Origin of the sequence: Flavobacterium sp. PS2 (assembly GCF_046250155.1) — a bacterium.
GTDB lineage: Bacteria > Bacteroidota > Bacteroidia > Flavobacteriales > Flavobacteriaceae > Flavobacterium.
In genome coordinates this window covers 2,422,201-3,344,946 of sequence record NZ_CP176426.1, presented here as the reverse complement: position 1 = coordinate 3,344,946, position 922,746 = coordinate 2,422,201, and the positions used below count along the sequence as shown (strand labels likewise).

Here is a 922,746-nt window from a genome sequence, read left to right as displayed (position 1 = left end):
ATTTACTCCAAAACAAGTAAGCTTATTTATTGTAAAACAGATAACTATTTTGACACGATTGTGGATGAAAATTTAAATGCAACCGTTTCAAAAGATAATATTTCTTATATTATCAATAATGTGATATTTTATGAAAAGGACGGCAAATACGGTTTTTTTGATAAAAACAATAAGAAAACAAAAAATACTTTTGAAAGGATCGATGTAAATGATCCTATTTACGCAACCAAGGAAAAGTTTTATAAATTTTATAATAATGGTAAAAAAGCGGGTATTGTTAGTGAGGATGGAAAAATTATCATTAAAGCCAATCTTTACGATAAAATCCATAGCGTTTCAAGTATAGACGAACTACCAATATTCAACAAAAAGTTTGCTAAGGGAGAACTAAGACAGATCTTGGTTTGCATTGACAATTCAGATAAAACCACTGATAAAATTGATTTTGTAACAATTGAAGGAAATAAAATAGCCAGTACAAAGGTTGCCAAAAAAGATTATTCGTTTTATTTTAGAAATGGAATTATAATTCTAATACTTCGTGACGAAAAAACTATATTTTTTGATTTACATGAAAACAAAATTATTTCACAAGTGAACGGTTTTTCATTCAACAATGATTATGATCGTGCCTATACTATTTTGAAAAATTATACTTCCGCTTTAGATTCAAAAGTAGTGGCACAAAAATACAGTACAAAAGGAAATTTAATCTCGGAACAAATTATTGACAGAAATCTGAACACCCAATATTTACCAAATTGGAATTATTATTTAATTCAGAAAAAAGGAAATAAATATGGAATTATTGATGTTAATGAAAAAATCCATGTTCCCTTTGTTTATGATAGTATAATGTTGTCTGTTGATTCTGTTTACATAGCAAAAAACAATAATAAATATGGAATTATTGACAGCTATAACAATGTATTGCTAAATTTTGAGTATGATAAAATTGAAACGCAATATTTACCAGAAAACAGAATTACGAGTAAAGATGTAAGGTTTATTGAAGATTACGGAAAAAGAACTCCATACAGATCATCGTATAATTTCATAGTTTCAAAAGATCAAAAAATAGGAATTCTTGGGCCAACTTTAAAAACGATTATGCCTTTGGAGTTTGATAGTTTTAGAAAAGATCGAACACTTTTCGGCCCTATAATTGGTAGAAAAGGCAATAGCTCGATGGTATATGATGATCAGAGTAATTTTTTGTTTGAAGTCCAGTGTGATTCCTTACTTCAGGACAAAAACAACAATCCGATATTTTACAAAATTTACAAAAACGGAAAACAGGGATTTTTAGACTATAAAGGAAAGCTGATTTTTTCGGGACTATTTCCAAAAGTCGAAAAAACAAACATTGAAAATTTATTCATAATCGAAAAAAATTCCAGCAAACATCTTGTCAATTCAGAAGGAGCAATAATTTCAAGCGCATACGATGAAATAAATACTTCAATTATTTATAATTATGCAGTGGTTAGAATCAATAATAAATTTGGACTACTAAACCAAAAAGGTACACTAGTTATCCCTGAAATATATGACAGTATTCAAATTTTAAGCAATAATTATTTGCTAGTTTATTTAGATGGGAGATTCGGGATTACTGATTTAAATGCTGCGGAAAATAAAATTTTACCAATTAAAATTCCGGTTTCATATGCTCAAATAAAACAAATTGAAGCTAAAAAATATATAATAGTTTCAGATCCTTTTAAAACAGGAGTAATTGATTTTAATAATAAAATTATAATACCAATGATTTATGATTCAGTATATTATCAGGAAAATGGAAGATATTTTGTTTGTACCAGTAATGGAGTAAAGAGTTATTTAACATGTGACAACATAACAATACAAATTGATAATAATTCATAATAAATTATCAGCAAAAGGTATAAGATATTTTAATCAACATCATAAATTGGACCTGATCTCAAAAATTGACAAAAAATAAAATTGTCTGTATTCGTTTCATTATAAAGCAAATTAATCCCTTTCTCATTAAATGATAGTTAAGTCTTTCAAATCATCTATAAAATGGTTCGAGAATTGTCCCGTTAGGGCTACTAAGAATGACCCATCAAAATTTTGATGGGTCATTCTTAGTAGCTGGGAACAGGACTCGAACATATCTAAAATACTTCCCTAATGACTTCTGTTCAAGGCATCAATTTATCCAATTTACAGCCTTAATAACTCAAGACAACGATTATTAAATGTTGTATCATAATGACATTTTTAATACCTTTACATATATTAAAGTACATTGACTGACTGCAATTAAATTGATCAAGGAAACAAAGGACTACAAGGTAAGTCATTATAAATGAGACCTATTCGGCTACCCTTTTTGGAAGAGTACTTGAGAACACCAATAAAATCAACGAATTAAGGAATAGGTAGGTCGTCCTGCCACCCCGACAAAAGTCTTTTCATTTATTTGAAAAGACTTTTTTGTTTTACAACAAATCCAATATTAAATCCACTATAACGTCCCGAAGGAAAAGCAGGAACTTGGCAGGTCATATTAGCTCAAATGAAACAAGGGCTCCTCAAAAAAATTTGAAGAACCCTCGTTCAGTTTAAAATCAATTATTTATTCTTTATACTTTGCATCAACATCGGCTGTCAACGTTTTCAGGAAGGCAACCATATCATCGGCTTCTTTATCCGTAATATCTTTATCCAGCTGCAATTTCCCCATCATCTTTACAGCTTCTTTCAGTGAAGCAACTGAACCATCATGAAAGTAAGGTCCTGTTTTTTCTACGTTTCTCAAACTCGGAACTTTAAACAAGAACTGATCACCTTCTTTTTTAGTTAAATCATAAAGTCCTTTATCCATTTTTTTGCTACGAGTCATTTTAGTGTAATCTCCATAAACTCCGAATTTCTGGAACATCTGTCCACCAAGAGCTACACCACCATGACACGTTATGCAACCATTGTCTATAAAAGAATTTAGTCCTTTTTTTTCCTGATCATTTAATGCGGATTCATTTCCGTCTAAATAATCATCAAATTTACTTTTAGGAATCAACTTACGCTCAAAAGCACCTATTGCATTAGCAAGATTATCAAAAGTAATTGATTCTTTATCATTTGGGAATACTTTCTTAAAAAGAGCTTGATACACTGGAATCCCTCTTAATTTTTTCTCCAAAAATTCCGCGTTCGGAATTCCGTGTTCAACAGGATTTAACAAAGGTCCTTTGGCTTGCTCTTCTACATCTTTAGCTCGCCCATCCCAAAACTGCATAGAATGAAGTGATGAATAAATTACCGTAGGAGAGTTACGCCCTCCTAATTCCTTCGTGTCTCCTACTGAAAGGGATTTATTATCTACACCAAAAGTGGCAAGATTATGACAGGAATTACAACTAATGGTTCCGTTTTTAGACAATGCTTTATCATAGAATAATTTTTTACCCAGATCGATTTTCTCTTGCGGAATATCTTCTCCTGTTATTGTTGAAACAGATTTAAAGAAATTAGATGCTTTGGTTAATAATTCAGATTTCTCGACTACTGGAGCTTTTGAGAAATCATATTCACTCGATTCTTTCTTGCAGGCTACAAAAGCAAGTCCCGCCATAATTAAGACAACTTTTTTCATTTGAGTATTGATTTAGTTTTGCAAAAGTCAATGTAGAACTCAAGGTGAAATAGTTACTAATCCTTTTTATGTTTCTCCTCTTAATTAATAAAGTAGTCTTTACTAAATTTTAAATTCTATTTTTATTAAACTGTTGCATTAAATTAATCCTCGAATTTAAAAAAACATTATCGCGATAAAGCTGATTATTATCATAAAGTAGGTTTTATTTTACAATATATACAATTGTAATAAAAATCAAAAGCAGTAATTCATTCAAAAGTGAATAAAGAATCTCTAAACCCAAAAAATGATGAAAGCCATTTATTTTAAAATTAATTCTAGATTTTTTATTTATATCATAAAACACTTTATACAGATAAAAACTACCAAAATACTTTAACACTATTAAAATGTTATTATATTTACCGCTTACAATATTTTATTTATTTGTTTATGGAGACATTTCTGTTTTTACTAATATTTGTTTTTCTGATCTATATACTCAACACTCTTAATAAGCGATTTGATCAAATCGAGAATGACATTTCATCTCTTAATAAAAAATTAGATCAGCAAAAAACGATAGAGAAACCAGCAGAAACTATTTCTGTTGCTCCAATTCCTGTTATAAAGAAAGAAGAAATCAATATAACTTCTGAGGAAATAAAACCTCCTACTCTTGAAATAGCCAAGGAAGAAATCATCGAAGAAAAGATTCCAGAAAAAGAGTTGGAAAAAATTGCTCTTTCATACAATTCCGAAAACACACCTAAACCAGTAGAGCCTAAAGAAGCTCCTAAACCTTATGTTCCGCTTCCGCCAAAGAAATCTTTCTGGGAGAACTTTAAAGAACAAAATCCTGATTTAGAAAAATTCATTGGTGAAAACTTAATCAACAAAATCGGAATTCTGATTCTTGTTTTAGGAATTAGCTATTTTGTAAAATATGCCATCGATAAAGATTGGATAAATGAACCTGCCCGAGTAGGAATTGGAATCCTTGCTGGTGCATTGGTAATGGGAGTTGCTCATAAATTGCGTAAAAACTACGCCGCCTTTAGTTCGGTTATCGTAGCTGGTGCAATTGCAATATTTTATTTTACGATTGGAATCGCTTTTCATAGCTATCATTTATTTAGCCAGAGCGTTGCATTTGGTATAATGGTCGTAATTACAGCTTTTAGTGCACTTATATCCTTATCTTATAATAGGATTGAACTTGCCGTGCTCTCCTTAATAGGTGGATTTGCCGTTCCTTTTATGGTAAGTACTGGCGAAGGAAATTATGTTGTATTATTTACTTATATCATTATCTTGAATATCGGAATTTTAGCTTTAGCTTATCATAAAAAGTGGAATCTGGTAAATATTCTTGCCTATGTATTCACCATTATATTATATGGTGGCTGGTTGGTTAATGACTTAACTAGCGAGAAACCTCATTATCTAGGTGCATTCGCATTTGGGTTTGCTTTCTATTCTATTTTTATTTTAATGAATATCATTAATAACATAAGAACAAAAGGAGAATTCTCTACCCCACAATTAGTCATTTTAGCCAGTAACACTTTCTTATTCTATGCTGCAGGAATGGCAATCCTAACAGATTATCATCCTGAATTAAGAGGATTATTTACAACCATAATTGCATTACTTAATTTAGTTTACGCTTGGTTTTTATACAAAAAATTCGGACTGGATAAAAAAGCTGTTTATTTACTCATCAGCTTAACATTAACCTTTGTTACACTAGCAATCCCAATTCAGTTTAAAGGCAACTACATTACTTTATTCTGGGCAGCCGAGGCGGTTTTATTATTATGGCTTTCGCAAAAATCAAAAATTGTCAGTTATCGATTTGGTTCAGTAATTGTTCATGCCTTAATGATAATAAGTTTGATAATGGATTGGGCTAAATTCTACGAATACACAGCCGTTTTAAACATAATTATCAATCCTATATTCATTACAGGATTGGTCGCAATAGCATCATTATTCACTGTTTCTTATCTATTAAAACCGGAAACCAACAATACCGAAATGCTTGGCTTTAGTTTTAATCCAGAAAAATATGGAAAATTCATTTTTGGATTGGGACTTGTAATCAGTTATTTTGTTGGATTACTCGAAGTGATTTATCAATCTAATTATTATTTCGAAAACACATATTCTGCTGCAGCATTTACTGTAGTATATCATTTATTATTCTTTGCAATTGTAGCTGGTTATTTAGCACGAAAGAAAACAGATTCCGGTTATCAAGGTGCAACGTTAATTGCGCTTATCAATATTATCTTGTTTACTTTTTGGTTCTCAAATTACGCCTTTGGAGAACACGAAGAAATCATAAGTTCAGGAACTGGAAGTCCTTATGCATTTTACCTGCATTACATTTCTTTATTAATAATTATCTATTTCGGTTATCTATTATATCAAATCAATTCTAAGAAACTTGTTTTCTCAATATTGAGTAATAAAATTTATATCTGGGCAGCTGCATTTATTTTAATCTACATTGCAAGCACTGAGCTAATGCTTCATGGATTAATATTTATGAATTCTCCAATAACAACAGACCAAATTCAGGCAAGCAACTTGTATGCAACTTACAAAACTGATTTAGGATATATAAGAGAGATGCTAACCGAAGACGCAATAGATTTGGCCAGAACCAAAATAATAAAAACTGGTTTTCCTATCCTTTGGGGAATTTTAGCTTTTGTTTTTCTTATCGTAGGAATAAAAAAACAAACCAAAACCATTCGTATTATTGCTTTGGCATTATTAGGATTAACAATCGTAAAATTATTTTTATACGATATTAGCAACATTTCCGAAACAGGAAAAATTATATCGTTTATACTATTAGGTATCTTAATTTTGATAATCTCATTTGTCTATCAAAAAATTAAAGTACTAGTAATAGATGAAAACAAACCCAATGAAACTGATGAAACCAAATAAATTTTTATTTCTATTATTCTTAGTAAACTTTTCGTTTGCACAATATAATACTACTGCAAAAATAAAAGCAGTACCATCAACTGGATTGAACAAGATCGTTTTGCCACCAGCAATTCGTTCAGCGTCTAAAGAAGATTTAAGTGATTTCAGGATATTTGATTCAAAAGGAATTGAAGTTCCTTACTTTGTTGTGCGAAATGAAAAAGAGACACTTTCTAATTCTTTTGAAGAATATAACATTGTGTCCAAAACTGTTGTTCCAAACAAGAGCAGTTCTATTATTATTGCCAATCCATCCACGCAAAGCACTAATCAGATTTCGCTTTTTATTGCCAACTCCGATGTGGTAAAAGCATATAGCATTTCAGGAAGTAACGACCAAAAAGAATGGTTTGGTTTATCTAATGCACAAAAACTATACGACCTAAATAGCACTGATAAAACAAATGTTATCAAGACTATATCATTTCCTCTATCTTCTTATCAATTTTTGAAAATAGATTTTGATGATAAAAAAACATTACCAATAAATATACTAAAGGCAGGAAATTATAACCATCAGGTAAAAACCAATTCGCTACAAGAAATAGTTCCAAAGAGTAGTTCGGTAACTCAACTTACATCTGAGAAGAAAACAAAAATTCATATAGTTTTTGATGCACCACAGATTATAGATCAAATTGCATTCGATATTTCGAAACCAGCATTCTACAAACGAGATGCAACTATTTATAAAAATGCTACTCGAAAAGTAAAACGCAAAATAGAAACGTATGAAGAAAACATTACCTATTTCGAATTAAATTCGGATACAAAAAACACGTTCAATGTTCCACAAATATTCGAGAAAGAAATTTATATCTCTATCGACAATCAGGATAATCCTGCATTAAATATTGCTGAAATAAAATTTTACCAAATCCCCGTTTCAATAGTTGCCAGTTTAAATGCAAATGAAAACTATACTATCAAAACAGGAAACAATAATTTGAACGAACCTCAATATGACCTTTCCAATTTCAAGAATAGCATTTCGGCTAATTTACCAGAGGCTTCTATTTCCGAAATAAAACAAATTGCTTCTACAGATACTACAATTCAAAACAAATCTTTTTGGCAACAATCATGGTTTATGTGGATGTGTATAATAATTGGCGGAATTGCAATTTTATATTTTACTGCGAGTTTAGTAAAAGACATGAAAAAAGAGTAATTAATTAATCCGAATCTTTATTTAAACAACATTATTTAGTTTGTACCCGAAATACTAATTTTCAGACTATTAGCCAACAATCAATTGATATTCAATAGTCTCGAAGAAAGTTATTATTTTAAATCGCACATAAATAGAAAAAGCTAAGCCTGATACAAACAAATTGAAATCGTCTTTAGAAATAATACCTATTTTAAAAACAGCAGGCTGTCAAACGACGATTAATCAAGCTTTAACAAATGTTAACAAAATAGATTTTCAAAAACCATAAATAATCGTATTTTTACGGTTCAAAATTCAGAAAATAAATGGGCAAAATCATTGCGATTGCTAATCAAAAAGGAGGCGTTGGAAAGACTACAACATCTGTAAATCTTGCGGCCTCATTAGGTGTTTTAGAAAAAAAAGTATTACTAATAGATGCTGACCCTCAAGCAAATGCTACTTCAGGACTTGGTATTGATGTAGAAGTTGTTGAAATTGGTACCTATCAAATACTAGAACACAGTCATACGCCAAAAGAAGCTATTATTCAATGTACAGCTCCAAACGTAGATGTGATTCCGGCTCACATTGACCTTGTTGCTATCGAAATCGAATTGGTCGATAAAGAAAACAGAGAATACATGCTAAAAAAAGCATTAGAAAGTGTTAAAGATGAGTACGATTATATCATTATCGATTGTGCGCCTTCATTAGGACTTTTAACTTTGAATGCTTTAACAGCGGCCGACTCTGTAGTTATTCCTATTCAATGCGAATATTTTGCACTTGAAGGTTTAGGAAAATTACTAAACACGATTAAAAGCATCCAAAAAATTCATAACCCAGACTTGGATATTGAAGGATTGTTACTAACCATGTACGATTCTAGATTACGTTTATCAAATCAAGTTGTTGAAGAAGTTCAAAAACACTTTAACGATATGGTTTTTGATACCGTTATCCAACGAAATGTAAAATTAAGTGAAGCTCCTAGTTTTGGCGAAAGCATTATAAACTATGACGCTACAAGTAAAGGAGCTGTTAATTACATAAACTTGGCTCAAGAAATTATAAAGAAAAACAGTAAATAGTTTTTATGACAAAAGCGATTAAAAAACAAGCCTTAGGAAGAGGATTATCTGCATTATTAAAAGATCCGGAAAATGATATAAAATCCGTTGACGATAAAAATGCTGATAAGGTTGTAGGAAGTATTATAGAGCTTGAAATTAGTGCTATCGAAATAAATCCGTTTCAACCCCGAAGCAATTTTAACGAAGAATCATTACGTGAACTAGCCACTTCTATCAAGGAGCTTGGTGTGATTCAACCTATAACTGTTCGAAAATTAGACTTCAATAAATACCAATTAATTTCTGGAGAGCGTCGTTTACGTGCTTCAACATTAATCGGCTTAACACATGTTCCTGCATACATCAGAATTGCAAATGATAACGAATCATTAGTTATGGCATTGGTTGAAAATATTCAACGTCATGATTTAGATCCGATAGAGATTGCACTTTCTTACCAACGTTTGATTGATGAAATCCAGTTAACTCAAGAACAAATGAGTGACCGTGTTGGTAAAAAACGTTCTACAATTGCAAACTACTTACGTCTTTTAAAACTAGATCCAATTATCCAAACTGGTATCCGTGATGGTTTTATAAGTATGGGACATGGTCGTGCAATTATAAACGTTGACGATTTAGATGTTCAAACCGATATTTACCAAAAAATTGTTAGCCGTAATTTATCTGTACGTGAAACAGAAGCTTTGGTAAAAAACTACCACGAAAGTTTAAAACCTAAACCTGCTGGAAAACCAAAAGCCTCTTCATTTGACATCGAAGAAGATCAAAAAAGCACATTTACAAATTATTTTGGCGCAAAAGTTGACATAAAAGTAGCTGGAAACGGAAAAGGAAAAATTACAATTCCGTTCCATTCTGAAGAAGACTTTGCCAGAATTATCAAATTAATAAACGGGTAGTGAATAAAATAGTTCCCATAGGTCTATTCTTTTTTCTATTAGGAAGTACTGCTGTTTTTGCTCAGTCAAAAAAAGGAGATGCTGCCTTGGTAGCAAAAGACACCCTAAAATCGACTGAGATAGACCCACTTACTCCTGCAAAAGCAGCTTTTTACTCTGCTATTTTACCAGGATTAGGACAGGCATACAATAAAAAATATTGGAAAATCCCTCTAGTTTACGGAGCCATAGGTACAAGTTTGTATTTCTATATTGATAATAATAAAAAATACCATCAATATAGAGATGCATACAAACGTAGACTTGAAGGCTACAACAATGACGAACTTCAATATCTGGACGATAGCAGACTTATTGCAGGTCAAAAATTTTATCAACGTAATCGAGATTTATCTGCCCTAGTAACCTTGGGCTTTTATGTTTTAAATATAATAGATGCAAATGTTGATGCTGCATTGATTCAGTTTAACGTAAATGAAAGATTATCTTTACGTCCAGAAATATACCCCGACGATGTAACATTAAGACCCAACGTTGGACTAACATTTAATTACCACTTTTAAATTGCAGTGATAAACTGCAATTTTTGAATTTAAAATAAACATACAAATGAAAATTGCGCTTTTAGGATACGGAAAAATGGGGCAAGTAATCGAAAGAATTGCTTTAGAAAGAGGTCATGAAATTGTCTTAAAAAAAGACGAATTCAATACTTATGAAGGACTTGAGACTGCTAATGTAGCCATCGATTTTAGCGTTCCATCTGCTGCAGTTGCAAACATTTCTAATGCTTTTAACGCTAATGTCCCTGTAGTTTCCGGAACAACAGGCTGGTTAGAACATTATGACGAAATGGTTGCTCTTTGCAATGAAAAAAAGGGAGGATTTATCTCTAGCTCAAATTTTAGTTTAGGTGTAAATATCTTCTTTGAGCTTAACGAACACTTAGCTAAAATAATGGCTAAATTCGATAACTACAAAGTTGACATGGAAGAGATTCACCATACTCAAAAACTAGATGCTCCAAGTGGTACAGCTATTTCATTGGCCAAAGGCGTAATCGAAAATAGCGCTTACAAAAACTGGACTCTTGACGAAGCCAAACCTACAGAAATTCATATCGAAGCCAAAAGAATTGGAGATGTTCCAGGTACACATACTGTAACGTACAATTCTGGAATTGATAGTATCGAAATAAAACATACAGCACATAATCGTGAAGGTTTTGCTCTTGGAGCTGTAATAGCTGCTGAGTGGCTTGCAGGAAAGCAAGGTATCTTTACAATGAAAGATGTTCTGGAATTTTAAATAAAAAACAATTTAAAAATATAAAAATTCGTTTACCGAAAGACTATATTTTAAACTTTAAAACAAATTAGTATGACACTATATTTATGGTTTGTATTCTTTTTAGCAGTGCAAGTTATTCACTTTATAGGAACTTGGAAATTATATGAAGCTGCAGGAAGAAAAAGTTGGGAAGCAGCAATTCCTGTATATAATGCTATTGTACTAATGAAAATTATTGGTCGACCAACTTGGTGGACAATATTGCTTTTTATTCCAATCATTAACTTGATTATGTTTCCAGTAATCTGGATTGAAACCTTAAGAACTTTCGGAAAAAAATCTACATTAGATACTATTCTTGGTCTTGCAACTTTAGGTTTTTACATCTATTACGTTAATTACACTCAAAAATTAGTTTACAATGCTAATAGAAGTCTAACTCCAGAAAGCAAAACTGCCGATACTGTTAGTTCTCTTCTTTTTGCTATAATTGTAGCTACTTTAGTTCATACTTACATCGTTCAGCCATACACAATTCCTACTTCATCATTAGAAAAATCATTACTTATTGGTGACTTTTTATTTGTAAGTAAAGTTAACTATGGCCCTAGAGTTCCTATGACAACTATTGCCTTGCCAATGGTACATGACTCTATCCCGATGACTAAACAAAAATCATATCTAAAATGGCCTCAATTGCCTTATTTTAGACTTCCTGCTTATGAACAAATAAAACGAACAGATATTGTCGTTTTTAACTGGCCAATGGATACCGTATATAAGTTTTTTGACACTTCTAAAAGAAGAGCCGACAAGCCAATTGATAAAAAATCAAATTACGTAAAAAGATGTGTTGGTGTTCCAGGTGATAGTTTAGCGATAAAAGACGGAATCGTTTACATTAACAACAAAGTTTTAGTTTTACCAGAAAGAGCTAAACCTCAATACTCTTATGCAGTAGCTTTAGACGGGAAAACTCCTATTGATTTTGAAGTATTACTAAGAGAATTAGATATTACTGACGGTGCCGGATTTAAAGATGATGTAAAAAAAGACACTTTATATTTTAGAGCTCTAACAGAAGCTAGTGCTGCAAGATTAAGAAATGTTCCTGGAATAACTAATGTAAGAAGAGAAATTGCAAAAGGATCAGATCCAGGTATTTTTCCACAGTTAGACAAATGGAATGCCGATAATTTTGGTCCAATTTATATTCCTCAAAAAGGAAAAACAGTTGCATTAACAACCGAATCTTTACCATTTTACAAAGCAATTATAAAAGAATACGAAGGGAATGATTTACAAGTAAATGGTTCAGAAATTCGTATTAACGGAAAAGTTGCTACAACATATACTTTCAAGCAAGATTATTATTGGATGATGGGAGACAACCGTCACAACTCCGAAGATAGTCGTTATTGGGGATACGTTCCAGAAAATCATATTGTTGGAAAACCAGTATTCATCTGGATGAGCTGGGATACAAATGGTAAAGGAATGAGCAAAGTTCGTTGGGACAGAGTTTTCACTACTGTAAATGGTGAAGGTCAACCACAATCGTACTTTAAATATTTCTTATTTGCTCTTGCAGCGTTTTTTATCGGTGAATATTTCTGGAAAAAAAGAAAAGAGAAAAAGAATATCTAATCACAAATTCTTAGTTTAATAATCTTAACTTAAAAAAAACTGATATGTCATTTTATTCATGGTTTGTATTCTTCTTAGTAATTCAAGTAGTTCATTTTATAGGAACATGGAAATTATATGAGGCAGCTGGAAGAAAAAAATGGGAAGCTGCAATCCCTATTTACAATGCCATTGTATTAATGAAAATTATCAGTCGACCAACTTGGTGGACATTATTACTTTTTATTCCGATTATCAACTTGATTATGTTCCCAATAGTTTGGATTGAAACCCTACGAACTTTTGGAAAAAAATCTACATTAGATACCGTTCTCGGACTTGTTACTTTTGGATTCTACATCTATTATGTAAACTATACTCAAAAATTAGAGTACAATGCAAACAGAAGTTTAAGACCCGAAAACAAAACCGCAGATACACTTAGCTCGCTTCTTTTTGCAATAATTGTTGCAACTATAGTTCATACCTATTTTATCCAGCCATTTACAATACCAAGTTCATCACTAGAAAAAACATTACTAGTTGGTGATTTTCTATTTGTAAGCAAGGTAAATTATGGCGCAAGAATACCAATGACAACAGTAGCCTTGCCTATGGTACATGACACTATTCCTGGGCTAAAAAAGAAATCCTACTTATTTAATGATGATGTAAATCAAAAAAAGACTTCACTTTTAAACAAGCTTCAATTACCTTATCTAAGATTACCTGGTTTTGAAGAAATAAAACGCAATGATATTGTTGTTTTTAATCAGCCTGCTGATACCCTTTTGGACATGAATAATTTTTCGCCAGATAGAAATTATTACAAACCAATTGACAAAAAAACCAACTTAGTTAAAAGATGTGTTGGAGTTCCTGGAGATTCCCTAGAGATAAGAAACGGACTTGTCTTTATTAACGGAAAAGAAATGAAACAAACTGAAAGAGTAAGACTTCAGTTTTCTTATAACATCAAATTTAAGGTCAAGTTCTCTTCTTATGAAGAAATTTCAAATCTTTTAAGACAATATGACATTACCGATGATCTAGGTTACGATCCTAAAACTGAGACTTATTATGTACAAGCTACTCTAGAAGCAGCTAATAAGGCTAAGAGCAATCCTTATGTAGAGAGTCTTGAACTAAGGAAAGCAAACAAAGGAGACAGAGACCCTAAAATATTCCCTCATAACAAAGATTACAACTGGAACAATGATTTTTTTGGTCCAATTTATATTCCTCAAAAAGGAAAAACAATCAACATTAACCTAAAAGTTCTTCCTATTTACAAACGTCTAATATCAGAATACGAACGTAATGATTTAGAAGTAAAAGGAAATCAAATTTTAATTAACGGTAAACTTGCTATAACTTACACATTTAAACAAGATTACTACTGGATGATGGGTGATAATAGAGACAACTCTATCGATGCCAGATATTGGGGATTTGTACCTTTTGATCACGTAATTGGGAAACCTGTATTTATATGGATGAGCTGGGATACTCATGGCAAAGGACTAAATAAAGTTCGCTGGGACAGAGTTTTCTCAACTGTAGATGGAGAAGGGCAACCGCAATCATACTTTAAACATTTCTTATTTCTATTGGCAGCCTACTTTATTGGCGAATATTTCTGGAGAAAAAGAAAAGAGAAAAAAGCATAACACGTTTATTCGTTGAACTGTTTAATCGTTTACTTGTGCTTTCAACAAGTAAACGATTAAACAATCAAACAAAAATAGCACATGAATTCATTATTACTTCCAACCTACTTTTCTTCAATTAGTCATTGTGCTGTAATGGCGCAATCTGAAAGTATTACGTTTGAGATAGAAGATAATTTCCAAAAACAAACCAACAGGAACCGTACGTATATTTATAGCCCAAATGGACTACAATTATTAAACATCCCTGTTAAGCACTCTAAAAATGCACATCAGAAAACCAAAGAGATTCAGGTAGAAAATGAATTTGACTGGCAAAAACAACATTTTAAATCGCTGGAAGCTGCTTATAGAAGTTCCCCTTTTTTCGAGTTTTTTGAAGACGATATACGTCCATTTTTCGACAAGAAACATCAATTCTTAATGGATTTGAATTTTGAAGCTTTAGATATCGTTTCTAAATGTCTACGAATGAAATTAGAGTACACTAAGACCTCAGAATACTTTCATGAGGCTGATGCTAACATTTCGGATTTTAGAGTCTTAGCTAACGGAAAAAAAGATACTAATGCATTCGAAACCTACACGCAGGTCTTTGATGACAAACATGGTTTTATAAATAACCTAAGTGTATTGGATTTGCTTTTTAATGAAGGGAAATATGCTATGGACTATTTAAAGAATCAAAAGCTGCTATAATTCATTTATTATTCCATTGAAAGAGTAGCCAAAATAGGAAAATGGTCAGAATTTTCAAAATCTGAGAAGCTTTCAAATTTCTTTACTTTCATCTTACTATCAGCAAAAATATAATCGATTCTTGCAGGATAGTAGCGGAACTTATAAGTAGCCCCAAATCCTACTCCAGCTTCTTCAAAACTATCTTTTAGTTTTCCTTTTATATTGCGATATACGTATGAAAAAGGGCTATTATTCATATCTCCACAGATTATAAGTGGATATGTGCATTCTTTTTTATTTTCTCTAAATATCTCAGCTTGTTCTTGCTGCTGCTTAAATGCTTTACTAATTCTGGAAAGAATAAGTTGTGACTTTTCCTGATTCATCACATCGATATTATCAGAAATCTCATTTACATCGGGCGAAATCTTAATTGACTGCAAGTGCATATTATAAACTCTAATAATGTCTTTACCACGCTTAATATCGGCATAGATTACATTATTATTAGAATTAGGAAAAACAATATTACCCTGATATAATATAGGAAACTTAGAAAAAATTGCCTGACCTGTTTTAATCTTATTTCCTTCCATAAATATATACCGATGCGGATAAACCTTTAAATCGATATTAGCAGAATTTGAGAACTCCTGAATACATAAAATATCCGGATTTTTTTCGTTTATAAACGTTTCTATATCAAGCGGAACATCTTCCCTATCTATCCATTTAAATACATTAAACAAACGTACGTTATAACTCATTACTGTAAAATCCTTACTACTCTCAACATATTCTTTAGTCGAAAATTTATAGAATTTATTTATAAAAGTAATCCCCATCAAGAGCACTAATCCTGACAAAATCATTCGTTTTTTAAACTGAATTGCCCAATAGAAAAAGAACAATCCATTGAACACAAAAAACAACGGCATAAACAAAGTAAACACCGACAAAAGAGGGAAAATTTTGGGTGCTAAAAATGGCAAAACATAAGCGCTAAATGTCAATACAGTGAGCACTATATTCAGAAAAAACATTATCTTATTAAACCATGAAAGGTTTTTCATTTTCTTTTAATTAATGATTTTACTTTCCCGCTTTAAACAAAAATTCTTTTTCTTCTTTTGTCAAACAATCGTAACCCGACTGACTAATTTTATCTAAGATTTCATCAATTTGTTGTTGCGTTTTGTCTTTGGTAACAATTTTAGAAGTTGCAGTTCTTTGCGTTGGTTTATTGTTGTAATTTTTATGCACTTTCTTAAAAGGCGTAGATGGTGATTTCTTAAATAAATTAGTAAAGAAATCCAAAACGCAAGTAACAATCTTACTCAAATCTACTCCACTTTGCAATAGTTTTATAAACAGAAATCCGAAAACTGCACCTGCAAGATGAGAGATATGCCCTCCCATATTACCAGATTTAAACTGCATAAGATCCAAAACCAAAATAACAAGGGTAATATGCCACAACTTAACACTACCGATAAGCAACAAACGAACTGGCATTAATGGCTGATATGTAGTCGTAGCGACCAAAATCGCCATAATTGCAGCCGAAGCTCCAACTACTGAAGCACTAAGATTTAAAAAATAAAAGCTAAGCGCAAATGCTACTCCAGCAAAAATTGCACTTAATATATATAAACCTAAATACTGCTTTTCGGTAAAAAAAGTCAAAAACAAAGAACTTGCAAAATTTAAAACCAACATATTAAATAACAAATGCAGAAATCCATCATGAAAAAAAGCATAGGTTAAAAATGTCCACGGTTTAAACAAGAAATCAGATGGTTCTGATGATAATGCTAACCAACTTGGTAAAGCAAATTGTCCTGTTGAAAATTGATAAAAAAACACCAATGAAATTAAAAAACAAGCAATATTCCAATAGATTACTCGCTGAGCAATTCCGCCCATTTTATATTGCAACTTTAAATCGTCTAATATATTCATATGTGTTTTTTGTGTTTAAAATTTAGATAATAAAGCTAAAAAATTAATTCCAACGATTATTATTAAACTGCGTCTTTTTCCAATACCACATCATTAAATATCCTACGAGTGCTCCACCAACGTGAGCAAAATGAGCAATTCCTGTACCACCACCACCAAACAATGAATTCCCTTGGAAACCTAAAAACAAATCGACAGCAATAATTCCTGGTACAAAATACTTCGCTTTTATAGGCACTGGAATAAACATAAGAGCCAACTCAGCATTAGGAAACATAAAAGCAAAAGCTACCAAAAGTCCATAAATTGCTCCCGAGGCACCTACCATTGGAGTCTGATTAATTATAGATGCATCAAATAAACTTTTAAAATTAACCTCGTTTAATAGATTAATTTTTCCAGCTTCAGCTAAAATTGGCTTAATACCATCCATAAACAAATCTCCTCGGTAACTTGTTCCATCAGTAAAATTAACATTCATTATATGGTGCAATGAAGCATCTGATAAACCTAAACTAGACGCTCCTTCTAAAGCACTCTGTATTTCATAATAATTAAAACCTAATTGTAGTAAAGCAGCACCTAATCCGCATGAAATATAAAAGAATATAAACTTTTTACCTCCCCAAAAATGTTCTAATGCCGAACCAAAAGAAACTAATGCAAACATATTAAATGCAATATGCATAAATCCTCCATGCATAAACATATGAGTGATAGGCTGCCAAAGTTTAAAATGGTAGTTCTCTGGAAAGTATAATGAAAAGTATTCATAAGAAACCGGCACTAATTGTGAGCCAAGGAAAAAGATAATATTAATTATCAATAATTGTTTTACAACAGGAGTCATGTTCATCATAATGCAAATTTTTTATCTATATCTTCCACACGCATGGTGATGAAAGTTGGTTTTTGAAATGGAGAAATATTTGGATCTTTACAAGCAAAGAGTCCATTTACCAAATTATCTTGTTCTTTTTCTGTTAAGTATGTCCCTGTTTTTACAGCCATACTCTTTGCCATCGATTTGGCAATCGTATCATTTTGCGAAAAGCTACTTTCTGGAATTCCATCCTGCAAATCACTTAACAATTGTTCTATAACCAGCGAAACTTCACTTTCGGTACTGTTTATAGGTATTCCCGAAATAACAATATGTTCTTCGGTTGTAGATTCAAAAACGAAACCAGTATTTACAAGCGATAATTGCAATTCTCTTATAATTTCCATATCCGTAGAAGAATAAAACAAATTTAAAGGAAATAACAATTGCTGGCTAGAAGCCTGATTAACTGTCATGTTATGTAAAAATTGCTCGTATAAAATACGTTGGTGTGCACGTTGCTGATCCACAATCACCATTCCCGATTTTATAGGCGAAACAATGTATTTTTTATGTATTTGATATGTTTTATGAACCGTTTGCTCAATTTCATCATCATTAAATAAAGACGAAGTTACTTCTTCATTCTCAAAAGACATCATCCCTACTTCTTCCGTATCCTGCTTTAAACCTACATACAAACTTTCCCAACTAGCTGTTGGTTCAGGTTTCTTATAACTAGAATAAGAGTTAGAACCTGATGAACTGGCACCTGAACTATAACTAGACCCAGAATTTGTATTTGCATAATGTTTATTTGGTGTATCATCTGCAAATGGATTAAAGTTACTATTAACCTGAATCGTAGGAGTTTCTCCTTCTAAATCTTTATAATGATAAGGCGTATCAAGATTAGCATCACGATCAAAATCTAAAACAGGCGCCACATTAAATTGTCCTAAACTATGTTTTATAGACGCTCTTAAAATTGCATATAAAGCCTGTTCATCATCAAACTTAATTTCTGTTTTTGTAGGATGAATATTGATATCGATTGTATTTGGCGGCACAGATAAATACAAGAAATAACTTGGTTGCGCACCATCTTTTAAAATTCCATCATAAGCAGCCATAACTGCATGATGCAAATAGCTACTTTTAATAAAACGATCATTAACAAAGAAAAACTGTTCTCCCCTGCTCTTTTTAGCAAACTCAGGTTTACTAACAAATCCTTTTATTGCAACTATTTCTGTTTCTTCATTTACTGGAACCAACTTTTCATTGGTTTTACCAGCAAAGATTCCAACGATACGTTGTCTAAAACTAGAAGGAGGTAAATTATACATCTCACTTCCGTTATGATAAAAAGTAAAATGAATATTGGCATGCGCCAAAGCTACACGCTGAAACTCATCCATAACATGGCGAAATTCAACTATATCCGACTTTAAAAAGTTTCTACGAGCAGGAATATTAAAAAATAAGTTTTTAACCGCAAATGAAGTCCCTTTAGGTAAAACAGCTACTTCTTGCGAAACAAATTTACTTCCTTCAATAATAATGTGTGTTCCTAACTCTTCCTGATCCTGTTTGGTCTTCATTTCCATATGAGCAATCGCAGCGATAGAAGCTAGTGCTTCTCCACGAAATCCTTTAGTATGCAATGAAAACAAATCTTCGGCTTGGCGAATTTTAGAAGTCGCATGACGCTCAAAACACAAACGAGAATCGGTAACACTCATTCCAGAACCATTATCGATTACTTGTACCAATGACTTTCCTGCATCTTTGATGATTAATTTAATATCCGTTGCTTTAGCATCAACTGCGTTTTCTAAAAGCTCTTTCACCACCGAAGCAGGTCTTTGAACGACTTCTCCAGCAGCAATTTGATTGGCAACGTGATCAGGAAGTAATTGTATAATACTCGACATTAAGAAAAAATAGATTAAAGGTTAAGGTTTAAAGTTTCAAAACCAAGAAGCACAAATTTAATGAATTTTAGCTGGTTTTTTTGACTTGAGGACTCATAAAAAAAACAAAAAACCTATACTATTTTTACACAGTATAGGTTTAAGTATTCTTACAAATGTGTTTTTATTTTTCTAGTTCCAATGGTTTGTCTTCTATTTGAAGCGCACCAGCTGATAACAACTGTTGGTTTTGAAACTGATTTAAAGAAGCTTGCTGACGGATGTATGCCATTTTTATTGCAGCAATAGCAGCCTCGGTACCTTTGTTACCGTGAATACCACCGCTTCTGTCAATAGATTGTTGCATATTATTATCTGTTAACACACAGAAAATAACTGGAATATCAGTTTGAACATTCAAATCTTTAATTCCTTGAGTTACACCTTCGCATACAAAATCAAAATGCTTTGTTTGTCCCTGGATTACACATCCAATAACAATTACAGCATCAACATTTTGAGTTTGTAACATTTTTTTTGCTCCATATATCAACTCAAAACTCCCAGGAACATTCCATCGGATAATTTGTTGTGCAGGAACTTGATTTTCAATAAGTGTTTCAAAAGCGCCATTATAAAGCCCTTCTGTTATAGTGTCATTCCACTCAGAAACAACAATCCCAAATCGAAAATCTTTCGCATTTGGGACTGTGTTTTTATCGTAATCGGATAAATTTTTATTTTCGGTAGCCATCTTTATATTTAAGATTTTAAAATTTGAGATTGTAAGTTACGAATCTAAAATTAAAAAAAGGAAATCTAACTATTAATTATTGTGCTAAACCAATCAAAACATCAACAGAAGCTGCTTCTGGAGTCGCCTCGAAGTTCTCTTTAACATTTGTAAAATACTTAAGAGCATCTGCTTTTTGACCTAAAGCCAAAGCAGTTTTACCAGCTTTTAGTAAGAAACGTGGCGTAGTAAAATCATTTTTATTTAATTCAGCAGCTTTTACATAATAGTCTAAAGCTTCTTTTTGTTGATTTTTTTGAGAATAAGCATCACCAATTGCTCCTTTAGCTAAAGCTCCTAAAATTAAATCTTTAGAGCTAAATTTACCTAAGTAAGAAATTGCCTCATCATATTTACCAATGTTTAAGTATGCAACACCAGCATAATAGTTTGCTAAATTTCCAGCATCAGTTCCTGAATACTCATCAGCGATTTTTACAAATCCAAATTTACCTTCAGAACCATTTAATGATAATTTATACAAAGAATCACTAGCTACACCATTAGTTGCTTTTTCAAAGTTTTGTTGAGCAACAAACATTTCATTAGCAGCTTCATCTTGTTTAGGAGCAGTAATAAATTTTTGGTAAGCCAAATAGCCTACAGTTCCTAGAGCAATTGCAGCAACTAATCCAATAATGATTTTCTGGTTTCTAGCAACCCAATCCTCTGTCTTAGAAGCAGTTTCATCTAATTTAGAAAAAACTCCAGCAGTAGTACTGTTTTTTCCATCAAGAATTACTTGTTGTTCTTCATTGACAACTTCATCTTTAACTTCCTTTTCTTTAGGTGCTTTATATCCTCTTTTATTGTAAGTAGCCATTTAAAATTAATTTAGTGAACGGCAAAAATAAAATTTTTATTGAAACTTACATGAAAAAAATCAATTTTATATTTATTTTTAAAAAAAATCCTTCAAAAATGGACTTTTATACGCCGTAAAATCAAAAAAAATCACACTCAACGTCCCAAAAAACGGTTTATATCGATATTTTTCAATAATTTGCACACGCTTAAAAATTGTCATCTAAAAACAATAAAAAGCTTTATTTCAGCAACTTACAAATGTATCTAAAAAAGATTTCTTTATTCAACTATAAAAACTTTTCCGAAGCCAATTTCGAATTTGACAAAAAAATAAATTGTTTTGTTGGAAAAAACGGTATTGGAAAAACCAATGTACTCGATGCTATTTACCATTTAGCCTACGGAAAAAGCTATTTTAATCCTTTGGCAGTGCAAAATATCAAGCATGGAGAAGAGTTTTTTGTAATAGATGCCGAGATAGAAAAAGATGAACGAAACGAACAAATAGTTTGTAGTTTAAAAAAAGGACAGAAAAAAATCCTAAAAAGAAACGGCAAAGCCTACGATAAATTCTCAGACCATATTGGTTTTATTCCTTTAGTAATAATTTCTCCTGCCGACAGGGATTTAATTGTGGAAGGAAGTGAAACCCGTCGTAAATTTATGGACACTGTGATTTCGCAACTAGACTCCCATTACCTGCAACAACTTATTCAATACCAAAAAGTAATTAGCCAGCGTAACGCGCTACTTAAATATTTTGCATTGAATCATGTTTTTGATAACGACACCTTATCTATATATAATGAACAATTGGATAGCTACGGAAAAACCATTTTCGATAAAAGAAAACAATTCATCGAAGCTTTTATTCCAATTTTCAATACACATCATCAGGCGATAACTGGCTCCGAAGAAACTGTTCAGTTAGTCTACGAAAGTCATTTGTTCGAAAAAGACCTATTAACTCTTTTACGAGAAAACATTAATAAAGACCGCGCCTTGCATTATACAAGCGTCGGAATACATAAGGATGATTTGTCTTTTGAAATCGACCATCATCCTATTAAAAAATTCGGATCACAAGGACAGCAAAAATCTTTCTTGATCGCACTAAAACTGGCTCAATTTGAATTCTTAAAAAAACAAAGCGGCGTAAAGCCCCTGCTCCTTTTTGATGATATCTTTGATAAATTAGACGAAAGTCGGGTTGCCAAAATTATCGAGATGGTAAATAAAGATACTTTCGGACAACTTTTTATTTCCGACACGCATCCTGAACGAACTGAAACTATCGTAAAATCGACACATCAGACTTATAAAATATTTAATTTATGATTTTGTGCTGTTTCCAAAATTAAAAAAACCCTTAAATTAGCCTACACATTTAAATTCAAGATTATGAAATTCCCACAAGCATTCCTTATTATAATTACATTCGTACTAGCATCTTGCAACGGACAATCTAGCAAAAACGTATCAGTTATTGAGCCAGCCGCTTTCGCAGAAAAAATAAAATCTACTGAAAACCCTCAGATTTTAGACGTAAGAACTCCTGATGAATTTGCATCTGAACATATTGATAATGCTGTAAACGTAAACTGGAACGGCGATGATTTTGCTACAAAAGCAGCAACTTACGATAAATCCAAACCTGTTTTTGTTTATTGTTTAAGTGGTGGAAGAAGCAAAAAAGCATCTCAAAAATTACAAGAATTAGGTTTTACAACTATATATGAGCTTGATGGCGGAATCATGAAATGGAACGCCGAAGGACATTCTAAACCAAGTACCAAAACTACAGGAATGACAAGCGACGAATATGCTGCTTTATTAAATACTGATAAAAAAGTCCTGATTGATTTTTATGCTGAATGGTGTGGTCCTTGCAAACAGATGACTCCGTACCTTACGAAGATGCAAAAAGAATTAGCCGATAAAGTGGTTATTATTCGTATCGACGTTGACCAAAATAAAACCTTGGTAAAAGACATGAAAATCGACCAACTTCCTACTCTATTATTGTATGAGAACAAAGAAGTAAAATGGAAAAATACAGGATTTATCAGTGAAGCCGATTTAAAAAAACAACTATAATAAAACTAAAAATATGCTTACCAAAGAAAGTTTACAATTTTTAGATGATTTAAAAGCCAACAATAATAGAGATTGGTTTTTGGAAAATAAAAAACGTTATGAAATCTTCAAAAAAGATTATCACCAACTAGTTGCCGATTTCCTGGACGCCATGAAACCTATGGATCCTTCATTAGAGTTATTGGAAGTTAAGAATTGTACATTCCGAATTAATCGTGATATCCGTTTCTCTAAAGATAAATCTCCTTATAAAGCGCATCTTGGCGTTTGGCTTTCTACTGGTGTAAAAGGACAAAACCGTGCGGGATATTATGTACACATCGAGAAAGGCGCTAGTTTTATAGCTGGAGGTTTTTATTCGCCAGAAGCCGAAGATTTAAAAAAGGTACGTAAAGAAATTGCATTCTTCCATGATGATTTAGAAGCTATCATTGCCGATAAAAATTTCAAGAAAGAATTCGGAAATCTAGACGTAACCGAAACTAATTCGCTTAAAAACCCTCCACGCGGATACGAGAAAGACCATCCTGCAATTGAGTTTTTAAAATTAAAAAGTTTTACTGCTACGCAAAAATACGATATCAAAGAAGTTACTCAGAAAGATTTTGTTGCTAAAATGAGTCAGAAACTTATTGCATTAAAACCATTAAATGAATTCATTAATCGTGCTTTAACGACTGACGAATTTTAAAAAATCAGATATTTTTTGCCACAGATTAAAAGCCCCCCCCCTTTTCTGTGGCAAAAAAACAAAAGACAAATCACTGAATGAAAAAAAGAAAAATACTTTTTCTTGGCGAATCCTACCGAGCCGATGCTATTACATGGATTAAAGGCTTGAAAGAATTTGGTGATTTTGACATTTGTACTTGGGAACTCAAAACTCCAAACAATACTAAACTTAATCGTTTCAAACGAATCGCCGAATATCTCTTTGCTCCTTTCACGATAAAAAAAATCATTCGATTAGAAAAACCAGATATGGTTATTGCCGAAAGAACGACCAGTTATGGTTTTCTTGCCGCGATATCAGGCGCAAAAACAATTGCAATTGCGCAACAAGGCCGAACCGATTTATGGCCTGAAGGCTCTGTATTATTACCCCTTAAAAAAATCATCCAGAAACACGCATTCAAAAAAGCGCATTTAATACATGCTTGGGGACCTGTTATGACAATCTCTATGAAAGATATTGGTGTGGATATGAATAAAGTTTTGGTCATACCAAAAGGAATAGATTTATCACTTTTTGAAGCATCCGAAAACAAATCAAATAGAATTGAGGCAATTGTTACCCGTTCCTTGCAACCCGAATACAGACACGATTGTATCCTGAAAGCTTTTGCAATTTTAGACAAACAAAACATTGATTTCCGTTTGACAATTGTTGGCGACGGAACTAGATTAGAATATCTTAAAAACCTAGCTATAGAATTAGGCATTCAAAACAAAGTAATCTTTACTGGAAGAATCCCAAATACCGAACTTCCTAAACTATTACAACAAGCTAATTTTTATATTAGCATGCCAAGTACCGAAGGAGTTTCTGCCTCATTATTCGAAGCTATGGCGTGTAATTGTTACCCTGTTGTATCTGATATTCCTGGAAATCAAAGCTGGATAAATCATCGTAAAAACGGGCAATTAATTCCGATTGATGATTATACAAATCTTGCCGAAGAACTAATCTGGTCATATAAAAATCCTGATTCACGAAATAAAGCGATTATACAAAACAGGAAGTTTGTAGAGGAAAATGCAAACTATAAAATCAACATGAAAGTTATTGCCGACAAATATCATGACTTACTGGATTCTCGAAAGTAATTAATTAGAAAGACTATTTCAAAACAAAAAAATAACCGCAGAGAACGCAATGTTTTACGCAAAGTTTGCAAAGCTGGATCAACACCTAGCTTTGTGAACTTTGTGTTTTCTATACATAGTGAGATAATAATCTTTGCGCACTTTGCGGTAAAAAATCTTATTTTATTCAACGCGTAACATTTCTTCAATCCTAACGTCATACTCTTTTACGGAATAGTTTAATTTAATCTAAAAAGAGATGAATAACAGAAGAAACTGGCTGAAACAAATAGGATTAGGCACAATAGGACTAGGCTTTTGCCAATTTGACGGATTTGCAAATACTCCATCAGATTACATCTTACCCAATTTAGATAACTCTCCTATATTATTAAGGTCAAATGAAAATCCTTACGGCCCTTCTCCGCGTGCTCGTGCTGCAATGACAAAAAGCGTAAACAGCAGTAATAGATATAACTGGAAGCTTTGGTCAGAATTAATTTCTCTTATTGCAAAAAAGAATAACGTTTCAGATAACAATATTTTATTAGGTGCAGGTTCGACCGAAATTTTAGATTTAGTCCTTCAATACGCAGCTTTAAACAAAGGTAATTTTATAATTGCTGGAACTACATTCGATTACTGGATAGCTCCTTCTGATAAATTAGGCTTAAAAAAAATCACCATTCCATTAACTGTTGACAAAAAACATGATTTAACAGCGATGTTAAAAGCTATTGATTCAGATACAAAAATGGTCTACATCTGCAATCCCAACAATCCGACGGGGACAATTTGTGACAGAGAAAAATTAGTATCCTTTATTAACGAAGCAACCAAAAAAACAATGGTTTTTGTAGACGAGGCTTATATCAATTTTACTACAGAACAATCATTAAGCAGCCTTGTTACTGAAAACAAAAACCTGATAATAACCAAGACTTTTTCAAAACTTTACGGATTAGCCGGTGCTCGTATCGGCTATGCAATTGCACATTCTTCCATTATTGAGCAATTAGGCAATTTAAAATCATCAACAAATATGTCAGTTAGCGTTATCTCAGCTTCTGCTGCCATAGCATCTCTAAATGATGAGAATTTTACTAAACAAGTATATTCCTCAAACGAAGAAGCAAAAAAATATACTATTGATCAGCTTACTCAATTAAACATAACTTGTATTCCATCCTATTCAAATTTTATTTATTTCTCTTTAGCCAATTATAAAAAAGATTATTTCAAGCAATTAAAAGATCACAATATAATGGGAACAAAAATCTATGAAGAAAACGGAAAATGGACAAGAATTACAATTGGCACAATGAAAGAAATGCAACTTTTTATTGCGGCTTTAAAATAAAGCTTTATTTTAAAAAAGCTATCTGAAGCTTTTACAAGATATTATAGTATCAATTTATTTTTTAATGTATTTAATTGCCTGTTATTTTATAGAAACTCAAGCCAAAATAGATTATAATCCTTACTTTTGACCTTTCGATTAATTCTACAAAAAAGTTTCTCATTTATGGAAATTCAATCTCAATTTTCTTTAAAAAACCATAACACATTTGGCATTGAAGCCAAAGCAAAACAATTTATTGCTGTACATTCAATAGATGAACTAAAAAAGGTATTAGAAGAAAATAAAAATCAGGCAAAATTTATTTTAGGTGGTGGAAGCAATATGCTTTTAACCAAAGATATTGATGCCTTGGTAATCCATATTGATTTAAAAGGAAAAAAGATAGTTGACGAAGACGATGATTTTGTTTGGGTCGAAAGTCAAGCAGGAGAAACATGGCATGATTTTGTGCTCTGGACAATCGAGCAAGATTTTGGCGGATTAGAAAACATGTCGCTTATTCCTGGTAATGTAGGTACTACACCTGTACAAAACATTGGCGCTTACGGAACAGAAATAAAAGATACGTTTGTTTCTTGTCAGGCCATGAATATCGAAACTCAGGCAATAAGAACTTTTACTCATAGTGAATGCAATTTTGGATATCGCGAAAGCATTTTTAAACATGAAGTAAAAGACCAATATATTATTACATCTGTAACTTATAAACTAACTAAGCGCAATCATAAAATTAATACTTCATACGGAGATATTACTGCCGAGTTAGCCAAAAACAATATTACAAACCCTAATTTAAAAGACGTTAGTAATGCTGTAATTGCTATAAGACAAAGCAAATTACCAGACCCGAAAGAATTAGGAAATAGCGGAAGCTTCTTTAAAAATCCAATTCTATTAAAATCAGATTTCGAAAAAATTCATCAGAAATTCCCAGAAATGAAATATTATGATGTTTCCGAAACTGAGGTTAAAGTTCCTGCAGGTTGGCTTATAGAACAAGCTGGTTTTAAAGGAAAACGTTTTGGTGATGCCGGAATTCACAAAAATCAAGCTTTGGTTCTAGTTAATTACGGAAATGCAACTGGACAAGAAATTTTGGCCATCTCTAAAGACATCCAAAAAACAGTATTTGAAAAATTCGGAATACATATAGAAGCCGAAGTAAATATAATCTAAATCTAAAAAAATATGAGTATAACTCTATCTATCAAAACAATAAATCCCGATAACAAAAACGTAGCTTCTATTATTAATGAGCTATGCGCAAATCTTCAGGAACGTTTTGACAGCGACGGGAAAAACTCATTTACAGATTGGAACAATAACAACTCCAAATATTTATTTATTGCCGCCGAACTCAATAACGAAATCGTAGGTTGTGGCGCAATACGACCTATTACAGAAACTACTGGCGAAGTAAAACGGATGTATGCCAAATATCCTCGAAAGAGAATCGGGCAATCTATTTTATCCTACTTAGAAACGAAAGCCAAAGAAATTGGTTACGATGAATTAATTCTGGAAACCCGAGTTAAAAATCTAGAAGCAACACAATTTTATCAGAAATCAGGTTATAAAATCATTCCGAACTATGGCAAATATGCAAATAATGCTGAGGCTATTTGTTTTGGAAAAAACTTAATATAATATGCACACACCTAGTATATTCAAAAATGAAGATCCGGAAGCAATAAGAGCTTTTCTTAAAGAAAACAGCTTTGGGATATTAATCAATCAAACGAATGGAAAATTGTGGGCAACACATATTCCGCTAGAAATAGAAACCAAACCAGATGGCAAAGAAGTATTATGTGGTCATATTTCTAAGCTAAATCCGCAAGGAGAAGGGTTTACACAAAACGACCAAATACTAGCTATTTTTTCTGGTCCTCATAGTTACATTTCCTCTTCATGGTATGATCATGAAAATGTACCTACCTGGAACTATATTGCGGTGCATATTTACGGACGAATAAAAATTGTAGATCACGAAGCAGCTATAGAATCGCTAAAAAAATTGGTAGACAAATATGAAGCTAGTTCAGAAAAACCTGTTCGAGTAGAAGATTTATCTGCAAAAACAATGCGACAAGCACACGGAATAATCGCTTTCGAGATTGAAATAGATGAAATTCAGGCTACTAAAAAAATGTCTCAAAATAGAGACGATGTTAATTACAAAAACATAATCGCAGCCTTAGAAAAAACAGAAAACCCTCAGTCTATTGCCGTTGCAAAAGAAATGGAAAAATGCAGAAAGTAATTACAAATTAAGGGTTGAAAATCGGGAATTCATAATTACATTTGCACTCGCAAGATTCAAAATTAAAAGACATTAAAATCAGATGCTTACAATTATTTTATACTTTTTTATTGCTATCGTTGTTGTACAACTTACATACTATCTGGGTATATTTAGTAAATTTTCTTTTGCTAAAACACAGAATATCACTCCAAAAAGAATTCCAATTTCAGTTATTGTTTGTGCAAAAAACGAAGCTGAAAATGCAGTTAAGTATATTCCGCTTTTAATAGAGCAAGATTATCCTGATTTTGAAATTGTTTTAATAGACGATGCTTCGAGTGACGAAACTTTAGAAATTTTTGAACTTTTCGAAAGTCAATACCCAAATCTAGTTCGTTTAGTTAAAGTAAAAAACAACGAAGCATTTTGGGGAAATAAAAAGTACGCGCTAACTTTAGGAATAAAAGCTGCCAAAAAAGATTACCTATTATTTACTGATGCCGATTGTTATCCTACATCTAAAAACTGGATTACAGCAATGAGTTCGCAGTTTACAATGAATAAAACAATTGTTTTAGGATATGGCGCTTACGAAAGAATAGAAAAATCATTCCTAAATAAAATCATTCGATACGAAACTTTACTTACTGCACTACAATATTTTTCTTGGGCAAAAGCAGGTCATCCATATATGGGAGTTGGTCGTAATTTAGCATATAAAAAAGAAGAGTTTTTTAATGTAAACGGATTCATAGGACATATTCAGGTACGTTCTGGTGACGATGATTTATTCATTAATGAAGCTGCTAATGAAAACAACACAACCCTATCCTACTCTCCTGAGAGTTTTACTTATTCCAGACCTAAGGAAACTTATAGAGATTGGTTTATTCAAAAAAGGAGACATATAGCTACGGCTAATTATTATAAATTTTTTGATAAGATTCAATTGGGTATTTTTTATAGCTCTCAATTATTATTCTTTATACTAGCTATTATTTTGCTTGCATTTCAATTTCAATGGATCATTGTTTTAAGCTTATTCTTGGTACGCTATATTGCTGCATGGCTTGTTGTAGGTTTCTCAGCAGGTAAATTAAAAGAAAATGACCTAAAATTTTGGTTTCCTATCGTAGAAATTGTGCTTATATTCACTCAAATTAATATCTTTATAACTAATATCTTTTCAAAACCGGTACATTGGAAATAAATTCTAAAATAGAGAAAGCAAAAAATGGAGATCAAATTGCCTTCACTTTTTTGTTGGACCATTATTGGAACGAAGTTTATAGCTTCATGCTTAAACGTACCGAAAACGAAACCATTGCCGAAGATATTACCATCGAAACTTTCTCTAAAGCTTTTGATAAAATAAAAACATACAATTCCGAATTTCAATTCAACACATGGCTTATTGCCATTGCAAAGAATGTACATATTGATTTATTACGTAAAAAGAGAACCAATCTTTTTATAGAAATCACCGATCAGGAAAACCAACAAGCTTATAATATTGCCGACACTACCCCGTCGGTAGAGGATGAATTAATCACTGAACAAAATTTATCCCGATTATTACATTGCATAAAAGAATTAAAGCCACATTATCAGGAAGTAATTCAGCTACGCTATTTTCAGGAAATGAGTTACCAAGAAATTGCACTCAAAATAAATGAGCCTTTAAGCAATGTAAAAATAAAATTACTTCGCGCTAAAAAATTATTAGCAGAAGTGATTAAAAACAAAAGATAATTTATTATCTTTAAGCAAAGGATAAAACATCTACACCTTTATTCTTAAATAAACAATAATCCCGCATACCAAAGTTCTTATTATTAACGTTATCAGGTAAAACAATTTTTTGCTTATGATTTAACCACTACTTAACCTTAAAAAACCGTGAATTATGTCAACATCAAGCATCTACGAAAACAAATGGATTGACCTTGTATTCGAAAACAGAAACAAAGAGTATGGCGCGTACCAGTTACGCCATGAAAGTTCAAAAAACTCAATTAAGGCACTTTTCATGGGATTGTTTTTTACCACAGCCATTGTGTGCGCTTCAATGTTTATTACTAAACTGAGCAAAGTCGATGTAATAACCACTATCCCCGATAGTTTACCGACAGTTGTACAAGTGAGTGAAGTTCACATTAATAAGAAATCGGCAGAAATGCCTGCTGTAAAATCTCAACCTGTTGAAACTGCTATTGAAAAAAGCCAACTTGTAAACCCTACGATAGTAGAAGCAAGCAAAGCTACACCACAGGAAATAGCAACAGTTACAGAGAACATTGTGACAGCACCAGCAACAACAGGCGAAGGTGATGGAAAATTAAAAAATGGTGCTATAAATGGAGGCGGCGGACCAGAGTTGGTAACAGCACCAACTATTAACGAACCTACACCTATTGGTTCTTTAGACAAATTGCCAGAATTTCCGGGAGGTATGAATAAGTTTTATACTTATGTAGGGAACAATTTTAATCGTCCAGAATTAGATAGCGAAAGAACGATTCGTATTTATGTATCATTTGTAATTGAGAGAGACGGAAGTATGACCGACATTCTTGTACGAAATGATCCAGGATATGGATTAGGAAAAGAAGCTATAAGAGTTTTAAAATCTTTAAGAACTAAATGGACTCCAGGAATGATTGATTCTAAACCAGTTCGTACTGCATATAACCTACCGATCACAATAAAAACAGAATAAATATAAATTAAAAAGCAGAATTTAGGTTCTGCTTTTTTTATGCCCTTTTGTTTTAAAAAAGCTATTCTTATCTAATTATCTAAAGTAGGTTTTTTATAAAAAAATGTATCTTTACTGATGAAAATTGCTTTTTTAAAATCATCAAACAAATAATAAATTATGGGAATATTTTCCGCAATGCTTGGTAATGCTGGTACAGTAAGTCAAGACGAATTAATTAAAAAATACGGTTTACTTTTAACCGATAACGAAGAAATAGAATTAGGTTTTAAACTTATTCGTGATACATTTATCTTTACTACAAAACGATTAATTCTGGTTGATAAACAAGGATTAACTGGTAGTAAAACGGAGTACAAATCGATTTCATACAAAAGCATCACAAGATTTAGTGTAGAAACTGCAGGAACTTTTGACCTTGACGCCGAATTAAAAATTTGGGTTTCGAGTGAATTACATCCGAGTATTATTAAACAATTTAATAAATCGGTAAATGTATACGAAGTTCAAAAAGTATTAGCACACCACGTATTAAAATAGAATAAAAAAGCAGAACCTAGGTTCTGCTTTTTTATTATTCTCAATTCTAAAAATACATCTAATTATTTCTTAGTCGTTTTTTTAGCTACTGTTTTTTTAGTCGTTGTTTTCTTTGCCGCTACAGGTACAGTGTTAACAATTTTTTGCTGAACATATGGTTTGTATACTCCGTCTTTTTCAGCTCTTTTTTTAGCATTATCTGCTCTTTCCTTAGAATCAGGATGTGAACTCATCATTTTATCCAAGAAAGATCCTTCGGCACCTTCGCTCATTTTAGCAAGGATTCTAAAAGCAGATTCTTCGGCATTTACATTATAGCCATTCTTTTTCATGAAGTTATAAGAAAACAAATCAGCCTCTGATTCCTGAGTTCTGCTGTGTTTACTATCTATCATTGCATTTCCAATTTTTACCAATTGCGTATCTGTAAGAGCAGAAATTTTTGCTGATTGTGAAGCCGCAGCATCAATTAAAGCTTCTTTTTTGTAAGCAGCTTTCATCGCATCTCTTGAATCGTGATTAGCAACGTGACCAATTTCGTGCCCAATAACTGCAAGCAATTCGTTATCATCCATAATATCCATTAAACCAGAATATACACGTACACTACCATCTGCAGTTGCAAAAGCATTTACTTCTTTTAGCATATACACTTTGTAGTTTAATGTATATCCATCTCCAGCAGTATGTTTTCCAAACAATCTGTTTAGTCTAATTGCATAACCATCTGTAGCTGGTGCAATTTGATTTTTAGCATCCATTTCTGCAACTGCTTCTTTTGATAAAGCTGCTGCATCGGCATCGCTAAACGTAAATCCTGCAACTCCTTTTTGAACAGCTCCTAAAGCTTTTTCTCCCAAATTTATTTGTGCATTGGCTTGTGTAAAACCAAAAGTTGCAAGCAAAACAACTAACGCTATCGATTTTCTTTTCATCTTTTTAATTATTAAATTAACTGTAGCAAATATACTACATCTTTAAAATACACGTATCTCGGAAACCAAATAATTTTAGAAGAAAAAAATATCTTATAATTTCAGGAATCCCGACCATTTATTGCGGTTTTAATCAAAAAACCTTTCATTCATCTTAATTTATTAATAATCCGTAAAAAAGAATTTAACAGTCATTTTGTTATCGTTTTATAAATTAAAGCATAAACAAATCTACAAATAAACAACAATGCTTATCTTTGTACTTTGAATAATGAATATGGAAAGCGTTATAGATAATAATTTACCAATTGGGAAACCAAAATGGTTGAAGGTAAAACTACCAATCGGACAAAAATATACTGAACTACGTGGTTTAGTAGATAAATATAGTTTAAATACAATTTGCACTTCTGGAAGCTGCCCAAATATGGGTGAATGCTGGGGAGAAGGAACAGCTACTTTTATGATCTTAGGTAACGTTTGTACACGTTCTTGTGGTTTTTGTGGTGTAAAAACCGGGAGACCTGAGACTGTAGATTGGGACGAACCAGAAAAAGTAGCACGTTCTATTAAAATCATGAATATCAAACACGCTGTTATAACAAGTGTAGATAGAGATGATTTAAAAGATGGTGGTTCGATTATTTGGAATGAAACCGTGAAAGCAATTCGACGTATGAATCCAAATACGACTTTAGAGACATTAATTCCTGATTTTCAAGGAATCGAAAGAAACATTGACAGAATTGTAGAAGCTAATCCTGAGGTTGTTTCTCATAACGTAGAAACTGTTCGTCGATTAACTCGTGAAGTACGTATACAAGCCAAATACGATCGTAGCTTAGAAGTTTTACGCTACCTAAAAGAAAAAGGAATCAACAGAACCAAGTCTGGAATCATGCTTGGACTAGGAGAAACCGAAGAGGAAGTATTTCAAACTATGACCGATTTGCGCAATGCAAATGTAGATGTAGTAACAATTGGTCAATATTTACAACCAAGTAAAAAACATTTACCTGTAAAAGAATTTATCACTCCAGATCAATTTGCCAGATATGAAAAATTCGGACTAGAACTAGGTTTTCGCCACGTCGAAAGCGGTCCGTTAGTGCGTTCTTCCTACAAAGCGCAAAAACATATTCTTTAGTTTTAAATGCTGAATATTTTATCTTAAATGAATAAAAAAATACGAATTGCTATTAATGGTTTCGGAAGAATTGGTCGAAACTTGTTTCGATTACTTTTAAATCATCCCGAAATTGAAGTTGTTGCCATAAATGATATTGCCGACACTAAAACTATGGCTCACCTTATTAAATACGACAGTATTCATGGTGTGTTACCGTTTGTGGTAAGCAGTGACGAAAGTGGAATAATCGTTGATGGAAAACATTATTTATTTTTCCATGAGAAAAACATTTCAAACTTAAATTGGAAAGACTGTGACATAGATTATGTTATAGAATCTACCGGTAAATATAAAACGCACGAAGAAATAAATGCACATATTATTGCCGGAGCAAAAAAAGTCATTCTATCCGCACCTTCTGAAGTTGACACTATCAAAACTGTAGTTTTGGGTGTAAACGAAGGAATACTGGACGGAACTGAAACAATAATTTCTAATGCGAGTTGCACTACAAACAATGCAGCTCCTATGATTAAAATAATCGATGATCTTTGTGGTATTGAGCAAGCCTACATTACTACAATACATTCATTCACAACAGATCAAAGTCTGCACGATCAACCCCATAAAGATTTGCGCAGAGCCAGAGGTGCGAGCCAATCTATTGTTCCTACAACAACGGGCGCAGCAAAGGCATTAACTAAAATTTTCCCCAAATTACAAAACAAAATTGGTGGTTGCGGTATACGCGTTCCTGTTCCTGATGGATCATTAACCGACATTACATTTAATGTAAAACGTGCCGTTACTATTGAAGAGATTAATGAAGCATTTCAAAATGCAGCAAAAACTAGTTTAAAAGGAATTTTAGATTATACCGAAGACCCTATTGTATCTGTTGATATTATTGGAAATCCGAATTCGTGTTTATTTGATGCACAACTTACATCTGTAATCGATAAAATGGTAAAAGTTGTAGGTTGGTACGATAATGAAGTTGGGTATTCATCAAGATTAATTGATTTGATATTGCTAACGAAGGAAGTATAAACTACTAATAAAAAGTATTACAATACATGAAATATCTTTTTATCCTAATCAGTTTTTTCAGTTCATTTTTGTATTCCCAATTCAATCGGAATACAGATAGTGTTGTCTATTATGACCAACAGGCAAACTCTAGTCTTAAAGAAAACAAATACAGTCAGGCACAGCTTTTTACCGAAAAATCAATTCTATTTTGCCAAACAAACCACAAAATAGAAAACCAGGCCGACCAAACTTTTAAGCTTGGTAAAATTTACTACAATCAGAAAAAATATGATGAGGCTTTAATCAACTTCAACAAAAGTGTTGATTTATTAAAAGACAAACCTTTATCTATTACCAAAGCGCTTGCTCTTCATTATATTGGTATAACCAATACCGAAAGAGGAAAGCATAATCTTGCTCAAACGTATTTTGACAAGTCAAAATCTGTCTTCAAACAGTTAAATATCGTTGACTCAAGCCAAGCATTAACCCTTCAAAAAGGAATAGCTTTAAAGACTAATCATGAATATGATTTAGCAATCTCTACATTCAAAAAAATAACCGAATTACCAGATAGCAAAAATACTTTAAAAACAAAAACTGATGCTTACTATCAACTCGGACTTATCGAGAGTCATTTAAAAAGAAATGATTCTGCTATACATTATCTGGAAAAAGCATTAGCCTTAACCACAAAAAGCAATGACCTTAACCAGAAGGCAACTATATTATTAGCCATTAGCAAATATTATAAAAACCATCAGGATTATGACAGAGCTTACACTTATCTAGATGAACATTATCAATTAAAAAACTATATTTATAAATTAAAAAACTCAAAATCTGATTTTGATGATTTTAAAAAATTTAAGACTAAAGAGGTAATAAACTCAGCTATCCAGAAAGAGAAGAAAGACCTTGAAGATAAAAAAACATACAAGTATTCTAAATTAATAAGTATTCTTGCTATTGCTTTAATCTCTATTTTATCTCTTTTGAGTTTATCCCTTTACAAAAACAACATTATTCGAAATCAGAATAATATGCTTTTGAGAGAAAAAAACAATGAGTTAATTATCGCAAAAAATAAGGCCGAAAAAGCATCTAAAGCCAGATCTGAGTTTTTATCGACGGTAAGTCATGAATTACGAACTCCTCTTAATGCAATTAACGGAATTACACATTTATTAATAGAAGATAACCCTAAAAAATCACAGAAAAAATACTTAGAATCATTAAAGTTTTCGGGGAATTATTTGACTACATTTATTAATGAAATCCTAGAAATCAATAAAATAGATTCTAATAAGCTTGAAACCGAAAATATAAGTTTTAATCTAAAAGAATTATTAATAAACATACAAAGCTCTTTGAAGGAATTGGCTACTGCCAATAAAAATTATTTTAATCTAGACATCGATAAAAGTATTCCTGACAATTTAATTGGTGATCCAACAAAATTGTCTCAGATTATAATGAACCTGATTAATAATGCCTTAAAGTTTACAGCAAACGGACGTGTTAATGTGATTGTAAAATTACATTCATTAGAAGATGAAGCAGCAACTGTTTATTTTGAAATAGTTGATACTGGAATAGGAATTCCTGAAGACAAATTACAAACCGTTTTCGAAAGTTTTTCGCAAGGCTCTATAGAAGTTAACCGAAAATATGGAGGAACTGGTTTGGGACTCACGATTGTAAAAAAATTAACCGAAATGCTAGGTGGGGAAATCAATCTTAAAAGTGAAGTTGGTAAAGGTTCTACCTTTACTTTTAAACTAAAATTCCAAATAGATAGTGAACCATTGGCTATTAAAGAAGAAACCAAATTGTACAACGACTACGAATTAAAAGACAAAAATATTCTGTTGATAGAAGACAACAGGATTAATCAAATGATTACTCGTAAAATGCTCGAGAATAAAGGCATAACCTGCGAGGTAATCGACAATGGAGAGGATGCTATTGAATTATTAAAAATCAAACGATTTGATATGATTTTAATGGATGTGCATTTACCTGGAATAAATGGTACTACTGCCACTAAATATATTAGAGAATTTGATAAAATAACACCAATTATAGCTTTAACAGCTATTTCTCTAGATGAGAACAGGGAAATGTTATTATCATTCGGGATGAACGACGTAATAACAAAACCCTTTGTTCCTGATGAATTTTACAGCATTATCGCTAAATGTTTTAACGTAAGCGCTTAATACTCTAAAATCAAGTTTTTTATTAAAGCTCTTACTTTAGGCTCGGCCATTTTTGCCGCCTCAAGAACTTCATCATGCGAGATTGTATCTATACTTTCTTCGTTACCCATATCGGTAATTACAGAGATTCCAAAAGTTTCTACATCCATATGACGTGCAACGATAACTTCTGGCACAGTTGACATTCCTACGCAATCTGCTCCAAGAATTTTAACCATTTTATATTCAGCCAAAGTTTCAAAAGTTGGTCCTTGTAAACCAAAATAAATACCATCATGAATTTCAATATTCAATCTTGATGCAATTTCTTTGGTTTTAATAATCATTTTTCTAGAATAAGGCTCGCTCATATTTACAAATCGAGGTCCAAAACGGTCATCATTTTTACCACGCAAAGGATGCTCTGGTGCAAAATTAATATGATCTTTAATAATTACGATTGAACCCACTTTGTAAGCAGCATTTACTCCTCCTGAAGCATTAGAAACCATTAACTTGGTAACTCCCAAAAACTTCATTACTCGAACCGGAAAAGTAACCTCTTCCATAGTATATCCCTCATAAAAGTGAAAACGACCTTGCATCGCAACCACTTTTTTATCTCCAATAGTTCCAAAAACCAGAGCTCCTTTATGACCTTGAACTGTAGATACCGGAAAATTAGGAATTTCATTATAAGGTAATGTAAATTCTATTTCTATATCATTTGTAAAACCTCCTAAACCTGAACCTAAAATCACTCCATATTCTGGCGTGAACTGTGTTTTTGATTTTATATAACTAACTGTTTCCTGAACTTTTTCCCACATAATTTAAAATTGTTGTATCAAAATCATTTTGATAATTAATAAAAGTACTTTTTATCGGCAAATAAAATAATTGCGGCGCAATATTAGTGTCTTTTAAGCGAACATAATCCTTTTCGGTTGTAATAATTTTATGTTTTTTTGCTTTATTCGCAATCGTTGTAATATCCGTTTCTGTAAAGTAATGATGATCAGGGAATGTAAGACATTCATCGTCGTTAAATTTTAAAAACTTAAAAAATGGTGCTGGCTTTGCAATTCCTGCCAAAAGTAATTTTGGTTCGTTTTTAATTTCTTCGATTGCTAATTTCCCAGTTTGAGAATAAATGCAATCATCATAATCAATATAAGTAAAGTATAATTCTTGTGATGGTTCTAATTTTAGCTTTCTACGAATATTTTGCTGCTCCGATTCCTGAAGACCAGAAGGACATTTGGTTACAATAACAATATTTGCTCTTTTAGCTCCACTCCTGCTCTCTCGTAAATTCCCAGTTGGCAACATCCAATCATCAGCATATAAATCGCCATACGAAGTAAGCAAAATATAAAATCCAGCTTTTACTTTTCGGTGCTGAAATGCATCATCAAGCAAAATTACCTGAGGCTTTTTAGATTGCGAAAGTAATTTCTGGATTCCGTTTGTTCGGTTTGCATCTACTGCAACTTGAATATTTTTGAATTTTTGAAAAAACTGAAAAGGCTCATCTCCTAATATAACAGCATTAGAGGTTTCATCAGCAAGTACAAAACCTTCTGATTGTCGTTTATACCCACGACTAAGCGTAGCAACCTGATATGTATTTGATAATAATCGGATTAAATATTCTATTTGAGGTGTTTTACCTGTTCCTCCAACGCTAAGATTACCAACTGCAATAATCGGAATATCAAATGATGTTGATTTTAAAACTCCTTTATCAAAAAGGAAATTCCGAATACTAGTGATGATTCCATATAAAATGGAAAATGGAAAAAGTAATTTTCGAAGTAAATTCATAATACGAAATTAGAATAAATTATCTTTGAAATAAAATTTATAAAAACAAACTAACACAAATTTCACGAATTACCACTAATTTTATTGTCACCAAAATTTGAAATTCTAAAACTTCAAAATCAAATCTTAGTTTGTGTAAATTCGTAAAACTCCTGTTCACTTAAAAAATACAATTACTCATTACCTATAAATTATGAAAATACAAGAAATACTTTCTGTACTCGAAGAGATGGCTCCTTTGGCTTACGCCGAAGATTTTGACAATGTCGGGCTTTTAGTTGGTGATTCATCTACAGAAGCTACAGGAGTTTTGGTTTGTCACGATGCGCTTGAAAATGTAATTGATGAAGCTATTGCAAAAAACTGTAACCTAGTTGTTTGTTTTCATCCAATTCTATTTTCTGGAATAAAAAAAATAACGGGAAAGAATTATGTAGAACGTGCTATTCTTAAAGCCATAAAAAATGATATTGCTATTTATGCCGTTCATACTGCATTAGACAATCACTCACAAGGTGTAAACAAAATATTTTGTGATGCTTTAGGTTTGATAAATACCTCGGTTTTAATTCCGAAACAAAATTACATTCAGAAATTAGTAACTTATACTGTTCCTGATAATTCCGAGAAAGTCCGTAACGCCTTGTTTGAAGCTGGAGCAGGAAAAATTGGCAATTATGACAATTGCAGTTTTAACACCGAAGGTTTTTTTACTTTTAAAGGAAATGAGAATAGTAATCCTGTTATTGGAGAAAAAGAGAAATTACATACTGGGAATGAAATAAAGATCGAAGTTGTTTTTGAAAAACACTTGCAATCAAAAATTCTAAAAGCATTGTTTGCCAATCATATTTATGAGGAGGTTGCTTATGAAATTTATGATTTACAAAATGCACATCAAAACATAGGTTTAGGTATGATTGGAGAATTTGAAACTCCGATGAACGAAACAGACTTTTTACCATTTGTAAAAGAAAAAATGTTAGCAGATGGTATTAGACATTCTGCCTATACAGGCAAAAAAATCCATAAAGTTGCTGTTCTTGGCGGATCTGGAAGTTTTGCCATAAAAAATGCAATTCAGGCTGGAGCCGATGCTTTTTTGACAGCCGATTTAAAATACCATCAGTTTTACGAAGCCGAAAATCGATTACTATTAGCCGATATTGGACATTTTGAAAGCGAACGCTATACAAAAAATTATATTGTTGATTATCTTCGGAAAAAAATCCTTAATTTTGCAATCATTTTATCAGAAGAAAATACAAATCCAGTTAAGTACTTATAGAATATGGCGAATACGAAAGAATTAAGTGTTGAGGACAAGTTAAGAGCAATTTACGATTTACAGCTAATTGACTCTAGAATTGACGAAATCAGAAACGTAAGAGGAGAACTTCCATTAGAAGTGGAAGATTTAGAAGATGAAGTTGCAGGTTTAGGCACACGTTCAGAAAAATTGAAAAGCGAACTAGAAATAGTTGAAGAGCAAATCAAGACTAGAAAAAATGCTATTGATGATCACAAAGAAGCCATCAAAAAGTACACAAAACAACAAGAATCAGTTCGTAACAATAGAGAATTTAACTCTTTGACTAAAGAAGTTGAATTTCAAGAATTAGAAATTCAATTAGCTGAAAAGCAAATCAAAGAAATGAAAGTTTCTATTGAGCATAAAAAAGAAGTAATCTCTGGTTTAAAAGAAAGACTAGAGTCTAAATCTTCTCATCTAAAACACAAAAAATCTGAATTGGATGCGATTATGGCCGAAACTCAAAAAGAAGAAATCTTCTTATCTGAGAAATCAGCTGAGTACGAAGTTTTAATCGAAGACCGTTTATTAGCGGCTTACAAACGAATCAGAACTAGTGTTCGTAATGGTTTGGCTGTAGTATCTATTGAAAGAGGTGCATCTGCAGGTTCTTTCTTTACTATTCCACCACAAACACAAGTAGAGATTGCCTCTAGAAAAAAAATCATCACTGATGAGCATTCTGGAAGAATCCTAGTTGATAGTGCATTAGCAGAAGAAGAAAAAGAGAAAATGGATTTATTATTTTCTAAATTCTAAAAAATATAAAGCCTCGAAGTTCGGGGCTTTTTTTATATTAAAAATTACAATTTTGGGACTTAAAGAAGGTATTCGTTTCATAACATTAAAATCCGTTGGGCAATATATTAACTTTTTAAGTTATGTACGTCCAGAAAAAGCTGCGCAGATTTCATACGCCCTTTTTAGCCAACCAAGAGAAGGAAGATTAAGCAAAGAAAACTTACCAGAAATATTACAAGGCACCAAAACTGAAACGTTTCATCATAACGAGCATCATTTCCAGACTTATACTTGGGAAGGAAATGACACCAAAATATTACTCGTTCACGGATGGGAAAGTAACGCTTCGCGCTGGCAAAAAACACTCCCACACTTACAGCAATCAGGAAGTACTATTATTGCCATAGATGCGCCTGCTCACGGACAAAGTAGCGGTAAAGAATTCAACGTACCTCTTTACGCAGAATTCATTAACAAAGCCGTACAAAAATACCAGCCTACAATTATAATTGGTCATTCTATAGGCGGAGCCGCTTGTGTATATCACCAGCATTTATATCCAGAAACCAGTATTCAAAAAATGGTTATTCTAGGTGCTCCATCAGATTTACAAACTCTTATCAATAATTATATTTCCATGTTAAGCCTAAACGAAAAAATGGTCCCACTCTTAGAGAATCGTTTTGTAAATCGTTTCAACTTAAAACTGGAAGACTTCTCTGGAAAAAAATTCGCTTCAAATTTCACTGTCAAAGGATTAATTGCACACGATATCGAAGATAACGTAGTCGCTTTTGAAGAAGGAGAAAAAATAGCCAGCACTTGGAAAAATAGCCAATTTATAGCTACAAATGGTTTAGGCCACGGCATGCATGATGATGAGCTGTACCAAAAAGTAGTTGCTTTTTTGTTTCCTTAAAGGAGGTTTTCTAAGGTTCTAAGGTTCTAAGGTTCTAAGGTTCTAAGGTTCTAAGGTTCTAAGGTTCTAAGGTTCTAAGGTTCTAAGGTTCTAAGGTTCTAAGGTTCTAAGGTTCTAAGGTTCTAAGGTTCTAAGGTTCTAAGGTTCTAAGGTTCTAAGGTTCTAAGGTTCTAAGGTTCTAAGGTTCTAAGGTTCTAAGGTTCTAAGGTTCTAAAAAAAAGCATTCTGCTTTTTTTTAATTCACTAAAAATCTAAGAAATCTAAAAGGTCTAACAATCTAAGAAGTCTAAACTACTATTTTAAATTGTTTGTATAATTCTTTCTCCCCTTTCCCAGTAATAATTATTGCTCTTGAATTTTCAGTTTTTCGCAACCAATCATTGGCTATCATTTTATTCAATAATGACGTAGCTAGAGATCCTGCCATGTGATTTTTTCTTTCGCTCCAATCAAGACATGGCTTCAAGAATAAACGTCTTTGTTTCCTAACCTCATCTACATTTATACCAAAATCTGAAAACCATTTTATCCCTTCGGAACTAATTTCAAAATCATTATTAGTATCAATAATTATATTTTGCTCTAATAAACTATTCGTTAAAGCCACACCTATTTTCCCTGCTAAATGATCATAACATGTTCTGCAATGTTTTATTGGCGGAAGCTTTTCTGTATTCTTTTTTCTCGAAACTTCTTGTGGAGGAATAAGGCTTGCCATCCCTTCGATAGCATAAGCAATTTCTTTACTTGAAAATCGATAATATTTATGGCGTCCTTGTTTTTCTACACAAAGCAAATCGGCATCTAATAACTTTCCTAAATGCATGCTTATATTTTGCGGCGATGTATTCCCCACAATTGCCAGTTCTGTAGCTGTAAACGCTTTTCCGTCGAGCAACGCCCACATAATTGATGCTCGGGTTGGATCACCGATTAATGTTGCGATTTTTATAAACTGTTCTTCCATTTTATGCAATCATAGTTAAATCTAAACTGAAGTATCTACGTGTAAAGTTAAATAACTTTGTTAAAAATCATAATCTATGTCACCTACTTTATTCTTTCAATCAGATATTAAAGACCCGTATGCTATATATAAAACAATGCTTGATGATCATCCTGTCTTTTGGGATGAGGCAAACCAAATTTGGGCAATTTATTCTCATGAATACTGCACAGAAATTCTAAATAGTCTCAACGTAAATATCCCAACTATTAATCCTAATAACGAACAGAAACTTAATGAGCACGCTTTAAAAATCATCAATCATTTATCCCGATTATCAAACGGAACCCAACATGCAATTGCAAAAGAAACTGCAATGATTTTATTTGCCAACATCAAATCAATTGACATTAATCAAATCATTGCCCAATTATTAGATAATGTTTTAATCGAAAACAAAATAGATTGGGTTGGTTCTGTTTGCAAAAAACTTCCAGTTTTGGCTATTTTAAAAAGCTTTGCCTTTGGGCAAGATGATTGCAAATTCATTTCTGAAAAAATAGAACATCTTGTAAAAATAATGCTGCCGAATAAATCTGCAGAACAAGTTCAGGCAATTAATGAAATTTCAGAAAATAGTTATTCAATAGTAAAAAAACACTTATCAAGTCTTAGTTTTTATAAGCCTTTACTAGATAAAATATCCGAATCGCATACTATTTCTTTGGAGGAAACGATAACAATATCTGTAAGCAATTTAATTGGATTGTTGATTCAAAGTTACGATGCTTGCAGAGGTCTTTTGAGTAACTCTTTATTACAAATTATTAATACTCATAATCTAATACCCAAAAACAATATTAATAAAACACAGATACAAAAATTAGTTATTGAAACCCTGCGCTTTGATCCACCAATTCATAATACAAGAAGACTTGCAATTACGGATATTGTATTAGATAAAACTATAATTAAAAAAAATGAAACTCTATTATTGATTCTTGCAGCTGCAAATCGTGACCCAAAAAAATTCGACAATCCTTTAAGTTTTGATATCGAAAGAATCAATAATAATGAGAATCTTACCTTTGGGATTGGAGGTCATATGTGTCTGGCTAAATACTTTTCGATTCATCTTACAACCGAGGCTCTATTATATTTATTTAATAATTATAATACAATTGCAATTCTGGAAAGTAACATTCTGTATGAACCTATGATAAATGCCAGATTACCTAAAAACATCTGGATTTCGATTCAATAATTTAAATTAAACAACATGATAGCAGTAATTTTTGAAGTAATTCCTAACGAAGAAAAAAAACAAGAATATCTTGACATCGCCGCAAGCTTGCGTCCTGAGTTAGATAAAATCTCTGGTTTTATATCTATAGAACGATTTCAGAGTTTTAATGACCCTGGAAAAGTTTTGTCTTTGTCATTTTGGAAAGACGAAGAAAGCATCCAACAATGGAGAAATCTCGAAATGCATCGTAATGCTCAGTCTAAAGGGCGCCAAGAAATTTTTAAAGATTATCATTTAAGAATTGCCGATGTAAAAAGAGATTACGGAATGTTTGACAGAAAAGAAACGCCAAAGGATAGTCCTTTTTAGGAGGTTCAAAGGGACAAAGTTGCAAAGGAACAAAGGTTCTGATCCCGAGGCTTCGGGACTGAGGTTCTGAGGTTCTGAGGTTCTGAGGTTCTGAGGTTCTGAGGTTCTGAGGTTCTGAGGTTCTGAGGTTCTGAGGTTCTGAGGTTAAAAAAAAAGCATTTTGCTTTTTTTTTTAAAGATTTCGAAAAATCTAAAATCTAAAATCTAAGAAGTCTAAGAAGTCTAACAATCTAAGATGTCTATTTTTTGACTACTTTTGCACTATGGAAGAAAATCTAAAACGCCTCAACAAATTCATTGGAGAAACTGGATATTGTTCTCGTCGTGAAGCTGATAAACTAATCGAAGAAGGACGTGTAACCATAAACGGAATTGTACCTGAAATGGGAACGAAAGTTTCACCTGATGACGAAGTACGCATAGACGGAAAGTTAATCGTAGAAAAACACGAAAAACCAGTTTATTTAGCTTTTAATAAACCTGCTGGAATCGAATGTACCACTAATCTGGAGGTTCGTAACAACATTGTAGATTACATTAATTATCCTAAACGTATTTTCCCAATTGGTAGATTGGATAAAGCCAGTGAAGGTTTAATATTTATGACCAATGATGGTGATATTGTAAACAAAATTCTGCGCGCAAGAAATAATCACGAAAAGGAATATACTGTAACTGTAAGTAAACCTATAACGGATCGCTTTATTGAGCGAATGGGAAATGGTGTCCCTATTCTTGATACAGTAACCAAAAAATGTAAAGTAGAGCAAATAAGCAAATATATCTTTAAGATTATCCTGACTCAAGGTTTAAACCGTCAGATTCGAAGAATGGCGGAATATTTAGGCTATGAAGTTACTGCCTTAAAGCGTATTCGTATTATTAATATTTCTCTTGATGTTCCCGTAGGTCGCTACCGTGATTTAACAGATGCTGAAATTAAAGAATTGAATGAGCTTATTGAGCCTTCGAGTAAAACTGAGGAAGCAAGTTTACCTAAGATTGAAACTCCAAAAAGAAAAACTGAATTTATAAAAAGAGACGATCCTCGATTTAAGAAAAGAGGAGAGTATTAAACTCTTGTACTTACAAATCTATATAACAAAGAAAGCCTGGAACTGAAATTCCAGGCTTTTCTTTTTCTACAATCTTATTTTTTACCAACAAGTAATGTTATTTTATGATAATTGAATATTCAACTCCAATTACCTTAATATACATTTTTAAAAATTATTTATTTACTTTTCAGATTCGTTTCTTTTTAAATAGTTTCAAAATTTCACTATTCAAAAAAAATATTAAATCGGTGTTATTCCTGTAAGAACAGGATTTCCAGACAATGGATCATAAATCTCAACGAGAGCTTCATAAGGAAGTCCGGATGAAACAACAGTTGCATTACATTTAAAACGATAATTTGTTCCTGCCACAACCTGCGTTGAAACTGCAGTTGGATTATATTTCACTCCAAGCAAACCGTTCATTGCTTTTCTGAATATTTGTAAATCTTCTGGGGTTGGAGTATGATAAAGTGTCCATCCTCCCAGTAGTGTCTCCGTATTATTTATTAAGGCATTATTTGACATAATTTCTATAGTTTAAATTACTTTAATTACTCTTTAGAATCTTCAGAAATCACTTTTTAAAAAATTGACACTGAACTTTTTTGAGTATTAAATCCTTGTTATTTTCACAACATGCGGGTCACCAACTAGTGGTTTAAAAATCTTCACTATAGCTTCATAAGCAATCTCTGAAGGCGGAATTGACGCAGTACATCTAAAACGATAGTTTATTCCTGCTACCACCTGTGTCGCAACTGCCGTAGGGATATATTTTACTCCAACATAACCTTCTAAGGCTTGTTTAAATAATAATAAATCTGCAGCTGTAGGTTTGCGAAAATCTGTCCATCCGCCTAATATAGGCTCATGGTTTTCTAAGACTTGGGTTTGACTTGACATAATGTTATAATTTAATTGTTCTTGGTCCTACTCATAAGGCTTTTCGGAAACGCCACGTTTCTAAATAGAGCACGAAAACCCTATTTAATGAATTACTTGCCAGATAAATTATCAGGCAAATAAAAAGTCATGGAGAATTAAATTATGCTAGCTTTAATCAATTCCCTATAGTAAAACTATAGCACAATTAAATCTGTAAATAAGAAAATGTCATGAGAACGGAAATCATTGTCATGAAAAGCAAAAAAAGTAGTATGGGATTTTTCCCTAAAGTAAATAAGCAAAAAAACCTCCTTCATATAATATGAATGAGGTTTTAGTTGTAAAGAATTATATAAAGTAAGATTATCTCAATACGCGAAACTTTTTAACGAAATCTCTGTATTTCTCGCTTAGGACAACTTTGTGGTTTCCTTTTAAAACAACGAGATTATCATTGACAATTATCTCTTCTATCTTGCTTAAATTTACAATATAGTTGCGGTGTGTTTGACTAAATTTAGCCGGATCCAAAAACTGAATGATTTTGGTAAGAGATATTAAGATTACAAATTTTTCGACGTCAGTTATTATATTGCAATATCTGTCTTCAACTTCTATATAGACTATATCCTCAATTCTAACTTTTTTTAAAGCTTTATTTTTTTTGATAAAAAGATAGTCGTCACTTATAACGGTATCTTGTTCTTCGCCAACAAAAACATTGGTCTGACCATAAAACTTCTCGACTGCCATTTCTAAGGCATACAAGATTTCTAGTTCGTTAAATGGTTTTAATAAAAAACTAAATGGTTTGGTAAGTTTAGCTCTTTCAAAAATCTGACGATCTTTGGAACTTGTCAGGAAAACAAATGGTTTTAAGCCATTAGGAACAATATTAATTGTTTCTGCAAAAGTAACTCCGTCTGGTTTTCCGTCTAAAAAAACATCTATAACTACAACATCTATCGCATTGTTATAAAACAACGTTAATGCTTCGTTATAAGTAGGCGCAATGCCTACAATATTATAATTATTAGCGGTAAGCACTTTTACAAGCGCATCGCTTTCTGCTGGAGTATCTTCGATAATAAGTACATTTATATTATCCATGATTTTTAAACTTTTGTAATACGATAATTATTTTAGTTCCAACATTTTCTTCACTCTCAATTTCTAATCTACCACCATTTTTATAGATCATACTTTTGCATAATTGCATTCCTAATCCAGTTCCTATTGTATCATCATTTTTCTTTTTAGAAAGTAATGCTGTTTTTTTCAATAGTTCTTCCTGTGTAGAAGCGCTCATCCCTAATCCGGTATCTTCAACAACTAGATAACAAAAATCATCATCTGAATCTCGTGTGTAAATCGAAATCTTGCCATTATCATTGGTAAACTTAATCGCATTATCTAATATATTACGGATAATTATTTTAAGCGAATCCATATCGGCAAATACGTAATCTGTAGTAGAAACTCTATTTTCAAAACTGATGTTTCTATTTATCATTAATGGCTTATAATTATACTCTACATGTTTTACAATTGTCGCCAAATGGAGCGATTCCTGAGAAAAATAGGTTTGTTTCGTTTGTAATAAAGCCCAATTAAGTAAATTGTCTAGCAAATTATAAGCTCCGTTAGCAATCGCACTATTATTATGTAACTGTGTATCTAGCTCGGTATAATTCTTGGTCTCCAGATTCTCAATTAACTTGCTATTACTTGTTTTTAAAGCATTAACCGAAGATCGCAAATCATGACTTACAATAGAGAATAACTTATCTTTTGTAGCATTTAATTTGTCTAACTCTTCTTTTTGAGCCAGGATAATTTTATTATTTTTTATTTTTTGCCTGTAAAAATATACCCCTGTTCCAAACAAGATTAGCAATAAGACTGAAGAAAACAACAAACTATTTCTCTCTGCTATTTTTATCTTATTCTCCGCTTCAAGTATATTTACTTCTTTTTGCTTTTGCTTTACTGCAAATTTCTTTTCCAAATCAGCAATTGCCCAAACTTTATTCTGATCGTTTAAAGAGTCTTTCCACTTTTCGTATTCTTTACGATAGGTTAAAGCCAAAGGGAAATTTTTCCTATTTTCTTCTACTACCGCCATGTTCATTGCAGCAGTTTTTTTTATTCCAAATGATTTTACTTTTTTAGAAAGATGATACCCCTTTTCAAAATAAGGAATTGCCTGACTGTCTTTATATTGTTCATAATACAAAGTAGCAATATCCATATAAGATCCAATTAGCAATAAGGTATCTTTTTCTTTTTCTTGTAATTGGGCACCTTTAAACAAATATTCTTCTGCTTTATCAAAAGTCTTAAGATGTAGATAACACAATCCTATATTATGCAAAACAGTACTTATTTTTAAATCATAAGTAGACACATTTGGTAATTTTTCTATCTGTGTAAAATAATGTAAGGCATTATTAAATTCATTTTGTGCTAATGTAATTTCACCTAATTTCATTTTTACTTTATAAAAAAAATAAAAATTATTAGAAATTTTATTAAACTCTTTTTCAGATTCTTTGAATAGCTTTTTTTCTTTAAAACTAATCCCTCTAAAATAATGACAATAATCTATAAGTTCCTTATTTTTTGCATTACTTATTTCTTTCATTGAGTAAACAAGGGTTGAATCCCAATTACTCTGTCTGAAAAACGTTTGAGCTTTTTTAAAGTTGATATTCTCTTTAAACTTTTCAGATTTTGCTTTTATTGTTATTCCCATTAAATCCCCAACATGTTGCTGCTCTTGAGAAAAAAGAGACAGGGAGAGAAAAAACGATATTGAGACAGCAAATAATCTATTTTTAATCATCGTATTCTTATTCATTACATTTTACAGAATTACAATAATAAAAAGCGTTATAGAATTTTATCCATCCCGCTTTTTTATTTCATATAACAAATCTCTGTTTTTTATCCAGCTTGAACAGTAGTTTCTGTTCCTCTGGATGCTATTGGATCTATATCCCAAAGAAAAGTCTGAATTGTTTTTATTTTTGAAAAATCACCTATGAATGCATATGGATTTGCCTTAAATTTAAGCTCATGGACAGAGAATGTGCACGCATCCTGTTCAGGCATATTATAGGCTATAAAAAATTGCAATTGAGGATTTCCATCAATATCTATATAAGTATTTTGGAAAATATCATATTGAAAAACCTCATTCCTTCTATCTAAATCAACATAGGCAACAATATTTATAGAGAGCGTATCATTCTCTGCATTATAATATGCTTCTACAAGTGGAGACAAAAGCCCTTTAGATTTTCTTTCAGGAAAAGTTACTTTTCCTATCTCAGGATTATTATTTTCAGAAAAAATTTTGGTTCCTGGAGGCATGGTAATTACTTCATTACCTTCAACGTTTAAATTTGTTGTACTCATAATTTTTAAAGTTAGTTAGTTTATAGGTTTGGGTCCTATCAATGGTTAATAAATAAGGTTCGTAGAAATAAAATATTTGCCTAAAAATGCGGGATGAGCAACACTTTATTTCTATTTCAAATATAACAAACATTTTCTTAATAAGTTTTAATCATTAACAAATAACTAGTTAAAAACCTGCAGTTTATCTGATTTATTTACCTTTAATCAAAAAAAATATACTACTATCAATTAATTCTTACAAATTATATAACCGAAAACAAAGCATAAAAAAAGCCTTAAACAAAAGTTTAAGGCTTACTTATATCAATGAGTGAATATATCTATTTTTCAGCTCTCATTTTTCTTGCTAATAATGTATTTTTAAGCAACATAGCAATTGTCATAGGTCCTACTCCACCAGGAACTGGAGTTATAAAAGATGATTTCTTACTTACTTCAGCAAAATCAACATCTCCAGTAATTACATATCCTTTTGGGTTTGTAGCATCTTCAACTCTAGTAATTCCTACGTCGATTACCACAACGCCATCTTTTACCATATGAGCTTTTAGGTAATTTGGAACTCCTAAAGCTGTAATAATAATATCGGCATTTTTAGTAAACTCTTCGATATTCTTTGTTCTACTATGCGTTAAGGTTACTGTCGAATCTCCTGGATTTCCTTTGCGACTCATTAAGATACTCATTGGTCGTCCTACAATATGGCTACGCCCGATAACAACAGTATGTTTCCCTGCAGTTTCTACCTTGTAACGCTCTAATAATTGCATAATCCCGAATGGTGTCGCTGGAATAAAAGTATCCATCTCTAAAGCCATTTTTCCAAAGTTTGTAGGATGGAAACCATCTACATCCTTATCAGGATCAATTGCCATTAAAATCTTTTGTTCGCTGATATGTTTTGGCAAAGGTAACTGAACAATATATCCGTCTAGATTATCATCTTCGTTTAGTTCTTTAATTTTTGCCAATAACTCTACCTCTGTAATTGTTTCAGGTAAACTTACCAAAGTAGAATCGAAACCTATTTGCTGGCAAGATCTTACTTTACTACCTACGTAAGTTAAACTAGCTCCATCGTTACCTACAATCACAGCTGCCAAATGAGGTACTTTTCCTCCAGCATCTTTAATTGCTTGCACTTCTATTGCAATTTCGTTTTTAATATCCTCAGCTGTTTTTTTACCGTCTAGTAGTTGCATTTTTTTTAAAGGGTTTTTAAAGTTTAAGATTTAAAGTTTTTTCGGTTCTAAAGCCTTAAATCAATTTAGTTGTGTTTATATTAAAAAGTTTAAGGTTTAAAATTTCAATTATCTTGAAACTTTAAACCTTACTTATTTTTTTATTATCTCGGCATTCCGCCTGGCATTCCTTTCATGCCTCCCATCATTTTCATTAAATTCTTTCCGCCTGGGCCTTGCATCATTTTCATCATTTTGCTCATTTGGTCGAACTGCTTCATCAGCTGATTTACTTGCTCGATTTTTGTTCCCGAACCTTTTGCGATTCTGGCTTTCCTTTTTACATCGATAACTGCTGGCTTGCTTCTTTCAAGTGGAGTCATCGAGTGTATGATTGCTTCAATATGCTTGAAGGCATCATCTTCGATCTCTACATCTTTCATAGCTTTAGAAGCACCTGGTATCATTCCTACCAAGTCTTTCATATTACCCATTTTCTTTACTTGCTGAATTTGTGACAAGAAATCATCAAAACCAAACTCGTTTTTAGCAATTTTCTTTTGGATTTTTCTTGCTTCTTCTTCGTCAAATTGCTCTTGCGCTCTTTCTACCAACGACACAACATCACCCATACCAAGTATACGCTCTGCCATACGAATAGGATAGAACACATCGATTGCATCCATTTTCTCTCCTGTACCTACAAACTTAATTGGTTTGTTTACTACCGATTTAATAGAAATCGCAGCTCCTCCACGTGTATCACCATCTAATTTAGTAAGGATAACTCCGTCGAAGTTTAATATATCATTAAATGCTTTTGCAGTATTTACAGCATCCTGACCTGTCATGGCATCCACAACAAATAAAGTTTCTTGTGGCTGGATTGCTTTGTGAACACGTGCAATCTCGTCCATCATTTCCTGATCTACGGCTAAACGTCCTGCTGTATCGACAATAACAACATTAAACCCATTAGCTTTAGCATGTTTAATTGCATTTTGTGCAATCTCTACAGGATTTTTATTTTCTGGTTCTGAGTAAACCTCAACACCTATTTGGTCTCCTACAACATGTAATTGGTTTATCGCCGCTGGACGGTAAATATCACACGCTACTAAAAGTGGTTTTTTATTCTTTTTTGTTTTTAAATAATTAGCAAGTTTACCAGAGAATGTAGTTTTCCCTGAACCTTGTAATCCCGACATTAAAATAACGCTTGGAGTACCAGACAAGTTTATCCCTGCTACATCACCACCCATTAATTCAGTAAGTTCGTCTTTTACTAACTTCACCAATAATTGTCCTGGCTGAAGTGTAGTTAAAACGTCTTGTCCAATTGCTTTTTCTTTTACTTTAGTTGTAAAATCTTTAGCAATTTTAAAGTTAACATCGGCATCAAGTAAGGCACGACGAACTTCTTTTAAGGTTTCGGCAACGTTTACTTCTGTAATCTTACCGTGTCCTTTTAATATATGGAAGGCTTTATCTAACTTATCACTTAAATTATCAAACATACTATTTTCTTTATTTGAAGTGCAAAGATAATCTAATTAGACATTTCAGGCAATTTTTATTTAACTACATTTAACCGCAAAGTTCGCAAGGTTTTACGCAAAGATCGCAAGGCTTTTTTTTCACACAATCCGGATAGTTATCAGGAGCGAAACAGCAAAGTTTTTTGTTTCACGCCGATTTTTATAAAACTTTTAATCTTTGGCTTTAAATATTAACCGCAATGTGCGCAAAGTTTTTCGCAAAGTCCGCGAATTTTTTTGTTTGCACGGTCGCAAAATCGTAAGGTTCATTGTTTCTCGCAGATTCCGCAGATTAGGCAGATTATTTTTTACATTAAGCAGAAGAAAAATCAGCTTTATCTGCGAAATCTGCGTGAAAGAAAAAAGCGCAAAAGAATAAACCTTTGCGCCTTTGTAACTTTGCTTCTTTGTACCTTTTCTTTTAAAACTGGAAATAAATATTAACCGCAATGTGCGTAAAGTTTTTCGCAAAGTTCGCGATTTTTTTGTTTGCAAGGTCGCAAAATCGTAAGGTTTCATTGTTTCTCGCAGATTCCGCAGATTAGGCAGATTATTTTTTACATTAAGTAGAAGAAAAATCAGCTTTATCTGCGAAATCTGCCTGAAAGAAAAAAGCGCAAAAGAATAAACCTTTGCGCCTTTGTAACTTTGCTTCTTTGAACCTTAAAAACTAAAACTGGAAGTAAATAAAAGGTTGTGAACCTGCAACTGCTGTTGCGTAAACTATCCAATACACAAATCCTAAAACGATTGCTTTACCGATTAATGGTGTTTTATCAAAAACTAATTTCATTTTGGCTGTAACCACTTCTGGTAAAAAGTGCCATACATAACCAAAAAGCATTAACAAAAACACATTCTTATATCCTAATACAATCGTTTGCCAATGGTCTGGTTCGAATGTTAACTGTCCGATATTGTTGATTACTTGTATTGCTGTATCAAAATCTTTTGCACGGAAGAATATCCAACAGAAAACCACAAAATGGAATGTTAGTACAATTGAGAAGAATTTCCAGATTGCACTAAATCCGTTACTTTCTTTTTTAGAAGGGAAAAGTTCTACAAATATTTTATGAACTGCTAATGCCAACCCGTGTAATGCACCCCAAATGATAAACTGTGCTCCCGCTCCATGCCACAATCCTCCTAAAAGCATTGTTGTAAACAGGTTAAAATTAGTTACCATGGTTTGCTTTAATTTGTTTGAAAGCAAAAATGACAAACAAAAAACAGCGACTCCTCCAACAGCAATTACTAACGGAATTATACTTTCGGCAGTATTTGTTATTCCCCAAAGTAACAATCCGAAAAAGAATAAACTCGGGAATAAAAATCCTGCGAATGTTCCTTCTCTGTTTCCTCCGATAGATATATACAAGAAGTCTTTTAACCAAGTGGATAATGAAATATGCCATCTTCTCCAGAAATCAGTAATCGATACCGATTTATAAGGTGTTCTAAAGTTGGCTGGTAATTTAAACCCAAGCAATAATGCAATACCAATTGCCATATCTGAGTATCCAGAGAAATCGCAATAAATTTGGATTGCATATCCATAAGATGCCATTAAATTCTCAAATGAGGTATAACTCATAGGTGAATCGAAAACACGATCTACAAAGTTTACCGAGATATAATTAGAGATTACCGTTTTCTTAATTAAACCTCCAATGATAAGAAACAACGCATTATTTACGTCTGCCTTTGTAAGGTTTAATTTTTGATAAATCTGTGGTAAGAAATCCTTAGCTCTTACAATCGGCCCAGCAACTAATTGTGGGAAGAATGAAACGAAGAATAAATATTCGATATAATTTTTTGTTGGTTTAATCTCTTCACGATATATCTCGATAATATAACTCATCGATTGAAACGTGTAAAAAGAAATCCCAACTGGAAGGAAAATATCATGAAGCTCAAAATTACCATGAAACATATCATTGTAGGTAACTATCATAAAGTTCATGTACTTAAAATACCCAAGTAATCCTAAGTTTAGGATAACACTTATTATCAAGTATATTTTCTTTCGGCTTTTTACACTTTCATTATATATTATCTGACTCAAGCCATAGTCTACAACCGAAGAAAGTAACAATAACAAGAAATATATTCCGCTTGACTTATAATAGAAGAAAAGCGAGAATAGAATAACATATGTTAATCTTAGATAAAATGTCTTGCGCAAAAAGGCATACACAAAATAAAAAACCAGAAATAATCCTAAGAATAATCCTGTGTTGAATAATAATTTTTCTTCTGGGTTATATATAAACCAACCCTTAACCTGTTCTAATGTAAGTGCACCAAAATTTTGAACGAACCAATCATTAATGCTATCAACTGTTATCAACTTATTTTTTTAATTTAAAATTATCGTATTCGTTTAATAATGCTTTCGAAAACAAGCTTCCCTGTTTTTCATATCCGTTTTTAGAATAATGTACCCAATCTGGACCAATTAATCCTTGGGCTTTTAATTTCCCAATACCACTCATTCCTCCAAACTCGTTATACAAATCCCAAACTGCCAAACCATCTGTTTGAGCCGTTTCATAAATATGTTTTGTATAATCGGCTACAAACGTATTTGGTTTTCTTCCTTTTAACAGCGATGGCGGTGGCGTCATAACTAGTACAGGAACATGAATGTTTTGTTCTTTTAACTTACTTATAAACTCACGTAGTTGCTTTATGTAACCTGAAGCTTCTAATCGGTCATAACTTTCGTTTGTTCCTAATGACAACACTATCATATCTGGATGTAACGATTTTACTTGCTCAAAGAAAACAGGGTATTTATTATAATCCGAAAATTTAGCTCCGTTTACCCCAATACTGCTATAAATTACTCCTGGAGAATTCTTCTCAAGAATTAACCCATTAAGCTCATATTTCTTAGCATCCTTATTTGGAATAAGATAGATTTTATCTAATGCTTTTTCGGTATTGTAATAATGAGTAAACGAATCTGATTCTATATCCAAAGGAACATACTCTGATTGTGAGATTGTTTTAGGACGTGTTTCATTTGTTACAATCTTAAGGGTTCTACCCGCTCTAATTGCATTCGATTTTAAATGATTTGCTCTTTTAATTTCTGCAATCGAAACATTATATTTATCTGCAATAACCGAGATTGCTTCTCCTTTTTTTATTTTATGTGTAATTACTTTTTTCTCCGAAGATTGAATCATATTAGTTTGAATGCGAGTTGCCAAATCAAACATATGCTGGTTTTGCGGTGTAATTATCTTTATAGTATTAAAGTTGTACGCTGGATCTTTTACATTAACCTCAATTACAAAACCATCTGTATTTCTCCAAAGTGCGATTCCGCTTAACCCCATTGGGCAGTTTTTCTCCGGAAGTATGTTTCGGTAACTTTCCCAACTTTTATTAGAACGAAAGCGTTCATTATAAGAACCGTTGGTTTTTGCTAATGAATACGGAAAAATAAAACCTCTTCCTCCATTTCCTAGTTCTTTCTGGAGATCTTTACGAATCTCGTTTGTCATCAAATCACTCTGAATGTGTGAATCTCCGATATGAACAATGTTTATTTTATGATTCCCTTGATTCTCATTGCTTTTTAATTTCTTAAAGAAATCCTCTAAAACCTTTGCATTATAAATTTGACTCCCTGATATAGGCTCAACAGTTGTTGTATCGATTTTGTCAGTCATCTTTTTAGTTATTAAAATTGGCTCGGTTTTTTGCGCTTTGTTATTAGACGCAAAAAGAAGACAACAAAAGAAAATAATAAGTTTATTCATCTACACTATCGTTTATTACAGATACGGAATCTGTATTCGTTTTCCTGACTGTTTTGCCTTTTCTTATGTCCGCTTCTCTTTTTTCGCGCAAAACTTTATATTGTTCGTAACCTTGATTCAATTGCTCATAAAGTAACCCACCAATTGCTTTGGCTCCACGCTGATTAAAATGTGTATAATCTTTATTCGCTTTTGCTGGTGCTTCATCTACCCATTTTACCATAGAACCATCTCCACCCATCAACGTATATAAATTAACAAATCCAGATTCAGTTTCTAAAGCGTAACGCTTTTGAGCTTTCATTAAAGGAACAACTGCCGAATCGGTTTTCATTTGCATATCATATTTTGTCGATTTATCTGCAGTAGAGATAATCAAAATAGAAACTCCTGGAAAAGATGCCTTTATTTTATTAACAGCTTTAGTCATTCCTTTTCCGTACCAAGAATAATTTTTTGTACCATAATTTAAAACGTTGGTTCCGTAATGAAGAATGATTAAATCATATTTTAAATTGGCATTGAAACTTTGCATTACATTGGCATCAAAAATAGAAATTGGCATTCCCGAATTTCCTCTTTGCGAAAAGTTATCTACATGAACTCCGCTACCATTATCAAAATTGAAGCCATAAATAGGAATAGAATCTGCGTGGACAAAATTAGCTTTAAATGCTTTAATGCTTTTAGAAGTTACTTTTATAGTGTTGACCAAATTATTTGGAGCAAGACTTTTGGATATAGTGTCTTTTCCGATTATAAAATTCACTTTTCCAGTTTTTGATGATCTTCCGTAATATAAGGTTGGATTATCTAGACTAGTCGCAAATTTATTTAAACCTGCCTCATAAGAAACCCATGTAGAATTTGACTTATCATTTGCAAAAAACACGTGTCCGTTTACACCAAAAGGACTTGTTGGTCTCTTTACATTAAGATACGATTGCATTTTCCAGTTTTTGGAATATAGCGCTTTTACTGAAGCTCTTGATGCAGCTGACTCTGAAGTTATAGAAACAAATCCAACTCCTGTACCTCCAAATCTTTCTTGATATTTGTTTCGAACATCTTGTACAATTAAATCTCCATCGGTCATAGAATCGCCATAATATGCAATCCTCACTTTTGCCTCAGGATGTTTTTCTAATTGATATAATTTATCGTAAAAAGAAATCAGGTATTGATATCCTTTATAATTATCGAAAGTTTCTGAAGGGAATTCGATTCCTTCATTAGCATTAAAAACGATATTTCCCCCTGCTTCATCATCAGCATCGGTGCTATCATTTTTTTTAGATACGCCTTCTTTTTCAAACGATTCTAAAAGCATACTATCTACAAGTACGTTTTTGGAGTCGACTTTACTTTCAGGAAAAATTTTATCTGGTAATATTTGTTTAAAACCAATGAAAGCTACAAATGCTAATGCTACTATTGCAAAAGACTGAAAAAAATAAGATTTTGTATTCACTTGTAATTATAAATTTTGAAGAATAAAATCAATAAGAGCTCCATTATCCAAATTTCCTATTAATTTAATTAAAACGTTTGCAAAGATAGAATAAACAATAAATCTATTATTCCTTTTTTACGATTAAATAAAAATAAAAAAGAGGCTAGATAAATCCAGCCTCTTTCCAAAAAAAAAAATAAAAAAAACCAAGTTACTATCTAAATTGAATTTAAACATAGTCTTGTTATTAAGATTGATAAGTTACAACCCTACCACATGAAATAACTTACCAATCTTTTTATTTCCATAAAATGGAATCGTTTTTATATGATTATTTTAATAATGCATATTGGAATTTCGGATATCCTCTTTCACCTTTTTCATTCATTCCAGCAGTGAATTTCAATTTATAAACATTTCCTGCAGGGTCTTTAACAACGTAAAAACGATCCGTTCTTAAAACAAATTGAGGAACTGGAAGACCATTAGGCCCCATTATACTTGTACCTCGCCAGTTTGAACCAATGTTTCTCTGATCTTCTGTAAATTTAGCACTTTCTACATTCGCCAATGTAAAGCTATCGTATGTTAGAGCTCCTGAAACAAGTACTTGATATGCTTTTGCATCACCTCTAAGATTATTAACCACATAATCTGGATAATGGTAAGGTGCTAAACCTGATGGCCCACCTGGGATTACGTTAACAAATGTTGTGATATTAATATCCCATTGATTTTTTTGTGGCTCTACATTAACCGTTTTCTTATCCAATAAACTGAAAAATGTAAAATTATAGGCTGCATTTTTAGAAATTATTACTTCTTGATGCGTTGTAGATGCAATATCTGCATACTGAACTTTATAATCATTCCCACTTCTTAATATTCTAACCTTTTTCCATCCTCTTGATGCACCTGACCCAATTCCTTCTGATCCAAGTTCTGGAACTGTTGTACCAGGATTACTTCCCATATTAATTAAATACACTTTATTTTCTCCATCTGTAGCCGAAACTTCAGCAATTGCAGTTTTCAAAATATTTCCATCAGGACCATCTACTTGATCTGGCGAACCTGACCCTTGAGCAATAATCATAGTTTCATCAGCAACCTGTACTTCATCTATGTTTACAGTCGTAAGTTTTTTAACCGACATCTTCACTGTATTATTTAATACAACTCTAAAATCTTTACCAGAATAAAAACCTAAATCCCAAGAAACTCTTGCCACTTTTGTCATTGCACCACTACTCAAATCAATATAAACTTGATTCGCTTCAGTAGGTCCTCCAAATTCTGGAGCTAAAGCCGTTCCTAACGAAGCTGTCTCGTTAAAATTTAATTGCATTGTTTTATTACCTACTACATTAGCATTAATTGAGGAACCTGTAATAGTAAAGATTACATTTTTTACTTCAGTTCCAATTGCTTTTTTAATTCTATTAAAAGTAAACTCAACAGAGGTTGCGCTTTGTACAAAAGGTACTGTTATCTTATTTTCTACAACTGCAGGAACTGTTGTGAAATCTGTAGTATAAACTGCTGCCGTTGTTGTGTAGGTAAGCGTCAATGATCCAGCTGTAGGAGTCGGAGCTGAAAATTTTATCTGAATTGGCGTCAAATCGCTTGTTAAGTTATATGAAGGCTCGGCAAATGCAACAGACAGTGTCTGCTCATCACTATTATTGTCATCATTGCTATTACACGCTGTGAAAGCAAGTAATACAAAAGAAAGCATTAAAAATAGATTTTTTTTCATGATTATATTAATTAAAATTAAGGTTATACGTGAGTTTAAGAAAATATGAACGCCCATACCCAAGCAATACATCGGTTCCTCCACTTGAGTGAGCTCCCGAAGAAGATCCTCCTTGCGTTAAAGTGACACTTTTAACATCAAGAATATTTCTTGCTCCTATAGTTACATCTAATTGTTTCTTGAAAAACGATTGTCTAATTGATGCATCCATCCAACTATATGGCATTAATTCGGTTAGAAAAAATTGTGTATTTGTTCCATCACTTGCAGCAACATAGCGTTGCTCTTTTCCATTGTATTTATAATAAGCAGAAAACATTGTTCCCCATTTAGGAAGAGTATAAGAAATACTAGAATTTAGTTGCAATGAATACAAAAAATTATCGTCTGAACTAATATCTAGAGCAGCAAGGTCTATTTTTTGTGAAATCCCAACCAATGCTACCCCTACTTTGGCATTCCAACTTTTATAAGCAAATTGTTGGGTCGAAGATATATTCCACATTTGATATTTATCGATATTCAGATATTTATAATTCTGGGTTGGAACTACTTGAGACAATACTAAACTAATTCTATCATCAACATCTAAATAAGTTACAGCAAGATTGCTTGAAAGTTGTGCTCCAGAATTAAAGCGACAAGACCTTTTTAAACTCACTTCATACGAAGTACTTGTTTCGGGAACTAAATTTTGATTACCTTGAACATTATGATTCGAATCTACAAAATAGGTATAAAGCTCATCGAAGTTCGGAGTTCTATACGAGCTTCCTATCGAAGCCCTAGCTTCCAGCCCGCGTTTAAAAAGATATCTTAACCCTAATGAACTTGCATATTGGTTATCAAATTTTGATTGAAAAGAATATCTAATTCCTGGACGTATAGAAAACTTATCTGTAAAATTAATTTCGGCAACAGTAAAAATATCGTAGTTTTCTAAACGTGCTCTAACATCTTTTGCTTGCTTTTGGTCATCCTTAAAACTTCCAGAAGCTGAATTGTAAAATCCATTTTCATTTGTAATCTCATAACCAATCTGTAAATCGACTTTTTTATCATCAAAAAAATTATTTACAGTTCCTGTAGAATATAAAACTTCGTTAGATTGATATGTTTTTCGATCATTTCCCCATTCTTTATGGGTTTCCATCTGATAATTAAATTTTTCAATATCTCGATCTTGCTTTTGATGAGAAATTGAAACGTTATAATTTAATTTTGAGAAAAGTTTACCATATGAATTTAAATGGTTGTAATATCTATTAGATATAAAACGTTTATCATTTGCAAAATATGTTTCAGGAAAAGGGTAATTAACTTGGGGAATTAATATAGGATTGTAATAATCTACATTTTCACTATAATAATCAAATTTGTAAAAAATTCTAAAATCATTTTTTTTATAACCGATCAAAGCATTCCCTACAAGTTGTTCTTTAGGAAGCCAGCTATACCCTCTTAAACCGTTTCCGACAGCATAATCTTTTCCTTTTTTATCATCAAAATATCCTGCAAAATCGTTTCGATTTCCTCCTATCGAAACAAACCAATTCTCATTAAAATTATGTGCTATTTTTGCCGATTGAATATGTCGTCCTTTATCAAAAAATGCAAATTCATCTGCCACAGTTTCTTCTTGAGCTGTAACACTAATCTCCCATTTGTGAGCTGCTTTCTTTTTTGTAATAATATTAAGGACTCCTGTTACTGCATTTGCTCCATGGGTAACTCCCATCGACCCTTCGATAATCTCTATACGTTCTACATCATCAAGATTAACCTGGGTTAAATCAACATTGTTTCCCATTCCTGTATCACTTATTAAGGGGACATTATCTACTAAAATTTTAAAATATTGAGAGTCTAATCCAAACATTGAAACCGTAGAACGACCATCACTTCCACTTGTTCTTATAGAAATATTCAAATACTGATTTAAAACATCAGCAAGATTATTTGCTGCCAATTGCTTTATATCCTGCTCTGAGATTACACGCACATTAAACACTGACTTCTTTATAGATTGTGGTTCAAATTGTCCAGTAACTACAACTTCTGATAATTCATTTGCACGAATACTGTCTTTCTGTTTTTCCTGTGCAGAAAGTGTTTCACAAAATACAAGGGCAATAAATAAGATAATTTTAATTTTCATTATTTTTAATTGGTCTTAATAATCTTGGCAAAGATATAATTATTTTAATTCAATCTAAATAAAATTTATATATTTGCTAAAAATTTTAAATCAAAAAAAACAAGTTATGATTACAAAAAGCCTCTGTTTATCAGCCGTTATGGTGTTATCTGCAAATTTTGGATTTAGCCAGGAATCTAAAAAACAACAAGATATTAAATCGATAAAATCGATGTGTGGTTGTTATGAAGTGAAATTTAATTTTACTGAAACATTTAAGTATTCTAAAGATTCAATCAATTACAAGTCTTCACCGACTAAACATGAATCTGCTTTAGAATGGGTAGAATTATTAGAAGACACCCCTAACAAAATTGTAATGCAACACTTATTGATAGTAAGTGACGATATGATTATTAAACACTGGAGACAAGATTGGTTGTATGAGAACACTGACTTGTATTTATTTGATAAAGGAACTTCTTGGAAATATAAAAAATTAGATAAAAAAGACGTAAAAGGTCAATGGAGTCAAAAAGTATATCAGGTAGATGATAGTCCAAGATATGAAGGATCTTCAACATGGGTACATGTAGATGGGCAAGATTACTGGGCAAATGTTACAGATGCTCCACTACCTCGTAGAGAACATACAATACGTAATGATTATAATGTTTTAAAAAGAAGAAACATTCATGAAATTACTGCTACAGGATGGAATCATGAGCAAGACAATGACAAATTAGTTCGCGATGATAGCGGAAAAGATGTTTTGTTAGCTCAAGAAAAAGGAATGGATGTATACACTAAAGTTGCAGATATTAAATGTATCGCTGGTCAAAAATGGTGGAAGGAAAACAACGCACTTTGGAAAAATGTTCGTGATAAATGGCAAACTCTTTTTGACAGACATCAAGATTTAAACCTAGAAGCTAAAGTAGATAGAAAAGCACTTTACTCTCTTTTGTTTGATTTAAAACCTACTGCAACAAAAGCAGAAACGGATGCAATCATCAACAAATTTGTAAAATAAATATTTTTAGTTAGTTATAAAAAGAGCCGTTAGTTTAATACTAACGGCTCTTTTTTATTTTACATTCTTTCAGGAACTTCTATTCCTAATAAGCTGAAACTAGATTTTATAATCTCTCCTACTTTTTGAGAGAATTGAACTCTGAATATTTTTTTGGTCAAATCCTCTTCTCCTAATATATGTACTGATTGATAAAATGAGTTGTATTCTTTTACCAAATCATACGTATAATTAGCAATTAATGCCGGACTATGATTATGAGCTGCATTTTGGATTACTTCTGGGAAAAGTTCGATTTGTTTTACCAATTCTTTTTCTTTCTCATGAAGCTCTTCGATTCCAGTTAATGTAACAGAAAAATCAAAATCGGCTTTACGAATAATCGATTGTATCCTTGCATAAGTATATTGAATAAACGGCCCTGTGTTTCCAGCAAAATCTACAGACTCTTCTGGATTAAATAAGATACGCTTTTTAGGATCTACTTTTAAGATATAATATTTTAAAGCACCAAGTCCTATTGTACTATATAGTTTTGCTTTTTCATCGGCAGAGAAACTATCTAATTTCCCTAAGCCTTCTGAAATTTCCTGAGCTGTATCGGTCATCTCCTGCATTAAATCATCGGCATCAACAACAGTTCCTTCACGGCTTTTCATTTTACCAGAAGGTAAATCTACCATTCCGTATGATAAATGATATAAACTTGAAGCCCAATCAAAACCTAATTTTTGAAGAATTAAGAACAACACTTTAAAATGGTAATCTTGCTCATTCCCTACAGTATAAACCATTCCTCCTACATCTGGATGATCTTTTACTCGCTGGATTGCTGTACCAATATCTTGTGTCATATAAACTGCTGTTCCATCTGAACGAAGTACAATTTTACGATCTAAACCTTCATCGGTTAAATCAATCCAAACTGAACCATCTGGATCTTTTTCAAAAATTCCTTTATCCAAACCGATCTGTACAACATCTTTTCCTAATAAATAAGTATTGCTTTCGTAGTAGTAACTATCAAAATTTACTCCTAGATTTTTATATGTAATAGCAAAACCATCATAAACCCATTGGTTCATTTTTGCCCAAAGTTCTTTAACAGCTTTATCTCCTGCTTCCCATTTTAAAAGCATTTCTTGTGCTTCTAATATTATCGGCGCTTGTTTCTTTGCTTCATCTTCGGTTTTACCAGCTTGCATTAATTCATTAATCTGCTCTTTATAAACCTTATCAAACTTCACATAATAGTTCCCAACCAGTTTGTCTCCTTTTAAACCTGTACTTTGGGGAGTTTCTCCATTTCCAAATTTTTCCCAAGCCAACATCGATTTACAAATATGGATTCCTCTGTCGTTTATAATTTGAGTTTTATATACTTTTTTACCTGCAGCTTTGATAATCTCGGCAACTGAGTATCCTAACAAATTGTTACGAACGTGACCTAAGTGCAATGGTTTATTTGTATTTGGCGAAGAATATTCTACAATAATTGCTTTATCAGAAGGATTAGGTTCTACAAAACCATATTTTTTTCCATCTTTTATACCATTAAAGAAATTTACATAATAGGTATCGGCAATTACAATATTTAAGAAACCAGAAACCACATTAAAACGGGCAACCTCTGGAAGATTTTCTACAAGATAATTCCCTATTTTATTCCCTAACTCAACAGGATTACTTTTAATCACTTTTAGTAAAGGAAAAATAACCATTGTAATATCGCCTTCAAACTCTTTTCGGGTAGTTTGATATTCGATTTTATCTACGGTTACTTCAAATAAGGCTTGTATTGCTTTTTGTATAGAAGGCGTAAGAATTTGTGATAATGACATGTAAACTTAGTTTTAAAGTGTGCAAATATACTGCTTATTCATCAATTACAGAAAATGTGAAAGGTTTAAAATCTATGATAAGAAGTTCTCATATTTTAAAAAATAATTAAGACTCATTACAAATAACAACCTTAAATACCTGAAAAACAAAGAAAAAACAATAATTCAACTATTTTTTTTCACAAATCCTGTAACATAAAATTAATATAATAGTCTTAATAGAGTCTTTAAATAAATTTCCAGCAAGAATAATCAACTTGTATTTTAAAGACAAAATCATCAATCAAATAATCAATTAATCAACCTTAACTAAATCAAATCTTATGAAACTTAAAATTATCATGTTATTACTTATTGGAGTGATAACATCGGTACAAGCTCAAAATTCCGGAAGTGTTTCTGGAAAAGTACTAGAAAAAGCCACTAATTCTCCAATTTCTTATGCAACAGTTGCCGTAAAAGAAGAAGGAAAAACAATCGCAAGTGGTGTGACAGATGATAAAGGAGACTTTATTTTAAAAAATATTCCTTTAAAAAATTATATCTTAGAAATACAATACATCGGATTTAGACCATACAAAACCAATTTATACTTTAGTGATTCAAAAAAAGAGTACACATTTAAAGTTGCTCTTGAGGAAGAAGCTACTCAACTTAAAGGTGTAAACATTGTTAGTGAACGCTCGACTATTGAACAAAAAATTGACCGAAAAGTAATTACTGTTGGTAAGGATCTTACAACTGCTGGAGCTTCTGCATCAGACATTATGAATAATATCCCTTCGGTAAATGTTGATCAGGACGGAAAACTTTCTCTTCGTGGAAACGATAATGTACGTGTATTAATTGACGGAAGACCATCAAATATTGACCCTGCACAATTACTGAAACAAATTCCATCAACTTCTATCAAAAAAATTGAGTTGATTACAAACCCAAGTGCTAAATATAATCCAGAAGGAATGTCTGGAATCATCAACATTATTCTGCACAAAAACTCCAACACTGGTTTCAACGGAAGTTATAGTGCTGGTATTACTTTTGGGGAAACAGCTAAATACAATCAATCATTAGATTTGAATTATAAAACTGGAAAAGTAAATTTATTTGGAAACGTAGGTCAGAATTTTGGAACTTATCACAACAGTGGTTTCATCAAAAGAATTGATCCGGAAATCATTCAGGATATTAATGTCCTAAACGATAATGATTCTTACTTGTATAAAATTGGAATGGATTATTTAATTGACGATCATAACACATTGTCTGTCTATACCAATCAAAATAAATCAAACGGAAAAGGATTTGTAGACACTAACATTGATTATAATAATCTAACAGATTCTGATGTTTCTAATATTTTTCAGAAATCAAAATACTCAGGTCCAAACAAAATTGGTACTTATAATTTAGCCTACAAACATATCTTTAAAAAAGAAGGCCATACTTTAGATTTTGAAGGAAACTATAGTGATAATGAAGGAACACAATATGCTGCTTTTGATACTCAATCTACAAAAACGGATAATACTATAGAAAGCGTAATTTACGATGATCAAATTAAAGCTACTCGTAAATTAAGCACTTTTAATATTGATTATGTGAATCCTTTAAACGAAAAAACTACCCTTGAGGCTGGTGCCGAAGCTAGGATTACTAAAACAAATAATGATTATATTACCGGAAATCCGCTTGCTGAATTTCCAGTTACTAATTATACTTACGACACTAATATTTATTCAGCTTATGTAACATTTGGTCAGAAATACAAAAAATTCAGTTACCAATTAGGAGCTCGTTTTGAAAGTTATAAAGTAGCAGCTAATTTAAATCATGGTCTTGAAAAATTTAATGATGACTATATCACTTTATATCCATCAGCTTATCTTACATATAAACTGGATGAGAAAAATACTTTGCAATTAAGCTATAGCCGTCGTGTAGACCGTCCGAGTTTAGAACAAACAAAACCTATTCGTGAGTTTTCTACTCCGTTAGTAACCTCTTTAGGAAATCCTGAATTAACACCACAGTTTACTAATTCGGTAGAAATAAATTATACTAAAACTCTTGAAAAAGGAAGTTTTACAACTAGTGTTTTCTACAGAAGTATTAATGACCAAATTAGCAGAATTTTATATCCTGATGAAACTGACCCAAGCGGTAACAAACAAATTATGACTTATACTAACTATGATCATAATACTTCTTACGGTTTTGAAGTTTCGTTAAATTACAAAATCACAAAGTGGTGGGATATCCAACCTTCTATTGATTTTTCTAGTATCAACCAACAAGGTGTTGTGTTTTTATACGATCCTGTAACAAAAATGAGTAATCCAATTGAAAGGAAAGTTACTGTTGCTGCATTTAATGGTCGTATGAACTCAAACTTTAAAGTAAACAAACGTATCAGTTTCTTATTATTCGGTTTTTACAGAGGCGGTGTAGACGGTCTTCAAAATAATAGTCATGAAATGTACAAAATGGACATAGGTACACGTTATACATTATTAGACAACAAGATGAATATTAGTGTACGTTTTAATGACGTATTTGACACCATGAAATATGCTTTTGATTCTAATTATCCTTACCCGCATACAGGAGAATTTACATGGGAAAGTCAAACAGTTTATTTAGGTTTAACCTATAATTTTGGTGGAGCAAAAATTAAAAACTTGCAACGTAAACAAAGAGAAGATAACACGAGTAAAGGCGGAGGAGGAATGTTTTAATCCATCACACTTATTCGAATTTTATTGTCAGGTTGAGTCGTTCGTCTCCGTTTAGGATAAACTTAAGTCGAAACCTTTTTGAATATTTTTTGTAGTAAAGAAAGCCCAGAGTATGCCACTCTGGGCTTTTTTGATATATCTAAATTCCATAGATTGTCTAAAAATGGAACGCGGATGACCCAGATTCGCCAAGGCGAAAACGCTGATAAAAACGGATTTTAAAAAATAAAGGAATCGGGCTCTGGCTCTGTCATATAAGCACTAATATTATAAAAAAATTGAACACGAATTTCACGAATTGACACGAATTAGTTTGTGAAATTAATTTCACAAACTAAGTTAGCCATATAAATTCGTGTCAATTCGTGAAATTCGTGTTTGTTTTTTACCACATCATACTAAAACTACAACTTAGCTTTTAGAGCATTAATCTCTACTGCACTCGCAGTTTCGTCAGAATCGGTAATTGCTGATGAATGGAAAAAAGTATTTCCTAGTTTTTCTTTTAGTAATCCAATATTAGTAGATCTAAGTCCTCCACCTGGCATAATTACTATTCTGTTATTTGCTTTTTGTACCACATCGATAAGTACATCAATTCCTTCTTCTACATTTTTTCCTTGTCCTGATGTCAGGATTGTTTTAAAGCCACAATTAATCACATCTTCGAGAGATTTAGACACATCCGCAACAACATCAAAAGCACGATGAAAAGTACAAGGTAGCGGATTTGCTAAATTAATTAACTCCCTATTTTGCTCTATATTTAGGCTTCCGTCAGGATTAAGATTTCCAAATACAAATCCATCAACATTACATTTTTTGTATTCGATTATATTCTCTTTCATTTCCTCAAACTCAGCTTCTGTATAAACAAAATCTCCACCACGAGGTCGGATAATAACATTTAAATCTATTGTAACTTTTTCTCTCGCTGCCCGAACTAAATTTAAATCCGGAGTTGTTCCTCCATCTTTCATATTTACACACAACTCAATTCTGTTTACTCCATTTGCCTGAGCAATCTCGACAGAATCAAGATTAAAACACGCAATCTCTAATTGGCTTTTTTCCATTTCTTATTATACTTAAACAATTGCCACGGACTTCAATTACATTGAATCTGGCAATACAATTTTATAAAATTATCCTGATCCGAAATTAAACAAAAAACCTGCTCCAAAAGGAACAGGTTTTAAAATATAATGTAAAAATTAAATTACCATTTGATAATTGCACTTCCCCATGTAAATCCACTACCAAATGCAGCTAAAACAACTGTATCTCCAGATTTGATTTTTCCTTTTTCCCAAGCTTCTGTCAATGCAATCGGAATAGATGCTGCGGTTGTATTACCGTATTTTTGAATATTGTTATATACCTGATCATCATTCAAGCCAAATTTCTTTTGGATAAATTGTGATATTCTCAAGTTTGCTTGGTGTGGTATCAACATATCGATATCAGAAACCTGTAGATTATTAGCTACCAAACCTTCATTAATAACTTCGGCAAAACGTACTACTGCATTTTTAAATACAAATTGTCCATTCATATAAGGAAAATAACTTTCGTCGTTCGGGTCATTATCTGCTAAGATATCAGTTACCCAACGAGCTCCCATTCCTGGTGCTGTTAGAGATAATTCTTCAGCATGTTGCCCTTCTGAGTGTAAGTGTGTAGATAAAATTCCTTTTGTAGTATCTTCTTCTCTACTCAAAACTGCTGCTCCGGCTCCATCTCCAAAAATTACCGAAACCCCTCTTCCTCTGGTTGTCATATCCAAACCTGTAGAGTGAACCTCAGAACCAATTACCAAAACATTTTTATACATTCCTGTTTTAATATATTGATCTGCTACAGAAATAGCGTAAATAAAACCAGAACATTGGTTTCTTACGTCTAATGCTCCAACAGTTTTTAATCCTAAATCACGTTGTACCAAAACTCCAGGACCTGGAAAATAGTAATCTGGGCTTAATGTTGCAAAAACAACAAAATCGATATCTTCTTTTGCTACACCAGAACGTTGGATAGCTATTTCGGCAGCTTTTACACCCATCGAAGTTGTAGTATCTTCTCCTCTTATAATGTGTCTGCGTTCCTCAATCCCTGTTCGTTCTTGTATCCACTCGTCGTTGGTATCCATTATTTTTGACAAATCGTCATTGGTTACCACATTTGAAGGGACATAATATCCTAATCCCGCTATTTTTGAATGATACATATTTTTTTATTATTCGTTAAAAAATTGGACTGCAAATCTAAACATCTTTTAAAAATCATGTACACAATTTAGTGATTTTTTAGTAATTAACAATTCTATATATTATTCCCATTAATTACTTTTCACAAGCACATTCTGATTTGTAAGAAAAACATATTAAATTTAAAGCTTTTTTTTATAACTATCACTTTTCATTATTAAAATGTAACAAGATTGGACTACTTTAGACAAATCATAACAATCTTTAATCATAAAAGTTTCAACTATGAAATTAAAAGTTACCTTATTTCTGTTTTTAAATCTTGGCTTAGTGGCTTTTGCTCAAGAAAACCTGACGTACCAGAAACCGTCAAAATCTATTTTGGATTTAGCCGATTACGAAAGAGCTCCTTCAGTATCAATGGATACAAAAAAAGAGTTCATGTTATTAACTTACAGAAATACCTATAAAACATTAGAAGATTTAAATCAGGAAGAACTTCGTTTAGCAGGTTTAAGAATCAATCCTGTAACAAATATTTCGAGCACGGTTACGTATGTAAAAAATCTTAAATTAAGAAAAATCAGCGATACCAAAGAAATTCAAGTATCGGGTTTACCAACAGCTCCTCAAATCAGTAATATTGTATGGTCGCCTAATGATAAGAAAATTTTATTTACTCATACTACAAAAACGGGAGTAGAACTTTGGATTGTAGATGTTGCATCTGCAAAAGCAACAAAACTTACCGAAGCAAACTTAAATGCCAATCTGGGAACTCCATTTAGTTGGTTCAACGACAACGAAACAATTCTTGTAAAGATGTTGCCTAAAAACAGACCTGCATTATTAGATTCTAAAAAAGATTTACCAACTGGCCCGATTGTTTCTACTGCCGATGGATCTAAATCGCAAAATAGAACCTACGCAGACATGTTGAAAAACAAAAATGATGAAGCTAATTTTGAAAACATCATAACATCTGAAATCTACAAAGTAAACATTAACGGTACAGCTACTTTATTTAAAAATGCTGATATGTACTCTTCTGAGAGAATTTCGCCAGATGGTAATTATGTGATGTTAACTACAATCCAAAAACCATTCTCATATATTGTTCCATTAGGAAGATTTCCATCAAAAGCGGTAGTTTATGATAAAAACGGTACCGAAGTAAAAACCGTAAACGAAGTTCCTCTTTATGAAATTATGCCTAAAGGTTTTATGGCTGTTCGTAAAGGGAAAAGAGAAATGTCATGGAGAAACGATAAACCAGCAACGCTTTCTTATGTTATAGCTTTAGATGGTGGAGATCCTGCAAATAAAGTCGATTTTAGAGATGAAGTATTTCTTTGGAATGCTCCATTTAATACCGAAGCAACTGCATTGGTAAAAACACCTCAACGTTTTAATGAAATTATTTGGGGAAATGACAATACTGCAATCCTTATGGACGAATGGTATGATACACGTAACATTAAAACCTATTTAATTAATCCATCTGACGCAACTCAGAAACCAAAAGTAATCTTCGATAGAAACTCACAAGATATCTATGCAGATCCAGGTGCTTTTGAATTTAAAAAGAACCAATACAATAAATATGTTCTTGCTATAGAAAACGACAATGCTTTTCTTCTTGGCGAAGGTTTTACCAAAGATGGTCAATTCCCTTTTATTAGCGAACTTAATCTTAAAACATTAAAAACAAAACGTCTGTATACTTCTACATTTAAAGATAAAAAAGAAGATATAGTAGAGATTGAAGATTTTAAAACTGGAAAAGTTTTGGTACAAATTCAATCTAAAAATGACTATCCTAATTATTATTTCAGAAACATAAAAAAACAAAATAGCTTAACTCAGGTTACTTTTTTTAAAAACCCTTTTGAAAGTATCAAGAATGTAAGCAAAGAGGTTATTAAGTACAAAAGAAAAGATGGTGTAGAATTATCTGGAACATTATACTTACCTGAAGGATATGACAAAGTCAAAAAAGAAAAACTACCATTATTAATCTGGGCATATCCAGCAGAATACAAGGACAAAAACAGTGCAGGACAAAGTAGCCAAAACCCAAATGAATTTACGTTTCCATACTATGGTTCATTTATATATTGGGTAACCAAAGGATATGTAGTTCTAGATGATGCTTCGTTCCCAATTATTGGTGAAGGAACTACAGAACCTAATGATAATTTTATTACACAATTAGTAGATGATGCCGAAGCTGCAATAGATGCTGTAGACGCATTAGGATATATAAACAGAAAGAAAGTTGCTGTAGGAGGACATTCATACGGAGCGTTTATGACTGCTAACTTATTAACGCATTCTAATCTTTTTGCTTGCGGTATTGCCAGAAGTGGTGCTTACAACAGAACCTTAACTCCTTTTGGTTTCCAAACAGAACAACGTAATTACTGGGAAGTTCCAGATGTTTACAACACAATGTCACCATTTATGCATGCCGACAAAATGAAAACACCACTACTATTAGTACATGGTGAAGCCGATAATAACCCTGGGACTTTTACATTACAAACAGAGCGTTATTTCCAAGCTTTAAAAGGATTGGGGGCTCCTGCAAGAATGGTAATTTTACCAAAAGAATCTCATGGATATGTAGCTAAAGAAAATATCTTGCATTTGCTTTGGGAACAAGATCAGTTCTTAGAGAAATATTTGAAAAATTAATTACTGAGAAACTTCTCAATTAATACACCAAGAATCCCCTAAACTCATCATTTAGGGGATTTTTTCGTTTCATACTATACTTATTATTAAGGAGCTAATCCTGCTGTACACTATATCTTTTATGGCAAACCCCGCCATAAAAGGATGCCGTTCCCATCAGGGCTAAAAAACTAGATTTCTTTTCACAAACAACAAACCCCGACAGATTTTAAAAAACCTGTCGGGGTTGCTATTCTATAATGTCAAAAAAGAATTATCTAATTTACAGATAATTCAAACTTAAGAATATTTCCTGCTCAACAGGTAAATCAATTTCACTTTCAAAAAAGATTAACTGTCTTTTATGAACCGTTTCTATCAAATAATGATTTCCTCTAAAATAGGTTCTTCTAATTTTTACTAATAAGTTAGATTCTGGAACCATTTTAAATTGATGTGGATATACCAGCGTCTTATGTGTTTCATCTTCGTAAGGAAGCAATAAATGAGTAGCAATTTCATTTACTTCACCAAACAGTGAAGCCACATATTTCGTTTCAGGATCTTCGTATATTTTTGTTGGATTATCTTTAGCAAGAACTTCTCCATTTCGCATTACAATTACTTCATCTGCAAATGACAAAGCATCGGTACTATCATGTGTTGCTATAATGCAAGTAATCCCTTTTTGTTTTAAATATCTAAATAAATTTCGGCGTAAAGCATTTTTACGAAAAGCATCTATTTGGCTAAAAGGTTCGTCTAGTAAAATTACTTCTGGCTCTAAAGCCAAAACTCTTACTAAAGCTACTCTTTGTTGTTGTCCTCCACTTAATAATTTTGCTTTTACATTCGAGAATTGTTCCATTTCGACCATTTCCAATAATTCCTGAACACGAAGTTTTTTCATGTTAGCAAAACCATTCGAAAGAAACTTCCCGACATTTTCGGCAACGGTTTCAAAAGGAGACAAATCAAAATCCTGAGCCAAATATTTCATATAAGGCATTCCGGGAACCAAATTGTATTTAGGCCCTAAAACAGGTTTTTCATTATAAGAAATAGTACCTCCATTTAAATCATATAAACCGTACATTAATTTAAGTAATGTACTTTTTCCGCAGCCGCTTTCGCCAATAATAGCAATATTTTCGCCTTTATTTATGGTAAAAGAAACATTTTTTATAACAGGTTTTTCGGTATACGAAAAAGAAATATCTTGAACTTGAAGCATTAGTTGGCATTGAAAAATTGAGGATACAAAGATAGTTGCTTTGATAAAAATAACTTAGAGAAAGTTATTAAATTATCTACAAAAAAAAGCTGCTTCAAAAGAAACAGCTTTTAATTTATTCGCTAAGAAGCAATGCCTTATTTACCAGCTTTTGCATCGTTTACCATTTTGTCATTTGCAGTAATAGCAAATTCAACACGACGGTTTTGCGCTCTTCCTTCTGGAGAATCATTTGTAGCAATTGGATCAGCAATTCCTAAACCTGAAGTTTTGAAACGAGTAGATTTTAATCCTTTAGAAACTAAATATGCTTGCACAGAAGCAGCTCTTTGTCCTGAAAGTGTTAAGTTATATTCTGGTTTACCAGTATTATCTGTATAACCAAAAATTTGAATATCAGTATCTCCGTACTCATTAAATACAGGAACTAATTTATCTAAATTTGCTTTTGCCTGAGTTGTTAATGTTGATTTATTAGTATCAAAACGAACAGAATTTTCATTTAAAGTTAAATGAATACCCTCTCCTACTCTTTCTACAGTAGCACCTGGTAAAGCCTGATCAATTTCACGAGCTTGTTTGTCCATTTTGTTTCCAATAAGAGCACCAGTTCCACCACCTACAGCAGCACCAATAGCAGCACCTAAAGCAGCGTTTCCACCACGTCCTAAATTGTTTCCAAGAATACCCCCGATAAGAGCACCTGCAGCAACACCTATTCCTGCACCTTTTTGAGTATTATTTGCATTCTTTACTGAATCGCAACTTGTAAAAAAACTTGTCAATACAAGTAAAGTACTCAAACCTAAAACTGTTATCTTTTTCATATATTTATCTTTTTATGTATTCTTTAATATTAATTAGCTCTTTGAAATTGGTATACTACATCTTTAACTTGTCCTCCAACATTGATATTATCAATTAATTGAAATGAATTTTCAGTTAAACCACCAATTTTCAATAAATATCCGTCTCTCACTTTTTTTGCTTTTATACCAGCATCAAGAATCTTAAGAACAAACATACCCTGACTATTAATACTCCATACAATTGGAGAAGAAAAATCAGTACAACCAGATGATGCTAAAGCCATCGACCCTTTGTTGTTGTTTGAAATAAAGTTCCAAGTACTACCAATAAAACACTTAGAATCAGCAAGATCAAATGAATTTACTTTAATATACTCTGAACCCGGATAAGAAACATTGGTTAAAACCCAATTTCCTTTAATTGCTACTTGAGTCGACTTATCAAGTTTTGTAGAAAGCGGTTCAGCTCCATTAGAAGATGTCGTTGCTGTAGAAGCTGATTTGCATGCAAAAACCGTTACGGCTAATATGCATATTAAAATAATTTTTCTCATCGTTTTAGCAAATTTAAAATTAATACTCCTACAAAGATACAATGCAAAAAAATTAAATTTGTTTAAAAATTATTTTTTTTTCTTTCACAATTAACACCTACGCCAATTTGTCACCCTATTAGCAATTGGTATCTTATTTGAAGAATCTGAAAAGCATAACGTTAAACTTAAATTTTAAAAAATATGACAACAGGTAAAATTAATGTTTCGGTAGAAAACATATTTCCCTTAATCAAGAAATTCTTATACAGCGATCACGAAATTTTCTTGCGTGAGTTGATTTCTAACGGAACCGATGCTACTCTAAAATTAAAACACCTAACAAGTATTGGTGAAGCCAAAGTAGAATATGGCAATCCAATTATTGAAATTAAAATTGACAAAGAAGGTAAAAAAATCCACATTATTGACCAAGGTCTAGGAATGACTGCCGACGAAGTTGAAAAATACATCAACCAAGTCGCTTTTTCTGGAGCTGAGGAATTTTTGGATAAATATAAAGACTCTGCAAAAGACTCAGGAATTATTGGTCATTTTGGTCTAGGTTTTTACTCAGCCTTTATGGTTGCTGAAAAAGTAGAGATCTTTACTAAATCATATAAAGACGAACCAGCTGCACATTGGACATGTGATGGTAGCCCAGAATTTACTTTGGAGCCAACTGACAAAACTACACGTGGAACTGAAATCGTATTACATATTGCCGAAGATTCTCTTGAATTTTTAGAAGATTCTAAAATTTACGAGTTATTGAATAAGTATAATAAGTTTATGCCTATTCCTATTAAATTCGGAACTAGAACAGAAACTCTTCCTAAGCCAGAAGATGCTCCTGAAGATTATGTAAACGAAACTATTGAAGTTGACAACATCATCAATAACCCAAATCCAGCTTGGACTAAACAACCAACTGAATTATCTGATGAGGATTATAAGAGTTTCTACAGAGAGTTGTATCCTATGCAATTCGAAGATCCGTTATTCAACATTCACTTAAATGTGGATTATCCGTTTAACCTAACAGGAATTTTATATTTTCCAAAATTAGGTTCGGATATGCAAATTCAGAAAGATAAAATTCAATTATACCAAAATCAGGTTTATGTAACTGATAATGTAGAAGGAATTGTTCCTGAATTTTTAACAATGTTAAAAGGAGTTATCGATTCTCCAGACATTCCGTTAAACGTTTCTCGTTCAGGTTTACAAGCTGATGGTGCTGTTAAGAAAATATCAAACTACATTACTCGTAAAGTAGCTGATAAATTAAAAGCATTATTCACTGAAAACCGTGCTGATTTTGAAGCAAAATGGAACGACATTAAAATCGTTTTAGAGTACGGAATGCTTTCTGAAGATAAATTCTACGAAAAAGCTGGTGCATTTGTATTGTATCCAACAGTAGATGGCACTTACTTTACTCTTGAAGAATTAAAAGAGAAATTAAAAGATAACCAAACCGATAAAGACGGAAAATTGGTAGTTCTTTATGCGGGAAATAAAGATGCACAACACTCTTATATTGAAACAGCAAAAGAAAAAGGATACGAAGTATTACTTTTAGATTCACCTATTATCTCACATTTAATTCAGAAAATAGAAGGTGACAATAAAGATGTAACTTTCGTACGTGTCGATTCTGATCATATTGATAACTTAATCAAGAAAGACGAAAACACGATTTCTAAATTATCTGAAGAAGAAAAAGAGGCTTTAAAAACATCTTTAGAATCTTATATTCCAAAAGCATATAGTGTACAACTAGAAGCTATGGATAGCCAAGCTGCTCCATTTATCATTACGCAACCAGAATTTATGCGTAGAATGAAAGAAATGAGTCAATCAGGTGGTTCTGGAATGTTTGGTATGGGTAATATGCCAGAGATGTACAACTTGGTAGTAAACACAAATTCTGATTTAGCTACTAACATCTTGAATACCGAAGATAAAACACATCAAGAACATTTGGTTAAACAAGCATTAGATTTAGCCAAATTATCTCAAAACTTATTAAAAGGTGAAGCATTAACTGCTTTTGTAAAAAGAAGTTTTGAAATGATAAAATAATATTTGGCTATAAAAGCCATACTATTACTAAGCCTCTCAAGTATAACTTGAGAGGCTTTTTGTTTAAAAAACATAATATTCTTAACTATCCAATCTAATAATCTTAAAAAAAAGTACTTATTCCTGTTTTTTAACATAAGCTATTTACATAACTTTAACCCACTTTTAAAAAAAAGTTATTTATAAAAAACAGAACTCTATGAGAAAAATTTACCGTTATGAAAAATTATCATTCTCGGCTCCAATCGATGAAGATATTAATTTTGAAATCAAATTTATATCCGACGGTAATATAGGGCATACCGTAATTAATATACCCGGAGATAATGATTCTGAAATTGCTAATTCTGGTAAATCTTCCTTAGGGAAAATACAAACGCTCACAGCCGAAAAAACAATTTGCGTTTCGGATATTGCAAATCCTATACCTCACGAAGACACAATTGCTATTGAATACTATATCAATAAAAAACTACTTGCAAAACATTCTAATCTAAAAAGCGATACTGATCGTCCTTATGTAATTTTAACCATCAAATTTTCAGTAAAATGAAAAACTGGATTATAATTAGTACGGTTTTTTATTTCGGAACAATTCAAGCCCAAAAAAAATTAGATATCCTTACAACGCCTACTTCTCCCGCTGCAGCTGTTTTAGGTATGCAACCAAGTGCTATATTACAACCCAAATCTTATCGTGCCCTAGAAACTGCTCTTTATTCAAACTTTAGTGATGAAAATGGAAATAGTATAATCCCAAATGATTTTGGTCTCGAGTTTATGCCGTATTGGGCAAACGATCATGGCATGAGTCTGGAGGAATATCTTTATCCAAAAGCCAACCTTAATCAGCTTTTGCGCAACTCATCATTTTCTTTGGCTTCTACTCAAAATTTCATGCTGCAAGACAGTACAAATACAAGAAGTCTTTCTTTTGGTTATCGCACCTCTATCTATTTTGGAAATAAAAGAGATAAAGAAATCATCCAAAAACACATAGAAACTTTAAGCAATAACCAACGTATTGGTTCTAAAATCTTAGCTGAACTTAGTGAGCTTGCAGAGAAATTTAAATTTAAAACAAAAAGAGAATACCTAACAGCCGTACGAGATAAACTTACCAATCGGATTTACGAAGTACTCGATAAAAAATCGATGAAAGAAGCCGAAGAAATAACCAACAATATTTACGACGCTACTGATGCACTCCCTTTTGATGAAAATGATATCGATTCGTTTTTCATTTCATTTTCTGAATTAATAGAAGACAAAACAATGGGAAGTTATGACGAATTTAAATCTTATATTCTATCGCGTCAAGGATTAAGTATAGACTTGGCTTACGCATTAGCATTAAATTTTCCGACTAATGATTTTAAATACTCCAATGTACCCAGACAATCATTTTGGATTACTCCTTCTTATAAATTCTCAGATAAAATAAGTTTTCTAAAAGCTACTGGTGTATTACGATATGAATGGTACAATAAGGAGTATTTTGAGAGTTATTTCCCTGACACCAAAGTATATAAAAACAATTTCGATTATGGATTAGCATTACAAAGCCAGTTCAAGAAATTTTCGTTAGAATTTGAAGCTACCGGCCGAAAGAGCAGTTCTCTTTTAGTTGCTGGCACAGATGCTACGGGAAACACATTATACACCAAAGAAAACGCATCCGATTTTCAATACATAGGAACCTTTAGTTATAGACTTACAGAACAAATTGCCCTATCCTATCAAATCGGAAGTGCTTTTAAACCCGTTTTTAACCACAACGGAACATTGATTTCGATGCTGTCCTTAAACTTTGGTTTTGGCGGACCCAATATAACAGATTTAACTTCAAAATAAACCTCAAAAATCATACTCAAACCTACATTCGATGATTTTAAATCATCATAAATAATATGGCAACTAAAATAGGAATTTATATTACCGGACTCGGACAATCTATACACAACGAAACTGTAGAGAAATATACTGAAAGACTTAGAAACGAATTAAATTTTACCACAACAGGTTTTAATTATTTTATTAAAACGGAAAAAATTTCTTATCAACCCGAGAAAAATAGCACTGTTGTAAGTCTCTTTAAAAAAGACAAAAACGACAACGAAGAATTAATTTATAAAATATATGATTTTCAGTACCACAAAATCTTAACCGAAAAATTTGAACACTACAATATCTTCATAAAAAATCTAATCCTATTTAGCTTAATAATAAAAAAGACACCCCAAATTACTTTAAGGTTTTTCAGAAAAAAAGAATTTAGCAGCCCTTATCAAACAACTTATGCTTTTTCCATTCTTCTGATAATATCATTATGTGTTCTTTTTTTAATTCCGGCTTGTATCGATTTAATGACTAATGAAAGTATTATAAAAAATATCTCAAAACTACTTTACCACATCGGTTATGACATTGACGTAGAAAGGATACATAATTACGGGAAATACGTTCTTTCGATAACGACATTAATTTTAATTTTTGCACCTCAATCTAAAACTATTATCACATCGCTGGCAACCGAATTCTCTTGTGTTGACAGTTATATAGCCAATGGAGAACAAAGCCAAATTGTATTAGGAAATCTTGATTCGCTTGTAGAATATATCGCCGAAAATGAACCAGATCCTGAAATTCATTTTCATTGTTACAGTTTTGGAAGCATCTTAGCAGTTGACCTTCTTTTTCCGGTAGCAGAAATTCCACCATCAGATAACGTTCAGAAATTAACCAAACTTCTTATTACAACTGGGAATCCTTATGAATTTATAAATGCTTATTATCCTTCTTTTTACAAAAGAAGAAGTCCGATAATGGAAAACACTCTAAAATGGATGAATGTTTATTCTGTTTCTGATGTTTTTGCTACAAATTACAGAAAAGATGATTCTCGTGGTGAAGCCGAGTTTGGAATAAAAAATATAGCGATTCTACCAGAAAACATTAACTATGAAATCACATCCGACAAATCTGGCATAATTGCCTTTTTCTCGTTAAATAGTATTAAAATGCATAAATGTTACTGGGATCCATCTACTATAGGTCAGAGTTGTATGAAAGTATTACTACCAAAATTAACGAGCAAAGGTTTCATATAAAAATATGTATCTCAATTAATTACCAAAATAAGTATTAATTTAGATAACAAAAACAGCCCCATGAAACCTATCATCTTTATTCCCGGAATTCAAGCCACGAGTCTTGTTAATAGTAATACCTTCGATTTTAATTATATCTGGAACGCCTACGACACATTGGGTTCATCTATCGGTTCATCAATTTTTGGAGCTTATATTAACGAAAACCTACAATTTAATCCTTTATACGACCAAGGAATTGAAACGATAATAGAACGCAATCATATTGCTAAATTTCCATACGAGAATTCTATTTCTAAATTAAAAAACAAACTAAACGAGACCAGAGCATACAAAAATACTCCTGTATTTTTATTTGGTTACGATTGGCGAATGTCGAATATGGAAAGCGCCAAACGTTTAAAAATTTATATCGAATACCTCAAGCACAAACTTCAAGACCAAAACATCGAAGGATTCCGGTTTATTACTCATAGCATGGGAGGATTAGTTTTAAACTGCTACCTAAGTTTATTAAAAGATGATTTTTCCGGAATTGACAAAATAGTCATGAATGCGCCTCCATTTTTAGGATCTCCTTATGCATTGGTTCATATGGTAAAAGGAGATGGAGGTTTAAGAAGTATCCTAAACTGGGTTATAGGAAGAAATGAGGATATGCGTAAAGTTATTCGAACTTATCCTGGAGTCTATGAGTTATTACCCATTTACAAAGATGCTTTAACCTATGCAGATAATAATGAACCACTGGATCTTTTGAAAAAGGAATATTGGCAAGACAACTTATATAGAGATATCGAACCACTTTTTGATTCTAGATTAGCACTTTTAAAAGAATTTCGTTCTCCTACGGGGTTAAAAAACTTATCCGATTTACCTCAGGCTCTAAAAGACAGAATGATAATTATTGTAGGTGAAGATGATAAAACATTTACGAAGGTAAAAGTCCTAAAAAAAGGAAATAACAACATTCAAAATTTAGTAGACTTAGGCTCTCTTAATGACGGAAGAGAATCTGGCGATGGAACTGTTCCTTTTAAAAGTTCTTCTATTTATGCAAAAGACATTAAAACATTTGCTGTAAAGAAAGAAAACTTCTTTGATGAAATAAGTAACAATCTTGATTTTCATGGTTTATTCTTAAATGATAGTCGAGTACAGAATATTATACAACGCTATTTTTTAACCGAAAGCGCCAACCCAAAACTCAGCGGGCTTAAAAATTGGTGGGACACTCCTAACGGAAGCGTTAGAAAAGTGGATTGATTAAACTATTATGAATAATCTATAAATAAAACGATTTCGAGAGGTTTTCCGTAAAATCATCTATAGAAACAATCCTCTAAATACAATATCCAAATTAAATGCATTTTTTTAATTACTTACTAAAGCCTATCTTTGCAGGCTTTATTTTTAAAAACAAAAAGCAGTAAATTATATAAAATGACAAAAAATAACGTTTTAAAAGGAGTATTTCTAGTAGCATTTGGCGCAACAAGTTATGGTATGTTGGCCACTTTTGTAAAAATGGCATACGACGAAGGATTCACAACAGCAGAAGTAACTACTTCTCAATTTATATTAGGAATCATTGGAATCCTAATCATCAATGCTTTTCAGAAAGCAAAACATAAAAATACAGTTGTTAACGCAACGCCAAAAAACATTGCTCAATTAATGACGGCTGGAACTTCATTAGGAATGACAAGTTTATTTTATTATCTGGCTGTAAAATACATCCCAGTTTCTATCGGAATCGTTTTATTGATGCAAACCGTATGGATGGGAGTTTTATTAGAAATGATTTTAGAAAAAAAACTTCCTTCTAAACAAAAAATAGTTGCTGTAATTATTGTTTTAGGAGGTACTGTATTGGCTACTAATATTACTCAAAACGAGATCCAATTAGATTGGCGTGGTCTAGCGTGGGGTTGCCTAGCTGCTGCATCATTTACTACAACTATGTTTACTGCAAACCGAGTTGCTACCGAAATTTCGTCAGCACAACGTAGTTTATATATGCTTTTAGGAGGAGCTGTTATTGTCTTTTCTTTTGCAATAGCGACACAAGTAACTCCGTTTAACTTCGAAATTTTCACAAAATGGGGTATCATACTTGCACTTTTTGGTACAATTATACCTCCTATGCTTATGAACGCAGGTTTCCCACTTACAGGAATTGGACTAGGAAGTATCGTTTCGGCACTAGAACTTCCTGTATCTGTAATGATGGCTTACGTATTGTTAAATGAGCAAGTTATATTCTTACAATGGGTTGGAATAATTTTAATCATATTAGCTATCATTATCATGAACTTAAACTTCAAAAAGGAAAAATAAGTGTTAAAAAATACTTGTTAAAAAATAATTAAGATATTGTCCTAAAATCCCAATTATTTTTATAAATTCGTAATAAAATTACTATTATGAATTTACCTTGGCATCTTTACGTAATGGCTTTGCTCTACATTCTGGCTGGGATAAATCATTTTAGAACCCCAGGAATGTACCTAAAAATCATTCCTTCTTACTTTTCAAATCCAAAATTATTAAATATTTTAAGCGGTGTCGCTGAGATTATATTAGGGTCGCTCCTATTAATCTCAGCGACATCTCATTTTGCTGCATGGGGAATTATTGCGTTATTGGTCGCAGTTTTCCCAGCTAACGTATACATGTATCAAAACAAAAAAGCAAGTTTTGGGTTACCTCGATGGGTTTTAATATTACGCATGCCTCTTCAACTCGTTTTGATTTTGTGGGCATATCAATATACTTTTTAACATTTATACATTAATTAAACACTTTTTATTATGAAAAAACTTTTTGCTGAATTTTTTGGAACGTACTGGCTTGTATTTGGAGGTTGTGGAAGTGCTATTTTCGCAGCAGGAATCCCAGAATTAGGAATTGGATTTGCTGGTGTAGCACTAGCTTTTGGTTTAACCGTTTTAACGATGGCTTATGCCGTAGGACATATATCAGGAGGTCACTTTAATCCCGCAGTTTCTTTTGGTCTTTGGGCTGGCGGAAGATTCCCTGCAAAAGACCTAGTACCATACATTATTGCACAATGTGTTGGAGCAATTGCTGCTGCCGGAACTTTATATACAATTGCATCTGGTAAAGCTGGATTTGTGATTGATAATACTAAAGCCGGAGCTTTTGCATCAAATGGATTTGGAGCTTTTTCTCCAGAAGGATATTCCTTACAATCGGCTTTTATAGCTGAATTTGTTCTGACTTTATTTTTCTTATTAATCATCCTTGGAGCAACAGATAAATTTGCTAATGGAAGATTTGCTGGAATAGCAATTGGTTTAGGGTTAACATTAATTCACTTAATAAGTATTCCTATCACAAACACATCCGTAAACCCTGCGAGATCATTATCTCAAGCAGTATTTGTTGGTGGAGAACCATTATCTCAAGTTTGGTTGTTTTGGGTTGCACCAATTCTAGGAGCAATTGTAGCAGGTTTTATATATAAATCATTGTTGCAAAATCATGATGCTGCATAAATTATCATTTTCTAAAATCGATTATTAATCCTTAAAACTTTAAAATATGGAATTTTTATATTTCTTACTTATTGGAGCCGTTTCAGGTTGGCTAGCAGGTCAAATATGGAAAGGTGCAGGTTTTGGAATCCTTGGCAACATTGTTGTTGGAATAATAGGTGGTCTTGTAGGCGGATGGATTGCTGGAAAACTAGGTATTGGCGGCGGCGGTTTGCTTTGGCAAATTATAATTGCTGTTGGTGGCGCTTGGGTACTTTTATTTATTATTAGCTTGATAAAAAAAGCCTAACAACTCCTACACACTTGCTATAAATTAGACAAGCAATAATCATTTTATACTAAGAGAAGAAAGAAGTTTAACAACTTTATTTCTTCTCTTTTTTTTATTAGATAGCTACATCAAAACAACATTCAATCTAAAAATCAGACCTTTAAAGAAATCGTATTACTAAAATTATTAAATTTGAGTAAATACTTCTGCCATGAATGAAATTATTTCTTACTTCGGTACCATTCCATCTTTACACAGAAGTCTGATTCTTGTAGGCGGAATAACCATCTTCTGGATGATAGAAAATACTTTTCCTCTTTTTAAATTCAATTATAAAAAATGGAATCACGCTGGAATTAACTTCTTTCTGACATTCACCACCATTTTAATCAATTTTGTATTAGCATTTATCCTATTACAAACTGCAGATTGGACTATTAAAAACAATTTCGGTATCCTACAGTGGCTCCCAGAAATTCCTTTATGGTTATACACAGTTATTGGATTATTGTTATTAGATTTAATTGGAGCCTATCTTGCCCATTTTACCGAACATAAAGTAAAATTTTTATGGCGTTTTCATCTTATTCACCATACCGACACTTGGATCGACACAACAAGTGGCAACCGTCATCATCCTGGAGAAAGTATAATCCGGTTTATTTTTACAACTTTCGGCGTTTTAATTGTAGGAAGTCCGATGTGGATGGTTTTCTTATACCAAACGCTCTCCGTAATATCTACTCAATTTACTCATGCAAATATTTCGTTACCAGACAAAGTTGATTCTTTTTTAAGCTACTTTATTGTTTCTCCAAATATGCACAAAGTACATCATCATTATATATTACCTTATACAGATAGTAATTATGGAAATATTTTTTCAATCTGGGATCGTCTTTTTGGAACTTTTATGACACTACCAAAAGAAAAAATCATCTACGGCGTAGATACGCACATGAACCCAAATGAACATAACAATTTGAAAAATTTACTGCAAATTCCGTTTCAAAAACATCGTTCTCCAAAAAACCGTTAAAATCCACAAAAAAAAGCGACCATAAGCGACGAAGTAATTATTTTTTTTACTAATATTGATATGTAAATTGAATATCAATATATTATTAATCATTAACCCCTATTTGAATTAATTTTCACGTGATGAAAAAGAGTAACCGTAAAGAATTGAACTGGGAACAAACAGAAAAACTTGTTACATTAGCCCTAGAAGAAAAGAATCCTTTTGAAATTATCAAAAAAGAATTTGGATTGGCTGAAAAAGAGGTTTTAGAGATAATGAAAAAGAAAATGCCCGCTGAGAAATTTGAAATGTGGAAAAAGAAAGCTATTGCTAATAAGCCTAAGCCAAAACCTGTTAAGATAGATGATTTTGATGAAGACCTAGATGGAAAATATTACATAAAGAATAAATTAGACTAATCATAAAACTCCTGAAACAGGAGTTTTTTTTTACTCCAATAAATAAAACTGGAATGTTTTTGTAACTTTTTTCAGCTTATAAAGACCAATAATAAAACTAACTCAATAGAATAATGAAAAAAATAATAGTTACACTAGCATTAGCAGCTGTTTTTTTGGGATGTAAAACAGGTAGTTCTACTACTGCATCTGCAAAACCAGAAGTTGCAGTTAACATCAATCTTAACGATGTAAAAGACGACAAAGTTCTCGTTACAGTTACTGCTCCAAAAATAAATACAGATGAAGTAACCTATAGTATTCCTAAAACTGTTCCTGGAACATACTCTGAGGATAACTACGGTAAGTATATCGATGATTTAAAAGCTTATGATTCTAAAGGAACACTCCTTACCGTAAAAAAGCTAGACGACAATACTTGGTCAATAGCAAATGCAAAAACACTAAAGACGATTACTTATTTAGTAAACGATACTTTTGATACTGAAAAAGGAACAGGTTTTGGCAATGACGATGTTTTCTCACCTGCAGGAACAAATATCGATGCCGGAGTTAACTTCATGATAAACACACATGGTTTTGTTGGTTATTTTCAAGACAAACTAGACATTCCTTATAAAGTTACAATTGCACATCCTGCAACACTTTGGGGAGCAACATCTATGACTGATGAAGATGCAAGCAATACAAGCGATGTATTTACAACATCTCACTATGCAGTTTTGGTAGAAAACCCAATTATGTACTCTAAACCAGATTACACTTCATTTGATGTAAACGGAATGGAAATACAAATAGCAGTATATTCTCCAACTGGAAAATTCACAGCCGAAAGTATCACGCCAGAAATGAAAACGATAATGACTGCTCAGAAAAACTTTTTGGGTAAAATAAATTCGACTAAAAAATATACTGTTCTATTATATTTATCGTCTATGAAGCCAACCGATGCTCATGGATTTGGAGCATTAGAACATCCTACAGCAACAACTGTTGTTTTACCTGAAATGATGCCAAAAGAAGAATTGGTAAAATCAATGAAAGATGTAGTATCTCACGAATTCTTTCATATCGTAACTCCATTGACAATTCACTCAAAAGAAATTCAATACTTTGACTACAATGCACCAAAAATGTCTGAACATTTATGGATGTACGAAGGTGTTACCGAATATTTTGCAAACCTTTTCCAAATTAATCAAGGTTTAATCGATGAATCTGAATTCTACTCTCGTATTGCTGAGAAAATAGAACACGCAAAAGCATTAAACGATACAATGTCATTTACAAAAATGAGCGCCAATGTATTAGAACAACCATACAAAGACCAATACTTAAACGTATACGAAAAAGGAGCTCTTATCGGTATGTGTATCGATATCATCATTAGAGAAAAAAGCAATGGCGAAAGAGGAATCTTGGACTTAATGCATAAATTATCAGATGAATATGGTGTTACAAAACCATTTAATGATAATGAGCTTTTCGCAAAAATCACTCAATTAACTTATCCAGAAGTTGGAGCTTTCCTAAACACTTATGTTGCAGGAACAACACCAATTCCTTATGATACTTATTTAGCAAAAGTTGGCGTAACAAACGCTGCCGAAAAAGTTCCCGGAACAATTTTCCTAAAAGGCCAAACTCCATATATTACTATAAATCCTGAGACTAAGCAAATCATGGTTATACCTGAAATGGAATTGAATACTTTTTTCAAAAGTCTAGACTTAAGAGGAGGAGATTACATCCTTTCTATAAACGAAAAGCCATATTCATTAGTAAACATATATGAATTGATCACAGAAAGTCAAACATGGAAAGAAGATGCACCAATAACTGTTAAGATAAAACGCGATGGTAAAGAATTAACTTTAAAAGGCGCTGTTAAACTTCCATACGAAGAAAAGAATACTTTTAAAGCAACAGACAATTCTAAACAAGCACTTAGAAATGCTTGGTTAAAAGGATAATAAGAAATTAAAACAAGAAAATCCCAATTTAGAAATAGATTGGGATTTTTTTATAAATTAAAAGTTGAGCATCGTTTTTTTAAAACTATTTTCTTTATTTTGCAGCAAAATCTATAAACAATGAAAAAAACTATTATTGCATTCGTTACACTTGTTCTTTTAGCTTCATGTAACAAAAACGAATCAAAAACCAACTTGCATATTACCGGAAATATAAAAGGATTAAAAAACGGAACCTTATACATACAAAGAGTAGTCGATACTTCTCTAGTAGCTATAGATAGTATTAAAATCGATGGTAATTCTGCTTTTGAAGCTAACATCGAATTAAAATCGCCAGAGATGTTATATCTATCTGTAGATCGTGGCGTAACCAACTCTTTAGATAATAATATATTATTTTTTGCCGAACCAGGCAGCATTAATATTGATACGAATCTAGATAATTACCTTTCTAGCGCTAAAATTACAGGATCGAAAAACCAAGAATTATACGAAGATTACCGTAAAATAAATTCTCGTTTTAATGATGAAAATCTTAGCCTAATCGAATTACGATTTAAAGCAATAAAAAACAATAACCAGAAAACATTAGACAGCATAGACGAAAAACAAGAGTCTAATATTAAGAGAAAATATTTATACGCTACAAACTTTGCCATTAACAACAAAGATTACGAAATAGCTCCTTACATCGCCTTATCAGAGATATACGATATCAATATTAAATACTTAGATACAATACAAAAATCGATGACTCCAAAAGTAGCACAATCCCTTTATGGAAAAAAATTAACGGAGTACATTGCTAAAATCAAAAAGCAACAATAAAAACAAATTCAAAATACTAAAAATCAATGTTTTAACACTTAAAACATTTTTTTATTACATCCATACTAATCCTGTTTTTTATAAGAACAGGATTTTTTTGTGCCTTTTTTTAAATTATTATCCTTTAAATCTTAAACACTTGATAATTAGATAATTCCACGAAAATAAATCGCGATTTGCGACTTCATATTACTGATTTATAATAACTTAGCTTCATAATTTTAAAAAATAATCTTATGAAAAATCCCCCAAGTAACATCAGTCGCGCAAAGTATGATTTTATTGATTCATCGGTTATTGAAAAACTAGAATCTTATAATCCTCACCTAAGCCAGGAATTAGAAAAAGTACCTACTCAAGATCCCTACACCTTAAATGGTCAAAAATTACGTTTAAATTTTATCCGTAAGCAACTAAATACAAATGTTGACTATCTATCTGGAGAAAAAGTATTCAATGATAATGAAAGTCTAAAAGGCAACATCGAAAATTACATAGGAATGAGCCAAATTCCCACTGGACTTATTGGTCCATTAGTAATAAATGGAAGTTCAGCTCAAGGAAGTTTCTACGTTCCTCTTGCTACTACCGAAGGAACGCTACTTGCATCCTATAACAGAGGCACAAAGGCCTGTAGAGAATCTGGAGCAATTACAGCCATTACATTACAAGAAGGCGTACAAAGAACACCGACTTTTAAATTCAAAAATTTAATTGATTTAGGAAAATTTGTAGAATGGGTATTAGAGCACAAAGAAACATTTTCTGTATTAACCCGAGAAACCAGCAATTATGCAATTTTAAATGATGTAGGAATAAATATAGAAGGAAACATCCTCATTATAAGATTCGAATATAGTTCTGGTGACGCATCGGGTCAAAACATGGTTACAATTTGTACAGATAAAATTTGCAAGTACATCCTGAGCAACTGCCCCATCAAACCAGTATTTTGGACAATCGAAGGAAATACGTCAGGAGACAAAAAAGCAACATCATTAACCACAAGAGTCCGAGGAAAGAAAATAACAGCCGAAATCACATTAAAAAGAGGCATTATTGAATCAGTACTGAAGACAACTCCAGAACTAATGCAACAACAATGGAAAATAAGTGCTTCTGGCTCCGTAAAAGGTGGCAGCATTGGCACTGGCATGCATCCCGCAAATGCTCTCGCAGCTTTATTTATAGCCTGCGGACAAGATGTAGCTTGTACAGGCGAAGCTTCTACCGCTATTACAAGAATGGAAATCGATGAGAATGGAGATTTATATTGCGCTATCACAATGCCAAACATAATCGTAGGAACTGTTGGTGGCGGAACCTCATTCCCTACTCAAAAGGAATGTCTGGAATTAATAGGCTGTTATGGTGCTGGAAAAAGTGGAAAACTAGCCGAAATAGCTGTCGCATTATGCTTAACAGGAGAAATTTCTATTCTGGCAGCTATGGGTTCTGGTCAATTTACGGCAGCTCATCAAAAATTCGGAAGATAATTATACTCCACAATTGAGTATGGCACAAAAAAAAACCATCATATTTCTATGATGGTTTTAACTCTGAGCCGGCGGAGGGACTCGAACCCACGACCTGCTGATTACAAATCAGCTGCTCTAGCCAACTGAGCTACGCTGGCGACTCATTACGGGTGCAAATATATAACTGTTTTTTGATTTCACAAAATAAATTTACACAATTATTAAAATATTTTTTAAATAAAAAAACCATCCTAAAAGGATGGTTTTATGTTGAGCCGGCGGAGGGACTCGAACCCACGACCTGCTGATTACAAATCAGCTGCTCTAGCCAACTGAGCTACGCTGGCGACTCATTACGGGTGCAAATATAAAGCGGTTTTTCGTTTTACCAAAATAAATTTGCACTTTTTTATCGTTTTTTTTTACTACAATTCGTTGATTTTAGCAATCAATTGATTAGCAGTTTCTTCCAATTCAACATTGATTTGTTTGAAGTGTGCTTTTTTATTTTCTACGTTCTTTGCGTTCACTTTTGTGATCAAAGTATCAAAAGCAGCAATAGCTTCATCGATTAAATTGTTAGTTTCTGTAGTTGGTTTTCCTGTAGTAGAAATTTCAAATAAGTAAACTGCTTCAATAATATCTCCTAAAACGTAGTTGATGTCTTTCTTTAAATTCTTAACGTTTGCCATTTTATTTTAATTTTAATTTGCGTTTGCAAAAGTACACATAATCTTTCTATTACCTGCTATGAAATGTAAATTTCTAAAATAGAAGCTTTTCCGTTAAGGATGAACTCATTCAAAGCAGCTGGAACTAATACTGTATCTCCTTTTTTGTATGTCAATTTATTTCCGTCATATTCTATTTCAAAAGAACCTTCAATACACATATAGACTGTAAAAGTTTCTCCGCTTTTACTTACCTCAACCTGACCATCTAACGGAATAAAATTTGTGGTGAAATAAGGACAATCAACCACTACATTAGATTCATTTGTTTTTTTCTGATACTCTTTATAAGTATCTACCTTATTATAATTAATAGCATCTAGCGCTAAATCTACATGCAATTCTCTTTTATTTCCTTGCGCATCTACCCTATCAAAATCATACAAACGATACGTAATATCTGATGTTTGCTGAATTTCTGCAACAACTAATCCTGCTCCTATTGCATGAACCGTCCCAGTTTCCAGAAAGAAAACATCTCCTGGTTTAGCTTTTACATCGTCAAGAATAGAAACTAGTGTATTGTTATTTAAATTCTCCAGATACTCTTCTTTACTAGAATCTTCTTTAAAGCCTACAATAATCCTGGCATTTTCATCTGCTTGCATAACATACCACATTTCAGTCTTACCAAAAGAGTTATGACGTTCCTTAGCCAATTTATCATTAGGATGTACTTGTATTGAAAGATCTTCGCGTGCATCAAGATATTTAAAAAGCAACGGAAACTGTTTCCCAAATTGCTCATGTACTTTTGTTCCCAAAATTTCGTTTGGAAATTCTTCTATAATATCTGTAAGTGATTTTCCTTTCAAATTTCCGTTTGCAACAATACTTACATCGCCTTCAACAGTAGATAACTCCCAGCTTTCGCCAGTAATCTTAGAAGTGATTGGTTTATTTAATACAGTTTTTAATTTTTCGCCTCCCCATATTCTGTCTTTCAAGATTGGTTCGAACTGTAATGGATATAATTTTGGGGTCATCTGTATTATATATTTCTACACAAGTTTCATTTCCATGAATACTGTGTACTATTGTTCTTTTAATTTATGATACTAATTCTTTAATCGCTTCCAACGCCTTAGGAATATGTTTGGCTGCTACCATACTATCAAATATCAGGATTATAACTCCATTTTTATCTACAACGTAAGTTACTCTTCCTGGTAATAATCCAAGTAATCCAGATGGAACACCAAAAAGTGTTCTTATCCTTTTATCTTCGTCTGAAAGAAGAACAAAAGGCAAATGATGTTTATGAGAAAATTTTTGATGAGAATCGACACTATCACTACTAATACCAATTACCTCTGCTCCTAAAGCTACAAAATCTTCATATTGATCCCTAAAACTACAAGCCTCTGTAGTACAACCTGGTGTATTATCTTTAGGATAAAAATAAATAACCAAAGGTTTACGACCTAGTACATCCTTACTCTCAAACACCTCTCCATTAGCATCTTTAGCTGTAAAATTCGGGATAACATCCCCTACTTTTAATGACATTTTACTCTCCTTTATAGGTTACAAAATTACGTGCAGTTTCATATAACACGATTTCTAAATCAAAATCGGGATTTATCTTTTTTCTAATTTTATTCCAAATCACTACTGCAATATGTTCTGCAGTTGGATTTAAATCTTGAAATTCTGGTACGTCAAGATTAAGATTTTTATGATCAAATGGTAATTCTACTTCTTGATATATAATATCCGCCAATATTTTTACATCTATCACAAAACCTGTTTCAGGGTCAACTTCTCCAGTAACACTTACTGTTAAGTCATAATTATGTCCATGAAAATTGGGATTATTACATTTCCCAAAAACGGCATCATTTTTCTCCAACGTCCAATCTTTTCTGTACAGCCGATGGGCAGCATTAAAATGTGCTTTTCTTGATATCGTTACTCTCATGTAGGTTTTGGTTTAAATTTTATGGTCTTCTAGAAAATGATAAAACTCGTCAAAAATTATTTTGAACCAAACGGTGTAAATCTCAGGATGTAATTGCATATCAGTTTTTACATCTTCTATTTTCATCCATTTCCAGGCTTCAGCCTCTTCTGTATTTATAATAGGTTCGTCATTATAACGTCCAATCATAACGTGATCCAGTTCATGTTCTGTTAATCCGTTATCAAAAGGAGCTTTGTATATAAAATGAAAAAGTTCTTTAAGTGGCGTTTTAAAACCCATTTCTTCAAACAATCTTCGACTTCCCGCCTCGATATTAGTTTCTCCTTCTCGTTGATGACTACAACAAGTATTGGTCCAAAGTAACGGAGAATGATATTTATGATGCGCACGTTGCTGTAACATGATTTCATTATTATCATTTAAAACAAAAACTGAAAATGCACGATGTAAAACGGCTTTTTCATGCGCTTCCATTTTAGGCATTAGCCCTATTTGTTCATCATTTAGATTAACTAATATTACGTTTTCTTCTATCATAATTGGTATTAAACACACAAAAATACGAAAAAAGAAATTGCTTTAAAGCCTAGAAAAAGTTTGTGAAAAGTTTAACGAGCCCTGCATTCACTAAAATTTTAATTTTATATCGTGATTATGAGTGTATTAAAGACATGAGAGCAATAATCTCTTATTTTAAATCTGAAACAGCATTTTTTTCGTAAATAATAATAGTTAAAACTCACTTAAATAAGCATCCATTTGTAAAGTGCACGACAGTTTACTAACAAGAACCATCTTAACTTTACAACACAAAATCAATTAATTATGAAAACAAAAGCCCATTTTTTAAGCTTATTATTTTTGCTCCCACTATTTATATTTCAAGCCTGTGGACAAAATACAAAAGAACAATACACCTCTACAAAAAACAATCCTATGGAAAATAAAATTAGCAAACCCGATAATCCATATTACTCTAATACCGATACAAAAAAACTAAATCTTACCGATGCGCAATGGAAAAAAGTATTGCCCGAAGATGTATATGAGGTAATGAGACATGCTGATACCGAAAGACCTTTTACTGGAAAATACTGGAACACCGACGAAAAAGGAACTTATTATTGTGCAGCATGCGGAAACAAACTCTTTAGATCCGGAGCAAAATTTGCAAGTAGTTGTGGCTGGCCAAGCTTTTTTGAGCAAGAAAGTAAAAACAGCGTAACGTACAAACAAGATAACTCTCTGGGCATGGAAAGAACCGAAGTTCTTTGCGGCAGATGCAGCGGACACTTAGGTCATTTATTTGATGATGGTCCAGCACCAACCGGAAAAAGATATTGCATGAACTCTATCGCTCTAGATTTTATACCCGATAATAAATAATAGTATGAAAAACACCATTTTAATCTGTCTTTTAATCCTATCAATTAATGGATTTGGACAAGCAAAAAAACAACCCAATTACGATACCATCACTCTTGGTGGAGGATGTTATTGGTGCGTAGAAGCTGTTTACGAAAATTTAAACGGAGTAAAATCTGTAGTATCTGGTTTCTCTGGAGGAAAAACCATTAATCCGAGCTACGAAGAAGTATCAACCGGAAAAACTGGTTTTGCCGAAGTAGTTCAGATTACATACGACAAAAACGTAACAAACCTAGACGAGATATTTAAAGTATTCTTTACCGTACACGACCCAACAACCTTAAACAGACAAGGTGCCGATGTAGGAACACAATATCGTTCGGTTATTTTTTATAAAAATGAAGAACAAAAAAATGCCGCAAATAACATTATAAATGCATTAAAAAAAGCAAAAGTATACAACGACCCGATAGTAACCGCCATAGAACCATTTACAAAATTTTACAAAGCCGAGGATTATCATCAAAATTATTATGACAATAACAAAAACCAGCCCTATTGTAAAATGGTAATACAACCAAAAATAGAAAAGTTTGAAAAGGTATTTAAAGACAAATTAAAAAAGAAATAGTTATTAATTCACTAAGCCGCTTATGAAAATGAGCGGTTTTTTTATTTTAATAATCAATGTCAAAATTTCGTAATTTGCATCAATCTATTAAGAACCAGAACTCTTTAACCAAACCACAAAAAAATGAAGCGTATAATCTTATCCCTTTTATTCCTACTGCTTTTTAATTACAATCATGCTCAGGAAAACTTACCTACAGATTATCTTTCTAAAGAATTCCACAAAGGACGAAGAGAAGCTTTTAGGAACTTAATGCCTGCAAATTCTGTAGCAGTAATCTTTTCTTATCCCGAAAGAAAATTCTCTAGAGATATAAACTATAATTTCCATCAAAATCCTGATTTGTATTATTTAAGCGGTTACAAAGAACCCGATGCCGTTTTATTACTATTTAAAGAACCTCAGGGAACTGGTGAAACAGCTTACAACGAAATCCTTTTTGTTAGAGAAAGAAACGCAGCTCATGAAATGTGGACAGGAAGACGCTTAGGTACCGATGGAGCAAAATCGAAATTAGGTTTTACAACTGTTTATAACGGAAAAGATTTCAAGGACTTTCCTATAGACTTTAAAAAATTCGACAAAATAATTTACGATAAAATCCCAACTGACATTGGTAAAGACACAAGCGGTTTTGATCTTTTTGGATTACTACAAACATTTAAAACAAAAGCAGCAATTACAAATGACGATGTAGCATCTTTACTATTATTCGAAAATATTACGGCAACACTTCGCGAAATAAAAACTCCAGAAGAAATTGATTTAATGCGTAAATCGGTTAAACTCTCCTGCATTGCTCATAATGAGGTTATGAAAGCAATTAACATCGATATGAGCGAAAATGAAGCCGATGGAATTCATGCTTATATTCACAGAAAATATGGAGCTGAAGGAGAAGGTTATCCTCCAATTGTTGGCGCAGGAGCTAATGGTTGTATTTTGCATTATGGCGAAAACAATAGCACCAAAATAGACAACCAATTATTATTAATGGATGTAGGATCTGAATATCATGGCTATTCTGCCGATGTTACCCGAACTATTCCTGCAAACGGAAAATTTACCGAAGAACAAAAGGCTATCTATCAACTAGTTTACGATGCTCAAGAAGAAATTTTTAAAATTTGCAAAGAAGGAACTCCTCTCGCAGATCTAAACATCAAAGCCAGAGAAGTTCTAGCCAAAGGATTACTGAAATTAGGAATCATTAAAGACTTAAAAGAAGTAAGCATTTATTACCCACACGGATGTTCACACTTTCTTGGTTTAGATGTTCACGACAAAGGAAATTACAGTGGTCCGAAAAGCTTACTAAAAGAAAACATGATTATTACTGTCGAACCAGGAATTTACATTCCCGCAAATAGTAAATGCGATAAAAAATGGTGGAATATCGGGGTTCGTATCGAAGATGATATTCTCATAAAAAAAGATTCATACGAAAACCTATCTGTTGATTCTCCTAGAAAATGGCAAGATATTGAGAAACTAGCTTCACAAAAAAGCAAGTTCAACGAATTTAACTTACCAAAAATTTAACCTATAATTATTTCCTTTATAAATATTTCACTGTTATAATTAGACAAAATGAAAGCATTAACTTTTTCTACTTTTGGAAACTCAGATGTACTTGAATACATCGACATTCCAAATCCGCAATTAAAATCCGACGAAATCTTGGTCGAAATGAAAGCCATCGGGTTAAATTTTGCCGATGTATATCGCCGAAAAGGAAACTATCATCTTAAAGGAAATCCGCCTTTTATCGCTGGCTATGAAGGCTCAGGAATCGTAGTAAACACAAATAACCACTCAGAGTTTAAAATTGGAGACAGAGTTGCGTTTGCCGATGTTCCTTTTGCAAATGCCGAACTCGTTGCCGTTAATATAAATCATGTAATTCCGTTACCAGAAGCAATCGATTTTGAAACTGGAGCCTCCATCTTATTACAAGGATTAACAGCCCATTACCTCGCCACCGATAGTCACAAAACACTAAAAGGAGAAACAGTTATTATTCACGCTGTTGCTGGAGGTGTTGGACAATTCCTTACACAAATAAGCAAACTTCTAGGCGCAACCGTAATTGGCTTAACCTCCTCTTCCGACAAAGCAAAAATTGCTATCGAGCAAGGAGCCGACCATGTATTCTTATACAATGACAATTGGAAGGCTGAAGTTTTTAAAGTAGTTCCAAACGGTGCCGATGTCGTTTATGATAGTATTGGTAACACCTTAAATGATAGCTTCGAAGTAACCAAAGATTGTGGACAGGTTGTGTTTTTCGGAATGGCTGGCGGAGATCCTGAACCAGTAGATCCAAGAATGCTTATGGATACTTCCAAAACATTAACAGGTGGAGATTTATGGAGTTATTTAACCACTAGAGAAGAAAGAATAAAAAGAGCCAATCAGTTATTCACATGGATTATCGAAGGAAAAGTTTCACTTGCAACACCTACTTCTTTTAAACTATCAGAAGGAAAACAAGCACACAATTACTTAGAAAGTCGAAAAAGCACAGGGAAAATAATTTTGATTCCTTAAAAATCGTCTATAAGTAAAAAAAACAAACACGAATTTCACAAATTACCACTAATTCATAGTTGGGTTAGTTTCGCTATAAAAATTTGTGGTAATTTGTGAAATTCGTGTTTAAATTTATTTATAATGCTTGTAACCAAATAGTAGTTATGATAAATTTTTCTCTTTTATGTCAACTTATCAATTCCTATTTCGGTTATTTCAGCTAATTCTAATATTCTATTTACATCATTTTTATTTGCTACAAAAAACAAATAACTATCTCCCATTGTATCATAACTCATTAATTCCAGATCTAGTTTCCCTAATGCAGTCTGAATATACGGAAACAAGTCATGACTATATGTTTCTTCTGGATATTCAAAATTAAGCTCCTGATCAATCATTTCGGATATAAAATACTCTGCATCCTCAGGATCAAATTTCCAGTCGCTATGCCATGTATTTATTCCGTCGAAAAAATCAAATTCATAATCATAATCTTCATCTCCCTCATTTTTTCCAAAATTATCATAAAGAATCTGTGACTGCTCTTCCAGCAATTCTTCTTCAATATCTCCTCTCGAGATTAATTGCAAAAATTCTTTAAAATGCGCTATCGAAACTTCATCTGCCAGTAAACTTTCAGCAGAAGGAAGAATGACTGTTGATGGTATTTCGATTTCCATATACTCACAAATTCCTTGTAAAACCCTTTCAAATTCTTTGAATCCTATTTTCTGAATTTCATTTTTAGGATTATTTATGTCGATGTATTCGGTATCTAAAATTCCTTTTACATAATCAAAAAAATAACTGTTATTGTACAGAATCCTAAAGTCATTTGTTTCTAAACTATTCGTACAACAAAAGAAAATGACAAAATTATGCAAGACATGTTTTAGATGTTTTTTTGATTCCGGAGTTGGCTCAGAATAAAACTGAATATGAACATAATCATATTCTAATTCTGTTTGTATAACCTCTTCAGAAAGTACTCCGATATCAATTTTTTTATACAATTCGTTTAAAACCTCATACGCATTCTTGAATCCGTTTCCCTCAATCTCTTTTCTTCCCTCCTCATGATTTAATGAACTTGGAAATGAATAAAAATTTACAGAAACAGTATCATGAACTCCTTTCATTTTAAAATCAACACTACTTACCTCATTATACAAATAAGAGTAGATTGAATATATAACATCAAAAGAAACAATTGATTTTGGATCATTATTTCGTCCAAAGAAATTAGAAAAGAAATCTTTCATAGAGTTTATTTAGTGATTTATTTTATTAGACTCTTATAATTATGATTCGCTTGAATATTCAAAACTAGAATCCATTTTATCAAATGGGATAACTTCTGCTAATGTCTTTTTTAATTCAACATCAGTTAACAACCCTCGCTTTGCTTCTTTCATTTTAGGCAATAGAATTTCATAATCTATGATTTCCCTATTAAACACAGTTTGCAAAACATCATTTTGTTTATCTGTTAGATACTTTTTATGCGTTTTAAGAACCCTCTCTAGATTATCCTTAAATTCTTCGTCACTTACATCATTGTAAACATCTTGATCAGACATATCTGTTAACAGCATTCTAAAAACAAAATCCTGCATATTCTTCGCTAGATAATTTACTTCATTCATATCGTGCCAAACAAAAACTATAGGATTCTCTCCATTATTTTCTTCATTTACAAAGAAACAATAATGATCTCCAGCTCCGCTTTGCCCGAATGGTATAAATTTGAATTCTTCTTTTATTTCACGATAACCTTCAGGATCCGAAAGTTCGTCTATTGCTTCATTTACCCCCTTAAGATTAAGCAATTCAAAATCATAAGAATGTAAAAGCAATGTAGGGTTTTCTTTTAATTTAGGATAAACTGTAGTGTACCAATCAGGTCCATATTCTCCAACATTAAGCATTCCGTCTAGAAAGAATTCCTTATAAATAATTGGATATGTAAATCCGTTTTTAGTTTCAATATCTAATAATGGCATAATATAATATTTAAAAAAGTTACTTTAAGATTTAATCACATTCCAAATTTCAGAATTACAACTAACCTCTTAAAGCAACTAAAATAATATTATTTTTACTCCAAACTAAGTAATTTAGCAGATTATTTTAAAGCTTCTGCAATCATCAAGGCGCATTTTTCTCCATCTATAGCTGCAGATATAATTCCGCCAGCATAACCCGCACCTTCTCCACAAGGATACAATCCTTTTATTTGCAAATGCTCATACGTATCTGCATTTCTAGGGATACGAACTGGCGATGACGTTCTACTTTCTGGCGCATGAAGAATAGCTTCATTGGTTAAATACCCACGCATTGATTTTCCAAATTCCGAAAAACCTTCACGTAATATTTGAGATAAGAAACCAGGAAATACCTGCCCCATTTCTACCGAAGTAGTTCCGGGAACATAAGATGTTTTAGGAATATCCGATGAAACTTTATTTTGAGTAAAATCTACCATTCGTTGTGCTGGAACTTTTTGAGTTTCTCCTGCCAAATGCCATGCTTTTTGTTCTATACTTTTCTGAAATTCCATTCCAGCCAAAGCTCCGAATTTAGCAAACGGTTTAAAATCTTCTAACTTTAATTCGATTACTATTCCAGAATTGGCTGTAGCCTGATCTCTTTTAGATGGAGACCAACCATTAGTAACTACTTCGCCAGGACTTGTTGCACATGGCGCAATTACACCACCAGGACACATACAAAAAGAATACATTCCTCTTCCTCCTACTTGTTTCACTATAGAATATGGCGCTGGAGGCAAATGCTCTCCACGATAATCACAACTATACTGAATACTATCTATTAAAGATTGCGGATGTTCGGCTCTTACGCCCAAGGCAAAAGGCTTGGCTTCGATAAAAATTTTCTTTCTATCTAATAATTCAAAGATATCACGAGCAGAATGTCCCGTTGCCAATATTAATTTATTAGCACTAATTGTATCTCCTTTTTGAGTTACAATTCCTTCAACTTCATTGTTTTTTACAAGAATATCAGTTACTCGGGTTTCAAACAAAACTTGTCCCCCGCATTCAATAATTTTTTCTCGAATATCCTGAATAATCTTTGGTAATTTATTAGTTCCGATATGTGGATGCGCTTCTATCAAAATATCATCAGAAGCTCCAAAAGCAACCAATAATTCGAGAATTCTGGTTACATCTCCACGTTTTTTAGATCGTGTATATAATTTTCCGTCAGAGTAAGTTCCTGCTCCGCCTTCTCCAAAACAATAATTAGAATCTTCGTTTACGAAATGTTCTGTATTTATCGCTTTTAAGTCTCGTCGGCGACCTCTTACATCTTTTCCTCTCTCGAGAACAATTGGTTTTAAACCTAATTCTATTAATTGCAAAGCTGCAAAAAGTCCTGCTGGACCAGCACCAACAACAATTACCTCTTGCGCTCCAGATACATTTTTATATTCTGGAAGCTCGATTTTAGTTGGCTGAAAAACTTCATTTTGTAAATAAATATTCACCTTCAAATTGATTTTTATCGCTTTTTGGCGCGCATCAATGGAGCGTTTTAAAATAGATATATGCTGAATTTCATTTAGTGAAACTTTTATTTGTTTCGACAAATGTTCTTTTAGCAATAACTCATTTGCTGCTATTTCGGGCGATACTTGAAGTAAAAGTTCTCTTGGCATTATATATATTTCTGTTGAATATGTTAATCATTTAGACGAAAAACAGAATGCAAAAATAGTATTTTGAAGTGGAATTTGTTCCTTAATATAGTATCCATTTTTTAAAACAGACTTTGTACCTTTGTTTTGTAAAAACTTTTCCTCTAAAAAAATGTCAAGAAAAATAAAATTAATATGGGATTTCCGTGGCCCAGCTTCAGCAAAAACCGCAGAACATCATGAAATTCATTTAAAAGAATTTATCGCTATCGAAAAGCTTCCTTTAAATATAACTGGATTTACAGTCCTAAACGATATGTATGCTATTGCTTATATGGTTGTAACCGATGAAAACATGATTCAGGTTCGCGACGCTTTAAAACCGCACCGCGGGGAAGTGTATCCAGAAGAGTAAAATTCCAAATTTTTTAAATTCCAAATTCCAATCAATTAAGGAGGAAATTCCAATTAATTTGGATAATCTTAAATAAAAAATTCCAAACTCCAAACTATCGCTAGTACTTAGAATTTGGAATTTAAATATTTATCACTTCCTGAAATTGGAATTTATTCTCCTTTTTTTGGAATTTGGAATTTAATTTTTGGAATTTAATCTTAACGTTAGTTTGCTACTTCGCTAATAAATTTTATTCGCATTAAGCGTAACTCATCGATATCATATTCGCCATCGAATTCTTTTAGAGCATCTTCTATTTTATCAGATTCTGACTCCATAAAGTATTCATGGATTTCTTCTTGCTGATCTTCATCAAGCATATCATCTACCCAATAGTTTATATTAAGCTTTGTTCCTGAATATACAATTTGCTCCATTTCCTTAATCAAAGCATCCATCGAAAGCCCTTTTGCAGAAGCAATATCATTAAGTGATAATTTACGATCGATGTTCTGGATAATGTATAATTTATTTACCGAGTTAACCCCTGTAGATTTTACAACTAGATCGTCTGGACGAATAATATCGTTTTCCTCAACATACCTATTTATTAAGGCAACAAAATCTCCTCCGTATTTTTTTGCTTTTCCTTCTCCTACTCCATGTATATTATACAATTCGGCAATAGAGATTGGATATTTTAAAGCCATATCCTCTAGTGAAGGATCCTGAAAAACCACAAATGGAGGAACGCCTAATTTCTTGGCAACTTTTTTTCTTAGTTCTCTCAACATTCCCATCAAAACTTCATCGGCAGTACCACCAGATTTTGATGCTGTTACTATAGCTTCATCTTCAGTTTCATTATATTCATGATCTTCGGACATCATAAACGAAATTGGCTTTTTAATAAAGTCCAATCCTGCTTTGGTAATTTTTATGACTCCGTAAGTTTCAATATCTTTTGATAAGTAACCCGCAACTAATACTTGACGAAGTAATGCCATCCAGTATTTCTCGTCATGGTCTGAACCTGACCCGAAGAACGATTGAGAATCGGTTCTATGTGCTTTAATAACTGCATTTACGCGACCTATTAATGTAAATACAATTTCTTTGGATTTGTAAATATGTTTTGTATCCCGTACAATTTCCAATAATTTCACCACTTGATCTTTGGCTTCAATTTTAGTTTTCGGATTACGAACGTTATCATCCATATCGGCACCTTCTCCAGTTTCGCTGTCAAATTCTTCTCCGAAATAATGAAGTAAGAACTTTCTACGCGACATTGATGTTTCGGCGTAAGCCACAACTTCTTGCAATAAAGCAAAACCAATTTCTTGCTCTGCAACTGGTTTACCAGACATAAATTTCTCTAATTTCTCTACATCTTTATAAGAGTAATAAGCTAAACAGTGTCCTTCGCCGCCATCACGTCCTGCACGACCCGTTTCTTGGTAATAGCTCTCGAGTGATTTTGGAATATCATGATGTATTACAAATCGAACATCGGGTTTATCGATTCCCATCCCGAAAGCAATTGTTGCAACAACAACATCTACATCTTCCATCAAGAACATATCCTGATGTTTTGCTCGTGTTTTTGCATCCAATCCTGCGTGATAAGGAACGGCGCTAATACCGTTTACTTGTAAAACCTCGGCTATTGCTTCTACCTTTTTACGGCTTAAACAATATATAATTCCAGATTTTCCTTTATGTTGTTTTATGAAACGAATAATATCCGATTCTATATTTTTTGTTTTTGTACGAACTTCGTAATATAAATTTGGTCTGTTAAACGACGCCTTGAAAGTATTAGCGTCAGACATGTCAAGATTTTTTAAGATATCTTCTTGAACCTTTGGAGTAGCAGTTGCGGTAAGACCAATAATTGGCACATCGCCCAACTGTTTAATAATATGTTTTAGATTTCTATATTCAGGTCTAAAATCATGTCCCCACTCTGAAATGCAATGCGCTTCGTCGATAGCGACAAATGAAATGGTTACATTTTGAAGAAACTGAACATATTCATCTTTGGTTAACGATTCGGGAGCAACATATAATAATTTTGTCAAACCAGAAGTAATGTCTTTTTTTACTTGAGCAATTTCTGTTTTGGTAAGTGAAGAATTCAGAACGTGAGCAATTCCGTTTTCTGAGGAGAGACTCCGAATGGCGTCTACCTGGTTTTTCATCAAAGCAATCAAAGGAGATACAACTATCGCTGTTCCTTCCTGAATTAAAGCGGGTAATTGGTAACAGAGTGATTTCCCCCCACCGGTGGGCATTATTACAAAAGTATTTTTTTTATCGAGTATACTTTTTATAACCTCCTCTTGCAATCCCTTAAATTGGCTAAAGCCGAAATACTTCTTTAATTCTTTATGTATTTCAATTTCGTTTGAATTCATTCTTTATTTTATGGTATTTTGTATAAATTTGCATCAATAAAGATACAACTTTCTTTTACACATACAAATTTTAACTATCCTGTTTTGATAACAAAAGAAAATATATTAGCTATCGCTAAAAAAACGATACTCTCTGAAAGCGAAGCAGTTGCAAAATTAATTAATTTTTTAGATGAAAATTTCACTCAAGCTGTTCAACAGATATACGAATCGAAAGGTCGATTAGTAGTCACAGGAATAGGAAAAAGTGCAATTATTGCACAAAAAATGGTTGCAACTTTCAACTCTACAGGAACACCTTCATTATTCCTTCATGCATCTGAAGCAATTCATGGAGATTTAGGAATGATTCAAAACGAAGATGTTATTATTTGCATTTCAAAAAGCGGTAACAGCCCTGAAATCAAAGTTTTAGTTCCGTTATTAAAACGTTTTGGCAATACATTAATTGCTATTACAGGAAACATGACTTCATTCTTAGCCAAAGGCAGTGATCATGTTTTAAATACAACTGTTGACATGGAAGCTTGCCCAATAAACCTGGCACCAACCAACAGTACTACGGCACAACTTGTAATGGGAGATGCTCTTGCGGTTTGTTTAATGGAAATGCGCGATTTTAAACCTGAAGATTTTGCTGTATATCATCCTGGAGGTGCATTAGGAAAAAAACTTTTACTTCGCGTGAAAGACATGATTGAACATTCGTTAAAACCAACTGTTAGCCCAGATTCTTCAATCAAAAAAGTTATATTTGAAATATCAGAAAAACGACTAGGTGTAACTGCTGTTGTAGAAAATGATAAAATTATCGGAATTATCACTGATGGAGATATCCGACGAATGCTAAATGACAGAGATACTTTTGCCGATTTAACCGCAATAGACATTATGACTAAAAATCCAAAAATGGTATCATCAGACACAATGGCTGTAGATGCTTTGAATATATTAGAAGACTTTTCGATTACCCAATTAATTGTTTCCGACAACGGAGAATACAAAGGGGTACTACATTTACATGACATTTTAAAAGAAGGAATCGTATAATGGCAAATAAAAAGAACCTAAGCGAAATGTCGTTTTTAGACCATCTTGAAGAACTAAGATGGTTATTAGTAAGAAGTACAACTGCCATAATCATTATGGCTTTTCTAACCTACTTTATAAGTGATTACCTATTTGATGTAATCATTTTCGGACCAACAAGACCAACTTTTTTTACCTATCAATTTTTCTGCGAGTTATCTCATAAATTAGGTTTTGCCGAAAACATCTGTATCACCGAGATGCCATTTATCATCCAGAACACACAAATGGAAGGACAGGTAAATGTTTTTGTTTGGATGTGTATCTTGGCTGGATTCATCTTGAGTTTTCCTTATATTTTATGGGAAATATGGAAATTTATAAGCCCAGCATTATATGAAAAAGAACGTAAAAATGCTAAAGTATTCATCTTTGTTTCCTCACTACTTTTCTTTCTAGGAGTAACATTCGGGTACTTTGTAGTAATACCAATGTCTGTAAATTTCGTGGCAACTTTTACGGTAAGTGATATTGTAAAAAATCAATTTACCCTAGAATCTTATATGGGAATGGTAAAAACTAGTATTTTGGCTGGTGGACTATTCTTTGAACTACCAATCGTTATTTATTTCCTTACCAAATTAGGATTAGTAACTCCACGTTTTTTACGAAAATACTGGAAATATGCTGTAATTATAATCCTAATCGTAGCGGCAATTGTAACTCCTCCTGATGTTGTGAGTCAAACAATTGTAGCAATACCAATGTTACTGATTTATGAATTGAGTATCTTTATTTCGGTACTTGTATATAAAAAACAAAACAAACTAGAAAATGTCTGATATCATACAAGAGTTTAACGACTATCGTTCTAAAATGAACGAGAAATTACTAGCTGATAATAACAAAATTGTAAAGCGAATTTTTAACCTGGATACCAATGCTTATGCTGCGGGCGCTCTTGATGTTAAAACAAAAGAGCTTTTAGGCTTAGTTGCCTCGGCTGTTTTACGTTGTGATGATTGCGTAAAATACCATCTTGAAACTAGTTTTAAAGAAGGGGTTACCAAAGAAGAAATGATGGAAGCAATGGGAATTGCAACCTTAGTTGGCGGTACAATCGTAGTTCCTCATTTGCGCAGAGCATATGAATTTTGGGAAGCTTTAGAAGAAGCTGAAACTAAATAATTGTTAAAGAGGTTTATTTGTTGAATCGTTTATTCGTTAATTTGTACCGAATAAACGATTCGAACGTTTAAACGATTAAACTTAAAAAATGAAATTAAGAGCCGATAATTTAATCAAAACCTACAAAGGCCGTAGTGTAGTAAAAGGTATTTCTGTTGAGGTAAACCAAGGAGAAATAGTTGGTCTTTTAGGTCCAAATGGAGCAGGTAAAACCACTTCATTTTACATGATTGTAGGATTGGTAAAACCAAATTCGGGCAATATTTATCTTGATGATTTAAATATTACCGATTTCCCTATGTACAAAAGAGCTCAACACGGAATTGGATATTTAGCTCAAGAAGCATCTGTTTTTAGAAAACTAAGCATTGAAGACAATATCTTAAGCGTATTACAACTAACCACTTTATCTAAAGCAGAGCAGGAAGCTAAAATGGAAAGTTTAATCGAAGAATTTAGCTTGGAGCATATTCGTACCAACCGAGGGGATTTACTTTCGGGAGGTGAGCGCCGTCGTACCGAAATTGCACGTGCTCTTGCTACCGATCCTAAGTTTATCTTACTAGATGAACCTTTTGCAGGAGTTGACCCTGTTGCAGTAGAAGACATTCAAAGAATTGTAGCACAATTAAAAAATAAAAATATCGGAATTTTAATCACCGACCACAACGTACAAGAAACTCTTGCTATTACTGATAAAACGTATCTTATGTTTGAAGGAGGAATCCTAAAAGCTGGTGTACCTGAAGAATTGGTAGAAGACGAAATGGTGCGTCGTGTATATCTAGGTCAGAATTTTGAACTTCGTAAAAAGAAACTGGAATTCTAAAAAGAGTATTCAGACGCAGCTTTAAGTATTCAGTCGCAGTATTCAGTTCCAAAAAACCGAGTACTGCGATTTTTTTTACTGAGACTGTAAACTGCGACTATAAACTAAAACTTAATCGACTGTTATAAATTGTAATTGCTGTAAATCGCCGTTATAGATATTCACATCGACAGTATGCTTTATTCCTGGCATTGTTGCTTTCTCTGTAAATTGCCAAAACAACCAATCATCCTCAATCTTTTCTCGATAAAAATTGTAATTGGCTATCCAAAAAAGATAATCACTAAATTCTTCTTTCAGGAAATCATCATAATATCTTTCTCCGCTGTATATAATTGGTCGTACTTTATAGTGTTCTTCTACTTTATTCAACCATCTTTTTAATCCTTTTTTCAAACTATCTAAAGACTGGTTTTTAGGTAACTTTTCAATATCTAAAACAGGAGGCAAATCACCTTTATGTAATTTAACCGTTTTAATAAAAAGATTGGCTTGCTCTATCGAGTTTTCGTTCGGACGATAATAATGGTATGCTCCACGGATAATCTTTTGCTCTTTGGCTCCTAGCCAATTATTCAAAAATTGATTATCAACACGATCATTTCCAGCAGTAGCACGTATAAAAACAAATGAGATTGGAAATTTTTGCTCCAGACTATCTACTTTACTCCAACGAATTTTTCCTTGAAATTCGGATACATCCAAACCAATTGCCATTCCTTGGTGATTAGCCAAAACCTGGTAATTCCTAACATCCGAAAGACGTTTATCTTCGGCTTCTTTTTCTGAAACTTTATCTGTTTTAAAACTAAAGTAATACGCTAAACCATTTCGGTAATGATAAACGACTCCTAGAAAAAGAGCAATTAAAACCGAAAACACAATGAAACGAAAAACCTTTCCTATGGAAGAACTGGTTGATTTAGATTTCCGATTTGAGGTCTGCTTTCTTTTGGTAACTTTTCTTTTCATTCAATAAAAAAACTACTTTTTCAGAAACTTATTGTTTATAACAGACAATATTATATAAGTAATGATTACCAATGGAATCCCTAGATATTGAAAGAAAACCAATAGCAAAACCGACAATGATAAAAAACCAACTTGTAGTCCGTTATCTTTTAAATTGAATTTTTTAAATTTTAATGAAAATAAAGGAATTTCGGCATTCAGGATATAAGCACTAAATAATGCTATCGCTAATAAAATCCATTGATTTGTTAAGATTTCAAGTATCATTAACGACTCTGAATATTTTAAAACCAAAGGCAAACTCAAAATAAACAATGCGTTTGCAGGTGTTGGCAAACCAATAAAAGAGTCTGTTTGGCGCGTATCTATATTAAAATTTGCTAAACGATAACAAGAACCCAAAGTTACTATGAATCCTAAAAATGGAGTAAACTCAGAACCTATTATGTTATGTGCACTTGAACTACTAACAAATAAACTATACATTACGTAACCTGGTACTACACCACTAGTTACCATATCTGCCAATGAATCTAACTGTAAACCTAATGGACTGGATACTTTAAATAATCGAGCAAAAAAACCATCGAAAAAATCAAAAAAGATTCCTAAACAAACAAAATAGAAAGCCATTTCATAATCTAATTTAGAAACAAAAACAACAGCTATGCATCCACAAAAAAGATTGATTAATGTAATAGCATTAGGTACATGTTTTTTAATATTCATTGCAAATAAAATTTAAGTATGATAAGCAACAAATTTACTATAATAACTGAATGGAATGTACGTTTTTATTAGAGTTTTTTACACAAAAGTCAGACTTTAGCATTATTTACAAAAAGGAATAAATAAGCTCAGTAAAAAATTATATTTTTGGTAAAAATTAAACAGACTTCGGTTTATAAAAATTAGCTCTTGAAGAAAATTTTATTGTTTTTACTATTTTGTGTTCACACAGCAAATTACTGCCAAACGGTTCGTAAATACTCTAACGAGTTTATGAACATTGGTGTCGATGCTGCAGCTCTTGCCATGTCGAGTGCAGTGGTTGCATCTACGACAGATGTAAACTCAGTTTACTGGAATCCAGCAGGTTTAACCAATCTTCAAGACCATCAAGTTGCTTTGATGCATGCTAATTATTTTGCCAATATCGCACAATATGATTATATTGGCTACGCAAGTCCGATAGATGACCGAAGTGCTTGGGGAATTTCATTAATTCGTTTTGGAGTAGATGACATTTTAGATACTACAGAATTAATAGACAATCAAGGAAATATTGATTATAATCGAATCAGTCTTTTCTCGACTGCTGATTATGGTTTTACGTTTTCATATGCTAGAAAATTACCCGTTCCTGGATTTCAATATGGTGTTAATGCCAAAGTCATCCGACGTATTATTGGTAAATTTGCTAATTCTTGGGGCTTTGGATTTGATTTAGGATTACAATTTGAGAAAAATGACTGGCGTTTTGGTTTGATGGTGCGTGATATTACAACCACTTATAATGTTTGGAATATAGATGAGAAGGAATACAAAAAAATCTCTGATGCCATTCCGGGTGAAAATCAGGAGTTACCCGAAAGCACAGAAATTACATTACCAAAAGCGCAATTAGGTATTGCCAAGAAATTTATAATCAGATATGATTATAGTGTTTTAGTAGCTACAAATATGAATATGCGTTTTGAAAGAACGAAAGATATAATCTCTAGTAATGTGGTAAGTATTGATCCTGCATTAGGATTAGAGTTTGGATATACCGATTTAGTTTTCTTGAGAGCTGGAGTTGGAAATTTTCAGAACGTAACACAATTAGATAATTCTGAGAAAGTAGGTTTTCAACCTAATATCGGTCTCGGTTTTAAATATAAAGGTATCCAGGTTGATTATGCTTTAACAGATTTAGGAAATCAAAGTGTTGCTTTATATTCTAATATTTTCTCTCTTAAAGTAGACTTAGGTCTCTTTAGAAAATAAATAATTGCATACCGAAGAAACATTGATAATTCATTTAAAAAAATATCTATGAAAACATATTCATCAAAAAAAATATTCTTACTACTATTGTTTTTTGTGTTTATCAACAACAGTTTTGGACAAAGCATTTTATTATCCAAAGATTCTAAAGTTAGCGTATTAACTTGCGGAACCGGAAATGAACCTTATTCTCTTTTTGGCCACACAGCTATTAGAATAAAGGATTCTATTAACGCTCTTGATATAGTATATAATTATGGCACTTTCGATTTCAGAACTCCTAATTTTGTTGCTAAATTCACAAAAGGTGACTTACAATATTACGCTACAGCAAATTCCTATCTCGATTTTATTAATGAATACAACTATACAAAACGTAGTGTTTACGAACAAGAATTAAATATTTCTGACAATCTTAAACAAAAATTATTTGATAATTTAAACACAACGCTACTTTCTGAAGATAGATTTTACACCTATAAGTTTATTGACAAAAATTGTACTTCTATGGTTGTTGATATCATCAATAAATCTTTAAACGGTACTGTAATTACAAAAAAAGGAGATACTGATAAAACATACAGAACTATACTATACCCTTATTTTGACGGACACTTTTATGAAAAACTAGGTATCAGTATTATTTTTGGAAAGAAAGTAGATGAACTTGGAACAAAAATATTCTTGCCTTTTGAATTAAAAAACAGTCTGGACAAAACAAGTTTTCAAAATCATCCTTTAGTAAAAGAGAATAAAACAATTCTGTCTTTTGATAAAGAACCAACTCATTCTTGGTGGAACAACTGGTATACTTACATTATTATACTGGCATTTATTATCTTTATAAGTAAAAGAAGTATTGATAAAGCCTATCTTTTAATAATGGGATTGTTAGGAGTATTTTTTGTTTTTATAGGCTTTTATTCCTTACACAAGGAACTAGAATTCAACTATAACATTTTGTTGTTTAGCCCTTTTTTACTGATTCTTTTGATTTTTAATCTTATGAAAAACAAAAAATGGACTTATAGATTATCACTTATACATATCATTTTACTAATTGTATATGGATTGTTTATGATTAATAAGGCTTCATTCCTGATTGTTTTACCTCTAATTATAACTAGTGGAGTTGTGCTTGTGCGTGTGGCAATTAAGAATAAAAAACCAATTCCTATTATTATATAATTATTGTCCTCTGTAAAATAAAACTGTAGTAATGGTTTTAAAAGTAATACTTAGATCCAGAAAAATACTTCTGTGTTTAATGTAATACAAGTCATATTGTAGCTTTATTAAACTTTCTTCTATCGATTCTCCGTAAGAATAATTTACTTGTGCCCAACCAGTAAGTCCTGGCTTAATAATGTGTCTTGTTTCATAAAATGGCATAACCTGAGCAATTTCTTTTACAAAGAAAGGACGCTCTGGTCTAGGACCAATAACAGCCATATCACCTTTTATAACGTTAATAAATTGCGGTAATTCATCTATTCTGGATTTACGCATCATCTTCCCAAAAGGTGTAACCCGTACATCATTTGCAGCCGCAAAAGCAACTCCTTTAGATTCAGAGTTTTTTACCATTGTACGGAATTTATATATTTTAAAAACCGCTCCATCTTTTCCTATTCTGTCCTGGGTATAGAAAAGACTGCCTCGGTTACCTATACAATTTCCTATAACTATAAATGGTATTAAAATAATCCCAATTAATAATCCGAACAAAGAAAAAACGAATTCAAAAAAACGTACTACCAACAAATATAACTTGTTACTATTACTACGACTAAAAGGAAAAAAACGATAAAAATCCCTTGCTATATATTGTACAGGAATACGTTGTGTTTTGCTCTCGTATACTTGAGTATATTCTCTAATTATTTTACCAGACTCTAGTAAATGTAATAATTGCTGGTATAAATCGGCAGTAATCCCATCTGTCTTTTGGGAAGCTATAACAATCTCGGATACATTATTATTTTTTACAAATTCTTCTAACTCATCTTTTTTAATCTCTTTTGCATAATGGTATTCTGAAGAACTATTATTTAAAGAATCTGAATTTACAAAACCAATGATTTTATAATGTGGGTCAACATTCTCCAATCCTAAGACTAATTCTTCTACTTGATCTTGATCACAGATTAAAACTACATTTTGAAAAAAACGATGTGACGCGAGAAAATAAACATAAAATAAGCGCCAAAATAGAATGGCAAAAAGTACCGCAAAATAAAATATAACTATTGAAATTCTCTGTTTAGGTAATTCTGGTGATAAAATTGGAGTTAACAAATACACTAAAACTGTTGTCGAAACTGCAATAACTGTACTTTTAATAATTTGAAATTGGTTACTGGCTACTTGCAGGTTATACATTTCAAAAATAGATCCAAAAAGATTAAGATATATCACCAATACTATTACTCCATAATAATTAGTACTTGTAATATTAAAATAACGATAATCAAATATCTGACTTAATAAATATAATGTAGCTAAGATAAAAAAAGAATCAAAAAATCTAAGGATGACTTTACGCTCTGATATTTCAAAATGAATCTTATTTTTTTGTGGCATTTTGGTTATAGTGGTTAAGTTGCATAATTAAATTTGGGGAAATTTAAAATTATGGAAGCAAATGTATCATAAAATTAGTAATCAAACCTTATTAATATCAATAGTATTTTCATTTGCATTATTGCCTGATTTAAATTTAATTACGTTAATCAAAGTTAGTGCATATACAAAAGCGGGAGCAGCTGTTCGCATAGCAGCATGATTAATTGTTAAGAACCAAAAAACATAAAATGATAGAAAGTATAAATTCCCTTTATTGGTATAATACACAACAAAAGGCATTATAAAAAGTATCAAAAGCCCTGATATCCCGAACAGACCATGCTCGCTCAACATACGTGTTATTTCGTTATGTGAAGCTACCTCTACTCCAAAAACCTTTTTCCTATACTCTTTACCAGCCCCAGCCCCAATTCCTAATATTGGATTATCAAAAAAAACTTTAAGTTCGATATCTATAATAACTTCTCTTCCTCCTAATTTATCTTTTTTTATTCTTCCCGCTGCATCTTGATTAGCATAACGTTTACCAATTAATCCTGAAGTCTGTACAGAGCTATATGTCCAAATTCCTAAACCCATAACAATTGTAATGATAAACACCAAAGCCAGTTTTCCTTTTACTTTGGCACTAGAATAGCAATACAACACTAATAATAATAAAGCAATCATAACAACTCCTGTGATAACTCCTCCTCTCGAGAAAGTTACTATGGCTCTATAACTAATAACTAATAACAGTATTCCGTTTAGAATCAGTAGTTTTTTTGATTTGGAAAAAAGAATCAATTGTGTAAAAAACACAAACATCCCTAATCCCAAAACTGTGGAAACCTGATTAGGTCCAAATCCTCCGGAAGTTTCAAAATTAGATTGCGTACCTGTAACAACACTCTGTACACTAGGATTATATAAAAACAAATACGCGGTTGTTGTTAGTATTGGTAATCCCATTGCTAAAACTATATTTTGCAACTCAGGAAAAGAGATTTTTCGATTAAAAGTATATATAGCACAAATCCCCAAACATAAGGCTCCTGATAAATTAAAAACCAAAACTTTTTTTATATCTGTCGAAAAATCATCTGAAATCGAGGTTACTAAAACACCAGGAACCAGCAATAATATAAAAAGACCATATACTAATGCATTAGTAGAAAAACTACTATACAGCATTCCTATAAATATAAAAAAGATGACACTCAGTTTAATATATTCATTATTTAAATTCCCTCCTGTCATTCTTAAAAACACCTCAACACCAACCATATATGCAGCAACTAAGAGTACTTCATTATTTCTGTTTTTTGTTTTCAGAACAAAAAGCAATCCAACAATTGGAATAATAAGCGCATAAATTTTAGACAAAAAAGGCATCAAAAAAACAACCAATGCAATTACCAGATGCATTAAAATTAAGTAAGTATAAGACAAATATTTTGTTTTCATTTTTAGAATAATCTATTATCTAAGTCAATTATTGAACCATCCAAGATAAATACTGACTTATTATATAATCTCCACTATAGAATTTTTCAATTTTATTTTTCAATTTAAGACTCAATTCTTCTCTATATTTTTCATCTCTAATCAGCTTTTCTATTGCATCTACAAATTCATTTAGATTATTAGACTCAACTATTACCCCATCAGTTCCTGAAATAATCACTTTTGAAATTTCACCAACATCAGTTGCTACAACAGCCAAATTATATAATCCGTATTCTAGAATTGCCAAAGGCAAACCTTCTGATCTTGATGTCAAAATCCCTATGTCGCACTGTTTTAATGAAGAAGAAATAGTATTAGTAGATCCGTAAAAAAAAACTTGTTCTTTTAGGTTGAGATGTTCAATACTATGTTTTATTTCCTTTGAATAGTCATCCTCAAAATCTTTTCCAAATAAATGAAAAGTCCACTCTGGATAATTCTTCTTTATTATTCTTGCAACATCAATAAGCAGTTTATGATTCTTTTGCGGTCTTAAATTGGCTACACAAATGATTCTTTTTCCTTCTATACCTTTTAAAGCTAAATCTTCATCCTCCCTCGATGAACTCTCAATAAAATTTGATAAATATATTACATTCGAACATAATAAATATGATCGTGCCCATTCCTTTAAAGCTGAATTTACTGACACAATACCAGTAAAAAAAAAGGAACCAAACTTTAAGCTCCAATTTTTTCTTTGAGATAAATCTTGAGAAATACCATAATGATCATGCCAAATTATTTTAATTTTAGGCAACGTTAACTTTAACAACATAGCTATAAAGAAAGAAGAACTATGAGCATGAATAATAGTTACACTATTCTTTACAACATAATTCCTCAGTAAAAAAATAGCTTTAAAATCTATCACTAACCTTTTATTTAAAAAAAGATAAGAAACGGCAGGGGCAATCTGTCTCAAAAGAAGTCCTTCTTTACGAGTCGCAATCAAACCTGAAAATTCAATTTTTTCGGCAAGTTTGTTTGCATAATTTACTGCCATACGTTCTGCACCACCAGTTTCAAGCGAATCAATAATTTGTAAAATTCTCATGGTTGCAATAACTTTTTAATTTCAGTTTCAAAGACATCTGTAGTGAATTTTTGAGACCATTCTGATCCTTTTTCACTTTTATCTACAAAGCCCATTTTATCTTTCAAGATTATTTCCAACTGAAGTAAATCATCTAGTAAATTCATTTTAAGTAAAACTCCTCGATTACCATAATCTAACATAAAAGGAACACATGAAACCGATGTTGCTACAGGAATACATCCCCAAAACATCCCCTCAGCAATAGCTTTTGGCCACCCCTCACTTTTAGATGGTAAAATTACGAATCCACTATTCTGATATGCTGATTTAATTATTTGCTGATCTTGATTTCCATGCAAAAAGACATAATTTTTCAAATCATTTTCCAAAATATATTTTTCCAAAATAATTCGTTCAACACCTTCTCCATAAAGACTTAATGATACATCATAACCTTTTTTATATAAACCTTCAACTAATTGAATCGCATATAAAGGATTTTTTCCCGAAACTAAAGTACCTACAAAAACGAAATCCATTTGTTTCTTCGTCTCTAATGCTTTAAAATTCACCTTCTCCTTTTCAGCATATGTAGCAGTAAAAAAATGTTTTATATTTTTAGTACTTCCCTCCCATTCTCCATAAACTAAAACCTGCATATTCCTAGTTAGAAATGTATTACTTAAAATCCATTTTTGTAATTTATAACTTAATGGTTGCTTTGCTTGAAGATCCCAATTACCTGCATATTTTGCTGTTTTCTGTTTATTCGGAAAAAACATCTGAACCAGACAGCCTAATAAACCAATATTACCTGGACAACGCAAGTGAATATGATCAGCTGTCTTCATTGCTTTAAACAAAACAATCACATTATAAATACTATAAAAAACAGACAGAAAAGCGTTTTTAAGAGTATTTAAATTTGAATCAATTAATTTAAAATTCTTAGTAAAATCAAATGGGATTTTTGATATTAAAAGCCCACGGTCATTTTCCCATACAGGACAACAAAAAAATAGTTCATCACTAAATTTTCTCAAAATAGTTAATTCGTTTACATAAGGTCCATAAGCATAACTGTACTTATCCTTATAAATCAATGGTGCATTTGAAACAATTAGTAATTTCATTAAATATATCCTTCTGAGCCTCTATCAGAGATTATTACTGCTGGCACTCCTGAGACAACTACATTATCAGGAAAAGAATCTTTTACCATTGAACAGGCTCCAATTAAAACACTATTTCCTATATTAATTTTACCTGCAATAATTGCATTAGCACCTATATATACCTCATCTCCTAAAACAGGTGTCCCTCTTTTTTCATCAATACCAGAAACGCCGATGGTGACTCCTTGTGATATGTTACAATTATTTCCAATTATACTATTTGAATTTACAATTATTCCTCCAAAATGTCCTACATAAAAGGAATGTCCAATTTTTGCTGAATATGGGATTGAAATTCCTGTGATTATTTCAATCCATTTTTGCCATAATAAAGCCAAAAGCAATAAGGGAAACCTGAAAATTTTCCATTTAATTCTGATATGAATATAATGTGCTACCCTATATTGAAAAGTCGCCCAAAAACCTTGCGTAAAAAATACGATACCAAAAAAATTACCTCCGTATTTTTGATATTTATTGTAATCTGATTTTATGAGTTGAAATAAATTCATTGGAATTATATTTTTTTCTTCATCAACATCGTAACATGCATACAACTAAATAAAACTGAGTCTGAAGTTGTTGAATTATCCCAGTCTTCTTTGTGCCATTTTTGCCCAATTGTTTTCTTTTTTTCATCTGAAATTGGTAACATATTGATCAATACAATCCATTTAGATTTCCCTAAAACCCCTCTTCTTTCGATTATATTAAAAGAGTTTTGAAATTTATAAAAAACTTTTCTTGTGAATGGCCATTCCCAAGCAGCATCAGATTGAAATGGTCTATATAATGTTCTCAATATTTTTATTGGCAAACTTGTTTCAAGCGGATCATAACTTATAATTTCTCCTCCTGAACTTAATTTTTCATTTAACCTATCAATTAAAATTGTGGTGTTTTCAAAATGATGTAAAACTCCATAAGCATAAATCAAATCAAAATTATCAGTCGCAAATTCATCGGAAAGAAAGTCAACTGTTTTGGCTTCGGCATTAGGAAATTGCTGAAGTTTTTCGTTTAGCTTCTCAATAGCAACATCACTTAAATCAATTCCTAAATACTCTTTTGCATTTTCGGCTAAATGCATCGACCAATAATTACCCGAAAAACAACCTAAATCTAAAACCTTTTTATCAGACAAGTGTCCAAACCATTGTTTGTGTAAAACATAAGCCTGATCCTGAACACCAACATTTTTTTTAATTTTATTTAAAATCCCATTTCTAAATTTTGACCATAGCCTAGTGGCAGAATTCTTTTTCTTGGTATTATAAAATTCTTTTTGTTTTATGTTAATCTCTAAAATTGTATGTTTTGATTTCATTTTTCTAATTTAGGTTTATTCAATAATAGACTCCACCAGCCAATCGTTCTTCCAATTGCTTCTGTCAAAGCTTCTTTTTTCTTATTAGAAGTAAAAACATTACTAAATCTAATTATCGCAAGTAAAACAGTGATTACATGCCATTTAAAACTTTCTTTAAATGTTGGACTTGGGTTTTTAACCCGCCAAACATACCATCCATTTCTCACAACCATTTTACCATATTGATATTGATTTGGTCTTCCGGACGGAGCATGAAAATGTGATAATTGAACATTTGTATTCATAACATTTTTCCCAAACCGTAAAGCTCTCAAACTAAAATCGGCATCTTCATATAAACCATAACCTTCAAAATATCTTGAAAATATAATTTTATCTAAAATAATTTTTCGAAACGCCATTGACATCCCAATTAGTAAATCAACTTCATATGTTTTTCCTGTAATCGGAAATCCTGAAGTTCTTCCATGAGAGAAATTCGGCATTTTTCCTGAATCTAAATTAGATGCAAGTCCAAGGTAATTACGAGCAATATTTCGTAAACCTTCTTTATAAAAATAGCCTTCAAACAAATAATATTTCTTTTTATTATAAGAAACATTCATTTCTTGAGGTTTCCATTTAGACTCATTAATTGCAACTCCACCAACCCCAATAACTTCAGGTCTTATCTGAAATGTTTTTATAATTTCTACAAAATACTTTGGTTCAAGAACTGTATCGTCATCAAGAAAACAAACAACATCAATAGTATTGTCTACTTTTGATATCCCAAAGTTTCTTTGTTTTGTTAATCCTCGATCTTCTTTAGAAACTAAAAAGTATTTTAAATTTTTAAATTGATTTTCCTCTAAAACATTTTTTGTAGCATTATCTAAAGAACCATCAACAATTAAAATCTCATCAGGATAAGGAATTTGTTCCTGAACCGATTGTAACAAATTCAACAGCGATTCAGCTCGCATATAAGTACAAATAATTAAAGAGAAATTCATGATTTATCTATTATTCTATTAGCCCAATATAAACTCTGTTTCCATTGTTCCTTAAAGTTGAAAAAATATTTTAATGGATTTTTGACATTTTGAATCTTATAGTATTTAAAAAACAAAATAGTTTTAAAGCCATTAATTTGCTCTAAATTGTAATTGTTCAGTTTTAAAAACATAATTGTAGGTGAGGGTTTTGGCTGTATAGATTCTCCATCCCAAGCAAAAGTTGGTTTTATCCTAAATCCACCCATTGGAGCTTTAAGATGTAGTATCGAGATTTCAGGAAAATACAACACATCTGCGCCTTTATTGCGCAACTGCAAACCAAAATCAGTATCTTCTCCATAACCAAATTCTAAGCTTTTGCTAAAACTCACTTCCTCTAGCAATTCTGACTTTAAAAAACTATTACCTGAACCAAAGTTCCCAGATTGGCTAATTACCTTATTTACTAATTTCTCGTTAGGCTGTAAATATGATGCTGACAAAACTAAAATCCCATATTGTTCAATACTATTAAATACATTTTCTATTAAATTAATATCAAATCGATTATCATCATCATTCAGAAATACCCACTCACTTTCTACCTGATTAAGAGCAACATTTCGGGCATTGCAAGCTCCTGCCTGATGTGTAAAAGTATGCTTAATAACAAATGGCCAGTCTTCTGAGGTTAAATACTCTAACTCTGAAACACTTCCTTTTAAAGGATTTTGCTCTACAATTATTACATTTTTAGGTAAATGTGTTTGTTGGGATAAATCCTTTAGAACATCATACAAATATTCTTTTCTTCCAATAGTTGGGATAATAACATCAATAGTTCCTGTATTACTTACCTTTAATGAAGAAGTAACTTTGATAGGATCTAGATTAATGCTATTATTATTTCTGTTCTTAAAAGTTAAGCTATATAGAAAAGCTAATAGAGGAAATTTAAATTCATAAATTATTAAATTCAGGAATAACAAAAATATCCATCTGGTTCTATAATGCTGTTTCACAAATCTGAAAAGAACCAGATTAGAAGACTTTGAGGTCAAATGAATTTCGTTTTCCAGCAATAATTTTGGCTCTGAATAGCATAATAATCCTAAGGGCATACATACCTTAGCTATTGAATTCAAATAATAATTAAAATTAGAATCTAGTTTTATTTTTTTGTTAATCTCCAAAAGCACTGTAGCATGAACCACTCCTACTAAACTACTCATTTGCCAAGTTGGATAGCTTACATCTTTATTAATTTTAATAAAAGGAGATTCATCAATATAGCCAATTTTTCGATCTAAAAAATCAACTTCATTTGGACTATAAGACATCATCAATTTATTATGATGAAAAAAATCTGCTATAAATTCTAAATTAAGATACTGTGTATAATTCTGATTGCACCAAACTATTTTTGAAAGCGGAAATTGAAAAGCCAACTCCAATAAACCTAATGCAATAGTATTATTTCTATTAAAAGGCAAAGCCTCATTTCTTTCCGAAACAACCCTTGTAATTTTATTATTTAAATGATATACTACTATCAAGATTTAAAAATTAATGTTTTATAAAACTGAATATTATCTTTCGCTACTTTATCGATATCAAAAAACTTTTTGACTCTAGTTCTTGCATTTTTTCCCATTTCACTTCCTAAATTGGAATCATCCAAAAGTTGTACTATTCGAGATGCAAACAATTCATGATTCTTTGGACTTACTAAAAATCCACTTTCACCATCAATAATCATTTCATTAGCCCAACCAATATTTGATGCTACAATAGGCCTTTGCATAGCCATGGCTTCTAACCAAGATACAGGAAGTGCTTCTGCAAAAGAAGGAAATACGCAAACCATTGCCTCTTCAATTTTTATTTTTATTTCTGAATAAGGTACGCTTCCTAAATAATCTACATTCTTTTTAGCATCTTCTGAAAATAGTTCTTGCATCATTTGCCAGGTAGAAGAATTTCCAGAAATAATATCTGGGACGTCTTTACCTATTAAAATCAATTTAGCATTAGGACTATTTTCTATTACTTTATTAAAAATCAATGGCAGTTCTAGAAGACCTTTTTTACGAATTAAACTCCCAAAATACAATATGGTTTTCTCTTTCCGAGAATTCTCATTATTGGTTTGAAATAAATTAGTTTCGATAGGATTTGGAATAATTGTAAATTCTTTATTTAAACCAAAAATTTCATTTGTTTTATCTGCGGTAAACTGACTTACAGATAATAATTTATCCGCATTTTGTAATGCTCTTTTTTCATGAAACTTATTTATCCATTTTACAGGTCGATTATCTAAATGGCAAAAATATGCATCAGATCCATGTAATCGTATTACAATCGGACAATTATCAGGCATAATAAATGAAGTAATACCTGTCCAATCTGCTGCTTCTACTAAATCAATTTCTTTATTCTTATATAAATTATTAATTATTTTTTCTAACTTTTTTCTCGTCAAAAACCATGATAATCCTTTTAACTTAACATTTTTTATTTGCTGAATAAAAATTCCATTATCATCAAAAGTTGCATCTTCCTTCTGACCATATACAAGCACCCTAACAGAAACATCTTGTTCTAAAAGCCCTATTGCTAAATTTTTAATACTGGTACCAATACCTCCCGAATTACCTGTTTTAGGATGTGGGTATTCTGGAGTCAAAAAAGCAATATGCATCATTTTGAATTAAATTTCATGGCATTACCATTAACATATACATATCTTTCTTTATAAACTGAATAAGTTGAATCGGCTATGCTTTGATTCTTCTTAAAATCTGTGTATTTGATGCTAGCCAAATCCGCTAATGTATAAAACAAATCATTATTTGTTGTAAGATATTTTTTGTGTTTTTTTAAATTATCAAACTTTTCTGCATTCTCTTCAATATATTTTGATGAGCCCCATATAAAAAGAGGAATATGTGTCTCCTTTTCTGTAGGATTTTGAGAACCATATCCAAAAAGAGCTTGACTATCATCGAATAAGTTACAGCCATGATCTGCTGTAAACATGAATACGGAAGACTTATTCTCTTTTTGGACTAGATTTATAATCTTACCTAAAACAAAATCTTGCAGTCTTATCATATTATCATAATTATTGATAAATATAGGCGCGTTCTCAATTGTGACTGGATAGTTCTCTTTAGAATTATTCGGTTTGTATAAATTGAAATTTTCAGGTATTTTACCATGACCACCAATCATATTGATAACAATTAACCTTTTTTTAAATTCTTTTTTATTCAATACTTCATTAAAAACAGGAATAATGTCTAAATCAGTACTCTTTTTTCTATACAACTCAAACAACCTGTCAGCTTCGTCTTTATTATTTATATAATCAAAAATATTTTGATTAGAAATCCAAACCGTTTCATATCCTGCTTCTTTAAATAATGAAACAATAGTTTTTTCTGAATATGCAATTTCTGGTTTTTGAGGGGTTGCTTGTGTAATTAAAAGGGGGATTGAAGCTGCCGTAGAATTCCCATTTGAGTAATGTCTATCAAATGAAATTAAATTACTTAGGTTATCTAAATTCGTGCTTGTAGATCGTTTATATCCATTTATACCCCAATTGCTATACCTGATTCTTTCTCCAATAACCAAAACAACTAATTCAGGTTTTCCTACTTCCTTTTTATTTATAACTCCAAAACTAAATGCTTTTTTTTCTTTATTATATTTACCAAATTTGTTCATTATTATTCCAAATTCATAAACTCGATAATACAAACTCAAAGGATGCTCCTTTAAAAAATGCTGTCTTAAAGTAATATTCATTAAATTTTTTCCTGAATAATAGGCCGATGAATTATATACTTTCAGATACGATAAAGCAAAAGAAATTAATAAACAGAAAATCGCTATAAAATTACAATATGGTATTCGTTTATATTTAAAACCTCTAAATTTTAATAAAATAAATACATAAACAACTACAAGTATAATAGGTAATAATATGTAAACATAGAAGCCATTTATAAATTCTTCCATTTCAGAAGATGAAGTATAAAACAAAGCTTTTATATTATCTACTGTCGTAAAGTTTCCTAAAATAATCACATTAATCACCTCTATGCAAGATGATAACAGATAAAAAAAACCAAGAATAAAATAAGTCCAAAAATATGATTTAAGTAAATTTAATATTATTAAATATAAAAATAAATAAAAACAACATTTTGAAAATATTGTTAAACCAAAAGTTAATAAACCTTCTCCTCTATTAATTATAATATCAGGGACAATTAAGATTAGAATAGAAAATAGAATCAGGATTATCTTTAAATTAATTTGTTTAAGCATATTTATTTATTAAAAAAATCTTTCAAAATTCTAGTTGTAAATATTCTTGCACCACTATCATTCATATGCCCGCAAGATGAGAAATATTTATCTTCTTTTACAACATTTTCATAATTATGAATCTCAGGATATGCCTTTTTTACTTTCTCGAAATAATTCATCCCTACAACATTTTCACACATGGGGGTCATTACAGCAATAAAATTGATATCATTCGCCCTACAGATGTTTTTAATTTCTTCGTAATACTTATTGTGTGACAAAGGATTTAAATTGACAATATTATTTTTCATATTTCCGTTTTTATGTTTTACCAACGGATAATATCCTAAATTGTCCAAAGCATTTGTTTTTTCACCTATTACAGTTTTATAAACTTCTCTAAATCCAATTTCAGAATCATACTTCACATATCTATAAAATGGGATATAAAATAATTTATTAAAATTTTCTTCAGTAGAAAAATGATTTTTTATAACTGTTGAATTATGAATATATGGTAAAAACTTTGTCGAAACTCCCTCAGACTCTTGATCATTAGAAAGGTTCAAATCGGCTTCAAGAATTACATTTTTGATTTCATATTTTCTCTCAATCATTAATTTTAAAAGCAATGATGCTTCAAATAAATGTCCTCCACTCATCCCATAATTAAACGTTTTAAATCCTTTATTTTCAAACATCTGCGAAACAAAATGATTATTTGCACGTGAAGATCCTAGAATCACTATATCATACTTTTTGGCTTTTGAATTTATAACCGTTTCAATTTTTCCACGGTTTTTAGACTGCATAAAAATTCCTGTGTATATTCCATCTAGCACAACTGCAATCAAAACGGTAATAACAATAATTATCCCTGTATAAATTAAAAAACGCTTCATTAAAATTGAAAATATATAAACTCTTTATAATCAGAAAATGTTCCAAATGCCATTATTGCAGTAATAGCTAAAGCTATCTTAAGCAAGTTTTTTTTACCAGAAAGTGGTTCAACTTTGGTACGATTGTTCCATTCGACTAGAACAAATATTCCAATCATAAGAAGTAATTCATAATTGTAACGTTCATTATCTAAATACTGGAAAGTAAAATTTTTATTTGTTACCATACGTTTTAAATATTCTACTGCATCGGTTATTGTTCTGGCTCTAAAAAATACCCAAGCTACACAAGTCAATAAAAAAGTATAAAGAATACTCATTATTACTTTTGCAGAACCAAAATTCCACTTTAGTACAATTGCATCCATGTTATTTCTGTTGCTATTTGATAAAAGTAGAGGCAGAAAGTAAACTGCATTTATAAATCCCCAAACAATATATGTCCAGTTGGCACCATGCCAAAATCCGCTAACTACAAAAATGATAAAGGTATTTCTGATTTTCATCCAAATACCTCCTTTGCTCCCACCTAAAGGAATGTAAAGGTAATCACGGAACCAAGACGACAGCGAAATGTGCCAACGACGCCAGAACTCGGCTATGTCTCGTGAGAAATATGGATAATTAAAATTTCGTAATAAATCTAAACCAAATAACTTAGAAACTCCTAGTGCAATATCTGAATATCCTGAAAAGTCCCCATAAATTTGGAATGCAAAATATATTGCGCCCAAAATAAGAGAGAAAGAATTCATTGAAGTATAATTATCAAAAATAGCATTGGCATAGGTAGCACAAGTATCTGCAATTACAACTTTTTTAACTAATCCCCAAATAATTTGGTAAATACCTTCTTTCGCCATTTGAAAATTAAACTCGCGTTTTACTTTTACTTGTGGCAATAAATGTGTGGCTCTTTCTATTGGTCCTGCAACTAGAAGTGGAAAATAACTAACAAACAGAGAATAATCTACAAAGTTATATTCGGCTTTTATTCGTTTAAGATAGATATCAATTACATATGATAATCCATGAAAGGTATAAAATGAGATTCCGACAGGAAGTATGACTTTTAATAAAATAGGACTTGCCTGAATTCCAACAGAATTTAATAGTTCTGCAAAAGACGCTGCAAAAAAATTATAGTATTTAAAAACTCCTAAGAATCCTAAATTGACTGAAATACTAAGCCAGAACCAAAATTTCCGACTTCTTTCTGTCTTTCCTTTTTCAATTTGAATTCCAGTGTAATAATCCAAAAATGTAGAAAAAACTAATAAAAAAAGAAATCTCCAATCCCAACAAGAATAGAAATAATAGCTAGCAATAATTAATAAAGCATTTTGAGTGCTTTTTGTTTTATTAAAGACAAACCAATACAGAAAAAAAACGATTGGTAAAAAAATGGCAAAAGCCAAGGAATTAAAAAACATTTATGGGATTTATGAAATTTTAAATTTAATGAATATACTACATAAGTAGTTTAAAATGATTTTCTACCATTTTCGGCAAAGAAAAGAAATTGGAAATTAATTCCCTTGTATTAACTGATATCTTTTTGTTTCCTAAATAAATATCTTCTAGAATTGTAGCTAAAGCATTTATATTTTTTGCTTCAAAAATATATCCGTTTTCACCAGAAATAATTACTTCAGTATTTCCTCCTACATTTGTTGTAATTACAGGAACATTTGCTGCAAGACTTTCTAAAATAGATAAACTAAAACATTCCATATGTGTAGGCTGCAGCATATAATCGTATTGCGAAAAAATTTCATTTAAATTGGATTTACTTCCCTTAAAAACAAAACACTTTTCTAGACTATATTTTTCAATTTTATTAATTAGTACTTTTCTATATGGCCCATCTCCATAAATAGTTATTACAATTTGATCTTTTATTTTAATAGGAAGAAGATTTATTGCTTCAATTAAATCTTGAATTCCTTTAGACTCTCTAAGATGCGAAGCCACCAAGAAACTTGGCTTTATGATTTCTCTTTTATCTCTCGTTAAAATTGCATCTAAAATAACACCATTGTAAATGGTAACAGTTTTAGGTTTTAAATGAGAACCAAAATCTCTCAAAATTTCATTTACAGTATAATTTGATACTCCGACAAAAACATCAATATATCTCGAAAATAAAATTCCTTTTAGTGTTTTATTTATTTTCTTCTTGAATGCATATCCGCTTAATGGTCTCGGGTTATGATCTACCGCAATTATTTTAGCTTTTGATATTTTTTTTATTTTATAGAATAAAGGGGTACATAATTCTACAAAATGTGTAATAATATGTGTGTACTCTTCTCTATTTTGATTATAAAAAGACAGGAAATAATTTTCAACATTTTCTGTTTTACTACTGTAAATAGACAAATCCGAATAACTTCCGTGACTAGATTTGTTAGGAAAAAACCAATCAACTTCAATATTATCCTCTTTACACTTTTTATCAAACTCCCAGAAAAAATAATCCATACCTCCAACTCTTTCAGGAAGTAATTCATAATTGCAGAGAACTGCTATTTTTGTCTTAATCATTGAATGATAATAACGTTGTGGCAATGCGTTTACTAGTATTTTTTAATTCTCTTCCTATTTGTAGTCGAAGAAAGCTTACTCTTTGTTCTTGTTTATTATCTTTTCCTTCAAGAATAAAATTAACTGCATCTAAATATTCATTTTCATTTTTGACAATATTAGTTGAATCGGAATCAACTAATTTTGATAAATGTTTATATTTCAAAAATTTTTGATCATCGAACCAACCGTTTTTATCCATTCCAAAAACAGGATTTATAACTGGTTTATCAAAAATAAAAGCATCTAAAGTGATTGTTGACAGGACATTTATACACAAATCACAATATTTTAATAACGCTTTTAAATCATTCAAATCCTCAACAGTTGGCACTCTTTGCGTCCAAGCTTCCTGATGTCCTTCTCTGCTAATATTCCAGTCAGGAAAGTTCCAAATAATAAAAGGGAACTTTTTAATTAAATTCTCAAATCTTATAGGTTCTTCAGCTGGGGATGTTCTAACTATTAGATTAACTTTTTTTACAAGTCTTTCTTCTGAAATAAATTTTGCTAGTAACTCTAAATAGATTGGGTCATTTTCACTACTTGTATCATTACAAGTAAAAAATATAATTGGATAATTATTATCAATTTTAAACTTTCCTAAAAAATCCTCTTTACCATATCCAAATTCATTACTTGAATAAGGCTCAAATTGTGGAGTTCCTACCACTTTTATTTGCTTTTCTTTTACAGATTGATAAAAAGTAAGTAATTCTTGTTTCATCAAATGACTCCAAACCAAATAAAAATCAAAAACACCTGCCATTCTACCTTTCGAAGCTAAATTATCCCAACTAAAAATAAAAGCTGAAGTCTTAATTTTTAATTTTTCTGCGGCATAAATAAGTGGGGCGATAAATGGTGGACGCTGATGTGTAAAAAATAACGTAGAAATGTTATCCTCTTTTAAAAGATTTAAATATTCTTTGGTTATTAAATCGTTTTTAAACGTTTGTTGTTGTAAACGATTATAGATCCAAATCAATTTCTCTGAATAAAATAATTTGGAACATTTATGAATAGTTCTTGTTGCAAATCCTCTCGGATTTTTTGCTTTCGATTTAGTGCTGCTTAAATTGTCTTCGATACCAAAATTGCCTTTTGCATGTAATTGCAAATGGGTAACTTCTTTAGCTTTTCTAAAAAACCACGTATAAAAAGACTCCTCAAAAACCCTTAATTCTATAATTTTACACTCTAAATTGAAATCACTATAAACTGTTTTTGGCAAACATGAATAAATAATTACTTCATCAAAATTAACTTTTGCTTCCTTAATAAAATCGGTTAATATAAAATTACGAAATCCAACACCATCTGTAATAACAACCCCTAAATTCTTCATAAAAAACTCTTATTTTAGACTTCCAATTCTTCCATGATCAGAATAGGATCTATGCACTACAAAATTATTATCTAAAGGCTTTTCTGAAAGAAATGTAATATCACAAAATCTATCTTTCTCTACAGGATTCAATCGCCATGGAATAGTACTTTTATAATCCAAAACCCAACCATTTTTTTCTAAATCTTTAGATTTTAAGTCATTCCACGAAGAAATATAATCCATCCATATATAACCTAATTGCCATGCTTGCTCTTCTAACAGTTGCAGATTTTGGATATCTACAATCCTTAATCCTCCTACATTTTCCTGACTTACCGCCCTAGAACCATCATTTAAAACAATTCCTTTTATGGATGGTTGACAAAAATAATGAGTGTCTTTTTTTATCAAAGATTCTATTTCAATATCTATAGGAACACAAACATTGGCAAAATCTTTATTCTCAATACTTGGATTAATTTTTACATAACGTACCAAATCATAATAACGAATCCAACGCATATTTTTGTAAAGCCCTAATCCCGCTTCATTTGCTGCTGTTGCGGCCAACGGATAATAATTACGGGCCAATTCATACAGTTTTCCTAGAATACCTTTTCCTCTGCATTCCTCATTAAGATATACATTAATAATCCAAGCAAGACCACCTCCAAAATTTGCTCCTACATGACCAACAACTTCACCTTTTTCGTTTAAACATATAAATGAACGACCATGTTTTGAATCTCCATATTGCCATTCCCAAAAAAATTTATCGTGTAGCGGATGATTTTCTCTATATATAATTTTGAAAAAAGATTCTAAATTTCCCCAATCGTTTATAGTTGCTTCTCTAGTAATCATAACTTTTCTTTATAATTTTTACCTCCTACCAAATCATTACAATCAAATCTATTTAATAACAAATGATTACTGGTTGCTGCATTTATTCCTCTATTTGTTGTAAAACCTAATTTGTATCCTGCTTTTTTAGCTATCTCGGCAACTTCATCTGTACAAGTTTCAGGGGTTCCGTAAGGGTATGAAACTAAATCTAATTTTGAACCTATTAGTCCTTCAAAAAATGTTTTAGTATTTTCAAGTTCAAATTTAATTTTTTCAGTATCTAATAAACCTAATGGATAATGACTGTGTGTATGGCTTCCCAAATACCCCAATTTCGCAAGTTCTTTTAAATTTTCTTCACTCATATAAAGTGATTCTAGAACACTACTTTCTTCAAAATGCAAATCAAACATTTTTTTTACAATCCCTTCTTGCTGTTTGAAATTTAGTTTGAAATTTAAAATATACTTTAAAACTGCACTATTTTCATCGTCATATCTATAAATTTCTTTTGCTTTCTTTTTTTCTAGATCTGAAAAATCAACTTTTTCAATTTTTAAAATTTTCTCTAAAAATTCAGTTGTAGAGATAATCGATCTTAATAAATGAATTTTATGAACTGTACTTACTTTTTTATCTTCAAAATTTAATGAATTAGCAAAAAAAATGGCTGGAATATTAAGTTCATCCAAAATTGGCAAGGCCAAGTCAAATTGCTCTTTTAAACCATCATCAAAAGTTATTAGTAAAATATTTTCTTTAGATTTTAATACCTCATCAATATTACTTACCAAATTGTTTGGGCTCATAAAATCTCCTTGTTTTTTTAGCAACATTAATTGTTGTTGAAACTCTTTAGGAGTAAGTCCAAATATACTGGGATAATTAGTCTTAAACTTATTTCGTATATAATGATAATTACTAACTGTAAGCATTATTTAATATCTCTAAATTGTTTTTGATGATTGAGTTGCCAAATATCATCTTTTTTAAGACATTCTAGAAATAATTGATTACTATTTCCTTGTCCAAAATCATCTTCGATATTTTGAATTTTATGTGAATCAATAATCGAAAGCGCTCCTTTAATTTCATTTTCAGAATAATCAATATTAATTATATCCGCATGAACAGCTCTATTCTGCTGACGTGTTCCGATATTAATAATCGGAATTCCATAATATGGAGCTTCTCTAATCCCTGCACTACTATTACCTATGATAAATTGGCTATTTTTTAATAATGTCAAAAAATACTCGAATCTTAGTGATGGAAAAATTCTGAATCTTTCGTTTCCTTTCAATCTTTCATATTCTTCAAGGATAAATTGGCTTCCTAAATCATTGTTCGGAAAAATCACGACATAATTATGATTGTCTTCCAGTAATGAAGTCACAAAGTTTTTTACATATTGCTCCATTTCCTTAATTTCGGTTGTGACCGGATGAAACATAACTATTGCATATTTTTCAAAATCAATTTTATAATATGCCTTTGCAGTTATTAATTCTGGTAACTGATCTGAAAACATAATATCAACATCTGGGGAACCAATTGTAAATATTGATTCTTTTATTTCTCCCATTTGTATCAATCTTTTCTGCGCTTGTTTGTTGGATACAAAATGTATATGACTTAATTTACTTACGCTATGGCGAATTAATTCGTCAACAGTACCCGAAACTTCCCCGCCTTCTATATGTGCAACTAAAATATTATTGAGAGATCCTACGATAGCACCTGCCAATGTTTCGACTCTATCTCCATGTACGACAATCATATCTGGATTTACATCCTTACAATAAGCAGATAACCCTTCAATGGTTTTAGCCAGAGTTAAATCCATTGTTGTTTCATGAGTATGATTCTTGAAAGTATGGATATTTTTAAAATCACATCTCTCTATTTCAATTAGTGTGTAACCATAAACTTCTTGTAAATGCATTCCGGTCACAAAAATATATACTTCGAAATTTTGTTGCTTTTCAAGTGCTTGAATTAATGATTTTATTTTACTAAAATCGGCACGAGTTCCTGTAAGAAATAGAATTTTTTTCATTGAATTATTCAAAATCTGAAAAATCTAATTGTTCATCATTCTCTATGTTTCTCAAAGCAATTTTTCCTATCAAGTCATTAAAATGTTCTGCTAAGATCTTTCCCGTTCCTGGGCGCTTTACCCAAATATTATCTTTGGTTAATTTCTCTCCTTTTTTTATTGGGGCAATAGCGCAAACAGTTGCAAATGCAAAATCGATTGTTACTTGTTCTTCAAATGCTGGCTTTTTTGTTCCTCCTCGCATCAAAGCAATTTCCGCAGATGAAATAATTAATTCCTGACACGCTTTTTCGTCCATACTACAAACAATATCTGGACCAGTACGTTGCATATGGTCTGTAAAATGACGTTCTAAAATACTTGCACCAAGGGCAACGGCTCCTAAGCAGGCATTATTATTTAAGGTGTGATCGCTTAAACCAAAAACTTTATCTGGAAAAGCTTCATGCAATTCTACCATTGCTCCAAAACGCACCAAATGAATTGGAGTTGGATACAAATTTGTAGTATGCAAAAGCGCTACTGGAATATTGTGTTTATCAAAAATAGCAACAGCTTTTTGAACACTTTCTATAGTATTCATTCCTGTACTTAAAATTACAGGTTTACCAAAAGATGCAACATGCTCTAGCAATGGATAATTGTTACATTCTCCTGAACCAATTTTATAAGCTGGGATATCAAATTTCTTCAACCTATTAGCTGCGGCACGAGAAAATGGGGTCGAAATAAAAATCATCCCTTTACTTTCTACATACTTTTTAAGTTCTAATTCATCTTCTTCATTCAGCGAGCATCGCTCCATGATTTCATAAATAGAAACATCTGCATTACCAGGAATTACTTTTTTAGCAGCTCCACTCATTTCATCTTCGACAATGTGCGTTTGATGCTTTACTACCTCAACTCCTGCAAGTTTTGCTGCATCAACCATCTCTTTAGCTACTTGTAAAGAACCTTCGTGATTTATTCCGATTTCAGCAATGACTAAAGGCGGAAAATCTAACCCAATTTTACGTCCAGCAATTTCTATATATGGATTCATGAATAAGTTATGAATTATAATTTTATATGTTTATTGTATAAGTATTCGGCGTAACCAAAATCTTCTTGAGTATCAATATCAATATTAGCAAAAATATGATCTATTTCGATAGGAAGTGCCTCTTCAGAAATAATTATATTCTCTAGAATTAATCTCGCTTTTGTGATATAAAGTAATCCATTTTCAAAAAAAAGTGGATCAATATCTTGACTTCGTTGGCCTATTTTGTAATTATAAGGTACAAATTTGTTATCTGCTATCTTTCCTAATTTATTATGATTTCTTGAAACAGTAAACAAACTATTGCAATTTTGTTTTTTATAAATTTTATATGTTTCTTTTAATAAATCTTCCGGACGAAGTGGATTAGTTGGTTGAAGTAAAATTACATTTTCAACATCGGCAGAATCAATATTCTCTAAAACATGTTTTAGTGCCGTAATAGTAGGCTCAAAATCTCCCGAAATAGCTTCAGGTCTATCTATTACTCTAGCTCCAAATTCTAAAGCAACTTGTTTGATTTCTAGATCGTTTGTAGAAACATAAACTTCATCGATAATTTCGCTATTTGCTTTAGCATACAAAATACTATGTGCTAACAAAGGAATTCCACCTATTAATTTTGTATTTTTTTGTGGTAATCGTTTGGATCCTCCACGTGCTGGAATTATAGCAATGCTTTTCATCTTAAAATTTTAAACTTGATAGTTTTCTCATTTTTACAATCACATTTTTATCAATAGGATTTCGGTATTTTAAAATTTTAGGAATATGGATTGATACCACAAAAATAGTTTTAAAATATATTTTACAATACCCAAAATCACTTAAAGCATACTTTTTTAAATTATGCCAATATAATTTTAGGATACTCATTAAAGGGAAAGGGTAATAGACCAAGAAATAATACGTTGCATTTTTTAATTGTCTTCCAAATCTAAAATAATTCTGCTTTACTAATTTTCTTTGTTCTCTGTTAACCCTATGATTTACTTTAATTTCATTAGAATATAATATATCAAATCCTTTTGCTAAAACTTCAATAGATAAACAAGACTCTTCGCCATAAATATCAATCCATACGGGAAAACCATTAGTTTGATTATAAACAGACTTTCGAATAGCAAATCCACAACCAATAAACTCTGAAGAAAGAAATTCTTTTTTCTCACTTTCAGCTTCCTTTAGTGCTTCAATATCGGACGGATAAATTCCTTTTATTTCTTCTAATGCAATAATCCCTACATTTGGATATTTTTTAAATAAAGTTTCAATTTTAAATAAAAAATCTTCGTTTAATGGATGCGCATCATCATCTAAACCAATCAAGATTTCAGAAACTGCTAATGGATAAATTCGATGTCTGGCTGCCGAAGCTCCAATCGATTTCGGAGAAACAAACCATCTCACCCAAGTTAATTCATTTTGCAAACCTACTGAATCATCTGTACATCCATCTAGAAAAACTAAGACCTCAACTTGAGTCTTATCAATTAATGAGTCTAGAATATGTAGCGTTTTGAATAAATCTTCTCTACGATTTTTTGAAACTATAAGAATTGAAGCTTCCATTCTTTTTTAAAATTTATCTGATTTTTTTTAACAACAAAACAATCCTTTCCTCTATATATTTAGTAAAAAAAACACTGAAGATTATTAATATTAACATGTAGAATATTGGTGCTAAGAAAGGTAAAAAACTAAATTCTATACCATTGTTATGAATCAAAAAAACACCTATATTTTCATGAATCAGATAAAGAAAATAAGACGATACTCCAATACTATTTAATATTTTATTATTTAAAAATGAAATTCGTTTAGGAGAATAGATCATCAATAGAAACATAAAGATAAAGAAGAGGATAAGCATTAACTTTTTGAAATCCTGGCAATTGCTAATAACTAATAAAAATGTAAAAAACAAAAATGTACTTTTTTCCCAAATTGAATTTTTAATTTGTTTTAGATTATTTTCATAAAATATATAAAGTATGGATCCCAAACAAAAAAAAGGCAATGCATCTGCCAAATTAAAAATTGACCTAAAAGCCTTCAACTTTAGAATTACAGCATTATTGACATATATATGTGACAAGAAGAAATTTGAAGCTATTAATAATCCTGCCATTATAAAAAAATAAGAATAAAATTTTCGCTGATAAAAAAAATACAAGAACGATGCCAACACATAAAACTGAATTTCGACCCAAAGGCTCCAGTAAGACCCGCTAATATAATCCAAATCTATCTTATGTCTGATTAATGATGTAATTAAATCTGGTTGCAAAAAAGTTATACTGGCTAGAATATTTTTAAAATAATGACTTGTTGGGAATAAAAAAGTATTGTCAAATAAATTAAAAAAAATATATGTCAATAATGAAGCAAAGAGCATTGATGGGAACAATCTGATAAATCTATTTATCCAAAATTGTCTTAATGTTTTTGTTTTATTCAGCGTAAAAAAGATAACAAAACCACTTATCATAAAGAAAAAATGTACACCAAACTTACCTAGTCTAAAAAAGTCATATCTATCTTGATAAGGATATAAATTTGTCCAACGGGAGAAAAAATGAAAAAAAATCACCATAATAATGGCAATTGCTCTAAAACTATCTAAAAGTACGATTCTATTATTTTGTTCCATTTAATTAAGCTGGCTTTTAATCAATCTTATTGTCCCAATAAACTTCACTTTAGTTATTATGATAACCCAAGTTTTCAGATTATATTTACTAACTCTTGATCGTTTCCAAAAGTTAAGAATCTTACGAGCCAACATATAACTAAACATTCTTTTCTCTTGTTTTTTTAAATCTTTAGCATGATTATCAAATAACCTATTAAAGGAACTAATCAAAATTTCTAACTTAGTTTCAAAATTCTCATTAATATTTTCATTTGTACTGTAATAATATTCAAACACTTGCTCCGGGGATAAATCAATATCAAAAGTTTTCCAATAATTTGAAATAATAGCAGACCGCTCTTTCAAATGCAATATTTTATTCTTTAATAATCGATGATTACTATTATTAACAATTCTATATTTCATAAGAAAATTAGACAAATTATATATTTCACCTTTTTTAGAGGTTCTAATCCATAAATCCCAATCTTCACAAGTTTTTATATCTTCATCATATCTTAAATTATTAGAAATAAAAAAATCACTTCTTAAAATAACAGAGGAATGTCCAAAAGAAGCCCCAAATAATAGATATAGTTTCAAATAATCATCACCATAGGGATATTTCCATCCTGAAGAAAGATTTTCAGCCATGTCTTTGAGCCAATATCCTTGAGTTCCACATAACATTATAGATTTGTTTTCTTCAAGAAAATCTATCTGTTTTTGAAATCTTTCCGGAAAAGCCCAATCGTCAGCATCCATTCTTGCAATAAATTGATAACTTCGTAAAAGTTCTTCCAGACCTTTGTTTAACGTCTTTGATATGCCAAGATTTTGATTATTCTTTCTATAAAAAATACGTTTGTCGCTATAGCTTTCAACTATTTCTTTTGAATTGTCTATAGAACAATCATCATATATATACAAATCGAAATCTAAATAGGTTTGATTTAAAATAGAACTGATACTTTCGTCTAAATATTTGGCCGAATTGTATGTAGGTAATAAAACTGCTAACTTTTTCATCTACCTAATTCTTTTATGACTCTAGCAATAGTTTTATGATTTACATTAGGATCAAACTTTCTTGCAAATAAGAAATCCTCTTTATTAAAATCTAGATCCTCAATTTCAAGATATTTTGGACTAGCATCTACACCATTAAAATTAACTAAATGCGTTTTTATATTATCGACTGGAAATTGTTTTAGTACATCAAAATTTAAAATTAAGGTTGAAAAATACAATTCATCAGGTGCCAATACGTACTTAAATATAGAATTAAATTTATGATTATCATTACTCTTTTCTAGAACGAATGCAACCATATCCTCATTCAATATCATCCATTGACTTGCACCATAAATATTAAAATCAGGAAATTGTTGCATGAATCGATTTAGAGGAAGTAAAAATTTTAAACCTATCTTCTTTATAATTCTGTTTATCCAATAATTCAATTTTGAATATTTTTTATATTGAAAAAAATATAAATTTTCAAATCTGAATAAACCTCCTCCCCACCATTTGCTATAAGGCAATTTCCAGTAATTCAAAAACGAAGTTTCTGTCTTTGTTTTTAAAAAATCATGAATAAAATCATTCTTTTTTAGTGGTAAATCTTCACCTGACAGCATAATGAAATGATATTTTGCGCTCTTAAAATTTGTATTTATAAAGTTTTGAACTTCTTTCATCCCATTTAAGGATGCCTGAACTAAACTATATTTTCCCCAAGTACATGATACCCTGTTTTTTACAAAATGACAAGATGAATTATCAATTAAACTTTTATACTCATTCTGATTCACTTTTTTATCTAAATGAATAAAAAACAATGATTTATTATCTTCTAATAGTGAAATTAAATCTTTGATTTGAGATGGATTTTTATGCGCTAAAATAAAGTAAACTTTTATATACATTATAAATCACTTAATATGGTCTGTAATTTATTTGCAAAATCGAGTGCTGGATTTTCAGAAATTTGACTTATAATTTCTTCCCTTGCTTTAATACCCATTTTTTCCCAATTCTTTCTTTGCTGCCAGGCACGTTCTAAAGCTTCATCTACATATTCCGGTCTGGGCGCTACTGCAATGAATCCTGTTTCATTATCTATTACAAGTTCTTTGCTCCCACTTACGTTCGTTACGATTACAAATCGCTTACAAAGCATTGCTTCAACTATTACAATTGGTAATCCTTCAAATCGAGAGGTTAAAATTAAGCCTTGATTAGTTCTCCAAATTTCTTCTGTTGCGGTATGAGAATGAATAATTGTTTTTTTTAATTGATACATTTCAATTAAATCTTTCAAATTTTCTACATCATTTCCCTCTCCATAAAAATTCACAACTAGATTCCTATTCTTCCACTTTTCATTTGAGAGAACTTGCAATAAAACATCTTGCCCTTTAGCATAAAAATCATATCGTCCAACAAAAGCCAAGTGAAAATTATCTGATTCGGGGAAATTTAAATCAATTTTAAAAGAAACATTAAAAGGGTTACGGACAATTTCTGTATTGTTTAAAATATTGCCTAGTTGATTTTGAGTTACCAAGAGATTATCCTGACTCACAAAATAGTTTTTGATACTATTTGCAAACCCCAATTGCATTTTTTTTCTTAATTCAACATTTGGCCACATCCCCTCATTTACTGCATGAGATATCGTCACGTAATTTATATTGTTTTGCAAAGCAAATAACATAGAATCAACTCCATTAAAATTAAATCCTTGATTAATGACAATTAAATCAGGTTTAAAATCGGTAATAAATGCTTGTCTTAAGTTGGGAGATTTGAATCTTTTACTATAAGATAAAAACCTATTTGCAATTCGCTTAAAAAATGATAAACTATCAATCGTGGAAGTATTAATTATTATCTTCCCTTCTTCCTGTAAATTTAAAATTTCATTAGGAACTTTTAATTTAGCATGTAAGCAAATTGCTACATTGTAATTAAAGTTTGCTAACTCTAAAATAGTTTTAAACCAAAGTAATTCACTACCTCCCCAAGAAATGTTTTCTGTAAGAAAAACTATTTTTTTAGAATAACTCATTTAGAAATGTAATTTTCGTTTTACTTTTTTGACGATTGTTTTTATCAAAAAAGCAAATGACGGCTCTTCTTTAAGTCTCTGATTATCAATAACAAATTCCCTAAAAAGACCTAAATGTTTTAATTCCTTTTTATTAAAAATGTAATCTAACAAAACCTTTCTTTTCTTCCAGGCATCTGCCAGCATAGAATTATCCCTCACTCTGTAATCAAAAAATATTTCATTTACATATTCAAATTTACAACCTGCATTTCCCATACGAAGCCACATGTCCCAATCTTCAAAACCCATTACTGGCATATTTTCGTCATAACCTCCTAATCTCTCCCAAGCAGACTTTCTAAATCCAGCACATGCATCTATATAATTATTGAGAAGCATTTCTGGAAAATAAAAAGGTTTAGATTTCCAAATAGTAGTTTTATTACCGAAATTTTGAGCATTGCCATGAATAACATGTATATTTTTATTATTATCTAAAACACTTATTGTTTGCCCAATAAATTCAGGTCTTAATTTATTATCAGCATCTAATGGAATAATGTATTCCCCTTTGGCTTGTTTAATTCCGTTATTTCTTGCCTTAGCCAAGCCTAAGTTAGATTGATTTATATATTGAATTGTTTTATCATTTAAAACAATACTTTCTAAAATAGTATTTGTTTTTGTATCAGTTGAACCATCATTAACCAAAATGATTTCATAATCATCCCGATTTGGGTATTCTTTTATACTATCAATAGCTTCCTCAAGATATTCACCAAGATTATAACAGGTTATGATTATTGAAACTAAAGGTTTCTTCATGATTTAGAAATTATTAAATTGAGTTTTAAAATAATTGTACCCAATACCTTTTAAGTTATAAAATTTAAAAAAATGATAAGTCAATACAATCATACCGCAAAAAATATTCTTTTTTGAAAGTATTCTTTTTTCAATTCCAAGTTTACAAAATTTAAAATACTGACCAATCGAACCACTTTTTAAAATCACATTATTTATTATTTGCTTATAATATAAAATTGAATTTATATCATTACAGTCTAAATGATTTTCAAAAAAGACATAATTATTTTTCAAATTGTTTATTATATCAATCCTAATTTCTTCCTTAAGCCTATAAAAACAGTCTGGCTGTTCAAAGTTTGTGAATTTTAATTTATATCCCTTTTTTAAACTCCGTAAATGTAATTCTGGATCCTCATACATGAAAAGATTTTCATTAAAACCTTGTAAGTCCAATAGAACATTTTTTTTCCATAAAGGACATGTTACTACAAATGGATGATTTCCTTTTGAAAATTGATTTCTACAGTATCCATTTTCATCCTCATAAGCACCAAACCCATAATCAAATACTGGCGCCTGATTATAACCGAAGGTTTGCATTTTAAAAATCCAAAAATCATACTCTTTATTTTGCAAAGCAAATTGAATTCTATTTTCTAAGCAAGTTGTTGCAAGTAAATCATCTGAATCAAGAAATATAACATAATCTCCACATGCCTGTAATAGTCCAAAATTTCGACAAGAGGATGGCCCTTTCTTTTTATTATCTGGTCGAGAAAAACATAAAAAACGAGAGTCTAAATCTAAATATTTCTGGATTATTTCGACAGAATCATCTGTACTACCATCATCTATAATAATACATTGCCAATTGAAATATGTTTGAGCTAATACGCTATCGAGAGCTTCATTTATCAAATGGGCTCTGTTATATGTTGGGATTATTATAGAAATTAGTGGCTTCATTTCATTCCCATCTTAATTTTTTCAACCACTTCTAACCATTTTAATCCATATTTGCTATCTGGTTCTAAATAGTTTCCCTCAGCCCACTCATTCCATGATTTCACTACAATAAACTGAGGATTAGATTTGTAACGATTTATTCTTTTTACCGCATTATCCAAGTGAGTATACCAAGATTGTGGGTTTGCATTTTTAAAAATTAATGATTTTTTCCCACTACGGGCAGAATTATCCCAATTTGGAAAAACACATTGAATATATTTTTTATGTGGAAAATCAATATTTAATTTTTTTATACCTTTTGAATAATCTAATATTAAAGGTTTAAGTCTTTTTCCTACTTCATTTGTATAACCTATTTTTAATAAAACTTTATTCTCTATTTTACCTAAAAGAGATTGTCTATTAAAAAATGTCTTTTGTTGATATCGTATTTCATTAAACACATCTAAACCTACTACACCCTGGATATTACTATTATCTATTACATTTTTCGAATTTATACTTCCTGTAGAAATAAAGTAAATACCATCAAAACCATTTTTATTTGCTAGTTTTTTAAATGTTTCAAAAAAAACATCCAAATTAGATATTTCATCTAATCTATAAATATGAAACATTGGCTTATTATCAACTTTAATATATCTAGTATCCTTAAAAAAGGGCAATAAATAATTGAAATAATCTATATAATCTGATTCCCCATTATATGTTTGTTCAATTAAAACATCTGGATTGTCTAAACCGTGCCAAATGCCTTTCCAAGTTTCGTTTGCCCAACAAAAACAGAAAGGTAAATCTATTTTTTTATTGTTCAACATAGTTTCAGCTGGTTTCTCTAATAACATTTTACTATTTCCAAACCAATATTGGTAATATATAAAACCATCAATCCCATGATCTTTTGCTAATTGAGCTTGTTTTTCTTGAATTTCAGATACTCTTAAATCATAGAAGCCCAGTTCTCCCGGCAAAATAGGTTGATTGTGACCTCTGAACAAAGGTTTAGCTTTAGTTACATTTGTCCATTCTGTAAAACCTTTCCCCCACCACTTATCATTCTCTGGAATAGGATGATATTGAGGAAGATAATAAGCTAAGAATTGTATTTTATTTTGAGACATATCTTAAACTAGATATTTTCCTTTTGATTAATAAAAAAATTGGCGGAATTAATAATTTTACAATTTTAATAAATCTTTTTTTTGTTGAAGAATTTATTTTTTGCTTACTTTCTACATCATCATTTAATTTTAATGAATCAAACAATGTCTTTAACATAATCGATTTCACTTTATCATTTTTACAATACGATAAAATCAATAATAAAGTTCTATTCCATTTTTTGAATTTTTGAGAATATGTTAATTTTGAATAAAATCCACTTTCAAATCTATAAATTGCCATTTTTTCATTTAAACATTTTATTTTTCCATATTCTGCAAGCATAATATATAAAAAATAATCGCCAATAGGTGATAACTGAAATTCAAATGAGAATTCTTCAATTATATTTCTAAAAACTACAGATGGAGTATGAATGCAATTTCCTGATTCAGCTAAATCTTCAATTGTTTCATAATTTTCTGGCACTTTAGTTATAAAATCATCTACAATTTGTCCATCAGTTTTCAAAATATTGATTTCATGAAAGCAAAGTACGTACTCAATATTTTTTTCAAGAAAATTAACTTGCTTCTGCAGTTTTAATGGATCTGTCCAATAATCATCACCCTCACATAAAGCTATATATTTTCCATCACATTGATTGTAAGCAAAGACGCCATTTGCCTGCATTCCAATATTTTTTTCATGCCTAAAATATTTAATTTTATGACCTTGGGGGTGAGTTTTTATAATATTTTCAATTATTTCAGGAGTTCTATCAGGAGAACAATCATCCGCGATGATTAATTCAAAATTGAAATCAGTTTTCTGCATTAGTACACCTTCTATGGCTTCTTTTATATAAAGTTCATGCATATACGTAATCATATTAACTGACACCGTAACATTTTTATTTCCCATTAAATAAAATAATTTTTAAATAACATTTTAACTGTTTTTAATTCTCCATTCAAATTTTGGCTTAATGTAACCTGGCTCTCTCCCCATATAAACTCCTAATTCTCTACCACCATCTATCACAGTAAATGAAATAATATCTTTTTCTACAAAAACTGCTTCTCTATTATCTTTAACAAAAAAAAATGATAAAAAATATTGACCTGATTGAAAAAATGAGGAAGGAAATGTACATGTTAATTCATTATTTCCATATTTTAAAGCGTTTTTTTCTTTTCCATTAGAAAAAGAAAAAAGAGCTTCTCCCATTTCATTATACAAATGATATGTTAAATGATATCTATCCGCTTTATTATCTTTTAAAATTATTTTAGTATTTAATTCTATCTCATTACTCTCAGAAAGTGCTTCATTAAAATTTTTTCCTATAGTGTTTATTGAAATTTTTTCTAATCTAAATTCCTTAGTATCATAATCATCTCCAAACTTTTTTTGATTCAGAATTTCAGAATCTCCACCTAAATAATAACTAATAGCGCGCTCAATATCACTAATCAACTTTACTTTACCATGCTCCAAAACAATTCCTCTTGTGCATAAACTCTTAACTGCTGCCATATTATGACTTACAAATAAAACTGTACGTCCCTCACCTTTAGAAATATCTTGCATTTTACCAATAGCTTTTTTCTGAAATTCAGCATCACCAACTGCAAGAACCTCATCAATAACCAAAATTTCGGGTTCTAAAAAGGCCGCTACTGCAAAAGCCAAACGCACTGTCATACCACTACTATACCTTTTAACTGGCGTGTCAATATATCGTTCACATCCTGAAAATTCAATAATTTCGTCAAGCTTTGAAGAGATTTCTTTTTTGGTCATTCCGAGAATTGCACCGTTTAAAAATATATTTTCTCGTCCTGTCATTTCACCATTAAATCCTGTACCTACTTCAAGCAGCGAAGCAATACGCCCACGAGATTTTATACTTCCTGTTGTTGGACCTGTTACTTTTGAAAGTATTTTTAAAAGTGTCGATTTTCCTGCTCCATTTTTTCCTATAATCCCAAGAACCTCTCCTCTCTCAACTTCAAAATTAACATCTTGTAAAGCCCAAACATAGTCCGAGTTACCTTTTATTGAACGATCATTTGTTTCGCCTATTTTCAGATATGGGTCTTCTTTTCCTCGAATCTTATGCCACCAACGGTTAACATCATGACTTAAGGTTCCGGTACCTACTTGTCCTAAGCGGTATTGTTTAGAAATGTTTTCGGCTTTTAATATTATATCTTTTTTCAATGGTAAATCTAAAATGGTAAATGAAGTAAACAGTTATAAATATTCAATTCTAAACAGTATCTATAAAACTTTTTTCAGTTTTATTAAAAACTAAAAGTCCAATAAAAAATACTACGATAGTGACAGTCAAAGTGAAGGATAATCCTAATATTGAAACTTCTCCCACATTTAAAAGCATATAACGTGCTGTTTCTATTATATAAGCCAATGGATTGTATTCGACTAGCCAACCATAACCTGGTAATTTATCTTTAATTAAATTCATTGGGTACATTACTGCAGACAAATACATTAATAGCTGTATTCCGAAGCCTATTAAATGACTAAAATCACGATATTTTGTGACCATTGCCGAAATTAACATTCCAAATCCTAACCCTAATACCCCCATTATAATAATCAAAAATGGAAAAAATAAAACTAAGCTATTTAAGCTCAGATCAGCACCCTGAAAATAATAGAAAATATAGAAACCTATAAAAATAAAAAATTGAATTCCAAATTTTACAAGATTCGAAATAACAACAGATAAAGGAGTAATTATTCTGGGGAAATAGACTTTCCCAAATATACTAGCGTTAGCTCTAAAAGTATCCGAAGTTCCATTAAGGCAAGCTGTAAAATAATTCCAAACGGTTATTCCTGCCAAATTAAACAAAAATGGAGGAACAGTACCTGTATCAATTCCAGCTACATTATTAAATATTATTGTAAATGTTACAGAAGTAAATAATGGTTGGATTAAATACCAAAGCGGTCCTAAGATAGTCTGCTTATATACAGTAATAACATCTCGTTTAACAAAAAGTAACAATAAATCTCTGTATTGCCAAACTTCTTTCAGGTTTAAAGAGAAGAATCTATTTTTAGGTGTTATTTCAAACAACCAAGGAGTTGAAGCGTTTTCTGGTTTATTCATCGACATTTTAAAAATTCTACTTCTGAAATAAGTTACTATTACTTCATATTACAGACTAAAAAAGTATGGTATTAATTAGGGCAAATGTAACAATTAAAATAAATTATCAACATTATGGATACATTTCTATTCTAAATAATAGAAACAAAAAAGGTGCTTTTATTAAAAAACACCTTATTGTAAGAAATTAAAGCGTGAATATCTTCACACTCATTACATCTATTTATCAAGAATCTCAAAACTAGAATTCATACTTTTAAATTCTGGTACAATTTTTTTCATTTTTGCAACAATATCGTCATTATCAAAAAATTTAGATATTCCTATCAACTCATCAATTTCTATATGTAAACTTTCATATTCATCCTGAATTTCTTCAGCAATCATAATTTTATTATGATAAGTAGGTAATGTTTTTGAAGTATCATTTAATAATTCTTCAAATAGCTTTTCACCTGGTCTAAGTCCAACTATCTGAATTTTAATTTCTTTTTCTGGAATAAATCCTGCTAATTTTATCATTTTTCTAGCCAAATCTATAATTCGAACAGGTTTTCCCATGTCAAAAATATAGATTTCACCTCCATTGCCCATCGCACCCGCTTCAAGTACTAATTGACATGCCTCAGGAATGGTCATAAAGTACCTAATAATATCAGGATGTGTTATAGTTAGTGGTCCTCCTTCTGCAATTTGCTTTGTAAATAAAGGAACTACAGATCCATTAGAACCTAATACATTTCCAAAACGAGTTGTGATAAACTTTGTTGTATCATTTCCTTTTTCTTTTTGATTTTTTAAATGTAAAGACTGCACATATTTTTCAGCAATGCGCTTACTAGCACCCATAACGTTACTAGGATTAACGGCCTTATCTGTAGAAACCATTACAAATTTCTTTACTTTATATTTACAGGCTAAATCTGCTAGATTTTTAGTTCCCTCAATATTTGTTAAAATAGCTTGAGATGGATTTCCTTCCATCAATGGAACATGCTTGTATGCAGCAGCGTGGAAAACCACTTGCGGTCCGAAAACTTTAAAAACTCTCTCCATTGCCTCTTTACTCTTCACATCTGCAATTACAGCATGAATTTTTGAATCAGAAACCATATTTTGAGTTTCTAAACAAAGGCTATGCAGTGGTGTTTCTGCCTGGTCTAATAAAATTACATTTTTAGGATTAAATCCTATTACCTGTCTTACTATTTCACTTCCGATAGACCCTGCAGCTCCAGTAATTAAAATAGTTTTATCTTTTAACTGTTTAGATATTGATTTACTATCCAATACTATTGGTTTTCTTTCCAATAAATCTTCAATTTGAATATTTTTTACTTTTTGAGAAATTTCTTTTTGATTTTCCCAATCCGAAATTAATGGTACAGTATATACTCTATAATTGAACTCTAAACATTGATCAACAATAATTAATTGTTCATCTTTTGACAAACTTTTGTCTGCAATAATAACTCCTTCGGCCGCAACTGAACGCATTAATGCAGGTAATCTTTTCTTTTGAATCAATATTGGTAAATCCAACATTCTCTTTGAAGCATTTTGATTATTCTTATCTACAAAACCTACAATTTTAAAACGAGAAGGTGTTTCAAACTTTAATGCATTAGCAACAGAAATTGCATTAGCATCAGTTCCATAGATAATAGTTCTAATTAATTTAGTATTGTTTTTTTCAGCAAAATAAAGCTCAAATGTTTGCTTTACAACTACTCGATATAAAAACAATCCACAGAATGAAAGCACAATGTTTATAAAAAGAGCAGTATTCAAAAATGCCTTATCGCCATGATATAATTCAAATACAAAATTGAAGAACAAGAAAACTACCAACACTGACATTTGCGAAAATAGTAATTTGATTGCGTCAATATACGATGAGTGCCTAATTATGCCTGAATATGTCCTAAATAACCAAAAGAAAAAAATGTTAACGCCCAAAAGTGACCCAACAAAATAAAACTCATGGTGCGTTATAATATATCCTAAACCAGTACCCTTAAATAACAAATAAGTAAAAGTAAAAGAGAAAATCAATACCATAACATCCATTAAAACTATAATCCACCTAGGTAAATAACTCAGGTTATGAATATTAAGTCTCATGTTAGCTATCGAAAAATACTTAGCAAATAAAATTGCAAAAGTGATTGGTTTATTATTCAAATTAATTGGTCTTAAAATTATAGAGTCCGATAATAATTACAAAAATACGAAATAATGGATTCAAAAAATTAAATTTTAACGCCTGCCTTTTTTTGTTTCAAAAAATCTAGCAAATATGCCCCATAACCAGATTTAACTAATGGTAGAGCTAATTCCTCAAGTTGATTATCACTTATAAATCCTTGCCTCCAAGCAATTTCTTCTATACAACCTACTTTTAGTCCTTGACGTTCCTCTAACACCTGTACAAATTGACCAGCTTGCATCAAACTATTAAAAGTTCCAGTATCAAGCCAAGCTGTACCTCTACTTAGGATTCCTACTTTTAAAGCTTCTTTAGAAAGATATACTTTATTTACATCTGTAATTTCGTATTCTCCACGCGCACTTGGCTCGATATTTTTGGCTATTTCCACAACTGAATTATCATAAAAATACAATCCAGGAACAGCGTAATGAGATTTAGGATTCTTTGGTTTTTCTTCTATTGAAATAGCTTTTAAATTTTCGTCAAATTCTACTACTCCATAACGTTCTGGATCCGAAACATGGTATGCGAAAACCACTCCTCCTTCAGGTTTTGTATTTGAGCGTAATAACTCTTGCATATTGGCTCCAAAAAATATATTATCACCTAAAATCAAAGCTACATCGTCATCTCCAATAAACTCTTCTCCAATAACAAAAGCCTGTGCTAATCCATTTGGAATAGCCTGTTCTGCATAGCTAAATTTACATCCTAAATTTACTCCATCTCCTAATAATTTTTTAAAATTTGGCAAATCATGTGGTGTCGAAATAATCAATATTTCATTTATTCCCGCCATCATCAAAGTTGATAATGGATAATAAATCATTGGCTTATCATAAACTGGCATCATTTGCTTGCTCATTGCAAGAGTTAATGGGTGCAATCTTGTACCTGAACCTCCTGCTAAAATAATTCCTTTCATTTGTCTAGATTATATCTATTTATACTAATAAAAATTCAGCAACTATAATTGTGCCATCATTTTTTTTAAACTCTCTTTATAATTTGGAACGTCCACTCCATAGATTCTCTTAACCTTACTTTTATCTAATAAAGAAAAGGAAGGACGTTTTGCTGGGGTTGGATATGCCGAGGAAGGAATACCTTCAATTTCACACTCATATCCACCGACATCTTTTATAGTCAATGCAAATTCATACCAACTAATTTCTCCTTCATTCGAAAAATTATAAATTCCTGAAGTCCATTTATCTGATAAAATAATTTCAATCATAATCAGTGCTAAATCGGCAGCATAAGTAGGTGACCCTATTTGGTCATTGACTACACTAATCAAATCCCTCTCCAACATTAATCTTTGCATTGTTTTTACAAAATTATTACCAAATTTACTATAAACCCATGATGTTCTGATAATAATTGAATTTGGATTCCCTTGCAAACAAGCTAATTCTCCTAATCTTTTAGTTTCTCCATACACATTGATCGGATTTGTTAAAGCATCTTCATCCAAAGCTACTGATGATGACCCATCAAAAACATAGTCCGTAGATATATGAATTAATTTCACTCCATTTTTAATTGAATATTTTGCTATTATGTCTACTGCTAAGTGATTAACAATATTTGCCAATTCTTTTTCAGTTTCTGCTTTATCAACTGCAGTATAAGCAGCACAATTTAAAATAATAGTCGGTTGCAATTCTTCTAATTGCGTTTGTAATAAATTTAAATCATCGAGAGTTATCTGACTTCTGTCTGCAAAAATCCATTTATTTTGAGGATAATTTGAAGATAAAATAAATAATTCTGACCCTAATTGTCCGTTTGCCCCTGTTACAAGAATCTTCTCCATTAAAATAAACTGTTACAATTCTCGATAAAAGAAAGAACCTGATCTTTTTCAGAAACTATCGCTTCCTCTAAATTCATTCCCCAATCAATATTTAAGGATGGGTCATCAAATTTAATACCTCCTTCTGAGTCTTTATTATAAAATTGATCGCATTTATACATAACTGACGCTGTCTCACTAATAACCGAAAAACCATGTGCAAAACCTTGAGGAACTAATAATTGTTTTTTATTTTCCGCAGATAATAAAATACTAAATGACTTACCATAAGTGGACGAATCTTTTCTTAAATCTACAGCAACATCAATAATCTCACCTTCTAAAACACGTATAAGTTTAGTTTGTGCAAATGGTGGGTTTTGATAATGTAAACCTCTTAAAGTACCTTTTTTTGAAAAAGATTGATTATCTTGAACAAATTCAATATTTATCCCTAAATCTTCAAATTTAGTTTTGCTATATGATTCAAAAAAATAACCTCTCTCATCTCCAAATACAGTTGGTTCTATAATTACTAAATCTTTTATAAATGTTTCTTCAATTTTCATATTAAAATATAATTCTTGTTTCTTTTAATTAAAAAAAGTCTTAATTACTTTTTCAATTCTATTTTTATCTTCATCTGTAAAATTTGAACCAGACGGTAAACACAAACCTTTTTCGAATAAATCTTCTGCAATTTTTTTTCCATAATATGGGTAATTACAAAACAAAGGCTGCAAATGCATTGGTTTCCATAAAGGACGAGATTCTATATTGGCTTGTTCAAAAACTAATCGTAAAGTTTCTCTATTAATTTTATTGTCACTATCATTTTTAAATAAAATGGTACTTAACCAAAAATTTGAAAAATAATCCTCATTAGGCTCTTCAAAAACTGTCACTGCATTTATATTTTGAAATATATTTACATAAAAATCATGTATAGCCCTGCGCGAAGCAATATTTTCTTCTAATATTTTCATTTGTCCACATCCAATTCCTGCGCAAATATTACTCATTCTATAATTATAACCTACCTCACTGTGCTCATAATGTTGAGCATTATCTCTTGATTGAGTAGCGTAAAAAATAGCTTTTTCTTTTAATCCATTTGAATAGCTAACCAGGGCACCTCCTGCTGAAGTTGTAATTATTTTATTACCATTAAATGACAAGACTCCAAAATCACCAAACATCCCACACTTCTTCCCTTTATAGCTACTACCCAATGCTTCTGCACTGTCTTCAATTATTGGAATCCCATAATGATTAGCAATAGCATGGATTTCATCTATTTTATAAGGCATTCCATATAAGTGAACTGTGATTATAGCTTTAGGTTTCTTTCCGTTTGCAATTCTATTCTTAATTGCTATTTCTAGAAATTCTGGAGAAATATTCCATGTATCTATTTCACTATCGACAAAAATAGGAGTTGCACCTTGATACATAATTGGATTTGCAGATGCAGAAAATGTCATACTTTGGCAAATTACCTCATCACCCGATTTTACACCCAATAAAATTAATGCTAAATGAATTGCAGCTGTTCCAGAATTTAAAGCTGCTATAGAAACTTTGTTACCAAAATAATCTTCTAACTTATTTTCAAAATCATCAACATTAGGTCCTCCAGATGTAATCCAAGAATTCTTAAACGCATCTTGAACATACTTTTCTTCAAATCCACTTTGTTGCGATAATGATAAAAAAATCCTTTTATTTTTCATCAATTTTCCAATAATCAGAATCATAACGAACATCATCATCGCTTACATTTGCTAATGGCAATGTAGAAAATGATATCAGTTTAGAACCTTTTTCTAAACATTGGATTGCATTAGCATAACCCGCAGGAATATAAACAATTTTACCATCTTCAGCTGATACAGATATCGTCTCCACAGGCAAATACTTTGAAGGACTCTCCCAATTATCAATTTTTACAAAATGGATTTTAAAGGCCCCACTCAGACAATAAAAATTTTTAGAATCTAATTTATGTCCTTGCCAAGCACGAATAGGATTTTCATCTGAATTACTAATGATATAAAATCTCTCAATAGTCTCAAAACTAAAATCATTTACATACGAAATAGTCCCACGATGGTCAGAAAAATTTCCTCCTTGAATTATTTTTGGAATCATGTATTTAATTTTAAATTACTTTTCTTCATAAAATAAAACTTCAAAGTATAAATCAAAAGTAATGGTATAATAATTACTATAAATAATAACATATCTTGAACTTTTTGATATAAGAAAATAACTAGAGCAGAAATTACTATCTGAGCAATTGCAAAATACAAAGCAACCAATCTGTGCTGTATTTTATATTCATTAGTTAAAATTTGATAAAAATGTAAGCGATGCGCTTCAAAAATATTTTGTTTTAAATATAATCGATGTATAATAGTAAGTATTGCATCAACACCATAAATTGCCAAAAACAAAAGCCAAATTACTGAACTTGTCACTAAAATAATTTTCAAAATCAAATAAATCACCCAAAACGCAATAGCGATACTACCAATATCACCTGCGAAGCATTTTGCTCTTTTTCTATAATTGAAAAATAGAAAGACTAAACAAGCTATCATCGCATACTTTATAAAAGCTGCATCGATAAATAATTGAATCTTCGTATTTACATATAACAACGACCCCATTACCACTAAAGTATACAAGCCCGTTATACCATTTATCCCATCCATAAAATTATAAGCATTAATTAATCCTATGGCTAAAATATAGGTAATAATGACTCCATGTAATGGCATCAAATTAAAAACGTTTAGATTATAAAAAATTAAAGTAATAGCTAAAAAGTGAATTGAAATTCTTATTTTATTTGATAGACTTTGAATATCATCCCAAAAACTGACTAAACTGACTAAAGTAATTCCTGTAAAAAAAAAGTAGTTATCTTGAATATTCTGTATAAAGTATAATAACGCAGAGAACCAAAAAATAATTCCACCACCTCTTAAAGTAATTTCAGTATGTGAACTTCTTTCATTAGGTCTGTCAATAATATTAAATCGATTAGCTACTTTAAAATAAAGTAGTATTATAATCATTAAAAGAATTCCTAGGATTGTGTATTGCATTATTTTTGTTGAAGTTTTTGTATTTAAAGTTCCACAATGTAGTATTAAATATATAATTTTAAATTTTTAACTATTTAGTAAAAGATGATTTACCTCTATCCATATTCTAAATCTAATTCTATTGAACCTAATAACATTCACTAAACTAACATATCAAAGTCCTTATTAATCAAAAATATTCTCTTTTATTAATTCTGGCTCCATAATTTTTGAAGAAAACCATAAAATATTATCGTAAGGTATAAGTCTAGGCATATTCTTTTTTTGAAATTCAAAATCTACTCTTAACCCATTTAAAAATGCGCTAAAATACAATATATAAAAAAATAGAAAAAGAGCGATTCTTCTTGTATTGATTTCTAAAGAGATTAAATTAGCCACTACTATAATTTCAAAGATTCTAAAATAAATAAAAATCCTCGTCAAATCATAGTTTTTAGAAAATATATTAATAAAAACAATTGAAAAACAATATAATACTAAAAAATATTTCTGATAAGGATATCTATTATCAAACTTTTTTGAATAATATAAAATTAAAATTCCTTCTAAGTTTAAAACAATAATCTTCCAAATACTTACTGGCTTTATTTTGTCAGAAAAATAATAAGCATATCTGCTTTTTTCAAATAATTCATGAAAAACCTGAAAAAAGTCAAAAGAAGATATAAGAAAAGAAAAAATTACCATCCCATAAAGATGATTAATTTTCATCCTATCCCCATATTTAAAAACTAATAAAAATAAAAATAAAGGAACTAAACAAGTATTATGTATTGATACACCAATAAACATTAACAAAAAAAATATCACATACTTTCTATTGATTAAATAATAAAAAGCGTAAAAACTAATTGCTACTGATAAAGATTGTCTAACAAGTGTAAAGGAGGTTAAATATAAACCAGGAATTATAATATAAAATAATAATGCTATATTTGGATTAATCGCATATTTTTTAACCCCGAGATAAACAAAAAAACAAGTAAAAAAAGAAAAAAAGAAAAAAAGAAAACTAGGTGTTAAATTAAACCACCTAAACACATTCATAATTGCTAAGTATCCATATTCTAAATCATTATCACGAGTTTTGTACAGATACCATGAAACATAAGAATTATAATCGTAACCTATTCCTTTTCGTAGTCCAGAAATTAATACAATTAATATTAATACAATAATACCAATTACTTTTCCTCTAGGAGGATAAAAATACTCGACCAATACTAATCCTGTAATAAATAAAAGAAAAAAAATATAAAAAAACATTTATTTATTTATTTATTTAAAATCGGTTTTTACTCAAAATAATATTAACCAGAACTTCTGGTGTTATGAGTTGAATCGCTTTGTTCTTTTTATTACTAATCTAAGCTTTCTCTTTTCAAATAGTCTAAAACTGGTTCAGGCTTCCAATTCAACGATCGTCTAGCATTTGAATCATCAAAAGTTAAATCCGAAATTATTTTTTTTACTTTTAAAGAATTAATTGGAGCTCTATTCCCTAATAAATCTCCTATTTTACCAAGAAATCTAGCTGCAAAAACAGGTAAATTAAAATATTTTTTATTATTTTTTGAAATTGCTAAACTTAATTCATAAAAACTAGGATGAAAACCATCTGTAAGATTATATACTCCTCCAACTAAAGAAACATCTGGAATGATCAAAGCTACATCATCAGACAAAACCATACTTTTTCTTGCTTTTCCTTTTCCAATATTAAAATAATAGTTTTTATTTATAGCCTTTATCATAGTCCCTAAATTACCTGGTGGCTTTTTACCGACTAATAAAGGTAAACGCAAAATTGTACAAATAACATTATTTCGTTCACACCAATTTATGATCAGTTTTTCTGCCTCAATTTTACTTAGTCCATAAGAATCTTGAGCCAATAAAGGATGATTTTCATTGATATTATTGCCTAAATCCTGTCCATAAACAGCTACAGAACTTATAAAAACAAATTTTTTCGGTAAACTAGATGCTTCTAATCCTTTTAAGAGATTAAATGTTCCTGAAAAATTCACATTATAAAATTCAGTTTTTTCAGATTCAGTTTTTGGAATACTATGCGCTTTGCCAGCCGCATGAATAATTAAATCAAATTTTTCTATAAAAACAGGTATTTCTTTATCTAAAGAAATCTTATAATCAGAATTAGCCCTTGATAAAGTGGTAATATTATGATCATCAGATAATTTATTTTTTATAACTGTTCCTAAAAAACCATTTGCTCCCGTGAGAAGTATATTCATTTAATCATTTTTAGTAATTATCGTTTGTTACGTTCACATAACCAAGTAAACGATTCATTATCAAAAAACAACTCCTCTAACCATCCAGTAATAGACATTTGATGATACAATTTTTTATCGACATCAATAAAAGGCAAGCTAAAAAAATTGCAATTTAAATCAATATTATTCCTATCGATAACGTAAATATTATTTTCATTATAGAAAGGATATCTTTTAATATCAATATTTGTGGTTATCAGTTTTTTACCACTACCTAATGCTTCAAAAACTCTCATTGTTAACCCTCTTTGATTAGGATGATTGATATCTAGGACAACTTTTGATTCTTTATACAATTCAATTATTTGCTCATGTTTTAAGCTAAAAAAAGAAATTTTATTATAATTAAACTTTTTAAAGGAAGAGTCAAATAGTTTAAAGAACAAAAAAACAATTCTACTTGGTGAATAATAAAATGCATAATTTTTAAGCTTGTTTTCCTTACACCATTTACTAGCTTTTTCACTAATGACGTATCTGTCTGAATGTGCCGTGCCAATAAAAAGCAAATCATATTTAAAATGCTCATTATTGATCAGTTTGTAATAATCATCTGAAAAAAACAATGGTCGAAAACTTAAATCATAAACCTTTGAATCTTTAGAATCAAAAGTAAATTTTCTATCAAAATTTTTTAAAATATCAATACCATTAGGGTTGTTCTCGAAAGAATCAAACGTATAATATAACAAAATAATTTCAGGGTTTAACTCTACTATTTTCTCTATAAAATACTGTGGAATAACTTCTCCTTTAATTAAAAAAAAATAATTATAGCGTTTTTCTTTAATTTTTATTAAAACATCATTATAGTAGTTACGTATTCTTACATTATAGAGGCTTCTCTTTAACCTAATTACTCCCTTTGTAAGAATTGAATTGCTAGGTCTTTCGTCATAATAATCAACTTCTGCACCCAATGATCGCAATTTATCAGCAATAATATTCTCATAGTTAAATAATTTGACAGAAAAAAAAAGTATTTTCTTATTGTGAAAATTTCTACTATCCATTACTTTAACAAACCTTTCTTTTTCATTTCTTCAAGAGAGATACTTAATTTATCCTCTTGAATTTCTTGTTCTAACACCCATGCTGAAAATTTCCTTATACCCTCATTAAAATATACAGTAGGTTCAAATCCTAAACATGTTCTAATTTTAGTTAAATCGGCATAGTTATGACGAATATCACCTAACCTGAATTTACCCGTTATGGTTACAGGGACATTAATATCATAAGCCTTTATTAATGAATTAGCTACTTCAAGAACGTCTGTTGCTACACCCGTTCCAACATTAAAAACATGCCCATTAGCCTCTTCTTTTTCAATACCGAGAATTGTTGCCGTGACAACATCATCAATAAAGACAAAATCGCGAGTTTCTTTTCCATCCTCAAAAATTTGAATTGGGTTATTATTTCTAATTTGAGTCGAAAAAATAGATAAAATCCCAGTATAAGGATTTGATAATGATTGTCCTGGCCCATAAACATTTTGATATCTAAATCCAACTGGAGCAATTCCAATAGTTGGACACACTGTCATAATCATTTGTTCTTGATTCTGCTTAGTAATACCATAAACCGAAGATGGATGAATTTTAGAATCTTCATCAGTTGCTAATAACTCAAGTTCTTCATAATCTGCGTAGGAAAGTTCGAAATTACCAGCTAACATATCATCCTCTCTTCTATGCGATGGATATACAATCCCTAATTTTGGATGTTTATATTTTCCCTCTCCATAAATAGAACGTGAAGAAGCTATTACAATTTTCTCAACTGAACTCTTTTTATTGGCTAGTATATCAAGCATAATTGCAGTACCCTGAATATTCACTTCTGTATACTTTTCTATACAATACATAGACTGCCCTGTACCTGTTTCAGCTGCAAAATGCACTATCACATTTTGATTTTCTAATGCCTTTTCCCAGTCAGCTCTGGATGTAACCGTTCCTTCAATGAATACTACTTTATCTTTTATCTTTTTAAATAATGGAGATGTCTCCACAGGATTCTCTCCATGTATTTGTTTTGAAAGATTATCTAAAACCGTAATTTTATGTCCTTTTTCTATAAGTTTAAGTGCCAGATTACTTCCAATAAATCCTGCTCCTCCAGTTATTAATATATTTTTCATTATTTATTATTTATTATTTTATCCCATCTCTGGGTTTCAAAATTATATCTCTTTATTGGACGAGCCGGTGAACCAACAGCAATTACATAAGGTGGGAGGCTTTTAGAAACAACTGAATTCGCTCCAACAATAGTTCCTTTCCCTATAGTTACCCCTGGTAAAACGGATACAAATTCCCCTAACCAAACATTATCATTTATAAAAACGGGATTAGAGAAAAGTTTTCTCTCCGCAGGGATACTATTAGGATTACAATCATTAAAATCTCCAGAGTAACTCCCATGACTACAATCTGATATATAAATTTTACTTGCCATAAGTACATTATCTCCGATGAAAACATTTTCCATTGCAGTGATATGCACATAATCATTCATTTGAACATTTTTACCTATATGTAAAACTTTATTTTTATCTTTTGGATAAGCTTCCAATCTACATCCAACCCCAGTAGTAAACCCAGCAGATATTGACATATATTTTTTTCCCCTCAAATCAAAAGGAAATCTGATTATACGTGCATTACTCCAAATTAATTTAGTTCGGATTAGCCAAATAGTTAATTTAATAAATGTTAATAAGGAATATCTATTTCTCAAAATATAATTCTTTGTAAAATTCTGTTGTTTGTTGATAAGTGTTTTCCCAACTAAATCTTTTAGATTTCTCAAATCCTTTTTCAATTGTTTCTTTTCTCAAATGGCTAGCAAATGTTAATTCTTTTATTTTTTCAGAAATTTTCTGAGCAGTTGGTTTTCCTATCATTAAATATTTATTCCCTAACACTTCTGGTATTGATGAACTATCCGTTGCTATAACTGGACAACCTGCACGTTGTGCTTCTATAACTGGAATTCCAAAGCCTTCATATAATGACGGATAAAGAAGACAATAAGCTTTATTATAACAATAATTTAAATCTTCAACACTTACACCTAAAAGTATTGAATAATTTTTATCCCCTAATTTCGCTTTTAATTTATATGCCTCCTCTACTGTTAATTCGCCACCTCCGATTATCAAAAGTGGTATTTTAGCTAATCGACATGCATCAACTGCCATGTCAAAATTTTTATATATAGCATTTCTATCTCCAATATATAAAGCATAACTATAATCCTCAAATGAATGTTTTTTTTGCAAAACGTAATCATGATTCAATAATCTAAAACAATTATCAACACCATTATAAATAACTCTAATTCTGTTTTCGCTAATGTGTGGCAAAAAATGTAACAAATCTTTCTTTGTACTTTCCGAAACACAAATGATACCTTGAGAGCTATTAATTGCCTGATTCTTTTGCCAAGAATGTACACCCTTCTTCAATCCATTCATAAAATACTCATAGGTAAAATCATGAACCGTTGTAACATTAATTATATTTATACCATTTTCGACTCGATAATGTGAAGAATGAAAAATATGTTTAGTCTTAATCTTTGAACTCAAGTTTAAATAACGTTTTATAAATAAATATCGAGAACTCCTTAAATTTACTAAATCATTATTTATTGTTAATTGTTTTCTAAAAAAATTATGTCCAGCATTATCGTATTCTAAAAAGAAAGACTTAAACTCTCTATCTTCTAATAATCTCTCCAAATGCTGTTGCCAAACAACTGAAGCTCCACCAGATTTTTGCAACGAAAAAATTATATTGTCTAATAATATGTCCATTAATTGATTCCTTAAATTAACAAATATTCTAATCTTTTATCTTCCTCCTGTTATAATACTAAAAAAATTAGGAAAAACTCTTTTCAAATACAATCCCAGAAATATACTGATTGATATTACAAATAGAGGAGAAGTAACATATAGAAGTAATTTTAAAAATTGACTTTCTCCTAATATTTTATAAAAAACAATTTTTATTATTTCTAATAATGGTTCATGAAAAGCATATATAAAAAATGACATCTGTGTTAATGATAAAAATTTGGAATTAATACCAGCTTTTTTAAATAAAAAATCATAAAAACTCCAAACAGCAAACAAACCAACTAAAATTCCAAATTTATGAAGAGAGTTTATAATACTTTTATTTAAAAATCCTTTATATATAAGTAGTGTTTCAGAAAAAACTAGTAAAAACCACAACAATACTAAAAAGATACTATTTTTAAATAATTTACTAACATTTAAATCTATCTTATTGATTACTAAAAACAATCCTAGAACAAAAAATAATATTGCTTCATTAGAAAAAATCACAAAATCGATCTGAAACCACCAAGTAATTAAAAAAACAAATAATGTTAAAATCTTAAAAAACCTTACAAGTGCATATAATAATGGAGAGAATATCATCAATACAAACAAATCTCTAATAAACCAAAACTGAAATGGTATTGGATGAACAAAAATAGTTTCTAATACTTCATGAAAATTATAGTCAATAATATGTTTTTGCTTAAAAAACATACCTATTTGCGGTAAACTTTGTAATAATAAAAAAATAAAAAATAAAGAAAAAGACCAAAATAAATATGGAATGACTAATGATTTAAATCGCTTTTTTAAAATCAAAAGATACTCATCAAAAGTATTTTTCTTGTTTAAAAAAAGCAAGTAACCTGAAATTACAAAAAAAATAGGCACTGCAACTCTAGCAATTCCCTGACTTATAAAAAATTGAATAAAGAAATCATATCCTTTTGTAACACTAGTATCATTTAATATTTCTTCTCCTAAATTATATGAATGCAAAAACACAACCATTAACATAGAAAAAAAAGAAATCACTTTCAATTTATCACTTAAATACTTATCTATCATTATTTAAAATCCCACATTGTTTATTTAAAAAACTCTTTTATAATTTTATATTATTTTCATTTCTTTAAATAAAAAAGTCCATCTCGCAATTATATTTTCCTCTGAATACTTATTCGAATTATTTTTTGCATTTATACTAAACTCTTTACGCAAAATTTCATCCTTAATCAATATTGCTACTTTTTCAGAAAACTCAATAATATCACCATTCTCAACTAAAAAACCATTATTATTATCTATAATTTGGTTTGGACCTTCGGGACAGTCGAATACAACAACAGGTAACCCAAAACTTTGAGCTTCTAAAAGAACCATCGGAAATGCTTCAAAATAAGATGTCATAATATAAATTGAACTATTTAAATAATAACTTTTCACGTCCGTTGATGCTCCTTTCAATATTACAAAATCGATTAAATCTGCTTCCTTTATCAACTTCTCAACTCTATTTCTTTCTGGTCCATCTCCAACTATAATAATTTTCCAATCAGGAAACTTTTGCTTCAAATGTGTAGAAATAAGTACCAACCTTTCCAAACCTTTCTCAGTACTTAATCTTCCAACCATCAAAATTTGCTTTTCAATAAGTTGAGACACTTTTTCAGTTTTGAATGAAACTGCATTAGGAATAACAACAACTTTAGAATACTTATAAAAGCTTTGATTGGCTTTCTCAGATAAAACAACTATTTTATCCAAAAACCGATATGTTAATCTCATAAATAATCTAGAAACCTTTGGAATACTAGAATAAACAATATGTTCACAAGCAATAAGCTTAGTTTGATTATTTGTTTTAACAAAAGGTAACAACCAATTATTATTATGACCTGTTGAAATTATAAAATCTTCATTTGTATTTTTAAAATACTTCCTCAATAATAAAACTGTTGTTAAACTCCATTTTATTTTTCTTAATAATTCATGTGGTAAAATATCGTTATTTAGAAAAACTAATGAAACTTTATCGTCAATTTTATAATAACTTTTTTCATTTTCTGTTTTTGATAGACTTATGATAAATACATTATATTTTTTTTTACATAACATATTTGCCAAAGTTACAACAGCCCTTTCCGTTCCTCCAGTTTTCGAAATATCAGATATTATTATAGAAACTTTCATTTATCTTTCACTTTTAACTTCTTACTATTACTATATATTTCAAAGCAAAAAAAGAAAAATATTGCCCATAATAAATCTCTACCTGAATAGAAAAACTCAGAGCGAACAATATATACCGAATACGAAATCATTACTGTATAAGCAATAAGAGCATAAATATTACTTTTGGCAAAATAAAGAATTTTAGCAATGTATCTACCTAATAGGGACATAAAAAAAATCACACCTACCATTCCAAACGAGATATAAAGATCTGCTATTATATTAGTACCTAAACCTAATTCACTTTCTCCTCCTAACGAAATTTTTGTAATTAGTGAAGCTGAAGAAGCGTCCCAAGGATTGATGCTTAAAATTGAAAATACAATACTTTGCATGAAAGGAAAAGGCGCTAATAAAACAGATAACATAGATTTTCCAAAAGTCATACCATATACATCTACATAATCGACAGCCACATATGTATTTCTGTTATTAATAATCAAATCCATAACAACATCAGCTAGTCCAGATAACTCTCCTCCCCCTCGCATAATATTAATTGCGAACATACCCAAAACACCAATAACTATTAATGGAACAAATCGTAGAAAACTTATTGGGCGATAAAACATAGTAAATAATGCCCCACAGATTAGCAACAGCTGTAGCGTGTTTGCACGACTACCAGACATCAACATAAGTATCATAAAAGTTAATGTATATATTACCAAAATCTTGTTTAGTCTTTTATAATAAAACTTATTTTTATTTATTTTATACAAATTATTAAACTGTAAAGCAAGAGCACAATATAAAAATGGTGGTGTAAATGCTCTGAAATAAGACCCTAATCCTGATGACTGCACTATTTCACCTGAGTATGCTCCTTTTAAACTCGCATAACCTCCAGAGGCAATAAATAACAGAAATGAAATTGCAGAAATGACTGTGAGACCAGTCACAAAGCTATAAGATTTGATTTTTGAGACTTCAGTGCTGCCTATAGCGGTAAAAGAAATACTCCCTAAAAAATAAGATTGCATTCCTAATAATGAAAGTGCTGTCGATCTAGAAATAACATTTTCATTAAACTCATATTTAAAGGCAAAATATTTTAATGGATCACTCTGAAACATAAATACAGGATAAAAAAACATCACAAAAAAAAATGAAAACATAAAAATCATATCAAAATCAAAATAATTTTCTTTCTTTTTAGCTCTAAGAAATAGAAAAGAACTTGAGAGGTATTGAAGCATACAAAACAAGTTAAATTCATAATTATAATAATGAGGAGCAAACAAAAACAATAAAATCGATTCTATTAAAAGAATCAAAAAAAGTATTGTCCAATTTGTAAATTTTATATTTTGCATTTGTTTTTCTTTAGCAAAAGCTATTTCAAATATTTCAAAATCAAAAAACAAAATAATTTTACTAATTTATTTATTTTCGAAGATGATAAAGGAATGTCTTTTACACTAAATTCTTTTATATTAGATGAAATCCTTTTATCGTTTATTATTTTAGAAAACTCTAAAAACTTACCTTTTAATGACTGATTGTAAACCAATGAATTTAAACAAAAGGTAAATGTTATTTCAAATAAACTAATTTTAAATCTCTGCTCAACTTCATCCGACATTATATTATTTTCAGACAGAAGTTTCTTAATTTTATTGTGCATTACAAAATATTTTTCTGTAAAATCTTTCTTATATGAAGTCATTGTACTACCATAACGAATCATATAATGATAAAAAGATTTTTGTACGAAAAAAAAAGTTGGGTTTGATGCGAAAATAGTTAGATTAAAAAGTTTGTCTTCATAAAGAAAAACTCTTTCACTTACAAATCTTAATTTTAATTTTTCTATGTACTCACGTTTGTAGATTTTATCGCAAGGAGAATTAGAAGAAAACAGCTTTATAGAGGGAGCAATACCTTCGTTAATCATAAAATTAGAATCAATTAATTCTAATAATGGCATCCTTGGTGCTTCTGAACTTCCGTCTGGAAAATCATAAATTAAATTACAACAAATTAAATCATATTTTTTTAGAACACTAACTTCATAAAGAGATTGATACATATCTGATTCTATCCAGTCATCACTGTCTACAAAAGCAATATATTCTCCTTGTGCTACATCAATCCCTCTATTTCTGGTCAATCCCTGACCAATATTTTGTTCGTTTTTATAACATTTCAATCGATCATTCTTAACTTCATATTCTTTCAAGATATTAAAAGAATTATCAGAGGAACAGTCATCGATACAGATTATTTCTATATCTGCAAGTGTTTGGAATAACACACTGTCTAAACATCTTTCAATAAATTTTTCAGCATTAAATACTGGAATTATAACTGAAATCTTTGGCATTTATTTTTATTTTATTTTCTTACAATTGAATCAAACAATGCTAATAAAAAATACTTAACTGATTTCAGTTTATCTCTAAAATTAAAATTAGAAATAAATGATTTTAGAAATAATTTAAAGCCTTCCATATTTCTTATTATAACAAACACGTATTTCCAATAAAGAAATAGAAATCTATAATCTTTAGTATATAGATATAACTCTTCATTAATTAAAAAAGCTGTTTTCATTTTATCATTTCTAGCATTGCCGCTAAAAATTCCACCATCATTTATTCTATAAACTCCTGCACAAAAATTTAAACAGATACCTTTACCTTTTTGCAAAAGGAAATAAAATATATGGTAATCCCTATAATGTTTAAAATAACTATATTTACTTAATGCATCTAATAGATCGTCTTTTATTACAACTGCAGAAAGTGGCTGTGATAGCCAATCCTTAAAAAAAACATCCTTATTAATTTCGATATTCTCATCTAAATTTTGATTCAATGGGTGGATATTTTTATCAAATGAATTATCATTTTCATAAAAAATTTTATATCGATGCGTACAAAAAGTAAGATTTTTATTTCTCTCCAGAAAATCTACTTGCCTTTGTAACTTTAAAGAATCAGTCCAGTAATCATCTCCTTCACAAATAGCAATATATTTCCCTCTCGCTTTAGGAAGCATAATATCATACCATATGTTTACGCCTTTTTTGGTAAATTGATTTTCAGATTGATATATATTAAAAAATAAATTGGGATGTTTTATCTCGTAGTCTTTAACAATTTCTGCAGTACTGTCGGTAGATGCATCATCATGAACAATTATTTCAAATAAAAAATTTGTTTGTTGCATTACAAAACCATCTAAACATTCTTTGATATATTTTTCGTGATTAAATGATGTACATATAACACTCAATATCGGTGTATTGTCTTGCTGCATTCTATTTTGGGATCGCTATTATACTTTCCTTATATCTATAAAAAACAGTAGTATCATCTTTAATTGACTTATCTACCATCATTCCAGCTTGAATCATATTTTGACTCCCAATGGTGATATTTGGAATCACTGTAGATCTGATACCAAAAAAATTATCATCTCCAATTGAAACTCTCCCTGCAATCCCAGTTGTAGAGAAAAAATTACCATTACCTATAACACAATCGTGACTTATGAAACTATAAGATGTTACCATATTAAAATCTCCGATTTCTGTATTAGGACCAATAATGCAAAATGGATAAATAATATTACCTTTTCCTAATCTAATTGTATCTGGTATAATTACTGAACTATGTATAAATTGAAAGAATGTAACTTCCTTTATTTCCAATCTTGAAATAATTTCATTCCTAAATTTAATGTCCGAGATACCTATTAGAACTTCAACATCTTCCTCAAAATTGTAATTATCAATATCTCCAAGGACAGGTTTTTGAAGCTTATACTTTTTCCAATATTTTTCAATATTATAATCGTAATCAATATAACCCAACAAATCGATTTGAAATTGAGATTCAACAAACTTGTTGTTATCTTCTATATATGAGGTCAACTCTGCAGCAACTGCCCCAGTACCTATAATTACAATTTTTTTCATATAATTTTACTAAAATCAATATTATCAAAATAAAACACTTCCCCATGACCTGGATAAACCACTATATTTCTATTACTAAATAATTCTTTCAACGCATAAATTGTCTCAGAAAGTTCTTTTTTACTACCACTTGGTAATTTTGTTACCGTTTTAGTATCTTTAATAAAAACATCTCCTACAAAAAGCATTTCATTTATCCAAAAAGAAATAGATCCTTGTGAATGTCCTGGAGTTTCTTTAAACTGGACTGAATACTTACCAAGATTTAAAACTTCATCAGAAACGATTAAAACATTATTGGTCATAGGAATTTCAAATCCTATTTGATTATAAAATATTGATAAATTTTTCTTTTTATTAATTATACTTTCTAGACATTTTTCTGCACAAACCACCTTACAATCAAACAGTTCCAATAGCTTATTGACTCCCCAAATGTGATCAAAATGTTCATGAGTTAATATTATATATTCCGGTACTAGATTTTTTTTTTCTAAAAAAAGTAATAATTCATTACAATCTTCTGTTCCTGGATCAATTATTATACAACTAGAGTTTAAATCATTGTATACTACAAAACAATTGGAATCAATTGGTTGATTTTGGATTATTCCAACTAATATTTCCATTTTTACCCGGTAATATTAATTGTTCTTCCTCCATCGATTGTAAGTTGTTGTCCTGTAATCCATCTTGCATTTTCTGAAAGCAAAAATGTAACTGCTTGACAAATATCATTGGGTGTACCTATTCCTAAAGGATAAACAGCCAACATTCTGTTTTTTAACTCTTCATTTCCTAGAATTTCTTTTGTCATTTCAGTTTCAACTGCACCTGGCAGAATAGAATTAACACGGACCTTAGGGGCTAACTCTATTGCTAATGATCTCATTAAACCATCAAGTGCTGATTTTGATGATCCATAAGCACTCATTGCTTTCGCTCCATGATTACTTATGTTACTTGATATAAAGACAACACTTGACAAAGAGCTGTTATTTAATTTCTTATTTATAAGTATTTTAGAGATAAGATTGGGAGCAAAAACATTTACATTAAAAGTTTGCCTTAAAATATTCAGATTTGACATTTTTAAAGGAGCCATTTTCATTACTCCTGCACTATGTACAAATTTTACAATTTCAATAGCATTATTGAGTAAAAATAGACTTAATGAATTTTCTACTTCTTCGATTTCTTCTAAATCACATAGCCATATTAGTGCGCTATTTTTTTTATTACAAAATCTTTCAACCTCCTTTAATTTCTCTAGATTTCGACCGTGCAACACTACATTATAATCATTAGATAACTGAATCGCTATCTCTTTTCCTATACCTGATGTAGTTCCTGTAACAAGAACAAATTGCTTTTTTTCCATATTATTACTGTGCTGTAAACCCTCCATCGACATTTATTATCGAACCTGTAATCCACTTAGCCATATCTGATACTAAGAAAGCAATAGAATCTGCCACATCTTCTGCATTACCAAGCCCAAGTGGATGAAGTTTATTGATTAATTCATCATATTCAGAATTAAAAGATCCACTAATTGAATCTAGCATATTTGTTTTCACAAACCCTGGCGCTATACAATTTACTCTAATTCCTTTAGGAGCCAACTCAATTGCAAGAGATTTTGTTATTCCATGCAAAGCTGATTTTGACATTGCATAACCAACATTTGCCGCAGACCCAACACACCCATATACAGATGATATAAAAACAAATGCACCGGATTCTCCACTAAAAACTGATTTATTAGAGCAAATTTTAGCTAATTCTAAGCCAGCAATTGAGTTAATCTTTAAGACATCTAATAACACTTTTTCATTAAGAGCTTTCAGAGGAGACAAATATGGCCTTCCAGCTAAATGAACAAAACCATTAACTTTTCCAACTTCTGATATTGCACTAACAATTTTTGTTTTTAACTCGTTTGAATCCAATAAGTCAACAAGTAAAACTTTTGTCTTATTCTCACACATTTCTGCGGTTTCTAATAGTCCCTTTTCATTTAAATCTATCAAAATTAGTGTCGCTCCTAATTTTGACAATAATAAACTAGTTGCTTTACCTATTCCCGAAGAAGCTCCCGTTATAATATACTTTTTACCCGCTAATGAAATTGGATTATACACTTTTAGAAATTTAGTTACTTTTTAACAATTCGTACAAACCACCAATAGTCTTAGCCTCAATAATTTGAGCCGCCGTAATACTCTTTTGAAATTCTTCACCTGAATAAGCAATTATTGATAAACTGGTCAAAGAATCCCATGCATCAAAATCAACTATACTATCTGTTAATTCTACAGTATCTTCCTCAAACAATTCAGCCATTTTTTCTAAAAAATCTTCCATTTTTTTTGTTTTTTTTTTAATATTCTATTATTTCACAAAAAGATAAAGGTCCAACATCCATAAGCAATGAAGCCCATGTCAAGCCTACTCCAAATCCTGAAAAACAAATTTTCAACTTCTTTTCTTTAATCTCCTCTGATATGTTAAAACATGTAACTACTGGAATTGTTACACCACTAGAATTCCCAAAGTTTTCCACAACATTTGCAGGCATCTTCTCTCTGCTAATTCCAATCTTGTCTGCAACTTTGTTTAACATAAATTTATTTGGCTGATGAAACATGTAATAATCTACCTCATTCTTATCAATCTTTGCTGCTTGCAATAGCGAATCAATCATTGGAGGAACTTCTGCTTGAACAAAATTAAACACATCATCTCCCTTCATTACAAGGTTTTCCTTGCTTCTAAAATTACCACTAATATCTTCATACATAACTCCTGTTTCATCAGAAATTGGCAACCTAGATCCACCCGCTGGAATTTGTAAAGAGAATGCTCCCGTTCCATCCATTTTTATTGTTCCGAAAATTTCTTTTTTTTCAGATGACTTTTCTATTATTGTAATTGAAGCAGCATCCCCAATTAATGGATTACTGTTTCTATCTCTTTTTGATACTTTAGTACTCAATACATCAGCATTTACTAAGACAACTTTAGAAATTGAAGATTGTTCCAGTAACATGAAAGCCTGATTTAATCCGATAATAAAACCAGCACATCCTTGATTTATATCCAAACAAATCATGTCTTGTTTTAGATTAAAATGTCCTTGAATAACATTACTAGTTGGAGGCATAATATAATCTGGTGATTGAGTCACAAAAATAAGTGCATCAATTTCCTCTTTTTGCAACTTACCTGTTGAAAAAAGATAGTCAAGACCTCTAATAGCTAAATCAGACGAACAGATACCTTCTGGAGCCACTCTCCTCTTATTTAACCCAAGAGCGGCTTTTAATTTTAGAGATTTTGCAGTAGAAAAATTATAATTTTCCATTTCGTCTTCAAACTTTATTTCATTTGAAGGCATTATCACCAACATTCCCGTAATTTCTTTGTCTTTGAAGTACAAATTCATTATTTGATGTATTTAATCAATAAACTAGAAATAGTTTCAACATTTGCAAAATTTTCTGGTAATATATCTGTTCCATCAATTGATATTTCAAAAGACTCATCCAAACTTGTTACTAAGGTTACCAAATCAAACGAATCTAACATTCCAGCTTCAATAAAATTTTCAGTTGGCTCATTAAAATCAAATTCTGGTCTTATATCATTTAAAATTGATATTATTTTATCATTCATATTTTATCATTTTATTTGTGAGCACAAAATTATACATTTTTTCTTCAACAAATCCATAATGCTTATATCTCTTTATTGCATTTTCATTACTCTTTATTACCCAAAACAGATGTCTATTTGTATCCTTACCTCTATTTTCAAAAACATTAAAAAGTTTAGATCCTATTTTTTTTTCTCTAAAATCAGGATGCACAAACCAATATCTTAAGTATAAAGTACTTCCAATAATTTCGTAAATCAAAAAACCACCTATCTCATTCTCATCTTCAAAAATCAAAACATTTTTATTTTTTATCCATCTCTCTAATTCCTTCTCTTCTGGTAATTGTTCCGCTTTTTCATCAAAAAATGTTTGAAATAAATTATACAAAGAATTTAAATCTTTAATTGAAGCGTCTTTTATTCCTTCAATCGCAACCGATGAAAAATCCTTCTTTACATTTAACCTATTCATTCTAACAAGCGACGTATAATAATTAAAAGATTGGCTATAAAATATGTCTAACAATTCTGAAGTCTCTTCTCTTTGTACAATATCTAAAATCAATTTTTCATCTTCAAAGTCCTTCATCAATTTAGAAAGTGAATTTACTAACTCTTCATTAGAAGATGCAATAAAAAACAATACATAAAAATCAGATTTTTTATTAAGAAAATAAGTTACTTCAGCAAATTCTATTATATAAAAGTTTCCTTCAGATATCCAAACTTCATTCTTTTCACGGTTCGGGTAAAAATTAGTAATTATTTTCTTTTTAAAATTTTTAATCCTAACCACAGCCTGATTAATTTCACTAAAATCGCTTACTTTTCTCATTACATATTAATCTTATTTTTAAGAAAAAGACGATCTATTTTTCCATTAGTATTTCTTGGTAATTCTTCCATAAAAATATAAACAGTAGGAATCATATATTTTGGAAATACTTTTGTAAGTTCTTTCCTGAACTCTACAATAGAAATCTCATGATTTGCCTCATAAAAAAGAGTAATTTCTTTTTTATTTACATTATAAACGATACAACCGTTCTTAGCTATTTTTAAAGTATTAACAATAACATGTTCTATTTCACCCAATTCAATTCTATATCCTAAATGCTTAATAAGACTATCTTTTCTACCTTTAAAAATAATTTCATTTCTATTATTAACAGAAACGATATCTCCCGTTCTATAAATAATTTCGGGATAAGACTTATTAAGTGGATTTTGAACAAATGCTAATGAAGTTTTTTCAGGATTATTATAATACCCCATTGCAAGTGAAGTTCCTCTAACACACAATTCTCCCTCTTCCCCTTTTTCAACTAATTTATCTTCATCATTAAGGATCAAAACATCCGTATTTCTACAAGTAAAGCCAATTGGCAAAGGCTCATCATCTGGAATGTCTCTATCTATAATAAAATAAGTACAATCTAATGTAATTTCAATAGGCCCATATAGATTAGCAAATAAACATTCCTTTAAATTGTCTTTCCAATAATTAAATTGCTTTGTTGGAAATACCTCACCTGCAAACCAAACAGTTTTTAGAGAAGGCAAGTTTATTTTGTCTAACAATGTCATATTTGCAATATTGACCATAATTGTTGGAACCCAAAAAAGGAACGTTATTTTTTCTTTTTCTAAGATTTCTAAAATTTTAATGGGAAATGCTGCTAAACTATCGGGTATCAATACTATAGTAGAAGCTTTAGACATAAGCATACATAATTCGTAACTGTAAATATCAAAAACTAATGGAGACAAAGACCCTATTATTTCATTATTTGAAAACTTAAAAGTGTCAATCGACCATTCTGTAAAATCGACGAAACTTTTATGATTAAGTACTACACCTTTTGGTGTACCTGTAGATCCCGATGTATTGATTATGCAATATGGATCAGTATCAATTAATCCACAAAGTCTATTTAGCAATATTTCATCTTCACTTACATTATTACTAAAATCAATAGCATCAATATTTAATATTTGATGAGAAGTTCCTAAGCCCTCTATTTGTTTTAAATACGTAGAATTTGTGATAATTAATTGTGGTTCTATTAATGAAATAATATTATTTATCCTATCCATAGGAGTCTTAATATCTAAATTCATATAGATATTTCCACTAAATGTAATAGCAACATTAGAAATGACACTATCTATTGTTTTTGGAAGAAAAACTGCAATTGGTTTATTCACATGATTAACATGATTAATTATATGATGTGCCAAAATTTTAGATTTCACATCTAATTCGGCGAAAGTTATCTTCCTATCACCTTCAATCACTGCAGTTTTACTGCCATTATTTATTACCGTTTCAATAAAATATTCTATTATATTTTTAATCATTTTATTTTATTTTAATTATTCTGAACTCTTAAAATTAATCTACAAATTAAATCTACTTCTTCTACAGTTAAATCATAATATAAAGGCAAGCACAAAACACGTTTAGATATGGTATCAGTTACTGCAAAATATTTAGGTTCAAGATATGGCAAGGCACTAGCTAAAGAAGGGTAAAAATAACGCCTTGTAAAAATTTCATTTTCATCTAAAATTGATTTAATCTTGAGTAATAATTCTTCACTTTCAAGAACTACACAATAATATGCAAAATTTTGATCAGAATCTTTATGCCAGATTGGACGATAGGCTTTTAATCCCTGTAGTCTCTCATCATAACGAGATACCAATAGTTTTCTACTATCATGTATTTCTTTAATATAATTCAAATTTACTAAACCCATAGCTGCATGAAACTCAGAATTCTTGCCATTAATTCCTAATTCAGAGAATGTATCAAATCCAGAAATTCCAAAATTGCGAGTATGAGCAAGTCTCTTAAGTAAGTCTGAACATTTTGTAATAATTAAACCTCCCTCAATTGAATGATATAATTTAGTAGCATGCAATGAACAAGTAGTGATGTCTCCGTATTCAAAAATAGATTTACCTTTAACTTGAACCCCAAAAGCATGAGCTCCATCATAGATTACTTTTAAATTGTACTTTTTTGCAATATTTTCAATCGCTACAACATCACAAGGATTTCCATATACATGGGTTGCTAAGATTGCTTCTGTTTTATCAGTTATTGCACTCTCAATTTTTGAGGTATCAATATTTAACGTTCTCTCTTCTATATCTACAAAAACAGGTGTACATCCTTCCCAAACAATACATGATGTTGTTGCTACAAACGAAAAAGGGGTGGTAATTATTTCTCCACTTATTCCTAAAGCTTTAATAGCCATCTGTAAAGCTACAGTACCATTGGTCACAAACAACAAATGATTTACTTTAAGATACTCTTTAAGATTCATCTCTAACTCACTCGCAAGTGGTCCCATATTTGTTAGCCATTGTCTCTTCCAAATTCCATTAACAAATTGTTGATATTCTTCTTGTGGAGGTAAAAATGGTTTAGTAACTGGTATCATATTCTTTAAATTAAGTTTCTAATATCACTTATAGTTTGAAATTTAAATATAAATGCAAAAAAAATATAAACTATTGCTCCCACTATACTACTTATAATAAGTCGGGAAATATCATTATAATCAGTTAAACTATTATTAACAATAAAAATCACTAGTCCCATACAAATTGAAATAATAAAAATTGGCATTATATCTAATAATTGTTGCCTCATAGTATAATCAATTATAGAACCTGCATAATAGGTATTAATAAAAAGTGCTATTATTGACGCAATAACAGATCCTATTAACAAAGCTTTAAAACCGAATAAAACAGAAACAATTATTATAAATATTAGGATTATTTTTTTTATTATTTCTAATCTTAAAAACAAATCACTTCTGCCTTTAACCTGGAGTATCATCAAATTGTAAAGATGTAAAGGATACAAAATCCCAGAAAGGGAAATAATCTGAAAAATAGGGACAACAGGTAGCCATTTTTCAGTAAATAAAAAAGTAACAAGCTCATTTCCTAACAATGCCATTAATACAATTATAGGAGTTATAATAAAAAGAACCATCAGCATAATCTTTTTATAGACTACTCTTAAAGCAGGTATATCATCTTGCACTTTTGCAAAAAGAGGAAAAACGACTTTATTCAGTGCTGCAGAAATATTACCAACAGGTAACATCATCAAGGAATTAGCTCTAGTATAATACCCTACTGTTATAGGGTTATAAATCCTACCTATAATTATTTGATAAATATTTGTAAAAACAGTATCTAAAAGTGACGAGATCGTCATTTTATATCCAAAATGGAAATGCAATTTAAATCTATCAATATCAAAAATAAATTCTGGATACCAATCGGACGAAAACCACAAAAAGATTGATGTTAATAAATTTGTCAAAAGCATTGAATACACTAAAGACCAAACTCCAAAATCATTATATGCAAGAAAAACGCCTAACAAACTTCCAATTAGTAATGCGGGGGATGTGATAATAGCCTGCTTCTTAAATTTCATTTCTTTTGTCAAAATAGTATTTTGAACGGTTCCAAAAGCTAGAAAAACAAAAGAAAGCCCATATACTCTCGCTATATCCGTTAGTATAGGTTGTCTGTAAAATAACGCTATATAAGGGGCCGAAAGAAAAAATAAAAGATATATCAATAAACTAACTCCTAAATTAAAAAAAAAAACAGTCGAATAGTCCCTCGAATCTATTTTTGAAACCCTAATTAACGAACTTGTCATTCCTCCTTCAAATAATGCTGTTCCTATACCAATAAATACTGTTAACATTCCTATCAATCCAAATTCTGAAGGCAAAAGAATTCTTGCCAAAATAATTTGAACCAAAAATGTAATCAACTGAGTCGAAAATTGTTGCAAAAACGACCAAATAAAACCTCGTAAGGCCTGCTTTTTTAAAGACATATATATAGTGAAAGTATGCTTATTACATTTATGTTATAAAATAAACAATAGAATTTTATCTATTTATTTTATTTAGAATTCAAGAAGACAGGCTATACGCCTCAACAGCAATCTAGTATCCAAAATCTTAAAAATTAACTAATACTAAATATCTAGTTCTCTTAATAATTTTCTAAATATCAATACTAGTACTACTGAAAAACCTGCTAGAAAGCCTCCTATTATTAATCCTTTAATCTTACCAAAATGTGTTTTAGGTAAGGGTAAAATTGGTCTGTCAATTATCTGAATCAAAGGGGTTTCTTTTCGTAAAGTAACTTTTGCGAGTTCTGACTGTTTAACTAATTCAGTCAATATAACAGTATTAGCCTGCACATCTACCTGCCTACGAACAGAAGGTGCGCGACGTACATTTAGAGCTGGATTCAAATTAAACGTATTATCATTCGCAACAGCGACACCAGTAATAGCTCCATTGAGTTCTGCTCGAATTGAATCGGTTTGCTTTTGCAAAATTGCCATATTCATTCTCGCCTTTTTACTCTTTGTATTTACATAAAAATCAGACACTTCTTTTGCTAAAGCTTCACAAAAAAACTTCGCAAATAACTCATTTCCAGAAGACATATCAATAGTAGTAATAGCGATTTTTTTGTCTCTTTGCCCAACAACTAATCCTCCATTAGACAATCTTTGATAAATTGATCCTAAAACACTATCATGAACTCGTGTAAAGTATTTACGATTTGCATTTGGTAAAAACTGAATGTTTGCCAATTTAGGCTTATCTTCCCAACCTTTTCTTAATTTATTAATCTCAATGTGCATTTCAGCTAAAGAAATTATTCTTCCTTGATAATTAACCGGAGTTAGCAATGTTTGTTCAACCATTGATCGAGATTTAAATAACTCTGTTAAATTTGACCCTGTAAAAATATTACCTCCACTTCCACCTAAATCTAATCCTAGTGAACCTGCCAAACCTAATGCACCACCTAAACCACTTCCAGATTTTTCATCTTCTAAAGCAAATGATAACGTTGCGGTATAAACTGGTTTTTTCATAAAAGAATATGTCAATCCTAAAACTGCACCTATTATCCCTGCAAATACAATAATTTTCCATTGTGATAACAAATAATTATACCATTCCTTTATTTTTCCTAATAATTCTTTTAATGAAATTTCATTGTTTTCAATAGGTATATTATCCATCCTTAAAATTTATTTTTATTTAAAAGCAGTTAATATCAATAAAGCTAAACTCGAGACTACACTACCTATTCCAACCCACTCACCAGGAGTCATCTTTTTTGTTATTGGTTTTTCTGGAACAACAATTTGTGAATCTGGTGTCACTTCAGGATATGATCTAAAGAATAAAAAAGAACTCGTTACAGCAGCTTTTCCATTTGGGTAAATTATATAGGCTTTTTTCTTCCATCCCATATTATCAACTCCTCCCACAGCATTTAAATAGTATTTAAAGTTTTTCCCTCTTCTATATGGAATTTCTGAAGTCAACAATACATTACCAGTTACTTTTACCCCCTCATTATAAGTTGCAACTTCAATTTCATCACCAGGAAATAAAGTCACATTTGAATAATGATTTTTATCTTTTACAATTTTATCCCAATCCACAGGTATGGTCGCATATTTTAATTCTTCTTTTAATCTCTTAGCTAATTTTTTCTCTCTTAAAGTATCTTCTTTTGTTAAATTTAAATCGATACTTTTTAATTTTTCTAGTTGCTCTTCTTTAATTGGTCTTTTAATTTTCATCCCATCCAAATTAGCAATTGACGTTAATCCTCCTGCTCGCATGACCACATTGTAAACCGTTTCTTTTTTATTAGCTAAAACATACTTACCTGGATATGATACAGCACCACTAATTTTAACCATTTCTGGCTTTTCATAAACTGCCATTCTTCGTACATTAATAACATCAAAAGGCATTAATGCAAAGTTTTTTATCTGCTCATTGTTTCCTTCATTTATTTCAAGTTCAAATACGTTAACTCGTTTGGGATCTGTGTCGTTTATTGCATCCGACTTTATCATTCTTGCAACTTCAACTCGTTTTGATGCAGAACCAGTTAATCCACCAACTTGAACAACCAAATCATTCAGAGTTAAATTTTCGTAATATTCATATTCACCAGGATTTTTAACTTCCCCATCAATCGTAATTTTATATTCTTCTCTAAAATCCAAAATAGAGTATACTGTTACAATATCTTCTCTTTTCAAAAGTATATCAGCATTCAAATCTCCGGATAAAACATTTGCTAAATCAACATTAACAATCTCTGTTGTCAAATCAGGTTTTAAACGAATAATTCGTGCTCGCTTTGTATAAGCATCTTCTTTTAAACCTTCTGCTCTTGTTATCAATTCAGACACACGCATTCCTTCTGTAAAAGAATAGAAATCTGGTCTAAAAACAGCTCCTTCAATTTGAATACGATTTGCAAATCGATTTAGAATTTTTGCAACTTTAACCACATCTCCTGACTGTGGTTGATATATATTAAATTCACTTTCATTTACATCATGAACCTTAAATTCTTTCCCTGTCTTTTGCAATATATTTACTGATGCTGTATACGCAAATTCATTAAATCCTGAAGCGAATGATAATAAATCAGTAAATATTTCGCCTTTTTTCATTTCAAAAATCCCTGGGCGCTTTACTTCACCTTCAACTGTAACTCTCTGACTATAAGCTGGAATTCGAATCACATCATTTTCTTTTAAGCTTACATTATCAGATTGATCACCTTTTACTAGAAATTTATAAATGTCTATATTCCTAAAAATTTTGCTATTACGAATCAATTCAATGTTTCTATAACTTCCATTCTTACCAGGTCCTCCAGCAAGATGTAGCGCATTATAAACAGTTGCCAAAGAAGAAACAGAATAATTACCTGGTTGTTTCCCTCCAACAATTGTTACCTTAATGGTACGTATCTGTGCTAGACTCACACTTACTTGTGATTGGCCGGAACGAACCGTACTATAAACTTTTGCTATTGCAGCTTTTATTTTTTGAGTAGCAGCTTCAATTGTCATTCCTGAAACAGCAATTTGTCCAACATACTGAATAGTAATTTTCCCTTCAACGCTCACTGGAATATTGTCATCAAATTCCTGAACTCCATAAACACTAATCTGTAATTCATCACCAGGGCCAAGAATATAATTCATTGGTGTTGCTAATTTCAAATCAGGTTCAAAATTCAGAGTTGGATTATCAAATAACTCAGAACCAAAAATTAAAGCATTAATAGAATCTTTTATCTTATTATTGTTAATCTCTTGTTGTTTTCTTCCAAACTCAGATTTTTTATTCTTGTCTTTTGAATCCTTCCCATTTAATTCGTCGTTCGAATCCTTATCATTTGAATTCTTTTTTTTAGGATTCTTCCTAGAAAGTTCTTCCAATCTTGTTTTTAACTTTGAAAACTCAGATTTACTCATCCCTTTGGATAAAATCGCTTCCTCAGCATCATCTATAGTAAGGTCTTTAGCATCTAATTGATTTTTAATTTTATTAATATCACTATCGGATAAATAATCAACCTTAACAGTACTTAGGTCTTTGGACTGAAGTATATCTTGAGCAGACATATTTAATGACATAAAAAAAGTAAATAATAATACTAGTACTGCCGTTATCTTTTTCATAGTTAATTTTAATATAGAATTTATTTAACAAGTCCCTAATTCTATATTCTGAATTAGAAATTTGCCATCATTAAGAATATTGTTTTTTGTAATAATCTTTATAAGTTCCAGAAGTAACATTTTGCAACCACTCTTCATTATTCAGATACCAATTTATAGTTCTTTCTAATCCTTCTTCAAAAGTAACAGAAGGTTTCCAACCTAACTCTTTATTAATTTTTGAAGCATCGATTGCATAACGTAAATCATGTCCCGGTCTATCTTTTACGTAAGTGATTAATTTATCAGAAGTCCCTTTATCCTTTCCTAATTTCTCGTCCATAATTTGGCACAATAATTTCACCAAATCAATATTCTTCCATTCATTAAAACCTCCTATATTGTAGGTTTCATGATTTTTTCCTTCATGAAATACTAAATCAATCGCAATAGCATGATCCTCTACAAATAACCAATCACGTGTATAGTTACCATCTCCATAAACTGGCAATGGCTTATTATTGATAATATTATTAATAAAAAGAGGAATTAATTTTTCAGGAAAATGATACGATCCATAATTATTAGAACAATTTGTTAAAACATAAGGCAAACCGTAAGTTTCTCCATAAGCTCTTACAAAATGGTCCGAACTGGCTTTTGAAGCTGAGTAAGGGGAATTAGGATCATACGAAGTTTTCTCTGTAAATAACCCTTCTGCTCCAAGTGATCCATATACCTCATCAGTGCTAATATGATAAAACCTCTTACCTTCTTGATTATTCTTCCATTGGTTTTTAGCTGCATTTAATAAATTCATTGTACCAATAACATTTGTTTTTACAAACGCTAATGGTTCTTCTATTGAACGATCAACATGAGATTCTGCTGCTAAATGCAGAATCCCTTCAAAATCATTTTCAGAAAAAAGTTCGTTTATAAAAAATTCATCAACTATATCTCCTTTAATAAAAGTATAATTTGATTGATCTTCAATATCTTTTATATTTTCTAAATTACCTGCATAGGTTAGTGCATCTAAATTGAAAATATGATACTCCGGATATTTAGTCACAAAACGCCTTACCACATGTGACCCAATAAATCCTGCACCTCCAGTTATTAGTATTTTTTTCATTTTATTTTATTAATTCAGTAACTCTGATTTTTGTTTTTCTAATTCACTGTATAGATCTTTTACATCTTGTGAATTTTCTTTTTGCAAAATTAAATTAGCAGTATCAGTATATACAAAAATAGTATTTTTTAATCCCAAAAATGTAGTATGCTTATCTGAACCTATAACCATATTTCCACCCTTATCTACAAAATGCCCTTTAGTAATTAAGTAATCATAAACAGACTCAAAAGAACCTAAATCAGACCATCCAAAAGCAGCAGGTACAACTTTTATTTTCTTACTCCGTTCCATAACAGCATAATCAATACTTATGGAAGGAATATCAAGTGATAGAGCTAAATCTAAATTTCCATTTTTATTAAGTTCCCAAGCTTTTTTAGAATTTTCATATACTTCTGGTTGATATGCTTTTAATTCTTCTAATAGGACACCCGCTTTAAAACAGAACATCCCACTATTCCATAAAAAATTCCCTTGTGCAATAAAACTTTTTGCAGTCACACTATTAGGCTTCTCTCGAAATGAAATAACATCATCACCTTTTGATTCTATATAACCATAACCAGTTTCTGGTTTTGTCGGAACAATTCCAAAAGTTACGATGTATCCTTCTTTTGCTTTACTAATAGCTTTTTTTATTGCATGTTCATATTCTTCCATTTCATCAATAATGTGATCAGATGGCGTTATAATTAGAACATCATCAGATTGCGAAGCAAATGCTGCAAAAGCAATTGCAGCAGCTGTATTTCTTGGAGTTGATTCAACTATGTTTATGTAAGGTTTCCCTAATTTAATCATTACTTTTTCACTCAAATGACAGTTATCTACATTTCCAACTACCATCACTTTATCAGCTAAATTTGCATTTCGCTCTACTGTCATTTCAAACAATGATTTTCCTTCGAAAATTTCTAAATATTGCTTAGGCATACTTTTACGAGAAAGTGGCCACAATCTGCTACCAACTCCTCCCGTTAAAACAACATGTATAATTGAGTTCTTTATATTCATAATCTATTTTTCGCTAATAAAACAAGTGGTTAACTCTTAATTTTATAGTCTATTATCTGCCACATCTCCTAGTACACCTTTTACATCATACAATAAACTATTAGTTTTTTGTAATTCTGAAAAATTTAAATTTAAAAAATCTGTATGTGCTACTCCTAAGACAACAGCATCAAACTTTTCATTAGGAATTGTATTTGTTATATCTAATTTATATTCTTTATGTACTTCTTCTAAACTTGCTAATGGATCAAATATTGTAATTGCAATACCATATTCTTTCAGAGCCTGAATTAAATCAACAATTTTTGTATTGCGTACATCAGGACAATTCTCCTTAAATGTAATTCCAAGCATTAAAAGATTAGCTCCATTTACATAAATTCCTTTTTTAAGCATTAACTTCACTACTTGCGAAGCAATGTATTCTCCCATACTATCATTTAAACGTCGTCCAGCTAAAATAATTTCAGGATGATATCCAAACTCCTGAGCTCTTTGCGCCAAATAATAAGGATCTACACCTATACAATGACCTCCAACTAATCCGGGCTTAAATGGCAGAAAATTCCATTTTGTTCCTGCAGCTTTTAAAACAGCTTGGGTATCAATTTGCATCAAATTGAATATTTTGGCTAATTCATTTACAAATGCGATATTAATATCTCTTTGTGAATTTTCAATCACCTTTGCCGCTTCAGCTACTTTGATTGTTGGTGCTAAATGTGTTCCTGCTGTAATAACAGTTTTATACAAGTCATCGACTCTCTTTCCTATTTCTGGAGTTGAACCCGATGTTACTTTTAATATTTTTTCGACAGTATGTTCTTTATCTCCAGGATTAATTCGTTCTGGCGAATATCCTGCATAAAAATCAACATTATAGATTAATCCCGATATTCTTTCTAAAACTGGAACGCATTCCTCTTCTGTTACTCCTGGATAAACAGTAGATTCATAAATAACGATATCTCCTTTTTTTAGGACAGAACCAACTGTTTCACTTGATTTGTATAAAGGTGTTAAATCTGGTCTATTATTTTTATCAACTGGAGTAGGAACTGTTACTATATAATAATTACAGTCCTTTATATCTTCAATATTAGAAGTACAATACAAGCCAATAGTATCACCAACTTTATCAAGCAATACTTTCTGTAATGTCTCATCATCAACTTCTAATGTTGTGTCAGTACCAGATTGTAAAGAAGCAATTCTGGACTGATTGATATCGAAACCAACAACCGGATATTTTGTAGAAAATAACCTAGCCAATGGCAAACCAACATAACCTAAGCCTATAACTGCTATTTTTATGTTTTTCTCCATTATTACTAGTCTTTTTTAGTTATTTTAATCATTTATTTACACAGCTTCGCTTATCCAAGTCACATTTTGACTTCGATAAGCGAACATACAATTTCGGCAAATATACCATAATAAGGCTATTAATTCAATATCAAAAACCATGGAAAAATCAAAAAATATATCATTCAACATAAAAAAAACACAACCAACTAAAAATCAACACTAAAAAAACAGCTAATAAAAGTATTAAACATAAAAAAATCACTAATTTTAGTGATTCTTTTTTATCATAAACTCTTACAAGTAACCTATGTTCATCTTGTTAATTTATTTATATTTTATCTTTAACACACAGCCTAATGATTCCAAAACCAAAATATAATGAGTATTCGATATTTCTTGAACAATTGCATCCTGATTACTAAAAACTCCAGAATCTAACTTTATTTTATCCCCTATTTTAAATGGAACTAATGAAACTTCACTAATGATTGGAGAACTCAAACTATTTTTAATAACATTTATTTCTTCATCTCTTACAATTGCTGGCTTTCCTAACCAAAACAAATAACGAATTACCCCAGGTGTTTGAAACACTAAATTTCTATCCAAATCTTTTAATTGAACAAAAACATAAGAATTAAACAAAGGGACTTCTATCTTTTTTTTCCTATCTGACCATTGTCGAATTTGAGTAATTAATGGACAATAACACGTTATCCCAATTTTATTTAATTGGTCCGCTACTTTTTTTTCCCATTTGGGCTTCGTATAAACTACGTACCAATTCATTATTATCTACTTATTATGAAATTCACTTATAAACATTAATGCAGTAATTCTCAATTAACCACAATCAAGATTTCAAGAACCAATTCCTAAATATACGAATCCTATTTTCTCTAATTCTTCTCTATTTAATATATTTCTCCCGTCAAAAACGAAAGCTGGTTTTTGCATAGAGTCATATATTTTTTCCCAATCATAACCTACAAACTCATCCCATTCTGTTAGCACGGCAATTGCATGAGCTCCTAAGCAAGCATCATAAGCATTATCAAAAGTCGCAACCATTTTAGCATTTTCATCTAAACTTCTAGTCTCTAAATAATTTAAATCATTCAGCATTTTTACTCTGGAAACTTTAGGATCATAAACCGCAATCTTAGCTTGTTCATTTATTAAATCATCTGCTACATAAATTGCAGCTGACTCACGAGTGTCGTTAGTGTCTTTCTTAAAGGCCCAACCTAAAAATGCTATTTTTTTCCCTGAAACAGTATTATATAATGTCTGAACTATTTTATTAGAAAATCTTCTTTTCTGGTGGTCATTCATAATAATTACCTGTTCCCAATAATCAGCTACTTCATGTAATCCATATGTCTTAGCAATATAAACTAAATTTAGGATATCTTTTTGAAAACATGACCCTCCGAATCCAACTGAAGCTTTAAGAAATTTAGAACCAATTCTGGTATCCATACCAATTGCTCTAGCTACCTCGTTTACATCTGCCCCAGTTTTCTCACACAATTCAGACATTGCATTAATTGATGATATTCTTTGAGCTAAAAATGCATTTGCAGTCAACTTTGACAATTCTGATGACCATACATTTGTAGTAAGTATTTTATCTGATGCTACCCAATTAGAATACACCTCTACCAAAGCATCTATGGCTATTTTACCATCTGGTGTAGTATCACCACCAATTAAGATTCTATCTGGATTTAATAAATCTGTTACTGCTGTTCCTTCTGCTAAAAATTCTGGATTTGATAGTATTTGAAACTGAACTCCATTTCCTGTATTATCCAAAATACTCTTGATTGCCTCTGCAGTTCGCACAGGTAATGTCGATTTTTCGACTACAATCTTATTATCTTTTGCAATTTTTGCAATTTGTCTTGCGCATAACTCGATATACTTTAAATCTGCTGCCATACCTTTTCCTTTTCCATAGGTTTTAGTAGGCGTATTTACAGATATGAAAATAATTTGAGCTTCGTCTATAGCTTTTTCAACATTAGTAGAAAAGAATAAGTTTCGCCCTCTAGCTTCTGCTACAATTTTATCAAGACCTGGTTCATAAATCGGAATGTTATTAGTATCCTCATCATTCCATGCATTGATTCTTTCTTCATTTAAATCAACTACTGTAACTTGTATATGCGGACATTTTTGCGCTATAACTGCCATTGTTGGCCCTCCAACATAACCCGCACCAATACAACAAATCTTTGTGATTTTCATCTAATTAAATTTATAAATGTTTTATTTTATATTTTTCATTCTATATTAAAGAATGTTATTATTTCAAATTATTCCAATACCAACTTACAGCTTCTTTCAAGCCTTCTTGCAATGAATATTCAGGATTATAATCCAGTAGTCTTTTCGCCTTTTCAATACTTGCCAAAGAATGCGGAATGTCCCCTGATCTATTAGGTCCATATGTTATTTCTACTGAAGCAATTTTAGGCTCATACTCAGACAAATATTTTTTCAAATAGCCTACTAGGTCATTTAATGTATTTCTATCACCATATGCCGTATTATAAACTGTATTTATAGCCTCTGGATTCTTTGTTGCAATTGCCAAAGCATTCATCTGAATCACATTATCAATATAAGTAAAATCTCTTGAGAAATTTCCATCTCCGTTAATCAAAGGACTTTCTAAAGCCATTAATTGCATGACAAATTTAGGAATCACAGCAGCATATGCTCCTTTCGGATCTTGCTTTCTCCCAAAAACATTAAAGTAACGCAATCCAATAGTTTCTAAGCCATACGTTCGACTGAAAATTTCAGCATACAATTCATTTACATATTTTGTAATTGCATAAGGCGATAATGGTTTCCCTATAACATCTTCTACCTTTGGCAATCCTTCAGAATCTCCATAAGTAGATGAACTTGCAGCATATACAAACCTTTTCACTTTAGCATCACGTGAAGCCACTAGCATATTTAAAAATCCAGAAACATTAACATCATTAGTTGTTATCGGATCATTTATCGACCTCGGAACTGAACCTAAAGCAGCTTCATGCAAAACATAGTCAACTCCTTGCACTGCTGCCAAACAATCAGCGATGTTACGAATATCTCCTTCTATCAATTTAAAATTAAGATTAGAAATAAAATCTTTTAAATTATGTCGATGTCCTGTCGAAAAATTATCTAAACAAACAACTCTATGTCCTTGCCCTAAAAAATACTCGCAAAGATTTGAACCAATAAACCCAGCTCCTCCTGTAATTAATATCGTGTTTTGTGATTCCATAATTAATACTTTAAAGTTACTCGATATTATTTTTTATTCAATTTATTGAAAATAGCTCGCAAAAAACTTGGCTTTTCAGACTCTTCATGATATCCGTTAGAATAATTACCATATCCATAAGTTGTTCCGTATTTGGCTTTATTCTCAAAACCATTCAAAACTATACTCGCATTTGTTAGCTCACCCCTTTTAACTCTGTTATTCAACAACGTAATCATATCCTTTTTGGTATAATTTTGCCTTACAATATATAAGGTTACATCACTATATTGTGCCAATTCCAAAGAATCGGAAACAAGACCAACTGGAGGTGTATCTAAGATTATATAATCATATTTTTTCTTCAACTCATCAATAAACTCTTTCATCGTTTCTCCCAAAATCAATTCTGAAGGATTTGGAGGAATTGGTCCTGAAAGGATAACATCTAAATATGGAATTTTAGTCGCATTCGTGATTTCAGCTAAGCTTTTTTTCTTAATCAAATAATTCACTACTCCAACTTCATTAGTCAAATTAAATTCTTCTGCCAATCTTGGCTTTCTTAAATCTAAACCAACAATAACTGTTCTTTTTTCGCTCAAGGCAAAAACTGTAGCAATATTAATAGAACAAAATGTTTTTCCTTCACCACTTACTGATGAAGTGATCATTAATGTTTTTGCCCCATCAACTTGTTGTTTTTTATATAAAAATTGCAAGGAAGAACGTATTGCTCTAAACGATTCCGATAATGCCGATTTAGGCCTGTCGAATACCGCTAAACTTGAAGATTCGCCACTTACACCGATTACTCCTATTAACGGAATCTGTGTTTGTTTACTAACATCTTCTATATTCTGGATTGAATTATTAATAAAGAAAAGTGCCAAAATCACTACTAGTGGAATTAACAACCCTAAGAATAATGCCAGAACATAATTAACAGATGTTTTAGGCCCTATCAATCCTCCTCCAACATCTTTGGCAGGATCTATAAAATGAATATCTGATAGATTAGCCGCTTTTACAATATCCGCTTCGCTTCTTTTTTGAAGAAATGTGCTATAAATATTATCGCTTAAATCATACTTTCTTTTAATCTTCAACAACTCTTGCTGCTCTTCTGGTAATTTTTTAATTGTACTTTCGGTCTGACCAATTTTACTATTTACCATTCCCAAATCATACTGTAATGAAGCTTTTGCTGAAGCAATATTTTCTAACAAAACATTTTTAACAGCCATCATTTGATTGTCAAAATCTTTAAAAATCTTATCACTTTTTACTGCATAAGCCATTTCTGATCTTTGCGTAGAAAGCGAAATTAATTTAGAAACATTTACAACAATATTTGGATCTTCAATTCCTGCAACAGATGGCGCCGGCAATTTAGAATAATCAACACTATTTTTTAAATATGCTTTTAATGAATTATAATAAGCTACTTTACGGGTAATTTCATCTCTTTCGATATCAAAATCCATAATTTTGTCCGAAAACTTAGCTCCTCCTTCTTCTATATTATAAACATTTTTGCCCTTTCTAAATGACTTTAACTCATCCCCTGTTTCCTTTAACTGAGTTTCCATTGCCACAAGTGTACTGTCAATAAAACTAATCGTATTTGTAGCAAACTGATTCTTACTGTCAAGTTGGATTTTCATTAACATTTTTACGGTAGAATTTAAATACTCTACCATTCTTGCTTTATTAGTACCTTGCATTCCTAAAGTAAGTATAGAACCACCTCTTTCGTCTGATTGTACATTAACTCCTCTATATCTCGCTACAGTTCCATCAAAATCATTAAATCTTATAAAATATTCTTTCCCTTTATAAAAACCTGGGTTATCATTAATTTGCAATTTCCAATTCAAAAAAGGCAACGAGACTTGCTCACCAACTTTATACTTCTTTACAAATTCTCCAATTTCTACTGCTGTATTACTACGTGAATTATTGGTGTAAGTAATTAATGAAACTGAATTACCCTCAAAAGGAATTCTGATTTCGTATTCATTGTCACTTAAAAACTTAACACTAATTAATGAACCAGCAAGTTGTCCTTTAGATTTATCGATAGCTATATAAAAAGGAACTGCTCCGTAAGCATCTACCAAATTATATTCTCCTTGTTCTAAATAGTCTATATAATATTGTAGTTTATCTACAACTAGCTCGTTATGGGATCTTGATTGCAACACTGTAGTTGTGCTACTCATTTGATCTGAAGTTCCTCCCCAATTAAAAACTAAACTTGTGTTTGAGGTAAAAAAAGGATTATTTTCTTCTTTTATGGAAATCAAAGTTTCCATTCCATAAATTTTTTCTTTACGAATATTTACTTGATAAGCAATTGCAAAAGCAATAATCAAACTCACTAAAAACCATTTCCAGTACCCTCCGATTTTTAATAAAAATCCTTTCAAATCAAAACTTGATTGATTATCAAAAATCGAAAAATCTTTTATATCTAACATTTTATTAGTAGGTTTTTAAAGTTTTAAAAGTAAAAATGTAGTTGTTGCCAAAGATATTATCGTAATTATTGTTCCTATAGACTCAATTCCTGTTTTACCTGTTCCCCAAGTTTTTTGTTTGAGTGGTTTTACATATATATAGTCATTTGGCTGTAAATAGTAGTAAGGAGATTTCATTACGTTAAGATCCGTAAGATCTATATCATGCATTTCTACTCCTGTAGGAGATTGACGAATAATGGTAACTGCTTTTCTATTTCCTGTAATTGTAATATCGCCAGAGTTAGCAATAGCTTCCATTACATTTACATGTTGCTGAAAAAGTGTTTTGGTACCTGGGGATCCCACTTCTCCATTTATTGTATATCTAAAACCAGCAAGTTTTACTGTAACAAAAATATTCGCTTCAGATTTAAAATGCTCGTCTAATAATTGCTTCTCGATTTTAATACGCACTTCTTCAAGTGTATATCCCATAACATTTATTTCTCCCAGAATTGGCATTCTAATATTCCCATGGTCATCTACCGTAAAACCATCAAAATACAGACCTGCCTCTGAACGCACAGAAGTTTGTCCGCTTGCTTTTTCTGTAGTATTAAAAATTGCTACTAATTTAGGATCAATAGCTTTTATATCAATGCTTAAAACATCATTTGTTTGTAACCGATATGGTTTTGATTCTACAGCGGCAATATTACTTTCTGTTCCAGTTGCTCCTTTATCTTGTAAATAAACTAAGTCATTTAATGGTATGCAAGATGTAAAAAGTGCTCCAATAAGCAGCAACAGATAAAAAGAGTTTTTGTTCATTTGTAGAATTTTAACAGCAAATATAGCTTTTCATTTACTATTTAGAAAATATCGATTTTGATTAAAGAATCATTAATGATTTTTGAAGGTTTTTTCGAACGGAACTCTTTGTAATATACTTCGTCCAAGGGTAACTTCGTCTGCATATTCTAGTTCATCTCCCACTGCAATTCCTCTTGCAATTGTAGAAATTATAATATCGACATCGGCAATTTGTTTGTAGATATAAAAATTGGTAGTATCTCCTTCCATAGTCGAGCTTAAAGCAAATATAATTTCGGCTACTCCGCCAAGTTTTACTTTTTCGACTAAACTCGTTATATTCAACTGACTTGGCCCAACTCCTTCTATAGGCGAAATTTTCCCTCCTAAAACATGATAAATCCCTTTATATTGTCCCGTATTTTCTATTGCCATTACATCGCGAATATCTTCGACTATACAAATAGTTTGATGATTCCTGGATGTATTGGCACAAATTTCGCAAACTGCAACATCGGAAATATTATGACAGCTTTCGCAAAATTTAATATCGGCACGCATTGTTGTAAGTGCTTCGGCCAAAAATCCGGTTTGCTCTTTGGGTTGTTTTAATAAATGTAAAACCAATCGCAAAGCCGTACGCTTACCAATACCTGGTAATTGCGACATTTCGTTGACTGCTTTTTCTATTAATTTTGAAGAAAATTCCATGAGGGCAAAAATAGTAAATTTGCGGGTTTACCCGACTTGTGTTTATAAAAATCAGAAGTTTTAAATGCTTTAAATATTCCTTTTTAAAACTAATCGTGACTATTGTTTATTTCGGGTCTAGCCCAGATAAAAGCGACATCCTTTTTCTGGCTTTTTCTGCCAGAAAAAGATATAGCGGATAGCTGGAAATAGCTCCTAAAAACAATAATTTTTTATTTTATAGAACTAATATTGATTTGTAGTAAGTAAAACCAATGTACATGCAACTTCGGCTTTGATATTATTAAGTTCTAACAATTGATATAATTCTGGATTTTCGGTTCCTGGATTAAAAATCACTCGTTTAGGCTTAGCTTCTACAATGTAATTGTAATAATCACGCTGGCGCGCAGGATTTAAATATAAAGTAATTGTATCTATATTTTTAAGCGGAATCGCTTTTGTATAAATTTTCACTCCAGCAACTTCTCCAGTATTTTGACCAATAGCCAATACTGTGTGTCCTTTCTCTACTAATTTATTTATGGCTAAAAAAGCGTATCTATCAGGTTTTGTAGTTGCTCCAAGCACTACTGTTTTTTTATTTTTCATTGTCTTTATTGTATTCTACAAAAGTAATCAAAAAGGTTAAGCTCTTGGATGATTTAAAAAGTTTAGTTATTTTTCAATAAAAACAAGAATCTACTGATTAATCTATAATCATATCTTTTAAAAAGACTATTTTTACAATACTAAACAAGACTTTATGGATCTATTTATTTACTTATTTGCCGCTCTTTTCTCGGTACTAAACCCAATTGGAACTGTTCCAATCTTTGTAGGATTAACACAACATGACTCCAAAAAAGAGCGTTCCAGAATTTCTTTATGGACTGCGATAAACGTTTTCCTAATTTTAATTGTTTCTTTTTTTGTAGGTCAATATATGCTAACATTCTTCGGAATTAGCATTGATGCTCTTCGTATTGCCGGAGGAATTATAATTGTAAGTTCTGGTTTCTCACTACTTTCAGGTAAATTCAATAAGAAAAGAGGTATAAATAAAAAGATAGAAACAGATGCTCAACAAAGAAATGACATTGCTCTTACCCCATTAGCAATCCCAATGCTTGCGGGCCCTGGCTCAATTTCTTTATTAATTGCTTTTTATCAGGAACATCATCAAACGATGGAAATTATAATAGGATCACTCGCAATCTTAGCTATTGCTATTGTAATTTTTATTATTCTTAGAAGCGCACATTACCTGGCTAAAATTCTTGGAGCTTCTGGGATTGTTGCTATTTCTAGAATTGTTGGTTTTATTGTAATTGCTATCGGAATACAATATATAGTAAGTGCTATTATCAATATAATAAAAGGAAATTTGATGTAAAATTAAATTGCTTAAAAATAAGAAAGGGGATAAATACTGAATTTATCCCCTTTTTTGTATAATCATATTTTAGCTTATGCTCTTGGCAAAAACACTTCTGCCATCATACATCTTGCACTTCCTCCACCACAAGCTTCGATAGTATCTAAACTTGAGCTTAAAATTTCTGCATGATTTTCTAGTTGCGAAATTTGTTTTGGCGTTAAGCTTTGATGCGCTGAAGCACTCATTACAATATATTTCTTATCATTTGCTCCACGAACTTCAAGCATATTTCCTGCGAAATTATTCACTTGAGCTTCTGTAATTAAGATAACTTCTTTTTTATCGGCTTTTAGATTTTCAAGAACCATTTTTCGTTCTTTTTTATCATCGATACAATCAGCACAGATCACTGCAAATGTTTCTCCTAAGCACATCATAACATTGGTATGATAAATTAGCTTTCGTTCTCCATTAACAGTTTGAAATGCTTCAAAAATTACTGGTGCACAATCGAAATCTTCGCAGAATTCTATAAACAGTTCTTCATCTGCTCTTGGTGACAAGGCGCAATATGCTTTTCCATTTGCTCTATCTAAAAGTAAACTTCCTGTTCCTTCTAGGAAGAAACCATCTTCTTCTGCCGATGTATAATCAACTATATTATTTATTTCGAATCCTTTTTCTTCTAGAGTATCTAAGATATCTTCACGACGTTCCTGACGACGATTCTCTGCAAACATAGGATACAATGCTACATCTCCATTTTCATGAAAAGAAACCCAGTTGTTTGGGAATATACTATCTGGCGTATCTGGATTTAGAGTATCTTCTACAACGGTTACATCTACTCCAACTGCTCTTAACTTCTCAACAAAAGCATCAAACTCTTGTTGCGCTTTGGCATTTACTGTAGCTGGCAAAAGTCCGTCTAACACTTTTTGATAATAATTATTTACTGCCGTTTGTTCATTCATACGGAATGCCACTGGGCGAATCATTACTATTGCGTTTGTAGTTTGTTTCATTTTTTTGATATTAAATTAATCTCGAATTAAAGGCAATGTCGAACATCTCAATAACCCTTCTTGTTTGGCTATTTCGGCATATGGAATTTCTTCTACAACAAACCCATTACTTCTTAACCAATTATTTAATCTAGTAAAGTTCTTCTCTGACACAACAACATTTGTATCTATCGAAAAAACATTCGAGTTCATATAATACATTTCTTCTCTCTCGATATGAAATAAGTTTTCTTTCCCGAAAAGATTCACTAAATATCTATAATCTGCCTCTTCACGAAATCCTCTTCTATAAATAATCCCTTTATCTTTCCCTACTGGTTGAAAACAGCAATCTAGGTGCAAAGCATTATCACGCGCTTCGATTTTAGATTTAACCAAATCAAACTCTTTAACTATTTTATTAGGAAACAAATTTCTGATAAACTCAACTCCTTGCATATTTGTTCTTGCAGTAATATAATCTTTATAGTCACTTCCTTTATAAGTCCCTATAAATATATGATTATTCCAGAGCATAACATCTCCCCCTTCTATATGCACTTCTTCTGGCGGGCGAACTACTTTATTAGGATCCATCTGATCTATTACATACTGAATCGCATCTAACTCACGTTCTCTATCAGGTAAAATATTCGATTTTACAAAAATATCATCTATTACGAAACCAATATCTCTAGTAAAAATCTGGTTGTAATTTTCAATCATTTCTGGACGAAAAACTGTCACATTGTATTTTTGAAGTACTGCATTAAAAGCATCCATTTCGGCAACCATATCAGACTCTACTGGATATGTTCCTGCCTTAATATGCTCCAATGATTTCGGGTCATACGCTTCCTCAATAGTTGGCGTAGGTCCGTTATGAACTGCAGATCCCAAAACTACTGCCCGTAATCTTGATGTTTCGTTCTTTACATTTAATTGTAACATATTCTATTATTTGATTTCGACAAAGATAAAAAAAAGCTTCACAGTTAAGTGAAGCTTTAAATTGAATTTTATTTATTCGATTTGAATTCTCTTAAAGGATGACCTGTATATATTTGTCTAGGTCGACCGATTGGTTCTTTATTTTCACGCATTTCTTTCCATTGCGCGATCCAACCTGGTAATCTTCCGATAGCAAACATAACAGTAAACATATCTGTAGGAATTCCTAATGCTCTGTAAATGATTCCTGAGTAAAAATCTACGTTAGGATATAAGCTTCTTGATTTAAAGTATTCATCTTCAAGAGCAGCTGCTTCAAGTTTTTTAGCTATAGATAAAATTGGATCATCAACACCCAATGTATTTAAAACTTCATCTGCTGCTTTCTTAATAATTCTAGCTCTTGGATCAAAGTTTTTATAAACTCTATGACCAAATCCCATTAAACGGAAAGGGTCATTTTTATCTTTAGCTTTCGCCATGAATTTATCTGTATCTCCACCATCTTTATTAATTTCTTCCAGCATCTCAAGAACAGCTTGATTTGCACCTCCGTGAAGTGGTCCCCAAAGTGCAGAAACTCCTGCAGAGATTGAAGCAAATAAACCAGCGTGAGAAGAACCTACCATTCTTACTGTAGATGTAGAACAGTTTTGCTCATGATCTCCGTGTAAGATGAATAATTTATCTAATGCGTTAACAACAATTGGATTTGCTGCATAAGGTCCTGTAGGCAATTTAAACATTAATTGCATAAAGTTCTCTACATACCCTATTGTATTATCATAGTAATTTAATGGGTAACCCATTGTTTTTCTATAAGTCCATGTAGCAATAACAAGAAACTTAGCTATCGTTTTACAAATAGCTTCATACATTTCTTTTTCATTTTCTACATTCACAGCTTTTGGATTAAAAGCTGTTAAAGCACTTGTCAAAGCAGACAAAACACCCATAGGATGAGCAGTTTTTGGAAAACCGTCAATGATATTTTTCATTTCTTCGTTTACCAAAGTATGCTTTTTAATATCAGCATCAAATTGTGCTAATTGTTGAGTTGTTGGTAACTCACCAAAAATTAAAAGATAAGATACTTCAGGAAAACTTGCTTGCTCAGCTAAATCTTCAATTGAGTATCCTCTGTAACGCAAAATTCCTAATTCTCCGTCTAAGAAAGTAATCTCACTTGTACAAGAACCTGAATTTTTATATCCTGGATCAAGTGTAATGAAACCAGTTAAATCACGTAATTTGTTAATATCGACAGCAGATTCATTTTCGCTTCCAGTTATAACAGGAAGTTCTATCTTCTTACCATCTACTTCTAGGGTAGCTATTTTTGACATAATATAATCGGAAATAAATCTTTTAAATAATAATTTATCAAATCTAAGGAATTTAAGACTAACTAAAAAAGGAATCTTGCTATGAATTTGTTAAAACTCAAAAAAAAAGCCATTCGTTTTTACGAATGGCTCAAAGTAATATATAATCTTACAATTATTTTATTTTGAAAGCTTTTAATCCAGGGAAATAAGCAGTAGTACCTAATTCTTCTTCAATTCTTAACAACTGATTGTATTTAGCCATACGATCAGAACGAGAAGCTGAACCTGTTTTAATTTGACCACAGTTTAATGCAACTGCTAAATCAGCAATTGTGTTATCTTCTGTTTCTCCAGAACGGTGAGACATTACTGAAGTATAACCTGCATTTTTAGCCATATTAACAGCAGCAATAGTTTCTGTTAAAGTACCAATTTGGTTTACTTTAATAAGAATAGAATTTGCAATTCCTTTTTCGATTCCTGTAGATAAACGTTCAACATTAGTTACAAACAAATCATCACCTACTAATTGTACTTTATGTCCAATTTTTTCAGTAAGCAATTTCCATCCGTCCCAGTCATTTTCATCCATACCATCTTCGATAGATATAATTGGGTATTTAGCTACTAATTCAGCTAAATAATCAACTTGCTCAGCAGAAGTTCTTACTTTACCAGTTTCTCCTTCAAATTTAGAGTAATCGTATTTACCATTTACATAAAATTCAGCAGCAGCACAGTCTAGAGCAATCATAATTTCGTCACCGAAAGTATATCCTGCATTTTCAACCGCTTTTTTAATAGTATCCAAAGCATCTTCTGTTCCACCTGGTAAATTTGGAGCAAAACCTCCTTCGTCACCAACAGCAGTACTTAATCCTCTGTCATGTAATACTTTTTTCAAGCTATGGAAAATTTCAGTCCCCATTTGCATAGAGTGTGAAAATGAAGTTGCTTTTACAGGAAAAATCATAAATTCTTGAAAAGCAATCGGAGCATCAGAGTGCGAACCTCCGTTGATGATATTCATCATTGGAACTGGCAACGTATTTGCAGAAACTCCTCCTACATATCTATACAAAGGCAATCCTAATTCATTAGCAGCAGCTTTTGCCGCTGCAAGAGAAACACCTAAAATAGCATTTGCCCCTAATTTAGATTTATTTGGAGTTCCATCTAAATCAATCATTGTTTGATCAATTACATTTTGTTCAAAGACAGAAATACCAATTAACTCTTCAGCAATAATAGTATTTACATTTTTCACTGCATTCAAAACTCCTTTACCTAGAAAAGCTTTTCCACCATCACGTAACTCAACCGCTTCATGCTCTCCAGTAGAAGCTCCAGAAGGAACTGCCGCTCTTCCTAAAACTCCGTTTTCTGTAACTACATCAACTTCAATAGTAGGATTACCTCTAGAATCAAAAATTTGTCTTGCGTGAATTTTTATTATAATACTCATTATTTCTATTTTTTATTATTAAATTATAAATATTTTTCGAAATTATAAAAATATTTGACACTAATTAAGTTCCTTAGTAATAAAATACTTTTAGTTATTAACTCAATCGTTTTAGTTTAATTCCCTTTTATATTCTCAATAAATTGATCGAATAAATAAGATGAATCATGAGGGCCAGGACTAGCTTCTGGGTGATATTGTACAGAGAAACAGTTTTTGTTTTTCATACGCATACCAGCAACAGTCTCGTCATTAAGATGCAAATGAGTAATCTCTAAATCTGGATGATTATCAAGTTGTTCTTTATTAACAGCAAAACCATGATTTTGAGACGTAATCTCACCTTTCCCTGTAATGATATTTTTAACCGGGTGGTTTATTCCACGATGTCCATTAAACATCTTATAAGTAGAAACTCCATTTGCTAAAGCAATAACTTGGTGCCCTAAACAAATACCAAATAATGGTTTATCATTTGCTAGTATATCTTTTGCAACTTCTATTGCCCCAAATAAAGGATCTGGATCACCAGGACCATTTGACAAGAAGTACCCATCTGGGTTAAATGCAGATAAATCTTTAAAAGTAGAGTCGTATGGAAAAACCTTAATATAACAATCTCTTTTAGCAAGATTACGCAAGATATTCTTTTTAATTCCTAAATCTAAAGCAGAAATTTTATAAGTAGCATTTTCATCTCCATAAAAATAAGGCTCTTTTGTCGAAACTTTAGAGGCTAATTCCAAACCTTCCATATTCGGAACATTTGCCAAAGCTATTTTTAAATCTTCTATCGAAGTTCCATCTGTACATATAACAGCATTCATTGCTCCGTTATCTCTTATATAACTCACCAATGCTCTTGTATCAACATCAGAGATACAAATAAGGTTTTCTTTTATAAAATAAGACTCCAAACTCTCTGAAGCATCTTCGCGAGAATAATTGAAGCTAAAATTTTTACAAACCAATCCCGAAATTTTAATGCTGTCTGATTCTATTTCAGGATCATTTACACCATAATTTCCAATATGTGCATTGGTTGCAACCATAATCTGACCAAAATAAGAAGGATCGGTAAAAATCTCCTGATATCCTGTCATTCCAGTATTAAAGCAAACTTCACCAAAAGTAGTACCACTAATTCCGATTGATTTTCCGTGAAAAATTGTTCCGTCACTTAGTAAAAGAATGGCGCTTTGTCGTGTTGTGTATTTCATTTGTAATTAGATATTTTGCAAATTTAATTTTTTAAAAGAGCGAGTGCAAGGTTTTTTAAAAAATTCATCTCTAAAAATAAAACCTCAAGAAGCTAAAGTGTTAGATTCTTGCATTTTTAGATTAGAAAAAACAAAAAAAAAGGATAAACTAGTAACTAGTTTATCCTTAATTCTTATTGAATGATTATTTTCATAATTATTCAGAAGCTTCAGTTGTCGTTTCTGTATCAGCAGCAGGAGCTTCAGAAGTCTCTTCAGCTTTCTTTGCTTTTCCACCACGACGGCTTTTAGCTTTTTTAACTTCTTTTTTACCTCCATTGTAAAGTTCATTGAAATCTACAAGTTCGATCATCGCCATATCAGCGTTATCTCCCAAACGATTTCCAACTTTAATGATACGAGTGTATCCACCTGGACGGTCTCCTACTTTAGCAGCTACATCTCTGAACAAGTCAGTTACAGCATATTTGCTACGTAAGTATGCAAAAACAATACGACGGTTGTGAGTCGTATCTTCTTTTGATTTTGTGATTAAAGGCTCAACGAATTGTTTAAGCGCTTTAGCTTTAGCAACAGTAGTGTTAATACGTTTGTGCTCAATAAGAGAACAAGCCATATTAGCCAACATAGCTTTTCTATGTCCAGTCTGTCTGCTTAAGTGATTGAATTTTTTTCCGTGTCTCATTGCTATGTTAAATTTAACTCGCCAAAGCGAATTAGATTATTCTTTATCTAGTTTGTATTTAGCTAAATCCATTCCGAAAGTTAAATTCTTAACTGCAACAAGTTCATCAAGTTCAGTTAAAGATTTTTTACCAAAATTACGGAATTTCATTAGGTCATTTTTATTGAACGATACTAAATCACCAAGTGTATCAACTTCAGCCGCTTTCAAGCAATTTAATGCTCTCACAGATAAATCCATATCAACAAGCTTAGTTTTAAGCAATTGTCTCATATGTAATGACTCTTCATCATACGATTCTGTTTGTGCAATTTCGTCAGCCTCGAGTGTAATCCTTTCGTCAGAGAATAACATGAAGTGGTGAATTAAAACTTTAGCAGCTTCAGTAAGAGCATCTTTAGGATTAATAGATCCGTCAGTTTTAATTTCAAAAACTAATTTCTCATAATCGGTCTTTTGCTCAACACGGAAGTTTTCAATTGCATATTTTACATTTTTTACCGGAGTAAAAATTGAGTCTGTAAAAATAGTTCCAATTGCAGCGTTCTGTTTTTTGTTCTCCTCAGCAGGAACATATCCTCTACCTTTTTCGATAGTTAAATCGAAATTCAGTTTAATTTTACTATCTAAATTACAGATAACAAGGTCTGGATTCAGTACTTGAAAACCTGAAATAAATTTTTGAAAATCACCTGCTGTTAATTGATCTTTACCAGAAACAGAAATAGTAACTGCTTCATTATCGATATCTTCAATTTGACGTTTGAAACGAACTTGTTTAAGATTAAGGATAATTTCGGTAACATCTTCAACAACACCTGAGATAGTAGAAAACTCATGATCTACACCTTCAATGCGAACAGATGTAATTGCATAACCTTCTAATGCTGAAAGCAAAACTCTTCTAAGTGCATTACCAACAGTCAATCCATAACCAGGTTCTAAAGGTCTAAATTCGAATTTACCTTCAAAATCGGTTGAATCGATCATGATAACTTTATCGGGCTTTTGAAAATTAAATATTGCCATAAATTTCGACTAAGTCAATTATTATTTGTTGTACAACTCTACGATTAATTGTTCTTTAATGTTTTCTGGAATTTGAAGTCTCGCAGGTACAGAAACAAAAGTTCCTTCTTTAAGATCATTGTTCCAAGTAATCCATTCATAAACATGACTTGAATTTGATAAAGAACGTTCGATAGCTTCTAAAGATTTAGATTTTTCACGAACAGCAACTTTATCACCAGGCTTAAGGTGGTAAGAAGGAATATTAACAACTTCACCATTTACAGTAACGTGTCTGTGAGATACAATCTGACGTGCACCTCTTCTAGAAGGAGCGATACCCATTCTAAAAACAACATTATCTAATCTTGCTTCACATAATTGTAATAAAACTTCACCAGTAACTCCTTTAGTAGCTGATGCTTTTTCGAATAAATTTCTGAATTGTTTTTCTAAAATTCCGTAAGAATATTTAGCTTTTTGCTTTTCCATTAACTGAACAGCATACTCAGATTTTTTTCCTCTTTTTTTAGCCATCCCGTGTTGTCCAGGTGGGTAATTTCTTTTTTCGAAAGACTTATCATCTCCGAAGATTGCTTCGCCAAATTTACGAGCGATTCTTGTACTAGGACCAGTATATCTTGCCATTTTAAATTGTTTAAGATTGAGATTATGAATTCAGGTCTTATCCTTCGATAATCTATATTCAATCTAGGTTATACTATATTTGTTTTTCAGTATTAAACTCTACGTCTTTTAGGAGGACGACATCCGTTGTGAGGCATTGGAGTAACATCGATAATCTCAGTAACTTCAATTCCACCGTTATGAATAGAACGGATAGCAGACTCACGTCCGTTTCCTGGTCCTTTTACATAAACCTTAACTTTTTTAAGTCCTGCCTCAAGAGCTACTTTACTACAATCTTCTGCTGCCATTTGAGCTGCGTACGGAGTGTTCTTTTTAGAACCTCTGAAACCCATCTTACCAGCTGAAGACCAAGAAATAACTTCACCTTTCTTATTAGTCAAAGAAATGATAATGTTGTTGAAAGTGGCAGAAATATGAGCTTCACCCGTTGATTCAACGATAACTTTACGTTTTTTTGCAGTTGCTTTAGCCATATTACTTATTATTTAGTTGCTTTTTTCTTGTTAGCAACAGTTTTTCTTTTACCTTTTCTTGTTCTAGAGTTGTTTTTAGTTCTTTGCCCTCTTAACGGAAGACCAGTTCTATGACGGATACCTCTGTAACAACCAATATCCATTAAACGTTTGATGTTCAAAGAAACTTCAGAACGTAATTCTCCTTCAATTTTGAAAGCTGATACTGCCTCACGAATTGCTCCGATCTCTTCATCATTCCAATCTTGAACTTTTTTATCTTGGCTTACTTGAGCTTTCTCTAAAATCTCAATAGCTCTACTTCTTCCTAATCCAAAGATATAGGTAAGTGCTATAACACCTCTCTTATTTTTTGGGATATCTACCCCTGCTATTCTTGCCATAATTATCCTTGTCTTTGTTTAAATCTAGGATTCTTTTTGTTTATTACGTACAATCTCCCTTTTCTACGCACAATGATGCACTCGGGACTTCTCTTTTTTACTGATGCTCTAACTTTCATAGTGAATATCCTTTAATATCTATAAGTAATTCTTGCTTTTGACAAGTCGTAAGGGCTCATTTCTAGTTTCACTTTATCACCAGGTAATAATTTGATGTAATGCATACGCATTTTACCAGAAATATGAGCAATTACAATATGTCCATTTTCTAATTCTACACGGAACATCGCATTTGATAATGCTTCAATGATTGATCCGTCTTGTTCTATTGCTGATTGTTTTGCCATATAAAAATTAAGCTACTGCTTTTCTATTTTTACCAGTCTTCATTAAACCATCATAATGTTTGTTTAATAAATATGAGTTAATTTGTTGAATAGTATCTATCGCAACTCCAACCATAATTATTAACGAGGTACCTCCAAAAAACATTGCCCAAGATTGTTGTACATCCATAAAACTTACAACAATGGCTGGGAACACAGCAATCAAAGCAAGGAATAAAGATCCTGGGAAAGTTATTAAAGACATCACTTTATCAAGATAATCAGAAGTTTCAACTCCTGGTCTAACACCTGGAATAAAACCACCGCTTCTCTTTAAATCATCAGACATCTTGTTAGTAGGAACTGTAATTGCAGTATAAAAGAAAGTAAATACAACTATTAAAGTTGCAAATACAAAGTTATACCAGAATCCAAACATATTACTAAAAGCACCAACAATTGATTGTGATGTATCTGATTTTGATAATCCAGCTACAGCAGCAGGAATAAACATAATTGCTTGCGCAAAAATGATTGGCATAACCCCAGAAGCATTAAGCTTAAGTGGAATCCATTGTCTATTACCGCCCATCAAGTCTTGCTCATAATCTCCTGAAGTTGTACGACGAGCGTATTGAACTGGGATTTTACGTACTGCCATAATCAACAATACACAAGAAATAATAACTAATAACCAAATAATAATTTCGATAACTAATAACATTGGCCCTCCATTGTTATTGGTAACTCTGGTTGTAAATTCTTGAATAAAAGCTTGTGGAAAACGAGCTAATATACCAACCATAATCAACAATGAAATTCCATTTCCAATACCCTTATCTGTAATTTTTTCTCCTAACCACATGGCAAAAATTGTACCTGTAACTAAGATTATCACAGAAGAAAATAAAAACTCAAAAGAATTAAAACCTAGTAAGAATGCACTACTAGGTAATGTTCTATATAAATTATAGATGTAAGTTGGTCCTTGAACTAGTGTAATAACAATAGTTAACCAACGTGTTATCTGATTAATTTTTTTTCTACCGCTCTCTCCATCATTTTGAAGTTTTTGTAAATACGGAATCGCAATTCCCATTAACTGTACAACAATAGACGCAGAAATATAAGGCATAATACCTAAAGCAAAAACTGAAGCTTTAGAGAATGCACCTCCGGTGAACATGTCTAGAATAGATCCTAAACCATTTTTTGTTTGTCCCGCTAAACCAGTCAATTGCGTTGCATCAATTCCAGGAAGCGTAACGTGTGCTCCAAAACGATATACTAAAAGAAGTCCTAAAGTAATTAAGATTCTATTTTTTAGTTCTTCGATTTTCCAAACATTACTTATTGATTCAATAAATTTCTTCATACAATAGAAAAATTATATTGTTACAGCTTCTCCACCAGCAGCTTCAATAGCAGCTTTTGCAGTAGCAGTAAATTTGTGAGCAGTTACTTTTAATTTTGCTTTCAATTCTCCTCTACCTAAAATCTTAACGATCTCATTTTTGGTAGCTAGACGATTAGCTACATAAACTGTCATATCAACAGAATCTGTAATAATACCATTGTCTACTAATAATTGAAGCGTATCCAAATTTACACCTTCGTATTCTTTACGGTTGATGTTTGTGAAACCGAACTTAGGTACACGTCTTTGAAGTGGCATTTGCCCTCCTTCAAAACCAATCTTTTTAGAATAACCAGAACGAGATTTTGCTCCTTTGTGACCTCTTGCAGAAGTACCACCTTTTCCTGAACCTTCTCCTCTACCTAATCTTTTATTTTGATTGTGTGTTGACCCTTCAGCTGGTTGTAAGTTACTTAAATTCATAACAGTATTTGTTATTTAGCTTCTTCAACAGAAACTAAGTGTTTAACTTTGTTTATCATCCCAAGGATAGCAGGATTTGAATCATGCTCTACAACTTGTCCCATTTTACGTAGACCTAAAGCTTCCAAACCTCTCTTTTGAGAAAGAGGACAGTTGATTTTGCTTCTTACTTGTTTTACTAATAATTTAGCCATAATTTCCTTGAATTAACCTTTAAAAACTTTTTCTAAAGAAACACCTCTTTGTTTTGCAACAGTATAAGCGCTTCTCATTTGTAATAAAGCATCAAAAGTTGCTTTCACTACGTTATGAGGATTTGATGATCCTTGAGATTTAGATAATACATCGTGAATACCTACTGATTCAAGAACTGAACGAACAGCTCCACCAGCAATAACTCCTGTACCATGAGACGCAGGAATTAAGAATACACGGGCACCACCAAATTTACCTTTTTGTTCGTGAGGAACTGATTGTCCGTTCAAAGGAATTTTTACTAAATTTTTCTTAGCATCTTCTACTGCTTTCGCAATTGCTTCAGAAACGTCTTTAGATTTTCCTAATCCGTGACCAACTACTCCATTTTCATCACCTACAACTACAATAGCAGAAAAACCGAAAGCTCTACCACCTTTTGTAACTTTAGTAACACGATTAACACTTACCAGACGATCTTTAAGTTCAAGACCACTTGGTTTTACCAATTCTACATTTTTGTATTTAGACATAATATATTAGAATTTAAGTCCAGCCGCTCTTGCGCCTTCTGCTAATGATTTAATACGACCGTGATACAAATATCCACCTCTATCAAAAGTGATGGTATCAATCCCAGCTTTTAACGCTTTCTCTGCAACTAGTTTTCCAACAGCAGCAGCGATTTCAACGTTAGTACCTTTTCCTATTTCTTTTTCTCTTGAAGAGGCAGCTAATAAAGTAACTCCATTTACATCATCAATAATTTGAGCGTAAATTTCTTTGTTACTTCTAAATACAGATAGTCTTGGGTTAGTAGCAGTACCACTAATCGATTTTCTAATTCTGAATCTAATTCTCTGTCTTCTATCAGATTTTGTTAATGACATAATCTTATTTTTTAAGCTGATTTACCTGCTTTTCTTCTTAATACTTCACCTACAAATTTAACACCTTTTCCTTTATATGGCTCTGGCTTACGGAAACCTCTGATTTTCGCAGCAACCTGACCTAAAAGTTGTTTATCAATTGATGTTAATTTTACGATAGGGTTCTTACCTTTTTCAGATATTGTTTCTAAAACTACTTCAGGAGCAACTTCTAAAACAATATTGTGAGAATATCCAAGAGCTAAATCTAACTTTTGTCCTTGATTTGAAGCTCTATAACCAACTCCAACTAATTCTAAAGATTTAGTAAACCCTTCATTTACTCCAATAATCATATTATTGATTAATGATCTGTAAAGTCCGTGTTTTGCTCTGTGATCTTTGTGATCAGACGATCTATCTACTTGAACTTGATCGCCTTCAACCGTTACAGTTACATCCGAAAACTCCTGTGTAAGTTGACCATTTTTTCCTTTTACTGTAATAATACCGTCTTTAACTTCTACAGTTGTACCAGCAGGGATTACAATTGGATTTTTACCTATTCTTGACATCTTATATAGTCTTTATAATTAGTATACGTAACAAATTACTTCACCACCTACATTTAATTGCTTAGCTTGTTTTCCTGTCATCAAACCTTTTGACGTAGAAACAATAGCAATTCCTAATCCGTTAAGGATTCTAGGTAAATTAGAAGCACCTGCATATTTACGTAAACCTGGTTTACTAATTCTTTGGATATCTTTAATTACTGACTCTTTAGTATCTTTATCATACTTCAAAGCGATTTTGATTGAACCCTGAACAGCGTTGTCCTCAAATTTGTAACTCAAGATATAACCTTGATCGAATAAGATCTTAGTTATTTCTTTTTTTAGATTAGATGCTGGAATTTCAACAACTTTGTGGTTTGCAGCCACAGCGTTACGAACTCTAGTCAAATAATCTGCAATAGGATCTGTATACATATGTATTTGATTGCGATTATGGTTTTCGGGAGGCACTCGCCTCCCGAACCTTTAATCAATTAAAATTATTTTTTGGTTTGCAAAAGTAATAACTTATTGCGAGATTACCAAGACGCCTTTTTAACTCCAGGAATTAATCCATTATTAGCCATCTCACGGAAAGTTACACGTGAAATACCAAATTGACGAATATAACCTCTTGGTCTACCTGTTAATTTACAACGATTGTGTAAACGAACTGGTGAAGCATTTTTAGGTAATTTTTGTAAACCTTCAAAATCTCCAGCTTCTTTCAAAGCTTTTCTTTTCTCAGCATACTTAGCTACCGTTTTCTCTCTTTTCACCTCACGGGCTTTCATTGATTCTTTAGCCATGTCTTAATTCTTTTTAAAAGGTAATCCTAATTCAGCCAATAATGACTTTGCTTCCTTGTCTGTTTGAGCAGTAGTAACAAATGTAATATCCATTCCTGAAATTTTGTTTACTTTATCAATATCAATTTCAGGGAAAATGATTTGCTCTAAAACTCCAAGATTGTAATTACCTCTTCCGTCGAAACCAGTAGCTTTGATACCACTAAAATCTCTAACGCGCGGTAAAGCAGAAGTAATAAGTCTATCTAAAAACTCATACATTCTCTCACCACGTAAAGTAACTTTTGCTCCAATAGGCATCCCTTTTCTCAATTTGAAAGACGCAACGTCTTTCTTTGAAATTGTAGATACTGCTTTTTGTCCAGTGATCTTTGTTAACTCATCAACTGCATAGTCAATAAGTTTTTTATCAGATACAGCTGCACCAACTCCACGGCTCAAAACGATTTTTTCAAGTTTAGGAACTTGCATTACGTTTGTATATCCGAATTCTTCTTTAAGAGCAGAGATTACTCTACTCTTATATTCTTCTTTTAGTCTAGGTGTATATGCCATTACTATAGTACTTGATTAGATTTTTTTGAAAATCTTACTTTCTTATCTCCTTCTACTCTAATACCAACTCTAGTTGCTTCCTTAGTTTTAGGATCAATAAGAGAAATGTTAGATATTTGTATAGAAGCTTCTTTCTTAACGATACCACCTTGAGGGTTTTTAGCACTTGGTTTTGTATGTTTCGAAACCATGTTTACACCTTCAACTATCGCTTTATTTTTTTCACGGTATACTCGTAAAACTTTACCTTCTGATCCTTTATGGTCACCAGCAATTACTCTTACGATGTCTCCTGATTTTATTTTTAGCTTTATCATCTTAAAACGAATTAAAGCACTTCTGGTGCTAATGATACAATTTTCATGAATTGTTTTTCACGAAGTTCTCTTGCTACCGGACCAAAAACACGAGTTCCTCTCATTTCCCCTGCAGCGTTCAAAAGAACACATGCATTGTCATCGAAACGGATATAAGAACCATCAGCTCTTCTCACTTCTTTTTTGGTACGCACAACAACTGCAGTTGAAACAGCTCCTTTTTTCACGTTTCCGTTTGGAGTTGCATCTTTGATAGAAACTACAATCTTGTCACCAACAGAGGCATACCTTCTTTTGGTACCTCCTAAAACACGGATAGTTAAAACTTCTTTAGCTCCTGTGTTATCTGCTACTTTTAGTCTTGATTCTTGTTGTACCATAATTATTTAGCTCTTTCAATGATTTCAACTAATCTCCAACATTTTGATTTACTTAAAGGACGCGTTTCGCTAATTCTTACAGTATCTCCAATGTTACAGTCGTTTGTTTCGTCGTGTGCAACGTATTTCTTTGTTTTCAACACGAACTTACCGTATAATGGGTGTTTTACTTTTCTTACTTCAGCAACAACGATAGATTTCTCCATTTTGTTAGAAGTAACAACACCAATTCTTTCTTTTCTTAAATTTCTTTTTTCTTCCATCTTTCAGCAGAATACAATTATTGTAACTCTCTTTTAGTTAGCTCTGTAGCCAATCTTGCAACTGTTCTTCTTACACTTCTAATTTGAAGTGGGTTCTCAATTGGAGAAATAGCGTGGGCCATTTTTAGGTCAGCATATATCTTCTTAGTTTGACTAAGTTTTTCTTGCAACTCCGCTGCAGAAAGATCTTTTATTTCTGATTGTTTCATAATATAATATAAATTATGCTTCGAAATCTCTAGCAACGACGAATTTAGTTTTTACTGGAAGCTTTTGAGCTGCAAGACGTAACGCCTCTTTTGCAACTGACAAAGGAACTCCTCCAACTTCAAACATAATTCTTCCGGGTTTAACAACGGCAGCCCAATATTCAACGGCACCTTTACCTTTACCCATACGTACCTCAAGAGGCTTCTTAGTAATTGGTTTGTCTGGAAATATTTTGATCCATAATTGTCCTTCTCTCTTCATGAAACGAGTTGCAGCAATACGCGCAGCTTCGATTTGACGAGAAGTTAAGAACATTCCATCTTCATGTACAGATTTAATACCAAACATTCCATTAGAAAGTTCAAATCCTCTTTGAGAATTCCCTTTCATTTTACCTTTTTGTACCTTACGGTATTTTGTTCTTTTAGGCTGTAACATTTTTCTTTAGTTTAAAAATTTACTTTCTTTTACGAGCGTCTGGTTTTGAACCTTTATTAAAGTTAGATTTGCCACGAGGAGCATCTCCACCTTTACCACCACCAGCTTGTTTTTTATCCATTCCAGCAAGCGGAGAAAGATCTCTCTTCCCATAAACTTCACCTTTCATGATCCACACTTTTATCCCCATTCTACCGTAAGTAGTATGAGCTTCTGCAAGTGCATAATCAATATCAGCTCTGAAAGTTGATAGAGGAATTCTACCTTCTTTGAAACCTTCTGAACGTGCCATTTCAGCACCATTCAAACGACCAGAAATCAAAACTTTGATACCTTCAGCGTTCATACGCATAGAAGCAGCAATAGCCATTTTGATTGCACGTCTGTAAGAAATACGACTTTCTATTTGACGAGCGATGCTTGTCGCCACAAGATAAGCATCTAATTCAGGTCTTTTGATTTCAAAGATGTTAATTTGAACCTCTTTGTCTGTAATTTTCTTAAGTTCTTCTTTTAACTTGTCTACCTCTTGTCCACCTTTCCCAATAATAATACCAGGTCTTGCAGTAGTGATAGTAACGGTTACAAGTTTCAAAGTTCTCTCGATGATTACTTTTGATACACTAGCTTTTGATAAACGAGCGTGGATATACTTTCTGATTTTGTGATCTTCGGCAAGTTTATCACCGTAATCATTTCCACCATACCAGTTTGAGTCCCACCCTCTGATGATACCAAGTCTATTTCCAATTGGATTTGTCTTTTGTCCCATGCTGTTTAAGAATTGCTTTGTGTGTTATTGATAGCTCCAAGCACGATTGTTACGTGGTTAGAACGTTTTCTTATTCTGTGTGCACGACCTTGAGGTGCTGGACGAAGTCTTTTCAACATCATTCCACCATCTACTCTGATCTCTTTAACAAATAATCCAGCTTCTTCTAAATTACCTTCACTATTTTTTTGCTCCCAGTTATTGATTGCAGATAATAATAGTTTTTCTAATTTTCTTGAAGCTTCTTTAGAACTAAATCTTAAGATGTTAAGTGCTCTTTCTACCTTCTGACCTCTTACCAAGTCCGCTACTAAGCGCATTTTTCTAGGTGAAGTAGGGCAGTTATTCAATTTTGCGAAAGCAATAGACTTATTAGCCTCTTTTCTCGCATCTGCTGTTTCTCTTTTACGAACTCCCATTGCTTCTTATTTTTTACCTTTATTTTTTGCTCCAGCATGACCTCTAAAAGATCTAGTTGGTGAAAATTCTCCTAATTTGTGACCTACCATGTTTTCTGTTACGTAAACTGGTACAAATTGACGACCGTTATGAACTGCGATAGTTTGTCCAACGAAATCTGGAGTAATCATTGAAGCTCTAGACCAAGTCTTTACAACTGCATTTTTACCACTTTCTACGTTTTCCTGAACTTTCTTGTCTAACTTATAATGAACGAAAGGTCCTTTTTTTAATGAACGTGCCATATCTTATTATTTCTTTCTACGTTCTACGATATACTTGTTACTCGGGTTTTTCTTAGAACGAGTTCTATAACCTTTAGCTGGTATTCCATTTCTTGAACGTGGATGTCCACCAGAAGAACGTCCTTCTCCACCACCCATTGGGTGATCAACAGGGTTCATTGCAACAGGTCTTGTTCTAGGTCTTCTTCCTAACCATCTTGTTCTACCTGCTTTACCAGATACAACTAATTGGTGGTCTGAATTAGAAACTGCTCCAATTGTAGCTGCACAAGTTAACAAAATTAATCTTGTTTCACCTGATGGCATTTTAATTGTAGCATATTTTCCATCTCTTGCCATTAATTGAGCAAATGTTCCAGCAGAACGAGCGATTACAGCTCCTTGTCCTGGTCTCAATTCGATACAAGAAATAACAGTTCCTAAAGGAATTCTGCTTAAAGGCAATGTGTTACCAATTTCTGGTTGAGATTCCGGTCCAGAAACTAATTTCTGACCAACTTTCAATCCATTTTGAGCGATAACATAAGTTTTCTCTCCATCAGCATAAGCTAATAAAGCGATAAATGCAGTACGATTTGGATCATATTCGATTGATTTCACTGTAGCTGGAATTCCTTCTTTTGTACGTTTGAAATCAATAATACGATATCTCTGCTTGTGACCACCACCCGTATAACGCATGGTCATCTTTCCTTGACTATTTCTACCTCCAGAGTTTTTTATCGGCGCTATCAAAGAGCGTTCCGGCTTATCAGTTGTAATGGCGTCATAACCATTCACAACTCTAAATCGCTGACCTGGGGTAATAGGTTTTAATTTTCTTACTGACATTTTTCTATCTTAGATATTGTTGTAAAAATCAATTGTTTCTCCTTCTTGTACTTGAACAATTGCTTTTTTGATTGCATTTGTCTTTCCGCTGATCAAACCACTTTTTGTGTATTTTGTAGTTCTATCCGGTCTTACATTCATTGTGTTAACACTCAAAATAGTTACCCCATAAGCAGCTTCAACAGCTTTCTTAATCTGAACTTTATTTGCTTTTTTGTCAACAACAAAACCGAAGCGATTCAAAACTTCACTTTCCTTGGTTACTTTTTCAGTTACTATAGGTCTAATTATGATACTCATATTCCTATTATTTGCTTAAATTTTCTTCAATTACCTCTAAAGAGCTCTCTAAAAGCACTAAATTATTAGCGTTTAAAATAGCGTAAGTACTTAATTCATAGCTACTTACAACACTAGAAGCCTTTAAATTGCGTGACGACAAATATACATTTTTATTCGACTCTCCCAACACAAATAAAGATTTTTTATTTTCTAACCCTAAAGCTTTCAAAACATTAATGAAATTTTTAGTGTTTGGTGTTTCAAAATTAAAGTCTTCTAAAACAACAATACTTGCTTCTTTTGCTTTAATTGAGAAAGCAGATTTTCTTGCCAATCTCTTTAAGTTTTTATTCAATTTGAATGAATAACTTCTTGGTCTTGGTCCGAAAACTGTTCCACCACCTTTAAACAAAGGGTTTTTAATACTACCCGCACGAGCAGTACCAGTTCCTTTTTGTTTTTTAATCTTACGTGTACTTCCCGCTACTTCAGCTCTTTCTTTAGCTTTGTGAGTACCTTGTCTTTGATTAGCTAAATATTGCTTAACATCAAGATATACAGCGTGATTATTTGGTTCAATTGCGAATACTGAATCAGAAAGTTGAACTTTTCTACCAGTATCTTTTCCGTTGAAATCTAATACTTTTACTTCCATTACTTCTGAATGATTACATAAGAGTTGTTATGACCAGGAACACATCCTTTAATAACTAGTAAGTTCTTTTCAGCAACTACTTTTAAAACTCTAAGGTTTTGAACTTTTACATTGTCTCCTCCCATTCTTCCAGCCATACGCATTCCTTTGAATACTCTAGATGGATAAGAAGAAGCTCCCACAGAACCTGGCGCTCTTAAACGGTTGTGTTGACCGTGAGTTGCTTGACCAACACCACCAAAACCGTGACGTTTTACAACCCCTTGAAAACCTTTACCTTTAGACACACCTTGTACATCTACAAATTCTCCTTCAGAAAAAATAGAAACATCAATAAGATCTCCTAATTTTTGCTCTGTTGCGAAATCTTGGAATTCAACGACTTTTTTCTTAGCTACAGTTCCAGCTTTCTTAAAGTGACCTAAAGCCGCTTTTGTGGAATGTTTCTCGTTTTTGTCATCGAAACCTAGTTGCAACGCTTCATACCCGTCAACACCTTTGGTTCTGACTTGGGTAACAACACATGGACCAGCTTCGATTACTGTACAAGGAATATTTTTCCCGTTTTCATCAAAAATACTTGTCATGCCGATTTTTCTACCAATTAACCCAGACATAAATATTAATTATTAATTATTAAATATAAATATAGAACGCAGCTTTTAAACCGAATCCTATTTTTTAAGAGGTGCAAAAGTATAACTTATTTACACACAAACCAAAAAAAATATTTTTCGCCTAAAAGCAGCGTCCTTTTTTACTCTTGAACTACTTAAACTTTGATCTCAACCTCTACTCCACTTGGCAATTCAAGTTTCATTAGAGCATCAATAGTTTTAGATGAAGATGAATAAATGTCAATTAATCTCTTATATGACATTACTTCGAATTGCTCTCTTGCTTTTTTGTTAACGTGCGGAGAACGTAGTACAGTGAAAAGTTTTTTATGTGTTGGCAACGGAATTGGACCTGTTACAACAGCACCGGTACTCTTAACTGTTTTTACAATCTTTTCAGCAGATTTATCTACCAACATGTGATCGTAAGATTTTAGTTTTATTCTGATTTTTTGACTCATTTTCTTAAAGATTAAGCGTTTCCTTTTGCTTTTTTGATAACTGCTTCTGAAATATTAGAAGGTGTTTCAGCGTAGTGTGAAAATTCCATTGTAGATGTTGCTCTACCAGATGAAAGTGTTCTCAATGTTGTTACATAACCAAACATCTCTGATAAAGGCACATCAGCCTTGATAGTTTTAGCACCATTTCTATCACCCATGTCATTAACCTGACCTCTACGACGGTTGATATCACCTACGATATCCCCCATGTTTTCTTCTGGTGTAATAACTTCCATTTTCATGATTGGCTCAAGAATGATTGCCCCAGCAGCTTTAGCCACCTCTCTATACCCCATTCTAGCTGCTAACTCAAAAGAAAGCGCATCTGAATCGACAGGGTGGAAAGATCCGTCAGTTAAAGTCACTTTTAAACTATCTACTTGGTATCCTGCTAAAGGACCAGTTTTCATAGCTTCACGGAAACCTTTTTCTACAGATGGAATATATTCCTTAGGAACGTTACCACCTTTTACAGCATTAATAAATTGCAATCCTACAGGAACTTTACCATCAACTTCGTCAGCTGGCTCAAGCGTAAATACGATATCACCGAATTTACCACGACCTCCTGATTGTTTTTTGTAAGTCTCTCTATGTGTTGCACTTCTTGTAAACGCTTCTTTATACTCAACTTGAGGCTCACCTTGGTTCACTTCAACTTTAAATTCACGTTTCATACGATCTACCAAGATATCTAAGTGAAGCTCACCCATACCAGATATAATAGTTTGCCCTGAAGCCTCATCAGTTCTAACTGTAAATGTCGGATCCTCTTCAGCTAATTTCGCCAAAGCCATACCCATTTTATCTACGTCAGCCTTAGTTTTAGGCTCAATCGCAATACCAATTACTGGCGCAGGGAATTTCATTGACTCAAGAATAATTGGGTGTTTTTCATCACACATAGTATCCCCAGTCTTGATATCCTTAAACCCAACTGCAGCTCCAATATCCCCAGCTTCGATATAATCGATAGGATTTTGTTTATTAGCATGCATTTGATAAATACGAGAAATTCTTTCTTTATTTCCAGAACGCGTATTCAAAATATATGAACCTGCATCCAAACGACCTGAATAAGCACGGAAGAAAGCTAAACGACCCACGAATGGATCCGTAGCAATTTTAAATGCTAAAGCAGCGAATGGCTCTTTTACATCTGGACGACGAAGAATTTTCGTTTGATCTTCCTCTAATAAATCAGCATCATCAGGATGAATTCCTTCAATACCTTCTTTATCCATTGGAGATGGTAAATACTTACATACAGCATCTAACATAAACTGAACTCCTTTATTTTTGAAAGAAGAACCAGCAAGCATAGGAATGATTGCCATATCTATAGTAGCTGCCCTTAAAGCTTTGTTGATTTCTTCCTCAGTAATTGAGTCTTCATCTTCCATAAACTTCTCTAATAAATTCTCATCGTAGTCAGCAACAGCCTCAATAAGTATCGATCTAAATTCTTTTACCTCTGCAAGCATATCCTCAGGGATAGGCACAATATCAAAAGTAGCCCCTAAAGTTTCATCATGCCAAATAATAGCTTGATTTTTAACTAAATCAACCACACCTTTGAAATCATTCTCTTCACCAATTGGTAAAGTGATCGCAACTGCATTAGATTTCAACATATCTCTAACTTGTTGACATACATTCAAAAAGTTAGAACCTTGTCTATCCATTTTATTAACGAATCCCATACGAGGAACTCTATATTGATCAGCAAGTCTCCAGTTAGTTTCTGATTGAGGCTCAACACCATCAACAGCACTAAACAAGAAAACCAACCCATCAAGTACACGTAAAGAACGATTTACCTCTACAGTAAAATCAACGTGTCCTGGAGTATCAATAATATTAAAGTGATAAGACAATGTTTCTGGTAAAACTTTACCTTGCTCTGTTGGAAAATTCCACTCACAAGTAGTAGCCGCAGAAGTAATTGTAATACCTCTTTCTGCTTCTTGCTCCATCCAGTCCATTGTAGAAGCACCATTATGCACCTCACCAATTTTATGTGTTTTACCAGTATAAAAAAGAATACGCTCTGTTGTTGTTGTTTTACCAGCATCAATATGAGCAGCAATCCCTATATTTCTTGTATATTTTAAATCTCTAGCCATTTCTTATGAATTAAAATCTAAAGTGAGAGAATGCTTTATTTGCTTCAGCCATTTTATGAGTATCCATTCTCTTTTTAACAGCAGCACCTTCTTCTTTAGCCGCAGCTAAACATTCTGAAGCTAACCTTTGAGCCATAGATTTTTCATTTCTTCTTCTAGAATAAAGTATTAACCACTTCATTGCCATAGAAATCTTACGATCTGGTCTGATTTGCATTGGAATTTGGAATGTAGCTCCACCAACTCTACGACTACGTACTTCTACGTGAGGCATAACATTAGTTAAAGCATCTTTCCAGATTTCTAATGATGATTTTTCTGAATCTTGCTTTTTAGATTCGATGATGTCAATTGCATCATAAAATACTTTAAAAGCTGTAGATTTCTTACCGTCCCACATTAAGTTATTCACAAAACGCGTTACCAATTGGTCATTAAACCTCGGATCTGGTAAAAGTGGTCTTTTCTTTGCCGCTCTTTTTCTCATGTCTTTTTTTTAAAAGTTTAAATTACTTTTTTGCTTCTTTTGGGCGTTTAGCACCGTACTTAGATCTTCTTTGCGTTCTTCCTGCAACCCCTGACGTGTCAAGCGCTCCACGAACGATATGATATCTAACACCTGGTAAATCTTTTACCCTTCCGCCTCTAACTAATACTATCGAGTGCTCTTGTAAATTGTGTCCTTCTCCAGGGATGTAAGCATTTACTTCATTACCATTTGTCAAACGTACACGCGCAACTTTACGCATTGCAGAGTTTGGTTTTTTTGGTGTAGTAGTGTAAACACGCGTACAAACCCCTCTTCTTTGAGGACAAGAATCTAAAGCAACCGATTTACTCTTCTTAGTTATCTGAGTTCTTCCTGTTCTTACTAATTGTTGAATTGTTGGCATAATTAATACTAAAAATTTATTATGTATATTAAATTCCCGCTTTTTACGGGGTTGCAAATGTATAAAATATTTTTCACTATACAAACGTTAATGCATTAATTTTCAATAACATTATTTAACCTTATGATTTTTATCCCAAAGATTAGATATTTGCATTACTTTTAATAAAACACTTTTAAAATTGAAAACACTCCTGTCTTTATTACTAATAACCTCTCTAAGTTTACAATGCTATGCACAGCATTTTGAATTAAAAATAAACGGAGCTAACAATTTTGAAAACAAAACTATCGACTCCATCCCCTATCTAAAAAAACACAAAACAACAAAGTCACTAACTGATGAAATAGAATTATTCTCAAAAAATCTAACATCAAAAGGTTTTATTGACAATCAAATAATCACAAATAACCGCATAAACGACAGCACCTTTATAATAAAATTTAACCTAAAAGAAAAAATAAACTCCATACACATATATGTAGACAAAGAAAACCCCATTCTTAACAACATATTTCCAAACACCATAAACAACATAATAACCATTCGGTACGAAGAGATTGAATCTCTTTTAAACAAAAAAATAAACCAACTTGAACATTTAGGGTACGCATTTACAAAACTAAAACTCACAAATATTCAACGAAAGAAAAATACCCTTTACGCAGACATTTCTATTAAGAATGAAAAGAAGAGAGAAATAAACTCGATTGTACTAAACTACACACAAAGCAACCAATCAAACATTTTTCCAAAAGGACACTTAAAACAGATTAAAAAAAAATATACTGGAAAAACATTCAACCAAGAAACTACCACAGAAATCTACAATGATTTTGAAAAATTCACTTTTGTAAAACAAAGCAAATTTCCTGAAATTTTATTCTCAAACGACTCAACCAAAATCTATATATATATCGAAAAAAGAAAATCCAACACTTTTGACGGCTACATAGGTTTTTCTAATGACGAAAACAAAAAAATAACTCTTAATGGATATCTTGACATAAACCTTGAAAACACCCTACATAGTGGAGAACAATTTTCTCTATACTGGAAAAGCGATGGAAACAAACAAACAACTTTCAAAAGCAAAATCGAAATACCTTACCTATTCAAAACACCAACAAGCTTAAAAGCTGAATTAGAGATTTTTAAACAAGACAGTATTTTTCAGAACACAAAAACCGCTATCGCTTTAGGATATTACATAAAATACAATTCCCACCTATATATAGGGTACCAATCAACCGAATCGAGCGACATTCAAAACACAAACAGCGCACTAATTCAAGACTACAAAAACCACTTTACAACGGCTACATTTGAATACAAAAAAACAACTCCTGAAAATTTCATCTTCCCAACCAAAACCAATATTAACATAACTGCAGGTCTCGGAAAAAGAACAAACACAAACAACACAACTAAAGATTCAGAAGAGAACAAACAACATTATGCCAATATTGACTTAATTAACATTTTTTATATAAATATTAAAAATAGTTTTTACATAAGAAGTAAAAATTACTACCTCTGGAGCAACACATATCTAACAAATGAACTATATCGATTTGGTGGAATTAACTCTATAAGAGGTTTTGCTGAAAACAGCCTACAAGCCAATAATACCAATTTACTAATAACCGAATATCGCTACCAACCAACACCAAACTTGTACCTACACACCATTGCAGACTACGGTCTTTACCAAGACAAAACTACACCCGAGAACAAAAAAAAATTAAATAACTTAATCGGCATCGGAATAGGCCTAGGTATTTTAACAAGAAACGGACTGCTACAAATAACTCTTGCAAACGGAAGCACTAGTGAAGATCGAATAAAATTTTACAATAGCATACTTAATATCCAATATAATGTTAAATTCTAAAAATACCCCTGCATTAATTACAAATAACAAAAATCAACCTATAATAATGCCTGAAAAATTACACATATCTCAATATTATAACATTTTTAATGAAATATATAATAATGTTAAATTTTAACTGAAACCAAAAAAAAAGTTTTATTTATTAGGAAAGTTAACAAATTATTAAGATTTTTGGCAGACTAATTCAAAATATTTTAAAATGAAACTAAAGTTCAATGGATTCTTAGTACTACTATTAGTACTAATGGCGCAACTAACTTTTGCGCAAGAGAGAGTTGTTTCAGGTATTGTTTCGGATAATACAGGCATGCCCTTACCAGGTGTGAGTGTATTAGTTAAAGGAACAAAAAGCGGAACACAAACTGATTTTGACGGTAAATACTCCATCAAAGCATCACCAAGTCAAATATTAGTATTTAGCTACATTGGGATGAAAACTCAAGAAATTGTAGCTAGTTCACCATCTGTGAGCGCAAAATTATCAAGTTCATCAGTAGAACTTGAGGGTGTAGTAGTTACTGCATTAGGGATTAAAAGAGAAAAAAAATCTCTTGGTTATTCTGCTCAATCAGTAACAGCCGAACAAGTAAGCACTGTACCTACTGGAAACTTCGTAAACAACTTATCAGGAAAAGTTGCTGGTCTTAGCGTAACACAAGGAACAAACTTTGGAGGATCTACAAACGTAGTTCTTAGAGGATTTAAATCTATCCTTGGAGACAACCAAGCTTTATTTGTAGTTGATGGAGTACCAATTTTGAACAGCAACGTCAACTCATTAGACCAAAAAAGTGGTAGAGGTGGTTACGATTATGGAAATGCTGCATCAGACATTAACCCAAATAACATCGCCGACATTAACGTACTAAAAGGAGCTGCAGCAACTGCCCTTTATGGATCTAGAGCTCAAAATGGAGCTATCATTATTACTACTAAAAAAGGGAAAGCTAGAAACGACTTATCTGTTGAATTCTCTTCTTCTTACACTATGTCTACTGTAGACAAAAAAACCTTCCCTAAATACCAAACTGAATACGGTCAAGGATATTATGGAGAAGATAGTTTTACATCATATTTAGGAGCAAACATGCCAGCATTTGGAGAAGATGCTTCTTATGGTCCTAAATACACTGGTGAAGATGTTTGGCAATATGACGCATTCATCCCTGGTTCAGCAAATTTCGGCAAAAAGACTCCTTGGACGGCTGCCAAAAACGGTCCTATTGAATTCTTCGAAACTGGAACATCAACTGTAAATAACATATCGTTAAGTGGTGGTTCAGATAAAGCGACTTACAGATTAACATACGCAAACACAAATAGTACTGACGTATTACCAAATTCATTGCTAAGCAAAAACAACTTTAACGGTACTGCTACGTATAAATTTAGTGATAAGTTAAGTTCAACATTCAATGCAACTTACGTATCTCAAAACACAAGAAACAGAAACTCAACTGGATACGGTGGTAACCAAATAGCTGGTTTTAGACAATGGTGGCCTACAAATGTTGACATCAAAGAGCAAAAAGCACTTTATGAAATGGGAGACCAGAATTATACTTGGAACATTAGAAGTAGAACTGACCTTAGACCTGCATTCTGGGACAACCCATATTTCCAAAGATACCAGAATTACAACAACGATAGCAGAAAGAGATTTGCTGCAAATGCAAGCATAAGCTATGACGTATCTAAAAGCATTAATTTAATGGGTAGAATGGGTACTGATGGTTTCAACATGAAAACTGAAGATAGAATCGCTGTAGGTTCATACCCAACTGCTCTTGGATTAAACACAGTGAATCAACCATCTGGTTACCTATTAAACATTTATGATTTTAGCGAACAAAATTATGATTTCTTAGCAACCTACAAAAAGGACTTAGCTGAAGACTTAAACTTAAACTTTATTTTAGGATCTAATTTTAACGTTCAAAATAACTTCTCTGAAGAGCAATCAACATCAGGAGGATTGTATATCCCAGGATTATACACTATTTCTAATTCAAGATCTGCTATAACATTACCTAGAACAATCAAAACAAGAAAAGAAATCCTTGGTTTATTTGCACAAGCAACATTAGGCTATAAAGGAACTTATTACTTAGAAGGTTCGGTAAGAAGAGACGAATCATCAGCTTTACCTGTAGATAATAACGCATATTGGTATTCTGCAATATCAGGAAGTGTTGTGTTCTCAAATTGGTTAAAAGATATTGAGTTCATCAATTTTGGTAAATTTAGAGCTGCTTATGCACAAGTAGGTTCTGACACACAAGCAAATACACTTATAAACACGTATACTGCAAGAAATCCATTTGGTACACCTTCTTATTCTTATAATACTACTGCAAAAAATGCAAACTTAAAACCACAACAATTAGATAATATCGAATTAGGTTTAAACATGCAATTTGCAGATAACAGACTAGGATTTGACGTTGCTTGGTTCCAAAACAAAGCTTATGACCAAATTTTACCTTTACCAGTATCAACAGCTACCGGTTCTCCATTCAACAATCTAAACGCAGGAACCTTAACAACAAAAGGATTCGAGGTATCTCTTAATGCCACTCCTATTAAAACAGCAAATTTTTCTTGGGATGTTAATATTAACTGGGCGAACCCAAACACCAAAGTTACAGAGTTAGCTCCAGGCATTGAAAACATTCAGATCAACTCTTTACAAGGTGGTATTAGTATCAACGCACCTCTTAATAAAGACTATGGATCAATTTGGGGAACTACTTATGTACTTGACCAATCAGGTAATAGAATTATAGCTGACAATGGAGCTTATTTAGTATCTACGACTACTGATAATGAACTAGGAACATACCAAGCTGATTGGACAGGTGGTATTAACAACAGATTTACTTTCAAAAACGTTTCTTTTAGCTTCTTAATAGATGTAAAAAAGGGCGGAAGTCTATTCTCACTTGACCAATATTACGGATACGGAACAGGTATTTATGAAAATTCCGTTGGAAATAATGACTTAGGAAACCCTATTAGAAACCCAAAAACTAATGGAGCAGATAGTGGTGGTGAAGTTCTAAAAGGTGTTATGGCAAATCCTGCTTATGTACCTGGAAATGGGCAACCACAATATGTAACAAATACAACAAGATTAGACAGATCACAATCTAGTCAAGTTTTAAGCACTGACCCTCCTACAGCTCAATTTGTTTACGATGCAGGTTTTGTAAAATTAAGAGAGGTAGTATTTACATACAATTTCCCAACAAGTTTATTAGGAAATTCTATAAAAGGAGCTTCATTTAGCTTAATAGGAAACAATCTATGGATAATAGATAAAAGCGTACCTTATTCTGATCCAGAAGCAGGATTATCTTCTGGTAATACTCAAGGATACCAATCAGGTCCTATGCCGTCAACAAGAAATATTTCTTTTAACGTCAAACTTAATTTTTAAAAAAAATGAAAATGAAAAAAATCATAGCAATACTAACTATAGGTCTGTCAATGACAGCTTGTGTTAGTGACGACATAAACACAGACCCTAATAGTGCCTACACTACCGTTCCTGGATCTCTTATTAATTACGCTCAAAAAGAATTAAGTGATTACATAAGCACTCCTAACGTAAATGAAAATAATTTCAGACTAACAATGCAGTATTGGCAAGAAGCAATATATGTAAACGAAAGTAATTACGACTTTACTAACAGAAATGTTTCTAATCAAATTTACACAGATAACTATGTAAATGTACTGAACAACTTAGGCAAAGCAAAAGAACTAATCAATGCTTACGTACCTACTATATCTGAAGCTCCAGCATGGCCAAAAAACAAAAAGAATCAACTAGCTATAATTGACATTATGCAGGTATACACATACCAGCTTTTAGTTGATACTTTTGGTAATATTCCTTATACTCAAGCTGCAAACCTTATTGCTTATCCATTACCAGCATATGATGACGCATCTACAATTTATAAAGATTTAATTACTAGAATCAATACCGACATAACAAATTTAGATGTTAGCGCAACAGGCTTTCCTACTTTTACAGAAGGTGATAAATATTATGGTGGAAGAATTGCAAAATGGATAATTTTCGCTAACTCAATAAAATTAAAACTTGGTATTGCCATAGCTGACGAAAACCCTGCATTAGCTCAAACTACAGCCCTTTCAGCAATAGCTGCTGGCGTAATGACATCTACTGCTGACAATTGTCAATTTCAATACCTAGCTGCATCTCCAAATTTCAACCCGATATACGAAAACGTGGTTGCAAGTGGTAGAGATGATTTCTTTGCTGCTAAACCATTAATTGACTATATGAATACATCGAATGACCCTAGAATAGGTAAATACTATCAAAAGACTGAAGATGGTACTTATGTAGGTCAAGTAGTTGGACAAGGTGGAGCTTTTGATGCATTTTCACATATTGGCACATTTGCTTCCACTCCAGCAACTCCTGGAATATTATTAAACTATACTGAAGTTGCTTTCTATATTGCTGAAGCAAATGCTAGATGGACTTCACCAGCAGCAGCAGCGCCTTATTATGACGCAGCAGTTACAACTTCAATCTTAGAGTGGGGCGGTACAGCAGCTGAAGCCACAGCTTATCTTGCATCAAAACCATACGATGCTGCTAATTGGAAACAATCTATTGGTGAACAAGCTTGGGTTGCTATGTTTAATCAGGCGTTAACTTCTTGGAATTTCTACAGAAGATTAGACTATCCTGTTTTAGCAGCACCTCCTACTGCTATTACTAATGCAGGCGGTAAGGTTCCAGTAAGAATGACATACCCAGTACTTGAACAACAAGTTAATAACACAAACTGGAAAGCAGCTTCTGATGCTATCGGTGGAGATTTATTAACAACAAAACTTTTCTGGGATAAATTCTAATTTTTCATCTTAGTTATCATAATTAAGCCACTCTGTTCGTTCAGAGTGGTTTTTTTTTATATGAACATAATAACTATATTTGCCGTATGGAAAAAGAACATCAAATATTCGGAATTAGAGCCATCATAGAGGCAATACAATCAGGAAAAGAAGTCGACAAGGTCTTCATACAAAAAGAAATATCAGGTGAACTGATGAAAGATTTAATGAAAGTGATGAAACGCGCCAACATAAATTTTTCATATGTTCCTGTTGAAAAGCTAAACAGATTAACCCCTAATAATCACCAAGGTGCAGTAGCAACTATATCACCAATTGGATTTATTGAATTAGAACATTTAGTAGACTCAACTATTGCATCAGGATGCACTCCCTTATTTTTAATTTTAGACCAAATATCTGACGCACGCAATTTTGGTGCCATTATCAGAACTGCAGAGTGCACTGGTGTAAACGGAATCATCGTTCAAAAATCAGGTTCAGCTCCAGTTAATGGAGATACTGTTAAAACATCAGCTGGAGCGGTATTTAATGTACCTATTTGCAAAGTAGAACACATAAAAGACGCTATTTTTTATCTACAAGGTTCAGGCATAAAAACTGTAGCTGCAACCGAGAAAACCGATCAAAACATTTATGACGTTTCATTAAATGAAGCTGTCGCTATAATAATGGGATCTGAGGATAGAGGTATCAATCCATCGGTATTAAAAATAGTTGATGAAAAAGCAAAACTCCCAATGTTTGGTACGATAGGATCATTAAACGTTTCTGTTGCTTGTGGAGCTTTTTTATATGAGGCAGTCCGTCAAAGAAAATAAAACAAACTCATAAGATTAGAAGGTAAATAAATGATTTTAAATAATTCTTTATGCATTCCAATTCTATTCGTAATGTTCCAATAAAAAAAGTCTTATTTATACTTGTAATGTTTCTAATTACAAGTATAAGTCATGGACAAACTTCTACGTACAATCAATTCTGGAGCGAAATTCAATTCAACAGAACTATAAATGAAAGATGGTCTCTTGAACTAAATCTTGACAATACTTATAGTAGCACAGAATCTTCTTCTCAAATTTTCCACACAAACACCCAGAAAGCTTTTAGAACTTGGGGACACTACTACTTAAGTCCTCGGTGGAAACTATCTAGCTTCTTAGCCTATTATGACAACAAAGATGTTCCAGAAATAGGACAATTTAAATCTCCTGAATGGAGGTTTGCATTACAAGGCACTTACTATTTTCATAAAATAGGATATACTCTCAGCACAAGAATGAGAATAGAACTCCGATACATAAGAGATGAAAACGGTAGTTATCAAGATATATATAGGTATCGTCAACAAATCAAATACTTAAAACCAATAAATAGTAAAGTACTCCGTGAAGGTGTAGTTTACGCTATAGTTTCTGATGAATTATTCTTTAAATCAGATGCAAAAATTACTGGGTTAAGTTTTTTTGACCGCAATAGATTAAACCTTGGTGCAGGATATTTATTTACAGACGACATACAAATAGAATTAAGCTATGCCAATGAGTATCTCCCAAGAGACACAGATTCGCAAATAATAAATGCAGCTTCTGTAACACTAACTTTTAATAATATTTTCAAAAATAATAGTAAAAAGACACTTCAAAAATCAAATCAATAACACTCCTGTTACAGACAAAACAATTTAATAACATTGCTTTTATAGAATACCAAAACACATGTATTCTAGGTTAAATTTCACAATTTAAAGTCAAAAAAACTATATCGTAAAAGGTCTACAGCCCCTATTATCTATACTTTTTTCGAATGTTTCAAGAAAAAAAAGCATTTATTAACCCATAATTTAACAACAAAAATTACTTTTATTTTTTTCTTTTATTCTGCTCAAAAAAAACAAAAAACAAAAAAAAACCAACCAAAAAAATTAAATATTTTCAAAAATTTAACGATATCACCTACAATAAACAGATAAAAAAACAATGAAAAATTGATTTTTTAACAAGAAATATTTTGTTTATTTGCGTATTTCGGATAAAAGCAGACAAATCCATTAGGAAGATTAACAAATTATTAAGATTTTTGTCAAACTAATTCAAAATATTTAAAAATGAAACTAAAATTCAATGGATTCTTAGTACTGCTATTGGTACTGGTTGCGCAATTAAATTTTGCGCAAGAAAGAGTTGTTTCAGGAATTGTTTCCGATGATACTGGAATGCCTATACCTGGTGTAACGGTAACTGTAAAGGGAACAAAAAATGCAACACAAACTGATTTCGACGGGAAATACTCAATTAAAGCGTCGCCTAATCAAATAATTCTTTTCACTTACATTGGGATGAAAAGCAAAGAACAGCCAGCTACATCTTCTGTTGTTAATGCAAAGTTAGTGGGAGATGCAATGGAACTTGAAGGCGTGGTGGTTGTAGCTTTTGGAACACAAAAGAAAGAAGCTATAACAGGAGCTGTTGCAAAAATTGATGCAAAAGCATTAGAAAACACACAAGCATCTAACGCAATTCAATCTTTAACAGGTAAAGTTGCAGGTGTACAAATCCAAGCAAATTCAGGACAACCTGGAGATGCGCCTCAAGTACGTTTTAGAGGTATTGGATCTATCTCATCTTCTAATGCACCTTTGTATGTTGTAGATGGTTTTCCATATAATGGAGATATAAATGCTATAGCAACTCAAGATATCGAATCTATCAGTTTCTTGAAAGATGCTTCATCTAATGCATTATACGGAAGTAGAGGAGCAAACGGTGTAATCATTGTTACAACCAAAAAAGGCAAAAAAGGTCAACTAAAAGTTACTTACGAAGGAAAAATAGGAGTTAACTCTAGAGCTGTTCCGGAGTATGATATGATTACAGATCCAGGAGATTATTACAAAGCAGCATACAACAGAATCAGAAATGGTTTAATAAAAGGTGGTGATTCAGCTGCTGACGCTTCATTAACTGCATCTCAAAATTTAATAAGTGGAGACCCATCTTACTCACTAGGGTATAATAATTACAACGTACCGAATAATCAAGTAATAGATCCAAATACAGGACAACTAAATCCTAATGCAAAACTATTATATCATGATAATTGGGAAAAAGCATTATTTAACGATAATACAAGAATTGAGCACTTTTTAAGTTTAGCTGGTAGTTCAGAAAAACTTAATTCTTACTTATCTGTAGGTTATCTATCTGATAATGGGTACACAATTAACTCAAACTTCAAACGTGTTACGTTAAGATCAAATGTTGATTATACTATTAATGATAAAATTAAAGTAGGTGCTAACATTAACTATGCAAACTCAAATCAGAATGCACCAATCTCACAAGTAAGTTCTGGTACATATAGTAACCTATTTAGCTGGGCAAGAAATATAGCTCCAATATATCCGGTATATCTTAGAGATAATGGAGGAAACATTGTAACGAACAAAGTAGGAGAGAAAGTATATGACTTTAACCAATCTGGAGATCGTCCTTATGGTTTCAACTTAAATCCTTACGGAACTACATTATTAAATACAAATTTAAATCAAGAGAACAAATTTGGAGCTAGAGGTTTCGTATCTATCGATTTCTTAAAAGATTTTAACTTTAAATATAATCTTGGTTATGACTTAATGTCTGGATATTATGTAAATAGTACAACAGGAATTGGTGGAGATGATCAAGGAGTGAATGGTAGCATAGGAACAGCATCTAAAGATGACTATACAATTACAAACCAACAATTATTATCTTGGAAAAAATCTTTTGGAGAACATTCTCTTGATATTCTTGTTGGACACGAGTCTTCAGATTTCACATCAAAAATGTTAGCTGGACAAAAAACTGGCGTTGTAATACCAGGTTTACCAGTAGTTAGTAATGCTACTAAATACTCTTATCTAAGTGGCTACAATGATTTATACAAAGTAGAAGGATACTTCTCTAGATTAAATTATAGCTACAAAAATAAATATTTTGTAAATGCTAGTTTCAGAAGAGATGGATCATCAGTATTCGCACCAGAAAACAGATGGGGTAATTTCTACGGATTTGGTGGAGCATGGTCTGTTACCAAAGAATCTTTCTTCCCTCAAACAAAATGGATAACTGACTTAAGATTAAAAGGAAGTTACGGAGAACAAGGAAATGATAATATCTACTACCCTAATTCTACACAAATCAGCAGCCGTAGTTATTTTGGAAGTGAAAGAAACTACTATGCATACCAAACACAATCCGAAATCAAACCTGATGCGGATGGAAACGCAAGTGTAGTTAACGTTTACGAAGCAACTAGAAAAATTAAATGGGAGAAATCTAAAAACTTAAATGTTGGATTCGAAATTGAATTATTCAATAGAGTAAACCTTGAAGCAGAATATTTTGAAAGAAATGTAAGCGATTTAATATACAACCGTCCCTATGGCCCTGCTACAGGAATTTCATTTATTGCTGAAAACATTGGTGATATGTCTAACAAAGGAATTGAAGTTAACTTAGGCGTTGATGTAATTAAAACACAAGATATCGACTTTAACATTTGGGCTAATGCAACACATTACAAAAACAAAGTAACTGCATTACCAAGCCCTTTTACAAATGGTATTTTTAGATTTGAAGTTGGAGCTCCAGCTTATGCTTACTTCCTAAGAGAATTTGCAGGTGTAGACAAAACTAATGGAGACGCTTTATGGTACAAGGATGTAAAAGATGCTACAGGAAACGTAACTGGTAAAACAACAACAAATGTTTACGGAGATGCAACTCAATACTTAAGTGATAAAGATGCAAATCCAGATGTATATGGAGGTTTTGGAACTATGTTCAGATTTAAAAACATTACATTCCAAGCAAGTTTTGCATACCAAGTTGGAGGATATATGTATGATGGTGTTTACCAAAGTGCCTTAAATTCAGGTGATAATAATGTAGGTCAAAACTACCATAAAGACATAACAAAATCATGGTCTGTTGATAATCCAAATTCAGACATGCCAAGAATTGACCACCTCTCAGAATATCAAATGGGAACCTCTGATTATTTCTTAGCAAAATCAGATTACATCAGTTTACAAGATGTTTCTATATCTTATGATTTCAAAAACAGCAAATTACAAGACCTTGGAATTTCATCAACTAAATTCAGCTTAATGGGAACTAATTTAGCATTATGGTCTGATAGAAAAGGTATGGATCCAAGATTAAACAATTTAGGGTCTAAAACAAACAATGGTCAATCGTTGAATGTTTATGGAGTAATGAAAACTATCTCATTTGGTTTAACAGTAAATTTTTAAGAAGATGAAAAAAATATTAACTATAGCATTATCTTTGTTGATGTTAACAAGTTGTGATAAAGAATTCCTAAACACAACACCTGAATCAACAAATAATGACGAACAAATTGCAACTTCGGCTGAAGCGAATGCTGCAATTATAAATGGAGTCCATTCAGCATTAAGATCATACGGTTTATCTATTGGAGCGAATCATGAAGATTATGGACAAAAATCCATTCTTGCCGCAACAGATATAATGTCAAATGATGTTGTGCAAACAAAATCAAGCTGGTATGGATCTTTCTACAACTATATAGGAAGGCAACAAACAAGTATTAGATCTAAACTTGCTTGGAGTACATACTATCCACAAATTAAGACTCTAAATAAAGTACTAACTGCGATACCAGCAGAAGCAGCAACAACTGAAAAATTGAAAAACATTAGAGGAGAAGCATTAGCTTTAAGAGGTTACTTTTACTTTATGCTAGCACGTATGTATGGGCCAACTTATGTAGGACATCAAACAGACTTATCAGTACCTATTTACACTTATGTAACACTAGATTCACATCCTAGATCAACTGTTAATGAAGTTTACACTTTAATAGAAAAAGATTTAAAGGAATCTATTCCTTTATTACAAACTTATGTACGTAGAAATACTTCTGCAGTTAATCAATCTGTTGCTCAGGCATTTTTAGCAGATGTTTATCTTGAAATGGGAAAATATGCAGAAGCAGCTCCACTAGCAAATGCAGCAAGACAAGGGTATCCTTTATTAAGTGAAGCTGAATGGAATACTGGTTTTTATGATGTAAATAATAAAGACACTATGTGGGGAGTAGCATTAACTTCTTCAGAAAGTAGCTTTGTAGCTAGTTTCTTTGGGCATTTTGACAATACTAACGGTTCTGCTTATGCAGGGGGCGGTGGAATTTATAAAAATATAGACAAAAGACTATATGACGCTATCTCTCCTACTGATTACAGAAAAAAAGCATTTGTAGCTCCAGGAGGAAACCCAACATATCCTGCATTACCAGCATATGCCAACATAAAATTTAGAGACCCTACAATTAATGGTGGTGACTATATTTACTTAAGAGCAGCTGCAATGTACTACATCGAAGCTGAAGCTTATGCAAGATCAGGAAACGAAGCCCAAGCAGCTCAAACTTTATACGATATTACAGTAACTAGAGACCCTTCTTACGTAAAATCTACAAATACTGGTGCAGCCTTAATCAATGAAATCATTCTTCAAAAAAGAGTAGAACTTTGGGGCGAAGGATTTGCTTGGTTTGACATGAAACGTTTAGGTCTTCCTTTAGTAAGAGATTATGCTGGATCTAATCATGCATCTTTTGGAAAATTCAACATCCCTGCTGGTGATAATAAATTTACCTTCCAGGTTCCACAAGCAGAAATAGATGCAAATACATTAATTGTACAAAGCCCACTATAATTCCTGGTGTTCTTATAAACATAAAAACCATCCCAAATTTGGGATGGTTTTTTTATACACGCTATTCAAAAAAAGTAATCAGTTTGTTAGCTATTTCTCTTCCTCTTTAAGAAAACAATTTAACTGCTCTATGATTGCACTCTTATGTAACTTAAAGTCATAATCCCTGACAAACTCTGTTCCTTCCATATTAATACTAGCAGTAACGGCTTCGTAAGTAGAAAATGCTTTCAAATCATTTTTGTCAATTATATACAACACTTGCAAAATAGAATCTTGTTTTAAGTATTGGGTATCGTAATGCTTTAATTTATATTTTATCTTGTTTGATAATTCCAACGATAAATCATCTTTTATATTTTTTCCCACTTCTTTTGGCGGAAATGGAGTTGGTTGCAAAGCAATAAAATAATTCTCTTTATCGGTTACAATATTTATTTTTAAAGATTTTGATTCTGTGGTATAAAATGGTGTTGGTTTAATATAATAAAACATAGAACCATCTGCCTGGATTCGATTATGGATTTCACATTGCGCAAAAACCATCGGTATTGAAAATAAACACCCTACTAACAAACTTATCTTTTTCATATCCAGAGTTTTTGAAAGAATTAAATTATTCTAACAAAAATACTCATTAAAAAAATAAGATTTAGTAATGAACTAATAATTAGAGACTATCATCTGATTCATCACGATTTACAACGGTATACTCTACTAAAACATCGGAATAAAAATATGGTGCTTCTTCAGGAATTTCGGTATTGACGAAATTTCCATTTTCATCAAAATGTTTCATAAAATCATCCTCTTCTGGATTATAATCTGGCTGCTGCCAATCATACAAAAGAGGCTTTTGATACTCGGGAGTTTTAAATCTTATTGACATCACAAACCCTGTTATAAAACCTGCCAGATGCCCTTCCCAAGAGATTGAAGCATCTACTTCGGGAAAAACGTACCAAATCATGCCTCCATAAAGCATAATCACTGAAAGCGACAAAGCAACCAAGCGGTAATATTTTGTTTGAATTCCTTTAAAAAAGATAAAACTTACCAAAACATAAATTAATCCACTTGCTCCAATATGATAATTAGGTCTTGCAATAACCCAAGTAATTAATCCTGAAAATAATATTCCATAAACAATTACAGGAATAGTTTGCTTTGGATAAAAAAACTGAAGCGCAGCTAACAAAACTAGTAATGGGATGGAGTTATTATACAAATGGCTAATATCGGCGTGGATAAAAGGGCTAAATATTACACCTTGTAAACCTGTAAATGTTCTTGGATAAATACCGTATTCGTAAAAATCAAAATCATAACGAATTTGCAACCAATATACAATCCATAAGAGCAGCACAGAAAACAATGGTAGCGCAATAACCGAATTGGTAAATTTGAAATCTTTTTCCACTATTGTATATGATTATGATTAACAACTAAATTCAAGTCAAAAATTTATCCAAAATAAATTTAATGCTATTTTGTCAGATATCAATGCTGCAATTAAACACCTTTTTAGCCCAGATCGCAACGGCATCCTTTATTATTACTTCTTTAGTAATAATAAAGATAGAGTGAAGAGTTGGAAAAGCTCCTAAAAAAACTAAATGTGGCAATAAATTAAAATTGAAAATAGTAATTTTACAAAATGGAAGCACCATTAGCAGAACGTATACGACCTCAGAAATTAGAAGACTACGTTAGTCAGAGTCATTTGGTTGGACCGAATGGTTCACTAACTCAACAAATCGCAAAAGGAATTATTCCTTCATTGCTGTTTTGGGGACCACCTGGTACTGGAAAAACAACTTTGGCACAAATCATAGCACAAGAATCCAAACGTCCTTTTTATATATTAAGCGCTATAAATTCAGGGGTAAAAGATATTCGTGATGTTATAGAAAAAGCGAAACAAAGCGGTGGTTTATTTACAGCCAAAAATCCGATTTTGTTTATTGATGAGATTCATCGTTTTAGTAAGTCCCAACAAGATTCACTTTTGGCTGCTGTTGAAAAAGGCTGGATTACACTTATTGGCGCAACAACCGAAAACCCAAGTTTTGAAGTAATTCCCGCTTTACTTTCCCGATGTCAAGTTTATATTTTGAATGCTTTTACAAAAAGTGATTTGGAATTATTATTGCATCGCGCCATGAAAACGGATGTTGTCTTGGCTTCAAAAAAAATAAACTTAAAAGAAACTGAAGCTTTATTGAGACTTTCCGGAGGCGATGGAAGAAAGCTACTAAATATTTTTGAATTGGTCATAAACGCATCGCCAGATGATGAAATAACCATAACCAACGATCGTGTTTTTGAACTTGTACAACAAAATACTGTTTTGTATGACAAAAGCGGTGAACAACATTATGATATCGTTTCGGCATTTATAAAATCAATACGCGGAAGCGATCCTAACGGTGCTGTTTACTGGTTAGCCAGAATGATTGAAGGTGGTGAAGATGTAAAATTTATTGCGAGAAGAATGCTTATTCTATCGAGTGAAGATATAGGAAATGCAAATCCTACCGCATTTATAATGGCAAACAATACTTTCCAGGCTGTTGCTACGATTGGTTATCCTGAAAGTAGGATAATACTAAGTCAGTGTGCGATTTATTTGGCAACTTCGCCTAAAAGCAACGCATCCTACATGGCAATTGGTAATGCGCAGCAGTTGGTAAAACAAACTGGAGATTTGCCAGTTCCGATACATTTACGTAATGCTCCAACTAAGTTAATGAAGGAGTTAGGTTATGGAGATGATTATAAATATTCGCATGATTATGCAAATAATTTTGCTGAGCAAGAATTTTTACCAGACGCATTATCTGAGACTGTAATATATAATCCCGGCAACAATTCTAGAGAGAATAGCAACCGGGAATTTTTGAGGAATCGTTGGAAAGATAAATACGGTTATTAAACTCCGTCTGAAATTAGTTTAGAATTTTACGATAACTTTTTCTGAAACTAATTTATCATTTTTATAGTATTCAAAATACCATTCGTTGTCTTTAGCATTTAGAGAACCTTGAATATCTCCTTTTATAGCGATGAAAGAATCTGGACGAGACGTTTTCATTAATTTCATAACTACTTTTGGCGTTTTATCGATTAATTGATAACCTGTTTCTGTAGGTTGTGCATACAATAAATTAGGATCATTATTGTTTACAACTGTATTAACAACAGCAGCATTGGTTGTTACAGCAACAGGAGCAACTGCAACCTGATTATTCACTGAAGTTTGATTATTAGTTGTCGTAGCTTTTGTTCCATTATATTTATAATGCAATGCATTAATTGATAAAAAAGCTTGATTTAAGGCTTCAGAATATGCTCCATCAAAATCTTTGGTTTTACTCTTTCCTATATCTGATGTAAAAACAATTTTTCCGTAACAATCTTTAAGTACTACATACAGTTTTGTTACCAAAAAACCATTATCTCTAATAACATCTACATTTAACAAATCACATCTGTTATAGTCTTGCGGAATTGCGTCATTAGCATAAAATGCTTCGAAACCTGCTTTATTTAAATTAAACTTGGTAAGCGTAGCTAACCTATATTGATTATCAGTTTTCATAAAATCATATTTCAACGGAATAATTACTGCTTTGTAATCATTCACTGACTGAGAAAAGCCATAGCTTGAAATAAATATAAGTAATAATAAGATTTTTGTTTTCATAATTTTATAAGTAATTTTTAAGTTCTAATAAATGATTAATTTGTTTAATATTATGTTGTGCTTCTACTTTTTTATCATTGAAGAAGATTACATCAAGTCCGGCATTTAAAGCTCCTTGAACATCGGCATCCAAACAATCTCCAATCATGATGCTATTTTCTTTTTTAGAATTAGCAGAATTCAAGGCATATTCAAAAATGATAGGATTAGGCTTCTTTACCCCTGCATTTTCAGAATTTGTTATTGTCTGAAAGTAGGTTTCAATATTTGAATTTGATATTTTCTTATACTGGACATCTGCAAATCCGTTTGTAATGATATGCAATCTGTATTTATCTTTTAAGTATTCTAAAATTTCAATTGCCCCATCAAAAAGATAATTATTTAATGGTAATAACTGAATATACTCTTCGGCCATTTCATCAATTAAACTATCTGAAACAACGTAATCTAAAGCATCAAAAGTATGCTTTAGCCTATTATAACGTAGTTCTATATGCGAAATTTCATCATTTTGATACAATTTCCAACAAGCCTGATTTATTGGAATATACTTTTCTATAAAAGCATTGACTTCAATTGTAGGGTGATTTTTTTTCAAAATACTTTCAAATGCTAATTCAGAATTTTTATCAAAATCCCAAAGCGTATGATCTAAATCAAAAAAAACATCTGTAATTATGGTATTATTTTTCATTCTTAAAAAATTCCTTCATCTAAAAAACTGTAATATCCAGTTTCAATAATTATAATATGATCTAACACTTTAATATCTAAGCTTTCGCCTGCCAATTTAAGCTTTTTTGTAATTTCTTTATCTTGTTCACTAGGAATTAATGATCCAGAAGGGTGATTATGACATAAAATCAATGAAGTTGCTCCTGTTTCAAGTGCCATTTTAAAAACCAACCTAACATCTACAAGAGTTCCAGTAATTCCTCCTTTACTCAATTGTGATTTTGAAATAACTTTATTTGAATTATTTAAAAACACAACCCAAAACTCTTCATGTGGTAATTCTCCAATGATAGGTTGCATGATTTCAAAAACTACTTTACTCGATGTAATCTTGATTAAATCTACAACATCCTCTGCCCTTCTACGTCGTCCTAATTCTGTTGCAGCTATAATAGAAATAGCCTTAGCCTCACCTATTCCTTTAAAGCCTATTAATTGTGTAATAGATAATTTACCTAAAGCATTTAGGTTATTATCTACACTAGAAAGAATTCTTTTACTCAAATCAACAGCCGATTCATTTTTGCTTCCTGAACCAATCAAAATAGCGATTAGTTCGGCATCACTTAAAACATCTTTGCCCTTTAGCATCAATTTTTCACGTGGTTTATCGTCTTCAGACCAATTGGATATAGATATAAAAGAACTTTCTTCCATTAACATTATAATATTGTAATTAATCCTTTTACATCATCAAAGTTCAATCCTCCATAATTCCCAGAACTCATTAATAACAATGCCGAATTTTCTAGATCTAAATTGAATAAATAATCTTTGAAATCTTTTGGATTAGTGTAAATAATCAAGTCTTTACGATTAAAGGCTGTAGCAATTTGTTCGTAAGTAACTTCTTCTAATTGTTTTATTTTTACTGCATCTGGCGAATAAAAAACAACAGCAACGTCTGCATATTCTAAAGCCCCTTCATATTCTTTTAAGAAGTCAGCATTTAAACTACTATACGTATGCAACTCTAAACAAGCTACTAATTTACGATTTGGGTATTGTTCTTTTACTGCTTTTGTTGTTGCTGCAACTTTGCTTGGCGAATGTGCAAAATCTTTATAAGCTACTCTATTCTTTGCCTCTGCTATTTTTTCTAATCGTTTAGATGCACCTTTAAAACTAGCAATTGCTTCATAAAAATCGGCTTCATCTACACCCATATTTTGGCAAATCCATTTTGCTCCAGCTAAGTTGTTCAAATTATGAGCTCCAAAAACCTCAATAGGCATATTTCCTTCAGGCGTTTCAAGAAGTGTTACTCCATCGCTTACCGTATAATTTGGTGTATGATATGGTAATTTTCTAATTGGGTTCGTAGCTGATTCTGCCACACGTTTCACTTCAGAGTCATCTTCGTTATAAACCAATATCCCTCCGTTTGTAATTTTTTCAATAAAAATCTCAAACTGTTCTACATAGTTCTCATAAGTAGGAAAAACATTGATATGATCCCAAGCAATTCCAGAAATCAAAGCAATATTTGGTTGATATAAATGAAACTTAGGTCTTCTATCTATAGGTGAAGATAAATACTCATCTCCTTCCAAAACCATAAAATCATTCTCTTCGGTAAGATGCACCATAGTATCAAATCCTTCTAATTGTGCTCCAACCATATAATCGACCTCGATATTATGATAATGCATTACGTGCAAAATCATCGAGGTTATTGTAGTCTTTCCGTGAGAACCACCAATAACAACACGTGTTTTATTCTTTGATTGTTTATATAGAAACTCCGGATAAGAATAAATTTTCAATCCTAATTCTTGAGCTTTTAGCAATTCTGGATTATCTGCCTTAGCGTGCATTCCTAAAATTACTGCCTCGATATCTGAAGTAATTTTTTCAGGAAACCAACCCATTTCCAGAGGCAAGATTCCTTTTTTCTCCAAGCGCGATTTCGAAGGTTCGAAAATTGCATCATCACTTCCTGTAACTTGATATCCTTTATTGTGTAATGCTAATGCCAGATTGTGCATTGCACTCCCACCTATGGCGATAAAATGTGTTCTCATTTTAGTTTGTTCGGTTATTCGTTTATTTATATTGATCAGTTAATTAATGCTGGTTCTTTTATATTCTTCCAAAGTTGTTTTGGCCTTTTCAGGTTGATTCATTTTTTTCTGATACAAATTAGCAAGCATTTGGTAACTGGCTTTTGATTTACTTACAATAATGGCATGTTTATATTGTCGTTCTGCATCCAAATATCTTTTAAAATATTCATCAATGTGTCCTCTTGACAAATAACCATCTATCGGTGACAGTTTTAACAATTCATCTGAATATTTTATAGCTTTACTCTGGCTACCACCAGCAATTCCTGGCAATTGCAAATTTAATTCTATAAGTGCCCAACGTGCTTCTATATGTTTGGGGTTAAGTACGATTGCTTGTTCAAACGAACCTCTTACTTCATCTATCATTCCAAAAGCCTTAAACTTACTTACTCCAAGAGCTTTCATCCCTAAAGCCGCTCCATATTTATAGAAATAGTTAGCTCCAGATGGTTTTAGTTGCTTTAATTTTTTATAATACCCAACAGCTTGATCCCATTCTTTATTCTGAGTAGCTATATCTCCTAAATATTCAATTGCTTTTAAATCTGACGGTTTTTCTTTTAAAACTGATTCAAAAAGTGTTTCAGCTTTATCAAATTTCTGCGCTTCAAATAACTTTTGCGCTTCAAATAACTTTTGCGCTTTCTCAAAATTAGATTGCGACCATATTAGGGTCGGAAGTAAAAGAAAGACAATCATTATTTGTTTCATTCTTCAAAAATAGTGGAAATATAAAACGTATCATTTCTTTTTAAGTATAAATTAGTAATTTGTACGAGATTTATTTTCAATACTACATCAATCTTTTAAAATAATACTAAACCCGTTTTTATGAAGAATATCTATTTTGTCTTATTACTAATTTCTACCTCTCTATTTGGGCAACAATATGAAAAAAACTGGAATAAAGTAATTGAAAACGAAAATCTCGGCAAAATAAAAACCGCCAACGAAATTGTTTCAAAAATTTACAAAAAGGCTGTAGCCAATAAAGACGAAGTACAGATTATAAAATGCTTTTTTTATAACTCAAAATACCTACAAGTTGTTGACGAAAATGCTCAGTCAAAAATTCTGAACAACTTAAAATTTGAAATTAATCGAGCATCAATCCCATCAAAAGCAATTTTAAATTTAGTTTACGCTAAATGTTTGAATGATTATTCTAGTCGAAATGATTATAAAATTAGAAGAAGAACAAATGTTACTTTTTTAAATGAAGATTTTTTGACATGGTCCCAAAACAACTTTACAGATCAAATTAATCTAGCGCTGAAGAACTCTCTAGAAAACGAAACATTTTTAAAGAATACACCTTTAATAAAATACGAACTCATTTTTGATTATTCAACTTTAGAGAAGTTCAGAGCCATGAGTTTATTAGACTATGTCATATCAGAAAACATAGCAATTTATACACAAAAAATTCGCCAGTGGGAAATCCAAAAAAGCGATTTTTCTCCTTACAAAAAAGATTTATTAGGAAAGTCAAACACTTTTTTAAAGCTGAATTTTGACTTTGTAACAAACGAAAATTTAAAATTGACTTTAAAATTATATCAAAAACAAGAAGCAAACAATCCTGATGCAGAAAACTTATGGCAACGAATTCAGTTTTGTAAACAATATTTAATAAATTCAGATAACGAATATTTTCAGGCATTAATATCTCTTCAAAAAAACTCAACTGACCTACTTTTAATCCAAAAAATCCAATTAGAAAAAGCTTCTTATTTATCTGAAAATGTCTCCAAAAAAGACCATCCCGATTATAACATTCAAGCAATTGTAACTTTAGATAGCGTCCTAAAGACAAACAATCGTTCGAATGCCTACAAATTAGCAATCCAAAAAAAAGAAATCATTTTAAATAAAACTTTAAATGTAGAGCTTCAAAAATACGGTTATAACAATGAAAGTACACGAGCATTTATACGATACAAAAATGTTGAAAATTTTAAAATTTCATTTTATCAAGTAACACAAAATCAAATTTCTGAATTAGAAAGATATAATTCAAGAAGAGATAGTGTAAAAAACTTCATTATTAAAAACAAACAGCCCATTATTACAAAATCTTATTCTCTTACCAATAAAAAGGATTTTTTAGAATATTCAACTGAAGTACTACTTCCTCAACTAAAAACGGGTTCATATTTAGCCTATTTTGAAAGCGAATCCGATTCAAAAGACAGAAAAGCTTTTACTTTTGAAACCATTACAATTTCAAACCTAGCTGTTTTAGCATCGCAAAATATTAAATCAGAAATCTATCAGGTTTTAGACAGAAAAACAGGAAAACCATTAGAAAATGTAACCATCCAATCATCAACTTTCAACATCAAAACCAATAAGGACGGTGTTGCCGTTTTTAATAAACCAAAGGACAATTCAACTTATGAGGTTATAAATTTATATAACACACATGATACCCTCTCGATTAAAAAAAACTACTTATACTATAATAACGAGTATTCATCAGAAGATAAAAAAGCTTCTAAGGGAAAAATTGAATTTTATCTAGACCGCGCCATTTACCGTCCTGGACAAACTGTATATTACAAAGGAATAGCTGTTCAGAAAATAAAACAAAAAACATCTGCCATTGTAAATACAAAATTTGCCATAATAATTGAAGATGCCGATGACAACGAATTCAAAAAATTTGATGTGACTACAAATGAATTTGGTTCTTTTTCTGGCGAATTTGTACTCCCAAAAACAGGTCTTACCGGAAACTACAAAATAAAAGCTGAAGAACCGGATGATTATGAAAATGATGCCGTTTACAACAAAAAAGAAGATGAGCACCCATTTTGGGACAATGCTATTTTTGAAGACTCTCAAATCGAGTTTAGAGTTGAAGAATACAAACGACCAAAATTTGAAGTCACTTTTGAGCCTAAAAAGGAAAGCTTCCAACTTAACCAAACAATAAAGATAAAGGGCAATGCAAAAGCATTTGCAGGAAGTAACATTTCTGATGCAAACGTAACTTATACAATAAGTAGATACACTCGTTATTTTAGAAACTATTATTCCCAAGAACAAAATGAAATTATTGCTAGTGGTGAGACTAAAACTGATGCTTCAGGAAAATTTATAATTGAATTTATTGCGCTACCTTCTAAAAACGCAATAAAAGAACAACTCCCTATTTTTAATTACAAAATAACCGCTAATGTTACAGATATAAATGGCGAAACACATGAATCTGAAACGACTCTAAAAGTGGGTTATCATAATTTAGAACTTAAAGCTTTAATTACTCCTGAAATTGAAACCAAAAACAAAAACGAAATCAAACTTAACAGCACCAACTTAAATGGTGAGTTTCTAGCTGTAAAAGGCGAATTGAAGATATATTTTATCAACCCACAATCATCTAAATTTAAAGGAAGAATTTTTCCTCAGCCAGATATTGAAGGAATCTCTTCTCAAGATTTTGAAAAATCATTTCCTTACGAAAACAATCAAAATTTAAAAGAAACAACACCTGAAACCTTAGTCTTTTCAAAAAATATTGATACCGAAAAAGATAAGATTATTCCTTTAGATTTTATTTCAAATTACAAATCTGGAAGTTATAAAATTATTTTTTCAGCAAAAGACAACTTTAATAATCTTATCGAAGATGTTTCAAATTTTGAACTAACACAAAGCAAAGACAAATTTGATGCTAGTAAATTATTTACTGTACAACAAATTAATACAGACGCAAAAAAAGATGGCTTTGCATTAATAAAACTTTCATCTGTTATTCCTGAATTGTATATCACTGCAACTGGAAACTACAATAGCTCCACTTTTCATGAAGAGACTTATCATCTTCTAAACAACGAAACTATTATTAAAATCCCTTTAAGAAAAAATTTTCAAGGTTTGGCAAACATCAACTTTGAAAGCATATTCGAAAATGAAAGATTTAGTTCTAATCTTTCTGTATTTCTAAAAACTGAAAATCCACAATTAAAATTTAATGTAGAAACATTTAGAAGTAAGATACAACCAGGAAGCAATGAAAACTGGTCTTTCAAATTGAAAGGTATTGATACTAAAAAGGAATCCGAAGTACTCGCATCAATGTATGATAGCTCTCTAGATCAATTTAGCACGAAAGAATGGAATGGTTTAACTTTTGATGAATATAGTAATGGAAATACCTACAAATCACTGTTAGGGTTTGAAAAAATCAACGTTACCCTTTCTAATTTGAATAATCCCTCAAATCGTATAGATTTTAAAAACGAAAGCATTAAATTAATTTGGTTCGGATTTGATTTCAACAACAGTAATAGCGCCTTATATCTTCAAAGAGAATATAAAAGACAACTCAATAAAAAAATCAAAAAACCTTTAAACGCTAAAATGATTTCTGGAGTCATCTCAGACAACACAGGCTTGCCAATTCCAGGCGTATCAATCACCATTAAAAATACTCAGAGAAGCACCAGTTCTGATTTTGATGGCTATTACGAGATTGAAGCTGTAAATGGTGAAGAATTAGTCTTTTCATTTATAGGATACGATAGTCAATCAATTATTATACAAAACAAAAAAAACATTGATATTATTTTAGAGGAAGCTTCACAGAGTTTACAAGAAGTTGTAGTTACTGCGTATGGTATTAAAAGAGAAAAAAGATCGCTTACTTCTGCCGTTACAAAAGTCAATTCAGAAAGCCTTCAAGTTGAAGCAGATAATCAAGTATATAATACTGCAGGCACTTTATCGGGAATAGTAAAAGGAATATCAATAAGAGGAGCTGGTTCTCTTGACCCAAATAGTAATCTTTTATATATACTCGATGGTGAAGTTGTATCCGAAAACTCTATTAAAAACCTTAACCCTAGCGACATTCTTTCTATGGATGTTTTAAAAGCTCCCCAAGCAATTGCTCTTTACGGAAGCAAAGGAGCAAATGGTGCAATAATCATTACAACAAAAAATGCTCTGGAAGAACTAACCCAAGTAAAAGCAAGAAAGAACCTTTCGGAAACAGCTTTCTTTTACCCTAATTTAAAAACTGGTGCTAGCGGAAAAGTAAGCTTCAATTTTACTTCTCCCGAAGCTTTAACTGCTTGGAAACTTCGATTATTGGCACATAACAAAGATGCTGTTTCAGGTTATTTAGAGAAAAGTGTTATTACTCAAAAAGAACTGATGGTTTTACCGAATTTCCCACGTTTCTTAAGAGAAAAAGACACTATTATTATCAGTACTAAAATATCAAATATTACTGGTGAAGCTAAAACCGGAATTGCCGTTTTACAGTTTTTTGATGCTGTAACCATGCAACCTATTGATGCCAAAATGCTAAACGCAAAAAACATCCGAAACTTTACAATTCCTGCATTTGGCAATACAACTGCAAGTTGGACTGTTTCTATTCCAGAAGGTTTACAAGGTGTGCAATATAAAATTCTGGCTAAATCAGGCAACTTCTCTGATGGAGAAGAAAACATACTTCCTGTTTTAACTAATAATATGTTGGTTACTGAAAGCATCCCAATTTGGGTTCGAGAAAATTCAACCAAAGAGTATACGCTTGAGAATTTAAAAAACAATATTTCTACAACTTTAAAAAATCACCAACTTACATTAGAATACACATCAAATCCTGCATGGATTGCCATACAGTCTTTACCCTATTTAATGGAATATGAACACGAATGTGCTGAACAGACTTTTGCTCGTTTTTATGCCAATGCTTTGGCTTCCGAAATTATTTCGAGTAACCCGAAGATTGCAACTGTTTTTGAAGATTGGAGAAAGAATGGAAAACTGAATTCGAAATTAGAAGAAAACGAAGAACTAAAATCAATTATTCTAGCAGAAACTCCTTGGTTAAATGATGCACAAAGCGAAGAAGAAAAGAAAAAGAATCTAGGGCTTTTATTTGATTTGGAGAAAATGAAAACTTCTCAAGAAGCTACTTTTGATAAACTAAAACAAAAGCAAAAAACATCTGGAGGATTTTCATGGTTTGACGGAAGTGACGAAAGCGAGTATATTACAAGACATATTCTAGCTGGTTTAGGTCATTTATCTAAATTAAATAAAACTAAAGATAATGATGAAAAAATTAATGCTATTACCAAAACCGGAATTCCGTTTTTAGATAACAAGTTTCTAGAATACTATAAAACTCAAACTAAAAACTTAAAAGCAACCAGTAAACTAATCTGGATTAATCCTTATTCTGATTTGCATTATCTCTATACCAGAAGTTTTTATTTAGATAATTATCCTCTATCAGACACTTTAAAAAAAGCAACTAAATTGTATTTAGAAACCGCAAAAAAAGATTGGCTAAAGTATTCTCTTTACGAAAAAGGATTAGCAGCTTTAACCTTAAATCGTTTCGGAGAAAATGAAACGGCTAAAAAAATCATTGAGAGCTTAAAAGAAACAGCTTCTAACAACGAAGATTGGGGAATGTATTGGATAGCTAATAAAGCGGGATGGTATTGGTACCAAGCACCTATAGAAACTCAGGCTTTATTAATCGAGGCTTTCACCGAAGTAAATAATGACACCAGATCTGTAGATGCAATGAAAGTCTGGCTGCTAAAAAATAAACAAACCAAAAATTGGCCAACTACAAAATCTACTACCGAAGCAGTTTATGCTTTATTAATGCAAGGCAGCGATTGGTTAAGTGTAAAAGATAATACTGTTATTAAAATTGGGGACGAAAAAATCCTAACCAAAAAATTAACCGAAAACGAAAAAGAAGCTGCAACTGGCTATATCAAACTCAACTGGAAAGCTGATGAAGTAAAAAAAGAAATGGCTTCTGTAAAAATAGAAAACAAATCAAAAGTTCCAGGTTTTGGAGGCGTGTATTGGCAGTATTTTGAAGATTTAGATAAAATTAAAACAAACCCGAATACAGCTTTATCTGTTTCTAAAGAATTATACATCAAAACAAAAACAGTTGAAGGAGATCAATTACAGAAAATCACAACTAAATCTTCATTGAATATTGGTGATTTAATTACCGTAAGATTAATAATTACATCCAAAGAAGATATGGAATTCGTTCATTTAAAAGACATGAGAGCTTCTTGTTTTGAACCTGTAAATGTTCTTTCAGAATATAAATACAAAGATCGATTGGGTTATTATATGAGTACAAAAGATGCCGCAACACACTTTTTCTTTGATAAGGTAAATAAAGGAACTTATGTACTGGAATATGATATTAGAGTAAACAATGGCGGTAACTTCTCTAATGGAATTTCTACAATCGAAAGTATGTATGCTCCAGAATTTTCAAGTCATAGCAAAGGAATTCGTGTAAAGGTTAATTAACAAGAGTTTTAAAATTCCAAAATAAGACACCATATTTTTTTGTCAGACTGAGGCGAAGTCGAAGCCCATTTTTAAACATAAAAAAACCCGACAAGCTTCAAAAACTTGTCGGGTTTACTTTTAGAAATAAATCAAACTATTTCACAATTGTCATTTCATCAACAATGTGTTTTGCTCCTGCATATTTATCGATAATCCAAAGTACATAACGAATATCAACATTGATAGTTCTTTGTAATTTAGGATCAAAAATAACATCTCCAGCCATAGCTTCAATATTACCATCAAAAGCAATTCCGATTAATTCTCCTTTTCCGTTAAGAACTGGTGAACCTGAATTTCCTCCTGTAATATCATTATCTGTTAAGAAGTTTACTGGCATATATCCAGCTTTATCTGCATATTGACCAAAGTCTTTTGCTTTGTTTAATTCTAATAATCTAGCTGGTAAGTCAAATTCCTGATCTCCTGCTTTATACTTTTTAACCATTCCGGCCATTGTAGTATAATTATTAACTTTAGCATCATTTCTCTTATCTTCTGGCAAAGCACGAACTTTTCCGTAAGTTAATCTTAAAGTAGAGTTTGCATCTGGATATTTAATTGTGTTTAATTTAGACACTCTTAAACCTTCTACCAATTCACGGTAAGCAATTGCAAAACTATCATCAGCTTTTAATTGTCCGTCTGTTTTTGTACGGTATTTAGTTAACAAATCATTAGAGATGATATACAATGGATCGTGTACAATCGCCAATGGTTTTGGATCTGCCATAAATGCTAATACTTTATCTTTAGATGTGAAATAACTTATTTCAGTTGCTTTTGCAACATCAGCAGTAAAATCACCATTATTCTCAGATTTCATTTTAGCTATTTGCGGAGCTAAACCATACTCAGTTGCTTTAGAAGCGTATAAATTTAATTGAGCAGCTAACACGTCTTTTTCAAGTGGCGCATAAAACTCACCATAAATACTTTCGATTAAAGCATTAATCTTAGGTAACATTTCTGCCTTTTTAGCGTCATTCTCTTTATAGTAAGCAATCAATGCATTTCCTAAATTTGATGGTCCCGTTGCATAGCTAGAAGTACGCAAAAGTTGAGTTAAGTAATTATCGTGAGTCGCTTTTAAATTCGTTTCTCTATAATAACCATTAATAGTCGGAATTACATTTTCGTATTTTTCTTTATTTTCTGGTTTAGTAGCCCATTCGTAGAACTTATCTTCTTGTTCTGTTTTAGTAGCTACTGTTCCTGCTTTTGTTAAAGCATCAATCATACCTTGACGGTTTTTCCAGTAGTTTGCTGTCGAAGCATATTTAGACGCATATTGCAAACGAACTGTTGCATCTTTGTCCATATACTTTTTCATTTGGTCCATTCCAGTTTTTGCACCTTCAACCCAAGCAGGATAAGCATACTTAATATTTTGCTCAATTCCACCAGCTGGCATCCAACGGTTTGTTCTTCCTGGATAACCTAAAATCATAGCAAAATCATTCTCTTTAACTCCTTTTAAACTTACTGGTAAGTAATGTTTTGGTTGTAAAGGCACATTGTCTTTAGAATATTCTGCAGGATTTCCGTCTTTATCAGCATATACTCTAAACATAGAGAAATCTCCCGTATGACGTGGCCATTCCCAGTTATCAGTATCTCCTCCAAATTTTCCAACACTTTCAGGTGGTGTTCCTACTAAACGTACATCTTTGTAATCTTGGTATACAAAATAGTAGTATTCATTACCTTGAAAGAATGGACGAACTGAAACAGTATATTTTCCTCCTTCATTATTTTCTTTCTCAATTAAAGCAATTTCTTGTTGAATAACTTTGTTTCTTTCTGCTTCAGTCATTTTATCATCTACTTTAGATAAAATTCTTTTAGAAACATCATCCATACGAACGAAGAAACGAACATATAATGATTTTGGTTTCATTTCGGCACTTTTATCTTTTGCCCAAAAACCATTTTTTAAGTAATTCTGTTCTTCAGTAGAAAGTTCTGCAATAGCATCATATCCACAGTGGTGGTTTGTTAACACTAAACCGTTTTTAGAAACGATTTCGGCAGTACATCCTCCGTTAAACTGAACTATAGCATCTTTCAAACTATGGTTGTTGATACTGTAGATTTCTTCGGATGTAAGTTGTAAGCCCATCTTCTGCATATCTCTATGGTTTAATCTCTCGATAAACATCAAGAACCACATTCCTTCATCTGCTCTCACAGGAAAAGCCATAAGGCACATTGTCAAAAATAAAATTATTTTTTTCATACGTATTAAATATTTTTAGTTCTGCGAATATAGTGCATTTTCACAATTAAACATCTAACCACAATCCTTAAAATAAACATATCAATCAAATCCTACCTAATATTTATGAATTTCGCAGAATCAAAAACAATTCTATCTTCATATATTCATTTTATTTCATAATTAAATATGTAATAAATAATTTATTAAAAATAAATTACTCATAATCAATTTCTTATAAAAAAATCTATACTTTTGCATAAATTAAATTTATATTAGAGATGAAAAAATTACTATTATGTGTTGCTTTAGTTGTTTCTGCAATGGCTACTGCACAAAAAGGGTCAGTACTTGTAGGAGGAAACGTAGGATATTCTTCTGAAAAAATTGGCGATGCAAAGGCTGAATCATTTGAATTTTCTCCAAGATTTGGTTACCAATTTTCAGAAAACTGGACTGCAGGAGTAGATGCTACTATTGGAAGTATCCACAATGACCTTGCTGACAATTCTAACAATCAAAAGATTGGAGCATTTGTTCGTTACTCTAGACCATTAAACGAAACGTTTGCAATTTTTGCTGACATAGGATCTGGTTACCAACAAAACTCTATAAATGATGCAAAAGGAATGTACGCTTACATTACTCCAGCTTTATTCATAAACATGAAAAGAGGTTTTGGTTTAAATTTCTCTATAGGAGGTCTTAACTATGACAACATTGATGGAAAAAACGACCCAAGACAAGAACGTATTGGATTCAATTTTGGAAAAACATTAAACATTGGTATTTCTAAAAACTTCAGTTTGTAAAAACACCTTGCCCCATAAAATAAAAAACCACCAATTGGTGGTTTTTTTATTTTATGATATTTCCGTTACAGATATTAATCATTCAACATTTTCCACAATTTATCTTTCAATTCTGATAGTCCCTGCTGCGCAACAGAAGATATAAACATATATGGTATATCTTTAAAAGCAACATCAAGCTCAACCTTTAACTCAGCTTTAAGCTCATCATCCAGCATATCGCATTTAGATATTACTAACAAACGCTCTTTATCTAGCATTTCAGGATTATACTTTGTCAATTCATTAACCAAGATATCGTACTCTGCTTTAATGTCTGGCGTATCTACAGGAACAAGAAACAATAAAGTCGAGTTACGTTCTATATGACGCAGAAAATAATGCCCTAAACCTTTTCCTTCTGCAGCACCTTCTATAATTCCAGGAATATCAGCAATTACAAAAGACTGAAAATCTCTATAAGCTACAATTCCTAAATTTGGTTTTAATGTAGTAAACGGATAATCTGCAATTTTAGGTTTTGCAGATGTTAATACTGATAATAAAGTAGATTTTCCAGCATTAGGAAAACCAACTAATCCTACATCAGCAAGAACTTTAAGCTCCAAGATTACATCCATTTCTACACCTGGTAAACCTGGCTGTGCGTATCTAGGCGTTTGGTTTGTTGAACTCCTAAAATGCCAGTTCCCTAAACCACCTTTTCCTCCTCTTGAAAGGATTTGTTTTTCTCCGTGTTCCGTAATTTCAAACAAGGTTTCACCTGTTTCTTTATCTTTTACAACCGTTCCTAACGGCACTTCAATAAATTTATCATCACCATCTGCTCCTGTACTTCTGTCACCTCCACCGTCTCCACCGTGTCCAGCTTTAATATGACGAGCAAACTTTAAATGAAACAAAGTCCAAAGTCCTTTATTCCCAACTAAAAAAACATGACCTCCACGACCACCATCTCCACCATCTGGACCACCTTTTTCAATAAACTTCTCTCTATGTAAATGCGTAGAACCTTTTCCTCCTTTACCGGAAGAAACAAATATTTTAACGTAATCTACAAAATTTCCCTCTGTCATATTTCTTAGTATTCAGTCGCAGTTACAGTTTTCAGCGCAAACTACGACTCAAAACTGTAACTAAAAACTATTTTAATGTTAACCTTTTAATGCTTTTATTAATACTTTATCAATCTTTACGCCATCCATATCGATGACTTCCAACTCAAACTTTTGCCAAATTAATTTCTCTCCTTCTTTAGGAATACGAGATAATTCAGTCATTATTAAACCACTTACTGTTGTAACTTCATAATCATTAATTAATTCATCTAACTCAAAATAAGTTAGGAAATCATGCAATGAATAATGCCCATCGACCAACCAAGTTCCATCTTCTCTTTCTATTAACTGAAATTCGTCTTTATAAAAATCGGCAGCGTCTCCTACAAGAGCTTCCAGAATATCATTTAATGTTATAATCCCTTGAAAAATTCCATATTCATCAGAAACGAAAGCATAATGTATTCCCGTTTTCTTAAAATTCTCTAGTGCTTTATAAGCCGTCGTCTGCTCCATTATAAAAGGAGCTTCGGTCATTATAGAAGCTAAACTGAAATCTTCTTTTTCAATATTGGCAAAAATTGTTTTCAAATTAACAACTCCCGAAATATCATCATAGTTCTCTGTATAAACAGGATAAATGGAGTGTAAATCTTCTAAAATTAATTCTTTTACACGCTGTTTATCTGAATTTAATGGTAAGAAAACAACTGATTTTCTATGCGTCATTAACGAGTTAACTTTTCTATCACCGATATGAAAAACACGTTCCACAATATCTTGTTCTATCTCCTGTACTTCACCACCCTCAGTACCTTCTTTAATAATAGCTTTTATTTCTTCTTCGGTAACTTTACCATCGGCAGTAGGTTTTATTTGCAAAACATTCAATAAAAAATCTGTCGAGTTGGTCAACAACCAAATAAACGGAGCCGTAATAATCGAAATAATCTTCATTGGCAAAGCCACCGCTTTAGCAATAGCTTCAGGATGATTCAATCCAATTCTTTTAGGCAACAACTCACCCAAAACAAGAGAAAAGAAAGTTAAAACCACGACTACAATCCCTACAGCAACAGAATGCGCATAAGGTTGAAAAACTTCAAATTTGCTAACAAAAGCCTCAACATCCATCGTAATTTTATCACCACTATAAATACCGGTCAAAATCCCTATTAAGGTAATTCCGATTTGTACAGTAGATAAAAATTTATTTGGGGAATTAGCTAAATCAAGGGCAATTTTGGCACTTTTATTTCCTTTTTTGGCAGCTGTCTCTAATCTATTCTTCCTTGCCGAAATCAATGCGATCTCCGACATTGAGAAAACCCCATTTAAAATTATTAGAAAAAATATTATTAGTATCTCCATTTTTATATTTAAACATTTAAAGTTTAAAGCCTAAAATTTGCCCAAATAAATATTACTTAGGCAAATTTCAAACCTTAAACTTTAAACTATTTTCTTTTATTACAAATTATCAATTACACTTGTCAAACGCTCAGTTATTTCTTCAATAGATCCGATACCGTTTACAGCGTGGAATTTATTTTGTTCTTTATAATACCCTATTAATGGAGCAGTTTTCTCATTATATTCCTGATATCTTACACGAATTTTTTCTTCGTCCTGATCATCAGCTCTACCACTTGTTTTTCCTCTTTCTAATAAACGCGCTACCAGAATTTCATCATCAGCTTCTAAAGCGATTGTTGCAGTTACACTAGATCCAATTGTTGGCAAAAATTTATCCAAAGCTCTTGCTTGATCTAATGTTCTTGGATAACCGTCAAACAAAAATCCTTCAGTATCTGGATGTTTATTCACTTCATCTATTAACATTGCAGTAGTAACTTCGCAAGGAACTAATTCACCATTGTCCATAAAAACTCTTGCTTTCTTACCTAAATCTGTATCATTTTTTAAATTAAAGCGAAAAATATCTCCTGTTGAAAGATGCGTTAATTTATATTTTTCTTTTAAAAATTCTGCCTGAGTACCTTTTCCTGCTCCAGGTTTTCCAAATAAAACAATATTAATCATAGTTTGTGTGTTGTGTCGTACTTCCTTTTTTATTTTTAAAGAAGTTTAAAGTGAATAGTTAATTTATAATTCTTTGGTTTTTGGTTCTAGTTTATTCTGCTAATTTATATACCTCTCCCAAATTTCTTCCCAAACCATCGTAGTCTAAACCGTAACCAACAATAAATTTGTTTGGAATTCGAATTCCGATATAATCAATCTTAATATCTTTTTTATAGGCTTCTGGTTTAAAGAACAAAGTAGCAATTTTTAAATGCTTCACATTTTGTTTTTTGAACATCTCTTTAAGTTCAACTAAGGTATTCCCAGTATCAACAATATCCTCAATGATAATTACTGTTCTCCCTGTTAAATCTTGATTTAAACCTATTAATTGCTTTACATCATGAGTAGTTTCTGTTCCTTCATAAGAAGCCATTTTTATAAAAGTAACCTCGCAGTGTTTTTTATATTTTTTCAAAAAATCGGCAACAACCATAAAAGAGCCATTTAGCACACCAATAAAAATTGGAATTTCATCTCCAAAATCATCTTGTACCTGAGCTACCATTTTAGTAATTGCAAAATCAATTTCTTTAGCCGAAATAAACGGAACAAATTGTTTATCGTGAAGTTGTATCATTATTTTTTACATTTAAAATAATGCGCAAAGATACAGAATTACAACCAAAATGTAAGTAACAAATATACAGTGTATACATTTTTTTTCTGAATGTTAAATATTTACAAATCATTCTTTAAAAACACGCATTAATTCGGTAAATTGTTACCCCATAACATCTTAACCATAAACTATAATGAAAACTACCTCCCAAATACTCTCGATATCATTATTAATGTTAGTAACAGCTTGTATTGGACAAGCAAAACAAGAAGAAAAAAAAGCGACAACAAATCAATCTGGAAACATTGTAAAAACGGCAGTTGGAGAAATCACATTACCTCTTCCCTACGCCACCGAATCTAAAACAAATAGTAGTAAAGTTATCAAATGGCCCGAAGGAAAAACTCCAATAGCGCCTCAGGGTTTTACGGTAACAAAATTTGCCGACGGTTTCGATAATCCCCGTTGGACCTATATTGCACCAAACAATGATATTTTTGTAGTAGAAAGCGGAACGAGAACTAGCAAAAATCAAATTACAATTTTTAGAGATTCTGATAAAGACGGAAAATTTGAAACCCGCGAAGTTTTTCTTAAAAATCTCAACAAACCATTTGGGATGTTAGTTCTTAAAGATTTTTTTTATGTAGCCAATACAGATGGATTATATCGTTATCCTTATAAAAATAATCCTTTAAAATTAGAATCCCAAGGAGAAAAAATCCTTGAACTCCCTGCTGGTGGTTACAACAACCACTGGACAAGAAATTTAATTGCAAATGCCGATGGAACAAAAATCTACATTTCTGTAGGTTCAGGAAGTAACAATGGAGAAAACGGAATGGATAAAGAAATACGCCGAGCAAATATTCTAGAAATTAATCCTGATGGAACTGGCGAAAAAATTTATGCAGCCGGACTAAGAAATCCAGTAGGAATGGATTGGAATCCCGTGAATAATGAACTTTGGACTGCTGTTAATGAACGTGATGATTTAGGCGACGATTTAGTTCCTGACTACATTACAAGCCTCAAACTAAATGGCTTTTATGGCTGGCCTTATTCTTATTATGGCAACATTCCAGATCCTAGAATGAAAGGCGCAGGTAAAGATTTAGCCGCCAAAGCAATTGTACCTGATGTTTCTGTTGGTGCACACACCGCTTCTTTAGGATTGGCATTTTACAATAAAGATAGTTTTCCTGCAAAATACAAAAATGGAATTTTCGTAGGTCAACATGGCTCTTGGAACCGAGCAAAAATAGCAGGTTACAAAGTTGTTTTTGTTCCTTTCGTTAACGGAAAGCCTTCTGGAAAACCTGAAGATTTTTTAACTGGTTTTGTAGCTAACGAAGACAAAGCAGAAGTTTACGGACGTCCCGTGGGGGTTACTGTCATGAAAGACGGATCACTTCTTGTAAATGATGATAGCGGAAATACGATATGGAAAGTAACTGCAAATAAATAAGATTTCATAATAGGCAGTGTTACTTAAAAATTAAATTACCTATTTTTAGATGCTCAATTCCAAATAAAAAATAAAATCAATGTCCTCTGAATTACAAAAAAACCTTGATTACGTAAATGCTTACAGAGAAAACAGACTTAAAGGGGCGCAAACTATTTTGGAAAATCCTGATTATTTTCCGGAATTAATTTCAATTTGCTTCGATATTAATGACAAAAATACACACAAAGCTTGCTGGATTTTAGAATTTGTATCTTATAAAAAGCTCGAATGGCTACAACCTCATCTTGATTTTTTTTGTTCGAATCTGAAAAAATTAAAAGATGAAAGTTCCATACGTCCTATTGCCAAAATCTGTCAACTTTTGATTATTTCTCATTATAAAAAAACAGAAACAAATATTTCCCTTTCCGAAACTCAACTTCAGGATATTATCGAAACCAGTTTTGATTGGTTAATTACCGATACCAAAGTAGCAGCAAAAGCCTACTCTATGCGAACTTTACACATATTAGGAAAGTATTACGACTGGATTCATCCCGAATTGCAAATTATCTTAACTAAGGATTATGCAAATCATACCGCTGCATATAAAGCAGTTGCAAGAGAGGTTCTTAAGAAAATAAAATAGCATTTTCCTATTCAATCATTATAAAGTATCTTTGCGCATCACAAACACACAACAATGAATTATTTTTCTTCTGATTTTAAATTAGGAATCTTAGGCGGTGGACAATTAGGCAAAATGCTACTTTTTGACACTCGCAAATTTGACATACAAACCTATGTTTTAGACCCAAGCGATGAAGCTCCTAGCAAAATTGCCTGTAATAAATTCTTTCAAGGGAATTTAATGGATTTTGAAACTGTTTACAATTTTGGAAAACAAGTAGATGTCTTGACTTTCGAAATCGAACTTGTAAACCTCGAAGCGCTAGAAAAACTAGAAAATGAAGGCGTAAAAGTATACCCTTCGCCAAAAACCTTAAAAGGAATTCAGAATAAAGGAATCCAAAAAGATTTTTACATTAAAAATAATATTCCTACTGCTCCATTTGAAAGATTTGAAAATCTGGAAAGTTTAAAAGCTAAAATTCAAGATTTAAAATTGCCTTTTGTATGGAAATGTACTGAGTTTGGATATGATGGAAATGGTGTAAAAGTTATTCGTCAAACATCAGATTTAGATAATCTACCAAATGTAGAATGTATTGCTGAAACAATGGTTCCGTTCAAGAATGAACTTGCTGTTATCGTTTGTCGCAATCCATCGGGAGAAATAAAAACATATCCTGTTGTTGAAATGGAATTTCATCCAGAAGCAAATCAGGTTGAATATGTAATATGTCCTGCACGAATCGACGAAAAAGTAGCTCAAAAAGCAAGAGCTATTGCGCTTAATGTTTCAGAAAAATTTAACCACGTTGGTCTTTTGGCAGTTGAAATGTTCCAAACTCAAAACGATGAAATCTTAGTAAACGAAGTTGCTCCTCGCCCACACAATTCTGGTCATTATTCTATCGAAGCAAGTTATACTTCACAATTTGAAAACCACTTACGTGCGATATTGAATCTTCCGTTAGGAAATACTGATAGTAAAGTAGCAGGAGTTATGGTAAACTTAGTTGGAGCCGAAGGGTTTTCTGGAGATGTAGTTTATCAAAACATCGAAACCATTTTAGGATGGAATGGCGTTACACCACATATATATGGTAAAAAACAAACTCGTCCTTTCAGAAAAATGGGACATGTTACCATTGTAAATGGAGATATGAACGAAGCAAGACGAATTGCCGAGGATGTTAAGAATACTATTAAAGTGATTAGTATTCAGTAACAGTTTTCAGTTTCAGTCACAGTTTATAATAGTAATCGTTTTTTAATTAGCTTTGTAAAAATTCAATAAATGAAAATTTCAAAATTACATATCAATCAGTTTAGACATTTAGAAAATCTAGATTTTGATTTTACTTATCAAAGTGGTGAACGTAAAGGTCAGCCTTTGGACAAAATATGTTTTATTGGACAAAGTGCGACAGGGAAAACCGGATTGTTAGAATTAATAAAAGAAAGACACACGTCAATCAATAATTGTATCGTTTCTGACAATTATTCATTTTCATATAAAATTGGGACACCTAATAATCTTGGAAGTGTATCATTTGATCTTAATGATAATTTAATTGAGATTACAGATAAAAAATTAATTTTCAATGAGCAAACATTTGATTATGTTCATACTGGAAATTTTTCAAATTTATTAGAAGATAATTCCAAAAAATACATTTATTATTTTAAATCTAATTTAATATCTGACAAAAACATTGAGCTTTTTGAAAAAAACCCAATAGACATCTTTGAAAAATACCCAAAACTAGACAACAGATATAGTATCGATAATTTTTTTTCAAAAGAGGATCCAATTGTTTTTGATGATAATATTGATGTAGATTTATGGCTTATCTTTTTGAAAGAAATTCTAGAATACAGAAAAAAATTTAATCAAAAAATGTCAGAGCTAATTCATAAAGGATTGCTCGCGAACGCAAAAAAATTGAGTTCAGAATTTGATAAATGGCAAAAAGAAAACCCTAATAAAGTAGAAAGTTTTGCAGAAAAATTCAATCCTCTTCTAGAAAAATTAAACTTAGCAGTTGATATTGTAAATACTGAATACACAATACCAATAATAAATAAAAGAACAGAGGAAATAATTCCTATACAACAAGCAAGTACAGGAACTAAAGGATTATTGTTATCATTTTTACCTCTATACAAATTAAACACAATAGGCTCGATTATCTTAATTGACGAACCAGAGCGTTCTTTGTATCCTGATATGCAAATGGATTTGATGGATTATTACCAAAAACTCGCTCCAGAAGCACAATTTATTATTGCTACTCACTCTCCATTTATTGCAGCATCATTTGAACCAGACGAGCGTTTTATTTTATATTTTGATGAAGAAGGAAAAGTTGCTGTTCGTAGAGGAAGCTCTCCAATTGGTGATGACCCAAATGATATATTGAAAAATGATTTTGGAGTAAATTATTACAACAAACATGGTGAAGAAGCTTATCAAAAATATATTTCGCTAAAACAGGAAGTCGCGAACGAAACTGACCCTAAAAGAAAAAAAGAATTATTATTAGAAACCGTTAAGCTCGGTGATACTTATAATTTCTAACATGAGGAGAGTTATTAAAAAAGATGATTCCGAAGTTATAAAAAAAGATTTGGGTTACATCGAAGGCAATTCAAATAATAATTTAAAAATTTCAAAAATCTTATATAAAGAGCAAAAGGGATTTTGCATTTATACAGAAGAATATTTAGGAAGAGCAGATGCTAGAGATATTGAACATTTTAATCCAAACTTAAAAGGAACAATTCAAGATTCCTATTTAAATTGGTTTTTAGTTAAACATCAATGGAATAAAGAAAAATCATCTAAATGGGAAGATTATCAACCTATTTTACATCCAACAGCAACTAATTTCGATGAAAGAATAGTTTACGACAGTGGCGATTATCATGTTTCTGAGTTAGATGATGAAGAAGCAACTAATTTGATAAAATTACTAAAGCTTGATGATATCATTTTAGCAGACGAAAGAAAAAAATACATTCAAAGAAAAGCAAAAGAACTTTCAATATATGGTGTTTCTCCAGAAGAGTTCTTTAAAATATTAATTGATGATGATATAAAACAAATATCATATCTAAGAGCAATTAATGAAGAGTTCGGTATTGATATTTGGAGCATGATTCCAGAACTTTAAACAAAATTAGAATCAGTTTTCAGTCGCAGTTTGCAACTTTAAACCTTGAACTTTAAACAAAAAATAAAATGAGTAAAGTAGCCGTAATAATGGGAAGCATCTCAGACATGCCAGTTATGCAAGATGCAATCGACATATTAAAACAATTTAATATAGAAGTTGAAGTAGATATCGTTTCGGCACACAGAACGCCAGAAAAACTATTCGATTTCAGTAAAAACGCTCATACTCGCGGAATCTCGGTAATTATTGCCGGAGCTGGAGGAGCTGCTCATTTACCTGGAATGGTTGCTTCGATGTCGCCACTTCCTGTAATTGGAGTTCCTGTAAAATCAAGTAATTCTATCGATGGTTGGGATTCTGTATTATCGATTCTACAAATGCCAGGCGGAGTTCCTGTTGCAACTGTAGCTTTAAACGGAGCTAAAAATGCAGGAATTCTTGCAGCACAAATCATAGGAAGCCATGATAAAGTAGTTTTAGACAAAATCATAGCATATAAAGAAAGCTTGAAAGAAGCTGTTTACAAATCTTCAGAAGGCTTGAAATAGTTTTCAGTTTTCAGTCGCAGTTTTCAGTATAAACCGCGACTAAAAACTAAAATTACGCTTCGTCTTCAATTTCCTCCAGAACAGACTCAAATTCATATTCAGTTATATCTTCTTTATTTATCCAGTTTTCTGAAGTAACGAGATTATAATTTACATTATCTTCTGTTGTCAATTCCCAAACAATAGCTGCTGCTTCTGGAAATGGAATATTTTGAGACATTTGATCTTCAAACAATCTCTTAATAAGATTTCTATCAGACAAACCATTATTCAATAATTTCAGTACGTTTTCGGCTGTCAACTTTTGTGCTTCGCCATCAATTGGTGTCATTGAAAAATGAACAACAGAAGCTTTTGCATTTGGAAATTTTCCGTTGTATGCTTTAAAAAGCAATTGATTGATGTGAAACAAAGTCCCTTGCATGTCTATTTCCGGGTATTCCTCACAAACCTTATCAATTAACATATTGTGGGCTATTTGCTCTATTTGCCCATCACCTAATCTATCAGCAAATTTATATTCCAAAACTATTTCGGCTGCTTCGTTAGGCTCGTAATCGGAGATAGCCATTTCTAATAATTCTGGCAAACTACTTTTCTCTGCCGCTGCGCCATCTGGATAGTTGAATTTTTCTAATAACTGAATAAAATCTTCATCAGTCCAATATCCTTCTACTTCATTAACCGTATCTATTCTCTTTATTGCAATTTGATAATTCATCGTATTTCTATGTTTACAATTTCTAATTAGTATTTTATAATTCTAATCGTATTTTTTTCAATTTACGCTTTTAAAAACGTGCACAGAAATAAATAACATATCTATAACACAATTTAAGAGGATTTTATGCCGAGAATCGATTCTGTTTAGATGATTAGATTTTTATAAATTGCTATCTTTGAGATTCAAAAATATCGACTTCAATTAATAAAATAATTATATCATAATGAGCGTTTTACTTTCAACATTTATTACTAAACACAATACTGCCCCTTTTTTGCAAATTAAAATCGAAGACTATGTTCCTGCTTTTCAGGAAGGGATTTCTTTGGCGAAAGCCGAAATTGATGCAATTGTAAATAATACTGAAGCACCAACATTCGAGAATACTATCGTAGCAATGGATTATACAGGAGATATTCTGGATCGTGTTTCGAGTATCTTTTTCAACTTAAATTCTGCTGAAACAAATGACGAAATGCAAAAAATTGCCCAAGATGTTTCTCCGTTATTATCTGAATTTGGAAATGATGTTCGCTTAAATGCTGCTTTATTTGCAAAAGTAAAAGCCGTTTACGATCAGAAAGAAAGTTTGAATCTTAATCCGGAACAAACGACTCTTTTGGACAAACAATACAAAAGCTTTTCAAGAAACGGAGCTAATTTGCCTGAAGAAAAGAAAAACCAATTACGCGAAATCGACAAAGAGTTATCTAAGTTAAGTTTGCAATTTGGCGAAAATGTTTTGGCCGAAACGAATGCTTTCGAATTACATCTTACCGATTACAACCATTTAGCAGGATTACCAGAAGGAACTATCGAAGCAGCTCGTTCATTGGCTAAAAGCCAAGAAAAAGATGGTTGGATTTTTACATTAGATCATCCGAGTTATATTCCGTTTATGACGTATGCTGATAATCGTGAATTGCGTAAGAAGCTTGCGATCGCTTTTGGAGCAAGATCTTTCCAAAATAACGAATTCGACAATCAGGAAATTGTGCTTAAAATTGTAAAACTACGTTTTGAAAGAGCCAATTTATTAGGATATAAAACCCACGCTCATTTTGTTCTGGAGGAACGTATGGCTGAAAACCCTGAGAAAGTTTTTTCTTTCTCAAATGATTTATTGGCTAAAGCCAAACCTGCAGCCAAAAAAGAGTTTGATCAACTTACTGCTTTTGCAAAAGAGTTGGATGGAATCGAGCAATTAGAAAAATGGGATAGTGCTTATTATTCGGAGAAATTAAAACAACAGCTTTTTAATCTGGATGATGAAAAACTAAAACCTTATTTTCAATTAGAGAAAGTACTAAACGGTGCTTTTACAATTGCACGAAAACTATACGGACTTACTTTTACCGAAGTATTTGATATCGATAAATACCACGAAGAAGTAATGACTTATGAAGTTACGAATGATAAAAACGAATTGGTTTCTGTTTTCTACGCCGACTTTTTTCCAAGAAAAGGAAAACGAAATGGTGCCTGGATGACTTCGTTTAAATCGCAATACAGAAAAGACGGAATAAACGAAAGACCACATATCTCAAACGTATGTAACTTTACAAAACCAACCGAAACGAAACCTTCATTACTTACATTTAATGAAGTAACAACTTTGTTCCATGAATTTGGTCACGGATTACACGGAATGTTAGCTGACACAACTTATCCAAGTTTATCTGGAACATCGGTATATTGGGATTTTGTAGAATTACCAAGTCAGATTATGGAAAACTGGTGTTACGAACCTGAAGCTTTGGCTTTGTTTGCAAACCATTATGAAACTGGCGAAATCATTCCGATGGAATATGTTACTAAAATCAAAGAAAGTGCAAGTTTTCAGGAAGGTTTAGCAACATTGCGTCAGTTAAGTTTTGGATTATTAGATATGGCTTGGCACGGACAAGATCCAACAAGTATTACTGATTTAAAAGCATTCGAAACAGAACAATTTAAAGACACTCAATTATATCCTGAGGTGAAAGAAAATGCAATGAGTACTGCTTTTTCACATATTTTTCAAGGTGGATATTCTTCTGGATATTACAGTTACAAATGGGCTGAAGTTCTAGATGCCGATGCATTTGAATACTTTCAGGAAAAAGGAATCTTTAATCATGAAGTAGCTACAAAATTTAAAGACAATGTACTTTCTAAAGGAGGAACTGAACATCCTATGATTTTATACAAACGTTTTAGAGGTCAGGAACCAAAACCAGAAGCTTTATTAAAAAGAGCGGGATTGATATAAATAGTAAACAAGCTTTAACTTGAAAAAACATTTCAAAAAACTCATATATCTTTCAATTATTGGATTAATTATAATTATTTACATCAATGTAAATATGAAATCAAAAACCAATGATTTAATTTATCATTCATTAAATGACATTCCAAAAACCGATGTTGGGATTGTTTTTGGTGCTGGAATCAATGGTGACAAGCCCAGTACTTATTTAAAAGACAGACTCGATGCTGGTATTTTATTGTACAAATCGAAGAAAATAAATAAAATTTTACTTTCTGGAGATAATGGCAGCGATGAACACGATGAGTTAACTGTAATGAAAAATTACTGTTTTGAAAACGGGGTTGACACTACTAAAATATATGTTGATTATGCAGGTTTTGATACCTATTCGACAATGTTTAGGGCTAAATCTATCTTCAAAATAAAAAGCGCTGTTTTAATTTCTCAAGAATATCACCTAAACAGAGCCATCTATATTGGTGATAAACTCGGAATAAAATCTATTGGATTTTCTGCTAATGCCAGAGAATATCAAAACTACAAATATGTATGTTTTAGAGAATACTTTTCGAGATTAAAATCGGTTATTGATGTTGCACGAAATCGAGAGCCATATTTTCTAGGAAATGAAATTGATATAAATGGTATTTCCAATTATTCTAAAGAAGACAAAAGATAAGTAAAAAAGCCGAAGTAAACAACTTCGGCTTTCTTTTTTAAAATCTAATCCTTTTTATAGCGTCTAAAAGTTTTCTTACTAATGCGATATAATTATTTATATTTGTTTATAAATCTTTTTAAACATCATTTAAATATTTATTAATGACCGAAAAATACTCTGCAACACAAAAAAGAGCTTTAAACTCCATTTGGATATTAATTTCACTTATTGCATTCTTTTACTGTAGTAACTACTTTGTTTCGTTTTACGGACCAGAAACAACCATATATGATACTATCTGGAAAGCTCAGAGTTGGTTCTTACACAGTCTTATTTTTGCTTGGTACTTTTATAAAAATGACCTTATAAAAAAGGGAATTATTATTCAGTTATTATTCATTCCCTATTTTACGTTAAGAAATGATTTGTACCTAACAGCCGATTATTATCTTCCTATAGCCAATAGCGCCTATATTCATTCAGTTGTTCAGTTTTTTACTTTTATCATTCCGATGCTTTACTTTTCGGTTTCGTATTTTAAAAATGAAAAACATGCTACAACTTTTTCAAAATATAAAACATTCCTGATTCAGTTGGTCATAACAATTGTTTTATCTTACATAATAGAGAGTGACGTCGATGAGTTTTATAAATACTTTGCCTCTGTAAGCGATTCTCCATATACTCAGGATATAATTGTTTGTTTTATTTTTCTGTTAATTTCAATAAAAACGGCACTTGTTTTAGCTGGCTTTTTTTACATATCTAACCGAATTTATTCTAGAAAAGAAATAATCAACCCAGTAGATATTCAACCTATTTCTAATTCATTTTTTAAATGGGGATTCATTATTAGTTATACGGTTTTAATAATGTGCATTATCGATTTAGGCAGTAATGCGCTTCGCGTTTCTTTTTATGCATTTGATAAGATTGAATATACTCGTGTTTTATTCTTTTTATCAAGTTTCTTTGTCCTCTTTGTAAGTGGTCGTTTTCTAGGAAACTTGCTTCAATACAGGAATTATTCACTTAAAAAATATTTTGGTGTAATCAACGCTCTTTCATTGGTTCCAATATTAAATCTTATTTCGTTTTTTATTCTATTATTTTCAAAAAAAGGCAACCAATCTATCCTAGAATATATAACTAAACTAAAAACTAAAAGGAATATCCACCTGGCTATTTACTGCGTTCTCGCTGTTGTGTTAATTTGTTATGGGTATTTTTCTACTGAAGCTGAATATAGAGATCATAATGTTTTTTATAAAATTCCAATGTTAATCATTGCAGTAATTTTATTAACGAGATTCAGGGTTACTACTAAAATTGTTCCTTTTGCCATAGCGATCATAACTTATTACGAGGATATCAAAGAGGTATTTGATTTTACAAAAGGATACCTGTTTTTCATTCAGGATAAAATTTTCTCTTTCCTTTGGCTGGCAATAATTTCAGTGTTTATGGTTTATTACGTTTTTTATTATATAATCCATAAATCATTTTATACCGAATATTTTCAAAACCAAGATGAAATAGAATTTGAAGAAAACATCAAACAATTCCAATAAAAAAAAGCTGTCGATTGACAGCTTTTTTTTTATTTCTTTCTAATTATAACCGAAGTAGCACTACTGTTCTTTGCAAAAAAATCCAGTTCAGGAGCCTCCAATTTAAAGTCAAAATTATACTTTCCGTCTTGAGGAATTTTAAACGATTTATTTTCTATTTCAAATTCCCAATTTTCGACATGTTCTATCGAATCTTTTTCTGTTGAAGAGGAATGAACAATTTCATCTTTTATTACTTTTGAATTTATGGTATGTTTTCCATCTTCTACATAAGTACTGTCAAAATGAATAATTTTACCATTAAGACTAATACTGTATTTTATCTTATATTTTGAAAACAACGAGTCTTTGCGTGTCGCTACTTTGGACCAAAACACGATTTCTTCTCCTTTTTTTAAATCTAAACTATCTATTGATGAAATGGCATTTTGGAACAATGGCATTTCACCCAAATTTTCTCCAACTGGATTGCAGGAAGTCAAAGCTAAAACTAATAAACTAACGATACTTTTTTTCATAATTATTTTTTATTAGCTAAATCTAAAGTGAAGTTTTCTGAATAATAATTAAACATTTTGACGAAAAAATCGGTTGTTTTTTCGTTTAAATTATTTTCTGTTTTCAGTAAAAACATTTTTTTGTCGTAATTGATTATCGAAAAAACCATAAATTCTTTTTCATAAACCTCTCCTGCATAATTTAAGCTGGTAATCTCTACGATAGAAGAATTACCTTTTGGGATTACCTTACACTTATCATCTGTATAAAATAACTCACTAGCCCATTTTGTATCTTGAGCCCCATAGGATTGTCCAGTTTCTAGTTTATTTAAATATTCGTAAAACAAAGCATCTCCATTTGGAGCTAATCGATATAACTTAACCAATGAATGACCATCATATTCTGGACTTGAGATTTCATTAACATTCAGAAAAGCCCCCATTTCTTTTTTAAAATTCTTGAAATAGAACTTCATTAAATTTATTTCGATTTTTGGTCTGTTATCTACATAATCTTTCCATGTAAATTCTTGCTTTGTAAAATTAGTACTCAAAAGGTTCTTAGCATTTCGTAGAAAGTAAAAAGCCAAATCGAGTTTATCTTCATTAGGAAAAGCTTTGCTCCAACTAATGCTTCCTCTGTAAATCAAATAACTTTTGGTTGTTGAATCGTATTGAAAATGTACTGTTGTAAATGTTTTATCTTCGCTAAATACGATACTGTTTTCATCCTCAAAATAGATAGTTTCTATTTCATAGTCTTCTTTCAAATCATCGATTGTAAGCAGGTTTGGATTATCATCTTTTATAATGACTACACTTTCTTCACCTACTTTACTATTAACAAACAAGGAATTTATGATTTCGACATAATCATAACTATCTTTTGTAGCCAAAGCAATTTTCCCAAATTTAGAATCCGCATCGATTTCATCCTTTTTAATAGAACTTGTTCGGAAATAATAGTTCTCTGGAATACTCAATTTCATTTCATCTGAAACTTGTGTGTTTTCTAGATTCGCTTTTGTGCTCAAAATCCTTTGTATTTCTTTGGAAGAAATTTCAAGTTTTTTTTCCACGCTTAAACTACTATCATCATTTGTCTTTTCTATACGTTTACAACCTACTAGAATTGTAACAAAAGCAAAAAGAATTAAGCTGTTTTTTCCTAATTTTAATCTGAAATTATTTCCCATACGTATTTTATTCATTCACAAATATAGAAATTTAGAAATTTTAACAAACCCTTTATTATAAAATATATAAAAGCAAAAAGCCAGTAACTAAATTTAGTACTGGCTTTTTTATTGAATTAGTAACTTATTTTAATTTCGGTAAATTCTTCATATTTGTAGGCAATGCACGAATATCACTAAATATATGACTTATCCCATTCTTAGTTCTTGGATCTAATGAATAACCATGACAATATAAACAAGAAGTAACTGCGTTAGTACCACTGCTCGCAACTGCATTTGAACTTGGTGCCTGAAAAAAGGTTTCCATAGTAGTGTTTGCTAATCGTCCGGTACCAATCGCATTTCCTGGAGTTGGTGGAGTCCCATTATAAGGATATGAATAACCATTTGGTACAACACCTCCAGAAGTCCAGGTTGCCCCTATTAGTAAATAATTTTTCCTGATATCGTTACCAACTAACATTTTGCGTACTGCATTATTAATAGAGATGATTTCACTATTAGAATTTGCAGGCGTTTTATCTTCAGCATTTGGTATCGTATCTGAAGCAACACCCCAAGCCATAATTCTTCTGACTTTAGAACTATTAAGCGTAGGATTTACAATTTTAATTACATCGGTATTAAGTGTATCATTAACTACTGTCATATTCTGGATATTTTGTCCTCCTACAGTATCATTTGCATTATCATTAAAAAGCCATCCTTTACCAGTATCTCCTTTTACTTGCTTTACTTTACCATTAACATCTGTGTATGAATATGCTGTATTAGGTGCATTTTTTAGATGTTCGAAAGTTGCCCAAATCATTTCAGGATGTCCTGCAACACTTCCTACCACATGCATTCCAACTAATGCCAATGTTGTTACTGTTGTTTTATCTGTTAATTTCCAAAGTTTAGGATCTGTCTTGTCATATACTGGAATTTTAGCTTTAATTGTGATATAAGTCTCTGCATTTGGTAAATCCTTAGCTTCAACCCAAGATGTTTTTAACTCCATTGCCAAAGCATCTGGATCTGGTGGTGGTGCAAAACCTTTCAATTTTGCATAAGCAAGAATACTGTCACGTGCAGCCGCAGTCGTTGGAAATTCTTTTGCTTTTAATGTCTTATCTTTTATACCAGTCAAAAAGTAAGCATAAACATCATTTACCATTGTTATATAATAAACTAATGAATTATTGCTCGCAACTAATGCTCCGCTAGAACCTGCCTGTCCTTGCTCAGTATCAATTATATTTCCTTTTGAATCAAGAAGAATAATTTTATTTCCCTGTTTAAATTCTTGCACAATATTTTCAGGATGAACTTTACCAGCAATTATTGCTTTAGGGCCTGAAATAGCTTTACCCTTTGTATCTACAAAAGAATGCAATCCATTGGCATTGGCAATTATTTTACCTACAACAACAGATTTATTTGCAGCATCTTTAACGGCTTCATTTTTCTCTTGAGGCTCTACCTCAAACATTTTCCCGCTTTTATCAAACACAATCGGTAATCTATTTGGTCCTGTTTGCTCAATATTACCTACTGCACTCATTATAGTATTTGGAGCATGAGGAGTCAATACTCGGTTTCCGTTTTTATCTGCCGCCGAAACATTATAAAACACAGGAGATTCCATTACTGTTCCTCCGCTTTTATATGAACCGCTAGAAGTTGGTGAGGTAATCCATAAAAACATTTGCTCCGACCATTTATAGAAATCACAGTTGTTATTATGAGGGAATGTTACACTATTTGCAGGCTCAACTAATCCGTTTTCAGTAACTGTTCCTCCCTTAAACCAAGTTTTAAATTCGGCATCTGTAACAACACAAGACTGTTCTACATCTTGGGGTAAATATTCATAATCTTTATCTGTATTAGATAGCAAATCTGTTTTCTTGCATCCTAAAAAAAGGAGCATCCCAATTGCAATAAATACAATGCTGGTTTTTATATTCAATTTTCTCATGATTTCTTGGTTTTAAACAACACTTATTTATCAAGATAAATTGGTGCTATTATTGGTTTTATTTTTTTTTGAATTTTTAGTAGAAGTATCACACTACTTCCATTCGAAAGTTACTGATGGTTTTCTTGTAGATTTAAACATAGTGTTTCCATTATACTACTCTCGTTACGTAAACTGTCTCTACCTACAATTGTTGCAAAGGCCGAAATCGAGAAAGAACCTCTTATTGGGACTTGATTAATTCTTGGCACTTTAATAACCTCAGCAACCTTTCTCTCTTTTAAAAAATTTTCGCCAAGAGATTGGTCTGAATGATAATACAGGTTTCGATAAATCCATGTATCAGAATCTAAATTTGGGGGATCGTGTGACATATTTATTTTTTTATAGGTTAAGGATTAAAAATCATTGGGGCTGATTTTTATTTTATTAAAACCATTTGATTATTCAAGAATAAAGAAACAATAATCTCATAAACCCGAATAACGTATAAATACCTGATTTTCAAATGAAATAAACATATTTTAAATAAAATCATGCCCTTGTACCTATACCGAAAAACAGTAAGCAAAAAAGACTGTCTGAATTGACAATCTTTTTCTATTTTCATCATTAAAATTACAATGCACATAAAGTCATGAATAAAAAAATGTCATAAAACAGGTTTTTTTATCCATGAAGTAAATAATAATCGGAATGAAACTTTTTTGGGTATCTAATTAAAGACAATTACTTTATAAAAAATATTATCTCTGATTGAGCAACATCTTTAAAAAGAACTCATTGGTAGATAATTGAATCTGAATACATAGTTCTATTTTTGTTTACTTCTTTTTTTTAAGTAATAGCCGTTTTTAATTAAGATCTCTAAATGATTTAAAATAAATAACGCTTTTTGTTGCCAGGACGGCAATCGCTCCATTGCATGTTTTAGCCATCGCTGTGATAACATTCCCATTAACTGTTGATCGTATCGATTAGAGCTCCCCATATATCGTTTTATTGAGATAGGAATTTCTAATGCTGCCCAATTAGCATAACTGCTTCGAGATAAACTTCCTTCTACCTCTCTTACTTCAATACAAGCTTTATTGAGTAATCCAACCCGAGCAGATTGAAGCAGGTTTTTTAAAACATAATACCAAAAATCAATTCCTTCGTTTAAGGAATCATCAATCTCATAACAGATCTCTTTCAAATATTGTTTTCGGATAACAACATTACTGCCAACTCCCATAATAAAATCTGGCGAACTAATAGTGTGCAATGCATTTGGTATTAAAAACCATTCATCGGAAAGGGGAACTAATTCTCTTTCGAATGATTTAATGTTGGGCAAATAATCATCGGATGGAACCAATACAATCCCAAGTACCAAAACATCTATATTTTCTTGTGCTATAATCAAATTGACATCGCTTAAACAAGAAGAGGTATAACAATCTTCTGCATCCAAAAAACTTACAAAATCTCCTGTTGCAAGTTCTATCCCAATATTCCTTGCATTACCAGGCCCTTTATTTTCCTCTAATTCGATAATTTGAATATCGGTTTGCAAAAATTGTGGTGCAAAAAATGATAGTGAATCTTTTAAATAAATTAAGCTTCGATCTGTGCTAGAATCATCTATAACAATAATTTGTGATGCCTTTTTATCCTGAAAAGCCAAGGAACGAATCGTATCATATATGTAAGCTTCCTTATTATAAAGAGGTATAATAACTGTATGTTCCATGATCTTTCATGATTTTCATTACTCTAATCTCGAATAAATCAAGGCTCTGACTTGATTTACATTTACAACCAATTCATCTTAACCTCGAAAAAAAAAGGGTAGATGCAAGATGTCACAAATTCATTAGTATTAGATAGAAAAGATTAAAGCTTGGTTATTAAAAAACGACCCGCCTTTCTTAAACAGTTCTGCATTATTTCATCATTAATAATTCTAATTTTTCTAGGGTTTGTTTTGCTCTTTCCATTTTAACTGCATATTCATCATTTACTTTTTGGACGTCGGCGTTACAAAAGCTGCAAACTGTTTCTTCTTCATAAACATAATTATCACATCCGTTACATAACTTAAGTGCTTTGGGTATTCTGGGAACTCTGGCTGTATTAGCTGAAACTGGAATAGGAGTTTCGCTATTTGGTGATTGTATTTCTACTATTACTCCGTTTTCATCTTCAACTATAATTTCAAAAAGTCCCATATCAAAAGAATCGCCTGGAGCTTCTTGTATTTTTCTTATTCGTTCCTTAAGTCCTTTCTTTTTTAATTCTAAAGCACGATGATGACAAAAAGGATTATTACCTCTCTTACCAAACAACACATGGCTTGTCCATGTACAGCCTGCCAAGCAAGAAGATTCGTAGTAGCAGCCTTTGCAACCTCCCCATAATTCTTCTTTATTTCTATATCTTGAAAAAACCATTTCTTCGCTATATTTCCAAATGTCTTCCAGATCCATATCTTTTACATTACCTCCTGTATAAGCACTTGTGGGTAATGACGGACAACCTTTAATTTTACCATCTGCCTCAATCCCTATTCCTGTATGTCCTGCTGAACATCCTGTATAATATTTTTCATTTCCCTGTCTCCAAATATGTTCATACGGTCCAAAATAACCAATGTTATTTCCTGCCTGTATTAAGATATTATGCGCTAAGGCTTTTCTGTATATTACGATAAGATCGTCGTAAAAATCTATTAATTCATAAGGCTGAACTATTAATTCTTCTGAGTTATCTACGGCATTTCCCATAGCAACAGCAAGTTGTATTTGCCAGTTCTTTACATCATTTTCTATTAGAACATCCAAAAGTTCATTCAATTCATTTTTGCTTCTTTTTGTAATTACTGTATTTACGCTAGAAGTTATATTGTGTTTTTTAAGGAGTTGCAAGCAATTAACTGCATGCTCAAAAGAATCTCTTCTTCCTCTTATTTTATTATGTGTATCTGGCATTCCATCGATGGAAACACCTATATTATTTATTCCTGCTTTTTTTGCGTCAATAATTCGTTCTTCATTTAAATTATATGCGCCGGATTGCATAGAACATTCAATTCCGCTTTGATGTATTCTTTCGATAATTTCAAGCCAGTCTTTTCTTAAAAAAGCTTCTCCACCAATAATGGAAATTTCTCTTGTACCAAGACGTTTAAGACTATCAATAACACCAAAACATTGTTCAGTAGTTAATTCTCCAGGTCTTACTTTTCCAGCTCTGGATCCGCAATGTGAGCATTTTAAATTACATGCTAAAGTAATTTCCCACACTACATGAACCGGAGTAGCTGTTTCATAATCATCTCTTACTCTGTATCGTGTCGAAGTCTTATCCATCTTAATTCTATTTATGGTTTGATAATTAGTTAAAAAACGGTTTAAAAAGTAAAACTTAATAAACCGTCTTTTTTAGATTACTTTTTCTTTTTCAAAGCATCAATTGCATCAAGCAATTCTACCAATGCTACATGCAAATCTTTTTGATCTCTTATAGTTTTCTTAGCTTGTTCAGCTACTGCAACCATTTTTTCTAAATCATTTGAAGCTATCGCTTCTCTGATTCCTACTCCGTAAAGTACTGTTGCCATAATATCTTGTGTTTATAGTTATTCCTACTCTTTAGGTTTTTCAGATTCACCCTTGTTTTTCTGTACAAGTCAGTTTAATTTTTCTTCTTTAAAGAATCTATCGCGTCTAGCAAGTCTAGTAAAGCTACAGTTAGATCTCCTTGGTCTTTTATGGTTTGCTTTGCTTGTTTAGCGACAGCTTCCATCTTAGCCAAATCATTTGAGACTAAAGCTTCTCTAATAGCAACACCGTATGGCATAATTATTCCCATTGTTATAGTTTTTAATAATTAATTATCGTTTTACTTCATGACTAATAACTTTTGTACGTTATGAATCATGCAAAAAATCATTGTAGTAGCTTATTCACCCAATGTTATAGTTCTTCCAAATTGTGGATCATTACTAACATTTGTGCAAAACATCCACTCAGTTGTAAAACGAGAACCATCTTCTTTCTCTCCCGTTGCTACATATTTATGATGGATATTAAGTTTTGGTTTTGGGCTTTCTAAATTAAGATTATAGAATAAAGATCTCCCAAGTGTACCAAAACCATAGGTTCCACTAGCTCCTTCAATAATAGGAAGAATAACAGGTCCAACGCCTCCACCATTCCATTCAACATAAGGATACACATTCACATTTTTTACTTTTACAGGTATTGCTTGCATAATAATAGTTTTGTCCTACTCATAAGGCTTTTCAGATCCGCCCCCGCTTTGTACTGTGCGAAACAGTCCGTTTATTTTAGTGGGTTCTGCTCCACTTATTTGATTTGAAACTAAAGCTTCTCTAATAGTGACTCAATATGGAATAATCATTTCCACTGTTATTGCATCTATCTATTATTCAGTAGGTCCAAAATGATGCAAAAAAAGTGCTGGTTCATTTGCATCCAAACAAGTCAGATGCCCCATTGTCACAGTTTTACCTTCTTTGTTTTTTCCAGTAATCATGATATCTTTCAATCCTGGTCTTAATCTGCCTAAGCGATTTCCTTTAATAACTTCAATTCCCATTTCATGAGGAGTACCAGTTTTGGTAGCAATAATATTACCCGAACCATTTTCTATTAGTATTGCCTCTCCAATAGCTGGTGCAGGAAATATCTGAGTTACTGTAATATCTGTAAGTGGACCTAGTACAATATAAGGAGGTACATTTCCAACATTAACAGCTTCAGATTCTTTAATCCCCAATCTTATGGTTCTCCCAAACTCTATATCATTGGTTGTATTTGTGCTATACATCCACGGAGTTGTAAAAGGAGTACCATCTTCATTCTCTCCAGTAGCAAAATATCTCTGATGTATACCGATACTAGATTTCTCAGGTTTTAAATCAAGATTGTAGAATACAGATCTTCCAAGTGTTCCAACAGCGTAGGTTCCGCTAGCTCCATCGATAACAGGAAGAATTACAGGTCCAATCCCTCCACCATTCCAATCAATGTAAGGGTACACTTTCACATTTTTTACTTTTACAGGTATTGCTTGCATAATAATAGTTTTGTCCTACTCATAAGGCTTTTCAGATCCGCCTCCGCTTTTTACTGTGCGAAACAGTTCGTTTTTTTAAGTGGGTTCTGCTCCACTTATTTGGTATGCTAAAAAGCATTTTAGAATTTTCAAAAACATCTTAATGGTACGTTTTTGGGGCTATTTCTATTTCAAAGCTAGAACAAACAAATACCCCTTTTGGACAAAATGTTATCAAACAGAAATTCTTTGCTATGAATCAAACAAAGAAATGACACGAAACCGAAAACCACGTATAAACACCTGATTTCAACCGTATTAAATAACAAACTGCACTTTCATACAATAAACTTTCATTTATTTTTGAAAGTTTAAAAACTTTTACTTACTTTTGATCTATGGAATTCAAAGAAGCAAAAAATAAATTCGTTCAAACATGGGGAGCATTAGGTTCTCAATGGGGTATTAATAAAACCATGGCACAAATCCATGCTTTATTAATGGTTTCAAACGAACCTGTTTCTATGGAAGATATTATGGACGAATTGCAAATTTCGCGTGGTAATACCAGCATGAACCTAAAAGCTTTGATGGATTGGGGAATTGTCTATAAAGAATACAAAACCGGAGAAAGAAGAGAATTCTTTACTGCCGAAAAAGATTTAGATGAACTTGCTGTGAAAATTGCAAGAGAAAGAAGTAAACGTGAAATTAAACCTGCTCTTAAAATTTTAAAAGAAGTTTCCTCGATTGACTCGAAGAATTCTGCAGAAGAAAAACACTTTGTTGAGCAAACCACCAAGTTGTATGATTTTGTTTTAAAAGCAGATAATATGTTAGATAAAATGACCGAATTCAATGAAAACTGGTTGGGACGTTTGGTCCTGAAAATTATGAAGTAAAACATCAAACTAAAAAAATTTAATTAAAACTTTCATTTTTTTCTGAAAGTTTAAAACAATCAATAACCATGAAAACTATAAAAAACATTAACACATTTGCCATTTGCCTTCCCTTTGTCCTTCTACTTACCTATCCCGTATTTAAAGAATTGGCATTTATACTAGCCTTATACTCAACTATGCTAACTGGGTTCCTACAATTTTCAATTGGTGTAAAAATGCTAATCGATAATCCGCATGATAGAGCTCTCCAAACTTATATGGCAGTAGTAGCTTCGTTCTTTATTCTTTGGTTAATTAATCACCGTCTAAATTATAATCACTTTTTAACCTATATATTATTTCCTACTCCTCTACTATTAGCAATTTATCTTTCAAGTATAATCTATAAAAAACCAAACCAATGAGTTTCTTAACCGCCGAATGGAAAAACTTAGCATTATTAAATTACGAAGTTGATGCTAAAACATTAGAGAAATATATTCCTCCAGGAACCGAAATAGATATATGGAACAACAAATGTTATGTGAGTTTAGTTGGTTTTATGTTTAAGAATACAAAAGTATTAGGCATTAAAGTTCCTTTTCATATTGATTTTGAAGAAGTCAATCTAAGATTTTATGTAAAACGATTTGAAAATGGAGAATGGAAACGTGGTGTTGTATTTATAAAAGAGATAGTCCCGAAAACTGCCATTACTTTTATTGCAAACACATTATACAATGAACATTACCAAACTAATAAAATGAAGCATTCTGTTACCGATAATGAAGAATCAAAAACATTTGTTTACCAATGGAAAAATCATAACAAGTGGAATTCAATTGAAATTGAAACAGGAAAAAAGGAATTAGAAATAGAATTAAACTCCGAAGCCGAATTTATTACTGAGCATTATTTTGGATATACTAAATATGATAATAATACCACTTTCGAATATGAAGTAACCCACCCAAGATGGCAACAACTACCAATAATCGATTATAAAATAGATGTCGATTTTGAAGGTAACTACGGGAAAGATTTTGCTTTCCTGAATAAATCAAAACCAGTTTCAGCTTTTCTAGCAATTGGCTCTAAGATTACTGTCGAGAACAAGAAAAAAATAAGGTCATGAATGCAAATCTTAATATTATTGGGTATTTCATTTACTTAATGATTACCATCTTCATAATTGTACGGGTTGGAAAAACTTGTTATAAAAATGGCAATGTATTCGTTTCTGAACTTATTCCCAATCACGAAGATTTATGCCAACGAATAAATCAAATGCTACTTCTAGGCTATTATCTATTAAATATTGGCTATTGTGCAATGACTTTAATTTCGTGGGAAACAATAATAACTACCAATCAACTCATAGAAGTAATAGCAACCAAAACAGCAATTATCATATTTATAATCTCAGGATTACATTACATAAACATCATTATAATAACTAAATACATTCAAAAATTAATTAATAACTAGTAAATTAAACATCATGGAAACTACAAAAATTTTAGTCGGTTATGCAATCTATTTACCAATAGCACTTTTTCTAACATACTATGTTTCTAAAACTTTATTCGCAAACGGAAAAATATATATGCTAGACATATTTAGAGGAAGAGAAGAAATTGCGGATGCAACCAACAAACTTTTCGAAACAGGTTTTTACCTTCTTAATCTTGGCTTTGCATTAATGATATTAAGAATAAGCGAAGACATTAATAATTATCAAATCTTAATTGAGGCTTTAAGTTATAAAATAGGAAGTTTTTCTATTTACCTTGGATTAATGTTATTCCTTAATTTATATTTCTTCTTTAGAGGAAAAAGAAAAGCTAGAGAAGCACAACAAGAAGATAGATTAGTTTTAAAAATTTAATTAATAACCCAACCCTAACAATCCTGATCCCGAAACGTCAGGACGGGATTGTTAGGGTTAATACTTTACAAAATGAGTAAGCTTATTATCGCAGCTGGAACAGGTTTTTTAGGACAGGTCTTAGTCAACCATTTTAAAAATAAATTTGAAGAAATTGTAATTCTGACTCGAGGAAAATCAAAAACTATTGACGGAATTAAATATATAAACTGGGATGCAAAAACTTTTTCTGGTTGGGAAAACGAACTTGAAGATGCTACAGTTTTAATAAATCTGGCAGGAAAGTCTGTAGATTGTCGTTATACAAAAGAAAACAAAAGAGAAATTTTATTATCTCGAATCGAGAGTACCAAGGTTTTAAACAAAGCCGTTTTAAATTGTGTAAATCCGCCTAGACATTGGCTAAATTCATCTACAGCTACAATTTATCGATTTTCATTAGATAAAGAAATGGATGAAGCTACTGGCGAAATTGGAAATGACTTTTCAATAAACGTGGCTTTATCTTGGGAAAAAGCTTTTTTTAATACTGAAACTCCAAATACCTTAAAAACCGCTTTAAGAACCTCAATAGTTTTAGGGAAGAAAGGCGGCGCTTTAATTCCGCTTAAAACCTTAGCCAAAATTGGATTCGGAGGAAAACAAGGAAAAGGAAATCAATTTATTAGTTGGATTCACGAAGACGATTTTGCAAATGCAATAAATTTTATACTCCAAAAAGAAATGATTGGGATTGTTAATGTTGTTTCCCCTAAACCGATTCGCAATACAGACTTTATGAAGAAACTTCAAAGAAGTGTTGGTTTTCCTTTCGGAATCCCACTCAATACATTTTTGCTTAAAATAGGAGCTTTCTTTATTCGAACACAACCCGAATTAGTTTTAAAAAGCAGAAACGTGATTCCGAAAAAACTTTTAGAGAATGGATTTGAATTTAAGTTCGATAATGTAGAGGATGCTTTTAAAGATTTATTGAAGTAAAATCTTTGACAAAGCTTAGAATCAAGTCTCTAAAGAACTTCATTTTATCTCAAGTGATTATAATTTATTAAGTTCTATCACATTTTGATCATAGCTCACGGTTTCAACCGTGTGATACAGATTGTGATAATATTGCGCTCCAACGGTTGAAACCGTTGGCAATGTTATAACATGCTTTTATTATTGCTATTCGTTGTCAAGCCATTAGTTTGATTTGTATAATCTGAATTTCTCTCACATCAAAAAGAAAAAGATTCTGTCTATTTCTATAAAAAAATTTGGTAAAATTCAAAGGAAATTCCTTACAGCAGTAATTTAAAACTTTGACAAAGATAACACCAACTTATTATGACAACGATTCATCTTACAACAAAAATAAAAGCACCAAAACAAATCGTCTTTGATAATTCTAGAGATATTAATGTTCATCAACAATCTGCTAGCAAATCTAATGAAGTTGCAATTACTGGTGTAACAACTGGATTGATAAATTATAACGAAACAGTAACGTGGCGAGGCAAACACTTCGGATTGTACTTAACACATAAAAGCCGAATTACTACAATGAATTTTTACGACTATTTTGTAGATGAAATGGAAGAAGGAAAATTCAAATCATTCAAACACGAACATTTTTTTAAAGAAGAAAACGGACAAACAATCATGACTGATAAATTAGAATATGAAACTCCGTTTGGCATCTTAGGAAAATTATTTGATGTTTTATTTTTAAAGAAACATTTATTTCAATTCCTTTTAGAGAGAAACAAAATCCTAAAAGAAGTATCCGAAAAAGATAACTAAAATAGATTCCTTACTTTTACTTTTACAACATATAAAACTTTAAAAATCAAATACATTAGCAACGCTTATCAAAGTTTCAACCTAAAAAAAGGAGAGAATGGCACACTTTATGATAAACAACTTGCAAGATAATTCTTTCAAATATGATAGGTTTATCTCTAAAACAATCTGATTTTATAGTAACAATTGAAAAAACTAGAAATCATTAATTTTAAAAAAAATAATATGTCAGTAAAAACAAAAATTTTATCTGTAGCCTTTTTTGCAATTTCTTCTATCGGGTTTGCACAAAGTAATTGTAAAGATTTAAAAGGATGTGAAAGAAAATTATGTGAATTGAACACAAAATTAGAGTATGCCAAACAGTACGGAAATCAAAATAAGATTAGAGGGATTGAAAATGCTATAGCACAAACCAAAAATAACTGTACAACCAAAACAGTAAATAATGATCTTGACAAAAAGGTAAAAGAAAAAGAACAAAAAGTTAAGGAAAGAACCGATGATCTAAATAAAGCGATTAAAGATCAGGAGGGAAAAGAAAAAATCGACAAGAAAAAGAAGAAATTGGATGAAGCCAAAGCAGAATTAAATAAAGCTGTTACAGCTCAAAAAACGAAATAAAGCTTTACTTGTACTTATACAAAACCGATGTTGATACATCGGTTTTTTTGTTTTTATATCCTTTATCCATAAAATGCAACCATCAACCACCAAAAAATCGGAATACTTTCGACCCAGAAAGAAGTATAATATTTAGATCTTTTTTCATTTGCAAAAACAATAAAAAGCGACAACACAAGAACCATAATTAAATTAATCATCAATTGATTATTATCAAGAGTAGATTTAAAAAACTCAAGAAGGTAAAAAGGAATTAGAAGTAATAATCCTAAAATTTTGGTACGCTTTACTCCTATTTGCTGCGGAACAGTTTGCAAATGTGGATCATCATTGGCAAGATCGATAATTTCAAAAATTAATATTAGTACGAAAACCAAAATAAAACGCTGTACACATTTTAAATAAAAATCGGAAGTAAACGCAATTTCAGCATTTATTAATGGCAAAACCAAAGTGGCTCCAACCCAACAAAGTGCTACAATATATATTTTGACACCAGCCCAGTTTCGGGCATTTTTTCTATTCGGGAAAAATGGAAGTGTATAAAGTGCCGTAATTGCAAATATTTCTACCGAGACAATTTGAGTGATTCGCTTTAATTGAAAAAAATAATACCCTACTAATAAAAGAGAACAAAAACTAAAAACTGCAATAATTTTTAATTGATTCCCTATTGGCACCCTATTAACCCGAACCAAAGCATCGTATTTCACAAAATTATATCCTACAATAGTTCCGAAAAACACAAACAAAGCCATCGATTCATCATACTCAATACCAAACATATGGAACGTTAATCGTACCAAAGCATAACATGACAAAGCAACGTGAATGCTACTAATGATATAAAAATTAAATAACTGCGTAACTACCTTCATATAACAAAACTAATCAATTAATAAGAAATCAACCCTTTAGTTGTAAATTTGACAAAAAATGCGATTAAAAATAGCAATTAGATTATTATTAATACTTAATTTTGCACCACTAAAAAACAACACTTTTACTACTATATGAAAACAGATGCTTTTGCTTTAAGACACATTGGCCCGAGAGAAACCGACCATCAACAAATGTTGAAAACAATTGGAGTTGAATCTATTGAACAACTCGTTTATGAAACGCTTCCAGATGACATTCGTTTAAAAGCACCGTTAAACTTAGATCCTGCAATGACAGAATATGAGTTTTCAAATCACATACACCAACTAGGAAATAAAAATAAGGTTTTTAAATCATATATTGGTTTAGGATACAACCAAGCTATTGTTCCAGCTGTAATTCAAAGAAATGTTTTTGAAAACCCAGGATGGTACACAGCATATACACCTTACCAAGCTGAAATAGCTCAAGGTCGTTTAGAAGCAATTCTTAATTTCCAAACTACAGTTATAGAATTAACTGGAATGGAAATTGCCAATGCATCATTATTAGATGAGGCAACTGCTGCTGCTGAGGCAATGGCACTTTTATTTGATGTAAGATCAAGAGATCAAAAGAAAAACGAAATCAATAAGTTTTTCGTTTCCGAAGAAATTTTACCACAAACATTATCAGTTTTACAAACTCGTGCAACACCTATCGGAGTTGAACTAGTTATAGGAAATCACGAAACATTCGATTTTTCAACAGCATATTTTGGAGCAATTCTTCAATATCCTGGAAAATACGGACAAGTTCATGATTATGCTGCCTTTATCGCTAAAGCAAAAGAAAACGAAATTAAAGTTGCTGTTGCTGCCGATATTTTAAGCTTAGCAAAATTAACTCCTCCGGGAGAAATGGGTGCTGCAGTTGTTGTAGGAACTACACAACGTTTTGGTATTCCGTTAGGATACGGTGGACCACACGCTGCTTATTTTGCAACAAAAGACGAATACAAACGAAGCATGCCAGGACGTATCATTGGAGTTACAATCGATACTAATGGAAACCGTGCTTTACGTATGGCATTACAAACACGTGAGCAACACATAAAACGTGATAAAGCAACTTCAAACATTTGTACTGCACAGGTTTTATTATCTGTAATGGCGGGAATGTATGCAGTATATCACGGACCAAGAGGATTGCAATACATCGCAGACAAAGTTCACGCTGCATCTGCAACACTTGCAAATGAGTTGAAAAAATTAGGCGTAGAACAAACTAATACTGCATTCTTTGATACTATCGTTGTAAAAGCCGATGCTAAAAAAGTACGTACAATTGCAGAACAAAACGAAATTAACTTTTACTACATCGACGATAACACAATTTCTATTTCATTAAACGAAACAGTAAGTGTTGCCGAAGTAAATGAAATCATTTCAGTTTTTGCTACAGCTACAAATAAACAAACTACGGTAATTGATAGCTTAACAAATACAAATCATTTCCCAGAGCATTTAAAAAGAACATCATCATTTTTAGAGCATGATGTTTTCAATAAATACCATTCAGAAACAGCTTTGATGCGTTACATCAAAATGTTAGAACGTAAAGATTTAGCTTTAAATCACTCGATGATTTCTCTAGGTTCATGTACAATGAAACTGAATGCAGCTTCTGAAATGTTACCATTAAGCAGCCCGCAATGGAACAACATTCACCCTTTTGCTCCGCTAGATCAAGCACAAGGATATCAGGAAATGTTGAAAAAACTTGAAGAACAATTAAATGTTATCACAGGATTTGCAGGAACAACTTTGCAACCAAACTCTGGTGCACAAGGAGAGTACGCAGGACTTATGGTTATTCGTGCATATCACCAATCAAAAGGAGATCACCACAGAAACATTGCTTTAATTCCATCATCGGCACACGGAACAAATCCTGCTTCGGCTGCAATGGCTGGAATGAAAGTTATCGTTACAAAAACATTAGAAAACGGAAACATCGACGTAGAAGATTTACGTGAAAAAGCAATTCTACATAAAGACAACCTTTCTTGTTTGATGGTAACTTACCCATCTACTCATGGAGTTTATGAAAGTGCTATTAAAGAAATCACACAATTAATCCACGATAACGGAGGTCAGGTTTATATGGATGGTGCAAACATGAACGCTCAGGTTGGATTAACAAATCCTGCTACAATTGGAGCCGACGTTTGTCACTTAAACTTACACAAAACATTTGCAATCCCTCACGGTGGTGGTGGACCAGGAGTTGGACCAATTTGCGTTGCTCCACAATTAGTTCCATTTTTACCAGGAAACCCAGTTATTGCAACTGGAGGAGATCATGCCATTACAGCTATTTCTGCAGCTCCTTGGGGATCAGCATTAGTTTGTTTAATCTCTTACGGATACATCTCGATGTTAGGAGCTGAAGGTTTAAAGAGCGCTACGCAACATGCAATTTTAAATGCTAACTACATCAAAGAAAAATTAAGTGGTCATTACGACACTTTATATTCTGGAGAAATGGGTCGTGCAGCTCACGAGATGATCTTAGAATGTCGTCCTTTTAAACAAAAAGGAATCGAAGTAACTGATATCGCAAAACGTTTAATGGATTATGGTTTCCACGCACCAACAGTTTCTTTCCCAGTTGCAGGAACTTTAATGATTGAACCTACAGAAAGTGAAAACTTAGAAGAATTAGACCGTTTTTGTGAAGCTATGATCTCTATTCGTAAAGAAATCGAAGCTTCGACTATCGAAGACAAAAACAATGTCTTAAAAAATTCTCCTCATACATTAGCAATGCTTACTACTGATGTTTGGGATTTCCCATACACAAGAGAGCAAGCAGCTTTCCCATTAGACTATATTGCCGAAAACAAATTCTGGCCAACTGTACGCAGAGCCGATGATGCTTTTGGAGATAGAAATCTAGTTTGTAGTTGTGCTCCTATTGAGGCCTACATGGAAGAGTAAAAACAAAATATATTCCTACAAATGCCTCGATTAATCGGGGCATTTTTTTTGAAGTAATAAAATATTTTTAAAATAAATTTTCAAATAGTCCCAATTTACTCAATAAAAAATTCAAAAATTCACATCAATAATTAACAAATAACCAATTATTCCCATAAAATAGAAATTATTCTATAATTATATGCATGCATAGTAAATATTATAGTTGTAATTATTATTTTATTTCTAAATTAGCCTAAATTATTTTGGAAAACTGTATAATGAAAATAAAAATAACAGGAATAGGTAGCTATATTCCGCAGAAAGAAATAAAGAATACGGATTTTGATAAACATGTATTTTTAAACGAAGACGGAACTCCTTTTGGCTACCCAAACGAGGTTGTCATTAATAAATTCAAAGGTATAACAGGAATTGAGAACAGACGTTATGCCGAAGATCAATATACTTCATCTGATTTAGCATTCTTCGCTTCTCAAAAAGCAATCGAAAATGCCAAAATCGACCCAGAAACTCTTGATTATATTATTTTCGCACACAATTTTGGTGATGTAAAATACGGGACAACCCAATCTGATATTTTACCGAGTTTAGCAACGCGTGTAAAAAACAAACTAGGCATAAAAAACCCAAAATGTGTTGCTTACGATATCTTATTTGGATGTCCAGGATGGATAGAAGGCGTGCTACAAGCAAATGCTTTTATCAAATCTGGCATGGCAAAACGTTGTTTAGTTATTGGAGCTGAAACTCTTTCCAGAGTTGTAGATGATCACGATAGAGATTCTATGATTTATTCAGATGGAGCTGGAGCATCAGTAATCGAAGCTTCAGATGATGAAACTGGATTATTATCATACGAAAGTGCTACTTATGCAAATGAAGAAGCTGGATATTTATACTTCGGAAAATCGTACAATCCCGATTTAGATCCTGACACGAAATACATTAAAATGTATGGTCGCAAGATATATGAATTTGCATTAAGCCAAGTTCCTGCAGCTATGAAAAGTTGTTTAGACAAAAGCGGAATTGCTATCGATGATGTGAAGAAAATTCTAATTCATCAGGCAAACGAAAAAATGGACGAAGCAATTATCAATCGTTTTTACAAATTACACGGCAAAACTCCACCAGAAAACATCATGCCTATGTGCATTCATGATTTAGGAAATAGCAGTGTAGCAACCGTTCCAACGCTTTATGACCTTTTAATACAAGGGAAATTAGAAAATCATGAAATCAACAAAGGCGACGTTGTAATTTTTGCTTCAGTTGGAGCTGGAATGAACGTAAATGCATTTGTATACAGATATTAGTAAATTTTCAGTTACAATATTTAGTCGCAGTTTACAGTATGTTAAACTGATCACTGCGACTGAAAACTAAAAAGTCCGCATTTTAAAATGCGGACTTTTTAGTATATTTGCACCCTAATTAAAACTAAGAACGACAGATTGCTTCGTTCCTCGCAATAACTATGTACGAAAAAACATTTCCGAATAAAAGATTCAAACATACTTTAGAATTTTTAAAAAAGCACATCACAACATCCGAAACCGTTTTGGATTTAGGAGTTGAAAATCCGTTTTCAAAGATCATGAAAGCTGAAGGTTTTAAAGTAAAAAATACTACAGGAGAAGATTTAGATATCGACCAAACCGTATTTGCTACCGAAAAACAAGATGTGGTTACTGCTTTCGAAATCTTCGAACATTTGCTAAACCCATTCACAATTCTAAACGAAATAAAATCAGATAAACTATTTATCTCGATTCCTATGCGTTTATGGTTCTCACCAGCATACCGTAGTAAAACAGATATGTGGGACAGACACTATCATGAATTTGAAGATTGGCAATTAGACTGGCTTCTTGAAAAAACAGGTTGGAAAATCATCGATAGACAAAAATGGACTAATCCGGTAAAAAAATTCGGAATTCGTCCTTTGTTACGAAGCTTTACCAATAGATATTATATTGTTTACGCAGAGAAAAGCCCCCTAACCCCCAAAGGGGGAATAAAATAGTTTTGAACAAATTTCACAAAATGAACAACTCTAACTCACAAAATTCGTCAAGCTCCCCCTTTGGGGGCTGGGGGGCTTACTACATTGTCATACCGGCACATAACGAGCAAGAATTAATTGGCTTAACGTTGCAATCTTTGATATCGCAAACTGTTTTACCCAAAAAAATTGTTGTAGTCAATGATAATTCGACCGATAAAACGGGAGAAATTGTACTGGATTATGCCAAAGAAAACCCATATATCTCATTGGTAAACAAAACCTCGAGTGCTATACATTTGCCAGGAAGCAAAGTAATCCAAGCATTTCATAAAGGATTTGAAACTCTCGATGATGATTATGATATTATTGTAAAAATAGATGGAGATTTAATTTTTCCTCCCAACTATTTCGAAACCATTATTTCTCACTTTCAATCTGATCCAAAAATTGGAATGGCAGGAGGATTTTGCTACATAGAAAAGAATGGAGATTGGATATTAGAAAATCTAACAGATAAAGATCACATTCGTGGCGCGCTAAAAGCCTACCGAAAAGAAACTTTTCAGCAAATTGGTGGTTTAAGAGCGGCAATGGGTTGGGACACGGTAGACGAATTACTTTGTAAATATTACGATTGGAAAATAGTTACCGATTCTTCTCTACACGTAAAACACCTTAAACCAACAGGTGCAAACTACAACAAAACTGCCCGTTATAAACAAGGCGAAGCTTTTTATACTTTAGGATATGGTTTTTGGATCACAGCAATTGCTTCTGCAAAGTTGGCAATGATGAAGAAAAAACCACTACTATTCTTTGATTACATTAAAGGATTCCTAAAAGCAAAAAAAGCAAAAACACCATTATTGGTAACCGATGCGCAAGCAAAATTCATTCGAAATTATCGTTTGAAAAAAATGAAAGAAAAGCTTTTTTAGTTCAAGCAATCAAAAAAACTATAAAATCTAAACCGTAAACTGGCAACTATTTTCGTAATTTAGCCCATATTCGTAAAAACTATGATGCTCATTCGTTATTTATCCCAAATAGGAAGATACTTCTTGATGCTTAAAGAAATTTTCAACAAACAAACCAAATGGTCTGTGATGAAAAAACTAATCTTTAAAGAAATTGATGACTTAATTATTGATTCCCTTGGTATTGTTTGTTTCATTTCATTCTTCGTAGGAGGAGTTGTTGCAATACAAACTGCATTAAACTTAACAAACCCATTAATTCCTAAATACTTAATTGGTTTTGCAACCAGACAATCTGTAATTTTAGAATTTGCCCCAACATTTATTTCTGTTATTATGGCAGGAAAAATGGGATCTTTCATTACATCAAGTATAGGAACTATGCGTGTTACAGAACAAATCGATGCGCTGGAAGTTATGGGAGTAAACTCATTAAACTATCTTGTTTTTCCTAAAATTATCGCTTTACTATTGTATCCTTTTGTAATCGGAATCAGTATGTTCCTGGGTATTTTTGGTGGTTGGCTAGCTGGAGTTTACGGTGGGTTTACAACGAGTGATGATTTTATAATGGGGGCACAAATGGAATTTATTCCGTTTCATATTACCTATGCATTTATTAAAACCATAATTTTCGCCATGTTATTGGCAACTATACCGTCTTTTCATGGTTATTATATGAAAGGTGGCGCACTAGAAGTAGGAAAAGCAAGTACAGTAGCTTTCGTTTGGACATCTGTATCGATTATCCTTTTTAATTATATACTAACACAATTGTTATTAGGCTCATGATAGAAGTAAAAAACATAGAAAAATCATTTGGCGACAGCAAAGTACTTAAAGGTGTTTCGACCGTGTTTGAAACTGGAAAAACAAACCTAATCATTGGGCAAAGTGGATCTGGAAAAACGGTATTATTAAAAAGCTTATTAGGTATACATACTCCAGATTCTGGAACAATTGAGTTTGATGGTAGAGTTTATTCAGAACTAGAACCAGATGAAAAAAGAGAATTACGTACTGAAATCGGAATGGTATTCCAGGGAAGTGCTTTATTTGACTCCATGACAGTTGCCGAAAATGTAGCTTTCCCACTTAGAATGTTTACCAAAGACACGGGTTCTAAAATTCAAGATCGTGTTGATTTCGTTTTAAAAAGAGTAAACCTAATTGATGCACATAAAAAATTACCTTCAGAAATTTCTGGAGGGATGCAAAAACGTGTGGCTATTGCCCGCGCCATTGTAAACAACCCTAAATATTTATTTTGTGATGAACCAAACTCTGGTTTAGATCCAAATACTTCGACTTTAATTGATAATTTAATTAAAGAAATTACCGAAGAATACAATATTACCACTGTAATTAACACGCACGATATGAACTCTGTGATGGAAATTGGTGAGAATATTTTATTCTTAAAAAATGGAGTAAAAGAATGGCAAGGAACAAAAGAAGAAATTTTCGTAACCGATAATAAAGCTATTGTCGAATTTGTTTATTCTTCAAATTTATTCAAGAAAGTAAGAGAAGCTTATTTAAAAGGATAAGATCTTTTAAAGTACAATATAAAAAATCCCAAATTTCAATCTTAATAAAATTGGAATTTGGGATTTTGTATATTCGATGGTTTTAATCAACAATATCAGTCCTTAGTTAGCAACAACTCAACTTCGGCATTTGGATTAAAAAGATAGGTCCTTCCTGAGCTTATTTCTAAACATTCAAAGCGTTTAGTTCTTACAGCAATTTTCTTAAAGATTTTTCCGTTGTGAATTCTGAAAACACTGCCGTATGGAATTTCAAAAATATAATTCTTATCGTTCTGCTTGTCGTATTGTTTCAAAGCCAATGACAAAGTAGTATCAGTATCACTACTTGCCGTAGGGTTCTTAAAATGCCTCGCCAGCAATGGTAATAAGTGACTAGGAAATATCTCTGGACGAATGAAAGGAACCATCAATCGCTGAAAAGAATATTTCCATTCGTTCCCATGAGGTTTAATTTTTCTTCCGAACTTTTCGAACGCAACCAAATGCGAAATCTCATGAATTAACGTTATCAAAAACTTGTATTGATTCAAGCTTGAGTTTACAGTAATTTCATGTTTACCACTTGGCCCTTTTCTATAATCTCCATGTCGAGTTTGTCTTTCGTTTACAATTTTAAGATGTACACGATTATCAACAATGAGTTCAAAGACAGGCTTTACGGCATGTTCGGGGATGTATCTTGCTAAAGTTTCGCTCAAAACGGAAAAAAATTATGAGTTATAAATTATGAGTTATAAGTTTCTCTTTGAGGTAATAATTATGCTTCTTATAATTTTTAAAACCTCATTACATTGTTGATGCATTGATTCGAATTCAATTCCAGAAACATAATCCGTTTCTTTTAATATTTCTAACCAATACATTGATTCGTCGCACTCTTTTTGAGCGATAGATAATTTATGAATAAAATCGGGCTTACTTTGGGCATTAACAGCTTCACGAACATTTGCACCAACAGAAGTAATTGAACGTAAAAATTGTTTACTCATTATGAATTCCTTCTTTTCAGAAACCATCCATTTATAAAAATTAACACCTCTTATTGCTAATTCAAAACTTTTGGTTTTCACAATACTTTCACTCATAATTCATAACTTATAATTCATAATTATTTTTTACGGATTAGTAGAAGAAACTTCTAATACTTTTCCGTTAAAATATTTATTGCCATTTAATGTAAAATCATAAATATAAGTTGCCATTCCGTTAGCCGAAATTGGCGCTTGATATCCTGGAAAAGCTTCTTGCAACATTTCTGTCTGAACAGAACCTAATGCCAAAACATTAAATGAGATTCCTTTTTCTTTATATTCTTCTGCCAATAATTCCGATAACGTAATTACTGCACCTTTACTAGAACTATAAGCAGCAAGTCCAGCAAATTTAAGACTTCCACGAACTCCTCCTATAGAACTTATTGTTACCACATGACTTCCTTTTTGAAGATATGGTAAACAAACTCTTGTAAGATTTGCTACTGCAAAAACATTCACTTTATAAATGCTTTCAAAATCAGCCTGAGTAGTTTCAGCAAAAGGCTTTAAAAGCAAACTTCCTGCATTATGCACTAAAGCATCTACTTTTTTCCAAGTCGAAGAAAGAAAATCCTCTACTTTATATAATTCAGATTCATTAGATAAATCAATAGAAAGACAAGTAACATTAGAATGTTCCAAAAGCAATTGAGGAATTTTTCTGGAAATAGCTAATACCTGATGTCCAGCATTTGCAAATTGCAAAGCAAGCTCATACCCTATCCCTCTACTCGTTCCTGTTATAATAATATTTTTCATGTAGCAAAAATAAGGAAAACCGATAAAAAAGCATAGTTTATTTATTCATCAAAATTTCTTTTGTTGGAGAACTTGCCATATGAGTCACTGCAGGCAACAATTCCTGAATAAATGAAGTCATATGAGGAATATCCATTACTTTAAATTCATCTGAAACATGATGATAAAATTCAAAATTTTCAAAATCGAATGTACTTATCGATTGACAAGGAACCTTAAATGCTTCGAAAAAAGGAAAATTATCTGATCTAAAAAACAACTGATATTCGGCTTCTTTAGGTAAGAATCCAATAGTTTTATCACCTGTATATTCATTGATTTTAGTCGCCATATTCGATTTATCAAAACCAGTAATATAGGCTAAGAAGTCACGTTTCATTGGTACACCAATCATTTCTATATTTAACTGAGTGTATAAATTGAAATTTTTAGCTTTAAGTTTTTTTGCCAAATGTTTAGAACCCAAAAGCCCTTTTTCTTCACCTGCAAAAAACACAAAAAGTACGCTTCGTTTATTCGATTTGGTCTCACTAAAATACTTAGCCATTTCAGCAACAGCAGTAACTCCAGAAGCATCATCGTTTGCTCCGTTATTTATAAAATCGCCATTAAGTCCTTTTTTATCAATCCCAATATGATCATAATGTGCACTCAAAATCACAAATTCATTTTTCAGTTTTACATCAGTCCCTTCCAGATATCCAACTATATTATATGCTGGAGTTTTAAACGTAGATAAAGTATCACGATAAGAAGAAAAATAAGGTTTTATCTTATTCGTTTTAAAGAAATCTTCCAGATAAATAGCCGCTGTTTCTATTCCCTTCGTTCCAGTTTCTCTACCTTCTAATTCATCCGAAGAAAGATATTTTAAAACCGATGAAACATCATTCTCTTTTACTTTATAAGTAATTTCTAACTTAGAAGCTGTTTGCGTAGTTTCGGTTTTAACTGTTGTATTAGATTTACATCCAAAAAAAATAAAAGGAAATAAAAGTATTAGTTTTTTCATTATTCAAGATTTTGGTTCGTTGAGATTATAAAGTTTTCAATTACAATTCTAAAAAATGAGTAACTCCTAAAAACATAGTTACCCTCTTAGTTGTAAATATAATTATTTTTTATTGCAAAAAGAAAACCCTTTCAAAGCCGAAAGCCGAAAGGGTTTTTAATATAATTTAAGGATACAATTATCCTGCGATAACTGCTCTAGAAATCACTATTTTTTGGATTTCAGAAGTTCCTTCATAAATCTGTGTAATTTTTGCATCACGCATAAAACGCTCAACATGGTATTCTTTTACATATCCGTTTCCACCATGAATTTGTACTGCCTCAACAGCGGTATCCATTGCAACTTGCGAAGCAAATAATTTTGCCATAGCACCACTTACATCGTAATTATTATGTTGGTCTTTATCCCAAGCTGCTTTCATACAAAGATGACGCGCTGCTTCGATATTTACTGCCATATCTGCTAATTTAAAAGCAATAGCTTGGTGATTGCAAATTTCAGTTCCAAAAGCTTTACGTTCTTTTGAATATTTTAATGCAAGTTCATAAGCACCAGAAGCAATTCCTAAAGCTTGAGAAGCAATACCAATTCTTCCTCCAGCCAATGTTTTCATGGCAAATTTAAATCCAAATCCGTCTTCACCAATTCGGTTTTCTTTAGGTACTTTAACATCACTAAACATTAATGAGTGTGTATCTGAACCACGAATTCCCATTTTTTGCTCCTTAGGACCAACAGAAAAACCTGGCATGTCTTTGGTCATGATCAAAGCATTGATTCCTTTATGTTTTTTCTCAGCATGAGTTTGTACAATTACAATATAAACCGATGCAGTATTACCATTAGTAATCCAGTTTTTAGTACCATTTACTAAATAATGATCACCCATATCTATTCCAGAAGTTTTTTGCGATGTAGCATCACTACCAGCTTCAGGCTCACTTAAGCAAAATGCACCGTGAATTTCTCCAGAAGCTAATCCTGGTAAGTATTTTTGTTTTTGTTCTTCGGTACCAAAAGCCTGAAGTCCCCAACAAACTAGTGAATTATTTACCGACATTACTACAGAAGCCGAAGCATCAACTTTCGAAATTTCTTCCATAGCAATTACGTATGAAATCGTGTCTAAACCACTTCCTCCGTATTTAGGATCAACCATCATTCCCATGAATCCGAGTTGTCCCATTTTTTTTATTTGTTCCGTAGGGAAAATTTGCTTTTCGTCTCTTTCTATCACACCTGGTAACAATTCGTTTTGAGCAAAATCTCTAGCAGCTTGTTGAATCATTAAGTGCTCTTCGGTAAGATTAAAATCCATAGTATTATAAAATAAAAGTTGCTTTTTGTTAAAAAAATATATCCAAAGGTACTTTTTTATACTGAAATTTTCAATTTTGACTTGCATTTTTGACTAAAGAAAAAATACCACTATATCGTTATCGTAATGATATCAAGAACTTCGCTCAATCTCACTAGTTTAGTAACTCTTAAATTTTTATTAAAGAACTCAGAAATAGCTATCAAAATTTCTAGAAACAGAGACAATTAAAAATAAGATTTAATTTAAAAAACGCTATTCAAAAGCATTAAACTTTTAAAGCAAGTATACATAATTACAACTCACAATAATTTCAGATTTCAGCTTAAGAGATAAAGTAAAAGTCAAGAGTAAGGTTAACAAACTGTAACCAGAAAATTTCGAAAATATGTTTTTCGAAGAAAAAAACGAGTCGATTACTCCAATTTCCTTCCACAAAAAGTCATTTTTAATCAAATTATAAACATCAAAAAATAAGATAATTCAGCAAATATTTTCATTTCATAAACAACTAGCTGCCAAAACAATAACTTTCAAATAGACATTTTCTTACATAAGTGGTTTTCGTAAAAAATACATCGCTTTTCATATAAAAATATAGAAATTAAAAGTATTTTTGTCAAAATCACATAAATTACAAGAATATGAAAAACTTATTACTATTACTTACTGTAATTTTAACTTTGCAATTCACAGATGCAACTGCTCAAAAAGCTTTCGACATTGATGGTGTTATAGTTCCCAGAACAATGCAATTTCAAAGCAAAACTTTATCCTTAAATGGTGCTGGCGGAAGATCAAAAATGTGGTTAGAGGTATATGTTCAAGCATTATATTTATCACAACTAAGCCAGGATCCGAAATTTATTATCGATAGTGATACCGAAATGGCTATTCGTATTGAAATTACCTCTTCGATGGTATCATCAAACAAATTAACAAAAGCCATGAATAGTGGTTTCGAAAAATCTGCTGGAGATAATCTGGAAGCATTACGCCCAAGAATCGAACAATTTAAAAGTTTCTTAAGTGATGAAATCACACAAAAAGATGTTTTTAAACTTATCTACTCTCCTATCGACTCTTCAGTTTGGGTATATAAGAATGATGTCCTTAAAGGAAAAGTTCAAGGTTTTGACTTCAAAAAAGCACTTTTCGGAATTTGGTTATCTGATAAACCTGCAGATGAAAAATTAAAAAATCAACTATTAGGTAAATAATTATCTTCATTACCTAGATTAAAAAAGCTCCAGTAAACAGATTATTTGGAGCAATATTTTCATGCCTACTAAATAAGCCCCACAAAAAAAGCATTCCTAAAACAAGTAATTAGTTTTTACAATAAATTGCATGCTTTGCATTTCTCCCCCATAAAGCCTCACTGATCTTAGGATTTGCTCTTGCAAAAAATAAAACTATTTAAAAAACTGACATACAAACTTTACCCCATAAAAAAGTCTACAGAACTATGCTAGAGAAATAGAAAATTAAAAGTAATTTTGCGAAAAATTAAAATTCAATAAAATGAAAAACTTTTTACTATCACTTACAGTAATTCTGACTTTACAATTCTCAACTGTTACAGCTCAGAAATCATTCGATGTTGAAGGTGTTATAGTTCCAAGAACAATTCAATTTCAAAACAAACCTTTATCGCTAAATGGAGCTGGTGCAAGATCAGCAATGTGGTCTGGACTATATGTACAAGCACTATACTTATCTCAATTGAGTCAAGATCCAAAATTTATTATTGATAGTGATACCGAAATGGCTATCCGAATTGAAATCACTTCTTCGTTGGTATCTGCAAAGAAACTAACCAAATCGATGGACGAAAATTTCCAGAAAACAGCTGGTGATAACATCGGAGCATTACGAACAAGAATCGAAGAATTAAAAGGCTACTTAAGCGATGAAATCACCAAAGACGATGTTTACAAACTTATTTATTCTCCTATTGACTCCTCTGTTTGGGTTTATAAAAATGAACATTTAAAAGGGAAAATTTCAGGGTTTGATTTCAAAAAAGCGCTATTCGGAATCTGGTTGTCTGAAAAACCTGCCGATGAAAAACTAAAGAATCAATTATTAGGCAAATAATCTACAAAAACAAATACAGCTTCTCTTGGAAAAGAAAACTAGAGAAGCTGCATTAAATAAAATTACCTCTTCCGAATTTCCATCAGAATACACCCCGACTCGATAATGAAATTTAGATTTTCAATAGAAATTTCACTACTAGCAATCAAATAACATAGTATTTGAACTACAAATAAATTGCTAACTTTTACAAATTACACCTTCCTAAAAAACATATGTACTTTTTACCCTATAAAAACAAACCTGTTTTTATAATTTGTATTACTGTTTACACTCTTTATTTTGGTTAGATAAAATCAATTTATTTCGCCAAAAACAAACCTACTAATTCCTAATAACAAGATACTTAAACTTAAATAAACTTTTGTTTTTCTATTTCTTGCCATAATAAAATCAAGAAGCAAAATAGTTTTTTTAATTGATAGAACTACCTACCAAAACTCTCCAAGATTCTGGATTATTTCATTCTTATAACACCCTGATTTACAAATTCATAAAATTCAGTAAAATCCTTAAACATAAGGCATTTCCTGAAAAACGGGACGTAAATTACTTTAAAAACATAGAAATTAGGCGTATTTTAGCAAAAATCATAAAATACCATACAATGAAAAATTTATTACTTTTATTTACATTAATTCTTACTTTTCAAATCTCAACCGTAACAGCACAAAAAACCTTTACTATAGATGGTGTTACAATTCCGAGAACAATCCAATTTCAAAGTAAAGCTTTATCGTTAAATGGCGGTGGTGGAAAATCGACAATGTGGCCAGGAACATATCTGCAAGCATTATACTTATCACAATTAAGCCAAGATTCGAAATATATTCTTGATAGTGATAGCGCAATGGCAATGCGTATTGAAGTTACTTCTTCAACAGTATCTACACCAAAATTATTAAAAGCTATAGATGATAATTTCAAAAAGACATACCCAGGCAACATAGAAACATTGCGACCTAAAATAGAAGAATTCAAAAGCTACTTTATGGGTGAAATAAGTAAAAGAAATACTTTTAAACTTGTATACTCTCCTTCTGACGCCTCTGTTTGGATCTACAAAAACAATCAGTTAAAGGGTAAAATTCCCGGATTTGAATTCAAAAAAGCACTCTTCGGAATCTGGTTATCCAAGAAGCCTGCTGACCAAAAACTAAAAGATCAATTATTAGGCAAATAATTATTTCTGAAGGTTTTTAGTTAAAAAATTAGCATAAAATAAGGCATCCGAAATATTTTACTAAATACACATTTCGCATTATCCATTTTTTTATATTTGTGAAAATTAAACATATCGCAGAAAATGAAAGATTTATTAAAGAAATTCGAAAATAAAGAACCTGAAATCGTATTCAATTGGAAAGATTCTGAAACTGAAGCCGAAGGATGGACAGTAATTAATTCTCTTCGAGGTGGGGCTGCCGGTGGTGGTACTCGTATGCGAAAAGGTTTGGATATGAACGAAGTTTTATCATTGGCAAAAACAATGGAAGTAAAATTTTCAGTTTCTGGACCTGCGATTGGTGGGGCTAAATCTGGTATTAATTTTGATCCAAATGACCCAAGAAAGAAAGGTGTTTTACAACGTTGGTACAAAGCAGTTTCTCCATTACTAAAAAGTTATTACGGAACTGGTGGGGATTTAAACGTTGATGAAATTCACGAAGTAATTCCAATGACCGAAGAATGCGGTGTTTGGCATCCACAAGAAGGAGTTTTTAACGGACACTTTAAACCTACCGAAGCTGATAAAATTAACCGAATTGGACAATTACGTCAAGGTGTTATTAAGGTAATCGAAAACCCAAAGTTCTCTCCAGATGTAACCAGAAAATATACTGTAGCCGATATGATTACAGGTTTTGGTGTTGCTGAAGCTGTTCGTCATTTTTATACTACTTATGGTGGCGATGTAAAAGGTAAGAAAGCAATCGTACAAGGTTTTGGAAATGTGGGTTCTGCAGCTGCTTTTTACTTAGCAGATATGGGAGCCAAAGTAATTGGAATCATCGACAGAGATGGTGGATTGATAAACGAAGAAGGTTTTTCTTTTGAAGAAATCAAAGCATTATTTTTAGCAAAAGATGGTAACAAACTTGTTGCTCAAAACATGATTCCGTTTGAAGAGATTAACGAAAAGATATGGACAATTGGAGCCGAAATTTTTACTCCATGCGCAGCATCTAGATTGGTTACTCAAAATCAAATCGATGCATTAATTGCTAACGGTCTTGAAGTTATTTCTTGTGGTGCAAATGTACCTTTTGCAGATAAAGAAATTTTCTTTGGTTCTATCATGGAACAAGTAGACAGCAAAGTGAGTTTAATTCCTGACTTTATTTCTAACTGCGGAATGGCTCGTGTTTTTGCTTATTTCATGGAAAAGAAAGTACAAATGACCGATGAGGCTATTTTTAATGACACTTCAGACACTATAAAAAATGCGATACAAAAAGCACATGCTTTAAGTGCATCAAAAACAAATATCAGCGCAACAGCTTTTGAAATTGCACTGAAACAATTAGTATAAATTATTTTATACCATATTTTAAAACGAACCAAATCGATTTAATCTGATTCGGTTCGTTTTTTTTGTTTATAAAAAAGGTTAGCCACAGATTTAACCACAAACTTGTCTTTCTGAGGGAAAACTTTGCGTACTTTGCATAAACCTTAGCGCACTTTGCGGTTAATTTTTTATGCCACAGATTTAAAAGATTAAAAAGATTTATAAAACTTTGCGCCTTTTGCGGTTAAATCACCAACTACAGATTTAAAAACTTTACGGTTAAATCCCTTACCCTCTTTGATTGTAAACAATTTTCAGTAATTTTATACGTTTTACTAATACACTTATAAAAATTCAGCATAAAAATGAGTTCACCCATTTCTTCAGACAAAAAGAAATCATTACTACTCTCTACCCTTATATATGCAACAATACTATTATTGTTGTTCTTCATTCGTTTTTGGCCACCAGCAAATGGTATTACTGAACTCGCTGGAGGTGGCGGAGGTGGTGGCGTTACCGTAAACTTTGGTGATAGCGATTTAGGCTCTGGTGCAAATTACAAAAGTGAAGTTCTGGAAGTTAAAAATCATGCAAAACAAACGCCTGTAAAATCGACTCCTGAAGAAGCTACATTATCACAAGAAAATTCTACAGAAGAAAGTGTTGTTATTCCGCAGAAAGAAAAAACTAAAAAACCGATAACTGTTACAAAACCTGACCCAAAACCTGTCGTTGTAAAACCTAAAGTTTCGAATACGACTAATGATGCTTTATCGAGCATTTTAAAAGGTTCTAACAAAGGTGGTGATGGCGATGATAAAGTTGCAGGAAACAAAGGAAAATTAAACGGAAACTTAAGCTCTAATGGTTATTACGGAACTGGAGGTTCTGGAGGTGGAACTGGCGGAGGAAACGGAACTGGTACCGGCATAGGAACAGGTAGCGGATATGGTTCTGGAAGTGGCGGAGGATCAGGAAGTGGTTCTGGTGGTGGTTCAGGTTATTCTCTTGGAAACAGAAAAGCATTATCTAAACCAGCTCCAAATTATACTTGTAATGAAACAGGAAGAGTCGTTGTAGAAGTTTCTGTAGATAGAAACGGAAGAACCATAAGTGCTATTGCAGGAATTAAAGGAACTACAAACACAGCGAAATGTTTATTGGATCAAGCCAAAATAGCTGCCATGAATACCAAATGGGACGCTAGTAGTGATGCTCCCGAAAAACAAGTTGGTAAGATTATTTATAATTTCAATTTGAATTAAAAAAACATAAGAACAATAAAAAAGGCTTTCTGATATTCAGAAAGCCTTTTTTAGTTTTATTCATCATCTTGACAATACAAGATGTGATTGCTTCGTTCCTCGCAAAGACACAGGATTGTGTTATTTAGGACTTGTTGCTATAACAAACTTAAGATTGTTTTTAACCCCTATTTGTAGCACATCTACCAAATCTTGTACTTGTAGATTAAACGGAATCCTTACGATTACCGTTTGTTCTTTATCGGTACCTAATTTAGACATTAATGTAGTTTCTAACTCTTCAAAATCTACTGGCTGTTTATCGATGTAGAATTTTTTATCTTCTGTAACCGATAAGCTTATAAATTGTTTGTTTGTTTTTTCATTTGCTTTAGCTTTAGGCAATGTCATTTTAATAACATTAGGATTTGCCAATGTAGATATAATCAAGAAAAACAACAGCAAGAAAAACATAATGTCACTTAGCGATGAAGTTGCCACCTCGGCATGAAATCTTCTTTTTCTTTTAATAGACATATCTTATGATCTTTGAATTATGTTTACAAATTCAAGTATTTGTTTCTGAATTTTTAAGGCAAAATCATCAATTTTTCCATTCAAAAGGTGGTACGCGCTATATGCGATAATACCAACAATTAAACCTGAACCACTACTAATCATTTTCTCATATAAACCTCCCGAAATATTACCAATACTAATATTCTCTGTAACCGAGATACTATAAAAGATCTTAATAACTCCCGAAATAGTACCAATAAAACCTAATGTAGGTGCAATACCTGCAATAAGTCCTAAATGACCAAGACGTCTTTCCATCTCTCCTATTTCAATATCGGCAGCACGATCCATATTCGATTCGATTTCAGCTATTGGTCTTCCTATAACCAGAACACCTTCTTTAAGAATCTTTCCTGCAGCAGTTTCATTTCTTTCTACAATACTTCTTGCCATATCCAGATTACCTGAATTAAGATTAACCCCCACATCCATCATTAATCTAGGGTCAATTTTTGAAGCTTTGCTTATGTATAAATAACGCTCGATAATAACGTAAAAAGTATAGAACAATAAGATGGCAATTGGAATCAGGAAAAATCCTCCTTTTAAAATAAATCCTAAAACAGAAATCTCTGTATTTGGTGCAATTTTTTCGATAACTACGTTAGATGCGGCATTTGCAATAGTATCCGCTTGTAATTGAATGAAGCTAAACATATATTAATTCTTGTATTTGATAATTAATTCTAAAAAATATTCCAATTTTGCAATAAAGATACTTTTCGCTGTTATATTAAACTAAAAAAAACGAAAAATATTTCAATCAACAACTATTTTACTCGAAAAAAATGAACTATCAAGAAACTACCGAATGGATGTTCAACCAACTCCCAATGTACCAACTACAAGGGGCTTCGGCATATAAAAAAGACTTAACCAATACATTACATTTGGTTGACCATTTAAACAATCCACAAAATTCATTAAAATGTATTCATGTGGCAGGAACAAACGGAAAAGGATCCACCTCTCACATGCTCGCTTCGGTATTACAAGAAGCTGGATATAAAGTAGGACTTTATACATCACCACATTTAAAAGACTTTCGCGAGCGTATTAAAATTAACGGTAAAGAAATTTCAGAAGATTTTGTTTGCGAATTTATAAGTAAACACAAAGATTTTTTTGAATCTAATGATATGAGTTTTTTCGAAATGTCTGTTGGTTTAGCATTTGATTATTTTGCTACAGCAAAAGTAGATATCGCTATTATAGAAGTAGGCTTAGGCGGAAGACTAGACGCAACCAATGTCATTACTCCATTGGTTTCTGTTATTACCAATATAGACTTAGATCATACGCAGTTTCTGGGAACTACCCCAGCAGCAATTGCAGGCGAAAAAGCGGGGATTATAAAACAAAATGTACCAGTTGTAATTGGAGAATATACTCCAGAAACAAAACCTGTTTTTTTAGCTAAAGCAAAAGAGACTCAGTCTGAAATATATTTTGCTTCTGATATTATTACCGAAGTTTACCCTTCTGATTTAATTGGAGATTATCAGCAACATAATAAAAAGACTGTTCAGGAAACCATACATATCCTGAATACTCAAAATGAATTTAAAATATCCAACGAAAATCTTAAAACTGGATTATTAAACGTCGTTACAAATACAGGTTTACAAGGAAGATGGCAACAGCTTGGCGAAAATCCTAAAATTATATGCGATACGGCTCATAACAAAAATGGCCTGGCTATAGTAATGAACCAAATCCAGAATGAAACTTACGAGAACTTACATATTGTATTGGGAGTCGTAAATGATAAAGATTTAGATTCTGTTTTACCACTATTTCCTAAAAAGGCACAATACTATTTCTGTAGTCCTAACTCATCTCGTGGTTTAAGCACTTCTATTTTACAGGAAAATGCTAAAAAATATGATTTAATAGGTAAAACTTACGACTCTGTTTCGGATGCTTTTACGACTGCAAAAGAAAATGCGACCAAAAATGACTTTATTTTTGTGGGAGGAAGCACATTTGTAGTAGCCGAATTGCCTTTAGATAAAGAGAAACAATAACAAGGCTCTTTTACAAACCTAGTAAAAAAGCTACAAAAATAAATTCACTCAAAAAAACTACATATTCAAATAACTAAATATCAATCGCATAAAAACTAACTGCAAATTATTATTATATTTTATTTAAAAAAGTTTTGGTAATGCAGAAAACAGTCTTATATTTGCACTCGCAATCACATAACGATAGCAACCTAGTAAAATAGGGCGATTAGCTCAGCTGGTTCAGAGCACCTCGTTTACACCGAGGGGGTCGGGGGTTCGAACCCCTCATCGCCCACAAAGAACTCCATTAGAAATAATGGAGTTTTTTTATAGCTTACCGAGTGTCACGGATTTCAAATCCACACTATCGGGTTCGGGGAGATACTCAAGCGGCCAACGAGGGCAGACTGTAAATCTGCTGTGTAAACTTCGCAGGTTCGAATCCTGCTCTCCCCACAAAAGGGGAAAAGAAGTGAAAAAGGCAACTTTATCAATCTTTTCAAAACCCGAAACATTAAAAAAACCTGTAAATCGAAAGATTCACAGGTTTTTTGTTTTAAAGCACTTTACTATTGCGGGCACAGATTACAAAGGATCATGTTCAAAAGTTGGGGATTAAGCAAAAAGATTAGATAATCTGAACAAGAAGAAATCAATATTTCTTACACCTCTAAATTGGCTTCTAAATGCTTTTATTTTTGCATTAAAAGATTCGGCAGAAGCATTGGTACTTCTATTATCAAAATAGTTTAAGATTGATTGGTAGTTAAAAGTTATAGTATTGAGCAGAATATTGAAGTTTTTAAAACCTGATTCCTCTACATTTCTATACCAATGTGCTAGTTTGGTCATAGCAATATGTTTATCGTTGTGATTATTGTAAATCCCTCGAAGTTGTTGATTTAAATTATAGGCTGTTTTTATATCTGGATATAGCTCAAAGAGCATTTGAGCTCTTTCTTTTTGACTAGTAGTCCATTTTTCTCGAGATTTATAAAGTAGATATCTGCTTCTGGCTAATAGCTGTTTTACAGAATCTCCGTTTGATAAAAGCTGTGAGATATATGTTTTATTTTCTTTTTTTGCCTGTAATATCAATTGATTTTCAAAATCCATAGCTTCCCATCGATGTTTGATTCTGATTTCTTGTAATGCTTCCAATGCCAATTTTTGAACATGGAACCTATCGGTTACTTGTATGGCTTTTGGAAAGGCTCTCTTTGATATTAATTTCATGGAATTAGCCATATCAAGTGTTATTTCTTTTACACAAGATCTCTTTTTGTAATCAATTTTACAGAGGTGTTCTATGACCTGATCAGCTTTGGTTCCTGCAATAATAGCCACTAAACAGCCTTTTTTGCCTTTGAATTTCTTGTTGATCACAATTGTATAGAGTTCACCCTGAGATAAAGCTACTTCATCAATGGATAAATGAGTACCTATATTTTCGGGGTAAACAATCCACTGGTGCGCATGTTCGCGCGGAGCCCATGTACTAAAAAAGCTTAGATGTTTTTTATATTGTCTTTGAAGTTTTTTTCCATTGACTCCGAAAAAACCTCCAATGGTATGACAGTCGGTAGCGTTATTATCTATTAATTTCTTTTAAAAAAGCCGCAAACTCCTGCGTCATGCGAGTTCCTTTGGCTACTAATGCCCAATCTCTTTTTATAATTTGACTATTGGTTTTATTGGTCCAGCGGCGTCTTTTGATATGTAAATACACAAATTTGCCTCTTAATGGAAAATCCTGAATGGTAATCTCATCTTGAAAACCCTTTGATACTAATTCAAACATATCAAACTCTTGTGGAGGCTTAGCGCTCTCTTCGAAATAAAGGTGTAGTACTTCTTCTGTGTTAGTGCTAGAAATTATTTCAAAGTGTTCTACTAAAAAATCAGGCAGCATAAATTTTAAAAGGTCTATAGGAGTCATCTCAAATTCTTAGATTACAAAGTTCTTATTTTATTTTGACATTCCTCCCCAGGTTTTGTTCTTGATCCATTACAAATCCCCGCTATCGGGAGAACAAAGACATAAAGTCAATTTTTTCTTTGCTGTTTTTCCTTTTATTATTTTACAGTTTTCTCTTTAAGTCTTGCCTTCCATATTTCGTCCCATTCGTTTCTCAAAATACTCAAAATTATTGCATCAATTCTGTTTCCCTTTTGATCAAAACTACGGCTTCTTAATATTCCCTCTTCTGTACAACCAACACCTTTCATCGCATTTATACTTCGTATGTTTTTACTGTTTGCTCCAAGCCCAATCCTTACAATTCCTAATTTATCAAATACAAAGTCGAACATTAAGTATTTGCAATTTTTGTTTATTCCTGTTCCTTGATATTTTTTTCCATACCAAGTATAACCAATTTCAATAGTGTTCATTTCCAAGACAATATTGTAAAATCTCGTACTCCCAACATATTCATTGGTTCTTTTATCAAAAATAATGAATGGATATTCTTTTTCCTTTTCTCTTTGACTGATAGCATTATCGATATATTTCAATAAATTTTCTTCTCCGTTTGCACCGCCCATGTTAAACTCCCAAATTTCGGGTTCGTTAATTGAAAAGTCTAAAAGATATTTAAAATCGTCTGCTTTCAAAGGTCTCAAAAGTACCGTTTCGTCTTCTAAAATATAGTCCGCTTTGTAGTCAAATTTTATTTCGTTCATTTAAATTTTATGTTTTTTTGGTTGTCTTTAGTTATTTTTTAGCATTACCACCAACTCATTTATACCAGCCACAAAATAATTTGGCTTTTCCTGATGTAAATAATTAAGGATATTTTGAAAAACCACGAAGTTAACCATCTTAATAATTATAATTGTGATCCAGTTTAGCTATTATTAAGTAGACCAGAATAGTACAGTTCCAAGTTAAACTATCAGCGTTTTGTTTAATAATACATTATTTAATTACTATAAGTTTTTCAAATTAAAAAGAATAGATTTCTTGGAGCTGCATCCTTCACAGATTCTTCAAACCCTACAAGAAATGGTTCAGAACTAGGTTCAGAACAACCACCAAGATGCTCCAATAGAAATAATGGAGTTTTTTTTATATCTTATTTTTTTTACTAGTAATTTACTGCGTGGACACCGATTGTAAATCCGCTCTATCAGGATTGTAAAAGCGTGCAATCGGATTTTGAATCAAAATAACTTTAAACCAAAAAAGTAGCATCACAGCGATGCTACTTTTTTATAGGTGTTGAATTAAAAATAGTTACTTCTGTAAATAAATAAAAATTATTCATTAATTACAAAAGATGTTTTATTCTGTTACATAAACAGGTCCTACTTGGATATATTCTTCTTTTTTATTTTTTTTGTTTACAAGGATTACGGTGTAACTATCAAACAAATTCATAACTTTAAGTTCGCTCAGTCTTTTTTTATCATTCTCATTATACAATTTTGAAGATTGAGCAAATTCTTTAAAGCAAACAATTTTCTTAGGTTTAATATTATTTATAATTTTAAATTCTTTAAAATAAATTGCACCATTCTTTATATCACTATTATCCTTAATAATATATTCCTTTGGATCATATTTGGACTCATAAACATACTTACCATCTAATTTTAAAAAAAGAGTGTCTTTTTTCCTTTCCTCTGCTTTTAGACCAGAAATAGAAAAAAGTATTAATATAAAAAGTGAAATATATTTTTTCATAGTTGAGTAATTTTATAAGGCAATAACTTAAATTATATTGAGATTCCAATACATTTTCCTAAATCCACAACCTTCTTTAATTGTTTTGTTATGGACAAGGAACTAATTTACTTAAAAGTGAAACTCTGCTGGCAAGCTTTTACGTTATTATCCCTTAAACCTCCCCAAGCCAACGCCTCATAAAAAACATCACTTGGTACCTCTCCATAATAATTAATGTATTTATTATAGTCATCAGTAAACACATTTTTATGAAATTCTTTTAAAGCTTCTCTCATGCTATTTAGATACATTAAAGCAATAGTATTGTGTTGATTTCCACAAGTTTCGTATGTTGTTTTAAAATACTTTACTGTTGTGGGCACGGATTATAAATCAGTAGCATCAGGATTTTGACAAAACCTAAAATTTTGACAAAGTTATTTCTTTCTATTTTTTCTCTTTATAAATTCTATAGAATAAAAAAATGTACCAACTAGCTAAAACTAGTATGGCTGGGTAAAAATAACTTACAATATAAAATGTATTAGAAATACAAAAATTAAAGTTATATTCTACAAAGCAGAAAAAATCCACAATAAAGCCCCAATTGTAAGGAATATCAAAAAAATAACTTTCATGTTAAATATTATCATTCTATCTCAAAGCCTGATTCGACTTGAATATATTCTACTTTTTTATCAATATTTTTAACCAAAAACACAACGTAATTACTAAAAAAAACAGCAATCTTTTCATTATTCAATTTTTTCTTTTTATCATAAAAATCTGAAGAGCGTATAAACTTTTTAAGTGACAAAATCTTTTTAGGACTTAGATCACTTTTCACTTCTCCTTTTTTAAAGAAAAAAGACCCATTACTACCTCCACTACTATCATCTAAATAAAAATGACCTGGGATTTCAGTATACAAATTTATATACTTATTATCATACTTAAAATAGAGTGTATCTTTTGTTTTCTCTTGAGCATTTAGAGAAATAAAGAAAAGGAGAAACAACACAATTGTTAATATTTTCATCTTTAAATAATTTTATAATGTTAGTTAGAACATGGCGCTGCTTTGCTTAAAAGTGGTATTCTGCTTGAAAGCTTCTCAATTTCAGCTTTTTTTTAGTTAGCTTTAAGCAATAAGTTGACTTTTCTTTAAACGAACATAAGAAATATTATTACTACAAATTTATTAACTTTTTAAAATTAAAAGAATAGATTTCTCGGGGCTGTGTTATTTACAAATCATTAAATCCTGCGTAAAAACGGTTCGCAAGTCTCTACTGGCGAGCAATACTAAATTACTTTTATCATAGTGTCTCGTCCTAAATATATTTGACATTTCAAATTGTTCTACTTTTATTACCTATTAATGAGTTGTTTTTAAAACTCTGAACATGATTGCTTTACTTCATATTTAACAACTTTATTATCTGCGATTTTTTCGAGAATATATATTTTAAAATATGTACTAAAATCCTTCACAGGAAATAAGATAGGATTCTTTAAGTTCATCTTTTTTTCTTCCTCCCGTTTTTTTTCTTTGTAGTATTTATAAGCATCCTTTTGTAAATCATCTGGGAAATCTAATTTTATTTTTTTTAAATAATTAACTGCACAAGTGTCTATTTCATCTTTACTCGAATTAAAAATAAATGTCTGATTACCTACATAAAAATAGATTTTATTTTCATTCTCTTTTTTTTCATTACCATTTACATTATCAAAAAGCAAATATTTAATTGGTCTTAAGTACTTATTTCCTCCTTTGTAGAAACTAAAATAGTCACTTTCTTTTGTCTGTCCTGTTACTATAGATGAAGTTACAAGTAGTATTATATAGATTATATTTTTCATAATTAATTACAGTTTGAAGGTCCGTTATAAAAATTATCGTTAATTAACTTGTTAATAACAGCTTTTTCAGTTTCTGATAAGTTATCCCAAGCAATTGTAGTTAAATTCGTATCCAATTTACCTAAGCCTACCCATGTAACAGCCTCATAAGTAGACCTAGGTAGTCTCTTATTATCAAATTGTTGAATAATATCAGCAATTACACTTCTATAATGACTTGCCATCATTTCATGATTCCATGTGGGTTTATATCTCTTGAAATAGTAATCATAAAGACCTGGGAAATTATTTTTTAATGAATTAACATAATTTGTTTGTTCTTGAACTGTCATGTTATTCGAATCTAAACTCCCTTTTTGAGCAGCAATAAGCATTTTTCTGAAAATTTCAGCATGAATTATTTCATGAGCAAATACTGTTGCTTTACCTAAATCAGATAGATTATTTAAGGAGTTGTTATTTATTTGTATTTCGGTAACATAGTTAACAGGCGGTTGAGTTTCACCATATACATTTAAACTTAGATTATTATTGATTGTTAATTTTAAATCATATAGTGTAAATTCTCCATCAAATTTTTTAATTGCATTTTCAAACCCACTACTAGAGCTTTTTAATTTTTCATAAATACATTTTGCTTTTCCAGTCAGCGCATCAATAATTTGTACAGGCGTTGGGGCTGTAACGCCACCACCACTACTACCTCCTCCAGGTGAAGTAAATCCGCCCGGACTTGTTCCGCCACCGCCAGTCGCAGGAGTACGGGGGGTATATACCACTGGAGCTCCAGTACTAGGGCCAGTTACAACAACAGGCCTTAATTGAACTGGAGGACGAGGAGGCGGTGCTTTACCATCACCTAAACCTCCAGGACCTTCTTGACACATATCATCAACACATGGAGAAATAGCAGGAGCTTTGCTTGTTGCCATTTTATCAATGGAAATCACTGCTACAATTCCATTTTCAATAACTTGATTATTTTTAAATCTAGATGCTCTAACAAAACCCATTTTTAAATCCCATGCTGCCATGTAACCATTGAAATCTCCTCCCTCAATTGTTTGACTATCTGAAGGAACATCTTTGTCAGGATATATTTCAAACAATAATACTTTGTAATCTCCTGTACCCAATTTATAAAGATATAATTTCTGTGACCAAATTTCTTCTCTATCTTCTTTTAATTCAACAATAGGTACAATAATAGTCTCTGTGCCATCTTCTGATTTTACCTTCTTTGCTTCATTCCAATTGTATTCTAAATTCTGAAATAATTCATAATTAATACCATTAGATTCATATTTATCAAACCATGTTTTAGCTGATTGAATACTTTTCGTCTGAGGTGTTTGTTCATCAGTTACTAGCTGTTCTGTTTCACAGCCGAATACTATGAGAAGAAAACAGCATAGTAATGCTTGTGTAATTCTTTGCAATTTATTATTCATAACATTTAAATTACCTTTTTCACTTTACTTTATGCAGGCAGAAAAAGGCTTTATTAGTCCTTGCAATTTTAAGACGGTTAACATTTTGTTAAAACAGTAATTCAATTGCTAATATATAGTTTTTTTATTACAAAAAAAACCAAATATGTTTTATGTTATCTAAAAACGTAAGTTTTTATCATTATTAAATTTAAAGCACATTTGGTTTAATGCAGCGAATCCGTAATAACCATTTTATTAATCTCATCCAGAAATTCGATTTCCTCCAAAGGAAGCAACTGCGTAACTACTTTTAATATTAATGCAATATCGATAGAAGAATCTTTGGCTGTCTTTGAGATTCCAAGTGCTTCATGGTCTAATACCTGAACACATAATTTTAGCATATTAGAAATAACGTATGAAAGCTCACAGTAACTAGAAACCCTGATTTCTGTAGTATAAATATCCGCTTTATCATTTGCAGGTTTTATTGTCGTGAAATATCTAGCGATTAATTGTTTAAAGTCTTCAGAGTTCTCAATTCTTTGCGCTTCCATAATTTTGATTTTTGTTTATTACATGCAAAGAAAGATTACTTAGTACTGTATCGAACCATTATCAATTGTATCTTACCATGTGGTAGTTGTTTTTTACCAAAACCAGTTTTATAAAAGAATTTTAAATATCTTTGAACTATGAGCACAGCAACAAAACCAAAACATATAGGCCGAAACATTAGCCGAATAAGAGAGCTACGCGGTATGAAACAAGAGGCTTTGGCTACTGCAATTGGAGTAAGCCAACAATCTATATCTAATATTGAAGGAAGTGAAACAATAGAAGATGTTATTTTAGAAAAAATTTCTAATGCCTTAAATGTATCTTCTGAAGGCATAAAAGAATTTAGCGAAGAAACAGTTTTTAATATTATCAACAATACATTTACTGACAGCAGCTCAAACAATAATAATTATTTATGTTCAATTAATCCATTAGAAAAAATTCTAGAATTATACGAACGTTTACTGCAATCTGAAAAAGAAAAGATTGAATATTTAGAGAAATTATTAAAAGGAAAATAAACCTTTTAAAACCACAAAAACTCCATTATTACTAATGGAGTTTTTTTATGTCATTGTTCTATATCTATTGCGAGTGCAGATTGCAAATTCTCACAATCCAGATCAATTACTACTTTCCTTTATAAATCTTTTCGACCTTAGTGTTCATATCACCTCTTACTAAGGTCACAGAACTTAGTTTTCCATCACTGAAATCTAATTTTAATAAGTTCGGGTAATCTATAATTTTGAACAATCCATTTTTAAGATAAACCAACTCATTATCATTTTTTCCTTTAAAATGATCCAATAGCATAGATTCAACATAAAGACGATTATTCTTTTCTACAATTTTAGTTTCCACTCCCTGAGCATAAAGAAAATCATCATAAGTTCCGATTAGTTTTTCTTTTAGACTTGAAGGTATTTCCTGAATTTCCTCATTAGATGTCTTTCCATTCCAGTTCATCAAAGTCAGAAGCTTTCTTTGAGTTTGTCCCATCACAGGAAAACGGTTCTTTTTTTCGCCATTGGTTAGAAATACAAAACCGTTTCCATCTGTCATCGTAGCAAAAACACTACCTCCTACTCCTGTATTAGAACCATTACATATAAACCAATCATAGTTATTATAACCAAAAGACTTTTGCCATCCGTAACTCCAGCCGCCAACAGCATCTTTTAAAGCAGTCACTTCTGTTACTTTTTTTGCAACATTATGAGAAATCACTTTATTGTTTTTATTTCGCAACGCATTTTGCATCTCGATAGCAAGTTTAGCCAAATCTGTTGGCGTAGACCACATTCCTGATGCTCCAACTTGCGGAGTGATTGGCAAACCTGTTCTAATAACCTTTTCATTTTCATCGTGAACGAGTGCTACATTTGTAGGGAATCCTTTTTCATCAGGCTGTATCATTGTAGTATTTTTTAATCCAAGAGGAGAGAATATATATGTTGCAGCAAGTTCCGCTATAGATTTATTAAAAGTATCTTCTAATGCCATCTGAACAATTACATAACCGCCACCACTATATGACCAACCTGTCCCAGGCGTAAACAAAAAATCAATTTCTTTATCATATCGCGGAATCTTTCCTAAAAGACTTTGCTTTATTGTTGGGATTGTATCACCTTCATAGTAATCTGCAAATCCACTTTGGGTAGTACCAGCCGTATGATTAAGAAATTCTCTCCAGGTTGGACTGTTATTCTCAGTAAACTTACTTTTTGGCAAATGCCAGCGTTTTAAATAACCATCTATTGGATCATCTAGCTTAATCAATCCTTTTTCTTCAAGTATAAAACAAAGAAGCGCTGTAATTGGTTTTGAAATCGAAGCGTTAGAAAAAGCGGTGTTGTTATCTATTTTCTCCTGAGAGTTTATTGATTTAACACCAAATTCATTTGTATATACAATCTCGTAGTTCTCAAAAACAACAAGACTAAATCCCGCAAGTTTATATTTTTCCAGTTGCGGATTAATATTCAAACTATCTGTCAGAAAACTATAATCTTTTTGTTTTGATAATACTTTCTTGTTTGTTTGACAGTTACTTATTTGACAATTTAAAATTGTTGCTATAAGAATTAGGAAGTAAATAGTAGTTTTCATTGTATCGTGATTTTTTGGTTAAAAATTTATTTCGATACAAAGATGTGGTGGAAATTAACGCTATGCGACCGAATAAAAATAGTCGGACACATTTGTTTCTAAAAATAAGTACGAATAATTAAAACTACGCGTACGAATAATTACAAATAACTAAATTACACTGCTTTACGATAATCTGTAGGCGTAAAACCTGTATATTTTTTAAAAGCTGTATTAAAAGAAGATTTAGAATTAAAACCTACATCATACAGAATTTCCAAAACCGTTACTTTACTTTTTGTAGCATCTTTTAAAATTCCCATAGCACTCTCTATGCGATACGTATTAACGAAATCGTAAAAATGCTGCTCTAATTTATGATTAATTAAAAGTGAGAGATCCCTAACAGGAATTGCAATACCCTTAGAAACATCCTGAATTGTTAAGGAAGGATCTAGGAACGGTTTTTCTTCGGCCATATATTGCTGCAATTTTAATAAATCTTCATTGTATTCTTTTTCACTTACTGCTAATTGTGCATTATTTTTCTCTTCTAAAACAATATCCGAAACCAGTTTTAATTTTGAATCAATACTCCTGAATAAACCAGGATTATTTAATGCTTTAAATAAGTACCAACAAACAACAAATAAGTGAAGTACGAGAAGACCACTTTTTATCCAGTCAGAGATATAGAAATAATCAGAGAACTTGAAGATGTTTTTTAAAAGAGCAACCGAATACAAAATAGTCAGTACAACTGTAAACTGAAATAGCCAATTATAGGAACTAATACTTGTACCTGCACAATTTTCGAGATATAGTTTTTTTGCTTTTCTTAAAACCATAAAAACAGCAATAATATATACAATTAACTGAACATGAATAAGAATATGATTGAACTGTATTTCAACCATACTTCTATAATTTTGAATAAAATTAATTTTAGAAGCAACATCTACTGTATAAAAGCGAGGTATCAAAATTGCATTTGCAATTACAAATGGAAGCGTATGCAATAAGTGTTTAGGCTTAAGCCTAAAATCTGAATAACAAACAGATAACACATATAGATAAAAAACAGGAATTTGCAAGAAAACAAATAAACTTCTTAACATTCCAAAATTTGAAGGTCTATCAATTATTAAGTTAAATAAAGTTTGACTGGTATCTATCGCTGATAATATTAAAAAAGTAGCAAAAAGATAATTACTTATCTTATGATTTGTCTTAACTGCAAACAAAAAAAATGCAAGAAATAATGAAATAAACAAGGAAACTATCGTTACAATAATTAATAAATCAATCTTACCCATTTATATTATTAAGGTTTAAATATATATTCTTATAATTAACACACAAAACAGCCAAACTATCCCGATCTAAATATGTCTTTACGCAATAATTTAACTTATTTTGAGCGAATATAAGAAATATTATCACTCCAATTCATCCCTTTTTTCTAAATAGAAATAGAAATATTTTCTTCGTGTTATTTCAATATTTCATTCTCTAAACCTCTAAAAAAGTGGTTCACAAACAATCACTTAAAAAATTAATAACGTTTTACGATCTTAATTTTTTATTTTAATACCCACATTTCACTCCCTCCAGTCGGAAAATAAATCTTATTATCTTCTACAATTGGTGTTGAAATTCCGTAATAAAATTGTTGAACAAAATTTATTTTCCCTGTTTTAATATTTAAAGAATATAAATTCCGATTCATAGTTCCAAAATAAATATTCCCTTTAAAGCTTATAATCTTACTTTCAACTTGATCATTTTTTAAATCTAATACCCAATTTGTTTTTCCGTTTTCAATATTCACAGAAACAACTTTGTTATCATACGTACTTAAAATTATACTTTTGTTTGCAACGCAAGGTTCATAAAACACATCGCAGTTAAAAGATTCTGACCAAATTTCGTTTCCAGTCTCATAATCCAACATCAAAATTTCCCCTTGTTTGAAATCTTTATTAAGACAAACTAAAAGTCCTTTTTCTGTTTTAATCTGGTTTAAGTTTGAATATTTTTTATATTTGTTTTCCCAAATATTTTTTCCACTTTTGTTATCGATTGCTAAAAGTTTAGCGTCATGTTCTGACAAACCTAAATATACCCTATTTTCAAAAAACTCAGGTTCGTTTGTTTCGGTAATATTTGAATCTTTAGGCAAATACCAAACCACTTTACCATCTTTTTTATTTAGTTTACTAAATCCGTTTCCTTGAACTGAGCCATAAATATAGTTGCCATTCTCAGCCAAATCCTTTCTTAAATTCATCTCGCCATTAACTTGCCATTTTAACTTTCCTAAAGAATCAAAACAACTTAATTCAGCGTTATAATCCGCTAAAAACAAATCTTGACCATCTATTAATGGTTTATAAAACGGATTATAGTCCGATTTAAATTTCAATTTTACTTTAGCATTTTCTAAATTTACAGCATAGAAATTCCTATGTAAATCTCCGAAATACAACATTTTATTTTTTACTACTAATGTTGTCGGAGTCCAATCAAACGACTTGTTTCGCCATAACAATTTTACATATTTCTTATTATCATCAACTACAGTCTCCCTATCTTTTTTACAAGCAAAAAGGCAAATTAAAAAAACAAATATTACAACATTTCTTGCTTTCATTCTTATTGTGTTTTTTAACAAAAACCTCATTAACTTATACATTAAAAAAGAATTTTATCATTTCGGCTTTTAGACCACTAAAAACCATAAACAAAACTCTACTATCAGCGAATATATGAAATATCTTTATCACAAGTATTTCAAATAACCACATACAACCTAGAAGAATTTTTACAACAATTAATTAAACCACTATGGACTAAAAGTTCATAGATTTAGTTAGCAGACTGAAAGCCTGCAAGGCTACAATACTTATTTATTAACCGCAAATTACACAAATTAGCGCTAATTAATTTGTGGAAATTTGTGCAATTTGTGGCTAAAATATTTTTTAGAAGCTAAAACAAAATGCACTAAAGCACATAGTGTTAAACTATATTAGAGACCAAATAAATTAAAATGAACAAATCAATCCATTTATTTGCCATTACTGGAGGTCCCGGATGCGGCAAAACAACAATTATCGAAGAATTAAAAAAAAGAGGTTATAATTGTGTAGACGAAGTAGCACGTGAAATAATTAAGGAACAAGTACAATCAAATGGAAATGCTTTGCCTTGGGCAGACAAAGAAAAATTTACATTATTAATGCTGGAACACTCGATTGAAACCTATACAAAAAACAAAGACAATGCTTTAATCACCTTTTTTGACAGAGGAATTCCAGACACTTTAGCGTACGCAAATTTAATTGGTTTAAAACCTCCTCCAGAACTCACAGAGGCAGTTAAAAAATACCAGTATAATCCGATTGTATTTATCCTGCCTCCTTGGGAAGAAATTTACCAGACAGATACCGAACGCAAACAATCTTTTCAAGAAGCAATAGACACCTATAAAGCAATAAAAAACACCTATAATGGTTGTGGTTACCAATTAATAGAAGTCCCAAAATTAGGAACAAAGGAAAGAGTCAATTTTATCTTATCGACTATAGAAAATAAATAGTCTTCTTTCAATCAATATCTATTTTACCAATAAAAGAACTTTATCATCATAATTAGAATTACACCAGATATGTTTTTCTATAACAGCTTTAGGAACTTCTCTATTTTTTCTATTATTATCTTCAAATCCGAATTTATTATAGAAATTGCTTAGCTTTTCAAATGGCAAACACCAAGTGTTTTTATCTTTATTTTGATTCTTATCAATAAGAAATTCAATAATTTTTTCTGCGATTTTAAGTCCTCTAAACTCTTCAAAAACAAACATTCCTCCAAGTTCACAATTAGCATCATCAATATTTACAATTCTTCCCAGACCACATTTTGCATCACCCATTTCTGCTATAGCAATGATTTCATTTTCAAAATTTGAATGCACAAAATCAATTTCAGAATATTTAGAATTTATCCAATCTATTTCATCCTTGTTTGCTAATCTAATCACAATCTTATCCATCACTTAAATTATATTATTTTTAATTTATAACATCTCAAAATCAAAGCAGTATTTTATCTAGTTAAAAATTATTCGGTCTGTCCAAAATTATGCATACAACACTTTCGAAACATACAAAATCCCTTTTGCCAACAACCACAATAAAGCTGCCATACCGAGAAAACCCCATGCCCATGATCCGTTTCTTCTTTTCCAACTAAAGTAAAATGTTGGAATCTCCCAATATTTAATAACAATAAAAATGCATGCTCCAACTAATGATACCCAAATCATTTCACCCGATTTAATACTAAAACCATAAAACAAAACAGATAAAAAGAAAAGAACTGTGACAAATTGCAAGTAAAAATAATTTTTATAATTATGGCTGTAATTAACCTTTACAGATAAAATTAAAAACGACAGAACCAACAGCGAAGTCAATGCAATTATAATATACGATAACGCAGCGTTTGATTGCCACAAAAACACGACATCTATAAACAAAGCCAAAACCGTACAAGTTGCAAGAGAATAAATACCTCTTTCTACATAAACATCCTTATAAGGTATTAAAACAGGATACATGTATTTTTCTAGCAATCTCCAAACAGGAAAAGCATAAATTGCAGCAAGACCAGACACAACAACTTCATAATTATAAAACACATCCTCTGGCACTTTATACAATACATACAAAATAGCAACCGTAACAATAATTGCAGGAAAGCAAATTGTTTTTACCACTTCCCACCTATCTTGTTCCCAAAAATTACTTTTTATTTTGTAGATGTATCCACGAACAAGATACTTTTTAGTAAACAATGCTGTAGATTGACTCCACAATAAAAAGAACCCAACATGAATAATAACTGTACGCAGTACCATATCTTCTACACTACACCCAAGAACAACACAAACTGCACCAATCAATAGTAATTCATACGTTAACAAAACTTCCGAAAACAGTACTTTAAACAAAGGTTCAAATTGCTTTATAAGCATTCTGATAATAGCTCCCCAATAATTACGCAACAAACCTATTACTGCACACACCGCAATAAATGCAGCTAAGTACAACATCCAATTCGTAAATGATTGTGCTTGCATCCATAATTCGATAGCAGAGTTTTTTACTGGAGTATATAAAACATGAGAATTAACAAATATTTCATTAGCCAACTCATCTCTTATACTATCATTTATGGCAGGAAACTGACTTTTGTATTTTTCCCAATACACATTGGCATCAGAACCATTTTTCTGTAAAATAGCAAATTCATATAAAATTCTTTTTTGTGATTCATCAAGTGATACAATTTGATTTGCAATATGACCAGATACACTTTTCGCATACACAGTGACACAAAAAAACAATAGAAGTAATAATATTCTTTTCAAAACTAAAATAGATTTATCTAATCAAAAGTAGTAATAATAAAACTATCCAGAACCAGGACAAAAAACTTTAAGAATGCAATTTCGTAGATTTTCGCATTAATTTAGTAAATCTTAAAACCTAAATTAAGGAGACACAAATCACAAATTGATTATAAGCAACAGCCTAAAAACGAAAAACCCGTTTGCCTTGGCAAACGGGTTTTATAATAATATAGAATCTTAGTTATTATGCTTCGAATGGAAGTATAGAAACGTATGATTTATTATCTCTTTTCTTTTGGAACTTTACAACTCCATCTACTCTTGCGTGTAGAGTGTGATCTTTACTAATGTAAACGTTTTCACCTGGATTATGTTTTGAACCTCTTTGTCTAACGATGATGTTCCCAGCAATAGCAGCTTGACCTCCAAAAATCTTAACGCCTAAACGTTTTGATTCTGATTCTCTACCATTCTTCGAACTACCGACACCTTTCTTGTGAGCCATGACGTATGAGTTTAAATATTGTTATTATTCTTTAGTAGCTTCTTTTTTTGCTTTTGGAGCTGCTTTTTTCGCTTTAGGAGCTTCTACTTCTTCAGTAGCTACTTCTTCTGCTACAACCGCTTTTTTAGCCGCTGCTTTTTTAGTTCCTCCTGCTGCAGTAATACCTTCAATTACAATTTGAGTAAGATATTGTCTGTGACCATTTCTCTTTTTGTAACCTTTTCTTCTTTTCTTTTTGAAAACGATTACTTTGTCTCCTTTTAAGTGTTGTAACACTTTAGCTTCTACTGAAGCACCTTCTATAGCTGGGGCGCCTAAAGTTACATTCCCATTATCATCTAATAAAAGAACTTTGTCAAAAGAAACTTTTGAACCTTCTTCATTAGCTAATCTGTGAACGAAAACCTTTAAGTCTTTGCTTACTTTAAATTGTTGCCCTGCTATCTCTACGATTGCATACATACCAAATTGATTTATTGATTTTTAAGGTTGCAAATATACAATTAATAATTTACTGTGCAATTTCTTAAAGTAAAATTATTCTATGTTCTTTAATTCCTGTTTTTCAAGACTTTTCAAATAGTTAAAAATCACTATTGTAGTAAAATACTGTTAAACATTCATCAAAAGATAAGCCATTTTCTAAATCCTAATTAAAAAAAGTTATTTTTGGTGTAACTATTTTAATTAATCATTACTAATTAATTGTAATTGAAAAAATTATTAACCTCTATGAAAAAACCATTAATTATGCTAAGCGCAGCACTTATGTTAGGTGGAGTAGCTTCGGCTCAAAAAGTAGCTTTTGAAGAATACGATTTAGATAACGGCATGCACGTTATTCTACACAATGATCCTTCTGCACCAGTTGTCATAACCTCAGTAATGTATCATGTAGGATCAAAAGACGAAACTCCGGACAGAACAGGTTTTGCACACTTTTTTGAACACCTATTATTTGAAGGAACCGAAAATATAAAACGCGGTGAATGGATGAAAATTGTAACCGCCAATGGTGGAACCAATAATGCCAACACTTCAGACGACAGAACGTATTATTATGAAGTTTTCCCTTCTAACAATCTTGAATTAGCAATATGGATGGAATCTGAAAGATTAATGCATCCTGTAATAAACAAAATTGGGGTTGATACCCAAAATGAAGTTGTTAAAGAAGAGAAAAGAACCCGTTATGACAACCAACCTTACGGAAATATTCTTCCAGAGGTAAAGAAAAACATGTTCAAAAATCATCCTTATCGCTGGACAACAATTGGCTCCATGAAAGATTTAGATGCCGCAACTCTTGAAGAATTTAAAGCTTTCAACAAAAAATTCTATACTCCAAACAATGCCGTTTTAGTAATTGCTGGAGATTTTGACAAAGCCAAAACAAAAGAGTGGGTTCAAAAATATTTTGGACCAATCCCAAAAGGACAATCATTACAAAAACAAACTTACACAGAAGAGCCAATAACTCAACCTATCAAAGCAACTTACGAAGATCCTAACATCCAAATTCCGATGTTGATTGCGTCTTACAGAACTCCATCTATGAAAACCAGAGATGCAAGAGTTCTAGATTTAATATCTTCTTATTTAAGTGATGGAAAAAGCTCAAAACTATACAAGAAAATAGTTGACGATAAAAAAATGGCTTTACAAATTGGTGCAGTTGGTTTTAGCCAGGAAGATTATGGTATGTACATTTTATACGGATTACCTATGAATCCTTACACATCTGCTGATTTATTAAAAGAAATTGATGAAGAAATTGTAAAACTTCAAACCAACTTAATTTCTGAGAAAGATTACGAAAAACTACAAAACAAGTTCGACAATAATTATGTTAACTCTAACTCAAGCGTAGAAGGAATTGCCGAAAATTTAGCTAGTTATTACCTACTTTATGGTGATGTAAATCTTATAAATACCGAAATCGACCTCTATCACTCTATCACCAGAGAAGAAATTAGAGATGTTGCAAAAAAATATCTGAATCCTAATCAACGTTTAATTTTAGACTACGTTCCTAGCACAAAGGCACAAAATTAAGACTCTTAGAATCATGAAAAAAAGACAAATTATTTTAATCCTTTTATTCGTAACAGGAATTATGCAAGCACAAGATCGCCCGCAACCAAAACCAGGAAACTCACCCGTAGTAAACATAAAAAAACCACAAACCTTTGTTTTAGCAAATGGTATGAAAGTTTTAGTTGTCGAAAATCACAAACTACCAAGAGTGAGTTTTAATTTAACACTAGACAACGCTCCATTTGTAGAAGGAAACAAAAAAGGAGTAGATGAACTAACAAGTAGCTTAATTGGTAACGGAACCAAAAAAACAACCAAAGAAGCTTTTAACGAAGAAATAGATTTTTACGGAGCAAGCATCAACTTTAGTTCACAAGGTGCTTTTGCTAGTTCACTTTCTAAATATTCAGAGAGAATCCTTGAGCTTTTAGCTGAAGGTGCATTACAACCTAATTTTACCCAAGCGGAATTTGATAAGGAAAAAGCAAAAATATTAGAAGGCCTTAAAGCCGATGAAAAAAGCGTTCCTGCAATCGAAGGTAGAGTTGTTGATGCATTAGCATTTGGAAAAAATCATCCTTCGGGAGAATTTATTACCGAGCAAACTATAAAAAATGTAACTCTTGCTGACGTTGAAACTAATTACAGAAATCACTTTGTTCCCGAAAACGCTTATTTGGTAGTTATTGGAGATATAAAATTCAAAGAAACTAAAGCCGCTGTAGAAAAGCTTTTTGGAAAATGGGAGAAAAGAACACAACCAAAAGAAACCTATCCTAATCCCGTAAACGTTTCTAATCTTCAAATTAATTTTGTTGATGTTCCAAATGCGGTACAATCAGAGATAGCATTAGTGAATACTGTAAATTTAAAAATGGGTGATCCTGACTTTTTCCCAGCAGTAATAGCAAATCAAATTTTAGGTGGTGATTTTAACAGCTACTTAAACATGAATTTACGTGAAGATCACGGATGGACTTATGGTGCTAGCTCAGGCTTAGGCAGCGGAAAATACACAACTAAATTTAAAACTGCTTCTGCAGTTAGAAACGCTGTAACTGATAGTGCCGTAACTGAATTTATAAAAGAGATAAAAAGAATCCGAGCTGAAAAAGTTTCAGATGAAATCCTAAAAACTGTTAAAGCTGGATATATTGGTAGATTTGTAATGCAAGTCGAAAAACCACAAGCTGTTGCCAGATACGCATTGAATATCGAAACAGAAAATCTTCCTGCAGATTTTTATGAGAAATACATCCAAAACATAAATAATGTAACTGCCGATGAAGTACTTCGAGTAGCCAACAAATATTTCTTAATTGACAATATGAGAATTGTAATTACAGGAAAAGGCTCTGAGGTTATTCCTGGCTTAGAAAAACTAAATATTCCTATCAGCTATTTTGATAAATATGCTAATCCAGTAGAAAAACCAGTATTAAAGAAAGAAGTTCCTGCCGGAGTAACTGCTAAAACTGTTTTTAGTGATTACATAAAAGCTATTGGTGGAGAAAAAGCCGTTGCCTCTGTAAAAACAATTGCAATGCTAGGATCAACTACAATTCCTCAGGCTCCTTCTCCTTTAAGCTTCACTTCTAAGATGGATGCAAAAGGCAAAATGATGGTTTCGCTTGCTATGGGACCTATGAATTTAATGAAGCAAGTTGTTAACGAAAAAGGAGCTTACATCGAGCAACAAGGACAACGAAAAAATCTTGAAGGAAAAGATCTTACAGACATGAAAGCTAGCGCAGTTCCGTTTGAAGAATTACAACTTTCTAAAAAAGAAGGATTAACAATAGATCATATCGAGCCTATTAATAACAGCGATGCTTATGCGATAAAAGACGGTAAAACAACTTATTTCTATGATACAAAATCAGGATTAAAAGTTGCTGAATCTAAAATAGCAGAACAAGCTGGGCAGACCGTTACACAAACCACCAATTTTGGCGATTATAAAGAAGTAAAAGGAGTTAAAGTTCCTTTTAATATCGTTCAAAATGTAGGTTTTGAACTAAACATCAAAATGTCTGAAGTAAAAATCAACGAAGGAGTTTCTGATGCTGATTTTCTTTAGAAGGTTCAAAGGCGCAGAGGCTCAAAGTGACAAAGGTTTCTAAGTTACTGAGATTCTGAGTTGCTAAGGCTCTAAGATTTTAAAGGCTTTGTCAAAGTTTACACTTTGACAAAGCTTTTTTTTATGCAGTTTTTTTGTGAGGCTGAGCATAACTGAAGCCCTTTACGCCCTTCGACTACGCTCAGTCTGACACACGTTTCAAAATCAACTTTACATATTACTTTTCACAAAAACATCTTACTTTTTACAAAAAACATTTCACAAACTAAAATCATTTTTTAGCCGACAGATAAACCCCTATTAAAACAATAAACGCGCCCAAAAGCTGAATTGGTGTAAGTAGTTCATTATCCAGAAATCCCCAAAAGAAAGCTACTATAGGAATTAAATACGTTACTGAAGTTGCAAATACTGGCGATGACATTTGTATCAATTTAAAAAACAAAACATTGGCAATTCCTGTTCCTACTACTCCAAGGATAATTATATACAAAATTGAATTCTGTACTTTATCATCATACATTACTTCACCAAAACCTGTAAAACTCAAAATTACAATTGCAGGAATCAATAATACTGCAAAGTTTCCTGTAGTAATACTCAGCGAACTTAAATCAGACAAATACCTCTTAATCAAGTTTACATTTATTGCATAACAAAGCGAAGCTATCACAACTAAAATAGCATAGTAATAGTTTTGCTCCGGATGACTCATTGCTCCATTAAAAACCAAAAGCAAACATCCTATTAAACCAATAAAAACGCCAAAGATTTGTCGCCTCTGGAATTGAATTCCAAAAATAACAGCTCCAATTACCAATGTATTTAATGGTGTAAGCGAATTTAATATTGCCGTAATCGAGCTATCAATTTCAGTTTCGGCAATAGCAAAAAGATAAGCAGGCGTAAAAGTTCCAAAAACAGAAGTCAATGCAATATACTTCCATTGTCCTAGCGGAATTTTAGCCAGACTCTTAAAACCAACCAAAAATAAAAATAAGGATGCAAAAATAATTCGCAATGAACCCAATTGAATTGCGGTTAAACCAACAAGTCCCTTTTTTATCAATATAAAAGAACTTCCCCAAACCAAGGCCAATACTGTTAAGTAAACCCACTTCAATTGTCTTGAATCCATAATAGTTGTTTTACTGCAAAATTGTAATAAATTTATGAATTCCTCACTCGTTTTTTATTAATTTTGCAAACAAATCCTGTTGTAAACTATTAAAACAAAACAATATGAAAATCGTAAAATCAATCGCAGCTTTAGCAATTGCAAGCCTTTTGTTTATAAGCTGTAAAAAGAATGAAACAGAAGAAATTAAGCCAGTAGCTACAACTGAAGCAGCTGCTCCAAAAGTACATAAAGAAATTGCTGCTCAAAACGTGCAAACTGCAAGTTTTAATATCGAAGGAATGACTTGTGCAATGGGATGCGCTAAAACTATCGAAAGTGAATTATCTGACTTAGATGGCGTACAAGAAGCAAAAGTAGATTTTGACAAAAAAACTGCTACTGTAACTTTTGACAAAACTATTCAGAACCCAGAAAACTTAACTAAAATAGTTCAGGCTACTGGAGACGGAAAAACATATAAAGTTTCGAATATGAAATCATAATTCCAACGATTTTTACCACAAAAAAAAAGAGCATTCATAACGAATGCTCTTTTTTTATAGTTCTATTTTTCTCTACTTCCACTTAATGGTTTCCATTAAATGCTGCATATCGTTTTTAATATAACTCGCAGCTGGCATTATCGAATCAAAATTAGGCTTAGCATAAAAGTAAACTGAACCTGTTACAAAGTGCTTAATACTGTCTGTGATGTAAAATTGAGAGTTTGTAGCCGCATTTCCATCAACTTGATAAAACATACCGTATAATTTTTTATCAGGGTTTAAATAAGGCTGTTCTAATATATCATCGGCTTTTATAACATGCTCATACGTTAACTTTTGAGCATCTTTCAATAATTTATTAATATCACCATTTACTGGTTTATACGTAAGATAAATAGTTGCTTTCATTTTTGGATACGAAATCATGAATCCACAATCCTTTTCCCCTTTTATAACAGCTTCTGCATTCATTTCAAAAGCAAATGGACATTGGTTTTCAAAATTCACATATTTAGCTTCAGCATAGTCCAACCTTAAATAACTCGCCGGTTTAGGCACAACATCGTCTTTACAACTAAATACAGTTATCGTCATTATAAAAAGTACGATTATGGCAATTGATTTTTTAAGCATTTTATTATTCTATTGTTACTTTTATTTGTTTTATTCTTTTGCTGTCCACAGCTTCTATTGTAAAAGTACAGTTCTGGAAAGTGATTTTTTGATTCTTCTTAGGAAAGTTCCCTATAATCTCCAAAATAAAACCACCTAATGTTTCAGCTTCTCCTTTTTGTATCTCAAACAAATCCTCATTAACATCTATGATTCTGTAAAAATCTTTTAAATTTATTTTTCCTTCAAACAAGTAATTCTTATCATCTATCTGAGAGAAATTAATATGTTCATCATCAAATTCATCACTAATATCTCCTACTATTTCTTCGATTACATCTTCTAAAGAAACCAATCCCGAAGTTCCACCATACTCATCAACAACAATTGCTAAATGGCTTTTCATACTCTGAAAATCTTTTAATAAGTTATCTAACTTTTTATTTTCTGGCACAAAAAACGGTTCTCGTATAAGCGTAACCCAATCAAAATCTTTATTATCTATATAAGGAAGTAAGTCTTTAACAAACAAAACTCCTTCAATCTGGTCAATATTATCACGATAAACTGGAATTCTAGAATATCCTTTTTCAATTATTTTAGGATAGATAGCCGCAAAAGGTTCTGAAATTTCTAATGCAAAAATATCAATTCTAGGACTCATTACTTGTTTTGTATCGGTATTTCCGAAAGAAACAATTCCTTCTAATATTTTTTGTTCTTCTGTCGAAGTATCATCCGAATCCGTAAGCTCTAATGCCTGAGACAACTGACCTACCGAAAAACTAGTTTTTTGTTTCCCTAATTTGTTATGCAAATAAATAGTTGCAGAACGCATTGGCAAACTTACCGGAGAAAGCAATTTATCCAATATTGCTATTGGGTACGCAACTCGTTGTGCAAATTTAAGATTGTTACGACTCGCATATACCTTAGGCAAAATCTCGCCAAACAACAATATTAAAGATGTAACCAGGATTACCTCTAGAATAAATTTTAAAACCGGAGAAATAACTGCGTCAAAAATATCTCTACCTACAAAAGAGAATAAAATAACAACTCCAATGTTAATAAAGTTATTGGCTACGAGCAATGTCGCTAAAAGTTTTTTGGGTTTATCCAAAAGATTAGAAATGATTCTTCCTTTGGACACGTTTTCTTGTAATGCTTCGTCTATCTCTTTTTGAGACAGCGAAAAAAGTGCTACTTCGGCACCAGAAACAATGGCCGAACAAAAAAGTAAAATAAAAATTCCAACAAAACCAACAATCAGGTTGGTATCTAAGGCGCTTGCAACGTATAAACTGGGCTCTGGGTCCAAATTAAAAAGAATTAGTTAAACAATCAAAATGGCAAATCATTTATAGGTAAGCCATCATTTGAAGCATCAAAGTTAGTGTTTTTTGATGATTCTGAAGGAGGATTTTGTTTCTGGTTCTCTGTCTCTTTTTTAGTAGTTAAGAAAGTGAACTCAGTTACCTGAATCTCGGTTGTATGCTTTGTCGAACCATCTTCGGCTTGCCATTGACGGGATTTTATTCGACCTTCGATATAAATTTTATCTCCTTTAGATAAATATTTTTCACAGATTTCTGCGGCTTTATTCCGTACCACCAAGTTATGCCACTCTGTAGAAGTGATTTTCTCATTGGTCGTTTTATTTATATAAACCTCATTAGTTGCTAATTGAAATCGCCCAATGCAATTTCCACCATCAAAATAATGCATTTTTACATCGTCACCTAAATGACCTATTAACATCACTTTATTTAATGTTCCGTTCATGGTTTATTATAGTATTTCTATCAAAGATACATTTTTTTAGAAACTTATTTATTCTGATTCGATAAAATTATGAATCACAATCGGAAATGGATATGTTTTTAAATCCTGAGCATTAATCCCATTTACAATCGTCTCTTTTAACTTTATCTTCCAAAATTTGATATACAAATGCTGGTGCGACAACTTATGAATTATACTTTTCGGATTACACTCTTCTATACCTATAATAGAATACTCCCTGAAAAAGTCCTCCTGGATACGCATCGAAACAAAATCAAAATCTTTTTCGGCATCCGTTTCTAATAACGGGAACTCATAAAGATTATGCCAAATTCCTTTAGCAGTTCGTTTTTGCAAAACCGTATTACCCAATTCATCCTCCACAACCAGATAATTAAAATATCTATTAGTTACTTTTAGTTTTTTAGATTTTACTGGCAACTCACTTACTTTCTTCTTTTGCAAAGCCACGCAGCTATCATCAAAAATACAAATGGAGCAATCCGGACTTTTAGGCACACATTGTAATGCACCAAACTCCATTATAGCCTGATTAAAAATTGCAGGATTATCTTTAGGCATTAGTTCATATGCCAGAGCTGCAAATTCTTTTCTAGCCGAAGCTGCCGCAATATCAGTTTCTATATCGAAGTAACGTGATAAAACTCGAAATACATTTCCGTCGACAACAGGAACAGCTTCATTATAAGAAAATGATGCAATTGCCGCTGCCGTATATTCCCCTACTCCTTTTAGTTTTAATAAATCATTATAGCTCCCAGGGAAGATTCCATTTAATTCATTAGCGATAAATTGTGCTGTTTGATGTAAATTTCTTGCACGAGAATAGTACCCTAATCCCTGCCAAAGTTTCAAAACTTGCTCTTCATCGGCTTTAGCCAAATCAAAAACAGTAGGAAATGCTTTTGTAAAAGACAAAAAATAAGGCATTCCTTGGGCTACTCTTGTCTGTTGAAGCATTATTTCTGATAGCCAAATGGGGTAAGAATCAGTGGTATTACGCCATGGTAAATCGCGTTTATTTTGTAAATACCATTTTATCAATTGTTTAGAAAAACTCATCATTAAATATTAGACAACAAAAGTAAAAGTTTATGTAATTAAAATTTAACGAATTAGCTTGAATATTTGTTTTTTTAATTCCTATATTTGCAAACTCAAAAAATAGTATACCATTATAAATAGGAAAGAAAATGACGAAAGCAGATATCGTAGCGAAAATTTCAGAAAAATTAGGTCTTGAAAAAGGTGACGTTCAAGCAACTGTAGAGACTTTTATGAATGAAGTAAAAACTTCATTAGAAACTGGAGACAATGTTTATTTAAGAGGGTTTGGTAGTTTTATTGTAAAAACCAGAGCTGAAAAAACTGGAAGAAACATTTCTAAAAACACCACTATTAAAATTCCAGCACACAACATTCCTGCGTTTAAACCTGCAAAAGTTTTTGTAGAAGGAGTAAAAATCAATAACGAAGCAAAATAATACTATTAATTAATCATAAAATCGATAAGATATGCCAAGTGGTAAAAAAAGAAAGAGACATAAGGTAGCAACGCACAAACGTAAAAAAAGAGCGAGAGCTAACCGCCACAAGAAGAAAAAGTAGTTTTAAACTACTTTTTTCTTTTTAAACGTTCATTGAAATTTGGGAAATTTCAAAAATTCCAAAAATTAAAATCCAAAATCCAAAAATTGAGAAATTAATCTTGATTCTATTGGAATTTGGAGTTTTAAAATTGAGATTTAAGTTTCCCTCCCGGGTTCAATACCTGTTAAAAAATATTGTTTAATCCATCCTAACAATTCAGTTATGAGTTATACGTTATGAGTTTAAGAGTTGCAAAAACTATGAACTGAAAACTGTTAATTGAAAACTAAAAAGTTCGGATAAAAATTTACAAATGAATAAAGAATTAATCATTAGATCAAGTTCTGATTTCGTAGATTTTGCCTTATTAAAAGATGGAAAACTAATTGAATTACACAAGGAAGAAGAGAAAAGCAATTTTCAAGTTGGTGATATTTTTATAGCCAAAATACGAAAACCCGTTGCTGGACTTAATGCTGCTTTTGTAAATGTAGGCTTCGAAAAAGATGCCTTTTTACATTATCACGATTTAGGACCTAACTTAGCTTCCCAACTGAAATTCATAAAACTTGTAAGCGCAGGTAAATTAAAAGATTTCTCCCTAAAAACCTTTCAGTTTGAAAAAGAGATTGATAAAGACGGCACCATTACTGATATTTTAAGTGCTAATCAATCTGTTTTAGTACAAGTCGTAAAAGAACCAATATCTACTAAAGGTCCAAGAATTAGTGCAGAACTATCTTTGGCTGGACGTTTTATTGTTTTAGTCCCTTTTTCTGACCGTGTCTCTATTTCACAAAAAATAGAAGATAAAAAAGAAAAGGATCGCTTAAAAAAACTTGTATTATCGATCAAACCTAAAGGATTTGGTGTTATTGTTCGTACAGTAGCCGAAGGCAAAAACGTAGCCGAATTAGAAAAAGATTTGCAGAACCTGCTTAGCAGATGGACTGCAATGTGTAAAAAATTACCAACTGCTCATCATCCATCCAAAGTATTAGGAGAACTCAATAGAGCTTCTTCAATATTAAGAGATGTATTTAATGATACCTTTAGTGGTATTCAAATTGATGATGAAGAGTTGTACCATCAAACGAAGGATTATCTGCAAGAAATTGCACCTTCAAAACAATCGATTGTTAAGTTTTATCAATCAAATGATACTCCAATTTTCGAGAAATATAATATAGAGAGACAAATCAAAACTTCATTTGGCAGAACCGTTTCCATGAGCAAAGGGGCTTATCTTATTATCGAACACACTGAAGCTTTACACGTTATAGACGTAAATAGCGGAAACCGTTCTAATAAGGCCACTAATCAAGAAGACACAGCCATGGAAGTTAATATGATTGCCGCCGCTGAAATTGCCAGACAATTACGTTTGCGCGATATGGGTGGAATAATCGTAGTTGATTTTATTGATATGTCTAATCCTGAAAATAGGAAAGTCTTGTTCGACTTCTTGCGAGAAGAAATGAGCGACGATAAAGCAAAACATAAAATCTTACCGCCTAGCAAATTTGGATTAGTCCAGATTACAAGACAAAGAGTAAGACCCGAAGTAAACATTAAAACTAGAGAAGAAGATCCTAACAATGAAAATGGCGAAATTGAAGCGCCAATTTTAATCATTGATAAAATATCATCTGATTTAGACAGACTTTTAAAAACCCACAAAAAAGTTGTGCTTAACACACATCCATTTGTGGCTGCATACCTCAGTAAAGGTTTTCCATCAATACGTTCAAAATGGTTTTTTGAACATAAAAAATGGGTAAAAATCATACCTCGTGACGCTTACACGTATTTAGAATATCATTTCTATGATAAAGATGGAAATGTTATTAAAGAATAAAACAAGAAACCGCCTTTCGTCCCGATAACTATCGGGAGACTGGCGGTTTTTTTGTGCTTATAAATTAAACCAAAAAACAGTTAACAAACCCAGCAAGTTAAAGTGTTTTCTTATATTTGATTCGATTTAAAATAATAAAATCAACTGAAAATGCTTTCAACAAAACACTTATATATTTCCTCAAAGAAGATAAACATATACCATCTTCTAATCATTTTTGTTTTATTCACATCCAAAATATCAGCTCAAAATGACACTATCTTTTTTGATTCGAATTGGAAAAAATCCAACAAAGAAGCTGCTATTTATTACAGAATCAAACCGATAAAAATAAAAACAAAAAGTGCAGTTGGCTACAAAATAACAAATACTGACTCGCTTTATGTAATTAATGATTACTATTTAAAAAGCAACAAAATACAATTTCAAGGATATTCCAAAGACTCTGAAGGCGAATACTTAGTTGGCAATGCAAAATGGTATGATGAAAACGACAACAAATCCGATACCAGAGAATTCAATTACAAACCAAACAACAATGCATCAGGGTTTAAAATTCCTCAATGGCCAATCCTTTATCTTGGCTATTCGATTGCAACTAAAAGTCAATTTACTGGCGGATTAGAATTTTGTTTAGATTGCAAAGAAGAAAACAAACTTTTTCTAGGCTTGGGATACGGAATTACAAGTTATGACGGCAAATATTACGGTTTGCCAGATATACATTTATCTTATAACATTCAGAAATCTATTTTTATAAAAGCTGGTGGATCAGATAAAAGTGCTTACGCATTAGCTGGTCTTACTTTTTTAAATATCATTGATTTAGGCTTTGGATATTCAGCTCCTTTTGACAAAGAAAAAATCCCTGTAATTAAAGGTTTTACTTTTGGAATCACTTTTAGATTTACCAATAACAAAAATGTTTATGGTCGTTTAAGAATGTTTTAATCCTATTTATTCCCGCACTACCTCAACTCTTCGTCTAATTTCATTTCCTAATTCATCTACAACTGTAACATAATGGAATCCAGCAGTCATTACAATGGGTTTTTCATGAAAGACTTTAGTAACGCCTTTATACACATTATCTACATACCAAAACAACTGACTTTCTCTTTGTGAATATGCCACTTTAAAAATCACTGGCTGTATTTCGCTATTAAAATTTTTGGTCAAATAGATTTTGCTATTGGCTTTAGGATAAATAAAATCCATTGCAGCAGTTTGTGTCCCAACGCAATTATCTCTAAATGGCGGCAATGGCATGTATTCTATATGCTTGCTTTTATAATACCAAGCCATTACAGGAGGTAAAACAAACCAATTTTTCACAACCATATTTTCAACACTTTCACAACTACTATTTACCTGAAATTTTTCTGTTTGATCCAAATGTACTGTTTTGTGATACGGACAAATAGAAGTCGTTTTTCCTTTTCGGGCAACCCATTGTTTTATTTTAGGACAACCATCTTTTGCCAAGTGTCCGCTTAAACGACAAACCTCAACCTCATCTAAATCTCCATAAGGTGTTGTAAACCATTTTTGCCTTGGTAATAAATTAAATACATCAAATAAAATTGGTGCAGCACTTGTAACTCCTGTTAAGGTTGGTCTTCCCTCGCCAGTTGCATTTCCTACCCAAACTCCGACTACATATCTGGAATTTGTTCCTATTGCCCAAGCATCGCGATTACCAAAGCTTGTCCCTGTTTTCCAAGCTATTTTAAGCGAACTATCATAAAATTTCCAAGCTTCATCTCCTTCTGGTCTATTTACCTCTTCCATGGCGTTATACGTTAACCAAATTGACCCCGCGCCTAAGATGTTCTTCTGCGTACTTTCGTCGCCAAAATCAGACTCAAAATCGTTTTCATAATTTAGCTCTGTAAATTCGTTTGTTCGATATTTACCGTTGCTTTTATTAAAATAATTTATTGTCGAGGACATACTCGCATAACTACGACATAAATCCCATAAATTACTTTCGGCTCCGCCAAGAATAAGCGACAATCCGTAATGATCTGGCGGTTTGGAAATATTTCTTAATTTGAATTTTTGCAGTTCTTCATAAAACTTATTTACTCCAAAATCCTGCAACATAAGCACTGAAGGAATATTAAGCGAACGCGATAAAGCACGGTGAGCCGGAACAGCTCCATCGAATGTCAGATTAAAATTCTGAGGTGTATAACCCGCAATTTGAGTTGGTACATCTGCAACCAGAGTATTGGGTAATATCTCACCATCATCGAGCATTGCTGCATATAATAATGGTTTTAAAATACTTCCTGTACTTCTTGGTGCATCTATAATATCAACATCTTTTTGATGATCTCCATCTGTTGGAGAATTCCCTACATAACTTATCACATTTCTGTTAGAAACATCAATTACTAAAATTGCCAGATTATTAACTTCATTCTGTTTGTATTGATTGTAATAATATTTTGCGATTTGGTTTACCCTATTTTGCAAAGCAAACTCAACTGTAGTTTTTACTCTCGTTCCCTCTTGATTTTTAGCCACGCGCTGTAATAAATGTGGCGCTATTTGTGGCAAATCATAAGGCTTTTTAGGCAAAGGTTCTTCTATCGAGAGTTCATAGGTTTGCTTATCAATAATACCTTCTTGGTTAAGCTTACGCAAAAGACGATTCCGTTTTTCTAATAATTTAATTTGATTCTTTCCCGGATAAATTAAACTCGGCGCATTTGGCAAAACCGCCAAAGTTGCATTTTCTGCCCATGATAATTGATTGGATTTTACTCCAAAATATCTCCATGAAGCCATTTCTAATCCAACAACATTTCCTCCAAAAGGAGCATGTGCTGCATATAACTCTAAAATTTCATCTTTAGAATATCCTAACTCCAATCTTGTTGCAAGAATAACCTCGACTAGTTTTTCAAAATAAGTTCTACCTTTTCCTTTTCTTGATAATCGGATTACTTGCTGTGTAAGCGTACTTCCTCCTCTTACAACTTTACCAGCTTTCCTGTTTTGCTTAATAGCATTGACCATTGCAACAGGATTAAATCCGGGATGCTTATAAAAATACTCATCTTCAAAATACACTATACATTTCTTGAATTTATCCGGAACACTATCCTGCGCAGGAAAACGCCATTGCCCATCACGTGCAATCTTAGCTCCTAATAATTCTCCTTCCTTACTCTCAATAACTGTAGAATAGGGTTCTTGAAATAATGTTCGTGGCAACGAAAAATAATAAATCACCACTAACAAAAATGCTAGTAGTGATTTTATTTTATTCTGTTTAATCCAATTTATAATGCGTTGAAGGAACGCTTTTAATTTATTTTTCAACGTAGTAATTTATTTAACCGCAAAGTTCGCAAAGTTTTTTTCGCACGCAGATTTAGCTGATTCTGCAGATTTTTTCTATCTGCCAGATCTGTTAAATCTGCGAGAAACTTTACTTCACCACCTCAACCCAAAATCTGTGCGAATCAGTTTAATCCGTACAATCCGTGGTCCATTTTTTATTTGACAACCTCAACCCAAAATCCTTTTGTTCTCGCTAAGAACGTATTATCATACATTGCTTCGCATTGCAATCCTGGTAAATAATAATTCCCAAGATAAGATGCGTTCAATAGGATTTTAAAGACTTTGGTTTCACCGGCTTTTAATCCGAAATAGAAATTTGTTCTATCATCACGAATATCAATATAATCGGCAACATTATTAGTTGCATCTCCATAATCGGTAAAACGAGTATTTACAATTTCGAATCCTGAAGGTAAAATTTGTGATAATGCTACATTTTCTACACACTCATTTCTTTGGTTTCTAACGGTCACCTCAGCAATAAACTCTGTTCCTTGAGTAATCTTTGAAACATTAATTACTCCGCCTTTTCTGTTTTTGAAAACTATACCAACAGATACATCACTCTGAACTACATTTTCCTGTCCTATTGGTAAAATTCCAGTATTTAATACTCGAACATAAATGGTGTTCTTTTTATTATTTTTTAAAGTGATACTATTTGTACCAGTTTTAACTACTAAACTTCTGTCGGCAACTGTTTTTGAAGTTTTTATAACCTGGCTTTTTCCGTCTTTGCTAAACTGTACATCTATTCCTTTAACACCATTGTTTAATGAGAATTTAGACATTGCATACAACGAATAAGCCGTAGTTTGCGTGCTCATCCATCGATCACTTGCCATACTTTTAGCCAGTTTTGTAGCCATCGTAAATGCTTTTTGTTTCTGTCCTAATAGTAACATTGTTTCCAGAGCCATCGCACGATTTCTATCGCTTGAACCATAGTAATAATAATTATAATTAGACGATTCGTCATCGATTGTACTACTTAATAACAAACTCGAAGCAGCACTTTTTTGACCTGCTAAAACATAAGCCGCAGCCAATCGTAATTTACTTTCGTTAGAGATTCCCTTGGTTTCTCGTAATCTGTTCATCGAAGACAAATCAGACGAACCTGCCAAAGCCAATGTGTACAAACGATACGCTTGTGCCATATCATTTCCGTAACGTGGTTCAAATCGCCATTGTTTTGCCTCTCTTTGTTGATAAGAAAGCCATTTTGATTTAAAATTAATTGGTAAAACATATCCTTTCTTCTCTGCTTCGATCATAAAATGTCCAGCGTATGAACTTCCCCAATCATCGGCAATTGAATTTCCTTGCCAGTATGAAAGACCACCGTTTGACAATTGGAAACTTCCTAATCTTGTAATTCCTGCCGTAACATTCTTTTGGATAAGTTGTTGGCGTGTTGCATCAATATCGGCAACATCATTTAAAAATAACTGTGGAAATACGGATGAAGTTGTTTGCTCAACGCAACCATGCGGATACTGAATAAGAAACTGTAAACGTCCGTTTAAGTTAATCGTTGGCATCGACGATACTTCCAGTTTCGCTTTATTACTTCCCGAAACTCCGAATGTTTTCCATACAATTGTCTTAGAACTGTTAGGCTCTAAAATAACATCTGTAAAAGTATTCGTTACAGGATTTGGATTCGTCATATCTATTTCGACATCATAAACTGACTTCTCAGTTCCTGATGTAGCAATAACTTGTACTTTGGCAATTCCGGTTGCACCTCCAACTTCCAGATTAAAATAAGCCATTTTTTCATCTGGCTGAGCAAATGTTAATCTTTGGGCTGAACTTCCCACAACTCTTAAACCATTGCTTGTTTTTATTTGCACAGTAACGTTTTTGATGTGTTTTTCCATTGCAAAAATTGTAACAGGAAGTGTTACTTTTTCTGATGGAGAAATTTTTCTAGGCAATGAAGCCAATACCATTAACGGACTACGTACTGGAGTTGCTTTCTCGACACTTCCGTAAGCACTTGTATTCGCATCACCCGCTACAATCATTGTTCGCACTGAACCAATGTATTTAGGCAATTTTACCTGATGTGTTTTCGTTTCACCTTTTCCTAATTTAAATGGTCCAAGATAAATAACAACTGGTTTAAAGCGATTTGCTTTCTTCGCTTTTCCACCACCTAAATCCTGATCTCCACCAATACTGAAAATCTGATTTACTTTTCCGCCATACGCTCCAATAACATCATCATATACATCCCATGTTTTTACGCCCAAAGCTTCACGTACATAAAAACTATCCCAAGCGTTTGGCGTTTTAAATCGGGTTAAATCAAGTAAGCCTTCATCGACAACTGCGATTGTATAAGTCATATCTTTTCCTGATTTCTCGCTTACTTTTATAGGAAACGTTTGCTCCGGTTTTAGCACATCAGGCATTGCAATGCTTGGCGCAAGAATCGTAGTTTTATCAATTACTTCGATAGGAACGATTCCGTACATACGAATTGGTGAATCATTCTTAGTCGATGCATGCGGCTGTAAAAGTGTAATATTGAAATACACATTTGGCGCCATTGCTCCTGTAATCGGAACTTCGACTTTAGTTTCTCCTTTTTGGGTTTTCACCCAAAGTGTCTGTACTACTTTCGAACCATTTTCTATAGATACCAAAGCGCGTCCTCCTTCGCTTGACGGGAAAGATATTTGCGCTTTTTCGCCTACTGCGTAATTCTTTTTATCTGTAGAAAAAACAAGCATATTAGCTGTAGAAGCATCCGTGTTTCTTGTTTTTCCAGACCATATTGGCCAGTCAATATTTACAGTTAATGCCGATGCGTGTCCGCCAATCTCATCCGAAACACGAATTAAGTAACGTCCCCATTCTTCATCTGTCAAAGCAAATTGGAAACTACCTTTTCCGCTTGAATCTGTATTTACAATAAATGTTTTATATGATGTTGTCGCATTCGACGAATTATAATTGGATAAATTATCACTCGAAGCATCCCACCACCAGCGCCATTCTGTTTTATACACTTTTACCTCAAGGTTTCTTACAGATTTTGGCCTTCCGTTTTCATCAACAGTAACAATATCAAATCGGTTTTGCTTACGGGTTTCCAGCATTCCGTATTTAGTAGGTTCTGGCGATTTTACTCCCACATAAGTATTATATGGAGAATAAGTTGTCGAGATAACATCGGTACTAAAATCTCCACCTTCTTCATACACTTTAGTAATAAAAGCTGCTTTTAGCATTCCCGGTGCCTGCCCTTGTAATTTAGGTTCTATATTTACAGATGCTTTTCCGTTAGCGTCTAGTTTACCTGAAAATATATTAATTTCTTCAGTACTAAATTGTCGTACTAAATCGTCAAAAACAAATTTGTCATAGCCTTTAAAAGTCGTGCTTTGTTGCGAGAATTTTGCCTGCATCTCTACATTCAGATTTTTAGCAATAGCGCCATGAAGCCATGTAACTTCCAGATTACTTGTGTTTGGGTAAGACGAAGATAAAATTGCTCTCCTAAAAGTATTTTTAATTTTTAAACGATTCGGTTTAATCGTCTCAATTTTTATGCTCTTATAATATTTGGCTCCACCAACGCTTACCATTGCTTCCCAATTTCCCGTAGGAGCTTCTGTATCTGTAGGAACTGTAAACGCATAATGGTTTAAGTCATTGGTTTTTTGTACGGTTTGATACGTAACTTTTCCGTTAGGATCAGTTAATCTAAATTTTATCGGATGCGCTTTTGGTAGTTTATTTGCAGCATCATTAAGTATAAATGACAAATACAAATTATCTCCCGGACGCCAAACGCCACGTTCGCCGTAAATAAATCCTTTTAATCCTTTTTGCAAAGTCTCGCCTGCAACATCAAAATTACTTACTGACAATGAATTTCCATCATCAAGTTTCACATAAGTCGATTGCGTTCCTAAAGTAACAATAGCAAAATAAGCAAATTTATCTAACTGAAAAGAAGCAATTCCTTCACTGCTTGTTGCCGCTGTTGCTAGTTTTTGTTGTTGAAAACTATATAAATCTACTCTTGCATTCGAAACTGGTTCTGTTGTGATTATATTATTTACTACAAATAAATACGATTTATTCTCTCCTCGTTTAGCAATCACACCTAAATCTGAAGCTAAAATATTTGTTCCTATTTTGGCATTGTAATAATATGAACCTGTACAAGGATCCTGACTTTCTCTCCATTCGTAATCATCATAATAATAGTCGTCATACGAATTACCGCTGTAGTTCACATCATTTTCATCTACATCTTCTTCCTCTTCGGTTTGATCTGTATCTGGTTCAGAAGTTTCGCATTTATATAAAGAATATGCTCTCTTGTACGAGAACTCTACTCTATAAATTGCTCCTGGTTCTGGAGTTATAATTTTAGATAAATCTAATGCATAAGTATTCCACTTCGTCGGATTAACTAATGTATTATCTTTAAGATTAAGCGTTGTTTTAGCAACAGGCTGTGCAACTCGTTTTAAGTTCTGAGCTCCATTTAATTCATTGTTTTGAAGAAATTGTAATATGTTATTTTTATAAATCTTATAAACTTTTACATCTACCGCTCCAAGGTTTACTGCTTCAAAATTCAGTTTTAAATTATTAGAACTTGGCAAAATTGTTCCGTTTTTAATAAAACGAATGTTTGGTTTTATTTGGTCAAAGGAAATCTTCTCTGAATAATTCTCTGCCATTTTTCGACCATACTGACTTTCTATCCCTTGAAAAACTTCTAATAATAACTCGCCTGTTACTGTTTGATCAGATACTGGTTCTGGTTCTGCGACTTCTTCAGCCGCAGCTTCAACAGCTACCGCAGCACTATCTACACTTACACTCGTTGAGTCTACAGCTACACTTGCTGTATCAACAACTGCAACAGCAACGTCATGTACCACTTCTTCAACTGGCTTTTCGTTACTAAAATAAACTTTTAGCGTATTTCCTTGTGTTGAGAATTTTAAATTATTTGTATTTTGTATAGCTACCAATCCTTTAAAATCCTGTCCTTTCTCTAATGGTTCTGAGAAATTAATTAATACAGATTGATTGTTTTCATCTGGAATTTCGACTTTAATAATTTTAAACTCATTTATTGATGTTATCGGGAAATCCATTTTTCCTTTTTGATCAATGTCAAAATCACTTCCATCATAAGAAATTTCAAGATTACTTACGTCAGATAAACGCTGAATACTATCTATGATAAACTTAAATTCTTTTCCTGAACTTGCTGCTTTATCAAATTTAATAGTAAGATCTTTTCCGTTATGACTCGCCATAACTAACTTCTTTGCTGTCTCTAAATCTATAACATCGGCTGTTTTTAACACACAATTTAGATACTGATATTCTTTACTATAGGATTGAACATCTAGTGTATTTACGATAAAATCCTGCTTAACGGTTTTAACAGTAAAGTTGAATTTAGAAAGATCCTTATCATCATCTCCTTTTTTAGGAAGCGTAATTAGTTTATCTAAATTTAGTGTTACCTGATATTCGGTTCCGGGTTTTAACTTTTTTTCGGGGATAAAGGCAATTGTATTACTCGAGAGCGCTACAACTTTACCATCGACACTTGGAGAAATATCGAATAAGTCATTATCTAAAACTTCATTTACTTTCCACTCCTTTTTTTCAAAAGCCAAAACAACGCGTATATCCGATTGAGATGAAACTATCCCACCTGTAAAACTCGTTATATATTCTTTGAACAATGAAAAATCAGAATTGAAATCGGCAGCAGATTTCCTGCCACAACCCTGAAAAATAAAAAACACAAACAACGCGTAAACTAATCCTCTTGCTTTCAATTGAGTATATAATTAATGGTTACAAAATAATATCGTATATAAAGATCATAGCACTTCACAATCAAAACCCTGATTCCTTAATTGCTCATTATATGTAATAAAAGTACTGTAAATTTTAATTACTTTCAAGAAGAAAGTAAGCATAAAATTCTATAAAATAAAGCAATATCTATTTTAAACAATGATAACCAATAGTTTACATTTTTTGCATTAAAAATAAAAAAGCTTAATGTATTATTCATTTGGCTTATTTAGGCTGAAAATATATTTTAGATGCTAATTTAAATATCTAATTTTCAATTGCTTTTAAAAATAAATCACTCCAATGATGATGAATAAATTTTATTAAAAGTTATGGAAAACCAATTATTAAATGTAGTATATTTCGCTAATTTTAATTAAGGAAAAATAAAATAGCTTGAATAAATATTCTACAGAAAATGAATTTATTATAAAAAATAAATCAGTTATCGTATACCTCCTGATGGTAGTAACTTTTATTATTTTGTTGTGTTTTACGGATTATTATGTTCTACCAACCTCAAAAACAACGGATGCAATAACACATCGTGTAGTGAGAAGCTCTATGAGAGGTAGTTATGGATCTAAACCTCAAAAAGTTTCTGTTCATTATTACACACAGAAAGGTTTTACTTTTTCGACTACCAATGATGATATTAAGGAGAATGATATCGAACTTGAGTATTCTTTGTTATTTAAATCTGTAACTAAAGTAAGATCTAATAAGAATGATTACACCGATCTTCTTCATAATGATTTAAGTAGTAACGGGATTCAGTTTTACTTTTGTGGTGTACTACTTATTTCCATAGCTATAAGTTTGAGAATACTTCTCTCGAAAAAGGGCTTTTCTGAAAACACATTTTACAACATAATTTGTTTTAATTCATTTATGATATTCGTATGTGTTTACATGACTTATCTGTATTAAACGAAGATATCTTTATTTATAACTTTTAAAACTCTACACCAAGCTTAGACAATACATTCTCTAATTCTGCAAAATGCTCTTTTGTATTTGCTGCATAAAACAGCTGATTATTAGCCATAATTATAATTACATCATCCTCATATTTCCCATAAAAATTTATTCCTTCAAGCCATTGCCTAAATGAAACTCCTTTATTTCGGTAATTTTCAACAACAAAATCTAGCTCATGTTGTTCTAATTCATAAAATGTATTGCATGGAAATTCTAATGCAAAACCAGCCTGAAGAAAAGCCATTGCAGTAAAAAATTCCGTTAAGGTTTCTGTTTCCAAGTTCCATTCTTTTCCATCGGCACTCATAAAAACAGGCGGATTCGATTTTGACAAATCATCTTTATGAATTCCCCAAACACATGCTCTTTGGTTTTCAGAATAAAATATCAAATAATCATTCTGTTTATAATATTGAAATCGCTCTGGTATAATTAGCAAATCTTGCGTTTGATTTAAGCTTTGAATCTTACCTAATTCACTATAGTAATCAACAAATACCTCAGGAAGTTGCCCGAAGATATTTTTAACAATTTGAATTTCATCATTAGTAAAACCATCAGGTTCTGTAATATGAAATAGTTTTTTTATTATTGAAAAATCAGTCATAATAACTTTTTAATAAGAATGAAACGGCGACAGAATTATCTTCGCCTTTTAGCAAAGAAACGTTTCATTAAATCCGAAGCTTCATTTGCCATAACACCACGAACAACAACAGTTTTAGGATGTAGTTGTGTTCCCATTTTTTCGTAACCTCGATGTTCATCACTTGCTCCAAAAACAATTTTAGAAATCTGACTCCAATATAAAGCACCTGCACACATCTGGCAAGGTTCTAATGTTACATAAAGCGTACAGTCTTTTAGATATTTCCCGCCTAAAAAATTAGCAGCAGCTGTTATCGCTTGCATTTCGGCATGAGCCGTAACATCATTTAATAATTCGGTTAAATTATGGCTTCTTGCAATGACTTTATTGTCAATTACAATAATGGCTCCAACAGGAATTTCATCTTTATCAAATGCCATTTCTGCTTCTTGCAAAGCCTTTTTCATAAAATACTCGTCGGTAAAAATATCTATCATAAAACAAAAATACATTTTTAAGAAGTAATTTTTATTACATTTATTTTTTGATATTCAAATTATGCCAACAAAACATAAAATAAGTATTCCTGAGCCTTGCCACGAAAACTGGGATAAAATGACGCCTGCCGAAAATGGTCGTTTTTGCATTAGCTGCTCTAAAACTGTAGTTGATTTCACAAGAATGCTACCTGATGAAGTGCAGCATTTTTTTATTGCAAATAAAAACAAAAGTGTTTGCGGAAGATTCAAAAACTCTCAATTAGAAAATGTAACAATTCAAATTCCTACTGAAGTTTTATACAAGCAGACTCAATATCATAAAATGTTTTTATTGGCTTTGTTTATTGCCATGGGTACAACATTGTTTAGTTGCCAAGATAAGAACGGAGACAACCAAAAAATTGATAAAATAGAAGTTGTTAAAGATTCCTCAACTGACCAAAGAGTTATGGTTGGCGATATTAAAGTTAGTGGAAATGAATCAACTCAGATTCCGCCTCCACCGCCTCCAAAAATTAATCAGGTTAAATTTGTAAAACCAGTTCCTATAAGTCACAGTAAAACCACTAAAGGTAAAACACAATCTTCAAAGCAAATTAAAGAAGATGATTCCGTATTTACTACTGGCGCGGTAATACATATAAATGCAGAATTTCCTGGGGGTATTGACCCATTTTATACTTTTTTTGAAAATGAATTTAAAATGCCAGAAAATACAAATACCAAAAATCTTAAAATCAGAATCTCTTTTGCAGTAGAAGAAAACGGAACTTTATCATATCTTCAATCTGTACCAGCTATTGATAAAACAATAGAAAACGAAATCATTAGAGTTTTAAGTTTATCACCAAAATGGGAACCGGGAGAATCTAACGGAAAAAAAATAAGAATGCAATATTCCTTACCAATTGTATTGGAATGATATCTCAGGTAAAATTTAAATTTAAAACCGTAAATTTGCTTTTTACCTTACAATGAAAAGCAATTTACTCCCCAACATATACAATCCCGCCGATTTACGCTTACTTCCCGAAGCGCAACTACCTCAAGTGGCTCAGGAATTACGTGATTTTATTATTGATATTGTTTCTGTAAAAGAAGGCCATTTGGGCGCAAGTCTTGGTGTTACTGAACTTACTATTGCCTTGCATTACGTGTTTAATACTCCAGATGATTTATTGGTTTGGGATGTAGGACATCAGGCTTACGGACATAAAATCCTGACCGAAAGAAGAGAGATTTTCCATACCAATCGTCAGCTTAACGGGATTTCTGGTTTCCCAAAAAGAGCCGAAAGTAACTATGATACTTTTGGCGTAGGCCATTCTTCTACTTCTATTTCGGCAGCATTGGGAATGGCAATTGCATCTAACTTAAAAGGCGATTTTGACAAACATCATATAGCTGTAATTGGCGATGCTTCCATTGCATCGGGAATGGCTTTTGAAGGTTTAAATCATGCCGGAGTGACCGATGCTAATTTATTGGTAATCTTAAACGACAACGCAATTGGGATTGACCCAAGTGTAGGTGCGCTTAAAAAATATCTCACTGCTGTAAAAGAAGGAAAAAATCCGAAGAAGAATAACATGATTAAATCATTGAATTTTGATTATTCGGGTCCTATCGATGGTCATGATATCTTTGCTTTAATAAAAGAATTAAAACGATTAAAAAATATAAAAGGTCCTAAATTCCTGCATATTGTTACTACCAAAGGAAAAGGATTACAACAAGCCGAAGAAAATCAGGTTCAATATCACGCTCCTGGAAAATTTAATGCTTCAACTGGAGAAATCATTCCTAAGATAGAAGACAACCTTCCGCCAAAATATCAGGATGTATTTGGTTTAACCATTTTGGATTTAGCCCAAAAGAACGAAAAAATTGTTGGTATTACTCCTGCAATGCCATCTGGAAGTTCGCTTAAATTTATGATGGATGCTTTCCCAAAACGCGCCTTTGATGTAGGTATTGCCGAGCAACATGCGGTAACACTTGCTGCTGGAATGGCAACTCAGGGAATGATTGTTTTTTGCAATATATATTCAACTTTTTTGCAACGTGCATACGACCAAGTGATACATGATGTCGCATTACAAGATTTACCAGTTATCTTTTGTCTGGACAGAGCTGGCTTGGTTGGAGAAGATGGCGCTACACATCATGGCGTTTTTGATATTGCTTATTTGCGTTGTATTCCTAACCTAATAATTTACGCTCCACTTAACGAGATAGCATTACAGAATATTTTATATACTGCTCAACTGGGATTAAATCATCCTATCGCAATTCGATATCCTAGAGGTCGCGGCGTTATTACCGATTGGCAAAAGAATTATTTTAAGAATTATGCTACAATCGAAATTGGAGCTGCAACTTGCCTTAAAGATGGTAGTAAAACCGCTGTTTTATCTACTGGAACTATTGGAAACAACGTAATAACTGCACTAGCAAATATTGGCAATCCAAATACTATTGCTCATTACGACTTTCCTTTCATTAAACCATTAGATAACAAACTACTACATTCTATTTTCAGTAAATACTCATCCATAATTACTATCGAAGATGGTGCTGTAAATGGTGGTTTTGGAACTGCTATTTTAGAATTTTCGGCATTACATAATTACAATACTAAAATACAAATACTAGGAATTCCAGACACATTTATTGAGCATGGAACTGTTACCGAATTGCAACAATTATGCAATATTGACGTTAAAAGTTTAGAAAATCTTTTTTCTGTTGGTTAAAAATAATTATTTTGCGGACCCAAACAAAAAATGCCATAATGAAATTATTCCGTTTATCTATTTTAGTACTTCTTATATTTTGTTCTTCTAAAAATTTCGCTCAGAATTCTAAAATTCAGACGCAATTGGTACCTGAAATTCAAACTCAATTAGAAGACACTACATCTAATTGGGCTAAAAAAAATAAATTAGGATTTGATCTTACTCAAATTGCATTTGTCAACTGGAGTGCCGGGGGTACTAGTTCTATTTCTGGACTTTTTAAAGGAGAATTTTCGAGAGTATATACTAATGGTAATCATAAATGGGCAAATGAGCTTCTTTTAAAATATGGTTTAAACAAACAAGACGGAATTGAATTACGAAAAACCGATGATGCTTTCCTATTTAACTCTACTTATGGTTTTAGAAAAGACAGTCTCACAAATTGGTATTATTCGGCAAAATTTAATTTAAATTCTCAATTCACTAATGGATATTCCTATCCAAATACAGAAAACCCAATTTCGAAACTTTTTGCTCCAGCATATGTATTCTTAGGAGCTGGAGCTGAAAACGCTAATAAAGAAAAGAATCGCACCTTTTATTTCTCACCAGTTACGCTAAAGACCACTTTGGTATTAGATCAGACTTTAGCAAATCAAGGAGCTTTTGGTGTTAAAAAAGCAGTTTATGCACCAGACCCACTAGATCCTAATACACAAATTCTGATTGAAGAGGGACAAAAGATAAAAGCGGAATTTGGTATTTTATTAACTGGTTATACTAAAAATGAAATTTTCAAAAATATGTTTTTTGAAAACCGCCTTAGCCTTTATACCGATTACCTGAACAGATTTGGAAATATCGACATCGATTATGCTACTCGTTTAGACTTAGTTGTAAATGAGTATGTAAAAGCAAATGTGGGGTTGCATTTTGTGTACGATGATGACATCAAATCAAAAAAAGAAGTTAATGGGGAACAAGTCACAGAAGGACCAAAGGCACAACTAAAACAAGTTCTGGGAGTTGGTGTAGTATATGCCTTTTAGATAATTAATTTGTTACGTTGTTTTTCTTCCGTTTATAGTATCATATAATTCCAATGCATTTCCATCGGTTAGTAATGAAACGTAATGGCATATGTGCAGCAATCTTTCATACAAACCTTCTTTTTCTAAATGATGCTTTTCTGGCAACATTTTCAAAATCAAAGCATCATAGTTAGATGCTTTTCCGTCGTATTTATTATTAAAAGCTGTTATAAATTTATCTAGTAGTGTTTGGATAATCTGATACCCTACTATTTCTTTTTCGATTACTTCACGACTCTGGTAGATGTTTTGAACACTAAGATTTATAATATCATCCATTTGTGCTTTGTACTGGCTTTTATCCATTAATGCAAACGGAAATTTACCTGCAAGTATAGCTTCTTCGTTATCAACAAAAACCTTAACGGCATCGTTTATTAAACTTCCAATTGCTAGTGCACGTAAATAACTAATACGATCTTCTTTGGTAGTAAGTGTTTTATATTTGGCAACACCTATATTATCTTTCACCAATTTAATCAGGTATTCTAAAGCATAATCCTCAGAAACAAGCCCAAGATTTATTCCATCTTCAAAGTCAATAATAGTATAGCAAATATCATCTGCTGCTTCGACTAAATAAGCTAAAGGATGTCTTTCAAAACCAATATCATTACCCGATTTATTAGGTAACATTCCCATATCGACAGCTACTTTATTAAAAAAGTCTTTATCGGTCTGGAAGAAACCATATTTTTTATCGGCTATATTTTTGGTTGGTTTTTTAGGCAAACTCTCTTTCGGATATTTCATAAAAGCTCCAAGTGTAGCGTACGAAATACGAAGTCCTCCTTCTATTCCCGGACGACTTGCCGTAAGAACCGAAAATCCATTAGCATTACCTTCAAAATCTATTAGATCCTGCCATTCTTTATCAGTCAAATGCTCTTTATACTGTTGTCCGTTTCCTATAGAGAAATATTCTCCAATAGCTTTTTCTCCTGAATGTCCAAATGGGGGATTCCCGATATCATGTGCCAATGATGCCGCCGCAACAATAGCTCCAAAATCATTCATATGATATCCGTGAACTTCTTTTAAGTATGGATATTTTTCGATGATTTTTTTTCCTACCAAACGCCCTAACGAACGTCCTACTACCGAAACTTCTAAACTATGCGTTAATCGGGTATGTACAAAATCTGTTTTAGAAAGCGGAATTACCTGTGTTTTATCTTGTAAACTTCTAAAAGCTGCTGAAAATATAATTCGGTCATAATCTACTTCAAATCCCAATCGCGTATCATCTTGTTCTACACGTAATCTTTTGCTAGTATCGCCTTGGCGTTTTAGTGATAAGAGTTGTTCCCAGTTCATTGTGATTTTAGATTTCAGATTGTTGATTTTAGATTATAGCACCGATGGCTATAGAATTAGATTTAGAAGGGCAAAAATACATTTTTATTTCAGTACTTTATAATGATTAAAACTCTAATGCTGTACTGTGTTTAATCTCTCCCATTACAAAAATACTGTTTGTATTACCTATGTTTTCTATGGTAGATAATTTATTCATTACAAAATCCTGATAACTAGTCATATCCTGAACAAGGATTTTTAGCATAAAATCATAATCGCCCGCAATATTATAACATTCTATAATTTCTGGAAGCGCCACAATATCTTTTACAAAATTGCTTCCTACGTTTTTTGCATGTTCTTTTAACCGAACGTTACAGAAAACTGTCATTCCACAATTCATTTTTTTCTTGTCTAGCAGCGCTACATATTTAGTAATATATCCGTCTCGTTCTAATCTTTTTATGCGTTCGTAAACAGGTGTAACGGTCAAGAATAATTTGCTTGCCAGGTCTTTTGTATTGATATTTGAGTTCTCCTGAAGATGTCTTAAGATCTCTAAATCGGTTTTATCTAAATTTTCCATAGTAATTTTTACGGCTAGAGTTCGCTTAAGAAGAATTAATCAGTATTATAATCTTCAAAAACGAACTAATTAAAGTTTATTTACTTAAATAAAAGCCAAATATAAGTTATAAAATCTAATGCGATAAATTTGTTCAGTAAAAAATACTGAAACAAAATGAAAACAAATAATTTAGGTTATCCTCGAATTGGCAGCAACAGAGAATTAAAAAAAGCTAGTGAATTATACTGGGCAGATAAAATTTCGGCAGAAGAACTTCTGGCTGTCGGAAAAAACATCCGTAAAGAAAACTGGCAACTACAAGCCGCATCTGGCATTGATTTAATTCCGTCGAATGATTTCTCATTTTACGATCAGGTTCTGGATTTAACATTGACTTTAGGAGCAATTCCTGAACGTTATAATGATTTTGCAAGAACTAATTCTTCTATCGATTTGTATTTTGCAATGGCTAGAGGTTCGCAAAAAAACGGACAAGATGTTGTTGCTATGGAAATGACAAAATGGTTTGATACCAATTATCATTACATTGTTCCTGAATTTACAAAAAACCAAAAATTCACTCTGTTTTCAGAAAAAATAATCAATGAATTTAAAGAAGCAAATGATTTAGGTATTGCTACAAAACCTGTACTTATCGGACCTATCTCCTACTTACTTTTAGGAAAAGAAAAAGAAGAAGGTTTTCACCGAATTGACCTTATCGAAGCTTTGCTTCCTGTATATTTTGAAATATTTGCAAAGCTTGAAGCCGAAAATGCAACTTATATTCAATTAGACGAGCCATTCTTAGCGCTGAACTTAACCGATAAAGAAAGAAACACTTTTACTAAAGTATATACTGAAATCAACAACCGTTTTCCTAATATCAAAATCATTCTGGCTAATTACTTCGACTGTTTTGGCGAAAACTTAGCTACAGCATTGGCCTTGCCAGTTGATACTTTACATTTAGATTTAGTTCGTTGTCCATTACAATTAGATGATATTTTAGAATCAAATCAGTTATCTCCAAACGTAAATCTTTCTCTTGGTTTAGTCGATGGAAGAAACATCTGGAAAAATGATTTTAAAAATTCATTGGCAATTATCGAAAAAGCGACTAAAGCTCTTGGCGAAAACAGAATATTAATTGCTCCATCATGTTCATTAATTCACAGTCCTTGCGATTTAGAGTTAGAAACAAACAACGAAACGCTTACTCCCGAAATTAAGCAATGGTTGGCTTTTGCGAAACAAAAAATACAAGAAGTTGTTTTATTAAAACAGTTTGCTTCAAAAGAAATAGATACAGAAAACTCTATTCAATTTGCAGAAAATGCTTTAGCAAACGAAAACAGAAAAACATCAAAATTAATCCATAACGAATCGGTTAAAAATCGTGTGGCAAGTATTTCGACAGGAGATGATAAACGCAAAAATACTTTTGCTATCCGACGCAAAAAACAAATCGATGCTTTAAATCTTCCTTTGTTCCCTACAACAACAATAGGTTCTTTCCCGCAAACTCCCGAAGTAAGAAGCTGGAGAGCAAAATTTAAAAAAGGCGAATTAACGCAACAACAATACGACGATTTAATCAAGAAAGAAACCGAAGATACTATTCGTTTTCAGGAAGAAACCGGCATTGATGTTCTCGTGCATGGTGAGTTTGAACGTAATGATATGGTGGAATATTTTGGTGAGCAATTAGCTGGATTTACTTTTACCAAAAATGGTTGGGTACAAAGTTATGGTAGCCGTTGTGTAAAACCTCCTGTAATTTATGGTGATGTTTCGAGACCTAACCCTATGACTGTAAAATGGTCAGAATATGCGCAATCGCTAACTCCTAAATGGGTAAAAGGAATGTTAACTGGTCCAGTAACTATTCTGCAATGGTCATTTGTTCGTAACGATCAGCCGCGCTCTCAAACCTGTACTCAAATTGCATTGGCAATACGTGATGAGGTTGTAGATTTAGAAAATGCAGGAATTAAAATTATCCAAATTGATGAACCTGCTATTCGCGAAGGACTGCCATTGCGTAAAGAAGAATGGGCAACTTACCTGGATTGGGCTGTAAAAGCTTTCCGTATTTCAGCAAGTGGCGTTAAAGACGATACTCAAATTCATACACATATGTGTTATAGCGAATTCAATGACATTATCCAAAATATTGCCGATATGGATGCTGACGTTATCACGATTGAATGTTCGCGTTCGCAAATGGAATTACTAGATGCTTTTGCTGATTTTAAATATCCTAATGAAATTGGACCTGGAGTTTACGATATTCACTCGCCTCGCGTACCATCTAGTCAGGAAATGGTTAAACTATTAGAAAAAGCTTCGGCTGTTATTCCAGTAGATCAGTTATGGGTAAATCCCGATTGTGGTTTAAAAACCCGTCATTGGGATGAAACAAAAAAAGCCCTGATTGAGATGGTTGCTGCAGCTCAGGAAATGAGAGCAGCTGTTGAAAACCCAGTGAGTTAATAATTTTTATTTAGATCTATTTTTTGTTATTTATGTCAACTAGTGAAGTCGAAATTCTTGTAGTTATGATTATTTTCGATTTCACTTTAGTTGACTCTATTTTTTTGAAGCAGATAATTTAAGTTTTCAAAACATCTTTTGTCCCGCTATCCACTATATCTATTGTGGCAAAAAACGCCACAACAGGATATCGTTTCTATCGGGGCTAAATAAGAAATTTCATTTTCAAAACACTTTAATCTAAAGCATAAAAAAAAGCATCCGCCAATGACGGATGCTTTTAAAATTTTAATCTATTTAAGACTAGAAGTTTTTAGAAATTCCAATACCAACTTCTTTACCGAAATTAAAGAAGAATCTACTGTTATCAGGACCATCATTATCAAAACTTAAAGTTTCATAACCTAAACCACCAATATTAAAGTTTAAACCGAAACCATTTTTCATGTTAATGAAAAGAGCTGGAGTTACACCTACGTACATACCATCTGCTTTAGATTTTGAGTAAGCATTTCCAGGTCCGTATTCTTTATGTTTTACGTTTTGAAAACCTGCACCCATATCAGCAAATACAGAAAAAGTTTGGTTTAATGGCACAGAGTAACGTACAAATGCTCCAATTTTGAAAGCATTGTTTTTTACTTCTTCAATTCCATTATCTACATTAGATGATGCTACTGTAAATTCACCCCCAACTGTCCAGTTATCATTAAATTGGTAACCTACTTTAGGAGAGAAGCTAAAAGTATTTGATTTTTCTTCACCAAATTTGAATTCTGATTTTTCAGAAGTGTACGAGATGTTTCCACCAACTAAGATTGTTCCTTTTTGAGCATTTGCAAAGCTAACTACAGCTAATGCAATAACAACTAACATTTTTTTCATTTGTAATATTTTAAATTTAATACTCTTTTAACAATAACAGTGCCGTTACTGCTCGCCTTTAAGTTTTTTTTATGATTTCTTTAAAGACCAAAAATTTAGCAATCAAGCAGATTTCTGTTTACTTTTGCATCAAATAAAAAAGTCATGTCGATAGAAGTAAACAGCATATCAAAAAGTTACGGTACTCAAAAAGCATTAGATAAAATTTCATTTTCGATTGAAAAAGGTGAAATCGTTGGATTTCTTGGCCCAAACGGTGCAGGAAAATCAACTTTGATGAAAATCTTAACTACTTATTTGCTAGCCGATTCGGGTACAGCCCTTGTAAACGGTCATGATGTCATGACTGATACCAAGGCAGTACAGCTATCTATTGGGTATTTGCCAGAGCATAATCCGCTATATTTAGATTTGTACGTTCGTGAATATCTGGCTTTTAATGCTGATGTTTATAACGTACCAAAATCGAGAATTGAAGAAGTCATAAAACTGACAGGACTGTCAGCCGAAAGTCATAAAAAAATAGGACAATTATCTAAAGGATATCGTCAGCGTGTAGGTTTGGCAAATGCTTTATTACACAATCCTGATGTTTTAATTCTAGACGAGCCAACAACTGGTCTGGATCCTAATCAGTTAATAGAAATCAGAAACGTAATTAAGAATGTAGGTAAAAATAAAACTGTTTTTTTATCGACACATATTATGCAAGAAGTTGAGGCAATTTGTGACAGAGTTATTATCATTAACAACGGAAAAATTGTTACTGACAAAAAACTTGACAAATTAATCGCGGAGAATAAAGAACAAGTTATCGAAGTAGAATTTGATTATAGAATTGAAGAACAATTAATTGCAAGATTAGAAAACATTTCTTCGTATATAAATACTCATGACATGACATGGGAACTGACATTTGTCACTGAAAAAGATATGCGTCCAGCTATTTTTGACTTTGCAACTGCCAACGGTTTAAAGACATTACAGCTTAATCAAAAAAATAAAAATCTGGAAGCTGTGTTTAGAGAGATTACTAAATAATTTAACTAAAAATTAAAAACTATAACTAAAACCCAAAACATTGAAAATAAAAACGCTATTAATTTTTCTTACCACTTTATTATTATTTAATTGTTCAAAAGATGATTCCCAAAAATTAAGTTCTGAAAACAAAATCCTTACATTTAAATTAACGTCTCTAAAGGGTGACATCTATATTGGCAAAATTGATGATGTTGCAAAGACAATCACTCTAACTACAAAAGGTATTGAATTAGAAAATCAAATAATTCCTGATATTGAAATTTCTGAAAAAGCAACAATTTCTCCTGATAAAATCCCACAAGATTTCAATAAGCAAATCACATATACAATTACTGCTGAAAATGGTAACAAAGTTATTTATAACGTCATCACAAATAATACTCCTTTATCAAATGAAAAGAAAATTCTTGATTTTAAATTCAATATTGATAATGAAACTTTCACAGGAATAATAGACCAAACCAGCTTATCGATTAATATTACTACATATAAAGATATTACAAATATTTTTCCTAAAATAACGATCTCACCCTTAGCTAAAATATCACCTGATGCAGAAACCAGCCAAGACTTTACCTCTGGGCTAGAATATACAGTAACTGCCCAAAATGGTACAAGTAATGTCTACAAAGTTCATATCGTAAAACCAGAAATTACATCAACTATCACAAAATGTTATATTAGAGCAGTCTCATTAGGGCAATTAAGTAATATAGATTTATTATCTGATTCAAATTATAAATTGTATCTTGAAAATGATAAAAATTCTTATTTATTAAATTATTTTGATCCTGTAAGTTACACTAGTGAAAATAAAATACATACTGCTTTTTATTTTAAATTTGATGAAAGAATACTAACCGCCAATAATTATAAATTAAGAGTTAAATTGAACGGAGAAATTAAAGCTGAAACCAATTATACTATTGATGTCTTAGCTGAAAATGCTCCAAAAATTATATCAGCCAATCAAACTTCATATAATTATTCGGACACATTAATCCTTACTGGCACAAATCTAATTCCAGGACTTAGCATTCCTGCTAATGGCTACACATACAATTTTACAGAATACCATGTCACATTAAATCCAGAAAAAACAACATTAAAATATTATATGAGTTTATATCAAGTGTTCCCTTCTTTTATGGGACAACAATCTCCAAGAAGTACGCGAGTTAGTGTTTATAATAATGGAAGATATGGTGATTCTATAATTTTAGATTTTAAGTAAATATTTCTCAAGTTAAATAAGAGGCTCGTTGATTAAACGAGCCTTTTCAATATAGTGCAATCATTATATCTAAGCACAAAATTGTCTCTGTTAAATTAACTTTTAAAATTTCAAAAAAGTGATTTACATTATAAGCTAAACCAAAAGTATCTTGAACATCATTTCTATTCAACACCTAGCGAAATCAATACTTTCTTGCAGATTATAGCTTTTAGAAATTCTCAACATTTAAGTGAATAAACAAGTCATATCTTACAATATAAAACCGTCTCTTATCTTGCTAACAACTAACTATCAGTAAGTTATCATTTCTGAACAAATTTAAATTTATTTTTATTTAGACTTGTTATAAATAGTTATATATTTGAAGTTTAAAAACTTCAAATAACAGGCAATCATGTTTTTACTTTACCCCACAAAAACGCTACTTTCTACGCTTATAAACAGCATATTTTATCTCCCAAAAAAGCATTCGAATAAAATAATTTTCTTACCTATTAAAGATTCTATTTTATTATCCAAAATTTCTATTTCTTAAAACACAATCATCATAGATAAACTATACTCTTAAGGCTTAATCAACTTTTAAAGCCGTTTTATTATTCTTCAAAAATTAAAAATAAATAATATGAAAAATATTATAACATCAATTATGCTTGCATTTTCTGTTTATGCCTATTCGCAAACTGAAAAAGGAAAAGACAGCATTATCGAAACATCAATAAACGCATTAGATGAAATTATAATCGTAAAAAAGAAAGTTCTATATACTCAAAAATCAGACAGAATGGTTTTTAATGTAGAAAATAGCATTGTGTCTGAAGGCGGAACTGCGCTGGATGTTTTAATGCGTGCTCCAGGTGTTGTAGTCTCTCAGGACGGAGAATTATCTATTAGAGGACAACAAGGCGTTGGCGTTATGATTAATGGTAAATTAACGCAGCTTTCGCAAAAGGAACTTGCTAATTATTTAAAATCAACAACCTCATCTAATATCAAACAAATTGAGGTTATTACTAATCCTTCTTCTAAATATGATGCCACTGGTAAAGCTGGAATGATTAATATTATTTTGAAGAAACCAAGTAGTGCTGGAATAAAAGGAACTGTATTTTCTAGTTATGGAAGAGGAAGAAAAAACAGAACCAATACAGGAATGAATTTAAGTTACAACAAAGATAAGTTTGGAGTCTTTGGTAATTACAGCTACACTTATAGAGGTGAAGAGGAACGCAAGAATTTTGAACAAATTCAATTTACTGATATTACAAGACAAGAAATTGCAACAAAGAATTATCAAAATTCAACAACTAATGAACCTCTTACGTCTAACAACTTCAAAGTAGGAACAACATATGAGGTTTCTTCTAAAACAAATTTAGAAGTTTCGCTTGACGCAAAAATCGGTCGCTATGAAAATATTGCTAATGGAGGGAATACACTATATAATAATTTAAATCAGTTGCAATTTGACGCTTTGACTTACAATGACAGCAAAGAAAAGTGGTATGACTATACCTATGCTTTTTCTGGCGTACATAAGTTTAATACAGAAGGGAAAAACATGTCTTTTGATTTTGAATATGAAACTTCAAAATTCAGATCTAATCAATTTCAAAGTGCGCAAAATCAAATTCCAGGCACTGCAATTAATGACAGAAGAGGTTATATTCCATCTCAATTGAGAGTCTTTACTGGAAAAGTTGATTTTACAAATCCAATTAAAGAAAAACAGACTTTGGAATGGGGTTTAAAAGGTAGCATCAAAAACAATGACAATCCATCGGTGTATGAATACAACGATAACAATCAGTGGATTGTTGATCTTAATTCTACTAATCATTTTGAATATGATGAGCAAATTTATGCTGCTTATGCTAATTACAAATATCGTTTAGAGAAACTAAGTATTCAGGGAGGTTTAAGAACTGAATATACTGCAATTGACATTAACCAAAAGACATTAAACGAGAAACATAAAGATGATTATTTAAAATGGTTTCCTAGTCTTTCGCTTAAATATGAATTGAGTAGTAACCATTCTATGCATGCTTCTTACAGTAAGAGAATAAACAGACCGAGTCAGTTTGATTTGAATCCATTCCGTTTTTATGACGATTCGTTCAATTATTCTCAAGGTAATCCTAATCTGGTTCCTGAAATTACACATACATCAGAAATAGGATATTCTTGGAAAAGTGCTTTTATGGCTTCGGTATATTTTAATCAAACCAAAGATGTTTTTACAGAAATATATGTTTACAATCCAGACAATAATACAACGGTTACCTCACAAATCAATGCCAATAAATCATACAATTATGGTGTAAATATTACCAATACAACCGATATTTATAAATGGTGGTCTGTGAACACGCTCTTTAATGTTTTTGAGAATAAATTTGAAGGAAAGATTATCAATACCAATACAATCGACCCAATTGTAACCTTAAATTTAAGTGTTCAAAACTCATTTACAATTACTGATACTTGGAAAGCGGAAGCAAATGCACAATATCAATCAAAATCGAATGTTGGGATTTACGAAAGAGATAGTTTCTTTGATTTTAGCATCGGATTATCAAAACAAGTTCTTGCTAACAAAGGCAGTATAAAGTTTAATGTTACCGATATTTTTAATACCAATAAATACAATATCAATTCGGTTATCGGACAAACCAGCATTGACAAAAGATATAATCTTGATAGCCGTGTAGCAACAATTTCCTTTACTTACAGAATTTAAAAAAAGCTACATTTTATAATAAGAAAGCCCGTGAAATTTCATGGGCTTTCTTTGTTATATATGGTTTTGTAATCAACATAGTCTTTGTATTAAAATAGAATGCAGATAATACAAATTAAATGGATTTCTGAATTGCTTCAAGCTAAATCCAAAGCAATGGAACAATACTAAAACCTACGGAATAGCTATCGCATACTTGTCTTTCTGAGGAACGAAGAATCTCCATTAGTAGCTCAACAAACTTGAAATAAATACATTGTGTTAGTTTCTTTCGGAGATTCTTCGTTCCTCAGAAAGACAATATTGTGGTTGTTTCGTGATAAAATAATTCAATATTTTATTTAAGTTAAAACATAAAAAAAGTCTTTTGAAGAGTACGAATACTTTCAAAAGACTTTAACTAACTAAAAATATGTAAATGGGTAATATTAAATTTTAACTGTAGGTTTTTGCTTTTTCTTTCTTCCCCACCAAATATAAAAACCTGTAACTGGTAAACTTGCACATATCAAACTACCTACGAAATATAAAATCTTAGTTGGTATTCCTCCAATAGCTCCTATATGCAAACTATAATTAGATCGCATAAGCCATTTAGAGAAACGTTCGTTATCAATATATTTCTGCGAATTAGGCTTTAATTCCAATGTTTGTTGATCAAAGTACAAATCCCTCCAAACTCCTTTATTCATATCTGTACAAGCGTAGAAATCATCTTCTGGCTCATGTGGAAGATCAATGATAACAGCTTCTGTATTTTCTTTGGCAATTTCCTTACGTACTTTGTTCCAGATAAAATCGGCTGCAGCCAGTTTGTCTAATTGCTTTTTAGATAAAGTATCTTTTTTGGCAGTAACAACTTGTTCTTTTTTCTCTTTTTCATCTGCCCAACCTCCACTTATCCAATAGGTGCTTTCTCTTAGCCAATGAAAACTCATTAATAATCCTGTAAACGAAATAAGTAATGCTAATATAATAGTGTAGAATCCCACTACATTATGCAAATCATAATTTAAGCGCTTGAGCTTAGCATTCCACTTTATCTTAAAACTACTATTTCTAGTTGTTTTGTTCCATTTTTTTGGAAACCAAAGAATAAGTCCGCTTATAAGAAGAAAGAAAAAAATTAGCGTTCCCCAAGCCGTTACTTGCGAACCAATATCCCTACCTAACCATAAGTAACGATGTCCTTCGTCCATGATATGAAAAAAATCTTCGTGATCTACAATTCCGGTAATCTTACCATTATAAGGATTTACATAAATTAAAGAATCCGATTCGATGTCTACTTTTATAGTTTTATCTAAACCATTGTACCAGAAACCATGAATCTCTTTATTAGGCAAAGCTTTACTTACTGCTTGATATATCTTAGAGGGCGGTAATACTTTCTCTGATTCTTGTGCTTCTACATTAAGCCAAGAGGATGTTGCATGTTTGATTTCTTGCTCAAAAACCAAAATACAACCTGTAATTCCCATTATAAATACAACGATACCCGAAGCGAGTCCTAACCATAAATGCAACCATGCATTAATTTTACTAAAACGTGATTTTCCTTTATTTGGTGGTTTATTCGAACGGCTTTTAATAGTACTCATTGATATTATAATTTTAATATGTAATAGTTTTTATGGGCAAAAAAGATGTATTAGTAAAAATGGCTTGAGGAATATTTATAGTTAAGTAATTCCTCAAGCCATTAAAATTGTATTAGCTTAAAGTGTAAGCTTAGCAATTGCAATCAATTAAAGAAAATAGCGAAATGAAAATAAAATTTCAAGAGCTCTTAGAGTTTTTACTTAGATGATTTCAAATTATCTAAACGTAAAATATAATCATAACCTCCAACAATTTCTACTCCTGAAGTTACAGCACCTGTTGTGGTATTAACTTCCCAGATATAATCTTTAGTAGTTTCAGCATTAACCTGAATAAATACTTTACCATCAGATGTAATTACATTTTGTAATTGGCTTCCTTTATCTGCAGGTAAATCTAATTTTTTAATTACTGAGCTTGTAGCTATATCGATTAAAGCAAATTTAGTATTAAACAATCCAGAAGGATTTTCTGCTACTATTTTTGAATCTATGTATTTAGCAATAGCCTTACCGTTACCAACATACCAAAGTCCGCTAGCAGTTTCTCCTCCTAAAGCAGTACCAAGGTTAAAATTATAAGAAGAGTCTAATGTAGTTTCACCCTTTTTGATTCTAACTATTTTTGTTGGACTATCTTTAGAAGTCATCCAGTCAGCAAAAAACATCATATAAACATCACCAGACTCATCAGTACAAGAAGTTGGCATCCACATATTAGATCCTCCATTACCATCCGCTTCCGAGCTTTTAATAACCTTTTCAACAGCAAAACTTGGATAATCTACTACGGCAATATTCATACCTGCCTCAGCAAGTGATGGCCAAATAGCCATATTAGAAAATGCTACATATAGTTTTCCGTTTGAATATTGAATATTCCCTTGATTATAAGAAGTATATCCCGCTGGAATCGCAGGCAATGCCAATTCTCCATTTTTTATCCAAAGTGTTGTGGCATTTACAACGGTATATAATACTTTGCTTCCATCTCCATTCGTTCCAAACAATACTAGCGTGTTGTCATCAATCCATGCATAACAACTTATAGATTTTTGATACGTAAAAGGCACTTCATACACAACAGATAATCGATTGTTCTTAAATTCGAATTTAGTCATTTTACCAAAATTAGAACTTGTACTTGGATAGTAATAAAACCCATTTTTGGCAATAATTCCGTAATCTGCCTTGCTTGTAACTTCGGCACCATTACCTACCAAACTAACACTCCCTTTAGTTAAATCATCAACTCCTACAATGTACTGAGTTGTATTTGGCCAACTCCCTAATTGCAACCATAGCGCATAATCAGCTTTTGCACCTGCTGAATCACTTCCAGAATCATCATTACTAGAACAAGAAATAGTTGTACCCATTATCAATGTACTAATAAATAGAAAATAAAAAGAGGGTTTAATAAATCGTTTCATGTTTAAAATATTTTTTATATAATCATTAAAAATAAAAGTTCGTTTCAGGCTATTTTAAGAAATAGTGAAATTTAATTGAAAAGGAGCGTCCTTGCTTTTGTAGCTTAAAATTATCATAAGCCAAATCATTTGTTAGATTGTTGCACTCTAAAGAAATATTATACATTCCAGAATTCATAGAATAAGAAATAGATGCATTTTGGATATACTGATTAGGAATTATACTTTTACCTTCTTTTGTACCATAGTTTTCCCATGTAAGGTAATACCAGTGTGTATATTGCAAATCCCAATTAAGCTGTAGATTATTTCCTTTTTTAATAAAGTCCGACTTTCTATATCCTAAATTGGCATTACCAAACATCCAAGGTCTATTAGGCAAGTCATCTTTGTATGTAGCTGATATTGTTCCTGAATTTGATCCATTAGGATATTTCGTGTTGTCAAGCGTGCTTTGATAAGTAAAATTTATCCCAACGTTTATTTTATCCTGATAATTGTACTTAATATCGGCCTCAAGTCCTTTGATAAGAACATTTGATGTATTTTCAAATCTACTTATCTGACTATTCGATTGATAAACAACTGGAGAAATAAAGCCTTTCGCATTTCTTAAATACCCTCCTGTTTCAATAAAAAAATGATGATTTTCCGCTGCATTCTTCCAATAACCACCCAGATTGTAATTGTCGCTATTCTCTGGTTTAAGATTAGGATTAGCTACAACCGAGTACCCATTACCAAACACCTCATCTACTCTTTGTAAGCGATATGCTTTTTCATAAGAAGCTTTTATACCTATAGACGAAGTTATTTTATAGCGTGATGCAATTCCATATCCGGTGTAACCATTGTTATCCCTAACAGTTTCACCCGCTCCAGTTCCAGAATTAGTAATAGCAAAAGGTTGTTCTAACAACATACTATAATATTTTCCAAAAAACGTGTTGGTCAGTTTTTCTTCCAATAAATTCTGTTGATAGGATAGCCCTATAATATGCTTTGTAATTTTCCCAGGATTATAATCTTTGTCAGTAAGCAACTCATCATAAGTCTTGTTTTCGACCTTGTCCAGAGTATAGTTTAGACTTAACGAATTATTATGGTCTATTTTGTAGCTAAGATTCGATCCGATAAAATATTTTGGACGTCGAATATTCCATTTAGTTGCAGGCCCTCCCATTTCTGAAGAAGTAGCTGCCACATAACTTCCATCCCAATAATATTTTCTAAGTGCAGTATCTGTAATAGTATATTGATCGTCTGAATAGGAAGAAAAAAAGCTTAGATCAAGATCTTTTGTAAACAAATTCTTTTTTAAATATCTTAGTGAGAATGAATAAGCATCTCCTCCTCTATGTACTTGACCGTATACTACGTCTTGGTTAGTTCCTGTTTGTATTCCTTTTTCTGTAGCTGAATAACTTCCTCCAATAAAAAACATATCAGCCCAAGATTTATCAACGAAACCTAGTTCTGCCTGCCCCATAGCAGACTTATATTGATCATTGAATCTTTTAAAATCACCAGTAACAAATCGAGAATTATCTTTATCAATCACTTCTATTACTTGCACATCTCGCATTGTGTAATCGTTATCAGAATAATTTAAAAAACCAGAAGCTTTAAAAGTTAATCCTGATTTTTTGTCACGCATCTGTCCTGTTAATGAAGCACTATGCGTATTAAATGATCCTAAACTATATGACATATCAAAATAATTTGATATTTGATGATTCGTAATAATATTTACAGCACCGCCAAGAGCATCAGAACCTAAATTTACTGGTACTACACCTTTATATACTTCAATTCTTTCAGATAAATTAACTGGTATATTGTTTAACGACATTGAGCTCCCCATAATATCCAAAGGCACACCATCTATAAAAAACTTTACGGCACTACCAGAAAGACCATTGATAGAAAAATCAAAATCAGACCCCATACCTCCTTGCTCCCTAACTTTTACCCCAGTAGTTTTATTCAATATTTGACTCAAATTGGATGTAATGTTAGCCATTGACTTAGTATCGACCGCATTAACCTGAAAAGCAGATTCTTTTACTCTGGTTACTTTAGATATTCCTTTAACCTGAACTTCATCTAACGCAGCCATATCTTCTTCAATCGTAAGAGTTGGAACTGTTTGATTTACCTCTTTTAAATTAATCTTTACTTGCTTTGGTTTATATCCAACATAAGTAATAGATAAAATATAGTTTCGTGGTTCTGCTATAATTTCATATTCCCCTTTTTCATTGGTTAATGTTGAATAAGCAGTACCTTTTAGTTCTACAGAAACACCTTCGACAGGTTGCCCGTTATTACCTAAAATGACCCCATTTAATTTTACTTTGTTATTTTGTGAGAAACCTTGAATCGAAGTTAAGAGCACCAGGATTAAGATAAATATTCTATTTATTTTCATTACTTAAAGTTGAAATTAATTTGGCACAAAATTAACATCAATAAACACCATTTCCAAGTTATTTTTAATTATTCTAAATAAAAACGACGATTAACTTTCAAGTAGCCAATTCAATAAAAAATTAATATATTTCTTAGTAAATAATTAAGATTAACTTAAGATTCAATTAAAATTTAACACCTTAAAAGTTAAAACTCAAAGCTTCAATTCGTCAAGAAATAAAAAAAACATAAAAAAGTAGCCCGTTTAACAAATTAAACGGGCTACTTTCAAAAAAATCTATTGTATGTTTTACTTAAATTTTCAACTCTAGAATTGTATTTTTCATTTCTTCTACGATTATTTCAATATCCTTTTCACTTGTTCTCCAGTTCACAAATGAAGCACGAATTCCTTTACGATTTTGATAAACAGTGGGCGTCATAAATACTTTTCCTGTATCATTAAGACGACTCAAGAATGAATTTACTCTCTCCTGATTATGATCTCCCGATAATGTAAAGCAAACATTATTTAGTCTTGTTGGCGCTAATAACTCAAAGTTTTCATTCTCTGTAATAAATGCATCAAATTGCAATGCAAGAGCTACACTATTTTCGACTATATCCTGATATCCTTCTTTTCCGTAAGCTAATAAAGAAAACCAAACTGGCAATGCTTTTAATCTTCTTGAGTTTTCGGGTAAGAAATTTAAGAAACTAAAATTTTCTAATGGATCTCCCAAATAGGGTGCATTCGAATTTTGAAATGTTTCTATCTGTAATATTTTATGTTCTTCTTTTATCAAATAAAAAGCACTTTCGTAAGGGACATTAAGCCATTTATGACAATCTATTGTGATACTGTCAGCATTTTCCCAACCATTTACCAAATGTTTGTATTTAGGCGAACAAGCTGCAAATCCTCCAAAAGCTGCATCAATATGCCACCAGAATTTATACTTCTTTTTTAATTCATTTATTGCTGCAAAATCATCAAAATCGGCTGTATTTACTGTTGCTGCACTTGTAATTACAATAAATGGTTTTCCGTTTAGAGTTTCGATATTTTTTTCTAAATCGGCTACATCTATTGCTTCACGGTTTCCTTCAATTGTTTTTATTTTAGTGAAGTTCTGACTTCCAATACCTAACATTGACAAGCATTTTATAGAAGATGAATGTGGCGTAGATGCAAAAATCGTAATAGGTTCAGATATTCCGTTCTTAGCAAAGTCTTTTCCTAGTTGTTTTCCAATCCATTGTCTTGCAACAGCCAATGAAGTAAAATTAGACATTGTTGCTCCAGTTACAAATCCGCCAAGAAATGATTTTGGCAAATCCAGCAATTGTAATAATAAATTAATTGTCTCAATTTCTATTAAAGCCGAAACTCCTCCTTGTGCTTTTACCGCTTGCGTATTCTGGTCATAAATTGTAGTTAACCAATCACCAACTATAGAAGCTGGTGTACTCCCACCAGTTACAAAACCTAAATATCTTGGTCCTGGCGATGCAATCATTAATGGTGCTAATCGCTGATTAAATTCTTCCAAAGCCGATAATGCGCCTAATCCTTCCTGATTAAGATTTCGGTTGGTCGTTATACTGTTGGAATTGGATGTTGGAATTGAATCGAGAGAATTTAAAAACGCTATTCCTTGTTGTTTTACTTGTTCAAGTATATTTTCTATATCGTTTAAATCTTGTTGAAGTGCTGTATTCATTTTAGATATTATAGTTTAAAATAAAATTAATGCATTATATGGTATCAATGCCTAATCTGTTTAAGAATAAGATTTTATTGTGAAAAAAATAACCATATAAGTAATGTAAGTTCATTTAAGTTTTGCGTTGATTATTCTCTCTTATATTTACTTACATTACTTATATGGTTAAAATAATTTTATTGAATAAATGTTACGACAATTTCATTATGTTAAATCCCTACCATTTCGTTTTTTCCGAAAATCGGGAGACCATCATCGATGAAATCACATCGCCATTGGCATTAAGCAAAGTAGCAATTGGATCTACAAGTGTACCCAAAATCATAGCTACAGGTAAGGCTTCTGCCATTGGTAAACCGTAAACTGTTATCGCCAATACTTCTCCGATATATCCTCCGTTTGGAATTCCGCCCTCAACAATAGAAACGATTACCGTAATTCCCAATGCTAAAAGTATTGTACTTGGTTCGGTAAAATCTTTTCCGAACATGGTAAATAATACGGTGATTTTTAAAATAGATGACATACTCGAACCGTCTTTATGCAATGGCGCTCCTAGCGGAATAACCACGTTCCGGACATGTGCAGGTATTTTCATTTTCTCGGCTGCCAAAAGATTAGCAGGTATTGTTGCAATACTACTACAAGTTCCTATAGCTGTAAGCGCGGGTGTAACATTATTACTCCAGAATACTACAAAGGCTCTTTTTCCTCCTGCTATTAAAGCATACAAACTAAAGAATACGAAGAAATAAAAAATACAGGCTCCATAATAAATCCCTAGGGGTTTAGCGTAAACTCCAAACAATTGTGGCCCATAAAAACTAACCTGATAGGCAAAATAAGCTCCCAAACCTATTGGAGCTAATTTCATAATCATATTTAAAAGCTGTTTCATCACTTCGTTTCCTGAGTCTAGAAAACTCCTGAAAGCATTTCCTTTTTCTCCTGATTGCAAGGTTGCAAATCCTATTAAAAATGAAAAGATAATAAGTGCAAGCATGCTTTTTCGAGACAATAATTCGTAGAAATCATTGGTCGTAAGTAATTGTGCAATTTGGTCGCCAACATTACCTGTTGCAATATTCTCTAATGGAACTTTAGAAACTATAATATTCTGATGGATAGGAAAAAGATAAACAGCAATAATCATTACAATAGCCGAAATAAGAAGTGTTCCTAAGAAAACGGCAATCATAACAACAAATAGCCTTCCTAGCTTTTCTGTTTTCTCTAAATTGGCAATAGAAGAAGTTATCGTAAAAAAGATTAACGGAATAATTGCTGTAAAAAGCAAATTCAAGAAGATATCTCCCAATGGTTTTATAATCTCAACATCTTTACCAAAAACTAATCCTAAAATACTTCCCGCAACTATACCTCCCAGAAGCAAAAGTATACTACTGTAATTTTTTATAAAATTGATTTTTTTAGTCCCCATAGTTTAAAAAGCATTAGTATTTTAAAAATCAATTAAATTACACCAAAAAAGGATTCTAAATTGTTAACTCTAATTTTATTCTTTTTGTAAAACAAGTGTAGTAAATTCTCTATCGACAAGTTCTCCTGTTTTGCTTTTTACTTTTTCGGTCAACGTTTCTGAATCGATGATTTTAAAAGGGCTTTGACTGATTAGTTTTTCAGCTTTTTCTGTATCATAAAGATTGAATTCAAATTCGGTAAACGGAAGTTTCTTCATAAAACTTTCCTGTGCAAATGTTAGGGTAAAGATTCCTTTATTATTAAGCACTCTATATATTTCTAAAAGAAATTTTACTGGCTCTTGCCAAAAGTATAACGTATTTACAGTAAATATTTTATCGAAGGTGGCATCTGGAAACGGAATGGTGTTTCCATCATAAACTGAAAAGAAAGCCTGTTTTTGAGAGACATAGTTTCTGTTTATCTGTCGCGCTTCTCCATACATTAATTCAGACATTTCGAGTCCGTAATATTTTAAATCCGTACTCTGCTGCATTACGTATTCTAAATGCGCTGCGTTACCATGACCAAGTTCTAGTATTTTATCACCTTGAGAGATATTTAAGTTTCGGATTGAACTTAGCGTCATATTGATGTTTGTTTCATGCATCATATTTGCCATTTCAATTCCTTTTTCTCCTTCTGGTTTTTTTAATTGAGATGCGATTGCTTGTAATTCTTCTTTTTCCATAATGTTTAAATTTATAAAATTCCAAACTTTAAATTCCAAATTCCAATTGTTCACAAAGACGAGAGTCATTGCGAGGCACGAAGCAATCACACTAATAATAAGCACTAAAGATATGCTGTATGAGATTGCTTCGTTCCTCGCAATGACATTAAAAAACTTTACTCGCTATTTGACGAATATTTTCGGATTTTCCCATGGAGTAATAATGCAAAACCGGAACTCCTGCAGCTTTAAGCTCTAATGATTGCTGAATTGCCCATTCGATACCAACTTGTCGTATCTCGACATTATTTTTACATTTATCGACTTCGCTAATTAAGTCTTCGGGTAAATCGATACGGAAAATTTGAGGTAAAACCTGCAAATGTCTTTGTACAGCAATTGGTTTAATTCCTGGGATAATAGGAATTGTAATCCCCATTTCGCGTGCTCTTTTTACAAACTCGAAGTATTTTGAATTGTCAAAAAACATTTGTGTTACCACATAATCAGCACCAGCATCAACTTTTTCTTTTAGTCTTTTTAAGTCAGAAGTTAAGGATGGGGATTCTAAATGCTTCTCTGGATATCCTGCAACACCAATACAAAAATCGGCTTTGTTATCAACATCCATTACTTCGTGTAAATACTTTCCACAATTTAGTTCATTGATTTGTTTAACTAAATCTATCGCAAAACTGTTTCCTCCGATTTTTGGTACGAAAGATTGTTCATCTTTCATAGCATCACCACGAAGCGCCATTACATTATTGATTCCTAGATAGTGACAATCTACCAACATATACTCGGTTTCTTCTTGAGTAAACCCACCGCAAAGTAAATGCGGTACAGTGTCTACATTATATTTATGTTTTATAGAAGCACAAATTCCCAGTGTTCCCGGACGCATACGAGTTAATTTTTTATCTAAAAGTCCGTTGCCTTTATCAATATAAATATACTCTTCGCGAGAAGTTGTTACATCTATAAATGGCGGTTTAAACTCCATTAACGGATCAATATTGTCGTATAATTCCTGAATACTTTTCCCTTTTTGGGGCGGAATAATCTCAAATGAGAATAATGTATTTCCGTTGGCGTTTTCTATATGTTGTGTTACTTTCATAATCAGCCCCCTAACCCCCGAAGGGGGAATTCCTGAAAGGGGTCATCAGGTTTGTGTTATTTTTTTCTGCCTTACTTCCCCCTTCGGGGGCTAGGGGGCTAATCTGCTATATTAGGATTTAACCATTTCATAGCTTTATCTGTCGAAATACTTCGGCGTTTGGCGTAATCTACAACTTGGTCTTCTTTTATTTTTCCGAGTCCAAAATATTTACTTTTCGGATTTCCAAAATAATATCCTGAAACCGAAGATGCTGGCCACATCGCCATACTTTCAGTAAGGGTTACTCCTATTTCTTCTTCTACATTTAGTAATTTCCAGATTGTTGGCTTTTCTAAATGGTCTGGACAAGCAGGATATCCTGGCGCTGGACGAATTCCTTTATAATTTTCTTCGATTAAATCTTCTGTCGATAATGATTCGTCTACGTCATAACCCCAAAAATCTTTACGCACTTCTTCGTGTAGATATTCGGCGAAAGCCTCTGCAAAACGGTCTGCTAATGCTTTTACCATGATCGAATTGTAATCGTCTAAATCTTTTTCAAATTCGGCAGCCCATTCGTCTACTCCAAAACCTGTTGTTACACAAAATGCTCCCATATAATCGGTAACTCCTGAATCTTTTGGCAAAATAAAATCCGACAAAGCAATGTTTGGTGCGCCTTTTGTTTTTTGTGATTGCTGACGAAGCGTTAAGAATTTCTCCAGAACTTTTCCGTTTTCATCACGCAATTCGATATCGTCATCATCTACCTGATTCGCAGGGAAAATTCCGTAAATACCTTTTGCAGTTAGCTTTTTCTCTGCCAAAATTACTTTCAGCATGTCCTGTGCATCTGCAAAAACCGAAGTTGCTTGTTCTCCAACTACCTCATCGGTTAAAATCGCTGGGTATTTCCCAAACAATTCCCATGTTCTAAAAAACGGTGTCCAGTCGATATACGGTACCAAAACATCCAACTCTACTTCGATTACTTTTGCTCCAATAAATTTTGGTTTGGTTGGCGTGTATTCTGCCCAATCCAATTGTAATTTATTTTTACGCGCTTGCTCAATCGTTAGGAAGTTTTTATCTCTCGAACGATTTAAAAACGTTTCTCTAAACGCATCATAATCTGCACGAATATCGCTTGCGTATATTTTGCGATTATGGTCTAAAAGATTTCCTGCAACGGTAACGGCTCTCGAAGCATCGTTTACGTGAATTACAGTTTCTCTATATTGAGGTGCAATTTTCACGGCTGTATGCGCGCGCGAAGTCGTTGCTCCACCAATCATAATCGGGATTTTAATTCCTTGTTTATCTAGTTCTTTTGCCAAATACACCATTTCGTCAAGCGAAGGTGTAATCAATCCGCTTAGACCAATAATATCAACATTATGTTCTATCGCGGCAGCAATAATTTTTTCTGGAGGCACCATAACACCAAGATCTACAATCTCGTAATTGTTACAGGCTAAAACAACCGAAACGATATTTTTACCAATATCGTGAACGTCACCTTTTACAGTTGCAATTAGTATCTTTCCTGCCCCCCCCGCCCCCGAAGGGGGAGCCTCTAATGCATCTTTAATAGTAGCTAAAACTTTTTCTAATCCAGTTAAAACTTCTGTGTTTGTAAATCTTAATACTTGAAATCCTTGCTCATTCAACCATTTAGTTCTTTCTAAATCGCTTGCTACATTTTCAGGCAGTTGATGAATTAACCCATCAACTTCAATTATAATACGTTCTTTTAAACACACAAAATCCGCAATATAATCGCCTATAATATGTTGTCTCCTAAATTTATACCCTTCTAATTGTTTTCCACTTAATTGGTCCCATAAAATCTTTTCAGTTTCAGTAGGTTTATTTCTCATATCCAAAGAAAACTGCTTCAACAATCCATAATTCATCGGATTTGCAGTTTCCCAATGTTGTGAGGTTTTAACTCCCCCTTCGGGGGCTGGGGGGCGTTTTTGTGCATCTATGAAAGGCAATAAATAAGCAACAGCTTTTTTCATTACACGTGCTGATTTTACTACCTGTGGTAAAAACATTTTTCCGCTTCCGAATAAATCTCCAACAACGTTCATTCCCGTCATCAAATTGATTTCGATAACTTCAATTGGTTTTGTAGCAGCCAGACGCGCTTCTTCGACATCTATTTCTATAAAAGCATCAATACCTTTTACCAATGAATGTGTAATACGCTCCTGAACCGTTCCTAAACGCCATTCCTGAATCGCTTTTTCATCTGATTTTACTTCGCCTTTTACATTCTCTGCAAAATCTAAAAGTCTTTCAGTTGCATCGTCACGTCTGTTAAGAATTACATCTTCTACGTGTTCTAATAAATCTTTAGGGATATCATCATAAATAGAAAGCATCTCTGGATTTACAATTCCCATTGTCATTCCGTTCTGAATTGCGTGGTATAAAAACACCGAGTGCATCGCTTCACGAACATGATCATTTCCTCTAAAAGAGAATGAAACGTTACTTACACCACCGCTGATATGCGCGTGAGGCAAATTATCACGAACCCATTTTGTACCTCTAAAAAAGTCCAAAGCATTCAGGCGATGTTCTTCCATTCCGGTTGCAACAGGAAAAATATTTAAATCGAAAATAATATCCTGTGGAGGAAAATTGACTTTATTAACCAAAATATCATACGAACGCTGACAAATTTCGACTCTACGTTCAAAATTATCTGCCTGACCTACTTCATCAAAAGCCATGATAATAGCCGCAGCTCCGTAACGTTTGATTAGTTTGGCGTGGTGAATAAAAGCTTCTTCTCCTTCTTTTAACGAAATCGAGTTTACAACACTTTTTCCTTGTACTACTTTAAGACCCGCTTCGATGATTTCCCATTTCGAACTGTCGATCATAATCGGCACTCTCGAAATATCGGGTTCTGATGCTATTAAATTCAGGAATTTTGTCATTGCCTGAACACCATCAAGCATTCCTTCATCCATATTTATATCGATGATCTGCGCTCCACCTTCTACTTGTTGTCTTGCAATATCAAGTGCCTCGTCATATTTCTCTTCCTTGATTAGGCGAAGGAATTTTCTTGAACCCGTAACATTTGTACGTTCACCAATATTTACAAAAACACTGTTAGGCGTAATAATCAACGGTTCTAATCCTGCTAATACAAGGTCTCTTCTATTTTCTGCCATTTCTTTTTAATTTTCAACGGAATAAATTCCGTAGCTACAAATATGTCGTTCCTCTGGAACTTTTATTTTAACGTCTTGCTTGTCCTTGCGAGGAACGAAGCAATCTCATTCTATTATTTCACAATCTTACTTTGGGCGTGTTTCGCCGCAGCGAATCGGGCTATCCGTTCTTAGTCCTCGCACTTCCTTCGTCAGGCTGTGGGCTATCCTCTTCTATCCCTCACGCAAATTCGGTTTCATAAGAAATCTTTATATTTTCCAAGATCTTAATTATTCTTATATTATTTTCTTTTGTTCTATTCTCAAAAGAGAAGTCATTTGTTCGATCGCCATTTTATTCAATCGCAACACCCTTTCATCTTGAGTTAAGCCTAACTTTATTAATTCAGCATTCATGCTTTCAATATTTACCAAAATAATAAGTTGATGATATGTAGCTTCGTCTCTTATATTTCCTTTTACATCAGGATTCTGTATTTTCCATTGTTTTGCAGTAACTCCAAATAATGCAATATTTAAAACATCAGCTTCGTTTGCATATACAATCCCTTTTAATGTTTGAGCAATATCCTTAGGAATTAAATTTTCTTTTATTGCGTCCGTATGTATACGATAATTAATTTTAGACAATTCCCTACTTAAATTCCAATTTAAAGATAAGCGACTATTCTCATCCGTTTTTAACCTTTGATAATCCTTAATAATATATAACTTAAATTCTGCCGATACCCACGAGGCAAACTCAAAAGCAATATCTTTATGTGCAAAAGTCCCCCCATATCTGCCTGATTTTGAAATAATACCAATAGCATTTGTTGTATTTATCCATTTTTGGGGAGATAACGTAAAAGCGTTTGTTCCTGCTTCATTTTTAAACCTATCGAATTCGATAGGTTTAAAATTAGGATTATTTAATTGCTCCCATAATCCTACAAAAAGAATTGTATCTTTACTTCTAAGCCAATTATTCACAACAATAAAAGCATCATCTGCATTTTTAAATTTAGCAATATCTGTTAACGAAAGATAATCGTTGTCGTCACCAAAATGCAAAACAGCTACTTCAGCTCCATTAGCATTCAATATTACCTTTTGCTTAATTTTTTCCATCTATCTAATATTACCAATATTTCAATCTAATGCTTTTATTCTTCTTATTACAAACCTTGCAGGAAAACGTTACACCAACACCGGCGCAACTCTCGGTTTATAATCCTTCGCTATTTCAGCAATTAATCTAATATGTTCCGGCGTTGTTCCGCAACAACCTCCGATGATGTTGATTAAATTATCTTCTAAATATTCTTTGATGAATGCCTGTGTTTGTTCTGGTGTCTCGTCATATTGTCCGAATGCATTAGGCAAACCTGCATTTGGGTGTGCCGAAACGTTAAAACTGGTATGTTGTGCTAATGTTTTAAGATATGGCTTTAACAAATCGGCTCCAAGAGCACAATTAAATCCTACACTTAATAGCGGAATATGTGATACCGAAATCAGGAAAGCTTCAACTGTTTGCCCCGAAAGTGTTCTTCCTGAAGCATCTGTAATTGTTCCCGAAACCATAATCGGAATTTCGATATTACGTTCTTCTTTTACTTCTTCGATTGCAAAAAGTGCAGCTTTGGCATTTAATGTATCAAAGATGGTTTCTACCAACAGTAAATCGCAGCCACCATCCATTAAGGCTTCTACTTGTTGTTTGTAGGCAATACGTAAATCATCAAACGTTACGGCTCTGTAACCTGGATCGTTTACATCTGGTGACATACTTGCTGTACGGTTTGTTGGCCCAATTGAACCGGCAACGAAACGTGGTTTATCAGGATTTTTAGCTGTAAACTCATCGGCTACTTCTCGGGCTAGTTTAGCCGACTCGTAGTTTAATTCGTAAACGTACTCTTCCAGGAAATAATCGGCCATACCGATTGTTGTTCCCGAGAATGTGTTCGTCTCTACGATGTCGGCACCCGCTTCATAATAAGCGGCGTGGACATCGCGAATTGCTTGTGGTTGTGTTATGGATAGTAAATCGTTGTTTCCTTTTAAGGGATGTGGAAAGTCTTTGAAGCGTTCTCCACGAAAATCTTCTTCGGAAAAATTATAGCGTTGTAACATTGTTCCCATTGCTCCATCGAGCACGAGTATGTTTTTTTTAATTGCTTCTTGAATTGTTGACATGTTTTTTCTTTTCTTGCAATGACGCTAAGGCGCAAAGCTTTTATTAAATATTACCAAAAATTCAATATCATAGCCTTTTAGCCCCGAGTGCAGCGGTATCCTTTTTTTCTGGTCCCGAAGCCTCGGGATAGAAAAAAAGATATAGCGGAAAGCGGGAATGTTTTGGGCAAAAATGCGCCAATAATTCGCTTCTGATACTGAAATTTTATTCAGTTAATATCGATAAGTTTGTCAAGAAAAGTTTTGAGAAATACATTGCTGTATTATGTGTTATCTATCTTTAATACAGTAAATGTATAAAGTAGAATGTAGCACCTTCTTTATGATAAAGGGTTGCTAAGGTTTCAATGGGTCTATCCCTCCGCCTTTCGTGATAACTTTCAATAAATATATGAACAGTGCAAAGTAAACACATAGCGCTAACAATTGCAAGTGTTTTTTAAAGATTCTGAGGAACTAAGTTACTAAGGGTTTTAGGGTTGACGTTTAGCATCAAAAAATTAAGAATAAATTCTAGTAAGTTTAAAGATAATTAACATTCTTATACACCTGAAATTCTATTATTATCAATTTATAGCCCGCGGTTTCAACCGTGGGATACGGATCGTGATTATATATTGTGTTCCAGTGGTTGAAACCACTGGCTATGTTTTTAAATTATTCCCAAATGTTCTGAAAGATATGAATGTGTAATAAAACGAAATTGCCCTATATTATTAAAAAAAATAAAGCTCAAACTTGATAACAAGTTTGAGCTTTATATATAAAAATCTTAGTCCCTTAGAAACTTAGCTTCTTAGAGGCTTAAAAATTAAACTATTGCTTTAACAACAGCTTTTGGAGCTTCTTTACGAGTTCCATCAAATCCGTCGACTCCTGAAACGGTAGTATATTTAAGCACGTATTTTTTTCCTGGATTGATAATTTGGTATGCTGCCTGACACATAAGTGTTGCTTCGTGGAATCCGCAAAGAATCAATTTTAATTTTCCTGGGTAAGTATTAACGTCTCCAATAGCAAAGATTCCCGGAATATTAGTTTGATAATCTAATGCATTGTTTACTTTAATAGCATTTTTCTCAATCTCTAATCCCCAGTCTCCGATTGGTCCTAATTTTGGTGTTAATCCGAAAAGTGGAATGAAATAATCGGTTTCGATTTTACGGTGTGCTCCGTTTTCTTCGATATCTAATGATTCAATATGCTCAGCACCATTGATTCCGATAACTTCTGCTGGTGTAATTAATTTAATTTTTCCAGCTGTTTTTAATTCTTGTACTTTCTCTACAGAATCTAAAGCTCCTCTAAATTCGTTTCTACGGTGAATTAAAGTTACTTCTGAAGCTACATTAGAAAGGAATATACTCCAGTCTAAAGCTGAATCTCCTCCTCCTGCAATTACGACTCTTTTATCTCTGAATTTTTCTGGATTCTTGATGAAGTATTTTACTCCTTTATTTTCATAAAACTCGATATCTTCAATAAGTGGCTTACGTGGCTCAAAACTTCCTAAACCTCCTGCAATAGCTACAACTGCTGCATGAATTTTTGTTCCTTTATTTGAGGTTACAATAAAACTTCCGTCTTCTTGCTTGTCTATTGTTTCAGCACGTTCTCCTAATGTAAAACCTGGTTCGAATTGCTTTATTTGCTCCATTAAGTTATCTACCAAATCTCCTGCTAATACTTCTGGAAATCCAGGGATATCATAGATAGGTTTCTTAGGATATAATTCTGAAAGTTGCCCTCCTACTTGAGGTAAAGCATCTAGTATATGGCATTTTAATTTTAATAATCCTGCCTCAAAAACGGCAAATAAACCAGTTGGACCAGCTCCTATTATAAGTATGTCTGTTTTAATCATTTTATTGTTGTTTATAATCATTCTTAATAAATACAAAGAAACAAATAATTTACACTATTTTCAATGATTTTTATCATTCATTTCTTCCTTTGTCCAAAAAAAATTACTGTGTATTTTTTAGTGAAGCAGTAATCTCATTCATTTTTTTAACCTTATCTTCAAAATTCCCCTTTAAGGTTTTTCGATATTCGTTAAGGTTTTCTACCATCTGGTTGATATCTTCGGGAATTATTTCTTCGAAAAATTCTCGTAGCCTTTTGGCAGTGGTCGGTGATTTACCATTTGTCGAAATGGCAATTTTTACATTTCCTTTGGTTACGATTCCACCTAAGTAATAATCACATAATTCGGGGGTATCGGCAATATTACATATGAGATATCTTTCTGTAGATAAATCGTATATTCTTTTGTTAACCAATAAATCGTCGGTACAGGCAATAACCATATGCCTCCTTTTAAGCATTTTCTTTTTGAACTTTGCCTTTGTTAGCGTTAGATTATACTTCTCTGCCAAGATTTCTATTTCTGGCAAAAAAGTGGTTGCAACAACCTCAACATTGGCATTAGGACTTGATTTTAATAAAAAGGAAAGCTTCTCTAATCCCACATTTCCACCGCCTACAATAAGTACATTAAGCTTATGCAGTTTTAAAAAAATGGGATACAATTCGTTTCTTTCCATTATAATCGTATTTGACTTGATACAAATTCTTCGTAAAATCCTTTTAATTTGGTACTTTCTCTAACTACTTCTCCAATGATAATAATAGCTGGTGAACCTAGTTTGTTTTCTGCAGCGATTTCTTGGATTGTATTTATCGTTCCTACTCCTACTTTTTCCTCTGGCGTTGTTCCGTTTTGAATAATCGCTATCGGTGTTTCTCCCTTTGATTCTTTTTGGAATAAAGCTACTATTTGCGATAGTTTACTCATCCCCATCAGGATAACTACTGTTGCAGAAGATTGTGCTGCAAGAGCAACATCTGATGATAATTTTCTATCGGAAGTTGTTCCTGTAATTGCCCAAAAACTCTCTGAAACTCCTCTTTTGGTTATCGAAATTCCCTGATAAGCAGGAACTGCAATTACCGATGAGATTCCAGGTACTACAAAAGTAGGAATTCCAAAACTCTCTACGTATTCTATTTCTTCGCTTCCACGACCAAATACAAATGGGTCTCCACCTTTTAGTCGTACTACATTTCCGTAAGTTAATGCATTATCAACAATCAATTGATTTATCTGGTCTTGTGTGTAGGCATGGTTTCCTACTCGCTTGCCAACAAAAATTCGGATTGCATTTTTAGGTGCATATTCTAAAATTTCTTCATTTGCCAAAGCATCGTACAAAACCACATTTGCCTCAGCAAGTGCTTTTACACCTTTTAAAGTCATCAAATCTGGATCGCCCGGACCTGCTCCGACTAAAGTTACTTTGGGTTTTACTGTATTAAGCATTAGCTAAATCTTTGGCTCTATATTTTTCTATTGTATCAAAAAAAGCAATTCCTTCTTGTATATATTGTTTTGCAAATGCTTCTGAAGGTTCTACTTTATTGATTTGGTATACCAATTCTTTAAAAGTTGTTGGCAATTCAATTTTAGAAGTTGCTACAAAAACAGTATCAAACAAATCAACAATTCCTGCGTGATTATTTGTTTTTTCATCTTCTGAAAGTAATAATGCTTTTGCTCCATTTACAAATCCTGCATAGGCATGGTAAATAGCATCAGACCATTTATTTTCGTCGAATGATTCTTGTGCAAATGTTAATTTATCTTTTGCTTCTAATAATAAAGTAGCAACTAAATCGATAACAACACCAGCGCATTCTCCTACTCCAACTGCTTTTACATAGTTGTCGGCATTACCCCAATCTACAAAATCAGCTTCGGTTAAATTGGTTACATCAGCAAAAGGTTTTAAGATTTCGTAGAAATATTTCTCTCCTTTTAAGTCGTAATAATTTAGGAATTTTTCTCCGTTTGCGTTGGCATCAAAGTCATTTAAGATAGTACGCAAAGCATCTGGTCCTCTACGGCTTGGAATCTTAATTACTTTATCGGCAAAACGTCCTGCTCCATTTCCTAATTTTCCTCCTCCCAATAAAACTTGTAACGCTGGTGCTACTAATTTTCCTGAGTTAATTGACATTCCCTGAAACCCGATTGCTGACATATTGTGTTGTCCACAAGCATTCATACAACCACTAATTTTTATTTCGATTTCATGGTTATTACTATACTGAGGATATTCGGCATTTAATACTTTTTCTAGTTCTTCCGCAATTCCGGTACTACTTGCAATCCCAAGATTACAAGTATCTGTACCCGGACAAGCTGTAATATCGGCAGTAGAATTATACCCTAGATTTACAAAACCTAATTTGGCTAATTCCTGATAAAAGAAGGGCAGATTCTCTTCTTTTACATGACGTATTACAATATTTTGACGCAATGAAAAACGTAATTCATTTGCTGCATAATTCTTAATCAAATCAGCTAATAATCTTGCTTTATCGGTGTAAAAATCTCCTAATAAAACTTTGATTCCGATAGCATAATATCCTTCTTGTTTTTGAGCAATTACGTTTGATTTTTTCCAAGCTTCATACCCTTTAGTATCTTCAATAGTAACCGCTGGAACTGGTAATAATGTTTCTGGAATTGGTGCTTCAAAAGCTGTTGTATCTATTTCATAAGTTTCAAAAGCAATCGCTTTTTTCTCTTGTTCAACCAAATCCATAAAGGTATCTCTTCCTATTTCTTTGATTAAAAACTTCAAACGTGCTTTCATTCTTTTTGCACGTTCTCCGTATCTGTCAAAAATACGAATTACACCTTCTGCCGTTGGAATGATTTGGTTTGCAGGTACAAATTCCGAAAGTAATTCGGCATGTGCTGGTTGTGAACCTAATCCTCCTCCTAACATTATTTTGAAACCACGAACACCATCTACTACTTTTGGAATAAATCCTAAATCGTGTAAGTAACTCAAAGCCGTATCTTCATCTGATGATGAGAACGAAATTTTAAATTTACGTCCCATTTCCTGACAAATAGGATTTCTTAACAAATACTGAAACAAAGCGTGTGCATAAGGCGAAACATCAAATGGTTCGTTTACATCTACACCCGCCAATTCGCTTGCTGTAATATTACGAACGGTGTTTCCACAAGCTTCACGCAAGGTAACATCGTCTTTGGCTAAATTCGCCCAAAGCTCTGGAGTTCTGTCTAAACTTACATAGTGAATCTGAATGTCCTGACGTGTTGTAATATGTAAACGCCCTGTAGAATATTCATCAGAAACTTTAGTAATACGCACTAATTGCTCGCTGGTAACTTTACCAAAAGGCAATTTAATACGAATCATTTGAACGCCTTCCTGACGTTGCCCGTAGATTCCACGTGCTAAACGAAGACTACGAAAACGTTCATCATCAATTTTTCCTCCACGGAATAAATGAATCTTTTTTTCTAAATCGATAATCTCTTTCTGAACTATCGGATTTTCTATTTCTGTTCTAAAACTTTCCATTTCTTTTTAATGCTTTAGGCTTTAGGCAATAAGCTGTAGGCTTTCTTGCGTACCTTGTTATACGTTTTTTGCTAAAAGCTTACAGCCTAAAGCTTATTGCTTACAGCAGTGAAACTATCTAATGAATCCTACTCCTGCAGTTGTATTTGTTGCGGTATCAATAAGGATAAAAGCTCCGTTTGATTTATTGTCATTGTAAGCATCAAAATATAAAGGCTTGCTTAATTTAATACTTACTTCACCAATTTCGTTTATTGCTAATTGAGTTGCTGGTGTTGTTCCTGAGTAATCGGTTGCGATTGTATTCTTGATACTTTCTACTTTTGCCAAAACTCTGTTTGTATTATGCTGAACGATATATTTTGTTCCCGGAACTAACTTTTTAGAATCCATCCAACAAACTGTTGTTGTGATATCTTTTTCTATTTTAGGAAGTTCTGTTGATTTTACAATCATATCTCCTCTGGTAACATTGATATCATTTTCTAATTCAATTGTGATTGATGAACCTGCAATTGCTTCATCAAATTGTTTATCAAAAAAGTGAATGTTCTTTACTTTAGATTCTGTTAATGAAGGTAAAACTGTTACTGCATCTCCTACTTTAATTGAGTTACCGTATAATTTACCTGCATATCCTCTAAAATCGTGATACTCTTCCGTCTTTGGACGAATAACTGTTTGAACTGGAAAACGTGCTTGTCCTTTTTCAAAAACATCTGTTGGCTCTAAAGCTTCTAAATGTTCCAAAACAGTTTGTCCATCGTACCAAGGCATATCTTTAGATTGATCAACTACGTTTCCACCGTTGATTGCACTTAGTGGAATATAACTTACGTTTTGTTCCTTAAAAGTACTTTTAGCATTTAATGCTTGAAAATCGGCTTTGATTTTATTATAAACTTCTTCAGAATAATCAACTAAATCCATTTTGTTAATCGCTACAATTACCTCTTTTACTCTCAATAAATTATTGATAAAAAAGTGACGATATGTTTGCTCGATTACTCCTTTTCGAGCATCAATCAAAATGATTGAAACTTGCGAAGTCGAAGCTCCTGTAACCATGTTACGTGTGTACTCAACGTGACCTGGAGTATCGGCAATAATGTAACTTTTCTTTGCTGTCGAAAAATAAATATGCGCTACGTCAATTGTAATTCCTTGTTCTCTTTCTGCTACTAATCCGTCAGTTGCAAGTGAAAAATCTAAGTAATCATATCCTTTTAATTTGCTGCTTTTTTCTATTGCTTCGATTTTATCTGTAGTCAATGATTTTGTATCATACAACAATCTCCCGATTAAAGTACTCTTTCCGTCATCTACACTTCCTGCTGTTGCTATTTTTAAAACTTCCATTTTAATTTTTTGTTTAAAGTTTAAAAGTTTAAGGTTCCCTAAAAAAACCTTCATATAAACTCTTAAATCTGAATATTTTATTTACTTTTCAATCCGCTTAAGTTCCCCCTTCGGGGGTTAGGGGGCTTAAAAGTACCCTTGTTGCTTTCTTTTCTCCATTGCTGCTTCAGAACGTTTATCATCGATTCTGGCACCTCTTTCAGAAATTGTAGATGTTCTGATTTCTCCAACTACTTCTTTAATTGTTGCTGCATACGATTCAACGGCAGCTGTACAACTCATATCTCCAACGGTTCTAAAACGAACGATTCTTTCTTCGATTTGTTCGTCTTCTTCCTGATACACATAAGGAGAATGTGACCAGATTAATCCATCTCTCAAGAAAACTTTACGTTTGTGTGAAAAATAAATAGATGGAATTTCAATTTTTTCTTGTTCTATATAACTCCATACATCTAATTCTGTCCAGTTTGAAATTGGAAAAACACGTACGTTTTGTCCATTTTCTATTTTTCCATTCAAAATATCAAATAACTCTGGACGTTGGTTTTTCTCATCCCATTGACCGAAATCATCACGAACTGAGAAAATACGTTCTTTAGCTCTTGCTTTTTCTTCATCTCTACGCGCACCACCAATACAAGCATCAAACTTAAATTCTTCGATTGCATCTAGAAGTGTTGTTGTTTGTAAGCTGTTTCTACTAGAATATTTTCCAGTTTCTTCTACAACTTTTCCTTCGTCGATAGCATCCTGAACATTTCTTACGATTAATTCTAATCCTAACTCTGCAACCAATTTATCTCTAAATTCTATCGTTTCAGGAAAATTGTGTCCTGTATCAACGTGCAATAGTGGAAAAGGAATTTTCGCAGGAAAGAATGCTTTTTGCGCTAAACGCACTAAAGTAATCGAATCTTTACCTCCTGAAAAAAGTAAAACCGGTTTATCAAATTGAGAAATTACCTCTCTAAAAATGTATATCGCTTCACTCTCTAAAGCATTTGTTTTTAATACTGAACTCATTGTTTTTTTGTTTCAAAGTTTAAAGTTTAAAATTTAAGGTTTTGATCACCTCATCCAAAACTCATAACCATTATTGTTTTTTATTCTATTCTCTTGCCTCTAGGCTCTCTATTCTTTCTTAGCGCTATGCAAACCACATTCTTTATGGCTCGATTCCCACCACCATCTTCCGGCTCTAATATCTTCGTCTGGCAAAATTGCTCTCGTACATGGTGCACATCCTATACTTACAAATCCTTTTTTATGTAATGCATTTTGAGGTACGCTATGTTCTTGCAAATAATCCTCTACTTCTTGTAATGACCATTTTAATAATGGATTGAATTTTATTATTTCGAAGTTTACATCGTATTCAAACAATTGTAAATCATTTCTGTTTTCTGATTGTTCAGCTCTTAAACCTGTAATCCAAACTGCATTTCCTGACAAGGCTTTTCTTAACGGAACTACTTTACGGATAAAGCAGCATTCTTTTCTGTTCTCTACCGAATCATAAAAGCTATTCGGACCTTTTTCTTTTAATAAACTCTCTACCGCAGTTGCTTCTGGAAAATAAACTTCGATTTGTTTTTTATACTTTTTTAATGTTCTATGAAAAACATCGTATGTTTCCTGAAACAATCTCCCTGTATCTAATGTAAAAATGGTAATTGCGATATTATTTTTAGCAATAAAATCGGTTATAACCTGATCTTCCTGACCAAATGAAGTCGAGAAAACGACTTTGTCTTTGTATTCATTAGCCAAAAATTCTAATGTTTCTTCCAGAGAAAAATCTTTTGTTTTAGCTAATAAAGATGTAATATTTGTTGTGCTCATATTCTTGATATTTCTAAAAAATTATTACAATAATTTAGATAATGTTTTTAAACTCAAAAGGATAATTAATATTCCTACTGCCACCATCATAGGTTTTCTTTTAATTTTATTTACTAAAAAAGCAGCAAGAGGAGCAGCAATTACGCCACCTAAAATCAAACCTATAATAACTTGCCATCCGTGGATTCCTCCAAAAAGCATGAATGTTACACCACTTGCAAATGAAACTGCAAACTCGGCTGCATTTACCGACCCAATTGTATAACGAGGATTTCTACCTCTTCCTAACAATGTCGAAGTTACGATTGGTCCCCAACCTCCACCTCCTACAGCATCCATAAAACCTCCAAAGGTTGCTAAGATTCCAAGTCGCTTGGTTTTCTTTTTAATTATAGTTTTATTTAATGCTTTTCTAATAATTATCACTGCCAGTACAATCATATAAACCGCGATAAAAGGTTTTATAATATCTCCATCAATTACATCCGACAGTAAATATGCTCCTGTAATTGATCCTAAAACCCCTGGAATCAATAAATTCTTAACTAGTTTTTTATTGATATTTCCAAATCTATGGTGTGATATCGCCGATGCCCCTGTTGTAAACATTTCTGCTACGTGAACTCCTCCACTACTAATAACTGGAGAAACTCCATAAGCCAATAAAAAAGATGTTGATGTTGCTCCGTAACCCATTCCTAACGTTCCATCTACCAATTGTGCAAAAACTCCAATTAAGAAAAATACTAAAAATTCCTGATTAAATCCATCTAGAAAGCCTTCCCAAGTAAATTCTGCATGATGATTATAAATCAATACTGAAATCAAACCTAACAATAATGCAGCAGGAATTATAACCCATAATTGTTTTGAAAACGATCCACCTGATTTTATTGCTACGGTATCCAACTTCAGTTCTTTTTCCATACACCTAATTATTCTTTTTTATTTTAAAATCTATTACCCTATCGGCTTAGTAGATTACAATGCAAAATTACTACTTATTTCTAAATATCAAAATAAATTTTAATTTTTTTACATCGCTAATTGTCTTTAAGTTACATCCTAATACGCTTTAAAGAATTCTAAGAATCATCATTGTGTATTATAAATAATGTTTTGTTATCTAATTGTGATATTTTTCTTAAAGTCTACCATATCTATAGGATTATCGTGAAATTGTTATTATTTTTACCCAAATTTTATTTATGGATTTCCAAATAGGTCTTGTAATTGCAGGTTTAGTCGTTGGTTTTATAGTGGGATTAACAGGTGTAGGAGGTGGCTCTTTAATGACTCCTATTTTATTATATTTTGGTATCCCTCCAACAACAGCAGTTGGTACCGACTTACTATACGCTGCTTTTACTAAAATGGGAGGCGTATTTGTACATCATAAAAAAAGCAATATAAATTGGTCTATAACTGGCTGGCTTACTTTAGGTAGTGTTCCTGCTGCTTTACTGACTTTGTGGATATTAAACAGCATCAAAACAGATATTACAACCATAAATGCAGTTATAAAATATAGTTTAGGCTGGGCATTGCTTTTTACTTCTATTGCAATTTTATTCAAAAAGAAATTATTAGTATACTCTCAAAAACACGCTGGCGATAAATTTCACAGCGAGAGCAATACACAAAACATGTTAACCGTTGGAATCGGTGTATTACTTGGAGCAACCGTAACATTAACATCAATAGGAGCTGGAGCCTTGGGTACCGTTACTTTATTTTTCCTCTACCCACTTTTACCTACACCACGTTTGGTAGGTACTGAAATTGCTCATGCTGTACCTTTAACTCTTGTTGCAGGAATAGGACATGCTTCAATGGGTAATTTAGATTTAACCTTATTAGCTCAGTTATTAATGGGATCACTTCCAGGAATCTTTATGGGAAGTATGTTAAGCGGAAAAGTGCCAGATTCTTTACTTAGAAATGCTATTGCAGTAATGCTTTTTTTAGCTGGATATAAATTGATTTTTTAAACCAAATCTAAAAGACATAAAAAAGACCATTTCAGAATCTGAAATGGTCTTTTTTTATTATAGTATATAGAACAGGGTTAACTAAAACGCAATATCTGCAAGTGAGTTATTCTCTAAAACTTTCAAAGTATTATCTCTCACTTCTGTCATTAAGCGCCTTGCTGCACAAGTAGTTTCATCATCACAATCATCACATTTTTCATAAAAGTTATGACTCGCACACGGAAGTAATGCGATAGGTCCTTCGAGAATACGATATACCTTTGCCATGCTAATATCTTTTGGGTCTTTTATCAAGTAATACCCACCACCTTTACCTTTTTTAGCTCCAAGAAAACCAGAGTTTCTAAGTAGCAACAAAATACTTTCCAGAAATTTAATCGAAATATGCTCGCTTTTAGCAATTTCAGCAATTTGTACAGGCTCGTTATTTTCTCGCCTGGCCAAATATGTTAAAGCCTTGATTCCGTATTTAGTTTTCTTTGAAAGCATTTTTTATTTTAGATTTTAGAATGTAAATTTTAGATTTCTGCTAAAATGGACTACATATTTTTCTACAACAAAAATATACTTTTTGAGTGAACAATTACAAAAGAATAAAAAATGATGATTAACGATTCTTTTTCTGATGAAATATATCAAATAAAAAATCGCCAATCACCATTCAAAATTATTTAAGAAAGCGCTTGCTCTAAATCGGCAATTACATCTTTTACAGTTTCTAAACCAACAGATACACGCACTAATCCTTGTGTAATACCAACTGCTAATTGATCTTCTTCAGACAATTTACTGTGAGTTGTCGATGCTGGATGCGTAACAATTGTTCTTGTATCACCAATATTAGCCGATAGTGAACATAATTTTATTTTATCCAGAAACTTTCTACCAGCTTCTATTCCACCTTTTATTTCAAACGCAATAATATTACCACCTAAAAGCATTTGCTTTTTGGCGATTTCATATTGTGGGTGCGATTTTAAAAACGGGTATTTAATGCTGTTTACATTTGGGTGTGCTTCTAGAAACTCAGCAACTTTAAGTGCATTCTCGCAATGTTTCTCTACACGCACAACTAATGTTTCTAAACTTTTAGATAAAATCCAAGCATTAAATGGTGATAAAGCAGGTCCAGTATTTCTTGAGAACAAATATATCTGTCTGATTAAATCCTCGTTTCCTACTGTTACTCCACCCAAAACGCGTCCTTGACCATCGATTAACTTAGTAGCAGAATGTACTACCAAATGTGCTCCGTGTTTTATAGGTTGCTGAATATATGGCGTTGCAAAACAGTTATCGATAATTAAAATCAAGTTGTGCTTTTTAGCAATTTTTCCAAGCAATTCCAAATCGATTACATCTACACCAGGATTTGTAGGTGACTCAGCATACAATATCTTTGTATTTGGCTTGATAAAACTCTCAATAGTTTCCGGTTTATTGATATCAAAATACGACGTTTCAATATTCCATTTTGGAAAATAAGTCACAAACAAGGCATGAGTTGAACCAAAAACACTGCTTGCTGAAACAATATGATCTCCCGCATTTAACAAAGCTGCAAAAGTAGAATACACCGCTGCCATTCCTGTTGCAAAAGCATAACCAGCTTCGGCACCTTCCATTTTGCAAATTTTATCTACAAATTCGGTTGTGTTCGGATTACTAAAACGGCTATAAATATTTCTATCTTTCTCTTCTGTAAAAGAAGCTCGCATATCTTCGGCATCCTCAAATACAAAACTTGATGATAGGTACAATGGCACGGAATGCTCTAAATACTGTGATCTTTCTAATTGCGTTCTTATGGCTTGGGTTTCAAAACCAAATTCTTGTTCGTTCATTTTATTTTTTGTTTTTGTAAAGAGCTATTACACAAAGATTCTCAAAGGCATTTGATACAATCTTAAACTAAACAGTTCTTTTACTATTTTATAATAGCTAGTCAAAGAATTATCTCATCCTCTAATTGACTAATTTTCTAATTCCTATAATTCCTCGTTGTTCAAAACCACCTTATATTTTATTGTGGCTGTAGGCTCGACAGTTTTTCCAACTGAGCAATATTTCTCGAAAGAAAGTTGTGCTGCACGTTGCGCTTTTTCAGGATTAATATCTCCTTCCAGATAAAAAACTACAAAGATTTCTTTAAAAGGTTTTGCCTCTCCAATTTGAACACGAGTTCCTTCGACCTCAGCATTAAATGAAGTGATTTCCTGGCGTTGTTTCTTTAAAATCGAAATCATATCAATAGCGCTGCATCCTGCAACTCCCATCAATACTAATTCCATTGGGCTCGCACCTAAATCGCTTCCGCCAAATTCGGCTCTGCTATCTACATCAACTACATGACCACGTTCATTTTTGAGCTTAAAATGAAACGCGTCGTTTACTCTGTTTAAGGTTACTTTCATGTTTCTTGTTTTTATTTTATTTTGCTTTCGAAAAAGCTATTTTTATTGCCATTGAAGTCAAAACTCCAGCCATAAACCATTTTTGAACTTTTAACCATGTTGGCTTTGTTGCAAAAAAGACTGCCATTCTTGATGCTGTTAATACAATTACAAAGTTTACAGTAAAACTTATGGTCGCCTGAGTGATTCCTAATTGCAAACTTTGTGTCATTATTGAGCCATGCTCAGGTTTAATAAACTGAGGAAAAAAGGATAAATAAAACATTGCTATTTTAGGATTTAGAACACTTGTTAAAAACCCAATACCAAACAGCTTACTTGGTTTATCGATTGTCAATTTATCGTTTACTTCAAACATGTTTTTTCCATTTGGCTTAATTGCCTGAAAAGCCAGATACAGAAGATAAGCAACACCCAAAATTTTTAAGATTAAATACGCAAAAGGAACTGCAAATAAAAGAGCCGTTATTCCAAATGATACTAATACGATATGAAATAAAAATCCAAATACTATTCCTGTTAACGAAATTATTCCAGCCTTTTTACCTTGAGTAATCGACCTTGAAATCAAATAAAGCATATTTGGCCCCGGAGTCAATACCAGAAGAAATGCAGCTATCATAAAACCTATAAGCTCATTAAATGGTACCATTTTTTGTTTATTAAATACTGATTCCACGAATTTTCAAATGCAAATTCAGCTGATTATAATTTATTCGAATGTTCGTCTTCTTTAGAAAGATAAAAGTGATTCCGCTTATTTATCTTTTTTGTCTAATTTATTCCAATATTCTAGAATTTTGGCCTTATATATTTCACTCAAAGAATCAAAATTAGAGGAGAATTTATCTGTTCCAAAATTATCCGAGACACTAGATTCTATAGTGTAAAGCTGGTCTTTTTGCGAAAAGATTAAATGAACTGATTGTTGTTTAAAATCAGCATCATAAAGTCCGTAAATAAAAAGAGCATCAATACTTTTGTCTTTATCAAAATCCCAAAAAGCTTTTCTACTTCCCCAAGCCGAAATGATTCCGTTATGGTTTACTTCAATAATAGATTTTACGATCCATTTATCATTAACTTTTGTAAACCGTTGAAAATACATTTTATCTGGATTTGCATTTTTTTCAATCTTAGAAAAAATAAATACATTATCCTCGTTTCCTGGAGAGTTAACCTCATCTATTTGTATCGCTCTAACTCCTTTGTATGGAAAAACTTCTTGTGTATAACTGTCTTTGTTTCTAACAATACTCGAAACTTGCGCAGTAATAACGTTTGTAAATAATAACAGTAAAAAAAGTTTTTTCATTTTTTAAATATGTGATTTTAATAGTTCGCGTGAATTATTCTTTATCCGACAATCTCAAAACATCTCCAAAAACACCTCTTGCTGTCACTGCCGATCCTGCTCCTGCTCCTTGTATTACGATTGGTCTGTCTCCATAAGATTCAGTATAAATTTCGAAGAAAGAATCAGATCCTTTTAATCCGCCCAAAGCTGTATCCGAAGGTACCGAAACTAATTTTACTTCCAGAACTCCTTTGTCGTTTTGCAAATCACCAGATAACTCGCCTATGTATCTTAATACGTGATTTGGTTTTTGATCCTTTTTAATCTTGTCATAAATTGGATCAAATTCTTTTAATTTAGTCAAGAAATCTGTAACGTTTCCTTCACGTAAATGTTCTGGAATTAAATTCTGAATAGAGATTTCTTCAAATTCATTTTGTAAATCTAATTCTCTAGCTAAAATTAATAATTTTCTTCCAACATCATTACCACATAAATCCTCACGTGGATCTGGTTCTGTATATCCGTTATCGATAGCTTCTTTCAATATTTCACTAAACGGAGCATCTTTGGCAGAGAAATTATTAAATAAATAACTCAACGTTCCTGAGAAAACTCCTTTTATCTTGGTGATATTCTCTCCTGAAAGGTGTAATAATTTTATTGTATCAATTAATGGCAATCCTGCACCAACATTGGTTTCATACAAATAGTTTTTTTGATTGTCTGCCAAAGCTTTTCTTAGTTCTTTATAAAAACCATAACTAAGTGTATTGGCTACTTTATTTGACGAAATTAAATCAAAACTACTTTCTACTAACGAGATATAATTTTCAACGAAAGTCGCGCTTGCCGTATTATCAATCGCAATTAAATTCTCTAAGTGATTCTCATTTGCGTAAGCAATAACATCATTAATTGTATAAGCAACTCCGTCGTTTTCGATATCTTTTTTCCAATCTGCAGAAACTCCTTTTTTATTTAAAAGCACTTTTTTAGAATTGGCAATAGCAAAAACATTCAGCTTAATATGTTTACGTTTTTCGATGCTAGCAGCCGAAGCCAAGATTTGGTTTATCAAAGTTCCTCCAACTAATCCGTGACCGAAAATAGCAATATTGATTTTCTTTGAAACTCCAAATATCTCTCCGTGAATTACATTTAAGGCTTTATGAAGTTCTGATTTTTTAACTACCAAACTCACGTTTTTACCCGTAACGGTATTGTTAAACAAAATCGGAACAATTTTATTCTTGATTAATGCAGTGTATGGTTTATGGAATGTACTTAAATCTTGTCCTATTATCGAAATTACCGAAACATTATCGGTTACTGTAATCTGGTTAACATCTTTAGAATAAAAATCGTTTTCAAACTCTTTTTCCAGTTCTATCATTGCTGTTGTTGCTTTATCTGTTGCAACTACAAGTCCGATTCCTCTTTCTGATGAACCTTGCGAAATAATACTTACACTAATATCATTATCTCCCATTACTTTAAAAATACGAGCATCGACACCAGCTTTACCAAGTAATCCTCGTCCTTCAAGATTAACCAATGATAAGTTCTCTAAAACTGAAAGTGTTTTAATTCCTTCTTTAGCAGAATCTGACGTGATTAATGTACCGCGGTTTTCGTGATTAAATGTATTTAAAATACGAAGCGGAATACTTTTTTCAATTAACGGAATAATCGTTTTTGCATGCAAAATGGTAGCGCCAAAATTAGCCAACTCATTTGCTTCGTTAAATGATAAATATTCAATCTTTTTAGCATCACTAACTAAATCAGGATTTGCTGTATAAATTCCGTCAACGTGCGTAAAATTCTGAAGTTCTTCGGCATCAAGATAATTTGCTAATAATGAAGCTGTATAATTACTCCCATTTCTGCCTAATGTAGTTGTCTCATTACTATTATTTGAACCAATAAATCCTGTAACAATATTTACAGTTGACCCATTATATTGTTTAAAATAGTTGATTACATTTTTCTTAGACAATTGTTCTAGAAGTTGTGCATCACCAAATTTAGAATCTGTTTTAAGCAGTTCTCTAGAATCGGCAAAGTTCGCAGGAATACCTTTACCCAGCAAAATTGAAGTCAATAATTTAGCCGAAAGCAATTCTCCTTTCGAAAGAACCTGATCTTTTATCTTCTTGCTGTAGTCACCAATTAAACTAACTCCTTCAAAAAGTTTATCCAAAACACCAAACTCTTCCGAGAAATCAACGTTTGAATACTCTGATATCTGGTATGTTTTAAAACTCTCTAATAACGGCTTGTAATTTCCGTTTTTAGAAGCAATTGTTAATATATCTTCTAGTTCATCTGTTGCGTTACCACGAGCAGAAACTACTACGGCAATTTTCTCACCTTGATTTATTTTATCAATAATTATAGAAACTACTTTATTAAGTCCTTCTCCGTTTGATAAAGATTTACCTCCAAATTTTAATATTTTCATCTTATTTGTGTTGTATTTTATGTTGCTCTAAAAAATAGACGCAAGCAAATTATCTAATTGTTTGTACTCGATTAAAAAAGCATCATGTCCGTGAACAGAATCTATTTCGCTATATGAAACATTTTCTTTGAACTTTTTTAATTCCTGATAGGTTTCCTGATTTTCTTTTGCACTAAAAAACAAGTCCGAATTAATCCCTATGATATGGATATGGGCAGTTGTTTTTGATAATAATGTTTCAAAATCGGCTGTATTCCTTGTAATATCAATTGTTTTAAGCAACTGATTCATTAATTTATATGATGAAATTTGATACCTTTTTTGAAGCTTTTTCCCATGATGTCCCAGCCAGCTTTCTACATTAAAAATAGCTAGTTCATCATTTTTAGTTCTCTGAAATTTTTCTTTAAAAGATTCTGGCGAGCGATAACATAACATGGCATGAATTCGCGCATCTTCTATTGGTCTTGAAGAATTGTTTAGGATTTGCTCTTGCAAATAGCAATTTGCAATTAACCAATCGGTAGATTTCCAATCGGTTGCAATAGGTATTAAATGTTTAGTGATTTGAGGTTCTAATGCCAAAATTTCCCATGCGATACCACCACCTACAGAACCACCTATAATTGCATATAATTGATTGATTTTAAGAAACTCAATCCCTTTTATGAAAATTCGGGCAACATCTCTGGCGGTAAAATCTGTATGGTTTTCAATCGAGATTCCGTTATGTCCATTTCCTGGAACATTAAAAGCTAGAATTGTATATTTTGCAGTATCAATGGTTTTATTATCACCAATTAAATCATTCCACCAACCATTCTCGCCCGTAACCTGAGCGTTTCCTGTTAATGCATGATTTACCAAAACTATAGGCGCAGTGTGCAACGGTAAACCAAAAAGTTCATAACTTAGGTTAATCGCATTATACGAAGCGCCACTTTCGGTGACAAAATTCTGTAATATAATCGGGATGGTTTTATTTTCCAATTTCAAATCTTTTGTAATTTTTGATTTGTACATGGAAATATTAAAAAGAAAAAACTAGAGCTATGCTAGAGAAATTCTTTGTGTTATCTTTCCACGTTGGGCGTGGTAGAATGCAGCACCTTCTTCGATTTATCGAAGGGTTGCTAAGGATTCATCGGGTCTAATCCCTCGTCCTTTCTTTATAACATTTCAATACGTTTTTGAACTTAATGGCACAAATTAACTACTATTTTCTTAAACGACCAAATTTTTTATTCATTTGATTTTAGTTCGTTTACAAAATAGTTCAAACAAAACAATCACGTACAAGCAACCGCTGGACATATATATCCAGAAAATTCATATTGTTAGCTTGTATTTTATTTAAAGTTTTAATTTAAATAAATAAAGTTTCATTCTCTTTTGAATACATCAAGAAAAGCAAAGAATTAGGTGCTTTTTTTTCTGCAGTTTCATCTGTAGCTTCCATTCCAAATCTTGGATGTGCCAATTCATTTACAGTTTGGATTGTTATTGTTTTTTTAGCTCTGAAGAATCTAAAGAATCCGAACCTTTTTGCGAAGTAGTTTTGTGTGCTCATAACATGTGTGTTTTATAATTGTTTATTTGTGTTTGTTTTTATTAAATGAACTCGATGTCCAAAAAAAAACCCTTTTGATAATTATACCAAAAGGGTTTAAGTCGTTTAAACTTATTATACTTTTGGAAATCAATAGACGCGTACGCAAATAAGCGCGACATTCTGCATCATCTTAAACTTCGAGTTATTATTCATTTTAATATTATTATTTATCATTTTAAAAAATTTCAATATTTGTATAATCTAAAAAAAAAGCCTCCCAATAAATTTGGGAGGCTTTGCTATATATTTTTTTATAGATATAATTTTAAGCAATAGACTTCCCTACGGATTTCTCCGACATGACCTTATTAATTTTACAAATATTAAAATTCATTTTTGGTATCTTTTTGGTTTAACAAATATGCGACGTTTTTTCGAATTAACCAAGCCAGAATCCATATTTTAATGATAAAATCACGTTAAATTTGCATTTAAAAACAAAAAAACGACGAAATGTTACTTTTTTTCGACGAAATACTCCGAATGAGGTATAAAATTAACACTCAACTGTTTAAAAACTTCCCTCACTAAACATAAATTTCAAAGAACATCTAACTATAAATCAAAAAAAAATTGAATATAAAATTCAATTTCAAAAATTTCTAAGCCCAAATAGCTTCTTTATTTTTTATCTTTTCGGCAACTTTTAGAATGTCTGTTATAACTCCTCTTGCTATAGCTTCTTTTCCCGCAGCAGCACTTTGAATAACTATCGGAATGTTTCCGTAAGATTGTGTGTAGATTTCAAAAATAGTATCTGATCCTTTTAATTGCCCGATTGCAGTTTTGGTAGATTCTGAAACTAATCTGACTTCTAGTTTATTTTCTAAAACATTATACTCTCCAACATATCGTAAAACATGATTATCGGATTGTGTAATTTTTGCAATTTTAAAGGACTTATCTAATAGCTCTTTATTAATCACACGCTTTGATTTGGCATTTATCTCATATTGATTATGATCTAAAAGTGGAGTTGTTTTAATATCCGAAATTTCAAAGTCTTTCCCTATTTCCCTAGTAAGAATAAGTAATTTCTCGGCCGCATCACTACCTGATAAATCTCCTTCGTAATCGGATGTTATTAACTGTAGCTTTTCGGCATCTTTTAAAATAGTAGAGAAACAAGTATCCTCTGATGAAAATCGATTAAATACGTAACTTAATGAATCTGAAAAAACACCTCTTATCTTGGTTATTTTCTCTCCCGAGTTGTATAAATCTCTAATGGTTTGTAATACCGGAAAACCAGTATCTACTGAGGTTTCGTATAAAAATTCTTTATCGTATTTTTTAAGATTTTCTCTTAGTTCTCTATAAAAGTCTATCGGCAATGTATTTGCTTTTTTATTTACTGCCACAATATTAAACCCATTTTGAACTAACGGAATATAATGATCTATTAATTCGTCACTTGCAGTTGCATCTACAGCAATTAAGTTTTCGAAAGCATTCTCTTTTGCAAAAGCAATAATATCATCTACCTTAAAAGGAATTGCGAGATGTACAAAATTGGCTTCCCAGGCATTCTCTGCGCCTTCTTTTTCAAAAAATGCCAATGTAGAATTGGTTATGATAGGAAACCGCAAATCAATGCTTTTATTTTCGCTAAAAAATACTTGGCTCTCAATTATCTGATTTATTAAAGTGCTGCCAATATTTCCTATTCCAAAAAGGATGATGTTTATTTTAAGCTTTGACATAATTTTTACTTTTATTTTAAAATAAATTCAAGAAATCTACCATCTGGACAATTAATTTAAACACGAATTTCACGAATTGGCACTAATTAGTTTGTGAAATTAATTTCACAAACTAAGCTAATCATTATGATTTGTGCCAATTCGTGAAATTCGTGTTTATCTTTTGCATCTATGCCAGGAAAGCAGTTCAAGAAATATTGTTTTGAACTTTTACTTAGTATTATTGTTTTTGATTATTTTTTGAAAATCACCTTTAACCCTGCTCACGTGGTTAAAGGCAATTTTTCTAACAAAAAACAAAAAAACCTAACTTTCTAATTTATGCTAATTGAGCACTCTTTATATTTTTAAATACCGCTTGTAAATCGGCAATCAAATCGTCTATATCTTCAATCCCTACCGAAAGTCGAATCAAATCTTTTGAAACTCCTGTTGCGAATTGTTCTTCTTCTGATAATTGTTGGTGAGTTGTACTTGCAGGATGAATAATCAGTGACTTTGTATCGCCTATATTTGCAAGAAGTGAGAATAATTTGGTTTCATCAGCTACTTTTTTGGCAGCTTCAAAACCACCTTTTAATCCAAAAGTTATGATTCCGCTTTGTCCTTTCGGCAAATATTCTTGTCCCAAGACATAATATTTATTCGATTTTAGACCTGGGTAATTTACCCAAACCACCTCATCTTGTGCCTGTAACCATGTTGCTAAGGCTAATGCGTTTTCGCTATGCTTCTTAATACGTATGGGTAAAGTCTCCAATCCCTGAATAATCTGAAAAGCATTAAATGGACTCAATGCTGAACCAAAATCGCGTAATCCTTCTATACGTGCTTTGGCAATAAATGCAGCATTTCCTAATGCTTCGTTATAAACTAATCCGTGATAACCTGCAGATGGTTCTGTAAACTCAGGGAATTTTCCGTTTGCCCAGTCAAAAGTTCCAGCATCGATAATTGCTCCTCCTAAAGAAGTTCCGTTTCCTGAGATATACTTGGTTAGGGAATGAATTACAATATTTGCTCCATGTTCTATTGGATTAAGCAAATATGGTGTTGGAACGGTGTTGTCAACAATAAATGGAACTTTAAATGCTTTGGCTTCTGCCGAAATTGCTTTTAAATCTAATACATCTAATTTTGGATTCCCTAATGACTCTACAAAAAAGACTCTTGTATTTTCTTTAGCCGCTTTTGTAAAGTTTTCGGCATCAGATGGATCTACAAATGTGGTTGTGATTCCTAATCTTGGCAAAGTAACTTTTAATAAATTATAAGTTCCTCCGTATAAACTATTTGATGCTACAATATGATCTCCTGCTTTAAGCAATGTTAGCAAAGTTGTTGCAATTGCTGATGCGCCAGATGCTGTTACAACTGCTCCAATACCACCTTCTAGCGCTGCCAGTCGTTGTTCCAGAACATCATTTGTAGGGTTATTTAATCGTGTGTAAATAAATCCTGCTTCGGCTAGACCAAACAAATTAGCTGCATGATCTGAATTATTAAAAACATAAGATGATGTTTGGTAAATAGGCACTGCTCTTGTATTACCGTTTTTTGTTACATCATGTCCTGCGTGTAGTGCGTTTGTTGCGAATTTTTGTGTGCTCATGGGTTCTATTTTTTTAATTAGTTAAAAGATTGTGTGTTTATATTTCTTAATTATTTTTCTATTTATATAAAAAGATCTTCATCTTCGTGGGCATACATCTGAAACAATAATGAGTTTGACTCACTCGTATACAATTTTCCTTTTACTTCGTTTGTATTTATTCTTTTGGTTTGTATTACACCAAAAATTCTTTTGGCATCTGCTTTCAATAAAGCTTGAATTGCTCTTGAAATTTTATAGAATGTTTTCATGATTTTTAAATTTTAAATTATGGAATAAAAAAAAGCCCTTTCGGATGGCTACCAAAAGGGCTTATAGCTTTAACTATAACAAAGATTTAATCTTTCACTTTTGGCAATAGCAAATTGGGATGCACATTTGCATCATCTTACAACACATTATCATATTATTTGCTATTGTATTCATTTTATAAAATTTGTTTTTATCTGTTTTTATTAGTTCTACTAATTCGATAGAGTAAATATAGTAACTATAATTTTAATCACCAAACTTAATTTCAATTTTTTACATAAAAAGATTTCCTAACTACCTAAAGCCCTATTATTGCTACTAAAGCATTATATAGTTTTTAAACCATATAAGTAATTTAAGAAGATATAAGTTTTCTAGATAGGTTACTTAAATGAACTTATATTACTTAAATGGTTACTTTTAATCGAAATCACTGGGTGCATTTTATTTTAAACATCAAAATAACACTCAGCAATTAAATTATATTTTAAAACTTAAACGGGCAAAACCAAATCTTCCGTTTAATCCAAATTGTGATACTGCTCTAGAATAAGCAAACTGATTTGCATTACTTAAATCTGTACTTGGCGCAGGAGACAATGTTGGTGTTGTATTTGTAAAAGCAGGAGTTGCTGGATTATTTCTGTCAGGATAAACATCTCCTATATTATTAACTCCTAGTGTTACTCTTAAATGTTCGTTTATTTGATATCCTAAAGATAAATCGGTCACTAATTTTGCACTGTATTCTGGGTGCTCATAAACTGAAGAAAAACCATCTAAGTTTACATCTGTTGCTCCTGGATCTGTAACTTTTCCGAAATAACTATTTCTTAAATAAATATCCAGTTTCTTAATACTGAAAGTAGTCATTAAATTAGCTTTCAATTTTGGGATTGCTTCTTCCAGATAAATTCTGCTTGACTCTGGGAAAAATGAATATACATATGGATCTCCACCTGCATTAACAATAGATTGAGGAACATTTAATGATCCAACTCTTTTTGTTGTATTATAACTTAAAGCAAAATCATTTCTGATTGTAAAATCCTCAATAACATTATATTTTTGAGAAATCACTAAGTCGATTCCTTTAGTTTCAGAGTTAATTCCGTTTGTCCAAAATGAAGCTCTTTCTACACCTTTTAGATCAAATGCTTGCTGAAACAATGTTAATGCATCTTTTTGTTCTGGAGATGTTGCTCCATTTATTTGTGCATCTGTAGGTCTTGCATATTGTCCTGTTAAAACAATTCTGTCGTCGATTCTTGTAAAATAAGCATCTGTAGCAATTGTAATATTAGCTGCTGGAATCTTAAATGTAAATCCTGTACTTATACTTTTAGATGTTTCTGGTTTTAAATTCTCAACTCCAATACTTTTTGCAGCTTCAGAATCATTTGTAAAATATCCTACTTGGTAAGGCGAACCATTAATAAATTGTGTTGAGCTACTTTCAAAATATTTTTGTTGTAATGATGGTGCTCTAAAACCTGTTTGCCCAGAAATTCTCCAGTTAATATTATCATTCAATTTTAAAAGTGAAGCTAGTTTAAAAGTAACTGTACTACCAAAATCTGAATAATTCTCATAACGAGCAGCTCCGTTGATTAACCAATTTTTGGTTGCGTTTAATTCTAGATCTATATATGCTGCACCACTTCTTCTATCTTTTTCTTTAGCATCTGATGGTTGGAATCCTGAGAAACCTTGTGCTCCTGCTCCACGCTTATTTCCAAAAAAGTCGGTTACAATTAATGGTGAGTTACTTGGTAAAATTCCAGAAACCAGATTTCCGTTTACATCGTATAAACCATAAGACTCAACATCTCCTTGTTTTATCTGATAATTTTCATATCTAAATTCTCCTCCAAAAGCTACGTTCAATCCATCAAGAACATCATACTTTTTACTTAAATCTAAATTGGTTGTACTTTGTAAAAACGAAACTTTACCAGCATAAAAACTAGAATCAGAGTTTGTTCCTAAAGTAGCATTAATAGTATTGTTCACATCATACTTAAAAGAGTTTGATCCAAGGTTTGTACTAATATCAGTGTCAAATCCGAATAATTGAGTTGTAAGTCCTACAGCAGAAGAAGCATCAATAATATCCGATTCTATTTCTGGCAAAAATCCATTGGCATATACTTGTGTAAATGTTCCAGATCCATTAGGTAATCTGTTAAAAGCATATGATTTTCCGTTTCTATACGAAACTCCTCCAAATGAGTACAACGAAGTAATTTCTGTTAATGGATATTTGGTATTATAATATAGTTGCCCAGATGCTAATTCTGACTGACCAACGCTCATGTTGTAATCACTTCTTTCCTGACCTCTATAATTGATTTCATTATTGGTTGCATCAAAACCTAATGCCGCTTGCATTTGTGTAATATTTGTTGCGCCAGCAATTGCTGTTTGTTGTGCTGCCGTAAAATAACTAACTTGTGGAGCGTATTGTTGTAATGTACTTATAATTTGAGCTGAGTTTGGAGTTGTATTAATGTTACTGAACAATGAATTCACATTTACACCATTCTGAGCCGCTCTATATTCGACAGCATTATAAGCATTAAAAATAGCATTACTTCTAATTCCTGCTCTACTGGTTGCTTGTCTTGTAACCGCACTACCTGTAACGCTCAGGAAACTTCCTTCTTTACCCAAAGATGTTCCGTAATTTAAATCTACTTGTAAAGCCTGACCATCAGTTCCTCCTTTAAAGTTATTAGATCCCGAAGACATGTTTGCTCCATATTGTACATCTCCCGAAAGATAATTAGCATTCTTTTTTAATACAATGTTAATTACTCCCGCAATTGCATCAGACCCGTATTGAGCTGCCGCCCCATCTCTTAGTACTTCAATTCTTTCTATTGCAAATGATGGTATTGCATTTAAATCTGTTCCAACAGAACCTCTTCCTGGCGCTCCATTGATATTTACCAAAGAACTTGTGTGTCTTCTTTTACCATTTACAAGTATTAAAACTTGATCTGGTCCTAATCCTCTTAATTGTGCTGGATCAATATGGTCGGTTCCATCTGCTGTAGAAGTTGGATTACTGGTAAACGACGGTGCAACATAATTTAATATTTGAGTTACACTGGTTTGTGGTGCTCCTTTTGTTATTTCTGAAATATTAAAAATATCGATTGGAACGGGTACATCAGTCTTAACTCTGTTTTTACTTCTAGAGCCGATTATTGTTACTTCTGATAATTCATTATTTTGTAAAGTATCTTTCTCCTTTTTATTTTCCTGAGCATAAATGCCCGAAAATGTCAAAAGACCTAAAACTAATGCTACATTTTTTTTCATTACTTTTTTACTGATTTATTAATATTTTGGTTTAAAATGACATTCTGTTTTGTTTTCTTCATTAAACAAAAAAACCTCTGCAATTTGCAGAGGTTCTATGTATATTTTTGAAAATAAACTACAATAGTATCTCTGCGGAATACTCCGGCATCTTACAAGACATCATATTGTTAACAGTGAATTTCATTTTTCTTTTGTTTTGTTGGGGCAAATTTGCGAACTATTTTTTAGTCTACCAAACAAATGTCGATTTATTTTCTAAACTCTATAGAACAAGTCGAATATGTTAAATTTTTGTATATTAAATTAAAAAAACAAAAGATTAATTTGCAATTCAAAATGGTTTTATACCTTTGCAGCCAAATACAGAGGAAAAATTTGGACTGATTGCAACCTCTTCATAATGAAAACATTCATTATGGATGCTGAAAGATTTTCATTTCAGTTTTAAAAAATGCTAAAGCAGGAATCCTCCTTTAGCATTTCCAGCAATTATTTCTTTTCCTCGCTTAATTTTATAATTTTAATTTAATAAATATTATGGCTTATTTATTTACGTCAGAATCTGTTAGCGAAGGACATCCAGACAAAGTTGCGGATCAAATCTCAGATGCATTAATTGATAATTTTTTAGCATTTGATGCAGATTCTAAAGTAGCATGCGAAACTTTAGTAACAACTGGACAAGTAATATTGGCCGGTGAAGTAAAATCAAATACATATTTAGATGTACAACAGATCGCTCGCGAAGTAATCAGAAAAATTGGTTATACGAAAAGCGAATATATGTTTGAGGCAAACTCTTGCGGAATTTTATCTGCTATTCACGAACAATCTGCAGACATCAATCAAGGTGTTGACAGAGCAAATCCTGAAGAACAAGGAGCTGGTGATCAAGGTATGATGTTTGGTTATGCAACTAACGAAACTGAAAATTATATGCCTTTGGCACTTGATTTATCTCATAAATTACTACAAGAATTAGCTATTTTAAGACGTGAGAACAAAGAAATCACTTATTTACGTCCTGATGCTAAATCTCAGGTAACATTAGAATACAGTGATGACAATAAGCCAACACGTATCGATGCAATTGTAATATCTACTCAACACGATGATTTTGATGAAGAAGCAGTAATGCTTGCTAAAATCAAAAAGGATATTATCGAAATTCTTATTCCAAGAATTATTGCTAAGAACCCAACTCACGCACATTTATTTAACGATAAAATTCAATATCACATTAACCCTACAGGAAAATTCGTAATTGGAGGTCCTCACGGAGATACTGGATTAACAGGAAGAAAAATAATTGTAGATACTTACGGTGGTAAAGGTGCTCACGGTGGTGGTGCTTTCTCTGGAAAAGATCCAAGTAAAGTAGATAGAAGTGCTGCTTACGCTACACGTCATATCGCTAAAAACTTAGTTGCTGCTGGTATTGCTGATGAAATCTTGGTACAAGTTTCTTATGCTATTGGTGTTGCAAAACCAATGGGTATTTTTATTGATACTTACGGAACATCTAAAGTAAACTTAACTAACGGTGAAATCGCTAAAAAAGTAGAAGCTATTTTTGATATGCGTCCTTACTTTATCGAACAACGTTTAAAATTAAGAAATCCTATTTATAGCGAAACCGCTGCTTACGGACACATGGGTCGTAAACCAGAAATTGTAACTAAAACTTTTTCTGCTCCGGGAGGAAATGAAAAAACTGTTACTGTAGAATTGTTTACTTGGGAAAAACTTGATTTTGTTGACCAGGTAAAAGCTGCTTTTGGATTGTAATTTGAAGTTCTTTTTAGAAGCTTAAAATAAATCTTAGTATATATTAAACCCCGAAATTTGCAAATGCAGACTTCGGGGTTTTTCTTTGGCAATGTGCTTCTATTTTCTTTCCTTCGTAGAACAAAACCTACCAAAAAAATATGGCTAAATTCCCTTCTTTTCAAAACGTTTTAAACTCAACACTAAAGACAGTTCTTAGATTTCCATTAGAAATTTTAATCTCGATTACAGGAACTATTCTCACCATTATTCTCAACGAAGCAAAGTATGACGATCCAAACAAAGAGCTTTATGTAAAAGCTTTAATGAGTTGCTCTTTATGCTTAGTTTTATTCCTTTCTGTTAGTTTATTTTTTATAGCTGCAAAAAAGAACAACCTTCTACGTTACCTAACCAGTATCATACTGGGATCTTTAATCTTTCTATTTATTTTCAATTTTCATGAAGCTATTACAGAAATAGAAATACAGCAATTTATAGTCCTGAACATTGCTTTGCATTTGTTAGTTTCATTTGCAGGATTTTTGCCCAGAGCATACAATCAGGATGAGTTTTGGGAATTTAACAAGCAACTTTTCCTTAGGATTTTAACGGCTGGTTTATATAGTATTGTACTATATGCTGGTTTAGCTTTGGCAATATTAGCTGTTCACGAATTATTTCATGTAAAATTTTATGATCATATTTATTTTCATATCTTTTTTATCATCAGCGGAATTTTTAATACTACTTTCTTTTTAAGTGGAGTTCCAGAAACCAATAATGAACAATCTCCTTTAGTCCTTAATTACCCAAAAGGTCTTAAAAACTTTACTCAGTATGTCTTATTACCTTTAATAAGTTTATACTTGGTGATCTTGATTTGTTATGAAGCAAAAATTCTTGTAACACTATCTTTACCTGTTGGGTGGGTTTCTTATCTTGTTTTGGTATTTGCTATTTTCGGGATTCTTTCTTTTTTATTGGTTCATCCTATTGCAACCGAAAAAGCTAACCTCTGGATAAGAACTTTTAATCGTTTGTTTTATTTTCTATTAATTCCGTTACTGGGATTACTGTTTTGGGCAATTTTGTACCGAATTAATCTTTACGGATTTACGCATGAACGCTATTATGTTCTGTTATTATCAATATGGCTTACAATAGTTGTGGCCTATTTTTTAATCAAGAAACAACCAAAAATAAAGTTCATTCCGATAAGTATGTGTCTAGCAGCTTTACTTTCATTAGTTGGTCCTCAAAGCGCTAATTCAATTTCAAAATACAGTCAATTATCAAGATTTGAAATGTATATGGAAAAGACTAAAAAAGAAAAACTAACTTTTGAGCAAGAACAGGATTTAAGTAGTATAGTTACATTTCTACAAGACAATTATGGTACAAAAATTATGGTTCCTTATGCTAAAGCAAAATTAGAAGCTTTACTTAAAAAAGACAAATCTCCTAGTGATAATGAAGTAATGAATAGCCTAGGATTTGAGTATCGATATTATTATGATCGAAAGGATGACATAGATACTTCGTTCTACTATTATTTTTATGGAAATGAAGATAATCAAGTAGAAAACATTCATGGACAAGACTTTTTGTTTACAATATCCTATAACAATGATTTTGAATGCAACAATTGTACTTCGATAGATGGTAAAAATTACACTATAAAGTCTAAAAAAACTGATTATGGAATTGATTTACAAATCAATCAGGACATAGTTCCTTTAAAAATAAATGATTTTGTAAATGCAAATTCCAACTTTAGCCGAAATAACAATACAAATGAAAAAGTAATTCAAAAAGTAGATAGCCCAAAATACACTATCACTTTAACTTACATTAGTGCAAATGGAAAAGTTACAAAAGGAAAGAAAACCTTAACCGCTTACCAGATTAAAGTAATGGTTGGTATTAAAAAATAAAGTATAAAAAACATTCATTATATCATTTACAATTGTGTTAGACATAAGTATAATTGTATCAGATGAGCTACGAATTGTTTTTTTTTCAAAATTAATTCTTAGGTTTTTAAAACACGTAAAATCATAAAAGCTCATTAACAATAACGAAAAACTAAAAAGTTATGAATGATGAACAAAAACAAAAATCATCGTAATTGGTTAGAGCTAATAATCAATATTATAAAAGGAATTGCTTATATTTCTAAAATAATATATTATTGCATTAAAATACACCAAATGCACTTTTAAAAACCAAAAAAGCCTTTGAAGTTATCTTCAAAGGCTTTTTTAATCTAATAAGTTCCGTTTTGCATTTTAACTAATGTTTCCTGCATTTCTATCTTAGTTTCTTCTTCGACATCTTTAGAGAGTTCTACAGCATGTTGTTGCATTTTAATAGCCCTTTCTTTTTGTCCGTCTTTGTAATACAATTGTGCCAATGTATCCAGATAATACGGATCGTTCTTTTTAACAACCAAACTGTATTCTGACCATATAATTGCTTTCTTTATAGAACCTGCATCGTTTGAATGTAATACTGTATACCAAGCCACATCATTACAAAGATTAGTATGGTATTCTTTAAACTCTTTCCAATCGAAATAAGACGCAGTAACATCTGTACTATATATTTCGTCTAGTCTTTGGATAACATTCTCCTGCGTTGCCAAAACCTTATTAAAATAAGCGTCAAATTCTCTTAAATAGGTATTGCCAACATCTTCATTTACGGCATGTGCAGCTAAATAATAGAAATAATTTCTATAAGAATCAAAATTACCTTTTCCGCTAGAAATTAACTTCTTGTATGTTTCCATTACTTTTTCCGAATCGGATTTTGCTTCTGTATTTTCATCTACATACAAACTTGTGTTATTCTGTAAAGCAGTCGAAATTTCTGTGTTTATATTACCAATTGCAACACGCGACTCATCTTGAGCATTATATTCTGTACGCAGCGCTTCGATAGCATCATAATGTTTTATCAAGTAATCTATCGATTTAAAATCAGTATCGTTTAAAACTTTATCTACCGAAAAAACTTGTTTATTAAAACCAACACTTTTAATTTCCTGCAAGATAGCTTCGACCAAAATCATATTCGGTTTTGCGTCTTTTTGATGTGTCACAATAATCTTATCCCAAGCTTGTTGCGCTTCTTTTTTATCCAGATCGAATTTAATAAATTTAAAATCTCCTTCTTTAGGCTCTTCAGTACCATAATCATAATCGCTAATATTGCCAAGTGCTGCAACATCATTAAATGCTTTTATCAGTTCAGCATCACTGGCTTTTTTATTGGTAATTATTTTAGCAAAATTATTCTTTGCATAGGTTTTTTTAAATTTGTTAAATAAAGATCCATAATAAGAGAACATATCTGTTTTATCTACCAAAGTTGATTTTGCAGTTGCTAAAACAGCTCCGTTTTCATCCAATACAATTATACTTGGCGAATCTGTAATCTTGTTTTTCTTCAACCAGGCTTTATCACTTTTGGTCGCTAAATAATAATTAAATCTATCATATTGAGCATCATAAGCATCGTAAAAATTATATCCTATGCTCACTTCTTGAGCTATGACAAATGCATCAAAATCATCTTGAGCCGATTTATTATTGATATCATTATATACAATCAAAAACTTATCGCCTGTAGCTTTGGTTACTTTTATAGCATCTGCTAAAGATTTTTCTACTTTTAGTTTAAAATTTACTTTTGGGGCAAGATCATAAACCGCTGTAGCTACACTATCTGTACCAACTCCCCAATCTTCTGTAAGAAGCGGTTCTTTGCCTGGATAAGTCCAATCTGTAATACTTTTATTTTCCAGAGGAAGCAACTTTGTTTTTACTGATTCCTTATTAAGTGCTTTTGCATTTTGAAAAGTCAACGGATTTTTACCCGATATTTCAAAAACCACCAACTCATTTTTCTTTTTATCAAAAAAACCTTTTAACTCAGGATTATCAGAATACGGCTGATACTTTATCGCTACGCCTGTAGCTTTGGCAGGAATCTCATATTTTAATACTTTACTTGGGGTATTACTATCATATCCTTCATAAACAAGATATAAAAACTGAGCATGATTAATTTCAAAATTTAATGATGAATCTGCACTTGGGTCTCCAACAACTTCTATATCAGATATTTTTTGGTACTGAACTGGATCTGATCCGTTTTGTGTACCAATATAAAAACCATAATATAATGATTCAGCAAATTTAACTTTCAGTTTTCCAGCACTCTCCGATTTATCATAAGTGTAGTCAACATCAAAAACTACTCCATCTCTATTTTTACCTTTTAGCAATAATGAATCTTCTTTTACTTCATAATCACCTTCCAAAAATACCATTTCATACTTATTGTTTTCCAGTAGATTCAGTTTTATCTTTAACCCCTGATCATTATCTTTAGACAAATAAGAACCTTTCTCGAGAGTTTGGTTTTGTGCAAATGAAAATGATGTTACAAAAAAAAGCACTAAAGTGCCAGACAAAAAGTTTCGCATACAAATTGTAATTAATTATTAATAAGCTACACAAATATATCTTCTTTTTTTAGGATGAAAAAGAATTAACACACAAACAACTACAAATTATATTTCATCGAAAAGATTATATATCGAGGCTGAACCGTGTATTGCGAAACTCTGGTAGAAAACTGCGAAAAACTATCATCATTTAAATATTTTGTGTTTAACAAATTGGTAGCCGAGACTTTATACTCCCATTTACTATCCTTTTTTTGGTAAACCAAACTAGCATTTAAAAAATCGTATTCGTTATCGATTGCCTTATTCTTACTGTAATAATGGTAAAATTCATAATCGGCAACAAAAGAAAAACTTTCTAAAAAATAGTAATCCAGCTTAGCAAAAGGTTTATCTGTATAATAAGTAGAACCACTATATTCATTAACCAAAAAAGTATAACCAAATTCTAGATTAGGCAAATCTTTATAATTTGTAGCTGCTTTTACCGTATAATTTTGGCTAAAGCTTTCTGTTACTGAAGGTGAGTCGTTCTGGATATTATTAAACTTAGACCAGTTTAAACTCGCATTTACGGATGCTTTATAGTTCTTTAAAAATGAACGTCCGTAACTTCCCAATCCTGAAAAAGTTTCGTCGGCTAAATTAGAATTATAAGGCATCGAAGATTGGTTTATTCCTGCAAAATCAGACTTCGTTTTTACAGCATCTACTTTTTTGGTATAGGTAGCATTGGCAAAAATATTCTCAAAATTGAACATATTGTATTTAAAATAACGCAAAGAATGTACTTGAGAAGTTGCATTCTCTAAGAATCGATTCCCTTGAAACAAATTACTATAATTAGACAAAACGTAACCAGAAGCCAACTGATTAATATCGGTAAAATTATTGCTCAATGAAAAATCATAGGTTAATGTTTCTGATTTTTTTATCTGATACAAAGCAAACAAATCGGGTAGAACTCTAAAAAAATTCTGCGAATAACCAGACCCTAATTGGTTATTTTCCATCTTATATGAATGTACACTCACTCCTGGAGTAAAGGTGAATTTACCCGCCAGAATTTTGTAATGCAATCCTAAGAACACATCATTAAAATTATAATTTACCTGATTATTATTTTCTGCAGCATTTAAATCATTGGTTGTGCCATCATCCAAGATTTGAAAAATATGAGAATTAAAATTTTGATGAGAATAGGTGTTCCCAATCGTCACGTTAATATTGCTCTTAGGAGTTACCATATAATAGTAATCGAATTTAGCATCTAGTTTATTTGTTTTCACAAACCGATTCTGATTCAAATCATTTCTATCCTGACCTGAGATATATCCCGATAAATCAAACGGCTGACTGTGCAAATTGGCATTATAAAACGGGTTCTCATCCTGATATAAATACTGGGCTTCAAAAGCAAAAATATTCTTGTCATTTTTGGTATAATACAAACTCAAATTTTGATTAACTGATGTTGGATCTTGCTTTTTCTTTGTAAATATATTCTCGGTTGTAGTCGTATTATCTACAATCGATTCTCGCAATAAATTACTATTCTCTTCTTGTTTGGATAGTTTTGTTAAAACATCATAATCAAACTGAAATTTTGCGTTTGGTTTATAAGTCGAACTTAATTTAAAAAGTCCCAGATTATTTTTTTGATGTGTTAGTTCATCACTTTTTTGTTGATCTCCAGATTCTAGTATTGAGATTTGAGATTTAGTTTCGAGTTCAGTCGTAGCCGAAGAAATAATTCCGAAACCACTTAAACTCCAAGATTTAGTAACATTATAAGTAAAATTAGTAGCTCCAAATTGGGTTTCGATTTCTTTTGCTCGATTATTTCGCAAAAGCGAAATTCCTAAATCATTAGAAGAAACATCAAAACTACTTCCACCTTTTTTCATCATACTCCTAAAACCGCCCGTAAACTTAAAATAATCCTGAATCGTAAGAGGCAATTCGCCTATATTATTAAAATTGGTAATCACATTAATACTATACTTCGGGCTATAATAAAACACTTTCGGGTTAATTACATACCGACTATCGAGTTCGCCAACTCCTATTCCCGCTGTCATATCTCCAAACCAAAAATTATTCTTTCCTTTTTTAAGTTTAATATTCATGGCTACATTATCCTGATCATTCTCTAATCCTTTTAATGCACCAACTTCATTATAATTTCTTAGCACCTGTACTTTATCAATCGCATCAGCGGGAATGTTTTTGACTCCTAGTTTTGTATCTCCATCAAAGAAATCTTTGCCTTCGACCATTAATTTAGAAACTTTTTTGCCTTCTACTTCTATTTCACCATCAGCGTTTACCTCAACTCCTGGCAGTTTTTTCAAAACATCTTCTAGTTTTTTTTCTGTTCCAGATTTAAATGAATCTGCGTTATATACAATCGTGTCTCCTTTTATAGAGACTGGCATTTCGCGCACAATCTCGACTCCCTCAAGTTCTATCCCGAGGTTATCCAAAACAATATTCTGAGAAATATTTATAGATTGTGTTGTAATTATTATCTCTTTAGATTTCATTCCGAGATAACTAATTTTTATGCTGTAGGATGAATTTGGTTTTAAACTCAACTGAAACCTTCCTTTATCATTGGTTATTCCGTACGAATCCATTGCTTTGGTTCCTATATTAACAGCCATAATATTAGCCATTTCTAACGGATTTTTCTTTTCATCCAAGATAAAGCCATCGTATTTAATACTTTGAGATAATGATATGGTTGTAACCAAAAGAGTAAAAAATGAGAGTATGTTTTTCATTATAATTTGAATAAATTATCTAACTATAAGAGTTGCTGCTCCGCCTGATCTGCTACGATTAGGATGCATTTCCCGAAATTCTTTCATTTTCTTTATTACAATTTCATCATATGCTTTCTGAGAAGTTATTTTACCAGTTGTTGGTGCTTTTATTGCAACTTTATCTTTTGCATTCAAAACAATTTTAGAGCATAATATAATGGTTCTCCCATCATTAATTTCTAATATTAAACCTGGTAAACCCCAATAATTCTCAGGGCCTTGGTTTATAGGAATATCTGGCGTATACCAAGCAGTTACAATTATATCTTTAGGAACGTCAAAACTCTCCATGAAATTTGTTCCTTTCTCTTCTTTCTTAGGATCCTCTACTTTTGTTGATTCTTCATTTTTAGTATCAGGATTCTTGGGTCTAACATTTCTAATATCTGCTTCATTAACTGTTTTAACCATCGTGGCTTTATAACATGTGTAACCTCCTATTTGCTTGGTTTCACCCTCTAGTTTCCATTTTATATTTGGCAATGAATCCACGACTAAAAATTCTTTTCCCATAAATTCTTTATCAACAGTATACAATTTAACTTTTACATTTTTATAAAAAGTTCCGCCGCTGCCCATCATAGAACCCATCATTCTAAAACCTCCACCTTCTTGTCCTCCCATATCTAGCTTTTCTTCTTCTTTATAAATCGAAGCTGACTGATCAAAATTAAGTATGAATGTTTTTTCGAGCATTTTTTTCATGTGCTCTTCCATGTCTTTTTGCATCTCGGGAGTAATATCTCTGTTGCCTTCTATTCCATTAAATTTTGGAGCTTGTGTTTTAGACTCATAAATTGCCATTCCCTGAAAGTCTTTTTGTGCCTGTGCCTGATAAAATCCAAACATCACAATAAGTGTAAAAAATATTTTATTCATCATAGCGCTATCTTTAAAATGTTTCTATCTAATTATTAGATTATTAACCAAAGCTATTACTAATCTTAAAGTCTAAAAAAACTAATATATCAATTGCCTGAAACGATAGACAAATGTGGCTTTAAACAAGATATTCCTAAAAAAAGTAGTGCTGCATAATCATTCCTAGTCCAAATATTTATGCTAAAGCAAATAGCAATTGAGTTTTTTTGTAATTTGGCCTATTCAAAATCAGAGTTATTAAAACCAAAACAACAATGTATAAAAACTTGATACTTCTGATTCTTATTTGCTCCTTTTCAGCAGCTTTTTCTCAGGATAAGAAAATCCAAATCACTACTGTAAATAGTATAACTTTTGATGCTGATCAATTTTCAGGAACCGATACTTTTGGCTTTGTATATTTAATAAAAGACAACCGTTTTATAAAGACAAACGGTAAAGATGCCTACGAATATAAAAACATCTCTTTAGGAAAGATTACCAAAGCTGATTTAGAAAATCCGCTTAAAGTTGTTTTATTTTATGAAGATTTCAATACTGTGGTTTTATTAGATAATCAGTTTAATGAAACTAGCCGAATTAATTTTTCTAAAAATACAACCCCAATCCTCGCTTCTGGAGTTGGGATTGCTTCCCAAAACCAGCTCTGGATTTACAATACATTAAACCAGCAAATTGGTCTTTACAACTATTTAAAGGATGAGTATAAAACTGTTTCAACTCCACTTTCAGGAAATATAAAATACTATCAATCGAATTTCAACGTTTTTTATTGGGTAGACGAAAAGAACAATTGGTTTTCTTGTGACATCTTCGGCAAAGTTATTGCTTTTGGGAAAATACCCGATTTTGATGCTTTGACGATTCTTAACAACAATCAATACATTTACAAAAAAGCTAATTTGTTGTTTTTTAAAGACATCAGTACCCCCGAATCAGGAGATCCTTTGCAAATTGAAATTTCAGAAAAAACGTTTGGTAATTTCTATTACAAAGACCAAATTTTATCTATTTTTACAATTGGAGGAATTACAAATTATAAAATCATAATACCGTAATGCACATAGCAATAGCAGGAAACATAGGCGCAGGAAAAACAACTCTAACCAAATTACTGGCTAAACATTTTAAGTGGGAACCCAACTTTGAAGAAGTTGTCGACAACCCATATTTAGATGATTTTTACCATCAAATGGAGCGTTGGTCATTTAACTTGCAGATCTATTTCTTAAATACCCGATTTCGCCAAGTGCAACAAATTCGTGAAAGCGGTAAAAAAGTTATTCAGGACAGAACCATTTACGAAGATGCTTATATTTTTGCTCCCAACTTATATTCTATGGGATTAATGACTAGTCGTGATTTCCAGAATTACACTTCATTGTTTGAACTAATGGAAACATTGGTAAAACCACCCGATTTATTAATTTACTTAAGAAGCTCTATTCCCAACTTAGTTGGACAAATTCATAAACGTGGTCGCGAATACGAAAACTCTATTTCTATTGATTATTTAAGTCGTTTGAACGAAAGATATGAAGCTTGGGTTCAAACATACACTAAAGGAAAAATATTGATTATAGATGTTGACAACATAAACTTTGTTGATAATCCTGAAGATTTAGGAGATATCATTAATAGAATTGATGCCGAACTAAACGGATTGTTTTAAAACATAAAAAAAATGCCTCTAATAATTTAGAGGCATTTTTTGCTTTTAGAACTTTGTCAAAGTGTAAGTATTCAAGATTGATAAGTCATTTTATTATTTCAAAGCATCAATTTGAGCATTAACCTCATCTGCTGTTCCTTTAAAAACCTTTTCATCTACTTTACCATTTGTTGTCGTTCTAACCGTTCCTACAACCTGACCATTCACGTTTACAATTTCTACACGAACTGCATCGGTTTTGGTGTATTTAGTTGTATCAAAACAATCCGTTTTTTTATGAAGGTATTTTCCGTTTGCATCATAGTTAGCTAAACATTTTGCAGTTTCTTCTGGACTGCATCCTTTCTCTTTACACATTTGTGCACATTCTTCTCTGGTCATTGTTGCCATTTTTGACATATCGCATTTAGAATGTCCGCCATGCATTTCTGTTTTAGCGCAACAAGAACCTCCTTCTGCCATTCCCGAAGCCGAATGTCCTTCGCCTAATATCGGAGCAATTACCAACCCGATTAAGCAAGTTAGTTTTATCAAAATATTCATCGATGGTCCTGATGTATCTTTAAATGGATCTCCAACTGTATCTCCTGTTACGGCTGCTTTATGCGCATCCGAGCCTTTATAGGTCATTTCTCCGTTAATAAGCACTCCTGCCTCAAAAGATTTTTTTGCATTATCCCAAGCTCCTCCTGCATTATTCTGGAAAACTGCCCAAAGAACTCCCGAAACTGTAACTCCTGCCATATAACCACCCAACATTTCGGCGATTAATTGGTTATTGCTTCCGTAAACTAATTTCCCTAAAAGAACAATCGCAATAGGAAAACCAATCGTTAAGATTCCTGGAAGCATCATTTCGCGTAAAGCTGCTTTGGTCGAAATATCTACACATTTTGCGTATTCTGGTTTTCCAGTTCCTTCCATGATTCCTGGGATTTCTCTAAACTGGCGACGTACTTCGTACACCATATCCATCGCTGCTTTCCCTACAGAATTCATAGCCAGAGCTGAAAAAACTACAGGAATCATTCCTCCCACAAAAAGCATTGCCAAAACTGGTGCTTTAAAAATATTAATTCCGTCAATTCCTGTAAATGTTACATACGCCGCAAACAGTGCCAATGAAGTTAATGCTGCCGAAGCAATTGCAAATCCTTTTCCTGTTGCTGCTGTAGTATTTCCTACTGAATCCAGAATATCTGTTCTTGTACGAACTTCTTTTGGTAATTCGCTCATTTCGGCGATTCCACCTGCATTGTCAGATATTGGTCCAAAAGCATCAATTGCTAATTGCATTGCTGTTGTTGCCATCATTGCAGATGCTGCTAATGCCACTCCATAAAATCCTGCTAATGCATAAGATATCCAGATTGCTGCAGCAAATAAAAGTACAGTAGGAAATGTAGAGATCATTCCTGTTGCCAATCCTGCAATAACATTTGTTCCTGCGCCTGTACTTGATTTTTGTACAATTGCCAATACTGGTTTTGTACCCAATCCTGTATAATATTCGGTAACTGAAGAAATAGCTCCTCCTACGATTAATCCAACAATGGTAGCATAGAATACTCTGATTGAAGAAATATCTTTAGAACCTTCTCCAAAGAAACTCATTTGCATGGTTTCTGGTAACATATATTGTACTAAAAAATAACAAGCTATTGCAGTTAGAACAATCGAAACCCAGTTTCCTATATTCAATGCTTTTTGTACTTGTGCTTCTTTTGCATTATCATCTGTAATTTTTACTAATGTCGTTCCAATAATAGAGAACAAGATTCCGAAACCAGCAATTGCCATTGGTAATAAAATTGGTCCGATTCCTCCAAAAACATCTTGGATATTCCCACCCATATCTTTTATTACATAATTACCCAGAACCATTGCTGCCAAAACTGTAGCAACATACGAACCAAATAAATCGGCTCCCATTCCTGCAACATCTCCCACATTGTCACCCACGTTATCTGCAATTGTAGCTGGATTACGAGGATCATCTTCTGGAATTCCAGCTTCTACTTTACCAACTAAATCAGCACCTACATCGGCAGCTTTAGTATAAATACCTCCTCCTACTCTTGCAAATAATGCGATCGACTCGGCTCCTAATGAAAATCCTGCTAATGTTTCCAGAACTTTTGTCATATCTTCAGATGAAGTCCAAACTCCACCCATAAATACCTGAAAAAATACTATAAAAAAACCGGTTAACCCTAAAACAGCTAATCCGGCAACTCCTAATCCCATAACGGTTCCTCCACCGAAAGATACTTTTAATGCTTGTGGCAAACTAGTTCTTGCTGCTTGTGTGGTTCTAACATTGGTTTTGGTTGCTATTTTCATTCCCATATTCCCAGCTAAAGCAGAGAAAAATGCTCCGAAAATAAAAGCTACTACTATTAATATATGTGTGGTGGGAACTATAAATGAAATTCCCGCTAAAACAATACTTGCTCCAATTACAAAAAAGGTAAGCAATCGATACTCGGCTTTCAGGAAAGCTAATGCTCCTTCATAAATATGGTCTGAAATGGCTTTCATCTTGCCATCGCCAGCATCTTGTTTTAACACCCAAGTCCTTTTTATTGCCATGAAAAGTAATCCTATAATTGCCATAACAATTGGCAAATAAATCATAAATGCATTCATAATTTTTAATGGTATTTTGGTTAGTATTAGTAATGTAACTAAACGAATTTAAACAAAAAAAGCAACACTCTTATCTAAGTGCTGCTTTTTTTATAATAGAATAGGATAAAAATTATTTAATACTAAATAATCCCTCTGGTTTATTTTCGATATCATTAAAACGTTTAGTACATTCTGCAATGATATTAAATGCTTCTGTTACATCTCCCCAACCTTCTACATCTACTTGTTTGTTTTCAAGATCTTTATAAACCTGGAAGAAGTGTTCGATTTCTTTTAATAAGTGTGGATTAATATCCGAAAGGTTTTCTAATGAATTCCAGATTGGATCAGAAACTGGTACACAAATAATTTTCTCATCTGGTCCTTTATCATCTGCCATATGGAAAACACCGATTGGTTTTACTTCCATAACACATCCAGGAAAAGTAGGCTCATTTACTAGAACTAATACATCTAGTGGATCGCCATCAAGAGCCAAAGTTTCAGGAATAAATCCGTAATCGGCTGGGTACATCATTGAAGAGAATAACATTCTGTCGAAACGCATTCTTTTTATTTCAAAATCGTACTCATATTTATTTCTGCTTCCTCTTGGTATTTCGATTAATACATCGAAAGTTGTTAGTTTGTCTGCGGTCATTTTCGTTTTTTATTTTTTCTATAATTTCGATTGCAAAAGTAGTTAAAGAATCCTTTTTTACAATGAAAAAATCCATTAATCTATGCACTTTTCTTTTAAAAAACAGGCAGTTAATAGGTAATAGTTCTTTTTCTTTTCTTTAAATAATAATGCCAAAGCAAATATGTAGCATAAGAACGATATGGGCTCCATTGTGAGGTAAGGTTTTCCATCTCTGTTTTGTCGTGAATATCAAGCAATTCTTTGATTGTATTTATGACAGCGATGTCTCCAAGCGGAATTAAATCGGGCTCCTGAAGACAGAACATCAAATAAATATCGATGGTCCAATTCCCGATTCCTTTTAGTTTTATAAGTTCCTCACGAACTTCTTTGGCTGATTTGGTAGCAAAACTTTCAATATTGATTTCATTATTTAATATCGCTAAAGCTAATATTTTAATGTACGCTGTTTTTTGTCGGCTTACACCCAAAGCACGAAACTCTTCATCGGGTAAGATTACTAATGTTTCGGGATTACAAGTTGTATATGCTTTAATTTTTAAAAATGTAGCTTTCGCTGAATCTATAGATACTTGCTGCTCTAGAATAAGCAAAACCAATGTCTCGAATCCTTGTGGTCGCTTCGGGATTGGTGGCAAGCCATACTCTTTAATGATTGCCTGAAAAATTGGACTTTTATTTGAAAGATAATCGATAGCTTCTTGCATACCTGTGAGTTTTTTAGCCCCGATAGAAGTGGAAATCCTTTTGTTTTTTCTTTAAAAAACAAAAGATTGAAACGGATAGCGGGAATAGCTCCTAAAATTAATTAAAAAAAACTCGCAAAGTTTTCTTTTCACGCAGATTTGGCAGATTAAAGAGATCTTTAATTAGCATTGAAAAAGAATAAATTTGCGTGAAACAAAATATTAATCATACAAAAACGCCAAGTCTTAAGAAATTAAACTTAGTGACTTGGCGCTTTACAAGATTATTTTTTTATCTAAATATTAGAAGTAAAATCCGAAAGATCCTTTTACTGCAAATTTATTAGCATCTGGTGTATTTAGATAACTTCCTCTCCAAGAGAAATCGATACGGAATACTTTAAAAATATTCCCGATTCCTGCGCTGTATTCCCAATACACTTTTTCGGGTGCATTGTAAACCAAGCCTGATGCATTAATTGCTCTGTTTGCATCCGAGATTGTTCCGTATACTGCTTTGGCACCAATAATTTCTCTCCAATTGAGTTTACGCATAAATGGAATTCGAGCAAAAAGTCGTCCGCCAAAATTATGATCCCATTGCAAAGTCGTGTATTGATCGGTTACAAACTCATAAAAATTCAGGTTACTAAATGTATTCTCAATTGTAAAGTAAGTCTGGTTACCCGGGATTACACTCATTAATCCTAACGGAATTGTTCCGAATGTTTTTCCTGTTTCCAAAATAAGGTTTGTACGACCAAGCGGACCAATAATTATAGGTTGCTTGTAATACAACTGAACTTTTTCGTATTTAAAATCACTATTCAGTACGCCTTTAAATCCGTGGCTGTAATTAATAAAGAATCTACTAAACGGACTGTCAACGTTATTTCTTTCAACCCCAAAACCAATTGTTTTACGATTTGGAGTGTATTCTATCTGAATATTTGCTTCGGATTGTTTTACTTCACTTTCTATAACTCCCGCAGGATTTGTGGCAGAAGGTAAAGTTGTATAATAATCTAAACTAAAAGTTGGCGATGCTGACTCTAATGTACGATATGATAATCCTACCTGAAATGTTAGGTTCTTGATTGGTTCGATTTCGGCAGCAACATTGGTTAAATTAATGTTGGTTAATTTCCCATTGCTTCCTGTTGTGAACAATGCTGATGAAGCGAAACTTCGACCTAAAACATCATTGGTTGTGGTTAAACTAGCTCCAATTTGCTCTACATCGCGCCTGTTTCCTCCCGAGATAATAAGACGATTCTTTTTATCGACCATCCATTTTCCCGAAACTCCATATTTAAACTTATTATCTTCAAAACCATATGCGGTATATGCTTGTAATCGCCATGGGTCATTTGGTCCAAAATAAGTTCTTCCTCCTACTCGTACACGAACTCCTTCGACTTCGTTATATCCAAAGGTGGAGAATATCGGTCCGTAATCAAACTTAGGAAACTCTACATATCCACTACCAAGTATAGAAACTAAGCTATACAATTGCTTAAACTTCTTGACCGTTTGCAATGTATCGAGCATTTTATAAACACCTTGCTCGTCTTTGGTCAGTTTTTCGAATCGGTTTTCTTCCCAATATTCATCAGGCCTATTATAAACTTCGTTATCTATATAGTTAACTTCTTCTTTATAAAAAGCTGCTGGTTTTGATATATTAAATTTATGATCTCTATAAGAACTCGTTCTTTTTCCATAGACACCTTTTGAACTTTCTTTTTTGTTTAATGCAAAATCCGACATCATATAATCTCTCGTAAGAAGAAAGATTGAATCACTTACTACATCAAATTCTTGCTCGATATAAATATCTTTTACCCAGTTAATATTGGCACTTTTTGTAACTGCCATATTAATTTTCTTGATTGCAAATGTGGTATCGTTTACCCAAAAATCTCCTTTAAAAGTTAATTCGTTTTTACGTCTTGGATAAAACACGATATTATAACACCATTTGTTATCGATAAATGTACTGTCTTTTAAAACATAGTTATACACATCGATTCCTGTTGTAGATAATGGGCTTGTAAAGCTTTTATCAAAGAATGTAAGGTGATTGTCGTAAATATTGTATTCAGAATATAGGTCTTTTACAAAAGATAATATTTGCTGGTTGTTATTAAACCCAGAAGTCTTACTTCCTTTTATTATCTCTTTTACTTTCTTTATATTATTATCTCCATATACATCATACAAAGATTCATTTATAAAAATAGGTAAATATGTTTTTCCTGTAATTTTAGAAGTATCCACCTGTTTAAAGATGAATTCCATTCCTTTAAAAATCTTATTTTTCATGAAGGCACTATCAATGGTATTCATATCGAATTCCACTTTTTCGTACTTCTCCATTTGGTATTGTTTAAACTGGTATAATCCGTTTTTACGTTTTCGCTCCCAGATTTTTCTAAGGATGTCAAGCGCAGGATTATTTTTTTTAGAAGTTTTACCAGTAAAGATTACTACTTCTTTTAAACTTTCGGCTTCGTTCAGTACTACTTTAAAGTTGTAGTTTACTGCTTTCTCTAAAGTAATTTCTTTTTCAGAAAAACCTGCCGATGCAATAATTATTGTAGTATAAGTATTTGCCGATTCTAAATAAAAACGTCCATCTTCATTAGAAACAATTCCTATATTGGTTCCTTTAAAAACTACGTTTGCAAACGGAATCGGTTGATTGGATTTATCTAAGACGATTCCACTCACTTTTGTTTGTGCAAAAATGCTATTCACAAATGCGAATAAGAAAAATAGACTGAGTACAATTATTCTTTTCATAATCCAAAAAAAAACTTCATCAAATAAGAAAATGATGAAGTTTTATTAGTATTGTTAATTTTCTTATTTTTTATACATTACCTTCTTAACTGCTTTTATGACATCACCTGAATTTGGCAACCAGTCTTTAAGCAATACAGGAGAGTAAGGTGCAGGTGTATCTGCAGTTGTAATACGTTGTATTGGCGCATCAAGAAAATCAAAAGCTTGTTCTTGTACGATATATGTAATCTCAGAAGATATACTTGCAAATGGCCAAGCCTCTTCAAGAATTACTAAACGGTTTGTTTTTTTAACAGAAGTTAAGATTGCATCTTTATCCATTGGACGAACTGTTCTTAAATCGATAATCTCACAAGAGATACCTTCTTTAGCTAATTCATCTGCTGCAATAAATGCTTCTTTGATAATTTTTCCAAAAGATACGATTGTTACATCAGTTCCTTCACGCTTAACATCAGCAACTCCTAGAGGAATTGTATATTCTCCGTCTGGAACTTCTCCTTTATCACCATACATTTGCTCAGACTCCATAAAGATTACAGGGTCATTATCACGAATAGCTGATTTTAAAAGTCCTTTTGCATCATAAGGTGTAGATGGAACTACAACTTTAAGTCCTGGTGTATTTGCAAACCAGTTCTCTAAAGCTTGAGAGTGTGTTGCTCCTAATTGACCTGCTGAAGCAGTTGGTCCACGAAAAACGATAGGCACATTAAATTGTCCTCCTGTCATCTGACGCATTTTAGCAGCGTTATTTATAATTTGATCAATACCAACTAAACAGAAGTTGAAAGTCATATATTCTACAATTGGACGACAACCGTTCATTGCAGATCCAACTGCAATTCCTGTAAATCCAAGTTCTGCGATTGGAGTATCAATTACTCTTTTTTCGCCAAACTCAGCAAGCATTCCTTTTGATGCTTTGTATGCACCGTTGTATTCTGCAACTTCTTCGCCCATTAAATATATGGATTCATCGTGACGCATTTCTTCACTCATCGCTTCGCAAATGGCCTCTCTAAATTGTATTGTTCTCATATTTTATATTGTATGTTGTAATTTTCTGAAAAGCAAAAATAAATATTTTAAATTACTTAAATGCATAAATTTAGTTTAAAAAACAAGAAGTACTTGCTATATGGATGTTTTACTAGAACTTTAACTTTTGGCAATCAAATTTTTCCAGTTACGAAATCGATATATTACACTTATAAAATAGTTACACCCTTCTTATTTATTTTTTATTTTGTTAGAAATTCCATTTTAAGGAAATAAAATTCAGCAAAAAAGACTCCAATATTTCTTTTTTTCAATTGTTATTGATTCTTTTTAAGTCATAAATATTTGCTTAATAACCACTTTTTCAGGCATAAAAAGCAACATTATTCAAAATTCAAGTCCCATTTTACGAAAACGTAATAGTTTTCTAAAATATTATGCATGCATAGTAAATTATTCGGATTATATTTCTAAATTTGTGGAAACGTATTTAGAAATAATAAAATATATACTTATGAAAATATTAGTTTGCATCAGTCATGTACCTGATACTACTTCAAAAATCAACTTTACCAATGGTGATTCAGAATTTGATACCAACGGCGTACAATATGTAATTAATCCTAACGACGAATTTGGCCTAACACGTGCAATTTGGTTTCAGGAGCAACAAGGCGCTACGGTTACTGTAGTAAATGTTGGAGGTCCTGATACTGAACCAACTTTACGTAAAGCATTAGCAATTGGAGCAAACGAAGCAATTCGTATTAATGCAAACCCAACTGATGGTTTCTTCGTAGCAAAACAACTTGCAGAAGTTATCAAAACTGGTGGTTACGATCTAGTAATTGCTGGAAAAGAATCATTAGATTATAATGGTGGAATGGTTCCTGGAATGATTTCTGGAATCTTAGGATACAACTTTTTAAATTCTTGTACAAATATAACTGTTGACGGAACTAGCGTAAAAGCAGTTCGTGAAATTGACGGCGGAAAAGAAACTGTAAGCACATCTTTACCATTAATTATTGGTGGTCAAAAAGGATTAGTTGAAGAGAAAGATTTACGTATCCCGAACATGAGAGGAATTATGACTGCAAGAACAAAAGCGTTAGCAATTCTTGAACCTGTTGATGCTCCTGTAAATACTAAAGCGGTTAAATTTGAAAAACCAGCTCCAAAATCTGCAGTAAAATTAGTTTCTCCAGACAATTTAGATGAGTTAATTAATTTATTACACAACGAGGCGAAAGTAATCTAGTAATCAGTTTTTAGTCACCGTTTTCAGTTACAATAACTTTAAACCTAAAACTTTAAACTTTTAAACAAATAAAATCATGTCAATATTAATATATGCAGAATCTGCAGAAGGAAAATTTAAAAAGGTAGCTTTTGAATTAGCTTCATACGCTAAAAAAATTGCCGAATCATTAGGAACAACTGTTACAGCATTAACTATAAACACAAGCGACGTAAGCGAATTATCGAAATACGGAGTTGATAAAGTTCTTAAAGTAACTAACGATAAATTAGCAGGTTTTACTGCTAAAGCTTATGCTGACGTTATTAAACAAGCAGCTCAAAAAGAAGGTACAAAAGTAGTTTTACTATCTTCTAGCACAGACAGCATTTATCTTTCATCATTAGTTGCAGTTGGCTTAGACGCTGGATTTGCATCAAATGTGGTAGGATTACCTGTAAGCACATCCCCTTTTCAGGTAAAAAGAAATGCTTTTTCTAACAAAGCTTTCAATATTACAGAAATCAGTACAGATGTAAAAGTATTAGCTCTTGCTAAAAACTCTTATGGTATTTACGAAAGCGCTGGTGCTGCAACTGCAGAAGATTTTAATCCAACAATTGGTGACAATGATTTTGGAGTAAAAGTAGAATCTGTAGAAAAAGTTACTGGAAAAGTATCTATAGCAGATGCTGATATCGTAGTTTCTGGAGGTCGTGGATTAAAAGGACCAGAAAACTGGGGATTGGTAGAAGATTTAGCTGCTGTACTTGGTGCTGCAACTGCATGTTCTAAACCAGTTTCTGATTTAGGATGGAGGCCTCATAGCGAACACGTAGGACAAACAGGTAAACCAGTTGCAACAAACTTATATATTGCAATAGGTATTTCTGGTGCTATCCAACATATTGCTGGTATTAACTCATCAAAAGTAAAATTAGTAATCAATAATGACCCAGAAGCTCCTTTCTTTAAAGTAGCAGATTATGGTGTTGTTGGTGATGCTTTTGAAATTGTACCTAAGTTAATTGAGAAATTAAAAGCATTCAAAGCGCAACATTCATAGATTTTAAAAAATTCTATACTAAAATAATGCTACCTAAAAATAAGATAATCGTATCTTTGCTTTAGGTAGCTTTTTTGTTCCATATTTTTTGATTAAAATTGCACTTTTATTTTTTACACAAAATTCTAATTAAAATGAGGTAGTAATACCTTTTACGTCTGCAACTTATGAGCTTAGTTAAATTATCTATAAAAGGAATTTCATACAGTCAAACTCAAAATGGCGCTTATGCTTTGATTTTGAATGAAGTTGATGGCGAACGAAAGTTACCAATTGTAATTGGTGCATTCGAAGCGCAATCAATTGCTATTGCTTTAGAAAAAGAGATAAAACCACCTCGCCCATTAACACATGATTTATTCAAAAACTTTGCAGAACGATTTGATATTGTTGTTAAGCAAGTTATTATCCACAAATTGGTTGATGGAGTATTCTATTCCAGCTTAATTTGCGAAAGAGATAAAATTGAAGAAATAATCGACGCAAGAACTTCTGATGCTATAGCATTGGCATTGCGTTTTAATGCTCCGATATTTACTTATAAAAACATATTGGATAAGGCAGGAATTTATTTAAAGTCAAACTCTATGGAGAGCGATAAGGATTCTCAAGAAATTGATGATGTTCTTTCTAATCCAGAAACATTTGGTCGCGAAGAAGAATCTAATCAATCTGGCGAAACTTATTCTAAACACACAACTCAAGAACTTAACGAATTATTAGAGCAAGCTGTTCTTCAGGAAGATTATGAAAAAGCAGCCAAGATTCGTGATGAAATTTCGAAGAGAGAATCATAAAGCAATACGCTTTACGCTACAAGCTTAAAGCCTATAGCATAAGGCATAAAGCCAAATAAAAAATGAAACAATACTTAGACTTAGTACAACATGTTCTTGAGAACGGTTGTCAAAAAGGAGATAGAACCGGAACTGGTACAAAAAGTGTTTTTGGATACCAAATGCGTTTTGATTTAAGTGAAGGTTTCCCAATGGTTACTACCAAAAAATTACACTTAAAATCTATCATATACGAATTGCTTTGGTTTTTAAAAGGAGATACTAATATTAAGTATCTACAAGAAAACGGAGTTAAAATTTGGGATGCCTGGGCAGACAGCAATGGAGATTTAGGTCCTGTTTATGGACACCAATGGCGTAATTGGAATAGTGAAGAAATCGACCAAATTTCAGAACTGATTACCGAACTTAAAACAAACCCAAACAGTCGCCGAATGTTGGTTTCTGCTTGGAATCCATCGGTATTGCCAGACACAAAAAAATCATTTGAAGAAAATGTAGCCAATAACAAAGCGGCTTTACCTCCTTGTCATGCTTTTTTTCAGTTTTACGTAGCAAGTCCTGACCTTGAAAAAGGCGAAACTAAAGGAAAATTATCTTGCCAATTATACCAACGAAGTGCCGATATCTTTTTGGGAGTTCCATTTAATATTGCATCATATGCTTTATTAACTATGATGATTGCACAAGTTTGCGACCTGGAAGCTGGAGAATTCATCCACACTTTTGGAGATGCACACATTTACAATAACCATTTTGAACAATTAGAATTACAATTAAAACGTGAACCAAAACCATTACCAAAAATGGTTTTAAATCCAGATATAAAAAACATTTTCGATTTTGATTATGATGATTTTACCCTTATAGGTTATGAACCACATGCAGGAATCAAAGGTAGTGTTGCCGTATAAAAAACATCAAAAATAACAACAATCCGCTTTAACGAGCGGATTTTTTTTATCTCAAAAAGATGCAAACCATGCTCTTTCAAGAGCAAAATCTCTTACAGGATAAATATTCAACTATCAAAACAGTCCTGTTTCAAAATAAATTTTATCTTTATAATCTAATATTTTACTCATGGAAAAGGAATTACACGAGCAGTATGAATACGCCAGAAGAAGAATTAAACAAAAGAAAACACTTTATTTCCATTTTGTCTTATTCCTTTTAGGAAGTTTATTTTTATTTATTGCCAATCGGTTTTTTAATGTCTCAAATGGGCAAACTTGGTACCTATGGATAATTACCGCATGGTGTTTTATTTTTATTTTACACTTTATAAAAGTATATATCACCGACCGTTTCATGAATAAGAATTGGGAAAGAGAACAAATTGACCGACTTGTTGCATTACAACAAAAAAGAATAGCTCAGCTAGACTCAAGCATAAATGACAATACCGAAAACAAACTTTAGTTCGAAACAAAATGATTATAATGATTGCGGCTGTTGCCGAAAACAATGCGCTTGGAAAAAATAACGAAATGATTTGGCATTTATCAAATGATTTTAAAAGATTTAAAGCTCTTACCACTGGACATCATATTATAATGGGACGAAAAACATTTGAAAGTTTTCCTAAACCATTACCAAACAGAACTCATATTGTAATAACGCGTCAAGAAGATTATCAACCAGAAGGATGTATTGTTGTAAAAAGCATAGAAGAAGCAATTGCAAAATGTCCCGAAAATGATGATTCGTTTATTATTGGCGGAGGAGAAATTTACAATCTGGGAATGCCATTAGCAGATATTCTAGAAATTACAAGAGTACATCATAGCTTTGAGGCCGATGCTTTTTTTCCAGAAATCAATAAAAAGGAATGGCAACTCGTAGAGGCTGAACCTAACACCAGAGATGAAAAACATCTTTACGATTACACTTACGAAACTTACGTTAGACAATAGCACAAAAAAAAGTCCCTCAATAATGAGGGACTTTTTTTTTGGCAAACAATGATTAGAGAAATGACCTACTCTAGAAAGAGTATTTGATAACATAAAATAAAAATTACAAATATTAAAAATACACCAGAAAAGAATATTATAATATTTGAGATTTTTTGAGAGTACATCTCAAAAAAGCCTTTAATACCAAATACCACGAAGGTACTAAAGACAAAGAAAATTAAAATTTCCAAAAACAAATTTAATCCTAAGAACGTATTTTGCGCTTTAAAAAGAATACTGCTCTCAAAAACAGTACTTTCAAAACAACTTACTAGAACAAACGAGATGATAAGCGCAAGTAGCACCCATTTGATTTGGGTCATTAATTCTCTATTAATCATTGAAAAAATATATACATTTTTACAAAGTAAATTTCCACATTAAATAAGGATCCTACAATACCCACTTTTAGTGATTTTTTACAAATCATTAAAAGTGGGTATAAGAACACAGATCCAAAAATAATTTCATATCGTAATTAAAGAAACTGAATAACAGTTAATACAGATTGTATTATATTTGTACAAATAAAAAAAATGGCAGAGAAAATAACACCTTATAAAGATTCAGCCTTAGGCAAGAAAGAACAAGTAGAACAAATGTTTGATACAATATCAGGAAATTACGATAACTTAAATCGTGTAATTTCATTTGGTATTGACATAAAATGGCGTAAGAAAGTTTTAAAAATAGTTTCGGACAAAAAACCAAAGATAATTCTAGATATTGCAACAGGAACTGGCGACTTAGCTATTTTGATGGCTCAGACAAATGCCGAAAAAATTATTGGCTTAGACATATCTTCAGGAATGCTTGAAGTAGGAAAAAAGAAAATCGCAGCAAAAAACCTTACTCAAACTATTGACATGGTTGTAGGAGATTCTGAAAATTTACCTTTTGGAGACAATCATTTTGATGCAATTACCGTTGCTTTTGGTGTTAGAAATTTCGAAAATCTAGAAAAAGGATTATCTGAAATCTTAAGAGTTTTAAAACCTAATGGTGTTTTTGTAATTCTTGAAACTTCGGTTCCAGAAAAACCTCTATACCGTCAAGGCTACTCTTTTTACACTAAAAATATACTTCCGTTAATAGGAAAATTGTTTTCAAAAGACAATTCAGCTTATGGATATTTGTCAGAATCTGCTGCCGCATTTCCACATGGAGAAGTCTTAAACAATATTTTAAGAAAAATTGGGTTTATAAGTGTCGTGGCTATGCCACAAACATTTGGTGTAGCAACAATATATTCAGCTTCTAAAAAATAGTATGAAAAAAACTGTAATCTTAATTTTACTAGCCCTGACTACAAAAGGATATAGTCAATTTACTAAAAGTATGTTTAGTAAAGATCCTATTATCAATTTGGAAACCTGGCAAAAACAACGCCTTTATTTTGGGTATTACCTCGGATTTAATAGTTATGATTTCAAAATAGACTATAAATCGTATGAAGAAATAAACCAAGACATTCAGGTAAAAAAAACAACTGGATTTAATGTTGGGGTTGTAGCCGATTTAAGATTAATGGAATATATCAACCTTCGTTTTGAACCGGGGTTATATTATACAAAGAGAGATTTATACTTTCCTGATCCCGAATTAACTTCGAAGACAGATTATTTAAGAGAAGTAAGTAGTACTTACATCAATTTTCCTTTGTTATTAAAATTTTCATCTCTAAGAACTGGAAACGTACGTCCTTACCTACTTGGAGGAGTTTCTACAACATTAAATTTATCTAGTAACGCAAAATCTATAGACGACAACTTAGAGCAACGCTTTAGGGTAAAAGCCTGGACTATGAATTATGAATTAGGTTTTGGTATAGATTTCTTTTCAGAGTATTTTATATTCTCTCCTTCTATCAGGGGTTCATTTGGTATTAATGACGAGTTAATACGTGACAAAGACCCAAATAGTCCTTGGACAGGAAATATTGAATCTATAAAATCAAGAGCAATTTTAATTAACTTTACTTTTCATTAAAACACATAATAACTAGCTATTTCGTTTAAACTCACTAAGTATAATTGCGGTTGCAGTAGCCACATTTAAACTTTCGGTTTTTTGAAGTTCCCCAAATCTAGGAATAGTTAGTCTGTTTTTGATAGTTTTTTCGATTTCGTCGGAAATTCCGTTGGCTTCATTGCCCATTATAATTATCCCTTCTTGGGGTAAAGCTGTTTGGTAAATATTGGATCCGTCCATAAAAGTCCCAAAAACAGGAAGTGGTGTTTGAGCAAGAAAAGCTTTTAAATCAATATAATTTACATTAACCCTGGCAATTGAACCCATTGTAGCCTGAACTACTTTAGGATTATAAATATCTACTGATTCTTTAGAACAAAGCAATTGCTTAATTCCAAACCAATCACAAAGACGTAAAATAGTCCCTAAGTTTCCTGGATCACGAATGTCATCAAGAGCTAAGATTAAACCAGATTCTATTATTTTTTTATCGGCAGGGATTTTAAAAACTGCCAAACAAGAGTTAGGAGTTGATAATGCACTTATTTTTTTTAATTCTTGCGCACTAATTAACGTTTTCTTAGAGACTAAAACAGTCTCAAAATCGTTTTGAGTAGTATATAGGTGTTCCAGTTCAAAGTTGGATTGCAACAATTCTTGAATTACTTTTACCCCTTCGGCAAAAAACAATTGATTAGCAAAACGCTGTTTTTTTTGAAGTAAACCCGATATAAGCTTGATTTGGTTTTTACTAACCATAAAATAATGTACTTTTGAATTAAATATTTTAGAACACTTGAGAAAGAATTCCACAAAAATAGCAGCATTTATTCTAATAGCAATATTTATTTCAGCTTGTAATTCTGTAAAAAGAGTTCCTAACGGCAAAAAGCTTCTTACAAAGAATGAAATTATAGTAAATGACAAGCCTATTAATGACGAAAGCGTGTCCAACCAATTGTACCAAAAACCTAACAGTACGCTTATTGGTGGATACAAGTTGCGCTTAAACTTATACAACTTAGCCAATCCAAATCCAGATTCAACTTTTCAGGCAAAATACAAAAGTAATCCTAAAAGATATGAAAGATTATCAAAATTATTATCTGCAAAACAAGTAGACCGATTAGGACAATCTTTTTTATACAAAGGAATAAATGAGTTTTTTAAAACAACAGGTGAGCCGCCAGTAATTATTGATACTAGTAAGGTAAAAAAATCAGCTACGCGTTTAAAATATCATTATTTTCACAATGGTTATTTTAATGTAAAAACTGCTTTTACAATTGATAGTGTAGCTGCAAAAAAAGCCAAGATTCGTTACAACATTACAACAGGACAACCATTTCTCTTAGATACTATCAGTACTAATATATCATCTCCTGATGTAGATTCTTTATATAACAAAAGCATTGAAAACACAGTGTTAAAATCTGGAAATCAATACAAAACAAGTGATTTAGAGGATGAAAAAAACCGTATAACAACTTACTTTAGAAATCACGGTGTATATTATTTTCAATCTAACAATGTTACCTATAATATTGACACGATAAATAAAAAGAACAAAGCTAATATCGATTTAATCATAAAAGATTATAGTTATCAGGACAAAGATTCTAGTAGAACTATGCCTTTTAAAATCTACAAAATTAGCGACGTTAACATATACACAGACTATTCTGCTGCAAATGCCAAATTAGAAATTAAAGATAGTACTACTTATAAAAACTTTAATTTATACAGTTACAAGAAATTAAAATATAAGCCTTACGCTATAACTGATGCTATTTTTATTACCAAAGGAAGCACATTTGCTGATTTTAAAACAACTCTTACAACCCGATATTTAAACAATTTAAAGATATTTAATTATCCGTCTATCCATTATGAAGTCGACAAAAGAGATTCGACTGCACAATCTTTAATCGCCAAGATATACTTAACTCCTAGAAAAAAATATAGTTTTCAAACGACATTGGATGTTACGCACTCGAATATTCAGGATTTCGGAATTGGATTTAGTCTTTCTGAAACAATTCGAAATGTTTTTAATCGTGCCGAAACACTAGAAATAGCTGGTCGTGTTAATGTTGGTTCTTCACAAGATTTAGCAAATCCAAATGGAACTTTCTTTAATGCTTCTGAATATGGAATTGACATTAAACTGAATGTACCTAGGATATTAATGCCTTTTGGAACTGAGAAAATCATTCCAAAAAGCATGATTCCGTCTACGGTAATGACTGCTGGTTTTGCAAAACAACGAAACATTGGTCTTGATAAAGAAAACTTTACAGGTGCTTTTACCTATAACTGGACTCCAAAAAGAAATAACACTGCACGTGTCGATCTTTTGAACATTCAATATGTCCGAAATTTAAATCCGCAAAATTACTACAGAGTATATCGTTCCTCTTACAATGCTTTAAATGATATTTCACAAGAATACACTTATAACGACAAGCCTCTATTTGTTGACGATAATAATGATTTAGTAATAGACGAGGGCACATCAGGTTTTACAAAAGAGGTATTAGACAAAACAATTCCTGTTTCTAGTGATGATTATCAATCGGTAGAAAGCATCGAAGAAAGAAGGATTAGACTTACGGAAAATGATTTTATCTTAGCATCTAATTACACATTCACAAAAACGACAAAAAAAGATTTATTAGATAACACTTTTTATCTTTTTAAAGCAAAAATCGAAACTGCCGGATCATTACTTTCTCTAATCTCTCAAGCTGCTAGTTTGCAAAAAAATGCAAATGGGAACTATGAAATTTTCAATTTAGAATATTCAGAATATTTAAAGACCGAATTTGACTACATTAAACACTGGGATTTATCTAAAGAAAAAGTAATTGCTGTACGAACGTTTTTTGGAATTGCTGTTCCTTTTGGTAATTCAGATTATGTACCTTTTTCAAGAAGTTACTATTCTGGAGGTTCAAATGACAATAGAGCTTGGCAACCCTATTCACTAGGACCAGGAAGCACAGGAGCTGTTAATGATTTTAACGAAGCCAATATGAAAATCGCTATTAGCGGTGAATTTAGATATAAGATTTTAGGGAAGTTAAAAGGAGCTATTTTTGCAGATGCAGGAAATATCTGGAATGTACTAGATAATGTAACGGATGAAAAAGCAACATTTAAGAACTTAAGCGACCTTAAAGACATCGCACTAGGAACAGGAATAGGGTTTCGCTATGATTTGAGTTTTTTCGTAATCCGTTTTGACTTAGGATTTAAAACCTATAATCCTGCTTACGAAATGAACAAACGCTGGTTCAGAGATTACAATTTCGGACACTCAGTTTTAAATTTTGGAATAAATTATCCTTTCTAATGCTAATTAATTCTTATTTTTGCAACCTAAAAACTAAAAAACAACTAAAAAGAATTACAATGGCACACAATATTAAACCAGGAGTAGCAACAGGGGATCAAGTTCAAGAGATTTTTAATTATGCAAAAGAAAAAGGATTTGCACTTCCTGCAGTAAACGTTACTGGATCAAGTACAATCAATGGAGTTCTTGAAACTGCAGCAAAACTGAATGCGCCAGTTATTATTCAATTTTCTAACGGTGGAGCACAATTTAACGCTGGAAAAGGATTATCTAATGCTAACGAAAAATCAGCAATCGCTGGTGGAATCGCTGGAGCAAAACACATTCATACTTTAGCAGAAGCTTACGGTGCAACAGTAATTTTACATACTGACCACTGCGCAAAAAAATTATTACCTTGGATTGATGGTTTACTAGATGCTTCTGAAAAACATTTTGCAGAAACAGGAAAACCTTTATTCAGTTCTCATATGATTGACTTATCTGAAGAGCCAATCGAAGAAAACATCGAAATTTGCAAAGGTTATTTAGCTAGAATGAGCAAAATGGGAATGACTCTTGAAATCGAGCTTGGTATTACAGGTGGCGAAGAAGACGGTGTTGACAACTCTGATGTTGATAGCTCAAAATTATATACTCAACCAGAAGAAGTAGCTTATGCTTACGAAGAATTATCTAAAGTAAGTCCTAAATTTACAATTGCAGCAGCTTTTGGAAACGTTCACGGTGTTTACAAACCAGGAAACGTAAAATTAACTCCAAAAATCTTAAAAAATTCTCAAGATTTCGTTCAAGACAAATTCAAAACTGGTCATAACCCAGTAGATTTCGTTTTCCACGGAGGTTCAGGTTCTACACTTGAAGAAATTAGAGAAGCTATTGGATATGGTGTTATCAAAATGAACATTGATACAGATTTACAATTTGCATATACTGAAGGAATTCGTGATTATATGGTTAAAAACATTGACTATTTAAAAACACAAATTGGTAACCCAGAAGGTGCTGATGTTCCTAACAAAAAATATTATGACCCAAGAAAATGGGTACGTGAAAGCGAAGTAACATTCAATACAAGACTTGAGCAAGCTTTTGCTGACTTGAATAACGTAAATACACTTTAAATTTTAGATTTCGTAATTTAGATTTCGGACTTCTAAAAAGCCTGAAATCTAAATTTTGAATCAGATTGAAAAATCTAAACTTTAATCCCGATAACTATCGGGACTACATTCTAAATTAAAAAAAATGGCTTGGTTTAAAAGACACGAAAAAGGGATTACAACTGCTACCGAAGACAAAATGGATGTCCCAAAAGGACTTTGGTACAAATCTCCAACTGGAAAAATTATTGATGCTGATGAGTTGGCTCGTAACTTATTTGTGAGCCCAGAAGATGATTTCCATGTTAGAATTGGAAGCGCAATCTATTTTGAGATTTTATTTGATAACAACGAGTTTGTTGAATTAGATAAAAACATGACATCTAAAGATCCTTTGCATTTTGTGGATACAAAAAAATATGCAGAAAGATTAAAAGATGTAATGGAGAAAACTCACTTAAAAGACGCTGTGCGTACAGGAGTGGGAAAATCTAAAGGAAAAGAACTTGTTATTTGCTGTATGGACTTTGCCTTTATTGGTGGATCTATGGGAGCTGTAGTAGGTGAAAAAATAGCTAGAGGAATTAATCACGCTATCAAAAACAAATTACCATTTGTTATGATATCTAAATCTGGTGGAGCACGTATGATGGAAGCAGCTTACTCTTTAATGCAGTTAGCCAAAACATCTGTTAAACTTGCTCAACTTGCCGAAGCTGGTTTACCATACATTTCTTTATGTACAGACCCAACAACAGGAGGAACAACTGCTTCTTATGCTATGCTAGGAGATATTAATATTTCTGAGCCTGGTGCTTTAATTGGATTTGCAGGACCTAGAGTTGTAAGAGATACTACAGGAAAAGATTTACCTGAAGGTTTCCAAACTGCTGAATTCCTTTTAGAACATGGCTTTTTAGACTTTATAACGCCTAGAAAAGAATTGAAAGACAAGATAAACTTGTATATCGATTTGATTCAAAACAATACAATTAGATAGTTTACAAACTTCTAAAAATACCAAAATCCCATTCGCTTCTGCAAAATGGGATTTTTTTATATCTTTATTTCAAATTCTATTATATGAAAAGTGCTCTTATCGGTTTTATTACTTGCTTACTACTTTTTAATTGCGCCAAAAAGGAAGAAAAGAAAGTCGACACAAACAAGCCTTATATTATCTCTCAAGAGAACAAACCTAAGCCTTCAAGCAAACAAGAAAACAAGCAGGAGATAAAAAACATTCCACCACCTCCTCCTCCACCTTCAAATTCAACAATACCAGGATGGTTAGTTTACGGAACAAATACTTTTATTATTGATACTGATTCAAAAATATATTATTTCCAAAGAAACGACATAGGATTTATTTGCGGCACAGAAACAGCTGATACGATTCCTCATTTTATAAATCTACAACCTAAAGATTTAATCGAAATACCAAATAAAAACATCTATGATTTTATAAAATTGAATTACAAAGATGACTTTCGAAATATAACTTTTATTGCTTCAGAAACTGACACATTAAAATCTAAGGCTTTTTTCGATTTACGAAAAACTCTAGAATCTTTTACTAAAGGCCGTGATTTTTATCATATCAGAAGAATCACTCAAGAAGAAGACACTGTACTGAAGTACAAGAAAAACAATAAGTATTATGATTCAGAAGACATAAAGTGGGACAAAACAAAAATCAAATTCCCTAATTACAAAATCAAAGACTAAAGCTATAACCATCCAACTTTGCAGCAACAACGATGATAAATAACCTATTGGATGAGTACGAAGTTGAGAGACTTCACCTCAATCTGACATCTGATTATATTATGACAGGCCTATATTGTGTAGAGATACTACGGCACACCCTTAAACTTCTACTCCTTTCTCTCCAATCTTGTCACCCTGAGGAACGAAGGGTCTCAACAAGAAACTAACACAAACTTGATCTTAAATTGTCGAGCTACTCACGAAGGTTCTTCCTGCGTCAGAAAGAAAAACAAGTTTAGGATTACTATAACAAACCAATATTGCGTAGACACACTGCGGTGCGTCTCTACAGAAAATCTTTGTTCCTCTGAACCTATGAACCTTAGAACCTCAAAAAAACTACATTCCAGTTCTAATAGCTTCTACAGGATCTAATTTGGAAGCAGATATTGCGGGAAGAATCCCAGCAATTAATCCAATTAATGCTGCAAGCCCAGTTCCCAGAAGTATATTTCCCATTCCGAGTACAAACTCAAAATCGAGTGCTTTGGTAAGAATCACAGAAATTAACCAAACCAGAATTAACCCGATTGCTCCGCCAATTACTGAAAGAATAATTGCCTCAAACAAAAACTGAAACATGATAAATCTATTTTTTGCCCCCAAAGACTTCTGAATTCCAATAAGATTCGTTCGTTCTTTTACAGAAACAAACATAATATTAGCAATCCCAAATCCTCCCACAAGAAGAGAGAATCCGCTTATTATCCAACCCATCATATTCATCTGTCCGATAATTCCATCTATAAAATCTGTAAATCCTGAAAACACATTAACAAAGAAATTATCGATTTGTCCCGCTTTCAAACCTCTAACGGCTCTTAATTTCTGCGATACTTCGGCTTTATATGCATCCATATCAATTCCTTTTTCAGGCTTCAATACAATTACCGGAGTCATCCCATCATTATTATCACCATACATACGACGTAAAAAATTTGCTGGAAAAAATACCGATGTATCATTACTATCTCCAAACAAACCTGCTCCTTGCTTTTTCACGACACCTATAACAGTGAAACGTTGCCCGTACAAACGAATATTTTTCCCGATAGGTTCTTCGTCTCCAAAAAGACCTTCGGCTATATCATGTCCTAAAACTATAACTGGTGTTCCTGAATTTGATTCTGATTCGTTATAAAAACGACCTTTCTCAAAATCCAAACCTTCGATTTCCATAAATTCATACGAAACTGGAACTACATTTACATCACTAACTGTTTTAGAATCGTATTTTAAACTTTCACGTTTAACAAAAAGCTGATACCCTACCTGATTTGTATTTGTAAGAGAATTTTTCAGATAAGTATATTCATCATATTTTACGTTTGGAAATTGTTCTCTTTTCCATTGCGGAATATCTGATGGACCAAAAGGAAACTTCATTAAATAAATCGTATTTTTATCTAAGCTACTTAAATCCTTAGTAATTTTTCTATTCAAAGAATCTACAGCTGCGAGTACTGCGATGATTGAAAAAATACCAATGGTAACTCCCAACAAAGACAACAACGTTCTTAGTTTGTTACTACGTAAGGCATTCATCGCAAAACCAAAACTTTCTTTTAATAATCGAAGATAAAGCAGCATAGATTTTAAATTTACATTAAAGTAAAATTCAATAAATTTTAGTCAAAAACCTAATAAAAATTCACTTACTCATAGGTAGGATTTTTTAAGAGAATGTTACATAAAATGATGATTTTTATAATCAAAAAAAAACTATTTTTGCACCTTCATAATTATAACTACACAATGAGCACAACAAAAACTATTCAATCGGCATTAATTTCCGTCTTTTCCAAAGATGGGCTTGAACCAATTGTAAGAAAACTACACGAACAAAAAGTAACACTTTACTCTACTGGAGGAACGGAAGATTTTATTAAAAACTTAGGAATTCCTGTAGTTCCTGTAGAAGACATAACTTCTTTTCCTGAAATTCTTGGTGGACGAGTTAAGACTTTACACCCGAAAATTTTTGGTGGAATCTTAAACCGTCAAGATAACGAAAGTGATGTACAACAAATGAAGGAATTTGATATCCCTCAAATTGATTTAGTAATTGTTGATTTATACCCATTCGAAAAAACAGTTGCTTCTGGAGCTAGTGAAACAGATATTATCGAGAAAATTGATATTGGTGGAATTTCATTAATCCGTGCTGCTGCAAAAAACTTTAAAGACACTGTTATTGTGGCTTCAGTAAATGAGTACAGCTTATTGTTGGATTTAATTACAGAACAAAACGGAGCAACAACTCTTGAAAACAGAAGATTACTTGCTACAAAAGCATTTCATGTTTCATCTCATTATGATACTGCAATTTTCAACTATTTTAATACTGACGATACTATTTACAAAGAAAGTATTGCTGACGGACAAGTATTACGATATGGTGAAAACCCACATCAAAAAGGATTTTTCTTTGGAAATTTTGACGCAATGTTCAAAAAACTACACGGAAAAGAATTATCGTACAACAACTTACTTGATGTAGATGCTGCTGTAAACTTAATTGCAGAATTTAAAACTGACGGACCTACGTTTGCAATTTTAAAACACAATAACGCTTGTGGTTTAGCTACAAGAAAAAACATTAACGAAGCTTATTTAGCAGCTTTGGCTTGCGATCCAACATCTGCATTTGGTGGAGTTTTAATTTCTAACACAAAAATTGATTTAGCTACAGCTCAAGAAATAAATAAATTATTTTGCGAAGTAGTAATCGCTCCAAGTTATGACAATGAAGCAATTACAGCTTTAGAAGAAAAGAAAAACAGAATTATATTGGTTCAAAATGAGGTAGAATTACCTACAAGACAAGTGAGAACATGTCTAAACGGGCTTTTAGTACAAGATAAAAATAATATTACCGACAATAAAGCGCATTTAAGAACCGTTACAATTACTGCACCTACAGAGCAAGAAGTAGAAGATTTAATATTCGCTTCAAAGATTTGTAAGAACACAAAATCGAATACAATCGTATTTGCAAAAAACGGAACTTTAATTTCATCTGGAACGGGACAAACCTCTCGAGTAGACGCTTTGGTTCAAGCAATTGACAAAGCAAAAGCATTTGGATTTGATTTAAATGGAGCTTCGATGGCAAGTGACGCATTTTTCCCTTTTCCGGATTGTGTAGAATTAGCCAAAAAAGCAGGAATTACAGCTGTAATTCAGCCAGGTGGATCAATAAAAGACGAATTAAGCATAAATTATTGCAATGAAAATAAAGTTGCAATGGTATTTACAGGAACGCGTCATTTTAAACATTAATTTGTTTAACTTTGTGCGTTACTAATTTATAACTTTTAAACCCCTAAAAAACTTATGGGATTTTTTGATTTCATGACCGAGGATATTGCGATAGACCTTGGTACCGCAAACACTTTAATCATACATAATGATAAAGTCGTTATTGACAGTCCTTCAATCGTGGCACGTGATAGAATATCAGGCAAAATCATTGCTGTTGGTAAGGAAGCCAATATGATGCAAGGTAAAACCCATGAAAACATAAAGACCATAAGGCCACTTAAAGACGGGGTTATCGCCGACTTTGATGCTTCTGAGAAAATGATCAATATGTTCATCAAAAGTATTCCTGCATTAAAAAAGAGAATGTTTACTCCTGCATTACGTATGGTGGTATGTATTCCTTCTGGAATTACTGAAGTGGAGATGCGTGCAGTAAAAGAATCGTGCGAAAGAGTAAATGGTAAAGAAGTTTATTTGATTCACGAACCAATGGCTGCGGCAATTGGTATTGGTATCGATATTATGCAACCAAAAGGAAACATGATTGTTGATATCGGTGGTGGAACAACTGAAATTGCAGTAATTGCATTAGGTGGAATTGTATGTGACAAATCGGTGAAAATTGCTGGTGACGTATTTACAAATGATATCGTTTATTACATGCGTACACAACACAACTTATTTGTTGGAGAAAGTACTGCAGAAAAAATAAAAATTCAAATTGGAGCCGCTATCGAAGATTTGGATGGACCTCCAGAAGATATGTCAGTTCAAGGTAGAGATTTACTTACTGGTAAACCAAAACAAGTAGATGTTTCTTACCGTGAAATTGCTAAAGCATTAGACAAATCAATTCAACGAATTGAAGATGCTGTAATGGAAACATTATCTCAAACACCTCCAGAATTAGCAGCCGATATTTACAATACAGGTATTTATCTTGCAGGTGGAGGATCTATGTTAAGAGGTCTTGATAAAAGAATTTCGCAAAAAACAGATTTACCTGTTTACATTGCTGAAGATCCATTAAGAGCTGTAGTTCGTGGAACTGGAATGGCACTTAAAAACATTGCAAAATTTAAAAGTATCTTAATCAAATAAGATAAACAATTATTATATATTTCCTCAGAGCTAAAATTTATAAAACTTAGCTCTGAAGGAATTTTGAAACTTAAAGCATATCCTGAAACAAAATAACCAAGCAAGAAATGCAGCAGATATTTAATTTTATTATAAGAAACAGTAATCGGTTACTGTTTTTGCTGCTTTTAGGTATTTCGTTGGGTCTCTCCATTCAATCTCATTCTTTTCATAAAAGTAGAGTTATTAGTTCTGCTAATTTCTTGAGCGGTGGTGTTTACGAAAAAATAAACAGCGTAAATGAGTATTTGAATTTAAGAAAAGAAAACGACGAATTGGTTCTTGAAAACGCAAGACTAAAAAGTCTTTTATTTAATGCAGAAGACACTACCAAATTACCTCTTCCAGACAGCATTAAAGGCGTTAAACCTGCCGATATTATCGTTTCGAAAGTGATACATAACTCTTATAATGTACATGAGAACTATATTACTATAAACTCTGGTTCTAACGAAGGAGTTAAACCTGATATGGGAGTAATTAATAGTTTAGGAATTATTGGTATTGTAGATAACACATCTCCAAGATACGCAACTGTTATTAGCATCCTTAACATCAAATCGAGGATTAATGCCAAAATAAAAAAATCAAATCATTTCGGTTCTTTAACATGGGACGGAAAAAGCACAGGTTTTGTTCAATTAATTGACGTTCCCAGACTGGCTTCTGTTCGCAAAGGAGATACTATCGTAACTGGTGGTCAATCGGTAATTTTTCCTGAAAATATTGGAATTGGTACTATCGACAAAATATTTACGGATAAAAAAACAAATTACTACACTATCAATGTCAAATTATTTAATGACATGACAAATTTAGGACATGTATATATTATCAAGAGTAAAGACAGAGAAGAGCTTATTAAATTAGAAAAAAGAGAAAAAGATGAATAGCGCTTTGTTAATCAATGTTTCTCGATTTATCCTGCTATTGGCAGTTCAGATTATTATTTTTAATAACATGAACTTCCTTGGCTATATAAGTCCGTTTCCTTACATACTTTATATTATTTTATATCCAGTAAACGGAAACAAATCTGGCCTTATAGTATCGAGTTTTCTTCTTGGTCTTATAATGGACATGTTTTGCAATTCGGGAGGAATACACGCTACAGCTTGTTTAATTCTTGCCTATTACAGACCTTATATATTTAAATTTTCATTTGGGTTGAGTTACGAATACCAAACTATAAAATTAAACGATTCTTTAACCCCTGAACGATTCTCGTTTTTATTAGTATCAGTATTATTACATCATATAATACTGTTTACATTAGAAGCTTTCCAGTTCAACTTCATTTTAGATGTTTTACTTCGTACATTGTTCAGTACCATATTTACTATTATAACCTGTATCATAATAATATATCTTATTAAGCCCAACAGAAGATGAGAAAAGTTCTGCTGCCCTCTTTAATAATCATTGCAGCATCTTTGCTAGTAATTCGCATATTCTATTTACAAATTATAGACGATTCTTTTAAACTTAAATCAGAGAATAATGCTATAAAGATAAAATACGACTATCCCGAAAGAGGTTATATATACGATAGATACGGTAAATTATTAGTTGCTAATCAGGCATCTTATGATATCATGGTTATCCCTAGAGAGATAAAAAACATCGATACTTTAGAGTTTTGTCAACTCTTGAATGTTACCAAAGAAGATTTTATAAAAAAAATCGAGAAGGCCAAAGTCTATAGTCCTCGACTACCATCTGTATTTTTAGCACAATTAAACAAAAATGAATTTGCTGCTTTTCAAGAGAAAATCAGAAAATTCGAAGGTTTCTATTTCCAAAAAAGATCATTGCGTGATTACGAAGTCGATTATGGCGCTAACATTTTTGGTTTTATCACTCAGGTAAATGAAAAATTAGTTTCCAAAAATCCTTATTACAACAGTGGTGATTTAATTGGAATGCAAGGTGTAGAACAAAGTTACGAAGAGGTTTTACGCGGTATAAAAGGTGTAAAATATATTCAAAAAGACAAATACAATAGAGAAATAGGTTCCTACAAAGACGGAAAATATGATACAATCGCCGTACAAGGAGAAGACATCAACCTAACGATTGATGCTGAACTTCAAAAATACGGAGAAGAGTTAATGATTAACAAACGTGGTGGAATTGTAGCTTTGGAACCTAAAACTGGCGAAATCTTAGCTTTAGTTACTGCCCCATCTTATGATCCAGGTATTTTAGTTGGTAGACAACGTTCTAAAAATTATACTTTATTGTATCATGATTCGATTGCAAAACCATTATACGATCGTGGATTATTAGCCGAATATCCTCCAGGTTCACCATTTAAAATCCTAACAGGTTTAATTGGTTTACAGGAACAAGTAATAAACGAAAACACGACGTTTTTTTGTCACCATGGATTCAGTTATGGAAGAGGTCGTTTTATGAAATGCCATAATCACCCACCAAACCAACAGTTACATAATGGTATTTACAATTCATGTAATACTTATTTTGCACAGACTTACATGCTTACCATAAACAAATACAACAATCCTGCTTATGCAGTTGATGTATGGAGTAACCACGTAAAAAGCTTCGGGCTAGGTCAGTTTATGGGATATGATTTACCAACAGGTAAAAGAGGAAATATACCAACTTCTAAAACATATAAGAAAATTTATCCTAACGGAGGCTGGAGAAGTACAACAATTGTATCCAACTCGATAGGTCAAGGTGAAGTTTTAATGACACCAATTCAGTTAGCAAATATGATGGCTACAATAGCCAATCAAGGTCATTATTACACACCTCATATCATTAAAAAAATTGAAGGAGAAAAAATAGACCCTAAATTCACGACTAAACACGAAACTACGATAGACAAAAAATATTTCCCTCCTATAATTAGCGGATTATTTGATGTTTACAACCTAGGAACTGCTAGTAGGTTACGTGTTGAAGGGATTGACATTTGTGGAAAAACAGGTACAGCAGAGAATTATGCCAAGATTAATGGAAAAAGGACCAAACTAGAAGACCACTCTATATTTGTAGCATTTGCACCAAAAGACAATCCGAAAATTGCGATAGCAGTAATGATTGAAAATGGAGGATTTGGAGCTGCAATTGCAGGGCCTATTGCCAGTTTAATGATTGAGAAATACCTTCGTAAAAAAATCACACGAAACGATTTAGAAATACGAATTTTAAATACAAGTCTAAATTCCCGATATGCTAAATTAGGCGGAATGGCTGAAGCTAGTTTAATAGAAACTACACCTAAAGATTCTGTTATGAGAGCAAAAATGAACAAGCCTGTACCCAAAGAAGTTAAAATAACAAAAGTAGACACAACTCAAAAAAACTAATAAAGAGATTCATTCCTGATGAAAAATCAAAGTGTAAAAAATAATATTGACTGGATAAGTGTAATCATCTATATCGCATTAGTGGTAATGGGATGGTTAAACATATACTCATCTTCTCTATCCTCTACTGATGGTACTTCTGAGAAACAGCTGATTTTTATTTTGCTTACTATCCCTTTAATTTTTGTGGTACTTTTTGTAGATGGTAAATTCTATGAAAAATATGCCAGTATCATTTTTGGAGTTGCCTTATTATCACTAGTCGGATTATTCTTTTTCGGAAAAACCATAGCAGGACAGCGTTGTTGGTATGCCATAGGAAGTTTTACTTTACAACCATCAGAGTTTACTAAATCTGCAACTGCACTTGCATTAGCAAAATACTTAAGTGATACACAAATAAACCTAAAAGACGTTAACAGGCAAATACAAGCCCTTGCAATTGTTTTTTTACCTGTAATATTAATTCTTCCTCAACCCGATCCAGGAAGTGCCTTAATATACTGTATCTTTTTAATCGTATTATATCGCGAAGGTCTTCCTTCCTGGTATATATGGACTGGCTTTATAGCAATACTTTTATTTGTATTAACTCTTGTTTTAGAACCAGAATACGTAATACTCATATCCATATTGGTTCTCCTTATAATGCACTTTAAAAGCAGGGCTGTAGATAGGAATTTCATTTTAAGTGGTATATTACTTGCACTTATATCTGGCTTCGTTTTATCTGTAGATTACGTTTTTGACAATGTCTTTAAGCAACATCACCGAGACCGTTTTAATATCTTATTAGGAAAAACAGTCGATATGAAAGGTATTGGATACAATACCAATCAATCTGAAATTGCGATTGGATCTGGCGGATGGATAGGTAAAGGTTTCTTAGAGGGAACCCAAACCAAAGGAGGATTTGTACCTGAGCAACATACCGATTACATCTTTACTACGGTAGGAGAAGAATGGGGATTTGCAGGTTCTATAGTAGTCATCGCCTTATTTGTTGGACTATTTTTAAGAGTTATTTATTTAGCCGAAAGGCAAAAAACAAAATTTAGCCGCGTATATGGATACTGTGTTGCTAGTATTTTGTTTATTCACTTTTTTGTAAATATTGCCATGGTTATTGGTATTTTTCCAACTATTGGGGTTCCACTTCCTTTCTTCTCTTATGGAGGTTCAGGATTATGGGGATTCACCATTTTGCTATTTATCTTCCTAAAAATGGATGCTAATAAAGTAAATGAGTGGTAGCTTCAACCAAATAAACTAAAAAGCCCAAGCTTTATAATCTTTATTTTTCTCTAAACTATCCTCTATTTTATCATCTAGATGGGGAAAGAAATCTATGCCTGTTAATTTTTCGATACTATCTACCGAAACTACAAACTCGTACAAAGGTCTTTCACTTTTTTCATTTGGAACTAAAAATGCAATCATTTTGTATTTTCCATTAGACTCGTCTAATAGTACTTTATAGAAATATTTAGGCACTAGCACTTTTTCTTTTCCAATTGTAGTATTCGAGTCGGTAAGAACTCCGCCAGTTACCACATAAATATCATCATATTTTACAGCCCAATAACGTACTTTTTGCTCTAGCCTATTCCAAACTCCGTCATTAAATTCGTGTATTTGTGGTGAAATATTCGAGGTTAAAAAAGTATCTTCATACGCCTTTTTATCAAACTCCATATCTCCGGCTGGACAAAGGTGCCCTTTATCATAACCCGATTTTTTGTAATTACGCCAATCCGCAGAGCCTGTAGTTACTTTTGGGTCTTCATTAAAATAAGGCCTTTTAAAATCATTATTCTTGATATAGCTTTTCTTTAACTCGTAAGCAACCCATTCTGCTTGTTCAAACTTTTCATTATACGAAAGCGTGTAATAATCATGTTTTACGATTTGATTTGTTGTAGAAGTAGGCAAGTAATCAAACTCCGTATTATCGTCTTTATATAAAGCTGTTTCACCCTTTAAACTATCTTTTACATTAGAATCAGAACTATTGCTACCACTTCCTGAATCCTTTTTGCAAGAAGAAAGAAATACAACTGCAAAACCAACTAACAAAACTCTTTTTACAATTACCATAAAATCATTATTAAAACCTTAAATAGTGCTCGCATCATTTTACAAAAACACAAATCCAAAGTTAACTAAATGAATCCAATAAAAAATGCTCCAAAAATCATGATGATTTTTGGAGCATTTTATTAATTAACTAAAAATTTAATGCTTTTACTAAGCGCTATAATTTAGAAGCTAGCTTGTCTTTCTTTGATTTACCAGGAATCGAAGATTGCCTTGCACCACTTTTAGACTGTAAATCATCTAATACATTTATAGCTTCTTCTACATATATATCTTTTGCTAAAGCTTGATGCCAGCTTTCTCTTTTCTCTTTTAAAGAAGGATCTTTGGCCATCTCTGCAGTTTCGTATGGTAACGAAGTAAACTGTAAGTTATTTTTATAATCCGTAATTGGTTTATATTTTTTAGCTTCTGCCTCTACCTCTGTTTGAGTTTTCTTGAAATCATCTATATTCAAGCTATACGTATTCTCTTTACTTTTAGTATCAATCCATTTTGCATTATCCTCTATTAATTGGAATTGAGGATTTTGTGCGATACGCATTTTACTATTTGCAATAGCTTGGTTAAAATTAGAACCATTATTCCAAACACTATATTCTGCTGGATCTATTTTATCCCATGGCATAGCATTATCAATATCACGCTCACCCATTTTTAAGTAAGCATAACGATCTGGTGCAACAATATCACTACGCACACCTTCTAGTTGTGTAGATCCACCATTGATTCTATAAAACTTTTGAGTTGTAATTTTTAAAGCTCCTAAATCACCAAAATCACTACTACGAACAAACTGATTTAAATCGATAACGTTTTGAACTGTACCTTTACCGTACGTTTGTTTACTACCAATAATAACTCCTCTTTTGTAATCCTGAATTGCAGCAGCAAGAATTTCTGAAGCCGAAGCAGAGAAACCGTTTACCATAATTACTAAAGGTCCATCCCACTCTATCTTTTTATCACGATCGTAAAGAACTTCTTTTTTTCTACCAGCAGATTTAATCTGCACTATAGGACCTTGCTCAATAAATAATCCAGCAATGTCAACAACTGTAGATAAAGATCCTCCACCATCATCACGAACATCCAGAATAATACCGTTTACATTCTCTTTTTTAAGTCTTTCAACCTCTAGAGCAATATCTTTTCCTGCATCTCTACCATCTTTGTTTTCAAAATCGATATAAAATTTAGGCAAATAAATTACCCCATATTTCAATCCGTTTTTATCTACAATACTAGATTTAGCATACGTTTCTTCAATCTCTACAATATCTCTGATGATAGAAATTACTTTAATAGTTCCGTCTACTTTTTTAACTGTAAGACGAACTTCTGTTCCTTTATGTCCTTTGATTTTCTTAACTACATCGTCAAGACGCATACCCACAACATCTACAGGTTCATCAGTCCCTTGTCCTACTTTTATAATTAAATCACCTGCTTCTAATTCTTTACCTCTCCAAGCTGGTCCGCCTGAAATAAGTTCTGAAATTTCGGTAAAGTCATTTTTCTTTTGCAGTTTAGCACCGATACCTTCTAGTTTACCACTAATATTAACGTCAAAACGTTCTTTTTCTTCTGGCGCAAAATAACTTGTATGAGGATCAAAACGAGCCATGATAGAGTTTACATAAACTGAAAACCAATCACTTCTATCTAAATCTTTAATAAAACCAAAATATTCATCTAATGATTTTAATGAATTATCTCTAGTTTCTTTTTCTAAAGCCTCAAATGTTTTTGCTTTATAAGCTGGGTCTTTTACTTTCTTTTCGTCTTCGATATTCTCTTTGGTTACAAGAGAAGATAGTGTAGATAACTTAATTTGTTTTCTCCACTTCTCTACCAATTCGGCAGGAGTTTTTGCGTAAGGCGAATGCTCGTAATCTGTACTAAAAGTTTCGTTTACTTTATAGTTAAACGGATGAGCTAAAATAAGTTTGTATCTCTTTTTTCCCTCTTCCATTCTTTTCATCAAACGCGCATAAGTAAGATTAAAGAAAGTTAAATCTTTATTTACAAATTGATCATCTAATTGCAACTCATATCTAGAAAATTCATCGATATCTGCTTGCAAGAAAAATCTTTTGGATGGATCCAATGCTTCGATATAATCCTTATAAACTCCTTTAGAAAACTCATCGTTCATAACAGGAGGATTATAATGTCCTTTCTCGATTACAAAGGCAAGTAATTCCAAAAGCATCTTATCTTTATTCGGGTCTGGGTCTATACCTTTATCGCTATTAATTTTAAATGCAAACAATGTAGCAGATAAACAAATAACGGCTAGGATAATTTTATAATTTCGTTTCATAAATTTAATAATAGCATTCATCAATTTTTTAATCTAATTTACGGTAAAAACTATGCCAACAAAGTACGAGTCGTATAATTTTTTGTTAAAGATATAAATATAGTTTTTCTTTCAATTAATTAAAAGCTCGAAGTTCGCAAATTTAAGATATTTTGTTACTATTTTAAGAAAACCAGTTACTACATTTGCTAATAAAAACCCTACATACCTAATTTTTCCTTTATATTTTACAAAATGAATTCAAAAAAACCTTTGATCTTAGTAACTAATGACGATGGCGTTTCTGCTCCCGGAATTAGAGCTTTAATTAGTGTAATGTCTCAAATTGGCGAAGTTGTAGTTGTAGCGCCAGACAAACCACAAAGCGCAATGGGTCATGCCATCACTATAAACAGTACTTTATACCTAAATAAATTATCTAAAGAAGGAGATTTAGTTACAGAATACAGCTGTTCTGGAACTCCGGTAGATTGTGTAAAACTTGCAGTAAACGAAATTCTAAAACGCAAACCAGATTTATGTGTTTCGGGAGTAAACCACGGATCAAACTCCTCTATAAATGTAATATATTCAGGAACTATGAGTGCAGCTGTTGAAGCTGGTATCGAAGGAATTCCTGCAATAGGCTTCTCCTTATTAGATTATGACTGGAATGCAGATTTTGAAAGCATAAAATCTTTTATCAAAAAAATCACTCTTGAAGCACTGGAAAACAAATTACCTGAAGGAGTAGTTTTAAACGTGAACTTTCCGAAATTAAAAGAGAACGAAATCAAGGGAATTAAAATTTGTCGTCAAGCGAAAGCGCAATGGATGGAAAAATTCGATAAGAGAAAAACTCCATCTGGTAAAGATTACTACTGGCTTTCGGGCGAATTTGTAAACCAGGATAAAGGCGAAGATACTGATGAATGGGCACTTGAAAATGGTTACATATCTGTAGTACCAGTACAATTTGACTTAACGGCTCATCATACAATGCAACAACTTAATACCTGGAAATGGAATGAATAACTCAAGAAATAAAAAAGATTTACTTATAGGTTTTATCATAGGATTGATGGCTTCACTATTAGGAAGTTTTCTCTTTCTTACTTTACTTACTGATTTTGATGTTTCGAACGGAATGGAAAGCATACGAATCATAAAAAACTACGGATATCTGGGCAAAGTCATTACTCTGGGTTCTATTTTATCCTTAGTAGCTTTTGGTGTATTTTTAAAACAAAACAAAGAATTTAGAGCAAGAGGTGTTGTTTTGGCTGTTATCATATTAGCTCTTCTCACTTTATTAATTTAATTTATCTTTGCAATTATAAAGAAATTGTCATTCTCAATTTAATGACACCTTAGATAACTACCATTCGCAAAAACAAAAACATGAAATACTACATTATTGCAGGAGAAGCCTCAGGCGATTTACATGGTTCAAATTTGATGAAAGCCTTATATAAAGAAGACCCAAACGCCGATATTCGTTTTTGGGGAGGTGACTTAATGCAAAAAACTGGCGGAACATTGGTAAAACATTACCGTGAGCTCGCTTTTATGGGGTTTATTGAAGTTATCTTTAATTTAAAAACAATACTAAGTAATATTTCTTTTTGCAAAAAAGACATCTCACAATTTAAACCAGATGTATTAATTTTTATCGATTATCCTGGTTTTAATATGCGTATTGCAAAATGGGCAAAAGCGCTGAATTATAAAACTCATTATTATATTTCGCCACAAATTTGGGCTTGGAAAGAAAGTCGTATTACAAGTATTAAACACGATATCGATAAGATGTTTGTAATCTTGCCTTTCGAAAAAAGTTTTTACGAAGACAAACATCATTTTCCAGTAGAATTTGTTGGACACCCACTAATTGATGCTATTCATAACCAGCCTCCATTTGACGAAACGACATTCCGAAAAGAAAACAATTTAAGCGATAAACCTATTATTGCCATATTACCAGGAAGTCGCAAACAGGAAATCACCAAAATGCTTTCGGTTATGTTAAGCGTTGTAAATGATTTTAAAGAGTATCAGTTTGTTATTGCTGGCGCTCCTAGTCAGGATTATTCTTTCTACCAACATTTTATAACTAACGAGAACATAAAGTTTGTATCAAATAAAACATATGCTCTATTGCAATCTTCTACAGCTGCTTTAGTTACATCAGGAACGGCAACTCTGGAAACGGCACTTTTTAAGGTTCCCGAAGTAGTTTGCTACAAAGGTAGTTGGGCATCTTACCAAATCGCAAAGCGCATTATTACGCTTAAATATATTTCGTTGGTAAATTTAATTATGGATAAAGAAGTAGTTACCGAACTTATTCAAGATGACTGCACTCCTAAACGAATTAAAGAAGAACTAAACAAAATATTAGAACCTAATTACCGCAAAACACTTTTGCATAATTATGATTTATTAGAAGAAAAACTTGGAGGAATTGGTGCCAGTGAAAAAACGGCAAAATTAATTGTAGCCGATTTACAAAAATAATTCATCGGTTTAAAAAACATTGTCTTGAAAAATATATTATCCATTCTAGCCTTATTACTGTTATTTGCATCTTGTAAATCGACATCGTCTGTTACTACCACTAAAAAAGAAGAAAGCCCAAAAGCAATCGTTAAAGATTTAATTTATACCGCTTCCGAAAATATTGGAGTTCGCTATAAAGCTGGCGGAACTACTAATAAAGGTTACGATTGTTCTGGTTTGGTATTTACCACATTCAATTCTGAAAACATTAAATTACCAAGATCTTCATTTGAACAATCTAAAGTTGGAGAAGTTATTAATCGAAATAAAGCTAAAAAAGGAGATTTAATATTTTTTAAAACCAATAGAAGTTCTCAAATAAATCATGTCGGGTTAATTGTCGAAATTAATAATGACGAAATTAAATTCATACATTCCTCTACTTCCAAAGGCGTAATTATTTCGTCTACAAAAGAGCCATATTATCGTGATTCTTATGCGCAAGTAAATCGCGTTATCGAATAACCAAGAAGTAAATTAAATCTATATTTTTTCACTAACACAAACCTAACAGATTTTAAAAACCTGTTAGGTTACTCACGCAATTACCTTTGCTAAAGTTCAAAAAACTTTTACAAAGGTTTAAATAAATTTTTTAATCATGTAATAATGATTGTGCTCCAACGGTTAAAACCGTTGGCAATGTTTTTCACGTAGCATTTGTATTTGCAATCCCCAATCATGCTATTAGTTTGATTAACATCCTTTATTCACTATCCTATTTTAGATCATCGCTCACGGTTTCAACCGTGTGATACAAATTGCAATAATGACTACGCTCTGATAGGTTTTAAAAGTAAGCTCAAAATCTAAACAGGTGTTATTTCTTACAAAATTGTCGTATTTTAGCTACATGAAAGTACTACAATTTCCATTAGTAAGAATTACAATTAGTTTTATAATAGGCATTTTACTAGCTTATTATTTAAGTCTTTCCTTAACTTTTACGTTTGTACCCCTTGGTACAGCAACACTACTTTTTTGTGGCTTTTATTATTTCTCAACTATAAAACCAAAAAGAACAGCTTACTTTGGCATTGCAACCTATTTATTAGCATGTTGCATTGGTATAACAACTCAAACTCTTCATACTGAATCATTCCAAAAAAACAATTACTCTAATTACGAAGGCATCTATGATAAACCGCATTTAATAGATTGTATAATTAGTGAGAAATTAAAAAGCAACAATTACAGCGACAGGTATATTGCCAGCATAAACCAAATTGATCAAAAACCTGCTTCTGGTAAAATAATACTTAACATAAAAAAGGACAGCACAGGATTAAGTCTAGAAATCGGAAATTGTATTCGGGCAAAAGGTCTTTTATCTAAAAATAGCGCTCCCAAAAACCCCAACCAGTTTGATTATAGTAAATATTTAAATAACAAACATATCTATGCGCAACTGTATGTACAAAACAATGATATTGCTATTAGTTCTAAAATCGAGAAAAGCATTTGGTATTATGCAGCTCGAATGCGAACAAACATTATAAAGAATCTAGAGAAAAAAAAAATTAATAAAACCGAAATGAATGTTGCTCTGGCTTTAATTTTAGGCCAGCAACAAGATATTACGCCCGAAATTATCAAAGACTATCAATATGCAGGAGTAACTCATATTTTGTCCGTTTCTGGTCTTCATGTTGGCTATATATTAATCTTTATAACTTATCTCTTAAAACCGATTCCTAATACTAAAAAAGGCTCGCTGATAAAACTTATAGCACTAATAGTTTCTTTATTCTCTTTTGCTGTTATTTCAGGGTTTTCACCTTCAGTATTACGATCTGTAGTAATGTTTTCATTTGTAGCCTTAGGAAATCATTTAAGGAGAAGTGTAAACATTTATCATACACTATTAGTTTCTATATTATTGTTACTGCTTTTTGAGCCCGCTTTTTTATTTGATGTTGGTTTCCAATTAAGCTACTTGGCTTTATTTTTTATTATTTGGCTGCAGCCAATATTAAAAACAATCTGGAAACCAAAGCATAAATTCACAACTGCAATATGGAATGCCTTGACAGTATCTTTTGCAGCTCAAATAGGCACTTTACCACTATGTTTATATTACTTCCACCAATTTCCAGGATTATTCTTTGTTGCCAATATTGTAATCATACCATTTTTAAGCGTCATAATGATATTAGGAATTATAGTAATGGTTTTAGCAGCATTTGATGTTACTCCGCTAATTCTTGTCCAATTACTGGAGAAAAGTATATTCTATTTAAACAAAATCATAAATAGTATTGCTTCATTCGAAAGCTTTATTATTCGAGATATCTCGTTTAACACTTATCTATTAATTAGTTCTTTTTTATTAATCATTACTACAACTATTTGGTTCAAGAAACCAACTTTTACAAAGTTAGCATTCACTTTGACTTCATTAATCTTATTACAAATTACTTTTATAGTAAACAGAAAAGATACAGAAATTCAAGAAGAATGGATCGTTTATAATGTAGCCAGGAATTCGCAGATTACAGAACGAAAAGGCAACGATGTACAATTATTTACTACAGACACTTCCTCTAATAGCATCACTAACAATTACTCATTGACATCTTATTTGGTAGGCAATTTTGGAAAGTTAGCAAAAAGAGAAAAGCTTCAAAATATTGCTTACTTCAATAAAAATAAAATTCTGATTATAGATAGCACAGGCATATATCCTAAAGGAATAAAACCAGATATTTTAATGATTACACAATCATCAAAAATAAATTTTGAAAGACTATTAAAAAACACGCAACCCAAAATGGTTATTGCTGATGGCACAAACTATAAATCGATTCAGCACTATTGGAAGAAAACGTGCCTAAAAGAAAAAATCCCTTTTCATTCTACTAATGAAAAAGGATTCTATAAATTGAATTAATATAGTAACATTATTGTTTTAACCATATAAGAATTTAAGAAAAATAAGATTCAAATGGCACTCTTAAATGAACTCACATAACTTATATGGTTGGCTTTTTTAATCTTTATCAGGATTATAACTTCTTTTAAAGTAATATTTAAAATTCACTAGGATGCAAAAGCGCATTCGACTCCGAAATCCAAGCTTTTACTCCGCCTCCGCTATAAGCCATTTTACCAAGTGCCTGAAAAGTAGTTTTATTTTTTCTGATCACAGCATTAGCAAAACAAATCTCTGGAAGATCCTCAACTCCAAAAGCATTTTTGAGCTTAATATTTTGTTCCTTGTCACTATCTGAAATTTGACTATCTGATAAATCTAATTTTACTAAAACAACATTATCTCTAGACCAAAGTGCGAAGTCCAGCGTTCTCATTATTTCGTTTTGTAAGTTATCGGCTAAATTATTTGCAGTAAACAAAATCAACATTGGTTTTTTTAATTGGTTACTTAATTCAATAGCGTCATTAATATTTGTTTTCCAAACTAAATTCTGCGATTGCATTGTAATAAATCCTAAAAAAAACAGGGATACAAGTAGTTTTTTCATCATATTAAATTTGGTTTTTGGTTAGTTAAGGTAAACGAAATTAACATTTAATTTTAATTATCCAAATTATTTTATAACTAAAAATATATTTTATGTTTTTTTATAACTAATATTTTAAACATACAATAAAAAACCAAAATTCAGAATCCAAAAACCAAATGAATTACCTTATAAACAGCAAAAAGCTCTTTCCGTATAAAACGAAAAGAGCTTCTTTTATTTATTGATAGTTACTAGAAACTATCTAAATCATTTAATTATTTCTTAACCGGATTAACTATCCCGTCTGCAACAGCAAGCCAAGCCGTAGGTCCGCCAGCTACATATCCTGTAGTACCAAGCCCTTGAAAATTAACTTTTCCGTCTTTGTTCTCCGCTTTAGTAAAATAAACGGTTGGAAAACCCTGAATTCCAAAAACCTGTTGCAATTCACTATTTTGCGCCTTAACTTCTGGAGTTTGCGCTATTCTTCTAGGAAAATCTAATTCAACCAAAACAACATTATCCTTTGCCCATTTGTTAAACTCAGGTGTTTTTAAAACTTCGCTTTGCAAACGAATACACCATCCGCACCAATCGCTACCAGTAAAGAACAACAACATTGGTTTTTTCTCTTTGTTACTTACAGCAATTGCTTCTTTTACATCTGTATACCATTTTAATTCTTGTGCTTCAACAGCAAAAGAACCCAACATAAGTAACAATGCAATAAATATCTTTTTCATCTTGTTTTTATTTTTTTTTCAAATTTAAGGAAAAAATGAACTAGAAAATATTTTCTATTTTACTTCTTGCATTAATTTTTTAATCAATGGAGTACTTACAATTAAAACAACACCTGCTATAAGCGAATAAATTGCTAAATGATAATATCCATCTGTGTAAGCAAGTAACTTAGACATTAATGTAGTTCCTGTATTTGCATTCGACATTTCTGAACCCAATTTTCCGGCTGCAAACTGTCCAAATGCACTTGATAAAAACCATAATCCCATCATCATTCCAAAAAGTCTTTTAGGAGACAATTTAGTAATAACCGACATTCCGATTGGTCCAATACATAATTCCCCAAGTGTATATACTAAATACCCTAAAGCAAATACATTAAGTGAACTCAATCCATTTGGATCAACAAAGAAACGAGCACTATAAAATATGAAGAATCCAGCCGCAAGAAGAATGAATGAGAATCCAAATTTCACAACTGTATTTGGCTCAATTTTTCTCTTATAAAGGAATATCCATAATAACCCGATTAGCGGACTAAAAATAATAACGTATAAAGAGTTAATACTATTATTAACTACGTTTGGATCAATATTAAAGAACAATAACTGACTAGACAAGTTATCTTTTGCAAACAATGACAATGATCCACCCGATTGCTCAGAGATTGCCATAAACATAAAATATCCGAAGATAAAGACAAATGCTGCAAGCAATTTATATTGTTGGTTACGATCTTTAATTCTTAGTAATTCATACAAGAAATATAAAAGAGCAACGGCACCAATAGTGTACATGAAATATTCTGTAAAATCAGAATTTATCACCATTATATAAATAAGTGGAATTGCTAATAACGAACCTATATATACTCCAATTTCATATGTATTACGTTTTTTTGGAGTAAATTTCTCTAATGGAGAATTACCAATAGGCGCTAAATGTTTCTTTGTTAATAGAAAAGTGATTACACCAATAATCATAACAATAGCAGCAGAAAGGAAACATAAACTCCAAGAGTAATTTTTTCCTAAATAAATAGGAATTGCTCCTCCTAACATTCCACCAATGTTGATACCTGCATAGAACATTCCGTATCCAGCATCTCTACGCCCATCATTTTCATGATACAACTCTCCAACCATAGAAGAAACGTTTGGCTTAAAAAACCCTGTTCCAATAATCGACAGCGTAATACCGTAGTAGAAAAAATCATGTGGCGAAGCTGCGATAATCAAGTTTCCTATGATCATAACGATTCCACCAAAAAGCAACGATTTTTTAAATCCCAAAATTTTATCGGCAAAAATACCTCCAATAAAAGTAAAAGCATATACAAATGCCTGTATGGCTCCATATTGCAAATTTGCTTTTCCTTCTAATAATCCTAATTGGTCGACCATGAAAAATGCCAAAACACCTCTCATACCGTAAAAGCAAAAACGCTCCCACATTTCGACTAAAAACAAATACCATAATTGCTTTGGGTACTTGCCTTTAAAATTTTGTATTTCATCTAAAGTAATACTATGTTCCATTTATTTATAAATAATTAATTGATTCCTTTTTCTTTCATCACCTTGTTGAGTTGCTTTACCAAAGCAAACATCAATATAGTTGCAAACATCAACAATGCAAAATTCACCCAAAAAAAGTTGGCTTTATTATCGTATGTATCCCACATACTCGCTAAAACTCCACTTAGTTTATTCCCTATCGAAGTTGATAAAAACCAACCTCCCATCATTAAGGAAGTAATATTAACGGGACTTAATTTAGACACCACAGATAATCCCATGGGACTCAAAAATAGCTCCCCGATTGTTATGATTCCGTAATTTGCTACCAACCACCAAGCACTAACCTTCTCTGCTCCATCATTTCCAATTTCTACAGCAGCAATCATAACTAAAACTGACAGCGCCGAAATTAATAAACCAAAAGCAATTTTCGTAGGTGTTGATGGTTCTTTTTTTCTTGCTCGTAAAAAAGAGAAAAAAGCAACAATCAATGGCGTTAATATAATTACCCAGGCTGGGTTAATAGACTGACTTAAATTTGTTGCCCAAAGATGCACTTTGGCTCCTTCTTCAGGTAATTTTTCTGGAGCAACATTCCTAAAATACAACGGATAATCCTCTACTTTTTCAACAACTCCATTTACTTTTTGCAAACGGAACTGATCATCATAAAGCTCTGTAGATACTTTTTTATACTCAACTTCTTTTGCTAATTTTACGTTACCTACAATCTGTCCAGCAGTTCCAGTAACTTCTCTATCTGTATAACGGTCAGCCCAAGTTGTAAGCGCCGAACCATTAAGCTTAAATACTGCCCAAAATAAAATCACCACTGCAAAAATTGCCAACAAGGCACCAATCGGACGTTTGTCTTCTACTTTAGCCTTAAAATAAAGCGATCCATAAAAGAAGATTATCGGAATACAAGCAAAAATAAATGCATCTGTACTATCTGATCCAAAGATATAACTATCCGGATTAGCTTCTGAAGTAACTCCTTTTAACAACCAACCTATTGCACCAAAAACAAATGAAGGCAATAAAATAAATAAGACAATTTTATAAAACGGCATATCTCCTTCTTGTACTCCCTTTTTCTGATCGTGTCCAACATAATGTTTTGTACCTAATAAAAATACAATAACACCTATAAACATACCTACACCTGCAGCCATAAAAGCCCAATGCCATCCTAAAAGAATTTGCAACGCAGCACCAAAGAAATTACAAATAAAAGCCCCAACATTAATTCCCATATAGAAAATATTGTAACCTTCGTCTTTTTTATCTTTATATTCTTCATTATTATAAAAACTCCCTAATAAGGTAGAAATATTTGGCTTAAAAAAACCATTCCCTACAATAACCAAAGTCATAGCAATATAAAGCACCGTGACATCATGTACCCCCATAAGGAAGTAACCAATACCCATTAAAATCCCACCAATAACAATAGATTTTTTATACCCTAAATATCTATCAGCAATAAGACCTCCAATAAAAGGCGTTAAAAAAACCAATGCAATAAAAGTTCCATACAAATCAGAAGCTTCTTTTTCGGTCATTGCAAAACCTTCTTTTACATCTTTAAGATATAAAGTAAAAATTCCAATCATTAAATAATAACCAAAACGTTCCCACATTTCAGATAAGAACAAATAAGGCAATGCTTTAGGATGTTTTTTCCACATAACTATAAACTCTTTAAAATTAAAATTACCTACAAGTCTAAACCTGTAGGTAATTTTTATATATTATTATTATTTTTTATCTAACACCGTGCATCATTTTCTTTAAAACCGGAGACAGTGCAAACAAAATTATAGCCGCCAATCCCGTTAAAATAACAAACACCATGAAGAACTCGAATAAGTTATGTATTTCGAAACCTGCAAAAACAGGATTATGATCATTGATATGATGCTCTGCCAATAACTTTAATTGAGCCGCAGTTGGCGTAATAGTTTTATCCAGAACAGCCTGTAAATCTATACCAAGCTCTTTAGCTTTTACAAATTTATCTCCTGTTGCAGGCAAGATAGAACCTAAAGTACCACCTAAAGCATAACCAGAAGCATTAGATAAGAAGAATACTCCGTATAATAATGAAGAGAAACGTTTTGGCGAAAGCTTACCAACCAAAGACAATCCGATTGGAGACAAACAAAGCTCAGCACAAGTATTTAATAAATATAATAAAATCAACCATTTGATAGCTAACAATCCTGAAGTTCCAATTACTTTAACCTGAGTAGCAATCATGAAGAAACTTATTGTAATAATCAATAAACCAAAAGCAAGTTTTACAGGCGAGATTGGTTCTTTACCTCCAGCTCTTAATTTATCCCATAAAATACTAAAAGGAACTGCAAGAACTACAACAAATAAACCATTAAAGATTTGTACCATCGAAGCAGGCATTGCCCATCCAAAGAAGTTTCTGTCTGTTTGGTTATCTGCAATAAAAGTTAAAGATGAACCAGCTTGCTCAAACGCAGCCCAGAAGAAGATAATAAAGAAAGAAACGATGTAAATTACAAAAATACGATCTCTTTCAATTTTTGTTAAAGAAGAGTCAGAAACGATTAATCCTGCTAATGTCAAACCACTTGAATAAATCAAAGTATAAATTAAGTTTTGACCAAAACCAAAATGAACAATTGCACCTATAACGAAAAATGCTACACCGGCAACTGTCAATGCTGTTTGAGAAAAGTTCGCTTTTTGAGATTCACCTTCTTCAAAATCTGCAGCAACATTTTTAGACGGTAATCCACCTAAAGGTCTTCCTTCTGGAGTAACCACATATTTATTCTTTAAGAAAAAGAAAAGCATTGTTCCTAAAAACATTGCTATCGAAGCAGCAAGGAATCCCCATTTAAAAGCGTGAATATCTCTAACTCCACCTGTATCTCTTACATCTCCTAATAAAGGACAAATAGATTGCCCAAGAAAAGCACCTAAATTAATACCCATATAGAAAATAGTGAAAGCAGTATCAAGCTTACTTTTTTCTTGTTTAGGATATAAACTTCCTACCATACTAGAGATATTTGGCTTAAAGAAACCGTTACCAAAAACGATAACTCCCAATCCGCAATACATTATAATAGTAGCAAAATTTAAATCAGAACCAAAAACACTGGCACTAGTAAACAATAATAATTGTCCAATCGCCATCATAAAACCACCAAGAAGAATACAGTTTCTGTTTCCGAAAAAACGATCTGCAATAAACCCTCCAAGCATTGGTGTAAGGTAACAAAGACCAAGAAAACCTCCATAAATTAATGAAGCATCTTCTTCTTTCATCAATAATGAATTTACAAGAAATAAAGTCAATAAGGCTCGCATGCCATAAAAATTGAATCTCTCCCACATCTCGGTTCCAAACAATACCCAAAGCCCTTTTGGATGCGCCGTTTTTACTTCTGTTTCTTTCATATTATTCATTATTATTTAGGTTTATTAGTTTTATGTTATAGGTTCTCCTTGATAAAGTTAGTCATTTTATTATAAAGCTGAATTCTTGTTTTTCCGCCATAAATACCGTGATCTTTGTCTGGATAAATTTGCGAATCAAATTGTTTATTAGCCTGTATTAAAGCTTCCATCATTTGCATTGAGTTTTGTACGTGTACATTATCATCCGCAGATCCATGAATTAAAAGAAACTTCCCTTTTAATTTATCTACATGGTTAATAGGAGAGTTATTATCATAACCACTTGCATTCTCCTGAGGAGTTTGCATATATCTTTCAGTATAAACCGTATCATAAAATCTCCAGTTAGTAACAGGAGCAACAGCAATAGCCATTTTAAACACATCGTTTCCTTGGAAAATACAGTTCGAAGCCATAAAACCTCCGTAACTCCATCCAAAAATTCCAATTCTAGAAGCATCAACATAAGGATACGCACCAATTACTTTAGCAGCATCAATCTGATCTTCAACTTCATATTTCCCTAATTGCAATTGAGTTACTTTCTTAAAATCAGCTCCTTTAAAACCTGTTCCTCTACTATCCACACAAGCAACGATATAACCTTGTTGCGTTAACATTTCAAACCAGTAATCATTAGAGTTATTCCATTGGTTTGCCACTTGCTGAGATCCTGGTCCTGAATATTGAAACATAAAAACAGGATATTTTTTAGCAGGATCAAAATCTTTAGGCTTTAAAATCCAAGTATTTAATTCGTTTCCTTTAGCTGTTTTCAACACAAAAAACTCTTTAGTAGCAAGATTATAGCCTTTAAGTTTAGAAGCCAATGCCTCATTGTTTTCTATTACTTGTAATTCTTTACCGGCTTTAGCATCGTTAAGAGTATAAGTTGTAGGCTGAGAAGCGCTTGAGAATGTGTTAATGTAGTATTCAAAATTCGGGCTGAAGGTTGCCTTACTAGTACCTACGTTTTTAGATAAACGTATTTTATTTTTTCCGTCAAGTGCAATTCGGTAGATATCACGATTGATTGACCCATTTTCTGTAGATTGATAAAAAACAGTTTTAGTTTTTTCATCAAATCCGTAATATGAAGTTACTTCCCAGTTTCCTTTAGTAACCTGATTTTTAAGTTTTCCAGTTTTATCGTATAAATAAATATGATTAAAACCATCTTTTTCGCTAGTCCAGATAAAACTATTATCCTTTAAAAATGTTAAGTTATCAGTAACATCTACATAAGCTTTATCTTTTTCATTAAGAACTACTTTCGAAGTTCCCGAAGTACCATCTACAAATAATAAATCCAAATTATTCTGGTGACGGTTTAACACCTGTGCAGATAAGGTATTATTATCATTTGTCCATTGCATTCTTGCAATATAAAAGTCGTTGTAATTACCAAGCTTAACCTCTTTAGTTGCATTTGCAGCCGCATCATATATATGTAAAGAAACTACTGCATTTTTCTCTCCAGCTTTAGGATATTTAAATGTTTCGATTGAAGGATATAGATCTGTCTTGAAAATTGACATCGAAAATTCTGGAACCATACTTTCGTCAAAACGAATATAAGCTACTTTCTTACTGTCTTTACTCCAATCAAAAGCCCGCACAAAAGCAAATTCTTCTTCATAAACCCAATCCGTAATACCATTAATTACAGAATTTTTCTTTCCATCTGTTGTAATCTGAGTCGATTTCTTCGAAACTACATCATAAACATAAAGGTTATTCTCTTTTGCGTAAGCGATTTTTTGTCCATCAGGCGAGAATGTCGGCTCCTGAACCTGAAAATCAAAAAGCTTAGTTAACTCTTTAGTACCTATATTATATAAATAATAATCTGCTGTAAACGAGTGACGGAAGATTTTTTTAGAATTACAAGCTAACAAAATCATTTTTTCTGATGCATCAAAAGTATAACTATCAATCATCGGTAAACTTCTATGATCTTTAGTATCGATTAAAGTTGCTCCTTTTTTTAATGTAGCATAATCATACAAATCTATCTGCATGCTTCTACCAGCTCTATCAAAATTCAGTACAGTATATTGATTTGTATTGTGTAGTGACTGTAGTTTAAACATTTCTTTAGCTCGAAATGTTCCATTAAAAATATCATCTACAGTAATTTTTTGTTGACCAAAAAGTGTCACACAAAAAAATAAAAACAATGCGGTAAGTTTGTTAGTATTCATACAATTGAGTTAAATATAAAAAAGAGCCCAATTTTAGTGAAAAAAATACACATAATATACTTTTTGTATGTTAAATGTTAAGAAATTGGTTTTTCATATTATTTAATGTCCATAATTACATTATAAACAAATCCGTTAAAGTGGTATCTTTGCAGCAATACTACCATTTAATCTACTGAGAATGAACAACACGGTTTCTGGATTTTCTAAATTATCCAAAGAAGAAAAAATAAACTGGATTGCAAAAAAGTACTTTTCGACACCCGAAGAAGCAGTTTTTTTACTTAAAAATTACTGGAATGCTGACGAAAAAATACAGAAATTACATGATGAATTCATCGAAAACACCATAACCAATTTTTATATTCCACTTGGTGTAGCTCCAAATTTCCTCATCAACGACAAATATTCCACAATTCCAATGGCAATTGAGGAAAGTTCTGTTGTTGCAGCAGCTTCAAAAGCAGCTAAGTTTTGGTCAACAAGAGGTGGGTTTAAAGCTACAGTAATCAACACCGAAAAAATTGGTCAGGTACATTTTACTTTTAATGGAGATGTATCAAAACTGAATTTATTTTTCGCACAAACCAAAAGCAAGTTTTTTAGCGATACCGAAAGCATCACTAAAAATATGCAACAACGCGGTGGCGGAATTCTGGATATTGTTCTAAAAGACAAAACCAATTTATTACCAAATTACTTTCAGCTTCATGCTACTTTTGAAACCAAAGATAGCATGGGAGCCAATTTTATAAATTCGTGTTTAGAGCAATTTGCCAAAACACTAAAAGAAGCTTCTCAAAAATATGAATTATTCACCGAAGCCAATGAAGAAGTAAAAGTCATCATGAGCATCCTTTCTAACTATGTCCCAAATTGCGTAGTAAGAGCCGAAGTTTCTTGTCCTGTCGAAGAACTAGCAGAAAAACACATCCCGAATCCTCAAGAATTTGCAGAGCGATTTGTTCAGGCAGTTCAGATTGCCGAAGTAGAACCATTTCGTGCAGTAACACACAACAAAGGAATCATGAATGGTGTCGATGCAGTAATACTCGCCACAGGAAATGATTTCCGTGCAGTCGAAGCTGGAGTTCATGCATACGCATCCCGAAACGGACAATATTCAAGTTTATCTCATGCTAAAATCGAAAATGGAATTTTCACATTCTGGCTAGACATTCCCCTTGCTATAGGAACCGTTGGCGGACTTACATCTTTACATCCGTTAGTTAAATTTTCATTACAAATGCTCGAGAATCCATCGGCACCAGAGTTAATGCAAATCGTTGCCGTTGCAGGATTAGCGCAAAACTTTGCCGCATTGCGTTCCTTAACAACAACAGGAATTCAGGAAGGACACATGAAAATGCACATCAATAATATCATCAATCAATTTGCTGCCAATGACGAAGAACGTCATCTAATCAAAAATCACTTTAAAAACAACACCATCTCACATAGTGCCGTGGTAGATTTTATCGAGAACTTAAGAAAATAATTTAATTGTCAACCTGAGCGGAGTCAAAGAACAACTAAAGGAGAATTAAAGTGAGATCTTTTTTTCCCAGAAGCCATCTCCCGCTGTACGCTATATCTTTATGTTTTTAAAGGAAAAACATAAAGGATACCGCTACCATCAGGGCTAAAAACAAATGCATGAAAACAACTTTTTACAGTAACGGAAAACTTTTAATAACAGGAGAATATTTAGTATTAGATGGCGCTAAAGCCTTTGCATTACCTACTAAATTCGGACAAAATTTAATTGTTGCCAAAGGAGAAAATCAAGAAATACAATGGAAAAGTTACGATGCCGATAGCCACGTTTGGTTCGAAGACATTATAACATTTGCCGAAATAATAGACAATCCCGAAACCGAAACCGAAACTGTAAAAACAACATTAATAAATATTCTTCACGAAGCCTATTTATTAAATCCAGAATTTATAACACAATCCGAAGGATATCAAATAAGCACACAACTTACATTTCCTAAAAATTGGGGCTTAGGCACATCATCAACATTATTAAACAATATTGCCCAATGGACAAAGATCGATGCTTTTACATTGCTTAAAAATAGTTTTGGAGGTAGCGGATATGATATTGCCTGTGCACAAAACAACACTCCTATATTATATCATTTACAACAAGACTTACCAATTGTCGAAAAAATAGCATTTAAGCCAGAGTTTAGCCAGAATCTACACTTTGTGTACTTAAACAAGAAACAAAGTAGCAAAGCAGCTATTTCTGCTTATTACAACAATAAGAATAACAACCTTGCCAAGATAATTACCAACAACGACAAAATCACACAAACAGTTATACAAGCCAAAACTGGAAAAGAATTTGCAAAAGCACTAGCAATACACGAAGCCGAAATGAGTAACGTATTAGAAATGCAAACTATTAAAGAAAGACTCTTTCCTGATTTTGATGGTGTAATTAAAAGTCTTGGAGCTTGGGGAGGCGATTTTGTAATGGCAATATCCAAAGAAGACCCAACTGAATATTTCACAACTAAAGGATACGAAACAATAATCCCTTATAACGAAATGATATTGGCATAAACCAAATTACAAATATTTGATTACTAAATACAAACCTTGCTATATTCTAGCAAGGTTTTTTTATTTTTTAGTTATTATAATCAATACAAAATACCTAAAAGGATTTTAACAATAGACAAGTCTTTAACTCATAATCTTGTTTTAGCCACAAACTTGTCTTTCTGACGAAGGAAGAATCTCCGCAAGAAACTAACACAAAGCTTCCAAAAAATACTGAGCTACTATCGGAGATTCTTCCTTCGTCAGAAAGACAAAATTGAAGAGTTTCTTTGCAAAACTAATAGTACTCTTGCTGGCGCGAGCGCAATGTCATTAAGTTAAGGAAAAACAGAGAAAAATGATTGATGATTTTTGATTAACGATTTTTGATTTCAGATTTATGCAACCACTTGCTGGCGCGAGCGTCCCACTCGTGAACACAATCAAAATAAAACTAAACGGACTCGAAGCCCATAACTTCTAATACAAACAAACCTACAAGGTTTTAAAAGCCTTGTAGGTTAAAACAAAAAAAATCCCGAAATAAACATTTCGGGATTTTTTAATATAATCTTTTATTTAAGTCGTAATAAACTAGTAGCTAAAGTTAGCTCTGTTATCAACGATTTTAGCATTATCTTTTAATGCAGGAAGAATTCTGCTTACATCTTGTGCACTTTGAGCTTTTACCTGAGCAACATAAGCTGCATGGTCTTTTAAAGCTGGTGCTTTTACAGTACTAACGTTTTTAACAACATATACTCCTGTATTACCTTCAATTGGAGCAGAAAGTTTACCTGCTGCCAAAGCAAATGCATTACCAACAACTTTTGGCTCTTGACCAACACCACCAGGTAAAATTGGGTTATTCATCGTTACATCTGTAGCTTGTTGTACAGCTACTCCAGCATTTTTAGCTACTGCTTCGATAGTCGCACCTGTCATTTTAGCTTTTAATATTTCAGCTTTTTTCTTGTTTTTAAGAATTGGCTCAACATAAGGTCTTGCAACATCTACAGATACTAAACCTGTTTTGTTAACACTCTTAAGTTGTGCAATAACGTGACCAACATTTGATACTTCAAAACGTTTTACATCACCTTTGCTTGTTTCTTTATCAAAAGCCCATCTTACGATTGTTCTTTGGTTTCCTAATGGACCAAAGTTTTCATCCATAGCTTTTACAGTAGCAGGAGCTGCAACCGTTAATTTCATTTCTTTTGCAACTTGATTAAAGTCTTTATCAGCAGCATCCATTTCAAATTTAGTTGCCTGAGTAAATGCTTTATCAGATGTAGCTTCAGAAGCTTCGATTTTTTGAGCAATAGTTGCTAAACGAATACCATCTTGTTTATCTGTAATTTTGATGATATGAAATCCGAAAGGAGTTTCTACCAATCCAACTTTTCCAATTGGGTTACTGAAAACAAAATCATTAAATGGTTTCACCATTTGGTTTTGACCAAAATATCCTAAATCACCACCTTGTTGTGCAGATGAATCATCAGAAGCTGTAAAAGCTAACATTAAGAAACTATCTGGATTTGCATTTACTTGAGCCAAAATTTCTTCTGCTCTAGCTTTTGCTTGTTCTTTAGTTCTTCTTTCTTTTTGGTTTGGAACTTGAGTTCCTTCATAGCTAATTAAGATATGACTTGCTTTTGCATTAACTCCAGCTTTAAAACCTAAAGATTTAGAAATACAGTAGTATTTACCAAAAACATAAGGACCGTAAATTTCACCTGGAGCAAGACTGAATAATTTATCAGCATCAACAGCTGGTAAATCTTTCTTAGCTACATAAGTAGAATCGTAAGGTACATCTGAATTTGAATTTACAAAGTCAGCAACATTTTTAGCCGATTTAAATCCTGGCAAAGTATCGTTTTTACCTGTTTTTTGGTTGTAAACAACACTTCCAGATAATAGAGCAGTTATTTTAGCTTTAATATCAGCTTCATCTTCTTTAGACGCTTTATCTTCAATTAAAACATATTGAACCTCACGAGTTTCATCTGCTTTAAATTTCTTTTCGTCTTTTTTCATGAAATCTACAATCTCAGAATCAGTTACTTTTACATCACTGTCTTTAATAGAAGAATATAAACCAGCAGCAAAAGCAAAGTTAACTTTGTTTGCTTCCATTTCATATTTCAATTTACCTTCAGCTACAGTTGTATAAAGACCTGCTTTAATCAACGTATTGTATATTTGGTATTTTGCATTCAAATCTGCATCTTTCTCTCTATCTTTTAAGAATTGAGCTTGCTCAGGATTTGCTTTAAAATATTCTTTAAATTTTGCTACGTCAAACATCCCTGCTGCATTTAAGAACATTGGATTTTTTCCGATATTTTGGTCAGCTTTTAAAACCTCAAGTAAATGTTTTTCACCTACTCTTAATCCTAGTTTATCAAATTCAGATGATAACAAAGCAATAGAAACTTCTTGATCCCAAACTCTGTTTGCAGCTTCAGTGGAAGTTATTCCTTGCCCACTTTTCTCAACACTACTTACTTTGATTCTAAAATCCTCAAATGAGATATCTTTCCCATTGATGCTTCCCACGTCTTTTGAACTTTCGCCCATCCCTCCTTTACTGAAAAGATCTTGAATGATAAATGCGAATAATGCAAGTGCAATAGCGCCTATCAATAAAGCGGAACGTTGTCTAATTTTTGCTAAAACTGCCATTTTTATTGTTGTTAATTTTATATTCAGTTTGCGAAAATACAATTATCTAGTTAATAATAATACTACTAGCAATTTATTTTGCAAGAATTTTTACTTTTCTAAAAAAATATCACTCTCTAATAGTCATTTTTACTAATTCTATTTTCTTATTTGTCGCCTCTTCTATCACAAAATGATAGTTTTCGATGGTAATTTCTTCCCCAACCTGAGGAATTTCTTTCGTATGATCTACAATAAAACCACCTAATGTTCCATAAGAATCACTTTCGGGAATATCTAGTTTATAAGTCTCATTAAGATACTCAACATCAAATCGAGTCGAAAAAAGATACTTACCCTCACCCAATTCTTTTTCTATTAATTCCTCGTCCAGGTCGTGCTCATCTTCAATCTCTCCAAACAACTCCTCTACAATATCTTCAACAGTTATTATACCCGAAGTTCCTCCATATTCATCTAAAACCACAGCAACACTTTTTCGTTTTTTTGTAAGCAAATTCAAAACGTCTTTTATATAAACTGTTTCCGGAACAAATTCTACAGGAATCAATACTGACTTTATAGTCTTAGGCTTTTTAAACAAATCGAAAGAATGGACATATCCCAAAATATCATCCAAAGAATTCTGATATACCAAAATCTTAGAATATCCAGTTTCTACAAATAATGCTTTAAGTTCTGCAACTGTATCAAAAAGTTCTACTGCATCAATCTCTGTACGAGGCGTCATGATATCTCTTGCTTTTACACCCGAAAACTCTAATGCATTCTGAAATATTTGTATCTCTGAATCCACTTCTTCATCATCTTCTACCGCACTCATTTGTTCGGTAATATAATTCCCAAGTTCAACTTTACTAAAAAAAAGCTGCACTTGATCTCCTTCAGTTTTAAAAAATCTTCGGAGTATAAAATCTGAAATCCAGATAAAAAATGTAGAGATATAATAAAAAAGCCAGTAGAAAAAATACGCTGGGATTGCAAAAAACTTAATTAAAGAGTTTGCATAAATCTGAAAAAAAACTTTTGGAAAAAACTCTGCTGTAATTAAAACCAAAAAGGTAGAGATCACAGTTTGAACAATTAAGCTAGTAACATCCGAGAAATGATACCCAAATTTAATTATAACCTTTAAAAGCAAATCCCCCATAAAAAAACCATAAACAACCAATGCAATATTGTTACCAATAAGCATTGCAGCTATAAATTTTGATGGTTTTTCGGTAAGCTTGGTAAGGATTTTGGATAAAAAATTATCTTGTTTTTTCTCAATCTCAAGATAAATTTTATTCGAGGATATGAATGCTATTTCCATACCCGAAAAAAAAGCCGATAGTATTAAGCAAACTATTATAATACTAATCTCCATTTTTTATTATTTTTTATTAGGATTCTGATTCTCAAACTTCTTAGAAAATTTCCTTCTGAAGAAAAACATAAAAATTCCCATTCCCGCAATTAAAAAACTTAACCAAGGAGTTTCTCCACCCGCGTTTATTTTCATTACTGCATCATAAATAAACAGAATTGCAATTACTAGATAAGCGTATTGTGTATATTTTAAGTAACCCATAATTATTGTTTTTTATTCTTCGGTTTGTATCTCTCCGTTTATTCGTTGAGAGTTTATTATTTTAAAGTCTTTACTGAAATCGATTCCCTGACCATAAGAAACTCCTTTTACATCTGTAAATTTAAACTTTCTTTCGGTATAAAACCATTCATTTTTTTGATCAAAATACAACTGTTCCGTCTCTAACATCTGACCGTCATCTGTTGTAATCTTCACTTTTCCTTGCAAATCGATGATAGAAGTTTGCTTGTATGAAATAGCATAATTTGCTTTTACGTAAGTACGTTTGCGCTTTTTATCATACAAAGTAACATCTATACCTTTTGGAAAATCAGTAAATGGAAAAGCAACATTGGAATAATCCAACATCTTAGGACTTATTAAAATTCCTGAAATAAGTCCAGAGTCGGTATATTTTATATTAACATTATCAGCATCACTAGCAGGAACAAACTCAGTAAAATTACTTCTTTGTACCTCTTTAAAATTGCTTTCGCATCCTAGAAAAAACATCGCAATAAAAATTACAAGCCCAGGAATGACGCTATATGTTCTAAGTAAATTCATTCGCTAAATAAGGTAAATTAAACTCTAAACCAGAGTTTGTAATCTATAATCCGGATTAATTAAACTTGCTTCTTTCGAACCATTTATCGTTTAATGAGAAACCAAGACTAAAATTAGCATAATTTTCTTGAATTAAACCTGCAGATGTAGTTCCTCTTTTTCCGAACTCCATTCCGAAATTAATATTAGAAAATGTTCCTGAAATAGGGAATCCAGCTCCTAGAGTAAGCCCAATATCATTTATGCGCTCTCCATTGATAATCAAACCTGTTTTCTCGTATTTAAGACCAGCTCTATAAGTAACTCTATTAAAGTAACCTGCAAAAGAACTATAGTTAGGAATATAATAACCTCCTAAACTTGCGCTAGCGTATTTTCCGTATCCTACATTTGATGCAGCATTATAAGTACTTGATTGATCAACTGAATTTTGATAAGAAACTTTTCCTCCAATTAACCATTTTCTTGCCTGTCCAACACCTGCACTTAAAGCAAGTTTAAATGGCATATTTACATCTACCTCAGATTTTTGATCCGTTCCAGGATCAATAACACTAAAGTTAAGCCCAGAACCTAACATTCCTGTAGATATATTTCTTGTATTTTCAGAATTTAACTTACTCTGTAATGTATATGTTGCACTAGTAAAAAGAGATAATTTTTTATTAATTTTATATTGGTACATTGCTCCCAAATTAAAATTAACTCCAGATAAATGAGTCGTATTCAACTCTCTTGTTCCAACTGGAACATCAGTAATAAACTCTAAACTAGTAGTTTCTACCTTACCAAAGTTATAATGCATATCAGCACCAATGCTAAAATTAGGTTTGATTTTATAAGCAAATCCTAAATAAACTTTATTTAATCCTCCTGAACCATCAAACCTTTTATTGTTATCTCCTGTATTTATAGCAAGTGACTCAATTTGATATCCTACAGATGAATATGGAATTAATCCAAAACCTAATCCGAATTTACTTCCTAAAGGCATACCCACAGCTAAATAATCTAAAGCTGTTCTTTGTGCTTTTGCCGATTCAGTATCTGTTTTTAATGTACTTGAATTGTATGTTCCCCCTATCGTAAAAGCTGTAAGTTTAAGATTTGCGTAACTCGCAGGGTTCTCTAAATTCATGTGAATACTATCTTGCTCAACTGCAACACCCGACATAGAGCGATTTTCGATAGTTCCTTTAAATCTTACATCTCCAATTCCGTAAAAAGAATAAGGAGAAGCTGTTCCTTGCTGAGCAAAAGATACGAATGACAAAAGTAAGCAAGCGCTTATTATAATTTTTTTAATCATTGTTGATTTTATATTGAAATGTTTGATTCAAACTTTCTAATAAGAAATTTGAATTGGCAAATATGGTATTTTTTAATCGTTTAGCCAAAAAAAGTGCATCACCACCCGTTAAAATTATTATAAAGTTTGAGTAGTCTGCTTTGTATTGATCGATAAAACCGTCTATTTCATAGACGAATCCGTTTACAACCCCCGAGTGCATTGATTCGGGCGTTGAATTACCTACGTATGATTTAGGCTCTTCAAAAGTTAATAACGGAAGTTTTGCTGTATAATTATGAAGCGCTTCGTATCGTAATCGCAACCCTGGAGAAATAGCTCCTCCCAAATAGTTGTCATTTTCGTCGACAAAATCGTATGTAATGCAAGTTCCAGCATCAATAACCAATCTATTTTGATTAGGATATTGTAATGTTGCTCCACTAGCAAGTATAATTCTATCGATTCCTAAAGTTTTTGGCGTTGCGTAATTATTTTTAAATGGAAAATGACCTTCATTTGTCAAAAAACAAACATTTACGTCATTTTCAAAATTCAAAAACGACTCTTTTTCGACATTTCCGACAGACGCAACGACCAAATCGGTCACTTTTTCAAATTTTTTTAAAATTTTTTTAATTTTTATTTGGAGCTCATTTTTATCAAAAACAAACAATTCCAAAACAGTATCATTCTCAAAAACAGCACCCTTAATACGAGTATTCCCTACATCGATTGTTAAAACCATAGCTTCTTACTTTACGAATGCGAAGATACGAATTGATTTTTTTTTAAAATTGTTTTGGAGAAACTAAAAAACATTCTATATTTGCACCCGCAACAAGCACGGTACCTTAGCTCAGATGGTAGAGCAATGGACTGAAAATCCATGTGTCCCTGGTTCGATCCCTGGAGGTACCACGAAACCCGAATAGAAATATTCGGGTTTTTTGTTTTTAACACTTCTCCACAAATGCATTATTTATATATCATTTACTCAGATTCTTGTCAAAAATTCTATATTGGAGAAACTAACAATATAGATAATAGAGTTTCAAAACATCAGGAACATTTTTATTCAAATTCTTTTACTAAAATAGCTGATGACTGGGAAATTGTTTTAATATTTAATTGCGTTGATAAAGAAGAAGCTATCTATTTAGAAAAGTTTATAAAAAGAATGAAAAGTAAAGTATTTAACAATAAAATAATCGCTGACCCATCTATTTTAAAAGATATCCTTTTTAAAAGAAAATCATAATTTGTCCCTGGTTCTCCCGAAGCCTCGGGACTTGAGGTACCACAAAACCCGAATAGAAATATTCGGGTTTTTTGTTTTTAATACTTTCCTGTTTTTCAACCGCAAATAAATTTTACCGCAAAGGTCGCAAAGTAAAAAAACACAAAGGTTCGCAAAGTTTAAATTATAGACCTGTGATTTTTTTTATGAGAAGAAACTCCGTATCAGAAATTACCATATTTCAAATATAGCCCATGGTTTCAACCATGGGAGACGGATTAAGATTACATATTGCGCTCCAACGGTTAAAACCGTTGGCATGATTATAAATATTACAAAAAAAAGGTTCGCAAAGCTTCATCATAAAGCTTTGCGAACCTTTGCGTAAATCTTAGCGTACTTTGCGGTAAAAATTATTTACAGTTTAAAAAAATTATTGATGAAATACAGAAACTGCAGGGAAATAATATCCTGAAAAATTTACCGATGCTGTTTTTGCTCCTGAATCAGCGTTAAATATATAAAGATTGTTTATAGAGAAATTCACACCAAAACCTGAATTTAAGGTATTTACCACCAAAGTATTTTTCTTTCGGTCATAACCAATTCCTGCACCATATAAGATATTTGAATTTGTTAATGTAATAAAAGGCGCAGTCAATGACTCTGGAGTACCAGTGTATTTGTAAATTTCTTTACCACCACTAAAACTTCCGTTTTTAGCAATGAAAACATCATTTTTAGCAGCCGTAATAGATCCTGGATGCCAAGCTCCCCAGCTTCCGTAAGCCTGAAAACCTAATGCGATTTCTTTTACTTCAAGAGTATTCGAATCTATACTTATAAGATTTTTACCTCCTGCTGCCCATACTTTTTTATCATCGGTAACAGCAAATCCTAAAACCATACCCGGAATCGTTTTTTCGACTACCAATGTTGAAGCATTTATTACAATAACCCCTTTTGAAGCAGACAATGCAAAAATATAACCGTTGGCCTTAACAACATCTCCAACCTGACCTGTAACACCTTCGATTTGCCCATTCACTTCCATCGTATTAAGATTAAGCTTAAATATCCCTTTACCAGAAGTCAAAAGAGCTTGATTTTCATCAATACCCACAACTGCACGCCAGTCGTTTCCGCCTTTAGCCGGGACTCTTTTTTCTTCTTTTAATGAATAAGCATCGGCTACTACAACAGGTCCGCCAACTTTAGAAACTAAAAATAGTTTTTTATTAATGATGGTTCCAAATTCTAATGTAGATGATGCCGGTTTTAAATCTTTATCTGGATTTACTTTTACAAAAACACTGTCTTCTATAGCTCTTGTATCGTATCTATAAAACCCTACCGTTCCTGTTCCGTGACCAAACCACCCTTCGTTGATCATAAAGAAACCGTTTTCATATGCTCCCCATGCATGGATATCATAAGTAAGAGAAACTTTTCCGCCATCATTTTTGGCTATCATTGTAATTTTAAAATCTCCCCTCGTTTCTGGTTTAAAGATATAGGTAGAATCAGATCCTACTACTTTTCCATCTATCGCCCATTCAAAAGCAACATTCTTTCTATCTGCTAATTTTGAGCTTAATTGAAGTGTTTTCCCAACGGTTAAAGTATCTTTTAATTGCTGTTCGCCTTTTATTACTGGTGGCTCTGTAAAATCGTCATCATTATTACACGAAACTGTTAGCATCATCAAAGAAGCAATTGCAATTAATTGCTTGGAAAAAAATCGGTTTTTCATTATTCAATATTTAAAAATTATATTACTTAATTCTTTAAATCGAAATACAATTCACCCTTACAAAAGTTGTATAAATAAACTTTTGTAAAAGCACAGCATATTGCAAAGCGATACGTTTTAATGATTTTTTTAGTGGAGAAAAAGAAAATATCGAAAGGAGAAGCTTCCAAAAAAGGATTGCTTTTGCGATATCATATTTGCAGAAAAAAAATCTCATAAATTCCATTTTTGGCTTACGAGAATAGAATAGACAAACAATACCATTATCACACAAAGTGAAAAGTATTATTCTTAATTCAAGCTTCAATCCCCGAAAGCTATTTATTACTATAAAAACGGCAGGTCTTCTGACTTACTCCCTACACCCAGCCTTCCCTTTCTAAATGAAAAGTGACGTATTAAAGGGTTTCGGTTAATGAGCTTACAGCTGCGGGACAGTTTTGGATTTACACCAAATTCCCTTTTAATGTCAATATCATATCGATATGACAACCATTTTCTGTTTCAAAATTTGAGTTGCAAAACTAGTGTTTTCTTTCGTAACAAAGCAATAGTTATTTATTTTAAAGGCCTTGAACATCTCTGCAAACTATAATTTATTTTGAATTATGAAGCTTTGATTTACTGATCAAATGTTAAATCAACAAACAAACCCTATTTGTTAAAAAACCATCAACTAAATATAAAAATATCTTATATATTCGTAAAATGATACCTTATACTTTTATTTACTATTAAAAACACAGCCATTTTATGAGTAACACATCTACAAAAGGAATTTGGAAAGTTATTTCGGCCTCTTCTATGGGGACAATGATAGAATGGTATGATTTTTATATTTTTGGGAGTTTGGCTGTAGTTATTTCGACCAAATTTTTCCCCTCCGATAATCCAACAGCATCTTTCCTGGCAACATTAGCCACTTTTGCAGCAGGATTTGTCGTTAGACCTTTTGGCGCTTTATTCTTTGGACGTCTTGGAGATTTAATTGGGAGGAAATACACTTTTATGGCGACCCTATTATTAATGGGATGTTCTACTTTTTTAATTGGTTGCATTCCGAGTTATGACACTATTGGTTTCTTAGCACCAGTATTAGTCTTGATTTTACGATTATTACAAGGACTTGCACTTGGTGGAGAATATGGAGGCGCCGCAACCTATGTAGCCGAACATGCTCCTGTGGGACAACGCGGGTATTGGACTTCATGGATTCAGACTACTGCAACTGTTGGACTTTTTATTTCTTTGATGGTCATTTTAATCACAAAAAATTCTCTCTCGGCGGAATCATTTGATTCTTGGGGATGGCGTGTTCCGTTTTGGGTTTCGATTGTAATGGTAGGGGTTTCTTATTTGATACGAAAAAACATGGATGAATCTCCTGTTTTTGCTAAAGCAAAAAAGGAAGGAAGCATAAGCGTAAACCCTTTAAAAGAAAGTTTCGGGAATAGATATAACCTGAAATTTGTCTTGCTTGCTTTATTTGGAGCAACAATGGGACAAGGTGTAGTTTGGTACACTGGACAGTTTTACGCCATGAGTTTTATGAAAACTGTAATGAGTATAGATTCTTCACAAGTAGATGGATTACTAGGAATTGCATTATTGTTAGGTACTCCGTTTTTTATAGTCTTTGGGTGGCTAAGCGATAAGATCGGTCGAAAATATATTATGATGGGTGGCATGTTACTCGCTATCCTACTCTACAGACCTATATACAAACAAATGTATGAAACTGTGAATCTGGATAACAAGGTTATTTCAAATACATATACAACTGAAGCCGATAACAATGACAAAAAAGAACATTACGTTATTATAAACAATGAATATTCAGACGGGACAACTGCAGCGATTAAACAAATAAGTCATGCTGAAAAAATTAACCCCGAAAGACAAACTACAATCACTATTAATTCTCAAGATAAATGGTCATTGATTTTTCTGGTATTTGTTCAAGTTCTTTTCGTTACGATGGTTTATGGTCCTATTGCAGCTTTCTTGGTAGAAATGTTTCCTGCAAAAATAAGATACACATCGATGTCTTTGCCATACCATGTCGGGAACGGAATATTTGGTGGTTTGCTTCCTGCAATTTCAACCTATTTTGTAACCCACTCTAAAGAAGTTGGCAAATCCGACTTTTATCTCGATGGGCTTTGGTATCCTATTATTATAGCTTCGATATGTTTTGTTATCGGAATGATTTATATTGACAATAAAGACAAAAATACTCACATCTAATCCTATCTCAATGAATGTACTAAAACGAATATTAGGAATACTATGGATAATACTATCTATTGCTGCTGCTTACTTTTGCATTTTTGAATTTGGATTACCAAAACTTGTTTCCGACAAACAGGATGATTTAGTTTTCGGAATTATAATTCTATTTATCCTTACCCCTCTTATCGTTTTAGGACTTGGTACTTTTGGGTATTTTTCATTGATTGGAGAATATGACAAAAGAAAATAAATTACATTTTTCTATTTGCTAAAACTACTTAAAACAAAAAAGCTGCCTATAACAATCTATAGACAGCTTTTTAACTAACTAACCAAATAAAATTATTTTTTCAAGAACTTCATTACTTGAGTCTTGTTGTTTTCATCTATTGCCTTCACGATATACAATCCTGTATTTAATTCACTCACTGAGAACTGAGAAGTTATCTTTTCGCTTCCGCTAAAGCTTTTCACTAACTGTCCAGTCAAAGAATAAATCTCTACTCTTGAAACCTCAGTATTTAAAGTAAAATAATCTGAAACCGGATTAGGATGTAAGATAATCGCATTTGGTTTCTCAAAATTCTCTATTGCCAACAATGCTTCCTTATTACCATAAATCCTAAACTCTCCCGGAGGAATTGCGATTGTAGCTGCTACATTAGTAACATTGATAGATGTATTGTCCATTAAATTATACCAAACTCCTGTGTACGGAAAACCAGTAGCAACACTTTGAGTAGTTACATCAAAATTTGCAAGAATCAACACGTCTTTTAACTGCGTTGATGCCAATGCTGCATTTGTAATTTTTATATTTGGAGATAATGAATTTGTATTTGACACAGTAACTGCCCCTGAAAAAACAGGCTCTACAGTTTTCATAGTAATCATTTTTGTCCAATCATTATAAATCTTGCTTCGGCCTGAATTTCCTAACCAATTACCTGTCCATTGTGGTTGCAGTTTTGTATCAAGTTTACAATCGCCAGGAATTGCTCCACTTTCATCATTAACGATTCCGTTATTACATGCAAATATAGAAGCATCCCAACCTAAATCGCCAAAATGCCAAATCATCTTTGGGCCAGGAATTAATAAGGACACTGCTCCAATAGCCGACATTCTAGATAAAGCAACATTTAGGTTTTTGACATCATGGCTTGCATTATTACTATTACCATATTGTATGTTCTTGTACATTAATCGTTCTTCGTCATGACTCTCGGCATAACCCATCAATCTATTTGCATCAAAACCATGACTAATACTTGTCATCCTTGAGATATTACTTTCGGTAGCATATCCCATTGATAATTGATTGTATGCATTGGTCATTTTCCCCCACATCATGATTCCTTTACTAGGTGTCTCCTCAATTTTATAATTAGCCCATAGTTTCTCTTCGGCATCACTACCCAAATGCTCAAAAATAGTATAATGTGTAGGATCAAGACTCCAAGAATAATCAGCATACGTTTTTAATACATCTACCCTATCTTGTTGCAAACTATTTGTACACGATTCATCACTTGCAGTACAGTTTTGCGTAAAGCCTTTAGTTAAATCCCAACGTAAACCATCAATTTTATATTCTTCAACCCAATGTTGGATTACTCGTTTTACATAGTTTTGAGTTCTCGCTTGCTGGTGATTAAAATCTTCTCCAACACTATAACTATGTTTTGCAACAGTATTAAAGTAAGGGTTATCTGCCGATGGCGAACCCCAACCATCATTATCTGGATCGTTCATCCACATTCTCACCATTGGATTACGACCAAATGCGTGATTTAGCGCAACATCCAGAATAACAGCTATTCCGTTTTGATGGCATAAATCAATAAATTCTTTAAGCTTATCTGAAGTGCCATAAAATTTATCCAAAGCCATATGAAATGATGTATTATATCCCCAACTTTCATTGCCTTCAAACTCCATAACAGGCATTAATTCAATTGCATTTATTTTTAGATTCTTGAAATAATCAATCTTGTCTATTAAACTTTGATAGTTTCTGTTTGCATCAAAATCGCGAACCAAAACTTCGTAAACCACTAATTTCTCTTTTTCGGGTTTAGCAAAATTTGTTACTTGCCAAGGATATGCTGTTTGTCCTGTTTTTAAAACGGTAACTTCTCGTTCTTGTCCTACTGGATAAACTGGCATATTTGGATAACTTGTTGCTGGAATTCCTGCATCGTCAAAAGGGGATAATACCAATGTAGAATAAGGATCAGCTATTTTTACTAATGAAGGTGAATTAGCTATTGGTGAATTAGCAACAACCCAATATTGATAGGTATTATTTACTCCCGAAACTAATCCTGTTAACTCTAACCAGAACTTACCCGAAGTTGGGTCTTTTTTCATTGCATAAGAACTAGTAGGCACCCAATTATTAAAGCTTCCTGCCACATAAACATAATCTTTTAGCGGAGCATCTAAAACCAATGTTGCTTTTGTAGCATCTGTAGTATTATAATTTATTCCATCTACTAATCCTACGGGCATAGCAACAGGTATTACAGTTCCTGGATTAACTATTGCTGTAAATTTTTTAGTAATAGTTGTTCCACTCTGGATAATACTTAATTCATAGCTCTGATTCCCCGTAATATTTGCATGATTAAACACATAACTCGAAGTACTAGGATTAGTATCTATAACCACTCCGTTTGATTTTAGACTATAACTTGCAACTCCATTTGTATTTGTAGCTGTAATATTTAAGTTTCCTCCACTTGCTACAATAGTATTGCTATTTTCTAGCGGTGAAGTTAAAGTTGCCTGAAAAGCACCAACCTTAATAAAGAAATCAGAACAAGACGGAGCAAGTTTTAGTGCTTGAGAACCAGCAGCATTTCTAAACACCATTCCCATTTTTACAGCAGCGGCTTGTTGTATTGTTGTCAATCCGAAATAAACACTTGGCGTAATAACAATACTCCATGTACCATTTGGATTTTTGGTCATTAATCCAATTCCGTCATCAGCACCCCAATTTCCTTTTGCAGTTGCCCACGGGTTAGCCTCTGTCCCTATTCCTGCATGCATATATACCTTTGTGGGATTTGCTCCCATCTCATTACAAGTTGGCGATGCAAAAGACGCAGTAATCGTTATAGGCTCGTTAACCTGAAATATAGCAGGCGAAACTGTTATTTGCTGTGCATGAGTAACAATACCCCACAACAAAAAGAAAGATAATAGTAACGTTTTTTTCATAATCTTGGTTGGTTGATTGGTTAGTTTGTATAAAAAAGGCTACCCATAGGGATAGCCTTTAAATTATTTATACTAAAAATTAATCTAATGTTATAGTTTTTGCAACATTATCAATTTTAAGAACTCTAGGTCCAGTTGGTCCAGTATATTTGAAGTTTTTATCGCCATCTTCTGCATTAACTAATTCTGCATCAATAGTGTATCCATTACCAGAATAATATGGGTAGTTACGACTATTGCCTGCGCCCCAATTTCCTCCACTTGTAAAGTCATTAGATAAAAATTCTCTAAATGCTTGTCCACTTTTAAGAACAATAGTTACTTGATAGATATCTGTTTGACCTGCAACTAAAGGAAATTCTGTTTCAGCATCACCATCCCATGACCATCCACCTGGAGTTGCTTCTCCGACTAACCAATGAGAACTTGCTAATGGTACGTGATAAGGAGTTGCCTTAAAAGTATAGAAGTTAGAATACTGTGCTTCAGCACCAATTCCTAAAGTAGCTTTAATACGAATATCAACATCATTTTCCTCTTTCTCAATAAAACCTCCGTTAACTAAAGCAGAGTTTAATTCCGCTACTGTCAAAGCTTTGAAACGAGCTGTAGTTGTAGTTACTGCAACAGGAGTTGCAAATTTAGTTCCTGCTTTTGCGATTTCAATAGTATAATTTACAACGGTTGGTGTACCATCGTACTTAGCATCATTCCAAATTACAGTTGTAGCAATCTCTTTTTCACTTTCTTTTGTAAGAACAATATTAAAATCGTTTTGAGGACTTAATAAAACTGGAGCTGTAACTGGTTGAATTACTGGCCTGTTTTCTACATCATCTCCATTACAAGACACTGTTAAAACACCAATGAATGCGATTAAAATTTTATATATATTTTTCATTTTATTTATTTTTTTATAAGATTAGTTAGTATCCTGGATTTTGTTTTAAAGTTGGGTTAGCCTGAATTGTTTTTGAAGGAATAGGCATCAAGTTTCTAAATTCTTCTGTACCACTACCATTTTTAACGCCACCTTTCCATTGCCAAATTTTAGATCCTCCTGTAAATTTTCCAAAACGAATCAAATCTGTTCTTCTGTGACACTCCCAAAACAATTCTCTTCCTCTCTCATCTAAAATAAAGTCCAGTGTTAAATCTGAAGTTGTTATAACACCCGCCTTAGCTCTTAATCTAATTTTATTTACATACTCTAATGATGTTGCAACATTTCCAGATGCTGCTCCTCTAAGTGTTGCCTCAGCATACATTAAATACACATCTGACAATCTGTACATTGGAAAATCTGTGTCTGGCACATCATTTCTTTGAGCAGCACTACCATCAGAATTGATATTTGTAAATTTTGTAACAGCATAACCATTACTAAAAACTCCATAATCAGCGATATCCAGAGTTTGTCCGTTAGTATAAAAAGTACCTCTTTGATCAGCTGTTGCCGTTGCATCAGGAAATAATTTAACAAATTCTGGTCTTGCTCTTGTTCCTGACCAGCCTCCGTCCATTCCTTGATCGGCACCCACCATCTTACCACCAATAGATGCATGAATAATAAAACTCATACCTCCACCTATTGCTCTAATAGCATTACCATCTCCAACAATTGGGAAGATTACTTCTCTTTGAGCTCCGTTTCTGTCATTATCCGCAGCAAATAAATAACGATATGGAACATCTGCAAAACTATAAGCAGAACCTGTTATAATTTCATTACAAGCAATAGCAGCATCATTGTTTCTTTCAGTTCCTGTATATACTTTAGAATTTAAATAAATCTGTGCTAATAAAAATTTAGCCGCAGTTTTATCTACTCTTCCGTATTCATTTGCACCAGAAGCAGCTAAAGTATTATCCAAATCTTTTAATTCTGACTCTACAAAAGCAAAAACTTGTGCTCTTGATTTTTGTTCTGGATAAAAGAAACCAACAGGGTCGTTTTCAGTAGTAATTGGTACATTTCCAAACAAATCCATTAAATTAACATAAGAGAACGCTCTTAAAAAACGAGCCTCTGCTCTAAATTTAACAATTTCAGCTTTCAAATTAGCATCAACGCCTCTTTCTGCTAATTTCTCCTCTGACGTTTGTCTTAAAAACTCATTGGCAATACTAATTTCATAAAAAGCTCTTGAAAAAATTCCATACAAAAACTGATTACTAGGACTCCATTTTTGTCCATTTATAGCTGGTAAACCATCATCAGACCAAGCTACAATAGCTTCGTCTGTAGGGAATTCCTGTGTAACAAATAACAATCGCAAATAACTGCTAAAATCACCCCCAAGACCAAAAATATCCGGAGAAGCATCTCCATCATTTCCTCCTACATACAAACCTGCATATAACTTCGCCATTACTTGTTTGTATGATGCCGGATCTTTAAAAAAGTCATCAGAAAGGAACTCATCATCATCTGTTGGCTTCACATCTAAGTCACTCGTACATGAAGTAAGGGTCATATTCAATCCTAAAATGAATAGGAGAAAATAAGATATATATTTAAATGATATTTTCATTTTGTTTATTTTTAAAATTTTATTTTTCAACGTACTATTAGAAATTTGCATTTACTCCAAACAAGAATGTTCTGGCTCTTGGATAAACATTATTGTCTATTCCGTTGAATTTTTCAGGATCTAAGCCATCATATTTTGTTAAAACGAAAACATTTTGAACTCCAACAGTAAACCTCAATGAAGCAGCTTTCAGTAACGTTTTATTAAAAGTGTATCCAAGTACAACATTATCTAACTTAATAAAAGAAGCATCTTTTACATAATAATCAGAGTAATTACGTTGTGTCCCATTAGAATTACTTTCAGTAGTAAAACCAGTATTGTAATAATCAGAACTAATATTAGACAAATCAGAATCTCTTCTTAAACCTGCTTGTAAATACCCTTTATCAGAACTTACGTTATCAAAAATATAGTTCCCAACACTAGCTCTCCAGTTCATTGTAAAATCGAACTGCCCATAATTTAAAGTAGAGAATAATCCAAAAGTATAATCTGCTGCTGGTTTATGAAATTTATAACGGTCAGCATCAGTTATAACACCGTCTCCATTTCTGTCTGCATATGCACCCTGAATAGGTCGTTTGTTTTCATCATATAATTGTTCAAATACAAAAAATGAATTTGGAGCATATCCCTCAGAATGTATTAATACTTGATTTCCTGTACCTCCAGCGATAACATCTCCTGTAATATACCCTTGAAATCCTGGAACAGTTGTCCCTAAATCAGATATTTTTTGATCAATGTAAGTTGCATTAGCAGCAACATTCCAAGTTAATTTATCATTTTTGATAATGTCTGATTGAAGATTAAACTCAACCCCTTTTGTTCTTACACTACCGATATTGCTATATCCTTGGTTTCTGATATTTGCACCATCTGGAACTGGAATCTCTGCTAAAAGGTCACTAGATTTTTTATCAAAATAATTAAGTGTTCCTGTTATTCTATCGTTAAGAAAACCGAAATCAACTCCTACGTTTGCCTCAGCTAAATCTTCCCATTTTATATCTTTATTGTATCCTTCTGGTTTTGCCGCTCTGTAAATAACACCATTAAAAAGGTATTGTGTGCTAAGCGTTCCTAATGTTACACGCTGCAAATAATCGTATGCAGGTGGAATATCTTGCTGTCCTGTAGTTCCGTATCCAACTCTTAACTTTAAGCTAGATAGTGTTTCATTTCCTTTTAAGAAGTCTTCTTCTGCAACATTCCATGCAAAAGCACCTCCTGCAAAATTACCCCATCTGTTTTCTTTAGAGAAACGAGAAGTACCGTCTCTTCTATAATTTACCGTTAATAAATAACGACTATCATATCCTAAATTCAAACGTCCAAAATAAGATTGTAAGTTAACATCTGCATCTGTAGTAACATCTGATGGTGGGTTTGGTCGCATAATATCACCTGAGTTATATCCCTCACGTTGAAACAACTGATAGTTGTATCCGGCAGTAGCATCAATTTTAAATTTCCCTAAATCTTTAGTATAGTTAAAATAAGTATTTAAGTTTTTATTCTGACGACTATCTGTATAACCAGTATACCCTCCTAAATTAGTCCAGTTCCCTTTATCAAATGTAGTAGGTTGGTATCCTAAAATACTCTCCGTACTTACTCGGGTATAACCATTAGTATCAAATTTATCGATACCTGCCTCAGCAACAACTCTTAAATCTTCAAAGAAATGAAGTTTATAATCTATCCTAATGTTACCCCATTTTCTGGTAGAAGTTGCTCTACGCTCATCTTGATTTAATCTTGCAACAGGATTTCTCGCTGGCAACAATGGTACATTACCGTTTGCTTCCAACCATTCAAAATAACCTCCATAACGTGAACCTTCTTGATAAACAGGTTGTGTTGGATCAAACATAATCGCACTACTAATTACCGGACCTTCATCTTGAAATTGATTTTTTCCAAAAGCTAAATTTCCAGTAATATCAATTTTTAAATGATTATCAAATAAAACAGGGTTTAGCGATATCGATGTCGTAGTTCTTTCAAAAGAAGTATTTCTTAAGATTCCAGGATTATCAACATTTCCAACAGATAAACGTACTGGCAATTTATTAAATAAAGCACCACTAACAGATATATTATTGTTAGTTGTTAAAGCAGTATGAAAAATTTCATCTTGCCAATTTGTATTTGCTGTACCTAGTAAAGCTTTTTGTGCAGCATTACCTTTTTCATTTACAAGAGTACGAAACTGGTCTGCACTTAAAACATCTACTGTATTAGCCACAGTATTGATACCAACCTGAGAGCTAAAATTAACTTTTACTCCACCTTTTGTTCCTTTTTTAGTAGTAATAACAATTACACCATTTGCCGCTCTAGAACCGTAAATCGCAGCTGCCGAAGCATCTTTCAAAACAGTAAAAGACTCAATATCATTAGGATCAATTGTAGATAAAATACTTGTTGCTCCTTCTGTTTTAGCATTACTCATAGGAAGACCATCTACTACAATTAAAGGCTCGTTTGAAGCACTTAATGAAGATCCTCCACGAATTCTAATATCAGCTTTTGCTCCAGGAGCACCACCTCCAACAACATTTACACCAGCAATTCTTCCGCTGATTAAACTTTCTGGAGTTACGTTAATTCCTTTATTAAATTCTTTAGCAGAAATTTGAGATACTGAACCTGTTGCGTCTTTTTTCTTAACAGTTCCGTAACCTACTTGTACTACAACTTCCCTAAGTTGATTTGCATCTTCTTCTAAAGAAATACTTATGTTTTTTTGTCCGTTAAAACTAATAGTTGCACTAACATAACCTATGAAAGAAGCGACAAGTTTATCCCCACTTTTTACATTTGACAGTTTAAATTTTCCGTCAAAATCAGTCGAAGTACCATTGGTACCCCCTTGTACATTTACATTTACTCCTGGAATCGGTTGCCCTGTTGCTTTATCAAGAACAACACCATCTAATGTGCTCTGAGCAAACACACTAAAAGGAAGGAGTAAGAATAAAAATAACAACTTTTTATAAATTGTTTTCATACTTTTTGTTTAAATTAAAATTGAGTTTTGGTTGAATATTTAACTTTTATTTTTACTTCGAATTTCAAAATTAAGGATTTATTAACATGCCCGACATGACCAAAATCATATCAGCTTACGAAAACGTGATAGTGTTGAAAACTTTCTATATTATATAAGTTTTTAAGCATAATACTGTCATTTTTAAAAATAAACCATATCTTTATTAACAAAACAATTTTTTCCATATCAACAGTATGAAACGCAAAATAACCCTTAAACAAATTGCGAAGGAGCTTGATGTATCTATTTCTACCGTCTCAAAATCACTTCGAAACAGCCTCGAAATCGGAGAAGATACCCGATTAAAAGTTCAGGCTTTCGCCAAATTCTATAACTACAAACCCAACAATATTGCCCTTAGCCTTAAGAATCGTAAAACCAAAACAATAGGTATTATTATTCCCGAAATTGTACATCATTTTTTCTCAACAGTCATTAACGGAGTCGAGGAAGTTGCTAACGAAAATGGTTATAGTGTTATCATATGTTTATCTGATGATTCATTTGATAAAGAAGTACTTAATATGGAAATGCTTGCCAACGGAAGTATCGATGGTTTTATCATATCATTATCTAAAGAAACACAATTTAAAGGCGATTTTCATCATATAACCGAAGTCATAAATCAAGGAATGCCAGTCGTTATGTTCGACAGGGTTACCAATGAAATTTTATGCGACAAGGTAATTATCGACGATAAATCGGCAGCTTATGAAGCTGTTCAGAGTTTGATTGATAAAGGGCGAAAAAAAATAGCTTTAGTTACAACTGTTGATTATGTAAGCGTTGGAAAACTACGAACAGATGGATATACAAAAGCATTATTAGACAACGACATACCTTTTAATGAAGACCTTATTATTAAGATTGAAGATGTAGACACTTGCGAAATAATTATTAGTCAATTATTAGAAGATCGAGCTATAGATGCTGTTTTTGCTGTTAACGAACTTTTTGCCGTTACTATAATTAAAACTGCCAGCAAAATGGGACTTAGAGTTCCCGAGGATGTAGCCGTTATTGCGTTTACTGATGGAATTATATCCAAATATTCGACTCCCACTATTACTACTGTAAGCCAGAGTGGCAACAAAATGGGGAATAAAGCTGCGAAAATGCTTATAGATCGTCTGGAATTAGAAACCGAAGAAGGCGAGGAAGAAGAAGAAAATTACAAAACTGAAGTCATTGAAACTCATCTTATAGAAAGAGAATCTACAGATTAACTCCCTTAATAATCACATACAAAAACCCATTAAAATTATTTAATGGGTTTTTATTTGTTTCTTTAGAAAAATAATTTATAAATTTACGCCAGCTCAAAACTTTTACTTTTACTTCGAAAAATAAGTTAAGTTTTGATAAGCAAAGCGCTTATCGTACATTCATTAAATTACGATAATGGAAAAGCGTAAATTAAGTTTTTGGGAAATCTGGAACATGAGTTTCGGTTTCTTAGGAATACAAATGGGGTTTGCTCTACAAAATGCAAATGCCAGCAGAATTCTTCAAATTTTTGGTGCCGACGTACACGAACTTTCATGGTTTTGGATAATTGCTCCTTTAATGGGATTAATTGTTCAACCTATCATTGGACATTATAGTGATAAAACCTGGGGGAAATTTGGTCGAAGAAAACCATTTTTTCTAGTAGGTGCTATTCTAGCTTCGGTTGGATTAATATTAATGCCACAAGCAAACATATTTATTTCTGTTTTACCTGCATTATGGGTTGGAGCAGGAATGCTTATGATTATGGATGCTTCGTTTAATATTGCCATGGAACCATTCCGTGCTTTAGTTGGAGACAATTTAAGAACTGACCAGCGCACAGCAGGATTCAGTATCCAAACAGCACTTATTGGTTTCGGAGCCGTAATTGGTTCGGCATTACCTTATGTATTAACCAAATGGTTTGGAGTTTCTAACAGTACCGTTCCTGGTAGTGTCCCTTTAAATCTTACTCTTTCCTTTGTTTTAGGAGCTGTCGTTTTAATTGGATCTATTCTGGTAACTTTATTTACAACCAAAGAATATTCTCCTGAAGAATTAGCCAATTTTGAAGATCCTCAAAGTGAAGTTGATGTTCCTTCTGAAGAAAAATCAAGACTTACAGATATTTTTACGGATTTTGCAAAAATGCCAACTACTATGCGTCAGCTTAGTTGGGTGCAGTTTTTCTCTTGGTTCGGACTTTTCGGTATGTGGGTATTTAGTACTCCAGCAATTGCACATCATATTTACGGATTACCATTAGACGATAATTCAAGTCAAACTTACCAAGATGCTGGGGATTGGGTTGGAATTCTCTTTGGAGTTTACAATCTTGTTTCGGCAATTATAGCCTTGTTTTTTCTTCCGATGATTGCAAAAAAAATTGGACGAAAATCAACTCACGCCCTTTCATTAGTTATTGGAGGAATAGGTTTAATTTCTATTTACTTCATGCCAGATGAAAATTGGGTTATTCTCTCTATGGTATTAATTGGTGTGGCTTGGGCTAGTATCCTCGCAATGCCGTATGCTATTCTGGCTGGATCTATTGCTCCTAAAAAAATGGGGGTTTACATGGGGATTTTCAATTTCTTCATCGTAATTCCTCAAATAATAAACGCAATAATCGGAGGGCCAATCGTAAAATACCTTTATAACGGTGATGCTATGTACGCTTTAATCACGAGTGGAGTCAGCTTTTTGATAGCCGCAGTTTTAGTTTACAAAGTGAAAGATGTAGATGACATTAAAATCTAAAACTCACATCTAAAAAATTCTCTTTCTGATAAAATGAGAAATGGTTTCCTTACAATCAAAATTTAAATACTTTTTCGAAAAGAAATACAAAATAAGCATATTATTAAATGAATACAAAAGCGTTTATATTCGACCTGGACGGCGTAATTGTTGACACAGCTAAATATCATTATTTAGCGTGGCAAAAAATTGCAAATGCATTAAACATTGACTTTACACACGAACACAACGAACTCTTAAAAGGAGTAAGTCGTGTACGTTCTCTAGATATCATCCTGGAATTAGGAAACATACAAGCTTCACAAGAAGACAAAGATAAATGGCTCATCCAAAAAAATGAAGACTATCTGACTTATCTGGTAGATATGGATAAAAGCGAAATCCTTCCTGGAGTTTTCCCTGTTTTAGAATTTTTAAAAGAGAATAAACAAGCCATTGCATTAGGTTCAGCTAGCAAAAATGCACGTCCGATTCTCGAAAAAACAGGAATCATCTCCTACTTCGATGTTATCGTAGATGGTAATGATGTTACAAATGCTAAACCAGACCCTGAAGTTTTCCTGAAAGCGGCTCAATTATTAAACATAAGCCCTACAGATTCTATCGTTTTTGAAGATTCAGTTGCAGGAGTTCAAGCAGCTAATATTGCAAAAATGACTAGTGTAGGAATTGGTTCCAAAACAGTCTTGCACGAAGCAAAATACATCTTTGAGGATTTTACCTTAATAGATCAAAATTTCATCAAATCATTAATCACAAAATAAATCAATCAATCGAAAACAATTAATCAATTAGATACTCCATTAGATAATTCTCAAACTGCTTAATTATCTCATTTTCTAATTTACGAATTGTCAAATTTTAAAAACAATGAATCAAGATTATATAAAACCAGACAATTGGTCAATAATAGAAGAAGGCTTTGATGTTGAAAGAGTCAAATCATCTGAAAGTCTTTTTAGTATCGGAAACGGTGCCATGGGACAGCGTGCCAATTTTGAAGAAAAATACTCAGGAGAAACTTTCCAGGGAAGTTATATTGCCGGAATTTATTATCCAGATAAAACAAAAGTGGGTTGGTGGAAAAACGGATATCCAAAATACTTCGCCAAAGTACTTAATGCTCCAAACTGGATTGGTATCAACGTTGAAATTAACGAAGAAGCTTTCGATTTAAATTCTTGTACCGAAGTAAAAAACTTTCGTAGAGAATTAAATATGAAAGAAGGCTGGTATAATCGTTCATTTGAAGCAACATTAAAAAACGGAACCGAAATTGCTGTTAACGTACGTCGTTTTCTGTCTTTAAATCTGGATGAAGTTGGCATTATCAAATATGAGATTACTCCATTAAATAAAGATGCAAAAATTCTTTACAAACCATATTTGGATGCTGGTGTTACCAATGAAGATGCAAACTGGGAAGAAAAATTCTGGGAACCTCTTGAAGTAAAAAAAGCTACAAATGAAGCTTATGTAACTGCTCAAACCTATAAAACACATTTTAAGGTTACGACTTTTATGCACAATAGCATTTTTGCTAATAACGAGAATATTAATATTTCGCCTTCTACAATAGATTCTTCAACAGATAAAGTAGAATATACTTATGGTGTAATCATTGCTAAAGGACAAACCTCATCTATACAAAAAATTGGTGGTTATACCGTTTCATTAAACCATACCAACACTCTTACTGCTGCCGAAAAAGCAATTAAGGAAGCATTAAGCAAAGGATATGACCAATTATTACAAGAACAAATTGATGCTTGGGCTAAAGTTTGGGAAATGTCAGACATTACTATCGATGGCGATGTAAAAGCTCAACAAGGAATTCGTTTTAATATTTTTCAGTTAAACCAAACCTATTCAGGAAAAGACAACCGATTAAACATTGGACCAAAAGGATTTACTGGAGAAAAATACGGAGGATCAACCTATTGGGATACCGAAGCCTATTGCATTCCATTTTATATGGCGACAAAAGACCAGCAAGTAGCTCGTAATTTATTGACCTATCGTTATAACCAATTGGATAAAGCTATTGAAAATGCCAAAGACAATTTGGGTTTCAAAGATGGAGCAGCTTTATACCCAATGGTAACTATGAATGGGGAAGAATGCCATAACGAATGGGAAATCACGCATGAAGAAATCCATAGAAATGGAGCGATAGCTTTTGCCATTTTCAATTACAACCGTTACACAGGAGATTACTCCTATATTCCAGAAAAAGGATTAGAAGTATTAATTGGTATTGCGCGTTTTTGGCATCAAAGAGCTTCATTCTCTACAGATAAAAATCAGTATGTGATATTAGGAGTTACAGGTCCTAACGAATACGAAAACAACATCAACAATAATTTCTATACCAATTATATCGCAAAATGGTGTATTGATTATGCCGAAGAACAAATTATAAAAGTCGCTACCGAATACCCTTCTGATCACAAAAGAATTATAGAAAAAGTAAATCTTACTGCAACTGAAATTCAGGAATGGAAAAAAGTAGCCAATAATATGTACTTCCCATTTTCGAAAGAACTTGATGTTTACTTACAACAAGACGGATTCCTGGATAAAGATTTAGTTCCAGTAAAAGACTTAGACCGTTCGCAACGTCCTATAAACCAAAAATGGTCTTGGGATCGTGTATTACGTTCGCCATATATCAAACAAGCCGATGTTTTGCAATGCTTTTACTTTTTTGAGGCCCATTTTACAAAAGAAGAACTATTGCGTAATTTTGAGTTTTACGAATCTTTCACCGTGCACGAAAGTTCACTTTCGCCTTGCGTACACTCCATTCAGGCAGCAGCTCTGGACAAAATGGATATGGCATATACATTCTACCTAAGAACTTCTCGTTTAGACTTAGACGATTATAATAAAGAAGTTGAAGAAGGTTGTCATATTACATCAATGGCTGGAACATGGATGAGTATTGTAGAAGGTTTTGGAGGAATGCGTGTAAAAAATGACACACTACATTTCTCTCCAAAAATTCCAAAAGAATGGACAGGATATTCATTTAAAATCAATTTTAGAAATCAAATTCTAAAAGTGTCAATAAACCATAACGAAACTACGTTTTCTGTAGATGGAGATACCGACTTAGCCATTGTCGTTAATGGCCAAACCGTAGTCGCTACAAAATATGCAATTGCATAAATAGTAGCTTCTATATATTTTTATAACATTTTTTAATTAAACAACATGAAGAATTTCATTTTCACAGCCTTCATTCTGGTTGCATTTTGTAACATTACAAAAGCACAACAACTAAAATCGCCTGAAGGAAAATTTGTCATGGAGTTTTCGCTACAAAGCGACGGAACTCCAACTTACAATCTTAAATACAAAAACAAAGAGGTTGTAAAATCCAGTAAGTTGGGACTTGAGCTTAAAGACGATAAAAAATCGTTACAAAATGATTTTACGGTTATTGATACAAAAACTACAACTTTTGACGAAAACTGGAAACCAGTTTGGGGAGAAGTAGCTTCTATTCGCAATCATTATAATGAACTTGCAGTAACCTTAAACCAAAAAGGAACAGACAGACAATTGTTAATCCGTTTTCGTTTATTTGATGATGGACTTGGATTCCGTTATGAATTCCCAACTCAAAAGAACCTTACGTATTTTGTAATCAAAGAAGAAAAAACACAATTTGCAATGACGGGCGACCATACTGCATTTTGGATTCCTGGTGATTACGACACACAAGAATACGATTATACAAAATCGAAATTATCTGAAATTCGTGGATTAGCTGAAAAAGCATATACTGCAAACGTTTCGCAAAAATCTTTTTCTCCAACAGGAGTTCAGACTTCGCTTATGCTAAAAACTGCCGAAGGAGTATATATCAATCTTCACGAAGCAGCATTAATTAATTATTCATGTATGCACTTAAATCTAGATGATAAAAACATGATTTTCGAATCATGGTTAACTCCAGATGCAAAAGGTGATAAAGGATACATGCAAGCACCAAGTCATTCTCCTTGGAGAACAATTATTGTTAGCGATGATGCAAGAGAAATTCTTAATTCAAAAATGACATTAAACCTAAATGATCCTTGTAAAATTGAAGATACTTCTTGGATAAAACCAGTTAAGTATGTAGGTGTTTGGTGGGAAATGATTACAGGAAAAAGCTCTTGGTCATACACTAACGATTTCCCAACGGTACAACTTGGTGTTTCGGATTTCTCTAAAGCAAAACCAAACGGAACACACGGAGCAACTAATGCTAACGTAAAAAAATACATTGACTTTGCAGCACAAAATGGTTTTGATGCCGTACTTGTTGAAGGTTGGAATGAAGGTTGGGAAGACTGGTTTGGACACTCAAAAGATTATGTTTTTGATTTTGTAACTCCTTACCCAGATTTTGATGTAAAAGGATTGCACGCTTATGCAAAATCTAAAGGTGTAAAAATCATCATGCACCACGAAACTTCAGGTTCAGTCCGTAACTACGAGCGCCATATGGACAAAGCATACCAATTCATGAAAGACAATGGATATGATGCTGTAAAAAGTGGTTACGTAGGTGATATTTTGCCTAGAGGAGAAAATCATTATGACCAATGGATTGTAAACCATTACCAATACGCGTTGGAAAAAGCAGCCGAATATAAAATTATGGTTAATGCACACGAAGCAGTTCGCCCAACAGGTATTAGCAGAACATATCCTAACTTAATCGGTAACGAATCGGCAAGAGGAACAGAATACCAAGCTTTTGGTGGATCTAAAGCAAATCACGTAACAGTTTTACCATTTACAAGATTAATTGGTGGACCAATGGATTATACTCCAGGTATTTTCGAAATGGATATCAGCAAACTTAATCCTGATAACAAATCGCATGTAAACAGTACAATTGCTAATCAATTAGCATTATACGTTACTATGTACAGCCCATTACAAATGGCAGCTGATCTTCCTGAGCACTACAACAAATTTGCAGATGCTTTCCAATTCATCAAAGATGTTGCTATCGATTGGGATGAAAGTAAATATATTGAAGCAGAACCAGGTGATTATATTACTGTAGCTCGTAAAGCAAAAGGTACTAACAACTGGTTTGTTGGTAATGTAAACGGAGATGTAAGTCGTACATCAAACATCAACTTTGATTTCCTTGAAAAAGGAAAGAAATACACAGCAACAATTTATGCTGATGCAAAAGATGCACACTACAAAACAAATCCTCAAGCTTACACTATCAAGAAAATAGCTGTAACAAATAAATCAAAATTATCACAGTTATCTGTTCCAGGTGGTGGTTATGCAATTAGCATAATCGAAACCAAATAAATAATTTTAATTAACCATATAAGAAATGTAAGTCCATTTAATTAGAAACCGTCCAAGTTTTATCTTAATTGTACTTACATTTCTTATATGGTTTAAATTCTTCTTTATTATGAATATCCAAAAAACAATACCACACATCAACCATTCTATCTATAAAATAATCTTATTTGTTTTATTGTTTTCCGCTTCCGCGAAAGCGCAAATTCAGAAAACAGAGCCACCTTTTTGGTATGCTGGCATGAACAATCCAGAACTACAGATTATGTTCTACGGAAAAGGCATTGCCCAATACGAACCTTCTGTTTCTAATAATGTAACTATTAAAGACATTAAAAAAACCGAAAATCCTAACTACATTTTCGTAACAATCGACACTAAAGACATTCCTGCATCTGAGTTAGTTTTTTCATTTAAAAACAAAAACAAAGTTGCATTTACACAAAAATATTCTTTAAAAAAGAGAAGAGAAAATTCTGCTCAACGCAAAAGTTTCGATGCATCGGATGTGATGTATTTAATCATGCCAGATCGTTTTGCAAATGGAAACTCAAAAAACGATACTAATGCTACTCTAACAGAAAAAGGAAACCGACAAGACCCAAGCGGACGTCATGGTGGTGATATAGAAGGAATCATCAAAAACCTGGATTATATTTCGTCATTAGGAGCAACAACTATTTGGAATACACCTTTAGGCGAAGACAATGACAAACAACATTCGTATCATGGCTACGCACAATCGGATGTGTACAAAATAGATCCTCGCTACGGAACCAATGAAGACTATGTTCGCTTGGCTGCCGAAATGCATAAAAAAGACATGAAACTAGTTATGGATTATGTAACCAATCACTGGGGAATCACACACTGGATGATTAAAGATATGCCAACCAAAACTTGGTTCAATCAATTTGAAACTTTCACACAGACACATCACAGACGTGAAGTAATTACGGATATCCACGCCTCAAAATTAGATCAGGAAGTTTGTATTGATGGTTGGTTTGTACCTTCAATGCCAGATTTAAATTTAAAAAATCCTTTAGTAGCAAAATACCTAACTCAAAACGCAATTTGGTGGATTGAATATGCAGATCTTGACGGATTTAGAGTAGACACTTACAACTATTCAGATCCTTCTGCAATGGCAAATTGGGCAAAAGCAATTACGAATGAATATCCAAACTTTAATATTGTTGGAGAAATCTGGATGCACAATCAGGCAAACTTAGCCTTTTGGCAAAAAGACAGTAAAATTGGTGCTATCGAAAACTACAATTCTAATTTACCAAGTGTAATGGATTTTACATTACATAATCAAATTGGATCTGCTTTTAACGAAAGTGAAGCAACTTGGGACAATGGAATGATTAAATTCTATAATAATTTCGCATTGGATTATCTATATCCTAACCCAGACAATATTTTGGTTTTTGCCGAAAATCACGATACAAATAGAATCAATGATGTTTACAAATATGATTTTGTAAAATACAAATTGGCAATGACTTTATTGGCAACTGTTCGTGGAATTCCGCAATTGTATTATGGTTCAGAAATCGGAATGGGTGGTGATAAAAGCAAAGGCGATGCCGATATTCGACAAGATTTCCCTGGTGGATGGAATGGCGATAAAAACAATGCTTTTACCGCAGCAGGAAGAACAACAGAACAAGCTAAATATTTCGATTTTACTTCAAAATTATTCAAATGGAGAAAATCAAATGAAGCAGTTCATTTCGGAAAAATGACACATTATATCCCTGAGAATAACACTTATGTTTATTTTAGATATACAGATGCTAAAACTGTAATGGTAGTTTTTAATAATAATGCTACAGCGCAATCTCTTAAAACAAATCGTTTTAAAGAAAACATCAAAAACTTTAAATCAGGAAAAGACATCCTTACAGGAAAAAAGTTCGATTTAACATCTGAAATTACTCTAGAACCAAAGTCAGCAATCGTATTAGAACTAGAATAAAAGTTAAAATCTAAACACAAAGTTTTAGCCACAGATTATAATGATAAAATGGATTTTTGAAATCTGTACGAATCATTATAATCTGTGGCTTTCTTTTTTTAATCAAAACTTTATGGACTTTGCGGTTAAACCACAATGTTTTTTTAGCCACGGATTAAAAGGATTTTTAAATCTACGCGAATCTGTATAATCTGTGTCTATTCTTTTTTTAATTAAAGCTTTGCGACCTTTGCGTATCCCGAGGCTTCGGGATTGCGCTCTTTGCGGTAAAATTTCAATAAAACAATCTCGTTTGAATATCTATTAATTAAAGCATAAGACTTTTAGGATCTTGGTACGCATTCCAAAATCTTAAAAGTTCAATATCATTATTATCTAGAACTTTATAAAACAGAACTATCTGTTTTGTTACTGGAACTTGAAATATATTTTTATATTTTGTTGGTTTAAAAACTAGATTCTCTTTGATTAATAACTCAATTAAATCGTTTGTTTTATCTATAAAACTATACACGTTTGTCAACGTCCATTCTCTTTCCAAATATTCAATATTTCCCCAATAATCAAGCTTGGCACTTTCTGTCCAGATTATTTGTATCATGAATTATCTGTTGAATAAATGAGGGAAGCGTTTTTTAGTTTCTTCCATAACATCTTCATGAGAATGTACTTTATTATTTGCAACATCCTCTAAAGCTTGATCTATCGCAACTTTTTGTTTATTACTTAACAAACACTCGTCATCTTCATCCTCTAAAGGTATAACCACAAAAGATCTACCTTTACTTCTATGAATTACTAGTTTTTCAGTTTCAGCAATATCAAGATATTTTTTAATGTTCCCTCTAAATTCTGTTACGCTAACTGTTTTCATGATTAGTATTTTTACAAATGTACGTAAAAATGTACAGAGCCCTTTATAGTTCATTTTTAAAATCGACATCATTTTGTTTACTTTTGTAGCACTATGAGTGAAATTCTTAAAATAGCACATCGTGGCGCAAGAGGTTACGAACCCGAAAACACCTTAAAGGCCTTTCAAAAAGCATTAGACTTACATGCTGACGGAATAGAACTAGACGTTCACCTGAGCGCCGATGGCCATATTATTGTAATTCATGACGAAACGATTGATAGAACTACCAACGGAAAAGGCTTTGTAAATAACTTATCTTTGCAGGAATTAAAAGCGTTTCGCACAGAAAAGGAGCAGCAAATTCCAACATTACCAGAGGTTTTTGATTTAGTAAACCAGCAATGTTTTATTAATATAGAATTAAAAGGTCAAGGAACTGCCAATGCTGTAGCTGCATTAATCGAATTATACGTTTCGGAAAAAAACTGGAATTACAATTCTATTATTGTTTCAAGTTTCGAATGGGATTTTTTACAAGAAATAGTTTTATTAAATCCGAAAATACCCGTTGGCGTTTTAACCGAAACCGATATTGACTCGGCTATTACTTTTGCAGAAGCGATAAAAGCAAAAGCAATTAATCCCGATGTTAATTTGGTAAGCAAAGAGAACGCAATACAAATACAGGAAAAAGGATTTGAGATTTTCCCTTGGACAGTCAATGAAGCAGCAGACATTGCAAGAATAAAAACATACAACATAAACGGAATCATTAGTGATTTTCCAGATAGAATATAAAAACCAACTTCCAATTAATCTTTGTAAAAGCTCAAAACTTAGACAAAGATACTTAGAGGTTAAAACAAAAATATGACTCAAAATTTTGATATAATAATAGTAGGTGGCGGAGCAGCAGGATTTTTTACAGCAATTAATATTGTAGAGAAAAACTCAAAATTAAAAGTTGCTATTTTAGAACGTGGTTCCGAAGTACTAACGAAAGTTCGCGTTTCTGGTGGTGGTCGTTGTAATGTAACTCATGCTTGCTTTGAGCCTAATGAATTGGTTAAGTTTTATCCGCGTGGCAAAAAAGAACTACGAGGGCCTTTTCATCAGTTTTGTTCGGGAGATACCATCGAATGGTTTGAGAAACATGGTGTAGAACTAAAAATTGAAGATGATGGGAGAATGTTTCCTGTTTCTAATTCTTCACAAACTATCATTGATTGCTTTTTAAAAGCAACCGCAAAATTAGGTATTACAGTACTTACGGGTCAAAGTGTACAATCTATCTTTAAAAAAGAGAATTTCTGGAAAGTCGAAACGCAAAACCAGAATTATATAGCCGAAAAATTGATTTTGGCAACAGGAAGCAATCCTAAAATATGGGAAATGTTACAAACTTTTGGGCATGCCATAGTAAGCCCAGTCCCTTCCCTATTTACCTTTAACATAAAAGACCCTAGAATAAAAGAATTACCGGGTGTCGCTGCACAAGCGACAGTAAAGGTAAAAGACACCAAACTAGAATCAACAGGTCCATTATTAATTACCCATTGGGGAATGAGTGGTCCGGCAATCTTAAAGCTTTCGGCTTGGGGAGCACGTATTTTGCATGATAAAAATTATCAGTTTACGATTTTTGTAAATTGGTTAAATGATATTGATACCGAAGATGCCGAAAAAATTCTAAAAGATCTAAAACAAGAACACGCCAAAAAAGCAGTTTCCAAAAAATCCCCTTTCGATTTCCCAAATCGATTATGGGAAAGTTTAGTTCTGGCTTCTAATATTGAAGTTGAAACCAAATGGGCAGATTTATCTAAAGTTCAACTTCAGAATTTAGTAAATCAGTTAACAAATGGAACTTTCCAGGTAAACGGAAAAAGTACTTTTAAAGAAGAATTTGTAACCGCAGGCGGAATCGATTTAAAAGAAATTAACTTTAAAACGATGGAAAGCAAGCTTCATGAAAACTTATACTTCGCTGGAGAAATTGTAAACATCGATGCAATTACTGGTGGTTTTAATTTTCAGAATGCATGGACAAGTGGTTTTATTGTAGCAAATAGTATCTAAAAGACTTAACTATGAATTCAATTTCATTAGAAAAACAAGTACAAGCAATCGCTTCATTTACCGAGGACGAAATTAAAAAGATTGTTTCTTGTTTTGAATATGATAAAATTGAAGCCAAAGAATATTTAGCTACTATTGGGAAAACCAGCAATAAAATTTATTTCATCATTAAAGGGCTCGCCAGAGTTTATTATTTAAAAAACGGAAAAGAAATTACAACTTACTTAAGTTGCGATGATGGCTTTATTGCCTCCTACTCCAGTTTCATAAACCAAACTCATTCTTTCGAAAACATACAATGTATTGAGGCATGCGAAGTTCTTTCGATATGCTATCAAAGAATGCAACAATTATATAATGAAATCCCTAATTGGGAACGTGTTGGAAGAATTCTAGCCGAACAAAACTACCTATGCATGGCAGATCGATTATTAAAACTACAAATGATTCCTGCCAAAGAAAAATACCTTACTTTTTTACAAACTGCACCATCAAAGATTATCAAGCGTACACCACTTATATACATTGCATCTTTTTTGGGTATTACACCCGAATCTTTAAGTCGCATTCGACAAAGCATTTCTTAACATTTATCAAATAGGTTAGTATTTTCGTTTTTCATCTTTGTCAATAATAAAATTTGATAAAATGAAAAACGTAGCCAAAAATGTGTACCAAATACCGGTATTACCCAGAAACAGTATTAATTGTTATTTAATTGAAGATGTACTTATTGATGCAGGAATAAGAAGCTCGGCATCCAAAATTTTAAATGCTATAAAAAATAAAAAAGTAAATACCCACGTACTTACCCATGCGCATGCCGACCATCAGGGTAGTAGTAAAGTTATTTGTGACACTTTAAATATTCCCTTATGGTGTAGTGAACCCGAAAAACAAGCGGCGGAAAGCGGAAATGTAACTATTGAATACCCAAATCCAAATAATATAATTTCTAATTTTCAGGTAAAAGTCTGGGCTGGAAAAGGTTGTCAAGTATCCAAAATTATTAAAGAAGGAGATATCGTAGGCGGATTTACTGTAATTGAAACTCCTGGGCATTCCAGCGGGCATTTATCTTTTTTTAGAGAACACGATGGTGTTCTTATAGTTGGTGATGTAATGACTAACATGAATTTATTAACCACTGTTCCTGGATTACATGAACCGCCAAGCTTGTTTACAACCAATCAACAAAAAAATAGGGAATCCATAAAAAAACTAGCCGAGTTAAACCCAAAAATATTATGTTTTGGTCATGGCCCTGTCCTAATAAATAACGGTGAATTAGCTCGATTCGTGAATAAAATTTCTGCAATTTAATTTTTACTACCAGTCACAGTTTTCAGTTTTGAGCACTGCGACTGGTACTGAATACTGTAAACTAAAAACCGAATTAACAAGACTTTAGAGATTCTATAAGTTTTAGTTAAGACAATTCTAATAATTTTACTTTCAAGCAATTAACCATATATGAAAGTAAAATTACTTACAACAATTTCGTTACTTACCTATCAACTTAGCATTTCTCAAACAGAAAAATTACTTCACGGAAAAGTTTTTTCCAACAACAATCCTCTTAAAGAAGTAGAAGTTATTAATAAAACAGCGAAAACCAGTACCAGAACAAATGCTTTGGGAGAGTTTTCCATTCCGGTAAAAGTAAAAGATAGTCTGTTATTTTTCTCTAAAGATTACTTTTTCACAAGACTAAAAATAACTCAGGCCAATATTGATAAAAATAATATTATTGTCAATATGGCTATCAAAGCCGAAGAATTAGATGAAGTAGTCGTAACTACTATGAAATTTAATCCTGTAAAAATTTCTCAAAAAGATCTAGACAACGTAAAGCTCTATAAAGAAGCTGGATCTTTACAAAAATATACTGGCGTTTACGACGGAACTATTCCAAATGGTATGGACTTCACCCGAATGGGAACAGGCCTTTTAAATTTATTTAAAAAAGATAAAGAAGAACTCAAAAAGAAAACTTCGGAAACTGATTTCAAAAAACTTATAGCAAAATCAATACCTTCAGATTTTTTTACCAAAGATTTAAAGTTAAAACCCGAGGAAAAAGACCTTTTTATTGAATTTTGCGATGCTGATCCAAGATCCAAGAACCTTTTAGAAAACAATAATGTATTAGCTACAATGGATTTTTTGTATGCAAAAAACGAAATGTTTAAGAAACTGTAGGGGAAAAGTTTTTAGTATTCAGTACCAGTCACAGTTTCCAGACTGAAACCGAATACTGTGACTGGCACTGAGAACTGTGACTAAAAACTGTAAACTATTTATTCAACCACCAAATACTAGCATTCAGAACCGTGGCGTAACTTACCCAAAGCAAGTAAGGAACTAATAAATAACCTGCGATTTTATTGATTTTTATAAATTTTAAAAGTGTTTCATAAATCATCAGCCAAAGAACAAAAACTTCAAGAAGCGCTAATAACGGATTCATTAATCCGAAGAATAAATACGACCACAAAGCATTTAGAGCCAATTGAATTGCAAAGAAAACCAATGCATTTTTAACTGCTTCTTTTTCATATTCTATTCGATCCCAAACCAATCCAGCTGCAACCCCCATCAAAAAATAAAGCAAACTCCAAGCTGGTGCAAAAACCCAATTAGGCGGATTAAAGCTTGGCTTGATTAAAGTCGGATACCAAGTATCAACACTAGTTCTGGTAACAATTCCCGAAAAATATCCAATAGCTAGACAAGTAACAACAACCGCTAAAATTCGAGTGATTTTATTCATTTTATATTCTTTTTTTGAGTTAATAAAGGTAAACATTTTTATAGGCTATCAAAAAGTGCAAAAGGTATAATTCAAAAAAAGTATCTTTGCGTAAATTTTATATTTTTATGTTTACAGCAAACGATTTTATTCCAAAAAAATATACTTCGACTATAGATCAAGGCAATTTTGAGTGGAGCGCTCCAAGTAACATTGCTTTGGTTAAATATTGGGGAAAAAAAGACAATCAAATTCCGGCAAATCCTTCAGTAAGTTTTACTTTAAACAATTGTAAAACAATTACTAAACTAGCTTTCGCTAAAAAAGACATTTCAACTGATAATTTCTCATTCGATTTACTTTTTGAAGGAAAACCAAAAGAAGATTTCAAACCGAAAATCCAGAAATTTCTGGAACGCGTTTTCGTTTATCTCCCTTTCCTGAAAGAGTATCATTTTATAATTGACACTCAAAATACTTTTCCGCATAGTTCAGGAATAGCCTCATCAGCATCTGGAATGGCAGCTTTGGCAATGAATTTTATGAGTTTAGAAAAAACTCTAAACCCAGAAATGACCGATGATTATTTCTTTCAGAAAGCTTCTTTCTTAGCCCGTTTAGGTTCAGGGAGTGCTTGCCGAAGTGTAAAAGGAAGCGTAGTTGTTTGGGGAAATCAAGCAAATATAAAAGGAAGCTCAGATTTATTTGGAGTAGAATTTCCAAATACAATTCATGAAAACTTTAAAAATTACCAAGACACTATTTTATTAGTTGATAAAGGCGAAAAACAAGTTTCGAGTACTGTAGGTCATGATTTAATGCACAATCACCCTTATGCCGAAAGACGTTTTACACAAGCTCATGAAAACTTAGATAAACTAATTTCTATTTTTGAAAGTGGAGATTTGGACGAATTCATTAAAGTCGTTGAGAGCGAAGCATTGACATTACATGCTATGATGATGACATCAATGCCGTATTTTATCTTAATGAAACCAAATACTCTGCAGATTATTAATGCTATTTGGAAATTTAGAACAGAAACAAAAATCCCTGTTTGTTTTACACTAGATGCAGGAGCAAATGTTCATGTTTTGTACCCCGAAAACGTTAGAGAAGAAATCTTACAATTTATTCAGGACGATTTAGTTGTATTTTGTCAGAATGGTCAGTACCTTTGCGACGAAATTGGATTGGGTTCAATTGCATTATAATTTTCGTATCTTTAATTAAAATTTAGATCATGGACATTCAATTAGAAAAACGTGAAGTGATAGATATTCTGGAAGGCACAGATGACCTTTCAATCATTTTGGCGGTCAAAAAATTGTTAACCAAAAAGAAAAAAGATTGGTGGGATGATTTAACTGATGAACAAAAAGAAGAAATTAAAGAAGGGGAAAGACAAATTGAACGAGGTGAATTTGTTTTGTATGAAGATATGATGAAAAAGCATCGTTAATGAAAAGAACAATAATCTTTTCAAAAAATGCAGAAAAAAGTTTATTTGAATTATTTGAATACTTAGAAATTAAATGGTCAAAAAAAGTAAAAAATAAATTTATATCAAATCTGGACAAAGTAATTTATCTAATACAAATAGAACCTGAAATTTTTCCTAAATCGGAACTAAATAAAAACTATCACAAATGTGTCTTGTCTAAACAAACAACAATATATTATAAATTCAACACAAAAAGAGTCGAAATAATTACATTTTTCGACACACGACAAGACCCAAACAGAATTAAGAAAGACATTAAATAAATATATGAAAGGACCATTATTTTACTCGAAAATATTACTTTTTGGAGAATACGGAATTATTCGTGACTCTAAAGGTTTGTCTATTCCTTATAATTTTTACAATGGCGCACTGAAGAGAACCGAAAATCCTTCGGCAGAAGCCATTTCTTCAAATGCAAGTTTAAGCAGATTTACATCATACCTTGAAACATTACAAGCAGAACAACCAGAATTGGTTACTTTTGATTTGGTTACTTTAAAGAATGATGTTGAAACAGGAATGTATTTTGACTCAAGTATCCCACAAGGATATGGAGTTGGAAGTAGCGGTGCACTTGTAGCTGCCATTTATGATAAATATGCTCAAAATAAAATCACGGTTCTAGAAAATTTAACTCGCGAGAAATTATTACAGTTAAAAACTATTTTTTCTCAAATGGAAAGTTTTTTCCACGGAAAAAGTTCTGGTTTAGATCCATTAAATAGTTACTTAAGTATCCCGATTTTAATAAACTCTAAAGATAATATTGAGGCAACTGGAATTCCTAATCAAAGTTTTGACGGAAAAGGAGCTGTATTTTTATTAGACTCAGGAATTGTTGGCGAAACTGCTCCAATGGTAAATATTTTTATGGAAAACCTAAAAGACAAAGGGTTCCGTACTATGCTAAAAAACCAGTTTGTAAAATATACTGATGCTTGTGTAGAGAATTTTTTACATGGCGATATGAAGTCTTTATTTAGTAATACCAAAAAATTATCAAAAGTAGTTTTGAATAATTTTAAACCTATGATTCCAGAACAGTTTCATGGTATTTGGCAAAATGGTATTGACACAAACGATTATTACCTAAAATTATGTGGTTCTGGCGGTGGAGGTTATATTCTTGGTTTTACCCAAGATTTAGAACGCGCTAAGCAATCATTAAAAGACTACAAACTAGAAGTAGTTTACCAATTTTAAATTACAGAATACAAATTCTAAGATTTTAGAATATTAAATAGTTACAATTTTTAGAGTCGATATATTCGACTCTAAAAATTCAATGCCACTAACGTGCCTTTTTTTCCTAAAAAATTATCACAATCTAGCAAGTTATTTAATATGAAAAGTATTTTAAGCATCCTCAAGTCAACTTTTGTAGGTGGAATTCTTTTTCTGATTCCATTAGCCATAATCCTGGTCCTTTTTGAAAAAGGCTATCACATTTTACAAAAGATTACCATTCCGTTAGTTAGTAATTTACCAAAAGTAAGAGTATTAGGAATGGCACTAGAAGAATTAATAGGCCTACTAATTATCATATTAATTTGTTTTTTGGCAGGATTATTAGCTCGAACCAAACAAGCAAAAATCTTAATTATTAAATTAGAAACTAGTATTTTAAGCCTTATCCCTGGATATTCGTTTATGAAGAACATGAATGAAAACATCATAGGGCTTGAAAATTCTAAAGACTTAAAAGTTGTTTTGGCTCGTGTAGATGATGGATGGCAATTTGCTTTTTTAATAGAACAAATCGACGAAGAACATTGCACGGTTTTTATCCCGAATGCCCCAAGTCCGTGGAGTGGTTCTATCTATTTTATGGAAAAAGAAAGAATAAAAGAAACCACAATATCACAAAAAGAGGCTTTAGTATGCATAAGAAAATTGGGATATGGCTCTTCAAAATTATTAAAAGATGTACTTTAGTAATTTTAAAACCAATATATAAACTGTATCCTACAAAGAACACTAACCTCTAACAAAAGAAATGTTAAGCCGACAGAATAAAATCTTAGCGATGAAAATAATAAGTTTGTTCTCTGTAATAAGAGGCTACAACATTCCTATTATCGTTTTAGCACAATACTTATCGGCAATATTTATTTTGGCTCCCGAAAAAAGGGCGCTTGACATACTACTTGACTTCAATTTATTTTTAATTGTTTTTGCTTCGGCAATTACTATTGCTGCAGGTTATATTATTAATAATTTTTATGACAGTCAGAAAGATTTAATAAATCGTCCCAACAAATCAATGTTGGATCGATTAGTAAGTCAGAAAACAAAACTGAGCGTATATTTCACACTAAACTTCATTGGCTCATTAATGGCGCTGATTGTGTCCTGGAGGGCATTTTTATTCTTTTCAACATATATATTTTTAATCTGGTTTTATTCTCATAAGATAAAAAAATATCCATTAATCGGTAACTTAACGGCTGCCTTACTTGCAGTTTTACCATTCTTTGCCATATTAGTATATTTTTACAATCAAATTTCTTTTGATGATTTAGAAAACCAAAGAGGCCATTTTGCAGTAATTTCTGCTCATGCTGTTTTTCTATTTTTATTATTGCTAATTCGCGAGATGATAAAAGACTTAGAAAACCTAAAAGGAGACTTGGTTAATAATTACAAAACCATCCCAATTCTTTATGGCGAGAGAACTTCAAAAAAGATAATTACCTTTTTAACTTTTCTTACTATTGTTCCCGTTTACATTCTAATCGAAATATATGATGTAGGTTATATGGACATTTATTTCTACATCTGCTTTATTGTTTTAATATTTTTCTTACTTTACCTTTGGAAATCAAATTCTAAGACACAATTTTTACTTCTGCACAATGTTTTAAAATTTCTTATCGTTTCGGGAGTGTTTTGTATTGTACTTATTAATCCAAGTGTTTTGTGGCATGGAAAAACTTTACTTTTAAAAATATAATTGATTTAAAATTTTCAGCATTTTTAGATTATTTTCAATTAAAAGGCTGGTAATAGTATTAAAAGCTAGTAATCTAACAACAATCAAGTTACTGCTATTAACCAATAATAAACTATCTTTGCACAAATTACAGGATTTATGAATAATAAGGAAGGCAATAATAAAGGAAAAGGACCAAGAGCAAATAGCTCAAGACCTAACTCAAATAAGCCAAAACCTGCCATGCAAAAGCGTGCACAAGGGCCAAAAAAAGCGAAACCGATTACTAAAGTAGAGGAAGAAGCTGCTGCAAAAGCTGCCAAAAAACCGAATCAAGCACCTAAAAGACAAAAGGCTGCTGATGAGATTCGTTTAAACAAATATATTGCTAATTCTGGCGCATGTTCTCGTCGTGATGCAGATATCTACATCCAATCTGGGAATGTAAAAGTAAACGGAGTACCTGTTACAGAAATGGGATACTTAGTAAAACCAGGAGATACAGTAAATTTTGACGGAGCAACTTTAACTCCAGAAAAGAAAGAATACATCTTATTAAACAAACCAAAAAACTTTACGACTGCTTTTGACGAAGGTCAGGAATACCGTAACGTATTAGAATTGGTTCGTGGTTCGACTAATGCAAAGATTGCTGCAGTTGGTAGAATGGATAAAAACACTACAGGTTTATTATTGTTTACAAATGATACTGATATGCTTCGTAAATTTACTTTACCAAGCCAGAAATCATCTAAAATATACCAGGTTTCATTAGATAAAAACTTGAAATTTGAAGATTTAGAAAAAATAAACAAAGGACTTGTTCTTGATGGACACCGTGTTTTTGTTGAAGACATTAGCTATATCGACAATGAGCCAAAAAGCGAAATTGGGTTAAAGTTACGTTCATCAAATGTAAAAGTAGTTCGTGCTATCTTCGAACACTTTGAATATGATGTTTTACGTATTGACCGTGTATCTTTTGCTGGTTTAACCAAAAAGAATTTACCAAGAGGTAACTGGCGTTTTTTAACAGAACAAGAAGTTATCAATTTGAAGAACGTATAAATCTTCAAATTATATATAAACGAGAGAATCCTATTTTACAAAATGTAAAATGGGATTTTTTTTGACTTAAAAACGAAAGACGGTTCTTAAGAATTACTATTTGAAAAAATGTGATTGAAAATTGAGTTTGAAAATCTGGTTTTCCTTTTTTCTTCGACAACTTCGTAAGATGAAAAACCTAAGATAATTTTGATTCCGAGAGGAATACTATTTAAAACACCTCTTTTTTGCTCTTCTAGCAATAATTGGAGGTCTTCTTGCACTTGCTTTTTATAGCTAAAATAAGAAAGAACTAATAGTGCTGAAAAATTTAATACTTCGCGAGCAGTTTCGCTTTTAATACCTACTTCATTAGAGACCATTTCGGTAATTCGCCCCTTTTTGTTATCAAAAATTCGTTTTAATAACTTATTGCCTTCGTCTTTATAACATTCATCGACTGATAATAGTCTTCCGGATTCAAAATCTATTTCTTTATAAAAGTCTGTATTCCCAACAATCTCTACCAACTCATTATACAAACTGACTTCATGTATTTTATTATAAACTCCTATTAAGATAGTTCCGATAGAAGCATCAATAGCTTTAATTAATAAGGCGTCATTTTCAAAATAAAATTTATTCAGTTTTGAAACAACATTTGAAGAAATAAAACGTCTAAGTTCAATTTGTAAATTTGGATTCATTAATCTGGATTTTTTAATTAAAAATAATTTATATCAATTATAAATAATCGACAAAGTGTGGCATTTTATCGTTTATGTGATAAATGTATGTAAAATAATAACATATCCAAAAAAAACGTTAAAAATTTTTCTTCTCAATTTCTCATTAATTCCATCCCTTTTCTTAAAACCCAATAAAATCGCTAATACTCTAAATATCAATACAAACTAAAACTTGAAAAAAAATTAAGAAATTACATAATAATATAGCGAATCAACAGTTATTTTTTCCTTTTTTCAGAAACAAACCAGCGTTAACGAATCCTGTAATTAATTATAACAAAACTGGCTTAAGTCTAAATTTAGACGAAAAATACTACTCCGTTTTTCCAGATTCATCAATGCATTTATATCTTATTCTGGAGATCAGTTTAAGAAAAACCTATTTCTTTAATTAATTTCTAAATGTCATAAAGTTTCAAAAATAGTAAGCATTTAAAAAATCAGAATTTAAAACAAACCTAAAAAAGCCAAAACATTCAATTAGAACAAACTAACCAAAATTAAGTTTTACAGGATTTAAGTTTTCCAAAACAAAACAAGAGGAAGAATTTTTTTTAGCATTAAGGATAAGCTTACTAAATCTAAGATTTTATCTAAAATAGCCCTAGGCTGTAAATAACTTACCAAAATAATAGAAATAAAAACCTGTTTTTAGCATATTTAAATAGTTTTATGCAAAATTAAATTTTAATTTTAACCCTTTAAAATAGGTTTCACTTTATACCACACTATGGCAATTAACTTACAGAAAGGGCAAAAAATAAATATTGGCTTATTAAATATAACAATTGGTTTAGGTTGGGATCCAAATGAAGGCACAGGAAGCAATTTTGATCTAGACGCTTCAGCAATTATGATTAATTCTGAAAGAAAACTTTTAGATGAAGATTATTTTGTTTTCTACAACAATCTCAAATCTCCCGACGGATCTCTAGAACATTCAGGAGATGATCCCGACGGAAAAAGTAGTGATGGCGATGATGATGAAGCTATAAAAATTGACTTGACAAAAGTCGACCCAAGGGTAAAAGAAATTTTATTTGTGGTTACAATTGAGGATTACGAGAGAAGAAAACAAAACTTTGGTCAAGTTAGAAACTCATACATAAGAATCGTTGACAATTCGACTCGTGAAGAAATTGCAAAATATGAGTTAGACGAAGACTTTTCGATAGAAACAGGAATAGAATTCGGAAGGCTTTATAAAAGAAATGAACAATGGAGGTTTGAAGCTTCGGGAATAGGATACAGAGCCGATTTAGGTTACTTTTTAGAAAAATATTATTCTGGCGAAATCATCAAATAATTTCTAATACCTAATCCAGATCCATTCGTTTCATTAATAATTACAGAAAACAAACTGTTTTACAATTCAAAGAAACTCCATTGAAGTTGTCTGAAACATTAAAATAAATTTGTTTTAATTAAAATCACAAGCTTGAAAATAAATTACGAAAATCACAGTCACCTTTCTTTTGATTTATGGCTAACCCTAATAAAATCAAATCCCGAATTTAAAAGCAAAAGAAATTTATTATTCAAAGACTTTTTCGATGTAGATGCTACAATCGAGAAGGTTAATGATGTTGTGCGCTATTATGATGTTTTATGCAATAATATAAACGAAAGAACCGGGTTAAATATTGACACTTACGAAATATATTATCTAATTCTTAGTGCACTAAATGTCAATATAAATGATATCGACACTACTAAATTAAAATTATTTTATAACGAGACAGAGTTGTTATTTTTAAAATACAAACCTGAACTTCTTTATGCTAATATCCCGCAACTTTTTAAAGAGATTACTCAACAAGATAAAACTATTAACTTATTAAGTAATACTGCATTCATTAAAGGAAACACATTAAGAAAGATACTTTCTCATTATGAATTGGAATCTTACTTTAAATTTCAGATTTACTCGGATGAAGTGGGACTTTCAAAACCTAATAACGAAATTTTTCAATTGGTATTTAACCAAGCAAATGAAATTAAACCGATAACCAAAAAAGAAATACTGCATATAGGAGACAATATTATCGCCGATTACAACGGAGCCATTAATTTTGGATTTGATGCACACCTATTAAAATTATAAAAGTGAATAGAAACTATAGTTTACATAAAATTCTTGAGAAAGATAATTGTCCGTTTCAGGAAAAAGAATACAGCCGATTTAAGTTTGGAGATAAATTTTATGCAGAGAAATTTGCAAAAGAATTGTTTGATGGCTTTGTAGATCAATATCATGATTTAATTTTATCAAATCAGGAAATTGTTATTCTGCCAAGTCCATTTTTATCGATTCCTACTGCTTCTAACTTTTTATGTTATTATTTTAAGAAACAACTGAACAGTTTCCTATTTAAAAACAACAAGAAAGCATCTATTGAATCTAAAATATTCAGAAATCAAACCTACGTTACTGATTATGGAAATTTAGATTTTGAAGAAAGAGTAAAATTAATATCGAATGATACTTATTATATCGACAGAAACTTTATTGATGGAAAACTTTGTATTTTCGTAGATGACATTAAGATAACTGGAAGTCATGAACATACGGTAAATAAAATACTAAATCAATATAATGTAAATGGAGATTTTATATTTGTGTATTTTGCTGAATTAATAAACAAAGAGATACATCCGAACATAGAGAACCATTATAATTATTATTCGGTTAAGAATGTCGAGGATATCGCGAATATTATAAACAGCGATCATTTTCAGTACAACACTCGTATAGTGAAGTTTATATTAAGTCTCAGCGAAGATGAGTTTGCCTATTTAGTAAATAATATATCTACTGAAAAAAGCAACGATTTATTTCATCTTGCGATAAGTAATAATTATCATCAGATTATAGAATACAAGAACAATATTAACGTAATAAAAATAGATTAAACTATGGCTATCAATTTACAAAAAGGGCAAAGAGAAAACATAAATGCCCCAAAATTCACAATTGGTTTAGGATGGGATACAAACAACAGTTCAACAGGATCTGGATTTGATCTTGATGCTTCTGTGTTTATATTGGGTGAGAACAAAAAAATAATTTCTGACTCACATTTTATCTTTTATAACAATTTAAAATCACCAGACGAGGCTGTAATACATACAGGAGATAACTTAACTGGAGATGGAGATGGAGATGATGAGCAAATAAAAATAGACTTAACTAAAATTGATGCTTCGGTAAAAGAAGTTTGCATTGTAGTTACGATTCACGATGCTATAACAAGAAAACAAAATTTTGGACAAGTTCGTAATTCTTTCATCAGAATTGTAGATGATAGCAATAATACCGAATTGCTGAAATACGAATTAGAAGAAGACTTCTCTATAGAAACAGCTGTTGAATTTGGAAGAATATACAATAAAGACGGACAATGGAAATTTGAAGCTATTGGCGCAGGAATGAAAGGCGGATTAGAAGATTACTTAAATAAATATAACTAAGATTATGGCAATTAATTTAGAAAAAGGACAACGTATCAATCTTGAAAAAAGTAACGGTACAAAATTACAAAACATTTGTGTAGGAGTAAATTGGGGTGCAATCGAAAAAAAGGGACTTTTCGGAACAAAGAAAGAGCCTGTTGATCTAGATGCAAGTTGCGCAGTTTACGATGACAAAAAAAATCATATTGACTCTGTTAATTTCAGAAAATTACAATCAAACGACCAAGCTATCAAACATAGTGGTGATGATTTAACTGGAGACATTAATGGTGATGACGGATTAGATAATGAAGTTATTACACTAGATTTTTCTAGATTATCTCCTTCTGCAAATCACGTTGCATTTTTTATCAATAGTTTTAGAGGTCAGGATTTTAAAGATATTCCTTTTGCATCTATTCGTATCTACGAAGGCACACCAACAAAAGTTAGTCAGGAATTTGCTCGTTATGACGTTGCAAACGATTCTTCTTTCGCTGGTAATGTATCGATGGTACTTGGTGTTTTTTACAAAAGAAACGATGAGTGGAAATTTAGTGCGATTGGAGCTCCAACAAAAGACAAAAAACTAGAAGAAACAATTCTTACTATTCAACAAAATCATTTATAAAATAAGATGATAGATAATCAATTAGTTACACAGGAAAATCTTGCGTTAATTGACAAAGATGGAAATGTAAACTTGGCTACAATTACCGAAGCTGAAGTAAATAGTTACAAATCGATTTCAAATCAGTTAAATGAAAACGACGCCAATTCTATCTTGAATTATGGTGCCGAAATTCAAAACTCTATCGCCAAACAAAGTGATACTTTCTTAACCAACGTTAGAACATATAACTCTGGTGAAGTAGGAACTTTGATAAACGATTTATTGACAGAATTAAATTATGTAGATATTGATCAATTAGATCAAGGTCCGTTTAAAAGATTTCTTTCAAAAATTCCAGTTCTTAATAAATTAGTTACTGATGTAAAAAAATTATTTCAGCAATACGATAAAATTACTGTAAACATTGACAAAATCAGTAATAAAGTAAAAGCTGGAATGATCAATTCGGTAAAAGACAATAGCGCACTTCAAACTATGTTTGATGGTAATGTTGGACTTATCAAAGAGATGGAAAAACACGTTATTGCAGGACAAATTCGTTTTAAAGAACTAAACGAAGAACTTGCAGTAATGGAAGCTAATACAGCACAATACCAAGATTATCAGATTTCTGACAAAAGAAATTTCATCAATCGTCTGGATAAGCGTTTAGCCGACATGAAAATTGTTCGTTTTATTATGTTGCAATCTCTAGCGCAAATACGTGTGGTTCAAAACAACAACACCTCTATTGCCGAAAAAGCGCAATCTATCTTAACGACAACAATGCCAGTCTGGAAAAACCAGCTTACATTAGCCGTTGCTTTACAAAGACAAAAACAGAATATCGAGATTCAGCGTAAAGTATCTGAGACAACAAATACCATTTTACAAAAGAATGCCGAAATGCTAAAACAAAACAGCATAGAAGTTGCCAGAGAAAATGAAAATACAATTGTTTCTTTGGAGACATTGAAAATGACAACAAAATCTTTAATAGACACGTTGACAGAAGTAAAACAAATTCACGACCAAGGTACAGAAACCAGAAGACAACTTGACGCTGGTTTACAAAGTCTTGAAACTGAATTAAAAAAAGGTGTTATAAGCTAATTGAAAATAAGAAATCAATTAAATGCAAGAGGAAGAGGAACGGTTCGTTCAAATAATAAAAGATAGTAACAGAAGACTTGTGATTTTAGAATTGTTAGCCAATTTCTTTAATCACAAGGACCTTGTTAATACCTTGATCAAAACAAAAATAATCCACTCTCTTTTTCAAAACAACCGAACATTAGACATTAATAAATTAGAATTATTTCACATTCAGTTTACAAATAGTCTTATTGATTTGTTTCAAAAAATCAAGAAATCAAAAGAGCAACAGTATCTTTTAATTACTGATGAAATATATATTAATGATGACATTGTTTCTAAATTAAAAGTCGAAATCGGAGAAGCCAAATTTGCTAAGCAAACACAAGTGCATGCTCTAAATATGTCTAAAAAAATTGAACAGCTCTATCAATTATTTGCAACAGAAAAAGAAGATTTTTTTAACTGGAATGAGATTACGATTTTTTCAGATAGTGTTCAATCCGAATATTATCGAGAAATAAATACCGAACAATACGAGCAACTCACACAAGCCAGCAATAGTTTGTACGAAAACTCGTTTGTTAAGTTCGAAAGAAAACTTTTAGGAAGATTAAATATTCTTAAATTTAAAATTAAATTCATGTGCGGTCTCGTTTACAATAATGAAGTTGTCGAAGCTTATGAATTTAGAGATTCTAACGACAAATTTATTTTTATTGCAAAAGACAAATCGTTCTATTTTCTAGACCACGAAAGAGCAAAAGGAATTGATTTCTCAAAAAACAGCTCATCAAAAGAGCAAATCGTAATGGAGTTAACAGCTAAAAATGCTGATTTAAAATTAGAGCTTAGTACAATAAAAACAATACTACCAGATACAGTTCAAGAAGTATTAAAAGAGTATCTGGACAAAATTTCATCTGTAGATTTTCTTGATGAGTTACAAAATGTAGATGAACAGACCAATATTTTAAAAACAATGTTAAATATTAATATTAATTAAGAACATAGAATGGCAATTAATTTAGAAAAAGGACAAAGACAAAGCATCGACGCTCCAAAGTTTACAGTAGGATTAGGATGGGATAGTAATTCTAGCAGCACTGGAGAAAGTTTTGACTTAGATGCATCAATATTTTTAATTGGAGCAAATGGAAAAATTCCAAGCGACAATCATTTTGTTTATTACAATAATCTAAAATCACCAGATCAGGCAGTAATTCATACTGGAGACAATTTAACTGGTGCTGGCGACGGAGACGATGAAAAAATACAAGTAGATTTATCTAAAATAGCTCCTGAGGTTAACGAAATCTCATTTGTAGTTACGATACATCATGCCGATACAAGAAGACAAAATTTTGGACAAATACGTAATTCGTTTATCAGAATTTTAGATCAATCGAATGTAGAATTAGTTAAATACGAATTAGACGAAGATTTCTCTATAGAAACTGCCGTAGAATTTGGAAGAATTTACAAAAGAAACGAAGAATGGAAATTTGAAGCCGTAGGAATCGGGATGAAAGGTGGTCTTCAGGATTATATAAACAAATACAATTAAAAGCACATGGCAATTAATTTAACCAAAGGACAAAAAATTGATTTAAGAAAATCAAGCGGAGAATCATTAACCAGCTTTTGTGTTGGTGTAAACTGGGGAGCGATAGAAACCAAAGGATTCTTAGGTTTATCAAAAAACGTAACAGATGTTGACCTTGATTTAAGCTGCATATTAATAGATGATCAAAATAAACTTTATGATCATTTATATTCTCCATTATACCGTCTTGAGGCTTTACAGCAATTTGGTCTATCCAAAGGTAAATTATTAAGCAACGATGGAGCATTAAAACATACTGGCGATGATCTTGCGGGTGATAAAGGTGGCGATGATGGTTTGGATAATGAAATCATAACCGTAGATTTGTCGAAAATTGACGCAAAAGTTACTCAGATATTTTTCTTTTTGAATAATGCCGGAAAAGAAGACTTTTCGCAAATACCATATGCCAAAATAAGAATGTATGAGGGAACACCAACAAAAGTAATTTCGGAATTTGCGTCCTATAACGTTTCTGCAGATAGACAATACATAAACAAACGTTCTATCATCATGGGGAAATTATATAAACGCGATAACGAATGGAGATTTAGCGCCATTGGTGACCCAACCGAAGATAGTTTCTTAGGACAAACAGCCCAAAGAATACTTCAATCATATTTATAAATAAAGAAACAAATAAATCTAAATAAATAATAAATTTCAACTTAATAAACAATAATGAACGAACATCCCATTTTCTCAGAACATCCTGGATTAATAGCAATATTTGCAATCGCAGTAGTTATAATGCTATTACTAGATTTAGGTATTTTCAACAAAAAAAGTCATGTCGTAACCAATAAAGAAGCTATTTCATGGTCATTAGTATGGATCAGTTTAGCAATGGGTTTTAGTGGTTTAGTATACTATTATGCAGGTTCAGCTAAATTTTACGAATTTCAATCGGCGTATTGGATCGAGAAAGCACTTTCTGTAGATAACCTATTTGTGTTTATCCTGGTATTCAAGTTTTTTGATGTACCAAATACCAACAAACACAAAGTATTATTTTGGGGTATTATAGGAGCATTAGTCCTAAGAGCTATATTTATATTCTCTGGAGCTTTTTTAATCGAATTAACCTATTTAAACAAGCTTTTAAGCCTAGTTGGTGTAGAAGGATTTAAATACGATATTAACCTAATCATGACAGCCTTTGGATTATTCCTAGTTTATGCAGGAATAAAATCATGGTCATCAGGAAATGAGGACGAAGACGAAGATTACAACAATACCAGAGGAGCAAGATTAATTAGAAAATTCTTTAGCGTAAGCGATAAGTATGATGGAGATAAATTCTTTACATACGAAAACGGAAAAAAACTTGCAACACCACTTTTAGTAGTTGTAGCAGTTATAGAATTTACCGATTTACTTTTTGCAGTAGATTCAATTCCTGCAATTTTCGCAATCTCTAATGATCCGTTTATTCTTTATACATCAAACATTTTTGCAATATTAGGTTTAAGAGCATTATTCTTCTTACTTGATAATTTCATTCATTTGTTTAGCAAATTACAATATGGTTTAGCGATAATCCTTGCTTTTATTGGAGTAAAAATGATTATTTCGCCATTCTACCACATCGAATCAATGTATTCGTTAATTGTTATTGCAGGTGTTTTAGTAATATCAGTTGTATTATCGGTTATGTTTCCAGAACCAAAAGAAGCATAAACCCAATATATTTAAACAAAAAAAAGACCTCAATTGAGGTCTTTTTTTATGCGTTATAGTTTCTCGATTAAACATTTATCCTTTATCAATCTTTTGCATAGAGAAATATAAAATAGACTTGAACCCATATATGCGTCCAATTACAAAATAAATCTTATCACTTTTGCTGTTATGATATTTTCATAGTCCTTACTAAACTTTTAAATCATGAGCGAAAATAGACTTTCAAAAGAAACAGAAATCAGACTAAAGGATTTTTTCAATGAAGTTATGGAACCCGAAGACATGGCAAAAACAATACGCCAAGTAAATCATCTGCTTGCTTTATGCTTAATGAGAGGATGCGAAACCGCAGCATCAGAAATAAAAAACATTGAAGATAATTTTTATTGGCTCAACAAATTAGCCGAAGCCCTAGATCCTTATTTAGATGTGGAATGAAGAAAGGTTGTTTTGCGCCCCGTTTGTCATTTCGAAGAATGAGAAATCTTCGCTAGTAGCTCGATAATCAGGAAATAATTTGTGTTCGCTTTTCATAAACTCACAGTTTACACATAAAATAACCGTAAACTTGTCTTTCTGAGGAACGAAAACACGAGCGATAGCGAACTAGCGAAGCAATCTCCGCTAGTAACTCGACAATCAAAAACAATTTATTTTCTAATGATTTCTTCAGGAGCCATTTCCTGCTATCATTCCAATCTTTTTTATTGAGAAAAACAATAAAAAAGGATTTTCCCTTCTATCAGGGCTAGATATGAGATTTCTTAGAAATATAACGTTTGTGGACACGGAAAGAATTTCCGTCCTATCAGGGATTTAAAATTTTGATTTGATATAAGTGATTTTTTTTTAATAATAAATTTCATCAAATAATCAATATTCAAACTGTCATTTTTACAATTATCTGAAATACGTGCTCCGCAGGATTAAGATTAATTTATTAAAATTGTTTTGAAGGTTTATTGATATAGTAAAAGTGATTAATCAACTTAAGCTTGAATAAGAGTAAAGAGATATTTTAAATGTTATTTTTGTTTTTTTAATAACTCTTGTATTATTGGTTTAAAAGCGAGAAGTTCTTCTGATTTTATAATTACAGCGATATTCATTGGAACAGCTGTTGAAGTTTCTACTGTAGGATTATTGGGTGGCAATATTAGCTGTCCACCTGCAATGTAGTCTATTGATTGAACGTTAATACCTAATAAAGCTATTCTACTACCAATATTAATACCTCCATCTTTTGTTGAATATGACCCTTGATTGAATAAAACTACAGGTGACCCACTAGACCCTGCAAATATTGGAATATCTAAAAGAAACTCTTTTTTTCCTGAATAATCTATATACATGGGTGTGGCGGTAGTTCCCTTTCTTACGACAGGCAGGTTGTTTACCTTATCCCAAAATCCTTTTGGATATCCTACCATCAGCACTTCTTCAATAGCAGTAACTTCACTTAGTAAATTTGCATTTGAAAGTAGAGTTTCGTCGTAGTGAACATATGATATGTCTTTATTTTTTTGCTTTTTAAAGTCATCGATTATTGGGGCAAGTGGTAAAATAGCTAAATCTACATTGGGATGTTTAATCCAACGATTTTGCCAATCATTAAGAGTATAAGTTAAAATACTGCCATATTTCGGGAGGTTGTTTTCTTTTTCAGTAAAATTTAAAACTCCATAGGTTGTGTTTTTAATTACATGATAGTTAGTAACAATAACAGGGATTTTCATGTTATTGATTAAAAATTCAAAGAAGAAACCAGTTCCAGTTGAGGTAAATGCAAGCTTTTGATTATTTATAATTGTATCTCCAGTACATTCGATTCGAATTGTAGAATTTATTATCTGTTCAGAAGTCGATAATTTATTTTCTTGTGACATAATAGAATTTGTTGAAATTATTAAAGCTATGATTAATAGGATGTTCTTTCTCATATTTGTGAAATTATTAGGAGTTTTTTGGGTAGCTCGTAGTTAAATTTTTCTACATTGTAAAATTTTCGCATAAAGTTTATGTTATGAAAACATTCAAAGATAGAAAGAAATCTATTAATAAATTTGAAAATCCGATAGCCCGAAAATTATTTCCCCACCCACCAAAATAAGACACAATACGAATGTTATCTATAAAACCAAAAATGAAAAAGGAGATTCTGGAGCAAATCAAAAAATTAGGCGGAAATATCGACAATGTAAAAGGCAAATCACTTCAGGAAGATTTACAATCCATAACTTTTGATACCGTTTTGTATCGCCGACCAACAGATACTCCTTGGGCAACCGCCGAAGAAGAAGAACCCATTTACGGAATAAGCGATTTTATCAACGAGAACCAAGCACTTTTTAGAGAAAACAAAGAAGATTTTTACGATGCAATAATTCAAAAATATTTCAGATTAACAGATGAAGGATACGGTCAGATGTTTTGGCAAGTTTCTCCTTTTACTCCTTTTAAAGAAGGCACAGAAGATTTCGCCGAATGGAACGAAGATTTTAAAGATGAAGATACCGATTTAATCGAAATCATTAAAGTAACAAATGATCATTCGCCAGATTTTATTCTGCTTATTTCAAGTTATGGTTTTCCAGACCATTATTATATATGCTTATCCGATCCAAATCCCGAAAACCCAACATTATTTGGAACAGATCACGAAGTCTTTTTCAGAGAAGTTTCTAACCAAGGAAACTTAGAAGATTTCCTAAACACTTTTATGACAAAAGAAGAATTGCTGGAGATTATAAAGAAAAGGATTGAACATGCTTAGATGGAAATAAAACCTTTGTTTGGTTACGCATAAAATAGAACGCTGATAAAACGGATTCGCTATCGCGAAGACGCAGAAAAAGACGGATTTAATAATGTTAAATAAAAAAATCCGTGGTTAATCCGCGTCTTTACAGAGTAAATCCATTTCATCAGCGTTCCATTTTTTTAAGGACAAACTAAGTTGAAGCGCTATACGCCTATTTTTAAACGCAAAGGTTCGCAAAGCTATTAATTTAACTTTGCGAACCTTTCTTTTATACTTTGCGCACTTTGCGGTAAATCAACCCCAACCTTTAAAAACTCATCCCTAAAAAACCAATAATTTTAGTAAAGTAAAGACATAAAAAAAAACCTTAAAACTATATTTTAAGGGTTTTTAAAGTAAGTAGTGCGGATAATAGGACTCGAACCTACACGCCTTGCGGCACCAGATCCTAAGTCTGGCATGTCTACCAATTTCACCATATCCGCTCAATTGTGGGTGCAAAGATAATCATAACTTCTAATTTTCAAAGCTTTTTTGAAAAAAAATATTAATTCTATTTTTCGTATTTTTGAAATTCTATAAAAATCAATTTAAATGGACACTATAAAAGCATACGTTCAAGAACACAAAGAACGCTTTATCAATGAGTTAATCGAACTATTAAAAATTCCATCTGTAAGTGCAGATACTGCATATTCTCAAGATGTAATTGACACTTCCGAGGCTGTAAAAGCAAGTTTAGAGAAAGCCGGATGTGATTTTGTCGAAATTTGCGACACTCCGGGGTACCCAATTGTCTATGGAGAGAAAATAATCGACCCAAATTTACCTACCGTATTAGTTTACGGACATTATGATGTTCAGCCACCAGATCCGATGGAATTATGGACATCTCCCCCATTTGAACCAGTTATCAAAAAAACCGAAATTCATCCAGAAGGAGCAATATTTGCTCGTGGTGCTTGCGACGACAAAGGGCAAATGTACATGCACGTAAAAGCATTAGAATATATGGTACAAAGCAACACATTGCCTTGTAATGTAAAATTCATGATAGAAGGTGAAGAAGAAGTAGGATCTAAAAGTTTAGGTTGGTTTGTAGAGCGCAATCAGGAAAAACTTAAAAACGATGTGATATTAATTTCAGATACTGGAATGATTTCTAATCAGCAACCATCTATCACAACAGGATTACGTGGTTTAAGTTATGTAGAGGTAGAAGTTACAGGACCAAACCGCGATTTACATTCAGGTTTATACGGTGGTGCAGTTGCAAACCCTATTAACGTACTTGCCAAAATGATTGCTTCATTACATGACGAAGACAATCATATTACAATTCCAGGATTCTACGACAATGTCGAAGAATTAACATTAGAAGAAAGAGCCGAAATGGCAAAAGCACCATTTAGCTTAGAGAAATATAAAAAAGCCTTAGACTTAAACGATGTTTATGGCGAAAAAGGATACGTAACCAACGAACGCAACTCAATAAGACCAACACTTGATGTAAACGGAATTTGGGGCGGATATACAGGCGAAGGAGCTAAAACGGTTATTGCAAGCAAAGCTTTCGCAAAAATATCTATGCGTTTAGTTCCAAACCAAGATTGGGAGCACATTACCGAGTTATTCTCAAAACACTTTACAAGCATTGCACCAGCAGGCGTAACTGTAAAAGTTACTCCACATCACGGTGGTCAGGGATATGTAACCCCAATAGATAGTATTGGTTACAAAGCGGCAAATATGGCTTACACCGAAACTTTTGGAGTTCCAGCAATTCCAGTTCGTTCAGGCGGAAGTATTCCGATTGTAGCATTATTCGAAAAAGAACTAAAAAGCAAAACAATCCTTATGGGCTTTGGTCTTGATAGTGATGCAATTCACTCACCAAACGAACATTTCGGAATTTTCAATTACCTAAAAGGAATCGAAACTATTCCGTTGTTTTACAAATATTTTGTAGAGCTTTCTAAAAAATAAGCCAACTGCAAAGTGAAGATTTACCGCAAAGAACGCAAAGTCTTTTCGTTAAGTTTGCAAAGCTTTCTTAACAGTCCCGATCCCGAAACGTCGGGACGGGATAAAACCTGTTGAATATAATAAAATCCGTTTATTCTTAATTGAGTAAACGGATTTTTTTATGGGCGTTCCCTCCGATCGTCCCAAAGGTTCGGAACTGAATAGCTGGATTTAAAATTTCTACCATTTTTGGCACTCACAATACCTTTGCCTCTTAGCTCCTTTGAGCCTCTATTCCTTTTACCTTTGTCCCTTTGTCCCTTTACACCTCTAAACCTTTGACCCTCAAAAAAAATAATTTTGGAAATTAAAAAATTAACTCTACATTTGTAGAGCAAGATGTTATCTTGTAGAGCAAAATAAGTTTTATGAGTAGATATATCCTATTATTAATTTACATAACACTGCTTTCTGGATGCAAGAGCAAACCAATTAATCAGAAGATTGACAAAAAGAAAGAAGGCGTTTGGATAGACATTTATACACAAGATAGTGTTACATACAAATCATTTGAATACTACCGGAAAGACGAACCCGTAAAAAAATGGAAATCTTACGTAAACAATACGTTATATAAAACAGAAAAATATCAAGGCAACAGTTGTAAAGTCAAATATTATTATCCGAATGGAAAATTACAATCAAAAGGAAAAACTAAATTAGAAAAGAGTCAAGAACAAATACATTGGTTCTATTATAATGATTGGAAATATTACGACACGGCAGGCAAACTAATCGAAATAAAAAAATACAACAACGGAGAATTAACATCTACTACAAAAAACAAATAACCAAAATTTCTATTTAAAAATTATGAAAAAAATAAGTGCCATTTTTTTATTCCTGTTGGGTATTACTTCCTTACAAGCACAATCCTACAAAGAATATATCCAAAAAGCTGACTCCTGTTACAAAGGAAAAGATTATAAAACATCTGTTACATATTACGAAAAGGCATTTAAACTAGAGCATAAAAATTCGACACAATTATACAATGGAGCATGCTCAGCAGCAAGGTCATTAGAAACTAAAAAAGCATTCGAATGGTTAAACTTAGCAATCGATAATGGCTATGAAAATTTATACCATCTAAAAAAAGATAATGACTTAACAATATTGCATCCCGAGAAGGAATGGCAAAAAATAATAACCAAGCTTCAAAAGAAACTTAACATCATCGAAGCAAATTATGACAAACCTCTGCAAGAAGAATTACTCTCTATTTTTGAAGAGGATCAAAACATAAGAAAGGTATTCATGACAATATATAGAAGCCAAAATTATGATAAGAAAAAAATAGATAGCATTGGTAAAATCATAAATTATAAAGACAGCCTGAACCTAATTAAAATATCCAAGATACTTGATGAAAAAGGATGGATTGGTGAAAACGTTGTAGGCAGTCAGGCAAACCAAACTTTGTTTCTGGTAATACAGCATTCAGACTTAGAAACGCAACAAAAATATTTACCCATGATGAGAGACGCTGTCAAAAAAGGAAATGCAAAAGCAAGTTCGTTAGCATTACTAGAAGACCGCATCGCACTAAGAGAAGGGAGAAAACAAATTTACGGAAGCCAACTTGCCAAAAATCCAGCAACAAACAAGCAATACATTTCACCACTAGAAGACCCCGATAATGTAGACAAAAGACGCGCAGAAGTTGGTTTAGGAACCATAGCCGAATATGCTCAAAAATGGGGAATTGTTTGGGATGTAGAAGCTTATAAAAAGGAATTACCAGAGTTAGAAAAATTAGAAAAAATTAAAAAATAACCCACAATGCAACTAACCAACTCCGAAGAACAATTAATGCAACACCTTTGGCAACTAAAAAAGGCGTTCATGAAGGATTTGCTCGAAGCATATCCTGACCCAAAACCGGCTACAACAACCGTTGCCACTTTATTAAAAAGAATGATCGACAAAAAATTTGTTGCTTACAACGAATTTGGAAACTCAAGAGAATACTATCCATTGGTCAAGAAAACCGATTATTTCTCTAAACACGTAAACGGATTGATTAGTAATTTCTTTAACAATTCGGCATCGCAATTTGCTTCTTTCTTTACCACCGAAACCAATTTATCGACTTCGGAATTAGAAGAACTCAAAAAAATCATTGATAGTCAAATTCAAAAAAAGAAAAAATGATAGCTTATATCCTAAAATCGTCATTACTACTTATAATCCTGTTTATAATATATAAACTTTGGTTAGAAAACGAAAAAATGCATAGTTTCAACAGATTCTATTTATTGAGTAGTTTGGTTTTTGGCTTAACCATTCCGCTGCAACTTTTTTCATTCGATACAAAAATATCAAAAGCAATAAACGCTATTCGATTACCCGAAATAGTAATTAATAACAATGCCCAAAACCTAAATTCACTAACCAATAATCAGACAATTACTTATAGCTTACTTGCTCTATATCTAATTATTGCGTTATCACTAACCATCCGCTTTGTATTGAATCTGTATTCCTTTCATAAAAAAATAAAATACAACAAATCACAAATCATCAATAACCAAAAAGTGGTTTTGATTGAAGATTCGATATTGCCACATTCCTTTTTAAACACCATATTTTTAAACGAAAGTGATTTAAAAAACAATCTAATCGACACACAACTTATTGCTCACGAAACGGCACATATAAAGCAAAAACATTCGTTGGATATTATTCTTATTGAAGCAATACAAATCCTATTTTGGTTTAATCCAATCTTTATACTTTACAAAAGAGCTATCAAATTAAATCATGAATTTCTAGCCGATGAAGCAGTAATAACCCAATCTGAATCAGTTTCTCACTATCAAAACTTATTATTAAAAATGGCTTCAAACCAAAGCCAAATTGCGCTTGCAAGTTCTATAAATTTTCAAATAACCAAAAAACGTTTACTTATGATGACAAAAAAAGAATCCCGATTGAGAGCAATAGTAAAAACCTCGGTAGTAGGTTTTGTATTTGCTACATTATTTTTTGCTTTTAACACGACAACAATTGCTCAAGGAAGCAATCGAAAAGCACTAAACGAACCACCAACCTTCCTTACAGATACAACCGAAAACATTCAGCAGCCAGAATTTCCAGGCGGAATGACAGAATTTTACAAATTCATTGGTAAAAACTTCAAAATTCCTAAAGATGCTTCTAAAAATAAAGTATCAGGAAAAGTGATTATCGATTTCTATGTCGAAAAAGACGGTTCCTTATCTGATTATAAAATAGCTCATGACTTAGGTTACGGATTAGGCGATGAAGTTATACGCGTATTAAAATTATCTCCAAAATGGAAACCAGGCACATTAAACAATGAACCAGCGAGAGTAATGTACAAATTACCAATAACGGTACAAGAAAATAAATAAAAAAAGTAATTTAGCTAGAAAAAAAAATATGAAATTAATAACAAAGCTAGATTACAAAGTTATTGTTCTTTTTACCGTACTGCTTGCTTTTAGTACAGAAGGTATCGCCCAAACAATTGAAAACGATGAACAAAATGAAACCCTTGTTCATCCTAGTAAATTTGAAAGACAAGCTCAATTTCATACAGGTATGAAAGGCTTTTACAAGATTTTCTACACCCACTTCAATGTAACTGATGCAGCATACGAAAACAAAGTAAAAGGAACACTTATGCTTACATTTAACATAGAAACAGATGGTTCTTTATCAGATATTAAAGTCAGCAAAGATTTAGGCTACGGATTGGGAGAAGAAGCCGTTCGCGTTTTAAAAAAATTGCCTAACTGGGTTCCAGCTTTATATAAAGGTAAACCAATAAGTCAAATATTTGCGTTACCAATAGCTATTGACTGTACTGATTAAAAAACGCTCTTTTTATTAGAAAATAATATTTAGATATAATCATGAAATCTACTTTACAACTAAACCATAGGATTGTTTTCTTGTTTTATCTATAAATAATAACAAATAAAAAAATCCGCTTCTTTTTCAAGAAGCGGATCAAATAAAAAACTAAAAAAAATTCTAAAAAAAAATTTCAAAAACTACTAATTAAGAAGTTTATCGGGATTATATCCAAAATAAGGCATAACCTGCTCATGAAATACTACTCCGTATTCTTCTAATTCTTTTAAAATCGGTAAATACACCTCTTTATTTATTGGTAATTGAACTCCAGGAGTTGTAATCTTACCATTTAATATCAATAAAGTGGCCATTGCAACAGGCAATCCAACAGTTTTTGCCATTGCAGTATACGTTTGATCATCTCCAATGCAAACCATTTTGGAGTCTATTTGCGTGTCTACACCATTTAATTTGTATCCAAATTTATGGTACATCACTATCATATCTTTATCGTGTGGCTCTAAAGTCCAACTATCCGAAAGTATTTTTTCTAGTATCTGAGCTGGAGTAGCATCTTTTAATCCAACAATTTTATTCGCGTTAAACAAGTCAAGCTCAACAAGTTTATCCCACATTATATCATCCTGATCTATTTTAAGAATCAAACGCATTTTTATTTCTACAGAATCAGTTGGGTGATAAGGCAAAAAAGAATTCACAAACTGACGATAACTCATAGTTTCAGAATGTTCCATAACATAACTATCATCGGTCATTCCTAATTGTACAAACATATTCCAAGCTTTCGAGAATCCAACTCTTCTTATTGTACCACGATATAAAGTAAGGATATTTTCCAGACCATAAATAGATCTGTATTTTAAAGAATCACGATTAGAATACGCTTCAAACTTTCCGTATCCTTCTACTTCAAGAAATTCGGTTCTGCGAAATAAATTGCAATAAGGGATATATTTATAAGTTCCTTCCTGTATAAATTTGGCAGCCCCTCCCTGCCCTGCTAAAACCACATTACGTGGTAACCAACTAAATTTATAATTCCATAAATTATTATCAGATTCAGGAGCTACAAGTCCACCACAAAAAGATTCGAACAATAACATATTACCACCTTTCTCTCTAATTTCATCGATTACCTTCATGGCACTCATATGATCGATACCAGGATCAAGCCCAATTTCATTCATAAAAATCAAATTATTAGCTTTTGCTTCCTTGTCCAATGCCTGCATCGCATCACTTATATAAGATGCAGTAACCATGTGTTTTTGGTAAAGCAAACAATCTTTGGCAACTTCTACATGTAAATGAGCCGGCAACATCGATATTACAATGTCTGCCTTTTGTATCGCAAGCTTTCGCTGTTCTTCATCAAAAATATCCAATGCAATAGGAGTTGCATTAGGATGTTTATTCGTTTTCTTTTCGGCAAGAGCCAAAGACAAATCACCTATAATAAGATGCAGGTTCTCCTTTTCGGACTTATCCAATAAATATCGTATCAATGACGACGCTGATCTGCCTGCTCCAATGACTAAAACTACTCTCATATTTTACATATATAACACAAACATACAATAATGTTATATTCATAACAATTAAAAAATGTTAAAAAAATGAACTATACATTATTTTAAACCAAAAATAAGCAGAATATATTTATCCAGAAGAAAGCTAAATATTTCCAAAAGTTCTCTTAATTTTTTTCCATGATGAAAGTTTTAAACCTATTTTTGTAACAACTAAAATAATATTGTAATGGATAAAAAAATAATTGCAACAGGTGCTTTTTTCGGAATGTTAGCTATCATTTTAGGAGCTTTTGGAGCTCATGCTCTAAAAAAAGTTTTATCAATAGAAGAACTTGTAACTTTTGAAACTGGTGTACGTTACCAAATGTACCATGCATTATTTTTATTCTTTGTAGCCACAAGAAAAGAACTTTCACAAAAGACATTAAAGGTTATTTACAATCTTGCTGTGGCTGGTGTTATATTATTTTCGGGTTCAATATACTTACTTGCTACGAATAACCTTACAACATTTGACTTCAAAATTATCGGATTCGTAACGCCAATAGGCGGACTCCTATTAATTCTTGCTTGGACTGTGCTATTTGTTAAAATTATTAAACAAAAGTCATAAAATTCGTTATATAAAATTTTATCTGAAATATAATATCTAATTTTACAGTCTATAAAGTAAAACATACACAACTTATAAATTTATGGACAATCAAACGTTATCTACGCAATCGATTTCGCTAAATGAGTTAGGGATTAAAAATGCAACAATTCATTATCAGTTATCAGCTGACGAATTACACAACATTACGATACAATCAGGTCAAGGTGTGGAGGACTCAACAGGTGCATTAGCAATTAATACTGGTACATTTACAGGACGTTCGCCTCAAGATCGTTTTATTGTAAAGGATAGTATTACAGAAGACCAAGTTTGGTGGGGAAAAGTAAACATTCCTTTTGAACCAGCAGCTTTTGAAAAATTATACAACAAGGTAACTCAATATTTATCTAACAAAGAAGTATTTGTTAGAGATTCTTACGTTTGTTCAGACCCTAATTACAGATTAAATGTACGTGTTGTTACTGAGACAGCATGGTCTAACTTGTTTTGTTACAATATGTTTTTGAGACCAGAAGCAGAAGAATTAGCAAACTTTACTCCAGAATGGACAGTAATTTGTGCTCCTAGCTTCATGGCAGATCCTGCTGTAGACGGAACAAGACAAAGCAATTTTGCAATTTTGGATTTTACAAAAAAGATTGCTCTTATTGGCGGAACAGGATATACAGGAGAGATGAAAAAAGGAATTTTTTCGGCTTTAAACTTCATCTTGCCAGTATTTAAGAACACATTACCAATGCACTGTAGTGCTAATGTTGGTAAAGAAGGTGATACAGCTATTTTCTTTGGTTTATCAGGAACAGGAAAAACAACTTTATCTGCAGATCCAGACCGTAAATTAATCGGTGATGATGAACACGGATGGACTAATGAAAACACAGTATTTAATTTTGAAGGTGGTTGTTATGCTAAAGTAATTAACCTTACTGAAGAAAATGAACCAGACATTTTTAGAGCAATTAAAAGAGGTGCTTTATTAGAGAATGTTGTTTTTAAACCAGGTACAAACGAGGTAGATTATGATGATATCTCAATTACACCAAATACTAGAGTTAGTTACCCTATTACCCACATTGATAATATTCAGCCAGGTTCTATAGGTAAAAACCCTAAAAACATTTTCTTCTTAACAGCCGATTCTTTTGGTATTTTGCCTCCTATCTCGAGACTTACACCAGGACAAGCTGCATACCACTTTATTTCTGGTTATACTGCTAAAGTTGCTGGAACAGAAGCTGGTGTAGACGAACCTCAACCTAATTTCTCAGCTTGTTTTGGAGCGCCATTTATGCCGTTACACCCAACTCGTTATGCAGAAATGTTGAGCAAAAAAATGAAAGATGCCGATGTAAAAGTTTGGCTTATTAATACTGGATGGACTGGTGGAGCATACGGAACAGGAACTCGTATGAAACTAAAATATACTCGTGCTATGATTACTGCCGCTTTAAACGGAGAATTAGACGACGTAGCATACGAAAACCACGTTGTTTTTGGAATTGCTAAACCACAAACTTGTCCTAATGTACCTAGCGAAATATTAAATCCTAGAAACACTTGGGCAAATCCAGAATTATACGATGTAAAAGCAAAAGAACTAGCAGAGAAATTCAAAGCTAATTTTGCAAAATTTGAAGAGTTTGCCAATGCCGAAATTATGGCAGGAGCACCATTAGCATAATATAAGGTCTTTACTAATTCAAACAAAAAGAGCTGTTCAATCGAACAGCTCTTTTTTATTTATACTTGTTTTTTAGTATCAGTACCAGTACGCAGTGTCAGTATACAGTTTCAGTATTCACTATCAGTTTACTTACTGTATTTATAAAGAAAACCGTAACTTATTATGACAGCAACTGAAAACTGGAACTGAGACTAAAAACTGAAAACTGAAACTAAATACTTATTTCTTCACTTGCGCATCAATACGTTTTTGCACAGAATCCCAGCTATAATAATGAAACGTCATTCCGTTGCTCATTGCCACAAAAAGACCATTTTTAAAAGCTCCTCCTAAATTTACATTCGTTACATCGGCACCATCGCACTCAATTGTCGACGTAGGAATCTCGGCAAGTAAAGGATACTTATTCGGATCTCCTTTAGCCCCTTCTCTAGGATAAACCATAAACGTATTAGCTTGTTGGTTAGAAACTAAAATATAACCCGTTGTTGCTGTTTTTTTATAAATAGCAATTCCTTCATTATCTGCTTTAAACTCTCCTTTTCCAAAAATAGCTAACTCAACATCTTTTTGCTTACTCTCAGGATCAGCAACATATTTCCTGATACCAAATTGCTCATCGCAGTAATAAACCATTCCTAGCTCATTATCTACAGCAATAGCTTCAATCTCTTTTTTTCCACTATATGCACCAAACTTGCGAACTACTTTACCACCAACTGTTCCGTTTCCAACATCTGTCAATTGATATTGCCACAAATAACTACCCGAAGTTCCTGATTTTCTACCTACGATAGCAAATATTGCGTTATCACTTGGTCGGGTGTACAAAGCAACTCCCATAGGATCACGCAATGTCTCTCCATCAAAAACAGAAATTCCACCATTATCTATAGGTTTTAAATTTGGTAAACTAAAAACCCTAATTTTATTAGTTTCTCTTTCAGTTGTAACTGCAACATCTATTTTTTTTCCATTAACAATTAAGCCATAAGCAATATCTACATTATTGGGTCTTTTTAATGTTTCCGATTTGGTTATGATTTTACCTTTTAAATCAAAAGCATATAATCCACCATCGGTATCTTTATCTGTACCTACAATAATACTTTTAGATGGATCTGTAGGATGTATCCAAATAGATGGATCATCGGTATCATGCGGAAGTGGTTCTGTTACCGCAGTTGGTTTAATAGCATCTTTACGAACTGGCGCTAACTTGCTATCGCAAGAAACTAAAATGACACTCACTAAGAGTAATATAAATTTATTTTTCATGTTCTATTTTTATAAAAAATTGACAGGAACATTACATTCCTGCCAATTCTAACTAATTCATTCTATATTAAAAATCAAATTTCAATCCTAAATTATAACGCGCTTGGTAATACTCGACCTGTTTAGTATGCGACTCTACACCTTGGTAATAACGTAACGGCTGATTGGTTAAATTATTTGCTTCTGCAAAAACACGAATCTTAGGTGTAATTTTAAATGCTGCATTAGCATCTACAAAAAGTTGTTTATCATAATAACTATCATTGTATTCATTAGAACCTAATTCATCTAAATAATCTGAAGTGAAATTAGTCGAAACTCTAGCCGAAAAACGTTTGTTTTCCCATGACAATGACCCATTAAACATATGAGGTGATGTTCCCGGAAGGCTTATATTACGTCTTTCATTTCCTTCTGCATCAGCGATACCTTTGGCTGTAGATTTTGTGTAGGTATAGTTTAAATAAATCCCGAATCCTTTTAAAAATGGACTTGTAAAGAAATCTAACTGACGCTGAAATGCTACTTCAAACCCAAACACATCTACATTATCACCATTTCTTTGTTGTATAAGTGTCCAATTATCTCCCGCTGCAATTGGATTTTGTTGGTTAGGAAAATCCGCAGCAAACTTTGCAGTTGTATATTGATTATCACTGTAAGTATAAATAAAATCATTTAGGTTTTTATAGAAAACACCTGCTGAAATTAAACCAACCGATTTAAAATAATTCTCGGCCATGAAATCATAGTTATAAGAATAAGTCGCTTTAAGATCTGGATTACCAGCTAATATCTGAGAATCGGCAGCAATATTATTGATATAAGGAGCCAAAGCATAATAATTCGGTCTTGCTAAAGCTGTTGTAGCAGCAGCTCTCAACACTAAATCTTTGGTTGCATTATACTTAAACGAAATCCCAGGCATTACGTTTGTATATGAATTGGTTGTGTTTATCTTTCCTTCTAACTCTTCTTCGTCCAGAACACGATTACCTGTATAATCAATATGCGTATTCTCTACACGGAAACCTAAAATCATAGATAATTTATCATTAAAATCCTGATCCCATCTTACATAAGCTGCATAAATATTTTCTTTGGCTTGGTAATTTACAGTCAAAAACTCAGCTGGATTTAATTCTTTATTAAACAAAGCAGGATTATTTAAATCTAAACCTCCCAAATACGAATTAGAAACAAACGTTCCCGGTACGTATTTACTCCCTGGATTAAATCCGTTTCCGTCATAATAACTAGTTTGAACATCAGCCAAAGTTTCCATTCCGCTTATTGGCTCATAAGAGTAGAAAATATTATCTCTCGATTTCTCTTTCATTCTTAATCTAAGTCCCGTTCTCAATCTTCCTTTCTCCGAAGGGATAATTGTAAAAGGAAACCTGATATTTACTTTAGCTCCAAATTCACTTTCCTTAGTTTCATCTGTATTTTCGGTAGTCGAATCAAATTTAAATTTATCTAAAGCTTCGCCAGTTGTTGTAACCAAAGGAAACTCTAAATCAGATAAATCTTGTGCAGTATTTAAACCTTTCTGACGGTATTCGATATAACGTTCTTGAGGACGGTATTCTCTTGCTGTCGAATAATTTGCTGACCAATCTAGATCTAAACTAGAATTTATTAAATGTTCTCCACGCAATGCATAGTTCTGCACACGCTGATCTTCGAGTCTTCTGTTTTTATTGCGATTATTATCAACACCACCTTTTGTCTGGCGCTTTACTCTCCCTGTAAAACCAGTAATTTGTTCGCCATTATAAATAGGTTTCATATCATCATAAGTCGTTCTATAACGATTCTCCCTATCATCTCTCCAGTTATAAATTCCGTTAAAAAAGATGGTATTGTTTTCATCAAATTTATAATCTAAAGCTAGAGCTGCACTTCGGCGAATACGTTGTACATCATATTTTCTGATTTCTGATTTACTCAAAAATTCATTCCCAAATTTATCTTTAGTCCAAGCAGCTTCAACATTATCGGAACCATAATCTACATTATTATAAGAACCACTTACAACTGCTCCAAGTTTATCATCAAAAAAGCGATTTCCATAAACTAATCCTGCTGTATAAATAGGTTTATCTCGTATTGGTGCATAACCTCCCGCTACTGTTGCCGAGATTCTTTCGCCATTAGGAGTTGCTCTGGTAATCAGGTTTACAGAACCCCCGATAGCATCTGCATCCATATCTGGCGTAAGTGTTTTATTCACCTCGATTGTCGTAATCATATCCGATGGGATAAGATCCATCTGTACATTTCTGTTATCGCCTTCGGCAGATGGAATACGATCTCCGTTTAAAGTCACAGAGTTTAATGAAGGAGCTAAACCTCTAATAATGATGTTTCTTGCTTCACCTTGATCATTCTGCATAGTAATACCTGGCACACGCTTTAAGGCATCTCCAACATTGGCATCAGGAAAACGCCCCATTTGATCTGCCGAAATAACATTTCCAATATTCTTATTCGTTTTTTGTTGGTTTAAAGCTTTTGCTTGTCCTTTCAGGATATCACCTACAACAACTTCATTTAATTCTGTCCCCGAAGATTTAAGAGCAAAATCTATCACAGCATTTTTCCCATCGGCAATAACTACATCTTGGATATTCTCTGTATATCCCATGTATTTTACTTTTACCTGATAAGATCCCGACATTACATTAAGTAATTCGTACCTTCCGTTATAATCAGAAATAGTATATTTATTCTGACCTACAATTTCAATCATTGCTCCTGGTAAAGGCAGTTTATCGTCTGCATCCAATACTTTCCCAGAAACAATTCCTTTTTGAGCATAACCTACTAAAGTTATTAAAAAGAGAACTAATACTAAACAATTTTTTTTCATTTTGGTTTTGGTTGTTTTTCTATAATGCGAAACTAGTTGCTGCATATTAACTATACCTCCTGAAAAATTTAACATATCGTTATGCTTCTGCTTTTTCAGCCTATTTTTTTTACTTAAAAATAACATAGCCCCTTGAAAATATTGATTAAAATTAACATTACCAACGGGTGAAAGTGCTATCAAAACCACATTTGAAAAACTAAAATAGTGACATAACCAAAAACATATCAACTATTTACCTCAATATTAATTTTTTGGCGTTAAATTTGCCTTATCAATCAATCAAAAACAATCAATCATGTTGAAACAATTTTTTATCCTTTGCTCAGGAGCAGATAAAAATCTCCTCGAGGACTGTTCAGAAAGTGAACAAACCAAATATGTTGGTATTGGAGCTACCGTTTTCTTTACCGCAGTAATGGCATTTATTGCAAGTGCATATGCCTTATTTACCGTTTTTGACTCAGTATATCCAGCTATGCTTTTTGGATTTGTGTGGAGTTTACTTATTTTTAATCTTGACCGCTTTATTGTATCTACAATAAAAAAAAGAGACCGTGTTTGGGATGAATTCCTGCAAGCGACACCTCGAATTATTCTGGCGGTTATTATCGCAATCGTAATTTCAAAACCATTAGAAATTAAAATTTTCGAAAAGGAAATCAACACCGTTTTATTAAAAGAGAAAAATGCAATGGCTCTTGCCAATAAAAAAGAAGTTGGTAATTATTATAAATCCGATTTAGACAAGAACAAAGCCGAAATCTCTGGATTAAAAGCCGATATCCTAAAAAAAGAAAAAGAGGTAAATGACTTATACTCAACTTACATTACTGAAGCCGAAGGAACTGCGGGCTCAAAACGATTAGGAAAGGGTCCTGTTTATAAAGAGAAACGTGATAAGCACGATGCTGCTTTAAAAGAATTTGCTACGCTAAAAACTGAAAATGAGGCAAAAATAGCCGAAAAAGAAAAAGTTGCAAAAACACTCCAAGCCGATGTAGACAAAAAAGTAACCGAAACACAACCTATCATTGATGGTTTTGATGGTTTAATGGCGCGAATAAACGCATTAAACAAGTTACCTTGGATTCCATCTTTCTTTATTATGCTTTTGTTCCTTGCCATAGAAACATCTCCTATAATAGCCAAATTATTATCTCCGAGAGGAGAATACGATTTTAAACAGGAAGAACTGGAAACAGCATTAAAAGCTACTCTGGAACAAAATAAATACCAACGTAGTTTATTAGTAAAAACCAGCGCTGCAATGCACGACAAAGTTTATGAGGATATAGCACAAGATAAACAGTTATACGACCTACAACGAAAGAAAGCTACCGAACTTCTGGAACTACAAGCACATAGTTTTGTAGAAAAACAAAAAGCTACTCTATAGGAGTTTAACCGCAAAGATCGCAAGACTTTAAAACGCAAGGTTCGCAAAATTTCATAAAAAAACCAACATTATAAATGTTGGTTTTTTTTATGCTTTTTTTCTTTGCGCCCTTTGCGTGGGACTTTGTGAACTTTGCGGTTAAATGCTACATATAACTCAAAATCTCTTTTTTGAATGCATCATATTCTCCTTGCATGATCAATCCGTTGTCTAATAACTTCTTGTAATTCTGTAATTTTTCAAAAAGCTCATCTTGCGACATATCACTTAATCTTCTCTCGCCTGTTGCGAATGAAGTTTCTTGAATTGGTTCGTTATAAATCGGTGCTGCCGGCATAATCTCAGCATAGTTCGTTACTTCTTCAGTTTCGATTTCTTCTACTGCTTCCTCTTCCTCTACTGGCTCAACTTCTTCAGGTTCTGCAACCTCAGCAACTGGAGTTGGAGCAGCTACAACCGGGTTTTTAAGTATATCCAATTGTTCTTTTGCGTAAGTGAAAATTTTTCTTGCCTGAATTTTAGGAATATAATCTATAGAAAACTGAATATCTGTTTTTGTAGAAAAAGAAAACTCTGATCCAAGAATATTTTCTTTTACAAAAGTCCCAACGATATCATCCCAGGTATAATCTGTAAAATCCATTGATAAACCTAAATTTTTAGGCTTACATACAATGATTCGTTTGTTTGTTACTACAATGCTATCAGGAAAAACAGTAATTGCCGGTTTTTTTTGAACTGCAATGTATCCAATCTCTTCACCTCTCATTAATAAATCATTGAGTTTAGAAGTGATTTTTTCAATCGCTTTTGGGTCTTGTTCTTCGTTTAAAAACTTTTTAAATTGTTCTTTCATATTTTATAAGTTGCTAAGTTACAAAGTAACTGAGTTGCTAGTTTTTTCTCTTATGTTGCAAATGTAATGCCTAATTTTCTAATTCAATAATTTCATTCTGAATTTTCTTTGTCAAACTTTTGAAAACCAAATCATACGAATGGTCTATAAGTTCTTTTATAAAAGCCGTAGGCAAATCTCCATTCATAGTAATAGTATTCCAGTGTACTTTACTCATATGATATCCTGGTTTTATATCATCATATTCGGCACGTAATTCCTGAGCACGCTCTGGATCACATTTTAAATTTACCGAAGGAATGTTTTTTTCCCATTGGGTCAAAGAGGACAATGCAAACATTTTTCCGCCAACTTTAAACACCAATGTTTCTTCATCAAAAGGAAAATGTTCTGTAGTTCCTTTTTTAGAAAGACAATATTCATAATACGTTTCTAAATTCATATCATTTCTTATTTACCAATTTCTTCCGAAAAATATTTAAATTTTGGTTGTCAGGAACCCACTTTTTTACCTCATCAGAAGAAAGCTCTTTTTTGTTGTGGGTTTCACCTAAATGTGTGTACTTAAAACCTGTTTCATACTTTAATCCATAACCAAAAATACGATCCATCGAAGCATGAGAAAATAAAATAACTCCAATAAGCTGTACCGCTTCTAACTTTAAATAGCAGCCTAAAATATAAACTAAAACCGCAATTCCTCTATGATGGAATACATTATATAAAAAAGCACCAACTTTAGCATTTATTACATAACCTAGCATAGAAAAATCGGGTACTAATATCCACACCAGAAACCACCACCACTGATAATCTAATAGGCTAAACAAATATATTCCGAGAACAAATAAACCTAATTCTTCTAGTTTTATAACTGTTTTCATAATACCACTTTTTCCATCATTTTCTCGGGACTTTTTAATGCTGTAAACCCAAATTTGCTATATAAGAAATGAGCATCTGTCGTTGCCAATCTCCATATTTTAACCTCTTTTAATGCAGGTTCATTTATCATTCGTTCTATTAAAACAGACGAATACCCTTTTCCTCGATGTTCTTCGGTAATAAAAACATCCATTACATAAGCAAAAACCACATAATCGGTGATAACACGGGCAAAGCCGATTTGTTTATCATCCAGAAAAATCCCAAAACAAAACGAATTGTCAATCGTAGTCTGAACTTCTTCCATTTTGCGAGCCGCGGTCCAATAAATATCTTTTAAGAAATGCTGAATAAACGGAACGTCTAATTTGTTTTTATCAGTGCTAACTATAATCATTTTGATTGTCGTTTTTAAATTAACGATTTTAGATTTTAGAAGGACAAGAAATCTTTGATCCTTAGTCAAAAATATTAAATTAACCCATTGGATGTAATCCATAAAGTTTTTATTTAACACATAGGAACATAGATTTTATGTGCAAAAAAGAGAATAAAAAGAAATACATTTCTTTCACATAGCTAGCTTTGTGCATTAAAACAAGTGAAACGCCTTTTTTTGAGAATACAAAATCTATGTTCCTATGTGTTAAAATTAATTACAATCAACGAATTAAATTATATAAAATGGGCTTAGATGGACTTGCATCATTTTCAAACGATGCAATTTGCAAATTCAATATATAACTTCCGTCTTTTATTTCGTCATCAACATAAATCATTTCGGTAATTGTAGCATTCAATCTTGCATCTGCATTAAGTTTATTCACGTCTTTTACATTCCAGAATGCTTTGTGTGCCAATAATTTCCCTTCATCATGTTCTTTATCTACACTTGGCAAATCAATTAACAAATGTTGTATTCCGCTTTCGCGAATGAAAATCGCTGCCTCTTCCGACAAATAAGGAGGATTCGTATTCGAATATTTTGCAGCTTTTTTAGACTTTGAATTTGGTTTCGTCCTGATAATTATTGCTTCCGGAGCTGTCCCATTGAGCGAATCCCGATAGCTATCGGGAGAAATCATCATGGCTTTTCGAACTTGCTCTTTAGTAATCACCAAATCTTCTCCTTGAACTTCTGGTTCAACCGAAACTAATTCGGCCAAAAAGAAAAACGTTTTTAGAGATTGGTTAATACTGTAAAATTCCCGTGTAATATGTCCCAGGCATTCGGTATGAGTACCATGTCCGTGCGGATTAAAGAAAATATTATTAAAATTGGTAGATGATTTCCCTTCCGAAACCTTCCCTATCCAATCGCCAAAAACTACTGGTTCGATTACTGGTTTTTCGATATACCATGCAATCGGGTTTTCATCTGTATTTGTAAGCGGAATCGAAATATCGATAGGTTTTGATAAATCGATTTGATATTTATTGTCAATGAGTGCTTTCATATTCTTAAGCATTTTTTTTAACCGCAAGGTTCGCAAAGGTTTTACGCAAAGGTCGCTAAGTTTTGTTTCTTTGCGTTCATAGCGTAAAACTTAGCGACCTTTGCGGTTGAACATATCATCCAAATTTAAAGCAATGCTTCGGGATTTGCAATGTTTGTTGGATTGCTATTGATATAATTAATTACATTCTCAAAAGCTTTCTCAAAATAAAGTTCGTAGCTGTTTTTCTCGACATAACCTATATGAGGCGTACAAACAACATTTGGCATTTTCAGCAATTCAAAATCTACATCATAAATAGGTTCTTCTTCATAAACATCTATTCCTGCAAATCCTGGTTTTCCGTTTTTAAGCGATTTTAATAAAGCTCCTTTTTCTATTAATTCGGCTCTAGCAGTATTAATTAAAGCTGCGCTTGATTTCATTAAACTTAAATCGGTTTCCTTAACAATCCCGAAGGTACTTTCATTAAGCCTAAGATGTAATGTGATGATGTCACTTTGCGAGAAAAATTCTGCTTTAGAATCTGCTTTCTGAAATCCATCAGCAACAGCTTGGTTTCTTGAATTTTCACTTCCCCACACCAAAACCGTTACTCCAAATACATTTGCATATTTAACTATTTGTTGGCCTATTTTTCCATAACCCCAAATACCAATTGTTTTGCCTCTAATAGTCGAACCAATATTAGTCTGCCATTTTCCTTCTTTCATTCCCTGAATAGCCTGCGGAATCTGACGAAATGTATTCATTATTAATGCCCATGCAAGTTCAGATGGAGCTACAGGCGAACCAATACCTTCTGCAACTGCGACTTTATATTTTGTACACGCAGCAATATCAAGGTGATTGGACTTTTTTCCTGTCTGACTTATGAGTTTCAATTTAGGTAATCTCGAAAGCAAGTCGGCTGAAATCTCTGTTCTTTCCCTAATTAAAACTATAATTTCGGAGTCTTTTAATAACTCCGCCAACTTTGAATTGTCTTTTTCGGTATGGTTAAGAATTGTAACATCCAATCCTTTCAACATTTTGAAAGATTCTAGTTTTGCAACTGCATTTTGATAATCATCTAATATGGTAATTCTCATAATACTTTCGTTTTTAACTGCAATGATATATATTCTTTGTAGATTTTTGCAAACATAATTGAACGCGGATTTTACGGATATTCTAACGCGGATTTTTACAGATTTTTTTAAATCAGTGTTGCTTGCATCCGTTTTATCAGCGTACTAAAATTTATTCTAAATTTAAATAAAATAAATCACTAGCAATTCCATCAGTCAGGAATTTTCCTTTTGCTGTTGGTTTTAGAATATTATTTTCAATTGAAACCAATTCATCATTTAGAAACTTCTCAACTTGTTTTTTTAGGTAAACTAGGTAATTAGTCCCAAATTCTTTTTCGATTCTGTCTAATGAAACGCCCCAGATTGTTCGCAATCCAGTCATAATATATTCATTATAACGATCCGAAACCGAAAGAATTTCTACCTCATTTGGCAATTGATTATCCTGAATTGATTTGAGATAAAGTGAATTGTTCGAGACATTCCAACTTCTGGAAACACCATCATAACTGTGTGCCGAAGGCCCTACACCAATATATTTTTTACCCAGCCAATAAGCCGAATTGTTTTTAGAAAAGTAATTCTCTTTTCCGAAATTTGATAATTCGTAATGAATAAAACCGTTTGCTTCAAGCGTTTCTACCAAAATCATAAAATGAGCCGAAGCCACTTCGTCATTTGGTTTAGCAACTTTTCCTGTTTGTATTAATTTACTCAAAGCTGTTTTGGGTTCAACAGTCAAAGCATAACTCGAAATATGCGGGATTCCGAAACTCAATGCCGTTTCGATATTATGTTTCCATTTTTCATTGCTCATTCCTGGAACGCCATATATTAAATCCAAAGAAATATTATCAAAGTATTTAGTTGCTTCTTCCAGACATTTTTTGGCTTCCACCGAATTATGGGCACGGTTCATCATCTTCAAATCATCTTCAAAGAAAGACTGAATCCCTATACTCAAGCGATTTATCGGACTTTTGGATAATTCTATTATTCTGTCTTTCGATAAATCATCTGGATTTGCTTCGAGTGTAATCTCAGGGTTATCGACAACTTTATAATTTTTATAAATTTCTGAAATTAAAAAGTTTATTTCTTCATTACTCAGAACAGAAGGAGTTCCGCCACCGAAATAAATAGTTTCAATTTGGTTTTCATTCCCTGTGGAGTTAAGAAGTTCAAACTCATTTTTGCGCATGGTTATTTCTTTGGCAATAGCCAAAACCATGTCTTCTTTCTTCTTCATCGAAGTCGAAAAATGAAAGTCACAATAATTACAAGCCTGCTTGCAAAAGGGAATATGAATGTAGATACCGGACATTAATTAGATAATTAGGATAATGTGTCAATTAGATAATGTGATAGTTAATCACTAATAGGTTAACAAACTAGAAAATTAAATATTCGTAATGCAAGAATTATCTAATTTTCTAATTAACGCATTATCTCATTTTTTTACTCGTTCTTCATTTTGTTTTACAAATGCATCCCAACCTGTGTAACTCTTTGTTCCGATTACTTTTCCTGAGTTGAAAAAATGACAAACGGCAGCAGCTAATCCATCAGTACTATCTAGATTTTTAGGCAATTCTTTTAATCCTAAAAGCTGCTGAAGCATTTTAGCAACTTGCTCTTTACTAGCATTTCCGTTACCGGTAATTGCCATTTTTATTTTTTTAGGTTCATATTCCGTTATCGGAATATCTCTCGAAAGTCCTGCTGCCATTGCGACTCCTTGTGCTCGTCCTAACTTAAGCATCGACTGAACATTTTTACCAAAGAAAGGAGCTTCAATTGCGATTTCGTCTGGATGATGCGTTTCGATTAATTCGATGGTACGTTCAAAAATGATTTTTAGTTTCTGATAATGATTGTCATATTTAGACAATTGCAATTCGTTAAGCTGCAAAAATTCCATTTTTTTATTGACGATTTTTATCAATCCAAAACCCATTATCGTTGTTCCTGGATCGATTCCTAATATGATGCGTTCTTTTGTCATTATTTATTTTGGTTACACAAAGTTTCGCTAAGTTTGTTTTTTATCTCTCTGTGTAACTTTTGAGATTACTTTGTGAATCTTTGTGAAATAGCTTTTTTACAATAGTTTCCTTTACTTTGCAGCATGATTTCAATTCCTCACAAAGCTAAACAATTCCTTGTTCTTGTAATCAAACTTTTGATTGTAGGTGGCGCATTTTACTTTATTTATAATCAACTTGCTCAGAATGACAAACTAGATTGGCAAAAGTTCCTAATTTTGTTCAAAAAGAACCAATCGGTTTCGGGGATTGCTTTCATTTTATTGTTTAGCGTTTTAAATCGGTATTTCGAAATCTTAAAATGGCAAAACCTGGCTCAGGTAATCCATAAAATATCGGTATCAGAAGCTACAAAACAAGTTCTTGGGGCTTTAACAGCGGGGCTCTTTACTCCAAACGGAATTGGGGAATATGCTGGAAAAGCATTGTTTTTTGAAAAAAAAGACACTAAAAAAGTCGTATTCTTAAACCTGATTTGTAACGGAATACAAATGGTTCTAACGGTTATATTTGGTATTTTTGGCTTGATGTATTTTAACTCAAAATACAATGTGATTACGCCAACAACGGTTGCTTTACTTTTCGGACTTCTATTTATTCTATTTCTTGTGGTTTTTCTATTAAAAAAGATAACAATTAAAGGATATTCTATTGAAAGACTAATTCATAAGATTAACGAAATTCCGAAACCAATTCATCAAAGAAATATCCTTTTAGGAATTTGTCGATATCTTGTTTTCTCCCATCAATATTATTTTTTGTTTCTGGCTTTTGATGTCGACTTACCTTACTTTACAATGATAGCTACAATCTCGGCTGTTTATTTCTTAGCTTCATCTTTACCTACCTTTCAGTTTTTAGATTTTGCTGTAAAAGGAAGTGTTGCTGTATATTTCTTCGGAATTCTTGGTGTAAACGAATGGATCGTGATTTTTATATCCACCTTAATGTGGTTCTTAAATGTGGTTTTACCTGTAGTTATTGGAAGTTATTATGTCTTGAATTTTAAAACTAAAACCGCTAAATAATGGTAATTCTGTATACCATAATACTAATCTATTGTCTTCTTATAGCTTGGCTTAGTTATGGTTTTACTAAAATTAAGAAATATCAATCTGCAGAATTACCTCCTAAAACACGTTTTACGATTGTTGTTCCTTTTAGAAACGAAACAGAAAACTTACCAATTCTCCTTAATAGTATTTCAAGATTAAATTATCCTATCGAACTCTTTGAAGTAATTTTAGTTGATGATGATTCTGAAGAAGCATTCTGTATTTTGTCTCAAAAATTTAGTATTCGAATAATTGAGAATATTCGTGTTTCAAATTCTCCTAAAAAAGATGCTATTACTACAGCTATGCAATATGCATCGACCGAATGGATTATTACAACCGATGCCGATTGCATTGTTCCTAAAAACTGGTTACAAACTCTAGATAATTATATTCAGCTTCATGATGTTTCGATGATTGCTGGTGCGGTTACTTATGAATGTACTAATTCATTTTTGCATCATTTCCAGCAATTGGATTTAACGAGTTTGCAAGGTGCAACAATTGGAAGTTTTGGTATAAACAAAGGTTTTATGTGCAATGGAGCTAATCTTGCTTATACTAAATCCTTATTTGTAAAACTAAATGGTTTTGATGGCAATAACAAAATTGCCAGTGGCGATGATGTTTTTTTATTGCAAAAGGCAATCGCAGCGTTTCCTGAACAGGTACATTATTTAAAAGCTGAAGCTAATATTATAATTACAAAGCCAACTCCCGATTGGGAAAGCTTGTTTTATCAGCGGGTTCGTTGGGCAGCCAAAACGAGTTCGTATCAAAGTACGTTCGGGAAATTATTGGGTATTATTGTTTTCCTTGCCAATTTAAGCGTTATTATAACTTGGATTTTATTTCTAGCACTTCAAATAAACTACATTCATCTTCTGAGTATATTAATTCTGAAGTTTATATTAGACTGGATTTTGCTTTATCAAACCAATTCTTTTTTGACCGGAAAGCAAATGCGTTTCTTTATTCTCTCGAACTTATGGTATCCGTTTTTTAGTACTAGTGTTGCTTTATATAGTTTTTTAGGGAGTTATGAGTGGAAAGGAAGACAGTTCTCTAAGTAATATTCTGATGAAAATGACAGCTCTAGCCCTGATGGAAGCGGCATCCTTTTTATTTTTTCTTTAAAAATAAAAAGATATAGCGTCCCGAAGTTTCGGGAGCAGGAATAGCTTCTAAATAATTTTTCTGTTTCTGAAAATCAATCCGGCAAAAATTAGCGCCAAAAACATGGAGGAAATTGCACTTACAACTACACTCCCTATTTGTTTAAATGTCATTCCTAATGCAAATCGTATACTCAGGATTATTACCGCAATACCTAGTACTGAAAACCAATATTTAAGATTGACTTTATTAGGTTCTTCAATTCGCACAGGTAATTTATAGATATAAAAAAGGATTAATATCATCCCAATTAAAGAACTTAAATGCTGGGCGATTTTATAAATAGGAATTGAATATAAGTCTCCTCCCAAAAAGTGTATTCTTTGTACAAAATACCCATTTATATGTGTGAATGAGTCCCAAAATATATGAGAAAAAATTCCTAATATAAATGAGACTATAACAATCCAGATATTAGATTTAAAGTAATTTAACCAGTTACTTTCTTTAAGAACATATAATCTCTCTTTAATAAAATCAGGCAAATTGTCTATTAATGGTCTTTTTATTATTTGATGAAATAAAAATGCTACTAAAACGCCTAAAGGAATATCTACCAGAAACACACCTAAAAAAGTATGTCCGATATCGCCTTGCATTTTCATTCTGAAAAAATATTCTAAATCGGGAGACATTGACCCAATTACCAAAGCTGTTGCTGAGAGTTTTTTATTCTTTAAAAATGGCAGAACAATAGCTGGGTGCGAAAAAGTAAATGGCACTACTTATTCTACTTTTAGAATTACAGGTAGTATAAATTGTGTTTTTACAGGAATTCCGCGTTTAATAGCTGGATTTACTTTTGGGAAGTCGACTAAACGGGCACGGAGAATGCTATCAATTTTTACTGTATCGTAAGCCACTGAATCTTTTGGGAACTGAGGTTCAAATTTCATTGTGGCATTTGGAAAAATTGTCACTTTTACTTCGATAGTATCTAGTTCTGGATAAAGAATTGCAAGGGTGTCACTGCTTAGTTTTTGCTGGATAAGTTGTGTCATTATCTCGAAGAAACATTGTTGACGTTGCTTTTTATTTTCAATTTTCTCGCAATCGACCACAGATGGAAACTCATCGACTTCTTTCCAGTTAATCGATTTTAACTCTTTTTGCAATAATTCTTTTTCAGAAGGAACCTGCTTCTCAAAATATTGACAAGAGTTAAATGAAAGGATTATTAATAAAAGGGAAAACTGCTTCAAGGATTTGATTTTGAATTAAACTATTAATTTATAAAAATACAATTATTTTTTTTGAGAAGCTTTGTATAATAAATAATCTTCATAGCTTTCTGATAGCCACTCTTCTTTATTTTTTGCCGCAATCTCCTTTTGAGCAGGATATAAACTAGCCAATCGGTCAGAGAAAGTAGCAATTTGTACTGTATAATTATAAAACTGTGTTTTAGTTAAAACTACATCTGGATTGCTTTTAGTTTTAAAAAAATCAAAAAAAAGTGCATCAAAATCTTTCATTGAAAAATTTAATACTTTTTTCTTATTACTTTTATAGATGCTATCCTGAAGTAATCTATCGTCTATTGAAAGTTTTTTAGTTTGTGCATACGTACTTGTATTGATTGAAAAAATCAAGGAACAAAACAATACAAATTGCAAAAATCTAAACATGGACGAATCTAACTAAAGGATTGTAGGCGCAAAATTACAAAAAAAATTATATGGATTCACTATTATTGTTACTCGGCTTTATATGCATGATTGTTGGTATTTTAGGTAGTTTTTTACCTGTTTTACCCGGAATAAGCCTTAGTTGGATTGGTTTATTATTGCTTTATATGACAAAAGTTGTCCCAATGAATTATTGGGTTTTAGGCATTACACTTGCTGTAACAATCATCATTTCTGTCCTAAACTATATCATTCCCGCCAAAGGGACTAAGAAATTTGGCGGAAGTACTTATGGAGTCTGGGGGACTAATATCGGTTTGGTCGTTGGTATTTTTGCCCCAATTCCGTTTGGTTTTATTATTGGCCCATTTGCAGGAGCGTTTATCGGAGAATTAATCTACGATTCTAAAGATCATAATCGCGCTCTAAAAGCTGCAACAGGCTCTTTTATTGGTTTTCTGGCATCGAGTTTTATAAACTTTATGCTTTGCATTATATTCTTCGGACTTTTCCTTACGATTGTATGGCAAAATCGCGCTGGATTGTTCTGAATTTAGAAACTATTCCAAACTCGGTTTTTAAAAACATCAAATGTTTGTTTTAAATGCTGATTGATTCCTAACAAGACTACAACAATTAATAATCCGTACCCAACAGCGGTGAAAATCTCCATATTTGATAACAGAATAGATTGCTTGGTTACTGAACCTAAAATTTGTTTCATCGCCAGAAGATTAGCCTCGTCTGGACTAAAACCTTTACCCACGAAGCTTTGCGCTGTTTGTGCGATTCTGCTTTGCGTTTCGGGATTTTCGGGCGCAATAAACTGTGTCAGTTTTGTAAAGTGTGATTTCTGGAAAAACTTCTCTGCATTTTGCATAATACAAAACCCAATTGTACTTCCCCAAAAACGCCCTGAAACTCCGATTGCTCCAGAATATGGCGCTAAACCTGTAGGAACCGATGACATTGTGAATAAAACCAACGGCACAAACAAAACTCCTACTGCGACTCCTTGCAAAATATATGGTATTGCCATTGCCGATAATGAAATATCAGGCACAAAAAGAAATGTAAACCACAGGTGGAATACGGCAAGAATAAAAAACCCGAGCATAAAGATATATCTCGAAGCTACTGTTTTTGCAAGAAATACTGCCGCAAGAACCATTCCGATTACATTACCTATTACATTAAGAAACTGAATATGCGCCACGCGCGATGGCTCCCAGTTCCAGACACTAAACATTGTACTATGACAAATATTAAGTGTTGCTCTACCGATATAAAAAAGAAAAAACAACAAGAAACCGATTCTTAGATTGGCATATCTAAAAACATTTAAGTCAAAACAAGGTCGTTTTACGTGCAATTGTCTAAAAATAAATAAACCGGTCGAAATTAATGATGCAATTAATGCAAATCGGATTTCGAAAGATTCAAACCAATATTTTTTCTCGGCATATACAAAGAAATATGCTCCGCATAATATGGCAATTAACAGTAAAACAAAACTTGTCCAATCTATTTGATACAGAGGAATTTTTCGATGGAGACGACTATCATTAAACGTTATCATTATTAATAAAACACAAATAATCTGGAATAATGCTGAACCATACGCCATGTATCTCCAATCGTAATTTTCTAAAAGCCAAACAGCAATATTCATTATAAAAGGCGATGATAATAGTAGTGCTCCATAATTAAAGGTGAACCCAATTATAATTGCATTTTTAGATTTAAATCTGGTAATTAATAACTGCCTTAACGGAACTCCAGGTAATGCCATTAGAAAACCTTCGGCCATTCTTATCATTATAAACAATGAAAAGTTCTTTACATAAGCTGACAACATTATAGTAATGGCTACCAAACAAAATACCGCAATCAGATATTTTTTAGTGGGGAAAAATTTAGAAAATCGGCTTTCTATTAATATCGTGGCAAGCAAAGTCCCGTAAGTAACGCACATAGAGAATTGCAAGTCCTCTGGTTCTATATCTAGAAAACTTGATGCATAAGTAACATTTGATGAGTAAACTCCCAACAAAATCATGGAATGCAACATGCAAAAAAACAAGATTACAATGATTGCCCAATTAGGAACCCATGATTTAAAAACGCTTGTATTGTCTAACATTATGTTATTTGTGTTCGGCTACTACAGTTATATTCATTCCGGCACGAAGGAAATCCGTTTGTTCGCTTGTGTCTTTTAATTTTATTCTTACTGGGATTCTTTGTTCTATCTTGATAAAGTTTCCCGTGGCATTATCTGGCGGCAATAACGAAAATCGTGCGCCACTGGCTGGAGATAACGAAGTAACTACTCCTACAAATTCTTTATCATTAATCGCATCTGCGTGTATCTCTACTTCTTGACCGATAGTTAAAAACTGAACTTGAGTTTCTTTAAAGTTTGCTGTAATCCATTTTTCTTTACTCACCATCGACAACAAAGTTTGCCCTTCTTTTATCATTTGTCCTGGTTGAATTGTTTTTTTAGCAACCCATCCGTCATAAGGCGCAGTAATTACTGTGTACGAAAGAAACAAAGCAGCATTATCTGCCAATGCTTGTTTGGACTGAATTACTGTTTGTGCAGTAGGTATATTTGCTGCAGCTTGTGATGTATTTAAAGTCGATGATTCGATTCGGTTACTCATTTCCTGATACTGCGCCTGAGCCGATTCGTAATCTGCTTTTACCTTCTCTAATTGTTGTTCGGTTGCAGCTTCTTCTTTTACCAAAGCTTTGTATCGTTGGTACTCTAATTGTGTTTTCCAAAGATTGGTTTTGGCTGCAGCCAATTGCGACTTTCCAATTGTAGTTGCACTTGCGGTTGTAGCCACATTTTTTTCAACAACAACGCTATTTCTTTTAGCACTTTCTACATCTGCCAAAGCCACATCTAGTCTTGATTTATACTCGCGATTGTCTATAACTAATAAAGTATCTCCTTTATGTACAAACTGATTTTCTTCATAGCGAACTTCCTGAACGTACCCAGTAATCCTGGACATAATAGGTGTAACATATTGCTCAACCTGAGCATCATTAGTTTCTTCGTGATTTTTATTAAAAACATAAAACCAAATTCCCAAAACGATTCCGCTTAAAACAAGCACGCATGCAATAACAGTTATCAATGTATGAAACGACTTATTAGCTCTTGTTTCATTTTTTATCTTTACCATAAAATTCTATTCTCTTTTTAAAATTCAATTATTTTAATAATCCTGCAGTATGAAGCAATTCATAATGTTTCATTTCGGCATCAATTCTCGTTGCGATTTTATTATATTTTGCTTGCAGCAACGCATTATCAGCATCGACCATTTCAGTGATCAGAACCAATTGGTTCAGGTACTTTAACTTAACAATACGATAATTCTCGGTTGCTAATTTTAATGCTTTATCGACAACTTTAATCTTCTCCGTGATTTCTTCATATTGCGTATGATTTCTAAATAATTCATCCTGAACTTTATTCTTTACAATTTCCGATTGGGTTTTCTGTAATTCAATTCTAGAATTTGCAATATGTACTTTGGTTTTATTTTTATATAATCCCGACAAACTAAATGTAGCTTCGATACCAACTTGCCCTAGACTATACAAATAAGGATTTGGTGGAAAAAACATATAATTGGGATATTTTAAATTATAATCTCCAAAGAAATTTATCGTTGGATAATAATTTCCTTTTGCCAATTTCAATTCTGTCTTCTTGATTTCCATTTCCTGATTTGCAATTCGCATCTCTTCATTTTGAAGTGTATTATTTAAATAGAAATTGTAATTATCCATCTTTACATCTTCATTAAAACTTGCAGTTGTATCAATCGCTATTTCTTGTTCTTCGGGTAACTGAAGAATTGTTTTTAATTCATGAAGTGCTATTTTGATATTTTTAGAGTTTGTCAAAGCATTCAGTTCACGATCCGAAAGTTGAAGCTCTGCTCTTAAAACTTCATTCTTGGTAATTGTACCGTGATTCTTTAAGGATTGAACTTCTTTAAGTCGGCTTTGCTCCTCTTTAATATTTTCATCAATGATTTTTTGGAGTTCCATCATTTTCTGAATTCCCAAATAAGTAGCAATTACTTCTAACTGAATATCATTTTCTGCTTTTTCGCTTTTTACCTGAGCAATCTTACTCTCTTGGTTGGCAATTGCGATAGCATTGTTGATCTTATTCCCAGCATATAGTGGCACTTTAATAGCCGTTCCTATATTATACATCTCTGGAATTGTATGGGTTACATCTTTATCTTTTAGAAACCCTCCTTTAAACTCTGTTAAGTTTGTAACACGAGAATAACCTCCATTAAAATCAATTTCAGGCAAACGAAGTTCTTTGGTTTCTTTGATATTCTCTTTAGAAATATCAACTTCGATGCGAGATTTAAGTATGTTTTTGTTGTTTTCTTTTGCAATTTTTATCGCTTCTTGTAATGAAATCGGATTTATTTGCTGAGCTTGTAGTGTAGTTATCCCAAGTAAAATCAGGATTAAAGCTATTTTTTTTGGACGATAACACTGTATCGAAAACCATTTTTTAAGGAACATGAAAGTAGTGTGATTTATTCACTGCAAAGTTCTTTCATTTTATAATTGCCTGATAATTCTAAAAAGTCAATAACATATTCATTTCGGACAAATTTTAACAATTGGGTTTTTCATGCAGATTTCGCAAAAAAAACACCAATAGTCACACTATCTATCATAATCCGAATGCTTTTTGCTCCCGCAGATTCGGCAGATTTAGCAGATAAAAAAATTGCTAAATTATTTAGAAACATAGAATTCGTATTAAAAACAACAAACAAAATCCTTTTATAGACTCAAAAAAAATCTGCCGAATCTGCTAAATCTGCGTGAAAACATTTTACTCACTCAAATTCAATAGCTTTTAGAAGATAAAAAAAAATGATAAATTATTCAGGAATATAAATCTGTATTAAAAACAACAAAGAAAACTTTTTACTTATTTAAAAAATCTGCCGAATCTGCGTGAAAACATTTTACTCATACAGATTTCGCTAAAAAAAACCAATACTCAATAAGTAGATTACCTTTTACAACTTCCCTCTTTTCAGAATGTTTTCTCCATTAAGATAATCAGAAGGTCGTTGTCCTAAAATTTTAAAAAACGTATTGCTAAATGTTGGCACACTACTGTATCCTACTTCTTGAGCTACTTCTTTTACAGATAATTTTCGATCAAGCAGCAATTCAATTGCTTTTAATACTCTTCTGATTGTATAATATTGAATAAAAGACATTCCTAAATCTTTCTGAAACAAACGATATAAAGACTTCTCACTATATCCAAATTGATGCGCAACTTCTCCAAACAGAATCGTTTCTCCTAAATTATTTTCAACATAACGCAAGATTTTACTCAAGCGAGCATCTTTTGGCAAAGGCAATTCTAGTGGTAAATTGGTTAAACAAATTTGAGGTAATATTGCTTTGATAGCTTTAGCAATCACAAAATTCGGACTTCCTTTTTTAAGATCACCATTCCATTGATTCGTAAAAAGCATCATTTGAAGTAGTAAGTTATTAACTGGATAAATACCTTCTTTTTGATAAAAAACATCTTCATCCTTTTCTACAGGAAAGTATAAGTTTCGCATCATCACGTTTTCAGACTTTGGATGAATGCTGTGTTCAATTCCACTTGGAATCCATATAAAATGTCTTGCTGGTAAAAAATACGTTTTGGTTTCAGTCGTTACAAATACAACATCGCCTTCCGTATAAAGAAATTGTGCCTTATTATGTTTATGTGTAGGAACATATAATTCCCCCATCAAATCATGATAACAATAAATACTTTTTTTATCAGTATCTACCGTTTTAATATAGTACTTGTGTTCTTTATGAATTGAATGTTCCATTGTAGTACGTGTATATCGACAGACTTTTGCGATATATAAATATAAGGAAGATAATTAAGCGGAGTGGAATTACTATAAAATAAAAAAGCCTTTCTTAACAGAAAGGCTTTTCCAATATTGCGGTCTGGACGGGACTCGAACCCGCGACCCCATGCGTGACAGGCATGTATTCTAACCAACTGAACTACCAAACCAACTCGCTTTATTGTGGGGCAAAAGTACAACAGAAGTTGTGATTCTACAAGCTTTTTTCGTGTTTTTTAAACAAAAAAAATCGTTATTTTTTTAATCCATTGATTTCTATTAAAGTAGAAAATACTATTTTCCCATCATATAAATAATATCAGGGCAGATATCCTCTTTTTAACGCATAATTGGAATAAACGTATTTGAAATTTGGATTTCATTACCTATTTAACCGCAAAGATTACAAAGTTAAAAAACGCAAAGTCCGCAAAGCTTAATTAAAACTTTGCGGACTTTGTGTAAATCTTAATGTTCTTTGCGGTAATCTTTTTTCGTAACTCTAGATTTTGTACTTGATTCCTAATTTAACCGCAAAGGAAGCAAAGAGAAAAAAAACGCAAAGTCCGCAAAGCTTAATTAAAACTTTGCGGACTTTGTGTAAATCTTAGTATTCTTTGTGGTTAAATTATTGCCACACGAACACTCATCCATCTTAAACAAAAAATCCACAGAACTTAATAAATCAAGCTTTGCGGACTTCGCGTAAATCTTAGCGTCCTTTGTGGTTAATTTTTTCGGGTTAATTTCCCAAACCAAAAAGGTCTTAAATCAAAAAAGCCATCCACAAAAGTGGAAAGCTTTTCATTGGTCTAACTACTAAACCCGGTCAGCTTACAAGGCCGACCAAACAACACAACTAATCTTAGATACCGTATTTGGGCAAAAAAGCCTTTCTATAAAGAAAGGCTTTTCCCAATATTGCGGTCTGGACGGGACTCGAACCCGCGACCCCATGCGTGACAGGCATGTATTCTAACCAACTGAACTACCAAACCTCTGCGTTATTGCGGTTGCAAAGATAGTATAGAATTTCGTTTCTGCAAGTCTTTTTGTAAAAAATTTTAATTTATTTTTTTACTTATTATCCAAAGTTTTGTTTTTCAACCAAGTAAGTAGTTAATATTTTTTCAAAATTATCACCCACTGCGACCGGAACATACTTAATTCTGTTCTGAGCACAAGTTAAAGCCAGTCTCTTAAAATAACTTTCAACCTCTTTTTCATATTCTATTTTCACATTATCAGCAAAAACAGCCACTTCTTCACCAGTTTCCAGGTCAATAAATTTGCGTGGCGCATTATCAAAGTCAAATTTCACTTCTGTTTCCTTATCTATTACATGAAACAAAACCACTTTATGCTTATTATGTTTAAGATGTTGCAATGCATTAAACAATAATTCCTCTCCCGACGCATCGCCACTGGACTGAAACATATCTGTAAATAGGACAATCATCGAACGTCTGTGGATTTTCTCCGCAATTTGATGCAAATACGTAACCGTATCTGTTTTTTTACTCGTCTTAGGTTTTTCCAGAAGTTCTTCCAGTTTATTAAGCAACATTCTATGATGACGATCACTCCCTTTTTCGGGTGCGTAATACTCATAACTATCCGAAAACACACTCAAGCCTACTGCATCACGTTGTTTCTTTAAAATATTCATTAAAACAGCCGATGCCAAAACCGAGAAGCCTATTTTATTCTCATAAAAAGATTGATTTGCTTTTAAATCAGGATAATGCATCGATGCCGAGTTATCTATTATTAAATGACAACGCAAGTTTGTTTCTTCTTCAAATCGCTTTGCATACAAACGGTCTGTCTTGGCATACAATTTCCAGTCGATATGCTTAGTGCTTTCGCCAACATTATACACTTTATGCTCAGCAAATTCTGCTGAGAAACCGTGAAACGGACTTTTATGCATTCCCGAAATAAAACCTTCCACAACCTGATTAGCCAACATCTCAAGATGCTGAAAACTAGAAATTTTCTCTATTTGCGATTCAATCTTCATTCGATTTCTTATTTTATTTTTTGCGCTCGATACAAACCATCTGTCGATTGCAGCAATTTTCTCTTTAATATTGGACTAAAATTAGGATTTTCTTTTAAAAATCGTTGTACTTCATCAAAAGCATATTTCGACGAATATTTCCCAATAGTATTATTCAACCAGTCTTTTGGAAAGAAAATATCTCCTGTTCGCTGAATCTCACTCACTAAATCCAATGAAAACCTAAGATATTTCTGAGCACTTTCCTGACGTAACGGATGATGCACATTTGCCAAAGCAACCGAAACCCAAGATTCCTTCTCTCTGTTCTTCTCGTCTTTTAAAGACATCATAAAAGCTCCTCTAACAGCATCTTCTTTTGATAATGAAGGAAGCAAGAAATCAAATCGCTTTTGCTTATCTGGATTACTAATCTCCGCTCTTGTTTTACTTAAAATCTCATCCGCCTTTTGATGTTTAAATATAGCCAAATTCATAGCCATACTTGTATAATCATCTTCATTTAATTTTAAATTAGTAATTACCTCTTCTTTAATCCATATTCGGTATAATTTTTCCTTTCCCGAATCAGAATAAGCAATAGAACTAAACAATCCAAACAAAGTCTTTTTAATATTTTTTGGCAAATCCGTTTGTAAACGACTATAAACAACCTCCTCAAGCTTTTGCTGATTCACAATTTGTTGCTTATCCCCAAGGAATTTCCAAAAAATAGTATTTAATTGACTTGATAATATCTTAATAACCAATTCATTTTGCTCCACTTTAATTCCTTCCAAACAAGCATCAAAAGTCTTTGCAGGAGCAACCGTACCCGCTAGCATGTTTTCATAAAGATTAATATAACTATAAGCTCTTGCTACCTCATCGTTTATTGTTGTATAATCCAGATTATTTACATCTACAGGAAAAACACCATAACCCAACCCATTATAATTATATATAATTGTCATTGGCTTAGCCAAACCTAAAATACCATCTACCTTTGTTATTTTATCCTTTACAGCTACTTTAATTACCTTAACACCATCAGGATAAACCAATCCTATATCAAAAAGCTGCGGCCAAAGATTATTCGATTTATCCTCTGCCTGTTGATAAATTTCAAAACGTTGTATACGATTTACAGAATCATACTCAATATGCGCTGTAAGAATAGGTCTTCCCGATTTATTAACCCAAACATCACTCCATTTCTTAATATCCAACGGAGATTCAGCATCCAGAATTTCAACTAAATTCTCCCAATTAGCATTATCATTAGCATATTTCTCAATATACTTCTGAATACCTTTCTTAAAAGCCTCTTCTCCCATCGAAGCTTCTAATTGACGCATCATAATTGGTGCTTTATTATAAATGATACTTCCGTAAAGCGATCCTGCGTTTTTAAGATTTGCTAATTTTTGCTTAATCGGATGTGTTCCCGCAGACCTATCTTCGTCATACGCACTAGGATAATGTGCTGTTAAAAACTGTAAACCATGATTTACCTTCGGAAAAATTGGATTCATGATTTTATCTGCCATAAAATTTGCAAAAACCTCTTTCATCCATACATCATCAAACCATTTCATAGTCACCAAATCACCAAACCACATATGAGCAGTTTCGTGAGCAATAAGCTTAGCTCTATTCAATTTCTCGCTATCAGTAGCGCTGTTATCCAAAAACAAAGAAGACTCCTTATACTGAATAGCTCCCACATGCTCCATTCCTCCATATTGAAATACAGGAATCGAGGCAAAATCTAACTTCTGAAAAGGAAACGGATATTGTGTATATTGCTCCAAGAAACCTAATGATTGCTGATGTAAATTAAAAATAGTATCTGTACTTGCTTTTATTTTATCGGGATTATTTTCCCTGTATAACATTGTCATCGACCTATTACCACCAGGGTTTTCGGTGACTTTTTTAAATTGACCAGCCACAAACGAGAACAAATAAGTACTCATTTTGTCTGATTTTCCAAACTTATAAGTAACCGTTTCTCCCTTATCAAACTTCTCTTCTACACTCGCACCAGCAAGAACAGCCCAATCCTTTGGCACAGTAAGACTAAGCACATAAGTTGCTTTAATATCAGGTTGGTCAAAACAAGGAAACAACGTACTAGCTCTATCAGGAACTAACAGCGTATAAAGAAAATCATCATTCCTGTTCAACGATAAATCTCCTGCTATAAATGAAATTTCAACTTTATTATTACCTATCACTAAGCTCTTTTCAGAAATAACGATATGTTCTTTCTCATGCACAATAGCAACATTTTTGCCGTTTACAAGAATCGATTTTAGGTTCTGCGATTTTTCATTAAAGTCTAAATACACAGGACGACTTAAATCCAACAATTCAAACTCTACAGCAAGACCCGAAACAATCTGCTGGTCTTTTTTATCAGGAATTGCAAACGCTAATTCATACGTTACATCCGAGATTTGCTGTTTTCGGAAGATCGCCAATTCCTCAGAAACTCCTTTTTCCAATATAAACTCTTTCTTTTTTACAGATTGAGACCAACAAATACTAGTTAGGACAAAGAAACTAAGGAAGCAGTAAATAATTTTCATTTTAGGAATAGGTATTGATATTCGTTAAAAATAAAAAAAGGTTTGACTTTCGCCAAACCTTTCTATATAAATTATAATCGGATTCGATTACAACAATGCGTCTAAACTATCTGCGTAAGTTTGTTTCGGAGCAACTCCTACTTGTTTACCTACTACTTCACCGTTATGAAAAACCAAAACAGTTGGAATATTACGTACACCGTATTTTGCAGCAAATTCTTGGTTTGCATCTACGTCTACTTTTCCTACTACTACTTTTCCAGCATATTCAGTGCTTAATTCGTCAATGATTGGTCCAACCATTCTACAAGGCCCACACCATGCTGCCCAAAAGTCAACCATAACTGGTTTATCTGATTTCAAAACTACTTCATCAAAAGTAGCGTCTGTTATTGCTAATGCCATTTTCTTTTTTGTTTAAAGTTTAACCCTCAGACTTCGCTTCGGGGGACAATTTTTAATGAGTTTCAAACTCGAGTACAAATTTAGAAATTTAAAATCAATTCACCTCAATTTACAAATTAGTTTTCATTATAAACGCATTACAAATTTCTATACTTCTATTGCTATTTAAGCAATTTCAGGAGCTTAATCCTGCTATCAGCTATATCTTTACGGCTTAAAGAAAGCCCTAAAAGGATACCGCTTCTATCAGGGCTAGCACCTTAGCAATCCACAAGAGTCTTTTCTACTTTATCACGCTTTAACTCAACACCAAAAAGCTAAAACACAATAGATTCCTAATTAGAATTAAAACAAAAAAGAGGATATTCTTTCGAACATCCTCTTTTCTAAAACTATTAAAGTAATTATATTACAAACTATATTTAAGACCTAAAGTAAGACCTAAACCTGAAATACCAACGTAAGAGCTTAATTCATCCATTGCTTGTGTTTTATCAACACCATTAGGATTTGTCAAAGCATTATTAGAAGTTGTATTTAAAGAATTTCTGTAATTTGTATGTATTTGAGAAGTTGATCTAGTTGCTAAAGCATCTTTTCCATTAACCGTAAATTCAGTAGTTTCTTTAGTTTTTCCGTGTACAGTAAAGTTACGGTATTCTAATTCAGCAAAAACCGAAATGTTTTTTCCTAATTTATATGATGTTCCTAAAGCAGCAACAAACCCAATAGTAGGATTTGGTTTTACTTTATCAACACTACGAACATCTCCAAAAGCAATTGGAGCTCCCGTTGGTGCAAAAGCAATCGGTGCGTATGCATCAGTAGTGATTTCTAAATCTCCATGAATAGGAACTAAAACTCCAACTTTAGTATACGGCTCAAAACCTTTGTGTTCTCCTAAAAATAACACTAATGCTGGTGCTAAATCAAAAGCAGTAATTTGACCTACTGATTTAAAACTATACACTCCAGCTGGCGTAATAGGCACATCTGATCTGGTTTGCGCCATTGTTTTATCATTACTAGTGTAATAATTAACCCCTAACTCAACCCCTAAACGAGCATTAAATCTATAACCAGCAGTAACACCAGTTCTAAAACCTTCACCAAAAGAACCTGTAACACTTTCTTCAGAAACTAACTTACCCCCAACGTAAGTTCTATCCAAAGGAAGATTTCCTCCTACTGTAGGAAACTCAGTTGCGGCAGTTTGCAAGAAATATGACCCGCCTAATTTAAAATACCAGCTTTCTGGTTTTTGTGTTTCAGTTTGAGCTACCATAGTCATAGAACAAACCATTAATCCTAATAAAAAAAGGTTCTTTTTCATAATTTTTTTCTTAAATAATTTATACAAACATAAAATAATTTAACAGAATGTTCTCTTTATGCATTGGGGCAATAGGAGCGCAATCGTTGTAATTAAAAGCAATGATACTAAAAAAATAGTATGCATGCATAATTTTAACGTAAAAAAAACACATTATTTAAAATTTTAACTGTTAAAATTTAATTCAGCTTAAAATTTATCTGCATTTTCTCTAATTCTTGCAATAACTCAGTCGAAATCTTAATTTTTAACCTTCTACTCGGCATAGTCAGCTTAGTAACCACACTTATTTCTTCCACCTCAGTAACCTCAGGTGTTTTTGTAGCAGCGACTTCATCAGCATCATTTTCATCATTTTCATCAACAAAAACAGCATCTTCAGTTTCTTCAAACTCATTATTCGTTTCAACCTGAACCAAGCGTTTTACTTTTTCTAATTCCATGATTTCAAAAGTTACCTGATTATCGCCTTTATTCTCACTAAACAAATGACTCAACCTATGAATAAAATCTTCATGTAAATCTTTTATGTTCAACAATAAAATCAACTTTTTAGCAAAAGCTTCCAGAATATCCTGCAATTGTCTTATTTCGACAAATTGCATTCTTGGATCAGATTTTTTACCTGTATCATGATTTACCCATCCATCTTTAATTAATATTTTCAGGAAGGCAAAATTATTCTGAATCAGGAAATGGCGGAACTTCAGGTATTCTTCACCAAAAATCTTAAACTCATAACTTTCATCATAACCCTCTAAATTAAATACCGCCCAGCCTTTTCCGTTTTTTGCCACACGGTGTTGCACGTTATTTATAATTCCTGCAAAATTTAGATTTTTACCCACATATTCATTCATACTTTTCAGCGATTCTAATCTCGCATTACAAAAGTATTTCATCTCAAATCTAAAATCATCAAGAGGATGTCCAGAGATATAAATCCCAACAACTTCTTTCTCTTTAGCCAGTTTTTCCATCGTACTCCAGTCTTCACAAGGAGGTACAACAGGCTCGGCAATTTGCACTTCACTTGTTTCTCCAAACAAACTCACTTGCGATGAGTTTTCGTTTTCCTGAAACTTGGATCCATAACGAATTGCTTTTTCATAAAAAGTAATTCCGTCTCCATCATCATGAAAATATTGCGCTCTTGTAGTTCCTTCAAACGAATCAAAACCACCAGCCAAAGCCAGATTTTCGATTGCTTTTTTATTCGCAGCACGCAAATCTATTCGTTTAGCCAAATCAAAAATCGATTTATATCTACCGTCTTTTCTACTTTCTACAATTGTTGCCACTGCTCCAGAACCTACTCCTTTGATAGCTCCCATTCCAAAACGCACAGCATATTCATCATTTACAGTAAACTTATAAAACGACTCGTTTACATCTGGTCCTAAAACCTGTAATCCCATTCGTTTACATTCTTCCATAAAAAATGAAACCTGCTTAATGTCGTTCATATTATTAGAAAGTACCGCAGCCATATATTCAGCAGGATAATGCGCTTTTAAGTATGCTGTTTGGTAAGCAATCCAAGCATAACAAGTCGAGTGCGATTTATTAAAGGCGTAACTCGCAAATGCTTCCCAGTCTTTCCAAATTTTCTCCAGAACTTTTGCATCGTGACCTTTTTTAGCCGCTTGTTCTACGAACTTAGGCTTCATTTTATCCAGTACATCTTTTTGTTTCTTACCCATCGCCTTACGCAAAACGTCGGCCTCACCTTTTGTAAAGTCAGCCAGCGATTGCGACAAAAGCATTACCTGCTCTTGGTAAACCGTAATTCCGTAGGTTTCTCCCAAATATTCCTCACAGGCATCTAAATCGTATTTGATTTCTTCTTCGCCATTTTTCCTTCTTACGAAAGAAGGAATATACTCTAATGGTCCCGGACGATACAAGGCATTCATGGCAATTAAATCTCCAAAAACCGTAGGCTTCAGATCCTTCATATATTTCTGCATTCCGGGTGACTCATATTGGAAGATTCCAACTGTTTCTCCTCTCTGGAAAAGAGCATACGTCTCAACATCATCAATCGGAAAAGTATCCGGATCCAAATCAATTCCGTTTCTATATTTTACTAGTTTAACAGTATCTTTTATCAAGGTAAGGGTCTTCAGACCCAAGAAGTCCATCTTCAGCAATCCTGCACTTTCTGCAACTGAGTTATCAAACTGTGTTACATATAAATCAGAATCTTTTGCTGTAGTAACGGGAACGAAATTCGTAATATCCGATGGCGTAATAATTACACCACAGGCGTGAATTCCGGTATTTCGCATCGATCCTTCAAGGATTTTTGCTTGTTGAATTGTTTCACCGGCCAAATCATCTTCATTGGCAATAGCAATTAACTCTTTTACATTCTCAAATTCATCCGAACGAAGTGCTTTTTTAACTTCCTCCTCACTTTCAGAAATAAAACGCGCTAAATTCCATTTAGACGGCATCATACCCGGAATCAGTTTTGCAATTCTATCAGCTTCAAACAATGGCAAATCCAGTACACGAGCCGTATCACGAATCGCCGATTTGGTTGCCATTTTACCATACGTAATAATTTGCGCAACCTGATTCTGTCCGTATTTATTAATTACATAATCCATAACACGACCACGACCCTCATCATCAAAATCGATATCAATATCGGGCATGGATACACGATCCGGATTAAGGAAACGCTCAAAAAGCAAATCATACTTAATCGGGTCAATATTCGTAATTCCTAAACAATATGCTACAGCAGATCCAGCAGCCGATCCACGACCAGGTCCTACCGAAACGTCCATATTTCTGGCTTCGGCGATAAAATCCTGAACAATCAAGAAATAACCCGGATAACCAGAATTCGAAATCGTTAATAACTCAAAGTCTAAACGTTCCTGAATAGATTCTGTAATTTCTCCATATCTCTTTTTTGCACCAACCATAGTAAGGTGACGCAAATATTTATTTTCACCTCGAACTCCACCATCAGCTTCATCCTCAACAACTACAAACTCCTCAGGAATATCAAATTTAGGAAGCAATACATCACGATAAAGCGAATAAATCTCGACCTTATCTACAATTTCCTGAATATTGATAATCGCTTCTGGTAAATCTGCAAAGAGTTTTTTCATCTCTTCAGGTGACTTATAATAGTACTCCTGATTGGGTAATCCGTAACGATATCCACGACCACGACCAATTGGCGTAGCTTGTTTTTCACCATCTTTTACACACAATAAAATATCGTGTGCATTGGCATCTTCTTTATTTAAATAATAAGTATTATTAGTCGCAATTAATTTGACATCGTGTTTTTTAGAAAACTCAATCAGCGTTTTATTCACACGATTTTCATCTTCCTGATTGTGTCGCATGACTTCAAGATAAAAGTCATCTCCAAATTGTTCTTTCCACCAAATCAAAGCTTCCTCAGCTTGGTTTTCACCAACATTCAGAATTTTACTCTGGATCTCTCCGTATAAATTCCCGGATAAAACCATGATATCTTCTTTGTATTTTTCAACAATAGCACGGTCAATTCTGGGAACATAATAAAACCCATTCGTAAAGGCAATCGATGACATTTTTGCCAAATTGTGATACCCTTTTTTATTTTTGGCTAATAATACAACCTGATTTCCGTTGTCTTTCTTGGTTTTATCTAAGTGGTTATCACAAACATTAAACTCACAACCCACGATTGGTTTTATCTCAGTTTCTGTTGGTTCTTCACCAGCCTCAACCAAAGCTTTATTTTTTCCAGAAGCAGCTTTATTATGATTCATAACGGCGCTCACAAAATGAAAAGCTCCCATCATGTTTCCTGTATCGGTCATAGCAACGGCTGGCATTCCGTTTTTGGCTGTAGCCGAAACAATATTACCAATCCCAATAGTCGATTGCAAAACCGAAAACTGCGTATGGTTGTGTAAATGCGAATATTTTGCCGCTTTAAAATCTTCTCTGTCAGAATGAGAAACCGTAGTTTCATTACCAACAGATTCCAGAGCTTTTAATTGCTCTCTGATTTTATCAGAAGCTGCTTTTAAATTGATGTGTTTTAAACCAATTAACGGAAATTCCTGAGGATTCCTATTCTGAAATTCCTTGAAATAATCCTTCGGAACATCCAATTCTTCTTTGGTAAAAACCTCTCTTCTTATTAACTCCAAAAAACAACGCGTAGTTGCCTCAACATCGGCAGTTGCGTTGTGCGCTTCTGCGAAAGGTTTTTCAAAAAGATAACTATGTAATTCTGTTAACGTTGGTAACTTAAATCTTCCTCCACGACCTCCCGGAAGCTTTAATAATGAAGCAGTAACCTCAGTACAAGTATCCAAAACTGGCATAGAACTCATTGGAGATTCCACGCCCATTCTATGAAACTCGGCTCCCATAATATTAACGTCAAAACCTAAATTCTGACCTACTATAAATTTAGTCTTGCTTAATGCAATATTAAATTTCTCCAGAACTTCTGCCAATGTGATTCCATCGGCTTCAGCCAACTCTGTAGAAATTCCGTGAATACGCTCAGCATCATACGGAATATTAAATCCTTCAGGTTTTACCAAGTAATCCTGATGTTCGATTAATTGCCCCATTTCGTCATGAAGCTGCCAAGCGATCTGAATACAGCGAGGCCAGTTATCAGAATCGGTTATTGGAGCATCCCAACGTTTTGGTAATCCAGTAGTTTCGGTATCGAATATTAAATACATAGTTTTCTTTAAAAGACAATTTTTAAAATTCCAAAATCTAAACTTCACCGCACATAATCTACTGATTTAATGCGTTATACAAAACCGTGAAATATAAAATAGAGGAAGTTCAAAATTACGCTTTTTTTCTGCTTAAATAAATAAAGAATTACAAAACATAGTTGTTAAAAAATTTGATTTATTTTCTTATAAAAAAGATATCTTTGGTGGTATAAATCAAAAATCATTTTATTTTTATGAAAAAAATCTACTTTTTTACATTTATTTTATTAAATCTACTTAATTCCTGTAGCAGTAATGATGACTCAGAAAAAAACAAACTTACAGCATCATTTAAATTATCCGCAACTAAAGTTAATATTGGTGATGAGATCAAAGTAACAAACTTATCCACATCTAGTGCTGAAATCGCTTCTTATACATTTGTTTTCGGAAACAATGTAAAATCTACAGAAAAAGAACCTACCTTTTATTATTCAGAATCTGGGGAATATACAGTTAGTCTAACTATTATAGATGTAAATGGAGCTGCTTCCAGCACCTCTATTAAGGTAAGTGTAACTAATGAAAATTCTCTTTTAGTTGAAAATAAAAATCCTGGCGGCTCAGACACCTACCCTCTCGAAATAGGCATTCATGACAATAAAATATTCTATACGGAAGCCATTAGATCAGTATTAACATCAAACTCAAGTTTTTACAGGCATTTAGAATATGATGATGTAACTAGAACTTTCACCACTAAAGTTATAGCTCAGAAAGGAATTAATTCCGGACATGCACAAACGATTTTTCTAAATAACGGAAACAAAATTGTAACATTTGTTGAATCTATTAATTACATCGGACATAAAGAAGTAGAATTAAACTCTGACTGGAATTCAATTCGAGCGGATAATTACAGTTACAAAACCATTTATGGCTCACTACAAAACAATGACCAATACTATTTTTACGGATCCTACAGCCAAAATCCTGCAATAGAAATCAGAAATAGTGCCGGTCAGTTTGTAAGTAGAAAAACATATGAAAACACTCTTAAAAATGCTTTTATTGGAAATTTAATTAAAACAGGAAATACATACATTGCTTTTGGAGGTAAATACGACACATCTCAAACAGAAGCATTTACGAATTACAAACCAATATTATTATTTCTTAATGAAAATCTTGAAATAACAAATCAAAAAATATTTGAAACTGGTAATTTAAAGAAGGTTGGACAAAGTTGGAATAACTTAAATGGCTCTTTTATAGTGAGAAAACTAACCAATGGAAACTTAGTACTATACAGTCATAATGAATTAAGAATCACAACGGATCAAGGTGAACAGCTAAACGTAATTACTTTTCAAAATAGTGATTCCTACATTCAAGGTCTTATAGAAGTTGAGAATGGCTTTATAGTATCTAGTGCTTATAAGTTAGAAAAATATGATAATAATGGCACATTAATCAAGTCAGTTCGATATCAAGGATCCGGTAATTCAGGTTTTGTAAAGAAAGGAGATTTAATTTATTTTGCAGCTGGATACGGAGCATCTTATGAAAACTATTCGCTAAATAAAGCAGCACTTGGAGCAATGGATTCTAATCTTAATTTTAAGAAGATATAAATTAAACATGAAAAACTTAGTAATTGCCATGATCTTGAGTATTTCCTTTGCGGGAAATGCTCAAGATATAACTGATTGGCAAGTTGGAATAAATTTGAATCCTTTCTTTTTCACTAGAATAAATTCAAACTTCCTTTATAATAAAGACAAACAAGATTTGCCAAATGGTTTTGGTTTTGGACTCACAATCGAAAAAAACTGGAATGACAGTTGGGGTGTAAAAACTGGGTTTGAATATTCGAAACAAAACGAAAAATACTTTTTTGATGTCGTTGGAGACAATACAAGTATAAAATCAAGTTTTGAGTATTATAAAACTCCCATAACTGTTCAATATTATTATCACTTAAAAGAGAAATTATTTTTAACATTTAATCAAGGAATACAGTTTTCTTTTCTGAAATATTATAAAACAATTGCAGAAGATGAATATGAAATAAGAACACATACTTCAGATTATAGTGAATATATTTCTTATCAACATCCAGAAAGAAATCAATATTATAGTGACGAAGGAAAAATGCACAAAAAAACTTTATTTGGTATAATTGGTTCAATTGGTTTAAAAGGTTTTCTGTCAGATAAAATTTCCTATTCTACAAATTTAAGATATGAATATGATTTCACTTCTGCAGATAATTTCCCTTACTATTCAGACACACCTGATTGGAATGATTCTAAAAAAACTACACATAATTTACGAATTGGGTTAGAATTGGGTCTGCAATATCATTTTTCAATAAATGATCGCTTTGATAAAAGCCCACATCGATTGTAAGGATTGGTAGCTATAATAATCAATCCAAATTATTAAAACTCGTTATGTTTTTGATAATTTGGATTGATTATTTTCTTTTATATTGAATGGGTAAAATTTCTTTTATTTATCCCTTGCTTTTCGCATACACCATCAAAGAAATAGCCAAATAAGGAATATCTTTTAAAATAAAAAAATCTGTTACAAGAAAACCTTCAACCATTTTAAAAACGCCTGGAGTTGTAATTAGGAAACTTAAAGTTGTAATAAATATAACAGCCGAAGCTGCTCCTGCGTAGATTCCAATTTTTCTATAAAATAAAGAAAACAATAGTCCAACCCCAGTAAAGACTTCAAAAACTCCAATAACATTAGAAACAACTTGCAACGACATTACTTTGTACATCCAACTCATTGCAAAATGATTTTCGACTAAGCCTTTTATTGCTCCAGCTTCGGCAGCTGTAAACTTAAAAAGTCCAACCCAAACTAAAATAATTACGGTTCCAATAACTCCAATTCTGTAAGCAATTTGATTTAAATTCATGACATTATTTTTTTAAAATTAGAATTTTCAATATTAGTAATCCTTTTAAAAAGTAATTGTCAGCTACCCGTCATAATCACTCAAATTGATTTTAACTTCATTCTAAAAAACAAAAAATACATTTCTTGGATGTCGTAAAATGCAATTAAAAAAACAGCTTTATATAGAATAGTTTTAACCGAATAAAACATCCAATTACTTCATTTTTAAACTGCTTTAATCAAAAGAAAGAATTATAATTTACTACTATTTTTCCACATTTTGTTATATTATTTATTACAAAACCACTTTAAACACAGCTAAATAGCAATAAATCCACAAATTAGCAACCTCTACAACAATCAAAAGCAACCTAATTAAAAAGAGAAAGAGAAAAGCAAAGAAAAATTTAACACCTTAACGAATATCAAACAAAGCGAACGAGTTTATAATTTGTAGAATGGTTTGGGTATCGTATATAATCAAATATGCCAATTTTCGCTTTTGATTCTTTTTCTAATTTTGTTATCCTCTTATGATTACATGGAAATTACAATTAAAAAATAGTTAAAAATGAGTACTACATTATTCGACAAAGTATGGGATTCGCACGTTGTGCGTAAAATTGAAGATGGACCCGATGTGTTTTTCATTGACCGTCATTTTATTCATGAAGTTACAAGTCCTGTTGCTTTTTTAGGATTAAAATCCAGAGGCATTTCGGTTTTATACCCAGAACGCACTTTTGCAACTGCCGATCACAACACACCAACTATAAATCAGCATTTACCTGTTGAAGATGCTTTATCTGCTAATCAGCTAAAAGCATTAGAAGATAACGCAGCCGAATACGGAATTTCTCACTGGGGTTTAGGCCACAAAAAAAACGGAATCGTTCACGTTGTAGGTCCTGAAAACGGAATTACATTACCTGGCGCAACTATTGTTTGTGGAGATTCACATACTTCTACTCACGGTGCTTTTGGAGCGATTGCATTTGGTATTGGAACTTCTGAGGTTGAAATGGTTTTATCTACTCAATGTATCATGCAACCAAAGCCAAAGAAAATGCGTATCAACGTAAATGGCGAATTAAGTAAAGGTGTAGGACCAAAAGATGTTGCTCTTTATATTATTGCTCAATTAACTACTTCTGGAGGTACTGGATATTTTGTTGAATATGCAGGAAATGTTTTTGAAAACATGACCATGGAAGGTCGTATGACTGTTTGTAATTTAAGTATCGAAATGGGTGCTCGTGGAGGAATGATTGCTCCAGACCAAAAAACATTCGATTTCCTTGAAGGAAGATTATATGCGCCAAAAGGTGAAGCTTGGGATAAAGCGGTTGCTTATTGGAAAACTTTAAAAACCGATGCTGATGCAGTTTTTGATGCTGAATTAAACATTAACGCAGCAGATATCGAACCGATGATTACTTACGGTACTAATCCAGGAATGGGAATTGGTATCTCTAAAAATATTCCGAACGCCAACCAAGTTGAAGGCGGCGAGGAAACTTATAAAAAATCTTTGGCTTACATGGGCTTTCAAGAAAATGATGTTATGATTGGAAAACCAATCGACTTTGTATTCTTAGGAAGTTGTACTAATGGTCGTATTGAAGATTTTAGAGCTTTTACAGAAATTGTAAAAGGACGCAAAAAAGCTGATAATGTAACTGCTTGGTTAGTTCCAGGATCTCATGTTGTTGAAGCACAAATTAAAGAAGAAGGTCTTTTAGAAATCTTAACCGAAGCAGGTTTTGTATTACGTCAGCCTGGTTGTTCTGCTTGTTTAGCTATGAACGATGATAAAGTTCCTGCTGGAAAATATGCAGTAAGTACCTCTAACAGAAACTTTGAAGGTCGTCAAGGTCCTGGCTCAAGAACACTTTTAGCTAGTCCGATTATGGCAGCAGCAGCAGCCGTAACAGGAAAACTGACAGATCCGAGAGAGTTATTTTAATTCTCGCTATAAGCTTTAAGCAATAGGCTTCAAGCAAAAAATACAATAACATAATACACCCTGTAGGAAAAGCCTAAAGCTTATAGCCTACAGCCTAAAGCAGATATCAAAATGGCATACGATAAATTTAATATACTTACTAGTAGTGCAGTGCCGCTACCGATAGAAAACGTAGATACCGATCAAATCATCCCGGCTCGTTTCTTAAAAGCAACAAAACGTGAAGGTTTTGGAGACAATCTTTTTAGAGATTGGAGATATAATGGAGATGATTCTCCAAAAGCTGATTTCGTTTTAAACGATTCTACTTATAGCGGAAAAATCTTAGTTGGAGGAAAAAACTTTGGTTCAGGATCTTCTAGAGAACATGCTGCTTGGGCAGTTTACGATTACGGATTTAGAGCTGTAGTATCTAGTTTCTTTGCAGATATCTTTAAGGGAAACTGCTTAAATATTGGAGTTCTTCCTGTACAAGTTAGCCCTGAATTTGCTGATACTATTTTTAAAGCAATTGAAGCTGATCCAAAAACGGAATTAGAAATCAACTTACCAAATCAAACTATTACATTATTAGCAACTGGTCAATCAGAATCTTTTGCGATTAATGGATACAAAAAGAATAATATGATTAATGGCTTTGATGACATTGATTATTTACAAAACATCAAAGAAGATATTGTGACTTTTGCCGATAAACTTCCTTATTAATAAAATCTCGTTCGATCTACTAGACCCGACAGGTTTTCGAAACCTGTCGGGTCTTTCTAAATTAAATCGACCGAAAAAATATTTCAGAAAATAATCCAACATCGAAATAAGTTTTAAAAATAATCCTATTGTAAATGAAAGGCAATAAACATATTAAAAGGGACGAAAACGCGACAAAAATATTTGACGATAGAAGTTTATCAAAAGATTATCGAAATCTGATTCAGATTTTAAAACCCGGAATGACGATTTTAGATATTGGGTGCGGAACAGGTTCAATTTCAAAAGACATTGCAAATACTATTGGCCCTAACGGAAAGGTTATTGCAATTGACAATACAGAAATTTTCATAAAAAGCGGCAAAGAATCTTATCAATCAGTCTCTAATCTAGAATTAATTGCGGTTGATTTATTTGAATACAATCCAGACACAAAATTTGATTTAATCGTTTCTGCCAGAACATTACAATGGTTAAGCAATCCTAAAGAAGCTTTAATAAAAATGAAATCATTATTAAAGCCAAACGGTCAAATATCAATTCTGGATTATGATCACACTAATTTAATCTGGAATCCATTACCACCGGAAAGCATGCAGGAATTTTATAAAACTTTTTTGAAATGGCGAGCAGATGCCGGAATGAATAATAAGATAGGCGAAGATCTACCTCAATTATTAAAAGAAGCAGGTTTTCATTCTATCGAGAAAATAAATTCAGACGAAGCTTATCATAATGAAGATTCTGATTTTAAATCAAAAATAGGGATTTGGTCTAAAGTTGCAGATTCCAGTCAAATGGTTGAGGAAGATTATTTAGATAACGAATTAAGATTAAAAACAATCGAAGAATACAATAACTGGATCGAAAATTCAGCTATTTCAATGACAATGAAGTTAAATGAAGTGAGAGGAAAATTATAACAACAACTATAATTTCACTTTAAAAGAAATACAGAAATCAATATGGAAAAAAGAAAAATTGAAATAATGGACACGACGCTCCGTGATGGCGAACAAACATCGGGAGTATCTTTTTCTGCAGCAGAAAAACTAACCATTGCACAATTACTATTAGAAGAATTAAATATTGATCGAATAGAAATTGCCTCTGCTCGCGTAAGCGAAGGAGAATTTCAGGCAGTAAAAAGTATAACATCTTGGGCAGAAGAAAGAGGTTACATTAAAAGAATTGAAGTATTATCTTTTGTAGATGGTGGCGTTTCTATCGAATGGATGAAAAAAGCTGGAGCTAAAGTTCAGAACTTATTAACTAAAGGTTCTATGAACCACCTTATACATCAGTTAAAAAAAACACCTGAACAACATTTTGCAGAAATTGCAACAAGTATTGCTTTAGCAAAAGAAAACGACATCGAAACAAATGTATATCTGGAAGATTGGAGCAACGGAATGCGAAATTCTCCCGAATACGTTTTTGATTTTCTGGCTTTTTTAGCAACACAACCCATCAAAAGAATTTTGCTTCCTGATACTTTAGGTGTATTGATTCCTGCTCAAACTTTCGAATTTATTTCAAAAATTACTGCAAAATATCCAAGTATCCATTTTGATTTTCATGCACATAATGATTATGATTTAAGTGTAGCCAATGTAATGGAAGCTGTAAAAGCAGGCATTAAAGGACTTCATGTTACTGTAAACGGAATGGGGGAACGTGCAGGAAATGCTCCTCTCGAAAGTACTGTTGCCGTAATCAATGATTATTTACCAGAAGTAAGTATTAATATCAAAGAAACTTCTTTATACTCGGTGAGTAAATTGGTAGAAACCTTTACTGGCTACAGAATCCCTGCCAACAAACCAATTGTTGGAGATAATGTTTTCACCCAAACTGCAGGAATTCATGCCGATGGTGACAATAAAAACAACTTATATTTTAGTGATTTACTTCCAGAACGTTTTGGAAGAAAACGCAAATACGCTCTCGGGAAAACCTCTGGAAAAGCCAACATTGAAAAGAATCTTCAGGAATTAGGATTAAAACTAAATCAAGAGGATTTAAAATTGGTTACTCAACGTATTATCGAATTAGGCGACAAAAAAGAAACGGTTACCAAAGAAGATTTACCATACATCATTTCTGACGTTTTAAACAGTCATACGTATCAAGATAAAATTACTATACAGTCTTACGTATTAATGCATTCAAAAGGGACACGTCCATCATCAACATTAAGCTTAAATCTTGACGGAGAAATCATAGAAGAACATGCACAAGGAGATGGTCAGTTTGATGCTTTTATGAATGCATTGACCAAAATCTACAAAAGCAAAAAAATGACTTTACCTAAGTTAATTGATTATGCTGTTCGTATCCCTCCAGGAAGTAGTTCTGACGCTTTATGCGAGACTATTATTACCTGGATTAATAACGGAAAAGAATTTAAAACAAGAGGTCTAGATTCTGATCAGACAGTTGCCGCAATTATTGCCACACAAAAAATGTTGAATGTGATTCCTTAATATAGGTACAAAGGCTCAGAGTAACAAAGGCGCAAAGGTTTTTTCTTTGTTGCTTTAAACTTTGAGCCTTTGAGCCTTTGAACCTTTGCCGCTTTAAACCTAAAAACAATTATAAATAAAAATTCTGACTTACTAAGGAAAAAAACTTAGAAACTTAGAAACTTAGAAACTCAAAAAGAAATGAAATTTAACATCGCCCTTTTAGCAGGAGACGGAATTGGTCCTGAGGTAATTAATGAAGCCGTAAAAGTATCTGATGCTATTGCAAAAAAATTTAATCACGAAATTAACTGGACACCTGCTCTTACAGGAGCTTGTGCTATTGATGCAGTTGGAGTTCCTTATCCGGATGAAACTCATGAAATTTGTATGGCTGCCGATGCCGTTTTATTTGGCGCAATCGGTCATCCAAAATACGATAATGATCCAAGTGCGCCTGTTCGACCTGAACAAGGTTTATTATTAATGCGTAAAAAATTAGGGTTATTTGCTAATGTTCGACCAACGTTTACTTTCCCTTCATTAATAGATAATTCTCCTTTAAAAAGAGAAAGAATCGAAGGAACTGATTTAGTTTTCTTAAGAGAATTAACCGGAGGAATCTATTTTGGAGAAAAAGGAAGAAGAGACAATGGAGAAACTGCTTTTGACAATTGTGTTTACACAAGAGCTGAAGTACAACGTTTAGCTAAAAAAGGTTTTGAACTTGCAATGACACGTAGCAAAAAATTATGTTGCGTTGATAAAGCAAACGTTTTGGAAACTTCACGTTTATGGAGAGAAACAGTTCAGGCAATGGAAAAAGATTATCCTGAAGTAACTGTTTCTTATGAATTTGTAGATGCTGTTGCAATGCGATTGGTACAATGGCCAAACTCTTACGATGTATTGATCACTGAAAATCTATTTGGAGATATCTTAACGGATGAAGCTTCGGTAATTTCAGGTTCAATGGGATTAATGCCTTCTGCATCTGTTGGAGAACACACTTCATTATATGAACCTATTCACGGGTCTTATCCGCAAGCAACAGGATTAAATATTGCAAATCCATTAGCAACTATTTTATCTGCTGCAATGATGTTTGAAGATGCTTTTGGACTAAAAGAGGAAGCCGAAGCAATTAGAGCCGTTGTAAATAAATCATTAGAGCAAGGAATTGTCACTGAAGATTTAGCTCCAAAAGGAACCAAAGCCTACAAAACCAGCGAAGTTGGTGATTGGTTGGTTGCTAATTTATAAAAAATATTAGACGCACTGCGGTGCGTCTCTACAATATATACATCTCTACAGCAAAACATATACAAACAAAAAAGGTGTCAATAAATTGACACCTTTTTTTATATTGTAGAAAAAAATATTAATATCCTCCTCTGTTTCCACCTCCACGGTTGTCTCCACCACGGCTGTTTCCACCACCATAACCACCACGAGAATCATTTCCTCCACGGTTGTTATTAAAACTTCTTCTTTCGCCTTCTGGTTTTGGCTCAGATTTGTTTACAACAATTGCACGTCCTTGAACAGTAGCTCCGTTCAATTCGTCAATCGCTTTTTGAGCCTCATCATCATTTGTCATTTCAACAAAACCGAAACCTTTACTTCTTCCAGTAAATTTATCAGTAATGATTTTAACTGAATCAACTGCTCCGTAAGCCTCGAAAGACTCTCTTAAATCTGCTTCCTCAATACTGAATGGAAGGCTTCCAACAAAAATATTCATATGTACTTATTTTAATATGCAACAAATGTAATCTTATTTTTTTCTAATCTACTATAAATTAGCTTATTTATGTTTTTATTATCAATAAAAAAAAGTAAGAAGAGTCGCAAATAGATTTTTTTTTCTTTCTCTAAAATTTTCTATTCCGATGTGTTAACCAACGTAATTGGCACTTTATAAAAAACTCCTTCTTTAAAACGGACTGCTTTTTCGACCGACGCAACATCTTCATTATCTGGAGCAATAAATGCAAATGTGCCCGAAACTGTATTTGTATCCTTATTATACTCTGTTATAATAATCTGACCTCTTCCTATTCCTTTACCTGTTTTATACAAAGTTTCTTGCTTTGGCAATGAATTTATATATGTAGCAGTAGAAACATCATCGACTCCCAAAGCATATGTTTTAACATTTACCGAAGCTGTTTGTAATACGACTTTTTCATCATTCAAACCTCCAGTAATTACAAGTTTTCCGTCCTTATCAATAGTAGCACTATAAGTTGTAGTTCTCCAAAAAACATCATTTTTCAAGAACTGAAATGCAGGACTACTCGACACCACTTCTTCCTTATCACAGGCAAAAAACAATAAAAGTAGAGGCAATAGAAAAAACCACTTTTTCATATTCAAATTAAATTTTGGCAAAATTATCAATTAAAAAACAAAATAATTAGATCTATCTCTTAAAAGAACCATAAAAAACTAGCAAATAAGGGCTTAAACATTAAATTAAAAAATAGAAATTGTAATTCAGAATAAAATTATATCTTTGCACCCTTAATTAATAGAGGTCGAGTACCTCAAAATTTAATCAAACGATTATGTCAGTAAAAATTAGATTACAAAGACACGGTAAAAAAGGAAAACCTTTTTACTGGGTTGTAGCTGCAGATGCACGCTCAAAAAGAGATGGTAAATACTTAGAGAAAATCGGTACTTACAATCCAAACACAAACCCAGCAACTATCGACTTAAACCTTGATAGTGCAGTTAAATGGTTACACAATGGTGCACAACCAACTGATACTGCTAAAGCAATTCTTTCTTACAAAGGAGCTTTGTTGAAACATCACCTTGAAGGTGGTATTCGCAAAGGTGCTTTAACTCAAGAACAAGCTGATGCAAAATTAGCTGCTTGGTTAGAAGCAAAAGCTGGAAAAGTTGACGCTAAGAAAGATGGTTTAACTAAAGCGCAAGCTGATGCTAAATCTAAAGCTTTTAAAGCTGAACAAGAAGTAAACGCAAAACGTTTAGCTGCTGCTGCAAAAGCTGAAGCTGACGCTATCGCTGCTGCTACTCCTGCTGTAGAAGAAGTTGCTGAAGTTGAAGCATCAACTGAAGAAGCTCCTGCTGCTGAAGAAAATAACGAAACAACTGAAGCATAATTATATTAAGCGAGAATGCGTAAAGAAGAATGTTTTTATTTAGGTAAAATCGCGAAAAAATTTAGTTTCAAAGGTGAAGTTCTGGCTTATTTAGACACGGACGAACCTGAGTTATACGAAAACTTGGAATCAGTGTTTGTCGAATGCGACAAACACTTGGTTCCTTTTTTTATTGAAAGTAGCTCAATACACAAAAACGATTTCTTAAGAATTCGTTTTGAAGATATGACTACTGAGGAAGATGCCGATGCCATTATGGGTAACGCCATTTATCTTCCTTTAAGCATGTTACCTAAACTTACTGGTAACAAATTTTATTTCCACGAAGTTATCGGTTTCGAAATAGAAGACCAACGCTTAGGCGTTTTCGGGAAAATAGTTTCTGTAAATGACTCTACTGCCCAACCTCTTTTTGAAGTTATTAATGGCGAAGTAGAGATGTTAATCCCTATGATTGACCATTTCTTAGTAAAAATTGACCGTGATAACAAAAAAGTTATCATGAATTTACCTGAAGGCTTGGTTGAAATGTACCTTTAGATTAGAAATTCCAATACTGAAAAGGAAAATTCCAAATCTGAAATTCCAAATTCCAAACTAGGAAGGAAAATTCCAATTTTTCAAATCTCAAATTCCAATACTGGAAAGGAAAATCCCAAATCTGAAATTCCAAATCCCACCTTTTAAAGAATATTTTTTCTAAATTTTAAATTTGAAAGAAAAAACTTATTTTTATAAAATAATTGTGCCATCTTTATTAGAATTTAAAAATTGGAGTATTATGATTAACAAACCTTACGATTTAGAAGAACGAACTTTTTTGTTTGCAAATGAATGTAGAACATATATTAGAACTTTACCTAAAACAACATCAAACATAGAAGACGGAAAACAATTAGTTAGATCTTCTGGTTCTGTAGGAGCAAATTATATTGAAGCAAATGAAAAACTTGGGGATAAAGATTTAATATTTAGACTTAAAATCTCTCGAAAAGAAGCTAAAGAATCTAAATTCTGGTTACGCTTATTACATGAATCAAATCCCGATCAAAGAACACTTTCAAATTCTTTATTATTCGAAGTAGAAGAATTACGAAAAATTTTATCAGCAATAATCACCAAAACTTCAAAATAATTATTGAGATTTTAATCTTACTTTTGCAACTCAAAACTCATATAGTTTTACTCCTTTTTGCAATTGGAATTTGGAATTTCTTTTTTTAGAATTCCCTCCTTTCTAATTGAAATTTGGAATTTAAAAAAATTGGAATTTCTTTTTTATGTTTAAATTCAAACAATTCTCTATTCTACAAGATAAAACTGCTATGAAAGTTGGCACTGATGGTGTTTTATTAGGCGCATGGACTCCTATAACCAATAATCCTTTTAGCATTTTAGATGTTGGAGCCGGAACTGGACTTATTGCCTTGATGCTAGCACAAAGAACCTCAGCAGAACAAATCGACGCTTTAGAGATAGATGAAGCTGCATATGAACAAGCTGTAGATAATTTTGAAAACGCTCCTTGGAATGACCATTTATTTTGTTATCATGCAGGATTAGACGAGTTCATGGAAGAACCTGAAGACGAATATGATATCATTGTATCAAACCCTCCTTTTTACAGCGAAGATTACAAAACTGATAACGATCAAAGAGATTTAGCACGTTTTCAAGACGCAATGCCTTTTGAAGATTTAGTTGAAGCGGCTGATTTATTGCTTTCGGAAAACGGAATCTTCTCAGTAATTATTCCATTTAAAGAAGAAGAGAAATTTATTACTCTAGCCAAAGAATTTGAGTTATATCCTTTTAAAATCACTCGAGTAAAAGGAACATCTGTAAGCGATATTAAACGTAGTTTATTAGCCTTTAATCGCGCTGAAAACACAGACATTTCTATCGATGAATTAATTATCGAAACTGAAAGACATGTTTATACTCCCGAATACATCGAATTGACCAAGGATTTCTATTTAAAAATGTAGGTTTTAAAAAACTTACAAAGAGAGAAAGCGAACTTTCTCTCTAACTTGTTTTAAGATATTATTTTTGGCAACACCAGTTTCCAGGATATCTTTTTGGATAAACTCCAAAGCCGCAAGCTTCTACAGAATAAACGCAATAACCTGTTTGTTCGGAATATGTCCAATCTCCTACTGCTCCACCGTTAATTAGTTTTTGTTCGCTTTTTGTTAATTTTTGAGCACCTTCTACGTTTAAAATGTTTTTTAACATGATTTGTTTTTTTATGGTTTCGTTAATAGCTCAATCTTTTAAAGACATTTGAACTTTCTGTCTAATCTCACGCAAGAATATTTTTAAGTCTATTAAAGAATCTAGCATATAACTAGTATTTTAATAGAAATTTGTCGATGATAAAATAGCTTAAAAACTACATGTGAATTTTTAAGCACAATATTAAAGATAAGAACTCAACTAATTAAACAATAGATATATACACAAAAACAACAAACATTGAGAACCTATTTTGTTACATTTATAACCCAAGATTAAACTGACACAATAGAAACAAAAACGCATGAAAATTTCAACAGTCCTTTTAAAAGAAATGTCATCGATTTGAATCTAGTTAAAAATGAATAATCGTTATTGAAGAAGTAATTATGAGGTCTCGTTATCGGATATATCGAGTTGACGAAAGATCACTATCTAAAAAATATAAACTTTAAAACCGGCTAAAAGAAGTAACTCAATTATAAAAACACACAGAGAGAAAGCGAACTTTCTCTCTGGTATGTTTTAAAAATTATTTTTCGCAACACCAGTTACCCGGATATTGTTTTGAATAAAGCGCTCCGCTACAAACAGGAAGTGGATAAACACAATAACCCGTTGCTTCAGAATATCTCCATTCTCCTGCACTAATTAATTTTTGTTCGCTTTTGGTTAGTTTTCTGGCACCCTCTAAATTTAAAATGTTCTTTAACATGATTTGTTTTTTATGGTTTTGTTAATAGCCCAATCGTTTAAAGACAGTTGAACTTTCTGTCTAATCTTGCGTAAGAATATTTTAATTCTATTACAAAACCAGCTGATACCTTTGTTTTTTAATAGAAAATTACATTTGATGAAATAGTTTAAAAACCACATAGTAATTTTTAAGCAGAACATTAAAGATAAAACATAACCAATTAAAATACAGATAGATAATAAAAAACAATAAACATTGAGCGTCTATTTTGTTAAATTTATAACCAGAAACTTAACTGGTTTATAAGAGCGAGAAACATAATATATTTGAAGTAAATATTATTGGCTTTTAATTCAAATTAAAAGCTAATGGTGTCTCTATTGAGGAATAAATTATAGGAAGTAACTACACCTTTTATTCTCGAATATATCGAGCTAACGAAAGATTGCTATGTTAAAAAGTGTAGAAAAGAATTATCTTAATTGTAAAATAACACAGAGAGAAAGCGAACTTCCTCTCTAATATATTTTAAAAACTATCTTTCACAACACCAACCACCGGCATAGCTTTTCGGATAAGTATCATCGCAAGAACTATAATTACTAAAACACCATCCTGTTTCCGGACTAAATTTAGCCCCACCTCCGTTAATTGATTTTTGTTCGTTTTTGGTTAATTTTTTGGCACCTCCCAAGTTTAAAATGTTTTTTAACATAATTTAAAATTTTATAGTTTCGTTAATAACCCAATCGTTTAAAGACATTTGAATCTTATGTCTAATCTCGCGCAAGAATATTTTGAATCTATTATAAAACCAGCAAACACCTCGTTTTTAATAGAAAATCATCTTTGATAAAATAGTTTAAAAACTACATCGTAATTTCTAAGCATAACATTAAAGATAAAAACATAGGCTATTAAAAAACAAACAGATAATCAAAAACAATAAACATTAAAGATCAATTTTGTTAAATTTATAACCTAGGATTTGACTGATTCAAAAATATAGCGAGAAGACACAATGATTGTAAGACATCAAATCTTAATTCTGTCTAAAAAGGCTCTTAAACTGATATAGTATTCTTTCGAGTAATCGTAAATCTTCGGTAACAATTTCTGCACTACCTTTCATCTCTTGTTGAAAAGGAATTTTCTTTTTATACGATGTTTCCAATCCTTTAGGTAGCGATATATCTAGCAATAGATTCCCATCTTTATCTGGAATAAGCGAAATATTTTCGACCTTGCCTCTAATTACACCAAACTCTCTGTCTGGGAAATTAAACAATCGAATATTAACTTGTTGTCCTAGTTTAATTTTTCCTGAATTCTGAGCCTTTGCTTTGGCTTTGCCAATATATCCTTTTTCAGTATCTGGAATAATCGAAAAGACATTCTCTCCCGAAGTAATTGTTTGGCTCTCTGTCCATACTTGCAAAAAAGTAACTATACCCGGAATTGAGGATCTTAATGTGTAAGCTAATTCCCAATCTTTAATCCCTTTTTTTAACTGATAAAAAGATTGCATTAAGTTCCGCTCTAAATTCACTTCTTCTTTCGTTCCGCTTATTTTAGTACCTTGACTAGATCTGGAGTTTTCTATAAGGGATGATTTTAATTGCGATATTGATGAAAGCAATCCTTTATAATTCTTATCTGCCTGAAGATAACTCAACTTTTTATTTTCTAAGTCTTGTGTAGAAATAACCCCTTTTGCATATAAAGCTTCGAAACGATTAACATCGTTCTTTTGAAGTTGTAATTCGCTTTCGTTGATGCTTTTTTGCTGCTGCAAAATAGCCAATCGTTCTTTTATCTGGGTATGTTCTGATTTTTGAGCATTATTTTCTACCTGAAAAGGTTGTAGGTTTTCATTAAGTTTCCATGCTGCATAGTCCTTCTGAAATACTCCATAAGCATTTTCCATCTCTCCAAACTGCATATTGTTTAGGGAAGCAAATGGAAATTCTTTATTTCTGTCATTTATATTAAAATTGTCTACTGTGTTTTTTAGAACAAAGACATCTTTATAATTAGCTGAATTTTCGATAATTGCAAGCGGTGTATTTTTTGACACTTTTGCTTTATCTTTTACTAAAATTGCTTCGATTCTTCCAGTAGTTTTTGCTACTAATTTCTCAGGAGGAATAGACGTTGTAATACTTATTTCTGTACTCACAACATCTGGATATTTAAGAAACCAGGAAACAAAAAACAGCATGCATATTATTGCAAAGATTAAAACCGTTCCCCATCGTATCATCCAATGTGGCACTCTTGTAAGGATATCTTGTACTTCTTCGCTTCTTAATTCAAATTTTGTATTGTCTTCTGCCATGTTTTAATTTCCTAATTGCAATTGATTACGAACCAATTCAAAATAATTCCCTTTTTGTTCTACTAATGCTGAGTGACTTCCTATTTCGATGATCTTTCCTTTGTCTAAAACAACAATTTGATCTGCGTTCATCACTGTACTTAATCGGTGCGCAATTACTACAACTGTTTTATCCTTAAAGAAGATATCTAATTTCCCCATAATTGATTTTTCATTATTTGCATCTAATGCTGAAGTTGCTTCATCAAAAAATAACATTTCGGGATTTTTATAAACTGCTCTCGCAATTAATAATCGTTGTTTTTGTCCTGTACTCATACCAACACCTTCTGATCCTATCTTGGTATTATAACCAAGAGGTAAACTAGAGATATATTCTTTTATGTTGGCCACATCTGCAGCGTAAACCAATCGTTCTTTATCTATTTTATCGACCCCAATAGCTATATTATTAGCAATTGTATCACTAAAAATAAATCCTTCTTGCATAACTGCTCCGATGTTATTACGCCATGCTTTTTGCGAAATGTTTTTAAGTTGTGTATTTCCTAAATTAATTTCTCCATTATTTGGCTCATAGAATTTTAGTAATAACTTCATTAAAGTGGTTTTTCCGCTTCCGCTAACGCCTACAATGGCAGTTACTTTGTGTGCAGGAATTATCAAATTTAAATCATCTAAAACAGGAATATCCGAACCTAAATAACGATACGATAAATCTTTGATAATTATATCACTATCCTGAGGAATATCTTGGGTTTGATGTACTTCTTGCTGTACCTCATCTTCTTTATCATGAATTTCGGATAGTCTTGCCAACGATATTTTGGCATCTTGTACTTCTCTTACAAACTCTATAAGTTGTGTAATTGGTCCATTTAAACTCCCAACGATAGAACTTATAGCAAGCATCATCCCAAGTGTGATCTGACCATCGATTACCAATTTTGCAGAAAGGAAAATTATAAAAATATTCTTTAATTCATTAATTACAGACGAACCTATTGTTTGAGTTTGTTCCAGAACAAGTCCTTTTATAGAAACTCTAAATAATCTTGCCTGAACATACTCCCAACCCCATCTTTTTTGCTTTTCGGCATTATGCAGTTTTATTTCCTGCATTCCGTTTATAAGCTCCATAACCTTGCTTTGCTCCTGACTAACTTCTGAGAATCGCTTATAATCGAGTTCCTCTCTTCGTTTTAAGAATAAGGTTATCCATCCGAAGTACAGAATACTTCCTGCAAAAAACACTAAGAATATCTGAAGATTGTAATACGCTAGGACTCCTCCCATAATTATCATATTAATGACCGAAAACAATACATTTAATGATGATGTGGTAAGGATTCTCTCTATACGACGATGGTCGTTTATACGTTGCATAATATCTCCCGTCATTCGGACATCAAAAAATGAAATTGGTAAATTCATTAATTTGATGAAGAAATCTGAAATTAAAGAGATATTTATTCTGGTAGATAAATGCAATAATATCCAACTCCTGATAAGTTCTAACCCTGTTCTTCCTGCAAAAAGAAATAATTGCGCAAACAGAATTAAATAAATAAAATGAATGTTTTGATTTTGTATCCCTACATCGACAATACTCTGGGTAAGAAAAGGAAAAATAAGCTGTAGTAAACTACTAGCCAGTAAACTTATACTTAACTGGATTAGGAATGATTTATATCGCAAGACATATTGCGATAATAGCCCAAATCCTAAGCCTTTTTTATCTTCTTTATCAAACTCGGACTGAAAGAATCTTGGAGTGGCTTCTAACAATAATGCAATTCCTTCCTGAGTAGAATCATCGGCATTATTTCCTATCCAAAACTTAATAAAGTCTTTCTGATTATATTCTATCAATCCAAAAGCTGGATCAGAAATATAATAGATACCTCTCTTAATTTTATAAAGCACAACATAGTGTTCTTTATTCCAATGTAAGACACAAGGCAAAGGAGCTTCTTCCAGACTCTGTACATTAAGTTTAACTCCTAAGGTTCGAAAACCAATTTTTTCTGCAGCATCACTTAAGAACAACAAATTACTTCCTTCCCGTGTGGTCTCACTGTAATCACGTAGTTCTTGAATATTTATGGACTTACCATAATGCTTTGCAATAATCTTTAAGCAGGTAGGACCGCAGTCCTTAAAATCTGCTTGTTTATAATTGGGGAATTTTTTCAATTTTAAATCTTGTTTTACAAGGACAATATACTCTAATTATTTCATATTCGAATATAAAATAATAAAGAGGAACCACCTCCTCTTTATCATCTTAATGAACAACCTTACTAACACTTAACAAATTATAATTTTATTTAAAACCTACGGCTGTACATTACATGGACTAGCGCAGGTTATCTTATAGTACTTACAGAGACCCGTATTCCAATCACGACAATACTCCAAACCACCTTTGATGCTTTTTTGTTGGTTCTTTGTTAATTGTTCAGCACCTTCTAAATTTAAAATCTTTTTTAACATGATATTTAGTTTTATTAGTTACACAAAAAACAATTAAAACATTAAGTTCTTGTTAGTCGTTTTACGGACTAACAAAAACTTAATTAATATTACATTATTAAGGCTCTATCCCTGGACGACATGGACTAGCGCATGATAAGCTATAATACTTACACTGATTTGTATTAGGATCAATACAATCTTTTAAACCACCTTTAATACTTTTTTGCTCATTTTTAGTTAATTTTTGAGCACCTTCTAAATTTGAAATGTTTTTTAACATGATATAAAGTTTTAAAAATTAATTAATTAAGCTCCGCCTCCAGGAAATGTACAATTCCCAGTACTTCCTTCTTCTAATCCTGGTATTGTACCATCAGCACAATAAGAAAAGCAAGAAGAACTTATTTTTACAGGACCTCCATTATAGCAAAAACATTTACAGTTTCCTGATGGGATTTTACCTCCTCCAACAAGCATTTTTTGTTCGCTTTTGCTTAAATTTTGTGCGCCTTCAATATTTAATATATTCTTTAACATAAGTATTGTTTTAAAAAATTAATTTTCATTAAGGCTCACAACGAACACAAACACCGAAAATATTTAAACAAAAATCTACAGCACATCCCTCTTTAGGTTTCTCTGTACCACCTTTTATTATTTTCTGCTCTGTTATGTTCAATTCTTGAACTCCTTCTAATTTTAAAATATTCTTTAACATAAGTATCGTTTTTTTAATGTTGAATAAATATTTACTAATTTTTTCTACAAAGCCCCTCAAATTCGCCTGAGACAACACAATATGTTCCTGTTGGACATATTCTTCCTTTAGTACAGGCTATACCTCCATGAATACTCTTTTGCTGATTTTTGGTTAATTGATGAGCCCCTTCTAAGTTTAAAATATTTTTTAACATAATTAGTTTTTATTAATTCGTTAATACTTCACTTTTTTTAAGAACTAGGGTTTATGCCTAAAACTCATAAACCCTAGTATAAAAATTATCTAGAACACTCAATAAATCTGCAATCTGGATAGGCAATATTATTATCTTCAGGACAACAAACGATAAAATCGCCAGGTCCGTTTCCTTTAATTACTTTTTGCTCATTTTCTGTTAACTCCTGAGCTCCGTCTATTTTTGAAATATTTTTTAACATATTATTTTTAATTAAAATGATTAAATAAATTTAATTAGCAAGGCATACAACGCCATACCCATTTTCCATTTTCTAATAAACGTTCCGCACAGAAACCCTCGTCACAAAGTGGCGCACCACCTCCTGTAATTACTTTTTGCTCATTTTTAGTTATTTTTTGAGCACCTTCCAAGTTTAAAATGTTTTTTAACATGATATTATATTTTAAATTAAAGTGATTAAATAAACTTAATTAGCAAGGCATACAACGCCATACCCATTTTCCATTTTCTAATAAACGTTCTGCACAGAAACCCTCGTCACAAAGTGGCGCACCACCTCCTGTAATTACTTTTTGCTCATTTTTAGTTATTTTTTGAGCGCCTTCCAAGTTTAAAATGTTTTTTAACATGATATTATATTTTAAATTAAAGTGATTAAATAAACTTAATTAGCATGGTAAACAATCCCATACCCATTTTCCATCTTCCAATGAACGTCTTGCACAAAAACCTGCTTCACAATATGGAGCACTACCAGCACTAATCTTTTTTTGCTCATTTTTTTCAATTTTCTGAGCACCTTCTAGATTTAAAATGTTTTTTAACATGATATATGGATTAAAAATTAAAAAATACCCCAGTCATCTTATGATTCTCGGGGCTCAATACTACTAATTTGTCAATTGAGCAAAATCAATTAACTACTATAACATTGAAGCGGAATATTTGCTTTAAAAACACATATACATCCTACTTCTGGACAACAAAGAATAACACAGTCGCCTCCTCCATTAATGCTTTTTTGCTCGCTATTAGTTAGTTTTTGAGCACCTTCTAATTTTAAAATGTTCTTTAACATAATATGGTTTTTTGAATTTGTTAATATTATTAATTGATAGAAATCAATTAACTATAGCATACAAGCTGTTCCTTTAGGAACACATGAACACCCTGTCTCTGGACAACAAAGGACAACACATGCACCACCATTAATACTTTTTTGCTCGTTATTAGTTAATTTTTGAGCACCTTCTAATTTTAAAATTGATTTTAACATAATTTGGTTTTTTTGAATTTGTTAATACCTCAATCATTTCAAGACACTTGAGGATTATGTCCTTTTATATAAAATTGTATTATAAAACTTGAGCAGAATATTCTTCTTATCTAACTATAAATAAAAAGATTATTGATAGCAACAACCTCCTGAAGAAATAGGATACAATTCAGGACATGGCTTACCACCTTTAAATATGGCTTCTCCACTAGCGATAGCATTAGCACACTCTTCAGTAATACCTCCATTAATACTTTTTTGCTCATTATTTGTCAATTCTTGAGCACCTTCTAATTTTAAAATGTTTTTTAACATAATTGATATTTTTAAAATTTAATTATTACTCTGAAACCTATCTGGAGACTTATAAAACTATCCTTTTATTAATTTACAATCTCCAACACCGTCAATTTCTCGACCAACACAAACTGTGTCACCTGGGCAATAGCCATCAACACCACAACGCAATCCGCCTTTAACAACTTTTTGTTCGTTTTTAGACAATTCTTGAGCACCTTCCAAGTTTAAAATATTCTTTAACATGATATATTTTTTTGAATTTGTTACTACCTCAATAACTTTAAGACACTCGAAGTTTTATGTCCAAACTATTATCTAAGTTAACATACATGGCGTTCCTGCTGGAGCACATGCACATATACCATCTGGACAACAAATAAGGATATCAATACCATTACATACTATCCCTGAACCGTTAATAGATTTTTGTTCTTTTGCTGTAAGTTGTTGAGCGCCTTCTAATTTTAAAATATTCTTTAACATAATATGTTTTTTTTGATTTTGTTACTACTTCAAAATTTTTAAGACACTTGAAGTTCGTGTCTATATTTTAGAGCATTTCTACTTCTTAATCCTATTAAGCCATTAGCACATTAACACTCTACATAACTAGATGGTCTGCACATACCTGAAAACCTACAATCTGTCACGCATTTACTAGTACCTGGACAATATCCATCAACACCACAGGCTAATCCGCCTTTAATGATTTTTTGCTCACTTCTGGTTAATTGCTGAGCACCTTCAAGTTTTAAAATTTTCTTTAACATAATTGGGGGATTTTTAATTTTGTTAATACTTCAATCATTTTAAGACACTCGAAGTTTTATGTCTAATTACTTAACAGAATTAAATACATTGATCAGATACTTTTCTGCAAGGCCCACCTTCATAATATTGACATGTTCCATTCGGGCAAAATCTACCTTCAGGTGGAATCCAAGATCCTTTAATTTCTTTTTGCTGTTTTTTTGTCAACTCTTCTGCGCCTTTTAGGCTTAAAATGCTTTTTAACATAATACGGTTTTTTGAATTTGTTAATACTTCAATCATTTTAAGACACTTGAAGCTTATGTCTATTCATACTAAAAATCGATTTTAAACTTGAGCTTCGATTTTTATATACTTTTATTTTATTAATTAGGTAAAGTCCTAAATGAGTTTACGGTTTTGTTTTAATCTGCAAAACAACAACCACCTCCGGCTAAAGGATATTGTGGAGGGCACGGAGCCGATCCTTTTAATATTGCGTATCCAGCAGCCAATGCTTTAGCACAAACTTCGGTAACACCACCATTAATACTTTTTTGCTCTTTTTGCGTTAACACTTGAGCACCTTCTAATTTTAAAATTTTACTTAACATAATATGGTTTTTTGGTTTTATTAATCTTAAATTGAGCTATTAGTAAACTAACACTCAATGTAACTGTTTGGCCTACAAATCTCATCAAACCTACAATCAGATACACATTTACTTCCTGTTGGACACCATCCACCTTGATCACAAGCTCTTCCACCTTGGATAGTTTTTTGCTCACTTCTTGTTAATTCCTGAGCACCTTCTAGCTTTAAAATTTTCTTTAACATAATTGGGAAATTTTAATTTGGTTATTACTCCAATCATTTTAAGACACTTGAAGCTTATGTCTATAGATTTAAAGACAACAAAATCTTACTATTCTCAAATAATATATTAGCAAAGCTTCTCAACGTAACTATTCGGTCTACACACGCCTACTGGCTTACAATCGAACACACATTTAGTGCTACCTGAACATACGCCAGTAGGACTACATTCAATATTAATTCCTCCATCAATAGTTTTTTGCTCGCTTCTTGTTAATTCCTGAGCACCTTCAAGCTTTAAAATTTTCTTTAACATAATTGGGGAATTTTAAATTGGTTATTACTCCAATCATTTTAAGACACTTGAAGCTTATGTCTACTCTTGCAAGAATTTTATAAATGCTTTACATATAGACAAGAGAGTCTCTCTCTAACGTTTCATTACTTTCTAAAATATCATTAATAAAATATTTTAGTTCGCTTAATTCGTACTCGGTAGGGTATAGCTTATTGTTAACAATTTTAACTGGAGTGTAATTAAATCCGTTTTGTGAGCACCAATCATATTGCTGCTGGATTTGTAAATTAACCTTCATAGAAATAGAATCAACTTTCCATTTTTCCTGCCATACTTCTAATGTCATTTTTTTAATATGCCAGTCAGATATTGCTTCTACAATGTTTTCAGGATTAGTATCATTAATCATCAACATTCTTTCTACGACAATTTTATAAGGGTTTTGATTGTTATCTGGATTGATATTGAACAATACATTCAAAGATATTTTTTCGGGAAATTTCCAAACTAACTCAAATGCTTCCTCAAATGCTTTATGACAATGTCCACAACTTGGGCTTATGATAATAGAAAGCTTGACAGCAGCAGCAGTATTTCCAAAATGCAATCCTGCCAATTTATCAAACCCTTCTTGTGCAGTAACATCTTTAGATAAGAATTCAAAAAGAGTATAGTTTCTTCTGAACTTGGTTAAGTTCTTCACAGAACTTTCTGCTTTTAATTTATCCTCAATAACTGGTTTTATAGTAAACCATAACGAAGAAATAAGAATCAAAGAGAATAAATACTGAAAAAGGCTAGCCAACGTAATGCTTAACTTTAATTCAGATTCAAAAGCCCAACCTATTCCTTGAACTATCATTAAAAAAGAAATAACCAAACACAATACACACCATTTTTTTATCTGGAATTTCTGAACCCAAATAGAATAGACAATGATTGGTATAGCTGCCAGACTAAGCAATCCTACAAGATTAGAATTTGCTGGCCCTATTAACATTGCAAGAACTGCTGTAACGAAGAAAATTAATGGTAAATCCGAAAAACCAAACCACTTATTAACATCTACATTATCTGATTTAATAACTGATTCGCATGAAGTATTTGGATTGATATTACAAAACTTAGACACCATTTGGTTATCTATACCTAACTTTTCCTGAATTATGAAAACACTTACTATTAATCCCAATAAAGAGGTGACTAAAAAAGCATAATCGAATATCTTATAATCGTTATAAAAACTAGATAAGACAATTAACGCCAAAAACAAAATACCATACTTAAGCCATTTTGGATTTTCACTTAAAACTTCTTCTTCCTGAGCTTCATTAGGCTCAATTGCAAGTACAACCCCACTCCAGTCTTTGGAGAAATCATCAACTGATAAAGTAACCTTCTTACTTTTTTCAGTCTCAATTGTAATTGAAGATTCTGTTTTTTGAACCAAAACTAAATCCTGATTATAAATTGCCAGGAAAGATTCAGGCAATTCAGCCAATTGTTCTTTTGGGACTTTTATTACAATATTCTCTATTGATAATGTATTCAATGAATCTGTAATAGCAAATAGACTTGGATAATTAGGATGAGAAAGGAATAACTCTTCGAACTCCTTTTTAGCATTTAAATAATTGTTTAAGTCAAGGTACTTGTTAACTAATTTAATCATAGGGACAATCTTAATTATTATGGAAAGGATTATCACAAATATTGACAATCTTTCACATAAAAAAAGTTAATTTTTTGGATTTTTAAAAAAAATGAATATATAATTTATAAATAGTTTAGTTCTTTTTTATATCACAAAGCGTTATTTATCAGGTAATTAAAAAAAACAACCAGTAAAAATATATTTCAAAATCACAATCCAAATTATCGGTATTCCTTTTCTATAATTTTGGCATTCTAACAAATACAACTTATGAAAAAGACCTCGTTAACGCTCGAAGATTTTAAAAAAAATGAGCTCCCGAAAAAACATTACAAAATGATTATGGGAGGAGATGAACCAATAATAGATCCTAATACAGATCCTAAAATTATAGCAAATATTATCCCGCCAGGAACTGTGAGGCCACCTGGTCAGACTTAGTAGAGAAATAAATTAGAAACTACAGCTTTACCCTCAGAATTCTGTAGTTTCTAATTTTTTAGTAAACTGAGTTGGAGTTACTCCTGTTCTTTTGCTAAAGGATTTTGTAAAAGAAACAGCATTTTTAAAACCCACACTCTCGGCAAGCGCCTGAGTTGAGTACTTACGATATTTTGAATTCGTTATTAATTCATTAATCACGTAATTAATCTTTAATTCATTAGAGTATTCGCTAAAAGTTTTACCAAATCTTTTATTTACAACATATGACAAATAACTGGTATTTGTTTTAATTTTCTTAGCTACAGATTGTTGAGTAAAATCTGAATTTAGATAGTAATGCTTCTTTTCTAATTGCTTTAATTTTTCGAATATTTCTTCTTCCTTCTCTAAGTCTAAATTCATTTTAACAGCCATTTTAGGCACACTGTCTACTACAACCACTTCTTCATTTACTGTTTCTGGAATTGCATTATTTAAAGCTAATCTTTGTTTATACTCTTCAATTAAAGTATTCACTTTCTTATCCGTTTCTCTTTTTTTCTTAATGCTTTTTACATACAAAACAACCAAAACCACAACCAGCCCAACAAGAATAAAAACCATCAAATTCCAAAATCTAATTTTATTCTGATTTTTAGACTGAAGATCTTCCATCTCTTTTTTGACATTCACATTACCCAATCGAAAATTAACTTCTAAAGCTTCATTATCTATTTTTGACTGAATTGTCTCGAACTTATCAAAGTATTTTTCAGAATATTTTAATGCCTCTTGAGGTTCATTTTTGATGGTATAAATCTTGGCTAAATAATAATTAGAGTTAATATAATACAGATCATCAACCTTGGTAATATTATATATAGAATCTACTTTTTTAAAAAAATACAATGACTTATCATATTCTTTTGTTTTAAAGAACAAACTTCCCAAATTGTAACTAGCAGAAAATAACTCGGGAAGCAATTTATTCTCTTCACTAAACAACAAAACATCATAATATATTTTTTCGGCATTAGCCAAATCATTCTTCATATAATAAATATTCCCTAAACTCATTTTAGAATTTAGTTTTGTATTTAAATAATTATTAGAATATAAAATTGCTTTTGTATAGTAATGTTTTGCAGAATCTAAAAGTTTAGGATTAGAATAGTTTTTCCCGTAAGCTTTCTCAAAGGCTCGTCCTAAATTAAAATTAATATTACTCTTATAATTGGTAAATTTCTCTTCAGAAAACGAGTATTTTATTCTATCCGTTATTTTATTTGACTCTTGCAGAGATAAAATTGCCGATTTATAATTACCTACTTCTATATTAATTAAAGAAATATTCATATAGAATTTCACCATTCTAATCTGGTCATTCTCCTTCTTAACAATGGTTAATCCTTTTTCGAATTTATCGAAAGCTGCAGTTAGATTATTTTTTCTCCAATCGATAAGTCCACCATAATTTAACAGATCAGCATGTAGTATTCTTTTTTCTTTTGAATTTTTTACTTTCTCTAAAAAACTAAAAGCCTGATCATAAAACATTTTTGCTTTAATACTATCATCTTTAAGCTGATATAAATATGCTTTTGCACCACAAGCAAACGTTTTATGCAAATAATCTCTCGATTGCTCCATTTTGTTTACAAAAATAAAAGCGCTATCTACATTAGAATTTGTACACACTCTTATTTTATCTTGTAATAGAACATACTCTTTATCGCTTAATTGCGAATTTTTCTGAGAGAAAACAGTACTTGCAATAAAAAAAAATAGGAGGCATTTAACAAATTTCATTAACGATATAGTTTTGAATTATCCCAAATTTAGTTCATTAATACCAATAAGCAAACAATAATTTGCAATAGAAATCTTAACATTATCACAATTTAATTCTGATTATTATTTTTAAATCAATAAAAATTATAACAATTTACTTTTGTTTTGTTATATCTATATTGTGTAAATTTGTTCTAGAAAAAAAACATAAATTATGAAACCAGACCTATTTCAAGCACCAGATTATTATAACCTAGACGACTTATTAAGCGACGAGCACAAACTCGTTAGAGATTCTGCCCGAGCATGGGTAAAAAGAGAAGTTTCTCCTATTATTGAAGAGTATGCTCAAAAAGCAGAATTCCCAAAACAAATCATAAAAGGCTTAGGAGAAATAGGTGGTTTTGGCCCTTATATACCTGTTGAATACGGCGGAGCTGGATTAGATCAAATTTCTTACGGTTTAATCATGCAAGAAATCGAACGTGGAGATTCAGGAGTTCGCTCTACATCATCTGTTCAATCTTCATTAGTAATGTACCCAATATGGAAATACGGAAATGAAGAACAAAGAATGAAATATTTACCTAAGCTTGCTACTGGTGAGTTTATTGGATGTTTTGGTTTAACTGAACCAAATCATGGTTCTGACCCAGGTAGTATGATTACCAACTTTAAAGACATGGGAGATCATTACTTATTGAATGGAGCAAAAATGTGGATTTCGAATGCACCATTTGCTGACATTGCAGTAGTTTGGGCAAAAAACGAAGAAGGAAGAATACACGGTTTAATCGTAGAGCGCGGTATGGAAGGCTTTACAACTCCAGAAACTCATAATAAATGGTCGCTTCGTGCATCATCTACAGGAGAATTGATTTTTGATAATGTAAAAATTCCTAAAGAAAATTTATTACCTAACAAATCTGGATTAGGAGCACCACTTGGTTGTTTAGATTCTGCTCGTTACGGAATCGCTTGGGGTGCAATTGGCGCTGCAATGGATTGTTACGATACAGCTTTAAGATATGCAAAAGAGAGAATTCAGTTTGACAAACCTATTGCAGGAACTCAATTACAACAAAAAAAATTGGCCGAAATGATTACCGAAATCACCAAAGCACAATTATTAACCTGGCGTTTAGGAGTTTTAAGAAACGAAGGAAGAGCAACAACTGCTCAAATTTCGATGGCAAAAAGAAACAATGTCGATATGGCAATCAACATTGCTCGTGAAGCCAGACAAATATTAGGCGGAATGGGAATTACTGGTGAATACTCTATCATGCGCCACATGATGAACCTTGAAAGTGTAATCACTTATGAAGGAACTCACGATATTCATTTATTAATTACAGGAATGGATATTACTGGAATTCCAGCTTTTAAATAGAAATCATCTATTAAAATATTTATAAAAACGATTTAAAAGCTTCTTGTTACCAAGAAGCTTTTTTATATTTGCAAAAAAAATACCACCATGAATATTGAAACTATAAACAATAGCATTCAACCTCAGAAAGACCTTTTATTACAACACCCCCTATATAAAAAAATCCAAAACATCGATGATTTGCATTGCTTCCTGGAAAGCCATGTTTACGCCGTTTGGGATTTTATGTCTTTACTAAAAGCTTTACAAGCAAAACTTACCTGTACAACTACACCGTGGTTTGCTAGTAAAAACCCAGAGACTAGATATTTAATTAACGAAATTGTACTAGCCGAAGAAACGGATTTAAGTATTGATGGTCGTCGCCAAAGTCATTACGAAATGTATCTTGAGGCAATGGAAGATTGTGGAGCAAGCACAAAAAACATTCAAGGTTTTTTAAACGAAGTAAACTCTTTACAAAACATTTTTGTTGCAATAAAACAAAGCCAATTACACCCAAACATTAAAGCTTTTCTGGATTTTACTTTTAGAGTAATCGAAGAAGGAAAACCACATGAAATTGCAGCAGCTTTTACTTTTGGAAGAGAAGATTTGATTCCGAATATGTTTACTGCGATATTGAAAAATTTTCAAGAAAACTTACCTGATACAGATTTAAGAAAACTGATATATTATTTTGAACGTCATATCGAACTAGATGCAGATGAGCATGGTCCTATGGCAATGAAAATGATTACCGATTTATGCGAAGACGACGCACAAAAATGGTCTGATGTTCAAGAAATTTCCATTCTGGCTTTAGAAAAAAGAATTGGATTATGGGATGCTATCGAAGAAGAAATCAGCATAAAAATAGAAATGGTATAAAAACCAATATTCTATTATTAACGTAAGTATTATTAGGGAGATTACTAATGCCTTAATTATATATTATGAAAAGTAAATTCAAAATAATACTTACATTTTTATTCGCAATTTCTACGATTAGTTGTAGTTCGGAAAATGAAACAAATGTACCAACTAAAACTATTGTTCCCCCAGTTACAATTACCCCTCCTCTTACTGCAAAAACGATAAACTACCTAGCTCTTGGCGATAGTTACACTATTGGACAAAGCGTATGCGAAACTTGCCGTTTTCCAGAGCAATTAAGACGCAACTTATCTAGCACCTATCCTGCAACCTCATTTTCGCTAAAAATCATCGCAAAAACAGGCTGGACAACATCTAACCTATTGTCAGCGATAAAAGCCGAAAATCCAGATTCTAATTATGACTTAGTGACATTGCTAATAGGAGTCAATAATCAATTTCAGAATGCACCTTTCTCCTTATACGAAAATGAATTCCCGCAATTGGTAAACAATGCAATTTCTTTAGCAAAAGGAAAAAAATCAAATGTTATTGTAGTTTCCATACCAGACTATGCCTATACTCCTTTTGGTCAATCGGCTGTATACAATAGTAAAACAATTTCATCAGAAATAGATAAATACAATGCTTTTGCAGAAAACTATTGCAAAGCAAATAATATCGAATTTATTACAATAACCGACATCACACGACAAGGATTATCGAATCCGAGTTTGGTTGCACAAGACGGATTACATCCATCAGAATCAGCATATTCTTTGTTTGTACAGCGAATTTTACCAAAAGTGAAGTTTCAAGAATAAAAAAAAGCGAGAAAAATTTCTCGCTTTATACTTTATATTAATATTCTGGAGCTAATTCCAGTTCTAAACCTTCTAAACCTTCTGTGATAGGAATCTGACATCCTAAACGACTATTAGACTTAACATAAAACGCCTCCGAAAGCATTGCTTCTTCTTCGTCTCCCATTTCTGGTAACTCAACATCATTTAGCACGTAACACTGACAAGAAGCACACATTGCCATTCCGCCACAAGTTCCTTCTACAGGAAGCTCATAAGCTTTACACAACTCCATTACATTCATTGCCATATCAGTTGGAGCTTGTAGTTCATGAACAACTCCCTCTCTATCTTTAATCTTTATTAATACATCCATTTTTAACTTATCGGAATTTTGATTATTAACGCATTTTCAGATAGCAAAAATACATTATCTTTTACAAAATACTAATTGCTAGGTTTAAAACTAAATGCATATTCTTTTAAATTATCCTTTAAGTGCATTTTTAAGCCTATAATATTTCCTTTATCTAATATAGTAACTACTGCAATAACTGAATAATAATCATTCCCATTCTGAAAGATTAATGTTCCTTCATAAGTTGAATTCACAATACCTTGCTTATCTGTAGTGGTTTTAATTTTTCTTGGATGGGAAAACTCAGCTGTTGCGTAACTTTGTCTGTTTGAGAATTTGGCTCTTCCTTCTGAAAAATCATACAAAAAATCATAATTTGCAATTCTCAGACTTCCCTCTTCAGGTGTCGGTGAAATAATAATCTGACCTGTAAATTTAAAATCTGACCATTCTTCGAATTCATTCACCCATGCTTTATCAACATATAGATTATCTGTAGCCTGCTGACCATAGGTGACAGAAGTAAAAAGCAACAAAACAATTAGCTTGTAAAAATTATTCATAAATGTAAGGTTTGAGGTTATATGGCAAATTTAAGTTAAATTTATATTAAATACCATTGCAAAACCCCTAATTCTTAACACTTTTTTTTGTCAAAATTACTTTATTAAGTTATTTTTCTGAATATTTGCTAATTTTAACACTATTTTCTTATTAATAAATTTAAATTCAAAAACAAAACAAGCGCATTTTTAACAATACAACATTCAGCATCCAAATTATCTAAACAAATACTAAAAAATTTTAATTAGCATTAGTAATAATTTTGTTTAATTCACAAAAAACAAATATTTTTCACCATAGCAAATCGCTATAATTACATAATGTTTACCACAGTTTCGATCTGCGGTGCAAACTTTTTAATTGTAGTTTCAACTCCTGCTTTAAGTGTCATTTGATTTACACTACAACTTGTACACGCTCCTTCAAGGCGAACCTTAACGTGTTTATCATCTTCTATAGAAACTAATGTTATATCACCTCCGTCTGAATTCAGAAACGGTCTGATTTCATCTAGCGCTTTTAAAACATTGCTTGTTAATTCTTCTGTTGTCATAATTTTTATATTCAATTAGAGAATGTGTCGATTAGAGAATGTGTCAATTAGATAATTAGATAATTAAAGACTGTACAGATTGAAGCATAAATGCTTCGTTTTTACACAAACTACAATTATCTAATTATCTAATTTCCTAATTATCTAATTTGAATCATTATCTCAATTATCTAATTTATTTTTTCTTTACTGCAGAACATCCTGCCATTGTTGTAATTTTTATTGCTTCGGTAGCAGGCAAACTTTCGTTACGACTTACTACTTCCTGTACTACGTTTCTAGTGATTTCTTCAAAAACAGTTTCGATTGCCGATGCTGTTTGTAAAGCTGCCGGACGACCATAATCTCCTGCTTCACGAATAGACTGTACAATTGGAACTTCTCCTAAAAACGGAACTCCTAAATCTTCGGCTAAGTTCTTAGCACCTTCTTTTCCAAAGATATAATATTTATTATCAGGCAATTCTTCAGGTGTAAAGTACGCCATATTTTCTATAATTCCTAAAACTGGTACATTGATGTTATCTTGCATAAACATCGAAACTCCTTTTTTAGCATCAGCCAAAGCTACTGCCTGTGGAGTACTTACTACAACTGCTCCAGTTATAGGAAGTGACTGCATGATTGAAAGATGAATATCTCCTGTTCCTGGAGGTAAATCAATTAACATGAAATCTAATTCTCCCCAATCAGCATCAAAAATCATTTGATTCAAAGCTTTAGAAGCCATTGGTCCTCTCCAGATTACTGCCTGACTTGGCGCTGTAAAAAATCCTATAGAAAGTATTTTAACTTCATAACTTTCAATAGGTTTCATTTTTGACTTTCCGTCAACTAATATCGAAACAGGTTTTTCTGCTTCTACATCAAACATAATTGGCATAGATGGCCCATAAATATCGGCATCTAAAACTCCAACTGCAAAACCCATTTTAGCTAATGTAACAGCTAAGTTTGCTGTAACAGTCGATTTACCAACTCCTCCTTTTCCAGAAGCTACAGCAATAATATTTTTAATTCCTGGAATTGCACGACCTTTAATTTCGTTTTTCTCCGGAGTTTCAACTTTAATGTTTACTTTAATTTTAGCTTCAGGAGAAACTAACTCAAGTATTGTTTTTTTAATATCGTCTTCAGCACGTTTTTTTATGTGCATTGCAGGAGTATGTAAAACTAAATCTACAACAACTTCATCACCAAAAGTAATAACGTTTGCTACTGCTCCACTTTCAACCATATTCTTACCTTCACCAGCTATAGTAATCGTTTCTAAAGCTTTAAGGATTTCTTTTCTGTCTAATTTCATTTTAACTTTACTATTTTCTATTGACAATAATCGCTTCAAAAACTATATTAATTTAAACCGATTTTAGATTACAAAGATAACTGATTAAGTTAAGATTCAAACTCTTTTAAATTGTATTTATTGATATTGAGATTACTCAAAATGATTCTAACTATTAACATTCGCTTTTTAGACACAAAAACACAAACAATATTTTTGTCCCGATTACAATCTTAAAATACTTTTTCAATTAAAATATACGAGTTTTGAGATGTTTTTTTAGGATAATACACCATAAGTATCAATAATACTAACTATATTTGAGTACCTAAAACTTATACTTCCTACTACGCAAATAGAACTTAAAAACTTGGTTTTAAGAAAATTATAAATATTTTTTATATGTTTTTGAATCGAATTCTATTTTTAAATCTAAATCTAAAAATATGCGGAATTTTACTTTATCATCTGTAATCATTGTTATTAGTTTTTTATTGGTTTCTTTTAAATCTTCATCTAAAGAAATCGATGCAAAAAACAAAACAATCGCTTTAGAGAACATTTTTGTATCCAAAACCTCTATTGCCCCTGAGTTAATTAATGAGTTTTACAAGAAATATCCAAAATTAAAAAAATACCAAAGTGACGTTTTAGATCTTTACAAAAAGAAAGAATATAATTCAATTTGGTATGATGACAAGAACATTACCGAATTTGGATTCTTATTGTATCATAAAGTACAATTATTAAATGACCGTGATGGCATCAAAGCTACGATGCCTTATATGGACTTGGTAAATGATGTTTTTAATGAAAATGTATCCAATAAACTACCTCAGATAGACACAGAACTTTTATTATCTAATATGTATGTCTTTTATGCAAGCAATGTCTATTCTGGTGTTGACCCTGCAACTTTAAAAAAGATTGGTTGGTTCTTACCTGCCAAAAGTGTTTCGTACACAAAAATACTAGATTCTCTAATGGTTGATCCCGGCCGATTAAATAAAGACGAGAACCTTTTATTTGCACAATATTACAAGCTTAAGGCGGTTTTAAAAAAATACCGAACAATCGAAAAAAACAATTTATGGACAAAAATAGATATCGATAGCGCCAATTTCAAAGATATAAGACCGCTTGATAGTGGTACTGTTATAAAACAAATTAGAGAGCGTTTATTTGTAGTTGGAGATTTAGCACAAAATTCTAATAGAGAAGTCTATGATCAAGAGATGATGGACGCCGTTTTAAAGTATAAAAAAAGATATGGTCTTAAATTAAATTATGCATTGACTCTAGAGCACATCAATCAAATGAATGAGCCTATTGCTAAAAGAATCAAAACCATAATGCTAAACATGGAACGTTGTCGATGGATCCCTACAGATTTAGTGCAGGCGAGTGAATACATAATGGTGAATATCCCATCTTTCAAGTTAGTTTATGTTAAAAATGGTAAATACGAATTAGTATCAGATGTTTTTGTGGGAACACGTATGACCGAAACAGTAATTTTTAGTGGTAATATGGACAGAATTGTATTTAGCCCATACTGGTATGTTCCGCAGAGCATCATTAAAAACGAATTAAAATCTGAAATAGCCAGAGATAAAAACTATTTGGCTGATCATAATATGGAATGGAACGGAGGCAACGTAAGACAAAAACCCGGACCTCAAAACTCTCTAGGATTAGTTAAGTTTATGTTTCCAAACCCCAATGATATCTATTTGCACGATACTCCAGCCAAAAGTTTGTTTGAATTTGAAAAACGTACTTTTAGTCACGGCTGTATAAACGTAAAAGAAGCTAAAGGGCTGGCACTTGCAATTTTAAAAGACGATCCTGACTGGCCAGTTGATAAAATAGATAAAGCAATGAGTGGTGAAAAAGAAACGCCTTGTAAATTAAAAACCAAAATCCCAATCTATATTGGCTATTTTACTGCTTGGGTAAACGAAGATGGAGAGATTGGTTTTTATCCAGATGTATATGACAGAGATCAAAAACTAGATAAATTACTTTATTCAGATGCTATCGCTGAGCAATAAAAAAAAAGGTTCTATATAAAAAAGACCCGACTAGCTAATCGCTTGTCGGGTCTGGAACCAAAACTCAATTTTAATTAATTGCTCAGATTAATTATTCGTATTTAAGATATTTAAGAATATCGATTTTTGTTACTTGATATGCTTTTGCCAAAACAATTACCAAAGTTAAGAAAAGTAACACAAACAATGCAACAATAAATGGCAAGACTGGTACATCTATCCTAAAGGCAAAATTCTCCAGCCATTTGTTAAGCAAAATATAAGCTGGAAAAATTCCGATTACAAAGCCTAGCAAACAAAATCCAACATATTGTTTCGACAATTCTTTAAGTAAAGCGTCTGTTTCTGCACCAAGTGTTTTTCTAATAGCAATTTCTTTTAATCTTCTTTCCATCGAAAATGATGCTAATGCAAACAATCCAAAAATAGCAATTACAATCACAACAATATTAAGTACAAAAAACAAATTCTTCTGTTTTACCTGTTCTCTATATGTTTTTGCAAAACTTTTATCTACAAATTCATAAGAAAAAGGAAAATCAGCATTGATGTTCTTTTTCCAATATGCTTCTAACTTCGGAATAGTTGTGGCAAGATCTTTCGGGTTTACCTTTACAAACACGTTATTAAAATTATTCCATTTCAATGTTTTAATACTAATAAAAATCATTGGCGGAACCTTGTTTTGTAATCCTGTAATATGAAAATCTTTTACTACACCTACAATTTTAAATTTCATATTCCCTTTTTCATTCCCCCAACCTGAACTGATTATTGTATTTATCGGATTTTTAAGATTTAACATCTTAGCACAAGTTTCATTTATCAACCAGTTACTTACCGTATCCGATGCATATTTAGGCGATAAATCACGCCCTTGAACAATTTTAATTTTCATCATTTCAAGAAAACCAAAATCCATATCAACATTACGAGGCTGTACAAAAACTCCTTTGTGTGTAAAGCCTGAACTAGAATTAGTCCCGTTACCAAAAGAACCTGCAAAAGTCGAAACGTTCTGAACGCCTTCTATTTTTAGTAATTCTTGTTTTGTTGTAAAATACTTTTCTAATCTTTTTTCACGATTTTTATGATTAAAAGAAATCTTAAGAACCTGATCTCCGCTAAAACCTAAGTCTTTATTCATCATGTAATTCACTTGAGAATACACAATCAGCGCACCAATAATAAAAAATGCCGCAATGGTAAACTGAAAAATCAACATCGAATTTCGTATCCAGATTCCGCTTTTACTTCTCGAAAAATTCCCCTTTAAAACCTTCAGCGTTTCGAAATTAGCGATATAAACTGCAGGAAATATTCCGGCAAGAACAATTACAATAACAAAAATAATAATGATTTGTAGGTAAAACTCAGTCCCATTCATAGTTAAGTTTTTATCTAAAAACTCATTATAAAAAGGCAAAGAAAGCTCTACGATTGCCAATGCAAAAAGAATAGCCAGAACAACAATTATTGCTGTTTCTAATATAAACTGAGACACAATTTGCGATTTATTGGCACCTACAATCTTACGCACACCAACTTCTTTAGCTCTCTTAATTGCCGATGCTGTTGCCAGATTAATGTAGTTTACCAAAGACAAAGCAAGAATAAGAATAGATAATCCTACCATAATGTACAACAACTGTAAATTTCCTTTTCCTTCAGGATAACTACTTCCTGCGGTGGATTTTGTACCATGAAGTCTTCCTAATTTTAACTGATCTAAGATAACTTCCGTTTCTCCATTTTCTTTAATGTACTCTTCAACAGTTTGCCCACTTCCTTTAGCATCTTTCAGCGTTCTATTTACAAAATTCACATTTTGCATTTTCTTTAAAACACTTGCTGCGTCTGCTCCTTTTTTTAGTTTTACAAACAATCCATAATTAAAGTTCCCCCAACTACCCTCATCATTTTCCTTTAAAAGTCCACCAAAAACATAATTAGGCTCAATAGACGATGGCTTGATAACTTTATAAACCGCTTTAATGATATACGATTTATCATCATTTGTAATGGTTTTACCAATAGGATCTTCATTTTTAAAAATCTTTTTAGCCTCATCTTCAGATATGGCCGCACTATTTTTCTCTTTCAGAATATCTTTTTTAGCTCCTTTAACAATTGGAAATGGAAAGGATTCAAAAAAATCACCTTCAGCAACTAATATTTTTTTACCCACCCATTTTTGACCGTCAGACTTAATCACATCATCATAATACCAACTATCAATATAACAGATAGATTCTATTTCAGGAATTGTAGCTTTACATGTCTTTGCAAAAGGAATAGAACTCGAAGCCCAGATATCTCCTGTTGCACCTATTTTATTAAGAACCTGATACACATTCTCTTTTTCGGGATTCCACTGATCATAAGAGTTCTCATTGTTCCAATATAAAATCGCAAAAATAACTCCTGCAATTCCTATGCTTAATCCTAAGACATTTAAAAACGAAAACAGTTTGTTTTGTTTTAAATGGTAAATAAATATTTTTATCCAGTTAAGTATCATTATCTTAATTTTTTAATTATAATTTGGTTTGGTTAGTTTGAGTACTATTTTATAAAAAAAGTGTTTTACAAAACTCTACTATCTCTATAATTACTATTGTTATCAAATTTATCATGATTCCTATACTTTAAAAACATCTACATTTCTTTGATTTAATCTTTCCGAAAAAATTACCCCATCTTTCATATGAATTGTTCTTTGCGAAAAAGATGCGTCGTAATCCGAATGCGTTACCATAAGTATCGTTGCCCCTTTGGCATGCAAATCGGTTAAAAGTTCCATAACCTCATTTCCGTTTTTACTATCTAAATTTCCAGTTGGCTCATCCGCCAAAATAATTTTTGGATCATTAACCAACGCTCTTGCTACGGCAACACGTTGTTGTTGTCCTCCAGAAAGCTGTTGCGGAAAATGTTTTAATCGATGAGAAATATTAAGTTTTTCGGCAATTGCCTCCACTTTCTGCTTTCTATCAGATGCCTTTACATTATTATAAATTAATGGCAACTCTATATTATCATAAACAGAAAGCTCATCGATAAGATTGAAATTTTGAAAAATAAAACCGATATTTTCTTTACGAACATTCGCTCTGCCTTTTTCCTTAAGACCAATCATTTCGTTATCCAGTAACTTATAACTCCCACCACTGGCGCTATCTAAAAGCCCGATTATATTAAGCAAAGTAGATTTACCACAACCAGAAGGCCCCATTATAGTTAAAAAATCTCCTTTTTTTATTTTCAAATTAATACCACTTAATGCTGCAGTTTCTACTTCTTCTGTTCTAAAAACTCTAGTTAAATCTTGTATTGTTATCATATTTTTAAATATTAATTGTGTTGTTGATTGTGTTGTTGATTGTGATTTTTTGATTGATGATTTTTTGATTGATGATTGAAACATTATTCTTTTGTGAAATGTGAATTGTAAAACGTAAACTAAAAACTGTTACTATTACTGTTACTGAACACTATTACTTACTGCTAATCGATAATTCCTCCACATCTTTATAATCTAAATAAGAAGATGTTATTACCGATTCTCCTTCTTTTAATCCTCCAAGAACCTCATAATAAGCAGGATTTTCTCTTCCCAATTTAATTACTCTTTTCTCTGCTTTATTTCCGTTTACAACAAAAATCCATTTTCCGGCTGTTTCCTGATTAAAGGCTCCTTTAGATAAAACAAGGATTTTATTTCTTTCAGATAAAATTAATTTCACACCAAAACTTAATCCGTCTTGCAAAACTATTTTTTCTTTTGGATCAAAATTCAATTCAATAGAAAAACGACCACCTTTTACCTCAGGAATTACTTTGGTTACAAGCACATTTAGAATTTTTCCCTGATATTCTATTTCTCCTTTTAAACCTTCGCGCATTTTCTCCAAATAAAACTCATCTACTTCCGCCATTAATTTATAACCTTGTTTAGAATCTATTCTCCCTATGCTTTCTCCCGCCTGAAAAGTTTTTCCTAAAACGGGTTGAAAAGAAGTAAGTCTTCCCGATTCTGGTGCAGTTATCAAAAAGTTTTTCTTGTTGTTTCTCAAAATATCCAAACTCATTTCCATGGTCTGAATCGAACGATTAATTTGTGAAATTTGCAATTGATTCGTTTGCTTCTCCTTCTGGATACTTTGTTGAATTGTTTTTCTTCGTTCATCCTGAAAACGCAAACTCTCTTTAAATGTATTCCAATCATTTCTTGAGATTACATCCTTTTCATATAATTTTGAGTTCATATCATACAATCTTTTTGCATCATTATAATCGTGTTCTATTGCAACTAAATCTTTAGTCAAGTTCAACTCTTGATTTCTAATATTCAGTTTACCCGTATTTAGATTATTTATCTGTTCGATAATTGCTGTTTCCTGTGTAAGATAATTAAGTTCCGTATTCGGATTGTACAATCTTGCCAAAGGTTGCCCTTTTACAACTGTAGCTCCGTTCTCAACAAAAATCTCTTTAACCGAACCTCCTTCGGTTACGTTAACCAACATCACATTAAGAGGTTCTACTTTAGCCTGAAAAACCATAAAATCTTCAAAAAAAGCCATCTCAACTTTCTTTACGATTAATTCGTCTCCCTTTACATTCAGACTTCTTTTTTTATTGAAAGAAAAAAATACTACAATTGCCAAAGCTAAAAAAGCTACTATTCCTATTGTCAGATACCTAATTTTTTTACTTTTACGAGGAATTACTTTATCCATGAGTTCTAATAATTTACTGATAACCAATAGGTAAATATTGTGCCAAAAGAATTATAATTCATAAAGCATTGATTTATATAGCAGTTTCAAAACCACCAAAAAAAAGTAGTGTTCGATAATGAACAGTTGACCGTTCACAATCGAACAAAAAAATAGCTCATGCGAAAAAAACAAGCCAATATACTAGTTGTTGATGATCAGGAAGAAATTCTTTTTTCGGTAAAAATGATTCTGAAAAAACATTTCGAATCAATTTTTACCACAAACGATCCAAAAAAAATCATCTCGCTCTTGTCCGAAAACCCCATTGATGTTGTTTTATTAGACATGAATTATCGCATTGGTTTTGAAGACGGACGTGAAGGAATACATTGGCTCAAAGAAATCAAAACGTTATCTCCACAAACAATTGTTATTTTAATGACTGCTTTTGGTAAAATAGAAACTGCTGTAGAAGGCATAAAAATTGGCGCTTTTGATTATGTTCTCAAACCTTGGAACAATGAAAAATTACTAGCAACAATAGACAATGCTGTTGAAGAAAGCCGAAAAAAATCTAAAAAGGTAATTACAAAACCCGAAGAAAAGAAATATTTCACTGGAACTTCAGCCAAAATAAAACAAGCTTATTCTATTGCCGAAAAGGTTGCCAAAACTGATGCTAACGTACTTATTTTAGGAGAAAACGGAACTGGTAAATTTGTCTTCGCACAACATATTCATCAAAACTCACAACGAAAAGACAAACCTTTTGTACATGTTGATTTAGGTTCCTTAAGTGATAATTTATTCGAAAGTGAGTTATTTGGCTATGCCAAAGGTGCCTTTACCGATGCTAAAACTGATACTCCGGGACGTTTTGAAGCTGCTGCCAGCGGAACTATTTTTCTGGACGAAATTGGGAATATTCCGTTGCATTTACAATCGAAACTATTACATGTTTTACAAACAAAATCGGTAACACGCTTAGGCGAAAGCAAAGCAAGACCACTAAACGTAAGGATAATTTCCGCCACAAATAGTGATATAAAAGCCGAAGTAAGAAACAAAACATTCCGCGAAGATTTGCTATACCGAATCAACACTATGGAAATCACTTTACCATCTTTACGAGAACGAAAAGACGATATTGTACCAATGGCTGAGTTCCTCCTTAACGAAATTGGAGAAAAATACAATCAAACCGATTTAACTTTCGATAGCAATGTTGCCAAACATCTGGAAAAATATCCTTGGAAAGGTAACGTTCGCGAAATGGAAAATAAGATCGAAAGAGCTTTAATCCTATCCGAAAACAACACCATTACTATAACTGATCTCGATATTCTGGATTTTGAAGATTTCCAGATTAATGACGAAAATCCTTTATCAGAAATAGAAAAGAGCGCCGTAGAGAAATCTTTACTTAAAAACAACGGAAACATCAGCAAAACAGCCGAAGAATTAGGATTATCAAGAGCTTCTTTATACAGAAGAATTGAAAAATACGGTTTAAAAAATATCGAATAATGAAAAACTGGAAATTTTATAACGCCTTATTTTTACGTGTTTTTATTGTCATAATAATTCTTTTTTCTTCATTATATCTTGCGCAAAAGGGATTATACTATAATAGCATTTTAGTAGCTGCTGTAGTTATTATTGCTTTGGCTGAAATGTATTTTTTCATCAAAAGTAAAATGAGTTTTTACGACAAAACCATTCTCTCTATTCTTCAAAATGATTACTCGACCAACTTTCCTGAAGAACAAAGAAAAGGCAGTTTTAAAAATCTCTCGCTTTTGTATGATACATTAAAAGAAAAGCAACAAGAACAAACATCCAAAGAGTTAATTTATCGCTCTATTTTAAACAATATCGACACTGCTATTTTAATTCTGGAAAAAGACAATAACAATTGGAATATATTCCTAATGAATGATTGTTTCTCTAGCACATTTGCGGTTCCTAAGGTAAGCCATTGGAATTATCTTAAAAATTACCTTCCGTCACTTTGCGAAGAAATTGAGAATACTCAATTTAGCGAATTAAAAACGGCTATTGATGTCAAAATCGAGCAACAGGATTTACAAACTTTCATGCTTCAGACTTCATTAACAAAATCATTAAACAAAGAATATTTCATCATTTTACTAGATAGTATTCAGCGTGTAATTGATAAAAAAGAAAAAGAAGCCTGGATTACTTTAATGAAAATAATTTCGCATGAGCTGATGAATTCCCTGACGCCAATTCGTTCGCTTTCGCAAAATTTACTTCAAATAATAGATCAGGAAAAATTGGAAGAAGATGATTTTGATGATATAAAAAGTAGCATTTCGACTATTATAAACCGAAGCGACCATTTGCAAATTTTTGTAGAAAACTACCGAAAACTAGCCATGCTTCCTACTCCAGATAAAAAACCTGTATCGATTAATACTCTTTTTGAAGATTGCTTAAAGATTATGACGCCAATCTTAAAAGAACAAGGTATTGAACTAATAAACAACATTAATAGTTCGCGTTCTATCCTAATTGATAAAAGCCAAATAGAACAGGTTATCATCAACTTGATTACCAATAGTATTTTTGCATTGAAAGAAAAACAGGAAAAGAGAATATACTTATCGACATTGACCGAAAACAATCGTTTTTTTATCACAATTTCTGACACAGGAAAAGGAATTGAACCTGAAATAAGAGATAAAATATTCCTTCCTTTTTTCACAACCCGAAAAGAAGGTGCGGGAATCGGACTTACGCTTTCTAAGAATATTATCGAGGCTCATGGAGGTTATTTAAGCTACCAAACCGATGAAAACAGAACTAATTTTGTTATTTGCCTGATTTAAGTTTGTCGTTTTATCTTTGTCAAAGTTCGAACTTTGACAAAGATTACAGAATCTATAATTCTATTTCTGGTTGCCAAAAATGCTTTTCGAAATCTACAACCTGATTGTCTCTAACCTCTATTCCTTCGTTTTCGAGTAATTGTTGCATTAAGTTTGTACCGTCAAAATGATGCTTACCGCTAAGTAAACCTTTTCTGTTTACCACACGATGTGCAGGAACATCATCCATATTATGGCACGCATTCATTGCCCAACCAACCATTCTTGCCGAACGTGCCGTACCCAATGCTTTTGCAATAGCGCCATACGAGGTAACTTTCCCGTACGGAATCTGTCTTGCAATCACGTAAACCCTTTCGAAAAAATTATCTTCTGCCATGGCTTTATTTTCAAGTAAAAATTAAGCGAAATAATATCGTATGATATTAAAAAGTGTGATTATCGAAATTACTCCTGTAATACTTCCGATAATGACATTCATGTTCTTGAGTATGTAATCTGTTTTCTGTTCTATCTTCTGAAAAAAAGCGATATAACAGTAAAAAACTGTAAACGATCCCAAAACTGATCCTGTTACAAACACGGATATAAAATGGTTTTCGAATAAAAATAATTTATAGGAAGCCAGCGTAACACTGACAAAAACGTAATATGGGATTGGAAAAAAATTAAGTGCAGAAAGTAGCATTCCTAAAAAGAAACGGCTTTTCTTGCTCTGATTTTTAATCTTGTTTTTTTTCTTTTTTGGCTCTTTTGCAATCCACAGAAAGTAAACCGTTAAGACTGCAAAAATTCCAAAACCAATTTCTCGCAATAAAATCACAACATCTGGTCGCTGATCAATAATCCTTGCCGACAAAATCGCCAAATATACCTGACAGAATATAATAAGTACTGCTCCGGCAACAAACCATAACGCATTCTTTTTCCCTTCTTTTAAGTTCACTTTGGCTGCCGTCATGTTGATTAATCCTGGCGGAATAATACCAATAAAAGCCGTAATAAAGCCTAAAAGCAAAGGAATAATAAATGTCATGCGCTGCGAATCATGTATTAAAGAATGGGGAAACTGGAATTAAAGAGAAAACTACGCTTTAATTTTAAAACGAATATACGTAATTGCCTTATTAATTTCTAAATATTGTTTCTCGTAAAATGTCTGAAAAGCAGTAACCTCTTCCGGGCTTCCTTCATTTACATACACATTATGATTGGCATATAAAACCTCATGGCCTTCTCCGTGCAACAATCCTAGTGTATAACCGTGCATAAATTCGCTATCAGTCTTTAAGTTTACAACACCATCTTTCTTAAGGATTTTTTTATACAACTGTAAAAATTCCGAATTGGTCATACGGTGTTTAGTACGTTTGTATTTTATTTGCGGATCTGGAAAAGTAATCCAGATTTCATCTACTTCATTCTCAGCAAAAATATGGTTGATTAATTCGATTTGAGTACGAATAAAAGCAACATTATGTAAACCTGTTTCAACAGCAGTTTTGGCACCTCGCCAAAAACGAGCCCCTTTAATATCGATTCCAATAAAGTTTTTATTTGGATATCTTTCTGCCAATCCTACAGAATACTCTCCTTTTCCACAACCTAGTTCAAGTACCAACGGATTATCATTCTTAAAGAAGTCTTTATTCCATTTCCCTTTATGCGGAAATAAATCGCCTACAACTTCTTCTCTCGTTGGTTGAAAAACGTTATCAAATGTTTCGTTTTCCTTGAATCTCTTTAGTTTATTTTTACTTCCCACTTTTTTACAAATATTTCGGCAAAATTAAGGAATATATACGAATGAATGGCATCGGATTTCAAAAATGAAAAAATCCACCTCTAATAGCTTTTTTCTACCTAAATATTGAGTGTGGTTTTCTGTATAAATGAGGACTAAATTTATCTCTACAGATTATTTTTTTGCCACAGATTACACAAATTAACACTAATTTTAAAGCTTTGTGTCCTTTGCGTAAATCCTTGCGATCTTTGCGGTTAATTTTTCTACCACAAATTACTCAAATTAACACAAATTTTAAAAGCTTCGTGCCCTTTGCGTATCCCGACGCTTCGGGATTGCGACCTTTGCGGTTAAATCCGTGTTTCTTTATAGCCAATTTTAATTAGCACTTCTTATCTTAGGTTCTAGCGTTTCGTCATGTTGAGATAAGTCTAACCCGATGTGTTCAGACTCCTCTGATACGCGCATTGGGATAATTACATTGGTAAGTTTAAATAAAAGATAAGCTCCGAAAAAAGTAAATATCGAAACCAAAACCAAAGCCATCATATGGTGTGCAAAAACCATCCATCCGCCATGAAGCAAACTCGCTTTATCGCCATGTGCAAATATTGCAGTAAGAATCATTCCCATAATTCCGCCAACTCCATGACAAGCAAAAACATCTAATGTATCATCGATTTTCTTTAAGAAATTAGCATTTACAACCATGTTCGAAACCAAAGCAGCACTAAATCCAAAGAACATACTTTCTGGTACAGACACAAATCCCGCAGCTGGCGTAATCGAAACCAATCCTACAACAGCACCAATACAAGCTCCTAAAGCAGAAACCTTACGTCCGTTGATTCTATCATAAAACACCCAAGTTAACATCGCTGCCGCAGATGCTGTTGTTGTCGTAGCAAAAGCCATTGCCGCAACACCATTAGCTGCCAAAGCCGAACCTGCGTTAAAGCCAAACCAACCAAACCATAACATTCCTGTTCCTAATAATACAAACGGAATATTGGTTGGTATGTGTCGGCTATTTTTTCTTTTCCCTAAAACCAAAACTCCTGCTAGTGCTGCAAAACCCGCACTCATATGTACTACTGTTCCTCCTGCAAAATCCTTAACGCCAAAATAAGTCCCTAAAATTCCTGTAGGATACCAAACCGCGTGACATAAAGGCGCGTAGATAAATATCGTGAACAAACATATAAAAAGCAGGTAGGAAATAAATCGAACTCGTTCGGCAAATGAACCTGTAATTATCGCTGGCGCTATAACCGCAAACTTCATCTGGAATAATGCAAACAACATAAACGGAACTGTATTTGCTAATTGTTTGTGAGGCAAAACACCCACATAATCCATAAAAGCAAACGTAGTTGGATTACCTACGAAACTATAAAAATTTCCTCCCGAATGAATTCCTATTGGTTCACCAAAAGCAAGACTAAACCCCAGTACAACCCATAAAAGAGTTACTACACCAAGGCAGATAAAACTTTGGAGCATGGTCGAAATCACATTCTTTTTCCCAACCATTCCGCCATAAAAAAAGGAAAGACCTGGCGTCATAATCAGAACCAAGCAACAAGAAGTAAGCATCCAGGCAACATCGGCAGGAACAATTTGTTCTGTAGTTCCAAATTCCGAAAGAATATAATCTGTACTGTTAACAGCTGGCCAAAATGCACCCGTTATACACACAATACTTATAACAATAAAGGATATAATCCAGCGCTTTTCTATTTTCATTTTTAAAATATTTTACTTTAACCCTATTTTTATAGGGGTCAAAGTTATAAAAAAATGAATCTTTTAATTTTCAAGGGTTAAAAAAAATAGCGCTTAACATTACATTATCATCGATATTGCATTTTTCAGTACTTTTTTTTGAGAGTATACCATTTTGAGGTTCCAATTAAGATATGAATTTGCCAATTGCATTATAACGAAATTGAAACCTCAACTTTTAAAAGACTAAAAACAAAGTCTTTACTTACTTTTTCTTAAGTTTAGTAATTATAACATCCTCTAATGGTGCTTTTATTTTAACAACTTCATCTACATTGTCGTTCGGAACTGCCATAGACAAAACATAATGTTTTACTTTCCATTCTTTTCCTACTTTTACCATAACTCCAGATCCACGGCAAATTTTCATTTGTGTATCAAGTAATTCATCAAACCAAGCTGTTTTTCCAGTTGCATCAAAAAAGATGTGACGTTCTAATGCTGTAAAATTCCAAGCTTTCCCTTTATCAAAAAATGGCTTTGCCCAAACTTTAAAATCGGCTTTGTTCCAATTTTCTGTAGCGTCAGTTCCAATAAAAATAGCGTCATCGGCCATTAAAGCAAAGTATGGTTCAAAACTAGCATCGGCTGCAGCTTTATGCCAAGCATCGAGCGTTTTATTAATTTTATCAGTGTCTGAAGTTTGTGCTTGCGCAAAAGAGGTAATGAATAGTAGTAGTAAGATTGATTTTTTCATGGTATATGGTTATTTGTTTTTAAAGCAGAAATATAGAGAATTTACCGCAAAGTGCATAAAATTTGTGCTAATTCGAGAAATCTGTGACAGAAAAAAATTAACCGCAAAGTTCTCAAAGGGCTACGCAAAGGGTGCAAAGTTTTGAAATCTGTCTAATCCTTTTAATCTGTGGCGATAATTTAACCGCAAAGTTTCTCCAACTCTTTGCTGAAGGAACGCGGATTAAACAGATTCGCGAAAGCGAAAACGCAGATTAAAACGGATTTTCTTCCTTTCCGACGGTTCGAGGTTTGAATTATTTTTTAAAATCCGTTTTAATCCGCGTCTTTACTTTTGTAAATCCGTATCATCCGCGTCCCATTGCGGTAAAAAGGCAAGCTAAAAACCCCTTTTAACAAATATGGACTACAAAAATCAATCAAAAACGAGTATATTTGAGAACTTTAAAATTATGCAACCATGAATCCGAAAATCCTTATAAGTTCGTTAGTTATTTCCTCAATCCTTTTTATTTCTTGCAAAAAAGAATTAGAACCTCAGGAAAATACACCAGCCTCAGAATTGGTAAAATTAGGATTAGCACAAGATACGACCAAAGCAAATTCGACAGTTCAAACCCCTGCACCTGCTGCAAACCCAAATACAGTAATGGGTGCTACAGGAGGAGTTAATCCTGCACACGGGCAACCTGGTCACCGTTGCGATGTTGCAGTAGGAGCGCCTTTAAATTCGCCTTCTTCTCAACCTGTACAACAAGTTACAACACAAACGCAAGCCGCACCTACAACTGCCGTAGTTACAAATACTACACCACAGCCAACAACTACTAAAACCCCTAAAGGAATGAATCCTCCTCACGGACAAGCAGGACATCGTTGTGATATTGCTGTTGGAGCACCATTAAATTCTGCTGCTGCAAAAACTACTACAACACAAACTACTACTGCACAACCTGCATCGGGCACCGTTAGTCAGCAAGTAACTGTACCTCCTCCACCAGCAGGTTCAACTAATTATGCTGTAACTGCTCCTGGAATGAATCCACCACACGGGCAAGAAGGTCACCGCTGCGATATTGCTGTTGGTGCAGCATTACCAAAATCATAAAACCAACAAATTCGTTCGATTAACATAAAACAAAACCCCGAATACATTCATAATGTATTCGGGGTTTTGTTTTTTTTAGTATAGGAGATACTTTATTCTATTTCGAAAATAGCTTGAATTTCTACAACCGAGTTTATTGGTAACGAAGCCGCTCCAATTGTTGCTCTTGCATGTTTTCCTTTTTCTCCAAAAACCAATGCCGTTAAATTTGAAGCTGAATTCATAATCCCTGCGTGTTGCGTATAATCTGGAGTTGTATTAAAATATCCAGTTAACTGAACACATTGTTTTACTTTGTTCAAATCGCCACCACAAGCTTCTTTTAAAACTGCAATAACATTAAGCATCGTCTGATAAGTTGCTTCTTTAGCTTGCTCCTCTGTAACCGTTGCACCAACTTTACCCGGATTTAATATTTTACCATCTTTTAACGCTACCTGATTAATGTATACTTTATTGTTCGAAATGGTAAATGGCACATAATTGCCAACAGGTTTAGGAGCTTCAGGAAGTACAATATTATTGTCTTTTAATGTTTTATTGACATCGATATTTCCTTTGCTTTCTACCGAAGTTGTTTTTACTTCTTTTGCACTTTCTGTATTTTTTAAACCCGAAGCCACTCTTGCTAAGGCTTTTCCTTGTTCTTTTGCCAAATTCAATTCGCTGGCAGATGGTCGTGCACCAACAGATCCCGCTAAAGAAGTTGCTCCAAAAGGAGTATTCCCTTGAGGAACTGATTTATCCAACGTAGCTGTACCCATAATTCCCGTAGGTACAATTACCATTCCGTGGGAAGCTAGTATATTCCAAAAAGATAATATTGCTGCTTCTTTTCCTGCACCCGATCCTGCCGACATAAAAACTGTTGCTGGTTTTCCCTCTAAAGCTCTTGAAGTCCAAAGCGGAATACTCTTGCTGAAAAAGTAATTCATATCGGCACTTATATTAGCAAAATGAACTGGACTCCCGAATGCGATTCCGTCATAATTTGCTAATTCCTCAATAGTTGCTATTGGTAATTTCTCAACCTCAGCATTTAATTTTTCTTTCGGATTAATAGATGCAACACGCTTTATTGTCGCTTTTGTATTTGGATATTCCTGGATTCCTTCAGCCATAGCTTTCGCCATTTTGTATGTTCCTCCATTTTGAGAATGAATAAGAACCAGAACATTAGTTTCTGATGATTTTACTTGCGCATTTACACCAAAACCTATAAGAACTGCGGTTAAGAATGCGAGTAGTTGATTTTTCATGAATTTATTTTAAATGATTTATTATTTGATAACCCAAATCAAGTCTCTTTTCTTTTCATAAAGAACTAGTTTTTTGGGACTGCAAAATTACTTTTTACAACAGCGAAAAGCGTTATTATTATCTTAATTTTATTTTTGGGTTTCGCAGAGATTCACAAAGAATCCACAGAGTTACACAAAGATTCATGTACAAGAAAATCAAAAACACACACCAACAGAACCCCATCGAGCTGACATATCGAATCGTGGTAAAAATCATATGTCGCTTCGCTGAAGCTCTAGATTAGAAAAAAATCGGCTCAATCTGCAAAATCTGCGTGAAACAAAAATACAAACGCATAAAAACATATAGTAATGTTGTTCCGCTGGAGCTGGATTATCATAGCGCAAATTAAACTAGCTATAAATATATCGCTCGCTCGAGCTTTAGATTAGAAAAAAAATCGGCTCAATCTGCAAAATCTGCGTGAAACAAAAATACAAACCCATAGAAACATATAGTTATGTTGCTGGAGCTTTAGATAAAAACTAGAGAGTTGTTTTTTTTTGCCACAGATTAAGGGATTAAAAAAGATTAATCATTCTAATCTGTGAAATCTGTGGCAAAAATTTCTAACTTACACAAAACAAATCACTCAATGTTATGAAAAAAGCAATTGTTTATGGAGCAAGTGGCTTAGTTGGTTCTTATATTCTCGAAAACTTATTGAGTAATATTAATTACGAACAAGTAACAATCGTTGTTCGGAAAGAGTTAGACATTAAACATCCAAAACTAAAAACCCTTATTGGTGATTTTCAATCTTTACCCAATGTCGTTAAAGATATCGCCATAGACGAAGTTTACATTGCTCTTGGAACTACACAAAAGAAAACGCCTGACAAAAAAATCTATTACCAAATAGACCATGATTATCCTGTATTGGCAGCAAAACTAGCTAAAGAAAATGGAGCAAAATCTGTCTTTTTAGTTTCTGCCGTTGGAGCAAGCCCAAGTTCATCGGTTTTTTACGTTAAAACAAAAGGAGAAATGGAACAAGATATTATTAGCTTGAATTTCGACCATACTTATATCTTCCGACCTTCGATGATTTTAGGAAACAGAAAAGAAAGCCGACCTCTGGAAAAAGTATTCATAGGAATATTTAAATTTATCAATCCGTTATTCATAGGAAACCTAAGCAAATACAAAGGCATTGAAGCAAGTGATATAGCCAAGGCAATGGTTAACGCTGCTAATAATGGCAACGAAAAAATCAAAATATTGCATTGGAAGGAAATGACAGCTTTACTAAAATAAAAAAAGGCATTATCTATTTTGAGATAATGCCTTTTACATTTATTAGTATTTAGATTAATACTCTTTCATTTTTTCGAAAGTAGTAGTAAGTGATTTTTTGATTTTACCTAAAGCACCTTGGAAAGCTTTTTCAAGCGTATCGGCGTGGTCAGTAACTGTAATAGGTTGTAGTTTTACTGGACGAACTTCAATCACACATTTTTTATCGTTTACGCTGAATTTTTCTCCGTTTTCATCTCCAAAATGCACTTCGATACGAGTAATTTTGTTATCAAAACGTGCTAAAGACTTTTCTAATTCTCCAGAGAAATAAGCTTCTAATCTTTCGTGTCCATCAATGTTTTTGTCGGTGTTGATTTGAATTTTCATCTTACTATATGTTTAATGTTTGTTTCTCAAAGCTATCGAAAATTGAATAAAAAAACGAATAAGTTAATAAAACATTATGAAAATAAATTGAGGTTTTTTTACGCTTTTTGTCTGACTGAGCGGAGTCGAAGTCCAGCAACCATAAGCAACCCAAAATTATCCATAACTTTTTAGATTGATAAAGAAACTGTACTAATCGCAAGTGTTTTTTGGTATCTTTGCAATCCTAAACTTTCAGATTATGAACTTGACTAAACTTTTGCCCGTGTGGTACGCTGGCGGTATTGGAAACAACTGCAACGCTCTGAAAGGCGTAGGACAGCTAACCCATTCGGGTTTTATATTCCCTAAACTTTCAGATTATGAGTACAAACACCCTTACAAAAGAAACAGCATTGCGGTTATCCGATTTCTTCAACAAATCTATCGACCCAATAAGTATGGCAAAAACAATTAGACAAGTAAACTATATACTTGCTTTAAGCCTAATGCGAGAATCAGAAACACTGAAATTTGACAAAATAAGCCTTGAAAATGGCTTTTATTGGTTGAATGAATTAGCTGAAACTTTAAATCCTTATTTGGATGCTGAATAGTTAGAATGAGAAAAGCCACTTTGTAGTGGCTTTTCAAGTTTATAAGATTATTTGTTTGTTGAAAATTGTGTCTAAATGATATTCAAGGAATTCTTTTCTAGGTAAATATTTTTGAGCAACATTAATTTTTTGATTTTCAAGTGAAGAAAAATATCTAATGTAAAATTCAGTTTCTTTTTTCTTTTTGATTGAATCAGAAAACATTATTTCATGGTTCGTATTTATTCCGATTAATCCTTTGTCAAAAGCTTTATCGTAAAGTGCGGAGAAACAAACTCCGTTTTCAGGATTTAATCGATGTTCTTCACTTTTAGACCAAGGCATTATATGACTAGCTAACAAAAGTTCAGGAATATCAATTCCTGTGATTGCGCATTTATAATTATAATTAGACAAAACCATTTGCCTAAAAGCAGATTGATTTACTCTCGTCTTTACTGCTCTAATAACATCTTGTCCTTTTAAGTCTTTTATATCAAAAAGTACATCTTCAAATTTCTTTTCAATTGAAGTCTTCTCTTTTTGAGCAAGAATTTGTTCACTTAAAAAAATTAATTCTTCTTGGTTATTGAAAAACTCATCCCAAATAGGCTTAACTTGATTCATCCCGTTTTTCAATCCACCAATTCCTCTGTTAATATGAAATGGGTCTACACTTGCAAAATTTCCCAATCTAAAGGATATTGAGTCTGGTGTTCTATCAATAAGACTAGCTAAGTCAATAATATCCTTATTTCTACTATGCATTTTCCCAAAAGGAATTTTTAAGTATAAATTAAATGTAAGTATTAGTTCTTCACGAGTCCAAAGTCTTATTGATGCCATATTATTATTTAGAAGATTACGTTCAAATATAAATATTTAAAATAAACCCTACTTATTCTTACCCTCTTTCTTTCCCCATTTAATTTTGATTTTTCCGCCATCATCGACGGCTAATAAATGTAAAACGATTCCACGGTTACGAACGGCATCTCGCTCGGCTTTGGAAGCTAATTTTACATCGTTTTTAGAATTTCGGAGTGGAATTGTCATGGCTAAATTGGTTTCATGACCTAGGGAATAAATTCCGGCAACATCAAAATTAAGAACGCTTGAACTTACTCTTAAACTATTCACATCTATATTCTGCCCTCTCAAGATAACATCGCCAGATAAATTACTAAACGTAATATTCTTTACATCACGAAACGGAAAGGCAAACTTCCCGATTTTTACAATTGGCTCAAAATTTACTAAAGCTCCATTGTTGACTTTAAAATTGACATTACCTGTTACTGAATTCTTTATCAAATTCCCTTCGGAATCCATTATTCCTGCAACGCTTGCTTTGGATGTTAGTTTTCCTTTTATATCTTTTGCATCAAATGATTTTATATCAAAATTATTGAATGAGGTCAGGAACTTTGTAATATCGACATTGGTAACTTGGGCTTCTGATTTAAAATTATACTTTTTGCCATTTGGGTTTAATACTGCCGAGAAATCAATTGTTCCTCCGGCGGTTTGCAAGAATCCGTTTTGTACTGTTACATTAGAATTTGTTAGCCTAATAGTTGCTTTTGCATTTGTTGCCGCTAATTTGGCATAGACAAGCTTATCCATATTAAGCTGCAAGACGACTTGACATTTATTTATTACGGTATGAAGCTGATCTGAAAAACTCTGATGATTTGCTGGTTTTTTACTGACTTGCTTATTCTTTTGGGTTGCAGCAATAACTCCCAGAAATTGTTTTATATCAATACTTGGACTATAAATTTTCCAATCTACAAGCATTTTTTCAGGTGCATCATAATACAGATTCAGGAAATTATCGACTCTTCCTTCTACAAAAACAGTATTACGGCGATCCTTGAATGCGAATTTTTTAATTACCAATGCCTGTTCGGTAAAATCCAGCTGAATATCAGTTTTCTCGAAAGTAAGCCCTTTGGGAATATACTTTAAACTGGTGTTTGCAACCCGAACGCTTCCTATAAATTTTGGTTTTCGGAAGTATAAATCGACTATATCACACTCGAACTTAAAATTGACTTTGGCTTGACCGTTGGAAAAGCGCATTAAATCGGCATTGATTATATTGTTGAGTTTTGTAACATCAAAATCAGCATTTAGGATTCCTGTTGCAACGGGTTTATCAAAATTATGAATCATTGCATCTGGAATTACAAAAGGAATTGTGTTATATGCTCCTTTAAATCCATGTATTATTACCGCTGAATTGGAATCATAACAGCCTAACTCTTCCTTGAGTATATTTGTGAATTTCCCGTTGAAGGTGCAATCTGAAATTAATCCGTCGGGAATACGTAGTTCATTGTCTTTAACTTCGGCTACTACATTTATTTTTGGATCGCCTTCGGAATTTAAATCTCCATCGATTGTACAGGTTACACCGATTGGATCTTTTAAATCATACCATTTTAACTTGGAACTAATATTATTGGCAAGCAAATAGGTGGCGTTTTTCCAGAGGATTCTGGTTTTGATTTCTATCCCGAAATTAGAACTGGTTTTACCTACATCAAAATAGGATTTAACATCAAATTTATCTCCTCCTATTTCGAGTCCATCGACGTCGGCAGTGATTTTATTTTTATCCGCTTTATAAGCAACGGCAATAATTCCTCTGATTCGTTTGTCTTTGGCAAAACTTCCTTTTTCGGTATTAAATGCCATGCTTTTTACATTGGTATCTACAAAAAGATTAGTTTTAAAATCGCTTCCATCGTAATCGATTTTGGCTTTTAAGGCTGCAACTTCAAAATCAAAGAGTTTATTTCGGGGTTTGTTTTCGGAAATAAAATGCACGTTGGTCATACTTATTTCGTCTACCAATGTAGTTTTCCCGCTTTCTTTTGTGTCTTTCTTAGGCTTTTTTCTGAAGATGTCTGAATTTGTAATTCCGTTTGGACCTTTGTACAAATCGAGTGTTGCGTCGTTGATTTCGATTTTATGAAAGTCGATTTTATCGGATATTAAACTCAGAATATTCAATCGTACTTCTATTTCTTTTGCGGTAAGAAATGTTCGTTTATGCATTGCCCACAAACTATCTTTTAGCTCGACATCTTTTAATGCCAATGTAAGATTAGGAAATCCTGTTAAGAATTTATACTGAATATCACCAATGTGTATCGTTCCGCTAATGTTGTCATTTATCTTATCATTTATCCTGACAACAATTTTATCTTTATTGTGATTAAAATAATAGGCTAATCCTCCCGATGCAAGTAGTAATAATGCGATAAGACCTAGGAAGAAAAACCCAATGCGCTTGGCATATTTTTTAAAATGACTTGTTTGTACAAAGTATTTTATTTTATTAATAATTTGTTTCATGCTAAGTAATTTTAAGATGGGAGTATTAAAGGTAGTCTAAAACAGTATAAATAGCAGTATTTTTCTACACAAAAATGCCTTTACAGAAAACAAGTCCTATAAAGGCATTTTATTATTATGACTTTCTATAGCTCTAGCCCTGATGCCCCGAAGTCTCGGGAGGCATCCTTTTTATAAGGTTTTTTCACCTTATAAAAAGATATAGCGAACAGCAGGAAATTGCTCCTAAAAACTATTTTACTTAACTAGATGTGCTTGTCTGAATTCTTTTAAGACCTCATCGATAACCCAAGTGGTTCTGGCTGCCGAAACACCGTGAGACGGACAACCCGGAGTACCAAGTAATTCCTGCACGATGGTTTCGATAAGCGGTTGCTGGATGTGCAACGGATTATCTATTGGGAAGCTTTCTGTTTTTCCGTCTTTATCTTCGAGTGTTATTGGATCATTGCCAAAAGTCGAAAAGGAAATCTTGCCTTTATCGCCTACTATCTCGACAATATCATGACGACGGTGACTGCCGAAATTCCATAATCCTGTGCCATGAATTCCGTTTTCGAACAAGAACGACATCGAAACGCTATCTTCGGCTGGATATGCCATAAGTTGCGATGTGGCGTGACCTCGAACGGACTTAATTGGTCCGAAAACAAAATCTAGAAAATCTAGTGTATGACAAGCTAAATCGACAAATATTCCGCCACCCGAAAGATGCGGCAAAACTGTCCAAGGTAAGTTAATTTCGTCATCGTATCTTTTTTCAAACGAATGATACAAAACACAATTTACGTGTCTTGGCGTTCCAATGATTCCATTATCTATTAGTTCTTTTATTTTTAGGAAACGAGGCAAACATCTTCTGTAATACGCTACGAATAATGGCACATTGTGTTCTTTGCAAGCGCTTATCATTTCGTTGCATTCTTCGAAATTTAGCGCCATTGGTTTTTCGACATAAACAGGTTTTCCTGCTTTGGCACATAACAACGCATATTCTTTATGAGATGATGGCGGCGTTGCAATATACACGGCATCGACATCGGGATCGTTTATTAAATCGGCAGCATTCGAATACCATTTAGGAACATTATGGCGTTTGGCATAATCTTCTGCCAAAGCAGCGTCTCTACGCATTACAGCAACTAATGCTGAGTTTTTTGCTTTCTGAAATGCAGGTCCACTTTTAACTTCGGTTACATTGCCACAACCTATAATTCCCCATCTAACAATTTCCATTTTTTTATTATTTTTTGATATTTCAAATTTAGCTTAAACTACATAAAAGTTAGCCACGGATTTCTCGAATTATTTTTTCACGCAGATTGAAAAAGATTTGAGCAGATGTACACAGATTTTTCACTAAAGTTTTATTGAGGGTAAAAACTACACCTGTAGTATTTAAACTCAAAACACAAACAAACCTCAATATTGTCACCCTGACGAAGGAAGGGTCTCATCAAGTAGCTCGACAAAGATTATGGAGTTTCTCACGGAGATTGCTTCGCCAGTTCGCTATCGCTCGTGTCTTCCTTCGTCAGAAAGACAATATTATAGAAAAAACATTGCGTATCCCTTTGTGCCCTTTGCGTAAATCCTTGCGAACTCTGCGGTTAATTTTTTGCCACAGATTATAAGGATTAAATGGATTTCAAATCTTTGCTCCCTTTGCGGTAAAAAAACCTTTATAGTTAAATTTAATCCCATAAAAAAACAGGCTTCTCTAAGTTAGAAAAGCCTGCTTTTAAATATTTTAATTCTTAAGTATTACTTTTTTGGCAATGCTTTAAAACCCATATTGTACAATGTAAATGCCTGAATATCGACATTTTCCTGAATTGTAGCTGCTACAGATTTTCCTGCTCCGTGTCCTGCTTTTACATCGATACGAATTAAAACTGGATTATCTCCTGTTTGTTTTTCTTGTAATTCGGCTGCAAATTTAAAACTATGTGCTGGTACTACTCTATCATCATGATCTCCTGTAGTTACCATAGTTGCTGGGTAATGAACTCCATTTTTTACATTATGAACTGGTGAATATCCTTTGATGTATTCAAACATTTCTTTGCTATCCTGAGCTGTTCCGTAATCGTATGCCCAACCTGCTCCTGCTGTAAATGTATGGTAACGCAACATATCCATAACTCCTACTGCTGGTAAAGCTACTTTCATTAATTCTGGACGTTGTGTCATTGTTGCTCCAACTAATAATCCTCCGTTTGATCCTCCGCGAATCGCTAAGAAATCTGAAGATGTATATTTTTGAGCAATAAGATATTCGGCTGCTGCAATGAAATCATCAAATACATTTTGTTTTTGCATTTTTGTTCCTGCATCATGCCATTTTTTACCGTACTCTCCTCCTCCACGAAGATTTGGAACTGCAAATACTCCACCATTTTCCATCCAAACTGCATTTGCAATACTAAATGATGGTGTTAAGCTTGCATTAAATCCTCCGTAACCATATAAAATAGTTGGGTTTTTACCGTCTAATTTTAATCCTTTTTTATAAGTGATCATCATTGGTACCTTTGTTCCATCTTTTGAAGTATAGAATACTTGTTTTGATTCGTAATCGGCACTTTTGAAATCAACTTTAGGTTGCTGATAAATTTCTGATTTTCCAGATTTAACATCAAATGAGTAAATAGTTCCTGGAGTTGTGTAATTTGTAAATGAGTAATACACTACTTTATCTGCTTTTTCTCCGCTAAATCCACCTGCTGTTCCTAAAGCTGGAAGTTTTATTTCGCGAACTAATTTTCCTGTATAATCATATTGTTTTACTGCAGAAACAGCATCTTTCATGTAATTTGCAAAGAAATATCCTCCTCCTGTTGATGGCGAAAGTACATTCTCTGTTTCAGCGATGAAATTTTTCCAGTTTTCTGGTTTCGGATTACTTACATCAACTGTTACAATACGTTTGTTTGGCGCATTTAAATCAGTTTCGATAAATAATTTAGTTCCTTCGTTTTCGATAACATTATTATCGCTATTAAAGTTATCTACGATAGTTATAATTGGACTATTTTCTTTAGATAAATCTTTAATATATAACTCATTTCCGTAAGTTGAGTTTGCTGCCGTAATCACCAAATATTTCATATCATCGGTTACTGAACCTCCAACATATCTTCTTTTTTGGTCAAGTCCAAAAACAACTTTATCATCTTTTTGTGGAGTTCCTAACTTATGGAAATACAATTTGTGCTGATCTGTTTTAGCAGATAATTCACTTCCTTTTGGTTTCTCATAACTAGAATAGTAAAATCCTTCTTTTCCTTTCCAGGAAATTCCGCTAAATTTTACATCTACCAATGTATCTTCTAATACTTTACGAGTTTCTGTATCTATGATGATTACTTTTCTCCAATCGCTTCCTCCTTCAGAAATAGAATAAGCTGCTAGAGAACCGTCTTTGGTAAAATCTAATCCTCCTAAAGATGTTGTTCCGTCTTTTGAAAATGTATTTGGGTCAAGAAAAACTTCATCTTTTCCGTTTACTCCTTTTTTATAAATTACAGATTGATTTTGTAATCCGTTGTTTTTAGAATAATATGTTGATTTTCCTTTTACAAAAGGTGCTCCAATTTTTTCATAGTTCCATAATTTCTCCATGCGTTTTTTCAACTCTTCACGAAAAGGAATTTGGTCTAAATAGGCATACGTAACTTTATTTTCTGCTTTTACCCAAGCAGCAGTTTCAGCAGATTTATCATCTTCAAGCCAACGATATGGATCGTTTACTTTAGTGTCAAAATAGGTGTCAACTGTTTCTCCTTTTTTAGTATCAGGATACTTTATTGCATTTGATTTTTGACTTTGTCCAAACGCAACAGTTGTAGCGGTTATAGCCATTAGAATACTAATTTTTTTCATTGTTATAATATTACTGTTTAAAACAAAAATAGTTATTTTTTCATTGGTATTGTTATAAAAAGCGCCAACTACATCGTTGGCGCTTTTAGAGCTTTTTTTAATACTGATTCTTCTACAAATTAAAGTTTACTCCTAAAACTACGTTGCGTCCTATGTTAGGAATTCCATCTGTTTTTAATCGGGATAAATGCGCGATGTACTTTTTATCGAATAAGTTGTTTCCGTTTATATTTACATCAAAAGCCGTTTTACCCAACTTTACTGTACCTCCAAATCCTAAGTTAAGTAGCGAATATCCTTTTGAAGCTGTTTCGAAACCACTTACATTGTCCTGATTAAAAGTGGAACTTACATTTAAAGTAGCAAATCCGTCTTGGAACCAGTTATTAATTTTAAACTCTGTTCTTATCGTATTGTTCCAGTTGTTAGCAGGAATTAATGGCAAGTAATCTCCATTTTCTTTTTTACCTGTTACGGTTTCAAAACTAGTTTCAAAATGCAACCAATCTAATGGATGTGGATGAAAGTGTAATCCGATTTCTCCACCATATAATTTGGCATTATCCTGAACATAAGCAAACACATCATTCTCGTCTAAAACATCTCCTGTAGGCGAAGTATAAATGTAGTTGTTTACGTGATTATAAAACCCGTTTACAAAGAACTCAAAATGACTGTTTTTATATTCTAAGTTTAAATCCGTTTGAACGTTTTGTTCTGTCTTTAAAGCACTATTTCCTATTTCGTAGCGGTTTGTTCCTTCATGTACTCCGTTTGATGTTAGTTCTGCCAAGTTTGGTGCTCTAAATCCCGAAGCAACATTTAAACGCATTGTCAAGTTATCGGCAAGATTAGTTTTGTAACCCAACGATGCATTAAAACTATCAAACGATCTGTCTAATGCCTGGAAATATCCTTCTTCTCCCTCAACTCCATGCGCGATTGAAGTTACATTACGGTTATCAAAACGCAAACCTGCTTGCAATACATTACTTTTCCACTCATAATTTGCCGTTCCAAAAACTCCGAAATCATTTGTTGTTGCATCTGGAATTAAATATTCTTCTCCCGAATTTGCATTGGTTTGGTGCATTCCCTGAACACCTACAATAGTTTCGATTTTACCCATTTTAGGCAAATGGTATTTGGCATTGTAATTAAATGTTTTCAGTTTCATGTGTAATGAAGCTTCATTACTATCCTCAAACTCGCTTCGGTCATTTGTGATATAACCTAAATCAACATCTAGTTTTGAATTCTGAAAAAAGAAAACATTGTTTAAACTCAACAAATGATTAAATACTCCTTGTCTGGGAAACTCTGTATTTTTGCTTGTTGTTTGTTCTCCAAATCCTTCTTCTGGCATACCTAAATCCAGCTTGTTATAGTTGTAACGCAAAACACTCGAGAAACTAGAATTACTATATCCTATTCCGGTTTTAAAGTCAGTTTCGTTATAACGGGTATTTGTTACACGGTCACTATCTCCTGCTTGGTAATCAGAATGTGAATTGAAACTTCCGCGAGCCAAGAATTTCCAATTTTCTGTAGATGTTTTTAATCCGATAGAAGAATTACTTCCTTGTGTATTGGTGAAATACTTCTGACTGAAATTAGCCTTAAAATCTCCTGCATCGGCAAATTTTTCTGGGTTAAAATATAAAACTCCTCCTAAAGCATCTGAACCATATAATAAAGATGCTGGTCCTTTTATAACCTCAACACTCTCTACTCCTGCATCATTTAATCCTAAACCATGCTCATCTCCAAATTGTTGGTTTTCTAATCGTACTCCTTGCGAATATACCAAAACACGATTTCCGCTTAATCCACGAATTACGGGTTTACCGATAGATGTTCCTGTAGAAATTTGAGAAACTCCCGGTATTGTCGCCAATCCTTCTATTAATGTCGAAGTCCCTTTTTGTTGTAATGTTTTAATCGTTTCATGTTCCACTTTCATTACATTTTGCGATTGCAATTTGCTAAAAGCGGTTGATACAATTACCTCATCCATTTCAAAAGCTGCTTGCGAAAGCAAGATATCGAGTGTATTTTCTTTTAGTAATTTTTCGATATTTTTATTTTGAGTTGTAAAACCTACAAACGTAAATGCGATACGTAATCCTCCATTCGGAAGATTATTCAACGTATATTTTCCGTTTTCGTCAGTTGTAGTTCCTTTATGCAATTCGGGAGCATAAACCGAAACTCCCGGAACTGGTTGATTTTGTAAATCGGTTACGGTTCCAGAAACTGTATTTTGGGCATTAATCAAGCCCGAAAACCCTAAAATTAGGGCAATTATTATTTTTTTCATTGAAAATGATGCTATAGTTAGATTATTTCTTCCTTTAAAAACAATCCAAAAAACAACGTATAAATACGCTCAATAACTCCAATAACTATCAGAATTAGTAAACCATTTTTACTATTTTGAATTGTATAAATAAAGATTGTTTTTGATTTTAAAGAAAACCAAAACAGGGTAAAACGTTGTATTCCGAAACTATTCGGATACTAAAAATCTAAACTATGGGCGGACCTCGAAGTGAGTACAGACTTCCGGAAAATGAAATTGCTGTTTCCGAAAAGGTAAAGAAATAAGGGATTTCATCATGAAAAACAGGCAACTGAAAAGTGAATTTTTCAGGTGTAATATAACTGCTTATCGCAAAATGACATACATAGCAATAATCGAAATTATGATGCTGATGCGTTATTTCGGTATTTGTTACGTTATACTCGTGATGACATTGTTTTTTTGAAAACTCTTGTACAATATGCTCATAACTATGGAATGACTGAAACAGCATTGAGAACAATACCGTCATCGTCAAAGAAATACTTATTATGAGTTGTTTTCTTTTCATGCCCTGCAAAGGTATAAAAAACATATAAGCGAAATGAAATCTGCAGGAGAAGAATTATTTAACCGCAAAGGTCGCAGTTCCGAAATTTCGAGATGAAATTGCTTCGCCTGTTCGCACTTTCAGGCTCAGGTCGTAGCTTATTTTCATTGTTTCACGCAGATTTTACAGATTTAGGCAAATCTAAGCCGATTTAATTAGTGAAAAATCTGTGCAGATCTGCTCAAATCTTTTTAGATCTGCGTGAAACAAGAATTTGCGAATTCGCGACAACATTTTTAAAATCCATTTAATCCCTAAAATCTGTGGCAAAAAAATTAACCACAGTCAAACCACAACTGAAACACTCAATATCTTATATTTGTAAAGTGAATATCAAAATGCAAAAACTACCTATACTCTTGGAACAATCATTAAAACCAAAATCCAAAATGCGATTATTTTTTAGTTGTTTATTTTTAGTATCGTTTCTGAATGTCTTTTCTCAGGAAGAGAAAGCTCCTGCTACAGAAACTCCAAAAGTAAAAATTGATTCTCTGTATCGAGAAGATCAGTTTTATTTTGCAATTACCTATAATGCATTAGCAAATGCTCCAGAAGGATTGTCGCAAAAGAAATTTTCGGCAGGACTTAATTTCGGTTTTTTAAGAGATATGCCTATTAATAAAAATCGTAACGTATCTATCGCCACAGGTTTAGGATTTAGCTATAAAAATTACTTTCAAAATCTTGCCATAACTGGTACAAATGACGCTCCTGTTTATAATGTTGTAAATTACTCTGATGTTAACACAAACAAATTCACTCAGTATTTAATCGATTTACCGATTGAGTTTAGATGGCGAACTTCTACTTTTGAGAGTTATAAATTTTGGAGAATTTACGGTGGTGTAAAATTTAGTTATCTTTTATTCGATCGCTCTGTTTACAAAGATTCTGAGCAAAAAGTGGTCATTAAAAACAATAAAGATTTCGAAAAAATACAATACGGAGTTTATATTTCATCTGGTTTCAACACTTGGAATATATATGCTTATTACGGTTTAAACTCTTTGTTTAAATCGGCAAAAACGCCTACGGAAGATATCGATATGCGTACAATGAACATTGGTTTGATTTTCTATGTTCTATAACCAAAAAAACACAAACATTAGTTGAGGAATTATTCCTATCACTAATCCTATAATGAGTTCTTTATTGGTATGTGCATTCATTTCAAGACGGGATGAAGCCACAAAACCATTCATTAAAATAAAGAAAGCAACCCAATACATCATATTTGGCACTTGAAGGTGTCGGTACAAACTAATTGCAAAAATGGTTAATCCGCTTATGGCAATCATGTGCAAGCTGGCTTTTATTTTGCAAAAAGATAAAATCAACGCAATTATTGTACTAAATAATGCGCCTAAAAAAAAGAAATGCAACTCTGGATAACGCATAATTACCACGCTGCGTTTTACTAACAAAATGATTAAAAAACAATGAAGCACCAACGGAATCTTACGTTGTGAGGTTTCATTAATCATAATCGAATCGACATTTCCTGTAGAACGAAGCAGCAAGAAAAACAACATAGGAACAAAAACCGTGATAATTAATATCTGAAAAAGAATAAAGATTTTCTCCTCATTTACAAATATATCTCCTTTAAAGAAAAGGTAAAACATACTCGCATATATCGAAATAAATAATGGATGAAATACATAAGAAAATATCGGAAGAATCTTTTTCAACGGCTTGGATTTATTGTCTTGAACAAATATAAAAAAATATATGACTTTGTATAAAATGCTCAAAATTTTAACAGCAACTAAAAAGGGAACGCGGATGACGCGGATTTACTAAAGTAAAGACGCAATCCCGAAGCGTCGGGACGGATTTTTTAAAATAGTTACAATAAAAAATCCGTTTTATCCGTGTTTTCGCCTTGGCGAATCCGCGTCATCCGCGTTCCCTTTTCCAGACAATCTTTTATAATTTTAAGAAAATATTAAAAACTCTTTTTTACCTTTAATGTTTCAAACAGCAATATGTTTTTCTAACTCATCACAATTGCTATTTCACATTTTGCATAAAACATTTTACACAAAAACATCCAACATAAAATACCTCACAATATAATGCCTGTAAATCTTAAAAGTCTAATTCAAATACTTCATGCCAAATGGATTGGAGGAAATTCAGATATCAATATCGACCATATTTCTATCGATAGTCGCTCTTTACAAAACGGACCTAAAACTTTATTTTTTGCTTTAAGCGGACCTAACAATAATGCTCACGATTACATTCCGGATTTAATAGAGAAAGGCGTTCATAATTTTGTAGTAACACAAATTCCCGAAAACTATACACAAAGAGCCAATTATATAGTTGTCGAAAATTCATTGTCGGCTTTGCAGGCAGTTGCAGGTTATTATCGCGGTCTTTTCCATTTCCCTATTATCGGATTGACCGGAAGTAATGGTAAAACGATAGTAAAGGAATGGCTTAATTTCTTGCTAAGTCCTGACCACAACATTATAAGAAGTCCAAAAAGTTACAACTCACAGGTTGGCGTTCCGCTTTCGGTTATTGCAATAAATGAAAAACATAATCTGGGGATTTTTGAAGCAGGGATTTCAACGGTTTCTGAAATGGATAAACTAGAAAAAATCATCAAACCTACTATCGGGCTTCTTACCAATATAGGTTCGGCACATGATGAAGGTTTCTTAAATCTTGTACAAAAGATAGATGAGAAACTACTTTTGTTTAAAGAAACTCCTGTAATTATTTATCAGAAAACTGAGGTTGTTCATTCTTGTTTAACTCAATTTGCTGCCGAATATCTGCTCGATTCCAGGAAGTTATTTTCTTGGAGTTTTACCGATAAAAATGCCGATGTTTTAGTTTCTACAAAAGAAACTCATGACGAGAATACACGAATTCGATATGAATACAAGGATGAATTAAACGAATTTACCATTCCGTTTCAGGATGATGCTTCGATAGAAAATGCTATTTCTTGCCTAATGGTTTTGTTGTATTTAAAATACGATTCGGCTACAATCCAGAACCGCATGCATTTATTGTATCCCGTAGAAATGCGTTTGGAAGTAAAAAACGGAATCAACAACTGTAGCATAATCGATGATAGTTATAGTTCGGATTTTCAATCACTAAAAATCGCATTAGACTTTTTAGAAAGTCAAAATAAATTCAAAAAGAAAACCGTGATTTTGTCGGATATTCTTCAAAGCGGGTTTACTAATGATGAATTATATTCGAAAGTGGCTCAACTTATCGAGTCTAATAAAATAAGTCGTGTTATTGGTATTGGCTCGACCATTTCGGCTTATAAAGATAAATTTACCAATTGTATTACATTCCCTAATACAGCCGAATTTATTGCACATTATGAATCTTTGGATTTTGAAAATGAAACCATTCTTATAAAAGGAGCACGATCGTTTCAATTTGAAGAAATTGTCGCATTACTCGAAGAGAAAACTCATGAAACGATTCTTGAAATTAACCTCAACGCTATTGGTCATAATCTTAATTTCTTTAAATCTAAAATAAATCCAAACACCAAAATGATGGTGATGGTAAAAGCATATAGTTATGGTAATGGCGGACTAGAAATAGCCAAATTGCTTGAACATCATAAGGTAGATTATTTGGGTGTGGCTTTCGCCGATGAAGGAATCTCGCTTAAAAACGGCGGTATCAAATTACCTATTATGGTGCTTAATCCCGAAACCACCACTTTTTCGGCTATTATTCAGCATCAATTAGAACCTGAAATTTATAGTTTAAAAGGATTGAATGCTTTTTTGAAAATTGCAAAGGAGAAGAAACTACACCATTTTCCGATTCATATAAAACTAGATACCGGCATGCATCGATTGGGTTTTGAAGACAATACCCTCGATGAATTAATCGCTACTCTAAAAGGAAATACAAACGTTGAGGTAAAAAGTGTTTTATCGCATTTGGCAACAAGTGATGAACAGAAACATTTTGGTTTTGTTCTTTCTCAAATTGATTTATTCGAAAAACTATCTTCTAAATTAGTAAAGGAATTAGACATTAACCCAATTCGTCATATCCTGAATACATCCGGAATTAGTAATTTTCCGCAAGCACAATACAATATGGTGCGTTTAGGGATTGGTTTATATGGAGTTTCTAATGATCCCGCAGAACAAAAATACCTGGAAAACGTAAGCACATTAAAATCAATAATTTCGCAAGTAAGAACTATTCCTGCTGATGACAGCGTAGGTTACGGACGTCGTTTTATGGCCGAAAAAGAAACCCGAATCGCTACAATACCAATTGGCTATGCTGATGGTATTGCCAGACTTTGGGGTAACGGAGTAGGTTTTGTAACTATCAAAAATCAAAAGGCTCGAATAGTAGGAAACATTTGTATGGATATGCTTATGGTCGATGTAAGTGCTATTGACTGTAAGGAAGGTGATGATGTAATTATCTTTGGCGAAAGCCCAACTGTTATAGAAATGGCACAAGAATTACGTACGATTCCGTATGAAATCCTAACCAGTATTTCGCAACGGGTTAAACGTGTGTTTTTCCGTCAGTAAATTAGTACTATTTATTTTATAGAATTATTATTATCTTTGAATACTTAAATTAATAACAAATAAAAAAGAACGAGTATGGGATTTTTTGCAGATTTTAAAGCTTCTTTATTGAAAGGTGATGTACTTAGTTTAGCTACTGCTGTAGTTATTGGTGGTGCATTTGGAAAAATTGTTGGTTCTGCTGTAGATGATATTATTATGCCAATTGTTGGTCTACTTACTGGTGGAATAGATTTTACTCAAAAATTTATTACTCTGGATGGAAATTCTTATACAACTTTAGCTGCTGCTAAAACCGCTGGTGCTGCTGTAATTACTTACGGAAATCTGGTTCAAGCAATAATTAATTTTGTAATTATATCATTTTTTGTTTTTATAGTTTTAAGAGCTGCTGAAAAAGCAAAGAAAAAAGATGTTGCTCCTGCTGCACCAGCTGGACCAACTCAAGAAGAATTACTTACACAAATTAGAGATTTATTAAAAAAATAATCCGCTACACTATTGTCTAACTAAACCGTTCAAAATCTGAACGGTTTTTCTTTTTTGTTGCAAATGTAACATTTTGTTATTTTTTGTGAACCCGCTTGTTTTCAACTTCATTATACCTATTTTTGCACTTCAAATAACAAACATTCACAATAAAAAATATAAAAATGAGAATAGCGATTGTAGGCGCTACCGGTATGGTTGGCGAAGTAATGCTAAAAGTGTTGGCAGAAAGAAATTTCCCTGTTACAGAATTAATTTTGGTTGCATCTGAGAAATCAGTTGGAAAGCAAATCGAATATAAAGGAACTAATTATACGGTAGTTGGATTACAAACTGCTGTAGATCTTAAAGCAGATATTGCTATTTTCTCTGCTGGTGGAGAAACTTCACTAGAATGGGCACCAAAATTTGCAGCAGCAGGAACTACAGTTATCGATAACTCATCGGCTTGGAGAATGGACCCTACAAAAAAATTGATAGTTCCAGAAATCAATGCTTCTACTTTAACTAAAGAAGATAAAATTATAGCAAACCCAAACTGTTCGACTATACAAATGGTCTTAACATTGGCTCCTTTGCACAAAAAATACGACATTAAAAGAATCGTTGTTTCTACTTACCAATCTATCACTGGAACTGGAGTAAAAGCTGTGAAACAATTAGAGAATGAATACGCTGGTGTAAAAGGCGAAATGGTTTACAAATACCCTATTCACAGAAATGCGATTCCACATTGCGATAGCTTTGAGGAAAACGGTTACACCAAAGAAGAAATGAAATTGGTTCGTGAAACACAAAAAATTCTAGGTGATAACACTATCGCTGTAACAGCAACTGCGGTTCGTGTTCCTGTTGTTGGTGGTCATAGCGAAGCGGTAAACGTTGAGTTTACAAATGATTTTGATGTAAATGAAGTACGCGAAATTTTACATCATACTGATGGTGTTGTTGTTCAGGATAACCTAGACACATTTACATACCCAATGCCTCTTTATGCAGAAGGTAAAAATGATGTTTTTGTAGGTCGTATTCGTCGTGACGAAAGCCAACCAAATACTCTAAATATGTGGATTGTTGCCGATAACCTAAGAAAAGGTGCTGCGACTAATACAATCCAGATTGCTGAATATCTTGTAGCTGCAAAACTGGTTTAAAACCTAAAATTATATCTTAACAAAAGCCGTAATCACGATTTGTGACTACGGCTTTTTCTATTAGAAAACATTATTCTCAACAATAAAAAAGCCATATCTTAGCTATAATAAATAAAAAACACATGAACTTCGAGAATTATAAAATAATCCCAAACTATAACACAAACAAAACCGACTTGTTTCTTGCCGAAGAAGAGGATATTGAAGCTTGCGAACAAACACTTAACATCTCTTTTGATGATGATTATAAAGAATATGTTCTAACGTACGGAAGCGGAATTCTTGGCGGAACGTATGTAAGGATATATCTTCCCGAAACAATTGTCATGACTATGGCTGAGTGGAAAAGTCGAATTACCGAATATTGGTTTTGGGATGAAGGAAAAGATGTCCTGACGAAAGAGGAAGTTTTATCCCGAGACTTCGGGACCGTAAGAATTGGAGATACGTTTGATGGGGATGAAATTATTCTGTATAAAAGTGAATATTACATTTTGCCAAGAAATAGCGAAATGATATACAAAGCAGGAAAAACGCTCGAAGAAACGATAACTTGGTTGTGCTCGTCAGGAATTTTGACCGAAGCATTTACCGAAAGAGAATTTGAACCTTTTGACCCAAGCGAATGGGGAGATAAATTATAATAAAACAATAGCATTTAAATAAAATGGCAGAAGAACAAGACAAATATGTCAAAATACTTTTTAGATTTTTCAGTGAAATCCTTAACGAATCAGCTGTAGAAACTATATGGGCAACAGTAATCAATGCCGAAAAAGGATTATACAAACTAGATAACATTCCGTTTTACGCTCCCGTTTCTTGCGAAGATGTAGTACTCGCAGAGTTTGATGAGAATGAACAAAAATTAACCTACAGACAAACAATAGAGCATTCAGGAAATTCGACTATTCAGGTTGTAGTATTAGATAAAACTATTTCTACAGATGACATCCGTATGCTATTTAACCATTTAGGTTGTGAATCTGAAAAGTTTAATGAGGGATATTTTGTAATGGAAGTTTTATCGACCGTAAAATACGAACCAATCCGAGAAAAACTAAATGAGTTACAAAATGATGGTATTATAGATTATGCCGAGCCAAATTTATCTAATAATCATTGGTATTAGCGTTGGGGAAATGAGAATAGTAAAATGAGAAACGTCGAAGAATTAATAAATAAAGAAGATCCTGGTTGGCCAATTGTAACAGAATGGATTAATGATGCCAAAAACAAGATCGAGATCCTAACCGTTGATAATGCAAAAGCAAAAGATGCATTATATAAAACACAAGTTACTACACGTTCGCCAATGGGTGCTATTATTTTCAGCACTGGTGGAATATTAGTTGATAATGGCTGGATTAGAATCCTTGGCTCAGGAAGTGATAAACTAAATCGTTCATTACCCGATTGGAATATTGGGAAATTCACAGAAGAGTTTGGAGAAAATCCAAGATTATTATTAATTGCTGATGATGCTATTGGTGGCTTTTTCATTTTAAATGGAGGTGATTTAGGAAGTGATTTGGGGAATATATATTATTTCGCTCCAGACACTCTAGAATACGAACCACTAGAAATAACATATAGTGAGTTTTTATCCTTTTGCTTTAATAATGATTTGGATGAATTTTATAGAAATCAAAGGTGGGAAAACTGGAAAACTGAAGTTTCTAAATTAGACGGAAATAAGGTTTTCAATTTCGTTCCATTTCTTTGGAGTAAAGAAGGCAAAGACATAAACAAGAATAGCCGTAAGGAAATTCCAGTTGAAGAACAGTTCCGTTTTAATATTGAAATGAAAAAGCAATTGACGGAATAAAAATCAGAGTAAAATCTAACGGAATTTATCTAAAATCATTGATAATAAAATGAAAAAAACATTCACCATTTTTGCTTTTTTATTATTCATTTTATGTTATTCACAGGATGTAAAAACTAATAGAGAATCAATTAAATTAGAACTAATCGCTGATGCTGAGAATAATTATTCTATGCAAGTTCCCAATTCTCCCTATTTTGTAAAAGAGAAGATTCTTCAGATATATCCTTCTGAAAAATTATATATAGAAACAGTGATAAAAAACGATTCTATTTATTCAATGGAAGTGGTTAATAAAAATGTAAATCCAAAAAGGACAATCGAAATCGAGTTTTCACAAAACGTAACTGATAGAACAAATAAGCAAATGTTATTAAAAGTTACAAATCCATTTGATAAGAAACTTAACTATAATGCACTTATGTATATTGTAGGACATGACAAATGGATACCTACAAGTATAATTCCGATTCTACCTAATTTAGTTAATTATGAAACTTGGCAAGATACAATCATAACATTAGTATTAGAAAATTGGCGTTTTGAATAGCTTATAAACTTATAGTATATTTTAAATTAAACCTCAAACTATGGGAATACTTGACAGACTATTTGGAAAATCTGAGCCTAAAAATCCAGAGGATGAATATCTGATAACAACAACAGAAGAATTCATAAAAGTAGAACATCCGAGAAGGGAAACTGAAACCATTTTATGGAAAGATATTGAGGCAATAAAATTGATAAATACAGATGAAGGTCCTTTTGCACCAGATATTTGGTTGGTATTAATTGGTAAAGATTCTGGGTGTTTAATTCCTCAAGGTTCAAAAGGATTCGAAACAGTTTACAATATCGTATCAGAATACGAAAATTTCAATTTTGAAAATTTTATAGAATCAATGTCTTGTACTGATAATGCAGAATTCCTGCTTTGGAAAAAAGAGGAATAAACCATAATTTAGTAGAAACTTATTTATTACCAATCCATGGAATCTATTATACTCGAAAAAGTAACAATCGCAGATATTGAAAAACTGCAAAACATCGGGAGGCAAACTTTTTTAGAAACTTTTTCATTGCCTAATACTGAGGAAAATATGAACAATTATTTGTCCAGTAGTTTTGCCTTTGATAAACTTAAAAAAGAAATTGAAAATCCAGATTCTAAATTCTTCTTTGCAGTATTGAATAATGAAGTTATTGGATATTTAAAGGTGAATTCTGGAAAAGCACAAACAGAATTAGGAGATAATAATGCCTTAGAAATAGAACGCATTTATGTTTCAAAAGAATTCTTAGGTAAAAAGGTCGGGCAACTTTTATATGACAAAGCGTTACAAATTGCCAAAGAAAAAAACGTAGGTTATGTATGGCTTGGCGTTTGGGAAGAAAACCATAGAGCATTAGCTTTTTATAAAAAAAATGGCTTTGTCGAATTTGACAAACACATTTTTAAATTAGGAAATGACCCTCAAACGGATATAATGATGAAGCTGAATATTGATTTTTCTGCCACAGATTAAATGTATTAAAAGGATTTTAAAAAGCTTTGCGACCTTTGCGTAAACCCTTGTGTCCTTTGCGGTTATTTTTTTCACAGATAAAACAAACACACAAAATGAGTTTAGAACTTGATAATTTCTACCTAAAACAAGAAGAACCTAATAAAGGTTGTTTACTTGCTTTACGACAAATTATTCTTTCACAAGATTCTGAAATCACTCATACATTAAAATATGGCATGCCTTTTTTCTGTTATAAAGGAAAGATGTTTTGCTATTTGTGGGTTCATAAAACAAATAACAAACCCTATCTAGGCATCGTCGAGGGAAAACACTTTGATAATCCCGAGTTAATATCCGAAAAACGCTCACGGATGAAAACAATGTTATTTGACCCAAATGAAGATTTACCTATTGATATCATAAAAACAATAATTGAGAAAGCAATTGGCCTTTATAAAAGTGGAGAAATCAAAATAAATTAGATTGAAATGATACATATTGATGATTATATAAACGATTTTTCTTTACTTTTCTCTAACCTAACCAACTTACAACCTTGGAACATTACCGATAATCTTAAGGAAATTATAGAAAAAACAATTCTAACTCTCGACGACAATTACACCATAAAAGACAACGTTGCTATTCATAAAACTGCAACAATAGAAAATGGTGTTACTATAAAATCGCCAGCAATTATTGGTGAAAATTGTTATGTAGGTGCCCATGCCTATTTTAGAGAAGGCGTTTATCTTGGAAATTCAGTAAAAATAGGTCCCGGTTGCGAGATTAAAAATAGCATTATATGCTCATTAACAGCTGTTGCACATTTTAATTATATAGGAAATAGTATCATTGGTAGCAATATCAATTTTGAAGCTGGTTCTATCGCTGCCAATCATTATAACGAAAGAGCGATAAAGAAGATTTCGGTTTTACACAATGATGAAATTATCGAAACTGGAAGTGAAAAATTTGGTTCATTAGTTGGAGATAATTCCAAAATTGGGGCAAATGCCGTATTATCGCCCGGAACGATACTAAAGAAAAACACAATCGTAAAAAGATTAGAATTAATTGAACAAGTAAAAGGATAATTATGCCGTTTGTTAGAATAAGTTTACCCAAAAAATTATCGCAAGAAACCAAAGAGAACATTTCAATTTCGATACACGAATCTTTAATTCAGGACTTCAATATTCCGCAAGATGATTATTTTCATGTAATTGAAGAACTGGAAACATCCCAAATTAAATTCCCAAAAAGTTATCTTGGAATTACCCATTCTGAAAACATTATTTATGTTCAAATAACCGCTGGACAAGGAAGAACAAAAGAGCAAAAAACAAAATTATATGCCCAGATTGCAACTAGAATTTCGAATACAACCGAAATTCTAAAAAGTGATATTATTATAATTTTACTGGAGAATAATGGAAGTGAAAACTGGTCGTTTGGAAACGGGGAAATTCAAGAACAAAAACATTTAAAACAATTAAGTAACAATCAATAAAATGGACAATCACCTAAGACAATTAATTTCAATCGAATTTGAAGACAGAAAAGAAATATTTACTGGTTTTCTTATCGATTATACCGACGATTGGATTTTATTAAAAAACAATCCTGTTGACTTTATAATTGATGGTTATGTAATTTTAAAGAACAAAAACATACAATCTATTACTCGAGATAGCGATAATGTATTTACAGAAAGTGTAATTAGACTGAAAGGCTTAAAAACCAACTCAGACGAAATAATTCCGCTAAGAGATTTATCTTCTATTCTTACCTTTATAACAAACAAATATGAGATTTTCCAGATTGCAAAAAAATCAGAGAAAGCCGTTTATCTTGGTAAGTTAATAAAACTGGATGATGAAGAACTGGTTATCGATTTTCTTGAAACAAGGGGTAAATTTGGTGGTGAACTAAGTTTTAATCCAAATAAAATAAGAGTGATAGAATTTGATACTGATTATATCAATTCGTTAAAACTTCTTGTTAATGAAGGCAGAAAGTAATTTGTTATAGACCTAAAACAAAATCAATCATGGCAATTATAAGACCTATTTTTAGAATTTTTGATTATAAAAAAGCAGTCGAATTTTATGTTAATTGGCTTGGTTTTGAAATTCTTGACGAACATACTTTTGAGGAAAATTCGCCATTGTATATTCGAGTTTCACTCGAAGGTATAGAAATTCATTTGAGCGAACATCACGGAGATTGTTCGCCTGGATCAAAAATAATCGTAGAGGGTTTCGTTGGTTTAAAAGACTATCATCAAAAACTGATTCAGAAAAACTATAAATACAACAAACCCGGAATTGAAAAAGCTTTCTGGAACGAAAAAATCTACTGTGTAGAAGTTATTGACCCATTTGGCAACAAAATAATATTTACTGGAGAGTAAATACTCAATGCCTTTAATTTTTAATCCCGTTTGTAATGAAATTAAACTTATATCAAATAGACGCATTCACAGATAAAATCTTCGGAGGAAATCCTGCTTGTGTTGTTCCATTAGAAAGTTGGTTGCCTGATGAAATCCTTTTAAAAATTGCACAAGAAAATGCCGTTCCTGAAACTGCTTTTTATGTTGTTAATGATAAAAGAGTTCACTTGCGCTGGTTTACTCCCGAAATTGAAATGGATTTATGCGGTCATGCAACTTTGGCAACTGCACACACTTTAAAATCGATTCTTAATTATCCCGAAAACACCATCGTATTTGATACTTTAAGCGGTGAACTAATTGTAACTGTTGATAAAGATGTATATACTTTGAATTTTCCGTCTAGAAAACCTGTTCCAGCTGAACTTCCAGAGATTATAAGAGATTCGTTAAACATTCAGCCTAAAGCGGTTTTAAAATCCAGAGATTATGTCTTAGTTTATGAAACCGAACAAGAAATTAAAGACATCGTAATCGACAGACAAACTTTTGATAAATTAAACCTTGATCCAGGCGGAGTTATAGTAACTGCAAAAGGAACTCATTGCGATTTTGTTTCGCGATTTTTCACCTCACAATCTTCTATTTTGGAAGATCCTGTTACAGGTTCAGCCCATTGTTCGCTAATACCATATTGGAGTGAACAACTTGGCAAAAAAGAAATGCACGCCAAACAATTATCAGAAAGAGAAGGCACATTGTATTGTGTCGATAATGGAGATAGAGTTTTAATAAGCGGAAAAGCTAAAACCTATTCTACAGGAACATGCTGGATAGAATAATAAAACAATTATGGAAATTATAATACGACAAGAAAATAAAAATGACTACCCAAAGGTTTTCGAAATCATTGAGAAAACATTTAAAAATGAAGAATACAGCGACCATAAAGAACAGTTTCTAGTCGAAAAACTAAGAAACTCGGATGCATTTATTCCTGAATTATCGCTTGTTGCCGAAGTTGATAATGAAATAGTAGGTCATATTTTGCTAACCAAATTACAAATCGAGAATGAAGATCAAACATTTGATTCTCTTGCTTTGGCTCCAGTATCGGTAAAACCAGAATTTCAAAGAAAAGGAATTGGCGTAAAATTGATTCTGGAAAGTCACGCAATAGCAAAAAAACTAGGCTACAAATCGATAATTCTTTTGGGACACGAAAACTATTACCCAAGATTTGGATATGAACTAACAAACAAATACAATATCGAAATGCCATTTGATGTTCCAGCAGAAAACTGTATGGTAATTTCGTTAACCGAAAACGGATTAGATGGCGTAAGCGGAAAAGTGAAATATCCCGCAGAATTCATGGAATAATTTTAAACGCTATAAAACCAAATGAAATGAAAGATTTAAATTTAAAATACATTTCAGAAAATTATATTGAACTCGAAGAGATATCAAGAACAATGCGTCTTTCCCTAGATAAATTACATCAGCTTATTGATGTTAAACTTATACCTGAACCTTCGTACACGATAAATTCAGAAATAACGATAAGTTCTTCTTTAAATGATAGCTATAAAACTACTATCATTAGAAAATACTTTCCTAAGAATATTTTGAAACTTATAGAACAGAATGCTGAAAAAGCAAATGCTGACGAATTCAAAACAGAGTTCAAGGAAAACCTATTATCACATTTAAAAAACCACAATCATAAAACGTTTGCTTATGGGAATGTTTTTGATGTAAATCAAAAAATAGACAGCAATAAGGCCGAAGAAGCTCTGGAAGAAGAATGGGATTATTACTGCAAAGGTGTTTATGGAATTTGTACTATAGACAATAACGAAAATGCCATAATCGAAAAAGAGATTGCTGTAAAAAGAATTCTCGATTTTATCGAAAATAAATCTCCATTATTAACTCCTGAAGAAAAGATAAAACTAGAAGAACTAAATGTCGAATTTAATAACACGGCAAGTTCCTTTGCTCCATATCAACGAGAATCAAGTAGTAGAGGTAAATATTTGGACAAGCTTCTAAAAGAATTTTCTCTGGACGAATTAATTAAAAAATACGATTAATTAAAACTTATAACGAGATGACAAAACACGCAAAATCAAACCCGATAGATTCAGACAATTTTATTTTACAAGATTACTTGGATAGAATTCATTTTGTTGGCGATGTTAAATCAAATATTAAAAGCATAAGTAAATTAATGCAATGTCAGTTATTCAGTATTCCTTTTGAGGACTTAGATGTTCAGGCGGGAAAAACGATTTCTCTGGCAGGAAACGATATTGTCGATAAACTCATTAATCGTAAACGTGGTGGGTATTGTTATGAACTTAATGGTTTGTTTGCTCTGGTGCTCCAAAAAATGGATATTTCGTATCGTTTTGTTGCTGCTCGACCATTGGTAAATCCTGGCGAGAATCCTAAAACGCATATGGCAATTATTGTTACGCTAGAAGGAGAAGAATATCTGGTCGATTTAGGCTTTGGTGGTAACGGAATAAGAGAACCTCTAAAACTAAATGATACTACAGCTGCACAACAAGGTACAGAAACATTTGCTTTAGCAAAAGCAGAAAACGGCGATTACCTATTGCAAACTTTATTGCGTGATGAATGGAAAAATCTCTATTCCTTTGATTTATCTCATCAAGACTGGATTGATTTTAAACCCGCCAATCATTATAACTCAACACATCCGGATTCTTTTTTTACACAAAATCTTGTTGTTGTTTTACAAAATCCTTTGGGCAAGAAAATACTATTTAGAAACACTTTCAAATCTATAGTGAACGGAGAAACTAAAAGTTATACTTTCGAACCAGAAAAACTAAAAGATATTTTAGCGACCGAGTTTAATTTGGAGAAATTATAGTGATTTAAAAAAAACAGAAACTGTATGAAAATTTGCGTAGCACAAACAAAACCAGTTAAAGGTGATATTTCGCTAAATATTAAAAACCACAAAACGCTAATAGATTTTGCTATTTCTCATAAAGCTAATGCAATATTCTTTCCAGAACTGTCTATAACAAGCTATGAACCTGAGTTGGTTCAAAATTTAGGAACAAATCTAGACGATGAAAGATTTGATGCTTTTCAGGAAATAAGTAATGCAAATAATATAACTATTGGTATTGGCGTTCCAACAAAATCAAACGAGGGAATTTTAATCAGTATGATTATTTTTCAGCCCAATAAATCCAGACAGATATATTCCAAACAACAATTACATTCAGATGAACTTCCTTATTTTGTCTGTGGCAATAATCAACTTATTTTAACCATCGACGGAATCCGAATTGCTCCTGCTATTTGTTATGAGTCATTACAATCCAGCCATTCCGAAGAAGTTAATAGACTTGGTGCAGACATCTATATTGCAAGCGTTGCTAAATCTCAAAATGGTGTAAACAAAGCTGCTGTACATTATCCCGAAGTTGCAAAAAAATACAATATGACTGTTTTAATGTCTAACTCAGTCGGCCCTTGTGATGATTTTGAATGCGTTGGGAATTCAGCCGTTTGGGATACTAAAGGAGAATTACTCGCTCAACTTAATGAGACACAAGAGGGAATACTCGTTTTTGATACCGAAACACAGGAAGTTATAGAACATGTGGTATAACACGATTAAGATTTCTTAGACTTCCATATAAATCCATCGAGTAAGTAATGTGTAAACTGAGGCACAGTTAACAACGGAACAATTACAAATTGCCAACTAGAAAAATCATAAGTCTTGAGTGAGAAGTTGTCATTCCATACCAAAATCTCCCATAAAAATTCTTCTGTAAATGCTATTACTAATAGAATCAAGATATAAACAAGGATTGCATTATAGCTTTTTAAATAATTGAAAACTCCCGAGTTTGAACCTGTCTTGTTTTCGATTTCTCTAAAGTAAACCAGTGCCATATAAGGAATTCCGTGAGAAACTACATTTAATAAAGTAAAAATAAGATCATCATTAAAATAAACAATCCCAAAATACCATGAAAGTGCCGTTCCTAGAATAATTGCGTTTTTAGGAACATTAAAAAATCTATTCGTTCTACTTTTATAAACCGTATAGATTACGTAAATCGTTATAATAATGACATAAACCCAGAATAATACTTCTAATAAGAATGTGTTATGGAAACGAAAAAACTCATTTTCGACAAACCAATTAAATTTTCTTTCTGAAGAAAAGAACCAATACAACATCGGATAACCTGTTGAAGCATAAATAGCACAATTATCTATACAAACCGAAAGTCTTGTTTTCTCTTCAGTCCTAGCATATAATCGCATAAAACCATATTGTTGCCTTATAAAATGAAAAACTGCCACATAAGCTAAAAAGGACCAAAATACTAGACTTCCAAAAGAGAAAAGAATTATACCAATAGCAAAACAAATTGCGGGTAAAAGCAATAATCTTTTCTTATTCTTCCTGAATTCATCGGCGACAAAATAAGTCTTGAATAACGTTGCATAAACATGAGCCACATCGATAAAAACGATTAAAAAAAGCCACGTATAAAACGAGTATTTTTTTTCTACTTCAGTAATATAATCCTGAAATAAAAATATAATAGCTAACACAAAAAAAGATGGACCAATGATGAAAGTCAAATCGGTTTTGGCTTTATGAATCCAGGGCTGCTTCATCTAAAATTTGGTTTACGACATTAATTCCGTGATGGAAAGCTTCTTCAAAAATTGATATTCCAGATAAATCTGTATGAGCAAAATAGATTGAATTCTTAATACTTCTTGAAGCTTCTTTTTTAGCCTTTCCAAAAATAAACTCAGGTACAGGACTAATCATCCCATGCCCCAATAAAAAAACTTCCATTTCTTCGGTACAATCTTCGATATCAGGATGTGCAATTTTTAAATCATCAAAAACAAATTGTTTCCAATATTCTTTATCTTTTTTATAGAGTTCTTTTCTCGTTTTTCTTAAATCGGAAGAAGAGAAACTATAATAATAAGTAATTACTTTTTTGGTCTGAATCTGGTTTAAGGATTGATGCTGATCATAAATATACCCTAATCCATTTGCACCATAAATAACATTGTCCCAAGAGAGAGGAAAACTAAAATTATCGGATAAATTAGTCAAAGTTAAAGTCGCTAAAAGCCACGGTGTGTAATGAAAATCTTTAGTATACTCTTTTCGATCTTTAATAAGATACTGGTTTACAAACTGTGGTGTTGCCATAATCACTTTATCAGCAATAATTTCTACCGATACTTTTTTAATGTCGTCAAATGCTTTGGTGATAACCTTATTGTTTTCGACTTTTACTTCATAAACCAAATGATTTTTCAGCCTTTTTTCATTGGTATACTTTTTTAAATGTGATGTTAATCTGGCATTTCCTTCTGGCCAGGTTAAAACACTTTCTTTTTTATCAGGACTGGCATCTTGTTTTCTTCCTGCAAAGTAGTGAATTCCGGCCCAGGCAGAAACATAATCAATTCCTAGTCCGAAATCATCTTTACAACAATAATCAATATAATTAAAGAGCGGTTCTGTTTTAAAATTATTCGCTTTAAACCATTCTTTCATAGTGATTTTATCCAAGCTTCTGGTTTCAATATCTTCAGAAGAAAATTGTAACGGAATATCAAATAGGTATTTCCCGTCTTTTCCTTTTCCTTCACGAAAAGCATCCATTAATTTAAAAAATTGTTGAAATTCCAAATCCTGATCTTTAGAATTCCCTTCTTTAGGAACGACTCCATCTTGCCAGTTATTCTTATAAAACAAACGTTCATCAGGAGCAAAAGACAATTGTAACTCATCAAAAACAGGAAATCCTTTCTGATCGTATCCTACTATAATTTTCTCTTCTTCTAAAAATTGTAATAATTCTTTATCCTTAAAATTAGGCAATGGCAAATAATGTGCTCCTAAGGGAAATTTAGAATATTGATTTTCCCCATTGGAAGAATTCCCTCCCAAATGTCCTTCTAATTCAACCAGAAGAAAATCTGAAATTCCTTTTTTCTCAAATTGTCTAGCAGCACTTAAACCCGAAATCCCTCCTCCCACAATAAGATATGGAATATGAATTTGACTGGTTGGTTTCGGAAAGTCTTTAATCCAAAGTCGATGTCCTAAAAGATGATTAGTTCCCGACAACCGAATTAATAAGTGGATTATTTTATCTGAACAAAATTGTAAAAAAGGGATTAATAACAAAGAAGCACCAATTCCTTTTACAAAATTCCGCCTTGATTTACTGTAGTTTTCCCCATTCTTCATCAAAATAACGTACTAAAATTTGGTTGTCTAAACGATTGATTTCAATTTCATTTGAGATCATATCTTTGGTAAAATAATTAAATCTATCAAATTGATAATTATAGAATTTTAACCCCGGAGCTTTTCTATTTACCTGATTAAAAGTAGTGCCAAATCCATTAATTGCGATTGTATAACCCCATTCTCCAAACGAAGGCACATAAGCATGATACGCATCGACCTGAGGAAAAACCTGCATCACGGTTTTGTTGATACACCAAAATGATTTTGGAGCAAAATAAGGGGATGTAGTCTGGATGACAATAGCTGCATCGGGTCGCGAAATACTTTTTATCGTTTGATAAAAATTAAGGGAGTATAACTTTCCTAAACTATAATTTGACGGGTCTGGAAAGTCGATAATCACTACATCAAATTTTTCCTGACAACTTTTTGCCCAAATGTATGCATCTGTATTAATGATTGTTACTTTTGGATTATTAAGCGAGCCTTGATTAAAACCTGTTAATATTTTATTGACTTTAAACAACTTTGTCATTCCCTCATCCAAATCAACTAAAGTAACTTTTTCTACTTCTTTGTATTTTAAAATTTCGCGTACTGCCAAACCATCACCGCCACCTAAAACTAAAACATGCTTTACACTTTTGGCAATAGACATTACGGGGTGAACTAAAGCTTCGTGATAGCGATATTCATCGGTAGAACTAAATTGTAGGTTGTTATTTAAATACAACCGGTAATCGCTCTTATTATGCGTGAGAACGATACGCTGATATTGGGTTGAATTAGTGTAAATGATATTCTCGCCATAAAGCTTTCCTTCTGAATAAGACAAAATGGAATCCGAAAAAACAAAAACACCTAATAAAATTAGAAATGAAGTAACTGCTTTTGCTTTTAAGAAATAACCGTTCTTTAATTCTTTTTTTAGAAGAAAACACAAGACAATTGCAATACTTACATTAATCATTCCAAAGAATAATGATGTCCCCATAATTCCTAACTTCGGAACTAAAACTAACGGAAAGAGTATCGATGCCAATAAAGCTCCGATATAATCAAAAGTAAACACATTAGAAACCAAGTCCTTAAACTCTACTTTATCTTTCAAAATATTCATTAGTAACGGTATTTCTAATCCGACTAAAAAACCTGTTACAAAAACAAGGAGATATAAAACGAATTGAAAATACTCGACACTTTCGAACAATAAAAACAAAACAACAGAACTCAATCCTCCAATTAGTCCAACTAATATCTCGATTTCAACAAAAGTATTGAGTAAGTTTTTATGAAAAAACTTTGAAAAGAAAGAGCCTATACCCATTGAAAACAGGTACACTCCAATAATAAATGAAAATTGTTTTACTGAATCTCCTAATAAATAACTAGCCAGAGTACCCGCAACAAGCTCATAAACAAGCCCACAGGTAGCAATAATAAATACTGCAAACAGCAATAAAAATTCAAATTTAAGAAACTTTTTACCCATGAATTGCGGCACTTATAATCATTGAGATACCAATGATAAATGCTGCAAACACAATTGCAACAGCAATATTATTCTTCTGAGTTACTTCTTTCCATGTATTCTCAGGAGTAATTTTTTCGATTATAAAATAGGCAACCAATAAGATTACGATTCCTACAAGAGAAAAAATGATTGAGTTAACGATAGGTTGTAAATGTATTAAATCCATACTTTATAAGTTTATTTATGATAAAAACGGTTAACGGAACTACGATTTCCTGATGTACTATATTTTTCTGTTGTTTCGCAATCGCAGATTCTATTTCCTGAATAAGCGAAATACAAATAAGTTGCAAAGCAAAATAGTCCTATTGCTAATGCGGCTAAATTATTCTTTATAAAATCTAAAAATTCTTTCATATTACTCGTCTTGATAAGGTGAATAATCGCTATACTCCCATCTTTTCTTTTCAAAATTTATTTTACAATATCTAATAACAATAAAAACAACTATCATAAACCCAATAACTATCCATACGTTGTAAAAGGATGGTTTGTTCCAAACTGCGTTTACTTTTATTACATTATTGCTTATATCCTCAGGAGCTTTTTGTGGAGTAATTACAAAATGGTATTTTCCTGCTTTAACTCCGCATATATTAAACTCTACCGATTGGTCTCCTTCGGTCCAATTTTCGCCATCTGTATAGCCATGATAGTACTCTACGTCTTTATTAGCATGTAATTCCTCATTTGTATTTTCATCGACCAAGGCAATATCTACGTTTGCCCAAGAATTATCTACATCAGAAGATACACGAATTGTCATAGGAGCAGATCCGCCTTTTAAAACAAACGAAGAACCAAAGATTTCTTTGTTATTAAATTCATTAAATGTGGCTTCCTTATAAAACACACTTTGTTCTGATTGATCTTTATATATAAGCCAGTTAACACATACAATTATTAAGGCAACGAAACAAAAAATTATTGCTGTATTCCGTAAATCAAAATAATATGGTCTCGTAATATTTACACCCGTCTGGTATGGTAAATTAACCGTAGGAAATCCTTTTCTGATTTCACTTTTACTTATATACTCTCCAAGAAAGGCAGTTTCAATACCATTAATTTTTTCAACAGAAATCATTAACGGAGGGTTAATATATTCTACCATATGAATTTTATAGACAGGCAACGAGAAATCAAAATATCCCTGAGCATTTTCTATATCCACATCGCAATATTCATAAATATCAAATACAATCCCGTTATGAGTTACTATTTCAGGATGTTGTTTTGCATTAAATTGATCTTCTATTTCGGTTAAAAAGATCCAGTTTCCATCAGATTCAGAAAGATAAACCAAATCTCCTTTTGGACTTTCCAAAATGTATTCTGTCCAATTATAGCTTTGAGATACTTTCTTAACTATTGCGGCAATAACGGTATATTCTATTCCTTTAAGAATTCCTTTATCTCCAATTTTAAAAGCAAAATCATTTACTTCAGGTTTAAACTTTGATTTTAAACGAAGTTGTCCATCGCCATCAGATGAATATAAACTATGACAATTAGGGCAAACAAAATTTACGACGTCAAAACCAACATCTAAATCGGTAATGGTATTACAACTGAAACATGGAACTTTCATATACTAACGATTAATTTCAAAATCTTTTATAATTGTTCCTTCAAAATAATTGATATAATCAGCCATAACATCTCTTACTTTTTTAGAATTATCTTGCTGATAATTACACAAATAAACATCTAAAGTTAACTGATTGTATTCTGGCCAAGTATGTATACAGATATGAGATTCTTTTAAACAAAATGAAATAGTAAAGCTATCATTATCAAAATCATGGACAATAACACCTACTTTTTCTAATTGATAAGCCTCTAAAATTGAATTGGTAATAGCAACAAAACCATTGCTATCCATTAATTTTTGAACTTTATCTACATGTAGGGTTACCAGTTTATGCAAACCTGGTGAATAAGGGGGTAAATCCATTAAAATATTTATATACGCCCCAAATGTATAATAATTTTTGGATAATTTTAACAAGAAGGATATGATTTGAATTCTCCATACAATTACCTAAAAGACCCCAGATTCTACAAGCTATTTCAAAACCAGTTAAAGCTTTATGTTTAAATTATAAAGTAAAAAAGAGTTTAAGGAAATAAGATTTTTTAAATTTGCATCTAAACTTTTTTGAATTTAATAAACAAATAGGTTTTTATGCAAGTTTTACCTCCAAAGGAATTATCACCTTATATCAAACACTATCTTTTTTTAGAAAACAAAGGTAATGATACTCAGAAACTTCGTTTGTTTTCTGATGGTAATACTGGCGTTGTATTCTCTTTAAAAAGTAAACTTATTTCAGGTTTCAACAATTATGAAGCGCAAAACTACTTACCAAGCTCATTTATATATGGGCAACTAAATGGTTTTAAAGACATTTATTCGGGTAGCGAAATGTCTATTGTAATTGTCGTTTTCCAACCAAACGGAATCAACCAATTATTAGGAATTACAAGTAGCGAATTACGTGATACTATAATCACTATCGATGACATTTTTGGTTTGGAAGGAATTGAACTTCAGGAAAAATTATCCGAACAATCGACTATTCAGGAGAAGTTAAGCCTCTTAAATCATTTTTTTAAAACGCTTGAAGCGAAAAAACCAATGTCTAACCAATTGATTGCTGCAGCATCATTAGATTTTATTTTTAAAAGCAAAGGGCAGTTTTCACTCAAACAATTGGTTGATTATACTGGTTATACCGAAAGGCATATCGAAAGAAAATTTACAGAATGCGTTGGATTAAATCCAAAGAAGTTTGGGAATATTGTAAAGATTCATGGCTTTTTAAAACTCCTCAAGAATAAATCGGAAGATACAAATCTCACCACAATTTCTTATGACGCAGGATTTTCGGATCAATCCCATCTTATACGAGAATTTAAAAAACATACCGGAATGACTCCTAAAGAATATTTGTATAATGCCGGAAAACTAACAAATAACTTTATAGAAACTGTTCCTGCTAAAATAACTTTAAATACTACTTTCTAAAATTAAACACGAATTTCACGAATCAACACGAATTACGTTTGTGAAATTAATTTCACAAACTAATCTAACCGTAAAAATCTGTGTTAATTCGTGAAATTCGTGTTTAAATTTTATATCTACATATAGTTTCAAAATGTCGGTTTTATACAATTTGTAAATTCTCGGCAACGCTATTTTTGTCTAAAATTAATAGCGTAAAATATGAAAAATCTAAAAATAGCCACAGCTCAGTTTGAGAATAAAAGCGGCGATAAAAACTATAACTTATCTGTAATTGATAAACTTTCGCAAAAAGCTTCCAGTGAAGGTTGTGATGTAATTGCATTTCACGAATGCTCTATAACCGGATATACATTTGCAAGGCATTTATCGAAAGAACAAATGCTGAATCTGGCAGAAGTTATCCCAAACGGAGAAAGCGTCTTAAAACTTACTGAAATAGCCAAAAAGAATGATATCGTAATATTAGCTGGACTTTTTGAAAAAGACGAGAACGATAATTTATTCAAAGCCTATGTTTGTGTAGATAAAAATGGTTTGGTTGCCAAGTACCGAAAACTACATCCGTTTATAAATCCTTACTTAACACCTGGAGATAACTATTGCATCTTTGAAATCAAGGGCTGGAAATGCGGAATCCTAATTTGCTACGACAATAACATAATCGAAAACGTACGTGCAACAACTCTTTTGGGTGCCGATATTATTTTTATGCCACACGTAACGATGTGTACTCCTTCTACCCGACCTGGCGCTGGTTTTGTTGCGCCTCAACTTTGGGAGAACCGTGAAGCCGACCCAACTTCGCTACGATTAGAATTTGACGGAATGAAAGGTCGTGATTGGCTAATGAAATGGTTACCTGCAAGAGCCTATGACAATGCAATTTATGCTGTTTTCTCCAACCCAATAGGAATGGATGATGACCAGTTAAAAAATGGTTGTTCTATGATTATTGACCCATTTGGTGATGTAATTGCCGAATGTCGTTCATTTGACGACTCTTTTGCAACAGCAATAATTACTCCCGAAAAATGCATTCAGGCAGGAGGAAATCGTTACATAAAAGCTAGAAGACCAGAATTATACCGAGATATTATTGGACAAGAACATAAATCGGAACAGAATGTGGTTTGGTTAAACACCGACGAAAAAAGTAAAAACTAATAATTTTACAGGTTTAAAACTATTGAAAGATTTATCTTTGGGAAATTGATTAATCTACAGAATAAAACACTACAATGGAATTTTTTAAAACTACAAATGAAGATATCGATGCCGTTTTCGATATCTATAATGAAGCTACGTCTTATCAAAAAACAGTCAATAATAAAAGCTGGAGAGGTTTTGAAAAAGCATTAATAGAGAAAGAAATCGCCGAAAACCGTCATTTTATAATCAAAGATGAAGGGGAAGTTGCTTGTACATTTGTGCTTACGTTTAATGATTTAATTATCTGGAAAGAAGCTACTCAAGATCCTGCTGTATATCTTCATCGTATTGCTACAAACCCAAAATTTAGAGGTCGTTCTTATGTTACAAAAATCATAGAATGGGTAAAAATATATGCCAAAGAAAATGGTAAATCTTACATAAGACTAGACACTCATAGCGGAAACGAAAGAATAAACAAATACTACACAAGTTGTGGTTTTGACTTTAAAGGCGTTAGCGTTATCGAATGGACTAGCGAATTACCAGAGCATTACAAGGAAGGTTCTTTTAGCTTGTTTGAGATTAAGCTATAATCCTTTTGAATGCGATTATTTTTAACACATAGAAACATAGTTTACAAAGTCTAAAAAAAGACGTTTCACTCAAAATAGATCACATAGTGCTATGCGAAAAAATTATAATTTTCTAGAAATATCTTAAATTATAATTTTAAATCTATGTTTCTATGTGTTAAATACCTTTTTTTCGAATTACACTCAACTAACTATAGTTTTAAATTATATCAATTCAGAGTATGAATACACATAAAGATTTTCACGTTGGACAATGGGTTAAATCCTATGCAAAAGGAATACACAGAATTGAGAAATTTGTTCCGATTGAGTTTGAAGAATATCATTCATTTGTTGGTGTTATAACAAAAGATAAAATTGGAACTCTGGATGAACCTTTGGTAATACTCAAACGTCTTTTTAATTCAAAATTTAAAAAACAAGTTGGAACAGACTTTTGCTCAAGCACATTCTTGAAACCAACATCTGCCGAAGAAAAAGCCAATATTGAGGAACAATTAAAGCTAAATCCAAAATTCATAACAGATTTGGACAAGTATAACATCACAAAATTTGAATCGAGATATGGATTAAACATTCATATTTCTGAAGAAACAAAATCTATTCTTCCAGAACTGGCTTCGTTTATAAGGCAAGAAGGTAAAACGTTTACAGAAATTTTTGAATGGTTAGACAATAAAAACTGCAAAGACCTTTTGGACAACAGAAGTACTTTAGGCAATAATGATCGTTCCCATTATTTACAATTTATAAACTGGAGTTATGAAACTAGAGATAACAAACTCTCGTTTACAGATTTACTAGCCTTTACGCCTAACTTTGAGAAAATTGAGTTAGGATAATAAAATTAAAATCTACTAAAGATGGACAAATTGAATTATTTAATAAAATATGTTTTTGTTGGACTTGAAAATCTAAATGATGGATTTGATTCTGAATCAATATATTATTTTTCTGAAAATGATTTTGAAATCGTTCTTGATAGAATTGAAAAACTTGGAATTGAAATTTTAGGAATTGAACCTTGGAAAAATGGAGAATTTTACGATGTATTAGGTCCAGACGATTTTAACTCTGATTTAAAATGGTATCGAAAAGCTTTTATTAAGTTTAAAGAAAGTGGAGAAAATCTTCAGTATGCTGCAAGTTATAAAGTACCATCTGAGTTATTAAATAGATAAAAGAGATTTGTAATTATATAACAAAACCCTTGTGAATAAAACTTCACAAGGGTTTGTTTTTGCAGAGAGGATGGGATTCGAACCCACGATACAGTTACCCATATACTAGCTTTCCAGGCTAGCTCCTTCAACCACTCGGACACCTCTCTAAATTAGGTTTGCAAATAACACGAAAAAAAACGAGTTAATAAAATAAAATCGAGTAATCCTTACATACTTTTTTTAAATTCTTCTATAAATAATTTTACTGCCTTTTTTTGGTACGCCCCTTCTATCGTCAACATAAACGAATCTCGTTTAGTCACGACTCCCGTAATCTTAATTGCTTTTATATTGTCCCAGCCTTTTAGGGCTTTCTCGGTTACAATTGTTGCCCAATAGCCATCGCCCACCAATCGTAATAATGCCTGAACTGCATTTAACTCAATAGAAACTTTAGGTTTCATATTATTTTTTAAAAACAATTCATCAAGAAATTCTCTCGAATTAAATCCTTTTACGGGTAAAATAAGCGGAAGATCTTCTATATCCTTAAAGGGAATTTTGTCTAAAACGGCTAATGAGTGCGTTTTTGAAACTGCCAACACCAACTTTGATGTAAACAATGGGAATTTTTGAAAAGGAAGCTTTATTTCATTAGAAGAAATAACCAAAACCAAATCTAATTCATTATTCAAAAGTTTTTGTTCCAAAGGCTCTGTTGTACCGTATTCGACAACAATTTTTAAATGCGGATATGTTTTAGCAAACAAATCGACAATTGGTAAAACCAAAAGCCCAAAAATATAAGTAACTCCTATTCGGAGTTCTCCGCCAATCATTTGGTTCAAATCATCAATCGCCTGCTTTCCGCTCTCAACATTTTCTATAACTTGTTTAGCATGAATCAGAAATACCGAACCTGCTTCTGTAAGCTGTACCTTTTTTCCAATCCTAACAAACAAAGGCATTCCGAGTTCTTCTTCTAGTTTTTTTATTTGTTGCGATAATCCAGATTGCGTTACAAAACACAATTCGGCAGCTTTTGTAAAGTGAAGTGTTTTGGCGGTTTTAATAAAATATTCAAGTTGAAAAATTTCCATATCGATTAGAAAAAGTAATTATTATCAGTAAAATTATTAATTTTTCTAATGAAAACATAATTCCGAACTTTGTAAAAAAGTTTCACAATCATGTTTAAAGCGTTAAAATCAAAGAATTTCAAATTATTCTTTTACGGACAATCGGTCTCCGTAATTGGTACATGGCTGCAAAAAACTGCCGTAAGCTGGATGGTTTATAGTGTTACAGGTTCCGTTTTCCTTTTAGGATTAACGACGTTTTTAAGCATGATTCCGTCTTTATTCCTTGCTCCGCTTGCCGGAAGTATTATTGGGCGTTATGACAGACATCGCAGTATGATTGTACTACAATCCTTGGCAATGCTGCAAGCGGGCGCATTGGCTTTACTTATTTATTTAAAAATATATAACATCAACTTTATCTTGGCACTGAGTTTATTACAAGGAATCATAAATGCATTTGATATGACTTGTAGACAAACCATGATGGTGGAGATTGTCGACAATAAAGAAGATTTACCAAATGCCGTTGCTTTAAACTCTACTCTAAACAATTTTGCCCGAATTGCTGGTCCTGCTTTGGCTGGAATTATTTTGCACAATTATGGCGAAGACATCTGTTTTATTGGAAACTTCCTAAGTTATATTCCAGTTTTAATTTCTTTATTAATGATGAAAATTACACCTCACATTAAAGCCACCGACAAACTTAAAATGCTGGAAGACTTTATAGAAGGTTGGGATTACGTGAAAAAAGAAAGCGAAATGGCAAAAATGCTCTTGATGTTAATGTGCAGTAGTTTATTTGTAATTTCTTTCAATACGCTTATGCCTGTTTTTGCTAAGGATATTTTTAGCGGAAACGCGCAAACCTTTAGTTGGTTTGAAAGTGCTGCCGGAATTGGTTCTATCTTATCAGCTATTTATCTGGCTAATTTAAAAACATCCAAAAACATGAATAAAATAATGATTGCAGCCAGTTTATTATTGGGCTTTAGCATTATTATTTTAGCTTATTCAAGTAACTTAACTGTAGCGCTTATTTGCATGGCTTTAAGCGGTGTGGGAATGATGGCGCAAACCTCATCGATAAACATATACATCCAAACTCAAAGTACTACGCATATGCGCTCAAGAAGTATTAGTTATTATCTTATGGCATACCAAGGAATGATTCCTGTGGGAAGTTTGATAATTGGGTATCTATCACATTTTATAGGAACTAGAAATACAGTCGCCATTCAAGGTGTAATATGTATTCTTTCGGTAATAGTGTACGTGTATTATAAAAACCGTAGTACTGAAGAAGATTTAGAAACTTGCTCTGTTCGTTATAAAAACTAGTAAATTCCAATTGTCGACAAACTTGTTCATTTCGAGGGACGAGAAATCTTAGCTAGTAACTCGACAAAGATTGGCGATTATGATAACGGAGTTTCTCGTGAAGATTTCTCGTCCCTCGAAAGGACAATATTGGGGAAGAACTTCAATAAAATGAACTTAAATCACTTATATGTTTACCTGAATTTAAAGAGAAATCTCTCCGCGTAAAGCAGTTTCAAAAACAGTCTTGAAATTTTCGGCTTCGATTCCGTGACCTAATAAATACATCAGTTTTGTAATTGCAGCTTCGGTTGTGATGTCTTTTCCAGAGATTACGCCAAGTTCTTTAAGAACTGTACTTGTCTCGTATTGTCCCATATTCACACTTCCGCCTGAACATTGTGTTACGTTTATGATGTGTAAACCTGACTGAATAGCTTTTTTAATAGCATTAAGAAACCAATCTTCTGTAGGTGCATTTCCAGATCCGTAAGTTTCCAGAACAATCCCTTTTAAGTCTGGAATTGCCAATATTGCCGCCAAAACTGGTTCGCTCATTCCTGGAAACATTTTTATGATGGCAACGCGATTGTCTAATTTTTTATGAACGATTAATTTCGAAGACGTTTTTATAGGCAAAAACAAATGCGAATTTAATTTTAAATGCACTCCAGATTCTACCAATTCAGGATAATTTGGAGCAGTAAAAGCTTTAAAATGTTCTGCATTTACTTTAGAAGTTCTGTTACCACGGTATAATTTGTATTCAAAATACAAACAAACTTCATTGATAACAGGTTTTCCGTCTTGCTGAAGTGAAGCTATCTGAATCGCTGTAATTAAATTTTCTTTGGCATCTGTACGCAAATCCCCAATTGGCAATTGCGACCCGGTAAAAATCACAGGCTTAGATAAATTCTCCAGCATAAAACTTAATGCCGATGCCGAATATGACATGGTATCTGATCCATGAAGAACCACAAAACCATCAAAAGAATTGTAATTATCTTCGACAATCACAGCGATTTTTGTCCATTCTTCAGGATTCATATTTGATGAATCAATTGGAGTATCAAACGAAACCGTTTCGATTTCGCAATCCAATTGTTTCAACTCAGGAATTTTTTGTAATAATTTACTAAAGTTGAAGGCTTTGAGCGCTCCAGTCTCAAAATCTTTACTCATACCGATAGTTCCTCCGGTATAGATTAAAAGTATTTTGGCTTTAGATGACATCTTGGTATTTTAATTTATTAACTACAGGATTAGCATACATAGATAAAAACCCTTGTCTTGTAACTGGATTATCACTACCAATACGCATTTCTAAACGACGCTCAAAAAGTAATTTCTCATTTTCTTTATACAAATGAGCAAACTTATCGGTTTTGTTTAAAATGTCGTAGGCAATAAAATTGGTTGGCCATAATTTATAATTCTTCAATACAGAATCATCTATAGCTTGTGCCAATGCTTGGATTTGTTTATTCGAATTGTCATTTTCGGCAGCAATCTGGTCAATTTCTTTATCCAGAACATCTCCTACCGAAATGTGTATTCTTTTTTTAGTTCCCATGATACCACTTAAAATGGTCATGAAATCTTCATTTTTTTCTTTAATATAAATCTCGTTATTCGCTTCTGCCATTAATTGTGGCATTTTTAAAGCATCGGTTGGATCATATTCGTATGAAATCGAAACTGGAACTATTTTCATTTTCTTGAAATAATCCATTAGGTTCGCTTCATCCGATCCCATTCCTAACATTTTTAAAACACCAGGATTTGTAGCGTCATTTCCGTCTTTGGTTCTTCCTTCACGTTGTGCAATCCAAACCGAACGATTCTCACGAAACAATAAATGTCCGATATACTCTGCTAACAATTTAGAACTTTGTAACATCTCACGAGGCGAAAGTCCACGTAAAACCAAGAAATTACGATTTAATTTAGCCAAAATGTTCAAGAAGGCTTTTTTAACCAAATTATCTCCAATTGCCGAAGCGGTCATTACCAAACCATGCTCAAACAAGCAAACATTTAATAATGTGGTATCTAAAAGAATGTCTCTATGATTAGAAACAAATAAATAAGAAGTGTTTTTTTCTAGTTTCTCGAATCCTGAAGTTGTTAATCCTTCTGAACTTCTTTCGAGAACTTTTTGAATTGTCTGATAAATAAAATTGCATTGAAAATCACGGATAGAGTGAGTTCTCTTCAATTGTTCCTTCCAAACTTCGTCGTCTAACTCTGGAAATGAAAAGTTCATCATGGCTTTCATCATAGGATGATTTGCTACACCATGAAGGGCTTCATTTACTTCTGAATCATAAAACGGTCGAATCGCATCAAATTTCTGCATTATAAATATCTATTTTTAAGTGGACAAATGAACAAAAAAAAAATTAAAGTATCATACGTTCTAAGTTAAATCCCAAAAACGTCTTTTGAATTTTGGGTAGTTACCGCTGCTATTTCTTCTTCAGAAACATCGTATATATCGGCTAATTTTGATACAACGTTCAGTAAATAAATACTTTCGTTTCGCTTTCCGCGAAAAGGAATTGGTGCTAAATATGGCGAATCGGTTTCGAGAACAATATGTTTTAAATCGATTTGATTTAAGAATTGATCAATTTTTCCGTTCTTAAAAGTCACCACTCCGCCGATTCCAAGTTTCATATTATAAGAAATCGCCTGTAATGCTTGCTCATGAGTGCCCGTAAAGCAATGAAAAATACCAAATAAATCATCTGATTTTTCTTCTTCCAGGATTTCAAAAATTTCATCAAAAGCGTCACGACAATGAATTACAATTGGCAATTTATATTGTTTTGCCCATTGAATCTGAGTTCTAAAAGCAATTTGCTGTTCTTTTAAATGGGTTTTATCCCAGTATAAATCAATTCCGATTTCTCCGACTGCGTAGAATTTTCTTTTTGCTAATTCCGTTTCTACATGTTTTAGCTCATCGAGGTAATTATCTTTCACGTAAGTGGGATGCAAACCCATCATTAAGAATACATTATCTGGATATTTTTGCTCTAAATCATACATTGATTGTGTGCAGGCTGCATCGATAGCAGGAATAAAAAAACGAGAAACACCTGCATCAATTGCTCTCTGAATCATCTCACCTCGATCTTGGTCAAATTCTTCTGAATATAAATGTGTATGTGTATCGGTAATAATTGTTGTTGGGTTCAATTCTATAATTTTAAAAGCCCAAAATTACGACAATATTAAAAACTTTCCCAATTTGATTACAATAAGCGAATTTTACAATGAATGGAACGCGGATAAAACGGATTCGCTAAAGCGAAAACGCAGATGAAAACGGATTTTTTCTATTCCAAATATAGTCTTATCCTCAATCTTGTCTTTCTGACGCAGGAAGAATCTCCACGAGTAACTCTACTAAGCAAAACACAATAGATTACGGTAAATGGAACGCGGATGAAACAGATTCGCTAAAGAGAAAACGCGGATAAAAACGGATTTTTCTATCGGAGTCGAAGGGCGTGAGGGGCTTCGACTCTGCTCAGCCTGACATATGATTACATTATGAATAAATCTACATTACGTAGACGCACTGCGGTGCGTCTCTACAGAGAACCTTTGCGCCTTTGTTTCTCTGAACCTTGTCCCTTTTCTCCTAATCTTGTCAGACGGAGTCGAAGTCCCGTAAACATCATATAAACAGTCTTTTATTCTTAAAAAACTAAACTCCTGTTTCAATAAATTTTATTGCACGGTCTAAAACCTCATCTTTCCCTTTCTGAATCCCTTCAATCGTAGGTTTAACTTCGATATCGGGAACGATTCCGATTCTTTGTGTTTCGCGTTTATCAGGATAATAAACTCCAACTCCAGAATATCTTGTATGAAATTCTTTAAAATCAAGTTCTGTTACATTTCCATCAGCACCAGCGGTTTGACTTCCTATAATTGTTGTGTTTCCTGCAGTTTGAAAACACATCGCTGTCCATTCAGCCTGACTCATAGAATCTTCGTTAAGCAATACAATAATTTTACCCTTATAATTATCTTTGTTTTCAGACCCACAATTTGTTCCTTCTGTCCATTTAAATCTTCCCGGATAACTAAAATCAGGATAGGTATAAATTGCAAAATTTTCTTCGTGAGCATTTAAGAAATTAGCGATTTCTTCATAGGTTCCGTTTGGATAATTTCTCATATCAAAAATAATAGCTTTGGTAGATTTTAATGCTTCTATCATATCCGGAACATGTTTAACTTTTATAACTCCCATATTCACATAACCAATATTATTATCCAAGAGCTTAAACTTATCCTTCTTTTTCGTTGCTCCCTTCATAAACTCATTTCTATGAGAATCATGATAATTAAACCATGTCATTGATTTAGTTATGTATTTTCCTTCTTCAAAAAATTCAACATTCACATTATCTGAATAGCCTGATAAAATTTTTCTAACTACCTTATCCAAAAGTACTGGTTCATTTGAAGCTGAATATAAATCTCTATATTCTGTGATAAGTTCCTTAATTGTTTTATCATTTACTTTCGTAATTACACTTCCTATTTTTATGCCATCTGCTTGAGCCAGACTATCACCTAAAATTTCCATAACAACCATTTTGTCACCAATTATTTTGCAGCTAGCAGGAAAATATCTTTTGTCATCTTCAAACCTTCCCTGTTTATAAATTGCAAATTCAACATGGCTATCATCAAGCTTAACTGCCATTTTTCTTATTACTGTATAAAAATCATCTTCATTTTTAGATTCAAGAACAAGCGGAATTGTTTTTTCTAAAGTCACATCCCATTTCTGATCCATTAAATACTTGTAAGGAAAAAAATACTCTACTAAATTCCAATACATACACATCCATAAAATTTTTGAATTTTTATTATCGTACTTAAGATCAAAATAATTTCCGTTTTTAAAAGGATTATATCCTGGTCCTATTTCCTCATTGGTCTGAAATCTATTATCTTCAATAAACTTCAATTTAATAGACAGTTTTTTCGAAAACAATTTATTACTGTCAATCCAGCTTAAATCAAAATTTTTATCAAAATATTCAACATCTTTTGGAGGTGTAATTGGTACAATTTCTTTTACTTCCCCTAGAGAATCTATCCAATTTTCTAGAACCAGTGAAAACTCTTTTTTAGTTTTTGCTTGTTCAATTTTCGGTAAAACTTCCAGAAGTTGATTATCCCAATTAAAATCGCCATTGGCTACTTTTGGGTGGTAATACTTTAAAAAGCCCCATACTTTACAAGTTCCGACTAGTTTTTCGGTTTCGGTAAGTTTAGTCTGTGCATATATGATTTGTGAAATTACTAGAAGAATTAATAGGGTAATTTTTTGCATTCAGTAAATAAATTTAAAATTATAAATAGGTTGAGGTTAGGGTATTTGTAAAATCGAATTTAGAACTTAAAATTTAAATTTGATTACAATCACAAAAAAAAAGCGACAAAAAAATGTCGCTTTAAATTTGTTTATCATTGCTTTACAGGCAAAGTTATCAGATTGAACGTAAGACAAGATTGCAAATAGAAAAATCCGTTTTTATCCGCGTCTTCGCTTTTGCGAATCCGTATAATCCGCGTACCTTTTATTATGAAGCTTATGGGACTTCGGCTCCGCCTGACATATAATTACATTATGAATAAACCTGTATTGAGTAGACGCACTGCGGTGCGTCTCTACAGAAAATCTTTGCGAATCTTTGTGTAACCTCTTTGTGTGTTTAGCGAAATATCGCTCTAATCCAATTCGTTCAAGAGATCTTGTACGTCATCATAACCTTCATAATCTTGAGAAATCGTTTCTAGGATATCTTTACACGATTTATAATCTTTCTGTTTTAATTTGCTCAAAGCAAGATTCCATAATGCTTTGTCTTTATACACAGATGTTCCGGTTTTTAATTCATTAAAAATAGCTTCGGCTTTCTCAAACTCATTTTCTTGTAATAATGCAACACCATAAAAATATTGAATCTCAGGTGTTTTGTTTTCTTTTAGAGTTTCCTCAAAAAGCGGAATCGCATCTTTATATTTTCTGACATTATATGCTACTTCGGCTTGTTTCAGAGCAATATTTGTATCTCCTCTTTCGGTAAAAGTAGCTTGGTCGGGATGATTAAAATCCTCAAAAACTGGATTCGAATCATAATTAAAAAAGAACAAACCAATTAAAACCGCTACAGAAGCTGCAACTGCATAATACCAAGGTTTTAAAGATACTGCTTTGTTTTTTTTCTTCTTTTTATCAAAATGAGTATTAGAAATTCGAGTTAGATTTTCTTTGAACTCTTCTCTTTCTTCTTCATATCCAAATTTAGTCTCCAATTGAAGATTTACTGTTTTAAAAGTTTCAAAAGCCGAAGCAAATTCTGGATTTTCGGCTAATTGTTTTTCAAAACTATTTTTTTCTTCAACAGTCATTTCTCCCTGAAGATATTGATCGAATAATATATAGCGTTCTTCGTTCATGACTACTTATTTTTTAGAGATTTAAAGTTTTTACTTTCCTGAATCCATACTGTTAACTGACCAATACAAAGCGATTTCTTTTTGCGAACATAGCCATAAGTCACATTTAGTTTCTCGGCCACTTCCTCCATCGATTTTATTGTAAAACTCAGTTTTAGTAATTCTTGACATTTGTCTCCTAATTTCTGGAACATAGCGTCAAACAATTGCTGTTTCTCTTCAAATTCTTCGGTTTGATCAACCAATTCGTGTGCAGATTCATTTATAGATGCTGCGTCTTCGTTAATTGTTACCCCTTTATTTGATGTTTTTTTTAATTCATTAAGCCACTTCCTTTTGCACAACAAGAAAAAATAAGCATCAAAAGGGCAAGTCAATTGTAAGACATTGGCTTTAGCCTGATTAAAAAGCAAAATCATTATTTCCTGAACCACATCTTGCGCTTGATCCTTATCGCCAGAATTGTTCATTATGTATGAAACCACTTTAGGAACAAACTTTTTATAGATAGACTGAATAACCGCCGAATCATTTGCAGCAAGCCCTTCAATATACATTTGATCAGGATGAATGTTAGTTTGGCTCATAAAATGACTTTTTAATTAGCTAATGTAAAAAAAATCTGAAAATAAATCTCAAATAAAGGGGTAACAATTATATAATCAAGTTGATATACCAAAACAAGAGTCTTTTAAAACAATTAAAAAATTAAGAGAAATGGAAAGTTATCAATTTATAAACGAGAAAAATTTAGACCAATTTCATAAGATGCTTTCTACCAAAATCCGAAATGGTTTTGTAATTGTTGAGCATAACGAAAAATTACCTTATGTAGTTTTATCCAAACAGAAAAAAGAAATAAACCATTCCCTACATCTATTCTTTACCTGTACCACTCTGGGCTTATGGTCGATTGTTTGGTTTTATCTAATCATCACCCTTTCTAAGAAAAAAAATATTCTTGTTGCCTTAGACGAAGATGGAAATCTATTTGAAGAAAAATGTCTTGATAAATAAACCCAAAACCAGGGTAACAATTATTCACTCTAAAACATCTATTACTATAAAAACCTTTAAAAATTAGAAATCATGAAAACACTACCAACTTTAATATTATGTATCACTGCTTTTACAATCTTGAGTTGTGATAATGACAATGACCCAACAAATAATGTTTGCGACTCAACCTATGTCTCTACACTTATTACAACAGCTTTTACAACCGCAAACGGATATGATGATGTTACAACAATGGATCTGGAAACACACGAATATACAATCCAGATTAATGCCAATGGAGAAATTTGTACTGTAGGATATCAAAATCCAACCACTTACACAGGTGGTTATACTATGGAAGTTACAAACACAACCACTAGTGTTACCTATACAGGCATTCATACTTTTTCTCAAACCACATTAGATTATCAATCTATAACTCCAGTACCAGTAAGTTCTGGTGATATTATTACCGTAAAAAGAACAATCCTGCCTGGTTACACAGTACTTAATCAAACAGTAGGACGTATTTTAAGAAAAAACCCTTTCACAACAGTGCCCTATCCTATAACTCAAGGTAATGTCGTTTTCTTAAGTTCCAATTTTCATGGTGCCGGAGGTCCAGTTCCTAATTATGCACAACCATATATTGCCCTTGGTTTTAAAGTAATTTAAAAATAAACCAAAAACAGGGGTAACAAATTTTTAACCCAAAACATCTATAACTATAACAACCATTAAAACTAGAAATCATGAACACAAATTTTAAAACAATCGGACTTTTATTCTTAGCAATAATCACTTTCGTAAGTTGCGACAATAGCGATGACAACAGCGACAGCGGCAATCTTGTTTTCCCACCATCTGCTGCAGCATTTAAAAGCATCAGCACAAAAGGAGTTAAAAAAAACACACAAAATTTTACCCTCACAGCAGGAACAGGTGTTGTAACCCTAACATCAGCCAAAGGAGTTAAACTGTCCATTAATGGAGATTGCCTTACCAAAAACGGAAATCCTGTAACTGGAGTAGTCGATATCGAATACGTTGAACTTTTTGACAAAGGCAACATGCTTATCTCAAACAAACCTACAATGGGAATTATGCCCGACGGAAAGAAAAACTTACTGATCTCAGGCGGTGAATTCTTTATTAAAGCCACACAAGGCGGAGTCGAGCTTAAAACAACTTGTAGTATGAACATGATTGTTCCTGCAAGCTTAACCAATGGTGTAGATAATGCTATGACTTTGTGGAAAGGAGTAATCGATGATAACGGAGAATTAGCGTGGGAACAGCCTAAACCAGATGCAGGAGGAAACGGAGGAAAAGATGGAGTTCAAGCCGAAGGAGGTAATTATTATGTTCATTTTGGAAGCTTTGGCTGGACAAACGTAGACCGTTTTTATTACGACCCAAGACCTAAAACAACTCTTCTTGTCGATGCTCCCCAAGGATACGACAACAACAATAGTGCAGTTTATTTATCATACGATGGCGAAGGAACAAATGCACTTGCAAAACTAGACACTTATACACCAGCAGGATTATTCAGCGAACACTACGGACAAATCCCAATTGGACTTGCTTGCCACGTAATATTTGTTACCGAAGATAATGGCCAATGGCGTTACGCTATCAAAGCAGTTACAGTTGCTGCCAATGATGTTTACACTTTTACAATTGCCGAAACAACAGTCGGTACCGAAGCTCAACTGATAGCGGCAATCAATGCTATTCAGTAACTTACAAAATTCTTTTTAAGAAAAAGTGATGATTTGCTCATCACTTTTTTTTACATTTAATCCAGTTTAAAACGTATTCTGATAATTTCAAGAAGCTAATCCTGCTGTCCGACTCTATCTTTTTCTTGTTAAAGAAACAAGAAAAAGGATGCCGCTCCCATCAGGGCTAAAAAACTCTAGTTATGAAACCACTATCATCTATCTTCTTTCTTCTTTTATCTATATACTCTTTCTCACAAACCAAAGTAAAAGATACTATAACCCGAAGAGCCACTATTGGTTACACTCAAAACGGAAATCTGGTAAGTTTCAAACCCGAAACCCCACCATTAATTCCTATTGCCGGAGCACCAAAGCCTAGCTATTCTTATTTATGGGAACTTGGTGATGGACATTACTCTAAAGCTGCCGAACCCAAACACGTTTACAAAAACAAAGGAACATATACCACAAAACTTGCGGTAACCAACAATTACGATAACGGAAAACCACCCGCAACGCGACCTAAAAAAGTTGCCATAAATGATATTACCGATACTAACTACAAAGACATTGCCTCGATAGCAGACCAAAACGGATTTGCAATCCTAAAAAATTGTGACCCAATTCCCGATCAGGAAATGGTCGTTGTAGTAAGTTATCAAAATCTGGAGAACTATGTTTCCAGCGGAAAACTCTATCTTTTTTACAACGAAAAACAATTTAAAGACAACAATTTCCAACTGGTCGATTTTAGAACTTATGCAAACGAACGCGAAGTAAAAGAAAACACCGTAGCTTCCGTCAATGATCTTGATGATACCAAAACCTATTTGGCTTCGACCGAAAACAGCATTAGAACCAAAAAACACCGAAATACAACCACCGAAGAAGATCTCGACGCATCATTATTAGAAGCAAATAAAACCTATCATAATGTTTCGATTCTGGAATTTGACGATGCCAATCCAAACGAAACCCGAAATGTATTTTACACTTTCAAAACTACTCCCGAAATGATTAAGGATACCAGCGCAACCGTAACCATGCGCGGAATTTTCGTTCCTAACCGAAGCTATAAAAATCATAAAATAAAAAATCTGGAAATGGAAATCGTAACTTCTCACGATCCAAACAAAATGGGTTCTAACGGAAGTTTTATGAATTACAGATTAGTGCGTTTTAAGAGAGTCAATTTTAAAACCCGCTTCCAGAACAACGGCGAAGGTCCAGCCAGAATGATCCGACTCGAAACTGATATTCCTGATATGTTCGACAAAAAAACATTTCAGATAGAAGATATGTACCCAAAATGCCCGATTTGTCCCAAAGACGAAATCCCTACAACTAGCTGTTTAGATACAATTATCAAAAAAAATCAAATCTTCTTTACTTTCAAGAATATTTATTTACCCGGAAGTGAACAAAAAAATGTAAAAGAAAAAGATAGCACCAAAGGTTTTGTAAAATATTCTATGAAGTTTGGTGATGACTTTCATAAAGTAAAAACCCGAAGTCGAACCGCCATAATATTCGATAAGAACGAACCAATTATTACCAATTATGCTACTACCCGATTCTTACCCGGAATATCTATTGGCGCAAAAGCAGGTTATAATCTGTATCCCGATTTAGATAAATCGACAAGTTACTTTGTAGGTGCAACCATTTCGCCTTTTAAATCCTATCGTTTTTATTGGCAAGCCGAATGGCTCAACGCGATAAACAAATACGAAAGCGGTGTAACGACAAGAGAAGGAATTGGTATAAACCCAAATGGAGTAAAACAATTTCAGCGTATGACAACAAGTACCGAAAATAAAAACGTCAACTGGGAAATTCCCGTTCTTATTCGCTACAACATTAATAATTACATTGGAATTGGTGCGGGTTTACAAGCCAATATTAATGTTTCCGAAGAGCAAACTCAAACAATAAAAATAGAAACTTTTGAAGGTGGAACTGATCAATACTTATTGGACACCAAAACGGAATCAAACACAGTTAAAAACTCATTCGCCGATTTTAAAACTGGTCTTTTATTCGACTTAACAGCTGGTTTCGCCCGAATTGGTCCGAGTTTAGGTGTGCGTTATGTGATAAACTTTGAACAGAATTTTAATTATTTCCAGTTTTATGGGATTTGGAGGTTTTAGGAGTTATTCCGCGAAGTTGCACGAAGGTTTTCGCAGAGATACACAAAGAAAAAGGTTTACCACGAATGGCACGGTTATTCTACCATATAAGTGATATAAGTACATTTAAGCTAAATCAATATATGCACAAAATTATATGACCTTAAATAACTTACATGGTTAATTTTAGCCTACAATACTTAACTAATATGAAATTAACTCGCTTATATATTTTAATTTTCTTCTTTACAGGTCTGAATGTTTTCGGGCAGCGTCAGGAAGACAAAATATATCTTGCAATTGATTCTTTTATAGCACATCCTTCTGCGAAAGCATTACAAAATCTAACAAGTACTGAATCTAATTTCTGGAAAAACACAAATCCAAAATCCAAAGACGAATTATTAGCAATCGTGGTTTTAAACTGTAACAAAGCCTACTATGAAAACCAGTTCGGGCAATCAGAAAAAGCGATTACTAGTTATGAAAAAGCCTGGCAGATTTACGAAAAAAACAAACTGAAAGATTACGATATTATCGAATATTGCCTGAAACCTTTAGGCAATTTATATACCATTATGGGCGATTATGACAGTGCCGAAAATACCATAAAACAATATTTTTTTATTGTAAATACATCAAAAAATTATCCCGAAGCTCAGAAACAAAAATTTGCTGCAATTCTTAATTTATCCAATGTTTACCTCAGTTCTGGCAAAAGTGCATCGGCAATAGATTTACTCGAAAGCACTTTAAAGACCGAGAAATTATCAAATACTCAAAAAGGAATTTTATACAATAATCTAGGGAATAGTTATTTATTGAGTGCTAAAATAATAGTCCTCAATTCCAATCCTTGGATTAAAGCTGAAAAAGCATTTGAATCTTCTATAACATATTTAAAAACCGAAAAGGATCAATCAGAAACTTTATCGAATTCCTATCGAAACTTAGCAGCTTTAAACAGACAATGGCAAAAATTTGATGTTGCAAATTCTTATCTCGAAAAGGCTGAAAAACTTTTTCTACAAACTCCAAACCAACAACCGCGAAAAGTAGCCAAGTTGTATTACGAAAAAGCATTATTACTTTTTGATGAACACAATTATGATGCGTGTTCCCAACAAATTGGTGAATCTTTCAAACTTTTAATTCCAAATTATAAAATCTCAAAAAACAGTTTACCCAATAAAAACCAATTATACGCCGAAACTGTTTTAATGGATTTACTCGATTTACAAGCTGATATTTTCCTGAAACAAATCCAACCTAAAAAGGCACTCGAAGCCTTCCAACTTTCATTTCATGTTGAAGATTTATTAATGAATACATTGGTTTATGAAAATTCGAAGATTATTACCCAAATCAGAGCCCGAAATCGTACCGAAAAATGCATCTCTATTTATGATAAATTATATCAAAAAGAGAACAAAGTTCAATATTTGGAACAAGCTTTCCAATTATCCGAAAGAACCAAATCGGGTATTTTAAAGAATTATCGTTCGAATATTAAAACCGCTACCACAGAAGAAAAATCATTATTGCAACAGCTTCAAAACTTAAACAATGAAATTTTAAAAGAACAGCAAAAAGGAGATTTAGCTAATATTGCAAACATCAATAAAGCCATAAAAAAGCAAAACGAATTGACGCTTGCTTTAAAACAAATACAATCTAAAAACTCTGATTACATTCCTGAGGACTGTGATTTAAAAGCTGTCTTATCAAAATTGGAGAAAGACAAAGCTGTAATGGTATATTATTTTATGGGAGCTGAAAATTTATTTTATTTCACTTTACAAAATAAAAGAATAGAGCTTAATCATATCAACATTACAGATACTGCAATCCCGAAAATTGCCCAATTTGTAGATTATTTCAGTAATGCAAATGAAATTACCAATGATATTTCAGGCTATAATACATACGGGAAAATCCTTTATGATATGCTGAAATTACCTAAAAACGCAGTTTACAGAAATCTCATTATTGTTCCCGACGGAATCCTTAATTTCCTGCCTTTTGAAGCCTTGATTACTCAAGAATCGAATACAACTAATTTTGCCAAAATGCATTATTTGCTAAATGATTTTAAGATTGCCTATACAACTTCGGCTAACTTTTATATCAATGCAAAGCCTATTCCAAATTCTACAAAAACAGTTTTGGGTGTTTTCCCTGTTTTCGAGAAAACAGCGTATGAATTAAGTTATTCCAAGAAAGAGTTACAATCCATACAAAGTAATTTTCAAGGGAGGTTTCTTGAGAATGCTGATGCTACTTTTGCCAACTTTAAAAACAATGCTTCCCAATACGCCATTTTACATTTAAGCACACATGCTTCTTCGGGCGATGTCGAAACTCCTGCAAGTATCAAATTCTACGATCAGGAAATCTTGTATTCTGAATTGTACAATCTTACTCTAAATCCTGATTTAGTAGTTTTAAGTGCCTGCGAAACAGGAATCGGAAAATTATATAAAGGCGAAGGTGCCATGAGCGTCGCAAGAGGTTTTCAGTTTGCGGGCGCACAGAACTTGTTGTTTTCGTTATGGAAAGTAAATGATTACACTACATCGGTTTTCATGGCTGACTTTTATAAAAACATCAAAAATAACATTCCGTATTTTGAAGCCAATACCAATGCCAAACTTGATTTTTTAAATAATAAATCTATTCCTAATGCCAAGAAATCTCCTTATTACTGGAGTTCTTTTGTATATTATGGTTCAATTTCGCCCGAAGAAAAATCAACAAATTATATACTTTACATCATTAGTTTATTGGCTGTAATTGGTTTATTTTTGATATTCAATCAGTACCAAAAATGGAAAACCTTCACGAAGTTCTCAAAAAAGAGAAATACAAAAAAATAAAATTCAAAGTTACCAAAACACAACACCTTTTAATAAAAGCCAAAATCAATGGTATTTCTGGGAATTTTATATTAGATACTGGAGCTTCTAATACTTGTGTAGGTTTTGAGAGCATAGAACGTTTTGCATTGGGTGCCGAAGCTTCAAAAACTAAAGCTGCCGGAGCTGGAGCTACAGGAATGCTTACCCAAACTGCGTCTAACAATATATTACAAATTGGTTCTTGGAAAGATTCGGATTTTGCATTGGTAATTTTTGATCTTTCGCACGTAAACGAAGCTTTACGACAATACAAAGCAAGACCTGTTCATGGCATTATTGGAGCCGATGTTTTATTACAAGGCAAAGCAATTATCGACTATTACAATCATTATGTATATCTGCAATAAAAAAACGAACACGAATTTCACTAATTGTCACTAATTTGTTCGTGAAATTAATTTCGCAAACTAAGTTAACCATTTAAGATTTGTGCAAATTCGTGAAATTCGTGTTCAAGATTATTTATAAAACAGTAGTATTAAAGTTTAAGAATTTGCTGATGGATTAGGAATAATACATCCTGCCCAATTAAAGGCTCCATTGGCAATATTATTATAAGTTACATAAAAGAAACCGCTGCGTCCCCAGCCTGCACCCCAAGAATTTTGTACTTTAAAAAGTTGGGTAGCATCATCATATCCTACAATACATACACAATGCCCGCCTTGTCTGCTTCCGTAAAGATTAGACCAAACGTGGTTGTTATTACGGATATCATAAAAACTCTGATTTACATCAAAACATACTGCAACGGCATAATTCTGATTAAGATAATATTTAATATCTGCAGCACTTCTCGGGTTTACATTAAACCATCCACCTGATTTTCTTGCTGAAGCCCAATTTCTTTGTTGGGTTGATGGCACTGTATAACAACCTCCCGCAACATAAGGCATCTGAAACTCGGCACATTCTCCTTGGTTTTTTATCAAATTCATTGCATCATTAGGATAAGAACCTGCGCCACAATTACCCAATTTTATTTGGTTATAAACATAAGCTGCACTTCTCGATGCGTTATACCAATTACTCTGATGCACGGTGTTATTAAGATATCTGGCAATACTGTGTGCAGCATAACCCACTCCCCAACCTACGCAAGACCCTTCACTCCCCTGATCTCCAACTGGTGGAGTTGGCAAATTTTTGCTGGCAGCAATTTTAGCCGTTAAAGTCGATTTTTGAGTTTCTGAAACTAAATCTGGTCGTAGTTGAGCAATTTTTAAACGATAATCGTTTGGTGTTAAAAACTGAATATTCTTTAAATATTCATCAGGCATTGGAGCAAGTCCGTATCTTCCTTTATCAAGAAGATTAACATCTCCGTCCATTAATTTTTCCTGAACGTCGCTCTCTGCTTGATCATTACCTTTTTCGCAAGAATAAAAAGCTAGCAAGGCAAAAGACAAAAGAGCAATTTTTTTAATCGAAAATTTAATAAGTGGTTTTTTCATGGTTTTGTTGTTTTAGTTATTAATTATTTCGTACAGCAATTATTTACGAATTTATCAGTATTTTTAGCACAACATTAACATTAACAGACTCATAACTCCAACTTATCTTACGCATAACTATACCTTGAGTATTCCTACTAACATGAATTGAATTTAATTATCGAAGAAAAAATGTCAATTATTAAACAACATTCGCATATGGAAATCATAATAGACAAATTAGTAGAAGGCATAAAATCCCATCCTATTATACAAAACAGTACTTTATCTGGCGTTAAAGAATGGAAAAGGGCTCATTATATTATTCTATCGGAAATAATATCTGATTGCTTAGAAAAATCTGAATTCATGCAAGGCTCTAAGAGAAATGAACTTGGATGCTCTATCTCGAGTGCCACATTGCAAAGAATTTTCACAAACGACTCATCACAAACTAAAAAATCTGATTTGCGTTTCTTAAAAAGTTTAGATAAACTGGCTATTTTTATTGGCCATCCCTCCTTAAATAGTTTCCTGAATTGTGAAGCTACAGAGTATAATAAATCATCGGAACCTGAAAACAAAAACGAACCTATCTCTTTTTTTGAATCATTGATTGCTAATTATTGTCAGGAAGAGTTTAATTGTTTGAAAGAATTACCCGAAATTAATATTTCGAATTTATCAAATTACGTCTTTGCAGAAAGCCCTTTTGCAAAAAGAATTAAGGATCTTTTCGAAAATTATTCGAGATTAAATTATCATTTAAACTGTATAGATAATCGATCTAATTTTGAAATTTTCGATTTTAAAGTCTCTAGTATTACTGAAAATATTGCCATTCTAACCGTAAAAGAGTTTTGGAATTTAGAGTGGAAAGACGAAAACGATGCCATATCGATTGTTCTTAATAAGGTAAACAGGCAGACTTATTTTATAAAAAAAAGGGAGGACGTTTGGAAAATATGGGACAACTACAATCCTGATTATAATGAACTATCTACTAGGATACATTCGGCTATAGAAAATCAACATATAAAAAAAGCTATCCTTTAACAAAGTAAGCTCATTGCTTTTCACAAATCACATCATTATAAATACATATTTTATTAAATTTCAGTTTTTTAAGTATATTTGTTAACGAATTTAACAAACCGATACGTATGAAAAAAACTTTACTCTATCTATTATTTTTACTTACATCCCTTAACTTCTATGCACAAATTAGTATAGTTAGTCCTATTATACATTGTAATGGAGATACTCTATTTGATTTTACTATTCGAAAAAATGAAATAATTGGAGACTTAAATCCTGCTGAAACGACACTTAGCTACCATCTTAGTAGCGATGACGCTACAAACAATGCTAATGCAATTCCAAATCCGACTTCGTTTGTAAGTACAGTAGATTCTAAAAATATATATGTCCGAATTAATAACAATGGAAATTTTTCTCTAAAATTTTTCCGTTTAAACATAAACCTTAATTTAGCTGTAGATGCTACCATTAGATATTCGGGATGTTATACCCCAATATTATTTTTAAATGCTACAGGAGGCTCACCTTCCTATCGATATTCAATAGACGGTATTAATTACAAAAAAGAAAACTTTTTTGAAGTAAAGCCAGGAACCTATACTATATACACTTTAGATAATAATGAGTGCACCGCTACAGCAACTAAGGTTGTAGAAACCATAACTATCCCCCGTCTTCAAGCGCAAACGGTAGCGACTATGACAAGATGTAATGGTGACAACAGTGCGGAAATAATGACATTCCCATCTGGTGGAACTCCTCCGTATAGCTGCTCTCTTCTAGAAAATCCAAATGCTTTTGTAACTGTAAATAATAACAATTTTACTTTTCGCAATATAGGTGCTGGTTCATATACGGTAATTATTAAAGATATGATGGGATGTACTGAATTCAACTATATACAAATTCAGAATCCTCCAATACTTTCAGCAATCGTAACAATAACAGATCAAACATTAACAATAAATGCAACTGGAGGAACTGGCAAATACAATTATTCTATAAATCACATGCCTAATCAGTCTAGTAATGTTTTCACAAATATATCTCCAGGAATATATGATGCTTATGTTGTAGATGAAAATGGATGTATAGTATTAATTACTCAAAATATTATAAATCCGCCTGCTCCTCTGATAGAGGGTAAAAAAGCTATTACATTGAATCTTACTGCTGGACAAACTCTTGCCGATATTAATATTCCTGGTGCAGCTATTAAATGGTATAGCAATGCCATTTCTCCTTCTGGAAAGACTAAAAGGTTAAACGAAGCTTTTTTACCATTATCTACTGTGTTAGTGGACAACACTACTTATTATGCTTCTCAAACTATTAATGGAGCTGAAAGTAAAGAAAGACTAGCCGTAACTGTAAAACTAAATACGTTATCGAATCCTGACTTTGTTCTTGGTAATTTTAAGTATCATCCTAATCCTGTAAAGAATGTATTAACTATAGAAAACTCATCGGTTATTGACGAAGTAACTCTTTTTTCTGTTGGTGGAATCATCATCTTGGATAAAAAAATAAACAGTTTACATTCTGATCTTGATTTATCAAATGTAGCAACAGGAATTTATTTCCTTAAAGTGAAGTCTGAAGGTCGCGAAAAAACGATAAAGATTGTAAAAGAATAAAGATATCAATCAGCATAAAAAAAGCCGTCATTTAATAAAAAATGACGGCTTTTCAATTGAAAATTATTATAAACTATAACTCTAATGCTTTCTTAGGATTGTTATCCATCAATAATTCAAGTGGGTTCTCTAATGCTTCTTTAATAGCAACTAAGAATCCTACTGACTCACGACCATCGATGATTCTGTGGTCATAAGAAAGTGCCACGTACATCATTGGGTGAATTTCTACTTTACCATTTACAGCAATCGGACGCTCAATAATGTTGTGCATTCCTAAGATTCCTGATTGTGGTGGATTGATGATTGGTGTACTCAACATACTTCCGAAAACTCCTCCGTTTGTAATTGTAAATGTACCACCTGTCATATCATCAACTGTAATCTGTCCGTCACGCGCTTTAATAGCCAATCTTTTGATTTCTGCTTCTACACCGCGGAAGGTCAAATTCTCTGCATTACGAACCACAGGAACCATTAATCCTTTTGGTCCAGATACTGCGATTGAGATATCACAGAAATCATAAGCTACTTTATAGTCACCATCCATCATAGAGTTTACGTCTGGATATAATGCTAAAGCTCTTGTTACTGCTTTTGTAAAGAATGACATGTATCCTAAACCTACACCTGCGTGTTTAGCTTTGAATGCATCTTTGTATTCATTACGTAAGTTGTTTATTGGTGTCATATTAACTTCATTGAATGTAGTTAACATAGCTGTTTCGTTTTTAGCTGCTACTAATCTTTCTGCTACTTTACGACGTAACATTGAAAGTTTTGTACGCTCTGAACCACGGTTTCCTCCTGTTGGAGTTCCCATAGAAGGTACTGCATTTAAAGCATCTTCTTTAGTGATTCTTCCATCTTTACCTGTTCCTGAAACTGTAGATGGTGTTATATTTTTTTCGTCTAATATTTTTCTTGCTGCTGGAGATGGTGTTCCAGATGCATAAGTTGCAGTTGGTGCCGGAGCTGCTTTTGGCGCTTCTGCTTTAACTTCAGCTTTCGGTGCTTCTGCCTTTGGTACCGAGGCTTCGGTACTAGCTGCTGCTGGAGCTGCTCCAGATGGTTTTGCTGCGCTAGTATCGATTAAGCAAACTACTGCTCCTACTGCTACTGCGTCTCCTTCTTCTGCTTTTAGTGTGATTGTTCCACTAGCTTCTGCCGGTAATTCAAGAGTTGCTTTATCAGAATCAACTTCAGCAATAGCTTGATCTTTTTCTACATAATCTCCGTCTTTTACTAACCAAGTTGCAATTTCAACTTCTTTTATTGATTCCCCTGGTGATGGGACTTTCATTTCTAAAATCATGTCTTATTATTTTAAATTATGAATTTTATATTTTAAATTGTTTTGAAAACAACTTTTGTTAATTAGATTTTTATTCTTTTAGCCCTGATGGTAGCGGCATTCTTTTTCTTTTTTCTTTAAAAAGGAAAAGATACAGCGTACAGCAGGAAATAGCTCCTTATTATCTGAATAGATTTTTATCGAAAACCATTCTGATTGCATCTGCATGACGACGTTTTGCACGTGTGTAACTTCCTGATGCTGGTGCAGCGTATGCTTTTAATGATGCTAATCTCCATTTTACAAGATCAAAGTTCATTAACATAAAGCTATAAGCTCCCATGTTTTTAGGCTCTTCTTGTGCCCAAACATAATCATCGGCGTTAGGATATTGTGCAATAATCGCTTTTATTTGCTCTACCGGGAACGGGAACAATTGCTCGATTCTTACTACTGCAACATCATTGCGTCCGTTATTTTCTCTTTCGGCAACTATATCATAGTAAAATTTACCTGTAACAAAAACTAATGTTTTTACTTCTTTTTTGTTTACTGTAGTATCATCCATTGTTTCTTGGAAACTTCCGCTTGCTAGATCTTCAACAGTCGATACACATCTTGGGTCACGCAATAAACTTTTTGGAGAGAAAACTACCAAAGGTTTACGGAATGTTGTTTTCATTTGTCTTCTCAATAAGTGGAAGAAGTTAGCTGGCGTTGTACAATCGGCAACATACATGTTTTGTCTTGCACAAAGTTGTAGGTAACGCTCCATTCTTGCTGAAGAGTGCTCTGCTCCTTGTCCTTCGTATCCGTGTGGTAATAATAAAACGATACCATTTTGGTTGTTCCATTTATCTTCTCCACATGAGATATACTGGTCAATCATGATTTGTGCTCCATTTGAGAAATCTCCAAATTGTGCTTCCCAAATAGTCAATGCATTAGGATTAGCCAAAGCATATCCGTAATCAAATCCTAAAACTCCGTATTCTGATAATAGGGAATTGAAAACTCCGAATTTTCCTTTTTTGTTTTCGATAGCATTCAATAGAATTACTTCTTCTTCTGAATCTTCTACTTTTACTACTGCGTGACGGTGTGAGAATGTACCACGCTCTACGTCTTGCCCAGAAATACGAACATCAAATCCTTCTGTCAAAAGTGAACCATAAGCTAATGCTTCTGCTGTTCCCCAATCGATAGTATTGTTGTCGTAACCTGTTTTTCTATCAGTAACAATTTTAGTTATCTTGTTGATGAACTTCTTGTCTGATGGTAGAGTTGAAATTGTTTTTATGATAGAATCTAAACCTGCTTTAGCAAAAGAGGTATCAAATTTATTCAACATCACAACATCTGTAACTTGCTCAAATCCTTTCCATTCATTTTGCATAAATGGTGTAATGATTGTCAAATCTTTTTTACGAGATGCTTCAAGATTCACCTCCATTGTCGATTTGTATTCTTTCTCTAACCCATTTACATAAGTAGCGTCGATAATACCTTCTGACAATAATTTTTGCGCATAAATATCTCTTGGATTTTCATGCTTAGCAATGATTTTATATAAAACCGGTTGTGTAAAACGAGGTTCGTCTCCTTCGTTATGACCGTATTTTCTGTATCCTAATAAATCAATAAATACATCACGACCAAATTCCATTCTGTAATCTAATGCAAATGAAACGGCATGAACTACTGCTTCTGCATCGTCTGCATTTACGTGTAATACTGGCGAAAGTGTAACTTTGGCTACATCTGTACAATAAGTAGATGAACGTGCATCAAGGTAATTTGTTGTAAAACCAACTTGGTTGTTAATTACGATGTGTATTGTTCCTCCGGTTTTGTAACCGTCTAATTGTGCCATTTGTATAATCTCGTACAAGATACCTTGTCCTGCAATTGCAGCATCACCGTGAACGGCGATAGGTAATACTTTTGAGAAATCGTCAGCGTAATATTTATCTTGTTTTGCTCTGGTAATTCCTTCAATAACTGCTCCAACAGTCTCTAAGTGAGAAGGGTTTGGCGCTAGGTTGATATTGATGTTCTTTCCAGTTCTTGTTTTTTTATCGGCAGTAAGTCCTAAGTGGTATTTTACGTCACCATCAAAGTATTCTTGGTCGTAATCTTTACCATCAAATTCTCCGAAGATGTCTTGTGTTGATTTGCCAAAGATATTTGCCAAAACGTTTAGACGTCCACGGTGAGCCATACCCATTACAAATTGCTCTACACCTTTTTCGGCTGCTTTTTCGATCAAAGCATCTAGAGCCGGGATGATTGATTCTCCTCCTTCTAGCGAGAATCTTTTTTGCCCAACATATTTGGTATGCAAGAAGTTCTCGAAAGAAACTGCTTGGTTTAATTTATTTAAGATTACCTTTTTCTCATCTGTAGAGAAATTAGGCTGGTTGTCATTTACTCCAAGTTTGTCCTGAATCCATTTTACAACATTTGGGTTACGAATATACATATACTCTACCCCAATATGCTGACAATAAATTGCCTGAAGACGTTTCACAATATCTTGTAATGAGCAAGGTGGAACACCAATTACTTTGGCAGCATCAAAAACAGTCGAAAGATCTGCTGATGTAAGTCCAAAATTTTCGATGTCTAAAGTTGGTGATGATGTTCTACGATCTCTTACTGGGTTTGTTTTAGTAAACAAATGACCACGAGAACGGTATCCGTCAATCAGTTTTAATACGTTGAATTCTTTTTGTAATTTTTCAGATACCAAACTACAATCGGTGTTGTTAGCTGCGAATTCAACAATTTGCTGAACTGGTGCCTCGTCGTTGTAAGTTGTCATTCCAAAATCGAAACCTTGGAAAAAACTTCTCCAGCTTGGCTCTACGCTATCTGGGTTTTGTGTATATTGGTCGTACAATTGTGCGAAAAACTCTGTATGCGCAGCATTTAAAAATGAAAACCTATCCATAATATTTGTGAATATACTTTTTGTTAAATAGAATGGCAAAAGTACAATAATCGAATTTATTTAAATCTTTTTTTTACGTACTTTTACGTAAAAATTTGTTAAAATCCGCTTAACTATGAAGAAAAATCATTTTTCAATCGTTTTCAAATCATTTTTTATGATTTTGGCCCTAATATTTTCAAGTGGCATGATGGCGCAACAAAAATATTATATTCCTCAAAAGCAAAATGATTTCTGGAGCAATGTACAATTTGGAGGTGGAGTCGGATTAAGTTTTGGATCTGGATATACCGACATTTCGTTATTACCGAGTATGATTTACAATGTTAATCCAATTGTATCAGTTGGTGTAGGTCTACAATTTGGTTATGTAGCTTCTAAAAATGAATATTCTTCTTTTCTTTATGGCGGAAGCCTTATCGGATTAATAAATCCAATTCCCGAAATACAACTTTCGGCAGAACTAGAGCAGATTAATGTAAATACTGATTATAAATATATTGGCGGGCCAAGTTTTAGTGATAACTTCTGGAACACTGCCCTATTTCTTGGTGCTGGTTACCGAACTGGAAACGTGACCATAGGAATACGTTATGATGTATTGCATGACGACAACAAGAGCATTTACGGAGAAGCTTTTATGCCGTTTGTGAGAGTTTACTTTTAGAAGAAGGTGCAAAGGTTTTGAGTTGCAAAGGTTCAAAGGTTTTATCCAAGACTGCAAGGAACTTTCTTTCGAAATTTATAAAGTACCACACGGTTAAAACCGTGGGCTAAATGGGCTAGAATTAAAAACTTCATTTTGTGCAGCTCCTCATGTCTTCGTACTAATATTTAATGAATAAACCCCTTTTTACAAATAAAATCAACTTTCTCACACCCTATTTGGGTTTTATCTCTGTGACCAAACTTTGTTTCTTTGTTACTTTCCCCCTTTTGAACCTTTGTCGCTTTGAACCTCTGTTCCTTTAAACCTTTGAACCTTCTCGTTACCCCTTTTTAAACCTTAATAAATATTACTGCATTGTTTACGCAATGACAGCAAATTCACTTTTTCATGCGTTGCAAAATACCTTTTATTCTTTTTTACTAAATACCCAAAATCGAAAGTAAAAAATGTAAATCTGAAAGGGCAAATTAGGATTAAAATTTATGTTTGTGCATAATGATTGTATAAAAAACGATTATTTACACAAAAATATTTTTAACGCAACATTTCTTATTATGAAAAAAAAATTACTCTTTTTAATGGTTACTGCATTATACTCAGTAACTTATGTTAATGCCCAAAAAGTTTGGGATTTTGCTAATGTCACTCCAATTTGGCCAACTAGCACAGCAGGCTATACGACAAACACGATCAAGGATAATTTAGGAATATATCCAGGAGTCACTATTACAGCAACACCAATAGGCGGAATTATTCCTTCGAATTTGACTTTTACAGATGGATTTAGCGGATTACGTTACTTTAGAATGGGTCAGGCATCGGTTTTTTCTAATAATCGACCAACTGAACGTTATTTATATTTTGCTACTACTGGTGCAGGAACTATAAAAATATGGTTTGCGAGCGGTGGTGGTGGTAGCCGTACTATTAAGGTTACTGATGGTACTACTGAAATAGGCAGCGCAAGTTCAGCCAACTCAACAACTCCTTCAATACTTGAAGCTCAGTACACTCAGACAAGTGGAAATATTTACATTTATACTGGTACAGGCACGGGTGTTAATATCTACAAAATTGAAATTACTTGTACAACTGGTACGACACAATTAATGAGCTCTCTTGGAATAAATGATTTTGAAGCAAACTCATCTACAAATATTTATTCTGACGGAAAAGAAGTTTTTATATCTAATGTAACATCAAGCACAAAAGTTGACATTTATAGTATAACAGGCGCTTTGATTAAATCATTAAAAACAGAAACTAATACTTCTTTTGCGCTAGATTCAGGGATTTATATTGCAAAAGTAAAAACGGCTGAAGGTGAAAAATCAGTTAAAATAGCGATAAAATAAATTCATATCAATATATATAAAAAAAAGCGTAATCATAATTTGATTACGCTCTTTTTTATCTTTTACTATACAAGAAATCAAACTTGTTATAGCTAGAAATCTATTTATAAAAATTTCTAAACCAAACTTTCTGCCATTCTCTTTTTAAGATTAGAAAAGAAACTTGTTCGGCAAGAATTACTAAATCTGATCCATCTAGTTTTTTTATTTCAGCTTCAGAAACATCAATTATATAAAGTAGGTTTAAATACTCGGCAAACTTATACTGAATCATTCGGTATATTTTTTCGTGCAGCTGTATTTTAAGCTCATCGGGAGAAATACTCAGAGGAAAATCAATTCCTTCATTTGCTAAATTGAAGTCTTTATTAATCTGTTCGATTAAATTAAGATACAAAGCTTCTTTCTCCGCTTCCTGAAGTAGTAAATCTGCATTTTGTGGGGCTACAAACATTTGATTTAGGATTGTTGATTTATGATTAGTGGTTTCAGAATTGAAAGATTTAATGATTGAAAAATTCAAAAATCTAAACCAGAATCTGAATTAAAATAAAAAACCTGATTACTAAAAACTAAAACTGGTTACTGTACACTGCAACTGATTACAGAATACTAAACCTTTCTTCCCATTAAGTTTTCGCCAAAAGTGCGTAATGACAATTTCTTTTCGTCACTGATATCCATTTTATCTAATGTCTTAAAAGCTTCGAGTGTGTACATTTCGATTGCATCCTGAGTCTCTTTTGAAGCACCAGAATTGTTAAATATATCCTTTACTATTTCGATTTTATCTGTACTATCTGCAGGTTGTGTAGTAAATAAATCTTTTAGCTGTTTTGCTTTTTCATCATCTGAATGAGCCAATGCTTTTAGATATAAATAGGTTTTCTTGTTTTCGATAATATCTCCTCCTACTTGTTTTCCAAAAGTTTCCGGATCTCCAAATGCATCTAAATAATCATCTTGTAACTGGAAAGCCAAACCTAATTGTAATCCGAAGTCATATATTAAATTAGCATTTTCATCAGACGTTTTTGCTACAATTGCACCCATTTTCATAGCTGCGGCAACCAAAACTGCTGTTTTATACTCAATCATTTTTAGATACTCAGGAATTGTAACGTCGTTTCTTTGTTCAAAATCAACATCCCATTGTTGCCCTTCGCAAACTTCTAAAGCTGTTTTACTAAAAAGCTTCGCTAGTTCTCTAAAAGTATTCGGTTCATATCTTTCAAAGTACTGATATGCCAAAATAAGCATAGCATCTCCAGAAAGGATTCCCGTATTAAGATCCCATTTTTCATGAACAGTTTCTTGCCCTCTTCGTAAAGGAGCATCATCCATGATATCATCATGTACTAATGAAAAATTGTGAAAAATCTCAACTGCCATAGCAGCCGGAAGTGCTTCATTGTAAGAAACATCAAAAACTTCGGCAGTCATTAAAGTCAATACTGGACGCATTCTTTTTCCTCCAAGACTAACAATATATTCAATTGGCTCGTATAGGTTTTTAGGCTCTTTGCTTATGGTTTGTTTCACCAGATAATCGACAAAGAATTCCTGGTATTGATATATGGCATGCATAAAAGTAATTTTCGGCTAATTTACGGCATTAAGCCTGCAATGCAAACTCCATTTCTTAATGAAATGTTAAATAATCAAAAATACTTTGGAAACTATTTTGGTGTTTAGAGTTTCCAATATACATTTGCATCGAAATTTAACAATAATTACAATGATCAATTTCCGCGTAATCCTGTTAGATACTAATTATTAATAAAACAATATTTAACATTATGAGAACACACTGGACAATTGATTCTAGCCAATCTGATGTTTTAATCAAAATGAGACATTCAATTCTGGCTTACTTAGGCGGCTCTATTAATCAGTTTCAAGGTCATGTAGACCTGAAGAATGATGAGATAGAAGATGCAACTATAGAATTTTCTTTGGATGTAAATAATAGGGAAGCTAAACTAGAGCAAATAAATACGTACTTAAAACTTAATGATTTTTTTGATGTAAATAAGTACCCTACAATAAGTTTTAAATCGACTTCTTTTCAGAAAGTAAACAAAAACATCAATTTTCTTAAAGGTGATTTAACAATAAAAGATGTTACAAAAACAGTAGAGCTTGATGTAGAACTAGTGGAAACTGACTATTATGATGGCAACAAAAAAGTTTCTTTTGAACTTACTGGCGACATAAACCGTAAAGATTTTGGATTAGCTTATAATTCATTCAATCAGAGCAGCGGCTTAGCAACTGGGCAGGACATTAAACTTGTAGCCAATTTAGAATTTACCATCTAAGACTTACATCAAAATAGAAGTTTTTAAAAATTACAGATTAGAAGAAACAAAATGAGAGATAAAATTATATCAAAAGCGAGTGACTTATTCTTAAAATTAGGTTTTAAAAGTGTCACTATGGATGATATCGCAGGCGAAATGTGTATTTCTAAAAAAACAATTTATAAATATTTTTGCAATAAGGAGGTATTGATTAAAGAAAGTACTTCGTCTGTTCACCAGAAAGTTCATGAAATCATAGATTCTATTGTTGTTAAAAATCATAATGCCATTCAGGAGAATTTTGAAATACGAGAAATGTTTAAAAACATGTTTCAGTCTTCTATTGATACTTCTCCTATATATCAACTAAAGAAACACTATCCCGAAATCTACACCAACTTGATGAGACATGAGATAGACCAGTGCAGTCAATATTTTAGAGATAATATCACTAAGGGAATAGAACAAAAATTATATCGAGAGGATATTAATGTAGACATTTATGTGAAGTTTTATTACACTTTAATTTTTCATATAAACGAAACTACTAGTTCTGAGAAAGAAGCCCAGCTTGCAGAATTACAAGCTTTAGAATACCACACGAGAGCCATAGCTACTCTCGCAGGAATTATAGAGTTAGAAAAACAATTACAAAGAGTAACCCACTAATCATCAATCCATAATCTATAATCCATGAAAAGAATAATGATTCTCTTCGTCTTGGCTTTTGCAATAACCGCAAATGCGCAAGACAAAAACAATAGCAATCTGGCTAAGCAAGGCGGACAGACCTTGACCTTAAAAGATGCTATTTCTTATGCGCTACAAAATAAAGCCGATGCAAAAAAAGCTAAATTACAGGTAGAAAATAGTGAATACAAAATACAGGAAGTAAGATCTAGAGCATTGCCTCAAATTTCGGCAAACGGAAATTTAACTTACAATCCTGTAATACAAACTACAGTTATTGATGGTGCCGGTTTTGGGCAGCCAGGGACTTCTATTCAAGCAGCTTTTGGTCAAAAATGGACTTCGACTGCCGGAATTTCTTTAACTCAGAACATATTTGATCAAGCTGTATTTACAGGATTAAGAGCTGCAAAAAGCACTCGCGAATTTTATCAAATCAATGAGCAACTAACGGAAGAGGATGTAATCGAAAAGGTTGCAAATAATTACTACGAAGTATATGTACAACGTTTAAACTTAACCGTTTTAGATAGTAATTATGTAAATACAGAGAAGGTAAAAAACATTATTCAAGGACAATTTGACAATGGTTTAGCTAAAAAAATTGACCTTAATAGAGTTCTTGTTAAGCTATCAAACATTAGTACACAACGCCAACAAGTTATTAATAGAGTAGCATTACAGGAAAATGCATTAAAATTTTACATGGGAATGCCTGTAGAAACTCAAATTGTAATTCCTAATACTGAATTTGAAATCACTCTTCAACCATTATCTGAAGCTCCAAATGTTGAGAATTTAAGTCAATATTTACTTTTGAAAAAACAAGAGCAATTATTGGTTTTCCAAAAGAAAGCGGTTCAAGCTGAGTTTTACCCAACTCTTTCTTTAAGTGCTGGATACAATTATATCGGTCAGGGTCCAGAAGTGCCTTGGTTTAATAAACCATCTTCTGGTGTGTACTGGTCAGATTTCTCGGCTATTGGTTTAAACTTAAGAGTACCAATCTTTACAGGTTTTGGTACACGTGCCAAAGTTCGCCAGGCTGATGTAGCTATTCGCTCTTTACAAGAAGACATAAAAGACACAAAACTTTCGCTTGATATTGCTTACAGCAATGCAACGATCCAAATGGAAAACAGTCTTGTAACGATTAAAAACCAAAAGGAAAACAGAGAGCTTGCTCAACAAGTATTGCAAAATACCAAAAACAATTATCTACAAGGTTTGGCTTCACTAAACGATTTATTAGATGTTGAAAATGCGTATATCGAAGCAGAAAATAATTACTCTTCGGCAATACTAGGATATAAAATAGCAGAAATTCAAGTAATCAAATCAAAAGGCCAACTAAAATCACTTATAAATAACTAAAAACAAATGAAAAAAATAATAATAACAATAGTAGTCATAATTGGTGCATTAGCATTAATTGGTTTCATATTAACGAAGAACGAGACTGAGAATAAAGCCAAAACAGATATTGTTGCAGAAAAAAATGCTGCGGTTTCAGTTAAAGTTTCTTCTGTAAAAACACAAGAGGTTTCATTAGATTTCGTTGCAAACGGAAACTTTCAACCGATTCAGGAATTGACTTTCTCTGCAGAAAAATCAGGAAAAGTAATTAGTGTTTTAGCTAAAGAAGGTGATTATGTAAAAGTTGGTCAAACACTATTAACAGTAAGAGGTGATGTTATTAATGTAAATGCTCAGGCTGCACAAGCTGCATACCAAAATGCAAAATCTGATTACATTAGATATGAAAATGCTTTTAAAACTGATGGTGTTACTAAACAACAATTAGATCAGGCAAGATTAGCATTGACTAACGCTGAAGCTAACCTAAAACAAGCAAACATTAATGTTGGAGATACTAAAGTAAAAGCGCCAATAAGCGGATTTATTAATAAAAAATATATCGAGCCAGGATCAATCTTAGCTGGAATGCCTGCAACTGCCTTGTTTGATATTGTAAATGTTTCTAAACTAAAACTAGTTGTAACTGTAAATGAAAACCAAGTTGCAAGCTTAAAACTAGGAAACACAATTAACGTAACTGCTAGTGTTTATCCTGATAAAACTTTCACTGGAAAAATTACTTTTATTGCTGCAAAAGCTGACGAATCTTTAAACTTCCCTGTGGAGATTGAAATCACAAATAACCCAAATAACGACCTAAAAGCTGGTATGTACGGAACTGCACATTTTGCGTCAAGCCAACAAAAACAAAACTTGATGGTTGTACCTAGAAATGCTTTCGTAGGAAGTGTAAGTAGTAATGAAATATTTGTGGTTCAAAACGGAATTGCAAAACTAAAAAAAGTAACTGCTGGAAGAATTTTAGGAGATCAAGTAGAAATCATTAATGGATTGTCTGACGGAGAAACTGTAATTACTACAGGTCAAATTAACTTACAAGACGGTAATACTGTAGAAATTATTAAATAATTGTAGGCTATAAGCCGTAAGCAATAGGCTTTAAGCGCAATTTTTAAAAGCGTAAAGCCTACAGCTTACAGCCTAAGGCATAAAAAAAAATATATGAAATTAGCCGAAATATCCATAAAACGTCCGTCGTTAGTAATTGTATTGTTTACAATTCTAACCCTTGGTGGATTGTTCAGCTACAGCCAGTTAGGTTATGAGCTGATCCCTAAATTTGAACAAAACGTTATTACTATATCTACCGTTTATCCAGGAGCTTCTCCTAGTGAGGTAGAAAATACGGTGACAAAGAAAATTGAAGATGCGATTGCATCCTTAGAGAATGTTAAGAAAATTGACTCTAAGTCGTATGAAAGTTTATCTATCGTTTCAATTACATTAACGTCAAACGCAAAAGTCGATTTCTCTTTGAATGATGCACAGCGTAAAATTAACGCTATCATTAGTGATTTGCCCGATGATGTTAAAACACCAGCTTTAACCAAATTCTCGCTGAGTGATTTACCTATTATGACGCTTGGTGCCAACGGAAAAATGGACGAAGCAGCATTTTATGACTTAATTGATAAAAAAGTTGCTCCTATATTATCTCGTGTACAAGGTGTGGCTCAGGTAAATATTATTGGTGGTTCTGAACGTGAAATCCAGGTAAATCTTGATGCATTAAAAATGCAGGGGTACGGACTTTCTATTCCTCAGGTACAACAAAACATCCTGACTTCAAACCTAGATTTCCCTACAGGAAACATTCAAACTCGTGATCAAAAAATATTAATTCGTTTAGCGGGTAAATATAAAAGTGTTGATGAGTTAAGAAACTTAGTAGTATCTTCTCAAAACGGAATTCAAGTACGATTAAGTGATATTGCCGATGTTCAGGATACTCAAAAAATAGCTGAGAAAATATCACGTGTAGACCAAAAAAGTGCGATTATTTTACAAATCGTAAAACAATCAGATGCAAATGCGGTTGCAGTAAGTGAGCAATTATTAAAAACAATTACTGTTCTTGAAAACGACTATAAAGCAAATCAGTTAAAACTAGAAGTAGCAAAAGACAGTACTGTCTTTACATTAGAAGCAGCAGATTCTGTAGTTCACGATTTATTGATTGCAGTAGTTCTTGTTGCATTTGTAATGTTGTTCTTCTTGCATAGTATTAGAAACTCATTGATTGTAATGGTTTCGATTCCTGCATCGTTAATTGCTACGTTTATTGGTATTTACTTTATGGGATACACATTAAACTTAATGAGTTTATTAGGATTATCTCTTGTTGTAGGTATTCTTGTGGATGATGCCATTGTGGTATTAGAAAATATTTACCGACACATGGAAATGGGTAAAAGCCGAATCCGTGCTTCGTATGATGGAACTGCAGAAATTGGTGGAACCGTAACATCAATCACATTAGTAATCGTGGTGGTGTTCTTGCCTATCGCAATGAGTTCTGGATTGGTATCTAATATCATTACTCAATTTTGTGTAACTGTAATTATTTCGACATTATTCTCACTTTTAGCATCTTTCACGATTATTCCATGGTTATCATCTCGTTATGGAAAATTAGAACACATTGAAGGAAAGAACCTATTTGGAAGAATCATTCTTGGTTTCGAAAGTTACCTAACACGTTTTACGGATTGGGTTTCTCATTTGTTAACTTGGTGTTTAGATAACTATGGTAAGACTGTTATTCTTGTATTGATATTGTTCTTTGGGTCAATATTTGGTTTAAAACCTTTTATTGGTGGTGAGTTTTTCGCAGCATCAGATAGTGGTGAGTTCTTAGTTCAAATCGAAATGCCAAAAGATGCTTCGCTAGAACAAACTAACTTTATGACTCAAAGAGCTGAAGCTTTCTTAAAAAATGAAGAATATGTTCATAGCCAGATTACAACTGTAGGACAAACCAGTGAAGGTTTTGGAGCATCACAAGCTACTGCTTATAAAGCGGAGATTGATGTAAAAATGATTGAACAAAAAGACCGTAAAGATGATGCATCTGTTTATGCTGCAAAAATCAAACGTAAATTAGAGAAAGTATTAGTTGGAGCAAAAGTTAAAACTGTTCCGGTTGGTATTTTGGGAACTGCTGAAGATGCTACATTAGGATTAATCGTAACTGGACCATCTACAGAAAGTGCTATGGCATTTGCTAAATTAGCTGAAGCAGAATTACGTACTATTCCTGGAACAACTGAGATTAAATTAACGGTTGAAGACGGAAACCCTGAGGTTAATGTTAAGGTAGATCGTGATAAAATGGCTGCATTAGGATTAACACTTCAAACTGTTGGTTTAACCATGCAAACTGCTTTTAGCGGAAACACAGATGGTAAATACAGAGCTGGAGAATACGAGTACGATATCAATATTAGATACAACGCATTCGACAGAAAAAGTATTACTGACGTAAGTAACCTGATTTTCATTAACTCAGCTGGACAACAAATAAAATTGTCTCAATTTGCAGATATTACAGAAGGTTCCGGACCTAGCCAGTTAGAGCGTAGAGACAAATCGGCTTCGGTAACGGTAAAAGGACAAAACGTTGGGGTTCCTTCAGGAACAATTGTTGGAATATGGCAGGAAAAATTAGATAAGCTTAAAAAACCAACTGGAGTAAATTATATTTGGGGTGGTGACATGGAGAATCAATCAGAAGGATTTGGTACTTTAGGAATTGCTTTATTAGCCGCTATTATCTTAGTTTACCTTGTAATGGTGAGTTTGTATGACAGTTTCGTTCACCCATTTGTAGTATTATTTGCTATTCCACTTTCGTTTATTGGAGCTTTATTAGCATTAGCATTAACAAATAACTCTTTAAACATCTTTACGATTCTGGGTATTATCATGTTAATTGGTCTGGTGTGTAAGAACGCGATCATGCTTGTCGATTATACCAACCAGCGAAGAGCTGCCGGAGAATCTATCAGAGCGGCATTAATTCAGGCAAATCACGCACGTTTACGTCCTATCTTAATGACCACAATTGCGATGGTATTTGGTATGTTCCCAATTGCATTGGCATCTGGAGCTGGAGCAGAATGGAAAAACGGTTTGGCTTGGGTAATTATCGGAGGATTAATTTCGTCTTTATTCCTGACCTTGATTGTAGTTCCTGTAATCTACCAAATAATGGAAGGTATCGTTAGAAGATTATCTAAAGGAGAAAAAATCGATTACGAAACTGAAATGTTTGCAGATTATACGCCAACAGAAGTTAGTGAAGACGGTTTTAACCCAAAACACACACATTAAGACATATAACAATATTATATTTTAAAAAACCTGTTCATTCATTTGAACAGGTTTTTTTATATCTTTTTAACAAATACAATCGTTTTTTGTTAAAAAACTGCAGAAGAAATAAATTGAAAGTACGTTTTTTACTTTATTTAGAATAGATAAAAATAATTTGGTTTGTTTGCATTCAACAACTAAATTTGCCCTATCAAAAACAATTCTAAATAATTATGAAATCCAAACTTACAATATCTTTTTTAAGTTTCTGTTTTGCGATGCTACTGAGTACCACGACTTGGGCACAACAAAAAGCTACTATTAAAGGTCAGGTTATTTTAACAAATAACGATACAGCCGACAATGTTTCGGTAGTTTTAAAAGGAACCAGAGTAGGAACAGTAACAGATGCTGAAGGGAAATATATCCTAAAGAACATTAAACCTGGAACCTATATTATAAAAGTATCAGTAATAGGTCAAACTACAAAAGAAAAGAAAATAACCGTTAACAGTGGTGACGAATTAATGGAAAACTTTACCATTAGTTCAAGTTCCGAAGAGCTAAGCGAAGTACTTATCAATACTAGGAAAAAAAATCATTACGCTCGTAAAGAAAACCAACAAGTATCAAGATTGCCACTGAAAAATCTTGAAAATCCGCAAGTATACACAACTATTACCGGTGAAGTTCTAAAAGAACAAGTCATAACTACTTTTGATGACGCCTTAAAAAATGCTTCTGGAATCACACAATTGTGGGCTTCAACAGGTCGTGCCGGAGACGGAGCTGGTTATTATTCTTTGAGAGGATTTGCAGTTCAGCCAACAATGGTTAACGGATTACCTGGTTTAACAAACGGAAGCTTGGATCCAGCAAATATTGATAGAATTGAAATAATCAAAGGACCTTCAGGAACATTATTCGGAAGCAGTTTAATTTCATACGGTGGATTAATCAACACAACTACAAAGAAACCTTACAGGACTTTTGGTGGTGAAGTAAATTATACTGTTGGCAGTTATGGTCTAAATCGTGCTACTGTAGATCTTAACACGCCATTAAATGACAAAAAAACACTAAACTTTAGAATCAATTCAGCTTACAACAAACAAAATAGTTTTCAAGATGCTGGATTTAGAGAATCGTTTTTTATTGCGCCTTCGTTATCATATGAGGTAAATGATAGATTGTCGTTTTTAGTAAACACTGAGTTCATGACTAATGAAAGTACTAATCCTACTATGCTATTTTTAGATAGAACAAGTCCATTAAGAGTTCACAACATTGCTGAATTAAAATATGACAACAACCGTTCCTATACAAGTAATGAACTTACAATGAAAACACCTTCGTATAACTTACAAGGTCAAATGAATTATAAAATTTCTAATCAATGGACATCACAGACTGTTTTTTCAACGAGTTCAGCGAAATCAATAGGAAACTATACTTATTTGTATGAATCAACAAGCAGAAAAGCTTTTGAATCAATCAAAGAAGGAATTGTTCTTGCCAGATCATTTACTGATCAAGATGCTAGAGATGTCTCTACTGATATTCAACAAAACTTTATTGGTGACTTTAAAATTGGAAAATTAAGAAACAGACTTGTAGTAGGTTTTGATTATTTCAACAGAACTGCCACAGATCATAACTCGGGTTGGTTCGGTAATGGTTTAGTATATATTGGAGATGACTTACAATCTTTCAATAACGTTATTGGTCGCCCTACAAATGGAGATACTGGCGACTTAACAAAAGCCGGATCTGATGCAATTATAGCAAATACTCCAAGAAATGATAACAAAACAAGACAAGAAGTTTATAGTGCTTATTTCTCTGATGTAATTAATTTCACACCTGCTTTATCAGCAATGATTAGTTTACGAGCAGACCGTTTTATAAATGGTGGTGATGTTACTACTAAAGATGACAACTACAATCAAACTGCTTTTTCTCCTAAATTTGGTGTCGTTTACCAACCAATTATAGACAAAGTTTCTGTTTTTGCTAATTATATGGATGGATTTTCTAATGTAGCACCAGGACAAAATCGTAATGCTGGTGTTGTTACTCCTTTAACATTCAATCCAGAACATGCTAATCAATTTGAAGTAGGAACTAAATTAAATCTTTTTAGAGATAAACTATACGCTACTTTTAGCTACTATGATATAAAAGTTACAGATAAAGTTTATGTAATAGAAACTCCATATGTTGACCCAACTGACCCAACTGCTGTAATACCTAATAATCAAGTTTCACATCAAGATGGTGGGCAACGTAATAAAGGTTTTGAAGCAGAACTTATTGCTAACCCAATTACAGGTTTAAACATTCTTTTAGGCTATAGCTACAATGATGCTGTTTTAACCGCAGGTGATCCTGATTTTGTAGGGTTTAGACCAGAAAGTGCAGGACCACAAAACTTAGCAAACCTTTGGGCTACTTATAAATTTTCTCAGGGATTCTTAAGAGGTCTCGGAGTAGGTTTTGGAGGGAATTACGTTGGAGATAACAAAATCATGAACAGAGCTACTGCAGGAACATTTACAATTCCTGAATACACAGTAATCAACTCATCTATATTTTATACTACGGAGAAATTCAGCGTAACATTAAAATTAAATAACATCACAAACGAAGAAATTTATGATGGTTGGTCTACAATTCATCCAAAAGACCCAAGGACTTTTGCAGCAAGTTTCACTTATAAATTCTAAAAACTCACCAAAAGCATCTTCCTGAAATTTACTTAGGAAGATGCTTTTTTTAATTATAAAATCATGATAACAATAGCCAGTCTTTTCGTTTTTATCTCTTTTTATACTTTATACTACACATCCAAAAGAGCCGTACTATCTTATAATTTTGATTATCAAAAATGGATGCAGAGAAATCCAAAACAAACCAAAATTACAGGATTATGTTTGCTTCTCGTAGCCTATTCATTATGGCTATTAACCGCTGCATTGGGTTCGGCAACTTTATTCTTTTTTATACAATTAATGACTATTGGTAGTTTGGTTATCATATTAACTCCCTTAAAAGTTATTAATAACATCGGAATCATAATTCTATTTGCTGCCACTGGATTATTAGAATTTTACTATTACTAAATCAACCATTTGCTTATCTTAAAAATATGCCTGCAAACCCTAAATATTTAACCCAATCCGGATGGCAACGTTTTGCCAAAATAACCGCAGCAATACTTGGTGGTTATTTCGTTTCTGTAAGTTTTCATCTTGCACTAGCTTCATGGGTTAGTCATGTTAATGTTATCATGACAATGGCTTTTAGCGGATTCATTCTTTGGGTTGTTTTAATGGTTATTGCTTTTTTAGCAAAAAACGGCTGGAAAATCTGGGGTATTTATCTTTTACTAACCTTAATTTTTTGCGGTATTATATACCTCGGACAAACCTATAACCCTATCACTGGATAATTTATGAATAACAGGAACTACAATATCTATTTCCATACACATACAGTAAGTGGCATCGTAATAAGTGTCGTGTTATTTGTTATTTTCTTTGCTGGATCTTTTTCGTTTTTTAGAGATGAAATCATCAATTGGGAACGAAGTGAATCTGTAGCAATTACAAAGGAAATTCAATTAGACTACGATAAAGCGTTAAAGAACCTAGATAAAGAATATACCTTACACGGAAGAAACATATCTATTTCTAAAAACAGTGCCGAAAGAAGAGTAAATATATATCTTGAAGGTACCAAAGATTCTTTGGCTGCAGCCAAATTAAAAGAAGGCTCATTTTTTTATTTAGACACCAAAAACTTCAAAACCCATACTTACGAAGACTCCTACTCATTAGGTGAGTTTTTATACCGACTGCATTTTCTTGCACAAGTTCGTTACCCAATAGGATATTATCTATCGGGATTTGTAGCATTGTTTTTTCTATTTGCAATTGTAACTGGTGTTTTACTGCATTGGAATAAAATCATTTCTAACTTCTATATATTTAGACCAAAGGAAAAATTAAAAACGTTATGGACCGATGCACACACATCGTTAGGAATGCTAGGTCTGCCTTTTCAATTTGTATATGCAGTTACTGGTGCATTCTTCATGATTAAATTATTAATCGTTGCTCCAAGTGTAATGGCACTTTATAAAGGAGATCAGGACAAACTATATAAAGATTTAGAATACACAGATCCAGAATATAAATTTGACAATAAAAAATTGGCAACCCCATTTAGCATCGATGAATTGGTGGCTAAAACCAAAAACAATTGGAACGATTTTGAAATCACTCGTGTTTATATCCAAAATTATGGCGATGCCAATATGCATGTTTTGGTAGAAGGCGAGATGAAATATGACAAAAAATTCACCGGAATCGGGAAAGTAGTCTATAAGGTTGCCTATGGTAAAGTCGTTGCCAAAAAAGATCCAATTACCCAAACAAGCTATCTCGATGTTGTGAAGAATGTTTTATACAGAATTCACTTTGGTGATTATGGAGGATATGCACTCAAAATAATAAGTTTTGTACTTGGTATCATTACTTGCTTTGTAATTATATCGGGCGTTATGATTTGGTTAGTTGCAAGAGACAAGAAAAACATGCCCGAGAAGAAACGTCGTTTTAACGAAGGTGTTGTACGAATCTATTTAGCAATATGCCTGAGCATGTATCCTATTACAGCTTTAGCTTTTATAACAACCAAAGTTTTTTACCCTTTGGGTCAATCAAACATTTACTGTATCTATTTTATAGGCTGGTTGTTATTAGCCATCTTTTTTATTCTAAAAAAGAACAATGCATTTACAAATAAGTTCTCCTTATTATCCGGAAGTATTTTAGGATTCCTTATTCCTGTTGCAAACGGAATTTGTACTGGAAATTGGTTCTGGGAAACATTTGCTCAAAATGAAATTCAGATATTCTTTATCGATGTGTTCTGGATAGTTCTTGCTTCGATTACACTTTACATTTCATTTCGTTTAAACAAAAAAGAAAACAATTAGGCAGACTGCTTACAAAGTACGCGGATAATACAGATTTACTAAAGTAAAGACGCGGATAAAAACGGATTTTTTAAAGCAATACAAAAAATCCGTTTTTATCCGCGTTTTCGCGTAAGCGAATCCGTTTAATCCGCGTTCCATTTTTTTAGACAATGCTTATTTCAGGACAAAACAAAGACAGTCATCCAAAATAAATCGATATAATTTGTGGGTTATACATTTAGAATCTACTTTTGCCTATTGCTAACAATTCTAAATAAAAGATACAATGCTGTCTTTTCGCAAATTGAAATATGGGTTTTAAGAAAAAAATACGCTTTATACACAAATGGCTCGGATTAACTTCTGGACTTATTGTTTTTATTGTAAGCATTACAGGTTGTATCTTTTGTTTTCACGATGAGATAAAAGATATTACTCGTAAAGAATGGCGTTTGGTTGAGCCACAAAACAAACCCTTTATGCTCCCTTCGGTTTTACAGGAAAAAGCCAAAGAGATACTTCCTAACTATAAATCGAGCATGGTTTCCTTTTACGGAAAAGACCGCTCAGCGATTGTTTACACCTATTCCGACACCGAGAACTTATACCTTTATTTTAATCCATATACAGGAGAATACCTAAAAACGGAAAATCCCGAAACTGACTTTTTCATCATCGTCGAATACATTCATTTGTACTTACTCCTACCCGATTATATAGGAAAACATATCATTGGCGGTGCGACTATTATTTTTATACTGTTATTAATTACTGGAATAATCCAATGGTGGCCTAAACGCAAAAGCGACATCAAACGTAGCTTAAGTGTAAAATGGTCTGCCAAATGGCGCCGTGTTAATTATGACTGGCATAATACGTCTGGTTTTTACATTTCTATAATCATTGCAATAATTGCGATAACAGGTTTAACCTTTACTTACGAATGGGTTGGCGACGGAATTTACAAAACCTTCAACTTTGGTGGCGATAAAGCTTTAGAAACTAAAGCTCCAGTTGTCGACACCACAAAGTTTGATTATAATACATCTGCAGCCATAGATCGTGCTTTAGTACAAACTATGATAAAAAACCCAGAAGCCGAAATGTTCTATGTAATGATTCCACAACAAAAAGGAGATGTTATAAATACTGGTGCCTATCCTCATTCTTTACGATATGACCAACAAAGCAATTATTACTTCCATCCTTATGATGGCGAATTGATACAGAGCGACCCTTTTGAGAAAAAGAGTTTAGGTTTGCAAGTGGTCGAAATGAATTATGGTATTCATACAGGACAGATTCTGGATTTACCAGGAAAGATAATCGCTTTTATCGCTAGTTTAATAGCAGCATCATTACCCGTAACAGGATTTATCATCTGGTACGGAAGGAATAAGAAAAGCAAATCATCAAAAAAATAAGCACAAAAAAAAGGTTGTTCAAAATTTGAACAACCTTTCTTGGTTTTATAATTAGTCTTAGTTTCTGTTTGCAAGTGCGTCTTGTTTCCAGTTTTTAACTGATGCTACACGACTATCAGAATAATCTACTTCACTAAGATTAGATCCATTCCAGAAAAACCATTTACCTGTTTTTTCACCGTTCGCGTACAATCCTGTCGATTTTTTATTTCCATTTTCATCAAATGCAACCCAGACACCATCTAATTTACCGTCTTTAAAAAAACCTTCTTGTTGAACTTTACCATTCTCATAGTAATAAGTAGCTTTTACTTTTTGTCCAACAGCTTCTAATACTGGCTTAGTTTCTTGTGCAACTAAAATTCCAGAGAACAATATTGCAACTAAAATCACACACTTTTTCATATCTTTAGTTATTAATGTTTTAAAATCTATAAACAAATATAACTAATACTTTACATTAAAAAAACTTTTACTTAACAATTTGGTAACATTGAGTAAAAACTTAACATTGGAAATTAAAAGTGTGTTTAAAAGCAATACTTATCAATGTATCAGCACATTAGGAATTAATAAGATTTTTAATTCAATAATTTATCTAGCTCAACATAAAGATCAGGCGAAGAAGGCCTTTGTGCATCAGCATTTATAACATTTCCTTTTGGATCAAGCAAGATAAATCTAGGAATTCCATTTACACCATAATTTACCACAAATTCAGATTCCCAATCTTTATCTGCAAATAATTGTGTCCCTCCTAATTTTTTATCATTTACAAACTTTTTCCATTTTTCGTGATCTTTAACCTTATCAATAGAAATACTTACGAATTCAATATTCTTACCATGATATTTTTCTTCTGCTTTTTGCAAGAAAGGAATTTCTGCTCTACAAGGTCCACACCAAGTTGCCCAAAGATCGATATAAACATATTTTCCTTTTAAGTCAGAAAGCTTTGTTTTACCACCTTTATAATTTTCATAATCAAAAAGAGGAGAAGGTTTTCCATTCAGTTTTTTAGTCTTAGCAGCATTTTCATAAGCTTCCTGTGCATAAGCATGTGATTTTTCTAATGATTTTTTTACCGCTTCTTTAAATTCAGGATCAAAATCACCTTTCTCAATATTTGCTAAATCAGCTTTCTTCTTTACTTCCAAAAGATTTGCAAACTCTAAAGCTTCTTTTGCGAAAGCTTCTTCCTGAAATTTCTCATCTGCCAATGCCGATTGAGCCAAAAAGTTACTCTCGTTAGTTCCTTTACCTTTATAAACAATCGTTTCATCAAATAATTTAGCATCCATTACCAAGTTAATATCCGAACCTGGTTTTAAATAAAGACTTGATGCCTCAGTTCCATCCGAAAATTGATAAAATCCTTTAGGCGCATCAAATGTTGCCACAAAAATTTGTTTCTTGTCTATCGGAATAACTTGCTTAAAGTTATTTTTTCCTCTAATAACAAGCGTATCGCTGTTTCTGTTAGAGATTTTTGCTGTAAATTTTATCTTGCTTTCACTGTTCTGTGCAAAGGTTACCCCAACAGAAAACAGCAACAAAAAGGTCATTTTTTTCATAATATAATTAATAAGTTCAGGTAAAAATAATCAATTCTATAATTCAAATTACCATGGTCAAAACGTTTGGCAAAAAAATGCACTTATATAATTCAGCACTTTTACTATAACAGCATTCTTATTATTATAGCAAAATCGCCTCCCCTTAAATAGAATGAATATAAAATAGCGCTTATTTTATTTATTCAACAAAATAATAATATTCTTACACAATATTTTATAAATTAGACAATTGTAAGTTATTAATTATAATTTAATAAAATAAATATGAGAAAATTCATTGTTATTATAATTTTAGGTGTTTCGATAACAGCAAAGGCACAACAAAAACTCACATTTAGTTATGATAATGCTGGTAATCAAATAAGTCGTGTATTGTGCATTAATTGCCAATCTAAACCTTCCAATGAAATAAAAGAAATTGAAGCCTTGGTCGAAGATGATTTGTTAAAATTCTCTTCAGAAGACTTTATTTCCTACTACCCTAATCCGGTGAGAGAAGAATTATATCTCAAATGGGAGCTCGCAAATGACAATACCGTTTCGTCAATTCAGGTTTATGCTATGAACGGACAACTCCTAAAAACCTTTTTCAAGACAGAAAATATAAACACTCAAAATATAGCATTCCAGGATTACCCTGCCGGAGTATATATGGTTGCATTGATTTATACCAGTGGAGAACAAAAAACAATTAAGATAATTAAACAATAGTAGCTATGAAGAAATTATACTTTACTCTTGCGTTTCTCGGATTTACTCTGTTTACAGTAGCACAAACCTCTACAGGTAATTCTACCGAAGTTGGAATAACTGAAGGTGAATTAGCAGTTTCATTATCTGGAGGGGCTACTTATGCAATTCCTATTGCAGTACCGCCTGGTATTAATGGTGTTGTACCACAAATAAGCTTAGTTTATAATAGTCAGGGAGGTAACGGAATGGCTGGTAATGGCTGGAATATCTCGGGAGTATCTTCTATAACAAGAATTCCTGCATCTAAATTTCATGATGACAGAGTTGGTGCAGTATCTCTTAATGCCCAAGATCGTTTTGCTCTGGACGGACAACGTCTTGTTGTTAAAACTGGAATCTATGGAGCAAATGAAACTGTCTATGAAACCGAAAATTTCTCCAATATAAAAATAACCTCTTATGGAGTACATCCTAATGGAGCCAATTATGGACCTGCTTATTTTAGAATAGAATATCCAGATGGTTCAAAGGCTTCTTATGGCATCTCTACCGATTCACGTTCCATAACGGAGTGGTCTATTACTTATTGGGAGAATGCTCAAGGTGTCAGGATAAATTATATATATGTGCTAACCAATAATACATTGAATATTGCTTCAATAAAATATGGATCAAGAACAACAGAAGCATCTATAAACGAAATTCAGTTTATATATAAACCAAGAAAAATACATGAAGAAAGTTATGTAGGAGGACATAAACTTCTAAATAACACGATATTGAGCGAAATTAAGGTATTTGGTAATGGTGTTGGGTATAGACAGTACAAGCTGGAACATCCCGAGACTTCATCTATCAGATACGAACAATTAGAACGTATTACCGAAAAAAGTGGTGATGGGCTTATAAATTATAATCCTACTATTTTTACTTACGATAACACAAGTAACTCTATAAGATATTCGTCAAATCCTGCAGCCCTAAGTCTTGGAGCAATTACGTCATTAAATTCCGCAACAGTATCAGGAGATTTTGATGGAGATGGTAATATGGATTTTTTACTTTATCCAACTAAAACGGCAGAAGCAAAAACTAAATACTGGCTTTTTTCAGGTATAAATCCAAGTCAAACCAATCAAACCATTTATAATTTTGGAGTGGAGCATCCTATTGGAAATTTTGAAGAGATTTTTGCCGTTTCTTTTTTAAATCAGGATTATAAATTATCACCACAACAAGGCTGGACAGTGATAAAAACCGATGCCTCTACAAATGTTACTAAATTTAGCACTTATACTACTAGTTTATATACCCAAATTACTACTCCTTACGAAAAGCAATATACATTTCCTAAATTCACTTATTATAATGCGCATCCAATGAGTTGTGTACAAAGCAGACCTAAACTTGAAGTTAAGGTAGACATCCCTAAAAACTATATAAGCGGAGATTTTAATGGCGATGGATTAACAGATATCGTTGCATTGGAACAAAATTACTACTATACTACTCAAGTTTGTAATGGTGATAGGCTTATGAGTTATCCCGATACTCGTGAAGGAACTGCTTATTTTGTGAATTTAGACAGGAGATTAACCAGTGATTTTGTAGTCAATGCAGGTAAAATCCCTATAGCAAAAGGCAGTATAGTACAAACTGGCGATTTTAACGGCGATGGCAAAACGGATATTTACGTTTTTAACGCGGGAATAGTAAGTGTCTATGGCATGGATGACAAGAATAAATTTGTTTTGTTGTTCAAAACCACCACAACCGATATTAATATCATGATTAATATGCCTATATTAATGGGAGATTACAATGGTGATGGTAAAACCGATTTTATGATTCCTAGAGGTGTTGCGTATCGAGAATGGTATAGATACTCAGCTACTGGAACCGGTTTTAATAAAGAAACAAAAACGTATCCCGATTCGTTTCAAGCAAATGATCCTTATAATTCTTTTAATTACATAACAACTGATTTTGACAAAGATGGAAAAACCGATTTAGTAGTAGTAAGAAGTTCTAGCAACTCTACTACATTGGGGGCTTTAGCAGTTAAATGTTATGTACAAGACGATACTAATTCATTTTATCCATTAGAATGGATCCAACAATTAATACCTAATGTTGATCAGTATGCGCTACCTATTTATTTGCCTATGGTAGATAGTAAAAAACCAAAATTTGAAATTGCATTTATTAATAACAATAAACTTCATTTTTTTGATTCATCAAAAGATTCAGGTAGAGACCGTTTGCTAAAAACAATTACTACAGGCAATGGTGTCAAAGAAACAATATCATATCAATCACTAGATCCTACCTATAGAACAAATTACAATCAAGTTTATTCCTCTAGTATGTTAACAGAGAAATATCCTAATTTTGATATTGTAGCTTCTCCCAATTTTCAAATTGTAACACAAGTAGAAAAAGAAAGTGCATCTGTCAGGAAAAAGAAATTGTTCCTTTATTATGGAGCAGTTACTAACTATGAAGGACAGGGATTTATGGGATTTCGCTCAACAGTGCGTACCAATTGGCATGATGATTCGCAACCTATTATATCAAGCATGTCAAAATTTGATATCGATTTAAGAAGCGCTAATACTGAAAATTATACTGTATTGGGCATAGCCTCTCCTTTATTATTACCTACCGGTACTCTAACTGCTAAATCAATTGTAAAAGAAGGCAATTATACCGTAACAGATGCAGACAATCTGATTGCTACCCAGCAAATTATTCTTAAACCCGATACAACGATAAAACAAGGAAGCACCTTTACTGCCAAAGTAAACCCAGAGGCAAATGCATCTAGTAATACACCGATTAATTATATTACAAAATCGATAATGACTTACGAAAGTAATTTATTAGCGAATAAAGTCTTTAAACTCCAAAATATAAATACTAAAGAGTACAATGGTTTAGAGAATACTAATAGCGAAACAAATACTAATTATGATGTTTATGATAACCCAACAAAATCGACAACTATACTAAAAGAGGGAAATACTGTTGTGCAAACGAATGTTCAAGAGGTAACATATGAATCTTCTCCAACCCCTTATATTGTAGGCAGGCCAAAAACTAAAAATCAAAGCATAACCGTTACGGGAGATGTTATGACAAGTCAGGAAGTATATTATTATAATGGAGCTCAATTACTTGAGAAAATTGAAAAAACAGGAACAGCCACCAATACCATAACCGAAGCTAATAGTTATGATATTTTTGGGAATGTTACCAAGAAGACGATATCTGCCCCAGGACTTGCGGCTCGTGTTACCGATTATCAATATGATGCATCGGGACGATTCTTAACGAAAGTTATCGATGCAGAACGACTGGAAACCAAATTTGTAAACAACCCAAACAACGGAACATTAGAAAATGTCACCGATGCTTATGGCATAACTACTTCGTACACCTATGATAAATGGTTTAAAAAACTAACTGCCAAAAATGAGAAATTAAATAAAACAGTTTCCTATTCGTATACTAAAAATGAAAAAGAAACCATTTTCAGAACTATTGGCGACCTCTCCGATGGCAGTTATACAGAAGAAATTATGGATGATTTGGGCAGAACTATAAAAACAGGTATAAAAGATGTAAACGGAAAAATGTCTTATGTCTCTTATTTATATGATATTTATGATCGCAGTTATAAAGTAAGCGAGCCTTATTTTGGTAGCTCTCCTACACAATGGAACGAGACTAAGTTTGACAGTTATGGCAGAGCTGTAGAGGGAATACTATTTACAGGAAGATCTACGACTACCAGTTATCCTGGATTAACAACCACCTTTAACGATGGATTAAAAAACAAAACAGCCATAAGAGATGCAGCAGGCAACATCCTCTCTGTACAGGAAAACACAGGAGGAATCATCAATTACAAATATTTCGCCAATGGGAATTTAAAAGAAACCAGTTATAATAGTACAACTATTAAAATGGAACAAGATGGATGGGGACGTAAAACCAAATTAATCGATCCTACAGCTGGAACTTTTGTTTATGAGAACAATGACTTTGGAGAGTTAAGATCTGAGACTACTCAAAACGGCTCGATAGTAACCACCATTGAGCGCGATGCTACAGGAAAACCAATTAAAAAAACGATTACTGGGCCATTTACTAATAGTGAGACGAACTATGTTTATGATCAAGCAACAAAATTACCAACCGTAATTACATTTACAGACAAACTGGAAGCTCCAGGATTCAATACAATAATTACCACACTTACTTATGATCCCGATTATAAAAGAGTAGTAACAATTGTGGAAGACAAAGTAGGCTATGCCAAATTCACAAAAACATTTACCTATGATGGACTAGGAAGAATAGATATAGAAACCAAGAAAGCCGAAATAGGAACTAAATCGAGCACTGTAGCTACAAAATATAAATACCAGAATGGCGCTTTGTACCAAATACTCGACAATGCCACATCGCAGGTATTGTGGCAAACCAATGCATTAAATGCCAAAGGACAAATATTAGAGAATACTATTGGCAACGGCATAAAGATGACCAATGAATATGATAGTAATGGATATCTAAAAAAAATACAGCATGACAAAACAACCAACCCTGCAGGTAATATCATAACACTTACCACAGCGTTTGATAAAAACACTGATAACCTGGACAGTCGTACCAATAGTACTTTTGGCAATTGGACCGAATCGTTTAAATACGATGATCTGGAACGATTAACCGAATTTACCAATAGCTATGGCAAGCAGGAAACTCAAAATTATGAAGTATCAGGAAAGATAAAAGATAATAACTTAGGAACATATCTTTATGAGGAAAGCAGCAAGCCCTATCAAAATACGGCTATCGATTTAACACCAGAGGCTCTAAAATATTATGCTGATAGAGCAATCGTATTTTATGACGGGATGGAAGACAGAACTGGATGGACTACAGATGCCTATGATCCGCAAAAAATTACATTTACACAATCTGGTTGTGTCGGGAATTCTACATTACAATTAGCTACATCAGGTCCCAATATCACAAATACGGTAACATCCGATAAAATAATTCAAATAAACAATACAATCGATACCAAATACACATTTTCGGCAAGGATATATACTACCAGACCCAAGGCAGAAGTACGTTTACTGCAATACGAAAATAATGAAACAGTTCCTTTAAAAAGCGAATTCCTTACTACAAAAAATACAATTGGCTGCACATATGTAACAAAAACGTTTATAATACCAGCCAATATCAAGCAATTAAGAATTCGCTTAGATGTATTAGGTACACAAATGGGTACGGGCGAAGCTTTTTTTGATGAGATAACCTTACATAGAGCCGATGATGTTTTTAGAAGTAAAGATCCAAAACTCATTGTAGATTATAATGCTTTTAAAAGCCCGGTAAAAATAGAAGAAACAGGTGTCGACAAAATAAACTTTACTTATAACGACGACAACCAGCGCAGCTCTATGTTTTATGGCAGCCTCGACAGCGATAAAGCATCAAAACCATTAAGGAAACATTATGCTACCGATGGCAGTATGGAGATAAAAGAGAACAGAGTAACCGGAGCACTAGAATTTATAACCTACGTAGGAGGAGATGGATATTCGGCACCAATAATAGCAAAAAGCGACGGTACCAATACTCCAAATTATTTATATTTACATCGCGATTACCAAGGCAGTATTATGGCAATTAGCGATGCTAATGGTACAGTAATCGAGAAGCGACTATATGATGCATGGGGTAAAATAAGCAAAGTACAGGATGGAGCAGGAAATAACCTTCCTGGATTAACAGTGCTAGATCGAGGGTATACAGGACATGAACACCTACAAAGTGTAGGGCTTATTAATATGAATGCCCGATTATACGACCCGATGTTGCATCGATTCTTATCTGTCGATAATTATGTACAGGATCCAACAAATACCCAAAACTATAACCAGTATGGGTATGTAATGAACAACCCATTAAAATACACCGATCCAAGTGGGAATAAAGCATCTGGAAACGGAAAAGATTGTGTAGATTGTGGGCTCACTCCTACCGAACAAACAGGTATAGGAAACGGGATTAAGTTTATAGTAGACAATTGGGATAGTTGGGGCATTAAAGATTGGGTAAAGGAAAAAATAAGCCTTAAGAATTTGTTTGGCAAAAAGAATCGTAATCGTGATTCAGAACCGCCACCTCCTCCGCCTAATATGAGTAGTTATGTGAATATGAATACTTCAGGTAATCAGAGTTTACACTTTACCAAGTATTCAGTACCAATAAACGGAAATGGCCTTACAGTTAAACAGTGGGAAAATTTACCATGGCTTAAAAGAATATTTTCAGATAGGCCTGGCACATTAGGAGGAAATGGTATTTTAGGTTTTGTTTCAGGAGGAGGAGGAATGAAGTTTGTCCAGTATTCAGGAGAAGGTTTAAAGCTTTTAAAAAGCACAGAACTTTATAATGGAGCTGCACAAAGTGAGGTCGCAATTGCTGAAATTATAAGTAAAATGAAAGCTGGTGATCCGTCTATTTATATAAGACCTGTTTATACTTATCTTCATAATGGACAAAGATATATTCTGAATGGACACCACAGGATTACTGCTGCAATAAGATCAGGTGAGACTATAGAAGCTATTGAATTGACAGGGGCAAAGATGTATCATCAATTTGGTATTAAAATGGAAGAAATATGGGCGGGATTACATTTTTAAATAATTTTATATGAAACAAATTTTAATCGATTATGTGGTTTTTATAAGGGGTTTTGAAAATTCTCTGAAAATAAAATACAATATAGATAGAAACCCATGTGAAGTAGCGGGGTATCTCTTTGAAAAAAAAGGTGTTATAGATGACATTGAGTATAGGTTTCACGGCACTGGATGTACCGCGGAAAAAGATGGTGTAACTTATGCGTATGATATATCAATATTTGTAAAAGATGAAATTGAATTTTCATTATGGGAATTTTCAGAATTTATTAAAACACATCCTGATTATAGTAAATTAAATTACGATTCTGTATATATCGAAAATGAATTAGCTAAGTTAATCGATGAAGGTGTTTTGGCTTGGTTTGAAATTATGGGTCGTGTCTATAAAACTTATAGAGTTTTAATATAAAAAGAACTACACTCTTCTTATAAGAGTAATAAAGAAGTTCAATCAGTGTTGTCATCTAAACAAAAAAACCAACTAATTATGCTTAGTTTTTTATAGATTTATTATTGTGCAAATAAACATATGACATGAACTATCCATTAAAACATGCTATTCCCAGCTCCCGCACGAATCCTTTCGTGTGGTATGGGTTAATAGGAATATAAACTTATTAACCCATTAAAATACACTGATCCTAGCGGGAATAAAGCCTCAGGAAACGGGAAAGATTGCGTAGATTGTGGGCTCACTCCTACCGAACAAACAGGTATAGGAAACGGGATTAAGTTTATAGTAGACAATTGGGATAGTTGGGGCATTAAAGATTGGGTAAAGGAAAAAATAAGCCTTAAGAATTTGTTTGGCAAAAAGAATCGTAATCGTGATTCAGGACCGCCACCTCCTCCGCCTAATATGAGTAGTTATGTGAATATGAATACTGTTAATTATTCAGGTGGGCAATTGGGAATAAGTAATTTAAATTCAGTAAATTGGTATGAGCCAAGTGGTAAAGTAAATTGGGCTTTTGCGACTGCTTCTACCTTAGGAGCTGTTAAAGGAACACTAAACTCAGAACGAATGTATGTAGAAGGTATCAGGAGAGGTGTTTCAGGAAATTACCAGTTAACAGGCAGAAACCTTAGTTTATTTAGAGAGGCTCCAATGACAAAAGCTACAATTCCTATATCTAAAGTTGGGCAATGGGCAGGTACGTTAGGCAGAAACTCTTTTTATGCCGGGATTTTTTTGGATGGTATTGGCGTATTGACTTACATGGAGGATCCAAATTCACAAAATGCTGTTCATCCAGCAAAAGCGGGATTAAATACTGTCATGGGAGCTATGGGAACTTGGGGAGGTACCCTAGCAGCAATTCCTTCCATGCTTTATTTCGGTATAGATGCTTTTTATACAAGCTCAGGAGGAGGTTGGATAGGATTAGGAATAGATCAAGAAAGGTTATATCGTGAAAACAAAGCTATAAATCCAAATTACCAAGCCTTTCCAGGGGCATTGAAACAATAATTGTTATGAAATTTATCAAAAAAAGTTATTATTATTTTTTCTATAAGATTTACCGTTCTATAGAATATACCTCAGAATTATCTGGGGGTAAATTTCTTACATTTTACAAAGCAGGTCTTGTTATGCTTGCTTTAGAAGCATGGATATTCTTTTCATTATTAGCATATTACAAAATTTACACAAAAATAAGCATACAACTTTTGATTTCAATGCCTATTGTCTATATACCTGCCATCATAATTTATGTGTTTAATTATTTCACATTAGACTATAAAGATAATTGGAGACAATTTAATGCAGAATTTGCAAATTATTCTAAGAGAAAGAATCGAATTGGAGGTTGGATTGTATTTGGAATAATCTTGCTTATAGTCAGCAACTTGATTTTTTCATTTTATTTAATGAGTCAGATAGATTGGAGTCAATATCGTTAAAATTGCCCGCCCGCTCCCGCACGAAATAATTCGTGCGGGAGCGGGGTTAATTAGGAATATGCCCTAAACAACCCATTAAAATACACCGATCCTAGCGGGAATAAAGCCTCAGGAAACGGTAAAGATTGTGTAGATTGTGAGCTCACTCCTACCGAACAAACAGGTATAGGAAACGGGATTAAGTTTATAGTAGACAATTGGGATAGTTGGGGCATTAAAGATTGGGTAAAGGAAAAAATAAGCCTTAAGAATTTGTTTGGCAAAAAAAATCGTGATTCAGGACCACCACCTCCTCCACCTAATCTGAGCCATTATATTGATCTTGGAGATTCTACAACAAATAACAATTTAGCTACAACAGCTAGTTTATTGGGAGGAGCTAGTGGGCTTATGAATGAATTATCTGTTGTAAAGTTTTATAATGATGCCCCAAAAGGATTTTTTGCAGTAAATTACAAAGGTATGTACACCTCATGGACTGACAGTTTTAAAGGAGGTACAAGAGGTAATATATCCTATTCATTTGTTCAAACTGCTAAAGCTAAAGCTAGTGGTGTAAAACTAGCCTCCAAATTTGGTGGATATGCAAATATTTTAGGCGGCTATGTTGGCTATTATGGAGCTGTAGATAATTATTTCAAAGGTGATTATTATGGATCGGTTAGAGAAGGCACGGGTAACTATGTTGGTCTTGAGTTAGCCGCAGCAAAAGGGAACGTTGTTGGAATTGGTTGGACAATCGGTTGGAATATTTTAGGACCATGGGTGACAAATTCAGAAGCATATAATAATTTCTTTTTTGGAAAGAATTCTACAATTTATAAGAATCGAGAAAGAGAAAATGACTGGTATGAGAGTAAAATATTAAAAGAATAAAGTTATGAAAATTTACAAATTAATTTATTATCATTTTTTTCTAAAAAGTTTAAAAAAAAATGCTGTGCCTGAAATACCAGTATATGCAATGTTATCTTTTACACAAACTAGTAATTTAATAACATTAACTAATATAATAATGATTATTACCAGAATGGATATTGATTATGATGTTAGAAAAATAGCACTTATAGCACCTATTTTATTTTATTTTAGTAATTATTATTATTTTACTAAAAAAGGAAATGGTGCAATCATAATCAAGGATAACTCCTATTCTTTAGGCAAATATTCTTTTTTACTTAGTATTTATAATCTTTCATCATTTTTCGCTATGGTTTTAACATATTATTTTTACAAGGAGTACTAAAATTAAGAATACTGTTTTTTTTATAAAGGCTATCATTCTTTGATAGTCAGGACCGCCACCTCCTCCGCCTAATAGGAGTACTTATATGAGTATAAATACTATTAATCAGGAGGAGGTTGGGTAAGATTAGATCAAGAAAGATTATTCCAGAATCTTGGTTATTAAAATTCTCTAAACGGATATTAGTTATATAAAAAAACATAAATACAATGAAGCTTTACAAATATTTATATTATAATTTATACTTATCTAGTACCAGACATAATGCTTTCCCTGAGGCACCAGTGATTGGTTTTATTTCTTTTTCTCAAACAAATAATTTACTTAGCTTGCTAAATGTTTTTCTTTTTTTTACAAAAATGATTAACAACTATAATCTTCCAGTTTATTATTTAACAACTCAAATAGGTTTATTTGTTATAAATTACTATTATTATGTAACTACGAAGAAAGGGGAATCGATTCTTCAAAATAAAAAATATTCATTAGGTAAATTATCATTTCTTACGGATATATATTTATTTTCATCCGTTGTAATAATGGGACTCACATATTATTTATATAAGGAGTTTTAAAATGATAAATCTTTGGTTAGGTGCTGCAAAAAAATGGGCGTTATTGGAATTAGTAGCGCAACGATAGCACGGAAATTCTTTCCGGGCCAACTGCAATAGGGTATACGAAAAACCTAAACTTTAAAAGCTGGGGCAGAAGTTGGAATAAATTTTGGAGCAAAAACCGTGATTCAGTACCGCCACCTCCTCCGCCTAATATGAGTAGTTATGTGAATATGAATACTGTTTAATTATACAGGTTTAAAATACAATCTAGAAAATGTAAATAATAATAGTTTTATTGCAAATGCAATCTCAAAAGGACTATGGGGAATTAACACTACAATTGGAGGTATTTCTACATATATGGTGAACAGCGCACAATTTTACAAAATGAATGAAATTTGGCATGTAACAAAAACTGCAGGAACGAGTTATTTTTGGCAAGCTAAATGGCAAAATCCGGGGGCAATGTATCATAGGGCAAATCAAATTTCTAAAGTAAAAAATGCAAGGAGTTTTTCTACAAAATTAACAAAAGTTGGAGGTGCCTTGCTGGTAGCCGATATAGCTCTTTCAGGTGATATAAAACCATCACATGTAATAAATGGGATAATGCTTGGAATGTCAACAACAGGTGTAGGCTCTATAGTAGCTGGAGCTTGGTTCATAGCTGATTTTGGCACAATGGGGGTGAATTATTTAATTAACGGCGAATCTAAAGGACTTAGTGACATGATTGACGAAAGTAGTTTAGGAAAAGATACAACAATAAAAATGTATGAAGAATTATATTAATAAAATCGATTTTCCAGTTTTAGATATTTCTATCAATGAATGGAATAATGAAAATATTAGTGAAATAATATTTTATGATATTTATTTCACTAATAAATCTTACGAATTATTTAAAGAGCTAAGATTAAATCACAAAATTATAGATAGTAAGGGAGATATTTTTAAGATTATTAGACTTGAGAAAAAAGAAAAAAGATTTGTTAATTTTTTCGTAAAACCTAAACAAGAAATGATATTTGAGTTATTAGACGAAACAACTCATTTAAATGATTTGAAAAATTTTATGTTAAATAGAATAAATAATCTTGAAGTCAATGAATATAAATTCAAATGGATAGAAAATATTAAAAAAGCTAAAAATTTTAAGGAGTTAATAGGAGGAGTATAACTAGACAACATTAAAATTCTTTCTAAATCCTACCGAGCAAACAGGTATAGGAAATGGGATCAAAACTCTAAAAGACAATTGGGATGATTGGGGGATTAAAGATTGGGCAAAGAAAAACCTAAACTTTAACAGCTGGGGCAGAAGTAGGAATAAATTTTGGGGCAAAAACCGTGATTCAGGACCACCACCTAAATAGGAGTACTTATGTGAATATGAATGCTGTTAATCATTCAGGTGGGCAATTGTGAATGAGTAATTTAAACTCAGGAATTTGGTACGAGCCAAGTGGTCAAGTAAAAAATATACTCGTTTCCCACATATAAATAATATTAGATGAACTTAGATAATTATATAATGAAATTAAATTTGGTACTTTTTGATTTAGATGTCCAAATAGGGCATTTAGCTACAAATTTTAAAAATTCTGCAGTAATTAATCTTAATGTAGAAAAAGCAATTAAAGTAAAAGAGTTTTTTAAAAAAAATAAATTAAGATGTGTTCCGAGTTCAATCTCTTCGCATTCTGAATTTCCACATGAGTTTTTGGCGACTATTTTTGCTTTTTTAAAAGAAAAAAATGTAATATTTATTGGGACATATGGGCTCTCATATGAGTCTATTGAAGAGATTTATAGAGAATTAAATGAATTACATAAAGATCAGGAAAAAATAATTTTCATTTGTCATCCTAGAAAACTAAAATCGGGAGAAATAGAAATCTTAAATATTAATAATCTTAAGGAAATAGATGAATGGTTAGCTTTGTTAAAAAAATAAACATTATCCTCGTTCCCTGCGCCCAAACGTGTCATTTTGTGTGGCATAAGGAATTATTCTGGTCAAAAAGAATTTATTAATGATGTTGTGATTTTTTGAATATTTGATATTTGGTTGTTATGGCCTCATGAAAGGATTCGTATGGATGCATAGGGAGAATTATTTGAATCACAATTAATACAATTGCATAGATTTTGGTCTCGATAGTGCTAAAATTATCTATCCCAACAACCGAAATAAAAAAATAATCAAGAAGAATAGCATTAAACATTAGAAAACTGGACTTATTTAATTTTTGTGTTTACTTTTGCAATCTAAAATTTGGATCATGTATAGAAGTCATAATTGTGGCGAATTAAACGCCTCACACATTAATACAGAAGTTACACTAGCGGGCTGGGTTCAGAAATCGCGTGATAAGGGATTTATGAATTGGGTCGATTTACGTGACCGTTATGGAATCACACAACTTATTTTCGACGAAAGCCGTAGCGACAAAGCCGTTTTTGAAGCAGCAAAAACGCTAGGAAGAGAATTTGTTATCCAAGTTAAAGGAACTGTGATTGAACGTGAGGACAAGAACAAAAATAAAAACATGGTTACCGGTGACATAGAAATTTTAGTCACTGAACTAACTGTTCTTAATGCTGCATTAACGCCTCCTTTCACAATAGAAGATGAAACTGATGGTGGAGAAGATATCCGAATGAAATATCGTTACCTTGATATTCGTCGTAATCCAGTAAAAAATAGTTTACTATTCCGTCATAAAGTGGCAATGGAAGTTCGTAAATATTTATCTGATTTGGATTTCTGCGAAGTAGAGACTCCTTACTTAATAAAATCGACTCCAGAAGGAGCGAGAGATTTCGTTGTACCAAGTCGTATGAACGAAGGACAATTTTATGCATTACCACAATCTCCACAAACTTTCAAACAATTATTGATGGTTGGTGGTATGGATAAATACTTCCAGATTGTAAAATGTTTCCGTGACGAAGATTTACGTGCAGACCGTCAGCCTGAGTTTACACAAATCGATTGCGAAATGGCATTTGTAGAACAAGAAGACATTTTAAATGTTTTTGAAGGACTGACAAGACACTTACTAAAAGAAATAAAAGGTGTAGAAGTAGATAAATTCCCAAGAATTACTTACGACTATGCTATGAAAACATATGGGAATGACAAACCGGACATTCGTTTCGGAATGGAATTTGGAGAATTAAACGAATTTGCACAACATAAAGAGTTCCCAGTATTTAATGCTGCCGAATTAGTAGTTGGAATTGCAGTTCCTGGCGCAGGAAATTATACTCGTAAAGAAATTGACGGATTAATTGACTGGGTTAAACGTCCACAAGTTGGCGCATCCGGAATGGTGTATGCTAAATGTAATGACGATGGAACTTACAAATCATCTGTAGATAAATTTTATGACCAAGACGATTTAACCAATTGGGCAAAAGTTACAGGAGCAAAACCTGGCGATATGATTTTCGTGCTTTCTGGTCCGGCTAATAAAACACGTGCTCAATTAAGTGCTTTACGTATGGAATTGGCTACACGTTTAGGATTACGTAAACCAGAAGAGTTTGCACCACTATGGGTAGTTGATTTCCCATTATTAGAATTAGACGAAGAAACTGGTCGTTACCACGCCATGCACCACCCATTTACATCTCCTAAACCAGAAGATATGCAATTATTGGAAACTGAACCTGGAAAAGTTCGCGCCAATGCATATGACATGGTTCTTAACGGAAATGAAATCGGGGGAGGTTCTATCCGTATTCACGATAAGGCAACACAACAATTAATGTTTAAATACCTTGGTTTCACTGAGGATGAGGCCAAAGCACAATTCGGATTCTTAATGGATGCGTTCCAATTTGGGGCTCCACCACACGGAGGATTAGCTTTTGGACTAGACAGATTAGTAGCTATATTAGGTGGACAAGAGACAATTAGAGATTTTATCGCGTTCCCAAAAAATAATTCGGGTCGTGATGTAATGATTGATGCTCCTGCAGCAATAGATGCTTTACAATTAAAAGAATTACACATCCAAATTGAAGCAAAATAATAAGTGAATACACTGTAAATCAATATTTTTTCTAAAAAATTAACAGTTTGTTGTCTTTTGTATTATTTTATATCTTACATTTGCCTCATTATAAATTATTATTACTATTACAATGCGTACAGGTACAGTTAAATTTTTCAATGAGTCTAAAGGTTACGGGTTCATTACAGACGAAGAAACAGGAAAAGACATTTTCGTTCATGCATCAGGAATCAACGCGGAAGAATTACGCGAAGGTGACAGAGTAAGCTACGAAGAAGAAGAAGGAAGAAAAGGTAAAGTTGCTGCTAAAGTTGCAGTAATCTAAGCATAAAAATATAGCAATTTATTTTTTTTGCCACCGAATGCTTAAAAGCGTTTCGATTAATTTCGAAACGCTTTTTTTTTACGCCTAATTCTTAAAAAAATCATAAAATTCGAAATCTTATTTATAATCAATAAAAATTACACTATTACTACATTTCAAAACCTACTTAAATCATTTTTTAGCTTGTGATTTACATACTTGAGGGCTATCTTTGTGACTTATTTTTAAGCAAAAAATCCTTAAATTATGCATTCAGATCAAGTAAATTATATTCCAATTTTAATGCAGCTTATTTTAGCTGTTGGTTTTGTAGTAGGAACCATTATCATTTCTGGAAAATTAGGCCCAAAAAGAGCTTCCGCAAGCAAAGACAAAAACTTTGAGTGTGGTGTAGAATCTATTGGTAATGCTCGTGTACCATTCTCAGTAAAATATTTCTTAGTTGCTATATTATTTGTATTGTTCGACGTAGAGGTAATTTTCCTTTACCCATGGGCTGCAAACTTTAAAGAACTAGGTATGGAAGGAATGCTAAAAATGTTAGTATTCATGTCACTTCTTTTAGTAGGCTTCTTCTACATTATCAAAAAGAAAGCCTTAGAGTGGGAATAAAAAAAGAGATTTTAGATTTTAGATTGGTGATTTTAGATTTAAGAATAGATTCTTGACTAAGTTATTTACAATTTAAGATTTGAACTCCTCAAAATAATACAATTGATTTAAAAAAATTGATTTCAGTTTTTACGATTTCTCGAAATCTAAAATCAGAAATCAGAAATCTAAAATAAAAATGAGCGATTCAAATATAAATATGGTTGCCCCGCCAGAAGGAGTTACAGGAGAGGGTTTCTTCGCTACAAAACTTAACGACGTTGTAGGTTTAGCAAGAGCCAATTCGTTATGGCCTTTACCATTTGCAACTTCTTGTTGTGGTATCGAATTCATGGCTACAATGGCTTCGCATTACGATATAGCACGATTTGGTTCTGAGCGTGTGAGTTTTTCTCCTCGTCAGGCTGATATGTTAATGGTAATGGGAACTATTTCTAAAAAAATGGGACCAGTTTTACGTCAGGTTTACGAGCAAATGGCCGAACCTCGTTGGGTTATTGCCGTAGGTGCTTGTGCATCATCCGGAGGTATTTTTGATACTTATTCAGTTCTTCAGGGAATTGACAAAATAATACCTGTAGATGTTTATGTTCCGGGTTGTCCGCCAAGACCAGAACAAATTCTTGATGGTGTAATGAAATTACAAGAATTAGTAAAAAGCGAGTCTGTAAGAAGACGTAGCTCACCTGAGTACCAAGAATTATTGGCTTCATATAACATTCAATAACAAAATGGCATTAGAGACAATAGAAATTCAAGATAAATTAATTGAAACATTTGGAGAAAGTGTTTTCAATTTCAATCAAGAAAGAGACATTTTTTCATTAGAAGTTGATTCTGATAAAATTACAGCTGTAATTCTTTTTTTGAAAAATGACCCGACATTACGTTTTCATTTCCTAACTGATTTATGTGGTATTCACTACCCTGATAATGAAGTTGACCGCCAATTTGCAATAGTATATCATTTGCATAACTGGTATGAAAACAAAAGAATTAAAATAAAAGCCTTTATCAATGGTGAAAAACCAGAAATAAAAACCATATCAAACATTTTCTTGTGTTCAAACTGGATGGAAAGAGAAACATATGATTTTTATGGAGTAAATTTCATCGGTCATCCACAATTGAAACGTATTTTGAATATGGATGAAATGATTTCATTTCCGATGCGTAAAGAGTTTCCATTGGAAGACAGTGGAAGAACTGATAAAGACGACAGGTTCTTTGGAAGAACAACAACAAATTGCTAAGACAAAATCATATAATTTTTCACATTAAATAAATGTCAGAACTATTATTACCACCAGAGCATCGCTATGCTAAAATAATCGAACAGAAATTAAACGACGAAGGAAGCGAACTTTCTGTTCTGAACTTAGGACCAACACACCCAGCTACACACGGTATTTTTCAAAACGTACTGTTAATGGACGGTGAGAGAATTCTTGAGGCTGAAACAACTATTGGTTACATCCACAGAGCATTCGAAAAAATTGCCGAAAATCGTCCTTTTTATCAAATCACTCCTCTTACAGACCGAATGAACTATTGCTCCTCTCCTATCAATAATATGGGATGGTGGATGACTCTAGAAAAACTTTTAGAAATTGAAATACCTAAACGTGTTCAATACTTAAGAGTTATCATAATGGAACTGTCTAGAATTACCGATCATATTATCTGTAATTCAATTCTTGGGGTAGATACAGGTGCTTATACAGGTTTCCTTTACGTTTTTCAATTTAGAGAAAAAATATACGAAATCTACGAAGAAATTTGTGGAGCTCGTTTAACTACAAATATGGGAAGAATCGGTGGATTTGAAAGAGATTGGTCTGAGGCCGCTTTCAAAAAAATTGAAATTTTCTTAGAAGAATTTCCAGTTGCCTGGAAAGAATTCGAAAGCTTATTCGAAAGAAACAGAATTTTCATTGACAGAACGGTTAATGTTGGACCAATAAGTGCCGAAAGAGCTATGGCTTACGGTTTCACAGGACCAAACTTACGTGCTAGTGGTGTTGATTATGACATACGTGTTGCTCAACCGTATTCATCTTACGAAGATTTTGACTTTATCGTTCCAGTTGGGAAATCTGGTGACACTTACGACCGTTTCTGTGTTCGTAATGCCGAAGTTTGGGAAAGTTTAAGCATTATTCGTCAGGCATTAGATAAAATGCCAGAAGGAAATGTTTTCCATGCTGAAGTTCCAGATTACTATCTTCCTCCAAAAGAAGATGTATACACTAACATGGAATCGTTAATATATCACTTTAAGATTGTTATGGGAGAAGTTCCTGTTCCAGTTGCCGAAATATACCACGCGGTTGAAGGCGGAAATGGTGAATTAGGATTTTACCTGGTAACCGACGGAAGCAGAACTCCATACAGATTACATTTTAGAAGACCATGCTTTATATATTATCAAGCTTATCCTGAAATGATTAAAGGGGCTATGTTATCGGATGCCATTGTAATATTATCAAGTTTAAATGTTATCGCTGGAGAGTTAGACGCATAAAGAATTCAGATTGAAGAATCTAAAACTTAAACAATGATTGCAGAATATAGATTATAGACAACAGAAAAAACTGAAATCTAAAATCTAAAATCTAAAATAAAAATGGAACGTAAACATTACAAACAAGAAATAAATATGACTGAGGCATTGATGAACCGCATCAATGAGTTAATCAGTCATTATCCTGAAGACAAAAGAAAATCGGCTTTATTGCCTGTTTTACACGAAGTACAAGATGCCCATGAAAACTGGCTAAGTATTGAGCTACAGGACAAGGTTGCCGAAATCTTACATATAAAACCAATTGAGGTTTACGAAGTGGTAACTTTTTATACCATGTACAACCAAAAACCAATGGGTAAATACATGTTTGAATTTTGTCAGACTTCTTGTTGTTGTTTAAATGGTGCCGAAAATTTAATGGATTATACATCTGAGAAATTAGGTATCAAAATGGGTGAAACAACTCCTGACGGAATGTTCAGCATTGCTGGCGTTGAGTGTTTAGGTGCTTGTGGATACGCTCCAATGATGCAGTTAGGCGATTTCTACAAAGAAAAACTTACAGAAGAAAAAATTGATCAGCTAATCACTGATTGTAAGGATAATAAAATAATATTACACGATAAATAATATGTCACAGAAAATATTATTAGATAAAATCAATATTCCTGGTATCAAAACCTACGAAGTGTACCGCAAAAATGGTGGTTATGCATCTGTAGAAAAAGCTTTAAAAACGCTTACACCAGACGAAGTTGTTGAAGAAGTAAAAAAATCAGGTCTTCGTGGTCGTGGTGGTGCAGGTTTCCCTGCAGGTATGAAATGGAGTTTTATTGATAAAAAATCAGGAAAACCAAGACATTTAGTATGCAACGCCGACGAATCTGAGCCAGGTACTTTTAAAGATCGTTATTTGATGGAATATATTCCTCACTTATTGATTGAAGGTATGATTACTTCAAGTTTTGCCTTAGGCGCTAACTTATCATATATCTACATTCGTGGAGAATATATGTGGGTTTTCAAAATATTAGAAAGAGCCATTGCCGAAGCGAAAGCTGCTGGATTTTTGGGGAAAAACATATTAGGATCAGGATATGATCTGGAACTATACGTTCACTGTGGGGCTGGTGCTTATATTTGTGGTGAAGAAACTGCACTTATTGAGTCATTGGAAGGAAAAAGAGGAAATCCGCGTATTAAACCACCCTTCCCTGCTGTTTCTGGACTTTGGGCTAACCCTACCGTAGTAAACAATGTGGAAACTATAGCCACTGTGCCATGGATTATCAATAACTCTGGTGATGATTATGCCAAAATTGGTGTAGGTCGTTCTACTGGAACTAAATTAATCTCTGCTTCTGGACACGTTAAAAATCCTGGGGTTTACGAAATTGAATTAGGTTTAAGTGTTGATGAATTCATGAATTCTGATGAATACTTAGGCGGAATGTCTTCTAGCAGACCTTTAAAAGCGTTTGTACCTGGAGGTTCTTCTGTGCCAATTTTACCAGCCGAATTAATTTTTAAAACTGCAAATGGTGAAGATCGTTTAATGACTTACGAATCTTTAAGTGATGGTGGTTTTGCTACTGGATCTATGTTAGGTTCCGGAGGATTTATCGTATACAATGACACTGCTTGTATCGTAAGAAATACATGGAATTTTGCACGTTTTTACCACCACGAATCTTGTGGACAATGTACTCCTTGTCGTGAGGGTACAGGATGGTTAGAAAAAATATTATGGAGAATCGAAAACGGTCAAGGTCGTGAAGAGGATATCGAATTATTATGGAGCATTCAAAGTAAAATCGAAGGAAATACGATTTGCCCACTTGGAGATGCAGCATCTTGGCCAGTAGCAGCAGCTATTCGTCATTTTAGAGATGAATTTGAATATCACGTTCGTTTCCCAGAAAAAATAAAAAACAGAGAACATTTTGTTGCTGAGCCTTTTTCGCAAGTAAAACATTTAGTAACAAAACAAACAGTTTAAATTAGTTTGAAGCTTTTTAGCTTTAAGTTCAACAACTTGAAACTTTAAACCTTAAACTAAAATAACAAAATATAGAGATGAAAGTAACCATAGACGGTCAAAGTATAGACGTAGAGCCAGGAACAACAATCCTACAGGCTGCACGTATGATTGGTGGAGATTTAGTTCCGCCAGCCATGTGCTATTACTCAAAATTAAAAGGTAGCGGAGGAAAATGCCGTTGTTGTTTAGTTGAAGTATCGAAAGGAAGTGAAGCTGATCCAAGACCAATGCCAAAATTGATGGCATCTTGTGTAACAGGATGTATGGATGGTATGGAAGTAAACAGCAAATCTTCTGACAGAGTAACGGAAGCACGTAAATCTGTAACAGAATTTTTATTGATTAATCACCCTTTGGATTGCCCTGTTTGTGATCAGGCTGGTGAATGTGATCTTCAAAATTTAAGTTTTGAGCACGGAAATCCGAAATCACGTTTCATTGAAGAAAAAAGAACTTTTGAACCAGAAGATATAGGTCCGCATATTCAATTGCACATGAACCGTTGTATCTTATGTCAGAGATGTGTACAAGTTGCAGATCAATTGACAGACAATAGAGTTCACGGGGTATTAGATCGTGGTGATCACGCTAATATTTCGACTGGTATCTCTAAAGCAATCGATAATGAGTTCTCTGGAAATATGATTGATGTATGTCCTGTTGGAGCTTTGACTGATAAAACTTTCCGTTTTAAATCAAGAGTTTGGTTTAATAAGCCTTATAATGCACACAGAGAGTGTACTACTCCTGGATGTTGTGGTAAAACTACTGTTTGGATGTTTGGTGGCGAAATACAACGTGTAACTGGTCGTAAAGACATTTACCATGAAGTAGAAGAGTTTATTTGTAACAGTTGTCGTTTTGACCACAAAAATGTTGCTGACTGGACTATTGAAGGACCAAGAGAATTTGAAAAAGATTCGGTTATCAACCAAAATAACTATACTCGTAAGTTAGAAAAAGTAGAAATCGATACGGAGAAGAATATACTTTTAGGTAGAGATGAAGACCGTAAAAAAATTAGTATGGCACAAATTCCATTAACCAATAACGACAAAATCTCTTAGTAATGGATAGTACATTTATTATAGAAAAAAGTGTTGTAATCTTAGTGGTTTTTGCCGTGACTATGATTATGGCGATGTATTCTACTTGGGCTGAACGTAAAGTTGCAGCTTTCTTACAAGACCGTGTTGGACCTAACCGTGCTGGTTGGGGTGGATTATTACAACCTCTTGCAGATGGTATGAAGTTATTCTCGAAAGAGGAGTTTATACCTAATACTCCAAATAAATTTTTATTTGTTGTAGGTCCTGCAATTGCCATGAGTACTGCTTTAATGACAAGTGCCGTAATTCCTTGGGGAGATAAATTACATTTATTTGGCAGAGATATTTTACTACAAGCTACAGATATCAATATTGGATTATTATATTTCTTCGGAGTTGTTTCTGTTGGAGTTTATGGTATCATGATTGGTGGATGGGCATCTAACAGTAAATTCTCATTGATGGGAGCAGTTCGTGCTGCTTCGCAAATGGTTTCGTATGAAATTGCAATGGGTTTATCGATGATTGCTTTATTGATGATGACTGGTAGTTTAAGCTTAAGAGAAATCTCTATGCAACAAGCAGAAATGAACTGGAACGTATTTTACCAACCTTTATCTTTCTTGATATTTCTTATTTGTGCTTTTGCTGAAACAAACAGAACTCCTTTTGACTTAGCAGAATGTGAAACGGAATTAGTTGGTGGATATCACACGGAGTATTCTTCGATGAAAATGGGATTCTATTTATTTGCTGAATATGCAAATATGTTTATCTCGGCTACTATTATCTCTGTATTATTCTTTGGTGGATATAATTATCCTGGTATGCAATGGATGGTGGAGAATGCAGGTGTAAACCCAGCTAACGTTTTAGGAATGGTTGTTTTATTTGCCAAAATATGCTTTTTCATATTTTTCTATATGTGGGTTCGTTGGACTATTCCAAGATTCAGATATGACCAATTGATGCATTTGGGTTGGAAAATATTAATTCCGCTTTCTATCATCAATATCATGATTACTGGTGTTGTAATGTTAAGAGGTGAAATTGCAGCTTATTTAGGGTTTTAATAAACGAAATACCTAGCCCTGATAGAAGTGGAAATCCTTTATTGTTTTCCTTTAAAACAATAAAGATTGTAACGGATAGCAGGATTAGCTTCAGATAAAAATAAAAGAAATAAATTTTTGAATTTGGTTTTGGAATCAAAATCGCAAATGATAAATTAAAATGTCGATAGAAACTATATCATTATCGGGTAGAAAAAAGGTAGTCTCAAATAAAGAGATGACTTTTCTTGAGCGATTGTACCTTGTTGCAATTTTCAAGGGCTTGGTTATTACAATCAAACACTTTTTTAGACGTAAGAAAACAATTCACTACCCAGAACAAGTTCGTGTACGAAGCGATGTTTATCGTGGTCAACACCAGTTGAAACGTGATGAACAAGGTCGTGAAAACTGTACTGCATGTGGATTATGTGCTTTGTCATGTCCTGCTGAGGCAATCACGATGAAAGCTGAAGAGCGTAAACCAAATGAGAAACATTTGTACAGAGAAGAAAAATATGCTTCGATATATGAGATTAATATGTTGCGTTGTATTTTTTGTGGATTGTGTGAAGAGGCTTGTCCTAAAGATGCAATTTACCTGACTACGTCAAAAGTATTAGTTCCTTCTAGTTATGAAAGAGAAGATTTTATTTTTGGAAAAGATAAATTAGTGATGCCATTAGATGTGGCTATGAAAAACGCTCAACTTAAAAACGCTAATTAATGATACATATACCTGATTTTGCAAATGCAAATGCAATACAAATTACTTTTTGTATATTAGCTTTCATAACAGTGATAACTGCTTTCTTAACGATTTTTAGTCGTAACCCTATTCATAGTGCTATTTATTTAGTGATTTGCTTTTTCTCGATTGCGGGTCATTATTTACTATTAAATGCTCAGTTTCTAGCGATTGTTCACATCATAGTATATTCGGGAGCCATAATGATTTTGTTTTTATTTACCATTATGTTGATGAACCTGAACGAAAAACACGAAGTGCATAAACCCCGAATTACTCGTTTGGGCGCTATAGTTTCTTTCTGTTTGATTTGTATTGTATTAATTGCAATATTTATTAACTCTAAACCAATTGTTGGTGAATACGACTCGACTGGTGAAGATTTTCAATCGATAAAAGTATTAGGTAAAATATTACTGAACGAATATATGGTTCCGTTTGAATTTGCTTCTATTTTACTTTTGGTTGCCATGATTGGAACTGTGTTATTGTCTAAAAAAGAAAAATCGAAAAAATAATGAATAATATTTTAAATCAAATAGGTATTGAAAACTACATATTTTTAAGTGTAGTCCTTTTTTGCGTAGGCATATTTGGTGTTTTATACAGACGTAATGCGATTATCGTTTTTATGTCTATCGAAATCATGCTTAATGCAGTAAACTTATTATTTGTTGCTTTCTCTACTTATCACCAAGATGCACAAGGACAAGTATTCGTATTTTTCTCGATGGCAGTTGCTGCTGCTGAAGTAGCGGTTGGATTGGCAATTTTAGTATCGATATTTAGAAACATACATTCAATTAGTATCGATAATTTAAAAAATTTAAAAGGATAAATGGCAATGGATACCAATTTAGCTTTAGTTTTAGTATTAGCTCCTTTTTTAGGATTTTTAATCAATGTTTTCTTTGGAAAAAGTCTGGGAAAGACAGTTTCTGGCGCTATAGGAACTCTTTCTGTAGTTGTTTCATTTGCTGTAACTATTTATTTTTTCCTTCAAATAAATCAGACTCAACAACCTATCAGCATTTCTTTATTTGAATGGATTCAGATAAGTAATTTCAAAGTTGATTTAGGTTTCTTATTAGATCAATTGTCATTGCTTTGGTTGCTTTTTGTAACTGGTATTGGTTCTTTGATTCACTTATACTCTATCAGCTATATGCATGATGATGAGAAAATGCACCAGTTTTTTGCTTACTTAAACCTGTTTGTGTTTTTCATGATTACACTAGTTGTTGGGAGTAACTTATTAGTATTATTCATTGGTTGGGAAGGTGTAGGTCTTTGTTCTTACTTACTAATCGGTTTTTGGTATAAAAACCAAGAATATAATGATGCGGCTAAAAAGGCTTTTATCATGAACAGAATTGGAGATTTAGGATTATTAGTTGGTATTTTTATCATCGGTTCTATGTTCTCTTCTCTAGATTATGCAACTATAAAAACTGCAATCGCTAGCGCAACTGACTTAAATGTTCCGTTACTTTCTTTAGCAGCATTCTGTTTATTTATTGGTGCTTGTGGTAAATCGGCTCAAATCCCATTATACACATGGTTGCCAGACGCGATGGCTGGACCAACTCCGGTTTCTGCATTAATTCACGCTGCTACGATGGTTACTGCTGGTATCTTTATGATTACCAGATTAAACTTTGTTTTTGATTTAACTCCAGATGTTCAAAGCCTAATTGCTATTATTGGGGCAATAACTTCTCTTGTTGCTGCTACAATTGGTCTGGTTCAAAATGATATTAAAAAAGTACTGGCTTACTCTACTGTTTCGCAATTAGGTTTAATGTTTTTAGCATTAGGATTAGGTGCTTACGAAGTAGCTGTTTTCCACGTAATAACTCACGCTTTCTTTAAAGCTTGTTTATTCTTGGGTTCTGGTTCTGTAATTCACGCTTTGCATGGTGAACAAGATATGCGTAAAATGGGTGGATTGCGTAAAGCAATGCCAGTTACATTTATCACGATGCTTGTTTCTTCATTAGCAATATCGGGAGTTCCATTATTCTCTGGTTTCTTCTCGAAAGACGAAATTTTATTGACTGCTTTTCATCATAACATTCCGCTTTATGTTGTTGCATCGGTTGCATCTATCATGACTGCTTTTTATATGTTTAGATTAATGTTCTTGACTTTCTTTAAAGATTTTAGAGGAACTGAACACCAAAAAAGTCATTTACATGAAAGTCCTGCTTTAATCACTTTTCCATTAATCGTTTTAGCAATCCTGGCTACTTTTGGCGGATTGATTAGCTTACCTGGAAATAGCTGGTTGAATACTTATTTAGCTCCGCTTTTTACAAAAGTAGCTGGCGAAGCTCATCACTTAGGAACTACTGAATATACCTTAATGGGTGTTGCAGTAATTGGTGGTTTAGTTGGGATTTTTATTGCCTACTTAAAATACATCAAACAAAATAATGTTCCTGGTGAAGATGAATCTATTACTGGAGTAACAAAAGTATTATACAACAAGTATTATGTTGATGAAGCTTACGATTATGTATTTGTACGCTCTATTAATGGATTATCTAAATTCTTTAGAGATTATGTAGAAACAAGTATATCAGCTCTTGTTTTCGGATTAGGAAAAGTAACCAATGAGATAAGTTATCAAGGTAGAAAATTACAAAGCGGAAGTATCGGACTATATTTGTTTGCTTTTGTTTTGGGTCTTTGTGCCATTGTTTCTTATATATTTTTAGCTCAATAATTTAATAACTATGAACGTTTCTCTTATATTAATTATACTTTTAATTGGTGCATTTGTCACTTATTTTGTTGGTGATAAACTAGCTTCAAAAGTAGCTTTGTTCTTTAGTTTGGCCGCTTTAGGTTGTTCGGTTGTATTGTTAAATCATTATAATCTTGGCGAAAGCATCAGTTATATTAGCCAATGGATTATTCAGCCTAAAATTTCATTTGTATTAAATGCAGATGGATTGGGTATTGCAATGTTGTTGCTTACAACGGCATTGACTCCTATAATCATACTTTCTTCTTTTGGGAATTCTTACCCAAATGCAAAAGGATTCTATGCTTTAATTTTATTCATGGCATTTGCAATGGTGGGAACTTTCCTTGCTGCAGATGGTTTGTTATACTATATCTTCTGGGAATTATCATTAATCCCTATTTATTTCATTGCCTTAATTTGGGGTAATGGCGATACTGAAGAACGCAAAAAAGCGGTAGTTAAATTCTTTATCTATACTCTTGCTGGTTCATTATTTATGCTTGTAGCATTTGTTTATTTATACACAAAAGCAGGTAGCTTCTTATTGACTGATTTATACGAATTGGATTTATCTGCAACGGAGCAACTTTGGATATTCCTGGCTTTCTTCTTAGCTTATGCTATTAAGATTCCTCTTATTCCTTTTCATACTTGGCAAGCAAGCGTGTACCAAAAAGCACCTACTGCAGGAACTATGCTTTTATCTGGTATCATGCTTAAAATGGGACTATACAGTATCATTCGTTGGCAATTGCCAATTGCTCCACTTCCTGCAAAAGAATACATGACTGTATTTATTGCATTAGGGATTGCTGGTGTAATTTATGGTTCTATTGTTGCATTAAGACAAAAAGACTTAAAAAAATTACTTGCTTATTCTTCATTAGCTCACGTTGGGTTAATCGCTGCAGGTACTTATACTCTAACTGCTGATGGTTTAAGCGGATCGGTTTTACAAATGATTGCTCACGGTTTTGTAGTAGTTGGTTTGTTCCTTGCTGCCGAAATCATCTTTAGAAGGTACGAAACCAGAGTTATCTCTGAAATGGGTGGAATTCGTTACCAATCGCCTAAGTTCACTTCGATGTTCTTAATTTTAGTATTGGCATCGGTTGCATTACCATCTACTTTTAACTTTGTTGGAGAGTTCACGGTATTATATAGCCTTACTCAAATTAATATTTGGTTTGCCGTTTTAGGTGGAACTACTATTATTCTTGGTGCTTACTATATGCTTAAAATGTTCCAACATGTAATGTTAGGAGAAACAAATACAAAGCCTTTTGCAGATGTATCTATCTCTGAAGGTATTTCGCTTGTTGCAATTATTGCTGTATTATTCTTTTTTGGATTGTATCCAAAACCTATTACAGATTTAATTTCTCCAAGTTTAGATGTAATTTTAAAAGTTATACACAGAAACTAAGCTGGTAAAGAATAAATAACATATTTTAAATAAAAATAAATTAGGGCATCATTAGTTTTAGATTCCTAAATCAAAAAAACAAAAATGAATACATTAATAGCTATAATAGGATTGGGTGTTTTTTGCCTACTGTTTGAAATTCTTAATTTAAGAAAAGCCATTATTCCAGTAACTATAATTGGTTTATTAGGCGTTTTGGCAATAAACTATTCAGAGTTCGGTTTAACCGAGAGTTATTACAATAATATGATTGCGGTGAGTAAATACTCTACGGCGTTTTCATCTTTGTTTATTGTTTTAACGATTTTTTTAGTGGCTTTGAGTTACAATTTCTACGAAGATCACCAAACTAAAATTTCTGATTATGTAGCTATAAAAATATTCTTATTGGCAGGAGCTGTTGCAATGGTTTCTTTCGGAAACTTAGCGATGTTCTTCTTAGGAATCGAAGTATTATCAATTGCTTTATACGTATTAGCAGCTAGCGACAGAACGAAAATAAAAAGTAATGAAGCCGGAATGAAATATTTCCTAATGGGTTCTTTTGCTTCTGGAATTATCTTATTCGGAATCTGTTTGATTTACGGAGCTATGGGAAGTTTTGATGTAATTGAAATTAGCGATTTATCTCAATCTGCTGAATTGCCAATTTGGTTTCCTATCGGGATTGTTTTATTAACTGTTGGTATGTTGTTTAAAGTTGCTGCTGTTCCTTTCCACTTTTGGGCTCCAGACGTTTACGAAGGTTCTCCTGCTTTAACAACTGCTTTAATGAGTACTTTGGCTAAAGTTGTTGCTATTGCTACTTTATACAAACTATTAACGATATTAAATGCTGAGCTTTCTGAAAGTTATGTAATCGTAATCGTGATTGTTTCTATGTTATCTATGACTGTTGGTAACATTATGGCATTGCGTCAAGTAAACGTAAAACGTATGCTTGCTTATTCTGGTATTTCGCATGCAGGTTTCATGTTAATGACTTTATTAACTTTGGCTACTTCTGCTGGAACTCTTTTATATTACACAACTGCTTATGCATTGGCTGGAATCGCAGCTTTTAGCGTAATCTTATATGTTTGCAAAAATCAAGATAACGAGGATATTACCAATTTTCATGGTTTAGGAAAAACGAATCCTTTATTAGCAGCAATCCTTACAGCTTCGCTTTTATCTATGGCAGGTATTCCGATTTTTGCAGGTTTCTTTGCTAAGTTATTCTTATTTAATCAAGCAATACAAGCTGGATATATTGCATTAGTAATTGTTGCAGTGGTTAACTCTATTATTAGTGTTGGTTACTATTTCAAATTAATCTTAGCTATGTACACTAAAGAACCAAATGAAACTCGTACTGGAAGACCTTTCCTTATATACGCAGTTGCAGTGGTTTCTATACTATTAAACATTGTTATCGGTTTGTTCCCTTCTTTGGTTTTAGACCTTTTGAACTAAATAGACTTACATAAAAATACAAGCCATCAAGTTTTAAACTTGGTGGCTTTTTTAGTTTTAACCATATAAGCGATGTAAGGAAATATAAGTTTCAGCTATTCCTCTTAAATGGACTTATATGACTTACATGGTTTCATTTTTTATAGTTTCTATTAATACCATAGATTTTTTATGACTATATAGAATGAATTGCATTCAGTAAACTCTCTCGCAAAGACGCCAAGACGCAAAGTTTACATCTAATCGCTTGGCGGCTTTGCGACTTGGCGTGAAAACTACTAATTCTGCCTTTATAGGGAAAAGTTCTACTTGATAGCATTGAACTAAAGCAGGCGGTTATTCATAAATAAGATGTCCTTAATAAATCTCTTGTCAGTATAAAAAAGCCATAATCCAATTGTTAAAATATATATAGGGATTGGAGCAATTATGAAAATATGCGTTATATTTGGTACGTTTTAAAATCAAAATATATTATGGCTTTCAACTCAAACAATCCGTTTTTAAGTAACAAACGTTTTTCTCCAACATCGGTTGCTGCAAAAAGTGACAATGTTCACCAAGCAAAAATTATCGATTACGGTAACGAAATGACATTGTCTGGTACTATCAACAAAACTCTTATCTTATTTTTATTGCTTACTGCTACAGCAATGATTACTTGGTGGATGTCTTTTAACGGAATCAACCCTATGCTTCCTACTATTGGTGGAGCTATCGTTGGATTAATTTTAGTAGTAGTCGCTGCATTCAAACCGCAACTTTCTCCATACTTAGCACCTGGTTATGCCTTGTTTGAAGGTTTATTTATTGGTGGAATATCTGCGATTTTTGAAGCAATGTATCCTGGTATCGTAATTCAGGCTGTTGGTGCTACATTTGTAACATTTATGGTTTGTCTTGGTTTATATAAATTCAAAATCGTAAAAGTAACTGAGCAATTCAAATCGGTTGTTATGGCAGCTACACTGGCAATTGCAACTTACTACTTAATTTCTTGGATAGTTTCGATGTTTACAAGCTTTACTCCTGTTCATCACGGTAACTCTATGATGAGTATTGGTATTAGTGTTTTTGTTATCGTTATTGCTGCTTTAAACCTATTTTTAGATTTTGACAGAATCGAAGAAGGTGTTCAACAAAAAATGCCAAAATTCATGGAATGGTACGGCGCAATGGGATTAATGATTACTCTTGTTTGGTTGTATATCGAATTCCTAAGATTGTTATCTAAATTAAATAACAGAAACTAATCCTTTCTATACTTATACAAAAAAGCCTTTTTGAAATTCAAAAAGGCTTTTTTTATGCTGCTTTCTCAAAAGCAATAAAATGAGATAGTTTTCCCTTTACATTAAAAACAGGGAAAGCATTTATAGTACAAAAGTATGTTTCTCCGTTCTTTTTATAATTAAGAATAGTCTTTTCAAAAATTTCTTCAGAATCGATAGCTACTCTAATTTCATTTGTAGTTTCTGAACACGTTTCGGGTCCTTGAAACATTTTTGGTGTTTTACCCAGAACCTCAACTTCAGTATATCCTGTCATGTTTACGATTCGGCTGGAAGCAAAAACGATCTTCAGCTCTAGATCGGTAATTACAACAACTTCCTCTTTCAAGCGTTCTAAAACATCAAATTCGGATTCATCCCAATTAAATTGATTGGAGATATTATTTACTCTTTGCCAATCTGAATAATTAGCTTTTATGTCATTTAAAAAACCATGATGAAAATCCCATGAAATCACAGGAATGCCGTTGCAATTCATCTCTCGATGGTATTTTGCAATTGCGGTATCATAGGCATCTAAATTAAACATAAACAAAAATTTTAATCAAAGGTATATTGAAAACAACATCTATCATAGCGATATTACGCATTTAACGCTTGTTTAATCAATTTAAAAGTCAAATTTAAGCTGTACGACAATAGCCTTCTTTTCTTCTGTATTTAGATTACTTAATGAAATCCCGAGTAATCGAACTGAATCTTTCATTCGTTCCTGATACAATAACTCTTTTACAGTTTCCATAATCAAACTTTTATCGGCAATAAAATAGGGTAATGTTTTACTTCTGGTTTGCTGAGTAAAATCACTATACTTAATCTTAAGTGTAACTGTTTTACCAGAAACTTTATATTTTTTTAAACGTCTTTCTAATGAGGTTGCAATTCTTTCTAGTTGTTCTAACATAAAAATCTCCGAAGAAAGATTGACATCAAAAGTATGTTCTGCTGCCACAGACTTTGTTATTCTATCTGCTTTTACTTCGCTATTATGAACCCCACGCACAACATGATAATAAAAAGTACCCGATTTTCCGAAATGCTTTTCCAGAAACTCCAAACTTTTACTTTTTAAATCTGTACCGGTAAAAATACCAAGCTGATACATTTTTTCGGTGGTTACCTTCCCTACTCCATAAAACTTCCTGATGGGTAATTCCTCCAGAAAAGGAACAACCTCATCTGGATTAACCGTTTTCTGACCATTTGGCTTATTATAATCACTAGCAACTTTGGCTACAAATTTATTTATCGAAATTCCTGCCGAAGCTGTTATTCCGACTTCATTAAAAATACGCTGTCTTATTTCCTGAGCCAATAAACTAGCACTCGGATTTCCTTTTTTGTTAACCGTAACATCAAGATAAGCCTCGTCAAGCGAAAGTGGCTCAACTAAATCTGTATATTCATGAAAAATTTTATGGATTTTTATTGATATCTCTTTGTATCGGTCAAAACGCGGAGGTACAAAAATAAGCTCTGGACAATATTTCTTGGCAAGAACTCCGCTGATTGCACTACGAACACCAAATTTTCGAGCTTCATAACTCGCTGCAGATACTACGCCTCGATTCTCTGAACCTCCAACAGCAAGGGGTTTCCCTCTTAAAAAAGGGTTATCCATTTGCTCTACCGAAGCATAAAATGCATCCATATCTATATGGATAATTTTTCGATATGTAGGCAGTTCAGACATGCTACAAATTTAGACAGGAAACTGTTATAACAGATTCAAATGACACCAAAAAAATTCGATAAATACGTTAAATTTTATCTATAGTCTGGTAAACCAAAACAATCCTGAGGAACGTAATAAATAGGCTAATTAAATAAACTAAGATTTTTGTAATAATAACAAACATTAACAAGTGAATAAGTAAATACCAAATCAATTTCTGCTATTTTTGTAAGTACATTACAAAATATTAAAATGAGAACATTCGTTATTGGCGATATACATGGTGGCTTGAGGGCTTTGCAACAAGTCATGGAAAGAGCCGCTGTAACAGACAAAGATACCTTGATTTTCTTGGGTGATTATGTAGACGGTTGGAGCCAGTCGCCACAAGTAATTGATTTTTTAATTGACCTGAGACAAAAACAAAACTGCATTTGTATTCGTGGCAATCATGATGATTTACTACAACAATGGATGAGAGATGGTATAGACAATGAATTATGGCACCATCACGGAGGCGAAGCCACTGTACTTGCATACGAAGCAATAAGTAACAGCCATAAAGAAATACATGTTGCCTTTTTTGAATCATTACAGAATTATTATTTAGACTCCCAAAACAGATTATTTGTTCATGCTGGTTTTACCAATATGAATGGAGTAACCTATGAATATTCTAGTGAAGCCTTTTATTGGGATAGAACTCTTTGGGAAATGGCTCTTGCCCTAGACCCAAATATGAAAACTGATTCTTTGTTTTACCCTAAAAGATTAAAACACTATAAAGAAATTTATATTGGCCATACTCCTGTAACTAGAATACATGAAACTGTTCCTGTACAAAAAGCCAATGTTTGGAATGTAGATACTGGCGCTGCATTTACAGGGAAATTAACAATTATGGACGTTGACACTAAGGAGTTTTGGCAAAGCGAACCCTTAAACGAACTCTATTTTGACGAAAAAGGTAGGAATTAAGATATAAAAATCCTAGTTTTGCAAAAAAATTAAATCAATAAATTTTATGAAAAAGATTATTACACTTGCGTTTTTATTGGCATTTGGTTTAACTCAAGCACAACAAGCATTTAGTGGTAAAGGTGACACTAAAGTAAATATCGGTGCAAACATTCAAGATGGTGGATCAGGAATTCAAGCTTCTGTAGATTTTGGTCTTGGAGAAAATTTCTCTATCGGATTTGTTTCAAATTACTTATTAGGAGTTAACGAATATTCAGGTTTCTATGGTACAACTCAGTATTATGGAACTAAACCAGATTTTCAAGATCGTTTTGATGCTAAAGTTAGAGTTAATGCTAACCTAGGAAGCGTTATTAATGTAGATAAAAAATTAGATGTTTACCCAGGATTAAGCTTAGGTTTAAGAAATTTTGGTGGTCACGTTGGTGGTCGTTATTTCTTTACTGATGGATTTGGAGTATTTACTGAACTTGGTTTTCCTATTGCAAAATACGGAAATGATGACAGAGTATTTTACAACCTGAATAATCAATTCACATTTAGCTTAGGAGCTTCTTTTAATTTGTAAAAGAACAAGAGATAAAGCTTTTACACATAATTACTGTAGAAACTTACAAAAAAGACCATTTGAAATTTCAAATGGTCTTTTTTTATGACTAAACTACAATATGTCTATTAATTATTAAATACATTTGTAATAAATTATTTACATCTTAATTATGAAAAAACTAATTCTAAATTCGTTCTGTTTTGCAGCAATAGGAGTTTTAACTCTTAGTACTCTATCCTGTAAAGACTCTAATAAAGCTTCTGGATCTGAACAATCAAATCCATTTGCAGGTACATGGGTTGCTAAAGACTTCATCGATAATATAATTGAAGACAATGGAATTGAAACCGTTGATAATGGGGTTACAGAAATAATTATTCCAGAAACACTAAAAGACAGTATTACTTTCCTAAATGAAGATTTAGAAAGAGGTAAATATACTGCTACAATTAAAAACGACACTTTAGTCAATCATTTATACGAAACCAAAACTCAAAAAGCAGTTTTACAAAATGGAAATTTAGTATTATTGCCTCTTGACGAACGCTATGAAGCACAGGAATACGTAAAGGCTGACAGTACTTTGGTAAAGAAAGCAAAAGAAGCAAATGTATCAGTAGTACGTATTTTAATAAACAAATTACTTTCAGGAAATACCTATTCTAATAAATCTTCTACAACAGAAATTAAGTTTACTGAAGATGGTAAAGTAAGCGGATTAGCCAATTTTAAAAACTATTATATTAGTATTAATGGCGATGATGCCAATACACAAGGCATAACATCAATAAATTTTACAACTACAGATGGAACCTACAAAAAAATGGGAATAGAGTTTCTAAAAAACAAAATAGAACTATACGATGTTGTTCTATTAACAAAACCAGATGAGAAACCATCATTTAAAAAAGGTAAATTATTATTTTCATTAAAAGTCACAAAGTCAAAATAATTTAAAGAAAACTATTAAAATAGAAACAAAGTAACCGCATTCATTTATAATAAAAAGCAACTCCTATTGAGTTGCTTTTTTTATGACCTACCATCAAAAAAACTACTGAACACAGAAGAAACGACAACTGACCCTATACCAATAGAAAATAATTAACAAAACCAGAATACACATAAATAATCAATATTCAAACACGGTTTTTTTTATGCAATGCGTATTTTTTTGACAAAATAATTATTAATACAGAAATTTTATTTACTTTCGTGTAATCGATTACATTTTAAATTAAAACAACAAACCTATTGCAACCAATTAATTACCAAACCATTATTAAAAACCATGATTATGAAAAAATTTCTACTTTTATTGACAATTACACTTGTCTCTGCACAAGTTTGGGCACAACAAGTCACAATTAATGAAGCTTCAGGCTGGCTAGAATCTGCTTACGTAAAATGGCAACCAGTTACTAATGCCCAAAGTTATAATGTATACTATTCGGGGATGGGCGTAACCGACCAAAAAATAGATGGACAACTCATCCGTAGCTACGGAACATATTACCGTGCCGACATACCAGGAATTAAAGCTGGTTCATACACCATAAAAATTAAACCAGTCATATCTGGCGTAGAAGGCACAGGCTCAACAACAAGTGCTGTAACTGTAAAAACGCATGACCGTGCAGGATTTGCTTTTTCTAACGGTCGTATTCCCGGAGCATATAATGCAGATGGCACACCAAAAAATGGAGCCGTAATACTATATATAACTGAGAATACTAAAAACACAGTTTCACTAGCAGTAACTGGTGCAACTCCAAGTCCTTCTGTAGGTTTACAAACCATCTTGGATGGTTATAAAAAAGGGAAAGATCTACGACCTTTAATTGTTCGTATAATTGGGCAAATAACAGACCCTGCCTATATGCTGGCTGGCGATATTGTAATCGAGAACAATAATAATGCTTCAAGCTATATAACTCTTGAAGGAATTGGTGATGATGCAGTAGCAGATGGCTGGGGGATTCGCGTAAAAAGCGCCTCAAATATCGAAATTCGCAATATAGCCACAATGAACTGCGACAGTGGCGAAGGTGACAATATAGGCTTGCAACAAGACAATGACTATGTTTGGGTACATAATTGTGATTTCTTTTATGGAAATGCTGGTGGTGATGCGGATCAGATAAAAGGTGATGGTGCTCTGGATTGCAAAAAATCAACTTATATCACATTCTCTTATAATCATTTTTGGGATTCTGGAAAATCTAATCTTTTAGGTTTAAGTGAGAATACTACAACAGGATTATACATCACTTATCACCACAACTGGTATGATCACTCAGATTCACGTCATCCGCGTGTTCGTTTTTATTCAGCTCATGTATATAATAACTATTATGATGGTAATGCAAAATATGGTGTAGGATCGACTATGAGCTCTTCTGTATTTGTTGAAAACAACTTTTTCCGTAATTGCAAATACCCAATGCTTACCTCTATGCAAGGTACAGATGTATATAATGGTGCTTTAGGAACTTTCTCTAAAGAAGATGGGGGAACAATAAAAGCCTATAACAATACCATGAGTGGAGAAACACGTTTTGTTGCCTATGATCCTACCAATTTTCCAATAGAATTTGATGCTTATGTAGCAACTACAAGAAATGAATTAGTGAGCAATACCATTGTTTCTAAAAAAGGCGCTAAAACATACAATAACTTCGATACAGATACAGCTGTAATGTATCCTTATACACCAGATAGTCCCGAAGTTGCCAAAACTAATGTTATGCAATATGCGGGGCGTATTTCTGGAGGTGATTTTAAATGGACTTTTAACAATGCCATAGATGATGCCGAATCTTTGGTAAATGCACCATTAAAAGCCGCTCTGGTAGCTTACAAAACAAGTTTAATAGCAGTACAAGGAGAAAACAACACACCAATAACTTCTCATACACTAACTTCAACTGGAAACAATGATCAAACTGTTGCTACTGGATCAGCAATTAACACAATTGTGTTTACTTGGGGTGGAGATGCTACAGATGCAACTGTAACAGGATTACCTGCATCTGGAATTGCGTATACAAAAAACTCAATTGCCAAAACAATTACAATAACTGGTACACCAAGTGCTACGTTATCCTATTCTATTACTACTACTGGTCCTGTAGGAACACCTGCCACTGGCTCAGGAACAATAACGGTTTCTACCAATGGCAGCGGTCCTGCAGATAAAACACATAATTTTACTACCGATGCAAAAGTAAATGCTTTCTATACAATTATAGGAAACATGAACTCAACTGCAGGATCTGTAACCTATTCTGGTTTATCATTAACAGCGCGTTTAAAAATGGAATCGAGTACATCTATCACTTATACCACAACTAGCGAATCGACATTAACCTTAGTGTTCGACAATACATTTGCTGGAAAGGTAAAAGTAAACGGTTTAAATTATACCGCAGTAGCAGGAATTGTTACCATATCGGTACCGGCAGGTAACAATACTATTACCAAAGGCGATACCACAAACTTATTCTATATAAGTACTGAATACAAAACGACATTACGTATTGAGGAAGAAATCATGCCAACAAAATTAATGTTGTACCCTAATCCGGTAACTGATTATTTACGCATATCAAACCCAAATCAAAATATAGAGAAAGTAACGATTTACAGCATGAACGGTTCAATAGTAAAAACTACTGAAAAAGGTATTGAAACTATAGATATGAGCCATCTAATTCCTGGAAATTATTTGGTAAAACTACAAACAGCAGAAGGCATATTAAACCAAATAATAATTAAGAAATAACCAAAACCAATTACTGCTTTAAAACAAAAGGCTTCCGAAATCGGAAGCCTTTTGTTATTGCAACTTTATTGCGAAAAGTATTTTCAATGCGAATTTCACAAATCAAGATCAATTTATTTAAAAAATTAGCACTAATCTGGGCAATTTACATTAATCTAATTACTTAAATCCAAATAGCAATTATGTTGCATTATCTGTTTCTATTTCTAAATTCCTGTTGTTCTGTTAATTTTCCGAACTCTTTTACAAACTTTTTAATCGTACTAAGGTTAAACACTACAAAGAATAACATCCCTGAAAAGATTGTTATCCAACTGTAAATTAACTGCACGCCTGAAATGTCTGATGCTACTACACAAAAAATAATTGTTGGTAATATCGAGATTAACAATGTTAGACCTAAACACAATATTAGTGGTGATATAAAATAACTAATAATAGCAGTTAAACCAATCTTTCTAAATATGATTGCAATAATACTTAATCCTAAAATACCAAATATTAGAACAGCAAACCCGTAGATTAAAACTAAATCATGTGCTTTATTGATTTCGGCTTCATAACCGAAGAATGTATTAAAATTGAATCCCATTATATGCTTTTTCTTCTGTTGAAACTTCAAATAACGTTTGTGTATGATATCCTAATGTTTTTGCCAAAATAAGATTAGGGAATTCCTGAATTCCGATATTATAAAGATTGACACTATCATTAAAAAACTCCCTTCTATCGGCGATTTTATCTTCCATCTGAGAAACTCGTCTTTGTAATTCCAGAAAATTTGAATTAGAAGCTAATGTTGGATAATTTTCTGAAACGGCAAATAAGGTTTTCAATGATTTAGAAAACTCATTGGCGTTTTCAATCTTTTCGTCGACTGTTTTAGAATTTAAGAAATCAGTACGAAGCTTAGTCAAATTAGTTAACATAGCGGTTTCATGTTCCATAAACTTAGAAGCAACTTTAACCAATTCGGGAACTTCTTCTGCTCTTTGCATCAAAATAACATCTATATTCCTAAAAGCTTTTTCGAAGTTATTCTTAAGCATAACCAGTTTATTATATGTACCTATAAAAAAGTTAAGTAATATAATTACCAGAATTAACCCTACGATTAAAGCAATGTTTTGTGCTGACATAATTTGTTTAGTTTAAAATGATATAGATAAGTATAAGTGTGATAAAAAATAACGTGGTTAAAAATGAAATCAACAATGGTTGGTATTTATTCCTAAATGAAATGCTTTGAGGAATTGCAACACCAAAAATGCCATTAGATTCTCCTTTTCTGAGAATAACATTCCCATTATCAGAATCGGCATAACCAATAAGCAACATATAATCATCCTGTTTTAAATAGGTTTCAGAATATCTCTTTTTACCTCCCTCTTGCCTATCGACTCTATCAAAATAGAATTCTAATCCTTCTCCATTTACAGTAACACTTCCCGTTTCGTCTTTTATTTTAAAATTACCCGTTTTTAGTTCGGTAAAAATAGTTCTATAAGATCTTTTACCATCATCATCTGCCGGACCTTCTTCTTCGATAGTATAATAATATCCTATGCAAGGTTTACTGAAATAAGGTGAAATGATAGGTTCAATTTCTTCCAAATCGCCCTCAACTTCAACTAATCCCATAGCAATAGCATTCATCTTAGAAATTGGTAAAACTGCCTGAAGTTTAAGAAACTTACTTTTGTTACTCGGAAAAAAAATAATTTTTATAAAAATAAGCCCTGGAATAATAAAGAAAAGAAACTGTAGTTTCTCTATATAAAGCAACCAAAAAAATCCTCCAATAACTCCAAGCATCATAAGCAAGCCCAATAGTTTCTTGCCTAAAGGTGTTTTCTGAATGTTGTGTTTTGCATTAAATTTTTCTCTTTCCGCTTTTTCACTTTTACTACTTCTAATTCCGGAATAAAACATACCAACAATTCCGAGTATGAAAACAGATGCAAATAAGAAGAAGAAAACCATGAGAGCATATTTGGAATCTACCAGAAAGCTCAAGCCAATAAACAATGGACATAAAACAAAAAATAACCAACTTGGGAACTTTAAATTATATAACCCAGAGAGAATTATAGTTTGAAACAAAGCAATACCAAGACTGAAGAACATCAGGAATACTACCATTCCTCCATCTAGTTTATTCTGCTCAAAAAAGGCAAAGAATTCGTTCATTATTAGAATTTAAAAAAGGGTTATCAATATTTAGAAGTTATTAAAACACTATTTCGACCTGATTAGCAAGCAACCTTCGAATCTTATTTCTTTCTACATCAGAAATAGGATTACCACTTAGATCCAAACCTATTAATTGCTGCAATTTATTTACTTCGTTGGGGATTTCACTAATATTATTATTACTTAAAGTCAGAAACTTAATATTTTTAAATTGTAAAATCGCTACAGGAAATTCATCTATTTTGGCATTAGCTAAATTTAACTCCACTACCATATCGGGTTTTAGCTTTGCTTCTTCTAATTTATAAAAAGTGGTCTTTTCTTTTTTCTTACCTTCTTTAGTTTGAATTACAAGGCCAATAGCAGCCAAAATAAGTGATGCCAAGAAAAAGATACATAAAAAAGCAACCCAAATAGGAGAATCATCTTTTTCATGAGTAAAAAGCCTTAAATAAACAAAATAAGCTAAGCCGCCAACCATCGTTAAAAACAATCCGAGCACTATTAAAAACAAAACGTATTTAAAAATCGTAAGAAGCACTTTTTTAACTCTCGTTCTATTCTTGCTGAATACAATGAATGCTGCCAAAACTAAAAGTACAGACCAAAAAACAGCCACTCCTATCTGTGCAATTTTTGCCCCATTCTCTATAATCGAAAAAGATATAGAAGCAGGAAACATTAAAGCAAACCAAATAACAAGAGCTGTTAACCCGACGGAGAGACATCCCATCTTTTCTTTTTTGCCCGAAGATTTAAGCCATACATAAGCAATTAAAAAAGACAATGCCAATATTCCTAAAAAACCATATCCATAAGGCGTAAGTCCTGCTAAAAAAATCAAACTCATTTTAATAATTTTTCAAAATATTATTTGGTTACTCTATTATTATTTCTGCTACTATTTACCCAAAATAGCATCAGAAATAACAAAAAATTTCATACTTAAATGCGAATTTAAATAAAACACTATAAATTATGCAATAAAAAAAACCGCTTCTTCCAAATAATATGGAAAAAAGCGGTTTTTATATAAATGATTCTAATCTTACAAATCAAATTTGATTCCTTGTGCCAATGGCAAACTTGTAGTATAATTGATCGTATTGGTTTGGCGACGCATATATATTTTCCATGCATCAGAACCTGATTCACGACCTCCACCAGTTTCTTTTTCACCACCAAAGGCACCACCGATTTCTGCACCCGAAGTTCCGATGTTTACGTTTGCAATTCCGCAATCAGATCCTACTACAGATAAGAAATACTCTGCTTCACGCAAATTATTAGTCATAATTGCAGAAGATAAACCTTGAGCAACACCGTTTTGAATATCAACAGCATTTTCTACAGTTCCACTATATTTAATCAAATATAAAACTGGAGCAAATGTTTCGTGTTGTACAATTTCAAATGAATTTTCAGCTTCAGCAATAGCTGGTTTTACATAACATCCACTTTCGTAACCTTCTCCAGAAAGTACGCCACCTTCTACAAGGATTTTACCTCCTTCGGCAACAACTTTTGTTAAAGCATTTGCATACATCGCTACCGCGTGTGTATCGATTAGCGGACCAACATGATTATTTTCGTCCAAAGGATTCCCGATACGTAATTGTTTGTAAGCCGAAACAATTGCATCTTTTACTTTGTCATAAATACTTTCGTGAATAATTAAACGACGTGTAGATGTACAACGTTGTCCTGCCGTTCCTACTGCTCCAAAAACAGCACCAATCACAGTCATTTTAATATCTGCATCCGGAGTAACAATGATTGCATTATTTCCTCCTAACTCTAATAATGATTTACCTAAACGTCCAGCAACAGTTTGCGCAACGATTTTACCCATACGAGTAGAACCAGTAGCTGATACTAAAGGAATACGTTTATCTGCAGTCATTAACTCTCCTACTTTATAATCACCATTAATTAAACAAGAAATCCCTTCTGGAAGATTGTTCTCTTTAATTACCTGTGCAATTATATTCTGGCAAGCTATACCACAAAGAGGTGTTTTCTCCGATGGTTTCCAAACGCAAACATCTCCGCAAATCCAAGCCAAAGCCGTGTTCCATGACCAAACTGCCACTGGGAAATTAAATGCCGAAATGATTCCAACAATTCCCATTGGGTGGTATTGCTCATACATACGGTGTCCTGGACGCTCTGAATGCATTGTTAATCCGTGAAGCTGACGTGATAATCCTACTGCAAAATCGCAAATATCGATCATCTCCTGAACTTCACCATATCCTTCTTGTAATGATTTCCCCATTTCGTAAGAAACCAATTTACCTAAAGCTTCTTTATTCTGACGTAATTTTTCTCCAAACTGACGTACGATTTCTCCACGTTGTGGCGCTGGCATAAGTCTAAATGTCTTAAATGCCTCAGTCGCTGTTTGCATTACTTTTTCGTAATCGGCAGCTGTAGATGTTTTTACCGATGCTATTAATTTTCCGTCTACTGGCGAAAAGCTTTCAAGAATATCACCTGAAGAAAAATTATTTATTCCGGTTGATGTTCCTTCGTTTATGGCTTTTATACCCAATTGCGCCAATGCGTCTTTCATTCCGAATTGCTCTGCTATTGTTATCATTGTAACTTTTTGGTTAGAAATTGTTATATTTTTTTATGTAAATATATTTGAATTTATCTATCTATTAAAATTTTATTACGTGTGGTTACATAATGTTTTTCTTTTTAAACCAGATATAAATAAAAACACACATGACAAACATAAAAATAATTGCGTACAAATAACCATATTTCCACTCCAATTCCGGCATAAATTTAAAATTCATCCCATAAACCCCAACTAAAAAGGTTAAAGGCAAGAAAAAAGCAGAGAAAACTGTTAATAATTTAACCACATCATTATTTTTCTGCGCTGTTACAGACAAGAAAGTGTTCATTAAATTTATCGCATCCTCCATCGCTTCCTCATAGGCTAAGATGAGCTTAACGAGATTATCTTTTACATCCTCAAGTGCCGATAAATTTTCGTCTGGAACATGAATCTTATTGATTACATTTTGCGTAAGCACCAATAACTTCTTACTAATCCTTGTTTCAGCTTTCTGGAAATACAAATCTTCCAGCGAAATTTTGTTTTCCTTTTTCAGGAAGATCGTTTTCTCAACTTCATCGACCTGATCCGTTTGCCATTGCGAGGGTACATTATAAGTTTGTACGATTTCTTTAAAAATATGAATAAGTAATTCGTAAACCGATTTAAACTTAAAATCTGATTTGTGAATATCTTCCAAAAAAGGAAATGCTGTTCTATGAATCGTAATCAATTGCTTTTCATTATAAAAAAAAGCGACTTTATTTGACAGTTCTTCTACTGTAGAATTGTTATCAAACTCATTTGCCGTATAAGCTCTTAAAATAATAAAATCAAAGTTTTTAATCTTTTCTATTTTAGGTAAATGCCCATGCTCCACCGAATCTTTGACTGGAAAAACCTCTAGATCAAACTTTTTAGCAACATCTTCTAATTGTGTTTCAGTAGGTCCTTTTATGTCGAGCCAATTAAATGATTCAAATGCTTTTTCGGAGATATTTTTAGTCATTATACTATTTAGTTTTTTAATTAAGATAGAACCTATTAGGCGTAATTAATTTTAAACCTATAAAGTTACGATTAAGGATTTAAAACAAACAAAATGATTTTTGTTTCACGCAGATATTACAGCTTAAAGCAGATTTATAAGTAAATAAATCTGCGTACATCAGCTTAAATCTTGTGAAATCTGCCTGAAAGAATATCTATACCTCTTTATTGTTGAGTTTGGATATGCGTAAAACTAGTTAAAACATATTCTTTTTCTTGAACAAGAAAACACCACAAATTGATATTAATAATGAAATCAGCAATATGATAAAGAAACCATGATTGTTTTCCTGAAGATTATTAGGAACGTTCATCCCGTATAAACTCGCCACCAATGTTGGAATCATCAATATTATCGAAATAGAAGTTAACCTTTTCATGATAACATTTAAGTTATTGGAGATCACAGATGCATAAGCATCCATCATTCCGGTCAGGATATTGCTGTAGATATTTGTCGTTTCTTCCGCTTGACGTAACTCAATCTCGACATCTTCGACTAAAACAGGATCAAAATCATCTCTGTGATTTTTAAGATTCTTAATTCGGTGAAACAACATATCGTTGCCTTTAAGGGAAGTAATAAAGAAAACCAAACATTTTTCTATTTGAAGCAATGCTTGTAATTCTTCATTTTTGATCGATTTTTCAAGATTATCCTCCGCCAATCGAATACGCTGATTGATTTGCTTTAAGTATTTTAAGAACCAAATACTTGAAGACAGAAGCAACTTTAAAACCAAATCGAAATGATTACTAATATCCGATTTTTTACGTTGGGTATATAAAACAAAATCGGGTAAAATCTCGGTTTGATGAAAACTAAGCGACACAAAAACATCGTCTTTAAACATCAATCCTAAAGGTGCTGTATTAAAAGGTAATTTTGCATCATTGCTCTTAAAAGGAATTCGCAAGATGATAAGAAACCAACCGTTTTCGATTTCTATACGAGGTCTTTCGTCGATATCTTCAATATCGTTATAAAAAGCTTCTGGAATTTGTAACTCCTGGAGTAAGAATTTAGTTTCTTCCTGAGTAGGGCAAACTACATTGATCCATTTGTTGTCTTCACGGTTTTCTGTAGGGAATAATCCGTTGTTGTTTTTGTAAAAGGTAATCATAATGCAAAACGTTATTATAGAAATAGCGCATGCATTATGCAACAACTATTTCTGTTTATCTTTCTTCTTCCTCGAATAATAATCGTCCATGTGGATAATTTATTTTTTTTTGCAAAAGTATACCTTTTAAATAGAAAACTCAGAATTATTTTTTGGCTATAAATCTTGGATCAGATTCCATTACAGTTCCACATTTTGTACAGGTTCTCAAATCTTTAGAATTATAAAAATGTTCAAAGTGTGGCAAGAAATCTTTCTCGATATTATGAAGCTCAAAAAACACTTCGTATAATTTATGATTGCAATTATCACAATGCCAAAGCAATCCGTCTTTATATCCTTTCCCGGCACGTTTTCTCTCGATTACTAAACCTATAGAACCTTCTGAGCGTACTGGAGAATGTGGTATACGAGCAGGATGAAGATACATATCTCCCGCATGTAATTCCATTTCCTTTCGCTCACCATCTTCCTGAATAATAACTTTTATGCTTCCCTCTAGTTGGTAAAACAACTCTTCGGTTTCATTATAATGATAGTCTTTTCGGGCATTAGGTCCCGCAACAACCATTACAATATAATCACCAGATTCAGTATATAAATTTTTATTTGCTACTGGTGGTTTAAGTAAGTGACGGTTTTCATCAATCCATTTAGTAAGATTGAATGGTTTTGCTATAGCCATATTTTTTAGGTGCTAAGTTACTAAGCTGCTAAGTTAATAAAAAGTACGCTGTCTCGATGTTCAGTCACAGTTTTTAGTACCTGTTTTCAGTACCTGTTCGCAGTACCAGTCGCAGTTTTCAGTTGTAAACTGGTACTGCGACTGGTACTGTGACTAAAAACTAAAACCCCATCTCTTTAATAAGATAAACATAAACCGGAAAATGGTCACTGTAACCAACTTCGGTTGTGGCATGTCGAAGCGGATATCCTTTGTATTGACCAGAAGTTTGTATCAAATACGATTTATTGAAGATTCCTGCTTTCCAGAATCGATAGGAACTAAAATCGGACTTAATTAAAGATTCCGTAACCATGATTTGGTCAAAAATATCCCATGAATCCCGATAAGCAATGGTTCCCATTCCTTTCTTTGCCATATCTTCAAAGGGATTGTAAACACCAAACTCTGGAACATCGGCTTTATTGGCTTTCGCGCCAAGCGCAACTTTTACACTTTTGTTATAAGGTCCATCGTTTAAATCGCCCATTGTAATAACTTTGGCATTGCGATTTATTTGCTGCAAGGAATCAATTATTTTTCGGTTCAAAGCCCCGGCAGCTTCACGATACGGACTCGATTTTTGTTCTCCTCCAGAACGTGACGGCCAGTGATTTACAATTATATTAATTTCCTCCCCATCCAGAAATCCCGTTACAAGTAATTGATCTCTTGTAAACACCCGATTCTTTTTATTCGCGATTGTATCGACACTATTTTCTGTTGATTTTTTATAAATAATAAGCGGAATATTCGAAAACGAAACTGGTTTAAAATGTTTCTTCTGATATAGTAAAGCCACATCGATACCTCGCTGATCGGGCGAATCAAAATGAATGATTCCGTATTCTTTATCTATTAATTTAGGTTGTTTTATTAAATCCTCCAGAACTCCCCTATTTTCTATTTCGGCACAGCCAATAAAAGTTGGTGAATTAGGATTTTCTGGCGTTCCAATTTCGGATAACACTCTGGCAAGATTGTCTAATTTTTTAAAATATTTTTTAGATGTCCAATGTCGTGTTCCATTAGGTGTCCATTCGTCATCTAGAATATGCGGATTCTTTATTGTATCAAAAAGATTTTCGAGGTTATAAAAAGCCACTGTATGAATCGTATACTTTTTTGTTTGTCCGTGTAATTGTGTCATCAATAAATTGAAAAATATAAAGATAGAAAAGGTAATTGTTCTCATAGCAATTCATATTAAAAAAGGAAAACTTTTAAATTAAAGAAATTTCTTTCAATTATAAATCTAATTCATTTAATTAAGATATTTTAAATTACTTTTGATAATGGCTATCTTTGTTTTACAAAATCTAATTTATCCCATAAATACAAGGGATTGACATTTATAATATTAATATAGAATGAAACTTTTAGCGACAACTTTACTCGTCCTTTTATCCAACTTTACTTTTGCACAAGTCACTTTTAAAGTAAATAACTTTTCGAAGGATTATTACGGAAAGATATTTATCGCAGATACATCCGAAGTTTTTTCTAAAGGCTGGGTTGCGATTTATGATACTAAATCCCAAAAACAAATTATAAAAGTAGATGCTGAAGAACTGGCACTGAGTTTACATGACGGAAAAGCACTTGCAAACATAAAACAGTTGCCTTATGGCGAACAAAGTTCAATAATGTATGAGGATTACAATTTTGACGGAATTAAAGATTTTGCTATCGAAGACGGACAAAACAGTTGCTACCACGGCCCTTCTTTTAAAATATATTTAGGAACTAAAAATGGTTTTAAATTCAGTCCCGAATTTACAGCACTTGCTCAAAATTATTGCGGAATGTTTCAGGTAGATTATAAGACTAAGAAAATAAGCGTAATGACAAAAAGCGGATGTTGCTGGCATCAGTTCTCGGAATTTATTGTCGAGAATAACAAACCGAAAGTAGTCAAGATAGTTGAAGAAGACCAAATGGGATATCCTTATAATAATTATAGCGAAGAAAATTGGGATGGCAAAAAAATGGTACTAACATCAAAAAGGACGATTAATCTTGATGAAGATGGTATAAAAACCCTACTATCCTTTACAGTCGATAAAAACCAGAAGCGAGTTGTTTTATTTAACATCAACGACCGCACGCTTAATTATGCTTTAATTGATAAAAATGATGAAGTTGAGTTTTCTTATCCTATAAATACAGTTTATCAGAACCCCGATTTTACTCTTGACAAAAAGAACAATACCGTTACATTTAAAAATAAAGATGTTGTTTATACTATATATGACAACAACGATTCTATCGGAATCACAATAAATACTGGCGGAAAAACATATAACTGGATTGGAAACAGTACAACCAAAAAAGGCAAACTAACGGATATAACAACAACACAATTAGACAATGTTGTTGTAAATTAAAGATAAAAAACATGAACACAAACCAATTCCGATACATCAAGAAACATTTTGCTTTTTGTAAATTCGCATTTCTTATTATAGCATTACAATCATTCACCTGTCAATCTCAACAAAACATGATAACACCACCTTACTTACAAAAAGGCGATACTGTAGCACTTGTAGCAACAGCTAGAAAAAACATCGATGATAATTTAAAACCTACTATAGACTTACTTAAAAGCTGGGGGATAGAAGCTGTAATAGGAAGCACAATAGGTTTAGACACCAATCAGCTTGCTGGAACCGATGAACAACGTGCAGCCGATTTCCAACATCAGATGGACAATCCAAACATTAAAGCTATTTGGTGTGTTCGCGGTGGTTACGGAACTGTTCGAATGATAGATTTACTTGATTTCACAAAATTTAAACAACACCCTAAATGGGTTATTGGTTTTAGTGATGTTACCGTTTTACACAATCATCTAAACACGATGGGGTATAAATCTATTCATGGTATTATGCCAGTAAGTATTCCGCGCGCCACTCCAGATGCAATTGCAACCATGCAAATGGCTTTATTTGGCAATCCAATATCTTATGCTGTTTCGCCAGATCCTATGAACCGATTTGGTAAAGCAACCGGAGAATTAGTTGGAGGTAATTTATCTATACTATATAGTTTATTAGGTTCGAAATCGGCTATCGATTGTCAGGATAAAATACTATTTATAGAAGACTTAGATGAATATCTATATCATATCGATCGTATGATGATGAACCTTAAACGCAATGGTTGTATCGAAAACCTAAAGGGAATAGTGATTGGAGCAATGACAAAAATGAAAGACAACGATATTCCGTGGGGAAAAAATGCCTTAGAAATCATTGATGATGTTACCAAGAAATATAATATTCCCGTAATCTTTAATTTCCCTGCAGGTCATATTCAAGACAATAGAGCATTGGTAATGGGAAGCACCGTAACAATAGAAGTTAATGCATCAGGAAGCACACTTGTTTTTAATAAATAACATAAACGATTACCTAGTCTAATACCTATTTAATTAAGTACAATCTCGCAAAAGACGCAGAGTCGCAAAGAAACCTAATTCAAACTTTGCGACTCTGCGTTTTTGCGTGAAAACTATTAGTATAAAAAAACTGAGACCGAAACTGAATACTAACCTCTAAAAACTAAAAAAAATGGCTGAACACAATGAGCTCGGAAAAAAAGGAGAAGATCTTGCTGTGGAATATCTCCAACAAAACGGCTATAAAATTCTAGATAGAAATTGGACTTTCCAAAAAGCCGAAATTGATATTATTGCTACCAAAGGAGATATCTTGGCAATTGTAGAAGTAAAAACCAGATCGAGTTTAGATTTTGGCTCGCCACAAGATTTTGTCGATGCAAAAAAAATTCAACTTCTTGTAAAAGCAGTAAATGCCTACATAAACGATAGGGAAATAGATTTTGAAGTTCGTTTTGATATCATCGGAATCCATAAAAATAAGGAATCATTTGTGGTTGAACATCTTATAGATGCTTTTTATCATTTTTAACATAATTTTTTATTGTTATAATTGTAACAAATTGTTTTTTAATTTATATTTGTAAAAAAATATAACACAACAACTAACTAAACCAACCACACTAAATTAGTAAAAAACCAGAAAATTATGAAAACTGTTTCCTCCATCGTAGAAAATTACATCAAAACGAAGCCTTTTTTATTAAATGCATTATCACTCGGCATTATTAATCTGACCTCATTGTCTAGAAATATAATGACAGAATTAGAAAGCGAGTTTGGCAAAGAAGTAAAACAAGGTGCTGTAGTAATGTCTTTAAAGCGTTTAACGGAAGAATTAGATTTTAAATTAAACCACAAAATCAATAAAGTAATCAAGAATATCGGTGAGATTACAGTTCGCTCAGAACTTACAGATTACACTTTTGCAGCATCAGAAACTGTCTTAAACAAACAAGCTGATTTAATTTCGGATATTAATACATTATCAGATATATTTTATACCTCATCTCGTGGTGTAAACGAAACTAACATTGTAGTTAGCAGCAGTATAAATCAATTAGTTGAAAAACATTTTGCTCGCGAAAAATTAATCCAGAAATTGAGCAACTTAGCTTCAATTACTGTAAAACTACCAAAAGAAAACATTGTCGTTCCTGGAATTTATTATTTCATTTTCCAACGCTTAGCTTGGGAAGGAATTATAATCAACGAAGTAATTTCGACTTCAAATGAATTTACCATTTTAGTAAGCGAAGATCAAGTAGATATCGCTTTTAAAGTAATTAAAGACCTGAAGAACTAGATTCTTAATAAATATACCGAAATCCCTTTTCCAATTTAAAAGTTGAAAAAGGGATTTTTTTTATGTATACTTCTCAATACTTGTAATATATAAAACGAGGAAAAGAAAAGCCCCCTTTAAACATTGCCACCAAAAAAGCAAACTGATTTGTACTGGTAGGGTTATTTTTGAATCAATCCGAAAAGAATAAACAGTTCTCCCGCTAAAACTTTTAGTATTAAAAAAGAATAGATTCTAACTATTAATTGTACTAAAACTCATACTTAAAAATTTACTTCGACTACAGAATAATTTCAAAAAAATAGCATTTAAACAGAAAAAATACAATTAAGAGATTACTTTAAAATATTCACCCTAACACATTTCACTTAATATTACAACGAAAAACCTTATATTTTTTCGTCATTCAATCCAATTTTACTCCATTTTAGTTTCCTCTTTACTAATTTATGAGTATTTAAAATCATTCCTCTTTTTTGATTTTCTAACCTCAACAATCTACTGATTTTATCACTTGATAAAATGGCACACTTGGCACACTTTTTTCTAAGCATCAAAAACAAACTGGTAGGTACTGGTGTATTTTATATATACAATCTTCTAAATTTGAATTTCATTATTCTTAGTAAAAAGCATTCAAAAAAATAAATATCACTTTTTTAAAAGCAAAACCCATTCAGAATGACAAAAAATTAATAACCACGACAGACAAAACCACCCAAATAGAATAAAAAAGCTTAACCACAACCAGAAACCAAAAACTAACACCAATGAAACAATTAAAAAACTTACTTAGGAAGCCTTTTCTAATGCCGATCATTCTCCTTTTTTGGCTGCCTAATACCCTGTTTGCGCAGGAAAGTCAGGCAAAAAAAACTATCTCTGGAAAAGTTACAGATGATAAGAACAACACCTTACCAGGTGTTAGTATATCTATAAAAGGAACCAAATACAACGCTGCAACCGATTTTGATGGGTCATACTCATTAACGTATACACCAAGCGGTACAAATCAAACTATTGTTTTTTCATATGTAGGTTTTATAGAGAAAACTGAGCCTCTTGATAATCGCAGTGAGATTAATGTATCCATGCAAGAAGAAACCAATAAACTTAACGAGGTAATCGTGATTGGTTATGGTACTCAAAAGAAAGGTAATGTTACCGGAGCTATCTCATCAGTAAAGAAAGAAAGTCTTGAAACACGAGCTACAACAAATCCAGCCGAAGCATTACAGGGTTTGGTATCTGGAGTAAATGTGCAAAAAGCAGGTGGTGTTGCAGGTGCTGATGTGAGCGTAAAAATACGTGGGGTAAATACCTTTGGAGCTACTGAACCGCTTTATATTATTGATGGTTTTCAAGGAAACATCAACACAGTTAACCCAACAAATATAGAATCTATTGAGGTTCTTAAGGATGGCGCAGCTGCTGCAATTTATGGATCTGTTGCTGCCAATGGTGTAATTATTGTTACAACCAAAAACGGTCAGAAAGAAGGAATAAAAGTAGACTTTAGTTCATTTTTAAGCATCACTAATCCATCAAAAACATTGGATTTATTAAATGCAGATGAATATAAAACCGTACACAAAAGAATGTACGATGAATATAATAAATATGCTACTTCTCCTAAACCACTGCCTGCATATATAAGCGCACCATCTACTACCGATACTGATTGGCAAGATGAGGTTTTCCGTTCTGGACTTACTCAAAATTACGGTTTAGGTATCCAAGGAAGACAAGGCGATATTAAGTTTGCATTATATGGTAACTATGTAAAGCAAAAAGGAATTGTAATCGATAATGATTTTGGTCAACAAACTGCCAGCGCAAGAGTTAGTTTCAAAAAATCAATCTTTGATGTAGATGGAAAAATGGCATTTATAGGAACACAAAATGCACAGCCAACTTTTCAGTTAAAAGAAGTATACACCATGTCACCATTAGTGCCTGTTTATGATGCTGACGAACCTTATGGATATGGATTATCAAACAAAAATGGTTTACCAGCTGGTACAAACCCAGTTGCCGAAGAACATTTTAGAGATAGAATGAACAAAGGACAAGATTTAACTGCAAATATTGCCATAACTGCAAACATTACCTCTTGGTTAAAATATAAAATAGCGTACTCTTACCGTGTAAAAAACAATCAGGAAACCTATCATTTCCCTCCATACATTGCCAACCCTAAAGAAATACATCAATATGCTTCACAAGAAGAATTAAGAACACATTGGGATGAACAAATATTAGACAACATTATTACAATTGATAAAACTTTTGGAAAACATTCTTTTGGATTAATGCTTGGTAATACTATAAACGGAGTTTCGTCTAACTGGAATCGAGTAACTGTAGAAGGAAAAACAACCGATTATTCTGTAGAGAATGGACAATTAGTATCGATTGATCGTCCGTCTGGGTTTTTAGATCCAGGTTTTGCAACTATCGGAGCTGGTAAAGGAGGAACATTTTCTGCGGATGGTTCAAAATATCAATACAACCGTGTTTCTTTCTTTAGCCGATTAAACTACTCATTCAATGATCGTTATTTACTTCAAATGACAGTTAGAAAAGATGGTTCTTCTAAATTTGGCGAAGACAGCCGTTGGGGAACTTTCCCATCTATAGCATTAGGATGGAAGATAGAAAAAGAAGATTTCTTCCCTAAAGATTTCATTATATCAACGTTAAAATTACGTGCTAGCTGGGGACAATTAGGTAACGAAGCTGCCTTAGGATATTACTCTGCAAATACATTAATTAAAACAGGAAACACTTTAGGCTCAGGTTATGTACAAGGAAGCGGAAGTAACCCTTGGCCAGGAAGTATTGCAACAGCATTAGAGAACAGAAACTTACAATGGGAAACAACAGACTCTAAGAATATTGGTATCGATTTTACACTTAAAAACGGAAAAATTAGCGGTTCTATGAACTACTACCATAATGTAACCGATAATTTATTGATTACAAAAAAACTGGCTCCATCTGCTGGAGTAGATGATCCAACACTTAACGTAGGTAAAATTAGCAATAAAGGATTTGAACTTGAAGTTAATTATCGTGATCAAATCGATGAGTTTAAATACAACGTAGGCTTTAACTTTACAACGCTTAAAAACAACGTAGAATCTCTTGCAAACGAAGGGCAGACTATTTACGGACAAGGATTAAAATTTGGCACAGAACATTTCCCTACTCAAGCACGTGTAGGAAGCCCGATTAGTGCATTCTACTTATACAGAACCGATGGTATTTTCCAATCTACAGATGAAGTAAATGCTCATAGCAAAAATGGTGTTTTATTACAACCGAATGCACAACCAGGAGATATTCGCTTCAAGGATTTAAACAGAGATGGTGTTATAGACGAAAATGACAAATCATACGCAGGAACAGGGTTACCAAAAATGGAAGCTAACCTTAGTTTAGGTGCTAGTTATAAAGGATTCGATTTCTCTGCTTTGATAGGAAGTGGTTGGGGTAACAAATTATATAACGGAAACAGGTATTTTTACGAATCTATGAATTCAGGAACCAACATGTTGGCTACAACGCTTAACTCATGGACACCAGAAAATCCTAGTAATACTCCTCGTGCGGTACTACAAGATCCTAACGGAAACAGTCGCGAATCTGATCGTTTCTTAGAAAGTGGTGATTTTATAAGAATGCGTCAGTTACAAATAGGATATACAATACCTAATAAAATGTTAGGTGGTGCAAAAATAGACAAGCTTAGATTTTACGTAAGTGTTGAAAATCTATTTACTATCACAAATTACTCTGGTATTGACCCAGAATTTTCACGCGACACTGTTCTTAATACAGGAGTAGATCGTTTTGTGTATCCATTTACAAGATCATTTGTATCTGGTGTTCAATATATATTTTAATACTATTATAAAAAACATAATCATGAACAAGATATTTTTTATATTATCCGTTATAGGTTTATTCACAATCACTGGTTGCAGTGATTATTTAGACCAACAATCGCCCGACCAACTTACCTCAGAGAATTTCTGGAGGAACAAATCTGATGCTGAATCTGCTCTGGCTGCAACATATTCTCAACTTGAAGCTGCTACAAGTGAATGGTATTTTGCCGAAGTAAAATGGCCCGTTGAGGCATATCGTGAAGACATTTGTGATTTAGGAAGTGATGCATTAAATTACCCAAACTGGGTAGAACTTTCAACATTTACCTACACCAATGGTAATAGCCAGTTTACGGAATATTGGAGAATCAATTATAGAGGAATTAGTAATGCCAATCAGGTTATTGATAAGTTGCCACAAGTTCCAGCATCGACTATTACCGATGCTGACAGAGCACAAATAGAAGCCGAAGCTCGTTTTTTGCGTGCGTATTATCATATGAAATTGCTGCTTAACTGGGAACAAATTTATGTTAGAAGTAAGTATGTTACTAAAGAAAGTGATTTAAACATACCATTATCTACACGTGCCGAAGCTTGGGATTTTATTACAAGCGAGTTTAAAGCTGTAGCTGCAATATTGCCTCCTAAACAATCTCAGGATAAAACGGGTCGTGCTACCAGCGGAGCTGCCAATAGTTATTTAGGATTTGCTTATTTAACCAGAGCTTACGAAGAAACGGCTCAAAAACAAACCTACTTAAACGAATCTCTTGCCGCATTAAACAAAGTACAAGGATATGATTTGGTTAAAGATTATGTGTCTATGTTTGACGGAACTAATAAGAACACCAAAGAATCTATATTCGAACTTCAATTCTCAGAAACAACTGCCAATGGAGCATTCTATCGCAATGCACTACATTATTGGATGGGTGCTGCAGAACTTGGTGGATGGGACGAAATTCTTCCGAGTACAATGCTTGTAAATGAATTTAAAAAAGAAGGAAAAATAGCCACTACAGGAAATTATGATTCTCGTATTTATAGCACGCTTTTCTTTAAAGATCCTTATTTTAATGACCCAGATAACCCAAGAGTGTTAGGAACTACTTATGATGAAAGATTTGGCGATGCCGACAAACCTGTGTTCCGTAAATTCATACCAAGTACTCAGGAAAAAATGGATCAGGAATTTACAGCAATCAACATTCCGCTTATGCGTTATTCAAATGTATTATTGATGCAAGCAGAGGCTTTAAACGAATTAGGTCGTACACCCGAAGCTATCCCATACATAAACAAAGTTCGTGACAGAGCCGATATGCCTGCAATGACTGGTACAACAGGTAGTGAGGTAAAAGCACAAATCGAACACGAAAGAATACTAGAATTCCCACTAGAGAACTATCGCTTTTATGACTTACGTCGTTGGGGAAAAACAAAAGCGGCACTTGATGCTGTAGGCCGTACAGGTTTTGATGCATCAAAAAACAATTTTTATCCAATACCATTAACAGAATTACAAACAAATTAATCCATTGAATCATTTTAATTTTTAAAAGAATAGCCCTATATTTCTTGGGCTATTCTTTTTATCTACTGATTTCGTATTTCTCTATTAATCACTATTTAAAAAAAAGAAATATATCTCAAAACCAAAAACATTCAATAAAAAACGAAATAACATGGGCAAAAGGCAAACACTTTTTATTCTTTCATTCTTTTTTATATTACAATCCAGTTGGGCACAAAAAGACTTTCCGATTTTAGAATCTTCAAAAAACAGCATAAACTACAAAGGAAACCCAGCAAATGCAACCGATAGAGAATCATTAGTTTTCTCGGATAAAGGCGCTTGGTTCGGATTCGGATTTCTAGAACCTTCTGAAGTTCAAGGTGGTTTTTCTGGTCCATTTTTAATGACAGAACAAAACGGAGTTTGGTTAAGTCCCTCATTTGTTTCCTTACAACTTAATGACGAGAACAAACAAGAAGCTATAAACTGGAAAAAGGCTTTAGTAAGTCAAAACAGCTACAATAGCCACTTAGAACAACAATTTAAAAACGAGAAATTAGAGATAAAACAACAACTTGTTTTTTTATCAGGACATTCGGCATTACAAAAAACAAGTATTACTAATAAATCTGGGAAAACGATAACTCTTTATCCTTCCTATAATTCTAACATGTTTTTAGATGATTTACAGTTATCTAAAGATGGTAAAACTTTAAAAATCGTTTCCACGAAAAGTACTTCTGTAGGTTACATTCAGTTTTTTAATACAACACCACAAATTGAAATCACAAAACAAGGTTATAAAACTCAAACAGAAAAACTAACATTAAAACCAAATGAAACTAAAGAAATAGTTGTTTCTCAATCCTTTATTTTCCCACAATACTCATGGAAAAATGAAAATGAAGTTATAGCAAAAACAACATTTAGTACCCTACTTAAAAACACACAAAAAGAAAAAGAAACCCAATTGGCACAATTAATTGCCAAGAAAAAAGCGATTTACAAAGACAATACTTATTCTGATTTAGTAGCTAAACTGGTACTTACATTACAAAACAATACCCGAATTGCTGCCGAAGGTTTAAAACACGGTGGACTTTTCCCGAGTTACAATTATGAGTGGTTTCATGGCTTTTGGGCATGGGATAGTTGGAAACATGCAGTAGCAGTTGCCAATTATGATTCTGAACTAGCAAAAGACCAAATGCGTGCTCTATTTGATTATCAGGAACCAAACGGATTTATTCCGGATTGTATTTACAGAAATAATCTAATAGAAGAAAACAATTACCGTAACACAAAATCTCCACTTGCAGCATGGGCAATCTGGAAAATTTATGAAAAAACTAAAGATGCTGATTTTATAAAAGAGTTTTATCCAAAACTAAAATCATATCATAACTGGTGGTACAAAGAACGTGACCATGATCAAGACGGAATATGCGAATTTGGTTCTACAGATGGCACATTGGTCGCTGCAAAATGGGAAAGCGGAATGGATAATGCAGTACGTTTTGATGATAGCAAAATACTGAAAAACGGAGATAAAGCCTATTCTTTAGATCAGGAAAGTGTAGACTTAAACTCGTTCTTATATGCCGAAAAGAATTATTTAAATAAAATGGCTCAAGTTTTAAAATTGAATGAAGAAGCTAAAAAATGGCAAGACGAAAGTGTAGCATTAAAAGCTAAAATCCAAACTCAATTTTGGGACCCGACAACAGGTTGGTATTACGATACCACAATCGACGGTAAAACATTGATAAAAGCAATGGGATGCGAAGGATATTTGCCTATTTGGGCTGAGGTTGCTACTGCTGAACAAACCAAAGCGATGAAAGAAAACATGATGAATCCAACTATTTTCAACACTTTTGTTCCTTTACCAACATTGGCAGCAAACCACCCTAAATTTAAACCAGAACGCGGATATTGGAGAGGACCTATTTGGCTTGACCAAAGTTATTTTGGAATAAATGGATTGGAAAAGTATGGTTACACAACCGAAGCAAACCAATTAGCACATAAACTCATTCATAACGCAGAAGGAGTTCTGGACAAAGGCACATCTATAAGAGAAAATTACCAACCGCTTACAGGAAAAGGAATGGAAGCTTTTAACTTTAGCTGGTCGGCATCACATTATTTAATGCTACTTTTAGAAGATAAATAATTAAACAACTGATTGTAATTATTTTTAACACATAGAAACATAGTTTACAAGTTTCAAAAAAGACGTTTCACTTAAAAATAAATCGCATCCCGAAGCTTCGGGACTATGCGAAAAAATTAAGATTTTCTAGAAACAACTTTAAATTTCAATCCTATGTTTCTATGTGTTAAATACATTTTTATGACCCGAGCGAAGCATACAGACGCAATAATTACAACCATAAATAACAAATTACCTATATTCGATTAACTCAATACAACCAAGAATGTTCAAGCAAAATATACCATTAGTTAAAATTTTATTTACACTATTGCTTATCGCAAATTGTAACTCGAATCCCGTTTTTTCTCAAAACAAAAAAGCTACTTCTACGGAGAACAAAGACGCACAACGTTTTTTTTCAAAACCCGATTTAATGCAAATTGGTGTTTACTATTATCCGGAGCAATGGCCAAAAGAACAATGGGAACGTGATTTAAAAAACATAAAAAAACTAGGATTTGAGTTTACGCATTTTGCCGAATTTGCCTGGACGTATATGGAACCCGAAGAAGGGAAATATGATTTTAAATGGCTTGATGATGCACTTGCCATAGCCGAAAAAAATGGATTAAAAGTGATTCTTTGTACCCCAACTCCAACTCCACCAGCTTGGATGGGAGACAAATATCCTGAAATTTATTTAGTAGATGCAAGCGGGCGTCGCAGAGAACACGGTAATAGAGCTAATGTATCTATAACAAATGAAAAATACCGAGAATTTACAGATCAAATAGTTGCCGAACTTGGAAAAAGATACGGTAAGAACAAAAACATCATGGGTTGGCAAATCGACAATGAACCTTTGGGAACTGCCGATTTTAGTCCTTCAGCCCGCAAAGCATTTCAAATTTGGCTTAAAGCCAAATACGGAACAATCGAAAAACTAAATACAGAATGGGTTGGGAATTTTTGGAGTACCCGTTATAATAACTTTGAACAAATAGTTTTACCTAATGCCGAAATTTATTTTGAAGATAAACTAAGCCCTCATGCCGTTTTAGATTTTAAAAGATTTACCTCGGATGCACAAGGTGAATATTTAAATAGACAAGCGGAAATACTTAGAAAGTATGTTGATCCAAAACAATGGATAACAACCAACTTTACCAATGTAATCTATGATGCCGATCCTAGAAGTGCTAACAAAATGGATTTCATTACGTATACTATGTATCCTGTAAGTGGACAGAATCCTTTAGGAGGAGATAGTTTTAGAATGGGGCATCCTAACAAAATATCTGAAGCAAACGATTATTACAGATCTATAAGCGGTGTTACTGGTATTATGGAATTACAACCTGGGCAAGTAAACTGGGCTGGAATTAACCCGCAATTACAACCAGGAACGGTTCATATGTGGATATCTCAAGCTTTTGGTGGTGGTTGTTCATTTACTTGTACGTATAGATACAGACATCCACTAGGAAGTAGTGAAATGTACCATGACGGAATCGTAGGAACCGATGGTGTAACACTTACAACAGGCGGAAAAGAATTTGTACAATCTATCGAGGACATGAAATTACTTCGCAAAGAATACAATCCTAAAGCGGTAATTCCACAGGAAATTGCAAAAAGAAAAACAGGTTTTTTATGGAGTCATGAAAATCTTTGGGATTTAGAAAACCAAAAACAAACTGAATTCTGGAGTACCTGGAGACATAGAAACATATATACAACTGCAGTAAAATCGACTGGTGCGCCAATGGATTTTATTACAGAAGATGAAGATTTCTCTGCTTATCCGTTTATTGTTGCTCCTGCTTATCAACTTATAGATCAGAAATTGGTCGATAAATGGACTAAATATGTTGAAAACGGAGGAAACTTAATCCTTTCTTGCCGTACAGGTCAAAAGGATAGAAACGGACATTTCTTTGAAGCTAATTGGAGTGCGCCAATCGTACCATTAATTGGTGCCGATGTAGATTTTTTTGATATGCTTGTTGCCAATGTAAACGGAACAATAAGCTCAGGAAACAATACTCATAAATGGAATACTTGGGCAGATGTTCTAAACCCAAAACAAGGAACGGAAGTATTAGCAACTTATGCAGATCAATTTTATAAAGGTAAAGCTGCTGCTATTACAAGAAAATTAGGCAAAGGGACTGTTACTTATATCGGTGCAGAAAGTAAAGACGGAACTTTAGAAAGACAAGTTGTACGTACTATTTACGAACGTGCAAAAGTAGCCATCGAAGATTTACCAAAAGGAGTATTTGTAGAATGGAGAGATGGTTTTTACGTAGGTGTAAACTATACAAACGAACCTATAAACTTACCAATACCTCAAGGAAGTAAAATTCTTGTGGGTCAAAACCCTTTACAACCAGCACAAGCCATTATTTGGAAATAAAAAAACAGCCACAACCCGAGCCTGAAAGAGCGAACTGGCGAAACAATTAGCACAAATATAAGAATGCTTTTATTTAAAAAAATTAGCGATAATTTGTGAAATTTGTGGTGAAAAACTTTTCACTACATGATCAAAAAAATACCTTGTAGGAAAACGAGAAAACAGACAAAACAACTTAATAAACAATACCAATGATTTTTTCAGAAACAGACATTCAGCAATTAGCGATAGAACATTATGGATTATCCGCTACCGTAAAAGCGTTAGACGGTTATGATGAATTGAATTTTATCTTAACCGATGAGAAAAATCAAAAGTATATATTAAAGCTTTCTGATGAAAATCAGCCGTATCCTTTTCTGGATGCGCAGGTTAAAATCATTCAGCATTTAAGCAAAAGCCCTTTAGCAGAAAGCTTTCAGCAGTTTTCTATCAATAAAAACGGAGAAGCTTTAACCCAAATAATCAAAGACAACAAAACGTATTACGTACGAATTCTTAGTTTTCTTGAAGGCATTTTTTGGCACGAGGAACAAAAAAAATCAAGTACTGCTCTTTATAATTTAGGTGCATTTATGGGGAATATGGATAAAGCATTACAAGACTTTTCTCATCCTGCAATGCATCGCCATTATACGTGGGACATTAGCAGAGCGGGTGATGTCAATGAAAAACTGAAGTACATTACTAATCACGAACGTAGACGAATTGCCGGGTATTTCCTTTTACAATTTGATACCGAAGTGCTTCCGCAAATACACACATTACGACACGCATACATTCATAATGATGCCAATGATTGTAATGTAATGGCGCAAGGAGAAGAAACAACTGGTTTGATAGATTTTGGCGATATGGTTTATTCCGCTTTAATCAATAATCTTGCAATAGCTTGTACGTATGCAATCCTTGAAAGTGATGATCCGTTAACAGCTGCTTCATTCATCGTAAAAGGATATCATGAAACATATCCGCTTACAACACAAGAACTAGATTTACTATATTATTTAATCGCTGGAAGGCTTTGTATAAGCGTAACACAGTCGGCTTATAACGCATCGCTAAATAGCGATAATGCCCATCATTTCATAACAGAGAAGCCAGCTTGGGAGTTATTATACAAACTCATCAAAATAAATCCTATAAAAGCTCAGGATACTTTTAGAAAAGCTTGCGGGTTCGATGGCGTGATAAATGATTCTGACTATTCTGATTTATTACAAGCTCGTCAAAAAAATGTAGGTCGAAATCTAAGCATTGGTTACAACGAGAAACTAAAAATCGTAAAAGGGGCATTACAATATTTATATGATGATAAAGGAAGAACCTTTGTAGATTGTGTAAACAACCCATCACACGTTGGACATTGTCATCCTGTAGTGGTAAAGAAGATGCAAAAACAAATTGCAACTTTAAACACTAATACAAGATACCTTAACGATACTATATTAGAATATGCTGAAAAACTTACTGCAACATTACCATCGTCATTAAGCATTTGTTATTTCGTAAACTCTGGTAGTGAGGCAAATGATCTTGCTATAAGAATGAGCCGCCATTTTACAAAGCAAAAAGACATTATCGTATTAGATCATGCTTATCACGGAACCTCAACCGTAGCTATGGAGATGAGTCCTTATAAATTTGACAGTAAAGGAGGTTTTGGAAAAATGCCGTGGATTCATAAAGCAATTAATCCCGATTTATATCGAGGTCCTTATAAATATGGCGATGCAAAAGCTGGCGAAAAATATGCTGCCGATGTACAAAGAATAATTGAAGATTTAAAGAAAGAAGACAAATCACCAGCCGTATTTATCTGCGAAACCTTATTGGGCGTTGGAGGTCAGATTCCGTTACCAGAAAACTATCTAAAAACAGTGTACGATTACGTAAGAGCTTCGGGAGGAGTTTGTATTGCCGATGAAGTTCAGGTAGGATTTGGAAGAGTTGGTGATAAATTCTGGGGATTCGAATTACAAGATGTCGTTCCAGATATTGTTGTACTAGGAAAACCTATAGGAAATGGTCATCCGCTTGCAGCAGTAATCGTAACAAACGAAATTGCCGATGCTTTTAACAACGGAATGGAATACTTCAACACTTTTGGAGGTAATCCTGTATCAATGTCAGCTGGACTAGCTGTTCTGGAAGTAATTCAGGACGAAGAAATGCAACAACACGCCCTAGAAGTAGGTAATTATCTAATGGATTTACTAAAAGGATTAATGGATAAATTCCCAATCATCAGTGATGTTCGTGGACATGGTTTATTCATTGGTGCCGAAATGGTAAAAGACAGAACAACCATGGAACCCGCAATTCCAGAAATTGACATTATTGTCGAAAAAATGAAAGAAAAAGGATACTTACTAAGTACTGACGGACCTTTGCACAATGTTTTAAAAATAAAACCACCAATGCCATTCAACAAACAAAATGCAGATGAAATGGTACAATACCTTGAAGAGATATTAAAAGAAGTTCATGTTTAAATAAATTAATTGTCAAATAGTTAATTACAATAATCGGATATAGTTTCTATCCCGTTGAATTAATAAGGGCGTATGAAAATTTCATACGCCCTTATTTTTTTCAGGAAACTCATTTGTTTTTATGCTCTAATAAATTTTAAGAAGTTCATCCGTAAAAATGTTTTATTTTTGAACCCTCTTCATCAATTCAATTAAAGCAACTCGTAAGTGATAACAAACAAACCTTATTTAAAAGAAATCTCACTCAAAAGAGAATCAATTACAAGTTATGAGGAATATCCCTTTACGATACCATCTATAAAAGGGTTGGATAAAGTTGAATTTCACTCTGATGTTACTTTTATCGTAGGAGAAAATGGCTCAGGAAAATCTACGCTGATAGAAGCAATTGCTTTAAGTATGGGATTAAGTCAAGAAGGAGGAAGTAAACATGCTCGTTTTAGTACCCATCAGAATACATCTGGTCTTTTTAATTATTTGAAGATTGCAAAAAGTCATAGTCTCCCAGAAGACTATTACTTTCTTCGTGCTGAAAGTTTTTATAATCTGGCAACTTATATGGAAGCAACAGACAACCTTCAGGGAACGGGTCATTCCTTGCATGAATGTTCTCATGGGGAATCTTTCATGAAAATCATTACTGAACGATTAGGCGGAAATGGTCTTTATGTTTTTGATGAGCCCGAAGCTGCTTTATCTCCCATGAGGCAACTTACACTGTTTGCGGCAATAGATGAACACGTAAAAAACAATTCGCAATTTATAATCGCAACCCATTCTCCAATTCTTTTGGCATACCCAAATGCAATAATATATCAATTGGATGAAAACGGAATAAGACAAGTCGATTATGAGGAAACGGAACACTATTTAATCACCAAAGGGTTCTTAAATAATTATAAGAATATGACCGAAATACTGTTGGATAATAAAAAATAAAATCCTTCCTCAAAGCTATCTACTCCTCAAACAACTCCATTATCTCTAACGTCTTTTTAATCAATTCTACATTATAAAAGCCAAGAACCTGCATAGCTTACAATCACTTATTTCACTATATTCTAGACATTTAACCATAAACACACTCTGAGTTTTATAAATATCTTAAGCAATAAATTATTTTTTAACAAAAATGTTATAAATATAATCCCTCAAATTTTGATATTATTTGACAATTCCATTCATTTACTGCAGAAATCAATCTTAATAAAACCGAATGAAAAAAAAACTACTTCTATTATCAATTCTCTTAACTGGAGGATTATTTGTTTCCTGCTCAAGTGATGAATCGGGTGATAATACCCTAGAAACTAGTCATCCATCACCAATTACAATTACTAAAGTTCCCTCTGAGTTTCTTATTACAGGAGAAAATTTAGAGATTACAGGAACTAACTTTATCAATAAAGATTTTCCAACTAAAGTTTTTATTAATGATATTGAAATTACTCCAAAAGAAATTACTAATAGTAAAATTTTGATATCTAATTCAGATGCTTTCAAAACTGGAGCAAATATTTTAAAAATACAGGTTCAAAAAGTGAGTAGTACTCCTATAAATTTCTTTGTTATAGCAAAAGGATGGAATAAACTAAATACTTTAGGGAATGTTAACATTAATAATTCTTCAATCTTTGATGATAGTAAAACTATCTTTTCGTTTATCAATGAGAACCTCCCAGTAAAACTAGAACCTAAAGCTTCAGGTTATGAACAAGCATCAATCAATCAGCCAGGTTACTACGGAGCTTTTAAAATGTTTAATGACAAAATAGGTGTTTTAACTAATACACGTCAAGCTACTTTTACCGATAATGGCTTTGAAACAACCAACAAAATAGTCCCAGAAAACAATTTTAGTATTGAGCTAAATGGCTTGTACATTGGATATTTGGATAGTAAAAGTTCTATTATAAATACAGTAATGGGTGCGCAAATTTATACTGCTGACAATGGGAAGACTTTTGTTAAAAATGACTATCCGATGTGGGCTACGACGGTTATTAAAAATGGTGGTAATATTAGACTGAACGTTAAATCTTTTGGAAAATCAACATCAAATGATAAATTTTATCAATTGGGTAGAATTTATGATCCAAAAAAATACGGTTCTAATATTCAAAAAAATGCAGTTATGGAATCTGAAACAGGTTATAGTAATTGGATCATTAAAGACACTATCAGCAATGCAGACACAAATTTATCTCTTGCATACAAGTTCCTAAACATCAACAAAATACTCTCAATAAACAATACAGATAAAACACTACAGCAATCAAACGATATGCTAAAAACATGGACTAAAATAAAATCGGATGTGACTTCTATCTTTCTTAGAACAGAAACTCAATGGTATATTCAGTCTGGTGATAAGTTATTTGTAACAAAAGATTCAGGTGCAACATGGGAACTAGAGCTTGAATTACCAACGGGTTCAGTTATAAATGACATCTCATTCTCTAAAACCAAGATAATTATTTCAGGAAATAAAGGTTTACATTATCTAAAACTAGAGTAATCCTTACATTCTAACCATAAAAAATGGCGCATGAAAATTTCATGCGCCATTTTTTATATAGAAATAAAAACTTATTCTTCAAATAACTCCATCAGCTCCAAAGCTCTTTTGGTAGATTTCACATTCTCGAAAGTCAATAAAAGACGTAAACCATTTGGAGTTTCTTTTTCTTTCATTTTGCAAATATTACTATGTGTTTGCACAAAATTTATCACTTTATGAAAACGTTTCGATTGGTAATAATCAGACTGTTGATCGGAAACAAAATAACCAATCATTTTACCTTTTTTCATTACCAGTTTCTCAATTCCTATTTTAGTCGCAATCCATTTAATGCGGATACTATTCATCAACGCATTGGCACGCGGAGGCATTGGTCCAAAACGGTCAATTAATTTATTTTGGAAGAGAACCAGTTCTTCTTCATTTTTCACAGAACCCAACTCGTTGTACAAACTTAAACGCTCTGTGACATTATTAATATATTCATCAGAAAACAATAACTCAAAATCGGTATCGATTTGCAAGTCTTTTACGTACTCCTTCGTTTCAATATCGTTCTCTGCAGGATATAAATCTTTGAATTCGTTTTCTTTTAATTCTTCGATAGCTTCATTCATGATTTTTTGATAGGTATCAAACCCGATTTCATTAATGAAACCACTTTGTTCACCTCCTAATAAATCTCCTGCTCCACGAATTTCAAGATCTTTCATAGCGATATTAAAACCGCTTCCTAACTCGCTAAATTGTTCTAAAGCCTGGATTCGTTTACGAGCATCTTCGGTCATGGATGAATATGGCGGACAGATGAAATAACAGAATGCTTTCTTGTTACTACGCCCTACTCGACCACGCATTTGATGTAAATCCGATAATCCGAAGTTATTAGCATTATTGATGAAAATGGTGTTGGCATTTGGTACATCAAGACCACTCTCGATAATTGTTGTAGCTACCAGAACATCAAAATCTCCGTTCATGAACGCTAGCATTAATTCTTCCAGCTTAGCACCTTCCATTTGTCCGTGTCCGATTCCTACTCTTGCATTTGGGACTAAACGCTGAATCATTCCGGCAACTTCTTTTATATTTTCGATTCGGTTATTAATAAAGAAAACCTGTCCGTTACGCTGAATCTCATACGAAATCGCATCACGAATCAATTCTTCATTAAACCCAACTACATTAGTCTCGATTGGGTAACGATTGGGCGGAGGTGTTGTAATTACAGATAAATCTCGCGCTGCCATTAAGGAGAATTGTAATGTTCTCGGAATTGGCGTTGCTGTTAATGTCAACGTATCAACATTGGCGGCAATTGTCTTCAGTTTATCTTTTACGTTTACTCCAAACTTTTGTTCTTCGTCGACAATTAGCAATCCTAAATCTTTAAAAACTACATTTTTATTTACTAATTGGTGCGTACCAATTACGATATCTAGTTTTCCTTCGGCTAAATCTTTAAGCGTTTGCGCTTTTTGTTTTGCAGTTCTAAAACGGTTTAAATACCCAACAGAAACAGGCATTTCTTTTAATCGTTCCGAAAAAGTACGGTAATGCTGGTAGGCAAGAATTGTTGTTGGCACCAAGACTGCAACTTGCTTGCTATTATCTACTGCTTTAAAAGCGGCACGAATTGCAACTTCTGTTTTTCCGAATCCTACATCACCACAAACCAAACGATCCATTGGTCGGTCGCTTTCCATATCGGCTTTTACTTCCTGTGTTGATTTAGTTTGATCTGGTGTATCTTCGTAAATAAACGAACTTTCTAATTCGTTTTGTAAGTAACTATCTGGCGCAAACTGGAATCCTTTTTCTAATCTTCTTTTTGCATACAACTGAATAAGATTGAAGGCAATATGTTTGACACGTGCTTTGGTTTTTTGTTTTAAAATCTTCCAAGCATTCGAACCTAACTTATAAATTTTGGGTGGCGTTCCGTCTTTTCCGTTGTATTTAGAAATTTTATGAAGCGAGTGTATACTCACATACACAATATCATTATCGGCATAAACCAACTTAATGGCTTCTTGCGTTTTTCCTTCTACCTGAATTTTTTGTAAACCACCAAATCGCCCGATTCCGTGATCGATATGCGTTACATAATCCCCAACCGATAATGTGGTTAATTCTTTAAGCGTGATATTCTGTTTTTTAGAATAGCCGTTTTTAATATTGAATTTATGGTAACGCTCAAAAATCTGATGATCGGTATAACACGTAATCTGATTTTCGTCATCGATAAAACCTTGATACAATGGTAAAACTATCGTATGATATTGCTTGCGAATATTCTCAGAATTGGCTTCGTCCAAGGTTTCAAAAATATCATGAAAACGTTTTGCCTGCGCATCATTAGAACAGAACAAATAATTCTTGTATCCGTTAAAATGATTATCACTTAAATTATTCAACAATAAATCAAACTGTTTATTAAATGAGGGTTGTGGCTGAATATGGAAATCGTATTTCTTGATTGTTTTAAAAATTGGTTTACTGGCCAATTCTACAATCGAAAAATCTAGTGCTTTTTTTATAAATGACTTCTGGTTTAGGAATAACTGATCTGGCGTTGCGCGCTTAATTTCTTGCGATAATTTCTCGTAAGCTTCTTCGGCTCTTGCAAATTGTTTGTCTAACTGACTCAGAAATCCATCTGTATCTTGAATAAAAAGAACTGTTTTTTCAGAAATATAATCCAAAAAACTTTCTCTATTTTCCTGAAACACTTTGTTCTCGACATTGGGTATTATCGTGATTTTTTTATGTGTTTCTATAGATAATTGTGTTCCAACATCAAAGCTTCGAATACTATCGACTTCGTTTCCAAAAAACTCAATTCGATATGGATTATCATTTGAAAAAGAAAACACATCTACAATTCCTCCTCGAACAGAAAACTCTCCAGGCTCGGTAATAAAATCTACTCTTTTGAATTCATATTCGAATAAAACTTCATTAATAAAATCAATTGAAATTTTATCGCCAACCGACACTTTCAACGTATTCTTATCCAACTCTTTTCGAGTCACTACTTTTTCAAATAATGCTTCGGGATAAGTTACGATTACAGCGGGTTTTTTACGCGAATTAATTCGGTTTAATACTTCCGCACGAAGCAAAACATTAGCATTATCAGTGTCTTCTATCTGATACGGTCTTCGGTAAGATCCGGGATAAAACAATACATCTTGCTCCCCGATCATTTGCTCTAAATCGTTCAGATAATACGCTGCTTCTTCTTTATTATCCAAAATAACAAGAAAAGGCAATTCGGCTTTCTTAAACAAAGAACGAATTACAAATGAAAACGACGATCCTAACAATCCGTTAAGATGCAATTTTACTTCATTGTTTTCTATTAACTGATTGGCAATTTGCTGTGTTTTGGGCAAATTATCGTACGTAGTATATAAAGCACTTTTACTCAACTCTAGGAATATTTGGGGTCACTTTTTCATTAGGAATTGCTCTTGCAGTATCCTTTATCATTTTCATTAACTCTGTCTCCCCGTCTTCAACAGGAATCTTACTCTTTACAAGAATCTTATCCATTTGTCTTTGTAAAGCCATTAGTTCATTATTTATTTCTCTGATTAAAATACTGACCTTTTCGTCGGGAATTCTATCCAAATGAATATATAAATCCATCATTTTTATTTTCGTAATTATGATAGCGATTCTGGTTTTAACTTGAGGCACATTAAGTTGGGCTGGAATATTATTATTTAAAGCCTCAGCGCTTTTGGTGATTTCAGTAGATTTTTTTTGAAATGCTCCAATGGTTTTTTGAGGTGTACCTTTTAATACTTTTAAAAACAGGTGCCATTCATTCCATTGGTTTTCAATTTGTTCTGAAGCCTCATTAATAGAACTATCGTAAAAAACCCAACTATTTCTAATATTATTAAAAATCAATTCTTTCTTTTTGGCTTCCTTTTTATTTTCGGCAAGTCGCTTTTCGTCGTTATTCTGACAAGAATTTAAAAGAAAAACAAAAAGCAGGAAAAGAGATATTCTATATTTCATCGGTTCAAACATTAAGCTACAAAGTTACAAAGTAATTTTACAATTACGAATTCTGTTTTTTGCTAAAGATTCTATAAATCAAACGCGTTTTTTGCCATAGGTCTGCTTCATCTGTGGCTAACTTAAATTGTCTATAAAGGGACGCGGATTATGCGGATTCGCTATCGCGAAAACACGGATTAAACGGATTTCCATCTATTATTTTTAAAAATCCGTTTTTAATCCGCGTTTTTACTTTTGTAAATCCGTATCATCCGCGTGCTTAACGGTAAAAACAATTAAACACCTCAACGGAGAATAATCCAAAAATCAATCTTCATCCTTATTAAATTTATAATTTGTTATTCCGAAAAGTAAAATTATTTGCGAAAACGTTATATTTGCGTTACTAAAAACAACACATAATGAATCCAAAAATATTAATCATTGGTGCTTGCGGTCAAATCGGAACGGAGCTTACCCAAAAACTACGCAAATTATACGGAACAGAAAATGTAATTGCATCTGACATTCGTAAATTAAATACTGACGTTGTTAATTCTGGTCCTTTTGAAGTAGTGAATGCCTTAGATTTCAATCAAATCGAGCACCTTGTAGAGGTTCATAAAATAACTGATATTTATTTAATGGCTGCTTTATTATCGGCTACTGCCGAAAAGAATCCAGCATTTGCTTGGGACCTAAACATGAACTCTTTGTTTCACGTTTTAAACTTAGCCAAGGCAAATAAAATAAAAAAGATTTTCTGGCCATCTAGTATTGCTGTTTTTGGACCTACAACTCCAAAAGAAAACACTCCACAATATACTGTCATGGAACCTTCGACTGTATACGGAATTAGTAAACAAGCTGGTGAAAGATGGTGCGAATACTACCATAACATTTATGGTGTCGATGTAAGAAGTATCCGTTACCCTGGTTTAATTAGCTGGTCTACACCTCCAGGTGGTGGAACTACAGATTATGCTGTTGATATTTTTTATAAAGCTATTGCCGATAAAAAATACGAATGTTTCTTATCATCTGAAACTAAAATGCCAATGATGTATATGGATGATGCTATAGAAGCAACTATAAATATCATGAAAGCCCCTGCTGAAAAGATCAAAATTCACTCCTCTTACAATTTAGCTGCAATAAGTTTTACTCCTACTGAAATTGCAGCAGAAATTAAAAAACATATTCCTGAATTTACGATTTCATACAATCCAGACTTCCGTCAAAAAATTGCTGATAGCTGGCCTGCTAGCATCGACGATAGTTCGGCTAGAGAAGATTGGGATTGGAATCATACTTTCGACCTTGAGTCAATGACTAAAGATATGCTGGAGCATTTAGGTAACAAAAAATAAACATCGCCTTTATACGATAAAAGTCCATTTTTAAAAGGAATTCCTTTTAAAAATGGACTTTTCTTTTTTTACCAAACAGATCCTTTCCTTTTAATTACAAACATTATTTGTCATTTAAAATTTGATTGCTTTATATTTTTCTTATTTTTGATTTAGCTATGAATAACTCAATAATTCATACAAAATCATCAATCAAATCACAATAAAAACGTTAATCAAATGACAAATTCTTATCATCCTGTCGAACAAAGCAAAAGAACTGCTATTGTCGACATTCTTCGGGGCTGGGCCATATTAGGCGTTGCAATTGGCAATTATTCCGGTTTACCACACATTAATCTACCACAAGAAACTAAGAATAGTATGTTATCTGAAATACTATCTAATTTTGATCAGTTTTTTTTCTCTGGAAAATCCTGGACTTTATTAACAATCTTGTTTGGTTATGGCTTTGCAATTTTAATTAATAATGTCGCTGCGAAAGGCAAAAATCCAGTTACTTTTTTTAGCTGGCGAATGATATTGCTTTTTGGTTTGGCTTTTATTAATTGTATTTTTTGGTTTGGCGACATCTTAAAAGATTATGCTTTTCTAGGACTTGTATTATTGTTTTTTTACAAATGTTCTGCAAAGACATTAAGTATAATCTGTACAGTTCTTATTCTTATCATTCCTTTTTTAATGGCTTATATCAAAGGTTTTAACTTTGAAAGAATAGATATTATCTCCAATCCTGAATATTTAAAATTATACCACTCAGGAAACTGGCTGGACTTTTTTAAGTTTAATCTATTGGCTTCTTATTACCAGCAAATCGTTTCTCCTGGTTATGCCATTATAGCACATATTGTAATGCTGGCTTGTATGCTTTTTGGGGTTCTGCTTCAAAAATTAGATTTTTTTAATCGTTTAAACGAAAAGAAAAAACTTTTAAAATATGTACTTATAATCAGTCTGATTATTGCCGTTACAATTGGTATTGTTTTTTTCTTTGCTATTGAAAACAAAGCTGGCTTCCTTAAATTCTTCCACCCCTATTACTGGCTTATTTTAAGTACAATGGTTTTTATTGCAACGGGAATATGCTTGTTATACGAAAATGGTAAACTAAAAACGATCTTCAAATATTTTAGTGCTGGCGGAAAAATGACTTTGACAAATTATATATCTCAAAATATACTCGTTGCCTTTATTTTCTCCGGAATTGGTTTAAATATTGAGAATTCCTTTCCGTATTGGTTTTACTTTTTATTAGCTGTTTCTGTTTTTACAATTCAATTATTTATTAGCAAATGGTGGCTTTCTAAATACAATTATGGACCAATTGAGTGGCTATGGAGATGTGCAAGTTATAGAGAATTATTTCCGTTTAAAAAACAAAAACAGAACACCTTTATTTCTGAAACTAATGCAGAAGCAGCAGAATAATCATCTCAATAAAAAAACCATTTATAAAAACTACAAATTCAGTTAATTATATGACAAATTCATTTCAACCAGTTCAGGAAAACAAAAGAACTGCCATCGTAGATATTTTAAGAGGATGGGCGTTATTAGGGGTTGTAATAGGTAACTATGTCGATTATCGTTATGTAGGATTAGAAAGCGCTGTTCTTAAAAAAGGCCCTTTTTCTGAAGTAATCGCTGCAATTAATCAATATTTTTTTGCTGCCAAATCCTGGACTTTACTAAGCGTTCTATTTGGTTATGGTTTTGCAGTACTTATTAATAATGTGGCAAGTAAAGGCAAAAATCCAGTTTTATTTTTTTGCTGGAGAATGGTTATTCTTTTTATACTTGCTTTTATTAACTCTGCATTTTGGTTTGGCGACATCTTAAAAGATTATGCCTTTTTGGGTCTATTTCTTTTATTGTTTTACAAAAGTTCTAAAAAAACAATACTTATAACCTGCGCAATACTCTTTTTGACTATTCCGTTTCTTACAGCATACATCAATTCGATAACACAGACTTTACCAAACGTACAATCGGACGTTAAATATTTAAAGCTATTTTACTCGGGAAATTGGCTAGATTTATTTCAATTTAATTTGCTAGGTACTTATTATAGCGAAATGATTAATCTGGTATATGCCGTTACGGTACATGTAGTAATGTTTGCTTGTATGCTTTTAGGTTTTTATGCTCAAAAAATTAACTTCTTTAATCGTTTACCAGAATTTAAAAAACTATTAGAAAGAACCATTATAACAACTTTTATTATTGCGCTAGTATTTGGTTTTCTTTTAATAACGGCAATAAATTATAAAGTACCTTTCCTTAAATATTTCCATCCAATATTCTGGTTAATAATAAATACTATGCTATTTATTGCATCGGGAATATGCTTGCTTTACACAAATGGTAAACTAAAAACTATTTTTAGCTATTTTAACGTGAGTGGAAAAATGACATTGACCAATTATATGGTTCAAAACATTCTGGCTACCTTTATTTTTTCGGGTATTGGCTTAAAAATCTACAATACATTACCTTATTGGTTTTACTTTTTTCTTGCGGTAGCATTATTCATAGTTCAACTTTTTATAAGCAAATGGTGGCTTTCTAAATACAACTATGGTCCTGTCGAATGGTTATGGAGATCTGCCAGTTATAGACAGTTTTTCCCATTTAAAAAACAAAAACAGAACACTATTATTTCTGAAACTAATACGGAAGTAGTAAAATAATCATTTTTTAAGAAAACCATTTTTTAAATAAAAAGCCCTTAAAGAACAATATGTCTTTAAGGGCTTTTTTATTGAATAAGAGCAAAGATTTACTTCACTTCATAAACATTATTCGCAGGTTTAATATCAGCCATTAATCCGCTTGGATCAATAGTGATTTTCTTAATTGTGCTTTTGCTTTTTGAGATTGTCAAATTATAAGTTGGCATTGCCCAAGCCCAGTCATTTGAAACCGTTCTTTTCATAGAAGGATTAGGATTTTCTTTTATGAAATTCATCATTCGTAACGGAATGTAAAAACTCTCTTTAGTTCCATCTGTATATTCTACAGTTAAATCAATAGGCATTGGCATTCTTCCAATTCTTTCTAAAGTTACCACTGTTTTATCTCCACTATCAGCTATGTCTTTAATACCGTAATCAATAGTATTCGTAGTTCCTGTCCAATCGATTAAATACCAATCTAACTCTGCTCCCGAAACGCGCTCAGCAGTTCTCTTGATATCGTTTGGTGATGGATGTTTGAATTTAAAATCGCTATAATATTTTTTTAATGTTTTATCTAGATTATTTTCACCAATCAAATATCCTAATTGAGACAAAAAGATACTTCCTTTTACATAAGAAGAAATACTATACGGTCTGTTTTCATCATAACGATCACCATGTGTAGTTTGTGGTTGTTCTTTACCAGATTCTACCAATTTATAATACGCTGCATAATTTCCTTTAAACGGATTTTCTACTTTTTTATCTCCAGCTAATTCATTTAAAGCTAAATCTTCGATGTAAGTTGTAAAACCTTCATCCATCCATGGGTGCTTAGATTCATTTGAAGCCAAAACATGCTGGAACCAAGAGTGTCCTAACTCATGCGTTGCCGTTCCTAAAATTCCTTCCAGAGTTCCGTTTCCTAACATTAGAGTACACATTGCATATTCCATTCCGCCATCTCCACCTTGAATAAATGAATATTGTTTGTACGGATATGGTCCTACTTTATGATCATAAAAATCCATTACTTTCACCATTAATGGCTCTAGTTTCTTCCAGTTTTCTGTAGTTTTTGGATTGTTTTTGTATAAGAAATGTAAATCAACATCATTTGGTCCTTTTACCACATCATGAGTATATTCTTTATCGGCTGCCCAAGTAAAATCATGTACCATTGGTGCTACAAAATGCCAGGTAAGTGTTTTTGTTTTTTTAGGATAAACTACTGTAACACCAGCATCTTCATATCCATGACCAATTTCATTTTTGTTTTGCAAATATCCAGAACCTCCGATTGTGTAGTCTTTGTCGATTGTAATTTTTACGTCAAAATTTCCCCAAACTCCATGAAATTCTCTTGCGATATAAGGATCTGCATGCCAACCTTCAAAATCAAATTCGGCCAATTTAGGATACCATTGAGACATTGACAAAGCAACACCTTCTGAGTTATTTCTTCCTGCACGGCGAATTTGTACTGGAACTTGTCCGTCAAAGTCTAATGTAAAAGTAGTTTTTGAGTTTGGCAAAATTGGCTTAGCCAAAGTAACTTCCATAACAGTTCCCGAAACTCTTGTTGTAGCAGTTACACCATCTTGCTTGAAATTGGTAATATTAAGAAAACCTATTTCATTAGGTTTTAAAGTTTTCATGCGGCTTTCTTTAACATCTTTGCCATCAACTTTTACCTTATTTATCATTCTTCCATCAGGATCTTTTATAGTCTGGATTCTTGCATCCATCTCACTTCCTGGTTGAAATGCATTAAAAAACAAATGGTAAAATACTTTTCTTAAAGTATCTGGCGAGTTATTAGTATAAACCAATTCTTGCTTGCCTTTGTACAAATAGTCTTTTACATCCATCGATACATCCATTTTATAATCTACATGTTGTTGCCAATAAGGTGCATTTTGAGCAACTAGTGAGCCAAAACTAAGGCTCAAAAAAGAAAGTAATATAATTTTTCGCATGGGCTATATAATAAAAATGGAAGGGTTGCCACCCTTCCATCGGATTAATATTCTTTACAATTTATTTTTTTGACATTTTTTCTGCCATCAATAACGCATTATAAGCATTCACCATTTTAGCCGTTTTTGACGACTCTAACGATGAAACAGCTACTGGCTTTTCTGCTGGATTTGGATTTTCACCCAAAACTACCATCGACGGAAGCAAAACGCCAGAATCCATCAATATATGTTTTACTTGCGAAGCTTTTAATTTTGGATAGTACGAACGAATTAAAGCTGCAACTCCCGCAGCATTAGGAGCCGCCATCGATGTTCCTTGCAAATATTTGTATTTGTTATTTGGAACTGTTGCATAGATTTCTTCTCCTGGAGCATAAACATCAACGTTTATTTTTCCAAAATTAGAGAAACTAGCAATTACATTTTCTCCGTATACTTTATTAATTGCTCCAATTGTAATTAAATTATCTACAAACTCTTTTATGTTGTCTTCAGAATCATTTGGATAATTGATGTTTTTCTCAATATCTATATTGTATCCATCATTTCCAGCTGCGTGTACAATTAGTACATCTTTTTTAGCAGCATATTTTATAGCATCATAAACCCATTTTTTATGTGGAGAAAAGCTTTTCCCGAAACTTCCGTTAATTACTTTTGCTCCATTATCTACTGCATAACGTATTGCCAATGCAATGTCTTTATCATACTCATCTCCATCTGGAACAGCTCTTACAGTCATAATTTCGACATTATTAGCAACTCCGTCTCCACCTAAATTGTTGTGACGAACCTGAGCTACAATACCTGCTACGTGAGTTCCGTGTAATGCTTTTTCTTTATCTGGTCCTGTAACATTGTTATTACCATAACGAGTATTTTTAATATCCTCTGGATTATCACCTACAATTTTACGACCATCAAATTCTTTATTCAAATTATAATTTAACTGATCATAAACCTGAGCTCTATATTCTTCAAAATCTGCTTCAGGATTAAAAGTTGGACCTGCATTACCAAAAATTTGAGTCATTATCATTTTAGCTCTAAGTACTTTTGAATCTGTAGAGCTAATTGTACTTAAATCTTCAAGATTGTAGTTTTCTTTATTCAGAGCTGTTTTCACAGTCTTGTGTACTTCTAGTAAAAAATCTACTTGTTCTTTATCTTTTAAAGCTTTCTCGTATTTTTCATTGTATTGTGCCAAGGCGTTTTTATATTCAGCAGAGCCATCGTCACCTTTCTTTACGATACGAGTCATTTCTGTATTCTCGTTTACAGCATCACCAAGAAAGTTCCATCCATGAACATCATCTATAAAACCATTCTTATCATCATCGATTCCGTTACCAGGAATTTCTTTTGTATTCGTCCAGATGTATCCTTGTAAATCTTCGTGTTCTATATCTACACCCGAATCAACAATTCCTACGATTACCTTTACTCCTTTTTTGTCTTTTAGTAATTCGGCATACGCTTTATCAACACTCATTCCGGGGATAGTATCTTTTACTAAATCCAGATGACTCCATCTTTTTAAATCATTTTCAGAAAGTGGGGCTTTTTTTACAATAACTAAAGGTGCTGTAATAGTTTCTTTAGAAGTTGAAACTTGTGCCTGTACAGTTGCACTACTAGCTAAAGCAAGTAATACCCAAGCAGATATGTAAATAGGTTTAATACTATTCATTTATGTAAATTTAATAAAAGTTAAAATATGGGCCTAAATTATGATTTTTGTTACAAAAAAAAGACAGATTAACAATCTGTTAGGAATCTGATTTAATCTTTTCTTGACAAAATGAAACGGCTCAAATATAAACATTCTTTAAGAAATGAAAATACCGAATCTAATTACAATCTGATAAATAAAATTTTAACACGAAATCATTTGTAATTTGTATCATTGCATATTCTAATTCAAATAGTTAAAATTATGATTAAAAAACTACTCTTTATTATTTTCTTGGCATTTTCCTCAACTTATGCTCAAACTACTACTGTCCCAACATACGTACCGAAGGACGGATTACTTGCTTATTTCCCTTTTAATGGTAATGCAAATGATGCAAGCGGAAGTGGAAGCGACGGAAATCCTACAGATGTTACTCTAACTACCGATCGTTTTGGAGTTGCCAATACAGCCTACTCTTTTAATGGCATCAGCAGTAATATTAATGCTCTAATAACTAATATTCCTCAAAACAATTCTCCAAGAACAATTTCGGGATGGTTCAAGACAAATGATGCCTTTACATCCCCAGACAAATATGAAATTTGTATTTTTAACTATGGTATTTTAGCAAAAACACAAAGACTTTCTCTTTCTGTTTACTCAAAGGGATACCTCAATGTAGTAAATGGCCCTGTTTTTTCTGACGGCTCTTTTTATGTAAACAACTTTGATTATTCAAACAATGACTGGTATTTCTACACACTTACATACGATGGAACTAAAGCTTCATTATTTATCAATGGCGAATTTGTATCTGAAAATCTTATAAGCTTAAACACTACAGGCAATACTTTCAAAATAGGACAAAGAATTCCTGGGGATACTACAGATGAAAGCTTCAAAGGTAAAATAGATGATATTGGAATTTGGAATCGTGTTTTAACTCCAACAGAGATCAACGCTTTATATGAGTCTGGTGACACAAGCAGTTTTTACACATTAATCCCCGACGCAAACTTTGAGAAAAAGTTAATTGCGTTAGGACTTGATTCTGGTCCTATTAATGGAAAAGTCATGACCGCAAATATTTCATCTATAACTTCCTTAGACGTATCTGCCAGCCAGATATCCGATTTAACTGGAATTGAAAGCTTTGCCGCTTTACAAGTCCTTAATTGCAGAGCTAATTACTTAACAAATTTAAACATATCCAAAAATAATGCTCTGACATATTTAAACTGTAGCAGCAATCGACTAACAAATTTGGATATTTCTAGTAACATTAATTTAAAAACTTTAAGCTGTGATAACAATCAATTAACCAGTTTAGATGCCTCTAGCAACATTGCTTTAACAACTTTATATTGTAGCTCCAATAGCGCACTAACAAATTTGAATGTTTCTAAAAATACTGCTTTAACATATTTAAAATGTAATGCTAATAAGTTGACATCTTTAAATGTTTCCAATAATACTGCTTTAACAAATTTAAATTGTAGTGACAATAAATTAACTAATCTGGATGTTGAAAAGAACGTCTCTCTAAATATTTTATACGTAGCGGTCAATCAATTAACAAATTTAAATCTTTCTAATAATGTTAACTTAACTGAATTATATTGCGGCGTAAACCAATTAACTAATTTAGATCTTTCAAAAAATATTGCTTTAACAAATTTCGATTGTAGTGAAAATCTACTATTAGCAAGTCTTAATTTAAAAAACGGAAAAAATACGCTTTTAAAAAGTTCAAATTTGGGATTCATTTACAATCCACAATTAACCTGTATTCAAGTAGATGATGTAGCATATTCTGATGCAAATTGGTCAAGCAAAAAAGATGCTAAAGCAACTTTTAGTACCGCTTGTTCTCCAAAATACATACTACTACCTGACAATAATTTTGAACAAAAATTAATTGATTTAGGAATTGATACAGATGGCTTAAACGGAAAAATTTCCAATTCAAATATAAGCACGATCACCTCTCTGAATCTTTCAAATAGTAATATTTCAGATTTAGCAGGTATTGAAAATTTCACATCGTTAACGGATTTAGATTGTAGTAATAATCAATTAACGACTCTAAACCTGAATCAAAATCTACTTTTAGAAACACTTAATGCGTCTTCTAACCAAATTACTACATTGGATTTATCAAAAAACACCAATCTTAAAATCATATACATTGCAAACAATCCGCTAGTATCATTAAACATACGAAATGGAAATAATACAAAACTTATTGTACCATCAAAAGCTGGAAAAAGAACTGCTATTAGCACAAGTTTTCTAGGTCTTAATAAGCTTGGCTGCATTCAGGTAGATGATGAGGAATACTCAAATGCCAATTGGTCAAATATAAAAGAACCAACCACGATTTATTCAAACACTTGTAAAACTTTGGGTCTCGAAGAATCCATATTCGACAAAGTTGTAATTTATCCAAACCCAACAAAAGGAGAATTACACATTAATAACATTTTGCTAAATAAAGCAACTGTTTATGATGCTTTGGGCAAATTGATAAAAACAACGACTTTCAGCACTGGTAATAATGACAACATAATTCATTTAGCTGGTTTACCAAAAGGCATTTATTATGTATATCTAGAAAGCGAAGGTACAAATACTGCTAAAAAAGTTATTGTAGAGTAACCAACTTTAGTTAAACCTAAAAAATCCCATTCTCGTTATATATCGAGAATGGGATTTCTGTTTTATTTAAATTTCATTCTTTTAAAGGACATCCTCACAAGTAAAAACATCTTTAAGGCGAACACCTTTTTCAGTATGTTCTACCGTTATGATTTGATTGTGTGCATCATGTTCCAGAAACAAATAGTAATTATTATCTGCGGCAGCGTTTAGGAATTTTGCTTTTTCAGGTAGCGTTAACAAAGGTCGAGTATCATATCCCATAACATACGGTAACGGAATATGTCCGGCTGTAGCCAATAAATCGGCGCAAAAAACAATTGTTTTATCTTGGTACTGAATATGCGGGATCATTTGTTTTTCGGTATGACCATCAGCAAAGAAAATACCAAAGCCAAGTTCAGATGTTGGAAGAAAATCTGCTTCCGGTCTTTTTATAAAATTTAATTGACCGCTTTCTTGCATTGGCAAAATATTCTCGGATAAGAAAGAAGCTTTCTCACGAGCATTAGGTTTCGTTGCCCATTCCCAATGATTTTCGTTACTCCAGAATTTTGCATTTTTAAATGCTGGTTCATACCCTGTTTTATCAGCATTCCATTGTACACTTCCGCCACAATGATCAAAATGCAAATGCGTCATAAAAACATCGGTAATATCATCTCGATGAAACCCATATTGAGCCAATGATTTATCTATAGAGTGTGAGCCCCAAAGCGAATAATACCCAAAAAACTTTTCAGTTTGCTTATCACCCATTCCAGTATCAATCAGAATAAGTCGATTACCATCTTCAATAAGCAAACATCTTGCGGCGATATCTATTAAATTGTTAGCATCGGCTGGGTTGGTTTTATTCCAAATAGTTTTAGGTACAACACCAAACATTGCACCTCCGTCTAATTTAAAATTTCCAGTTTCTATAGGATATAACTTCATTATATTTTTTATTATAAAATTAAACATCAAAAAAGCAAAATCACGATATATTCAAAAAAACTATCAAATAGCGTCTTAAATTATCAAAACCTCAAACTTTTTAAATAATCCTGCAATTTAACAAAATCCTTTTGCATTAAATGAAATCAAATAGACTTTATCTATTTTAACATTAATTATAAAAATGTTAAGCGTTATGGAAAAAGGTTTTTATATAGTATCTTTGCCCATAATTTAGACAATAATCTATATAACAATGATAAAGGTTTCAGATACTGCCAAAAAGAAAATTATCGACTTGATGCAAGACGATGGTTTTGATGCCGCACATGACTACGTGAGAGTAGGCGTGAAAAGTGGTGGTTGCTCCGGTTTATCATATGATCTAAAATTTGATAAAACCAAAGGAGACGACGATAAAATATTCGTAGACAATGATATAACTATTGCTGTCGAGAAAAAATCATTTCTGTATTTAGCTGGAACAATATTAGAGTTCTCAGGTGGATTAAACGGAAAAGGATTTGTATTTAATAATCCAAACGCAAGCAGAACTTGTGGTTGTGGAGAATCTTTTTCTCTATAAATAATTAAATGATTGCAAAATTTAAAGATTTAAAAATTGCGTAAGTGATTTTGATATTTAAATCCTTCAATTTTTAAATCTTTCAATAAAAAAACAATGAGCAAATACACAGAAGACGATTTAAAAATCGAACTCGAAACTAAAGAATACGAATACGGATTTTATACAAATATAGAATCGGATACGTTTCCTATTGGGCTAAACGAAGACATAGTTCGTGCCATTTCTCTAAAAAAAGAAGAACCTCAATGGATGACCGATTGGCGTATTGAAGCTTTTCGTGCATGGGAAGAAATGATTGAACCAGAATGGGCTAATGTACATTATCAAAAACCCGATTTCCAGGCTATTTCATATTATTCTGCTCCTAAACAAGTAGATCCAAATAAAACATTAGACGATGTTGATCCGGAGCTTTTAGAAATGTACAAAAAGTTAGGAATCTCTGTCGATGAACAAAAAATGATGAACAATGTCGCTATGGATATTGTTGTCGATTCTGTTTCTGTTGCAACTACTTTCAAAAAAACATTGGGAGAAAAAGGTATTATTTTTTGCCCAATTTCAGAAGCAATTAAAGAGCATCCAGAATTAGTTCGTAAATATTTAGGAACAGTTGTACCACAAAAAGACAATTTTTATGCTGCATTAAATTCTGCAGTATTCTCAGATGGTTCATTCTGTTATATTCCAAAAGGCGTTCGTTGCCCAATGGAACTTTCAACTTATTTTCGAATCAATCAAGCAGGAACAGGACAATTCGAAAGAACATTGGTTATTGCTGACGAAGGAAGCTATGTATCATACCTGGAAGGTTGTACAGCACCAAGCCGTGACGAAAATCAATTACACGCTGCTGTAGTAGAATTAATCGCTCTTGATGATGCTGAAATTAAATACTCGACTGTTCAAAACTGGTATCCAGGAAATAAAGAAGGAAAAGGTGGGGTTTTTAATTTTGTAACCAAAAGAGGTTTATGCGAAACTAACGCAAAAATTTCATGGACTCAGGTTGAAACTGGTTCTGCCGTTACTTGGAAATATCCTTCTTGTGTTTTAAAAGGCGACAATTCGGTAGGTGAATTTTATTCGATTGCCGTTACCAATAATCACCAACAAGCGGATACTGGAACAAAAATGATTCATTTAGGAAAAAATACTAAATCGACTATCATTTCAAAAGGTATTTCGGCTGGAAAATCACAAAACAGCTACCGCGGATTAGTGCAAATAAGTGCTCGAGCTGATAATGCCAGAAACTTTTCTCAATGTGACTCCCTTTTAATGGGTAACAATTGCGGTGCACACACTTTTCCTTATATCGAAAGTAAAAATCCTTCTGCAAAAATAGAACACGAAGCTACAACAAGTAAAATTGGTGAAGACCAAGTATTTTACTGTAATCAACGTGGAATTCCAACTGAAAAAGCAATTGCATTAATTGTAAACGGTTTCAGTAAAGACGTTTTAAATAAACTTCCAATGGAATTTGCTGTAGAGGCACAAAAATTATTAGAAATTTCTTTGGAAGGTTCTGTAGGATAGAAATTGTTTAAAGTTTAAAGTTTAAAGTTTTAAAACTGCTTTAAACTTCGAATATAACTTTAAACAAAATATAAATGGCAACAATAACAAGATTTGAAGATTTAGACATTTGGCAAGAAGCTCGGAGATTAGCCAAAGAAATTCAGATTATTGCTACTGAAACCGAATTGAAAAATGATTTTAGATTTAGAGATCAAATAAAAGCATCATCAGGTTCAATAATGGATAACATTGCTGAAGGATTTGAAAGAAACGGTAATTTAGAATTTAGACAATTTTTATCGATTGCAAAAGGTTCTGCCGGAGAAACGAGATCTCAATTATACCGAGCTTTTGATTATAATTATATTAACGTAGATAAATTTGAAATCCTGAAAAAAGATTTTGAAAATCTAAGTGGAAGAATAAACAATTTTATATCATATTTAAACAAGAAAGATTTTAAAGGAACAAAGTTTCAGTAAACACGGGAACTTTAAACTTTAAACCTTAAACAAAGAAAACATGTTATCAATAAAAAACCTTCACGCCTCAATTGGCGATAAAGAAATTCTTAAAGGAATAAACATAGAAGTTAAAGCTGGCGAAGTACATGCCATCATGGGACCAAACGGTTCTGGAAAAAGTACACTTTCGGCAGTAATTGCCGGAAACGAAAACTACGAAGTAACACAAGGTGAGGTTTTTCTTGACGGAGAAGATTTAGCCGATTTAGCACCAGAAGAAAGAGCACACAAAGGTGTTTTCCTTTCTTTTCAATATCCTGTAGAAATCCCAGGAGTTAGTGTAACTAACTTTATGAGAACTGCAATCAATGAAACTCGCAAAGCAAACGGACAAGAGGAAATGCCAGCTAACGAAATGTTGAAAGTAATTCGCGAGAAATCTGAATTATTAGAAATTGACCGTAAGTTTTTATCACGTTCTCTTAACGAAGGTTTTTCTGGTGGAGAGAAAAAACGTAATGAAATTTTTCAAATGGCAATGTTGGAGCCAAAACTAGCAATCCTTGACGAAACAGATTCAGGTTTAGATATCGATGCGTTAAGAATCGTTGCTAATGGTGTTAACAAACTAAAAAGCGACAAAAACGCAATTATTGTTATCACACACTACCAACGTCTACTAGACTATATCGTTCCTGATTTCGTTCACGTACTTTACAACGGAAAAATTGTAAAATCTGGAGGAAAAGAATTGGCTTATGAGCTTGAAGAAAAAGGATACGACTGGATTAAAGCAGAAAATTAAAAGTTGTTTAAAGCTTAAAGTTTAAAGTTCCTACAACAACTTTAAACTTTTAAACCTTAAACTTTAAACAAAAAGAAAAAATGGATTTAAAAGAAAAATTAGTATCGTCTTTTATGGCTTTTGAAGAAAGTGTTGATGTCAATTCAGATCTTCACGAAATCAGAACACAAGCGATAAAAAACTTCGAAAATAAAGGTTTCCCAACTAAAAAAGAAGAAGCTTGGAAATATACATCGTTAAATGCCATCCTAAAAAATGACTTTACAGTATTTCCAAAACAAGAAAATGCAATCGAATTTAATCATGTAAAGAAATACTTCTTACATGAAATAGACACTTATAAAGTAGTTTTTATTGATGGTGTTTTTAGCTCGCATTTATCTTCTACCACACATGATGGAATTGATGTTTGTTTGATGTCTTCGGCATTGACAAAACCTAAATATAAAATGGTTATTGATAAGTACTTTAATCAAATCGCTAATAAAGAAGATAGTTTAACTTCTTTAAACACAGCATTTGCAATTGAAGGAGCTTATATCAATATCCCTAAAAAGAAAGTAGCTGCTAAACCTATTGAAATCATGTATTTCTCAACAGGGAATGAAGCTGCACTTATGGTTCAACCAAGAAACTTGGTAATTGTGGGTGAAAATTCACATGTACAAATTATTGAACGCCACCAAAGTTTAAATGAGAATCCTGTTTTAACCAATGCTGTTACAGAAATTTTCACAGAAAAACGTGCCATTATTGATTATTACAAGATTCAAAATGATAATAGCGAAGCCAATTTGATCGACAATACTTATGTTTCGCAACAACAAGAAAGTCACGCATCGGTTCACACATTTTCTTTTGGCGGAAACTTAACCCGAAACAATCTGAATTTCTATCACTTTGGAGAAAGGTTAACAAGTACGTTAAACGGAATAACAATTATTGGCGAGAAACAACACGTAGATCATTATACTTTAGTAAAACACTCTACTCCAAATTGCGAAAGTTTCCAGGATTACAAAGGAATTTTTACAGACCGTTCAATAGGTGTTTTCAACGGAAAAGTATTAGTTGAAAAAGAAGCGCAAAAAACAAATGCGTTCCAAAAAAGCAACAATATCTTATTGAGTGATAAAGCAACTATAAATGCTAAACCACAATTAGAGATTTTTGCCGATGATGTAAAATGTTCTCACGGTTGTACAGTTGGACAATTAGACGAAACAGCAATGTTCTACATGCAATCTCGTGGAATCCCTCAAAAAGAAGCCAAAGCATTGCTAATGTATGCATTCTCGAATGCCGTTATCGAAAGCATCAAAATACCAGAATTAAAAAAACGAATCACTACGATTATAGCTAGCAAACTAGGTGTGAAAATGGGATTTGATTTATAGAGGATTTTAACCGCAAAACTTTAAAGTTTTAAACGCAAAGTTCACAAAGGTTTACGCAAAGGGCGCTAAGTTTAGTAATTAAACTCTGCGCCCTTTGTGATTTCTTTTACTTTGCGAACTTTGCGGTTAATTTTTTATTTAATGGCAGAAACTACCTCCTTCAAAAATACATTAAAATCAAATTCGAGATCATCTGTCAAGCCCATTCTTACTATTACTAAATCCAAAGATGGAATAATAAATACTTTCTGACCTTGAAAACCGCTACAGTAAAACATATCTCGTGGTGCATCTTTATACTTTCCACCGGCATTTAACCAAAATTGAGCCCCGTAATCACCATTTGATGTATTGGTAGGTGTAGATACATATTTCACCCAACTTTCGTCAAGAATTTGCTCTCCATTCCAGTTTCCTTTATGCAAATATAACAAACCTAATTTCGACCAATCTCTTGTTGTAGCCCAAGCATATGACGAACCTACATAATTCCCAACCATATCCGTTTCGATAACTGCAGAGTTCATTCCGATTTTATCTATTAAAGCCGAATACCAAAAATCCAGATATTCCTGATGTGTCTTAAATTGTTTTCTCAAAATAGCCGATAGCAAATTGCTAGTTCCCGAAGAATAATTCCAGTGTGTATTAGGCTTAAACAAAGCTGGTTTTTCTAACTGTACTTTTGCCATATCTTCAGATTCAAAAAGCATAATAGTAGCATCACAAATTGTATTGTAATTCTCAACCCATTCTAAGCCCGAGTTCATATGAAGCAAATCGTTGGTTGTAATGACTTTACGCCCATCATTTTGCCATTCGGCTATTGGAGCAGGTTTATAAATATCAAACTTTTTTTGCTTTTGCAGAACTCCAAACATAGTTCCAGTAATACTTTTAGTCATAGACCAACCAAGTAATTTACTGTTTTTGGTAAAACCTGACTCGTATTTTTCAGTAATCAATTTATCTTTATACAAAACCAAAACCGATCGTGTTCTTTTCGTTTTTCCTCCTGAAGCATCAAAAGCGTTTGCAATAGCTTTATTTAATTTTGCATAATCTATATTAGAAAACAAGGTATCTTTCGGTTCATTATTCCCATAAGGGAATGGTAAATTATTCACCAACTTCGTCCTTTTAGGAACTTCATATGGTTTAGATTCATCAAAATTATCATTAATTAATGTAGCACCGATACCTTCACGGTAAATAGCTTTTCGCTCTTTTAATCCGTAAACATTTGATGTAGCAAATTTCCCTTCTTCATTAATTTTACTTGTAGCCAAGTCGAGTAAAGGAATATCATTATCTCCTTTTTCTATAGATTCCAGCGAACGATTATCGATAAAATGACATGATGCAATACTTTTTGAAGTAAAGCCAGAAATCAAATCGAGTTTGGGATAAGTAGTAAATCTGAAATAAATAACAATGATAACCAGAAGAAGAACAAGTAGTTTTAAGATTTTTTTCATAATTGTACAGGTTAATTTACACTGCAATATAATTATAATTTCTTCACAAATTAACTTTGAATCCATTCAAAATCAAATACAAACCACTAAAAAATATCAAATCAGCAAGACAATATTGTATTTAATGTGATTATCTAAAACCAGAAAAGGAAATTTAGCAATTGCTACTTAAAACAATTTTGTTTTAGTACTTTTGTATGTAGAATTTTTCTAAATAAGATATGCTAGATATTCATAAAATAAGAGCTGAGTTTCCGATACTTTCACAAAAAGTAAACGGGAAACCTTTGGTATACTTTGATAACGGAGCAACATCACAAAAACCACAAGTTGTGATTGATGCAATTTCAAAATATTACCAAGAGATTAATGCAAACATACACCGTGGAGTACATACTTTGAGCCAGTTAGCAACCGATGCTTACGAAATTTCAAGAGTAAAAATCCAACATCATATTAATGCCAAACTTTTGCACGAAGTATTATTTACTTCGGGAACAACTCACGGAATTAATTTAGTCGCAAATGGTTTTGCTTCTATATTAAAACCTGGAGATGAAGTACTGGTTTCGGCGTTAGAGCATCACAGTAATATTGTGCCTTGGCAAATGTTGTGTGAGAAAACTGGTGCTATTCTTAAAGTGATTCCGATGACTCAGTCTGGAGAACTTGACATTACTGCATACGAATCTTTATTATCGGATAAGACCAAGATTGTAACTGTAAATCATATTTCGAATGCGTTGGGAACAATCAATCCGATAAAACATATGATTGAGAAAGCCCATGTAGTTGGCGCAGCAGTTCTAATAGATGGTGCACAAGCCGTTCCACATTTAAAACCTGATGTTCAGGATTTAGATTGTGACTTTTATGCTTTTTCAGGACATAAAATGTGTGGACCAACAGGAACTGGAATTTTATATGGTAAAGAAAGTTGGCTAAATAAATTACCTCCTTATCAAGGTGGTGGTGAAATGATTAAAGAAGTTACTTTCGAAAAAACTACTTATGCTGATCTTCCTCATAAATTTGAAGCCGGAACGCCAAATATTGCTGGCGGAATTGTTTTAGGAACTGCAGTAGATTACATGAATAGCGTAGGTTTTGAGAATATTCAACAACAAGAAAATGAATTATTAGCTCATGCTACAAAACAATTACTTGAAATTGAAGGTTTAAGAATTTATGGTACTGGTAAAGAAAAAGCTTCGGTTATCTCATTTAATATCGACGGAATTCACCCATATGATATTGGTTCGATAATTGATAAATTAGGAATTGCAGTACGAACAGGACATCACTGTACTCAACCGATTATGAATTACTTTGAAATTCCGGGAACTGTTAGAGCATCTTTCTCTTTTTATAATACAAAAGAAGAAATTGATTTAATGGTCGAAGCAGTGAAAAAAGCTAAAACAATGCTATCTTAACAACACGACATATGAAAATACTATCTTTTTTACTTCTGACAATTTTTATAGGAAACAGCTGTACTAGCCAAAAGAATACAGATATGAGTACAACACAGATAGAATATTCGGCTATGTCGCGAGGTTATTATCTGAAGGTTGTGGTAAAAGACCAAATGGTTACTATCACAAAAAGCAGAGGTGAAGAATCTGCTACCAATAAAATCAATGGAATGCAATGGGCAAAAATTACTTCTGAATTTAAAAAAATAAATTTAGAGGCAATTCCAAATTTAAAAGCACCTACCGAAAAACGTTTTCATGATGGAGCTGCCATTGCAAATTTAAAAATAACACAAAACGGAAAAACCTATGAAACAAAAGGATTTGACCATGGTTTTCCGCCAACAGAAATAGAAAAATTAGTAACTTTATTAGTTGCTTTTACGCAAGAATAACATGACAATAAAAGAAATACAAGACGAAATAGTCGACGAGTTCTCCATGTTCGACGATTGGATGCAACGTTATGAATACATTATCGAACTAGGCAAAAATCTTCCGTTAATAAAAGAAGAATATAAAACAGACGAAAATCTAATTAAAGGCTGCCAATCGAAAGTTTGGTTACAAGGCGAGCAGAATGATGATAAAATTGTTTTTACTGCTGATAGTGATGCTATTTTAACCAAAGGAATCATTGCAATCTTAATTAGAGCTTTCTCAAATCAGAAAGCAGAAGATATCTTAAAAGCAGATGTTGATTTTATTGATGCAATTGGACTAAAAGAGCATTTATCTGCAACACGTGCAAACGGTTTAGTTTCGATGATTAAAAATATCAAAATGTACGCTTTGGCATTCGACTCAAAAAACAAAAATTAAATTAATAAAACATAATGTTTTTGATTTGAACCATTAAGAAATTAAGTTTCATTAAGAAATAAACTTAATCATCTTACTATAAAATAACTAAAACATTAAATTTCATAAAGAAGCAAAACTTAATTTTCTTAATATCTTAATGGTGAGAAAAAAATAAGCTTGCTGTTTAAAATGAACTTACATCACTTATACGGTGAAAAAAACAAAAACAAAAAAATGGAACACGAAATAGACACTAACGAATTAGGAGAATCAATCGTAAAAATCTTAAAAACAATATACGACCCTGAGATTCCTGTAGATATATATGAGTTAGGATTAATTTATGATGTAATGGTAAATACTGATTACGAAGTAAAAATCTTAATGACACTTACATCTCCAAACTGCCCAGTAGCCGAAAGTTTACCAAGAGAAGTTGAAGAGAAAGTAAAATCTATCGACAATGTAAAAGATGCTGAAGTAGAGATTACTTTTGATCCGCCTTGGAGCAAAGAGTTAATGAGCGAAGAAGCTAAATTAGAATTAGGAATGCTTTAAAAAGTAAACGGTTTTCAGTCTCAGTTTACAGTATTTAACTGTGACTGAAGACTGAAACTGAAAACTAAAAGAAATGGAAGAAATAATCAATAAAGTTGCCAATAGTGCTTTGGAAGTTTTTGACCTAGAGGATTATTATCCAAAAGGATTGCGTGCGCAAATTGATATTTCGCAATGGCTACTGGAAGGTTTTCTATTAAAAGAAAAAGACTTTCGCGAACACCTTAAAAACCACAATTGGTCACAATACCAAGATGCTTATGTAGCAATTAATTGCAGCACAGATGCGATAGTTCCCGCTTGGGCTTCAATTTTGGTTGCTGTGCAATTAGCTCCATTTGCTAAAAAAATTGTTGATGGCACATTAGAAGATCTAGATGCTAGTTTGTATGAAGAAATCTTGCGCGAGCTGGATTATACTGCATATAAAAGCAAACCTGTTATTATAAAAGGATGTTCTAAAAAACCTGTCCCTACACGTGCTTACATCTTGGCGGCACACTATTTACAACCTTTTGCCAGAAGTATCATGTATGGCGAAGCGTGCTCTGCCGTGCCTTTATATAAAGAAAATAAGAAATAAATTACAAATAAAATTGAGTAAGTTTTAACAACTTCAAGGTTTTTAGTATATTTGTTTAAATCAACTTTTAAACAGGATCATATGAAAAATCTTCTTCAACTCCTTTTTATCTTCCTAACAAGCTTAACGTTTGTTGAGGCACAGAACACTGAAAAAGAATTAGTAAAAAACACAGAAAAAGCGGTAAAATTCATATCCGATACAACAGGAAATGGATGGAAAAGCACAGGGAATATCTCATTCCTTTTTAACCAATCTAATTTTAATAACTGGATTGCTGGTGGTGAAAATAATGTATCGGGAAACTTAGGGCTTAATTACAACATCAACTACAAGAAAGATGACATCAGTTGGGACAATAAAATCCTGGCTTCCTATGGTATCTTGCAAACAGAGAATTCTGATTTTGAGAAAAAAACAGATGACCGTTTAGAGATTAATTCTATTTACGGAAAAAGGGCATTCGGAAATTGGTATTACTCCTTTTTTGGTAATTTCAGAACTCAGTTTACCAAAGGATATGTTTACGGACAAGATGCAAATGGTGCTGAAATAAGAACTGAGAACACGAATTTCATGTCTCCGGGTTATCTTACTTTTGGTCCAGGTATTTTCTGGAAGAAAGATGACAATCTAAAATTAAACTTCGCTCCTGTAACCTCAAAAATGACCTTTGTAGACAAGTTATACACTTCTGAAGTTGGATATGTAGATGAATCTTATTTTGGCGTTAAAGCGAACAAAACGATGCGTTACGAGTTAGGTTTCTATGCTTCGGCGTATTATAAACTTAATATTATGACAAATGTTTCTGCCGAAAACATCTTAAACTTATATTCTAATTACTTAGAGGATCCTCAGAATGTAGACATCGATTATTCATTAAACATTGTAATGAAAATCAATAAATTCTTATCGACCAATTTATCCTTTCAAGCGATTTATGACGACAATGCTTTTCAAGGATTTCAAACCAGAGAAGTATTTGGTTTAGGAATCAACTATTTATTTTAAAACATAAAAAAAAGCGCTTACAAATTGTAAGCGCTTTTTTTTAATCTTCATCTTCTTCTTTCTCGATTGCATCCTTATAATCTGGATACAAAAACTTATTGTATGGAAATCGGGTAATATGAATTTGTCTAACAGCTTCATAAACTCGCTCTCTAAACTCTTCGAAGTTTTCTTTATTGGTAGCCGAAATAAACAAAGCATTTTGCTCTCCTAAACGGTGCATCCAAGTAGTTTTCCACTCTTCAAGCGTATAATGTCTTGGTGTTTTTTCGGTAATTAAATCATCGTCATCGATTGTTAAATGTTTGTAAGCATCAATCTTATTAAAAACCATAATAACTGGTTTATCATGAGCTTTAATATCTAACAAGGTTTGATTTACAGATTCTATATGATCTTCAAAATCAGCATGAGAAATATCTACAATATGCAATAACAAATCGGCTTCGCGAACCTCATCTAGTGTACTCTTAAAAGAATCTACTAATTGAGTTGGTAATTTACGAATAAACCCTACCGTGTCTGAAAGTAAAAAAGGTAAGTTTTTGATAACTACTTTACGAACTGTTGTGTCCAAAGTAGCAAACAATTTGTTTTCTACAAAAACATCACTTTTACCAACTGCGTTCATCAATGTCGATTTTCCAACATTGGTATATCCTACCAAAGCCACACGAACCATTGCACCGCGATTACTACGTTGCACACCCATTTGCTTATCGATAGTTTTTATTTTCTCTTTCAATAATGCAATTCGGTCACGAACGATACGTCTATCTGTTTCGATTTCCGTTTCTCCAGGTCCACGCATTCCGATACCACCTTTTTGGCGTTCCAAGTGCGTCCACATACCCGAAAGTCTAGGCAATAAATACTGGCATTGTGCTAGTTCTACTTGTGTTCTCGCATAAGATGTTTCGGCTCTTTGAGCAAAAATATCCAGGATAAGATGCGTTCTATCAAGGATTTTACAATCTATAATTTTGGATATATTCTTTTGTTGCGATGGTGATAATTCATCATCAAATACTAGAGTCGAAATACCATGTTCTTTTACAAAAAGATTGATTTCGTCTATTTTACCTGTTCCAACAAAAGTTTTAGGATTTGGACGTTCCATTTTTTGCGTAAAGCGTTTTATAACTTCTCCGCCAGCAGTAAAAGTCAAAAACTCTAACTCGTCCAGATATTCATTTAACTTTTCTTCACTTTGATTTTGAGTTACAATCCCAACAATGGCTGTTTTTTCAAAATTTAGTACTTCTTTTTCTAACATAACTTTAAATAAGCTACAAATTTAGTGATTTGCAAGGTACTAAAGCCAATTGAAGTCTTTTTTTATAATACAAAACCAAAGACTTCAATTGCTATTCAGTAATTATTCTTACTCGTAAATGTAAGTTTTATCAATTTTAACAATACCATTTTGCTCTAAAAACGAAGATGATATTGGATAATTCGCAGCATTATACTTATATTTTCCGGTAACTCCAGTGTAATTTGTAGATGATGGAATAAATGCTAATTCATTATTATATGAGATAGACTCAAAGTCAAACTCTTCTTCATGAAAAGAGATTAATGGTACAATTACTTTATAGTTTGGGCCAAATAAATTCTGCACGATTAATAAATCAACCGATTTTTTGTCATCGAAAGTAAAATTATTAAACATTTTTTCTCCAAGTACTCCTTTGTGTCTTATAACATTATCATTAGAATATACATATTCGATCTTATTAAAAATTTGTTGATTTCTATCTCTGGAAGAGCGTCTGATGATAAGTCCATTTTCAACCACATATTCAATATCCTCAATTACAGTATGAATATTGCTTTTTTTGGTAATAGCTTTTATTCTGGCACCTTCGTAAGTCATCGTTACTGTCTTGGTTACCGTCTCACCGTTTTCATCATATTTTTTTAAGAATTTAGTGATTCTGTCTTCTTTGTCATAACTATAATTTACAACCTCTTTCCAGTTGCTACCTATTCTTTCTTTTACAGTCATGTCTAGCAATCCTTTGGGATTATAAAAAAAACTTTGCACAACGTCGGATGTTTTAATTGACAAAAGTTTACCGTCCTTAAACAGAACCGTTTTGTTTTCAATTTCACCACTTTTTAAATCGCGGTAATTAGTCTTTACGACATTAATTTGTTTTAACTTAACTTGATTTTCTTGATCTTGACTGTGGATCAAACATGGAAAAGCCATCATAAAAATGGCAATGAAGTAGTTTTTCATCATGGTATTTATATCGATTTGGGATGACCAAAATACAAAAATCATCGAAAAAATACTGTTTTTACTTCTAAAAAACTAAGTCATATAACAAATCCTTAAAACAGGTTTTTATTTATCAATTGAATACCAGTGATTTATATTATTTTACAAATAATACTCAAAATATAAATCCTTACTTATCTCCTACAATTACAACATCGTCTACCATAAAAGATCGAAAACCAAAAACTTTCTCATCTCTTAATTTATCATGTACAAACCATCTTCTAGCTTTTTACCTTCTGGTAAATAAAGAGAAATATCAGGAATTAACACTGCTTCGTCACCATCTTTATCAATATAATCAACTCGTAAAGCTCCGCTTCCTCTGTAAGGATACTCTAATGAATTTAACATTAGAAATATTATTTTACCATTGCCAAAAAATGCCTTTCGATAATTCTCTATAGGTTGTAATTGTATACTGTTATAATTTAACCTCTTAATATATTCTTTCCATAATTCGTCTATGTCAGATAATTTTTTATAACTCGCAATCGAGTTTCTCTTTTCTTCTCCAAAACTTAATTTTGCTAATAAATCACTATCTTTATTTTCGTATATTTTACCGTATTCTTTATAAAATTCTACTGCTTTTGCTTCAAGTAACTTCTGATCTAATTTTGATAGATCTTGCCCTTTGCTCCAGCCTTCATTTGCATACGGTACTTGGGCATTAAATTTAAAAGTGAACTCATAATAGGGTTTTCCAGAGGCTATAAAACGACCTTTATCATCGGTTAAGCTCGTATGTTTCATCACCACTTCTTCATCCTCTAGTGTTTTCTCACTACCATTATCCATTTTTATAATAGAAATCGATATTGCTGTATTATCGGTTAACTTGGTTACCGTATCTCCCTCGCCATATTCTTCTTTTATTAAATCCCCCACTGGGTACAAACGATAGGTAAGTGTTTGTTCTCCACTTTTTAGTATTGCACGGTTTATAGCTAATGGAGTGGCATAATTAGACAATTCATAATCATCATGTACTGGATAATCATTTACTAATACCTCGACCACGCAATTACTTTTATTGATACGCATATAATACAGCGGCTCTTTTTCATAATGTTTTACACTTGCTACTAATTTTTGTTCAAAATTGTTGGCGTTTATTTCAGGATATTGTATGTTCATTATTTTGGTATTAATCGGTTTTTTTTCTTGTCCGCAGGCAAAAACAACTGTCAAAATCCCAAATAAAACTAGAAGCTTTCTCATCTCTTAATTTATCATATACAAACCATCTTCTAGCTTTTTACCTTCTGGTAAATAAAGAGAAATATTTGGCATAAAAACTGCCTCATCCCCATCTTTGTCAATGTAATCAACTCGCAAAGCTCCTCCTCCTCTATAAGGATATTCTAAAGATTGATATAGTAAAAATACAATCCTACCATTCCCAAAAAAGATCTTTTTATAATTATCTATTGGTTGTGTTTTTATATTTTTTTTATTAAAATCGACTAAATATTCTTCCCATAAACCGTCTATATCGGATAATTTTTTATACAATGCAATAGCAGCTCTCTTTTCTCTCCCAAAATTTAATTTTGCTTGTAAATCAACTTCTTTATTTTCGTATATCTTTCCATATTCCTTATAAAATTCCACTGCTTTTTGCTCAAGAACTTTCTGGTCTAATTTTGATAAATCCTGCCCTTTGCTCCATCCTTCGTTTACATAAGGTACTTGCGCATTAAATGAAAATGTAAACTCATAATAGGGCTTTCCTGATGCTATAAAACGTCCTTTGGCATCGGTTAAGCTTACGTGTTTTATTATTACTTCTTCATCTTCGAGTGTTTTCTCACTGTTGCTATCCATTTTTATAATAGATATAGCAATAGCAGTATTATCGGTTAACGTTGTTACAGTACCTCCCTCGCCATATTCTTCTTTTATTAAATCACCTACTGGGTACAAACGGTAGGTTAGTGTTTGCTCTCCGCTTTTTAGTATCGCATGATTTATTTCTTCGGGTGTTGCTAAATTTGATAATTCATAATCTTTATATATCTTATAATCATTCACTAATACCTCGACCACACAATTGCTCTTATTAATGCGCATATAATACATCGGTTCTTTTTCGTAATGTTTTACACTTGCTGCTAATTTTTGTTCAAAATTGTTGGCGTTTATTTCTGGATATTGTATGTTCATGATTTTAGTGTTAATCGGTTGTTTTTTTTCTTGTCCGCAGGCTATAACCAAAGTAGCGAGCATTAGGGTCAGGAATGTTTTTTTCATTGTTCTTTGGGTTTGTTAATTATATCATCATCAAATAAAAATACTTTTTCTCCTTTTACCACATAGGGCTCCATTAAGATAAAAGACGTTTCTGGAATTGTAATGCTTTTATTTTTCTTTCCATCAGGTTTATCATATTTAATTTTTGCACTCCCCGACAAACTTCCTGCAATGCCTGAGAAAATAACGTTATCTACATAATAGGCTTTGGGGTTCTCGAAAGTGTATTTACGCTCAAAAAATAAACTGCCATGTATTTCAGCTTGTCCCTCGGCTTTGGCTTCATGGTCTATTACTGGCACTACTCCTTTTATAAAATCGGGGGCATAACGCATGATCCAATCGGTTTTTATTTTGTAACCTGTTTTAAGCTGGCAGGAGGCTACGGCATCTATTCCTTTTTTTCGTCCTATAATACCTTTACTATTATTTACATAATTTTCTAATTGATCCTCGACACTTACTGCACCTACCAAATGATTTATAAATACCTGATAGTTGGCTTGGTATTCGCCTTTTATGGTTAGAATAAACTCGAGTTTATGTCCCAATTTTTTAGCCAATCCATCGATACTATTTTCTATGGCTTCTTGCACATAATCTATACCGCTATTAACATCGTTCCGATTAACTGCACCTGGTAGTTTATTAGGATCTATTGGTACTTTGTTTAATTTATCACTAATTTTTTTGAGCAAGGTAATTCGTCCAAAAATAGCCATTGCTTTACGGGCATAATCAAATACAGTCGAAATACCAGTTAAATTGGTGGTGATGCTCCCGAGCGTATGTTTGTCTTCATACTGTAAACCAAATAAAGGCAATGCCGATACTTTTTCGGTTTGTATAAGAGCAATTCTGTCATCTGCTTGTCTCTCAAAATACTGTGCTCTAAAAGACGTGATTTTTGGGCTTATCATTTCAAAACCTTTTCTTTCCATGGCAATAGCTGCTGACCTACCATATTTATGAACATTTGCTACAACTTTTCCTGTTTTTGTGGCTACTGCTCCTTTCCCTCGAGTTAGGTATAGTATTATAATATCGATTACTACTGATACTACAAGGAAGGTAGTAATTAATGTTCTTGCTATCCAGGGGTATTTTGCCGTATAATCCATAATTACAGCAGGTTTGTTCTGGCTTTCATCAAATGTATGATAGGCATGAATACCAAAACCAAAACTACTTGCTGAGCTCTTAAAGTAATCTGTTAAAAATATTACCATTAATTCCCTCATCGGATCTGGTAAATCTTTGAATATCAGCTTTATTGCAGCGTCTAAATATGTGGTTAAGTAATCTAATTCTTCATCTAATCCCGTTTGTATTTTAATATTTATATCTTTAAAGAAACCTCCATTGGGTTTATCGTACTGAAAATGATATGCCCAAGCCACATCTGGATTTATATTAATATCTAAAATATGCTGATATCCACAAGTCGCCAGAGGAATCTTTGTCTTGATAACTACTTTCGGTAAAAAATATTCCTTAAAAAACTCTTTATAATCATTTTGAAATTTGTACTTAAAAGTATTATCAAATGAAAAAGCATTATTTGAAATCTTTTTAGCATTTTCAAATCCTGCCTTTTGCAAATCGGTAATATCAAACACCTGTCCTCGGTGGTTATCACATTTTCCGGGTAGCTTTTCGCCCAATTCTATCTTTATCTTTTTATATTTATCGTTTCCTCCAGCAAATAAATGTACTCTAATTTCTTTACTTATATTCTGCCCTTTTATTAATTTTGATTCATCAAAAAGCAGTTTATCATTCATCTTTATCGAAGTATACTTGCAATAATGATAACTCATAAAATTTTTGTCTGGCTCCCCAATTTTTAAAGGCGATAAACTTGTAGAGGGCTTTACTACTCTCGAGGCTATCTTATCCTTAACTCGCAAGAAACGAGCATGCTCGGTATCATTGTTACTATCGGTAATATAAAGTCTATCGGCGGGATCAAAGACTTTTACATAAAACTCTTCGAGTTCTTTTCGTTTTTTAACAGCTCCATACCACAAGAAACTATCATTTATTTTATAATTTATCTCTCCATCTATAACATCTACACTTGAATATCTTTTTATAAACTGGTCTTCACCCTTAATACGTCTATAAATGTCTATGCCTAAATTTAAGTTCCCGTTGAGTCCTTCGGTCACTAAGTTCAGATAGATTATTTCACCATAACCAAAAAAATATTCTTTTCGTACATCTGTTCCGTTATTGGCTTTGCACCATTTACTACTTACGATTTTGGGAGTACAGTATCCTCTTACATATAACCCCGTTTCATTTAGTAAATCTACACTTCCGTAAAGACTTGCTTCTACATAATATTCAAATGGGCCACATAAGGCTTTAGGAATGCTAATTTTTTTAGGCGTATTTACAGCTGCTGTTTTTTGTGCAATTATCTTTCTTGCTTTTCTATCTTGTAATATCCAAGTGATGTTTTTTCTTTTATCTGCTTCTGGTGTGCCATCATACCACTCCGAGACCTCAAAAGAAACTTCCTGATCTGGGGCTATTGCCAATTTTTCATTGGGTCTGGAAAAACTGCTTATTACCTTACCAACCCCTGTCCATTTAATTTTTTTTACACCTTTAGCCATTGTATCAACAAATTAATCGTTAAAATTTATTCCCTTGTGTTTAGCTTCTACTTTGTACATCTGTCTAACATCTACCATTGGATTTATTTGATTGTGCAACATTGGATCTACGTTTTTAAAATTTTGCTCAGATGGTTCTGCAATTTGTCCGTGATTTACAATTTCAATACAATCGGGCGCTCCCATTGGGCAAGTAGCTTTGCTATCTTCTGTTAAAATTTTGCCTTGATTACTTAGAGTTACTTTGTCATAAAAACCACTCCACTTAGTAATTACAGCCTTACATGGTAAATAATCACTCCCCGTAGGTTGTTTTTTACATTTACCAAAGGTGTTTTTTTCTAGTGTTTGCCCAATTTCTTTGGTTGTAGCAATTAGTTTTTCGGCACCCTCTTTATCGTTTGCATAATGTTTTTTTTGTGTTTTTACTTTTAATTTGTCCAATTTTGGTTCTACACTAAACTTACATTTTACAGTAGCTCCTTGTACTACAATATGTTTCTCACTCATAATTCTTATTTTTTAAAAAGACCACCACTTTTTTTTGGGTTTAATTTCTTCAACAAATATTTTTTGTCTTGAAGCAATTACTTGTTCGTCTTTATCATCTAAATTAGAAATCGTAATTTCATATTTTTGAGGAACATCCAATGCAATGTCGCAAGTCAAATTAAGTGCTTCAACTATATAACTATTTGGATTCAAAAAGTATTTTGCTTTATAATTACCCGTTGGTTTTTGCTCTGAAAATTCTTTTGAAACTAAACCTAATTCTTGTTCAAAATCTGTTTTGGTTCGTTCATCATCGAGTTTACCCATTATCTCGATTACTATAAAGTTATCCCTATCAAGATGTTTATTTAATCTTTGCTCTACTTGATAGTTAATATTTTTGGCTGTTACTATAAAAGGAAAATCAAGTTGTTTATTAATAACTAAACTTGAGGTATAATGAGTATGAATTCCGTTAAAAAAAGCATTAAGAAACCAATCTTGCGAAAGTGATAAGAATAGCGAATCGCTACTTTCTAAATTTGTGTCGTAAATCGAAAAATATTTTTCAATACTATCACCTCTAAACTCTTTTATAATTTGAGTTTTTATTTCTTCCCAGCGCTCTTTAATTTGATTAAAATTATTGATGTAAACCCATTTTCCGTCTCCATCAACAACAACTAATAAAGGATATAAAGCTGCGGAAGCTTTTTCGGCAATTACTTGAGCCATAGAACCTGCTTCAGCATCGTTTATATAAATATTACCGATACGGGTTACTTCAAAAAAATAAAAACCATTGTCGCTTTTAGCCTTCCACTTTACATTTATTTCTTGTTTTAGGGTATGTATTTTTTCTCCGCTTTCTATAGTATAAAGCACTCCATAAGTATTGTTTATGTGTGCGTAGTTTAATGAAATAGTAGAGGCTCCATCATTAAAAACTACCTCATTTTGAATTCTTTCTTCTTCAGGGAGTTCTTTTTTTTCTGGAGCTAAAATTAAATATTCAAGATGGTATTTAAAATCTGCCTCAATTAAATCAGGAATTCTGCAATGCATATTATGGTAAGCTCTAAGAGTTCTTGGCTCAACTTCCAGTTCTAAAGCTACGCTTTGCAGGGTGTCGCCCTTTTTAATTTTATAAGTGAGAAAGCTCTTGTTATAAGAAAGCTCTTGATTATCTGATATATACATTAGAAACTTGTATTAAATATCAAATATATGTTTTTTCTTGTTATTTAAAAAAATAAAAGAAAGAAAATACTTAAATACATAATTGGTCTTTAAATAACTATTCTTTCTTACATAACATCTCTACTTACTTATCTCCTACAATTACAACATCGTCTACCATAAAAGCTCCGTTAAGTGTTTTGTCTTTACCTGACCCAATATACTTAAATGCAATATGAATATTTCCTGAATAAGCAGATAAATCTATACCTCCTGAGCTTATAAACTGTCGCGTAGGAGTTGATAACGATGCAACTTTTGCAGTTAATTTTGTCCATTTAGCCTTAGTGATATTCGAACCATCAAAATTAGTTGACACATAAACTTCTAAAGCATTCAACGGAGAATCCACTTTTAAATCATGTTGTGCACTTCTAAAAGACAGTACCGCGTTTTTATAATCTGTTGTATTGATTTTAGGAGAAACCAACCAAGCAACGTTTTCGGCGGCTGTTGTACTTGTCGTATTGAACTCGGCATAACCATTACCTGCGTAAACAATACTTTTCCATAATTTGGTTGCTTTTTCAACAATATTACTCCACCCCGGCAGACTAAAATTTACATTATGCTTAACTGATTGAAAATCTTCTGAGAAAAACGGAATAGTTCTCTTCCCTTCCATTACTACATCTTTTTCTGAACGTACCATTATTTGATAATCTGTACCATATTTTGTCAATATCCCCCGAACTGTTCCACTTCCTTTAGGCACTAAACTGGTTGCGAAATCAGCATAACTACTAGTTCTAAAAATAACCTGATTACCAGCTTTATCACGCAAATTCCAGTTGGTAGCACCTCCTACATTATTTGCTTCTTCAAAATAATGACGACCTAATGCTGCATCGGCAAATTGAACATCAGATAATTGCACTAATGTATTTATGTTATTATCATTTAATAATTCGGCCATCGAAAGTGAACGAACTAACTTGCTTTCATCAATTACAACACAAGAAGTATTCAATACATTTTTATACTCATTTTGCGCAATTCTTCCAACTGTTGCTTCTCCATAGGCATTAACATACAAACTCCCAATCCTCATTCCGCCATAATTAACATCGGTAAATTGGTTTTTTAATTTTATGAATACCTTGCTTCCTATTCTATAATCGATATAGGAGTTTGTCGCGTCAAACCCTATACTAAATCCTTGTGCAACGCCATTTGTAGGTATGGTTTGAAAAGATATTGTTTTAAAAAAATTACCCGATTCATCACTAGAAACTACATATCCTTCTATAATATCATCATATAAATATTTAGCCGCAACAGGATTAGCAGCATTATAAACATCAGACACTGTCTTGTTTACTTTTAAATCAGGCTGGTTACATGTTAGCTCTGGAATTGCCGTTTCTTCTCCTGCACAACCAAAAAAAGTAAGCATCACAATTACTAAAAAAACCGAAGAGTTATATTTATTCTTCATATTAAATACGTTTATATATTTATAAATTAATTGCCAGGTTTCCGAAATAGGTTCTTCCGTATCCATAAAAATACTTTGGCGCAAATGATGGGGTTCCGCTCGAAGCTTGCTGATCTAATCGGCGGAAATTTGCATTCCTTGCTTGTTCAAAACCACCTGTTTTATAGATCGTATTCAGCACATTATTTACACTTGCAAAAAGAGAAATATTCTTTCTGCGAATACGCCATGATTTTCCTCCTGTGATATTTAATAATGAAATCGGATTAAACTTTTCTTGCTTCAATAATACCCGAGCTCTTTCTGCTGAGGCTTCAGGAAAAGGAAAACCACTCTTAGGGTTAATATAAAACTGCGCTGTTCTGGAAATTGGAGATACGTCTATATAAGAATTTGTGAGGTAATTTATATTCGCGCCAAGCCACCAATATCTAGGATTGCGATATTCAATCCCAAATGAATAGGCTTGTTGTGGCATTCCTGGTTGTTTGTAATTTTTTAGTGCCGCAGTTCCAAAATTATAAACTGGATTACTATTTGTTAAAGACGCTTGAGCATCGTTTGTAATTGTTACATTCGGGTTACTATCATACGTATATTGCCCATATGCTGCAGACAAAGTGGTTTTAAAAGTAGGCAGGATTTGATATTCAAAACTTAACTCAGCACCAATATTCTTTTTGTTTAAATGTGTTAATGTCTGGCTCACAAATGCATTTGTATTATCATATCCAGCACCATCATCAAAAATTCCTTCGGCATAGAAAAAGGAAGTTTGCGTTGCATTCTTTATCAAACTATAATATCCCGTAAATCTGGTTTTTAGTTTAGGCGAATGATATATGTAGTTTCCTTCAAGACTACTAATGTTCATACTTTCTATTCCGTCGACTATACCATTATTAAGTCGAGCGTTGGGAAATGTATTTCTTATTGTAGGCGCTTTGGTTAAATGCGCTCCATTAAAAAACAACCATTGTTTACCTGATATTTTATATGTTAATCCTCCCTTAAAAGCAAAGTTCTCAAAATTCACTTTCTCACTTTTGCCAAAAGAATTTGTAGCATAGATTCCGTTTTGATATAAACCATCTCTTTGATAAGTAGCACTTGAGAAAGCCTGAGCAAGATAAAAATCGACTTTGCGATAAGAGAATTTAAACTGCGTAAAAACGTCAACTGTATTTGCCAGATAATTATAGTTATATCCATACGTATCCCCTACTCCTACTTGACGATTTGGATGCTGCAAATCCGATTGCGATTGATCGCCTTTGTAAAACAAATCAATATCTACAAAATACGATCCTCCCAATAAATCCGTGAGAAATTGATAATTATGTGATTTTAAATTTCTAAAAGCGATTCCGCCATTAAAAATTATATTCTCCGTTAATTGAGAGTTTATAGTAGAGTTAAAGGATATTGTTTTATCATCTGTTCTGTCTTCATACAAAACGTAATGACTCTGAGCAGCTACATAACCATTTACGATTCCTTTTGAGTCGGTTGTAATAGTTCGATTTGATCGATATAATTCATCCCAATTTATTTGAGGATTTGCTAAGAAATGAGTTCTGTTTATCTCTGCATTTTCATAATCGGGTGTAAAATCGCCTGGGTATTCTCCTTGGTCTTTTGCATAAAGCGAACTATAATAACTTGGTAACTTACGATAATAGGTAGGATCAGGACTATCAGCATTTTGATAATCAATATTACTATTGCTGATTTTCCCGAACTGATATGTTATACTGGAGTTTAAAGTTGTTTTATCATCTATCTTAAAAAAATGATTCAGCATTAAAACGGGTTCTTCAACTGTTTTTAGTCGTGCATTTCTTTTCTTACCATCTTGCCAGCCCCAATACGAATTATATTGTTCGTTGGTAAGTTGTGTTACTTCGTTTGTATTTGGTGAATTTTTCCCTCTTGAATTTGGCGTATAAAATCCTGTGAAATTGAGCGAATGACTATCACTTAATTTCTTTTCGATGCTCATAAAGAAAGAATCGGCATCGTAATTTGTTCCTTCAAAATAGCCTTCGTTTGCCCAGCGTTTCCCTGCCGAAACTACAAAAGCCCATCCAGAAGGCATTAATCCTGTAGCATAGGTTGCCATTGCACGCAAACTATAATTGGTATTACTACCCGAAAATGTAATTCGGGAGGTTGGTCGGTATATCGAAGCTCGGGTATTAATTTGTTGCGTGCCTAAAATTCCTCCAAATGTATAATCTGATGTTGCCGTCCCGACGGAAAACTCTTGATTTCTGGTAGCATCATTCAACCCTCCCCAATTTCCCCATTGTGGTCTGCCATCATACATTTTGTTCATTTCGACACCATTAATCGTCATCTTAGCATGCTCACTATCTAAGCCTCGCATCCTAAAACGCGCTTGTCCCCAATTAAAAGCCGATGCTTGTAAGAATGCATCACGTGATGATTGCAAAAGTCCCGAAGTATTCTCGGATGTACTATTATCATCTGTCAAATCACTCTCGGATAAAGAAATCAGAATAGCTTGTGAACCAATTTGATTGTCTTCATCTAAAATCAAAACTCCTAAATCTGTCATTTGTCCAGAAACAACCTTTACAGGAAAGAGCAAATCTTTATATCCTTGACTGTGTAGTAATAATAATTGATCTCCTTCGGATAATAAAAGTAATTTAAATGTACCATCGCTATCTGTTAATTGCATGGTTGAAGAATTTTGAATACTAACCACAACATATTGCAACGGCTTCTGTGTTCTGGAATCGATAATTTTTCCTAAAAAACCAGTTTCGCTTTGCGCGAAAGAAATAGCTACTTGTGAGATAAATAAGAATACCGCCATCCAACTTTTCATAAACATATTATTTTTAAGATTTTAAAATATATTATCGAAAAATGGCGTTCAAGAAAGAATTTCTGAAAGCACTACAACTCAAAAGAATGAACTTTCAAGTTATAGAGCAATCAAGAAAAAAATCTATTTTTGGAATAGTGCTTTAATAAAAAACAAGTGGTATTTTGAAATTCCCTATTAAAAAAATGTACGTTTTTTCTTTAATTTAATTTCAAATATAACTAATTTATATTTAACTTTATTTTTCCTGTTAAATAAAAATACAAAACGCAGAAAATTACATTATGAAGAGCTGAGAAAATTAACGTATTACATCATTCACTTTCATACTTAAAGTTCTAAACTAACACTTTAGTTTGAACCATGTAAGTAATGAAAGTAAATATAAGCGTGACTATCAGCATAAAAACTTAAATGAGCTTACATAACTTATATGTTTAACTTCTTTCCACAATTTTAAAGTAATGTGATATGATTATTCTATTGCTTTGATTCTTGTAACCATAAAAGCAATAAAGAATCCGAAGATGCCGATAAAGGCAAAAGAGAAACGAAGACCAAAAGCTTCGGCAATATGACCGATAACAGGAGGTCCCATTAAAAACCCAAGAAAACTAACGCTCGAAACGATTGTTAAAGCTTCACCAGCCGGAACCGATGGGTTTTTACCCGCAACACTGTACAAAGTTGGCACAACAGTAGAAACTCCCAAACCAACAAACATAAAGGCAATTGTACAAGGAATTATATACGGGAAAAGCACTGAGGTAAAAAGTCCAAGCGAAATAACCAATCCGCTTATTTGCAGTACTTTTTTCCTTCCGAATTTAAGAATTAGTCCATCCCCAAGAAAACGTCCGCTTGCCATCATAATCATGAATGATGTATATCCTAAGATTTCTAATGCCCCAGGAGCTTTTACGACATCTTTAAAATAAACACCACTCCAATCGAACATTACTCCTTCGCTCGCCATACAACAAAACCCAATTACTCCAAGCCAAATTAATGAACTGTCTGGTTTAGCAAAAAGTTTCTTTTTCTTCTCCTGTACTTTGATTTTTTCTTTGGCTTTGACCAAAAATTTATAATTGAAAGCAACCATAATAAGTACAATTCCTGCCACAATTACAAAATGATAATATGGCGATAGTTTTAATGCTAACATTCCTAAACCAACTAAAGCTCCTGTAAAACCAGCAAAACTCCACATGCCATGAAAGGAAGACATTATTGTTTTCTTGAAAAGTACTTCGGTGTAAACTCCTTGTGTATTTACTGCAATATTGGCTAGGTTTCCGAATACTCCGAAAAGGAATAAACCTATAGATAACTGCCACGATGTAGTTGCTAAACCTAAATTAGTTAAACTAAAAGCATAAAATAGTAAAGAAAAAATTAAGATTCTATGACTCCCAAAACGAGTTACAACTTTACCCGAGAAAGGCATAATTAGTAATTGCCCCAACGGTAATGCAAACAAAATAGATCCTAATTGTCCTTCGCTTAAATCTAATGCGGCTTTAATACTCGGAATTCGGCTTGCCCAGGTAGCAAAACATAAACCCATTGCAAAATAAAACATTCCGACAGCAAAACGGATTCGGTTTAAGTACGAAGCTTTAGCATTTTTATATGTTTTCTTAAATTTTGCTTTACTTCTGAATCTGCCTAGGAAGTTTAAATCTATCAAAATGAGTTGTTTAAAGTTTGATTGGGCAAAATTACGAAAATCATCCTTAACATTAATTCAACCCTACTAGTTAGGATTAATTATAACGTTATTGTTTATAAATTAAGTGGAACGCAAATGGAACACGGATGAAGCGAATTCGCCAAGGCGAAAACACGGATAAAAACGGATTTTCTCCCATCCAAAAGCTGAATGTCATTAAGTTAAGAATAATAGCGCCGAATAAATCTCACGCAAAGTCGCCAAGCCGCCAAGTTTACACCTAAAACCTTTGCTCTTTTGCGTCTTTGCGCGAAAAAAATTAATCATAATTAAATCAAAAAAGCTTAACTTAATAACGTTGTCAAAAACTTAGGGATTAATTATTTTATAAAATCCGTATTTTTCCGCGTCTTTACTTTAGTAAATCCGTCCCGACGCTTCGGGATCGCGTTACTTTCGCAAAGAGTTAAATGCCTATAAATTAATCACTTTGTGTTGTACATTACTTGCAATAGCTGCTTCGATGATTTTCATGGTTTTAACACCATCTTCGGCTGTAACTGGCTCTATAGCATTTGTTGTAATCGACTTGTAAACACCATCAAAGAACTCATAATAATTCCCTTGTAAAGTTGGAGTTTTCTCTTTGATAACCTCACCATCAATTTCTGTGTGTAAAATTCCGTTTAAACCTTCTGCTTCAGTTCCCCAAGTTACAGTATCTGGTTTTTTGCTCAATTTTAAATCATCTTCCTGAACATCTCCACGAGGTTTTAAGAACGAGCCTTTCTTTCCGTGAACTACATAAGCTGGGTTGGCTTCTCTAACAAAAAAACTAGCTTTTAGCCGAACTCTAAAATCATTGTAATATAATAGTAAATCGATATAATCATCGACCAATGAATTTTCGCGTGTTATTCGGATGTCTGCAAAAACAGATTTTGGAAATCCAAACAAATGCAATGCCTGATCTATTAAATGTGGTCCTAAATCTTTTAGGATTCCTGCGCCTGAGTTGGCAGTTTCTTTATGTGCTTTGATACTTAATAAAGGATTATAACGGTCAAAATGAAATTCGCCTTCGACCAAATCTCCTAACAAACCGTCTTTAACAACTTTTTGAACGGTTTTAAAATCACTATCCCATCTTCTGTTCTGGAAAACGGCCAATTTTAATCCTTTTGCTTTAGCTAAATCAGCCAATTCTTGTGCCTGTGCAACGGTGGTTGTAAATGCTTTTTCGACTATAGCGTGTTTACCAGCCTCTAGAACTTTTTTGGCATATTCATAATGTGTTTCGACTGGTGTGTTTACAATCACCAAATCAACATCATCTGCAAGAACATCTTCGATGGTTGGGTAACTTTTTACTGTTGGATAATCTTCTTGTATTAATTTCTTGCTTCTTTCCCAAGAACCAATAAGTTCAAATCCTGGGTGAATATTTATAAATGGTGCGTGAAAAACTTTCCCCGACATTCCGTATGATAGTAGTGCTGTTTTTATTTTTTGCATTTGATTTTTATTTTTTTTCTTCACCATTAAGAGATGAAGAAAATTAAGTTTATTTTTTTGCCACTCCCGATAGCTATCGGGATAAAGGATTTTCCACCATTAAGAAATGAAGAAAATTAAGTTTTCTCTTTTCAATGAAATTCAGTTAATGTTTATTGTTTTGCCACGGATGAAATTAAGTTTTTTTACCATTAAGAAATAAAGAAAAATTAAGTTTAACGCTTAATATAACTTAATCTCTTAATGGTTCAAATAAATTTTGATTTTACGTTTATTGGTTAAGTTTTTTTCCACCATTAAGAAATAAAGAAAATTAAGTTCAACGCTTAATATAACTTAATCTCTTAATGGTTCAATTAAAAAAACTTATGTTTTATTTCTTCTAACCATTAACAGATTGAAAAAAATTAAGTTCAAAGCTTAATGAAACTTAATCTCTTAATGGTTCAATTAGAAACTTATGTTTTATCTCTTAATGGTTTAAATAAAAAAAACATTAATGTTTCATCAAATCTTAGCTCGTTCATATTGTTTTGGCCATTGTATATCGGAGTTTAATTCGGATGCAAAATGCAAAGCCAAGTTTGGGTCACGAAGCGATTCTCTGGCAAACAAGATTAAATCGGCTTGACCTGAAGTTAAGATTGCTTCGGCTTGAGTAGCTTCGGTGATTAAACCTACTGCCCCTGTTAAAACTCCTGTGTCTTTTTTTATCCTTTCGGCAAAAGGAACTTGGTAATTTGGTCCTAGTGCAATTTTTTGATGAGAAACCAATCCACCCGAAGAAACATCTACAACATCTACTCCTTTAGATTTTAAAATTGCCGAAAGCTGTACCGATTCTTCAAGATTCCAACCTCCTTCTGCCCAATCGGTTGCCGAGATTCGAACAAACAACGGTAAATCTTCTGGCCATTCTGATTGTACTGCATCAACGATTTCGAGAGTTAAACGAATTCTGTTTTCGAAACTTCCACCATATTCATCGGTTCTTAAATTAGACAATGGCGACATAAACTGGTGTAACAAATATCCATGCGCTCCATGAATTTCCAAAACCTGATATCCTGCAGCAACGGCTCTTTTGGTAGTTGACTTAAAATCGGCAATTACTTTCTGAATTCCTTCTTTATCCAAAGCTATTGGAGCAGCTTCATTATCATGATAACCTATTGCACTTGGCGCAACGGTTTGCCATCCGCCTTGAGCGAAATCTAACTTTTTATTTCCTTGCCATGGAGCTGAAACACTCGCTTTGCGTCCGGCATGTGCAATCTGGATTCCTGGAATGGCATTTTGAAAAACAATAAATGTATTGATTGTTTGTAATTTTTCTATTTGTTCGTCTTTCCATAATCCTAAATCCTCGGGTGAGATTCTTGCTTCAGGCGAAACTGCTGTCGCTTCCTGAATTATCAATGCTGAACCTCCCGTTGCACGAGCTCCTAAATGTACCAAATGCCAATCATTAGCAAAACCATCAATAGCTGAATATTGACACATTGGCGAAATAACGATTCTATTTTTTAAGGTGATTTTTTTTATCGAAAGCGGAGAAAATAATAATGAAGCCATATAATGTAACTTTTAGCGGATTAACACTACTAATATTTAAAATAGTGTTTAAAAAGTAAAGTTACTGCATCTTGTTAAAAGTAGAAATCTAAATGTTTATTAATTAACAAACATTTAAAACCTTATGACTTATATTGCACTATGAATTAAAATAGAAAACGTTACTTTTGTGCGTTATTTAAGAACTAAAATTAAACAATGGATATAGTTATCAAGCTTTCTCAATTTTTATTGAGTTTATCATTACTTATTATTCTTCACGAATTAGGGCATTTTATCCCCGCAAAATTATTTAAAACAAGAGTCGAAAAATTCTATTTATTTTTTGATGTCAAATTTTCACTTCTAAAAAAGAAAATTGGCGATACTGAATATGGTATCGGTTGGTTACCTCTAGGTGGTTATGTAAAAATCTCCGGAATGATTGACGAAAGTATGGACAAAGAACAAATGGCTTTACCTCCACAACCTTGGGAGTTTCGTTCGAAACCAGCTTGGCAACGTTTAATCATTATGTTGGGTGGTGTTACGGTAAACTTTATTCTTGCGTTTATTATATATATAGGAATGGCATTTGCTTATGGCGAAACTTATGTTGCTAATGCTGACATAAAAGATGGTCTTTCTATTGAAAATCCTGTTATGATTAAAGCTGGTTTTAAAACTGGTGATAAGATTCTTGCTATCGATGGTAAAAAAGTAGAGAGTTTCGACAATCAAATAAACATGGACTTAGTAATGTCTAAACAAGTTCTTATTGAAAGAAACGGTGTTGAGCAAACTATCCAGATGCCAAACGATCTTGTTGACCAATTATCAAAACATGAAAAAAGCCCTCTTGCTTCTATAAGAATGCCTTTTGTAATTGGAAATATTGCTGCTGAATCTCCAAATAAAGAATTACAACCAAAAGATTTGGTTACTTCTCTTAACGGACAGAAAGTAAAATATTATGACGAGGTAAAAACAATACTAGAAAATAACAAAGGAAAAACTATTCCTGCCGTTGTTTTAAGAAACCAAAAAGAGACTCCAGTTAATGCTATTGTTACCAAAGAAGGTAAACTTGGTGTAAATGTTGGTACTCTAGGAATGGAATCATTAGAGAAATTAGGCTACTATAAAATAAGTACTAAAGAGTTTGGATTTTTTGAATCGATTCCTGTAGGGATTGAAAAAGGAAAAGATCAACTGGTAAGTTACGGAAAACAGCTTAAAATGATTTTTAACCCAGAAACCAAAGCTTACAAACAAGTAGGTGGTTTTGCGGCTATTTATAATATTTTCCCTAGTACTTGGAGTTGGGAAGTGTTCTGGTCTATCACTGCACTTTTATCAATTATGCTTGGAGTAATGAATTTATTACCGATTCCTGCTCTAGATGGTGGTCATGTGATGTTTTTATTATACGAAATCATTAGTGGTAAAAAACCAAGCGATAAATTCCTAGAAAACGCGCAAATGGTTGGCTTCGTTTTACTTATAACATTGCTTTTATTTGCTAACGGTAACGATATTTATAAAGCAATCGTAGGCAAGTAAAATTTATTAATAAAAAGTGCGAAAAAATTTTTTAGAAAGGAAAAAACCTTCTATATTTGCACTCGCTAAAAAGAACAACAACTTCCTCCTTAGCTCAGTTGGTTAGAGCATCTGACTGTTAATCAGAGGGTCCTTGGTTCGAGCCCAAGAGGGGGAGCAACTTTTTTTTAGCAAACATATTTACCTTTAAGGTGATTCCTTCTTAGCTCAGTTGGTTAGAGCATCTGACTGTTAATCAGAGGGTCCTTGGTTCGAGCCCAAGAGAGGGAGCTTATTAAAAGACTATCATGCAAATGATAGTCTTTTTTTTGTTTATACCTTACCCAATCGTTGTCGCCCTGAGGAACCGAAAGAGGATCAGGTGCAAAAGCTGGGGATTAAGTAAAAATTTTACCGCAAAGAGCACAAAGAAAAAAACACAAAGGTTCGCAAAGCTTAATCAATAGCTTTTCAAACAACGATAACGCGAATCCATTGTTTGTGGGTTTTACCGCAAAGAGCGCAAAAGATTACACAAAGATTCACAAAGCTTAATCAATAGCTTTGATAACCTTTTAGCTCGACAACACGGTTTCCCTTATTTTATTATCACCCAATCTTGTCACCCTGAGGAACGAAGGGTCTCCGCTAGTAACTCGATTACAAAAGTTGAGCATTAAATAAAAAGACTTTACCGCAAAGAGCGCAAAGAGAAAAAGACGCAGAGGTTCGCAAAGCTTAATCAATAGCTTTTCAAACAACGATAACGCGAATCTATTGTTTGTGGGTTTTACCGCAAAGAGTGCAAAGGACTACACAAAGATTCGCAAAGCTTAATCAATAGCTTTGATAACCTTTTTGCTCGATAACACGGTTTCCCTTATTTTATTATCACCCAATCTTGTCACCCTGAGGAACGAAGGGTCTCCGCTAGTAACTCGATTACAAAAGTTGAGCATTAAATAAAAAGACTTTACCGCAAAGAACACAAAGGTTACGCAAAGATTCGCAAAGCTTAATCAATAACTTAGCGAACCTCTGCGTCTTTTTCTCTTTGCGCTCTTTGCGGTTAAATTGAGCGTTATTATATTACGACTGTTTTACACGCAAAATTAGAAGCATAAAGGCATTATTAAGCTTTTACAATCCCATTGCAGGCTTTTTCTATTTCTTGATCGGAGAATCGCTCTAATGCTTTTTTCAGCATTTTACTCGTTTTAATACAACTTATCATTTTAGTTCGTAAATCCTGGTCATTACCGATTTCTGTTTTGAGAATATTCTCGAAAATTTCAACTAAATAGTCCGGTTGATACCTAAACTCTCCTTCCACCCAAAGAGCCGAAAGGAATCTCGCTACCGATTGCATTACCTCATCATGATGCAATGGAATATGATTTTCTTTTTGCATTACTATATTTTTTTGTTTTTAATCTCTACCTGTGCGAAAAATTGTATTTTTACAACACATCGCAATTAAGCAATCTATTCAACTGTACTGTATCATTTTTAGCCGTACCGTACTTAGCTAAATATGTTTTTTACATATTGACTGTTATTACACTTAATTATTATCTTTGAATTATGAGCACACTTACAAAACCAAATCATATAGGGCGAAAAATAAGCCGTATTCGTGAACTTCGAGATATGAAGCAAGAAGCATTAGCGCAAGCTTTAGGGACAAACCAACAAGCTATTTCCGCCATTGAAAACAGCGAAACTATAGAAGATGAAAAACTTATAGAAATAGCAAAAGCACTTGGCGTATCTGTTGAAGCAATTAAAAATTTCTCTGAAGAAGCGGTTTTAAATATTATTGGAAATACTTACCATGATAGCAATGTTGTAAATGGAAATGCATATAGCTGTAATTTCAACCCTCTTGATAAAATGGTTGAGCTTTTTGAACGCTTGGTTTTGGCTGAAAAAGAGAAAGTAGAATATTTAGAGAAGTTGTTGAAAGGGAAGTAGAATTCTTTTCATAAAATATATAATCAAGAAAGAGGCTCTTACAAAGCCTCTTTCTTTTTCTTGGTCAACTATAATATTATATTTAATTGATTTATCAGTAACAAGAATTGTCTTGATTATTAAACCTTCTATTTTAAGTTTCTAATTCAATTTCATTCTCAATTCTTATCGCTTCATAAATTTCTAAATTTGAATTTAAAATTTCAATTGAAAGTACTAAAGAGTATGAAACTTCTTCATGAGACCTATCCCATCCCTTATGACCTCTAACAGCAAAACTTATATCATTTGGTAGTTGATGTGATTTAATAATGGTCCAATCCTTTTGAACGGTACTATTGTTTCTGCTAATACCTTCAACAATACCTCTACTATCACTTTTTATTTTCCAATTCCACCCAGCCATATTATTCCTTGCATCCTTATCATAAATAGTTTCAGATTCTTCTATTTCTTTAAGAACGTAATCTTTAAAATCCTCATAAAGTTCTCCAACTTTTGAACTTGTCCAATCGAGCCAGGTTGACAAATACGATTTTGTCTTTTGCCTTGTTCTTCTAACTTTTGCAGTATACGACAATGTAACTTCAATTAAAATATCGTGTTCTTCTACAGGAGACCTTAAAAATTCTGGAATATTTAACGAATAGATATGTCCTTCTTCGGCTCTTATATTTTCAGCATTATAAAAAGTAACTCTTTGATGAGTGTTATTTGTAACTCTTTCGAGAGAAGGTATACCATACCCGTAGTGTTTAATACTTTGTGTTGTTGGATTTTCAAAAAAAGAATTTGGTAACCGAGCACCCTGCACTATTAGAGCTCTTAACAAACTTATATCTTCATCTGGATATAATTTTAAAAGCTGAGCAGCAATATGCGCAACTTTTGGCGTTGCAAATGAAGTCCCTACAACATCACTTCCTATTGCTGATCCTCCATTCAAAGTAGAACGGATAAGTTCAGGCGAGATAGATTCTTTATTAGAAATTAAATTTCCTGATTTAGATATTGCTAACCCTCCTCCATATTCCACAACATCTGGTTTAATCATTCCCCAAATACCTGTTCCAACTCTTGAAAATGCAGAAATTTCATCTTCTGCTCCTAATGACGCAAAATCATCATCTTCAAAAGCCATATGATTTACAGATCCTACTGTAATTGCAAAACTACTTTGAGCTGGATTCGCAATTCGGCAATATGTTTCATCTAAAAAATTTGGATAATTATTAGCTTGACTAATATAATGCCTTATGTCATCTTTAGCAATATTTCCTGCTGAAATCAAGAAGAGCACTTTATTCTTATTTATTAATGTATCTATAGTTGCTGCCCAAGAAGACATATGTTTTAACCGAGAAGCAACATTTGAATTTATGGAAAGATTGAAAATTTTACAACCTTCATTATCTTCAACAATGAGTTTCATAAGCTCTGCTGGTAGTCTATGAGTAAGTTTGTTGTCTCCATCTAACACTCTTAAATTCCTAACAAAACAAGGCAATTGATACGGTGACTGTATAGAAGTCAAACCATGGGGATATAAAATTGCACCTGCTACGCGTGTACCATGCCCACCGTTACGTACATGGTCAGCCGTTGAATCATCTCCATGAATATAAGATCTTGAATTTTGTCCAATTATAGCAGAAGAAATAAACCTATGACCTTCCATTATTCCGCTATCAATTACACCAACTTCTGGAGAAGTTAAATCTGGAGCCATAACCTCTAATTCGAAGGTTCCTACTTCTTCTACTTCACTATTTAGACCAACAACTTCATCAGTCTCAGAAATCTCAAATACAAAAGGATAATTTAACACTAAATCTTTAAAACCTTTACCAGTAATTTCAACTTCGCAACAAAAACTATCATCTAGATCGATAAATGAACTTGTTATTGTACCATAATGAATTATAAAATTCTCAAATTCATCCTGACGCTCTTCAAATCGCTCGTCCCTCTCAATCTGCTCTGCTCTGAATCTCTCAAGTTTAGCCTCATATCCTCGTACATTAGGATCTGGCTTTTTATTTAGTGGCTTGTCAAAAGCAATACCAACTTCCAATTTATACATTCTCTCTTCATCAATATCTCCCCAAATCGATTGTAAATAATCTGAAAGGATATGACTTGGCTTCCATTGATTACCATCAACTATTTCCCAAAAATCTGCTATTTTTCCACCTCCTCGCTCCTCATTAAGAAATTTTTGTATTTTATCATTTAATGAATTGAAAGCATCCAGCGAAGCTCCAATAATATATCCATCCTCTTCTTGTGAAATAACTTCTATTCCGAACATCTTCAGATCAAAATCATAACCAATTAAATCGGGATTTATTTTTAAAAAAATTGGAATTATATCTACATCTAAGGGAGCTAAATTAAGACGTACCCTATTATCGATTTCATTCTGCCAATCAGATTTCAGTTGAGATGTTCTATCAGACAGATAACCAAAATGTCCTTGTTTATTATTCTTATTTTGTAGAGAAATTGGATTTGTCTCTCCACCTCCATGAAGTCGAGGTTTTCCGACAATCTTTTGAAGAAATTTTAAATGAGGAAATCTCTCCATATTTTTTTATTTGTTAAAAGCTAAATTTTCTTCCAATGCTTTATCCAAATCATCTGCAGAAATTTCTTTATGAGAGTTTATAATTGATTTTTTTGCTGCATCATTAGCAATTTTAACAACTAAAGCATAAGATAGTCCTTGCATCTCTTTTGCATAACTTTCTAATTGAATATCTTTATTAAGATTCAATGCTGAAAATGTTATTTCAAGCAAGTCAACAATTTCGTTTTGATTTGGTCTGGGAAGTTCAATTATCTCATCAAATCTTCTAAATAATGCTTTGTCTAGACTTCCTTCTAAATTTGTTGTCGCAATTAAAATTCCTTGTCCATTGTATTCTTCTAATAAGCCTAAAACTATATTAACAATACGATGAATTTCTCCAACATCATTAGATTTTATATCTCTTTGTTTTCCTATAATATCAAACTCATCTAGAAGAAGTACACAAGGATATTTTTCAAGACTTTCAAACAATTTGTTTAGGTTAGAAGCTGATTCACCGAGATAAGAAGATATGATAGTATCAAAACGTACTTTATAAAAAGGCAAACCTAAATCCCATGCAATTCTTTCTGCGGTCATACTTTTTCCACATCCTGAACTACCGTACAAAAGTATTTTTTGACGCGGCTTTAAACCGTGATGCGCTAATCTTTCCCTTGCAATATATTCTTTCTCAATTCGTATAATTTTTTCTTCAACAGTTGCGGCTAACACCATGTTATGTCTTAAAAAATCATTTTCAACATGTGTTGCCAAAGGTAATTTATACCTTCTATCTGCAGGAATTGAAAAAACATCATCCTTATTTCTAGTTAATTTTAAAGTAGGAGCATTTTGAGGCTCGATAACTCGCGCTAAATTACCTTCCAAAATAGTATCAAGTTTATCTGCTAATTTTATATGCCCTTTTTTTCTTTCCTCATCAATAATAGTATAGGCTATTCTTACCAAAGGCTGTTCTTTATTTCCTTCGATAGACTTAAATAATCTTGTGAGCAGCGTTTGATTCATTATTGATAACTTGTAAGTTTGATTAAAGATACAAAAATAGAAAATAGAGTGGATAATATTTGTTTTAAACCAAATATTAAATTTTCTTTTAACAACACTCAAATTCAATTATTTAAACATCTCCTTTTTAACCAAAAAAAGCGCCACAATTACTTGCAGCGCTATTTCTTAAATGTGAGTGTAAAAGATTAAACCCCTAACTTCTTAGCAATATCAGCAGGTAATCCGCCTTTGTTTACCATAAGAGCAGTAGTTTTATACTTCACGAAGTTTTTGGTTACAAACAAGAAACCTTTGTAGTCGTTTGTTTCTCCCCAAGAGTTTTTTACGATGTAATATTCTTTACCTGTTTGATCTTTGGCTAAACCAATAATGTGCATTCCGTGATCGTCTGTAGTTTGATAGTTATCAAAAGCTGCCTGACGCATTTCGGCAGTAATTTCTGGTTCTGCTTTTGGTCCGTTAAACATATCTGCTTTTTCATCTGCAGTCATATCATCAAATTTCTTTGTTGGTACATATGCTACACCGTTTTTCCAGCTAAAGCTTTTCTCACTTACATCTGTAGCCCAAGCCACTGTATATCCTTTTTTTAATGCGTTATCAATAACATCGGTCATATCATTAACTTTTACATTGTAAACCTGATCAAATGACCAGTTGTCTGGCACTGCCAATAATGTTTTTTGGTAATATGGTGCTGTTGTAAATGATGACATTTCAACATATTCATCTGGATTAACACCTACTATCTCTTTTGCAAATGATTGTGGTGTATAATTTTTTCCTTTGTAAGTAAAGTTTTCAGGCACTTTTCCTAAGTAAGAATCGATAACTGCTGCATAGGCTTTTTCCCAGTTTGGAGTAAGTTCTCCGTTTGGATTTTTTACTACTGCTGTTAAAACTCCTTCGTTTATAGCTGCCATTTCGGCAAATTTATTTTTATCTGTTCCGTAGTTTAATCCTGTATATACTTCTCTTGGAACTGCTCCGTATTTTCTGTACATATTGATTACATCATGCAATGAACCTCCGTCGCCTAATGTTACTGCTCCATGCATACGCACGTAGTTTTTACCTTTTTCAACATACACATTTCTTGCAGAGAAAATTTGAGACAACTCAACTGGTTGTTTCCCAAGTCTAATCATTTCTGACTCTAAGAAAGAGTTTGTCGCATAGCTCCAACATGTTCCTGAAGAACCTTGAGATTTTACCGATGTTGTTCCTAGGTTAATTTGCTCCGTAAATTTAAAATTCTCTTTACTTTTTTCGCTTGCATTTAACTTTAAAGAGTTAACCAAAATGTCTTGTGCGAAACAACCACTCACACCTACCATAAAGGCAGATGCTGCGAATACCGATTTCATCGTAATTTTATACATAATCAATGATTTAAATAGTTGACTAATTAGTAGCCTTGATTTTATTTTTGTTACAAAACAATTAAATATTAAATAAAAAAACTAACCTAATGCAGTTAATTTTTATACAATGTTTTTATTAATCTATAAAAACTTACAAAATACTCAAAACAGGTAATCTTTATTTAGCAATAAAGTAAAATTATGCTGTTGCTTCTAAATAAAAAGTCCTGAATAATCTAACACTCACGCGTGTTCTCTTTTTTTATATAAAGTTTTCTTAAATTATTATTTTTATCAAGTCTAAATAAATATATATTTGCACCGTAAAAATCCAAATACCATACAATGAAACTAATTTATATAGTGCTACTTATAGCATTTTTTAATATTGGGCAAGCTCAAACTACCCAAATTACAGGAAAAATAGTAACCGAAAACAATGAAGAGGCTTCTTATGCAGCTGTTTTTATTAAGGAACTAAAAAAGAATATCTCTGCCGACGAAAAGGGAAATTTCCAGATCAATAATCTTAAACCAGGAACCTACACTCTTCTTTTTTCTAGTTTAGGTCTTTCTTCTCAGGAAAAAACGATCGAATTACATGAGGATGAAAAACTAAACTTACCAACCATTATGCTAAAAGAAAATATTAATACGCTGCAAACCATAGAGATCACAGGTAGAAAAGAGAAATCATACAAAAACACAAAATCTTTTATTGGTGCAAAAACAGAAATTGCTCTAAAGGATTTACCACAAGCGGTTTCTTATGCTACTAAAGAACTAATTGCCGACCAAGGCGCAATACGTATCGGAGAGGTTATAAAGAATTTTAGTGGTGTAAGTCAGTTCACTTTTTATGATGATGTGTCGATTAGGGGTTTTAGAATAAATGGAGGAAGCAATACGCAATTACTAAATGGTTTAAGAACTTCGACAGGTTTCTGGAAACAGCCTTTGGCAAATTATCTGGAACGTGTAGAGGTATTAAAAGGTCCATCATCAGCATTATTTGGTAATGCATCGCCTGGTGGAGTTATAAATAGGGTAACCAAAAAACCGTTGGATCAACCAGCAAATAGTATCAGTTTTTCTACAGGAAGTTTTAATACTCTTAGAGCATTAGCCGATTTTACAGGACCGCTTACCGAAGATAAATCACTTTTATACCGCTTGAATATAGGTTACGAGAATGCCAATTCTTTTAGAGATTTACAATTTGATAAGAACATTGTTATTGCTCCTTCTCTATCGTTTTTACCAAATGATAAAACCCGAGTAAACTTTGATTTAATTTATACAAGTTCAAAAGGGATGCTTGATCGTGGACAATCGACTTACGAAAACAACTTGTATTCTACAAAAACCAAACAATCATTAAACTCTCCAAATGATTATCTTAACGAAGAAACTTATATTGTTACAACTTCATTAAACCATCAATTTACCGATAAGTTGTCATTCTCTGCTTCGTATATCCGAACGGGTTATAATGAAGACTTGCTAGAACATCGTGGCGCCAACAAATATGCGTCTGCAGCAGATGGTAGTACTATTCCGTCTGCGATAGAAATGCAGGTTTTTATGCGTAAACGTAAACGCTATATCGATAATATCTCGACCTTTTTTGTGTACAAAACAAAAACAGGCGATTTAGATCATAATTTAATCTTAGGATATGACTACGCTCAGGAACAAGTACCACCTGGAGGTTCTCAGCTTGAGGCAAAAGGATACAGAAATGCAGCAAATAATGGATCGATTAATACTTATAATCCAAAAAATAGCAGTGCTTATTTATTAGATTCCAAAGGAAATCCTGTTCCGAATGTTGCTCATTTTGACTTAACAAATCCATCAGGATCTCAACAATTAAAAGATGTTAGCAAATATTTTTATACCGCACGCCCATTCGATCCTAGCTATTATTCTTTGTATGGAATCTATTTGCAGGATCATATAAAATGGGGGCGTCTGCAAGCCTTAATTGGAGTTCGATATGACGAATATACCGATCGTGAAAATTACACAAAAGACAATGAGAAGAAAGTAAAACAACATTCATTCTTACCACGTATAGGTCTAACTTACACTGTAAACTCAAACATTAATGTTTATGGTACCTACGTAAAAGGATATAACCCACAAACCACATCATCATTATCTAATTCAAATGCTGGTGGGCCTTTTGATCCTTTAGAAAGTAATATGATAGAATTTGGAGGTAAATCGTCATGGTTTAAAGAAAAATTATTTGTTACTCTGGCTCTATTTAAGATTCAACAAAAAAACACGTTGTATAATGCCAATGACCCTTCTAATATTGACTTAATGAGACAGGTTGGTACAGAAGAATCTAAAGGAATTGAAATTGATGTAAACGGTAGTATAACTCGTCAATGGAGTATTTCGGCAGCTTATTCGTATAACGAAGCACATATTACCGAAAGTCCAATAGCTGACGAAATAGGAAGACAAAAACCAAACACTCCAATACAACAAGGAAATATCTGGACACGTTATAATTTTGTAGATGGTGCTCTAAAAGATTTTGGACTTGCTATGGGAACAAACTTTGTAACAACTCGTAACTTAAGTATTAGTGCAACACAAACAATACCTGGTTATACGCTAATGAATGCTGCTTTGTATTACACCATTAACAAATTCAAAATACAATTGAATGCAAATAATCTAACCAATAAAACCTATTGGGTTGGTGGATATGATTACATCCGTTTATTTCCCGGAGCTCCAAGAAATTGGTTGCTTACACTTGGATATTCGTTTTAAGAGAACTGTTGAGAAATAAAAAACCTGATAGCGATTGCTATCAGGTTTTAGACAATTATTGAATTAACTAACTAACAGAAACGTTTTTAAGGTAAGTTAACGAAGCCAATTACTTCCAAAAACCACATAATATGCCCAGTCTTCCGGACCTCTAGCTACATCGACCCCCATTCTTAGTTTAAATTTTCTAGCAATTAAATATCGAAAACCTGTTCCATAACTATAAACAACTGGTTTAGCAAAAGCTTTATCCCAATCGTTAAAAGCGCTTGCCAGACCGCCATAGCCCATAAGACTCCATCTTCTGTACAAATCCCATCTTAGTTCAGCCTCGGTAACAACACTGGCTTTACCCTGATATCTGGCTGAAGGAATTCCTCTTAAATTAATTCCCGGTCTAAGGTAAAAAGGAGCATTACCAAGTGCCTGTTCTCCTTCTAGTCTAAGTCCGCCAATTAATTTTTTGGCGATAGGATAATACCCTATTGCAGACAAATTTAACCGCCATGCATCATAATCACTGCCTATTGTGTTATCTGACCAGAAAAAGTCAAACTGAAACCGCATTCCTTTATCGGGCGTAAAGATATTATCGCGCCCATCAAACTGAATGGCTCCACCTAATTGGCTTACTACACTTTTTACATCACTTAATTTAGCAAACGAAGGAAGATCATTTAAATCTGGGAAATTAACTTTAGAATCCAATAAAAGATACTGTGGACCTGCACTCCATTTTCCGTTTCTAAACTGCTTCATAACCCGAGCATAGAATGCAAATGATTTAAAATTAAGGTCAATTTCTTTGTCTTTACCATTAGGCAAATTTTCATAAAATGACATATTTACATTTCCATAGCCTCCTCCTACACGATACAATATTCTTGATTTTATAAAACTTCCTGCACGAAATGCTCCTACTGCCCAACTTTTGTTACCAGTATACATTCCCATCGCTCCTGTTATATCAGGATCTATAAATCTTTTCTTTCCATTTGCATCAATAATTGGATCATGTTTTTTAAGATAAAGAGGTAACACCGCTCCCCCGATTCCTCCTAAAGCAGGCTCGGTAATAAGTGTAGGTACAACTATAAAACCATGTGCATAAATTATGTAATCACTTAAATCAAAAGCCCCATCTAGGGAATCTTTCATACTTATGTGTTTATGTTCTTTGTCCTGCCCTGCCATCGTTATCGTCATGAAAACTATAAGAAACAGGAATACTTTTCGGAGTTGGTTTGTTTTTTTCATATTAAAATCCAAATCGATAATTTACTGAAGCTAAAATTGAGGAACGTCCACCAAAAAAGCCTGCTTCTGTTCGAAACTGCCAATGGTGATCTAATTGAAACTGTCCACCCACAGACATACTCCAAGGAGAAAGTGCTTTCTTTTTAAGTGAATACGAAATTGAAGCATCTTCTGGATCTAACTTATCTAATTTGTCTCTTATTTTATCGGCTATTTGCTTGATAATAACCTTATCTGCCGCAGGTAAATTTTGATACCAAGCCTTATCTTCGACATCAAAATCTGCCGAGTTTCCGCTAACTCCTAAATCCGAAAGGTTAATAGTTCCTTTGGTCACTCTGTTTACAAAAAGTCCCTGAACTCCAATCCATGGAGCAAAATTTCTATTCGGTTTTCGTCGGGACTGAAAAACATATCCAAATCTTGGCGCTAACATTTGAGAATGAATAGATCCTTCGATTTGATCAAATTTTGTCCATGTATTGTTATAATCTAAGGTTCCGAATACATGTTTGTAAGCACCTCCTAAAGTCATTCCGACTCCAAAAGTCCCTCCTTCAAAATCGACTTTGTTACTAAAATTCATTGGTTCGACAACGTTTACACTTGTACTTGCCCAAGTTTTACCTACAACTGCATAAATGTCTACAAAAGGCAATGCCCAAACATCTATACGTGAGGTTACGGAATTAAGTGTGGCTTTGGTTTCTCCAAATTTCACAAAATCAAGAGGAACTAACGGGCTATTGTTTATCCCTACTTCCAGATCACTGATAACAACCTTTTGACTTCCTGAAAAATAATTTATCATAATCCCGATCGGATATGGCAAATCGACTCCTCTTTTGGTAATACGTTGCCCCCAAGCGGGTAATCTATAAGCCCATGTAGATGTTTTTATACTATCAGCGTAAGCTTGGCGTAAATCTTCTTTTTGGGCAAATACTATATTCTGATTAATGATAATAAATATCAGTACTAATAATCCTTTTAATTTCATACGCAGGTATATTTAATTACTTGTTGAGAGATTTCACACCTTTATCAATTGGAACCCTTATACCAATTTCTTATAATTGGCTATTTATTTCTTTGTACTAAAAACATGAGCCAGCGTTATAAAAAAAGTATTCCCTTTAAATCTGTTAATAGATTCAACTTCTCCAAACCAGCGTAATCCCGCTGAGGTACTTGAGCTAATATGAAAATAATTTACTTCCGCACCTAAAGCCATAACACGATCTTTGTTACCTGAAAAAACGGAGTTCCCAATAGGTATTTCATCACTTGTTGCTTTAAACTGCATGTAGTAAACTAAACCTGCATTAATTATAGATTTTGGAGCTGGTGCATCTGTAGTGCCTCCCATTACATAATATGTTTTTCCGAATCCTCCTTCAAGGCTAAAAAGATCTCCTGTTTTAATATCGGTATCTTTTTTCTTTCCATTTATTTCATAAGAAGCTAATGCTGATAAATGCAATGTTTTTTTATCATTAAAAAAAAGTGTTGTTCCTGCCGAAAACTCATTTATAAACATTCCTAAACCACTGTTATCACTAGCTCCGTTTTCAAACTTACCCGTAGGCAAATACATGGCGTAAGTAAAAATGAAATCGGCTTTTTTATTATGCCAACCCAATTGTAATGGTATGATATAAGTATCTGAATACGCAAAAGGACTTTTTGAGCTTACATAATTTCCCTGAATTGCATTGGAGGCAAATGGTAATAATGCTGATGCTCCATAATTTCCCCCTAAAATCTTAAAATCGCTTACCCAACTTACACCTACAGCTGTAAGGAACATATTTAAATTTGGATCTGCGACTGCAACATCGCCATCGTTATTTCGTAAAGAAGTCGTGTTGTAAAAATAAACGGGTACAAATACAGAAAGGGTATTTTCGGGTGTTTGAGTACCCGATTGTAATCCCATAGCCCCCAGAAAATGTCCACCTTTAAGTTGTGCATTACTAAAAAAAGAAATTAATAAAACCAGTGTTGTAACAACTGTTTTTATAGATTGTATGTTTTTATTAAATACTGTTTTCATGATTTTACTTTATAATAATTCATTAAATAATTTTAGAATACTTAATCAATAAAAGAATCCCTCAACACAAGTTTTATCTTGTTCTGGTAATGAAATTATTTTATCGAGAATTCATTTCTTCCTTCAGAAGTTACTCGAATAAATTTGAAATACTCTGATGGAGACTTACCTGTGTGTTTAACAAATGCTCTAAAACAAGTTGTTCTGGATTTAAATCCCGAGCCCCATGCCATTCCTTCCAGAGACAAGTGTTTCCAATCGATATCATTTACTTTATCTTTAAAGTATTCGATTCTTTTAAGATTTACATAATCCTGAAAATGAAGATTGTATTCACTATTTATCAGACTTGAAAGATGGTGAACTGGTATTCCTGTTTCTTCGGACAAATCGCGAATGACAAGATTTTTCTTTAAGAAGAGTTTTTTACTAAGAAAGGCTTTTTCAAGTGTTATTAAATAAGTTATTTTCTTTTCATCTGTAAGCAAGCTTAATATAGGCAAAGCGTCTTTTACTTCTTCTGTCTTGATAGTTTTACTAAAATTATCGTTGCTAAAATTACGCAAAGTAATAAGCGGCTCTCGTAAACCGTACAGAACCTGAGGTTTAAAATACAACCAACTCACTGTAAAAAGAAGGATAAAAGATACCATTGCGTTGTACAGAAAATCAATATTAATTACGGAGCTACTCAAGAATCGATGCACAAAAAGTGTCGAAAAAAGTACTATAATCATAATATTAAAAATCCTCAACCAATTAATAACCTTATCATTATATCGTTTAAGTTTATGTGTGCTTTTTAAATCAAATTTTAAAATCATTATGGTTTGCACAAAAGCATATCCTAACCAAGATAATATTATGATTAACGGAAATGCAGCATTTACTTTAACAGATAAATAGTCTGTTCTTTGTATTATATCGTCATTAAACAAACCTCCTAAATGATTAAGATAACGGTCTGAAAATGAAAATAAAATATAAATGAAACATACTATAAAGGGAGTAAAATGTATCCAATCGTATTTTCTAATCATTTTTCCAGGCAACAAAACATTTCTTATATATAAAAAAGAACATGGTGCTACCAAGAAAATAAAAGAACGGGTGATTATAAAGAAATTTGAAAACCCTTTTAATACACTTGCAGACAAGTAAAAACTATAAATACTTCCTATAGCAAGGCTAAATAAGCAAAGACTCAAAAAGAAATTCTGATTAAGATTTTTTTTGGTAAAAATAATCATCAAAGAAACAGCAAAACCTGCTATTGATGCGATAAAGAAAAAAAGGGACAGTAATATATAAATCATGGGGGAAAGATTTAACATTTTTATTCTAGAAATGATTTCACTTATAAAATCAACATTATCAAAGACGTCTTGTAGTTGCCAGCATTATAAAACGATTAAACTTATCTAGTAGGGAGATAAGTTTAATCGAGTTGTAGTATACTCGTTGTAGAACTTATTTTTTTACAACTAAGCCAGGAGGGAATCCTGCTAAAATTTTCTTTACAGAAGAACTAATAAATTCATCTGGATTATCTGGTCTTTTATCTAATTCGGTATTACCGATTCCTTGCCAAATTAGTTTTTGTGTTTTTGTAGATACAATATCAATTACCAAAGATCCATCAACATAATCATAAGTATCATAAGTTGTAGTACCACTTAACATACCACCACCAGCACCCCAATATCCATACGGACGATACATACCGCCATATCCATAGAAATTAGAATTTGCTGTAACCTGTTTTTTGTCTTTTAAAATGGTAACTGCATTAACTTTCAGATCAGGATTGTTTGCTGTTTCTTTAAATCCTTTACTAGCCATTTCTGTACGAATTGCATTTGCAATTCTATCTACATTCAACTGGCTTACCTGACCCTCTTGCGCTTTTAAGTCATAAACCGCAAATGTTTTATATTCTGAAAAATTAGCTGAATGGTCGTAATCGTTTGTAACTTTTACGCTTGGAGCACAGCTGTAAATCAAACCCAATAATATAACTGGGATTATGAATAAGGTTCTTCTTCTCGTGTTCATTTTATTAAATTTTAAAGTGATTATTAAAAAATTAGTAAGCTATTTAAACTATTAAATAAATGATCAAATTTTGAATGAGCGGAAATTCCTATTAAGAATATTGTTTTTTTAAGTTAAAACATTCTTAAAATTAAGTGGTATTTTCCCTAAAGGTAAATTATTTTATTAATTACCCCAAACAAATTTGATTAAATATCCTCCATTACAAACTGAATTACACATGTTTACCCTTACAATGGAAGTTTTTACAAATACATTCTGTCAATTATTTACCTTGTACGACAACGTAACTATCCTGACCATCTTTAGAAATTGGCTGATAATACACATTGTTATAAAGCAAGTATTTTTGACCGTCGATTGTTTTTTCTTCTGCTCCTTCTGGAAGATGTGTTACAACTGCTCCAACTGGTGCTGTTACAACTTTATACTTACCTGAAGTTTTACTATAATAAGTTCCTCCATAATAGTAATACTCGGCACCCGAGACAGTTATTGTTACATATCCTTTGGGTAAATCAGATATTGTTGCGCCTATTGGTGCTGGTACAACTTTATACCCACTAGATTCTTTTACATAATACACTCCATCGTCATAATTATAGTTTGTATTCTCTACAGATACAATTATTGCTGCGGTGGTTAATGTTGCCAAAAAGAAACCTACAGGATACCATGTTGGCCCCCAAACATAGGGCACAAATGGATGATACGCATATGGAAATGGTACTGGATAAGGATGAAATGGTACCGGATACGGTCTTGGATACGGGTGTGGAGGTGGTGGCAACGGCCTTGGCGGTATCGGCCTAATCGGTTCAGGACGCGGCATTGGTCTAATCGGCTCTGGACGAGGCATTGGTCTAGGCATCGGACGCGGCGGTGGGAAATGACCAAAACGTTGCGCTGTAACTGTTTCTGGAATCATTAATAGCATTGCAAACAATACCATAATAAATATCGAAATTCTATTTGATTTATATGATTTCATAGGAATCTATTTATGTGATTACTTAGTTTTTTCTCTAGGAGCAAATTTTGTTTTGGTAGCCTTAGGGGGAGCTTTAAACTCAAACAAAGTGTCTGGCAAGTCGGCGTTTATTACCCAGTCTTTATAAACTGCTTCAAATTGTGGACTCTCTTTTTGATCTGTATAAATTATTACCATCTTAAGAGGTAAAAACAAATCATCATTTGCTATCCAAAACTGAAAACTTTTGGTTTTATCACGCCCTGCAATATGAAAACATTCTTTTCCGTCAATGGTTGTTTTTCCCAAAAAGACCAAATCTTCACTAGAAGACTGAATATCGCTAACAAAAGATGGGTAGAAAAAATCGGCAGCCGAAAACTCAATTCCGTACTTTTTGCTAACATCATCTATTGTTTCAATCACAGAATTTGGTGCAGCGGTCGTAGCATAAGTATTATTATCGTAGGAATAATAATTTAAACTTTGTCCATTATACAACAATGCCCGATTGCCTTTGTCTCCTGTAGAAGTTACTTTCATTTTCTCTGGAAACTTAATGGCAACTTTATCAATAATAGCGTGCTTTACAAGTCCTAAATTATTCGTTAAAATGTCATAAGTCGTTACCGCAGTAAAACTACAAGACTTTATATCCTGCATGGTTTCGGTAGTTCGGCTCAAGAGATAAACAGCCGTAGAATCTATACGCTGTGTTTGGGCATTTGTTGAGATAACCATCATCAAGAAGCCTATTAAAAATAAAAACTTTCTATTCATATCTAGATATTAATTGATTTTTATCGGTCATATGTAATTCGCATATCTTCATTGGTGTTTGCGACCAATTTAAGGTCATGCTCATTTCATACGTTTGTTTCTTATTTGCTTATTAAATTAACTTTCCATTGGTATAGGTAATCTTCCGCTTTTAACAGCTTCTAACATTTTCTTATAATCTGCTTCATTTTGATTGGCATAGGAAACCGAAAAATCGGCAATCGCATTGGCAAATTCTTTGTTTTTACCCATATAACCAGATAAAACCGAAGCATCTCCCGAACGTGCATGTGCTCTTGCTAATACCCATCCGCATGCTTTGGCATAATCCATAAGATTTTTGGCTTTCATAACCTCAAGAACAGGTTTAACTTTGGCATCGCGAAGTTGTCGTATGTAAAAAAACTTCCCACTTTCTCCATCTGTCCATCCCAAAAACATATCCGATGCTGACTGCATTAACTTCTGTCCCATTACGATACGTTCTCCTTGATGTTTATAAATACTTTTGGTTTTTAAATTAGGTTCTAATACACTTTGCCTAGCTTCTTTAAATTGTAAAAAAATCGGTTCGCCAGTTCCCGACATTAACAGACTTATCCCGCAAAGCGTTCCTACACTTCCTACTCCTACTACTTTTATAGCAATATCATGTACTGAATATCGGTTTAGGAGTATTCGTTTATCTTCCGATAATGATTTTATATACTTTTTATGAACTGCCTCTGCTTGTCTCAGCATATTTTCGCCTTCTTCGCCCGTTAGGTGATAAATAAGTGGTGGTTCATCTTTAATACGAGCCCGTTTTCCTTCTTGATACGTGAGTTTGGCAAACTCTTTTTCATGGGCAGTATATTCTGCCGCTTTTTTTAGTCTTTTTTTCTGGAACTGCTTTATTTCTTCATCACTTCCTAAGTCTATCAAGTCGGCTAAATCAATATGAGCATACCATATCTGTAGTGCTGATAATTTGCTATATTCAAGCATGTGTTTTTTGTAACTCTCGGCAACAAGTCGAGCTACTTCTTTGCTTATTTTTGGAGAAAAATTCTTCCATCTTGCTGCAATTGTAAAGCTGGTTGCAAGTCGTTTTAAATCCCATTCCCATGGACCGGGAAGTGTTTCATCAAAGTCATTAATATCAAAAACTAACTGACGCTCGGGAGTCGCAAATCCTCCAAAATTCATTAAATGACAATCTCCGCAAAGCTGAAGTTCTATTCCTGTTGTGCGGGACTGTTTTAAATCGGCTGCCATAATTGCTGCTGCACCTCTATAAAAGGAAAATGGAGATTCCATCATCCTACTATATCTTATAGGTAATAAACTTTCGACTCTTCCTACACTTGTATTAATTAATATAGCAACAGGATCTTCTCTATCTTTGGCGGGTTTCCACTCGCTATGAATGGAGCGCGGTGTAGTTTTACGAATTGCTTTTCCATTAGCAAATCGCTCTGCTTTTGATATTCCAGAATCAAATATGTTTTCGTTGGTTTCTTTGGATTCGTCAATCATAGCTTCTAATTTTTATTTTCGTTTAAAAGGCAAATCAGTTGTAAGCGTAATCCTAATCGTATGATTCATTCTGCTAAGCCCACTTTCGGTATCGGGCGATTTCCAAAAAATCTGATTCATATATCCTACTTCCAATCGTATTTCTCTCCGTTTGTCAAGACTATAAGCAGTTCCTAAATACAATCGATTTTGATCTAAGTAATTCTCATCGCTGCTGGCTGCATTGGTTCTTATATGAACCTCATCATAAACAACAGCTGCCCATCGTTCTTTAAACCATAATTGATATCGTACTTGGTATCGTAACGTATTTTCGAATTTGTAATAATCAAAATGGTCGCTTGTGCTATTTGGATCGTCTTTTCTTCCTAACCATCGTTGCTCCATCCTAAAACGTTGTGACCAGACTTCTTTTCCTTCTTTCTTTACTATACGCCAAATAAATTGCTCGTATATTCTGTAATCTGGATTATTGTATGGTAAGGAGACCTCATCATAGGGCAAATCCCATTGATAGGCAATACCTGCTCCTAATCGGTTTCCGTTTTTAAGATAATAATTGGCTCCTGCTCTATAAAAAGCCCCTTGAAGTTCGGATACAAATTGATTTCCTTTTGAATATCCTTCCAACAACAATCCCCATCTTCCATCTTCTTTAAATGGTAAATACAATTCATAACCAACCCATGCCGCAACATTCTGTTCCATTTTTTGAGCATTTGTTTTTACGCTACCCAAAAAAATAAGTACGATTATAAAACTTATGGTTTTCAAAATACTGGTTATGTTCATACAACTACTCAATTAGTTTTCAATAATTAAAAAAGTACTTAATCTACCTTAGTTTTATTTCACAAGTTCTGGCTGCGGAGCTTTCCATGTACCGTTTAATATCGATTCGTCTGGACCATAAATTCGGATTAAATAATAGAATGCATCTGCCGGAGTAGGCAACCAATTGGACTCTTTTCCTTTTGGAGCATTATGTTGCATGTAAATAATCAAATCTCCATTCGGTTCATATTGCAATCCTGTAGTTCTGTCTCCAATAGAATATCTGTTAATGGGATTACTAACCAAATACCTGCTTGGTAATTCGTAAATGGTAATGCTCCAAAAATATTTATCGGGTGGCGTTTGTCCTTTTGGGAAACGAATTATATAGTTATTTTTTCCTGAAAGAAAGTTATTTGCTTTATCCGATCTTGTCCCGATATAAATAGCTTCTTCTTTGGTATTACCGAATAATCCTGCTGCTGCGCCCAATGCTCTTTTGAGATAATCGCCATTTAGCATTTCTCTGGTTCCAAATAAATCTGTCGCATTTTCCAGTTTATCTGTTCCTTCTTTTAATTCTTTTTCCGCTTCCTTTACTCCTTCATTTATTGCTTTTAATACTTCTGGGGTATAGGCTTTGGGATCGAATGTATTAGCAGGAACAATTCCGATTTTAGCAAATTTTGCTCTTAGTTCCTTTTCTTTAGGATTTACCGAGGTGTATTGCAAAAGATTACTGAGTAATCCTATAAAGGCTGCCGAATCTAAATCAGCTTGTTTAAATTTCTGATAGGGCATAAGATATTCTTTATGCGCAGGGGCAGCCTGTTTTGTAAACTCATGTAGCGGAATTAATTTATACTGTGATTGTAGTTTTTTTACATTTTCGATATCACTAGGATCCATCTTTAACTCAGTTCTTCCTAATAAGGTTATCAAATCAGTCTCTGATTGAATTACTTTGTCTATTCCACTAGGTTTTTCGCCTTTCCAATCAGGACCAGCAATAAGATATTTCCCTGCTTTAGTTCCTGTAGCACGACTTCCTACATAAGCAAAGTTGAAAGTATATAAATCGATGAGCTGAAATGAATAATACCTGTCTGATACATCTGGAACTTCGAGTACTATTGGTTCATCTGCCAGATTAAGAATTGCCCAGGAATAAGGCGTATCGTTATTTGGCGTTATTACTGCGGTATCCTTAGGCGTAAAACTTTTAGCATAATGTTTAAACTTATTAAACCCTCCAGCATAATCCGGATAAGATGAATCCAAAGCATATAAACTCATACTTCTGTAATTCATTGCCAACGGGAAGCCATATATCCAAGCTTCTTTGGCAATTGCTTTTGCCGAATCAGCAGATTTTGTAATAACAATATTTACCGCAGCTTCATCATTTAATCTGTCTTTCTTTTTACATGAGAAAATAGTAATTAGAACAATTGTTATAAAGAGTGCTTTTTTCATATTACTTCAATTAAAAAATTTCTAAATTATTTTCATTTCACTTCTTTAATATCATCCATTTTCCAGCTTTTATCAAAATAAGCGGCTGTTGGTCCGTAAAAACGCATATAAGTAAACCAGTGTTTACCTGGTAAAGTTTGCACCCAGTTTTTTTCTTTTCCTGCTGGCGCTTTTGGTCCAAAATACAGATCGATAGATCCATCAGTATTTTTTATTAAATCCTTACGGGAAGATAAGTCAGCATTTTTTTGAGGATTATCGATCAGACATCTTGTTGCAGAATCGTAAATTGTAATCGACCAGAAATTAACTGCTGGTGGATTTGCAGGAACATTCAGAGTGTAATTTTTACCTCCGTCTAACCAGTTTCCATTATTATCAAAATAAGACCCTAAATACGCCTGGCCTACATTTGGCATTTTGGTAATCATAGCTTTTGAATACGTAACAGCTTCATAGAAATAAGATGTTCTTTCAAAAAATTCATCATAATTATCTGCATGCTGAGACGGATCTTTAATAATCATAACATAATCCCATTTTTTATCTGGCCAGTGTTTTACGTCCTTAAATCGTTTACTGAAGGAATTTGCCATGGCCATTTGCTGACCTTTTTCGGCAGCAGCAATTAAAATTTTCTTCTGACGTTCATCTGGAGCAAATTGTTTTCCTTTTTCGATTCCTAAATTTTTAAGCCACGCCATAAAGAAACGATCACGTTCTTCTACTGGTTCTTCTTGTAAGATAGAATGAAGGCGTTCCCAATAAGCAATTCCAGTTGGTTGAATTCCGTACCATTTTTTACCTGCGGGTGGACTAACTACTTTTGTCAGCGTTGGGTTTGCTCGTTGTGCATAAGGATATATTTTTACTTGTTTTACTAAAGTTTCAGTCGTTTTAGGATCTGGATCTAGAGCCCTAAAACCAAAAAACATATTAACAGTATTACATGGAACTATAAAATATCCAACTGGTTTAAAATCTTTCATTGTTGGCGGAACAAGAATATATTTTCCACCTTTTCCTTTGTCGGGTCCCATTTCTCCAATTACGGCCTGCTCGCGCTGCCAAAAATCACCCAATCCTCCAGCTGTATGTCCTGCAGGCATTTCGATAACTGTTGGTCCATTTTTAGCAAGATCAATAAATGATATTATATAGGGTGTTGTCGCATTTCCTGTTAGAATTCCTAAGCGATCATTGTATGTATTATAAAAAATAAGATCATTGCTCGTAGCATTAAATGTTTTATACTGAATATGCTGCCATTCGGCGAAAGCCACAATAGGCAATCCCCATAGATAACATTGCGTTGCCTGCTGAAAATCCATCTCGTCAAACAATGCGGGAATTGATTCTTTTGAAGGTAATTCTCCATCCATTTTTATTTCTGTTCCAGATGGCGAAATTGTTGTGGATGCAGCATTTAGTGTTGTCTTTTTTTCGCATCCGATAGTCAAAATTGACAAAGAAACTGCTAGAATAACAAGGCTTTTATTTTTCATGATTTATATTTTTGTACAGGATAATTATTTTATTTGTTCTATTGGAGCAGGAAACCATTTTCCTTCCTGTACCGATTTCTTAGGAACGTATGTACGAAAGTTGAGTGAAAAACCTTTTCCTGCTGGTGTTGGTAACCAGTTACTTTCGATTGCTCCTTTTGGTAATGAAGAAGCCAGCCAAATACTTAAGGAACCATCAGGATTTTTCTTTAAACCGGAAACATTATTCAGGTTATAGCGTTTTAATTTATTATCAACCACTCTGTAATCAGGTACACTATATACCGTTGTCGACCAAAATCCGTCAACTGCAGTCTCTGGCAACGCATCTTTTGGAAATCTTATTTCATATACTTTATCACCTGTTAAAGGTTGACCTTTACTATCTATTAATCCGATAAAATAAACGGCTTCTTCTTTACGGTTTGCCCATAAACCTCCATAATTAATAATATCGCGAGCCAGAATATCATTGCCAAAATTACCTGCAACGTACGATACTGACCATCCTCCTTTTTGAGTTCCAAAACCTTTTGCACCGGCTAAAAATCCTGGAATCGCTTTTGTTTTTATTATTTCATCAATACGTGCTTTTGCCTTATCATCTGTTTTACGGTATGCTTCAATCGCAAGTGCTTTATCCTGATATTCTTTTGCTTTAGGCATTACATCTGGATATGAAGCAATAACTTCTTCGACTTTATCAAATATTTCACCTCCTATTGGTGCTTTAGGAGTAAAATCAGGAATGGTAACTGGTGGTGTAATTTTAATTCCTTCGGGTACAGTAAGTGTAAATTGCCTTTGCAGTTTTTGTGCTATATCTGGCGTTCCTTTCAATTCTACTCTAGCTAGCATTTTTGCCTTTTCAGATGGCAATTCAATTTTTACAGCATCGGCAGGAATGGTAGGATTTGTCCCTTTTAAAACTAGAGCAAATTTCCCGTAAGGTGTTTTAGGAAAATTGCGATTGTTGATATTTACAATTACTTCTCCCCATCCGTTTAATAATTCTGCGGTATAATAACGTCCCTCAATTTTAGGAACATTCAGGATTACGGCATGATCTGCATCTACAGCAAGCCAAGCTTCCAGATAGGCTACATCAAGATTTGGATTTACAAATTGAGCCGTTCCCAGCGGATTGTATTTAATTTTATTGTATCCTACTTTCTCTACATTAATGTCATGATTTTCCTGTTGGATCACCAAATATCTTCCGTATAAATAAGTGTATGCATCTACAATATCCTGATCTGTAGGAACTGTGCTAATTTCGGTAGTCGCCGTTGTAGCATCTGAAGTTGATGCCTCTTTTTTGCAACTAATAAATAAAAAACCAATAACTAATATAAGAAGTCCTTTTTTCATGTGAGTATTTTTTAAAATTAAAAGTGATTTTATGAACCTGGAAAAACAAAAGCCAATACTGCTCTTAGTCCCCAATCTGGTTTAGATTCTGATGGGCCATCTATTGGAATTAATGGCATTAAAGCAAACTGAACTACTTGACTTCCTAATTTTGTTACTGCTCCTATCGAAGGGTTGAAAGATATCGTTGTTGTTTTTCCTTCCCAGTTTTGGGTTACTTCTACATTTGCGCCTAAACTGGCACCACTTTTAAAACTATGAGAAAGGAACGCTTGTATATAGAATTCATTAAAATCGGCGCGGTCTTCATTTCCTGCTACCGACCATATTTGGTTGGCAAGAAAACCTACCGAAAGTCCTTTTCCCTGATGCATGATTAATACACTAGGTCCTATCCCGAATTTCTCGGTTCCTAAAAACTTATCGGTTGCGGTTGGAACTAAAAATGCTGGACCAACTCCCCATATAATCTTCTCACTTTTGGGTGCAAAAAAAGCGGTTACAGTTGCATCACTTAATCCAAATTGATGTGTATTTTCACCTGTAATATCTCTTTGATCTACAATTGGAACTATATAACGGGTAATTAAATTTAGATTATCACTTAATTTAAAAGGAATTACCGGCTGTACGTTAATTGTATATTTAGATCCATTAAAAGGTCCTATACCATAACTAAGATTATTTTGCAATGGAACGCTTATAAGACTCGCAACTGGATTAGCCAATTTATCTGCAAGTTCCTGTGCGCTTGCACCTGCTTTTTCTTCCTGAGCATTTGCTGTAAAATGAGTTAAAGAAACTACTATTACAATAAATGCTGATTTAAGTTTTAGAAATGGGGTAAAACGTTTCATATATACGATTTTAAAATGTTCTTAATTGCACTAATTAAAGGATACAGCTTTTAAACAAACAAAAAAGCTGTATCGCTTTAAAACCTAACCAAAACCAATACTTATTTGTCTGCAAAAACTTTCTTCCAGTCTTCTTTCATGTTTATCACATGCCAGTTATTTTTTGCAGCAGCATTCAATGATGCATTATCTTTTTCCTGATAACTAAATTCTCTTATCGAATCATTGTGATTTACCAATAATTGAAAAGATGGGTATTTGTTACCTTGGGTATATTTCAGCATTGCGATATCTCCAGCGCCACCTTCGTTACCACAAGCAAATACAGGTCGTTGCCCGATATGCAATTGGATTCCAACTGGTTTTCCTTCTTTATCATTTAATAAATCAAGAGCTGGTTCACGGGTAATATTACCAGTTGCAGCATCAAATTTGTATTTGAAAGAGGTACCAACAACTTGTTCTTTAGGGATCCCGTAAAAATCGGCCGAGATCGCACGAACCAATTCTATAGTTCCACCAGTAACAATAAATGTTTTGAAACCATTAGCACGTAAGTAGTTTAGCAACTCCAATTGTGGTTGATAGCGAATTTGCTTTAACGGAACATTTTTCCCTGGATAAGTTGCTCCAGCAAAAAACTCCTTAACTGAACTCTCAAATTGGTCTTCGGTCATACCCGTATGAGTTGCAGCAACCAGTTCTATAAGTGCTTTATCTCCTCCTTTGGCAAAAAAATCTTTGTCTTTTTCAACAACAGCTTTAAAAGGTTGCACTTTAGCCAATTCTGGTTTTGCCTCTACCATTTTTTTAACACGGTAAAAAGCAAACAATTCCTGAACATATGGCTTTTCAGCCCAAAGTGTTCCATCATTATCAAAAGTTGCAATTCTGCTTTCAACTGGAATAAAGTCGGGACTTCCTTCCTTAGTTACTTTCTCAACATAAGCTATGATGTCTTTTTTTAGTTTTCCATCATTCCAACTTGGTAACGGATCACCACTTGTTGCAACTGCTTCTGTTTTATCCGAAGTTCCAACTACAGTTGCATCTTCTGTTTTGTTCTTACACGAAACTAGTAGGAATAAGAATAGGGGTAATACATATATTTTTTTATACATAATCTGGGGTATTACGTTTATAAAAGATTGGGCCGTTATTGACCCAATCTTTCTTTATACTATTTTTTCTTAGAAGATTGAGTATCTTTTTGTATCGATTTTTTCAATTTGATATCCTGTAATACTTCTTCCATAATAGTTGCCGCAGAGAAACTTGGTGGTATAGAACGAGGAGGGAATTGCTCAAAAGTTTCAGCAAATGTTACTACTTCTGCAATATTTCCATATGCCAATTGTACATGATTCAAAATCCAATCCCAATAGGTGTTAGAAGTGAAATCAGCTCTTTCATATGGATCTTGATATAAATTGAATATTTTTTGTAATCTCAATTTCGTAAAAGGTTCTGCCCACACCCCCATTGTTCCTATCATACGTTGCTCAGCATAAACAAACTTATAATCACCCTGACGCATTCCTACCAATAATCCATCATCATCAGAGTAAAAGAATTTGTCTCTGGCACTTTTAGGTGTAGTTCCTCTCAAATAAGCCGACTGATCAAATCCATCTAAATGCACTTTATAGTTTTTACCATTGGCACTATATCCAGTTAAAGCTTTTTTTGTTAAATCTGGCTCACCTGCAATTGAAGCAAATGTTGGCATCCAGTCATTATGAGATACAATTTCATTACTTACAGTCCCTGGCTTGATAACGCCTGGCCAACGTATCATACATGGAACTCTAAAAGCCCCTTCCCAGTTGGTATTTTTCTCAGAACGAAATGGTGTCATTGCTGCATCTGGCCATGAATTCATGTGAGGTCCATTATCTGTAGAGTACATCACAATTGTATTATCGGCAATTCCTAAATCATCCAACGCTTTTAAAAGTTCTCCAACAGTCATGTCATGTTCGATCATACCATCATTATACTCACTATCTCCATGCGTATATTTACCTCTATGTTCTGGTCTTACGTGTGTACGTAAATGCATACGTGTACCATTCCACCAAACAAAAAATGGCTTGCCCGCTGCATTTTGTCTTTTTATAAAATCAATTGCAGCAGCAGATGTTTCGTCATCTACAGTTTCCATTCTTTTTTTAGTGAGTGGTCCTGTGTCTTCGATTCTTTGTTTTCCAATTTTTCCAAAGCGTGGGTCAACAGTGCCATCATCGGAATTTGTAGCTGTACATTTTAAAACACCTCTAGGTCCAAATTTTGCTAAATATGCCGGGTCTTTAGGATAATCCGGCAATTCTGGTTCTTCTTCAGCATTTAAGTGATACAGATTTCCAAAAAACTCGTCAAAACCATTTACTGTTGGTAGGTTCTCGTTACGATCCCCAACGTGATTTTTACCAAATTGCCCTGTAGCGTATCCTAAATTTTTCATGATTCCTCCAATAGATGGATCAAGTTGACTCATACCCATTGGTGCTCCTGGATAACCTACTTTGGTTAATCCGGTACGAATACCATGTTGTCCCGTTAAGAATGCTGCACGACCGGCAGTACAACTTTGTTCTCCATAATATTGAAGAAAAAGTTCTCCTTCTTTTGCAATACGATCAATATTAGGAGTTCTATATCCCATTAACCCGTTGCTATACGCACTGATGTTGCTAATACCAATATCGTCTCCCCAAATAACGAGGATATTCGGTTTTTTACTGTTTTGGGCTTCCAGCTGGGGAACTGCAAGACATCCTGCCGCAAAAACTAATATTGCGCCTTTTAATCCACACTTGTTAAATAATTGTTTCATAATAATAATAAAATTTGTTAATAATCCTTGTTGCTTTATAAATACTAAAAATGTGAACCTAAGCCCTATTTAACAAGTCACTTAAGGGATAAATATGTTCAACATTTATTTTACTTCTTTAATATCATCGTTTTGTAACCTTAGTAAAAATTGGTTACATAAAAGCGTATATAAATAAACTTGTATATGCTTAAATAAGGCCTACTACTATTTTGATTATTAATTCTTGATTTTGATTTCTCATTCATCGCATTTAAGCTTTTGTAAAATCCTGTTTACTATTACATCTATCGTTAGATACCTAAATAATAAAACCAAAAACGTACATTACTAGTTTGCAATTCATTGAAAAATCTGAAACAAGAATTTTCTTAAAATTATCATAAGGCAATCAAAATTAAATATTAAAAAAGAGCAACATGTCTAAGATGAGCTATCCTTCGTTTCATTTTATAAAATGGAACGTCAAAAAAATTGCTTTTTTCGTTTCATTTTTAAATATGAAACCTTAATAAAAGCGAATTAATCGCTATGTAAACTATAATCCTTATTTTATATGTACGATTTATCCCAGATTAGTGGTTTTCTCTTTTTTCAGGTAAATGGAAAGAAATGATTAAAATTTGTCTCTAAAAAAGTCATAGATGTAGTATTTGATGTAGTATTTTGTTTAAAAAGTTTTCTGAAATGATAAACAGAATTTAGAGCTAAAAAAAGTCCCATGAAAATCGTTTCATGGGACTTTAAAGTAATAAATGGGTAATCTATTTGTTTCCTAATAAAAGTAGTTCGTTTATAACGACTTCGGTTATAAAACGTTTCTCTCCATTTTTATCATCGTAGCTTCTGTGGGTTAATTTTCCTTCAATAGCAATTTCTTTTCCCTTAACAACATATTTCTCGATAATCTCGGCAGTCTTACCCCAGGCAATAAGACGATGCCATTCGGTTTGCTCTACTTTTTCTCCTTTGTCGTTAGTGTATCTTTCATTTGTAGCAATTACTAAATTGGCTAACTTTTTACCTCCTTCAAGGTTTTTAATTTCTGGATCGTTTCCTACGTTTCCTACTAACTGTACTTTGTTTCTTAATGTACTCATGGCGTGTATGTTTTAAATATTTTATATTGATATGTCTCTCAAATCAACAAGGCAAAGTTGCGACAAGTAGGTATCGTTAATCGGTTGGTAACTATTTACTTTCGGTTGTAACTACTTGTAAGCGTTTGTAAATGGGAATAATTCATTATATTTGAGGAAAATCTCACATTATGCAGGCCAAAATCAATAAAGTAGAATTACGAAATTTAGAATTTGAGGACTACAAACAGTTGAAAAACTCTATGGTAGAATCCTATCCTGCCATGGCCGACTCTTACTGGAGGGTAGAGCATATTGAGAAATTACTCGAAATTTTTCCTGAAGGTCAATTGGTGATTCTTGTTGATGGAAAAGTGGTTGGGTCAGCATTATCGCTGATTGTCGATGAAAAATTAGTTGATAAAAAACATAATTATCTCCAGGTAGTAGGAAACTATACGTTTTCGACCCATAATAAAAACGGAGAAATCTTATACGGGATTGATGTCTTTATTCATCCTAATTATCGTGGTTTACGTTTAGGAAGACGTTTATATGATGCCAGAAAAGAATTATGCGAGCAACTTAACCTAAAAGCAATTGTTTTTGCTGGTCGAATTCCGAATTACGCGCAACACGCCAAAAAATTAAGCCCGAAAAATTATATTGATAAAGTAAAACATAAAGAATTACACGACCCTGTTCTTTCGTTTCAGTTAAGTAATGATTTCCACGTTATCCGAATCATGAAAAATTATTTGGAAGGCGACGAAGCTTCGATGGAATTTGCTGTGCTTCTGGAATGGAATAATGTTTATTATGATGAAAGTCCGAAGTTAATTAATCTCGACAAAAGCATTATCCGACTTGGATTGATTCAATGGCAAATGCGCCAACTTAATAATATAGAAGCTCTTTTTGAGCAATCGGAATTTTTTATAGATGTTGTTTCGGGTTATGGAAGTGATTTTGCTTTGTTCCCTGAACTCTTTATTGCGCCTCTTATGGCGGATTATAATCATTTATCTGAGGCCGAAGCAATTCGCGAATTAGCCAGACATTCTGACCCGATTCGTAAGCGTTTTCAGGAATTTGCCATTTCTTATAATATTAATATTATTACTGGTAGTATGCCGTATATGGAAAACGGTAATTTATATAATGTGGGTTTTTTGTGCAAACGTGACGGAACATCCGAAATGTATAGCAAAATACACATAACGCCCAACGAAGTACAACATTGGGGAATGAAAGGTGGCTCGGAGATTAAAACCTTTGATACTGATTGTGGCAAAATAGGAATCCTGATTTGTTATGATGTTGAGTTTCCTGAGGTTTCAAGAATTATGTCTGACGAGGGTATGAATATCTTGTTTGTTCCGTTCTTGACTGATACTCAAAATGCCTATGTTAGGGTAAAACATTGTGCTCAGGCCAGAGCGATTGAAAACGAATGTTATGTGGCTATTGCGGGTTGTGTGGGTAATTTACCAAAGGTGAACAATATGGATATACAATATGCGCAGGCGGCTGTTTTTACGCCTTCGGATTTTGCTTTTCCTAGTAACGGGATTAAAGCTGAGGCTACTCCTAATACGGAAATGACATTGATTGTAGATGTGGATCTGGATTTGCTAAAAGATATTCATGAGCATGGTAGCGTGCGAATTTTAAAAGACCGCCGACATGATTTATATGAAATTAAGAAATTAAATCCATAAGAATATCAGGATTGGTAAGAAAAACAATTATCCCCATTAGCCCTGATAGAGCCGATATCCTCGTAACGTAGTGGAGAGATAAAGGCGAAAGCAGGAACGATGTTAACAAATAAAAGCTATTGACTCGCTCATCATAACAAAGTAATTGAGCTGTTTAATATAAAAAAGTGAATCCATGAAAACATGCTTGGAATGCTCTGAAAAAATTGTAGGTCGAGAGGATAAAAAATTCTGCTCTGACAGTTGTCGGAATGCCTATAATAATAAAATAAACAAGGATAGCACTAATTTTATGCGTAACGTAAATAATAAATTACGCAAAAACTATCGCATATTATTGGAGTTAAATCCCGACGGAAAATCAAAAGCTACTAGAGATAAAATGCTTAGTAAGGGTTTTGATTTTGATTTTTTCACCAATATTATGGACACTAAAACCGGAAATACCTACTATTTTTTATATGACCAAGGATACCGTTCTTTGGAAAACGATTATTTTTTGCTTGTTAAAAAAGAACTCTAGCCCCCCAAAAATACCACATGAAAAAAACCATTCCCTCCATCTTATCTATTCTAGGCATACTTGCCGTACTAGCTTTTGTTTATGTCACTCTTAAACCGCAATGGGTTTCTAAGGGTGAAGAAGCTCTTGCCGAATTTTCGACCGATAGAGCTTTGGCTCACGTTAAAGAAATTGCTCAGGAACCTCATTATGTCGGTTCGGCAAATCATGAAGTAGTAGCACAATATATCGAATCTGAACTTAAAGAACTAGGTCTTGAAACTTCTGTTCAGGAAGGTTTTACAATGAGTGACTGGGGAAATCTGGTAAAATCTAAAAATATTATGGCCCGCATAAAAGGGTCTAACAATAGCAAAGCGTTGTTATTATTATCTCATTATGATAGTGCTCCGCATTCTTTCTCGCATGGTGCAAGCGACGATGCATCGGGTGTTGCAACGATTCTAGAAGGTGTTCGCGCCTTTTTATACAGTAAAGAAAAACATAAAAATGATATTATTATCCTTTTTACCGATGCCGAAGAATTAGGTTTAAACGGTGCTGCTCTTTTTGTAACACAACACCAATGGGCTAAAGATGTAGGCTTGGTTATAAACTTTGAAGCTCGTGGTACGTCTGGACCAAGTTATATGCTGATGGAAACTAACAGCGGAAATGCTGAGATGGTTAAAGAATTTGCCGAAGCTAAAACTACTTATCCTGTATCGAACTCTCTTATGTACAGCATTTATAAGATGTTACCTAATGATACTGATTTAACTGTTTTTAGAGAACAAGGTAATATTCAAGGTTTTAATTTTGCTTTTATAGATGACCATTTTAATTATCATACGCAACAAGATGATCTTGCTCATTTAAACAAAACTAGCCTAACACACCAAGGTAGTTACTTAATGCCTTTACTAAAATACTTCTCTAACAGCGATTTAAATCATGCTCCAACTACAGAGGATTTTGTTTATTTCACCATTCCGTTTACGTTTATAAATTATCCTTTTTCATGGGTTTTACCAATGACTCTTATTGCATTGGGTCTTTTTATATTCTTGATTTTTATAGGAAAAGCAAAAAGGATTATCACATTTAGTGACATGTTTAGAGGTTTTATCCCTTTGCTTGGTGCAATAATTGTTGCCGGACTTGTTACTTTCCTGGGCTGGAAATTAATATTACAAATTTATCCGCAGTATAACGACTTGCTAAACGGTTTTACATATAACGGTCATGCTTACATTTCTGCCTTTGTCTTATTGACAATCGCTATTTGTTTTTCATTTTACAATAGTTTCTCTGATACAAAAGTTACAATTAGTCATTATGTAGCTCCTTTATTTTTATGGATTGTTATTAATGGTTTACTTGCAAATAGTTTAAAAGGTGCAGGATTTTTAATCATTCCTGTTTACTTTGGGTTAATCTTATTTGCAGCTTATATAATTACTCAAAGAGTAAATTTATTCGTTAGTCTATTATTCAGCATTCCTGCTTTATTGATTATTGCGCCTTTTATCCAAATGTTTCCAATAGGTTTAGGATTAAAAGTACTTTTCGGAAGTGCTATTCTTACTGCACTAACTTTCGGGTTATTACTTCCTATTTTTGGTACATTTATAAGAAAAGGAATTTGGGCATTGTTCTTTCTTATCGCTTCGATTGGTTGTTTTGCATGGGGCGGCTATACTTCTGGATATGAAAATGGCAAGGCAAAATCGAATAGTTTGTTGTATGTATATAATGCAGATACAGACAAGTCTAAATGGACAACTTATGATGTTAACCTAGACGAATGGACTCAAAAATATTTAGGGCAAGACCCAAAAGATGCTATTGCCTTAAACAACCTTCCGCTATTTAGCAAATACAGCTCTGGGTTTACCTATAGCGCAGATGCTCCAAAAATAGCATTGGCAAAACCTACAATCGCTTTTCTACAAGATAGTATGAGAGGAAATACAAGGTTCTTAAAAATTAAAATTACGCCTAACAGAAACGTAAATCGTTATGATATTTTTGGAGATCCAAAAATGGCTTTCAATAATTTTAAAGCAAACGGTACAGCACCTCTTGGACAAAAAGGAAGCCAACTGGAACGAAAAGGCGCTAAAGTTTTAAGTTATTATGTGGTGAACAATGAACCGCTTGTAATGCAATTTAGTATTGATGCAAAAACTGTTTTCGACATGACTTTAATAGAAAGTTCATTTGATTTATTGACTAATCCATTACTTAAGGTCGAGAAAAGAGCTTCCTGGATGATGCCAACTCCTTTTGTATTAAACGATGCTGTTGTAATTAAAGAAAAAATAAAACCTTCGAAAGTAGTTTTAGACACTCCCGAAACAACAACCGCTGTTCAAGACAGTTTAAAAGTTGTAAAAGATAGTTTAAGACCAACTGCAATCACACCGCAATAATACAAGGTTTACACAAAAACAAATCCCAAATTATCAAACTGATAGTTTGGGATTTTTGTTTACTACAAGTAAACATTCTTCATGTATTGTTATTGGTTTTTCTTTCTTTTTATAATTGATGATAAAAACTCCCAAAATAATCAATGCCGTGGCAATGATAAAATCGACTGTAATTACTTCGTCTAGCATCAACCAGCCCAAGAACACAGCGATTATAGTATTGATGTACGACAAAATAGAAATTTGAACCGCTGTTACTCGCTTTATCGCATAATGGTAAGAGAAGAATGCGAGTACTGAACCAAAAACTGACAAATATAAAGCCGCAGAAAAGCTTCTTAAACTCCACGAACTTATATCTGGATTAGGAGAAAAGATAAAAGCTAAAACAAGCTGAACCAAAGTCGCAATTGCAAATTGGTAAAACAAATTGAGTGCAATCGTATTCGATTTATGCGCTTGAGCTTTGGTATAAACCGTTCCCGATGCCCAACCAAAAATTGCCATGCTTATAAATATAAGTCCGTGTTGGTAATTAGAATCTAAAAAAGCACCAAGTCCATCTTTAAATATAAAAACGACTCCCGAAAATCCTATTATAACACCTACAAAACCTTTTAAACTCGCTTTTTGCAATCCAACGAAAACACTTCCAACAAAAATAAGTATGGGAGATAGCGCGCTCATTATCGATGCGAGTCCGCTTGGTAAAGTTTGTTCGGCAATTGTGGTAAACCCATTTGCAATAACAATCATTAATAAAGATGGAATTAACTGATGTCTGAAATTTGTCCAACCAATCCATTTAAGTTCTTTTTTAAATAGTAAAATAACCATTACTATTAATCCTGCCAATCCTTGTCGGATGGAGGTTACAAACCAAGGCGGAATCGTTTCCACCGCAACCCTGATTCCTAAAAAGGTTGTTCCCCATACAATACCTACTGTCGCTAAACAGAGGAATAATTTATAATCTGGACTTTTTTCCATTATGATTAAATGTGTTTTTTAATGAATGTTTGAATAAAATATTATCAGATATTTTTTGCTTTTTTTCAAATCTTAGAGTCTTGAGATTTTCAATTAATCAGTTTAATATCATCAAGTTAACAAATAAGCATCTAATTTTGTACCGAATAAATCTCACGCAAAGTCGCCAAGCCGCCAAGTCTATGCCTAAAATCTTTGCGCTTTTGCGTCTTTGCGAGAATACAATTAACCATAATTAGCTAAAAAAAAACTTAATTTAACGGCATTCAGCTAAAGCTGGAGATTTAAGAATTTACAATAAATGTGACTTTAGCCAAATAACAAAACAAAGGATTAAACTTAACAAGCGCATTCAATTTTCAATCCTGTTTGTTTTCCATTTGTGCCTTCGGTAGCATAACCGTCAAATTTCCACCATTCAATTCCTCCTATTAATTCTTTTACCTTAAATCCCAATCGGGTCATAGCAAGAGCGCCTTTTGTCGATGCATTGCAACCAATCCCATCGCAGTAGGTTACATATAAAATATCTTTATCCAGATGTTTCGTACTTTCAATGGTCATCTCGCGATGCGGAATATTAATTGCTCCTGGTATATGCTCGGCTTCAAATCCAAACGCTTTTCGGGCATCTAGTGCAACTACTTTTTCCCCATCGTTTAAAGCATCGAATAAATCTGATGGATCCATTTCAAATGCTAGTTTGTTTTCATAATGTTTAATTTGATCTTCCATTATAGTATTGTTTTTAGTTATTTAACAATCCAAAATTAGAGCAACCACAACTGTAATAAAAACGAAAAGAATTCATGTATTGCATTACTTTTTTTCATGCAAATGCAAGTATAAATTTTTGTTCCTTTGTGTAAACAACGCTCAAAAATGGAAATAAGACATTTACGATTGATAAAAGCAATTGTCGAAGAAGGAAGTATTACCAAGGCTATTGATAAACTACATCTCACTCAATCGGCATTAAGCCACCAACTGAAGGAGGCAGAATATCAACTAGGAACCAAGATATTCCTGAGAGCAAACAAAAAACTGGTTTTAACTAAAGCTGGTGAAAAACTATATGGGATTTCTAATGAGATTCTGGACAAAATATCAGAAACTGAGCAAGAAATCAAACAAATGGTTTTTGGCGAGTATGGAGAAATCCGTATTAGTACCGAATGTTTTTCCAGCTATCATTGGTTGCCTTCCGTTCTAAAGCAATTTCACTTTGTATATCCAAATATTGAACTCAAAATTGTAACCGAAGCCACGCAACAACCCGTTCAGAAATTACTTGATAATGTAATAGACATTGGTATTGTAAGCGACATTATAAAAGATGACAGAATAAAATACCTCGAACTTTTTCAGGATGAAATGGTTATGGTTGTATCTGAAAATCATTCCTGGGCAAATAAAAAATATGTCGTAGCCGAAGATTTTATCAATGAACATTTAATCATTCATTCGCTACCGATAGAAAGTGTTACAATTCATCAAATGCTTTTGGTTCCTGCCAAAGTAACTCCCCGAAAAATAACTCCGTTGCCTCTTACCGAAGCTTCTATCGAAATGATTAAAGCCGATATGGGCGTTATGTCGATGGCAAAATGGGCATTGTTGCCTTATTTAAAAAACAGCCCGTTAAAAGCGGTAAAAATTGGTAAAAATGGCTTAAAAAGAAAACATTTCATTGCTATTAGAGAAAGTAAAGAATATCCAGACTATTTTAATCATTTTATAGAATTTTTACAAACCGAAATTCACCATCAATGGAATTTATAATACGAGATTGCAACACAAACGACTTAACAAAACTAGTCGATTTGTGCCAGAAACATGCCGAATACGAGAAAGCAGCTTTTACCTCTGAAGGGAAAGAAGACAAACTAAAACTCGCTTTGTTTGCTGACAATCCAAAATTATATTGCTTAATTGTCGAATTAAATGCAGCGATTATTGGCTATGCAACGTACACTTTCGATTATTCTACATGGGATGCCGCCGATTTTATGTACATGGATTGTTTGTTTCTTGAGGATTCCGCTCGCGGATTTGGAATTGGCGAAGCCATTATAGAAAAGCTCAAACAAATTGCGATTGATAAAAACTGCATCAACATACAATGGCAAACGCCGATATTTAACACCAGAGCAATAAAATTTTATAACCGCATTGGAGCAAACGGAAAAGATAAAGTTCGTTTTTCTTTAATTTTGTAACATATAGCTAGAATCCGAAAAAAGTTAACCATATAAGTGATATAAGTAAATATTAAGTGTAGCTAATCGACGTAAAACTTTGCGGCTTTGCAAGACAATTTAAGGATAGTATAAAAGCAAAACCAACTTAAAGGATAAAATCACACACTGATTACAAGAAAACAAAATGACAAAAATTAGTATTTTAGGTTGTGGATGGTTGGGATTTCCTTTGGCGAAAGCTATGATTATAAAAGGCTTTTCGGTAAACGGATCTACAACCTCAACTGAAAAAATATCGATATTAAAAGAATCCGGAATTAATCCGTTTTTAATAAATATCAATCGTAACGAAGAGAATCCGCCTTTCGGCAAAAGTACATCAGGACAAGTTGAAGCTTTTTTAAATGAAAGTACGATTCTTATTATCGATATTCCGCCCAAGTTACGTGGCGAAAACGCAGAAAGCTTTGTAGATAAAATCGCTTTCCTGATTCCGTTTATCGAAAAATCAACCATCGAGAAAGTACTTTTTATAAGTTCGACATCAGTTTATGGTGAAGCTAATTTATTAGTAACCGAAGAAACAAAACCTGATGCCGATACCGAAAGTGGTAAACAATTGATAATTGCCGAAGAACTTCTGCATAGCAATACCAATTTTAAAACTACTGTTCTCCGTTTTGGAGGTTTAATTGGCGAAGACCGAAACCCTATTAAATTTCTATCTGGAAAAGAGAATGTCGAGAACCCCGATGCACCTATCAACTTTATTCATCAGGACGATTGTATTGGTATTATCCTAAAAATTATAGCATCCGACTCATGGAATGAAACTTTTAATGGCGTTGCTCCATTTCATCCTTCCCGTGAGGAATATTACACCCAAAAAGCAGCCGAAAAGGAATTAACTCCTCCTAAGTTTAATCATGAAAAAGAAAGCTTTAAAAAGGTTGTTTCGAGTGCTAAAATAGAAACGGTACTCGATTATTGTTTTGAAAAGGTGCAAAGGCTCTGAGGTGCTAAGAAACAAAGGTTCAAAGACGGAAAGGTTTTCTGTAGAGACGCACCGCAGTGCGTCTACGTAATATAGGTTTTCCATAATGTGAACGTATGTGAGGCGGAGCTCTGCAAGTAACTAATACATCTTATTCCTTAGATTGTGGAGCAACTAACGGAGATCCCTCAATTCTTCGGGATGACAAGATTGTCTACATAACCATAGCCCAAGGTTTCAACCATGGGCTACCGATTACGAGATAATGCATTCCAAATAATACATTGCGCTCCAACGGTTGAAACCGTTGGCAATGTTTGTAATGTGTTATCAATTACTCACAAAACAACCTCAAACTTGTCTTTCTGACGAAGGAAGAATCTCTACGAGTAACTCGACAAAGATTATGTAGCAACTAACGGAGATTCCTCGTTCCTAGGAAAGACAAGTTTGTGGTAACTTTATGCACAAACCAAAACCTTTGAACCTTTGCCTCTCAGAACCTCAGAACCTCAAAAAAAAAGGGGCTGCTTTATTAAAGCAGCCCCTTTTTTTTATAAAACTTGATATTACCAGATTTTAACTCTTTTCTCTGGTTCTATGTACATTTTATCTCCTTTTTTAATAGAGAATGCTTCATAGAAAGAATCCATATTCTGGATAGGCACATACGCACGATACATTCCTGGAGAGTGCGGATCTACTTTTACTTGATTTTTCAAAGCTTCATCACGACTTTTAGTTCTCCAAACCGTAGCCCACGAAATAAAGAAACGTTGCTCTGGAGTTAATCCGTCGATTAAACCTGGATTACCATTTGCTTTTAAGTACAATTGTAAACCATCGTAAGCAGCGTTTACTCCACCTAAATCGCCAATGTTTTCACCTAAAGTAAATTTACCATCTACGTGAACTCCCGGAAGTGGCTCTAATGCACTATATTGATCTGCAAGAGCAGTTCCTAATTTTGTAAATTCTTTCAAATCATTTTCTGTCCACCAATCAACAAGGTTTCCTTCTGCATTATAACGAGCACCAGCATCATCAAAACCATGAGAAATTTCATGACCGATTACAGCACCGATTCCACCATAATTTACAGCTTCGTCTGCTTCGTAGTTATAAAAAGGAGGTTGTAAAATAGCTGCAGGGAATACAATTTCGTTATACGATGGGTTGTAATATGCATTTACCGTTTGTGGAGACATTCCCCATTCTGTTTTATCAACAGGTTTAGGTAAATCAGAAAGTCCTTTATTGAAACTCCATTTAGAATAGTTTTTCATGTCTTCAAAATAGCTTCCGCCTTCAGCAAGACTTTTAACTTCTAAAGCTGAGTAGTCTATCCATTTATCAGGATAACCAATTTTTATAGTAATCTTGTTTAATTTCTCAATCGCTTTAACTTTAGTTTCAGCAGACATCCAAGTTAAATTGTTTATTCTGTTTTGGTAAGCTAAAATTACATTCTGAATCATTTTCTCTGCTTTTGCTTTAGCTTCAGCTGGAAATAATTTCTCTACATATAATTTACCTAAAGCTTCACCAATAGTTTGGTTTACAACCTGAAGCGCTCTTTCTTCACGTGGACGTTGTTTAATCGCTCCAGTTAAAGTTTTTCCGTAGAAATCAAAGTTAGCACTTTCAATATCAGTAGATAATTGTGATGATGATGCACTTAATAAAGACCATTTCATGTATTCTTTCCAAGCTGCTATATTATTTTCTTTGAAAATAGTTTCCATAGCCTTCATATATCTTGGTTGCAGAACAATAACAGTATCCACTTTAGCCATTCCAATTCCTGTAAGGTAATTTTTCCAGTTAATAGCTGGTGTCATTTTTTGCAAATCAGCAATCGAAGTTGGATTGTACTGTAATCTGCTATCTCTGCGTTCTACTCTATCTAATCTTGGTTTAGACATTTCGATTTCTAATGCTAATATTTTCTCAGCATTTTGCTTTGCAGCTGCAGGAGTTTCTCCTATAAATTGCAACATTCTAGCTACGTGAAGTACATATTTTTCACGTTTTTCTTTAGAATCTTTTTCTTCAGATGTGTAATAATCTTTATCTGGTAAACCTAATCTACCTAAACCAAGACTTACAGAATTTTTGGTACTGTTTTTTTCATCAGCTCCTACGTATACTCCAAAAAATCCAATTCCGCCAATAGGTTCCGTTTCAATTAAAAACTTCTCTAAATCAGCAACATTCTTTATTGCATCGATTTTTTTAAGATATGGTTTTAAAGGCGTGATTCCTTGTTTGTTTCTTCCAACAGTATCCAGGATTGCGTTAAAAAGATTTATTGCTTTTCCTTGATCCGTATTCGATTTGTATTTTGGATCTTTCGATGCTTCTTTTAAAATAGCTAGCGAATTTGCATCTGTTTTCTTCAGCAATTCATTAAAACTTCCCCATGTAGTTCTGTCTTTAGGAATTTCCGTTTTGTCTAACCAGGTTCCATTTACATAACGGAAGAAATCTTCGCTTGGCTTAACTTTTTTATCCATTAAGGATACATCAATTCCAGATGCCGAAGGCGCCTGACTTTGAGCCTGACACATTGCAAAACCTAACACTGCCGGTATTGCAAATAGCAAATTCTTACTATTGTTCTTTTTCATTTTTAAATAAGGTTTTATAGTTACTCACAAACTTATTGTTATTATTTTGAATAAAATGTTAATTTTTGTTAGATTTAAGTTTGTAATCGATTGGTCTGTCTTTTGAAATTTTGTTACATATTTAGATTAAAAAATGTAAGCAAAAAAGCAATTTTATGATATTAATTCAAAATTATTTCTGAATATTTACATCATAAAACGATCAGTACGTGAGAGCTAAAATTCAGCAGGCATTTTCTAACAAAGTAGAATCTATTGGTTTACCAATACTTGCTTTATGCTGGGTTAGTTTTTTTTGGGGAACAACATGGCTGGCATCCAAAGAAGGCGTAAAACATATGCCTGCGTTGCAACTCGCAACTATCCGACAGTTTATGGGCGGAATTTTATATGTTGGTTATTTCATACTCAAGAAAGAACCTTGGCCAAAAGAAAAACAATGGCAAACTATCCTGGTTTTAAGTATCTTAAATTTTGTTTGTAGTAATGGTTTAAGCACTTGGGGCGTAAAATATATTAGCAGTGGTTTGGGTGCCATTATTGGTGCTATTTTCCCAATATGGATTGTTGTTATTTGTTTTTTTAAAGGGGAACGCATTGCCAGACTTGCCGTTGCGGGAATCTTAATTTGTTTTGTAGGTGTTTGTATCATTTTTATAGATCACCTTTCTGATTTCTTAAACCCTCAATTCCAATTCGGAATCTTCTTATCCGTTGCTTCAACCATAACTTGGGCTTTCGGGATTTTACATACCATGAAAAAAGCAGCTAGTTTTAATCCTTATTTTAGTTTAGGATTGCAAATGCTTATTTCGAGCTGCATTCTTTTTGGTATAACCGAAACAACTGGAACTAATATTCCTCTAAATCAAATCCCTGCTTCCTCTTGGTGGTCTATTGGGTATCTGGTAATTATTGGGTCGGTTTTAACCTTTATTGCTTTTATCTATACATTGCAGCATTTACCAAAAGAAGTTAGTAGTATTTATGCCTACATTAATCCTATTGTTGCCATTTTATTGGGTTTCATCCTTTTTGACGAAACGCTTACTCTTGCCATTGTCATAGGAGTTTTGGTTACTTTAATTGGTTTGTATTTAGTAAACTCTTCTATTAGGAAGATAAAGAAATAGACTAATTAGACTTCTTAGATTTTTAGACTGACTTAGATTGTTAGACTGGTTAGATTTGTTAGACTATCTTAGATTTTCAGACTGACTTAGACTCCTTAGATTGTTGGACTGGTTAGACTATTTTAGATTCTTAGATTTGTTAGGTTTTACCTTTAGTATCGCAAAGCCTTTTCCTGATATTAGTATTTAATAATAAAGAAATTGCTTTTAGGTACTTAATACTTAAATAAAAAACGGCTGCCTTATTAAAGACAGCCGTTTTTTATTTTTATTTTACCAAATCTTAACTCGTTTTGATGGTTCTATATACATACCATCTCCTTGTTTTATAGAGAATGCATTATAAAAAGCATCTACATTTTGTAACGGCACATAAGCTCGGTACATTCCTGGAGCGTGTGGATCTGTTTTAACCTGACTTTTGATTGCTTCATCACGACTCTTAGTTCTCCAAACTGTTGCCCAAGATATAAAGAAACGTTGTTCTGGTGTAAAACCATCTATTAATCCAGGGTTTCCATTGGCTTTTAGATACAATTGCAATCCATCATAAGCAGCATTAATACCACCTAAATCGCCTATATTTTCACCCAAGGTAAACTTTCCGTCTACGTGAATTCCAGGTAAAGGCTCTAATGCACTATATTGGTTTGCCAATGCAGTTCCTAAAGCTGTAAATTGTTTTAAATCATCTGCTGTCCACCAGTCAACTAGATTACCGTTTGCATTATAACGCGCACCCGAATCATCAAAACCATGAGAAATTTCATGACCAATTACTGCACCGATTCCGCCATAATTCACAGCTTCATCTGCTTGATAATTGTAAAATGGAGGTTGTAAGATAGCTGCCGGAAATACAATTTCGTTATACGATGGGTTGTAATACGCATTTACCGTTTGAGGAGACATTCCCCATACCGTTTTATCAACTGGCTTTTTGTATTTAGCAATATCTTGATTATAGTTCCATTTAGCCAGGTTGATGCTATTATCAAAATAACTTCCTCCCTCGGACACATCTTTAATAACCAACTCGCTGTAATCTTTCCATTTATCAGGATAACCAATTTTTATGGCAATTTTATTCAGTTTTTCAATTGCTTTAGTTTTAGTTTCTGCTGACATCCATGGCAAATCAGTAATACGGTTTTGGTACGCCAAAACTACATTCTGAATCATTTTTTCGGCTTTTACTTTAGCTTCAGCTGGAAACATTTTTTCAACATATAGTTTACCTAAAGATTCTCCAACCACTTGGTTTATTACCTGAAGTGCTCTTTCTTCTGCTGGACGTTGCTTTATAGCTCCTGTTAATGTTTTTCCGTAAAAATCAAAACTAGCATCTTCTATTTGAGTAGTTAACTGTGAAGATGTTTTATTTAAAATACTCCATTTTAAATATTCTTTCCAAGCACCTACTTTATTTTCGGTAAAAATGGTTTGTAATGCTTTCATGTAACGAGGTTGCGTTACAATAATCGTATCTACTTTTGCCATTCCAATACCTGTTAGGTATTTATCCCACTGTATTGCAGGAGTCATTTTTTTAAGATCTGCAACAGCCGTAGGATTATATTGCAATCTTCCGTCTCTACGTTCCACACGGTCTAATCTTGGTGCAGACATAGCTATTTCTAAAGCTAAGATTTGAGTAGCGTTTTCTTTAGCCTTTTGTGGAGTCTCACCTATTAATTGCAACATTCTTGCAATATGGAGTTCATACTTAGCACGTTTCTCTTTAGAATCCTTATCTTCAGACACATAATAATCTTTATCCGACAGTCCTAATCGGCCTACACTTAAACTAATAGCATTAACATTACTGTTCTTTTTATCAGCACTTATATAAAATCCAAAGAAACCAACACCACCCTGAGATTCCATCTCTGCTAAGAAATTCTGTAAATCGGCTACATTTTTAATAGCATCAATTTTCTTTAAGTAAGGTTGCAGCGGCGTAATCCCTCTCTTATTTCTTCCAACAGTATCTAAGATTGTATTAAAAAGAGCGATTGCTTTTCCTTGATCTGTATTCGATTTATATTTTTGACTTTTTGAAGCTTCTTTCAAAATTGCCAAAGCATCATTGTCTGTTTTCTGACGTAGTTCATTAAAACTTCCCCAAGCATTTCTATCACTAGGTATCTCGGTTTTATCCAGCCAAGTCCCATTTACATATCTAAAGAAATCCTGACTTGGTTTAACATTTTTATCCATTAAAGAAATATCAATGCCTGATGTTTTCGGTGCCATGCTTTGAGCTTGACACATTGCAAATCCTAACATTGCAGGAATTGCAAACAACAAATGTCTATTAACTTGTTTTTTCATATTTGTTTTTAAGTTTAGTATTCACAAACATATCGTTATTATTTTGAATAAAATGTTAACGATTGTACGATTTTTAGTTTCAAAAACTGGAAATCTTTAGTTGTTTCATAACAAAACAATAAATATTACAATACATTCTTATCTTCTTGGCAGAAATCACATCCTCTAATTTGGTTAAAAAAAACAATGTTACCGTATTTAAAAAGAGGTTTTTGTACTTTTGCACCAAATTTTGTTTATGAAATCTTTACTCTACAAGTACAGGAAATTTTTCTTGGTCCTATTCGTATTTTCAGCCGTTACAATTTCGTTGTTTTATTCAGCATTAAAACCGAAGAAAACATTGCCTATTTTTAATCCAGCCGATGTAAATCCAGAACTGGTTGATAGCACCATGCAATACAAAAGCAAGTACCATACAATTGCCGATTTCTCCTTTGTAAATCAAAATGGTGATACGATTACTCAAAAAGATTATGATGGAAAAATATATGTAGCCGATTTCTTTTTCACTACTTGTGGTTCTATCTGCCCTAAAATGACAGCAAATCTTGCCGACGTTCAAAAAGCGGTTTTAGATAATCCTAAAGTAATGTTACTATCGCATACTGTATTTCCAGAAACTGATAGTATCCCTGTTCTAAAAGCATATGCTGTAAAAAACGGTGTTGTAGATAGTAAATGGAACTTGGTTACTGGCGACAAAAAAGAAATTTACACCATGGCTCGTAAATCATATTTGGCTGTAAAACTAGGAAGACCTGATCAATTGTACGATATGGTGCATACAGAGAACTTTGTTTTGGTAGATCAAAAAAGACGCGTACGTGGTTTTTATGACGGAACCAAAAAAGAAGATATTCAAAAACTTATAGAAGATATTAACTTTTTGTGTACCGAATAACTTTTCGATTTTAAATTTTCTTTCAAAATCGTTAAATCTCTGAATAAATGGTTTTCATTTAACTTTTAGCAGAGCCAATCCTATATGTGAATTATATCTTAAAACATTGAAACCATAGGGCAAAACGGCTTTAAATAAATATTAAATGACTAATATTGCAATATTAATTCAATCTAAATAAACTTGAAACAATCTATCCACACCCTGAAAAAAGGCGAAAAAGCCATTATCAAAGAATTTGATATTGATTTAGTTCCGTTGAAATTATTAGAAATGGGTTGCTTGCCAGGTAACATGGTCGAATTGCTTCAAATTGCTCCGTTCGGAGATCCTTTATATTTGAATATTAATGGTTCGCATGTGGCTATTCGCATAGAAACAGCACGTGTAATAGAAGTAGAAATAATCAAATAGAATTTGCAATGAACATTCAAAATATAAACGTTGCCTTAATAGGTAATCCAAATACAGGAAAAACTTCAGTTTTTAATCAATTAACAGGTCTTAATCAGCAAGTAGGAAACTATCCGGGAATTACTGTTGAGAAAAAGATGGGATTTTGCAAATTGCCAAATAACATTAAAGCCAACATTCTCGATTTGCCGGGAACGTACAGTTTAAATGCCAGTTCTATTGATGAGAATGTGGTAATTGAACTTTTGTTAAACAAAAACGACAAATTATATCCAGATGTAGCACTTGTTGTTACAGATGTAGAAAATCTTAAAAGAAATTTACTTCTTTATACTCAGATAAAAGACCTTGAAATTCCGACTATATTAGTTATTAATATGGCTGATAGAATGGAATCTAAAGGGATTACGCTTGATATCCCCTATCTTGAAGAACATTTAAAAACAAAAATTGCATTAATAAGTTCTCGTAAAGGTCACGGAATCGATGAGCTTAAAAACCTGATTGTTAATTATAAAAATATTCCGAACGAACCGTGTTTAAACGCATCGGTTATTGACCCAGAATACTTTAAGAGTTTACAACACGCTTTCCCAAACCAGTTATTATACAAATTGTGGTTGGTGATTACACAAGATGTGAACTTTTTGAATTTGGATAGAAACGAAATCAGAAGCACATTTACCAAATCACATTCTGAATTAAAACGTTTGCAGCAAAAAGAAACCATCAAGAGATATCAATTTATAAATGATGTTTTAAAAGAAGGTTTAAAAGTTGACCATACTGTCGCTAAAGATTTTCGTGCAAAACTAGACCGCATATTAACTCACAAAGTTTGGGGTTACGCTATATTTTTTGCCATCTTGTTTATCATCTTTCAATCAATATTCCAATGGTCAACAATACCAATGGACTTTATCGATAGTACATTTGCATCATTAAGTGCATTGGCTGCTGAAAGATTACCAAGCGGAATCTTAACCGACTTATTATCTCAAGGAATTATTCCTGGAATTGGAGGAATCTTAATATTCATCCCACAAATCGCCTTCTTATTCCTCTTTATTTCCATACTCGAAGAAAGTGGTTACATGAGCCGTGTAGTTTTCCTTATGGATAAAATCATGCGTAAATTTGGATTATCAGGAAAAAGCGTTGTGCCTTTAATTTCGGGAACTGCTTGTGCAATTCCGGCAATTATGGCTACCCGTAATATCGAAAACTGGAAAGAACGATTAATCACTATTCTTGTAACACCATTTACAACTTGCTCGGCCAGATTACCTGTTTATGCAATTATCATTTCATTGGTAATACCAGACGAACGTGTTTTTGGAGTGCTGAATATGCAAGGTTTAACATTGATGTTGTTGTATCTTCTAGGTTTCGGGATGGCAATTTTGTCTTCTTATATCTTAAATAAAATACTAAAAATAAAATCCAAAACGTATTTTGTAGTCGAAATGCCAAACTACAAAATGCCATTATTCAAGAACGTTGCCATTAATGTTGTTGAAAAAACCAAAGCATTCGTTTTTGGTGCAGGAAAGATAATCTTGGCGATATCGGTTATTTTATGGTTTTTAGCCTCATACGGACCAGGAAAGAACTTTAATGATGCTGAAGCTATCGTAACAGAAAGACACAAAGAGAAGCCTCTAAGCGACTTTGAATTTGAAGAAGCGGTTGCATCACAAAAAATAGAAAACTCTTATATCGGTTTAATGGGTAAAACCATCGAACCAGTGATATCACCTTTAGGATACGATTGGAAAATTGGTATTGCAATCATAAGCTCATTTGCAGCCCGAGAAGTATTTGTGGGAACTCTTGCAACTATTTATAGTGTGGGTGGTACCGATAATGAAGCTACTATAAAAAGTAAAATGCAGGAAGAAATCAACCCTCAAACGGGTGAGAAAATCTTTAATTTTGCTTCAGGAATCTCATTATTACTCTTTTATGCCTTTGCATTACAGTGTGCAAGTACACTTGCAATTACCAAAAAAGAAACAAACTCTTGGAAATGGCCAATGGTTCAGCTTGTATTAATGACAGGCTTCGCATACATTACTGCATTAATAGCTTTTCAATTACTAAAATAATGTATCATGATACAGGAAATAATAGCATTCGGAATTTTATTCATTTCTATAGCATTTTTAATTCGTAAGTTTTTCTGGAAACCTAAGAAGAAAAAGGGTGACTGCGGAGAAAATGACTGTGGATGTCACTAGGAGAAAGGTACTAAGGTGCTAAGAAACAAAGGTTCAAAGGTTGTTCGGTTTATGAATAAACTGGACAATCTTTGAACCTTTTGAATTTTTATTTAAATTGAAACCTCTGTAATTGAGCTATGTGTGTAGATGCTGCTCTAGATTAGAACTACAATGCAACGGTGTTGCTTTATTTGCAAAATTGAGTTTATACACAACGCAATCGCAAAACTCTCTCCCTAACAAAAGAAGGGTCTCCGCAAGTAACTCAACAAAGATTGTGTAGTTACTTGCGGAGACCCCTCGTTCCTCGGCGTGACAAGATTGAGTATATATTCTACGCAAAACAAACCTTTTGAGCCTTTGTTTCTTTACAAAGTTTTGTCTCCCTGAGCAGATTGCGACTTTTTTATGCGCAAACCAAACCTTTGAACCTTTGCCTCTTAGCACCTCAGTACCTTCCTAAAGAACCTTTGTCCCTCTGCTCCTTTGAACCTCTCCTAAACCAACTTCACGAAAAGATTCGAAGCAATTTTATTAGAAATCGTCAATTCCTTATCATTTACTTTAATTTTTAATGATTGATCGAAGCTTTCTTTCGATACACATTCGATTTTAGACCCCAAAGCAATTTCTTGTTTGTCTAAATATTGCAAGAATTCTGATGAAGTATCTTTTACGCCTACGCAAATGCCAACCTGTTTCTCTACAAGTTCTGAAAGTAATTGCTTTTCGACTTTGATGATTCGACCGTGCGCATCTGGAATTGGATCTCCGTGTGGATCTTCGGTTGGATTACCCAGAAAATCATCCAATTTATTGATTAGTTGTTCCGATTTAATATGTTCTAATTGTTCAGCTATATCATGCACTTCATCCCAAGAGAAATCAAGTTTATCTACCAAGAATACTTCCCACAATCGGTGTTTGCGAACAATCATCTTTGCCGCTAGTTTCCCGTTATCGGTTAATGAAACGCCTTGGTATTTTTTATAATTTATTAAATCCTTTTCGGATAGTTTTTTAAGCATATCTGTTACCGATGAGGCTTTTGTTTCCATCATTTCGGCAATAGCATTCGTACTAACCTCAGCTTCAGAGGAAGTGGTTAAATGATAAATGGCTTTAAGATAGTTTTCTTCTGAGAAGGTCATTTGATTTTAGATTTTAGAATGTCGATTTTAGATTTCAGATTCTGGGAAAACTTTGCGTCGTTGCTAATCTGAATCTTTGTCTCCCTAATGAAAAGATTATTTTATTTTTAATTTTAGTCCGAAATCATAGGAGTGATTTTAGATACTAAGGGAAACCTTTGTCTCTTTGCATCTCTGAACCTTTGCCCCTATAAAAGAACTATTTTTTAACAATAAACAAAGGTATCGAAATTTTGTGACGCAATTTATCGACTGTCGTACCAAAAAGCAAATCTTTAAACCCGGTATGTCCATGAGTTCCCATTACCAGAATATCAAAACTTCCTTTGTTTACAATGATTGGGATGATATTATTTGGTTTACCAAATCCAAGTTCGGTATGAATCTTAAATCCTTTTGCCATGAGCATTTCTTTATATTCTAGCAACAGTTTTTCATCGATTGTAGTTTCATGATCATCTACATTCTGACCGTACATATGTGCACCAACAGTTTCGACCACGTGAATTAAAGTATAATTTGCATCTATTCCTCCCAACTCAAAAGCACTATTAATTGCAGCTTCATCGGCATTCGAGAAATCTACCGTAATCGCAATATTCTTTTTGCTATAGGTTTCTTTTACAGAAAAATGCAAGCTAAGATTATGAGGCGAATGATTCTGAATATTAGATTTTGCTTTGGCTACAAACGGTTTCACAACGATATAAAGCAACAAAATCAAAAAGGCAAATGCCAGAGGAACAACGGTAAGCCAAAGCACAATAGGATTATCCGAAGCTGCTAACCAACCGCTTATTTCATCAAAAACCAATTTCCCATTTAATGAAACAATGATTAAGGCAATAATCCATGCAGTAACCTGAGTTAATCGGCTAATATGAAATCCCTTCATCTTGGTTTTATCACTCACAAAATGGATTAACGGAATAATAGCAAATCCCAATTGCAAACTCAGGATTACCTGACTTAGAATCAATAATTTGCCCGTGACGCTCTCGCCATAAATCAAGATTACGATTACAGCCGGAACAATCGCTATTAAACGTGTTATAATACGTCGCACCCAAGGCTGAATACGAAGATTCAAATACCCTTCCATAACAATCTGCCCTGCTAAAGTTCCTGTTATTGTAGAGCTTTGCCCTGCAGCAATTAAGGCAACTGCAAAGAGTATTGGCGCCCACTTGGTTCCTAAAAGTGGTTCTAAAAACTTATGCGCATCCTGAATCTCGGCTACCTCAAACATTCCATTACGATGAAAAGTTGCTGCGGCTAAAATCAAAATAGCAGCATTTACAAAAAACGCGAGATTAAGCGCAATTGTCGAATCGATAAGATTATATTTTAATGCTTGCTTGATTCCTGCTGGACTTCGGTCAAACTTTCTGGTTTGCACCAATGAGGAATGCAGGTATAAATTGTGTGGCATTACTGTAGCTCCGATGATACCGATAGCAATATATAATGCAGCAGAATTCGGTAAAGAAGGGATTAATCCATAAAGGACTTTATCTAGTTCAGGCTCAGCAAAAATCATTTCGAAAACAAAAGAAAACCCAATTATTGCAACAAGTACAATGATAAAAGCTTCCATTTTTCGGATTCCTTTATTGATAAGAAATAGCAACAGGAAAGTATCAAGAACAGTTATTAAAACTCCTTCAATAAGCGGAATGTCAAATAATAAATTAATACCAATTGCCATTCCTAAAACCTCAGCAAGATCGCAGGCTGCAATAGCTACTTCGGCAAGAATATATAATATATAATTAATGAATTTAGAATAAGTTTCTCGCGAAGCTTGTGCCAAATCGCGTTGAGTTACGATTCCTAATCGGGCACTAAGACTTTGCAACAACAAAGCCATTAAATTACTCATTAACAAAACCCAAAGTAAAGCATACCCAAACTGACTTCCTCCTGCAATATCAGTCGCCCAGTTTCCTGGGTCCATATAACCCACACTCACCAAATAAGCTGGGCCAAAAAATGCTAATATTTTTCTAAAAACAGAGGATTTATTTTGCGTATGAACCGATTGGTTAACTTCTTCGAGAGATTTAGACATTTCATAAAAATTATTAAAGCAAATATATACAAAAATAGTATTGCTCAAATATTTTTTTTAGCCTTGTCTAAATGTTAAATAGTTTTATAAACAATTCGGACACAATCCCGAAAGAGTAAAGTTTACATCATTGACTTTGTAATTACGAGGGATTATATAGCTTGGCTGCACGTTTTCCATACAAGTAACCTTTAAGCATTTTTCACAACTAAAATGTACGTGATTATGAATATGCACATGGTTTGCATGATGACATTTGGCATACTTAATAGTACCATCAAGATTCACGATTTTATGAATAACATCTTCATTCACTAATCGGTCTAAAATTCTATAAATAGTAACTCGATCGCATAAATCTTGGGTTAGTTTATGAATCTCTGAATGGGACAAAGCCGAATCTGAATTAGTAATTAATTCTAAAATGGCTCCCTTAGCCGCGGTATTACGGGTAACTTTCATATGTAAAATATTAACGCAACATAGTTGCATTTAAAATAATTTTCTATATTTGCAACATTATTGCATTAAGCAAATATACAAGATAATGAAAACAAAAACAACCTTTAATTGGGACTTATTAGGAATTTCGAGCGCATCTATTTGCCTGATACATTGCTTAATTTTCCCTGTCATTACAATCCTTCCTTTAGGACTTAGTCACAATCCCTTAATCGATTTATTATTTGTTTCAATAGGATTCTTTGCTGTTGTAAAAATAATAAAGAAATCCAATCTTTTGGTAAGTAGTATCCTTATTCTGTCTTTAACCCTCATTTTTATAAGTATTCTCATAGAAATAGTACTAGATGTACATTCCTATTTAATCTTTATTGGAGGAATCGGAATGATAATCGGTCATTTTTTAAATTACAGAAGCCATAAAAAAACAGAACAATGAAAAAACTACCTGTAACTGTATTAAGCGGATTTCTTGGAGCCGGAAAAACAACTTTGCTCAATCACATTCTTCACAATAAAGAAGGTTTAAAAGTCGCTGTGATTGTTAATGATATGAGCGAAGTAAATATTGATGCGCAACTTGTAAAAAATGAGCACACATTATCACGCACCGAAGAAAAACTGGTCGAAATGAGTAACGGATGTATTTGTTGCACCTTACGAGAAGATTTAATGATTGAAGTAGAAAAGCTTGCCAGAGAAAATCGCTTTGATTATTTACTTATCGAAAGCACTGGAATTAGCGAACCCATTCCTGTTGCACAAACGTTCTCTTTTGTAAATGAAGATGAAAATATCGATTTATCGCGGTTTAGTTATGTCGATACAATGGTTACGGTTATAGATAGTTTAAACTTCTTCAAAGATTTTAGTTCTGCCGAAACATTACAAGAACGAAATGCATCTGATATAGAAAACGATAACCGAACAATTGTAAATCTTTTGGTAGATCAGGTAGAATTTGCCAATGTTATTATTCTGAACAAAACAGATTTAATACCTCCTGAATCGCTACAAACACTTAAAGCTTATATTCAGAAACTAAATCCCGTTGCCAAAATACTTACTTCGGTTTTAGGCAAAGTAAATCTGGCTGAGATTATAAATACAGGATTATTCAATTTTGAAGAAGCCGAAAACTCGGCAGGATGGATTAGAGAGTTAGAAGGAATTCATACACCCGAAACCGAAGAATACGGAATAAGTTCGTTTGTATTTCGTGACCCAAAGCCGTTTCACCCACATCGGTTTTGGCATTTTATTAAATCTGATTTCCCTTCAAATATAATTCGTAGTAAGGGATTATTATGGATGGCATCTCGTCCTGAGCAAGCCATAAACTGGAGTCAGGCTGGTGGATCAATGAAAGCTGAGGGCGCTGGCGTTTGGTGGGCAAGTATGCCGCTTGGCGAACGCATGTCTTATAACAATTTTGTAGAATTTCAGGATATAATCGAAGAACGCTGGACTTCCGATTTTGGCGACCGACTTAATGAAATCGTTTTTATTGGTCAAAAAATGAATGAAGAAAAAATCACCAAAGAACTTAAAAAGTGCCTTTGCTCCGAAGATGAAATTATTGATTATCAAAAAGGAAGTTTCTCAAAAAAAGACCCATTTCCTATACCTAGAATCTTTTCATAGCCCGGTGGGTACAATTACAGCGTCTATAAGCTCTTCATTCGGGTTGCAAAAAATTATTTAACACATAGGAACATAGATTTTATGTGTAAATAAAAGAAAACAAAAAGAAATATATTTCTTTCACATACTAGCTATGTGCATTTAAAACAAGTGAAACGCCTTTTTTGTGTGTGCAAAATCTATGTTCCTATGAGTTAAAATTAGTCGTCCCTAACGGGTTTTTCATAAACAATAAATATAAAACTATGATAGACAATAACAAATATGATGTTATAATAATCGGTGGCAGTTATGCCGGGTTTTCAGCAGCAATGGCTTTAGGTCGTGCGTTACGGAAAGTATTAATAATCGATAGCGGCAAACCCTGCAACCAACAAACGCCATATTCTCACAATTTTATAACCCTCGATGGTAAGAAACCCTCGGATATTAATAGAAGAGCAAAAAAACAAGTTTTAAAATACCCAACGGTAACTTTCGTAGAAGCTAAAGCAACTGCAGTTATAAAAAGCAAAAACGCTTTTGAGATAGAAACCGAAAAAGGAGAAATATATACTGCCCGGAAATTACTTTTTACAACAGGGCTAAGAGATTTATTTCCAGAGATAAATGGGTTTGCAAAATGCTGGGGAATTTCAATATTACATTGTCCATATTGCCACGGATATGAGGTAAAAAATGAAACAACCGGCATTATTGCAAACGAAGCTATTGGATATGAATTCACAAAGATGATTTCTAACTGGACAAAAAGTCTAACCTTATTCACAAACGGTACATCAGCTCTGACCGAAGAACAAACCGAAATTCTTAAAAAGAATAATGTTGCTATAGTCGAAAAACAAATTGATTATTTCGAACACAATGAAGGTAAATTAATAAATATAGTTTTTAAAAACGGTACAAAAGCAGCTATTAAAGCACTTTATGCCAAACCTCCTTTTGAGCAACATTCCTTTTTACCACAAGAATTAGGTTGCGAAATGACCGAACAAGGCTTAATAAAAGTAGATGCTTTGCAAAAAACAACAATTCCTGGCATTTATACCGCAGGCGACAATAGCACATTTGCACGCTCTCTTGCTCTGGCCGTTTCCTCTGGATCTGTTGCTGGCGCAATGATAAACAAAGAAATTATATAGGAAGATTTTAATTAAACGTTTCATTTTTTTGAATTTTTGTTTTTTAGAATCCCGATTGTTTTGGTTTGCGATCGGGATAGTAAGCGGTTCATCTTTAACAATGAACCGCTTTTTTAATATGAATTTATACTTTTTTTACATTAGAATTTTGTTTGTCGAATATAATTTTTAGATTTGTCTAAAATATAATTTATATAAAATGAAATATTTATTTACAATACTACTGTTTTCAATACTTCAGGTTTCATTTTCACAAAATACTACTTCAATTTCAGGAAAAGTATCTATTGAAAATCAGGAAAACCCACAAGCTAATATTCAATTATTAAAAACAAATTATAAAACCCAAACCGATAGTTTAGGTAATTACAAATTAGAGAGTATTCCGCAAGGAAATTATAAGATTCAGATTTCATCGCTTGGCTTGCAAACTATTATCAAAAACATATCTGTTAAAGAAAATCAACCACTTATAATAGATTTCGAATTATCTAATGATGAAAATGAACTAAACGAAGTAGTAATTTCAGGAACTTTAAAGGCAGTAAAAAGATTAGAGAGTGCCGTACCTGTAGAGGTTTATTCACCAGTTTTCTTCAAAAAAAATCCTACCGCCAATATTTATGAAGCATTGCAAAACGTAAACGGAGTTCGACCTCAGCTTAATTGTGGCGTTTGTAACACAGGAGACATTCATATAAATGGTCTGGAAGGTCCATACACAGCGGTAATGATTGATGGAATGCCAATTGTAAGTAGTTTATCGACCGTTTATGGATTATCGGGTATTCCGAATTCATTGGTAGAAAGAATTGAAATTGTAAAGGGTCCTGCATCCTCTTTATACGGAAGTGAAGCCGTAGGTGGATTAATCAATATTATTACCAAAAGCGCAGCCAATGCACCGACTTTCTCCGCCGATGTTTTTACTACAAGTTGGTTAGAAACAAATGTAGATTTGGGAGTAAAATTTGACGTGGGTAAAAAAGCAACCGCTTTATTAGGTGTTAATTATTTTAATTATAACCAAAGGATCGATAATGATAATGATGGTTTTACTGATGTTACACTACAAGATCGTATTTCGATATTTCAAAAATGGACTTTTAAAAGAAAAGAAAACAGACTTTTTACCATTGCCGCACGCGGAATGTATGAAGACCGCTGGGGAGGTGATGTACGCTGGGAGAAAAAATATCGTGGTGGCGACGAAATTTACGGTGAGAGTATTTACACCAAACGTGGTGAACTTATAGGAAGTTACCAGTTACCAACAGAAGAAAAACTGGTATTCTCTTTTTCTGGTAACGTTCATTACCAAGATAGTCGCTACGGAACTACATCGTATATTGCGAACCAAAAAATAGGTTTTGCTCAACTTACCTGGGACAAGAAAATTGGAAGCAACGATTTGCTTGCCGGGATTGCTTCTCGCTACACTTATTACGACGACAATACAACTTCGACATCATTGCAAGGACAGAATAACCCAGAGAAAACATGGCTGCCAGGTATTTTCTTGCAAGACGAAATAACGCTCAACGAAAAAAACAAAATCCTATTAGGGCTTCGATACGATTACAACTCAATTCACGGGAATATCATCACTCCAAGATTTGCTTATAAACTAAAATTCAACGACAATAATATCCTCCGTTTTAATGCCGGAACGGGTTATAGAGTTGTGAATTTATTTACTGAAGATCACGCCGCTTTAACAGGTTCACGAGAAGTTGTTATTGCAAACAATCTGGATCCCGAAAAATCGGTCAATGCCAATTTAAACTACATCAAGAAAATATACTTTTCGAGCGGAACTTTCGTAGGAATAGAAACTACCGCCTTTTATACTCGATTTAGTAATAAGATAGTTTCAGATTATGTAACAGATCCAAACAAAATCATTTATGACAATATTAATGGTTATGCGATAAGCCAGGGAATCAGCACAAACATTGATGTGAACTTTACTAACGGATTAAAAATAATTACTGGCGCAACGATTATGGATGTTTCTAATGTACAGGACGGAGTTCGAGAAAGACCATATCTAACAGAAAAATTCACAGCAACTTGGAGCATTTCGTATAAAATTGATCCGATAGATTTAGCAATAGATTATACCGGAAATCTATACAGTCCGATGAAATTACCATTATTAAGTAATACCGACCCAAGAAGTCCAAACTCACCTTGGTATAGTTTACAAAACATTCAGTTTACATATACAGGTTGGAGAAATTTTGAATTGTATGCAGGAATTAAAAACCTACTTAACTTTACACCAAAGCGAAACAATCCGTTCTTGATATCGAGAACCAATGACCCATTTGACAAAAACGTAGAATACGCACCAAACGGAACTGTACTTGTAACGCCAAGCAACCCATATGGCTTAACATTTGACACAACTTATGTTTACGGGCCAAACCAAGGAATACGAGGTTTCTTTGGGTTACGATATAACTTGAGATAAATAAGGTTGATAGAATAATCTAAAAAGGAACGCTGATGACGCGGATTTACAAAAGTAAAGACGCGGATAAAAACGGATTTCAAAACATTAAAAAAACTATGCTATCAGCGTTCTTTTTTAAACCACAGATTATAAAGATTAAAGGATTTCAAAAAACAATAAAAAATCCGTTTTTATCCGCGTTTTCGCCTGAACGAATCCGTTTTATCCGCGTCCCTTTTAATCACAAGCAAAAAACAAATGAAAAAGCTAATACTAATTATTCTTTTCTTAGCAATTACCTCAACAGGTTTTGCCCAACTACGCTCCTATTCGTTTGAGCAAATAGATAGCTTACAGCAAATACAGAAACGGAAAGTCATTGTTTTTATCCATACCGATTGGTGTAAATATTGTCAGGCAATGAAAAATTCAACTTTCAAGAACAAAACAATAATAGCGCAACTCAACGCCGAATTCTATTTTGTTGATTTTAATGCTGAAGAAAAAAAAACAATCCGTTTTAATAATCAAACCTTCAACTATAATCCAAACGGAAATTCAAGCGGAGTTAATGAATTGGCAATTCAATTAGGAACAGTAAAAAATCAAATAACGTACCCCATTATTTGTGTTTTAAACCCCGAAAATGAAATCATTTTTCAAGATACAAATTATCACAATGCTAAAGATTTTGAATTGATTTTAGCGAAACTCAAAGATTGAGTATTTACTCTATTTTACATACTATATTGTCTATAAGGGAACGCAGATGAAACAGATTTTTGAAAACATTAGAAAGAAAATCCGTTTAATCAGTGTTTTCGCCTAGGCGAATCCGCTTAATCCGCGTTCCCCTCGCAAAGACTTGGATGAAATTGCATGAGTTGTTAAACTTTGCGACCTTTGCGTAAAAGCTTTGCGTTCTTTGCGGTTAATTTTTTTTGCCACAGATTGTACAGATTAAAAAGTTTGATAAATGTTGTGGTTCAATTTCTCTATAAAGATTATCAAGCTACTTCCTTCATCAGAAGCACAAGTTTGGGAAATAATAAGTTTAATAAAATTCCCTATTTTTGATAAAAATAGATTTCCCACAACATGAAGCATTACGATTACATTTTTACAGGAACTGGTTTATCAGCAATGATGACGGTTTATAAAATGGTGTTGTCTGGGAAGTATACCGGAAAATCTATTTTGCTAATTGATGAAGACACTAAGAAAACCAATGATCGAACTTGGTGTTTTTGGGAGAAAGAGGAATCAACTTGGGAAAGCGCTATTTCAAAAAAATGGGATTTAGCATTATTTGCCAATGAAAACTTTAAACGCGATTTAGAGTTAAAGCCCTATCAATACAATCAAATTCGTAGTTTGGAATTTTACAATTCTGTTTTTGAACTAATTGAAAAACAAGAAAACATCACTTTCCTAAACGACAAAGTAACCGACATTAACGAACTTGAAACTCATGTTTTTGTCGCAACTTCTACAAATACTTTCACCTGTAACCAGCTTTTAAATAGTATTTACAACAAAGCATTGGTCGAAAGTCAACAAAAATATCCCGTTTTACAACAGCATTTTATTGGATGGTTTATCAAAAGTAACGAAGCTGTTTTTAATTCGGAACAAGTTACCTTCATGGATTTTTCGGTTGCTCAAAAAGGAAACACGCGGTTTATGTATGTTTTACCAACATCTACAACCGAAGCTTTGATTGAATATACTTTGTTTTCGCATTCTCTTTTAGAAAAACAAGAATACGAATCGGAGATTAAAAACTATATCCAAAAACTAGGTATTCAGGATTATGAAATAATCGAAAAGGAACAAGGAAGCATCCCGATGACTTGTTATCCTTTCTGGAAAAGAAACACCAATCGAGTACTGAATATCGGTACGGCTGGTGGCTGGACCAAAGCAAGTACAGGATATACTTTTAAAAAGTCTGATAAAAAGTCAACACAATTAATATCATTTCTTGAAACTCAAACTGATTTCCGGAAATTTCATAAAAAAAGTAAATTCTGGTTTTATGATTTGCTTTTATTGGATATCCTTAACAGAAACAATGAACTGGGAAGCTCTATTTTTTCGGATATGTTTCAGAAAGGGAATCCTGCATTGATTTTTAAGTTTTTAGACGAAGAAACTAACTTAATCGAAGATGTTAAAGTTATTTTAAAGTGCCCAAAAATGCCATTTATAAAAGCGTTATTTAGAGTGATTTTTCTTTCAAATAAATACTAACTTTAAATCTTACCTTTTGAGAAACATTATTTTAGGTTGCTGTTTTTTTACTACAATTCTTTCCTTTGGTCAAATGCCAAAAAACAAGGCTCAGGAAGCTATCGTTAAACAATCTTTAGATAGTTGTGCTTACAAATACAATTACACTTTTCAAATGTCGGAGTGGCAAAATTGTATTGATGAAGGCTTAAAAAAAGACAATACAATAGCCTATTTGTGGCAACAAAAAGCAATGCCTTATTTTAAATGTAAAAAATATGAAGTTGGAATGCCATTTCTAGACAAGGCTGTTTTATACGATAAGCAAGAATGGTTACCATATAGAGGTTTTATGAAATGTATTTTCGTAAAAAACTACAAAGAAGCGATCCAGGATTTAGAAGAATCGATTAAACTTTACGGAAACGGATATAGAATGGATCATCCCTATAGTTTTTATATCGGGCTTTGCTATTTGCAACTTAACGAATATGATAAAGCAGAAAAACTTTTTGACGATTATGTAAATGATATATATAAAAACAGACAACAACTAGAACATCCCACCGCTTATTTTTACCAAGGAATAGCCAAATATGAACTCAAAAAATGGGATGAAGCAATTGCTATTTTTGATAAAGCTCTGAAGATTTACCCACAGTTTTCGGATGCAAAATATTACAAAGCAATTTGTTTGTTTAAACTAGGCAAGTCAAAAGAAGAAATTACAACCTTGGCAACTTCGGCAAGAGAAGATGCTGCTAAAGGATTTACGCTTAATGAGGACAATACTATTTACGAAACCTATCCATATCAGGTAAAGTTTACCAAATAATCGTTAATCAACAAAACTCTACTATCTGCAAAGTCTCTCTACCTTGCAGATTTTTTTTATCCCAATACGACTTAAAATAATTCTCGATTTATCTGTTGAGTTGATACTCTGACTACTTTCCTATAGAAATTACAAGAATAACATTTTATCGAAAAAAGTAGTGGATGCCTTGAGAACTGAGGTTTCTTCTACAGCTAAAAAATGTCTTATTCTTTTGTTATAAGGTTTTATTGAGGCGGTTAGAAAGACTTGTTCGGATTTAGCTTTGCAAATTCTAAATAATGTTCATCCATTATTTGCAAAAAGCCAAGGTTTGACCTCTAGCAATAGAAAACAAACCAAAATAAAGAGAAAAAAAGGAGTAAGAAAATCTACTATAATAATGTAGATCTAATGTAATCGTTCATTCACGATAATGAATAAATTGGGAAATTATGGGAGTTACTAAACACTTAAATTTTGATATAGAAACTAAAGCAATAGGGAAAATTTGTAAAGCACTGGGACATCCTACTCGAATACAAATTATGACCTTGTTATGGAAAAGAAACAACAGAACTTGTGGTGAAATTGTTGAATTAATTCCGCTGGCACAATCAACTATATCCAAACATTTATTAGAATTAAAAAAAGCTAATCTTGTAATTGTAACAAACGAAGGAAAAAAAACAATTTATTCTATTGAAGTTGAAAACATTCAAATGCTTAAAATGTATTTGACTAGTTATCTTTCGACCATCGAACTTTCCGAACAAAACAAGGCTACCGTTTTAACAACTAAACGTAAACCAAGAGGTAGAAATAGCCATTTCAAACAATACAACTATCAATTTCCTGATAAAATAATAAAACAGGCAATGTAGATATCCTTGATTTCTCCCATTGAAAAGCCACAAATTAGAAGAAAATATAGTATTGTGTTTGGTTTAAAAACAAACTTTAAACTATTACAAAAACTTTATTCAGGAATTAAAATTCTTACTTTTAAACTTTGTAACTTTACAATTAAGACTAATGTACATTTAATGTAATCGTACAATAACGATAGTAAATTAATTGGCAAATTTATGGGAGTTACTAAACACTTAAACTTTGATATCGAGACAAAAGTAGTAGGAGAAATTTGCAAAGCACTTGGACATCCTACGCGAATTCAGATTATGACCCTGCTCTGGAAAAAAAACAACAGAACTTGCGGTGAAATCGTCGAATTAATTCCGTTGGCACAATCAACAATATCTAAACATTTATTAGAGTTAAAGAAAGCAAATCTTGTAATGATAAAAAATGAAGGGAAAAGAATAGTTTACTCGGTTGAAATTGACAGCATACAAATGCTCAAAAAATATCTAAGCAGTTATCTTTCAACCTTTGAAGTTCCCGAGAAAAATAAGTCAACCATTTTAACAACTAAACATAAAACAGAAAGTACAAATGGTCGGTTGAAACAATACAATTATCAATTTCCTGATAAAAAATAAAATCGCAACTTTATCTTATCTATCTGTAAACCCACAAAATAAGGGAAATTCCGAATAATGTTATACTATATGATTTGATTTAAAAACAAACACTAAACTATAACAAAACTTTATACCGGAATTAAAGTTCTTGTTTTTAAACTTTGTAACTTTGCAATTCTTAAAGTTAAACTAAAAAATAAAAAATATGTATCCAGAAGAAATGGTAAAACCAATGCAAGCTGAATTAACATCAGCAGGTTTTCAAGATTTACATAGTGCAGCAGAAGTTGATAACGCAATCAAATCAGAAGGAACAACATTAGTAGTTGTAAACTCTGTATGTGGTTGTGCAGCAAGAAACGCACGTCCAGGAGCAAAAATGAGTTTAGATGGTGCTAAAAAACCAGACCACTTAATTACTGTTTTTGCAGGTGTTGATAAAGAAGCTGTAGATGCAGCAAGACAACATATGTTCCCTTTCCCTCCATCATCGCCAAGTATGGCTTTGTTTAAAAACGGAGAATTAGTTCACATGTTAGAGCGTCACCATATCGAAGGTCGCCCAGCTGAATTAATTGCTGAGAATTTACAAGATGCTTTTAATGAGTTCTGTTAATTAGGTTCAAAGAAGTATTAAGGTACAGAGGTACAAAGATTTAAAAAGCACTATTAATTTAGTGCTTTTTTGTTTTTGTTAAGTCCCTTTAAAAACTTAAAACCTTGGCAACTTAGTATCTCAGAACCTTTGTTACTTCAAGCCTTTGCAACTTTGAACCTTTTTCCTTACTTTTGCACTTTCAAAAAAATAATTTCTTAACTTAAAACTGTTTATAGCATGCAACTGTATAACACTTTGAGCGCAGAAGAAAGAGCCATCATGATTGATGATGCCGGTAAACAACGACTAACGTTGTCTTTCTATGCGTATGCCAAAATTCAAGATCCCAAAAAATTTCGCGATGATTTATTTGTAGCCTGGAATAAGCTTGATGCTTTAGGCCGAATTTACGTTGCCAACGAAGGTATAAATGCTCAGATGAGTATTCCTGCCGAAAATTTGGAGGCTTTTAGAGAAACTCTTGAAGTCTATGATTTCATGAAAGGCATACGATTGAATGAAGCTGTAGAACATGATGACCATTCCTTTTTAAAACTTACCATTAAAGTTCGTCACAAAATTGTCGCTGACGGTTTAAACGACGAAACTTTTGATGTAACTGATATAGGCGTTCACCTGAAAGCCGCAGCATTCAATGAAATCCTTGATGACCCAAATACTATTGTTGTTGATTTTAGAAATCACTACGAAAGTGAAGTGGGACATTTTAAAGGAGCAATTACTCCTGATGTAGAAACTTTTAGAGAGAGTTTACCAATAATTAACGATCAACTTAAGAATCATAAAGAGGATAAAAACCTGGTAATGTATTGTACAGGTGGAATTCGTTGTGAGAAAGCCAGTGCTTATTTTAAGCATCAAGGTTTTAAAAATGTTTATCAATTAGAAGGTGGAATTATTAATTACGCCAAACAAATTGAAGCTGAAGGTTTAGAAAGTAAATTCATCGGGAAAAACTTTGTATTTGATAATCGTCTTGGCGAAAGAATCACCGAAGATATCATTTCACAATGCCACCAATGTGGGAAACCTTGTGACAATCACACCAATTGCGAGAATGACGGATGTCATTTATTGTTTATTCAGTGTGATGATTGTAAAACTGCAATGGAAAACTGTTGCTCTACAGAATGTCTAGACATTATACACATGCCACTAGTTGATCAGGTGCGATTAAGAACTGGAAAACAAGTTGGAAATAAGGTTTTTAGAAAAGGAAAATCGGATAGTTTGAAATTCAAACATTCTGGTGAACTAGCTAATACTTCTTTGGCTACAGCGGAGAAATCAGTCGATATTCGCCAAAAAATAAAAGTAAAAAAAGTACTTCTTGGTAAAGCAGAGCATTATTATGTAAAAGCTCAAGTTGGTCTTTTTACTATCGAAAATCAAGAGTTGAATGCTGGTGATACAATCTTAATCTCTGGACCAACTACAGGAAATCAGGAATTGGTTTTAGAAAAAATGATTGTTAACGAAATAGCTGCTACTACCGCTAAAATTGGCGATAGAGTTACTTTTGAAGTTCCATTTCGCATTCGTTTGTCAGATAAATTGTATAAAATTGTAAATTAGCTGAAATTTTAAGCTAATTTACATGTCACATTCGTTTACGAAAATATGGATTCATGCAATTTGGGCAACCAAAAATCGTCAGGAATTAATTGATTATTCAATTGAAAAAAACGTATATGATTATATTCGGGAAGAGTTAATTGAACTTGGATGCCCTGTTAGAATCATTAATGGAATGCCTGATCATGTGCACATCTTATTTTTACAAAATCCGCAAAAATCTATTTCAGATATAGTAAAGCAAATAAAAGGAAGTTCTTCTCATTTTGCAAATAGAGCAGACCTTATCCTTGAAAAATTTGCTTGGCAAACAGGCTTTGCTGCTTTTTCAGTCAGTGAATCTCAGTTAGATGTTGTTTACAATTATATAAAAAATCAGAAACAACATCACCTCAAGAAAAATGGACAAGATGAATTTGATGATTTTATAAAATTACACCAAATAGAAAATAAATGAATGTTTAACGATATGCAAATGTTTCCCACGATACCCAAGGTTGAAACCTTGGGCTATAATTGAAAACATAAACAAAATATTGGAGATAATAAAAATGCTTAACAACATGCATCCCACAGTTGAAACTGCGGGCTATAATTAAAAATACATAAACACAATATTGGAGACATTGCCAACGGTTTCAACCGTTGGAGACAATAAAATGCTTAACAACATGCATCCCACGGTTGAAACTGCGGGCTATAATTGAAAATACATAAACACAACATTAGAAACATAACCAACGGTTTCAACCGTTGGAAGACAATACCAACAAAGATGACAACAAATAATAAAATTGAACTTATGGCTCCTGCAGGGAGCTTTGAGTCACTTCAGGCTGCGCTGGATAATGGTGCCGATTCTATTTATTTTGGTGTAGAACAACTCAACATGAGAGCACGCTCTACCGTGAATTTCACTATGGATGATTTGCAAGAAATTGCCAATCGTTGTGCTACCAAAAATGTACGAAGCTATCTTACTTTGAACACGATTATTTACGACCACGATTTATCGGTTGTAAAAACATTGCTTAACAAAGCCAAAGAAGCCAACATTACTGCCGTAATCGCATCTGACCAAGCCGTAATTGCAATGGCAAGAACAATTGGCATGGAAGTGCATATCTCGACCCAGCTTAATGTTACCAATATCGAAACCATAAAATTCTACAGTTTATTTGCTGATACAATGGTTTTAAGTCGTGAATTAAGCTTACGCCAAGTAAAAAGTATCACGGAACAAATTGAGAAAGAGCAAATAAAAGGTCCGAACGGAAATTTAGTCGAAATCGAAATTTTCGGACATGGTGCTTTATGTATGGCTGTTTCTGGAAAATGCTATTTGAGTCTGCATTCTCATAACTCATCGGCAAATCGTGGTGCTTGCAAGCAAAACTGTCGTAAAAAATATACTGTTATAGATCAGGAAACAGGTTTTGAAATCGAAGTTGATAATGAATATCTTATGTCCCCAAAAGATTTGTGTACATTGGATTTTCTTGATCAAGTAATCGATTCTGGAATTCAGGTTCTTAAAATAGAAGGCCGTGGTCGTGCTCCCGAATATGTAGCAACGGTAATAAAAACCTATCGTGAAGCAATAGATTCTTACTACGATAAAACTTTCTCTAAAGAAAAAATCGCTGTTTGGATGGAAGCGTTGAACACCGTTTACAATCGCGGTTTTTGGTCAGGATATTATCTTGGGCAAGAATTAGGTGAATGGAGTGATATTCCTGGATCTGCAGCAACACAAAAGAAAGTCTATGTTGGCAAAGGAACACATTACTTCCCTAAAGTAGACGTTGGACAGTTTAAAATAGAAGCTTACGATATTAAGGTTGGAGACAGAATTCTTGTAACTGGCCCAAGTACCGGAGCTCAGGAAATGGTAATAGAAGAAATGTACGTAAACGACATTGTAGCCGACAAAGCTACAAAAGGAGATGATTGTACCTTCAAATTACCTTTCAGAATCAGAATGTCTGATAAATTATATAAAATTGTTGAGGCGTAATGGTTATTATTACTTTACAAAGAGACAAATGCATCGGCTGTAATTATTGCGTCGAAATGGATCCGGTACATTTTCAGATGTCAAAAAAAGATGGAAAATCAGTTTTGATTCATTCCGTAAATGCAAAAGGTTTTTTTACTCTAAAATCGCCTAATCATGCGATTGCAGAAAGTTGCGAATTGGCCGCCAAAGCCTGTCCAGTAAAGATTATTACGGTTAAAGAAACATAGAAATATTTTACCTATTATAATTAAAAGAGCCACAAAATTGTGGCTCTTTTTAATTTATTTCTAGTCCGTTATTTTTTTATACCATTTAAAAACTTAGTATTTACCAATGCAGATAAAGTTCCTTTTTTTATGCATTAATGATTTGGTAATTTATTTCTTGGCAATGTTCTCAGTAAATTTACCACTTATCCAGCCTCGCAATTTTTGGTCTTTAAAATCAAAATTAACAGGATTACATTCCCCAGCAATGGCATTCTTCTCTATTTCTACAAAAAGCCAGGTACGCTCTGCTTCGACTTTCTCTGCAAGCACTTTAATGGTTGACTTTTGTTTTAATTTTGCTATAATATTTGTGCCTTCTTCACAAGTAAAAACAAAATCGTCGACTCCTTTTTTGCCTGTTTCTTTTATTGTTGGAGAATAACGTACGTTATAATTATCTATAGTATTGCTTACAAAACGTGGTGTCGCTAAATAAACAGTCGGAAGCAACATGGCATTCTTTTCTTCTACATATTCATCATTTGTTAATACATAGTTTTCTTCTAGTAACGCCCCATTTTTACCAAAACCAAATAAACGTCTGGACTCATAGGGACTTTCGCCGCAGCAATGATGTAATATCAATCGCAATTGTTTTTTGCTTGTGGTTTCATCCAACTTACTACTTCCGAATGGTTCACTTACCACTTTTTTATATGTGCCTTCTATATTTAAATACACCTCTACGCATTTAGGTTCTCCGCATTGGTAAGTATATACAACATCAATTCGCCCATCATTATTCAGGTCTACCGATTTTTTTTGATATTTCCCTTCCATCGCCTGGAGCTTTATTCCCTTCTCAATCTGTTTAATATCGGCACTTTGCGCTTTTAATGCAACTGTATTGCACAATAAATAAATGGTCAGAATTATAATTTGTTTCATTATTATTGTTTTGCTCTATTTTTAGATTTTAATTTACAGTTTCTACCAATATAATCATACATGCGTTTACCAGTTCTATCTTGAAAATGTTTTTTACTGCTGTTTAATATTTTAATTTTATCTAAAATCCGCATCAGTTTTTTAGGACGGGACAAGATTAAATTAGTGTCTGTTATCACAATTTAAAAAAACATCAGGTTCATTTTTATCTAAGAATGAGATCCCTGGGCAACCGAAAGAAACGTATACAAAACCAAAAACTACCTCTGGTTTGTTCTTAAACAGTTTACCAGTCCATTGATTGACTTCTTTATCCTCACTATTATCGTTTAATTGTGCAAACGAGCCACCTTCGCTCTCACGGTAATACTTATCACAAACAATCTTGTTTGTTTTTTCTTCTTTAACAATCAACCTTCTCAACAATACTGTTTCTTCATTTATATAATCCTCTAAAAAGTATTCAAACCCGTTTGATTTATAACTATAAGCCGTTTTTTTACTTGCCGTTTTTATCAAATCATTATATTCTGGATTTATAGTAGCAACAGGCACCTTAGCAATTGCTGTTTCTTTCCACTTTATAGCTTTCAATTGCTTCATTGCAAAAGGATTTTTTGAACCAATGCAAACCAAAGTATTCAAATAATAGGAATCAAATCCTTTTAGTAATTTGGGATCTAGTCCAAATCCAATCATATAATCATCTTGTGAATAAGGCCAATCTGCCCCGTATACATTTATAGCAGCGACTACTTGTAGAGATTTCACAGAAAATGCATTGACAATATTGGTGGCATAATCGTAAACATAAACACTATCTTTTTCTGAAATTTTCATTTTAGATAACATTCTGTTTCTATATGTCGAATTCAACACTAGATATTGAGCCTCTTTTTCTCCTAATTTTTTGACATCAGGAATAGCAAGAGAATCTTTATGTTCGCTTAATTGATATTTATCAGACAAGGATATTAGCGCAATAGTATCTTTTTCGCCAAAAATTGAATTAACATTATAAATATCCAAATCAGACACTTTTTGTATTTCCACAGCTACAGCGCTAGCAATAGCTGTATCTTTTTTAACTGAATTTATGTTTTTTTGATCTAAAGGCTTTTTATTCGTACAGCTAATAAAAAAAGGGATTGCGAATAAAACGTAAAATAATTTGTTCATGGTTTTTGTTCTAAATAATATAAAAAGATTGATAATTTTTGAAAGTATTGACAATGAGCTCAACAGCAAAATAATAATTTGCATTCCAGTAACTAATAATTCGTACCAATGAGGGATATTTTGTTTGTTTTTTAACCAACACTAAAAGCTAAGTTTTTAATATAAAACCTATAAATACAAACCAAATATAAACTTAAATATTTTTTTTAAGAATAATCAGAATAGTTTTTTGTTCAAAAAAACCACCATCAAACTATAAGTCCTTTTAAGCAAGATAAATAAATAACAAACGAATTTTCTTGATAAATCCAGTTTCATACTATCATAAAAACCACTAATTTTCTCTTAAACACGACTGTCTTTTGTATTTAACGTAGCATTAGTGTTAATCCATTAAAAAGCAAACTAAAAAAAATACTATCTTTACACATTAATCTTTTTTAAGAACTTAAGTTGCATTTATTGCGACACTACATATAAAATTATGGCATGTACAAGTTGTTCAACTTCTGATGGTGGCGCACCTAAGGGTTGTAAAAATAATGGGACTTGCGGCACCGATAGCTGCAATAAATTAACGGTTTTTGATTGGCTTTCGAATATGAGTTTGCCTAACGGAGAAGCTCCTTTTGATTGTGTTGAAGTACGTTTTAAGAACGGTAGAAAAGAATTTTTCAGAAACTCAGATAAATTAACTTTAAGTATTGGAGATATCGTTGCAACAGTAGCATCTCCAGGACATGACATAGGAATTGTAACCCTTACAGGCGAATTAGTAAAAATTCAAATGAAGAAAAAAGGAGTTAGTCCTACTAGCAATGAAGTTCCTAAAATTTACCGTAAAGCCTCTCAAAAAGATATCGATATTTGGTCGGCAGCCCGCGAAAAAGAAGAGCCGATGAAAGTTCGCGCTCGTGAATTAGCGATAGCTCAAAAACTAGAAATGAAAATTTCGGATATTGAATTTCAAGGAGATGGCTCAAAAGCTACTTTTTATTATACTGCAAATGACAGAGTCGATTTTAGACTTTTAATTAAAGATTTTGCTAAAGAATTCAGTACAAGAGTCGAAATGAAACAAGTTGGTTTCCGTCAGGAAGCTGCGCGTTTAGGAGGAATTGGTTCTTGCGGAAGAGAATTGTGTTGCTCTACTTGGTTAACCGATTTTAGAAGTGTAAACACCTCAGCAGCACGATACCAACAATTATCATTGAATCCGCAAAAATTAGCAGGACAATGCGGAAAATTGAAATGTTGTTTAAACTATGAGTTAGACACTTACATGGATGCTCTTAAGGATTTTCCAGATTACGACACCAAATTAGTTACTGAAAAAGGCGATGCAATTTGCCAAAAACAAGATATTTTTAAAGGATTAATGTGGTTTGCTTATACCAATAACTTCGCAAACTGGCATGTTTTAAAAATTGATCAGGTAAAAGAAATCATAGCCGAAAACAAACTCAAAAACAGAGTTTCTTCACTTGAAGATTTTGCAATAGAAATCACTCAAGAACCTGAAAAAGACTTCAATAATGCTATGGGTCAAGAAAGCTTAACTCGTTTTGACCAACCAAAAAGAAAGAAAAAACCAGCTAAAAAACGCAAAACTATTGGCGAAAATGTTGCTGCAACTGCGGCTCCTGCAACTGCTCCCAACAATCAAGCACCAAAGAATCAAAATCCAAAAGGTAATAAACCAGCTGGAAACAATAATAACAATAAGCCGAACAATAATGCTGCGAACGATAAAAAACCAGCTGGCCCTAGAAAACCAATAATTATTACAAAAAATGAGAATAAAAAATAGCGGGATTCTTCTTTTGGTGGCTATACTTCTTTTTTCATGCGACAAAAAAAGAGTATTTGATGAATACAAATCTGTTGGAGATGCTTGGCATAAAGACAGCATTGTAACCTTCGACTTACCCGAATTAGATTCGACCAAACGATACAATTTGTTTGTAAATTTGAGAGATAACAACAATTTTCCCTTCAACAATATATTTTTAATTGTTGCTATCGAAACCCAAAGCGGATTTACAAAAGTAGATACTCTTGAATACCAAATGGCACATCCAGACGGAACTTTAATGGGGAACGGATTTACTGATATAAAAGAAAGCAAACTCTTTTATAAAGAGGATGTTAAGTTTAAAGGAAAATACAAAGTTCATATCAAACAAGCAGTTAGAGAATCAGGAAAAGTTCCTGGAGTACAACAACTTGACGGAATAACTGATGTAGGTTTTAGAATTGAAAAAAAAGATTAGAATAGATTTATATGGCTGCTAAAAAAAACAATCCAACAAAAACTGATAAAGACATCAATTATTACAAAAAGACCTTTTGGAAAATTTTTGGCTATGGTTTATTAGGTGTTATTACCTTTTTCTTATTTGCTTCATGGGGAATTTTTGGTTCTATGCCTTCATTTGAAGACTTAGAAAATCCAGATTCTAATTTAGCTACCGAAATCATCTCTTCTGATGGAGTTGTTATCGGGAAATATTTCCAGACAAACAGATCACAATTAAAATATTCTGACTTACCTAAAAGCTTGGTTGAAGCACTTGTAGCAACCGAAGATGAGCGTTTTTACGAACATTCAGGAATTGACGGTCGTGGAACTTTAAGAGCTATTGCAAGTTTAGGAACTAGCGGAGGTGCAAGTACGCTTACACAACAATTAGCAAAACAATTATTTCACGGAGAAGGATCTAAATTTTTGCCTTTTAGAATTGTACAAAAAGTAAAAGAATGGATTATCGCTATTCGTTTAGAAAGACAATATACTAAGAATGAAATTATTGCAATGTATTGCAACGTATATGATTTTGGTAATTATTCGGTTGGGGTAAGTTCTGCTGCGCAAACTTATTTCTCTAAAGAACCAAAAGACTTAACAATGGATGAATCGGCTATATTAGTCGGAATGTTCAAGAATTCAGGTTTATACAATCCGGTAAGAAATCCGCAAGGAGTTAAAAACCGTCGTAATGTTGTGCTTTCGCAAATGGAAAAAGCGGGCATGATTACTAACGACCAAAAAAACAAATTACAAGCTCTTCCTATCTCATTGAAATTCAAACTAGAAAGTCACCGTGAAGGAACTGCAACTTACTTTAGAGAATATTTACGTGACTACATGAAAAAATGGGTAGCCGAAAATAAAAAACCAGACGGTACTGAATATAACATTTACAAAGATGGTCTAAAAATATACACGACCATCGATTCCAGAATGCAATTACATGCTGAAGAAGCTGTTGCTGCACACATGAAAAACTTACAAGAAGAGTTTTTCCAACAATCTAAAACAAATAAAAATGCTCCTTTCGTTAATATTTCTGAAGCTGAAACGCAACGAATTATAAACCAAGCGATGAAATCTTCATACCGTTGGACAGTGATGAAAGCTGCCGATAAAAGTGATGAAGAAATCATAAAGTCATTTAGCGAAAAAACAAAAATGACTGTGTTTACCTGGAAAGGTGAAAGAGATACGATTATGACTCCTCTGGATTCTATTCGTTATTACAAGCACTTTTTGCAAGCTGGTTTAATGGCAATGGAACCACAAACTGGTAGCATTAAGGCTTGGGTTGGTGGAATCAATTACAAATATTTCCAATACGATCACGTAGGTCAGGGAGCAAGACAAGTAGGTTCTACATTTAAACCGTTTGTTTACGCAGCTGCAATTGAGCAACTAAATATGTCTCCTTGTGATTCAATATTAGATGGTCCATTTATGATTCATAAAGGACGTCATCATGTTACTGCTGACTGGGAACCAAGAAACTCGGATAACAGATACCGCGGAATGGTTACCTTAAAACAAGGTTTGGCAAACTCTATCAATACGGTTTCGGCTAAATTAATTGACCGTGTTGGTCCAGAAGCTGTAGTTGAACTAGCACATAAATTGGGAGTAAAATCTCAAATTCCGGTACAACCTTCAATCGCATTAGGTGCTGTTGAAATTACTGTTGAAGACATGGTTGCTGCTTATAGCACATTTGCAAACCAAGGTGTTTATGTAAAACCACAGTTCTTAAACCGAATTGAAAATAAAAGTGGCGAAGTAATTTACGAGCCAATTCCAGAATCTCACGATGTACTGAATAAAGATATCGCATTTGCTGTAATTAAACTTCTTCAAGGGGTTACCGAAAGTGGTTCGGGTTCACGACTACGTACTGAAGGTGGTGGTAGTGGTGATAAGCGTTGGACAGGATATCCATATATGTTCCGAAATCCAATTGCTGGTAAAACAGGAACAACACAAAACCAATCTGATGGTTGGTTTATGGGAATGGTTCCGAACTTAGTTACTGGTGTTTGGGTAGGTTGTGAAGATCGTTCGGCACGTTTCAAAAGTATTACTTACGGACAAGGTGCAACTGCTGCCCTACCTGTTTGGGGTTATTTCATGAAACTTTGTTACGCTGACCCTGCTTTGCAAGTATCTAAATCTGATTTCGAAAGACCTGCAAATCTTCAAATAAAAGTAGATTGTTATTCTGCACCGAAAGTAAAAGACACAACAGACACTGAACAAAACACAGACGAATTCGAACTGTAGTTTAAGTTCGCTTTTAAAATAATTAATATCCTTTTGTAACTTCTGAATTTTCGGAAGATGCAAAAGGATTTTTTTTTGGAACAAATTGATTGTAGATTAATCCAAGAAATAAAAGATTTACCGCAAAGGGCACAAAGCTTAATCTATAAAATAACTTTGCGATTTTGTCTTTGTGAACTTTGCGCTTAATTTCCTTGCCACAGATTACTCAGATTAAAAGGATTTAAAAACTTTGCTCCCGACGCTTCGGGATAGCGCCCTTTGCGGTTAATCACAATCGTTGTTAAATTATATCAGACAAATTACTTGTAGATTTATTTTTTACGAAATCGTTATAATTTAATCTAAAATTGGTATTTTTATCAAAAATATACGTCAATACAAGACAAATAATATGATTAGTAAAAAAGTCAACTCAGTTCAGGAAGCAATCCAAGGAATCAAAAACGACATGACAATTATGTTTGGCGGATTTGGTTTATGTGGTATTCCAGAAAACACTATTGCCGAATTGGTAAAAACAGAAAACTCAGGTCTTACTTGCATCTCTAATAATGCAGGTGTCGATGATTTTGGTTTGGGATTATTATTGCAAAAAAAGCAAATCAAGAAAATGATTTCTTCTTATGTAGGTGAGAATGCCGAATTTGAACGTCAGATGCTTTCAGGAGAATTAGATGTAGAACTTATTCCGCAAGGAACATTAGCCGAACGTTGTCGTGCAGCACAAGCCGGAATTCCAGCTTTTTTCACGCCTGCAGGTTACGGAACCGAAGTTGCCGAAGGTAAAGAAGTTCGTGAGTTCAACGGAAAAATGCATATTATGGAACACGCCTTCAAAGCTGACTTCGCTATTGTAAAAGCATGGAAAGGTGACGAAGCTGGAAATCTTATCTTTAAAGGAACTGCCAGAAACTTCAATTCTTGTATGGCTGGTGCAGCAAAAATAACAATTGCCGAAGTAGAAGAACTCGTTCCAGTTGGTACATTAGATCCAAATCAAATTCATATTCCCGGAATCATGGTACAACGTATCTTTCAAGGAGAAAAATTTGAAAAAAGGATTGAGCAACGCACAGTGAGACAGAGAAATTAGATAATGAGATAATTTGCCAATTAGATAATGCTTGAAACAATTATCTAATTATCAAATTTTCTAATTAACACATTAAAAAGATATGTTAACAAAAGAAGATATTGCAAAACGAATTGCACAAGAGCTTAAAGACCGTTATTTCGTGAATTTAGGTATCGGAATACCAACATTGGTAGCAAACTATATCCCAAAAGGAATTGACGTTGAATTTCAAAGCGAAAACGGCGTTCTGGGAATGGGACCTTTTCCTTTTGAAGGAGAAGAAGACGCTGATATTATTAATGCAGGAAAACAAACTATTACAACGCTTCCTGGAGCTAGTTTCTTTGATTCGGCTCTTAGTTTTGGAATGATTCGTAGCCAAAAAGTAGATTTAACGATCCTTGGCGCTATGGAAGTTTCTGAAAACGGAGATATTGCCAACTGGAAAATCCCAGGTAAAATGGTAAAAGGAATGGGTGGAGCAATGGATTTAGTGGCTTCTGCCGAAAATATTATTGTTGCGATGATGCATGTAAACAAAGCTGGCGAATCTAAAATATTAAAAAAATGCAGCTTACCATTAACTGGTGTTGGTTGTGTAAAGAAAGTTGTAACCGAATTGGCTGTTTTAGAAATAACTCCAAAAGGTTTTAAACTTTTAGAACGCGCACCCGGAGTTTCGGTAGAACATATTATTGCTTCAACTGAAGCAAATTTAATAATTGAAGGTGATATTCCGGAGATGATTATCGATTAACGCCTCTTTTTAAATAATTCACACAAAAGGCTAACACTTAAAAAATGTTAGCCTTTTTTCTGTTACAGCTTATTCTACCTAGTGGTTACATATATTTCACAACTAAATCAACATCAGCGAGTTAAGAAGAAAACAAAACACTCAAAATCAATAATATAATAATAAAAACAGGTTTTTTCTGATGATTGTTTTTAATTTGTTAATATTTAATAATTATTTAACAACAATTGTTGCATTTTATCGATTATTGGAATTTATGTTAATTTATTTAACAAAATGTTTATATTTTTATAACAAATTAAAGTATTTACCTACACCCTTTAATTGCTATACAAACTAATAATTAAATTAACATTAAACCCCAAATCGATTATGAAAAGTACATTACCCAAAATTGCCACAACAACCGCTGTTGTGCTCACATTCTCCTTATCAGCATTTGCACAAATAACGGATAAACGTGTAAGCCAAAAAAATGTATCCGAAAATGGACAACCTAGTTTAATCACTTTTAGTGACCAATCGACCTATAGAGGTACTGATTCTCAAAAAGTCTTTAAAGATCAATTAGGATTGAAAGAAAACCAATCTTTTGCAAGGGTCAAAACTGAGTCTGATCCACAAGGTTACACACACGAAAAATTTCAATTGTACGAACAAGGTATTAAAGTAGAGTTTGCCAACTACACCTTACATTCCAAAGACGGAAAACTTGTCTCTATGAATGGTGAGTATTACAACATCGAAAAAGTAAAAACTACACCAAAACTATCCGCTCAAGATGCTCTTAATAGAGCAATTAGCTATACTGGTGCCCAACAATACCTTTGGGAAAATCCGCAAGATGCCAAAGCGATTGGTTATGAAAAACCAAAAGGCGAACTGGTATTTTTACCCGCAATGGAAGATCAAGGTACTAACAGAACTACGGACAAGGTTCGTTTAGCCTATAAATTTGACATTTACGCGACAAATCCGGTAAGTAGAGGGGATTTGTACATCGATGCAGAAAACGGTCAAATATTGTTCTATAATGCAACTATAAAGCATCTCGGAGAATACAGTCATGGACGTAAATCAAAATCTGCTAATGCCGATGCAAAGAACCTAAAAGATGATGCTAGTTCTAAAATTGCTTTTGTTGCAGCAAACGCAGCTACACGTTATAGTGGAACGCAAGTAATTCAAACTACTTTAAGTGGGTCTTCTTATATCCTGGCAGATGCAACAAGAGGTTTAGGTATAAACACGTATAATATGAAAAAAGGAACTAGTTATACTGCTGCTGTAAATTTTACAGATGCAGATAATAACTGGACAGCTGCTGAGTATGCAAATACTAATAAAGACAATGGTGCACTTGATGCTCATTGGGGAGCTGAAAAAACATATGACTATTGGTCAACTGTACATGGTAGAAATAGTTTTAATAACGCAGGTGCCATCATAAAAAGCTATGTACATTACAGTAATGCATACGATAATGCGTACTGGGACGGTAGTGTTATGACTTATGGTGACGGAAGCGGAACTAATTTTGACATCTTAACTGCTATTGATGTTGCAGGACACGAAATTGGTCATGCAGTTTGTACTTATACAGCAAACTTAGCTTACCAAAAAGAATCTGGAGCTATGAATGAAGGTTTCTCAGATATTTGGGGTGCTTGTATCGAATATGCCGCAGCGCCTACAAAATCAACTTGGTTAGTTGGTGAAGATATCGAAAGAAGATCGGGTCATCTTGCTTTACGTTCTATGAGTAATCCTAAATCCGAAGGTCAGCCTGATACTTATGGCGGTACTAACTGGAAAGTTATTAATTGTGGAACTCCTACTCAATCCAATGATTATTGTGGTGTTCATACAAATTCTGGTGTACTAAACCATTGGTTTTATATCTTGTCTGTAGGTAAGACAGGAACAAACGACATCGGTAGCTCTTATAGTGTAACAGGAATTACAATTGATAAAGCTGCAAAAATCGCTTATCGTTTAGAGAGTGTATATTTAACTGCAAATTCTACTTTTGCAAATGCAAGAACATCAGGAATACAATCGGCTATCGATTTATACGGCGCTGGTTCTGCAGAGGTAATTGCTACAACTAATGCATTTTATGCTGTAGGTGTTGGAGCTGCTTATTCAGGTTCTACAGATACAATTGCGCCAACTGCTCCAACTGCTCTTGCAGCTTCTGGAACAACTGGATCAACTACCAATTTAACATGGACTGCGGCAACAGATAATGTAGCTGTTACAGGATACGATATCTACCAAGGAGCAACTCTTAAAGGTTCATCTACAACTACAAGCTATACTGTAACTGGATTAACTGCTCTAACAGCTTATACTTTTAGTGTAAAGGCTAAAGATGCTGCCGGAAATGTTTCTCCAGCAAGTAATACTATAAGTGTAACAACATTAGCAAACACAATAAGCTATTGTGCATCACAAGGAAACAATACTGCTGACGAAAAAATCAGTAAAGTAGTATTTGGTACAATCAGCAATACCTCAACAGGAACAGCTGGTTACGAAAACTATACGGCTATTTCTACAAATGCTGCAGCAGGAACAGCTTACACAATTACAATTACTCCTGTTTGGACTTCTACAACCTACAATGAAGGTTATGCCGTTTTTATAGATTATAATCAAGATGGTGATTTTGCAGATTCAGGTGAAACAGTTTGGACAAAAGCTGCATCAAAAACAACTCCTGTAACTGGAACAATCACAATTCCAGCTTCGGCTACTCTTGGAAGTACACGATTGAGAGTTGCTATGAAGTATAATGGAATCCCAACTTCTTGTGAAGCTTTCTCTTATGGTCAAGTAGAGGATTATACTATAAACATTACAGCTGCTGGTCCAATTGTATCTCCAGAAATAACTTCGGGAATAATCGAAACTACCGATAACACAAGTTTTGCTTTATATCCAAATCCTGTTGATAATGAGTTGAATGTTGCATTAGCAAAAAGCGACGGAGCAACTTTCAGGATTACGAATAATCTTGGACAACAAGTAAATTCAGGACCATTAAGCGGAACTTCTATAGATGTAAGCAGATTAAATACTGGTATTTACATCATAGAATTAAATAACGACGGAAAAAGAATCGTTAAGAAATTCGTTAAGAAATAAATTGTTGCTTACTAAAAACGGAAAAGCCTCGCAATGTGCGAGGCTTTTTTTATTCTGCAAATTGAGGATAAAATTCATTAAAAGTAATGTCTTTTTTCCAGTACACCTTTTCCTTTGGGGTTAACAATCGTTTTTCCCATTTATTGTTTTTTAGATGAAACACGATAGAATCAGAATGTTCTACGGTTCCCATATCTTCATCATTAACATCTTCTTTACCACCGTAAGAAACTCTTTTGCTATAAAAAGAAACTGGTTCATTTTTAGGATCTATTCCTCCAAATTCTAACCAACTTCCCCAACCACCGTCACTCATAGAGTCCCAGTCGTGCACAAGCTGTACCTTATTATTTTTTAGATAAAACAAAAAGTGTTGGCGATTATATCCACAAGCTTCATAACCAAAACTGACATGGATAAAAGGTGATACCTCAGCATTATCTTCATCTGATAAACCATATGTCGCACCCCAACCCGAACCTTCTGTAAATGGAACAATGGTAACCTTATCTGATCCTACTTTTGTTTTATTTGTAAAAAAATCAAGTCGATATTGAACAGTTATAAGGCTGTCTTTATCAATTTTCTTATCTAAAAAAGAAGCTAAAACATAGTTACTCGCTCCTATTTCTTCATTCCCAGAAATATAAATCGTATCTATTTTTGGGGTAGTCCTGTTAAATGCTGGCTTTGCAGTCATTTCTTTTTTGTCTTCCTTAGTCCACTTTGGACCTACTGTTGCTGGCTCTTTTTTACAACTTACCAGAGCCAACAAAAACAACGTAATGTAAATTCTATTCATATTAACCAACTAACTTTTAAGCTAATAGACTCGTAATTAAAAAAAGCAACATTAGTGCAATTGCAATGTATTTTGTGTATTTACTCATTCTCATACTGTTTTATATTTATATAATTTTTAATTTAAATGCTATTTACTAAAAAAACCAACTCGCCACAAATATAGCTGTAATCACACAAATTACATCAACCAAAAGCATAGTTCCTAAAGCGTAACGGGTATTTTTTATATTAACTGAACCAAAGTAAACCGCAATTACGTAAAAAGTACTTTCGGCGCTACATTGAAAAATACTACTTAATCTTCCAGTCATAGAATCTGCTCCAAAAGTATTCATCGAGTCAATCAGGAATCCTCGTGAACCTGCAGAACTAAAAGGACGTAGCATCGCAACTGGCAACGCATCGGTGATTTCTTTACTCACACCCATATTCGAGAAAATAAATGCAATCCAATGGCTGATGATTTCAAATAAACCACTGTTTCTAAATAAAGAAATCGCCACTAACATTCCCAAAACGTAAGGAAAAATAGTAACTCCAGTTTTAACTCCATTATTAGCTCCTACTACAAATGCATCAAAAACAGTCGTTTCTGCTTCAATAAACTTTTTCTCATGTCTTAACGAAAAAACCAAAGTAAACCCAATGATCGCAAACAATATTAATCCTGAAAGATTTGATGTAAAGAAGTTTTTACCAATTAAATCTAAACTATTTACGTAAAATAAAAGTCCAACAATGGCAGCAATCATAACCATCAAGCCTACAACCAAAGAAGCACTTTTAAAATTAATTTTTTGTTTAACACCAACAATTAAAAAAGCAGCAATTGTCCCGATAAAAGAGGTAATAATACAAGGCAACATTACATCGGCTGGGTTTGTTGCCCCAGCGGCAGCACGATACCCAATGATAGAAGTTGCAATTAACGTAAGTCCCGAAGCATGCAGACACATAAACATGATCTGTGCATCACTGGCTTTGTCCTTATCTGGGTTTATTTCTTGTAAACTCTCCATGGCTTTAAGACCAAACGGAGTAGCAGCAGAATCTAATCCTAAGAAGTTTGCCGCAAAATTTAGGGTCATATACGAAATCGATGGGTGATTTTTTGGGATACTAGGAAACACTTTCACAAACACTGGACTCAATCCTTTTGCTAATTTTCCTGAAGCTCCAGAAATGATTAAAAGCTCCATTAATCCGCAGAAAAAGGCCAAATAAGCAATAAGTGGAAGAATTAAATCGACCAAAGTACTTTTACAAGTTGGCAATAAACCATCAGATTTTTGAACACCGCTAAAAATCTTTACGGTTTTGTTTTTATAAACATAGGTCGTATCGGCATTTGCCTCATCACGATTGATGATAATAGTGTTGTCTGGCGCTTTTTTAATACTATCTCTGATAAAAGCAGGAATTTGCTCAATATATTTTTCAGAGATTAAAATAGGCTCGTCTTTCTTACCATTCAAAACATAATCAATAGTATACGTATTACCAGTAAACAAACTGATTACAATAAAAGCAATTGACGAAATAAATATCGCTAGCCAAAATCTACTTAACACCATAATTATATATTTTTTGTAAATGTAATTATTTAGCAATAAAATGCACAACCATTTTACTGATGAAACACGAAGTATTTATTAGAAATCAAAAAATATTATCCGAATTTAATAGCACACTCTTAACCTACACTGTGAACATAAGCACAAAAAGTAAACACCAATTTCACGAATTAACACAAATTTTAAAGGTTAACTTAGTTTGTGAAATTAATTCCACAAACTAATTCGTGTCAATTCGTGAAATTCGTGTTTAACATTTGTGTTCAAACAGCAGCACTCCTAACGGAGTTTTTGCAACCCTAACGAAACATTACTCCACAAAAATAATCTAATAATCAATCAAATAACCCTTATTCAGCTTCGTTTTTATCAAAATGCCACAATATTGCATTAACAATTCCGTAGGCATTACATAAAAATCCGTATCTAATATCTATTCGATGACGATTTTAGTTTCCAGATAATTTTCAAAAGATTTAATACCATCAAATAGAGCCGTTTTTTTATCATTCTCGGTTTCATGAAAAAATTGTGTTTCTATTTTTGCATGATCTTTTTTAATAGTCCTTTTCCAAGTTCCTATGACTTTTCCGTTTTCTAGAATAATTGGTCTAAAAATACCATTGTTGGTAAATGCTTTAGATTGATGTTCTTGTAGAATAGACGCTTCACGTGTTTTATACGAAATTAAAATCTCATCGAATGCAGGAAGAAAATGTACACTTTCGCGAAAGTTATCCTCATCGGTAAAATTTGTTCCAAACCAATATTTTTGATTATCTATTTCTATCGAGTTTAGTTCCGATTCTATCGAGCTAATAACCTGTTTACAAGTTGTAGGCGAAAAACCTGACCACCAGGAAAAGTCTAATAACGTCGCAGGACCATGACTTTCAAAATAGCGTTTAGCTAATTTTGCCAAACCCTCGTCTTTAGACAATTTCGTTTTTGGCTTTGTAACTCTTTCATCCAGCAAAGCATACGTTATCTGCTTGCCTTTCATTTTTCCATTACAGACTAAACCTACCGACTCAGCATACATCATGATAGGTCCGCTCAAAGAATCATCACTACAAATTTTATTGATGTTGAGTTCCTGCATGATCTCATCCCGAGTTAGATGATTATTACCAGCTAATATTTTTTCGATAGATGCATTAATTTTCTCAAATTTTTTATCATCAAATCCATATTTTTTGACATAAGAAGCTACTATTCTCTTGACTTGAGGTCCCGAAACATCCAACATCCAATGAATATCTTCTGCAGCAACAAAATGCCAGGTTGGGCGTAGAATGTGCGTTCGGATAATTTCTGCTGAATTTATTGCTTCTTCTATAGCTTTTTCGGTAGCATCGCAACGAGAACCAATCGCCCATTTTGCCATTGCATAATCCTGAGCCTGCATTGCACCCAAATGATGCACAATGTCTTGTGGAGAACTTGGCGCCTTTTTATATAGCTTTTGAGAAACTAATCGATGATGTGAAATTTCCTGATGTACCATTCTAAACATTAAAATCTTAATAAATTATGTAAGTCCTCTTAAACTTTGAACCTCTGTTCCTTTGCTCCTTTGCTCCTTTGTACCTTTAAAAACTATACATGAATAATTTCATCATCAATCAACAAATCTTCACGTCGTAAACGCAGAAAAATCTGAGCCACAGCAATAGTATCTTTCTCGCAATAGGTCACAATTCGGTCAATGTCTTTCTCTACATAATAAACATGTCCTACCTGACTTCCGTCGATATCTCCTTTTGGAGAAGGAACTCCTAAGATTTTAGTCAATAATTTTAGCGAAGTAAAATGCTTGTAATCACCAAATTTCCAAAGCTCCAACGTATCCAAATGCGGAATCTCCCAAGGTTTTTTCCCAAATAAATTCAGCTTGTCTGGAATTGCAATTTGGTTAATAATCATTCGTCTTGCGATAAATGGAATATCAAATTCCTTTGCATTATGTCCGCACAAAACATGATACGGTTTATTGTAATGATTGTTTAATAGATTATTGAAATCTCTGAGAATTTTTACCTCATCACCAAAAAATGATGTCACTCTAAAATTTCGGATATCGCCTTTAATCGTAAAATACCCAACAGAAATACAAACGATTTTACCAAACTCTGCCCAAATTCCAGCTCGATCATAAAATTCTTCGGCTGTAAAGTCTTCTTTACGCTGATATTGCGTTTTGTGCTCCCAAAGTTCTTTCATCTCATCATCTAGTTCTCCAAAATCGGCTGTTTCGGGAACGGTTTCTATATCTAGAAAAAGGATGTTGTTTAGGTTTATTTTTTCAATCATTATTAAGACAACTTAGATTTTTAGACTTACTTAGACTTCTTAGATTATTGAACTTACTTAAATTAGTTAGACGGCTTAGACATTCTTAGAATGTTAGATTACTTGGATTATTAGACTTACTTAGATTGTTAGACAGCTTAGACATTCTTAGAGTGTTAGACTACTTTGATTGAAATTGAACCCTAAACAATCAATCTCTATCGTTATCCTGCAAGGTCTTTTTCTGACCTTGTAGGTATTAAACCTAATTTACGCATTAAAAGCACCTACAAACTTTCCAAGATTAGAATTACTCGTTTTAGATTTCTATACTTTATTTAATATCGTTTTATTCTTCCTTACAAATATGCATAAAATTCTTACCATTACAAGAAAACACCTAAAACAAACTTTGTTGCTTTAGAGGGTTTTCATGATCTAATAACCATTTTTTACGCCATAATCCGCCAGCATATCCTGTTAATGAACCATCGGTTCCTATTACTCGGTGACATGGAACGACTATCCAAAGTGGATTTTTACCATTTGCCGATGCTACTGCACGAATAGCTTTGACATCTCCAAGTTTTTTAGATAGTTCTAAATAACTCATGGTTTTACCAAAAGGAATCTCAAGTAATCCTTTCCAAACTCTTTGCTGAAATTCTGTTCCTTTGGGGTTTAGCTTAAAATCGAAATCGGTTCTTTTGCCTAAAAAATAGTCATTTAATTGCGAAACAGCTTCTTGCAACTCTATTGCAATTACATCTGAAACCTCATTATCACCAGCGTTAGCAACGGTAATCTCTGAAATTCCGTTTTCATCGCCAACAATCTTGGTGATTCCTAAAGGCGAATTAATGTATGCTGTTTCCATGTTATAAAAGTAAAAAAAATAATAGTAATGATTTGTGATTTCTCTCCACCAATCTTAAATTCTATTATATTTTGATTATAGCTCACGGTTTCAACCGCGTGAAGCAGATTGCAATATTGCGTTCCAACGGTTGAAACCGTTGGCAATGTTTATAACATGTATTTATTATGATAAGATTCCGGTAAATGTCACGCAAATTAAACAGACTTAACGCAACCTTTGTCAAAGTTTTGAACCAAGGCTGTAAGGAACTTTAGTAAAAAATATTATTTTTATTTTCGTATATCTTTAAACATATCATGAAATGCAAATCAGAACAGATGTGAGAGAAATATTAAGTTATATCTCAGATGATCAACTTGATTTTTTTGCTCGAGAAACTATGGTTGATTGGAATGCTAAAAAATTAAAAGGTAAGGAATTATTTAAACTTTGTGTTTTTGGAGTTCTAAATGAAAATAGAGCTAGCTCTAGAGTATTTGAGAATTTTTATGAAAATCATTTCTTTTGTAAATATGCTCAAATTCCTAAAGATAAAAGTGTTAGTCACAGTAGTATTGCTGAGAGAATAGGAAAAATAAACGTTGCGTATTTTGAGAAATTATATCAGCATACTGTTACTATCTTTGAGGATAAACTTAATGAAAAAGATAAAGCTAAATTAAGTTTATATGACTCAACAATTACAAGTTTATCAGCTTCTTTACTGAGTTTTGGAATGCAAAATGGACAAAAGAACAAAAAAGGCGAACAAGGAAAAAATAGTATAAAATTCACGATTGGCTTTAGTGAGCTGCCTTTTAATGTCAAGTTTCACAAAGATCAAAAAATGATTAGTGAGGATTTGGCTTTGGGAAATATTCTAGAAGAACACATAGCCAATAAAAAAGATATTGCAGTTTTTGACAGGGGAATGAAGGATAGAAAGACAATGGTTGAACTCTCTAATGATGATAAGTATTTTGTGACCCGAATTTATAAATCATCTAAATATGAAGTAGATAAAGGTAGTAAAGTAACTCTATTAGATTTTGAAAATGAAATCCTTAAACTAACAAGACATAGCAAGGTTTACCTTTATGCTAATCAAAAGAAGACTAAAATAGTTTTTAGATTAGTTGAGGGGATATTAAAATCTGATGGAGAAAAAATATTGTTTTTAAGCAATTTACCTGAAGATGAATTTACAGCAATTCAAATAGCTGAAATTTACAAAAGACGTTGGGATATTGAGCGTTTCTTTAGATTTATAAAACAAGAATTGAATTTTAAACACTATTTTTCAAGACAGTGGAATGGAATTCAAGTAATGATTTACATTATTTTAATTGCATCAATATTGCTTTTGAGTTACATAAAACTAAATCAATTAAAAGGATATAAAATCCCCAAAATGTCATTTTGTAATCAATTGCAAAATGACATTATTCAACAAGTAGTAATACATTGTGGTGGAGATCCTACTAAATTAGAAACATTTAATGCATGAAACCAAGTTCCTTACAGCCTTGGTTTTGAACTTTGACAAAGATCTACTTGAGATTACGAATCTAAATGATTTATTGTTGAGTTACTTACGGAGATTCTTCCTTCGTCAGAAAAGACAAGATTGTAGTTAAAAACCTTTCAGAAACAAAAAAACCACTCGTAAATACGAATGGTTTTAGTTTTTTAGCCCCGATAGAAGCGGCATCCTTTATGTTTTTTCTTTAAAAACATAAAGATATAGCGGCGGTCCCGATAGCTATCGGGATAGCTCCTACTTTAAAAAGCTATAAAAATAGGCTTCGATTGCTTTTAGTTCTTCATCGGACATGGCTTGTGTTACAGGAAAATTGGTTTTCATGACTTCAAACTGACTTGGATCGACTATTGGATCGCCTTTTCCTTTAAGAAAAGTAACCATGTCTCCGTTTTTCTCTTTGTATATTTTGGCAATTTCTTTTATGCTTGGACCGATAACTTTTTGGTCTACCTGATGGCAGGCAAAACAGTTTCCTTGTCCTTCGAAAATTGCTTTCCCTAATTCTTTGGGCGTTTTAGCTTCTAAAGTAGCCGACTCTTCGATTGGCATTCCTGAATTATCGATTGTTGTTTTCTCTTCTTTTTTACAAGAAACGAATGCAAGTATTGCAAATGCAAGTATTATTTTTTTCATGCTTATGTATTTCAATCTTTTACTTATTTAAAATCACAGCAGCTTCTTTGGCAAAGTATGTCGAGATAATACTGGCTCCTGCTCTCTTAATGCAATGTAGTTGCTCTATCATGATTTTGTCGTGATCTAACCAACCTCTTTCGGCTGCGGCCTTTACCATAGCGTATTCTCCCGAAACCTGATATACTGCAACTGGTACGTGAACTGCATCTTTTATCTCGCGAACAATATCCAGATAAGCAATTCCTGGTTTTACCATAACGATATCTGCTCCTTCTTCTACATCTAGCAATGCTTCACGAAGTCCTTCGATACGATTGGCATAATCCATTTGGTATGTTTTTTTATCTTTTGGAATATCTAAAGAATCAACTGGTGCAGAATCTAATGCATCACGAAACGGTCCGTAAAATGCCGAAGCATATTTGGCACTATAACTCATGATTCCAACATTGTGGTGTCCGTTTTCTTCTAATGCTTTACGGATTGCAAGAACGCGACCGTCCATCATGTCGCTTGGTGCCACAAAATCGGCTCCTGCATCGGCATGGCTTAAACTCATACGAGTTAATGCATCTACCGTTGCATCGTTTATAACTTGTCCGTTTTCTATAATTCCGTCGTGTCCGTAAATAGAAAATGGGTCTAGTGCTACATCTGGCATTACAATCATTTCTGGAACTGCATCTTTTATAGCACGAATAGCTTGTTGCATTAATCCATCTTTGTTCCAAGCTTCTACCCCTTTATTATCTTTAAGGTTTTCGCTCACTTTTACATAAAGATTCACTGCTTTTATCCCTAATGCCCAAGCTTCTTTTACTTCTTTTATCGTGTTATCCAATGAATGACGGTATATTCCTGGCATTGACGGAATGGCGACTTTTACATCTTTTCCTTCGGCAATAAACATTGGAAGCATAAAATCATTTGGACTTAGTGTAGTTTCACGAACTAAAGAGCGAATAGATTCATTAGTTCTTAAACGGCGGTTTCTTTGTAGTGGGAACATAAGTGTTTTTTATAAATTTTTAAGAAGTATGCTAATGCTAAAAAAGCCTTAACATCCGTTTTAAAGTTGAAATTAAAATTGTGTCGCAAAGTTAAAGAAAAATCAACAGAATAAGGCTTTTAGCATTGTTTAGAATGCGTTAATATTATCTAAAATTTACTGTTTTATATTTCCCATTTAAGAATCTTCTTATATCATGGTTTTTAAAATATTTAAATTTAAATTTGCCTGATGAAGAAAATTCTCGCTTTATGCTGCTGTTTGCTCTTAACAGGATGTTTTGAGATAACGGAACGAATCAAACACCATGACGATCAAAGTGGTGAATACACCCTTATGGTTGACTTTTCGAAATCTTGGTTTAAGACCAAATCTGCCATTTGGCTGGAAGAAGTTGATGGTGTGAAAATCCCGAATGAACAGGAAATCACCAAGAAACTAGCCGATTTTAAAGCAAAAGCTTTAAAAATAGATGGGATTTCAAATGTAAGTACTAAAACTGATTTTGAAAATTATGTTTTCATTATAAAACTTAATTATGCCAATTTAAAAGCACTCAATGCCATTGTAAATAGTATTAATAATCAGAGTGACCAAATTCATTTTAGCAGTAATGCTAAGAGTTTTGAAAGGATTGCCTCTTACCCTGTTCCTGAGAACCTGGTAAAAGACCCAAAGAAAAAACAGGATTTGGAACATGCCAACATTATCTCGATTTACACCTTTGACCGTGATATTGCCAACACTGATAACCCTAACAGTAAAATATCTAAAAACAAAAAGACCGTTTTTTTAAAACAAAATATGTACAGCGTACTTAAAAAATCGTCTTTAATGAATAATACAATCCAATTAATTCCCTAGTATATGAAGCATTTTTTTACCTATTTTATTCTATTAACAACCTTATTTGCCAATAGTCAGACCAATACTAAACCATACGATTATTTTGTACAATTTAATGGCGACCAACTTTCTAAGAAAGTAAATATTCTTGATGTATTAAATCATTCTTTGATTAATAAATATACTGAAGGCAAGTCCGATTATGATATCAACCAATATGCAAACCTTTTTAAATTAGACCAAAAAATAAGCGTAAACGGAAATTTCACAGATAGTATTCCGTATTACCAAGTCACAATTCCTATTAAGAATAGAAATGACATTAAACAATTCATGCAAAAAATGCATGTAGAAAAAAATGCGGATTCTATCCCAACCGCTACAATCGAAGATTTTCCTCTATACTCTCTATTAACTTCTGTAAATAAAGGAAGTTCTATGGCATGGAACGATAATTATCTTGTGATTGTAGGTTTTACAAAAAAGTATAGCTCTAATCTATACGATATTCCAGAAATTCAGGAAGAAATCACTGTAGATGTAGCTCCAGATGAAGGAGAACCTATAGGAGAATCTCCTATTGACATTAACACTCCATACACAATAGAGGAACCTATAGACTCTACAGCTGTTTCTACCGATAACTATTACGTTGAATATGATCTTGGACGTGCTGCTTTTGATAGTTTACAATCGATACAACGAAATGATTTTATTAAATCTCTTTTCGAAAAAGGTTTTACTGCTCCATCTTCTGATAAGATAAACGCTACTGCAGACATCTCATCTTGGATTAATTACAGCGCAGCTATGTCTTCTTTTTACGAGTCTTACGCTACTCTATCTCAATTTACCACTTATAATAAATTCTTGCCTTCTCAAAAAAACTGGGGGAACCTTGTAAAGGGAATCAATTTGGATTTTTATTTTGATAATGATAATGCTCGTGTAGAAGAGATTATTGAATACTCTAAACCAATGGCTGATATTGTGGACAAAATGGCCAATAGAAAAATTAATAAAAACATTTTTAATTATTTTCCTGACAAAAAGCCTTTGGGTTATATGAGCTATCATATTAACACCAAAGAAACATTAAAAAACTTTCCGAATTTAATGACCGAAGTTTTAAATAGTGCTGCATTAACAAAGGATGATATGGGTATTGTAACGGATTTAATCTCGACTATTGTTGATGAGGAAGCCACTGCAACTCTTTTTGACGGTGATTTAAGCATGTTCTTACTCGATGTTAAGGAAATTGAGGTAACGTCAAAATCTTACGAGTACGACGATAATTATGAAGAAATAGAAGTTGAGAAAAAAGAGAAGAAATCAATTCCGATTTTTTCAATGATTTTTACCTCAACACATCCAACATTTGGCGACAAGCTGATACAGTTAGGTGTTCGTAAAAAATTATTGGTACAAAAAGGAAATTATTACGAAATCGCCGGAACCAGCGGTAAATACGGAGATTTGTTTATCCTTAAGGATAAGGATGTAGTAGTAATTGCAAATTCTCGTGACTACTTCAACACCAATAACGGATCATTTGTAAAGGAAGTAAAGAAAGACTTGAAGCAAAATTACTTTTTAGCGAAGCTTAATATTCCAGAGATTTCTAATGCATATAGTCATACTGCTGAAACAAAAACTGCTGATATTAAAAAAATCGATCAATTTGCAACACAGTTTAGCGATATAACACTTCAATCTTCGAAAAAATTGATTGATAATAAACTGAAAATTGAATTACGATTAAATTCGTTAAAATCGAATAAGAACATCATTCTGCAAACGTTAGATTTTGTTCAGGAACTTAGCAAATAATCTAGATTTTAGTAGATAAAAAGAGAGAGGCACCGTTGGTGCCTCTCTCTTTTTATTATAATCCCGTTTTCTGATTTATTTTATCATAAATCTCGGTCACTTTTTTGGGAGCATTAAATCGATAACCCGCCGTAATTTTTACAGTCGATATGTTATCATTTAAACCTATATCACTTGTTTCACCCTCAACAAAATTGAGATAATTAATATTCATGAATGCAAAAAAAGAATCGGAATTGTACCCCGTTTTCAAACTCATATCCAATTCAGAAACCACTTTAGAATGACCCTCTGTAAAATAAACACCTGCACCCAAAGATAATCCTGCGGAAACCAAAACATGTTTTCCTAAAACCAGATTATAAAAATAGGATGGCGCCAATGAGAACAGATATGTTTTCCCATTTATTTTATCTCCATCTCCATTATATTTTATATTGGTGTAATAAGCAGAAAAATTAGGAATAAAACTTCCTGCACTCTTTGTTTGCCACTCATTCTGACTTGCGATCGCTTTATAAGAAAACTTTTTATTAAAAATATAAGATGTAGCTCCACCAATTTTAATCGATTTAAATCCTGGGAAAGCCGCATCTATACCATCTTGACTTACATAAAACCCTTTTTGATAAAAATAAGTAAAGCTCTGCATCCATTGCTTATGATACAATCTTGTATTAAGACTTAAAAGCTTAGAACCAGAATTATCTTTATTGGCATTTAAAAATTTTGGAGAGAAACCAAATGACAAATCAACAAACTTAAACGAAAGTGAAGCTCCTAATTGTTCTTTTCGATTAGGAATTAAATTAAGAATTTTTGTCCCTTCTCCAGGAACAGGGTAAACAAACTGAAAATTATTGGATGTATCCAGATAATAAATACTTGCGGTAACCTTATCATCATATGATTTAAAATAGGAATTTTGAAGAGAATCTTTTTGAGCAAAACACCCAAAAACTCCTGCAAAAAACATAATATAAATCAATTTTACATCCATTCTCTAGGATTTTCAAGCGTTTGTATTAGTTTTTCCTCATCGCTTCCTACTTCTGGGTGATGATCGTAAACCCATTGTACATGAGGTGGCAAACTCATTAAGATACTCTCGATTCTACCATTGGTTTTTAAACCAAATAGCGTTCCTTTATCATGAACCAGATTAAACTCGACATAACGACCACGACGAATTTCTTGCCATGTTCTTTGTTCTTCGGTATATAATAGAATTTTTCTTCTTTCGACAATTGGAACATAGGCTTCTAAGAAACTATTTCCTACTTCGGTAACAAAATTGTACCAATCCTGCATGCTCATTTCGTCTGTTGCTTTGCAATAATCAAAGAACAATCCTCCTATTCCGCGGGCTTCGTTACGGTGCGCGTTCCAAAAGTAGGCATCACATTGTTTTTTATATTTTGGATAAAACTCTGGATTGTGTTTGTCACAAGCTATTTTACATGTTTGATGAAAATGCTTCGCATCTTTTTCAAACAAATAATAAGGCGTTAAATCCTGACCTCCACCAAACCATTGCTGAATTACATTTCCTTGATCATCATACATTTCAAAATAACGCCAATTGGCGTGGACAGTAGGAACCATTGGATTTTTTGGATGTAAAACCAAACTTAGTCCACAAGCAAAAAAATCGGCTTCGCCTACATTAAACATTTTTTGCATCGCTTCTGGTAATTTACCATGAACTGCCGATATATTAACGCCGCCTTTTTCAAAAACTGCTCCGTTCTCGATTACACGTGTTCTTCCGCCGCCGCCTTCTGGACGTTCCCAAATATCTTCACGGAATTTGGCTTGACCATCAACTGCTTCTAATCCTAAAACTATTGTATCTTGAAGGCTTTGTATATATTTATAAAATTGTTCTTTCATCTTTTTGTTAATTCATATAATTCCATATCTAACGCAAGTTCATTAGTTGGAGTAAATTCGCTAATTAATGTTTTTCTCCATAGGAATCCGCAATTTTCTGCGACTTTAATGCTTCCTAAATTCGTTTTATGAGAAATGATTTGTAATGTTTTCAAATTTAATTCATTGAAAGCATAATTTGAAATTTGACTTACTGCATCAGATACCCAACCTTTTCCTTGATATCTTGCACCAATACAATAAGCAAGTTCACCTTGTTTGGTTTCCCAATTCAATTTTTTGATGATAATTAGTCCTGCAACTTTATCAGTTTTGTTTTCTTTAATTCCAAAAGTAAATTCAGAATTGGATTGAATCTCGTTATTTTTTTCTAAAACATAAGCTTCTGAAGCTTCAAGAGTTAAGTTCTTAGAGAGCGTTTTAGGGAAAAATCTCTTAAAACGTTCTACATTATGGAGCATCATTTCATTAAGACTTATCGCATCTTTTAAAGTTAAAGTTGTTATATGAAACTCTTCTGTTTTATAGATTATCATTTGCTATGATTTACAAATTTGCTTTTGCAGAAGCAATTTTACTAATAATCCCAAATGAAAAGGTCTTGCTTTCTTGCTGAACATATTCATAAATGGCAATTGCTTTTCCTGAAAAGTTATAATTATCTACAACGGAGAATCTAACTAAAAAATCTCCAAATAATTCTAATTGATTCCAATCTAAATGGCATCTAACTAAGAGCGTAATTAAATCCTGTTCGCTAAGATTAACCATACTCTCTACACTTAATCCAAAGCTTGTAAGTTCATTATCGATAAGACTAGTATCTTCGATATTCCAAAATTTAGGCAAGAATCCAATAGACATCAATACTTTAAGTACATTGTCTATTCGGGTGCTTTCTTCATCTCGTAATCCTTTGTTTAGCATATTTTATTTTCTGCAAAGTTTCTAATAGTATCTTTTTATCACTCTCTCTTTTACAAAGTAAGAGTTATAAGTACGTTTTATTATTCTGTATAAGAAAAATAAAACGGGTAATGAATAATATAAAAAACCCATACACATTGCGATATATGGCTTTTCCATAATTAATCCACTAGATTTTATTTTATCAAAGTAATGAACTTTTTCCAAAAATTCGGGTGTAAGTCCTAGTTTTGGTACAAACGCATTCCCTAGCACTACGGCAAAAAGTAAAACAAAATACAATATTGCCCTAAAAACCGATTTTCCTATCTCTTTTAATCTGATTTCATCACTAACATTTGAGAAAGCAAATCGCATTCGATTTAAAACTACCAGCAAATAAATATAAAAAATATTGGTATCAATAACAGAATTATTGAAACTATATGCAAAAAGACCGTACATGGGGAAAAAGACGAAAATAGAATATCTCTTTGGCATTACCGCCATGAAAACTCCTGAATGAACCATTATAAATTCAAAAACGATTAATATGGCTAAATCGTTTATCAAACTAGTATTGTATTGTTCAGGATGTAACCAAACCATCAAAAAAATAGTCGCATAATAAGCAGAAAAACCATATTCTATAAAAGAAAATGGTGAGTTTCTATGAAAGTTTATATTTGCGAGCATTTATTTTCAGTATTCTTTTAAATCATCAAATAAACAAGCTTTGTAATCTCGTACCCTAATGTTTGTTTTCAGCTACAGATTTCAGCTTTTAGTGAGTCTGAAATCTGCAACCGATAACTATATACTAATTTCCGTATTCCTTAACCGCGTCAATAAACGCTTTGGCGTGGTCTACAGGAACATTTGGTAAAATTCCGTGACCTAAATTTACGATATATTTGTCTTTTCCGAATTCATCAATCATTTGGTGTACCATTTTTTTGATTGTTGGAATTGGAGAAAATAATCTTGATGGATCAAAATTTCCTTGTAATGTTATGTTTCCTCCAGATAGGTAACGAGCATTTCTAGCCGAACAAGTCCAGTCAACTCCTAATGCCGAAGCACGACTTTGACCCATTTCGCCTAAAGCAAACCAACATCCTTTTCCGAAAACAATTACTGGAGCATGATCAGCCAAAGCTTCAACAATCTGGTTCATATATTTCCATGAAAACTCTTGATAATCTACAGGTGAAAGCATTCCACCCCAAGAATCAAAAATCTGAACAGCATCAACTCCTGCTTTTACTTTTTCTTTTAGGTATAAAATAGTTGTATCTGTAATTTTTTGTAACAATGTATGTGCTGCTGCTGGGTTTGAAAAACAAAATCCTTTAGCAGTATCAAAACTTTTAGAACCTTTACCTTCTACAGCATAGCAGAAAATTGTCCAAGGAGAACCTGCAAAACCAATTAAAGGCACCTCATCATTCAGCATTTCCTTTGTTAGCTTAATTGCATCCATAACGTAACCAAGGCTTTCTTGAATGTCCGGAATATAAACTCTCTGAACATCTTGCATCGTACGAATAGGATTTGGCAAAAACGGACCAAAATTCTCTTTCATCAATACTTCAATTCCCATTGCTTGAGGAACTACTAAAATATCCGAGAATAAAATTGCAGCATCTGGAGCAATACGACGAATAGGCTGTACAGTAATTTCTGCAGCTAATTCTGGAGTCTGACAACGAGTGAAAAAATCATATTTATCACGCAAAGCGATAAATTCTGGCAAATATCTTCCTGCCTGACGCATCATCCAAACTGGCGGACGTTGAACTGTTTCTCCTTTAAGTGCTTTTAAAAATAGGTCGTTTTTTAACATGGTTTTTATTTGCTTTAGGCTTTAAGCTTTAGGCTTTAAGCATTTGTTTGTCTATAATTTTTTTGCTTTCAGCTTAATGCCTAAAGCTTATTGCAATATTCAGTAATTACGTCTTCAAGCACATCTTCAACAGTTGGTTGATCAGCGATGATGATGTTTTTAGTAATTTTTTCTAAAGCCTCTGCCGTGGTTTCTCCAATACAAAAGCATTTTTCATTTTTAATAGTATTCTCTTTCAGATAACTTTCAATTCCAGATGGGCTATAAAACAAGATTCCATCTACAGCTGAATTGATTTTTTGAGGTGTCAATGTAGTTTCATACACATTAATCTCATTCAATTTTACTCCAGCATCTTTTAGTGCCTTTGGCAATGTTTCTCTTCTAAGGTTTCCACTGAAAAAGGTATAACTTTCATTGCTATAAATCAAAGTAATTATTTCGGCAAGATCAGCTGCGTAACCTGTATAAGCTACAACATTAAATCCGCTTTCAGATAATAGAATCTTTGTTTTTAAACCAACGCAAAAGACATTTTTACTTTTTAGTTCTTCTGATTTTGGATCAGATAAAACGCTATGAACTGCATTCTGACTCGTAAAAATCAGATTTTCGTTGATATCCTGAATCTTAAAAGATTTATTTTGAGTTTCAATGAAATTTGCTTCTACTAAATCAATATTTGCTTTTTGCAATTCTTGTTTCTGAATACTCGAAAGTATTTTTGTAGATAATATTTGAATTGTTTTAGCCATTATTTTTTTAGAGATTCTTTAATCGATTTCATTAATTCAGCCCCACCATTCTTTAGAACTTCTAGTGCCATATTAAAACCTAGTTTTTTCCATTCTTCAATTGGAACAATCTTATCAATTTCGATTTTTATTTTTCCATCCAAAGAAAATAAAACCCCTTGAAAATGAAGTGTATCTTCTTCATCATTATATTTAACTAAAGAGCCTATTGGTGCGGTACAACCACCCTCTAGAGTTCTTAAAAACTGGCGTTCGATATAAGTAACAATTTCTGTTTCGATATCATTAAGTTGAGTTAGAGCGTCCAATGCAAAATTGTCATTTTCCATAGCCACAACAACCATTGCACCTTGAGCTGGTGCTGGAATCATCCAATCCAGATTAATATAATTTTCTGGTTTTAAATTGATTCTCTCTAGTCCTGCTGCTGCAAAAACGGCTCCGCTCCAATCGTTATCGTTTAATTTTTGCATGCGTGTATTTACGTTTCCACGTAAATCAACAACTTTATGATTTGGGTATTTGTTTAACCATTGCGCCTGGCGACGTAAACTTCCGGTTGCAATAGTAGCAGACTCATTTAAGAAATCCAGATTGCCTTTATGAACCAAAATATCTAATGAATTGGCTCTTTCCAGAACAGCTGCCTGAACAATTCCTTTTGGCAAAGCCGTTGGAACATCTTTCATAGAATGCACTGCAATATCTATTTCACCATTAATCATGGCAATATCTAGTGTTTTAGTAAAGATACCTGTGATTCCGAGTTCGTAAAGTGGTTTGTCAAGTAATATATCACCTTGCGATTTAACCGCAATAATTTGGGTTTTATATCCTAAATCGTTTAGTTTTTTCTCGACCGTATGCGCTTGCCAAAGGGCTAATTCGCTATCGCGAGTTCCTATTCTTATAATTTTATCTGCCATTTCTGTTTATTAAAACCAAGGTTTCTTGTTTTTTACCATTAAGAAATTAAGGTTCATTAAGCTTGGTGAGTATTCTTTTAAGTTAATAAAGATAATCTCTTACCTTAAAAAATAGTTCGCTATCCTAATTTTCATCATTAAGAAATTAAGGTTCATTAAGGATTGTATTTATAACACAGAGTTTAATTTTCTTAATCTCTTAATGGTAAAATCTTATTTTGCGTAATGCGAAATTTTATTTTGCGCTCACTCCTATTTTAAATACTTTTTCAATCCATTCGATACTTTCATCTACCATTGTATTATCATCTTTAAGGTGATTGGCAAAATGAGTTGTAATTTTCTGGATGATTCTTGCACTGATAATTTCGGCTTGTTCCTCGTTAAAATCAGCTATTTTTTTACTTTGGAAATCCAACTCTGAATTTTTTATCGCATTCAGTTTTTCTTTCAAAGCATTGATAGTCGGAGCAAATTTTCTTCCTTTAGTCCAGGTTACAAATTCTTCCTTAATTTCTTCAATGATAGCTTCGGCAGCAGGAATATGTTTTTTACGATTCTCTAAAGTTTCGTCTGTAAGTTGCGACAAATAATCCATGTGGATTAAAGTAACTCCTTCCAGTTCTTCTACATTTTCATTTACATTCTTAGGAATCGATAAATCTAGGATCAATAAAGGTTTTTTAAGATTTAGGATTGCTTTATCAACTGTAGGGTTTTGTGCTCCCGTTGCCACAACAACAACATCAGCCTTTTGTAGTTCAAGATGTAACTCTGAATAATCTTTTACAATAAGATTTAATTTTCCAGCAAGTTTTTCGGCTTTATCTTTAGTACGGTTTATCAAAGTGATATGTTCGTTTTTAGTATGTTTTACTAAATTCTCACAAGTATTTCTACCAATTTTTCCAGTACCAAATAACAAGATGTTCTTGTTCCCGATATCTTCAACGTTTTTTATAATATACTGAACCGAAGCAAAAGATACTGAAGTTGCACCTGAACTTATTTCGGTTTCATTTTTGATTTTTTTGCTAGCCTGAATCACTGCGTTTACTAATCTTTCGATAAAAGTATTGGCTAAACCAAATGCTTTTGATTGTGTGAAGCTAGTTTTAATTTGAGCAATAATCTCAAAATCTCCTAAAATCTGACTGTCTAAACCAGTTCCTACTCTAAAAAGATGATTAATTGCTTCTTGATTTTTATATACGAAACCAACTTTCTGAAATTCTTCGATAGAACCATTACTGTTTTCGCAAATCAATTTTATAAGTTGAAAAGGATGTTCTGCAAAACCATATATTTCTGTACGGTTGCATGTAGATGTAACTATTAAACTTTCAATTCCTTCATTCTTGGCTTGTTCCAGCAGGTGCGTTTTTCCATCAGCGTCTAAACTAAACTTACCCCTAATCGCAGCATCGGCCTTTTTATAGCTCAGTCCAACTGAATAAAAATACTGATGTTTCGATACGTTATTATTTTCCATAAATGCCCTTGTCATAAAAGTGCAACAAAATTATCATTATAGTATTTATAAAAGTAACGCTCAAAGTACTTTTTGTGTCGCTATGTGTTTTTTTAATTCTAATTGGTTGTTATTATGCAAAAAACGTTATTTTTGCAGCAAAATCAAGTCATTAGAATTGTTTTATTTAGAGTTATTCTAAATAAGATTTGAGATTAACTTTCATTTTTAGCAAAAAAAAATATCGCTATGAGTTCTCAAGAAATTATAAAAATTGAAGACGACTTTACGCTTATTCGTTTTCAGAATGACAGTTCGGAGTTATTTAATGCCCAGCGGGAGATTGGTAGTGGGCTGATACAGTTTCACTTTGGTATAAAAGGAAAAGCAAAATTCCTATTCAATCAAGGCAGCTATGCATTGGAATTGAAAGAAGAAAAATCGCTACTTTTATACAATCCTCAAAAAGAATTACCTCTCCATTTAGAACTTTCGCCAAATTCATGGGTTATTTCGGTAATCATTTCGATTAAGAAATTTCATGCATTATTCTCAACCGAAGCCGATTACATCACTTTTTTAAGTGCCGATAATAAAGATAAGAAATATTATAACGAAGGAAATATTAGTCCATCGATGGCTATTGTTCTGAGTCAGCTATTTCATTATAATCTACATCCATCAATAAAAAACCTGTATTACAAAGGCAAAGGATACGAGTTATTGAGTTTATATTTTAACAGAACCGAAGATCCAAATGCAGAACAATGTCCGTTTTTAATAGATGAAGACAATGTTTTAAAAATTCGAAAAGCCAAAGAAATTATTATCGCCAATATGGCTGAACCACCAGGTTTACAGGAACTAGCCGATGAAATTGGTTTGAACCTGAAGAAACTAAAAATGGGTTTCAAACAAATTTATGGCGATACTGTTTATGGGTTTCTATTCGACTATAAAATGGATTATGCCCGAAAATTACTCGACAGTGGTTCTTATAATGTAAACGAAGTAGGTTTAAAAATAGGATATAGTACTGGAAGTCATTTTATTGCAGCTTTTAAAAAGAAATTTGCAACAACTCCAAAAAAATATCTGATGTCGATAAATACTAATATTTAAAATCAACATCAATTTTATATATCAAAACATAAATAAAAAATAATATTTATCATATTTCTCAAAAGTTGTATTACATACTTTTGACGAAAATTTAAACAAACAAATGCTTAAAGCCTAAAGCTTAAAGCCTAAAGCAAGAAAATCATAATGAAAGGCGTATTATTAGTAAATCTAGGTTCACCCGAAAGTCCAACTCCAAAAGATGTAAAACCGTATTTAGATGAATTTTTAATGGATAAATACGTAATCGACGTTCCGTATTTATTGAGAGCATTATTAGTTCGTGGAATCATTTTAAGAAAAAGACCCGAAGAATCAGCACATGCTTACGAAAAGATTTGGTGGGATGAAGGTTCTCCTCTTGTTGTTCTTTCTGAAAGAATGCAAAAGAAAATACAACCATTAGTTGATATCCCTGTTGCATTGGCAATGCGTTATGGAAGCATGACAATTGAAAAAGGACTTCAGGAATTACATGAAAAAGGAGTTACCGAAGTATTACTTTTTCCTTTATATCCTCAATATGCAATGGCATCGACTTTGACAATATTGGTTAAAGCTGAAGAAATTCGTAAAAAGAAGTTTCCACAGATGACTTTTACCGATGTTCCTGCCTTTTACAATAAACCAGATTATATTAAAAACCTTGCCGATTCTATTAAAAGAAATCTAGTTGGTTTTGAATATGACCATTTATTATTTTCTTACCACGGAATCCCAGAACGTCATATTCGCAAAACTGATGTAACAAAATCACATTGCAAAATCGATGGTTCATGTTGTAACACACCATCACCAGCACATGATTTTTGCTACCGTCATCAATGTTATGAAACCACAAGACAGGTCGTGAAGTTATTAGGACTTCCTGCAGATAAATACAGTTTAACTTTCCAATCAAGATTGGCTGGAGACAAATGGTTAGAGCCTTACACTGATGTTGAAATTAATAAAATGCCAGCTAAAGGAATCAAAAATTTAGCTGTCGTAACTCCTGCTTTTGTTTCTGATTGTTTAGAAACATTGGAAGAAATTGCCATGCGCGCCAAAGAAGATTTTCAAGAAAATGGCGGAGAAGAATTCCTTGCTATTCCATGTTTAAATGATGATGACGAATGGTGTGTAACGGTAAGCAACTGGATTAAAGATTGGGCTAAATAGAAAATAGAGTAAAGAAAAAAGATTTTATACTGGACGCAAGTTGTGGCCAAAATTATAAATATATAATGGAATACTATAACTACTTAAAGTCATTACACCTCATCTTTGTAATCACTTGGTTTGCTGGATTGTTTTATATTGTTCGATTATTTGTTTACCAAATCGAAGCCAATGATAAACCATCACCAGAAAAAGAGATTTTGCAAAAGCAATACAAGATAATGACGTATCGATTGTGGTATATTATTACTTGGCCATCGGCAGTTTTAGCAAGCATTTTTGCTTTCTGGATGTTGTTTTTTACCGATTTAGGTAAATCATGGTTACAAATGCCCTGGATGCACGTAAAACTTTGCTTTGTATTTTTATTATATTTATATCACGGAAAATGCCATCAGATATTTAAGCAATTACAAAATGACGAAGTAAAACACACTAATAATTTCATGCGTTTGTGGAATGAAGGAGCAACGATAATCTTGTTCTCTGTAGTGTTTTTGGTTGTTTTAAAAAATGCTGTAAACTGGATTTATGGTGTAATCGGGATTATATTGTTCTCGGTTTTAATCATGTTGGGCTTTCAATTTTATAAAAGAATACGAGAGAAAAATAAATAGTCTTCAGTACTAGTCGCAGTTTCCAGTTTTGCACTGAGACTTAAAACTGCGACTGGAACTCAAAACTAAATACTAAAAAAATGTTCAAGAACTTCAAAATGTCGATGCTTTCGTTGCGTGTAAGGATATTCCTTTCGATGATTGTATTGATTGTTGTTGCTTCTGTTTTATTGGCTTCGATTTCGATTATTCAATTTAAGAATGAGGCCAAAGAATATCATCAAGAGCGTTTAGAGCGAAAAGAAAATGCAGTAAAAGAACACATCAATTATGTTCTTGCTACTACAACTTATCCTTTAAAAACTGCCAATTTGGATTTGATTTTTAAAGATAAAATTCATGAGCTAGCACAAATTCATAATATCGAAATCAACATTTATAGTCTTAAAGGGCAACTTTTAAAATCATCCAAAGAATCATTTGCTGTTGATAAAGTTTCGCCGCCAATCCCTGAATACATTTTAAAACTAGTGCGTTCTTCTATAGAAAAGCGCTTTGTCGATATAAAAACTCAAGATGGTGTAAAAAACCGTTCTTCGTATAGTTTAATAAAAGACGAAAAATTCAAACCGCTCGGGATTTTGAACTTACCATATATTGAAGATGATGGGTATTATGAAAATGAGCTTAATACTTTCCTTATCCGTTTGGGTCAGGTTTATTCGTTTATGCTTATTGTAGCATTTGCACTGGCTTATTTCCTATCAACCTACATCACCAAATCATTAAAAACCATTTCGGATAAGTTGAGTGAGACCAACCTGAACCAGAAAAACGAAATGATTGTTTTAGAGGCCAGCAGTAAAGAGATTAACTTCCTAATCAAGTCTTACAACGGAATGGTGGAAAAACTCGAGAAAAGTGCCATAAAACTAGCTCAAAGCGAACGTGAGGAAGCTTGGCGCGAAATGGCGAAACAAGTAGCACATGAAATTAAAAATCCGCTTACGCCAATGCGTTTGACAGTACAAAGTTTCCAAAGAAAATTTGACCCAACGGCTCCTGATGTTAAGCAAAAACTGAATGATTACTCCGAAACATTAATTCAGCAAATAGATACCATGACAGCTGTGGCTTCAGCATTTTCAAATTTTGCTTCGATGCCTGCACAACAAAACGAAACATTAAATGTGGTGGAAGTGGTAGAGCTTTCGCTAGATATCTTTAACGAAGAATATATTGTTTTCCAAAGTGAAGAGGAAGAGATTATTTCGAAAATGGATAGAACACAACTTATCCGAATTATTACCAATCTGGTTAAAAATGCCACACAAGCCATTCCAGAAATCCAACATTATAAATCGATTTTGGTTACTGTAAAAAGACAAGGCGACAATGTTGAAATTACTGTAACAGACAACGGAATAGGAATACAAAAACAAGATGTTGACCGCGTTTTTGAACCAAAGTTTACCACAAAGAATAGCGGAATGGGTCTTGGTCTCGGAATTATAAAAAACATTATCGAAAATTATAAAGGAACAATTACCTTTGAAACAGAATACGGAAAAGGAACCACATTTACGGTTACATTACCAATTACAAACTCATAAATAACAGTATCATGAACTACGAAAATATACTAGTCTCAATCGAAGAGAAAATTGCAACCGTTACAATTAATCGTCCTACGAAGCTTAATGCTTTGAATAAAACAACGATTAATGATTTGCAAAAAGCATTTAAATTATTGGCAAAAAACAATGACATTCGTGTGATTGTATTAACTGGAAGCGGAGAAAAAGCATTTGTAGCCGGAGCTGATATTTCAGAATTTGCTAATTATTCTATCGAAGAAGGAACTGCTTTGGCAGCAGAAGGTCAGGAGAAATTATTTGATTTTATCGAAAACTTAAAGAAACCAGTTATTGCAGCCGTAAATGGTTTTGCTCTTGGTGGCGGATTAGAATTGGCAATGGCTTGTCATTTCCGAATTGCATCTGATAATGCAAAAATGGGATTACCAGAAGTTTCTTTAGGACTTATTCCTGGCTATGGAGGAACACAACGTTTACCTCAACTTATTGGTAAAGGTCGTGCTATGGAAATGATTATGACTGCAGGAATGCTTAACGCTCAAGAAGCTAAACAATACGGATTAGTAAATCACGTAGTGCCTCAGCCTGAACTTATTGCTTATTGCAACGGTATTGCAGAAAAAATAATCAAGAATGCTCCATACGCTATTTCTAAAGCGATTAAAGCTATAAATGCTAATTATAAAGATGGCAAAAATGGTTTTGAAACTGAAATAAAATCTTTTGGTAAATGCTTTGGAACTAAAGATTTCATCGAAGGAACTACAGCATTCTTAGAAAAAAGGAAAGCTGAATTTACAGGGAAGTAATTTTTTTTACCGCAAAGAACGCTAAGGTTTACGCAAAGTTCGCAAAGCTTTGTGTGATTTTATCCCTAGCGTTCTTTGCGTATCCCGAAGCTTCGGGATTGCGCCCTTTGCGGTTAAGTCATTAAACTGTTAAAACAATAAATAATATTAAAACAACATCATGTCTTACGAACCTATATTAAAAGAGTTTTGGCAAAAAGTAAAAGAAAGTATCCAGAGCGGAACTTTTGCTAAACTTACATTGGCTAAAACCATTGGTGACACCGAAATAAAGAACATCTATTTCCGTCTTGTCATCAACGAAGACAACACTTACGGTGTTTCTCTTACAGCACGTTATAAAACAGAAGAAATAGAAAGTTTCCATACTCTTGATGAAGCTTTTATTGTTCTGACTCCATACATCAAGAATCCTTTTTTAACGGCTTTATTGTTTACAACCGATGCTGATATTACTTTTAAAGTAAATAAAAAGAATGTAGGAAGCATTATCGAACAAGCTCCGACTTTTAAAAATACATCTCCAGTAATGCTTGAGATGATTGAAAAAGGTATTATATAATCAAAGAAGCACTGCGGTGCGTCTCTACTAATCATTCATAACCAAAACCACCAAGAAATATTCCAAATGAAAACTACAGTAACATCTTTATTTTTAATAACTACACTTTTTATGGGTACAGCTATTTTCTCTCAAAGCACTTTTAAAGAGTATAAAGCAGGACACACTTTTGATATCAGTTTACCCGATTATATGAGCAAAACTGCTGATTTAAACAGCTCTGCTGCCATACAATATAAAAACGTAGTAAAAGATATTTATGGAGTTGTCATTTTTGATACTAAAGAAGAGTTGAAACTTCTTGAAATGAACTACACCTCTACTAACGAATTTTACGAGGATTTCATTAAAGACTTTCTAAAAGATGAAGAAAAAAGAAATGTATCAAAACCAAAATCGACAAAAAAAGGAGAGATCAGTTTTATCGAATGTGATGCAAGTTATTTTGACAAAGAAATCAATAATAGCATTTACTACTTTGTTGGGATTGTAGAAACAAAAACCGCTTTTTACAAAGTTTTATCCTGGTGTTCTATGGAGAACAAAGACAAGTATAAAGCAGATTTCCAAAAAATACTTTATAGCTTAAAAGACTAAAAAAAGAGCCTAAGTTTAATACATAAACTTAGGCTCTTTTTTTTAAAAGGCTTCGACTCCGCTCAACCTGACAAACTAAACTCTTCTTACTGATTACTTTTCAGAGTTTATATTTCACTAAAAACTGAATACTGAGACTGAATACTACTTCACCCCTTCCCACTCAGCATAAAACTGTGAAAGGAATGTTTCCATAAAACGGTGTCTTTCGGCAGCGATTTGCTTTCCAGTTTCGGTATTCATTTTATCTTTTAGCAACAATAATTTCTCATAAAAATGATTAATTGTTGGCGCATTATTCTTTTTATATTCTTCCTTAGTCATATTGGTAATCGGAGCAATATTAGGATCATAGATAGTTCTATCCTTGAACCCTCCGTAATGAAACGCTCTTGCAACACCTATTGCACCAATAGCATCTAAACGGTCTGCATCTTGTACGATATCTAATTCTGTCGAATTAAATTTCTTTTCAAAATTGCCTCCTTTGTATGATATGTTTTCTATAATACTTACAACATGCGCTATAATCTCTTCCGAAACATTTTCTGACTCTAAAAACAATCTTGCTGTTCTTGGTCCAATAGTTTCATCTCCGTTATGAAACTTACTATCGGCAATATCATGTAGCAAAGCACCTAATTTTACCACTGTAACATCACAAGGTGTGTTATTAGCGATTAAAAGTGCATTTTTATACACTCGCTCAATATGAAACCAATCATGCCCTCCTTCGGCATCATTTAGTTTTTCTTTTACAAAAGTGATTGTTTTACTTATTATCTCAGAATTATTCATATTCATGTATTTAATTAGTGCTTCTCTGCAAGACTAAAAATAGTATACAGATTTTGCAGATTAACAGGATTTAAATAAAAAAATTACCTCTAAATCCTTATTTTAAATAAAAAATGTTGATTGTCAAAGTCTTGAAAACCTTAACAATCAACATAAATATTTATATTTTTTCAAAGTTCAGCTTCAAAATAGAAATTCAATTTAAAATCCTAAATCTAAACTCAAAATCAGAAATTTAAAATTTAAAGTCTTGCAGGCTCTACCCATTTAAAGATATGTGACTCTTGAGGAATAACTAATCTTTCGGATATTTTTGCCATTCTTCCTGGTAATTTCATCAAGTAATCACGCGCTTTTTCAGCTTCATCTGTAAGACCACCAATTTTGTCAATTTCCCATTTGTCAATTAACTTTTGCATGATATCTACATAATCGCTAGCAGTGTAAACACCAATACGTTGTGCTGAATCAGAAAATTGCTCAAAAGCAGAACTTATTTTTTGCCCTGATTCTCTAAGGAAATGCGCTGGCATAACGATTTTTTGCTTCATCATGTATTGAAAAGCAAGCATCATTTCGCTAGGATCAACTTGAAAAATACGAGTAACAAATTCGCTATATGCATGATGATGGCGCATTTCGTCACCAGCAATCATTTTACACATTTTAGACAATTTGTTATCGCCATATTTCTTAGCCATTTGTGCTACTCTGTTATGAGAAACATACGTTGCAAGCTCTTGAAAACTAGTGTACACAAAGTTTTTGTATGGATCACTTCCTGTCCCGATATCAAAACCATCATTGATTAAATGTTGTGTGGTCATTTCTATTTCGCGCATATTTACACGACCAGACAAATACAAGTATTTGTTTAGCAAATCACCGTGACGGTTTTCTTCACCAGTCCACTGTCTGATCCATTTAGACCAACCGTTTCCACCATTTTCTACTTGATTAATACCTTCTACATCCATTAACCAAGATTCATATGTTGGTAATGCTTCTTCGGTAATTGTATCACCTACTAAAGTTACCCAAAAATCGTATGGTAATTCTTTTGCTATTTCGCGTAGTTCTTTTACCTCTTCAAAAAAAGTATCTTTTTCAGAATTGGGTAAAAAATCTGACGGCTGCCAAATCTTTTCAACAGGTATTAAATACTGTTCAACGAAGCTGTCTACGTTTTTCTCTAAAAACTGCATCACTTCTAATCGAATGTTCTTTATAGACATTTTATATAATTTAAATTTTAACTCCTTCTACTACAGCCTTTTCCGACTTTTCCATTATCGTTGTAAAATCGTAATCCTTCACCGCTAACGGTTTATGGATGGTAAAGGTAAGATGATTTCCTAAACCCACAGGAAAAAAGCCAAATTTTACCATTTTCCATGAGTTATTAATACTAACAGGTACAACATATGCAGATGGTGCATATTTGCATAATATCTTCAAACCGTTTTGAGCAAATTCCTTTGGTTTTCCAGTTTTACTTCGAGTGCCTTCGGGGAAGATTACGGCAGCACGATTATTTTTTTCAATATATTCAGACAATCCTTTAATAGCAGGAATGGCTTGTTTAGGATCTTTACGGTCAATTAGGACGGAACCTCCATGACGTAAATTATAAGATACACTTGGTATTCCTGAACCTAACTCTTTCTTACTTACAAATTTACAATGAAAACGGCGTAAATACCAAATCATTGCCACAATATCGTACATGCTTTGGTGATTTGAAACAAAAATAATAGGAACTCCAGTTGGAATTAATTCTCTGTTTTCAAATTTATATGTTGTACCAACTAGGTTTGTACATCTAACCAAAAAGAAATTAAGGTAATCTACACTTTTTTTATGTGCTTGGTAACCAAAAACATTAAAACAAACCCATTGAATTGGATGGAAAATTGCTAAACAAAATCCAAAACACAAATAATAAATAACGGAAATGGGGTACGAAATTAGTTTTTGCATGCTTAAAAAATTAGCTGCAAAAGTAATAAATATATTTTTAGCTCTAATTAAATCGCAAATAATAATAGGTTTGTTGTTAAATTGTACCTTTGTTGCATAATCCACAGTTTTTTCAAAATCAAAAAATGAGCTTTACTTACCCAAAAAACGAACGACTAAAAAGCAAAACAATAATTGGACTACTATTTTCTGAAGGAAAATCGGTGTCTAAATATCCGTTGCGATTAGTTTATTATTCTGGTGATATAAAGCAAGATGAGAAAATAAAAATGGGTGTTTCGACGTCTAAAAAATATTTTAAAAAAGCTGTTGATCGTAATTACTTCAAACGCGTTTTGCGCGAAACTTATCGTTTAAACAAGCATATCTTACTTGACAATTTAGACAAGCCTTATTCGTTTATGTTCTTTTATCAAACAAAAGACAGACTGTCTTATGAAGAAATCAATACTAAAACGATTCAATTGTTTGAAAAATTTGTACTTCAGATAAACCCAAAACCTATTCCTGAAACTGAAACGGACGTACAAAACGATTCGATTCAATAGATTTTACTACTCAAAAACGTGTTTCGGTATAGACTCTCGTTAATGTTGCTGAATTATTCTTATTTTAGTACTCTGAAATTTAAGATAAATCACAAACATGGTCGCGTTTTTCAAAAAAAAATTTATAATCCCTATTGTTGCAGCTGCTTTTTTATTCATTGGAACTAGTTTTAAAGACGACTTCTTCGAAATCGCAAAGCAAATAGAAATCTTTACAACTTTATTTAAAGCTGTAAACACTAATTATGTGGACGAAACCAATCCTGGTGATTTAATGGATAAAGCCATTAAAAGCATGTTGGGTAGTTTAGATCCCTATACTGTTTACTTTAATGAGCAAGATGTTTTAAATTTTAAAATCAACAATACGGGAGAATATACCGGAATTGGTGCGCTGATTACCCGAAAGGCAGACCGATTGATTATTAAAGAACAATACAAAGATTATCCTGCCGATAAGGCCGGACTTAAAGCTGGTGACGAAATCATCCAGATTGGTGATGTACTAATTGCTGACTTTAAGGATGATGCTTCGCAATTGCTAAAAGGTGCTAAAAACACTAAGATCGCTATTAAATACCTTCGCCAGGGAAAAACGAATACTACTGATATCGTTCTTGATGAAGTAGATATTAAGTCCGTTCCATTTTTCGGAATGATTGATGCTAAAACGGGTTATATCGTTTTGGCACATTTTAGCCGTAAAGCTTCTGCCGAAACTCAAGCCGCATTAGAACAACTTAAACGTGATGGAGCAACTCAGATAGTTTTGGATTTAAGAGGGAATCCAGGTGGACTTCTTAATGAAGCTGTAAACATTTGCAATCTTTTTGTACCAAAGAATGAAGTTATTGTAACTACAAAATCGAGAATCGAAAAGCATAATAACACTTATAAAACTACTAAAGAACCTATTGACACTCAAATCCCATTGGCTATTTTGGTTAACGGAAGAAGTGCTTCGGCATCTGAAATTGTATCGGGAGCTTTACAGGATTTAGATCGTGCGGTTGTTCTTGGAAGTCGTAGTTTTGGTAAAGGTTTGGTACAACGTTCTGTTGATCTTACTTATGGAACTCAACTTAAAGTAACTATCTCTCGTTATTATACTCCTTCCGGAAGATGTATTCAGGCACTGGATTATGCTCATAAAGACAAAAATGGTGTAGCTACAAAAACTGATTCGAAAAACTTTAATGCTTTTAAAACCAGAAAAGGAAGAACTGTTTATGATGGCGGTGGGGTTATGCCTGATATCGAATTAGACGAAACTAAATTGAGTGCAATTACTAATGCGTTGCTTAAAAACGATGGTATTTTTGACTATGCAACTAGTTATTATTATAAGAATCCTAATCTTGGAACTCAAATTCCGACAATAACTGACGCTGATTATAGTAGCTTCAAACAGTTTTTGAAAACCAACAAGATTACTTTTGATACTGAAACTGAAGTGGCTTTAAAAAACACTTTGGCTGCAGCCAAAAAAGAAAAAATAGACGAGACTATTACTTCTGAATATCAGCAATTACTTAATGCACTGGAGAAAAGCGAAACTACTTTACTTGACAAGAACCAAAAAGAAATCAAAAATCTGATTTTGGAAGAATTAATAAAAAGATACCAATATCAAGAAGGTTTGTATCAATATTATCTTAAAAACAACTCAGAGATTAAAAAGGCGGTTGGAGTTTTAAATAACCAAACGGAATATAAATCTATCTTAAAAATGTAATTAAATAAAGATCGGTTTTATAAAAAAATGCCAAAAGGAATATTTTTCTTTTGGCATTTTTTATAAAAGTACAAGTTTAAGTCTATGAGTTAATGTTAATTATACTCCCTTAAGTTTTCCTATTATCACGATTGCTGTGAGAAGTCTCCCGACTTCACACCCGCTCCAATAAACAACATATTTTTATAATCAAGCTAATATTAAATAGTAAATCCAAAGTAGGGCTACGAAGTCGGGAGACTTCGTACAGCGCAACTGTAATTATACGCTCGTTTCCTTAAATGACAACTACAATATTTTAAAAATAAATTCTATAAATATCTCTTTAACCAATCGGCTATCTGATTTAACAAATTATCGTTCACAATTTCTAAATCATGTCCTTCATTTTCATAAACCAATAAGCGTGTAGTATATTCTTTTGAGTTTAATTTGGAATAAAAAGCAAAGGCATTACTAATATCAACTTTTACATCTTTATTACCCTGAATAATAAAATGGGAAACTTTTTTATTCTGGATAGAATCTATTGCCAGTAAACTAGAACGGGTTTTTAAGGCTGCAACAGAATCTTTGGCGTAACCAGGAATTCTTTCTCTATAAACCCCAAACATCTCTGGACGTTTTGTTTCAATTAAATCAGCTTGTCCTGCAATTGCAATATTGGTTTTTATACGATTAGTCTTTTTAAGCATCAGGAAATTAGTCATAACGCCACGACTCCAGCCAAAAACACCAATCCTGTTTTTATCGGCATTAGGCAATTGATCTATAATATCAAAAAGACTTAAGACATCGTTTACATCTTTACCACCAAATTCGTCTACACCTTCACTTACTGAAGTTCCACGGAGTTGAGAACCAATAACAATATAACCTTCATTGGCAATTTTGCTAAGAAACTCCGTTAAAAAAACAGAATTAACTGCACCAAAATTACCGTTACCACCGCGATTGTATATTAAAACGGGATAGTTCCCTTTCTTTTTAGGTTCTATTAAAAAACCTCTAAGTTTTAGGTTGTCAAAAGACTTGTAATGAATACTGCGGAAATTTAAAGAATCAAGAAATTGGTATTCTTTTTTTAAAACTATCTTTTCATTTATCTTTTCCGAAATAACTGGATTAAAAGGGTAATCCGTAATTTTTCGGTTCTCTAATGTGAAACTAGATTTTGATGTTTGTGCAAAACTGAAATTGAATAAAAACAGCAATACCAAAAGAATAACTTTCTTCATATTTTATTTAGTAATTGACTTCATGTATGTACCAGTATATTTATCTGCAAATTCTACATACCATTTGTTTAATGTTTCTTCGCCTAAATTATCATAAATAAGCTCATATTGTTTCTTTAAAGCTATTTTATAATCCTTTAGACTTTTCTCAATATCCTTATTCCACTCTTCGTTTTCTTTTCTGGTTTTTGGCTGATGATGAATATATTGTCCGAAATAAGTTTGACAAAACTCATTATAATCTTTTGTAAAAAGAATAAAATTATGCCACATTTCATCAATTATAATTATAGAGTCATCACTAATAAAATTAAAATTTACATTGGAGCATAACCAAAGCCATTTTTTTGTTTCCTGAAAAATGCTAACTGCTTCTGATTCTTCTATTTTATAAAACTTTAGAAATCTATCTACAACATCTTCATTCTTATAATTGAGTACATTACTCAAACTTTCTTCCATACTTTTTTGCATTACTTGAAAAAATTTAAAAAAAAGGAGGCAATGTAAAACATTAACCTCCTTTTGTGTTATTAAACTGCTGTTACAACACCTCTACAATCTCTACTAGCTGTACAAGATCCTGAAGAATTACCTCCTCCAACAATTTTCTCTAAACGCTCAAACTTTTTATCTAATAAATCATTGATTGTTTTTTTCTTTTTGTCTTCGTTAATTTTTTTCATCGTTTTTAATTTTTACGGTTAGATTTAAATTTTGTACTAATCTGCATTAAGTATTTCTTATCTCTTTTGCCTGTCGACTGGGCTATTCAAGATTTGAAATGATAACAAGTTAGTTTTTCAAAAATAGACTCTAATGAAAATAATCCTTATGCATTTTTATGCGAATTATGTAAATCTTAAAGGATTCACGCGTATAAAAAGCTTGTATAATTAACAAAACTTTCAAAATATCATTAAAAGTGGGTATTGTTCTGAAAAAAATATTTCCTCATTTTTGCAGCAAACTAAAAATAAAAATGACCAAAAAGAAACTGCTACAAGTAAGATTAAACAAGGGATTCTCTCAGGAAAAACTAGCAGATTTAATTGGTATGACTCAATCTAATTACAGCCGAAGAGAAAATGGACGCAAAAACATTTCGGAAGTAGAATGGCTTAAAATAGCTAAAGTTTTGGGTGTAGAAAAAGAAACTATTTATGAGCCTAATAGCGATAATAGCAGTATAATCGATCCGTTTAATATCCCCGATTCTATTTTTAAACAACTTGAGTTGCTAAGAACAGAAAATATAATGCTTAAAGAAAAATTGAAAGCTCTTACGAACTAGTTCTTAGCTATTACACTTAATTTGTTGGGTGTAATTACTTTATCTATTGACTTTGCTTGGGCACAAAAGTTTCATTTAACGCATAGAAACATAGATTTTATGTGTACAAAAGAGTACAAAAAGAAATATATTTCTTTCACATAGCCAGTCCCGAACCTTCGGGATGTATTTTAAACAAGTGAAACGCCTTTTTTGAAAGTTTCAAAATCTATGTCTCTATGTGTTAAAATAATTTCAACTTATATTTTGTGCATAAAAAACACTTGTAATTAACTTTTAATCATCTCGATATGCGGAATATCATCTTCAAGATACATTTCGCTGGTTTGCACAAAACCATGATTTTCGTAGAATTTTTTCAGGTATAATTGTGCTCCAATAGTAATATCGGTTTTATTAAAATGGTTTTTAATTCCTGCAATTGCTTCTGTCATTAAATCATGTCCCCATTTTTTATCGCGATAATCCGGGCTTACCACAACTCTTCCTATCGAGGCGTTATCAAAACTAATTCCGGCATCAAAAAGACGTGCATGAGCCACAATTTTGCCTTCATATTCGCCTATTAGGTGAAAAGCAAGTTTGTCTTTCCCATCTAGATCTAAATAAACACAGTTTTGCTCTAATACAAAGACTTCACTTCGTAATTTGAGGGTATCGTATAGTTCGTGAACAGTTAATGCCTCAAAAGGCTTAATTTTCCAATTTGGTTTCATGTTGTAATAGTATAATCTGATTTTATTTTAAAAGAGTATTATCGCTTATTGATTCTAACCGATTTTATAATGGCTTCTAGTTCCAACATCGAATCTCGCTCTTCATTGGATGGAGAATAACAAAATCCCTCGAGTACTAGTATTCGGTTATAGGCTTTATCAATAATTGCATAATTAATAAAAGGTCCTGTCATGAAATCATTTCTTAAATCCCAAGTGCCTTTGGTTTCATAAGTAGTTTTTCCGTCTAGTGTAATTTTAGAGAAATAAGGTGCGTAGGCTTCCTCGGTAATCATTTGAGTATTGGGTTCTCGACCTTTTATATACCTTCCTACTGAATCCCGCATTTTTACGATGTTGCCAACAATATCGGAGTTCTTGGTAATACTTGTTATTGGAACCTGGTAAATAAGTAAACTCGTACTACCACTTACCATTTCTTTTTTAAGCCAAAGAAAGTTACGCTTATGCAATGCATATTCATATCCTGTGGGAACATCTAACTTTATATGAAACTTATTGTTGAGAATGGCACCATCTAACAGTGATTTACTGTTGTTTTTTTGGCATTCGGCTATTTCGGTTTCCCTAATTATTCGAATTATTTGCGGTGTGTGTATTTCAAACGCTTCTATAATATCCGAAACTGATTTTCCTGATATTCGAAATACATTTTGTGGTGATGTATAAACGTTTTTAGTGATTTCGAACTTACTTGTATTCGATTTTTTAACTACAATAATATTTCGCCCATCGGTCATGAAACCTTCTAGTAGTTTGGCTGGATATTGATTTATGGTAAATAATGGTTCTTCCTGAACAAGACCTACAACTGGTGAAGCAAATTTATTCCTGATGCTATCCCCCACTTCTCCGTACCACAATTGATCATCTATAATAATCGAGATTGTGTTTATTTTACTGCTATCGTTGTGCTGATGTATTTTCTCATTCTTTTTTAGACATGAGAAAAACAAAAACGGAAGTATTAGCAATAAAAAATGGGTTTTATTCATCTTTAATTTTTAGTTAAGTTATGAAATAAAACCCAAATTTATATACAATTTTTGATTATCCGTTTATTTTGAGCTTCATTCCTGGTTTAATAGCTCCGTTTTCGATATCATTCCATTTTTTAATATCAGAAATAGTTACTCCTGGATATTTTTTTGCAATGCTATATAACGAATCTCCTTTTTTTACATAGTAATCAACTCCAACATTTTTTACAACATCTGTTTTTTTCTTGAAACTATTAATGTTGTTTGATGCAACAATAATTTCTGGAGTTTCAGATGGTTCTTGAATATTAGAATGAATTACTAATTTTTTCATTGAAGCAATCATATCCATATTCTCTGGAGTCAAACCGTTCCATTCTTTTAAATCTGATAAAGAAACATTGAATTTCTTAGCGATTATGCTTAAATTATCTCCCGCTTGTACCACGTAAAGTGACGGCTGAGATTCGGTTGTTTTTTTATCATCAACACTAGCAATTGCTTCTTCTGTATGTTTTTTATCAACCGCAGGAACCAATTTTACTTCATTGATATCTTTCTTGATAATTTTGCTTTCCGAAATAATTTTTAGACTTTTCCCAAGTGCAATTGAATTACTCTTTAGGTTGTTCCATTTCTTCAATTGATTAATTGAAACATCATATTTACTTGCAATTGAACCTAAATTATCTCCTGAACGAACCTTATAGATTTGTGTTTTTGAAACAACAGTTTGGTTTGTTTTAGGCGAAGCCAATTTTGTAGCTGCAATTAATGTTTGCAGTCTATTTATTTTAGAACTTGATTCATGATTAAGATAAGCGTAAATTTTGTCTTCGTTTGAAGTAAAAATAGCCACTTTATCTTTTGGCAATCTCAAGAAATGCTCTTCGTCTTGATAAAACGGAACTACATTCAGTTTATAAGATGGATTTAAAAGCTGTAGTTGTGCTTCGGGAACATCTAATAAATTAGATATTTGCCTAAAACTCATCTTTTCTTTAATTCTTACCGTATCTGTTTGAAAGTGTTGTACTACAGCCCTGTCTGGAACAATACCATGTTCTTTATGATATTCGTAAAGATACATTGTAGCTAAAAATGCCGGAACATATCCTTGTGTTTCTTTAGGAAGGTAACTACGAATATCCCAATAGGTTTGTTTTCCTCCTGAACGACGAATCGCTTTTGATACGTTTCCTGGACCTGAGTTATAAGAAGCTAAAACTAGCTCCCAATCGCCAAAAATTTTGTACATTTTTGACATATAATCTGCAGCTGCAGTAGATGCTTTTAATGGATCACTACGCTCATCAATAAACGAATCTATTTTTAGATTATATTGTTTACCAGTGTGGTACATAAACTGCCAAAGTCCTGTGGCTCCCATTTTAGAAACTGCTTTTGGGTTTAAAGCTGATTCTACAACGGCTAAATATTTAATTTCTAAAGGAACGTTTTGCTTAGCAAATGCTTCTTCGAACATTGGAAAATAATATTCTGATAAGGCCATTAATCGCGAAAATGATTTTTTACGATTCTTTAAGAATGACTTTATGATATTTTCCAACCCTTGATTATACTGAATATTAAAGGGTGATTTCTCATTCATTGCCTCAAGACGTTGCTTTAACAACTCGGTTGGCAATTCATAATCTACCTTTGCATCGGTATTAATTGTTTGGATATCTTTAGATAAATCTTCGTATATGTCTAAACTCACTAATTCTTTCATCCAAAGACTGTCTACCCGAACTGCGTAATCGTCTTTTACAAATGAATTTTTAACTGAATCTAAATACGAAATCTTAATGTCCTGCTTTACAACTGGGTTTGTTTGCGCAACTTCTTGTGCAAACAAACCCATTGTAGACAACAGGAGTACTGATAATGTGGTATTTTTTACAATCATAACATCTATTTAATTGACATATTTCTTACAATTTCTATGCCGTAATTTTTGCAAACTTAAGGACTATAAAATGAAAGATTCTTTAAAAAGTGTTAAAAATGAGATAGTTAGTCCAAAATAGCTGCGATTCCAGGTAAAACTTTACCTTCTAACATTTCTAACATTGCTCCACCTCCGGTAGATACATAACTCATTTTATCTTCAAAACCGAACTGTTTTACAGCAGCTACTGAATCTCCTCCTCCTACTAATGAGAAAGCACCGTTTGCTGTAGAAGCAGCGATATAATCTCCTAAAGCGATTGTTCCTTTGGCGAAAGATTCCATTTCGAAAACTCCTAATGGACCATTCCATAAGATAGTTTTTGATTCCATGATTACTTTCTCAAAGTTTTCCAATGATTTAGGACCTGCATCAAGACCTTGCCATCCATCAGGAATTGCATATACATCTACTATTTGTGTGTTTGCTGTGTTTGAGAAATCATCTGCAGCAATAACATCAACTGGAATATGTATTTGAACTCCTTTTTCTTTAGCTAATCTCAAAATTTCAAGTGCTAGTTCTAATTTGTCATCTTCACAAATAGAATTCCCTACTTTACCACCTTGTGCTTTAATGAAGGTAAAAGTCATTCCTCCTCCAATAATCATATGGTCAACTTTATCTAAAATGTTTTCGATAACCGTAATTTTCGAAGAAACTTTAGATCCACCAAGAACAGCTGTAACTGGTTTTTCACTATTTTTAAGTACTTTATTTAAGCTTTCTATTTCTTTTGCTAATAATGTACCGAAGCATTTTTCGTTAGGGAAAAATTGGGCAATTATTGTTGTCGAAGCATGTGCTCTATGTGCTGTACCGAAAGCATCGTTTACATAGATATCTCCTAATGAAGCTAATTCTTTTGCGAAAGCTACATCTCCAGCTTCTTCTTCGGCATGGAAACGTAAATTTTCTAATAATAAAACTTCTCCTGGTTTTAAATTTGCAGCAGCATCTTTAGCAACTTCTCCAACACAGTTTGAAGCAAACTGTACAGGAACTCCTAAAATATTTGAAGCTGTTTTTAAAATATGTTTTAAAGAGTATTTTTCTTCAACTCCTTTTGGTCTTCCAAGGTGTGACATTAAAATCACGCTTCCGCCTTGGGCTAAAATTGCATCAATTGTAGGTTTTGCAGCTTCGATACGAGTTGCATCTGTTACATTAAAATTTTCATCTAATGGCACATTGAAATCAACACGAATGATTGCTTTTTTATTCTTAAAATTAAAATCTTTTAACGTTTTCATTAAGGTAAGTTTTTTAGTTTTTTTTGAAAGAATAACAAATATAGAACTTTTAGCTTAGTAATAAATTCGATAAAAATAAAAAACAGGGGTTTACATAAACGAAAACGATGTAATTTGATAATTATTTTAAATTAAACACAAAAAATCAAAAATTGGCTAATTAATTATTAATCGTGAACTGGATTTTGTGTACATGGACAGTTACTAATTGCCTGAAGGAAATCAAATCCTATAGTTACAACGTGTGTTCCTGAATTGTAAGCTCCTATACGATTAAGTGATGCCTGGTATGAATAACCAAAGTAAAAACCTGATTTCTTGAAACCTGCCATAGGCCCTACCATTAATGGCTGGAAGAACTGATCATTTAGGAAACGATAAGAAACTCCTATCCAGTAATAATCTTCATAACGATTGTATTGTCTGAACTTAAAGTTAAAATCGGTACTTGAACGCTGATCACTTGCGAACAATTGGTAATAAACTGATGGTTCGAACTCGATACGGTTGTTCTCTGCTCCTTTAAAAACATATCCTGTATAAACTTGATAGTTTCGAAGTAAATTAGGCTCTATACCGTCGAATTTGTCGATTTCTTTGTTAAGTATGTTACTCGCATTAAAACTTAGATAGAACGACTTATTACGATATAAAACACCTACATCGAAGTTGTTGTTAGAAACGAATCTATTATCGGTAACACTTGGATCTGGTGCTGGGATTTCGTATGTTGGATTAAATTCGTTGATATCAATTTTAAAATTATTGATATTATACGAAATACCAAAAGATAAGTATTGCTTAGAATAGTAATCCAGAATTAAGTGGTGCGCAAAAGATACTTTGGCTCCTGTTTGTCTTGTATATCCGTTACTATCGTTATAAAGCGATATTCCCACTCCTGAACGATCTAAGATTCTAAAATCCGCATAAAGCGATTGGTTATCTGGTGCGTCTTTAACTCCTACCCATTGTGTTAAACCATTGGCACGTATTCTTAAGTTATCACCAATTCCGGCAAAAGTTGAAGATACTACAAATGGGTTATCAGCAAGGTATTGTGTGAAAACTGGCAAATTTAACTCCTGGCTGTAACCTGATGTTACAGCCATAAGTAGAAATGATATGATAATTTTTTTCATTGTATTTTTAATTTTAGATAACATAATTACTTTGTTATTAGTTATCTGTAAAGGGTGAAATGTCCAACAAACTCTCTGTCATCTTTATTGTCATTGAGTTTCAATACATACCAGTAATCACCAGATGGTAATTCGGCACCATTGTATTTTCCATCCCATTTTTGACCCAATCTGTATTTGCAAATTATACGTCCGTATCTGTCAAAGATGTCGAATGTTAAATCTTTATAATTTACTGTACATCCTGGAGCCCAAGTATCGTTTATGCCATCTCCATTTGGAGTAAAGTGGTTCGGGATACAAACATCGATGTAAGGAACATATCTTGTAGCTGTAGCTGTACATCCATTTTTATCTGTTACAACAACTGTGTAAGTTCCTGTTTTGTAAATAATGAATTTATTAACTGATCCATAAGGTTCTCCATCTAATGTGTATTGATATTCTCCACCACCGCCTGTAGCTGTTGCAACAATTTCATTTAATCCACCATCGGTTAATGTTAATGTTAATGGTTGAACATCTTCTATAGTAAATGGTAATGTAGTTTGCTCACAACCATTAGAATGTCTTGCTGTTACAGTATGTGTTCCCGGAGCAACATTAACAAATATGTTACTATCCTGATATGTTGTGCTACCATCTAATGCATAATCTACATCGGCTGGGTTTGCACTTTCATGAATTGTTATAGTCACAAAATTTGCAGCTACATTATTCACACAATCCGTATTAACCTTAGCAGTTGGCTCTAGTTTAACTGATTCTGGCATTGGAATTTCTAGTTCTGCCGTACAATTGTTAGCATCCAAAACATAAACAGTATGTATTCCTCCTACTAAACCTGTAAAGAGATGGTTTGTACCAGTTACTGGTGCATAAGTACCTTTTCTGTCATCTAAACTTACTCTGTAAGGAGCAGTTCCTCCAACAATATCGATACTAAATGATCCATTTTTCTCTCCAAAACATAACTCTGGCAATATACTATTTGGCGTAAGAGATGGGCTTAAGATTCCTGGTTCTTTTATTTCGATACCTTTAATCGGTAACTCACATCCGTTTTCGTCCTGTACTAATACATCATAGAATCCTGCGTTTAAATTGTCAAAAACATTAGATTCGAAGAACTGTCTAAAGTCTGGCGAAATTGCATATCTAAGTTTTCCTGTTCCTCCAGAAGCTATAACTGTAATCATACCGTTTTTAGACGCATTACATGTTAAATGTGTAGGAACGGCATTAGCTGTTACACTCGTGTTTGGCTCTATAATTGTAACTGGTAATGAATTCTTGTTACAATCACCACTATCCACTTTTACAATATAAGTTCCTTGTGCAAGGTTCTCAAATTGACCTGGTTTACTCTGTACTGGTGCTGGTGCAACTGCTTGCCCTGTTGCAGCATTTAGCAATGTGTAAACATAGTTACCTAATCCACCTACTGCTGTTACATATATACTACCTGTACTAGATCCTTTACAATGAATATCATAACCTGTAACATTAGTAAATACAAGTTCTGGAACTTTCGGAGGTGTAATACTATTAACAGTTTCGGTAGTACAACCAAATACATCTTGTACAAAATATTTATACGTAGTTTCTGTAGTCGTAAATGGCAATACAATTGTAACTGATGAATTAAACGGCGCACTATAATCAGTTCCATTTGTACTATACTTATATGGTCCTGTACCTCCTGTTGCAGTAAGTGTTAACTCTGGAACTATAAGACAAGTTTCGTTAGTTTTAATTGCTAAAGATCCTTTTACTATTGGTGGCTCATTAATTTCTACTGCCACAGATGTACCTGTACATGTCCAACTATCTGTAACTATCACTACATAACTAGCTGCTTTTAATCCTGTAAATACATTATTCGGTTGTGGACCGTTTTTAGTTACAACTCCATCAGGATATGTTGCAACCAATGTATATAAATATTTACCTGAACCTCCTGTAGTAGTTACTGTAATTTCTCCTGAATTATCACCAAAACAAGTTAACATTGCTTTAGCTACATTAGCTGTTACTACAATTGGTGCTGGTGTTTTTAATTCTAAAGGCTTTGGAACTTCACACATCTTAGTATCTCTTACTTTAACAATGTAATTTCCAACTCCTAAGTTAGGGAACGTTGATTGAGTAGACCAACCAACTAATGGAGCTCCATTTAATTCCAATTGGAACTCATATCCTCCTGGCCATCCACCTTTAGCAGAAGCTACGATTTTTCCATCTTTATTACCTGCAGCACACGTAATTTCTGAATGCTGTACATCAAGTTCTAATGGTGCTAATGGTCCTTTTATGTCAAACTCAGCATCTACAGTACAGAAAGGTGAATCTATTAGTGTAGCTGATATTTTATAAGAACCTGCTTTTAAATTACCAATTGTAAGTGGTCCTAGATTTGCACTAGTGCCATTGCTTGGTGTTGGGCCAGTAATTACATATTTGAATCCTTTAGGAAGATTAGATGGTATTACTTTAGAATCTACTAAAGTGAAATCTATGCTTCCATTATCTGAATCAAAACATGTAAGATCCTTAATGTTTGTTGCTTTTAACTCGAAAGTATTCGAATTATTAACAGTATGAATTCTATCAAGACTACATCCTGTATCAGGATTTTTAACTGTAATTGTATATTGTCCTACTGGTAAATCAGTAAAAGTATTTACTCCAATTAGATTCGTTTTAATTGTACCATCTGGATACTTTATAGAATATTCTAAAGCTGGTAATGGCAATACTCCTTCAGCAGTTACATTAACACTGATATCTTCATTAGTTAAACATGTGATGTAGGCATCAACTTTTATAACAGCATCTTTAATACCTACATAAGGCTTAATTACTGCTGTAGTGCTTATAGGGCAATTATTGTTGTCATAAACTTCTATGATATAAGTGCCTCCTGCTACTTCAGACGAAGTATATATAGTCTCTTTTCCTGACTGAACAATTCTGTCATCTGCTGGTGTAGCTCCTTTTTTAATAAATACATATTTAGTAAGCGGTTGAGTACCTCCTGAAGCGCTTACTTCTATCGTAGCAAACTTAGGTGCATTTGTTCCTGCATTACATTCAAATTCTGTAACAACTGGAGTAGCAATAACAATTATGCTTGGTTGTATAATTTCAGTTTTTGCTGAACCTGGACAATTTCTACCCGACATAACCGATACTGTATATTTACCTGCTGGTAAATTACTGAATGTAGGTTCTTTTTGTTCTGCTCTAGCAACAATATTACCTTTATAATCAACACCATCTAAAGTAAACTTATAGTCAGGGTTATTATTACTTGCATCTAGAGTAACTGTTATAGTACCATCTGTTCCATCATAACAAGTAACAGGAGTTGCTGTTAAATCAGCATCTACAATAGTAACAACTGCTGCTGTAGGTATTGTATAATCAATTGATGCCATACAATTTGTCACCATATCTTTTACCCAGAAATAATACTTAGTTCCTGGAGTTAAATTAGGGAATACAGCCGTTACGCTAAATGTATTTGGTGTTGTAGCAGTTCCAGTAGCATATTGATAATTAGCAGGAATTGTTCCTCCTAAACCTTGTAGAGTAACAACACCGTCGCCACCGTTACAAGTTGGGTATGTTGAAATTTCTGCCGATAACTCTAACGGTTTCAAAATTGTAAATGCAGCAGTTGCTTTGGTAATACATCCATTAGCATCTTTTACATATACATCGTATGTACCTGGTCCTTTTACTGTTAATTGATTGTTTGTCGTAAATGTTTCATCAACATTAGTTAAACTATATTTCAATGGTCCTACACCATTAGCAGTAACTGTTATTGTATAATCTGCACCAGCTACATAACATTGACTATCTGGTGTAGCTACAATAGCAGATGGAAGTGGATCTACAGTAATATCTACAGTTGTACTAGTTTCACATCCATTTTTATCCTTAACATAAACATTCCATTTGGTACTCACGGTTGGATCAAGTGTAGCAGTATTACTATCTGAATACATATCATCTTTTAATAAATCTCCTGATTTAACAAATGCATACTTATAACCCGGTGTACCACCAATAACCGATGCAATAGGAACTGTTACCTGTGCACCTTTAGTTTTACAATTTTGAGGCACATTTGTAATTGGTCCTAAACTCAATGGTAATAAAGGCTCTGTAATTATAACCACATCTGAAGTTTCAGAACATTTAGGGAATCCCGTTTCTTTAACTACAACTGTGTAATTATTTCCTGCAGGTAACCCAGCAGTAATTGTTGAACCTAGAGTAGTATCTCCATTTCCTGCATCTACAGGAAGAGCGCTTATTCCGTTATAAACTTCATAAGTATATTTTCCAGTATATCCAGTAACATCAATAGTTATTTCTCCTGAATCACCTCCATTACAACTTACTTGAGTGGAAGCAAAAGCTGTTACTTTAAGATCATTAAATAATGGAACTGGTTGAATCTCTGATTTTATACTACAACCTGTATTATTATCGAAAATTTCGAATTCATAATAACTACCTGCAGTATCTGCTTCATAAGTAAATGTAGTACCTGTAACAGTCGTTAAACTTCCTGAAACAAGAACTCCATCTTTATATACTTGGTATGTAAATTCTTTTGGAGTATTTGTTCCTCCATTTATAACTACATCCATTACTTGTTTCTTGTTTTCACAATCCATATCTGCACCAAAAGTTACATCCGCAGCAATTAAACTAGGGAATGGAGCGATTGGAATCGTTACACTATCGATACAATCATTTTCGTCCTTAACGTAATATGTTACGTTTTGAATTGCTTTGTCAGCACCAACATAAAATTCATTATCATTTCCGTAAGTAATATTGTCTTTACTATAGGTGAATTTTCCTGTTCCTCCAGCACCTGTAACAGTTACTTTTGTTGTTTTAGGAGTATTTCCTGTAGAACACTTAAATTCCTCCGCAGCTGCACTAGCAACAACTTCAACAGGTATACCAATAGTAACTTTTACTGTTTCTTCACAACCTCTTTCAGATTTAACTGTAACATTATAATCTCCTGAAGCTAACCCAGTAAAATAACCATTTGATTTTTGTATAAATGGAGTGCCAACTGGAAGTCCTGTTATTGGATCAAGTAATGTAAGTGTGTATGTATAATCAGGGTTATTGTTAACAGCTGGTAAATTAACTTTAATTGTACCATTACTAACGTTTCCTTGAGCTGGTTGCCCTGCCGGAGTCATACAATTAGGTAATGTTACATCAATATCACCAATTGCTAATACTACTTTTGTAGCAAGCGGAATATCAACATTTACAGATTTTGTACAGTTAGTACTTAAATCCTTAACAGTAACCGTATAACTTCCTGCCGCCTGATTTAAGAAAACTCCATTGTTAAGCTGTACTACATCAAGAGGAGTAGGAATTACAGTCTTGTTTTTTAAAGTAAATTCAAATCCTTTTCCAGGACCTGTAGCGGTGTCACCTCCAGAAACTTCTGCAGTAATAGTACCATTTGCAATATCACAAACAGGGTCTAGGGTAAATTTAGCTTTAAGGTCTAACGGTTTGAAAATTTCTAATTCAACTTCGTTACTCGTACAACCGTTTAAGTCCTTAACTTTAATTTTGTATTTCCCTGAAGTCAAATCAGCTATTGTAAATAATGGTGTTGTTGTAATCGCAACAGCGTTACCCCCATTTAAAGTGTATGTATATGGCCCTACACCAAGTGTAGTTATATTTACATTGATGGCAAAATTACCTTCAATAGCAGAACAGAAAGCTGGATCTATAACTGCATCAATTATTGGTTCTGGATCTTTAACAACCGTTACTGCTTTATATGCAATACAACCATAAGCATCACGAACATAAACCAAATAATTACCTGCTTCTACTTTAAAAGTGCTTGATGTATGTGTAGGGATAAGGAAAGAATCTGCTGTAGGCGGAACATCTATTAATGGATCCTGACCTATTGCTCCATTATCAACAACAATTTGATACAAGTATGGAACCGCTGCAGAAGCTGGAATTGCAGGTACTGCAGGCGAAGTTGGAGTTGCTGGTACTTCTGGTACAGCTACAACCGCTGGTAAAGTCGTTCCTCCTTGTGGAAAAGCATTGATTACTCCTTTCAATGGATTACAATTAGCATTATTAGATGAATTAGCATCTAATGTTAAAACTGTAGTTGAACCTGTAATATTAAACGGTGATGTAGCCACACTACATCCTCTTTTATTAGGCGTAACAGATTTATCGATTTCGGTCACCAAAACATAATAATTTCCAAATGGAAGTACGCCAAAATTATTTATATCTAATGAAACTCTCGGAATAGTATTACCTGCCGGAACTACATCAGATTGTGCGGCTCCCATTGACACTAGCGTTTGTGCATTAAAAATTTCATATTCTACATGAGTAGGTACAAGGTATTTGCTATAAACTTTAAACGATACATTACCATTATCAGCACCTAAACAAGTAATATTGTTTGCTTGTAATTTCTCTATTTCTAATGTAGAATTGGTCGGTATAATATCTTCCGCAGTTTCATAATAATAACACCCTGATCCCGTACCACCATGAGCAGCATCGCTATCGTATACAATAAAAGTATATTTAACTCCTGGAGTTAAATTATCGAAAGTTACTTTTTTACTTTTAGGACCATCTTCTGGTAACCATGCAAATGTTCCTACTGGGTTAGGATATGATGGAACACTGCCATCATAAATAGCAAAATAAAATGGACCATCTCCTATTATACCTGTTTTAGCACCTATAGAAACAGTAGCTGAACCTCCTAAAGAACAATCAAAAGGCGGAGCTGATACAGTTATGTCCAAATCATCTGGAGGTGATGTTACTAAAATCTTTTTTACAAATGCAGGACATCCGTTTGCATCCGTAACAATAATCTCATAATAACCAAAATTAACAACTTTAAAAACTTGTTGTTTACCCGTCTGTCCTGTAAATTTTACATCATAATTATCTCCTATAACATTGTAAGTATATAGTCCTGTACCTCCAGTAACTGACGTAATTGTAATAGATCCTAACGAAACACCATTTAGACCACAAGTTATTGGCTGAACATCGTGAACTATCTTAATAGCATCTGGTTCTTTAATTTCAACATTCAACTCTGTAGTAGAACAAGATTTTGCATCTGTTACTTTTACAGTATAATTACCTGCTGGAAGTCCAGTAGTTTGTGTTCCATATGATGTCTTGGTCGTTGTATTGTATACATCGATTACATAAGGGCCTACTCCAAAAGCAGTGTCTATAGTTACTTTTATCGAACCTGTAGCATCTCCATTACATAAGATTTTTGAATCTGTAGTTTCAGCCTTAAATTTTGGATATGTTTTTGGTTTTACAATAACTGTAGAAGTTACTTCACAACCTGTTTTATCTTTTATTACAAATACATATTCCGTATCTGTTGTAGCTGTTGTAGCTACATCATTTGTATAAGAAAATTTATTTCCTGTTATTACTTTAGTAACTGGATCTGCAACTCCATTTACAGTTACTGTGTATGAATAAGGCGCTGTACCGTCAAACACTTCTCCTTTAATAATTATATCTGGATCAGTAGTACAATCAGCACTTTTATCCAAATTTACAGTTGCTCTTAGTTCTTTTGCAATATGTTGAGATGGTAATGGCAATGTACAACCAGTTACTTTGTCCCTAACAGTTACAATATAATCTCCTGGTTCTAAATTAGAAAAAGTACCAGAAGGCTGATAAGTCCCATTATCAAGTTTATACTCGTATGTTGGCGATGGTACTTTAGGCGTAACAATTATTGTTGCTTTATTAGTTTTATCATAACATAAATCTGACAATAAATCTATTTTAGCATCAAGTTTAACTTTATCTGCCAATGTAAATTTTTCAGATTTTTCACAACCATTTAAATCTTTTACTGATACTGTATATTCTCCTACTACAGTTAAATTATCAAAACTATTAGTTGATTGTGGACCAACTACAGTTCCATCAGGTTGTGTAAGGGTATATTTATTAGTTCCCCAACCTCCTTTAGTATCAACTACAACTTTACCCTTAACATCACATGTCATCGGTGTTACAGTTAATTTTGTTATTTCTAATTTTTCAGCAGGAGCCAAAATTTTAGCAGTTTTAGAAACTTGACAATTTGTTTCTAAATCTGTTATCGTTAATGTATGATCACCTGCTCCTAAATTAGGAACATTTACAACAATTGTAGTAGATCCTGTAGTAGGTGTTGTACCTGTTACTGCTGTTCCTCCGTCAATATCATAAGAATAACGAACATTATTACCTAAGTCTTTGATAGTAAACTTCGCAGAACCGTCTATACTTTCTAAACAAGAAATATTATTTATTACTTCTTCTTCTATTACTATTGGTATTAATTTTTTAATAGTATGCGGGAATGAGAACGTACATTTGTTAACATCTCTTACTGTAAATGTATAAGTACCTGGAGCTAAATCCTTGAATATATTCTCTGGCTGCCAAGTTCTTGTAGACCCTGCAGGCGCGGTTATAGAATATTCATATGCTGCTTTTCCTCCTGTTACGCTTGTAATTGTAACATCTACTAAATTAGATGGGCATTTAAGAGCTGAATTTGTAATATTCATCGCTGTAATCGGAACTAAATCCAAAATAGTACCTGCATCCTTAGTTATAGTACATCCTTTACTATCAGTAATTGTAACTGAATAAGCTCCACCTGTAGTTAAATCTTTAAATATACCTGTATTATTTGTTGCTACTACTGTAGTAACTCCGCCTTTGGTTATCTTCAATACATAAGTATAAGTAGTACCGTTTCCTCCTGTTGCCGAAGCTGTAATGATAGCTTTAGTTTCACAAGTATATGGTGTAGATATAGATACTGATGGTGTTATTACATCTGGTTGTGTAATATCAACTTCTACTTCTCCTGTACAACCATTTGTATCTTTTACATAAAATTTATGTTTTCCTAAAGTTAAACCTGAAAAATTAGGAGAGCTTGTAAATCCTGTTGTAGGTTTATCGCTAAACTCATAATCACCTGTACCGTCATGGCCAGTTAATACTACTGAACCATCAGACAATCCGTTACAACTAATGTTTGTTTGTACAGCTTTAACCGTAGGGTTTGTAATTGAAGCTACATTACCCTCTGCAGTTGTTATACATTTATTTTTATCGGTAATTTCAAAAGTATATTTACCCGCAATAGTCGTAGTATATGTAAATTTTGGACCTGCAATAGTCCCTACGCTAGCATATACCTCTTTACCTGTATTATCTTTAACTATATAACTAAATGGAGTTGTACCACCATTAATTGTTACTTCAATCTTAGCTTCTTTTGGATCGATACAAGTTAATGAAGTAGCTGTTTGGGCATCTGCAGTAAGATTAGCATTAATTGTTTGGCTAATTACTGTAGCCTCACAACCATAAGAATCTGTTATTACAAATGTGTAATCTCCTGTTGCTTTTGCCTCATATGTAAATGAAGTAGCAGGAGCTGGAATAGGAATTTTTGAACCTAATAGCCCTGTATTATATTTAACCTGATAGAAATAAGGAGCTACACCATCGGTAATATTAACCGTTATTGTTGCTATTTTTCCGTCAAAACATAAACCTGTATTATTAGCAATTTCAGCTTTTGGAGCAACTGGTTTATCAATAACCAAAGGTATGTCTATATCATCTAAACAACCATTTTTATCTTTACCCGAAACCGTATACGTTCCTGGTTTAACGTCTGTTAATATCCCAGTAGATGGGAAAGTAACTACATTAGGCGGTGTTGCCGAATCTGTAAGTGTAAATGTATAGTCTTTTGTACCACCTTTTCCTGATGCAGTAACTGTAGCGCCTATAGAACACTTAGCAGCAGTAGCTTTTGCTTCTACTTCAAACTTATCTGGTGATCCAACTGTAGGCTTAAGCGTAAAATCACATCCTACTGAAGTTGCATCGTAACGAACCTTAACCGTATGTTCTCCCTCTCCTAAACCATCAACAATAGTCTCTTCTAATTTAGAAACTTTCCAAGGTAGAACTCCATCTATTAAATATTCAAATCCATTGGTAGTATCAAAATTAGATGCAATAATTGTTAACCTTCCATCTTTATTTCCTTTACATTGTGTTGCGACAATATCTTTAACATCTGCAGTAAATTTTTTATTCGGATCTACAATAACTTCAAATTTTTTGGTAGATAAACATGATTTTGGTAATTGATATACTTCTATATCATCAACCGCAAAGTCAATCCCATCAACTTGAGAAACTTCAAGTCGTAATACAAAATCTAATGTAGTATTACTACCTGGATTTATTGTTCTGTTATATTCTACCCAACCGTCTGTTTTTGGTATTCCACCTGTAGATTGAGATGATAATGGTTTCCCTGCACTGTTTTGCAATTCTACAGTAAGGGAAGCGTCTGGCTGAAAATTACCAACTTTTAATAAATTAGTAGCAAAAAACCTAACCTGTATTGGCTGATCTGGCACAATATCTTTAATAGTTTTTCTATAAAGAACCGCGTTATTTGGGATAGCTGTTCCAGCATCAACTGCTAAATACCTGCCTCCAGTAGCAGCTGTACCAGTTGTATGGTCAATAGGGTTATGCCATCCGTCATAAGGATTATTTCGTAAAGAATTGGTAACCGTATATTCTCCGTTTCCAAAGAACTTATTTCCATTACATTTTGTTGCTTCAACTTGTCTCTCCCAACAAAAAGCAGGGTTAATTCCAGGCGAAGTTTCATCTGGTCCAGAACCAAAATCTTCATTTAATAAATTACTAAATGTTGGTGCCGAAATCAATTTATATCTTACTTCAATTTTGTGTGGTGTACCAGGAACTGATGGTGGTACATTTACAAAAACATTTGGCGGAGTATTTGTATTTACCACTCCATTCAGTAAATATTCATACTCATAATTAGCCCCACCTGTATTTGTAATTGTTACAGTAGTTGATGCATTTCCGTCACAATTAAATGTTGGTGTTGATACCTCAATTGTAGGATCTGCAGGTTTTTCTTCTAAAATAATTCCAGTCATTGCATAAGGACAACCTGGTGCTGGTGAACTGTCTTTAATATAAAAAGTATATGGTGTCGCTCTTGGATTAATGTAAGCTTCATTTGAATCTTGCCAATTAATACCATCAAAACTATATTTATATGGAGGGATTCCTCCTTGAGCATTTGTAATTCTAACTTTACCTTGTTTTTCAGATCCTGTTGGTCCACAACCAGATAACTCGGCAACCCCTGCAGAAGCAGTAACTTTTGTTGCTGGTGCTGTTATTGTAATTTTTACAGACTCATCAAAACAATCTACTTTGTCATAAGTATATTTTACTACAACATCGTAATCGCCTGCTGCTAAATTTTTTATTGGAGAAATTGTACTAAATGGTCCAGCAAGTCCATTAATACTATACGATACTGTATAGTCTGAAGTAGCAGGAGTTAAAGTAAATGAAATTTCACCATCAGCACTTCCGTAACAATTAATATTTTTCTGATCAATTTTAACAGTTGGTCTTACTAAGTCTGGAACTGTAATAGTAGGGATTGTAACACTACATCCCGCAGCATCTATAACAACTATATCATACGTTCCTGCTTTTGTAATTGGAATTAATGGGTCGGTTAAAGGAGTTTTATCACCATTAACATAATAGTAATAAAAATCTGGGAATCCTGCGACAGGCGTTCCTCCTGTTGCTACTACCGTAATTACACCATCATTACAAGTAAGAGGTGTTGTAATACTAGCTTTAGCATCTAATTTATTATCATTTATTGTAACTCTTTCTGTTTTTACACAACCATCTTTTGTAGTAATTGCTACATCATATACACCTGGTGCAATTCCTTCAAAAAGGTTAAAATTCTTAGGAGCAACAATTTTTCCTGAGTCGCCTTTTACATCACCAGTTGCAACATCAGTAACAATAAATTGATACCATCCGTCTACTCCAGTAACAGTCGCTTTGATAGTTCCTCCTTTTCCAGCACAACTTGGATCTGTAGTATCTATTTTTGTTTTAAAAGTTTTCTCTATAATTGTAACATCCGCAGTATACTCACATTTTTCAAATGTATTATCTACTGCTTTTGTTTTTATATGAACGATATATCTTCCTGCTGGAACATCATCGAAAACATTTGAATCCTGGTAAGGTTTTACGCCATCCAAACTATATTGGTATCCGAATCCATCATTTGGTTTTGGATTTGTAATGGTAATACTTCCCTTCGTATCACAAACGATATCTTGCTTTGTAAAGGTTGGGTCTACTACACTTTGAGTCACATTAAAATAATATATATTTTCACAAGTATTATTATAAGTAACTACAAGTCTAAAAGTACCTGCTCTATTAGCAGTATAAGTTGGACCGTTTCCTATTACTGTCCAATTTTTAGCATTTACATCAGGACAACTGTCATCTAAAGGTGCTGTTGGTAAATCTTTTGTTTCTTGCCAAACAATGCTTGATGCACCAGTGATTTTAGTATCAATATCTTTGAATGCGTTTTTACCACATAAAAATATCTTTGGAAATAACACACCACCATTAATACAAGGATAAGGCAAATTAGTTTCTGGGTTAATATTATCCGCATAAGGGTTAACAGGATTAGAATTGATATTTTCTGTATATTCCTTAACAATAAATGTTTGAGTTATTCCTTTGCATGGTGCTGCTGCACTAGTAACTACTGTGTATGTACCTGGTTTAGTAACGGTAACTTCTTGGTTGTTACCTCCAAAAATATTTCCGTTAGGATCTTTCCATACATAAGTAGTATAACCACCTCCAGCTTTTAGTTTAACTGTACCACACAAATATAATGTTTGCTCAAATTTACATTTCTCTAAACCAATAAGAAAGTTAGTTGCTGTTGGTTTACCAACATTACAACCTTCCTCTGCGGAAAGACTTCCTTCTCCAAATGTATTTTTGTTAATAACTCCGTTATATTTTGAAATAGCTGTATTATCAATAACATTTGAGCATGCGTCTGTTAAAGCATCACAATCTTTAACTGTCTTTACTCTAAATGTTAGAGTAGTGGTACCACTATTACTTACAACAAGATCCGGAGCAACCTCAAATACTATGGTTCTGGTAGCCGCATCATAAGATTTTACCTTTACTCCATCTGGTATATCTAAAAAATCGGTTTTATCGTTAAAAATAATATTATTAGGCAAAATATCTGTAATTGTAAAGTTTACAGCGTTATCATTACCTTTATTTTGGAAGCTTATTTCATATTTTAATTCTTTATCGATACTGATGTCCTTACCTCCCGCATCATAATACTTACCGGCATCATCTTTTGCAAAAACTTTTTTAAGAAGTACAATCCTTGGTGCAATGATTTCGACAGCAAAAGCATTAAAATAATAAAAATAAAGATCCTGATCACTCCCCAAACTTATGATTGCCGAAGTATCTCCATTTTTAATTACAGAACCTCCTGGGAATTGAGTGGTTGGATCATTTTTTACTTCAAACACCCCCGCATCAAATCCTAATGTATTAGTACTATTGAGATCTCTATCCTTTAAGATAGTCCCCATTGAAGTAACCGAACTGTTAAAGAAATTATCTTTTTTCTCCCAACCAAACCACTCCTGTGGTCTTTCCTGAGGTGTGGATTTAAACCCATTAATAGATAAATAATCACCTCCAATATTCAAATCTCCTTCTATTGCCGAAAAAGCAAATTTTGCTTTTACCTGACCCACTGGAATTGTAGTAAATCCAGAAATTTTTATATCTAAATTATTATTTTCATCAATAGCACTAAATCCATCAAATGAAGTAATCGCTTTTTCTGGTAAAGTTGCATTTTCATATACAAAGAAAAGGGACCATCCTGCAGATAAACCTGTACCTCCAGAACTAGCATTAGCTGGTCTATTTGTACCTTGTGCCGTAGAAACATTAGCTACTGAATAATATCCCTGAGGATCAGGCCTTGGTGTTTTAGTAAAATAATCTGTTACATTGGCATAACATGCATAAGGCAAACTAGTACCTATTTTAGTACCGTTTGCATTATAAATAACGGTACCATCTATATCAACATAGCTTCCCCCAGGCATTTTAAACTTTACCTTATCTATTGCCTCAGTACCCCTGGTAACTGCACTCCAGTACAGTCCTACATATACAATCTTGGAACAAGCTGCATCAGGCAAAGTCAACTTAGCCTTACTTGAATTAAAAATACCAGCACCTCCATCAACATTAACATATTTCATGTTGAAACTGCTATTCTGATCCCTATCGTTAAAGGGTACCTCTGGGCCTTCACTCCTGGTACTTCGATTCAGGATGCTATTTCCAATCAAGAGGATGTCCCCTCTTAAATTTTTATTATTGTAGCGAATATCAAAACTTTTATAATTTTGAGAATAGGAAATAATGCTTTGTAAGAAGATCAAAGCAATTAAAGCAATTTTTACAATAGTAGGTTTTTTCATGGTATTTTCTATTTAATCATTTGCAATGCTTTCCTAAAATGGGGGGTCCAGGAAAACAAGACAAATGGCACTCTAAATATTTATTCAGTAGCATGCTCTTCTAAAAAACTAGAAGCTCCCTTGCATACTTTTTCTTATAATTTTATACAATAATCGTTTTATTCGTTTTCGACTTTTACAATAGACATTTTTCCGTTGTATGGTTTATTACCTTTTGATTCTAATGCTTTACTAGCCTCTTGTAAGTTATCATACTTATCGTAATAGATGTAATATTTACTAGCACTTACATTGTAAAAGAAATTAATATCTGATTGTCCTGCAGAAACTGCTTTGGTCAAAAATTCATCTCTTTTATCTGAACTACTATGTACAGCAATAATCAAATAATAACCACTTTCTGCATTTTTAACATTCTTGATAATTTGCATGTTCGATTGTTCATCGCCATAATCAAAATCATTTGCCTTTAATGGTTTACTACTTGGTCTTGTCGTTTCTTTTATACGTTTTAAAGTAGCAACATCTTGTTGGTAACGACCTTGGTCATTCTCGAATGCCGCACGCTTGATTCTACGTCTTTTCTCTATCTCAGTTTCTAGTTTAATTTTCTCTAAACTAGCAATCAAATCTGCATTCGATTTTTCTGCTCTTAATTGTTCTGCTTTTAAAGCTTCAATTTTGGCTAAGTAACTTTTGTTAAGTGCATCGTTTTTATTCGGCACTTTTTTAAGTCGCTCATTATACAAATTCGTCAATCTGGTTAACGCATTTTTTTGTTCGCTGTTAACTTGAGCTATTTGTAATTTTAATGCCTCTAACTCGCTATTTTCAGATGCTACGCTCTTAAATGGTTTCGGTTCTTTATATATTCCTTTTTCACTTAAATCATTTTCTTCTCTAAGGTCATCAAGGTCTTTTTGTTTTTTAGCAACTGTAGCTGTCAATTGATTCAATAAATCTGTTTGTGTTTTATATGAACTATCAAACACACTAGTTAAATTATCAATTGATTTAGCAGTCTCATCTTTAGCCGCATTCGCAGCTGCGTTTGATGCTGCAAGAGCATCTGCATCTTGTCTCGCTTTTAGTTCAGCATCCTGAGCTTGTCTTGCCTGAAGTGCGTCAGCATCAGCTTTGGCTTTAGCATCTGCATCTAATTTAGCTTTGGCATCAGCATCAGCTTTCGTTTTAGCATCTGCAGCTAATTTTGCTTGTAATGCTATTGCGTCAGCTTTGGCTTTTGCATCAGCAGCTAATTGAGCATCTGCATCAGCTTTCGCTTTAAGTTTGGCATCAGCAGCTTCTTTTGCTTGTAATGCTGCAGCATCGGCTTTGGCTTTTGCATCTGCAGCAAGTTTGGCTTTTGCGTCTGCATCAGCTTTCGCTTTTGCATTAGCCGTTTCTTTAGCCAATAATGCTATTGCATCGGCTTTGGCTTTTGCATCAGCAGCTAATTTTGCCTGAAGTGCAATTGCATCAGCTTTAGCTTTTAATTTAGCTTCTGCAGCTATTTTTGCTTGTAATGCATCAGACTCCGCTTTAGCTTTGGCATCGGCATCTATAATTGCTTTTAATTCGGCAGCTTCGGTTTTCGCCTTAGCGTCTGCTTTTATTTTAGCATCAGCATCAAGTTTTGCCTGGATTGCATCGGCATCAGCTTTAGCTTTTGCATCGGCTGCTAATTTTATTTTAAGTGCTTCAGCAGCATCGGCTTTAGCTTTTGCATCAGCTGCAAGCTTAGCGTCGGCATCTGCTTTGGCTTTTGCATCAGCATCTAATTTTGATTGTAATGCAGTAGCATCAACTTTTACTTTAGTATCAGCTGCAAGTCTTGCTTGTAATGCAGCGGCGTCGGCTTTAGCTTTTGCATCAGCATCTAATTTTGCTTGAAGTGCATCGGCATCTGCTTTTACTTTAGCATCTGCTTCAAGTTTTGCTTGTAATGCAGCAGCATCGGCTTTAGCTTTATTATCTGCAGCTAGTTTTGCTTGTAGTGCATCGGCATCTGCTTTAACTTTAGCATCTGCAGCTAATTTTGCTTGTAATGCAGCAGCATCGGCTTTAGCTTTATTATCTGCAGCTAGTTTTGCTTGTAGTGCATCGGCATCTGTTTTAGCTTTAGCATCTGCAGCTAGTTTTGCTTGTAATGCAGCAGCATCTGCTTTAGCTTTATTATCTGCTTCTAATTTTGCTTGTAGTGCATCGGCGTCTGCTTTGGCTTTTGCATCTGCAGCAAGTTTTGCTTGTAGTGCAGCAGCATCGGCTTTGGCTTTATTATCTGCTTCTAGTTTTGCTTGTAGTGCATCAGCGTCTGCTTTAGCTTTTGCATCTGCAGCAAGTTTTGCTTGTAGTGCAGCAGCATCGGCTTTGGCTTTATTATCTGCTGCTAGTTTTGCTTGAAGTGCATCGGCATCTGCTTTAGCTTTTGCATCCGCAGCAAGTTTCGCTTGTAATGCATCGGCATCTGCTTTAGCTTTTGCATCTGCAGCTAGTTTTGCTTGTAATGCATCGGCATCTGCTTTGGCTTTTGCATCCGCAGCAAGTTTCGCTTGTAGTGCAGCAGCATCGGCTTTGGCTTTATTATCTGCAGCAAGTTTTGCTTGTAATGCATCGGCATCTGCTTTAGCTTTTGCATCCGCAGCAAGTTTTGCTTGTAATGCATCGGCATCTGCTTTAGCTTTATTATCGGCTGCTAATTTTGCTTGTAACGCATCGGCATCTGCTTTAACTTTTGCATCCGCAGCAAGCTTTGCTTGTAATGCAGCAGCATCGGCTTTAGCTTTATTATCGGCTGCTAATTTTGCTTGTAACGCATCGGCATCTGCTTTAACTTTTGCATCCGCAGCAAGTTTTGCTTGTAATGCAGCAGCATCAGCTTTGGCTTTATTATCTGCGGCTAGTTTTGCTTGTAATGCAGCAGCATCGGCTTTGGCTTTATTATCTGCGGCAAGTTTTGCTTGTAGAGCGGCAGCATCAGCTTTAGCTTTATTATCTGCAGCAAGTTTTGCTTGTAGAGCGGCAGCATCAGCTTTGGCTTTATTATCTGCAGCTAGTTTTGCTTGTAATGCTGCAGCATCGGCTTTGGCTTTATTATCCGCAGCAAGTTTTGCTTGTAGAGCGGCAGCATCAGCTTTGGCTTTATTATCTGCAGCTAGTTTTGCTTGTAGAGCGGCAGCATCAGCTTTAGCTTTATTATCTGCAGCAAGTTTTGCTTTAGCATCGGCATCAACTTTAGTTTTTCCATCAGATGAAAGAGCTTTCGTTTTAAGTGCTTCAGCATCTGCTTTAGACTTAGCCGCTTCTAATTTTGCTGCTTCTATTCTGGCTTGAGCTTCAGCATCGGCTTTAGCTTTATTATCAGCTGCCAATTTAATTTTTGCTTCAGCATCAGCTTTAATTTTTGCTTGTGCTTCTAATCTTGCCTGTATTGCAGCTGCATCAGCTTTGGCTTTTGCATCAGCGGCAAGTTTAGCTTTTGTAGCTCCATCTGTTTTTACGACAGGAGTTGTAGTTGTTTTGGCTGGTGCCACTTTTTTGACAACAGTAGGTTCAATAAGTGCTCCTTCTTCTTCGTCATCTCCATAATAGTAGTTTTTGCTTTTAAATTTATAAGCAATAACAAATTCATGAGAAGCTCCAAAATTGGAGAAATTACCAGTCCCTTTTTCGTAGTTATATTCAATAGCAATTTTTGGTGTGATATTTACACCAAAACCTGCTGACATTCCGTATAAAGTGTTGTAACCTGCTTGTGCCCAAAATCCTTTAGGAATAGCAATCATTGCCAATCCAGAAATGACAGTTTTGTCTTTCTTGAATTCAGATTTTAAAAGACCTGAGAATTTACTTCTGTCAAAAAAACCATAAGCATCAATATAACCTGTGTACATAAGGTGAACTTCCACAGCTTGCTCTGGATCGTCTTTTACCATCTCTGAAGTGGCAAAATTATATAGCAATAAATTATTTACAGATAAACCAACGTCTAAAAATGCGTTACCGTAGTTAACACCTGGGTTAATCGTAATTAGTGAATTTGAAGGAATGTCATCGATATTAAGATTCATATCGTTTGAGATGATTTTCCCCTGATCTAATCCGCTTTTGTAAAAACCAACATTTGCACCAAAAGTAAGATTACTGTCTTCTTGTAATACTACGTTGTGAGCAAAGTTTCCTATGATTCCAAAAGTAGTCATAAGACCATAATTTTGTTGGAATAAACCAATACCTATACCTTCATTTTCTCTAAATCTTCCTGAATAACTAAATAAATAAGTTTGTGGTGCATTATCAAATTGTACCCACTGACGCTTGTTATAAAAACTCGCATAGGAATTTTGTTCGCGAACAAAACTGAACGCTGGGTTAATAATATATCTATTAAATTTTAATGAATTTCTGATTGGTATTGAAAACGAAACAACTCCATCCCCTTTGACATTGTCTTGAGAATAGAGTACATGTGTTGAGCCGTAAAGAAAAGTAACGAATAGTAATATTTTCTTCATATTATTTAATTACAGTTATAGATCCTTTTTTTTCATCACTACCTTTTGTGATTATGTAATAATAAACCGGATTTATATTTTTAAAACTTTTTATTTCCCATTTTGAAGGATCGTAATCCACACCATTAAACATCACCTCTCCTTGTGAACTAACTATCATAACATTTGTATCTGCATTTTTATAATCAGCAGGAATGTCCCAAGTATTAAATGCGCTACTTAGGCTTACTATATTTGGAATATTTTTAAGATTTGAATCCGATACCTGAAAACCAAATTCTTTGGTTCCTGTACAACCTGTAGTTTGTGTAACAGTTACTTTATAATTACCCAATTCTTTAACCGAATAATTATTGGTAATAGCATCTGGGATGACTACACCATTTAAAAACCATTTGTAAGAAGGATCTACAGCATCGCTAGTAACAGTAACATCTAATGTCTCTCCTGTTTCTACATTAATCACATTGCTATTGGGAACATTAATACTTCCTGTAAAAGAACCTTCACTTTGCAAGTTGATAGATCCATTACCAGTACAACCACCAAAATCAATCTTAACAGAATATAATCCGCTAACATTGGTCTCGTAAGTTTTATTATTTGCTCCCTCGATTTTAACTCCTTCTTTAAACCATTCAAAGTTTATTCCTCCAGAGACACTTAAAGTAGTGGTTCCTCCGTTTGGACAAAATGGATTTCCAAGGCTTGATGTAATTGTAGTACTTGCATCAGTTGTAGATTCGGTAACAGTAACTTTATTCGAGTAAGAATTTGCGCTTAATATACAAGCCCCATAATTGGTTCTGGCATAATAAATACCTGGCTGTGTAACAGTATAACTACCGCCACTTGCCTCCGCAACTAAAGTTTCGGGTAAGACAAGACCATTGTCTTTATACCAATTGTAAGTTAAGTTTGTGTGTTTTAAAGGAGAATCATTTAATGGTCCACCTGGATTATCAATAGATAAAACAAAATTCCCACCAGCACAATATGTCGCTGTCGGGATAAAATTGTTTAATGTATATTGAGCATTATGAACTTTATAGTACGCAGGAAATTCAACCGAAGGCTGACCAGTAGTTACTGGCGCCGTGGCTTTTACTCTAAGTCTATAATGTTCTCCGGCAGTATTCGTTGGAAACGCTATTCTTATTTTTCCTGGCGATGATACAATTTCTCCAACTGCAGAGGTATAAACTACCGATGAGTTTGTAGTAAAGCTTCCGTCTGGGGCGGATAACTCAACTATAAACTGATTGATTGCTAACAATCCTGTAACAGGCGAAAAGTTAAAATTTATATCATAGCCATTAAATCCAGGGCTAGCACAAACTGGGCTAAAACTAAATGTAGGTTGCCCTATAATTATTTGTGCTGATAAATTTGTATTGGCAAAAAAAATAACAATTAAAAAAAGAAAACTTCTGCGAAGAATAGTAGGTAATTCTTTCATCATATGATACGCTCTTTAATTACATCTTTATCAAAAAACAATAAGCTATCAATAAATGTTTCAGAAAAATCGTACTTACAGTTTACATCTAATACTTCAACAGGATTGTTGTTTTGTAGTGTAAACTTGGGTTGCGAACAGTCGGTTTCTATGTCATTAAAACTATTTACTACGCTTGAGTTTATAGCAAAGCTACCTATGGGGGCGGACAACTCTACTATAAACTCAGTTGTAGTATTTAATTCTAAAACTGGTGAAGAGCAAAGATTCTCTTTAGCAGTTTTTTCTATAGAATTAACGCAAATCGAGGTATCAGGAAAATCAGATTTTCCAGTAGTTGCCTCTTGAGCGAATGTATGATTAGTTGTTATAAGGAGCCCAAATAACAACAGATATGGTATTTTTTTACTATGTGGGGCGATCATTCTTTTTTAGATATATGTTTCCAATTAAAAGACATAAAATGTCTCTACGACTAAATTGTATTTAAAAAAATTAAGAATCAAACAAACAAGTAGGTAAACTATTTGTTTGAAGCTGTAATTTTACCAATATTAAGTCTGTAGTCCGGTCTTTTTGGATTAGAGATATCTATAAAAGTTTCGTTATTATTACTTTGAGAATAAACGTTAAAGAAGATACTGTTTCCGTACCAGTTCTCTAAGTCTTCATTGTTAGAATTAAATTCTGAGAAAATATTTCCTTTACATAAATTGAAATACATTTCTTCAATTTTAATTTTTTTCAAATTAGCATCATTGATCTCAATTTTACTATCTAATACTACCGCTGGGTTAAATCCAGAGATAACACTTCTTTTAAGCTCGATAGCTGCATTACTACCTACATAAATAGCTTCTTTTACTAATCCAGATTGAATATCTGCACTAATGTTATCACTATCATTTAGCATGGTAATATTTGCTGCAGTAACCAACGTTTGTTTTTTAGTAAAATCAGTCTCTTCTTTCTTATCGTAAGAAGCTACTTCCATACAACGAGAACCTTCTTTATTACTAGTTAAATAAGAAGATCTAACTGCAAGAGAGTTATATATTTTACATTGAGTTCCTTGAGTAAATTTAAAATCGTTGTTGATAGACTTATAAGAAACAAATTTGTTAATGTTTAAATCTCCACCAATCATATCAAATGAGTCACCTCCTGAGAAGCTAGCCATTACGTTTTCTAAAATTGTTTTGCTTCCAACACCAGCCAAAGTTAGTGAGTTGAAATTTCCAGAACCTTTAACTTTTTTACCAGCAAATTCGATTCTAACATATCTTAAAATACCTGAATTTGCAGTAGTATTATCACCACCATAAGTAGTTAATGAAGGATCAAGATCGTAATTTACAGATGAGATGTTTCCAAATTTATTTATCGGAGCATCACCTAAAATTACAATTCCACCCCAGTCACCAGCTTTCTTAACAGCTTTGTTTGAAGTAAAAACGATTGGGTCCGTTTCTAAACCATCAGCTATAATCGAAGAACCTTTTGTAATAACAAGAGTTCCTTTAGAATCATAATCACCAATGATTAATGTTCCTGGCTCTATTGTAAGTACGGCATTGTTTGTTACATAAACATTACCTTGAAGAACGTAAATATTCTTCTTTAATAATTTTGTATTTACTGATATTTTTCCAGCCAAAATCTGATTAGCTTCACCATAATCAACTTTGTTGGGTTTAAATTCTGTCCAGTTGTTTAACCAGTTGCTATAACCCATTATACCTTTCTCTTGTTGTGCATTTACGCTGCACACAGCAAAAAGGGCAATCCAAATAATTTGTAATGATTTTTTCATGGTAGTAGGTTTTAATATTAACACTAAAGTGATATTTGAGTTAATGAAATTAAAAAAACTCATTTCGGAGTTTTCCTGATAAATCAAAGAAAACGCCGAAAACGAGTTGTATAAATATCCTGTATCTCATTATACGTTCTAATTAATGAGATTTAAGACATAAATAGATTCAAATTATTCGTTATTTTCATTGAAAAGGTGCAACGTTTTAAGTGTATTTTCATAAAACAAAATTGCTGCAACTAAATTATCTTTATCAGAGTAAGGCATCATTTTTCTCTGAAATTCTACTGTTACATCTAGGAATGAATTAGTCGACGCTACTTGAGCATCTTGGATTTTCTTGTTTTCACTATCCATCGGGATACCTAGATCAGCCATCGTAACTCCTGGTTTAGTAGCCAAAGCAATATAAGGTAAAGTTTTTACCAATACTTTGATACGCTCGATGTATAATTCTAACAATTCACCTTTTTGCATACCTTTTAATTCTTTCTGATCATGGTATTTCCTAATCAGTGCAGTTGTACTAATAATGCTTTGGGGAGCATTTTTAGCTTGAGATGATACCACCTCAGTTGACAACATTAAAAAGATGCTTAAAAAAATAATTTTCCCTTTCATAAATTCTGATTTTAAAAATTCAATTATAAAAACAAAAATATATAAATAAAGTTAACTTGCAATTTTTATTATCCTTTTTTTTAAACAAAAAGAGCCAAAATAGGACAAAAAAAGGCTATTAAACGACAAAATACGCTTCTTTGTCGATTTTTTTTGACAGTTTAAAAAAAACAGTTTTGTAGGAGATAAGGCTATTTTAGTAGACTAATTATCAACATGTTAATATTTTAATTACTAAAAAAAACCTTACCTTTTTAAATTAAGCCAAAATGATATTAACAAGAAAATGTTAATATATATTTGATAAAACACCCAATCTGGGATTTTTTGTTAATTTTTTATTTTCCTTAAAAAGAAATTAACTAAAAATACCAAAACAATGTTTAAAACTATTAAATGGATCATTCATGTCTTTTTAGATTTTAAATTTTAAGAACACTATCGAGTCAAGATTGACATCAAACTTTATTTCTGAAAATTTTTGACTAAATCATTTTCTACTATCTTTGCTTCATGCTATTTTCTGAAATTTTAGGACAAGATTACATTAAAAACCACTTAATAAAAAGTGCTTCTTCGGGTAGGATCCCTCATGCACAATTATTTATAGGTCCAGAGGGCTCCGGGACTTTACCCGCGGCTATCGCATACGCACAATATATATTGTGTGGAAATTCTGGATCAGATAATGAAAATGGGAATGCTTCCTGCAACTTAAAGTTTCAGTCTATATCCCATCCCGACTTACATTTTATATATCCAACCGTAACAACCGAAGATGTAAAAACTAAACCAAAGAGTTTAGATTTTATTCAGGATTGGCGCAATTTCATTCAGGAAACTCCTTATGGTGGATTATTTGATTGGTATAAAATTCTTGGTGTACAAAACAAACAAGGAGAAATTCGGGTAGAAGATGCTCAAGAAGTTTTAAAATCACTTTCGTTAAAATCTTATGAAGGTGGTTATAAAATCATGATTATATGGATGGCTGATAAAATGAATATCGCAGCGTCTAATAAACTTTTGAAATTATTAGAAGAACCATCCGATAAGACAATATTTATTTTAATATCCGAAAACGAGGAATCAATAATTCAAACCATACGATCACGTTGTCAAGTACTTCATTTTAATGGATTAAGCGAAAAAATAATTGCCGATGCATTAGTTGCTAAACACAATATAGAAACCAATGCCGCATTAAAAATAGCACATCAAGCACAAGGTAATTATAATAAAGCCTTGCATTTATTAAAAAATGATGATGATGAATATCCATTCGAACAATGGTTTGTTACTTGGGTTCGTGCCGCTTTTAAAGCCAAAGGAAATGCAGCAGCAATTCAGGATTTAATAGTCTGGAGTGAGCAAATTGCAGGATTAGGTAGAGAAAGCCAGAAAAAATTTCTGGAATTTTGTATCGAAATGTTCCGTCAGGCGCTGTTGCTTAACTACCAAGCACCCAGTTTGGTATATATGGAACCAAAAGTTGAGAAGTTTAAACTAGAGAATTTTGCTCCATTTGTAAATGGAAACAACATAAACGATATATTCAAAGAGCTTTCTGATGCGATGTATCATATTGAGCGTAACGGAAATGCAAAAATTATTTTAACCGATTTATCCATAAAACTAACACGTTTAATTCATAAAAAATAAAAAGATGAACAATATTGCCTCCATACTAATTTTAGTATTTTTAGCTGTTACATTTATTCAATCTGCTTACGACAAAATATTCTATTGGAAAGATAATGTAAGTTGGCTAAAGGGACATTTTTCCCAAACACAACTTAAGAACCAAGTACCACTTGCCTTATTTAATATTCTGGTTTTAGAATTAATTTCAGGAATTTTATGTATCGTTGGTTCAATACAATTATTCTTAAACAGCGGAAGAGAATTTGGATTCTACGGCGCAATTTTTTCTTGTATTACACTAATAATGTTACTTTTTGGACAACGATTGGCAAAGGATTATGATGGTGCAAGAACAATTGCAATTTATTTCATTCCAGCAGTTATTGGCGTTTATTGGTTAAACTAAGAAAAATAGTTCAATAGATTTATAAAACAAACCTCCCTGTTTTAACCATTTTTTTAAGCCAAATGTTACTTGATATAACATCTGGCGAACAATTATTTGTTTCTAACTAGATGATTGT

Annotated in this window: 812 protein-coding genes, 11 tRNA genes, 1 pseudogene and 3 riboswitches (1 of these 827 only partly in view); of the genes and pseudogenes, 367 read left to right on the top strand and 457 right to left on the bottom strand. The window is 32.7% G+C overall.

The window, feature by feature from the left end; genetic code table 11:
* Nucleotides 1-1,887, top strand: the final stretch of a protein-coding gene (locus tag ACJ6WR_RS14580; protein ID WP_409415618.1) for a WG repeat-containing protein. Its footprint begins 2,160 nt before the window's first position; the window shows 1,887 of its 4,047 coding nt (coding positions 2,161-4,047); its start codon lies off the left edge, out of view; the stop codon is at nucleotides 1,885-1,887.
* A 721-nt stretch (nucleotides 1,888-2,608) separates the two neighbouring features.
* Here the strand turns inward: ACJ6WR_RS14580 and ACJ6WR_RS14575 are convergent.
* Nucleotides 2,609-3,628 carry a cytochrome-c peroxidase gene (locus tag ACJ6WR_RS14575; protein WP_409415617.1) on the bottom strand — a complete coding sequence of 340 codons (1,020 nt, stop codon included), beginning with the start codon at nucleotides 3,626-3,628 and terminating at the stop codon, nucleotides 2,609-2,611.
* 435 nt (nucleotides 3,629-4,063) lie between these two features.
* Here ACJ6WR_RS14575 and ACJ6WR_RS14570 point away from each other — a divergent pair, with 435 nt between their 5' ends.
* The 9 genes from ACJ6WR_RS14570 (at nucleotide 4,064) to ACJ6WR_RS14530 (ending at nucleotide 15,053) form a co-directional block, all read left to right on the top strand.
* On the top strand, nucleotides 4,064-6,574 hold the full coding sequence (locus ACJ6WR_RS14570) for a DUF2339 domain-containing protein (RefSeq protein WP_409415616.1): 2,511 nt from the start codon (nucleotides 4,064-4,066) through the stop codon (nucleotides 6,572-6,574).
* A complete protein-coding gene (locus ACJ6WR_RS14565) occupies nucleotides 6,537-7,787 on the top strand; it encodes a hypothetical protein (RefSeq protein ID WP_409415615.1) in 1,251 nt (416 codons plus the stop codon). Before ACJ6WR_RS14570 ends, ACJ6WR_RS14565 begins: the two co-directional genes overlap by 38 nt.
* A gap of 308 nt (nucleotides 7,788-8,095) precedes the next feature.
* Nucleotides 8,096-8,863 (top strand): ParA family protein, encoded by a 768-nt coding sequence (locus ACJ6WR_RS14560; RefSeq protein ID WP_035627818.1) that lies wholly within the window; start codon nucleotides 8,096-8,098, stop codon nucleotides 8,861-8,863.
* Between the two features lie 5 nt (nucleotides 8,864-8,868).
* Nucleotides 8,869-9,768, top strand: coding sequence for a ParB/RepB/Spo0J family partition protein (locus ACJ6WR_RS14555; protein WP_039112350.1), 900 nt, complete (start codon nucleotides 8,869-8,871; stop codon nucleotides 9,766-9,768).
* The gene (locus ACJ6WR_RS14550) at nucleotides 9,768-10,331 is read left to right on the top strand and encodes a DUF5683 domain-containing protein (protein WP_039112351.1); all 564 of its coding nucleotides are present in this window, start codon (nucleotides 9,768-9,770) and stop codon (nucleotides 10,329-10,331) included. Before ACJ6WR_RS14555 ends, ACJ6WR_RS14550 begins: the two co-directional genes overlap by 1 nt.
* A gap of 46 nt (nucleotides 10,332-10,377) precedes the next feature.
* Complete coding sequence (dapB, locus tag ACJ6WR_RS14545; protein WP_086895486.1) at nucleotides 10,378-11,076, top strand: 4-hydroxy-tetrahydrodipicolinate reductase; 699 nt, start codon at nucleotides 10,378-10,380, stop codon at nucleotides 11,074-11,076.
* A gap of 72 nt (nucleotides 11,077-11,148) precedes the next feature.
* Nucleotides 11,149-12,705 carry a signal peptidase I gene (gene lepB, locus ACJ6WR_RS14540; RefSeq protein WP_409415614.1) on the top strand — a complete coding sequence of 519 codons (1,557 nt, stop codon included), beginning with the start codon at nucleotides 11,149-11,151 and terminating at the stop codon, nucleotides 12,703-12,705.
* A 44-nt stretch (nucleotides 12,706-12,749) separates the two neighbouring features.
* Nucleotides 12,750-14,354, top strand: a complete 1,605-nt coding sequence (gene lepB, locus ACJ6WR_RS14535; protein ID WP_409415613.1) for a signal peptidase I — start codon at nucleotides 12,750-12,752, stop codon at nucleotides 14,352-14,354.
* Between the two features lie 81 nt (nucleotides 14,355-14,435).
* The gene (locus ACJ6WR_RS14530; protein ID WP_409415612.1) at nucleotides 14,436-15,053 is read left to right on the top strand and encodes a WbqC family protein; all 618 of its coding nucleotides are present in this window, start codon (nucleotides 14,436-14,438) and stop codon (nucleotides 15,051-15,053) included.
* Nucleotides 15,054-15,061: 8 nt separating this feature from the next.
* Here ACJ6WR_RS14530 and ACJ6WR_RS14525 read toward each other — a convergent pair whose 3' ends face one another.
* The 6 genes from ACJ6WR_RS14525 to ACJ6WR_RS14500 all read right to left on the bottom strand — a co-directional run bounded on the left by ACJ6WR_RS14525 (nucleotide 15,062) and on the right by ACJ6WR_RS14500 (nucleotide 21,352).
* Nucleotides 15,062-16,108, bottom strand: coding sequence for an endonuclease/exonuclease/phosphatase family protein (locus tag ACJ6WR_RS14525; protein WP_039112356.1), 1,047 nt, complete (start codon nucleotides 16,106-16,108; stop codon nucleotides 15,062-15,064).
* 19 nt (nucleotides 16,109-16,127) lie between these two features.
* Entirely contained in the window at nucleotides 16,128-16,997 is an 870-nt protein-coding gene (locus tag ACJ6WR_RS14520) for a rhomboid family intramembrane serine protease (protein ID WP_409415611.1), read from the bottom strand.
* A gap of 43 nt (nucleotides 16,998-17,040) precedes the next feature.
* Complete coding sequence (locus ACJ6WR_RS14515) at nucleotides 17,041-17,856, bottom strand: rhomboid family intramembrane serine protease (RefSeq protein ID WP_409415610.1); 816 nt, start codon at nucleotides 17,854-17,856, stop codon at nucleotides 17,041-17,043.
* Entirely contained in the window at nucleotides 17,853-19,757 is a 1,905-nt protein-coding gene (gene mutL / locus ACJ6WR_RS14510; RefSeq protein ID WP_409415609.1) for a DNA mismatch repair endonuclease MutL, read from the bottom strand. Before mutL ends, ACJ6WR_RS14515 begins: the two co-directional genes overlap by 4 nt.
* A gap of 163 nt (nucleotides 19,758-19,920) precedes the next feature.
* The gene (ribH, locus tag ACJ6WR_RS14505; RefSeq protein WP_039112359.1) at nucleotides 19,921-20,490 is read right to left on the bottom strand and encodes a 6,7-dimethyl-8-ribityllumazine synthase; all 570 of its coding nucleotides are present in this window, start codon (nucleotides 20,488-20,490) and stop codon (nucleotides 19,921-19,923) included.
* Between the two features lie 76 nt (nucleotides 20,491-20,566).
* Nucleotides 20,567-21,352 carry a tol-pal system YbgF family protein gene (locus tag ACJ6WR_RS14500; protein ID WP_039112360.1) on the bottom strand — a complete coding sequence of 262 codons (786 nt, stop codon included), beginning with the start codon at nucleotides 21,350-21,352 and terminating at the stop codon, nucleotides 20,567-20,569.
* A 242-nt stretch (nucleotides 21,353-21,594) separates the two neighbouring features.
* Between ACJ6WR_RS14500 and recF the strand changes: the two genes are divergently transcribed.
* The 12 genes from recF to ACJ6WR_RS14440 all read left to right on the top strand — a co-directional run bounded on the left by recF (nucleotide 21,595) and on the right by ACJ6WR_RS14440 (nucleotide 32,106).
* Nucleotides 21,595-22,674: a DNA replication/repair protein RecF gene (recF, locus tag ACJ6WR_RS14495; protein ID WP_409415608.1), complete on the top strand. Its 1,080-nt coding sequence runs from the start codon at nucleotides 21,595-21,597 to the stop codon at nucleotides 22,672-22,674.
* Between the two features lie 63 nt (nucleotides 22,675-22,737).
* Complete coding sequence (locus tag ACJ6WR_RS14490) at nucleotides 22,738-23,433, top strand: thioredoxin domain-containing protein (protein WP_409415607.1); 696 nt, start codon at nucleotides 22,738-22,740, stop codon at nucleotides 23,431-23,433.
* A gap of 13 nt (nucleotides 23,434-23,446) precedes the next feature.
* Nucleotides 23,447-24,124 carry a DUF2461 domain-containing protein gene (locus tag ACJ6WR_RS14485; protein WP_409415606.1) on the top strand — a complete coding sequence of 226 codons (678 nt, stop codon included), beginning with the start codon at nucleotides 23,447-23,449 and terminating at the stop codon, nucleotides 24,122-24,124.
* 77 nt (nucleotides 24,125-24,201) lie between these two features.
* Nucleotides 24,202-25,260, top strand: coding sequence for a glycosyltransferase (locus ACJ6WR_RS14480; protein WP_409415605.1), 1,059 nt, complete (start codon nucleotides 24,202-24,204; stop codon nucleotides 25,258-25,260).
* 238 nt (nucleotides 25,261-25,498) lie between these two features.
* Nucleotides 25,499-26,599 carry a histidinol-phosphate transaminase gene (gene hisC, locus ACJ6WR_RS14475; protein ID WP_409415604.1) on the top strand — a complete coding sequence of 367 codons (1,101 nt, stop codon included), beginning with the start codon at nucleotides 25,499-25,501 and terminating at the stop codon, nucleotides 26,597-26,599.
* Between the two features lie 165 nt (nucleotides 26,600-26,764).
* A complete protein-coding gene (gene murB, locus ACJ6WR_RS14470) occupies nucleotides 26,765-27,778 on the top strand; it encodes a UDP-N-acetylmuramate dehydrogenase (protein ID WP_409415603.1) in 1,014 nt (337 codons plus the stop codon).
* A gap of 12 nt (nucleotides 27,779-27,790) precedes the next feature.
* Nucleotides 27,791-28,249, top strand: coding sequence for a GNAT family N-acetyltransferase (locus ACJ6WR_RS14465; RefSeq protein WP_409415602.1), 459 nt, complete (start codon nucleotides 27,791-27,793; stop codon nucleotides 28,247-28,249).
* A gap of 1 nt (nucleotide 28,250) precedes the next feature.
* Complete coding sequence (locus ACJ6WR_RS14460) at nucleotides 28,251-28,865, top strand: FMN-binding negative transcriptional regulator (RefSeq protein ID WP_409415601.1); 615 nt, start codon at nucleotides 28,251-28,253, stop codon at nucleotides 28,863-28,865.
* Between the two features lie 82 nt (nucleotides 28,866-28,947).
* Complete coding sequence (locus ACJ6WR_RS14455; protein ID WP_409415600.1) at nucleotides 28,948-30,057, top strand: glycosyltransferase; 1,110 nt, start codon at nucleotides 28,948-28,950, stop codon at nucleotides 30,055-30,057.
* On the top strand, nucleotides 30,048-30,599 hold the full coding sequence (locus tag ACJ6WR_RS14450; protein WP_035627772.1) for an RNA polymerase sigma factor: 552 nt from the start codon (nucleotides 30,048-30,050) through the stop codon (nucleotides 30,597-30,599). Before ACJ6WR_RS14455 ends, ACJ6WR_RS14450 begins: the two co-directional genes overlap by 10 nt.
* Nucleotides 30,600-30,753: 154 nt before the next feature.
* A complete protein-coding gene (locus ACJ6WR_RS14445) occupies nucleotides 30,754-31,566 on the top strand; it encodes an energy transducer TonB (protein WP_409415599.1) in 813 nt (270 codons plus the stop codon).
* Nucleotides 31,567-31,725: 159 nt separating this feature from the next.
* The gene (locus ACJ6WR_RS14440) at nucleotides 31,726-32,106 is read left to right on the top strand and encodes a PH domain-containing protein (protein ID WP_035627768.1); all 381 of its coding nucleotides are present in this window, start codon (nucleotides 31,726-31,728) and stop codon (nucleotides 32,104-32,106) included.
* Nucleotides 32,107-32,168: 62 nt separating this feature from the next.
* Here ACJ6WR_RS14440 and ACJ6WR_RS14435 read toward each other — a convergent pair whose 3' ends face one another.
* Nucleotides 32,169-33,041, bottom strand: a complete 873-nt coding sequence (locus ACJ6WR_RS14435) for a M48 family metalloprotease (protein WP_409415598.1) — start codon at nucleotides 33,039-33,041, stop codon at nucleotides 32,169-32,171.
* 277 nt (nucleotides 33,042-33,318) lie between these two features.
* Here ACJ6WR_RS14435 and lipA point away from each other — a divergent pair, with 277 nt between their 5' ends.
* Genes lipA through ACJ6WR_RS14420 form a run of 3 tightly spaced genes read left to right on the top strand, consistent with a single transcriptional unit; the run spans nucleotide 33,319 to nucleotide 37,424 of the window.
* Complete coding sequence (gene lipA / locus ACJ6WR_RS14430; RefSeq protein WP_039112372.1) at nucleotides 33,319-34,188, top strand: lipoyl synthase; 870 nt, start codon at nucleotides 33,319-33,321, stop codon at nucleotides 34,186-34,188.
* A gap of 27 nt (nucleotides 34,189-34,215) precedes the next feature.
* Nucleotides 34,216-35,220 carry a type I glyceraldehyde-3-phosphate dehydrogenase gene (gap, locus tag ACJ6WR_RS14425; RefSeq protein ID WP_039118098.1) on the top strand — a complete coding sequence of 335 codons (1,005 nt, stop codon included), beginning with the start codon at nucleotides 34,216-34,218 and terminating at the stop codon, nucleotides 35,218-35,220.
* Nucleotides 35,221-35,246: 26 nt separating this feature from the next.
* Nucleotides 35,247-37,424, top strand: a complete 2,178-nt coding sequence (locus ACJ6WR_RS14420; protein WP_086895470.1) for an ATP-binding protein — start codon at nucleotides 35,247-35,249, stop codon at nucleotides 37,422-37,424.
* Here ACJ6WR_RS14420 and ACJ6WR_RS14415 read toward each other — a convergent pair.
* Nucleotides 37,421-38,233 carry a purine-nucleoside phosphorylase gene (locus tag ACJ6WR_RS14415; protein ID WP_039112375.1) on the bottom strand — a complete coding sequence of 271 codons (813 nt, stop codon included), beginning with the start codon at nucleotides 38,231-38,233 and terminating at the stop codon, nucleotides 37,421-37,423. The two genes, ACJ6WR_RS14420 and ACJ6WR_RS14415, sit on opposite strands and share 4 nt — an antisense overlap.
* Complete coding sequence (gene lpxK, locus ACJ6WR_RS14410) at nucleotides 38,205-39,230, bottom strand: tetraacyldisaccharide 4'-kinase (protein WP_409415597.1); 1,026 nt, start codon at nucleotides 39,228-39,230, stop codon at nucleotides 38,205-38,207. Before lpxK ends, ACJ6WR_RS14415 begins: the two co-directional genes overlap by 29 nt.
* A 193-nt stretch (nucleotides 39,231-39,423) precedes the next feature.
* Between lpxK and ACJ6WR_RS14405 the strand changes: the two genes are divergently transcribed.
* Genes ACJ6WR_RS14405 through ACJ6WR_RS14395 form a run of 3 tightly spaced genes read left to right on the top strand, consistent with a single transcriptional unit; the run spans nucleotide 39,424 to nucleotide 42,202 of the window.
* Nucleotides 39,424-40,518: a Nif3-like dinuclear metal center hexameric protein gene (locus ACJ6WR_RS14405; RefSeq protein WP_409415596.1), complete on the top strand. Its 1,095-nt coding sequence runs from the start codon at nucleotides 39,424-39,426 to the stop codon at nucleotides 40,516-40,518.
* 3 nt (nucleotides 40,519-40,521) lie between these two features.
* The gene (locus ACJ6WR_RS14400) at nucleotides 40,522-41,301 is read left to right on the top strand and encodes a zinc ribbon domain-containing protein (RefSeq protein WP_039112380.1); all 780 of its coding nucleotides are present in this window, start codon (nucleotides 40,522-40,524) and stop codon (nucleotides 41,299-41,301) included.
* A gap of 52 nt (nucleotides 41,302-41,353) precedes the next feature.
* The gene (locus ACJ6WR_RS14395) at nucleotides 41,354-42,202 is read left to right on the top strand and encodes an alpha/beta fold hydrolase (protein ID WP_409415595.1); all 849 of its coding nucleotides are present in this window, start codon (nucleotides 41,354-41,356) and stop codon (nucleotides 42,200-42,202) included.
* Nucleotides 42,203-42,488: 286 nt separating this feature from the next.
* Here the strand turns inward: ACJ6WR_RS14395 and ACJ6WR_RS14390 are convergent, their stop codons facing one another.
* Nucleotides 42,489-43,169: an ArsR/SmtB family transcription factor gene (locus tag ACJ6WR_RS14390; RefSeq protein WP_409415594.1), complete on the bottom strand. Its 681-nt coding sequence runs from the start codon at nucleotides 43,167-43,169 to the stop codon at nucleotides 42,489-42,491.
* 76 nt (nucleotides 43,170-43,245) lie between these two features.
* Between ACJ6WR_RS14390 and ACJ6WR_RS14385 the strand changes: the two genes are divergently transcribed.
* From ACJ6WR_RS14385 to rluF, 3 genes are all read left to right on the top strand, one after another.
* Nucleotides 43,246-44,412, top strand: a complete 1,167-nt coding sequence (locus tag ACJ6WR_RS14385; RefSeq protein ID WP_409415593.1) for a cytochrome P450 — start codon at nucleotides 43,246-43,248, stop codon at nucleotides 44,410-44,412.
* A 15-nt stretch (nucleotides 44,413-44,427) separates the two neighbouring features.
* The gene (locus tag ACJ6WR_RS14380) at nucleotides 44,428-44,763 is read left to right on the top strand and encodes an antibiotic biosynthesis monooxygenase (RefSeq protein WP_039112384.1); all 336 of its coding nucleotides are present in this window, start codon (nucleotides 44,428-44,430) and stop codon (nucleotides 44,761-44,763) included.
* 263 nt (nucleotides 44,764-45,026) lie between these two features.
* Complete coding sequence (gene rluF, locus ACJ6WR_RS14375; protein ID WP_409415592.1) at nucleotides 45,027-45,839, top strand: 23S rRNA pseudouridine(2604) synthase RluF; 813 nt, start codon at nucleotides 45,027-45,029, stop codon at nucleotides 45,837-45,839.
* 222 nt (nucleotides 45,840-46,061) lie between these two features.
* Here rluF and ACJ6WR_RS14370 read toward each other — a convergent pair whose 3' ends face one another.
* The 12 genes from ACJ6WR_RS14370 to ACJ6WR_RS14315 all read right to left on the bottom strand — a co-directional run bounded on the left by ACJ6WR_RS14370 (nucleotide 46,062) and on the right by ACJ6WR_RS14315 (nucleotide 62,000).
* Complete coding sequence (locus ACJ6WR_RS14370) at nucleotides 46,062-46,349, bottom strand: hypothetical protein (RefSeq protein WP_052250155.1); 288 nt, start codon at nucleotides 46,347-46,349, stop codon at nucleotides 46,062-46,064.
* A gap of 87 nt (nucleotides 46,350-46,436) precedes the next feature.
* Nucleotides 46,437-46,727 carry a hypothetical protein gene (locus ACJ6WR_RS14365; protein ID WP_052250156.1) on the bottom strand — a complete coding sequence of 97 codons (291 nt, stop codon included), beginning with the start codon at nucleotides 46,725-46,727 and terminating at the stop codon, nucleotides 46,437-46,439.
* A gap of 345 nt (nucleotides 46,728-47,072) precedes the next feature.
* Nucleotides 47,073-47,819: a LytR/AlgR family response regulator transcription factor gene (locus ACJ6WR_RS14360; protein ID WP_409415591.1), complete on the bottom strand. Its 747-nt coding sequence runs from the start codon at nucleotides 47,817-47,819 to the stop codon at nucleotides 47,073-47,075.
* Nucleotides 47,812-49,569, bottom strand: coding sequence for an ATP-binding protein (locus ACJ6WR_RS14355; protein ID WP_409415590.1), 1,758 nt, complete (start codon nucleotides 49,567-49,569; stop codon nucleotides 47,812-47,814). The genes ACJ6WR_RS14360 and ACJ6WR_RS14355 overlap by 8 nt, the downstream gene beginning before the upstream one ends.
* An 86-nt stretch (nucleotides 49,570-49,655) precedes the next feature.
* Nucleotides 49,656-50,129: a hypothetical protein gene (locus ACJ6WR_RS14350; protein WP_039119854.1), complete on the bottom strand. Its 474-nt coding sequence runs from the start codon at nucleotides 50,127-50,129 to the stop codon at nucleotides 49,656-49,658.
* 323 nt (nucleotides 50,130-50,452) lie between these two features.
* Entirely contained in the window at nucleotides 50,453-51,334 is an 882-nt protein-coding gene (locus tag ACJ6WR_RS14345; protein ID WP_409415589.1) for a bifunctional 5,10-methylenetetrahydrofolate dehydrogenase/5,10-methenyltetrahydrofolate cyclohydrolase, read from the bottom strand.
* Between the two features lie 143 nt (nucleotides 51,335-51,477).
* Nucleotides 51,478-52,830: a signal recognition particle protein gene (gene ffh / locus ACJ6WR_RS14340; RefSeq protein ID WP_039112390.1), complete on the bottom strand. Its 1,353-nt coding sequence runs from the start codon at nucleotides 52,828-52,830 to the stop codon at nucleotides 51,478-51,480.
* Nucleotides 52,831-53,521: 691 nt separating this feature from the next.
* A complete protein-coding gene (locus ACJ6WR_RS14335; RefSeq protein WP_409415588.1) occupies nucleotides 53,522-55,207 on the bottom strand; it encodes an MBOAT family O-acyltransferase in 1,686 nt (561 codons plus the stop codon).
* A gap of 1 nt (nucleotide 55,208) precedes the next feature.
* Nucleotides 55,209-56,540, bottom strand: coding sequence for a GDSL-type esterase/lipase family protein (locus tag ACJ6WR_RS14330; RefSeq protein ID WP_409415587.1), 1,332 nt, complete (start codon nucleotides 56,538-56,540; stop codon nucleotides 55,209-55,211).
* Between the two features lie 82 nt (nucleotides 56,541-56,622).
* Nucleotides 56,623-58,101 carry an SGNH/GDSL hydrolase family protein gene (locus tag ACJ6WR_RS14325; protein ID WP_409415586.1) on the bottom strand — a complete coding sequence of 493 codons (1,479 nt, stop codon included), beginning with the start codon at nucleotides 58,099-58,101 and terminating at the stop codon, nucleotides 56,623-56,625.
* Between the two features lie 313 nt (nucleotides 58,102-58,414).
* Nucleotides 58,415-59,842: an HmuY family protein gene (locus ACJ6WR_RS14320; RefSeq protein WP_323489740.1), complete on the bottom strand. Its 1,428-nt coding sequence runs from the start codon at nucleotides 59,840-59,842 to the stop codon at nucleotides 58,415-58,417.
* A 7-nt stretch (nucleotides 59,843-59,849) separates the two neighbouring features.
* Complete coding sequence (locus ACJ6WR_RS14315) at nucleotides 59,850-62,000, bottom strand: TonB-dependent receptor plug domain-containing protein (RefSeq protein WP_409415585.1); 2,151 nt, start codon at nucleotides 61,998-62,000, stop codon at nucleotides 59,850-59,852.
* Between the two features lie 106 nt (nucleotides 62,001-62,106).
* On the opposite strand from ACJ6WR_RS14315, the gene ACJ6WR_RS14310 reads away from it, so the two are divergent.
* Nucleotides 62,107-63,012 carry a DUF6607 family protein gene (locus tag ACJ6WR_RS14310; protein WP_409415584.1) on the top strand — a complete coding sequence of 302 codons (906 nt, stop codon included), beginning with the start codon at nucleotides 62,107-62,109 and terminating at the stop codon, nucleotides 63,010-63,012.
* A gap of 59 nt (nucleotides 63,013-63,071) precedes the next feature.
* On the opposite strand, the gene argS is transcribed toward ACJ6WR_RS14310, so the two are convergent.
* Nucleotides 63,072-64,853, bottom strand: coding sequence for an arginine--tRNA ligase (gene argS / locus ACJ6WR_RS14305; RefSeq protein WP_039111625.1), 1,782 nt, complete (start codon nucleotides 64,851-64,853; stop codon nucleotides 63,072-63,074).
* A 323-nt stretch (nucleotides 64,854-65,176) separates the two neighbouring features.
* Here argS and ACJ6WR_RS14300 point away from each other — a divergent pair, with 323 nt between their 5' ends.
* Nucleotides 65,177-67,591 carry a TonB-dependent receptor domain-containing protein gene (locus ACJ6WR_RS14300; protein ID WP_409415583.1) on the top strand — a complete coding sequence of 805 codons (2,415 nt, stop codon included), beginning with the start codon at nucleotides 65,177-65,179 and terminating at the stop codon, nucleotides 67,589-67,591.
* Between the two features lie 404 nt (nucleotides 67,592-67,995).
* Here ACJ6WR_RS14300 and ACJ6WR_RS14295 read toward each other — a convergent pair whose 3' ends face one another.
* Nucleotides 67,996-68,667 (bottom strand): copper homeostasis protein CutC, encoded by a 672-nt coding sequence (locus ACJ6WR_RS14295; protein ID WP_409415582.1) that lies wholly within the window; start codon nucleotides 68,665-68,667, stop codon nucleotides 67,996-67,998.
* 143 nt (nucleotides 68,668-68,810) lie between these two features.
* Complete coding sequence (locus ACJ6WR_RS14290; RefSeq protein ID WP_039111628.1) at nucleotides 68,811-69,818, bottom strand: 3-oxoacyl-ACP synthase III family protein; 1,008 nt, start codon at nucleotides 69,816-69,818, stop codon at nucleotides 68,811-68,813.
* Between the two features lie 265 nt (nucleotides 69,819-70,083).
* Here ACJ6WR_RS14290 and ACJ6WR_RS14285 point away from each other — a divergent pair, with 265 nt between their 5' ends.
* Nucleotides 70,084-72,495: a prolyl oligopeptidase family serine peptidase gene (locus ACJ6WR_RS14285; protein ID WP_409415581.1), complete on the top strand. Its 2,412-nt coding sequence runs from the start codon at nucleotides 70,084-70,086 to the stop codon at nucleotides 72,493-72,495.
* A 262-nt stretch (nucleotides 72,496-72,757) separates the two neighbouring features.
* On the opposite strand, the gene ACJ6WR_RS14280 is transcribed toward ACJ6WR_RS14285, so the two are convergent.
* From ACJ6WR_RS14280 to ACJ6WR_RS14270, 3 genes are all read right to left on the bottom strand, one after another.
* The gene (locus ACJ6WR_RS14280) at nucleotides 72,758-73,708 is read right to left on the bottom strand and encodes an ABC transporter ATP-binding protein (RefSeq protein ID WP_039111637.1); all 951 of its coding nucleotides are present in this window, start codon (nucleotides 73,706-73,708) and stop codon (nucleotides 72,758-72,760) included.
* 137 nt (nucleotides 73,709-73,845) lie between these two features.
* Nucleotides 73,846-74,535, bottom strand: coding sequence for an OmpA family protein (locus ACJ6WR_RS14275; RefSeq protein WP_039111638.1), 690 nt, complete (start codon nucleotides 74,533-74,535; stop codon nucleotides 73,846-73,848).
* A 29-nt stretch (nucleotides 74,536-74,564) separates the two neighbouring features.
* Complete coding sequence (locus ACJ6WR_RS14270) at nucleotides 74,565-75,071, bottom strand: lipocalin family protein (protein WP_039111639.1); 507 nt, start codon at nucleotides 75,069-75,071, stop codon at nucleotides 74,565-74,567.
* 183 nt (nucleotides 75,072-75,254) lie between these two features.
* Between ACJ6WR_RS14270 and htpG the strand changes: the two genes are divergently transcribed.
* The 14 genes from htpG (at nucleotide 75,255) to ACJ6WR_RS14200 (ending at nucleotide 89,780) form a co-directional block, all read left to right on the top strand.
* The gene (gene htpG, locus ACJ6WR_RS14265) at nucleotides 75,255-77,138 is read left to right on the top strand and encodes a molecular chaperone HtpG (RefSeq protein ID WP_039111640.1); all 1,884 of its coding nucleotides are present in this window, start codon (nucleotides 75,255-75,257) and stop codon (nucleotides 77,136-77,138) included.
* A 199-nt stretch (nucleotides 77,139-77,337) separates the two neighbouring features.
* Nucleotides 77,338-77,691 (top strand): hypothetical protein, encoded by a 354-nt coding sequence (locus tag ACJ6WR_RS14260; RefSeq protein WP_409415580.1) that lies wholly within the window; start codon nucleotides 77,338-77,340, stop codon nucleotides 77,689-77,691.
* Nucleotides 77,688-78,992, top strand: coding sequence for a hypothetical protein (locus ACJ6WR_RS14255; protein WP_409415579.1), 1,305 nt, complete (start codon nucleotides 77,688-77,690; stop codon nucleotides 78,990-78,992). Before ACJ6WR_RS14260 ends, ACJ6WR_RS14255 begins: the two co-directional genes overlap by 4 nt.
* Before the next feature lie 56 nt (nucleotides 78,993-79,048).
* Nucleotides 79,049-80,248 carry a hypothetical protein gene (locus tag ACJ6WR_RS14250; RefSeq protein WP_409415578.1) on the top strand — a complete coding sequence of 400 codons (1,200 nt, stop codon included), beginning with the start codon at nucleotides 79,049-79,051 and terminating at the stop codon, nucleotides 80,246-80,248.
* A gap of 60 nt (nucleotides 80,249-80,308) precedes the next feature.
* On the top strand, nucleotides 80,309-81,514 hold the full coding sequence (locus ACJ6WR_RS14245; RefSeq protein ID WP_039120263.1) for a lipase/acyltransferase domain-containing protein: 1,206 nt from the start codon (nucleotides 80,309-80,311) through the stop codon (nucleotides 81,512-81,514).
* A gap of 177 nt (nucleotides 81,515-81,691) precedes the next feature.
* Nucleotides 81,692-82,588, top strand: a complete 897-nt coding sequence (locus ACJ6WR_RS14240) for an EamA family transporter (RefSeq protein ID WP_409415577.1) — start codon at nucleotides 81,692-81,694, stop codon at nucleotides 82,586-82,588.
* Between the two features lie 86 nt (nucleotides 82,589-82,674).
* Nucleotides 82,675-83,031 carry a hypothetical protein gene (locus tag ACJ6WR_RS14235; RefSeq protein ID WP_039111645.1) on the top strand — a complete coding sequence of 119 codons (357 nt, stop codon included), beginning with the start codon at nucleotides 82,675-82,677 and terminating at the stop codon, nucleotides 83,029-83,031.
* Nucleotides 83,032-83,061: 30 nt separating this feature from the next.
* Nucleotides 83,062-83,769, top strand: a complete 708-nt coding sequence (aqpZ, locus tag ACJ6WR_RS14230; protein ID WP_035619439.1) for an aquaporin Z — start codon at nucleotides 83,062-83,064, stop codon at nucleotides 83,767-83,769.
* A gap of 46 nt (nucleotides 83,770-83,815) precedes the next feature.
* Nucleotides 83,816-84,058 (top strand): GlsB/YeaQ/YmgE family stress response membrane protein, encoded by a 243-nt coding sequence (locus ACJ6WR_RS14225; RefSeq protein ID WP_039111646.1) that lies wholly within the window; start codon nucleotides 83,816-83,818, stop codon nucleotides 84,056-84,058.
* 193 nt (nucleotides 84,059-84,251) lie between these two features.
* Entirely contained in the window at nucleotides 84,252-85,079 is an 828-nt protein-coding gene (locus ACJ6WR_RS14220) for a sterol desaturase family protein (protein WP_039120261.1), read from the top strand.
* Nucleotides 85,080-85,201: 122 nt separating this feature from the next.
* Nucleotides 85,202-85,480 (top strand): DUF2805 domain-containing protein, encoded by a 279-nt coding sequence (locus tag ACJ6WR_RS14215; protein WP_039111648.1) that lies wholly within the window; start codon nucleotides 85,202-85,204, stop codon nucleotides 85,478-85,480.
* 113 nt (nucleotides 85,481-85,593) lie between these two features.
* Nucleotides 85,594-87,453: a peptidase M61 gene (locus ACJ6WR_RS14210; RefSeq protein WP_039111649.1), complete on the top strand. Its 1,860-nt coding sequence runs from the start codon at nucleotides 85,594-85,596 to the stop codon at nucleotides 87,451-87,453.
* 120 nt (nucleotides 87,454-87,573) lie between these two features.
* Nucleotides 87,574-88,284 carry a DUF4369 domain-containing protein gene (locus tag ACJ6WR_RS14205; protein WP_409415576.1) on the top strand — a complete coding sequence of 237 codons (711 nt, stop codon included), beginning with the start codon at nucleotides 87,574-87,576 and terminating at the stop codon, nucleotides 88,282-88,284.
* A 236-nt stretch (nucleotides 88,285-88,520) separates the two neighbouring features.
* The gene (locus ACJ6WR_RS14200; protein ID WP_409415575.1) at nucleotides 88,521-89,780 is read left to right on the top strand and encodes a hydroxymethylglutaryl-CoA reductase; all 1,260 of its coding nucleotides are present in this window, start codon (nucleotides 88,521-88,523) and stop codon (nucleotides 89,778-89,780) included.
* Nucleotides 89,781-89,846: 66 nt separating this feature from the next.
* Here ACJ6WR_RS14200 and ACJ6WR_RS14195 read toward each other — a convergent pair.
* The 7 genes from ACJ6WR_RS14195 to idi all read right to left on the bottom strand — a co-directional run bounded on the left by ACJ6WR_RS14195 (nucleotide 89,847) and on the right by idi (nucleotide 92,954).
* A tRNA-Thr gene (locus ACJ6WR_RS14195) sits at nucleotides 89,847-89,920 on the bottom strand.
* 115 nt (nucleotides 89,921-90,035) lie between these two features.
* A tRNA-Thr gene (locus tag ACJ6WR_RS14190) sits at nucleotides 90,036-90,109 on the bottom strand.
* Nucleotides 90,110-90,187: 78 nt separating this feature from the next.
* Nucleotides 90,188-90,454 carry a hypothetical protein gene (locus tag ACJ6WR_RS14185; RefSeq protein WP_035619450.1) on the bottom strand — a complete coding sequence of 89 codons (267 nt, stop codon included), beginning with the start codon at nucleotides 90,452-90,454 and terminating at the stop codon, nucleotides 90,188-90,190.
* 56 nt (nucleotides 90,455-90,510) lie between these two features.
* The gene (locus tag ACJ6WR_RS14180; protein ID WP_409415574.1) at nucleotides 90,511-91,479 is read right to left on the bottom strand and encodes a type I phosphomannose isomerase catalytic subunit; all 969 of its coding nucleotides are present in this window, start codon (nucleotides 91,477-91,479) and stop codon (nucleotides 90,511-90,513) included.
* Nucleotides 91,480-91,543: 64 nt separating this feature from the next.
* Nucleotides 91,544-92,002: a peroxiredoxin gene (locus tag ACJ6WR_RS14175; RefSeq protein WP_039111652.1), complete on the bottom strand. Its 459-nt coding sequence runs from the start codon at nucleotides 92,000-92,002 to the stop codon at nucleotides 91,544-91,546.
* A 1-nt stretch (nucleotide 92,003) separates the two neighbouring features.
* A complete protein-coding gene (locus tag ACJ6WR_RS14170; protein ID WP_039111653.1) occupies nucleotides 92,004-92,414 on the bottom strand; it encodes a 6-carboxytetrahydropterin synthase in 411 nt (136 codons plus the stop codon).
* A gap of 12 nt (nucleotides 92,415-92,426) precedes the next feature.
* On the bottom strand, nucleotides 92,427-92,954 hold the full coding sequence (idi, locus tag ACJ6WR_RS14165) for an isopentenyl-diphosphate Delta-isomerase (RefSeq protein ID WP_323489759.1): 528 nt from the start codon (nucleotides 92,952-92,954) through the stop codon (nucleotides 92,427-92,429).
* Between the two features lie 288 nt (nucleotides 92,955-93,242).
* Between idi and msrB the strand changes: the two genes are divergently transcribed.
* The 4 genes from msrB to ACJ6WR_RS14145 all read left to right on the top strand — a co-directional run bounded on the left by msrB (nucleotide 93,243) and on the right by ACJ6WR_RS14145 (nucleotide 96,966).
* Entirely contained in the window at nucleotides 93,243-93,803 is a 561-nt protein-coding gene (gene msrB / locus ACJ6WR_RS14160) for a peptide-methionine (R)-S-oxide reductase MsrB (RefSeq protein ID WP_409415573.1), read from the top strand.
* 4 nt (nucleotides 93,804-93,807) lie between these two features.
* A complete protein-coding gene (gene msrA, locus ACJ6WR_RS14155) occupies nucleotides 93,808-94,416 on the top strand; it encodes a peptide-methionine (S)-S-oxide reductase MsrA (protein WP_409415572.1) in 609 nt (202 codons plus the stop codon).
* Nucleotides 94,417-94,539: 123 nt separating this feature from the next.
* A complete protein-coding gene (locus ACJ6WR_RS14150; protein WP_409415571.1) occupies nucleotides 94,540-95,958 on the top strand; it encodes an aminopeptidase P family protein in 1,419 nt (472 codons plus the stop codon).
* A gap of 48 nt (nucleotides 95,959-96,006) precedes the next feature.
* The gene (locus ACJ6WR_RS14145) at nucleotides 96,007-96,966 is read left to right on the top strand and encodes a quinone oxidoreductase family protein (protein WP_409415570.1); all 960 of its coding nucleotides are present in this window, start codon (nucleotides 96,007-96,009) and stop codon (nucleotides 96,964-96,966) included.
* A gap of 164 nt (nucleotides 96,967-97,130) precedes the next feature.
* Here the strand turns inward: ACJ6WR_RS14145 and ACJ6WR_RS14140 are convergent, their stop codons facing one another.
* The 3 genes from ACJ6WR_RS14140 to ACJ6WR_RS14130 form a co-directional block, all read right to left on the bottom strand.
* Nucleotides 97,131-98,213 (bottom strand): hypothetical protein, encoded by a 1,083-nt coding sequence (locus ACJ6WR_RS14140; protein WP_409415569.1) that lies wholly within the window; start codon nucleotides 98,211-98,213, stop codon nucleotides 97,131-97,133.
* Between the two features lie 39 nt (nucleotides 98,214-98,252).
* Nucleotides 98,253-98,954, bottom strand: a complete 702-nt coding sequence (locus ACJ6WR_RS14135) for an SMI1/KNR4 family protein (protein WP_409415568.1) — start codon at nucleotides 98,952-98,954, stop codon at nucleotides 98,253-98,255.
* A 122-nt stretch (nucleotides 98,955-99,076) separates the two neighbouring features.
* On the bottom strand, nucleotides 99,077-100,636 hold the full coding sequence (locus ACJ6WR_RS14130; protein ID WP_409415567.1) for an NAD(P)/FAD-dependent oxidoreductase: 1,560 nt from the start codon (nucleotides 100,634-100,636) through the stop codon (nucleotides 99,077-99,079).
* A 151-nt stretch (nucleotides 100,637-100,787) separates the two neighbouring features.
* Between ACJ6WR_RS14130 and ACJ6WR_RS14125 the strand changes: the two genes are divergently transcribed.
* Nucleotides 100,788-101,030 (top strand): hypothetical protein, encoded by a 243-nt coding sequence (locus tag ACJ6WR_RS14125; protein WP_086894452.1) that lies wholly within the window; start codon nucleotides 100,788-100,790, stop codon nucleotides 101,028-101,030.
* 206 nt (nucleotides 101,031-101,236) lie between these two features.
* On the opposite strand, the gene recQ is transcribed toward ACJ6WR_RS14125, so the two are convergent.
* On the bottom strand, nucleotides 101,237-103,432 hold the full coding sequence (gene recQ / locus ACJ6WR_RS14120; RefSeq protein ID WP_409415566.1) for a DNA helicase RecQ: 2,196 nt from the start codon (nucleotides 103,430-103,432) through the stop codon (nucleotides 101,237-101,239).
* A gap of 84 nt (nucleotides 103,433-103,516) precedes the next feature.
* Here recQ and ACJ6WR_RS14115 point away from each other — a divergent pair, with 84 nt between their 5' ends.
* The 4 genes from ACJ6WR_RS14115 to lptB all read left to right on the top strand — a co-directional run bounded on the left by ACJ6WR_RS14115 (nucleotide 103,517) and on the right by lptB (nucleotide 106,478).
* On the top strand, nucleotides 103,517-104,482 hold the full coding sequence (locus tag ACJ6WR_RS14115; RefSeq protein WP_039111904.1) for an SIS domain-containing protein: 966 nt from the start codon (nucleotides 103,517-103,519) through the stop codon (nucleotides 104,480-104,482).
* Nucleotides 104,482-105,303, top strand: coding sequence for a twin-arginine translocase subunit TatC (gene tatC / locus ACJ6WR_RS14110; protein ID WP_409415565.1), 822 nt, complete (start codon nucleotides 104,482-104,484; stop codon nucleotides 105,301-105,303). The genes ACJ6WR_RS14115 and tatC overlap by 1 nt, the downstream gene beginning before the upstream one ends.
* A complete protein-coding gene (locus tag ACJ6WR_RS14105; protein ID WP_409415564.1) occupies nucleotides 105,296-105,649 on the top strand; it encodes a carboxymuconolactone decarboxylase family protein in 354 nt (117 codons plus the stop codon). The genes tatC and ACJ6WR_RS14105 overlap by 8 nt, the downstream gene beginning before the upstream one ends.
* Before the next feature lie 88 nt (nucleotides 105,650-105,737).
* On the top strand, nucleotides 105,738-106,478 hold the full coding sequence (gene lptB / locus ACJ6WR_RS14100; RefSeq protein ID WP_039111666.1) for an LPS export ABC transporter ATP-binding protein: 741 nt from the start codon (nucleotides 105,738-105,740) through the stop codon (nucleotides 106,476-106,478).
* 111 nt (nucleotides 106,479-106,589) lie between these two features.
* Here the strand turns inward: lptB and ACJ6WR_RS14095 are convergent, their stop codons facing one another.
* Entirely contained in the window at nucleotides 106,590-107,450 is an 861-nt protein-coding gene (locus tag ACJ6WR_RS14095; protein WP_409415563.1) for a glycoside hydrolase family 25 protein, read from the bottom strand.
* Between the two features lie 12 nt (nucleotides 107,451-107,462).
* On the bottom strand, nucleotides 107,463-108,179 hold the full coding sequence (locus tag ACJ6WR_RS14090; RefSeq protein ID WP_409415562.1) for a CDP-alcohol phosphatidyltransferase family protein: 717 nt from the start codon (nucleotides 108,177-108,179) through the stop codon (nucleotides 107,463-107,465).
* Between the two features lie 273 nt (nucleotides 108,180-108,452).
* Here ACJ6WR_RS14090 and ACJ6WR_RS14085 point away from each other — a divergent pair, with 273 nt between their 5' ends.
* Together ACJ6WR_RS14085 and ACJ6WR_RS14080 are read left to right on the top strand one after the other, a co-directional pair.
* Nucleotides 108,453-109,439: a PorV/PorQ family protein gene (locus ACJ6WR_RS14085; RefSeq protein ID WP_039111670.1), complete on the top strand. Its 987-nt coding sequence runs from the start codon at nucleotides 108,453-108,455 to the stop codon at nucleotides 109,437-109,439.
* Nucleotides 109,440-109,487: 48 nt separating this feature from the next.
* Nucleotides 109,488-110,627 (top strand): DUF4105 domain-containing protein, encoded by a 1,140-nt coding sequence (locus tag ACJ6WR_RS14080; protein ID WP_039111671.1) that lies wholly within the window; start codon nucleotides 109,488-109,490, stop codon nucleotides 110,625-110,627.
* Here the strand turns inward: ACJ6WR_RS14080 and ACJ6WR_RS14075 are convergent, their stop codons facing one another.
* The 71 genes from ACJ6WR_RS14075 to ACJ6WR_RS13725 form a co-directional block, all read right to left on the bottom strand.
* Nucleotides 110,628-112,022 (bottom strand): exopolysaccharide biosynthesis polyprenyl glycosylphosphotransferase, encoded by a 1,395-nt coding sequence (locus ACJ6WR_RS14075; RefSeq protein WP_409415561.1) that lies wholly within the window; start codon nucleotides 112,020-112,022, stop codon nucleotides 110,628-110,630. It lies immediately after the preceding gene.
* An 81-nt stretch (nucleotides 112,023-112,103) separates the two neighbouring features.
* Entirely contained in the window at nucleotides 112,104-113,471 is a 1,368-nt protein-coding gene (locus ACJ6WR_RS14070) for an O-antigen ligase family protein (RefSeq protein ID WP_409415560.1), read from the bottom strand.
* A 28-nt stretch (nucleotides 113,472-113,499) separates the two neighbouring features.
* Complete coding sequence (locus ACJ6WR_RS14065) at nucleotides 113,500-114,570, bottom strand: glycosyltransferase (protein ID WP_039111674.1); 1,071 nt, start codon at nucleotides 114,568-114,570, stop codon at nucleotides 113,500-113,502.
* Complete coding sequence (locus ACJ6WR_RS14060) at nucleotides 114,567-115,685, bottom strand: glycosyltransferase (RefSeq protein WP_409415559.1); 1,119 nt, start codon at nucleotides 115,683-115,685, stop codon at nucleotides 114,567-114,569. Before ACJ6WR_RS14060 ends, ACJ6WR_RS14065 begins: the two co-directional genes overlap by 4 nt.
* Nucleotides 115,685-116,239 (bottom strand): serine O-acetyltransferase, encoded by a 555-nt coding sequence (locus ACJ6WR_RS14055; protein WP_039111905.1) that lies wholly within the window; start codon nucleotides 116,237-116,239, stop codon nucleotides 115,685-115,687. The genes ACJ6WR_RS14060 and ACJ6WR_RS14055 overlap by 1 nt, the downstream gene beginning before the upstream one ends.
* A gap of 5 nt (nucleotides 116,240-116,244) precedes the next feature.
* Complete coding sequence (locus tag ACJ6WR_RS14050) at nucleotides 116,245-117,054, bottom strand: class I SAM-dependent methyltransferase (RefSeq protein ID WP_409415558.1); 810 nt, start codon at nucleotides 117,052-117,054, stop codon at nucleotides 116,245-116,247.
* Nucleotides 117,051-118,052: a glycosyltransferase family 2 protein gene (locus ACJ6WR_RS14045; RefSeq protein WP_039111677.1), complete on the bottom strand. Its 1,002-nt coding sequence runs from the start codon at nucleotides 118,050-118,052 to the stop codon at nucleotides 117,051-117,053. The genes ACJ6WR_RS14050 and ACJ6WR_RS14045 overlap by 4 nt, the downstream gene beginning before the upstream one ends.
* On the bottom strand, nucleotides 118,049-119,590 hold the full coding sequence (locus ACJ6WR_RS14040; protein ID WP_409415557.1) for a glycosyltransferase family 2 protein: 1,542 nt from the start codon (nucleotides 119,588-119,590) through the stop codon (nucleotides 118,049-118,051). Before ACJ6WR_RS14040 ends, ACJ6WR_RS14045 begins: the two co-directional genes overlap by 4 nt.
* On the bottom strand, nucleotides 119,587-120,741 hold the full coding sequence (locus ACJ6WR_RS14035) for a glycosyltransferase family 4 protein (protein WP_409415556.1): 1,155 nt from the start codon (nucleotides 120,739-120,741) through the stop codon (nucleotides 119,587-119,589). The genes ACJ6WR_RS14040 and ACJ6WR_RS14035 overlap by 4 nt, the downstream gene beginning before the upstream one ends.
* A complete protein-coding gene (locus tag ACJ6WR_RS14030) occupies nucleotides 120,738-122,132 on the bottom strand; it encodes a phosphoethanolamine transferase (RefSeq protein WP_409415555.1) in 1,395 nt (464 codons plus the stop codon). The genes ACJ6WR_RS14035 and ACJ6WR_RS14030 overlap by 4 nt, the downstream gene beginning before the upstream one ends.
* 245 nt (nucleotides 122,133-122,377) lie before the next feature.
* Nucleotides 122,378-123,259 (bottom strand): hypothetical protein, encoded by an 882-nt coding sequence (locus tag ACJ6WR_RS14025; RefSeq protein ID WP_409415554.1) that lies wholly within the window; start codon nucleotides 123,257-123,259, stop codon nucleotides 122,378-122,380.
* Nucleotides 123,259-124,692, bottom strand: coding sequence for an MBOAT family protein (locus ACJ6WR_RS14020; RefSeq protein ID WP_039111681.1), 1,434 nt, complete (start codon nucleotides 124,690-124,692; stop codon nucleotides 123,259-123,261). Before ACJ6WR_RS14020 ends, ACJ6WR_RS14025 begins: the two co-directional genes overlap by 1 nt.
* 37 nt (nucleotides 124,693-124,729) lie before the next feature.
* The gene (locus tag ACJ6WR_RS14015; protein WP_240474653.1) at nucleotides 124,730-125,806 is read right to left on the bottom strand and encodes a glycosyltransferase family 4 protein; all 1,077 of its coding nucleotides are present in this window, start codon (nucleotides 125,804-125,806) and stop codon (nucleotides 124,730-124,732) included.
* Nucleotides 125,799-127,193 (bottom strand): hypothetical protein, encoded by a 1,395-nt coding sequence (locus ACJ6WR_RS14010; protein WP_409415553.1) that lies wholly within the window; start codon nucleotides 127,191-127,193, stop codon nucleotides 125,799-125,801. The genes ACJ6WR_RS14015 and ACJ6WR_RS14010 overlap by 8 nt, the downstream gene beginning before the upstream one ends.
* A 9-nt stretch (nucleotides 127,194-127,202) precedes the next feature.
* Nucleotides 127,203-128,039, bottom strand: a complete 837-nt coding sequence (locus ACJ6WR_RS14005) for a GNAT family N-acetyltransferase (protein ID WP_409415552.1) — start codon at nucleotides 128,037-128,039, stop codon at nucleotides 127,203-127,205.
* On the bottom strand, nucleotides 128,036-128,815 hold the full coding sequence (locus ACJ6WR_RS14000) for a polysaccharide deacetylase family protein (RefSeq protein ID WP_409415551.1): 780 nt from the start codon (nucleotides 128,813-128,815) through the stop codon (nucleotides 128,036-128,038). The genes ACJ6WR_RS14005 and ACJ6WR_RS14000 overlap by 4 nt, the downstream gene beginning before the upstream one ends.
* A 140-nt stretch (nucleotides 128,816-128,955) precedes the next feature.
* A complete protein-coding gene (neuC, locus tag ACJ6WR_RS13995; RefSeq protein ID WP_409415550.1) occupies nucleotides 128,956-130,080 on the bottom strand; it encodes a UDP-N-acetylglucosamine 2-epimerase in 1,125 nt (374 codons plus the stop codon).
* Nucleotides 130,081-130,084: 4 nt separating this feature from the next.
* The gene (locus ACJ6WR_RS13990) at nucleotides 130,085-131,125 is read right to left on the bottom strand and encodes an N-acetylneuraminate synthase family protein (RefSeq protein WP_409415549.1); all 1,041 of its coding nucleotides are present in this window, start codon (nucleotides 131,123-131,125) and stop codon (nucleotides 130,085-130,087) included.
* A gap of 14 nt (nucleotides 131,126-131,139) precedes the next feature.
* Nucleotides 131,140-131,811 carry a cytidylyltransferase domain-containing protein gene (locus tag ACJ6WR_RS13985; RefSeq protein ID WP_409415548.1) on the bottom strand — a complete coding sequence of 224 codons (672 nt, stop codon included), beginning with the start codon at nucleotides 131,809-131,811 and terminating at the stop codon, nucleotides 131,140-131,142.
* 1 nt (nucleotide 131,812) lies between these two features.
* Nucleotides 131,813-132,697 (bottom strand): glycosyltransferase family 2 protein, encoded by an 885-nt coding sequence (locus ACJ6WR_RS13980; protein ID WP_409415547.1) that lies wholly within the window; start codon nucleotides 132,695-132,697, stop codon nucleotides 131,813-131,815.
* A 13-nt stretch (nucleotides 132,698-132,710) separates the two neighbouring features.
* A complete protein-coding gene (locus ACJ6WR_RS13975; protein ID WP_409415546.1) occupies nucleotides 132,711-133,778 on the bottom strand; it encodes an acyltransferase family protein in 1,068 nt (355 codons plus the stop codon).
* A complete protein-coding gene (locus tag ACJ6WR_RS13970) occupies nucleotides 133,779-134,789 on the bottom strand; it encodes a glycosyltransferase family 2 protein (RefSeq protein ID WP_052259358.1) in 1,011 nt (336 codons plus the stop codon).
* Entirely contained in the window at nucleotides 134,786-135,688 is a 903-nt protein-coding gene (locus tag ACJ6WR_RS13965; protein WP_039111691.1) for a beta-1,6-N-acetylglucosaminyltransferase, read from the bottom strand. Before ACJ6WR_RS13965 ends, ACJ6WR_RS13970 begins: the two co-directional genes overlap by 4 nt.
* A complete protein-coding gene (locus tag ACJ6WR_RS13960; RefSeq protein WP_409415545.1) occupies nucleotides 135,688-136,833 on the bottom strand; it encodes a glycosyltransferase in 1,146 nt (381 codons plus the stop codon). The genes ACJ6WR_RS13965 and ACJ6WR_RS13960 overlap by 1 nt, the downstream gene beginning before the upstream one ends.
* Entirely contained in the window at nucleotides 136,834-137,640 is an 807-nt protein-coding gene (locus ACJ6WR_RS13955; RefSeq protein ID WP_052259360.1) for a glycosyltransferase family A protein, read from the bottom strand.
* 3 nt (nucleotides 137,641-137,643) lie between these two features.
* Nucleotides 137,644-138,591, bottom strand: coding sequence for a glycosyltransferase family 2 protein (locus ACJ6WR_RS13950; RefSeq protein ID WP_052259361.1), 948 nt, complete (start codon nucleotides 138,589-138,591; stop codon nucleotides 137,644-137,646).
* Entirely contained in the window at nucleotides 138,588-139,715 is a 1,128-nt protein-coding gene (locus ACJ6WR_RS13945) for a glycoside hydrolase family 99-like domain-containing protein (protein ID WP_039111692.1), read from the bottom strand. Before ACJ6WR_RS13945 ends, ACJ6WR_RS13950 begins: the two co-directional genes overlap by 4 nt.
* Complete coding sequence (locus ACJ6WR_RS13940) at nucleotides 139,702-140,619, bottom strand: glycosyltransferase (protein ID WP_052259362.1); 918 nt, start codon at nucleotides 140,617-140,619, stop codon at nucleotides 139,702-139,704. The genes ACJ6WR_RS13945 and ACJ6WR_RS13940 overlap by 14 nt, the downstream gene beginning before the upstream one ends.
* Nucleotides 140,620-140,646: 27 nt before the next feature.
* Nucleotides 140,647-141,921: an ABC transporter ATP-binding protein gene (locus tag ACJ6WR_RS13935; protein WP_039111694.1), complete on the bottom strand. Its 1,275-nt coding sequence runs from the start codon at nucleotides 141,919-141,921 to the stop codon at nucleotides 140,647-140,649.
* 49 nt (nucleotides 141,922-141,970) lie between these two features.
* Nucleotides 141,971-142,840, bottom strand: a complete 870-nt coding sequence (locus tag ACJ6WR_RS13930; protein ID WP_409415544.1) for an ABC transporter permease — start codon at nucleotides 142,838-142,840, stop codon at nucleotides 141,971-141,973.
* Between the two features lie 219 nt (nucleotides 142,841-143,059).
* Nucleotides 143,060-144,964 (bottom strand): polysaccharide biosynthesis protein, encoded by a 1,905-nt coding sequence (locus tag ACJ6WR_RS13925; protein ID WP_409417932.1) that lies wholly within the window; start codon nucleotides 144,962-144,964, stop codon nucleotides 143,060-143,062.
* Nucleotides 144,965-145,092: 128 nt separating this feature from the next.
* On the bottom strand, nucleotides 145,093-145,977 hold the full coding sequence (rfbA, locus tag ACJ6WR_RS13920) for a glucose-1-phosphate thymidylyltransferase RfbA (protein ID WP_409415543.1): 885 nt from the start codon (nucleotides 145,975-145,977) through the stop codon (nucleotides 145,093-145,095).
* Nucleotides 145,978-146,019: 42 nt separating this feature from the next.
* Nucleotides 146,020-146,871, bottom strand: a complete 852-nt coding sequence (gene rfbD, locus ACJ6WR_RS13915; protein ID WP_409415542.1) for a dTDP-4-dehydrorhamnose reductase — start codon at nucleotides 146,869-146,871, stop codon at nucleotides 146,020-146,022.
* A complete protein-coding gene (rfbC, locus tag ACJ6WR_RS13910; protein WP_409415541.1) occupies nucleotides 146,871-147,419 on the bottom strand; it encodes a dTDP-4-dehydrorhamnose 3,5-epimerase in 549 nt (182 codons plus the stop codon). The genes rfbD and rfbC overlap by 1 nt, the downstream gene beginning before the upstream one ends.
* Nucleotides 147,420-147,443: 24 nt before the next feature.
* Entirely contained in the window at nucleotides 147,444-148,583 is a 1,140-nt protein-coding gene (locus ACJ6WR_RS13905) for a DegT/DnrJ/EryC1/StrS family aminotransferase (RefSeq protein ID WP_409415540.1), read from the bottom strand.
* On the bottom strand, nucleotides 148,573-149,001 hold the full coding sequence (locus tag ACJ6WR_RS13900) for a hypothetical protein (protein ID WP_409415539.1): 429 nt from the start codon (nucleotides 148,999-149,001) through the stop codon (nucleotides 148,573-148,575). The genes ACJ6WR_RS13905 and ACJ6WR_RS13900 overlap by 11 nt, the downstream gene beginning before the upstream one ends.
* Nucleotides 148,998-149,963, bottom strand: a complete 966-nt coding sequence (locus tag ACJ6WR_RS13895) for an MraY family glycosyltransferase (protein WP_409415538.1) — start codon at nucleotides 149,961-149,963, stop codon at nucleotides 148,998-149,000. Before ACJ6WR_RS13895 ends, ACJ6WR_RS13900 begins: the two co-directional genes overlap by 4 nt.
* A 165-nt stretch (nucleotides 149,964-150,128) precedes the next feature.
* Nucleotides 150,129-151,232 carry an EpsG family protein gene (locus tag ACJ6WR_RS13890; protein WP_409415537.1) on the bottom strand — a complete coding sequence of 368 codons (1,104 nt, stop codon included), beginning with the start codon at nucleotides 151,230-151,232 and terminating at the stop codon, nucleotides 150,129-150,131.
* Between the two features lie 95 nt (nucleotides 151,233-151,327).
* Nucleotides 151,328-152,224 (bottom strand): NAD-dependent epimerase/dehydratase family protein, encoded by an 897-nt coding sequence (locus ACJ6WR_RS13885; protein WP_409415536.1) that lies wholly within the window; start codon nucleotides 152,222-152,224, stop codon nucleotides 151,328-151,330.
* Nucleotides 152,225-152,241: 17 nt separating this feature from the next.
* The gene (locus ACJ6WR_RS13880) at nucleotides 152,242-153,279 is read right to left on the bottom strand and encodes a hypothetical protein (protein ID WP_409415535.1); all 1,038 of its coding nucleotides are present in this window, start codon (nucleotides 153,277-153,279) and stop codon (nucleotides 152,242-152,244) included.
* Complete coding sequence (locus ACJ6WR_RS13875; RefSeq protein ID WP_409415534.1) at nucleotides 153,279-154,412, bottom strand: NAD-dependent epimerase/dehydratase family protein; 1,134 nt, start codon at nucleotides 154,410-154,412, stop codon at nucleotides 153,279-153,281. The genes ACJ6WR_RS13880 and ACJ6WR_RS13875 overlap by 1 nt, the downstream gene beginning before the upstream one ends.
* The gene (locus ACJ6WR_RS13870) at nucleotides 154,412-154,888 is read right to left on the bottom strand and encodes an acetyltransferase (protein ID WP_409415533.1); all 477 of its coding nucleotides are present in this window, start codon (nucleotides 154,886-154,888) and stop codon (nucleotides 154,412-154,414) included. Before ACJ6WR_RS13870 ends, ACJ6WR_RS13875 begins: the two co-directional genes overlap by 1 nt.
* A 112-nt stretch (nucleotides 154,889-155,000) precedes the next feature.
* Nucleotides 155,001-156,092, bottom strand: a complete 1,092-nt coding sequence (locus ACJ6WR_RS13865) for a glycosyltransferase family 4 protein (protein WP_409415532.1) — start codon at nucleotides 156,090-156,092, stop codon at nucleotides 155,001-155,003.
* 36 nt (nucleotides 156,093-156,128) lie between these two features.
* Nucleotides 156,129-157,193, bottom strand: a complete 1,065-nt coding sequence (locus tag ACJ6WR_RS13860) for an acyltransferase family protein (protein ID WP_409415531.1) — start codon at nucleotides 157,191-157,193, stop codon at nucleotides 156,129-156,131.
* A gap of 45 nt (nucleotides 157,194-157,238) precedes the next feature.
* Nucleotides 157,239-158,318 carry a glycosyltransferase family 4 protein gene (locus ACJ6WR_RS13855; protein WP_409415530.1) on the bottom strand — a complete coding sequence of 360 codons (1,080 nt, stop codon included), beginning with the start codon at nucleotides 158,316-158,318 and terminating at the stop codon, nucleotides 157,239-157,241.
* Nucleotides 158,315-159,676 (bottom strand): O-antigen polysaccharide polymerase Wzy, encoded by a 1,362-nt coding sequence (wzy, locus tag ACJ6WR_RS13850; protein WP_409415529.1) that lies wholly within the window; start codon nucleotides 159,674-159,676, stop codon nucleotides 158,315-158,317. Before wzy ends, ACJ6WR_RS13855 begins: the two co-directional genes overlap by 4 nt.
* A gap of 20 nt (nucleotides 159,677-159,696) precedes the next feature.
* The gene (locus ACJ6WR_RS13845; RefSeq protein WP_409415528.1) at nucleotides 159,697-160,686 is read right to left on the bottom strand and encodes a glycosyltransferase family 2 protein; all 990 of its coding nucleotides are present in this window, start codon (nucleotides 160,684-160,686) and stop codon (nucleotides 159,697-159,699) included.
* 11 nt (nucleotides 160,687-160,697) lie between these two features.
* Nucleotides 160,698-161,624: a glycosyltransferase family 2 protein gene (locus ACJ6WR_RS13840; RefSeq protein ID WP_409415527.1), complete on the bottom strand. Its 927-nt coding sequence runs from the start codon at nucleotides 161,622-161,624 to the stop codon at nucleotides 160,698-160,700.
* Between the two features lies 1 nt (nucleotide 161,625).
* Complete coding sequence (locus ACJ6WR_RS13835; RefSeq protein ID WP_409415526.1) at nucleotides 161,626-162,285, bottom strand: acetyltransferase; 660 nt, start codon at nucleotides 162,283-162,285, stop codon at nucleotides 161,626-161,628.
* Nucleotides 162,282-162,914, bottom strand: coding sequence for an MBL fold metallo-hydrolase (locus tag ACJ6WR_RS13830; RefSeq protein WP_409415525.1), 633 nt, complete (start codon nucleotides 162,912-162,914; stop codon nucleotides 162,282-162,284). Before ACJ6WR_RS13830 ends, ACJ6WR_RS13835 begins: the two co-directional genes overlap by 4 nt.
* A 2-nt stretch (nucleotides 162,915-162,916) precedes the next feature.
* Nucleotides 162,917-163,666 carry an SDR family NAD(P)-dependent oxidoreductase gene (locus ACJ6WR_RS13825; protein WP_409415524.1) on the bottom strand — a complete coding sequence of 250 codons (750 nt, stop codon included), beginning with the start codon at nucleotides 163,664-163,666 and terminating at the stop codon, nucleotides 162,917-162,919.
* A gap of 4 nt (nucleotides 163,667-163,670) precedes the next feature.
* Complete coding sequence (locus ACJ6WR_RS13820; protein ID WP_052259364.1) at nucleotides 163,671-164,429, bottom strand: SDR family NAD(P)-dependent oxidoreductase; 759 nt, start codon at nucleotides 164,427-164,429, stop codon at nucleotides 163,671-163,673.
* A gap of 10 nt (nucleotides 164,430-164,439) precedes the next feature.
* Nucleotides 164,440-164,652, bottom strand: a complete 213-nt coding sequence (locus ACJ6WR_RS13815; RefSeq protein ID WP_409415523.1) for a phosphopantetheine-binding protein — start codon at nucleotides 164,650-164,652, stop codon at nucleotides 164,440-164,442.
* Between the two features lie 16 nt (nucleotides 164,653-164,668).
* Nucleotides 164,669-165,733: a 3-oxoacyl-ACP synthase III family protein gene (locus ACJ6WR_RS13810; RefSeq protein ID WP_039111711.1), complete on the bottom strand. Its 1,065-nt coding sequence runs from the start codon at nucleotides 165,731-165,733 to the stop codon at nucleotides 164,669-164,671.
* Complete coding sequence (locus ACJ6WR_RS13805) at nucleotides 165,733-165,963, bottom strand: phosphopantetheine-binding protein (protein WP_039111712.1); 231 nt, start codon at nucleotides 165,961-165,963, stop codon at nucleotides 165,733-165,735. Before ACJ6WR_RS13805 ends, ACJ6WR_RS13810 begins: the two co-directional genes overlap by 1 nt.
* Nucleotides 165,956-166,780, bottom strand: coding sequence for a GNAT family N-acetyltransferase (locus tag ACJ6WR_RS13800; RefSeq protein ID WP_039111713.1), 825 nt, complete (start codon nucleotides 166,778-166,780; stop codon nucleotides 165,956-165,958). The genes ACJ6WR_RS13805 and ACJ6WR_RS13800 overlap by 8 nt, the downstream gene beginning before the upstream one ends.
* Complete coding sequence (locus ACJ6WR_RS13795; protein WP_409415522.1) at nucleotides 166,780-168,306, bottom strand: amino acid adenylation domain-containing protein; 1,527 nt, start codon at nucleotides 168,304-168,306, stop codon at nucleotides 166,780-166,782. The genes ACJ6WR_RS13800 and ACJ6WR_RS13795 overlap by 1 nt, the downstream gene beginning before the upstream one ends.
* Before the next feature lie 11 nt (nucleotides 168,307-168,317).
* Nucleotides 168,318-169,400, bottom strand: coding sequence for a DegT/DnrJ/EryC1/StrS family aminotransferase (locus tag ACJ6WR_RS13790; protein WP_409415521.1), 1,083 nt, complete (start codon nucleotides 169,398-169,400; stop codon nucleotides 168,318-168,320).
* Nucleotides 169,401-169,405: 5 nt separating this feature from the next.
* Nucleotides 169,406-170,830: a lipopolysaccharide biosynthesis protein gene (locus tag ACJ6WR_RS13785; RefSeq protein WP_039111716.1), complete on the bottom strand. Its 1,425-nt coding sequence runs from the start codon at nucleotides 170,828-170,830 to the stop codon at nucleotides 169,406-169,408.
* A 144-nt stretch (nucleotides 170,831-170,974) separates the two neighbouring features.
* The gene (locus ACJ6WR_RS13780; RefSeq protein WP_409415520.1) at nucleotides 170,975-172,045 is read right to left on the bottom strand and encodes a Wzz/FepE/Etk N-terminal domain-containing protein; all 1,071 of its coding nucleotides are present in this window, start codon (nucleotides 172,043-172,045) and stop codon (nucleotides 170,975-170,977) included.
* Between the two features lie 15 nt (nucleotides 172,046-172,060).
* Entirely contained in the window at nucleotides 172,061-174,526 is a 2,466-nt protein-coding gene (locus ACJ6WR_RS13775) for an SLBB domain-containing protein (protein WP_409415519.1), read from the bottom strand.
* 70 nt (nucleotides 174,527-174,596) lie between these two features.
* A complete protein-coding gene (gene rfbB / locus ACJ6WR_RS13770) occupies nucleotides 174,597-175,643 on the bottom strand; it encodes a dTDP-glucose 4,6-dehydratase (protein ID WP_409415518.1) in 1,047 nt (348 codons plus the stop codon).
* A gap of 9 nt (nucleotides 175,644-175,652) precedes the next feature.
* The gene (locus ACJ6WR_RS13765; RefSeq protein WP_039117283.1) at nucleotides 175,653-176,660 is read right to left on the bottom strand and encodes a mannose-1-phosphate guanylyltransferase; all 1,008 of its coding nucleotides are present in this window, start codon (nucleotides 176,658-176,660) and stop codon (nucleotides 175,653-175,655) included.
* Between the two features lie 42 nt (nucleotides 176,661-176,702).
* Nucleotides 176,703-177,986, bottom strand: a complete 1,284-nt coding sequence (locus ACJ6WR_RS13760) for a nucleotide sugar dehydrogenase (RefSeq protein WP_409415517.1) — start codon at nucleotides 177,984-177,986, stop codon at nucleotides 176,703-176,705.
* Nucleotides 177,987-178,292: 306 nt separating this feature from the next.
* A complete protein-coding gene (locus tag ACJ6WR_RS13755; protein WP_039111721.1) occupies nucleotides 178,293-178,757 on the bottom strand; it encodes a UpxY family transcription antiterminator in 465 nt (154 codons plus the stop codon).
* A 72-nt stretch (nucleotides 178,758-178,829) separates the two neighbouring features.
* Nucleotides 178,830-180,221 carry a UDP-glucose 6-dehydrogenase gene (locus tag ACJ6WR_RS13750; protein WP_039111722.1) on the bottom strand — a complete coding sequence of 464 codons (1,392 nt, stop codon included), beginning with the start codon at nucleotides 180,219-180,221 and terminating at the stop codon, nucleotides 178,830-178,832.
* A gap of 58 nt (nucleotides 180,222-180,279) precedes the next feature.
* Nucleotides 180,280-181,257: an SDR family oxidoreductase gene (locus tag ACJ6WR_RS13745; protein WP_039111723.1), complete on the bottom strand. Its 978-nt coding sequence runs from the start codon at nucleotides 181,255-181,257 to the stop codon at nucleotides 180,280-180,282.
* A 26-nt stretch (nucleotides 181,258-181,283) separates the two neighbouring features.
* Nucleotides 181,284-183,719: an exopolysaccharide transport family protein gene (locus ACJ6WR_RS13740; RefSeq protein ID WP_039111724.1), complete on the bottom strand. Its 2,436-nt coding sequence runs from the start codon at nucleotides 183,717-183,719 to the stop codon at nucleotides 181,284-181,286.
* 15 nt (nucleotides 183,720-183,734) lie between these two features.
* Nucleotides 183,735-184,532 carry a polysaccharide biosynthesis/export family protein gene (locus tag ACJ6WR_RS13735; protein ID WP_039111725.1) on the bottom strand — a complete coding sequence of 266 codons (798 nt, stop codon included), beginning with the start codon at nucleotides 184,530-184,532 and terminating at the stop codon, nucleotides 183,735-183,737.
* 72 nt (nucleotides 184,533-184,604) lie between these two features.
* Nucleotides 184,605-185,225, bottom strand: coding sequence for a recombination mediator RecR (recR, locus tag ACJ6WR_RS13730; RefSeq protein WP_039111726.1), 621 nt, complete (start codon nucleotides 185,223-185,225; stop codon nucleotides 184,605-184,607).
* A 225-nt stretch (nucleotides 185,226-185,450) separates the two neighbouring features.
* Complete coding sequence (locus ACJ6WR_RS13725) at nucleotides 185,451-185,816, bottom strand: CoA-binding protein (protein WP_039111727.1); 366 nt, start codon at nucleotides 185,814-185,816, stop codon at nucleotides 185,451-185,453.
* Between the two features lie 154 nt (nucleotides 185,817-185,970).
* On the opposite strand from ACJ6WR_RS13725, the gene ACJ6WR_RS13720 reads away from it, so the two are divergent.
* Nucleotides 185,971-186,600, top strand: coding sequence for a MarC family NAAT transporter (locus tag ACJ6WR_RS13720; RefSeq protein ID WP_039111728.1), 630 nt, complete (start codon nucleotides 185,971-185,973; stop codon nucleotides 186,598-186,600).
* A gap of 74 nt (nucleotides 186,601-186,674) precedes the next feature.
* Here the strand turns inward: ACJ6WR_RS13720 and ctlX are convergent, their stop codons facing one another.
* The 37 genes from ctlX to rpsL form a co-directional block, all read right to left on the bottom strand.
* The gene (ctlX, locus tag ACJ6WR_RS13715) at nucleotides 186,675-187,610 is read right to left on the bottom strand and encodes a citrulline utilization hydrolase CtlX (protein ID WP_039111729.1); all 936 of its coding nucleotides are present in this window, start codon (nucleotides 187,608-187,610) and stop codon (nucleotides 186,675-186,677) included.
* Nucleotides 187,611-187,625: 15 nt separating this feature from the next.
* Nucleotides 187,626-188,540: a dimethylarginine dimethylaminohydrolase family protein gene (locus ACJ6WR_RS13710; protein WP_409415516.1), complete on the bottom strand. Its 915-nt coding sequence runs from the start codon at nucleotides 188,538-188,540 to the stop codon at nucleotides 187,626-187,628.
* A gap of 68 nt (nucleotides 188,541-188,608) precedes the next feature.
* On the bottom strand, nucleotides 188,609-189,886 hold the full coding sequence (locus ACJ6WR_RS13705) for a citrate synthase (protein ID WP_039111731.1): 1,278 nt from the start codon (nucleotides 189,884-189,886) through the stop codon (nucleotides 188,609-188,611).
* 154 nt (nucleotides 189,887-190,040) lie between these two features.
* The gene (gene eno / locus ACJ6WR_RS13700; protein ID WP_039111732.1) at nucleotides 190,041-191,333 is read right to left on the bottom strand and encodes a phosphopyruvate hydratase; all 1,293 of its coding nucleotides are present in this window, start codon (nucleotides 191,331-191,333) and stop codon (nucleotides 190,041-190,043) included.
* Between the two features lie 116 nt (nucleotides 191,334-191,449).
* Nucleotides 191,450-192,553 carry a glutamine-hydrolyzing carbamoyl-phosphate synthase small subunit gene (carA, locus tag ACJ6WR_RS13695; RefSeq protein WP_409415515.1) on the bottom strand — a complete coding sequence of 368 codons (1,104 nt, stop codon included), beginning with the start codon at nucleotides 192,551-192,553 and terminating at the stop codon, nucleotides 191,450-191,452.
* 196 nt (nucleotides 192,554-192,749) lie between these two features.
* Nucleotides 192,750-193,238, bottom strand: coding sequence for a 50S ribosomal protein L17 (gene rplQ / locus ACJ6WR_RS13690; RefSeq protein ID WP_035619618.1), 489 nt, complete (start codon nucleotides 193,236-193,238; stop codon nucleotides 192,750-192,752).
* Nucleotides 193,239-193,274: 36 nt separating this feature from the next.
* A complete protein-coding gene (locus ACJ6WR_RS13685) occupies nucleotides 193,275-194,267 on the bottom strand; it encodes a DNA-directed RNA polymerase subunit alpha (RefSeq protein ID WP_026109818.1) in 993 nt (330 codons plus the stop codon).
* 21 nt (nucleotides 194,268-194,288) lie between these two features.
* Nucleotides 194,289-194,894, bottom strand: coding sequence for a 30S ribosomal protein S4 (rpsD, locus tag ACJ6WR_RS13680; RefSeq protein WP_035619621.1), 606 nt, complete (start codon nucleotides 194,892-194,894; stop codon nucleotides 194,289-194,291).
* 92 nt (nucleotides 194,895-194,986) lie between these two features.
* Nucleotides 194,987-195,370, bottom strand: coding sequence for a 30S ribosomal protein S11 (gene rpsK, locus ACJ6WR_RS13675; protein WP_007803677.1), 384 nt, complete (start codon nucleotides 195,368-195,370; stop codon nucleotides 194,987-194,989).
* An 8-nt stretch (nucleotides 195,371-195,378) separates the two neighbouring features.
* Nucleotides 195,379-195,753 carry a 30S ribosomal protein S13 gene (gene rpsM, locus ACJ6WR_RS13670; protein ID WP_409415514.1) on the bottom strand — a complete coding sequence of 125 codons (375 nt, stop codon included), beginning with the start codon at nucleotides 195,751-195,753 and terminating at the stop codon, nucleotides 195,379-195,381.
* Nucleotides 195,754-195,755: 2 nt separating this feature from the next.
* Nucleotides 195,756-195,872, bottom strand: a complete 117-nt coding sequence (ykgO, locus tag ACJ6WR_RS13665; RefSeq protein ID WP_072945378.1) for a type B 50S ribosomal protein L36 — start codon at nucleotides 195,870-195,872, stop codon at nucleotides 195,756-195,758.
* 12 nt (nucleotides 195,873-195,884) lie between these two features.
* On the bottom strand, nucleotides 195,885-196,100 hold the full coding sequence (infA, locus tag ACJ6WR_RS13660) for a translation initiation factor IF-1 (protein WP_007136545.1): 216 nt from the start codon (nucleotides 196,098-196,100) through the stop codon (nucleotides 195,885-195,887).
* 7 nt (nucleotides 196,101-196,107) lie between these two features.
* Nucleotides 196,108-197,454 carry a preprotein translocase subunit SecY gene (gene secY / locus ACJ6WR_RS13655; protein WP_035619626.1) on the bottom strand — a complete coding sequence of 449 codons (1,347 nt, stop codon included), beginning with the start codon at nucleotides 197,452-197,454 and terminating at the stop codon, nucleotides 196,108-196,110.
* A gap of 12 nt (nucleotides 197,455-197,466) precedes the next feature.
* Nucleotides 197,467-197,919 (bottom strand): 50S ribosomal protein L15, encoded by a 453-nt coding sequence (rplO, locus tag ACJ6WR_RS13650; protein ID WP_039111735.1) that lies wholly within the window; start codon nucleotides 197,917-197,919, stop codon nucleotides 197,467-197,469.
* An 11-nt stretch (nucleotides 197,920-197,930) separates the two neighbouring features.
* Nucleotides 197,931-198,113, bottom strand: coding sequence for a 50S ribosomal protein L30 (gene rpmD / locus ACJ6WR_RS13645; protein ID WP_017495010.1), 183 nt, complete (start codon nucleotides 198,111-198,113; stop codon nucleotides 197,931-197,933).
* A gap of 12 nt (nucleotides 198,114-198,125) precedes the next feature.
* Nucleotides 198,126-198,650, bottom strand: coding sequence for a 30S ribosomal protein S5 (gene rpsE / locus ACJ6WR_RS13640; protein ID WP_085950271.1), 525 nt, complete (start codon nucleotides 198,648-198,650; stop codon nucleotides 198,126-198,128).
* A 3-nt stretch (nucleotides 198,651-198,653) separates the two neighbouring features.
* Complete coding sequence (gene rplR, locus ACJ6WR_RS13635; RefSeq protein ID WP_039111736.1) at nucleotides 198,654-199,004, bottom strand: 50S ribosomal protein L18; 351 nt, start codon at nucleotides 199,002-199,004, stop codon at nucleotides 198,654-198,656.
* Between the two features lie 11 nt (nucleotides 199,005-199,015).
* Entirely contained in the window at nucleotides 199,016-199,558 is a 543-nt protein-coding gene (gene rplF, locus ACJ6WR_RS13630; protein WP_039111737.1) for a 50S ribosomal protein L6, read from the bottom strand.
* A gap of 18 nt (nucleotides 199,559-199,576) precedes the next feature.
* The gene (rpsH, locus tag ACJ6WR_RS13625; RefSeq protein ID WP_035619634.1) at nucleotides 199,577-199,975 is read right to left on the bottom strand and encodes a 30S ribosomal protein S8; all 399 of its coding nucleotides are present in this window, start codon (nucleotides 199,973-199,975) and stop codon (nucleotides 199,577-199,579) included.
* Nucleotides 199,976-200,079: 104 nt separating this feature from the next.
* Entirely contained in the window at nucleotides 200,080-200,349 is a 270-nt protein-coding gene (gene rpsN / locus ACJ6WR_RS13620; RefSeq protein WP_007803655.1) for a 30S ribosomal protein S14, read from the bottom strand.
* Between the two features lie 3 nt (nucleotides 200,350-200,352).
* Nucleotides 200,353-200,904 (bottom strand): 50S ribosomal protein L5, encoded by a 552-nt coding sequence (gene rplE / locus ACJ6WR_RS13615; RefSeq protein ID WP_035619635.1) that lies wholly within the window; start codon nucleotides 200,902-200,904, stop codon nucleotides 200,353-200,355.
* A 2-nt stretch (nucleotides 200,905-200,906) separates the two neighbouring features.
* Nucleotides 200,907-201,221 (bottom strand): 50S ribosomal protein L24, encoded by a 315-nt coding sequence (gene rplX / locus ACJ6WR_RS13610; RefSeq protein WP_035619636.1) that lies wholly within the window; start codon nucleotides 201,219-201,221, stop codon nucleotides 200,907-200,909.
* Nucleotides 201,222-201,232: 11 nt separating this feature from the next.
* Complete coding sequence (rplN, locus tag ACJ6WR_RS13605) at nucleotides 201,233-201,601, bottom strand: 50S ribosomal protein L14 (RefSeq protein WP_007803649.1); 369 nt, start codon at nucleotides 201,599-201,601, stop codon at nucleotides 201,233-201,235.
* A 2-nt stretch (nucleotides 201,602-201,603) separates the two neighbouring features.
* On the bottom strand, nucleotides 201,604-201,864 hold the full coding sequence (gene rpsQ, locus ACJ6WR_RS13600; RefSeq protein WP_035619637.1) for a 30S ribosomal protein S17: 261 nt from the start codon (nucleotides 201,862-201,864) through the stop codon (nucleotides 201,604-201,606).
* 17 nt (nucleotides 201,865-201,881) lie between these two features.
* Entirely contained in the window at nucleotides 201,882-202,073 is a 192-nt protein-coding gene (rpmC, locus tag ACJ6WR_RS13595) for a 50S ribosomal protein L29 (RefSeq protein WP_007803639.1), read from the bottom strand.
* Nucleotides 202,074-202,086: 13 nt separating this feature from the next.
* Nucleotides 202,087-202,512, bottom strand: coding sequence for a 50S ribosomal protein L16 (gene rplP / locus ACJ6WR_RS13590; protein WP_039111738.1), 426 nt, complete (start codon nucleotides 202,510-202,512; stop codon nucleotides 202,087-202,089).
* Between the two features lie 19 nt (nucleotides 202,513-202,531).
* Complete coding sequence (gene rpsC, locus ACJ6WR_RS13585; RefSeq protein ID WP_035619639.1) at nucleotides 202,532-203,284, bottom strand: 30S ribosomal protein S3; 753 nt, start codon at nucleotides 203,282-203,284, stop codon at nucleotides 202,532-202,534.
* A gap of 5 nt (nucleotides 203,285-203,289) precedes the next feature.
* Nucleotides 203,290-203,703 carry a 50S ribosomal protein L22 gene (gene rplV / locus ACJ6WR_RS13580; protein WP_007803631.1) on the bottom strand — a complete coding sequence of 138 codons (414 nt, stop codon included), beginning with the start codon at nucleotides 203,701-203,703 and terminating at the stop codon, nucleotides 203,290-203,292.
* 6 nt (nucleotides 203,704-203,709) lie between these two features.
* Nucleotides 203,710-203,988: a 30S ribosomal protein S19 gene (gene rpsS / locus ACJ6WR_RS13575; protein ID WP_008464288.1), complete on the bottom strand. Its 279-nt coding sequence runs from the start codon at nucleotides 203,986-203,988 to the stop codon at nucleotides 203,710-203,712.
* Nucleotides 203,989-203,994: 6 nt separating this feature from the next.
* Nucleotides 203,995-204,819 carry a 50S ribosomal protein L2 gene (gene rplB, locus ACJ6WR_RS13570; RefSeq protein WP_035619640.1) on the bottom strand — a complete coding sequence of 275 codons (825 nt, stop codon included), beginning with the start codon at nucleotides 204,817-204,819 and terminating at the stop codon, nucleotides 203,995-203,997.
* Nucleotides 204,820-204,828: 9 nt separating this feature from the next.
* Nucleotides 204,829-205,119: a 50S ribosomal protein L23 gene (gene rplW / locus ACJ6WR_RS13565; protein ID WP_039111739.1), complete on the bottom strand. Its 291-nt coding sequence runs from the start codon at nucleotides 205,117-205,119 to the stop codon at nucleotides 204,829-204,831.
* Between the two features lie 7 nt (nucleotides 205,120-205,126).
* Nucleotides 205,127-205,756, bottom strand: a complete 630-nt coding sequence (gene rplD, locus ACJ6WR_RS13560; protein ID WP_039111740.1) for a 50S ribosomal protein L4 — start codon at nucleotides 205,754-205,756, stop codon at nucleotides 205,127-205,129.
* Complete coding sequence (gene rplC, locus ACJ6WR_RS13555; RefSeq protein ID WP_035619642.1) at nucleotides 205,756-206,373, bottom strand: 50S ribosomal protein L3; 618 nt, start codon at nucleotides 206,371-206,373, stop codon at nucleotides 205,756-205,758. The genes rplD and rplC overlap by 1 nt, the downstream gene beginning before the upstream one ends.
* A 155-nt stretch (nucleotides 206,374-206,528) precedes the next feature.
* On the bottom strand, nucleotides 206,529-206,834 hold the full coding sequence (rpsJ, locus tag ACJ6WR_RS13550; RefSeq protein ID WP_011963470.1) for a 30S ribosomal protein S10: 306 nt from the start codon (nucleotides 206,832-206,834) through the stop codon (nucleotides 206,529-206,531).
* A gap of 11 nt (nucleotides 206,835-206,845) precedes the next feature.
* The gene (fusA, locus tag ACJ6WR_RS13545; RefSeq protein ID WP_086893628.1) at nucleotides 206,846-209,002 is read right to left on the bottom strand and encodes an elongation factor G; all 2,157 of its coding nucleotides are present in this window, start codon (nucleotides 209,000-209,002) and stop codon (nucleotides 206,846-206,848) included.
* A 10-nt stretch (nucleotides 209,003-209,012) separates the two neighbouring features.
* Entirely contained in the window at nucleotides 209,013-209,489 is a 477-nt protein-coding gene (gene rpsG / locus ACJ6WR_RS13540; RefSeq protein ID WP_007803600.1) for a 30S ribosomal protein S7, read from the bottom strand.
* A 22-nt stretch (nucleotides 209,490-209,511) separates the two neighbouring features.
* A complete protein-coding gene (rpsL, locus tag ACJ6WR_RS13535; RefSeq protein ID WP_007136570.1) occupies nucleotides 209,512-209,895 on the bottom strand; it encodes a 30S ribosomal protein S12 in 384 nt (127 codons plus the stop codon).
* 181 nt (nucleotides 209,896-210,076) lie between these two features.
* On the opposite strand from rpsL, the gene ACJ6WR_RS13530 reads away from it, so the two are divergent.
* The 7 genes from ACJ6WR_RS13530 to ACJ6WR_RS13500 all read left to right on the top strand — a co-directional run bounded on the left by ACJ6WR_RS13530 (nucleotide 210,077) and on the right by ACJ6WR_RS13500 (nucleotide 223,440).
* Complete coding sequence (locus tag ACJ6WR_RS13530) at nucleotides 210,077-211,789, top strand: ShlB/FhaC/HecB family hemolysin secretion/activation protein (protein ID WP_409415513.1); 1,713 nt, start codon at nucleotides 210,077-210,079, stop codon at nucleotides 211,787-211,789.
* A 202-nt stretch (nucleotides 211,790-211,991) separates the two neighbouring features.
* A complete protein-coding gene (locus tag ACJ6WR_RS13525; RefSeq protein WP_039111743.1) occupies nucleotides 211,992-215,231 on the top strand; it encodes a SusC/RagA family TonB-linked outer membrane protein in 3,240 nt (1,079 codons plus the stop codon).
* Between the two features lie 11 nt (nucleotides 215,232-215,242).
* Nucleotides 215,243-216,691, top strand: coding sequence for a SusD/RagB family nutrient-binding outer membrane lipoprotein (locus ACJ6WR_RS13520; protein WP_039111919.1), 1,449 nt, complete (start codon nucleotides 215,243-215,245; stop codon nucleotides 216,689-216,691).
* 86 nt (nucleotides 216,692-216,777) lie between these two features.
* Entirely contained in the window at nucleotides 216,778-217,512 is a 735-nt protein-coding gene (gene rlmB, locus ACJ6WR_RS13515) for a 23S rRNA (guanosine(2251)-2'-O)-methyltransferase RlmB (protein ID WP_039117296.1), read from the top strand.
* Nucleotides 217,513-217,562: 50 nt separating this feature from the next.
* The gene (locus tag ACJ6WR_RS13510) at nucleotides 217,563-218,351 is read left to right on the top strand and encodes a DUF2490 domain-containing protein (RefSeq protein WP_409415512.1); all 789 of its coding nucleotides are present in this window, start codon (nucleotides 217,563-217,565) and stop codon (nucleotides 218,349-218,351) included.
* 447 nt (nucleotides 218,352-218,798) lie between these two features.
* On the top strand, nucleotides 218,799-221,990 hold the full coding sequence (locus ACJ6WR_RS13505) for a SusC/RagA family TonB-linked outer membrane protein (RefSeq protein WP_409415511.1): 3,192 nt from the start codon (nucleotides 218,799-218,801) through the stop codon (nucleotides 221,988-221,990).
* 4 nt (nucleotides 221,991-221,994) lie between these two features.
* Nucleotides 221,995-223,440, top strand: coding sequence for a RagB/SusD family nutrient uptake outer membrane protein (locus ACJ6WR_RS13500; RefSeq protein ID WP_409415510.1), 1,446 nt, complete (start codon nucleotides 221,995-221,997; stop codon nucleotides 223,438-223,440).
* 90 nt (nucleotides 223,441-223,530) lie between these two features.
* On the opposite strand, the gene ACJ6WR_RS13495 is transcribed toward ACJ6WR_RS13500, so the two are convergent.
* Together ACJ6WR_RS13495 and ACJ6WR_RS13490 are read right to left on the bottom strand one after the other, a co-directional pair.
* Entirely contained in the window at nucleotides 223,531-224,031 is a 501-nt protein-coding gene (locus tag ACJ6WR_RS13495; protein ID WP_409415509.1) for a hypothetical protein, read from the bottom strand.
* 79 nt (nucleotides 224,032-224,110) lie between these two features.
* Nucleotides 224,111-224,863, bottom strand: a complete 753-nt coding sequence (locus tag ACJ6WR_RS13490; protein WP_409417931.1) for a rhomboid family intramembrane serine protease — start codon at nucleotides 224,861-224,863, stop codon at nucleotides 224,111-224,113.
* Between the two features lie 234 nt (nucleotides 224,864-225,097).
* Between ACJ6WR_RS13490 and ACJ6WR_RS13485 the strand changes: the two genes are divergently transcribed.
* Nucleotides 225,098-226,375, top strand: coding sequence for a replication-associated recombination protein A (locus tag ACJ6WR_RS13485; RefSeq protein ID WP_039117300.1), 1,278 nt, complete (start codon nucleotides 225,098-225,100; stop codon nucleotides 226,373-226,375).
* A gap of 18 nt (nucleotides 226,376-226,393) precedes the next feature.
* Here the strand turns inward: ACJ6WR_RS13485 and ACJ6WR_RS13480 are convergent, their stop codons facing one another.
* Genes ACJ6WR_RS13480 through ACJ6WR_RS13460 form a run of 5 tightly spaced genes read right to left on the bottom strand, consistent with a single transcriptional unit; the run spans nucleotide 226,394 to nucleotide 230,664 of the window.
* Complete coding sequence (locus ACJ6WR_RS13480) at nucleotides 226,394-227,146, bottom strand: hypothetical protein (protein ID WP_409415508.1); 753 nt, start codon at nucleotides 227,144-227,146, stop codon at nucleotides 226,394-226,396.
* A gap of 4 nt (nucleotides 227,147-227,150) precedes the next feature.
* On the bottom strand, nucleotides 227,151-227,843 hold the full coding sequence (locus tag ACJ6WR_RS13475; RefSeq protein WP_409415507.1) for a YjjG family noncanonical pyrimidine nucleotidase: 693 nt from the start codon (nucleotides 227,841-227,843) through the stop codon (nucleotides 227,151-227,153).
* 2 nt (nucleotides 227,844-227,845) lie between these two features.
* Entirely contained in the window at nucleotides 227,846-228,541 is a 696-nt protein-coding gene (gene radC / locus ACJ6WR_RS13470; protein WP_039117352.1) for a RadC family protein, read from the bottom strand.
* Nucleotides 228,542-228,546: 5 nt separating this feature from the next.
* Nucleotides 228,547-229,908 (bottom strand): UDP-N-acetylmuramate--L-alanine ligase, encoded by a 1,362-nt coding sequence (gene murC / locus ACJ6WR_RS13465; protein WP_409415506.1) that lies wholly within the window; start codon nucleotides 229,906-229,908, stop codon nucleotides 228,547-228,549.
* Between the two features lie 39 nt (nucleotides 229,909-229,947).
* Complete coding sequence (locus tag ACJ6WR_RS13460) at nucleotides 229,948-230,664, bottom strand: tetratricopeptide repeat protein (RefSeq protein ID WP_409415505.1); 717 nt, start codon at nucleotides 230,662-230,664, stop codon at nucleotides 229,948-229,950.
* A gap of 120 nt (nucleotides 230,665-230,784) precedes the next feature.
* On the opposite strand from ACJ6WR_RS13460, the gene ACJ6WR_RS13455 reads away from it, so the two are divergent.
* The gene (locus ACJ6WR_RS13455; protein WP_409415504.1) at nucleotides 230,785-237,270 is read left to right on the top strand and encodes a carboxypeptidase-like regulatory domain-containing protein; all 6,486 of its coding nucleotides are present in this window, start codon (nucleotides 230,785-230,787) and stop codon (nucleotides 237,268-237,270) included.
* Between the two features lie 136 nt (nucleotides 237,271-237,406).
* Here ACJ6WR_RS13455 and ACJ6WR_RS13450 read toward each other — a convergent pair whose 3' ends face one another.
* Entirely contained in the window at nucleotides 237,407-239,551 is a 2,145-nt protein-coding gene (locus tag ACJ6WR_RS13450; protein ID WP_409415503.1) for a S46 family peptidase, read from the bottom strand.
* A 260-nt stretch (nucleotides 239,552-239,811) separates the two neighbouring features.
* Here ACJ6WR_RS13450 and ACJ6WR_RS13445 point away from each other — a divergent pair, with 260 nt between their 5' ends.
* On the top strand, nucleotides 239,812-240,342 hold the full coding sequence (locus ACJ6WR_RS13445) for an outer membrane beta-barrel protein (RefSeq protein WP_039117307.1): 531 nt from the start codon (nucleotides 239,812-239,814) through the stop codon (nucleotides 240,340-240,342).
* 74 nt (nucleotides 240,343-240,416) lie between these two features.
* On the opposite strand, the gene obgE is transcribed toward ACJ6WR_RS13445, so the two are convergent.
* From obgE to hpt, 4 genes are all read right to left on the bottom strand, one after another.
* Nucleotides 240,417-241,418: a GTPase ObgE gene (gene obgE / locus ACJ6WR_RS13440; protein WP_039111756.1), complete on the bottom strand. Its 1,002-nt coding sequence runs from the start codon at nucleotides 241,416-241,418 to the stop codon at nucleotides 240,417-240,419.
* 78 nt (nucleotides 241,419-241,496) lie between these two features.
* Nucleotides 241,497-242,771, bottom strand: coding sequence for a hemolysin family protein (locus tag ACJ6WR_RS13435; RefSeq protein ID WP_082001760.1), 1,275 nt, complete (start codon nucleotides 242,769-242,771; stop codon nucleotides 241,497-241,499).
* A 99-nt stretch (nucleotides 242,772-242,870) separates the two neighbouring features.
* The gene (locus ACJ6WR_RS13430) at nucleotides 242,871-243,443 is read right to left on the bottom strand and encodes an adenylate kinase (RefSeq protein WP_039111758.1); all 573 of its coding nucleotides are present in this window, start codon (nucleotides 243,441-243,443) and stop codon (nucleotides 242,871-242,873) included.
* Between the two features lie 91 nt (nucleotides 243,444-243,534).
* A complete protein-coding gene (gene hpt / locus ACJ6WR_RS13425; protein WP_039111759.1) occupies nucleotides 243,535-244,065 on the bottom strand; it encodes a hypoxanthine phosphoribosyltransferase in 531 nt (176 codons plus the stop codon).
* 175 nt (nucleotides 244,066-244,240) lie between these two features.
* Here hpt and ACJ6WR_RS13420 point away from each other — a divergent pair, with 175 nt between their 5' ends.
* The 6 genes from ACJ6WR_RS13420 (at nucleotide 244,241) to purE (ending at nucleotide 249,851) form a co-directional block, all read left to right on the top strand.
* Nucleotides 244,241-245,515 carry a PQQ-dependent sugar dehydrogenase gene (locus ACJ6WR_RS13420; protein ID WP_409415502.1) on the top strand — a complete coding sequence of 425 codons (1,275 nt, stop codon included), beginning with the start codon at nucleotides 244,241-244,243 and terminating at the stop codon, nucleotides 245,513-245,515.
* A 79-nt stretch (nucleotides 245,516-245,594) separates the two neighbouring features.
* Nucleotides 245,595-246,146, top strand: coding sequence for a hypothetical protein (locus ACJ6WR_RS13415; protein ID WP_409415501.1), 552 nt, complete (start codon nucleotides 245,595-245,597; stop codon nucleotides 246,144-246,146).
* A 54-nt stretch (nucleotides 246,147-246,200) separates the two neighbouring features.
* Nucleotides 246,201-247,352 carry a 5-(carboxyamino)imidazole ribonucleotide synthase gene (locus tag ACJ6WR_RS13410; protein ID WP_409415500.1) on the top strand — a complete coding sequence of 384 codons (1,152 nt, stop codon included), beginning with the start codon at nucleotides 246,201-246,203 and terminating at the stop codon, nucleotides 247,350-247,352.
* A gap of 69 nt (nucleotides 247,353-247,421) precedes the next feature.
* Complete coding sequence (locus tag ACJ6WR_RS13405) at nucleotides 247,422-248,705, top strand: AAA family ATPase (RefSeq protein WP_409415499.1); 1,284 nt, start codon at nucleotides 247,422-247,424, stop codon at nucleotides 248,703-248,705.
* Nucleotide 248,706: 1 nt separating this feature from the next.
* A complete protein-coding gene (locus tag ACJ6WR_RS13400) occupies nucleotides 248,707-249,300 on the top strand; it encodes a hypothetical protein (RefSeq protein WP_409415498.1) in 594 nt (197 codons plus the stop codon).
* 68 nt (nucleotides 249,301-249,368) lie between these two features.
* Entirely contained in the window at nucleotides 249,369-249,851 is a 483-nt protein-coding gene (gene purE / locus ACJ6WR_RS13395; RefSeq protein WP_409415497.1) for a 5-(carboxyamino)imidazole ribonucleotide mutase, read from the top strand.
* 52 nt (nucleotides 249,852-249,903) lie between these two features.
* Here purE and ACJ6WR_RS13390 read toward each other — a convergent pair whose 3' ends face one another.
* Nucleotides 249,904-250,572 (bottom strand): hypothetical protein, encoded by a 669-nt coding sequence (locus ACJ6WR_RS13390; protein ID WP_409415496.1) that lies wholly within the window; start codon nucleotides 250,570-250,572, stop codon nucleotides 249,904-249,906.
* A 226-nt stretch (nucleotides 250,573-250,798) separates the two neighbouring features.
* On the opposite strand from ACJ6WR_RS13390, the gene ACJ6WR_RS13385 reads away from it, so the two are divergent.
* From ACJ6WR_RS13385 to ACJ6WR_RS13375, 3 genes are all read left to right on the top strand, one after another.
* Complete coding sequence (locus ACJ6WR_RS13385; RefSeq protein ID WP_409415495.1) at nucleotides 250,799-252,826, top strand: M3 family metallopeptidase; 2,028 nt, start codon at nucleotides 250,799-250,801, stop codon at nucleotides 252,824-252,826.
* 94 nt (nucleotides 252,827-252,920) lie between these two features.
* Nucleotides 252,921-253,505 (top strand): vancomycin high temperature exclusion protein, encoded by a 585-nt coding sequence (locus ACJ6WR_RS13380; protein ID WP_240474656.1) that lies wholly within the window; start codon nucleotides 252,921-252,923, stop codon nucleotides 253,503-253,505.
* Nucleotides 253,506-253,648: 143 nt separating this feature from the next.
* Nucleotides 253,649-255,058 carry a hypothetical protein gene (locus tag ACJ6WR_RS13375; RefSeq protein WP_409415494.1) on the top strand — a complete coding sequence of 470 codons (1,410 nt, stop codon included), beginning with the start codon at nucleotides 253,649-253,651 and terminating at the stop codon, nucleotides 255,056-255,058.
* 29 nt (nucleotides 255,059-255,087) lie between these two features.
* Here ACJ6WR_RS13375 and ACJ6WR_RS13370 read toward each other — a convergent pair whose 3' ends face one another.
* From ACJ6WR_RS13370 to ACJ6WR_RS13325, 10 genes are all read right to left on the bottom strand, one after another.
* The gene (locus tag ACJ6WR_RS13370; RefSeq protein WP_409415493.1) at nucleotides 255,088-255,576 is read right to left on the bottom strand and encodes a hypothetical protein; all 489 of its coding nucleotides are present in this window, start codon (nucleotides 255,574-255,576) and stop codon (nucleotides 255,088-255,090) included.
* 2 nt (nucleotides 255,577-255,578) lie between these two features.
* Nucleotides 255,579-256,769: a hypothetical protein gene (locus ACJ6WR_RS13365; protein ID WP_409415492.1), complete on the bottom strand. Its 1,191-nt coding sequence runs from the start codon at nucleotides 256,767-256,769 to the stop codon at nucleotides 255,579-255,581.
* A 109-nt stretch (nucleotides 256,770-256,878) separates the two neighbouring features.
* Complete coding sequence (locus ACJ6WR_RS13360; RefSeq protein WP_409415491.1) at nucleotides 256,879-258,720, bottom strand: hypothetical protein; 1,842 nt, start codon at nucleotides 258,718-258,720, stop codon at nucleotides 256,879-256,881.
* A gap of 110 nt (nucleotides 258,721-258,830) precedes the next feature.
* On the bottom strand, nucleotides 258,831-259,094 hold the full coding sequence (locus ACJ6WR_RS13355) for a hypothetical protein (protein WP_409415490.1): 264 nt from the start codon (nucleotides 259,092-259,094) through the stop codon (nucleotides 258,831-258,833).
* 440 nt (nucleotides 259,095-259,534) lie between these two features.
* A complete protein-coding gene (locus ACJ6WR_RS13350) occupies nucleotides 259,535-260,455 on the bottom strand; it encodes a glycosyltransferase family 2 protein (RefSeq protein WP_409415489.1) in 921 nt (306 codons plus the stop codon).
* Between the two features lie 193 nt (nucleotides 260,456-260,648).
* A complete protein-coding gene (locus ACJ6WR_RS13345; RefSeq protein WP_409415488.1) occupies nucleotides 260,649-262,073 on the bottom strand; it encodes a radical SAM protein in 1,425 nt (474 codons plus the stop codon).
* Between the two features lie 77 nt (nucleotides 262,074-262,150).
* Entirely contained in the window at nucleotides 262,151-262,324 is a 174-nt protein-coding gene (locus ACJ6WR_RS13340) for a DUF1843 domain-containing protein (RefSeq protein ID WP_082001761.1), read from the bottom strand.
* A gap of 74 nt (nucleotides 262,325-262,398) precedes the next feature.
* Nucleotides 262,399-262,575: a DUF1843 domain-containing protein gene (locus ACJ6WR_RS13335; protein WP_409415487.1), complete on the bottom strand. Its 177-nt coding sequence runs from the start codon at nucleotides 262,573-262,575 to the stop codon at nucleotides 262,399-262,401.
* A gap of 90 nt (nucleotides 262,576-262,665) precedes the next feature.
* A complete protein-coding gene (locus ACJ6WR_RS13330) occupies nucleotides 262,666-262,977 on the bottom strand; it encodes a hypothetical protein (protein ID WP_323489851.1) in 312 nt (103 codons plus the stop codon).
* Nucleotides 262,978-263,151: 174 nt separating this feature from the next.
* Nucleotides 263,152-263,805, bottom strand: a complete 654-nt coding sequence (locus tag ACJ6WR_RS13325; RefSeq protein ID WP_323489852.1) for a hypothetical protein — start codon at nucleotides 263,803-263,805, stop codon at nucleotides 263,152-263,154.
* A 377-nt stretch (nucleotides 263,806-264,182) separates the two neighbouring features.
* Between ACJ6WR_RS13325 and ACJ6WR_RS13320 the strand changes: the two genes are divergently transcribed.
* From ACJ6WR_RS13320 to ACJ6WR_RS13290, 7 genes are all read left to right on the top strand, one after another.
* On the top strand, nucleotides 264,183-264,686 hold the full coding sequence (locus ACJ6WR_RS13320; RefSeq protein ID WP_039111775.1) for a GbsR/MarR family transcriptional regulator: 504 nt from the start codon (nucleotides 264,183-264,185) through the stop codon (nucleotides 264,684-264,686).
* 403 nt (nucleotides 264,687-265,089) lie between these two features.
* Nucleotides 265,090-265,803 carry a YqjF family protein gene (locus ACJ6WR_RS13315; protein ID WP_409415486.1) on the top strand — a complete coding sequence of 238 codons (714 nt, stop codon included), beginning with the start codon at nucleotides 265,090-265,092 and terminating at the stop codon, nucleotides 265,801-265,803.
* Nucleotides 265,800-266,156, top strand: coding sequence for a hypothetical protein (locus ACJ6WR_RS13310; protein ID WP_039117328.1), 357 nt, complete (start codon nucleotides 265,800-265,802; stop codon nucleotides 266,154-266,156). Before ACJ6WR_RS13315 ends, ACJ6WR_RS13310 begins: the two co-directional genes overlap by 4 nt.
* A gap of 13 nt (nucleotides 266,157-266,169) precedes the next feature.
* Nucleotides 266,170-266,556: a hypothetical protein gene (locus tag ACJ6WR_RS13305; protein ID WP_039111779.1), complete on the top strand. Its 387-nt coding sequence runs from the start codon at nucleotides 266,170-266,172 to the stop codon at nucleotides 266,554-266,556.
* A 72-nt stretch (nucleotides 266,557-266,628) separates the two neighbouring features.
* Nucleotides 266,629-267,537 (top strand): TIGR01777 family oxidoreductase, encoded by a 909-nt coding sequence (locus tag ACJ6WR_RS13300; RefSeq protein ID WP_409415485.1) that lies wholly within the window; start codon nucleotides 266,629-266,631, stop codon nucleotides 267,535-267,537.
* Between the two features lie 348 nt (nucleotides 267,538-267,885).
* Nucleotides 267,886-268,341, top strand: a complete 456-nt coding sequence (locus ACJ6WR_RS13295; protein WP_409415484.1) for an SRPBCC family protein — start codon at nucleotides 267,886-267,888, stop codon at nucleotides 268,339-268,341.
* Nucleotides 268,342-268,566: 225 nt separating this feature from the next.
* A complete protein-coding gene (locus ACJ6WR_RS13290; RefSeq protein ID WP_409415483.1) occupies nucleotides 268,567-268,965 on the top strand; it encodes a DUF1090 family protein in 399 nt (132 codons plus the stop codon).
* A gap of 62 nt (nucleotides 268,966-269,027) precedes the next feature.
* Here ACJ6WR_RS13290 and ACJ6WR_RS13285 read toward each other — a convergent pair whose 3' ends face one another.
* Complete coding sequence (locus ACJ6WR_RS13285; RefSeq protein ID WP_409415482.1) at nucleotides 269,028-269,843, bottom strand: hypothetical protein; 816 nt, start codon at nucleotides 269,841-269,843, stop codon at nucleotides 269,028-269,030.
* A gap of 135 nt (nucleotides 269,844-269,978) precedes the next feature.
* Here ACJ6WR_RS13285 and gcvP point away from each other — a divergent pair, with 135 nt between their 5' ends.
* From gcvP to ACJ6WR_RS13255, 6 genes are all read left to right on the top strand, one after another.
* Complete coding sequence (gene gcvP / locus ACJ6WR_RS13280) at nucleotides 269,979-272,828, top strand: aminomethyl-transferring glycine dehydrogenase (protein WP_409415481.1); 2,850 nt, start codon at nucleotides 269,979-269,981, stop codon at nucleotides 272,826-272,828.
* A gap of 260 nt (nucleotides 272,829-273,088) precedes the next feature.
* Entirely contained in the window at nucleotides 273,089-274,147 is a 1,059-nt protein-coding gene (locus ACJ6WR_RS13275; RefSeq protein WP_039111786.1) for a 3-oxoacyl-ACP synthase III family protein, read from the top strand.
* A gap of 161 nt (nucleotides 274,148-274,308) precedes the next feature.
* A complete protein-coding gene (locus ACJ6WR_RS13270) occupies nucleotides 274,309-274,857 on the top strand; it encodes a methyltransferase (RefSeq protein ID WP_039111787.1) in 549 nt (182 codons plus the stop codon).
* 20 nt (nucleotides 274,858-274,877) lie between these two features.
* The gene (locus tag ACJ6WR_RS13265; protein ID WP_052259369.1) at nucleotides 274,878-275,777 is read left to right on the top strand and encodes a glycosyltransferase family 2 protein; all 900 of its coding nucleotides are present in this window, start codon (nucleotides 274,878-274,880) and stop codon (nucleotides 275,775-275,777) included.
* A gap of 81 nt (nucleotides 275,778-275,858) precedes the next feature.
* A complete protein-coding gene (locus ACJ6WR_RS13260; RefSeq protein WP_035619715.1) occupies nucleotides 275,859-276,608 on the top strand; it encodes an ABC transporter permease in 750 nt (249 codons plus the stop codon).
* Nucleotides 276,605-277,366, top strand: a complete 762-nt coding sequence (locus tag ACJ6WR_RS13255; protein ID WP_039111788.1) for an ABC transporter ATP-binding protein — start codon at nucleotides 276,605-276,607, stop codon at nucleotides 277,364-277,366. Before ACJ6WR_RS13260 ends, ACJ6WR_RS13255 begins: the two co-directional genes overlap by 4 nt.
* Before the next feature lie 95 nt (nucleotides 277,367-277,461).
* Here the strand turns inward: ACJ6WR_RS13255 and ACJ6WR_RS13250 are convergent, their stop codons facing one another.
* The 5 genes from ACJ6WR_RS13250 to ACJ6WR_RS13230 all read right to left on the bottom strand — a co-directional run bounded on the left by ACJ6WR_RS13250 (nucleotide 277,462) and on the right by ACJ6WR_RS13230 (nucleotide 281,495).
* The gene (locus tag ACJ6WR_RS13250) at nucleotides 277,462-278,067 is read right to left on the bottom strand and encodes a SprT-like domain-containing protein (RefSeq protein ID WP_039111789.1); all 606 of its coding nucleotides are present in this window, start codon (nucleotides 278,065-278,067) and stop codon (nucleotides 277,462-277,464) included.
* A gap of 33 nt (nucleotides 278,068-278,100) precedes the next feature.
* Complete coding sequence (locus tag ACJ6WR_RS13245) at nucleotides 278,101-278,454, bottom strand: four helix bundle protein (RefSeq protein ID WP_409415480.1); 354 nt, start codon at nucleotides 278,452-278,454, stop codon at nucleotides 278,101-278,103.
* 30 nt (nucleotides 278,455-278,484) lie between these two features.
* Nucleotides 278,485-279,162: an SDR family oxidoreductase gene (locus ACJ6WR_RS13240; RefSeq protein WP_039111790.1), complete on the bottom strand. Its 678-nt coding sequence runs from the start codon at nucleotides 279,160-279,162 to the stop codon at nucleotides 278,485-278,487.
* Between the two features lie 37 nt (nucleotides 279,163-279,199).
* Nucleotides 279,200-280,174 (bottom strand): M20/M25/M40 family metallo-hydrolase, encoded by a 975-nt coding sequence (locus ACJ6WR_RS13235; protein ID WP_409415479.1) that lies wholly within the window; start codon nucleotides 280,172-280,174, stop codon nucleotides 279,200-279,202.
* A gap of 178 nt (nucleotides 280,175-280,352) precedes the next feature.
* Nucleotides 280,353-281,495 (bottom strand): acyl-CoA dehydrogenase family protein, encoded by a 1,143-nt coding sequence (locus ACJ6WR_RS13230; RefSeq protein WP_039111925.1) that lies wholly within the window; start codon nucleotides 281,493-281,495, stop codon nucleotides 280,353-280,355.
* Nucleotides 281,496-282,139: 644 nt separating this feature from the next.
* Between ACJ6WR_RS13230 and ACJ6WR_RS13225 the strand changes: the two genes are divergently transcribed.
* The 5 genes from ACJ6WR_RS13225 to ACJ6WR_RS13205 all read left to right on the top strand — a co-directional run bounded on the left by ACJ6WR_RS13225 (nucleotide 282,140) and on the right by ACJ6WR_RS13205 (nucleotide 287,375).
* A complete protein-coding gene (locus tag ACJ6WR_RS13225) occupies nucleotides 282,140-282,715 on the top strand; it encodes a chalcone isomerase family protein (protein ID WP_039111792.1) in 576 nt (191 codons plus the stop codon).
* A 304-nt stretch (nucleotides 282,716-283,019) separates the two neighbouring features.
* Nucleotides 283,020-283,595 (top strand): chalcone isomerase family protein, encoded by a 576-nt coding sequence (locus ACJ6WR_RS13220; protein WP_039111793.1) that lies wholly within the window; start codon nucleotides 283,020-283,022, stop codon nucleotides 283,593-283,595.
* A 607-nt stretch (nucleotides 283,596-284,202) separates the two neighbouring features.
* Nucleotides 284,203-284,778 carry a chalcone isomerase family protein gene (locus tag ACJ6WR_RS13215; RefSeq protein WP_039111926.1) on the top strand — a complete coding sequence of 192 codons (576 nt, stop codon included), beginning with the start codon at nucleotides 284,203-284,205 and terminating at the stop codon, nucleotides 284,776-284,778.
* Nucleotides 284,779-284,901: 123 nt separating this feature from the next.
* A complete protein-coding gene (locus ACJ6WR_RS13210) occupies nucleotides 284,902-286,128 on the top strand; it encodes a Glu/Leu/Phe/Val dehydrogenase dimerization domain-containing protein (RefSeq protein ID WP_039111794.1) in 1,227 nt (408 codons plus the stop codon).
* 344 nt (nucleotides 286,129-286,472) lie between these two features.
* Nucleotides 286,473-287,375 carry an energy transducer TonB gene (locus ACJ6WR_RS13205; RefSeq protein ID WP_409415478.1) on the top strand — a complete coding sequence of 301 codons (903 nt, stop codon included), beginning with the start codon at nucleotides 286,473-286,475 and terminating at the stop codon, nucleotides 287,373-287,375.
* Between the two features lie 120 nt (nucleotides 287,376-287,495).
* On the opposite strand, the gene ACJ6WR_RS13200 is transcribed toward ACJ6WR_RS13205, so the two are convergent.
* Both ACJ6WR_RS13200 and ACJ6WR_RS13195 read right to left on the bottom strand, forming a co-directional pair.
* On the bottom strand, nucleotides 287,496-287,891 hold the full coding sequence (locus tag ACJ6WR_RS13200; RefSeq protein WP_035619731.1) for an ExbD/TolR family protein: 396 nt from the start codon (nucleotides 287,889-287,891) through the stop codon (nucleotides 287,496-287,498).
* A 3-nt stretch (nucleotides 287,892-287,894) separates the two neighbouring features.
* Complete coding sequence (locus ACJ6WR_RS13195) at nucleotides 287,895-288,590, bottom strand: MotA/TolQ/ExbB proton channel family protein (protein ID WP_039111796.1); 696 nt, start codon at nucleotides 288,588-288,590, stop codon at nucleotides 287,895-287,897.
* A 131-nt stretch (nucleotides 288,591-288,721) separates the two neighbouring features.
* Here ACJ6WR_RS13195 and ACJ6WR_RS13190 point away from each other — a divergent pair, with 131 nt between their 5' ends.
* From ACJ6WR_RS13190 to ACJ6WR_RS13180, 3 genes are all read left to right on the top strand, one after another.
* Nucleotides 288,722-289,960, top strand: coding sequence for a bifunctional folylpolyglutamate synthase/dihydrofolate synthase (locus ACJ6WR_RS13190; protein ID WP_409415477.1), 1,239 nt, complete (start codon nucleotides 288,722-288,724; stop codon nucleotides 289,958-289,960).
* A gap of 202 nt (nucleotides 289,961-290,162) precedes the next feature.
* Nucleotides 290,163-290,237 (top strand) — tRNA-Val (locus ACJ6WR_RS13185).
* An 80-nt stretch (nucleotides 290,238-290,317) separates the two neighbouring features.
* Nucleotides 290,318-290,398: transfer RNA gene (locus tag ACJ6WR_RS13180), tRNA-Tyr, on the top strand.
* A 159-nt stretch (nucleotides 290,399-290,557) separates the two neighbouring features.
* Here ACJ6WR_RS13180 and ACJ6WR_RS13175 read toward each other — a convergent pair.
* The 9 genes from ACJ6WR_RS13175 to ACJ6WR_RS13135 all read right to left on the bottom strand — a co-directional run bounded on the left by ACJ6WR_RS13175 (nucleotide 290,558) and on the right by ACJ6WR_RS13135 (nucleotide 297,468).
* Nucleotides 290,558-291,511 carry an ISL3 family transposase gene (locus ACJ6WR_RS13175; RefSeq protein ID WP_409417930.1) on the bottom strand — a complete coding sequence of 318 codons (954 nt, stop codon included), beginning with the start codon at nucleotides 291,509-291,511 and terminating at the stop codon, nucleotides 290,558-290,560.
* A gap of 22 nt (nucleotides 291,512-291,533) precedes the next feature.
* Nucleotides 291,534-291,881 (bottom strand): transposase, encoded by a 348-nt coding sequence (locus ACJ6WR_RS13170; protein ID WP_409415476.1) that lies wholly within the window; start codon nucleotides 291,879-291,881, stop codon nucleotides 291,534-291,536.
* A 137-nt stretch (nucleotides 291,882-292,018) separates the two neighbouring features.
* Nucleotides 292,019-292,627 carry a GNAT family N-acetyltransferase gene (locus ACJ6WR_RS13165; RefSeq protein ID WP_039116954.1) on the bottom strand — a complete coding sequence of 203 codons (609 nt, stop codon included), beginning with the start codon at nucleotides 292,625-292,627 and terminating at the stop codon, nucleotides 292,019-292,021.
* 601 nt (nucleotides 292,628-293,228) lie between these two features.
* Nucleotides 293,229-293,630 carry a hypothetical protein gene (locus ACJ6WR_RS13160; protein WP_086893586.1) on the bottom strand — a complete coding sequence of 134 codons (402 nt, stop codon included), beginning with the start codon at nucleotides 293,628-293,630 and terminating at the stop codon, nucleotides 293,229-293,231.
* A gap of 107 nt (nucleotides 293,631-293,737) precedes the next feature.
* Nucleotides 293,738-293,995, bottom strand: coding sequence for a hypothetical protein (locus tag ACJ6WR_RS13155; RefSeq protein ID WP_086893585.1), 258 nt, complete (start codon nucleotides 293,993-293,995; stop codon nucleotides 293,738-293,740).
* A 266-nt stretch (nucleotides 293,996-294,261) separates the two neighbouring features.
* Nucleotides 294,262-294,651, bottom strand: a complete 390-nt coding sequence (locus ACJ6WR_RS13150) for a hypothetical protein (protein WP_086893584.1) — start codon at nucleotides 294,649-294,651, stop codon at nucleotides 294,262-294,264.
* 353 nt (nucleotides 294,652-295,004) lie between these two features.
* The gene (locus ACJ6WR_RS13145; protein WP_086893583.1) at nucleotides 295,005-295,478 is read right to left on the bottom strand and encodes a hypothetical protein; all 474 of its coding nucleotides are present in this window, start codon (nucleotides 295,476-295,478) and stop codon (nucleotides 295,005-295,007) included.
* A gap of 2 nt (nucleotides 295,479-295,480) precedes the next feature.
* The gene (locus ACJ6WR_RS13140) at nucleotides 295,481-296,929 is read right to left on the bottom strand and encodes a hypothetical protein (protein WP_409415475.1); all 1,449 of its coding nucleotides are present in this window, start codon (nucleotides 296,927-296,929) and stop codon (nucleotides 295,481-295,483) included.
* Nucleotides 296,930-297,135: 206 nt separating this feature from the next.
* A complete protein-coding gene (locus ACJ6WR_RS13135; RefSeq protein ID WP_409415474.1) occupies nucleotides 297,136-297,468 on the bottom strand; it encodes a hypothetical protein in 333 nt (110 codons plus the stop codon).
* A gap of 138 nt (nucleotides 297,469-297,606) precedes the next feature.
* Between ACJ6WR_RS13135 and ACJ6WR_RS13130 the strand changes: the two genes are divergently transcribed.
* The gene (locus ACJ6WR_RS13130; RefSeq protein ID WP_039112415.1) at nucleotides 297,607-297,993 is read left to right on the top strand and encodes a helix-turn-helix domain-containing protein; all 387 of its coding nucleotides are present in this window, start codon (nucleotides 297,607-297,609) and stop codon (nucleotides 297,991-297,993) included.
* Nucleotides 297,994-298,102: 109 nt separating this feature from the next.
* On the opposite strand, the gene ACJ6WR_RS13125 is transcribed toward ACJ6WR_RS13130, so the two are convergent.
* The 3 genes from ACJ6WR_RS13125 to ACJ6WR_RS13115 form a co-directional block, all read right to left on the bottom strand.
* Nucleotides 298,103-299,587 carry a serine hydrolase domain-containing protein gene (locus ACJ6WR_RS13125; protein WP_409415473.1) on the bottom strand — a complete coding sequence of 495 codons (1,485 nt, stop codon included), beginning with the start codon at nucleotides 299,585-299,587 and terminating at the stop codon, nucleotides 298,103-298,105.
* Nucleotides 299,588-299,742: 155 nt separating this feature from the next.
* Nucleotides 299,743-300,684: a helix-turn-helix domain-containing protein gene (locus tag ACJ6WR_RS13120; protein WP_409415472.1), complete on the bottom strand. Its 942-nt coding sequence runs from the start codon at nucleotides 300,682-300,684 to the stop codon at nucleotides 299,743-299,745.
* 464 nt (nucleotides 300,685-301,148) lie between these two features.
* Complete coding sequence (locus ACJ6WR_RS13115) at nucleotides 301,149-302,219, bottom strand: PQQ-binding-like beta-propeller repeat protein (protein ID WP_409415471.1); 1,071 nt, start codon at nucleotides 302,217-302,219, stop codon at nucleotides 301,149-301,151.
* 399 nt (nucleotides 302,220-302,618) lie between these two features.
* On the opposite strand from ACJ6WR_RS13115, the gene ACJ6WR_RS13110 reads away from it, so the two are divergent.
* Nucleotides 302,619-303,167 carry an AAA family ATPase gene (locus ACJ6WR_RS13110; RefSeq protein WP_409415470.1) on the top strand — a complete coding sequence of 183 codons (549 nt, stop codon included), beginning with the start codon at nucleotides 302,619-302,621 and terminating at the stop codon, nucleotides 303,165-303,167.
* Nucleotides 303,168-303,185: 18 nt separating this feature from the next.
* On the opposite strand, the gene ACJ6WR_RS13105 is transcribed toward ACJ6WR_RS13110, so the two are convergent.
* From ACJ6WR_RS13105 to rplU, 4 genes are all read right to left on the bottom strand, one after another.
* Nucleotides 303,186-303,623: a GNAT family N-acetyltransferase gene (locus ACJ6WR_RS13105; RefSeq protein WP_409415469.1), complete on the bottom strand. Its 438-nt coding sequence runs from the start codon at nucleotides 303,621-303,623 to the stop codon at nucleotides 303,186-303,188.
* Nucleotides 303,624-303,710: 87 nt separating this feature from the next.
* Complete coding sequence (locus ACJ6WR_RS13100; RefSeq protein WP_409415468.1) at nucleotides 303,711-305,003, bottom strand: hypothetical protein; 1,293 nt, start codon at nucleotides 305,001-305,003, stop codon at nucleotides 303,711-303,713.
* 226 nt (nucleotides 305,004-305,229) lie between these two features.
* The gene (gene rpmA, locus ACJ6WR_RS13095) at nucleotides 305,230-305,490 is read right to left on the bottom strand and encodes a 50S ribosomal protein L27 (protein ID WP_007805051.1); all 261 of its coding nucleotides are present in this window, start codon (nucleotides 305,488-305,490) and stop codon (nucleotides 305,230-305,232) included.
* Between the two features lie 24 nt (nucleotides 305,491-305,514).
* Entirely contained in the window at nucleotides 305,515-305,952 is a 438-nt protein-coding gene (gene rplU, locus ACJ6WR_RS13090) for a 50S ribosomal protein L21 (protein WP_035619759.1), read from the bottom strand.
* Between the two features lie 270 nt (nucleotides 305,953-306,222).
* On the opposite strand from rplU, the gene ACJ6WR_RS13085 reads away from it, so the two are divergent.
* Together ACJ6WR_RS13085 and ACJ6WR_RS13080 are read left to right on the top strand one after the other, a co-directional pair.
* Nucleotides 306,223-307,545: a pitrilysin family protein gene (locus tag ACJ6WR_RS13085; protein ID WP_039116943.1), complete on the top strand. Its 1,323-nt coding sequence runs from the start codon at nucleotides 306,223-306,225 to the stop codon at nucleotides 307,543-307,545.
* A 13-nt stretch (nucleotides 307,546-307,558) separates the two neighbouring features.
* Complete coding sequence (locus tag ACJ6WR_RS13080; protein WP_409415467.1) at nucleotides 307,559-309,607, top strand: insulinase family protein; 2,049 nt, start codon at nucleotides 307,559-307,561, stop codon at nucleotides 309,605-309,607.
* 271 nt (nucleotides 309,608-309,878) lie between these two features.
* On the opposite strand, the gene ACJ6WR_RS13075 is transcribed toward ACJ6WR_RS13080, so the two are convergent.
* Nucleotides 309,879-310,745: a DMT family transporter gene (locus tag ACJ6WR_RS13075; protein ID WP_039116941.1), complete on the bottom strand. Its 867-nt coding sequence runs from the start codon at nucleotides 310,743-310,745 to the stop codon at nucleotides 309,879-309,881.
* 104 nt (nucleotides 310,746-310,849) lie between these two features.
* Here ACJ6WR_RS13075 and ACJ6WR_RS13070 point away from each other — a divergent pair, with 104 nt between their 5' ends.
* On the top strand, nucleotides 310,850-311,230 hold the full coding sequence (locus tag ACJ6WR_RS13070) for a heavy-metal-associated domain-containing protein (RefSeq protein ID WP_039112424.1): 381 nt from the start codon (nucleotides 310,850-310,852) through the stop codon (nucleotides 311,228-311,230).
* Nucleotides 311,231-311,302: 72 nt separating this feature from the next.
* On the opposite strand, the gene gldD is transcribed toward ACJ6WR_RS13070, so the two are convergent.
* From gldD to mutY, 4 genes are read right to left on the bottom strand one after another with little or no spacing between them, the layout of a single operon-like run.
* On the bottom strand, nucleotides 311,303-311,866 hold the full coding sequence (gene gldD, locus ACJ6WR_RS13065; protein WP_409415466.1) for a gliding motility lipoprotein GldD: 564 nt from the start codon (nucleotides 311,864-311,866) through the stop codon (nucleotides 311,303-311,305).
* A 4-nt stretch (nucleotides 311,867-311,870) separates the two neighbouring features.
* On the bottom strand, nucleotides 311,871-313,166 hold the full coding sequence (locus ACJ6WR_RS13060) for a gliding motility-associated protein GldE (RefSeq protein ID WP_086893573.1): 1,296 nt from the start codon (nucleotides 313,164-313,166) through the stop codon (nucleotides 311,871-311,873).
* Between the two features lie 23 nt (nucleotides 313,167-313,189).
* Nucleotides 313,190-313,630, bottom strand: a complete 441-nt coding sequence (locus tag ACJ6WR_RS13055; protein WP_039112427.1) for a single-stranded DNA-binding protein — start codon at nucleotides 313,628-313,630, stop codon at nucleotides 313,190-313,192.
* A 48-nt stretch (nucleotides 313,631-313,678) separates the two neighbouring features.
* Nucleotides 313,679-314,713 carry an A/G-specific adenine glycosylase gene (gene mutY, locus ACJ6WR_RS13050; protein ID WP_086893572.1) on the bottom strand — a complete coding sequence of 345 codons (1,035 nt, stop codon included), beginning with the start codon at nucleotides 314,711-314,713 and terminating at the stop codon, nucleotides 313,679-313,681.
* Nucleotides 314,714-314,844: 131 nt separating this feature from the next.
* Between mutY and ACJ6WR_RS13045 the strand changes: the two genes are divergently transcribed.
* The 3 genes from ACJ6WR_RS13045 (at nucleotide 314,845) to ACJ6WR_RS13035 (ending at nucleotide 318,050) form a co-directional block, all read left to right on the top strand.
* On the top strand, nucleotides 314,845-315,135 hold the full coding sequence (locus ACJ6WR_RS13045; protein WP_039112429.1) for an HU family DNA-binding protein: 291 nt from the start codon (nucleotides 314,845-314,847) through the stop codon (nucleotides 315,133-315,135).
* A gap of 419 nt (nucleotides 315,136-315,554) precedes the next feature.
* Entirely contained in the window at nucleotides 315,555-317,099 is a 1,545-nt protein-coding gene (locus ACJ6WR_RS13040; RefSeq protein WP_039116937.1) for a ribonuclease E/G, read from the top strand.
* A 150-nt stretch (nucleotides 317,100-317,249) separates the two neighbouring features.
* Nucleotides 317,250-318,050: a hypothetical protein gene (locus tag ACJ6WR_RS13035; RefSeq protein ID WP_409415465.1), complete on the top strand. Its 801-nt coding sequence runs from the start codon at nucleotides 317,250-317,252 to the stop codon at nucleotides 318,048-318,050.
* 6 nt (nucleotides 318,051-318,056) lie between these two features.
* Here the strand turns inward: ACJ6WR_RS13035 and pbpC are convergent, their stop codons facing one another.
* Nucleotides 318,057-320,432: a penicillin-binding protein 1C gene (gene pbpC, locus ACJ6WR_RS13030; RefSeq protein WP_409415464.1), complete on the bottom strand. Its 2,376-nt coding sequence runs from the start codon at nucleotides 320,430-320,432 to the stop codon at nucleotides 318,057-318,059.
* Nucleotides 320,433-320,608: 176 nt separating this feature from the next.
* Complete coding sequence (locus ACJ6WR_RS13025) at nucleotides 320,609-326,290, bottom strand: alpha-2-macroglobulin family protein (RefSeq protein ID WP_409415463.1); 5,682 nt, start codon at nucleotides 326,288-326,290, stop codon at nucleotides 320,609-320,611.
* Between the two features lie 418 nt (nucleotides 326,291-326,708).
* On the opposite strand from ACJ6WR_RS13025, the gene ACJ6WR_RS13020 reads away from it, so the two are divergent.
* Nucleotides 326,709-327,242 carry a hypothetical protein gene (locus tag ACJ6WR_RS13020; protein ID WP_123912050.1) on the top strand — a complete coding sequence of 178 codons (534 nt, stop codon included), beginning with the start codon at nucleotides 326,709-326,711 and terminating at the stop codon, nucleotides 327,240-327,242.
* Between the two features lie 25 nt (nucleotides 327,243-327,267).
* On the opposite strand, the gene ACJ6WR_RS13015 is transcribed toward ACJ6WR_RS13020, so the two are convergent.
* The gene (locus ACJ6WR_RS13015; protein WP_409415462.1) at nucleotides 327,268-327,900 is read right to left on the bottom strand and encodes a hypothetical protein; all 633 of its coding nucleotides are present in this window, start codon (nucleotides 327,898-327,900) and stop codon (nucleotides 327,268-327,270) included.
* A gap of 35 nt (nucleotides 327,901-327,935) precedes the next feature.
* On the bottom strand, nucleotides 327,936-328,379 hold the full coding sequence (locus ACJ6WR_RS13010; protein WP_039112436.1) for a nucleoside deaminase: 444 nt from the start codon (nucleotides 328,377-328,379) through the stop codon (nucleotides 327,936-327,938).
* 61 nt (nucleotides 328,380-328,440) lie between these two features.
* Here ACJ6WR_RS13010 and ACJ6WR_RS13005 point away from each other — a divergent pair, with 61 nt between their 5' ends.
* Genes ACJ6WR_RS13005 through ACJ6WR_RS12995 form a run of 3 tightly spaced genes read left to right on the top strand, consistent with a single transcriptional unit; the run spans nucleotide 328,441 to nucleotide 332,172 of the window.
* Nucleotides 328,441-329,304, top strand: coding sequence for a hypothetical protein (locus ACJ6WR_RS13005; protein ID WP_409415461.1), 864 nt, complete (start codon nucleotides 328,441-328,443; stop codon nucleotides 329,302-329,304).
* Between the two features lie 52 nt (nucleotides 329,305-329,356).
* Nucleotides 329,357-331,138 carry a 1-deoxy-D-xylulose-5-phosphate synthase gene (locus ACJ6WR_RS13000; protein ID WP_409415460.1) on the top strand — a complete coding sequence of 594 codons (1,782 nt, stop codon included), beginning with the start codon at nucleotides 329,357-329,359 and terminating at the stop codon, nucleotides 331,136-331,138.
* 38 nt (nucleotides 331,139-331,176) lie between these two features.
* A complete protein-coding gene (locus tag ACJ6WR_RS12995; RefSeq protein ID WP_409415459.1) occupies nucleotides 331,177-332,172 on the top strand; it encodes a DUF3078 domain-containing protein in 996 nt (331 codons plus the stop codon).
* Between the two features lie 12 nt (nucleotides 332,173-332,184).
* Here the strand turns inward: ACJ6WR_RS12995 and ACJ6WR_RS12990 are convergent, their stop codons facing one another.
* Nucleotides 332,185-333,531 (bottom strand): deoxyguanosinetriphosphate triphosphohydrolase, encoded by a 1,347-nt coding sequence (locus ACJ6WR_RS12990; RefSeq protein ID WP_039116928.1) that lies wholly within the window; start codon nucleotides 333,529-333,531, stop codon nucleotides 332,185-332,187.
* A 106-nt stretch (nucleotides 333,532-333,637) separates the two neighbouring features.
* On the bottom strand, nucleotides 333,638-334,099 hold the full coding sequence (locus ACJ6WR_RS12985) for an Lrp/AsnC family transcriptional regulator (RefSeq protein WP_035619782.1): 462 nt from the start codon (nucleotides 334,097-334,099) through the stop codon (nucleotides 333,638-333,640).
* Between the two features lie 156 nt (nucleotides 334,100-334,255).
* Between ACJ6WR_RS12985 and metE the strand changes: the two genes are divergently transcribed.
* Nucleotides 334,256-336,577 carry a 5-methyltetrahydropteroyltriglutamate--homocysteine S-methyltransferase gene (gene metE / locus ACJ6WR_RS12980; RefSeq protein ID WP_409415458.1) on the top strand — a complete coding sequence of 774 codons (2,322 nt, stop codon included), beginning with the start codon at nucleotides 334,256-334,258 and terminating at the stop codon, nucleotides 336,575-336,577.
* Nucleotides 336,578-336,880: 303 nt separating this feature from the next.
* On the opposite strand, the gene ACJ6WR_RS12975 is transcribed toward metE, so the two are convergent.
* Nucleotides 336,881-337,462 (bottom strand): outer membrane beta-barrel protein, encoded by a 582-nt coding sequence (locus ACJ6WR_RS12975; protein WP_409415457.1) that lies wholly within the window; start codon nucleotides 337,460-337,462, stop codon nucleotides 336,881-336,883.
* A 144-nt stretch (nucleotides 337,463-337,606) separates the two neighbouring features.
* On the opposite strand from ACJ6WR_RS12975, the gene gldA reads away from it, so the two are divergent.
* The 3 genes from gldA (at nucleotide 337,607) to ACJ6WR_RS12960 (ending at nucleotide 342,486) form a co-directional block, all read left to right on the top strand.
* The gene (gene gldA, locus ACJ6WR_RS12970; RefSeq protein WP_409415456.1) at nucleotides 337,607-338,503 is read left to right on the top strand and encodes a gliding motility-associated ABC transporter ATP-binding subunit GldA; all 897 of its coding nucleotides are present in this window, start codon (nucleotides 337,607-337,609) and stop codon (nucleotides 338,501-338,503) included.
* A gap of 40 nt (nucleotides 338,504-338,543) precedes the next feature.
* A complete protein-coding gene (locus ACJ6WR_RS12965; RefSeq protein WP_409415455.1) occupies nucleotides 338,544-339,740 on the top strand; it encodes a DUF5018 domain-containing protein in 1,197 nt (398 codons plus the stop codon).
* Nucleotides 339,741-340,368: 628 nt separating this feature from the next.
* Nucleotides 340,369-342,486 (top strand): TonB-dependent receptor domain-containing protein, encoded by a 2,118-nt coding sequence (locus ACJ6WR_RS12960; protein ID WP_409415454.1) that lies wholly within the window; start codon nucleotides 340,369-340,371, stop codon nucleotides 342,484-342,486.
* A 428-nt stretch (nucleotides 342,487-342,914) separates the two neighbouring features.
* Here the strand turns inward: ACJ6WR_RS12960 and ACJ6WR_RS12955 are convergent, their stop codons facing one another.
* From ACJ6WR_RS12955 to ACJ6WR_RS12870, 18 genes are all read right to left on the bottom strand, one after another.
* A complete protein-coding gene (locus tag ACJ6WR_RS12955) occupies nucleotides 342,915-344,087 on the bottom strand; it encodes a PepSY-associated TM helix domain-containing protein (protein WP_409415453.1) in 1,173 nt (390 codons plus the stop codon).
* A gap of 197 nt (nucleotides 344,088-344,284) precedes the next feature.
* Nucleotides 344,285-345,520 (bottom strand): DUF4374 domain-containing protein, encoded by a 1,236-nt coding sequence (locus ACJ6WR_RS12950; protein WP_409415452.1) that lies wholly within the window; start codon nucleotides 345,518-345,520, stop codon nucleotides 344,285-344,287.
* A 49-nt stretch (nucleotides 345,521-345,569) separates the two neighbouring features.
* Nucleotides 345,570-347,951 (bottom strand): TonB-dependent receptor, encoded by a 2,382-nt coding sequence (locus ACJ6WR_RS12945; RefSeq protein ID WP_409415451.1) that lies wholly within the window; start codon nucleotides 347,949-347,951, stop codon nucleotides 345,570-345,572.
* Between the two features lie 295 nt (nucleotides 347,952-348,246).
* Entirely contained in the window at nucleotides 348,247-349,656 is a 1,410-nt protein-coding gene (locus ACJ6WR_RS12940; protein WP_409415450.1) for a pyridoxal phosphate-dependent decarboxylase family protein, read from the bottom strand.
* Between the two features lie 220 nt (nucleotides 349,657-349,876).
* The gene (locus ACJ6WR_RS12935) at nucleotides 349,877-351,100 is read right to left on the bottom strand and encodes a dicarboxylate/amino acid:cation symporter (RefSeq protein WP_409415449.1); all 1,224 of its coding nucleotides are present in this window, start codon (nucleotides 351,098-351,100) and stop codon (nucleotides 349,877-349,879) included.
* A 75-nt stretch (nucleotides 351,101-351,175) separates the two neighbouring features.
* Complete coding sequence (locus tag ACJ6WR_RS12930; protein ID WP_409415448.1) at nucleotides 351,176-351,832, bottom strand: class I SAM-dependent methyltransferase; 657 nt, start codon at nucleotides 351,830-351,832, stop codon at nucleotides 351,176-351,178.
* 148 nt (nucleotides 351,833-351,980) lie between these two features.
* Nucleotides 351,981-352,937 (bottom strand): methylenetetrahydrofolate reductase [NAD(P)H], encoded by a 957-nt coding sequence (gene metF / locus ACJ6WR_RS12925; protein ID WP_409415447.1) that lies wholly within the window; start codon nucleotides 352,935-352,937, stop codon nucleotides 351,981-351,983.
* A 98-nt stretch (nucleotides 352,938-353,035) separates the two neighbouring features.
* Complete coding sequence (locus tag ACJ6WR_RS12920; protein WP_409415446.1) at nucleotides 353,036-356,116, bottom strand: vitamin B12 dependent-methionine synthase activation domain-containing protein; 3,081 nt, start codon at nucleotides 356,114-356,116, stop codon at nucleotides 353,036-353,038.
* 276 nt (nucleotides 356,117-356,392) lie between these two features.
* Nucleotides 356,393-357,226, bottom strand: coding sequence for a KilA-N domain-containing protein (locus ACJ6WR_RS12915; protein ID WP_409415445.1), 834 nt, complete (start codon nucleotides 357,224-357,226; stop codon nucleotides 356,393-356,395).
* 69 nt (nucleotides 357,227-357,295) lie between these two features.
* A complete protein-coding gene (locus ACJ6WR_RS12910; protein WP_409415444.1) occupies nucleotides 357,296-358,297 on the bottom strand; it encodes a homocysteine S-methyltransferase family protein in 1,002 nt (333 codons plus the stop codon).
* Between the two features lie 267 nt (nucleotides 358,298-358,564).
* Nucleotides 358,565-358,677, bottom strand: a riboswitch (SAM riboswitch).
* 431 nt (nucleotides 358,678-359,108) lie between these two features.
* The gene (locus ACJ6WR_RS12905; protein WP_039112562.1) at nucleotides 359,109-360,161 is read right to left on the bottom strand and encodes an NAD(P)/FAD-dependent oxidoreductase; all 1,053 of its coding nucleotides are present in this window, start codon (nucleotides 360,159-360,161) and stop codon (nucleotides 359,109-359,111) included.
* A 103-nt stretch (nucleotides 360,162-360,264) separates the two neighbouring features.
* Nucleotides 360,265-360,843 carry a bifunctional precorrin-2 dehydrogenase/sirohydrochlorin ferrochelatase gene (locus ACJ6WR_RS12900; RefSeq protein WP_039112454.1) on the bottom strand — a complete coding sequence of 193 codons (579 nt, stop codon included), beginning with the start codon at nucleotides 360,841-360,843 and terminating at the stop codon, nucleotides 360,265-360,267.
* Entirely contained in the window at nucleotides 360,843-361,619 is a 777-nt protein-coding gene (gene cobA / locus ACJ6WR_RS12895; RefSeq protein WP_409415443.1) for a uroporphyrinogen-III C-methyltransferase, read from the bottom strand. The genes ACJ6WR_RS12900 and cobA overlap by 1 nt, the downstream gene beginning before the upstream one ends.
* Nucleotides 361,612-363,702 carry a nitrite reductase gene (locus tag ACJ6WR_RS12890; protein ID WP_409415442.1) on the bottom strand — a complete coding sequence of 697 codons (2,091 nt, stop codon included), beginning with the start codon at nucleotides 363,700-363,702 and terminating at the stop codon, nucleotides 361,612-361,614. Before ACJ6WR_RS12890 ends, cobA begins: the two co-directional genes overlap by 8 nt.
* A 114-nt stretch (nucleotides 363,703-363,816) precedes the next feature.
* On the bottom strand, nucleotides 363,817-365,061 hold the full coding sequence (locus ACJ6WR_RS12885) for a sulfate adenylyltransferase subunit 1 (protein ID WP_039112457.1): 1,245 nt from the start codon (nucleotides 365,059-365,061) through the stop codon (nucleotides 363,817-363,819).
* 126 nt (nucleotides 365,062-365,187) lie between these two features.
* Complete coding sequence (gene cysD / locus ACJ6WR_RS12880) at nucleotides 365,188-366,087, bottom strand: sulfate adenylyltransferase subunit CysD (protein ID WP_035619812.1); 900 nt, start codon at nucleotides 366,085-366,087, stop codon at nucleotides 365,188-365,190.
* Nucleotides 366,088-366,195: 108 nt separating this feature from the next.
* Nucleotides 366,196-366,906: a phosphoadenylyl-sulfate reductase gene (locus ACJ6WR_RS12875; RefSeq protein WP_409415441.1), complete on the bottom strand. Its 711-nt coding sequence runs from the start codon at nucleotides 366,904-366,906 to the stop codon at nucleotides 366,196-366,198.
* A 24-nt stretch (nucleotides 366,907-366,930) separates the two neighbouring features.
* On the bottom strand, nucleotides 366,931-367,833 hold the full coding sequence (locus ACJ6WR_RS12870) for a sulfite exporter TauE/SafE family protein (protein WP_409415440.1): 903 nt from the start codon (nucleotides 367,831-367,833) through the stop codon (nucleotides 366,931-366,933).
* Between the two features lie 281 nt (nucleotides 367,834-368,114).
* On the opposite strand from ACJ6WR_RS12870, the gene ACJ6WR_RS12865 reads away from it, so the two are divergent.
* Nucleotides 368,115-368,897: a sulfite exporter TauE/SafE family protein gene (locus tag ACJ6WR_RS12865; protein ID WP_409415439.1), complete on the top strand. Its 783-nt coding sequence runs from the start codon at nucleotides 368,115-368,117 to the stop codon at nucleotides 368,895-368,897.
* 81 nt (nucleotides 368,898-368,978) lie between these two features.
* Here the strand turns inward: ACJ6WR_RS12865 and ACJ6WR_RS12860 are convergent, their stop codons facing one another.
* The 12 genes from ACJ6WR_RS12860 to ACJ6WR_RS12805 all read right to left on the bottom strand — a co-directional run bounded on the left by ACJ6WR_RS12860 (nucleotide 368,979) and on the right by ACJ6WR_RS12805 (nucleotide 383,584).
* Entirely contained in the window at nucleotides 368,979-369,389 is a 411-nt protein-coding gene (locus ACJ6WR_RS12860; protein WP_035619819.1) for an RrF2 family transcriptional regulator, read from the bottom strand.
* Nucleotides 369,390-369,571: 182 nt separating this feature from the next.
* Nucleotides 369,572-370,744: a trans-sulfuration enzyme family protein gene (locus ACJ6WR_RS12855; RefSeq protein WP_039112461.1), complete on the bottom strand. Its 1,173-nt coding sequence runs from the start codon at nucleotides 370,742-370,744 to the stop codon at nucleotides 369,572-369,574.
* A gap of 144 nt (nucleotides 370,745-370,888) precedes the next feature.
* On the bottom strand, nucleotides 370,889-371,314 hold the full coding sequence (locus ACJ6WR_RS12850; protein WP_039112462.1) for an OsmC family protein: 426 nt from the start codon (nucleotides 371,312-371,314) through the stop codon (nucleotides 370,889-370,891).
* 16 nt (nucleotides 371,315-371,330) lie between these two features.
* The gene (locus ACJ6WR_RS12845) at nucleotides 371,331-371,966 is read right to left on the bottom strand and encodes a LysE family translocator (protein ID WP_409415438.1); all 636 of its coding nucleotides are present in this window, start codon (nucleotides 371,964-371,966) and stop codon (nucleotides 371,331-371,333) included.
* 105 nt (nucleotides 371,967-372,071) lie between these two features.
* Nucleotides 372,072-372,629, bottom strand: coding sequence for a hypothetical protein (locus tag ACJ6WR_RS12840; RefSeq protein ID WP_409415437.1), 558 nt, complete (start codon nucleotides 372,627-372,629; stop codon nucleotides 372,072-372,074).
* A gap of 34 nt (nucleotides 372,630-372,663) precedes the next feature.
* Nucleotides 372,664-375,078 (bottom strand): bifunctional aspartate kinase/homoserine dehydrogenase I, encoded by a 2,415-nt coding sequence (gene thrA, locus ACJ6WR_RS12835; protein WP_039112465.1) that lies wholly within the window; start codon nucleotides 375,076-375,078, stop codon nucleotides 372,664-372,666.
* Nucleotides 375,079-375,105: 27 nt separating this feature from the next.
* Nucleotides 375,106-376,068, bottom strand: coding sequence for an alpha/beta fold hydrolase (locus ACJ6WR_RS12830; RefSeq protein WP_240474695.1), 963 nt, complete (start codon nucleotides 376,066-376,068; stop codon nucleotides 375,106-375,108).
* 80 nt (nucleotides 376,069-376,148) lie between these two features.
* Nucleotides 376,149-376,256, bottom strand: a riboswitch (SAM riboswitch).
* 188 nt (nucleotides 376,257-376,444) lie between these two features.
* Nucleotides 376,445-376,648 (bottom strand): hypothetical protein, encoded by a 204-nt coding sequence (locus ACJ6WR_RS12825; protein WP_039112466.1) that lies wholly within the window; start codon nucleotides 376,646-376,648, stop codon nucleotides 376,445-376,447.
* Nucleotides 376,649-377,292: 644 nt separating this feature from the next.
* Entirely contained in the window at nucleotides 377,293-378,393 is a 1,101-nt protein-coding gene (locus ACJ6WR_RS12820) for an aspartate kinase (RefSeq protein ID WP_039112467.1), read from the bottom strand.
* A 319-nt stretch (nucleotides 378,394-378,712) separates the two neighbouring features.
* The gene (locus ACJ6WR_RS12815; protein ID WP_409415436.1) at nucleotides 378,713-380,005 is read right to left on the bottom strand and encodes an O-acetylhomoserine aminocarboxypropyltransferase/cysteine synthase family protein; all 1,293 of its coding nucleotides are present in this window, start codon (nucleotides 380,003-380,005) and stop codon (nucleotides 378,713-378,715) included.
* A gap of 62 nt (nucleotides 380,006-380,067) precedes the next feature.
* On the bottom strand, nucleotides 380,068-380,256 hold the full coding sequence (locus tag ACJ6WR_RS12810; RefSeq protein ID WP_039112469.1) for a hypothetical protein: 189 nt from the start codon (nucleotides 380,254-380,256) through the stop codon (nucleotides 380,068-380,070).
* 481 nt (nucleotides 380,257-380,737) lie between these two features.
* Nucleotides 380,738-383,584, bottom strand: a complete 2,847-nt coding sequence (locus ACJ6WR_RS12805) for a TonB-dependent receptor plug domain-containing protein (RefSeq protein WP_409415435.1) — start codon at nucleotides 383,582-383,584, stop codon at nucleotides 380,738-380,740.
* Between the two features lie 540 nt (nucleotides 383,585-384,124).
* On the opposite strand from ACJ6WR_RS12805, the gene metK reads away from it, so the two are divergent.
* A complete protein-coding gene (metK, locus tag ACJ6WR_RS12800; RefSeq protein WP_039112471.1) occupies nucleotides 384,125-385,375 on the top strand; it encodes a methionine adenosyltransferase in 1,251 nt (416 codons plus the stop codon).
* A gap of 140 nt (nucleotides 385,376-385,515) precedes the next feature.
* Entirely contained in the window at nucleotides 385,516-387,291 is a 1,776-nt protein-coding gene (locus ACJ6WR_RS12795) for a DUF4153 domain-containing protein (protein ID WP_409415434.1), read from the top strand.
* Between the two features lie 332 nt (nucleotides 387,292-387,623).
* Here ACJ6WR_RS12795 and ACJ6WR_RS12790 read toward each other — a convergent pair whose 3' ends face one another.
* From ACJ6WR_RS12790 to ACJ6WR_RS12780, 3 genes are all read right to left on the bottom strand, one after another.
* On the bottom strand, nucleotides 387,624-389,849 hold the full coding sequence (locus tag ACJ6WR_RS12790; protein ID WP_409415433.1) for a hypothetical protein: 2,226 nt from the start codon (nucleotides 389,847-389,849) through the stop codon (nucleotides 387,624-387,626).
* Nucleotides 389,850-389,929: 80 nt separating this feature from the next.
* Entirely contained in the window at nucleotides 389,930-392,617 is a 2,688-nt protein-coding gene (locus ACJ6WR_RS12785; RefSeq protein ID WP_409415432.1) for a carboxypeptidase-like regulatory domain-containing protein, read from the bottom strand.
* A gap of 15 nt (nucleotides 392,618-392,632) precedes the next feature.
* Nucleotides 392,633-393,541, bottom strand: a complete 909-nt coding sequence (locus ACJ6WR_RS12780) for a GLPGLI family protein (RefSeq protein ID WP_409415431.1) — start codon at nucleotides 393,539-393,541, stop codon at nucleotides 392,633-392,635.
* Between the two features lie 254 nt (nucleotides 393,542-393,795).
* Here ACJ6WR_RS12780 and ACJ6WR_RS12775 point away from each other — a divergent pair, with 254 nt between their 5' ends.
* Together ACJ6WR_RS12775 and ACJ6WR_RS12770 are read left to right on the top strand one after the other, a co-directional pair.
* Complete coding sequence (locus ACJ6WR_RS12775) at nucleotides 393,796-394,599, top strand: hypothetical protein (protein ID WP_086893540.1); 804 nt, start codon at nucleotides 393,796-393,798, stop codon at nucleotides 394,597-394,599.
* Complete coding sequence (locus ACJ6WR_RS12770) at nucleotides 394,599-395,213, top strand: deoxynucleoside kinase (protein WP_039112480.1); 615 nt, start codon at nucleotides 394,599-394,601, stop codon at nucleotides 395,211-395,213. Before ACJ6WR_RS12775 ends, ACJ6WR_RS12770 begins: the two co-directional genes overlap by 1 nt.
* A 93-nt stretch (nucleotides 395,214-395,306) precedes the next feature.
* On the opposite strand, the gene ACJ6WR_RS12765 is transcribed toward ACJ6WR_RS12770, so the two are convergent.
* The 5 genes from ACJ6WR_RS12765 to ACJ6WR_RS12745 all read right to left on the bottom strand — a co-directional run bounded on the left by ACJ6WR_RS12765 (nucleotide 395,307) and on the right by ACJ6WR_RS12745 (nucleotide 403,043).
* Entirely contained in the window at nucleotides 395,307-397,862 is a 2,556-nt protein-coding gene (locus tag ACJ6WR_RS12765) for a sodium-translocating pyrophosphatase (RefSeq protein ID WP_039112481.1), read from the bottom strand.
* A gap of 112 nt (nucleotides 397,863-397,974) precedes the next feature.
* Entirely contained in the window at nucleotides 397,975-398,505 is a 531-nt protein-coding gene (locus ACJ6WR_RS12760; protein ID WP_035619852.1) for an inorganic diphosphatase, read from the bottom strand.
* Between the two features lie 110 nt (nucleotides 398,506-398,615).
* Nucleotides 398,616-399,215, bottom strand: a complete 600-nt coding sequence (locus tag ACJ6WR_RS12755; protein ID WP_039112482.1) for a DNA-3-methyladenine glycosylase — start codon at nucleotides 399,213-399,215, stop codon at nucleotides 398,616-398,618.
* Nucleotides 399,216-399,497: 282 nt separating this feature from the next.
* Nucleotides 399,498-401,999 carry a DUF5686 and carboxypeptidase-like regulatory domain-containing protein gene (locus tag ACJ6WR_RS12750; protein ID WP_039112483.1) on the bottom strand — a complete coding sequence of 834 codons (2,502 nt, stop codon included), beginning with the start codon at nucleotides 401,997-401,999 and terminating at the stop codon, nucleotides 399,498-399,500.
* A 63-nt stretch (nucleotides 402,000-402,062) separates the two neighbouring features.
* Nucleotides 402,063-403,043 carry a pyruvate dehydrogenase complex E1 component subunit beta gene (locus ACJ6WR_RS12745; protein WP_039112484.1) on the bottom strand — a complete coding sequence of 327 codons (981 nt, stop codon included), beginning with the start codon at nucleotides 403,041-403,043 and terminating at the stop codon, nucleotides 402,063-402,065.
* 475 nt (nucleotides 403,044-403,518) lie between these two features.
* On the opposite strand from ACJ6WR_RS12745, the gene ACJ6WR_RS12740 reads away from it, so the two are divergent.
* The 8 genes from ACJ6WR_RS12740 to ACJ6WR_RS12705 all read left to right on the top strand — a co-directional run bounded on the left by ACJ6WR_RS12740 (nucleotide 403,519) and on the right by ACJ6WR_RS12705 (nucleotide 410,054).
* The gene (locus tag ACJ6WR_RS12740) at nucleotides 403,519-404,265 is read left to right on the top strand and encodes an electron transfer flavoprotein subunit beta/FixA family protein (RefSeq protein ID WP_039112485.1); all 747 of its coding nucleotides are present in this window, start codon (nucleotides 403,519-403,521) and stop codon (nucleotides 404,263-404,265) included.
* Between the two features lie 76 nt (nucleotides 404,266-404,341).
* Nucleotides 404,342-405,310 (top strand): electron transfer flavoprotein subunit alpha/FixB family protein, encoded by a 969-nt coding sequence (locus ACJ6WR_RS12735; RefSeq protein ID WP_039112486.1) that lies wholly within the window; start codon nucleotides 404,342-404,344, stop codon nucleotides 405,308-405,310.
* A gap of 167 nt (nucleotides 405,311-405,477) precedes the next feature.
* On the top strand, nucleotides 405,478-406,107 hold the full coding sequence (locus ACJ6WR_RS12730) for a bifunctional nuclease family protein (RefSeq protein WP_039112487.1): 630 nt from the start codon (nucleotides 405,478-405,480) through the stop codon (nucleotides 406,105-406,107).
* Between the two features lie 62 nt (nucleotides 406,108-406,169).
* Nucleotides 406,170-407,021 (top strand): thymidylate synthase, encoded by an 852-nt coding sequence (locus tag ACJ6WR_RS12725; protein ID WP_409415430.1) that lies wholly within the window; start codon nucleotides 406,170-406,172, stop codon nucleotides 407,019-407,021.
* A 169-nt stretch (nucleotides 407,022-407,190) separates the two neighbouring features.
* Nucleotides 407,191-407,529, top strand: coding sequence for a 2TM domain-containing protein (locus ACJ6WR_RS12720; protein ID WP_039112489.1), 339 nt, complete (start codon nucleotides 407,191-407,193; stop codon nucleotides 407,527-407,529).
* 11 nt (nucleotides 407,530-407,540) lie between these two features.
* A complete protein-coding gene (locus ACJ6WR_RS12715; protein ID WP_086894178.1) occupies nucleotides 407,541-408,023 on the top strand; it encodes a dihydrofolate reductase in 483 nt (160 codons plus the stop codon).
* 578 nt (nucleotides 408,024-408,601) lie between these two features.
* Complete coding sequence (gene ubiE, locus ACJ6WR_RS12710) at nucleotides 408,602-409,333, top strand: bifunctional demethylmenaquinone methyltransferase/2-methoxy-6-polyprenyl-1,4-benzoquinol methylase UbiE (RefSeq protein WP_039112491.1); 732 nt, start codon at nucleotides 408,602-408,604, stop codon at nucleotides 409,331-409,333.
* A gap of 1 nt (nucleotide 409,334) precedes the next feature.
* On the top strand, nucleotides 409,335-410,054 hold the full coding sequence (locus ACJ6WR_RS12705) for a porin family protein (protein ID WP_409415429.1): 720 nt from the start codon (nucleotides 409,335-409,337) through the stop codon (nucleotides 410,052-410,054).
* A gap of 12 nt (nucleotides 410,055-410,066) precedes the next feature.
* Here ACJ6WR_RS12705 and ACJ6WR_RS12700 read toward each other — a convergent pair whose 3' ends face one another.
* Nucleotides 410,067-410,795 carry an RNA methyltransferase gene (locus ACJ6WR_RS12700; protein ID WP_039116889.1) on the bottom strand — a complete coding sequence of 243 codons (729 nt, stop codon included), beginning with the start codon at nucleotides 410,793-410,795 and terminating at the stop codon, nucleotides 410,067-410,069.
* A 37-nt stretch (nucleotides 410,796-410,832) separates the two neighbouring features.
* On the opposite strand from ACJ6WR_RS12700, the gene ACJ6WR_RS12695 reads away from it, so the two are divergent.
* The 4 genes from ACJ6WR_RS12695 to ACJ6WR_RS12680 all read left to right on the top strand — a co-directional run bounded on the left by ACJ6WR_RS12695 (nucleotide 410,833) and on the right by ACJ6WR_RS12680 (nucleotide 416,225).
* Nucleotides 410,833-413,391, top strand: a complete 2,559-nt coding sequence (locus ACJ6WR_RS12695; RefSeq protein WP_082017757.1) for a BamA/TamA family outer membrane protein — start codon at nucleotides 410,833-410,835, stop codon at nucleotides 413,389-413,391.
* A 59-nt stretch (nucleotides 413,392-413,450) separates the two neighbouring features.
* Nucleotides 413,451-414,518 carry a class II fructose-bisphosphate aldolase gene (gene fbaA / locus ACJ6WR_RS12690; protein WP_039116962.1) on the top strand — a complete coding sequence of 356 codons (1,068 nt, stop codon included), beginning with the start codon at nucleotides 413,451-413,453 and terminating at the stop codon, nucleotides 414,516-414,518.
* A gap of 124 nt (nucleotides 414,519-414,642) precedes the next feature.
* Nucleotides 414,643-415,497 carry an acetyl-CoA carboxylase, carboxyltransferase subunit beta gene (gene accD / locus ACJ6WR_RS12685; RefSeq protein WP_035621709.1) on the top strand — a complete coding sequence of 285 codons (855 nt, stop codon included), beginning with the start codon at nucleotides 414,643-414,645 and terminating at the stop codon, nucleotides 415,495-415,497.
* Between the two features lie 83 nt (nucleotides 415,498-415,580).
* Nucleotides 415,581-416,225 (top strand): hypothetical protein, encoded by a 645-nt coding sequence (locus tag ACJ6WR_RS12680; RefSeq protein WP_039116888.1) that lies wholly within the window; start codon nucleotides 415,581-415,583, stop codon nucleotides 416,223-416,225.
* 381 nt (nucleotides 416,226-416,606) lie between these two features.
* Here ACJ6WR_RS12680 and ACJ6WR_RS12675 read toward each other — a convergent pair whose 3' ends face one another.
* A complete protein-coding gene (locus ACJ6WR_RS12675) occupies nucleotides 416,607-417,857 on the bottom strand; it encodes an ABC transporter permease (RefSeq protein ID WP_039112495.1) in 1,251 nt (416 codons plus the stop codon).
* 165 nt (nucleotides 417,858-418,022) lie between these two features.
* Between ACJ6WR_RS12675 and purH the strand changes: the two genes are divergently transcribed.
* The 6 genes from purH to rodA all read left to right on the top strand — a co-directional run bounded on the left by purH (nucleotide 418,023) and on the right by rodA (nucleotide 425,266).
* Entirely contained in the window at nucleotides 418,023-419,549 is a 1,527-nt protein-coding gene (gene purH, locus ACJ6WR_RS12670) for a bifunctional phosphoribosylaminoimidazolecarboxamide formyltransferase/IMP cyclohydrolase (protein WP_409415428.1), read from the top strand.
* Nucleotides 419,550-419,603: 54 nt separating this feature from the next.
* Nucleotides 419,604-420,632 (top strand): rod shape-determining protein, encoded by a 1,029-nt coding sequence (locus ACJ6WR_RS12665; protein ID WP_007804822.1) that lies wholly within the window; start codon nucleotides 419,604-419,606, stop codon nucleotides 420,630-420,632.
* Nucleotides 420,633-420,739: 107 nt separating this feature from the next.
* Complete coding sequence (mreC, locus tag ACJ6WR_RS12660; RefSeq protein WP_039116885.1) at nucleotides 420,740-421,564, top strand: rod shape-determining protein MreC; 825 nt, start codon at nucleotides 420,740-420,742, stop codon at nucleotides 421,562-421,564.
* Nucleotides 421,557-422,063, top strand: coding sequence for a rod shape-determining protein MreD (locus ACJ6WR_RS12655; protein WP_323489919.1), 507 nt, complete (start codon nucleotides 421,557-421,559; stop codon nucleotides 422,061-422,063). Before mreC ends, ACJ6WR_RS12655 begins: the two co-directional genes overlap by 8 nt.
* Entirely contained in the window at nucleotides 422,060-424,012 is a 1,953-nt protein-coding gene (mrdA, locus tag ACJ6WR_RS12650; protein ID WP_409415427.1) for a penicillin-binding protein 2, read from the top strand. Before ACJ6WR_RS12655 ends, mrdA begins: the two co-directional genes overlap by 4 nt.
* Nucleotides 424,013-424,030: 18 nt before the next feature.
* Nucleotides 424,031-425,266, top strand: a complete 1,236-nt coding sequence (gene rodA, locus ACJ6WR_RS12645) for a rod shape-determining protein RodA (RefSeq protein WP_039112499.1) — start codon at nucleotides 424,031-424,033, stop codon at nucleotides 425,264-425,266.
* Between the two features lie 15 nt (nucleotides 425,267-425,281).
* Here the strand turns inward: rodA and ACJ6WR_RS12640 are convergent, their stop codons facing one another.
* The gene (locus ACJ6WR_RS12640; protein WP_409415426.1) at nucleotides 425,282-426,109 is read right to left on the bottom strand and encodes a DNA/RNA non-specific endonuclease; all 828 of its coding nucleotides are present in this window, start codon (nucleotides 426,107-426,109) and stop codon (nucleotides 425,282-425,284) included.
* Between the two features lie 157 nt (nucleotides 426,110-426,266).
* Nucleotides 426,267-428,456: a carboxy terminal-processing peptidase gene (locus ACJ6WR_RS12635; protein ID WP_039112501.1), complete on the bottom strand. Its 2,190-nt coding sequence runs from the start codon at nucleotides 428,454-428,456 to the stop codon at nucleotides 426,267-426,269.
* A gap of 213 nt (nucleotides 428,457-428,669) precedes the next feature.
* Here ACJ6WR_RS12635 and surE point away from each other — a divergent pair, with 213 nt between their 5' ends.
* The 5 genes from surE to ACJ6WR_RS12610 all read left to right on the top strand — a co-directional run bounded on the left by surE (nucleotide 428,670) and on the right by ACJ6WR_RS12610 (nucleotide 433,863).
* Nucleotides 428,670-429,449: a 5'/3'-nucleotidase SurE gene (surE, locus tag ACJ6WR_RS12630; protein WP_039116881.1), complete on the top strand. Its 780-nt coding sequence runs from the start codon at nucleotides 428,670-428,672 to the stop codon at nucleotides 429,447-429,449.
* A complete protein-coding gene (locus ACJ6WR_RS12625; RefSeq protein WP_039112503.1) occupies nucleotides 429,442-429,735 on the top strand; it encodes a hypothetical protein in 294 nt (97 codons plus the stop codon). Before surE ends, ACJ6WR_RS12625 begins: the two co-directional genes overlap by 8 nt.
* An 80-nt stretch (nucleotides 429,736-429,815) precedes the next feature.
* Nucleotides 429,816-430,931, top strand: a complete 1,116-nt coding sequence (gene lpxB, locus ACJ6WR_RS12620) for a lipid-A-disaccharide synthase (protein WP_409415425.1) — start codon at nucleotides 429,816-429,818, stop codon at nucleotides 430,929-430,931.
* Between the two features lie 24 nt (nucleotides 430,932-430,955).
* Nucleotides 430,956-431,438 (top strand): C40 family peptidase, encoded by a 483-nt coding sequence (locus ACJ6WR_RS12615; protein ID WP_409415424.1) that lies wholly within the window; start codon nucleotides 430,956-430,958, stop codon nucleotides 431,436-431,438.
* 388 nt (nucleotides 431,439-431,826) lie between these two features.
* Nucleotides 431,827-433,863 carry a ComEC/Rec2 family competence protein gene (locus ACJ6WR_RS12610; RefSeq protein WP_409415423.1) on the top strand — a complete coding sequence of 679 codons (2,037 nt, stop codon included), beginning with the start codon at nucleotides 431,827-431,829 and terminating at the stop codon, nucleotides 433,861-433,863.
* Between the two features lie 139 nt (nucleotides 433,864-434,002).
* On the opposite strand, the gene ACJ6WR_RS12605 is transcribed toward ACJ6WR_RS12610, so the two are convergent.
* The 6 genes from ACJ6WR_RS12605 to ACJ6WR_RS12580 form a co-directional block, all read right to left on the bottom strand.
* Nucleotides 434,003-434,458 carry a thioredoxin family protein gene (locus ACJ6WR_RS12605; RefSeq protein ID WP_409415422.1) on the bottom strand — a complete coding sequence of 152 codons (456 nt, stop codon included), beginning with the start codon at nucleotides 434,456-434,458 and terminating at the stop codon, nucleotides 434,003-434,005.
* A gap of 254 nt (nucleotides 434,459-434,712) precedes the next feature.
* Complete coding sequence (locus tag ACJ6WR_RS12600; protein WP_409415421.1) at nucleotides 434,713-435,180, bottom strand: thioredoxin family protein; 468 nt, start codon at nucleotides 435,178-435,180, stop codon at nucleotides 434,713-434,715.
* A 54-nt stretch (nucleotides 435,181-435,234) separates the two neighbouring features.
* Complete coding sequence (locus ACJ6WR_RS12595; RefSeq protein WP_039116876.1) at nucleotides 435,235-436,719, bottom strand: peptide MFS transporter; 1,485 nt, start codon at nucleotides 436,717-436,719, stop codon at nucleotides 435,235-435,237.
* 14 nt (nucleotides 436,720-436,733) lie between these two features.
* Nucleotides 436,734-438,392: a peptide MFS transporter gene (locus ACJ6WR_RS12590; protein ID WP_039112510.1), complete on the bottom strand. Its 1,659-nt coding sequence runs from the start codon at nucleotides 438,390-438,392 to the stop codon at nucleotides 436,734-436,736.
* A gap of 76 nt (nucleotides 438,393-438,468) precedes the next feature.
* Nucleotides 438,469-440,145: a peptide MFS transporter gene (locus ACJ6WR_RS12585; protein ID WP_039112511.1), complete on the bottom strand. Its 1,677-nt coding sequence runs from the start codon at nucleotides 440,143-440,145 to the stop codon at nucleotides 438,469-438,471.
* Nucleotides 440,146-440,180: 35 nt separating this feature from the next.
* A complete protein-coding gene (locus ACJ6WR_RS12580; protein ID WP_323489928.1) occupies nucleotides 440,181-442,349 on the bottom strand; it encodes a S9 family peptidase in 2,169 nt (722 codons plus the stop codon).
* Between the two features lie 181 nt (nucleotides 442,350-442,530).
* Here ACJ6WR_RS12580 and ACJ6WR_RS12575 point away from each other — a divergent pair, with 181 nt between their 5' ends.
* Nucleotides 442,531-443,847: a hydroxymethylglutaryl-CoA reductase, degradative gene (locus ACJ6WR_RS12575; protein WP_409415420.1), complete on the top strand. Its 1,317-nt coding sequence runs from the start codon at nucleotides 442,531-442,533 to the stop codon at nucleotides 443,845-443,847.
* A 158-nt stretch (nucleotides 443,848-444,005) separates the two neighbouring features.
* Nucleotides 444,006-444,923 (top strand): GYDIA family GHMP kinase, encoded by a 918-nt coding sequence (locus tag ACJ6WR_RS12570; RefSeq protein WP_409415419.1) that lies wholly within the window; start codon nucleotides 444,006-444,008, stop codon nucleotides 444,921-444,923.
* Nucleotides 444,924-445,496: 573 nt separating this feature from the next.
* Here the strand turns inward: ACJ6WR_RS12570 and ACJ6WR_RS12565 are convergent.
* The 6 genes from ACJ6WR_RS12565 to ACJ6WR_RS12540 form a co-directional block, all read right to left on the bottom strand.
* Entirely contained in the window at nucleotides 445,497-447,596 is a 2,100-nt protein-coding gene (locus tag ACJ6WR_RS12565; protein ID WP_086894191.1) for a peptidylprolyl isomerase, read from the bottom strand.
* A 109-nt stretch (nucleotides 447,597-447,705) separates the two neighbouring features.
* Complete coding sequence (locus ACJ6WR_RS12560) at nucleotides 447,706-448,965, bottom strand: hemolysin family protein (RefSeq protein ID WP_039116871.1); 1,260 nt, start codon at nucleotides 448,963-448,965, stop codon at nucleotides 447,706-447,708.
* A 6-nt stretch (nucleotides 448,966-448,971) separates the two neighbouring features.
* The gene (locus ACJ6WR_RS12555; RefSeq protein WP_086894192.1) at nucleotides 448,972-449,169 is read right to left on the bottom strand and encodes a hypothetical protein; all 198 of its coding nucleotides are present in this window, start codon (nucleotides 449,167-449,169) and stop codon (nucleotides 448,972-448,974) included.
* 12 nt (nucleotides 449,170-449,181) lie between these two features.
* Nucleotides 449,182-449,736, bottom strand: coding sequence for an LPS export ABC transporter periplasmic protein LptC (gene lptC, locus ACJ6WR_RS12550; protein WP_039112518.1), 555 nt, complete (start codon nucleotides 449,734-449,736; stop codon nucleotides 449,182-449,184).
* 55 nt (nucleotides 449,737-449,791) lie between these two features.
* A complete protein-coding gene (locus ACJ6WR_RS12545; protein WP_039112519.1) occupies nucleotides 449,792-451,045 on the bottom strand; it encodes a membrane protein in 1,254 nt (417 codons plus the stop codon).
* Entirely contained in the window at nucleotides 451,038-451,772 is a 735-nt protein-coding gene (locus ACJ6WR_RS12540; protein ID WP_039112520.1) for a type III pantothenate kinase, read from the bottom strand. Before ACJ6WR_RS12540 ends, ACJ6WR_RS12545 begins: the two co-directional genes overlap by 8 nt.
* Before the next feature lie 100 nt (nucleotides 451,773-451,872).
* On the opposite strand from ACJ6WR_RS12540, the gene ACJ6WR_RS12535 reads away from it, so the two are divergent.
* Both ACJ6WR_RS12535 and ACJ6WR_RS12530 read left to right on the top strand, forming a co-directional pair.
* Nucleotides 451,873-451,945, top strand: a tRNA-Phe gene (locus ACJ6WR_RS12535).
* Nucleotides 451,946-451,997: 52 nt separating this feature from the next.
* A complete protein-coding gene (locus ACJ6WR_RS12530) occupies nucleotides 451,998-452,285 on the top strand; it encodes a GIY-YIG nuclease family protein (protein ID WP_086894214.1) in 288 nt (95 codons plus the stop codon).
* A 412-nt stretch (nucleotides 452,286-452,697) separates the two neighbouring features.
* Here ACJ6WR_RS12530 and ACJ6WR_RS12525 read toward each other — a convergent pair whose 3' ends face one another.
* Nucleotides 452,698-454,017, bottom strand: coding sequence for a DUF5074 domain-containing protein (locus tag ACJ6WR_RS12525; RefSeq protein WP_409415418.1), 1,320 nt, complete (start codon nucleotides 454,015-454,017; stop codon nucleotides 452,698-452,700).
* 319 nt (nucleotides 454,018-454,336) lie between these two features.
* Nucleotides 454,337-454,529, bottom strand: a riboswitch (cobalamin riboswitch).
* Between the two features lie 241 nt (nucleotides 454,530-454,770).
* On the opposite strand from ACJ6WR_RS12525, the gene ACJ6WR_RS12520 reads away from it, so the two are divergent.
* Both ACJ6WR_RS12520 and ACJ6WR_RS12515 read left to right on the top strand, forming a co-directional pair.
* Nucleotides 454,771-456,264: an MFS transporter gene (locus tag ACJ6WR_RS12520; protein ID WP_409415417.1), complete on the top strand. Its 1,494-nt coding sequence runs from the start codon at nucleotides 454,771-454,773 to the stop codon at nucleotides 456,262-456,264.
* Between the two features lie 10 nt (nucleotides 456,265-456,274).
* Entirely contained in the window at nucleotides 456,275-456,499 is a 225-nt protein-coding gene (locus ACJ6WR_RS12515) for a DUF6814 family protein (RefSeq protein ID WP_086895745.1), read from the top strand.
* Between the two features lie 92 nt (nucleotides 456,500-456,591).
* Here ACJ6WR_RS12515 and ACJ6WR_RS12510 read toward each other — a convergent pair whose 3' ends face one another.
* From ACJ6WR_RS12510 to ACJ6WR_RS12495, 4 genes are all read right to left on the bottom strand, one after another.
* Nucleotides 456,592-459,477 (bottom strand): alpha-amylase family glycosyl hydrolase, encoded by a 2,886-nt coding sequence (locus ACJ6WR_RS12510; protein WP_409415416.1) that lies wholly within the window; start codon nucleotides 459,475-459,477, stop codon nucleotides 456,592-456,594.
* 79 nt (nucleotides 459,478-459,556) lie between these two features.
* On the bottom strand, nucleotides 459,557-460,378 hold the full coding sequence (locus ACJ6WR_RS12505) for a SusE domain-containing protein (protein ID WP_039112525.1): 822 nt from the start codon (nucleotides 460,376-460,378) through the stop codon (nucleotides 459,557-459,559).
* Nucleotides 460,379-460,403: 25 nt separating this feature from the next.
* Nucleotides 460,404-462,011 (bottom strand): RagB/SusD family nutrient uptake outer membrane protein, encoded by a 1,608-nt coding sequence (locus tag ACJ6WR_RS12500; protein WP_323489936.1) that lies wholly within the window; start codon nucleotides 462,009-462,011, stop codon nucleotides 460,404-460,406.
* Between the two features lie 37 nt (nucleotides 462,012-462,048).
* Nucleotides 462,049-465,030, bottom strand: coding sequence for a SusC/RagA family TonB-linked outer membrane protein (locus tag ACJ6WR_RS12495; RefSeq protein ID WP_086895730.1), 2,982 nt, complete (start codon nucleotides 465,028-465,030; stop codon nucleotides 462,049-462,051).
* 236 nt (nucleotides 465,031-465,266) lie between these two features.
* On the opposite strand from ACJ6WR_RS12495, the gene ACJ6WR_RS12490 reads away from it, so the two are divergent.
* The 6 genes from ACJ6WR_RS12490 to ACJ6WR_RS12465 all read left to right on the top strand — a co-directional run bounded on the left by ACJ6WR_RS12490 (nucleotide 465,267) and on the right by ACJ6WR_RS12465 (nucleotide 475,138).
* Nucleotides 465,267-466,298, top strand: a complete 1,032-nt coding sequence (locus tag ACJ6WR_RS12490) for a LacI family DNA-binding transcriptional regulator (RefSeq protein ID WP_086895729.1) — start codon at nucleotides 465,267-465,269, stop codon at nucleotides 466,296-466,298.
* Nucleotides 466,299-466,473: 175 nt separating this feature from the next.
* Nucleotides 466,474-467,823: an MFS transporter gene (locus ACJ6WR_RS12485; RefSeq protein WP_039112528.1), complete on the top strand. Its 1,350-nt coding sequence runs from the start codon at nucleotides 466,474-466,476 to the stop codon at nucleotides 467,821-467,823.
* Nucleotides 467,824-467,930: 107 nt separating this feature from the next.
* The gene (gene pgmB / locus ACJ6WR_RS12480) at nucleotides 467,931-468,587 is read left to right on the top strand and encodes a beta-phosphoglucomutase (protein WP_039112529.1); all 657 of its coding nucleotides are present in this window, start codon (nucleotides 467,931-467,933) and stop codon (nucleotides 468,585-468,587) included.
* A gap of 106 nt (nucleotides 468,588-468,693) precedes the next feature.
* Complete coding sequence (locus ACJ6WR_RS12475) at nucleotides 468,694-470,994, top strand: glycoside hydrolase family 65 protein (RefSeq protein WP_039112530.1); 2,301 nt, start codon at nucleotides 468,694-468,696, stop codon at nucleotides 470,992-470,994.
* A gap of 45 nt (nucleotides 470,995-471,039) precedes the next feature.
* Complete coding sequence (locus ACJ6WR_RS12470) at nucleotides 471,040-473,154, top strand: glycoside hydrolase family 97 protein (protein ID WP_409415415.1); 2,115 nt, start codon at nucleotides 471,040-471,042, stop codon at nucleotides 473,152-473,154.
* Nucleotides 473,155-473,263: 109 nt separating this feature from the next.
* Nucleotides 473,264-475,138 carry a glycoside hydrolase family 13 protein gene (locus tag ACJ6WR_RS12465; RefSeq protein WP_039116863.1) on the top strand — a complete coding sequence of 625 codons (1,875 nt, stop codon included), beginning with the start codon at nucleotides 473,264-473,266 and terminating at the stop codon, nucleotides 475,136-475,138.
* A 307-nt stretch (nucleotides 475,139-475,445) separates the two neighbouring features.
* Here ACJ6WR_RS12465 and ACJ6WR_RS12460 read toward each other — a convergent pair whose 3' ends face one another.
* A complete protein-coding gene (locus tag ACJ6WR_RS12460) occupies nucleotides 475,446-475,739 on the bottom strand; it encodes a type II toxin-antitoxin system RelE/ParE family toxin (RefSeq protein WP_409415414.1) in 294 nt (97 codons plus the stop codon).
* Nucleotides 475,740-475,742: 3 nt separating this feature from the next.
* The gene (locus ACJ6WR_RS12455) at nucleotides 475,743-476,012 is read right to left on the bottom strand and encodes a type II toxin-antitoxin system Phd/YefM family antitoxin (RefSeq protein WP_409415413.1); all 270 of its coding nucleotides are present in this window, start codon (nucleotides 476,010-476,012) and stop codon (nucleotides 475,743-475,745) included.
* Nucleotides 476,013-476,105: 93 nt separating this feature from the next.
* Between ACJ6WR_RS12455 and ACJ6WR_RS12450 the strand changes: the two genes are divergently transcribed.
* From ACJ6WR_RS12450 to ACJ6WR_RS12430, 5 genes are all read left to right on the top strand, one after another.
* Nucleotides 476,106-476,792 carry a glycerophosphodiester phosphodiesterase gene (locus tag ACJ6WR_RS12450; RefSeq protein ID WP_409415412.1) on the top strand — a complete coding sequence of 229 codons (687 nt, stop codon included), beginning with the start codon at nucleotides 476,106-476,108 and terminating at the stop codon, nucleotides 476,790-476,792.
* Nucleotides 476,793-476,864: 72 nt separating this feature from the next.
* Complete coding sequence (locus ACJ6WR_RS12445) at nucleotides 476,865-478,073, top strand: NAD(P)/FAD-dependent oxidoreductase (protein WP_409415411.1); 1,209 nt, start codon at nucleotides 476,865-476,867, stop codon at nucleotides 478,071-478,073.
* Between the two features lie 11 nt (nucleotides 478,074-478,084).
* Nucleotides 478,085-478,660: a Crp/Fnr family transcriptional regulator gene (locus tag ACJ6WR_RS12440; protein WP_409415410.1), complete on the top strand. Its 576-nt coding sequence runs from the start codon at nucleotides 478,085-478,087 to the stop codon at nucleotides 478,658-478,660.
* A 61-nt stretch (nucleotides 478,661-478,721) separates the two neighbouring features.
* Nucleotides 478,722-479,396, top strand: coding sequence for an MBL fold metallo-hydrolase (locus tag ACJ6WR_RS12435; protein WP_409415409.1), 675 nt, complete (start codon nucleotides 478,722-478,724; stop codon nucleotides 479,394-479,396).
* A gap of 150 nt (nucleotides 479,397-479,546) precedes the next feature.
* Complete coding sequence (locus ACJ6WR_RS12430) at nucleotides 479,547-480,275, top strand: hypothetical protein (RefSeq protein WP_409415408.1); 729 nt, start codon at nucleotides 479,547-479,549, stop codon at nucleotides 480,273-480,275.
* Nucleotides 480,276-480,369: 94 nt separating this feature from the next.
* Here ACJ6WR_RS12430 and ACJ6WR_RS12425 read toward each other — a convergent pair whose 3' ends face one another.
* On the bottom strand, nucleotides 480,370-480,846 hold the full coding sequence (locus tag ACJ6WR_RS12425; RefSeq protein ID WP_409415407.1) for a TspO/MBR family protein: 477 nt from the start codon (nucleotides 480,844-480,846) through the stop codon (nucleotides 480,370-480,372).
* A gap of 107 nt (nucleotides 480,847-480,953) precedes the next feature.
* Between ACJ6WR_RS12425 and ACJ6WR_RS12420 the strand changes: the two genes are divergently transcribed.
* From ACJ6WR_RS12420 to ACJ6WR_RS12390, 7 genes are all read left to right on the top strand, one after another.
* On the top strand, nucleotides 480,954-482,039 hold the full coding sequence (locus ACJ6WR_RS12420) for a diphosphomevalonate/mevalonate 3,5-bisphosphate decarboxylase family protein (protein ID WP_409415406.1): 1,086 nt from the start codon (nucleotides 480,954-480,956) through the stop codon (nucleotides 482,037-482,039).
* 29 nt (nucleotides 482,040-482,068) lie between these two features.
* Nucleotides 482,069-482,287 carry a hypothetical protein gene (locus ACJ6WR_RS12415; protein WP_086895716.1) on the top strand — a complete coding sequence of 73 codons (219 nt, stop codon included), beginning with the start codon at nucleotides 482,069-482,071 and terminating at the stop codon, nucleotides 482,285-482,287.
* Nucleotides 482,287-482,592 (top strand): type II toxin-antitoxin system RelE/ParE family toxin, encoded by a 306-nt coding sequence (locus ACJ6WR_RS12410; RefSeq protein WP_323489949.1) that lies wholly within the window; start codon nucleotides 482,287-482,289, stop codon nucleotides 482,590-482,592. The genes ACJ6WR_RS12415 and ACJ6WR_RS12410 overlap by 1 nt, the downstream gene beginning before the upstream one ends.
* A 4-nt stretch (nucleotides 482,593-482,596) precedes the next feature.
* Nucleotides 482,597-483,535 (top strand): mevalonate kinase, encoded by a 939-nt coding sequence (locus ACJ6WR_RS12405; RefSeq protein WP_086895714.1) that lies wholly within the window; start codon nucleotides 482,597-482,599, stop codon nucleotides 483,533-483,535.
* A 141-nt stretch (nucleotides 483,536-483,676) separates the two neighbouring features.
* Complete coding sequence (locus ACJ6WR_RS12400) at nucleotides 483,677-484,267, top strand: DUF502 domain-containing protein (protein WP_039112542.1); 591 nt, start codon at nucleotides 483,677-483,679, stop codon at nucleotides 484,265-484,267.
* A gap of 61 nt (nucleotides 484,268-484,328) precedes the next feature.
* Complete coding sequence (locus ACJ6WR_RS12395; protein WP_409415405.1) at nucleotides 484,329-485,285, top strand: geranylgeranylglycerol-phosphate geranylgeranyltransferase; 957 nt, start codon at nucleotides 484,329-484,331, stop codon at nucleotides 485,283-485,285.
* A 138-nt stretch (nucleotides 485,286-485,423) separates the two neighbouring features.
* Nucleotides 485,424-486,332 (top strand): pseudouridine synthase, encoded by a 909-nt coding sequence (locus ACJ6WR_RS12390; protein ID WP_039112544.1) that lies wholly within the window; start codon nucleotides 485,424-485,426, stop codon nucleotides 486,330-486,332.
* An 86-nt stretch (nucleotides 486,333-486,418) separates the two neighbouring features.
* On the opposite strand, the gene ACJ6WR_RS12385 is transcribed toward ACJ6WR_RS12390, so the two are convergent.
* Nucleotides 486,419-487,018 carry a DUF937 domain-containing protein gene (locus tag ACJ6WR_RS12385; protein WP_039112545.1) on the bottom strand — a complete coding sequence of 200 codons (600 nt, stop codon included), beginning with the start codon at nucleotides 487,016-487,018 and terminating at the stop codon, nucleotides 486,419-486,421.
* Nucleotides 487,019-487,790: 772 nt separating this feature from the next.
* Here ACJ6WR_RS12385 and ACJ6WR_RS12380 point away from each other — a divergent pair.
* The 11 genes from ACJ6WR_RS12380 (at nucleotide 487,791) to ACJ6WR_RS12330 (ending at nucleotide 495,948) form a co-directional block, all read left to right on the top strand.
* Nucleotides 487,791-488,366 carry a TerD family protein gene (locus tag ACJ6WR_RS12380; protein ID WP_039112546.1) on the top strand — a complete coding sequence of 192 codons (576 nt, stop codon included), beginning with the start codon at nucleotides 487,791-487,793 and terminating at the stop codon, nucleotides 488,364-488,366.
* Nucleotides 488,367-488,498: 132 nt separating this feature from the next.
* Nucleotides 488,499-489,164, top strand: a complete 666-nt coding sequence (locus ACJ6WR_RS12375) for an HAD family hydrolase (protein WP_409415404.1) — start codon at nucleotides 488,499-488,501, stop codon at nucleotides 489,162-489,164.
* A gap of 2 nt (nucleotides 489,165-489,166) precedes the next feature.
* The gene (locus ACJ6WR_RS12370) at nucleotides 489,167-489,973 is read left to right on the top strand and encodes a phosphoribosyltransferase family protein (protein WP_039112548.1); all 807 of its coding nucleotides are present in this window, start codon (nucleotides 489,167-489,169) and stop codon (nucleotides 489,971-489,973) included.
* Between the two features lie 3 nt (nucleotides 489,974-489,976).
* Nucleotides 489,977-490,531, top strand: coding sequence for a TerD family protein (locus ACJ6WR_RS12365; protein WP_039116851.1), 555 nt, complete (start codon nucleotides 489,977-489,979; stop codon nucleotides 490,529-490,531).
* A gap of 4 nt (nucleotides 490,532-490,535) precedes the next feature.
* Complete coding sequence (locus tag ACJ6WR_RS12360) at nucleotides 490,536-491,144, top strand: TerD family protein (RefSeq protein WP_039112550.1); 609 nt, start codon at nucleotides 490,536-490,538, stop codon at nucleotides 491,142-491,144.
* A 6-nt stretch (nucleotides 491,145-491,150) separates the two neighbouring features.
* The gene (locus ACJ6WR_RS12355; protein ID WP_039112551.1) at nucleotides 491,151-492,239 is read left to right on the top strand and encodes a toxic anion resistance protein; all 1,089 of its coding nucleotides are present in this window, start codon (nucleotides 491,151-491,153) and stop codon (nucleotides 492,237-492,239) included.
* A 22-nt stretch (nucleotides 492,240-492,261) separates the two neighbouring features.
* Entirely contained in the window at nucleotides 492,262-493,227 is a 966-nt protein-coding gene (locus ACJ6WR_RS12350; protein ID WP_409415403.1) for a hypothetical protein, read from the top strand.
* Between the two features lie 9 nt (nucleotides 493,228-493,236).
* Complete coding sequence (locus ACJ6WR_RS12345) at nucleotides 493,237-493,788, top strand: TerD family protein (RefSeq protein ID WP_039112553.1); 552 nt, start codon at nucleotides 493,237-493,239, stop codon at nucleotides 493,786-493,788.
* Nucleotides 493,789-493,794: 6 nt separating this feature from the next.
* Nucleotides 493,795-494,454 carry a TerD family protein gene (locus tag ACJ6WR_RS12340; RefSeq protein WP_039112554.1) on the top strand — a complete coding sequence of 220 codons (660 nt, stop codon included), beginning with the start codon at nucleotides 493,795-493,797 and terminating at the stop codon, nucleotides 494,452-494,454.
* Between the two features lie 54 nt (nucleotides 494,455-494,508).
* Nucleotides 494,509-495,507 carry a TerC/Alx family metal homeostasis membrane protein gene (locus tag ACJ6WR_RS12335; RefSeq protein WP_039112555.1) on the top strand — a complete coding sequence of 333 codons (999 nt, stop codon included), beginning with the start codon at nucleotides 494,509-494,511 and terminating at the stop codon, nucleotides 495,505-495,507.
* A 207-nt stretch (nucleotides 495,508-495,714) separates the two neighbouring features.
* Nucleotides 495,715-495,948, top strand: coding sequence for a hypothetical protein (locus ACJ6WR_RS12330; RefSeq protein ID WP_409415402.1), 234 nt, complete (start codon nucleotides 495,715-495,717; stop codon nucleotides 495,946-495,948).
* Nucleotides 495,949-496,535: 587 nt separating this feature from the next.
* Here the strand turns inward: ACJ6WR_RS12330 and ACJ6WR_RS12325 are convergent.
* Nucleotides 496,536-497,396 carry a trypsin-like peptidase domain-containing protein gene (locus tag ACJ6WR_RS12325; protein ID WP_409415401.1) on the bottom strand — a complete coding sequence of 287 codons (861 nt, stop codon included), beginning with the start codon at nucleotides 497,394-497,396 and terminating at the stop codon, nucleotides 496,536-496,538.
* 257 nt (nucleotides 497,397-497,653) lie between these two features.
* On the opposite strand from ACJ6WR_RS12325, the gene ACJ6WR_RS12320 reads away from it, so the two are divergent.
* Complete coding sequence (locus tag ACJ6WR_RS12320) at nucleotides 497,654-498,283, top strand: hypothetical protein (protein WP_409415400.1); 630 nt, start codon at nucleotides 497,654-497,656, stop codon at nucleotides 498,281-498,283.
* Between the two features lie 391 nt (nucleotides 498,284-498,674).
* Here ACJ6WR_RS12320 and ACJ6WR_RS12315 read toward each other — a convergent pair.
* Nucleotides 498,675-498,756, bottom strand: a tRNA-Leu gene (locus tag ACJ6WR_RS12315).
* A gap of 109 nt (nucleotides 498,757-498,865) precedes the next feature.
* Between ACJ6WR_RS12315 and ACJ6WR_RS12310 the strand changes: the two genes are divergently transcribed.
* From ACJ6WR_RS12310 to ACJ6WR_RS12285, 6 genes are all read left to right on the top strand, one after another.
* Complete coding sequence (locus tag ACJ6WR_RS12310; RefSeq protein WP_039116313.1) at nucleotides 498,866-500,257, top strand: dipeptidase; 1,392 nt, start codon at nucleotides 498,866-498,868, stop codon at nucleotides 500,255-500,257.
* A 407-nt stretch (nucleotides 500,258-500,664) separates the two neighbouring features.
* Nucleotides 500,665-501,087, top strand: coding sequence for a hypothetical protein (locus ACJ6WR_RS12305; protein WP_409415399.1), 423 nt, complete (start codon nucleotides 500,665-500,667; stop codon nucleotides 501,085-501,087).
* 22 nt (nucleotides 501,088-501,109) lie between these two features.
* Nucleotides 501,110-502,072 (top strand): DUF6624 domain-containing protein, encoded by a 963-nt coding sequence (locus ACJ6WR_RS12300; protein WP_409415398.1) that lies wholly within the window; start codon nucleotides 501,110-501,112, stop codon nucleotides 502,070-502,072.
* 6 nt (nucleotides 502,073-502,078) lie between these two features.
* Complete coding sequence (locus ACJ6WR_RS12295) at nucleotides 502,079-502,450, top strand: BlaI/MecI/CopY family transcriptional regulator (protein WP_039116310.1); 372 nt, start codon at nucleotides 502,079-502,081, stop codon at nucleotides 502,448-502,450.
* Nucleotides 502,447-503,673 carry a M56 family metallopeptidase gene (locus ACJ6WR_RS12290; protein ID WP_409415397.1) on the top strand — a complete coding sequence of 409 codons (1,227 nt, stop codon included), beginning with the start codon at nucleotides 502,447-502,449 and terminating at the stop codon, nucleotides 503,671-503,673. Before ACJ6WR_RS12295 ends, ACJ6WR_RS12290 begins: the two co-directional genes overlap by 4 nt.
* Before the next feature lie 28 nt (nucleotides 503,674-503,701).
* Nucleotides 503,702-504,136, top strand: coding sequence for an energy transducer TonB (locus ACJ6WR_RS12285; protein WP_052249910.1), 435 nt, complete (start codon nucleotides 503,702-503,704; stop codon nucleotides 504,134-504,136).
* A gap of 185 nt (nucleotides 504,137-504,321) precedes the next feature.
* Here ACJ6WR_RS12285 and ACJ6WR_RS12280 read toward each other — a convergent pair whose 3' ends face one another.
* Entirely contained in the window at nucleotides 504,322-505,692 is a 1,371-nt protein-coding gene (locus tag ACJ6WR_RS12280; protein WP_409415396.1) for a saccharopine dehydrogenase family protein, read from the bottom strand.
* A 208-nt stretch (nucleotides 505,693-505,900) separates the two neighbouring features.
* On the opposite strand from ACJ6WR_RS12280, the gene ACJ6WR_RS12275 reads away from it, so the two are divergent.
* Both ACJ6WR_RS12275 and pckA read left to right on the top strand, forming a co-directional pair.
* A complete protein-coding gene (locus ACJ6WR_RS12275; protein ID WP_039116307.1) occupies nucleotides 505,901-506,287 on the top strand; it encodes a DUF423 domain-containing protein in 387 nt (128 codons plus the stop codon).
* 82 nt (nucleotides 506,288-506,369) lie between these two features.
* A complete protein-coding gene (gene pckA / locus ACJ6WR_RS12270) occupies nucleotides 506,370-507,971 on the top strand; it encodes a phosphoenolpyruvate carboxykinase (ATP) (protein ID WP_409415395.1) in 1,602 nt (533 codons plus the stop codon).
* Nucleotides 507,972-508,193: 222 nt separating this feature from the next.
* Here pckA and ACJ6WR_RS12265 read toward each other — a convergent pair whose 3' ends face one another.
* Nucleotides 508,194-509,252 carry a phytase gene (locus tag ACJ6WR_RS12265; RefSeq protein WP_409415394.1) on the bottom strand — a complete coding sequence of 353 codons (1,059 nt, stop codon included), beginning with the start codon at nucleotides 509,250-509,252 and terminating at the stop codon, nucleotides 508,194-508,196.
* Nucleotides 509,253-509,319: 67 nt separating this feature from the next.
* Complete coding sequence (locus ACJ6WR_RS12260) at nucleotides 509,320-512,127, bottom strand: TonB-dependent receptor (protein ID WP_409415393.1); 2,808 nt, start codon at nucleotides 512,125-512,127, stop codon at nucleotides 509,320-509,322.
* Nucleotides 512,128-512,425: 298 nt separating this feature from the next.
* On the opposite strand from ACJ6WR_RS12260, the gene ACJ6WR_RS12255 reads away from it, so the two are divergent.
* Nucleotides 512,426-513,526: a DUF4407 domain-containing protein gene (locus ACJ6WR_RS12255; protein WP_409415392.1), complete on the top strand. Its 1,101-nt coding sequence runs from the start codon at nucleotides 512,426-512,428 to the stop codon at nucleotides 513,524-513,526.
* A 145-nt stretch (nucleotides 513,527-513,671) separates the two neighbouring features.
* On the opposite strand, the gene ACJ6WR_RS12250 is transcribed toward ACJ6WR_RS12255, so the two are convergent.
* The 8 genes and pseudogenes from ACJ6WR_RS12250 to ruvC all read right to left on the bottom strand — a co-directional run bounded on the left by ACJ6WR_RS12250 (nucleotide 513,672) and on the right by ruvC (nucleotide 519,802).
* Nucleotides 513,672-514,382 carry a PH domain-containing protein gene (locus tag ACJ6WR_RS12250; protein WP_409415391.1) on the bottom strand — a complete coding sequence of 237 codons (711 nt, stop codon included), beginning with the start codon at nucleotides 514,380-514,382 and terminating at the stop codon, nucleotides 513,672-513,674.
* A 70-nt stretch (nucleotides 514,383-514,452) separates the two neighbouring features.
* Nucleotides 514,453-514,824: an MmcQ/YjbR family DNA-binding protein gene (locus ACJ6WR_RS12245; protein WP_039116302.1), complete on the bottom strand. Its 372-nt coding sequence runs from the start codon at nucleotides 514,822-514,824 to the stop codon at nucleotides 514,453-514,455.
* Nucleotides 514,825-514,927: 103 nt separating this feature from the next.
* Nucleotides 514,928-515,266, bottom strand: a pseudogene (locus tag ACJ6WR_RS12240) (DUF4260 domain-containing protein); the annotation flags it as partial.
* Entirely contained in the window at nucleotides 515,263-515,664 is a 402-nt protein-coding gene (locus tag ACJ6WR_RS12235) for a GNAT family N-acetyltransferase (protein WP_409415390.1), read from the bottom strand. The gene ACJ6WR_RS12235 and the pseudogene ACJ6WR_RS12240, both read right to left, overlap by 4 nt.
* Before the next feature lie 265 nt (nucleotides 515,665-515,929).
* Nucleotides 515,930-516,724 carry a cyclase family protein gene (locus ACJ6WR_RS12230; RefSeq protein ID WP_409415389.1) on the bottom strand — a complete coding sequence of 265 codons (795 nt, stop codon included), beginning with the start codon at nucleotides 516,722-516,724 and terminating at the stop codon, nucleotides 515,930-515,932.
* 125 nt (nucleotides 516,725-516,849) lie between these two features.
* Nucleotides 516,850-517,815 carry a D-2-hydroxyacid dehydrogenase family protein gene (locus tag ACJ6WR_RS12225; protein WP_409415388.1) on the bottom strand — a complete coding sequence of 322 codons (966 nt, stop codon included), beginning with the start codon at nucleotides 517,813-517,815 and terminating at the stop codon, nucleotides 516,850-516,852.
* Between the two features lie 151 nt (nucleotides 517,816-517,966).
* A complete protein-coding gene (hemW, locus tag ACJ6WR_RS12220) occupies nucleotides 517,967-519,121 on the bottom strand; it encodes a radical SAM family heme chaperone HemW (RefSeq protein WP_409415387.1) in 1,155 nt (384 codons plus the stop codon).
* A gap of 126 nt (nucleotides 519,122-519,247) precedes the next feature.
* Nucleotides 519,248-519,802 carry a crossover junction endodeoxyribonuclease RuvC gene (ruvC, locus tag ACJ6WR_RS12215; protein ID WP_039116297.1) on the bottom strand — a complete coding sequence of 185 codons (555 nt, stop codon included), beginning with the start codon at nucleotides 519,800-519,802 and terminating at the stop codon, nucleotides 519,248-519,250.
* Nucleotides 519,803-519,925: 123 nt separating this feature from the next.
* On the opposite strand from ruvC, the gene ACJ6WR_RS12210 reads away from it, so the two are divergent.
* Both ACJ6WR_RS12210 and ACJ6WR_RS12205 read left to right on the top strand, forming a co-directional pair.
* Nucleotides 519,926-520,870: a hypothetical protein gene (locus ACJ6WR_RS12210; protein ID WP_409415386.1), complete on the top strand. Its 945-nt coding sequence runs from the start codon at nucleotides 519,926-519,928 to the stop codon at nucleotides 520,868-520,870.
* Complete coding sequence (locus ACJ6WR_RS12205; RefSeq protein WP_409415385.1) at nucleotides 520,870-521,970, top strand: glycosyltransferase family 2 protein; 1,101 nt, start codon at nucleotides 520,870-520,872, stop codon at nucleotides 521,968-521,970. The genes ACJ6WR_RS12210 and ACJ6WR_RS12205 overlap by 1 nt, the downstream gene beginning before the upstream one ends.
* Nucleotides 521,971-522,081: 111 nt before the next feature.
* Here ACJ6WR_RS12205 and ACJ6WR_RS12200 read toward each other — a convergent pair whose 3' ends face one another.
* From ACJ6WR_RS12200 to ACJ6WR_RS12190, 3 genes are read right to left on the bottom strand one after another with little or no spacing between them, the layout of a single operon-like run.
* Entirely contained in the window at nucleotides 522,082-522,795 is a 714-nt protein-coding gene (locus tag ACJ6WR_RS12200) for a DUF4184 family protein (RefSeq protein WP_039116829.1), read from the bottom strand.
* 3 nt (nucleotides 522,796-522,798) lie between these two features.
* Nucleotides 522,799-523,275, bottom strand: a complete 477-nt coding sequence (locus ACJ6WR_RS12195; protein ID WP_409415384.1) for a hypothetical protein — start codon at nucleotides 523,273-523,275, stop codon at nucleotides 522,799-522,801.
* 42 nt (nucleotides 523,276-523,317) lie between these two features.
* On the bottom strand, nucleotides 523,318-523,701 hold the full coding sequence (locus ACJ6WR_RS12190) for a hypothetical protein (RefSeq protein ID WP_039116292.1): 384 nt from the start codon (nucleotides 523,699-523,701) through the stop codon (nucleotides 523,318-523,320).
* Between the two features lie 50 nt (nucleotides 523,702-523,751).
* Between ACJ6WR_RS12190 and ACJ6WR_RS12185 the strand changes: the two genes are divergently transcribed.
* Complete coding sequence (locus ACJ6WR_RS12185; protein WP_039116291.1) at nucleotides 523,752-524,252, top strand: DUF456 domain-containing protein; 501 nt, start codon at nucleotides 523,752-523,754, stop codon at nucleotides 524,250-524,252.
* A 2-nt stretch (nucleotides 524,253-524,254) separates the two neighbouring features.
* On the opposite strand, the gene ACJ6WR_RS12180 is transcribed toward ACJ6WR_RS12185, so the two are convergent.
* The 11 genes from ACJ6WR_RS12180 to dnaE all read right to left on the bottom strand — a co-directional run bounded on the left by ACJ6WR_RS12180 (nucleotide 524,255) and on the right by dnaE (nucleotide 540,692).
* On the bottom strand, nucleotides 524,255-525,844 hold the full coding sequence (locus tag ACJ6WR_RS12180; RefSeq protein WP_039116290.1) for an MFS transporter: 1,590 nt from the start codon (nucleotides 525,842-525,844) through the stop codon (nucleotides 524,255-524,257).
* Nucleotides 525,845-525,848: 4 nt separating this feature from the next.
* A complete protein-coding gene (locus ACJ6WR_RS12175) occupies nucleotides 525,849-526,901 on the bottom strand; it encodes an HlyD family secretion protein (protein WP_409415383.1) in 1,053 nt (350 codons plus the stop codon).
* Nucleotides 526,902-526,929: 28 nt separating this feature from the next.
* Entirely contained in the window at nucleotides 526,930-528,276 is a 1,347-nt protein-coding gene (locus tag ACJ6WR_RS12170) for a TolC family protein (RefSeq protein WP_409415382.1), read from the bottom strand.
* 509 nt (nucleotides 528,277-528,785) lie between these two features.
* Nucleotides 528,786-529,613: an AraC family transcriptional regulator gene (locus ACJ6WR_RS12165; RefSeq protein WP_039116825.1), complete on the bottom strand. Its 828-nt coding sequence runs from the start codon at nucleotides 529,611-529,613 to the stop codon at nucleotides 528,786-528,788.
* Between the two features lie 120 nt (nucleotides 529,614-529,733).
* A tRNA-Asp gene (locus ACJ6WR_RS12160) sits at nucleotides 529,734-529,807 on the bottom strand.
* 754 nt (nucleotides 529,808-530,561) lie between these two features.
* Nucleotides 530,562-530,635, bottom strand: a tRNA-Asp gene (locus tag ACJ6WR_RS12155).
* Between the two features lie 86 nt (nucleotides 530,636-530,721).
* Nucleotides 530,722-531,660 (bottom strand): DUF58 domain-containing protein, encoded by a 939-nt coding sequence (locus ACJ6WR_RS12150; RefSeq protein WP_039116824.1) that lies wholly within the window; start codon nucleotides 531,658-531,660, stop codon nucleotides 530,722-530,724.
* 8 nt (nucleotides 531,661-531,668) lie between these two features.
* Nucleotides 531,669-534,233 (bottom strand): M1 family metallopeptidase, encoded by a 2,565-nt coding sequence (locus ACJ6WR_RS12145; protein WP_409415381.1) that lies wholly within the window; start codon nucleotides 534,231-534,233, stop codon nucleotides 531,669-531,671.
* Between the two features lie 87 nt (nucleotides 534,234-534,320).
* On the bottom strand, nucleotides 534,321-534,638 hold the full coding sequence (trxA, locus tag ACJ6WR_RS12140; RefSeq protein WP_039113817.1) for a thioredoxin: 318 nt from the start codon (nucleotides 534,636-534,638) through the stop codon (nucleotides 534,321-534,323).
* 409 nt (nucleotides 534,639-535,047) lie between these two features.
* Nucleotides 535,048-535,971: an outer membrane beta-barrel protein gene (locus ACJ6WR_RS12135; RefSeq protein WP_409415380.1), complete on the bottom strand. Its 924-nt coding sequence runs from the start codon at nucleotides 535,969-535,971 to the stop codon at nucleotides 535,048-535,050.
* Nucleotides 535,972-536,150: 179 nt separating this feature from the next.
* Nucleotides 536,151-540,692 (bottom strand): DNA polymerase III subunit alpha, encoded by a 4,542-nt coding sequence (dnaE, locus tag ACJ6WR_RS12130; protein WP_409415379.1) that lies wholly within the window; start codon nucleotides 540,690-540,692, stop codon nucleotides 536,151-536,153.
* A gap of 236 nt (nucleotides 540,693-540,928) precedes the next feature.
* Here dnaE and ACJ6WR_RS12125 point away from each other — a divergent pair, with 236 nt between their 5' ends.
* Entirely contained in the window at nucleotides 540,929-542,308 is a 1,380-nt protein-coding gene (locus tag ACJ6WR_RS12125; RefSeq protein WP_409415378.1) for a PKD domain-containing protein, read from the top strand.
* A gap of 7 nt (nucleotides 542,309-542,315) precedes the next feature.
* Nucleotides 542,316-543,086: a hypothetical protein gene (locus ACJ6WR_RS12120; RefSeq protein WP_409415377.1), complete on the top strand. Its 771-nt coding sequence runs from the start codon at nucleotides 542,316-542,318 to the stop codon at nucleotides 543,084-543,086.
* 106 nt (nucleotides 543,087-543,192) lie between these two features.
* On the opposite strand, the gene ACJ6WR_RS12115 is transcribed toward ACJ6WR_RS12120, so the two are convergent.
* Nucleotides 543,193-543,612, bottom strand: coding sequence for a DUF417 family protein (locus tag ACJ6WR_RS12115; protein WP_409415376.1), 420 nt, complete (start codon nucleotides 543,610-543,612; stop codon nucleotides 543,193-543,195).
* A 552-nt stretch (nucleotides 543,613-544,164) separates the two neighbouring features.
* Here ACJ6WR_RS12115 and leuC point away from each other — a divergent pair.
* From leuC to leuB, 5 genes are all read left to right on the top strand, one after another.
* Nucleotides 544,165-545,559 carry a 3-isopropylmalate dehydratase large subunit gene (leuC, locus tag ACJ6WR_RS12110; RefSeq protein WP_039113811.1) on the top strand — a complete coding sequence of 465 codons (1,395 nt, stop codon included), beginning with the start codon at nucleotides 544,165-544,167 and terminating at the stop codon, nucleotides 545,557-545,559.
* A gap of 111 nt (nucleotides 545,560-545,670) precedes the next feature.
* Nucleotides 545,671-546,267 (top strand): 3-isopropylmalate dehydratase small subunit, encoded by a 597-nt coding sequence (leuD, locus tag ACJ6WR_RS12105; protein ID WP_073394664.1) that lies wholly within the window; start codon nucleotides 545,671-545,673, stop codon nucleotides 546,265-546,267.
* A 134-nt stretch (nucleotides 546,268-546,401) separates the two neighbouring features.
* Entirely contained in the window at nucleotides 546,402-547,190 is a 789-nt protein-coding gene (locus ACJ6WR_RS12100; protein ID WP_039113808.1) for a methyltransferase domain-containing protein, read from the top strand.
* Nucleotides 547,191-547,232: 42 nt separating this feature from the next.
* A complete protein-coding gene (locus ACJ6WR_RS12095; protein WP_039116817.1) occupies nucleotides 547,233-548,753 on the top strand; it encodes an alpha-isopropylmalate synthase regulatory domain-containing protein in 1,521 nt (506 codons plus the stop codon).
* 180 nt (nucleotides 548,754-548,933) lie between these two features.
* Nucleotides 548,934-549,995 carry a 3-isopropylmalate dehydrogenase gene (gene leuB / locus ACJ6WR_RS12090; protein ID WP_039113805.1) on the top strand — a complete coding sequence of 354 codons (1,062 nt, stop codon included), beginning with the start codon at nucleotides 548,934-548,936 and terminating at the stop codon, nucleotides 549,993-549,995.
* 118 nt (nucleotides 549,996-550,113) lie between these two features.
* Here the strand turns inward: leuB and ACJ6WR_RS12085 are convergent, their stop codons facing one another.
* The gene (locus tag ACJ6WR_RS12085) at nucleotides 550,114-550,476 is read right to left on the bottom strand and encodes an RNA recognition motif domain-containing protein (protein WP_039113804.1); all 363 of its coding nucleotides are present in this window, start codon (nucleotides 550,474-550,476) and stop codon (nucleotides 550,114-550,116) included.
* A 140-nt stretch (nucleotides 550,477-550,616) separates the two neighbouring features.
* Complete coding sequence (locus tag ACJ6WR_RS12080; protein WP_409415375.1) at nucleotides 550,617-551,105, bottom strand: DUF6252 family protein; 489 nt, start codon at nucleotides 551,103-551,105, stop codon at nucleotides 550,617-550,619.
* Between the two features lie 197 nt (nucleotides 551,106-551,302).
* On the opposite strand from ACJ6WR_RS12080, the gene ACJ6WR_RS12075 reads away from it, so the two are divergent.
* From ACJ6WR_RS12075 to ACJ6WR_RS12060, 4 genes are all read left to right on the top strand, one after another.
* Entirely contained in the window at nucleotides 551,303-551,866 is a 564-nt protein-coding gene (locus ACJ6WR_RS12075) for a 30S ribosomal protein S16 (protein ID WP_039113801.1), read from the top strand.
* Nucleotides 551,867-551,881: 15 nt separating this feature from the next.
* Complete coding sequence (gene rimM, locus ACJ6WR_RS12070; RefSeq protein ID WP_039113800.1) at nucleotides 551,882-552,406, top strand: ribosome maturation factor RimM; 525 nt, start codon at nucleotides 551,882-551,884, stop codon at nucleotides 552,404-552,406.
* A 172-nt stretch (nucleotides 552,407-552,578) separates the two neighbouring features.
* Nucleotides 552,579-553,001, top strand: a complete 423-nt coding sequence (locus tag ACJ6WR_RS12065) for a four helix bundle protein (protein ID WP_240474729.1) — start codon at nucleotides 552,579-552,581, stop codon at nucleotides 552,999-553,001.
* Nucleotides 553,002-553,146: 145 nt separating this feature from the next.
* On the top strand, nucleotides 553,147-553,854 hold the full coding sequence (locus tag ACJ6WR_RS12060; RefSeq protein ID WP_409415374.1) for a tRNA1(Val) (adenine(37)-N6)-methyltransferase: 708 nt from the start codon (nucleotides 553,147-553,149) through the stop codon (nucleotides 553,852-553,854).
* 58 nt (nucleotides 553,855-553,912) lie between these two features.
* Here the strand turns inward: ACJ6WR_RS12060 and ACJ6WR_RS12055 are convergent, their stop codons facing one another.
* The 21 genes from ACJ6WR_RS12055 to ACJ6WR_RS11955 all read right to left on the bottom strand — a co-directional run bounded on the left by ACJ6WR_RS12055 (nucleotide 553,913) and on the right by ACJ6WR_RS11955 (nucleotide 565,650).
* The gene (locus tag ACJ6WR_RS12055; protein WP_039116971.1) at nucleotides 553,913-554,104 is read right to left on the bottom strand and encodes a hypothetical protein; all 192 of its coding nucleotides are present in this window, start codon (nucleotides 554,102-554,104) and stop codon (nucleotides 553,913-553,915) included.
* Nucleotides 554,105-554,636: 532 nt separating this feature from the next.
* Complete coding sequence (locus ACJ6WR_RS12050) at nucleotides 554,637-554,819, bottom strand: hypothetical protein (RefSeq protein WP_035621975.1); 183 nt, start codon at nucleotides 554,817-554,819, stop codon at nucleotides 554,637-554,639.
* Nucleotides 554,820-555,336: 517 nt separating this feature from the next.
* A complete protein-coding gene (locus tag ACJ6WR_RS12045) occupies nucleotides 555,337-555,516 on the bottom strand; it encodes a hypothetical protein (protein WP_039113796.1) in 180 nt (59 codons plus the stop codon).
* A 327-nt stretch (nucleotides 555,517-555,843) separates the two neighbouring features.
* Complete coding sequence (locus tag ACJ6WR_RS12040; protein ID WP_039116972.1) at nucleotides 555,844-557,139, bottom strand: HlyD family secretion protein; 1,296 nt, start codon at nucleotides 557,137-557,139, stop codon at nucleotides 555,844-555,846.
* A 3-nt stretch (nucleotides 557,140-557,142) separates the two neighbouring features.
* Complete coding sequence (locus ACJ6WR_RS12035; protein ID WP_039116973.1) at nucleotides 557,143-559,335, bottom strand: peptidase domain-containing ABC transporter; 2,193 nt, start codon at nucleotides 559,333-559,335, stop codon at nucleotides 557,143-557,145.
* A gap of 397 nt (nucleotides 559,336-559,732) precedes the next feature.
* A complete protein-coding gene (locus tag ACJ6WR_RS12030; RefSeq protein WP_165572109.1) occupies nucleotides 559,733-559,897 on the bottom strand; it encodes a hypothetical protein in 165 nt (54 codons plus the stop codon).
* A gap of 26 nt (nucleotides 559,898-559,923) precedes the next feature.
* Complete coding sequence (locus ACJ6WR_RS12025) at nucleotides 559,924-560,154, bottom strand: hypothetical protein (RefSeq protein WP_039113792.1); 231 nt, start codon at nucleotides 560,152-560,154, stop codon at nucleotides 559,924-559,926.
* Nucleotides 560,155-560,182: 28 nt separating this feature from the next.
* Complete coding sequence (locus ACJ6WR_RS12020; protein WP_165572108.1) at nucleotides 560,183-560,335, bottom strand: hypothetical protein; 153 nt, start codon at nucleotides 560,333-560,335, stop codon at nucleotides 560,183-560,185.
* A gap of 281 nt (nucleotides 560,336-560,616) precedes the next feature.
* On the bottom strand, nucleotides 560,617-560,775 hold the full coding sequence (locus ACJ6WR_RS12015; protein WP_165572107.1) for a hypothetical protein: 159 nt from the start codon (nucleotides 560,773-560,775) through the stop codon (nucleotides 560,617-560,619).
* Nucleotides 560,776-560,809: 34 nt separating this feature from the next.
* Nucleotides 560,810-560,968, bottom strand: a complete 159-nt coding sequence (locus ACJ6WR_RS12010; protein ID WP_165572106.1) for a hypothetical protein — start codon at nucleotides 560,966-560,968, stop codon at nucleotides 560,810-560,812.
* 39 nt (nucleotides 560,969-561,007) lie between these two features.
* Nucleotides 561,008-561,166: a hypothetical protein gene (locus ACJ6WR_RS12005; RefSeq protein WP_165572106.1), complete on the bottom strand. Its 159-nt coding sequence runs from the start codon at nucleotides 561,164-561,166 to the stop codon at nucleotides 561,008-561,010.
* Nucleotides 561,167-561,205: 39 nt separating this feature from the next.
* The gene (locus tag ACJ6WR_RS12000; RefSeq protein ID WP_165572105.1) at nucleotides 561,206-561,364 is read right to left on the bottom strand and encodes a hypothetical protein; all 159 of its coding nucleotides are present in this window, start codon (nucleotides 561,362-561,364) and stop codon (nucleotides 561,206-561,208) included.
* An 89-nt stretch (nucleotides 561,365-561,453) separates the two neighbouring features.
* Nucleotides 561,454-561,615: a hypothetical protein gene (locus ACJ6WR_RS11995; protein WP_165572104.1), complete on the bottom strand. Its 162-nt coding sequence runs from the start codon at nucleotides 561,613-561,615 to the stop codon at nucleotides 561,454-561,456.
* 51 nt (nucleotides 561,616-561,666) lie between these two features.
* Nucleotides 561,667-561,813 (bottom strand): hypothetical protein, encoded by a 147-nt coding sequence (locus tag ACJ6WR_RS11990; protein WP_409415373.1) that lies wholly within the window; start codon nucleotides 561,811-561,813, stop codon nucleotides 561,667-561,669.
* Nucleotides 561,814-561,942: 129 nt separating this feature from the next.
* Nucleotides 561,943-562,128 (bottom strand): hypothetical protein, encoded by a 186-nt coding sequence (locus ACJ6WR_RS11985; RefSeq protein WP_409415372.1) that lies wholly within the window; start codon nucleotides 562,126-562,128, stop codon nucleotides 561,943-561,945.
* A gap of 57 nt (nucleotides 562,129-562,185) precedes the next feature.
* On the bottom strand, nucleotides 562,186-562,356 hold the full coding sequence (locus ACJ6WR_RS11980; RefSeq protein WP_409415371.1) for a hypothetical protein: 171 nt from the start codon (nucleotides 562,354-562,356) through the stop codon (nucleotides 562,186-562,188).
* A gap of 72 nt (nucleotides 562,357-562,428) precedes the next feature.
* Nucleotides 562,429-562,596 (bottom strand): hypothetical protein, encoded by a 168-nt coding sequence (locus ACJ6WR_RS11975; protein WP_165572102.1) that lies wholly within the window; start codon nucleotides 562,594-562,596, stop codon nucleotides 562,429-562,431.
* Nucleotides 562,597-562,706: 110 nt separating this feature from the next.
* On the bottom strand, nucleotides 562,707-562,883 hold the full coding sequence (locus ACJ6WR_RS11970; RefSeq protein ID WP_165572101.1) for a hypothetical protein: 177 nt from the start codon (nucleotides 562,881-562,883) through the stop codon (nucleotides 562,707-562,709).
* A gap of 79 nt (nucleotides 562,884-562,962) precedes the next feature.
* Entirely contained in the window at nucleotides 562,963-563,166 is a 204-nt protein-coding gene (locus ACJ6WR_RS11965) for a hypothetical protein (protein ID WP_035621991.1), read from the bottom strand.
* Between the two features lie 122 nt (nucleotides 563,167-563,288).
* Complete coding sequence (locus ACJ6WR_RS11960) at nucleotides 563,289-563,477, bottom strand: hypothetical protein (RefSeq protein WP_086895272.1); 189 nt, start codon at nucleotides 563,475-563,477, stop codon at nucleotides 563,289-563,291.
* 607 nt (nucleotides 563,478-564,084) lie between these two features.
* Complete coding sequence (locus ACJ6WR_RS11955; RefSeq protein WP_409415370.1) at nucleotides 564,085-565,650, bottom strand: vitamin K epoxide reductase family protein; 1,566 nt, start codon at nucleotides 565,648-565,650, stop codon at nucleotides 564,085-564,087.
* 252 nt (nucleotides 565,651-565,902) lie between these two features.
* Between ACJ6WR_RS11955 and ACJ6WR_RS11950 the strand changes: the two genes are divergently transcribed.
* A complete protein-coding gene (locus ACJ6WR_RS11950) occupies nucleotides 565,903-566,073 on the top strand; it encodes a hypothetical protein (RefSeq protein ID WP_165572099.1) in 171 nt (56 codons plus the stop codon).
* 33 nt (nucleotides 566,074-566,106) lie between these two features.
* On the opposite strand, the gene ACJ6WR_RS11945 is transcribed toward ACJ6WR_RS11950, so the two are convergent.
* Nucleotides 566,107-567,864 (bottom strand): helix-turn-helix domain-containing protein, encoded by a 1,758-nt coding sequence (locus ACJ6WR_RS11945; protein WP_409415369.1) that lies wholly within the window; start codon nucleotides 567,862-567,864, stop codon nucleotides 566,107-566,109.
* 196 nt (nucleotides 567,865-568,060) lie between these two features.
* Here ACJ6WR_RS11945 and ACJ6WR_RS11940 point away from each other — a divergent pair, with 196 nt between their 5' ends.
* From ACJ6WR_RS11940 to ACJ6WR_RS11930, 3 genes are all read left to right on the top strand, one after another.
* Complete coding sequence (locus ACJ6WR_RS11940) at nucleotides 568,061-569,239, top strand: acyl-CoA dehydrogenase family protein (RefSeq protein ID WP_039113784.1); 1,179 nt, start codon at nucleotides 568,061-568,063, stop codon at nucleotides 569,237-569,239.
* Nucleotides 569,240-569,326: 87 nt separating this feature from the next.
* Complete coding sequence (locus ACJ6WR_RS11935) at nucleotides 569,327-570,109, top strand: DUF3050 domain-containing protein (protein WP_039113783.1); 783 nt, start codon at nucleotides 569,327-569,329, stop codon at nucleotides 570,107-570,109.
* Between the two features lie 65 nt (nucleotides 570,110-570,174).
* Complete coding sequence (locus ACJ6WR_RS11930; protein WP_409415368.1) at nucleotides 570,175-570,918, top strand: SGNH/GDSL hydrolase family protein; 744 nt, start codon at nucleotides 570,175-570,177, stop codon at nucleotides 570,916-570,918.
* Between the two features lie 37 nt (nucleotides 570,919-570,955).
* Here the strand turns inward: ACJ6WR_RS11930 and ACJ6WR_RS11925 are convergent, their stop codons facing one another.
* From ACJ6WR_RS11925 to ACJ6WR_RS11910, 4 genes are all read right to left on the bottom strand, one after another.
* Nucleotides 570,956-571,273, bottom strand: a complete 318-nt coding sequence (locus tag ACJ6WR_RS11925; RefSeq protein ID WP_039116982.1) for a 2Fe-2S iron-sulfur cluster-binding protein — start codon at nucleotides 571,271-571,273, stop codon at nucleotides 570,956-570,958.
* A 71-nt stretch (nucleotides 571,274-571,344) separates the two neighbouring features.
* On the bottom strand, nucleotides 571,345-571,818 hold the full coding sequence (locus ACJ6WR_RS11920) for a hypothetical protein (protein WP_409415367.1): 474 nt from the start codon (nucleotides 571,816-571,818) through the stop codon (nucleotides 571,345-571,347).
* Nucleotides 571,819-572,132: 314 nt separating this feature from the next.
* A complete protein-coding gene (locus ACJ6WR_RS11915; RefSeq protein ID WP_039113776.1) occupies nucleotides 572,133-572,372 on the bottom strand; it encodes a NifU family protein in 240 nt (79 codons plus the stop codon).
* Between the two features lie 175 nt (nucleotides 572,373-572,547).
* The gene (locus tag ACJ6WR_RS11910; RefSeq protein ID WP_039113774.1) at nucleotides 572,548-573,678 is read right to left on the bottom strand and encodes an Mrp/NBP35 family ATP-binding protein; all 1,131 of its coding nucleotides are present in this window, start codon (nucleotides 573,676-573,678) and stop codon (nucleotides 572,548-572,550) included.
* Between the two features lie 425 nt (nucleotides 573,679-574,103).
* On the opposite strand from ACJ6WR_RS11910, the gene ACJ6WR_RS11905 reads away from it, so the two are divergent.
* Nucleotides 574,104-575,711, top strand: a complete 1,608-nt coding sequence (locus ACJ6WR_RS11905) for a murein L,D-transpeptidase (protein ID WP_409415366.1) — start codon at nucleotides 574,104-574,106, stop codon at nucleotides 575,709-575,711.
* Nucleotides 575,712-575,802: 91 nt separating this feature from the next.
* Here ACJ6WR_RS11905 and ACJ6WR_RS11900 read toward each other — a convergent pair whose 3' ends face one another.
* The 3 genes from ACJ6WR_RS11900 to ACJ6WR_RS11890 all read right to left on the bottom strand — a co-directional run bounded on the left by ACJ6WR_RS11900 (nucleotide 575,803) and on the right by ACJ6WR_RS11890 (nucleotide 580,453).
* Nucleotides 575,803-578,232, bottom strand: a complete 2,430-nt coding sequence (locus ACJ6WR_RS11900) for an ABC transporter permease (RefSeq protein WP_409415365.1) — start codon at nucleotides 578,230-578,232, stop codon at nucleotides 575,803-575,805.
* 120 nt (nucleotides 578,233-578,352) lie between these two features.
* Nucleotides 578,353-579,054, bottom strand: coding sequence for an ABC transporter ATP-binding protein (locus ACJ6WR_RS11895; protein WP_323490239.1), 702 nt, complete (start codon nucleotides 579,052-579,054; stop codon nucleotides 578,353-578,355).
* A 154-nt stretch (nucleotides 579,055-579,208) separates the two neighbouring features.
* Nucleotides 579,209-580,453, bottom strand: a complete 1,245-nt coding sequence (locus ACJ6WR_RS11890) for an efflux RND transporter periplasmic adaptor subunit (RefSeq protein ID WP_039116985.1) — start codon at nucleotides 580,451-580,453, stop codon at nucleotides 579,209-579,211.
* A gap of 159 nt (nucleotides 580,454-580,612) precedes the next feature.
* On the opposite strand from ACJ6WR_RS11890, the gene ACJ6WR_RS11885 reads away from it, so the two are divergent.
* Both ACJ6WR_RS11885 and ACJ6WR_RS11880 read left to right on the top strand, forming a co-directional pair.
* Nucleotides 580,613-581,962 carry a sigma-54-dependent transcriptional regulator gene (locus tag ACJ6WR_RS11885; RefSeq protein WP_409415364.1) on the top strand — a complete coding sequence of 450 codons (1,350 nt, stop codon included), beginning with the start codon at nucleotides 580,613-580,615 and terminating at the stop codon, nucleotides 581,960-581,962.
* Nucleotides 581,962-583,287 carry a sensor histidine kinase gene (locus ACJ6WR_RS11880; protein WP_409415363.1) on the top strand — a complete coding sequence of 442 codons (1,326 nt, stop codon included), beginning with the start codon at nucleotides 581,962-581,964 and terminating at the stop codon, nucleotides 583,285-583,287. The genes ACJ6WR_RS11885 and ACJ6WR_RS11880 overlap by 1 nt, the downstream gene beginning before the upstream one ends.
* 52 nt (nucleotides 583,288-583,339) lie before the next feature.
* Here ACJ6WR_RS11880 and ACJ6WR_RS11875 read toward each other — a convergent pair whose 3' ends face one another.
* The 5 genes from ACJ6WR_RS11875 to ACJ6WR_RS11855 form a co-directional block, all read right to left on the bottom strand.
* Nucleotides 583,340-583,666 (bottom strand): MGMT family protein, encoded by a 327-nt coding sequence (locus tag ACJ6WR_RS11875; RefSeq protein ID WP_409415362.1) that lies wholly within the window; start codon nucleotides 583,664-583,666, stop codon nucleotides 583,340-583,342.
* A 21-nt stretch (nucleotides 583,667-583,687) separates the two neighbouring features.
* Nucleotides 583,688-584,323 carry a LysE family transporter gene (locus ACJ6WR_RS11870; RefSeq protein ID WP_409415361.1) on the bottom strand — a complete coding sequence of 212 codons (636 nt, stop codon included), beginning with the start codon at nucleotides 584,321-584,323 and terminating at the stop codon, nucleotides 583,688-583,690.
* Between the two features lie 51 nt (nucleotides 584,324-584,374).
* Complete coding sequence (gene trmB / locus ACJ6WR_RS11865; protein WP_039113764.1) at nucleotides 584,375-585,052, bottom strand: tRNA (guanosine(46)-N7)-methyltransferase TrmB; 678 nt, start codon at nucleotides 585,050-585,052, stop codon at nucleotides 584,375-584,377.
* Between the two features lie 360 nt (nucleotides 585,053-585,412).
* A complete protein-coding gene (locus tag ACJ6WR_RS11860) occupies nucleotides 585,413-586,780 on the bottom strand; it encodes an ammonium transporter (protein WP_039116989.1) in 1,368 nt (455 codons plus the stop codon).
* 244 nt (nucleotides 586,781-587,024) lie between these two features.
* Complete coding sequence (locus ACJ6WR_RS11855) at nucleotides 587,025-587,516, bottom strand: nuclear transport factor 2 family protein (protein WP_409415360.1); 492 nt, start codon at nucleotides 587,514-587,516, stop codon at nucleotides 587,025-587,027.
* Nucleotides 587,517-587,975: 459 nt separating this feature from the next.
* Here ACJ6WR_RS11855 and ACJ6WR_RS11850 point away from each other — a divergent pair, with 459 nt between their 5' ends.
* Entirely contained in the window at nucleotides 587,976-588,623 is a 648-nt protein-coding gene (locus ACJ6WR_RS11850) for a hypothetical protein (RefSeq protein ID WP_409415359.1), read from the top strand.
* Between the two features lie 92 nt (nucleotides 588,624-588,715).
* Here ACJ6WR_RS11850 and wrbA read toward each other — a convergent pair whose 3' ends face one another.
* The gene (gene wrbA / locus ACJ6WR_RS11845; protein ID WP_409415358.1) at nucleotides 588,716-589,882 is read right to left on the bottom strand and encodes an NAD(P)H:quinone oxidoreductase; all 1,167 of its coding nucleotides are present in this window, start codon (nucleotides 589,880-589,882) and stop codon (nucleotides 588,716-588,718) included.
* Between the two features lie 643 nt (nucleotides 589,883-590,525).
* Here wrbA and ACJ6WR_RS11840 point away from each other — a divergent pair.
* Nucleotides 590,526-591,182: an oxidoreductase gene (locus ACJ6WR_RS11840; protein ID WP_409415357.1), complete on the top strand. Its 657-nt coding sequence runs from the start codon at nucleotides 590,526-590,528 to the stop codon at nucleotides 591,180-591,182.
* A 54-nt stretch (nucleotides 591,183-591,236) separates the two neighbouring features.
* Here ACJ6WR_RS11840 and ACJ6WR_RS11835 read toward each other — a convergent pair whose 3' ends face one another.
* Nucleotides 591,237-591,551, bottom strand: coding sequence for an HPF/RaiA family ribosome-associated protein (locus ACJ6WR_RS11835; RefSeq protein ID WP_035622048.1), 315 nt, complete (start codon nucleotides 591,549-591,551; stop codon nucleotides 591,237-591,239).
* Nucleotides 591,552-591,913: 362 nt separating this feature from the next.
* Here ACJ6WR_RS11835 and ACJ6WR_RS11830 point away from each other — a divergent pair, with 362 nt between their 5' ends.
* Complete coding sequence (locus ACJ6WR_RS11830; protein WP_409415356.1) at nucleotides 591,914-592,147, top strand: hypothetical protein; 234 nt, start codon at nucleotides 591,914-591,916, stop codon at nucleotides 592,145-592,147.
* A 39-nt stretch (nucleotides 592,148-592,186) separates the two neighbouring features.
* On the opposite strand, the gene ACJ6WR_RS11825 is transcribed toward ACJ6WR_RS11830, so the two are convergent.
* The 6 genes from ACJ6WR_RS11825 to ACJ6WR_RS11800 all read right to left on the bottom strand — a co-directional run bounded on the left by ACJ6WR_RS11825 (nucleotide 592,187) and on the right by ACJ6WR_RS11800 (nucleotide 602,250).
* Entirely contained in the window at nucleotides 592,187-592,972 is a 786-nt protein-coding gene (locus tag ACJ6WR_RS11825; RefSeq protein WP_409415355.1) for an HNH endonuclease, read from the bottom strand.
* Nucleotides 592,973-593,020: 48 nt separating this feature from the next.
* Complete coding sequence (locus ACJ6WR_RS11820) at nucleotides 593,021-595,492, bottom strand: AsmA family protein (RefSeq protein WP_409415354.1); 2,472 nt, start codon at nucleotides 595,490-595,492, stop codon at nucleotides 593,021-593,023.
* Nucleotides 595,493-595,729: 237 nt separating this feature from the next.
* The gene (locus ACJ6WR_RS11815) at nucleotides 595,730-596,728 is read right to left on the bottom strand and encodes a Gfo/Idh/MocA family protein (RefSeq protein ID WP_409415353.1); all 999 of its coding nucleotides are present in this window, start codon (nucleotides 596,726-596,728) and stop codon (nucleotides 595,730-595,732) included.
* Nucleotides 596,729-597,256: 528 nt separating this feature from the next.
* The gene (locus ACJ6WR_RS11810) at nucleotides 597,257-599,356 is read right to left on the bottom strand and encodes a prolyl oligopeptidase family serine peptidase (RefSeq protein ID WP_409417929.1); all 2,100 of its coding nucleotides are present in this window, start codon (nucleotides 599,354-599,356) and stop codon (nucleotides 597,257-597,259) included.
* 133 nt (nucleotides 599,357-599,489) lie between these two features.
* Nucleotides 599,490-601,697 carry a TonB-dependent receptor gene (locus tag ACJ6WR_RS11805; RefSeq protein WP_409417908.1) on the bottom strand — a complete coding sequence of 736 codons (2,208 nt, stop codon included), beginning with the start codon at nucleotides 601,695-601,697 and terminating at the stop codon, nucleotides 599,490-599,492.
* 208 nt (nucleotides 601,698-601,905) lie between these two features.
* Nucleotides 601,906-602,250, bottom strand: coding sequence for a hypothetical protein (locus ACJ6WR_RS11800; protein WP_409417907.1), 345 nt, complete (start codon nucleotides 602,248-602,250; stop codon nucleotides 601,906-601,908).
* 377 nt (nucleotides 602,251-602,627) lie between these two features.
* Between ACJ6WR_RS11800 and ACJ6WR_RS11795 the strand changes: the two genes are divergently transcribed.
* On the top strand, nucleotides 602,628-603,380 hold the full coding sequence (locus tag ACJ6WR_RS11795; protein WP_409417906.1) for a porin family protein: 753 nt from the start codon (nucleotides 602,628-602,630) through the stop codon (nucleotides 603,378-603,380).
* Here the strand turns inward: ACJ6WR_RS11795 and ACJ6WR_RS11790 are convergent.
* Nucleotides 603,375-603,983 carry a hypothetical protein gene (locus tag ACJ6WR_RS11790; RefSeq protein ID WP_409417905.1) on the bottom strand — a complete coding sequence of 203 codons (609 nt, stop codon included), beginning with the start codon at nucleotides 603,981-603,983 and terminating at the stop codon, nucleotides 603,375-603,377. The genes ACJ6WR_RS11795 and ACJ6WR_RS11790 overlap by 6 nt on opposite strands.
* Nucleotides 603,984-604,370: 387 nt before the next feature.
* Here ACJ6WR_RS11790 and ACJ6WR_RS11785 point away from each other — a divergent pair, with 387 nt between their 5' ends.
* The 19 genes from ACJ6WR_RS11785 to ACJ6WR_RS11695 all read left to right on the top strand — a co-directional run bounded on the left by ACJ6WR_RS11785 (nucleotide 604,371) and on the right by ACJ6WR_RS11695 (nucleotide 617,877).
* Complete coding sequence (locus tag ACJ6WR_RS11785; RefSeq protein WP_323490220.1) at nucleotides 604,371-606,842, top strand: bifunctional UDP-N-acetylmuramoyl-tripeptide:D-alanyl-D-alanine ligase/alanine racemase; 2,472 nt, start codon at nucleotides 604,371-604,373, stop codon at nucleotides 606,840-606,842.
* 75 nt (nucleotides 606,843-606,917) lie between these two features.
* Complete coding sequence (gene mscL, locus ACJ6WR_RS11780) at nucleotides 606,918-607,331, top strand: large conductance mechanosensitive channel protein MscL (protein WP_039113747.1); 414 nt, start codon at nucleotides 606,918-606,920, stop codon at nucleotides 607,329-607,331.
* A gap of 164 nt (nucleotides 607,332-607,495) precedes the next feature.
* Nucleotides 607,496-608,485, top strand: coding sequence for an aspartate-semialdehyde dehydrogenase (locus ACJ6WR_RS11775; RefSeq protein WP_039113746.1), 990 nt, complete (start codon nucleotides 607,496-607,498; stop codon nucleotides 608,483-608,485).
* Nucleotides 608,486-608,607: 122 nt separating this feature from the next.
* Nucleotides 608,608-609,129: an SMI1/KNR4 family protein gene (locus tag ACJ6WR_RS11770; RefSeq protein WP_409417904.1), complete on the top strand. Its 522-nt coding sequence runs from the start codon at nucleotides 608,608-608,610 to the stop codon at nucleotides 609,127-609,129.
* 23 nt (nucleotides 609,130-609,152) lie between these two features.
* Nucleotides 609,153-609,617 (top strand): DUF4265 domain-containing protein, encoded by a 465-nt coding sequence (locus ACJ6WR_RS11765; protein ID WP_409417903.1) that lies wholly within the window; start codon nucleotides 609,153-609,155, stop codon nucleotides 609,615-609,617.
* 24 nt (nucleotides 609,618-609,641) lie between these two features.
* Nucleotides 609,642-610,313: a DUF2625 domain-containing protein gene (locus ACJ6WR_RS11760; protein WP_409417902.1), complete on the top strand. Its 672-nt coding sequence runs from the start codon at nucleotides 609,642-609,644 to the stop codon at nucleotides 610,311-610,313.
* 49 nt (nucleotides 610,314-610,362) lie between these two features.
* Nucleotides 610,363-610,863, top strand: a complete 501-nt coding sequence (locus ACJ6WR_RS11755; protein ID WP_409417901.1) for a hypothetical protein — start codon at nucleotides 610,363-610,365, stop codon at nucleotides 610,861-610,863.
* Between the two features lie 40 nt (nucleotides 610,864-610,903).
* Nucleotides 610,904-611,266, top strand: coding sequence for a hypothetical protein (locus ACJ6WR_RS11750; protein ID WP_409417900.1), 363 nt, complete (start codon nucleotides 610,904-610,906; stop codon nucleotides 611,264-611,266).
* Between the two features lie 36 nt (nucleotides 611,267-611,302).
* A complete protein-coding gene (locus tag ACJ6WR_RS11745) occupies nucleotides 611,303-611,839 on the top strand; it encodes an N-acetyltransferase family protein (RefSeq protein WP_409417899.1) in 537 nt (178 codons plus the stop codon).
* A 95-nt stretch (nucleotides 611,840-611,934) separates the two neighbouring features.
* Nucleotides 611,935-612,303, top strand: a complete 369-nt coding sequence (locus ACJ6WR_RS11740) for a DUF1801 domain-containing protein (RefSeq protein ID WP_409417898.1) — start codon at nucleotides 611,935-611,937, stop codon at nucleotides 612,301-612,303.
* Nucleotides 612,304-612,309: 6 nt separating this feature from the next.
* Nucleotides 612,310-612,918 (top strand): DapH/DapD/GlmU-related protein, encoded by a 609-nt coding sequence (locus tag ACJ6WR_RS11735; protein ID WP_409417897.1) that lies wholly within the window; start codon nucleotides 612,310-612,312, stop codon nucleotides 612,916-612,918.
* A 2-nt stretch (nucleotides 612,919-612,920) separates the two neighbouring features.
* Nucleotides 612,921-613,334 (top strand): tautomerase family protein, encoded by a 414-nt coding sequence (locus ACJ6WR_RS11730; protein WP_409417896.1) that lies wholly within the window; start codon nucleotides 612,921-612,923, stop codon nucleotides 613,332-613,334.
* Between the two features lies 1 nt (nucleotide 613,335).
* Nucleotides 613,336-613,845 (top strand): hypothetical protein, encoded by a 510-nt coding sequence (locus ACJ6WR_RS11725; RefSeq protein ID WP_039113737.1) that lies wholly within the window; start codon nucleotides 613,336-613,338, stop codon nucleotides 613,843-613,845.
* 29 nt (nucleotides 613,846-613,874) lie between these two features.
* Nucleotides 613,875-614,237: a glyoxalase superfamily protein gene (locus tag ACJ6WR_RS11720; protein WP_409417895.1), complete on the top strand. Its 363-nt coding sequence runs from the start codon at nucleotides 613,875-613,877 to the stop codon at nucleotides 614,235-614,237.
* Between the two features lie 35 nt (nucleotides 614,238-614,272).
* Nucleotides 614,273-615,061: a PhzF family phenazine biosynthesis protein gene (locus ACJ6WR_RS11715; RefSeq protein ID WP_409417894.1), complete on the top strand. Its 789-nt coding sequence runs from the start codon at nucleotides 614,273-614,275 to the stop codon at nucleotides 615,059-615,061.
* 10 nt (nucleotides 615,062-615,071) lie between these two features.
* Complete coding sequence (locus ACJ6WR_RS11710) at nucleotides 615,072-615,602, top strand: GNAT family N-acetyltransferase (protein WP_409417893.1); 531 nt, start codon at nucleotides 615,072-615,074, stop codon at nucleotides 615,600-615,602.
* A 26-nt stretch (nucleotides 615,603-615,628) separates the two neighbouring features.
* Complete coding sequence (locus ACJ6WR_RS11705; RefSeq protein WP_409417892.1) at nucleotides 615,629-616,315, top strand: DUF6058 family natural product biosynthesis protein; 687 nt, start codon at nucleotides 615,629-615,631, stop codon at nucleotides 616,313-616,315.
* 17 nt (nucleotides 616,316-616,332) lie between these two features.
* Nucleotides 616,333-617,124 (top strand): arylamine N-acetyltransferase family protein, encoded by a 792-nt coding sequence (locus tag ACJ6WR_RS11700; protein ID WP_409417891.1) that lies wholly within the window; start codon nucleotides 616,333-616,335, stop codon nucleotides 617,122-617,124.
* 24 nt (nucleotides 617,125-617,148) lie between these two features.
* Nucleotides 617,149-617,877, top strand: a complete 729-nt coding sequence (locus tag ACJ6WR_RS11695; RefSeq protein ID WP_409417890.1) for a carbon-nitrogen hydrolase family protein — start codon at nucleotides 617,149-617,151, stop codon at nucleotides 617,875-617,877.
* Between the two features lie 5 nt (nucleotides 617,878-617,882).
* Here ACJ6WR_RS11695 and ACJ6WR_RS11690 read toward each other — a convergent pair whose 3' ends face one another.
* The 6 genes from ACJ6WR_RS11690 to ACJ6WR_RS11665 form a co-directional block, all read right to left on the bottom strand.
* Nucleotides 617,883-618,905: a hypothetical protein gene (locus tag ACJ6WR_RS11690; RefSeq protein ID WP_409417889.1), complete on the bottom strand. Its 1,023-nt coding sequence runs from the start codon at nucleotides 618,903-618,905 to the stop codon at nucleotides 617,883-617,885.
* Nucleotides 618,883-620,511 (bottom strand): NAD(P)-binding protein, encoded by a 1,629-nt coding sequence (locus ACJ6WR_RS11685; protein WP_409417888.1) that lies wholly within the window; start codon nucleotides 620,509-620,511, stop codon nucleotides 618,883-618,885. The genes ACJ6WR_RS11690 and ACJ6WR_RS11685 overlap by 23 nt, the downstream gene beginning before the upstream one ends.
* Nucleotides 620,486-622,006: a polyamine aminopropyltransferase gene (locus ACJ6WR_RS11680; RefSeq protein ID WP_409417887.1), complete on the bottom strand. Its 1,521-nt coding sequence runs from the start codon at nucleotides 622,004-622,006 to the stop codon at nucleotides 620,486-620,488. The genes ACJ6WR_RS11685 and ACJ6WR_RS11680 overlap by 26 nt, the downstream gene beginning before the upstream one ends.
* A complete protein-coding gene (locus ACJ6WR_RS11675) occupies nucleotides 621,999-622,214 on the bottom strand; it encodes a DUF350 domain-containing protein (RefSeq protein ID WP_086893687.1) in 216 nt (71 codons plus the stop codon). Before ACJ6WR_RS11675 ends, ACJ6WR_RS11680 begins: the two co-directional genes overlap by 8 nt.
* A gap of 192 nt (nucleotides 622,215-622,406) precedes the next feature.
* Complete coding sequence (locus tag ACJ6WR_RS11670) at nucleotides 622,407-623,639, bottom strand: DUF4178 domain-containing protein (protein ID WP_409417886.1); 1,233 nt, start codon at nucleotides 623,637-623,639, stop codon at nucleotides 622,407-622,409.
* Between the two features lie 3 nt (nucleotides 623,640-623,642).
* Nucleotides 623,643-624,005 carry an S-adenosylmethionine decarboxylase family protein gene (locus tag ACJ6WR_RS11665; RefSeq protein ID WP_409417885.1) on the bottom strand — a complete coding sequence of 121 codons (363 nt, stop codon included), beginning with the start codon at nucleotides 624,003-624,005 and terminating at the stop codon, nucleotides 623,643-623,645.
* Between the two features lie 231 nt (nucleotides 624,006-624,236).
* Here ACJ6WR_RS11665 and ACJ6WR_RS11660 point away from each other — a divergent pair, with 231 nt between their 5' ends.
* From ACJ6WR_RS11660 to ACJ6WR_RS11640, 5 genes are all read left to right on the top strand, one after another.
* On the top strand, nucleotides 624,237-625,079 hold the full coding sequence (locus ACJ6WR_RS11660) for a DUF6597 domain-containing transcriptional factor (protein ID WP_409417884.1): 843 nt from the start codon (nucleotides 624,237-624,239) through the stop codon (nucleotides 625,077-625,079).
* A gap of 201 nt (nucleotides 625,080-625,280) precedes the next feature.
* Entirely contained in the window at nucleotides 625,281-626,246 is a 966-nt protein-coding gene (locus tag ACJ6WR_RS11655; protein ID WP_409417883.1) for a nitrilase family protein, read from the top strand.
* Nucleotides 626,247-626,320: 74 nt separating this feature from the next.
* Nucleotides 626,321-626,827 carry a GNAT family N-acetyltransferase gene (locus tag ACJ6WR_RS11650; RefSeq protein WP_409417882.1) on the top strand — a complete coding sequence of 169 codons (507 nt, stop codon included), beginning with the start codon at nucleotides 626,321-626,323 and terminating at the stop codon, nucleotides 626,825-626,827.
* A gap of 221 nt (nucleotides 626,828-627,048) precedes the next feature.
* Nucleotides 627,049-627,669, top strand: coding sequence for a hypothetical protein (locus tag ACJ6WR_RS11645; protein ID WP_409417881.1), 621 nt, complete (start codon nucleotides 627,049-627,051; stop codon nucleotides 627,667-627,669).
* A gap of 21 nt (nucleotides 627,670-627,690) precedes the next feature.
* Complete coding sequence (locus ACJ6WR_RS11640) at nucleotides 627,691-628,008, top strand: hypothetical protein (RefSeq protein ID WP_409417880.1); 318 nt, start codon at nucleotides 627,691-627,693, stop codon at nucleotides 628,006-628,008.
* A 62-nt stretch (nucleotides 628,009-628,070) separates the two neighbouring features.
* Here ACJ6WR_RS11640 and ACJ6WR_RS11635 read toward each other — a convergent pair.
* Together ACJ6WR_RS11635 and ACJ6WR_RS11630 are read right to left on the bottom strand one after the other, a co-directional pair.
* A tRNA-Ser gene (locus ACJ6WR_RS11635) sits at nucleotides 628,071-628,157 on the bottom strand.
* Between the two features lie 60 nt (nucleotides 628,158-628,217).
* Nucleotides 628,218-629,090, bottom strand: a complete 873-nt coding sequence (locus ACJ6WR_RS11630) for a LysR substrate-binding domain-containing protein (RefSeq protein WP_039113720.1) — start codon at nucleotides 629,088-629,090, stop codon at nucleotides 628,218-628,220.
* Nucleotides 629,091-629,180: 90 nt separating this feature from the next.
* On the opposite strand from ACJ6WR_RS11630, the gene ACJ6WR_RS11625 reads away from it, so the two are divergent.
* Entirely contained in the window at nucleotides 629,181-630,413 is a 1,233-nt protein-coding gene (locus ACJ6WR_RS11625) for an MFS transporter (RefSeq protein ID WP_409417879.1), read from the top strand.
* Nucleotides 630,414-630,596: 183 nt separating this feature from the next.
* Here ACJ6WR_RS11625 and ACJ6WR_RS11620 read toward each other — a convergent pair whose 3' ends face one another.
* The 6 genes from ACJ6WR_RS11620 to ACJ6WR_RS11595 form a co-directional block, all read right to left on the bottom strand.
* The gene (locus ACJ6WR_RS11620; RefSeq protein WP_039117015.1) at nucleotides 630,597-631,628 is read right to left on the bottom strand and encodes an asparaginase; all 1,032 of its coding nucleotides are present in this window, start codon (nucleotides 631,626-631,628) and stop codon (nucleotides 630,597-630,599) included.
* Nucleotides 631,618-632,754: a 1-acyl-sn-glycerol-3-phosphate acyltransferase gene (locus tag ACJ6WR_RS11615; protein ID WP_039113716.1), complete on the bottom strand. Its 1,137-nt coding sequence runs from the start codon at nucleotides 632,752-632,754 to the stop codon at nucleotides 631,618-631,620. The genes ACJ6WR_RS11620 and ACJ6WR_RS11615 overlap by 11 nt, the downstream gene beginning before the upstream one ends.
* Before the next feature lie 65 nt (nucleotides 632,755-632,819).
* A complete protein-coding gene (locus ACJ6WR_RS11610) occupies nucleotides 632,820-633,599 on the bottom strand; it encodes a TatD family hydrolase (protein ID WP_409417878.1) in 780 nt (259 codons plus the stop codon).
* Between the two features lie 514 nt (nucleotides 633,600-634,113).
* A complete protein-coding gene (locus ACJ6WR_RS11605; RefSeq protein ID WP_409417877.1) occupies nucleotides 634,114-635,760 on the bottom strand; it encodes a S41 family peptidase in 1,647 nt (548 codons plus the stop codon).
* A gap of 398 nt (nucleotides 635,761-636,158) precedes the next feature.
* Nucleotides 636,159-636,890, bottom strand: coding sequence for a tetratricopeptide repeat protein (locus ACJ6WR_RS11600; RefSeq protein ID WP_409417876.1), 732 nt, complete (start codon nucleotides 636,888-636,890; stop codon nucleotides 636,159-636,161).
* A 2-nt stretch (nucleotides 636,891-636,892) separates the two neighbouring features.
* Nucleotides 636,893-637,477, bottom strand: coding sequence for an RNA polymerase sigma factor (locus ACJ6WR_RS11595; RefSeq protein ID WP_039113709.1), 585 nt, complete (start codon nucleotides 637,475-637,477; stop codon nucleotides 636,893-636,895).
* A gap of 130 nt (nucleotides 637,478-637,607) precedes the next feature.
* Here ACJ6WR_RS11595 and ACJ6WR_RS11590 point away from each other — a divergent pair, with 130 nt between their 5' ends.
* From ACJ6WR_RS11590 to ACJ6WR_RS11565, 6 genes are all read left to right on the top strand, one after another.
* A complete protein-coding gene (locus ACJ6WR_RS11590) occupies nucleotides 637,608-637,907 on the top strand; it encodes a hypothetical protein (protein ID WP_039113707.1) in 300 nt (99 codons plus the stop codon).
* A gap of 72 nt (nucleotides 637,908-637,979) precedes the next feature.
* Nucleotides 637,980-638,564 (top strand): hypothetical protein, encoded by a 585-nt coding sequence (locus ACJ6WR_RS11585; protein ID WP_409417875.1) that lies wholly within the window; start codon nucleotides 637,980-637,982, stop codon nucleotides 638,562-638,564.
* Between the two features lie 77 nt (nucleotides 638,565-638,641).
* Nucleotides 638,642-639,634 carry a hypothetical protein gene (locus ACJ6WR_RS11580; RefSeq protein WP_039117022.1) on the top strand — a complete coding sequence of 331 codons (993 nt, stop codon included), beginning with the start codon at nucleotides 638,642-638,644 and terminating at the stop codon, nucleotides 639,632-639,634.
* Nucleotides 639,635-639,816: 182 nt separating this feature from the next.
* The gene (locus tag ACJ6WR_RS11575) at nucleotides 639,817-641,769 is read left to right on the top strand and encodes a PKD domain-containing protein (RefSeq protein ID WP_409417874.1); all 1,953 of its coding nucleotides are present in this window, start codon (nucleotides 639,817-639,819) and stop codon (nucleotides 641,767-641,769) included.
* A 188-nt stretch (nucleotides 641,770-641,957) separates the two neighbouring features.
* Nucleotides 641,958-644,624, top strand: coding sequence for a CHAT domain-containing protein (locus ACJ6WR_RS11570; RefSeq protein ID WP_409417873.1), 2,667 nt, complete (start codon nucleotides 641,958-641,960; stop codon nucleotides 644,622-644,624).
* Nucleotides 644,576-645,013: a retropepsin-like aspartic protease gene (locus tag ACJ6WR_RS11565; RefSeq protein WP_039113700.1), complete on the top strand. Its 438-nt coding sequence runs from the start codon at nucleotides 644,576-644,578 to the stop codon at nucleotides 645,011-645,013. The genes ACJ6WR_RS11570 and ACJ6WR_RS11565 overlap by 49 nt, the downstream gene beginning before the upstream one ends.
* A 138-nt stretch (nucleotides 645,014-645,151) precedes the next feature.
* On the opposite strand, the gene ACJ6WR_RS11560 is transcribed toward ACJ6WR_RS11565, so the two are convergent.
* Nucleotides 645,152-646,120, bottom strand: coding sequence for a C1 family peptidase (locus ACJ6WR_RS11560; protein ID WP_086893669.1), 969 nt, complete (start codon nucleotides 646,118-646,120; stop codon nucleotides 645,152-645,154).
* Between the two features lie 198 nt (nucleotides 646,121-646,318).
* On the opposite strand from ACJ6WR_RS11560, the gene ACJ6WR_RS11555 reads away from it, so the two are divergent.
* Nucleotides 646,319-647,155 carry a hypothetical protein gene (locus ACJ6WR_RS11555; protein WP_409417872.1) on the top strand — a complete coding sequence of 279 codons (837 nt, stop codon included), beginning with the start codon at nucleotides 646,319-646,321 and terminating at the stop codon, nucleotides 647,153-647,155.
* A 107-nt stretch (nucleotides 647,156-647,262) separates the two neighbouring features.
* Nucleotides 647,263-648,777 carry a T9SS type A sorting domain-containing protein gene (locus ACJ6WR_RS11550; protein WP_409417871.1) on the top strand — a complete coding sequence of 505 codons (1,515 nt, stop codon included), beginning with the start codon at nucleotides 647,263-647,265 and terminating at the stop codon, nucleotides 648,775-648,777.
* A gap of 73 nt (nucleotides 648,778-648,850) precedes the next feature.
* Here the strand turns inward: ACJ6WR_RS11550 and odhB are convergent, their stop codons facing one another.
* Together odhB and ACJ6WR_RS11540 are read right to left on the bottom strand one after the other, a co-directional pair.
* On the bottom strand, nucleotides 648,851-650,092 hold the full coding sequence (gene odhB, locus ACJ6WR_RS11545; protein ID WP_039117026.1) for a 2-oxoglutarate dehydrogenase complex dihydrolipoyllysine-residue succinyltransferase: 1,242 nt from the start codon (nucleotides 650,090-650,092) through the stop codon (nucleotides 648,851-648,853).
* Between the two features lie 160 nt (nucleotides 650,093-650,252).
* Nucleotides 650,253-653,024 carry a 2-oxoglutarate dehydrogenase E1 component gene (locus tag ACJ6WR_RS11540; protein WP_409417870.1) on the bottom strand — a complete coding sequence of 924 codons (2,772 nt, stop codon included), beginning with the start codon at nucleotides 653,022-653,024 and terminating at the stop codon, nucleotides 650,253-650,255.
* 115 nt (nucleotides 653,025-653,139) lie between these two features.
* On the opposite strand from ACJ6WR_RS11540, the gene ACJ6WR_RS11535 reads away from it, so the two are divergent.
* Both ACJ6WR_RS11535 and ACJ6WR_RS11530 read left to right on the top strand, forming a co-directional pair.
* The gene (locus ACJ6WR_RS11535) at nucleotides 653,140-653,691 is read left to right on the top strand and encodes a hypothetical protein (protein ID WP_039113694.1); all 552 of its coding nucleotides are present in this window, start codon (nucleotides 653,140-653,142) and stop codon (nucleotides 653,689-653,691) included.
* Nucleotides 653,692-654,248: 557 nt separating this feature from the next.
* The gene (locus tag ACJ6WR_RS11530) at nucleotides 654,249-655,049 is read left to right on the top strand and encodes a T9SS type A sorting domain-containing protein (RefSeq protein WP_409417869.1); all 801 of its coding nucleotides are present in this window, start codon (nucleotides 654,249-654,251) and stop codon (nucleotides 655,047-655,049) included.
* A gap of 100 nt (nucleotides 655,050-655,149) precedes the next feature.
* On the opposite strand, the gene ACJ6WR_RS11525 is transcribed toward ACJ6WR_RS11530, so the two are convergent.
* A complete protein-coding gene (locus ACJ6WR_RS11525; protein WP_039113850.1) occupies nucleotides 655,150-655,503 on the bottom strand; it encodes a hypothetical protein in 354 nt (117 codons plus the stop codon).
* A gap of 158 nt (nucleotides 655,504-655,661) precedes the next feature.
* A complete protein-coding gene (locus tag ACJ6WR_RS11520) occupies nucleotides 655,662-656,636 on the bottom strand; it encodes a polyprenyl synthetase family protein (RefSeq protein WP_409417868.1) in 975 nt (324 codons plus the stop codon).
* A 212-nt stretch (nucleotides 656,637-656,848) separates the two neighbouring features.
* Here ACJ6WR_RS11520 and ACJ6WR_RS11515 point away from each other — a divergent pair, with 212 nt between their 5' ends.
* From ACJ6WR_RS11515 to ACJ6WR_RS11470, 10 genes are all read left to right on the top strand, one after another.
* The gene (locus ACJ6WR_RS11515) at nucleotides 656,849-657,370 is read left to right on the top strand and encodes a YceI family protein (protein WP_039117030.1); all 522 of its coding nucleotides are present in this window, start codon (nucleotides 656,849-656,851) and stop codon (nucleotides 657,368-657,370) included.
* Nucleotides 657,371-657,421: 51 nt separating this feature from the next.
* Entirely contained in the window at nucleotides 657,422-658,021 is a 600-nt protein-coding gene (locus tag ACJ6WR_RS11510; protein WP_409417867.1) for a TetR/AcrR family transcriptional regulator, read from the top strand.
* Between the two features lie 24 nt (nucleotides 658,022-658,045).
* The gene (locus ACJ6WR_RS11505; RefSeq protein WP_039113687.1) at nucleotides 658,046-659,416 is read left to right on the top strand and encodes a TolC family protein; all 1,371 of its coding nucleotides are present in this window, start codon (nucleotides 658,046-658,048) and stop codon (nucleotides 659,414-659,416) included.
* A 6-nt stretch (nucleotides 659,417-659,422) separates the two neighbouring features.
* A complete protein-coding gene (locus ACJ6WR_RS11500) occupies nucleotides 659,423-660,490 on the top strand; it encodes an efflux RND transporter periplasmic adaptor subunit (RefSeq protein WP_039113686.1) in 1,068 nt (355 codons plus the stop codon).
* 93 nt (nucleotides 660,491-660,583) lie between these two features.
* The gene (locus ACJ6WR_RS11495) at nucleotides 660,584-663,754 is read left to right on the top strand and encodes an efflux RND transporter permease subunit (protein WP_039113684.1); all 3,171 of its coding nucleotides are present in this window, start codon (nucleotides 660,584-660,586) and stop codon (nucleotides 663,752-663,754) included.
* Nucleotides 663,755-663,969: 215 nt separating this feature from the next.
* Complete coding sequence (locus ACJ6WR_RS11490) at nucleotides 663,970-666,462, top strand: TonB-dependent siderophore receptor (protein WP_409417866.1); 2,493 nt, start codon at nucleotides 663,970-663,972, stop codon at nucleotides 666,460-666,462.
* Between the two features lie 63 nt (nucleotides 666,463-666,525).
* On the top strand, nucleotides 666,526-666,858 hold the full coding sequence (locus ACJ6WR_RS11485) for a hypothetical protein (protein WP_409417865.1): 333 nt from the start codon (nucleotides 666,526-666,528) through the stop codon (nucleotides 666,856-666,858).
* Nucleotides 666,859-666,884: 26 nt separating this feature from the next.
* Nucleotides 666,885-667,187, top strand: coding sequence for a hypothetical protein (locus ACJ6WR_RS11480; protein ID WP_409417864.1), 303 nt, complete (start codon nucleotides 666,885-666,887; stop codon nucleotides 667,185-667,187).
* A gap of 3 nt (nucleotides 667,188-667,190) precedes the next feature.
* Entirely contained in the window at nucleotides 667,191-668,738 is a 1,548-nt protein-coding gene (locus ACJ6WR_RS11475; protein WP_409417863.1) for a PepSY-associated TM helix domain-containing protein, read from the top strand.
* A gap of 293 nt (nucleotides 668,739-669,031) precedes the next feature.
* Nucleotides 669,032-670,144 (top strand): PepSY-associated TM helix domain-containing protein, encoded by a 1,113-nt coding sequence (locus tag ACJ6WR_RS11470; protein ID WP_409417862.1) that lies wholly within the window; start codon nucleotides 669,032-669,034, stop codon nucleotides 670,142-670,144.
* Nucleotides 670,145-670,201: 57 nt separating this feature from the next.
* On the opposite strand, the gene ACJ6WR_RS11465 is transcribed toward ACJ6WR_RS11470, so the two are convergent.
* Both ACJ6WR_RS11465 and ACJ6WR_RS11460 read right to left on the bottom strand, forming a co-directional pair.
* A complete protein-coding gene (locus tag ACJ6WR_RS11465) occupies nucleotides 670,202-670,549 on the bottom strand; it encodes a toxin-antitoxin system YwqK family antitoxin (RefSeq protein ID WP_035618195.1) in 348 nt (115 codons plus the stop codon).
* Nucleotides 670,550-670,725: 176 nt separating this feature from the next.
* Nucleotides 670,726-671,718, bottom strand: coding sequence for a TlpA family protein disulfide reductase (locus tag ACJ6WR_RS11460; RefSeq protein ID WP_409417861.1), 993 nt, complete (start codon nucleotides 671,716-671,718; stop codon nucleotides 670,726-670,728).
* A 267-nt stretch (nucleotides 671,719-671,985) separates the two neighbouring features.
* Here ACJ6WR_RS11460 and ACJ6WR_RS11455 point away from each other — a divergent pair, with 267 nt between their 5' ends.
* The 27 genes from ACJ6WR_RS11455 (at nucleotide 671,986) to ACJ6WR_RS11325 (ending at nucleotide 702,127) form a co-directional block, all read left to right on the top strand.
* Complete coding sequence (locus ACJ6WR_RS11455; RefSeq protein ID WP_409417860.1) at nucleotides 671,986-672,432, top strand: T9SS type A sorting domain-containing protein; 447 nt, start codon at nucleotides 671,986-671,988, stop codon at nucleotides 672,430-672,432.
* A gap of 5 nt (nucleotides 672,433-672,437) precedes the next feature.
* Nucleotides 672,438-679,148, top strand: coding sequence for an RHS repeat-associated core domain-containing protein (locus ACJ6WR_RS11450; RefSeq protein ID WP_409417859.1), 6,711 nt, complete (start codon nucleotides 672,438-672,440; stop codon nucleotides 679,146-679,148).
* Nucleotides 679,149-679,158: 10 nt separating this feature from the next.
* Nucleotides 679,159-679,560: a DUF6896 domain-containing protein gene (locus ACJ6WR_RS11445; RefSeq protein WP_409417858.1), complete on the top strand. Its 402-nt coding sequence runs from the start codon at nucleotides 679,159-679,161 to the stop codon at nucleotides 679,558-679,560.
* A gap of 393 nt (nucleotides 679,561-679,953) precedes the next feature.
* Nucleotides 679,954-680,622, top strand: coding sequence for a hypothetical protein (locus ACJ6WR_RS11440; protein ID WP_409417857.1), 669 nt, complete (start codon nucleotides 679,954-679,956; stop codon nucleotides 680,620-680,622).
* Between the two features lie 5 nt (nucleotides 680,623-680,627).
* Nucleotides 680,628-681,056, top strand: a complete 429-nt coding sequence (locus tag ACJ6WR_RS11435) for a hypothetical protein (protein WP_409417856.1) — start codon at nucleotides 680,628-680,630, stop codon at nucleotides 681,054-681,056.
* Between the two features lie 252 nt (nucleotides 681,057-681,308).
* The gene (locus ACJ6WR_RS11430; protein ID WP_409417855.1) at nucleotides 681,309-681,932 is read left to right on the top strand and encodes a hypothetical protein; all 624 of its coding nucleotides are present in this window, start codon (nucleotides 681,309-681,311) and stop codon (nucleotides 681,930-681,932) included.
* Between the two features lie 4 nt (nucleotides 681,933-681,936).
* A complete protein-coding gene (locus ACJ6WR_RS11425) occupies nucleotides 681,937-682,302 on the top strand; it encodes a hypothetical protein (RefSeq protein ID WP_409417854.1) in 366 nt (121 codons plus the stop codon).
* 947 nt (nucleotides 682,303-683,249) lie between these two features.
* A complete protein-coding gene (locus ACJ6WR_RS11420) occupies nucleotides 683,250-683,654 on the top strand; it encodes a hypothetical protein (RefSeq protein WP_409417853.1) in 405 nt (134 codons plus the stop codon).
* The gene (locus tag ACJ6WR_RS11415; protein WP_409417852.1) at nucleotides 683,638-684,042 is read left to right on the top strand and encodes a hypothetical protein; all 405 of its coding nucleotides are present in this window, start codon (nucleotides 683,638-683,640) and stop codon (nucleotides 684,040-684,042) included. Before ACJ6WR_RS11420 ends, ACJ6WR_RS11415 begins: the two co-directional genes overlap by 17 nt.
* Before the next feature lie 333 nt (nucleotides 684,043-684,375).
* Nucleotides 684,376-684,819 (top strand): hypothetical protein, encoded by a 444-nt coding sequence (locus tag ACJ6WR_RS11410; RefSeq protein WP_323490168.1) that lies wholly within the window; start codon nucleotides 684,376-684,378, stop codon nucleotides 684,817-684,819.
* A gap of 328 nt (nucleotides 684,820-685,147) precedes the next feature.
* Nucleotides 685,148-686,905 carry an aspartate--tRNA ligase gene (aspS, locus tag ACJ6WR_RS11405; RefSeq protein ID WP_086893656.1) on the top strand — a complete coding sequence of 586 codons (1,758 nt, stop codon included), beginning with the start codon at nucleotides 685,148-685,150 and terminating at the stop codon, nucleotides 686,903-686,905.
* A gap of 112 nt (nucleotides 686,906-687,017) precedes the next feature.
* Entirely contained in the window at nucleotides 687,018-687,212 is a 195-nt protein-coding gene (locus ACJ6WR_RS11400; protein ID WP_007137066.1) for a cold-shock protein, read from the top strand.
* Between the two features lie 246 nt (nucleotides 687,213-687,458).
* Complete coding sequence (locus tag ACJ6WR_RS11395; RefSeq protein WP_035618204.1) at nucleotides 687,459-687,824, top strand: NADH-quinone oxidoreductase subunit A; 366 nt, start codon at nucleotides 687,459-687,461, stop codon at nucleotides 687,822-687,824.
* Between the two features lie 178 nt (nucleotides 687,825-688,002).
* On the top strand, nucleotides 688,003-688,551 hold the full coding sequence (locus ACJ6WR_RS11390) for an NADH-quinone oxidoreductase subunit B (RefSeq protein WP_035618207.1): 549 nt from the start codon (nucleotides 688,003-688,005) through the stop codon (nucleotides 688,549-688,551).
* 4 nt (nucleotides 688,552-688,555) lie between these two features.
* Complete coding sequence (locus tag ACJ6WR_RS11385) at nucleotides 688,556-689,077, top strand: NADH-quinone oxidoreductase subunit C (RefSeq protein ID WP_409417851.1); 522 nt, start codon at nucleotides 688,556-688,558, stop codon at nucleotides 689,075-689,077.
* A gap of 32 nt (nucleotides 689,078-689,109) precedes the next feature.
* Nucleotides 689,110-690,348, top strand: a complete 1,239-nt coding sequence (locus ACJ6WR_RS11380) for an NADH-quinone oxidoreductase subunit D (RefSeq protein ID WP_039113667.1) — start codon at nucleotides 689,110-689,112, stop codon at nucleotides 690,346-690,348.
* Nucleotides 690,349-690,450: 102 nt separating this feature from the next.
* Complete coding sequence (locus ACJ6WR_RS11375; protein ID WP_039113666.1) at nucleotides 690,451-690,981, top strand: NAD(P)H-dependent oxidoreductase subunit E; 531 nt, start codon at nucleotides 690,451-690,453, stop codon at nucleotides 690,979-690,981.
* 1 nt (nucleotide 690,982) lies between these two features.
* Nucleotides 690,983-692,350, top strand: coding sequence for an NADH-quinone oxidoreductase subunit NuoF (gene nuoF / locus ACJ6WR_RS11370; RefSeq protein ID WP_039113665.1), 1,368 nt, complete (start codon nucleotides 690,983-690,985; stop codon nucleotides 692,348-692,350).
* 77 nt (nucleotides 692,351-692,427) lie between these two features.
* Nucleotides 692,428-693,459, top strand: coding sequence for a 2Fe-2S iron-sulfur cluster-binding protein (locus ACJ6WR_RS11365; protein WP_039113663.1), 1,032 nt, complete (start codon nucleotides 692,428-692,430; stop codon nucleotides 693,457-693,459).
* A 2-nt stretch (nucleotides 693,460-693,461) separates the two neighbouring features.
* Nucleotides 693,462-694,514, top strand: coding sequence for an NADH-quinone oxidoreductase subunit NuoH (gene nuoH, locus ACJ6WR_RS11360; RefSeq protein WP_039113661.1), 1,053 nt, complete (start codon nucleotides 693,462-693,464; stop codon nucleotides 694,512-694,514).
* A gap of 160 nt (nucleotides 694,515-694,674) precedes the next feature.
* Complete coding sequence (locus tag ACJ6WR_RS11355) at nucleotides 694,675-695,220, top strand: NADH-quinone oxidoreductase subunit I (RefSeq protein WP_039113659.1); 546 nt, start codon at nucleotides 694,675-694,677, stop codon at nucleotides 695,218-695,220.
* Complete coding sequence (locus ACJ6WR_RS11350) at nucleotides 695,220-695,759, top strand: NADH-quinone oxidoreductase subunit J (protein WP_039113657.1); 540 nt, start codon at nucleotides 695,220-695,222, stop codon at nucleotides 695,757-695,759. The genes ACJ6WR_RS11355 and ACJ6WR_RS11350 overlap by 1 nt, the downstream gene beginning before the upstream one ends.
* The gene (gene nuoK, locus ACJ6WR_RS11345) at nucleotides 695,759-696,079 is read left to right on the top strand and encodes an NADH-quinone oxidoreductase subunit NuoK (RefSeq protein WP_035618229.1); all 321 of its coding nucleotides are present in this window, start codon (nucleotides 695,759-695,761) and stop codon (nucleotides 696,077-696,079) included. Before ACJ6WR_RS11350 ends, nuoK begins: the two co-directional genes overlap by 1 nt.
* A gap of 6 nt (nucleotides 696,080-696,085) precedes the next feature.
* A complete protein-coding gene (nuoL, locus tag ACJ6WR_RS11340) occupies nucleotides 696,086-697,969 on the top strand; it encodes an NADH-quinone oxidoreductase subunit L (RefSeq protein WP_409417850.1) in 1,884 nt (627 codons plus the stop codon).
* Nucleotides 697,970-697,979: 10 nt separating this feature from the next.
* Nucleotides 697,980-699,419: a NuoM family protein gene (locus ACJ6WR_RS11335; protein ID WP_409417849.1), complete on the top strand. Its 1,440-nt coding sequence runs from the start codon at nucleotides 697,980-697,982 to the stop codon at nucleotides 699,417-699,419.
* Nucleotides 699,420-699,503: 84 nt separating this feature from the next.
* Nucleotides 699,504-700,874, top strand: coding sequence for an NADH-quinone oxidoreductase subunit N (locus ACJ6WR_RS11330; RefSeq protein ID WP_039117046.1), 1,371 nt, complete (start codon nucleotides 699,504-699,506; stop codon nucleotides 700,872-700,874).
* A gap of 476 nt (nucleotides 700,875-701,350) precedes the next feature.
* A complete protein-coding gene (locus ACJ6WR_RS11325; RefSeq protein WP_039113651.1) occupies nucleotides 701,351-702,127 on the top strand; it encodes a Bax inhibitor-1/YccA family protein in 777 nt (258 codons plus the stop codon).
* Between the two features lie 52 nt (nucleotides 702,128-702,179).
* Here ACJ6WR_RS11325 and ACJ6WR_RS11320 read toward each other — a convergent pair whose 3' ends face one another.
* Together ACJ6WR_RS11320 and dinB are read right to left on the bottom strand one after the other, a co-directional pair.
* Complete coding sequence (locus ACJ6WR_RS11320; RefSeq protein ID WP_409417848.1) at nucleotides 702,180-702,695, bottom strand: PAS domain-containing protein; 516 nt, start codon at nucleotides 702,693-702,695, stop codon at nucleotides 702,180-702,182.
* 81 nt (nucleotides 702,696-702,776) lie between these two features.
* Complete coding sequence (gene dinB / locus ACJ6WR_RS11315; protein WP_039113648.1) at nucleotides 702,777-703,859, bottom strand: DNA polymerase IV; 1,083 nt, start codon at nucleotides 703,857-703,859, stop codon at nucleotides 702,777-702,779.
* A gap of 234 nt (nucleotides 703,860-704,093) precedes the next feature.
* Between dinB and ACJ6WR_RS11310 the strand changes: the two genes are divergently transcribed.
* The 4 genes from ACJ6WR_RS11310 (at nucleotide 704,094) to ACJ6WR_RS11295 (ending at nucleotide 709,156) form a co-directional block, all read left to right on the top strand.
* A complete protein-coding gene (locus tag ACJ6WR_RS11310; RefSeq protein ID WP_039113646.1) occupies nucleotides 704,094-704,819 on the top strand; it encodes a metallophosphoesterase family protein in 726 nt (241 codons plus the stop codon).
* A 46-nt stretch (nucleotides 704,820-704,865) separates the two neighbouring features.
* A complete protein-coding gene (locus ACJ6WR_RS11305) occupies nucleotides 704,866-705,390 on the top strand; it encodes a DUF6646 family protein (protein ID WP_039113645.1) in 525 nt (174 codons plus the stop codon).
* A 151-nt stretch (nucleotides 705,391-705,541) separates the two neighbouring features.
* A complete protein-coding gene (locus ACJ6WR_RS11300; RefSeq protein WP_039113643.1) occupies nucleotides 705,542-706,324 on the top strand; it encodes a hypothetical protein in 783 nt (260 codons plus the stop codon).
* A 345-nt stretch (nucleotides 706,325-706,669) separates the two neighbouring features.
* The gene (locus tag ACJ6WR_RS11295; RefSeq protein WP_409417847.1) at nucleotides 706,670-709,156 is read left to right on the top strand and encodes a T9SS type A sorting domain-containing protein; all 2,487 of its coding nucleotides are present in this window, start codon (nucleotides 706,670-706,672) and stop codon (nucleotides 709,154-709,156) included.
* Nucleotides 709,157-709,346: 190 nt separating this feature from the next.
* Here ACJ6WR_RS11295 and ACJ6WR_RS11290 read toward each other — a convergent pair whose 3' ends face one another.
* The 9 genes from ACJ6WR_RS11290 to ACJ6WR_RS11250 form a co-directional block, all read right to left on the bottom strand.
* Complete coding sequence (locus tag ACJ6WR_RS11290; RefSeq protein WP_409417846.1) at nucleotides 709,347-709,748, bottom strand: hypothetical protein; 402 nt, start codon at nucleotides 709,746-709,748, stop codon at nucleotides 709,347-709,349.
* On the bottom strand, nucleotides 709,732-710,295 hold the full coding sequence (locus ACJ6WR_RS11285) for a LemA family protein (RefSeq protein WP_409417845.1): 564 nt from the start codon (nucleotides 710,293-710,295) through the stop codon (nucleotides 709,732-709,734). The genes ACJ6WR_RS11290 and ACJ6WR_RS11285 overlap by 17 nt, the downstream gene beginning before the upstream one ends.
* Nucleotides 710,296-710,302: 7 nt before the next feature.
* Complete coding sequence (locus ACJ6WR_RS11280; RefSeq protein WP_409417844.1) at nucleotides 710,303-711,346, bottom strand: hypothetical protein; 1,044 nt, start codon at nucleotides 711,344-711,346, stop codon at nucleotides 710,303-710,305.
* Nucleotides 711,347-711,386: 40 nt separating this feature from the next.
* The gene (locus ACJ6WR_RS11275; RefSeq protein ID WP_409417843.1) at nucleotides 711,387-712,199 is read right to left on the bottom strand and encodes a leucine-rich repeat domain-containing protein; all 813 of its coding nucleotides are present in this window, start codon (nucleotides 712,197-712,199) and stop codon (nucleotides 711,387-711,389) included.
* A gap of 198 nt (nucleotides 712,200-712,397) precedes the next feature.
* Nucleotides 712,398-713,951, bottom strand: a complete 1,554-nt coding sequence (locus tag ACJ6WR_RS11270) for an aldehyde dehydrogenase family protein (RefSeq protein ID WP_086893646.1) — start codon at nucleotides 713,949-713,951, stop codon at nucleotides 712,398-712,400.
* A gap of 85 nt (nucleotides 713,952-714,036) precedes the next feature.
* The gene (locus ACJ6WR_RS11265) at nucleotides 714,037-714,930 is read right to left on the bottom strand and encodes a CorA family divalent cation transporter (RefSeq protein ID WP_086893645.1); all 894 of its coding nucleotides are present in this window, start codon (nucleotides 714,928-714,930) and stop codon (nucleotides 714,037-714,039) included.
* A 238-nt stretch (nucleotides 714,931-715,168) separates the two neighbouring features.
* A complete protein-coding gene (locus tag ACJ6WR_RS11260) occupies nucleotides 715,169-716,095 on the bottom strand; it encodes a magnesium transporter CorA family protein (protein WP_039113635.1) in 927 nt (308 codons plus the stop codon).
* 145 nt (nucleotides 716,096-716,240) lie between these two features.
* Entirely contained in the window at nucleotides 716,241-716,780 is a 540-nt protein-coding gene (locus ACJ6WR_RS11255) for a 3-hydroxyanthranilate 3,4-dioxygenase (protein WP_039117054.1), read from the bottom strand.
* A 160-nt stretch (nucleotides 716,781-716,940) separates the two neighbouring features.
* Nucleotides 716,941-718,014 carry an endonuclease/exonuclease/phosphatase family protein gene (locus ACJ6WR_RS11250; protein ID WP_409417842.1) on the bottom strand — a complete coding sequence of 358 codons (1,074 nt, stop codon included), beginning with the start codon at nucleotides 718,012-718,014 and terminating at the stop codon, nucleotides 716,941-716,943.
* A gap of 175 nt (nucleotides 718,015-718,189) precedes the next feature.
* Here ACJ6WR_RS11250 and ACJ6WR_RS11245 point away from each other — a divergent pair, with 175 nt between their 5' ends.
* The 11 genes from ACJ6WR_RS11245 to ACJ6WR_RS11195 all read left to right on the top strand — a co-directional run bounded on the left by ACJ6WR_RS11245 (nucleotide 718,190) and on the right by ACJ6WR_RS11195 (nucleotide 736,530).
* A complete protein-coding gene (locus ACJ6WR_RS11245; RefSeq protein WP_409417841.1) occupies nucleotides 718,190-719,206 on the top strand; it encodes an XAC2610-related protein in 1,017 nt (338 codons plus the stop codon).
* 116 nt (nucleotides 719,207-719,322) lie between these two features.
* Nucleotides 719,323-720,222: an LD-carboxypeptidase gene (locus ACJ6WR_RS11240; protein WP_409417928.1), complete on the top strand. Its 900-nt coding sequence runs from the start codon at nucleotides 719,323-719,325 to the stop codon at nucleotides 720,220-720,222.
* 172 nt (nucleotides 720,223-720,394) lie between these two features.
* Complete coding sequence (locus tag ACJ6WR_RS11235; protein ID WP_409417840.1) at nucleotides 720,395-720,754, top strand: YraN family protein; 360 nt, start codon at nucleotides 720,395-720,397, stop codon at nucleotides 720,752-720,754.
* A 117-nt stretch (nucleotides 720,755-720,871) separates the two neighbouring features.
* Nucleotides 720,872-721,528, top strand: a complete 657-nt coding sequence (locus ACJ6WR_RS11230) for an aspartate kinase (protein ID WP_035618292.1) — start codon at nucleotides 720,872-720,874, stop codon at nucleotides 721,526-721,528.
* Between the two features lie 770 nt (nucleotides 721,529-722,298).
* A complete protein-coding gene (locus ACJ6WR_RS11225) occupies nucleotides 722,299-725,436 on the top strand; it encodes a SusC/RagA family TonB-linked outer membrane protein (RefSeq protein WP_409417839.1) in 3,138 nt (1,045 codons plus the stop codon).
* Nucleotides 725,437-725,458: 22 nt separating this feature from the next.
* Nucleotides 725,459-726,958: a RagB/SusD family nutrient uptake outer membrane protein gene (locus ACJ6WR_RS11220; RefSeq protein ID WP_039117060.1), complete on the top strand. Its 1,500-nt coding sequence runs from the start codon at nucleotides 725,459-725,461 to the stop codon at nucleotides 726,956-726,958.
* Nucleotides 726,959-727,109: 151 nt separating this feature from the next.
* Nucleotides 727,110-729,116, top strand: coding sequence for an MGH1-like glycoside hydrolase domain-containing protein (locus tag ACJ6WR_RS11215; RefSeq protein WP_409417838.1), 2,007 nt, complete (start codon nucleotides 727,110-727,112; stop codon nucleotides 729,114-729,116).
* A gap of 265 nt (nucleotides 729,117-729,381) precedes the next feature.
* A complete protein-coding gene (locus ACJ6WR_RS11210) occupies nucleotides 729,382-731,517 on the top strand; it encodes a beta-galactosidase (protein WP_409417837.1) in 2,136 nt (711 codons plus the stop codon).
* A 191-nt stretch (nucleotides 731,518-731,708) separates the two neighbouring features.
* Nucleotides 731,709-734,012, top strand: coding sequence for an aminotransferase class III-fold pyridoxal phosphate-dependent enzyme (locus ACJ6WR_RS11205; protein ID WP_409417836.1), 2,304 nt, complete (start codon nucleotides 731,709-731,711; stop codon nucleotides 734,010-734,012).
* A 207-nt stretch (nucleotides 734,013-734,219) separates the two neighbouring features.
* A complete protein-coding gene (locus tag ACJ6WR_RS11200) occupies nucleotides 734,220-734,951 on the top strand; it encodes an AAA family ATPase (protein WP_039113622.1) in 732 nt (243 codons plus the stop codon).
* A 277-nt stretch (nucleotides 734,952-735,228) separates the two neighbouring features.
* Entirely contained in the window at nucleotides 735,229-736,530 is a 1,302-nt protein-coding gene (locus ACJ6WR_RS11195; RefSeq protein WP_409417835.1) for a hypothetical protein, read from the top strand.
* A gap of 71 nt (nucleotides 736,531-736,601) precedes the next feature.
* On the opposite strand, the gene mfd is transcribed toward ACJ6WR_RS11195, so the two are convergent.
* Nucleotides 736,602-739,967 (bottom strand): transcription-repair coupling factor, encoded by a 3,366-nt coding sequence (mfd, locus tag ACJ6WR_RS11190; protein ID WP_409417834.1) that lies wholly within the window; start codon nucleotides 739,965-739,967, stop codon nucleotides 736,602-736,604.
* Complete coding sequence (locus ACJ6WR_RS11185) at nucleotides 739,960-740,565, bottom strand: hypothetical protein (protein WP_039113845.1); 606 nt, start codon at nucleotides 740,563-740,565, stop codon at nucleotides 739,960-739,962. The genes mfd and ACJ6WR_RS11185 overlap by 8 nt, the downstream gene beginning before the upstream one ends.
* Before the next feature lie 404 nt (nucleotides 740,566-740,969).
* Here ACJ6WR_RS11185 and ACJ6WR_RS11180 point away from each other — a divergent pair, with 404 nt between their 5' ends.
* The 3 genes from ACJ6WR_RS11180 (at nucleotide 740,970) to ACJ6WR_RS11170 (ending at nucleotide 744,607) form a co-directional block, all read left to right on the top strand.
* Entirely contained in the window at nucleotides 740,970-741,917 is a 948-nt protein-coding gene (locus ACJ6WR_RS11180; protein ID WP_409417833.1) for an L-threonine 3-dehydrogenase, read from the top strand.
* A 219-nt stretch (nucleotides 741,918-742,136) separates the two neighbouring features.
* Nucleotides 742,137-743,345: a DUF418 domain-containing protein gene (locus tag ACJ6WR_RS11175; protein ID WP_409417832.1), complete on the top strand. Its 1,209-nt coding sequence runs from the start codon at nucleotides 742,137-742,139 to the stop codon at nucleotides 743,343-743,345.
* 50 nt (nucleotides 743,346-743,395) lie between these two features.
* Complete coding sequence (locus tag ACJ6WR_RS11170) at nucleotides 743,396-744,607, top strand: DUF418 domain-containing protein (protein WP_409417831.1); 1,212 nt, start codon at nucleotides 743,396-743,398, stop codon at nucleotides 744,605-744,607.
* 89 nt (nucleotides 744,608-744,696) lie between these two features.
* Here ACJ6WR_RS11170 and ACJ6WR_RS11165 read toward each other — a convergent pair whose 3' ends face one another.
* A complete protein-coding gene (locus ACJ6WR_RS11165) occupies nucleotides 744,697-746,574 on the bottom strand; it encodes a M1 family metallopeptidase (RefSeq protein ID WP_409417830.1) in 1,878 nt (625 codons plus the stop codon).
* A gap of 61 nt (nucleotides 746,575-746,635) precedes the next feature.
* The gene (locus tag ACJ6WR_RS11160) at nucleotides 746,636-748,267 is read right to left on the bottom strand and encodes a S8 family peptidase (RefSeq protein ID WP_409417829.1); all 1,632 of its coding nucleotides are present in this window, start codon (nucleotides 748,265-748,267) and stop codon (nucleotides 746,636-746,638) included.
* Between the two features lie 246 nt (nucleotides 748,268-748,513).
* Between ACJ6WR_RS11160 and ACJ6WR_RS11155 the strand changes: the two genes are divergently transcribed.
* On the top strand, nucleotides 748,514-750,910 hold the full coding sequence (locus ACJ6WR_RS11155) for a LamG-like jellyroll fold domain-containing protein (RefSeq protein ID WP_409417828.1): 2,397 nt from the start codon (nucleotides 748,514-748,516) through the stop codon (nucleotides 750,908-750,910).
* 81 nt (nucleotides 750,911-750,991) lie between these two features.
* Here the strand turns inward: ACJ6WR_RS11155 and ACJ6WR_RS11150 are convergent, their stop codons facing one another.
* Entirely contained in the window at nucleotides 750,992-751,849 is an 858-nt protein-coding gene (locus tag ACJ6WR_RS11150; RefSeq protein ID WP_409417827.1) for an MBL fold metallo-hydrolase, read from the bottom strand.
* Nucleotides 751,850-752,105: 256 nt separating this feature from the next.
* Here ACJ6WR_RS11150 and ACJ6WR_RS11145 point away from each other — a divergent pair, with 256 nt between their 5' ends.
* From ACJ6WR_RS11145 to sufD, 5 genes are all read left to right on the top strand, one after another.
* On the top strand, nucleotides 752,106-752,435 hold the full coding sequence (locus ACJ6WR_RS11145) for an iron-sulfur cluster assembly accessory protein (protein WP_035618328.1): 330 nt from the start codon (nucleotides 752,106-752,108) through the stop codon (nucleotides 752,433-752,435).
* A gap of 96 nt (nucleotides 752,436-752,531) precedes the next feature.
* The gene (gene sufB, locus ACJ6WR_RS11140) at nucleotides 752,532-753,980 is read left to right on the top strand and encodes a Fe-S cluster assembly protein SufB (protein WP_039113609.1); all 1,449 of its coding nucleotides are present in this window, start codon (nucleotides 752,532-752,534) and stop codon (nucleotides 753,978-753,980) included.
* Nucleotides 753,981-754,054: 74 nt separating this feature from the next.
* Nucleotides 754,055-754,444 carry a four helix bundle protein gene (locus ACJ6WR_RS11135; RefSeq protein ID WP_086895333.1) on the top strand — a complete coding sequence of 130 codons (390 nt, stop codon included), beginning with the start codon at nucleotides 754,055-754,057 and terminating at the stop codon, nucleotides 754,442-754,444.
* Nucleotides 754,445-754,484: 40 nt separating this feature from the next.
* Nucleotides 754,485-755,231 (top strand): Fe-S cluster assembly ATPase SufC, encoded by a 747-nt coding sequence (gene sufC, locus ACJ6WR_RS11130; RefSeq protein ID WP_035618340.1) that lies wholly within the window; start codon nucleotides 754,485-754,487, stop codon nucleotides 755,229-755,231.
* Between the two features lie 80 nt (nucleotides 755,232-755,311).
* Entirely contained in the window at nucleotides 755,312-756,628 is a 1,317-nt protein-coding gene (gene sufD / locus ACJ6WR_RS11125; protein ID WP_039113603.1) for a Fe-S cluster assembly protein SufD, read from the top strand.
* Nucleotides 756,629-756,762: 134 nt separating this feature from the next.
* On the opposite strand, the gene ACJ6WR_RS11120 is transcribed toward sufD, so the two are convergent.
* On the bottom strand, nucleotides 756,763-758,106 hold the full coding sequence (locus ACJ6WR_RS11120) for a serine hydrolase domain-containing protein (protein WP_409417826.1): 1,344 nt from the start codon (nucleotides 758,104-758,106) through the stop codon (nucleotides 756,763-756,765).
* 221 nt (nucleotides 758,107-758,327) lie between these two features.
* On the opposite strand from ACJ6WR_RS11120, the gene ACJ6WR_RS11115 reads away from it, so the two are divergent.
* The 6 genes from ACJ6WR_RS11115 (at nucleotide 758,328) to ACJ6WR_RS11090 (ending at nucleotide 762,543) form a co-directional block, all read left to right on the top strand.
* Nucleotides 758,328-759,542, top strand: a complete 1,215-nt coding sequence (locus ACJ6WR_RS11115) for an aminotransferase class V-fold PLP-dependent enzyme (RefSeq protein ID WP_039113602.1) — start codon at nucleotides 758,328-758,330, stop codon at nucleotides 759,540-759,542.
* 11 nt (nucleotides 759,543-759,553) lie between these two features.
* Entirely contained in the window at nucleotides 759,554-759,979 is a 426-nt protein-coding gene (locus ACJ6WR_RS11110; protein WP_409417825.1) for a hypothetical protein, read from the top strand.
* A 1-nt stretch (nucleotide 759,980) separates the two neighbouring features.
* Nucleotides 759,981-760,406, top strand: coding sequence for a SufE family protein (locus ACJ6WR_RS11105; RefSeq protein ID WP_039113598.1), 426 nt, complete (start codon nucleotides 759,981-759,983; stop codon nucleotides 760,404-760,406).
* Between the two features lie 216 nt (nucleotides 760,407-760,622).
* The gene (locus ACJ6WR_RS11100; RefSeq protein WP_039113842.1) at nucleotides 760,623-760,946 is read left to right on the top strand and encodes an SUF system Fe-S cluster assembly protein; all 324 of its coding nucleotides are present in this window, start codon (nucleotides 760,623-760,625) and stop codon (nucleotides 760,944-760,946) included.
* A gap of 73 nt (nucleotides 760,947-761,019) precedes the next feature.
* Nucleotides 761,020-761,529, top strand: coding sequence for a DUF2480 family protein (locus ACJ6WR_RS11095; RefSeq protein WP_039120128.1), 510 nt, complete (start codon nucleotides 761,020-761,022; stop codon nucleotides 761,527-761,529).
* An 81-nt stretch (nucleotides 761,530-761,610) separates the two neighbouring features.
* Complete coding sequence (locus ACJ6WR_RS11090) at nucleotides 761,611-762,543, top strand: DUF3078 domain-containing protein (RefSeq protein WP_039113594.1); 933 nt, start codon at nucleotides 761,611-761,613, stop codon at nucleotides 762,541-762,543.
* A 40-nt stretch (nucleotides 762,544-762,583) separates the two neighbouring features.
* On the opposite strand, the gene hflX is transcribed toward ACJ6WR_RS11090, so the two are convergent.
* The 12 genes from hflX to ACJ6WR_RS11030 form a co-directional block, all read right to left on the bottom strand.
* Complete coding sequence (gene hflX / locus ACJ6WR_RS11085; RefSeq protein WP_409417824.1) at nucleotides 762,584-763,819, bottom strand: GTPase HflX; 1,236 nt, start codon at nucleotides 763,817-763,819, stop codon at nucleotides 762,584-762,586.
* A gap of 108 nt (nucleotides 763,820-763,927) precedes the next feature.
* Nucleotides 763,928-764,794 carry a hypothetical protein gene (locus tag ACJ6WR_RS11080; protein ID WP_409417823.1) on the bottom strand — a complete coding sequence of 289 codons (867 nt, stop codon included), beginning with the start codon at nucleotides 764,792-764,794 and terminating at the stop codon, nucleotides 763,928-763,930.
* Nucleotides 764,795-765,031: 237 nt separating this feature from the next.
* Nucleotides 765,032-766,057, bottom strand: coding sequence for a hypothetical protein (locus ACJ6WR_RS11075; protein WP_409417822.1), 1,026 nt, complete (start codon nucleotides 766,055-766,057; stop codon nucleotides 765,032-765,034).
* Between the two features lie 3 nt (nucleotides 766,058-766,060).
* A complete protein-coding gene (locus ACJ6WR_RS11070; protein ID WP_409417821.1) occupies nucleotides 766,061-767,089 on the bottom strand; it encodes a hypothetical protein in 1,029 nt (342 codons plus the stop codon).
* Entirely contained in the window at nucleotides 767,086-769,713 is a 2,628-nt protein-coding gene (locus ACJ6WR_RS11065) for a hypothetical protein (RefSeq protein ID WP_409417820.1), read from the bottom strand. Before ACJ6WR_RS11065 ends, ACJ6WR_RS11070 begins: the two co-directional genes overlap by 4 nt.
* Nucleotides 769,714-769,725: 12 nt before the next feature.
* Nucleotides 769,726-770,223 carry a DUF4280 domain-containing protein gene (locus ACJ6WR_RS11060; RefSeq protein ID WP_409417819.1) on the bottom strand — a complete coding sequence of 166 codons (498 nt, stop codon included), beginning with the start codon at nucleotides 770,221-770,223 and terminating at the stop codon, nucleotides 769,726-769,728.
* Nucleotides 770,224-770,235: 12 nt separating this feature from the next.
* Nucleotides 770,236-771,405, bottom strand: coding sequence for a hypothetical protein (locus ACJ6WR_RS11055; RefSeq protein WP_409417818.1), 1,170 nt, complete (start codon nucleotides 771,403-771,405; stop codon nucleotides 770,236-770,238).
* 124 nt (nucleotides 771,406-771,529) lie between these two features.
* Nucleotides 771,530-772,948 carry a DUF5689 domain-containing protein gene (locus ACJ6WR_RS11050; protein WP_409417817.1) on the bottom strand — a complete coding sequence of 473 codons (1,419 nt, stop codon included), beginning with the start codon at nucleotides 772,946-772,948 and terminating at the stop codon, nucleotides 771,530-771,532.
* Nucleotides 772,902-775,739 (bottom strand): carboxypeptidase-like regulatory domain-containing protein, encoded by a 2,838-nt coding sequence (locus tag ACJ6WR_RS11045; protein WP_409417816.1) that lies wholly within the window; start codon nucleotides 775,737-775,739, stop codon nucleotides 772,902-772,904. Before ACJ6WR_RS11045 ends, ACJ6WR_RS11050 begins: the two co-directional genes overlap by 47 nt.
* A 475-nt stretch (nucleotides 775,740-776,214) precedes the next feature.
* Entirely contained in the window at nucleotides 776,215-777,432 is a 1,218-nt protein-coding gene (locus ACJ6WR_RS11040) for an MFS transporter (RefSeq protein WP_409417815.1), read from the bottom strand.
* Between the two features lie 456 nt (nucleotides 777,433-777,888).
* Nucleotides 777,889-778,929 (bottom strand): Gfo/Idh/MocA family oxidoreductase, encoded by a 1,041-nt coding sequence (locus tag ACJ6WR_RS11035; protein ID WP_409417814.1) that lies wholly within the window; start codon nucleotides 778,927-778,929, stop codon nucleotides 777,889-777,891.
* Nucleotides 778,930-779,436: 507 nt separating this feature from the next.
* Complete coding sequence (locus ACJ6WR_RS11030) at nucleotides 779,437-780,504, bottom strand: NADH:flavin oxidoreductase/NADH oxidase (RefSeq protein WP_409417813.1); 1,068 nt, start codon at nucleotides 780,502-780,504, stop codon at nucleotides 779,437-779,439.
* Between the two features lie 198 nt (nucleotides 780,505-780,702).
* Here ACJ6WR_RS11030 and rseP point away from each other — a divergent pair, with 198 nt between their 5' ends.
* From rseP to ACJ6WR_RS11015, 3 genes are all read left to right on the top strand, one after another.
* A complete protein-coding gene (gene rseP, locus ACJ6WR_RS11025; RefSeq protein WP_039113587.1) occupies nucleotides 780,703-782,046 on the top strand; it encodes an RIP metalloprotease RseP in 1,344 nt (447 codons plus the stop codon).
* Between the two features lie 83 nt (nucleotides 782,047-782,129).
* Nucleotides 782,130-782,203, top strand: a tRNA-Asn gene (locus tag ACJ6WR_RS11020).
* A gap of 39 nt (nucleotides 782,204-782,242) precedes the next feature.
* Nucleotides 782,243-782,316 (top strand) — tRNA-Asn (locus ACJ6WR_RS11015).
* Nucleotides 782,317-783,157: 841 nt separating this feature from the next.
* Here the strand turns inward: ACJ6WR_RS11015 and ACJ6WR_RS11010 are convergent.
* Complete coding sequence (locus ACJ6WR_RS11010; protein WP_039113584.1) at nucleotides 783,158-783,436, bottom strand: hypothetical protein; 279 nt, start codon at nucleotides 783,434-783,436, stop codon at nucleotides 783,158-783,160.
* Between the two features lie 173 nt (nucleotides 783,437-783,609).
* Here ACJ6WR_RS11010 and ACJ6WR_RS11005 point away from each other — a divergent pair, with 173 nt between their 5' ends.
* Nucleotides 783,610-783,999 (top strand): helix-turn-helix domain-containing protein, encoded by a 390-nt coding sequence (locus ACJ6WR_RS11005; protein ID WP_409417812.1) that lies wholly within the window; start codon nucleotides 783,610-783,612, stop codon nucleotides 783,997-783,999.
* A 133-nt stretch (nucleotides 784,000-784,132) separates the two neighbouring features.
* On the opposite strand, the gene ACJ6WR_RS11000 is transcribed toward ACJ6WR_RS11005, so the two are convergent.
* The 3 genes from ACJ6WR_RS11000 to ACJ6WR_RS10990 all read right to left on the bottom strand — a co-directional run bounded on the left by ACJ6WR_RS11000 (nucleotide 784,133) and on the right by ACJ6WR_RS10990 (nucleotide 788,988).
* Nucleotides 784,133-786,586, bottom strand: coding sequence for a S8 family peptidase (locus tag ACJ6WR_RS11000; protein ID WP_409417811.1), 2,454 nt, complete (start codon nucleotides 786,584-786,586; stop codon nucleotides 784,133-784,135).
* Between the two features lie 6 nt (nucleotides 786,587-786,592).
* Nucleotides 786,593-787,603, bottom strand: a complete 1,011-nt coding sequence (locus ACJ6WR_RS10995; protein ID WP_409417810.1) for an AAA family ATPase — start codon at nucleotides 787,601-787,603, stop codon at nucleotides 786,593-786,595.
* 188 nt (nucleotides 787,604-787,791) lie between these two features.
* Nucleotides 787,792-788,988: an aminopeptidase C gene (locus ACJ6WR_RS10990; protein ID WP_039113572.1), complete on the bottom strand. Its 1,197-nt coding sequence runs from the start codon at nucleotides 788,986-788,988 to the stop codon at nucleotides 787,792-787,794.
* Nucleotides 788,989-789,315: 327 nt separating this feature from the next.
* On the opposite strand from ACJ6WR_RS10990, the gene ACJ6WR_RS10985 reads away from it, so the two are divergent.
* The gene (locus tag ACJ6WR_RS10985) at nucleotides 789,316-791,763 is read left to right on the top strand and encodes a TonB-dependent siderophore receptor (RefSeq protein WP_409417809.1); all 2,448 of its coding nucleotides are present in this window, start codon (nucleotides 789,316-789,318) and stop codon (nucleotides 791,761-791,763) included.
* 96 nt (nucleotides 791,764-791,859) lie between these two features.
* Here ACJ6WR_RS10985 and ACJ6WR_RS10980 read toward each other — a convergent pair whose 3' ends face one another.
* The 16 genes from ACJ6WR_RS10980 to ACJ6WR_RS10905 form a co-directional block, all read right to left on the bottom strand.
* Complete coding sequence (locus ACJ6WR_RS10980; RefSeq protein WP_123912057.1) at nucleotides 791,860-793,020, bottom strand: BamA/TamA family outer membrane protein; 1,161 nt, start codon at nucleotides 793,018-793,020, stop codon at nucleotides 791,860-791,862.
* A 1-nt stretch (nucleotide 793,021) separates the two neighbouring features.
* Nucleotides 793,022-794,020: a hypothetical protein gene (locus ACJ6WR_RS10975; RefSeq protein ID WP_039113567.1), complete on the bottom strand. Its 999-nt coding sequence runs from the start codon at nucleotides 794,018-794,020 to the stop codon at nucleotides 793,022-793,024.
* 84 nt (nucleotides 794,021-794,104) lie between these two features.
* Complete coding sequence (locus ACJ6WR_RS10970; protein WP_409417808.1) at nucleotides 794,105-795,076, bottom strand: transporter; 972 nt, start codon at nucleotides 795,074-795,076, stop codon at nucleotides 794,105-794,107.
* A gap of 95 nt (nucleotides 795,077-795,171) precedes the next feature.
* The gene (locus ACJ6WR_RS10965) at nucleotides 795,172-796,392 is read right to left on the bottom strand and encodes a helix-turn-helix domain-containing protein (protein ID WP_409417807.1); all 1,221 of its coding nucleotides are present in this window, start codon (nucleotides 796,390-796,392) and stop codon (nucleotides 795,172-795,174) included.
* Between the two features lie 154 nt (nucleotides 796,393-796,546).
* On the bottom strand, nucleotides 796,547-797,131 hold the full coding sequence (locus tag ACJ6WR_RS10960) for a DUF4136 domain-containing protein (RefSeq protein WP_039113563.1): 585 nt from the start codon (nucleotides 797,129-797,131) through the stop codon (nucleotides 796,547-796,549).
* 265 nt (nucleotides 797,132-797,396) lie between these two features.
* On the bottom strand, nucleotides 797,397-798,122 hold the full coding sequence (locus ACJ6WR_RS10955) for a DUF6515 family protein (RefSeq protein WP_123912056.1): 726 nt from the start codon (nucleotides 798,120-798,122) through the stop codon (nucleotides 797,397-797,399).
* An 18-nt stretch (nucleotides 798,123-798,140) separates the two neighbouring features.
* On the bottom strand, nucleotides 798,141-798,881 hold the full coding sequence (locus ACJ6WR_RS10950) for a DUF2092 domain-containing protein (protein ID WP_039113560.1): 741 nt from the start codon (nucleotides 798,879-798,881) through the stop codon (nucleotides 798,141-798,143).
* A gap of 117 nt (nucleotides 798,882-798,998) precedes the next feature.
* Nucleotides 798,999-800,399, bottom strand: coding sequence for a DUF2252 domain-containing protein (locus ACJ6WR_RS10945; RefSeq protein ID WP_409417806.1), 1,401 nt, complete (start codon nucleotides 800,397-800,399; stop codon nucleotides 798,999-799,001).
* A 12-nt stretch (nucleotides 800,400-800,411) separates the two neighbouring features.
* Nucleotides 800,412-801,191, bottom strand: a complete 780-nt coding sequence (locus tag ACJ6WR_RS10940; RefSeq protein ID WP_409417805.1) for a DUF2490 domain-containing protein — start codon at nucleotides 801,189-801,191, stop codon at nucleotides 800,412-800,414.
* Between the two features lie 54 nt (nucleotides 801,192-801,245).
* Nucleotides 801,246-802,649 carry a DUF1254 domain-containing protein gene (locus ACJ6WR_RS10935; protein ID WP_409417804.1) on the bottom strand — a complete coding sequence of 468 codons (1,404 nt, stop codon included), beginning with the start codon at nucleotides 802,647-802,649 and terminating at the stop codon, nucleotides 801,246-801,248.
* A gap of 32 nt (nucleotides 802,650-802,681) precedes the next feature.
* Nucleotides 802,682-804,154, bottom strand: a complete 1,473-nt coding sequence (locus ACJ6WR_RS10930; protein ID WP_409417803.1) for a DUF1254 domain-containing protein — start codon at nucleotides 804,152-804,154, stop codon at nucleotides 802,682-802,684.
* 24 nt (nucleotides 804,155-804,178) lie between these two features.
* Nucleotides 804,179-805,525: a DUF1214 domain-containing protein gene (locus ACJ6WR_RS10925; RefSeq protein WP_409417802.1), complete on the bottom strand. Its 1,347-nt coding sequence runs from the start codon at nucleotides 805,523-805,525 to the stop codon at nucleotides 804,179-804,181.
* A 29-nt stretch (nucleotides 805,526-805,554) separates the two neighbouring features.
* Nucleotides 805,555-806,382 (bottom strand): transporter, encoded by an 828-nt coding sequence (locus tag ACJ6WR_RS10920; protein WP_409417801.1) that lies wholly within the window; start codon nucleotides 806,380-806,382, stop codon nucleotides 805,555-805,557.
* 101 nt (nucleotides 806,383-806,483) lie between these two features.
* Nucleotides 806,484-807,503: an HAD family hydrolase gene (locus tag ACJ6WR_RS10915; RefSeq protein ID WP_409417800.1), complete on the bottom strand. Its 1,020-nt coding sequence runs from the start codon at nucleotides 807,501-807,503 to the stop codon at nucleotides 806,484-806,486.
* Between the two features lie 59 nt (nucleotides 807,504-807,562).
* Entirely contained in the window at nucleotides 807,563-809,218 is a 1,656-nt protein-coding gene (locus tag ACJ6WR_RS10910; RefSeq protein ID WP_409417799.1) for an arylsulfatase, read from the bottom strand.
* 764 nt (nucleotides 809,219-809,982) lie between these two features.
* Entirely contained in the window at nucleotides 809,983-810,318 is a 336-nt protein-coding gene (locus ACJ6WR_RS10905; RefSeq protein ID WP_086893753.1) for a single-stranded DNA-binding protein, read from the bottom strand.
* A 170-nt stretch (nucleotides 810,319-810,488) separates the two neighbouring features.
* Between ACJ6WR_RS10905 and ACJ6WR_RS10900 the strand changes: the two genes are divergently transcribed.
* From ACJ6WR_RS10900 to ACJ6WR_RS10890, 3 genes are all read left to right on the top strand, one after another.
* Nucleotides 810,489-812,018 (top strand): bifunctional GNAT family N-acetyltransferase/carbon-nitrogen hydrolase family protein, encoded by a 1,530-nt coding sequence (locus ACJ6WR_RS10900; protein ID WP_039113549.1) that lies wholly within the window; start codon nucleotides 810,489-810,491, stop codon nucleotides 812,016-812,018.
* A gap of 175 nt (nucleotides 812,019-812,193) precedes the next feature.
* Nucleotides 812,194-812,541, top strand: a complete 348-nt coding sequence (locus ACJ6WR_RS10895; protein ID WP_039113547.1) for a hypothetical protein — start codon at nucleotides 812,194-812,196, stop codon at nucleotides 812,539-812,541.
* A 17-nt stretch (nucleotides 812,542-812,558) separates the two neighbouring features.
* Complete coding sequence (locus ACJ6WR_RS10890; protein ID WP_409417798.1) at nucleotides 812,559-814,955, top strand: M20/M25/M40 family metallo-hydrolase; 2,397 nt, start codon at nucleotides 812,559-812,561, stop codon at nucleotides 814,953-814,955.
* A 33-nt stretch (nucleotides 814,956-814,988) separates the two neighbouring features.
* Here the strand turns inward: ACJ6WR_RS10890 and ACJ6WR_RS10885 are convergent, their stop codons facing one another.
* Both ACJ6WR_RS10885 and ACJ6WR_RS10880 read right to left on the bottom strand, forming a co-directional pair.
* Nucleotides 814,989-815,945, bottom strand: a complete 957-nt coding sequence (locus tag ACJ6WR_RS10885) for a DMT family transporter (RefSeq protein ID WP_409417797.1) — start codon at nucleotides 815,943-815,945, stop codon at nucleotides 814,989-814,991.
* A gap of 339 nt (nucleotides 815,946-816,284) precedes the next feature.
* Nucleotides 816,285-816,680: a rhodanese-like domain-containing protein gene (locus ACJ6WR_RS10880; protein WP_409417796.1), complete on the bottom strand. Its 396-nt coding sequence runs from the start codon at nucleotides 816,678-816,680 to the stop codon at nucleotides 816,285-816,287.
* 147 nt (nucleotides 816,681-816,827) lie between these two features.
* On the opposite strand from ACJ6WR_RS10880, the gene ACJ6WR_RS10875 reads away from it, so the two are divergent.
* The 3 genes from ACJ6WR_RS10875 (at nucleotide 816,828) to ACJ6WR_RS10865 (ending at nucleotide 819,161) form a co-directional block, all read left to right on the top strand.
* The gene (locus ACJ6WR_RS10875) at nucleotides 816,828-817,727 is read left to right on the top strand and encodes a LysR family transcriptional regulator (protein WP_086893749.1); all 900 of its coding nucleotides are present in this window, start codon (nucleotides 816,828-816,830) and stop codon (nucleotides 817,725-817,727) included.
* Nucleotides 817,715-818,164: an N-acetyltransferase family protein gene (locus tag ACJ6WR_RS10870; RefSeq protein ID WP_409417795.1), complete on the top strand. Its 450-nt coding sequence runs from the start codon at nucleotides 817,715-817,717 to the stop codon at nucleotides 818,162-818,164. Before ACJ6WR_RS10875 ends, ACJ6WR_RS10870 begins: the two co-directional genes overlap by 13 nt.
* A gap of 166 nt (nucleotides 818,165-818,330) precedes the next feature.
* The gene (locus ACJ6WR_RS10865) at nucleotides 818,331-819,161 is read left to right on the top strand and encodes an SDR family NAD(P)-dependent oxidoreductase (RefSeq protein WP_409417794.1); all 831 of its coding nucleotides are present in this window, start codon (nucleotides 818,331-818,333) and stop codon (nucleotides 819,159-819,161) included.
* Between the two features lie 548 nt (nucleotides 819,162-819,709).
* On the opposite strand, the gene ACJ6WR_RS10860 is transcribed toward ACJ6WR_RS10865, so the two are convergent.
* Nucleotides 819,710-821,770 carry a M13 family metallopeptidase gene (locus tag ACJ6WR_RS10860; RefSeq protein ID WP_086894729.1) on the bottom strand — a complete coding sequence of 687 codons (2,061 nt, stop codon included), beginning with the start codon at nucleotides 821,768-821,770 and terminating at the stop codon, nucleotides 819,710-819,712.
* 209 nt (nucleotides 821,771-821,979) lie between these two features.
* Between ACJ6WR_RS10860 and ACJ6WR_RS10855 the strand changes: the two genes are divergently transcribed.
* Entirely contained in the window at nucleotides 821,980-822,903 is a 924-nt protein-coding gene (locus ACJ6WR_RS10855; RefSeq protein WP_409417793.1) for a DMT family transporter, read from the top strand.
* A 273-nt stretch (nucleotides 822,904-823,176) separates the two neighbouring features.
* On the opposite strand, the gene ACJ6WR_RS10850 is transcribed toward ACJ6WR_RS10855, so the two are convergent.
* Nucleotides 823,177-825,237, bottom strand: a complete 2,061-nt coding sequence (locus ACJ6WR_RS10850) for a M13 family metallopeptidase (protein WP_409417792.1) — start codon at nucleotides 825,235-825,237, stop codon at nucleotides 823,177-823,179.
* Nucleotides 825,238-825,475: 238 nt separating this feature from the next.
* On the opposite strand from ACJ6WR_RS10850, the gene ACJ6WR_RS10845 reads away from it, so the two are divergent.
* From ACJ6WR_RS10845 to ACJ6WR_RS10830, 4 genes are all read left to right on the top strand, one after another.
* Complete coding sequence (locus ACJ6WR_RS10845; RefSeq protein WP_039113533.1) at nucleotides 825,476-826,141, top strand: SCO family protein; 666 nt, start codon at nucleotides 825,476-825,478, stop codon at nucleotides 826,139-826,141.
* A 183-nt stretch (nucleotides 826,142-826,324) separates the two neighbouring features.
* A complete protein-coding gene (locus ACJ6WR_RS10840; protein ID WP_039113531.1) occupies nucleotides 826,325-826,555 on the top strand; it encodes a ferrous iron transport protein A in 231 nt (76 codons plus the stop codon).
* Nucleotides 826,556-826,563: 8 nt separating this feature from the next.
* Complete coding sequence (gene feoB / locus ACJ6WR_RS10835) at nucleotides 826,564-828,663, top strand: ferrous iron transport protein B (RefSeq protein ID WP_039113529.1); 2,100 nt, start codon at nucleotides 826,564-826,566, stop codon at nucleotides 828,661-828,663.
* Nucleotides 828,664-828,669: 6 nt separating this feature from the next.
* Nucleotides 828,670-828,795 carry a FeoB-associated Cys-rich membrane protein gene (locus ACJ6WR_RS10830; RefSeq protein ID WP_082001810.1) on the top strand — a complete coding sequence of 42 codons (126 nt, stop codon included), beginning with the start codon at nucleotides 828,670-828,672 and terminating at the stop codon, nucleotides 828,793-828,795.
* A 479-nt stretch (nucleotides 828,796-829,274) separates the two neighbouring features.
* Here ACJ6WR_RS10830 and ACJ6WR_RS10825 read toward each other — a convergent pair whose 3' ends face one another.
* The 3 genes from ACJ6WR_RS10825 to ACJ6WR_RS10815 all read right to left on the bottom strand — a co-directional run bounded on the left by ACJ6WR_RS10825 (nucleotide 829,275) and on the right by ACJ6WR_RS10815 (nucleotide 832,461).
* Nucleotides 829,275-829,928, bottom strand: coding sequence for a metal-dependent transcriptional regulator (locus tag ACJ6WR_RS10825; RefSeq protein ID WP_039113528.1), 654 nt, complete (start codon nucleotides 829,926-829,928; stop codon nucleotides 829,275-829,277).
* A 199-nt stretch (nucleotides 829,929-830,127) separates the two neighbouring features.
* Nucleotides 830,128-831,999 carry an Nramp family divalent metal transporter gene (locus tag ACJ6WR_RS10820; protein ID WP_409417791.1) on the bottom strand — a complete coding sequence of 624 codons (1,872 nt, stop codon included), beginning with the start codon at nucleotides 831,997-831,999 and terminating at the stop codon, nucleotides 830,128-830,130.
* A gap of 84 nt (nucleotides 832,000-832,083) precedes the next feature.
* The gene (locus ACJ6WR_RS10815) at nucleotides 832,084-832,461 is read right to left on the bottom strand and encodes a Fur family transcriptional regulator (protein ID WP_039113526.1); all 378 of its coding nucleotides are present in this window, start codon (nucleotides 832,459-832,461) and stop codon (nucleotides 832,084-832,086) included.
* Nucleotides 832,462-832,546: 85 nt separating this feature from the next.
* On the opposite strand from ACJ6WR_RS10815, the gene ACJ6WR_RS10810 reads away from it, so the two are divergent.
* From ACJ6WR_RS10810 to ACJ6WR_RS10745, 14 genes are all read left to right on the top strand, one after another.
* Complete coding sequence (locus ACJ6WR_RS10810; protein ID WP_039118662.1) at nucleotides 832,547-832,900, top strand: MerC domain-containing protein; 354 nt, start codon at nucleotides 832,547-832,549, stop codon at nucleotides 832,898-832,900.
* On the top strand, nucleotides 832,897-834,105 hold the full coding sequence (locus ACJ6WR_RS10805; RefSeq protein WP_409417790.1) for a GTP-binding protein: 1,209 nt from the start codon (nucleotides 832,897-832,899) through the stop codon (nucleotides 834,103-834,105). Before ACJ6WR_RS10810 ends, ACJ6WR_RS10805 begins: the two co-directional genes overlap by 4 nt.
* 245 nt (nucleotides 834,106-834,350) lie before the next feature.
* Entirely contained in the window at nucleotides 834,351-835,247 is an 897-nt protein-coding gene (locus ACJ6WR_RS10800) for an NAD(P)/FAD-dependent oxidoreductase (protein ID WP_409417789.1), read from the top strand.
* A gap of 199 nt (nucleotides 835,248-835,446) precedes the next feature.
* Nucleotides 835,447-837,723 carry a TonB-dependent receptor gene (locus ACJ6WR_RS10795; RefSeq protein ID WP_409417788.1) on the top strand — a complete coding sequence of 759 codons (2,277 nt, stop codon included), beginning with the start codon at nucleotides 835,447-835,449 and terminating at the stop codon, nucleotides 837,721-837,723.
* Between the two features lie 240 nt (nucleotides 837,724-837,963).
* On the top strand, nucleotides 837,964-838,428 hold the full coding sequence (locus ACJ6WR_RS10790) for a thioredoxin family protein (protein ID WP_409417787.1): 465 nt from the start codon (nucleotides 837,964-837,966) through the stop codon (nucleotides 838,426-838,428).
* A 375-nt stretch (nucleotides 838,429-838,803) separates the two neighbouring features.
* The gene (locus tag ACJ6WR_RS10785; RefSeq protein WP_409417786.1) at nucleotides 838,804-839,958 is read left to right on the top strand and encodes a lycopene cyclase family protein; all 1,155 of its coding nucleotides are present in this window, start codon (nucleotides 838,804-838,806) and stop codon (nucleotides 839,956-839,958) included.
* 16 nt (nucleotides 839,959-839,974) lie between these two features.
* The gene (locus ACJ6WR_RS10780; protein ID WP_409417785.1) at nucleotides 839,975-840,772 is read left to right on the top strand and encodes a tetratricopeptide repeat protein; all 798 of its coding nucleotides are present in this window, start codon (nucleotides 839,975-839,977) and stop codon (nucleotides 840,770-840,772) included.
* 434 nt (nucleotides 840,773-841,206) lie between these two features.
* Nucleotides 841,207-841,635, top strand: a complete 429-nt coding sequence (locus ACJ6WR_RS10775) for a helix-turn-helix transcriptional regulator (RefSeq protein ID WP_052250034.1) — start codon at nucleotides 841,207-841,209, stop codon at nucleotides 841,633-841,635.
* Between the two features lie 204 nt (nucleotides 841,636-841,839).
* Nucleotides 841,840-842,253, top strand: a complete 414-nt coding sequence (locus tag ACJ6WR_RS10770; RefSeq protein ID WP_052250035.1) for a helix-turn-helix transcriptional regulator — start codon at nucleotides 841,840-841,842, stop codon at nucleotides 842,251-842,253.
* Nucleotides 842,254-842,440: 187 nt separating this feature from the next.
* Nucleotides 842,441-842,851 carry a BrxA/BrxB family bacilliredoxin gene (locus ACJ6WR_RS10765; RefSeq protein WP_039113515.1) on the top strand — a complete coding sequence of 137 codons (411 nt, stop codon included), beginning with the start codon at nucleotides 842,441-842,443 and terminating at the stop codon, nucleotides 842,849-842,851.
* 219 nt (nucleotides 842,852-843,070) lie between these two features.
* The gene (locus ACJ6WR_RS10760; RefSeq protein WP_409417784.1) at nucleotides 843,071-844,429 is read left to right on the top strand and encodes a rhodanese-related sulfurtransferase; all 1,359 of its coding nucleotides are present in this window, start codon (nucleotides 843,071-843,073) and stop codon (nucleotides 844,427-844,429) included.
* A gap of 22 nt (nucleotides 844,430-844,451) precedes the next feature.
* Nucleotides 844,452-844,886 (top strand): IS200/IS605 family transposase, encoded by a 435-nt coding sequence (tnpA, locus tag ACJ6WR_RS10755; RefSeq protein ID WP_409417783.1) that lies wholly within the window; start codon nucleotides 844,452-844,454, stop codon nucleotides 844,884-844,886.
* Nucleotides 844,887-845,204: 318 nt separating this feature from the next.
* Entirely contained in the window at nucleotides 845,205-846,446 is a 1,242-nt protein-coding gene (locus ACJ6WR_RS10750) for a peptidase U32 family protein (protein WP_039113512.1), read from the top strand.
* A complete protein-coding gene (locus ACJ6WR_RS10745) occupies nucleotides 846,446-846,676 on the top strand; it encodes a ferredoxin (protein WP_409417782.1) in 231 nt (76 codons plus the stop codon). The genes ACJ6WR_RS10750 and ACJ6WR_RS10745 overlap by 1 nt, the downstream gene beginning before the upstream one ends.
* A gap of 150 nt (nucleotides 846,677-846,826) precedes the next feature.
* Here ACJ6WR_RS10745 and ACJ6WR_RS10740 read toward each other — a convergent pair whose 3' ends face one another.
* Both ACJ6WR_RS10740 and ACJ6WR_RS10735 read right to left on the bottom strand, forming a co-directional pair.
* On the bottom strand, nucleotides 846,827-847,606 hold the full coding sequence (locus tag ACJ6WR_RS10740) for a hypothetical protein (protein ID WP_409417781.1): 780 nt from the start codon (nucleotides 847,604-847,606) through the stop codon (nucleotides 846,827-846,829).
* Nucleotides 847,607-847,768: 162 nt separating this feature from the next.
* On the bottom strand, nucleotides 847,769-848,785 hold the full coding sequence (locus ACJ6WR_RS10735; RefSeq protein ID WP_409417780.1) for an oxidoreductase: 1,017 nt from the start codon (nucleotides 848,783-848,785) through the stop codon (nucleotides 847,769-847,771).
* Nucleotides 848,786-849,269: 484 nt separating this feature from the next.
* Between ACJ6WR_RS10735 and ACJ6WR_RS10730 the strand changes: the two genes are divergently transcribed.
* From ACJ6WR_RS10730 to ACJ6WR_RS10705, 6 genes are all read left to right on the top strand, one after another.
* Complete coding sequence (locus ACJ6WR_RS10730) at nucleotides 849,270-850,595, top strand: stage 0 sporulation family protein (RefSeq protein WP_409417779.1); 1,326 nt, start codon at nucleotides 849,270-849,272, stop codon at nucleotides 850,593-850,595.
* Nucleotides 850,579-851,058, top strand: a complete 480-nt coding sequence (locus ACJ6WR_RS10725) for a gliding motility lipoprotein GldH (RefSeq protein WP_039113506.1) — start codon at nucleotides 850,579-850,581, stop codon at nucleotides 851,056-851,058. Before ACJ6WR_RS10730 ends, ACJ6WR_RS10725 begins: the two co-directional genes overlap by 17 nt.
* An 11-nt stretch (nucleotides 851,059-851,069) precedes the next feature.
* The gene (locus ACJ6WR_RS10720) at nucleotides 851,070-853,373 is read left to right on the top strand and encodes a penicillin-binding protein 1A (RefSeq protein WP_039113505.1); all 2,304 of its coding nucleotides are present in this window, start codon (nucleotides 851,070-851,072) and stop codon (nucleotides 853,371-853,373) included.
* Nucleotides 853,374-853,767: 394 nt separating this feature from the next.
* Nucleotides 853,768-854,469 carry a CoA transferase subunit A gene (locus ACJ6WR_RS10715; RefSeq protein ID WP_039113504.1) on the top strand — a complete coding sequence of 234 codons (702 nt, stop codon included), beginning with the start codon at nucleotides 853,768-853,770 and terminating at the stop codon, nucleotides 854,467-854,469.
* A gap of 82 nt (nucleotides 854,470-854,551) precedes the next feature.
* Entirely contained in the window at nucleotides 854,552-855,208 is a 657-nt protein-coding gene (locus tag ACJ6WR_RS10710; RefSeq protein ID WP_039118417.1) for a CoA transferase subunit B, read from the top strand.
* Between the two features lie 372 nt (nucleotides 855,209-855,580).
* Nucleotides 855,581-858,358 (top strand): M4 family metallopeptidase, encoded by a 2,778-nt coding sequence (locus tag ACJ6WR_RS10705; protein WP_409417778.1) that lies wholly within the window; start codon nucleotides 855,581-855,583, stop codon nucleotides 858,356-858,358.
* A gap of 49 nt (nucleotides 858,359-858,407) precedes the next feature.
* On the opposite strand, the gene ACJ6WR_RS10700 is transcribed toward ACJ6WR_RS10705, so the two are convergent.
* The 5 genes from ACJ6WR_RS10700 to ACJ6WR_RS10680 form a co-directional block, all read right to left on the bottom strand.
* Entirely contained in the window at nucleotides 858,408-859,160 is a 753-nt protein-coding gene (locus ACJ6WR_RS10700) for a hypothetical protein (protein WP_409417777.1), read from the bottom strand.
* A 136-nt stretch (nucleotides 859,161-859,296) separates the two neighbouring features.
* Nucleotides 859,297-860,736, bottom strand: coding sequence for a nucleoside recognition domain-containing protein (locus ACJ6WR_RS10695; RefSeq protein WP_409417776.1), 1,440 nt, complete (start codon nucleotides 860,734-860,736; stop codon nucleotides 859,297-859,299).
* 433 nt (nucleotides 860,737-861,169) lie between these two features.
* A complete protein-coding gene (locus ACJ6WR_RS10690) occupies nucleotides 861,170-862,252 on the bottom strand; it encodes a winged helix DNA-binding domain-containing protein (RefSeq protein WP_409417775.1) in 1,083 nt (360 codons plus the stop codon).
* An 83-nt stretch (nucleotides 862,253-862,335) separates the two neighbouring features.
* Nucleotides 862,336-863,049: a 3'-5' exonuclease gene (locus ACJ6WR_RS10685; RefSeq protein ID WP_039118422.1), complete on the bottom strand. Its 714-nt coding sequence runs from the start codon at nucleotides 863,047-863,049 to the stop codon at nucleotides 862,336-862,338.
* A gap of 379 nt (nucleotides 863,050-863,428) precedes the next feature.
* On the bottom strand, nucleotides 863,429-863,905 hold the full coding sequence (locus ACJ6WR_RS10680; protein ID WP_039113494.1) for a methylated-DNA--[protein]-cysteine S-methyltransferase: 477 nt from the start codon (nucleotides 863,903-863,905) through the stop codon (nucleotides 863,429-863,431).
* A gap of 304 nt (nucleotides 863,906-864,209) precedes the next feature.
* Between ACJ6WR_RS10680 and ACJ6WR_RS10675 the strand changes: the two genes are divergently transcribed.
* A complete protein-coding gene (locus ACJ6WR_RS10675; RefSeq protein ID WP_409415626.1) occupies nucleotides 864,210-865,394 on the top strand; it encodes an IS4 family transposase in 1,185 nt (394 codons plus the stop codon).
* A 270-nt stretch (nucleotides 865,395-865,664) separates the two neighbouring features.
* Here the strand turns inward: ACJ6WR_RS10675 and ACJ6WR_RS10670 are convergent, their stop codons facing one another.
* Nucleotides 865,665-866,063, bottom strand: a complete 399-nt coding sequence (locus ACJ6WR_RS10670; RefSeq protein WP_409417774.1) for a c-type cytochrome — start codon at nucleotides 866,061-866,063, stop codon at nucleotides 865,665-865,667.
* A 19-nt stretch (nucleotides 866,064-866,082) separates the two neighbouring features.
* Entirely contained in the window at nucleotides 866,083-867,075 is a 993-nt protein-coding gene (gene hemB / locus ACJ6WR_RS10665; RefSeq protein WP_039113492.1) for a porphobilinogen synthase, read from the bottom strand.
* Between the two features lie 231 nt (nucleotides 867,076-867,306).
* On the opposite strand from hemB, the gene ACJ6WR_RS10660 reads away from it, so the two are divergent.
* Both ACJ6WR_RS10660 and ACJ6WR_RS10655 read left to right on the top strand, forming a co-directional pair.
* Nucleotides 867,307-867,939, top strand: a complete 633-nt coding sequence (locus ACJ6WR_RS10660; RefSeq protein ID WP_409417773.1) for a hypothetical protein — start codon at nucleotides 867,307-867,309, stop codon at nucleotides 867,937-867,939.
* A gap of 3 nt (nucleotides 867,940-867,942) precedes the next feature.
* On the top strand, nucleotides 867,943-869,754 hold the full coding sequence (locus ACJ6WR_RS10655) for a hypothetical protein (protein WP_409417772.1): 1,812 nt from the start codon (nucleotides 867,943-867,945) through the stop codon (nucleotides 869,752-869,754).
* A 55-nt stretch (nucleotides 869,755-869,809) separates the two neighbouring features.
* Here the strand turns inward: ACJ6WR_RS10655 and ACJ6WR_RS10650 are convergent, their stop codons facing one another.
* The 9 genes from ACJ6WR_RS10650 to hemA form a co-directional block, all read right to left on the bottom strand.
* Nucleotides 869,810-870,754 carry a DUF4421 family protein gene (locus ACJ6WR_RS10650; RefSeq protein ID WP_409417771.1) on the bottom strand — a complete coding sequence of 315 codons (945 nt, stop codon included), beginning with the start codon at nucleotides 870,752-870,754 and terminating at the stop codon, nucleotides 869,810-869,812.
* Complete coding sequence (hemF, locus tag ACJ6WR_RS10645; protein WP_409417770.1) at nucleotides 870,745-871,647, bottom strand: oxygen-dependent coproporphyrinogen oxidase; 903 nt, start codon at nucleotides 871,645-871,647, stop codon at nucleotides 870,745-870,747. The genes ACJ6WR_RS10650 and hemF overlap by 10 nt, the downstream gene beginning before the upstream one ends.
* The gene (locus ACJ6WR_RS10640; RefSeq protein ID WP_409417769.1) at nucleotides 871,644-872,183 is read right to left on the bottom strand and encodes a GNAT family N-acetyltransferase; all 540 of its coding nucleotides are present in this window, start codon (nucleotides 872,181-872,183) and stop codon (nucleotides 871,644-871,646) included. Before ACJ6WR_RS10640 ends, hemF begins: the two co-directional genes overlap by 4 nt.
* Nucleotides 872,184-872,193: 10 nt before the next feature.
* Nucleotides 872,194-872,574 carry a hypothetical protein gene (locus ACJ6WR_RS10635; protein ID WP_035618549.1) on the bottom strand — a complete coding sequence of 127 codons (381 nt, stop codon included), beginning with the start codon at nucleotides 872,572-872,574 and terminating at the stop codon, nucleotides 872,194-872,196.
* A 21-nt stretch (nucleotides 872,575-872,595) separates the two neighbouring features.
* Nucleotides 872,596-873,249 carry a hypothetical protein gene (locus ACJ6WR_RS10630; RefSeq protein ID WP_409417768.1) on the bottom strand — a complete coding sequence of 218 codons (654 nt, stop codon included), beginning with the start codon at nucleotides 873,247-873,249 and terminating at the stop codon, nucleotides 872,596-872,598.
* A gap of 124 nt (nucleotides 873,250-873,373) precedes the next feature.
* Nucleotides 873,374-874,399 (bottom strand): uroporphyrinogen decarboxylase, encoded by a 1,026-nt coding sequence (hemE, locus tag ACJ6WR_RS10625; RefSeq protein WP_039118433.1) that lies wholly within the window; start codon nucleotides 874,397-874,399, stop codon nucleotides 873,374-873,376.
* An 80-nt stretch (nucleotides 874,400-874,479) separates the two neighbouring features.
* Complete coding sequence (locus ACJ6WR_RS10620; protein ID WP_409417767.1) at nucleotides 874,480-875,154, bottom strand: uroporphyrinogen-III synthase; 675 nt, start codon at nucleotides 875,152-875,154, stop codon at nucleotides 874,480-874,482.
* Complete coding sequence (gene hemC / locus ACJ6WR_RS10615; RefSeq protein WP_409417766.1) at nucleotides 875,154-876,080, bottom strand: hydroxymethylbilane synthase; 927 nt, start codon at nucleotides 876,078-876,080, stop codon at nucleotides 875,154-875,156. Before hemC ends, ACJ6WR_RS10620 begins: the two co-directional genes overlap by 1 nt.
* 235 nt (nucleotides 876,081-876,315) lie before the next feature.
* The gene (gene hemA / locus ACJ6WR_RS10610; protein ID WP_409417765.1) at nucleotides 876,316-877,572 is read right to left on the bottom strand and encodes a glutamyl-tRNA reductase; all 1,257 of its coding nucleotides are present in this window, start codon (nucleotides 877,570-877,572) and stop codon (nucleotides 876,316-876,318) included.
* A 228-nt stretch (nucleotides 877,573-877,800) separates the two neighbouring features.
* Here hemA and ACJ6WR_RS10605 point away from each other — a divergent pair, with 228 nt between their 5' ends.
* From ACJ6WR_RS10605 to ACJ6WR_RS10575, 7 genes are all read left to right on the top strand, one after another.
* Nucleotides 877,801-878,673: an AraC family transcriptional regulator gene (locus ACJ6WR_RS10605; protein ID WP_039113478.1), complete on the top strand. Its 873-nt coding sequence runs from the start codon at nucleotides 877,801-877,803 to the stop codon at nucleotides 878,671-878,673.
* Between the two features lie 147 nt (nucleotides 878,674-878,820).
* Nucleotides 878,821-879,834 carry a ferrochelatase gene (hemH, locus tag ACJ6WR_RS10600; protein ID WP_323490087.1) on the top strand — a complete coding sequence of 338 codons (1,014 nt, stop codon included), beginning with the start codon at nucleotides 878,821-878,823 and terminating at the stop codon, nucleotides 879,832-879,834.
* Between the two features lie 65 nt (nucleotides 879,835-879,899).
* Entirely contained in the window at nucleotides 879,900-880,451 is a 552-nt protein-coding gene (locus ACJ6WR_RS10595; RefSeq protein WP_409417764.1) for a CopD family protein, read from the top strand.
* A gap of 137 nt (nucleotides 880,452-880,588) precedes the next feature.
* Nucleotides 880,589-882,004, top strand: a complete 1,416-nt coding sequence (locus tag ACJ6WR_RS10590) for an ATP-binding protein (RefSeq protein WP_323490260.1) — start codon at nucleotides 880,589-880,591, stop codon at nucleotides 882,002-882,004.
* 11 nt (nucleotides 882,005-882,015) lie between these two features.
* On the top strand, nucleotides 882,016-882,798 hold the full coding sequence (locus tag ACJ6WR_RS10585; RefSeq protein ID WP_409417763.1) for an enoyl-CoA hydratase/isomerase family protein: 783 nt from the start codon (nucleotides 882,016-882,018) through the stop codon (nucleotides 882,796-882,798).
* A 160-nt stretch (nucleotides 882,799-882,958) separates the two neighbouring features.
* Nucleotides 882,959-883,360 (top strand): hypothetical protein, encoded by a 402-nt coding sequence (locus tag ACJ6WR_RS10580; RefSeq protein ID WP_323490085.1) that lies wholly within the window; start codon nucleotides 882,959-882,961, stop codon nucleotides 883,358-883,360.
* Between the two features lie 66 nt (nucleotides 883,361-883,426).
* Nucleotides 883,427-883,957: a hypothetical protein gene (locus tag ACJ6WR_RS10575; RefSeq protein WP_409417762.1), complete on the top strand. Its 531-nt coding sequence runs from the start codon at nucleotides 883,427-883,429 to the stop codon at nucleotides 883,955-883,957.
* Nucleotides 883,958-884,101: 144 nt separating this feature from the next.
* On the opposite strand, the gene ACJ6WR_RS10570 is transcribed toward ACJ6WR_RS10575, so the two are convergent.
* From ACJ6WR_RS10570 to ACJ6WR_RS10560, 3 genes are all read right to left on the bottom strand, one after another.
* The gene (locus tag ACJ6WR_RS10570; RefSeq protein ID WP_039113831.1) at nucleotides 884,102-884,755 is read right to left on the bottom strand and encodes an HD domain-containing protein; all 654 of its coding nucleotides are present in this window, start codon (nucleotides 884,753-884,755) and stop codon (nucleotides 884,102-884,104) included.
* 242 nt (nucleotides 884,756-884,997) lie between these two features.
* On the bottom strand, nucleotides 884,998-885,990 hold the full coding sequence (locus tag ACJ6WR_RS10565) for an acyl-ACP desaturase (RefSeq protein WP_039113467.1): 993 nt from the start codon (nucleotides 885,988-885,990) through the stop codon (nucleotides 884,998-885,000).
* A gap of 10 nt (nucleotides 885,991-886,000) precedes the next feature.
* Entirely contained in the window at nucleotides 886,001-886,735 is a 735-nt protein-coding gene (locus ACJ6WR_RS10560) for a lysophospholipid acyltransferase family protein (protein ID WP_039113830.1), read from the bottom strand.
* Between the two features lie 125 nt (nucleotides 886,736-886,860).
* Here ACJ6WR_RS10560 and ACJ6WR_RS10555 point away from each other — a divergent pair, with 125 nt between their 5' ends.
* Nucleotides 886,861-887,283 (top strand): ribonuclease P protein component, encoded by a 423-nt coding sequence (locus ACJ6WR_RS10555; RefSeq protein ID WP_039113829.1) that lies wholly within the window; start codon nucleotides 886,861-886,863, stop codon nucleotides 887,281-887,283.
* A gap of 97 nt (nucleotides 887,284-887,380) precedes the next feature.
* Nucleotides 887,381-889,018 carry a S41 family peptidase gene (locus ACJ6WR_RS10550; protein WP_323490083.1) on the top strand — a complete coding sequence of 546 codons (1,638 nt, stop codon included), beginning with the start codon at nucleotides 887,381-887,383 and terminating at the stop codon, nucleotides 889,016-889,018.
* 311 nt (nucleotides 889,019-889,329) lie between these two features.
* On the opposite strand, the gene ACJ6WR_RS10545 is transcribed toward ACJ6WR_RS10550, so the two are convergent.
* From ACJ6WR_RS10545 to ACJ6WR_RS10535, 3 genes are read right to left on the bottom strand one after another with little or no spacing between them, the layout of a single operon-like run.
* Entirely contained in the window at nucleotides 889,330-890,256 is a 927-nt protein-coding gene (locus ACJ6WR_RS10545; RefSeq protein WP_323490082.1) for a prolyl oligopeptidase family serine peptidase, read from the bottom strand.
* Nucleotides 890,257-890,259: 3 nt separating this feature from the next.
* Nucleotides 890,260-890,730, bottom strand: a complete 471-nt coding sequence (locus ACJ6WR_RS10540; protein WP_323490081.1) for a hypothetical protein — start codon at nucleotides 890,728-890,730, stop codon at nucleotides 890,260-890,262.
* Nucleotides 890,731-890,789: 59 nt separating this feature from the next.
* On the bottom strand, nucleotides 890,790-890,942 hold the full coding sequence (locus ACJ6WR_RS10535) for a hypothetical protein (protein WP_165572098.1): 153 nt from the start codon (nucleotides 890,940-890,942) through the stop codon (nucleotides 890,790-890,792).
* A 296-nt stretch (nucleotides 890,943-891,238) separates the two neighbouring features.
* Here ACJ6WR_RS10535 and ACJ6WR_RS10530 point away from each other — a divergent pair, with 296 nt between their 5' ends.
* Nucleotides 891,239-891,550 carry a helix-turn-helix transcriptional regulator gene (locus tag ACJ6WR_RS10530; protein WP_323490080.1) on the top strand — a complete coding sequence of 104 codons (312 nt, stop codon included), beginning with the start codon at nucleotides 891,239-891,241 and terminating at the stop codon, nucleotides 891,548-891,550.
* A 269-nt stretch (nucleotides 891,551-891,819) separates the two neighbouring features.
* On the opposite strand, the gene ACJ6WR_RS10525 is transcribed toward ACJ6WR_RS10530, so the two are convergent.
* From ACJ6WR_RS10525 to ACJ6WR_RS10475, 11 genes are all read right to left on the bottom strand, one after another.
* Nucleotides 891,820-892,266 (bottom strand): GNAT family N-acetyltransferase, encoded by a 447-nt coding sequence (locus tag ACJ6WR_RS10525; protein WP_409417761.1) that lies wholly within the window; start codon nucleotides 892,264-892,266, stop codon nucleotides 891,820-891,822.
* 38 nt (nucleotides 892,267-892,304) lie between these two features.
* The gene (locus tag ACJ6WR_RS10520) at nucleotides 892,305-893,282 is read right to left on the bottom strand and encodes a DUF4837 family protein (protein WP_409417760.1); all 978 of its coding nucleotides are present in this window, start codon (nucleotides 893,280-893,282) and stop codon (nucleotides 892,305-892,307) included.
* 55 nt (nucleotides 893,283-893,337) lie between these two features.
* Nucleotides 893,338-895,179, bottom strand: a complete 1,842-nt coding sequence (locus ACJ6WR_RS10515; protein ID WP_409417759.1) for a LysM peptidoglycan-binding domain-containing protein — start codon at nucleotides 895,177-895,179, stop codon at nucleotides 893,338-893,340.
* 107 nt (nucleotides 895,180-895,286) lie between these two features.
* Nucleotides 895,287-896,474 (bottom strand): phosphoglycerate kinase, encoded by a 1,188-nt coding sequence (locus ACJ6WR_RS10510; RefSeq protein WP_086895365.1) that lies wholly within the window; start codon nucleotides 896,472-896,474, stop codon nucleotides 895,287-895,289.
* Between the two features lie 167 nt (nucleotides 896,475-896,641).
* The gene (locus tag ACJ6WR_RS10505) at nucleotides 896,642-897,616 is read right to left on the bottom strand and encodes a type IX secretion system membrane protein PorP/SprF (protein WP_039113825.1); all 975 of its coding nucleotides are present in this window, start codon (nucleotides 897,614-897,616) and stop codon (nucleotides 896,642-896,644) included.
* Nucleotides 897,617-897,657: 41 nt separating this feature from the next.
* Entirely contained in the window at nucleotides 897,658-912,168 is a 14,511-nt protein-coding gene (locus ACJ6WR_RS10500) for a T9SS type B sorting domain-containing protein (protein ID WP_409417758.1), read from the bottom strand.
* 158 nt (nucleotides 912,169-912,326) lie between these two features.
* Nucleotides 912,327-916,682 (bottom strand): type IX secretion system membrane protein PorP/SprF, encoded by a 4,356-nt coding sequence (locus ACJ6WR_RS10495; protein WP_409417757.1) that lies wholly within the window; start codon nucleotides 916,680-916,682, stop codon nucleotides 912,327-912,329.
* A gap of 1 nt (nucleotide 916,683) precedes the next feature.
* Nucleotides 916,684-918,144 (bottom strand): gliding motility-associated C-terminal domain-containing protein, encoded by a 1,461-nt coding sequence (locus ACJ6WR_RS10490; RefSeq protein WP_409417756.1) that lies wholly within the window; start codon nucleotides 918,142-918,144, stop codon nucleotides 916,684-916,686.
* Entirely contained in the window at nucleotides 918,141-918,566 is a 426-nt protein-coding gene (locus tag ACJ6WR_RS10485; RefSeq protein ID WP_039113449.1) for a hypothetical protein, read from the bottom strand. The genes ACJ6WR_RS10490 and ACJ6WR_RS10485 overlap by 4 nt, the downstream gene beginning before the upstream one ends.
* Nucleotides 918,567-918,664: 98 nt before the next feature.
* Nucleotides 918,665-919,954, bottom strand: a complete 1,290-nt coding sequence (locus ACJ6WR_RS10480; RefSeq protein ID WP_039113823.1) for a hypothetical protein — start codon at nucleotides 919,952-919,954, stop codon at nucleotides 918,665-918,667.
* 174 nt (nucleotides 919,955-920,128) lie between these two features.
* Nucleotides 920,129-920,578 carry a hypothetical protein gene (locus tag ACJ6WR_RS10475; RefSeq protein WP_035618624.1) on the bottom strand — a complete coding sequence of 150 codons (450 nt, stop codon included), beginning with the start codon at nucleotides 920,576-920,578 and terminating at the stop codon, nucleotides 920,129-920,131.
* 513 nt (nucleotides 920,579-921,091) lie between these two features.
* Here ACJ6WR_RS10475 and ACJ6WR_RS10470 point away from each other — a divergent pair.
* Both ACJ6WR_RS10470 and ACJ6WR_RS10465 read left to right on the top strand, forming a co-directional pair.
* The gene (locus tag ACJ6WR_RS10470) at nucleotides 921,092-922,240 is read left to right on the top strand and encodes an ATP-binding protein (RefSeq protein ID WP_409417755.1); all 1,149 of its coding nucleotides are present in this window, start codon (nucleotides 921,092-921,094) and stop codon (nucleotides 922,238-922,240) included.
* Nucleotides 922,241-922,244: 4 nt separating this feature from the next.
* Complete coding sequence (locus ACJ6WR_RS10465; RefSeq protein WP_039113447.1) at nucleotides 922,245-922,628, top strand: DoxX family membrane protein; 384 nt, start codon at nucleotides 922,245-922,247, stop codon at nucleotides 922,626-922,628.
* Nucleotides 922,629-922,746: the final 118 nt, after the last annotated feature.

Excerpts from the sequence above, each read along its gene's own strand:
- ACJ6WR_RS11210 (WP_409417837.1), top strand. The coding sequence starts at position 729,382 with ATGTTCAAGCAAAATATACCATTAGTTAAAATTTTATTTACACTATTG.
- ACJ6WR_RS11030 (WP_409417813.1), bottom strand. The coding sequence starts at position 780,504 with ATGGCTTCATTATTATTTTCTCCGCTTTCGATAAAAAAAATCACCTTA.
- hisC (WP_409415604.1), top strand. The coding sequence starts at position 25,499 with ATGAATAACAGAAGAAACTGGCTGAAACAAATAGGATTAGGCACAATA.
- leuB (WP_039113805.1), top strand. The coding sequence starts at position 548,934 with ATGAAATTTAACATCGCCCTTTTAGCAGGAGACGGAATTGGTCCTGAG.
- ACJ6WR_RS10595 (WP_409417764.1), top strand. The coding sequence starts at position 879,900 with ATGGAATACTATAACTACTTAAAGTCATTACACCTCATCTTTGTAATC.
- ACJ6WR_RS11005 (WP_409417812.1), top strand. The coding sequence starts at position 783,610 with ATGAGCACACTTACAAAACCAAATCATATAGGGCGAAAAATAAGCCGT.
- rplE (WP_035619635.1), bottom strand. The coding sequence starts at position 200,904 with ATGGCATATACACCTAGACTAAAAGAAGAATATAAGAGTAGAGTAATC.
- hemB (WP_039113492.1), bottom strand. The coding sequence starts at position 867,075 with ATGTTCCCACTACAAAGAAACCGCCGTTTAAGAACTAATGAATCTATT.
- ACJ6WR_RS11475 (WP_409417863.1), top strand. The coding sequence starts at position 667,191 with ATGAATAACAGGAACTACAATATCTATTTCCATACACATACAGTAAGT.
- ACJ6WR_RS11320 (WP_409417848.1), bottom strand. The coding sequence starts at position 702,695 with ATGTTTAATTTAGATGCCTATGATACCGCAATTGCAAAATACCATCGA.
- ACJ6WR_RS12365 (WP_039116851.1), top strand. The coding sequence starts at position 489,977 with ATGGCTATCAATTTACAAAAAGGGCAAAGAGAAAACATAAATGCCCCA.
- ACJ6WR_RS11055 (WP_409417818.1), bottom strand. The coding sequence starts at position 771,405 with ATGTATATATCAGATAATCAAGAGCTTTCTTATAACAAGAGCTTTCTC.
- ACJ6WR_RS14415 (WP_039112375.1), bottom strand. The coding sequence starts at position 38,233 with ATGTGGGAAAAAGTTCAGGAAACAGTTAGTTATATAAAATCAAAAACA.
- ACJ6WR_RS10920 (WP_409417801.1), bottom strand. The coding sequence starts at position 806,382 with ATGAAACGTTTTACCCCATTTCTAAAACTTAAATCAGCATTTATTGTA.
- ACJ6WR_RS12230 (WP_409415389.1), bottom strand. The coding sequence starts at position 516,724 with ATGAAAGCACTCATTGACAATAAATATCAAATCGATTTATCAAAACCT.
- ACJ6WR_RS11175 (WP_409417832.1), top strand. The coding sequence starts at position 742,137 with ATGACAAATTCTTATCATCCTGTCGAACAAAGCAAAAGAACTGCTATT.
- argS (WP_039111625.1), bottom strand. The coding sequence starts at position 64,853 with ATGTCATTATCACAAATTCTTACGCCTTCTATACAAAAAGCAATACAA.
- ACJ6WR_RS14525 (WP_039112356.1), bottom strand. The coding sequence starts at position 16,108 with ATGAAAAACCTTTCATGGTTTAATAAGATAATGTTTTTTCTGAATATA.
- ACJ6WR_RS11395 (WP_035618204.1), top strand. The coding sequence starts at position 687,459 with ATGCATTCAGATCAAGTAAATTATATTCCAATTTTAATGCAGCTTATT.
- ACJ6WR_RS12460 (WP_409415414.1), bottom strand. The coding sequence starts at position 475,739 with ATGATACAAATAATCTGGACAGAAAGTGCCAAGCTTGATTATTGGGGA.
- ACJ6WR_RS14490 (WP_409415607.1), top strand. The coding sequence starts at position 22,738 with ATGAAATTCCCACAAGCATTCCTTATTATAATTACATTCGTACTAGCA.
- ACJ6WR_RS12060 (WP_409415374.1), top strand. The coding sequence starts at position 553,147 with ATGTTTAAATTCAAACAATTCTCTATTCTACAAGATAAAACTGCTATG.
- ACJ6WR_RS14260 (WP_409415580.1), top strand. The coding sequence starts at position 77,338 with ATGAGAAAAATTTACCGTTATGAAAAATTATCATTCTCGGCTCCAATC.
- rpsC (WP_035619639.1), bottom strand. The coding sequence starts at position 203,284 with ATGGGACAAAAGACAAATCCAATTGGAAATAGACTTGGTATCATCAGA.
- ACJ6WR_RS11205 (WP_409417836.1), top strand. The coding sequence starts at position 731,709 with ATGATTTTTTCAGAAACAGACATTCAGCAATTAGCGATAGAACATTAT.
- ACJ6WR_RS13870 (WP_409415533.1), bottom strand. The coding sequence starts at position 154,888 with ATGTCAATATCTGCTGGGTTTACTACTGGGGTTGGATGTAGATTGGAA.
- ACJ6WR_RS13685 (WP_026109818.1), bottom strand. The coding sequence starts at position 194,267 with ATGGCAATATTTAATTTTCAAAAGCCCGATAAAGTTATCATGATCGAT.
- ACJ6WR_RS12310 (WP_039116313.1), top strand. The coding sequence starts at position 498,866 with ATGGACACTATAAAAGCATACGTTCAAGAACACAAAGAACGCTTTATC.
- ACJ6WR_RS12450 (WP_409415412.1), top strand. The coding sequence starts at position 476,106 with ATGAGTGAAATTCTTAAAATAGCACATCGTGGCGCAAGAGGTTACGAA.
- ACJ6WR_RS11955 (WP_409415370.1), bottom strand. The coding sequence starts at position 565,650 with ATGATTAAATTAGTTAACAAGTACCTTGACTTAAACAATTATTTAAAT.
- ACJ6WR_RS14205 (WP_409415576.1), top strand. The coding sequence starts at position 87,574 with ATGAAAAAAACTATTATTGCATTCGTTACACTTGTTCTTTTAGCTTCA.
- ACJ6WR_RS13810 (WP_039111711.1), bottom strand. The coding sequence starts at position 165,733 with ATGAATTTGTACTTCAAAGACAAAGAAATTACGGGAATGTTGGTGATA.
- ACJ6WR_RS12005 (WP_165572106.1), bottom strand. The coding sequence starts at position 561,166 with ATGTTAAAAAACATTTTAAACTTGGAAGGCGCTCAAAAAATAACTAAA.
- ACJ6WR_RS13240 (WP_039111790.1), bottom strand. The coding sequence starts at position 279,162 with ATGAAAAATATTATTATAACAGGAACGAGTAGAGGGATAGGGTATGAG.
- ACJ6WR_RS11700 (WP_409417891.1), top strand. The coding sequence starts at position 616,333 with ATGACAAAACACGCAAAATCAAACCCGATAGATTCAGACAATTTTATT.
- ACJ6WR_RS12540 (WP_039112520.1), bottom strand. The coding sequence starts at position 451,772 with ATGGTTTTAACAATCGATGTAGGGAATACTCGTATTAAGGGTGCTGTT.
- purE (WP_409415497.1), top strand. The coding sequence starts at position 249,369 with ATGAGTAAAGTAGCCGTAATAATGGGAAGCATCTCAGACATGCCAGTT.
- ACJ6WR_RS10770 (WP_052250035.1), top strand. The coding sequence starts at position 841,840 with ATGGGAGTTACTAAACACTTAAACTTTGATATCGAGACAAAAGTAGTA.
- ACJ6WR_RS11995 (WP_165572104.1), bottom strand. The coding sequence starts at position 561,615 with ATGTTAAAGAACATTTTAAAATTAGAAGGTGCTCAAAAACTAACTAAT.
- ACJ6WR_RS10695 (WP_409417776.1), bottom strand. The coding sequence starts at position 860,736 with ATGGTGTTAAGTAGATTTTGGCTAGCGATATTTATTTCGTCAATTGCT.
- ACJ6WR_RS14010 (WP_409415553.1), bottom strand. The coding sequence starts at position 127,193 with ATGAAGAATTTAGGGGTTGTTATTACAGATGGTGTTGGATTTCGTAAT.
- gcvP (WP_409415481.1), top strand. The coding sequence starts at position 269,979 with ATGAAAACAGATGCTTTTGCTTTAAGACACATTGGCCCGAGAGAAACC.
- ACJ6WR_RS12780 (WP_409415431.1), bottom strand. The coding sequence starts at position 393,541 with ATGATGAATAAAATATTTTTTACACTTATTGTGATGTTTGGATTTTAT.
- ACJ6WR_RS13085 (WP_039116943.1), top strand. The coding sequence starts at position 306,223 with ATGAAAAAACCATTAATTATGCTAAGCGCAGCACTTATGTTAGGTGGA.
- ACJ6WR_RS12350 (WP_409415403.1), top strand. The coding sequence starts at position 492,262 with ATGCAAGAGGAAGAGGAACGGTTCGTTCAAATAATAAAAGATAGTAAC.
- ACJ6WR_RS11195 (WP_409417835.1), top strand. The coding sequence starts at position 735,229 with ATGAAAAAAAAACTACTTCTATTATCAATTCTCTTAACTGGAGGATTA.
- ACJ6WR_RS11660 (WP_409417884.1), top strand. The coding sequence starts at position 624,237 with ATGCAAGTTTTACCTCCAAAGGAATTATCACCTTATATCAAACACTAT.
- ACJ6WR_RS12235 (WP_409415390.1), bottom strand. The coding sequence starts at position 515,664 with ATGATTATAGTTAGCACTGATAAAAACAAATTAGACGTTCCGTTTATT.
- ACJ6WR_RS14005 (WP_409415552.1), bottom strand. The coding sequence starts at position 128,039 with ATGATTACTAGAGAAGCAACTATAAACGATTGGGGAAATTTAGAATCT.
- murB (WP_409415603.1), top strand. The coding sequence starts at position 26,765 with ATGGAAATTCAATCTCAATTTTCTTTAAAAAACCATAACACATTTGGC.
- rplC (WP_035619642.1), bottom strand. The coding sequence starts at position 206,373 with ATGTCTGGGTTAATTGGTAGAAAAATCGGCATGACAAGTATTTTTGAT.
- ACJ6WR_RS12570 (WP_409415419.1), top strand. The coding sequence starts at position 444,006 with ATGAAAACAACTTTTTACAGTAACGGAAAACTTTTAATAACAGGAGAA.
- ACJ6WR_RS12935 (WP_409415449.1), bottom strand. The coding sequence starts at position 351,100 with ATGGGGACTAAAAAAATCAATTTTATAAAAAATTACAGTAGTATACTT.
- ACJ6WR_RS13130 (WP_039112415.1), top strand. The coding sequence starts at position 297,607 with ATGAGCACAGCAACAAAACCAAAACATATAGGCCGAAACATTAGCCGA.
- ACJ6WR_RS11495 (WP_039113684.1), top strand. The coding sequence starts at position 660,584 with ATGAAATTAGCCGAAATATCCATAAAACGTCCGTCGTTAGTAATTGTA.
- wzy (WP_409415529.1), bottom strand. The coding sequence starts at position 159,676 with ATGCAAAATATAAAATTTACAAATTGGACAATACTTTTTTTGATTCTT.
- ACJ6WR_RS13165 (WP_039116954.1), bottom strand. The coding sequence starts at position 292,627 with ATGAACGAAATAAAATTTGACTACAAAGCGGACTATATTTTAGAAGAC.
- ACJ6WR_RS10965 (WP_409417807.1), bottom strand. The coding sequence starts at position 796,392 with ATGATTTATATATTACTGTCCCTTTTTTTCTTTATCGCATCAATAGCA.
- ACJ6WR_RS12175 (WP_409415383.1), bottom strand. The coding sequence starts at position 526,901 with ATGGTAAAGATAAAAAATGAAACAAGAGCTAATAAGTCGTTTCATACA.
- ACJ6WR_RS10905 (WP_086893753.1), bottom strand. The coding sequence starts at position 810,318 with ATGAGTACATTAAGAAACAAAGTACAGTTAGTAGGAAACGTAGGAAAC.
- ACJ6WR_RS10605 (WP_039113478.1), top strand. The coding sequence starts at position 877,801 with ATGAGTTCTCAAGAAATTATAAAAATTGAAGACGACTTTACGCTTATT.
- ACJ6WR_RS11770 (WP_409417904.1), top strand. The coding sequence starts at position 608,608 with ATGAACTTCGAGAATTATAAAATAATCCCAAACTATAACACAAACAAA.
- rfbA (WP_409415543.1), bottom strand. The coding sequence starts at position 145,977 with ATGAAAGGAATTATTTTAGCAGGAGGTTCAGGTACAAGATTGCACCCA.
- ACJ6WR_RS10765 (WP_039113515.1), top strand. The coding sequence starts at position 842,441 with ATGTATCCAGAAGAAATGGTAAAACCAATGCAAGCTGAATTAACATCA.
- ACJ6WR_RS13410 (WP_409415500.1), top strand. The coding sequence starts at position 246,201 with ATGAATTATTTTTCTTCTGATTTTAAATTAGGAATCTTAGGCGGTGGA.
- ACJ6WR_RS10685 (WP_039118422.1), bottom strand. The coding sequence starts at position 863,049 with ATGATTGAAAAAATAAACCTAAACAACATCCTTTTTCTAGATATAGAA.
- ACJ6WR_RS11230 (WP_035618292.1), top strand. The coding sequence starts at position 720,872 with ATGAAAACTGTTTCCTCCATCGTAGAAAATTACATCAAAACGAAGCCT.
- ACJ6WR_RS11520 (WP_409417868.1), bottom strand. The coding sequence starts at position 656,636 with ATGCATGCCATATATCAATACCAGGAATTCTTTGTCGATTATCTGGTG.
- ACJ6WR_RS11730 (WP_409417896.1), top strand. The coding sequence starts at position 612,921 with ATGCCGTTTGTTAGAATAAGTTTACCCAAAAAATTATCGCAAGAAACC.
- rpsJ (WP_011963470.1), bottom strand. The coding sequence starts at position 206,834 with ATGAGTCAAAAAATCAGAATAAAACTAAAATCTTACGATCACATGTTG.
- ACJ6WR_RS12975 (WP_409415457.1), bottom strand. The coding sequence starts at position 337,462 with ATGAAAAAAATGTTAGTTGTTATTGCATTAGCTGTAGTTAGCTTTGCA.
- ACJ6WR_RS10670 (WP_409417774.1), bottom strand. The coding sequence starts at position 866,063 with ATGAAAAAAATAATACTTGCATTTGCAATACTTGCATTCGTTTCTTGT.
- ACJ6WR_RS14320 (WP_323489740.1), bottom strand. The coding sequence starts at position 59,842 with ATGAAAAAAAATCTATTTTTAATGCTTTCTTTTGTATTACTTGCTTTC.
- ACJ6WR_RS12705 (WP_409415429.1), top strand. The coding sequence starts at position 409,335 with ATGAAAAAAACTGTAATCTTAATTTTACTAGCCCTGACTACAAAAGGA.
- lptB (WP_039111666.1), top strand. The coding sequence starts at position 105,738 with ATGAAATTAAGAGCCGATAATTTAATCAAAACCTACAAAGGCCGTAGT.
- ACJ6WR_RS13460 (WP_409415505.1), bottom strand. The coding sequence starts at position 230,664 with ATGAAACAAATAATGATTGTCTTTCTTTTACTTCCGACCCTAATATGG.
- rseP (WP_039113587.1), top strand. The coding sequence starts at position 780,703 with ATGGATATAGTTATCAAGCTTTCTCAATTTTTATTGAGTTTATCATTA.
- ACJ6WR_RS13005 (WP_409415461.1), top strand. The coding sequence starts at position 328,441 with ATGCCAACAAAACATAAAATAAGTATTCCTGAGCCTTGCCACGAAAAC.
- ACJ6WR_RS12190 (WP_039116292.1), bottom strand. The coding sequence starts at position 523,701 with ATGTTTAGATTTTTGCAATTTGTATTGTTTTGTTCCTTGATTTTTTCA.
- ACJ6WR_RS12115 (WP_409415376.1), bottom strand. The coding sequence starts at position 543,612 with ATGAATTTAAATCAAATTGCTTACAGAATTGGAGTTATTGGAACCGTA.
- ACJ6WR_RS14080 (WP_039111671.1), top strand. The coding sequence starts at position 109,488 with ATGAAAACATATTCATCAAAAAAAATATTCTTACTACTATTGTTTTTT.
- ACJ6WR_RS11100 (WP_039113842.1), top strand. The coding sequence starts at position 760,623 with ATGGAACACGAAATAGACACTAACGAATTAGGAGAATCAATCGTAAAA.
- ACJ6WR_RS11615 (WP_039113716.1), bottom strand. The coding sequence starts at position 632,754 with ATGCAGAAATTTGATGCGATTCGACCGTTTTATGATTCAGAAGTAAAT.
- ACJ6WR_RS13405 (WP_409415499.1), top strand. The coding sequence starts at position 247,422 with ATGAAAATTTCAAAATTACATATCAATCAGTTTAGACATTTAGAAAAT.
- ACJ6WR_RS11415 (WP_409417852.1), top strand. The coding sequence starts at position 683,638 with ATGAAGAATTATATTAATAAAATCGATTTTCCAGTTTTAGATATTTCT.
- ACJ6WR_RS10870 (WP_409417795.1), top strand. The coding sequence starts at position 817,715 with ATGGAATTTATAATACGAGATTGCAACACAAACGACTTAACAAAACTA.
- ACJ6WR_RS11870 (WP_409415361.1), bottom strand. The coding sequence starts at position 584,323 with ATGACATTTATTATTCCTTTGCTTTTAGGCTTTATTACGGCTTTTATT.
- ACJ6WR_RS11215 (WP_409417838.1), top strand. The coding sequence starts at position 727,110 with ATGGGCAAAAGGCAAACACTTTTTATTCTTTCATTCTTTTTTATATTA.
- ACJ6WR_RS13150 (WP_086893584.1), bottom strand. The coding sequence starts at position 294,651 with ATGAAAATATTAACAATTGTGTTGTTTCTCCTTTTCTTTATTTCTCTA.
- ACJ6WR_RS12415 (WP_086895716.1), top strand. The coding sequence starts at position 482,069 with ATGGACATTCAATTAGAAAAACGTGAAGTGATAGATATTCTGGAAGGC.
- ACJ6WR_RS13705 (WP_039111731.1), bottom strand. The coding sequence starts at position 189,886 with ATGTCAAAAATAGCTACCCTAGAAGTAGATGGTAAGAAGATAGAACTT.
- ACJ6WR_RS13830 (WP_409415525.1), bottom strand. The coding sequence starts at position 162,914 with ATGGAAATATTAGTTGGAATAATCCAAAATCAACCAATTGATTCCAAT.
- ACJ6WR_RS11120 (WP_409417826.1), bottom strand. The coding sequence starts at position 758,106 with ATGAAAAAAATCTTAAAACTACTTGTTCTTCTTCTGGTTATCATTGTT.
- ACJ6WR_RS13000 (WP_409415460.1), top strand. The coding sequence starts at position 329,357 with ATGAAAAGCAATTTACTCCCCAACATATACAATCCCGCCGATTTACGC.
- ACJ6WR_RS13885 (WP_409415536.1), bottom strand. The coding sequence starts at position 152,224 with ATGAATATACTTCTCACGGGAGCAAATGGTTTTTTAGGAACAGTTATA.
- ACJ6WR_RS10660 (WP_409417773.1), top strand. The coding sequence starts at position 867,307 with ATGAAGAAAATTCTCGCTTTATGCTGCTGTTTGCTCTTAACAGGATGT.
- ACJ6WR_RS12320 (WP_409415400.1), top strand. The coding sequence starts at position 497,654 with ATGAAAAAGGAGATTCTGGAGCAAATCAAAAAATTAGGCGGAAATATC.
- nuoL (WP_409417850.1), top strand. The coding sequence starts at position 696,086 with ATGGATACCAATTTAGCTTTAGTTTTAGTATTAGCTCCTTTTTTAGGA.
- rodA (WP_039112499.1), top strand. The coding sequence starts at position 424,031 with ATGAAAAATCAAAGTGTAAAAAATAATATTGACTGGATAAGTGTAATC.
- gldD (WP_409415466.1), bottom strand. The coding sequence starts at position 311,866 with ATGCTTAAAAAATCAATTGCCATAATCGTACTTTTTATAATGACGATA.
- ACJ6WR_RS11265 (WP_086893645.1), bottom strand. The coding sequence starts at position 714,930 with ATGACTAAAAATATCTCCGAAAAAGCATTTGAATCATTTAATTGGCTC.
- ACJ6WR_RS11975 (WP_165572102.1), bottom strand. The coding sequence starts at position 562,596 with ATGTTAAAGAATATTTTAAAATTAGAAGGCGCTCAACAACTTACAGCA.
- ACJ6WR_RS14560 (WP_035627818.1), top strand. The coding sequence starts at position 8,096 with ATGGGCAAAATCATTGCGATTGCTAATCAAAAAGGAGGCGTTGGAAAG.
- ACJ6WR_RS13785 (WP_039111716.1), bottom strand. The coding sequence starts at position 170,830 with ATGTCTTTAAAAAAGCAGGCCTTACGAGGTTTTATTTGGTCGTTTTTG.
- ACJ6WR_RS11245 (WP_409417841.1), top strand. The coding sequence starts at position 718,190 with ATGAAACTTTTAGCGACAACTTTACTCGTCCTTTTATCCAACTTTACT.
- ACJ6WR_RS14275 (WP_039111638.1), bottom strand. The coding sequence starts at position 74,535 with ATGAAAAAGATAACAGTTTTAGGTTTGAGTACTTTACTTGTATTGACA.
- ACJ6WR_RS12500 (WP_323489936.1), bottom strand. The coding sequence starts at position 462,011 with ATGAAAATATCATTTAAATATATATCTTATTTTCTCCTATTCATTTTA.
- ACJ6WR_RS13775 (WP_409415519.1), bottom strand. The coding sequence starts at position 174,526 with ATGAAAAAGATAACGGCAGTACTAGTATTATTATTTACTTTTTTTATG.
- ACJ6WR_RS12455 (WP_409415413.1), bottom strand. The coding sequence starts at position 476,012 with ATGAAAACAGTTAGCGTAACAGAATTTAGAGGGAACATTAAAAAATAT.
- ACJ6WR_RS10655 (WP_409417772.1), top strand. The coding sequence starts at position 867,943 with ATGAAGCATTTTTTTACCTATTTTATTCTATTAACAACCTTATTTGCC.
- ACJ6WR_RS14035 (WP_409415556.1), bottom strand. The coding sequence starts at position 120,741 with ATGATGCATATTGCTTTTTTGACTCCAGAATACCCACATCCTAAAACA.
- ACJ6WR_RS11220 (WP_039117060.1), top strand. The coding sequence starts at position 725,459 with ATGAACAAGATATTTTTTATATTATCCGTTATAGGTTTATTCACAATC.
- ACJ6WR_RS11820 (WP_409415354.1), bottom strand. The coding sequence starts at position 595,492 with ATGAAACAAATTATTAATAAAATAAAATACTTTGTACAAACAAGTCAT.
- rpsQ (WP_035619637.1), bottom strand. The coding sequence starts at position 201,864 with ATGGAAGAAAAAAGAAATTTAAGAAAAGAAAGAATTGGTGTTGTTACT.
- ACJ6WR_RS13360 (WP_409415491.1), bottom strand. The coding sequence starts at position 258,720 with ATGAGAAAATTGAATATAAAAACCAGCATTGTATTTATTGCAATTGGG.
- ACJ6WR_RS12770 (WP_039112480.1), top strand. The coding sequence starts at position 394,599 with ATGCACATAGCAATAGCAGGAAACATAGGCGCAGGAAAAACAACTCTA.
- ACJ6WR_RS13015 (WP_409415462.1), bottom strand. The coding sequence starts at position 327,900 with ATGACTGATTTTTCAATAATAAAAAAACTATTTCATATTACAGAACCT.
- ACJ6WR_RS13195 (WP_039111796.1), bottom strand. The coding sequence starts at position 288,590 with ATGTTTAGCTTCATTCAATTACAAGCGGATACTATTGCAAATGCCGCA.
- gldA (WP_409415456.1), top strand. The coding sequence starts at position 337,607 with ATGTCGATAGAAGTAAACAGCATATCAAAAAGTTACGGTACTCAAAAA.
- ctlX (WP_039111729.1), bottom strand. The coding sequence starts at position 187,610 with ATGAAACAAACTACAAACGCAATAGTAATGATTCGCCCAGTGGCATTC.
- ACJ6WR_RS10875 (WP_086893749.1), top strand. The coding sequence starts at position 816,828 with ATGGAAATAAGACATTTACGATTGATAAAAGCAATTGTCGAAGAAGGA.
- ACJ6WR_RS10760 (WP_409417784.1), top strand. The coding sequence starts at position 843,071 with ATGCAACTGTATAACACTTTGAGCGCAGAAGAAAGAGCCATCATGATT.
- lepB (WP_409415614.1), top strand. The coding sequence starts at position 11,149 with ATGACACTATATTTATGGTTTGTATTCTTTTTAGCAGTGCAAGTTATT.
- ACJ6WR_RS11110 (WP_409417825.1), top strand. The coding sequence starts at position 759,554 with ATGAAAATACTATCTTTTTTACTTCTGACAATTTTTATAGGAAACAGC.
- ACJ6WR_RS14400 (WP_039112380.1), top strand. The coding sequence starts at position 40,522 with ATGGCGAATACGAAAGAATTAAGTGTTGAGGACAAGTTAAGAGCAATT.
- hemC (WP_409417766.1), bottom strand. The coding sequence starts at position 876,080 with ATGGCAGATAAAATTATAAGAATAGGAACTCGCGATAGCGAATTAGCC.
- ACJ6WR_RS12950 (WP_409415452.1), bottom strand. The coding sequence starts at position 345,520 with ATGAAACGATTTATTAAACCCTCTTTTTATTTTCTATTTATTAGTACA.
- ACJ6WR_RS12590 (WP_039112510.1), bottom strand. The coding sequence starts at position 438,392 with ATGTGGAAAAAACATCCTAAAGCATTGCCTTATTTGTTCTTATCTGAA.
- ACJ6WR_RS12655 (WP_323489919.1), top strand. The coding sequence starts at position 421,557 with ATGAATAGCGCTTTGTTAATCAATGTTTCTCGATTTATCCTGCTATTG.
- ACJ6WR_RS10980 (WP_123912057.1), bottom strand. The coding sequence starts at position 793,020 with ATGAAAAAAACAAACCAACTCCGAAAAGTATTCCTGTTTCTTATAGTT.
- ACJ6WR_RS12165 (WP_039116825.1), bottom strand. The coding sequence starts at position 529,613 with ATGGAACATTCAATTCATAAAGAACACAAGTACTATATTAAAACGGTA.
- ACJ6WR_RS13845 (WP_409415528.1), bottom strand. The coding sequence starts at position 160,686 with ATGCCAAAGATTTCAGTTATAATTCCAGTATTTAATGCTGAAAAATTT.
- feoB (WP_039113529.1), top strand. The coding sequence starts at position 826,564 with ATGAACATTCAAAATATAAACGTTGCCTTAATAGGTAATCCAAATACA.
- idi (WP_323489759.1), bottom strand. The coding sequence starts at position 92,954 with ATGATAGAAGAAAACGTAATATTAGTTAATCTAAATGATGAACAAATA.
- secY (WP_035619626.1), bottom strand. The coding sequence starts at position 197,454 with ATGAAGAAATTTATTGAATCAATAAGTAATGTTTGGAAAATCGAAGAA.
- ACJ6WR_RS10585 (WP_409417763.1), top strand. The coding sequence starts at position 882,016 with ATGAACTACGAAAATATACTAGTCTCAATCGAAGAGAAAATTGCAACC.
- ACJ6WR_RS13335 (WP_409415487.1), bottom strand. The coding sequence starts at position 262,575 with ATGGGAATAATTATGCCATACGGTGTTGCTATTAGAGAAGCTTTAGTC.
- ACJ6WR_RS11860 (WP_039116989.1), bottom strand. The coding sequence starts at position 586,780 with ATGAAAATAGAAAAGCGCTGGATTATATCCTTTATTGTTATAAGTATT.
- ACJ6WR_RS10495 (WP_409417757.1), bottom strand. The coding sequence starts at position 916,682 with ATGAAGAAAATATTACTATTCGTTACTTTTCTTTACGGCTCAACACAT.
- aqpZ (WP_035619439.1), top strand. The coding sequence starts at position 83,062 with ATGAAAAAACTTTTTGCTGAATTTTTTGGAACGTACTGGCTTGTATTT.
- rplD (WP_039111740.1), bottom strand. The coding sequence starts at position 205,756 with ATGGAAGTAAAAGTATTAGATTTCAACGGAAAAGATACTGGTAGAAAA.
- ACJ6WR_RS12445 (WP_409415411.1), top strand. The coding sequence starts at position 476,865 with ATGACTCAAAATTTTGATATAATAATAGTAGGTGGCGGAGCAGCAGGA.
- ACJ6WR_RS11535 (WP_039113694.1), top strand. The coding sequence starts at position 653,140 with ATGAAGAAAAATCATTTTTCAATCGTTTTCAAATCATTTTTTATGATT.
- ACJ6WR_RS11310 (WP_039113646.1), top strand. The coding sequence starts at position 704,094 with ATGAGAACATTCGTTATTGGCGATATACATGGTGGCTTGAGGGCTTTG.
- ACJ6WR_RS11450 (WP_409417859.1), top strand. The coding sequence starts at position 672,438 with ATGAAGAAATTATACTTTACTCTTGCGTTTCTCGGATTTACTCTGTTT.
- ACJ6WR_RS12435 (WP_409415409.1), top strand. The coding sequence starts at position 478,722 with ATGAAAAACGTAGCCAAAAATGTGTACCAAATACCGGTATTACCCAGA.
- ACJ6WR_RS13505 (WP_409415511.1), top strand. The coding sequence starts at position 218,799 with ATGAAACTAAAATTCAATGGATTCTTAGTACTGCTATTGGTACTGGTT.
- ACJ6WR_RS13805 (WP_039111712.1), bottom strand. The coding sequence starts at position 165,963 with ATGAATGATAAAATAATATCAATTTTAAATGATATAAGACCAGAATTT.
- ACJ6WR_RS12605 (WP_409415422.1), bottom strand. The coding sequence starts at position 434,458 with ATGATGAAAAAACTACTTGTATCCCTGTTTTTTTTAGGATTTATTACA.
- ACJ6WR_RS11075 (WP_409417822.1), bottom strand. The coding sequence starts at position 766,057 with ATGAGAAAGCTTCTAGTTTTATTTGGGATTTTGACAGTTGTTTTTGCC.
- ACJ6WR_RS11235 (WP_409417840.1), top strand. The coding sequence starts at position 720,395 with ATGGCTGAACACAATGAGCTCGGAAAAAAAGGAGAAGATCTTGCTGTG.
- ACJ6WR_RS13750 (WP_039111722.1), bottom strand. The coding sequence starts at position 180,221 with ATGAAAATCACAAAGATTTGTTGTATTGGTGCGGGTTATGTTGGAGGG.
- nuoK (WP_035618229.1), top strand. The coding sequence starts at position 695,759 with ATGAATAATATTTTAAATCAAATAGGTATTGAAAACTACATATTTTTA.
- ACJ6WR_RS12720 (WP_039112489.1), top strand. The coding sequence starts at position 407,191 with ATGGAAAAGGAATTACACGAGCAGTATGAATACGCCAGAAGAAGAATT.
- ACJ6WR_RS12475 (WP_039112530.1), top strand. The coding sequence starts at position 468,694 with ATGAATCAAGATTATATAAAACCAGACAATTGGTCAATAATAGAAGAA.
- ACJ6WR_RS13160 (WP_086893586.1), bottom strand. The coding sequence starts at position 293,630 with ATGAAAAAATATATTTCACTTTTTATATTAATACTTTTTTCTATTTCT.
- ACJ6WR_RS12260 (WP_409415393.1), bottom strand. The coding sequence starts at position 512,127 with ATGAAAAAAAATTGTTTAGTATTAGTTCTCTTTTTAATAACTTTAGTA.
- hemF (WP_409417770.1), bottom strand. The coding sequence starts at position 871,647 with ATGAAAGAACAATTTTATAAATATATACAAAGCCTTCAAGATACAATA.
- leuD (WP_073394664.1), top strand. The coding sequence starts at position 545,671 with ATGGCATACGATAAATTTAATATACTTACTAGTAGTGCAGTGCCGCTA.
- cobA (WP_409415443.1), bottom strand. The coding sequence starts at position 361,619 with ATGCTTAATACAGTAAAACCCAAAGTAACTTTAGTCGGAGCAGGTCCG.
- ACJ6WR_RS11565 (WP_039113700.1), top strand. The coding sequence starts at position 644,576 with ATGGAAAACCTTCACGAAGTTCTCAAAAAAGAGAAATACAAAAAAATA.
- ACJ6WR_RS12225 (WP_409415388.1), bottom strand. The coding sequence starts at position 517,815 with ATGAGAATTACCATATTAGATGATTATCAAAATGCAGTTGCAAAACTA.
- ACJ6WR_RS12520 (WP_409415417.1), top strand. The coding sequence starts at position 454,771 with ATGAGTAACACATCTACAAAAGGAATTTGGAAAGTTATTTCGGCCTCT.
- ACJ6WR_RS11400 (WP_007137066.1), top strand. The coding sequence starts at position 687,018 with ATGCGTACAGGTACAGTTAAATTTTTCAATGAGTCTAAAGGTTACGGG.
- ACJ6WR_RS12840 (WP_409415437.1), bottom strand. The coding sequence starts at position 372,629 with ATGAAAAAACTTTTTTTACTGTTATTATTTACAAACGTTATTACTGCG.
- rplU (WP_035619759.1), bottom strand. The coding sequence starts at position 305,952 with ATGTATGCAATCGTAGAGATAGCAGGGCAACAATTTAAAGTAAGCAAA.
- ACJ6WR_RS11260 (WP_039113635.1), bottom strand. The coding sequence starts at position 716,095 with ATGATTACCTTTTACAAAAACAACAACGGATTATTCCCTACAGAAAAC.
- ACJ6WR_RS10545 (WP_323490082.1), bottom strand. The coding sequence starts at position 890,256 with ATGAAGAAAGTTATTCTTTTGGTATTGCTGTTTTTATTCAATTTCAGT.
- ACJ6WR_RS10715 (WP_039113504.1), top strand. The coding sequence starts at position 853,768 with ATGATTAGTAAAAAAGTCAACTCAGTTCAGGAAGCAATCCAAGGAATC.
- hflX (WP_409417824.1), bottom strand. The coding sequence starts at position 763,819 with ATGTTAGAAAAAGAAGTACTAAATTTTGAAAAAACAGCCATTGTTGGG.
- sufC (WP_035618340.1), top strand. The coding sequence starts at position 754,485 with ATGTTATCAATAAAAAACCTTCACGCCTCAATTGGCGATAAAGAAATT.
- ACJ6WR_RS14440 (WP_035627768.1), top strand. The coding sequence starts at position 31,726 with ATGGGAATATTTTCCGCAATGCTTGGTAATGCTGGTACAGTAAGTCAA.
- ACJ6WR_RS11595 (WP_039113709.1), bottom strand. The coding sequence starts at position 637,477 with ATGAGCCAAACTAACATTCATCCTGATCAAATGTATATTGAAGGGCTT.
- ACJ6WR_RS12205 (WP_409415385.1), top strand. The coding sequence starts at position 520,870 with ATGGTAATTCTGTATACCATAATACTAATCTATTGTCTTCTTATAGCT.
- ACJ6WR_RS11825 (WP_409415355.1), bottom strand. The coding sequence starts at position 592,972 with ATGGCATCAATAAGACTTTGGACTCGTGAAGAACTAATACTTACATTT.
- ACJ6WR_RS11755 (WP_409417901.1), top strand. The coding sequence starts at position 610,363 with ATGAAAAAAACATTCACCATTTTTGCTTTTTTATTATTCATTTTATGT.
- ACJ6WR_RS10485 (WP_039113449.1), bottom strand. The coding sequence starts at position 918,566 with ATGATCGCCCCACATAGTAAAAAAATACCATATCTGTTGTTATTTGGG.
- ACJ6WR_RS13080 (WP_409415467.1), top strand. The coding sequence starts at position 307,559 with ATGAAAAAAAGACAAATTATTTTAATCCTTTTATTCGTAACAGGAATT.
- ACJ6WR_RS14555 (WP_039112350.1), top strand. The coding sequence starts at position 8,869 with ATGACAAAAGCGATTAAAAAACAAGCCTTAGGAAGAGGATTATCTGCA.
- ACJ6WR_RS11740 (WP_409417898.1), top strand. The coding sequence starts at position 611,935 with ATGAGTTTAGAACTTGATAATTTCTACCTAAAACAAGAAGAACCTAAT.
- ACJ6WR_RS10790 (WP_409417787.1), top strand. The coding sequence starts at position 837,964 with ATGAAAAAGCTAATACTAATTATTCTTTTCTTAGCAATTACCTCAACA.
- ACJ6WR_RS12295 (WP_039116310.1), top strand. The coding sequence starts at position 502,079 with ATGCAACTAACCAACTCCGAAGAACAATTAATGCAACACCTTTGGCAA.
- ACJ6WR_RS11530 (WP_409417869.1), top strand. The coding sequence starts at position 654,249 with ATGAAAAAAAAATTACTCTTTTTAATGGTTACTGCATTATACTCAGTA.
- ACJ6WR_RS13300 (WP_409415485.1), top strand. The coding sequence starts at position 266,629 with ATGAGTAAGCTTATTATCGCAGCTGGAACAGGTTTTTTAGGACAGGTC.
- ACJ6WR_RS14500 (WP_039112360.1), bottom strand. The coding sequence starts at position 21,352 with ATGGCTACTTACAATAAAAGAGGATATAAAGCACCTAAAGAAAAGGAA.
- ACJ6WR_RS12185 (WP_039116291.1), top strand. The coding sequence starts at position 523,752 with ATGGATTCACTATTATTGTTACTCGGCTTTATATGCATGATTGTTGGT.
- ACJ6WR_RS11985 (WP_409415372.1), bottom strand. The coding sequence starts at position 562,128 with ATGTTAAAAAACATTTTAAAATTAGAAGGTGCTCAAGAATTGACAAAT.
- ACJ6WR_RS14085 (WP_039111670.1), top strand. The coding sequence starts at position 108,453 with ATGAACATTGGTGTCGATGCTGCAGCTCTTGCCATGTCGAGTGCAGTG.
- hemA (WP_409417765.1), bottom strand. The coding sequence starts at position 877,572 with ATGGAAAATAATAACGTATCGAAACATCAGTATTTTTATTCAGTTGGA.
- ACJ6WR_RS11460 (WP_409417861.1), bottom strand. The coding sequence starts at position 671,718 with ATGAAAAAAATGACCTTTTTGTTGCTGTTTTCTGTTGGGGTAACCTTT.
- rfbC (WP_409415541.1), bottom strand. The coding sequence starts at position 147,419 with ATGAAAATTGAAGAAACATTTATAAAAGATTTAGTAATTATAGAACCA.
- mutY (WP_086893572.1), bottom strand. The coding sequence starts at position 314,713 with ATGAGTTTTTCTAAACAATTGATAAAATGGTATTTACAAAATAAACGC.
- ACJ6WR_RS12905 (WP_039112562.1), bottom strand. The coding sequence starts at position 360,161 with ATGATTAAAACAGACATACTTATAATAGGAGCTGGTCCAACTGGTTTA.
- ACJ6WR_RS10550 (WP_323490083.1), top strand. The coding sequence starts at position 887,381 with ATGGTCGCGTTTTTCAAAAAAAAATTTATAATCCCTATTGTTGCAGCT.
- ACJ6WR_RS10730 (WP_409417779.1), top strand. The coding sequence starts at position 849,270 with ATGGCATGTACAAGTTGTTCAACTTCTGATGGTGGCGCACCTAAGGGT.
- ACJ6WR_RS12760 (WP_035619852.1), bottom strand. The coding sequence starts at position 398,505 with ATGACCGCAGACAAACTAACAACTTTCGATGTATTAATCGAAATACCA.
- ACJ6WR_RS11455 (WP_409417860.1), top strand. The coding sequence starts at position 671,986 with ATGAGAAAATTCATTGTTATTATAATTTTAGGTGTTTCGATAACAGCA.
- ACJ6WR_RS12955 (WP_409415453.1), bottom strand. The coding sequence starts at position 344,087 with ATGAGTACTATTAAAAGCCGTTCGAATAAACCACCAAATAAAGGAAAA.
- ACJ6WR_RS14070 (WP_409415560.1), bottom strand. The coding sequence starts at position 113,471 with ATGAAAACAAAATATTTGTCTTATACTTACTTAATTTTAATGCATCTG.
- ACJ6WR_RS11105 (WP_039113598.1), top strand. The coding sequence starts at position 759,981 with ATGACAATAAAAGAAATACAAGACGAAATAGTCGACGAGTTCTCCATG.
- ACJ6WR_RS11240 (WP_409417928.1), top strand. The coding sequence starts at position 719,323 with ATGATAACACCACCTTACTTACAAAAAGGCGATACTGTAGCACTTGTA.
- ACJ6WR_RS13975 (WP_409415546.1), bottom strand. The coding sequence starts at position 133,778 with ATGGAACAAAATAATAGAATCGTACTTTTAGATAGTTTTAGAGCAATT.
- rplV (WP_007803631.1), bottom strand. The coding sequence starts at position 203,703 with ATGGGAGTTCGTAAAAGAGAAACAGCAGATGCGAGAAAAGAGGCTAAT.
- ACJ6WR_RS12280 (WP_409415396.1), bottom strand. The coding sequence starts at position 505,692 with ATGAGAGTAGTTTTAGTCATTGGAGCAGGCAGATCAGCGTCGTCATTG.
- recR (WP_039111726.1), bottom strand. The coding sequence starts at position 185,225 with ATGGAATTTTCTTCAAAATTAATAGAAAAAGCAGTCAACGAAATGTCG.
- ACJ6WR_RS12385 (WP_039112545.1), bottom strand. The coding sequence starts at position 487,018 with ATGAATCCAAATTTACAAATTGAACTTAGACGTTTTATTTCTTCAAAT.
- ACJ6WR_RS14145 (WP_409415570.1), top strand. The coding sequence starts at position 96,007 with ATGAAAGCATTAACTTTTTCTACTTTTGGAAACTCAGATGTACTTGAA.
- ACJ6WR_RS10970 (WP_409417808.1), bottom strand. The coding sequence starts at position 795,076 with ATGAAAACAGTATTTAATAAAAACATACAATCTATAAAAACAGTTGTT.
- ACJ6WR_RS11580 (WP_039117022.1), top strand. The coding sequence starts at position 638,642 with ATGAACACAAATTTTAAAACAATCGGACTTTTATTCTTAGCAATAATC.
- leuC (WP_039113811.1), top strand. The coding sequence starts at position 544,165 with ATGAGTACTACATTATTCGACAAAGTATGGGATTCGCACGTTGTGCGT.
- ACJ6WR_RS13900 (WP_409415539.1), bottom strand. The coding sequence starts at position 149,001 with ATGATTCCAAAAATAATTCAAGGAGGAAATTTTTCTGACCATCGTGGG.
- carA (WP_409415515.1), bottom strand. The coding sequence starts at position 192,553 with ATGAAATACACAACACGACAAAGCGCCATTCTTTTACTAAGTGACGGA.
- ACJ6WR_RS11540 (WP_409417870.1), bottom strand. The coding sequence starts at position 653,024 with ATGGATAGGTTTTCATTTTTAAATGCTGCGCATACAGAGTTTTTCGCA.
- ACJ6WR_RS12855 (WP_039112461.1), bottom strand. The coding sequence starts at position 370,744 with ATGAACGAACAAGAATTTGGTTTTGAAACCCAAGCCATAAGAACGCAA.
- ACJ6WR_RS10680 (WP_039113494.1), bottom strand. The coding sequence starts at position 863,905 with ATGGAAACAGCATACATTAATTCGCCTTTAGGAATCACCAAGATTGTT.
- ACJ6WR_RS12810 (WP_039112469.1), bottom strand. The coding sequence starts at position 380,256 with ATGAAAACATTCTATAAAATTTCAAGAGCAATTCAAGCTTTATTGAAA.
- ACJ6WR_RS13450 (WP_409415503.1), bottom strand. The coding sequence starts at position 239,551 with ATGAAAAAAATAATTTTATTTTTGACAATGTGCCTTATGGCTTTTCCT.
- ACJ6WR_RS10900 (WP_039113549.1), top strand. The coding sequence starts at position 810,489 with ATGCAGGCCAAAATCAATAAAGTAGAATTACGAAATTTAGAATTTGAG.
- ACJ6WR_RS12945 (WP_409415451.1), bottom strand. The coding sequence starts at position 347,951 with ATGAAAATAAATAGAATATTTATCTTAATCCTGGTGCTCTTAACTTCG.
- ACJ6WR_RS12755 (WP_039112482.1), bottom strand. The coding sequence starts at position 399,215 with ATGCAAGAAGCTATCGATTATCTTTCAAATAAAAGTCCAATTTTTCAG.
- ACJ6WR_RS11695 (WP_409417890.1), top strand. The coding sequence starts at position 617,149 with ATGAAAATTTGCGTAGCACAAACAAAACCAGTTAAAGGTGATATTTCG.
- ACJ6WR_RS14280 (WP_039111637.1), bottom strand. The coding sequence starts at position 73,708 with ATGCTTCAAGTTCAAGATATTTCTTTTTCGTATACCGAAAAACCTGTT.
- ACJ6WR_RS11735 (WP_409417897.1), top strand. The coding sequence starts at position 612,310 with ATGATACATATTGATGATTATATAAACGATTTTTCTTTACTTTTCTCT.
- ACJ6WR_RS10565 (WP_039113467.1), bottom strand. The coding sequence starts at position 885,990 with ATGTCTATAAAGAACATTCGATTAGAAGTGATGCAGTTTTTAGAGAAA.
- ACJ6WR_RS13140 (WP_409415475.1), bottom strand. The coding sequence starts at position 296,929 with ATGAATAATAAATTGCAAAGAATTACACAAGCATTACTATGCTGTTTT.
- ACJ6WR_RS11585 (WP_409417875.1), top strand. The coding sequence starts at position 637,980 with ATGAAAACACTACCAACTTTAATATTATGTATCACTGCTTTTACAATC.
- ACJ6WR_RS13835 (WP_409415526.1), bottom strand. The coding sequence starts at position 162,285 with ATGAAAAAAATTGTAATTATAGGTACTGGGGCAGTTGCTGCAGAGTTG.
- ACJ6WR_RS12135 (WP_409415380.1), bottom strand. The coding sequence starts at position 535,971 with ATGAAAAAGAACCTTTTTTTATTAGGATTAATGGTTTGTTCTATGACT.
- ACJ6WR_RS11710 (WP_409417893.1), top strand. The coding sequence starts at position 615,072 with ATGGAAATTATAATACGACAAGAAAATAAAAATGACTACCCAAAGGTT.
- ACJ6WR_RS10850 (WP_409417792.1), bottom strand. The coding sequence starts at position 825,237 with ATGAAAAAACAAGTTAATAGACATTTGTTGTTTGCAATTCCTGCAATG.
- ACJ6WR_RS14365 (WP_052250156.1), bottom strand. The coding sequence starts at position 46,727 with ATGTCAAGTCAAACCCAAGTCTTAGAAAACCATGAGCCTATATTAGGC.
- ACJ6WR_RS14420 (WP_086895470.1), top strand. The coding sequence starts at position 35,247 with ATGAAATATCTTTTTATCCTAATCAGTTTTTTCAGTTCATTTTTGTAT.
- ACJ6WR_RS14435 (WP_409415598.1), bottom strand. The coding sequence starts at position 33,041 with ATGAAAAGAAAATCGATAGCGTTAGTTGTTTTGCTTGCAACTTTTGGT.
- ACJ6WR_RS10650 (WP_409417771.1), bottom strand. The coding sequence starts at position 870,754 with ATGGATGTAAAATTGATTTATATTATGTTTTTTGCAGGAGTTTTTGGG.
- ACJ6WR_RS12750 (WP_039112483.1), bottom strand. The coding sequence starts at position 401,999 with ATGAAAAGAATAATTGTACTCAGTCTATTTTTCTTATTCGCATTTGTG.
- ACJ6WR_RS13495 (WP_409415509.1), bottom strand. The coding sequence starts at position 224,031 with ATGAAAAAGATAAGTTTGTTAGTAGGGTGTTTATTTTCAATACCGATG.
- ACJ6WR_RS11170 (WP_409417831.1), top strand. The coding sequence starts at position 743,396 with ATGACAAATTCATTTCAACCAGTTCAGGAAAACAAAAGAACTGCCATC.
- ACJ6WR_RS10690 (WP_409417775.1), bottom strand. The coding sequence starts at position 862,252 with ATGTTTAGAATGGTACATCAGGAAATTTCACATCATCGATTAGTTTCT.
- ACJ6WR_RS12025 (WP_039113792.1), bottom strand. The coding sequence starts at position 560,154 with ATGTTAAAGAATATATTAAATATTGAAGGCGCACAAAATTTAAGCAAA.
- ACJ6WR_RS11935 (WP_039113783.1), top strand. The coding sequence starts at position 569,327 with ATGAATATTGAAACTATAAACAATAGCATTCAACCTCAGAAAGACCTT.
- ACJ6WR_RS11830 (WP_409415356.1), top strand. The coding sequence starts at position 591,914 with ATGAGTACAAACACCCTTACAAAAGAAACAGCATTGCGGTTATCCGAT.
- ACJ6WR_RS14480 (WP_409415605.1), top strand. The coding sequence starts at position 24,202 with ATGAAAAAAAGAAAAATACTTTTTCTTGGCGAATCCTACCGAGCCGAT.
- gap (WP_039118098.1), top strand. The coding sequence starts at position 34,216 with ATGAATAAAAAAATACGAATTGCTATTAATGGTTTCGGAAGAATTGGT.
- ACJ6WR_RS11760 (WP_409417902.1), top strand. The coding sequence starts at position 609,642 with ATGAGAAACGTCGAAGAATTAATAAATAAAGAAGATCCTGGTTGGCCA.
- ACJ6WR_RS10895 (WP_039113547.1), top strand. The coding sequence starts at position 812,194 with ATGAAAACATGCTTGGAATGCTCTGAAAAAATTGTAGGTCGAGAGGAT.
- ACJ6WR_RS13380 (WP_240474656.1), top strand. The coding sequence starts at position 252,921 with ATGAAATCAAAAACCAATGATTTAATTTATCATTCATTAAATGACATT.
- ACJ6WR_RS11390 (WP_035618207.1), top strand. The coding sequence starts at position 688,003 with ATGAGCGATTCAAATATAAATATGGTTGCCCCGCCAGAAGGAGTTACA.
- ACJ6WR_RS14515 (WP_409415610.1), bottom strand. The coding sequence starts at position 17,856 with ATGATGAACATGACTCCTGTTGTAAAACAATTATTGATAATTAATATT.
- rplO (WP_039111735.1), bottom strand. The coding sequence starts at position 197,919 with ATGAATTTAAGTAACTTACAACCAGCTGAAGGGTCAACACACAATCAA.
- pgmB (WP_039112529.1), top strand. The coding sequence starts at position 467,931 with ATGAATACAAAAGCGTTTATATTCGACCTGGACGGCGTAATTGTTGAC.
- ACJ6WR_RS14210 (WP_039111649.1), top strand. The coding sequence starts at position 85,594 with ATGAAAAAAATAATAGTTACACTAGCATTAGCAGCTGTTTTTTTGGGA.
- ACJ6WR_RS14170 (WP_039111653.1), bottom strand. The coding sequence starts at position 92,414 with ATGAGAGTAACGATATCAAGAAAAGCACATTTTAATGCTGCCCATCGG.
- ACJ6WR_RS11665 (WP_409417885.1), bottom strand. The coding sequence starts at position 624,005 with ATGGATTTACCCCCTTATTCACCAGGTTTGCATAAACTGGTAACCCTA.
- ACJ6WR_RS13120 (WP_409415472.1), bottom strand. The coding sequence starts at position 300,684 with ATGTTAAGAAGTTTATTTGTTTTCTTGCAAATTCCTGTTTTTTATCTA.
- ACJ6WR_RS14445 (WP_409415599.1), top strand. The coding sequence starts at position 30,754 with ATGTCAACATCAAGCATCTACGAAAACAAATGGATTGACCTTGTATTC.
- ACJ6WR_RS12290 (WP_409415397.1), top strand. The coding sequence starts at position 502,447 with ATGATAGCTTATATCCTAAAATCGTCATTACTACTTATAATCCTGTTT.
- msrB (WP_409415573.1), top strand. The coding sequence starts at position 93,243 with ATGAAAACAAAAGCCCATTTTTTAAGCTTATTATTTTTGCTCCCACTA.
- ACJ6WR_RS13500 (WP_409415510.1), top strand. The coding sequence starts at position 221,995 with ATGAAAAAAATATTAACTATAGCATTATCTTTGTTGATGTTAACAAGT.
- ACJ6WR_RS12525 (WP_409415418.1), bottom strand. The coding sequence starts at position 454,017 with ATGAAAAACCGATTTTTTTCCAAGCAATTAATTGCAATTGCTTCTTTG.
- ACJ6WR_RS12400 (WP_039112542.1), top strand. The coding sequence starts at position 483,677 with ATGAAAAGTATTTTAAGCATCCTCAAGTCAACTTTTGTAGGTGGAATT.
- ACJ6WR_RS13815 (WP_409415523.1), bottom strand. The coding sequence starts at position 164,652 with ATGGAAGATTTTTTAGAAAAAATGGCTGAATTGTTTGAGGAAGATACT.
- hemH (WP_323490087.1), top strand. The coding sequence starts at position 878,821 with ATGAAAGGCGTATTATTAGTAAATCTAGGTTCACCCGAAAGTCCAACT.
- ACJ6WR_RS14270 (WP_039111639.1), bottom strand. The coding sequence starts at position 75,071 with ATGAGAAAAATTATTTTAATATGCATATTAGCCGTAACGGTTTTTGCA.
- ACJ6WR_RS11570 (WP_409417873.1), top strand. The coding sequence starts at position 641,958 with ATGAAATTAACTCGCTTATATATTTTAATTTTCTTCTTTACAGGTCTG.
- ACJ6WR_RS10535 (WP_165572098.1), bottom strand. The coding sequence starts at position 890,942 with ATGAAAAAAATTAACGAAGACAAAAAGAAAAAAACAATCAATGATTTA.
- ACJ6WR_RS11620 (WP_039117015.1), bottom strand. The coding sequence starts at position 631,628 with ATGTCATCTAAAGCCAAAATACTTTTAATCTATACCGGAGGAACTATC.
- ACJ6WR_RS13075 (WP_039116941.1), bottom strand. The coding sequence starts at position 310,745 with ATGGATTCAAGACAATTGAAGTGGGTTTACTTAACAGTATTGGCCTTG.
- ACJ6WR_RS13445 (WP_039117307.1), top strand. The coding sequence starts at position 239,812 with ATGAAAAAATTACTATTATGTGTTGCTTTAGTTGTTTCTGCAATGGCT.
- ACJ6WR_RS11835 (WP_035622048.1), bottom strand. The coding sequence starts at position 591,551 with ATGAAAATTCAAATCAACACCGACAAAAACATTGATGGACACGAAAGA.
- ACJ6WR_RS10620 (WP_409417767.1), bottom strand. The coding sequence starts at position 875,154 with ATGGCTAAAACAATTCAAATATTATCTACAAAAATACTTTCGAGTATT.
- ACJ6WR_RS11750 (WP_409417900.1), top strand. The coding sequence starts at position 610,904 with ATGGGAATACTTGACAGACTATTTGGAAAATCTGAGCCTAAAAATCCA.
- ACJ6WR_RS14370 (WP_052250155.1), bottom strand. The coding sequence starts at position 46,349 with ATGTCAAATAATGCCTTAATAAATAATACGGAGACACTACTGGGAGGA.
- ACJ6WR_RS13985 (WP_409415548.1), bottom strand. The coding sequence starts at position 131,811 with ATGAAAAGCATTGCTATAATTCCAGCACGTGGAGGATCCAAACGATTA.
- rplX (WP_035619636.1), bottom strand. The coding sequence starts at position 201,221 with ATGATAAAGCTAAAAATAAAATCAGGAGACATCGTAAGAGTAATTGCT.
- ACJ6WR_RS13110 (WP_409415470.1), top strand. The coding sequence starts at position 302,619 with ATGAACAAATCAATCCATTTATTTGCCATTACTGGAGGTCCCGGATGC.
- ACJ6WR_RS12735 (WP_039112486.1), top strand. The coding sequence starts at position 404,342 with ATGTCAATATTAATATATGCAGAATCTGCAGAAGGAAAATTTAAAAAG.
- odhB (WP_039117026.1), bottom strand. The coding sequence starts at position 650,092 with ATGATTTTAGAAATGAAAGTCCCATCACCAGGGGAATCAATAAAAGAA.
- ACJ6WR_RS10635 (WP_035618549.1), bottom strand. The coding sequence starts at position 872,574 with ATGCTAAACAAAGGATTACGAGATGAAGAAAGCACCCGAATAGACAAT.
- ACJ6WR_RS10475 (WP_035618624.1), bottom strand. The coding sequence starts at position 920,578 with ATGAAAGGGAAAATTATTTTTTTAAGCATCTTTTTAATGTTGTCAACT.
- ACJ6WR_RS13305 (WP_039111779.1), top strand. The coding sequence starts at position 266,170 with ATGGAAACTACAAAAATTTTAGTCGGTTATGCAATCTATTTACCAATA.
- ACJ6WR_RS13035 (WP_409415465.1), top strand. The coding sequence starts at position 317,250 with ATGCTTTCAACAAAACACTTATATATTTCCTCAAAGAAGATAAACATA.
- ACJ6WR_RS11295 (WP_409417847.1), top strand. The coding sequence starts at position 706,670 with ATGAAAAAATTTCTACTTTTATTGACAATTACACTTGTCTCTGCACAA.
- ACJ6WR_RS11560 (WP_086893669.1), bottom strand. The coding sequence starts at position 646,120 with ATGAAAAAACCACTTATTAAATTTTCGATTAAAAAAATTGCTCTTTTG.
- ACJ6WR_RS11775 (WP_039113746.1), top strand. The coding sequence starts at position 607,496 with ATGAGAATAGCGATTGTAGGCGCTACCGGTATGGTTGGCGAAGTAATG.
- ACJ6WR_RS13415 (WP_409415501.1), top strand. The coding sequence starts at position 245,595 with ATGTCCTCTGAATTACAAAAAAACCTTGATTACGTAAATGCTTACAGA.
- ACJ6WR_RS11645 (WP_409417881.1), top strand. The coding sequence starts at position 627,049 with ATGAATACACATAAAGATTTTCACGTTGGACAATGGGTTAAATCCTAT.
- rpsM (WP_409415514.1), bottom strand. The coding sequence starts at position 195,753 with ATGGCAAGAATAGCAGGGGTAGATATCCCAAAAAATAAGAGAGGTGTT.
- ACJ6WR_RS10945 (WP_409417806.1), bottom strand. The coding sequence starts at position 800,399 with ATGATTGACGAATCCAAAGAAACCAACGAAAACATATTTGATTCTGGA.
- ACJ6WR_RS12930 (WP_409415448.1), bottom strand. The coding sequence starts at position 351,832 with ATGGAAAAAGAAGAATTACAAGCAATCGCATCTCAATTAAAAAAACCA.
- ACJ6WR_RS13105 (WP_409415469.1), bottom strand. The coding sequence starts at position 303,623 with ATGGATAAGATTGTGATTAGATTAGCAAACAAGGATGAAATAGATTGG.
- ACJ6WR_RS10940 (WP_409417805.1), bottom strand. The coding sequence starts at position 801,191 with ATGAACATAACCAGTATTTTGAAAACCATAAGTTTTATAATCGTACTT.
- ACJ6WR_RS10785 (WP_409417786.1), top strand. The coding sequence starts at position 838,804 with ATGAAGCATTACGATTACATTTTTACAGGAACTGGTTTATCAGCAATG.
- ACJ6WR_RS14330 (WP_409415587.1), bottom strand. The coding sequence starts at position 56,540 with ATGACTGACAAAATCGATACAACAACTGTTGAGCCTATATCAGGGAGT.
- ACJ6WR_RS11945 (WP_409415369.1), bottom strand. The coding sequence starts at position 567,864 with ATGAAATTTGTTAAATGCCTCCTATTTTTTTTTATTGCAAGTACTGTT.
- ACJ6WR_RS11300 (WP_039113643.1), top strand. The coding sequence starts at position 705,542 with ATGAAAAAACTAATTCTAAATTCGTTCTGTTTTGCAGCAATAGGAGTT.
- rpsS (WP_008464288.1), bottom strand. The coding sequence starts at position 203,988 with ATGGCACGTTCATTAAAAAAAGGACCTTTCGTTCATTATAAGTTAGAC.
- ffh (WP_039112390.1), bottom strand. The coding sequence starts at position 52,830 with ATGTTTGATAATTTAAGTGATAAGTTAGATAAAGCCTTCCATATATTA.
- ACJ6WR_RS13940 (WP_052259362.1), bottom strand. The coding sequence starts at position 140,619 with ATGGGAAATAAAAATGTTACGGTGTCAGTTAATATGATTACGTATATG.
- ACJ6WR_RS13040 (WP_039116937.1), top strand. The coding sequence starts at position 315,555 with ATGAATAAAGAATTAATCATTAGATCAAGTTCTGATTTCGTAGATTTT.
- ACJ6WR_RS12345 (WP_039112553.1), top strand. The coding sequence starts at position 493,237 with ATGGCAATTAATTTAGAAAAAGGACAAAGACAAAGCATCGACGCTCCA.
- infA (WP_007136545.1), bottom strand. The coding sequence starts at position 196,100 with ATGGCAAAACAATCAGCAATAGAACAAGACGGATCAATCATTGAAGCA.
- ACJ6WR_RS11365 (WP_039113663.1), top strand. The coding sequence starts at position 692,428 with ATGAAAGTAACCATAGACGGTCAAAGTATAGACGTAGAGCCAGGAACA.
- ACJ6WR_RS10555 (WP_039113829.1), top strand. The coding sequence starts at position 886,861 with ATGAGCTTTACTTACCCAAAAAACGAACGACTAAAAAGCAAAACAATA.
- ACJ6WR_RS14385 (WP_409415593.1), top strand. The coding sequence starts at position 43,246 with ATGTCACCTACTTTATTCTTTCAATCAGATATTAAAGACCCGTATGCT.
- rplW (WP_039111739.1), bottom strand. The coding sequence starts at position 205,119 with ATGAGTATCATAATTAGACCTATAGTAACTGAAAAAGTAACCAAGGAA.
- ACJ6WR_RS14140 (WP_409415569.1), bottom strand. The coding sequence starts at position 98,213 with ATGAAAGATTTCTTTTCTAATTTCTTTGGACGAAATAATGATCCAAAA.
- ACJ6WR_RS11625 (WP_409417879.1), top strand. The coding sequence starts at position 629,181 with ATGTTTAAAGCGTTAAAATCAAAGAATTTCAAATTATTCTTTTACGGA.
- ACJ6WR_RS14025 (WP_409415554.1), bottom strand. The coding sequence starts at position 123,259 with ATGAAGCGTTTTTTAATTTATACAGGGATAATTATTGTTATTACCGTT.
- ACJ6WR_RS10825 (WP_039113528.1), bottom strand. The coding sequence starts at position 829,928 with ATGACCTTCTCAGAAGAAAACTATCTTAAAGCCATTTATCATTTAACC.
- ACJ6WR_RS10975 (WP_039113567.1), bottom strand. The coding sequence starts at position 794,020 with ATGAAATTAAAAGGATTATTAGTACTGATATTTATTATCATTAATCAG.
- rplF (WP_039111737.1), bottom strand. The coding sequence starts at position 199,558 with ATGTCAAGAATAGGTAAAAATCCAATTGTAATCCCTGCTGGTACAACT.
- ACJ6WR_RS11000 (WP_409417811.1), bottom strand. The coding sequence starts at position 786,586 with ATGGAGAGATTTCCTCATTTAAAATTTCTTCAAAAGATTGTCGGAAAA.
- surE (WP_039116881.1), top strand. The coding sequence starts at position 428,670 with ATGAATTCAAAAAAACCTTTGATCTTAGTAACTAATGACGATGGCGTT.
- ACJ6WR_RS14060 (WP_409415559.1), bottom strand. The coding sequence starts at position 115,685 with ATGAAATTACTAATTGTTTCAAATGCACCATTGATTTATAAGGATAAG.
- ACJ6WR_RS10705 (WP_409417778.1), top strand. The coding sequence starts at position 855,581 with ATGAAAAGTACATTACCCAAAATTGCCACAACAACCGCTGTTGTGCTC.
- ACJ6WR_RS11435 (WP_409417856.1), top strand. The coding sequence starts at position 680,628 with ATGAAATTTATCAAAAAAAGTTATTATTATTTTTTCTATAAGATTTAC.
- mrdA (WP_409415427.1), top strand. The coding sequence starts at position 422,060 with ATGAGAAAAGTTCTGCTGCCCTCTTTAATAATCATTGCAGCATCTTTG.
- ACJ6WR_RS11880 (WP_409415363.1), top strand. The coding sequence starts at position 581,962 with ATGAAAAACTGGAAATTTTATAACGCCTTATTTTTACGTGTTTTTATT.
- ACJ6WR_RS12485 (WP_039112528.1), top strand. The coding sequence starts at position 466,474 with ATGGAAAAGCGTAAATTAAGTTTTTGGGAAATCTGGAACATGAGTTTC.
- ACJ6WR_RS14020 (WP_039111681.1), bottom strand. The coding sequence starts at position 124,692 with ATGTTTTTTAATTCCTTGGCTTTTGCCATTTTTTTACCAATCGTTTTT.
- rplQ (WP_035619618.1), bottom strand. The coding sequence starts at position 193,238 with ATGAGACACGGAAAAAAATTCAATCACTTAAGCAGACAGACTGGACAT.
- rpsK (WP_007803677.1), bottom strand. The coding sequence starts at position 195,370 with ATGGCTAAAGCAACTGCAAAAAAACGTAAAGTTATCGTTGAATCAACG.
- ACJ6WR_RS12380 (WP_039112546.1), top strand. The coding sequence starts at position 487,791 with ATGGCAATTAACTTACAGAAAGGGCAAAAAATAAATATTGGCTTATTA.
- ACJ6WR_RS12505 (WP_039112525.1), bottom strand. The coding sequence starts at position 460,378 with ATGAAAAATATATATAAAATTTTAATCGCATTCATTGGTGTTTTAACA.
- ACJ6WR_RS12805 (WP_409415435.1), bottom strand. The coding sequence starts at position 383,584 with ATGAAAAAAAATGTAGCATTAGTTTTAGGTCTTTTGACATTTTCGGGC.
- rpsD (WP_035619621.1), bottom strand. The coding sequence starts at position 194,894 with ATGGCAAGATATACTGGTCCTAGTACAAGAATCGCTCGTAAATTTGGC.
- ACJ6WR_RS14235 (WP_039111645.1), top strand. The coding sequence starts at position 82,675 with ATGAATTTACCTTGGCATCTTTACGTAATGGCTTTGCTCTACATTCTG.
- ACJ6WR_RS12875 (WP_409415441.1), bottom strand. The coding sequence starts at position 366,906 with ATGAGCACAACAAATATTACATCTTTATTAGCTAAAACAAAAGATTTT.
- ACJ6WR_RS14215 (WP_039111648.1), top strand. The coding sequence starts at position 85,202 with ATGAAAAAGAGTAACCGTAAAGAATTGAACTGGGAACAAACAGAAAAA.
- ACJ6WR_RS11420 (WP_409417853.1), top strand. The coding sequence starts at position 683,250 with ATGAATGAAATTTGGCATGTAACAAAAACTGCAGGAACGAGTTATTTT.
- ACJ6WR_RS12715 (WP_086894178.1), top strand. The coding sequence starts at position 407,541 with ATGATTATAATGATTGCGGCTGTTGCCGAAAACAATGCGCTTGGAAAA.
- ACJ6WR_RS11950 (WP_165572099.1), top strand. The coding sequence starts at position 565,903 with ATGAAAAAGACCTCGTTAACGCTCGAAGATTTTAAAAAAAATGAGCTC.
- ACJ6WR_RS12120 (WP_409415377.1), top strand. The coding sequence starts at position 542,316 with ATGAAAAACTTAGTAATTGCCATGATCTTGAGTATTTCCTTTGCGGGA.
- ACJ6WR_RS11145 (WP_035618328.1), top strand. The coding sequence starts at position 752,106 with ATGATAAAGGTTTCAGATACTGCCAAAAAGAAAATTATCGACTTGATG.
- eno (WP_039111732.1), bottom strand. The coding sequence starts at position 191,333 with ATGAGTATTATAATAAAAATTCACGCAAGACAAATTTTTGATTCTAGA.
- ACJ6WR_RS11875 (WP_409415362.1), bottom strand. The coding sequence starts at position 583,666 with ATGGCAGAAGATAATTTTTTCGAAAGGGTTTACGTGATTGCAAGACAG.
- ACJ6WR_RS12245 (WP_039116302.1), bottom strand. The coding sequence starts at position 514,824 with ATGAATTTAGAAACGTATTATGAATATTGTCTTTCTAAAAAAGGAACT.
- ACJ6WR_RS10745 (WP_409417782.1), top strand. The coding sequence starts at position 846,446 with ATGGTTATTATTACTTTACAAAGAGACAAATGCATCGGCTGTAATTAT.
- sufB (WP_039113609.1), top strand. The coding sequence starts at position 752,532 with ATGAGCAAATACACAGAAGACGATTTAAAAATCGAACTCGAAACTAAA.
- ACJ6WR_RS10830 (WP_082001810.1), top strand. The coding sequence starts at position 828,670 with ATGATACAGGAAATAATAGCATTCGGAATTTTATTCATTTCTATAGCA.
- ACJ6WR_RS12595 (WP_039116876.1), bottom strand. The coding sequence starts at position 436,719 with ATGGAACATAGTATTACTTTAGATGAAATACAAAATTTTAAAGGCAAG.
- ACJ6WR_RS11965 (WP_035621991.1), bottom strand. The coding sequence starts at position 563,166 with ATGATTGAAGTATTAACAAATTCAAAAAACCGTATTATGTTAAAAAGC.
- ACJ6WR_RS10575 (WP_409417762.1), top strand. The coding sequence starts at position 883,427 with ATGAAAACTACAGTAACATCTTTATTTTTAATAACTACACTTTTTATG.
- ACJ6WR_RS11915 (WP_039113776.1), bottom strand. The coding sequence starts at position 572,372 with ATGACAACAGAAGAATTAACAAGCAATGTTTTAAAAGCGCTAGATGAA.
- ACJ6WR_RS12150 (WP_039116824.1), bottom strand. The coding sequence starts at position 531,660 with ATGAAGATTGAATCGCAAATAGAGAAAATTTCTAGTTTTCAGCATCTT.
- ACJ6WR_RS10675 (WP_409415626.1), top strand. The coding sequence starts at position 864,210 with ATGCAAATCAGAACAGATGTGAGAGAAATATTAAGTTATATCTCAGAT.
- metE (WP_409415458.1), top strand. The coding sequence starts at position 334,256 with ATGAAAACAAATAATTTAGGTTATCCTCGAATTGGCAGCAACAGAGAA.
- ACJ6WR_RS13780 (WP_409415520.1), bottom strand. The coding sequence starts at position 172,045 with ATGGATAATATACCTATTGAAAACAATGAAATTTCATTAAAAGAATTA.
- ACJ6WR_RS11060 (WP_409417819.1), bottom strand. The coding sequence starts at position 770,223 with ATGAGTGAGAAACATATTGTAGTACAAGGAGCTACTGTAAAATGTAAG.
- ACJ6WR_RS10860 (WP_086894729.1), bottom strand. The coding sequence starts at position 821,770 with ATGAAAAAGAACAATAGTAAGAATTTGCTATTTGCAATACCGGCAGTG.
- ACJ6WR_RS13840 (WP_409415527.1), bottom strand. The coding sequence starts at position 161,624 with ATGCAGCAAGACAATACACCGATATTGAGTGTTATATGTACATCATTT.
- ACJ6WR_RS12015 (WP_165572107.1), bottom strand. The coding sequence starts at position 560,775 with ATGTTAAAAAATATTTCAAAAATAGACGGAGCTCAGGAGTTAACAGAA.
- mutL (WP_409415609.1), bottom strand. The coding sequence starts at position 19,757 with ATGTCGAGTATTATACAATTACTTCCTGATCACGTTGCCAATCAAATT.
- ACJ6WR_RS10995 (WP_409417810.1), bottom strand. The coding sequence starts at position 787,603 with ATGAATCAAACGCTGCTCACAAGATTATTTAAGTCTATCGAAGGAAAT.
- ACJ6WR_RS11960 (WP_086895272.1), bottom strand. The coding sequence starts at position 563,477 with ATGTTAAGTAAAATTTTAAAATTAGAAGGTGCTCAAGTGTTAACGCAA.
- ACJ6WR_RS11855 (WP_409415360.1), bottom strand. The coding sequence starts at position 587,516 with ATGAAAAAATCAATCTTACTACTACTATTCATTACCTCTTTTGCGCAA.
- ACJ6WR_RS10960 (WP_039113563.1), bottom strand. The coding sequence starts at position 797,131 with ATGAACACGAGAAGAAGAACCTTATTCATAATCCCAGTTATATTATTG.
- ACJ6WR_RS14220 (WP_039120261.1), top strand. The coding sequence starts at position 84,252 with ATGAATGAAATTATTTCTTACTTCGGTACCATTCCATCTTTACACAGA.
- ACJ6WR_RS13190 (WP_409415477.1), top strand. The coding sequence starts at position 288,722 with ATGAACTATCAAGAAACTACCGAATGGATGTTCAACCAACTCCCAATG.
- ACJ6WR_RS12560 (WP_039116871.1), bottom strand. The coding sequence starts at position 448,965 with ATGGAGATTAGTATTATAATAGTTTGCTTAATACTATCGGCTTTTTTT.
- tatC (WP_409415565.1), top strand. The coding sequence starts at position 104,482 with ATGGCAAATAAAAAGAACCTAAGCGAAATGTCGTTTTTAGACCATCTT.
- ACJ6WR_RS13875 (WP_409415534.1), bottom strand. The coding sequence starts at position 154,412 with ATGAAAAATATATTAATAACTGGAGGAGCAGGATTTATTGGAAGTAAT.
- radC (WP_039117352.1), bottom strand. The coding sequence starts at position 228,541 with ATGGAAGAAAGTTCTTTTATATCTATATCCAATTGGTCTGAAGACGAT.
- ACJ6WR_RS11810 (WP_409417929.1), bottom strand. The coding sequence starts at position 599,356 with ATGGCTATAACCGCTACAACTGTTGCGTTTGGACAAAGTCAAAAATCA.
- ACJ6WR_RS10470 (WP_409417755.1), top strand. The coding sequence starts at position 921,092 with ATGCTATTTTCTGAAATTTTAGGACAAGATTACATTAAAAACCACTTA.
- ACJ6WR_RS12050 (WP_035621975.1), bottom strand. The coding sequence starts at position 554,819 with ATGTTAAAGAACATTTTAAATTTAGAGGGTGCCAGAAAACTAACCAAA.
- ACJ6WR_RS10820 (WP_409417791.1), bottom strand. The coding sequence starts at position 831,999 with ATGTCTAAATCTCTCGAAGAAGTTAACCAATCGGTTCATACGCAAAAT.
- ACJ6WR_RS11920 (WP_409415367.1), bottom strand. The coding sequence starts at position 571,818 with ATGAATAATTTTTACAAGCTAATTGTTTTGTTGCTTTTTACTTCTGTC.
- ACJ6WR_RS10735 (WP_409417780.1), bottom strand. The coding sequence starts at position 848,785 with ATGAACAAATTATTTTACGTTTTATTCGCAATCCCTTTTTTTATTAGC.
- ACJ6WR_RS14135 (WP_409415568.1), bottom strand. The coding sequence starts at position 98,954 with ATGCCATTATTAGATATTGAAACTAAAAACGGATTTACATATCCAATT.
- dapB (WP_086895486.1), top strand. The coding sequence starts at position 10,378 with ATGAAAATTGCGCTTTTAGGATACGGAAAAATGGGGCAAGTAATCGAA.
- ACJ6WR_RS12300 (WP_409415398.1), top strand. The coding sequence starts at position 501,110 with ATGAAAAAAATAAGTGCCATTTTTTTATTCCTGTTGGGTATTACTTCC.
- ACJ6WR_RS12845 (WP_409415438.1), bottom strand. The coding sequence starts at position 371,966 with ATGGTACCATTTAATGAGCTTATAGGTTTTATGATAGCTGCATTTCTT.
- ACJ6WR_RS13475 (WP_409415507.1), bottom strand. The coding sequence starts at position 227,843 with ATGAAAAATAATACCATAATTACAGATGTTTTTTTTGATTTAGATCAT.
- ACJ6WR_RS11745 (WP_409417899.1), top strand. The coding sequence starts at position 611,303 with ATGGAATCTATTATACTCGAAAAAGTAACAATCGCAGATATTGAAAAA.
- ACJ6WR_RS13070 (WP_039112424.1), top strand. The coding sequence starts at position 310,850 with ATGAAAATCGTAAAATCAATCGCAGCTTTAGCAATTGCAAGCCTTTTG.
- rplN (WP_007803649.1), bottom strand. The coding sequence starts at position 201,601 with ATGGTACAACAAGAATCAAGACTAAAAGTAGCAGATAACACAGGAGCT.
- murC (WP_409415506.1), bottom strand. The coding sequence starts at position 229,908 with ATGAGAACACATTTTATCGCCATAGGTGGGAGTGCAATGCACAATCTG.
- ACJ6WR_RS12600 (WP_409415421.1), bottom strand. The coding sequence starts at position 435,180 with ATGAAAAAGATATTTATTGCATTGTTACTTATGTTGGGTTCTTTTGCT.
- rfbD (WP_409415542.1), bottom strand. The coding sequence starts at position 146,871 with ATGGAGAAGATTCTTGTAACAGGGGCAAACGGACAATTAGGGTCAGAA.
- ACJ6WR_RS14485 (WP_409415606.1), top strand. The coding sequence starts at position 23,447 with ATGCTTACCAAAGAAAGTTTACAATTTTTAGATGATTTAAAAGCCAAC.
- ACJ6WR_RS11290 (WP_409417846.1), bottom strand. The coding sequence starts at position 709,748 with ATGGGATTCAATTTTAATACATTCTTCGGTTATGAAGCCGAAATCAAT.
- ACJ6WR_RS14150 (WP_409415571.1), top strand. The coding sequence starts at position 94,540 with ATGAAGCGTATAATCTTATCCCTTTTATTCCTACTGCTTTTTAATTAC.
- ACJ6WR_RS13710 (WP_409415516.1), bottom strand. The coding sequence starts at position 188,540 with ATGTTACAATTAAATGTAAAGAACGAAACATCAAGATTACGGGCAGTA.
- ACJ6WR_RS11650 (WP_409417882.1), top strand. The coding sequence starts at position 626,321 with ATGGAATTTTTTAAAACTACAAATGAAGATATCGATGCCGTTTTCGAT.
- ACJ6WR_RS13385 (WP_409415495.1), top strand. The coding sequence starts at position 250,799 with ATGAGCGTTTTACTTTCAACATTTATTACTAAACACAATACTGCCCCT.
- ACJ6WR_RS11885 (WP_409415364.1), top strand. The coding sequence starts at position 580,613 with ATGCGAAAAAAACAAGCCAATATACTAGTTGTTGATGATCAGGAAGAA.
- ACJ6WR_RS11380 (WP_039113667.1), top strand. The coding sequence starts at position 689,110 with ATGTCAGAACTATTATTACCACCAGAGCATCGCTATGCTAAAATAATC.
- ACJ6WR_RS14295 (WP_409415582.1), bottom strand. The coding sequence starts at position 68,667 with ATGGAAAAAAGCCAATTAGAGATTGCGTGTTTTAATCTTGATTCTGTC.
- ACJ6WR_RS11990 (WP_409415373.1), bottom strand. The coding sequence starts at position 561,813 with ATGTTAAAATCAATTTTAAAATTAGAAGGTGCTCAAAAATTAACTAAT.
- ACJ6WR_RS11970 (WP_165572101.1), bottom strand. The coding sequence starts at position 562,883 with ATGTTAAAGAAAATTTTAAAACTTGAAGGTGCTCAGCAATTAACCAGA.
- ACJ6WR_RS12010 (WP_165572106.1), bottom strand. The coding sequence starts at position 560,968 with ATGTTAAAAAACATTTTAAACTTGGAAGGTGCTCAAAAAATAACTAAA.
- ACJ6WR_RS11095 (WP_039120128.1), top strand. The coding sequence starts at position 761,020 with ATGGAAGAAATAATCAATAAAGTTGCCAATAGTGCTTTGGAAGTTTTT.
- ACJ6WR_RS11850 (WP_409415359.1), top strand. The coding sequence starts at position 587,976 with ATGAATCCGAAAATCCTTATAAGTTCGTTAGTTATTTCCTCAATCCTT.
- recF (WP_409415608.1), top strand. The coding sequence starts at position 21,595 with ATGTATCTAAAAAAGATTTCTTTATTCAACTATAAAAACTTTTCCGAA.
- ACJ6WR_RS13860 (WP_409415531.1), bottom strand. The coding sequence starts at position 157,193 with ATGATAGATAAGTATTTAAGTGATAAATTGAAAGTGATTTCTTTTTTT.
- ACJ6WR_RS10710 (WP_039118417.1), top strand. The coding sequence starts at position 854,552 with ATGTTAACAAAAGAAGATATTGCAAAACGAATTGCACAAGAGCTTAAA.
- ACJ6WR_RS10720 (WP_039113505.1), top strand. The coding sequence starts at position 851,070 with ATGGCTGCTAAAAAAAACAATCCAACAAAAACTGATAAAGACATCAAT.
- ACJ6WR_RS14255 (WP_409415579.1), top strand. The coding sequence starts at position 77,688 with ATGAAAAACTGGATTATAATTAGTACGGTTTTTTATTTCGGAACAATT.
- ACJ6WR_RS11590 (WP_039113707.1), top strand. The coding sequence starts at position 637,608 with ATGGAAAGTTATCAATTTATAAACGAGAAAAATTTAGACCAATTTCAT.
- ACJ6WR_RS13955 (WP_052259360.1), bottom strand. The coding sequence starts at position 137,640 with ATGAAGAAACCTTTAGTTTCAATAATCATAACCTGTTATAATCTTGGT.
- ACJ6WR_RS11080 (WP_409417823.1), bottom strand. The coding sequence starts at position 764,794 with ATGATGAAAAACTACTTCATTGCCATTTTTATGATGGCTTTTCCATGT.
- ACJ6WR_RS12340 (WP_039112554.1), top strand. The coding sequence starts at position 493,795 with ATGGCAATTAATTTAACCAAAGGACAAAAAATTGATTTAAGAAAATCA.
- ACJ6WR_RS14570 (WP_409415616.1), top strand. The coding sequence starts at position 4,064 with ATGGAGACATTTCTGTTTTTACTAATATTTGTTTTTCTGATCTATATA.
- ACJ6WR_RS10775 (WP_052250034.1), top strand. The coding sequence starts at position 841,207 with ATGGGAGTTACTAAACACTTAAATTTTGATATAGAAACTAAAGCAATA.
- ACJ6WR_RS11765 (WP_409417903.1), top strand. The coding sequence starts at position 609,153 with ATGGCAGAAGAACAAGACAAATATGTCAAAATACTTTTTAGATTTTTC.
- ACJ6WR_RS13115 (WP_409415471.1), bottom strand. The coding sequence starts at position 302,219 with ATGAAAGCAAGAAATGTTGTAATATTTGTTTTTTTAATTTGCCTTTTT.
- ACJ6WR_RS11480 (WP_409417864.1), top strand. The coding sequence starts at position 666,885 with ATGCCTGCAAACCCTAAATATTTAACCCAATCCGGATGGCAACGTTTT.
- hemW (WP_409415387.1), bottom strand. The coding sequence starts at position 519,121 with ATGTCCGGTATCTACATTCATATTCCCTTTTGCAAGCAGGCTTGTAAT.
- ACJ6WR_RS11500 (WP_039113686.1), top strand. The coding sequence starts at position 659,423 with ATGAAAAAAATAATAATAACAATAGTAGTCATAATTGGTGCATTAGCA.
- ACJ6WR_RS12030 (WP_165572109.1), bottom strand. The coding sequence starts at position 559,897 with ATGTTAAAAAACATTTCAAATTTAGAAGGTGCTCAAAAATTAACTAAA.
- ACJ6WR_RS11630 (WP_039113720.1), bottom strand. The coding sequence starts at position 629,090 with ATGGAAATTTTTCAACTTGAATATTTTATTAAAACCGCCAAAACACTT.
- ACJ6WR_RS13990 (WP_409415549.1), bottom strand. The coding sequence starts at position 131,125 with ATGAATCCATATATAGAAATTGCTGGACGTAAAATTGGGTTAGATTTT.
- ACJ6WR_RS14050 (WP_409415558.1), bottom strand. The coding sequence starts at position 117,054 with ATGAAATCAAAACATACAATTTTAGAGATTAACATAAAACAAAAAGAA.
- fusA (WP_086893628.1), bottom strand. The coding sequence starts at position 209,002 with ATGGCTAGAGATTTAAAATATACAAGAAATATAGGGATTGCTGCTCAT.
- ACJ6WR_RS11605 (WP_409417877.1), bottom strand. The coding sequence starts at position 635,760 with ATGCAAAAAATTACCCTATTAATTCTTCTAGTAATTTCACAAATCATA.
- rluF (WP_409415592.1), top strand. The coding sequence starts at position 45,027 with ATGGAAGAAAATCTAAAACGCCTCAACAAATTCATTGGAGAAACTGGA.
- ACJ6WR_RS10845 (WP_039113533.1), top strand. The coding sequence starts at position 825,476 with ATGAAATCTTTACTCTACAAGTACAGGAAATTTTTCTTGGTCCTATTC.
- ACJ6WR_RS14380 (WP_039112384.1), top strand. The coding sequence starts at position 44,428 with ATGATAGCAGTAATTTTTGAAGTAATTCCTAACGAAGAAAAAAAACAA.
- ACJ6WR_RS12265 (WP_409415394.1), bottom strand. The coding sequence starts at position 509,252 with ATGAAAAATAAATTTATATTACTCTTAGTGAGTGTCATTTTAGTTTCT.
- ACJ6WR_RS13970 (WP_052259358.1), bottom strand. The coding sequence starts at position 134,789 with ATGAAAAAGTTAGCAGTTTTATTACCTACATACAATTCGGCCAAATAT.
- ACJ6WR_RS13290 (WP_409415483.1), top strand. The coding sequence starts at position 268,567 with ATGTCAGTAAAAACAAAAATTTTATCTGTAGCCTTTTTTGCAATTTCT.
- ACJ6WR_RS12145 (WP_409415381.1), bottom strand. The coding sequence starts at position 534,233 with ATGAAAATTATTTACTGCTTCCTTAGTTTCTTTGTCCTAACTAGTATT.
- ACJ6WR_RS13225 (WP_039111792.1), top strand. The coding sequence starts at position 282,140 with ATGAAAAACTTATTACTATTACTTACTGTAATTTTAACTTTGCAATTC.
- ACJ6WR_RS13310 (WP_039117328.1), top strand. The coding sequence starts at position 265,800 with ATGAATGCAAATCTTAATATTATTGGGTATTTCATTTACTTAATGATT.
- ACJ6WR_RS14310 (WP_409415584.1), top strand. The coding sequence starts at position 62,107 with ATGATTACAAAAAGCCTCTGTTTATCAGCCGTTATGGTGTTATCTGCA.
- ACJ6WR_RS13890 (WP_409415537.1), bottom strand. The coding sequence starts at position 151,232 with ATGTTTTTTTATATTTTTTTTCTTTTATTTATTACAGGATTAGTATTG.
- metF (WP_409415447.1), bottom strand. The coding sequence starts at position 352,937 with ATGAAAGTAACACAACATATAGAAAACGCCAACGGAAATACATTATTC.
- ACJ6WR_RS12390 (WP_039112544.1), top strand. The coding sequence starts at position 485,424 with ATGAATAATAAGGAAGGCAATAATAAAGGAAAAGGACCAAGAGCAAAT.
- ACJ6WR_RS14345 (WP_409415589.1), bottom strand. The coding sequence starts at position 51,334 with ATGCAACTACTAGACGGTAAAAAAACAGCTGAGGATATTAAAAACGAA.
- ACJ6WR_RS13905 (WP_409415540.1), bottom strand. The coding sequence starts at position 148,583 with ATGAAAAATAAAAGGATTTTTTTATCATTATCGCAACAAAGTGGATTT.
- metK (WP_039112471.1), top strand. The coding sequence starts at position 384,125 with ATGGCTTATTTATTTACGTCAGAATCTGTTAGCGAAGGACATCCAGAC.
- rpsN (WP_007803655.1), bottom strand. The coding sequence starts at position 200,349 with ATGGCTAAAGAATCAATGAAAGCCCGTGAGGTGAAAAGAGAGAAAACG.
- ACJ6WR_RS14095 (WP_409415563.1), bottom strand. The coding sequence starts at position 107,450 with ATGAAAAGAAAAGTTACCAAAAGAAAGCAGACCTCAAATCGGAAATCT.
- ACJ6WR_RS10930 (WP_409417803.1), bottom strand. The coding sequence starts at position 804,154 with ATGAAAAATAAAAGCCTTGTTATTCTAGCAGTTTCTTTGTCAATTTTG.
- ACJ6WR_RS11330 (WP_039117046.1), top strand. The coding sequence starts at position 699,504 with ATGAATACATTAATAGCTATAATAGGATTGGGTGTTTTTTGCCTACTG.
- hpt (WP_039111759.1), bottom strand. The coding sequence starts at position 244,065 with ATGATACAACTTCACGATAAACAATTTGTTCCGTTTATTTCGGCTAAA.
- rpsG (WP_007803600.1), bottom strand. The coding sequence starts at position 209,489 with ATGAGAAAAAGAGCGGCAAAGAAAAGACCACTTTTACCAGATCCGAGG.
- ACJ6WR_RS11115 (WP_039113602.1), top strand. The coding sequence starts at position 758,328 with ATGCTAGATATTCATAAAATAAGAGCTGAGTTTCCGATACTTTCACAA.
- ACJ6WR_RS12305 (WP_409415399.1), top strand. The coding sequence starts at position 500,665 with ATGAGTAGATATATCCTATTATTAATTTACATAACACTGCTTTCTGGA.
- ACJ6WR_RS11305 (WP_039113645.1), top strand. The coding sequence starts at position 704,866 with ATGAAAAAGATTATTACACTTGCGTTTTTATTGGCATTTGGTTTAACT.
- ACJ6WR_RS10955 (WP_123912056.1), bottom strand. The coding sequence starts at position 798,122 with ATGAAATCATATAAATCAAATAGAATTTCGATATTTATTATGGTATTG.
- ACJ6WR_RS10630 (WP_409417768.1), bottom strand. The coding sequence starts at position 873,249 with ATGCTCGCAAATATAAACTTTCATAGAAACTCACCATTTTCTTTTATA.
- ACJ6WR_RS13755 (WP_039111721.1), bottom strand. The coding sequence starts at position 178,757 with ATGAATTGGTACGTAGTTTATACGAAGCCCAAATGGGAAAAAAAAGTA.
- ACJ6WR_RS12420 (WP_409415406.1), top strand. The coding sequence starts at position 480,954 with ATGTTTACAGCAAACGATTTTATTCCAAAAAAATATACTTCGACTATA.
- nuoF (WP_039113665.1), top strand. The coding sequence starts at position 690,983 with ATGTCACAGAAAATATTATTAGATAAAATCAATATTCCTGGTATCAAA.
- ACJ6WR_RS11715 (WP_409417894.1), top strand. The coding sequence starts at position 614,273 with ATGAAATTAAACTTATATCAAATAGACGCATTCACAGATAAAATCTTC.
- ACJ6WR_RS13400 (WP_409415498.1), top strand. The coding sequence starts at position 248,707 with ATGAGGAGAGTTATTAAAAAAGATGATTCCGAAGTTATAAAAAAAGAT.
- ACJ6WR_RS10885 (WP_409417797.1), bottom strand. The coding sequence starts at position 815,945 with ATGGAAAAAAGTCCAGATTATAAATTATTCCTCTGTTTAGCGACAGTA.
- ACJ6WR_RS14090 (WP_409415562.1), bottom strand. The coding sequence starts at position 108,179 with ATGAATATTAAAAAACATGTACCTAATGCTATTACATTAATCAATCTT.
- ACJ6WR_RS10880 (WP_409417796.1), bottom strand. The coding sequence starts at position 816,680 with ATGGAAGATCAAATTAAACATTATGAAAACAAACTAGCATTTGAAATG.
- ACJ6WR_RS10530 (WP_323490080.1), top strand. The coding sequence starts at position 891,239 with ATGACCAAAAAGAAACTGCTACAAGTAAGATTAAACAAGGGATTCTCT.
- ACJ6WR_RS10915 (WP_409417800.1), bottom strand. The coding sequence starts at position 807,503 with ATGTATAAAAAAATATATGTATTACCCCTATTCTTATTCCTACTAGTT.
- ACJ6WR_RS12440 (WP_409415410.1), top strand. The coding sequence starts at position 478,085 with ATGAATTCAATTTCATTAGAAAAACAAGTACAAGCAATCGCTTCATTT.
- ACJ6WR_RS10465 (WP_039113447.1), top strand. The coding sequence starts at position 922,245 with ATGAACAATATTGCCTCCATACTAATTTTAGTATTTTTAGCTGTTACA.
- neuC (WP_409415550.1), bottom strand. The coding sequence starts at position 130,080 with ATGAAAAAAATTCTATTTCTTACAGGAACTCGTGCCGATTTTAGTAAA.
- ACJ6WR_RS10810 (WP_039118662.1), top strand. The coding sequence starts at position 832,547 with ATGAAAACAAAAACAACCTTTAATTGGGACTTATTAGGAATTTCGAGC.
- ACJ6WR_RS13520 (WP_039111919.1), top strand. The coding sequence starts at position 215,243 with ATGAAAAAAATCATAGCAATACTAACTATAGGTCTGTCAATGACAGCT.
- ACJ6WR_RS12680 (WP_039116888.1), top strand. The coding sequence starts at position 415,581 with ATGAAAAGTGCTCTTATCGGTTTTATTACTTGCTTACTACTTTTTAAT.
- ACJ6WR_RS13825 (WP_409415524.1), bottom strand. The coding sequence starts at position 163,666 with ATGGAAAAAAAGCAATTTGTTCTTGTTACAGGAACTACATCAGGTATA.
- ACJ6WR_RS14105 (WP_409415564.1), top strand. The coding sequence starts at position 105,296 with ATGTCTGATATCATACAAGAGTTTAACGACTATCGTTCTAAAATGAAC.
- ACJ6WR_RS12730 (WP_039112487.1), top strand. The coding sequence starts at position 405,478 with ATGAGCTTAGTTAAATTATCTATAAAAGGAATTTCATACAGTCAAACT.
- trxA (WP_039113817.1), bottom strand. The coding sequence starts at position 534,638 with ATGGCATTAGCAATAACAGACGCTACTTTTGATGAAGTAGTTTTGAAA.
- ACJ6WR_RS10510 (WP_086895365.1), bottom strand. The coding sequence starts at position 896,474 with ATGAAAACGTTAAAAGATTTTAATTTTAAGAATAAAAAAGCAATCATT.
- rimM (WP_039113800.1), top strand. The coding sequence starts at position 551,882 with ATGCGTAAAGAAGAATGTTTTTATTTAGGTAAAATCGCGAAAAAATTT.
- ACJ6WR_RS12825 (WP_039112466.1), bottom strand. The coding sequence starts at position 376,648 with ATGAGCACACAAAACTACTTCGCAAAAAGGTTCGGATTCTTTAGATTC.
- ACJ6WR_RS14290 (WP_039111628.1), bottom strand. The coding sequence starts at position 69,818 with ATGTATCATTCAAAAATAGCGGGATTAGGATATTATGTCCCTTCAAAT.
- ACJ6WR_RS14045 (WP_039111677.1), bottom strand. The coding sequence starts at position 118,052 with ATGAATTTCTCTTTAATTATTTGTACTTATATGCGAGCTGAATCGCTG.
- ACJ6WR_RS11640 (WP_409417880.1), top strand. The coding sequence starts at position 627,691 with ATGGACAAATTGAATTATTTAATAAAATATGTTTTTGTTGGACTTGAA.
- ACJ6WR_RS12990 (WP_039116928.1), bottom strand. The coding sequence starts at position 333,531 with ATGAACTGGGAACAACTCTTATCACTAAAACGCCAAGGCGATACTAGC.
- ACJ6WR_RS12545 (WP_039112519.1), bottom strand. The coding sequence starts at position 451,045 with ATGATTAAAAAAATTATAATAAGCGCTTGCTTACTTTTGTCATTCGTA.
- ACJ6WR_RS13365 (WP_409415492.1), bottom strand. The coding sequence starts at position 256,769 with ATGAATAAAATACGTATGGGAAATAATTTCAGATTAAAATTAGGAAAA.
- ACJ6WR_RS10490 (WP_409417756.1), bottom strand. The coding sequence starts at position 918,144 with ATGATGAAAGAATTACCTACTATTCTTCGCAGAAGTTTTCTTTTTTTA.
- ACJ6WR_RS11550 (WP_409417871.1), top strand. The coding sequence starts at position 647,263 with ATGAAAAAAACTTTACTCTATCTATTATTTTTACTTACATCCCTTAAC.
- ACJ6WR_RS11280 (WP_409417844.1), bottom strand. The coding sequence starts at position 711,346 with ATGAACGAATTCTTTGCCTTTTTTGAGCAGAATAAACTAGATGGAGGA.
- ACJ6WR_RS11065 (WP_409417820.1), bottom strand. The coding sequence starts at position 769,713 with ATGGCTAAAGGTGTAAAAAAAATTAAATGGACAGGGGTTGGTAAGGTA.
- ACJ6WR_RS13485 (WP_039117300.1), top strand. The coding sequence starts at position 225,098 with ATGGAAGCACCATTAGCAGAACGTATACGACCTCAGAAATTAGAAGAC.
- ACJ6WR_RS10580 (WP_323490085.1), top strand. The coding sequence starts at position 882,959 with ATGTCTTACGAACCTATATTAAAAGAGTTTTGGCAAAAAGTAAAAGAA.
- ACJ6WR_RS11375 (WP_039113666.1), top strand. The coding sequence starts at position 690,451 with ATGGAACGTAAACATTACAAACAAGAAATAAATATGACTGAGGCATTG.
- ACJ6WR_RS10740 (WP_409417781.1), bottom strand. The coding sequence starts at position 847,606 with ATGAAACAAATTATAATTCTGACCATTTATTTATTGTGCAATACAGTT.
- ACJ6WR_RS13285 (WP_409415482.1), bottom strand. The coding sequence starts at position 269,843 with ATGAAGGTAGTTACGCAGTTATTTAATTTTTATATCATTAGTAGCATT.
- ACJ6WR_RS12045 (WP_039113796.1), bottom strand. The coding sequence starts at position 555,516 with ATGTTAAAAAACATTTTAAACTTGGGAGGTGCCAAAAAATTAACCAAA.
- ACJ6WR_RS10800 (WP_409417789.1), top strand. The coding sequence starts at position 834,351 with ATGATAGACAATAACAAATATGATGTTATAATAATCGGTGGCAGTTAT.
- ACJ6WR_RS13145 (WP_086893583.1), bottom strand. The coding sequence starts at position 295,478 with ATGAAAAATATAATCTATATAATACTACTTGTAACTTCATCTATAGTA.
- ACJ6WR_RS14285 (WP_409415581.1), top strand. The coding sequence starts at position 70,084 with ATGAAATTAAAAGTTACCTTATTTCTGTTTTTAAATCTTGGCTTAGTG.
- wrbA (WP_409415358.1), bottom strand. The coding sequence starts at position 589,882 with ATGAAAAATCAACTACTCGCATTCTTAACCGCAGTTCTTATAGGTTTT.
- ACJ6WR_RS12865 (WP_409415439.1), top strand. The coding sequence starts at position 368,115 with ATGGATTTCCAAATAGGTCTTGTAATTGCAGGTTTAGTCGTTGGTTTT.
- ACJ6WR_RS10925 (WP_409417802.1), bottom strand. The coding sequence starts at position 805,525 with ATGAAAAAAGGACTTCTTATATTAGTTATTGGTTTTTTATTTATTAGT.
- ACJ6WR_RS14575 (WP_409415617.1), bottom strand. The coding sequence starts at position 3,628 with ATGAAAAAAGTTGTCTTAATTATGGCGGGACTTGCTTTTGTAGCCTGC.
- ACJ6WR_RS13960 (WP_409415545.1), bottom strand. The coding sequence starts at position 136,833 with ATGAGTTATTCTAAAAAAATAGTTTTTCTTACAGAAAACATTTCTTGG.
- ACJ6WR_RS13325 (WP_323489852.1), bottom strand. The coding sequence starts at position 263,805 with ATGCAAGCAATACCTGTAAAAGTAAAAAATGTGAAAGTGTACCCTTAC.
- lipA (WP_039112372.1), top strand. The coding sequence starts at position 33,319 with ATGGAAAGCGTTATAGATAATAATTTACCAATTGGGAAACCAAAATGG.
- ACJ6WR_RS14245 (WP_039120263.1), top strand. The coding sequence starts at position 80,309 with ATGAAACCTATCATCTTTATTCCCGGAATTCAAGCCACGAGTCTTGTT.
- ACJ6WR_RS12085 (WP_039113804.1), bottom strand. The coding sequence starts at position 550,476 with ATGAATATTTTTGTTGGAAGCCTTCCATTCAGTATTGAGGAAGCAGAT.
- ACJ6WR_RS11150 (WP_409417827.1), bottom strand. The coding sequence starts at position 751,849 with ATGAAGTTATATCCTATAGAAACTGGAAATTTTAAATTAGACGGAGGT.
- ACJ6WR_RS13455 (WP_409415504.1), top strand. The coding sequence starts at position 230,785 with ATGAAGAATATCTATTTTGTCTTATTACTAATTTCTACCTCTCTATTT.
- ACJ6WR_RS12430 (WP_409415408.1), top strand. The coding sequence starts at position 479,547 with ATGAAAGTAAAATTACTTACAACAATTTCGTTACTTACCTATCAACTT.
- sufD (WP_039113603.1), top strand. The coding sequence starts at position 755,312 with ATGGATTTAAAAGAAAAATTAGTATCGTCTTTTATGGCTTTTGAAGAA.
- ACJ6WR_RS12325 (WP_409415401.1), bottom strand. The coding sequence starts at position 497,396 with ATGTCACAAGAAAATAAATTATCGACTTCTGAACAGATAATAAATTCT.
- ACJ6WR_RS14460 (WP_409415601.1), top strand. The coding sequence starts at position 28,251 with ATGCACACACCTAGTATATTCAAAAATGAAGATCCGGAAGCAATAAGA.
- ACJ6WR_RS11470 (WP_409417862.1), top strand. The coding sequence starts at position 669,032 with ATGGGTTTTAAGAAAAAAATACGCTTTATACACAAATGGCTCGGATTA.
- ACJ6WR_RS10795 (WP_409417788.1), top strand. The coding sequence starts at position 835,447 with ATGAAATATTTATTTACAATACTACTGTTTTCAATACTTCAGGTTTCA.
- ACJ6WR_RS14350 (WP_039119854.1), bottom strand. The coding sequence starts at position 50,129 with ATGAGTACAACAAATTTAAACGTTGAAGGTAATGAAGTAATTACCATG.
- ACJ6WR_RS12920 (WP_409415446.1), bottom strand. The coding sequence starts at position 356,116 with ATGGCAGAAAATAGAAGAGACCTTGTATTAGCAGGATTAGAACCGTTG.
- ACJ6WR_RS11505 (WP_039113687.1), top strand. The coding sequence starts at position 658,046 with ATGAAAAGAATAATGATTCTCTTCGTCTTGGCTTTTGCAATAACCGCA.
- ACJ6WR_RS12075 (WP_039113801.1), top strand. The coding sequence starts at position 551,303 with ATGTCAGTAAAAATTAGATTACAAAGACACGGTAAAAAAGGAAAACCT.
- ACJ6WR_RS14075 (WP_409415561.1), bottom strand. The coding sequence starts at position 112,022 with ATGCCACAAAAAAATAAGATTCATTTTGAAATATCAGAGCGTAAAGTC.
- ACJ6WR_RS10700 (WP_409417777.1), bottom strand. The coding sequence starts at position 859,160 with ATGAATAGAATTTACATTACGTTGTTTTTGTTGGCTCTGGTAAGTTGT.
- rplB (WP_035619640.1), bottom strand. The coding sequence starts at position 204,819 with ATGTCAGTAAGAAAATTAAAACCTATTACCCCAGGTCAGCGATTTAGA.
- ACJ6WR_RS12055 (WP_039116971.1), bottom strand. The coding sequence starts at position 554,104 with ATGTTAAAAAACATTTTAAACGTAGAAGGTGCTCAAAAATTAACAAAA.
- ACJ6WR_RS13260 (WP_035619715.1), top strand. The coding sequence starts at position 275,859 with ATGATGCTCATTCGTTATTTATCCCAAATAGGAAGATACTTCTTGATG.
- ACJ6WR_RS11720 (WP_409417895.1), top strand. The coding sequence starts at position 613,875 with ATGGCAATTATAAGACCTATTTTTAGAATTTTTGATTATAAAAAAGCA.
- ACJ6WR_RS12795 (WP_409415434.1), top strand. The coding sequence starts at position 385,516 with ATGGCTAAATTCCCTTCTTTTCAAAACGTTTTAAACTCAACACTAAAG.
- ribH (WP_039112359.1), bottom strand. The coding sequence starts at position 20,490 with ATGGCTACCGAAAATAAAAATTTATCCGATTACGATAAAAACACAGTC.
- ACJ6WR_RS14530 (WP_409415612.1), top strand. The coding sequence starts at position 14,436 with ATGAATTCATTATTACTTCCAACCTACTTTTCTTCAATTAGTCATTGT.
- ACJ6WR_RS13720 (WP_039111728.1), top strand. The coding sequence starts at position 185,971 with ATGGATCTATTTATTTACTTATTTGCCGCTCTTTTCTCGGTACTAAAC.
- ACJ6WR_RS12665 (WP_007804822.1), top strand. The coding sequence starts at position 419,604 with ATGGGATTTTTTGATTTCATGACCGAGGATATTGCGATAGACCTTGGT.
- ACJ6WR_RS12580 (WP_323489928.1), bottom strand. The coding sequence starts at position 442,349 with ATGAATACTAACAAACTTACCGCATTGTTTTTATTTTTTTGTGTGACA.
- ACJ6WR_RS12410 (WP_323489949.1), top strand. The coding sequence starts at position 482,287 with ATGAAAAGAACAATAATCTTTTCAAAAAATGCAGAAAAAAGTTTATTT.
- ACJ6WR_RS13345 (WP_409415488.1), bottom strand. The coding sequence starts at position 262,073 with ATGGATAAGACTTCGACACGATACAGAGTAAGAGATGATTATGAAACA.
- ACJ6WR_RS12490 (WP_086895729.1), top strand. The coding sequence starts at position 465,267 with ATGAAACGCAAAATAACCCTTAAACAAATTGCGAAGGAGCTTGATGTA.
- ACJ6WR_RS14175 (WP_039111652.1), bottom strand. The coding sequence starts at position 92,002 with ATGTCATTAAAAGTAGGGGATGTTATCCCGAATTTTACAGCTAAAGAT.
- ACJ6WR_RS11685 (WP_409417888.1), bottom strand. The coding sequence starts at position 620,511 with ATGAAGAATGGGGAAAACTACAGTAAATCAAGGCGGAATTTTGTAAAA.
- ACJ6WR_RS11525 (WP_039113850.1), bottom strand. The coding sequence starts at position 655,503 with ATGTTTGTAGCCCCACAAAATGCAGATTTACTACTTCAGGAAGCGGAG.
- rplP (WP_039111738.1), bottom strand. The coding sequence starts at position 202,512 with ATGTTACAGCCTAAAAGAACAAAATACCGTAAGGTACAAAAAGGTAAA.
- ACJ6WR_RS12285 (WP_052249910.1), top strand. The coding sequence starts at position 503,702 with ATGAAATTAATAACAAAGCTAGATTACAAAGTTATTGTTCTTTTTACC.
- ACJ6WR_RS10750 (WP_039113512.1), top strand. The coding sequence starts at position 845,205 with ATGACAACAAATAATAAAATTGAACTTATGGCTCCTGCAGGGAGCTTT.
- fbaA (WP_039116962.1), top strand. The coding sequence starts at position 413,451 with ATGGCACACAATATTAAACCAGGAGTAGCAACAGGGGATCAAGTTCAA.
- ACJ6WR_RS14360 (WP_409415591.1), bottom strand. The coding sequence starts at position 47,819 with ATGGATAATATAAATGTACTTATTATCGAAGATACTCCAGCAGAAAGC.
- ACJ6WR_RS11270 (WP_086893646.1), bottom strand. The coding sequence starts at position 713,951 with ATGATAACAATAGCAGAGCAATTCGGAATGAAAGACGCATTGGCGCAA.
- ACJ6WR_RS11250 (WP_409417842.1), bottom strand. The coding sequence starts at position 718,014 with ATGAGAACAATTACCTTTTCTATCTTTATATTTTTCAATTTATTGATG.
- htpG (WP_039111640.1), top strand. The coding sequence starts at position 75,255 with ATGACAACAGGTAAAATTAATGTTTCGGTAGAAAACATATTTCCCTTA.
- ACJ6WR_RS11155 (WP_409417828.1), top strand. The coding sequence starts at position 748,514 with ATGATTAAAAAACTACTCTTTATTATTTTCTTGGCATTTTCCTCAACT.
- ACJ6WR_RS11180 (WP_409417833.1), top strand. The coding sequence starts at position 740,970 with ATGAATCCAAAAATATTAATCATTGGTGCTTGCGGTCAAATCGGAACG.
- ACJ6WR_RS13740 (WP_039111724.1), bottom strand. The coding sequence starts at position 183,719 with ATGTTAGATATAAAAGATTTTTCGATTTTTGATAATCAATCAAGTTTT.
- ACJ6WR_RS13330 (WP_323489851.1), bottom strand. The coding sequence starts at position 262,977 with ATGCAAGCAATACCTGTAAAAGTAAAAAATGTGAATGTGTATCCTTAT.
- ACJ6WR_RS10935 (WP_409417804.1), bottom strand. The coding sequence starts at position 802,649 with ATGAAAAAAGCACTCTTTATAACAATTGTTCTAATTACTATTTTCTCA.
- ACJ6WR_RS14225 (WP_039111646.1), top strand. The coding sequence starts at position 83,816 with ATGGAATTTTTATATTTCTTACTTATTGGAGCCGTTTCAGGTTGGCTA.
- ACJ6WR_RS10950 (WP_039113560.1), bottom strand. The coding sequence starts at position 798,881 with ATGAATAGAAAGTTTTTATTTTTAATAGGCTTCTTGATGATGGTTATC.
- ACJ6WR_RS12775 (WP_086893540.1), top strand. The coding sequence starts at position 393,796 with ATGTATAAAAACTTGATACTTCTGATTCTTATTTGCTCCTTTTCAGCA.
- ACJ6WR_RS13045 (WP_039112429.1), top strand. The coding sequence starts at position 314,845 with ATGACGAAAGCAGATATCGTAGCGAAAATTTCAGAAAAATTAGGTCTT.
- ACJ6WR_RS11575 (WP_409417874.1), top strand. The coding sequence starts at position 639,817 with ATGAAACCACTATCATCTATCTTCTTTCTTCTTTTATCTATATACTCT.
- ACJ6WR_RS12565 (WP_086894191.1), bottom strand. The coding sequence starts at position 447,596 with ATGGCAGTTTTAGCAAAAATTAGACAACGTTCCGCTTTATTGATAGGC.
- ACJ6WR_RS12515 (WP_086895745.1), top strand. The coding sequence starts at position 456,275 with ATGAATGTACTAAAACGAATATTAGGAATACTATGGATAATACTATCT.
- ACJ6WR_RS14300 (WP_409415583.1), top strand. The coding sequence starts at position 65,177 with ATGAAACTTAAAATTATCATGTTATTACTTATTGGAGTGATAACATCG.
- ACJ6WR_RS14240 (WP_409415577.1), top strand. The coding sequence starts at position 81,692 with ATGACAAAAAATAACGTTTTAAAAGGAGTATTTCTAGTAGCATTTGGC.
- ACJ6WR_RS12255 (WP_409415392.1), top strand. The coding sequence starts at position 512,426 with ATGTTGAAACAATTTTTTATCCTTTGCTCAGGAGCAGATAAAAATCTC.
- ACJ6WR_RS10815 (WP_039113526.1), bottom strand. The coding sequence starts at position 832,461 with ATGAAAGTTACCCGTAATACCGCGGCTAAGGGAGCCATTTTAGAATTA.
- ACJ6WR_RS13865 (WP_409415532.1), bottom strand. The coding sequence starts at position 156,092 with ATGGACATATTATTAGACAATATAATTTTTTCGTTGCAAAAATCTGGT.
- ACJ6WR_RS10500 (WP_409417758.1), bottom strand. The coding sequence starts at position 912,168 with ATGAAAAAACCTACTATTGTAAAAATTGCTTTAATTGCTTTGATCTTC.
- ACJ6WR_RS13200 (WP_035619731.1), bottom strand. The coding sequence starts at position 287,891 with ATGTCTATTAAAAGAAAAAGAAGATTTCATGCCGAGGTGGCAACTTCA.
- ACJ6WR_RS12940 (WP_409415450.1), bottom strand. The coding sequence starts at position 349,656 with ATGAATACAGCACTTCAACAAGATTTAAACGATATAGAAAATATACTT.
- ACJ6WR_RS14390 (WP_409415594.1), bottom strand. The coding sequence starts at position 43,169 with ATGGAAGAACAGTTTATAAAAATCGCAACATTAATCGGTGATCCAACC.
- ACJ6WR_RS13295 (WP_409415484.1), top strand. The coding sequence starts at position 267,886 with ATGACAACGATTCATCTTACAACAAAAATAAAAGCACCAAAACAAATC.
- ACJ6WR_RS13480 (WP_409415508.1), bottom strand. The coding sequence starts at position 227,146 with ATGAAAACAAAAATCTTATTATTACTTATATTTATTTCAAGCTATGGC.
- ACJ6WR_RS11980 (WP_409415371.1), bottom strand. The coding sequence starts at position 562,356 with ATGTTAAAGAATATTTTAAACTTGGAAGGTGCTCAAGAATTGTCTAAA.
- ACJ6WR_RS11725 (WP_039113737.1), top strand. The coding sequence starts at position 613,336 with ATGGACAATCACCTAAGACAATTAATTTCAATCGAATTTGAAGACAGA.
- purH (WP_409415428.1), top strand. The coding sequence starts at position 418,023 with ATGAGCACAACAAAAACTATTCAATCGGCATTAATTTCCGTCTTTTCC.
- ACJ6WR_RS11930 (WP_409415368.1), top strand. The coding sequence starts at position 570,175 with ATGAAAAGTAAATTCAAAATAATACTTACATTTTTATTCGCAATTTCT.
- cysD (WP_035619812.1), bottom strand. The coding sequence starts at position 366,087 with ATGAGTTCAGTATTAAAAACAAATGCTTTAGAGAGTGAAGCGATATAC.
- ACJ6WR_RS12635 (WP_039112501.1), bottom strand. The coding sequence starts at position 428,456 with ATGAATGCTATTATTAAATTTATGAAACGAAATTATAAAATTATCCTA.
- ACJ6WR_RS11510 (WP_409417867.1), top strand. The coding sequence starts at position 657,422 with ATGAGAGATAAAATTATATCAAAAGCGAGTGACTTATTCTTAAAATTA.
- ACJ6WR_RS12640 (WP_409415426.1), bottom strand. The coding sequence starts at position 426,109 with ATGGTAATTGTAAAAAGAGTTTTGTTAGTTGGTTTTGCAGTTGTATTT.
- ACJ6WR_RS13315 (WP_409415486.1), top strand. The coding sequence starts at position 265,090 with ATGAGTTTCTTAACCGCCGAATGGAAAAACTTAGCATTATTAAATTAC.
- ACJ6WR_RS12395 (WP_409415405.1), top strand. The coding sequence starts at position 484,329 with ATGTTAAGCCGACAGAATAAAATCTTAGCGATGAAAATAATAAGTTTG.
- ACJ6WR_RS12820 (WP_039112467.1), bottom strand. The coding sequence starts at position 378,393 with ATGTCAAAGCTTAAAATAAACATCATCCTTTTTGGAATAGGAAATATT.
- ACJ6WR_RS12575 (WP_409415420.1), top strand. The coding sequence starts at position 442,531 with ATGAACAACACGGTTTCTGGATTTTCTAAATTATCCAAAGAAGAAAAA.
- pckA (WP_409415395.1), top strand. The coding sequence starts at position 506,370 with ATGGACAATCAAACGTTATCTACGCAATCGATTTCGCTAAATGAGTTA.
- ACJ6WR_RS12275 (WP_039116307.1), top strand. The coding sequence starts at position 505,901 with ATGGATAAAAAAATAATTGCAACAGGTGCTTTTTTCGGAATGTTAGCT.
- ACJ6WR_RS14465 (WP_409415602.1), top strand. The coding sequence starts at position 27,791 with ATGAGTATAACTCTATCTATCAAAACAATAAATCCCGATAACAAAAAC.
- ACJ6WR_RS12170 (WP_409415382.1), bottom strand. The coding sequence starts at position 528,276 with ATGTTCCTTAAAAAATGGTTTTCGATACAGTGTTATCGTCCAAAAAAA.
- mreC (WP_039116885.1), top strand. The coding sequence starts at position 420,740 with ATGCAGCAGATATTTAATTTTATTATAAGAAACAGTAATCGGTTACTG.
- ACJ6WR_RS11255 (WP_039117054.1), bottom strand. The coding sequence starts at position 716,780 with ATGGCTATAGCAAAACCATTCAATCTTACTAAATGGATTGATGAAAAC.
- aspS (WP_086893656.1), top strand. The coding sequence starts at position 685,148 with ATGTATAGAAGTCATAATTGTGGCGAATTAAACGCCTCACACATTAAT.
- ACJ6WR_RS11355 (WP_039113659.1), top strand. The coding sequence starts at position 694,675 with ATGTCGATAGAAACTATATCATTATCGGGTAGAAAAAAGGTAGTCTCA.
- rplR (WP_039111736.1), bottom strand. The coding sequence starts at position 199,004 with ATGTCATTAACAAAATCTGATAGAAGACAGAGAATTAGATTCAGAATT.
- ACJ6WR_RS14200 (WP_409415575.1), top strand. The coding sequence starts at position 88,521 with ATGAAAAATCCCCCAAGTAACATCAGTCGCGCAAAGTATGATTTTATT.
- ACJ6WR_RS13055 (WP_039112427.1), bottom strand. The coding sequence starts at position 313,630 with ATGAACGGAACATTAAATAAAGTGATGTTAATAGGTCATTTAGGTGAC.
- ACJ6WR_RS12465 (WP_039116863.1), top strand. The coding sequence starts at position 473,264 with ATGAATATCCAAAAAACAATACCACACATCAACCATTCTATCTATAAA.
- ACJ6WR_RS12850 (WP_039112462.1), bottom strand. The coding sequence starts at position 371,314 with ATGAAAGTAACCTTAAACAGAGTAAACGACGCGTTTCATTTTAAGCTC.
- ACJ6WR_RS11895 (WP_323490239.1), bottom strand. The coding sequence starts at position 579,054 with ATGATAACAATACAAGATTTAACTAGAGTTTTTAGAACAGAAGAAGTA.
- ACJ6WR_RS11600 (WP_409417876.1), bottom strand. The coding sequence starts at position 636,890 with ATGAACGAAGAACGCTATATATTATTCGATCAATATCTTCAGGGAGAA.
- rpmD (WP_017495010.1), bottom strand. The coding sequence starts at position 198,113 with ATGGCTAAATTATTAGTAAAACAAGTAAGAAGCAAAATCAACTGTCCT.
- ACJ6WR_RS13950 (WP_052259361.1), bottom strand. The coding sequence starts at position 138,591 with ATGAAGCCACTAATTTCTATAATAATCCCAACATATAACAGAGCCCAT.
- ACJ6WR_RS12995 (WP_409415459.1), top strand. The coding sequence starts at position 331,177 with ATGAAATTATTCCGTTTATCTATTTTAGTACTTCTTATATTTTGTTCT.
- ACJ6WR_RS13275 (WP_039111786.1), top strand. The coding sequence starts at position 273,089 with ATGAAAATAAAAATAACAGGAATAGGTAGCTATATTCCGCAGAAAGAA.
- ACJ6WR_RS11225 (WP_409417839.1), top strand. The coding sequence starts at position 722,299 with ATGAAACAATTAAAAAACTTACTTAGGAAGCCTTTTCTAATGCCGATC.
- ACJ6WR_RS10560 (WP_039113830.1), bottom strand. The coding sequence starts at position 886,735 with ATGCAAAAACTAATTTCGTACCCCATTTCCGTTATTTATTATTTGTGT.
- ACJ6WR_RS13930 (WP_409415544.1), bottom strand. The coding sequence starts at position 142,840 with ATGAATAAACCAGAAAACGCTTCAACTCCTTGGTTGTTTGAAATAACA.
- ACJ6WR_RS10505 (WP_039113825.1), bottom strand. The coding sequence starts at position 897,616 with ATGAAAAAAATTATCATATCATTTCTACTTATGGCTGTAACATCAGGT.
- ACJ6WR_RS11795 (WP_409417906.1), top strand. The coding sequence starts at position 602,628 with ATGCAAAAACTACCTATACTCTTGGAACAATCATTAAAACCAAAATCC.
- ACJ6WR_RS12555 (WP_086894192.1), bottom strand. The coding sequence starts at position 449,169 with ATGGGTTACTTAAAATATACACAATACGCTTATCTAGTAATTGCAATT.
- ACJ6WR_RS13235 (WP_409415479.1), bottom strand. The coding sequence starts at position 280,174 with ATGAAAAAACTAATACTTTTATTTCCTTTTATTTTTTTTGGATGTAAA.
- recQ (WP_409415566.1), bottom strand. The coding sequence starts at position 103,432 with ATGAATTCAAACGAAATTGAAATACATAAAGAATTAAAGAAGTATTTC.
- ACJ6WR_RS12625 (WP_039112503.1), top strand. The coding sequence starts at position 429,442 with ATGAATAACTCAAGAAATAAAAAAGATTTACTTATAGGTTTTATCATA.
- ACJ6WR_RS12250 (WP_409415391.1), bottom strand. The coding sequence starts at position 514,382 with ATGAAAGAACAATTTAAAAAGTTTTTAAACGAAGAACAAGACCCAAAA.
- ACJ6WR_RS11325 (WP_039113651.1), top strand. The coding sequence starts at position 701,351 with ATGGCTTTCAACTCAAACAATCCGTTTTTAAGTAACAAACGTTTTTCT.
- ACJ6WR_RS13320 (WP_039111775.1), top strand. The coding sequence starts at position 264,183 with ATGGAATTCAAAGAAGCAAAAAATAAATTCGTTCAAACATGGGGAGCA.
- lpxB (WP_409415425.1), top strand. The coding sequence starts at position 429,816 with ATGAAATACTACATTATTGCAGGAGAAGCCTCAGGCGATTTACATGGT.
- ACJ6WR_RS12040 (WP_039116972.1), bottom strand. The coding sequence starts at position 557,139 with ATGGCAGAAGACAATACAAAATTTGAATTAAGAAGCGAAGAAGTACAA.
- ACJ6WR_RS12785 (WP_409415432.1), bottom strand. The coding sequence starts at position 392,617 with ATGAAAAACATACTCTCATTTTTTACTCTTTTGGTTACAACCATATCA.
- ACJ6WR_RS13745 (WP_039111723.1), bottom strand. The coding sequence starts at position 181,257 with ATGGAATCACAAAACACGATATTAATTACAGGAGGAGCTGGGTTTATT.
- ACJ6WR_RS12885 (WP_039112457.1), bottom strand. The coding sequence starts at position 365,061 with ATGGAAGTTTTAAAAATAGCAACAGCAGGAAGTGTAGATGACGGAAAG.
- ACJ6WR_RS11680 (WP_409417887.1), bottom strand. The coding sequence starts at position 622,006 with ATGGGTAAAAAGTTTCTTAAATTTGAATTTTTATTGCTGTTTGCAGTA.
- ACJ6WR_RS13220 (WP_039111793.1), top strand. The coding sequence starts at position 283,020 with ATGAAAAACTTTTTACTATCACTTACAGTAATTCTGACTTTACAATTC.
- ACJ6WR_RS10590 (WP_323490260.1), top strand. The coding sequence starts at position 880,589 with ATGATTGTATTGATTGTTGTTGCTTCTGTTTTATTGGCTTCGATTTCG.
- dinB (WP_039113648.1), bottom strand. The coding sequence starts at position 703,859 with ATGTCTGAACTGCCTACATATCGAAAAATTATCCATATAGATATGGAT.
- ACJ6WR_RS12495 (WP_086895730.1), bottom strand. The coding sequence starts at position 465,030 with ATGAAAACAATTTATAAAAAGTTGTTATTTTTATTCTTACTCCTTCCT.
- ACJ6WR_RS13205 (WP_409415478.1), top strand. The coding sequence starts at position 286,473 with ATGAGTTCACCCATTTCTTCAGACAAAAAGAAATCATTACTACTCTCT.
- ACJ6WR_RS12020 (WP_165572108.1), bottom strand. The coding sequence starts at position 560,335 with ATGTTAAAGAATATTTTAAAATTAGAAGGAGTTCAAGAATTGAACATA.
- ACJ6WR_RS13270 (WP_039111787.1), top strand. The coding sequence starts at position 274,309 with ATGTACGAAAAAACATTTCCGAATAAAAGATTCAAACATACTTTAGAA.
- ACJ6WR_RS12360 (WP_039112550.1), top strand. The coding sequence starts at position 490,536 with ATGGCAATTAATTTAGAAAAAGGACAACGTATCAATCTTGAAAAAAGT.
- ACJ6WR_RS11135 (WP_086895333.1), top strand. The coding sequence starts at position 754,055 with ATGGCAACAATAACAAGATTTGAAGATTTAGACATTTGGCAAGAAGCT.
- nuoH (WP_039113661.1), top strand. The coding sequence starts at position 693,462 with ATGGATAGTACATTTATTATAGAAAAAAGTGTTGTAATCTTAGTGGTT.
- ACJ6WR_RS12765 (WP_039112481.1), bottom strand. The coding sequence starts at position 397,862 with ATGAATGCATTTATGATTTATTTGCCAATTGTTATGGCAATTATAGGA.
- ACJ6WR_RS10805 (WP_409417790.1), top strand. The coding sequence starts at position 832,897 with ATGAAAAAACTACCTGTAACTGTATTAAGCGGATTTCTTGGAGCCGGA.
- ACJ6WR_RS10515 (WP_409417759.1), bottom strand. The coding sequence starts at position 895,179 with ATGATTGTAAAAAATACCACATTATCAGTACTCCTGTTGTCTACAATG.
- ACJ6WR_RS13525 (WP_039111743.1), top strand. The coding sequence starts at position 211,992 with ATGAAACTAAAGTTCAATGGATTCTTAGTACTACTATTAGTACTAATG.
- ACJ6WR_RS11350 (WP_039113657.1), top strand. The coding sequence starts at position 695,220 with ATGATACATATACCTGATTTTGCAAATGCAAATGCAATACAAATTACT.
- ACJ6WR_RS11515 (WP_039117030.1), top strand. The coding sequence starts at position 656,849 with ATGAGAACACACTGGACAATTGATTCTAGCCAATCTGATGTTTTAATC.
- ruvC (WP_039116297.1), bottom strand. The coding sequence starts at position 519,802 with ATGACAAAAGAACGCATCATATTAGGAATCGATCCAGGAACAACGATA.
- rpsH (WP_035619634.1), bottom strand. The coding sequence starts at position 199,975 with ATGTATACAGATCCTATTGCAGATTATTTGACTAGAGTTCGTAACGCT.
- ACJ6WR_RS13965 (WP_039111691.1), bottom strand. The coding sequence starts at position 135,688 with ATGTATATAAAAGTTTACTTTATTTTAGCGCATAAAAATCCATCTCAA.
- ACJ6WR_RS11890 (WP_039116985.1), bottom strand. The coding sequence starts at position 580,453 with ATGGATAAAGTAATTCCTCGTAAAAGTAAAAAAATTAGGTATCTGACA.
- ACJ6WR_RS14015 (WP_240474653.1), bottom strand. The coding sequence starts at position 125,806 with ATGATTAAGACAAAAATAGCAGTTCTCTGCAATTATGAATTACTTCCT.
- ACJ6WR_RS10480 (WP_039113823.1), bottom strand. The coding sequence starts at position 919,954 with ATGAAAAAATCATTACAAATTATTTGGATTGCCCTTTTTGCTGTGTGC.
- ACJ6WR_RS10985 (WP_409417809.1), top strand. The coding sequence starts at position 789,316 with ATGAAACTAATTTATATAGTGCTACTTATAGCATTTTTTAATATTGGG.
- ACJ6WR_RS11785 (WP_323490220.1), top strand. The coding sequence starts at position 604,371 with ATGCCTGTAAATCTTAAAAGTCTAATTCAAATACTTCATGCCAAATGG.
- ACJ6WR_RS11940 (WP_039113784.1), top strand. The coding sequence starts at position 568,061 with ATGAAACCAGACCTATTTCAAGCACCAGATTATTATAACCTAGACGAC.
- ACJ6WR_RS13420 (WP_409415502.1), top strand. The coding sequence starts at position 244,241 with ATGAAAACTACCTCCCAAATACTCTCGATATCATTATTAATGTTAGTA.
- ACJ6WR_RS11690 (WP_409417889.1), bottom strand. The coding sequence starts at position 618,905 with ATGAAGCAGCCCTGGATTCATAAAGCCAAAACCGATTTGACTTTCATC.
- ACJ6WR_RS12585 (WP_039112511.1), bottom strand. The coding sequence starts at position 440,145 with ATGAAAGAAACAGAAGTAAAAACGGCGCATCCAAAAGGGCTTTGGGTA.
- ACJ6WR_RS11465 (WP_035618195.1), bottom strand. The coding sequence starts at position 670,549 with ATGAAAAAGTGTGTGATTTTAGTTGCAATATTGTTCTCTGGAATTTTA.
- ACJ6WR_RS11285 (WP_409417845.1), bottom strand. The coding sequence starts at position 710,295 with ATGTCAGCACAAAACATTGCTTTAATCGTAGGGTTAATTCTGGTAATT.
- rpmA (WP_007805051.1), bottom strand. The coding sequence starts at position 305,490 with ATGGCTCACAAGAAAGGTGTCGGTAGTTCGAAGAATGGTAGAGAATCA.
- ACJ6WR_RS13390 (WP_409415496.1), bottom strand. The coding sequence starts at position 250,572 with ATGAATTATCAAATTGCAATAAAGAGAATAGATACGGTTAATGAAGTA.
- ACJ6WR_RS10865 (WP_409417794.1), top strand. The coding sequence starts at position 818,331 with ATGACAAAAATTAGTATTTTAGGTTGTGGATGGTTGGGATTTCCTTTG.
- ACJ6WR_RS11185 (WP_039113845.1), bottom strand. The coding sequence starts at position 740,565 with ATGAAATATAGAATATCTCTTTTCCTGCTTTTTGTTTTTCTTTTAAAT.
- ACJ6WR_RS11805 (WP_409417908.1), bottom strand. The coding sequence starts at position 601,697 with ATGAAAAAAATAATAATTGCCCTAATTTTAGGGTTTTCGGGCTTGATT.
- ACJ6WR_RS12960 (WP_409415454.1), top strand. The coding sequence starts at position 340,369 with ATGAAAAATATTATAACATCAATTATGCTTGCATTTTCTGTTTATGCC.
- ACJ6WR_RS12100 (WP_039113808.1), top strand. The coding sequence starts at position 546,402 with ATGAAAGGCAATAAACATATTAAAAGGGACGAAAACGCGACAAAAATA.
- ACJ6WR_RS12700 (WP_039116889.1), bottom strand. The coding sequence starts at position 410,795 with ATGGTTAGTAAAAACCAAATCAAGCTTATATCGGGTTTACTTCAAAAA.
- ACJ6WR_RS13340 (WP_082001761.1), bottom strand. The coding sequence starts at position 262,324 with ATGGCAACAGTACTTTACGGAGTAGGAATCAGAGAAGCGATAGCTTCA.
- ACJ6WR_RS12210 (WP_409415386.1), top strand. The coding sequence starts at position 519,926 with ATGATTTCAATTCCTCACAAAGCTAAACAATTCCTTGTTCTTGTAATC.
- ACJ6WR_RS10640 (WP_409417769.1), bottom strand. The coding sequence starts at position 872,183 with ATGATAATCTATAAAACAGAAGAGTTTCATATAACAACTTTAACTTTA.
- ACJ6WR_RS11800 (WP_409417907.1), bottom strand. The coding sequence starts at position 602,250 with ATGAAAAGAAAACAACTCATAATAAGTATTTCTTTGACGATGACGGTA.
- ACJ6WR_RS12530 (WP_086894214.1), top strand. The coding sequence starts at position 451,998 with ATGCATTATTTATATATCATTTACTCAGATTCTTGTCAAAAATTCTAT.
- dnaE (WP_409415379.1), bottom strand. The coding sequence starts at position 540,692 with ATGTATTTAATATTCGATACCGAAACTACTGGATTACCAAAACGTTGG.
- ACJ6WR_RS13725 (WP_039111727.1), bottom strand. The coding sequence starts at position 185,816 with ATGAAAAATAAAAAAACAGTAGTGCTTGGAGCAACTACAAAACCTGAT.
- ACJ6WR_RS11925 (WP_039116982.1), bottom strand. The coding sequence starts at position 571,273 with ATGGATGTATTAATAAAGATTAAAGATAGAGAGGGAGTTGTTCATGAA.
- rfbB (WP_409415518.1), bottom strand. The coding sequence starts at position 175,643 with ATGAAAAAAATACTAATAACTGGAGGTGCAGGATTTATTGGGTCACAT.
- ACJ6WR_RS11905 (WP_409415366.1), top strand. The coding sequence starts at position 574,104 with ATGCGGAATTTTACTTTATCATCTGTAATCATTGTTATTAGTTTTTTA.
- ACJ6WR_RS10570 (WP_039113831.1), bottom strand. The coding sequence starts at position 884,755 with ATGAATAATTCTGAGATAATAAGTAAAACAATCACTTTTGTAAAAGAA.
- ACJ6WR_RS12815 (WP_409415436.1), bottom strand. The coding sequence starts at position 380,005 with ATGAGCACACAAAAATTCGCAACAAACGCACTACACGCAGGACATGAT.
- ACJ6WR_RS11485 (WP_409417865.1), top strand. The coding sequence starts at position 666,526 with ATGATAACAATAGCCAGTCTTTTCGTTTTTATCTCTTTTTATACTTTA.
- ACJ6WR_RS14055 (WP_039111905.1), bottom strand. The coding sequence starts at position 116,239 with ATGAATTTATTTCAACTCATAAAATCAGATTACAATAAATATCAAAAA.
- ACJ6WR_RS13350 (WP_409415489.1), bottom strand. The coding sequence starts at position 260,455 with ATGGAACATACAGTTATTATACCTCTTTATAATAAGGAAGCTTACATA.
- obgE (WP_039111756.1), bottom strand. The coding sequence starts at position 241,418 with ATGACAGAGGGAAATTTTGTAGATTACGTTAAAATATTTGTTTCTTCC.
- ACJ6WR_RS13135 (WP_409415474.1), bottom strand. The coding sequence starts at position 297,468 with ATGGAAGCGCAAAGAATTGAGAACTCTGAAGACTTTAAACAATTAATC.
- ACJ6WR_RS11385 (WP_409417851.1), top strand. The coding sequence starts at position 688,556 with ATGGCATTAGAGACAATAGAAATTCAAGATAAATTAATTGAAACATTT.
- lptC (WP_039112518.1), bottom strand. The coding sequence starts at position 449,736 with ATGAATTTACTTAGAACATATAGCGTCATTCCTGGGCTTGTAATTTTT.
- ACJ6WR_RS12095 (WP_039116817.1), top strand. The coding sequence starts at position 547,233 with ATGGAAAAAAGAAAAATTGAAATAATGGACACGACGCTCCGTGATGGC.
- thrA (WP_039112465.1), bottom strand. The coding sequence starts at position 375,078 with ATGAAAATATTAAAATTTGGAGGTAAATCTTTATCAAACGGAGAAGGA.
- ACJ6WR_RS11445 (WP_409417858.1), top strand. The coding sequence starts at position 679,159 with ATGAAACAAATTTTAATCGATTATGTGGTTTTTATAAGGGGTTTTGAA.
- ACJ6WR_RS12790 (WP_409415433.1), bottom strand. The coding sequence starts at position 389,849 with ATGCGAAACTTTTTGTCTGGCACTTTAGTGCTTTTTTTTGTAACATCA.
- ACJ6WR_RS11670 (WP_409417886.1), bottom strand. The coding sequence starts at position 623,639 with ATGAAAGTTCCATGTTTCAGTTGTAATACCATTACCGATTTAGATGTT.
- ubiE (WP_039112491.1), top strand. The coding sequence starts at position 408,602 with ATGGCAGAGAAAATAACACCTTATAAAGATTCAGCCTTAGGCAAGAAA.
- ACJ6WR_RS13800 (WP_039111713.1), bottom strand. The coding sequence starts at position 166,780 with ATGAGAAAAGTAAGCGATTTTAGTGAAATTAATCAGGCTGTGGTTAGG.
- ACJ6WR_RS13435 (WP_082001760.1), bottom strand. The coding sequence starts at position 242,771 with ATGGAGATACTAATAATATTTTTTCTAATAATTTTAAATGGGGTTTTC.
- ACJ6WR_RS10890 (WP_409417798.1), top strand. The coding sequence starts at position 812,559 with ATGAAAAAAACCATTCCCTCCATCTTATCTATTCTAGGCATACTTGCC.
- ACJ6WR_RS13355 (WP_409415490.1), bottom strand. The coding sequence starts at position 259,094 with ATGTCACACGATCCCCCAAATTTAGATTCTGATACATGGATTTATCGA.
- ACJ6WR_RS12125 (WP_409415378.1), top strand. The coding sequence starts at position 540,929 with ATGAAAAAAATCTACTTTTTTACATTTATTTTATTAAATCTACTTAAT.
- ACJ6WR_RS14405 (WP_409415596.1), top strand. The coding sequence starts at position 39,424 with ATGAAAATACAAGAAATACTTTCTGTACTCGAAGAGATGGCTCCTTTG.
- ACJ6WR_RS11900 (WP_409415365.1), bottom strand. The coding sequence starts at position 578,232 with ATGATACTTAACTGGATAAAAATATTTATTTACCATTTAAAACAAAAC.
- ACJ6WR_RS12355 (WP_039112551.1), top strand. The coding sequence starts at position 491,151 with ATGATAGATAATCAATTAGTTACACAGGAAAATCTTGCGTTAATTGAC.
- ACJ6WR_RS13010 (WP_039112436.1), bottom strand. The coding sequence starts at position 328,379 with ATGATAGATATTTTTACCGACGAGTATTTTATGAAAAAGGCTTTGCAA.
- ACJ6WR_RS10525 (WP_409417761.1), bottom strand. The coding sequence starts at position 892,266 with ATGAAACCAAATTGGAAAATTAAGCCTTTTGAGGCATTAACTGTTCAC.
- ACJ6WR_RS11840 (WP_409415357.1), top strand. The coding sequence starts at position 590,526 with ATGAAAAAAGCAATTGTTTATGGAGCAAGTGGCTTAGTTGGTTCTTAT.
- ACJ6WR_RS11010 (WP_039113584.1), bottom strand. The coding sequence starts at position 783,436 with ATGCAAAAAGAAAATCATATTCCATTGCATCATGATGAGGTAATGCAA.
- ACJ6WR_RS11555 (WP_409417872.1), top strand. The coding sequence starts at position 646,319 with ATGGAAATCATAATAGACAAATTAGTAGAAGGCATAAAATCCCATCCT.
- ACJ6WR_RS11160 (WP_409417829.1), bottom strand. The coding sequence starts at position 748,267 with ATGAATAGTATTAAACCTATTTACATATCTGCTTGGGTATTACTTGCT.
- ACJ6WR_RS14315 (WP_409415585.1), bottom strand. The coding sequence starts at position 62,000 with ATGAAAATTAAAATTATCTTATTTATTGCCCTTGTATTTTGTGAAACA.
- ACJ6WR_RS13245 (WP_409415480.1), bottom strand. The coding sequence starts at position 278,454 with ATGAGTGAAAGTATTGTGAAAACCAAAAGTTTTGAATTAGCAATAAGA.
- ACJ6WR_RS12740 (WP_039112485.1), top strand. The coding sequence starts at position 403,519 with ATGAAAATATTAGTTTGCATCAGTCATGTACCTGATACTACTTCAAAA.
- hemE (WP_039118433.1), bottom strand. The coding sequence starts at position 874,399 with ATGTTAAAAAACGACCTATTTTTAAAAGCACTTAAAGGAGAAACAGTT.
- ACJ6WR_RS11090 (WP_039113594.1), top strand. The coding sequence starts at position 761,611 with ATGAAAAATCTTCTTCAACTCCTTTTTATCTTCCTAACAAGCTTAACG.
- ACJ6WR_RS10990 (WP_039113572.1), bottom strand. The coding sequence starts at position 788,988 with ATGTATAAAATTACGATGAAATCGGTATTCGCAGCATCTGCCTTTATG.
- ACJ6WR_RS11410 (WP_323490168.1), top strand. The coding sequence starts at position 684,376 with ATGAACTTAGATAATTATATAATGAAATTAAATTTGGTACTTTTTGAT.
- ACJ6WR_RS13215 (WP_039111926.1), top strand. The coding sequence starts at position 284,203 with ATGAAAAATTTATTACTTTTATTTACATTAATTCTTACTTTTCAAATC.
- ACJ6WR_RS14455 (WP_409415600.1), top strand. The coding sequence starts at position 28,948 with ATGCTTACAATTATTTTATACTTTTTTATTGCTATCGTTGTTGTACAA.
- ACJ6WR_RS13735 (WP_039111725.1), bottom strand. The coding sequence starts at position 184,532 with ATGAACAAAAACTCTTTTTATCTGTTGCTGCTTATTGGAGCACTTTTT.
- rlmB (WP_039117296.1), top strand. The coding sequence starts at position 216,778 with ATGGAAAAAGAACATCAAATATTCGGAATTAGAGCCATCATAGAGGCA.
- ACJ6WR_RS12330 (WP_409415402.1), top strand. The coding sequence starts at position 495,715 with ATGAGCGAAAATAGACTTTCAAAAGAAACAGAAATCAGACTAAAGGAT.
- ACJ6WR_RS11705 (WP_409417892.1), top strand. The coding sequence starts at position 615,629 with ATGAAAGATTTAAATTTAAAATACATTTCAGAAAATTATATTGAACTC.
- ACJ6WR_RS13945 (WP_039111692.1), bottom strand. The coding sequence starts at position 139,715 with ATGTCTCAAAATAAAATACAATTCTTAGCTTATTATCTTCCTCAATAT.
- rpsL (WP_007136570.1), bottom strand. The coding sequence starts at position 209,895 with ATGCCAACAATTCAACAATTAGTAAGAACAGGAAGAACTCAGATAACT.
- ACJ6WR_RS13510 (WP_409415512.1), top strand. The coding sequence starts at position 217,563 with ATGCATTCCAATTCTATTCGTAATGTTCCAATAAAAAAAGTCTTATTT.
- ACJ6WR_RS12610 (WP_409415423.1), top strand. The coding sequence starts at position 431,827 with ATGAAAGTACTACAATTTCCATTAGTAAGAATTACAATTAGTTTTATA.
- ACJ6WR_RS12470 (WP_409415415.1), top strand. The coding sequence starts at position 471,040 with ATGAAGAATTTCATTTTCACAGCCTTCATTCTGGTTGCATTTTGTAAC.
- ACJ6WR_RS12860 (WP_035619819.1), bottom strand. The coding sequence starts at position 369,389 with ATGCTTTCAAAGAAAACTAAATACGGAATCAAGGCTTTAACATATTTG.
- ACJ6WR_RS11165 (WP_409417830.1), bottom strand. The coding sequence starts at position 746,574 with ATGCGAAAAATTATATTACTTTCTTTTTTGAGCCTTAGTTTTGGCTCA.
- ACJ6WR_RS13980 (WP_409415547.1), bottom strand. The coding sequence starts at position 132,697 with ATGGAAGCTTCAATTCTTATAGTTTCAAAAAATCGTAGAGAAGATTTA.
- ACJ6WR_RS11070 (WP_409417821.1), bottom strand. The coding sequence starts at position 767,089 with ATGAAAAAAACATTCCTGACCCTAATGCTCGCTACTTTGGTTATAGCC.
- ACJ6WR_RS11490 (WP_409417866.1), top strand. The coding sequence starts at position 663,970 with ATGAAATCCAAACTTACAATATCTTTTTTAAGTTTCTGTTTTGCGATG.
- tnpA (WP_409417783.1), top strand. The coding sequence starts at position 844,452 with ATGTCACATTCGTTTACGAAAATATGGATTCATGCAATTTGGGCAACC.
- ACJ6WR_RS14565 (WP_409415615.1), top strand. The coding sequence starts at position 6,537 with ATGAAAACAAACCCAATGAAACTGATGAAACCAAATAAATTTTTATTT.
- ACJ6WR_RS12405 (WP_086895714.1), top strand. The coding sequence starts at position 482,597 with ATGAAAGGACCATTATTTTACTCGAAAATATTACTTTTTGGAGAATAC.
- accD (WP_035621709.1), top strand. The coding sequence starts at position 414,643 with ATGGCTTGGTTTAAAAGACACGAAAAAGGGATTACAACTGCTACCGAA.
- ACJ6WR_RS11275 (WP_409417843.1), bottom strand. The coding sequence starts at position 712,199 with ATGAGTTTGATTTTTTTAGCAGGACTTACGCCTTATGGATATGGTTTT.
- ACJ6WR_RS14355 (WP_409415590.1), bottom strand. The coding sequence starts at position 49,569 with ATGAATAAGAATACGATGATTAAAAATAGATTATTTGCTGTCTCAATA.
- ACJ6WR_RS11035 (WP_409417814.1), bottom strand. The coding sequence starts at position 778,929 with ATGCAAAAAATAAAAACAGCACTACTATCATACGGAATGTCGGGGAAA.
- ACJ6WR_RS11675 (WP_086893687.1), bottom strand. The coding sequence starts at position 622,214 with ATGGATTTAATACATTTACAACCTATCGTTAACTCAATCATTTTTTCT.
- ACJ6WR_RS12915 (WP_409415445.1), bottom strand. The coding sequence starts at position 357,226 with ATGGAAAAAATTAAGCAAAAGGTAATATTGAATGCTAATGGAGCTGAA.
- ACJ6WR_RS12910 (WP_409415444.1), bottom strand. The coding sequence starts at position 358,297 with ATGTCAACAATTCAAGAAGCAATTAAAAAAAACATACTCGTGCTCGAT.
- ACJ6WR_RS13230 (WP_039111925.1), bottom strand. The coding sequence starts at position 281,495 with ATGGATTTTAATCTTACCGAAGAGCACTTAATGATTCAACAAGCTGCT.
- ACJ6WR_RS12900 (WP_039112454.1), bottom strand. The coding sequence starts at position 360,843 with ATGGAAAGAAACGAATTGTATCCCATTTTTTTAAAACTGCATAAGCTT.
- ACJ6WR_RS13880 (WP_409415535.1), bottom strand. The coding sequence starts at position 153,279 with ATGGATAGTAGAAATTTTCACAATAAGAAAATACTTTTTTTTTCTGTC.
- ACJ6WR_RS10520 (WP_409417760.1), bottom strand. The coding sequence starts at position 893,282 with ATGAATAAAACCCATTTTTTATTGCTAATACTTCCGTTTTTGTTTTTC.
- ACJ6WR_RS13895 (WP_409415538.1), bottom strand. The coding sequence starts at position 149,963 with ATGCAATACACAATCCTAGGAATTCTTTTAATGATTATAATACTACTT.
- ACJ6WR_RS11655 (WP_409417883.1), top strand. The coding sequence starts at position 625,281 with ATGAAAAATCTAAAAATAGCCACAGCTCAGTTTGAGAATAAAAGCGGC.
- ACJ6WR_RS13370 (WP_409415493.1), bottom strand. The coding sequence starts at position 255,576 with ATGAAAAAAAGTATCGTTAGTTTATTAGTTTTAGCTTTGACTTCCTGC.
- ACJ6WR_RS14180 (WP_409415574.1), bottom strand. The coding sequence starts at position 91,479 with ATGACCCCAAAATTATATCCATTACAGTTCGAACCAATCTTGAAAGAC.
- ACJ6WR_RS13265 (WP_052259369.1), top strand. The coding sequence starts at position 274,878 with ATGAACAACTCTAACTCACAAAATTCGTCAAGCTCCCCCTTTGGGGGC.
- ACJ6WR_RS10540 (WP_323490081.1), bottom strand. The coding sequence starts at position 890,730 with ATGCAAAAAAGTATGGAAGAAAGTTTGAGTAATGTACTCAATTATAAG.
- ACJ6WR_RS12745 (WP_039112484.1), bottom strand. The coding sequence starts at position 403,043 with ATGAGAACAATACAATTTAGAGAGGCCATTTGCGAAGCGATGAGTGAA.
- ACJ6WR_RS14065 (WP_039111674.1), bottom strand. The coding sequence starts at position 114,570 with ATGAGAATTTTACAAATTATTGATTCGCTTGAAACTGGTGGTGCAGAA.
- ACJ6WR_RS11335 (WP_409417849.1), top strand. The coding sequence starts at position 697,980 with ATGAACGTTTCTCTTATATTAATTATACTTTTAATTGGTGCATTTGTC.
- ACJ6WR_RS10910 (WP_409417799.1), bottom strand. The coding sequence starts at position 809,218 with ATGAAACAATTATTTAACAAGTGTGGATTAAAAGGCGCAATATTAGTT.
- lepB (WP_409415613.1), top strand. The coding sequence starts at position 12,750 with ATGTCATTTTATTCATGGTTTGTATTCTTCTTAGTAATTCAAGTAGTT.
- ACJ6WR_RS14130 (WP_409415567.1), bottom strand. The coding sequence starts at position 100,636 with ATGCCAAGAGAACTTTTACTTCAAGTATCGCCCGAAATAGCAGCAAAT.
- ACJ6WR_RS13760 (WP_409415517.1), bottom strand. The coding sequence starts at position 177,986 with ATGGAGAAAAACATAAAAATAGCAGTTATAGGCTTAGGTTATGTTGGT.
- ACJ6WR_RS14185 (WP_035619450.1), bottom strand. The coding sequence starts at position 90,454 with ATGGCAAACGTTAAGAATTTAAAGAAAGACATCAACTACGTTTTAGGA.
- ACJ6WR_RS13765 (WP_039117283.1), bottom strand. The coding sequence starts at position 176,660 with ATGAATATAAAGAACTCAATTATACATGTTGTTTTAACGGGAGGAGTT.
- ACJ6WR_RS11050 (WP_409417817.1), bottom strand. The coding sequence starts at position 772,948 with ATGGATACGGAAGAACCTATTTCGGAAACCTGGCAATTAATTTATAAA.
- rpmC (WP_007803639.1), bottom strand. The coding sequence starts at position 202,073 with ATGAAACAATCAGAAATAAAAGATCTTTCTGCAGCGGAGTTGCAAGAA.
- ACJ6WR_RS13795 (WP_409415522.1), bottom strand. The coding sequence starts at position 168,306 with ATGATTAAAAATATAATAGAATATTTTATTGAAACGGTAATAAATAAT.
- ACJ6WR_RS13255 (WP_039111788.1), top strand. The coding sequence starts at position 276,605 with ATGATAGAAGTAAAAAACATAGAAAAATCATTTGGCGACAGCAAAGTA.
- ACJ6WR_RS12080 (WP_409415375.1), bottom strand. The coding sequence starts at position 551,105 with ATGAAAAAGTGGTTTTTTCTATTGCCTCTACTTTTATTGTTTTTTGCC.
- ACJ6WR_RS12180 (WP_039116290.1), bottom strand. The coding sequence starts at position 525,844 with ATGTTAGACAATACAAGCGTTTTTAAATCATGGGTTCCTAATTGGGCA.
- ACJ6WR_RS12000 (WP_165572105.1), bottom strand. The coding sequence starts at position 561,364 with ATGTTAAAAAACATTTTAAATCTAGAAGGTGCTCAGAAAATTGAAAAA.
- ACJ6WR_RS14125 (WP_086894452.1), top strand. The coding sequence starts at position 100,788 with ATGTCAAGAAAAATAAAATTAATATGGGATTTCCGTGGCCCAGCTTCA.
- ACJ6WR_RS11910 (WP_039113774.1), bottom strand. The coding sequence starts at position 573,678 with ATGAAATTAGACAGAAAAGAAATCCTTAAAGCTTTAGAAACGATTACT.
- ACJ6WR_RS11045 (WP_409417816.1), bottom strand. The coding sequence starts at position 775,739 with ATGAAAAGTTGGATGGCGGTATTCTTATTTATCTCACAAGTAGCTATT.
- ACJ6WR_RS12510 (WP_409415416.1), bottom strand. The coding sequence starts at position 459,477 with ATGAAAAAAACGTTACTATTATCTTTCTTTTTGTTGTGGGGTATTGTT.
- ACJ6WR_RS11815 (WP_409415353.1), bottom strand. The coding sequence starts at position 596,728 with ATGGAAATTGTTAGATGGGGAATTATAGGTTGTGGCAATGTAACCGAA.
- msrA (WP_409415572.1), top strand. The coding sequence starts at position 93,808 with ATGAAAAACACCATTTTAATCTGTCTTTTAATCCTATCAATTAATGGA.
- ACJ6WR_RS11425 (WP_409417854.1), top strand. The coding sequence starts at position 681,937 with ATGAAAATTTACAAATTAATTTATTATCATTTTTTTCTAAAAAGTTTA.
- ACJ6WR_RS13375 (WP_409415494.1), top strand. The coding sequence starts at position 253,649 with ATGACCGAAAAATACTCTGCAACACAAAAAAGAGCTTTAAACTCCATT.
- ACJ6WR_RS13210 (WP_039111794.1), top strand. The coding sequence starts at position 284,902 with ATGAAAGATTTATTAAAGAAATTCGAAAATAAAGAACCTGAAATCGTA.
- ACJ6WR_RS12890 (WP_409415442.1), bottom strand. The coding sequence starts at position 363,702 with ATGGAAAGTTTTAGAACAGAAATAGAAAATCCGATAGTTCAGAAAGAG.
- ACJ6WR_RS10725 (WP_039113506.1), top strand. The coding sequence starts at position 850,579 with ATGAGAATAAAAAATAGCGGGATTCTTCTTTTGGTGGCTATACTTCTT.
- ACJ6WR_RS12725 (WP_409415430.1), top strand. The coding sequence starts at position 406,170 with ATGAAACAATACTTAGACTTAGTACAACATGTTCTTGAGAACGGTTGT.
- ykgO (WP_072945378.1), bottom strand. The coding sequence starts at position 195,872 with ATGAAAGTTAGAGCATCAGTAAAAAAGAGAAGTCCCGAGTGCATCATT.
- ACJ6WR_RS13430 (WP_039111758.1), bottom strand. The coding sequence starts at position 243,443 with ATGATTAATATTGTTTTATTTGGAAAACCTGGAGCAGGAAAAGGTACT.
- ACJ6WR_RS13925 (WP_409417932.1), bottom strand. The coding sequence starts at position 144,964 with ATGAGACTTAATATTCATAACCTGAGTTATTTACCTAGGTGGATTATA.
- ACJ6WR_RS12675 (WP_039112495.1), bottom strand. The coding sequence starts at position 417,857 with ATGCTGCTTTATCTTCGATTATTAAAAGAAAGTTTTGGTTTTGCGATG.
- ACJ6WR_RS12870 (WP_409415440.1), bottom strand. The coding sequence starts at position 367,833 with ATGGAAAAAGAACTGAAGTTGGATACCGTAGCAATAAAATCAGGTGGA.
- ACJ6WR_RS12425 (WP_409415407.1), bottom strand. The coding sequence starts at position 480,846 with ATGAATAAAATCACTCGAATTTTAGCGGTTGTTGTTACTTGTCTAGCT.
- lpxK (WP_409415597.1), bottom strand. The coding sequence starts at position 39,230 with ATGAATTTACTTCGAAAATTACTTTTTCCATTTTCCATTTTATATGGA.
- ACJ6WR_RS12985 (WP_035619782.1), bottom strand. The coding sequence starts at position 334,099 with ATGGAAAATTTAGATAAAACCGATTTAGAGATCTTAAGACATCTTCAG.
- ACJ6WR_RS13855 (WP_409415530.1), bottom strand. The coding sequence starts at position 158,318 with ATGAAAGTTTCTATAATAATATCTGATATTTCGAAAACTGGAGGAACG.
- ACJ6WR_RS13790 (WP_409415521.1), bottom strand. The coding sequence starts at position 169,400 with ATGATACCAGTTACTAAACCATTTTTACCTCCACAAGAAGAATATCAA.
- ACJ6WR_RS14520 (WP_409415611.1), bottom strand. The coding sequence starts at position 16,997 with ATGAATATATTAGACGATTTAAAGTTGCAATATAAAATGGGCGGAATT.
- mscL (WP_039113747.1), top strand. The coding sequence starts at position 606,918 with ATGGGATTTTTTGCAGATTTTAAAGCTTCTTTATTGAAAGGTGATGTA.
- ACJ6WR_RS13170 (WP_409415476.1), bottom strand. The coding sequence starts at position 291,881 with ATGACTCCTATAGACCTTTTAAAATTTATGCTGCCTGATTTTTTAGTA.
- ACJ6WR_RS13125 (WP_409415473.1), bottom strand. The coding sequence starts at position 299,587 with ATGAAAACTACTATTTACTTCCTAATTCTTATAGCAACAATTTTAAAT.
- ACJ6WR_RS14250 (WP_409415578.1), top strand. The coding sequence starts at position 79,049 with ATGGCAACTAAAATAGGAATTTATATTACCGGACTCGGACAATCTATA.
- ACJ6WR_RS12335 (WP_039112555.1), top strand. The coding sequence starts at position 494,509 with ATGAACGAACATCCCATTTTCTCAGAACATCCTGGATTAATAGCAATA.